At 27.1% G+C, this 922,746-nt stretch carries 846 protein-coding genes, 23 tRNA genes, 3 rRNA genes, 3 other RNA genes, 65 pseudogenes and 1 riboswitch (1 of these 941 only partly in view); of the genes and pseudogenes, 490 read left to right on the top strand and 450 right to left on the bottom strand.

What is annotated here, in order from left to right:
* From tmk (SLY_RS04540) to SLY_RS04485, 12 genes and pseudogenes are all read right to left on the bottom strand, one after another.
* Positions 1-428, bottom strand: the 5' portion of a protein-coding gene (tmk, locus tag SLY_RS04540) for a dTMP kinase (RefSeq protein WP_015638368.1). 220 nt of this gene lie to the left of the window's left edge; only the first 428 of its 648 coding nucleotides appear in the window; its start codon is at positions 426-428; its stop codon lies off the left edge, out of view.
* A complete protein-coding gene (locus tag SLY_RS04535) occupies positions 418-1,050 on the bottom strand; it encodes a hypothetical protein (RefSeq protein WP_015638367.1) in 633 nt (210 codons plus the stop codon). The genes tmk (SLY_RS04540) and SLY_RS04535 overlap by 11 nt, the downstream gene beginning before the upstream one ends.
* An 18-nt stretch (positions 1,051-1,068) precedes the next feature.
* A pseudogene (locus tag SLY_RS04530) lies at positions 1,069-1,848 on the bottom strand (DnaB-like helicase C-terminal domain-containing protein); the annotation flags it as partial.
* 35 nt (positions 1,849-1,883) lie between these two features.
* A complete protein-coding gene (locus SLY_RS04525; RefSeq protein ID WP_015637680.1) occupies positions 1,884-2,357 on the bottom strand; it encodes a Panacea domain-containing protein in 474 nt (157 codons plus the stop codon).
* A gap of 64 nt (positions 2,358-2,421) precedes the next feature.
* On the bottom strand, positions 2,422-3,234 hold the full coding sequence (locus SLY_RS04520) for a DNA adenine methylase (protein WP_015638365.1): 813 nt from the start codon (positions 3,232-3,234) through the stop codon (positions 2,422-2,424).
* A 12-nt stretch (positions 3,235-3,246) separates the two neighbouring features.
* Complete coding sequence (locus SLY_RS04515; RefSeq protein WP_235043270.1) at positions 3,247-3,411, bottom strand: hypothetical protein; 165 nt, start codon at positions 3,409-3,411, stop codon at positions 3,247-3,249.
* A 2-nt stretch (positions 3,412-3,413) separates the two neighbouring features.
* A complete protein-coding gene (gene tmk, locus SLY_RS04510) occupies positions 3,414-4,079 on the bottom strand; it encodes a dTMP kinase (RefSeq protein ID WP_015638364.1) in 666 nt (221 codons plus the stop codon).
* Positions 4,069-4,703 (bottom strand): annotated as a pseudogene (locus SLY_RS04505) (hypothetical protein). The gene tmk (SLY_RS04510) and the pseudogene SLY_RS04505 overlap by 11 nt, the downstream one beginning before the upstream one ends.
* Positions 4,704-4,721: 18 nt before the next feature.
* Positions 4,722-6,005: a replicative DNA helicase gene (gene dnaB, locus SLY_RS04500; protein WP_015638362.1), complete on the bottom strand. Its 1,284-nt coding sequence runs from the start codon at positions 6,003-6,005 to the stop codon at positions 4,722-4,724.
* 417 nt (positions 6,006-6,422) lie between these two features.
* Positions 6,423-6,890, bottom strand: a complete 468-nt coding sequence (locus SLY_RS04495) for a Panacea domain-containing protein (protein WP_015638361.1) — start codon at positions 6,888-6,890, stop codon at positions 6,423-6,425.
* 209 nt (positions 6,891-7,099) lie between these two features.
* Positions 7,100-7,327 carry a DUF2963 domain-containing protein gene (locus tag SLY_RS04490; RefSeq protein ID WP_015638360.1) on the bottom strand — a complete coding sequence of 76 codons (228 nt, stop codon included), beginning with the start codon at positions 7,325-7,327 and terminating at the stop codon, positions 7,100-7,102.
* Between the two features lies 1 nt (position 7,328).
* Positions 7,329-7,982, bottom strand: coding sequence for a sigma-70 family RNA polymerase sigma factor (locus tag SLY_RS04485; protein WP_015638359.1), 654 nt, complete (start codon positions 7,980-7,982; stop codon positions 7,329-7,331).
* A gap of 127 nt (positions 7,983-8,109) precedes the next feature.
* Here SLY_RS04485 and SLY_RS04835 point away from each other — a divergent pair, with 127 nt between their 5' ends.
* From SLY_RS04835 to SLY_RS04445, 9 genes are all read left to right on the top strand, one after another.
* Positions 8,110-9,264: a hypothetical protein gene (locus SLY_RS04835; RefSeq protein ID WP_148284445.1), complete on the top strand. Its 1,155-nt coding sequence runs from the start codon at positions 8,110-8,112 to the stop codon at positions 9,262-9,264.
* 154 nt (positions 9,265-9,418) lie between these two features.
* Complete coding sequence (gene ftsY / locus SLY_RS04475) at positions 9,419-10,414, top strand: signal recognition particle-docking protein FtsY (RefSeq protein WP_012359253.1); 996 nt, start codon at positions 9,419-9,421, stop codon at positions 10,412-10,414.
* Positions 10,415-10,432: 18 nt separating this feature from the next.
* Complete coding sequence (gene ffh / locus SLY_RS04470; RefSeq protein ID WP_041784418.1) at positions 10,433-11,794, top strand: signal recognition particle protein; 1,362 nt, start codon at positions 10,433-10,435, stop codon at positions 11,792-11,794.
* A 74-nt stretch (positions 11,795-11,868) separates the two neighbouring features.
* Positions 11,869-12,156 (top strand): hypothetical protein, encoded by a 288-nt coding sequence (locus tag SLY_RS04465; RefSeq protein ID WP_041784417.1) that lies wholly within the window; start codon positions 11,869-11,871, stop codon positions 12,154-12,156.
* 73 nt (positions 12,157-12,229) lie between these two features.
* Entirely contained in the window at positions 12,230-12,385 is a 156-nt protein-coding gene (locus SLY_RS05710; RefSeq protein WP_081475354.1) for a hypothetical protein, read from the top strand.
* 226 nt (positions 12,386-12,611) lie between these two features.
* Positions 12,612-14,642 (top strand): 5'-3' exonuclease H3TH domain-containing protein, encoded by a 2,031-nt coding sequence (locus SLY_RS04460; RefSeq protein WP_015638356.1) that lies wholly within the window; start codon positions 12,612-12,614, stop codon positions 14,640-14,642.
* 520 nt (positions 14,643-15,162) lie between these two features.
* The gene (mutM, locus tag SLY_RS04455; RefSeq protein WP_012359250.1) at positions 15,163-15,978 is read left to right on the top strand and encodes a DNA-formamidopyrimidine glycosylase; all 816 of its coding nucleotides are present in this window, start codon (positions 15,163-15,165) and stop codon (positions 15,976-15,978) included.
* Between the two features lie 16 nt (positions 15,979-15,994).
* Positions 15,995-17,164, top strand: coding sequence for a replication initiation and membrane attachment family protein (locus tag SLY_RS04450; protein WP_012359249.1), 1,170 nt, complete (start codon positions 15,995-15,997; stop codon positions 17,162-17,164).
* A gap of 717 nt (positions 17,165-17,881) precedes the next feature.
* Positions 17,882-18,706, top strand: a complete 825-nt coding sequence (locus tag SLY_RS04445; RefSeq protein WP_015638353.1) for an ATP-binding protein — start codon at positions 17,882-17,884, stop codon at positions 18,704-18,706.
* Positions 18,707-18,745: 39 nt separating this feature from the next.
* Here SLY_RS04445 and ssrA read toward each other — a convergent pair.
* Positions 18,746-19,162, bottom strand: a transfer-messenger RNA (tmRNA) gene (gene ssrA, locus SLY_RS05160).
* 495 nt (positions 19,163-19,657) lie between these two features.
* Positions 19,658-19,891, bottom strand: a complete 234-nt coding sequence (locus SLY_RS04440; RefSeq protein ID WP_012359247.1) for a cold-shock protein — start codon at positions 19,889-19,891, stop codon at positions 19,658-19,660.
* A gap of 193 nt (positions 19,892-20,084) precedes the next feature.
* Here SLY_RS04440 and SLY_RS04435 point away from each other — a divergent pair.
* Together SLY_RS04435 and SLY_RS04430 are read left to right on the top strand one after the other, a co-directional pair.
* Positions 20,085-20,158: transfer RNA gene (locus SLY_RS04435), tRNA-Thr, on the top strand.
* A gap of 20 nt (positions 20,159-20,178) precedes the next feature.
* Positions 20,179-20,253, top strand: a tRNA-Gly gene (locus tag SLY_RS04430).
* Between the two features lie 283 nt (positions 20,254-20,536).
* On the opposite strand, the gene SLY_RS04425 is transcribed toward SLY_RS04430, so the two are convergent.
* Positions 20,537-20,622, bottom strand: a tRNA-Leu gene (locus SLY_RS04425).
* 43 nt (positions 20,623-20,665) lie between these two features.
* The gene (locus SLY_RS04420; protein ID WP_041784415.1) at positions 20,666-22,312 is read right to left on the bottom strand and encodes a DAK2 domain-containing protein; all 1,647 of its coding nucleotides are present in this window, start codon (positions 22,310-22,312) and stop codon (positions 20,666-20,668) included.
* Positions 22,313-22,763: 451 nt separating this feature from the next.
* On the opposite strand from SLY_RS04420, the gene SLY_RS04415 reads away from it, so the two are divergent.
* Positions 22,764-25,217 carry a hypothetical protein gene (locus SLY_RS04415; protein WP_015638350.1) on the top strand — a complete coding sequence of 818 codons (2,454 nt, stop codon included), beginning with the start codon at positions 22,764-22,766 and terminating at the stop codon, positions 25,215-25,217.
* Positions 25,218-25,583: 366 nt separating this feature from the next.
* On the opposite strand, the gene SLY_RS04410 is transcribed toward SLY_RS04415, so the two are convergent.
* From SLY_RS04410 to SLY_RS04385, 5 genes are all read right to left on the bottom strand, one after another.
* The gene (locus tag SLY_RS04410) at positions 25,584-26,249 is read right to left on the bottom strand and encodes a hypothetical protein (RefSeq protein WP_235043269.1); all 666 of its coding nucleotides are present in this window, start codon (positions 26,247-26,249) and stop codon (positions 25,584-25,586) included.
* A gap of 1,884 nt (positions 26,250-28,133) precedes the next feature.
* Positions 28,134-28,208 (bottom strand) — tRNA-Trp (locus tag SLY_RS04400).
* 11 nt (positions 28,209-28,219) lie between these two features.
* Positions 28,220-28,301, bottom strand: a tRNA-Leu gene (locus tag SLY_RS04395).
* A 31-nt stretch (positions 28,302-28,332) separates the two neighbouring features.
* Positions 28,333-28,407 (bottom strand) — tRNA-Gln (locus SLY_RS04390).
* A 23-nt stretch (positions 28,408-28,430) separates the two neighbouring features.
* A tRNA-His gene (locus SLY_RS04385) sits at positions 28,431-28,506 on the bottom strand.
* A 324-nt stretch (positions 28,507-28,830) separates the two neighbouring features.
* On the opposite strand from SLY_RS04385, the gene pgsA reads away from it, so the two are divergent.
* Positions 28,831-29,481, top strand: coding sequence for a CDP-diacylglycerol--glycerol-3-phosphate 3-phosphatidyltransferase (gene pgsA, locus SLY_RS04380; protein ID WP_012359243.1), 651 nt, complete (start codon positions 28,831-28,833; stop codon positions 29,479-29,481).
* A gap of 1,900 nt (positions 29,482-31,381) precedes the next feature.
* Here the strand turns inward: pgsA and recA are convergent.
* The 21 genes and pseudogenes from recA to SLY_RS04285 all read right to left on the bottom strand — a co-directional run bounded on the left by recA (position 31,382) and on the right by SLY_RS04285 (position 45,101).
* Positions 31,382-32,341, bottom strand: a pseudogene (recA, locus tag SLY_RS05955) (recombinase RecA).
* Between the two features lie 364 nt (positions 32,342-32,705).
* Positions 32,706-33,667 (bottom strand): annotated as a pseudogene (locus SLY_RS04370) (IS3 family transposase).
* A gap of 509 nt (positions 33,668-34,176) precedes the next feature.
* Positions 34,177-34,338 carry a DNA cytosine methyltransferase gene (locus tag SLY_RS05705; RefSeq protein ID WP_148284444.1) on the bottom strand — a complete coding sequence of 54 codons (162 nt, stop codon included), beginning with the start codon at positions 34,336-34,338 and terminating at the stop codon, positions 34,177-34,179.
* 1 nt (position 34,339) lies between these two features.
* Complete coding sequence (locus SLY_RS04365) at positions 34,340-34,858, bottom strand: DUF2963 domain-containing protein (RefSeq protein ID WP_015638336.1); 519 nt, start codon at positions 34,856-34,858, stop codon at positions 34,340-34,342.
* A 197-nt stretch (positions 34,859-35,055) separates the two neighbouring features.
* A complete protein-coding gene (locus tag SLY_RS04360; protein ID WP_041784413.1) occupies positions 35,056-35,523 on the bottom strand; it encodes a Panacea domain-containing protein in 468 nt (155 codons plus the stop codon).
* 83 nt (positions 35,524-35,606) lie between these two features.
* Positions 35,607-35,897: a DUF2963 domain-containing protein gene (locus SLY_RS04355; protein WP_012358912.1), complete on the bottom strand. Its 291-nt coding sequence runs from the start codon at positions 35,895-35,897 to the stop codon at positions 35,607-35,609.
* A 13-nt stretch (positions 35,898-35,910) separates the two neighbouring features.
* A complete protein-coding gene (locus SLY_RS05760; protein WP_015638333.1) occupies positions 35,911-36,045 on the bottom strand; it encodes a hypothetical protein in 135 nt (44 codons plus the stop codon).
* Between the two features lie 100 nt (positions 36,046-36,145).
* Positions 36,146-36,427 carry a DUF2963 domain-containing protein gene (locus tag SLY_RS04350; RefSeq protein WP_015638332.1) on the bottom strand — a complete coding sequence of 94 codons (282 nt, stop codon included), beginning with the start codon at positions 36,425-36,427 and terminating at the stop codon, positions 36,146-36,148.
* 946 nt (positions 36,428-37,373) lie between these two features.
* Positions 37,374-37,601, bottom strand: a complete 228-nt coding sequence (locus tag SLY_RS04345) for a hypothetical protein (RefSeq protein ID WP_015638330.1) — start codon at positions 37,599-37,601, stop codon at positions 37,374-37,376.
* A 175-nt stretch (positions 37,602-37,776) separates the two neighbouring features.
* A complete protein-coding gene (locus SLY_RS04340; RefSeq protein ID WP_015638329.1) occupies positions 37,777-38,088 on the bottom strand; it encodes a single-stranded DNA-binding protein in 312 nt (103 codons plus the stop codon).
* Between the two features lie 250 nt (positions 38,089-38,338).
* Positions 38,339-38,677, bottom strand: a pseudogene (locus SLY_RS05360) (hypothetical protein); the annotation flags it as partial.
* A 275-nt stretch (positions 38,678-38,952) separates the two neighbouring features.
* On the bottom strand, positions 38,953-39,264 hold the full coding sequence (locus SLY_RS04330; RefSeq protein WP_015638326.1) for a single-stranded DNA-binding protein: 312 nt from the start codon (positions 39,262-39,264) through the stop codon (positions 38,953-38,955).
* A pseudogene (locus SLY_RS04325) lies at positions 39,258-39,942 on the bottom strand (sigma-70 family RNA polymerase sigma factor). Before SLY_RS04325 ends, SLY_RS04330 begins: the two are co-directional and overlap by 7 nt.
* Before the next feature lie 110 nt (positions 39,943-40,052).
* Positions 40,053-40,871: a DNA adenine methylase gene (locus SLY_RS04320; RefSeq protein ID WP_015638324.1), complete on the bottom strand. Its 819-nt coding sequence runs from the start codon at positions 40,869-40,871 to the stop codon at positions 40,053-40,055.
* The gene (locus SLY_RS04315; protein WP_235043249.1) at positions 40,846-41,055 is read right to left on the bottom strand and encodes a hypothetical protein; all 210 of its coding nucleotides are present in this window, start codon (positions 41,053-41,055) and stop codon (positions 40,846-40,848) included. Before SLY_RS04315 ends, SLY_RS04320 begins: the two co-directional genes overlap by 26 nt.
* 19 nt (positions 41,056-41,074) lie before the next feature.
* On the bottom strand, positions 41,075-41,554 hold the full coding sequence (locus SLY_RS04310) for a DUF2963 domain-containing protein (RefSeq protein WP_015638323.1): 480 nt from the start codon (positions 41,552-41,554) through the stop codon (positions 41,075-41,077).
* An 18-nt stretch (positions 41,555-41,572) separates the two neighbouring features.
* A complete protein-coding gene (tmk, locus tag SLY_RS04305) occupies positions 41,573-42,220 on the bottom strand; it encodes a dTMP kinase (RefSeq protein ID WP_015638322.1) in 648 nt (215 codons plus the stop codon).
* Positions 42,210-42,842: a hypothetical protein gene (locus SLY_RS04300; RefSeq protein ID WP_041784412.1), complete on the bottom strand. Its 633-nt coding sequence runs from the start codon at positions 42,840-42,842 to the stop codon at positions 42,210-42,212. Before SLY_RS04300 ends, tmk (SLY_RS04305) begins: the two co-directional genes overlap by 11 nt.
* A gap of 22 nt (positions 42,843-42,864) precedes the next feature.
* Complete coding sequence (gene dnaB / locus SLY_RS04295) at positions 42,865-44,148, bottom strand: replicative DNA helicase (RefSeq protein ID WP_015638320.1); 1,284 nt, start codon at positions 44,146-44,148, stop codon at positions 42,865-42,867.
* Between the two features lie 78 nt (positions 44,149-44,226).
* Complete coding sequence (locus tag SLY_RS04290; protein WP_015638319.1) at positions 44,227-44,454, bottom strand: DUF2963 domain-containing protein; 228 nt, start codon at positions 44,452-44,454, stop codon at positions 44,227-44,229.
* Between the two features lies 1 nt (position 44,455).
* Positions 44,456-45,101 (bottom strand): annotated as a pseudogene (locus SLY_RS04285) (sigma-70 family RNA polymerase sigma factor).
* Positions 45,102-45,669: 568 nt separating this feature from the next.
* On the opposite strand from SLY_RS04285, the gene SLY_RS04275 reads away from it, so the two are divergent.
* The 8 genes from SLY_RS04275 to SLY_RS04240 all read left to right on the top strand — a co-directional run bounded on the left by SLY_RS04275 (position 45,670) and on the right by SLY_RS04240 (position 54,540).
* Entirely contained in the window at positions 45,670-45,993 is a 324-nt protein-coding gene (locus SLY_RS04275) for a thioredoxin family protein (protein ID WP_012359228.1), read from the top strand.
* Between the two features lie 26 nt (positions 45,994-46,019).
* The gene (truB, locus tag SLY_RS04270; protein WP_041784584.1) at positions 46,020-46,874 is read left to right on the top strand and encodes a tRNA pseudouridine(55) synthase TruB; all 855 of its coding nucleotides are present in this window, start codon (positions 46,020-46,022) and stop codon (positions 46,872-46,874) included.
* Positions 46,875-46,932: 58 nt separating this feature from the next.
* Positions 46,933-47,664, top strand: a complete 732-nt coding sequence (locus SLY_RS04265; protein ID WP_012359226.1) for a pseudouridine synthase — start codon at positions 46,933-46,935, stop codon at positions 47,662-47,664.
* Positions 47,665-47,694: 30 nt separating this feature from the next.
* Positions 47,695-48,369 (top strand): (d)CMP kinase, encoded by a 675-nt coding sequence (cmk, locus tag SLY_RS04260; RefSeq protein WP_012359225.1) that lies wholly within the window; start codon positions 47,695-47,697, stop codon positions 48,367-48,369.
* Positions 48,357-49,676 (top strand): ribosome biogenesis GTPase Der, encoded by a 1,320-nt coding sequence (gene der / locus SLY_RS04255; protein ID WP_015638315.1) that lies wholly within the window; start codon positions 48,357-48,359, stop codon positions 49,674-49,676. Before cmk ends, der begins: the two co-directional genes overlap by 13 nt.
* A gap of 293 nt (positions 49,677-49,969) precedes the next feature.
* Positions 49,970-52,711: a cation-translocating P-type ATPase gene (locus SLY_RS04250; RefSeq protein WP_015638314.1), complete on the top strand. Its 2,742-nt coding sequence runs from the start codon at positions 49,970-49,972 to the stop codon at positions 52,709-52,711.
* A 469-nt stretch (positions 52,712-53,180) separates the two neighbouring features.
* Positions 53,181-53,810, top strand: coding sequence for an N-6 DNA methylase (locus tag SLY_RS04245; protein WP_012359222.1), 630 nt, complete (start codon positions 53,181-53,183; stop codon positions 53,808-53,810).
* Between the two features lies 1 nt (position 53,811).
* Positions 53,812-54,540 carry an EcoRI family type II restriction endonuclease gene (locus SLY_RS04240; RefSeq protein ID WP_012359221.1) on the top strand — a complete coding sequence of 243 codons (729 nt, stop codon included), beginning with the start codon at positions 53,812-53,814 and terminating at the stop codon, positions 54,538-54,540.
* Positions 54,541-54,802: 262 nt separating this feature from the next.
* On the opposite strand, the gene SLY_RS04235 is transcribed toward SLY_RS04240, so the two are convergent.
* The gene (locus tag SLY_RS04235; RefSeq protein ID WP_200858676.1) at positions 54,803-55,276 is read right to left on the bottom strand and encodes an NUDIX hydrolase; all 474 of its coding nucleotides are present in this window, start codon (positions 55,274-55,276) and stop codon (positions 54,803-54,805) included.
* 348 nt (positions 55,277-55,624) lie between these two features.
* Between SLY_RS04235 and SLY_RS04230 the strand changes: the two genes are divergently transcribed.
* Complete coding sequence (locus SLY_RS04230) at positions 55,625-56,356, top strand: amino acid ABC transporter ATP-binding protein (RefSeq protein ID WP_015638313.1); 732 nt, start codon at positions 55,625-55,627, stop codon at positions 56,354-56,356.
* Positions 56,357-57,600: 1,244 nt separating this feature from the next.
* Here SLY_RS04230 and SLY_RS04220 read toward each other — a convergent pair.
* The 61 genes and pseudogenes from SLY_RS04220 to SLY_RS03940 all read right to left on the bottom strand — a co-directional run bounded on the left by SLY_RS04220 (position 57,601) and on the right by SLY_RS03940 (position 103,327).
* The gene (locus tag SLY_RS04220; RefSeq protein WP_015638311.1) at positions 57,601-58,056 is read right to left on the bottom strand and encodes an SAV1803-related protein; all 456 of its coding nucleotides are present in this window, start codon (positions 58,054-58,056) and stop codon (positions 57,601-57,603) included.
* Positions 58,057-58,568: 512 nt separating this feature from the next.
* Positions 58,569-59,513: an IS3 family transposase gene (locus SLY_RS04215; protein WP_041784410.1), complete on the bottom strand. Its 945-nt coding sequence runs from the start codon at positions 59,511-59,513 to the stop codon at positions 58,569-58,571.
* Between the two features lie 841 nt (positions 59,514-60,354).
* Positions 60,355-61,155, bottom strand: a complete 801-nt coding sequence (locus tag SLY_RS04210; protein ID WP_015638309.1) for a DUF2963 domain-containing protein — start codon at positions 61,153-61,155, stop codon at positions 60,355-60,357.
* A 70-nt stretch (positions 61,156-61,225) separates the two neighbouring features.
* Positions 61,226-61,453: pseudogene (locus SLY_RS04205) on the bottom strand (transposase); the annotation flags it as partial.
* Positions 61,454-62,724: 1,271 nt separating this feature from the next.
* Positions 62,725-63,765: an OmpH family outer membrane protein gene (locus SLY_RS04200; protein ID WP_015638306.1), complete on the bottom strand. Its 1,041-nt coding sequence runs from the start codon at positions 63,763-63,765 to the stop codon at positions 62,725-62,727.
* Between the two features lie 81 nt (positions 63,766-63,846).
* A complete protein-coding gene (locus tag SLY_RS05145) occupies positions 63,847-66,546 on the bottom strand; it encodes a coiled-coil domain-containing protein (protein ID WP_235043267.1) in 2,700 nt (899 codons plus the stop codon).
* 101 nt (positions 66,547-66,647) lie between these two features.
* Positions 66,648-67,412: a hypothetical protein gene (locus SLY_RS04190; protein ID WP_015638304.1), complete on the bottom strand. Its 765-nt coding sequence runs from the start codon at positions 67,410-67,412 to the stop codon at positions 66,648-66,650.
* Positions 67,413-67,441: 29 nt separating this feature from the next.
* Entirely contained in the window at positions 67,442-69,565 is a 2,124-nt protein-coding gene (locus SLY_RS04185; RefSeq protein ID WP_015638303.1) for an AAA family ATPase, read from the bottom strand.
* Between the two features lie 173 nt (positions 69,566-69,738).
* Positions 69,739-69,993, bottom strand: coding sequence for a hypothetical protein (locus SLY_RS04180; RefSeq protein WP_015638302.1), 255 nt, complete (start codon positions 69,991-69,993; stop codon positions 69,739-69,741).
* A 78-nt stretch (positions 69,994-70,071) separates the two neighbouring features.
* Positions 70,072-70,761 carry a YqaJ viral recombinase family nuclease gene (locus SLY_RS04175; protein WP_015638301.1) on the bottom strand — a complete coding sequence of 230 codons (690 nt, stop codon included), beginning with the start codon at positions 70,759-70,761 and terminating at the stop codon, positions 70,072-70,074.
* Positions 70,751-70,987 carry a hypothetical protein gene (locus tag SLY_RS04170; RefSeq protein ID WP_041784407.1) on the bottom strand — a complete coding sequence of 79 codons (237 nt, stop codon included), beginning with the start codon at positions 70,985-70,987 and terminating at the stop codon, positions 70,751-70,753. The genes SLY_RS04175 and SLY_RS04170 overlap by 11 nt, the downstream gene beginning before the upstream one ends.
* Entirely contained in the window at positions 70,980-71,420 is a 441-nt protein-coding gene (locus SLY_RS04165; protein WP_041784405.1) for a hypothetical protein, read from the bottom strand. Before SLY_RS04165 ends, SLY_RS04170 begins: the two co-directional genes overlap by 8 nt.
* A 22-nt stretch (positions 71,421-71,442) precedes the next feature.
* Positions 71,443-71,661 (bottom strand): hypothetical protein, encoded by a 219-nt coding sequence (locus SLY_RS04160; RefSeq protein ID WP_041784403.1) that lies wholly within the window; start codon positions 71,659-71,661, stop codon positions 71,443-71,445.
* A gap of 33 nt (positions 71,662-71,694) precedes the next feature.
* Positions 71,695-72,024: a Panacea domain-containing protein gene (locus SLY_RS04155; protein WP_015638297.1), complete on the bottom strand. Its 330-nt coding sequence runs from the start codon at positions 72,022-72,024 to the stop codon at positions 71,695-71,697.
* Positions 72,025-72,054: 30 nt separating this feature from the next.
* Positions 72,055-72,522, bottom strand: coding sequence for a Panacea domain-containing protein (locus tag SLY_RS04150; protein ID WP_041784401.1), 468 nt, complete (start codon positions 72,520-72,522; stop codon positions 72,055-72,057).
* 221 nt (positions 72,523-72,743) lie between these two features.
* Entirely contained in the window at positions 72,744-73,214 is a 471-nt protein-coding gene (locus SLY_RS04145) for a Panacea domain-containing protein (protein ID WP_015638295.1), read from the bottom strand.
* A gap of 83 nt (positions 73,215-73,297) precedes the next feature.
* Positions 73,298-73,927 carry an N-6 DNA methylase gene (locus SLY_RS04140; RefSeq protein WP_015638293.1) on the bottom strand — a complete coding sequence of 210 codons (630 nt, stop codon included), beginning with the start codon at positions 73,925-73,927 and terminating at the stop codon, positions 73,298-73,300.
* 23 nt (positions 73,928-73,950) lie between these two features.
* Positions 73,951-74,244 (bottom strand): HU family DNA-binding protein, encoded by a 294-nt coding sequence (locus SLY_RS04135; RefSeq protein WP_041784398.1) that lies wholly within the window; start codon positions 74,242-74,244, stop codon positions 73,951-73,953.
* 19 nt (positions 74,245-74,263) lie between these two features.
* Positions 74,264-75,025 carry a DUF2963 domain-containing protein gene (locus tag SLY_RS04830; protein ID WP_015638291.1) on the bottom strand — a complete coding sequence of 254 codons (762 nt, stop codon included), beginning with the start codon at positions 75,023-75,025 and terminating at the stop codon, positions 74,264-74,266.
* A 32-nt stretch (positions 75,026-75,057) separates the two neighbouring features.
* Positions 75,058-75,573, bottom strand: a complete 516-nt coding sequence (locus tag SLY_RS04120) for a DUF2963 domain-containing protein (RefSeq protein ID WP_015638290.1) — start codon at positions 75,571-75,573, stop codon at positions 75,058-75,060.
* A 64-nt stretch (positions 75,574-75,637) separates the two neighbouring features.
* Positions 75,638-76,450, bottom strand: coding sequence for a DNA adenine methylase (locus SLY_RS04115; protein WP_015638289.1), 813 nt, complete (start codon positions 76,448-76,450; stop codon positions 75,638-75,640).
* Positions 76,425-76,634: a hypothetical protein gene (locus SLY_RS04110; protein WP_235043249.1), complete on the bottom strand. Its 210-nt coding sequence runs from the start codon at positions 76,632-76,634 to the stop codon at positions 76,425-76,427. Before SLY_RS04110 ends, SLY_RS04115 begins: the two co-directional genes overlap by 26 nt.
* A gap of 288 nt (positions 76,635-76,922) precedes the next feature.
* Positions 76,923-77,000 (bottom strand): DUF2963 domain-containing protein, encoded by a 78-nt coding sequence (locus SLY_RS05940; protein ID WP_420893823.1) that lies wholly within the window; start codon positions 76,998-77,000, stop codon positions 76,923-76,925.
* Positions 77,001-77,026: 26 nt separating this feature from the next.
* On the bottom strand, positions 77,027-77,674 hold the full coding sequence (gene tmk / locus SLY_RS04105; protein ID WP_015638288.1) for a dTMP kinase: 648 nt from the start codon (positions 77,672-77,674) through the stop codon (positions 77,027-77,029).
* Entirely contained in the window at positions 77,664-78,296 is a 633-nt protein-coding gene (locus tag SLY_RS04100) for a hypothetical protein (RefSeq protein WP_015638287.1), read from the bottom strand. Before SLY_RS04100 ends, tmk (SLY_RS04105) begins: the two co-directional genes overlap by 11 nt.
* Positions 78,297-78,311: 15 nt before the next feature.
* Complete coding sequence (locus tag SLY_RS04095) at positions 78,312-79,625, bottom strand: replicative DNA helicase (RefSeq protein ID WP_015638286.1); 1,314 nt, start codon at positions 79,623-79,625, stop codon at positions 78,312-78,314.
* Positions 79,626-79,700: 75 nt separating this feature from the next.
* Positions 79,701-80,237 carry a DUF2963 domain-containing protein gene (locus SLY_RS05135; RefSeq protein ID WP_015638285.1) on the bottom strand — a complete coding sequence of 179 codons (537 nt, stop codon included), beginning with the start codon at positions 80,235-80,237 and terminating at the stop codon, positions 79,701-79,703.
* A 1-nt stretch (position 80,238) separates the two neighbouring features.
* Positions 80,239-80,916 carry a sigma-70 family RNA polymerase sigma factor gene (locus SLY_RS04085; protein ID WP_015638284.1) on the bottom strand — a complete coding sequence of 226 codons (678 nt, stop codon included), beginning with the start codon at positions 80,914-80,916 and terminating at the stop codon, positions 80,239-80,241.
* 875 nt (positions 80,917-81,791) lie between these two features.
* Positions 81,792-83,480 carry a hypothetical protein gene (locus SLY_RS04080; protein WP_015638283.1) on the bottom strand — a complete coding sequence of 563 codons (1,689 nt, stop codon included), beginning with the start codon at positions 83,478-83,480 and terminating at the stop codon, positions 81,792-81,794.
* Positions 83,481-83,786: 306 nt separating this feature from the next.
* Entirely contained in the window at positions 83,787-84,386 is a 600-nt protein-coding gene (locus SLY_RS04075) for a hypothetical protein (RefSeq protein WP_015638119.1), read from the bottom strand.
* Positions 84,387-84,409: 23 nt separating this feature from the next.
* Complete coding sequence (locus SLY_RS04070; RefSeq protein WP_015638282.1) at positions 84,410-84,880, bottom strand: Panacea domain-containing protein; 471 nt, start codon at positions 84,878-84,880, stop codon at positions 84,410-84,412.
* A 35-nt stretch (positions 84,881-84,915) separates the two neighbouring features.
* Positions 84,916-85,473, bottom strand: a complete 558-nt coding sequence (locus tag SLY_RS04065; RefSeq protein WP_015637738.1) for an SVM family protein — start codon at positions 85,471-85,473, stop codon at positions 84,916-84,918.
* Between the two features lie 24 nt (positions 85,474-85,497).
* On the bottom strand, positions 85,498-86,328 hold the full coding sequence (locus SLY_RS04060; protein WP_015638281.1) for a hypothetical protein: 831 nt from the start codon (positions 86,326-86,328) through the stop codon (positions 85,498-85,500).
* Between the two features lie 92 nt (positions 86,329-86,420).
* Positions 86,421-88,064: a DNA double-strand break repair Rad50 ATPase gene (locus SLY_RS04055; RefSeq protein ID WP_015638280.1), complete on the bottom strand. Its 1,644-nt coding sequence runs from the start codon at positions 88,062-88,064 to the stop codon at positions 86,421-86,423.
* A 2-nt stretch (positions 88,065-88,066) separates the two neighbouring features.
* Entirely contained in the window at positions 88,067-89,164 is a 1,098-nt protein-coding gene (locus SLY_RS04050) for an AAA family ATPase (RefSeq protein ID WP_200858687.1), read from the bottom strand.
* A 106-nt stretch (positions 89,165-89,270) separates the two neighbouring features.
* Positions 89,271-89,900 (bottom strand): hypothetical protein, encoded by a 630-nt coding sequence (locus tag SLY_RS04045; RefSeq protein WP_015638047.1) that lies wholly within the window; start codon positions 89,898-89,900, stop codon positions 89,271-89,273.
* Positions 89,901-89,902: 2 nt separating this feature from the next.
* Entirely contained in the window at positions 89,903-90,226 is a 324-nt protein-coding gene (locus tag SLY_RS04040) for a hypothetical protein (protein ID WP_015638115.1), read from the bottom strand.
* An 18-nt stretch (positions 90,227-90,244) separates the two neighbouring features.
* Positions 90,245-90,478: a hypothetical protein gene (locus SLY_RS04035; RefSeq protein WP_041784339.1), complete on the bottom strand. Its 234-nt coding sequence runs from the start codon at positions 90,476-90,478 to the stop codon at positions 90,245-90,247.
* Complete coding sequence (locus SLY_RS04030) at positions 90,471-90,911, bottom strand: hypothetical protein (protein ID WP_015638050.1); 441 nt, start codon at positions 90,909-90,911, stop codon at positions 90,471-90,473. Before SLY_RS04030 ends, SLY_RS04035 begins: the two co-directional genes overlap by 8 nt.
* Before the next feature lie 22 nt (positions 90,912-90,933).
* Positions 90,934-91,143: a hypothetical protein gene (locus SLY_RS04025; protein ID WP_200858685.1), complete on the bottom strand. Its 210-nt coding sequence runs from the start codon at positions 91,141-91,143 to the stop codon at positions 90,934-90,936.
* A gap of 1 nt (position 91,144) precedes the next feature.
* Complete coding sequence (locus SLY_RS05480; RefSeq protein ID WP_015638052.1) at positions 91,145-91,303, bottom strand: hypothetical protein; 159 nt, start codon at positions 91,301-91,303, stop codon at positions 91,145-91,147.
* 1 nt (position 91,304) lies between these two features.
* Complete coding sequence (locus SLY_RS04020; protein WP_015638053.1) at positions 91,305-91,934, bottom strand: N-6 DNA methylase; 630 nt, start codon at positions 91,932-91,934, stop codon at positions 91,305-91,307.
* A 215-nt stretch (positions 91,935-92,149) separates the two neighbouring features.
* Positions 92,150-92,320: a hypothetical protein gene (locus tag SLY_RS05435; RefSeq protein WP_015638054.1), complete on the bottom strand. Its 171-nt coding sequence runs from the start codon at positions 92,318-92,320 to the stop codon at positions 92,150-92,152.
* Positions 92,292-92,360: a DUF2963 domain-containing protein gene (locus SLY_RS05935; RefSeq protein ID WP_420893820.1), complete on the bottom strand. Its 69-nt coding sequence runs from the start codon at positions 92,358-92,360 to the stop codon at positions 92,292-92,294. Before SLY_RS05935 ends, SLY_RS05435 begins: the two co-directional genes overlap by 29 nt.
* A gap of 13 nt (positions 92,361-92,373) precedes the next feature.
* The gene (locus SLY_RS05130) at positions 92,374-93,030 is read right to left on the bottom strand and encodes a DUF2963 domain-containing protein (protein ID WP_015638114.1); all 657 of its coding nucleotides are present in this window, start codon (positions 93,028-93,030) and stop codon (positions 92,374-92,376) included.
* Positions 93,031-93,051: 21 nt separating this feature from the next.
* The gene (locus SLY_RS04010; protein WP_041784572.1) at positions 93,052-93,342 is read right to left on the bottom strand and encodes an HU family DNA-binding protein; all 291 of its coding nucleotides are present in this window, start codon (positions 93,340-93,342) and stop codon (positions 93,052-93,054) included.
* Between the two features lie 19 nt (positions 93,343-93,361).
* Entirely contained in the window at positions 93,362-94,426 is a 1,065-nt protein-coding gene (locus tag SLY_RS05125; RefSeq protein ID WP_015638277.1) for a DUF2963 domain-containing protein, read from the bottom strand.
* A gap of 5 nt (positions 94,427-94,431) precedes the next feature.
* Positions 94,432-94,908 (bottom strand): Panacea domain-containing protein, encoded by a 477-nt coding sequence (locus tag SLY_RS03995; RefSeq protein WP_041784358.1) that lies wholly within the window; start codon positions 94,906-94,908, stop codon positions 94,432-94,434.
* Positions 94,909-94,934: 26 nt separating this feature from the next.
* Complete coding sequence (locus SLY_RS03990) at positions 94,935-95,480, bottom strand: Panacea domain-containing protein (protein WP_015637724.1); 546 nt, start codon at positions 95,478-95,480, stop codon at positions 94,935-94,937.
* A gap of 64 nt (positions 95,481-95,544) precedes the next feature.
* On the bottom strand, positions 95,545-96,357 hold the full coding sequence (locus SLY_RS03985) for a DNA adenine methylase (protein ID WP_015638276.1): 813 nt from the start codon (positions 96,355-96,357) through the stop codon (positions 95,545-95,547).
* Positions 96,332-96,535 carry a hypothetical protein gene (locus tag SLY_RS03980; RefSeq protein ID WP_041784269.1) on the bottom strand — a complete coding sequence of 68 codons (204 nt, stop codon included), beginning with the start codon at positions 96,533-96,535 and terminating at the stop codon, positions 96,332-96,334. Before SLY_RS03980 ends, SLY_RS03985 begins: the two co-directional genes overlap by 26 nt.
* A gap of 223 nt (positions 96,536-96,758) precedes the next feature.
* The gene (locus SLY_RS05330) at positions 96,759-96,842 is read right to left on the bottom strand and encodes a DUF2963 domain-containing protein (protein ID WP_148284457.1); all 84 of its coding nucleotides are present in this window, start codon (positions 96,840-96,842) and stop codon (positions 96,759-96,761) included.
* A 28-nt stretch (positions 96,843-96,870) separates the two neighbouring features.
* Entirely contained in the window at positions 96,871-97,509 is a 639-nt protein-coding gene (gene tmk, locus SLY_RS03975) for a dTMP kinase (protein WP_015638061.1), read from the bottom strand.
* Positions 97,499-98,131, bottom strand: a complete 633-nt coding sequence (locus tag SLY_RS03970; RefSeq protein WP_015638109.1) for a hypothetical protein — start codon at positions 98,129-98,131, stop codon at positions 97,499-97,501. The genes tmk (SLY_RS03975) and SLY_RS03970 overlap by 11 nt, the downstream gene beginning before the upstream one ends.
* A 23-nt stretch (positions 98,132-98,154) precedes the next feature.
* Positions 98,155-99,441 (bottom strand): replicative DNA helicase, encoded by a 1,287-nt coding sequence (dnaB, locus tag SLY_RS03965; RefSeq protein ID WP_015638108.1) that lies wholly within the window; start codon positions 99,439-99,441, stop codon positions 98,155-98,157.
* 265 nt (positions 99,442-99,706) lie between these two features.
* Positions 99,707-99,838 (bottom strand): hypothetical protein, encoded by a 132-nt coding sequence (locus SLY_RS05755; RefSeq protein ID WP_015637942.1) that lies wholly within the window; start codon positions 99,836-99,838, stop codon positions 99,707-99,709.
* A gap of 17 nt (positions 99,839-99,855) precedes the next feature.
* Positions 99,856-100,245 (bottom strand): Panacea domain-containing protein, encoded by a 390-nt coding sequence (locus tag SLY_RS03960; protein WP_015638107.1) that lies wholly within the window; start codon positions 100,243-100,245, stop codon positions 99,856-99,858.
* A 144-nt stretch (positions 100,246-100,389) separates the two neighbouring features.
* Positions 100,390-101,646: a DNA cytosine methyltransferase gene (locus tag SLY_RS03955; RefSeq protein ID WP_015638065.1), complete on the bottom strand. Its 1,257-nt coding sequence runs from the start codon at positions 101,644-101,646 to the stop codon at positions 100,390-100,392.
* 223 nt (positions 101,647-101,869) lie between these two features.
* Complete coding sequence (locus SLY_RS03950) at positions 101,870-102,337, bottom strand: Panacea domain-containing protein (protein WP_041784345.1); 468 nt, start codon at positions 102,335-102,337, stop codon at positions 101,870-101,872.
* 101 nt (positions 102,338-102,438) lie between these two features.
* Positions 102,439-102,672 (bottom strand): DUF2963 domain-containing protein, encoded by a 234-nt coding sequence (locus SLY_RS03945; protein ID WP_015638275.1) that lies wholly within the window; start codon positions 102,670-102,672, stop codon positions 102,439-102,441.
* A gap of 1 nt (position 102,673) precedes the next feature.
* Positions 102,674-103,327, bottom strand: coding sequence for a sigma-70 family RNA polymerase sigma factor (locus SLY_RS03940; protein ID WP_015638274.1), 654 nt, complete (start codon positions 103,325-103,327; stop codon positions 102,674-102,676).
* 145 nt (positions 103,328-103,472) lie between these two features.
* Between SLY_RS03940 and SLY_RS03935 the strand changes: the two are divergent.
* From SLY_RS03935 to rsmI, 31 genes and pseudogenes are all read left to right on the top strand, one after another.
* Positions 103,473-103,670: pseudogene (locus SLY_RS03935) on the top strand (DnaB-like helicase C-terminal domain-containing protein); the annotation flags it as partial.
* A gap of 20 nt (positions 103,671-103,690) precedes the next feature.
* Positions 103,691-104,323 carry a hypothetical protein gene (locus SLY_RS03930; protein WP_015638273.1) on the top strand — a complete coding sequence of 211 codons (633 nt, stop codon included), beginning with the start codon at positions 103,691-103,693 and terminating at the stop codon, positions 104,321-104,323.
* Positions 104,313-104,960, top strand: coding sequence for a dTMP kinase (tmk, locus tag SLY_RS03925; protein ID WP_015638272.1), 648 nt, complete (start codon positions 104,313-104,315; stop codon positions 104,958-104,960). The genes SLY_RS03930 and tmk (SLY_RS03925) overlap by 11 nt, the downstream gene beginning before the upstream one ends.
* An 18-nt stretch (positions 104,961-104,978) precedes the next feature.
* Positions 104,979-105,362, top strand: coding sequence for a DUF2963 domain-containing protein (locus tag SLY_RS03920; RefSeq protein WP_015638271.1), 384 nt, complete (start codon positions 104,979-104,981; stop codon positions 105,360-105,362).
* A gap of 98 nt (positions 105,363-105,460) precedes the next feature.
* Positions 105,461-105,928 (top strand): Panacea domain-containing protein, encoded by a 468-nt coding sequence (locus SLY_RS03915; protein ID WP_015638270.1) that lies wholly within the window; start codon positions 105,461-105,463, stop codon positions 105,926-105,928.
* A gap of 220 nt (positions 105,929-106,148) precedes the next feature.
* Entirely contained in the window at positions 106,149-106,952 is an 804-nt protein-coding gene (locus SLY_RS05120) for a DUF2963 domain-containing protein (RefSeq protein ID WP_015638269.1), read from the top strand.
* A 313-nt stretch (positions 106,953-107,265) separates the two neighbouring features.
* The gene (locus SLY_RS05700) at positions 107,266-107,484 is read left to right on the top strand and encodes a DUF2963 domain-containing protein (RefSeq protein ID WP_320409187.1); all 219 of its coding nucleotides are present in this window, start codon (positions 107,266-107,268) and stop codon (positions 107,482-107,484) included.
* 15 nt (positions 107,485-107,499) lie between these two features.
* Positions 107,500-108,171: a DUF2963 domain-containing protein gene (locus SLY_RS05110; RefSeq protein WP_015638267.1), complete on the top strand. Its 672-nt coding sequence runs from the start codon at positions 107,500-107,502 to the stop codon at positions 108,169-108,171.
* 18 nt (positions 108,172-108,189) lie between these two features.
* Positions 108,190-108,507, top strand: a complete 318-nt coding sequence (locus tag SLY_RS03895) for an HU family DNA-binding protein (protein WP_015638266.1) — start codon at positions 108,190-108,192, stop codon at positions 108,505-108,507.
* 22 nt (positions 108,508-108,529) lie between these two features.
* The gene (locus SLY_RS03890; protein WP_015638265.1) at positions 108,530-108,781 is read left to right on the top strand and encodes a hypothetical protein; all 252 of its coding nucleotides are present in this window, start codon (positions 108,530-108,532) and stop codon (positions 108,779-108,781) included.
* Complete coding sequence (locus SLY_RS05475) at positions 108,774-108,911, top strand: hypothetical protein (protein WP_200858675.1); 138 nt, start codon at positions 108,774-108,776, stop codon at positions 108,909-108,911. Before SLY_RS03890 ends, SLY_RS05475 begins: the two co-directional genes overlap by 8 nt.
* Positions 108,911-109,351 carry a hypothetical protein gene (locus tag SLY_RS03885; RefSeq protein ID WP_015638263.1) on the top strand — a complete coding sequence of 147 codons (441 nt, stop codon included), beginning with the start codon at positions 108,911-108,913 and terminating at the stop codon, positions 109,349-109,351. Before SLY_RS05475 ends, SLY_RS03885 begins: the two co-directional genes overlap by 1 nt.
* On the top strand, positions 109,344-109,574 hold the full coding sequence (locus SLY_RS03880) for a hypothetical protein (protein ID WP_041784394.1): 231 nt from the start codon (positions 109,344-109,346) through the stop codon (positions 109,572-109,574). Before SLY_RS03885 ends, SLY_RS03880 begins: the two co-directional genes overlap by 8 nt.
* Positions 109,575-109,706: 132 nt before the next feature.
* Positions 109,707-109,838 carry an SVM family protein gene (locus SLY_RS05105; RefSeq protein ID WP_015638261.1) on the top strand — a complete coding sequence of 44 codons (132 nt, stop codon included), beginning with the start codon at positions 109,707-109,709 and terminating at the stop codon, positions 109,836-109,838.
* A gap of 2 nt (positions 109,839-109,840) precedes the next feature.
* On the top strand, positions 109,841-110,311 hold the full coding sequence (locus SLY_RS03875; protein WP_015638260.1) for a Panacea domain-containing protein: 471 nt from the start codon (positions 109,841-109,843) through the stop codon (positions 110,309-110,311).
* Between the two features lie 119 nt (positions 110,312-110,430).
* Positions 110,431-111,060, top strand: coding sequence for an N-6 DNA methylase (locus SLY_RS03870; RefSeq protein WP_015638259.1), 630 nt, complete (start codon positions 110,431-110,433; stop codon positions 111,058-111,060).
* Positions 111,061-111,220: 160 nt separating this feature from the next.
* Positions 111,221-113,470, top strand: a complete 2,250-nt coding sequence (locus SLY_RS03865) for an AAA family ATPase (RefSeq protein WP_015638258.1) — start codon at positions 111,221-111,223, stop codon at positions 113,468-113,470.
* On the top strand, positions 113,467-113,775 hold the full coding sequence (locus SLY_RS03860) for a hypothetical protein (protein WP_041784392.1): 309 nt from the start codon (positions 113,467-113,469) through the stop codon (positions 113,773-113,775). Before SLY_RS03865 ends, SLY_RS03860 begins: the two co-directional genes overlap by 4 nt.
* Positions 113,776-113,802: 27 nt before the next feature.
* On the top strand, positions 113,803-114,567 hold the full coding sequence (locus SLY_RS03855) for a hypothetical protein (protein ID WP_015638257.1): 765 nt from the start codon (positions 113,803-113,805) through the stop codon (positions 114,565-114,567).
* A 101-nt stretch (positions 114,568-114,668) separates the two neighbouring features.
* The gene (locus SLY_RS05100) at positions 114,669-116,855 is read left to right on the top strand and encodes a coiled-coil domain-containing protein (protein ID WP_235043266.1); all 2,187 of its coding nucleotides are present in this window, start codon (positions 114,669-114,671) and stop codon (positions 116,853-116,855) included.
* Between the two features lie 83 nt (positions 116,856-116,938).
* Complete coding sequence (locus tag SLY_RS03845) at positions 116,939-117,784, top strand: hypothetical protein (RefSeq protein ID WP_015638255.1); 846 nt, start codon at positions 116,939-116,941, stop codon at positions 117,782-117,784.
* A gap of 147 nt (positions 117,785-117,931) precedes the next feature.
* On the top strand, positions 117,932-119,101 hold the full coding sequence (locus SLY_RS03840) for an IS3 family transposase (protein ID WP_015638254.1): 1,170 nt from the start codon (positions 117,932-117,934) through the stop codon (positions 119,099-119,101).
* A 568-nt stretch (positions 119,102-119,669) separates the two neighbouring features.
* Positions 119,670-120,224, top strand: coding sequence for a Panacea domain-containing protein (locus SLY_RS03835; protein WP_041784389.1), 555 nt, complete (start codon positions 119,670-119,672; stop codon positions 120,222-120,224).
* Positions 120,225-120,256: 32 nt separating this feature from the next.
* Positions 120,257-120,850, top strand: coding sequence for a PD-(D/E)XK nuclease domain-containing protein (locus SLY_RS03830; protein ID WP_015638252.1), 594 nt, complete (start codon positions 120,257-120,259; stop codon positions 120,848-120,850).
* A 704-nt stretch (positions 120,851-121,554) separates the two neighbouring features.
* A pseudogene (locus SLY_RS03825) lies at positions 121,555-122,175 on the top strand (hypothetical protein); the annotation flags it as partial.
* A gap of 830 nt (positions 122,176-123,005) precedes the next feature.
* Positions 123,006-123,959 (top strand): IS3 family transposase, encoded by a 954-nt coding sequence (locus SLY_RS03820; protein ID WP_041784388.1) that lies wholly within the window; start codon positions 123,006-123,008, stop codon positions 123,957-123,959.
* 1,466 nt (positions 123,960-125,425) lie between these two features.
* Positions 125,426-126,916, top strand: a complete 1,491-nt coding sequence (locus SLY_RS03815; protein ID WP_012358771.1) for an MATE family efflux transporter — start codon at positions 125,426-125,428, stop codon at positions 126,914-126,916.
* A gap of 1,325 nt (positions 126,917-128,241) precedes the next feature.
* Positions 128,242-128,973 (top strand): tRNA pseudouridine(38-40) synthase TruA, encoded by a 732-nt coding sequence (gene truA / locus SLY_RS03810; RefSeq protein WP_041784386.1) that lies wholly within the window; start codon positions 128,242-128,244, stop codon positions 128,971-128,973.
* A gap of 88 nt (positions 128,974-129,061) precedes the next feature.
* Complete coding sequence (gene tmk / locus SLY_RS03805) at positions 129,062-129,691, top strand: dTMP kinase (RefSeq protein WP_012358769.1); 630 nt, start codon at positions 129,062-129,064, stop codon at positions 129,689-129,691.
* On the top strand, positions 129,670-130,617 hold the full coding sequence (locus SLY_RS03800) for a DNA polymerase III, delta prime subunit (protein WP_012358768.1): 948 nt from the start codon (positions 129,670-129,672) through the stop codon (positions 130,615-130,617). Before tmk (SLY_RS03805) ends, SLY_RS03800 begins: the two co-directional genes overlap by 22 nt.
* A 25-nt stretch (positions 130,618-130,642) precedes the next feature.
* Positions 130,643-131,512, top strand: coding sequence for a 16S rRNA (cytidine(1402)-2'-O)-methyltransferase (gene rsmI / locus SLY_RS03795; protein ID WP_012358767.1), 870 nt, complete (start codon positions 130,643-130,645; stop codon positions 131,510-131,512).
* A 1,402-nt stretch (positions 131,513-132,914) separates the two neighbouring features.
* Here the strand turns inward: rsmI and SLY_RS03790 are convergent.
* The 3 genes from SLY_RS03790 to SLY_RS03780 all read right to left on the bottom strand — a co-directional run bounded on the left by SLY_RS03790 (position 132,915) and on the right by SLY_RS03780 (position 138,105).
* Positions 132,915-134,201 carry a glucose-6-phosphate isomerase gene (locus tag SLY_RS03790; RefSeq protein ID WP_420893822.1) on the bottom strand — a complete coding sequence of 429 codons (1,287 nt, stop codon included), beginning with the start codon at positions 134,199-134,201 and terminating at the stop codon, positions 132,915-132,917.
* A gap of 31 nt (positions 134,202-134,232) precedes the next feature.
* Complete coding sequence (locus SLY_RS03785) at positions 134,233-135,678, bottom strand: MATE family efflux transporter (RefSeq protein ID WP_012358765.1); 1,446 nt, start codon at positions 135,676-135,678, stop codon at positions 134,233-134,235.
* 1,452 nt (positions 135,679-137,130) lie between these two features.
* Complete coding sequence (locus SLY_RS03780) at positions 137,131-138,105, bottom strand: ATP-dependent 6-phosphofructokinase (RefSeq protein WP_012358764.1); 975 nt, start codon at positions 138,103-138,105, stop codon at positions 137,131-137,133.
* 1,760 nt (positions 138,106-139,865) lie between these two features.
* Here SLY_RS03780 and SLY_RS03770 point away from each other — a divergent pair.
* Both SLY_RS03770 and SLY_RS05950 read left to right on the top strand, forming a co-directional pair.
* Positions 139,866-140,558, top strand: coding sequence for a hypothetical protein (locus SLY_RS03770; protein ID WP_015638240.1), 693 nt, complete (start codon positions 139,866-139,868; stop codon positions 140,556-140,558).
* 487 nt (positions 140,559-141,045) lie between these two features.
* On the top strand, positions 141,046-142,083 hold the full coding sequence (locus tag SLY_RS05950; protein ID WP_015638239.1) for a DUF2963 domain-containing protein: 1,038 nt from the start codon (positions 141,046-141,048) through the stop codon (positions 142,081-142,083).
* A gap of 758 nt (positions 142,084-142,841) precedes the next feature.
* Here the strand turns inward: SLY_RS05950 and SLY_RS03760 are convergent.
* Both SLY_RS03760 and SLY_RS03755 read right to left on the bottom strand, forming a co-directional pair.
* Positions 142,842-143,513, bottom strand: a complete 672-nt coding sequence (locus tag SLY_RS03760) for a DUF2963 domain-containing protein (RefSeq protein ID WP_235043265.1) — start codon at positions 143,511-143,513, stop codon at positions 142,842-142,844.
* A gap of 178 nt (positions 143,514-143,691) precedes the next feature.
* The gene (locus SLY_RS03755; protein WP_015638237.1) at positions 143,692-143,925 is read right to left on the bottom strand and encodes a hypothetical protein; all 234 of its coding nucleotides are present in this window, start codon (positions 143,923-143,925) and stop codon (positions 143,692-143,694) included.
* A 417-nt stretch (positions 143,926-144,342) separates the two neighbouring features.
* Between SLY_RS03755 and SLY_RS05750 the strand changes: the two genes are divergently transcribed.
* From SLY_RS05750 to SLY_RS03735, 4 genes and pseudogenes are all read left to right on the top strand, one after another.
* Positions 144,343-144,474 carry a hypothetical protein gene (locus SLY_RS05750; protein WP_015638236.1) on the top strand — a complete coding sequence of 44 codons (132 nt, stop codon included), beginning with the start codon at positions 144,343-144,345 and terminating at the stop codon, positions 144,472-144,474.
* A gap of 101 nt (positions 144,475-144,575) precedes the next feature.
* On the top strand, positions 144,576-145,625 hold the full coding sequence (locus SLY_RS03750) for a hypothetical protein (protein WP_015638235.1): 1,050 nt from the start codon (positions 144,576-144,578) through the stop codon (positions 145,623-145,625).
* A gap of 686 nt (positions 145,626-146,311) precedes the next feature.
* Entirely contained in the window at positions 146,312-147,997 is a 1,686-nt protein-coding gene (locus SLY_RS03745) for a DEAD/DEAH box helicase (RefSeq protein WP_041784384.1), read from the top strand.
* A gap of 240 nt (positions 147,998-148,237) precedes the next feature.
* Positions 148,238-148,534 (top strand): annotated as a pseudogene (locus tag SLY_RS03735) (IS3 family transposase); the annotation flags it as partial.
* Between the two features lie 276 nt (positions 148,535-148,810).
* Here SLY_RS03735 and SLY_RS04820 read toward each other — a convergent pair.
* The 3 genes from SLY_RS04820 to SLY_RS03720 all read right to left on the bottom strand — a co-directional run bounded on the left by SLY_RS04820 (position 148,811) and on the right by SLY_RS03720 (position 149,903).
* The gene (locus tag SLY_RS04820; RefSeq protein ID WP_051085524.1) at positions 148,811-149,296 is read right to left on the bottom strand and encodes a DUF2963 domain-containing protein; all 486 of its coding nucleotides are present in this window, start codon (positions 149,294-149,296) and stop codon (positions 148,811-148,813) included.
* Positions 149,250-149,438, bottom strand: coding sequence for a DUF2963 domain-containing protein (locus SLY_RS03725; protein ID WP_015638228.1), 189 nt, complete (start codon positions 149,436-149,438; stop codon positions 149,250-149,252). Before SLY_RS03725 ends, SLY_RS04820 begins: the two co-directional genes overlap by 47 nt.
* Before the next feature lie 63 nt (positions 149,439-149,501).
* Positions 149,502-149,903, bottom strand: a complete 402-nt coding sequence (locus SLY_RS03720; RefSeq protein WP_015638227.1) for a hypothetical protein — start codon at positions 149,901-149,903, stop codon at positions 149,502-149,504.
* 458 nt (positions 149,904-150,361) lie between these two features.
* On the opposite strand from SLY_RS03720, the gene rpsF reads away from it, so the two are divergent.
* From rpsF to SLY_RS03685, 7 genes are all read left to right on the top strand, one after another.
* Positions 150,362-150,643 (top strand): 30S ribosomal protein S6, encoded by a 282-nt coding sequence (gene rpsF / locus SLY_RS03715; protein ID WP_012358752.1) that lies wholly within the window; start codon positions 150,362-150,364, stop codon positions 150,641-150,643.
* Positions 150,644-150,769: 126 nt separating this feature from the next.
* The gene (locus tag SLY_RS03710) at positions 150,770-151,204 is read left to right on the top strand and encodes a single-stranded DNA-binding protein (protein ID WP_012358751.1); all 435 of its coding nucleotides are present in this window, start codon (positions 150,770-150,772) and stop codon (positions 151,202-151,204) included.
* 23 nt (positions 151,205-151,227) lie between these two features.
* Positions 151,228-151,464: a 30S ribosomal protein S18 gene (gene rpsR / locus SLY_RS03705; protein WP_012358750.1), complete on the top strand. Its 237-nt coding sequence runs from the start codon at positions 151,228-151,230 to the stop codon at positions 151,462-151,464.
* A 98-nt stretch (positions 151,465-151,562) separates the two neighbouring features.
* Entirely contained in the window at positions 151,563-154,061 is a 2,499-nt protein-coding gene (gene rplI / locus SLY_RS03700) for a 50S ribosomal protein L9 (RefSeq protein ID WP_015638224.1), read from the top strand.
* Complete coding sequence (dnaB, locus tag SLY_RS03695; RefSeq protein WP_012358748.1) at positions 154,058-155,401, top strand: replicative DNA helicase; 1,344 nt, start codon at positions 154,058-154,060, stop codon at positions 155,399-155,401. The genes rplI and dnaB (SLY_RS03695) overlap by 4 nt, the downstream gene beginning before the upstream one ends.
* 71 nt (positions 155,402-155,472) lie before the next feature.
* Positions 155,473-156,537 carry a peptide chain release factor 1 gene (prfA, locus tag SLY_RS03690; RefSeq protein ID WP_015638223.1) on the top strand — a complete coding sequence of 355 codons (1,065 nt, stop codon included), beginning with the start codon at positions 155,473-155,475 and terminating at the stop codon, positions 156,535-156,537.
* Positions 156,530-157,096 (top strand): L-threonylcarbamoyladenylate synthase, encoded by a 567-nt coding sequence (locus SLY_RS03685; RefSeq protein ID WP_012358746.1) that lies wholly within the window; start codon positions 156,530-156,532, stop codon positions 157,094-157,096. Before prfA ends, SLY_RS03685 begins: the two co-directional genes overlap by 8 nt.
* Here the strand turns inward: SLY_RS03685 and holA are convergent.
* Complete coding sequence (holA, locus tag SLY_RS03680; protein WP_015638222.1) at positions 157,091-158,053, bottom strand: DNA polymerase III subunit delta; 963 nt, start codon at positions 158,051-158,053, stop codon at positions 157,091-157,093. The two genes, SLY_RS03685 and holA, sit on opposite strands and share 6 nt — an antisense overlap.
* A gap of 1,478 nt (positions 158,054-159,531) precedes the next feature.
* On the opposite strand from holA, the gene yihA reads away from it, so the two are divergent.
* From yihA to SLY_RS03650, 5 genes are all read left to right on the top strand, one after another.
* Positions 159,532-160,110, top strand: coding sequence for a ribosome biogenesis GTP-binding protein YihA/YsxC (gene yihA, locus SLY_RS03670; RefSeq protein ID WP_015638221.1), 579 nt, complete (start codon positions 159,532-159,534; stop codon positions 160,108-160,110).
* A gap of 80 nt (positions 160,111-160,190) precedes the next feature.
* A complete protein-coding gene (locus SLY_RS03665; protein ID WP_015638220.1) occupies positions 160,191-162,761 on the top strand; it encodes a valine--tRNA ligase in 2,571 nt (856 codons plus the stop codon).
* A gap of 918 nt (positions 162,762-163,679) precedes the next feature.
* Positions 163,680-164,261: an ECF-type riboflavin transporter substrate-binding protein gene (locus tag SLY_RS03660; RefSeq protein WP_012358741.1), complete on the top strand. Its 582-nt coding sequence runs from the start codon at positions 163,680-163,682 to the stop codon at positions 164,259-164,261.
* A 435-nt stretch (positions 164,262-164,696) separates the two neighbouring features.
* Complete coding sequence (locus tag SLY_RS03655) at positions 164,697-166,376, top strand: ABC transporter ATP-binding protein (protein WP_041784379.1); 1,680 nt, start codon at positions 164,697-164,699, stop codon at positions 166,374-166,376.
* Positions 166,373-167,221: an energy-coupling factor transporter transmembrane component T family protein gene (locus tag SLY_RS03650; protein ID WP_012358739.1), complete on the top strand. Its 849-nt coding sequence runs from the start codon at positions 166,373-166,375 to the stop codon at positions 167,219-167,221. The genes SLY_RS03655 and SLY_RS03650 overlap by 4 nt, the downstream gene beginning before the upstream one ends.
* Positions 167,222-168,285: 1,064 nt before the next feature.
* On the opposite strand, the gene SLY_RS03645 is transcribed toward SLY_RS03650, so the two are convergent.
* Together SLY_RS03645 and SLY_RS03640 are read right to left on the bottom strand one after the other, a co-directional pair.
* Positions 168,286-171,081: a S1 family peptidase gene (locus tag SLY_RS03645; RefSeq protein WP_235043264.1), complete on the bottom strand. Its 2,796-nt coding sequence runs from the start codon at positions 171,079-171,081 to the stop codon at positions 168,286-168,288.
* A 1,809-nt stretch (positions 171,082-172,890) separates the two neighbouring features.
* Entirely contained in the window at positions 172,891-174,504 is a 1,614-nt protein-coding gene (locus tag SLY_RS03640; RefSeq protein WP_235043263.1) for an AAA family ATPase, read from the bottom strand.
* 1,045 nt (positions 174,505-175,549) lie between these two features.
* Between SLY_RS03640 and SLY_RS03635 the strand changes: the two genes are divergently transcribed.
* From SLY_RS03635 to SLY_RS03620, 4 genes are all read left to right on the top strand, one after another.
* Positions 175,550-176,803, top strand: coding sequence for an ABC transporter ATP-binding protein (locus tag SLY_RS03635; protein WP_015638209.1), 1,254 nt, complete (start codon positions 175,550-175,552; stop codon positions 176,801-176,803).
* Positions 176,800-177,636: an ABC transporter permease gene (locus tag SLY_RS03630; RefSeq protein ID WP_041784378.1), complete on the top strand. Its 837-nt coding sequence runs from the start codon at positions 176,800-176,802 to the stop codon at positions 177,634-177,636. The genes SLY_RS03635 and SLY_RS03630 overlap by 4 nt, the downstream gene beginning before the upstream one ends.
* The gene (locus SLY_RS03625) at positions 177,626-178,432 is read left to right on the top strand and encodes an ABC transporter permease (RefSeq protein ID WP_012358733.1); all 807 of its coding nucleotides are present in this window, start codon (positions 177,626-177,628) and stop codon (positions 178,430-178,432) included. The genes SLY_RS03630 and SLY_RS03625 overlap by 11 nt, the downstream gene beginning before the upstream one ends.
* Positions 178,433-178,497: 65 nt before the next feature.
* Positions 178,498-179,613 (top strand): extracellular solute-binding protein, encoded by a 1,116-nt coding sequence (locus tag SLY_RS03620; RefSeq protein ID WP_235043262.1) that lies wholly within the window; start codon positions 178,498-178,500, stop codon positions 179,611-179,613.
* A gap of 983 nt (positions 179,614-180,596) precedes the next feature.
* Here SLY_RS03620 and SLY_RS03615 read toward each other — a convergent pair.
* A complete protein-coding gene (locus SLY_RS03615; protein ID WP_015638205.1) occupies positions 180,597-181,010 on the bottom strand; it encodes a hypothetical protein in 414 nt (137 codons plus the stop codon).
* Between the two features lie 225 nt (positions 181,011-181,235).
* Positions 181,236-181,628 carry a hypothetical protein gene (locus SLY_RS03610; RefSeq protein ID WP_041784377.1) on the bottom strand — a complete coding sequence of 131 codons (393 nt, stop codon included), beginning with the start codon at positions 181,626-181,628 and terminating at the stop codon, positions 181,236-181,238.
* 585 nt (positions 181,629-182,213) lie between these two features.
* Here SLY_RS03610 and SLY_RS03605 point away from each other — a divergent pair.
* The 12 genes and pseudogenes from SLY_RS03605 to SLY_RS03555 all read left to right on the top strand — a co-directional run bounded on the left by SLY_RS03605 (position 182,214) and on the right by SLY_RS03555 (position 194,435).
* Complete coding sequence (locus tag SLY_RS03605; RefSeq protein WP_012358729.1) at positions 182,214-183,695, top strand: leucyl aminopeptidase; 1,482 nt, start codon at positions 182,214-182,216, stop codon at positions 183,693-183,695.
* Positions 183,696-184,732: 1,037 nt separating this feature from the next.
* A complete protein-coding gene (metG, locus tag SLY_RS03600; RefSeq protein WP_012358728.1) occupies positions 184,733-186,286 on the top strand; it encodes a methionine--tRNA ligase in 1,554 nt (517 codons plus the stop codon).
* Positions 186,287-186,584: 298 nt separating this feature from the next.
* On the top strand, positions 186,585-187,220 hold the full coding sequence (locus SLY_RS03595) for a sigma-70 family RNA polymerase sigma factor (protein ID WP_015638201.1): 636 nt from the start codon (positions 186,585-186,587) through the stop codon (positions 187,218-187,220).
* A gap of 1 nt (position 187,221) precedes the next feature.
* Complete coding sequence (locus SLY_RS03590; RefSeq protein WP_015637940.1) at positions 187,222-187,449, top strand: DUF2963 domain-containing protein; 228 nt, start codon at positions 187,222-187,224, stop codon at positions 187,447-187,449.
* A gap of 212 nt (positions 187,450-187,661) precedes the next feature.
* Positions 187,662-188,129 (top strand): Panacea domain-containing protein, encoded by a 468-nt coding sequence (locus tag SLY_RS03585; protein ID WP_015637941.1) that lies wholly within the window; start codon positions 187,662-187,664, stop codon positions 188,127-188,129.
* A 416-nt stretch (positions 188,130-188,545) separates the two neighbouring features.
* Positions 188,546-189,829, top strand: a complete 1,284-nt coding sequence (locus SLY_RS03580; protein ID WP_015638200.1) for a replicative DNA helicase — start codon at positions 188,546-188,548, stop codon at positions 189,827-189,829.
* Between the two features lie 23 nt (positions 189,830-189,852).
* On the top strand, positions 189,853-190,485 hold the full coding sequence (locus SLY_RS03575) for a hypothetical protein (protein WP_015638199.1): 633 nt from the start codon (positions 189,853-189,855) through the stop codon (positions 190,483-190,485).
* Positions 190,475-191,122 carry a dTMP kinase gene (gene tmk / locus SLY_RS03570; RefSeq protein ID WP_015638198.1) on the top strand — a complete coding sequence of 216 codons (648 nt, stop codon included), beginning with the start codon at positions 190,475-190,477 and terminating at the stop codon, positions 191,120-191,122. Before SLY_RS03575 ends, tmk (SLY_RS03570) begins: the two co-directional genes overlap by 11 nt.
* An 18-nt stretch (positions 191,123-191,140) precedes the next feature.
* Positions 191,141-191,224: a DUF2963 domain-containing protein gene (locus tag SLY_RS05920; protein ID WP_420893821.1), complete on the top strand. Its 84-nt coding sequence runs from the start codon at positions 191,141-191,143 to the stop codon at positions 191,222-191,224.
* 299 nt (positions 191,225-191,523) lie between these two features.
* Positions 191,524-191,727 carry a hypothetical protein gene (locus SLY_RS03565; RefSeq protein WP_041784269.1) on the top strand — a complete coding sequence of 68 codons (204 nt, stop codon included), beginning with the start codon at positions 191,524-191,526 and terminating at the stop codon, positions 191,725-191,727.
* Positions 191,702-192,322 carry a DNA adenine methylase gene (locus SLY_RS03560; protein WP_015638197.1) on the top strand — a complete coding sequence of 207 codons (621 nt, stop codon included), beginning with the start codon at positions 191,702-191,704 and terminating at the stop codon, positions 192,320-192,322. The genes SLY_RS03565 and SLY_RS03560 overlap by 26 nt, the downstream gene beginning before the upstream one ends.
* 1,169 nt (positions 192,323-193,491) lie before the next feature.
* Positions 193,492-194,435 (top strand): annotated as a pseudogene (locus SLY_RS03555) (IS3 family transposase).
* Between the two features lie 784 nt (positions 194,436-195,219).
* Here the strand turns inward: SLY_RS03555 and SLY_RS03545 are convergent.
* The 3 genes from SLY_RS03545 to priA all read right to left on the bottom strand — a co-directional run bounded on the left by SLY_RS03545 (position 195,220) and on the right by priA (position 200,358).
* On the bottom strand, positions 195,220-195,423 hold the full coding sequence (locus tag SLY_RS03545) for a hypothetical protein (RefSeq protein ID WP_235043261.1): 204 nt from the start codon (positions 195,421-195,423) through the stop codon (positions 195,220-195,222).
* A 630-nt stretch (positions 195,424-196,053) separates the two neighbouring features.
* Entirely contained in the window at positions 196,054-196,605 is a 552-nt protein-coding gene (locus SLY_RS03540) for a hypothetical protein (RefSeq protein WP_235043260.1), read from the bottom strand.
* Between the two features lie 1,389 nt (positions 196,606-197,994).
* Positions 197,995-200,358 carry a replication restart helicase PriA gene (gene priA / locus SLY_RS03530; protein WP_015638190.1) on the bottom strand — a complete coding sequence of 788 codons (2,364 nt, stop codon included), beginning with the start codon at positions 200,356-200,358 and terminating at the stop codon, positions 197,995-197,997.
* A 222-nt stretch (positions 200,359-200,580) separates the two neighbouring features.
* Between priA and SLY_RS03525 the strand changes: the two genes are divergently transcribed.
* The gene (locus SLY_RS03525) at positions 200,581-200,784 is read left to right on the top strand and encodes a hypothetical protein (RefSeq protein ID WP_012358722.1); all 204 of its coding nucleotides are present in this window, start codon (positions 200,581-200,583) and stop codon (positions 200,782-200,784) included.
* 117 nt (positions 200,785-200,901) lie between these two features.
* On the opposite strand, the gene SLY_RS03520 is transcribed toward SLY_RS03525, so the two are convergent.
* From SLY_RS03520 to SLY_RS04815, 7 genes are all read right to left on the bottom strand, one after another.
* Positions 200,902-200,989 (bottom strand) — tRNA-Ser (locus SLY_RS03520).
* Positions 200,990-201,471: 482 nt separating this feature from the next.
* Positions 201,472-202,662 (bottom strand): acetate kinase, encoded by a 1,191-nt coding sequence (locus SLY_RS03515; RefSeq protein WP_015638188.1) that lies wholly within the window; start codon positions 202,660-202,662, stop codon positions 201,472-201,474.
* A gap of 327 nt (positions 202,663-202,989) precedes the next feature.
* Positions 202,990-203,688, bottom strand: coding sequence for a PAQR family membrane homeostasis protein TrhA (trhA, locus tag SLY_RS03510; protein ID WP_015638187.1), 699 nt, complete (start codon positions 203,686-203,688; stop codon positions 202,990-202,992).
* A gap of 276 nt (positions 203,689-203,964) precedes the next feature.
* A complete protein-coding gene (locus tag SLY_RS03505; protein WP_015638186.1) occupies positions 203,965-204,906 on the bottom strand; it encodes a hypothetical protein in 942 nt (313 codons plus the stop codon).
* A 308-nt stretch (positions 204,907-205,214) separates the two neighbouring features.
* Positions 205,215-205,982 carry a hypothetical protein gene (locus SLY_RS03500; protein ID WP_235043259.1) on the bottom strand — a complete coding sequence of 256 codons (768 nt, stop codon included), beginning with the start codon at positions 205,980-205,982 and terminating at the stop codon, positions 205,215-205,217.
* Complete coding sequence (locus tag SLY_RS05690; RefSeq protein WP_015638184.1) at positions 205,948-206,109, bottom strand: hypothetical protein; 162 nt, start codon at positions 206,107-206,109, stop codon at positions 205,948-205,950. The genes SLY_RS03500 and SLY_RS05690 overlap by 35 nt, the downstream gene beginning before the upstream one ends.
* 130 nt (positions 206,110-206,239) lie before the next feature.
* Positions 206,240-206,485, bottom strand: a complete 246-nt coding sequence (locus tag SLY_RS04815) for a hypothetical protein (RefSeq protein ID WP_051085523.1) — start codon at positions 206,483-206,485, stop codon at positions 206,240-206,242.
* Positions 206,486-207,330: 845 nt separating this feature from the next.
* Between SLY_RS04815 and dnaB (SLY_RS03490) the strand changes: the two genes are divergently transcribed.
* The 23 genes and pseudogenes from dnaB (SLY_RS03490) to SLY_RS03380 all read left to right on the top strand — a co-directional run bounded on the left by dnaB (SLY_RS03490) (position 207,331) and on the right by SLY_RS03380 (position 226,087).
* A complete protein-coding gene (gene dnaB, locus SLY_RS03490) occupies positions 207,331-208,614 on the top strand; it encodes a replicative DNA helicase (RefSeq protein WP_015637771.1) in 1,284 nt (427 codons plus the stop codon).
* A gap of 22 nt (positions 208,615-208,636) precedes the next feature.
* Positions 208,637-209,269, top strand: coding sequence for a hypothetical protein (locus tag SLY_RS03485; protein WP_041784281.1), 633 nt, complete (start codon positions 208,637-208,639; stop codon positions 209,267-209,269).
* Positions 209,259-209,906: a dTMP kinase gene (tmk, locus tag SLY_RS03480; RefSeq protein ID WP_015637769.1), complete on the top strand. Its 648-nt coding sequence runs from the start codon at positions 209,259-209,261 to the stop codon at positions 209,904-209,906. Before SLY_RS03485 ends, tmk (SLY_RS03480) begins: the two co-directional genes overlap by 11 nt.
* A 19-nt stretch (positions 209,907-209,925) precedes the next feature.
* Positions 209,926-210,084: a DUF2963 domain-containing protein gene (locus SLY_RS05085; RefSeq protein ID WP_015637768.1), complete on the top strand. Its 159-nt coding sequence runs from the start codon at positions 209,926-209,928 to the stop codon at positions 210,082-210,084.
* Positions 210,085-210,383: 299 nt separating this feature from the next.
* Positions 210,384-210,587, top strand: a complete 204-nt coding sequence (locus tag SLY_RS03475; RefSeq protein ID WP_041784269.1) for a hypothetical protein — start codon at positions 210,384-210,386, stop codon at positions 210,585-210,587.
* On the top strand, positions 210,562-210,774 hold the full coding sequence (locus tag SLY_RS05685; protein WP_015638183.1) for a DNA adenine methylase: 213 nt from the start codon (positions 210,562-210,564) through the stop codon (positions 210,772-210,774). The genes SLY_RS03475 and SLY_RS05685 overlap by 26 nt, the downstream gene beginning before the upstream one ends.
* Positions 210,746-211,375, top strand: a complete 630-nt coding sequence (locus SLY_RS03470; RefSeq protein WP_015638182.1) for a DNA adenine methylase — start codon at positions 210,746-210,748, stop codon at positions 211,373-211,375. Before SLY_RS05685 ends, SLY_RS03470 begins: the two co-directional genes overlap by 29 nt.
* Positions 211,376-211,439: 64 nt before the next feature.
* The gene (locus tag SLY_RS03460; protein WP_015637766.1) at positions 211,440-211,988 is read left to right on the top strand and encodes a DUF2963 domain-containing protein; all 549 of its coding nucleotides are present in this window, start codon (positions 211,440-211,442) and stop codon (positions 211,986-211,988) included.
* Positions 211,989-212,068: 80 nt separating this feature from the next.
* Complete coding sequence (locus tag SLY_RS05680; RefSeq protein ID WP_015637765.1) at positions 212,069-212,350, top strand: DUF2963 domain-containing protein; 282 nt, start codon at positions 212,069-212,071, stop codon at positions 212,348-212,350.
* Between the two features lie 51 nt (positions 212,351-212,401).
* Positions 212,402-212,857 (top strand): DUF2963 domain-containing protein, encoded by a 456-nt coding sequence (locus tag SLY_RS05675; RefSeq protein WP_015637764.1) that lies wholly within the window; start codon positions 212,402-212,404, stop codon positions 212,855-212,857.
* Entirely contained in the window at positions 212,850-213,167 is a 318-nt protein-coding gene (locus tag SLY_RS03445; protein ID WP_015638181.1) for an HU family DNA-binding protein, read from the top strand. The genes SLY_RS05675 and SLY_RS03445 overlap by 8 nt, the downstream gene beginning before the upstream one ends.
* Positions 213,168-213,190: 23 nt before the next feature.
* Positions 213,191-213,868 (top strand): N-6 DNA methylase, encoded by a 678-nt coding sequence (locus SLY_RS03440; RefSeq protein WP_012358681.1) that lies wholly within the window; start codon positions 213,191-213,193, stop codon positions 213,866-213,868.
* Positions 213,822-214,007 carry a hypothetical protein gene (locus SLY_RS03435; protein ID WP_015637627.1) on the top strand — a complete coding sequence of 62 codons (186 nt, stop codon included), beginning with the start codon at positions 213,822-213,824 and terminating at the stop codon, positions 214,005-214,007. Before SLY_RS03440 ends, SLY_RS03435 begins: the two co-directional genes overlap by 47 nt.
* 1 nt (position 214,008) lies before the next feature.
* Entirely contained in the window at positions 214,009-214,197 is a 189-nt protein-coding gene (locus SLY_RS03430; protein WP_012358666.1) for a hypothetical protein, read from the top strand.
* A 15-nt stretch (positions 214,198-214,212) separates the two neighbouring features.
* Positions 214,213-214,653 carry a hypothetical protein gene (locus SLY_RS03425; protein ID WP_012358667.1) on the top strand — a complete coding sequence of 147 codons (441 nt, stop codon included), beginning with the start codon at positions 214,213-214,215 and terminating at the stop codon, positions 214,651-214,653.
* Positions 214,646-214,882 (top strand): hypothetical protein, encoded by a 237-nt coding sequence (locus tag SLY_RS03420; RefSeq protein WP_015638180.1) that lies wholly within the window; start codon positions 214,646-214,648, stop codon positions 214,880-214,882. The genes SLY_RS03425 and SLY_RS03420 overlap by 8 nt, the downstream gene beginning before the upstream one ends.
* A 201-nt stretch (positions 214,883-215,083) precedes the next feature.
* Positions 215,084-217,222: an AAA family ATPase gene (locus SLY_RS03415; protein ID WP_015638179.1), complete on the top strand. Its 2,139-nt coding sequence runs from the start codon at positions 215,084-215,086 to the stop codon at positions 217,220-217,222.
* A 48-nt stretch (positions 217,223-217,270) separates the two neighbouring features.
* Positions 217,271-220,754, top strand: a pseudogene (locus SLY_RS05075) (coiled-coil domain-containing protein).
* A gap of 81 nt (positions 220,755-220,835) precedes the next feature.
* Positions 220,836-221,192: pseudogene (locus SLY_RS03400) on the top strand (OmpH family outer membrane protein); the annotation flags it as partial.
* A 607-nt stretch (positions 221,193-221,799) separates the two neighbouring features.
* On the top strand, positions 221,800-223,545 hold the full coding sequence (locus SLY_RS03395) for a reverse transcriptase domain-containing protein (RefSeq protein WP_015637617.1): 1,746 nt from the start codon (positions 221,800-221,802) through the stop codon (positions 223,543-223,545).
* 29 nt (positions 223,546-223,574) lie between these two features.
* Positions 223,575-224,423, top strand: a complete 849-nt coding sequence (locus SLY_RS03390; protein WP_015638174.1) for a hypothetical protein — start codon at positions 223,575-223,577, stop codon at positions 224,421-224,423.
* Between the two features lie 19 nt (positions 224,424-224,442).
* Positions 224,443-224,808 (top strand): SVM family protein, encoded by a 366-nt coding sequence (locus SLY_RS03385; protein ID WP_012358841.1) that lies wholly within the window; start codon positions 224,443-224,445, stop codon positions 224,806-224,808.
* 106 nt (positions 224,809-224,914) lie between these two features.
* The gene (locus SLY_RS03380; protein WP_015638173.1) at positions 224,915-226,087 is read left to right on the top strand and encodes an IS3 family transposase; all 1,173 of its coding nucleotides are present in this window, start codon (positions 224,915-224,917) and stop codon (positions 226,085-226,087) included.
* A 581-nt stretch (positions 226,088-226,668) separates the two neighbouring features.
* Here SLY_RS03380 and SLY_RS03375 read toward each other — a convergent pair.
* The 11 genes and pseudogenes from SLY_RS03375 to leuS all read right to left on the bottom strand — a co-directional run bounded on the left by SLY_RS03375 (position 226,669) and on the right by leuS (position 241,903).
* Positions 226,669-228,441, bottom strand: a complete 1,773-nt coding sequence (locus tag SLY_RS03375) for an ABC transporter ATP-binding protein (RefSeq protein WP_012358715.1) — start codon at positions 228,439-228,441, stop codon at positions 226,669-226,671.
* Positions 228,438-230,165 carry an ABC transporter ATP-binding protein gene (locus SLY_RS03370; protein WP_012358714.1) on the bottom strand — a complete coding sequence of 576 codons (1,728 nt, stop codon included), beginning with the start codon at positions 230,163-230,165 and terminating at the stop codon, positions 228,438-228,440. Before SLY_RS03370 ends, SLY_RS03375 begins: the two co-directional genes overlap by 4 nt.
* Positions 230,166-230,631: 466 nt before the next feature.
* Positions 230,632-231,036, bottom strand: coding sequence for a large conductance mechanosensitive channel protein MscL (gene mscL / locus SLY_RS03365; protein WP_012358713.1), 405 nt, complete (start codon positions 231,034-231,036; stop codon positions 230,632-230,634).
* A 129-nt stretch (positions 231,037-231,165) separates the two neighbouring features.
* On the bottom strand, positions 231,166-232,200 hold the full coding sequence (gene nrdF / locus SLY_RS03360) for a class 1b ribonucleoside-diphosphate reductase subunit beta (RefSeq protein WP_041784372.1): 1,035 nt from the start codon (positions 232,198-232,200) through the stop codon (positions 231,166-231,168).
* Between the two features lie 1,052 nt (positions 232,201-233,252).
* Positions 233,253-234,005: a hypothetical protein gene (locus SLY_RS03355; RefSeq protein ID WP_015638166.1), complete on the bottom strand. Its 753-nt coding sequence runs from the start codon at positions 234,003-234,005 to the stop codon at positions 233,253-233,255.
* A gap of 221 nt (positions 234,006-234,226) precedes the next feature.
* Positions 234,227-235,693: an MATE family efflux transporter gene (locus SLY_RS03350; protein WP_015638165.1), complete on the bottom strand. Its 1,467-nt coding sequence runs from the start codon at positions 235,691-235,693 to the stop codon at positions 234,227-234,229.
* A 1,275-nt stretch (positions 235,694-236,968) separates the two neighbouring features.
* Positions 236,969-237,121, bottom strand: a pseudogene (locus SLY_RS05670) (IS3 family transposase); the annotation flags it as partial.
* Between the two features lie 384 nt (positions 237,122-237,505).
* Entirely contained in the window at positions 237,506-238,417 is a 912-nt protein-coding gene (gene rsmH, locus SLY_RS03335; RefSeq protein ID WP_015638163.1) for a 16S rRNA (cytosine(1402)-N(4))-methyltransferase RsmH, read from the bottom strand.
* A gap of 88 nt (positions 238,418-238,505) precedes the next feature.
* Positions 238,506-238,739: a DNA-directed RNA polymerase subunit omega gene (gene rpoZ / locus SLY_RS03330; protein ID WP_015638162.1), complete on the bottom strand. Its 234-nt coding sequence runs from the start codon at positions 238,737-238,739 to the stop codon at positions 238,506-238,508.
* On the bottom strand, positions 238,717-239,355 hold the full coding sequence (gmk, locus tag SLY_RS03325) for a guanylate kinase (RefSeq protein WP_012358706.1): 639 nt from the start codon (positions 239,353-239,355) through the stop codon (positions 238,717-238,719). Before gmk ends, rpoZ begins: the two co-directional genes overlap by 23 nt.
* A gap of 103 nt (positions 239,356-239,458) precedes the next feature.
* A complete protein-coding gene (leuS, locus tag SLY_RS03320) occupies positions 239,459-241,903 on the bottom strand; it encodes a leucine--tRNA ligase (RefSeq protein ID WP_015638161.1) in 2,445 nt (814 codons plus the stop codon).
* A gap of 1,157 nt (positions 241,904-243,060) precedes the next feature.
* Between leuS and SLY_RS03315 the strand changes: the two are divergent.
* Positions 243,061-244,807 (top strand): annotated as a pseudogene (locus SLY_RS03315) (reverse transcriptase domain-containing protein).
* Positions 244,808-245,083: 276 nt separating this feature from the next.
* Here the strand turns inward: SLY_RS03315 and acpP are convergent.
* The 5 genes from acpP to infC all read right to left on the bottom strand — a co-directional run bounded on the left by acpP (position 245,084) and on the right by infC (position 248,041).
* Positions 245,084-245,314, bottom strand: a complete 231-nt coding sequence (gene acpP / locus SLY_RS03310) for an acyl carrier protein (protein WP_012358704.1) — start codon at positions 245,312-245,314, stop codon at positions 245,084-245,086.
* 338 nt (positions 245,315-245,652) lie between these two features.
* Entirely contained in the window at positions 245,653-246,234 is a 582-nt protein-coding gene (locus SLY_RS03305) for a hypothetical protein (protein ID WP_015638157.1), read from the bottom strand.
* A 69-nt stretch (positions 246,235-246,303) separates the two neighbouring features.
* On the bottom strand, positions 246,304-247,188 hold the full coding sequence (rplT, locus tag SLY_RS03300) for a 50S ribosomal protein L20 (RefSeq protein WP_015638156.1): 885 nt from the start codon (positions 247,186-247,188) through the stop codon (positions 246,304-246,306).
* A 14-nt stretch (positions 247,189-247,202) separates the two neighbouring features.
* Complete coding sequence (gene rpmI, locus SLY_RS03295) at positions 247,203-247,400, bottom strand: 50S ribosomal protein L35 (RefSeq protein WP_012358701.1); 198 nt, start codon at positions 247,398-247,400, stop codon at positions 247,203-247,205.
* 107 nt (positions 247,401-247,507) lie between these two features.
* A complete protein-coding gene (gene infC / locus SLY_RS03290; protein ID WP_081475338.1) occupies positions 247,508-248,041 on the bottom strand; it encodes a translation initiation factor IF-3 in 534 nt (177 codons plus the stop codon).
* Between the two features lie 677 nt (positions 248,042-248,718).
* Here infC and SLY_RS03285 point away from each other — a divergent pair.
* The 20 genes from SLY_RS03285 to SLY_RS03190 all read left to right on the top strand — a co-directional run bounded on the left by SLY_RS03285 (position 248,719) and on the right by SLY_RS03190 (position 263,992).
* A complete protein-coding gene (locus tag SLY_RS03285) occupies positions 248,719-249,357 on the top strand; it encodes a sigma-70 family RNA polymerase sigma factor (protein WP_015637685.1) in 639 nt (212 codons plus the stop codon).
* A 1-nt stretch (position 249,358) separates the two neighbouring features.
* Positions 249,359-249,586 carry a DUF2963 domain-containing protein gene (locus SLY_RS03280; protein WP_015637684.1) on the top strand — a complete coding sequence of 76 codons (228 nt, stop codon included), beginning with the start codon at positions 249,359-249,361 and terminating at the stop codon, positions 249,584-249,586.
* Positions 249,587-249,661: 75 nt separating this feature from the next.
* Positions 249,662-250,945: a replicative DNA helicase gene (gene dnaB, locus SLY_RS03275; protein WP_015637683.1), complete on the top strand. Its 1,284-nt coding sequence runs from the start codon at positions 249,662-249,664 to the stop codon at positions 250,943-250,945.
* Between the two features lie 22 nt (positions 250,946-250,967).
* A complete protein-coding gene (locus tag SLY_RS03270; protein WP_041784267.1) occupies positions 250,968-251,600 on the top strand; it encodes a hypothetical protein in 633 nt (210 codons plus the stop codon).
* Positions 251,590-252,237 (top strand): dTMP kinase, encoded by a 648-nt coding sequence (tmk, locus tag SLY_RS03265; RefSeq protein ID WP_015637681.1) that lies wholly within the window; start codon positions 251,590-251,592, stop codon positions 252,235-252,237. The genes SLY_RS03270 and tmk (SLY_RS03265) overlap by 11 nt, the downstream gene beginning before the upstream one ends.
* A gap of 19 nt (positions 252,238-252,256) precedes the next feature.
* Positions 252,257-252,730, top strand: coding sequence for a Panacea domain-containing protein (locus SLY_RS03260; protein WP_015637680.1), 474 nt, complete (start codon positions 252,257-252,259; stop codon positions 252,728-252,730).
* 5 nt (positions 252,731-252,735) lie between these two features.
* Positions 252,736-253,284 (top strand): DUF2963 domain-containing protein, encoded by a 549-nt coding sequence (locus SLY_RS03255; protein ID WP_015638155.1) that lies wholly within the window; start codon positions 252,736-252,738, stop codon positions 253,282-253,284.
* A 70-nt stretch (positions 253,285-253,354) separates the two neighbouring features.
* Positions 253,355-253,645, top strand: a complete 291-nt coding sequence (locus tag SLY_RS03250) for an HU family DNA-binding protein (protein WP_015637626.1) — start codon at positions 253,355-253,357, stop codon at positions 253,643-253,645.
* 44 nt (positions 253,646-253,689) lie between these two features.
* Complete coding sequence (locus SLY_RS03245) at positions 253,690-254,367, top strand: N-6 DNA methylase (RefSeq protein ID WP_015637678.1); 678 nt, start codon at positions 253,690-253,692, stop codon at positions 254,365-254,367.
* Complete coding sequence (locus SLY_RS03240) at positions 254,321-254,506, top strand: hypothetical protein (protein ID WP_015637627.1); 186 nt, start codon at positions 254,321-254,323, stop codon at positions 254,504-254,506. The genes SLY_RS03245 and SLY_RS03240 overlap by 47 nt, the downstream gene beginning before the upstream one ends.
* Positions 254,499-254,687: a hypothetical protein gene (locus SLY_RS03235; protein WP_015637677.1), complete on the top strand. Its 189-nt coding sequence runs from the start codon at positions 254,499-254,501 to the stop codon at positions 254,685-254,687. Before SLY_RS03240 ends, SLY_RS03235 begins: the two co-directional genes overlap by 8 nt.
* 25 nt (positions 254,688-254,712) lie before the next feature.
* Positions 254,713-255,153, top strand: a complete 441-nt coding sequence (locus SLY_RS03230) for a hypothetical protein (RefSeq protein WP_015637676.1) — start codon at positions 254,713-254,715, stop codon at positions 255,151-255,153.
* Complete coding sequence (locus SLY_RS03225) at positions 255,146-255,379, top strand: hypothetical protein (protein WP_015637675.1); 234 nt, start codon at positions 255,146-255,148, stop codon at positions 255,377-255,379. The genes SLY_RS03230 and SLY_RS03225 overlap by 8 nt, the downstream gene beginning before the upstream one ends.
* A gap of 18 nt (positions 255,380-255,397) precedes the next feature.
* Positions 255,398-255,718, top strand: coding sequence for a hypothetical protein (locus SLY_RS03220; protein ID WP_015637631.1), 321 nt, complete (start codon positions 255,398-255,400; stop codon positions 255,716-255,718).
* A gap of 2 nt (positions 255,719-255,720) precedes the next feature.
* The gene (locus tag SLY_RS03215) at positions 255,721-256,347 is read left to right on the top strand and encodes a hypothetical protein (protein ID WP_015637674.1); all 627 of its coding nucleotides are present in this window, start codon (positions 255,721-255,723) and stop codon (positions 256,345-256,347) included.
* Between the two features lie 100 nt (positions 256,348-256,447).
* A complete protein-coding gene (locus SLY_RS03210) occupies positions 256,448-257,545 on the top strand; it encodes an AAA family ATPase (RefSeq protein WP_015637673.1) in 1,098 nt (365 codons plus the stop codon).
* A gap of 2 nt (positions 257,546-257,547) precedes the next feature.
* A complete protein-coding gene (locus tag SLY_RS03205; protein ID WP_015637672.1) occupies positions 257,548-259,161 on the top strand; it encodes a coiled-coil domain-containing protein in 1,614 nt (537 codons plus the stop codon).
* Between the two features lie 99 nt (positions 259,162-259,260).
* Positions 259,261-260,058 (top strand): hypothetical protein, encoded by a 798-nt coding sequence (locus SLY_RS03200; protein WP_015638154.1) that lies wholly within the window; start codon positions 259,261-259,263, stop codon positions 260,056-260,058.
* Between the two features lie 330 nt (positions 260,059-260,388).
* A complete protein-coding gene (locus tag SLY_RS03195; RefSeq protein WP_015637671.1) occupies positions 260,389-261,612 on the top strand; it encodes a hypothetical protein in 1,224 nt (407 codons plus the stop codon).
* 1,426 nt (positions 261,613-263,038) lie between these two features.
* Entirely contained in the window at positions 263,039-263,992 is a 954-nt protein-coding gene (locus SLY_RS03190) for an IS3 family transposase (protein ID WP_041784371.1), read from the top strand.
* A 329-nt stretch (positions 263,993-264,321) separates the two neighbouring features.
* Here SLY_RS03190 and SLY_RS05430 read toward each other — a convergent pair whose 3' ends face one another.
* Positions 264,322-264,471, bottom strand: coding sequence for a hypothetical protein (locus tag SLY_RS05430; protein WP_158454211.1), 150 nt, complete (start codon positions 264,469-264,471; stop codon positions 264,322-264,324).
* 333 nt (positions 264,472-264,804) lie between these two features.
* On the opposite strand from SLY_RS05430, the gene SLY_RS05060 reads away from it, so the two are divergent.
* From SLY_RS05060 to lepA, 6 genes are all read left to right on the top strand, one after another.
* A complete protein-coding gene (locus SLY_RS05060) occupies positions 264,805-267,348 on the top strand; it encodes a coiled-coil domain-containing protein (RefSeq protein ID WP_235043258.1) in 2,544 nt (847 codons plus the stop codon).
* Between the two features lie 82 nt (positions 267,349-267,430).
* A complete protein-coding gene (locus tag SLY_RS03180; protein ID WP_015638150.1) occupies positions 267,431-268,306 on the top strand; it encodes a hypothetical protein in 876 nt (291 codons plus the stop codon).
* Positions 268,307-268,750: 444 nt separating this feature from the next.
* The gene (locus SLY_RS03175) at positions 268,751-269,695 is read left to right on the top strand and encodes an IS3 family transposase (protein WP_041784369.1); all 945 of its coding nucleotides are present in this window, start codon (positions 268,751-268,753) and stop codon (positions 269,693-269,695) included.
* Positions 269,696-270,742: 1,047 nt separating this feature from the next.
* Positions 270,743-271,819, top strand: coding sequence for a hypothetical protein (locus SLY_RS03170; protein WP_015638146.1), 1,077 nt, complete (start codon positions 270,743-270,745; stop codon positions 271,817-271,819).
* A gap of 589 nt (positions 271,820-272,408) precedes the next feature.
* A complete protein-coding gene (locus tag SLY_RS03160; protein ID WP_012358807.1) occupies positions 272,409-273,116 on the top strand; it encodes a hypothetical protein in 708 nt (235 codons plus the stop codon).
* A 16-nt stretch (positions 273,117-273,132) separates the two neighbouring features.
* Entirely contained in the window at positions 273,133-274,950 is a 1,818-nt protein-coding gene (gene lepA / locus SLY_RS03155; protein ID WP_012358806.1) for a translation elongation factor 4, read from the top strand.
* Positions 274,951-275,010: 60 nt separating this feature from the next.
* Here lepA and gtfA read toward each other — a convergent pair whose 3' ends face one another.
* Positions 275,011-276,471 (bottom strand): sucrose phosphorylase, encoded by a 1,461-nt coding sequence (gene gtfA / locus SLY_RS03150; RefSeq protein ID WP_015638144.1) that lies wholly within the window; start codon positions 276,469-276,471, stop codon positions 275,011-275,013.
* Positions 276,472-277,888: 1,417 nt separating this feature from the next.
* On the opposite strand from gtfA, the gene SLY_RS03145 reads away from it, so the two are divergent.
* From SLY_RS03145 to SLY_RS03130, 3 genes are all read left to right on the top strand, one after another.
* Positions 277,889-278,422 (top strand): hypothetical protein, encoded by a 534-nt coding sequence (locus SLY_RS03145; RefSeq protein ID WP_235043257.1) that lies wholly within the window; start codon positions 277,889-277,891, stop codon positions 278,420-278,422.
* Between the two features lie 563 nt (positions 278,423-278,985).
* Positions 278,986-279,567: a hypothetical protein gene (locus SLY_RS03140; RefSeq protein ID WP_015638141.1), complete on the top strand. Its 582-nt coding sequence runs from the start codon at positions 278,986-278,988 to the stop codon at positions 279,565-279,567.
* Positions 279,568-280,575: 1,008 nt separating this feature from the next.
* On the top strand, positions 280,576-281,169 hold the full coding sequence (locus SLY_RS03130; protein WP_235043256.1) for a hypothetical protein: 594 nt from the start codon (positions 280,576-280,578) through the stop codon (positions 281,167-281,169).
* Between the two features lie 568 nt (positions 281,170-281,737).
* On the opposite strand, the gene tsaB is transcribed toward SLY_RS03130, so the two are convergent.
* From tsaB to SLY_RS03105, 5 genes and pseudogenes are all read right to left on the bottom strand, one after another.
* Positions 281,738-282,313 carry a tRNA (adenosine(37)-N6)-threonylcarbamoyltransferase complex dimerization subunit type 1 TsaB gene (tsaB, locus tag SLY_RS03125; protein WP_235043255.1) on the bottom strand — a complete coding sequence of 192 codons (576 nt, stop codon included), beginning with the start codon at positions 282,311-282,313 and terminating at the stop codon, positions 281,738-281,740.
* Positions 282,314-282,437: 124 nt separating this feature from the next.
* On the bottom strand, positions 282,438-282,908 hold the full coding sequence (gene tsaE / locus SLY_RS03120) for a tRNA (adenosine(37)-N6)-threonylcarbamoyltransferase complex ATPase subunit type 1 TsaE (protein WP_012358799.1): 471 nt from the start codon (positions 282,906-282,908) through the stop codon (positions 282,438-282,440).
* On the bottom strand, positions 282,901-285,360 hold the full coding sequence (gene gyrA, locus SLY_RS03115; RefSeq protein WP_012358798.1) for a DNA gyrase subunit A: 2,460 nt from the start codon (positions 285,358-285,360) through the stop codon (positions 282,901-282,903). The genes tsaE and gyrA overlap by 8 nt, the downstream gene beginning before the upstream one ends.
* 49 nt (positions 285,361-285,409) lie before the next feature.
* A complete protein-coding gene (locus SLY_RS03110; protein ID WP_012358797.1) occupies positions 285,410-287,398 on the bottom strand; it encodes a DNA topoisomerase subunit B in 1,989 nt (662 codons plus the stop codon).
* 309 nt (positions 287,399-287,707) lie between these two features.
* Positions 287,708-289,285, bottom strand: a pseudogene (locus SLY_RS03105) (reverse transcriptase domain-containing protein); the annotation flags it as partial.
* Positions 289,286-290,921: 1,636 nt separating this feature from the next.
* Between SLY_RS03105 and SLY_RS03100 the strand changes: the two are divergent.
* The 27 genes and pseudogenes from SLY_RS03100 (at position 290,922) to SLY_RS02970 (ending at position 313,090) form a co-directional block, all read left to right on the top strand.
* Complete coding sequence (locus SLY_RS03100) at positions 290,922-291,587, top strand: hypothetical protein (protein ID WP_012358778.1); 666 nt, start codon at positions 290,922-290,924, stop codon at positions 291,585-291,587.
* Positions 291,588-291,643: 56 nt separating this feature from the next.
* Complete coding sequence (locus tag SLY_RS03095; protein WP_235043253.1) at positions 291,644-292,225, top strand: hypothetical protein; 582 nt, start codon at positions 291,644-291,646, stop codon at positions 292,223-292,225.
* Between the two features lie 19 nt (positions 292,226-292,244).
* A complete protein-coding gene (locus SLY_RS03090) occupies positions 292,245-293,933 on the top strand; it encodes a M3 family oligoendopeptidase (RefSeq protein WP_015638131.1) in 1,689 nt (562 codons plus the stop codon).
* A 56-nt stretch (positions 293,934-293,989) separates the two neighbouring features.
* Positions 293,990-294,796: an ATP-binding cassette domain-containing protein gene (locus SLY_RS03085; protein ID WP_012358775.1), complete on the top strand. Its 807-nt coding sequence runs from the start codon at positions 293,990-293,992 to the stop codon at positions 294,794-294,796.
* Positions 294,772-295,626: an ATP-binding cassette domain-containing protein gene (locus SLY_RS03080; RefSeq protein ID WP_015638130.1), complete on the top strand. Its 855-nt coding sequence runs from the start codon at positions 294,772-294,774 to the stop codon at positions 295,624-295,626. The genes SLY_RS03085 and SLY_RS03080 overlap by 25 nt, the downstream gene beginning before the upstream one ends.
* Before the next feature lie 12 nt (positions 295,627-295,638).
* Positions 295,639-296,586, top strand: coding sequence for an energy-coupling factor transporter transmembrane component T (locus SLY_RS03075; protein WP_015638129.1), 948 nt, complete (start codon positions 295,639-295,641; stop codon positions 296,584-296,586).
* A gap of 34 nt (positions 296,587-296,620) precedes the next feature.
* Positions 296,621-297,862 carry a serine hydroxymethyltransferase gene (gene glyA, locus SLY_RS03070; protein ID WP_012358772.1) on the top strand — a complete coding sequence of 414 codons (1,242 nt, stop codon included), beginning with the start codon at positions 296,621-296,623 and terminating at the stop codon, positions 297,860-297,862.
* 667 nt (positions 297,863-298,529) lie between these two features.
* Positions 298,530-299,183: a sigma-70 family RNA polymerase sigma factor gene (locus tag SLY_RS03065; RefSeq protein WP_015637619.1), complete on the top strand. Its 654-nt coding sequence runs from the start codon at positions 298,530-298,532 to the stop codon at positions 299,181-299,183.
* Position 299,184: 1 nt separating this feature from the next.
* On the top strand, positions 299,185-299,412 hold the full coding sequence (locus tag SLY_RS03060) for a DUF2963 domain-containing protein (RefSeq protein WP_015637620.1): 228 nt from the start codon (positions 299,185-299,187) through the stop codon (positions 299,410-299,412).
* 75 nt (positions 299,413-299,487) lie between these two features.
* Entirely contained in the window at positions 299,488-300,771 is a 1,284-nt protein-coding gene (dnaB, locus tag SLY_RS03055) for a replicative DNA helicase (RefSeq protein ID WP_015637621.1), read from the top strand.
* A gap of 22 nt (positions 300,772-300,793) precedes the next feature.
* On the top strand, positions 300,794-301,426 hold the full coding sequence (locus SLY_RS03050; protein WP_041784259.1) for a hypothetical protein: 633 nt from the start codon (positions 300,794-300,796) through the stop codon (positions 301,424-301,426).
* The gene (tmk, locus tag SLY_RS03045) at positions 301,416-302,081 is read left to right on the top strand and encodes a dTMP kinase (protein WP_015637623.1); all 666 of its coding nucleotides are present in this window, start codon (positions 301,416-301,418) and stop codon (positions 302,079-302,081) included. Before SLY_RS03050 ends, tmk (SLY_RS03045) begins: the two co-directional genes overlap by 11 nt.
* Positions 302,078-302,287, top strand: a complete 210-nt coding sequence (locus SLY_RS03040) for a hypothetical protein (protein WP_235043252.1) — start codon at positions 302,078-302,080, stop codon at positions 302,285-302,287. Before tmk (SLY_RS03045) ends, SLY_RS03040 begins: the two co-directional genes overlap by 4 nt.
* Entirely contained in the window at positions 302,262-303,074 is an 813-nt protein-coding gene (locus SLY_RS03035) for a DNA adenine methylase (RefSeq protein ID WP_015637624.1), read from the top strand. The genes SLY_RS03040 and SLY_RS03035 overlap by 26 nt, the downstream gene beginning before the upstream one ends.
* A 64-nt stretch (positions 303,075-303,138) precedes the next feature.
* Entirely contained in the window at positions 303,139-303,687 is a 549-nt protein-coding gene (locus tag SLY_RS03030; protein WP_015637625.1) for a DUF2963 domain-containing protein, read from the top strand.
* Positions 303,688-303,758: 71 nt separating this feature from the next.
* Positions 303,759-304,049, top strand: coding sequence for an HU family DNA-binding protein (locus tag SLY_RS03025; RefSeq protein ID WP_015637626.1), 291 nt, complete (start codon positions 303,759-303,761; stop codon positions 304,047-304,049).
* A gap of 24 nt (positions 304,050-304,073) precedes the next feature.
* On the top strand, positions 304,074-304,751 hold the full coding sequence (locus SLY_RS03020) for an N-6 DNA methylase (protein ID WP_012358681.1): 678 nt from the start codon (positions 304,074-304,076) through the stop codon (positions 304,749-304,751).
* Positions 304,705-304,890 (top strand): hypothetical protein, encoded by a 186-nt coding sequence (locus SLY_RS03015; protein ID WP_015637627.1) that lies wholly within the window; start codon positions 304,705-304,707, stop codon positions 304,888-304,890. Before SLY_RS03020 ends, SLY_RS03015 begins: the two co-directional genes overlap by 47 nt.
* Positions 304,883-305,071, top strand: coding sequence for a hypothetical protein (locus tag SLY_RS03010; RefSeq protein ID WP_015637628.1), 189 nt, complete (start codon positions 304,883-304,885; stop codon positions 305,069-305,071). The genes SLY_RS03015 and SLY_RS03010 overlap by 8 nt, the downstream gene beginning before the upstream one ends.
* Before the next feature lie 25 nt (positions 305,072-305,096).
* Positions 305,097-305,537 carry a hypothetical protein gene (locus SLY_RS03005; protein WP_015637629.1) on the top strand — a complete coding sequence of 147 codons (441 nt, stop codon included), beginning with the start codon at positions 305,097-305,099 and terminating at the stop codon, positions 305,535-305,537.
* Positions 305,530-305,763 (top strand): hypothetical protein, encoded by a 234-nt coding sequence (locus SLY_RS03000; RefSeq protein WP_015637675.1) that lies wholly within the window; start codon positions 305,530-305,532, stop codon positions 305,761-305,763. Before SLY_RS03005 ends, SLY_RS03000 begins: the two co-directional genes overlap by 8 nt.
* Before the next feature lie 340 nt (positions 305,764-306,103).
* Positions 306,104-306,730 carry a hypothetical protein gene (locus SLY_RS02995; protein WP_015637674.1) on the top strand — a complete coding sequence of 209 codons (627 nt, stop codon included), beginning with the start codon at positions 306,104-306,106 and terminating at the stop codon, positions 306,728-306,730.
* 100 nt (positions 306,731-306,830) lie between these two features.
* Positions 306,831-307,928: an AAA family ATPase gene (locus SLY_RS02990; protein WP_015638126.1), complete on the top strand. Its 1,098-nt coding sequence runs from the start codon at positions 306,831-306,833 to the stop codon at positions 307,926-307,928.
* Positions 307,929-307,930: 2 nt separating this feature from the next.
* Positions 307,931-309,547, top strand: coding sequence for a DNA double-strand break repair Rad50 ATPase (locus SLY_RS02985; protein ID WP_015638125.1), 1,617 nt, complete (start codon positions 307,931-307,933; stop codon positions 309,545-309,547).
* Between the two features lie 92 nt (positions 309,548-309,639).
* Entirely contained in the window at positions 309,640-310,470 is an 831-nt protein-coding gene (locus tag SLY_RS02980) for a coiled-coil domain-containing protein (RefSeq protein WP_015638124.1), read from the top strand.
* Between the two features lie 328 nt (positions 310,471-310,798).
* Positions 310,799-311,416, top strand: a pseudogene (locus tag SLY_RS05305) (hypothetical protein); the annotation flags it as partial.
* A gap of 570 nt (positions 311,417-311,986) precedes the next feature.
* Entirely contained in the window at positions 311,987-313,090 is a 1,104-nt protein-coding gene (locus SLY_RS02970; RefSeq protein ID WP_015638122.1) for a replicative DNA helicase, read from the top strand.
* A gap of 329 nt (positions 313,091-313,419) precedes the next feature.
* On the opposite strand, the gene SLY_RS02965 is transcribed toward SLY_RS02970, so the two are convergent.
* From SLY_RS02965 to ligA, 36 genes and pseudogenes are all read right to left on the bottom strand, one after another.
* Positions 313,420-314,364, bottom strand: a complete 945-nt coding sequence (locus SLY_RS02965; RefSeq protein ID WP_041784363.1) for an IS3 family transposase — start codon at positions 314,362-314,364, stop codon at positions 313,420-313,422.
* 738 nt (positions 314,365-315,102) lie between these two features.
* Positions 315,103-315,345: pseudogene (locus SLY_RS02960) on the bottom strand (transposase); the annotation flags it as partial.
* 492 nt (positions 315,346-315,837) lie between these two features.
* Positions 315,838-316,437: a hypothetical protein gene (locus tag SLY_RS02955; RefSeq protein ID WP_015638119.1), complete on the bottom strand. Its 600-nt coding sequence runs from the start codon at positions 316,435-316,437 to the stop codon at positions 315,838-315,840.
* Between the two features lie 23 nt (positions 316,438-316,460).
* Positions 316,461-316,931, bottom strand: coding sequence for a Panacea domain-containing protein (locus SLY_RS02950; RefSeq protein ID WP_012359118.1), 471 nt, complete (start codon positions 316,929-316,931; stop codon positions 316,461-316,463).
* A gap of 29 nt (positions 316,932-316,960) precedes the next feature.
* Entirely contained in the window at positions 316,961-317,755 is a 795-nt protein-coding gene (locus SLY_RS02945; protein ID WP_015638118.1) for a hypothetical protein, read from the bottom strand.
* A gap of 92 nt (positions 317,756-317,847) precedes the next feature.
* Positions 317,848-319,479, bottom strand: coding sequence for a coiled-coil domain-containing protein (locus SLY_RS02940; protein ID WP_015638117.1), 1,632 nt, complete (start codon positions 319,477-319,479; stop codon positions 317,848-317,850).
* Between the two features lie 2 nt (positions 319,480-319,481).
* Positions 319,482-320,633 (bottom strand): AAA family ATPase, encoded by a 1,152-nt coding sequence (locus tag SLY_RS02935; protein WP_015638116.1) that lies wholly within the window; start codon positions 320,631-320,633, stop codon positions 319,482-319,484.
* 58 nt (positions 320,634-320,691) lie between these two features.
* Positions 320,692-321,321, bottom strand: coding sequence for a hypothetical protein (locus SLY_RS02930; protein ID WP_015638047.1), 630 nt, complete (start codon positions 321,319-321,321; stop codon positions 320,692-320,694).
* Positions 321,322-321,323: 2 nt separating this feature from the next.
* Complete coding sequence (locus SLY_RS02925; RefSeq protein WP_015638115.1) at positions 321,324-321,647, bottom strand: hypothetical protein; 324 nt, start codon at positions 321,645-321,647, stop codon at positions 321,324-321,326.
* 18 nt (positions 321,648-321,665) lie between these two features.
* A complete protein-coding gene (locus SLY_RS02920; protein WP_041784339.1) occupies positions 321,666-321,899 on the bottom strand; it encodes a hypothetical protein in 234 nt (77 codons plus the stop codon).
* The gene (locus SLY_RS02915; RefSeq protein WP_015638050.1) at positions 321,892-322,332 is read right to left on the bottom strand and encodes a hypothetical protein; all 441 of its coding nucleotides are present in this window, start codon (positions 322,330-322,332) and stop codon (positions 321,892-321,894) included. Before SLY_RS02915 ends, SLY_RS02920 begins: the two co-directional genes overlap by 8 nt.
* Before the next feature lie 22 nt (positions 322,333-322,354).
* The gene (locus tag SLY_RS02910; RefSeq protein WP_200858685.1) at positions 322,355-322,564 is read right to left on the bottom strand and encodes a hypothetical protein; all 210 of its coding nucleotides are present in this window, start codon (positions 322,562-322,564) and stop codon (positions 322,355-322,357) included.
* Between the two features lies 1 nt (position 322,565).
* Positions 322,566-322,724, bottom strand: a complete 159-nt coding sequence (locus SLY_RS05470; RefSeq protein WP_015638052.1) for a hypothetical protein — start codon at positions 322,722-322,724, stop codon at positions 322,566-322,568.
* Between the two features lies 1 nt (position 322,725).
* Positions 322,726-323,355, bottom strand: a complete 630-nt coding sequence (locus tag SLY_RS02905; protein WP_015638053.1) for an N-6 DNA methylase — start codon at positions 323,353-323,355, stop codon at positions 322,726-322,728.
* A 215-nt stretch (positions 323,356-323,570) separates the two neighbouring features.
* A complete protein-coding gene (locus SLY_RS05425) occupies positions 323,571-323,741 on the bottom strand; it encodes a hypothetical protein (protein WP_015638054.1) in 171 nt (56 codons plus the stop codon).
* Complete coding sequence (locus tag SLY_RS05915; protein WP_420893820.1) at positions 323,713-323,781, bottom strand: DUF2963 domain-containing protein; 69 nt, start codon at positions 323,779-323,781, stop codon at positions 323,713-323,715. Before SLY_RS05915 ends, SLY_RS05425 begins: the two co-directional genes overlap by 29 nt.
* A gap of 13 nt (positions 323,782-323,794) precedes the next feature.
* Positions 323,795-324,451, bottom strand: coding sequence for a DUF2963 domain-containing protein (locus SLY_RS05045; RefSeq protein ID WP_015638114.1), 657 nt, complete (start codon positions 324,449-324,451; stop codon positions 323,795-323,797).
* Between the two features lie 21 nt (positions 324,452-324,472).
* The gene (locus tag SLY_RS02895) at positions 324,473-324,763 is read right to left on the bottom strand and encodes an HU family DNA-binding protein (RefSeq protein WP_041784538.1); all 291 of its coding nucleotides are present in this window, start codon (positions 324,761-324,763) and stop codon (positions 324,473-324,475) included.
* A 22-nt stretch (positions 324,764-324,785) separates the two neighbouring features.
* Positions 324,786-325,847: a DUF2963 domain-containing protein gene (locus tag SLY_RS05040; RefSeq protein WP_015638112.1), complete on the bottom strand. Its 1,062-nt coding sequence runs from the start codon at positions 325,845-325,847 to the stop codon at positions 324,786-324,788.
* A gap of 5 nt (positions 325,848-325,852) precedes the next feature.
* A complete protein-coding gene (locus tag SLY_RS02880; protein ID WP_041784358.1) occupies positions 325,853-326,329 on the bottom strand; it encodes a Panacea domain-containing protein in 477 nt (158 codons plus the stop codon).
* A gap of 26 nt (positions 326,330-326,355) precedes the next feature.
* Entirely contained in the window at positions 326,356-326,901 is a 546-nt protein-coding gene (locus tag SLY_RS02875) for a Panacea domain-containing protein (RefSeq protein ID WP_015637724.1), read from the bottom strand.
* Between the two features lie 64 nt (positions 326,902-326,965).
* On the bottom strand, positions 326,966-327,778 hold the full coding sequence (locus tag SLY_RS02870) for a DNA adenine methylase (RefSeq protein ID WP_015638110.1): 813 nt from the start codon (positions 327,776-327,778) through the stop codon (positions 326,966-326,968).
* Positions 327,753-327,956 (bottom strand): hypothetical protein, encoded by a 204-nt coding sequence (locus SLY_RS02865; protein ID WP_041784269.1) that lies wholly within the window; start codon positions 327,954-327,956, stop codon positions 327,753-327,755. Before SLY_RS02865 ends, SLY_RS02870 begins: the two co-directional genes overlap by 26 nt.
* Positions 327,957-328,179: 223 nt before the next feature.
* On the bottom strand, positions 328,180-328,263 hold the full coding sequence (locus SLY_RS05295; protein WP_148284457.1) for a DUF2963 domain-containing protein: 84 nt from the start codon (positions 328,261-328,263) through the stop codon (positions 328,180-328,182).
* Between the two features lie 28 nt (positions 328,264-328,291).
* Complete coding sequence (tmk, locus tag SLY_RS02860) at positions 328,292-328,930, bottom strand: dTMP kinase (RefSeq protein ID WP_015638061.1); 639 nt, start codon at positions 328,928-328,930, stop codon at positions 328,292-328,294.
* Positions 328,920-329,552, bottom strand: coding sequence for a hypothetical protein (locus SLY_RS02855; RefSeq protein WP_015638109.1), 633 nt, complete (start codon positions 329,550-329,552; stop codon positions 328,920-328,922). The genes tmk (SLY_RS02860) and SLY_RS02855 overlap by 11 nt, the downstream gene beginning before the upstream one ends.
* A gap of 23 nt (positions 329,553-329,575) precedes the next feature.
* Entirely contained in the window at positions 329,576-330,862 is a 1,287-nt protein-coding gene (gene dnaB / locus SLY_RS02850; RefSeq protein ID WP_015638108.1) for a replicative DNA helicase, read from the bottom strand.
* Positions 330,863-331,127: 265 nt separating this feature from the next.
* Entirely contained in the window at positions 331,128-331,259 is a 132-nt protein-coding gene (locus tag SLY_RS05745; protein ID WP_015637942.1) for a hypothetical protein, read from the bottom strand.
* Positions 331,260-331,276: 17 nt separating this feature from the next.
* Complete coding sequence (locus tag SLY_RS02845; RefSeq protein ID WP_015638107.1) at positions 331,277-331,666, bottom strand: Panacea domain-containing protein; 390 nt, start codon at positions 331,664-331,666, stop codon at positions 331,277-331,279.
* 144 nt (positions 331,667-331,810) lie between these two features.
* The gene (locus SLY_RS02840; protein ID WP_015638065.1) at positions 331,811-333,067 is read right to left on the bottom strand and encodes a DNA cytosine methyltransferase; all 1,257 of its coding nucleotides are present in this window, start codon (positions 333,065-333,067) and stop codon (positions 331,811-331,813) included.
* Between the two features lie 223 nt (positions 333,068-333,290).
* Positions 333,291-333,758 (bottom strand): Panacea domain-containing protein, encoded by a 468-nt coding sequence (locus tag SLY_RS02835; RefSeq protein ID WP_041784353.1) that lies wholly within the window; start codon positions 333,756-333,758, stop codon positions 333,291-333,293.
* 101 nt (positions 333,759-333,859) lie between these two features.
* The gene (locus SLY_RS02830; RefSeq protein WP_015638105.1) at positions 333,860-334,087 is read right to left on the bottom strand and encodes a DUF2963 domain-containing protein; all 228 of its coding nucleotides are present in this window, start codon (positions 334,085-334,087) and stop codon (positions 333,860-333,862) included.
* Position 334,088: 1 nt separating this feature from the next.
* Positions 334,089-334,742 (bottom strand): sigma-70 family RNA polymerase sigma factor, encoded by a 654-nt coding sequence (locus SLY_RS02825; protein WP_015638104.1) that lies wholly within the window; start codon positions 334,740-334,742, stop codon positions 334,089-334,091.
* 137 nt (positions 334,743-334,879) lie between these two features.
* Positions 334,880-335,188 carry a hypothetical protein gene (locus SLY_RS02820; RefSeq protein WP_015638103.1) on the bottom strand — a complete coding sequence of 103 codons (309 nt, stop codon included), beginning with the start codon at positions 335,186-335,188 and terminating at the stop codon, positions 334,880-334,882.
* A gap of 1,085 nt (positions 335,189-336,273) precedes the next feature.
* Positions 336,274-337,233, bottom strand: coding sequence for a DNA-binding protein WhiA (gene whiA / locus SLY_RS02810; protein WP_012359215.1), 960 nt, complete (start codon positions 337,231-337,233; stop codon positions 336,274-336,276).
* 26 nt (positions 337,234-337,259) lie between these two features.
* The gene (gene ligA, locus SLY_RS02805; RefSeq protein WP_041784351.1) at positions 337,260-339,272 is read right to left on the bottom strand and encodes an NAD-dependent DNA ligase LigA; all 2,013 of its coding nucleotides are present in this window, start codon (positions 339,270-339,272) and stop codon (positions 337,260-337,262) included.
* A 1,261-nt stretch (positions 339,273-340,533) separates the two neighbouring features.
* Between ligA and SLY_RS02800 the strand changes: the two genes are divergently transcribed.
* Positions 340,534-341,706 carry an NAD(P)-dependent malic enzyme gene (locus SLY_RS02800; RefSeq protein ID WP_012359213.1) on the top strand — a complete coding sequence of 391 codons (1,173 nt, stop codon included), beginning with the start codon at positions 340,534-340,536 and terminating at the stop codon, positions 341,704-341,706.
* Positions 341,703-343,169: a 2-hydroxycarboxylate transporter family protein gene (locus SLY_RS02795; RefSeq protein WP_012359212.1), complete on the top strand. Its 1,467-nt coding sequence runs from the start codon at positions 341,703-341,705 to the stop codon at positions 343,167-343,169. The genes SLY_RS02800 and SLY_RS02795 overlap by 4 nt, the downstream gene beginning before the upstream one ends.
* Positions 343,170-344,260: 1,091 nt before the next feature.
* Here the strand turns inward: SLY_RS02795 and SLY_RS02790 are convergent.
* The 18 genes and pseudogenes from SLY_RS02790 to SLY_RS05275 all read right to left on the bottom strand — a co-directional run.
* Positions 344,261-346,426 carry a RelA/SpoT family protein gene (locus SLY_RS02790; RefSeq protein WP_235043251.1) on the bottom strand — a complete coding sequence of 722 codons (2,166 nt, stop codon included), beginning with the start codon at positions 346,424-346,426 and terminating at the stop codon, positions 344,261-344,263.
* Between the two features lie 49 nt (positions 346,427-346,475).
* Entirely contained in the window at positions 346,476-347,603 is a 1,128-nt protein-coding gene (gene mnmA, locus SLY_RS02785) for a tRNA 2-thiouridine(34) synthase MnmA (protein WP_012359210.1), read from the bottom strand.
* A gap of 48 nt (positions 347,604-347,651) precedes the next feature.
* A pseudogene (locus SLY_RS05945) lies at positions 347,652-347,892 on the bottom strand (tRNA 2-thiouridine(34) synthase MnmA); the annotation flags it as partial.
* Positions 347,893-347,916: 24 nt separating this feature from the next.
* A pseudogene (locus SLY_RS05285) lies at positions 347,917-348,128 on the bottom strand (tRNA 2-thiouridine(34) synthase MnmA); the annotation flags it as partial.
* 713 nt (positions 348,129-348,841) lie between these two features.
* Positions 348,842-350,608, bottom strand: coding sequence for a nitrilase-related carbon-nitrogen hydrolase (locus SLY_RS02780; RefSeq protein ID WP_015638089.1), 1,767 nt, complete (start codon positions 350,606-350,608; stop codon positions 348,842-348,844).
* Positions 350,609-351,094: 486 nt separating this feature from the next.
* Complete coding sequence (locus SLY_RS02775; RefSeq protein WP_015638088.1) at positions 351,095-351,541, bottom strand: Antigenic membrane protein precursor; 447 nt, start codon at positions 351,539-351,541, stop codon at positions 351,095-351,097.
* Between the two features lie 319 nt (positions 351,542-351,860).
* The gene (gene groL, locus SLY_RS02770; RefSeq protein WP_012359207.1) at positions 351,861-353,471 is read right to left on the bottom strand and encodes a chaperonin GroEL; all 1,611 of its coding nucleotides are present in this window, start codon (positions 353,469-353,471) and stop codon (positions 351,861-351,863) included.
* Positions 353,472-353,496: 25 nt separating this feature from the next.
* Positions 353,497-353,763, bottom strand: a complete 267-nt coding sequence (locus tag SLY_RS02765; RefSeq protein WP_041784349.1) for a molecular chaperone GroES — start codon at positions 353,761-353,763, stop codon at positions 353,497-353,499.
* An 846-nt stretch (positions 353,764-354,609) separates the two neighbouring features.
* A complete protein-coding gene (locus SLY_RS02760; protein WP_235043250.1) occupies positions 354,610-355,431 on the bottom strand; it encodes an ABC transporter permease in 822 nt (273 codons plus the stop codon).
* A 71-nt stretch (positions 355,432-355,502) separates the two neighbouring features.
* On the bottom strand, positions 355,503-356,435 hold the full coding sequence (locus SLY_RS02755) for an ABC transporter permease (RefSeq protein ID WP_012359203.1): 933 nt from the start codon (positions 356,433-356,435) through the stop codon (positions 355,503-355,505).
* A 212-nt stretch (positions 356,436-356,647) separates the two neighbouring features.
* A complete protein-coding gene (locus SLY_RS02750; protein WP_015638083.1) occupies positions 356,648-358,324 on the bottom strand; it encodes an ABC transporter substrate-binding protein in 1,677 nt (558 codons plus the stop codon).
* 235 nt (positions 358,325-358,559) lie between these two features.
* Entirely contained in the window at positions 358,560-360,119 is a 1,560-nt protein-coding gene (locus SLY_RS02745; protein ID WP_015638082.1) for an ABC transporter substrate-binding protein, read from the bottom strand.
* A 695-nt stretch (positions 360,120-360,814) separates the two neighbouring features.
* On the bottom strand, positions 360,815-361,603 hold the full coding sequence (locus tag SLY_RS02740; RefSeq protein WP_015638080.1) for an ABC transporter ATP-binding protein: 789 nt from the start codon (positions 361,601-361,603) through the stop codon (positions 360,815-360,817).
* A gap of 2 nt (positions 361,604-361,605) precedes the next feature.
* A complete protein-coding gene (locus tag SLY_RS02735) occupies positions 361,606-362,583 on the bottom strand; it encodes an oligopeptide/dipeptide ABC transporter ATP-binding protein (protein WP_012359199.1) in 978 nt (325 codons plus the stop codon).
* Between the two features lie 687 nt (positions 362,584-363,270).
* A complete protein-coding gene (locus tag SLY_RS02730; RefSeq protein ID WP_148284440.1) occupies positions 363,271-366,264 on the bottom strand; it encodes a ligand-binding sensor domain-containing protein in 2,994 nt (997 codons plus the stop codon).
* Positions 366,265-367,071: 807 nt separating this feature from the next.
* A complete protein-coding gene (locus SLY_RS02725; protein ID WP_012359185.1) occupies positions 367,072-367,377 on the bottom strand; it encodes an SVM family protein in 306 nt (101 codons plus the stop codon).
* A 24-nt stretch (positions 367,378-367,401) separates the two neighbouring features.
* A pseudogene (locus SLY_RS05905) lies at positions 367,402-368,180 on the bottom strand (coiled-coil domain-containing protein).
* Between the two features lie 614 nt (positions 368,181-368,794).
* A pseudogene (locus SLY_RS05275) lies at positions 368,795-368,959 on the bottom strand (single-stranded DNA-binding protein); the annotation flags it as partial.
* 137 nt (positions 368,960-369,096) lie between these two features.
* Between SLY_RS05275 and dnaB (SLY_RS02715) the strand changes: the two are divergent.
* The 4 genes and pseudogenes from dnaB (SLY_RS02715) to SLY_RS02700 form a co-directional block, all read left to right on the top strand.
* Entirely contained in the window at positions 369,097-370,383 is a 1,287-nt protein-coding gene (gene dnaB, locus SLY_RS02715) for a replicative DNA helicase (RefSeq protein WP_015638073.1), read from the top strand.
* Between the two features lie 22 nt (positions 370,384-370,405).
* Complete coding sequence (locus SLY_RS02710) at positions 370,406-371,038, top strand: hypothetical protein (RefSeq protein WP_041784347.1); 633 nt, start codon at positions 370,406-370,408, stop codon at positions 371,036-371,038.
* Positions 371,028-371,669 carry a dTMP kinase gene (tmk, locus tag SLY_RS02705; protein ID WP_015638071.1) on the top strand — a complete coding sequence of 214 codons (642 nt, stop codon included), beginning with the start codon at positions 371,028-371,030 and terminating at the stop codon, positions 371,667-371,669. Before SLY_RS02710 ends, tmk (SLY_RS02705) begins: the two co-directional genes overlap by 11 nt.
* Before the next feature lie 78 nt (positions 371,670-371,747).
* Positions 371,748-372,098 (top strand): annotated as a pseudogene (locus SLY_RS02700) (sigma-70 family RNA polymerase sigma factor); the annotation flags it as partial.
* A 350-nt stretch (positions 372,099-372,448) separates the two neighbouring features.
* Here SLY_RS02700 and SLY_RS02695 read toward each other — a convergent pair.
* Positions 372,449-373,402, bottom strand: a complete 954-nt coding sequence (locus SLY_RS02695) for an IS3 family transposase (RefSeq protein ID WP_041784279.1) — start codon at positions 373,400-373,402, stop codon at positions 372,449-372,451.
* Between the two features lie 916 nt (positions 373,403-374,318).
* A pseudogene (locus SLY_RS02690) lies at positions 374,319-374,756 on the bottom strand (hypothetical protein); the annotation flags it as partial.
* Between the two features lie 142 nt (positions 374,757-374,898).
* On the opposite strand from SLY_RS02690, the gene SLY_RS02685 reads away from it, so the two are divergent.
* The 36 genes and pseudogenes from SLY_RS02685 (at position 374,899) to SLY_RS02535 (ending at position 401,488) form a co-directional block, all read left to right on the top strand.
* Positions 374,899-375,543 (top strand): sigma-70 family RNA polymerase sigma factor, encoded by a 645-nt coding sequence (locus tag SLY_RS02685; RefSeq protein ID WP_015638068.1) that lies wholly within the window; start codon positions 374,899-374,901, stop codon positions 375,541-375,543.
* A gap of 1 nt (position 375,544) precedes the next feature.
* Positions 375,545-375,772: a DUF2963 domain-containing protein gene (locus SLY_RS02680; RefSeq protein WP_015638067.1), complete on the top strand. Its 228-nt coding sequence runs from the start codon at positions 375,545-375,547 to the stop codon at positions 375,770-375,772.
* Between the two features lie 101 nt (positions 375,773-375,873).
* The gene (locus SLY_RS02675; protein WP_041784345.1) at positions 375,874-376,341 is read left to right on the top strand and encodes a Panacea domain-containing protein; all 468 of its coding nucleotides are present in this window, start codon (positions 375,874-375,876) and stop codon (positions 376,339-376,341) included.
* Positions 376,342-376,564: 223 nt separating this feature from the next.
* Complete coding sequence (locus SLY_RS02670) at positions 376,565-377,821, top strand: DNA cytosine methyltransferase (protein WP_015638065.1); 1,257 nt, start codon at positions 376,565-376,567, stop codon at positions 377,819-377,821.
* Positions 377,822-377,965: 144 nt separating this feature from the next.
* Entirely contained in the window at positions 377,966-378,355 is a 390-nt protein-coding gene (locus tag SLY_RS02665) for a Panacea domain-containing protein (protein ID WP_015638064.1), read from the top strand.
* Positions 378,356-378,372: 17 nt separating this feature from the next.
* Positions 378,373-378,504, top strand: coding sequence for a hypothetical protein (locus SLY_RS05740; RefSeq protein WP_015637942.1), 132 nt, complete (start codon positions 378,373-378,375; stop codon positions 378,502-378,504).
* A 265-nt stretch (positions 378,505-378,769) separates the two neighbouring features.
* Entirely contained in the window at positions 378,770-380,056 is a 1,287-nt protein-coding gene (dnaB, locus tag SLY_RS02660; RefSeq protein WP_015638063.1) for a replicative DNA helicase, read from the top strand.
* A 23-nt stretch (positions 380,057-380,079) separates the two neighbouring features.
* Positions 380,080-380,712, top strand: a complete 633-nt coding sequence (locus tag SLY_RS02655; RefSeq protein WP_015638062.1) for a hypothetical protein — start codon at positions 380,080-380,082, stop codon at positions 380,710-380,712.
* The gene (tmk, locus tag SLY_RS02650; protein WP_015638061.1) at positions 380,702-381,340 is read left to right on the top strand and encodes a dTMP kinase; all 639 of its coding nucleotides are present in this window, start codon (positions 380,702-380,704) and stop codon (positions 381,338-381,340) included. The genes SLY_RS02655 and tmk (SLY_RS02650) overlap by 11 nt, the downstream gene beginning before the upstream one ends.
* Before the next feature lie 28 nt (positions 381,341-381,368).
* Positions 381,369-381,512, top strand: coding sequence for a Panacea domain-containing protein (locus SLY_RS05660; protein ID WP_015638060.1), 144 nt, complete (start codon positions 381,369-381,371; stop codon positions 381,510-381,512).
* Positions 381,513-381,520: 8 nt separating this feature from the next.
* On the top strand, positions 381,521-381,841 hold the full coding sequence (locus tag SLY_RS02645; protein WP_320409186.1) for a Panacea domain-containing protein: 321 nt from the start codon (positions 381,521-381,523) through the stop codon (positions 381,839-381,841).
* A gap of 5 nt (positions 381,842-381,846) precedes the next feature.
* A complete protein-coding gene (locus tag SLY_RS05020; RefSeq protein ID WP_015638058.1) occupies positions 381,847-382,830 on the top strand; it encodes a DUF2963 domain-containing protein in 984 nt (327 codons plus the stop codon).
* A 22-nt stretch (positions 382,831-382,852) separates the two neighbouring features.
* The gene (locus SLY_RS02630) at positions 382,853-383,143 is read left to right on the top strand and encodes an HU family DNA-binding protein (RefSeq protein WP_041784526.1); all 291 of its coding nucleotides are present in this window, start codon (positions 382,853-382,855) and stop codon (positions 383,141-383,143) included.
* A 259-nt stretch (positions 383,144-383,402) separates the two neighbouring features.
* A complete protein-coding gene (locus SLY_RS05015) occupies positions 383,403-383,828 on the top strand; it encodes a DUF2963 domain-containing protein (protein ID WP_015638056.1) in 426 nt (141 codons plus the stop codon).
* Positions 383,785-383,910 carry a DUF2963 domain-containing protein gene (locus SLY_RS05900; protein ID WP_148284456.1) on the top strand — a complete coding sequence of 42 codons (126 nt, stop codon included), beginning with the start codon at positions 383,785-383,787 and terminating at the stop codon, positions 383,908-383,910. Before SLY_RS05015 ends, SLY_RS05900 begins: the two co-directional genes overlap by 44 nt.
* Positions 383,882-384,052, top strand: coding sequence for a hypothetical protein (locus tag SLY_RS05420; protein WP_015638054.1), 171 nt, complete (start codon positions 383,882-383,884; stop codon positions 384,050-384,052). Before SLY_RS05900 ends, SLY_RS05420 begins: the two co-directional genes overlap by 29 nt.
* A gap of 215 nt (positions 384,053-384,267) precedes the next feature.
* Entirely contained in the window at positions 384,268-384,897 is a 630-nt protein-coding gene (locus SLY_RS02620; RefSeq protein ID WP_015638053.1) for an N-6 DNA methylase, read from the top strand.
* 1 nt (position 384,898) lies between these two features.
* Complete coding sequence (locus SLY_RS05465; protein WP_015638052.1) at positions 384,899-385,057, top strand: hypothetical protein; 159 nt, start codon at positions 384,899-384,901, stop codon at positions 385,055-385,057.
* Position 385,058: 1 nt separating this feature from the next.
* On the top strand, positions 385,059-385,268 hold the full coding sequence (locus SLY_RS02615) for a hypothetical protein (RefSeq protein ID WP_200858685.1): 210 nt from the start codon (positions 385,059-385,061) through the stop codon (positions 385,266-385,268).
* Between the two features lie 22 nt (positions 385,269-385,290).
* Positions 385,291-385,731 (top strand): hypothetical protein, encoded by a 441-nt coding sequence (locus SLY_RS02610; RefSeq protein ID WP_015638050.1) that lies wholly within the window; start codon positions 385,291-385,293, stop codon positions 385,729-385,731.
* Complete coding sequence (locus SLY_RS02605) at positions 385,724-385,957, top strand: hypothetical protein (protein WP_041784339.1); 234 nt, start codon at positions 385,724-385,726, stop codon at positions 385,955-385,957. The genes SLY_RS02610 and SLY_RS02605 overlap by 8 nt, the downstream gene beginning before the upstream one ends.
* An 18-nt stretch (positions 385,958-385,975) precedes the next feature.
* A complete protein-coding gene (locus SLY_RS02600; protein WP_015638048.1) occupies positions 385,976-386,299 on the top strand; it encodes a hypothetical protein in 324 nt (107 codons plus the stop codon).
* Between the two features lie 2 nt (positions 386,300-386,301).
* Positions 386,302-386,931, top strand: a complete 630-nt coding sequence (locus SLY_RS02595; protein ID WP_015638047.1) for a hypothetical protein — start codon at positions 386,302-386,304, stop codon at positions 386,929-386,931.
* Between the two features lie 58 nt (positions 386,932-386,989).
* Complete coding sequence (locus SLY_RS02590; protein ID WP_015638046.1) at positions 386,990-388,183, top strand: AAA family ATPase; 1,194 nt, start codon at positions 386,990-386,992, stop codon at positions 388,181-388,183.
* Between the two features lie 2 nt (positions 388,184-388,185).
* Entirely contained in the window at positions 388,186-389,829 is a 1,644-nt protein-coding gene (locus SLY_RS02585; RefSeq protein ID WP_015638045.1) for a coiled-coil domain-containing protein, read from the top strand.
* 92 nt (positions 389,830-389,921) lie between these two features.
* Positions 389,922-390,782 (top strand): hypothetical protein, encoded by an 861-nt coding sequence (locus tag SLY_RS02580; RefSeq protein ID WP_015638044.1) that lies wholly within the window; start codon positions 389,922-389,924, stop codon positions 390,780-390,782.
* Positions 390,783-390,980: 198 nt separating this feature from the next.
* On the top strand, positions 390,981-391,658 hold the full coding sequence (locus SLY_RS02575; RefSeq protein ID WP_015638043.1) for a DUF2963 domain-containing protein: 678 nt from the start codon (positions 390,981-390,983) through the stop codon (positions 391,656-391,658).
* A 27-nt stretch (positions 391,659-391,685) separates the two neighbouring features.
* The gene (locus SLY_RS02570) at positions 391,686-392,369 is read left to right on the top strand and encodes a DUF2963 domain-containing protein (protein WP_015638041.1); all 684 of its coding nucleotides are present in this window, start codon (positions 391,686-391,688) and stop codon (positions 392,367-392,369) included.
* A 248-nt stretch (positions 392,370-392,617) separates the two neighbouring features.
* A complete protein-coding gene (locus SLY_RS05415) occupies positions 392,618-392,782 on the top strand; it encodes a hypothetical protein (RefSeq protein WP_015638040.1) in 165 nt (54 codons plus the stop codon).
* A 55-nt stretch (positions 392,783-392,837) separates the two neighbouring features.
* Positions 392,838-392,915 (top strand): SVM family protein, encoded by a 78-nt coding sequence (locus SLY_RS05895; RefSeq protein ID WP_081632685.1) that lies wholly within the window; start codon positions 392,838-392,840, stop codon positions 392,913-392,915.
* A gap of 66 nt (positions 392,916-392,981) precedes the next feature.
* The gene (locus SLY_RS02565) at positions 392,982-393,536 is read left to right on the top strand and encodes a Panacea domain-containing protein (RefSeq protein WP_041784336.1); all 555 of its coding nucleotides are present in this window, start codon (positions 392,982-392,984) and stop codon (positions 393,534-393,536) included.
* Positions 393,537-393,744: 208 nt separating this feature from the next.
* Complete coding sequence (locus SLY_RS02555; RefSeq protein WP_015638038.1) at positions 393,745-395,241, top strand: FlxA-like family protein; 1,497 nt, start codon at positions 393,745-393,747, stop codon at positions 395,239-395,241.
* A gap of 879 nt (positions 395,242-396,120) precedes the next feature.
* Positions 396,121-396,398: pseudogene (locus SLY_RS05820) on the top strand (IS3 family transposase); the annotation flags it as partial.
* Positions 396,399-397,072: 674 nt separating this feature from the next.
* On the top strand, positions 397,073-398,779 hold the full coding sequence (locus tag SLY_RS02545) for a hypothetical protein (RefSeq protein WP_015638036.1): 1,707 nt from the start codon (positions 397,073-397,075) through the stop codon (positions 398,777-398,779).
* 719 nt (positions 398,780-399,498) lie between these two features.
* A pseudogene (locus SLY_RS02540) lies at positions 399,499-399,738 on the top strand (transposase); the annotation flags it as partial.
* Positions 399,739-400,534: 796 nt separating this feature from the next.
* Entirely contained in the window at positions 400,535-401,488 is a 954-nt protein-coding gene (locus SLY_RS02535; protein WP_041784330.1) for an IS3 family transposase, read from the top strand.
* 351 nt (positions 401,489-401,839) lie between these two features.
* Here the strand turns inward: SLY_RS02535 and SLY_RS05260 are convergent.
* From SLY_RS05260 to SLY_RS02385, 32 genes and pseudogenes are all read right to left on the bottom strand, one after another.
* Positions 401,840-402,922 (bottom strand): annotated as a pseudogene (locus SLY_RS05260) (hypothetical protein); the annotation flags it as partial.
* A 135-nt stretch (positions 402,923-403,057) separates the two neighbouring features.
* Positions 403,058-403,690, bottom strand: a complete 633-nt coding sequence (locus tag SLY_RS02525) for a hypothetical protein (protein WP_015637740.1) — start codon at positions 403,688-403,690, stop codon at positions 403,058-403,060.
* Between the two features lie 36 nt (positions 403,691-403,726).
* Positions 403,727-404,185: a Panacea domain-containing protein gene (locus SLY_RS02520; RefSeq protein ID WP_015637739.1), complete on the bottom strand. Its 459-nt coding sequence runs from the start codon at positions 404,183-404,185 to the stop codon at positions 403,727-403,729.
* A 35-nt stretch (positions 404,186-404,220) separates the two neighbouring features.
* A complete protein-coding gene (locus SLY_RS02515) occupies positions 404,221-404,778 on the bottom strand; it encodes an SVM family protein (protein ID WP_015637738.1) in 558 nt (185 codons plus the stop codon).
* Positions 404,779-404,801: 23 nt separating this feature from the next.
* On the bottom strand, positions 404,802-405,263 hold the full coding sequence (locus tag SLY_RS02510; protein WP_051085518.1) for a hypothetical protein: 462 nt from the start codon (positions 405,261-405,263) through the stop codon (positions 404,802-404,804).
* Between the two features lie 19 nt (positions 405,264-405,282).
* Positions 405,283-405,651, bottom strand: coding sequence for an SVM family protein (locus tag SLY_RS02505; RefSeq protein ID WP_015637737.1), 369 nt, complete (start codon positions 405,649-405,651; stop codon positions 405,283-405,285).
* A 28-nt stretch (positions 405,652-405,679) separates the two neighbouring features.
* The gene (locus SLY_RS02500; protein WP_015638032.1) at positions 405,680-406,540 is read right to left on the bottom strand and encodes a hypothetical protein; all 861 of its coding nucleotides are present in this window, start codon (positions 406,538-406,540) and stop codon (positions 405,680-405,682) included.
* A gap of 82 nt (positions 406,541-406,622) precedes the next feature.
* Complete coding sequence (locus tag SLY_RS02495; RefSeq protein WP_015638031.1) at positions 406,623-410,045, bottom strand: coiled-coil domain-containing protein; 3,423 nt, start codon at positions 410,043-410,045, stop codon at positions 406,623-406,625.
* 158 nt (positions 410,046-410,203) lie between these two features.
* Entirely contained in the window at positions 410,204-412,318 is a 2,115-nt protein-coding gene (locus SLY_RS02490; protein ID WP_015638030.1) for an AAA family ATPase, read from the bottom strand.
* A 382-nt stretch (positions 412,319-412,700) separates the two neighbouring features.
* Entirely contained in the window at positions 412,701-412,925 is a 225-nt protein-coding gene (locus SLY_RS02485) for a hypothetical protein (protein ID WP_041784275.1), read from the bottom strand.
* Positions 412,918-413,358 (bottom strand): hypothetical protein, encoded by a 441-nt coding sequence (locus SLY_RS02480; protein ID WP_041784273.1) that lies wholly within the window; start codon positions 413,356-413,358, stop codon positions 412,918-412,920. Before SLY_RS02480 ends, SLY_RS02485 begins: the two co-directional genes overlap by 8 nt.
* 22 nt (positions 413,359-413,380) lie before the next feature.
* On the bottom strand, positions 413,381-413,590 hold the full coding sequence (locus SLY_RS02475; RefSeq protein WP_200858680.1) for a hypothetical protein: 210 nt from the start codon (positions 413,588-413,590) through the stop codon (positions 413,381-413,383).
* A gap of 1 nt (position 413,591) precedes the next feature.
* Positions 413,592-413,750: a hypothetical protein gene (locus tag SLY_RS05460; RefSeq protein ID WP_015637729.1), complete on the bottom strand. Its 159-nt coding sequence runs from the start codon at positions 413,748-413,750 to the stop codon at positions 413,592-413,594.
* Position 413,751: 1 nt separating this feature from the next.
* On the bottom strand, positions 413,752-414,381 hold the full coding sequence (locus SLY_RS02470; protein WP_015637728.1) for an N-6 DNA methylase: 630 nt from the start codon (positions 414,379-414,381) through the stop codon (positions 413,752-413,754).
* Positions 414,382-414,622: 241 nt separating this feature from the next.
* Positions 414,623-414,916 (bottom strand): HU family DNA-binding protein, encoded by a 294-nt coding sequence (locus SLY_RS02465; protein ID WP_015637727.1) that lies wholly within the window; start codon positions 414,914-414,916, stop codon positions 414,623-414,625.
* A gap of 18 nt (positions 414,917-414,934) precedes the next feature.
* Positions 414,935-415,480: a DUF2963 domain-containing protein gene (locus SLY_RS02460; protein ID WP_015637726.1), complete on the bottom strand. Its 546-nt coding sequence runs from the start codon at positions 415,478-415,480 to the stop codon at positions 414,935-414,937.
* Positions 415,481-415,485: 5 nt separating this feature from the next.
* Entirely contained in the window at positions 415,486-415,962 is a 477-nt protein-coding gene (locus SLY_RS02455) for a Panacea domain-containing protein (RefSeq protein ID WP_041784270.1), read from the bottom strand.
* A gap of 26 nt (positions 415,963-415,988) precedes the next feature.
* On the bottom strand, positions 415,989-416,534 hold the full coding sequence (locus SLY_RS02450) for a Panacea domain-containing protein (RefSeq protein WP_015637724.1): 546 nt from the start codon (positions 416,532-416,534) through the stop codon (positions 415,989-415,991).
* A 64-nt stretch (positions 416,535-416,598) separates the two neighbouring features.
* Positions 416,599-417,411, bottom strand: a complete 813-nt coding sequence (locus tag SLY_RS02445; protein WP_015637723.1) for a DNA adenine methylase — start codon at positions 417,409-417,411, stop codon at positions 416,599-416,601.
* The gene (locus SLY_RS02440; RefSeq protein ID WP_235043249.1) at positions 417,386-417,595 is read right to left on the bottom strand and encodes a hypothetical protein; all 210 of its coding nucleotides are present in this window, start codon (positions 417,593-417,595) and stop codon (positions 417,386-417,388) included. Before SLY_RS02440 ends, SLY_RS02445 begins: the two co-directional genes overlap by 26 nt.
* Positions 417,592-418,209, bottom strand: a complete 618-nt coding sequence (locus SLY_RS02435) for a DUF2963 domain-containing protein (protein WP_015637722.1) — start codon at positions 418,207-418,209, stop codon at positions 417,592-417,594. The genes SLY_RS02440 and SLY_RS02435 overlap by 4 nt, the downstream gene beginning before the upstream one ends.
* Before the next feature lie 19 nt (positions 418,210-418,228).
* Entirely contained in the window at positions 418,229-418,885 is a 657-nt protein-coding gene (gene tmk / locus SLY_RS02430) for a dTMP kinase (protein ID WP_015637721.1), read from the bottom strand.
* The gene (locus tag SLY_RS02425; protein WP_015637720.1) at positions 418,875-419,507 is read right to left on the bottom strand and encodes a hypothetical protein; all 633 of its coding nucleotides are present in this window, start codon (positions 419,505-419,507) and stop codon (positions 418,875-418,877) included. Before SLY_RS02425 ends, tmk (SLY_RS02430) begins: the two co-directional genes overlap by 11 nt.
* Before the next feature lie 14 nt (positions 419,508-419,521).
* Entirely contained in the window at positions 419,522-420,811 is a 1,290-nt protein-coding gene (gene dnaB, locus SLY_RS02420) for a replicative DNA helicase (protein WP_015637719.1), read from the bottom strand.
* 75 nt (positions 420,812-420,886) lie between these two features.
* Positions 420,887-421,270 carry a DUF2963 domain-containing protein gene (locus tag SLY_RS04985; RefSeq protein ID WP_015637718.1) on the bottom strand — a complete coding sequence of 128 codons (384 nt, stop codon included), beginning with the start codon at positions 421,268-421,270 and terminating at the stop codon, positions 420,887-420,889.
* A gap of 1 nt (position 421,271) precedes the next feature.
* Positions 421,272-421,379 (bottom strand): annotated as a pseudogene (locus SLY_RS05255) (sigma-70 family RNA polymerase sigma factor); the annotation flags it as partial.
* Entirely contained in the window at positions 421,378-421,704 is a 327-nt protein-coding gene (locus SLY_RS05890; RefSeq protein WP_015637717.1) for a Panacea domain-containing protein, read from the bottom strand. The gene SLY_RS05890 and the pseudogene SLY_RS05255, both read right to left, overlap by 2 nt.
* A complete protein-coding gene (locus SLY_RS02405; protein ID WP_015637716.1) occupies positions 421,697-422,092 on the bottom strand; it encodes a hypothetical protein in 396 nt (131 codons plus the stop codon). The genes SLY_RS05890 and SLY_RS02405 overlap by 8 nt, the downstream gene beginning before the upstream one ends.
* Entirely contained in the window at positions 422,085-423,341 is a 1,257-nt protein-coding gene (locus SLY_RS02400; RefSeq protein WP_015637715.1) for a DNA cytosine methyltransferase, read from the bottom strand. The genes SLY_RS02405 and SLY_RS02400 overlap by 8 nt, the downstream gene beginning before the upstream one ends.
* A 1-nt stretch (position 423,342) precedes the next feature.
* Positions 423,343-423,513: a Panacea domain-containing protein gene (locus SLY_RS05410; protein WP_015637714.1), complete on the bottom strand. Its 171-nt coding sequence runs from the start codon at positions 423,511-423,513 to the stop codon at positions 423,343-423,345.
* Positions 423,514-423,543: 30 nt separating this feature from the next.
* Entirely contained in the window at positions 423,544-424,011 is a 468-nt protein-coding gene (locus tag SLY_RS02390; protein ID WP_015637713.1) for a Panacea domain-containing protein, read from the bottom strand.
* 121 nt (positions 424,012-424,132) lie between these two features.
* A complete protein-coding gene (locus SLY_RS02385) occupies positions 424,133-424,876 on the bottom strand; it encodes a sigma-70 family RNA polymerase sigma factor (protein ID WP_015637712.1) in 744 nt (247 codons plus the stop codon).
* Positions 424,877-425,015: 139 nt separating this feature from the next.
* Here SLY_RS02385 and SLY_RS05885 point away from each other — a divergent pair.
* From SLY_RS05885 to SLY_RS02360, 5 genes and pseudogenes are all read left to right on the top strand, one after another.
* Positions 425,016-425,308 (top strand): annotated as a pseudogene (locus tag SLY_RS05885) (sigma-70 family RNA polymerase sigma factor); the annotation flags it as partial.
* A gap of 1 nt (position 425,309) precedes the next feature.
* Positions 425,310-425,537: a DUF2963 domain-containing protein gene (locus tag SLY_RS05810; RefSeq protein ID WP_041784329.1), complete on the top strand. Its 228-nt coding sequence runs from the start codon at positions 425,310-425,312 to the stop codon at positions 425,535-425,537.
* 211 nt (positions 425,538-425,748) lie between these two features.
* Positions 425,749-426,216, top strand: coding sequence for a Panacea domain-containing protein (locus tag SLY_RS02370; protein WP_015638028.1), 468 nt, complete (start codon positions 425,749-425,751; stop codon positions 426,214-426,216).
* A 418-nt stretch (positions 426,217-426,634) separates the two neighbouring features.
* A pseudogene (locus SLY_RS02365) lies at positions 426,635-427,058 on the top strand (DnaB-like helicase N-terminal domain-containing protein); the annotation flags it as partial.
* A gap of 94 nt (positions 427,059-427,152) precedes the next feature.
* Positions 427,153-427,767 (top strand): DUF2963 domain-containing protein, encoded by a 615-nt coding sequence (locus SLY_RS02360; protein ID WP_051085522.1) that lies wholly within the window; start codon positions 427,153-427,155, stop codon positions 427,765-427,767.
* On the opposite strand, the pseudogene SLY_RS02355 reads toward SLY_RS02360, so the two are convergent.
* Positions 427,688-428,839 (bottom strand): annotated as a pseudogene (locus SLY_RS02355) (replicative DNA helicase); the annotation flags it as partial. The gene SLY_RS02360 and the pseudogene SLY_RS02355 sit on opposite strands and share 80 nt — an antisense overlap.
* A 106-nt stretch (positions 428,840-428,945) precedes the next feature.
* Here SLY_RS02355 and SLY_RS02350 point away from each other — a divergent pair.
* From SLY_RS02350 to SLY_RS02320, 6 genes are all read left to right on the top strand, one after another.
* Entirely contained in the window at positions 428,946-430,007 is a 1,062-nt protein-coding gene (locus SLY_RS02350) for an AAA family ATPase (protein ID WP_320409180.1), read from the top strand.
* Between the two features lie 2 nt (positions 430,008-430,009).
* Positions 430,010-431,632 carry a coiled-coil domain-containing protein gene (locus tag SLY_RS02345; RefSeq protein ID WP_015638024.1) on the top strand — a complete coding sequence of 541 codons (1,623 nt, stop codon included), beginning with the start codon at positions 430,010-430,012 and terminating at the stop codon, positions 431,630-431,632.
* A 92-nt stretch (positions 431,633-431,724) separates the two neighbouring features.
* On the top strand, positions 431,725-432,558 hold the full coding sequence (locus SLY_RS02340) for a hypothetical protein (protein WP_015638023.1): 834 nt from the start codon (positions 431,725-431,727) through the stop codon (positions 432,556-432,558).
* Positions 432,559-432,620: 62 nt separating this feature from the next.
* On the top strand, positions 432,621-433,166 hold the full coding sequence (locus SLY_RS04980; protein WP_015638022.1) for a DUF2963 domain-containing protein: 546 nt from the start codon (positions 432,621-432,623) through the stop codon (positions 433,164-433,166).
* 27 nt (positions 433,167-433,193) lie between these two features.
* Positions 433,194-434,444, top strand: coding sequence for a DUF2963 domain-containing protein (locus tag SLY_RS04810; RefSeq protein ID WP_015638021.1), 1,251 nt, complete (start codon positions 433,194-433,196; stop codon positions 434,442-434,444).
* A gap of 220 nt (positions 434,445-434,664) precedes the next feature.
* On the top strand, positions 434,665-436,152 hold the full coding sequence (locus SLY_RS02320) for a hypothetical protein (RefSeq protein WP_015638020.1): 1,488 nt from the start codon (positions 434,665-434,667) through the stop codon (positions 436,150-436,152).
* 958 nt (positions 436,153-437,110) lie between these two features.
* Here SLY_RS02320 and SLY_RS05455 read toward each other — a convergent pair.
* Together SLY_RS05455 and SLY_RS02310 are read right to left on the bottom strand one after the other, a co-directional pair.
* On the bottom strand, positions 437,111-437,272 hold the full coding sequence (locus SLY_RS05455; protein ID WP_200858673.1) for a single stranded DNA-binding domain-containing protein: 162 nt from the start codon (positions 437,270-437,272) through the stop codon (positions 437,111-437,113).
* Entirely contained in the window at positions 437,272-437,883 is a 612-nt protein-coding gene (locus SLY_RS02310; RefSeq protein ID WP_015638018.1) for a sigma-70 family RNA polymerase sigma factor, read from the bottom strand. Before SLY_RS02310 ends, SLY_RS05455 begins: the two co-directional genes overlap by 1 nt.
* Positions 437,884-438,116: 233 nt before the next feature.
* Here SLY_RS02310 and SLY_RS04975 point away from each other — a divergent pair, with 233 nt between their 5' ends.
* The 5 genes and pseudogenes from SLY_RS04975 (at position 438,117) to SLY_RS02285 (ending at position 443,805) form a co-directional block, all read left to right on the top strand.
* Positions 438,117-438,692, top strand: a complete 576-nt coding sequence (locus SLY_RS04975; protein WP_012359182.1) for a DNA methyltransferase — start codon at positions 438,117-438,119, stop codon at positions 438,690-438,692.
* 365 nt (positions 438,693-439,057) lie between these two features.
* Positions 439,058-439,664 (top strand): annotated as a pseudogene (locus SLY_RS02300) (phase variable surface lipoprotein).
* A 604-nt stretch (positions 439,665-440,268) separates the two neighbouring features.
* Positions 440,269-441,231, top strand: coding sequence for an IS3 family transposase (locus SLY_RS02295; RefSeq protein ID WP_015638015.1), 963 nt, complete (start codon positions 440,269-440,271; stop codon positions 441,229-441,231).
* Positions 441,232-441,592: 361 nt separating this feature from the next.
* Positions 441,593-442,090: an ATP-binding cassette domain-containing protein gene (locus SLY_RS02290; protein ID WP_268741343.1), complete on the top strand. Its 498-nt coding sequence runs from the start codon at positions 441,593-441,595 to the stop codon at positions 442,088-442,090.
* A gap of 1,307 nt (positions 442,091-443,397) precedes the next feature.
* Positions 443,398-443,805 (top strand): Hsp20 family protein, encoded by a 408-nt coding sequence (locus SLY_RS02285; protein WP_041784328.1) that lies wholly within the window; start codon positions 443,398-443,400, stop codon positions 443,803-443,805.
* A gap of 337 nt (positions 443,806-444,142) precedes the next feature.
* Here the strand turns inward: SLY_RS02285 and SLY_RS02280 are convergent, their stop codons facing one another.
* Positions 444,143-444,520, bottom strand: a complete 378-nt coding sequence (locus SLY_RS02280; protein WP_015638009.1) for a restriction endonuclease subunit S domain-containing protein — start codon at positions 444,518-444,520, stop codon at positions 444,143-444,145.
* 294 nt (positions 444,521-444,814) lie between these two features.
* Between SLY_RS02280 and rpmB the strand changes: the two genes are divergently transcribed.
* From rpmB to SLY_RS02230, 8 genes are all read left to right on the top strand, one after another.
* Complete coding sequence (rpmB, locus tag SLY_RS02275) at positions 444,815-445,000, top strand: 50S ribosomal protein L28 (RefSeq protein WP_012359177.1); 186 nt, start codon at positions 444,815-444,817, stop codon at positions 444,998-445,000.
* 46 nt (positions 445,001-445,046) lie between these two features.
* Entirely contained in the window at positions 445,047-445,286 is a 240-nt protein-coding gene (gene rpmE / locus SLY_RS02270) for a 50S ribosomal protein L31 (RefSeq protein WP_012359176.1), read from the top strand.
* Positions 445,287-445,334: 48 nt separating this feature from the next.
* Positions 445,335-445,934 (top strand): thymidine kinase, encoded by a 600-nt coding sequence (locus SLY_RS02265; RefSeq protein ID WP_012359175.1) that lies wholly within the window; start codon positions 445,335-445,337, stop codon positions 445,932-445,934.
* Positions 445,935-445,968: 34 nt separating this feature from the next.
* Positions 445,969-446,469: a nucleoside deaminase gene (locus tag SLY_RS02260; RefSeq protein ID WP_012359174.1), complete on the top strand. Its 501-nt coding sequence runs from the start codon at positions 445,969-445,971 to the stop codon at positions 446,467-446,469.
* Positions 446,470-446,556: 87 nt separating this feature from the next.
* Positions 446,557-447,795 (top strand): tRNA nucleotidyltransferase/poly(A) polymerase-related protein, encoded by a 1,239-nt coding sequence (locus tag SLY_RS02255; protein WP_041784326.1) that lies wholly within the window; start codon positions 446,557-446,559, stop codon positions 447,793-447,795.
* On the top strand, positions 447,782-448,732 hold the full coding sequence (locus SLY_RS02250; protein ID WP_148284438.1) for an HD domain-containing protein: 951 nt from the start codon (positions 447,782-447,784) through the stop codon (positions 448,730-448,732). The genes SLY_RS02255 and SLY_RS02250 overlap by 14 nt, the downstream gene beginning before the upstream one ends.
* 2,146 nt (positions 448,733-450,878) lie before the next feature.
* Positions 450,879-451,784: a ribonuclease HIII gene (gene rnhC / locus SLY_RS02240; RefSeq protein WP_015638005.1), complete on the top strand. Its 906-nt coding sequence runs from the start codon at positions 450,879-450,881 to the stop codon at positions 451,782-451,784.
* Between the two features lie 1,122 nt (positions 451,785-452,906).
* Positions 452,907-453,320 (top strand): HIT family protein, encoded by a 414-nt coding sequence (locus SLY_RS02230; RefSeq protein ID WP_012359167.1) that lies wholly within the window; start codon positions 452,907-452,909, stop codon positions 453,318-453,320.
* A 308-nt stretch (positions 453,321-453,628) separates the two neighbouring features.
* Here the strand turns inward: SLY_RS02230 and SLY_RS05645 are convergent, their stop codons facing one another.
* A complete protein-coding gene (locus SLY_RS05645; protein ID WP_015638002.1) occupies positions 453,629-453,787 on the bottom strand; it encodes a hypothetical protein in 159 nt (52 codons plus the stop codon).
* A 1,404-nt stretch (positions 453,788-455,191) separates the two neighbouring features.
* Between SLY_RS05645 and SLY_RS02220 the strand changes: the two genes are divergently transcribed.
* Entirely contained in the window at positions 455,192-456,580 is a 1,389-nt protein-coding gene (locus tag SLY_RS02220; RefSeq protein ID WP_041784501.1) for a TldD/PmbA family protein, read from the top strand.
* Positions 456,567-457,880, top strand: coding sequence for a TldD/PmbA family protein (locus SLY_RS02215; RefSeq protein WP_015637998.1), 1,314 nt, complete (start codon positions 456,567-456,569; stop codon positions 457,878-457,880). Before SLY_RS02220 ends, SLY_RS02215 begins: the two co-directional genes overlap by 14 nt.
* 1,069 nt (positions 457,881-458,949) lie before the next feature.
* On the opposite strand, the gene lon is transcribed toward SLY_RS02215, so the two are convergent.
* The 3 genes from lon to uvrA all read right to left on the bottom strand — a co-directional run bounded on the left by lon (position 458,950) and on the right by uvrA (position 465,759).
* On the bottom strand, positions 458,950-461,313 hold the full coding sequence (lon, locus tag SLY_RS02210) for an endopeptidase La (RefSeq protein WP_015637996.1): 2,364 nt from the start codon (positions 461,311-461,313) through the stop codon (positions 458,950-458,952).
* Positions 461,314-461,337: 24 nt separating this feature from the next.
* Complete coding sequence (tig, locus tag SLY_RS02205; protein ID WP_015637995.1) at positions 461,338-462,624, bottom strand: trigger factor; 1,287 nt, start codon at positions 462,622-462,624, stop codon at positions 461,338-461,340.
* Between the two features lie 309 nt (positions 462,625-462,933).
* The gene (gene uvrA / locus SLY_RS02200; protein WP_015637994.1) at positions 462,934-465,759 is read right to left on the bottom strand and encodes an excinuclease ABC subunit UvrA; all 2,826 of its coding nucleotides are present in this window, start codon (positions 465,757-465,759) and stop codon (positions 462,934-462,936) included.
* A 3,252-nt stretch (positions 465,760-469,011) separates the two neighbouring features.
* On the opposite strand from uvrA, the gene SLY_RS02190 reads away from it, so the two are divergent.
* The 7 genes from SLY_RS02190 to SLY_RS02160 all read left to right on the top strand — a co-directional run bounded on the left by SLY_RS02190 (position 469,012) and on the right by SLY_RS02160 (position 476,074).
* The gene (locus SLY_RS02190; RefSeq protein WP_015637989.1) at positions 469,012-469,572 is read left to right on the top strand and encodes a YitT family protein; all 561 of its coding nucleotides are present in this window, start codon (positions 469,012-469,014) and stop codon (positions 469,570-469,572) included.
* Between the two features lie 4 nt (positions 469,573-469,576).
* A complete protein-coding gene (locus tag SLY_RS02185; protein ID WP_235043298.1) occupies positions 469,577-469,900 on the top strand; it encodes a hypothetical protein in 324 nt (107 codons plus the stop codon).
* A 481-nt stretch (positions 469,901-470,381) separates the two neighbouring features.
* Positions 470,382-472,013 carry a glutamine--tRNA ligase gene (glnS, locus tag SLY_RS02180; RefSeq protein WP_015637986.1) on the top strand — a complete coding sequence of 544 codons (1,632 nt, stop codon included), beginning with the start codon at positions 470,382-470,384 and terminating at the stop codon, positions 472,011-472,013.
* 12 nt (positions 472,014-472,025) lie between these two features.
* Complete coding sequence (locus tag SLY_RS02175; protein WP_015637985.1) at positions 472,026-474,167, top strand: ATP-dependent helicase; 2,142 nt, start codon at positions 472,026-472,028, stop codon at positions 474,165-474,167.
* A 190-nt stretch (positions 474,168-474,357) separates the two neighbouring features.
* Positions 474,358-474,603: a hypothetical protein gene (locus SLY_RS02170; RefSeq protein ID WP_235043297.1), complete on the top strand. Its 246-nt coding sequence runs from the start codon at positions 474,358-474,360 to the stop codon at positions 474,601-474,603.
* Between the two features lie 647 nt (positions 474,604-475,250).
* Complete coding sequence (locus SLY_RS02165; protein ID WP_015637983.1) at positions 475,251-475,679, top strand: hypothetical protein; 429 nt, start codon at positions 475,251-475,253, stop codon at positions 475,677-475,679.
* Positions 475,625-476,074 (top strand): hypothetical protein, encoded by a 450-nt coding sequence (locus SLY_RS02160; protein ID WP_148284437.1) that lies wholly within the window; start codon positions 475,625-475,627, stop codon positions 476,072-476,074. Before SLY_RS02165 ends, SLY_RS02160 begins: the two co-directional genes overlap by 55 nt.
* Positions 476,075-476,793: 719 nt before the next feature.
* Here the strand turns inward: SLY_RS02160 and SLY_RS02155 are convergent.
* The 5 genes from SLY_RS02155 to pdhA all read right to left on the bottom strand — a co-directional run bounded on the left by SLY_RS02155 (position 476,794) and on the right by pdhA (position 482,798).
* Complete coding sequence (locus SLY_RS02155; protein WP_012359152.1) at positions 476,794-477,561, bottom strand: TatD family hydrolase; 768 nt, start codon at positions 477,559-477,561, stop codon at positions 476,794-476,796.
* A gap of 525 nt (positions 477,562-478,086) precedes the next feature.
* Positions 478,087-479,460 (bottom strand): dihydrolipoyl dehydrogenase, encoded by a 1,374-nt coding sequence (gene lpdA / locus SLY_RS02145; protein ID WP_015637980.1) that lies wholly within the window; start codon positions 479,458-479,460, stop codon positions 478,087-478,089.
* Positions 479,461-479,482: 22 nt separating this feature from the next.
* Positions 479,483-480,706, bottom strand: coding sequence for a dihydrolipoamide acetyltransferase family protein (locus tag SLY_RS02140; RefSeq protein ID WP_015637979.1), 1,224 nt, complete (start codon positions 480,704-480,706; stop codon positions 479,483-479,485).
* A 20-nt stretch (positions 480,707-480,726) separates the two neighbouring features.
* Complete coding sequence (locus SLY_RS02135; protein ID WP_012359149.1) at positions 480,727-481,704, bottom strand: alpha-ketoacid dehydrogenase subunit beta; 978 nt, start codon at positions 481,702-481,704, stop codon at positions 480,727-480,729.
* Positions 481,705-481,706: 2 nt separating this feature from the next.
* Entirely contained in the window at positions 481,707-482,798 is a 1,092-nt protein-coding gene (pdhA, locus tag SLY_RS02130) for a pyruvate dehydrogenase (acetyl-transferring) E1 component subunit alpha (RefSeq protein ID WP_012359148.1), read from the bottom strand.
* Positions 482,799-483,961: 1,163 nt separating this feature from the next.
* On the opposite strand from pdhA, the gene SLY_RS02125 reads away from it, so the two are divergent.
* From SLY_RS02125 to SLY_RS05405, 39 genes are all read left to right on the top strand, one after another.
* Complete coding sequence (locus tag SLY_RS02125; protein ID WP_015637976.1) at positions 483,962-485,050, top strand: DNA-methyltransferase; 1,089 nt, start codon at positions 483,962-483,964, stop codon at positions 485,048-485,050.
* A 112-nt stretch (positions 485,051-485,162) separates the two neighbouring features.
* Positions 485,163-485,723, top strand: a complete 561-nt coding sequence (locus SLY_RS02120; RefSeq protein WP_015637974.1) for a hypothetical protein — start codon at positions 485,163-485,165, stop codon at positions 485,721-485,723.
* A 331-nt stretch (positions 485,724-486,054) separates the two neighbouring features.
* A complete protein-coding gene (locus tag SLY_RS02115) occupies positions 486,055-487,554 on the top strand; it encodes a replicative DNA helicase (protein ID WP_041784322.1) in 1,500 nt (499 codons plus the stop codon).
* Positions 487,555-488,350: 796 nt separating this feature from the next.
* Positions 488,351-488,730: RNase P RNA component class B (rnpB, locus tag SLY_RS04970), an RNA gene on the top strand.
* 1,232 nt (positions 488,731-489,962) lie between these two features.
* Positions 489,963-490,952 carry an NAD(P)H-dependent glycerol-3-phosphate dehydrogenase gene (locus SLY_RS02110; protein WP_041784321.1) on the top strand — a complete coding sequence of 330 codons (990 nt, stop codon included), beginning with the start codon at positions 489,963-489,965 and terminating at the stop codon, positions 490,950-490,952.
* Positions 490,953-491,048: 96 nt separating this feature from the next.
* Positions 491,049-491,333 carry an HU family DNA-binding protein gene (locus SLY_RS02105; RefSeq protein WP_012359145.1) on the top strand — a complete coding sequence of 95 codons (285 nt, stop codon included), beginning with the start codon at positions 491,049-491,051 and terminating at the stop codon, positions 491,331-491,333.
* Positions 491,334-491,468: 135 nt separating this feature from the next.
* Complete coding sequence (locus SLY_RS02100; RefSeq protein WP_012359144.1) at positions 491,469-491,696, top strand: hypothetical protein; 228 nt, start codon at positions 491,469-491,471, stop codon at positions 491,694-491,696.
* Positions 491,697-491,731: 35 nt separating this feature from the next.
* The gene (locus tag SLY_RS02095; protein ID WP_015637968.1) at positions 491,732-492,631 is read left to right on the top strand and encodes a hypothetical protein; all 900 of its coding nucleotides are present in this window, start codon (positions 491,732-491,734) and stop codon (positions 492,629-492,631) included.
* A 45-nt stretch (positions 492,632-492,676) separates the two neighbouring features.
* Positions 492,677-492,826: a 50S ribosomal protein L33 gene (gene rpmG, locus SLY_RS02090; RefSeq protein ID WP_012359142.1), complete on the top strand. Its 150-nt coding sequence runs from the start codon at positions 492,677-492,679 to the stop codon at positions 492,824-492,826.
* A gap of 61 nt (positions 492,827-492,887) precedes the next feature.
* Positions 492,888-494,150, top strand: coding sequence for an aminopeptidase P family protein (locus SLY_RS02085; RefSeq protein ID WP_015637967.1), 1,263 nt, complete (start codon positions 492,888-492,890; stop codon positions 494,148-494,150).
* A 10-nt stretch (positions 494,151-494,160) separates the two neighbouring features.
* Positions 494,161-494,234: transfer RNA gene (locus SLY_RS02080), tRNA-Cys, on the top strand.
* Between the two features lie 128 nt (positions 494,235-494,362).
* A tRNA-Ser gene (locus tag SLY_RS02075) sits at positions 494,363-494,454 on the top strand.
* Positions 494,455-494,650: 196 nt separating this feature from the next.
* Positions 494,651-496,075, top strand: a complete 1,425-nt coding sequence (gene proS, locus SLY_RS02070) for a proline--tRNA ligase (protein WP_015637965.1) — start codon at positions 494,651-494,653, stop codon at positions 496,073-496,075.
* Positions 496,076-496,181: 106 nt separating this feature from the next.
* A complete protein-coding gene (gene rpmH / locus SLY_RS02065; RefSeq protein ID WP_012359139.1) occupies positions 496,182-496,316 on the top strand; it encodes a 50S ribosomal protein L34 in 135 nt (44 codons plus the stop codon).
* A gap of 148 nt (positions 496,317-496,464) precedes the next feature.
* Positions 496,465-496,812 carry a ribonuclease P protein component gene (gene rnpA, locus SLY_RS02060; RefSeq protein WP_012359138.1) on the top strand — a complete coding sequence of 116 codons (348 nt, stop codon included), beginning with the start codon at positions 496,465-496,467 and terminating at the stop codon, positions 496,810-496,812.
* A gap of 131 nt (positions 496,813-496,943) precedes the next feature.
* Positions 496,944-498,254: a YidC/Oxa1 family membrane protein insertase gene (locus SLY_RS02055; protein ID WP_235043296.1), complete on the top strand. Its 1,311-nt coding sequence runs from the start codon at positions 496,944-496,946 to the stop codon at positions 498,252-498,254.
* A 125-nt stretch (positions 498,255-498,379) separates the two neighbouring features.
* A tRNA-Tyr gene (locus SLY_RS02050) sits at positions 498,380-498,463 on the top strand.
* Positions 498,464-498,574: 111 nt separating this feature from the next.
* Positions 498,575-500,105 (top strand): 16S ribosomal RNA (locus tag SLY_RS02045).
* 68 nt (positions 500,106-500,173) lie between these two features.
* Positions 500,174-500,250 (top strand) — tRNA-Ile (locus SLY_RS02040).
* A gap of 65 nt (positions 500,251-500,315) precedes the next feature.
* Positions 500,316-503,165: ribosomal RNA gene (locus tag SLY_RS02035) — 23S ribosomal RNA — on the top strand.
* 32 nt (positions 503,166-503,197) lie between these two features.
* Positions 503,198-503,304, top strand: a 5S ribosomal RNA gene (gene rrf / locus SLY_RS02030).
* The 16S, 23S and 5S rRNA genes sit together here with 2 tRNA genes alongside, the layout of an rRNA operon.
* Before the next feature lie 531 nt (positions 503,305-503,835).
* A tRNA-Asn gene (locus SLY_RS02025) sits at positions 503,836-503,912 on the top strand.
* Between the two features lie 243 nt (positions 503,913-504,155).
* Positions 504,156-506,288, top strand: coding sequence for a polyribonucleotide nucleotidyltransferase (locus SLY_RS02020; protein WP_015637961.1), 2,133 nt, complete (start codon positions 504,156-504,158; stop codon positions 506,286-506,288).
* Positions 506,289-506,353: 65 nt separating this feature from the next.
* Entirely contained in the window at positions 506,354-508,786 is a 2,433-nt protein-coding gene (locus tag SLY_RS02015; RefSeq protein WP_015637960.1) for an HAD-IC family P-type ATPase, read from the top strand.
* Position 508,787: 1 nt separating this feature from the next.
* A complete protein-coding gene (rlmB, locus tag SLY_RS02010) occupies positions 508,788-509,489 on the top strand; it encodes a 23S rRNA (guanosine(2251)-2'-O)-methyltransferase RlmB (RefSeq protein ID WP_012359134.1) in 702 nt (233 codons plus the stop codon).
* A gap of 145 nt (positions 509,490-509,634) precedes the next feature.
* Positions 509,635-509,781: a 50S ribosomal protein L33 gene (gene rpmG, locus SLY_RS04960; RefSeq protein ID WP_081475352.1), complete on the top strand. Its 147-nt coding sequence runs from the start codon at positions 509,635-509,637 to the stop codon at positions 509,779-509,781.
* A 16-nt stretch (positions 509,782-509,797) separates the two neighbouring features.
* Entirely contained in the window at positions 509,798-510,208 is a 411-nt protein-coding gene (gene secE, locus SLY_RS02005; RefSeq protein ID WP_012359133.1) for a preprotein translocase subunit SecE, read from the top strand.
* Positions 510,205-510,819 carry a transcription termination/antitermination protein NusG gene (gene nusG / locus SLY_RS02000; protein WP_015637958.1) on the top strand — a complete coding sequence of 205 codons (615 nt, stop codon included), beginning with the start codon at positions 510,205-510,207 and terminating at the stop codon, positions 510,817-510,819. The genes secE and nusG overlap by 4 nt, the downstream gene beginning before the upstream one ends.
* Positions 510,820-510,932: 113 nt before the next feature.
* Positions 510,933-511,358 (top strand): 50S ribosomal protein L11, encoded by a 426-nt coding sequence (gene rplK / locus SLY_RS01995; RefSeq protein ID WP_012359131.1) that lies wholly within the window; start codon positions 510,933-510,935, stop codon positions 511,356-511,358.
* Positions 511,359-511,374: 16 nt separating this feature from the next.
* The gene (gene rplA, locus SLY_RS01990; RefSeq protein WP_041784317.1) at positions 511,375-512,064 is read left to right on the top strand and encodes a 50S ribosomal protein L1; all 690 of its coding nucleotides are present in this window, start codon (positions 511,375-511,377) and stop codon (positions 512,062-512,064) included.
* A gap of 57 nt (positions 512,065-512,121) precedes the next feature.
* Positions 512,122-512,622, top strand: coding sequence for a 50S ribosomal protein L10 (gene rplJ, locus SLY_RS01985; RefSeq protein WP_015637955.1), 501 nt, complete (start codon positions 512,122-512,124; stop codon positions 512,620-512,622).
* Positions 512,623-512,666: 44 nt separating this feature from the next.
* Positions 512,667-513,041: a 50S ribosomal protein L7/L12 gene (gene rplL / locus SLY_RS01980; protein WP_015637954.1), complete on the top strand. Its 375-nt coding sequence runs from the start codon at positions 512,667-512,669 to the stop codon at positions 513,039-513,041.
* A 157-nt stretch (positions 513,042-513,198) separates the two neighbouring features.
* The gene (gene rpoB / locus SLY_RS01975) at positions 513,199-516,921 is read left to right on the top strand and encodes a DNA-directed RNA polymerase subunit beta (protein WP_015637953.1); all 3,723 of its coding nucleotides are present in this window, start codon (positions 513,199-513,201) and stop codon (positions 516,919-516,921) included.
* 3 nt (positions 516,922-516,924) lie between these two features.
* A complete protein-coding gene (gene rpoC / locus SLY_RS01970; protein ID WP_015637952.1) occupies positions 516,925-520,989 on the top strand; it encodes a DNA-directed RNA polymerase subunit beta' in 4,065 nt (1,354 codons plus the stop codon).
* Between the two features lie 27 nt (positions 520,990-521,016).
* Entirely contained in the window at positions 521,017-521,436 is a 420-nt protein-coding gene (gene rpsL / locus SLY_RS01965) for a 30S ribosomal protein S12 (RefSeq protein WP_015637951.1), read from the top strand.
* Positions 521,437-521,503: 67 nt separating this feature from the next.
* Positions 521,504-521,974, top strand: a complete 471-nt coding sequence (gene rpsG, locus SLY_RS01960; RefSeq protein ID WP_015637950.1) for a 30S ribosomal protein S7 — start codon at positions 521,504-521,506, stop codon at positions 521,972-521,974.
* 28 nt (positions 521,975-522,002) lie between these two features.
* Positions 522,003-524,069 carry an elongation factor G gene (gene fusA / locus SLY_RS01955; RefSeq protein WP_015637949.1) on the top strand — a complete coding sequence of 689 codons (2,067 nt, stop codon included), beginning with the start codon at positions 522,003-522,005 and terminating at the stop codon, positions 524,067-524,069.
* Positions 524,070-524,187: 118 nt separating this feature from the next.
* Positions 524,188-525,372 (top strand): elongation factor Tu, encoded by a 1,185-nt coding sequence (tuf, locus tag SLY_RS01950; protein WP_015637948.1) that lies wholly within the window; start codon positions 524,188-524,190, stop codon positions 525,370-525,372.
* 137 nt (positions 525,373-525,509) lie between these two features.
* Positions 525,510-525,686: a hypothetical protein gene (locus SLY_RS05405; RefSeq protein ID WP_015637947.1), complete on the top strand. Its 177-nt coding sequence runs from the start codon at positions 525,510-525,512 to the stop codon at positions 525,684-525,686.
* Positions 525,687-526,298: 612 nt separating this feature from the next.
* On the opposite strand, the gene SLY_RS01945 is transcribed toward SLY_RS05405, so the two are convergent.
* From SLY_RS01945 to SLY_RS01910, 9 genes and pseudogenes are all read right to left on the bottom strand, one after another.
* Positions 526,299-527,243, bottom strand: coding sequence for an IS3 family transposase (locus SLY_RS01945; protein ID WP_041784315.1), 945 nt, complete (start codon positions 527,241-527,243; stop codon positions 526,299-526,301).
* Between the two features lie 239 nt (positions 527,244-527,482).
* Positions 527,483-527,761: pseudogene (locus tag SLY_RS01940) on the bottom strand (dTMP kinase); the annotation flags it as partial.
* Complete coding sequence (locus tag SLY_RS01935) at positions 527,751-528,383, bottom strand: hypothetical protein (protein WP_041784314.1); 633 nt, start codon at positions 528,381-528,383, stop codon at positions 527,751-527,753. The gene SLY_RS01935 and the pseudogene SLY_RS01940, both read right to left, overlap by 11 nt.
* A gap of 22 nt (positions 528,384-528,405) precedes the next feature.
* Complete coding sequence (dnaB, locus tag SLY_RS01930; RefSeq protein WP_015637943.1) at positions 528,406-529,689, bottom strand: replicative DNA helicase; 1,284 nt, start codon at positions 529,687-529,689, stop codon at positions 528,406-528,408.
* Between the two features lie 266 nt (positions 529,690-529,955).
* Complete coding sequence (locus SLY_RS05735; RefSeq protein ID WP_015637942.1) at positions 529,956-530,087, bottom strand: hypothetical protein; 132 nt, start codon at positions 530,085-530,087, stop codon at positions 529,956-529,958.
* Between the two features lie 17 nt (positions 530,088-530,104).
* Entirely contained in the window at positions 530,105-530,572 is a 468-nt protein-coding gene (locus tag SLY_RS01925; RefSeq protein WP_015637941.1) for a Panacea domain-containing protein, read from the bottom strand.
* 211 nt (positions 530,573-530,783) lie between these two features.
* Positions 530,784-531,011: a DUF2963 domain-containing protein gene (locus SLY_RS01920; protein ID WP_015637940.1), complete on the bottom strand. Its 228-nt coding sequence runs from the start codon at positions 531,009-531,011 to the stop codon at positions 530,784-530,786.
* Position 531,012: 1 nt separating this feature from the next.
* Complete coding sequence (locus SLY_RS01915; protein WP_015637939.1) at positions 531,013-531,648, bottom strand: sigma-70 family RNA polymerase sigma factor; 636 nt, start codon at positions 531,646-531,648, stop codon at positions 531,013-531,015.
* Between the two features lie 248 nt (positions 531,649-531,896).
* Positions 531,897-532,870, bottom strand: a pseudogene (locus SLY_RS01910) (kinetochore Spc7 family protein); the annotation flags it as partial.
* A gap of 43 nt (positions 532,871-532,913) precedes the next feature.
* Between SLY_RS01910 and SLY_RS01905 the strand changes: the two are divergent.
* The gene (locus tag SLY_RS01905) at positions 532,914-533,150 is read left to right on the top strand and encodes a cell division protein FtsH (protein ID WP_015637937.1); all 237 of its coding nucleotides are present in this window, start codon (positions 532,914-532,916) and stop codon (positions 533,148-533,150) included.
* A 404-nt stretch (positions 533,151-533,554) separates the two neighbouring features.
* Here SLY_RS01905 and rsmG read toward each other — a convergent pair whose 3' ends face one another.
* The 4 genes from rsmG to ffs all read right to left on the bottom strand — a co-directional run bounded on the left by rsmG (position 533,555) and on the right by ffs (position 536,958).
* Positions 533,555-534,181, bottom strand: coding sequence for a 16S rRNA (guanine(527)-N(7))-methyltransferase RsmG (rsmG, locus tag SLY_RS01900; protein ID WP_012359115.1), 627 nt, complete (start codon positions 534,179-534,181; stop codon positions 533,555-533,557).
* A complete protein-coding gene (gene mnmG, locus SLY_RS01895) occupies positions 534,168-536,012 on the bottom strand; it encodes a tRNA uridine-5-carboxymethylaminomethyl(34) synthesis enzyme MnmG (protein ID WP_015637936.1) in 1,845 nt (614 codons plus the stop codon). Before mnmG ends, rsmG begins: the two co-directional genes overlap by 14 nt.
* 19 nt (positions 536,013-536,031) lie before the next feature.
* Positions 536,032-536,727 carry a hypothetical protein gene (locus SLY_RS01890; protein WP_015637935.1) on the bottom strand — a complete coding sequence of 232 codons (696 nt, stop codon included), beginning with the start codon at positions 536,725-536,727 and terminating at the stop codon, positions 536,032-536,034.
* A 142-nt stretch (positions 536,728-536,869) separates the two neighbouring features.
* Positions 536,870-536,958: signal recognition particle sRNA small type (ffs, locus tag SLY_RS04955), an RNA gene on the bottom strand.
* Positions 536,959-537,343: 385 nt separating this feature from the next.
* On the opposite strand from ffs, the gene SLY_RS01885 reads away from it, so the two are divergent.
* The 10 genes from SLY_RS01885 to topA all read left to right on the top strand — a co-directional run bounded on the left by SLY_RS01885 (position 537,344) and on the right by topA (position 547,481).
* Positions 537,344-537,420, top strand: a tRNA-Arg gene (locus SLY_RS01885).
* A gap of 93 nt (positions 537,421-537,513) precedes the next feature.
* Complete coding sequence (locus SLY_RS01880; RefSeq protein ID WP_012359112.1) at positions 537,514-538,533, top strand: DNA recombination protein RmuC; 1,020 nt, start codon at positions 537,514-537,516, stop codon at positions 538,531-538,533.
* Positions 538,534-538,695: 162 nt separating this feature from the next.
* Entirely contained in the window at positions 538,696-539,055 is a 360-nt protein-coding gene (locus SLY_RS01875; protein ID WP_012359111.1) for a hypothetical protein, read from the top strand.
* A 313-nt stretch (positions 539,056-539,368) separates the two neighbouring features.
* Positions 539,369-540,991: a ribonuclease Y gene (rny, locus tag SLY_RS01870; RefSeq protein WP_015637934.1), complete on the top strand. Its 1,623-nt coding sequence runs from the start codon at positions 539,369-539,371 to the stop codon at positions 540,989-540,991.
* 18 nt (positions 540,992-541,009) lie between these two features.
* Complete coding sequence (locus tag SLY_RS01865; RefSeq protein WP_012359109.1) at positions 541,010-541,774, top strand: TIGR00282 family metallophosphoesterase; 765 nt, start codon at positions 541,010-541,012, stop codon at positions 541,772-541,774.
* A gap of 124 nt (positions 541,775-541,898) precedes the next feature.
* Positions 541,899-542,771, top strand: a complete 873-nt coding sequence (gene miaA / locus SLY_RS01860; protein WP_015637932.1) for a tRNA (adenosine(37)-N6)-dimethylallyltransferase MiaA — start codon at positions 541,899-541,901, stop codon at positions 542,769-542,771.
* A gap of 3 nt (positions 542,772-542,774) precedes the next feature.
* Entirely contained in the window at positions 542,775-543,344 is a 570-nt protein-coding gene (gene efp, locus SLY_RS01855) for an elongation factor P (protein WP_012359107.1), read from the top strand.
* Between the two features lie 111 nt (positions 543,345-543,455).
* Positions 543,456-544,202, top strand: coding sequence for a hypothetical protein (locus SLY_RS01850; RefSeq protein WP_012359106.1), 747 nt, complete (start codon positions 543,456-543,458; stop codon positions 544,200-544,202).
* A gap of 403 nt (positions 544,203-544,605) precedes the next feature.
* Positions 544,606-545,493, top strand: a complete 888-nt coding sequence (gene ylqF, locus SLY_RS01845; RefSeq protein WP_015637931.1) for a ribosome biogenesis GTPase YlqF — start codon at positions 544,606-544,608, stop codon at positions 545,491-545,493.
* Positions 545,494-545,513: 20 nt separating this feature from the next.
* Positions 545,514-547,481 carry a type I DNA topoisomerase gene (gene topA / locus SLY_RS01840; RefSeq protein ID WP_015637930.1) on the top strand — a complete coding sequence of 656 codons (1,968 nt, stop codon included), beginning with the start codon at positions 545,514-545,516 and terminating at the stop codon, positions 547,479-547,481.
* Positions 547,482-548,871: 1,390 nt separating this feature from the next.
* Here the strand turns inward: topA and SLY_RS01835 are convergent.
* Positions 548,872-550,395 (bottom strand): MATE family efflux transporter, encoded by a 1,524-nt coding sequence (locus SLY_RS01835; protein WP_012359103.1) that lies wholly within the window; start codon positions 550,393-550,395, stop codon positions 548,872-548,874.
* A gap of 1,231 nt (positions 550,396-551,626) precedes the next feature.
* On the opposite strand from SLY_RS01835, the gene plsX reads away from it, so the two are divergent.
* The 4 genes from plsX (at position 551,627) to SLY_RS01815 (ending at position 554,581) form a co-directional block, all read left to right on the top strand.
* A complete protein-coding gene (gene plsX / locus SLY_RS01830; RefSeq protein ID WP_200858678.1) occupies positions 551,627-552,655 on the top strand; it encodes a phosphate acyltransferase PlsX in 1,029 nt (342 codons plus the stop codon).
* Positions 552,652-553,320 (top strand): ribonuclease III, encoded by a 669-nt coding sequence (gene rnc, locus SLY_RS01825; RefSeq protein WP_012359101.1) that lies wholly within the window; start codon positions 552,652-552,654, stop codon positions 553,318-553,320. The genes plsX and rnc overlap by 4 nt, the downstream gene beginning before the upstream one ends.
* Positions 553,321-553,447: 127 nt before the next feature.
* On the top strand, positions 553,448-554,062 hold the full coding sequence (locus tag SLY_RS01820) for a DnaD domain protein (protein ID WP_012359100.1): 615 nt from the start codon (positions 553,448-553,450) through the stop codon (positions 554,060-554,062).
* A 57-nt stretch (positions 554,063-554,119) separates the two neighbouring features.
* A complete protein-coding gene (locus tag SLY_RS01815) occupies positions 554,120-554,581 on the top strand; it encodes a hypothetical protein (RefSeq protein WP_015637927.1) in 462 nt (153 codons plus the stop codon).
* A gap of 126 nt (positions 554,582-554,707) precedes the next feature.
* Here the strand turns inward: SLY_RS01815 and SLY_RS01810 are convergent, their stop codons facing one another.
* From SLY_RS01810 to SLY_RS01780, 7 genes and pseudogenes are all read right to left on the bottom strand, one after another.
* Positions 554,708-556,351 (bottom strand): CTP synthase, encoded by a 1,644-nt coding sequence (locus SLY_RS01810; RefSeq protein ID WP_015637926.1) that lies wholly within the window; start codon positions 556,349-556,351, stop codon positions 554,708-554,710.
* Between the two features lie 73 nt (positions 556,352-556,424).
* The gene (locus SLY_RS01805) at positions 556,425-557,297 is read right to left on the bottom strand and encodes a phosphatidylserine decarboxylase (protein WP_012359097.1); all 873 of its coding nucleotides are present in this window, start codon (positions 557,295-557,297) and stop codon (positions 556,425-556,427) included.
* Positions 557,297-557,962 carry a CDP-alcohol phosphatidyltransferase family protein gene (locus SLY_RS01800; protein WP_012359096.1) on the bottom strand — a complete coding sequence of 222 codons (666 nt, stop codon included), beginning with the start codon at positions 557,960-557,962 and terminating at the stop codon, positions 557,297-557,299. The genes SLY_RS01805 and SLY_RS01800 overlap by 1 nt, the downstream gene beginning before the upstream one ends.
* Before the next feature lie 72 nt (positions 557,963-558,034).
* Positions 558,035-558,502 carry a DNA-directed RNA polymerase subunit delta gene (gene rpoE / locus SLY_RS01795; RefSeq protein ID WP_015637925.1) on the bottom strand — a complete coding sequence of 156 codons (468 nt, stop codon included), beginning with the start codon at positions 558,500-558,502 and terminating at the stop codon, positions 558,035-558,037.
* A 47-nt stretch (positions 558,503-558,549) separates the two neighbouring features.
* Entirely contained in the window at positions 558,550-558,834 is a 285-nt protein-coding gene (locus tag SLY_RS01790) for a YbaB/EbfC family nucleoid-associated protein (RefSeq protein ID WP_012359094.1), read from the bottom strand.
* 22 nt (positions 558,835-558,856) lie between these two features.
* Entirely contained in the window at positions 558,857-560,659 is a 1,803-nt protein-coding gene (gene dnaX / locus SLY_RS01785) for a DNA polymerase III subunit gamma/tau (protein WP_041784313.1), read from the bottom strand.
* A gap of 278 nt (positions 560,660-560,937) precedes the next feature.
* A pseudogene (locus SLY_RS01780) lies at positions 560,938-562,683 on the bottom strand (reverse transcriptase domain-containing protein).
* Between the two features lie 1,277 nt (positions 562,684-563,960).
* Between SLY_RS01780 and SLY_RS05400 the strand changes: the two are divergent.
* The 10 genes from SLY_RS05400 (at position 563,961) to SLY_RS01735 (ending at position 574,039) form a co-directional block, all read left to right on the top strand.
* Positions 563,961-564,125 carry a hypothetical protein gene (locus SLY_RS05400; protein WP_158454210.1) on the top strand — a complete coding sequence of 55 codons (165 nt, stop codon included), beginning with the start codon at positions 563,961-563,963 and terminating at the stop codon, positions 564,123-564,125.
* Between the two features lie 82 nt (positions 564,126-564,207).
* Positions 564,208-564,801, top strand: coding sequence for a lambda-exonuclease family protein (locus tag SLY_RS01775; protein ID WP_012359091.1), 594 nt, complete (start codon positions 564,208-564,210; stop codon positions 564,799-564,801).
* A 404-nt stretch (positions 564,802-565,205) separates the two neighbouring features.
* Complete coding sequence (gene rpsU / locus SLY_RS01770) at positions 565,206-565,379, top strand: 30S ribosomal protein S21 (RefSeq protein ID WP_012359090.1); 174 nt, start codon at positions 565,206-565,208, stop codon at positions 565,377-565,379.
* 112 nt (positions 565,380-565,491) lie between these two features.
* Positions 565,492-565,926, top strand: coding sequence for an rRNA maturation RNase YbeY (gene ybeY, locus SLY_RS01765; RefSeq protein WP_015637916.1), 435 nt, complete (start codon positions 565,492-565,494; stop codon positions 565,924-565,926).
* 15 nt (positions 565,927-565,941) lie between these two features.
* Complete coding sequence (era, locus tag SLY_RS01760) at positions 565,942-566,820, top strand: GTPase Era (protein WP_015637914.1); 879 nt, start codon at positions 565,942-565,944, stop codon at positions 566,818-566,820.
* Between the two features lie 317 nt (positions 566,821-567,137).
* Positions 567,138-568,496 (top strand): glycine--tRNA ligase, encoded by a 1,359-nt coding sequence (locus SLY_RS01755; protein ID WP_041784311.1) that lies wholly within the window; start codon positions 567,138-567,140, stop codon positions 568,494-568,496.
* A 4-nt stretch (positions 568,497-568,500) separates the two neighbouring features.
* Entirely contained in the window at positions 568,501-570,249 is a 1,749-nt protein-coding gene (gene dnaG / locus SLY_RS01750) for a DNA primase (RefSeq protein WP_015637912.1), read from the top strand.
* Between the two features lie 38 nt (positions 570,250-570,287).
* Complete coding sequence (locus tag SLY_RS01745; RefSeq protein WP_041784309.1) at positions 570,288-571,718, top strand: sigma-70 family RNA polymerase sigma factor; 1,431 nt, start codon at positions 570,288-570,290, stop codon at positions 571,716-571,718.
* Between the two features lie 9 nt (positions 571,719-571,727).
* A complete protein-coding gene (locus SLY_RS01740) occupies positions 571,728-572,171 on the top strand; it encodes a class I SAM-dependent methyltransferase (protein WP_015637910.1) in 444 nt (147 codons plus the stop codon).
* 566 nt (positions 572,172-572,737) lie between these two features.
* Entirely contained in the window at positions 572,738-574,039 is a 1,302-nt protein-coding gene (locus SLY_RS01735; protein ID WP_041784307.1) for a CNNM domain-containing protein, read from the top strand.
* A gap of 14 nt (positions 574,040-574,053) precedes the next feature.
* Here SLY_RS01735 and pth read toward each other — a convergent pair whose 3' ends face one another.
* From pth to thiI, 9 genes are all read right to left on the bottom strand, one after another.
* The gene (gene pth / locus SLY_RS01730) at positions 574,054-574,626 is read right to left on the bottom strand and encodes an aminoacyl-tRNA hydrolase (RefSeq protein WP_015637908.1); all 573 of its coding nucleotides are present in this window, start codon (positions 574,624-574,626) and stop codon (positions 574,054-574,056) included.
* Positions 574,627-575,295: 669 nt separating this feature from the next.
* The gene (rbfA, locus tag SLY_RS01725) at positions 575,296-575,640 is read right to left on the bottom strand and encodes a 30S ribosome-binding factor RbfA (RefSeq protein ID WP_041784305.1); all 345 of its coding nucleotides are present in this window, start codon (positions 575,638-575,640) and stop codon (positions 575,296-575,298) included.
* 2 nt (positions 575,641-575,642) lie between these two features.
* Positions 575,643-577,514 carry a translation initiation factor IF-2 gene (infB, locus tag SLY_RS01720; protein WP_015637906.1) on the bottom strand — a complete coding sequence of 624 codons (1,872 nt, stop codon included), beginning with the start codon at positions 577,512-577,514 and terminating at the stop codon, positions 575,643-575,645.
* A 49-nt stretch (positions 577,515-577,563) separates the two neighbouring features.
* Complete coding sequence (locus tag SLY_RS01715; RefSeq protein ID WP_015637905.1) at positions 577,564-577,854, bottom strand: YlxR family protein; 291 nt, start codon at positions 577,852-577,854, stop codon at positions 577,564-577,566.
* Positions 577,855-577,861: 7 nt separating this feature from the next.
* Positions 577,862-578,935, bottom strand: coding sequence for a transcription termination factor NusA (nusA, locus tag SLY_RS01710; protein WP_012359078.1), 1,074 nt, complete (start codon positions 578,933-578,935; stop codon positions 577,862-577,864).
* Between the two features lie 177 nt (positions 578,936-579,112).
* The gene (locus SLY_RS01705; RefSeq protein WP_041784303.1) at positions 579,113-580,912 is read right to left on the bottom strand and encodes a DUF2779 domain-containing protein; all 1,800 of its coding nucleotides are present in this window, start codon (positions 580,910-580,912) and stop codon (positions 579,113-579,115) included.
* Positions 580,913-582,648: 1,736 nt separating this feature from the next.
* Positions 582,649-583,101, bottom strand: a complete 453-nt coding sequence (gene smpB, locus SLY_RS01695) for an SsrA-binding protein SmpB (RefSeq protein WP_200858677.1) — start codon at positions 583,099-583,101, stop codon at positions 582,649-582,651.
* A gap of 147 nt (positions 583,102-583,248) precedes the next feature.
* Positions 583,249-583,779 carry an inorganic diphosphatase gene (locus SLY_RS01690; RefSeq protein WP_015637900.1) on the bottom strand — a complete coding sequence of 177 codons (531 nt, stop codon included), beginning with the start codon at positions 583,777-583,779 and terminating at the stop codon, positions 583,249-583,251.
* Between the two features lie 359 nt (positions 583,780-584,138).
* Positions 584,139-585,452 carry a tRNA uracil 4-sulfurtransferase ThiI gene (thiI, locus tag SLY_RS01685; RefSeq protein WP_015637899.1) on the bottom strand — a complete coding sequence of 438 codons (1,314 nt, stop codon included), beginning with the start codon at positions 585,450-585,452 and terminating at the stop codon, positions 584,139-584,141.
* 1,160 nt (positions 585,453-586,612) lie between these two features.
* Between thiI and SLY_RS01680 the strand changes: the two genes are divergently transcribed.
* The 46 genes from SLY_RS01680 (at position 586,613) to dnaJ (ending at position 615,956) form a co-directional block, all read left to right on the top strand.
* The gene (locus SLY_RS01680) at positions 586,613-587,446 is read left to right on the top strand and encodes a hypothetical protein (protein WP_235043294.1); all 834 of its coding nucleotides are present in this window, start codon (positions 586,613-586,615) and stop codon (positions 587,444-587,446) included.
* Between the two features lie 335 nt (positions 587,447-587,781).
* Positions 587,782-588,048: a 30S ribosomal protein S20 gene (gene rpsT / locus SLY_RS01675; protein WP_012359071.1), complete on the top strand. Its 267-nt coding sequence runs from the start codon at positions 587,782-587,784 to the stop codon at positions 588,046-588,048.
* A gap of 33 nt (positions 588,049-588,081) precedes the next feature.
* On the top strand, positions 588,082-588,291 hold the full coding sequence (locus tag SLY_RS01670; RefSeq protein ID WP_012359070.1) for a hypothetical protein: 210 nt from the start codon (positions 588,082-588,084) through the stop codon (positions 588,289-588,291).
* Positions 588,292-588,331: 40 nt separating this feature from the next.
* Positions 588,332-588,559: a hypothetical protein gene (locus SLY_RS01665; protein WP_235043293.1), complete on the top strand. Its 228-nt coding sequence runs from the start codon at positions 588,332-588,334 to the stop codon at positions 588,557-588,559.
* A gap of 116 nt (positions 588,560-588,675) precedes the next feature.
* Positions 588,676-589,932 (top strand): serine--tRNA ligase, encoded by a 1,257-nt coding sequence (gene serS / locus SLY_RS01660; RefSeq protein ID WP_015637893.1) that lies wholly within the window; start codon positions 588,676-588,678, stop codon positions 589,930-589,932.
* A gap of 395 nt (positions 589,933-590,327) precedes the next feature.
* The gene (gene trhO, locus SLY_RS01655) at positions 590,328-591,248 is read left to right on the top strand and encodes an oxygen-dependent tRNA uridine(34) hydroxylase TrhO (protein ID WP_015637892.1); all 921 of its coding nucleotides are present in this window, start codon (positions 590,328-590,330) and stop codon (positions 591,246-591,248) included.
* A 129-nt stretch (positions 591,249-591,377) separates the two neighbouring features.
* The gene (rplU, locus tag SLY_RS01650) at positions 591,378-591,686 is read left to right on the top strand and encodes a 50S ribosomal protein L21 (RefSeq protein WP_012359066.1); all 309 of its coding nucleotides are present in this window, start codon (positions 591,378-591,380) and stop codon (positions 591,684-591,686) included.
* Positions 591,687-591,695: 9 nt separating this feature from the next.
* The gene (locus tag SLY_RS01645; protein ID WP_012359065.1) at positions 591,696-592,022 is read left to right on the top strand and encodes a ribosomal-processing cysteine protease Prp; all 327 of its coding nucleotides are present in this window, start codon (positions 591,696-591,698) and stop codon (positions 592,020-592,022) included.
* 4 nt (positions 592,023-592,026) lie between these two features.
* Positions 592,027-592,308 (top strand): 50S ribosomal protein L27, encoded by a 282-nt coding sequence (gene rpmA / locus SLY_RS01640; RefSeq protein WP_012359064.1) that lies wholly within the window; start codon positions 592,027-592,029, stop codon positions 592,306-592,308.
* 23 nt (positions 592,309-592,331) lie between these two features.
* Positions 592,332-593,597 carry a GTPase ObgE gene (gene obgE / locus SLY_RS01635; protein ID WP_015637891.1) on the top strand — a complete coding sequence of 422 codons (1,266 nt, stop codon included), beginning with the start codon at positions 592,332-592,334 and terminating at the stop codon, positions 593,595-593,597.
* Between the two features lie 379 nt (positions 593,598-593,976).
* Positions 593,977-594,642 carry a hypothetical protein gene (locus SLY_RS01630; RefSeq protein WP_015637890.1) on the top strand — a complete coding sequence of 222 codons (666 nt, stop codon included), beginning with the start codon at positions 593,977-593,979 and terminating at the stop codon, positions 594,640-594,642.
* A gap of 521 nt (positions 594,643-595,163) precedes the next feature.
* Entirely contained in the window at positions 595,164-595,361 is a 198-nt protein-coding gene (gene rpmF, locus SLY_RS01625; protein WP_012359061.1) for a 50S ribosomal protein L32, read from the top strand.
* A gap of 167 nt (positions 595,362-595,528) precedes the next feature.
* Positions 595,529-595,846 (top strand): 30S ribosomal protein S10, encoded by a 318-nt coding sequence (gene rpsJ, locus SLY_RS01620; RefSeq protein WP_012359060.1) that lies wholly within the window; start codon positions 595,529-595,531, stop codon positions 595,844-595,846.
* A 45-nt stretch (positions 595,847-595,891) separates the two neighbouring features.
* Positions 595,892-596,557 carry a 50S ribosomal protein L3 gene (rplC, locus tag SLY_RS01615; RefSeq protein ID WP_012359059.1) on the top strand — a complete coding sequence of 222 codons (666 nt, stop codon included), beginning with the start codon at positions 595,892-595,894 and terminating at the stop codon, positions 596,555-596,557.
* A complete protein-coding gene (gene rplD, locus SLY_RS01610) occupies positions 596,544-597,167 on the top strand; it encodes a 50S ribosomal protein L4 (RefSeq protein ID WP_012359058.1) in 624 nt (207 codons plus the stop codon). Before rplC ends, rplD begins: the two co-directional genes overlap by 14 nt.
* A 2-nt stretch (positions 597,168-597,169) precedes the next feature.
* Positions 597,170-597,454 carry a 50S ribosomal protein L23 gene (rplW, locus tag SLY_RS01605; protein WP_012359057.1) on the top strand — a complete coding sequence of 95 codons (285 nt, stop codon included), beginning with the start codon at positions 597,170-597,172 and terminating at the stop codon, positions 597,452-597,454.
* A 23-nt stretch (positions 597,455-597,477) separates the two neighbouring features.
* Entirely contained in the window at positions 597,478-598,308 is an 831-nt protein-coding gene (gene rplB / locus SLY_RS01600; RefSeq protein WP_012359056.1) for a 50S ribosomal protein L2, read from the top strand.
* Between the two features lie 13 nt (positions 598,309-598,321).
* Positions 598,322-598,603: a 30S ribosomal protein S19 gene (gene rpsS / locus SLY_RS01595; RefSeq protein ID WP_012359055.1), complete on the top strand. Its 282-nt coding sequence runs from the start codon at positions 598,322-598,324 to the stop codon at positions 598,601-598,603.
* A 20-nt stretch (positions 598,604-598,623) separates the two neighbouring features.
* Complete coding sequence (rplV, locus tag SLY_RS01590; protein WP_012359054.1) at positions 598,624-598,992, top strand: 50S ribosomal protein L22; 369 nt, start codon at positions 598,624-598,626, stop codon at positions 598,990-598,992.
* The gene (rpsC, locus tag SLY_RS01585) at positions 598,976-599,728 is read left to right on the top strand and encodes a 30S ribosomal protein S3 (RefSeq protein ID WP_012359053.1); all 753 of its coding nucleotides are present in this window, start codon (positions 598,976-598,978) and stop codon (positions 599,726-599,728) included. The genes rplV and rpsC overlap by 17 nt, the downstream gene beginning before the upstream one ends.
* Positions 599,706-600,128: a 50S ribosomal protein L16 gene (rplP, locus tag SLY_RS01580; RefSeq protein WP_012359052.1), complete on the top strand. Its 423-nt coding sequence runs from the start codon at positions 599,706-599,708 to the stop codon at positions 600,126-600,128. The genes rpsC and rplP overlap by 23 nt, the downstream gene beginning before the upstream one ends.
* Positions 600,125-600,415, top strand: a complete 291-nt coding sequence (gene rpmC / locus SLY_RS05880; protein ID WP_012359051.1) for a 50S ribosomal protein L29 — start codon at positions 600,125-600,127, stop codon at positions 600,413-600,415. The genes rplP and rpmC overlap by 4 nt, the downstream gene beginning before the upstream one ends.
* Positions 600,416-600,448: 33 nt before the next feature.
* Complete coding sequence (gene rpsQ / locus SLY_RS01570) at positions 600,449-600,736, top strand: 30S ribosomal protein S17 (RefSeq protein ID WP_012359050.1); 288 nt, start codon at positions 600,449-600,451, stop codon at positions 600,734-600,736.
* A complete protein-coding gene (gene rplN, locus SLY_RS01565; protein ID WP_012359049.1) occupies positions 600,733-601,095 on the top strand; it encodes a 50S ribosomal protein L14 in 363 nt (120 codons plus the stop codon). The genes rpsQ and rplN overlap by 4 nt, the downstream gene beginning before the upstream one ends.
* Positions 601,096-601,106: 11 nt before the next feature.
* On the top strand, positions 601,107-601,454 hold the full coding sequence (gene rplX / locus SLY_RS01560; RefSeq protein ID WP_015637887.1) for a 50S ribosomal protein L24: 348 nt from the start codon (positions 601,107-601,109) through the stop codon (positions 601,452-601,454).
* A 14-nt stretch (positions 601,455-601,468) separates the two neighbouring features.
* Positions 601,469-602,017: a 50S ribosomal protein L5 gene (rplE, locus tag SLY_RS01555; RefSeq protein ID WP_015637886.1), complete on the top strand. Its 549-nt coding sequence runs from the start codon at positions 601,469-601,471 to the stop codon at positions 602,015-602,017.
* A gap of 14 nt (positions 602,018-602,031) precedes the next feature.
* Positions 602,032-602,301, top strand: a complete 270-nt coding sequence (gene rpsN / locus SLY_RS01550) for a 30S ribosomal protein S14 (RefSeq protein WP_012359046.1) — start codon at positions 602,032-602,034, stop codon at positions 602,299-602,301.
* Between the two features lie 16 nt (positions 602,302-602,317).
* Positions 602,318-602,710, top strand: a complete 393-nt coding sequence (rpsH, locus tag SLY_RS01545; RefSeq protein WP_012359045.1) for a 30S ribosomal protein S8 — start codon at positions 602,318-602,320, stop codon at positions 602,708-602,710.
* A 30-nt stretch (positions 602,711-602,740) separates the two neighbouring features.
* Entirely contained in the window at positions 602,741-603,292 is a 552-nt protein-coding gene (gene rplF, locus SLY_RS01540; RefSeq protein WP_015637884.1) for a 50S ribosomal protein L6, read from the top strand.
* 9 nt (positions 603,293-603,301) lie between these two features.
* Positions 603,302-603,655 carry a 50S ribosomal protein L18 gene (gene rplR / locus SLY_RS01535; protein ID WP_012359043.1) on the top strand — a complete coding sequence of 118 codons (354 nt, stop codon included), beginning with the start codon at positions 603,302-603,304 and terminating at the stop codon, positions 603,653-603,655.
* 23 nt (positions 603,656-603,678) lie between these two features.
* A complete protein-coding gene (gene rpsE / locus SLY_RS01530) occupies positions 603,679-604,194 on the top strand; it encodes a 30S ribosomal protein S5 (protein ID WP_012359042.1) in 516 nt (171 codons plus the stop codon).
* Positions 604,191-604,388: a 50S ribosomal protein L30 gene (gene rpmD / locus SLY_RS01525; RefSeq protein WP_012359041.1), complete on the top strand. Its 198-nt coding sequence runs from the start codon at positions 604,191-604,193 to the stop codon at positions 604,386-604,388. Before rpsE ends, rpmD begins: the two co-directional genes overlap by 4 nt.
* Complete coding sequence (gene rplO, locus SLY_RS01520) at positions 604,388-604,825, top strand: 50S ribosomal protein L15 (RefSeq protein WP_015637882.1); 438 nt, start codon at positions 604,388-604,390, stop codon at positions 604,823-604,825. The genes rpmD and rplO overlap by 1 nt, the downstream gene beginning before the upstream one ends.
* A 1-nt stretch (position 604,826) precedes the next feature.
* The gene (gene secY / locus SLY_RS01515; RefSeq protein ID WP_015637881.1) at positions 604,827-606,074 is read left to right on the top strand and encodes a preprotein translocase subunit SecY; all 1,248 of its coding nucleotides are present in this window, start codon (positions 604,827-604,829) and stop codon (positions 606,072-606,074) included.
* Positions 606,075-606,095: 21 nt separating this feature from the next.
* Entirely contained in the window at positions 606,096-606,749 is a 654-nt protein-coding gene (locus SLY_RS01510) for an adenylate kinase (protein WP_015637880.1), read from the top strand.
* The gene (map, locus tag SLY_RS01505; RefSeq protein ID WP_015637879.1) at positions 606,746-607,489 is read left to right on the top strand and encodes a type I methionyl aminopeptidase; all 744 of its coding nucleotides are present in this window, start codon (positions 606,746-606,748) and stop codon (positions 607,487-607,489) included. Before SLY_RS01510 ends, map begins: the two co-directional genes overlap by 4 nt.
* A gap of 34 nt (positions 607,490-607,523) precedes the next feature.
* Entirely contained in the window at positions 607,524-607,742 is a 219-nt protein-coding gene (infA, locus tag SLY_RS01500; protein WP_012359036.1) for a translation initiation factor IF-1, read from the top strand.
* 11 nt (positions 607,743-607,753) lie between these two features.
* Positions 607,754-607,870 (top strand): 50S ribosomal protein L36, encoded by a 117-nt coding sequence (gene rpmJ, locus SLY_RS01495; protein ID WP_012359035.1) that lies wholly within the window; start codon positions 607,754-607,756, stop codon positions 607,868-607,870.
* Between the two features lie 12 nt (positions 607,871-607,882).
* The gene (gene rpsM / locus SLY_RS01490; protein ID WP_012359034.1) at positions 607,883-608,248 is read left to right on the top strand and encodes a 30S ribosomal protein S13; all 366 of its coding nucleotides are present in this window, start codon (positions 607,883-607,885) and stop codon (positions 608,246-608,248) included.
* 15 nt (positions 608,249-608,263) lie between these two features.
* Complete coding sequence (rpsK, locus tag SLY_RS01485) at positions 608,264-608,650, top strand: 30S ribosomal protein S11 (RefSeq protein ID WP_012359033.1); 387 nt, start codon at positions 608,264-608,266, stop codon at positions 608,648-608,650.
* Between the two features lie 28 nt (positions 608,651-608,678).
* The gene (locus tag SLY_RS01480; RefSeq protein WP_012359032.1) at positions 608,679-609,671 is read left to right on the top strand and encodes a DNA-directed RNA polymerase subunit alpha; all 993 of its coding nucleotides are present in this window, start codon (positions 608,679-608,681) and stop codon (positions 609,669-609,671) included.
* A 17-nt stretch (positions 609,672-609,688) separates the two neighbouring features.
* Positions 609,689-610,045: a 50S ribosomal protein L17 gene (gene rplQ, locus SLY_RS01475; protein WP_012359031.1), complete on the top strand. Its 357-nt coding sequence runs from the start codon at positions 609,689-609,691 to the stop codon at positions 610,043-610,045.
* A gap of 1,235 nt (positions 610,046-611,280) precedes the next feature.
* Positions 611,281-612,303: a heat-inducible transcriptional repressor HrcA gene (gene hrcA, locus SLY_RS01465; RefSeq protein WP_012359029.1), complete on the top strand. Its 1,023-nt coding sequence runs from the start codon at positions 611,281-611,283 to the stop codon at positions 612,301-612,303.
* 29 nt (positions 612,304-612,332) lie between these two features.
* Positions 612,333-613,001 carry a nucleotide exchange factor GrpE gene (locus SLY_RS01460; protein ID WP_015637872.1) on the top strand — a complete coding sequence of 223 codons (669 nt, stop codon included), beginning with the start codon at positions 612,333-612,335 and terminating at the stop codon, positions 612,999-613,001.
* Entirely contained in the window at positions 612,988-614,844 is a 1,857-nt protein-coding gene (gene dnaK, locus SLY_RS01455) for a molecular chaperone DnaK (RefSeq protein ID WP_041784301.1), read from the top strand. The genes SLY_RS01460 and dnaK overlap by 14 nt, the downstream gene beginning before the upstream one ends.
* Positions 614,845-614,912: 68 nt before the next feature.
* On the top strand, positions 614,913-615,956 hold the full coding sequence (dnaJ, locus tag SLY_RS01450; RefSeq protein ID WP_012359026.1) for a molecular chaperone DnaJ: 1,044 nt from the start codon (positions 614,913-614,915) through the stop codon (positions 615,954-615,956).
* Between the two features lie 889 nt (positions 615,957-616,845).
* Here the strand turns inward: dnaJ and SLY_RS05245 are convergent.
* Positions 616,846-616,968: pseudogene (locus SLY_RS05245) on the bottom strand (N-6 DNA methylase); the annotation flags it as partial.
* A 23-nt stretch (positions 616,969-616,991) separates the two neighbouring features.
* Positions 616,992-617,132, bottom strand: a pseudogene (locus SLY_RS05875) (DUF2963 domain-containing protein); the annotation flags it as partial.
* Between the two features lie 765 nt (positions 617,133-617,897).
* Here SLY_RS05875 and SLY_RS01445 point away from each other — a divergent pair.
* The 9 genes from SLY_RS01445 to sufU all read left to right on the top strand — a co-directional run bounded on the left by SLY_RS01445 (position 617,898) and on the right by sufU (position 627,844).
* Positions 617,898-619,514, top strand: coding sequence for a hypothetical protein (locus SLY_RS01445; protein ID WP_015637867.1), 1,617 nt, complete (start codon positions 617,898-617,900; stop codon positions 619,512-619,514).
* A gap of 201 nt (positions 619,515-619,715) precedes the next feature.
* On the top strand, positions 619,716-622,214 hold the full coding sequence (gene secA / locus SLY_RS01440; RefSeq protein ID WP_015637866.1) for a preprotein translocase subunit SecA: 2,499 nt from the start codon (positions 619,716-619,718) through the stop codon (positions 622,212-622,214).
* Between the two features lie 3 nt (positions 622,215-622,217).
* Positions 622,218-623,330, top strand: coding sequence for a peptide chain release factor 2 (gene prfB, locus SLY_RS01435; RefSeq protein WP_015637865.1), 1,113 nt, complete (start codon positions 622,218-622,220; stop codon positions 623,328-623,330).
* Positions 623,331-623,405: 75 nt separating this feature from the next.
* Entirely contained in the window at positions 623,406-623,681 is a 276-nt protein-coding gene (gene rpsP, locus SLY_RS01430; protein WP_012359021.1) for a 30S ribosomal protein S16, read from the top strand.
* Positions 623,682-623,716: 35 nt separating this feature from the next.
* The gene (trmD, locus tag SLY_RS01425) at positions 623,717-624,451 is read left to right on the top strand and encodes a tRNA (guanosine(37)-N1)-methyltransferase TrmD (RefSeq protein WP_041784298.1); all 735 of its coding nucleotides are present in this window, start codon (positions 623,717-623,719) and stop codon (positions 624,449-624,451) included.
* A 32-nt stretch (positions 624,452-624,483) separates the two neighbouring features.
* Positions 624,484-624,840, top strand: coding sequence for a 50S ribosomal protein L19 (gene rplS, locus SLY_RS01420; protein WP_015637863.1), 357 nt, complete (start codon positions 624,484-624,486; stop codon positions 624,838-624,840).
* Between the two features lie 68 nt (positions 624,841-624,908).
* On the top strand, positions 624,909-626,156 hold the full coding sequence (tyrS, locus tag SLY_RS01415) for a tyrosine--tRNA ligase (protein ID WP_012359018.1): 1,248 nt from the start codon (positions 624,909-624,911) through the stop codon (positions 626,154-626,156).
* A 12-nt stretch (positions 626,157-626,168) separates the two neighbouring features.
* Complete coding sequence (locus SLY_RS01410; RefSeq protein WP_015637861.1) at positions 626,169-627,389, top strand: aminotransferase class V-fold PLP-dependent enzyme; 1,221 nt, start codon at positions 626,169-626,171, stop codon at positions 627,387-627,389.
* 11 nt (positions 627,390-627,400) lie between these two features.
* Entirely contained in the window at positions 627,401-627,844 is a 444-nt protein-coding gene (sufU, locus tag SLY_RS01405; RefSeq protein WP_012359016.1) for a Fe-S cluster assembly sulfur transfer protein SufU, read from the top strand.
* Between the two features lie 753 nt (positions 627,845-628,597).
* On the opposite strand, the pseudogene SLY_RS01400 reads toward sufU, so the two are convergent.
* From SLY_RS01400 to SLY_RS05870, 11 genes and pseudogenes are all read right to left on the bottom strand, one after another.
* Positions 628,598-629,395: pseudogene (locus SLY_RS01400) on the bottom strand (Bax inhibitor-1/YccA family membrane protein); the annotation flags it as partial.
* A 142-nt stretch (positions 629,396-629,537) separates the two neighbouring features.
* Positions 629,538-629,693, bottom strand: a complete 156-nt coding sequence (locus SLY_RS05240) for a hypothetical protein (protein ID WP_158454209.1) — start codon at positions 629,691-629,693, stop codon at positions 629,538-629,540.
* Between the two features lie 1,068 nt (positions 629,694-630,761).
* Positions 630,762-630,917 carry a hypothetical protein gene (locus SLY_RS04945; RefSeq protein WP_081475350.1) on the bottom strand — a complete coding sequence of 52 codons (156 nt, stop codon included), beginning with the start codon at positions 630,915-630,917 and terminating at the stop codon, positions 630,762-630,764.
* A gap of 318 nt (positions 630,918-631,235) precedes the next feature.
* Positions 631,236-632,240, bottom strand: a complete 1,005-nt coding sequence (trpS, locus tag SLY_RS01395; protein ID WP_012359014.1) for a tryptophan--tRNA ligase — start codon at positions 632,238-632,240, stop codon at positions 631,236-631,238.
* A 78-nt stretch (positions 632,241-632,318) separates the two neighbouring features.
* Positions 632,319-636,911 carry a PolC-type DNA polymerase III gene (locus SLY_RS01390; protein ID WP_015637855.1) on the bottom strand — a complete coding sequence of 1,531 codons (4,593 nt, stop codon included), beginning with the start codon at positions 636,909-636,911 and terminating at the stop codon, positions 632,319-632,321.
* A 134-nt stretch (positions 636,912-637,045) separates the two neighbouring features.
* A tRNA-Leu gene (locus SLY_RS01385) sits at positions 637,046-637,130 on the bottom strand.
* A 447-nt stretch (positions 637,131-637,577) separates the two neighbouring features.
* Positions 637,578-639,251 carry an arginine--tRNA ligase gene (gene argS / locus SLY_RS01380; RefSeq protein ID WP_015637854.1) on the bottom strand — a complete coding sequence of 558 codons (1,674 nt, stop codon included), beginning with the start codon at positions 639,249-639,251 and terminating at the stop codon, positions 637,578-637,580.
* 83 nt (positions 639,252-639,334) lie between these two features.
* Complete coding sequence (locus tag SLY_RS01375; RefSeq protein WP_235043291.1) at positions 639,335-640,567, bottom strand: AAA family ATPase; 1,233 nt, start codon at positions 640,565-640,567, stop codon at positions 639,335-639,337.
* Between the two features lie 613 nt (positions 640,568-641,180).
* On the bottom strand, positions 641,181-641,849 hold the full coding sequence (locus SLY_RS01370) for a hypothetical protein (RefSeq protein WP_012359010.1): 669 nt from the start codon (positions 641,847-641,849) through the stop codon (positions 641,181-641,183).
* 29 nt (positions 641,850-641,878) lie between these two features.
* A complete protein-coding gene (locus tag SLY_RS01365; RefSeq protein ID WP_015637853.1) occupies positions 641,879-642,889 on the bottom strand; it encodes a lipoate--protein ligase in 1,011 nt (336 codons plus the stop codon).
* Positions 642,890-643,106: 217 nt separating this feature from the next.
* Complete coding sequence (locus SLY_RS05870; RefSeq protein ID WP_148284452.1) at positions 643,107-643,256, bottom strand: hypothetical protein; 150 nt, start codon at positions 643,254-643,256, stop codon at positions 643,107-643,109.
* Positions 643,257-643,565: 309 nt separating this feature from the next.
* On the opposite strand from SLY_RS05870, the gene lysS reads away from it, so the two are divergent.
* The 12 genes from lysS to SLY_RS01305 all read left to right on the top strand — a co-directional run bounded on the left by lysS (position 643,566) and on the right by SLY_RS01305 (position 657,102).
* Entirely contained in the window at positions 643,566-645,059 is a 1,494-nt protein-coding gene (gene lysS, locus SLY_RS01360; protein ID WP_015637852.1) for a lysine--tRNA ligase, read from the top strand.
* 21 nt (positions 645,060-645,080) lie between these two features.
* The gene (dnaE, locus tag SLY_RS01355) at positions 645,081-647,837 is read left to right on the top strand and encodes a DNA polymerase III subunit alpha (RefSeq protein ID WP_015637851.1); all 2,757 of its coding nucleotides are present in this window, start codon (positions 645,081-645,083) and stop codon (positions 647,835-647,837) included.
* A 320-nt stretch (positions 647,838-648,157) separates the two neighbouring features.
* Complete coding sequence (locus tag SLY_RS05725; RefSeq protein ID WP_041784296.1) at positions 648,158-648,514, top strand: HAD family hydrolase; 357 nt, start codon at positions 648,158-648,160, stop codon at positions 648,512-648,514.
* Entirely contained in the window at positions 648,511-648,930 is a 420-nt protein-coding gene (locus SLY_RS05720) for an HAD family hydrolase (protein ID WP_320409185.1), read from the top strand. Before SLY_RS05725 ends, SLY_RS05720 begins: the two co-directional genes overlap by 4 nt.
* 16 nt (positions 648,931-648,946) lie before the next feature.
* Positions 648,947-649,318 (top strand): ABC-2 transporter permease, encoded by a 372-nt coding sequence (locus SLY_RS01340; protein WP_012359005.1) that lies wholly within the window; start codon positions 648,947-648,949, stop codon positions 649,316-649,318.
* Positions 649,319-649,333: 15 nt separating this feature from the next.
* Positions 649,334-650,365 carry a phenylalanine--tRNA ligase subunit alpha gene (pheS, locus tag SLY_RS01335; protein ID WP_012359004.1) on the top strand — a complete coding sequence of 344 codons (1,032 nt, stop codon included), beginning with the start codon at positions 649,334-649,336 and terminating at the stop codon, positions 650,363-650,365.
* Positions 650,352-652,781 carry a phenylalanine--tRNA ligase subunit beta gene (gene pheT / locus SLY_RS01330; RefSeq protein WP_015637850.1) on the top strand — a complete coding sequence of 810 codons (2,430 nt, stop codon included), beginning with the start codon at positions 650,352-650,354 and terminating at the stop codon, positions 652,779-652,781. The genes pheS and pheT overlap by 14 nt, the downstream gene beginning before the upstream one ends.
* Positions 652,782-653,027: 246 nt before the next feature.
* The gene (locus SLY_RS01325) at positions 653,028-654,542 is read left to right on the top strand and encodes an ABC transporter ATP-binding protein/permease (protein ID WP_015637849.1); all 1,515 of its coding nucleotides are present in this window, start codon (positions 653,028-653,030) and stop codon (positions 654,540-654,542) included.
* Positions 654,543-655,497: 955 nt separating this feature from the next.
* Entirely contained in the window at positions 655,498-655,635 is a 138-nt protein-coding gene (locus SLY_RS05395; protein WP_015637846.1) for a hypothetical protein, read from the top strand.
* Positions 655,613-655,942, top strand: a complete 330-nt coding sequence (locus tag SLY_RS01315; protein WP_015637845.1) for a hypothetical protein — start codon at positions 655,613-655,615, stop codon at positions 655,940-655,942. The genes SLY_RS05395 and SLY_RS01315 overlap by 23 nt, the downstream gene beginning before the upstream one ends.
* A gap of 91 nt (positions 655,943-656,033) precedes the next feature.
* Positions 656,034-656,399, top strand: a complete 366-nt coding sequence (locus SLY_RS01310) for a hypothetical protein (RefSeq protein ID WP_235043289.1) — start codon at positions 656,034-656,036, stop codon at positions 656,397-656,399.
* Between the two features lie 427 nt (positions 656,400-656,826).
* Entirely contained in the window at positions 656,827-657,102 is a 276-nt protein-coding gene (locus SLY_RS01305) for a hypothetical protein (RefSeq protein ID WP_235043288.1), read from the top strand.
* 54 nt (positions 657,103-657,156) lie between these two features.
* Here SLY_RS01305 and SLY_RS01300 read toward each other — a convergent pair whose 3' ends face one another.
* The 3 genes from SLY_RS01300 to SLY_RS01290 all read right to left on the bottom strand — a co-directional run bounded on the left by SLY_RS01300 (position 657,157) and on the right by SLY_RS01290 (position 663,283).
* A complete protein-coding gene (locus SLY_RS01300) occupies positions 657,157-657,531 on the bottom strand; it encodes a transposase (protein WP_015637842.1) in 375 nt (124 codons plus the stop codon).
* On the bottom strand, positions 657,521-657,712 hold the full coding sequence (locus SLY_RS01295) for a hypothetical protein (protein ID WP_012358997.1): 192 nt from the start codon (positions 657,710-657,712) through the stop codon (positions 657,521-657,523). The genes SLY_RS01300 and SLY_RS01295 overlap by 11 nt, the downstream gene beginning before the upstream one ends.
* Positions 657,713-658,540: 828 nt before the next feature.
* Positions 658,541-663,283 carry an AAA family ATPase gene (locus tag SLY_RS01290; protein WP_015637840.1) on the bottom strand — a complete coding sequence of 1,581 codons (4,743 nt, stop codon included), beginning with the start codon at positions 663,281-663,283 and terminating at the stop codon, positions 658,541-658,543.
* A 477-nt stretch (positions 663,284-663,760) separates the two neighbouring features.
* Between SLY_RS01290 and SLY_RS01285 the strand changes: the two genes are divergently transcribed.
* The 22 genes from SLY_RS01285 (at position 663,761) to SLY_RS01180 (ending at position 681,910) form a co-directional block, all read left to right on the top strand.
* A complete protein-coding gene (locus SLY_RS01285; RefSeq protein ID WP_235043287.1) occupies positions 663,761-664,411 on the top strand; it encodes a S24/S26 family peptidase in 651 nt (216 codons plus the stop codon).
* A 19-nt stretch (positions 664,412-664,430) separates the two neighbouring features.
* Positions 664,431-665,075 carry a uracil-DNA glycosylase gene (locus tag SLY_RS01280; protein ID WP_012358994.1) on the top strand — a complete coding sequence of 215 codons (645 nt, stop codon included), beginning with the start codon at positions 664,431-664,433 and terminating at the stop codon, positions 665,073-665,075.
* A 217-nt stretch (positions 665,076-665,292) separates the two neighbouring features.
* Entirely contained in the window at positions 665,293-665,754 is a 462-nt protein-coding gene (gene dut, locus SLY_RS01275; protein WP_012358993.1) for a dUTP diphosphatase, read from the top strand.
* A 276-nt stretch (positions 665,755-666,030) separates the two neighbouring features.
* Positions 666,031-666,813 (top strand): 30S ribosomal protein S2, encoded by a 783-nt coding sequence (gene rpsB, locus SLY_RS01270; RefSeq protein WP_015637837.1) that lies wholly within the window; start codon positions 666,031-666,033, stop codon positions 666,811-666,813.
* 108 nt (positions 666,814-666,921) lie between these two features.
* Complete coding sequence (tsf, locus tag SLY_RS01265) at positions 666,922-667,755, top strand: translation elongation factor Ts (protein ID WP_012358991.1); 834 nt, start codon at positions 666,922-666,924, stop codon at positions 667,753-667,755.
* 46 nt (positions 667,756-667,801) lie between these two features.
* Positions 667,802-668,518, top strand: a complete 717-nt coding sequence (gene pyrH / locus SLY_RS01260) for a UMP kinase (protein WP_012358990.1) — start codon at positions 667,802-667,804, stop codon at positions 668,516-668,518.
* Between the two features lie 2 nt (positions 668,519-668,520).
* A complete protein-coding gene (gene frr, locus SLY_RS01255; protein WP_015637834.1) occupies positions 668,521-669,075 on the top strand; it encodes a ribosome recycling factor in 555 nt (184 codons plus the stop codon).
* Between the two features lie 35 nt (positions 669,076-669,110).
* The gene (locus tag SLY_RS01250; protein ID WP_015637833.1) at positions 669,111-670,013 is read left to right on the top strand and encodes a phosphatidate cytidylyltransferase; all 903 of its coding nucleotides are present in this window, start codon (positions 669,111-669,113) and stop codon (positions 670,011-670,013) included.
* Positions 670,014-670,264: 251 nt separating this feature from the next.
* On the top strand, positions 670,265-671,071 hold the full coding sequence (gene tpiA / locus SLY_RS01245; RefSeq protein WP_012358987.1) for a triose-phosphate isomerase: 807 nt from the start codon (positions 670,265-670,267) through the stop codon (positions 671,069-671,071).
* A gap of 105 nt (positions 671,072-671,176) precedes the next feature.
* On the top strand, positions 671,177-671,971 hold the full coding sequence (locus SLY_RS01240) for an HAD-IIB family hydrolase (RefSeq protein WP_041784294.1): 795 nt from the start codon (positions 671,177-671,179) through the stop codon (positions 671,969-671,971).
* An 84-nt stretch (positions 671,972-672,055) separates the two neighbouring features.
* The gene (gene fba / locus SLY_RS01235) at positions 672,056-672,922 is read left to right on the top strand and encodes a class II fructose-1,6-bisphosphate aldolase (protein ID WP_015637829.1); all 867 of its coding nucleotides are present in this window, start codon (positions 672,056-672,058) and stop codon (positions 672,920-672,922) included.
* A 34-nt stretch (positions 672,923-672,956) separates the two neighbouring features.
* On the top strand, positions 672,957-674,162 hold the full coding sequence (locus SLY_RS01230; protein WP_041784293.1) for a phosphoglycerate kinase: 1,206 nt from the start codon (positions 672,957-672,959) through the stop codon (positions 674,160-674,162).
* Positions 674,163-674,218: 56 nt separating this feature from the next.
* Complete coding sequence (gene gap, locus SLY_RS01225) at positions 674,219-675,226, top strand: type I glyceraldehyde-3-phosphate dehydrogenase (protein ID WP_012358983.1); 1,008 nt, start codon at positions 674,219-674,221, stop codon at positions 675,224-675,226.
* A gap of 292 nt (positions 675,227-675,518) precedes the next feature.
* Positions 675,519-678,110 carry an alanine--tRNA ligase gene (gene alaS / locus SLY_RS01220; RefSeq protein ID WP_015637826.1) on the top strand — a complete coding sequence of 864 codons (2,592 nt, stop codon included), beginning with the start codon at positions 675,519-675,521 and terminating at the stop codon, positions 678,108-678,110.
* Between the two features lie 44 nt (positions 678,111-678,154).
* Entirely contained in the window at positions 678,155-678,577 is a 423-nt protein-coding gene (gene ruvX, locus SLY_RS01215) for a Holliday junction resolvase RuvX (RefSeq protein ID WP_012358981.1), read from the top strand.
* Complete coding sequence (locus SLY_RS01210; protein ID WP_015637825.1) at positions 678,564-679,163, top strand: O-methyltransferase; 600 nt, start codon at positions 678,564-678,566, stop codon at positions 679,161-679,163. Before ruvX ends, SLY_RS01210 begins: the two co-directional genes overlap by 14 nt.
* A gap of 15 nt (positions 679,164-679,178) precedes the next feature.
* Complete coding sequence (greA, locus tag SLY_RS01205) at positions 679,179-679,649, top strand: transcription elongation factor GreA (RefSeq protein ID WP_012358979.1); 471 nt, start codon at positions 679,179-679,181, stop codon at positions 679,647-679,649.
* Entirely contained in the window at positions 679,639-680,193 is a 555-nt protein-coding gene (locus tag SLY_RS01200; RefSeq protein ID WP_012358978.1) for a YqeG family HAD IIIA-type phosphatase, read from the top strand. Before greA ends, SLY_RS01200 begins: the two co-directional genes overlap by 11 nt.
* Position 680,194: 1 nt before the next feature.
* The gene (gene yqeK / locus SLY_RS01195; RefSeq protein WP_012358977.1) at positions 680,195-680,773 is read left to right on the top strand and encodes a bis(5'-nucleosyl)-tetraphosphatase (symmetrical) YqeK; all 579 of its coding nucleotides are present in this window, start codon (positions 680,195-680,197) and stop codon (positions 680,771-680,773) included.
* A complete protein-coding gene (gene rsmD, locus SLY_RS01190) occupies positions 680,770-681,339 on the top strand; it encodes a 16S rRNA (guanine(966)-N(2))-methyltransferase RsmD (protein ID WP_015637823.1) in 570 nt (189 codons plus the stop codon). Before yqeK ends, rsmD begins: the two co-directional genes overlap by 4 nt.
* A 15-nt stretch (positions 681,340-681,354) precedes the next feature.
* Positions 681,355-681,561, top strand: a complete 207-nt coding sequence (locus SLY_RS01185) for a YneF family protein (protein WP_012358975.1) — start codon at positions 681,355-681,357, stop codon at positions 681,559-681,561.
* A 4-nt stretch (positions 681,562-681,565) separates the two neighbouring features.
* Positions 681,566-681,910: a hypothetical protein gene (locus SLY_RS01180; RefSeq protein ID WP_012358974.1), complete on the top strand. Its 345-nt coding sequence runs from the start codon at positions 681,566-681,568 to the stop codon at positions 681,908-681,910.
* Positions 681,911-681,944: 34 nt separating this feature from the next.
* On the opposite strand, the gene SLY_RS01175 is transcribed toward SLY_RS01180, so the two are convergent.
* The 20 genes from SLY_RS01175 to SLY_RS01080 all read right to left on the bottom strand — a co-directional run bounded on the left by SLY_RS01175 (position 681,945) and on the right by SLY_RS01080 (position 702,883).
* Positions 681,945-682,562, bottom strand: coding sequence for a nitroreductase family protein (locus tag SLY_RS01175; protein WP_015637822.1), 618 nt, complete (start codon positions 682,560-682,562; stop codon positions 681,945-681,947).
* Between the two features lie 12 nt (positions 682,563-682,574).
* Positions 682,575-683,894, bottom strand: coding sequence for a cysteine--tRNA ligase (cysS, locus tag SLY_RS01170; protein WP_015637821.1), 1,320 nt, complete (start codon positions 683,892-683,894; stop codon positions 682,575-682,577).
* 151 nt (positions 683,895-684,045) lie between these two features.
* Positions 684,046-685,392 (bottom strand): glutamate--tRNA ligase, encoded by a 1,347-nt coding sequence (gene gltX, locus SLY_RS01165; protein WP_015637820.1) that lies wholly within the window; start codon positions 685,390-685,392, stop codon positions 684,046-684,048.
* A 72-nt stretch (positions 685,393-685,464) separates the two neighbouring features.
* Positions 685,465-685,857 carry a 30S ribosomal protein S9 gene (gene rpsI, locus SLY_RS01160; protein ID WP_015637819.1) on the bottom strand — a complete coding sequence of 131 codons (393 nt, stop codon included), beginning with the start codon at positions 685,855-685,857 and terminating at the stop codon, positions 685,465-685,467.
* A gap of 4 nt (positions 685,858-685,861) precedes the next feature.
* Positions 685,862-686,317: a 50S ribosomal protein L13 gene (rplM, locus tag SLY_RS01155; RefSeq protein WP_015637818.1), complete on the bottom strand. Its 456-nt coding sequence runs from the start codon at positions 686,315-686,317 to the stop codon at positions 685,862-685,864.
* Positions 686,318-686,507: 190 nt separating this feature from the next.
* Positions 686,508-687,050, bottom strand: a complete 543-nt coding sequence (locus SLY_RS01150; protein ID WP_015637817.1) for a DJ-1/PfpI family protein — start codon at positions 687,048-687,050, stop codon at positions 686,508-686,510.
* A gap of 100 nt (positions 687,051-687,150) precedes the next feature.
* Positions 687,151-687,369, bottom strand: coding sequence for a 30S ribosomal protein S15 (gene rpsO / locus SLY_RS01145; protein ID WP_012358967.1), 219 nt, complete (start codon positions 687,367-687,369; stop codon positions 687,151-687,153).
* 24 nt (positions 687,370-687,393) lie between these two features.
* Complete coding sequence (locus SLY_RS01140) at positions 687,394-687,717, bottom strand: cyclic-di-AMP receptor (protein WP_012358966.1); 324 nt, start codon at positions 687,715-687,717, stop codon at positions 687,394-687,396.
* Between the two features lie 74 nt (positions 687,718-687,791).
* Entirely contained in the window at positions 687,792-688,505 is a 714-nt protein-coding gene (locus SLY_RS01135; protein WP_015637815.1) for an ABC transporter permease subunit, read from the bottom strand.
* A 1-nt stretch (position 688,506) separates the two neighbouring features.
* Positions 688,507-689,532, bottom strand: a complete 1,026-nt coding sequence (locus tag SLY_RS01130; RefSeq protein ID WP_012358964.1) for a MetQ/NlpA family ABC transporter substrate-binding protein — start codon at positions 689,530-689,532, stop codon at positions 688,507-688,509.
* Positions 689,533-689,568: 36 nt separating this feature from the next.
* The gene (locus SLY_RS01125) at positions 689,569-690,261 is read right to left on the bottom strand and encodes an ATP-binding cassette domain-containing protein (protein ID WP_015637814.1); all 693 of its coding nucleotides are present in this window, start codon (positions 690,259-690,261) and stop codon (positions 689,569-689,571) included.
* A gap of 51 nt (positions 690,262-690,312) precedes the next feature.
* Positions 690,313-691,221: an RluA family pseudouridine synthase gene (locus SLY_RS01120; RefSeq protein ID WP_041784289.1), complete on the bottom strand. Its 909-nt coding sequence runs from the start codon at positions 691,219-691,221 to the stop codon at positions 690,313-690,315.
* A 91-nt stretch (positions 691,222-691,312) separates the two neighbouring features.
* Complete coding sequence (gene ftsH, locus SLY_RS01115) at positions 691,313-693,256, bottom strand: ATP-dependent zinc metalloprotease FtsH (protein WP_015637812.1); 1,944 nt, start codon at positions 693,254-693,256, stop codon at positions 691,313-691,315.
* Between the two features lie 20 nt (positions 693,257-693,276).
* On the bottom strand, positions 693,277-694,584 hold the full coding sequence (tilS, locus tag SLY_RS01110) for a tRNA lysidine(34) synthetase TilS (protein WP_012358960.1): 1,308 nt from the start codon (positions 694,582-694,584) through the stop codon (positions 693,277-693,279).
* A 16-nt stretch (positions 694,585-694,600) separates the two neighbouring features.
* Positions 694,601-696,286, bottom strand: a complete 1,686-nt coding sequence (aspS, locus tag SLY_RS01105; RefSeq protein ID WP_041784287.1) for an aspartate--tRNA ligase — start codon at positions 696,284-696,286, stop codon at positions 694,601-694,603.
* Between the two features lie 10 nt (positions 696,287-696,296).
* Positions 696,297-697,544: a histidine--tRNA ligase gene (gene hisS, locus SLY_RS01100; protein WP_015637810.1), complete on the bottom strand. Its 1,248-nt coding sequence runs from the start codon at positions 697,542-697,544 to the stop codon at positions 696,297-696,299.
* A gap of 819 nt (positions 697,545-698,363) precedes the next feature.
* Positions 698,364-699,452: a metal ABC transporter permease gene (locus SLY_RS01095; RefSeq protein WP_012358957.1), complete on the bottom strand. Its 1,089-nt coding sequence runs from the start codon at positions 699,450-699,452 to the stop codon at positions 698,364-698,366.
* 15 nt (positions 699,453-699,467) lie between these two features.
* Positions 699,468-700,373 carry a metal ABC transporter permease gene (locus SLY_RS01090; RefSeq protein WP_015637809.1) on the bottom strand — a complete coding sequence of 302 codons (906 nt, stop codon included), beginning with the start codon at positions 700,371-700,373 and terminating at the stop codon, positions 699,468-699,470.
* Positions 700,374-700,388: 15 nt separating this feature from the next.
* Positions 700,389-701,153, bottom strand: coding sequence for a metal ABC transporter ATP-binding protein (locus SLY_RS01085; RefSeq protein WP_015637808.1), 765 nt, complete (start codon positions 701,151-701,153; stop codon positions 700,389-700,391).
* Positions 701,154-701,761: 608 nt separating this feature from the next.
* Complete coding sequence (locus tag SLY_RS01080) at positions 701,762-702,883, bottom strand: metal ABC transporter solute-binding protein, Zn/Mn family (RefSeq protein WP_015637807.1); 1,122 nt, start codon at positions 702,881-702,883, stop codon at positions 701,762-701,764.
* Between the two features lie 1,856 nt (positions 702,884-704,739).
* On the opposite strand from SLY_RS01080, the gene SLY_RS05800 reads away from it, so the two are divergent.
* Positions 704,740-705,726, top strand: a complete 987-nt coding sequence (locus tag SLY_RS05800; protein ID WP_015637804.1) for an SVM family protein — start codon at positions 704,740-704,742, stop codon at positions 705,724-705,726.
* A gap of 581 nt (positions 705,727-706,307) precedes the next feature.
* On the opposite strand, the gene SLY_RS05230 is transcribed toward SLY_RS05800, so the two are convergent.
* Entirely contained in the window at positions 706,308-706,607 is a 300-nt protein-coding gene (locus SLY_RS05230; RefSeq protein WP_015637801.1) for an IS3 family transposase, read from the bottom strand.
* A gap of 401 nt (positions 706,608-707,008) precedes the next feature.
* Entirely contained in the window at positions 707,009-707,224 is a 216-nt protein-coding gene (locus SLY_RS05630) for a DUF2963 domain-containing protein (protein WP_235043286.1), read from the bottom strand.
* Positions 707,225-707,494: 270 nt separating this feature from the next.
* On the opposite strand from SLY_RS05630, the gene SLY_RS01055 reads away from it, so the two are divergent.
* A complete protein-coding gene (locus SLY_RS01055; RefSeq protein WP_012358950.1) occupies positions 707,495-707,818 on the top strand; it encodes a hypothetical protein in 324 nt (107 codons plus the stop codon).
* 491 nt (positions 707,819-708,309) lie between these two features.
* Here the strand turns inward: SLY_RS01055 and SLY_RS04935 are convergent, their stop codons facing one another.
* On the bottom strand, positions 708,310-708,462 hold the full coding sequence (locus tag SLY_RS04935; protein WP_268741342.1) for a hypothetical protein: 153 nt from the start codon (positions 708,460-708,462) through the stop codon (positions 708,310-708,312).
* 196 nt (positions 708,463-708,658) lie between these two features.
* Here SLY_RS04935 and SLY_RS01050 point away from each other — a divergent pair, with 196 nt between their 5' ends.
* The 6 genes and pseudogenes from SLY_RS01050 (at position 708,659) to SLY_RS01025 (ending at position 713,425) form a co-directional block, all read left to right on the top strand.
* Positions 708,659-709,333, top strand: a complete 675-nt coding sequence (locus SLY_RS01050; RefSeq protein ID WP_015637798.1) for a sigma-70 family RNA polymerase sigma factor — start codon at positions 708,659-708,661, stop codon at positions 709,331-709,333.
* 214 nt (positions 709,334-709,547) lie between these two features.
* Positions 709,548-710,201 carry a sigma-70 family RNA polymerase sigma factor gene (locus tag SLY_RS01045; RefSeq protein WP_015637619.1) on the top strand — a complete coding sequence of 218 codons (654 nt, stop codon included), beginning with the start codon at positions 709,548-709,550 and terminating at the stop codon, positions 710,199-710,201.
* Between the two features lies 1 nt (position 710,202).
* On the top strand, positions 710,203-710,430 hold the full coding sequence (locus tag SLY_RS01040) for a DUF2963 domain-containing protein (RefSeq protein ID WP_015637797.1): 228 nt from the start codon (positions 710,203-710,205) through the stop codon (positions 710,428-710,430).
* A gap of 209 nt (positions 710,431-710,639) precedes the next feature.
* Complete coding sequence (locus SLY_RS01035; protein WP_015637796.1) at positions 710,640-711,107, top strand: Panacea domain-containing protein; 468 nt, start codon at positions 710,640-710,642, stop codon at positions 711,105-711,107.
* Positions 711,108-711,523: 416 nt separating this feature from the next.
* A pseudogene (locus tag SLY_RS01030) lies at positions 711,524-712,774 on the top strand (replicative DNA helicase).
* Positions 712,775-712,792: 18 nt separating this feature from the next.
* Positions 712,793-713,425, top strand: a complete 633-nt coding sequence (locus SLY_RS01025) for a hypothetical protein (RefSeq protein WP_015637792.1) — start codon at positions 712,793-712,795, stop codon at positions 713,423-713,425.
* A 71-nt stretch (positions 713,426-713,496) separates the two neighbouring features.
* Here SLY_RS01025 and SLY_RS05625 read toward each other — a convergent pair whose 3' ends face one another.
* The 8 genes from SLY_RS05625 to uvrC all read right to left on the bottom strand — a co-directional run bounded on the left by SLY_RS05625 (position 713,497) and on the right by uvrC (position 723,884).
* Positions 713,497-713,865, bottom strand: coding sequence for a DUF2963 domain-containing protein (locus SLY_RS05625; RefSeq protein ID WP_015637791.1), 369 nt, complete (start codon positions 713,863-713,865; stop codon positions 713,497-713,499).
* 27 nt (positions 713,866-713,892) lie between these two features.
* Positions 713,893-714,270, bottom strand: coding sequence for a DUF2963 domain-containing protein (locus SLY_RS05620; RefSeq protein WP_015637790.1), 378 nt, complete (start codon positions 714,268-714,270; stop codon positions 713,893-713,895).
* A gap of 308 nt (positions 714,271-714,578) precedes the next feature.
* Positions 714,579-715,226, bottom strand: a complete 648-nt coding sequence (locus SLY_RS01005; protein ID WP_015637789.1) for a hypothetical protein — start codon at positions 715,224-715,226, stop codon at positions 714,579-714,581.
* Positions 715,227-715,975: 749 nt separating this feature from the next.
* Positions 715,976-716,371, bottom strand: coding sequence for an iron-sulfur cluster assembly scaffold protein (locus tag SLY_RS00995; RefSeq protein ID WP_081475349.1), 396 nt, complete (start codon positions 716,369-716,371; stop codon positions 715,976-715,978).
* A 301-nt stretch (positions 716,372-716,672) separates the two neighbouring features.
* Positions 716,673-717,563: a type 2 periplasmic-binding domain-containing protein gene (locus SLY_RS00990; protein WP_015637788.1), complete on the bottom strand. Its 891-nt coding sequence runs from the start codon at positions 717,561-717,563 to the stop codon at positions 716,673-716,675.
* Positions 717,564-717,594: 31 nt separating this feature from the next.
* Positions 717,595-718,464, bottom strand: a complete 870-nt coding sequence (locus SLY_RS00985; protein ID WP_015637787.1) for a hypothetical protein — start codon at positions 718,462-718,464, stop codon at positions 717,595-717,597.
* A 473-nt stretch (positions 718,465-718,937) separates the two neighbouring features.
* The gene (gene uvrB, locus SLY_RS00980) at positions 718,938-720,929 is read right to left on the bottom strand and encodes an excinuclease ABC subunit UvrB (protein ID WP_012358939.1); all 1,992 of its coding nucleotides are present in this window, start codon (positions 720,927-720,929) and stop codon (positions 718,938-718,940) included.
* Positions 720,930-722,090: 1,161 nt separating this feature from the next.
* Positions 722,091-723,884 (bottom strand): excinuclease ABC subunit UvrC, encoded by a 1,794-nt coding sequence (uvrC, locus tag SLY_RS00975; RefSeq protein WP_015637783.1) that lies wholly within the window; start codon positions 723,882-723,884, stop codon positions 722,091-722,093.
* Between the two features lie 186 nt (positions 723,885-724,070).
* On the opposite strand from uvrC, the gene SLY_RS04925 reads away from it, so the two are divergent.
* The 6 genes from SLY_RS04925 to SLY_RS00955 all read left to right on the top strand — a co-directional run bounded on the left by SLY_RS04925 (position 724,071) and on the right by SLY_RS00955 (position 729,813).
* On the top strand, positions 724,071-724,472 hold the full coding sequence (locus SLY_RS04925) for a nucleotidyl transferase family protein (RefSeq protein WP_081632672.1): 402 nt from the start codon (positions 724,071-724,073) through the stop codon (positions 724,470-724,472).
* Positions 724,358-724,984 (top strand): riboflavin kinase, encoded by a 627-nt coding sequence (locus SLY_RS00970; protein WP_051085520.1) that lies wholly within the window; start codon positions 724,358-724,360, stop codon positions 724,982-724,984. The genes SLY_RS04925 and SLY_RS00970 overlap by 115 nt, the downstream gene beginning before the upstream one ends.
* Positions 724,985-725,140: 156 nt before the next feature.
* Positions 725,141-726,880, top strand: a complete 1,740-nt coding sequence (locus SLY_RS00965) for a transporter substrate-binding domain-containing protein (protein WP_012358936.1) — start codon at positions 725,141-725,143, stop codon at positions 726,878-726,880.
* Between the two features lie 726 nt (positions 726,881-727,606).
* A complete protein-coding gene (locus SLY_RS00960; protein ID WP_041784478.1) occupies positions 727,607-728,905 on the top strand; it encodes a DEAD/DEAH box helicase in 1,299 nt (432 codons plus the stop codon).
* A gap of 25 nt (positions 728,906-728,930) precedes the next feature.
* Complete coding sequence (locus SLY_RS05795; protein ID WP_012358934.1) at positions 728,931-729,182, top strand: apurinic/apyrimidinic endonuclease family protein; 252 nt, start codon at positions 728,931-728,933, stop codon at positions 729,180-729,182.
* The gene (locus SLY_RS00955) at positions 729,169-729,813 is read left to right on the top strand and encodes a deoxyribonuclease IV (RefSeq protein WP_320409183.1); all 645 of its coding nucleotides are present in this window, start codon (positions 729,169-729,171) and stop codon (positions 729,811-729,813) included. Before SLY_RS05795 ends, SLY_RS00955 begins: the two co-directional genes overlap by 14 nt.
* Before the next feature lie 112 nt (positions 729,814-729,925).
* Here the strand turns inward: SLY_RS00955 and SLY_RS04800 are convergent, their stop codons facing one another.
* From SLY_RS04800 to SLY_RS00915, 7 genes and pseudogenes are all read right to left on the bottom strand, one after another.
* The gene (locus SLY_RS04800; protein WP_051085519.1) at positions 729,926-731,770 is read right to left on the bottom strand and encodes a collagen binding domain-containing protein; all 1,845 of its coding nucleotides are present in this window, start codon (positions 731,768-731,770) and stop codon (positions 729,926-729,928) included.
* Between the two features lie 855 nt (positions 731,771-732,625).
* Positions 732,626-733,555 (bottom strand): IS3 family transposase, encoded by a 930-nt coding sequence (locus tag SLY_RS00945; protein ID WP_148284434.1) that lies wholly within the window; start codon positions 733,553-733,555, stop codon positions 732,626-732,628.
* Between the two features lie 382 nt (positions 733,556-733,937).
* Positions 733,938-734,903 (bottom strand): annotated as a pseudogene (locus SLY_RS05215) (IS3 family transposase).
* A gap of 793 nt (positions 734,904-735,696) precedes the next feature.
* On the bottom strand, positions 735,697-737,193 hold the full coding sequence (locus SLY_RS00930) for a hypothetical protein (protein WP_015637774.1): 1,497 nt from the start codon (positions 737,191-737,193) through the stop codon (positions 735,697-735,699).
* A gap of 602 nt (positions 737,194-737,795) precedes the next feature.
* Positions 737,796-738,146 carry an SVM family protein gene (locus SLY_RS00925; RefSeq protein WP_012358684.1) on the bottom strand — a complete coding sequence of 117 codons (351 nt, stop codon included), beginning with the start codon at positions 738,144-738,146 and terminating at the stop codon, positions 737,796-737,798.
* A gap of 23 nt (positions 738,147-738,169) precedes the next feature.
* A pseudogene (locus tag SLY_RS00920) lies at positions 738,170-739,040 on the bottom strand (hypothetical protein).
* Between the two features lie 99 nt (positions 739,041-739,139).
* Positions 739,140-739,937: pseudogene (locus SLY_RS00915) on the bottom strand (zinc ribbon domain-containing protein); the annotation flags it as partial.
* A gap of 119 nt (positions 739,938-740,056) precedes the next feature.
* On the opposite strand from SLY_RS00915, the gene dnaB (SLY_RS00910) reads away from it, so the two are divergent.
* The 24 genes and pseudogenes from dnaB (SLY_RS00910) (at position 740,057) to SLY_RS00810 (ending at position 761,249) form a co-directional block, all read left to right on the top strand.
* Positions 740,057-741,340 (top strand): replicative DNA helicase, encoded by a 1,284-nt coding sequence (dnaB, locus tag SLY_RS00910; RefSeq protein ID WP_015637771.1) that lies wholly within the window; start codon positions 740,057-740,059, stop codon positions 741,338-741,340.
* A gap of 22 nt (positions 741,341-741,362) precedes the next feature.
* On the top strand, positions 741,363-741,995 hold the full coding sequence (locus SLY_RS00905; protein ID WP_041784281.1) for a hypothetical protein: 633 nt from the start codon (positions 741,363-741,365) through the stop codon (positions 741,993-741,995).
* Positions 741,985-742,632 carry a dTMP kinase gene (gene tmk / locus SLY_RS00900; RefSeq protein WP_015637769.1) on the top strand — a complete coding sequence of 216 codons (648 nt, stop codon included), beginning with the start codon at positions 741,985-741,987 and terminating at the stop codon, positions 742,630-742,632. The genes SLY_RS00905 and tmk (SLY_RS00900) overlap by 11 nt, the downstream gene beginning before the upstream one ends.
* 19 nt (positions 742,633-742,651) lie before the next feature.
* Positions 742,652-742,810, top strand: a complete 159-nt coding sequence (locus tag SLY_RS04905) for a DUF2963 domain-containing protein (RefSeq protein WP_015637768.1) — start codon at positions 742,652-742,654, stop codon at positions 742,808-742,810.
* A gap of 299 nt (positions 742,811-743,109) precedes the next feature.
* Entirely contained in the window at positions 743,110-743,313 is a 204-nt protein-coding gene (locus SLY_RS00895; protein ID WP_041784269.1) for a hypothetical protein, read from the top strand.
* Positions 743,288-744,100: a DNA adenine methylase gene (locus SLY_RS00890; RefSeq protein WP_015637767.1), complete on the top strand. Its 813-nt coding sequence runs from the start codon at positions 743,288-743,290 to the stop codon at positions 744,098-744,100. The genes SLY_RS00895 and SLY_RS00890 overlap by 26 nt, the downstream gene beginning before the upstream one ends.
* A 64-nt stretch (positions 744,101-744,164) precedes the next feature.
* The gene (locus SLY_RS00885) at positions 744,165-744,713 is read left to right on the top strand and encodes a DUF2963 domain-containing protein (protein WP_015637766.1); all 549 of its coding nucleotides are present in this window, start codon (positions 744,165-744,167) and stop codon (positions 744,711-744,713) included.
* An 80-nt stretch (positions 744,714-744,793) separates the two neighbouring features.
* Positions 744,794-745,075: a DUF2963 domain-containing protein gene (locus tag SLY_RS05615; protein WP_015637765.1), complete on the top strand. Its 282-nt coding sequence runs from the start codon at positions 744,794-744,796 to the stop codon at positions 745,073-745,075.
* A 51-nt stretch (positions 745,076-745,126) separates the two neighbouring features.
* Positions 745,127-745,582, top strand: a complete 456-nt coding sequence (locus tag SLY_RS05610) for a DUF2963 domain-containing protein (RefSeq protein ID WP_015637764.1) — start codon at positions 745,127-745,129, stop codon at positions 745,580-745,582.
* Complete coding sequence (locus SLY_RS00870) at positions 745,575-745,892, top strand: HU family DNA-binding protein (protein WP_015637763.1); 318 nt, start codon at positions 745,575-745,577, stop codon at positions 745,890-745,892. Before SLY_RS05610 ends, SLY_RS00870 begins: the two co-directional genes overlap by 8 nt.
* 23 nt (positions 745,893-745,915) lie before the next feature.
* Positions 745,916-746,585: pseudogene (locus tag SLY_RS05790) on the top strand (N-6 DNA methylase).
* A complete protein-coding gene (locus tag SLY_RS00860; protein ID WP_015637627.1) occupies positions 746,539-746,724 on the top strand; it encodes a hypothetical protein in 186 nt (61 codons plus the stop codon). Before SLY_RS05790 ends, SLY_RS00860 begins: the two are co-directional and overlap by 47 nt.
* A 1-nt stretch (position 746,725) precedes the next feature.
* Positions 746,726-746,914 (top strand): hypothetical protein, encoded by a 189-nt coding sequence (locus SLY_RS00855; RefSeq protein WP_012358666.1) that lies wholly within the window; start codon positions 746,726-746,728, stop codon positions 746,912-746,914.
* A gap of 15 nt (positions 746,915-746,929) precedes the next feature.
* Positions 746,930-747,371 (top strand): annotated as a pseudogene (locus SLY_RS00850) (hypothetical protein).
* Positions 747,364-747,600: a hypothetical protein gene (locus tag SLY_RS00845; protein ID WP_015637756.1), complete on the top strand. Its 237-nt coding sequence runs from the start codon at positions 747,364-747,366 to the stop codon at positions 747,598-747,600. The pseudogene SLY_RS00850 and the gene SLY_RS00845 overlap by 8 nt, the downstream one beginning before the upstream one ends.
* A 201-nt stretch (positions 747,601-747,801) precedes the next feature.
* Entirely contained in the window at positions 747,802-749,916 is a 2,115-nt protein-coding gene (locus SLY_RS00840) for an ATP-binding protein (RefSeq protein WP_015637755.1), read from the top strand.
* A gap of 129 nt (positions 749,917-750,045) precedes the next feature.
* Entirely contained in the window at positions 750,046-750,825 is a 780-nt protein-coding gene (locus SLY_RS00835; RefSeq protein WP_015637754.1) for a helix-turn-helix domain-containing protein, read from the top strand.
* Positions 750,809-751,216 carry an IS3 family transposase gene (locus SLY_RS05595; protein ID WP_015637753.1) on the top strand — a complete coding sequence of 136 codons (408 nt, stop codon included), beginning with the start codon at positions 750,809-750,811 and terminating at the stop codon, positions 751,214-751,216. The genes SLY_RS00835 and SLY_RS05595 overlap by 17 nt, the downstream gene beginning before the upstream one ends.
* 608 nt (positions 751,217-751,824) lie before the next feature.
* Complete coding sequence (locus SLY_RS05390) at positions 751,825-752,004, top strand: hypothetical protein (protein WP_015637752.1); 180 nt, start codon at positions 751,825-751,827, stop codon at positions 752,002-752,004.
* A gap of 29 nt (positions 752,005-752,033) precedes the next feature.
* The gene (locus SLY_RS00830) at positions 752,034-752,627 is read left to right on the top strand and encodes a hypothetical protein (RefSeq protein ID WP_012358877.1); all 594 of its coding nucleotides are present in this window, start codon (positions 752,034-752,036) and stop codon (positions 752,625-752,627) included.
* Positions 752,628-753,071: 444 nt separating this feature from the next.
* Positions 753,072-754,004, top strand: coding sequence for a ribosome small subunit-dependent GTPase A (gene rsgA, locus SLY_RS00825; RefSeq protein WP_015637750.1), 933 nt, complete (start codon positions 753,072-753,074; stop codon positions 754,002-754,004).
* Positions 754,005-754,190: 186 nt separating this feature from the next.
* Positions 754,191-755,276: a redox-regulated ATPase YchF gene (gene ychF, locus SLY_RS00820; RefSeq protein WP_015637749.1), complete on the top strand. Its 1,086-nt coding sequence runs from the start codon at positions 754,191-754,193 to the stop codon at positions 755,274-755,276.
* Between the two features lie 39 nt (positions 755,277-755,315).
* Positions 755,316-758,006, top strand: a complete 2,691-nt coding sequence (ileS, locus tag SLY_RS00815) for an isoleucine--tRNA ligase (RefSeq protein ID WP_015637748.1) — start codon at positions 755,316-755,318, stop codon at positions 758,004-758,006.
* Between the two features lie 426 nt (positions 758,007-758,432).
* Positions 758,433-761,249, top strand: a complete 2,817-nt coding sequence (locus SLY_RS00810; RefSeq protein WP_015637746.1) for a cation-translocating P-type ATPase — start codon at positions 758,433-758,435, stop codon at positions 761,247-761,249.
* A gap of 187 nt (positions 761,250-761,436) precedes the next feature.
* Here the strand turns inward: SLY_RS00810 and SLY_RS00805 are convergent.
* The 43 genes and pseudogenes from SLY_RS00805 to SLY_RS05570 form a co-directional block, all read right to left on the bottom strand.
* Positions 761,437-762,474 (bottom strand): annotated as a pseudogene (locus tag SLY_RS00805) (coiled-coil domain-containing protein); the annotation flags it as partial.
* A gap of 347 nt (positions 762,475-762,821) precedes the next feature.
* Entirely contained in the window at positions 762,822-763,775 is a 954-nt protein-coding gene (locus SLY_RS00800) for an IS3 family transposase (RefSeq protein WP_041784279.1), read from the bottom strand.
* Positions 763,776-764,690: 915 nt separating this feature from the next.
* Entirely contained in the window at positions 764,691-766,211 is a 1,521-nt protein-coding gene (locus tag SLY_RS00795) for a hypothetical protein (RefSeq protein WP_015637742.1), read from the bottom strand.
* Between the two features lie 135 nt (positions 766,212-766,346).
* Positions 766,347-766,979: a hypothetical protein gene (locus SLY_RS00790; protein WP_015637740.1), complete on the bottom strand. Its 633-nt coding sequence runs from the start codon at positions 766,977-766,979 to the stop codon at positions 766,347-766,349.
* 36 nt (positions 766,980-767,015) lie between these two features.
* Positions 767,016-767,474: a Panacea domain-containing protein gene (locus SLY_RS00785; RefSeq protein ID WP_015637739.1), complete on the bottom strand. Its 459-nt coding sequence runs from the start codon at positions 767,472-767,474 to the stop codon at positions 767,016-767,018.
* Between the two features lie 35 nt (positions 767,475-767,509).
* The gene (locus tag SLY_RS00780) at positions 767,510-768,067 is read right to left on the bottom strand and encodes an SVM family protein (protein ID WP_015637738.1); all 558 of its coding nucleotides are present in this window, start codon (positions 768,065-768,067) and stop codon (positions 767,510-767,512) included.
* Between the two features lie 23 nt (positions 768,068-768,090).
* Positions 768,091-768,552 carry a hypothetical protein gene (locus SLY_RS00775; protein ID WP_051085518.1) on the bottom strand — a complete coding sequence of 154 codons (462 nt, stop codon included), beginning with the start codon at positions 768,550-768,552 and terminating at the stop codon, positions 768,091-768,093.
* Positions 768,553-768,571: 19 nt separating this feature from the next.
* Positions 768,572-768,940 carry an SVM family protein gene (locus SLY_RS00770; RefSeq protein ID WP_015637737.1) on the bottom strand — a complete coding sequence of 123 codons (369 nt, stop codon included), beginning with the start codon at positions 768,938-768,940 and terminating at the stop codon, positions 768,572-768,574.
* Positions 768,941-768,959: 19 nt separating this feature from the next.
* Positions 768,960-770,051, bottom strand: a complete 1,092-nt coding sequence (locus SLY_RS00765; RefSeq protein ID WP_015637736.1) for an OmpH family outer membrane protein — start codon at positions 770,049-770,051, stop codon at positions 768,960-768,962.
* A gap of 81 nt (positions 770,052-770,132) precedes the next feature.
* Complete coding sequence (locus SLY_RS04895) at positions 770,133-772,829, bottom strand: coiled-coil domain-containing protein (RefSeq protein WP_015637735.1); 2,697 nt, start codon at positions 772,827-772,829, stop codon at positions 770,133-770,135.
* 29 nt (positions 772,830-772,858) lie between these two features.
* Entirely contained in the window at positions 772,859-773,626 is a 768-nt protein-coding gene (locus SLY_RS00755; protein ID WP_015637734.1) for a hypothetical protein, read from the bottom strand.
* Between the two features lie 48 nt (positions 773,627-773,674).
* Positions 773,675-775,813 carry an ATP-binding protein gene (locus SLY_RS00750; protein ID WP_015637733.1) on the bottom strand — a complete coding sequence of 713 codons (2,139 nt, stop codon included), beginning with the start codon at positions 775,811-775,813 and terminating at the stop codon, positions 773,675-773,677.
* A 385-nt stretch (positions 775,814-776,198) separates the two neighbouring features.
* Positions 776,199-776,423: a hypothetical protein gene (locus SLY_RS00745; RefSeq protein WP_041784275.1), complete on the bottom strand. Its 225-nt coding sequence runs from the start codon at positions 776,421-776,423 to the stop codon at positions 776,199-776,201.
* Positions 776,416-776,856, bottom strand: a complete 441-nt coding sequence (locus SLY_RS00740) for a hypothetical protein (RefSeq protein ID WP_041784273.1) — start codon at positions 776,854-776,856, stop codon at positions 776,416-776,418. The genes SLY_RS00745 and SLY_RS00740 overlap by 8 nt, the downstream gene beginning before the upstream one ends.
* A 22-nt stretch (positions 776,857-776,878) precedes the next feature.
* Positions 776,879-777,088, bottom strand: coding sequence for a hypothetical protein (locus SLY_RS00735; RefSeq protein WP_200858680.1), 210 nt, complete (start codon positions 777,086-777,088; stop codon positions 776,879-776,881).
* Between the two features lies 1 nt (position 777,089).
* Positions 777,090-777,248: a hypothetical protein gene (locus tag SLY_RS05450; protein WP_015637729.1), complete on the bottom strand. Its 159-nt coding sequence runs from the start codon at positions 777,246-777,248 to the stop codon at positions 777,090-777,092.
* A gap of 1 nt (position 777,249) precedes the next feature.
* Positions 777,250-777,879 (bottom strand): N-6 DNA methylase, encoded by a 630-nt coding sequence (locus tag SLY_RS00730; RefSeq protein ID WP_015637728.1) that lies wholly within the window; start codon positions 777,877-777,879, stop codon positions 777,250-777,252.
* A gap of 241 nt (positions 777,880-778,120) precedes the next feature.
* Positions 778,121-778,414 (bottom strand): HU family DNA-binding protein, encoded by a 294-nt coding sequence (locus SLY_RS00725; protein WP_015637727.1) that lies wholly within the window; start codon positions 778,412-778,414, stop codon positions 778,121-778,123.
* Between the two features lie 18 nt (positions 778,415-778,432).
* Positions 778,433-778,978: a DUF2963 domain-containing protein gene (locus SLY_RS00720; RefSeq protein WP_015637726.1), complete on the bottom strand. Its 546-nt coding sequence runs from the start codon at positions 778,976-778,978 to the stop codon at positions 778,433-778,435.
* Between the two features lie 5 nt (positions 778,979-778,983).
* Entirely contained in the window at positions 778,984-779,460 is a 477-nt protein-coding gene (locus SLY_RS00715) for a Panacea domain-containing protein (protein WP_041784270.1), read from the bottom strand.
* Between the two features lie 26 nt (positions 779,461-779,486).
* Positions 779,487-780,032 (bottom strand): Panacea domain-containing protein, encoded by a 546-nt coding sequence (locus SLY_RS00710; RefSeq protein ID WP_015637724.1) that lies wholly within the window; start codon positions 780,030-780,032, stop codon positions 779,487-779,489.
* A 64-nt stretch (positions 780,033-780,096) separates the two neighbouring features.
* Positions 780,097-780,909: a DNA adenine methylase gene (locus tag SLY_RS00705; protein ID WP_015637723.1), complete on the bottom strand. Its 813-nt coding sequence runs from the start codon at positions 780,907-780,909 to the stop codon at positions 780,097-780,099.
* Positions 780,884-781,093 (bottom strand): hypothetical protein, encoded by a 210-nt coding sequence (locus SLY_RS00700; protein WP_235043249.1) that lies wholly within the window; start codon positions 781,091-781,093, stop codon positions 780,884-780,886. Before SLY_RS00700 ends, SLY_RS00705 begins: the two co-directional genes overlap by 26 nt.
* Positions 781,090-781,707, bottom strand: a complete 618-nt coding sequence (locus SLY_RS00695) for a DUF2963 domain-containing protein (RefSeq protein WP_015637722.1) — start codon at positions 781,705-781,707, stop codon at positions 781,090-781,092. Before SLY_RS00695 ends, SLY_RS00700 begins: the two co-directional genes overlap by 4 nt.
* Positions 781,708-781,726: 19 nt before the next feature.
* Positions 781,727-782,383 carry a dTMP kinase gene (gene tmk, locus SLY_RS00690; protein WP_015637721.1) on the bottom strand — a complete coding sequence of 219 codons (657 nt, stop codon included), beginning with the start codon at positions 782,381-782,383 and terminating at the stop codon, positions 781,727-781,729.
* Entirely contained in the window at positions 782,373-783,005 is a 633-nt protein-coding gene (locus tag SLY_RS00685; protein ID WP_015637720.1) for a hypothetical protein, read from the bottom strand. The genes tmk (SLY_RS00690) and SLY_RS00685 overlap by 11 nt, the downstream gene beginning before the upstream one ends.
* A 14-nt stretch (positions 783,006-783,019) precedes the next feature.
* Positions 783,020-784,309, bottom strand: coding sequence for a replicative DNA helicase (dnaB, locus tag SLY_RS00680; protein WP_015637719.1), 1,290 nt, complete (start codon positions 784,307-784,309; stop codon positions 783,020-783,022).
* Between the two features lie 75 nt (positions 784,310-784,384).
* Positions 784,385-784,768 (bottom strand): DUF2963 domain-containing protein, encoded by a 384-nt coding sequence (locus SLY_RS04880; RefSeq protein ID WP_015637718.1) that lies wholly within the window; start codon positions 784,766-784,768, stop codon positions 784,385-784,387.
* 1 nt (position 784,769) lies between these two features.
* Positions 784,770-784,877: pseudogene (locus SLY_RS05205) on the bottom strand (sigma-70 family RNA polymerase sigma factor); the annotation flags it as partial.
* Positions 784,876-785,202, bottom strand: a complete 327-nt coding sequence (locus tag SLY_RS05865) for a Panacea domain-containing protein (RefSeq protein ID WP_015637717.1) — start codon at positions 785,200-785,202, stop codon at positions 784,876-784,878. The pseudogene SLY_RS05205 and the gene SLY_RS05865, both read right to left, overlap by 2 nt.
* Entirely contained in the window at positions 785,195-785,590 is a 396-nt protein-coding gene (locus SLY_RS00665; protein ID WP_015637716.1) for a hypothetical protein, read from the bottom strand. Before SLY_RS00665 ends, SLY_RS05865 begins: the two co-directional genes overlap by 8 nt.
* Positions 785,583-786,839 carry a DNA cytosine methyltransferase gene (locus tag SLY_RS00660; protein WP_015637715.1) on the bottom strand — a complete coding sequence of 419 codons (1,257 nt, stop codon included), beginning with the start codon at positions 786,837-786,839 and terminating at the stop codon, positions 785,583-785,585. The genes SLY_RS00665 and SLY_RS00660 overlap by 8 nt, the downstream gene beginning before the upstream one ends.
* Position 786,840: 1 nt before the next feature.
* Positions 786,841-787,011 carry a Panacea domain-containing protein gene (locus SLY_RS05385; RefSeq protein ID WP_015637714.1) on the bottom strand — a complete coding sequence of 57 codons (171 nt, stop codon included), beginning with the start codon at positions 787,009-787,011 and terminating at the stop codon, positions 786,841-786,843.
* A 30-nt stretch (positions 787,012-787,041) separates the two neighbouring features.
* On the bottom strand, positions 787,042-787,509 hold the full coding sequence (locus SLY_RS00650; RefSeq protein WP_015637713.1) for a Panacea domain-containing protein: 468 nt from the start codon (positions 787,507-787,509) through the stop codon (positions 787,042-787,044).
* A gap of 121 nt (positions 787,510-787,630) precedes the next feature.
* On the bottom strand, positions 787,631-788,374 hold the full coding sequence (locus tag SLY_RS00645) for a sigma-70 family RNA polymerase sigma factor (RefSeq protein ID WP_015637712.1): 744 nt from the start codon (positions 788,372-788,374) through the stop codon (positions 787,631-787,633).
* Positions 788,375-788,474: 100 nt separating this feature from the next.
* The gene (locus SLY_RS05590; RefSeq protein ID WP_015637711.1) at positions 788,475-789,254 is read right to left on the bottom strand and encodes a hypothetical protein; all 780 of its coding nucleotides are present in this window, start codon (positions 789,252-789,254) and stop codon (positions 788,475-788,477) included.
* Positions 789,255-789,711: 457 nt separating this feature from the next.
* Positions 789,712-789,984 (bottom strand): hypothetical protein, encoded by a 273-nt coding sequence (locus tag SLY_RS05585; RefSeq protein WP_015637710.1) that lies wholly within the window; start codon positions 789,982-789,984, stop codon positions 789,712-789,714.
* A 29-nt stretch (positions 789,985-790,013) separates the two neighbouring features.
* Complete coding sequence (locus tag SLY_RS00630; protein WP_015637709.1) at positions 790,014-790,769, bottom strand: hypothetical protein; 756 nt, start codon at positions 790,767-790,769, stop codon at positions 790,014-790,016.
* Between the two features lie 48 nt (positions 790,770-790,817).
* Positions 790,818-791,834, bottom strand: a pseudogene (locus SLY_RS00625) (AAA family ATPase); the annotation flags it as partial.
* The gene (locus tag SLY_RS00620) at positions 791,818-792,288 is read right to left on the bottom strand and encodes a hypothetical protein (RefSeq protein WP_235043285.1); all 471 of its coding nucleotides are present in this window, start codon (positions 792,286-792,288) and stop codon (positions 791,818-791,820) included. The pseudogene SLY_RS00625 and the gene SLY_RS00620, both read right to left, overlap by 17 nt.
* A gap of 71 nt (positions 792,289-792,359) precedes the next feature.
* Positions 792,360-792,560, bottom strand: a complete 201-nt coding sequence (locus SLY_RS05580; protein ID WP_015637706.1) for an IS3 family transposase — start codon at positions 792,558-792,560, stop codon at positions 792,360-792,362.
* Positions 792,561-792,697: 137 nt separating this feature from the next.
* The gene (locus SLY_RS05575) at positions 792,698-793,345 is read right to left on the bottom strand and encodes an IS3 family transposase (protein WP_015637705.1); all 648 of its coding nucleotides are present in this window, start codon (positions 793,343-793,345) and stop codon (positions 792,698-792,700) included.
* Positions 793,346-793,393 (bottom strand): annotated as a pseudogene (locus tag SLY_RS05570) (hypothetical protein); the annotation flags it as partial.
* Between the two features lie 161 nt (positions 793,394-793,554).
* Between SLY_RS05570 and SLY_RS04795 the strand changes: the two are divergent.
* From SLY_RS04795 to plsY, 13 genes and pseudogenes are all read left to right on the top strand, one after another.
* Complete coding sequence (locus SLY_RS04795; protein WP_015637704.1) at positions 793,555-793,848, top strand: hypothetical protein; 294 nt, start codon at positions 793,555-793,557, stop codon at positions 793,846-793,848.
* A gap of 29 nt (positions 793,849-793,877) precedes the next feature.
* Positions 793,878-796,574, top strand: a complete 2,697-nt coding sequence (locus tag SLY_RS04865; RefSeq protein WP_015637703.1) for a coiled-coil domain-containing protein — start codon at positions 793,878-793,880, stop codon at positions 796,572-796,574.
* An 82-nt stretch (positions 796,575-796,656) separates the two neighbouring features.
* Positions 796,657-797,738: pseudogene (locus tag SLY_RS00600) on the top strand (hypothetical protein).
* Positions 797,739-797,768: 30 nt separating this feature from the next.
* Positions 797,769-798,071 (top strand): SVM family protein, encoded by a 303-nt coding sequence (locus SLY_RS00595; protein WP_015637700.1) that lies wholly within the window; start codon positions 797,769-797,771, stop codon positions 798,069-798,071.
* A gap of 136 nt (positions 798,072-798,207) precedes the next feature.
* Positions 798,208-798,795 (top strand): helix-turn-helix domain-containing protein, encoded by a 588-nt coding sequence (locus SLY_RS00590; RefSeq protein WP_015637699.1) that lies wholly within the window; start codon positions 798,208-798,210, stop codon positions 798,793-798,795.
* 546 nt (positions 798,796-799,341) lie between these two features.
* Positions 799,342-799,917, top strand: a complete 576-nt coding sequence (locus tag SLY_RS00585; protein ID WP_012358838.1) for a phosphate propanoyltransferase — start codon at positions 799,342-799,344, stop codon at positions 799,915-799,917.
* 455 nt (positions 799,918-800,372) lie between these two features.
* A complete protein-coding gene (locus SLY_RS00580) occupies positions 800,373-801,632 on the top strand; it encodes an HD domain-containing protein (RefSeq protein ID WP_015637698.1) in 1,260 nt (419 codons plus the stop codon).
* Positions 801,633-801,654: 22 nt separating this feature from the next.
* On the top strand, positions 801,655-802,509 hold the full coding sequence (gene rsmA / locus SLY_RS00575; protein WP_015637697.1) for a 16S rRNA (adenine(1518)-N(6)/adenine(1519)-N(6))-dimethyltransferase RsmA: 855 nt from the start codon (positions 801,655-801,657) through the stop codon (positions 802,507-802,509).
* A gap of 117 nt (positions 802,510-802,626) precedes the next feature.
* Complete coding sequence (gene spoVG / locus SLY_RS00570; protein WP_015637696.1) at positions 802,627-802,917, top strand: septation regulator SpoVG; 291 nt, start codon at positions 802,627-802,629, stop codon at positions 802,915-802,917.
* Between the two features lie 70 nt (positions 802,918-802,987).
* Positions 802,988-804,904: a heavy metal translocating P-type ATPase gene (locus SLY_RS00565; RefSeq protein WP_148284432.1), complete on the top strand. Its 1,917-nt coding sequence runs from the start codon at positions 802,988-802,990 to the stop codon at positions 804,902-804,904.
* A gap of 850 nt (positions 804,905-805,754) precedes the next feature.
* Positions 805,755-806,006 carry a hypothetical protein gene (locus tag SLY_RS00560; protein ID WP_015637694.1) on the top strand — a complete coding sequence of 84 codons (252 nt, stop codon included), beginning with the start codon at positions 805,755-805,757 and terminating at the stop codon, positions 806,004-806,006.
* Positions 805,990-807,387, top strand: a complete 1,398-nt coding sequence (locus SLY_RS00555) for an ABC transporter permease subunit (RefSeq protein WP_081632667.1) — start codon at positions 805,990-805,992, stop codon at positions 807,385-807,387. The genes SLY_RS00560 and SLY_RS00555 overlap by 17 nt, the downstream gene beginning before the upstream one ends.
* A 458-nt stretch (positions 807,388-807,845) precedes the next feature.
* Entirely contained in the window at positions 807,846-808,523 is a 678-nt protein-coding gene (gene plsY, locus SLY_RS00550; protein ID WP_015637691.1) for a glycerol-3-phosphate 1-O-acyltransferase PlsY, read from the top strand.
* A gap of 532 nt (positions 808,524-809,055) precedes the next feature.
* Here plsY and SLY_RS00545 read toward each other — a convergent pair.
* The 5 genes and pseudogenes from SLY_RS00545 to SLY_RS00530 form a co-directional block, all read right to left on the bottom strand.
* Positions 809,056-809,973 (bottom strand): IS3 family transposase, encoded by a 918-nt coding sequence (locus SLY_RS00545; RefSeq protein WP_420893819.1) that lies wholly within the window; start codon positions 809,971-809,973, stop codon positions 809,056-809,058.
* A 69-nt stretch (positions 809,974-810,042) separates the two neighbouring features.
* On the bottom strand, positions 810,043-810,228 hold the full coding sequence (locus SLY_RS05565) for a helix-turn-helix domain-containing protein (protein ID WP_015637689.1): 186 nt from the start codon (positions 810,226-810,228) through the stop codon (positions 810,043-810,045).
* A 139-nt stretch (positions 810,229-810,367) separates the two neighbouring features.
* Positions 810,368-810,688, bottom strand: a complete 321-nt coding sequence (locus tag SLY_RS00540) for an SVM family protein (protein WP_012358829.1) — start codon at positions 810,686-810,688, stop codon at positions 810,368-810,370.
* Positions 810,689-810,718: 30 nt separating this feature from the next.
* Positions 810,719-811,816 (bottom strand): annotated as a pseudogene (locus SLY_RS05780) (hypothetical protein).
* An 82-nt stretch (positions 811,817-811,898) separates the two neighbouring features.
* Positions 811,899-813,221, bottom strand: a pseudogene (locus SLY_RS00530) (coiled-coil domain-containing protein); the annotation flags it as partial.
* A 119-nt stretch (positions 813,222-813,340) separates the two neighbouring features.
* On the opposite strand from SLY_RS00530, the gene SLY_RS00525 reads away from it, so the two are divergent.
* The 20 genes and pseudogenes from SLY_RS00525 (at position 813,341) to SLY_RS00430 (ending at position 828,614) form a co-directional block, all read left to right on the top strand.
* Positions 813,341-813,979, top strand: a complete 639-nt coding sequence (locus SLY_RS00525) for a sigma-70 family RNA polymerase sigma factor (RefSeq protein WP_015637685.1) — start codon at positions 813,341-813,343, stop codon at positions 813,977-813,979.
* 1 nt (position 813,980) lies between these two features.
* On the top strand, positions 813,981-814,208 hold the full coding sequence (locus SLY_RS00520; protein ID WP_015637684.1) for a DUF2963 domain-containing protein: 228 nt from the start codon (positions 813,981-813,983) through the stop codon (positions 814,206-814,208).
* A 75-nt stretch (positions 814,209-814,283) separates the two neighbouring features.
* A complete protein-coding gene (gene dnaB, locus SLY_RS00515; protein WP_015637683.1) occupies positions 814,284-815,567 on the top strand; it encodes a replicative DNA helicase in 1,284 nt (427 codons plus the stop codon).
* Between the two features lie 22 nt (positions 815,568-815,589).
* Positions 815,590-816,222: a hypothetical protein gene (locus tag SLY_RS00510; protein WP_041784267.1), complete on the top strand. Its 633-nt coding sequence runs from the start codon at positions 815,590-815,592 to the stop codon at positions 816,220-816,222.
* Positions 816,212-816,859 carry a dTMP kinase gene (gene tmk / locus SLY_RS00505; protein WP_015637681.1) on the top strand — a complete coding sequence of 216 codons (648 nt, stop codon included), beginning with the start codon at positions 816,212-816,214 and terminating at the stop codon, positions 816,857-816,859. Before SLY_RS00510 ends, tmk (SLY_RS00505) begins: the two co-directional genes overlap by 11 nt.
* Before the next feature lie 19 nt (positions 816,860-816,878).
* Positions 816,879-817,352: a Panacea domain-containing protein gene (locus tag SLY_RS00500; RefSeq protein ID WP_015637680.1), complete on the top strand. Its 474-nt coding sequence runs from the start codon at positions 816,879-816,881 to the stop codon at positions 817,350-817,352.
* A gap of 5 nt (positions 817,353-817,357) precedes the next feature.
* On the top strand, positions 817,358-817,906 hold the full coding sequence (locus SLY_RS00495; protein WP_015637679.1) for a DUF2963 domain-containing protein: 549 nt from the start codon (positions 817,358-817,360) through the stop codon (positions 817,904-817,906).
* A gap of 70 nt (positions 817,907-817,976) precedes the next feature.
* A complete protein-coding gene (locus tag SLY_RS00490; RefSeq protein WP_015637626.1) occupies positions 817,977-818,267 on the top strand; it encodes an HU family DNA-binding protein in 291 nt (96 codons plus the stop codon).
* A 44-nt stretch (positions 818,268-818,311) separates the two neighbouring features.
* A complete protein-coding gene (locus SLY_RS00485; protein WP_015637678.1) occupies positions 818,312-818,989 on the top strand; it encodes an N-6 DNA methylase in 678 nt (225 codons plus the stop codon).
* On the top strand, positions 818,943-819,128 hold the full coding sequence (locus SLY_RS00480) for a hypothetical protein (RefSeq protein WP_015637627.1): 186 nt from the start codon (positions 818,943-818,945) through the stop codon (positions 819,126-819,128). The genes SLY_RS00485 and SLY_RS00480 overlap by 47 nt, the downstream gene beginning before the upstream one ends.
* On the top strand, positions 819,121-819,309 hold the full coding sequence (locus SLY_RS00475) for a hypothetical protein (RefSeq protein ID WP_015637677.1): 189 nt from the start codon (positions 819,121-819,123) through the stop codon (positions 819,307-819,309). Before SLY_RS00480 ends, SLY_RS00475 begins: the two co-directional genes overlap by 8 nt.
* A 25-nt stretch (positions 819,310-819,334) precedes the next feature.
* Positions 819,335-819,775: a hypothetical protein gene (locus SLY_RS00470; protein ID WP_015637676.1), complete on the top strand. Its 441-nt coding sequence runs from the start codon at positions 819,335-819,337 to the stop codon at positions 819,773-819,775.
* Positions 819,768-820,001 carry a hypothetical protein gene (locus SLY_RS00465; protein WP_015637675.1) on the top strand — a complete coding sequence of 78 codons (234 nt, stop codon included), beginning with the start codon at positions 819,768-819,770 and terminating at the stop codon, positions 819,999-820,001. Before SLY_RS00470 ends, SLY_RS00465 begins: the two co-directional genes overlap by 8 nt.
* Positions 820,002-820,019: 18 nt before the next feature.
* Positions 820,020-820,340, top strand: coding sequence for a hypothetical protein (locus SLY_RS00460; RefSeq protein WP_015637631.1), 321 nt, complete (start codon positions 820,020-820,022; stop codon positions 820,338-820,340).
* Positions 820,341-820,342: 2 nt separating this feature from the next.
* Positions 820,343-820,969, top strand: a complete 627-nt coding sequence (locus SLY_RS00455) for a hypothetical protein (protein WP_015637674.1) — start codon at positions 820,343-820,345, stop codon at positions 820,967-820,969.
* 100 nt (positions 820,970-821,069) lie between these two features.
* Positions 821,070-822,167: an AAA family ATPase gene (locus tag SLY_RS00450; protein ID WP_015637673.1), complete on the top strand. Its 1,098-nt coding sequence runs from the start codon at positions 821,070-821,072 to the stop codon at positions 822,165-822,167.
* Between the two features lie 2 nt (positions 822,168-822,169).
* Positions 822,170-823,783 carry a coiled-coil domain-containing protein gene (locus SLY_RS00445; RefSeq protein WP_015637672.1) on the top strand — a complete coding sequence of 538 codons (1,614 nt, stop codon included), beginning with the start codon at positions 822,170-822,172 and terminating at the stop codon, positions 823,781-823,783.
* Positions 823,784-823,882: 99 nt separating this feature from the next.
* A pseudogene (locus SLY_RS00440) lies at positions 823,883-824,679 on the top strand (hypothetical protein).
* 330 nt (positions 824,680-825,009) lie between these two features.
* Positions 825,010-826,233 carry a hypothetical protein gene (locus tag SLY_RS00435; protein WP_015637671.1) on the top strand — a complete coding sequence of 408 codons (1,224 nt, stop codon included), beginning with the start codon at positions 825,010-825,012 and terminating at the stop codon, positions 826,231-826,233.
* Between the two features lie 1,427 nt (positions 826,234-827,660).
* A pseudogene (locus SLY_RS00430) lies at positions 827,661-828,614 on the top strand (IS3 family transposase).
* Positions 828,615-829,265: 651 nt separating this feature from the next.
* Here SLY_RS00430 and SLY_RS00425 read toward each other — a convergent pair.
* From SLY_RS00425 to SLY_RS00385, 8 genes are all read right to left on the bottom strand, one after another.
* Positions 829,266-830,456 carry a replicative DNA helicase gene (locus SLY_RS00425; protein ID WP_041784446.1) on the bottom strand — a complete coding sequence of 397 codons (1,191 nt, stop codon included), beginning with the start codon at positions 830,454-830,456 and terminating at the stop codon, positions 829,266-829,268.
* 1,463 nt (positions 830,457-831,919) lie between these two features.
* Positions 831,920-832,906 (bottom strand): tRNA (adenosine(37)-N6)-threonylcarbamoyltransferase complex transferase subunit TsaD, encoded by a 987-nt coding sequence (tsaD, locus tag SLY_RS00420; RefSeq protein WP_015637665.1) that lies wholly within the window; start codon positions 832,904-832,906, stop codon positions 831,920-831,922.
* A gap of 1,120 nt (positions 832,907-834,026) precedes the next feature.
* Positions 834,027-834,893 (bottom strand): DegV family protein, encoded by an 867-nt coding sequence (locus SLY_RS00410; RefSeq protein WP_015637661.1) that lies wholly within the window; start codon positions 834,891-834,893, stop codon positions 834,027-834,029.
* A gap of 28 nt (positions 834,894-834,921) precedes the next feature.
* Positions 834,922-835,554: a diadenylate cyclase gene (locus tag SLY_RS00405; RefSeq protein WP_235043283.1), complete on the bottom strand. Its 633-nt coding sequence runs from the start codon at positions 835,552-835,554 to the stop codon at positions 834,922-834,924.
* Between the two features lie 150 nt (positions 835,555-835,704).
* Entirely contained in the window at positions 835,705-838,353 is a 2,649-nt protein-coding gene (mgtA, locus tag SLY_RS00400; RefSeq protein ID WP_041784265.1) for a magnesium-translocating P-type ATPase, read from the bottom strand.
* A 333-nt stretch (positions 838,354-838,686) separates the two neighbouring features.
* Positions 838,687-839,283, bottom strand: coding sequence for a 30S ribosomal protein S4 (rpsD, locus tag SLY_RS00395; RefSeq protein ID WP_012358693.1), 597 nt, complete (start codon positions 839,281-839,283; stop codon positions 838,687-838,689).
* 215 nt (positions 839,284-839,498) lie between these two features.
* A complete protein-coding gene (locus tag SLY_RS00390) occupies positions 839,499-839,927 on the bottom strand; it encodes an OsmC family protein (RefSeq protein ID WP_012358692.1) in 429 nt (142 codons plus the stop codon).
* A gap of 244 nt (positions 839,928-840,171) precedes the next feature.
* The gene (locus SLY_RS00385) at positions 840,172-840,723 is read right to left on the bottom strand and encodes a lysophospholipid acyltransferase family protein (protein ID WP_235043282.1); all 552 of its coding nucleotides are present in this window, start codon (positions 840,721-840,723) and stop codon (positions 840,172-840,174) included.
* 22 nt (positions 840,724-840,745) lie between these two features.
* Here SLY_RS00385 and SLY_RS05550 point away from each other — a divergent pair, with 22 nt between their 5' ends.
* Positions 840,746-840,901: a hypothetical protein gene (locus SLY_RS05550; protein WP_235043281.1), complete on the top strand. Its 156-nt coding sequence runs from the start codon at positions 840,746-840,748 to the stop codon at positions 840,899-840,901.
* Between the two features lie 52 nt (positions 840,902-840,953).
* Here SLY_RS05550 and SLY_RS00380 read toward each other — a convergent pair whose 3' ends face one another.
* Positions 840,954-841,451 carry a dihydrofolate reductase gene (locus tag SLY_RS00380; protein WP_041784264.1) on the bottom strand — a complete coding sequence of 166 codons (498 nt, stop codon included), beginning with the start codon at positions 841,449-841,451 and terminating at the stop codon, positions 840,954-840,956.
* Complete coding sequence (locus tag SLY_RS00375) at positions 841,448-842,314, bottom strand: thymidylate synthase (protein ID WP_015637655.1); 867 nt, start codon at positions 842,312-842,314, stop codon at positions 841,448-841,450. The genes SLY_RS00380 and SLY_RS00375 overlap by 4 nt, the downstream gene beginning before the upstream one ends.
* A 1,152-nt stretch (positions 842,315-843,466) precedes the next feature.
* Between SLY_RS00375 and SLY_RS00370 the strand changes: the two genes are divergently transcribed.
* Positions 843,467-844,564, top strand: coding sequence for a hypothetical protein (locus tag SLY_RS00370; RefSeq protein ID WP_015637652.1), 1,098 nt, complete (start codon positions 843,467-843,469; stop codon positions 844,562-844,564).
* Between the two features lie 193 nt (positions 844,565-844,757).
* A complete protein-coding gene (locus SLY_RS00365) occupies positions 844,758-845,687 on the top strand; it encodes a hypothetical protein (RefSeq protein WP_015637649.1) in 930 nt (309 codons plus the stop codon).
* A 1,001-nt stretch (positions 845,688-846,688) separates the two neighbouring features.
* Here the strand turns inward: SLY_RS00365 and pyk are convergent.
* The 34 genes and pseudogenes from pyk to SLY_RS00190 all read right to left on the bottom strand — a co-directional run.
* The gene (gene pyk, locus SLY_RS00360) at positions 846,689-848,044 is read right to left on the bottom strand and encodes a pyruvate kinase (protein WP_015637647.1); all 1,356 of its coding nucleotides are present in this window, start codon (positions 848,042-848,044) and stop codon (positions 846,689-846,691) included.
* A 10-nt stretch (positions 848,045-848,054) separates the two neighbouring features.
* Entirely contained in the window at positions 848,055-849,605 is a 1,551-nt protein-coding gene (gene gpmI, locus SLY_RS00355) for a 2,3-bisphosphoglycerate-independent phosphoglycerate mutase (protein WP_015637646.1), read from the bottom strand.
* Positions 849,606-851,387: 1,782 nt separating this feature from the next.
* Positions 851,388-852,680, bottom strand: coding sequence for a phosphopyruvate hydratase (gene eno, locus SLY_RS00350; RefSeq protein WP_015637642.1), 1,293 nt, complete (start codon positions 852,678-852,680; stop codon positions 851,388-851,390).
* A gap of 1,018 nt (positions 852,681-853,698) precedes the next feature.
* Positions 853,699-854,184, bottom strand: coding sequence for a Panacea domain-containing protein (locus SLY_RS00345; RefSeq protein WP_235043303.1), 486 nt, complete (start codon positions 854,182-854,184; stop codon positions 853,699-853,701).
* A gap of 1,015 nt (positions 854,185-855,199) precedes the next feature.
* A complete protein-coding gene (gene nrdE, locus SLY_RS00335) occupies positions 855,200-857,770 on the bottom strand; it encodes a class 1b ribonucleoside-diphosphate reductase subunit alpha (protein ID WP_015637639.1) in 2,571 nt (856 codons plus the stop codon).
* A 1,525-nt stretch (positions 857,771-859,295) separates the two neighbouring features.
* A pseudogene (locus tag SLY_RS00330) lies at positions 859,296-859,526 on the bottom strand (hypothetical protein); the annotation flags it as partial.
* A gap of 414 nt (positions 859,527-859,940) precedes the next feature.
* Positions 859,941-860,694 (bottom strand): annotated as a pseudogene (locus SLY_RS00325) (DNA double-strand break repair rad50 ATPase); the annotation flags it as partial.
* A 2-nt stretch (positions 860,695-860,696) separates the two neighbouring features.
* Entirely contained in the window at positions 860,697-861,794 is a 1,098-nt protein-coding gene (locus SLY_RS00320) for an AAA family ATPase (protein ID WP_015637633.1), read from the bottom strand.
* Positions 861,795-861,894: 100 nt separating this feature from the next.
* Positions 861,895-862,521, bottom strand: a complete 627-nt coding sequence (locus SLY_RS00315; RefSeq protein WP_015637632.1) for a hypothetical protein — start codon at positions 862,519-862,521, stop codon at positions 861,895-861,897.
* 2 nt (positions 862,522-862,523) lie between these two features.
* Positions 862,524-862,844, bottom strand: a complete 321-nt coding sequence (locus tag SLY_RS00310) for a hypothetical protein (protein WP_015637631.1) — start codon at positions 862,842-862,844, stop codon at positions 862,524-862,526.
* 18 nt (positions 862,845-862,862) lie between these two features.
* Positions 862,863-863,096 carry a hypothetical protein gene (locus SLY_RS00305; RefSeq protein ID WP_015637675.1) on the bottom strand — a complete coding sequence of 78 codons (234 nt, stop codon included), beginning with the start codon at positions 863,094-863,096 and terminating at the stop codon, positions 862,863-862,865.
* Positions 863,089-863,529 (bottom strand): hypothetical protein, encoded by a 441-nt coding sequence (locus SLY_RS00300; protein ID WP_015637629.1) that lies wholly within the window; start codon positions 863,527-863,529, stop codon positions 863,089-863,091. The genes SLY_RS00305 and SLY_RS00300 overlap by 8 nt, the downstream gene beginning before the upstream one ends.
* 25 nt (positions 863,530-863,554) lie before the next feature.
* Positions 863,555-863,743 (bottom strand): hypothetical protein, encoded by a 189-nt coding sequence (locus tag SLY_RS00295; protein WP_015637628.1) that lies wholly within the window; start codon positions 863,741-863,743, stop codon positions 863,555-863,557.
* A complete protein-coding gene (locus SLY_RS00290; RefSeq protein ID WP_015637627.1) occupies positions 863,736-863,921 on the bottom strand; it encodes a hypothetical protein in 186 nt (61 codons plus the stop codon). The genes SLY_RS00295 and SLY_RS00290 overlap by 8 nt, the downstream gene beginning before the upstream one ends.
* The gene (locus SLY_RS00285) at positions 863,875-864,552 is read right to left on the bottom strand and encodes an N-6 DNA methylase (protein ID WP_012358681.1); all 678 of its coding nucleotides are present in this window, start codon (positions 864,550-864,552) and stop codon (positions 863,875-863,877) included. The genes SLY_RS00290 and SLY_RS00285 overlap by 47 nt, the downstream gene beginning before the upstream one ends.
* Before the next feature lie 24 nt (positions 864,553-864,576).
* Positions 864,577-864,867: an HU family DNA-binding protein gene (locus SLY_RS00280; RefSeq protein ID WP_015637626.1), complete on the bottom strand. Its 291-nt coding sequence runs from the start codon at positions 864,865-864,867 to the stop codon at positions 864,577-864,579.
* A gap of 71 nt (positions 864,868-864,938) precedes the next feature.
* A complete protein-coding gene (locus tag SLY_RS00275; protein WP_015637625.1) occupies positions 864,939-865,487 on the bottom strand; it encodes a DUF2963 domain-containing protein in 549 nt (182 codons plus the stop codon).
* A gap of 64 nt (positions 865,488-865,551) precedes the next feature.
* Positions 865,552-866,364, bottom strand: coding sequence for a DNA adenine methylase (locus tag SLY_RS00270; protein WP_015637624.1), 813 nt, complete (start codon positions 866,362-866,364; stop codon positions 865,552-865,554).
* On the bottom strand, positions 866,339-866,548 hold the full coding sequence (locus SLY_RS00265) for a hypothetical protein (protein WP_235043252.1): 210 nt from the start codon (positions 866,546-866,548) through the stop codon (positions 866,339-866,341). Before SLY_RS00265 ends, SLY_RS00270 begins: the two co-directional genes overlap by 26 nt.
* On the bottom strand, positions 866,545-867,210 hold the full coding sequence (gene tmk, locus SLY_RS00260; protein ID WP_015637623.1) for a dTMP kinase: 666 nt from the start codon (positions 867,208-867,210) through the stop codon (positions 866,545-866,547). Before tmk (SLY_RS00260) ends, SLY_RS00265 begins: the two co-directional genes overlap by 4 nt.
* The gene (locus SLY_RS00255; protein WP_041784259.1) at positions 867,200-867,832 is read right to left on the bottom strand and encodes a hypothetical protein; all 633 of its coding nucleotides are present in this window, start codon (positions 867,830-867,832) and stop codon (positions 867,200-867,202) included. The genes tmk (SLY_RS00260) and SLY_RS00255 overlap by 11 nt, the downstream gene beginning before the upstream one ends.
* 22 nt (positions 867,833-867,854) lie before the next feature.
* Positions 867,855-869,138, bottom strand: coding sequence for a replicative DNA helicase (dnaB, locus tag SLY_RS00250; RefSeq protein ID WP_015637621.1), 1,284 nt, complete (start codon positions 869,136-869,138; stop codon positions 867,855-867,857).
* Between the two features lie 75 nt (positions 869,139-869,213).
* Positions 869,214-869,441: a DUF2963 domain-containing protein gene (locus tag SLY_RS00245; RefSeq protein WP_015637620.1), complete on the bottom strand. Its 228-nt coding sequence runs from the start codon at positions 869,439-869,441 to the stop codon at positions 869,214-869,216.
* 1 nt (position 869,442) lies between these two features.
* Positions 869,443-870,096, bottom strand: a complete 654-nt coding sequence (locus SLY_RS00240; protein ID WP_015637619.1) for a sigma-70 family RNA polymerase sigma factor — start codon at positions 870,094-870,096, stop codon at positions 869,443-869,445.
* A gap of 100 nt (positions 870,097-870,196) precedes the next feature.
* Positions 870,197-870,532, bottom strand: coding sequence for an integrase core domain-containing protein (locus tag SLY_RS04785; protein WP_015637618.1), 336 nt, complete (start codon positions 870,530-870,532; stop codon positions 870,197-870,199).
* 29 nt (positions 870,533-870,561) lie between these two features.
* Positions 870,562-872,307, bottom strand: coding sequence for a reverse transcriptase domain-containing protein (locus tag SLY_RS00230; RefSeq protein WP_015637617.1), 1,746 nt, complete (start codon positions 872,305-872,307; stop codon positions 870,562-870,564).
* A 571-nt stretch (positions 872,308-872,878) separates the two neighbouring features.
* A complete protein-coding gene (locus tag SLY_RS00225; protein WP_015637616.1) occupies positions 872,879-873,853 on the bottom strand; it encodes a DDE-type integrase/transposase/recombinase in 975 nt (324 codons plus the stop codon).
* A 134-nt stretch (positions 873,854-873,987) separates the two neighbouring features.
* Positions 873,988-874,885 (bottom strand): annotated as a pseudogene (locus SLY_RS00220) (hypothetical protein).
* Between the two features lie 45 nt (positions 874,886-874,930).
* Positions 874,931-875,902, bottom strand: a pseudogene (locus tag SLY_RS05190) (coiled-coil domain-containing protein); the annotation flags it as partial.
* 359 nt (positions 875,903-876,261) lie between these two features.
* The gene (locus tag SLY_RS00210) at positions 876,262-877,047 is read right to left on the bottom strand and encodes an SVM family protein (RefSeq protein WP_015637613.1); all 786 of its coding nucleotides are present in this window, start codon (positions 877,045-877,047) and stop codon (positions 876,262-876,264) included.
* A 31-nt stretch (positions 877,048-877,078) separates the two neighbouring features.
* Positions 877,079-877,915: pseudogene (locus SLY_RS00205) on the bottom strand (hypothetical protein).
* A 92-nt stretch (positions 877,916-878,007) separates the two neighbouring features.
* Positions 878,008-878,838, bottom strand: a pseudogene (locus SLY_RS00200) (DNA double-strand break repair protein Rad50); the annotation flags it as partial.
* Positions 878,839-879,488: 650 nt separating this feature from the next.
* Positions 879,489-880,658: an IS3 family transposase gene (locus SLY_RS00195; protein WP_015637609.1), complete on the bottom strand. Its 1,170-nt coding sequence runs from the start codon at positions 880,656-880,658 to the stop codon at positions 879,489-879,491.
* Positions 880,659-880,974: 316 nt separating this feature from the next.
* Positions 880,975-881,613: pseudogene (locus tag SLY_RS00190) on the bottom strand (replicative DNA helicase); the annotation flags it as partial.
* Between the two features lie 78 nt (positions 881,614-881,691).
* Here SLY_RS00190 and SLY_RS00185 point away from each other — a divergent pair.
* From SLY_RS00185 to thrS, 17 genes and pseudogenes are all read left to right on the top strand, one after another.
* Positions 881,692-882,399, top strand: a pseudogene (locus SLY_RS00185) (hypothetical protein); the annotation flags it as partial.
* A gap of 82 nt (positions 882,400-882,481) precedes the next feature.
* Positions 882,482-882,826 (top strand): annotated as a pseudogene (locus SLY_RS00180) (OmpH family outer membrane protein); the annotation flags it as partial.
* A gap of 586 nt (positions 882,827-883,412) precedes the next feature.
* A complete protein-coding gene (locus SLY_RS00175) occupies positions 883,413-885,170 on the top strand; it encodes a reverse transcriptase domain-containing protein (RefSeq protein WP_015637605.1) in 1,758 nt (585 codons plus the stop codon).
* A 29-nt stretch (positions 885,171-885,199) separates the two neighbouring features.
* Positions 885,200-886,076: pseudogene (locus SLY_RS00170) on the top strand (hypothetical protein).
* A 30-nt stretch (positions 886,077-886,106) separates the two neighbouring features.
* Positions 886,107-886,499: an SVM family protein gene (locus SLY_RS00165; protein WP_012358658.1), complete on the top strand. Its 393-nt coding sequence runs from the start codon at positions 886,107-886,109 to the stop codon at positions 886,497-886,499.
* Positions 886,500-886,745: 246 nt separating this feature from the next.
* Positions 886,746-886,832: pseudogene (locus tag SLY_RS05775) on the top strand (hypothetical protein); the annotation flags it as partial.
* The gene (locus SLY_RS05540) at positions 886,833-887,468 is read left to right on the top strand and encodes an IS3 family transposase (protein ID WP_015637601.1); all 636 of its coding nucleotides are present in this window, start codon (positions 886,833-886,835) and stop codon (positions 887,466-887,468) included. It abuts the pseudogene before it with no gap.
* The gene (locus tag SLY_RS05535; protein WP_015637600.1) at positions 887,452-887,862 is read left to right on the top strand and encodes an IS3 family transposase; all 411 of its coding nucleotides are present in this window, start codon (positions 887,452-887,454) and stop codon (positions 887,860-887,862) included. Before SLY_RS05540 ends, SLY_RS05535 begins: the two co-directional genes overlap by 17 nt.
* 1,137 nt (positions 887,863-888,999) lie before the next feature.
* Positions 889,000-890,373 carry an asparagine--tRNA ligase gene (gene asnS, locus SLY_RS00155; RefSeq protein WP_015637598.1) on the top strand — a complete coding sequence of 458 codons (1,374 nt, stop codon included), beginning with the start codon at positions 889,000-889,002 and terminating at the stop codon, positions 890,371-890,373.
* Between the two features lie 1,091 nt (positions 890,374-891,464).
* On the top strand, positions 891,465-892,571 hold the full coding sequence (locus SLY_RS00150; protein WP_012358655.1) for an ABC transporter ATP-binding protein: 1,107 nt from the start codon (positions 891,465-891,467) through the stop codon (positions 892,569-892,571).
* On the top strand, positions 892,572-893,486 hold the full coding sequence (locus SLY_RS00145; protein WP_012358654.1) for a carbohydrate ABC transporter permease: 915 nt from the start codon (positions 892,572-892,574) through the stop codon (positions 893,484-893,486). It abuts the gene before it with no gap.
* 143 nt (positions 893,487-893,629) lie between these two features.
* Positions 893,630-894,391, top strand: a complete 762-nt coding sequence (locus SLY_RS00140) for a carbohydrate ABC transporter permease (RefSeq protein ID WP_235043302.1) — start codon at positions 893,630-893,632, stop codon at positions 894,389-894,391.
* On the top strand, positions 894,375-895,964 hold the full coding sequence (locus tag SLY_RS00135; protein ID WP_015637596.1) for an extracellular solute-binding protein: 1,590 nt from the start codon (positions 894,375-894,377) through the stop codon (positions 895,962-895,964). The genes SLY_RS00140 and SLY_RS00135 overlap by 17 nt, the downstream gene beginning before the upstream one ends.
* Before the next feature lie 27 nt (positions 895,965-895,991).
* Positions 895,992-896,972: a DHH family phosphoesterase gene (locus tag SLY_RS00130; RefSeq protein ID WP_012358651.1), complete on the top strand. Its 981-nt coding sequence runs from the start codon at positions 895,992-895,994 to the stop codon at positions 896,970-896,972.
* A 300-nt stretch (positions 896,973-897,272) separates the two neighbouring features.
* On the top strand, positions 897,273-898,634 hold the full coding sequence (mnmE, locus tag SLY_RS00120; RefSeq protein ID WP_012358650.1) for a tRNA uridine-5-carboxymethylaminomethyl(34) synthesis GTPase MnmE: 1,362 nt from the start codon (positions 897,273-897,275) through the stop codon (positions 898,632-898,634).
* A gap of 84 nt (positions 898,635-898,718) precedes the next feature.
* Entirely contained in the window at positions 898,719-899,660 is a 942-nt protein-coding gene (locus SLY_RS00115) for a DHH family phosphoesterase (RefSeq protein WP_015637595.1), read from the top strand.
* Between the two features lie 32 nt (positions 899,661-899,692).
* Entirely contained in the window at positions 899,693-901,618 is a 1,926-nt protein-coding gene (gene thrS, locus SLY_RS00110) for a threonine--tRNA ligase (protein WP_015637594.1), read from the top strand.
* A gap of 1,126 nt (positions 901,619-902,744) precedes the next feature.
* On the opposite strand, the gene SLY_RS00105 is transcribed toward thrS, so the two are convergent.
* The 6 genes from SLY_RS00105 to SLY_RS00085 form a co-directional block, all read right to left on the bottom strand.
* Positions 902,745-903,137, bottom strand: a complete 393-nt coding sequence (locus SLY_RS00105; protein WP_235043279.1) for a hypothetical protein — start codon at positions 903,135-903,137, stop codon at positions 902,745-902,747.
* Between the two features lie 1,018 nt (positions 903,138-904,155).
* Complete coding sequence (locus SLY_RS05530) at positions 904,156-904,326, bottom strand: hypothetical protein (RefSeq protein ID WP_015637589.1); 171 nt, start codon at positions 904,324-904,326, stop codon at positions 904,156-904,158.
* The gene (locus SLY_RS05860) at positions 904,295-905,251 is read right to left on the bottom strand and encodes an ABC transporter permease subunit (RefSeq protein WP_015637588.1); all 957 of its coding nucleotides are present in this window, start codon (positions 905,249-905,251) and stop codon (positions 904,295-904,297) included. The genes SLY_RS05530 and SLY_RS05860 overlap by 32 nt, the downstream gene beginning before the upstream one ends.
* Before the next feature lie 68 nt (positions 905,252-905,319).
* Positions 905,320-905,796 carry a transporter substrate-binding domain-containing protein gene (locus SLY_RS05855; protein ID WP_041784257.1) on the bottom strand — a complete coding sequence of 159 codons (477 nt, stop codon included), beginning with the start codon at positions 905,794-905,796 and terminating at the stop codon, positions 905,320-905,322.
* A gap of 59 nt (positions 905,797-905,855) precedes the next feature.
* Positions 905,856-906,026: riboswitch (Lysine riboswitch) on the bottom strand.
* Between the two features lie 1,104 nt (positions 906,027-907,130).
* Positions 907,131-907,595, bottom strand: coding sequence for a Spx/MgsR family RNA polymerase-binding regulatory protein (locus SLY_RS00090; RefSeq protein WP_015637587.1), 465 nt, complete (start codon positions 907,593-907,595; stop codon positions 907,131-907,133).
* Between the two features lie 265 nt (positions 907,596-907,860).
* The gene (locus SLY_RS00085; RefSeq protein ID WP_015637586.1) at positions 907,861-909,549 is read right to left on the bottom strand and encodes a ribonuclease J; all 1,689 of its coding nucleotides are present in this window, start codon (positions 909,547-909,549) and stop codon (positions 907,861-907,863) included.
* Positions 909,550-909,716: 167 nt separating this feature from the next.
* Here SLY_RS00085 and SLY_RS00080 point away from each other — a divergent pair, with 167 nt between their 5' ends.
* The 3 genes from SLY_RS00080 to SLY_RS00070 all read left to right on the top strand — a co-directional run bounded on the left by SLY_RS00080 (position 909,717) and on the right by SLY_RS00070 (position 910,914).
* A complete protein-coding gene (locus tag SLY_RS00080; RefSeq protein ID WP_012358642.1) occupies positions 909,717-910,505 on the top strand; it encodes an HAD family hydrolase in 789 nt (262 codons plus the stop codon).
* Positions 910,506-910,524: 19 nt separating this feature from the next.
* Positions 910,525-910,686: an HAD family hydrolase gene (locus SLY_RS00075; RefSeq protein ID WP_148284430.1), complete on the top strand. Its 162-nt coding sequence runs from the start codon at positions 910,525-910,527 to the stop codon at positions 910,684-910,686.
* Between the two features lie 66 nt (positions 910,687-910,752).
* Positions 910,753-910,914, top strand: coding sequence for an HAD family hydrolase (locus SLY_RS00070; protein WP_148284430.1), 162 nt, complete (start codon positions 910,753-910,755; stop codon positions 910,912-910,914).
* A 138-nt stretch (positions 910,915-911,052) separates the two neighbouring features.
* On the opposite strand, the gene SLY_RS00065 is transcribed toward SLY_RS00070, so the two are convergent.
* The 17 genes from SLY_RS00065 to dnaA all read right to left on the bottom strand — a co-directional run bounded on the left by SLY_RS00065 (position 911,053) and on the right by dnaA (position 922,746).
* Positions 911,053-911,127: transfer RNA gene (locus SLY_RS00065), tRNA-Gly, on the bottom strand.
* 5 nt (positions 911,128-911,132) lie between these two features.
* Positions 911,133-911,209: transfer RNA gene (locus SLY_RS00060), tRNA-Pro, on the bottom strand.
* Positions 911,210-911,231: 22 nt separating this feature from the next.
* Positions 911,232-911,308: transfer RNA gene (locus SLY_RS00055), tRNA-Arg, on the bottom strand.
* Positions 911,309-911,314: 6 nt separating this feature from the next.
* A tRNA-Glu gene (locus tag SLY_RS00050) sits at positions 911,315-911,390 on the bottom strand.
* Between the two features lie 167 nt (positions 911,391-911,557).
* The gene (locus tag SLY_RS00045) at positions 911,558-912,409 is read right to left on the bottom strand and encodes a DegV family protein (protein WP_012358639.1); all 852 of its coding nucleotides are present in this window, start codon (positions 912,407-912,409) and stop codon (positions 911,558-911,560) included.
* 346 nt (positions 912,410-912,755) lie between these two features.
* Entirely contained in the window at positions 912,756-914,441 is a 1,686-nt protein-coding gene (locus SLY_RS00040; protein ID WP_015637585.1) for a ribonuclease J, read from the bottom strand.
* A 1,392-nt stretch (positions 914,442-915,833) separates the two neighbouring features.
* Positions 915,834-916,970: a hypothetical protein gene (locus SLY_RS00035; protein WP_015637584.1), complete on the bottom strand. Its 1,137-nt coding sequence runs from the start codon at positions 916,968-916,970 to the stop codon at positions 915,834-915,836.
* Positions 916,963-917,436 (bottom strand): DNA cytosine methyltransferase, encoded by a 474-nt coding sequence (locus tag SLY_RS05515; RefSeq protein WP_235043278.1) that lies wholly within the window; start codon positions 917,434-917,436, stop codon positions 916,963-916,965. Before SLY_RS05515 ends, SLY_RS00035 begins: the two co-directional genes overlap by 8 nt.
* A 46-nt stretch (positions 917,437-917,482) precedes the next feature.
* Positions 917,483-917,704, bottom strand: a complete 222-nt coding sequence (locus tag SLY_RS05510) for a DNA cytosine methyltransferase (protein WP_235043277.1) — start codon at positions 917,702-917,704, stop codon at positions 917,483-917,485.
* A gap of 207 nt (positions 917,705-917,911) precedes the next feature.
* Positions 917,912-918,202 carry a DNA cytosine methyltransferase gene (locus tag SLY_RS05505; RefSeq protein ID WP_235043276.1) on the bottom strand — a complete coding sequence of 97 codons (291 nt, stop codon included), beginning with the start codon at positions 918,200-918,202 and terminating at the stop codon, positions 917,912-917,914.
* A gap of 589 nt (positions 918,203-918,791) precedes the next feature.
* Positions 918,792-918,867: transfer RNA gene (locus SLY_RS05180), tRNA-Trp, on the bottom strand.
* 11 nt (positions 918,868-918,878) lie between these two features.
* Positions 918,879-918,960: transfer RNA gene (locus SLY_RS00025), tRNA-Leu, on the bottom strand.
* A gap of 30 nt (positions 918,961-918,990) precedes the next feature.
* Positions 918,991-919,065: transfer RNA gene (locus SLY_RS00020), tRNA-Gln, on the bottom strand.
* A 22-nt stretch (positions 919,066-919,087) separates the two neighbouring features.
* Positions 919,088-919,163, bottom strand: a tRNA-His gene (locus SLY_RS00015).
* Between the two features lie 103 nt (positions 919,164-919,266).
* Positions 919,267-919,425 carry a hypothetical protein gene (locus SLY_RS05380; RefSeq protein ID WP_015637582.1) on the bottom strand — a complete coding sequence of 53 codons (159 nt, stop codon included), beginning with the start codon at positions 919,423-919,425 and terminating at the stop codon, positions 919,267-919,269.
* A gap of 767 nt (positions 919,426-920,192) precedes the next feature.
* Positions 920,193-921,329: a DNA polymerase III subunit beta gene (gene dnaN / locus SLY_RS00010; RefSeq protein ID WP_015637581.1), complete on the bottom strand. Its 1,137-nt coding sequence runs from the start codon at positions 921,327-921,329 to the stop codon at positions 920,193-920,195.
* A gap of 49 nt (positions 921,330-921,378) precedes the next feature.
* On the bottom strand, positions 921,379-922,746 hold the full coding sequence (dnaA, locus tag SLY_RS00005) for a chromosomal replication initiator protein DnaA (protein ID WP_012358634.1): 1,368 nt from the start codon (positions 922,744-922,746) through the stop codon (positions 921,379-921,381).

The following is a 922,746-nucleotide window of genomic DNA, read 5'->3' as shown; positions in this document are numbered from 1 at the left end:
CGTTTTAGCCCAATTTTAGGGTCAATATCTAGGTAATAAGTTAATTTAGGTTTAATTAAGAAATGATTGATAATTTTTGAAGTAATTTTATCATCATAATCCATGTAATTGCCTTTGCTTTGATATGCAAAAGTGGAATCATACCAACGGTCAACTAGAACAATATAACCACCCAATAAAGCAGGGATTATTAATTCATCTTGGGTTTGCATCATGTTGGCAAGGCTAAGTAAATATTTAGTTTTAGGGCTTATTTTGGATTGATGTAAAAATAAATTTCTGATTTCTTTTCCAACAATGGAACTGCCTAAACCTTGAAAAAATTTAATTTGATAGCCTTTATTTTCAAAAGAATCTTTTAATTCGTTAATTAAAGTAGTTTTGTCGCTTCCGTCAACACCTTCAAAACTAATTAATTTATTTGTCATTAGGGTGAACCATCTTTTTAATTAAATTAATGGGTGAAAAGGGAATGAATTGGTTGGTTAGTAAGTTTTGTAAGAAGAGATTGGCTGAATTGGAAAATAAATTGATTACTTTGTTAATTGATTGTACTTTACCATTTTTAATTTTATTATTTAATCTTTGAGTTTCGGATTCATCATTTGTTAACAAATAAAACCCAAAACGAGTGTCTAGTTTTTTGATTTGTTCCCCTTCTACTATTGATTGTTTGTATCTATCTCTAAGGCATGTTTTGAAATTGAAGGCAATAATGCGTTTTGTTTTGGTAAACAATACTAAATCAAATTTAATATCGGGGATGAAAAATAAATATGATTGAGGATATAAATATTTAATTCCTTTGTGGGATAAATAAAGCAAAATTAAGTATTCGTTAATTTTTCCGCGAATTGATTTTTGGCTTTGAGAGTTGTATTGGTTGTTGGTTAAATATTCATTGAGTATATTATGGCAATCAAACATATACTGATTAAAAGCTTTGTTGAAAAAAATTGGTTGAATTATTTGTTTGGTTATGTTAACGCACAAAGATTTATGATTAAAAACGTTAATATTATTAAAATCTAAATTAGATATTTGTTGCATTTTATTTATTTCCTTTTATTATTTTGCTTCAAATCTTTGGATTTGTTTATAAAAATTAAAACTACATTCGCCCTTTTGACCGCTACGGTTTTTGGCAATAATTAAATTGGTATGTGGGTTAATATCAGGTTTTTGATAATAACTTTCGCGGTGTAATAACATCACAACATCAGCGTCTTGTTCGATTGTTCCCGAATCTCTTAAATCTGTTAATTGTGGCCTTTTGACTTCTCTTACATAGGTTGCACGGTTCATTTGACTCAAAGCTACAATTGGAATATTAAGTTCACTTGCTAGTTTTTTTAATTTGCGTGAAATCACAGATATTGCTTGATATGTATTAAAATTTTGGTCTTCTTTTAATAAATGGAGGTAATCAATAAAAACAATATCAAGTCCTTTAGTATATTTCATTTGACGGCATTTGGTTTCAATGTCTTCAATTTTGTTATTTCTATCATCATCAATTAAAATGTTTAATTGCGTGGTTTCGTCTTCAGGGATAAGTAACTGTAATTTTTCATTTTTATTTAAGTTTTTGTGTTGGAGTTGTTTTAAAGGGATTTTAGAAGCAGAAGAAAGTAACCTAATTCCTAATTCTTCCGCTGCCATTTCTAAACTAAAAATAACTGCTTTTTGGGTTTCGGGGTTGGTAGTAAAGTTTTTTGCAATATTACAAGCCAAATTAAGCATAAAAGCAGTTTTTCCCATCCCAGTTCTTGCTCCTAAGATAATTAATTCCTTTGGTTTGAAACCAGAAATTAATTCATCTAGATTTTTAAAGCCTGTTTTTATTCCTTTGCGATAAAAAGTTTTTTGATAATTCATATTATTTATGCTCCTATATGTTTATTGTTTTCAGAGAAATATTCTAAAATGTCTTTGTTTTTAATAATCTTTTTAGACCAACCAGAATCATAATCTTTGTAATAACTTTTTATCCATGGGTGCTCCATGTGAGTTTGAGAAGATAAATCATTAGGTGATGCATCGCCGTATAACAAAATCATAAAATCAAGGATTTGTTTTTGAGTTGCATTTATTTTAGTTATATCTCCCATTGCTAAAACTTCGGGATTTATTGGTTGATAAGTAAAATCTTTTAATTGCTTGCATAATTCAGGAAAGACAGGACCATGAATCCAAGCTTGGATTTGTTCTTTTACAAGAGGTTTTTTTGTTTTTACTAGATGTTTTGCATGAGCATAATAAATCATTTTATTTAGTTTCATTTTAGTAGTTGAATGAGGATTATTTTTAACAATATAAAGAGCAACATCAAAGACATTAATAGATTCTTTTTTCATAATTATTTTTCTCCTTTAATTAAAATATTTGTTTGTTGATTAAAATTTTCATTATTTGTTCTTTTTAATAATTTTTAATAATAACTTCTTGCGATATCCCTTTTGAAGTTAAATTGTGTTTTGTAGTGGTTTGAATGGGTTGAATGTGAAATTTTTTAAACAATTCAGTTATTTTTGACGAATTATAATTTGTATACAACCACTTTACCTTGCGATAATTTGCCATTTCTAAACTTTTATAAAGTCTTTTGTGATCTTCAAATGTGAAAGGTTTTTGATAAAAATATTTATCTTTAATCCCTTCACGCCAATACGGAGGATCAACAAATATAAAATCGTTGCTTTGGGTTTGGTTAATGAGACTTTCAAAATCGCCATTTAACAATTTTATATTCTTAACATTGGTTTTTATTCTTTGGATTTCTGATAAAACAATTATAGGGTTTTTGAAACGAGATGAAAACCCGTATCCTAAATAAATAGTTCCATCGGATCGATATCCGAAAATGCCCCTAAAAGCATATTTCAATAAAACGTAAAAAAGGGCACTTTTATAAGTACCCAAATTACTTTTATTAAATTTTTCTACCAAATGTTTAAATGATTCTTTTTGCGTCTTTTGATCTTTATTTTCATATATTTTGTCTTCAAATTTACGCACATAATCACAAAACAATTCTGGTTGTGCCAACATATCTTTCCAAAGTTGTATTAAATTGATATCATTATCGTTCAAAGTGACAGTTGAGGGGGTAAGAGATTGGAATAAAGCCCCGCTTCCTAAAAAAGGTTCATAATAATTGTTATAATTTGTTGGAATATATTTTAATAATTTAGGTAACATTTTCTTTTTACTGCCTATCCATGGTATTTTCATTATTAAACTCCTTTACCCAAATATAAATAAAAAGACAACATCAGAAACAAGACTAATAGCAGTATTAGCCTTCATTCCTAAATTAAAATCAAAAAATAGGGTCATTAGATTTGTTATGATAAATCCTAAATATGTTATACTTAACAATATTAAAATGTGTTTGGGAGTTAAAATCATTTTTATTCTCCTTTATTTATTTGAATTATTTTTTTACTAATTAAAGTTTTAATTACTTGTTCTAAATTATCTTTTTGGGATTTTGTTGCATTAATTAAAAAATGATGGCAATTTTGGTGTTTACAATTTGCATCATTACAGTATTTATGTTGGTTTAAATAATGTTTGCGGACATTTTCAAAATAATTTAAGGGTTTTTGCTCAATGAGGTCTAATTTATGATTTGATTGAGTTTGTTTTCGTTTTAGCCCAATTTTAGGGTCAATATCTAGGTAAAAAGTTAATTTAGGTTTAATTAAGAAATGATTGATAATTTTTGAAGTAATTTTATCATCATAATCCATGTAATTGCCTTTGCTTTGATATGCGAAAGTGGAATCATACCAACGGTCAACTATAACAAGATAACCACCCAACAAAGCAGGGATTATTAATTCATCTTGGGTTTGCATCATGTTGGCAAGGCTTAATAAATATTTAGTTTTAGGGCTTATTTTGGATTGATGTAAAAATAAATTTCTGATTTCTTTTCCAACAATGGAACTACCTAACCCTTGAAAAACTTTGATTTGATAGCCTTTATTTTCAAAAGAATCTTTTAATTCGTTAATTAAAGTAGTTTTGCCGCTTCCGTCAACACCTTCAAAACTAATTAATTTATTTGTCATTAGAGCGAACCATCTTTTTAATTAAATTAATAGGTGAAAAGGGAATGAATTGGTTGGTTAGTAAGTTTTGTAAGAAGAGATATTAGCTGAATTGGAAAATAAATTGATTACTTTGTTAATTGATTGTACTTTACCATTTTTAATTTTATTATTTAATCTTTGAGTTTCGGATTCATCATTTGTTAATAAATAGAAGCCAAAACGAGTGTCTAGTTTTTTGATTTGTTCACCTTCTACTATTGATTGTTTGTAACGTTCACGAAGGCAAGTTTTGAAATTGAAAGCAATAATGCGTTTAGTTTTGGTAAACAATACTAAATCAAATTTAATATCAGGGATGAAAAATAAATATGATTGAGGATATAAATATTTAATTCCTTTGTGATTTAGATAAAGCAAAATTAAGTATTCGTTAATTTTTCCGCGAATTGATTTTTGACTTTGAGAGTTGTGTTGGTTGTTGGTTAAATATGTATTGAGTATATTATGACAATCAAACATATACTGATTAAAAGCTTTGTTGAAAAAAATTGGTTGAACTATTTGTTTGGTGATGTTAACACACAAAGATTTATGATTAAAAACGTTAATATTATTAAAATCTAAATTAGATATTTGTTGCATTTTATTTATTTCCTTTTATTATTTTGCTTCAAATCTTTGGATTTGTTTATAAAAATTAAAACTACATTCGCCTTCGGGACCGCTACGGTTTTTGGCAATAATTAAATTCGTATGTGGGTTAATATCAGGTGTTTGATAATAACTTTCGCGGTGTAATAACATCACAACATCAGCGTCTTGTTCAATTGTTCCTGAATCTCTTAAATCTGTTAATTGTGGTCTTTTGACTTCTCTTACATAAGTTGCGCGGTTCATTTGACTCAAAGCTACAATTGGAATATTAAGTTCACTTGCTAGTTTTTTTAATTTGCGCGAAATCACAGATATTGCTTGATATGTATTAAAACTTTGGTCGTCTTTTAATAAATGGAGGTAATCAATAAAGACAATATCAAGTCCTTTAGTATATTTCATTTGACGGCATTTGGTTTCAATGTCTTCAATTTTGTTATTTCTATCATCATCAATTAAAATGTTTAATTGCGTGATTTCGTCATCAGCGATAAGTAACTGTAATTTGTCATCTTTAGTTAAGTTTTTGTGTTGGAGTTGTTTTAAAGGGATTTGAGAAACAGAAGAAAGTAGCCTAATTCCTAATTCTTCCGCTGCCATTTCTAAACTAAAAATAACTGCTTTTTGGTTTTCTGGGTTGGTAGTAAATTTTTTTGCAATATTACAAGCCAAATTAAGCATAAAAGCAGTTTTTCCCATCCCAGTTCTTGCTCCTAAGATAATTAATTCCTTTGGTTTGAAACCAGAAATTAATTCATCTAGATTTTTAAAGCCTGTTTTTATTCCTACAAATTGGTTGGGGTTGTCATCATTAACAATACTTTGGCTAATATAAGACATTAATGTTTTTGTAGAAATAAAAGGAAATTTAGTTTTTTGCATAAAACTTTCTACTTGGTTTTTGACTGCTTGCAAATAATTGTGAATATTTTTACTTTTTGATAATGCGGTTGGTAATTGCTTAATTAATCCTAAAAAATCTCTTTTAAGGGAATTTTCTTTAATTAAATCAATGTATGTTTCTAAATATTCACTTGCAGGGGGCGCCTCCACTAATTTAATTAAATAATCAATCCCTCCTATTTTGTATAAATTGTTAGTTTCTAAAACGGAACTAACCGTAACATAATCAATTTCGCGTTTTTGCAGTTTTAATTGCTTCATTGTCTCAAAGATACAACGATGCTTGGGGTTGGAAAAATTATTTGTGTTGACTAAATTTATAACAGCATTCATTTTTTCTGGTTTTAATAATAGTACTCCTAATAATGCGCGTTCGGCTTCAATCATCTTTCAAACTCCTTTTTTTGTGATTTGGGTTATTTATTCATTTATGTTATTATATTTGCTTTGTTTTTGTGGTTTTAAATCCCTTTTGATTTTAGATTTTTTGCATAAAAAAAGACTCTCGATTAGAAGAGTCTAAGGGTTGCAAGAAAGAATATTTTAGTTAATTTTTACTTGTTAATTTAATGGTTTGAGAGATAAAAAAGAATAAAGAATAGTTAAAATATTATTTTAAAATCCATTCTTTAGGATTACCAATTCCTATAAAATTACAAAAATAATTTTTGTTCTAAATCATTTAAAATTTGTTGGTAATTACAAGTTAAATTTCTTGTTTTAGATAAATATAAAATAATGTTTTTTTTGTTTCACAAAATTGAAATATAACTTTTTGAGTTGACATTTCTTTTATTATTTTTGTTATATTAGATGTTTTTTAGATAAATAACATTGTTTTATTATTGAATCTAAAATAGAGTTTTGTGAAACATCTTTCTTTTTATAACTTATTTGATAAGGACCATTTTCTTTATGAATAAAATCATATAGTTGTCTTAATGGTTTAGAACCATGTTTTTTTAAAATGCTATTCATTATTTGGATATGTTCTTTGGTAAATTTATTTTCATCGTATTTTTGAGAAAATGTTATTGTTTTATCAAATTTGGTGGGATATTTAATTTGTTCTAAATATAAAGGCAATGAAATAGGACCTTCTTCCCAAGCCTCAAAATCATTTTCAAACATAGGAATGTTGTATTTAAGTAAATATTTACAATATGTCAAAAATACTAATTTTTGGATTTTCATACGAGTAAAATCATCTTTGTTTTGGTGTTTTACTAAATAAGTTGCAACATCTAGAATATCTATTTTATTAGGTTGCATAGTTATTTGCTCCTTTATTGTGTTATAAAATTATACTTTTCTATTTCTTTGAGAATAATAATTTTGAATAAGTTTATCAGGAATATTATTTAAAGCAAAATATTGCGATATATAACTTCTTTCCCAAGGAGAATTTGGTCTATGTGTTATATTTACTAATTCGGTATAAAAAATACCCCTTCAAAAAAAGGGTTTAGTTTATATATTAATTAAAAAGTTTTTTCTTCTTTAATTGTTCCATCGGAGTTGTAATAGGTTTTTTTGATTGGTTCCTCTGTTATGGGGTCATAATCGGTAATAAAGTCAATTTTTTTGCCATCTTTATGGAACCAGGTTGTTTTAATAAAATTCAATGTATCGGGATCATGTTCGTGAATGGCGTAAATTGTTTTACCATCAATATTGTAGTAAGTAGTTTTATTTTTTTTACAATTCATATTATTTATTTCCTTTTTTATATATTTTTTTTAATTTCTTAATTGCTTTGTTTTTGATAATCGCTACTTGCCTTGAAGATAAATTTAACATTTGTCCTATATTTTTGTTGGAATATTCAATTTGAGGTTCTTCATTAACATTTCCCAAAGGAATCCCAAAACTTAATTTAATAATTTCGAATTCTTTGTAATTTAAAATATTTTTAAGTTTTTTTAAGAATAATTCATGATTATCTTGTTTTAACCATAGTTGATGGGGGTTGAGGATTGTGCTCCACCTGGGTTGCTTTGCTTCTTCCCATTCTTCAAAAGGAATATTACTTGTTTGTTTTTCTTTCCGAAAAACCAACTTCAAGGGGGTTGAAGCGGTTTGTAGGCCTCTAATAAGTTCTGTAATTTCGCCTTTAATTAATTCTTTAGCATAGTTAATAAAACCATAAAAACCATAACCTAAATCTTTATATTTATCTAAAGCTTTAATTAAACCTAAAATTCCTTCTTGGTATAAATCCTCTCTTTGGAGTGATTTAGGGAAGTATTTAAATTGGTTGGCTATTTTTTTTACTAATGGTAAAAGCTTTTCGATCAATTGATCGCGAATTGCTAAATTCTTTTTACTTTTTAAAAAATCTTTAAATAATTTTTCTCTTTGCATTTTATTCCTTCCTAAAAATATTTTTAGAAAAGATATGAAATTATTTTTTTAGTCTTGAAAAGAAAAAAAGACTAACTATTAAGTTAATCTTAAAGAATTTTTAAAAAGTAAAAAGTTGTCCAAAGTTTTGGAACACCTCACAGGTTCTACTAGATACCAAGGTAATGTTGTATATAATTTAGCTCCACAACAATTAGATACTGTTTTAAACCCAGATTCAACACAACCTAATTTAACTCCAGAACAAAGAAATAACCCTAACACAGAAGCTGTTTTAGGATTAGTTAGATTAAGTAACGATAACCCAGTTGTTACAAACGCTGATGTAACAATTTCTTTGAACAACAACCAATTAACAGTAGCCCCTGTATCAGGTTCTACTAGATACCAAGGTAGTGTTATATATAATTTAGCTCCACAACAATTAGATACTGTTTTAAACCCAGATTCAACACAACCTAATTTAACTCCAGAACAAAGAAATAACCCTAACACAGAAGCTGTTTTAGGATTAGTTAGATTAAGTAACGATAACCCAGTTGTTACAAACGCTGATGTAACAATTTCTTTGAACAACAACCAATTAACAGTAGCTCCTGTATCAGGTTCTACTAGATACCAAGGTAGTGTTGTATATAATGTAGCTCCACAATTACCTAATGTTTTGAAACCAGCAGCTACAACACAAATTGAGTTAGCAGAAAATGAAAGAACTAATCTTCAAAGCCAATCAGTTTTAGATAAAATTAAAAAAGCCACTGATAGCCAAGTTCAATTAGAGGATGTTAAAATTACTTTGATTGACAACAATAAAAAATTACAAGTAAAAGCTTTAGCAACATCTAGTTACCAAGGCGAAGTTATATATAACTTACAACAAGCCCAAGCATCAGAATTATCCAATGTTTTAGAACCATCAACAGTACCACGAAAAGTAACTTTACCTTCATTAGAAAATCTTGATACAGAAGCAAACAAAAAAGCTGTTTTAGAACAAATTGCAAAAGACCAAACACTTACATTAAATGATGTAACAATTACTTTTGACAACGATAAGAAAACAGTAACAGTAGCAACTAAAGAAGAGACTAAGAATTTTAAAGGCCAAGTTGTTTACGGAATACAACAAGCTCCACCAAGTAGTATATTGACTCCACCAACCAAAACATACTTCTGGTCATGGACTTTATTAATAGTTTTAGTTGTCGCTTTAATTAGTGGTAGTGGATATTATTACGCTCAAGGCAAAAAAAATCCTAATCCAAAATCAACAAAAAGATAATTAAAAAATTAATTAATATAAAAAAAGAAACTTTCAAAAGTTTCTTTTTTTCTTTTTATAACGATTCTTTTTTCTAAAAAATTAACTTCCAAAACTAACTTTTTTTAGTTATAATAATTATAGTATACTAAGTTTGACAAATGAGGTTGAAGAAATGTTTCAATGGTTTAAAAATAAATTTTTTAAAAAGAAGAATAGTGATAAATATCAGTTAGGGTTGGCAAAAACAAAAGGCAATTTTGTTAATTTTGAAACTCTTTTAAAAGAAGCTAAAAATATTGAAGAATCTTTATTATCTGCTTTAGAAAATATCCTTATAGAAAGTGATTTTGGCGTTAAAACAACGCTTTTTTTAATGCAGTCTATCAAAAACTATCTGAATCAATCAAATATTAAAGAAGCGCGTCAATTACCATCAATTATTATCAAACATTTGCTTCACCTATATCAAGATAGTTCCAAACAATCACAAACCCCAATTTTGAACACCAATTCCAAAACTACTCTTACTGACCCTCAAATGTATTTGTTTGTTGGTGTTAACGGTGTTGGAAAAACTACCACTATCGGAAAAATGGCAACTAAGTTGAGACAAGAAGGTAAAAAAGTTCTTTTAGTTGCAGGCGATACTTTTCGCGCAGGAGCGGTTGAACAATTAAAAATTTGGGGCAATTGGTCTCAAACAGAAGTTTTTGCTAAAGAAGGAACACTTTTCCCAAGTCCTTCAAGTGTTATTTTTGAAGGCTTGCAATATGCTAAAAAAAACGCTTATGATGTAGTTTTATGCGATACTGCAGGAAGATTGCAAAACAAGGCTAATTTAATGCAAGAATTAGCCAAAATTCAAAGAGTTATTTTAAAACATTTAAATCCTGAAAACTTACAATCTTTTTTAGTGCTTGATGCAAACACAGGCCAAAACGCCTTAAATCAAGTAGAATTATTTAATGAAGCAGTCCCTTTAACAGGAGCAATTATAACTAAACTTGACGGAACTTCCAAGGGCGGTATTGTCTTTGCTATCAAACATTTATATAATTTATCAATTAAATTTATTGGTTTAGGAGAAAAACCCGAAGATTTAGTCGATTTTGATATTCAAAATTATCTTTTTCATTTATTTAACAATTTTTTTCTGAAAAATATTTAAAGGAGTAAAGCTATTCAAATGAGTATATTAGGAGATGGATTTCAAAAAATCATTAATAAAATCAGAGGCAAAAAAATAATTGAATCTCGAGATATTGAAAACATTATGGAAGATATTCGATTATCTTTGATCGAAGCAGACGTTAATATAAAAGTTATCGATACTTTTCATGAACTTATTAGTAAAAAAAGCCTAAAACAAGAAGTTTTAAAAGGTTTAAAACCAAAAGAACACATTATTAAAATCATTAATGAAACTTTAACCCAAATTTTGGGTTCCACTCGGTCTGATTTAGTTGTCCAACCAAAACCCCATTTAAATGCCATGATGTTGATTGGTTTGCAAGGGAGCGGTAAAACTACTACAGCAGGAAAACTAGCTCTTTGGTTAAGAAAAAAAAACCATCAAAAAGTTTTGTTAATTGCTTGTGACATTTATCGTCCTGGGGCAGTTGAACAATTAAAAGTTATTGGCCGACAAATTAAAATTGATGTTTTTTCCCAAGAAAACACTCCAGTTATAGAAATTGTTGAACTAGGTTTGCAATATGCTCAAAAAAACGGTTATGATGCAATTGTTATTGACACTGCAGGGAGATTAACAATTGACGAAAAAATGATGCAAGAATTGAAAGAAATTAAGAGTAAGTGTGATTTTTCAGAAGTTTTATTAGTTATTGATGCTTTAACAGGGCAACAATCCGCAAAAAACACTCAAACTTTTCACCAACAAGTGGGAGCAACTGGGGTTATTTTGACTAAAATGGATGCAGACACTAAAGGAGGCGCTTCTTTATCTGTTAGAGTGATGACGGAATTGCCTTTAAAGTTTATTTCATCATCTGAGTCAATTGATCTTTTAGAACTTTTTAATCCTGATAGGATGGCTTCCAGACTTTTGGGGATGGGCGATGTTTTAACTTTGATTGAGACAGTAACTGATAAAATTGATGCCGACCAAGGTAAAAAAATGATGGATCGTTTGTTAGATGATAATTATAATTATCATGATTTTCAAAAGCAATTAAAAACTTTGAAAAAAATAGGTTCATTTAGTAAAATATTAAGCTTTATTCCTGGGTTAGGTAATAAAATGAAGCAACTTTCTTCAGGGATTAACGATGATAATTTAAAAAAATTTGAAGTTTTAATCCAAAGTATGACTAAAGAAGAACGTAAAAAACCGCGTTTAATTGCTTTAAGTGGTCGCAGAAGAATGCGGATTGCTAAAGGTTCTGGTAATCAATTAAGCGATGTTTCTCAATTGATGACTTTGTTAGAACAGCAAAAAAAGTTAGCTAAACAAATGAAAAATTTTGATGATGCAGATATTAATAAATTACAAGAAGAACCTTTATCCTTTTTTAATCATTTGAAATAACAATTAAAAACTTTGAAAAAAATAGGTTCATTTAGTAAAATATTTAAGCTTTATTTCCTGGGTTAGGTAATAAAATGAAGCAACTTTCTTCAGGGATTAACGATGATAATTTAAAAAAATTTGAAGTTTTAATCCAAAGTATGACTAAAGAAGAACGTAAAAAACCGCGTTTAATTGCTTTAAGTGGTCGCAGAAGAATGCGGATTGCTAAAGGTTCTGGTAATCAATTAAGCGATGTTTCTCAATTGATGACTTTGTTAGAACAGCAAAAAAAGTTAGCTAAACAAATGAAAAATTTTGATGATGCAGATATTAATAAATTACAAGAAGAACCTTTATCCTTTTTTAATCATTTGAAATAACAATTAAAAACTTTGAAAAAAATAGGTTCATTTAGTAAAATATTTAAGCTTTATTTCCTGATTAGGCAATAAAATGAAACAACTTTCTTCAGGGATTAACGATGATAATTTAAAAAAATTTGAAGTTTTAATCCAAAGTATGACTAAAGAAGAACGTAAAAAACCGCGTTTAATTGCTTTAAGTGGTCGCAGAAGAATGCGGATTGCTAAAGTTCTTTCAATCAATTAAGCGATGTTTCTCAATTGATGACTTTGTTAGAACAGCAAAAAAAGTTAGCTAAACAAATGAAAAATTTTTGATGCAGATATTATTAAATTACAAGAAGACCCTTTATCTTTTTTCCATCACTTGAAATAATGAAGAAACAAATTCACATTCAAATAACAATTCAAAGAAAGTTTTTTCAACTTTCTTTTTTTCATAATCCCCCTCGAATAACAAAAAGGAGAAAAAGATGCAACATTTAGTTTTGGTGGATGGCAATTCGCTTGTTTTTAGAGCATATCATGCAACCGCTAATAACGGAAAGAAACTTTTGCAAAATAAAAAAGGTGTTTATACTAACGCCCTTTTATCTTTTATTAAAATGTTTGAAAAAATTTTAGAACAAACAAAAAATTATATATTAGTAGCCTTTGATACGCATCATCCAACCAAAAGGCATCAAATGTATGACAATTATAAAAAAGGTAGACCAGAAACACCTCAAGAATTAATTGATCAAATACCTTTAATTAAAAAATATTTAACTTTAAAAGGGGTTAAGCATCATTTTCAAGCCGAATTTGAAGCAGACGATATTATTGGTACTTTAGCCAAAATGGCCAGCAACAAAAACATAAAAGTTTCTATTTATTCAAGCGACCAAGATTTATTGCAATTAGTAGATACAAACACAAGCGTTTATTTAATTAAAAAAGGATTAAAACTGATTAAACATTATAATCCCGAAACTTTATTAGAAGAATACGGTTTGAAAGAATATCAAATGATCGATTATAAAGCTTTAATGGGTGATTCTTCCGATAATATTAAAGGTGTTGCAGGAATAGGTCCTAAAACAGCCAAAAATTTGTTGCAAACTTATGATAATTTAGATAATTTACTTTCTCATTTAGATGCGATTAAACCAAGTTTAAAAGAAAAAATTAATAATTGTATGGAAGATTTAAAACTATCTAAAATTTTGACAACGATTGATACCAAAGTTCCATTGCCTTTCGAATTGGAACAAACAGAAATAAAACATATGTCATCTTTTGAACTACAAGATTTTTATCAAGAGATGGATTTTAAAAGGTTAAAAATAACCCCCAACACTTCTTTGAAACCAGATTTAACTCAAAATTTTATTTACCAAAATATTGACCAAAACCAAGCCTTAGAACATGTAATTCAAACAATTACCGAAGAGCAAACATGGTCTTTGTATTTTGAATTTGACCTTCATTACAAAAGTATTTTAGGAATTGGTTTTTCTTGCGGCAGCAATCATAATTTTTTCCTTGATCCTGATATTGCTTTGACGAATCAATTTTTTATTTCTTATCTCAAAAATCCTGCTTTTTCTAAAAATGTTTTTAATACTTATCAAACACAGTTGTTTTTAAAACATAAAGGAATAATAATTGAAGGAATTTGTTTTGATTTATTGCCAGCAGCCTATCTTTTATTTCCTTTGGAAAGCGATAATTTAATTGATCTTTTAACGAAAACAGATCTTTTAGGAGATTATGAACTCAATCATGTTAATTTAGAAAAAAAGACTGCCATCAAAGCTTTTTTATTTCACCAAAGCAAAGAGCACGTTTTAAAACTACTTCAAACAAATAACCAATTATTTTTGTTTCATGAAATAGAATTACCTTTAGCATCTGTTTTTGCTAAATTAGAAAATTGCCAAACATCATTGCCGTATTATCTTTTTAATAACAAACCTTTTTTAAACGAATTCCCTAAAGTTACTTTAAAAACATTAGCTTTTTTAGGTAATGTTAAAAAAATCAAAGCTTTTTTTGCTTCTAAAAACCAAGTAATGAAAGAACAACAAAAAATAACTTTTTTCGGCCTTGACACAACCAATTACCGTCAAGATTTTTCATTGCCCAACTATTTTGATGATATGATTAACGATATCGCTCAAGAATTGAATATATCTCTTTCTAATGCTAATATAATTATTAATCAATATTTAACTGTTGATGGCGATATAACTTGTTTCCTTGATAAGTTATTGCAACAAATCAAAGAACATCAATATTTAGAAACTTTTTGGAAAAGAAAAATATTTTGTTTTTCTTTGCCTTTTTTAGACAAAAAGAAACATCCTTTATCTCTTTTGTTTTTATTTTTGCAAGCAAATATTTTAGACCTTCAAAAAATCGCTTTTTTACAATTGTTTCGTCATTTGAAACCAATTAATCAATTAAAGCAAAACATACCTTTAATTGCCAAAGCTTGCAACCCCTTTTTAGAGATTTTTTAAGGCAATTTTGATTTTGGAAGATTTTTAAGTGCTAAAAACAACTGCCAACGGTCTTTTATTTAAATTTTTTTCAAAAATAATTGTTGATAAGTTATCTTAATTTTTCCATTTTTGTGATTTTTTCATTTTTTAAATAATTGAGCCATTCAAAAATTCATATTCGGTTTTTACTTTTAAAAAAATTTAGGATTAAAAATAATTTTTCAATTTTATCTAAAAAAATTTTTAGAAAAAACATTGTGGGCATGATACAAAAACATCAAAATCAATTTTTATGATCATTTTAAGGATTGAATTTTTGATATAAATTAATTCCCTTTTTGCTTCTTTTGTTTTTTTAATTAAATTTTTGACTTCTTCCGAAATTGTTTTTTTAAATTATTTTATAATTTGAAGCAAAATAAAAATAATTAAATGTTTTCATAAAAGACAATTTAGATTTAAAAGTTTAATATTGCAATCTCTTTTTAAATTTTTTTCTTATGTTTCAACAATTATATAATTTTAAGGAGTTAAATTTATGCCTGAATTGCCTGAAGTCCAAATTATTGTGAATATTTTGAAATCTAAACTAATTGGTGCAAAAATCATCAAAACAAAAGTTTTTTATGCTCCGGTTATTAAAAATTTCGAAGCTTTTAGCCAAATAGAAGAAAAAACTATTTTAGATATTCAAAGAAAAGGCAAATTTTTATTATTTTTTCTTACTCAAAAACTTGTTATAATCGGTCATTTAAGGTTGGAAGGAAAATTATTTCTTAAACCTGCATCCAATCCTCATGAAGCAACTGAACATTTTGTTTTATTTTTTGATAATGATTTATCTTTGCGATATTATGATTTTCGTAAATTTGGAAGGTTTGAAGTGCAAAATCAAAAAGATTTTTTAACTAAAACAACCCTCAATCAACTAGCTTCAGATCCTTTTGAAATTGATTTTATGACTTTTTATCAAAAAGTAGTCAAGTCCAAAACAGCTTTAAAAAAAGTTTTATTAAATCAAAAAATAATTTCTGGATTGGGTAATATTTATGTTAATGAAGTTTTATTTTTAGCTAAATTACATCCTGAAACAAAAGCTTGCGATCTAAACCCATCACAAGTTCAAAATATTTTAGAAATTGCTAAAAAAGTATTAAAAAAAGCAATTTTTTTTGGTGGCTCTAGTATTAGTACTTTTGAACCAGAAGAAGGAACTAAAGGTTCGTTTCAAAACCATCTTTTAGTTCACGGAAAACAAAAAATTCCTTGCACTGTTTGCATGACAAATATTATTAAAATCAAGGTTGGTGGCAGGGGAACTTATCTTTGTCCTTCATGTCAGCCAATTAAATAAAAAAAGAGGTTATAAAATGATAAGCAATCGTTTTACCTTATTTAAAATTAAAAATCAAATTTCTTTATCATTTGAAGACCATCAAACTCTTAGTTTACTTTATCAACCATTAATAGGTGCTCAAGCGTTAAGTATTTATTATATTTTATTGTCTTTAAAAGCTAATTTCGAATATCAACATCAATTTTTATTTGATATCGCTTTTATTTCAGAAGATGTTTTTTTAGAACAAAAAGAAAAATTAGAAGCACTTAATTTATTGGCTACTTATCAAAAAGAAAATCCTCGGGAAACAATTTATTTGGTTTTTCCTCCTTATAAAAGTAATGCTTTTTTGCAAGACCCACTTTTAGGTGATTTTTTATTAAGTGAGATGGGTGAAAAAAATTATTTTCATTTGGAAAGCCATTTTTTATTAAAGCCCCTCAATTTAGAAGGTTTTCAAGATATTAGCAAAAAATTTGATGATATATATCAATTTGAAAAAATCAATTTTAACCAAAATATTCAACAACACAAAACCATGAACCCTTTTGATAAGAGTTTTTTGCAAAGCAACTTTGATTATGAAGCATTTTTATCATCCTTGCCAGAACGTTTTAAAAAAACTTTTTTAGTAGAGTCGCAAACAATTGACTTTATTAATAAATTAAGTTTAGTTTATAATTTAACTCCTCAAAAAATAGCAGAAATTTATCAAAATACTTTTCCTAATCCTAATGATATAGATTTATCCAAGTTACGTTTAAATGTCAAAAAAAATTATCATCAAAATAATAAAGAACAAATCATTATTTCTTCTAAAAAAACAGGCTATAACGAAGAAGAAATGATTACTTTTTTAAAAAAACCTAATGCAACTCAAAGAATTATTAAAGGTTATTGTCAAAAAAGTAATCAAACCATTGCAAGTGATACCGTTTTTCAGTTATTAGAAAGAAATGATTTAGAAATAGGTTTAGTTAACGCATTATTAATTTATATTTTAAGGTATCATAATGGTATTTTGCCTTCAGTTGTTTATTTAGAAAAAACTTTAAAATCGTGGTCCCAAAAAGGTATTTTAGATGCAGAAACAGCTTATGATTTTTTAATGGAAGAAAAAACCGAAAAGCAAGTCAACTTTAAAAAACCAAAAGATAAACCGAAATGGATAGACGAAATTAAAAAAAATTGGCAATCTTAATTTGTTTATGAATTTTTAAAGATTTCCAATGTTTTTATCAGCTATCAAAAATTTAACTGTTGCAAAAATGAGAGATATTTGCACTTTTAAGAAAATCTTTAAAAATTCAAAACAATTTTCATTTTTTATAATTTTTTTTAGAAAAACCATTAAGGACATAAATTATAAAAAATCAAATAAGTAGTTTGGCATAATTAAATATTTGTAATGCCTCCCACATTAAGAAAAGAACAAACAAAAACTTATTTTTAACTAGCAAAAGACTCACAAAAAAACCATAAAAAATCAGAATGTGGCATTTTTACAAAAATGTTCGTTTGTCATTTTGTTGGTAAAAAAACTTATTTATTTTGATAATTTTTTGGTTTTGGCCGATTCATTTTTTTGTAAGTTTGAAAGGTTAATGTGTTTTTTTATGTTAAAAATTGAATACTTAAAGTTAAGTAATTAAATGAAATCAAAAAAACCATCAAAACTTAAAGGTTTTAATTAATGGTTTGAATTTGAATAAATTATAATTATTGCAATATTTGAAGTTTTAAAAAATAATTTTCAAATTAAAAGTTGTCTTATACAACTGAAATATTATAAATAATTTAAAAAAAAAATTATTTATAATGACAAAAAAATTATTAATATTTTTTTACAGTTATTTTATTTATTATAAAAATAAAGATAAAAATAATTCTAAACAAGAATTATAAAGGAGAAGTTTTAATGTCTTTATCAGATATCAAAAAAGAAATAAGAAAAAAACTTGCTCAAAATCCAGAAACAAAAGATCTTAAAATTGATGATGATGATTTATTAACTTATTATAATTATTATAAAAACAAAACAAAAGAACATCAAAATGAAACATTTTTTCGTCCAGAGTTAAAAAAAAAGCCCTTTCCAAGGGTTGTTTTGGTTCCTACTGTGCAATCTAACAAAATGCAATTCCAAGAAAATTGTAAAAAAATAAATGCTTTATTTGATAGTGAGCTGGAATTAGAGCAATATTCTTTAAGCAAATTAATAGTTGATAGCGAAATTAAAAAACAAGTTTATAAAGAAATGCAAAAAGTTATCAAAAACTTTAATAAAGTAAACAAGGGTTTTTATCTTTGTGGTTCTTTTAAAACAGGTAAAACGTTTTTTTTGAAAGCTCTTGCCAAACAGTTGCTTCAAAAAGAAATTTCTGTTCTATTTCTTTTTATGCCGAATTTAACACGTAAATTTAAAGCTCTTGTGTATAGTAATTTATTAGAAACAAGGTTTTATCAATTAAAAACAACTGATTGTTTATTTTTAGATGACTTAGGCGCTGAAAACATTAACCCTTGGTTTCGCGATGAGATTTTATTGCCTCTTTTGTATTATCGTGCAGAAAGGAAACTCCCTGTTTTTATTAGTAGTAATTATAATTTTTCGCAATTGGATAAACATTTAATAGGCAATGTTGCTTATAATGATAATAGTTATGTTAAAATCCATAAAATTATTGATAAAATTAACGAATTAACGAAATTTTATGATTTTTCCAAAAAAGAAACTTCCTAGAAAAATTCTCTTTGGGAAAAATAATTACTATGTTTTTTTTGGTGGAGATGATGGGAATCGAACCCATGTGCAAGGCCATTTTAGTTTATAAATTCTACATATTTAGTTTATTTTAATATTTTAATAACTTATTTTAAAACAAACAAAAAAATAAATTACGAGTCTTTGTATAATTTGCTATCAAAAGCCAAAGGCAAACTTATGATGCAAGCCTAACTTTTTTGACCTGCCCTTAAATCTTTAAGCTAATTTAAGGCGGGTTTTGCTATTTTTTAAGCAAAAGCTAATTGTTGTAAATTTTGGCTGCTTTGAGATGGAACCCAATTATAAATTTGATCACCTTCAGAAGCAGAATTTGTTTGTTTTCCAGTTATTAGAAACCTCGACGTTTTTACTTGCGTAACCAAGATATGCAATATAAACCTTGATGACCCTGGCAAACCCAAAAACACCCCCATACTTTTATTTTATCTTATTAACTTTTAAAATCAACATTAAAATTTTAAATATACAATCTTTTCCTAAATATTAGCTATTTTTTTATTTTTAAAAAGTTTTTTTAAACTCAAAATAATTTTTACCTTTTGACTAAAAAAATTTTTTAAAAACCATCACAAGTATGAATGACAAAAATAATCAATAAGAAATATTTTTCTTCTAACATTAAAAAAATGAAATAGTTGTGTAAAAAAATATGTTGTTTTTTAATTTTTTGATGAAAAAAATTAAACTTATCTTATTGTATTTAGTAAAAATATAAAAATAGATATTTTTTTGATAAATTTTCTAAATTTTTTTAATCTGATTTTTTTTAATTTTTGTTTGTATTATTATAATGTTTGCAAGTTTTTAAAAAAATAAAACAAAATCCATCTTAAAAAACGAAACATCACAATGCAATTAATGCAACAAAAAAAAGAAATTAATCTTTTTTTTGTTAAATTGCAAATATTATTCTTCTCTGTCGTTAATTACGACAACGTCTACTGCCTGAATTCTGTTGTCGTGTTCTTTTATACTGAACTCAACTTTATCATCTTTGTTTAATGTTCTTCTTCCTTGAACTTCAGTTTGAATAGAACTGTAGTGAACAAAAACATCTTTGCCTTCTGCAGAAACGATAAAACCGTATCCTTTGTCTCCAGAAAACCATCTACATGTTCCTTGTTGTCTTTGATCTTGCATTATTGATAATAACTCCTTTTTACAATGTTTCGGTTTGATAACCTATTTAATATTATAACCTATTTTTTTTTTTAGTCAAGTTTTTTTGCTTTTTTATTTATTTTTTTATTGCCAAATTGCTTTTTTAATTTTGTATTGTGAAAAAAACTTTGACAATTATAAAATTAATGATATAATAATAAGGAACGTGAAAGCCCTTATAGTTTAATGGTAGAACGTAGCAATGGTAATGCTGAAATACAAGTTCAATTCTTGTTAAGGGCACCAAAAGAACTGCTTAACAAAATGTGGGCGTCGTATAGTGGTTATTATACGTGCTTGCCAAGCATGAGACGGGGGTTCGATTCCCCTCGCCCGCTCCAAATAAAAAATTCAGTTTCTTTTTTGTAAATTTATTTTATTCCAAATAATAATAGTTACTCCTAAAAATAAAAATATCAAAAAAAGCAATCTTTTATCAAAAGAAGAATTGCTTTTTTTGATATTTTTAAAATAAGTTTATAAAAGATTTTTGAAAAAATATGTCTTGCATCATTTATCAGTTATTGAAAAAAATTATTTAAATAGTTAATAATTTTATTTTTTTGTTTGTTTTTCAAAACCACAACAACTTTTTAAAAGAGATAAGGGTCTAAAATTTAGATTTGGTGCGGATAATGAGATTCGAACTCATACAAGAAAAATCTTACATGTCCCTCAAACATGCACGTCTACCATTCCGTCATACCCGCGGTAAATATAAAAATGATCTTTTGAAGACCATTTTTATTTTTTTTATTCTAATGATAAAATATAAGCAGCTTCCACTCCTTCATTTGCAAGAATTTCTAATTCTAAGTGATCGTAATTTTTTTTCAAATATTTTTCAATTTCAGCTAATTCGTGAGTGTTTGTGACGGAAGAATTATAAAAAATAGTTAAAAAACTTTGACAAGGTTTAATCATTTTTTTTAAAAGAGTGTTGATTGCTTCATATTTGTTTGGTTTTGCAGCAACCACCTCCCCTTCATAAATGGATAAATAACTTTCTTTTGCGATATCGATTTCTTTATTTATTGCAAGCTTTTCATTCATTTTATCAGCAGCAATAATTTCTCCTATTTGAATGTTTTTAATTGTGTTTTCAATCATTTCTTGGTTTTGGTCCCAATCTAATGATGGATCAAATGCTAGAAGAGCGCTGTATGTTTGAGCAATGTTTTTGCTTGGTGCAATAATAATTTTTTGATCTTTTTGGGAAAGAATAGTATTTTTTTTCAATTCATTTAATATTTCTAAATTGTTAGGGAAAATAAAGATATATGGAGAATCAATTTGGTTAATTACTTTTAATAACGCTTCTTTTGTAAAATCTTTTTGTGGAATAATATAATTAATCTCAAAATCACTTAATAATTTTTCCATTTTGGCATCTTTGACAAAAACAATCAAAGAATGTTGTTTTTTTTCTGAAGTGGGTTTTTCATCGATGATTTTTTGGTGCTGTTCTTTCATATTATCGATTTTACTAATTTTTAAATTTCCATAATTTAAAAGTTTTTCTAAAATAGTTCCAGGACAGTTAGTGTGGATGTGTATTTTCAAGATTTCTTCGTCTTTGACCAATACTAAAGAATCACCTTTTGTTTCAAAATAAGCTCCTAATTCTTCGGTGTCACAATCATTATTTTTTAATTCAAAAACATACTCAGTGCAGTAAATGTATTTAATATCTACTTCTCCTAAATGATGAATATGATGAGCGGTTTCTGTTTTGATGGATGTATCTTTTAATTCAATCATTTGATTTTCTTTGAAGAAGTGCAACCAACCTTTTAAGATTTCCACAAAACCAGCCCCACCGCTATCAACTACTCCAGCTTTTTTCAAAACTGCTAATAAATTAGTTGTTTGTTTTAAAGCTTCTTTAGCGTTGTTTAAAAAAAGTTCTATTAAATCAATTATAGATGTAAATTTATTTTTTTGTTCGCTTGTTTTTTCAACAGCCAGTCGAAAAACAGTTAAAATAGTCCCTTCAGTTGGTTTAATAATTGCTTGATATGCTTTTTTATAACCGTTTTCCAAAGATTGCATAAATTCTTCAAGGTGAATTGAGTTCTTTTGTAATTTGGCAAAAGTTTCTCCCATTCCTGCAAAAAATTGCGATAAAATAACGCCTGAATTTCCTTTGGCGCCCAACAACAAAGCTTTTGATAAAATTTGTGAAACTTCAACAATTGAATCATTTTTTAAATTTTTGATAGCTTCAACACCTGACATCATAGTGATTTTCATGTTGGTGCCTGTATCTCTATCAGGAACTGGAAAAACATTTAAATTATCAATTTTGTGATAATTATTGTGTAAATTAACAGCTCCGTTGATAATCATTTTTTGAAAAAGTATACCATCGATATTTGTGATTGTCTTGTTTTTCTTCATTTTTTTCTCTTTCATCATAATTTTTTAATTTTTTTAGTCATTTTAAATTTTATTTTTTCTAAACAGTTAAGGTTTTTTTACTAATAAACTAATAAAAAACAAATATAAATACAAAATATTTATAACCTCTATTAAATTATAACATATTTTAGTTTTTTCATCTTACAACAAAGAATTAAAGACTTTATACTAAATATAAAAATAAAAACTTTCTAAAAAAATTAATAGCAAAAGACGAAAAAAATTCCAAAAGAACCATTAATTAAAAAACTTAAATGCTTGATTTTATAATTAAAAATAGTTATAATAATTAAGTAAACATTATATATAATATATAATTCAATAAATTTATCTTTCAGTTTCTAAATTTCTAAAATTTTTTTAATTATTTAATGATAATTCTGATAATCAAAATAAAAACTAAAAAGATGTTTACAGATAGGAGACTAAGGTGAATAATTTTAAAATAGTAAGAAAAATTTTTAACAAAATTATGCTTTGTTTTATAGCATTGTATAGTATTTGTTTTTTTAATAAAATCCAAAATTCAAAAAAATCGGTAGTTTATGCAGCGGTTTCAGGGGATAACGAAAATGGAAAAAAAGATAGATCTAAAAACATCCTTATAAAAAATAATACCAATTCTGGAAACCCAGATACAAGACTAGAAATAACATATGTAGAAAGAGAAGAAGAAATAGAAAATAACTCCCAAGAATCCCAAAACAAATTAGAGACTGCCGCCAAAAAAGAATTAGAAGAAGTAGATAAAATTATAGATCAAATAAATAACAATAAATATTTTAAAGAAAACGAAACAATCAAAAAGTCTCCAACTTGGGAAGATGCTGAAACAAGATATAAAAAAGCTCAAACATGTCTAAGAGACAACAAATTTCAAGAAGCTTTAGATGAATTAAATGAATTAAAAGAATTAAAAGATTCTCGAAATATGGTAGTCAGAACCATATCTAATGTTGCATCTCGTGTTTCATCTTATTTTTCTGAATCGGCTGCTTCTTCGCCTACTCCTAAAAAAGCTTTAGTAGACATTTATAAAGGTATTTGGATGCAAGTGGAAGCTGAAGAAAAAAAATTAGAAACTGACACAAAAAAAGAATTACAAGAAGTAGAAACAATTAGAAATCAAATAAATAACGAAACTGCAGAAGCTAAAGAATTCAAAAATTGGCAAGGTGCCGAAATAAGATATAACAAAGCCAAAGAATATTTAGACAACAAAGATTTTAAAAATGCTTCAGACGCATTAAAAGTTCCTCAAGGTTGGTTCGGTCTTTCAACAACAACTTTATTAGCTGTTTATCAAGATATTCAGAAAGATATTAATAATCAAGTAGAACAACAAAAAAACCAACTCCAAGAAAAATTACAAGAAGTAGAAAAAAATAGAAATCAAATAACTGACAAAAAATATTTTCAAGAAAATGAAGCAATCAAAAACTCCAAAACTTGGAAAGACGCTGAAAAAAGACATGAAACAGCTAACGAATATCTAAGCAACAAATATTTTCAAAAAACTTTAGATGAATTAAAAACTTTAGCAAAAGATTATCAAGCTATTTGGAATCAAGTAGAAGCCCAAGAAAAATTAGAAAACAAACCCCAAGAAGAATTCCAAAACGCAAAAGACATTAGAGATAAAATAACTAAAAACAAATATTTTCAAGAAAATAAAGACACCGAAATATCCACAAATTGGAAAGGTTCTTGGCAAGCTGCTGAAACAAGATATGAAAAAGCTCAAACATGTCTAAGAGACAGCAAATTTCAAGAAGCTTTAGATGAATTAGTTTCTAAAGGTTTATTTAAAACAACAACTTTAGAAGGAGATTATCAAGCTATTTTGAATCAAGTGAAAAAAACCGAAAAACAAGCAAAAATCCAACAAGAATCCCAAAAAAACTTAGAAAACAAAGCCCAAGAAAAATTACAAACTAATTTAAAAAAAGAATTAAAAGAAGTAAATGAAACCAAAAAACAAATAACTGACAATAAATATTTTCAAAAAAATGAAGCAATCAAAAACTCCAAAACTTGGCAAGCTGCTGAAGAAAGATATAAAAAAGCTAATGGACATCTAGAAAACAACGAATTTCAAGAAGCTTTAGGTGAATTACAAACTTTAGCAAAAGATTATCAAGTTATTTTGAAGCAAGTAGAGGCCCAAGAAGAATTCGAAAAAGTAGATACAAATAGAAATAAAATAATTGAAGAAAAATATTTTCAAGAAAATAAAGACACCGAAATATCCCAAACTTGGCAAGATGCTGAAGAAAGATATAAAAAAGCTAACGAACTCCTAAAAAACAAAGATTTTCAAAAAGCTTTAGACCAATTAAAACCTTCTCAAGGTTGGTTTACAAAACTAAAATCTTATTTTTATCCATCAGATGATTCTCAAAAATCTTTAGCAGATGTTTATCAAGCTATTTTGCAAACTATTTTGAATGAAATAAATGAGGCAAATGAATTCAACCGCAAAACAACAGAAGATAAAAAAAATTGGTTTAGTAAATTGTTGAATAAAATACAAGTACCTTCCCTTAACGCCCAAACTGATTCCTCCTTTACCAATGATGACCCACAAAAGAGACTTCCAGCAATTACAAATTTTTTTAAAAGACATCTTTTTTTTACTAAAATATTTGCAATAGCTTTGGGAGAAAAAGCCACAGATTTAGATACAATCGCTACTAAATTAGCTCAAAATATGTTTGATGGTTTAGGAGGAGAAGTACATAAACAAGTTGAAATAGCTAAAAAAGACGTTCCTGAAAAAGCTAAAAGCGCTATAGCACAATACATTACAGAAATTATTGTTGCATCTGTTGCTGCCGCTGTTTTATTTATTACAACAATTTATGTTATTATTAGCAAACTTTAAAAAAAATAAAAAAACTCTTAAAACTAAAAAATAACTTTATCCTTTTTTAGTTTTTTTGAATTTTTTGATTAATTATCCTATTTTTATCTTTTGTTATTTCCCTTTGACTTATTAATTTTTTTCAGGAATAAAAATTGACAAAAAAATAAAACAATTAAAGAATTTTTGAACTTCGTGCTTAATATTGCAAAAATTACTTTATTTTCTTATACATTATCTTTTTATAAAAAATTTATAAAAAAAATTAAAAATACATAAAAATCTTGAAAAACCAACAAAATATCTTCCAATTAATAATTATCATTGAAATAACCAAGGTTAATTATCCAATAAAAAAACCATCACTTAAATAAAGTGATGGTCAATTCAATTTAATTTTTTGTATTTTTCTTCCATTAATGCTTTATTCATATGCAAAAAGTCTTCTGGATGAACGTATAATGTTTTGTCTTTGGAGTCATAGTGAGTTTTTTGAGTATAGTCTTTTAAAATTTCAAATTGCATTTCTTCAACGTTGTTTAATTTTTCTAAAATTTTCCTCAAAGCGTCAGGGATTTCATTGTAATTTTTTCTTGGTTGTTGAGCGATGTTATTTTGTTTTTTACTTTCTTCTAGATCTTTTATTTTTTGCTTCATTTCTATTTCAAAAATTTTTTGATTGAATTGTGTTTCTAACATTTTTTGTCTTATTTCTAAGAAGTCAGTTTGCAAACGGCCATTATTTTCTTTTTTTGCCATTAGTTCCATTAATTTCAAATTAATTAAACAATTAGAATCCAAATTAGAATTTAAATCTCTATTATTGATTAAAATATTTGGTAAATTATTTTGATCATCATCTTTCTTCTTTTTTTGAGAGTTTGTAGAATTACTAAATAGGTTAGCAATTTTGAAATTTATATAATAGATAAACAACAATAATTTAATAATTAATTTTATTAAGAGAAATAAAATAACTGGGAAAAAAATGCAAAGAGTTCCCAAAAACATTAATGGCTTTGCTTCTATAAGACTCTTAATTTGATTAAACATTCCGCTTATGTCCAAAAAAATTACCCCCTTTCCTACTTTTAATTTTTTTTAAATTAAAATAACTTTTTTTAACTAAATAAAATATTCATCTACAATTGTATTTAATCAAAAAAATATTAAAATGTCAACCTTTAATCGTGATTAAAATAATAAAAAAAGCTTTAATTAATTAAAAATTTCATTATTTTTTAATTTTACAACAAAAACCCTTTAAATTCCACCAAAACAAAAAAAGTTTTAATTAACTTAAAATTCTTGAGTTGTTTTCTTTTGTAGATAACTTTTGTTTTGGTTTTTCTTTACAAATTACAAATATTTTAATAATTTTTAATTTCTTCAGATTAAAAAATTCTAAAATTTTATTAAATAAATTAATTTTTGCTGGTTTTTTTAATTTCATTTAATTGCGATTACGAATTATCTTGGGTATTCAATTTTTGCCGCAAACAAAAAAACATTAATCTCACAAGCTTACAAAAATAATTTCTCAAGCCAAAAAAATTATCAAAACAGATAAGTTAAATTTTTTCACCAACAAAATTGTACTCTAATATCTTTTTTCAAAAAAATAATGCCACATTTTGCTTTTTGTGGCTTTTTTATTTTTTATCAACTCCAAATATAATTTTAGTGGGGTTGCGATCTTTTTTTTGATGATTTTGTTTCTTTTGTGTATATTTGCAAAATATTTTTTTGATATTTTTGTAATTTATGACTGTAATGTTTTTTGATTTTTTTCACCAAAATTTAAAAATTATTTTTTTAAGTTTCCAAAAGAAAAAAAAGACTGACTTAAAAAATTGTTTTAAAAATTTATACCAACTAAAATGTTTTCTAATATTGCAGTTGAAAAACTTTTTTCGCCAAAATTTAAAAATTATTTTTTATTCTAAAAAGATACGCAAAAACTTCACTGATTTTAAATTTTAAAGACTGATTAAAATTTTGAAATTTTTTAAAAACTTAACACTTCGGTCAATCCTATATTTTTGTCAAAAATAAAAAGTATCCATAAGTTTTTGAAAATCCTAAATTTATTTTTTTAAAACGGCTCTATTTTTCATTTTTTTATAGTAAGTTCTATATTTTTTTAAAAAACAAAAGTATCCAATAGCGAATGCTCCCAAATATTGGGGTTTTGAATAAACAAAAGTATTTTTCCAATGATGAAAAGCAAAAATTTATTCCTAAATATTTGTTATCATTTTCTAAAACATTACTTTTTATTAACTTACTATTATTACTATTATTATAACTATTAAAAAAAATTATCAACAACAAAAATTTAATAAAGAGATTTTTTTGCAATACTTAAAGCCCTCAAGCTAGAAGGCTAATTTTTTCAACAACCCAATCCTAAATTTATTTTTTAAACCGCTTCATTTTTCATTTTTTATATCTAATATTTTTTTGTTATTTAGTTCAAAAAACCAAATTTTTAACTTAAAAGCAATATAAAATATAAAACAAAAGCAAGCTTTATCCAATTATCTAGGAAGCATTAATTTATGCAAAATTTATGCACACATTTAAGAATATTGGGCAAACTTCAAAATAATTAAAAACACTTCATTCAACAACTATTTTTGATTATTACTAATAAATTAAAATTATGATCTTTTTTTCATTTTTGGAAAAAAATTTTGCCAAAAAATAAAAAAACTAACTTAAAAAAGTCAGTCTTCAATGTTTAATTATAAGATTTTAATTTTTTAGTGTTTTTATTTCGGTTAAATTTAAAACAACAGAAGTTTTGATTAATTTAAAAATATTTATCATCTTGGATTTTATAATAAAAAAAATTTTTAAATTGAACCCAAATAAAAAAAGCTTTGATGAACTCAAAACCCATTATATCTTATTTATCTTTTTTGTTTTTTGAAATGGCAGGGATATCAGGATTCGAACCCGAACGAGCGGTTTTGGAGACCGTTATGCTACCGTTGACATCATATCCCTTAAATATTTGATGGTACGGGTGACAGGAGTCGAACCTGCACGCACAAGCGCTAGATCCTAAATCTAGTGCGTCTACCATTTCGCCACACCCGCTTTTAAATTTTTTTGTAAGGTTTAAAAAAAATGGCAGACCCAGCTGGATTTGAACCAGCGAATCACGGAGTCAAAGTCCGTTGCCTTACCACTTGGCTATGGGCCTTAGTTTTATCTTTTTTGTATTATTGGGGCGGCTGATGGGAATCGAACCCACGAATATCGGCGCCACAAGCCGCCGCGTTAACCACTTCGCCACAACCGCCAACTAACAATATAAATTTAATAATACAAAATTATTATACCTGTAAATTTTCGATTTGTAAAGTAAAAAAAGCTTATTTTAGTTTTTTCAGTCAAAAAAGTATCGTTGATGATGTTAAATTTTTTCTCTTCCAAATATTTTTAATTTTTTTGATTGTCTTTTGTGGATAATATTTTTTCTCTTCGAATACAATAATTGTTATAATAATGGTAGCGTTGATGTTTAGAAATAAATTTTTGCAAACAATTTGAATTTGACTAATCCAATCATTTTGTAATTTTGCGAATATTTACATGAAAAAAATGTTTGAAAGTAGGTTTTTTTGTGTTTCCTTTGCTAGCTAATTTAATGACCGTATTTCGTATTTTATTAATTTTTGTTCTTTTGCCTTTAATGTCTTTTGATGAGTATGATTGGAAATTCATTTTAATTTTTCAAATTATTTTTATAGCAGCCGCACTCACTGATTATCTAGATGGTTATATTGCTAGAAAGTATAAACAGCAAACAGTTTTTGGTAAATTTTTTGATCCGATTGCTGATAAACTGCTCGTGATTATCGCTCTTTTTTATCTTTGCCAATTTCGTTTTTTAACAATCCCAAAAAACTTTTTTATTGAGAAGCGTTTTTTCCTTCCTATTTTGATGGTAATTATTATTAGGGAGTTTTTGGTTTCGGGTGTTCGTATGTTGGCTGCTGAAAATGAAGTTGTGGTTGAGGCTTCTTTTTTAGGCAAAGCCAAAACTTTATTTACTTTTTTAGCTATTTTTTTCCTTTTTTTTGGTTTATATTTGAATACAGAAGGAATCCCTCCATCCATTAAAGAAATATTTAGACATATAAATAAAATTGGAGATGTTTTTTTACTTTTAGCAACTTTTTTAACTATTATTTCAGGGATAGATTATTTTTGCAAAAATTTTCAACTGATTGTGAAAAATTTTTCACCTAATGAACTTGATCCAAAAAAATAATTTTTTTGAAAGTGAGTCATCAGAAGAAATAAAAAAATTTGGTGTTATCAGTTTTTTTTAATTTTTCAGTTCTTGAGACTAAAGTAGATATATTTTCTGTTATGTTTTAATGATTATAAATATTTTAAAACTCTTTTAAAATTATTTGGTGACTGTTTTTTTATTTTTCAAAAAAAATGATGGCAAGTAGATTTTCATTTTTCAATCACTTTGAATTTTTTTTATTTTTTTGACTTGATTGGATGTTGAAACATTTAATATCCTTTTTTAATTTTTTAAAATTCTTTAAGCCCGTTGTTTTTAATCATTTTTCGGTTGAATTTAAAAATAAAATTATTTTTTAATCATAATGATGAATGTTTAGAGAAACAATTGGAAGAAAAAACGTTATTAATTGTTTTTAATTTTTAAAATCATCTTTTCTCTATTTTATTTTAATTTTTCAATTGCTTTGAAAATATTTTCTAATTCTTCAAAGGCAACAGGAAATAAGCAAAAACACACACACATTATCAATTGTTTTGGATTTTTAAAAAGAAATCTGGTCTCAATTTTATCTTCATTTTTCAGTTGTTGTAATTTTAAAATGAAAGAATATATTTATTTCATGGTATAATTATCATATATTCTTATAATTCATTTTCTTTACTTTTGAAACTTTTAAAAAAATGCTTGTTTTTTTCCAAAAGTAACATTGTTCGGAAGGATCAAACTGAAATCTTTTTTAAACTTTTTTTAATTTTATTAAATAGATTTTTTTAACTAATTTTTTAAAATAATAAAAAACAATCCCCCTTCTGTGATTCCAAATTAAGTAATTTATAATAATTTTTTCTTTTTTAAAATAACAACAACTGGGATGCTGAAAAAATTAGGACGCTTTTTATTTTTTCATTAGTTTCTTTTTTTAAATTACAATGAGTTTCGCATTTTTCCACAAACTCAATAAACATCATTCCAAAAACTTTCAAAATTTCATAAAAACTAAAACTTAATTATTTTAATAATTTTATTCAAAAAAATATTACAAAGACAATAAAGGAAAAAATATGCAAAATGGTTCCAAAAAAAATAATTTAGAAGAAACGCGAGTGTGGTAAATATTTAGAAATAAATTTTTGCTTTTCATCATTGGAAAAATGCTTTTACTTATTCAAAATCCCAATATTTGGGAGCATTCGCTATTAATTATTTCATTTTATGAATGTGGTAAATATTTAGGAATAAATTTTTGCTTTTCATCATCGGAAAAATACTTTTGTTTATTCAAAACCCCAATATTTTGGTTCATTCACAAAAAAAGGATTTTTAATTTCAAAAAAACTATAAATGTTTTAATATTGGAATATGGTAAATATTTTTAGATTGATAATCTTTTTTTAATTTCCAAACAAATGACAAATTTTTAAATATTGGAATTTAAATTATGGAATTATTGAACTTTGTGAGTATGGTAAATATTTAGGAATAAATTTTTGCTTTTCATCATTGGAAAAATACCTTTACTTATTCAAAATCCCAATATTTGGGAGCATTCGCTATTAATTATTTTATTTTTTATGAATTTAGTAAATATTTTTGGATCAATAAGGTTTTTTTAATTTCCAAACAACTAACAAATTTTTAAATATTGAAATTTAAATTATGGAATTATTGAACTTTGTGAGTATGGTAAATATTTAGGAAGAAATTTTTGCTTTTCATCATTGGAAAAATACTTTTACTTATTCAAAACCCCAATATTTGGGAGCATTCGCTATTAATTAGTTTATTTTATGAATGTAGTAAATATTTTTAGATAAATAAGGTTTTTTTAATTTCCAAACAACTGACAAATTAAGATAAAAACTTTTAAAAATTAAAAAAAGAACAATGACACCTCTTTTTAACCTGCCGCCACTTATTTCTTAATATGATATTGTTTTTTAATTTCGTTTAGCAAAAAATGATAAATTTGAACGTTTTGGATAAGATATTTTTTAGCGTTATCACTTCCTTGACCAATTTTTTCGCCTTTATAACTATACCAAGAGCCATTTTTTTGAATTAAATTTAATTGTGTAGCTATTTCTAAAACCTCTCCTGCTTTAGAAATTCCTTTACCATAAATAATGTCTACTAAAGCTGTTTTGAATGGAGGGGCTAATTTTGATTTCACAACTTTTATTTTAGAACGAATGCCTATCATTTCGCCATTTTCTTTAATAGTGTCAGTTTTTCGAATATCTAACCGAACAGAAGCAAAAAACTTTAATGCTTTCCCTCCTGGGGTTATATTCGGTGATGACCAAAAACAACTCCTGTTTTTTCTCTTAATTGATTAGTATAAATGACAATTGTGTTTGTTTGAGAAATAATTGTGGATTGTTTTCGCATTGTTTGTCCCATCACCCTTGCTTGCAAACCAATATAATTACTTCCCATGTCACCCGCAAGTTCTGCCTCAGGTGCTAAGGCTGCAACAGAATCAACAACTAATAAACTAATATGGCCGCTAGAAATTAATTTCAAAGCAATATCCAAAGCTTGTTCGCCTGAATTTGGTTGCGATAAATATAAATTATTAATGTCCGACTCCAATCGATTTAGCATAAATAGGGTCTAAAGCATGTTCAGCATCAATAAAAGCAACGTTTCCGCCTGCTTTTGGAGCTTCTGAAATAGCATGCAAAGTTAAAGTTGTTTTGCCAGAACTTTCAGGGCCAAAAAGTTCAACAATACGGCCTTTAGCAAAACCTCCGACTCCCAAAGCAATATCAAGGACCAAAGAACCGGTGGAAATCACTTCAAATCCTTTAAAACCTTGATCATTGAGTTTCATTATACTTCCTTTGCCGAATTTTTTTTCAATTTCTTTAATAGTTTGGGGAGATGATGTTTTTTAGACATTTTTTGTTTTAAAAAATTATTCTTTAAAACTACAAAAATAATAGATAATTTCATATCTTTTCAAATCAACAAAACAAATTAATTAAACCAAAATCGTCCATAAGTTTTTTAATATTTTGCTCGTTTCAAAAGATATATTTTTATCCCTTCACTATATAAGAGGCAAAAAAAATCGAAAACGCTAGTCTAAAATGAAAGGGTGTTAATTTTTTTACAAAATAATCACGTTTTTTGATGTTTTGTGATTTTGCAAGGGTATTTTTGCTCAAAAAAATGTACAGTGAAATAACCTCTTTTTAAAAAAGTTGTAGTTGATTTTATCATTAATTAAAATACTATCTGAAGGATTGAGAATATTTTAAAGGTGATAAATTATTTAATTTAGCCAACATCCATCTTTTATTCCAAAAAGAAGGGAAGCGATGGATAATTTTTTTAATTTCGTGTGGTTCTTGTTGAAATAAAAACGGATGTTGGTTGAATAAAATACTTTTCATTTGGCCGAAAAAGTTTTCAATCACAGCATTATCGCGTGGGGTTGCTTTGCGGGACATGCTGATTAAAAAGCCTTTTTTAATTAGTTTATTTTTCACTTTGAGCGATTGGTAAACCGTGCCGCGGTCGGAATGAATAACACAAGGGTCTTTTAGTGGGGGTAATTTTTTGATTGTATTTAAAATTAACTCTTTGTCTTGGCGGTTTGAGGTGTGGGAGGCGATTATTTGATTGTTAAAAGAGTCAATGATTGCAGAAAAATAAACAAAACCTTCAGGAGTTGGGAAAAATATGATGTCGGTAAATAATTTTTGAAGTGGTTTGGTTGCAATAAAATCGCGGTTGATAAGTTTGGGTGCTACACTTAATTTAGGCTTTAAGTTGTTTTTATATGCACGTTTGACTTTTTTTATTCTTAAACGGCAGCAAATATTATTTTCTTTCATAATTTGATACACTTTTTCCTTGGCGATGTGTTCGTTGAAAGTTTTTTGATATAAATGAGTGATTTTGCGATATCCGTAAAAATATTGATAACGAGAACATAAAGCCTGGATGCGTTTTTGTTGTAAAAGGTAGTTTTCGCGTTGTAATCGTTTCTTTTCTTGATTTTTTAGCCAATAGTAATAAGTGCTGCGGTTGATTTTGATTGTTCTTAGGATGGTAATAAATTGAGAGTTTTGAAAAAACGTTTAACTAATTTAAAAACAATTTCTTTATCAATGATTTTAATTTGAGAAATCATATTTTGTAATAATATTATTTTGTTATTTAATTTTTGCATTTTTTGTGTTTCTGACATCGATTATCTCCATATTTTTTTGTCAATTACAAAAATCATTGTAACATATTACAACATATTTGTGACCAAAATTACTCAATGAAATAAATATTATTTTTCAATAATTGTTTGTTTAATCGCTATAACCAGCCTCAGTTATTACTTTGGTTATTAAGCTTGTGCGTAAATTTAAAGCACTGTTGGTGGATAAAAAGGATGTTTTAGTCCAGTCGTGATTGAAAAAGAAGGGTTTTGATTTCTAAAAAAAGGGGGGTTGTGCGGAACTGGGGGGGTTCTTTTTCTATTCTATTTTTTCCCTCAAAAGGTTTATGCTTTATCTGAGCCCTTGAGGGCTCTTAGATTTTTCTCATTTTTGGATTTGAATATTTTTATCTACGGAACGCATCGGAAATTTTTAAAAAAACTTGAAGAGAGTTATTTAAATCCTTTGCAAACAATACCACCAAATAAAACATCAACATTTATAATTGAGATTTTATTAATTGAGATATCATTAATATCTCTTGGGTCTATATAACATTTTTTTCTAATAAAGGAAAATTTAATTTCAAAGTTTGAATACAATTGGGTTCAAATTCATTAATATAAACGCTTTCGAAACAATTATTAATAAACCCTAAATGAGAACCGCCAGCACCAGCAAAAGTTTCAGCAATAGTATTTTTATTCATATTATATTCTTGCTTTCGATTCGTTGTCTAGATTTTTTTGATGAATCGCTTGCTCGGGTTCTATGTTAAAAACCGCGGCACTATTATAATCATTGTATTTAATTATTTGACCTGTTATTGGGTGCCATTGGGCGGCACTTGAAACTGTGCGGTCTTTATTGTAAAAAATACAGCTAATTAAATTTCCTGTGATGGGGTGCCATTCGGTAACATACCAAACGTTTTTTCCGTTGGAATAATATTGGATTATTTTAGTGGGTTTTCCTGTTTCGCGGTCGTAATATTTGATGTAATCCAATCCGCAGATAAAATTATAGGCAGTTTTTTTCACCTTTCTTCCTGTTTGGGGGTCACATTCGGTAATTCTTTGAGGCTTTCCTTCTAAATTACACTCTGTTAGCTTAATTGGATTTAGTGTTTCAGGGTGATATTCGTAAATTAACCAGGGGTTTCCGTTGTCATGATGAAAGGTTTTATTTTCTTTCATGTTGGTTTCTCCATAATTTGGTTGGTTGTTCATTTTTTTATTTCTCCTTTTATTTGTTTATTGGATTTATAAGAGCCAAAACATTTTCTTCCTACGAATGTGGGATTTTCCTTTTGAATTTTTGATTAAATTATGTATTTTTCTTATTTCTGCTTCAGTTGGAAGACATTTGTATTTGTTTTTTCTCGCACTCATTTTTTATTTCTCTTTTTTGGGTTTTTTTATAAAAATTATACTTTTCTGTTTTGTCGTGAATAATAATTTTGAATAAGTTTATCAGGAATATTATTTAAAGCAAAATATTGCGATATATAACATCTGCACCAAATGGAATATGGTTTTTGTATTATGGTGGCTATTGCATTGCGTGTTTTTGAACCATATTTTTTTATGATATAATCCATAATTTCTTTTTCTTGTTGGGTAAAAATATTTTCATCATAATTTTTTTTAATTTTGTGATGAGGGTTTAGTGGGGTTTTTTCTCGGGATAAAGTGTTGTATAATTTCAGCGAAACCGCACCATAAGGCCAAGATTGAAAGTCATTATTAAACATAGGGTAATTAAAATCTATTAGGTATTTGGAATATACCCAAAAAGCTAAGTTTTGGATTTTAAAAGGTGCGTAATCGTTTCTGTTTTGATGCTGGATTAAATAAGTGGCAACATCTAGAATATCTATTTTATTAGGTTGCATAATTATCAACTCCTTTTATTTTTTTTTAGCCGAGCGTGTTTGTGTTGTGGGTTTGGGTAGAAAAAAAGACCTTTGAAAAAGTCTTATTGTTTGTTTTCTTTGTCGTATTCAGTGATGGAGGCGATTGTTTTGCCGTCTGCACGGTAATGGATTGTTCTGGTTGGTCTGTGTGTTTCAGGGTTGTGTTCGACGACGACTTTAATTGTGTTGTTTTCGTTTTGTGGGGGATTGCTATAGCTTCTTGCTTCCTTAATGATGATTAAAGTTAAAAGAATCACTAAAATAGTTCCTAAGAAAATGTCTTTATTTATTTTTTGAAAAAATTGTTTGAATTGCATAATTTTCCTTTCTTTTGGGTTATTGTCTAAATTCATGTTTTGGTTCTCCTTAATTTTTATTTTTGTTTGTTTTCGTTGAGGTGTTGTTATTTTGGTTTCTTTGTTTTTTGGTTTTTTTATTTTTTTGTTTGGAACGGTCTAAAAAATAAGTTCCACCTAATGCTTCTGACATTCCGTCGCTCATATTATTTATTCTCCTTTTTTTGAATTTTAATTTATTATTTTTTCCCCGAGTGTGGTTGTGTTGTTTTTGTTGGAAAAAAATGTCCTGAAGGGTCTAGCAATTAATTGAAGTGTTGGTTATGTCTGATGGTATTGTCTTTGTTGTAAATAGTTCGTTTAATTCGGCGACCTGTTTGTGAGTCATAAATGTAGACATATTTTGTACCGTTTGGATAGAAATAAATTGCTTGAATTAAATTGCTTGTTTCAGGGTGGTATTCTTTGATGAATAGTTTTGAGCCGCCTCTTCTGTGTCGGATTAATTTGGTTTTGTTGCCTGTGGTGGGGTCGTATTCTATGATGTCTTCGGCGTAACGGTTTCTTTGTTTTTTTATTTTTTGCATTTTTTTTATGTTGCCTTTCGTTTGGTTTTTTTATTTAAGAAAATTTGATATTTTTATAAAGATATTGTCGTCATCCTAAGAATCAATAAAATAAATTCATCTGAAAAAATATAACCAATTATTTTATCTACAAAGTAAGAAATAAAGAATGACCGAAATAAACATGAAAAGATAGAAGAAGTATGATAGCAAAAATAACAAACGAGAATATAAAACGATAAGGTTTTTAAACAAAAAGATAGTATTTTTTTAATTTTCATGTTATCGGTTCCTTTCTGATTTATTATCTGAAATTGTTGGCATGTTTGTGATGCTGTGCATATCCTGCGATGGGTGTAGTAGAAAAATTGTTAAATACCCACCACATGCTAGGGTGTGTGGGTTTTTGTATTAAAACATGGATTATCAAAAGGAGGAGGAATATGTATATAAATGAACTGATTATTTTTTTCTTTGCTAAATTACTAAAATATAAAATTAAACAATTATTAAAAAATAATAAAAAGCTAAAATAAAAGCCCATCGCAGGATATGCACATCATCAGGAAATGGGGTTTTAAAAGAAAAGACCACTATTTTCAGTGGTCTTATTTATTTGAAATCTTGTGCTTGTTCTGTATGAATAAATCTAATTTCTTTATAAGCATCTTTTTCTTGGAAATATTCTAAACAATGACATTCCATTTCAGTAAAATCCGTCTGATTTTGAATAGCAAATTTTTTAATTTTTCTTTAATGTTTTTTTGGAACATCTTTCTGTACATTCGTCGTGAATAATTACATCGCGGATTTTGTTTTTGGGGCAGTATATAATTACCAGATTAGGATTCCATAATTTTGTAATTTTTTATCCGTCTTTTAGATATTTAGTTCTCGATAACTCATTTCCTTTGTCGTCATAAGTTCTGTCAAAAGTACCATCGTCCGTCCAATCAATTTTTGGGTTTTATTCAGTACTATCTGATGTAAAACGACGGCGAAACAATTTATTTCCGTTGGCATCACAAATTTCATTATAAGTCCAAAAACTTAACCAATTAGTAGAACCATCAGGATTTAGTGCCCTATGTTCTGTGTATGGATTTGGTTTAGTTTGGGGAGTTGATTTTTCACGAAATGATTGAGTTTTTTCATCGAAGTAATGAATAATTCTTGGATTGTTAAAGTTTTGCATTTTTTAATACCTATTTCTTTTTTTGATTATTTTTTTTGCCGAGCGTTGTTGGTTTGTGTGTTCGTTAAAGAGAAAGGCCCGCTAGCACGGACCTTGTGAAATTTTGATATTTTATTATTTGCTTTTTTGGAAGTTATTAAAAGACATAAGTTAAAAAAGGATTATTAATGATTTATTAGTTTTTAGGGTCTAAGAAAATGATGTGTTTAACAACAACTCTTATGTATGTTTTGGTCTCTTTGTTATTGTTGGTGTACTTTTGAACGTCGATTGGCCCTTCGGAGTATATCCTAGAACCTTTGCGTGTGTATTGGGCTAGGTTGTCGGCTTGTGTTCGGAAAGCGACGCAGGGTACGTATTGCACTTTGTCTTTTATATTTACAACTAAGTCGAAATCAACTTTAGCAATTCGTTCTCCTTTGCTGTTTAAAAATTCTTTTTTTGGGTCGCTTGTTAGACGGCCGATTAATTGGGTTCTATTTAACATTAGTTATTTTCTCCTTTTTTGAATATTTTTTGTAATTTAGCGATGGCTTGAGTTTTGATTTGTTCCACCTGTCTTAAAGAAAAGTTTTTATTATATTTTTTTTCTAATTCTTCTGCAATTTCTTGGTTGGAGTGAATAACTTTATCGTTGTCTTCAACGTCTTTTGGGGAAACCCCGAGACTCCAACTGATAACGTCAAATTGTTTATCCGTTAAATTTTTAGTTAATATTTGTAAGAAAATATCGTGATGTACTTGTTATCTCTTGCTCTTAAATAAACCGCTAATAAACCATCTGGTGGATTTTTGATTTGATATTGAAAGTAGTTTTGGTTGTAAGGGTTGTATCGTGAATCATCTAAATTATTTCCAACAACACTTATTTTAAAATAATTTAGGATTTCAGGGATGCTTTCTTTGTTTAAAACAGGAATGTCATATCTTTTCATTTTGGGTTGGGTCGCTAACCATTCTTGTTGGAGGGTTTCGTAATCTGCTAATTTAATTTTGGTTTTGTTTTGACTATGAAAAAAAGAAGAATGAGCATTGATGGAAGGGACAAAATTGAAGATAATTATTAATATTAGAATGATGAATATTTTATTATGCCGTCGGGATAGCTAATTTGTGCTTTGAATGCTTCACCTGTTTCAGGGTTTCATTCGTAGATGAGTTTGGAACCGTCTTTGAAGTTGATTGTTTTTTGGTTTTCTTTGTTTTGCATTTTATTTATTTTCCTTTTTTTGAAATTAATAGTGATTTTGTGGTTTTCCGAGCGTGTTGTGTGTTTGGTTTGTTTGATAAAGAAAAAAAGACCCACTATCATGGGTCTTGTGGAAGACGATGTTGTATCGTTTTCTTAATTTTAGTTTTTGGGGTCTAAAAAGACGATGTGTTTAATAACAACCCTTACGTATGTTTTTGTTTCTTTGTTGTTGTTGGTGTACTTTTGGACGTCGATTGGTCCTTCAGCATATATTCTAGAACCTTTGCGTGTATATTGGGCTAAGTTGTCGGCTTGTGTGCGAAAAGCGACGCAGGGTACGTATTGCACTTTGTCTTTTATGTTTACAGCCAAGTCGAAATCAACTTTAGCAATTCGTTCTCCTTTGCTGTTTAAAAATTCTTTTTTTGGGTCGCTTGTTAGACGGCCGATTATTTGTGTTCTGTTTAACATTGTTTGGGTTCTCTCTTTCTGAATATTTTTTCTAATTTGACAATAGCTTTTTGTTTAATTTTTTCCACTTGCCTTAAAGAAAATTTTTTGTTGTATTTGTTTTCTAATTCTTCTGCAATTTCTTTGTTGGAGCGAATAATTTTATCGTTGTCTTCAACGTCTTTTGGGGAAAGCCCAAGACTCCAACTAATAATGTCAAATTGTTGATCCGTTAAATTTTTTAGTTAATATTTGCACAAAAATATCGTGATGTGCTTGTTTTAGCCATAGTTGATGAGGCGTAAGGATTTCATCCCACTTGGGTTGTGTGGCTTCTTCCCATTCTTCGAAATCAATATCATCTGGTTTGTTTTTCTTGCGGTGGATTGTCCTAGGAACTGAAGACGAGTAACTCTTGCGAATAAGTTCTTGGATTTCAAATTTTATGGCAGGTTTGGCGTAGGCAAGAAAATCATAACCTTCATCTTGGTAATTATCAAGAGCCTTAATTAATCCCAAAATTCCTTCTTGAAACAAATCTTGTTTTTGAAGCAATGAAGGGTAATGTTTGAATTTATTAACCAATTTATGAACTATTGGATAATGTAACTCAATTAATTGGTTTCTTATTTCTAAATTCTTTTTATTTTTTAAAAATTCTTGAAATAATTCTTTTTTTCTATTTTCATCTGTCGGCATTGTTCTCCTTTCTAAAAAAACGTTTTTTTAGAAAAGATAGAAAAAATTATTATTTTTTAGTTTTGGATACAAAAAAAGACCGACTTAAATAAGTCAGTCTTAAAGAATTTTTAAAAAACAAAAAGTGTCCTAATTATTTCATCAGTCCACCCTTTTGAAGTTAAATTGTGTTTTGTAGTGGTTTGAATGGGTTGAATGTGAAATTTTTTAAACAATTCAGTTATTTTTGACGAATTATAATTTGTATACAACCACTTTGCCTTGCGATAATTTGCCATTTCTAAACTTTTATAAAGTCTTTTGTGATCTTCAAATGTGAAAGGTTTTTGATAAAAATCTTTATCTTTAATCCCTTCACGCCAATACGGAGGATCAACAAATATAAAATCGTTGCTTTGGGTTTGGTTAATGACACTTTCAAAATCGCCATTTAACAATTTTATATTCTTAACATTGGTTTTTATTCTTTGGATTTCTGATAAAACAATTATAGGGTTTTTGAAACGAGATGAAAACCCGTATCCTAAATAAATAGTTCCATCGGATCGATATCCGAAAATGCCCCTAAAAGCATATTTCAATAAAACGTAAAAAAGGGCACTTTTATAAGTACCCAAATTACTTTTATTAAATTTTTCTACCAAATGTTTAAATGATTCTTTTTGCGTCTTTTGATCTTTATTTTCATATATTTTGTCTTCAAATTTACGCACATAATCACAAAACGATTCTGGTTGTGCCAACATATCTTTCCAAAGTTGTATTAAATTGATATCATTATCGTTCAAAGTGACAGTTGAGGGGGTAAGAGATTGGAATAAAGCCCCACTGCCTAAAAAAGGTTCATAATAATTGTTATAATTTGTTGGAATATATTTTAATAATTTAGGTAACATTTTCTTTTTACTGCCTATCCATGGTATTTTCATTATTAAACTCCTTTACCCAAATATAAATTAAAAAGACAACATCAGAAACAAGACTAATAGCTGTATTTGCTTTGATTCCTAAATTAAAATCAAAAAATAGGGTCATTAGATTTGTTATGATAAATCCTAAATATGTTATACTTAACAATATTAAAATGTGTTTGGGAGTTAAAATCATTTTCATTCTCCTTTATTTATTTGAATTATTTTTTATTGATTGTTCCATCGGAGTTGTAGTAAGTTCTTTTAAACAATTTACCATTAGGATGGTGTTTGTATATAAAAGCTATTCTTTTGCGATCGAAGGAAAAACCAGTTGTTTTAATTAATTTGTTTGTTTTGGGATGGTACTTAAATTCTGTAATATAGTCAATTGTTTCACCATCTTCTCGGTATTTAGTAAATTTAATTAATTTACCTGTTTGGGGGTTGTATTTTCTGATGTAATCAATTGTTTCACCATCGCCATCATAAAAAATTTCTGTGGTTAATTTACCATCAGAATTATAATTTGTTTGTTTAATTACTTCTTCTGTTTCAGGGTGATATTCAGTGATGTAATATATTGTTTCCCCATCTGAGTAGTATTCGTTCCATTTGGTTTTTTTACCATCTGGGGTGTATTCAACAACAAATTTCTTTGTTTTGCCATCGTCATAATAAAAAGTTTTTTGATAATTCATATTATTTATTTCCTTTAATTAAAATATTTTTTTACTAATTAAAATTTTCATTATTTGGGCTAAATTTTCTTTTTGCGAGTTGGTTGCGTTAATCATAAAATGATTACAATTTTTGTGGTTGCAATTTGCATCATTACAGTATTTATGTTGGTTTAAATAATGTTTGCGGACATTTTCAAAATAATTTAAGGGTTTTTGTTCAATGAGGTCTAATTTATGATTTGATTGAGTTTGTTTTCGTTTTAGCCCAATTTTAGGGTCAATATCTAGGTAAAAAGTTAATTTAGGTTTAATTAAGAAATGATTGATGATTTTTGAAGTAATTTTGTTATCATAATCTATGTAATTACCTTTGCTTTGATAAGCAAAAGTAGAATCATACCAACGGTCAACTAGAACAAGATAACCACCCAATAAAGCAGGGATTATTAATTCATCTTGGGTTTGTAACATGTTGGCAAGGCTAAGTAAATATTTAGTTTTAGGGCTTATTTTGGATTGATGTAAAAATAAATTTCTGATTTCTTTTCCAACGATGGAACTGCCTAAACCTTGAAAAAATTTAATTTGATAGCCTTTATTTTCAAAAGAATCTTTTAATTCGTTAATTAAAGTAGTTTTGCCGCTTCCGTCAACACCTTCAAAACTAATTAATTTATTTGTCATTAGAGCGAACCATCTTTTTAATTAAATTAATAGGTGAAAAAGGAATGAATTGGTTGGTTAGTAAGTTTTGTAAGAATAGATTAGCTGAATTAGAAAATAAATTGATTACTTTGTTAATTGATTGTACCTTACCATTTTTAATTTTATTATTTAATCTTTGAGTTTCGGATTCATCATTTGTTAATAAATAGAAGCCAAAACGAGTGTCTAGTTTTTTGATTTGTTCACCTTCTACTATTGATTGTTTGTAACGTTCACGAAGGCAAGTTTTGAAATTGAAAGCAATGATGCGTTTTGTTTGGGTAAACAACACTAAATCAAATTTAATATCGGGGATGAAAAATAAATATGATTGAGGGTATAAATATTTAATTCCTTTGTGATTTAGATAAAGCAAAATTAAGTATTCGTTAATTTTTCCGCGAATTGATTTTTGGCTTTGAGAGTTGTGTTGGTTGTTGGTTAAATATTCATTGAGTATATTATGACAATCAAACATATACTGATTAAAAGCTTTGTTGAAAAAAATTGGTTGAACTATTTGTTTGGTGATGTTAACGCACAAAGATTTATGATTAAAAACGTTAATATTATTAAAATCTAAATTAGATATTTGTTTCATATTTTTATTTCCTTTTTTATTCTTATTCTTTTGCTTCAAATCTTTGGATTTGTTGATAAAAATTAAAACTACATTCGCCTTTGGGACCGCTACGGTTTTTGGCAATAATTAAATTCGTATGTGGGTTGTTATCAGGTGTTTGATAATAACTTTCGCGGTGTAATAACATCACAACATCAGCGTCTTGTTCGATTGTTCCCGAATCTCTTAAATCTGTTAATTGTGGCCTTTTGACTTCTCTTACATAGGTTGCACGGTTAAATTGACTCAAAGCTACAATTGGAATATTAAGTTCACTTGCTAGTTTTTTTAATTTGCGTGAAATCTCAGATATTGCTTGATATGTATTAAAACTTTGGGGGTCTTTTAATAAATGGAGGTAATCAATAAAAACAATATCAAGTCCTTTAGTATATTTCATTTGACGGCATTTGGTTTCAATGTCTTCAATTTTGTTATTTCTATCATCATCAATTAAAATGTTTAATTGCGTTATTTCATCCTCAGCAATAAGTAACTGTAATTTTTCATTTTTAGTTAAGTTTTTGTGTTGGAGTTGTTTTAAAGGGATTTGAGAAGCAGAAGAAAGCAACCTAATTGCTAATTCTTCCGCTGCCATTTCTAAACTAAAAATAACTGCTTTTTGGTTTTCAGGGTTGGTAGTAAAGTTTTTTGCAATATTACAAGCCAAATTTAACATAAAAGCAGTTTTTCCCATCCCAGTTCTTGCTCCTAAGATAATTAATTGGTTAGGTTTGAAACCAGAAATTAATTCATCTAGATTTTTAAAGCCTGTTTTTATTCCTACAAATTGGTTGTCTTTTTCATCATTAACTATACTTTGGCGAATATAAGGAATTAATGTTTTTGTAGAAATAAAAGGAGATTTGGTTTTTTGCATAAAAACTTCTACTTGGTTTTTGACTGTTTGCAAATAATTATGGATATTTTTTGATTTAGATAATTCAGTAGGTAATTGCTTAATTAATCCTAACAAATCTCTTTTAAGGGAATTTTCTTTGATTAAATCAATATATGTTTCTAAATATTCACTTGCAGGGGCCGCCTCCACTAATTCAATTAAATAATCAATTCCTCCTATTTTGTATAAATTGTTATCTAAAACAGAACCCACCGTAACATAATCAATTTCGCGATTTTGCAGTTTTAATTGCTTCATTGTCTCAAAGATACAACGATGCTTGGGGTTGGAAAAATTGTTTGTGTTGACTAAATTTATAACAGCATCCATTTTTTCTGGATTTAATAATAGCGCTCCCAATAATGCGCGTTCGGCTTCAATCATCTTTCAAACTCCTTTTTTTTGTGATTTGGGTATAAAAAATACCCCTTCAAAAAAAAAGGGTTTTAGTTTATATATTAATTAAAAAGTTTTTTCTTCTTTAATTGTTCCGTCGGAGTTGTAATGGGTTTCTTTGATTGGTTCCTCTGTTATGGGGTCATAATCGGTAATAAAGTCAATTGTTTTGCCATCTTTATGGAACCAGGTTGTTTTAATAAAATTCAATGTATCGGGATCATGTTCGTGAATGGCGTAAATTGTTTTACCATCAATATTGTAGTAAGTAGTTGTATTTTTTTGATAATTCATATTATTTATTTCCTTTTTTATATATTTTTTTTTAATTTAGCAATTGCTTTGTTTTTGATAATTTCTACTTTCCTTGAAGATAAATTTAACATTTTTCCTATATTTTTGTTGGAATATTCAATTTGAGGTTCTTCATTAACGTTTCCCAAAGAAATCCCAAAACTTAATCTAATAATTTTAAATCCTTGGGGATTTAAAATATTTTTAAGTTTTTTTAAGAATAATTCATGATTAGCTTGGTTTAGCCAAATTTGATGAGGGTTTAGATTGTTGTTATTAATAGATTGGGGTTGGATTTTTTCAAAAGGAATATTACTTGTTTGTTTTTCTTTCCGAAAAACCTCTCTGGAAGTGGAAGTAGTTTGTAGGCCTCTAATAAGTTCTGTAATTTCGCCTTTAATTAATTCTTTAGCATAGTTAATAAAACCATAAAAACCATAACCTAAATCTTTATATTTATCTAAAGCTTTAATTAAACCTAAAATTCCTTCTTGGTATAAATCCTCTCTTTGGAGTGATTTAGGGAAGTATTTAAATTGGTTGGCTATTTTTTTTACTAATGGTAAATGCATTTCGATCAATTGATCGCGAATTTCTAAATCCTTTTTATTTTTTAAAAAATCTTTAAATAATTTTTCTCTTTGCATTTTATTCCTTCCTAAAAATATTTTTAGAAAAGATATGAAATTATTTTTTTAGTCTTGAAAAGAAAAAAAGACTAACTATTAAGTTAATCTTAAAGAATTTTTAAAAAGTAAAAAGTTGTCCAAAGTTTTGGAACACCTCAAATTGATCAATATGAAATCCAAAAAATAACTTATGTTAATAAACGTAGTTGGCAAGAAGGTTTTTGCCGTTTGATGGTTATAATTGATAAATTTGGGGAAGTGTTTTCTTGTAAATTAAGACAATTGTCGCAAAACACTTTTGACCAAAAAGTGGCAAACCTTAAAATGAAAGATTTTGAAATTAGTGAAGTGCCATATTTTGATTTCTTGAATTTCTTTTTCAAATCAATCTTGTTTTTATCTTCTTTAATTTTTTTGATTTATGGATTCTTTAATATTAAACGAATAAGAAAAAGTTTACAAAAAACCTCTATCTTAATTTACATTAAACAGAGAAAGAATAAAATAAAAGAAGTTTATTTAATCCAATTATAACTTTTTTAAGTTATAATTAATTGTAGTCTTAATAAAAAAAGGAGTTATTAAAATGTTAACAAAAAAAGTTATCAGTTATCAAGGGCAAAATTTTTCTGATTTTATTAACCGTGAAGGTTTGGTTCTTGTTGATTTTTTTGCTGTATGGTGCCCTCCATGTCGCAAATTAGAACCTATTTTAGAAGAGGTCGCGCGAGTTCAAAGAGAAGTATTTTTTGCTAAAGTTGATATTGATTTATTTCGAGAAGTAACCTTGGAGCAAAAAGTTGCAAGCTTTCCAACTCTTATTTTGTATAAAAACCAGAAAGAAGTAGCTAGAAATAACGGTTTCTTAGATAAAGAAGAATTATTATCTTTTCTCCAAAAACATAAATAATGTTATCATGTTCCAATAAAAATAAAATGAATGGTTTCTTTTTAGTTCACAAACCTTCCCAACTCACTTCTCATGATGTAGTTTATCAAATTAAAAAAAAATTTCACCTTGATAAGGTGGGTCACACAGGAACACTAGATCCTTTAGCGTCAGGACTTTTAATTGTTTGTGTTGGTAAGGCCACAAAGTTATCTTTTTTGTTTGATGGCCTTGACAAAACTTATCAAGGAACTTTTATTTTTAATCGCAAATATGATACTTTAGATGTGACAGGTAAGTTATTGGATACTAAAGTAAATATTTTAAACCAACAATTAATCCAAAAAACTTTTGCCTCTTTTCATCAAAAAAGTTATTTCCAAACACCTCCTATGTTTTCAGCGATCAAAGTCAATGGCCAAAAAATGTATCATTTAGCTCGCAAAAATAAAATCATTGACCTTCCACCTAAAAAAGTTATGATTCATCATTTAGAAACCCAATCTTTATTAAAAAATGATCAAATTGATTTTTTAACAACAGTTTCTAAAGGAACTTATATTCGCAGTTTGGCGCAAGATATAGCTTCAAAAATGAATACTTATGGTGCACTACTTTCTTTGAAACGTGTGGCTATTGGACCTTATTTATTGCAAAATGCCAAAACAGTGGATGATTTAACTAGGGATGATTTTATTTTGGATTCTTCTTTATTTGAATCTTGCGATAAAATTATTTTAAATGACTATTTAATTAAATTAGTTCAAAATGGTGTTTATTTAGATCAAAGGCAAACAACAACTGAAAAACCTTTTATTGTGCAAGATAGTAACCATAATTTGATTGCTTATTATGATGTTTTGGAAAAAAATAAATATTATCCGCGGTATTTTTTTAAATAATGAATATTTTTAGTTTTAAAATGACTAAGATGACTAATGAAAGTTTGAAATATTGTTTATGGAAAGATTACAAAAATTTATAGCATCAGCTAATTTAGTTTCTAGAAGGAAAGTAGAAATTTTAATTTTACAAAAAAGAGTAAAAGTAAATAATCAAGTTGTTTCTCAATTAGGCACTAAGGTTAAAGCTTCTGATGTTGTTACTTTAGATGATGTTTTAATTAAAAAAACTACTTTATTTTATTATTTACTTAACAAACCTCAAGGATACCTTTCAACTACTAAAGATGATAAAAAAAGGCCCACCGTATTAGATTTAATCAAAGAGTCTCAAAACCAAAGATTATATTCTGTTGGAAGATTAGATTTTAATACCACAGGTTTAATTTTAATTACTAACGATGGCGAGATGACTCAAAAATTAACTCATCCTTGTTTTGGTATTCCTAAAGAATATCATGTTAAAATAAACGTTTTTTTAACTAAAAAAGACCTTTCTTTGTTGCTTAAAGGTGTTATTATTGATCACAATTATTTATCAATTCCCAAAGAAATTAATATTTTAAAACAACGTTATTTACCCAAACCATCTACTTGGCTTAAAATAGTAATCACTGAAGGAAAAAACCGTCAAATAAGAAAAATGATGGAAGCTTTAGGATATCAAGTTTTAAAATTAAGACGTTATAGTTATGCTTTTTTAACTATTGAAGGATTAAAAACAGGTGCTTATCGTCTTTTAAAAATTCACGAAATCAAAAAATTAAAAATTTTAACTAATAAAAACTAAAATGATTTTTTTAAGGAGTCAATATTTTGTATGCAAGGTTTTAAATTAGCAATTGATGGGCCTGCTGGAGCGGGTAAAAGTACCGTTTGTCAAAAACTGTCACAAAAATTAGGCTGGGAACATATTGATACTGGTGCAATGTTCCGTGCTTTAACTTTGTATTTGTTAGAAAATAAAATTCAAATACAAAATGAGCAGTTTCTTAATAAAGCTTTAACAAAAGTTGAGATTGTTTATTTAGATAATAAAATTTTTTTGAATCAAGAAGATGTTTCTTTAAAAATTAAAAATTATATTGTAGAAAAAGATGTTTCTGTGATTGCTTCTTTGCCTGCAGTAAGAAAAAAATTATTAACTTTACAAAAAGGAATTTGCAAGAAAATACCTTATTTAATTATGGACGGTAGAGATATAGGAACAGTTGTCATTCCTGATGCAGATTTAAAAATTTTTTTAACAGCCAATATCACCCAAAGAGCTTTAAGAAAGCAAGAAGAATTGAAAAAAAAAGGTACCCAAATGGAAATACATGACATCATTGAGCAATTAAAAAAACGTGATTATCAAGATTATCATCGTAAATTATCGCCCTTGCAAAGGTCTTCTGAAGCTTTATTGTTAGACACCACGAAATTATCAATCGATGAAGTGGTTATGCAAATACAAGACTTAATTAACAAAAAAACCTCTCCATGCCTAAAATAGCTATTGTGGGGCGACCCAACGTTGGTAAATCAAGTCTTTTTAATCGTCTTATCGGTAAAAGACAAGCAATCACGCACCACAAAGAAGGAATAACTCGCGATCGTATTTATGCTCAAGCTAATTGGTTAACCAGAACTTTTGATGTAATTGACACTGGAGGGATTGAATTCCAAGCAATTCCTTTTTTAGAGCAAATTAAACAACAAGCTCAATTAGCTATTGATGAAGCTGATGTTATTATTTTTGTGGTCGATGGTAAAACCGGTTTAACTCAAAGTGATCATTATTTGGCCAAAATTTTATATCAAACTAAAAAAAAGGTTCTCTTAGTTGTTAATAAAATTGATAATCATGATTTATTATCTAATATTTATGAATTTTATGCTTTAGGTTTTGATGCCCCTTTGCCTGTCAGTGCTTTGCATGGAGTTGGAGTTGGAGACATTTTGGACAAAATTATTTTTCATTTAGATTTTTCTAAACCATCTTTACAAGCGACCGAAAATGAAACCGACAACGTTATTAAATTTTGCATCATTGGCCGCCCTAATGTTGGTAAATCAACTCTTACAAATTCTTTATTGTTTTCTCAAAGGATGGTAGTTTCTGACATCGCAGGCACTACTACTGATGCTATTGACACTTTTTTTATCAATGAGGGACAAAAATACCAAATTATTGATACTGCAGGAATTAAAAAAAGAGGCAAAATATACGAACAAGAAGATAAATATAGTGTTTTAAGAGCTTTACAAACTTTGGCTAATTGCGATATTGCTTGTTTAGTAATCGATGCTCAAGCAGGCATTTTAGAACAAGATAAAAACATTGCAGGCCTCATTTTAGAACATCATAAGTCATATATTATTATCGTTAATAAATGGGATTTAATTTCAAAAGAAACGAATACTATGAAAAAATTTGAAGATCAAATTCGCCAAGAATTTAAGTTTTTGCCAGACGCTCCTATTATTTTTTTATCAGCTTTCAAAAAAAACCGCCTTCAATCCCTTTTCCCTATTTTAAAAAAAGTTTTTCAAAATTATCAAAGTAATTTTAGCACTCATCTTTTGAATGATATTTTGCAAGAAGCAACTATTATAACTCCTCCTACTTGTTTTAATCAAGGAATAGCTAAATTTCGATATATTTTTCAAATTAAGTCTAAATCACCAGAATTTCTTTGTTTCGTGAACGATCCTAAATATATTCATTTTTCTTATGAAAGGTTTTTAAAAAACCAATTTCGTCAAAAACTTTCTTTAGAAGGCACTCCACTTAAAATTGTTTTTCACAAAAAAAAATAATCAAGGCTTCTTGTTAGGGGCCTTTTTTTTTGAAAAGAAATTATGTTTTTGAATATAAAACCCTTTAATAAAAAAAGTTTTTAAATGTGGGTTATAATTAAAGATAAATTAAAAAAACAACTTTTTAATTTTTATTGCTTGATTTTATTTTTTGTTTTGTTATAATGTTATCAGGCTTAATAAAATTAAACAATTAAATAATAAGTTTTAAGCTTTAAATCCATCGTCTTTCTTTGGCTTCAAAAAATTATAAAATTAGTTAAATATTCAAATCAAATTAAAGGGAGCGTTATATGAATAAAAAGGAACAATTTTTACAAATTAGTCATCTTAACAAAGATGAAGTCCTTAAGCATTTAAATACTAGTTTTGAAGGGCTTACAAGTAAAGAAGTTTCAGAGAGACAAAAAATTCATGGTAAAAACATTATTAAACAAAGCGCTTCTTTTCGTTTTTGGAAGCAATTAATTAAACAATTTATATCTGTTATGGCTTGTTTATTATGGCTTGCAGCCTTTTTAGCTTTTAATTTCGGCGACAAACCTATAGGAATATCTATCGTTTTGGTAATTGTAATTAACGGTTTATTTTCTTTCTCTCAAGAATATAAAGCCGATAAAGTCTTGTCTTCTTTAGGGGCTATGATTCCTAAAAAAGTACAAGTTTATAGAAACCAAAAAATCCAGATGGTTGATACCACCGAATTAACTATTGGCGATGTTATCTTTTTGGAAACAGGAAGCCAAGTTCCAGTTGATGCACGCATTATTCAGGCCAATAGTCTTTTTGTTGACAACTCAATGTTATCAGGAGAAACCATTCCTTTAAATCGCACTGAAGCTCCTAACACTCAAGATAATCGTGTTGTTTCAGAAATACCTAATTTAGTTTATGCTGGTACCACAATAACACAAGGAAGTTGCTTGGCAGTTGTTTATGCTATTGGTAACGATACTCAAATTGGTGAAGTTTCTGCTCTATCGCAACAAATTAACAAAGGAAAAAGCATTTTAGACCAAGAAATGCATCGCATCGTTAAAAAAGTAAGTCTTATTGCTATTATCGCTGCTGTACTTGTTTTTGTTATTTGTTATGCTAAAGGATTCGAAACACCAGAAAAAACTAAATTTGCAACTGCTTTTTTATTTGCTGTAGGAATGCTTGTTGCAAACATCCCTGAAGGATTATTACCAACAGTAAGTTTGAGCTTGGCTTCTGGTTCTCAAAGAATGGCGAAACAAAACGCTTTAGTGAAAAAAATTTCTTCTTTAGAAACATTAAGTTCTACTACGGTTATTTGTACTGATAAAACTGGTACTCTAACTCAAAATCAATTAACGGTTAGAGAGATTTTAACCCCAGATGGATCAGTAAAACTTGAAGGATCAGGTTATAACGACAAAGATAAATTTGTTATTCCTGAAAACAATAAGATGAAAAAAGGAGTTGAAAAATTTTTAATCGCTTCTGTTTTATGTTCCGAGGCCAAATTAACACCAAAAACAAAAAATCCTCATCAATATGAATTACTTGGTAATCCTACCGAAGGGGCTTTGTTAATTGCTGCCAAAAAATATGGTTATAATTTAGAAGAAATTAGAAATAATTTAGAGACCCTCAAACTTAATCCTTTTACTTCAGAACGTAAAAAAATGAGTGTTTTAGTCAAAAATAACCATGAAAAATCATATGATACAAACTCCAAATATTTATTCATCAAAGGAGCTCCTAATATTGTTTTGTCTCAATGTTCTATGCAATATAAAAACCAAAAAGTAACCCCTTTTAGTTCTTCAGAAAAAGATTCTTTTTTAGCAAAAAACGATGAATTCGCCAATAAAGGCTTTCGTGTTTTAGCATTAGCTTATAAAAAAATCGAGCAAAATGAACCTTTAGAAGAAGACATGGTTTTCTTAGGTTTTGCTATCAACTATGACCCACCCAGAGAAGAAGTAAAAGAAGCAGTTAAAAATTTAATTAAAGCCGGTCTTAAAATTACTATTATTACTGGTGATTATGGCCTAACAGCGACTGCTATCGGTAAACAAGTAGGCATTATTAAAGATGAATTTATTAACTTAAATGGATTTGATCTTGATAAAATGTCTTTAACACAATTGCAAGATGTTTTAAAACAAGAAAAACCTGTAGTTTTTTCTCGCACAACACCTAAACACAAATTAAAAATCGTTCAAGCTTACCGTAATAATGGCGAAGTGATTGGCGTTACTGGTGATGGCGTTAATGATATTTTGGCTTTAAAAGCAGCCCACATTGGAATTGCAATGGGTAAATCTGGTACAGATGTTGCCCGTAATGCAGCAGATATGATTTTATTAGACGATAATTTCGCAACTATTTCAAAGGCGGTTTTAGAAGGTCGTTGTATTTACGAAAACATTAAAAAATTCATGACTTATGTTTTCGCTTCTAATATACCTCAAATTTTTCCTTTCATCGCAATTGCTTTTTTAGGTGTTAACAAACCTTATTTATATGTTTTACAAATTTTGGCAATTGATCTTTTGACAGATTTAATCCCTGCGATTGCTTTAGGCGCTGAAGTGAGTGATAATAGTTTATTGACTCAAAAACCACGAAGCAAAAATGACCATTTAATGGATAAAAAAATTCTTAAACGTAGTTACGGCTTTTTGGGGCTAATAGAAGGAATTATTTCTTTATTCTTGTTTGTCCTTTTCTATCGTTTTATTGCTAAAGATAATTTCTTATTAGCTTCTACAATGGCTTTTGGTTCAGTTATTTTTTCTCAAGTGGGTAATGCTTTTGCTTGTCGTTCCAATAAACTTTATTTTTGGCAAACTTTAAAAAAACCTAATAAGATTTTATATTGTGGTATTTTCATTGAACTTTTATTTTTTGTTTTGATAACTAATAATTTGAATTTGAGTAGTATTTTTGAAACTACATCAATAAAATTCCATCATTATTTAATTTTGTTATTGTGTCCTTTTATTGTTTTATTATTTGATACAATTTCTAAAAAAATTCTTTCTCTCAAATCAAAAAAATAAAAAAATTGAATTAATATAAAAAAAGAGACTTTTTACGGGTCTCTTTTTTGCTTTTAAAAGTTTTGTGCTGTACTTTTTTTTAATAAAATGATAAAATAAAGTAGAAGATTTTTTCTTTTTATTTTGTTGTCGTCTTTTTGACTTTTTTACTATTTATGTATAGCGAAGAGATAAAATATTAAAAAAATGTCTTTTGAAGCTAATAAATTATGAAAAACGTGATTATTGCGTAAAAAATTCGTATCTTTTCATTTCGCTTGAAAAAAATGTACAGCAAAAGAACCTTTTTAAAAGGTTGTAATTAATTATCGTTATAGGGATGAAGTATTGATTTAGTTAAAATTCTGGTTAGTGGAGCGTCATATAAATGTTAGTTGTTGAGAAGAATTACTATATAATTTAAAACAATTTTTTTATGCTATAATGAAGAAAAAGTATAAAAAAAGGAATAGAAAAGGAATAATAAAAAATGTATCGAGTTGATAGAAATAATTTTTTCAAAAATGAAAAAAAATCTACTATTTATACTCCTAGTTGGGTATCGCAATTTCTATATGATATTTTATCACCTCAAATCAAACGTGGTTTGATTTTTGACCCCTGCGTTGGTGAAGGATCTTTATTATTGCCTTGGAAAGAAAAAGGTTTTGATGTTTTGGGGGTTGATATAGAAAAAACTTCTTTTTCTAATTTAATTCATAAAAATTTTTTAGAATTAAGTCAAAAAGATTTAAAGAAACAAAAAATATCTTTGGTAATAACAAACCCACCTTTTAATTTAGATTTTAAAACTAAAAGTTATGTTAAGGAAAAATATGGTGGTCGTCCATTATTACCTGAGTTGTGGTTAAAAAAAATAATTGAAATTTTTGGCAAAGATATTCCAATTGTTTTATTCACACCTTATGGCTTTAGACTTAATCAATCACTAAATAGCAAACGATTACAAAAATTTGTAAATCAAGAATATCCCGAAATCTCTTCTATTATTAGTCTTCCCAAAGACGTTTTTGAAAACGTTGTTTTTCATTCAGAAATTTTAATTTTTAATGTTAATAATTTAAAACCGCATTATTTTTGTAGAGGAACAATGATTTAAAATGTCTAATTCAGAACAATTAAGAAAAAACATTAAACAACACAAACCTAAAAATAATAAATCTAAAAAAGATGATAAATTAATTTATGCCGCCATGATAGATGTTAAAAATTATTTGGAATGGCGTTTTAAAGACTTTTTGGCTAACAACCCTTTTTATATTATCCATGAAAAACAATTATCCATTGGTTTTATGAAGGATATTATTTATAAAAAAGGTATTAGAAAAATAACTGATTATGAAGAGGATAAAATTTTTGATAATCGCACTATTAAACCAGATGGGGGAGTTTTGCTTTTGAAATCATATTCAGATAATGATTTTTGTAAGGTTTTATTGGTTTCAGAAGTGAAAAGACAAGGAACTAATGATAAATTACAAGAAGAAGGAAAACCTAAACAATCAAGAGGAAATGCAGTTGAAAGGTTAGGAAAAAATTTAACTGCAATTAAATCTATGTTCATGCATGAACTTATTACTCCATTTGTTTGTTTTGGTTGGGGTTGTGATTTCAATCATGAAGATACTTTTGTTGATGCTAAAATATTTGTTTTAAACGAATTTTTTAAATTAAATAAGACATTTGTTTTTAAAAAATATGGAGATAATGGACATAATCGTTTTTCACCAGTTTCTATGTATTTTCGTGAAAATCCTTGGACACGGGAAGAAATGTTTGATTTATTAAAAGAAGTAGCCGAAACCGCTTTTAGATATTACTTTTTTTAGGTTTTTTTAGGTATTATAATCAATAATGAGTTTTTATAATTTTACAAAAATTTTATAAAAAATATTTCATAGCGATAGAAAAAAAGACTGACTTAAATAAGTCAGTCTTAAATAATTTTTAAAAAATAAAAAGTATCCTAATTATTTTATCATCCCATAAATTTGAGTTATTGTTTTTGTAAAGATGCATTTTTTGCTGCAAATATCACTCACAAATCTGACTTAAATTAAAGAATAAGTATTTAATAGCAAAACTTGAATTTTACTCTTTGAAATTGTTTTTTTGGTTTTTCTTTTCTATAAAATCTTTTAAAAAACATTTATCAATTTCCATCATTTGTTCTATTGGTAAATCTTTTTCTTCAAACCACTTTAAACTTTGAACTTCCGATTTTTGAGATCTAATTCTTCCTTCAGTCTTTGTAACTACAAAAGCTAAAACAACTGGATAAATAACGTCATTATTAGGATAAATAATTTTAAATTTTTCCCCTGAATAAGTTTTAAAAAAATTCATTTCCAAAGCTTTTAAATTAGTTTCTTCTTTCAATTCTCTTAAGGCAGTTTGCTCTCCTGTTTCTCCTAAATCCATAGCACCACCATGCAAACCCCAAATTTTAAAATCATTTCTAAATTGTAGTAAATATTTGTTGTTTTCGTAAACAATAATGGAAGCCCCTGGAGAAAACAAAGGTTCATGGCCTATTTTTTGACGTATTTTTTCAAAATAATGCATTTTCAAAATCTCTTTTCTACTTCTTTTCTTAATTTTATAAAAAAATTTAATATAAAAAAATCCTATTGATTGTAAATATTTCAAAAAATTAAATAATAATACCTCATACTTTAAAAAACACCACCATATTATTATACTATTTTATTTTAACAAATTTTTTTTAAATTTATATTATTATCGCATTTTTATTTTTTATTTTCTTTGAATTAATAAAATTTGTCTTTTTTGGATAAATTTTTTTTGAACAAAAAAGCATAATCTTTTCAAAATAGTTGAATTTTATATTTTTTATGTTATAATTTTTTTAATTAAATATTGAAAAAATAAAGAAAAGAGGCTATAAGTAATATGTCTTATTTAGTGGAAGTTCAAAATTTACAAAAACAATTTAATGAAAAAGTTGTTTTGCAAGATATTAATTTAAAAATCAAAGATAAAGAAATTGTTACCATTATTGGTCATTCTGGGTCTGGCAAATCCACTTTATTAAGATGCCTGAATTTATTGGAAAGACCTGATACAGGAGTTATTTTGGTTGATAATGAAAACATTTTAAAACCTAACGTTTCTTTGTCTGAATTAAGAACTAAAGTAGGAATGGTTTTTCAAAGTTTTAATTTATTCTCAGGAAGAACTATTTTAGAAAACTGTTGCTTGGCGCCAATGAAAGTTTTAAAATTAAAACGTTCAGAAGCAGAAGCAAGAGCTTTAGAAAAATTAAAAGAAGTTGATTTAGAAGATTTTGCTAATTATCAAGTAGATCTTTTATCAGGCGGTCAAAAACAACGCGTTGCCATCGCTCGTGCTTTGTGTATGAAACCACAAATTCTTTTGTTAGATGAACCAACTTCTGCACTAGATCCTGATTCTAGTCAAGAAGTTTTAAAAATTTTAAAAAAATTATCTGATAATAAAAAAATAACTTTAATAATTGTAACCCATGAAATGCGTTTTGCTAAAAAAATTTCTCATACTATTTGTTTTATGGAAAAAGGTTTAATTGTTGAAAAAGGAACACCGCAAGAAATTTTTGAAACTAATAAATTTCCTAAATCCAAGGCTTTTTTTGAAGAATTTTAATTTCAAACAATTACTCAAATTAAGAAAAATAAAAAGCTTATTTAATTAATATCTTTTTTATTTTTTTGACATATTTTTAATAATTACTTTTTTTGGTTTTTGACAAAAGTTAATTAATACAAACCTATCCTTTTGCTTTTAATTTTTAGAGAAACAAAACTGAATTATTACTAAAATGTAGAAACTTTAGCCTTTAAAAAAATTCTTTAAAATATGAAAAATTCGAAATTTTTTCTAAAATGATTTTAGAAAAATCTTCCTTAAGTAATTTAAGTCCTTTAAAAGGACTTTTTTTATATCTCAAGAATAAAAAAAGAGGTTAAAAACACATTAAAAATGCAATAAAATCAAAAACTAAACCATTATTATCTTAGTTATTACAACAATCTTTACTTCAATTGCAGTTGTTTTTTAAATATTTTCTTCTTCAAATGAATGAAATTGATGCAACTAAGAATGAAATCTAATAATATAATTATCTTTTCCAAAAAATTTATAAATTTATTTTAAAAAAACAATTGCAAAATCAAAATACACTTATCGCTTTTTTCAATTATTGACCCCCCCCTCTTTTTAAATACTTTTGAGATGGTTTAATTTAAGAATTTTTTTAATTTGAATAAATTTGTAATTATTAAAATATTTTGTAGTTTAAAAAAAGCTAAAACAAAATTATTTACAAAAAGATTTGGAGAAGCATAAAAAAATTGCAAAAATTTCAAAGATGTGATTTTCATTTCTAGAGAAGTTAATAAAAAAACTACTTATTTTAATTAACTGAGATTTTAAAAAATTTTAAATAATTAAGGAATTTTTAAATTATTTTTTTGATTGTTTCGGGTTGTTTCCAAAAAACTTCAATGAAATTTCAATTTTAAACAATAATCAATATCGTTTGGGATATTTTTGCTATTTTCTTTATTTGTGTTTGTCAGTGTCAAATCCATTTTATAACATTTATAAATTGAAAAAATCACACCTAAATTTAAAAAAATGTATCAAAAAAATGACAAAAGTTTTTTTTATATCAAAAAAACTCCTTTATTTTAAATTAGTTTTTCAATTAATCTTTAAAATATTAAATTTTTCATTTTTTTAAGAAAAACCAAAACTTAACTTTATGCTTTTTTTCATAACTCATAGACAAACAAGCAAAACTATTTTTTAGTTTGGTTGTTTTATGAATGGTTACAACTTTCTTTTTTTATTTGTTTTTTTCCTTATTTTTAAACTTTTTAATAAATTCATACATTGATTCCATTCTCTATTTCGCACTCTTTAATTCTTTCTTTTTGTTTGGTTGTTGTAATCTGGTTGTTTTGGAACAAATCGCGAATTTTATTATTAATTAGAAAAGCTCCTTTGATTCCTATTTCAGGTTTTTCGTTGGTTGCATAATAATCATAAATTTTTAAATGTAGAAGAAAATGTTCTAATAAATCACAGTAAACTAAATTTTGAGCTTCTTGATAGTGAAAGTCTAAATTAAGTTTTTGGGGATTTGATAAGCCGGGTTCTTCTTTTTCTAAAACATGATGAATTTCAAGTCCATCACTCTGGAACTTCAAAATTTTTTTGTTATGAACGAATTTGCCTTCATTGTTTTTAATAAAATAATTTCCTTTTACATCGCCATGTTTTTCTTTTAAAAAAATAATACAATCATCATATGACAAAAGTAATAATTTTTTCAATGTCATTAATTGATTCTTGATTAATTAATTTGTTTAAAATATTTTTTATATCTTTCAAGTGATTTACTAAAACTTTTTTCTCTCGTTTTTTATTTGGATTATTTTTGGTCCAAGTTTGAAAGTAGTTTAATTCATGATTAATATTGGATTTATAATTATTTGAAACATTTGCGCTGTTCCTTTTTTTAATACAACTTTTTATTTATAAATTACTCTTTAAGACTTTAAAATTAAGTAGATAATTTCATATCTTTTCAAACTAACAAAGTAATTTCATTACACTTAAAAAGTGTCTAATGTTTTTTTATAATTTGCTAGTTTCAAAAGATATTTTTTTAATTTTTATCCCTACACTATATAAATAGGCCGAAAAAAACAAAATGTCTGTAACAAAACGACATGGATTAAATTTTTTTACACAATAATGCCAAATTTTTCATTTTTTACTTAAAAAAATGTACAGTGAAATAACCTCTTTTAAAAAGGTTGCAGTTGAATTCGTTAATTAATTAAAATATTTATCTAAAAGATTGAGAATATTTTAAAGGCGATAAAGTATTTAATTTAGTTAAAAGCCATTTATGATTCCAAAAAGAAGTGAATCGATTGATTATTTTTTTGATTTTGCATGGAACTTGTTGAAATAAAAACGGATGCTGGTTGAATAAAATACTTTTCATCTGGCCAAAAAAGTTCTCAATCACGGCATTATCGCGCGGGGTTGCTTTGCGGGACATGCTGATTAAAAACCTTTTTTTAGTTAAGGTTTGTTGTACTTTTAGGGATTGATAAACTAATCCTTGGTCGGAATGGATAACACAAGGTTCTTTTAATGGAGGTAGTTTTTTGATTGTATTTAAAATTAATTCTTTATCTTGGCGATTCGAAGTATGGGATGCGATGATTTGGTTGTTAAAAGAATCGATTATGGCAGAAAAATAGATAAAACCTTGGGGAGTTTGGAAATAAGTAATGTCGGTGAATAATTTTTGCATAGGCTGGGAGGCGGTAAAGTCTTGATTGATTAAATTTGGTGCAACTTGGAGGTTAGATTTTAAATTTTTATGATAATAATATTTATTTTTTTTAGGCCTCAACTTACAACAAATATTATTTTCTTTCATGATAAGATAAACTTTTTTCTTAGTAATGGGTTCGTTGAAAGTTTTTTGGTATAAATCAGTAATTTTACGATGGCCGTAAAAATATTGGTAGTGTAAACATAAAACTTTAATTCTTTTTTGTTGTAAAAAATATTTTGTTTGTTTTAATTTTAACTTTTCTTCAATTTTTAGCCAATAATAATAAGTACTTCGATTAATGCGAATTGTTTTTAAAATGGTAGTTAAATTTAGGTCTTGAGAAAATTGTTTAACCAATTGAAAAACTATTTTTTTATTAATAATTTGAATCTGAGAAATCATATTTTGTAATAATCTTATTTTTTGCTTTAATTTTTGCATTATTAACACCAATTATCTTAATATTTTTTTATTTAATTACAAAAATAATTATAACTCAAAAATATATTTTAAAACTGAATTTTAAAATATATTTATTAAATTAATATATAAATGGAAGATAATATATGTATATGTAATATAAAGAAAGAAATAAAAACTTTTAAATAGTTTTTATTTCTTTCTTTATATATTAACCATATATATTATCTTTACATTATTAATTATTATAGTATGTTTCTAATAAGGTTAAACCCGAATTAATCATTACTAATCACAAACCAATTCAAAATAGCCTTGGAGGGCTTTTTGAATTGGTGTTTAGTTTTACTCACGGGTTTAACCTTATTAGAAGCATACCCATTATATATATAGGCCGAAAAAAACAAAATGTCTGTAACAAAACGACATGGATTAAATTTTTTTACACAATAATGCGGAATTTTTTATTTTGGGCTGTTTTTGTTATATAATAAAAAATAAAACCCCCCCCCATCTCTAGTTGAGGGGTGGTTATAAATTAGGTTTAAAAATGATCCGTTTTAGTTTATTCCAAAATTGTAAAAATTAAAAGTAAGTATTTACAAGGGTTTTTGAGAGTTCACTTAAAGGCTAAACTGGATTTAAGGGGGGTATAAATTACAAATAGGGTTATTACCCTAATTGTAATTTAATCACAGCGAGAAGGGCAAAATAATGCGTTAAAGAGGTATGTTTGATTTTGGGGGGTTTTTTAGTTTAGATAGTCAGTAGAAGAAATTATAATTATAATTTTATCCTCTTAATCTTGGTTTTTATGATTCTTCTGTTGGTTGAGTATTAAATTTCTTTTTTTATGCATGATTTAGGAACCGTATTCAACTTCTTTAATTGATCCATCTGGGTTGTATTGGGTGTGTTTGATGTTTCTTCCTGTTTGAGGGTTGTATTCGTTGGTGTAATCAATTGTTTTTCCGTCGGATTTGTAATTGGTTTTTTTGGTTATTTTTCCTTCGGAATTGAAAAATTCAATTGCTTGAATTGTTTTACCATCTGAGTAGTATTTGGTCTCTTTGATTAATTCTTCTGTTTGAGGGTCGTATTCTTGGATATAATTAATTCTTTCGCCATCTTTGTAATATTGGGTATATTTGATTGTATTACCTGTTTGAGGGTCGCATTCTTGGATGACATAAATTGTTTTGCCATCTTTGTAATATTGGGTATATTTGATTGTATTACCTGTTTGAGGGTCGTATTCTTGGATGACATAAATTGTTTTGCCATCGTCGTCATAATGAGTTTCTTTGGTTTTTTTGCCTGTTTGGGGGTCAATTTCTATGATGTAATCAAGTGTTCCATCAGGGCGATATTTAGGTCCTTTTTTAGGTTTTTCATTTTCGTCGTTAGATGTTATTTTATCTATTTCTTTTTCAAGTTTTTCTATTAATTCATCTAGATTTTTATGTGTTTCATTGAATCGTTCTTGGGGTTGCTTTCTTGTATCATTAACATTATCTTCTGTTTTATCTTCTTTTGGTTTTGATTCTTTTTCCTGTTTTAAAGATAAAAAAACAAGGAATAAAATAAAAATAACTGCAGCAGATATTGATAAAGCCCAAACAACAAAAACTCGGCTTAATTTAGAAGGATTATTTTTTGTCATTTTTTTTGCCTACTTTCTTCTCTAATTGTTTTTTTAATTTACCATTTTGTAATTTTAAAAGGAACAATTGTTTTTCTTCTTTTAATTTTAACTTTTCTTCAATTTTTAGCCAATAATAATAAGTACTTCGATTAATGCGAATTGTTTTTAAAATGGTAGTTAAATTCAGGTCTTGAGAAAATTGTTTAACAAGTTTAAAAACTATTTTTTTATTAATAATTTGAATATGGAAAATCATATTTTGTAATAATCTTATTTTTTGCTTTAATTTTTGCAATTTTTGCATTATTAACACCAATTATCTTAATATTTTTTATTTAATCACAAAAACAATTATAACTCAAAAATGTATTTAAAATTGAATTTTAAAATATATTAATTAAATTAATATATAAAATTATTATAATATATGTATATGTGCGCTGTTCCTTTTTTTAATACAACTTTTTATTTATAAATTACTCTTTAAGACTTTAAAATTAAGTAGATAATTCCATATCTTTTCAAACTAACAAATTAATTTCATTACACTTAAAAAGTGTCTAATGTTTTTTTATAATTTGCTAGTTTCAAAAGATATTTTTTAAATATTTTATCCCTACATTATATAGTTAGCCTGAAAAAAACAAAAACGCCCCTACAAAATGACATGGGTTGCATTTTTTTACACAATAATGCCAAAATAATTGATTTAAAGAATTTTATTAATTATAAAAAAATAAATATTCAAAATATTACCTCTTAAATGATTTTATATTTTAATAGTATAATATATATGGTTAATATATAAAGAAAGAAATAAAAACTTTTGAATAGTTTTTATTTCTTTCTTTATATTACATATACATATATTATACTATTAAAATATAATTATTAGAAACATACCATTATATAGTTAGCCTGAAAAAAACAAAAACGCCCCTACAAAATGACATGGGTTGCATTTTTTTACACAATAATGCCAAATTTTTCATTTTGGGTTGTTTGTGCTATATAATAACTGAATGTCACTTAGAGGCTAAATTGGATTTAAGGGGGGTATAAATTGCAATTCGAGTTATTACTCTAATTGTAATTTAATCGCGGCTAGAGGGGCAAAATAACGCGTTAAAGAGGCATGTTTGATTTGGGGGGTATTTTAAAATTAATTCAGTTGAAATTATTATTTTAATTTCTCGTTTGACTTCTTCTTTATTATAACATAAAACTCTTTTTTAGATTTTACCAAAGATGAGTAAAAAAAAAATGACCTCCATTTGGAGGTCTTAATATCAATTAATATTTAATTCTTGAGGTTTATTATGTTATGGTTGAGTGGTGTCCCAGTAGCCGTTGAATTTATTGTAAATCCATCCACTGGATTTAGGACCAACAATAATTATAACTTATTAAAACTGAATTTTAAAATATATATATTAAATTAATATATAAAATTAATGATTATGTTTCTAATTATACCCCCAAATCAAGGTTATATCTCTAAAATTTTGATTATTTTTTAGCAGTTATATCATTTGATTCAAATTTATTAAAAAAAGACCAACTTTTAAGTTGGTCTTAATTATAATTTTATCCTCTTAATCTTGTTTTTGGGGATTCTTCGTTTTCTTTAGTATTAAATTTCTTAGTATAAAGTGTGATATAGTTTTGTTTTGGGTTGAAGTGAAGATAGTAGTTTTTCATTTCTCTTTTTGGAAAACTAGAGTCCTTTGGGTCTATGATATGACATGTCACTTCATCCATGAAAAAGTCTTTATCTTCTTCAATTAACCATTTCGGGCCTTTGTAGTTGAGTTCTGTGTAGTGGTCTACATAGTTGTTGATGAACATATTATTAAATTGTGAATCATCATTTTTATGTTTTGTGTGGAAAGTATCAAAAAAATCAATACTGCTGAGTTTTGTTTCCCATTTGTCAAAAGGATTTTTCATAAACGGCATTAAGTCAGTTGGCTCGTATTCACGGTGCTGTCCGCAACCAAGACCGTCGAGACCGTAGAAGGTGTATTTAATTTTTATTTTCCATTCTCCCTCATCAGCAACACCATTCATTACCCATTTGCCTTTATCATTTCTATAAGGTTTGTTATCTTCTTCAATTGCGTATTTTTTATTTCCTGTTTCAAACCATTCAGCTTCAATTTCTACTTTCGGTTCAGAAATAGTATAAGTTTTAGGTTTCGAGTTTGTTATATCATATTTATTGTCTAAAAATATAAAACCACCGAAAATAGCAAATATACTTATTATAAAACAATAATATATAATTATAGCTTTTATTGGATTTCTTTTTGTATATTTTTTAGCTTTTAATTTTCCTGCCAACATTTGATTATGTGATAATTCTGCTTGTTGCTGCCTTAATTCAGTTTGGATAGTGTTTATTTCTTCTTGTAATTCGGTTTTTTCTTGAACTGATAAAGCTTTATTATTTACTAACTCAGCTATTTTTTGGTTTAATTTCTTTTGCTTAGTTATTGTCTCAACTTCAATTTTAAATTTAATATTTTCTACATTATTTAATTTATTATTTACGTGTTTTTGAACAAACCAAATCAATAAAAAAACTCCTAAAATACCTATAATAACTAATACTTTAAATAACTCCATCCTATAATTAACTTCCTTTTTTATTTTTATAACTTATCATCATTGTATCATAATCCAATCTGGTAATGCAAAAAAATTGCATTAACGACCAAACCATGTTTTAACTACATCCCAATTACTAGCAACAGCTACAGCAGTAGAAATTACACCACCTGCAACTCCACCTAAAACCGCACCTATAGGCCCCGCAGCACTTCCCAACGTAGCGCCCATCACCACACCAGCTTCGGTGAAAACACCTATTTTTGTACCCGTTTCCCAACTATTTTGTTTGTCTTTTAATTCTTTTGATCTATTTTGTAAGTTTAATGCATCTTTTTTTAACTCAACAATCTCTTCTTCCAATCTTATTTTTGTTGCAACGTGCGCGTCTTGTTCTGCTTTCAATTGGGCTTTTAGTTTATTGATTTCATGTAGTAATTCTTTGTTATTACCACCCAAAACACCACTTGCATCTTCAAGTCCTGCAATTGCCCCTTCTAGTTGTTGAATTTTAATTGCTTGTTGCTTGAAAGTTTCTATATTGTTTTCAATTTCGGCAGTTAATTTTATAATTTGTTCCGCTTGTTCTTGAACTTTTTGTTGCAATTGTTTAATTTCTTCGTCTTTTTGTTTGATTGTTTCTTGCAACTTAGTTTCATTGGCTTCTAAGGTATTAATTTTGCCCTTTAATTCTTTTATTTGAGCTTCTTTGTGATTTAATTGTTTAACTAATGCATCATCAGCATTGCCGTTTTTAATCAATTCAACTTCTAACTCTTTTTTCTCTTTTTCTAGTTGTTCGTTTTCATTTTTAGTTGCATCAAGTTCTTGTTTGATTTTGTCTAAATCATTAGTATATTTTTCTTTTAGGTTTTTATTTTCTAATTTTAAAGCATCAATTTCACTTCTAAAACCTTGTTCTTTAATTTCTAATTGTTGCATTTCGTTTTTTAAAGTTTTAATATGATTTGCTTTATTATTTAATTCTTGTTGCAAACTATCATCTGGTGTTTGATTTTCTAATAATTGATTATATTCTAGTTGAGCGTTTTTTAAATTAGTTTCATAATTTGATAATTCTTGAGATATATTTTTTAAGTTTTCTTTTGCTTCATCAAGTTTGAATAAATTTTGTGGTGGTTCGGTCTGTGAGGTTGGTTCGCTAAAAATTAAATTAGCGCCATTAGTGGAATATTGTATATTTCTCATATTAATAGAAGGTTCGCAATAATATTTACCTGGTGATAATTCTACACTTTCTCCTTGTATAGTATTTCTTTTAATCATCTCATTATATGTTCTCATACTTCTTGGAATATGGGGCAATCCAGTATTTTCAAAATCAATCTTTGGGACAATTTTATATGTAAAAGGTTTATCATTCCAAAAACGAGGGAATTGTATTTCTTTACTACTACTACCAACCCCCCAATTTGTACGATTTTTTATCTTTTTATAATTTGTTACTGTTTGGTCGTTTTCTAAGTCTTTTATTATTTGTAATAAGTTATCTTTATTTACCGTCAAACCCCCTATTTTTTTGTTAATTTCGTCTAATTTCGCTTGTTGAGTTTTTATTTCTTTTTGTAGTTGTTTAGCATTTTCATTGTTTTTTTCAATTTGGTCTTTTAGTTTTTGAGTTTCATTTTCTAGTTCAGCAACTGTTTTTTTGTAATTTGTAATTTGTCTTTGGATTTCTTCCAAAGTTTTTACATGTTGTTCTCTTAGGCTCATAGTTTCTTCTTGTTTTTGAGTTAATTGTTCTTTTAAGTTTTTTTCGTTTTCTTGTAATTGTTTGATTTCTTCTTCTTTAATTAATAAATGAGCTTGATAATTTACTTGTTTTTGTTCAATATTATTTCTTAAATTATTAATTTCTTCATTTAATTGCTTAACTTCATTTGCTGATAAGTTTTTTTGTTCAGTTAATTTTCTTTCTTTTTCTTTTAATTCAACTTCTTTATCAAATATTTCTTGTTGTAAATTTTGTAAATCTTGTTTATTTGAATCTAATATTTTTTCTAATTGGAATTTTTGGTTTTGTATTTGTTCTATTTCTTTATTTCTAGAAGATAAATTAGTATTTATGTCCTCAATTTGCTTAGTTAATTGTTGTTTTTCAGCATCTGATAAGTTTTTTTGTTCTAAAAGTTCTTTTTCTAAATTATTTTTATTTGCTGTTAAAGTTCCTATTTTTTTGTTAATTTCATCTAATTTCGCTTGTTTAGTTTTTAATTCTTTTTGTAATTGTTTAGCATTTTCATTGTTTTTTGCAATTTGGTCTTTTAGTTTTTGGGTTTCTTCTTCTTTAATTAATAAATGAGCTTGATAATTTACTTGTTTTTGTTCAATATTATTTCTTAAATTATTAATTTCTTCATTTAATTGCTTAACTTCATTTGCTGATAAGTTTTTTTGTTCAGTTAATTTTCTTTCTTTTTCTTCTAATTCAGCTTCTTTATCAAATATTTCTTGTTGTAAATTTTGTAAATCTTGTTTATTTGAATCTAATATTTTTTCTAATTGGAATTTTTGGTTTTGTATTTGTTCTATTTCTTTATTTCTAGAAGATAAATTAGTATTTATGTCCTCAATTTGCTTAGTTAATTGTTGTTTTTCAGCATCTGATAAGTTTTTTTGTTCTAAAAGTTCTTTTTCTAAATTATTTTTTTGATTTTTTATATTTAAAATTTCCAAAAGATGAGCTTGTAAATTAGCTTCAAAATAATTTCTTTCTTGCAACAATTGTGCTTCTCGTTCTTTTTCAACGGTCCTCAACTCCTCAACTTGTTTTTGCATGTCTGGATTCAATAAACTTTTATTATATTCTTCTTTGTTAATTTCTTTTTGTTTATGAATTGGTTGTTTTAAAGTTGGTTGAGGAGTTAGTGTTTCATCATTTAATTCAGTTGATTTTGTTTTTTTTTTTTTTGAGTTTCTTGGTTTTCTGAATCTCTGTTATTTTCAGTTAATTTATCTGTTTCAATTTGTTTGTTTGTATTGTCTACTTCGTTTTCTACTTGTTGTGGTGGAGATGTATTTTTTGGTGGTTCTTGGTTGGTTTTTTCGGTAAGTGTAATAATTCCTACATAAATGATAGTACTTATTAAAACTGCTCCTCCTAAGAATATGCCAATTCCTGGGATTAAACAACATGTAGCAGCAAGTAAACAACCACCAACAAGCCATAAAGCTTTTGATGCAATAGCAGAATATTTGGGGTCTATTTCTGCATTTTCTAACGCTTTTTTGGTCTTGTCATCTAGATTATGACATGTATGTTTAATAAATTGCCAACATGTATCAACAACTCCGCCAATTTTCCCAGCTAATTCAGGAAAAAACTTAGAAATTACAAGCCATATTCCTCCACCAATTAGTATGAATGGTAATAAAATAAGGGTTATTTTGACAATTGATTTGATTAATTTTACAAACCCATTCTCTTTTTTGGTTTCAACAATTATTTTAGTAGGTTGGATTTGTTTTTTGATTATAGTTTTTGAAGGTTTTTTTATTTTTTTAATTTCGGAAACAGTCTTTTTGGGAGTTGGAATTATTTTTTTGGTTTTATTGGTTGGAAGTTTGGTTTTTACTTGTTTGATAGTTTTTTTAATTGTTTGTTTTTGTTTTGGTTTTTTAGTTTTGATTATTTTTTTTGCCATCTTATTTTCTCTCTTTCTGATTATTTATTTTAATTATTTTTTGTATTAAATTTCTTAGTATAAAGTGTAATATATCTTTGTTTTGGGTTGAAGTGAAGATAGTAGTTTTTCATTTCTCTTTTTGGAAAACTAGAGTCCTTTGGGTCTATGATATGACATGTCACTTCATCCATGAAAAAGTCTTTATCTTCTTCAATTAACCATTTCGGGCCTTTGTAGTTGAGTTCTGTGTAGTGGTCTACATAGTTGTTGATGAACATATTATTAAATTGTGAATCATCATTTTTATGTTTTGTGTGGAAAGTATCAAAAAAATCAATACTGCTGAGTTTTGTTTCCCATTTGTCAAAAGGATTTTTCATAAACTGCATTATATCAGTTGGCTCGTATTCACAGTGATGTCCGCGACCAAAGCCATTGAGGCCATTAAAGCGGTATTTTTCTTTAATCATTGTTGTATCTTTTGGAGGTTTACGATATTTTAAAAAACCTTGTTTCCAGGATTCATATTGTTCTTCGCATTCTTTGCGACGTTTCATAATATCATTATGAGGATTTTTGATTTCTAAAATTTGGTCTAATGCTTCATCTAAATCAGAAGGCAACATTACTTCATGGTTTTCATTTTCTACGGCCAAAAGGTCATAAATTTGAAAAGCTGTACGCAGTAATTTAACTAAATCACGATTGGTGAGTTGCTTTTCTGCAGGGATTTTTTTAACCAAAGTTTTGAGATAATTGAAGGTATGGAAACTAATACGCCAATCATTCTTTAAAATTAAAAATTCTAAAAATCCTGGGATTTCTTCTTTTTTAAAAGAATCAATTTTAATTTCTTGTTGAAAACGACTTCTTAAAGCGGAATCAATTTGGTCTAGGTGATTAGTAGCTCCCATTAAGACAATTTGTTTTTCACTTCTTTTGAAACCGTCTAATTTAGTTAATAAATTATTTACAATGTTGATACTTGTTTTATTAGAGTTTTTGTCTTCACGGTTAGCTAGTCCACTAATTTCGTCAATAAAGATAATAGTTTTATCATGTGATTCAGCTTCCGCCCAAATCTTTTCTAATTCTTCGTTGCCTTCACCAACGTAAGTCTTGTCAAATTTTGACGGCTCTAATTCAATATAATGTACTCCTGATTCGCCACATAAACCTTCAATTAAATGACTTTTCCCTGTTCCTGGCGGGCCATATAATAAATATCCTGTTGGTTTCACATTTTCATATCCTAACGCATGTTTCGTAGCATTAAAATAATGGATTAAAAACCTAAATTGCTCTTTTTCTTCTTCCATCCCATATACATCATTAAAAGTTATTTTCTTTTTTTGTGTAGTCCAAGGTTGATTATTTTGAATAGCTTGAAGCTTTGCTTGTAAAGTTTTAATTTGTTTGTCAAATTGGATTAATTGACCGTCTAAAAATAAATCATAACTTTTGAGGTTTTGAACTTCTCGGAGGTTGTCTTGATGTTTAATTATTAGTTCTTTGATGTTTTCTTTGCTCGCGTTATTATAATTTATTGCTTGTTGTAAATCAGATATTTTTTGATAAATATCTTTGAATTGAGTAGTTTTATTGGTTTCTGATTGGACATTTTCAATGATCTTCTTATTGCTTACTTGTGATTTTGTATTTTCCACTCTTTTTTTAGTTAATGGTTGGGTAGCTTCATTGATTTGGTTGCGTTGTTTTGATAAATCAGCTATTTGTTGGTTTAAGTTTTTTATTTCAGTTTCTAATTGGGATTTTGTTTCATCGGTTAAATTAGTTTCTTTATTGTTTAATTCTTTGCTTTTTTGGTCTAATTCTTGGTTGAGGTTGTTAATTTGAAGATTTAAAGTTTTGATTGTTTCTAAATTAGAGTTGATTTGTTGTGATAATTGGTTATCTTCTTCAATAAGTTTTTTGTTATTATTTATGTTTTGTTGATTGATTATTTCTAAATCTTTTAAACATTTTTGAAGTTTATTAAGTTCTTCTTTTGCTTCTGAATCAAGTTGGTTATTGGGTGGTTGTGTTATTGTTGGATTTATTAATGGTTTGATATTGTTTTCTTTTTTAGTTATTCCAACAATAAATAAAATCAACAAAATAAAACCGAATAAAGCTAAGAAACTAAGATATATTTTGTTTTTAAGTTTCATTTTTTCTCCTTTCTAGAAAAATTATTTTTTATTAAAGTAGTTTAAAACTTGTGAATATAATAAGTCAACTTTTGTTTTTTTGAGCGAAAAAAGGGCAAAATTTTGAGTCTATTTTTGGAGGGTTTTTGGAATTTGTTGTTATTGTTTTAAATTCATTTATTAATATAAATCTCCTATATTTCCTTATTATTTTTATTAATCTTTTTATCATCTAATTCATCCAGTTTTTTGTCTATTTTATCGAAATTATTTTTAGTTTCTTGTTTGAAATCCTTAATATTTTTTTCTAAATGTTCGCTTTTCAAATTGATATGTTCTTTTAAATTATTATGATTATTGGAATAAAAACCAATGGCTATTGTTATAATAACACCAATTAAACAAATAATAATACCAATTAAATTAAATTGTTTTTTGAGTTGTTTCATTTTTAAAACCTCTTTTTTTATTTATTTTTTATTCCTCAGCTGAGGTGATTTCGTAGAGTTCGTTTAATTGAGAATAAATTAAATTTTTATATTGTTTTTCGGATCTTTCATATCCTTTTTCTGAATCTTTTGTTTAAATTTGCTTAGTTTCTTTAAATAAGTTGTTTGGGATAATTCTTGTTTGGCTAGATTTAATAATGATAAATACTTTCGACTATCGGACATCATTTTTTTCACAAATTCATGATCCTGATAGATACGGACAACGTGGTAATTATTATCGTTAAAATAAACTAAGAAATAAGCAAACTGGGCTTGAGAACAATATAATTGGCATTGAACTTGGGCCCAATAATATTTAGGCAGGTTTTTTTCACACGGATTGGCTAAAAACAAAGTCCAAGTACTGGAAATATTTTCTTTTTCATCTACATAAGGACATTTAATTTCTAATAAAGTATTAGTTGGTTGGTTATAACCATCAAGCGAGGCCGAAAACATATCAAGTTTATCATCAGTAAAAATGGTATCAGGGAATTTTAGGTTAGTTATTTTTTCAAACCAATTACGAGCAATTGGTTCGGTTTTGTTGCCGTGTTCTGTGTATTTATTCGCGGTAAAAGTGGTGCCAAATAGTTTATCATGGACTAATCGGGGTAAAGAACGGAACGGATCTAATCCTGTAATACTCCCGATTTCGGAAGCATTAATATATTTTTGGCGATGTTGGAACCAAGCTTTGGTACGTTGATTTAAGTTAATTTTCATTTATTTCTTTGTTACTTTCTAAATCATCCTTTTCTTTTGATTTGTTATTTGGGTTTGGAATAATTGAAAACGAACTTTTAGTTTTGTTGTCTTTTTTTGGTTCATTTGTTTTATCAATTTCTGGTAATGGAAGAAAATTAAAAAAGATTTTTTTAATGATAAACATTAAAGCAGTTGTAAATAGAGCGCCAACAATAAATCCGATGGGGAAATTTAGGTCATTCATTTTCATCCTCCTTCTTAATAATTGAATTGATATTTTGTGATTTTAATTGTTTTTTTCTTGCTTTTTTCTCTTGCCAATGAGAAACTTTGGATTTTTGTGCTTCTATTTGCGATTTGAGTTTTTCTTGATTTTCATTGATTTTATCTATTTTTTGTAATAATTGTTTTTCTAAATATTCTTGTTTAGCATTTTGGATTTCTAAGTTTTGTAGTTTTTTGTTGGGGAAAAAGATACCCAAAATTAAATCTTTTACGAAAATCAAAATATTTGCAATTAATTTAAAAATAGGTTTGAAACCAGAAACAATAAGAATAGTGAAAAGTGTTGTTTGAATTCCATCCATTCTTCGTTCAAGTATTTCGGTAGTGCTAAATCCTTTGGTGTAATTTAGAATAAAATTGCTAATTGTTACAAATATTGAAAATATCCACATAATCACCCTCCTTTCTTAATTTTTATAATTTTTCTATTTCTTCTTCTAGTTCTTTCATAACTTTTTTTCGTTTTTTAGATAATTTCTTTTTGTTTTTAAAAGTCTTCTTGGGGTGGTCTAAATTAAGCCATTTTCCTTTGGTCTGATTATATTTGTTTTGTTTTTTTAGTTTTGATTTGGAACGATCTTGGAAATAAGTTCCGTTAAATGCTTCTGACATGCCGTCGCTCATATTATTCATTCTCCTTATTATTTTCTTTATCAAGTTTTTCTATTAATTCATCCAGTTGTTTATGTGTTTCATTGAATCGTTCTGGATATGTTCTTTGGTAAATTTATTTTCATCGTATTTTTGAGAAAATGTTATTGTTTTATCAAATTTGGTGGGATATTTAATTTGTTCTAAATATAAAGGCAATGAAATAGGACCTTCTTCCCAAGCCTCAAAATCATTTTCAAACATAGGAATGTTGTATTTAAGTAAATATTTACAATATGTCAAAAATACTAATTTTTGGATTTTCATACGAGTAAAATCATCTTTGTTTTGGTGTTTTACTAAATAAGTTGCAACATCTAGAATATCTATTTTATTAGGTTGCATAGTTATTTGCTCCTTTATTGTGTTATAAAATTATACTTTTCTATTTCTTTGAGAATAATAATTTTGAATAAGTTTATCAGGAATATTATTCAAAGCAAAATATTGCGATATATAACTTCTTTCCCAAGGAGAATTTGGTCTATGTGTTATATTTACTAATTCGGTAGCTGTTTTAGGACCATATTTTTCTATAACATAATCCATAATTTCTTTTTCTTGTTGGGAAAAAATGTTTTGATCATAATTTTCTTTAATTTTTTGTTGATAATTTAATGGTTTTTTGTCTTTTGGTAAATTAGTATATAATTTAGGTGAAACTGGACCATAAGGCCAAGATTCAAAATCATTATTAAACATAGATTGGTTAGTATCTATTAAATTTTTAGCATATACAAAAAAAACTAATTTTTGAAGTTTTAAAGGTTTATAATCATTTTTATTTTGGTGGTTTATTAAGTAAGTTGCAACATCTAGAATATCTATTTTATGAGTTTGCATAGTTATCAACTCCTTTTTGTTATTTTTTTTATTAAAAAGTTCATTTATGTTATTATTTATTTAAGATTAAATAAATAATATTAATGATATAGTTAAATTTTTATCAAAAGAATAAATAAACTTTTTTTGGATTATCAGAATTAAACAAAAAATATTTCATAAAGAAGTTGAATTAGAAAAAATATTAGATTCAAATAAACAAGATTTACAAAATTTGACATTTATTTTTGAATCCTATTTAAATTATTTTTAAAAAAATCATAAATAGTTTGGTCTAAAATAACGTTTTTATCCCAAGTGATATTTCCATTGTAAGATAATTCCCATGGCAATTCTTGGTGAGTTAAATCTGCCAATTCATTTCCAGTTTTCGCACCATATAATTCAATGATAAAATCAATATTTTTTTTTAAAGTAGAATTTATTTTGGTAGAATTTCCTTTTGGAGAAAGTTTATTAATCGGTAAATAAGTAAATTCTTTGAATTCATTATATAATTCAGGCAAAACTGGTCCATAAACCCAAGCTCTAAAAGAATCTTTAAAGTTTGGAAGAGAATTGTGTTTCATTAAATATTTAGCATAAGCATAATAAATCATTTTGTGTAATTTCATGTGAGTTGTTTTATGTGGATTGTTTTCAATAATATAATTTGCTACATCAAAAACGTTGATTTGATTATTATTTTTCATATTTATATTCCTCTTTTTTTGTTTTATTATTTTTAGGTTTGTGTTGTTTAATGTTTTTTCTTAATTGTTCTGAATTAGACATTTTAAATCATTGCTCCTCTACAAAAATAATGCGGTTTTAAATTATTAACATTAAAAATTAAAATTTCTGAATGAAAAACAACGTTTTCAAAAACATCTTTGGGAAGACTAATAATAGAAGAGATTTCGGGATATTCTTGAATTACAAATTTTTGTAATCGTTTGCTATTTAGTGATTGATTAAGTCTAAAACCATAAGGTGTGAATAAAACAATTGGAATATCTTTGCCAAAAATTTCAATTATTTTTTTTAACCACAACTCAGGCAATAATGGACGACCGCCATATTTTTCCTTAACATAACTTTTAGTTTTAAAATCTAAATTAAAAGGTGGGTTTGTTATTACCAAAGATATTTTTTGTTTCTTTAAATCTTTTTGACTTAATTCTAAAAAATTTTTATGAATTAAATTAGGAAAAGAAGTTTTTTCTATATCAACCCCCAAAACATCAAAACCTTTTTCTTTCCAAGGCAATAATAAAGATCCTTCGCCAACGCAGGGGTCAAAAATCAAACGTGGTTTGATTTGAGGTGATAAAATATCATATAGAAATTGCGATACCCAACTAGGAGTATAAATAGTAGATTTTTTTTCATTTTTGAAAAAATTATTTCTATCAACTCGATACATTTTTTAAACCAACTTTCTTTTTTTTAGTTTAATTTAACTGTTTTTTTGACTTTATTTTTAAGGCTTGATGATAATTTAAAAGTCACAGCCGTTTTAGCAGGGATTTTTAGTTTTTTGCCTGTTTTGGGGTGTTTCCATAAACGAGCTTGTCGGGTTTTTAAAACAAATCTTCCAAGTTGGGGCGACAAAACTACCTCTTCGTTGGAAGTTATTGCTTCAATTAAGGTGTTTTCAAAGGAATTGTAAAATTCCTCAGTTTGGGTAACTGAATTTTTAGTTACTTTTGCAAGTGTTGTAATTAATTCTTTTTTAGTCATATGTTTTTGCTCCTTTCTTTTATTTATATTTTTTATTGATTGTTCCATCGGAGTTGTAGTAAGTTTTTTTAAACAATTTACCATTAGGATGGTGTTTGTATATAAAAGCTATTCTTTTGCGATCGAAGGAAAAACCAGTTGTTTTAATTAATTTGTTTGTTTTGGGATGGTACTTAAATTCTGTAGTATAGTCAATTGTTTCACCATCTTCTCGGTAATTAGTAAATTTAATTAATTTACTTATTTGGGGGTTGTATTTTCTGATGTAATCAATTGTTTCACCATCGCCAGCATAAAAAATTTCTGTGGTTAATTTACCATCAGAATTGTAATAGGTTTCTTTGATTACTTCTTCTGTTTGGGGGTCGTATTCGATGATGTCAATAATTGTTTTTCCATCGTCATAATAAAAAGTTTTTTTGGTTTTGTTGCCTGTTTGGGGGTTGTATTCGGTGATGGAAACAATTGTTTTTCCGTCGGATAAGTAATTTATTTCTTTGGTTTTGTTGCCTGTTTGAGGGTCGTATTCAAAAGTTTCTTTGATTGGTTCCTCTGTTATGGGGTCGTATTCGATGATGTCAAGAATTGTTTTTCCATCGGATTTGTAATAGGTTTTTTTGGTTAATTTACCATCTGGGGTCCATTCAACAACAGATTTCTTTCTTTTGCCATCAGTTCTGTATAAAGTTTGTTTGGTTAATTTACCTGTTTGAGGGTCGTATTCGTTGGTGAAATCAATTGTTTTTCCGTCGTCATAATAAAAAGTTTTTTGATAATTCATATTATTTATGCTCCTATAATTAAAATATTTTTTTATTGATTAAAATTTTCATTAAAAACAGTTCCATCTGGGTTGTATTGGGTTTGTTTGGTTCGTGTACCTGTTTGGGGGTTATATTCATTAGTATAAATTAACGTTTTGAAGTCATCTTGATAGCAATTTATGGTGTGTTTTTTATCATCTATTATTTCTTCTCCAATTGTGCCATCAAGATGATAATTAATTGTTTTGATTATTTCTGCAGTTTCAGGATTCCAACAAATAATACAATTAATGGTTTTGCCATCTTCACGGAACCAAGTTGATTTATTTAATTTGCCATCAGAGTAATATTCAATAAAAAACCTCTTTGTTTTTCCGTCGGAGTTGTAATGGGTTTCTTTGATTCTTTTACCTGTTTTGAGGTCATATTCTTGGATGACATAAATTGTTTTGCCATCGGAATAGTATTGGGTTTGTTTGGTTAATTTACCATCTGGGCTATATTCAGCAACAAATTTTATAGCTGTTTGTATTCCTTTGCAATAAAAAGTTTTTTGATAATTCATAATTATTTTTCTCCTTTAATTAAAATATTTATTTGTTGATTAAAATTTTGATTATTTGTTCTTTTTAATAATTTTTAATAATAACTTCTTGCGATATCCCTTTTGAAGTTAAATTGTGTTTTGTAGTGGTTTGAATGGGTTGAATGTGAAATTTTTTAAACAATTCAGTTATTTTTGACGAATTATAATTTGTATACAACCACTTTACCTTGCGATAATTTGCCATCTCTAAACTTTTATAAAGTCTTTTGTGATCTTCAAATGTGAAAGGTTTTTGATAAAAGACTTTATCTTTAATCCCTTCACGCCAATACGGAGGATCAACAAATATAAAATCGTTGCTTTGGGTTTGGTTAATGACACTTTCAAAATCGCCATTTAACAATTTTATATTCTTAACATTGGTTTTTATTCTTTGTATTTCTAATAAATCAATTATAGGGTTTTTGAAACGAGATGAAAAACTGTATCCTAAATAAATAGTTCCGTCGGATCGATATCGGAAAATGCCCCTAAAAGCATATTTCAATAAAACGTAAAAAAGGGCACTTTTATAAGCACCCAAATTACTTTTATTAAATTTTTCTACCAAATGTTTAAATGATTCTTTTTGCGTCTTTTGATCTTTATTTACATATATTTTGTCTTTAAATTTACGCACATAATCGCAAAACAATTCTGGTTGTGCCAACATATCTTTCCAAAGTTGTATTAAATTGATATCATTATCGTTCAAGGTGACAGTTGAGGGAGTAAGAGATTGGAATAAAGCCCCACTTCCTAAAAAGGGTTCATAATAATTGTTATAATTTGTTGGAATATATTTTAATAATTGAGGCAACATTTTCTTTTTACTGCCTATCCATGGTATTTTCATTATTAAACTCCTTTACCCAAATATAAATCAAAAAGACAACATCAGAAACAAGACTAATAGCTGTATTTGCTTTGATTCCTAAATTAAAATCAAAAAATAAGGTCATTAGATTTGTTATGATAAATCCTAAATATGTTATACTTAACAATATTAAAATGTGTTTGGGAGTTAAAATCATTTTCATTCTCCTTTATTTATTTGAATTATTTTTTTACTAATTAAAGTTTTAATAATTTTATAAAAATGTTGTTGATATCCTAAGAATCAATAAAATAAATTCATCTGAAAAAATATAATCAATTATTTTATCTACAAAATAAGAGATAAAGAATGACAAAAAAATGAATGAAAATATAGAAGAAGTATGCAAACTCAAATAACAAACAAGAATACAAAATGATAAAGATTTAAAAACAAAAGATAATATTTTTGGCATATTGTTGAATCCTTTCTAGTTTTCAATGTATTTGTTTCATTTACTTTTTTTAGCGTTATATTCATTAATAAATTCAATTGTTTTACCATCATCGTCATAAAAATTTTCTTTGATAATTCATAATTATTTTTCTCCTTTAATTAAAATATTTTTTTACTAATTAAAATTTTCATTATTTGGGCTAAATTTTCTTTTTGCGAGTTGGTTGCGTTAATCATAAAATGATTACAATTTTTGTGGTTGCAATTTGCATCATTACAGTATTTATGACGGTTTAAATAATGTTTGCGGACATTTTCAAAATAATTTAAGGGTTTTTTCTCAATGAGGTCTAATTTATGATTTGCTTGGGCTTGTTTACGTTGTATCCCAATTTTAGGGTCAATATCTAGGTAAAAAGTTAATTTAGGTTTAATTAAGAAATGATTGATAATTTTTGAAGTAATTTTATCATCATAATCCATGTAATTGCCTTTGCTTTGATATGCGAAAGTGGAATCATACCAACGGTCAACTATAACAAGATAACCACCCAATAAAGCAGGGATTATTAATTCATCTTGGGTTTGCATCATGTTGGCAAGGCTTAATAAATATTTAGTTTTAGGGCTTATTTTGGATTGATGTAAAAACAAATTTCTGATTTCTTTTCCAACGATGGAACTGCCTAAACCTTGAAAAACTTTGATTTGATAGCCTTTATTTTCAAAAGAAGCTTTTAATTCGTTAATTAAAGTAGTTTTGCCGCTTCCGTCAACGCCTTCAAAACTAATTAATTTATTTGTCATTAGAGTGAACCATCTTTTTAATTAAATTAATAGGTGAAAAGGGAATGAATTGGTTGGTTAGTAAGTTTTGTAAGAAGAGATTAGCTGAATTGGAAAATAAATTGATTACTTTGTTAATTGATTGTACTTTACCATTTTTAATTTTATTATTTAATCTTTGAGTTTCGGATTCATCATTTGTTAATAAATAGAAGCCAAAACGAGTGTCTAGTTTTTTGATTTGTTCACCTTCTACTATTGATTGTTTGTATCTATCTCTAAGGCAAGTTTTGAAATTGAAAGCAATAATGCGTTTCGTTTTAGTAAACAATACCAAATCAAATTTAATATCAGGGATGAAAAATAAATATGATTGAGGATATAAATATTTAATTCCTTTGTGATTTAGATAAAGCAAAATTAAGTATTCGTTAATTTTTCCGCGAATTGATTTTTGACTTTGAGAGTTGTGTTGGTTGTTGGTTAAATATGTATTGAGTATATTATGGCAATCAAACATATACTGATTAAAAACTTTGTTGAAAAAAATTGGTTGAACTATTTGTTTGGTTATGTTAACGCACAAAGATTTATGATTAAAAACGTTAATATTTTCAAAATCTAAATTAGATAATTGGTTCATTTTTTTGCTCCTATTTTATTCTTTTTCTTCAAATCTTTGAATTTGTTTATAAAAATTAAAACTACATTCGCCCACTTCTCCGCTACGGTTTTTGGCAATAATTAAATTCGTATGTGGGTCAATATCAGGTTTTTTATAATAACTTTCGCGGTGCAAGAACATCACAACATCAGCGTCTTGTTCAATTGTTCCCGAACCACTTAAATCTGTTAATTGTGGGGTTTTATCTTCTCTAAGATTATTTGCACGGTTCGTTTGACTTAAAGCCATAATTGGAATATTAAGTTCACTTGCTAGTTTTTTTAATGCGCGTGAAATTTTAGATATTGCTTGATATATATTCAAATTTTGGTCGTCAATTAATAAATGGAGGTAATCAATAAAGACAATATCAAGTCCTTCAGTAGATTTCATTTGACGGCATTTGGTTTCAATGTCTTCAATTTTGTTATCTCTATCATCATCAATTAAAATGTTTAATCGCGTGATTTCGTTATCAGCGATAAGTAACTGTGATTTTTCATCTTTATTTAAGTTTTTGTGTTGCAGTTGTTTTAAAGGGATTTGAGAAGCAGAAGAAAGTAACCTAATTACTAATTCTTCTGCTGCCATTTCTAAACTAAAAATAACTGCTTTTTGGTTTTTGTTGTTGCTAGTAAAGTTTTTTGCAATATTACAAGCCAAATTTAACATAAAAGTAGTTTTTCCCATCGCAGTTCTTGCACCTAAGATAATTAATTGGTTAGGTTTGAAACCAGAAATTAATTCATCTAGATTTTTAAAGCCTGTTTGGATTCCTACAAATTGGTTGTCTTCGTCATCATTAAGAATACTTTGGCAAATACAAGGAGATAATGTTTTTGTAGAAATAAAAGGAGATTTGGTTTTTTGCATAAAACTTTCTAATTGGTTTTTGACTGCTTGCAAATAATTGTGAATATTTTTAGTTCCTGATAATCCGATTGGGAATTGCTTAAATAATCCTAACACATCTCTTTTAAGGGCATTTTCTTTAATTAAATCAATGTATGTTTCTAAATATTCACTTGCAGGGGTCGCCTCCACTAATTCAATTAAATAATCAATTCCTCCTATTTTGTATAAATTGTTATCTAAAACAGAACCAACCGTAACATAATCAATTTCGCGATTTTGCATTTTTAATTGCTTCATTGCCTCAAAGATATAACGATGCTTAGAGTCATTAAAATTGTTTGTGTTGACTGAATTTATAACATAATCCTTTTTTTCTGGTTTTAATAATAGTGTCCCTAATAATGCGCGTTCGGCTTCAATCGGCTTTAATAATGCGCGTTCGGCTACAATCATCTTTCAAACTCCTCCTTTTTGTGATTTGGGTATAAAAAATACCCCTTCAAAAAAGGGGTTTAGTTTATATATTAATTAAAAAGTTTTTTCTTCTTTAATTGTTCCATCGGAGTTGTAATAGGTTTTTTTGGTTATGTTGCCTGTTTGAGGGTTGTATTCGAGGATGTTATTAATTGTTTTTCCATCGGAGTTGTAATAGGTTGTTTTGGTTTTGTTGCCTGTTTGAGGGTCGATTTCTTTGATGGACCAAATTGTTTTGCCATCAGCTCTGTATAAAGTTCGTTTGGTTAATTTACCATCTGGGGTGTATTCAACAACAAATTTCTTTGTTTTGCCATCAATTCTGTATAAAGTTTGTTTGGTTAATTTACCTGTTTGAGGGTTGTATTCTTCAATATAATCAATTGTTTTTCCGTCGTCGTCATAAAAAGTTTCTTTGATTGGTTCTTCTGTTATGGGATCATACTCAGTAATAAAGTCAATTGTTTCGCCATCTTTATGGAACCAGGTTGTTTTAATAAAATTCAATGTATCGGGATCATGTTCGTGAATGGCGTAAATTGTTTTACCATCAATATTGTAGTAAGTAGTTGTATTTTTTTTACAATTCATATTATTTATTTCCTTTTTTATCCATTGCGAAGTAATCCGACTCCCTTAATTTAGTAATTGCTCTGGTTTTGATTTTTTCCACTTGCCTTAAAGATAAATTAAACATTTGGCCTATGTTTTTGTTGGAATACTCAATTTGTTGAGGTTCTTCATTAACATTTTCCAAAGAAATCCCAAAACTTAATCTAATAATTTCGAATTCTTGGGGATTTAAAATATTTTTAAGTTTTTTTAAGAATAATTCGTGATTAACTTGTTTTAACCATAGTTGATGGGGGTTGAGGATTGTGCTCCACCTGGGTTGCGTTGCTTCTTCCCATTCTTCTAAAGGAATAGGAATATTACTTGTTTGTTTTTCTTTCTCAAAAACTTCTTTGGGAATGGAAGCAGTTTGTAGGCCTCTAATAAGTTTTGTAATTTCACTTTTAATTGTTGGTTTAGCATAGGCAATAAAATCATAACCTAAATCTTTGTAATTATTTAAAGCTTTAATTAAACCTAAAACGCCTTCTTGAAATAAATCTTCTCTTTTGAGTGATTTAGGGAAATATGTAAATTGTTTAACTATGTTTTTTACTAATGAAAAAGGTTCTTTTAAATGCATTTCAATCAATTGATCGCGAATTGCTAAATTCTTTTTATTTTTTAAAAAATCTTTAAATAATTTTTGTCTTAACATTTTATTCCTTCCTAAAAATATTTTTAGAAAAGATATGAAATTATTTTTTTAGTCTTGAAAAGAAAAAAAGACTAACTATTAAGTTAATCTTAAAGAATTTTTAAAAAGTAAAAAATTGTCCAAAGTTTTGGAACACCTCAATGTAATATAAATAAAGAAATTAAAACTATTTAAAAGTTTTTATTTCTTTATTTATATATTAACCATATATATTATAATAATTTTATATATACTAAATAAATACAAAAACCTACTAAAGGTTTTTATATTTATTTAGTATCATTAATATTATTTATTTAATCTTAAATAAATAATATTAATGATTATGTTTCTAATAAGGTTAAATCCGAATTAATCATTACTAAACACAAACCAATTCAAAATAGCCTTGAAGGGCTTTTTGAATTGCTGTTTAGTTTTACTCACGGATTTAACCTTATTAGAAACATACCCATTATATATATAGGCCGAAAAAAACAAAATGTCTGTAACAAAACGACATGGATTAAATTTTTTTACACAATAATGCGGAATTTCCAATTTTGGGGTGGTTTTTCCATATAAAGGGTTTTTTGAATGTCACTTAAAGGCTAAACTGGATTTAAGGGGGGTATAAATTACAATTAGGGTAATAACCCTAATTGTAATTTAATCGCAGCCAGAGGGGCAAAATAATGCGTTAAAGAGGCATGTTTGATTTGGGGGTGGTATTTTTTATTCTAAAAGTAGTTATTTGAAATTATTATTTTAATTTCTTGTTTGACTTCTTCTTTATTATAACATAAAACTCTTTTTTAGATTTTACCAAAGATGAACAAAAAAAAAAAAAAGACCTTCTAATGAAGGTCTTAATATCAATTAATATTTAATTCTTATCAATTAATATTTAATTCTTGAGGTTTTTTGGGTGGTGGAGTGGTGTCATAAAAATTATTAAAAGTATTGTTTGAGCCAGAACAATAACTCCCATTAACGAACCAATCATCTATGAAGGTATTTGTAACATAATAATATCTACATTCTTTCCCTTCTTCATTATAAATGTCTCTTGATGAACGACCAAATTTATCTCTTATTTCTCCAGCTGAATAAGAACCGCCAGCTTTAATGTAACATTGTTTAAACCATTCTGCATAAGCATCACGATATTGTTTGGCGAGTTGGAGTTGGAGTGTATCATTTTTACAAACTAAATAATAACAACAATCAGTAGTTTCAAAAGTATGTTTGACTAATTTAATCAGGTAAGGAATAGAAATTTTTTTATAAGCAGGAGAAGTAATTTCAAAACCAGCATCACGATTTTCGCTTCGTTCTACATAGTCATCTTCTTGAACTAGAGGAGGAAAAGTGTAAAGGTTGTTTTCTCGTTTCCAGTCACGAATAGCTTGGTAAGGATCAATAGCATCGGGTAATTTAATTTCTTTGATTCTTTTTTTAGTAGTGAAAGAAAAAAGATAGATGTTTTTGGCACCATTAGAGAGTTTCAATAAATCTTTAATGGTGTAAGTTTGGGAACTTTCTGGGAAAAAACGGATTCCATCATCAAAGTAAATAGCCTCTATTTGTTGTTGTTGAGGTGGTTCTAGTTCAGAAACTGGTTCACTAAAAACTAATCCTACTCCATAAGTATCATATCTTATTTTATGCATATCAATAGAAGGTGTACAATAATATTTTCCTGGGGCCTTTTGTATGCTTTCTCCTTGTATAGTATTTCTTTCAATCATCTCACTATATGCTCGATAACCACTTCCACTTTCCCTGAATCCAGTTTTATAAAAATCAATCTTTGGGACAATTTTATATGTAAAAGGTTTATCATTCCAAAAACGAGGGAATTGGATTTCTTTACTACTAGTTTTATGATTATATTCTTTTTGTGCTTGTAAAAGCCAATTTTTGATTTCATTATCTTTTTCATAGGTTGTGTAATTTATTGAAGGTAAAGGAACAACCAGACCAGTAGTTGGAGTAGCGTTGTAACAACCTAATTTAGTTAATTTGGGTTCTTTGATGATTTTGTTTTTGATTAAGTATTCGTTTATCGCTTTTTCTTTATTGTCGCTTGCATAGATATTTTGCTTGACGAAAGTTATATTGACATTTGTTTGAGTCGGTTGTTTGTTAGCGTCCCAAAAGACAAAAGCTTCCTCAATAGCGATTTCGTATTTTAAAAAGTCATCTAAGGTGTATTTATCGCAAGCTTGAGGATATTGCTCCTTAAAAGGGTTTTGCCTGGCTTTGAAAAAAACACAGATTAATCCTGCAGGAGGATTTTTGAAGTACCAGATCAAGGAATTGTTAGCATAAGAATTATAAGTAGGCTTTTTATTCAAACCATAAGTAGAAGTTTCAATGTTGAAATATTTTAGGATTTCATGGATACTTTCTTTGGATAAAACAGGAATGTCATATCTTTTCATTTTGGGTTGAGTCGCTAACCATTCTTGTTTGAGGGTTTCGTAATCTGCTAATTTAATTTTGGTTTTGTTTTGACTATTAAAAAAAGAAGAATTAGCATTGATGCAAGGGACAAAATTGAAGATAATAATTAATAACATAATTATTAATTTTTTAGATAAAGGGAATTTTAATTACTTTAAACATTATTTAATAACCTCCTTTTTGTTATTTGGGTATAAAAAAAGACCCCTAGTAAAAAAAGGGTCTAAATTAGATTAAAAAAATGCTTCGTTGAAATTAAAGGTAAAATTGTAAAAATTAAAAGTAAGTATTTACAAGGGTTTTTGAGAGTTCACTTAGAGGCTAAACTGGATTTAAGGGGGGTATAAATTACAATTAGGGTTATTACCCTAATTGTAATTTAATCACAGCGAGAAGGGCAAAATAATGCGTTAAAGAGGAATTTATTTTTGAATTTTAGAATATTTCTCATCATAAAAAAAATTATAAACCCCAATATGAATATAAAAATCTATTTCAGGGAATCGTTTTACTCTTGTTTTTATAATCCAATCACTATTTTTATATTTTATTTGTTTATTATGAAAATTATTATTATCGCTTTGTTTTTTAATAATTTTTTCAATTTCTTCTAAAATTTGATTAGGTTTAAATTCTCGTTTTAAAACAAAAAAAATTAATGAAATTTTGTTATCTTTTTCTGTTGTATTATAAATTAGTTGTTCATATTTTTTTTCAATTTTATAACCACGATCTTTTTCTTTTAAAGTAGCACATTCTGCTATGTACTTTTTTTCATTTTTAAAAGGTATTATAATATCTGTTTTGCCATGATTATTGTTGGCTTCACAATTAACGAAATTTTCGAACGAAGAAGGATAACTGTTTAATTGTACAAAAATATTATCTCTATAAATAGCTTCAGTGTCTTGTGGATTAGAATTGTTATTTTTTCTTAAGTTTTTAGTTCTAGAAATACTAACACAAACACTATGAATTGTTTTGATAATTTCTTCAAAATTATCTTTATTTAAATTTTTCAAACAGCAATTTACCCCTTACACAATTAAATTATATTATCTTTAAAAAATTTTTCTAATAATTGGTGAGTAATGATGTTATTTTGCCATTTTTTACGAGGATTATAAGCCTCTTTCCATGGAAGTTCTTCATGAGTTTTAACACTTAATTCTCTGGCACTGAAAGGAGAATATTTATTAATTACTTTATCAATAATTTTTTTAGCTTCTGTAGTTAATTCGTTTTTACTAGCACCTTTACAAACATAATCATTAGGAATTGAATTATCAACAAAATTGAAAAATTCACTGTAAATATTTAAAATGACAGGACCAAACAACCATGCTTCAATTTTTTCTGGAAAAAGTGTTTTTCCTGTTTGGGCTATATAATGACCTTGAATGTAATATAATAATTTATTAATTTTCATATTGGAAATTTTATATTTATTAGTATCCGTTTGGCTAATTAAATAATTTGCAACATCAAAAACATTGATTTGATTATTATTTTTCATCTTTTAAACCTACTTTCTAATTTTTTTTATTTCTTTTATCGTCTTCGATTGTTATTTGGTGGATTTGGATTATTTTGTAATTGTTGAATTATAATATTTATTTGTCTTCGGTTTTGGTCTATTCTTATTTGAATATTTCTTAGCACGTTAATTTGTTCTGTTGAAGCATAAATGGGTATATTATTAATAGCTGTATTCATTTCTTGTATTAATGATAAATGTTCTCTTTCAAGTTGAATTTTTGTTATATTGCGTTCAAAATTTATCATAAATTGATGCTGATTATTGTGTTGTCTTTGTTGATGAGTTATTATTTGTTGGTGTATTTGTTGGCTTTGATTTAACAAAGTATTAATTTCAACTTCTGAATTATGATTTCTAAGAGCATTAATAATTTGTTGAATTGTTCCTTCTTGTATAGATAATAAATTTTGAAAAATCCTATACTCATCTATATTATTATCGATATTTGAATTATTTTGGGATAGATTATTATTCATACCCATAACCTGTTTGTTATCAACAATAAATAATAATCCTAAACAACTAATTAAAAAGAATGGTAAAAGATGTAATTTATTTTTTACTAACATTATATATTACTCCTTATTTATTATTTATTCCTCAACTTTGATGATTTCATAGAGGGAGTTGAGGGATTTTAAGATTTCATTTTTATATTCTTTTTCTTGTCTTTCATAGCTTTCCACTAAATCATTTTTAAACTTTTCAGCACGAGATAACATATCTTGGTAGTATTTTTGTTTTGATTCTAATTTTTTGATTTGAAGTTTGACTTCGCTGATTTCTTCAATTATTTTTTGTTTTTCACTTTGGAGTTTTTCAATTTCAGCTCGTAATCTAATTTTATCATCAGGAGAAGCTAAATTTTTTTCTTCTTGCTTTTGTTTAATTTCTTTTTCTTTGGCTTCTTTTTGTTGCTCTAGTTTTTGTTGTTGTGGTTTTAAAGCTTCTATTTTAGGTTGAATTGAATCCAGCTGGGTTTTTAATTCTTCACATTCTTTTTGGGATTTATTAATACCAGTAGGGCGGGTTTTTCTGTTTTCTAAAAGTTCTAAACTCAATTTCCAACTATTTTTTAATTTATTGATTTCTTCTTGTTCTCTCTCTGATAAATCCGATGGTAATTTATAAGTGTCAGTAGGTTCGGTGAAAAGATAAGTTTTAATTTTTTCTAACCGAGCAGATGTTGTTTTAATTTTCGGTTGGGGTGTTTCTTCCGTAGAAAGTTTCATTCTTGAGGAGTTTGGTGTGTTTTCGGGTTCTAAGGAATCTTTTTCTGGAGTTTGTCCTAAAGGAGATAAAGAATTTTTTTCGTTTTGATAATCATTAAATCCTTGAAAAAGCCCGATGATAATTGCAATTCCGAAAAGTAAAATGATAATAATAGTTATTAAATGTTTTTGAAAAAAGTTTGGTTGCTTCATAATTTATTTACCTTTCTTGATAATGGTGATAATTAATCATATCACTTATCACCATTATACAATTTTATTAATAAAATAATTAGAGAAAATAATTATTTATTCTTTCTGGTTTCTTCCTTTAAATTATCTTCTGGATCCATAACCATTTCAGGGATTTTGCCAACTCGTCTAGCTTTTATCCGTTGTTGAGCGCGAGCGTAACTCGGATTTTCTTGGTCTAGTTGTTCTTTATTGGTATTTATTGCTTTATTTATATTTTCTAATTTATCTTCTAAACTATCTTCTTTGTTTAACAAAGGAACAGTGTCTGAAACTTCATCTCGTTTTTCTTCTAATTCATTAATGATGTTTGCATATCCATCAACGACGTTACGTCTTCTTTCTTTAATGCCTTCAGCCAATTTTTGGGATTCATCCAATTCCTTTTTTAAATTATCTTGCTTTTGACGAAGTTTATAACCCGCTAAATCTTCTTTGCCATCTTTGTAGTCAGCGTCGAGTTTGGCTAAATCGTCGTTGATATCTTTAGTATACTTTTCTAAAGCTGCTTGGGTAATCATTAGTGGTTTTTCTTTGTTTTCATTAGCTACTTCATTATACATTCCCCATAAACGGTGGCCTTCGTGAAGAACTAAAGTAGCTTTTGACATACCTTGTGCGAACTTACGCGTAACACTTATTGTTTTACCTATAACTTTGAGAGCAAATTTTCCAGGGATTAAGTCAGTAACTTTATCAAAACCTTTGAAGACCCATTTGGCAATATTTCCTGCTGATGCTTTATTTTCTTCTTGATAAGTTGTCAAGCGGTTATGCATTTCTTGATATTTTAATTTTAAATCTTCATATAATTCTTTTTTGAGTTTGATTTCTTCAAGTTTTTTATCGACTTTATCAATTTCTTTTTGGATTTCAGCATGACGTTCTTTAACTGATTTAATTTTATTAAACAATGTTTTTTCATCATCAGATAAAGTTTGATAAGTTTCTTCTAAATCATTTTTAAACTTTTCAGCACGAGATAACATATCTTGGTAGTATTTTTGTTTTGATTCTAATTTTTTGATTTGAAGTTTGACTTCGCTGATTTCTTCAATTATTTTTTGTTTTTCACTTTGGAGTTTTTCAATTTCTGCTTGTAATCTAATTTTATCATCAGGAGAAGCTAATTTTTCTTCTTCTTGTTTTTGTTTAATTTCTTTTTCTTTTGCTTCTTTTTGTTGTTCTAATTGGATTAGTTTGCCTTTTAAGATAGTGATATTTTCGGTATTTTTATCTAAATTTTCTTTTATTTCTTTAATTTTGACTTCGTTTTTTTCTAAAACATCTTTAATTTTACCTTTGGCTTCTTGGGTTAATTCTTTTTCGTCGCGAAGCTCTTTTAATTCTGCTTCACATTTTTCCAATTCCTTTTCCCAATCTTTTTTTAAACCATGATAATTATTAATGGTTTCATCGTATTTTTTAATTGCTTCATCAATTTTTCCGATTAATTGACCTGTATATTTAGATGATGGTTCAGATTTATGAAAGAAAGATAAGTAAAGAAAACTGAATAGGGTAAGAATAATTAAAAAAGGAATTAAATAACTTTTTAGAGTTGTGGTTTGTTGATTGTGAGAAAATTTGTTTTTGATGAAACAAAAAAGACCAAAAACAGTAGTAGCAAGCAAAAACCATGTTAAATAAGATTTTAAGTTAATAAAACCTTTCAGAACGTCTAATGGTGATATCATATTTATTCACCTCCTTTCGGGGTTAAATTGTTTTCAATTTGATCTAATAAACTGGTATCTGGTGAAATAATCAATTGATAAGCTTGTTTTAAATCTTCTTTGTTAATTTCACTTCTTTTGTTTTCACCTTTACCACGGTTTTTAGCAAAAATACTAACAGTGGTTTTAAACAAGTTTTCTAAGGTACGATTGGCTTTTAAGAATTGTTGATTTTGTGGTAATCTTTCCAAAGCTTCGTTAATTACTTCAAATAAATACTGTTTTGCTTCTTCACTATAAGGGTTTTTTCTTTTCTTCGTTAAGAATTCTAGCATTTGTTGACGTTCGGCTTTTCCTCCTGGGGTTACTTCGATGTTAAAATCAAATCTTGATTTAATCGCTTCATCAATTAAATGATATTGATTTGTTGCCCCAATTATGAAAATTGGTTTATCAGGATTATTATTCATAGAAGTCATTTCAGTTTTGAATTGGTTGACAACATTCGCGATTTCTGAACCTGCTTCTAACATACTTAAATCAGTAAAAATAGTTTCACATTCATCTAAAAAGATGATCGCCCCATTAGATTCTTCTGCAACAATTCTTGCATCTTCAAATAAATCTTTTACCATTTTCGGTGCTAATCCTTTATATTTTTGGGAAAATAAGGAACTATTTACTTCAAAGAATGGTAAATTAGTTTCTTTGGCAAGTGCTCGTGCTAAGGTGGTTTTACCTGTTCCAGGGCAACCGTACATTAAAATTCCTAAGGGTGGTTCAACTTGTCCGATGCCTTGGTAGTTTTCAGGGTTTTTTAAATAATCCATAAACCCTTGGACTGCTTTTAATTCTTCTTTAAACCCAATTAATTTGTCTAAACCGATAAATTTTTGTGGGTCGGAAGGATCAAAAAATACTCCTTCTTTTTGGAGGTTTGTGTTAGTAGGAAGATTGTTATTATTTAATAAAGTTTGTTTTTTATCTTTTGGTTGCTCTTCTTGTTGTTTAAGTAACCCTTTGTGTTGGTTTATTTTTTCCTCAGTAGTGCTTAAAGTTTGATGATGAATCCAGACATAAGTTGCTAACCAAAATAAAAAAAATAAAATGATAATCGTCATTACTTTTGAGAGAAGTGGTTGGCTTCGGCTTTTGTTTTTGGTTTTCATAATTTGTTTCCTTTCTCAAATAAGACTAAGTTAAAAAACTTAGTCTTATTTCTTTTAATTAAGCTAAATTTTTAATTTTGTTTTCAATAGTTGTGCCACTACCACTAAACGCATTTCCATTTGAATCAACTAATTCATAGTCAAGAACTAAGGTTAAGAGTGGATTTGTTGCTTTAACAAAGTTGTTTTGTTCTAATTTAATTTGAATATTGGTATTACCTTTGCCGTTTGGTTTATATATAAGTTGTTGACGCTTGGTGTCATCATAAATTATGTTATTGGTTTTAATTTCTAAATTAAATAGTGTTTCAGGATTAGAAAAAGTATTATGAGTGTCATATTTTGGAGTTATTTTTAGATATAAACCAATATCAGAGTCAAATCCATTTAAGTTTAGAACTGCTTGATGATTGATAGTTATGGTGTGATGATATTTGTTTGGATTTAAATTAGGCATCGGTAAAGGGATAAGGGTTTTATCTTCATTGTTACCGCTGATTTTATTGACTTCAAATAAAGGGGCATTGTTTTCGCTCATTAATTTAATTTTTTCTTGTTTTTGACGTGAGAAATAATTATTAATAGCCATAACAGAACTAATGGCAAAAAAAGAGCACATTAAAATTGACAGGACAATTATAATTTTGTTTTTAGTTTTGTTATTTGGTTTTTGGTTTGGTTTTTTCATAATTATTTACCTCCTAAGGTTGATTTAATGATATCAATTAAATTATTTGTACCCGTGGTTAACCAAGGGATTTGGTTTTGGTAATAAATAACATTGACACGTAAAATAAAATATAAAATGATTGTTAAATTTATAAATGTTTTAAATAAATTGCCTTTGTTGTTATTGTTGGTAGTTGTTTGGGTTGGTTGTTTTTCTGGGGTGGTTGGTAATTTGACTACTGTTTTTTCGCTTGGTGGTGTTTGTTTTGAATTTAGTACTTTTTTATTTTTTAATTCGGTTGATTTTTTATTTGTTTTTTTCTTTTTTATTACTTTTTTGATCATTGTTTTTCTCCTTTTTTATTAATTATTTTTTTCTTTGTAATTTTCTAAATCATCCTTTTCTTTTGATTCATTATTTGGGTTTGGAATAATTGAAAACGAACTTTTAGTTTTGTTGTCTTTTTTTGGCTCATTTTTTTTATTGATTTCTGGCAATGGAAGAAAATTAAAAAAGATTTTTTTAATGATAAACATTAAAGCAGTTGTGAATAGGGCGCCAACAATAAATCCGATGGGGAAATTGAGATCATTCATTTTCATCCTCCTTCTTAATAATTGGGTTGATATTTTGCGATTTTAATTGTTTTTTTCTTGCTTTTTTCTCTTGCCAATGAGAAACTTTAACTCTTTGAACCATAATTTGGGATTGGAGTTTTTCTTGGTTTTCATTGATTTTATCTAATTTTTTTAATAATTGTTTTTCTAAGTATTCTTGTTTGGCATTTTGGATTTCTAATTTTTGTAGTTTTTTGTTGGGGAAAAAAATACCCAAAATTAAATCTTTGAAGAAATTTAAAGTGTTTGCAATTAATTTAAAAATTGGTTTGAACCCAGAAACAACAAGAATAGTAAAAAGAGTTGTTTGAATTCCATCCATTCTTCGTTCAAGGATTTCGGTAGTTGTAAATCCTTTAGAGTATTTTAGAATAAAATTGCTAATTGTTGCAAATATTGAAAAAATAAACATTATTTACCTGCTTTCTTAATTTTTATAATTTTTCTATTTCTTCTTCTAGTTCTTTCATAACTTTTCTTTGTTTTTTAAACGATTTCTTTTTGTTTTTAAAAGTTTTATTGGGGCGGTCTAAATTAAGCCATTTCCCTTTTGGTTGATTATATTTATTAGTTTTTTTCTTGGATTGGGAATTGCGGGATTTGAAATAAGTCCCATTAAATGCTTCTGACATGCCGTCGCTCATATTATTCATTCTCCTTATTATTTTTTTTATCAAGTTTTTCTATTAATTCATCTAGATTTTTATGTGTTTCATTGAATCGTTCTTGGGTTTGTTTTTTAGCATCATCAGCATTATCTTTGTGTTGTTTAATGTTTTTTCTTAATTGTTCTGAATTAGACATTTTAAATCATTGCTCCTCTACAAAAATAATGCGGTTTTAAATTATTAACATTAAAAATTAAAATTTCTGAATGAAAAACAACATTTTCAAAAACATCTTTGGGAAGACTAATAATAGAAGAGATTTCGGGATATTCTTGATTTACAAATTTTTGTAATCGTTTGCTATTTAGTGATTGATTAAGTCTAAAACCATAAGGTGTGAATAAAACAATTGGAATATCTTTGCCAAAAATTTCAATTATTTTTTTTAACCACAACTCAGGCAATAATGGACGACCACCATATTTTTCCTTAACATAACTTTTATTTTTAAAATCTAAATTAAAAGGTGGGTTTGTTATTACCAAAGATATTTTTTGTTTCTTTAAATCTTTTTGACTTAATTCTAAAAAATTTTTATTAATTAAATTAGGAAAAGAAGTTTTTTCTATATCAACCCCCAAAACATCAAAACCTTTTTCTTTCCAAGGCAATAATAAAGATCCTTCGCCAACGCAGGGGTCAAAAATCAAACGTGGTTTGATTTGAGGTGATAAAATATCATATAGAAATTGCGATACCCAACTAGGAGTATAAATAGTAGATTTTTTTTCATTTTTGAAAAAATTATTTCTATCAACTCGATACATTTTTTATTATTCCTTTTCTATTCATTTTTTTATACTTTTTCTTCATTATAGATAAATGTTCGTTAATATATTTATTAAATTAATATATAAAATTATTATAATTTGGGAATTGATACTCTCTTCAATTACTTGACGAGTTAATAAATAAGTAGCGAATATTGACAGAAAAATAATAATTATATGAAAAAATGTTTTAAAGTGTTTTCCTAGTTCTTTCATTTTTTTTGCCTACTTTCTTCTCTAATTGTTTTTTTTAATTTACCATTTTGTAATTTTAAAATTAACAATTGTTTTTTTATTTCGTCATCTTGGTTTTTATTTGAAACAGAAACATCGGGTTTTGGTTTTGGGATTAAATTAAGTAAAAGACTCGACAATACAGGCAATTGTTTTTCCGTCGGAGTTGTAATGGGTTTCTTTGGTTATTTTTCCTTCGGAATTAAAAAGTTTTTTCTTCTTTAATTGTTCCGTCGGAGTTGTAATAAGTTTCTTTGATTGGTTCCTCTGTTATGGGGTCATAATCAGTAATATAATCTATTGTTTTGCCATCTTTGTAATATTTGGTATATTTGGTTTCATTGCCTGTTTGGGGGTCGTATTCTTGGATGACATAAATTGTTTTGCCATCTTTGTAATATTTGGTATATTTGGTTTCATTGCCTGTTTGGGGGTCATATTCATGGATATAATTAATTCTTTCGCCATCTTTGTAATATTGGGTATATTGGATTGTATTACCTGTTTGGGGGTCAATTTCTATGATGTAATCAAGTGTTCCATCAGGGCGATATTTAGGTCCTTTTTTAGGTTTTTCATTTTCGTCGTTAGATGTTATTTCATCTATTTCTTTTTCAAGTTTTTCTATTAAATCATCTAGATTTTTATGTGTTTCATTGAATCGTTCTTGGGTTTGGTTTGTTTCAGCCGCCTTTCTTTCAGCTTCTGTTTGAGCTTGGTGACGCAAAGCTTCGCTTCCGCCTGCTTGTGGGTCTTGTGTTCTATTGGCGTTGAATAATCTATAACTTATAAAAATCATTCCCAATAAAGCTAAAATAGCAAAAACTCGGCTTAATTTAGAAGGATTATTTTTTGTCATTTTTTTTGCCTACTTTCTTTTTTAATCTAATTCAATGTTTTTGACTTTATCTTTAAGGTTTGATGATATTTTAAAAGTCACAGCCGTTTTAGCAGGGATTTTTATTTTTTTACCTGTTTTGGGGTTTCTTCCTAAACGAGCTTGTCGGGTTTTTAAAACAAATCTTCCAAGTTGGGGTGACAAAACTACCTCTTCGTTGGAAGTTATTGCTTCAATTAAGGTGTTTTCAAAGGAATTGTAAAATTCCTCAGTTTGGGTAACTGAATTTTTAGTTACTTTTGCAAGTGTTGTAATTAATTCTTTTTTAGTCATATGTTTTTGCTCCTTTCTTTTATTTATATTTTTTATTGATTGTTCCATCGGAGTTGTAGTAAGTTTTTTTAAACAATTTACCATTAGGATGGTGTTTGTATATAAAAGCTATTCTTTTGCGATCGAAGGAAAAACCAGTTGTTTTAATTAATTTGTTTGTTTTGGGATGGTACTTAAATTCTGTAGTATAGTCAATTGTTTCACCATCTTCTCGGTAATTAGTAAATTTAATTAATTTACTTATTTGGGGGTTGTAATTTCTGATGTAATCTATTGTTTCGCCATCGCCAAGATAAAAAATTTCTGTGGTTAATTTACCATCAGAATTGTAATAGGTTTCTTTGGTTGGTTCCTCTGTTTCAGGGTGGTATTCGGTGATGGATAAAATTGTTTCACCATCTGAGTAGTATTCGTTCCATTTGGTTTTATTGCCTGTTTGAGGGTTGTATTCGGTAATATAATCTATTGTTTTGCCATCTTCTTGGTATTGAGTTTCTTTGATTGGTTCTTCTGTTTCAGGATCATATTCAGTAATAAATTCAATTGTTTTTCCATCGGAATAGTATTGGGTTTGTTTGGTTAATTTACCATCTGAATTATAATTTGTTTGTTTAATTACTTCTTCTGTTTCAGGGTTGTATTCTTGGATGACATATATTGTTTTGCCGTCGGAGTTGTAATAGGTTTTTTTGGTTAATTTACCATCTGGGCTATATTCAACAACAGATTTCTTTGTTTTGCCATCAGTTCTGTATAAAGTTTGTTTGGTTAATTTACCTGTTTGAGGGTTGTATTCGTTGGTGTAATCAATTGTTTTTCCGTCGTCGTCGTATTTGGTGTGTTTGATTAATTCTTCTGTTTGGGGGTTGTATTCGGTGATGTAATTAATTGTTTTTCCGTCGGAGTTGTAATAGGTTTTTTTGGTTAATTTACCATCTGGGTTATATTCAACAACAGATTTCTTTGTTTTGCCATCAGTTCTGTATAAAGTTTGTTTGGTTAATTTACCTGTTTGGGGGTTGTATTCGTTGGTGTAATCAATTGTTTTTCCGTCAAGGTAATAAAAAGTTTTTTGATAATTCATATTATTTATGCTCCTATATTTTTATTGTTTTCAGAGAAATATTCTAAAATGTCTTTGTTTTTAATAATCTTTTTAGACCAACCAGAATCATAATCTTTGTAATAACTTTTTATCCATGGGTGCTCCATGTGAGTTTGAGAAGATAAATCATTAGGTGATGCATCGCCGTATAACCAAATCATAAAATCAAGGATTTGTTTTTGAGTTGCATTTATTTTAGTTATATCTCCCATTGCTAAAACTTCGGGATTTATTGGTTGATAAGTAAAATCTTTTAATTGCTTGCATAATTCAGGAAAGACAGGACCATAAATCCAGGCTTGTATTTGCTCTTTTAAAAGAGGTTTTTTGGTTTGTACTAGATGTTTGGCATGAGCGTAATAAATCATTTTATTCAGTTTCATTTTAGTAGTTGAAGAAGGGTTGTTTTTGACGATATAAAGGGCAACGTCAAAAACGTTAATTTGTTTTGTTTGGTTCATTTTATTTATTTTCCTTTTTGATTTTTTTACCACCAGTCTTTACCGAAAATACCAAATTTTTTATTAAAATTTTGTTTTAATTCATCTTGGTGGATTGTTTCTAAAAGTTTATGATTTGAAAAAAAGTTTTTTAAATCTTCATCTGAAATTGTGCTGTTGTTGTTTTTGTAACGATAATAATGGTATGTTTCGTCCTGTGGGGATTGTTGGTGAGAAATATTAGCTAATTCCTTCCCAGTTTTATCTTTGCATAACAACAAAACTTCATCAATGTTTTTCTTTCTTTTTTCGTCGGTTATTATTTTTTGACTTCTCCCATCACATAATGGTTTTACAATCGATTTTTCAAAATAATCTTTTAAAACAACATATAATTCTCCAAAAATAGGTCCATATTTCCAGGCTTTTGGATGCTCTAAAATTAATCTTTTTTTGTATTCAATTAAATATTTTACATAAGAAAAATAAATTAATTTGTGTAGCTTCATGTGAGTTAAATTTTGGTTGTTGTTTTTAAATTTTATAATAATATAATTTGCAACATCAAAAACATTAATAGATTCTTTTTTCATAATTATTTTTCTCCTTTAATTAAAATATTTATTTGTTGATTAAAATTTTGATTATTTGTTCTTTTTAATAATTTTTAATAATAACTTCTTGCGATATCCCTTTTGAAGTTAAATTGTGTTTTGTAGTGGTTTGAATGGGTTGAATGTGAAATTTTTTAAACAATTCAGTTATTTTTGACGAATTATAATTTGTATACAACCACTTTACCTTGCGATAATTTGCCATCTCTAAACTTTTATAAAGTCTTTTGTGATCTTCAAATGTGAAAGGTTTTTGATAAAAGACTTTATCTTTAATCCCTTCACGCCAATACGGAGGATCAACAAATATAAAATCGTTGCTTTGGGTTTGGTTAATGACACTTTCAAAATCGCCATTTAACAATTTTATATTCTTAACATTGGTTTTTATTCTTTGTATTTCTAATAAATCAATTATAGGGTTTTTGAAACGAGATGAAAAATTGTATCCTAAATAAATAGTTCCATCAGAGCGATATCGGAAAATGCCCCGAAAAGCATATTTCAATAAAACGTAAAAAAGGGCACTTTTATAAGCACCCAAATTACTTTTATTAAATTTTTCTACCAAATGTTTAAATGATTCTTTTTGCGTCTTTTGATCTTTATTTACATATATTTTGTCTTTAAATTTACGCACATAATCGCAAAACAATTCTGGTTGTGCCAACATATCTTTCCAAAGTTGTATTAAATTGATATCATTATCGTTCAAGGTGACAGTTGAGGGAGTAAGAGATTGGAATAAAGCCCCACTTCCTAAAAAGGGTTCATAATAATTGTTATAATTTGTTGGAATATATTTTAATAATTGAGGCAACATTTTCTTTTTACTGCCTATCCATGGTATTTTCATTATTAAACTCCTTTACCCAAATATAAATCAAAAAGACAACATCAGAAACAAGACTAATAGCTGTATTTGCTTTGATTCCTAAATTAAAATCAAAAAATAAGGTCATTAGATTTGTTATGATAAATCCTAAATATGTTATACTTAACAATATTAAAATGTGTTTGGGAGTTAAAATCATTTTTATTCTCCTTTATTTATTTGAATTATTTTTTTACTAATTAAAGTTTTAATAATTTTATAAAAATGTTGTTGATATCCTAAGAATCAATAAAATAAATTCATCTGAAAAAATATAATCAATTATTTTATCCACAAAATGAGAGATAAAAAATGACAAATAAACAAGTCCAAAATATGACACTCATAACACTTTCTCCTTTCTAATTTTCAATGTATTTGTTTCATTTACTTTTTTTAGCGTTATATTCATTAATAAATTCAATTGTTTTACCATCGTCGTCGTAAAAAGTTTTTTGATAATTCATAATTATTTTTCTCCTTTAATTAAAATATTTATTTGTTGATTAAAATTTTCATTATTTGGGCTAAATTTTCTTTTTGCGAGTTGGTTGCGTTAATCATAAAATAATTACAATTTTTGTGGTTGCAATTTGCATCATTACAGTATTTATGTTGGTTTAAATAATGTTTGCGGACATTTTCAAAATAATTTAAGGGTTTTTGTTCAATGAGGTCTAATTTATGATTTGTTTGGGTTTGTTTTCGTTGTATCCCAATTTGAGGGTCAATATCTAGGTAAAAAGTTAATTTAGGTTTAATTAAGAAATGATTGATAATTTTTGAAGTAATTTTATCATCATAATCTATGTAATTGCCTTTGCTTTGATATGCGAAAGTGGAATCATACCAACGGTCAACTATAACAAGATAACCACTTAATAAAGCAGGGATTATTAATTCATCTTGAGTTTGCATCATATTGGCAAGGCTTAATAAATATTTAGTTTTAGGGCTTATTTTGGATTGATGTAAAAATAAATTTCTGATTTCTTTTCCAACGATGGAACTGCCTAAACCTTGAAAAACTTTGATTTGATAGCCTTTATTTTCAAAATATTTTTTTAATTCATTAATTAAAGTAGTTTTGCCACTTCCGTCAACACCTTCAAAACTAATTAATTTATTTGTCATTAGGGTGAACCATCTTTTTAATTAAATTAATAGGTGAAAAGGGAATGAATTGGTTGGTTAGTAAGTTTTGTAAAAAGAGATTAGCTGAATTGGAAAATAAATTGATTACTTTGTTAATTGATTGTACTTTACCATTTTTAATTTTATTATTTAATCTTTGAGTTTCGGATTCATCATTTGTTAACAAATAAAACCCAAAACGAGTGTCTAGTTTTTTTAGTTGTTGTCCTTCTACTATTGATTGTTTGTATCTATCTCTAAGGCAAGTTTTGAAATTGAAAGCAATGATGCGTTTAGTTTTGGTAAACAACACTAAATCAAATTTGATATCGGGGATGAAAAATAAACATGATTGAGGGTATAAATATTTAATTCCTTTTTGATTTAGATAAAGCAAAATTAAGTATTCGTTAATTTTACCTCTAATTGATTTTTGACTTTGGGAGTTGTGTTGGTTGTTGGTTAAATATGCATTGAGTATATTATGACAATCAAACATATACTGATTAAAAACTTTGTTGAAAAAAATTGGTTGAACTATTTGTTTGGTGATGTTAACGCACAAAGATTTATGATTAAAAACGTTAATATTTTCAAAATCTAGATTAGTTAATTTTTTCATTTTTTTCTTTTCTTTTTTTATTCTTATTCTTTTGCTTCAAATCTTTGGATTTCTTGAAAAAAATTAAAATTACATTCGCCCTTTTGACCGCTACGGTTTTTGGCAATAATTAAATTCGTATGTGGGTTGTTATCAGGTTTTTGCCAATAACTTTCGCGGTGTAATAACATCACAATATCAGCGTCTTGTTCTATCGATCCTGAGTCTCTTAAATCGGATAAAACAGGCCTTTTGTCTACTCTTTTTTCAATATCCCTTGAAAATTGAGATAAAGCTACAATTGGAATATTAAGTTCACTTGCTAGGTTTTTTAATTTGCGTGAAATTTCAGATATTGCTTGGTATATATTAAAACTTTGGTCGTCTTTTAATAAATGGAGATAATCAATAAAGACAATATCAAGTCCTTCATTATATTTCATTTGACGGCATTTGGTTTCAATATCTTTAATTTTGTTATTTCTATCATCATCGATTAAAATGTTTAATTGCGTGATTTCGTCATCAGCGATAAGTAACTGTAATTTTTCATCTTTATTTATTTTTTTGTGTAGGAGTTGTTTTAAAGGGATTTTAGAAGCAGAAGAAAGTAGCCTAAATGCTAATTGTTCCGCTGCCATCTCTAAACTAAAAATAACTGCTTTTTGGTTTTCTGGGTTGCTAGTAAAGTTTTTTGCAATATTACAAGCCAAATTTAACATAAAAGCAGTTTTTCCCATCCCAGTTTTTGCTCCTAAGATAATTAATTCCTTTGGTTTGAAACCAGAAATTAATTCATCTAGATTTTTAAAGCCTGTTTTTATTCCTATAAATTGGTTGGGGTTGTCATCATTAAAAATACTTTGGCAAACATAAGGACTTAACATTTTTATAGACACGAAGGGAGATTTAGTTTTTTGCATAAAACTTTCTACTTGGTTTTTGACTGCTTGCAAATAATTGTGAATATTTTTAGTTTTTGATAATGCGGTTGGTAATTGTTTGATTAATCCTAACACATCTCTTTTAAGGGCATTTTCTGTAATTAAATCAATGTATGTTTTTAAATATTCACTTGCAGGGGTCATCTCCACTAATTCAATTAAATAATCAGTCCATTTAGTTTTGTATAAATTGTTAGTTTCTAAAACAGAACCCACCGTAACATAATCAATTTCGCGATTTTGTATTTTTAGTTGTTTCATTGCCTCAAAGATATAACGATGTTTGGGGTTGGAAAAATTGTTTGTGTTGACTGAATTTATAACAGCATCCATTTTTTCTGGTTTTAATAATAGTGTCCCTAATAATGCGCGTTCGGCTTCAATCATCTTTCAAACTCCTTTTTTTTGATTTGGGTTATTTATTCATTTATGTTATTATATTTGCTTTGTTTTTGTATTTTTAAATCCTTTTTGATTTTAGATTTTTTGCATAAAAAAAGACTCTCGATTAGAAGAGTCTAAGGGTTGCAAGAAAGAATATTTTAGTTAATTTTTACTTGTTAATTTAATGGTTTAAGAGATAAAAAAGAATAAATAATAGTTAAAATATTATTTTAAAATCTATTCTTTAGGATTACCAATTCCTATAAAATTACAAAAATAATTTTTGTTCTAAATCATTTAAAATTTGTTGGTAATTACAAGTTAAATTTCTTGTTTTAGATAAATATAAAATAATGTTTTTTGTTTCGCAAAATTGAAATATAACTTTTTGAGTTGACATTTCTTTTATTATTTTTGTTATATTAGATGTTTTTTAGATAAATAACATTGTTTTAATGTTGAATCTAAAATAGAGTTTTGTGAAACATCTTTCTTTTTATAACTTATTTTATAAGGACCATTTTCTTTATGAATAAAATTATATATTTGTCTTAATGTTTTAGAACCATGTTTTTTTAAAATGCTATTCATTATTTGGATATGTTCTTTGGTAAATTTATTTTCATCGTATTTTTGAGAAAATGTTATTGTTTTATCAAATTTGGTGGGATATTTAATTTGTTCTAAATATAAAGGCAATGAAATAGGACCTTCTTCCCAAGCCTCAAAATCATTTTCAAACATAGGAATGTTGTATTTAAGTAAATATTTACAATATGTCAAAAATACTATTTTTTGGATTTTCATACGAGTAAAATCATCTTTGTTTTGGTGTTTTACTAAATAAATTGCAACATCTAGAATATCTATTTTATTAGATCGATATTTAATAAACGAGCAAAATTTTTTTTAAAATTATCATCTTTTAGAATTAAATCCGTTAATTTGTTTTCATTCACTTTTTACCTCTTTTAAAAATTTTTTTATTTTTTTAGCAATAGCATTAGATAGTAAAATAGGTACTGCGTTACCTATTTGTTCACACCTATTTGAATGGCTCCCATAAAATTTATAATTTAATGGAAATCCACTTAAAGCAGCGGCTTCTCTTATTGTGATGCTTCTATTCAACCAAGGATGGATAGGTAAAGCACTATGTCCTGGAACCAAAGTGCCGCATGGTTTGTGTCTAGATAATCTAGTAGCACTTCCACGAGAATAAAAACTACTAATTTTAAGTTCATTTGGTAATTGGTCAATAATATGAGAAATATTTTTTCCCTCAGGGATAAAACCAAATCTTTTAATAGTTTTGGGATTGTGTGACATCGGTATATTATCTAAATCATCTAAATTATTATAATCAATGGTTTTGAAAACATCTTCTACAGTAGTATAAGGGAGTAAATTATCACAAAAACTCATTCCATTAATATTCCCTAATGGATTATCTTTTTGAAAATGAGTGATTTTAGGAAAGGTAAAAATTTTTTTTATTTCTTTTTTAACTGCTACTATAATAGCTCTATTTCTAGCAGTAGCTGCACCATACCAAGCTGAATTTAATACTTGATGGTAAACTTTATAACCCATTTTATCGTATTTATTTTTAATATCATCAAATACAGAAATTAAAACTTGTTGTTTTTCTAATTTTTTTAATAAATCATTTTTTTGTTTTTTTAATTCCAAAAGACGTTTATTTTCTAATTCATGAGATAAATTCTTTTTTCTTTTGCTACCTTTTTTGGCTTGAAGTTGAGCGTATTCTTGCCAAATATCATCAATTTCTTTTTCAAATTGAGGAATCAATTCCTTTTTTAAGATTTTAGTAGTTAAAAAAGTAGGAACATTTTCAATAATAGAAATTGTAGGTTTTAAATGGTTAACAAATTCTAATTGTTTTAAATATAAATAATTTCTTTTATCGGTGGGTTTTCTTTGACCTGCTAAACTAAATCCTTTGCAAACAATACCACCAAATAAAACATCAACATTTATAATTGAGATTTTATTAATTGAGATATCATTAATATCTCTTGGGTCTATATAACATTTTTTTTCTAATAAAGGAAAATTTAATTTCAAAGTTTGAATACAATTGGGTTCAAATTCATTAATATAAACGCTTACGAAACCATTATTAATAAACCCTAAATGAGAACCGCCAGCACCAGCAAAAGTTTCAGCAATAGTATTTTTATTCATATTATATTCTCGCTTTTAATTCATTAATTAAAAAATCTAAACCTTTGACATTTTTGATGTTTAAAAATGTATCAAAAGAAGTTGCATTTTTCATTTTTTAAACTACTTTCTTTTTTTAATTATTATATTATTTTTTTACAAATTAAAATATGAATTTTAACATAAAATCGGTTTTGCTCCTATTAGGTTGCATAGTTATTTGCTCCTTTATTGTGTTATAAAATTATACTTTTCTATTTCTTTGAGAATAATAATTTTGAATAAGTTTATCAGGAATATTATTTAAAGCAAAATATTGCGATATATAACTTCTTTCCCAAGGAGAATTTGGTCTATGTGTTATATTTACTAATTCGGTAGCTGTTTTAGGATCATATTTTTCTATAACATAATCCATAATTTCTTTTTCTTGTTGGGAAAAAATGTTTTGATCATAATTTTCTTTAATTTTTTGTTGATAATTTAATGGTTTTTTGTCTTTTGGTAAATTAGTATATAATTTAGGTGAAACTGGACCATAAGCCCAAGATTCAAAATCATTATTAAACATAGATTGGTTAGTATCTATTAAATTTTTAGCATATACAAAAAAAACTAATTTTTGAAGTTTTAAAGGTGTATAATCATTTTTATTTTGGTGGTTTATTAAGTAAGTAGCTACATCTAGAATATCTATTTTATGAGTTTGCATAGTTATCAACTCCTTTATTGTGTTATAAAATTATACTTTTCTATTTACTAATTCGGTATAAAAAATACCCCTTCAAAAAAGGGGTTTAGTTTATATATTAATTAAAAAGTTTTTTCTTCTTTAATTGTTCCGTCAGAATTGTAGTAGGTTTCTTTGATTGGTTCCTCTGTTATGGGGTCATACTCGGTAATAAAGTCAATTGTTTTGCCATCTTTATTAAACCAAGTTGTTTTAATAAAATTCCATGTATCGGGATCATGTTCTTGAATGGCGTAAATTGTTTTACCATCAATATTGTAATTGTAGTAAGTAGTTTTATTTTTTTTACAATTCATATTATTTATTTCTTTCTTTATATATTTTTTGTAATTTAGTAATTGCTTCGTTTTTGATAATCACTACTTGCCTTGAAGATAATTTTAACATTTTTCCTATATTTTTGTTGGAATACTCAATTTGAGGTTCTTCATTAACGTTTCCCAAAGGAATCCCAAAACTTAATCTAATAATGTCAAATTCTTGGGGATTTAAAATATTTTTAAGGTTTTTTAAGAATAATTCATGATTAGTTTGGTTTAGCCATAGTTGATGGGGGTTGAGGATTGTGCTCCACTTGGGTTGCGTTGCTTCTTCCCATTCTTCTAAAGGAATATTACTTGTTTGTTTTTCTTTCCGAAAATCCTCTCTGGACATGGAAGTGGTTTGTAGGCCTCTGATAAGTTTTGTAATTTCACCTTTAATTGTTGGGATAGCATAGACAATAAAATCATAACCAAAATCTTCATAATCATCTAAAGCTTTAATTAAACCTAAAATTCCTTCTTGGTATAAATCCTCTCTTTGGAGTGATTTAGGGAAATATGTAAATTGTTTAACTATGTTTTTTACTAATGAAAAAGGTTCTTTTAAATGCATTTCAATCAATTGATCGCGAATTGCTAAATTCTTTTTATTTTTTAAAAAATCTTTAAATAATTTTTGTCTTAACATTTTATTCCTTCCTAAAAATATTTTTTGAAAAGATATGAAATTATTTTTTTAGTCTTGAAAAGAAAAAAAGACTAACTATTAAGTTAATCTTAAAGAATTTTTAAAAAGTAAAAAGTTGTCCAAAGTTTTGGAACACCTCACTGTTTTATCCGATTTAAAAGATACTGGAAATATCGAACAAGACGCTGATGTTGTGATGTTTTTGCACCGCGAAAGTTATTATCAAAAACCTGATATTGACCCACATACCAATTTAATTATTGCCAAAAACCGTAGCGGTCAATTAGGTGAATGTAGTTTTAATTTTTATAAACAAATCCAAAGATTTGAAGCAAAAGAATAAGAATAAAATAGGAGTAAAAAATGCAACAAATATCTAATTTAGATTTTAATAATATTAACGTTTTTAATCATAAATCTTTGTGCGTTAACATAACCAAACAAATAGTTCAACCAATTTTTTTCAACAAAGCTTTTAATCGGTATATGTTTGATTGCCATAATATACTCAATGCATATTTAACCAACAATCAACACAACTCTCAAAGTCAAAAAGCAATTCGCGGAAAAATTAACGAATACTTAATTTTGCTTTATCTAAATCACAAAGGAATTAAATATTTATATCCTCAATCATATTTATTTTTTATTCCTGATATTAGATTTGATTTGGTATTGTTTACCAAAACTAAACGCATTATTGCTTTCAATTTCAAAACTTGCCTTCGTGAACGTTACAAACAATCAATATTAGAAGGGGAACAAATCAAAAAACTAGACACTCGTTTTGACTTCTATTTATTAACAAATGATGAATCCGAAACTCAAAGATTAAATAATAAAATTAAAAATGGTAAAGTACAATCAATTAACAAAGTAATCGATTTATTTTCCAATTCAGCCAATATCTTCTTACAAAACTTACTAACCAACCAATTCATTCCTTTTTCACCTATTAATTTAATTAAAAAGATGGTTCGCTCTAATGACAAATAAATTAATTAGTTTTGAAGGTATTGACGGAAGTGGCAAAACTACTTTAATTAACGAATTAAAAGATTCTTTTGAAAATAAAGGCTATCAAATCAAAGTTTTTCAAGGTTTAGGCAGTTCCATTGTTGGAAAAGAAATCAGAAATTTATTTTTACATCAATCCAAAATAAGCCCTAAAACTAAATATTTATTAAGCCTCGCCAACATGATGCAAACCCAAGATGAATTAATAATACCTGCTTTATTGGGTGGTTATCTTGTTCTAGTTGACCGTTGGTATGATTCCACTTTTGCATATCAAAGCAAAGGTAATTACATAGATTATGATGACAAAATTACTTCAAAAATCATCAATCATTTCTTAATTAAACCTAAATTAACTTTTTACTTAGATATTGACCCTCAAATTGGGATACAACGCAAACAAACCCAAGCAAATCATAAATTAGACCTCATTGAGAAAAAACCCTTAAATTATTTTGAAAATGTCCGCAAACATTATTTAAACCAACATAAATACTGTAATGATGCAAATTGCAACCACAAAAATTGTAATTATTTTATGATTAACGCAACCAACTCGCAAAAAGAAAATTTAGCCCAAATAATGAAAATTTTAATCAACAAAAAAATATTTTAATTAAAGGAAATAAATAATATGAATTATCAAAAAACTTTTTATTATGACGATGGCAAAACAATTTATGCCATCGAAGAATATGACCTCAAAACAGGTAAAAGAATCAAAGAAACTTATTATGACGACGACGGCAAAACAAAGAGGTTTTTTATTGAATATTACTCTGATGGCAAATTAAATAAATCAACTTGGTTCCGTGAAGATGGCAAAAAAATAGATTCCATCACCGAATACGACCCCCAAACAAGCAAAATAACCAAAAAAACCTGGTTCCATAAAGATGGTAAAACAATTAACTGTATTACTGAATATGATCTTGAAAAAGAAGCACCAATCAAAGAAACCTACTACAATTCTGACGGAACAATTAAAGAAGAAAAAAACTTTTTCATTAATATATAAACTAAACCCCTTTTTTACCTGATAAACTTATTCAAAATTATTATTCTCAAAGAAATAGAAAAGTATAATTTTATAACACAATAAAGGAGCAAATAACTATGCAACCTAATAAAATAGATATTCTAGATGTTGCAACTTATTTAGTAAAACACCAAAACAAAGATGATTTTACTCGTATGAAAATCCAAAAATTAGTATTTTTGACATATTGTAAATATTTACTTAAATACAACATTCCTATGTTTGAAAATGATTTTGAGGCTTGGGAAGAAGGTCCTATTTCATTGCCTTTATATTTAGAACAAATTAAATATCCCACCAAATTTGATAAAACAATAACATTTTCTCAAAAATACGATGAAAATAAATTTACCAAAGAACATATCCAAATAATGAATAGGATTTTAAAAAAACATGGTTCTAAACCATTAAGACGAATATATGATTTTATTCATAAAGAAAATGGTCCTTGGCGAATAAGTTATAAAAAGAAAGATGTTTCACAAAACTCTATTTTAGATTCAACATTAAAACAATGTTATTTATCTAAAAAACATATAATATAACAAAAATAATAAAAGAAATGTCAACTCAAAAAGTTATATTTCAATTTTGTGAAACAAAAAAACATTATTTTATATTTATCTAAAACAAGAAATTTAACTTGTAATTACCAACAAATTTTAAATGATTTAGAACAAAAATTATTTTTGTAATTTTATAGGAATTGGTAATCCTAAAGAATGGATTTTAAAATAATATTTTAATTAAAGGAGCATAAATAATATGAATTATCAAAAAACTTTTTATTATGACGACGGAAAAACAATTGATTACATCAACGAATACAACCCTCAAACAGGTAAAATAACCAAACAAACTGTCTACAGATACACTGATGACAAAACAAAGAAATCTGTTGTTGAATGGACCCCAGATGGTAAATTAACCAAAAAAACCTATTACTTATCCGACGGAAAAACAATTTGGTCCATCAACGAATACAACCCCATAACAGAAGAAACAATCAAACAAACTTTCTACAGAACTGATGGCAAAACAATTAATTTAATCACCGAATACAACCCCAAAACAGGCAACAAAACCAAACAAACAAATTACAACTCCGACGGAAAAACAATAGATTACATTATCGAGTATGATCCTCAAACAGGCAACAAAACCAAATGGAACGAATACTACTCAGATGGGGAAACAATTTTATCCATCACCGAATACAACCCCCAAACAGAAGAAGTAATTAAAGAAACAAATTATAATTCTGATGGTAAATTAACCACAGAAATTTTTTATGATGGCGATGGTGAAACAATTGATTACATCAGAAAATACAACCCCCAAATAAGTAAATTAATTAAATTTACTAAATACCGAGAAGATGGTGAAACAATTGACTATATTACAGAATTTAAGTACCATCCCAAAACAAACAAATTAATTAAAACAACTGGTTTTTCCTTCGATCGCAAAAGAATAGCTTTTATATACAAACACCATCCTAATGGTAAATTGTTTAAAAAAACTTACTACAACTCCGATGGAACAATCAATAAAAAAAACCAAACCTAAAAGTTCGTTTTCAATTATTCCAAACCCAAATAACGAATCAAAAAACAATTTAGAAAGCGACAACGATTAAATTAAATTTAGACAATAAATTAGAAAGGATTCAACAATATGGCAAAAATATTATCTTTTGTTTTTAAATCTTTATCATTTTGTATTCTTATTTGTTATTTGAGTTTGCATACTTCTTCTATATTTTCATTCATTTTTTTGTCATTTTTTATCTCTCATTTTGTGGATAAAATAATTGATTATATTTTTTCAAATGAATGGTTTTCATTATTGATTCTTAGGATATCAACAACATTTTTATAAAATTATTAAAAAAACCAAATGGAACGAATACTACTCAGATGGGGAAACAATATATTACATCACTGAATATCACCCTGAAACAGAAGAAGTAATTAAACCAACAAATTATAATTCTGATTGTAAATTAACCACAGAAATTTTTTATGATGGCGATGGTGAAACAATTGACTATATTACAGAATTTAAGTACCATCCCAAAACAAACAAATATTTTAATTAAAGGAGCATAAATAATATGAATTATCAAAAAACTTTTTATTACCTTAATTATCAAAAAACCTTTTACAACTCCGACGGAAAAACAATTGATTACATCAGAAAATACAACCCCCAAACAGGTAAATTAACCAAACAAACCCAATACTATTCCGATGGCAAAACAATTTACTTTATTACTGAATATGATCTGGAAATGGAAGTACCAATCAAAGAAACTTATTATGACGACGACGGAAAAACAATAGATTACATTATCGAGTATGATCCTCAAACAGGCAACAAAACCAAATGGAACGAATACTACTCAGATGGGGAAACAATTTTATCCATCACCGAATACAACCCCCAAACAGAAGAAGTAATTAAAGAAACAAATTATAATTCTGATGGTAAATTAACCACAGAAATTTTTTATTATGACGACGGAAAAACAATTTGGTCCATCAACGAATACCACCCCCAAACAGGAAGAAACACCAAACAAACTTTATACAGAACTGATGGCAAAACAATTGACTTTATTACTGAATTTAAGTACCATCCCAAAACAAACAAATTAATTAAAAGAACTGGTTTTTCCTTCGATCGCAAAAGAATAGCTTTTATATACAAACACCATCCTAATGGTAAATTGTTTAAAAGAACTTACTACAACTCCGATGGAACAATCAATAAAAAATATAAATAAAAGAAAGGAGCAAAAACAATGACTAAAAAAGAAAAATTCAAAAAACTAACAAAAAAAGAATTAATCAAAAACCTCGCAGTAATGCATAATACTTCGGTTACTCAAACCCAAGATTTTTACAATTCGTTTGAAAATGCTTTAATTGAAGCAATCAAATCAAACAAAGCAGTAATAATTTCGCCCAAAATTGGTAAATTCATCTTAAAATCAAGAAAAGCCCATAAAGGACGAAATCCTAAAACAGGTAAACCACTCAGAATCCCTGCAAAAACCGTGGTAAATTTCAAATTTTCTCAAACTATCAAAGATGAAGTTAAAAACCTTAAATTAAAATAAAAAAAGAAAGTTGGTTTAAAAAATGAAAAAAATTAAAAAACATCAAATATTTTTTCATATAATTATTATTTTTCTGTCAATATTCATCACTTATTTATTAACTCGTCAAATTGGTTTATCCCAAAGCGAACATTTAGAAAAAAATTTTAATAAAGTTAGCGATGAAGTTAATGATGCTAAAAAACAAACCCAAGAACGATTCAATGAAACACATAAAAAACTAGATGAATCAATAGAAAAACTTGATAAAAAAAATAATAAGGAGAATGAATAATATGAGCGATGGCATGTCAGAAGCATTTAACGGAACTTATTTCCAAGATCGTTCCAAATCAAAACTAAAAAAACAAAACAAATATAAAAACACCAAATACAAAAAAATTACTAAGAAAGCAGGTAAATAATGTTTATTTTTTCAATATTTGCAACAATTAGCAATTTTATTCTAAATTACTCCAAAGGGTTTAGCACTACCGAAATCCTTGAACGAAGAATGGATGGAATCCAAACAACACTTTTCACTATTCTTGTTATTTCGGGCTTCAAACCAATTTTTAAATTAATTAAAAACATTATTGTTTTTATTAAAGATTTAATTTTGGGTATCTTTTTCCCCAACAAAAAACTACAAAACTTAGAAATCCAAAATGCTAAACAAGAATATTTAGAAAAACAATTATTAAAAAAACTAGATAAAATCAATGAAAACCAAGAAAAACTCCAATCCCAAATAGAAATGCAAAGAGTTAAAGTTACTCATTGGCAAGAGAAAAAAGCAAGAAAAAAACATCTAAAATCGCGAAATATCAATCCAATTATTAAGAAGGAGGATGAAAATGAATGATCTAAATTTCGCTATTGGCTTTATCGTTGGCGCCCTATTCACAACTTCTTTAATGTTTATCATTAAAAAAATCTTTTTTAATTTTCTTCCATTGCCAGAAATCAATAAAAAAAATGAGCCAAAAAAAGACAACAAAACTAAAAGTTCGTTTTCAATTATTCCAAATCCAAATAACGAATCAAAAGAAAAGGATGATTTAGAAAATTACAAAGAAAAAAAATGAAAACAATAGTTTCAAAGATAAAAACTACTATCTTCACTTCAACCCGAAACAAAAATATATCACACTTTATACTAAGAAATTTAATACAAAAAAATAATTAAAATAAATAAAAAATAAGGAGTTTAGTAATTCATGTTTAAATTAAAAATAGATTTTTTTGTGTTGAATATAATTTTATTTAGCGGTTTAAGTTTATTATTTATTGATAATAATCAAGTGATGGCGATGGAAAATAATAATAAAACAAAAAAAAGAGGAATATAAATATGAAAAATAATAATCAAATCAACGTTTTTGATGTAGCAAATTATATTATTGAAAACAATCCACATAAAACAACTCACATGAAATTACACAAAATGATTTATTATGCTTATGCTAAATATTTAATGAAACACAATTCTCTTCCAAACTTTAAAGATTCTTTTAGAGCTTGGGTTTATGGACCAGTTTTGCCTGAATTATATAATGAATTCAAAGAATTTACTTATTTACCGATTAATAAACTTTCGCCAAAAGGAAATTCTACCAAAATAAATTCTACTTTAAAAAAAAATATTGATTTTATCATTGAATTATATGGTGCGAAAACTGGAAATGAATTGTCAGATTTAACTCACCAAGAATTGCCATGGGAATTATCTTACAATGGAAATATCACTTGGGATAAAAACGTTATTTTAGACCAAACTATTTATGATTTTTTTAAAAATAATTTAAATAGGATTCAAAAATAAATGTCTAATTCTGATAATCCAAAAAAATTTATTTATTCTTTTGATAAAAATTTAACTATTTTATCTTATTTTAATGAAGAAAAAGTATAAAAAAATGAATAGAAAAGGAATAATAAAAAATGTATCGAGTTGATAGAAATAATTTTTTCAAAAATGAAAAAAAATCTACTATTTATACTCCTAGTTGGGTATCGCAATTTCTATATGATATTTTATCACCTCAAATCAAACGTGGTTTGATTTTTGACCCCAGCGTTGGCGAAGGATCTTTATTATTGCCTTGGGAAGAAAAAGGTTTTGATGTTTTGGGGGTTGATATAGAAAAAACTTCTTTTCCTAATTTAATTCATAAAAATTTTTTAGAATTAAGTCAAAAAGATTTAAAGAAACAAAAAATATCTTTGGTAATAACAAACCCACCTTTTAATTTAGATTTTAAAACTAAAAGTTATGTTAAGGAAAAATATGGTGGTCGTCCATTATTGCCTGAGTTGTGGTTAAAAAAAATAATTGAAATTTTTGGCAAAGATATTCCAATTGTTTTATTCACACCTTATGGTTTTAGACTTAATCAATCACTAAATAGCAAACGATTACAAAAATTTGTAAATCAAGAATATCCCGAAATCTCTTCTATTATTAGTCTTCCCAAAGACGTTTTCAAAAACGTTGTTTTTCATTCAGAAATTTTAATTTTTAATGTTAATAATTTAAAACCGCATTATTTTTGTAGAGGAGCAATGATTTAAAATATCTAATTCAGAACAATTAAGAAAAAACATTAAAACTTCAAAAAAATAGACTAAAAATTTTGCCCTTTTTTCACTCAAAAAAACAAAAGTTGACTTATTATATTCACAAGTTTTAAACTACTTTAATAAAAAATAATTTTTCTAGAAAGGAGAAAAAATGAAACTTAAAAACAAAATATATCTTAGTTTCTTAGCTTTATTCGGTTTTATTTTGTTGATTTTATTTATTGTTGGAATAACTAAAAAAGAAAACAATATCAAACCATTAATAAATCCAACAATAACACAACCACCCAATAACCAACTTGATTCAGAAGCAAAAGAAGAACTTAATAAACTTCAAAAACGTTTAAAAGATTTAGAAATAATCAATCAACAAAACATAAATAATAACAAAAAACTTATTGAAGAAGATAACCAATTATCACAACAAATCAACTCTAATTTAGAAACAATCAAAACTTTAAATCTTCAAATTAACAACCTCAACCAAGAATTAGCCCAAAAAAGCAAAGAATTAATCAATAAAGAAACTAATTTAACCGATGAAACAAAATCCCAATTAGAAACTGAAATAATAAACTTAAACCAACAAATAGCTGATTTATCAAAACAACGCGACCAAATCAATGAAACTACCCAACCATTAACTAAAAAAAGAGTGGAAAATACAAAATCACAAGTAAGAAATAAGAAGATCATTGAAAATGTCCAATCAGAAACCAATAAAACTACTCAATTCAAAGATATTTATCAAAAAATATCTGATTTACAACAAGCAATAAATTATAATAACGCCAACAAAGAAAACATCAAAAAACTAATAATTAAACATCAAGACAACCCCCAAGAAAATCCTCAAAACCTCGAAAGTTATGATTTATTTTTAGACGGTCAATTAATCCAATTTGACAAACAAATTAAACAACTTCAAAATGAAATTGAAGTAATCAAAAACCCAAATATTGAAAAAATCCCAAAAAAAGAAATTACTTTTAAAGACGTTTATGGCATGGAAAATGAAAAAGAACAATTAGAGGATTTAATTTTTTATTTTAAAGAATCCAATAATAATTTAGTAAATTTTGACAAAATAAGACCCAAAGGATATTTATTATATGGTCCGCCTGGTACGGGAAAAACTTTTTTACTGAAAGCATTGAGTAATGAATGCAACGCCTATTTTATTGAATTTGAACCTTCTAAACTAGATAAAACTTATGTCGGCGAAGGGGTAGAAGAATGGGAAAAGATATGGAAAGATGCTGAATCCCACAATAAGGCAATTATTTTTATTGATGAAATAAGTGGCATGGCTAACCGTGAAGACAAAAATACTAATAAAACAAGTATTAATATTGTCAATAATATTTTAACTAAATTAGATGGTTTTAACCGTTCTGATAAAAAAATTGTCTTAATGGGTGCTACTAATCACCTAGACCAAATTGATAAAGCCCTCAGAAGTCGTTTTAGCAAAGAAATTAAAATTGATTTAATTAAAGATGAAGAAATTGAAGGTTTCTTAAAATTCTTGATAGAACCTTATCAAATCAGTTATCACACTTACCTTCATTTAAAAGAAATTGCAAACAAATGTAAAGGCAAAAACTACTCTAACCGTGATTTAACAACTATCATTAATGATGCTTATAATAAAACAAACAAATTCAAAACCCTAAATCCAAAACATGAAGTAATGTTGCCTTCTGATTTGGATGAAGTAATCGACACTAAACAAGGAATCAACAAATCAATTACAGAAATTAAAGCCCGCAGAAAAGAATGTGAAGAACAATATGAATCATGGAAACAAGGTTTTTTAAAATACCTCAAACCGTCCAAAGACGAAACGAAAGTTGAAAAACTTTATGCCTTTTACAGCCTCAATGGCCTTGGTAGAGGACAACACCGTGAATGCGAGCCAACTGATTTAATGCCGTTTATGAAAAATCCTTTTGACAAATGGGAAACAAAAGACAGCAGTAGTGATTATTTTGATACTTTCCATATGAAACATAAAGGTAATGATTCATATTTCGGTGATATAAATTTCATCAACAACCGTTCAAACCACTACACAGAACTTGAATATGAAGGCCCAAAATGGTTAATTGAAGAAGATAAAGACTTTTTCATGGATGAAGTTCGTTGTCATATCATAGACCCAAAGGACTCTGGGTTTCCAAAAAGAGAGAAGAAAAACTACTATCTTCACTTCAACCCGAAACAAAGTTATATCACACTTTATACTAAGAAATTTAATACTAAAAAAGATATAGAAAACACACCAATTAACGTCAGTATCTTACAAAATAACTTACAACATTTGGAAAAAGAAAAGGAAGAAAAAGAAATAGCAATAAAAAAAATCAAAGAAGAACTAGAAAAAGGAGATAAAAAATGAAATTAAAAATACTTAATAAAACAGTGTTAATTTCAACCATCTTTTTCATTATTATATTTTTAAATCCCTTAGAAATACACGCATCACCAAATAATAATACTTTAAAACGTTGTAACGCATTTAAATATGATGAAAACAATAATATAGTATCAGTATCAACGCCCCAAATAATTCAAAATTTAAATACCATTTCAATTTTGAATATCAACAAAACAAAATTTTTTCATTTTCTGCATAAAATATTTCATTGTGGAATAGATATTTTAAGTATAACTAATGAAATAATAGATTTACAAAATAATTAAAAATAAATTAGAAAGAGAGAAAATAAAATGGCAAAAAAAATAATCAAAACTAAAAAATCAAAACTAAACCAACCAATTAAAAAAAATACCAAACAAATAAAAACGAAACTTCCTACTAAAAAAACTAAAAAAATAACTCCAATTCCAAAAAAGGTTGTTTCCAAAATTAACAAAACAAAAAAAACTTCAAAAAAGATAATCAAAAAACAAATCCAACCTACTAAAATAATTGTTGAAACCAAAAAAGAGAATTGGTTTGTAAAATTAATCAAATCAATTGTCAAAATAACCCTTATTTTATTACCATTCATACTAATTGGTGGAGGAATATGGCTTGTAATTTCTAAGTTTTTTCCTGAATTAGCTGGGAAAATTGGCGGAGTTGTTGATACATGTTGGCAATTTATTAAACATATGTGTCATAATCTAGATGACAAGACCAAAAAAGCGTTAGAAAATGCAGGAATAGACCCCAAATATTCTGCTATTGCATCAAAAGTTTTATGGCTTGTTGGTGGTTGTTTACTTGCTGCTGCATGTTGTTTAATCCCAGGAATTGGCAAATTCTTAGGAGGAGCAGTTTTAATAAGTACTATCGCTTATGTAGGAACTATTACACTTACTGAAAAAACCAACCAAGAACCACCAAAAAACACATCTCCACCACAACAAGTAGAAAACAAAGTAGACAATACAAACAAACAAATTGAACCAGATAAATTAACTGAAAATAACAGAGATTTTGAAACTCAAGAAACTCAAAAAAAAAAAAAACAAAATCAACTGAATTAAATGATGAAACACTAACTCCTCAACCAACTTTAAAACAACCAATTCATAAACAAAAAGAAATTAACAAAGAAGAATATAATAAAAGTTTATTGAATCCAGACATGCAAAAACAAGTTGAGGAGTTGAGGACCATTGAAAAAGAACGAGAAGCACAATTGTTGCAAGAAAGAAATTATTTTGAAGCTAATTTACAAGCTCATCTTTTGGAAATTTTAAATATAAAAAATCAAAAAGATAATTTAGAAAAAGAACTTTTAGAACAAAAAAACTTATCAGATGCTGAAAAACAACAATTAACTAAGCAAATTGAGGACATAAATACTAATTTAGCTTCTAGAAATAAAGAAATAGAACAAATACAAAACAAAAAATTCCAATTAGAAAAACAATTAGATTCAAATAAACAAGATTTACAAAATTTACAACAAGAAATATTTGATAAAGAAGTTGAATTAGAAGAAAAAGAAAGAAAATTAACTGAACAAAAAGATTTATCAGCAAATGAAGTTAAGCAATTAAATGAAGAAATTAATAATTTAAGAAATAATATTGAACAAAAACAAGTAAATTATCAAGCTCATTTATTAATTAAAGAAGAAGAAATCAAACAATTACAAGAAAACGAAAAAAACTTAAAACAACAATTAACTCAAAAACAAGAAGAAACTATGAGCCTAAGAGAACAACATGTAAAAACTTTGGAAGAAATCCAAAGACAAATTACAAATTACAAAAAAACAGTTGCTGAACTAGAAGAAGAAACCCAAAAACTAAAAGACCAAATTGAAAAAAACAATGAAAATGCTAAACAACTACAAAAAGAATTAAAAACTCAACAAGCAAAATTAGACGAAATTAACAAAAAAATAGGGGGTTTAACGGTAAATAAAGATAACTTATTACAAATAATAAAAGACTTAGAAAATGAAACAACAATAACAGATTGGCAAAAATCAAAAAATCAAAAAGAATATAGTTATGGCACTAGTAGTAAAGAAATCCAATTCTCTTGTTTTTGGAATGATAAACCTTTTACATATAAAATTGTCCCAAAGATTGTTTTTTCAAATACTGGATTGCCCCACATTCCAAGAAGTCTAAGAACATATAATGAGATGATTGAAAGAAATACTATACAAGGAGAAAGTGTAGAATTATCACCAGGAAAATATTATTGCGAACCTTTTATTAATATGTCAAAAATACCATATGATACTAATGGAGCTGACCTTTTTTTTGATGAAACAATATCATATTTAGAACCACCTGAAATTTTAATCCAACTTGATGAAGCCAAACTATTATTAAAATATATATCCCAAGAATTAACAAATTATAAAACTAATTTAAAAAACACTCAACAAGAATATAATCAATTGTTAGAAAATCAAACACCAGATGATAGCTTACAACAAGAATTAAATAATAAAGCAAATCATATTAAAACTTTAAAAAACGAAATGCAACAACTAGAAATTAAAGAACAAGGTTTTAGAAGTGAAATTGATACTTTAAAATTAGAAAATAAAAACTTAAAAGAAAAATACACTAATGATTTGACAAAAATCCAACAAGAACTTGATGCAACTAAAAACCAAAACAATCAACTAGAAAAAGAGATACAAGAGATACAAACTGAATTGGTTAAAAACGGTAATGCTGATGATGCATTAGTTCAACAATTAAATCACAAAGAAACCCAAATAAAAGAATTAAAGGGTAAAATTAACACCTTAGAAGCCAACGAAACTAAATTGCAAGAAACAATCAAACAAAAAGACGAAGAAATAGAACAATTGCAACAAAAAGTTCAAGAACAAGCGGAACAAATTATAAAATTAACTGCCGAAATTGAAAACAATATAGAAACTTTCAAGCAACAAGCAATGAAAATTCAACAACTAGAAGGGGCAATTGCAGGACTTGAAGATGCAAGTGGTGCTTTGGGTGGCAATAATAAAGAATTACTGCATGAAATCAATAAACTAAAAGCCCAATTAAAAGAAGAGCAAGACGCGCACGTTGAAACAAAAGAAAGATTGGATAAAAAGATTGTTAAATTAAATAATGATAATTTAGATTTAACCAATAGATTAAATGAATTAAATAACAAAAAAGAAGATTGGGACAAAAATAGTAAATATGTAGGTGCTGCAGGTGGTGCGATGATAGGAGCTATTTGGGGAAGTACTGCGGGGCCTTGGGGTACGGTTTTAGGTGGAATTGCAGGTGGTGCTGCGGCTGTTGCTACCAAATGGGCCACAGGTAAACAATGGTTTAATTGGTAATGCAGTTTTTTTGCATTACCAGATTGGATTATGATACAATTTATGATAAGTTATAAAAATAAAAAAGGAAGTTAATTTATAGTATGGATTTATTTAAAGAATCGGTTATTATAGTAATTTTAGGAGTTTTTTTTGGATTATTCCCCCTATGGATTTGGTTTGTTCAAAAACGAGAAAATAAAAATAGAATTAAAAAAGTTAATTTAAAAACGTTAATGATTTGGCATTATGTTATTATAATAAGTATATTTGCTATTTTCGGTGGTTTTATATTTTTAGACAATAAATACGATATAACAAATTCAAACCCCAAAACTTATACTATTCCTAACCCAAAGATAGAAATTGAATTTGAATGGTTTGAAACAGAAAGTAAATACGAATGGAAAGGTTATGAATCAATAAATATAGGAAATAAAAAATACCCAATTGAAGAAAATAACAAACCTTATAGAAATGATAAAGGCAAATGGGTAATGGATGGTGTTGCTGAGGAGGGAGAATGGAAAATAAAAGTTAAATACACTTTTTATGGCCTCAATGGCCTTGGTGGCGGTCATCATCGTGAATACGAGCCAACTGACTTAATGCCGTTTATGAAAAATCCTTTTGACAAATGGGAAACAAAAGACAGCAGTAGTGATTATTTTGATACTTTCCATATGAAACATAAAGGTAATGATTCATATTTCGGTGATATAAATTTCATCAACAACCGTTCAAACCACTACACAGACCTCGAATACGAAGGCCCAAAATGGTTAATTGAAGAAGATAAAGACTTTTTCATGGATGAAGTTCGTTGTCATATCATAGACCCAAAGGACTCTGGGTTTCCAAAAAGAGAGAAGAAAAACTACTATCTTCACTTCAACCCGAAACAAAGTTATATCACACTTTATACTAAGAAATTTAATACAAAAAAATAATGAAAATAAATAAAAATTAATAAATATTTTAAAACAACAATAAAATCTTTTAAGAAGTTTTATTGTTGTTTTTTTAATTAAAACCACCTAAACAGTTTTTTTAGCAATCAAAGCTTAAAAAAATAAAGTTATGTTAATAAAACAGAAATGAGTTTAGAAATGGAGAAAAAATTAAAATTATATTCTTTGGATGTTAAATTAAAGGCTGTTTTTGCGAAACAGGAAGACAAAAGATGTGAAGAAATACAACAAAGCTTAAAGATTAAAAATCGGAGTCAGATTTATCAATGGGTTAAATGGTATGAATTAAAAGGAGCAGAAAGGCTAGAACAATCAATTAGAGGAAAAAGAAAAGTTAAAGATTCAGAAATTAATCCAATTAAAACCGCAATTAAAAACCAACTAAAAACTAGTTTCAAGAAAAATAGAAAATTATATTTAGAAATCATTAATAAATATCAAAAAGAAGCTTCATTAGAACAATTGATTAAATGGTTATCTATTTCAAAAACTAGTTATTTTAGATGGATTAAACAAAGTCTTCATCCTAGACCTCAAAGTGAATTGGAAAAAGCCTTGTTTCAAATATGCAAACAAGGTTCATATATCACAACTGATGGCAAAAGAAAAAGAAGGCTTGGGTATCGGGTGGTTCATCAAAAATTAATTGACCTTAAATTTAAGATAAACGCTAAAACTGTTTTAAAACTGATGCATCAATTTGGGTTATTATCACAAAGAATACAACGAAAACCTCAATATTATTATGATTTAGCTATTCAAAAAGAAAATAATTTAAAAAACCTAATTCAAAACAATTATCATGCCACAAGACCATTTGAAAAATTATGTACTGATATTACTTATATACCTTTTGGAAAAAATAACCAAAAATTATTTGTTTCAGCGATGATGGATTTGTATAACCGCGAAATTATTGGTTACAACATTTCTAAAATTGCTGATGTTGATTTTGTGATTAATACTTTAAAAATTATTCCTACATTAATAAACCCTTGCATTCTTCATTGCGATAGAGCAAGTGTTTATACTTCTAAAAGATATCAAACTGAATTAAAAGCTAATAATCTAATAACTAGTTTCTCAGCTAAAGCCATGCCAACTGATAATGCTTGTATGGAGTCGTTTTGGGCCAATATGAAACGTGAAACTATCCATTATGAAAAAATGCAAAATTTAGACGAATCTCAAATTATAGAAATTATTACTGATTACATTGAATATTATAATATTTATCGCAAAATGAAAGTCCTAAATTATTTATCACCCAAAGAATTTAAAACCAAAAAATATTAATTAATAATTAAAATTATAAGCCCTTCATCATGGAGGGCAATTTGTGTAGGTTTTTTTTAAAGAACTTAAAAAAATAACTTTTTAAAAAAGCATAATTACCACTTAAAACTCAAAATTTTGCCCTTATATGAAACTTTTAGTGGGTTGGGAATGATAAATATCAAATCGTAAATATAAAATCATTTAAGAGGTAATATTTTGAATATTTATTTTTTTATAATTAATAAAATTCTTTAAATCAATTATTTTGTGATTATTGCGTAAAAAAATTATTTTTCTTATATTTTAGTATTGACAAGGATAATTTTTAATAGTATAATATATGTATATGTAATATAAAATTTTTTTCTTCAAAAAACCAATTAAAAAGTGGTACTGGTTGAGAACAACAAATTTAAAAATAATTAATATTTTATATTTTGACAAATAATTTTAATTATGTTATAATATAATTAGTTAATAAACAATTTATTTTTTCCAAAAAATCATATTTTTTTTGGAAAAAAATGTTGTTCTCAAATGGTGCCATTTTCGTGGAGCTTACCAAAGTAAGAAGGAGGCGATAACTGTGGTAAACAAAAACAACAACAAACCTAATGTTTTAGATGTCACAAATTATATTATTATAAAATTTAAAAACAACAACGAAAATTTAACTCACATGAAACTTCATAAGTTAATTTATTATTCTTATGTAAAATATTTAATTGAATACAAAAAAAGATTAATTTTAGAACGTCCAAAAGCTTGGAAATATGGCCCTGTTTTTGGTGAATTATATTTTATTTTAAAAGATTATTTTGAAAAACCGATTGTAAAACCATTATGTGATGGGAGAAGCCAAAAAATAATAACCGACGAAAAAAGAAAGAAAATCATTGATGAAGTTTTATTGTTATGTAAAAATAAAACCGCTATTGAATTATCTAATATTTCTCACCAACAAACTCCGTGGGATGAAACTTACCATTATTATCGTTACAAAAAAAACGACAGCACAATTTTAGACGAAGATTTAAAAAACTTTTTTTCAAATCATAAACTTTTAGAAACCATCAAACAAGATGAATTACAAAAAAATTTTAAAAAAAAATTTGGTATTTTTGGTAAAGACTGGTGGTAAAAATTCAAAAAGGATTTTTTTAAACAAATCAAATGGATAATTTCAAATTTTGTCAAAAGTGTAAAAGAGAATTAATTTCAAAAGAGAAAAAAATTGATAAAATCAACGAGATAATTTTTGATAGTTGTGATTATATCGGGGAATATAGAATAGATTTTAGAGATTCGAAAGAAAGAGCTTATCGAAGTATTGTTGCAACTTCTTTAAGACATTTTTTTAATACTGTTTTTGTTGAAAATCTTAATAATAAAGGTTATCCCGATATTTTTCTTCCGTTAGAAAACCGAAAACATTATTTAATTGAATGCAAAAGATTGAGTAACAAAAACAACAAAAATATTTTACAAGAAGCATTCGAACAATTAATGGGATATTCTGGATCTTCACACGATGATTTTTTCGCAATAATAATTTTTAACGATAAACAAAAGATTGATTTACCAAAATTAACAAAACTAATTAAAGATCAAGTAAATGCAAGTAAAAATTTTATCTCTTTATCCGAACGCAAGAAAACATTTTGGATAATTGAAGTTAAAAAAAATGAAGAAACCTTTAATTTATTTTTATTTATATGCGAATGTTTCAGCGCTCCTAAAAACTCTAAAACTAAAAAGAAAATTTAAAAAGATTTATTATTTAATATATTTTGATGAATAACCAATTTTTTTTATTATTAAGACCAACTTGAAAGTTGGTCTTTTTTATTTGGGCTAGACTGCCCCAAAAAAATGGTACTGGTGTGTAGGTTTTTTTTAAAGAACTTAAAAAAATAACTTTTTAAAAAAGCATAATTACCACTTAAAACTCAAAATTTTTCCCTTATATGAAACTTTTAGTGGGTTGGGAATGATAAATATCAAATCGTAAATATAAAATCATTTAAGAGGTAATATTTTGAATATTTATTTTTTTATAATTAATAAAATTCTTTAAATCAATTATTTTGTGATTATTGCGTAAAAAAATTATTTTTCTTATATTTTAGTATTGACAAGTATAATATTTTAATAGTATAATATATATGGTAAATATATAAAGAAAGAAATAAAAACTTTTGAATAGTTTTTATTTCTTTCTTTATATTACATATACATATATTATACTATTAAGTACTATTAAAATATAAAATTTTTTCTTCAAAAAAAACCACCAAAAAAAATGGTACTGGTTGAGAACAACAAATTTAAAAATAATTAATATTTTATATTTTGACAAATAATTTTAATTATGTTATAATAAAAGTAATTAATAAACAATTTGGTTTTTCAAAAAATCATATTTTTTTTGGAAAAAAATGTTGTTCTCAAATGGTGCCATTTTCGTGGAGCTTACCAATTTAAAGAAACTCTCTAATGGTGCCAAAAAAATCTATCTTTTTTCTTTCACTACTAAAAAAAGAATCAAAGAAATTAAATTACCCGATGCTATTGATCCTTACCAAGCTATTCGTGACTGGAAACGAGAAAACAACCTTTACACTTTTCCTCCTCTAGTTCAAGAAGATGACTATGAAGAACAAAGCGAAAATCGTGATGCTTATATAGAAATTACTTCTCCTGCTTATAAAAAAATTTCTATTCTTTTCCCGATTAAAATAGTCAAACATACTTTTGAAACTACTGATTGTTGTTATTTTGTAGTTTGTAAAAATGATACACTCCAAATTAAACTCGCCAAACAATATCGTGATGCTTATGTAAATTGGTTAAACCAATGTTACATTAAACCTGGCATTTCTTATTCAGCTGGAGAAATAAGAGATAAATTTGGTCGTTCATCAAGAGACATTTATAATGAAGAAGGGGGAAAATGTAGATATCGTTATGTTATAAATACTTTCATAGATGAATGGTACGTCAATGGGAGTGAATGTTCTGGCTCAAACAATACTTTTTATAATTTTTATGACACCACTCCACCACCCAAAAAACCTCCAGAATTGAAGTAAATGATAAAGATTCGTGATATTCAAAATCCGAAATAAAAAACTACTACCTTTACTTCAACCCAAAACAAAAATATATCAGACTTTTGGAAAACAATAGATTTAACACTCAACCAACAGAAGAATCATCAAAACTAAGATTAAGAGGATAAAATTATAATTATAATTTCTTCTACTGACACTTTTTATAACCCCCCAAAATCAAACATGCCTCTTTAACGCATTATTTTGCCCCTCTCGCTGTGATTAAATTACAAATAGGGTTATTACCCTATTTGTAATTTATACCCCCCTTAAATCCAATTTAGTCTCTAAGTGAACTCTCAAAAAACCTTGTAAATACCTACTTTTAATTTTTACAATTTTGGCATAAACTAAAACAGATCATTTTTAAACCTAATTTATAACCCCCCCTCAACTAGAGGGGGGGTTTTTTATTTCTTCCATCCTCTCAAAATTAAAAATTCCGCATTATTGTGTAAAAAAATGCAACCCATGTCATTTTTATGGTGACTTTTTGATTTTTTTGCCCTATATATATAATGGTATGTTTCTAATAAGGTTAAACCCATGAGTAAAACTAAACACCAATTCAAAAAGCCCTCCAAGGCTATTTTGAATTGGTTTGTGTTTAGTAATGATTAATTCGGGTTTAACCTTATTAGAAACATAATCATTAATATTATTTATTTAAGATTAAATAAATAATATTAATGATACTAAATAAATATGAAATTATTATAATATATTTTAAAATTCAATTTTAAATACATTTTTGAGTTATAATTGTTTTTGTGATTAAATAAAAAATATTAAGATAATTGGTGTTAATAATGCAAAAATTGCAAAAATTAAAGCAAAAAATAAGATTATTACAAAATATGATTTTCCATATTCAAATTATTAATAAAAAAATAGTTTTTAAACTTGTTAAACAATTTTCTCAAGATCTAAATTTAACTACCATTTTAAAAACAATTCGCATTAATCGAAGTACTTATTATTATTGGCTAAAAATTGAAGAAAAGTTAAAATTAAAACAAACAAAATATTTTTTACAACAAAAAAGAATTAAAGTTTTATGTTTACACCACCAATATTTTTACGGCCATCGTAAAATTACTGATTTATACCAAAAAACTTTCAACGAACCCATTACTAAGAAAAAAGTTTATCTTATCATGAAAGAAAATAATATTTGTTGTAAGTTAAGGCCTAAAAAAAATAAATATTATTATCATAAAAATTTAAAATCTAATCTCCAAGTTGCACCAAATTTAATCAATCAAGACTTTACCGCCTCCCAACCTATGCAAAAATTATTCACCGATATTACTTATTTCCAAACTTCTCAAGGTTTTATCTATTTTTCTGCCATCATCGATTCTTTTAACAACCAAGTTATCGCATCCCATACTTCGAATCGCCAAGATAAAGAATTAATTTTAAATACAATCAAAAAACTACCTCCATTAAAAGAACCTTGTGTTATCCATTCCGACCAAGGATTAGTTTATCAATCCCCAAAAGTACAACAAACCTTAACTAAAAAAAGGTTTTTAATCAGCATGTCCCGCAAAGCAACCCCACGCGATAACGCCGTGATTGAGAACTTTTTTGGCCAGATGAAAAGTATTTTATTCAACCAGCATCCGTTTTTATTTCAACAAGTTCCATGCAAAATCAAAAAAATAATCAATCGATTCACTTCTTTTTGGAATCATAAATGGCTTTTAACTAAATTAAATACTTTATCGCCTTTAAAATATTCTCAATCTTTTAGATAAATATTTTAATTAATTGACGAATTCAACTGCAACCTTTTTAAAAGAGGTTATTTCACTGTACATTTTTTTAAGTAAAAAATTAAAAATTCCGCATTATTGTGTAAAAAAATGCAACCCATGTCATTTTTATGGTGACTTTTTGATTTTTTTGCCCTATCTATATAGTGTAAGGATAAAAATTAAAAAAATATCTTTTGAAACTAGCAAATTATACAAAAACATTAGACACTTTTTAAGTGTAATGAAATTACTTTGTTAGTTTGAAAAGATATGAAATTATCTACTTAATTTTAAAGTCTTAAAGAGTAATTTATAAATAAAAAGTTGTATTAAAAAACGGAACAGCGCATTCAAACCAAGATATGTTAAATTGTTTCTAAAACAAATTAAAAAATGTATCACGAGATGAAGGAAAATATAGAAAAAATTGCAAAACAAAAGCCTCAAAAAAATAAACCAAATAAATTAAATAATCAATTCCATTGTTATTTTCAAAATTTTTTTAGTTTCTAAAGAAGAACTAACAGAAACATAATTATTTCATGGTATCTTAATGAAGTTGTTTCATCGCCTTAAAATTTTATTACCTTAAAAATATATTGGCAATGAGCGTTATTAAAAATCGGTTTCTTAAATCATATCGCAAACTGAATCTATTTTTTTAAAGTCTGAAAGTAAAACTCCTATCAAAGCTTGTTCGGCTTCAATCATTATCTTTTATTCTTGGACTGTTTGAAAATATTTTTTTGAAAAAATATGAAAATTATTTTTTTAATTTATACATTATTTTATTTATCAAAAAAATCAAAAGCCAATAATTAAAATTTCTAATAATAAAATTTCTAATAATAAAATTGGGTACAAAAAAAGACCGACTAAAAATAAGTCAGTCCCAAATTTTTTTTAAAAAATAAAAAAATATCCTAAATACTGTAATATCTCAAAAAAATAATTAATTAAATTATTAACGCACCAAAATATTGACTACCATTTATCTTTTTTTCCATTGTAACTGCTACATTAATTACAATTTATTTTATTTCTCACAATATAAAAGTTTAAATAAAACCGTTGTTAATAAAAACCAATGATTGAAAGAAATATTGAGCCCAAAACTAATTTTTAAAAAATTGTTTTCTTAAGTCATAAAGACAACAATTAATTTATAAATCCCACAAATTAATGATCGATAAAGGTAACTTTGAAAAAACATTGAAACAAAAAATCATTATCTAAAAAAAGTCATCAAACTAAATAAATTGAAGAATTAAAAAAATAAATATTTCATTTTTAATGTATAAATTGCTTAATTTTGATTTTTATGTTTTTGATTCCATCCTTTTCCCTTCAGCAAAGGTTTTATTTTATGGTAAAATATATAGTATTGTTACTGTTCTAGATTATTTTTTAATTTATCATTTTATCATCAAAATAAAAAATTATTGATTTATTATATTGGAGGTTTTATGATATATAAAAAAAATCAAATCAATAAAAAGAAAATTATGATTGCTGAAGAAAAAAAAAGAAAGTTTTTATTAGAAGGCAATTTGTGGAAAGTTATTTTATACGTCACCTTTCCTATTATTATTTATTTGGTTTTTCAAGTTTTTTTTAATTCTTATGATATTTTATTTTACAAATCAAGCAAAGGCGAAGTGGATAAGTGTTTTTTGCCATCAATGAATCGAATTCACTTAGTCAAAGACATTCTTATCCCTTTTGGTGCATCCATTGCTACTGCTGGTGTAATTTTAGTAGGTCGTAATTACGGCAACAAAAATATCGAAAAAATGCGTTCTTATCTTTCGCAAACTTTTATATTAACTGTCATTGTAAGTTTTGTTATTACTATCTTGTTTGGATTTTTTTTAAAAACAACTATTTTAAAAAATATTTGTGATATTAAACAAAACAATCCAGCAAATCAAACATCATTGAAGAATTATTATTTTGTAATTATTTTGTCCATTTTTTGCATCATTATTAATACAGTTTTTTTAGCCTTAGAAAGAGCTAAAGGAAACAATAAAATAATTTTAATCACAACTGCATTAAATGTTTTTATTAAAGTCATTTTATCTAATCTTTTTTGGAATTGGAAAGAAGACATTACCTCTTTAGGGTATGCAACCCTCTTGGCTCACGCTATTGTTACTGTATTTGCTTTTTGGTTTTTATTTTGGAACCACAACAACTTTTTGAAAATTATTTTAAAAAAACTTCACTTTGAAAAACGTTTTTTGAAAAAACTTGTCCCCTTAGCAGTTCCTATTTGTATCAGCAATATAATCTTTATCTTAGGAAAATTAATTATTAGTATAACTTTGACGCGTTATTATGGAAGCGAACAAGGAAAAGTGATTGATACTCAATTAATTTTGGCAGTATCTATAAATAATATTTTTTCTAATATTATCAATTCTTTTGCTGATTCTCAAAACGCTATTATTTCTCAAAATTTAGGGCAAAAAAACATGAACCGCGTTTTTCAAATTTTTCAAAAAATTATGATTTCTATTGTTGTTTTAGCTTTTTTAGGCACTTTGATTCATATTTTTTGTTATCGCAAGATTTTATTCTATTTCATGAAAGAAACAATAGAAAGAGGATCTACATTTAAAATATTGTTGTTCTATGAAACCACAGGTTTATTTTTAACTTCTTTTTCTATAGTTTTATGCAATTTTTTAGTTTGTTTTAAAAAAACCAAAATTTATTTAAGTATGAATCTTTTAAGGGTTTTTGCAGGTGTTTTATTTCTTTTTATTTTAAAGAAAATGGATATTTTTAGTTCTTTTACAGAAGAATTAAGTAATTTTCATAAAGTCGGTTTAAGTCTTTTGTTAGGTAATTTAATTTCTTTCATTGCTACTTTAACTTTTTTCATTCCTTTTTATCGCAAACTTCAAAAAGAAAATCTTGCTAAAATGAAAATTAAACGAAAAATAAGCTAAAGATAATTTAGCTTCTTTTTTTATATATTTATGATTTTTCAATTTTTAAAGGTGTGGGGAGATGATGTTTTTTAGACATTTTTTTGTTTTAAAAAATATTCTTTAAAACTAAAAAAATAATTTTAAAATTTGGTCTAAAAAAAATTATAAAAACTATCATCTGAATTACAAAAAGATTCAACTAAGCAATATTTGTTATAAAAAAAACACTAGATGAAAAACAAACACGCCAAAAAAACCTAAATATTGTTTTAAAGTTAAAAAACACTAAAATCCCAAAGATCAAAATATAATATGATTATGTAAAAAATATGTTTGTTTGTGATTTGTGTCAGAAAAGTTTTTGCTCATTTTTTTGACTATTTTTGGTGATGGATTATTTTTCTAAACTCGTGAAGTTAATGCGTTTTTTTTGTTTACGACCTAAACTTTAAACAAAAATAATTTACAATTAAAGGGATTAAAAAAAACTGAATTGTTCCAAAAGTTTAGACACTTTTACTTTTCAAAAACCTTGAAAACTCAAAAAATAATTTTCAAATTTGGTCTAAAAAAAATTTATAAAAACCAACAGACATGAAAAAAATAATAAACAAAACAGATTTGTCATATATATAAACAACATCACCAAGAAAAAACTTACAAATTCCAAACAATGTTTTGGATAACGAAGCAAAAAAGACACAAAAAATGCAAAAAATGGAATCATGTTCTTAAAAAAGTGTTTGTTTGTTGTTTGTTAGAAAAATTTTTAAATTTTCATTTCTTTTGATAAATTTGATTCTCTTAGTAAATTCATTTTTGCAAACTTGTAAAATTCATTCGTTTATTTTAGGGAAAAATTGAATACCTAAATTTGGGAGCAATCACGCCTAAAAATAATTAATTAACGAATTAAAAAACCATCAAAAACTTAAGAAATTTAATAATTTTCAAGTTATGTAATCTGAATAATTTTGAAAATATCAAAATATTTTTCAGTTTTTAAGAACTACTTTTTTGCAGTGCTTTTTTTATGTTATAATTATTGTGATAGATTTATTTTTTTTCATAAATAAACAAGAAAGTATCTATCTTTTTTCCAACATTAAACTTAATACTAGATAGTTTATGCTTTGATCCCTTCTTGTTGCACAAACTAATTTATTTTTTGCTTTTAATTAAAAAAAGTGCTATAATTAACGAGCGATAATTTGGTGTTAATTGTTTTTCAAAACAATAACTACCATAAGTTTTTACATCTGCTGAAAAAGTGGATTGTTTTTAAAAAAAATTTAATGATTGTTATTTTTTTATGCTTTATCATTAATTTTTAGGAGATGTTTTTGGAAAAGTATTTTTATAAATTAATTTTAAGTTATGATGGCACTTGTTATTGCGGATACCAAAAACAACCCCAAACAAAAACGATTCAACAAACATTAGAAAATGCTTTAAAATCGATGACTAAACGTCAAATTAATACTTTTGCAGCTAGCAGAACTGATAAAGGTGTACATGCTCAAGAACAAACAATTCATTTTCAAACTGCTTTTGCGATTGAACTAAAACGTTTTAAAAACACTCTTAATCGTATTTTACCGCCTGATATTAGAATTAAAAAAATAGAAAAAGCAACAGCTGATTTTCATGCTCGTTATTGGGCAAAATCCAAAATTTACCATTATATTTTTGCCAAAAAACCTTTAAATGCTTTTAATTATCGTTTTCAAGTTTTTGTTGCTAACCTTGATTTTGCAAAAATAAAATCCGCTATGAATTTGATTATTGGAAAATATAATTTTGCCTCTTTCACTAACGACAAAAAAGAAAAAAATTTTAATAAAACTGTTTTAAATGCTTTTGTGAAAGAAACTTCCCAAAATTATATTTTAATTTTTCATGCAGATGGTTTTCTTAAGTATATGGTTCGATTTTTGGTGGGGGGGTTGATTGAAATCGGGAAAAATAAAATGTCTTTAGAACTTTTTAAAGCTATGTTAACCAACACAACTAATCAAAAAGTATCCCTTTTAGCTCCAGCGAAAGGTTTATTTTTAAAAAAAATTTTTTATTAAATTATAATTTGTTTTTTCTATTTTTCATTTAACCCCAAAATTAAAATTGGAGAGTTAACAAAATAAAAAAAGGAGAATTAAGATTATTATGTTTATTTCTTTTGAAGGCGGAGAGGCATCAGGAAAAACAACTTTAGCTCGTATTTTGGCTCAAAAATTATCCGGAAACAAACACCAAATTGTTTTAACCAAGGAACCGGGAGGATATCATCCTTTTCTTTTTATTAGAGAAAAAATTTTAAATCCTGAAATGCCTCCGATTGATTTAAAAACAGAGGCCTTGCTTTATGCTGCAGACAGAAACGAACATTTAAAAAATATAATTCTTCCTGCTTTAAAAGAAAACAAAATTGTTATTTGTGATCGTTATTTAGATTCTTCTTTTGTTTATCAAGGATATGCCAGAAAATTAGGACAAAAATATATTGAGTATATTAATGATTTTGCTTTAAAACATTTACCTAACATTACTTTTTACCTTGATTTAGACCCTGTCATAGCTAAAAAAAGATTGGAACTTTTTCGCCCGGATAAACAAAATCGGCTGGATTTAGAAACGATTGAATTTCATCAAAAAATCCGCGAAGGTTATTTAAAACTGGCCCAAAAAGAAAATAAACGTATTATCAAAATTCAAGCAGATAATTCTTTGCCTCAATTATCTTCTTTAATTTACCAAAAAGTTAAACATTTATTATGCCAAACCAACCATTTTTAAAACCATTCTTAAAAATAATTCAAAACAAAAAATTAGCTCACCTTTATTTAATAACCGGGCTTGATCTCCCTCAAAGAAAAAAATTTGTTTTGGAATTATCTTATCAAATTTTGAAATCCCAAGAAAATACTCAAAACCATTCTTTTTTAAAACAAACTTTAACTGAAGGCACATATCCTAACTTTTATTATTTAAAAAAAGATAACCATCTTTTTAAAAAAGAGCAAATATTGCAATTAAAAGATTTTTTTAGTCAAAGTTCTTTGTTTGGAGAACAAAGAATTTATGTGATTGAAGAAATGGAAAAAACAACTTTGCCAGCAGCCAACAGTTTGCTTCATTTTTTAGAAAATACTCCCAATAATATAATTGGTTTTTTGTTGACAGACAATTTACATCAAGTTTTGACAACAATCGTTTCACGTTGTCAAGTTATCAATATTGATGTTTTCAAACAACAGTTATTAACTCCTGCAATCGAAGAACGAAAATTATCGCAAGAAATAGATGTTATGAATTGTGCTTTAATTCCTTTGATAAATATTTCTTCTGACGAAAATACAGCTTATTATCTAGAATTTAAAAAATATTTTTTGTTTTTTTTGGAACAATTTCCTAAAGATGGTTCTTGTGCAACTTATGACTTTGCTACTGTTCTTATAAATTCTTTTGCTGTTTTTTTAAGCGATTTGGTATCAGTTTTGTTAAGGTGGTTTTTAGATTTGTTTTATCAAAAAAAACAATTGCCTATTTATTTTGAAAATCAAGCACACCATCAAAAGGAATTTCAAAATTTAACTTTACAGCGAATCACAAATATTTTAGAGATTCTGCAAAAATATCATCAAGAAAAAATTAATTTGGTGAATCCCCAAAACCTCTTTTTTGCTTTAATTTTGGAATTAGAACAACAAAAATATTTTTAATAATTTTTTTAATCAAGGAGGCAATATGTTATTTCACCAAAAAAGTTTTTGCAATCAAAAACCGACTTTGTATTTAGTTGCAACTCCTATCGGTAATTTGGAAGATATTACTTTTAGAGCGGTCAGAGTTTTAAAAGAAGTCTTTTTAATTTTAGCAGAAGATACCAGAAATTCCAAAAAACTTTTAGAACATTATCAAATTAAAAAAAAAATAATTTCTTATTATCAACATAATCAGAAAAATAGGTTACCTCAAATTTTAGAATTGTTATCACAAGGAAAAGATTTGGCTTTAATCAGTGACGCAGGAACTCCTTTAATTAGTGACCCAGGGTTTTTATTGGTGAATGAAATAGAAAAAAAAGGCTTTAATATAGTAGCTATTCCAGGAGCTTCTGCTTTTTTAACTGCCTTTGTCACCGCTAACCTCAAAACTCCTTTTATTTTTTTGGGTTTTTTGCCTCGCTTAGGTCAAGCTTTAAAAAAAGAGTTATTGAAATACCAAAACAACCATGAAACTCTTATCATTTATGAATCTCCTTATAGAATTAAAAAAACTTTGTTGTTAATTCATCAACTTTATGGCAATCGTCGAATTTCTTTGGCGCGAGAACTAACTAAAAAATTTGAAACTATTATTAACGGCAATCTGGAAGATGTTTTAAAAGAAGATCTAGTTTATAAAGGAGAATACGTTCTTTTAATAGAAGGAAAACAAAAAACAACTCCCCAATTAACTTTTTTAAATATTTCTGAACATATTGCTTTTTATTTAAAATTAGGTTTTAGCCAAAAAGAGGCCTTAATGCAAGTGGCTCAAGAACGTCAAGAAAGCAAAAAAGAAATTTATCGCAAATACAATCATATTAAAAATCTTCAAGATAAGAAATTATAAAAATTGCTACACTTTTTATCACCACAAAAATGCCTTCTTTTACAAAAATAATTTTTAAAAACATCAGCAAAACATTAGTCAAAATTAGGCCTGCATGTTTTTTCTTCTTACTGCACTAATTTTAAAAAACGCATCAGTTTTTGATGTTTTATAATTTTATGTTATTTTTTTATGTTGATAACAATAAAACTTATTATAAAAAAATTATAAAACATACAACAACTTGCAAAATCCAATCCAAATCAAAATAAAAATTAAACTAAATAATTATCATTGAATCTTTTTATGTTCAAACAATGATTAATTAATTTAAAATATTTAAGCAAAATAAATTTAGAAAACTAAAGTAATTAAAAAAGATTATTGAATAAATATACAGCAAAACTTTGGAGACTCTTTTGCTGTGCATTTTTTAATCAAAAAAAATGATGTTTTAAGGAATATTTTTAAAAATTTATCCACCATATAACTATTGAAAAATAAAAAATTAAAAAATATCTCACGCATTAACTAAATTATGAAAAAAACTTATAGACGCTTTTGTTTTAATTAATTTGTTTTGTTAGTTTACAAAAATATTGTAATTATCTATTGTTTTTTAAGTTTTAAAGGAATATTTTAAATCAAAAAAAACCTAAAAAAGAACGTAAAAGTGAATTCAATTAAATATAATTAATATCACTTTTGCTTTAAAAATAATTGTTTACTTTCTAAAGTCAAAATCCCAGAAACATAATTAATTGCATGTCATCTTGGTGTAGTTTTTTTCATAGCTTTCAAAATATGCACCATAAATCTTTTTTAAATTCTTTAGAATAGTTGTTATATCTACTAACTGTTTTGTTTGCTAATAAATAATCAAACTCCATTGAATAATTCTTTATTTCTAAATTCTTTTTATTTTTTAAAAAAACTCTTAATATTTTTTTGTCTTAAATATTTTATCCGTTTATCAAAACGTTTTTAGAAAATATTAAAAAATTATTTTTTTAAGTTTCCAAAAGAAAAAAAGACCGACTTAAAAATAAGTCAGGCATCATTTTTTTAAAAAATAAAAAGTATCCGAATTTTTAGAATAACTCATTGTTTCAAAATATTTTATTATTAATCATTAATCCTTAAAAAAAGAATTATTTCAAAAACAAAATAAATTAATTGTCAGCTGACATTTCAAAGTTATTTTTGTAGTTGATGGCTTGAAAAAATAAAAAAATCATTAATTAAAAAATATCATTAGTCATTAAAGTTTTAAAAAAGTTATTCCCCAAAAAAGAAAACTTGCTATTTTTTTGAGAGTTTTTGTTGTTGACTGAATTTTTTTAAATAAAATGGTTTTTTTATAAAAAAAAGACCGACTAAAAAGTCGATCTTTAAAATTAAATTTAAAAACTCAATATATTCTTTATTTTTTCAACAAAGAAAACATTTTTTGTTTATATATTTCCACACCTGGTTGGTTGAAAGGGTTTACTCCCAATAGCAAACCTGACATAGCGCATGCTTTTTGGAAAAAGTACATTAAATAACCTAAATGAAATGCATCCAAAGAAGAAACAACAATCTCTAAATTAGGGACTTCTCCTTCGATGTGAGCTTGTTTAGTTGCTTGAAGGATTATTTGATTAATTTCTGAATAAGTTTTATTAGCTATGTAATTAAGATTATCTAATTCATTGCTTATTTCAGGAACAACACATTCATCTTTTGTAGAAAGGAAGTTCAAAACTGTTTCAAAACATATTTTTTTTCCTTCTTGGATGTATTGTCCTAAAGAATGAAGATCAGAAGAATTATTTACAGAGCCCACAAAAAGACCTTTTTTGTCTTTTCCTTCTGATTCAGCAAATAATTGCTTCCACCATTCTGCAAAAGCTAGTAAAGAAGGTTCATAAGTAACTAACAACTCTACGTTTTTATTCATTTGAGAATACATACAACATCTAGCTAAAGCATATTGATAGGCTTGGTTTTGATCTAAATCATCTGAAGAAGTATCTTTGAAAGCTTGTAAAGCGCCTTTTAATATAGCGTCCACATCTAAATTAGCAAAAACAAAAGGCAAAAGTCCTACACTAGTTAAAACACTAAATCTTCCGCCAACAGAATCAGGAATCACAAACATTTCATACCCTTGTTTTTTGGATAAATTAAATAAAGTTCCTTTTTGTTTATCTGTGGTAGCAAAAATACGTTTTTTCGCAGCTTCTTGACCATATTTTTTTTCAATTACTTCTTTAAGAATTCGAAAAGCTAAAGCCGGTTCTAAAGTGGTGCCTGATTTTGAAATAACGTTGATGGCCCAAGTTTTGTCTTGTAAATATTTTAAAAGATTAGTTAAATAAGTTCCTGATACTTGATGTCCTGCAAAAATAATTTCTGGTTTGTTATTTTGAAAAGGAGTTTGAAGAAATTCAATTCCTGCTTTTGCTCCTAAATAAGAGCCTCCAATTCCTACAACTACTAAAACATCTAGATCATTGTTTTGATTTTTTAATTGTTTCATTCTTGCAAATTCTTCTTGATCATAATTTAAAGGCAAATCTAACCACCCTAAATATTGATTTTGAAGAAGTGTTTCATTATGTAATTTATAATGAATATCTTTTATTTTATTTTTATATTCTTTTGTGATTTTTTCCCAATCACAAAAAGATGCAATTCCACTAAGATTTAATTTTAAGCTCACGATAAACTCCTTAATTTTTAAATAAAATTTTTTCTTATTTTTGTTGTTGACGATTTTTGGCCTTATTTTTGCTCAAAAAAGAAATAAAGATAACCGTTGTTACGATTAAAACAGTTGCGTTACTTCCAAGAGTGCTTAAACCAAATTGATGAGCGGGGGTAATTGTTGATGAAGTTGATGAAAATATATTATGTAAAACAAATAAAATTGATATTCTTAAAACTACTCTTAAAAGATTCATCCAAAAAATAAGATTGGCGTTTTTCTTGTAAGATAAAATATAACCCATCATCATAGAGGCCCAAACAGAAGTAAATAAAGAAGTTCCTTCATAACGTAAAATTATTTTAAAATTTTCGAGCATTTCTTTATGTGTTTGAGGTGTATAATTTTTTTGTTTCACAAAAGATAATATTTCAACTCCGAAATATTCATTTATTAAAAAACCAAAAAGACCAATAATGAAAGTAATGACAAAAACATTTTTAAAGATTTTGAAAGTTTTTTGATTACTTTCAAAAGCAACACTTTGAGAAACCATTGCAGATTGAGAATCTTCAAAAGACTGAGAAATGCTATAACAAATACCATTAACAACCGCAACAAGTCCAGAAATAGCGACTATGTCTTTATAATAATTAGTAGTCATATCAAGAATAATTTTTTTACCGATTTCATAAGTAACTTTACCAATAATTAAAGTTCCTATTAATTTAAGCATCCCTTTAACTACATCTTTAGGGAAAGTTATTTTTTTAAATTGTAATTGAAAAGGATTTTTTGGGTTAAACATACAAAAAAAGGCAATACAAGTAATGAACAAATTCGATAATAAATCAGCTAAAGCCAAATCAATAACCGTTACTTGTCCCTTTTCTTTCACAAATTTATAAATAAAAGAAAGAACGACTCTTAAAGTTATTAAAAAAATATTAAGAATTAAAATAAATTTAGTTTTGTTTTTGGCACGTTCTAAAGCAATAAAAACGGAATTAATAGTGATGAAAACAAAAGTGATTAAAGAAAGTTGATAATATAATAATCCACCATCAGCATGATAATCGCTTTTTAAAAATAAATCTCCTAAAGGTTTAGGCAAAAAAACTCCTAATCCTAAAAAAGCTAAAAAAGCTAAAGAAATAGTAACAGCTAATAAAAAAGCTAAAGTGGCATATTGGCGGGATTTTTCTTTATTTTGTTTTTTATATTCACGCGCGACCAAAACTACTCCAGCGCCTCCCAAAGCAATTGCTATACTTTGAAGAATTTTTTTAATTTGCTTCATGTAAGTAATAGTGCTATCTACATTGGTTGTCTTTTGAGAATCGCCAATAATAGCAAAATCAATAGAAGTGGTTAAATGTTGAAAAAGCAAATAAATGGCAATCGGGAGAGAAAGGATGATTAAATTCTTATAAATGGCCCTTTTAAAAGTTTTTTGATTAGAGTCTTTGGTAGACGTTTGTCTTTCAACAGACATAAATTACTCCTTTTTTATTGTTTTTTTGAATGTCCAAATGATTATTTTTATCACAAAAACTAAAATAATTTTATAAAATAACTTAAACAAAAGATCATTGAGGTAAAAATTTTGAGCAAAAACAAATTATAAAGAAAAAAACATTTCTATTAATTTATACCAAAAGTTTTCTTTTACAAAACATATTAAATGTTTTCAAATAATTTTATTATCTTATTTTATTATTGCATCACAAGTTTGCTTGTGAAAAAAATTATTATATTGGATTTTGAATTTCATAATTTTTTACAAATCTTTTCTTTAATAAATGTTAATTGTTAAATTTATTGCATTTGTTTTGGAAAAGTTAAAATTAAACTGCAAGCAAGGGAGCGAAAAATAAAGGTTAAAATATTTATGAAAGTTTTTAATATCTATTTTTTAATTTTTTTAACAAATTAAATCGTTTTTTTGAATCATCCAGATTGATTAAAAAAATAAACTACTAAAAAAGCCAGAATAAAATAATGTTTGCTTGTTTTTTTATCCTGCAATAATTTTTTTAATATTTAACTTTATCATTTGATTTTAAATAGTTTAAAAGAACGTTTTTAATATCAAATTGAATAAAAACTAAATTTCTTTTAGTAGCTTTGATAATTGTTTTAGTAGGAAGATAAATGTTGGTAGTTTTTAAGCATTATACAATTGTTGCTTTTGAAAAAAAGCTTTAAAACTAAAAAAATAATTTTTAATTTTTTTTAAAAAAGCTTTAGAAAAACCACCACGGCAGCAATAATAAAAATACTAAATAGGGTATATGCAAAAAAATTATCTAAAAAGTGTTCATTTTTAAATTGTTGATGAAAACATTTAAAACATGTTTTTCTGAATTTAATAAAATATAAAAAAACTTAAATGTTTTTTTATTTCATTCAGATTTTTTTGTTAATCTGAAGAAATTTGAAATGATAAAATATTTACAAGCCTTCAAAAACTAAAATATAAAAATTGTTTCAAAAAAGCAAAAAATTCAACAATTCAGGAAAACAAAACTCCTTAAAAATAGAAAAAAGCTATACCCAGATTGTAAAAAACATTTATTTAAATAGCTTGTGAAAAATTTTTCGTGGTTTTACAAAACTTCTAGGTTGGAAAATTGATGCAAAAAAAACATTCAAGAAATTGCAAAAAAATAATTATTTACAACTAACATAAAAGATATAATTGAGTTTTTGATTAAAAAATTATCAATAAAAATAGCAAAAATTTTTTTATCTTTTGTAGCTTTTATAACTAATTTTTTTGAATTAAATTATCGATTTGCTCTAAAAATTTATTTAAGTTTTGAAGTTATCAACATAAAATTTTTACCCAAAAAAAATGACATTTGAAATCTAAATAAAATAGAATTTGTCTTAATTTAAAAATATTTATTTTAGTTAGCCAGAAAAAAAACTATATAAATTATGTTTATAATAATTTAGCAATTGCATGAAATAAATCATTTTGTTGGTTATGGTTATTAAAAACATCAAAAAAATGTGTATAATTTAAATTAAGACCACAAGTACCAACAGCACAATCAAAAATATTTTGTTGTAACAAAGAAACCGCATAACTTCCCATTCTAAAAGCAAGCACTAAGTCTTCTGCAGTAGGTCTTCCGCCTCTTTGAATATGACCTAAAACTTGGGCGCGAGTTTCAAATCCGCTATATTTTTCAACTTCCTTAGCAAGGGTTGCAACATCAAAGATATGTTCTGTCACAACTACAATAGCATGTCTTTTTTTAGCTTGATATAAAACTTTAACTTTGTCTAAAATTTCTTGTTTAGATAAAAGATTTTCGCGAGTTACAATAACATCTGAAGCGGCTGCAAGTCCTCCGTATAAAGCTAAATCTCCTTTGTAGCGTCCCATAACTTCAATGATACTACATCTATGATGAGAAATAGAAGTATCGCGTAATTTTTCAATTGCATCCACAATGTTATTCAAAGCAGTACTAAAACCAATTGTAAAATCGGTATTATTAATATCATTATCAATAGTAGCAGGCAAGCCAACACATTTAATTCCTAATTCTTTTAATTTCATAGCGCCTTTATAAGAACCGTCACCACCGATAACAACTAATTTTTCAACTCCCAATTTTTTCAAATTGTTTGCACAAGTTTGGCGAACAGCAAGGTCGTTTTGAAAAGGGAGAAAACGAGAAGTTCCCAAAAAAGTTCCTGAAACATTAATAACGCGGGGGAAATAATTTGAATCTAAAAGACTTATTTCGTTATTATACAAACCTAAATAACCATCTTTAACTCCATAAACTTCAAAACCTTGTTTATTTCCTTCTAAAACAACTGCTCTAATGGCAGCATTCATACCAGGAGCATCTCCTCCTGAAGTTAAAACAGCAATTTTTTTTAATTCTTTTTCTTTTTTCATTTTTGATACAAAACCTCTTTAAATTTATTTTATTTTCAAAACATGTACTTATAACTAACTTAAGTGATTAAAAGATTAATGAATTGAATTAATTAATAAAAATGAGAACAAAATAAAATTAATTAAAAAAATAATACAACTAATTACATATTTAATAAAATTTATCCTTCCTTATAAAGATGACTAAAAAAATAAAATAATTGTAGTTTTTTTAAAAATTCATCAAAATATTTTGACGTGTAGATTCGTCATTTTGAATCATCTTTTGAAAGAAATATAAATAGTAAATTAAAATAATATTAATGATTTAATTATTAACTACACTTAATTATATAAAATTAAAAACAATATTGCAATGCAAAAACATGAGTTATTAAAAAAATTGATAAATTTAACTTTTGGTAAAACCGAAAAAAAGATAAATACAATTTGTTTTGATTTGAAAAAAATGAATATTTCAAAGTTTTTTCGACCATTTAATTGACGTTAAGTATTAGAGGATATATTAAACACCACACAAGAAACAATTAAGAAAAATGTTGAAAAATAACAAATCCAAAAGCAAAATCTTACTAAAAAAATTAATGACTTAGTGAAAAAAATCCAAAATTATTTGTAAAACAAAATTCCGCAGTTGGCGAAGAAACCGAAAAAACTTCAAGCTTTAAAATGGAGTTAAAAATTATCGCTAAAGAAAGTATTGAACAAATAATAAAAACTGAAGCAGATTTTGATAATTTGAAAAGCAATTTGTGAATAAACTTCCTTATATAAAAAAAAAAAAAATACATGCCAAAAATTAGACGACTTGAAAAAAAGAAAGCCCAGAGATATCAGTGCACACTAGAACAAACCAGAGAACAATTAGAGTTGTTGTCGAAAATAGACCTCTCTAAAGCAACAATGCCGATTTAGTAAACTTTACAAAAGAACTTGGAGAAATTCGCGTTAATAAACCTATGCCAACTGTGATTAGACAAAATAAGAAGATAATTTCTTTTTTTGCTTCCTTCCGCCCTAGTTTCTTTTACAAAAAAACATAATAGGGGAAATAATTTTATCCCATTATGTTTCATCAGAAAGGGATTAATTATGGAAAAAATCACAAATTCCTCTTCCCAAAACAACAACAAGTTTTTTTATTTCATTATTGCGATTTTTTACACTTCAATCGTCATCTTTACAATATTTTTCTTCAACAACGTAGATCGTTTATTTTCTAAACAAAAATTTGACCCCGAAACAGGACACCGACTGCAACCCCAAAAAATCATAACACACAACAAAACAAGAACAATAGTAATTATTTTTTACTTTTTGTTATCTTAGCTCCTTGGAATTAAGATTTTTACAAAAAAAATCATTATAAAGGTTTTGTTTTGACTTTTTAACGTTATCCTTTTAATACTATTTTTTCACTTTTTGAGAATAATTTATTTTTCATGAAAGTTGTTTTTTCAAAATCTCTAAAAAACCACTCTCCTCAACTAAAGGTTTTTTTCAACACCACCACACAAACAAAAACACACAACCTGTCCTGTCCAACAATTTGCTTCTACAATCACCACCCCTCTCGACTATCATAATCCCTCTACAATAAAAACCAACACTTCAACACATTATCCACACTCTGTCCTGAACAAGACGCAAAACTGTAGAAAAAATTATAATCTATGCCAAAAACTTGTTTTTTTTGATGATATAATTAAATCATACACTGGTTTTTAATAAAACCAAGAAAGGAAATAATTCTTAAAAAATTGAAAAAACAAACAAAATATTTAATTTTCTTTATAATTGCATTAATTTCCATTATTATTTTCTGCCTTTTTATGCACTACATTACCAACAAATCACTCAAATATACAAAATCTACTCAATTCACAAATCAAAAAGAAATAGAAAGGAAAAGTGATAACGACTTTATAAAACAAATAATAGAATATAACAAAAAAATTGTACAATGGCAAAATCAATGTTATATTAAACCATATACAGATTACGGAGCGTGGGAAATTAAAGATAAGTTTGGTAAAGAATCTAGAACTATTTATAATCAATATGGTAAAGCATGTAATTATACCTTTATTAAAAGATTTTTTGTTGATAATTATTATATTGAAGGCAAAGAAATTTGTGTTGGAAGCCATAAGTTTGATGATTATTACGACACCACCCAACCTCCACTTCAACCAACCCCTCCCCAATATCACGAATTTCGCCTTGATTACCCTTCAACTCGTATTTCTAGTTGTGATGTATATAACGAAGCCAACCAAAAAATTAAAACATTTAGATTTCTTTTTGGAAATAACAAATATGATGAAATTATATACGACCGCGAAACAGGCAATATCTCTTTAATAAATAATTATTATCCTAATGGTCGTCAAATGGGATATTTTACTTATGACCCTAAAACAGGAAAGTTCGTTAATTCCGTACGTTTTTGATCTCTTTTATTTTCAACCTATTACCCAATAGGTCTTTTTTTATACCCTTATTTCCACCCAAAGAGCCTATTTCCCTAGGCTCTTTTTTCTTTTCTTCTACCCTCCATCCTCCCACTCTCTTCACAAAACAAACTCACCTCAACTCCACCACACACAAACACACATTATCTGTCTTGGTTATAAAAACATTCATCAAATTACATCCATCTCGCTTGCCGCAATCTCTATTCAATAAAAAAACAAGTTTCAACACGCTATCCCCACAAACTACTCATAAATACCCCAAACACACAACACCCCCCAACCTTTCCTGGCCAACAATCCCTCTACAATAAAAACCAACATTTCAACACACCACACACCAACCTGTCCTAAACAAGACGTAAAACTGTAAGAAATTTATAATCTATGCCAAAAAGTTGTTTTTTTTTTGGTGATATAATTAAATCATACACTGGTTTTCCAAAACCAAGAAAGGAGATATCTTTTGAATAAACAAACAAAACCCATAATTATTTTCACTACTGCACTAATCTCCACCATTATTTTCTGCTTATTTATGCATTATATTACCAACCAACCAAACATTTCCAAACAAAAACCACACACACAAGAAGAATACACATTACCAAACCAAAACCAAAACCAAAAAGAAAGGATAAGTGATAACGACTTATTAGAAAAAATTAAAGAATACAATCAAAAACTCCAAACTTGGAAAAATCAATGTTATATTAAACCACAACAAACATATGACGCTTGGACTACAAGAGATAAATTTGGCAGAAATTCTAGAACTATTTACCGCGAAGACGGAAAAGCATGTGATTACACCTTCAAAAAAGGTTGGGTAGTTGATGATTATTACGTGGATGGAAAAGAAATTTGCGTTGGTCAAAATAGTTTTAATCATTATTACGACACTTCTACTCCGCGATTTGTTAAACCAACTCCTCCAAACGCAAATTTCATAATTGATTATGCTCATTATTCAGAAATTTATAGTTTAAGACAATTCGACCCTTCAACAAAAAAATTAATTAAATACATCAAATTCTGTGAAGATGGTTTAATTAGTTGGATTAAACAATACAATCCTAAAACAGATGAAATAATCAAATACACTCATTATCATTTCGTAGGCCAAAAATTAGAGCGTACTACTGAACACGACCCTGAAACATACACAACCATTCGCGAATTTTTTTACGGACTCGACGACAAAATAGTTAAAAAAACCTCTATGACCCCGAAACAAGAAAACCTATTCAAACCACTTTCTACGAACCCGACGGCCAAACATGTGATCTCTACTACCACTACGACCCCCAAACAGGCAAGTCTATTACATTATACAACCCTTAATTTCAATTCCCTACTAGACCTATTACCCAATAGGTCTTTTTTTATACCCTTATTCCCACCCAAAGAGCCTATTTCTTTCCTTAGGCTCTTTTTTTCTTTTCTCTTTAATTACAACATTATCCCCAACCGAAAACTCAAAAAACACATTCACTCAAACTAAAACATCCTTACCTAAATCGCTCCACACAACACATAAAATCAAAATCCAAAAGAAAACAAAAATAAAAGAATATTTTGTCTTATTTTGTCAATTTGTTTAAAAAAAGTGCAGCACAATAACCTCTTTTTTATGATGGTATTTTGGATTTCAAAAAAGAGAACGTAACTTAAAGTTATATTTTCTTTGTTTGTGTATGCTTATGATTTAGTTTGTACTTCAATTCGTTTAAGTTATTTTAGTTAATTTTATAATGATTTTTAATGAAATATTTTAAGAATCTAACGGTTAGACTAAATTAAAATAATTAAAAAATTAATCATATAATTAATATATGTATTAAATTATAATAATAATAAAGAAATTCAGACAAATTAATTTTGAGATATGTATGCGACTTTTTCCATATTATTTGCTCTTTGCGGAAGGTTTCAAAGTACTTCTGAATGGAAAAAAATAATATTTATTACTAATTTTTCTTATTTTTTATACAAAATAATATTTAATTATGCAGTCAAGGAGGTCAAATACAAATCATCAAAACAAATCTTTTTGAGTTTTTGAATAAAAAAATAACCCTTGTAGACTTAAGGGTGTTTTGTTTTAAAAAAATATTTTTTTAATTTTTTAATATCAATTTTGATATTTAAGATTATTTTATTATAAGTTAAAGATATATATATATATTGACTTAAAAAAATAATTTTAACGGCGGAATGTGCCCATTTATTTTCGTTTAAAAGGCGTTTGAGATGAGGATTTTATTTGGTTTCATTGCCTGTTTGGGGGTCGTATTCATAGATTCTTTGGATTGAGCCATTTTCGTTGTAATAGATTGATTTGGTTATGTTTCCTGTTTGTGGGTCTGATTCAAAAATTAAACCAACTAATCCTTCTTTGTTGTAATAGGTTGATTTGGTGCGTTTATTTGTTATTTTGTCGTATTCCAAGATTTCCTTAATTGTGCCATCGATGTTATAATTGGTATATTTGATTTTGTTGCGTGTTTCAGGGTCATATTCAAAGCTGTAATCAACTTTTCCATCTGGTTTATAATGGGTGGATTTGATTCGTTTTCTTGTTTTTTTGTCATATTCAGAGATCCAATCAATTGCGCCATTGAGGTAAATAATTGATTTGATTCGTTTACCCTTTCTTTTGTTACATTCAAAGAAATCCTTAATTGTGGTATCTTTTTTGTAATTGATGTATTTGATTTTTTTGCTTGAAATTGGGTAGCGTTCAGCGATTGTCTTTAAATCGTCTGAGTTATAATGGGTGGATGGGGTTTTATTATTAGTTTTATTAGCTAAGCCAAAATAAATACATAGACTTGTGATGAGCGTTGCAAGTGTTAAAATTAAAAGCAGTAAAAAACCAACTCCAATTAAAAAATTTTTCTTTTCTTTTGAAAAAAATTGTTTAGATTGCATAAAAATTCCTTTCTTTTTGGCCATTTTACCATTGCAAATCTAAAATTAGTTTTTTGTCTAAAACTTTTATTTGATGATTTAATAAATTTATTTCTAAATTAATGGATTCTTTATTTAATAAAATTTGAATAATTACTTTAAAAAATAATTTTATGTTGAATAATAATTTTTTACCTCGTTAAAATAATAATTTAAAACATCTTGAATAGATTTTTTTTACGGCATTATTTCTGTCTTTTAAATATTTATTTTTAAGAAATTTAGTAATTTCTGCTTTAGTGTGATTTTCATCAGCCAAATATTTTCTTTTTCTTCTTTTGCCTCCATCAGTTGAAAATAAAATTATTTCAAAAGATCTACTGCCAAGATTAATAATAATTTCAGCTAAATATAAATAATCTTTTTCTTCCATCTAGTTGTCATCACGATAATAACCAGTATACTTATCTCAATTTTGTTGTTTTTTTGTTTTCTACAAAATAAATTATTCTTTTTAAACAAAAGTGGATAACGCATAAGCAACTTAAACAAGCCATTTTTAATTGCTCTTAATTTGGTTCGTAATCTAAATTAAAAATCGGCTTTTTGATGAAAATAATAAAAATAAACAACAATATTATTAATTATTCTTTTTAAATTGTGAAAAATAATGATTCTAAATTATTACTATCCTCATATTTCATAATATCTTTTAACCACTGCTACATATTTTACATCAAAAGAAAATAAAAAAATAAGTTTTTTGCATAATAAAATGAATTTAGTAAGTTTATAATTTGTTAATGTTTTTAAAAATTGTAAAAAATTTAATTTAAAATGAACAATTAATTTGTTATCTCAAATAGATCTTTCTGAAATAGATAACGTTAAATTAAAAGAATTTATGAAAGAATACCAAGAACTTACATTCAAAAAACCTAGTGAAAACGCAATTAAGCGTGCAAGAAGAATAATGGAATAATTTCTTTTTTATATCCTTTCCGTTTTATTTGCAAAAAAAAAAAAACGGTATAATGGAATTGTATTATTTTTTCATTATACTTAATTAGAAAGGATTCAAATATGAATAATTACCCAAACTACCCAACCCCATTTCCGCAAAAAAACAACAAACTTCTTTACTCCATTATTGCAATTGTTTCTGCTGTAATCGTTATTTTTGCAATAATTTTCTTTTATAACAAAAACAAAACTACTTCCAACCCCCAAAACCCCGAACAACAAGAAACCCCAAACAATAGGAATACTTCAAACAAACCAAACTCTCAAAAACACACACCAACACATCCTGAAAATACTAGACCATCCAGAACTTCAGGAAATCCATCTGATTTTTCAGGCGATAATTCTTTACCATCTTCCAATTTCAAACCTCAAGATGAAAAAAATAATAAAAACACATCAAATTCCTCCTCTTCTCCACAATCACCAACAACCCCTCAATTTTACACAAACACTCCAAACCCCAATTCTTCATCATCTCCTCAATCCCCAACCGACTCTACTGAAGAAATAAACCACCTTTCTGCTGAAAACGATTTACTTTCTCAAGAACTCGAAACATTGTTTAACTATGATTTCAAAAACCACTCTTATGCTTCACAAAAACAAATCACAGACCCTTTAGTTTTCACATCTTCTAATTTGAATGGTTTAAATTACGAACTAGGAGATCGACGCAAATTTTTAAATTTTTACATTAGTGCGTTTGAAACAAACAACGAGCATCATAAAGATTGTTCAACTGTAGAACGAAAATATATTAAAAAAGAAAAAGAATTATATAATCGCCCTGAATTTTCTCCTTTAAATAATTTAACAAAATTAAATAACAAATTAAAAGAAGAAAAAACAACAGTTGAACAAAGGATCAAGGAGTCTGTTCAACAAATAGAATCAAGAAACCTTTTATACCCTACTTTTTCTAAATTAAAATCAACAAATGAAGAATTAGAAAAAATCTCAACTGTAGTTAAAGAAATATCGAGAATGTATTCTAATATCCACAGAAACAAAGAAGAAACCGCCCGCCAAGCAAACACCAAATACACCCAAATCAAAGCGGACGCCCAAACTAAAAACATCATTCTTCCTAATATCCCTTTTAACTAAACCCCTCTCAAAAGAGCCTATATTTTCCTTAGGCTCTTTTTTTTATATGCTTTTTTCACTTTTTTTGCACTTCAACTGTTATCTTTAAAATAATTTTTTTTAATAACTTAAATTCTTCAATTTAAGGATTTCTTTGGGGAATACTTATTTTAAGTTTTCAGAGTTTCTTCGGAATAATTTTTTTTAGTTAGTTTTTTTATGATTCTGGAATACGTAAAAACTTACGAACAATTTTTTATTTATTGAACCCCACCTTTTTTTAAGAATTATGCTCCTTTTATATTCCATCAAAATTACAAAAAAAGAAAATAAAAGAAGTTTATGAAGGAAAAAATTATAAAAGATAAAAAAAGAAGTGTTTTTTAATACTTTTAAAAGTATAATATAAAAGATACAGTAAAAATTTATAAATGTTAAAAACAAAAAACATTACAAAAAAATAAAGTTATTTTATGAAAAATAAATTTTTTTAAAAGCGGTCTTTTTGCTTGTTTTATAAAAAACTCTTTTAATTTCAACAAAAATTTTTTGGATTAACTTGAAAAGCAATAATTGGAAAATAATTTTTTTTCGATCATCATTCAAATTTCTTAAAGCAATTTTTAAAAATATTCATTAAGCGCTTGAGCAAAAACATTTTATATTTTTACTTGTATAATTCAAAAAAAGAAAGAAATGAGGAAATTATGAATATTTTATTCGAACAATTACCTATTTTAGAACAAACTAAAAAAGCTTTGCAAGAGCTTAACTTTATCGAAGCAACACCCATTCAAGCTTTAGTGATCCCAGAAATTATCCAAGGACACGATGTAATTGGACAAGCGCAAACAGGAACAGGAAAAACTTTTGCCTTTGGAATCCCTATTATTGAAAAAATTGATTATAAATTATCTAAAACTCAAAGTTTAATTTTATGCCCCACTAGAGAATTAACTTTGCAAGTTTATGAAGAGTTGAAAAAATTACTACGTTATTACCCGCAAATTAGAATTGCAGTTGTTTTTGGTGGTGAATCCTACACTAAACAATTTAGAGCTTTAGAAAGTAAACCACATTTAATTATTGCAACTCCAGGAAGAGTGATTGACCACATAGAAAGAGGCAAAATTGATTTATCAGCGTTAAAAATTTTAACTTTAGATGAAGCCGATGAAATGTTAAAAATGGGATTTCAAGAAGCTTTAGAAACTATATTAAAACAAATCCCAGAAGAAAGACAAACTGTTTTATTTTCTGCCACTCTTCCTCCTTCCATCAAACAAATTGCAAGCAAATACCAAAAAAACACTAAAATTTTACAAGTTCCTGTTAAAAAACTTGCCGTTAACGCAATTGAACAATATTATTTTTTAGTCAAAGAATTTGATAAAAACAAGTTATTAGTTCGTTTATTAGACTTAAAAAGAGATTATTCAACCATTCTATTTGCCAACACCAAAAAAGACGTGGATGAAATTGCTTCTTTTTTACAAGACAAAGGGTTTTTAGCTGATGCTGTTCACGGAGACTTAAAACAAAATCAAAGACAATATGTCATGAATAATTTCCGCAAAGGAAAAATAAAAATCTTAATCGCAACCGATGTGGCTGCAAGAGGGATTGATATTTCTGATATCAAAATGGTAGTTAACTATGATTTACCTCACGAAGATGAAGTTTATGTCCACAGAATCGGAAGAACTGGACGCGCAGGCAAAAAAGGTTTGGCTTATAGTTTTATCAGTCCAAGAAAATTCAGTCAACTCAAAAAATTAGAATATTATTTAAAAGAAAAAGTAAAATTCTTAGAAATTCCTTCAGTTGAAGAAATCAAAAAACAAATTTTGGAAAACTTTGAACAAAAAGTAATAGATATTATTGAAAAAAATAGCCAAGAAAACGCTAATAATCCAATGATTGAAAAATTATTACAAAAATTTTCTTCTGAACAAATCATTCAAGGTTTATTAACAAACATCCAACCAAAAGCAAAAAATTATACAGATATTATACCTCCAAGAATGACATTTACTCCAAGAGAAACATTTAATAACAATTCTTTTGGTAATAGAAGATTTGGAGAAAAACGTTTCCAGAATCCAAAATTTAGCTCCTATAATTCCTATAATTCTTATAATTCCTATAGTCAAAAAAGAAATGACTTCATTGAAGCAACAATTAACCTTGGTAAAAAAGATAATATTAACCCAACTGTTTTGATTCGATTATTAAAAGATGAGTACCAAATTTATGGTAAAAACATTGGCAATATCAAACATTTAACCCATGAAACTATTTTTGAAATTCCGAGTCGTTTTTGGAATCAAATGAAAAATAAATCAGACATTCGCTTCCAAAACAAAATTTTAGTTATCAATAAAAAAGAATAAAAAAAGATAAAAGAAAAGGCCTTTGTGGGCCTTTATTATTTTTTGTCTCTTCCAACTGCGTTTTTTTTGAAAATATATAATCACAATTTGAAAAAATCTGGGGAGATGATGTTTTTTAGACATTTTTATTTTAAAAAAATATTTTTTAAAACTAAAAAAATAATAGATAATTTCATATCTTTTCAAATTAACAAAACAAATTAATTAAACTAAAAAGTGTCCTAATTATTTCAGCAACCCATCCATTCCGACCAAGGATTAGTTTATCAATCACCAAAAGTACAACAAACCTTAACTAAAAAAAGGTTTTTAATCAGCATGTCCCGCAAAGCAACCCCACGCGATAACGCCGTGATTGAGAACTTTTTTGGCCAGATGAAAAGTATTTTATTCAACCAACATCCATTTTTATTTCAAAAAAACCCAAGTAAAATCAAAAAAATTATAAATCGATTCGCTTCTTTTTGGAATCACAAATGGATTTTAACTAAATTAAATACTTTATCTCCTGTAAAATATTTTCAATCTTTTAGATAAATATTTTAATTAATTGACAAATTCAACTGCAACCTTTTTAAAAGAGGTTATTTCACTGTACATTTTTTTAACTAAAAAATTAAAAATTCTGCATTATTGTGTAAAAAAATTTAATCCATGTCGTTTTATAGGTGACTTTTTCTTTTTTTTTACTTATATATATAGTGTAAGGATAAAAATTAAAAAAATATCTTTTGAAACTAACAAATTATAAAAAAACATTAGACACTTTTTAAGTGTAATGAAATTGCTTTGTTAGTTTGAAAAGATATGAAATTATCTACTTAATTTTAAAGTCTTAAAGAGTAATTTATAAATAAAAAGTTGTATTAAAAAACGGAACAGCGCAAAATTGTATGAACGAAAGCTCCATTTGATGCGTTTGCCTGTTCGAGGGTCATATTCATATTCAGTTATATCATCAATCGTACCGTCTTTTTTGTATGTAGTTAACTTAGTCTTTTGGTTTGTTTGGGGGTTGTATGCAAAGACGTCTTTAGCGATTTTGTTAGCTTCATTGATATCGTATTCGTTGTATTTGGTCTCTTTGATTAATGCACCTGTTTGGGGGTTATATTCTTTGATATACCAAATTGTTTCTCCGTCGGGGAAGTATTGGGTGTGTTTGATTTGTTTACCTGTTTCAAGGTTGTATTCTCTGATACAAATGATTGCATCTCTTTTAGCCCAAATATCTTTGCTTTCGGGGTTGTATTCAGTAAATTTGGTGTATTTTGGTTCGATTTCTTGTGGTTGGGTCAAATTCAATAATGCAATCAACTGAGCCATCGGGGTGATGAGTGATGTATTTGGTCTTGTTGCCTGTTAGGGGGTTATATTCATTGGTGCCAGCAACTGATCCATTTTTATTATATACAGTTTCTTTATTGTTTATTGGTTCCATTTTTTTCCGTTCCTTTGATTTTATTTTGTATTTCTAAAAAAATGCTTTATTTTTTTATCTGTTTTAATATCTTGGTGGATATTGTGGATATGTAGGTGAATGTGAGGGATTTTGATAAAAACCTTTTTCATCCTTTCTTCCCAAAAAACAAATCAAAGCAGGAATGACAAAACAAGCCGCCCAAGAAATTAATTGAGATTTTTCATAATCTTTATCAAATTTTTTAGCAGCCTCAAGCAATTTCTGCTTGTTTTCCTCACTGGGATTTAGTACATAATCAAGATTTTCTGGCGTATTTTCAACTAAAGATTCAAAATATCCGTTTCTTATGGTTGCAAAAACACAAATTAAAATTATAAAACAAAATACACGCCCTACAGAAAATTTAATTGAAATATGTGGTTTTTGTTCATTGGGGACATAGTTTGGTTGTTGTCCTGGATATTGTTGATAGTTTTGATTCATTTTTTTAATTATTCCTTTCTTTATTTTGATGTATCAAAATAAAACACTTTTTTAATTTATTTAATTAATAGTGATTATTTTAAAAACCAAACCACTATTAATTATATTTTACCATCAAAAAAAACAAGTTTTACGAGTAGCAAAGTAAAATTCATTTACTAAATTTGGCACTTGTTTTTCGCTTAGAATTTGTTAATAATTTTAAAACTAAAAAATGCAACAACACCATTCAAAAAAACAATAACTCAATAAAATAAAAAAATTATTTTTAAATTTTTCTTAATTCCAAAGGATTCATAATAAATATCTCTTTTAATCCTTTGTTTTCCAAATAAAAATGTCAATATAATAAAAATTTGTTATAATATTAATGTCTTGCAAAAAAATAAAAATAGGTACATGCTTATTCCTTGTCTTTATTACAATTATAAAGACCGCATAGACCGTAAGGAGAAAAAATGAAAAAATACGAAATTATGTACATTCTAAGGCCTAATTTAGATAATAACGAAGTCAAAAAAATTAATGACCATTTAGAAAGTGTTTTTAGCAAAAAACCTAGTACAATTTTAGAAAAAAAAGAAATAGGCTTAAAGGATTTAGCTTATCCCATCAATAATCATAAAAAAGGTTATTATTATTGGTTTATTACTCAAACTGATAATGAAGCTGTTTTAGAATTTAACCGTATCGTTAAAATAACTGAAGAAGTTATTAGATTCATCATCATTAAAGAATAAAAAATTGAGTAATTTTGGGACTCAAGAGTCCTTAAATGATTATTTTGTGAATTTTAAAATTATTAACAAAAGCAATAAGTGAAGCAATAAAGAAATGAAATAGTTATAAAAGGAGATTTAATCTAGATGATTAATAAAGTTATTTTAGTTGGAAGAATTACTAAAGACCCTGAATTAAAATCTTATAATGGGGAAGTTAATTATGTTAAATTTACCTTAGCAGTAAATAGATTTTATAACAATCAAGAAGAAAATAAAAAAACTGATTTCATTAATTGCATCGTTTGGCGTAAACAAGCGGAAAATTTGAGTAAATACATCTTTAAAGGTAATTTATTAGGAGTTGAAGGAAGCATTCGAGTAGAAAAATGGGAAAAAGATAATAAAACCAATTGGTCTACTGAAATTCTTTGCAATAACATTTCTTTTTTAGAATCCAAGAAAAGTTTGAACGCAACACAAGAAAAAGACTATCAATCAAATAATGACTCAAGTTTTGAAAATTCACAATCTAATGATTTTGAAACAAATACACCAGAAGATGATGGATTACCCTTTTAAATTAAGAAAGAGGCAAAATAAAAATGAAAAAAAATAAAAGACATGTTTTCAAAAAACGTCGCAAAGTTTGTTATTTTACTGAAAACAAATTCAGTAAAATTGATTTCAAAGATATAGAACTTTTAAAAAAATTTATCACTGAGCGTGGAAAAATTATTTCTCGCAGAATCACTAATACTTCAGCTAAATGGCAACGTCAATTAGCAGTTGCTATCAAAAGAGCTCGTCACATGGCTTTAATATCTTTTATTCAACAATAAAAACAGGCGTAATCCTGTTTTTTTTATTAATTTTTTTTATACTTGACAATATTTTGCTTTTGCAAATTTGGATTTAAAAAAAAGAAAGGCAATAATTTATGTCTCTTAAAAAAAATGTCAAATTAGTAATGGCTATTGTAATTGTTGTTTTATTTTTATTATTTTTACGCTATGATTATGACAATATATCTAAAGTTATTCAACAAATAGATAAAACATCTGACAATCTGTTAAAAGCCCGTCTTTGGGCTGCATTTGGTTTGGGAAAAATTATTTTAATTATTTTAATCATTAGCTTTGTATTACAGATTAAAAAAAATAATAAAATCAAACGTTTACAAGCCAAATTAAATTTATGGTCAAAATTATCTTTCCATGTGAGCCAAATTGGCGAAGAAGTTCTAAATGAACTTCCAATTGGAATTGTCTTAATTGATGTAAACAACAAAGAAATACAATGGTTGAATCCTTATGCTGATTTGATTTTAAAAAATCCTGAAATCAATACCCCTTTAAGTCAAATCAATGAATCAATGTTGTTGTTGACCGAACAAGAAACAGAAAAAACAATCATTACTTTAGAAAAAGAAAAATTTGAATGTTTTTATAAAAAAGATTTAAACGTTTTTTATTTATTTAACGCTAGCGAAAAAGAAGAAGTCAAACAATTATTTAGAGATAAATCTTTGGCTTTAGCCATGATTACTTTTGATCATTTAGAAGAATCATTGATTCGTTATGATATTTCTGAACAATCACAAATTAAAGGGGAATATTTAAGAGCGCTATCTGATTTTATTGATCCTTATGAAGGATATTTAAAACAGTTATTAGATGACCGTTTTTTATTGCTTGTAAATCGTCAAAACTTAGATAAAATGATAGAAAATAAATTTAGTATTTTAGATACCGTCAGAAAAATATCTCATAAATATCAATTAAAAGTCACTCTTTCAATGGGAATTGCTTGTTGGAATGTGTCTTATGATAAATTGGCTATTTATAGTCAAAACGCGATTGAATTAGCTCAAAAAAGAGGTGGAGACCAAGCGGTTGTTAACATTGAAAATGAAAAAATTCAATATTTTGGTGCCAAAATTGCTACTTTAAGCAAACAATCAAAAGTTAGTGTTCGCGTAAATACTCAAAATTTAGTTGATATAATTAAAAAATATCCTGGTTTTTATATTATGGGACATAATTACACTGATCTAGATTCTTTGGGTTCTATGATTGCTTTTTATAAAATAGTTTTAAGTTTAAAACCTGATTGTCCTAATTATATTATTCTTGACAAAGAAAAGTTAGATAAAAGCCTTCTTCCTGTTTATCATCAATTGATTCAACAAACAACAAAACCACTAGTCGAGATTATAACAACTGAAAAAGCCGCAAAAATGATTGATGAAAATGATGTGATTGTGGTAGTTGATACTCAAATTAAAGATACGTTGAATAGCCCTGAATTATTGGGTTTAACTAATAATGTGATTGTTATTGACCATCATCGTGCGACAGAAGAAGTTGTTCCTTCTATTTTTTCTTATGTTGATCCTTCCGCTTCTTCAACTGTAGAATTATTAGTTGAAATTATGGGTTTTTTAACGGAAGAAATAAAAATTGCTCCTTTTGAAGCCAGTGTTATGTATGCAGGCATTTTAATTGATACTAACGCTTTTATTTATCGCACTAGCTCGCGAACTTTTGAAGTTATTTTAAAATTAAAAGATTTCGGCGCTGATGGAATTGAAGTTAAAAGTTGGTTACGAAAAACTCGGGATAATGTTGATTCAACGAATGCATTAATTTCTAAAATGGAAATTTTTATGGGTCGTTTTGCTATCATCAAAAGTGATAAAATTTATGATAATCGTTCTTTTTTAGCTCAAGTGGCAGAAGATGCTTTAAACATTAGTGGGATTGATGCTGCTTTTATGGTTGCAAAAATTTCTAACAATAGAATAGCAATTAGCGCTCGTTCTTATAATCAAGTTAACGTACAAACTATTATGGAACAAATGGAAGGTGGAGGTCATTTCAATAGTGCTGCTACCCAAATTACAGGCAACGATATTCAAATAGTAATTCAAAACTTAAAACGTTTATTAAAGTTAGAATTAGAATATGAAAAAGGAGATGCACAAATGGAAATCATTTTATTAACAGATATCCCTAACAAAGGAAAAAAACACGATATTATTAAAGTTAATAATGGTTATGGGAATTTTTTAATTCAAAGTCAAAAAGCACTTTTATCTGATAAAAACAATTTAGCTCAAATCCGCAAAAATGAAATTTTAGAAAAACAAAAAAAAGCAAATTATGAAGCTTTAATGAAAAAACTAAAAAACGAAATCGACAATAAAACAATTTCTTTAGATATTCAAGTAGGACCTAAAGGAAAAATTTACGGCAAAATAACTTTAAAGCAAATTGCTGATGAATTTAAAAAAATACACCACATCATAATTGATCGTAAAAAAATTTCCTTGGAAAATGAAATTACTTCTGTAGGTATTTATCATATTGATGTCAATTTAACCGAACAAATTAAGGCTACTTTTTTTCTCAACGTAATTGAAAGAAAAAATAAATGAGTGAATATAACAAAAAAAAGCCTTATAGCCCCGAAGCAGAGCAGGCTTTACTAGGGGTTTTATTATTAAACCCCGAAAAAGTACCTTTTGTTCTTGATTTGATTAACGAAGATTGCCTTTATGAGGCCAAACATAAATATATTTTTAAAGCGATGAAGCAACTTCATCAAGAAGGACATGCAATTGATTATGTTTCTGTGAGTTCTTCCTTAGAAAACGAAAAGTTATTAAGTAAAATTGGCAACATTGATTATTTAATTGAATTGGTGGAGATGACCCCTGCAAGTGAATATTTAGAAACATATATTGATTTAATTAAGGAAACTGCTTTAAAAAGAGAAATTATGGAGACCGCTTCTTACTTAGCTCAAAAAGGATATGACCAAATTGATGTTCAAAGTTATTTAGATGAAGCAGAAGAAAAAATCTTTAATTTAACTCAAAGAAAAAAAACAAGTGATTTATTAGATTTAAAAAATTTGTTAAAAGAGATTAAAAGTAAAAATATTCAAGCACAACAAAAAAAAGATTTAGCGGGTTTTTCCACGGGTTTTGAAAATCTTGACAACATTACTTTAGGTTTGAAACCTGAAGAATTTATTATTATTGCAGCCCGTCCTTCGATGGGTAAAAGTACTTTTATGATTAATTTAGCTCTTAATGTAGCTAATTCCAAATATAATTCTCAATCGCCTCATGTTGCTATCTTTAGTTTAGAGATGTCCAACGAACAACTAGCAATGAGAATGTTGAGCTCTGTTTCCAAAGTAGAACATAAAAAAATTCAATTAAGTCGCGTTGATAAAGAAGATAAATTAATTTTAGAAATAGCAATTGATAAGATGAATAAATTAAATATTTATTTTGATGATTCGGCTACAGTGAACATTTTAGATATCAAAGCTAAATGTCGTAAATTAAAAAGCCAAAATAAATTAGATGTTGTTATGATAGATTATTTACAATTAATTCGCAAATCTCAAAAAACTAATCGTCAAGAAGAAGTGGCAGAAATTTCTCAAAGCTTAAAACAAATAGCTCGTGAATTAAAAATCCCTGTAATTGCTTTATCTCAATTATCAAGGGATGTTGAAAAAAGAGAAGACAAAAGGCCTGTTTTATCCGATTTAAGAGACTCAGGATCGATAGAACAAGACGCTGATATTGTTATGTTTTTATATCGAGAAGATTATTATAAAAAAGAAAGAAATGTAATTCCTGGAAAAGTTCAAGTAATTATTGCCAAAAATCGTCAAGGAGCTGTGGGCGTCCGCGAATTTAGTCTTAATTTTGATTTGATGTTGTTTACTGAAATAGAATCTTATGTTAGCGAAAATTGATTTCAAAATCAAACTTTCCTTCCATTGATTTGGTTTATCGAAAATAAAAAAAGAGGAGATAAAAGTTAAATATGCTTGCGAGACTTAAAAAAATTCAACAAAAATATCAAAATTTGCAACAAGATTTGCTTCAAAACCAAAGCATATCTAATAAAATTAACATTTTCAAAAATCTCAGCAAATTAGAACCAATAGTAGAACTTTTTCAACAATATTTAACTTTAGAAGAGCAATTAACAAATATTACAAAAGCCCTTAATCAAGATCAAATCGAAGATAAAGAAATTTTGGAATTGGCTCAAAAAGAAAAAGAAACGCTTTCACAACAAAAAAAAGTTCTTTGGAATCAATTACGTATTTTATTGTTGCCTCAAGATCCTGAAGACCAAAAAAACGTGATTTTGGAAATTAAAGGAGCTGTTGGTGGTAATGAAGCCAATCTTTTTGCAGCCGATTTATTAAGAACTTACATGAAATATGCTGAAAGTAAAAAATGGAAAGTAGAAATCCTCAATTTACATCCAAGCATTAAAGGTGGCCTGTCTTCGGTAGAATTATTAATTTCAGGACAAAACATCTACTCTTTTTTAAAATATGAATCAGGAGTTCATCGAGTTCAGCGAGTTCCTGCAACTGAGGTCCAAGGACGAATTCACACTTCAACCGCAATTGTTTTAGTTCTCCCTGAAGCTAAGGGAGTTGAAATTAAAATTGATTGGAATGACATTCGCACAGATACTTTCAACTCAAGTGGACCAGGGGGGCAATCTGTAAACACCACTAAATCAGCTGTTAGACTTTCTCACCTTCCTTCAGGCATCAGTGTCGCTTGTCAAGAAGGAAAAAGCCAACATGAAAACAAAGAAAAAGCCTTCACTTTGCTAAAAGCTCGCATTTATAATCAAATATTAAATGCCAAACAAGAAGCAGAAAATAAACATCGCAAAAGTTTAGTGGGAACAGGTGACCGAAGTGAAAAAATCAGAACTTATAATTATCCTCAAAACCGCATTACAGACCATCGAATTGGACTTACTTTGCAAAAATTAGACATCATTATGGAAGGCAAATTAGATTTTATCATTGAACCTTTGATTGATGCCACTCAAAAAGAAAAATTAGTTCAAAGTGAATAATACAAAACCACTCAAAAACATCATCATTTTTCCCACAGATACAGTTTATGGGATGGGAGTTTCTTTATATGACGAAAAAGGACTAAAAGAAATTTATCAATTGAAAAAAAGATCTTTGCAAAAAAACATTATTGTTTTATGTTCTTCTTTAAAAGAGGCTCAAACTTTAGTTAAGTTTAATGAAATAAGTTATCAATTAGCCACTAAGTTTTTTCCAGGACCTTTAACTTTAATTTTGAAAACCCAAACTAGTTATTTGAAAAAAACAGGACAAAAAACTTTAGGAATCAGAATTCCCAATCATCCTTTGGCTTTGTCTCTTTTAAAAAAATATGGTCCTTTAAAAACCACTTCTGTTAACGAAAGTGGCAAAGAACCTTTAAATTATTACAATACTATTTATCAAATGTATAATAATAAAGTTGGCTTCATTTATCCTAATGATTATCCAATTTTGAAAGTGGCTTCTACTATTGTTGATGCAACCACTAATAAATTGATTGTTTTAAGACAAGGAAGCATTAGTGAAGCAGAAATTAAAAAAATTGCAAAATTATGATAATGGCAAAATATTTTTACCTAAGAAAAAGAATTCCAAACCGGTATCTAGATTGATAGAACCTATTTTGGATTGATATTCTAATTCTATTAAAGTCAAAAAAGAAGCTTGTAAAAATTGAGTGTTTTTAAAAACTTGGACTTCCTTAGTTAAAAGGAACGCTTTTGCAGGAGAACATTTAAGAATTTGGGAGATTTTTTCTTGATTATAATTTTGTTTAACCATATTTTTTACTAATAATAAAGCTTTAATTTTGTTAGTTAATTGATATAATATTTGGAAAGCGTTGTTTTTGTGCTTTTTGAATTTTTGATACAATTCATAAGCCCCAATTCGATTATTATTTAAAAAAAGGTTAATTAAATGAAAAAGGTTGTCTTCTGTTTGAAAAAAATTTAATTTTTCAACTAATGGATAAGTGATTGTTTTTTCTTCCAGTTGACATAATTTTAATTTTTTGATTTCTTGGTGAAGAAAAAAAAGATTATAATTTGTTTCTTTTAATAAATGATAAATAGCTTTTTTTTCTATTTGAAAACCTTCTTTTTCAAATGATTCTGCAACATAAGTAAAAAAATCGTTTTTTTCCAAAGACACAATTGTTTCACAAGAACAATATTTTTGAAACAATTGAAAATTTTCGTTATTTTCAAGTCCGTTTTCTACAAAAAAATATAAAGAAATCTTAGGAGATGGGTTTTGAAAGTAAGAATTTAAAAAAGTTAATTCTTTTTTTTTCTTTTGTAACAAAATTTCGCTTTGATCAACAATAATTACTTTATGCAAAAGTGGAATAACTTTTAGTTCTTTTTCTAAATCACTATCAGCATCTTTTTGCATTCGATAATGAACGACATCCAAAGATTGATTTTGAAAAGTGATGATTAGTATTTTAATTTTTTGTTCAAGAAAAAACCTTTGTTTTCCTGAAATTAAATATATGTTATTTTTTGACATTTACTCAAACTCATTTTTCTAGTTTTTTGAAACATTAATCTATTACTATTAATTATTTTATCAAATAAGAGAGTCAACGAATGCAATTATTTAATTTACTATAAGAAAATTTTGATTAAAGTCATAAAAAACGACTAATTAAAAAGTCAGGGTATCAATCTTTAAGTTTTCATTATTTAAATTTTGAAAAAAGTTCAATTTAAAACAAATCCCAAAAAAAGATTTCTTTTAGTTGTTTGTAAATAATATTTTTAGAAACATAAGTATTTATTATTTTATTTTGGAAATGAAAATTATTTGAAAAAATACATATCAAAACATAATTTTATTATTTTATCAAAAATTAATTCAGTTGATGTAGTCCCTAACTTATAGATATTTTAACTTTTCAAAAAATCTTGAAGATTAAAAAAATAATTTTCCAATTTGGTCTAAAAAAAATTTATAAAAACCATTAAGGGCATAAATTACAAAAATACCAAACAGTAAATATTTGATACACATAAAAAACCTTCAATCAACAAAAGATAAAAAAACAAAAAAACCTAAACAATGCTTTGAATAACGAAATAACCAAAAAAAATCAAAATATGACATGATGACATGAGTCTAAATTGTTTTTGTTTTGAGTGGTTGATGTAAATAAAAAATATCATTCGATAATTTTTAGTTTTGGTGCTTTTAAGTTTGTGATCTTTTAAGGTTCATTTGTTTAATTTATGAAAAAAATTAAATACCTAAACAAGTAAAAAAATCAAAGAAACCTGAATACTACCCTAAAAGCAAACAAATTTTGGTTCATCATTATATTTAATCCCCACAAAGGCCAAGAAATCAACAAAAACTATTACAGACGAAAGAAACTAGGAATAACAAGATGCAAGGTTTGACTAATCCACAAAAATGGATTAGCTATATATATTACAATCTTAATTTTGTTAATTGTACTAAAATGATGTAAATAAAATAATTAAATCAAATACAATAAATGAAATTACAAAATCAGCAAAAAATGGATTATTTTATTTAATGCAGAACTTTTTTAATTGGAAGATTGTATTTAATTTCAATATTTTTTTAAGTTTCAAGCCAAAAATTAAGATAAAAGTTTCCGCAAAAAAATAGTAAAAGTTTTTAAAAAATAACCAAAAAAAATTGAGTCAAAACTTCCATTTATTTTTACAAAAACTTAAATTTTTAATTTATTATAAAAAAATTTAAAAGTTTTATATGAATCGAGTCATAAAAAAGACTCATGAAAAAGGAATTGATGAAGAAATTTGAAATATTTAATTTTATGTAGCAAACAGCTCGCAGTTTCAAAAAAACAAATCCTTTTTTTCAAAAACAACCGAAAAAAAACAACCGAAAAAGTAAAAATAAAATTAATAATGAATACGATAAAAAAAATTTATAAATGTTTTAAAACCAACTGTAAAATTAATCAAATTAGCCAAAAATAAAAAAGGAAAAAGCATATGATTCAAAAAGCAAATTTTATTCGCAGCATTGAAAACATCAAGGACCAACCTTTAGAAAATTATCCAGAAATCATTTTAATGGGTAGAAGTAATGTTGGAAAAAGTTCTTTTATCAATGCTTTAACTCAAAGAAAAAAATTAGCCAAAACTTCGCAAACTCCAGGAAAAACAATAACTTTAAATTATTATTATGTCAATGACTCATTTTATTTAATTGATACTCCAGGTTATGGTTATTCCAAAAGAAGCAAAAGTATTCAAAAGCAATTTTTACCAATGATTATATCTTTTCTGGAACAAAGTAATTGTTTAAAGGCGATATTTCAGCTAATTGATTTTAAAATAGGGCCGACTCAAGAAGACGATAGAATTCATCAAGCTCTTCTTAAAGCACAATTTGAAGTAATTATCGTATTTGTTAAAAAAGATCAAGTAAAAAAAACCACTCAACCAAACCAATTAAAAAAATTAATCAATCATTTTACTAATATTAAACGTTTTTTTTTAGTATCTTCGGCGAAAAAAGAAGGATTTAAAGATTTAACAGATTTTCTTCTTTCTTTAGTCACAAATTAAATTATAGAATTTTTTTATTCTTTTTTTGAAAATTCAAAACAAAAATATAAATATTAAAAAAATAAAAAAGGGATACTTTTATGAAAAAGAAATATGATTTTAAAGAAGTCGAATCTCAAAGATATCAAGAATGGTTATCCAAAAATTATTTTGCATCTGTTTCTACTAGTCGCAAAAAAAGTTTTACTGTTGTAATCCCGCCCCCAAATGTAACAGGCAAACTCCATTTAGGACACGCTTGGAACAATGTCATCCAAGATATTCTTATCCGTTTCAAAAAAATGCAAGGGTTTGAAGTTCTATTTCTTCCAGGAATGGACCACGCAGGAATTGCCACACAAAAAAAAGTAAAAGAACACTTAAAAAAAGAAAATCTTTTAAATAAAGACTTAGATAAAGCCACTTTTTTAAAATATGCTTGGGAGTGGAAAGAAAAATTTGCCACAAACATTCGCAACCAATGGAAAGCTTTAGGCCTGCATTTAGATTATAATTTCGAAAAGTTTACTCTTGATCCTGATTTAAGTAAAACAGTTCAAGATGTTTTTATTAAATTATACCACCAAGGCCTTATTTACCGTGATTATAAAATTATTAATTGGGACCCCGAAAGCAAAACGGCTTTGTCCAATGTAGAAGTTAATTATCAAGAAACCGAAGGAAAATTATATTATCTTAAATATTTTTTCGCACAACCTCACCAAAATCAAAAAACCTCTTTTTTGGAAGTTGCAACCACGAGACCCGAAACTATTTTTGCTGACCAAGCCTTAATTGTGCATCCTGATGATTTGCGTTATCAGTCTTTTATTGGAAAAAAAGTTTTGATTCCTGAAACTAATATCCAAATTCCTGTTCTTAGTGATACTTATGTGGATCCACAATTTGGTACAGGAGTTGTAAAAGTCACCCCCGGACATGATATCAACGATTTTGAAATCGGCCAAAGAAAGCAATTAAAATCTTTACTTTGCATGAATGAAGACGGAACTTTAAATGAATTGGCTGGAAAATATCAAGGATTAAACCGCTTTGTATGTCGAAAAAATTTAGTTAAAGACTTAGAAAAAAAACAAATAATCACTAAAATTGAAAATCATCTACATCAAGTAGGTTATTCTAGCATATCAGGGGCTATCATCGAACCGCGACTATCTTTGCAATGGTTTTTAAAAACCAAAGATATTGCCCAAGAAGCATTAAAAAAAAATAAAATTAATTTTTATCCTCAACGTTTTTTAAAAGTTTTTAATAATTGGTTAGAAAACATTGAAGATTGGTGCATTTCGCGTCAATTATGGTGGGGACACCCTATTCCTATTTGGTATAAAAATCAAGAAATTAAAGCGCAATCAGAAAGCCCTGGGGAGGGTTGGGTTTGTGATTGTGATGTTTTGGATACGTGGTTTTCTTCCTCTTTATGGCCTTTAAGTACTTTAGGTTGGCCGAATAAAAAGAGTTTTTTTAACAAACGTTTTCCAGCGGATGTTTTGGTAACAGGTTACGATATTTTGACTTTTTGGGTTTCTAAAATGGTTTTACAAAGTAGTTTTTTAACTCAAAAAGATCCTTTTAAAGATGTTTTGTTACATGGCTTAATTAGAGATAACGAAGGCCAAAAAATGTCTAAGTCCAAAGGCAATGGCGTTGATCCTTTAGATATAATTAATAAATATGGCGTTGATGCTTTGCGGTTTTTTTTAATCACAAGTGCCGCTCCTGGATTGGATTTATTATATGATGAAATCAAAGTTAAAAATGCTTGGAATTTTATTAATAAATTATGGAATATCACACGTTTTATTAAACTCAACACTAATACAACATTAGATTGTTTTGAAGTTGATAAATTGTCTTTGCCACAAACAGCTCTTTTAACTCAATTAGCTTCCACTACTGAAAAAATTACTCAATTATATCAAAAATATGAATTAAAAGAAATTGGACAAATATTATATCAATTTGTTTGGGAAAACTTTGCTAATTGGCATTTAGAATTTGTTAAAAATGATTTAGATAATTACAAAAATGATCTTAATACACAATTTTTTTTAGTTTATGTAATGAAATATATTCTACAATTGCTCCATCCTTTTATCCCCTTTGTCACCGATGCTCTTTATTTTTATTTTGATAACAAAACAAATATAACTCAAACCTTGTTATCGAAAGTCGTTAGTGTAAATAAGCAACAAGATTTACAAGATTTCGAAGATTTAAAACAATTAATTATTAAAATGCGCCAATTTAGAAACGAACATAAAATCGATAGTCAATTTTTATTAGATATGGAATTAGAAGTGGTTTCTGATCCAAAAAATTACCTTAATTTAGAAAATGCGTTAAAAAAGTTTTTTTACGCCAAAAATTTTAAAATAACTAATAAAGTAACAGATCCTTATAAAACCCTTTTATTTTTAGGAAAAAAATTTAATCTTTATATTGATAAAAAAGTTTTGCAAAGTTTTCATGAAGCTAATTTTTTAAAACAAAAACAATTTCTTTTATCAGAAATAAAAAGAAGCGAAAAGATTTTAAAAAATCCGTTATTTTTAACTAAAGCCTCGCCGCAAAAAGTCGCTCTTGAAAAAAAGAAATATCAAACATACCGCAAGCAATATCAAAAACTCTTAGACAACGAAAATTCTTAATTAATTGAATATATAAAAAAATAAATTAATTTTACCAAAAACTTATAGATGGTTTTTTGGTTGAATTAATTTTGTTTTTGTTAGTTTGAAAAGATATGTTATTATCTATTTATTTTAGTTTTCAAGAATATTTTTTTAAAACAAAAAATATCTAAAAATTGGGTCCCCATTTTTTCTAAAAATGTTTTTAGAAAAGAATGAAAATATCCATGATTTTGATCACAAAAAAAGACCAACCAAAAAGTTGGTCCTAAATTTTTTTTTCAAAAAGAAAAAAGTTGTATAGTATTTTCGAACAGTTCAAACTCGAAAAAAATAATTACAAAGAACGTGAAACAGGCAATATGGCCTAAATACAATCATCAAACAAAAGTAAAACACCAAAAATCATAAATTACCTAAACAACAGTTTTTTACAAATAATTAACTAGATAAAATAAAAAACTTCAAATCCATAATATGGCATAATTTTTAAAAAATGCATTCTTTTGTCATTTTTTGGAAAAATTTACATATCTCTGAATTTAGCAAAACATAAAAAAATAGATAAGTTTTTTAAAATTGGGTAACTGTTAAAAAAATTAATAACTTTTTGAATCAATAAAATAAATATTTTTTTATCAGTTAATTTAAGAAATTAGAATCGACCAAAACACTCAAATACTCCAAATAATAAAAACTGGCAAATATTTTTTTAAAAAAAATAAAAAGATTAAAATACTTGAATAACTTATTAAATTATTAATAAAAAAATAACTCACAAAAATAAGTTTTAAAGCTTAAAAAAAAAATTAATTATTTGATTTGCGAAAAGTAAGGCACGATATTTTTTGGAAAAACAACTGAAAAATTAAAATATATTTGTTGCCTTAATTTTTGCTTATCGAAAAAAAATATTAAATTAAAGAAAAGAAAAAAATGAAAAAAAATACTTCTATTAAACAAACTGTTACCATTGCCATCAATACTGCTATTTATGTTATTTTAAGTTGTTTTGCATCCATTCCTATCGGTCCTAATGTTGTTTTGGAAACTTCTTTTTCTTTTTTAGTTTTTGTAGCAGTTTTATTCGGGTCTAAAGTTGGTTTGAGTGTGGGTTTGCTAGGTCATATTATTAAAGATTTTTTTCTTTTTGGCAATGTTTATTTTAATTGGATTGTTTGTTCTGGTCTACTTGGTTTTCTTTTTGGTTTATCAAAAAATTTAATTAATTTAAAATATCATTCTTTTACTCGGAAAAAAATTCTTTTCTTTTGGCTATATCAAGTTTTTGTTAATGTTTTGGTGTTTGGCCTGATTGCTCCTATTTCTGATGTTTGGATTTATGCACAACCCTTGAAATTGGTTTTTTTGCAAGGTTTTTTGGTAGTTTTATCTAATATTTTATCTTATAGTTTATTTGGTATTTTCTTGATGTCAAAATATTCTAATAATTATGGTAAAAAAGAAGTGTTGGCTTCAAATAATTGTGTGTATTACAAAAAGCCACCACTTTTTTAATTGTTAGTAATTCATTTGAACTCATTTTTAAAAATATACTTTCTTTCAAGACAAAAAAGCTTTAAAATTTTTACAAACAACTCAAATAACAAAACAATTACTATTTATTTTCAATTCCAAACAGCAAACTCAAAAACATTAATTTTTTAAAAAACAAAAATTAAAATAAATACAAAACAAATCATTTTTGAAAATTTTTGTAATTAAAAAAAGAAAAAAATACCGACTTTATTCCTTAATAAAATCAAAATTAAAATAAATAGTTAGCTTTTTTTGAATTCCAAAAGTCATTTATATCTATGAACTTTATAACATGATAATATATATTCTTTTATCTCAAAAAGATTGAAATCATTTTTACAATTAATCAAATAATTATTATTGCAACTTTTTTTATGTCCAACTAATTTCAAGATTATACAAAGAAAGGAATTCATGAAAAAACCATTAATTATTTTTCAAAATTTTAGTTTTCAATATTATAATCAAAACAAAAATACTTTAAAAAAACTTAACATAACTATTTATGAAGGCGAAAAAGTCTTAATTGTTGGCAAAAGTGGCAGTGGTAAATCAACTTTTCTTAAATGCATTAACGGTTTAATTCCTCATAGTTATCCCGGAAAAATAACAGGAAGTGCTATAATTCAAAACAAAAATTTAGCAAAAACTAATATTTTTGATTTATCTTTGAACATAGGAACCATAATGCAAGATGCAGACAATCAATTCGTAGGGTTAACTGTAGCAGAAGATATCGCTTTTGCTTTAGAAAACGATAATCTAAGTCATCAAAAAATAGTTCAAAAAGTGAATCAATGGGCAGATAAATTAAATTTACAGCCTTTTTTGCATCATCAAATTCAGGATTTATCTGAAGGAGAAAAAAAATTAGTTGCCATGGCTGGCGTTTTGATTTATAACCCTTCCATTTTATTGTTTGATGAATCTTTAACAAACCTAGATGCAACAGGGCGTAAAAAAATAATTGACTTAATTGAAAAACTTCATCAAAAAAATAAAAATACTATTTTAATGATTGAGCATTATCTAGATGATATATTAACTGATTCTTTTGATCGAGTTATAGTTTTTGATGATGGCAAAATTATTGCTGATATGACCGCAGAACAAATCATTGAAAAACAAATCCTCATTCAGCAAGGAATTCAAGAACCTTTTTATATCAAAATTTTAAGAAATTCCAAGATTGATTTAACTAAAATAAATTTTTTATGCAACCTTAATAAAATTAATATAGCAAGTTTTTCTGAAGAATTAATTAATTCCTCTAAAACAAAATTAAATATTCCTTTGTCATTTTTAGATAATAAAAAAAAATTATTAGAACTTAAAAACATTTTTTATCAGTCAACAGAAAAAAAAGATAATCTTTTAAATGACATTTCTTTAACTTTGTGGACCGGTCAAATGATAAGCATTGTTGGTCCTAATGGTTGTGGCAAAAGTCTTTTAGGAAAAATGATTGCTGGTTTGTTAAAACCTCACAAAGGGCAAGTATCTTTAAAAGACAAAAAGATTGCAATTGGTTTTGTTTCTCAAAATCCTGACCACATGCTTTTTCAAAACACTGTTTTTGAAGAAATAGCTTTGGGCTTAAGATTGCAAAAACTTTCTTCAAAAGAAATAGATCAACAAGTAAAAACCATTTTAGATATTTGTGGTTTAACTCCTTTTGCTTTTTTTCCCATCACTACCCTTAGTTTTGGACAGAAAAAAAGAGTTGCTATTGCTGCTATTTTAGTTTTAAAACCGGAAATAATTATTTTAGATGAACCCACGGCAGGACAAGATTTTTATCATTATACCAAAATAATGGCTTATTTAAAAAAATTAAGCAAAGAAGGGGCTACTGTCATTATTATTACTCACGACATTTCCTTAATTTTGGAATACACTCAAACAACTTTGGTTTTAAATAAAGGAAAAATGATTGTAAGCATAAATCCCATTTCTCTTTTAACTGATAATTTATTAATAAAAAAATCAAACTTAAAAGATCATGCTTTCTTGTTTTTCTTGAATAAATTACAAATGCAACCACAAACAAAAACCAATTTTATGAAATATATCAAGGAACATTGTTTTAAATGAATCAAAATTTTATTTTTAAATATCAAAAACAAAAAAATTTTATTTACCAAATTCAAGGAGCCACTAAATTATTTTTTTTGCTTTTGGTTTCAATTGCTTGCATGTTGATTTATAATATTTGGTTTTTGCTTGGCATGTCCGTTTTCAATTCTTTTTTATTTTTGTGTGCGCAAATTAAATGGAGGCAAGTGGAAAAAATAATTAAAGGTTTTTTGCTTTTCTTGTTGATTAACAACCTTATTATTTTTTTATTTTTTAGGAAACAAGGAATAGAAATATATCAATCTCAAACTTGGATTTTGAAAAATTTTATTACCCAAGAACAAATTTTTTATCAAATAAATTTGATTTTAAAATATTTGTCCGTTATTCCTTTATTTTTGATTTTTATTTTCACCACAAACCCCAGTGAATTAGCAGCTAGTTTAAACAAATGGGGAATTAGTTATAAAATTAGTTATTCTTTAGCTTTGACTTTACGTTATATTCCTGCAATTAAAAAAGATTTTGAAAATATTTCTTTAACACAACAAACTCGTCTGTTGCCTGCATCTCCAAAAGGTAATTTTATCAGCAAAATTGTTTCAAAAATCAAAAAACTTACCCTTATTATTCCTTCTTTAATTTTTGTGAATTTAGATAAAATTGAGATTATTGGTAATGCTATGGAATTAAGACGTTTTGGAAAAAACAAAAAAAGAACTTGGTATTATCAAACAAAATTAACTTTTTTAGATGTATTAACAATTTTTTTAGGAGTTCATTTATTATTTTTAAGTATTTTTTTATTGATGGAATACGGAAGATTTTATTATCCTTTTGTCAAAAAAACCCCTTCAAATTAGAAAAGGGGGTTATTTAAAATCAACTTGTTTTACAAATGATTTTTGTTATTTTGAGAATCCAAAATAGGAAAAATGACGAAAGATAATTTTTTTAAATTTCAAAAAGTAAAAAAAGACAGGCTTAATAGTTAGTATTGAAAAATTTTTAAAAAGAAAAGCATCCTAATTATTTCATCAACCCACTTTTGCTTCTTATATATTGGAGGGGTAAAAATATATCTCATGCATTTACAAAATTATGAAAAAACTTATGACATTTTTTAGTTTAATTAATTTGTTTTGTTGGTTTGCAAAGATATGAAATTATCTATTTATTGTAGTTTTAAAGAATAATTTTTAAAAAGAAAAAGTATCATAATTATTTCATCAACCCAGAAATTTTCACAAAAACTCTAAATGTTTTCATGGATATGCTCCTGAAAAGTGGGGTTATTGAATAAAAAAATAGTATTTTTGCAAACAACCATTAACATAGTCTTAGTTTTTTGTTGAATACAATCTTTAAAAAATAATGTTAAATAAAATGATTCAACCTACTTATGAATAAATAAAGTCCTTAAAAATTTGGGTTTTTAAATAACAAAATAATATTTTTTCAAACTGCTTGTAAACGTAGTTTGGTTTTTTTGTTTTTTTATAGGAACAGTTAAGAAAAAAAAGATTAAAAGAAAAAAATAGATATTTTGAAAAAACGTAGTTAAAAAAACAAAAGAAAAAATATAAAAAAGCAAATATAATATTTTCACTTAAATAAAAAAACAAAAACTTTTAAAAACTAAACAAAGCTTTTATCAAATTAATTTTTTTAAATCCATCAAAACCACATCCAAGTTAAAATTTTTTTACTTACTTCTCAAAACTAAAGCCAAATTCAAAAAGTTATATACCCAAACAAACTAAAAACAATTTTTTAAAAAATGAACAAGGATTTTATCAAGCAAAAAAAGAAGTAAAAAAGGAAATTAAAATGAAAATAAGCAACGGCAAAAAAAATTATTTAAATTATTTTGGTTTCAAACCCAAAAAAAATAATTATTTTGGTTAGTTTTTGTTTGCAGTTTTTTTTACAAATAATATTTCCCTTTTTTTTCGTTTTGATAATCCATGATAGCAAAAACAACAACACATAAAAAAGTCCAAAAGATGAAAATGCAAACTTTAATAAAGTTAACATGACAAAACCATTTAGAAGTGAGATTCATTTTAGGAAAAACAATAAAGGGGAAGTTTTGTTTATCAATTTTTGCAATATCTTTTTTATCACAAACATTAATTAAATTCCCTTGAGAGTTAAAAATAAACCAATTATTATAATGTTCATTATCTTCAGTAATGAAAAATTCTTTTAAAAAAGTTGTGTCTACCATTATTTGAGGGTTTGCGGGATTTATTTCAACCGCTAAATGACTTTGAAAAATATGAGGTGCTAAAGCTTTATCAGAAACATCATTGCAATCACTTATTAAATAAAGGGCCTCTCCTAACAATAAATCTTTTTCATTGAAATTTGTTTCAACTACAGGATAATTATTATCAGAAATAAAAGTAATATAATTAAGATTGTTTATACATATACATTTTCCTTCTTCATCTTGAAGACCATAAGGAGTTTGAAGAGTAATTTTAGTTTCGGGACTAAATAAATTGAAAAAATTGTTTTTTTTGCAAACAACTGTATATAAAAAATTATTGTTTCTGTCATTTAAAACTTCTTTTTTAATTATCACTCCCAAAGAATTGTTGTGGTTATTTTGACACAAAACTAAAGCTTGCAAGATTTCTTTTTTAATAAATGTAATGTCTTTATTTTTAATTAATGTTTGTTTTTGGGATAATTCGTCTTTTTGCTTTTGCAAAAGATTTTCTTTAGATAAATGTTTTATGTTAAAAACCAAAAATAATTTATTAGCATCTTCTCTTTTAATGCGAATAGTTTCTTCATAAATAGGACTAGATTTGTTTGTGTAAGAATAAATTTTGCTTCTTAAAAAATAAATATTTTCTTTAAGCCCTAAACTTATTTCTACAAGATTATTTTTCGACAAAGGAGAGGCAACAAATTGCAACGATTCCAAGCCGTGTAGTTGAATGGTTAAAAAATCATCGAAATCATTTTTATCTGAGCTTTTGAAAGTAATTTTTTTGTCTTTGGAGTTTTCAATAAAAAAATAAAAGTCTTCTAAAGGGATTTGGTGATTTATTTCTTTTTTAAAAACACCTTTTGTTAATTCTTCAATTTTGTCTTTAGTCATTTTATTGTTTTCTTCTTGTAAATCAAAAATTGGAACATTTTTTTTCTTTTTGGCTTCCAATATAGTATAAAATTGTTTTTTAACGTGATTAATATTAATAGATTGGGAAATTCGAATATTTTTATAAAAGCTTTTATTTATGCCTATTAGTTGTCCTTGAGAATTAAAAAGAGGCCCTCCGCTGTTACCAGGGTCTAAAGTCATATCAGAATTAATTTCTCTTTCATTAAAATAAGAAATAATACCTTGTTTGAATAAATTTTGTTTGTATTTTCCTTCTCTTTCTGGCGGCTGCAATTCAAAAAACCATTCAAAAAATGATAAATGTTGAATTTTTTCTTGAAATCCCTTTTGACATCCTAAAGCATAAACAATTTCTCCTTGAGTTATATTTATTTTTGAATCTTCTTCAAAGTCAATATATTTTTCAATATTTTCATCAATGTCTTTGATTGCATTTCTAGTTTTAAAAGTTAAAATGGCGATATCATCATATTCGCGATTATTCCCAATCACAGCAAAAAGTTCTGCCGGAACGTCTTTGAATCCTTTTATTTTGGGATTTGTTAAAGCGATTAAATGTCTGTCATAAGGGTTTTTAATTTTTTTATTCCAAAAACTTTCTATTACATGACGATTTGTTAAAACATAATACTTATTCCCTTCATACTTGTTATCTTCTTTTTTAACAATAATTCCTGTTCCCAAACTAGAACCAGTGTTAATACAAACAGTAATTTTATTTAAGTTTTCTATTAATAATTGGAAGTCTTTTGAATTAGTTTTTGAACCTTCTTGCTTTTGTGGTGTATTTAGTGCAATTTTTTGTTGGTTTTTTCTTTCTTCTAGTTGATTATTTAAGTCTAGAGGAGGAATGACTTTTAAGTATTTTACTCCTTTTTCATTTTTGTTTTGGGCAGGAGCTAAAAAACCTACTAAATCACCTTCTTCTGTGAAAAAAACCGTTTGTTTATTTAAAGAATGATTGCGGCCAAAAACAGGAATTGGCGTGTTTTCATCTTGTTTTAATAAATAATTTTCGCTCACATAACTTTCTTGAAAAACTACTAAAGCATAAGGATTCAAAACAAAAGTTTGCAATCTTTGTCCTTGATAATATTCATTTTTACGAATTGGATTAATTTCGTAATCTTTTTTTGTTTTAAAAAAAAGAATGTCAAAATTATCCCTGAATTTTTCTAATTTTTCTGGCAAAGCATCTTCTTTAATCCATTGTCCTTTTTCGTTATCAATTTTATCCATGAATTGAATTGTAACATTTAAAACGGCGGTATTTTCTTTTGGAAAGGGGGTTGTGTTTTTTGGAGCGAGAACCCAATATTTTTTTAAAAGGTCATCCTCTTCTTTGTCAACAATCACACCTAAAGCCAATTCATTATTAGATGATTTTAAAAGACATAATTTATTTCTATTATTTTTTATTTTTTTGGCTTGTTCTTCTTCTTCTGCTCTTAGTTGAACTTTGAATTGTTTCTTTTGCAATTCTAATTCTTTATTATCTGAAAGATTAGTTTTTAAGTTTATCTTTGATGAAGAAGATAATAAAGAATTGTGATGAGTGCATGTATTTCTAGGGTAATTGATCAACTGAATAAAACCAATAAATAAAAATAAGGATATTCCAAAAAAAAGGACAAATTTGCGATAATAATTAATTCTTTTCAATTTAATCGTTACTCGTTTCTTTATATTTATCATTAATATTTTAACTTAAAAACAGGTTGAATCATATTAAAAAAATTGATTATTGTTCAGAAGTTATTAATATGGTCCTTTAAAAATTAGGGTTTTTAAATAAATAAAATAGTATTTTTGAAACTAAGCTGTTGTAACACTTATGGACGGTTTTTGATTTTCAAAAAATTAAGTAGTTTGGTTTTTATTGTTTTTGTGGAGTTTCTAATTTTATATTGATAAAAATGTGATGAAAAAAAGACTAACTAAAAGTCAGTCTTAATTTATTAATTACTACTAAAAAAATATGATGGAAAAAATAGAAAAACTCATTAAAGCAATAAATACTTTTTTGTTATTTGCGTTTTTTTAAATCTGCTATCGTTATTGAAATTATCTATAATATGACTAAAAATAGCAGCAAAATAAACTTTAATTAATAAAACAGTAGAATAACTAAAGCAAAAAAACGAAAAATGATTTTTGATGCTGAATTTTTCCGTTTATACCATAAAAAGAATAAAAGATAAAATCTGAGTTTCAAAGCAAAAATAAATATATAATTTTGGATTTGGATTTATTTTTCATTCTTTTAACCAGCATTTTACCCAAAAAGTTCTAAACCTAAAAAAAACATTTTTTAATAGCATTAAAAAAATATAGGCCAAAACTCAAAAAACAAAACCCGGATATATATATATATATATTGCAGATGTTAAAAACCATGAGACAAACCGCCACTTGTAAAATGAAATTTTTTTCTCCTGGTAATGGGCGTTACAAAAAAACACGAAAAAAATTTTTGTGTGTTTATCCTTGAAAAAACAACTAAAAGATAGGAAAAATAAAAAAATAATATTGTTGTTCTTAAAGATTTTAATTGTATTAAAATCTAAAAAAAGACAGCTATCAAAAGTCAAAGAAAAATAATTAAAAAAGAATTCATTTTAAGTCTATATTTGAGGGTTTTATCCAAAAAAAAGTATAATTGGGGCCAAAAAAGTTATTCCTTCGGCACCACCATAAAAGATGAAACCATTTTTAATAAAACTAGGGGGATGAATAAGAAAATAATTTCCAAAAGAATATAAAAAGTTCTTAAAAAAATGTGTAGTTATTTTTTTGATAATTTATGAGTTTTTATTTTCTTTTTCATCGGTATAATCGGTATAATTGGATTGAATTGTTATTTATGTTTCCAATAACATTTAACATTAACAGTAAGTGATATTAAAAATTGTTATTATAAGTATAATATTTATACCATCTCTTTTGTTTCGATGAAAGTGTTAAATTTTTACATTATTTACATCAATAAATTAATAATAAAGTCAATTTTTTTCATTATTATTGTAAACGTTAAAATAATAAAAAACTTATAATTTTTATCATCTTTCTTTTTGTCACGCCTTTAAAGTGCCATGCCTACCCCTAGAGCTATTAATTTATCAAAAAATCCAAATAATTTTTCTCCTTTTTGCAACTGTTTTAGTTGTTGCTTTGGCTTTAGTTTGAATAAATTTTAATATTTTGTTTCATCATAACTTTAAAAATAGGCAGGATTTTTTTTGAATCTTCATGCATTTTTTTATACATTACTTAAAAGATTTGGATGCATACCCCACTTTTTTATTTTTCAAGTGAGTTTGAAAGTTTAATTCCTTGAGAAAAAAATTATTTAATTATTTGAATTAAAAAAATGTTATCAAAGTTATTCTTTTGTTAGGATTGTTCTAATTGCAATGTTCCTTGATTTTTATCTATTTTAAGTGTTTTGGGGTATTGAATGCTTTCAAAATCAGTTTTATTTAAAGTTTTTTGTTTTCTTAACTTATTTATTAAATCAGCTTTTTTTTCGGCTTGATTTGGTTCGCTGAAATATCTTAAAATTTCTTTAGCGATTTTATATGATTCTTCAATGATTTTTTGAATTTCTTCGTTTTGATGTTCGTTTTCATTCAAACTAGAAAACCTGTCATCTTGCAACTTCATACCCCATTGAATTACCATGTTTTTGGCAACATTAGAAGCTTTTTGCAAGTCACTACCGCAACCAACACTAATATCTTCCTGAAACGAAATACTTTCTGCCGCTCTTCCACCTAAAGCTACGATAATGTGTTTAATTAAATCTAATTTAGTTGGTAATTTAGTGTCTTTCTCAGGAAAAGAAATAGTATAGCCTCCCGCTTGTCCTCTTGATTTAATACTAAGGCGATGAACTTGAAATCCTAATGCTTTAGCCACAAGAGCATGACCCAATTCGTGGTCAATAACTCTTTGTGAATCTTGTTCCGATCTTTCAGATTTATTTTCGGGACCCATTAAAATTGAATCCATAGCCTCATAAATAATATTTATTTTTTCTCCATCTGATTGTTGAAGCGACAATCTCTTTTTAGCTTCTTTGGTTAAAGCCATAATTTGGGCAGGAGAAAAATGACTTCCATGAATCACTTTAGACAAAGCTTCTAAATCTCCTGGAGAGGTAATAAAAGAAGAAAAAGCTTTTTGCATAAATTCTTTAGTTGTTTTCAAATCAGGTAAACCTAAGTAAATGTGTTTTCCTAAACGACCATCTCTAATTAAAGCTTCATCTAAGGCATCTTTTCTATTGGTAGCAGCAATAATAATAGGTTGGGATTCTTTATCAGAAGAAGAAAAACCATCAATTTCTGCCAACAAAGCATTTAAAGTGGAGTGGTGTTCGATATTTCTATTATCATCTGATCTTTTGCCGCCAATAGCATCGATTTCATCGATGAAAACAAAAAAATAATTTTTATTCTCTACAATAGCGGTATTTTTGGCAGCTTCAAATAAAGATCTCACGCGTAATGCACCAACACCGACGTATTTTTCCACAAAATCAGAACCAGTAGTAATAAAAAAAGGAGCATAATCTTTAACTGATCCTGCTAAACATTTAGCTAAAAAAGTTTTTCCTGTTCCTGGAGGGCCATATAATAAAATCCCTCTTGATAAATTTTGCGATTTATTGGGGGGGGTTTTTACTTCTTCAATGTATTTTTGCAATTCATCCTTAACTTCTTCATAACCAATAAAATCATCAATTGTTTGTTTTTTTCCTATTGGTTTATATTGTTTTTCGGCGGCCCATTTATTGTCTTTTTTTTCTGAAGCTTTTTTGTAATCTTGAACAATGTCAATTAACATTGCAATGAAGCTAATAAGTAAAAAGTTGACAATAATGCTCAAAACACGAGTTGTAATTAATAAATAGTCTGGTCTCTTTTTAGGAAAAAGAGGGAAAACAGGTATTGGTTGTTTTGGTGGTTGCATTTCGTCTTCAAATCTTTCAGGTTCCCATTTCATGAAATTAACATCCTTTTTTTTATAATTTAATAATACGAAAGTGAAAATAATTAATGCCTTAATTTTTAGTTTATAAATACAATTAAAAAGATAAAAAAAATATTTTTTATAAACATCTAACATCTTATATTTTAACAAAATTTAAAAAAATCTACTAAGTAAAATAATTTTTTATGATAATAATTTTGTTTTTTATGATATCTTAACATTAGTAATAAAAAAACTTAAATTTTATTATTTTATTAATTCAGGATGGCGGGGAGGCACGATAAGGGGTTTTAATTGTTGCATCCAGATAAATATATCATTTTTAAAAGGCAAAAGCTTGAAAAACGCTTTCCCAATAAAAAAATGAAAACACATTCCTAAACTAATTTAGCAAATAAAGGACAAACAAGGCAAACTATTAATTGATTGATGAAGGAAAATATAAAAAAATCCAATCAACTTAAAAAATGAATTATTTTACAACTGATATCTCAATAATGATAAATTAGGGATAAAAATTGTTGATAATGTTTATTTGACTAAACTCCAAAATCCTTTCAAGCAAAATTATTTTTTAAAAGCTTAGTATTTTTCTTAAAAGTTTTAATTTGTTTTTAAAAAAAGGGGACGGTTTTGTTCTTAAACCTTCTTGTTTTTCACATTAAAAGAAAAAAAGAAATCAAAAGTGTTCAAAAAATCTTGCGATTATAAAGGTTCAAAAAAAATAAATTTCATTTTGTTTTTAAAAAGAAAGGCAATAAACCTCAAACTTTATTTTTGAAAATCATTTGAAGAGCAAAAAAATAAATAAAAATAAAAAAGTTAATAAGAAATTTTCTAAATCTTGTGATTATAAAGGTTATAAATGAATTAAATTTTGTTTTTTCTGAAATTTAAAAAAATATTTGCTGAATCATTTTCCAAAAAAACCATCAATTTTAGAAAAAAATTAGAAAAAACGAAAAAGATATTCAAAAAAACAAAAAAAGAAAAAAGAAAATGAAATAAAACGACAGAAAAAAATTAATTAATTTTAGAAAAGATAAGGGGGTTTGAGATGAAAACATTAATTACTTTAAAAGATTTAACTAAATTTTTTGATAATCAATTAATTTTGAGAGGGATTAATTTAGAAATCAAACAAAACGAATTTGTTACTTTATTAGGTCCTTCTGGTTGTGGCAAAACTACCATTTTAAGAATTATTGCAGGTTTTGAAAATCCTAGTAGTGGAGAAGTTTTATTTCAACAAAAAAGCATTTTAAATATAGCCGCTCACAAAAGACCAATTAACACTGTTTTTCAAAAATATGCTTTATTTCCTCATTTAAATGTTTTTGAAAACGTTGCTTTTGGCCTCCGCCTCAAAGATTTTAACGCCCCAATTAAAGCTAAATTAGAAAAACTAGAAAAAAATTACCAAAGTGAAATCGAAGAGTTAAACAAAAGTTGGCAAAACGAATTAACTTTTAGCTCCAAAGAAGAAGTCAAAAAAATCAAGTGCAAATTTCAAGCCAAAAAGAAAGCCTTAAAAGAACAATTGCAAAAAAACACAGCTTTACTCAAAAAAAGCTTCATTGATAAAAAAGAAAAAGAAAAAGAAATTCAAAAAGATGTTTTTAAATATTTAAAAATCATGGGTTTGCAAGGGTTGGAAAAAAGAACAATTGAACAATTATCAGGAGGGCAACAACAACGTGTTGCAATCGCGCGTGCTTTAATTAATAAACCTCAAGTTTTGTTATTGGACGAACCTTTATCTAATCTGGATTTAAAGTTGAAACAAGAAATGCAATATGAACTTAAAGAAATCCAAAAAAACGCTGGGATTACTTTTTTATTTGTCACTCACGACCAAGAAGAAGCTTTTACAATGAGTGATAAAGTAGTTGTTATGAATTACGGAGAAATCCAACAAATAGGAACACCGCAAGAAATTTATAACGAACCCGCTAACCGTTTTGTAGCTCAATTTGTGGGAGAATCAAATTTAATTCAAGGGATTATGAAAGCAGATAGTTTAGTTTATTTTGATGGTCAAAATTTTAATTGCGTGGATAAAGGGTTTCGAAAAAATGAAAAAGTTGATATCGTTATTCGACCTGAAGACATTGATATCGTTGGTAAAGGCAAGGGATTAATTACAGGAGTGGTAGAATCTGTTGTTTTCAAAGGAGTACATTGGGAAATTGATGTCAAAACTGCTAAAAGAACTTATACCATTCAAACAACAGACCACGTTAAAATGGATAAAGAAGTGGATATTACTTTTAATCCTGAAGATATTCATGTTATGGAAATTTGGCAATGAACCAAAAAAAAATTTATGATTGCAAAGATAATCAAAAATTATACCGTTTTTTAATTTTTCCTTATTATGTTCTTTTGGTAGGATTAATTTTTGTACCCATGGGATTTATTTTTTTTGATTCTTTTCGCGATACTAACAACCCCCATTCTCTTTTTTCCCAATCTTTAACGTTTGAATATCATAAAGAATTTTTAACTAATCTTTCTTTTTTATATGTTTTATCCAGGTCAATAGCTATCTCTATCATTGTTACTTTTTTACTTTTAATCATTGTTTATCCTTTGGCTTATCTTATATCTCGCCTTAATTACATTTTGCAAACTTTTTTAGTTATTTTAATTAATGGCACAATGTGGATTAATATGATTATCAAAACTCAAGCCTTAGTGCAAATATTGCAATTAATCCAAAACAATTGCCAGATTACTTTATTAGAGACCAATTTTGCAATGATACTAGGGTTAATTTATTTATTTTTGCCTTTTATGTTTTTGCCTGTTTATACTGCAATTGTTAAAATCAATACTCAACACATACAGGCCGCAAAAGACTTAGGGGCGAGCGACTGGCAAGTATTTAAAAAAATTATTTGGCCTTTGTCGTTGCCTGGAGTTATTACAGGGATTTCTTTGGTGTTTTTGCAAGTTGCAACAAATATTGTAGCACCACGTTATTTAGGACCTACCACTCAAATAACTATTGCTGAATTAATTGAAAATAAAACTTTGTTAAGCGGTGAAATTAAGCAAGCTTGTGCGATTGCTATTTACTTATCTTTAGTGATGTTTTTGCTTTTTTACCTTTTTAAAAAAAGGAGTTACAATGAAATCTAATTCTAAAATAAAATTAAAACATATCTTGTATATTGCCATAATTTTAACTTTTATTTATGTTCCAATTGCATCTTTAATTCTTTTTTCTTTTAATAAAAGCGAGGGAAGGGTTGCTTCTTTGGTTAATTGGCAAGGGTTTAGTTGGCAATGGTATCAAAAACTTTTAAGTGATAAAACCATTAAAACATCAATTGCAATTACTTTAAAAATTGCTTTTTTAACTACAATTATATCTACTTTTTTAGGAACTTTTGCAGCTATTAGTTTGGCTCAAAGTTTAAACAAAAAATGGCGAGTTATGATTTTAAATGCAAGCAATTTTTCTATTGTAGTGCCTGAAATTATTACAGCTTTATCTTTGTTTGTGGTGTTTGGGTTCATTCGCTTGGAATCATCTTTTTGGAAAATGCTTTTAGCTCACATTTCTTTTTGCACTCCTTTTGTAGCAATTAGTGTTTATCCAAAAGTTATAAGTCTTGATCCTTATTGCTTTGAAGCGGCTTATGATTTAGGAGCAACTCCTTTTAAAGCTTTAATTAAAGTTATTTTGCCTCAACTCAAAGGAGGTATGTTGGTTGGAGCAACTTTGGCTTTTACTTTGTCTTTTGATGATTTTATTATTTCTTATTTTGTTGGTGGAGCGGAATGCCAAAATATTTCTGCCTATATTTACAGTCTTAAAGGAACGATAAATCCTTCGGTTAATGCCTTATCTACTATTTTAATTAGTTTAACTAGTTTCAAAATTATTTTTGATTTTATAAAACAAAAAAAGATGGTTCATAAACAAAAATGAAGAAATTAAGAAACAAAAGCCTTTTTTATTTTATTATTTGCACGCTTTTTTTAACAATCTTTGTAATGATTTTAATATTTATACAAAATAGGACCAAAAAAAGTGCAATAACTAAAGAATCCAAGCAATTTTTGACCTTGTTTAATTGGGGTGAGTATTTAGATCCTCAAACCATTATTGATTTTGAAGAACAAAATGGAATTGAAGTTAAACAAGTTCTTTTTTCTTCTAACGAACTAGCGATTACAAAAATTAAAAGTGATGATAAATATGATTTGGCCATTTTAAGTGAATATGCAATTGATAAATTAATCCAAGACGAATTAATAGAAGGGATCAATTCTGAAAAATTAGAAAAGAGTAATAACTATAATTGGCAATATAATGACCAATATAAAGAATTCAAAGAAAAATTACCGAAAAGATTTTCTAATTATGCCGTTCCTTATTTTTGGGGCAAAGTAGTTCTTATTTATAACAAACAAAAAATTAATAAAGAAGAAATAACAAAAGAGAGTTTTAAAATTTTGGATAAACCCAATTTAAAAATTGCTTTATGCAATAATCCACGAGATGGATTAATGGTAGGCCTCAAAGCTACCGGGGGAACAATTGAAAAACCCACAGAAAAAGAATTAGAAAATGCTAAAAAATGGTTATTAAAACTTAAAGAAAAAAATCCTAATGTTGCCTTTATTAATGACCAACTTATTGATCGAATGTCGCAAAAAGGTAAAGAATATTATGATGTGGTAGTGGCTTATTCCGGAGACGCTAATTTTTTAAAAGAAAAAAACGATAATTTAGAAGTTTTAGATCCTAAAGAAGGTACTAATGTTTGGGTGGATAGTTTAGTGATGCCTAAAAATTCTTGTAAAGAATTAGCTTATAAATTTATTAATTTTTTAAGAGAAAAAAATAACTATCAAAAAAACTTGGCATATATTAAATATGATTCTCCTTACGAAGACAAAAACAACAAGATTAAAATTAACGAAAATGATCAAATTTATAAATATGATGAAGCTAATCAAAAATTAATTAATACTTACTGGAATGACGTTATTGCTTATCCGAGCAAAAAAGATTATTGGCTTTTTGGCTTTAGTGGATTGATTTTGATTGGTTTAATAATTGCGTTTTTTATGAAAAAAAGAAAAGTTTTTGAATCACAATACTAAACAATACAAAAAAATAATAATTACATGAGTTTTTATGAGGAAGAATATCGTTATTTCTAAAGAAAAAACAAGCCCTTATTTGCAAAAAAATAATTTTTGAAATCATAAAAGAAATAAATTAACAAAATTACATAAAAAAAAAAAAGAGACTTTTGTAGGTCTCTTTTGTTTTTCTGTTTTATTCAGTTTTTCTTTTGTCTTTTGATTATTATTTTATCTTATTTATTTTTTGCCATCGCAAACTAAGTTTCAAAACCAATAAATTTATTAATTTATCCCATTAAGATTTTTTTACAATTCATTATTTTAATTAATAAGTTCAAAAAATTATTTTTTGAAATATAATTTAAAAAAATAAATAAAAAATCAATTCAATAAACTCAAGAATAACAACACTTACAAACGATAAACTTATTTTACAAATAAGCGAAAAATTAAGTTTTAACAAGTATTTTTTTCAATTATTTTCAAACTCATTTTAAAATAATAATTTTGAAGACATAAAATAAAAAAGAGAGAAATTTTGCATTAATAAATGCATTTTATTATTTTTCTCTTGTTTTTTTTTGATTCAAAAATAAAAAAAGAGACTTTTGGTGGGTCTCTTTTTTTGATGATGTTTTGTTATTCATTATAATTAAGTTTTTGAATAAAGGTTCATTTTATCTTAAATATTTACTTAAGATAAAAAAAACTATTTAGAAATTATGAAATTAATATTTTTGTGATTCTCTGTTGCGTTTTTAAGACTTTTTTTGATTTCTTTTTTTGTCATTAATTTTTGCACCTAGTCAAATTTTTTTCTTTTCTTTTCCGACTTTTGATACTAATTATAATTACAACATCAAAAAAACTTTACGTTTGTGAAAAGTTTTTTTTATTTCATTTTGGATAAGTTAGTCTTTAATTTATGTTTAATGTTTAAAAAGGACCAAAAAGGGGGGGGATAATTGTTTTTAATTGTTTTGTTTTTAAAATAATTTTTAGTAATTATAAAAAGGAGCAGAAGGGGCGAAAGGATAATTCTTAGGTTTGTATTCTCCAACTAAAATTAAGATACTCGGAACTAGGGATGGAAGAATTAATATACCTAATATTATTTTTGTAGTAGGACTTGCTTTGCCTTGTAACACCTTGAAAGAAAGTATAATAAGAGTGATAAGAAAAAAATCAAAGAGAACTAGTGGAAGAATAATAAGGGAGAAAATTGTTACAAAAAAGCAAACGGGTATACTCCATATTAGAGTAAAAATGCATCCTATTTGCACTGCAATGTCTGGAATATATGTTTGTTTTACGTTGGGATAATTGTTTGGTTGTTGTCCTGGATATTGTGGATAGTTCTGATTTGGTGGGTATTGATTTGGTTGTCCTTGATATGGACGGTTTTGGTTCATTTTTAATTATTCCTTTTCTTATTTTGATATATCAAAATAAATCATTTAATTTTTTATTATTTAAACAAAAGTGATTATTTCAAAAACAAAACCACTATTATTTGTAATTGTACCATAAACAAAATAAAAAAAACAAGTTTTGCGTATAGTAAAATGAATTTACTAAACTTGAAACTTGTTTTTGGCTTAGAATTTGTTGGTTTTTTCAAAATAATTAATTTTGTTTTAATATCTTGGCGGATATGTAGGTGAATGCGAGGGATTTTGATAAAAACCTTTTTTATCTTTTCTTCCTAAAAAACAAATTAAAGCAGGAATTACCAAACAAGCTACCCAAGAAATTAATGCTGATTTTCTATAATCTTTCTCAAATTTTTCAACAGCCGCGCGATATTTCTTCTTGTTTTCCTCACTCGGATTTGATTCATAATTAACATATTCTGGCATTCTTTTAGCTAAAGATATAAAATATCCATATCTTATAAAGAAAAAAACAAAAATTAAAATTATAAAGCACAATACACGTCCTACAGAAAATTTAATTGAAATATGTGATTTTTTTTCGTTAGGATAATTGTTTGGTTGTTTTCCCTGATATTGTTGATTGTTTTGGTTCATTTTTAATTATTCCTTCCCTTATTTTGATATATCAAAATAAAGCATTTATTTTTTAATAGTGATTATTTTAAAAACAAAACCACTATTAATTATATTCTACATCAAAAAAAACAAGTTTTACGTATAGTAAAATTAATTTGCTAAACTTGTAACTTGTTTTTGACTTGTAATTTATTGATGTTTTTATAATTGCAAAAATTTTAATTTGAAATGAAAAATTAATTATTTTATTTTGTTTATAAATCAATTGAGATACCAAAATATAATAGTTTTTAATAGTTTGAAAAAGAAAAACGAAAAAAATCACAAAAAATTTTGAAAATTAAAAATAACTAATAAATCTTATTTTCATTTATCGCTAATTACTTTTAAAATTGCCCTTTGAAACAATAAATAAAACTTCTTTTTTTGTTTTTTTATGTTATAATTATTTTTTTTTAATATATAATAAAATTGAGAATTTAATAATCTTTTTAAGAAAGGGTTTTTGATTTTTCTTTAAAAAAATATTGTCCTTTTGGGATTCCTTTTTTTATATTTTTTTAACAATTTTGTTTTTCAAAATAAGAAATAGGGGTATACGTTATGAAAATTTATTTTAAAAAAAATTATTTGCCAAGCATGGATGTTGACACAGCTGTTGTTTTACAAGTAGAAAAATACGAAAATTCCTTTGGCTTAGAAGCAGTAGATCCCAAAGGAGTTGCTAAAAAGAGTTTTTTAAGAGAAAATTTTAAAGGAGTTTTTGGCACTCAGGTCAAATTATTATACCCAGAAGGGTCACCTGTTGCTTGTTTACAAGTAATGGGATTAGGAAAACAAGAAGAAATTAATGACCAAACTTTTTTAAAAACAGGAGGCCTTTGCTTTCCTCAACTTAATAAAGCTAATAAAGTGGTTGTTTTTGCTGATGCTTTAGGAATTGAGAATCAAACTTCCCAAGTAATGCATTTTGCTTTAGGTCTTTTATTAAGAAGTTACTCTTTTAAACATTATCACACACAAAAAACAAAAAATGAAAAAAATTTAGAAATTACTTTTATTACTGAAAATGCTGAATTATGTCAAAAAGAATTTGATGATGTAAAAGCTATCTTAGGAGGGGTTAATTTAACTAAAGAATTAGTTAATGAACCTGCTAACATTTTAGGAACTAACGAATTTGTTGAAAGAACACAACAACTACAAACTCTCGGAGTTGAAGTTGAAGTTTTAAACAAAGAAACCTTAGAAAAATTAGGAATGAATGCTTTATTAGGAGTTGCTCAAGGATCCCAAAGACCTCCTTATTTAGTAGTCATGAAATGGCTAGGTGGCAACGAAAATGAAAAACCAGTAGCTTTTGTAGGCAAAGGAGTTGTCTTTGATACTGGCGGTATTTCTCTAAAACCTTCTAATAAAATGGAAGATATGAAAGGTGATATGGCAGGAGCCGCAACTGTAGTAGGATTAATGCATGCTTTAGCTGCTAGAAAAGCAAAAGTAAATGTCTTAGGAGTAATTGGTTTAGTTGAAAATATGCCTGGTTCAAACGCACAACGTCCTGGTGATATTGTCACTTCAATGTCTGGACAAACCATCGAAGTTATCAACACTGATGCTGAAGGAAGGCTTGTCCTAGCAGATGCTTTATGGTATTGCAAAACTAAATTGCAACCCAAAATGATAATCGATTTGGCTACTTTAACCGGAGCCATTGTAGTTGCTTTAGGATATGAATATGCAGGGCTTTTTTCTAACAATAAAGAATTAGTAAAACAATTAGTTCATTCGGGAGAAGTTACCGAAGAAAAAGTTTGGCAATTCCCTTTAGGTCCTGAATATGATAGATTAGTAGATGGCAAATTTGCTGATATTTCTAATTGTCCTGTAGGTTACGGCGCTGGTTCTATTACTGCAGCCCAATTTTTAAAACGTTTTGTAGGTGACGATATTCCTTGGGCTCACATAGATATTGCAGGTGTTGCTTCAGGCAAAAAGAAAAACGAATTCAACTCTTCTTGGGCTTCTGGATTCGGAGTGCGTCTTTTAAATCATTTAGTTAAAGATTATTACGAAAATAAATGATTAAAAAATTACGATTAAGAAAAAATCTTCTTTACGTTGTTAAAACTTAAGGCTATTTAAAAATAGCTTTTTTTTATTATTAAATAGTAAAAATCAAGGTGGCAAAAAAAATCATTCCTTTATTTTCACAAAAATGCAATGAAAAAGAAGAAAAATAAATGTTCTTTTAAAAACAACTGAAAAATTAAACTGGAGAACTTTGTGCATCTTTAGCCAAATTATTTAAATTAAAAGAAATTTTTTTATCAATTCATTTCCAATCCCATCATATGAATGAAGCTAAATGAAAATTTTAGAATACCAACAATTGTTATACTCAAAAAAACAATATTTTTTTCTTCCATTAAAATAATATTAAATACTTCTTAAAGACTGATTCTTACTTATTTTTCAATAATCAAACCCTTTTAAATAATTAAAAACTAATGCCTTTAACTTATTGATAATGAATTATAAAAAAACAAATTTATCGTAAATAAAAGAAAATTTAAAAAGAGAGATTTTTGCTTTTTTTAAATATGATAAATTTTTATAAAGTTGAAAAATTATCATAATATAACAAAATAATTCATTCTGCTATAATTAATTTTGTCAAATAAAAACTTGCAAAAAAACATAATGAAGGCATAAAAATAATTTTTTCATCATGTTTGTTAATTAAAAAAAGAATAATAAAAAAAGGAGAAATATAAAATGAGTTTTTTCAAAAATTTATTTTCTAATGAAGAAAAAATATATAATGAAAGAGGGATAATGATTCAAAAAAAATTATGTTGATTTTTATACCACAATAATAGATTTTAATCCTTATAATGGCATAAAAACCAAACAGAGAGACTATAAATTAACGTTTTTTCGTAAAAATTATTTACATCTAGAAACTAATTATTATGCAAACGGAATAAATAAACATTCTGTAATTGAATATAAAAATGATATGCCGATAAAAGAAATTGTTTTTAATGAAGATGGCACTATCAAAGAAATGAAAAAATTTTAATTTTTAGAACTAAAATAATTTTTAATAAAGGAGTTTTATGGAAAACAAAACTAAATTTTACCTTTCAACTTCCATTGCTTACGCTTCTGGAATACCGCATATTGGAAATGTTTACGAAGTTATTTTAGCTGATGCAATTGCTCGATTTAAGCGTTTAGATGGTTGGGATGTTTTTTTTCAAACAGGAACAGACGAACATGGACAAAAAATTGAACAAAAAGCTTCTTCAAAAGGGGTTCTTCCACAAGAATACGTTAATTATATTTCTTCGGAAATTAAAAGAATTTATGATTTAATGCAAATTAGTTATGATCGCTTTATTAAAACAACCAATCATAAACATCAAAAAGCAGTTCAAGTGATTTTTACAAAATTATTGCAACAAGGAGATATTTATTTAGGCAAATACCAAGGATTGTATTCAGTGACTGAAGAGGTTTATGTATCAGAAAAAGATTTAGTGGATGGAAAAACTTTCAATGGTGAAATCCCCATTTTAATTAGTGAAGATACTTACTTTTTTAAATTAGCAAAATATCAAAACCGTCTTTTGGATTATTTAGAAAATAACCCTAATTTAATCCAACCAGAAACACAAAAAAAAGAAATTTTAAATCTTTTAAAAGAACCGTTAAATGATTTATCAATTTCAAGAACATCTTTTCGATGGGGAATCCCTGTTCCTTGTGATAAAAACCATGTTATTTATGTTTGGATTGATGCTTTAAGTAATTATTTAACTGGTTTAGATTATAACCCTAATGAAAACACTAGTTCCAAGTTTTTACAATATTGGCCTTGTAATTTGCATGTCATTGGGAAAGATATTTTAAGATTTCATTTAATTTATTGGCCTATTTTACTAATGGCTCTTAAAATTGAGTTGCCCCAAAAATTTTTAGCTCATCCTTGGATTTTATTTGATAAAAATAAAATGTCTAAATCAAAAGGCAACGTTTTATATGTAGATGATTTATTAAAATTTTTTCCCATTGACACTATTCGTTATTTTGTTTTACATGAAATCCCTTATGCAAGTGACGGAAATATTACTTATGAATTGTTAGTTGAAAGACATAATAGTGTTTTAGTCAATCTTTTTGGCAACGTAGTTCATCGTATTTTTGGAATGTTAAAAAGTTATCGTAATTACCAACTTACTCAAATTTTGGATCTTCCTGAAAATCACCAAGAGTTTGATTTATCGCAAAAAGTTTTGTTAGTTTTGCCTTTAATGCGTCAAAAATTTGAAGAGTGTAAAGTGGGTGAGGCCTTGGAAGAAGTAGAAAAATTAGCGCGATTAATGAATAAATACATTGATTCTGTTAAACCTTGGGAATTAGCACAATTACCCGAAAAAGAAACTTTATTAAATTATGTTTTATATTCTTTGACAGAAGCTTTGAGGTTTTTAGGCGTTTTATTAAAACCTTTTTTACCACAAACAGCAGAAAAAATCCTTTGTCAAATTCAGGCAGAAGATGTTACTTTTGAAAGTTTAAAAACTTTTGGTTTGTTGAAAACTAAAAAATTGATGCCAGATGAAATGTTATTTCAGCGCATAGATTTAGAAAATGTTTTACCACAATAAATTATTATTATTCACGATAATAACAAACAAAAATTAAATTTTTTAAGAAAGCTTTGTTAAAGAAATTAGTTTTATAATGATTTTTGCAAAATCTAGAGGAAAAACAATAGTAACTATCTTATCAAAATTATTAAGGTCTTTACATAAAATTATGGCAAGTGAGGTGTTCCAAAACTTTGGACAACTTTTTACTTTTTAAAAATTCTTTAAGATTAACTTAATAGTTAGTCTTTTTTCTTTTCAAGACTAAAAAAATAATTTCATATCTTTTCTAAAAATATTTTTAGGAAGGAATAAAATGTTAAGACAAAAATTATTTAAAGATTTTTTAAAAAATAAAAATAATTTAGCAATTCGCGATCAATTGATTAAAATGCATTTTCCATTAGTAAAAAAAATAGCCAACCAATTTAAATACTTCCCTAAAGCACTCCAAAGAGAGGATTTATACCAAGAAGGAATTTTAGGTTTAATCAAAGCTTTAAATAATTATCAATATTTAGGATGTGATTTTATTGCCTATGCTAACCCAACAATTAAAGGTGAAATTACAGAACTTATTAGAGGCCTACAAACTACTTCCATTTCCAGAGAAGTTTTTCGGAAAGAAAAACAAGCAGATAATATTCCTTTTGAAGAAAACCAACCCCAATCTATTAATAACAACAATCTAAACCCTCATCAAATTTGGCTAAACCAAGCTAATCATAAATTATTCTTAAAAAAACTTAAAAATATTTTAAATCCCCAAGAATTCGAAATTATTAAATTAAGTTTTGGGGTTCCTTTGGGAAATATTAATGAAGAGCCCCAAATTGAGTATTCCAACAAAAATATAGGACAAATGTTAAATTTATCTTCAAGGCAAGTAGAAATTATCAAAACCAAAGCAATTGCTAAATTAAAAAAAATATATAAAAAAGGAAATAAATAATATGAATTGTAAAAAAAACACAACTACTTACTACAATATTGATGGTAAAACAATTTACGCCATTCACGAACATGATCCCGATACATTGAATTTTATTAAACCAACTTGGTTTAATAAAAATGGCAAAACAATAGATTATATTACTGAGTATGACCCCATAACAGAGGAACCAACCAAAGAAACCTATTACAACTCCGACGGAACAATTAAAGAAGAAAAAACTTTTTAATTAATATATAAACTAAACCCCTTTTTTTTGAAGGGGTATTTTTTATACCGAATTAGTAAATATAACACATAGACCAAATTCTCCTTGGGGAAAGAAGTTATATATCGCAATATTTTGCTTTAAATAATATTCCTGATAAACTTATTCAAAATTATTATTCTCAAAGAAATAGAAAAGTATAATTTTATAACACAATAAAGGAGCAAATAACTATGCAATCTAATAAAATAGATATTCTAGATGTTGCAACTTATTTAGTAAAACACCAAAACAAAGATGATTTTACTCGTATGAAAATCCAAAAATTAGTATTTTTGACATATTGTAAATATTTACTTAAATACAACATTCCTATGTTTGAAAATGATTTTGAGGCTTGGGAAGAAGGTCCTATTTCATTGCCTTTATATTTAGAACAAATTAAATATCCCACCAAATTTGATAAAACAATAACATTTTCTCAAAAATACGATGAAAATAAATTTACCAAAGAACATATCCAAATAATGAATAGCATTTTAAAAAAACATGGTTCTAAACCATTAAGACAAATATATGATTTTATTCATAAAGAAAATGGTCCTTATCAAATAAGTTATAAAAAGAAAGATGTTTCACAAAACTCTATTTTAGATTCAATATTAAAACAATGTTATTTATCTAAAAAACATCTAATATAACAAAAATAATAAAAGAAATGTCAACTCAAAAAGTTATATTTCAATTTTGTGAAACAAAAAAACATTATTTTATATTTATCTAAAACAAGAAATTTAACTTGTAATTACCAACAAATTTTAAATGATTTAGAACAAAAATTATTTTTGTAATTTTATAGGAATTGGTAATCCTAAAGAATGGATTTTAAAATAATATTTTAACTATTATTTATTCTTTTTTATCTCTCAAACCATTAAATTAACAAGTAAAAATTAACTAAAATATTCTTTCTTGCAACCCTTAGACTCTTCTAATCGAGAGTCTTTTTTTATGCAAAAAATCTAAAATCAAAAAGGATTTAAAAATACAAAAACAAAGCAAATATAATAACATAAATGAATAAATAACCCAAATCACAAAAAAAGAAGTTTGAAAGATGATTGAAGCCGAACGTGCATTATTGGGAGCACTATTGTTAAATCAAGAAAAAATGGATGCTGTTATAAATTTAGTCAACACAAACAATTTTTCCAACCCCAAGCATCGTTGTATCTTTGAGACAATGAAGCAATTAAAACTGCAAAATCGCGAAATTGATTATGTTACGGTGGGTTCTGTTTTAGATAACAATTTATACAAAATAGGAGGAATTGATTATTTAATTGAATTAGTGGAGGCGGCCCCTGCAAGTGAATATTTAGAGACATATATTGATTTAATTAAAGAAAATTCCCTTAAAAGAGATTTGTTAGGATTAATCAAACAATTACCAACCGCATTATCAAAAAGTAAAAATATTCACAATTATCTGCAAACAGTCAAAAACCAAGTAGAAAGTTTTATGCAAAAAACCAAATCTCCTTTTATTTCTACAAAAACATTAATTCCTTATATTCGCCAAAGTATTGTTAATGATGACAAAGACAACCAACTTGTAGGAATAAAAACAGGCTTTAAAAATCTAGATGAATTAATTTCTGGTTTCAAACCTAACCAATTAATTATCTTAGGTGCAAGAACTGGAATGGGGAAAACTGCTTTTATGTTAAATTTGGCTTGTAATATTGCAAAAAACTTTACTACCAACCCCGAAACCCAAAAAGCAGTTATTTTTAGTTTAGAAATGGCAGCGGAAGAATTAGGAATTAGGTTACTTTTTTCTGCTTCTCAAATCCCTTTAAAACAACTCCAACACAAAAATTTAACTAAAAATGACAAATTACAATTACTTATCGCTGATGACAAAATTACGCAATTAAACATTTTAATTGATGATGATAGAAATAACAAAATTGAAGATATTAAAACCAAATGCCGTCAAATGAAATATACTAAGGGACTTGATATTGTCTTTATTGATTACCTCCATTTATTAAAAGACGACCAAAGTTTTAATACATACCAAGCAATATCTGTGATTTCGCGCGAATTAAAAAAACTAGCAAGTGAACTTAATATTCCAATTGTGGCTTTGAGTCAAATGAACCGTGCAACTTATGTAAGAGAAGTTAAAAGCCCACAATTAACAGATTTAAGAGATTCAGGAACAATCGAACAAGACGCTGATGTTGTGATGTTATTACACCGCGAAAGTTATTATCAAAAACCTGATATTGACCCACATACGAATTTAATTATTGCCAAAAACCGTAGCGGTCAATTAGGTGAATGTAGTTTTAATTTTTATAAAAAAATCCAAAGATTTGAAGCAAAAGAATAAGAATAAAAAAAGGAAATAAAAATATGAAACAAATATCTAATTTAGATTTTAATAATATTAACGTTTTTAATCATAAATCTTTGTGCGTTAACATAACCAAACAAATAGTTCAACCAATTTTTTTCAACAAAGCTTTTAATCAGTATATGTTTGATTGTCATAATATACTCAATGAATATTTAACCAACAACCAATACAACTCTCAAAGTCAAAAATCAATTCGTGGTAAAATTAACGAATACTTAATTTTGCTTTATCTAAATCAAAAAGGAATTAAATATTTATATCCGCAATCATATTTATTTTTCATTCCTGATATTAAATTTGATTTAGTGTTGTTTACCAAAACTAAACGCATTATTGCTTTCAATTTCAAAACTTGCCTTAGAGATAGATACAAACAATCAATAGTAGAAGGGGAACAAATCAAAAAACTAGACACTCGTTTTGGGTTTTATTTGTTAACAAATGATGAATACGAAACTCAAAGATTAAATAATAAAATTAAAAATGGTAAAGTACAATCAATTAACAAAGTAATCAATTTATTTTCCAATTCAGCCAATCTATTCTTACAAAACTTACTAACCAACCAATTCATTCCTTTTTCACCTATTAATTTAATTAAAAAGATGGTTCACCCTAATGACAAATAAATTAATTAGTTTTGAAGGTGTTGACGGAAGTGGCAAAACTACTTTAATTAACGAATTAAAAACTTTTTTTGAAAATAAAGGCTATCAAATCAAAGTTTTTCAAGGTTTAGGCAGTTCCATCATTGGAAAAGAAATCAGAAATTTATTTTTACATCAATCCAAAATATGTCCTAAAACTAAATATTTACTTAGTCTTGCCAATATGATGCAAACTCAAGATGAATTAATAATCCCTGCTTTATTGAGTGGTTATCTTGTTATAGTTGACCGTTGGTATGATTCTACTTTTGCGTATCAAAGCAAAGGTAATTACATAGATTATGATGATAAAATTACTTCAAAAATCATCAATTATTTCTTAATTAAACCTAAATTAACTTTTTACCTAGATATTGACCCTAAAATTGGGCTAAAACGAAAACAAACCCAATCAAATCATAAATTAGACCTCATTGAGAAAAAACCCTTAAATTATTTTAAAAATGTCCGCGCACATTATTTAAACCAACAAAAATACTGTAATGATTCAAATTGTAAACACCAAAATTGCCATCATTTCTTAATTAACGCAACCAACTCGCAAAAAGAAAATTTAGACCAAATAATGAAAATTTTAATCAATAAACAAATATTTTAATTAAAGGAGATAAAAAATATGAATTATCAAAAAACTTTTTATGATGACGACGGCAAAAAAATTGACTTTATTAATGAATATAACGCTAAAACAAGTAAATGAACCAAATACATTGAAAATTAGAAAGAATTCAACAATATGGCAAAAATATTATCTTTTGTTTTTAAATCTTTATCATTTTGTATTCTTGTTTGTTATTTGAGTTTGCATACTTCTTCTATATTTTCATTCATTTTTTTGTCATTTTTTATCTATCATTTTGTGGATAAAATAATTGATTATATTTTTTCAAATGAATGGTTTTCATTATTGATTCTTAGGATATCAACAACATTTTTATAAAATTATTAAAACTTATTAATTAATAAAAAAATAATTTAAATAAATAAAGGAGAATAAAAATGATTTTAACTCCCAAACACATTTTAATATTGTTAAGTATAACATATTTAGGTTTTATCATAACAAATCTAATGACCCTATTTTTTGATTTTAATTTAGGAATTAAGGCTAATACCGCTATTAGTCTTGTTTCTGATGTTGTCTTTTTAATTTATATTTGGGTAAAGGAGTTTAATAATGAAAATACCATGGATAGGCAGTAAAAAGAAAATGTTACCCCAATTATTAAACTATATTCCAACAAATTATAACAATTATTATAAACCTTTTTTAGGAAGTGGGGCTTTATTCCAATCTCTTACTCCCTCAACTGTCACTTTGAACGATAATGATATCAATTTAATACAACTTTGGAAAGATATGTTAGCAAAACCAGAATTGTTTTGTGATTATGTGCGTAAATTTGAAGACAAAATATATGTAAATAAAGATCAAAAGACGCAAAAAAAATCATTTAAACATTTGGTAGAAAAATTTAATAAAAGTAATTTGGGTGCTTATAAAAGTGCCCTTTTTTATGTTTTATTGAAATATGCTTTTAGGGGCATTTTCCGATATCGCTCTGATGGAACTATTTATTTAGGATACAGTTTTTCATCTCGTTTCAAAAACCCTATAATTGTTTTATCAGAAATCCAAAGAATAAAAACCAATGTTAAGAATATAAAATTGTTAAATGGCGATTTTGAAAGTGTCATTAACCAAACCCAAAGCAACGATTTTATATTTGTTGATCCTCCGTATTGGCGTGAAGGGACTAAAGATAATGGTAAGCTCCACGAAAATGGCACCATTTGAGAACAACATTTTTTTCCAAAAAAAATATGATTTTTTGAAAAACCAAATTGTTTATTAATTACCTTTATTATAACATAATTAAAATTATTTGTCAAAATATAAAATATTAATTATTTTTAAATTTGTTGTTCTCAACCAGTACCACTTTTCTAATTGGTTTTTTGAAGAAAAAAATTTATATTTTATAAGTATAAAGTAATAATATTTTAATAGTATAATATATATGGTTAATATACTATTAAAATATTATTGTTGTCAATACTAAAATATAAAAAAATTATTTTTTTTACACAATAATCTAAAAAGAATTGATTTAAAGAATTTTATTAATTATAAAAAATGAATATTCAAAATATTAGCTCTTAAATGATTTTATATTTATGATTTGATATTTATTGTTCTAATAAAGAAGAAGTCAAAAAAAAGAAATTAAAAATTATAATTGAAAATATTATTTTTTTAATTTCAAATAACTACTTTTAGAATAAAAAATACCCCCCCTAAATCAAACATGCCTCTTTAACGCATTATTTTGCCCCTCTCGCTGTGATTAAATTACAATTAATGGTTTAAACCTTAGGGATTGATTTATACCCCCTTAAATCCAATTTATCCTCTAAGTGACCTAAAAAACCTTGTAAATACCTACTTTTAATTTTTACAATTTTGGCATAAATTAAAACGGATCATTTTTCAATCTAATTTATAACCCCCCCTCAACTAGAGGGGGGGTTTTTTATTTCTTCCATCATCATTTTCGCTAGTGTTTATGGTGAGGGATTTGCTAATTAACCCTTGTTATTATATAGCACAAACAGCCCAAAATTAAAAACTCCGCATTATTGTGTAAAAAAATTTAATCCATGTCGTTTTTATGGAGAGTTTTTCTTTTTTTTGACCTATATATATAATGGTATGTTTCTAATAAGGTTAAACCCGTGGGTAAAACTAAACACCAATTCAAAAAAGCCCTCCAAGGCTGTTTTGAATTGGTTTGTGATGAGTAATGATTAATTCGGGTTTAACCTTATTAGAAACATAATCATTAATATTATATAGTAATTTAATAAATATATTTTAAAATTAAATTTTAAAATATATTTTTGAGTTATAATTATCTTTGTAATTAATAAAAAAAATATTAAGATATAAGAGAATTGGTGTTAATAATGCAAAAATTAAAGCAAAAAATAAGATTATTACAAAATATGATTTCTCACATTCAAACTATTAATAAAAAAATAGTTTTTCAATTGGTTAAACAATTTTCTCAAGACCTAAATTTAACTACCATTTTAAAAACAATTCGCATTAATCGAAGTACTTATTATTATTGGCTAAAAATTGAAGAAAAGCAAAAATTAAAACAAAAAAAATATTTTTTACAACAAAAAAGAATTAAATTTTTATGTTTACACCACCAATATTTTTACGGCCATCGTAAAATTACTGATTTATACCAAAAAACTTTTAACGAACCCATTACTAAGAAAAAAGTTTATCTTATCATGAAAGAAAATAATATTTGTTGTAAGTTAAGGCCTAAAAAAAATAAATATTATTATCATAAAAATTTAAAATCTAACCTCCAAGTTGCACCAAATTTAATCAATCAAGACTTTACCTCATCCCAACCTATGAAAAAATTATTCACCGACATTACTTATTTTTCCACTTCCCAAGGATTTATCTATTTTTCTGCCATCATCGATTCTTTTAACAACCAAATCATCGCATCCCATACTTCGAATCGCCAAGATAAAGAATTAATTTTAAATACAATCAAAAAACTACCTCCATTAAAAGAACCTTGTGTTATCCATTCCGACCAAGGATTAGTTTATCAATCCCTAAAAGTACAACAAACCTTAACTAAAAAAGGTTTTTAATCAGCATGCCCCGCAAAGCAACCCCACGCGATAACGCCGTGATTGAGAACTTTTTTGGCCAGATGAAAAGTATTTTATTCAACCAACATCCATTTTTATTTCAACAAGTTCCATGCAAAATCAAAAAAATTATCAATCAATTTACTTCCTTTTGGAATAACCAATGGCTTTTAACTAAATTAAATACTTCATCTCCTGTAAAATATTCTCAAACTTTTAGATAAATATTTAATTATCGATAATAAACTCAAAACCTTTTTAACAAGAGGTTGTTTTACTGCGCATTTTTTCTATAAAAAATTAATAACTCCGCATTATTTTGTAAAAAATTTAATCCATGTCGTTTTGTAGGTGATTTTTTCTTTTTTTCGGCCTATATATATAGTGGAGGGATAAAATATTAAAAAAATATCTTTTGAAATTAGCAAATTATGAAAAAACATTAGACACTTTTTAAGTGTAATGAAATTATTTGTTAATTTGAAAAGATATGAAATTATCTATTTAATTTTAAGTCTTAAAGAGTAATTTTTAAATAAAAAGTTGTATTAAAAAAAGGAACAGTGCAAAGGTTGCAAGAATTTCAATAAAAGATTGTTTTAGTTAAAAAAACTGCATTATAATATAATTGATTTTAATTTTTTTAATTAACGTCTAACCACGATTATTAAAAAAGCTTCAATTTAAAAATTGACTAAAATAACTAAACTCACCGAAATACAAACATAAATCATATATATATAAACAAAGAAAGCAAAGAAAATAAAAAGAATCATCCAAGTTGCGTGCACTTCTTTTTTAAAATCAAAAAAAGCACCATTTTAAAAAAATTATTTTACTGCAGTTTTTATCAAACAAAATGATAAACTAAGGTAAAATATTTTTTCTTTTTATTTTCTTCATATTTTTTTAACTTTTTTGACCTAACTATATAGCAGAAGTTAAAAAATTTAAAAAAATATCATGAATTTTATTTACCAAATTATGAAAAAAAATTATAAATGTTTTTTAGTTTAATTGATTTGTTTTATGAGTTTCAAAAGATATGTAATTATTTAATTTATTTTTAGTTTTAAATAATGTTTTTGAAACAAAAAAAGTCTTTAAAACAAGAACGATTAACGACAAAAGTAAATGAACCAAAATATCGGGATTTTGAATAAACAAAAGTATTTTTCCGATGATGAAAAGCAAAAATTTATGCATGAACATGAAAAAGACAAATAAGTTATTTCCAAACAAATAAATTTTGATATTTTTAAATTAGTTAATTATTTCTAGAAAAATTTTTTTAATCTTAAAAAAACTAACTAAAAATAAGTCAGGCATCATTTTTTTAAAAAAAGCGTCTTTAAATTATTTCATCATCTCAAAGTAAATGTTTCTATATCACAACAAACACAAATACAATTGATGTAAAAAAAGGGTCCCAAAATGAAACCTGCTAACATATTATAAATTATAAAAGATTATTATATTGTTCTTATGATAAATTTAAAGAATACAAAATAAATTCAATAAAAAAGTAAAACTGGAAAATCTTTTTAAAAACCTTTTTTTATAAAATGTTTTCTATTAAAATTTTAAGGACATCAAAAAAATAAAGCATTTGGTGGGTATTTGAATCAAGGATTAATCGAAGAAAAAAAGAAGAAGATAAAAATAGAAAGATTTTAGAGATTTTAACAAAAATATATGAAGACAATAAAGAAAAAACAAAATTAATTTATGTATTAAATCCCAAAACATAAAAGTCAATGAAGTTAATTTTAAGTCCCGCAAAAAACTGAGGTTCAATTCTTTTGAAAGACTTAAAAAATTACTCATTGACTTTTTTATTATCTAAATTTGTTTGTACTTTTGAATTTTTTTTATTATTTTTTGATTATTTGAAACTAAATCAATCTTATCAAAAGAAATATTTATAATATATTCTAAGATAAAGCCTTTTTCTCGCAATACAAAAATAAGGGCATGAAAAAAACAATAACCATCACCTAAAGTATCGCTAGATTTTTTGATAAAAAAATGATAACTGTTGTTTTGCATTTTTAAATCAACCGAGCGACCCAAACCAACCGAAGATAAAGAATTGCAGTCATTAATTATTAAATTAAATTTTTGGTTTAATCTTTGGGATAAAAAATCAAGTGTTCCTTGAATTAAAGGAGTGGTTGCTGTTTTCAAAGAACAATTTAAAACATCATTTTCAAAAAATTCTTGATCTCCTTGTAAAATAGTTAAATAAAGAGATTGAAATTGATTATCATCTAGGCCATCAATAAATTGGTTTAGCCCTAAATATGCTAATTGACGGGTTAGTGGAATATTTTGAAATTTTTTGGGCTTGGAAACATAAACCAAAGAAGGGGAAGTATCAGGTTTTGAAAACACAAACTTCACAAAACAAAAAGTTAATAAAATAAAACAAAAACAAATAATAATAAAATTTTTAATTTTCTTTTTCATGACTAATCTTTAATAAAACTACTTTCTTTTTTCTTAAATACCAAAGAAATCATAATTTATAAAGTCAAGAAAAAATTTAAATATATAAACATAATTACATCGTAATTATATCAATAAATGGGTTAATAAAAAATAATAAAGTCAAGATTTTAGTAATGATTTTGTTTATTTAAACATTTTTTAAAAGCTTGTGAATGAACCCCAATATTGAAATTATTGAATAAACAAAAGATTTTTCCAATAATGAAAAGAAGTTATGGCTAAATTTTTCAATCACTTGCTAAAAATTACTGTTTACTAACTTACCGATATTATAACAACAAAAAAGTATTTTTCAACAATAAAAACAACAAAATTAAATAAAAAAAATTGAAAAACTTAATCACCTTTGTAAACTCAAGGGTGATTTTTTTGACGCCATGGGCTGATGAAAAAATTAACTTTTTATTTAATTAAAAAATGTCTTACAGCAGATTCGCTCTATTGCTTTTTTGAAAAAACTTTTTTTGATGATTTCTTAAAAAAATTCGATATTAATTAATATTTAAGTAATTTCAAAATTTGTGCTATTTACTGTTTATCTAGAAAAAATTACTTAGATATTTTGGTTTTTGGTATGTTAGTTGCATCATTTTTTGATTTTTTATTACATGTTTGGTATTTTTTTGATTTCTTAAAAAAAATCGATATTAATTAATATTTAAGTAATTTCAAAATTTAGGATTTTACTGTTTATCTAGAAAAAATTACTTAGGTATTTTGGATTTTGGTATGTTAGTTGCATCATTTTTTGATTTTTTATTACATGTTTGGTATTTTTTTGATTTCTTAAAAAAATTCGATATTAATTAATATTTAAGTAATTTCAAAATTTAGGCTTTTACTGTTTATCTAAAAAAATTACTTAGGGTGGGCTGCTGAAAAAATTAGGATACTTTTTATTTGTTATTTTTGAAATTAATACATGTTTTTTCAAAAAAACATTTTGCAACCAAATTAGAAAATTATTTTTTAGTTTATGCATTATTTTATGTATAAAAACTCCCCCATAATTAATTATAAAAAAATTGAGTACAAAAAAAGACCGACTAAAAATAAGTCAGTCTTAATTTTTTTAAAAATAAAAACTTTTTATAATTTTTTCAGCAACCCAGTCAGTCCTAAAGTTTTTTTAAAAAATAAAAAAACCGTCCATAAGTTTGCCAACAGCAAAACATAAAAAATTAGATAAGTTTTTGATTTAAAAATTTACAAAATTACATTAAAGTTGTTTTTTTAGAAATAAAATATTAAAAAAAGAGAAAGTATTAAATTTTATAATAAATAAGCAAAACGATCAAAAAAAATTAATGCATCTTGTTGAATTTTACGTTCAACAATAAAATCTAAATTTAAAGGCCAACGATGATATTTTAAGGTTAATAAAAAACGATAATGGTTATTTTTTTTTGGAATAGATGATAAAACAGGACCTAACACTTTTATTTTTTGATAATGATGGATTTCCAAAATATTTTTAATACGACAGGCAATCTCAAAAGTTTTTTGAAAATTTTTATTTGTAATCATCATTTTGCTGATATAACCAAATGGTGGCATTTGAGTGATTGATCTTTCTTGTAACAACTCTTTCAAAAAATTAACTTCATCATAAAGAACAGCTTTTTTAATGGCAAAATGTTCTAAATTATAACTTTGAACGATAACTTGACCTTCTTTTTTTCTCGCACAACGTCCTGCAGCCTGAATTAATAACTGAAATGTTTTTTCAGAAGCTTTAAAGCTAGGAATTTTTAAAAGAGAGTCTGCCATTAATATTCCTACAAAAGTAACTTGATGAAAATCAAGCCCTTTGGCAATCATTTGTGTTCCTAATAAAATATCGCCTTTTTGTTGTTGAAAATCATTCCATAACTTTTCGTATTGGGATAAACGAGTGACATTATCTGAATCAAAGACAATTGTTTTTGCTTGAGGAAATTTTTTTTGCAAATAATTTTGAATATATTCAATCCCCACCCCCAAAGCCTTAACGGTTTTATGGTTGCAATTGCTACATTGATAAGTGAATTGTTTTTGAAAACCACAATGATTACATTTTAAAAGTTGTTTTTTACAATAATAAGTTAAGCTGTTATTGCAATTAAGGCATTTAGGAACCAAGCCGCAAAAACGACATAAAACAAAAGGAGAAAAACCTTTGGTATTAATAAATAAGATTGCCTGCTCTCCTTTTTGTAAAGTTTCTTGCAAGGTGTTTTTGAAAACTGTTGAAAAAGGTTCTAAGTTGCCGTTTTTTAACTCTTGCTTCATATCAACTAATTTAATAGGCGGGAATTTGTTGATTAAAGCTCTTTTGGTTAATTTCAACAATTGGTATTTTTTTTGAACAACTTGATAATAACTTTCTAAAGAAGGGGTAGCACTTCCAAGAATTAAAGGGATTTGGTGATAACAAGCCCTTATTTGAGCTAATTCTTTGGCATCATAAGCGGCTTTTTCTTTTTCGATTAAAGATTCGTCATGTTCTTCATCAATAATGATAATCCCTAAATTATTTAAAGGGGCAAAAATAGCACTTCTAGTCCCTAAAACAATTTGAGCTTCTTGGGAAATGATTTTATTAAATTGAGCTTGTTTTTGCAAAGGCGTTAAATAACTATGAAAAAAAGCTATTTCAATCTTTTTAAATTTAGCTTCTAAACGTTGAATTAAAGGAGCAATTAACATCACTTCAGGAACTAAAAATAAGATTTGTTTTTTTTGTTTTAAAACCTCTTGAATCAAATTTAAATAAATTTCTGTTTTACCAGAACCTGTTTTGCCATGCAAAAGATAAGTTTGGTATTTATTCAAAGAAACACTTTTGATAACTTGTATTTGTTCTTGGTTTAAGGTGATTTTTTTATCTTGTTTGAGATATTCAAAATGATGGTTTAAAATGATGGTTTTTTTTTGGTAAAACTCTTTAATGATTTCTTTTTGAAGAAGTGATTTTATAACACTGGGAGTGCTTATCTTTAAAGCATCTTTTCTATTGATGACAATTTTGCTTTTGGCATTTTCATTTAAAGCAATTAATTTGTTAATAAAATCTTTTTCTTTATCTTTTAATAATAACGTTGATAAGGTTTTTAATTCAACATTTAAAAAATAACTAATAATTGTTTTTTCGTTTTTTTTAGTTTTTGCAATATCTTTAATTGAAACAATCCCTTTTTGTGATAGTTTTTGCAAATCTTTCATGATTTTATTTTTAGCATTAACTAAAAAAATATTTTTTGAAGGCAAAACCTTGATAAGTTGTTCGGGGATTAATTCTTTTTTAAGGATACAAATTTCTTTTAAATAAGTTATTAAAGAAACTTTAGGGATAATAGTTTGATAAACTAAAGATTTAATGCTAAAAGGAGTTTTTAACATTTCTTTTGCTAATAAAAACAACTCTTCGTTAAAATAAGGTTTTTCATCTAAAACATCAATTAAATTTTTGTTCGCAAAAGAACTTTCTTTTTTTAAATCAATTACATACCCCAAGCGAGGAGCATTTTTTTGACCGAAAGGAACAATGACGCGTATACCTTTTTGAACTAAAGAGGCAAATTGGGGAGGAATTAAATAATCAAAACATTGGTTTAAAGAAGAGGTTTTAAGATCTATAATTACTTGCGCTATCAATTTAACTATCCTTTTTTATTTATTAATAATTTGTATTTAATTTTTATGCTTTTTTTTAATTTGTCAATTTTGGGCTTGATTTGGAAAGATAATGATTATTTTTACTGGCAAAATACAGCAACTAATTTTAGTTTGAATAATATTTTTGTTTTTTATTAAAATAAAAGCTTGTAAAAATTATATAATATCTTTATAAGAAACAAATACGAAAAGAGTGTAATTATGTTAAAAAGACAAGCAAAAGAGCAAAAAATCCGTAAAATGTTAAAAAAGGTTGAAATCAACAAATTAAAAATTGTTATTTTAAAAAAATGTAGCAAAAAAACTCATTTTGAAATTAAAAATCATATTCTTTTTGTTAATCCTCAAGTTACATTTCTGATTGATAAAGTTTTGAAAGAAATGGCAGCAAAAGCAGCAAAATAATATTTGATTGAATACTTAAATTCGTTTGACAACTTATAGATTATGTTTTTCTTTATCAAAGAAAAATCAACCACGTGAATTGAAATATTTAATTTAAAAATAAATTTTTTTAATTATTGGCGGAGAAAGAGGGATTCGAACCCTCGCATCTTTTGGATCTACACGCTTTCCAAGCGTGCCTCTTCAGCCACTTGAGTATTTCTCCTAATAAAGTCTTAAAAAAAGACTTTTGCATTTGTTAAAAAAAGTTTGAATTAAAAAGGTTTTATGAATAAAAAAAGTAAAAATATTTTAGTTTGGGAAAGTTTTAAAAAACCTTCATTCGTTTATGAAAAATATTTCATGAATAAAAAAATTAAATTGTGTTTAAACATTAAAAAAGTTTCATTCATTCGTTAAAAAAATAAAAAATATTTTATAGATAAAAAGAGGGTTTTTTATAAATTATTGCATAATTAATTGCCAATTGTTTGAAAAAATTTGCATAAGTGATTGTGGGAAAAATAATTATTTATCCTTTTCGTTTTAAAAATATTTAAAAAAAGAAAATATTTATATGCAATCTTTAAACAACTTAAAAAGAATTTATGAATAAACTTATCACAAAATCACACCAAAAAAACAAAAACAAAGTTTTTTTGAAAAACTCATAAAAGAATTTTTGAAATTATAAAAAACTCAAAAACACTATTTTTTTACTTTTTTATAAATCCTTAAAACATCACAAGCAATTGAAAGCTCTTCGTTAGTAGGAACCACAAAAGCTTGCTGAAGTGAATCAGAAGAAGTAATAACGGAAGTTTTTCCTTGCACTTCATTTTTTTGCTCATCTAATCGAAAGCCCAAAACAGATAAACGCTTAATTATTTCTGATCTAAAAAAAGATGAATTCTCGCCAATACCAGCAGTAAAAACTAAAGCATCAATTCCTTTTAATAAAACATAGTAACTAGCAATATAATCAACAATTCTTTTTATTTGAATATCAAAAGCTAAACGAGCCTGAGGGTTCCCCTTTTTAATTTCTGCAAGAATATCGCGTGCATCGTTGGAAATAGTAGAAACCCCAAGTAAACCCGATTTTTTGTTTAAATCATCTGTTATTTCAGCAATACCTTTGTTTTCTTTTTCAGCGATAAACTTAATTACTGCAGGGTCAATATTACCACTACGAGTCCCCATAGGAACACCTTCTAAAGGAGTGAAACCCATTGAAGTATCAATTGATTTACCTGAATCAACCGCACACAAAGAAACACCATTTCCAGCATGACAAATAATTAATTTAGCATCTTTTTTATTCAAAAGTTGTTGCATTTGTTCGGTAATATATTGGTAAGAAATGCCATGAAACCCGTATTTTCTTACTTTGTATTTTTGATACCAAGCATAAGGAGTAGCATATAAAAAATTCTTTGCAGGAATAGTTTGATGGAAGGTAGTATCAAAAACGCCGACTTGAAATAAAGAGGGCAAAACTTGGCGAAAAGCTTTAATACTTACGAGGTTGGCTGGATTGTGCAAAGGAGCCAAATCGCAAAGACTTTCAATTTTGGCAATTTCTACATCATTTAAAGCAGTTGCATCTTGGAACAATTCACCACCCTGAACAATCCGATGTCCCACGCCATCAATATCTTCTAAACGAGCAATTATTTTATTTTCAATTAAAGAAGTTAATAATAATGATACTGCTTGTTGATGGTTTTTAATCTCTAAGGTTTTAGAAGTTTTATGATTTTGGTTTTTCAATGTAAAAGTGGCATTATTAGAACCAATTCTTTCAATCAAACCAGAAGTGATTAAATTTTTTTGAGGCATTTCCAATAATTGAAATTTTAAAGAAGAGCTACCTGAATTAACCGACATAATTTTCATATATTTTTTTCTCTTTTCTATTTAGATATAAAGTTTGTAAATATTTGGATTTTATAAATTTTATTTTAATTATTTTCATCATAAAACATGAAAGTTAAAAAAATATAATAAATAAATTTTTAAAAGAAACACAATCTTTTGTCTTAAAAGATTTTTTTAAAGTCAATGAGTTTCTTTTAATTTAAAAATAAGCTTGTTTTTATCAATAACAAATTGCTTTTTGAAAGTTTGTTTTAAACTTTTTTCAATAATACACTTGAATCAAAAAAAATAAAAAGGGATTTTTTTGGGTGGAATTAAATAAAAAAACAAAGGATTAAAAAAGTTTTATTTGTTCAAACTATTCAACATATAAAAAATACCCAAAGCATGAAATGTAGTCCCTAAAATAACAAAAAGATGCCAAATAAAATGGAAATATTTTTTATAGTCTTTCACAAAAAAATAAACCCCAACACTATAAAAACAACCCCCTAAGAAAATAAAAAGAAAAAAGAGTTCGTTGCCTGGTTGAAACAATTCCTTAACAAATAGCAAACCACTCCACCCAAACAAAAGAAAAAGAGTGAGGTGCAAGTGTTCCCATTTTTCAAACCAAAAGATTTTGCCAACAATTCCTAACAAAACCAAAAGACATTGACAAACAAAAATCAGGCGACCTTTAGTAAGGTATGGTATTATTTCACTAACCAAGGAAGGGCCTTGCAAACCCTTTAAAAGTAGCAAAATAGGTGCAAAAGTGCCCCAAATAAGCACATAAATACTAATATGGTCGCTTTTTTGAAAAAATTTATGTGCTTTGGTGAAGGATAAGGAATGGTTGAGAGTGCTTGCCAAATAAAGAAGGATGACAGAAATACTAAAAATTAAAACAATAGGGACGTCAGATGGGCTTTTTTTGTTAGTTTGGATGATGAAAAAAACAAGAATAAAAATTCCAAAAAAGACCATTAAACCATGAGAAATGGCGTTGGCAATTTCTTCGCCATAAGTTTGTCTGCTGGTTTTTTTGGTAGGCCATTTCATAATCGTTCTCCTTAATTATTTTAAAATATCACATATATTTTAGCATATCAAAACCCTAATTTGCAAATGTTTTTATTAAAAAGAAAAAAATAGCTAAACACCTAAAAATTTTTTATGTTTGGTATTTTTTAAAAGGGGCAAGGTTTTTTTGGCAATTTGTTTCAAACGCTTCACAAAAAGAGTTATAAAAATGTTATTAAATAATTAATTTAATGAAACGGAACAAAAAAAGACTATCGTTTATGATAGTTTTTAAAAGTTAAAATTATTTTGTTATTAAGATTGGTTTGGTGGGTTATTTTTTTTGTCGTCCTGGCCGCTCAATAATTGTTTTCCAGCATTTATCAATCCCCTTCCCGCCGCAACTGCTCCATCTCTAAAGCGGTTCAAACCCCAACCAAGATTAAAGATCAAACCTCCGCGATTATTACTTGTATTTACGGTATTTTCTAGTTGAGATTCTTTTGAACCTTGGCTTCCATCAGTTACTGTTGCATCATCAGGACTTAATGTTGGATTTTGTGAAGTTACTGTTTCTTGTTCTAAAGAATTATTGTAATTTACTAAATTTAATTTTATGTCCCAAACATGTTCTATTTGGTCGTGCCAAATATCATTATTGAGTTTCAAACTATGTGAAAAACTTAAACTGAAATCAGAGTTTGTTGCTGCTTGTTTTAACAAATTAAAGGCAGCTTGGTTTTGGGATTCTCCTAAAACTTGATCATCTAACCAAACTTTTGTTTTTACGCGGAATTCTCCTTTTACTTGTGTGTTTTCATTCAATTCAGTTTCATTATTTTTTGTGTCTACAATAAAATGTTGAATTTTGACAGCAGCAGCTTGGTTTAATAAATTATTTAATGTTTGTATTTTTTCTGGGTCATTAAATCCATGATCTTTCGCCTCTACAGTTGCCTTAATATCCAATGTTGCTTGTTGATTTTCATTTAATGCGTCTTTGGATTTAATTAAAAATTCTTTTTCATCAACTTCATCAGATGATTTATTAATACCTTGAGGAATCAATTTTTTTTCATCATCTACATTAAAGAAATCAAAATTACCACTGGTAGAAGCGATTTGACTGTTTTTTTCAACTTGCTTATTAGGTTCACGCCAATCTAGGGCAATAACGCTTATTAATGAGCCCGAAAGAATAGCACAAATAATAAGGTTGAAAATAAAATGTATACGATATTTTTTTGAAAATAACAATGGAATTGCTCCTTTTTTATTTTATTATGAAAGAAATTGTTCTATTTGTTATTTTTAAGTCTTTTTAATCTTTCATCTGTATGAAAAAAAATGAAAAAATAATAAAAGATAATTGCAATACATCTTTTTATTATATTATACTGTTTTTTTAGTTTAATTTGCATCTATGAAAATAATGACTAATAAAACCTCTTTTTGGCGGTTTATTACAAAAAATAAAGGCTTTTGAATATTTTTTATTATTAAATGGTTTTTTATGGCATAAAACAAAAAAAGACTATCATAAACGATAGTCTTTAAAGGTTAAATTATTTTTGTTGTCTCCAATTATTATTTATACCAGATGAAGGTGGGTTTGTAGTTGAAAAATATTTCGAAACTTCTACTTTTTGATTGTGTTGTGAATTGTAAGGGAATGATACTTCATATTGTGCACTCGTTCCTTTTACTCTTCTAATTACTCTTCTAATAAAGTACATATTTATACTTTTTTCTAATTTAAACTCGTCTCCATTTTCATCGTAAAGGGTTATTGGGGTTGGATTTAGTTTGTTTGTATTTAGGTTTGAGAAGATGTTTGCGATTTCTAAAAAGGTATATTCATTAGGTTTAAGAATTGCATTATTTTTCCATTCTTCAAGCGTAGGTGGTTTTTTAGTTGAAAAATATTTTGGACAGTTGATTTCTTTATTTTCTCTATTATTAGAATTATCATTAATAGAGAATGACATTATGGATAAGGGATAACCTTCTCTTTTTTCACGAATATAGTAAAAATAACCACCCATGTTATCGTCTTTAATTCTTCCGAATTTATACTCAGTTCCTATTTCATCGTAAAGTGGTTTGCTTGTATCTAAACTTTTGACCAATTGTTTTAAGTCTGAGATGAAATATTTCCCTTGTTTAAGAATTGCATTATTTTTCCAATCTTGAAGTGTAGGTGAAGGTTGTGTTTCAGATGAATTATTGTAATTTGGTAAATTTATTTGTATGTCCCAAACATGAATTGCAGGATCGCGCCAAATATCATTATTGAGCCTAAATGTGTTTTTGACACTTAAGCCGAAACTCATTATTTGCGGCGGCTTCTTCTAACAAATTAAAGGCAGCTTGGTTTTGGGATTCTCCTAAAACTTGATCATCTAACCAAACTTTTGTTTTTACGCGGAATTCTCCTTTTACTTGTGTGTTTTCATTCAATTCAGTTTCATTATTTTTTGTGTCTACAATAAAATGTTGAATTTTGACAGCAGCAGCTTGGTTTAATAAATTATTTAATGTTTGTGCTTGTGCGGCATCAAGTCCATGATTTAGAGCCTTTACAGCTGCCTTAACATCTAATTTTGCGGGTTGCTCTAATGAACTTTTTTAGTGTAAATGTTTCGCTATCATCAGACATATTTGTGTTAATAACTTTCAAATTAGGACTGGTAGGGGCCATTTCACTTTGCTTTGTTGTCTCAACGCTAATTTTACGCCAAGCAAAAATAGTCATGCTTATTAATAAACCTGAAAGGATAGCGAAAAAAATAAGATTAAAAATAAAATGTTTACGAGAATTTTTGGAAAATAACATTTTAATTACTCCTTTTATTTTTATTATGAAAGGATTTGTTTTATTTTTTCTTTTTCAATTACATTAGTTTTTATCTGCGTGAAAAAGAATGAAAAAATTTTTTTTAATACGCTTTATATTATACTGCTTTTTTGTTAAAAAAAACACTGAAAAAATTATAAAAAAGGTAAGATAATGCTGTTTTTTTTTTTTTTGATATAAAAAAGCAAAGAAAAAGAAGAAAAAAGAGCGTTAAATGTATCTTGCAGAAATTAAAAAAAGCTCATTAGTAACAAAGATAAATTTTTTTCAATGGCGATTATTTAAAAGTTTTTGAAAGCTTAGGGAAATAATTTTTTGAGACATTTTTTTTAAAAATCAAATAAAGATTTAATAATGCTTTTTTATGTGTTTCAAGCGCTTTTCAAAAAAAAGAATTGTTGAAAGTATTATTAAATAGTTTTTTTGATGTATAACAAAAAAGACTATCATAAACGATAGTCTTTAAAGGATAATTATTTTTCCGTTGTTGGGATAAGTTTTGATTCCTTATTTCTTGGCAAACCACCGTTTGGCGGATTTAGTGATTTTATTTTAATTAACGAGCTTCGTAAGTTGTGTTAAATTGAAGCATAAAACCAGAGTTATTTACTGCTTGTTTTAACAAATTAAAGGCAGCTTGGTTTTGGGGTTCTCCTAAAACTTGATCATCTAACCAAACTTTTGTTTTTACGCGGAACTCTCCTTAGACTGCCCAAAAAACTGGTACTGGTTGAGAACAACAAATTTATCCAAATTGTTTATTAATTAAAAATAAACAGTTTGGATTTTTTTTGTATCCAAACTGAGAAAAAGGAGTTTGAAAGATGATTGAAGCCGAACGTGCATTATTGGGAGCACTATTATTAAAACCAGAAAAAATGGATGTTGTTATAAATTTAGTCAACACAAACAATTTTTCCAACCCCAAGCATCGTTGTATCTTTGAGACAATGAAGCAATTAAAACTGCAAAATCGCGAAATTGATTATGTTACGGTGGGTTCCGTTTTAGATAACAATTTATACAAAATAGGAGGAATTGATTATTTAATTGAATTAGTGGAGGCGGCCCCTGCAAGTGAATATTTAGAGACATATATTGATTTAATTAAAGAAAATTCCCTTAAAAGAGATTTGTTAGGATTAATCAAACAATTACCAACCGCATTATCAAAAAGTAAAAATATTCACAATTATCTGCAAACAGTCAAAAACCAAGTAGAAAGTTTTATGCAAAAAACCAAATCTCCTTTTATTTCTACAAAAACATTAATTCCTTATATTCGCCAAAGTATTGTTAATGATGACAACCCCAACCAATTTGTAGGAATAAAAACAGGCTTTAAAAATCTAGATGAATTAATTTCTGGTTTCAAACCTAACCAATTAATTATCTTAGGAGCAAGAACTGCGATGGGAAAAACTGCTTTTATGTTAAATTTGGCTTGTAATATTGCAAAAAACTTTACTACCAACCCCGAAAACCAAAAAGCAGTTATTTTTAGTTTAGAAATGGCAGCGGAAGAATTAGGAATTAGGTTACTTTCTTCTGCTTCTCAAATCCCTTTAAAACAACTCCAACACAAAAACTTAACTAAAAATGAAAAATTACAGTTACTTATTGCTGAGGATGAAATAACGCAATTAAACATTTTAATTGATGATGATAGAAATAACAAAATTGAAGACATTGAAACCAAATGCCGTCAAATGAAATATACTAAAGGACTTGATATTGTTTTTATTGATTACCTCCATTTATTAAAAGACGACCAAAGTTTGAATATATATCAAGCAATATCTGTGATTTCACGCAAATTAAAAAAACTAGCAAGTGAACTTAATATTCCAATTGTAGCTTTGAGTCAATTTAACCGTGCAACCTATGTAAGAGAAGTCAAAAGCCCACAATTAACAGATTTAAGAGATGCGGGATCAATTGAACAAGACGCTGATGTTGTGATGTTATTACACCGCGAAAGTTATTATCAAACACCTGATAACAACCCACATACGAATTTAATTATTGCCAAAAACCGTAGCGGTCCCAAAGGCGAATGTAGTTTTAATTTTTATCAACAAATCCAAAGATTTGAAGCAAAAGAATAAGAATAAAAAAGGAAATAAAAATATGAAACAAATATCTAATTTAGATTTTAATAATATTAACGTTTTTAATCATAAATCTTTGTGCGTTAACATCACCAAACAAATAGTTCAACCAATTTTTTTCAACAAAGTTTTTAATCAATATATGTTTGATTGCCATAATATACTCAATGAATATTTAACCAACAACCAACACAACTCTCAAAGCCAAAAATCAATTCGCGGAAAAATTAACGAATACTTAATTTTGCTTTATCTAAATCACAAAGGAATTAAATATTTATATCCTCAATCATATTTATTTTTCATCCCTGATATTAAATTTGATTTAGTATTGTTTACCAAAACAAAACGCATTATTGCCTTCAATTTCAAAACATGCCTTAGAGATAGATACAAACAATCAATAGTAGAAGGGGAACAAATCAAAAAACTAGACACTCGCTTTGGGTTTTATTTGTTAACAAATGATGAATCCGAAACTCAAAGATTAAATAATAAAATTAAAAATGGTAAAGTACAATCAATTAACAAAGTAATCAATTTATTTTCCAATTCAGCTAATCTCTTCTTACAAAACTTACTAACCAACCAATTCATTCCTTTTTCACCTATTAATTTAATTAAAAAGATGGTTCACCCTAATGACAAATAAATTAATTAGTTTTGAAGGCGTTGACGGAAGCGGCAAAACTACTTTAATTAACGAATTAAAAGATTCTTTTGAAAATAAAGGCTATCAAATTAAATTTTTTCAAGGTTTAGGCAGTTCCATTGTTGGAAAAGAAATCAGAAATTTATTTTTACATCAATCCAAAATAAGCCCTAAAACTAAATATTTACTTAGCCTTGCCAATATGATGCAAACCCAAGATGAATTAATAATCCCTGCTTTATTGGGTGGTTATCTTGTTCTAGTTGACCGTTGGTATGATTCTACTTTTGCTTATCAAAGCAAAGGTAATTACATAGATTATGATGACAAAATTACTTCAAAAATCATCAATCATTTCTTAATTAAACCTAAATTAACTTTTTACTTAGATATTGACCCTAAAATCGGGATACAACGTAAACAAAACCAAGCAAATCATAAATTAGACCTCATTGAACGAAAACCTTTAAATTATTTTGAAAATGTCCGTAAGCATTATTTAAACCAACATAAATACTGTAATGATGCAAATTGCAACCACAAAAATTGTAATCATTTTTTAATTAATGCAACCAAATCCCAAAAAGATAATTTAGACCAAATAATTAAAACTTTAATCAATAAACAAATATTTTAATTAAAGGAGAAAAATAATTATGAATTATCAAAAAACTTTTTATTATGAAGATGGCAAAACAAAGAAATTTGTTGTTGAATACACCCCAGACGGTAAACGAACCAAAGAGACCAAATACTACTCAGATGATAAAACAATTGAATTTATTAATGAATATAACGCTAAAAAAAGTAAATGAAACAAATACATTGAAAATTAGAAAGGATTCAACAATATGGCAAAAATATTATCTTTTGTTTTTAAATCTTTATCATTTTGTATTCTTGTTTGTTATTTGAGTTTGCATACTTCTTCTATATTTTCATTCATTTTTTTGTCATTTTTTATCTCTCATTTTGTGGATAAAATAATTGATTATATTTTTTCAAATGAATGGTTTTCATTATTGATTCTTAGGATATCAACAACATTTTTATAAAATTATTAAAACTTATTAATTAATAAAAAAATAATTTAAATAAATAAAGGAGAATAAAAATGATTTTAACTCCCAAACACATTTTAATATTGTTAAGTATAACATATTTAGGTTTTATCATAACAAATCTAATGACCCTATTTTTTGATTTTAATTTAGGAATTAAGGCTAATACCGCTATTAGTCTTGTTTCTGATGTTGTCTTTTTAATTTATATTTGGGTAAAGGAGTTTAATAATGAAAATACCATGGATAGGCAGTAAAAAGAAAATGTTACCTAAATTATTAAAATATATTCCAACAAATTATAACAATTATTATGAACCTTTTTTAGGAAGTGGGGCTTTATTCCAATCTCTTGCTCCCTCAATTGTCACTTTGAACGATAATGATTATCAATTTAATACAACTTTGGAAAGATATGTTAGCAAAACCAGAATTGTTTTGTGATTATGTGCGTAAATTTGAAGACAAAATATATGTAAATAAAGATCAAAAGACGCAAAAAGAATCATTTAAACATTTGGTAGAAAAATTTAATAAAAGTAATTTGTGTGCTTATAAAAGTGCCCTTTTTTATGTTTTATTGAAATATGCTTTTAGGGGCATTTTCCGATATCGCTCTGATGGAACTATTTATTTAGGATACAATTTTTCATCTCGTTTCAAAAACCCTATAATTGTTTTATCAGAAATCCAAAGAATAAAAACCAATGTTAAGAATATAAAATTGTTAAATGGCGATTTTGAAAGTGTCATTAACCAAACCCAAAGCAACGATTTTATATTTGTTGATCCTCCGTATTGGCGTGAAGGGACTAAAGATAAAGACTTTTATCAAAAACCTTTCACATTTGAAGATCACAAAAGACTTTATAAAAGTTTAGAGATGGCAAATTATCGCAAGGTAAAGTGGTTGTATACAAATTATAATTCCCCTAAAATAATTGAATTATTTAAAGATTTTCATATCCAACCCATTCAAACTACAACCAATTACGCTTTAACTTCAAAAGGAATAACACAAGAAGTTATTATTAAAAATTATTAAAAAGAACAAATAATGAAAATTTTAATCAACAAACAAATATTTTAATTAAAGGAGCATAAATAATATGAATTATCAAAAAACTTTTTATCGCAAAGGAATCAAAACAGCTATAAAATTTGTTGCTGAATATAGCCCAGATGGTAAATTAACCAAACAAACCCAATACTATTCCGATGGCAAAACAATATATGTCATCCAAGAATACGACCCCCAAACACATAAAAGAATTAAAGAAACTCATTATTACGGCAACGGCAAAACAAAGAGGTTTGTTATTGAATATTACTCTGATGGCAAATTAAATAAATCAACTTGGTTCCGTGAAGATGGCAAAACCATTAACTGTATTATTTGTTGGAACCCTGTAACTGCAGAAATAATCAAAACAATTAATTATCATCTTGATGGCACAATTGGAGAAGAAATAATAAATGATAAAAAGCACATCATAAATTACTATCAAGATGATTTCAAAACGTTAATTTATACTAATGAATATAACCTTAAAACAGGTAAATTAATCAAAAATACCCAATACAACCCAGATGGAACTGTTTTTAATGAAATCTATTACAACCCTAATGGAAGTATAAAAACAACAAAAAAATATTAATCATTCATAAAAAAATTTAGAACAAATAATGAAAATTTTAATCAACAAACAAATATTTTAATTAAAGGAGCATAAATAATATGAATTATCAAAAAACTTTTTATTACCTTGATGGCAAAACAAAGAGGTTTGTTGTTGAATATTACCCAGATGGTAAATTAAATAAAGCAACCTGGTTCCATAAAGATGGTAAAACAATTAACTGTATTATTGAATATAACCCAAAAACAGGCAAAAAAACTAAATATACGAAATACAACCCAGATGGAACTGTTTTTAATGAAATCTATTACAACCCTAATGGAAGTATAAAAACAACAAAAAAAATACTAATCATACATAAAAAAACTTATCCCAAATAATGAAAATTTTAATCAACAAATAAATATTTTAATTAAAGGAGAAAAATAATTATGAATCATCAAAAAACTTTAAATTCCGACAAAACAAAGAAATCTGTTGTTGAATACTACTCAGATGGGGAAACAATATATTACATCACTGAATATCACCCTGAAACAGAAGAAGTAATTAAACAAACAAATTATAATTCTAATGGTAAATTAACCACAGAAATTTTTTATGATGGCGATGGTGAAACAATTGATTACATCAGAAAATACAACCCCCAAATAAGTAAATTAATTAAATTTACTAAATACCGAGAAGATGGTGAAACAATTGACTATATTACAGAATTTAAGTACCATCCCAAAACAAACAAATTAATTAAAACAACTGGTTTTTCCTTCGATCGCAAAAGAATAGCTTTTATATACAAACACCATCCTAATGGTAAATTGTTTAAAAGAACTTACTACAACTCCGATGGAACAATCATAAAAGAAAGGAGCAAAAACAATGACTAAAAAAGAAAAATTAAAAAAACTAACAAAAAAAGAATTAATCAAAAACCTCGCAGTAATGAATAACACTTCAGTTACTCAAACTCAAGATTTTTACAATTCGTTTGAAAATGCTTTAATTGAAGCAATCAAATCAAACGAAGAAGTAATAATATCGCCAAAAATTGGTAAATTCATTTTAAAAAGCCAAAAAGCCCGTTTAGGACGAAATCCTCAAACAGGTAAAAAACTAAAAATCCCTGCAAAAACTGTGGTAAATTTCAAACTATCAAAAACCCTCAAAGATGAAGTTAAAAACCTTAAATTAAAATAAAAAAGAAAAGGAAAAATAAAAAAATGTATCGAGTTGATAGAAATAATTTTTTCAAAAATGAAAAAAAAGCTACTATTTATACTCCCAGTTGGGTATCGCAATTTTTATATAATATTTTATCACCTCAAATCCAACGCGGTTTAATCCTTGACCCTTGTGTTGGTGAAGGTTCTTTATTACTACCTTGGCAACAAAAAGGATTTGATGTTTTAGGGGTTGATATAGAAAAAACAACCTTCCCTAATTTAATTCATAACAACTTTTTAGAATTAACCCAAAAGGATTTAAATACACAAAAAATATCCTTGGTAATTACAAACCCACCCTTTAATTTGGATTTTAAAACTAAAAACTACGTTAAGGAAAAATATGGTGGTCGTCCTTTGTTGCCTGAGTTGTGGTTAAGTAAAATAATTGAACTTTTTGGTAAAGATATCCCAATTGTTTTATTTACTCCTTATGGATTCAGACTTAATCAATCACTAAATAGCAAGCGATTACAGAAATTTTTAAATCAAGAATATCCCGAAATCTCTTCTATTATTAGTCTTCCCAAAGACGTTTTTGAAAACGTTGTTTTTCATTCAGAAATTTTAATTTTTAACGTTAACCATTTAAAACCGCATTATTTCTGTGGAATAGCCACAAACCAAAATGACTACTTATTTATTAACTCGTCAAATTGGTTTATCCCAAAATAAAGTTCTCGATGAAGTTAATGATACAAGAAACCAAACCCAAGAACGATTCAATAAAACACATAAAAAACTGGATGAATCAATAGAAAAACTTGATGAATTAGATAAAAAGATTAATAAAAATAATAAGGAGAATGAATAATATGAGCGACGGCATGTCAGAAGCATTTAATGGGACTTATTTCAAATCCCGCAATTCCCAATCCAAGAAAAAAACTAATAAATATAATCAACCAAAAGGAAAATGGCTTAATTTAGACCGCCCCAATAAAACTTTTAAAAACAAAAAGAAATCGTTTAAAAAACGAAGAAAAGTTATTAAAGATTATTAAGAAAGGTAAAAAAATATGTGGTTATTTTCAATATTTGCAACAATTAGCAATTTTATTCTAAATTATACCAAAGGATTTACAACTACTGAAATTCTTGAACGAAGAATGGATGGAATCCAAACAACACTTTTCACTATTCTTATTGTTTCTGGGTTCAAACCAATTTTTAAATTAATTGCAAACACTTTAAATTTCTTCAAAGATTTAATTTTGGGTATTTTTTTCCCCAACAAAAAACTACAAAAATTAGAAATCCAAAATGCCAAACAAGAATATTTAGAAAAACAATTATTAAAAAAACTAGATAAAATCAATGAAAACCAAGAAAAACTCCAATCCCAAATTATGGTTCAAAGAGTTAAAGTTTCTCATTGGCAAGAGAAAAAAGCAAGAAAAAAACAATTAAAATCGCAAAATATCAACCCAATTATTAAGAAGGAGGAAGAAAATGAATGATCTAAATTTCGCCATTGGATTTATCGTTGGCGCCCTATTTACAACTGCTTTAATGTTTATCATTAAAAAAATCTTTTTTAATTTTCTTCCATTACCAGAAATCAATAAAAAAGATGAAACACAAAAAGAAAGCAAACCTAAAAAAACATTTTCAATTATTCCAAATCCAAATAACGAATCAAAAAATAAAAATAATTTAGAAAGTGACAAAGAAATAAATGAAAATTAATAATTTAAATCCATCATCCCAAACAACTTATTTAAAGAAACTAAGCAAATTTAACCGATAATAAAAAATTACAAAAACCTACAAAAATAGACTCAAAATTTTGCCCTTTTTTCACTCAAAAAAACAAAAGTTGACTTATTATATTCACAAGTTCAAAACTTAAATATCAAAAAAAATTATTTTTTCTAGAAAGGAGAAAAAATGAAGCTTAAAAACAAAATATATCTTAGTTTCTTATCTTTATTTAGTTTAATTTTGTTGATTTTATTTATTGTTGGAATATCTAAAACAGAAACCAAATCCAAATCATCAACAACCCCAACAATAACACAACCACCCAATAACCAACTTGATTCAGAAGCAAAAGAAGAACTTAATAAACTCCAAAAACGTTTAAAAGATTTAGAAATAATCAATCAACAAAACATAAACAATAACAAAAAACTTATAGAAGAAGACAACCAATCATCACAACAAATCAACTCTAATTTAGAAACAATCAAAACTTTAAGTCTTCAAATTAACAACCTCAACCAAGAATTAAAACAAAAAACCAAAGAATTAAACAATAAAGAAACTAATTTAAATGATGAAACAAAATCCCAATTAGAAACTGAAATAAAAAACTTAAACCAACAAATAGCTGATTTATCAAAACAACGCGAACAAATCAATGAAGCTACCCAACCATTAACCAAAAAAAGAGTGGAAAATACAAAATCACAAGTAAACAATAAGAAACTAATTGAAAGCATCCAATCAGAAACCAATCAAACTACTCAATTCAAAACTATTTATCAAAAAATATCTGACTTACAACAAGCAATAAATTATAATAACGCCAACAAAGAAAACATCAAAGAACTAATAATTAAACATCAAGACAACCCACAAGAAGTCCAAAATCTCAAAAGTTATGATTTATTTTTAGACGGTCAATTAATCCAATTTGATAAACAAATTAAACAACTTCAAAATGAAATTGAAGCAATCAAAAACCCAAATATTGAAAAAATCGCCAAAAAACAAATTACTTTTAAAGACGTTTATGGTATGGAAAGCGAAAAAGAAGAATTAGAGGATTTAATTTTTTATTTTAAAGAATCCAATAACAATTTAGTAAATTTTGACAAAATAAGACCCAAAGGATATTTATTATATGGTCCGCCTGGTACGGGAAAAACTTTTTTACTGAAAGCATTGAGTAATGAATGCAACGCCTATTTTATTGAATTTGACCCTTCAAAACTAGATAAAACTTATGTCGGCGAAGGAGTAGAAGAATGGGAAAAGATTTGGATGGAAGCTGAAAGACATGATAAAACTATTATCTTTATTGACGAAATTAGTGGCATGGCTAACCGTGAAGACAAAAATTCTAATAAAACAAGTATTAATATTGTTAATAATATTTTAACTAAATTAGATGGTTTTAACCGTTCTGACAAAAAAATTGTCTTAATGTGCGCTACTAATCACCTAGACCAAATTGATAAAGCGCTCAGAAGTCGTTTTAGCAAAGAAATTAAAATTGATTTAATTAAAGATGAAGAAATTGAAGGTTTCTTAAAATTCTTGATAGAACCTTATCAAATCAGTTATCACACTTACCTTCATTTAAAAGAAATTGCAAACAGATGTAAAGGCAAAAACTACTCTAACCGTGATTTAACAACTATCATTAATGATGCCTATAATAAAACAAACAAATTCAAAACCCTAAATCCAAACCATGAAGTCATGTTGCCTTCTGATTTAGATGAAGTAATTGACACTAAACAAAGAATCAACAAATCAATTACAGAAATTAAAGCACGCAGAAAAGAATGTGAAGAACAATATGAATCATGGAAACAAGGTTTTTTAAAATACCTCAAACCTCCCAAAGATGCAAGAATGATTAAAGTAAAATACACTTTCTACGGCCTCAACGGCCTTGGTCGTGGAAAGCACCGTGAATACGAGCCAACTGATATAATGCCGTTTATGAAAAACCCTTTTGACAAATGGGAAGTAAAAGATAGCAGGATTGATTTTTTTAATACTTTCCATATGAAACGTAAAGATGATGATTCACAATTTAATAATATGTTTATCAACGACCCTTCAAACTACTACACAGAACTCAACTACAAAGGCCCAAAATGGTTAATTGAAGAAGATAAAGACTTCTTCATGGATGAAGTACAATGTCATATAATAAACCCCAAAGATTCTAGATATCCCAAAGATGAAAAGAAAAATTACTACCTTCACTTCAACCCAAAACAAAGATATATCACGCTTTACACTAAGAAATTTAATACAAAAGACCGATTAAACAAACCAAAGAACAACTAGAAAAACAGCAAAAAATTTAAATAAATAATCAGAAAGAGAGAAAATAAAATGGCGAAAAAAATAATTCCAATTAAAAAAACAAAACAAAAACAACCAATTAAAAAAACTATTAAACAAGTAAAAACCAAACTTCCTACTAAAAAAACTAAAAAAATAATTCCAACTCCCAAAAAGACTGTTTCCAAAATTAAAAAAATAAAAAAACCTTCAAAAACTATAATCAAAAAACAAATCCAACCTACTAAAATAATTGTTGAAACCAAAAAAGAGAATTGGTTTGTAAAATTAATCAAATCAATTGTCAAAATAACCCTTATTTTATTACCATTCATACTAATTGGTGGAGGAATATGGCTTGTAATTTCTAAGTTTTTTCCTGAATTAGCTGCAAAATTTGGTGGAGTTGTTGATAAATGTTGGCAATTTATTAAACATATATGTCATAATCTAGATGACAAAACCAAAAAAGCTTTAGAAAATGCAGGAATAGACCCCGAATATTCTGCTATTGCATCAAAAGTTTTATGGGTTGGTGGTGGTGGTTTACTTGCTGCTACATGTTGTTTAATCCCAGGAATTGGCACATTCTTAGGAGTAGCAGTTTTAATAAGTACTATCGCTTATGTAGCAACTATTACACTTACCGAAAAAACCAATCAAGAACCACCAAAAAACGCATCTCCACCACAACAAGTAGAAAACAAAGTAGATAATACAAACAAACAAATTGAACCAGACAAATTAACTGAAAATAACAGAGATTCTGAAACCTTAGAAACTCAAAAAAAAAAAAAAACAACAAAATCAACTGAATTAAATGATGAAACCCTAACTCCTCAGCCAACTTTGAAACAACCAATTCATAAACAAAAAGAAATTAATAAAGAAGAATATAATAAAAGTTTATTGAATCCAGACATGCAAAAACAATTTGAGGAGTTGGGTACCGTTGAAAAAGAACGAGAAGCACAATTGTTGCAAGAAAGAAATTATTTTGAAGCTAATTTGCAAGCACAACAATTAGAAATGTTAAATATAAAAAATCAAAAAGATAATTTAGAAAAAGAACTAGCAGAACAAAAAAACTTATCAGATGCAGAAAAGCAACAATTAACTAAGCAAATTGAGGACATAAGCTTCTAGAAACGAAGAATTAAACAATTTAGAAAAAGAGCAAGAAGTCCAAGCAGAATTAAGACAAGAATTATATGATGTTATCAACAAAGATAAGGAAAATTTAGAACAAAAAACCAAGCAATTAGAAGAACAAAAAAACTTATCAGATGCAGAAAAACAACAATTAACTAAGCAAATTGAGGACATAAATACTAATTTAACATCTAAAAACGAAGAATTAAATAACTTAAATCAAAAATTAGAAGAAGAAGCAAAAAAACAAACTGAATTAAATGATGTTATCCAAACCCAAGAAAAAAAGTTAAAACAAATCCAAATTTCTAGTGAAGAAAAACAACAAGAATTAAACAATAAAATTAAAGATATTCAAACCACTTTAGATAAGCAAGCAAAAGTTACCGAAGACAAAAACAAAGAATTAGAACAAATGCAAAGTCAAAAAATTCAACTAGAAAACCAATTAGCTTCAAATAAACAAGATTTACAAAATTTACAAAAAGAAATATTTAATAAAGAAGCTAAATTGGAAGATAAAGAAAAAGAACTAGAAGAACAAAAAAACTTATCAGATGCAGAAAAACAACAATTAACTTCAGAAATCAATAATCTAAAAAACGATATCAACCAAGAAAAAGTTAATTATCAAGCACAAGTATCACTTAAAGAAGAAGAAATTAATCAATTGCAACAAACCGAAAGTGATTTAAAACAGCAACTAACTAAAACCCAAGCAGAAACTATGAGCCTAAGAGAACAACATGTAAAAACTTTGGAAGAAATCCAAAGACAAATTACAAATTACAAAAAAACAGTTGCTGAACTAGAAAATGAAACTCAAAAACTAAAAGACCAAATTGCAAAAAACAATGAAAATGCTAAACAATTACAAAAAGAATTAAAAACTAAACAAGCGAAATTAGATGAAATTAACAAAAAAATAGGAACTTTAACAGCAAATAAAGATAATTTAGAAAAAACAATAAAAGACTTAGAAAACTACCAAACAGTAACAAATTATAAAAAGATAAAAAATCGTACAGATTGGGGTGTTAGAAGTAGTAGTAAAGAAATACAATTCCCTCGTTTTTGGAATGATAAACCTTTCACATATAAAATTGTTCCAAAGATTGATTTTTATGAAACTGGATTAACCGAAACAGGAAGGGGTTATCAAGCATATCGTGGAGAAATAAATAAAAATACCATACAAGGAGAAAGTATAGAACTATCCCCAGGTAAATATTATTGCGAACCTTCTATTAATATGAGAAATATACCATATTCCACTCATGGAGCTAATTTAATTTTTAGCGAACCAACCTCAGAGACCGAACCACCACAAAATTTATTCAAACTTGATGAAGCAAAAGAAAACTTAAAAAATATATCTCAAGAATTATCAAATTATGAAACTAATTTAAAAAACGCTCAACTAGAATATAATCAATTATTAGAAAATCAAACACCAGATGATAGTTTGCAACAAGAATTAAATAATAAAGCAAATCATATTAAAACTTTAAAAAACGAAATGCAACAATTAGAAATTAAAGAACAAGGTTTTAGAAGTGAAATTGATGCTTTAAAATTGGAAAATAAAAACTTAAAAGAAAAATATACTAATGATTTAACTAAAATCAAACAAGAACTTGATGTATCTAAAACCGAAAACAAGCAACTAGAAAAAGAGATGCAAGAGATACAAGCTGAATTGGTTAAAAATGGTAACACTGATGATGCATTAGTTAAACAATTAAATCACAAAGAAGCTCAAATAAAAAAATTAAAGGGTAAAATTACTAATTTAGAAGCCAATGAAACTAAATTGCAAACAATTATTAAACAAAAAGACGAAGAAATTAAACAATTACGACAAAAAGTTCAAGAACAAGCGGAACAAATTATAAAATTAACTGCTGAAATTGAAAACAATATAGAAACTTTCAAGCAACAAGCAATTAAAATTCAACAACTAGAAGGGGCAATTGCAGGACTTGAAGGTGCCAGTAGTGCGATGAGTGGCGATAATAAAGAGTTGCTGCATGAAATCAATAAACTAAAAACTCAATTAGACGCCGAAAAAGACGCGCATATTGAAACAAGAGAAAGATTAGAAGAAAAGATTGTTGAATTAAAAAATGATAATTTAAAATTAAACAATAAATCAACTGAATTAGATGAAAAAGAAAAACATTGGGAAGATGCTGTAAAAAACGTAGGTACTGCGATTAACATAGGTGTTTTCACCAAAGCTGGTGTGATGACGGGAGCTGCTTGGGGAAGTGCTGCGGGGCCTTTAGGTACGATTGCTGGTGGAGTTGCTGGTGGTGCAATTGCTGGTGCTGCGGCTGTTGCTAGTAAATGGGATGTAGTTAAAACATGGTTTGGTCGGTAATGCAATTTTTTTGCATTACCAGATTAGATTATGATACAATGATGATAAGTTATAAAAATAAAAAAGGGAGTTAATTATAGGATGGAGTTATTTAAAGTATTAGTTATTATAGGTATTTTAGGAGTTTTTTTTGGATTGGGTCCTTTATTGATTTGGTTTGTTCAAAAACACGTAAATAATAAATTAAACAATGTAGAAAATATTAAATTAAAAATTGAAGTTGAGATAATAACTAAGCAAAAGAAATTAAACCAAAAAATATCTGAGTTAGTAAATAATAAATCTTTATCAGTTCAAGAAAAAACTGAATTACAAGAAGAAATAAATACTATCCAAACTGAATTAAGGCAGCAACAAGCAGAATTATCACATAATCAAATGTTGACAGGAAAATTAAAAGCTAAAAAATATACAAAAAGAAATCCAATAAAAGCTATAGGGCGGCAAAGAAGCCCACTTTATCGTGAAATCTAACCAATTTCCAGTGCCGATAAACACTGAAAGCAGATGAACGGTTCATCAAATGAAAAGATGATGGATTACAGCAGTTCATAAAGGCGGGTTGAGACGAAGTAGTTAGTCAAGATGACACCGCTAGCAAATCATTCTATGGAAAAGCCTGTAAAATAGCCTAAGAAGAAAAGAAGATGTAATTTTATAACCTGCATCGCAAACTACTACAAGCGAGCAGTCCAGACGCTATCAACATATTGTTAGCGTGTTGGATAGTTTATCAATCACGAACGGAAACCTGGAATCTCACCAACAGTCAGGAAAGACATGAAAACATAAATGGTTACTTCTCCTAAGGAATGAAGGTAGATAAAGTGAGGAACTTGCAGAATCCTAAAGGTTCAAGTGTGGGAACAAAAGCCCACATCCCCAAGGAGAAAGAGACTTCTAGTAGTCGGAGGAATTAAAACATTGTTTGGAATAACAATGATAATTGCCCTCCCAGGGCTCTTAGGAAAACTAAGAACAAGGCGAAAACAAGTCAGTCATTTATGGTATATCTAAACAAATCAAGAAAGGAGTAAGTGATAATATGCTTACACATAATTCAAATGAATTTAAGCTTTCGAGAACTTTAGATATGATTTTAAATCATTCAAAAAACAACTATAGCCTAAAAAAGGTATTGAAACGCGGAATGAATAACATAGAAAACACATACAAAGCATTCAATAGCATTGCAACCAATAAAGGCAGCGGTACAGAGGGCGTTGACAACAAAACCATTGACGGCATAAAGCTAGAAATGATAAAGAAATACCACAAAGAATACGTCAACAACCAATACAATCCGCAACCTGTCAAAAAAGTATTAATACCAAAGGATAAAAATAAAACGAGACCGCTAGGCATCCCAACCATAAAAGATAGAATAATCCAGAAAGCAATGGAACAACTTTTAACCCTCTATTTTGAAAACATCTTCTCAGAATGGAGCTTCGGATTCAGAAGCAAGAAATCATGCCATGATGCCGTAAAACGCGTCAAACAAAGATTCAAAGGGATAGATTATATAATAAAAATCGACATTAAAGGTTACTTTGAAACCATCAACCACGATATCCTCAATAAGATGTTAAACAAATACATCAGAAAGGCCAAAACGTTAAAAACAATCAACCAATGGCTCAAAGCAGGAATAATGGAAAATGGAATCAAATACGAATCATTATCAGGAACACCGCAAGGTGGGATAATATCCCCTTTATTATCAAATATATATTTACATTACATCGATAAGAAAATGGAAGAACTGATAAGAAACGGCAAACCGATAATGAAAGCAAATCCCAAATATTGGAAGGCATACACAAAAAAACAACATAACAATCTATCAATAGATAGTGAAATAAACCTGAACCCAAACCCGAGAATAGAATACATCCGCTACGCAGATGATTTTATTATTGGAATAAAAGGAGAACACCACGAAGCAGAAAGGATTAAAACCCAAGTACTCAAATGGCTAGAACAAGACTTGAAACTCGTGGTAAACCGCGACAAATCAAAAATTGTAAAAGCCACTAAGGGCACAAGGTTCCTATCTTATATGGTAAAGGTAAACCCAACCAACAAAACCCGCAAAAAGAAAACAACAAAAAACTCACTGAACGGGCAAGTACAAATCCAAATCCCAAAAGACACAACAAGAGACTACGGGAAAGAATACGGTTGGACCAAAAACGGGAAAGTAAAACACGACGAAACACTAGCAAGTAGGGAAGCACTAGAAATAATACGAACCTACAAATCAATAACGCTCGGCATTATCCGATACTTTTGTCTAGGAAACAACCTAGCACAATTAACACATTTATACTATTTGGCGGAATACAGTTGTTTAAAAACACTAGCGAGAAAATGGAAAACATCTATCGCAAAAGTTCGGCGAAAATTAAGGAACGGCAAAACTTGGGGGATTCAATACAACCTCAAGAATAAAACCAAAGTTGATAGCTGGGACAAACTGGACTGGGAAAAGATAAAAAGGATGAGAAAAACAAAGGGGAATCCCGATGTAATTATCAACCGTTATCTCTACCAAGGACGAACAACACTAACATCACGCTTAAAGGCGGAGAGATGTGAAGTTTGCCAAACAGAAAACATCCCACTAGAAATCCGCCACACAAAAACGGTGAGAAACTCCAACTGGCAAAGCATCCTTAATAAACAAACAATCGCTTTATGTAGGAATTGTCATCGCAAGAGAACAAACCAACAAATAAACGTTATAAACCAAAACAAAAAGAAGAGAATGATTAAGATACACAGTTAACCGCAAGGTTAATCCCGTAAAAAGGGTAAATGATGGAAAGCCGTATGCTTGGAAACTTGCTCGTACGGTTTGGAGGGGGGCTGTTTGTAATAGAAAGTAGAAAAACAAATCCTACAATCGAAACGCAAATAATCTATCCCTATATTATATATTATTGTTTTATAATAAGTATAATTGCTATTTTTGGTGGTTTTATATTTTTAGACAATAAATACGATATAACAAACTCCAAGCGCAAAACCTATAATATTACTGAACCTAAAATAGAAATTGAATCTGAATGGTTTGAAGGATACCGTTCTAGAGATGATAACTATCAAATTAAGAAATATTATAAAGCAGATGGTTATGACCCCAATGCAGAATTTGGGGCCACAAAAGATTGGAAAGGTAGTCCTTGTCAAAGTTATAGTCATGATGTTAATCACCTTGTTTTGGGTCACCAAATGATTAAAGTTAAATACACTTTTTACGGTCTCAATGGCCTTGGTAGAGGACAACACTGTGAATACGAGCCAAATGACTTAATGCCGTTTATGAAAAACCCTTTTGACAAATGGGAAGTAAAAGATAGCAGGATTGATTTTTTTAATACTTTCCATATGAAACGTAAAGATGATGATTCACAATTTAATAATATGTTTATCAACGACCCTTCAAACTACTACACAGAACTCAACTACAAAGGCCCAAAATGGTTAATTGAAGAAGATAAAGACTTCTTCATGGATGAAGTACAATGTCATATAATAAACCCCAAAGATTCTAGATATCCCAAAGATGAAAAGAAAAATTACTACCTTCACTTCAACCCAAAACAAAGATATATAACACTTTATACTAAGAAATTTAATACAAAAAATAATGAAAATAAATAAAAATAAGGAGTAATATATAATGTTAGCAAAAAATAAATTACATCTTTTACCATTCTTTTTAATTAGTTGTTTAGGATTATTATTTATCACAAGTAATAATCAAGTTATGGCGATGGAAAACAACAACAAAGGTAAAACAATTATAAATAATGAACCAAGCGAAAAAGAGGTAAATGAATTTTTTCAATTATTAAAAAGAACAAAAGAAAATATTTTTCAAATAAAACAAAAAAATCCTCATTTGAAAAATTTTTCTATACGAGAAATAGAAGAATGGGCATGTTCTCCAAATAAACAACAACCAAAAAATAAAAGATTTAAAACAATTGATTTAAATAAAACTCCAGAAGAAGAATATTTAATAAATATTTTAAAACAACAATAAAATTTCTTAAAAAGATTTTATTGTTGTTTTTTTTAATTAAAACCAACTAAACAGTTTTTTTAACAATAAAGGCTTAAAAAAATAAAGTTATGTTAATAAAACAGAAATGAGCTTAAGAATGGAGAAAAAATTAAAATTATATTCTTTGGATGTTAAATTAAAGGCTGTTTTTGCGAAACAGGAAGGCAAAAGATGTAAAGAAATACAGCAAAATTTAAAGATTAAAAATCGGAGTCAGATTTATCAATGGGTAGAGTGGTATGAATTAAAAGGTCCAGAAAGGCTAGAACAATCAATTAGAGGAAAAAGAAAGGTTAAAGATTTAAGAATTAACCCAATTAAAACTGCAATTAAGAATCAAATCAAAAATAGTTTGAAGAAAAATAGAAAATTATATTTAGACATTATTAATAAATATCAAAAAGAAGTTTCGTTAGAACAATTGATTAAATGGTTATCTATTTCAAAAACTAGTTATTTTAGATGGATTAAACAAAGTCTTCATCCCAGGCCAAAAAGCGAATTAGAAAAAGCCTTGTTTCAAATATGTCAACAAGGTTCATATATCGCAACTGATGGCAAAAGAAAAAGAAGGCTTGGGTATCGGGTGGTTCATCAAAAATTAATTGACCTTAAATTTAAGATAAACTCTAAGACTGTTTTAAAGCTAATGCATCAGTTTGGGTTATTATCACAAAGAATACAACGAAAACCTCAATATTATTATGATTTAGCTATTCAAAAAGAAAATAATTTAAAAAACCTAATTCAAAACAATTATCACGCCACAAGACCGTTTGAAAAATTATGTACTGATATTACTTATATACCTTTTGGAAAAAATAACCAAAAATTATTTGTTTCTGCGATAATGGATTTGTATAACCGTGAAATTATTGGTTACAACATTTCTAAAATCGCTGATGTTGATTTTGTAATTAATACTTTAAAAGTTATTCCTGCATTAATAATCCCTTGCATTCTTCATTGTGATAGAGCAAGTGTTTATACTTCTAAAAAATATCAAACTGAGTTAAAAGCTAATAATCTAATAACTAGTTTCTCAGCTAAAGCCATGCCAACTGATAATGCTTGCATGGAGGCATTTTGGGCCAATATGAAACGTGAAACCATCCATTATGAAAAAATGCAAAATTTAGATGAACTTCAAATTATAGAAATTATTACTAATTACATTGAATATTATAATATGTATCGCAAAATGAAATTTCTAAATTATTTATCACCCAAAGAATTTAAAACCAAAAATATTAATTAATAATTAAAACTATAAGCCCTTCATAACGGAGGGCAATTTGTGTAGGTTTTTTTTAAAGAACTTAAAAAATAACTTTTTAAAAAAGCATAATTACCCCTTAAAACTCAAAATTTTGCCCTTATATGATACTTTTGGGTTCTTGGTAATGATAAATATCAAATCGTAAATATAAAATCATTTAAGAGGTAATGTTTTGATTGTTTATTTTTTGAAATTAATAAAATTCTTTAAATCAATTATTTTTAGATTATTATGTAAAAAAATTATTTTTTTATATTTTTAGTATTGACAAATATACTATTAAATAATATTATTACTTTATAATTAATAAAATATAAAATTTTTTTCTTCAAAAAACCAATTAAAAACTGGTACTGGTTGAGAACAACAAATTTAAAAAAAAATAAATTTCATATTTTGACAAATAATTTTAATTATGTTATAATAAAAGTAATTAATAAACAATTTGGTTTTTCAAAAAATCATATTTTTTTTGGAAAAAAATGTTGTTCTCAAATGGTGCCATTTTTGTGGAGCTTACCAGTTTTCTTGTTGGGAAAAAAATAATAAAATAATGAAAATTATTTTTGAAATTGACTTTGATAAAGGCGATAGTAAAAATTTTTATTAGCTAAAAGTTGTTGGTGTGTGCCTTGTTCCACAATCTCACCTCGATTTAAAACTAAAATCTTGTCAGCATTCACGATAGTAGATAAACGATGGGCAATGATGAAGGCTGTTTTGTTTTTCACCAATTCTTTAATGGCTTTTTGCAATAATATCTCAACTCTAGTATCAACGTTTGAAGTTGCTTCATCTAAAATTAAAATCTTGGGATTACTCAAAAAAGTCCGAGCAATAGTGATAAGTTGTTTTTCTCCTTGAGATAAATTATCAGCTTCTTCGTTGATTATCATTTGATATTCTAAAGGTTTACTTTTAATAAAATAATCAATTTGGGCTTGCTTACAAATTTTGGAAATTTGTTCATCCGAAGCATTCTTATCACCATATTTAATATTATTCCAAATAGTATCTTTAAAAAACCAAGTTTCTTGTAAAACCATGCCAAAAATTTTTCTCAAATTATCTTTTTTTAATTCACGAATATCAACGCCATCAACTTTAATAGATCCTTCGTTAATATCGTAGAATCTCATTAAAAGATTAATTAAAGTAGTTTTTCCGGAACCAGTAGAACCAACAATAGCAATAGTTTGATCTTTTTCGGCGGTAAAATTAATGTTTTTTAAAAGCATATCTCTGTTATTATAACTAAAAAAAACGTTTTCAAAAACAACTTGTCCTTTGGGGTCTGTCAAAACTATTGGTTTTTTGGCTTCAGGAGCTTCTTCGGTTTCATTTAAGAAAGAAAAAACTCTTTTAGAAGCAGCATTGGCTGATTGTAAAAGTACTGACATGTGTCCAAGTTCTACAATAGGGTTTCCTAAGCGCCAAATATATTGAATAAAAGTGTGAAAAAGACCAACTTGAAGAATAGGGAGAGTCAAGTTTAAAAAATGTTGTTTACTATCAATCAAATAAAATCCTGCTATACTTGCCACAACCAAAGTTAAATAAACAAAAAAGCTAACAATGGGTGAAGAAAGACCAGATAAAAAATGAGATTTAAAAACTAACTTTTGCAAATTAGTATTATGGGTTTTAAATTCTTTGATTGTGTTTTTTTGTTGATTGTAAAGAAGAATTTCTTTATATCCTGTATATTTTTCTTGTAAAAAACCGTTGTAAACGCCTGAACTTTCAAATCTTTGAATGAAAATTTTTTGCGAACTTTTAAAAACGCGATAAGTGCTATAAAAAGACAAAGGTATCATTGTAAATACTATGAGGGCCAAGAACCAATGCAAATGAAACATAAAAATGACAACCATAAATATTTTTAAAAAAGCATCAATCATGATAGCAAAAGATTGTTGTAAACAGTTGGAAATAACTTCGATATCATGAGTTAGGCGACTAATAATATTTCCTAAAGTATTTTGGCTAAAATAACTTATTGGCAAATAATGAATCTTTTTTTGAACGTCTTGGCGTAAATTTCTCATTGATTTATGAATTGATTGAATTAAGAGTTTATTAAAAATTAAACGGCATAAAACAACAAAGAAACAAAAAAATAAATCTAAATATAAAAAATGAAAGATTTGAGTTTTAATTGCATCTTTTGTATCTGGTGGGGTTGATGCACTCGCTTCTTTAATCTTGTTAGTGATGTATTTTCCTTCTAAAAAAGGGATCAAACAGCTGAGAGTAGATACCATTAAAATTAAAAAAATACTAATTATAATTTGAACTTTAAAAACTTTTAAATATTTCAAAACTCTTTTCATGAAGTTACCTCTAAATTTTGGGATTTGGCGATTTCTTGATAAAGAGGGCAAGTGTTCATAAGCTCTTTATGCGTGCCTAATGCAACCATTTTGCCGCCATCCAAAACAACAATTTTATCAGCTGTTAGAACTGAAGTTAATCTTTGGGCAACAATCAAAACTAATGATTGTGCTTTGATTTCCACAAAAGCTTTTCTAATTTCATATTCAGTTGCATAATCTAAAGCTGAAAAAGAATCGTCAAAAATATAAATATCTGGTTTTTTGATAAAAGCACGTGCCATTGAAAGCCTTTGTTTTTGTCCACCAGAAAGATTCGCACCCAACTCAACGATGGGTTGTTCAAATGCGTTTTCTTTGTTTTGAATAATATTTTGAGCTTGAGCTAATTGCAAAGCTTCCAACATTTGTTCTGTTTGGGGGTTGTTTTTTCCAAAAGCTAAATTACTTTTAATTGTCCCTTTAAACAAAATATTTTTTTGCGAAATAAAACTAATTTTGCTTCTTAAAAAATTAAGGTCGTATTCTTTAATGTCAACATCATTAATCTTAATAGCACCTTTAAAAACATCATAAAAACGAGGAATTAAACCAATTAAAGTACTTTTCCCCGCTCCTGTTGCACCAACAAAAGCAATAATCTCTCCTTGTTTAATAGTGAAATTTATGTTTTCTAATACTGGCTTTGAGGCTTTAGGATACATAAAAGTAACGTTTTCGAAAGAAAGTTTTTGAAAACTTTGTGGGAATAACAAAGGTTTGTGTGCATTTTGAATAATTGGGGTTGTGTTTAGGATAACCTCAATTCTTTTAACAGAAACCAAAGTTTTTGGAAACATCATAAAAAGAAGTAAAAAATTCAAAATAGAAAACAAAACATGAAATTGATAGTCAACACAAGATAATAATTTACCAATAGTAAAATCGCAATTATTTGCTCCAAGCAAAATATAGGCACCAACACCAAAATTAATTAAAATAGATAAATTAAGACAAAAATAGAAAAGAGGGTCAATTGAGGCCATGAATTTAAAAAGTTTGATTGAATAAAAGCTATATTTTTTATTCACTTGACTAAAGCGGTTAACTTCATATTCACTTTGTCTAAAAGCTCTTATGGACTTAATTCCAATTAAATTTTCTCTTGTAATGATATTTAATTCATCTAGTTTTTGTTGTTGTTTTTGAGACAGACGATAAGTTTTTTGAATGATGATAATTAAGATTAAGATTAAAAGGGGAAAAATTAAAAGAATGACATAAAGAAAGAAAGGGGCGGCATAAAAAATAGCAACCACACTAATAAGAAGAAAAATCGGAGAAACAACGGCTGTCCGATAAAAAACAGCAATAAAATTCATAATTTGAGAAACGTCCGAAGTAGTACGGGTCAAAATAGAAGAAATACCAAATTGTTGCATTTCAGTAGGCGAAAACGTTTGAATTTTGGCAAAAATATCATTACCAAGATCACGAAACAAAAGAGAAGAAACGCGAGAAGAACAATAATTAAGAATTAAGTGACCAATAAAACCCGAAAAGGCAAAAGCAATTAAGATACAAAAAAGTTGGTATTGTGGTATTGAAGATTTATGTCTATCAATGATAAATTTTCCAATAATATAAGGGATGCCTAATTCACTAAAACAAACCAACAAAGCGGCGATTAAATTTAATAAAAGCAGTCTTTTATATTTTATTAAATATTTCCAAATAATTTTCATAAGTTTAAAATTGTAATTCCTTTATTAAAAGTTTTGTGATATTTTGATTATCATATTCATTTTACTAAAATTTAATAAAATAATAAGTTTAAAATAAGTTTAAAATTGTAATTCCTTTATTAAAAGCTTTATTATATTTCAATTATCATGTTAATTTTATTCAAAAAATTTAATAAAACAATAGGTTTAAAATAAGTTTAAAATTGTAATTTCTTTATTAAAATTTTTGTGATATTTTGATTATCATGTTAATTTTATTCAAAAAATTTAATAAAACAATAGGTTTAAAATAAGTTTAAAATTGTAATTTCTTTATTAAAGCTTTGTTATATTTCAATTATCATGTTAATTTTATTCAAAAAATTTAATAAAATAATAAGTTTAAAAAATAAAAAAGTAAATAAAAAAGACTATTAATAGCTTTTTTTTGTTGGATTGTAAATTTGTCTTTTGGGTTGGTTTTTTATTACTTCTTGTTGTTGTTTTGTTGTAAATTGTTTTTAATTTCTTGTAATAAAGTAATTTCTTTTTGTAAACTTTCTAAGATAAGTTTTAATTCACTTTTAGGTTTTTCCAATTTAGTTCTTGAAAAAATAGTTAAAATCAGATAAATAGCAAAAGAAAAAATAACGAATTCTAAAATATTTTGCAAAAAAATACCGTAATTCATATAAACGTCTTCTTTGATACACCATTTTAGACCTTGTAAACCTTTAGTTTCGTTAAACAATAAAGAAAAAGGAGGCATCATAATATCTGCTACCAAAGAGCTCACTATCTTAGAAAACAATTGACCTATAACAACTGCAACTGCTAAATTAATTACATTGCCACGGGTGATAAAATTTTTAAATCCTTGAAAAAACGTCAAAGATTTTGTTGCTAAATTATAATTATTAATAATAAATTCTCCTTATACATTATTCAAAATAAGAAAGTGATAAAATAAAGTCTTGAAGTTTTATAATTTTTTAGTTATGGATTTCCTAATGTCAGTAAATTAAAAATAAAAATCTTCATCTTTTAAAGCTTCGGAAAGCATTTTTTGATAACCGTTGCCTTTCATGGAAAAATTATCCATGGTTTTTGTCTCCGTATTAAGGCCATTAAGGACAACGGGATTTACGTTTTCTTCAGGAAAAAAAGCATCAAATCCCAAATTCATTAAAGCTTTATTAGAATTATAACGAACAAATTTTTGGACATCTTCTTCCAAATAACTTAATTTGGAATAAACTTCTTTTACTAATTCCATTTGTTCTTTATATAAAGTCTTCATTGTTGCATCTAACCATGTTTTTAATTCTTTTTTTGTGTCATCATCAAAAAGATGGTATAATTCTGTGGCTAAACGGCCGATATAAACACCATGAATGCTTTCATCTCGAATAATTAAATTAATAATTTCGCCTGCTTGCATCAATTTTCCTTGGCCGTAAAAATATAAAGGATAATAAAAACCACTATAAAAAAGCCAAGTTTCTAAAAAAACCGAGATTGCCATTGCTTTCCATTGATTTTTTTGGTATTGCAATTCACTAAATTCAGATAATTGATATTTTTTAAGATAAATATTGTATTCTAAATCTTCATAAACTCGGAAAATAATTTTCATAATGTTTTGCAAATTAACTTGTTTTTCACCCCAAACAAAAAGTTGATTAATATCTTCGTTACTTAAATAACTGGTAAAAATATTAGAATAACTTTTAGCATGTACAGCGTTTTCCATAGCTCCCATAAAATTCAGGGTAGCTTTTTTTTGGTGTTTGTTTTCATCCATGGAATTAGCAATCACAGGAATCCCTAAATCTCCTTGGTACGTGTCTAAAAAAGTTAATACCAAAAGGTTTCTAGTGTATGTAGTTTTTTCTTCATCAGACAAATGATTCCACGCAGCAAGGTCGCCTTGTAAACTAATATCTTCAGGACGCCAAAACTGACTTAAATTTTGTTCATAAAAAAAATGAGTATATTCATCTTCTAATTGATTCCAATTAGCTCCTTGATAAGTTTTTTTCCATTTTTTTTCCATTATATTCCCTTTAATATTGATATTTTTCAAGATAATTATCAAATCACACAAATGATTGAATTAAAAATAAGTTGCGATGCTATGAAAAAATCTCGAAATAATTTTTTTTAAATAATAATTAAGCTTTAAAGAATAGTCCACTATTACTTTTATTATACACCTAAAAAACAATTGAGCGACAAAAAACTTTTTTATTTGTTTCAAAAAAATAATAATTAATTTTTTTATTTAATATTGACCTGTTACCCAAAATTAAAAACTTTGGCTTTGAAAAAACTTTTAAAACTAAAAAAAATAATTTTTCTATCTTTTCTAAAGGCATCTTTAAAAAAGACTTGCCAAAAAAACTAACAGCTCAACCAACTTAATGAATTACACAAATTATAAACAAGCAATTCAAACCAAAACTAAACATGTCATGAAACAAATACACCAAAAAAACAAAGAATGCAAAAATCATAAATACTTTTTTTTTGGATAAAGAAGCAATAAAAAAAACCGCAAAATATCAAAATATGAAAAATTGTCTAAATTATGTTTTTTTACGATTTATTGATACAAGTAAACTAATATCTTTTATCTTTTGATAGATTTTATTAGTTTTGATGCTTTTAAGTTTTTAAGTTTGTAAGATTAATTTGTTTAGTTTGGGACACAAACTTTAATAAATAACAATTCTCAATTGAAAGAAATTAAAAACCATCCTAAAAATTGATTATTTTAATTTAACGCAGACTTATTTTAATTTGAAGAAATTTGCAATTATGAAATTTTTTTAAGTTTTCAAGAAAAAACCCAAAAAAGTTGTCTCAAATTTGGAAAAAATTCATATCATTTGCAATAAATATCGATAAATCAATTTAAAACAACTTCCAATAATTGGTCATTCAATCAAGAAAAAAATGGTCTGATAAAATAATTAAAACGTTTTTTATTTTTTAAAAAATAATGTCTAACTTATTTTTTAGTCGGTCTTTTTTTGCGCTCAAAACTAAAAAATAATTATTTTTCTATCTTTTCTAAAAACATTTGCCAACTACAATTATTAAAGATTATTTTTGTAAAGGTTCTCCGTTTTCATTAAAATAAATTGTTTTTAGAAATTTATTTTTGGAATCAAGTTTGATGTCGAAAGTTTCTTCGTTCGCCCAATCAATTGTTCCGTCTGATTTGAAATGTCTTTCTTTAATTCGCAACCCATATTCATTAAAAAAACGTTCAAAAGTATCTGGGTGTTGCCAATTAACTGTGCCATCAAGATTAAACATTTTTTGAGAAGAGACTCTGCCATTTGAGTGATTATAAGTAGTGTCATAAGTGTTTGGAGATTGCCAATTGATTGAGCCATTATCATTGAAAGATCTTTTAGTTGAAGGATAGTTTTCATTATCATAAGTCATGTTAAAAGTCAAATCACTATCCCATTTTATTGTATTATCTGGATTCAAAAATCTAGAAGATAATATTTTTTGGTTTTCACCATAAACTACTTTTTGTTGGTTTAAAAAAAGACAACGTTGCAAAGGGTTGTCAAAATCAGCTAATTTAGTAATTTCTTGATGATTTTCATCATAAAATTTTAAATCAGGATTAGCAAAAGGTTCATAAACGCATATATCTTGTTTTAAGGAAACCTTTCTTTGCGCTTTTGACAAAAGAGCAACTTTATTTTTGGCTGGCAATAAATTATTTGTTGTTTGAGAGGGTATTAAATTTTCGGAAGTTGGTTTCATTTGATGATATACAAATAATATTGAAATAAAAAAGATAATTATTAAAATGATATAAATGATTTTTTTAAACACTAAAAAATCCTATTTTCTAAATATAAATATTTTTAATTTAAATTAAAAATTTAAATTTTTGAATAAAAAAATAATATTTCTTGGTGTTTTTTTGAATTTAGGGTTAATATTTTTTTACAACTTGTTTTGAGGGGGTTGAAGAAAAAAATTAAAAGTTTTGAAAAACTTTAAAAAAGAGACTTTTGCAGGCCTCTTTTTTAAATTATTTGTTTTAAGTATTATCACAAGTCTTGTTCAAATACTTTGTCTCGTTTTAATTTAAGATAAAAAGTGATAAAAATCCCAAAAGTAATAATAAAACAAATTAAATTGCTTAAAAAAATACTTAAACCAACGCCGATAACGCCCCAATTTAAGCAATTATGAGAAAATAAGGTAATAAAAAAGATACGTATTAAACTTCTTAAAAAATTCATATAAAAAGAAGGAGCAACTTTTTTAAAAGATAGTAAAAAATTAAATAAAATAATAGAGCCACAAGATAACCATAAACTAGTTGTTTCAAAAAATAATAATTTACGAAAGGCTGCTTTTTCGAAAATAGAAATTTCTTCCCAAGTTTTGTTATGAAACAAAGGTAAAAATAATTTATAACCAAAAAGATTAATTAAAGTACCTATCGTTGCCAGAACACACATACAAAAAATAATTTTTTTAAAAGCTTCAAAAACTCGATTAAGATTATTATGTCCTAAATTTTGAGAAATAATAACGTTTTGGGAGTCTGAAAAAGAATTTAATAAATTATAAAAAATATTATTAATAGTAACTGCTAAAACTAAATTAGCTCCAATTTGAGAACTATCGAGATGATCAGGTCCATCATTATAAAAATCTCTCACAATAATGCTTACAATTAGTTTTCCCAAATTATAAGCACTAATACTTGCACAAACAGGTATTGCTAGTTTAGCGATTTTTTTCAAAAAAACTTTATCAAAGCGAAACTTCTTTAAAATAATTTTAAAAGGATTATTGCGATCAAAAAATAAAAACCAAAGGGCAAATAAAGTAACTAAAGCGTTAGAAATAAAAGTTGCCCACGCCAAAGATCTTGATTGTTTGTCGAAAGAATAAAACAAAACAAAAGATAAAATGATTTTGATAAAAACATTTAATAAATTTAAAATCAAAGATATTTTATTGTTGCCCTTGGCTCTCTCTAAGGCTAAAAAAACTGTATTAATCACAACACAAACAAAAGACATTATAATAAGATTATAATATTGCCTTTGATCGCTATTTACTTTATTTTCTGAACTAATTTGTAAAATTTTTTCTAAAATAGGAGTTTGAAACACGAAAATACACAAAAATGAAATAAGTAAGCCTATTAAAATTGATAAAATAAAAGTTTTAGTTAAATAAAGTTGCATTTTATCTAAATTATTTTTTCCATAAGCACGGCCAACTAAAATAACGCCGCCTGTAGCGATAGATATACCAAAAGGAATAAGAACACCTTTTAATAAATGAACTCGGCTGATAAAAGTTATTTTCGGTGAAGTAAATTGGTTTCTTTGTAAAATTAAAAGATCAATGGAATCAGAGATACTTTGGAAAACCCAATAAATAACAATAGGGAAAGTAAAATAAAAAATTACTTTCCACAAGTTTCCTTCTAACAAAAATTTTCTATTTCTTTTTTCAGCGGCAAAAATTTTATTCATTCCTTCCGTTTTAACCATGTTAAACCTCCATCTAATGATTTTTTGTGGTTAACAATTTTTGTAAACAAAAACGGGTGGACAATAAATATTTTATCAAAAAATGCAAGCATTTTGAAAACAAAAAAACCGTTTGGGGGCAAAATAACTTAAGTGAAACGTTTGGATATTAATGATTGAAGCCGAAAGTACTTTATTAGAAGTTTTACTTTTAGACTCTAAAAAAAATAGATTTGGTTTATGATATGATTGCAGAAACTGATTTTAATAACAATGGTTAATGAGGGGGGGTTCGAAAACACTGGGCTGTTCCTTTATTATAACTATTTTTAAAGTTTTGCACCCTAAAAAAACTAAAAGCCCTCATTATCTGAGAGCCTTTGATTCCTACCCTAAACAGTAAAACGAAAGGAGAACGAAAATATGAAATGAAAGCCATGTATGAACAAATCATGCACTATAGGGTCATTAATAATTCTAACATAAAAAATTAAAAATAAACTAAATAATGACTTTCTTTTTGATAAGAACCAAATAATATAAAAATACCCGGAAACAATCCCCAAATAAGACCATATATACCACAAAATATTTTTGTAAACTTATTAGATTTTGAATTAAATAATCTTATATATAAAAAAATGAAAAAAGGAATTAATAAATATAATAATTGAAAAAATAATTCTAAAAAATTTTCATTAAATAAACTGTTTTCTAAACTATAATGATATTCTTTTCCAAAAATTTCTATATAATAAATTTTAAAATTTAAAAAATATAAAATTTTAAGTTTTGATGATAAAAATATTAGCAAAAAATAAAAAATTGATTGAAAAAGAATACAAAAAAAACAACCTAATTTAACTAATTTATTAATTTTTTTCATTTTTATTTCCTCCATAAAATATTAAAAATATTATATATAATTAATATTCTAACATATATAAAATTAGGATGTTCCTTGTTTTTAGACATTTTTTGTTTTAAAAATATTCTTTAAAACTAAAAAAATAATAGATAATTTCATATCTTTTCAAATCAACAAAATAAATTAATTAAACTAAAATCGTCCATAAGTTTTTTAATATTTTGCTCGTTTCAAAAGACATTTTTTATAATTTTTAAACCTTTTACAATATATGAGGGGTAAGAAATGATAAAAACGCGGCAGAAAAAGAAAAATTAAAACTATTTTCCATTTCATTGTATCATTTTATTAAAAAAATGTACAGTAAAATAACCTCTTTTTAAAAAGGTTGCGGTTGATTTTATCATTAATTAAAATATTTATTATATTTATCTAAAAGATTGAGAATATTTTAAAGGTGATAAATTATTTAATTTTGATAATAGCCATTTATGGTTCCAAAAAGAAGGGAAGCGGTTGATTATTTTTTTAATTTCACATGTCTCTTGTTGAAATAAAAATGGATGTTGGTTTGGGACGATGAAAAATTGAAGAAAACATTTTAGTTTCATTAATTCGTTTTGTTAGTTTGAAAAAATATAAGATTATCTATTTATTTCAGTTTTAAAGAATATTTTTAAAAAAATTTAGAACTAAACTGGAGTGATGAAATAATTAGGACACTTTTTTGTTTTTTAAAAATTCTTTAAGATTGACTTTTTTTAAGTCGGTCTTTTTTTGTACCCAAAACTAAAAAATAATAACTTTCGTATCTTTTCAAAAAAACATTTTTAAAAAAGAATAAAATGATAATGATTGAAACTTTTTTTCTTTATTAAAATAAAAAAACCAAACTACATTCATAAGTAGTTTGGAAAAAACTATTTTTTTATTCAGCAAATCTAATTTCAAAAGACTATATTTTTTTAAATATTTTTAACAGCTGCACGTAATTTGGCAGAAATACTACGAGGATTATTTTTCATTTCAACCTCACTAGGAATACAAGGTTTTTTAGTGATAATTCGCAAAGCAGGTTGAGGATAATCAACACTCATAATAGGTAATTTTTTAGGAAATTCAAAAACACTATTTTTTTTAAAAAAATGTTTAACAATACGATCTTCCAAAGAATGAAAACTAATAACAACAATGGAACCGTCTTTTTTTAATAATTCAAGACTTTGGGATAAGGCTTGTTTTAAAACTTCTAACTCTTGATTAACTTCAATTCGTAAAGCTTGAAAAATTTTTTTCGCACTATGCCCTTTATGATATTTATAAAACATATCAGTTATAGCCACTAAATCATAAGATGTTTTTAAAGGACGGTTTTTAATAATTTGTTTTGCAATCAAAGCTGCCTTTTTTTCTTCACCATAAATATGAAAAATGTTTTTTAATTTCTCAAAAGAATAAAAATTTACAATTTCTTGGGCTGTTAGTTTTTGTCTATTATCAAATCTCATATCCAAAGGAGCATTATGCAAATAACTAAAACCTCTTTGAGGATCATCAATTTGACAAGAAGATATCCCTAAATCAAATAAAATACCATCTAATTGAAAAACATTTCTTTTGGCTAATTCTAATTTAAGATTAGAAAAATTACTATGAATGATTTCAATAGGCCAATTAGGGTTTAATTTCTTTTGAATATCGGAACAAGCTTTTAAATCTTGATCAAAAGAGTATAAAAAACCATCTTGGAGATGATTTAAAATAGATAAAGTATGTCCTCCCTGACCTAAAGTAGCGTCAACATAAACACCATTAGGATTAATATTTAAAAAAGAAATAGCTTCTTCTTTTAAAACTGAAATGTGCCTCAAAGTCATTGTAAACAGCTCCTTTTCAATTTACACAAAATAAAAAAAGTTAAATTATGCAATTCTCATTGTAATTTAACAGTTTTATTTAATTATTTTATTTAAAGACAAATTTAGCTTTATCGTTAATAATTTCTTCTAAAGCTTTACCAATTACTTTTTCAGATTTGCATTCAGGCAATGATATCTTGTCTTTTTCTATAACATGAGCTATTTTACTAGCTATATGAACTAATTTATATTTAGAATCAACTTTATCTAATAATTTATCAATCGAAGGATAACTTAAACCTTCTTTATTCATTTGTTTATTGTTCGGCATAACCATCATTCTCCAAAATCTTTAAATAATTACGAATACTACGTTTAGTTTTTGCATGTTCCGCTCTAATAATTGCAATAATCCGATCAGCGGCATTGAAAACATCATCATTAACAACAATATAATCATATTTATGAGCTAAAGGGAATTCTTTATCAGCTTTCATAATACGTTGTTGTATTTTGTCGGCTGATTCTGTTCCCCTTTTTTTCAACCTTTCATAAAGGACTTTTTTTTCAGGAGGAACTAAAAAAATGAAAACTGCATTACGAAACTTTTTTTTTCTTAATTGGGTTGCCCCTTCTACTTCGATTTCTAAAAAAACTTCTTTGCCTTCTTTTAGGTAATCTTCCACTTGTTTACGAGAAGTACCATAATAATTATCAATAAATTTAGCCCATTCTAAAAATTTGTTATTTTTGATTCCTAATTCAAATTCTTCTTTAGTGAGAAAATAATAGTCTTTTCCTTCTTGTTCGCCTAATCTAGGTTTTCTTGTTGTTGATGAAATAGAATAAACAAAATTATGATTTTTCATTTCAAATAAAGCTTTTCTAACTGTTGCTTTGCCAACGCCAGAAGGACCTGAAAGAACTATTAAAAGCCCTTTTTGGTTTAATTTCATCTTAACATACCTTTTTCTCCAAAATTTACATAAACTTATTTGAATAGAATTTGAAAAAACACTTCTTGAATTTTATTAAGAATTTAAAAGCAAAATTAAATAATCAAATAACAATGATATTTAATAATTTTTCAGGAATATAAATTACTTTCTGAATTTGTTTTTGAAAAATAAATTTATGTACTTTTTGATCTTGAAAAGCTAATTTTTGGATTTTCTCTGAAGAAACGCCCAAAGATACAGTTAAAATAGAGCGTGTTTTGCCATTAACTTGAACAATAATATTTGATTGTTCGTTTCCTAAATATTTAGGATTATAATGAGGCCAAGTCATATTAACTAATATTTCCTTATTCTTCAAAATTGTTGCATTTAACTCTTCTGTCAAATGAGGTGTGAGGGGGTTTAACATTTGTAAAAAAATTTGGCATTGCTCTTTAGTGATTTTTTGGGATTTGTAAACGTGATTAACAAAAATCATTAGTTGACTAATAGCTTTGTTAAATTTTAATTTTTCATAACTTTGAGTAACTATTTGAATTGTTTGATGCAAAATTTTTTCTAAAAAAACATCTTTTTGATCTATCATTTCAAAAGAACACATCTGATGAACTCTATTTAAAAAACGTTGTATCCCTTGCAAACCTTTTTCGTTCCAACTTTTAACATCTTCTAAAGGACCCATAAACATAATATGCAACCTTAAGGCGTCCGCGCCATACTTTTCTAACATTGAAGAAGCATTTACGCCATTGCCTTTTGATTTAGACATTTTAGTATGGTCATGTCCTAAAATCATTCCTTGATTAACTAATTTTTGAAAAGGTTCTTTCTGAGAAACTAAACCCAAATCATATAAAAATTTATGCCAAAAACGAGCATATAATAAATGACCGACTGCATGTTCTGTCCCGCCAATATACAAATCAACAGGCAAGTAATAGTCTAATAACTCTTTCGCTTCGGATGTGTTTAAAGGGGTGATCCCTGAAATGTTTTTTAAAACATAAGCAATATAATACCAAGAGCTTCCTGCAAGTTGTGGCATAGTATTGGAATCTCTTCGGTACTTTTTGCCATCTTTTTCAAAATACAACCAAGAAGATGCTTTTGATAATGGCGATTCTCCCGTTCCTGAAGGTTGAATTTTATCTAAAACAGGCAATTCCAAAGGCAAAGAGTCATCATCCATAGTGTGAATATTATTATTTTCATCATAAAAAATAGATAATGGTTCTCCCCAATATCTTTGGCGAGAAAAAACCCAATCATGCAATTTATAAGTATAATGAGGATAGGCTAATTTTTTTTCTTTTAAAAATTGCATCATCTTTGTTTGTGCTTGATTGTTGTCTAAACCATTTAAAAAATCACTATTAACAATAATGCCATCTCCTTCAAAAACTTCTAAAGGGTTTTTTTGGCTACTATCAGTGATTGGGTTTGGTTTTACTACTTGAATCATTTTTAAATGGTGTTTTTGTGCAAATTCAAAATCTCTTTGATCATGACAAGGAACGCCCATTAAAATGCCTGTGCCAAAATGAGGCAAAACGTAATCAGCCACCCAAATAGGAATTTTTTCACCATTACACGGATTAATAGCATAACTTCCAGTAAAAACACCACTTTTATCTTTGTTAACGTTTCTTTCTAAGGTTTTTTTTTGTTTAGTGCATTCTAGATAATCCAAAACTTCTTCTTGCTGTTTTAAAGTAGTAATTTGTGATAATAATTCATGTTCAGGAGCTATAACTAAAAAAGTAACACCAAAAAGAGTATAAGGGCGAGTAGTAAAGACTTTTAAAGTATTTTTTTGTTGAAATACAGGAAAAGAAACAACAGCTCCTTGAGATTTACCAATCCAATTAATTTGCATATCTTTAACGTTTTGCGGCCAATCAACAAGATCTAAATCAGCTAAAAGTCTTTCAGCATAATCAGTAATTTTTAAAACCCATTGTTTCATTTGTTTTTTAATAACAGGATGATTCCCTCTTTCAGAAAAAAGACCTTTATCGTTAGAAATAACTTCTTCATTGGCAAGAACTGTTCCTAATGCAGGACAAAAATAAACTTCTACATTTTGCAAAACGGCTAATTTTTTTTCGTAAAGTTTTTTAAAAATCCATTGAGTCCATTTATAAAAATAAGGATCTGAAGTTGCTAATTCTTTTTCCCAATCAACACTTTTTCCGAGTCTTTGAATTTGTATTTTAAATTTCTGAATATTTTCATAAGTAAAATTTCTAGGATTTTTTCCTGTTTTCAAAGCGTATTGTTCTGCTGGAAGTCCAAAAGAATCCCAACCAAAAGGATGAAAAACGTTGTATTGTTGCATTCTTTTAAAACGGCTTACAATATCGGTTGCGGCATAACCTTCAATATGACCAACATGTAATCCTTCTGATGAAGGATAAGGAAACATATCTAAACAATAAAATTTCTTTTGATCTTTATTAATTTTTGTTTTAAAAATCTCGTGTTTTTTCCAATAATCTTGCCAATGTTCTTCTATTTTTTTAAAATCATAATTTAATTTAGCCATTATTACAAACTTTCTATTATTTTTGAAGCCAAAAGATATGTTATTAATTATTGGCCTGGATACTGCCGCAAAACGGGAATGAAAAAAGTAAAATATTAAAAATTACAATGTAATTGTAGCTCAAAACAAATCTACAAAAAACATGCAAAAAAAAGATAATTTATTGTAAATAGGTAAAGCAAATGTTTGATAAAGACACAATAAATACAAAAAAATCTAAAATTCAAAAATTGAAATTTATCCAACGTGATAAAATATTTATAAATACAATAAAATTAAAAACATAAAAAAGAATTAATTATTAAAGTTGATAAACAAAAAACGCAATAATTTTAAAAAAATAAATCAAAATCCAAAAAAACAAAAAAGAAAAAATTAATATTAAATTAAGATTTTATAATTTTTGCCAAAAAATTTAATTAAATAAACAGAGAAATTAAAAAGAAGTTGTTCTTTTTGGAGTGAAGTTATTTTTTTAATCAAAATTAACTATTTTTTGGATTTAACACAAAAAGTTATTTGCTTCACACAAAAACCACTTAAAGCAAATGGGCGGCAAAGAAGCCCACTTTATCGTGAAATCTAACCAATTTCCAGTGCCGATAAACACTGAAAGCAGATGAACGGTTCATCAAATGAAAAGATGATGGATTACAGCAGTTCATAAAGGCGGGTTGAGACGAAGTAGTTAGTCAAGATGACACCGCTAGCAAATCATTCTATGGAAAAGCCTGTAAAATAACCTAAGAAGAAAAGAAGATGTAATTTTGTAACCTGCATCACAAACTACTACAAGCGAGCAGTCCAGACGCTATCAACATATTGTTAGCGTGTTGGATAGTTTATCAATCACGAACGGAAACCTGGAATCTCACCAACAGTCAGGAAAGACATGAAAACATAAATGGTTACTTCTCCTAAGGAATGAAGGTAGATAAAGTGAGGAACTTGCAGAATCCTAAAGGTTCAAGTGTGGGAACAAAAGCCCACATCCCCAAGGAGAAAGAGACTTCTAGTAGTCGGAGGAATTAAAACATTGTTTGGAATAACAATGATAATTGCCCTCCTAGGGCTCTTAGGAAAACTAAGAACAAGGCGAAAACAAGTCAGTCATTTATGGTATATCTAAACAAATCAAGAAAGGAGTAAGTGATAATATGCTTACACATAATTCAAATGAATTTAAGCTTTCGAGAACTTTAGATATGATTTTAAATCATTCAAAAAACAACTATAGCCTAAAAAAGGTATTGAAACGCGGAATGAATAACATAGAAAACACATACAAAGCATTCAATAGCATTGCAACCAATAAAGGCAGCGGTACAGAGGGCGTTGACAACAAAACCATTGACGGCATAAAGCTAGAAATGATAAAGAAATACCACAAAGAATACGTCAACAACCAATACAATCCGCAACCTGTCAAAAAAGTATTAATACCAAAAGATAAAAATAAAACGAGACCGCTAGGCATCCCAACCATAAAAGATAGAATAATCCAGAAAGCAATGGAACAACTTTTAACCCTCTATTTTGAAAACATCTTCTCAGAATGGAGCTTCGGATTCAGAAGCAAGAAATCATGCCATGATGCCGTAAAACGCGTCAAACAAAGGTTCAAAGGGATAGATTATATAATAAAAATCGACATTAAAGGTTACTTTGAAACCATCAACCACGATATCCTCAATAAGATGTTAAACAAATACATCAGAAAGGCCAAAACGTTAAAAACAATCAACCAATGGCTCAAAGCAGGAATAATGGAAAATGGAATCAAATACGAATCATTATCAGGAACACCGCAAGGTGGGATAATATCCCCTTTATTATCAAATATATATTTACATTACATCGATAAGAAAATGGAAGAACTGATAAGAAACGGCAAACCGATAATGAAAGCAAATCCCGAATATTGGAAGGCATACACAAAAAAACAACATCACAATCTATCAATAGATAGTGAAATAAACCTGAACCTAAACCCGAGAATAGAATACATCCGCTACGCAGATGATTTTATTATTGGAATAAAAGGAGAACACCACGAAGCAGAAAGGATTAAAACCCAAGTACTCAAATGGCTAGAACAAGACTTGAAACTCGTGGTAAACCGCGACAAATCAAAAATTGTAAAAGCCACTAAGGGCACAAGGTTCCTATCTTATATGGTAAAGGTAAACCCAACCAACAAAACCCGCAAAAAGAAAACAACAAAAAACTCACTGAACGGGCAAGTACAAATCCAAATCCCAAAAGACACAACAAGAGACTACGGGAAAGAATACGGTTGGACCAAAAACGGGAAAGTAAAACACGACGAAACACTAGCAAGTAGGGAAGCACTAGAAATAATACGAACCTACAAATCAATAACGCTCGGCATTATCCGATACTTTTGTCTAGGAAACAACCTAGCACAATTAACACATTTATACTATTTGGCGGAATACAGTTGTTTAAAAACACTAGCGAGAAAATGGAAAACATCTATCGCAAAAGTTCGGCGAAAATTAAGGAACGGCAAAACTTGGGGGATTCAATACAACCTCAAGAATAAAACCAAAAGTTGATAGCTGGGACAAACTGGACTGGGAAAAGATAAAAAGGATGAGAAAAACAAAGGGGAATCCCGATGTAATTATCAACCGTTATCTCTACCAAGGACGAACAACACTAACATCACGCTTAAAGGCGGAGAGATGTGAAGTTTGCCAAACAGAAAACATCCCACTAGAAATCCACCACACAAAAACGGTGAGAAACTCCAACTGGCAAAGCATCCTTAATAAACAAACAATCGCTTTATGTAGGAATTGTCATCGCAAGAGAACAAACCAACAAATAAACGATATAAACCAAAACAAAAAGAAGAGAATGATTAAGATACACAGTTAACCGCAAGGTTAATCCCGTAAAAAGGGTAAATGATGGAAAGCCGTATGCTTGGAAACTTGCTCGTACGGTTTGGAGGGGGGGGTTGTTTGTAATAGAAAGTAGAAAAACAAATCCTACAATCGAAACGCAAATAATCTATCCCTATAATAAAAATACATTATTTCTTAAAGATGATGTTAAAAAAGAAAAAAGTTTGTAAAAGCATATTCTAAAAAAACAAAAATCTTCAAATAAAAAACATTGAAGATTGATGTATAGTATTTTTAAAATTATTAATTATGCGAGGTTTTTTTCAATATATAAAACCACATCTTCTACTGTCTTAAAATTTTGCAAAGTGGTATCACTAATGCTCACATTAAAAATTTTTTCTAACTCCATCATCAACTCTAAAGCATCTAATGAATCTAATCCTAAATCTTCTCTAAAACGAGTTTTTAAAGTGATTGATTGAGAATCTAGAGATAATTGATTTACCATTAAAGTTTTTATTTTTTCTAAAACCATTATTTTGTTTTTCCTCCAAAAGCAGTAATCATCTGAATAATTTTAAAAGATTTAAAAACTTTTTAATATAAAACAAATAAAAAATTTTTTAAACTAAGTAAAAAAACATTGTTAATTTTATAAAATCAAATATTTAATAATAATTTTGTTATTTTCAATTCCGAAACAACTTTTCTTTTTTTAAAAAAATAACAAACTTTACAAATTATTTCAAACAAAAATCAAAGTAATAGCGATAATTAAAAGATTTAAAATAAATTTTAATGTTTGTATTTTTATTAATAATGAACCTAAATTGAAACATTTCCAACAAAAAAATAAATTATTGAATTCAAAAGTTATTTTTGATTATTATTTTTCATTTTTTTAATACTTGTAAAAAGAAAATAAAGACATTGTAAAAGAGATAAAACAGATATTGTCTTCAAAATAAAGTTTCTAGGATTAATTGGACTATTCATTATATAATTGCCAAAACCAAAAGCAATAAGGTATAAAGAAAAAGATAAGTTTTTTTCTTTTTTGAAATATTCAACGTGTAATTTAATGAAAGTGTGAACAACAACAAGGTAAAATAAACAATGATTCCATTCCAAAAACCAAGCAAAAACCGAAGGCAGCTGTTCTTTTTTAATTAATCCCATGCCTGGAAAAATAAAACTCATCAAAATAATAGAAATAAACAAAAGAGTTTCAAAGAAAAAAACATAACGGCTTTTAGTATTAATTGTTTTATATTCTTTAAAAACCAATAAATAAGTAAATAAAAATAAAATGACACCTAAAAAAATATCTGCTAATTTAATTTCAATTTGAGCAACTGAAAAAGATGTCTCGAAGAAGCAAAAAAAAGAAACTAATAAGCATAAAATACTTATAAATAAATCTTTTGATCCTTTTCTAATTCTAAATTTATTCATAAAATTTCTCCTTATTTTAACTTATTTTGTTATTTTTGTTATTTTGAAAATCATTTTTGAAACAAAAAATTATTTATTGTTTTCTTTAATTGTTTTCTTTAAAATTTCGATGATTTCAGATTTTTTAAGTTTATTAACGCCAGATATTTGATATTCTTTGGCTAATTGTTTTAATTCAGTAAGTAACATTTTTGATAATTTATCAACAGATATTTGAGAAGTTGTTTTTTGGGGGTTTTTTTCTTCTTTTGGTTTTGCTTGATTTAATTCTGTTTCTTTGTTGGGTTGTTTTTCAATTTTTTTGCTTAGTTCTTTTTTTTCAACTTTTTGACTTTGTTGATTGATTTTTGGTTTTTGTTCTTCTTTTGTAATTTTTGGATTTTCTAATTCTTGTGACGACGATTCTAAAGAAGGTGTGTTTGATTCTTTATTTTCGGAAGAAACTTGAGCTTTTGAAACTTCTTTATCTAACTTTTGAATTTGAGGTTGTTTTTCAGTTTGTAAAGTTTGTTCTTTGTTATCCATTTGTTTAGTTTTTTTTTCTGGAACTTGTGGGACTACTTTCTCTTTCTTTTTGTTTTCTAATTCTTTTTGAAATTGTTCTAAAGAAGATTTAGCTAAGTTCACATAATCAGAAAAAACTTCAGGATGAAGATGTGCCAAACCTGCCAAAGTTTTACGGTCGATATCAACTTTAGCTAAAGAAAGGCCATGCATCAAACGAGAATATTTGATACCCAAAGACATTCCGCCAGCATTAATACGAGTAATCCATAACTTACGAAAGTCTCTTTTTCTTTGTTTGCGATCTCTGTAAGCGTATTGCAGTGAACGCATTACTTGTTCATGAGCTGTTTTGTAAAGGGTGCTTTTAGAACCAAAATAACCCTTAGCCATTTTTAAAACTTTTTTACGACGTTGATGCCTCGCTGGAGCAAAATTAACTTTAGCCATATTCTTTTTCCTTTCTATAAACCTCTAATAAGGGTTTTAATTCTTTTGTAATCAGAATGATCAACGCAAACAACACCTCTTAATTGTCTGTTTTGTTTAGTTGTTTTAGAAGCTGCAAGGTGATTTTTATAAGCATGGCCTCTTAATAATTTCTTTTTTTTAGTAATCTTAATGCGTTTTTTAAGGCCGCTATGAGATTTTTTTTTAATCATTTTTTTTAGTTAATTCCTTTCTGGATTTTACAAAAATAAAGTTGATTCTTTACTGGAGAAATTACGACTTTTAATTTAGTTTTTTTAAGCTATTTAAATGAAATTGGTTATTTCAAAGGAGATAAAACAGTTATAAATTGATTTCCTTTTAATTTTAAAGGACTTTCTGTGTTAGCTAAATTGCTTAAATCTTTAATAATTTTTTTCAAAATCGTTTCTCCTAATTGAGAATTATTAATCATTCGACCACGAAAACGCATGCTAATTTTCACTTTATCTCCTTGTTTTAAAAACTTTTGCATTTGTTTTAATTTCGTGTTTAAATCATTAATATCAATATTTGGACTAATTCTGATTTCTTTTAAAACACTCACTTGAGATTTTTTTTTGTCTTCGCGATGTTTTTTTTGTTGGTTATAACGATGTTTTTGATAATCCATCAAACGAGCAACCATAGGTGTTGAATCAGCGTTAACTACTACAATATCAATTTCTTTTTTTTCTGATAATTTCAAGGCTTCATTTTGGTCAAAAATACCCAACTTTTCTCCTTTTTCATCAATAATTAAATATTTACCCTTCGGTATTTGATCATTGTATAAATCTACATTAGATTTTTTTTTAAATTTAGGTAATTTAATATTTGAATCCTCCTTTAAATGTTGATATAAGTTGCAAATATTTCTTAATATAAAAAAAGAAATGCCTTATAAAGCATTTCTCTTAAAACAAATAGCGTGTAAATTATAAAATATTGAGCTAAAACTAATTCGCGTGCTATTTGCCCAAAAACTAATTTTTCAAGTTTATCAGGCGAGAGAAATACTCTTCTTTTCACATATCAAACAAAGATTAAAATCTCTGTAAAAAGATAACTTATATATTTAATTATATCTTAAAAAGGTGCGATTTATTAATTAATTTTTATAAAATCACAATATAATGTATTACAAAAATTAAATTTGTGATTATTTTAAGTATTGTTGATAAAAAATGCTTTATTTGGATTTAATGTTTTTAGCAGTGCAACAAAGAAACTGGGCGAAATGTTTCGGAAATTCGTGCTCCTTAAAAGTTTTGATTAGTCATAAATTGTCTTCTTGAAATAAGTATTGTCTTTGAATTGATTGAGGATAGTGTTTAAAAACACTCGCTTTTTTTGAACTAATAGATAATGTTGAGGTGTTCCAAAACTTTGGACAACTTTTTACTTTTTAAAAATTCTTTAAGATTAACTTAATAGTTAGTCTTTTTTTCTTTTCAAGACTAAAAAAATAATTTCATATCTTTTCTAAAAATATTTTTAGGAAGGAATAAAATGTTAAGACAAAAATTATTTAAAGATTTTTTAAAAAATAAAAATAATTTAGAAAAAAGGAATAAATTAATTGAAATGCATTTTCCATTAGTAAAAAAAATAGCCAACCAATTTAAATACTTCCCTAAATCACTTCAAAGAGAAGATTTATTTCAAGAAGGCGTTTTAGGTTTAATCAATTCTCTCAAAGGGTATGAATTTCAAGAAGAAATTGACCAGTTTATTGGATACGCCATCGAACACATCAAATTTGCGATTCACGAACTTATCCGCAAGTGTCAATCAGCTTCAATGCCTCAAAAACACAAAAAAATAATAACTAAAATTGGTTTCGAAGAATGGGAAGAAGCAAAGCAACCCAGGTGGAGCACAATCCTCAACCCCCATCAACTATGGTTAAAACAAGCTAATCATGAATTATTCTTAAAAAAACTTAAAAATATTTTAAATCCCCAAGAATTTGAAATTATTAGATTAAGTTTTGGGATTCCTTTTGGAAATATTAATGAAGAGCACCAAATTGAGTATTCCAACAAAAATATAGGACAAATGTTAAATTTATCTTCAAGGCAAGTAGCAATTATCAAAAACAAAGCAATTGCTAAATTAAAAAAAATATATAAAAAAGGAAATAAATAATATGAATTGTAAAAAAAACACAACTACTTACTACAATATTGATGGTAAAACAATTTACGCCATTCACGAACATGATCCCGATACATTGAATTTTATTAAAACAACCTGGTTCCATAAAGATGGCAAAACAATTGACTTTATTACCGATTATGACCCCATAACAGAGGAACCAATCAAAGAAACCCATTACAACTCCGACGGAACAATTAAAGAAGAAAAAACTTTTTAATTAATATATAAACTAAACCCCTTTTTTTGAAGGGGTATTTTTTATACCCAAATCACAAAAAAAGGAGTTTGAAAGATGATTGAAGCCGAACGTGCATTATTGGGAGCACTATTGTTAAATCAAGAAAAAATGGATGCTGTTATAAATTTAGTTAACACAAACAATTTTTCCAACCCCAAGCATCGTTGTATCTTTGAGACAATGAAGCAATTAAAACTGCAAAATCGCGAAATTGATTATGTTACGGTGGGTTCCGTTTTAGATAACAATTTATACAAAATAGGAGGAATTGATTATTTAATTGAATTAGTGGAGGGGTCCCCTGCAAGTGAATATTTAGAAACATATATTGATTTAATCAAAGAAAATTCCCTTAAAAGAGATTTGTTAGGATTAATTAAGCAATTACCTACTGAATTATCTAAATCAAAAAATATCCATAATTATTTGCAAACAGTCAAAAACCAAGTAGAAGGTTTTATGCAAAAAACCAAATCTCCTTTTATTTCTACAAAAACATTAATTCCTGATATTCGCCAAAGTATAGTTAATGATGAAAAAGACAACCAATTTGTAGGAATAAAAACAGGCTTTAAAAATCTAGATGAATTAATTTCTGGTTTCAAACCTAACCAATTAATTATCTTAGGAGCAAGAACTGGGATGGGAAAAACTGCTTTTATGTTAAATTTGGCTTGTAATATTGCAAAAAACTTTACTACCAACCCTGAAAACCAAAAAGCAGTTATTTTTAGTTTAGAAATGGCAGCGGAAGAATTAGCAATTAGGTTGCTTTCTTCTGCTTCTCAAATCCCTTTAAAACAACTCCAACACAAAAACTTAACTAAAAATGAAAAATTACAGTTACTTATTGCTGAGGATGAAATAACGCAATTAAACATTTTAATTGATGATGATAGAAATAACAAAATTGAAGACATTGAAACCAAATGCCGTCAAATGAAATATACTAAAGGACTTGATATTGTTTTTATTGATTACCTCCATTTATTAAAAGACCCCCAAAGTTTTAATACATATCAAGCAATATCTGAGATTTCACGCAAATTAAAAAAACTAGCAAGTGAACTTAATATTCCAATTGTAGCTTTGAGTCAATTTAACCGTTCAACCTATGTAAGAGAAGTCAAAAGCCCACAATTAACAGATTTAAGAGATGCGGGATCAATTGAACAAGACGCTGATGTTGTGATGTTATTACACCGCGAAAGTTATTATCAAACACCTGATAACAACCCACATACGAATTTAATTATTGCCAAAAACCGTAGCGGTCCCAAAGGCGAATGTAGTTTTAATTTTTATCAACAAATCCAAAGATTTGAAGCAAAAGAATAAGAATAAAAAAGGAAATAAAAATATGAAACAAATATCTAATTTAGATTTTAATAATATTAACGTTTTTAATCATAAATCTTTGTGCGTTAACATCACCAAACAAATAGTTCAACCAATTTTTTTCAACAAAGTTTTTAATCAATATATGTTTGATTGCCATAATATACTCAATGAATATTTAACCAACAACCAATACAACTCTCAAAGCCAAAAATCAATTCGCGGAAAAATTAACGAATACTTAATTTTGCTTTATCTAAATCACAAAGGAATTAAATATTTATATCCTCAATCATATTTATTTTTCATCCCCGATATTAAATTTGATTTAGTATTGTTTACCAAAACTAAACGCATTATTGCTTTCAATTTCAAAACTTGCCTTCGTGAACGTTACAAACAATCAATAGTAGAAGGAGAACAAATTAAAAAACTAGACACTCGTTTTGGCTTCTATTTATTAACAAATGATGAATCCGAAACTCAAAGATTAAATAATAAAATTAAAAATGGTAAGGTACAATCAATTAACAAAGTAATCAATTTATTTTCTAATTCAGCTAATCTATTCTTACAAAACTTACTAACCAACCAATTCATTCCTTTTTCACCTATTAATTTAATTAAAAAGATGGTTCGCTCTAATGACAAATAAATTAATTAGTTTTGAAGGTGTTGACGGAAGCGGCAAAACTACTTTAATTAACGAATTAAAAGATTCTTTTGAAAATAAAGGCTATCAAATTAAATTTTTTCAAGGTTTAGGCAGTTCCATCGTTGGAAAAGAAATCAGAAATTTATTTTTACATCAATCCAAAATAAGCCCTAAAACTAAATATTTACTTAGCCTTGCCAACATGTTACAAACCCAAGATGAATTAATAATCCCTGCTTTATTGGGTGGTTATCTTGTTATAGTTGACCGTTGGTATGATTCTACTTTTGCTTATCAAAGCAAAGGTAATTACATAGATTATGATGACAAAATTACTTCAAAAATCATCAATCATTTCTTAATTAAACCTAAATTAACTTTTTACCTAGATATTGACCCTAAAATTGGGCTAAAACGAAAACAAACTCAATCAAATCATAAATTAGACCTCATTGAACAAAAACCCTTAAATTATTTTGAAAATGTCCGCAAACATTATTTAAACCAACATAAATACTGTAATGATGCAAATTGCAACCACAAAAATTGTAATCATTTTATGATTAACGCAACCAACTCGCAAAAAGAAAATTTAGCCCAAATAATGAAAATTTTAATCAACAAACAAATATTTTAATTAAAGGAGAAAAATAATTATGAAAAAAGAATCTATTAATGTCTTTGATGTTGCTCTTTATATTGTTAAAAATAATCCTCATTCAACTACTAAAATGAAACTAAATAAAATGATTTATTATGCTCATGCAAAACATCTAGTAAAAACAAAAAAACCTCTTGTAAAAGAACAAATCCAAGCTTGGATTCATGGTCCTGTCTTTCCTGAATTATGCAAGCAATTAAAAGATTTTACTTATCAACCAATAAATCCCGAAGTTTTAGCAATGGGAGATATAACTAAAATAAATGCAACTCAAAAACAAATCCTTGATTTTATGATTTTGTTATACGGCGATGCATCACCTAATGATTTATCTTCTCAAACTCACATGGAACACCCATGGATAAAAAGTTATTACAAAGATTATGATTCTGGTTGGTCTAAAAAGATTATTAAAAACAAAGACATTTTAGAATATTTCTCTGAAAACAATAAACATATAGGAGCATAAATAATATGAATTATCAAAAAACTTTTTATCACAAAGGAATTAAAACAGCTATAAAATTTGTTGCTGAATATAGCCCAGATGGTAAATTAACCAAAAAAACCCAATACTATTCCGATGGCAAAACAATATATGTCATCCAAGAATACGACCCTCAAACACATAAAAGAATTAAAGAAACTCATTATTACGGCGACGGCAAAACAAAGAGGTTTGTTATTGAATATTACTCTGATGGCAAATTAAATAAATCAACTTGGTTACGTGAAGATGGCAAAACCATTAATTGTATTATTTGTTGGAATCCTGAAACTGCAGAAATAATCAAAACAATTAATTATCATCTTGATGGCACAATTGGAGAAGAAATAATAGATGATAAAAACCACACCATAAATTGCTATCAAGATGACTTCAAAACGTTAATTTATACTAATGAATATAACCCCCAAACAGGTAAATTAACCAAACAAACCCAATACAACCCAGATGGAACTGTTTTTAATGAAATCTATTACAACCCCAATGGGAGCATAAAAGCAACAAAAAAATATTAATCATACATAAAAAACCCCAAATAATTAAAACTTTAATCAAAAAAAATATAAACAAAAAAGGAGAAATCAAATGACAAAAAAAGAATTAATCAAAAACATCGCAGTAATGAATAACACTTCAGTTACTCAAACGCAAGATTTTTACAACTCGTTTGAAAATGCTTTAATTGAAGCAATCACATCAAACGAAGAGGTAGTTTTATCCCCCCAACTTGGTAAATTCATTTTAAAAAGCCAAAAAGCCCGTTTAGGACGAAATCCTCAAACAGGTAAAAAACTAAAAATCCCTGCAAAAACTGTGGTAAATTTCAAACTATCAAAAACCCTCAAAGATGGAGTTAAAAACCTTAAATTAAAATAAAAAAAGAAAAGGAAAAATAAAAAAAGAAAAGGAAAAATAAAAAAATGTATCGAGTTGATAGAAATAATTTTTTCAAAAATGAAAAAAAAGCTACTATTTATACTCCCAGTTGGGTATCGCAATTTTTATATAATATTTTATCACCTCAAATCCAACGCGGTTTAATCCTTGACCCCTGCGTTGGCGAAGGATCTTTATTATTTCCTTGGAAAGAAAAAGGTTTTGATGTTTTGGGGGTTGATATAGAAAAAACAACCTTCCCTAATTTAATTCATAAAAATTTTTTAGAATTAAGTCAAAAAGAATTAAAGAAACAAAAAATATCTTTGGTAATAACAAACCCACCTTTTAATTTAGATTTTAAAACTAAAAGTTATGTTAAGGAAAAATATGGTGGTCGTCCTTTGTTGCCTGAGTTGTGGTTAAGTAAAATAATTGAACTTTTTGGTAAAGATATCCCAATTGTTTTATTTACTCCTTATGGATTCAGACTTAATCAATCACTAAATAGCAAGCGATTACAGAAATTTTTAAATCAAGAATATCCCGAAATCTCTTCTATTATTAGTCTTCCCAAAGACGTTTTTGAAAACGTTGTTTTTCATTCAGAAATTTTAATTTTTAACGTTAACCATTTAAAACCGCATTATTTCTGTGGAATAGCCACAAACCAAAATGACTACTTATTTATTAACTCGTCAAATTGGTTTATCCCAAAATAAAGTTCTCGATGAAGTTAATGATACAAGAAACCAAACCCAAGAACGATTCAATAAAACACATAAAAAACTGGATGAATCAATAGAAAAACTTGATGAATTAGATAAAAAGATTAATAAAAATAATAAGGAGAATGAATAATATGAGCGACGGCATGTCAGAAGCATTTAATGGGACTTATTTCAAATCCCGCAATTCCCAATCCAAGAAAAAAACTAATAAATATAATCAACCAAAAGGGAAATGGCTTAATTTAGACCGCCCCAATAAAACTTTTAAAAACAAAAAGAAATCGTTTAAAAAAACGAAGAAAAGTTATTAAAGATTATTAAGAAAGGTAAAAAAATATGTGGTTATTTTCAATATTTGCAACAATTAGCAATTTTATTCTAAATTATACCAAAGGATTTACAACTACTGAAATTCTTGAACGAAGAATGGATGGAATCCAAACAACACTTTTCACTATTCTTATTGTTTTTGGGTTCAAACCAATTTTTAAATTAATTGCAAACACTTTAAATTTCTTCAAAGATTTAATTTTGGGTATTTTTTTCCCCAACAAAAAACTACAAAAATTAGAAATCCAAAATGCCAAACAAGAATATTTAGAAAAACAATTATTAAAAAAACTAGATAAAATCAATGAAAACCAAGAAAAACTCCAATCCCAAATTATGGTTCAAAGAGTTAAAGTTTCTCATTGGCAAGAGAAAAAAGCAAGAAAAAAACAATTAAAATCGCAAAATATCAACCCAATTATTAAAAAGGAGGAAGAAAATGAATGATCTAAATTTCGCCATCGGATTTATTGTTGGCGCCCTATTCACAACTGCTTTAATGTTTATCATTAAAAAAATCTTTTTTAATTTTCTTCCATTACCAGAAATCAATAATAAATCTGAAACACAAAAAGAATTTAAAACCCCTAAATCATCTTCAATTCTTCCCAAACCAAATAATGAATCAAAAGAAAAGGATGATTTAGAAAATTACAAAAAAATAAATAATTAATACAAAGGAGAAAAAACAATGATTAAAAAAGTAATAAAAAAGAAAAAAACAAATAAAAAATCAACCGAATTAAAAAATAAAAAAGTACTAAATTCAAAACAAACACTACCAAACAAAACAACGGTAGTAAAAGTACCAACCACCCCAAAAAAACAACCAACTCAAACAACTTCCAATAACAACAAAGGCAATTTATTTAAAACATTTATAAATTTAACAATCATTTTTAATTTTATTATACTTGTCAATGTTATTTATTACCAAAACCAAATCCCTTGGTTAACCACAGGTATAAATAATTTAATTGCTATCATTAAATCAACCTTAGGAGGTAAATAATCATGAAAAAAAACCAAAAACCAAATAACAAAACTAAAAACAAAATAATTACTGTTCTTACAATTTTAATTTGTTCTTTTTTTGCCATTAGTTCTATTGTGGCTATTAATAATTATTTCTCACGTCAAAAACAAGAAAAAATTAAATTAATGAGCGAAAACGATGCCCCTTTATTTGAAGTAAATAGAATAAGCGGTAACAATGAAGATAAAACCCTTATCCCTTTACCACTACCTAATTTAAATCCAAACAAATATCATCATGTAGTTACCATTAATCACCAAGTTCTTCTAAACTCAAATGGATTGGACGTTAGTGTTCCTTTATACCTTAAAATAACACCAAAATATGACACTCATAACACTTTTTCTAATCCTGAAACACTCTTTAATTTAGAAGTTAAAAATAATAACACAACTTATGATAACACCAAACGTCAACAAATGGTTATCAATAATGACGGCAGAGGCAATATCAATATTCAAATTAAATTAGAACAAAACAACTTTATTCAAACAAAAAACCCAAACCTAACTTTAATTCTTAACTATGAATTAGTCGATAAAGATGGAAATGCGTTGAGCGGTGGTAGTTCAACTATTGAAAACAAAATCAAAAATTTAGCTTAATTAAAAGAAATAAGACTAAGTTAAAAAACTTAGTCTTATTTGAGAAAGGAAATTAATTATGAAAACCAAAACCCCAACACAACCACTTCTCTTAAAAGTAATGACGATTGTCATTTTATTTTTTTTATTTTGGTTAGCAACTTATGTCTGGATTCATCACCAAACTTTAATCATCACTGAGGAAAAAATAAACCAACACGAAGGGTTACTTAAACAACAAGAAGAAATACCCAAAGATGAAACACAAACTTTATTAGATAATAACAATCTTTCTACTAACACAATTATCCAAAAAGAAGGAGTTGTTTTTAAACCTTCTGACCCCCAAAAATTTATAGGTTTTGACAAATTAATTGGGTTTAAAGAAGAATTAAAAGCAGTTCAAGGATTTATTAATTATTTAAAAAATCCTGAAAACTACCAAGGTATCGGACAAGTTGAACCACCCCTAGGAATTTTAATGTATGGAGTTCCTGGTACAGGTAAAACAACATTAGCACGAGCGCTTGCCAAAGAAACTAATTTACCATTCTTTGAAGTAAATAGTTCCTTATTTTCCCAAAAGTATAAAGGATTAGCACCGCAAATGGTAAAAGATTTATTCACTGATGCAAGAATTGTTGCCGAAGAATGTAATGGGGCGATCATTTTTTTAGATGAATGTGAAACTATTTTTACTGATTTAAGCATGTTAGAAGCAGGTTCAGAAATAGCTAACGTTGTTAACCAATTCAAAACCGAAATGACTTCCATAGATAATAACCCTGATAAACCAATTTTCATCATCGGGGCAACAAATCAATATCATTTAATTGATGAAGCAATTAAATCCCGTTTTACGTACAACATTGAAGTAAAACCAGGAAATAAAACCGAACGTCAACAAATGTTAGAATTCTTAATGAAGAAAAGAAAAAACCCTTATAGTGAAGAAGCAAAACAGTATTTATTTGAAGTAATTAACGAAGCTTTGGAAAGATTACCACAAAATCAACAATTCTTAAAAGCCAATCGTACTTTAGAAAACCTGTTAAAAACCACTGTTAGTATTTTTGCTAAAAACCGTGGTAAAGGTGAAAACAAAAGAAGTGAAATTAACAAAGAAGATTTAAAACAGGCTTATCAATTGATTATTTCACCAGATACCAGTTTATTAGATCAAATTGAAAACAATTTAACCCCGAAAGGAGGTGAATAAATATGATATCACCATTAGACGTTCTGAAAGGTTTTATTAACTTAAAATCTTATTTAACATGGTTTTTGCTTGCTACTACTGTTTTTGGTCTTTTTTGTTTCATCAAAAACAAATTTTCTCACAATCAAAAAACCACAACCCTAAAAAGTTATTTAATTCCTTTTTTAATTATTCTTACCCTATTCAGTTTTCTTTACTTATCTTTCTTTCATAAAACTGAACCATCAAGTAAATACACAGGCCAATTAATCGAAAAAATTGATAAAGCAATTAAAAAATACGATGAAACAATTAATAATTATCATGGTTTAAAAAAAGATTGGGAAAAGGAATTACAAAATTGTGAAGCAGAATTAAAAGAACTTTACGAACAAAAAGAATTAACCCAAAAAGATAAATATAAAATCAAAGAGTCTCTGAATAACAATGAAACAAAAATTAAAGAAATTAAAGAAAATTTAAACAAAAATGACAAAAATATTACTATTTTAAAAGGCAAACTAATCCAATTAGAACAACAAAAAGAAGCCAAAGAAAAAGAAATTAAACAAAAACAAGAAGAAAAAAATTTAGCTTCTCCTGATGATAAAATTAGATTACAAGCAGAAATTGAAAAACTCCAAAGTGAAAAACAAAAAATAATTGAAGAAATCAGCGAAGTTGAGGTTCAAATTGGTAAATTAGAAGTATCCCAAAAATACTACCAAGATATGTTATCTGGTGCTGAAAAATTTAAAAAAATGTTAGAAGAACAATATAAAGATTTAACTGAAGGAGAAAAAAGTTTATATAATCAAATCCAATCTGTACAAGAACGTCATGCCGAAATCCAAAAAGAAATTGATGAAGTCAATAAAAAACTTGAAGAAATCAAACTCGAAAAAGAATTATATCAATCCCTAAAAGTAAAATATCAAGAAATGTATAACCGCATGATAACTTATGAAAAAGAAAATGAAGCATCAGCGGGAAATATTGTCAAATGGATCTTCAAAGGTTTTGATAAAGTTACTGACTTAATCCCTGCTAAATATGGTCTGAAAATTATAGGCAAATCAGTTACTTTTACACGTAAGTTCGCTCAAGGCATGTCAAAAGCTACTTTAGTTCTTCACGAAGGTCACCGTTTATGGCACATGTATAATGAAGTAGCTAATGAAAATAAAGAACATCCACCAATGATTACCAAAGAAGCTTTAGAGATGTATACTAAAGATATCGACCGTGATTTAGCCAAACTCGACGCTGACTACAAAGATTACGAAAAAAAATTAGGTGATTATAAACTTCGTCAAAATAAAAATAATTTAAATGAAGAATTAGCCCAATCTAGAAAAACAGTTACCAAAATTGCAAGAGAAGAACAATCAGTTATTAATGAATACAAAACTATTATCAAAGAATTACAAGAAAAACAAAAAGAAGTTTCAAAAATTACCCCCTTATTTAACAAACAAAATGAATTAGAATACGTTTTAAGTAACAAAGAAGTAGAATTAAACACTGCAAAAGAAGAACTAAAACAAAAAAATCCGAGTTACGCTCGCGCTCAACAACGCCTAAAAGCTAGACGAGTTGGCAAAATCCCTGAAATGGTTATGATTCCAAATAAATAATTATTTTAGCTAATTATTTTATTAATAAAATTGTATAATGGTGATAAGTGATATGATTAATTATCACCAATCGCCATTATTAGGAAAGGTAAATAAATTATGAAGCAACCCAACTTTTTTCAAAAACATTTAGTAACTATTATTATCATTTTACTTTTCGGAATAGCAATTATCATAGGCATTAAACAAGGATTTAATGATTATCAAAACGAAAAAAATTCTTTATCTCCTTTAGGACAAACTCCAGAAAAAGATTCCTTAGAACCCGAAACCACTCCAACTCCTTCCAGATCTAAACGTTCTACAGAACCCCCCCAACCAAAAATCAAAACAACATCTGCTCGGTTAGAAAAAATTAAAACTTATCTTTTCACCGAACCTACTGACACTTATAAATTACCATCGGATTTATCAGAGAGAGAACAAGAAGAAATCAATAAATTAAAAAATAGTTGGAAATTGCGTTTTTTAGGTTATTTAAAACAAGAAAAAACATCTATAGATGAAGAACAAAAAGTCTGTGATGAACACCAATCTCAATTAAATTCTATTCAACCTCAAATAGAAGCTTTAAAACCAAAACAACAAAAACTAGAACAACAACAAGACGCAAAAGAACAAGAACTTGATAGATTAAAAAAAGATAGAAAAGGTAACGAAAATAAAATCAAAAAAATTCAAGAAGAAAAACAAAAAATAATTGAAGAAATCAGCGAAGTTGAGGTTCAAATTGGTAAATTAGAAGTATCCCAAAAATACTACCAAGATATGTTATCTGGTGCTGAAAAATTTAAAAAAATGTTAGAAGAACAATATAAAGATGCTGAATTACAAGATAAAAATGAAATCTTAAAATCCCTCAACTCCCTCTATGAAATCACACCAACTGAGTTATAAAAAATATCCCCCAAAATCAAACATGCCTCTTTAACGCATTATTTTGCCCCTCTGGCTGTGATTTAATTACAATTAGGGTTATTACCCTAGGGATTGATTTATACCCCTTTAAATCCAATTTAGCCTCTAAGTGAACTCTCAAAAAACCTTGTAAATACCTACTTTTAATTTTTACAATTTTGGCATAAACTAAAACTGATCATTTTTCAATCTAATTTATAACCACCCCTCTAATTGAGGGGTATTTTTTATACCCAAATCACAAAAAAGGAGGTTATTAAATAATGTTTAAAGTAATTAAAATCCCCTTTATCTAAAAAATTAATAATTATGTTATTAATTATTATCTTCAATTTTGTCCCTTTCATCAATGCTAATTCTTCTTTTTTTCATAGTCAAAACAAAACTAAAATTAAATTAGCAGATTACGAAACCCTCCAACAAGAATGGTTAGCGACCCAACCCAAAATGAAAAGATATGACATTCCTGTTTTATCCAAAGAAAGTATCCCTGAAATCCTAAAATATTTCAACATTAAAACTTCTAATTATGGTTTGGATAACCCTACCTACAATCCTTATACCAAAAATTTCTTCTGCTATGAACTCAAAAATCCTCCTGCAGGATTAATCTGTGCTTTTTTCAAAGCCAGGCAAAACCCTTTTAAGGAGAAATATCCTCAAGATGACGATGAATACACCTTAGATGACCTTTTAAAATACGAAATCGCTATTGAGGAAGCTTTTGTCTTTTGGGATGCTAACAAACAACCGACTCAAACAAATGTCAATATAACTTTCGTCAAGCTAGATATCTTTGCAAGCGACAATAAAGAAAAAGCGATAAACGAATACTTAATCAAAAACAAAATCATCAAAGAACCCAAACCAACTAAATTAGGTTGTTACAACGCTACTCCAACTACTGGTCTAGTTGTTCCTTTACCTTCAATAAATTACACAACCCATGAAAAAGATAATGAAATCAAAAATTGGCTTTTACAAGCACAAAAAAAATATAATCATAAAACTAGTATGAAAAAAATAGATTTTCTTACTTTTTGGTCTGATAAACCTTTCACATATATATTTACTCCAAAGATTGATTTTTTGAAAATTGAAGAATTCAGCCTAATGCGAGTTTATAGAGATACTCGAGAATTAATTAAAGAATGTACCATACGAGGAGAAAGCATACAAAAGGCCCCAGGAAAATATTATTGTACACCTTCTATTGATATGAATAAAATAGGATATGATATTGGTGGAGTAGAATTAGTTTTTAGTGAACCAGTTTCTGAACTAGAACCACCTCAACAACAACAAATAGAGGCTATTTACTTTGATGATGGAATCCGTTTTTTCCCAGAAAGTTCCCAAACTTACAATATTGAAGATTTAAAGAAACTCTCTAATGGTGCCAAAAAAATCTATCTTTTTTCTTTCACTACTAAAAAAGAATCAAAGAAATTAAATTACCCGATGCTATTGATCCTTACCAAGCTATTCGTGACTGGAAACGAGAAAACAACCTTTACACTTTTCCTCCTCTAGTTCAAGAAGATGACTATGAAGAACAAAGCGAAAATCGTGATGCTTATATAGAAATTACTTCTCCTGCTTATAAAAAAATTTCTATTCTTTTCCCGATTAAAATAGTCAAACATACTTTTGAAACTACTGATTGTTGTTATTTTGTAGTTTGTAAAAATGATACACTCCAAATTAAACTCGCCAAACAATATCGTGATGCTTATGTAAATTGGTTAAACCAATGTTACATTAAACCTGGCATTTCTTATTCAGCTGGAGAAATAAGAGATAAATTTGGTCGTTCATCAAGAGACATTTATAATGAAGAAGGGGGAAAATGTAGATATCGTTATGTTATAAATACTTTCATAGATGAATGGTACGTCAATGGGAGTGAATGTTCTGGCTCAAACAATACTTTTTCTAATTTTTATGACACCACCCCGCCACCCAAAAAACCTCCAGAATTGAAGTAAATGATAAAGATTCGTGATATTCAAAATCCGAAATAAAAAACTACTACCTTTACTTCAACCCAAAACAAAGATATATCAGACTTTTGGAAAACAATAGATTTAACACTCAACCAACAGAAGAATCATCAAAACCAAGATTAAGAGGATAAAATTATAATTATAATTTCTTCTACTGACACTTTTTATAACCCCCCAAAATCAAACATGCCTCTTTAACGCATTATTTTGCCCTTCTCGCTGTGATTAAATTACAAATAGGGTTATTACCCTATTTGTAATTTATACCCCCCTTAAATCCAATTTAGCCTCTAAATGACCTTCAAAAAACCTTGTAAATACCTACTTTTAATTTTTACAATTTTGGCATAAACTAAAACGGATCATTTTTAAACCTAATTTATAACCCCCCCTCTAGTTGAGGGGGGGGTTTTTATTTCTTCCATAATCATTTTCGCTAGTGTTTATGGTGATGGATTTGCCAATTAACCCTGTTATTATATAACACAAACAACCCAAAATTAAAAACTCCGCATTATTGTGTAAAAAAATTTAATCCATGTCGTTTTATAGGTGACTTTTTCTTTTTTTTTACTTATATATATAATGGTATGTTTCTAATAAGGTTAAACCCGTGGGTAAAACTAAACACCAATTCAAAAAAGCCCTCCAAGGCTGTTTTGAATTGGTTTGTGATGAGTAATAATTAATTCGGGTTTAACCTTATTAGAAACATAATATAATAATTAATAATGTAAAGATAATAATAAAATTATTATAATATATATGGTTAATATATAAAGAAAGAAATAAAAACTATTCAAAAGTTTTTATTTCTTTCTTTATATTACATATACATATATTATCTTCCATTTATATATTAATTTAATAAATATATTTTAAAATTCAGTTTTAATAAGTTATAATTATTTTTGTAATTAAATAAAAAAATATTAAGATAATTGGTGTTAATAATGCAAAAATTGCAAAAATTAAAGCAAAAAATAAGATTATTACAAAATATGATTTTCCATATTCAAATTATTAATAAAAAAATAGTTTTTAAACTTGTTAAACAATTTTCTCAAGACCTAAATTTAACTACCATTTTAAAAACAATTCGCATTAATCGAAGTACTTATTATTATTGGCTAAAAATTGAAGAAAAGTTAAAATTAAAACAAACAAAATATTTTTTACAACAAAAAAGAATTAAAGTTTTATGTTTACACCACCAATATTTTTACGGCCATCGTAAAATTACTGATTTATACCAAAAAACTTTCAACGAACCCATCACTAAGAAAAAAGTTTATCTTATCATGAAAGAAAATAATATTTGTTGTAAGTTAAGGCCTAAAAAAAATAAATATTATTATCATAAAAATTTAAAATCTAACCTCCAAGTTGCACCAAATTTAATCAATCAAGACTTTACCTCATCCCAACCTATGAAAAAATTATTCACCGACATTACTTATTTCCAAACTCCCCAAGGTTTTATCTATTTTTCTGCCATCATCGATTCTTTTAACAACCAAATCATCGCATCCCATACTTCGAATCGCCAAGATAAAGAATTAATTTTAAATACAATCAAAAAACTACCTCCATTAAAAGAACCTTGTGTTATCCATTCCGACCAAGGATTAGTTTATCAATCCCTAAAAGTACAACAAACCTTAACTAAAAAAAGGTTTTTAATCAGCATGTCCCGCAAAGCAACCCCACGCGATAACGCCGTGATTGAGAACTTTTTTGGCCAGATGAAAAGTATTTTATTCAACCAACATCCATTTTTATTTCAAAAAAACCCAAGTAAAATCAAAAAAATTATAAATCGATTCGCTTCTTTTTGGAATCACAAATGGATTTTAACTAAATTAAATACTTCATCTCCTGTAAAATATTTTCAATCTTTTAGATAAATATTTTAATTAATTGACAAATTCAACTGCAACCTTTTTAAAAGAGGTTATTTCACTGTACATTTTTTTAAGTAAAAAATTAAAAACTCCGCATTATTGTGTAAAAAAATTTAATCCATGTCGTTTTATAGGTGACTTTTTCTTTTTTTTTACTTATATATATAGCGTAAGGATAAAAATTAAAAAAATATCTTTTGAAACTAGCAAATTATAAAAAAACATTAGACACTTTTTAAGTGTAATGAAATTGCTTTGTTAGTTTGAAAAGATATGAAATTATCTACTTAATTTTAAAGTCTTAAAGAGTAATTTATAAATAAAAAGTTGTATTAAAAAACGGAACAGCGCAGCAAAACCAAAAAAGCTTTAGAAAACGCAGGAATAGACCCCAAATATTCTGCTATTGCATCAAAAGCTTTATGGGTTGGTGGTGGTTGTTTACTTGCTGCTGCATGTTGTTTAATCCCAGGAATTGGCACATTCTTAGGAGTAGCAGTTTTAATAAGTACTATCGCTTATGTAGCAACTATTACACTTACCGAAAAAACCAACCAAGAACCACCAAAAAACACATCTCCACCACAACAAGTAGAAAACAAAGTAGACAATACAAACAAACAAATTGAACCAGATAAATTAACTGAAAATAACAGAGATTTTGAAACTCAAGAAACTCAAAAAAAAAAAAAACAACAAAATCAACTGAATTAAATAATGAAAACCTAACTCCTCAACCAACTTTAAAACAACCAATTCATAAACAAAAAAAAATTAACAAAGAAGAATATAATAAAAGTTTATTGAATCCAGACATGCAAAAACAAGTTGAGGAGTTATTGCACCGCGAAACAGTCAAAACCGAACAATTGTTGCAAGAAAGAAATTATTTTGAAGCTAATTTACAAGCTCATCTTTTGGAAATTTTAAATATAAAAAATCAAAAAGATAATTTAGAAAAAGAACTTTTAGAACAAAAAAACTTATCAGATGCTGAAAAACAACAATTAACTAAGCAAATTGAGGACATAAATACTAATTTAGCATCTATAAATAAAGAATTAAACAATTCAAAACAAAAATTAAATGAAGAAGAAAAAAACCAAACTGAATTAAATAATGTCATCAACAAAGAAAAAGCAAGTTTATTTCAAATTCAAAAGCAACTAGAAGAACAAAAAAACTTATCAGATGCTGAAAAACAACGATTAACTAAGGAAATTGCATCCATAAATACTAATTTAGCAAATAAAACCGAAGAATTAAATAACTTAAACCAAAAATTAACTGATGAAACTCAAAGACAAACGGAATTAAATGATGTTATTCAAACCCAAGAAGAAAAGTTAAAACAAATCCAAATTTCTAGTGAAGAAAATCAACAACAATTAGTTAATAAAATTACAGATATTCAAACTAATTTAGATAAGCAAGAAAAAATTACCGAAGCCAAAAATAAAGAAATAGAACAAATACAAAACCAAAAATCACAATTAGAAAAAATATTAGATTCAAATAAACAAGATTTACAAAATTTACAACAAGAAATATTTGATAAAGAAGTTGAATTAGAAGAAAAAGAAAGAAAATTAACTGAACAAAAAGATTTATCAGCAAATGAAGTTAAGCAATTAAATGAAGAAATTAATAATTTAAGAAATAATATTGAACAAAAACAAGTAAATTATCAAGCTCATTTATTAATTAAAGAAGAAGAAATCAAACAATTACAAGAAAACGAAAAAAACTTAAAACAACAATTAACTCAAAAACAAGAAGAAACTATGAGCCTAAGGGAACAACATGAAAAAACTTTGGAAGAAATCCAAAGACAAATTATAAATTATAAAAAAACAGTTGCTGAACTAGAAGAAGAAACCCAAAAACTAAAAGACCAAATTGAAAAAAACAATGAAAATGCTAAACAATTACAAAAAGAATTAAAAGCTAAACAAGCAAAATTAGATGAAATTAACAAAACAATAGGGATTTTAACAGCAAATAAAGATAATTTAGAACAAACAATAAAAGACTTAGAAAATGAAACAACAATAACAAATTGGAAAGAGTCAAAAAATCAAAAAGAATATAGTTATGACACTAGTAGTAAAGAAATTCAATTCTCTCGTTTTTGGAATGATAAACCTTTTACATATAAAATTGTCCCAAAGATTGATTTTAAAAATACTGGATTGCCCCATATTCCAAGAAGTCTAAGAACATATAATGAAATGATTAAAAGAAATACCATACAAGGAGAAAGTATAGAACTATCCCCAGGTAAATATTATTGCGAACCAATTTTTGATATGAATAATATACCATATATTAATGGAGCTAATTTAATTTTTAGTCAACCAGTTTCAAGCATCGAAATACCTGAAAATTTAATCAAACTTGATGAAGCAAAAGAAAACTTAAAAAATATATCCCAAGAATTATCAAATTATTACACTAATTTAAAAAACACTCAACAAGAATATAATCAATTATTAGAAAATCAAACACCAGATGATAGTTTACAACAAGAATTAAACAATAAAGCAAATCATATTAAAACTTTAAAAAACGAAATGCAACAACTAGAAATTAAAGAACAAGGTTTTAGAAGTGAAATTGATACTTTAAAATTAGAAAATAAAAAACTAAAACAAAAATATACTAATGATTTAACTAAAATCCAAAAAGAACTTGATGCAACTAAAACCGAAAACGAACAACTAGAAAAAGAGATGCAAGAAATACAAGCTGAATTGATTAAAAATGGTAACGCTGATGATGCATTAGTTAAACAATTAAATCATAAAGAAGCTCAAATAAAAGAATTAAAGGGTAAAATTAACACTTTAGAAGCCAATGAAACTAAATTGCAAGAAACAATCAAACAAAAAGACAAAGAAATAGAACAATTGCAACAAAAAGTTCAAGAACAAGCGGAACAAATTATAAAATTAACTGCTGAAATTGAAAACAATATAGAAATTTTCAAGCAACAAGCAATTAAAATTCAACAACTAGAAGGGGCAATTGCAGGACTTGAAAGTGCAAGTAGTGCGATGGGTATTGATAATAAAGAATTATTACACGAAATCAATAAACTAAAAACTCAATTAGACGCCGAAAAAGCTGCGCATATTGCAACAAAAATAAAATTGGATAAAAAGATTGTTAAATTAAATAATGATAAGTTAAAATTAACCAATAAATCAAATGAATTAGAAAATCAAAAAGATGGTTGGGACAAAAATGTAGGTGCTGCGATTAACACAGTTTTAGGTGGAGTTGCTGGTGGTGCAATTGCTGGTGCTGCGGCTGTTGCTAGTAAATGGGACACAGTTAAAACATGGTTTAATTGGTAATGCAATTTTTTTTGCATTACCAGGTTGGATTATGATAAAATGATGATAAGTTATAAAAATAAAAAAAGAAGTTAATTATAGGATGGAGTTATTTAAGGTATTAGTTATTATAGGTTTTTTAGGAGTTTTTTTTGGATTGGGTCCTTTATTGATTTGGTTTGTTCAAAAACGAGAAAATAAAAATAGAATTAAAAAAGTTAATTTAAAAACGTTAATGATTTGGTATTATGTTATTACAATTATTGCGATTGGTGGGATTGGCTTGTTTGCGTTTTTAGACAATAAATATGATATAAAAAACTCGAAACCTAAAACTTATACTATTTCTGAACCGAAAGTAGAAATTGAAGCTGAATGGTTTGAAACAGAAAGTAAATACGAATGGAAAGGTTATGAATCAATAAATATAGGAAATAAAAAATACCCAATTGAAGAAAATAACAAGCCTTATAGAAATGATAAAGGCAAATGGGTAATGGATGGTGTTGCTGATGAGGGAGAATGGAAAATAAAAGTAAAATACATTTTCTACGGACTCAATGGCTTTGGTAGAGGACAGCACTGTGAATACGAGCCAAATGATATAATGTCGTTTATGAAAAATCCTTTTGACAAATGGAAAACAAAACATTCAACTAACGATTATTTTGATACTTTCATTACAAGAGATAAATATGATGATTCACAATTTGATAATATGTTCATCAACGACTATGTAGACCACTACACAGAACTCAACTACAAAGGCCCAAAATGGTTAATTGAAGAAGATAAAGACTTTTTCATGGATGAAGTACAATGTCATATAATAAACCCCAAAGATTCTAGATATCCCAAAGATGAAAAGAAAAACTACTATCTTCACTTCAACCCAAAACAAAGATATATCACGCTTTACACTAAGAAATTTAATACTCAACCAACAGAAGAATCAACAAAACCAAGATTAAGAGGATAAAATTATAATTATAATTTCTTCTACTGACTATCTAAACTAAAATACCCCCCCAAATCAAACATGCCTCTTTAACGCATTATTTTGCCCTTCTCGCTGTGATTAAATTACAAATAGGGTTATTACCCTATTTGTAATTTATACCCCCCTTAAATCCAATTTAGCCTCTAAATGACCTTCAAAAAACCTTGTAAATACCTACTTTTAATTTTTACAATTTTGGCATAAACTAAAACGGATCATTTTTAAACCTAATTTATAACCCCCCCTCAACTAGAGGGGGGGTTTTTATTTCTTTCTTTATATTACATATACATATATTATCTTCCATTTATATATTAATTTAATAAATATATTTTAAAATTCAGTTTTAAATACATTTTTGAGTTATAATTGTTTTTGTGATTAAATAAAAAATATTAAGATATAAGATAATTGGTGTTAATAATGCAAAAATTAAAGCAAAAAATAAGATTATTACAAAATATGATTTTCCATATTCAAATTATTAATAAAAAAATAGTTTTTCAATTGGTTAAACAATTTTCTCAAGACCTAAATTTAACTACCATTTTAAAAACAATTCGCATTAATCGAAGTACTTATTATTATTGGCTAAAAATTGAAGAAAAGTTAAAATTAAAACAAACAAAATATTTTTTACAACAAAAAAGAATTAAAATTTTATGTTTACACCACCAATATTTTTACGGCCATCGTAAAATTACTGATTTATACCAAAAAACTTTTAACGAACCCATTACTAAGAAAAAAGTTTATCTTATCATGAAAGAAAATAACATTTGTTGTAAGTTAAGGCCTAAAAAAAATAAATATTATTATCATAAAAATTTAAAATCTAACCTCCAAGTTGCACCAAATTTAATCAATCAAGACTTTACCGCCTCCCAACCTATGAAAAAATTATTCACTGATATTACTTATTTCCAAACTTCTCAAGGTTTTATCTATTTTTCTGCCATCATCGATTCTTTTAACAACCAAATCATCGCATCCCATACTTCGAATCGCCAAGATAAAGAATTAATTTTAAATACAATCAAAAAACTACCTCCATTAAAAGAACCTTGTGTTATCCATTCCGACCAAGGATTAGTTTATCAATCCCCAAAAGTACAACAAACCTTAACTAAAAAAAGGTTTTTAATCAGCATGCCCCGCAAAGCAACCCCACGCGATAACGCCGTGATTGAGAACTTTTTTGGCCAGATGAAAAGTATTTTATTCAACCAGCATCCGTTTTTATTTCAACAAGTTCCATGCAAAATCAAAAAAATAATCAATCGATTCACTTCTTTTTGGAATCATAAATGGCTTTTAACTAAATTAAATTCTTTATCTCCTTTAAAATATTCTCAATCTTTTAGATAAATATTTAATTATCGATAATAAACTCAAAACCTTTTTAACAAGAGGTTGTTTTACTGCGCATTTTTTCTATAAAAAATTAATAACTCCGCATTATTTTGTAAAAAATTTAATCCATGTCGTTTTGTAGGTGATTTTTTCTTTTTTTCGGCCTATATATATAGTGGAGGGATAAAATATTAAAAAAATATCTTTTGAAATTAGCAAATTATGAAAAAACATTAGACACTTTTTAAGTGTAATGAAATTATTTGTTAATTTGAAAAGATATGAAATTATCTATTTAATTTTAAGTCTTAAAGAGTAATTTTTAAATAAAAAATTGTATTAAAAAAAGGAACAGTGCAAAAAAAGCAATAAATTCAAAACAAACACTACCAAGCGAAAAAACGGTAGTCAAATTACCAACCACCCCAGAAAAACAACCAAGCCAAACAACTTCCATTTGAAAAAATAATTCATCATAAAAATCACCCAATAAGAAATAAAAATAATGATGAAAATTAATAATAAATTAACATTAATTATATTTCTTTGCTTAACTTGTTTCATTATATTCATTATTTGACGAATTTTTTTTCATCACCCCATTTTTTTATTAACTTTAAAAGATTTGAATGAAATATTAAAAGAACAAAAAAACAGAAATCGAACAATTTATTCAAGAAAAAACCAAAAACTAAAAGAAACCAACCTCCTCTACCCTACTCTTTCTGAATCAGAATTAATGTATGAAAGATTGACAAAAATCACAAAAACAATCAGGGAAATATTAAGAATGTATGCTGAATCATCAGACATAAACCTACTCATCAACAAGTAAACGCTAAATACAACCAAATCAAAGCGGACGCCCAAACTAAAAACATTATTCTTCCTAATTTCACCTTTAACTAATTTAATTACACAAAACAAAATCATTACCATTCAAGAACCTATTTTTTTAGGTTCTTTTTTTATATCCTTTCCGTTTTCTTTGCAAAAAAAAAAAAAACGGTATAATGGAATTGTATTATTTTTCCATTATACTTAATTAGAAAGGATTTAAATATGAATAATTACCCAAACTATCCAACCCCATTTCCGCAAAAAAACAACAAACTTCTTTACTCCATTATTGCAATTGTTTCTGTTGTATTCGTTATTTTTGCAATAATTTTCTTCTATAATAAAACTAAACCCTCAACTAATAACCAAAACTCCGAACACCAAGAAACCCCAAATAACAGGAATACCTCAAGAAAACCAAACTCTCAACAAAAACACACACCACGTCCTGAAAATCCTAGACAAATCAGAACTGCAGAAAATCCATCTGAATTTTCGGATGATGATTTTTTACCACCTTTTGATTTAGAACCTCAGGATGAAGAATTTAATACAAATGCTTCAAACCCTCAATTTTATACAAATACTCAAAAACCTTCTTCTTCTCCACAATCACCAACAACCCCTCAATCTTACACAAACGCTCCAAACCCCACTTCTTCAACATCCCCTCAACCCTCAACCGATTCCGCTGAAGAAATAAACCGCCTTGCCGCTGAAAATAATTTACTTTCTCAAGAAATCAATGAACTACTTAATTATGATTTCGAAAACACCTCTTTCCCTTCTCAAAAAAAAATTACAGATTCTTTAGTGTTTGATTCTTCTGAAATAAATGAATTACAATTGGAAATAGAAAAACCATGTATAATTCTTTTGCAAGATATCGAAATAATTAAAGCCAAAATTGAATATTTTATAAACTCCTCATCGGATATAAAAGATTATATTGAAAGAATGAAAAAATTATATGGCATTTCTTCTGGAAATTCTTCTTTATTGGGTTTAAAAGGAATGAATAAAGTGTTAAAAGAACAAAAAAACAAATTAAACAAACAATTCAAGAACAAATCCAAAAAAACAAAAAACGACAACTTTATTTACCCTACTCTTTCTGAATCAGAATTAATGTATGAAAGATTGACAAAAATCACAGATGTAATCAGAGGAATACAAAGAATGTATGCTGAATCATCAGACATAAACACTGCTCATCAACAAGCAAAAACCAAATACACCCAAATCAAAGCGGACGCCCAAAAGCAAAACATCATTCTTCCAAATATCACTTTTAACTAAACCCCTCTCAAAAGAGCCTATATTTTTCCTAGGCTCTTTTTTCTTTTCCATTTTCTTTTTTTCTTTGCAAAAAAAAAAAAAAACGGTATAATGAGATTGTATTTTTATTAGAAAGGAGGCAATTATGAATTATCGCCAAATATAAAAAAACCAGCTTAAAAACAAAAGAAACTAATTTACTTTCCAGATGAAAAATTTTATTATTAATTACAACTCCAAAAATATCCACTAAGACTAAAAAAGACCTATGTTAACAAAAAAAACAATTAAGTTTATTATCAAAATAAATTAATTAATAAAAATATGTTCTTTTTGTTATAATATCTTATGAATCTTATAAAATAAGTAAGAAAGGAATATTGTAAAATTTTTTTATTAAAAAATATCAAAAAAACAATAGAGTCAGAAAAATTACAACACAAAGAAACTACTAATAAAACTTTTGCCAATCATGAACAAATTATTAAAAAAATGTTATTTTTAATCACCTTTTTTCTTGCATCTTTTGTAATTTCTTTTTTTTCTTTTTAAATCAGAATTATTATTTAAAATCAACAAAATACAACGTTCCTACAGGGAACAATCGGTATTGGTTGCTGATGAACACGCCCAAAATTATTTTTTCCAAGCTTTAGGGATTGCTTTATTAATTTCTATTATATCAGGTATTTTATCATGTTTTCTTTTTAATTTCAGTTGGATAACAGCACCACTTTTTAGTCTTTCTTTTGGAGGATTTTTAGGCATTCTTTCAAATATGTTCAAATATGCATCCCGTTATTCAAAAGAATTACAAGGAGAATATGTTGTTTTTCTTGGTATTAGTATTATTTTATTCTTTCTCATAAGTAATTTTTTGATTACTCTTTTACTTTATTATAAAAAATTTCGTAAACAAGAAAACCAAGATATAATAAATAAATTTGGTTTTGTAATATTTAATTTTTTTATTGTTACAACCATTTATGCATTTTTATTTTTCTTACTTTTTATTGCTTTTGGTGAAGAAATCAAAATTTTTAAAAATGTTTGGGCTATTATTGGCTTATTATTTTTTAGCGGTCTTGTTGCAAGTAGTTCTATTTTTATTGCAAGCGCTTTATGCATTTTTGATGTTATAACTAAAAAAACAAATAGATTCCAAATATCAAAATTCTTTGGCTTTTATTTTATTTATAATTGTATTTTATCCCATCTTGAAAATGTTTTTTTAGAACGTTTCGCAAAAAAAATTAATTTTAAGAGATGTTGTTTTTACTTGCGAAAACAACAATTAAACAGCCTTAACATCAGCTGAAAGGACTTTGAAACAAATGAACATAACAAAAATAAAAGAAAGGCAAAAAAGAATTCGTAATTTTTCCATCATTGCTCACATTGACCATGGAAAATCAACTTTAGCAGACCGCATTTTGGAAATAACAGGGACTATTGACAAAAGAGTCATGCAAACCCAAATCCTTGATTCCATGGACTTAGAAAGAGAAAGAGGAATTACAATTAAGTTAAATGCAGTTCAAATCCTTTATCAAGCCCAAAATAAACAACAATATATTATGCATTTAATTGACACTCCTGGACATGTTGATTTTAGTTATGAAGTTTCGCGTTCTTTGGCTGCTTGTGAAGGTGCTATTTTAGTTATTGATGCCGCTCAAGGAATTCAATCCCAAACTCTTGCTAATGTTTATTTAGCAATAGAAAACAATTTAACAATCATCCCTGTTTTAAATAAAGTAGACCTCCCAAGCGCTGATGTTCCACGAGTTAAAGGAGAAATTAAAGACATTCTGAATATTGATCCTGAAATGGCGATTAGTGCTAGCGGAAAAACAGGGGCAGGTGTAATTGATATTTTAGAAAGAATTGTAACTCAAATAAGCCCTCCTAAAGGAGACCCGGAAGCTCCTTTACAAGCTTTAATTTTTGATTCTTATTTTGATCCTTATAAAGGAGTTGTCCCTTCCATTAGAATTATTAACGGAACAGTCAAAAAAGGCGATCAAATCCTTTTTATGGCAGGCAAACACGTTTATGAAGTTGTGGAAGTAGGAGTTTATAATCCAAAACAAATTAGCAAAGATTATCTAGCTCCAGGAGATGTTGGCTATCTTACTGCTGCCATCAAAAGTATTAACCATGTCAGTGTAGGAGACACTATAACTTCCAATCACAAACCCGCAATCCAACCATTGCCAGGTTATAAAAAAATGAATTCTGTTGTTTTTTGTGGCCTTTATCCCATCGAAATTAACAAATACGAAGCATTAAAAGAAGCTTTAGAAAAATTAAAATTAAGTGATTCTTCTTTAGTTTTTGAACCAGAAAGTTCTTCTGCTTTGGGTCTGGGTTTTAGAACTGGGTTTTTAGGACTTTTGCATATGGAAATAATCCAAGAGCGTATTAGTCGTGAATTTGGAGTAGAAGTGATTACAACAGCTCCTTCAGTTATTTATCACGTTTATAACCTCAAAGGAGAAAAAATTTTAGTTGATAACCCTTCTAAATTACCATCACCACAAATGATTGAAAGAATTGAAGAGCCTTTTATTAAAGCAACTATTATTTGTCCCGAAATCTACATTGGTAAAGTAATGGAGTTATCGCAAAATAAAAGAGGTAGTTTGCAAAACATCGAATACATTGACCAACAAAGAACAAAAATTAATTATTTATTACCTTTTTCAGAAACTATTTATAATTATTTTGATAAATTAAAATCTCTCACAAAAGGTTATGCTTCTTTTGATTATGAAATGGAAAATTATCGTGTTTCTAAATTGCAAAAAATGGATATTTTATTAAATGGTGAAGTGGTTGATGCTTTATCTTTAATAGTTCATAAGGATTTCGCTTATTCTAGAGGAAAAACTATTTGTGAAACTTTAAAAAGTTTTATTCCAAAACAAATGTTCGAAATTCCTATTCAAGCCGCTTTAGGTAAAAAAATTATTGCCCGAGAAACAATTAAGGCTATGCGTAAAGATGTCACAGCCAAACTTTATGGCGGGGATGTAACGCGTAAAAAAAAATTACTCGAAAAACAAAAAAAAGGGAAAAAGAAAATGAAAACTTTAGGTAAAGTAGATTTACCTCAAAAAGCTTTTTTAGCAATTCTTTCAGCCAAATAAAAAAAGAAATAAACTCTTGCAGCTTTTAACTGTGAGAGTTTATTTTTTTAACAAATTTACTTAATTTTTAAATATTTCTTTGCCGTTGTGAGTAATAATAATTTTTTTGCTAACAACATCCGCTTCTAAAACAGCTTTATTTTGACCGCTTTTATCTTGACGTAAGATTTTGATCTTATGATTTTCTAAAGTAGGATCAACAAAAATACTTCCATCTAAATCAAAGGCTTGACATTCATTGCGCCACTTTAATAATTTAAATAAATCAACTACAACTTGCCTTTTGACTTCTGCTTTGATTTCTTCGCGAGAATAATAATGACGGTTGATGTTTCTGCCTTCTTTAGTCGCCTCTAATAATTTAATATCGTTTTCTCCTGCCAAAAGACCAACATAATAAATTTGAGGAATACCAGGAGCAAAAATTTGAAAAGCACGACTTAATAAATAAGTGTCATCTTCGTTGCCTAAGGCTGAATAATAAGTTGAATTGATTTGATAAATATCTAGGTTTTTGTATGCTTTAGTGGAATAAATTTTTTTAGCATTAACACCAATTTTATATATTCTTTTAGAGGTATAATTAATTTCATCTTCTGTAAGAATATCAAGTGCATCAACAACCCCAATGCCGTCGTGAGTATCTAGGGTAGTGAATTGTTTCATGGGAGATTTTGCAAGCCATTCTTTCAAGCGATGTGTTTTTCCTGAATACATCGTAAAAAGGACTACCAAAGGAAGTGCGAAATCATAAATAAAATATCCTTGTTCGCTTATTTTATGAGAAATAGAATATTGTTCATGAATTTCTGGCAATATACAAGCTCCTAAAGGTTTTAAAATCTCGCTTACTCCATGTAACAAATCCCATATTTCAGGTTCTAAGAAAAAACAATTTGTACCAGCTTTTTTACAAACATAAGCAAATGCATCTAAACGAATTAAACTAGCCCCTTTTTTCACCATAAATTCTAAAGTTTTTTTAATAAATTCTTTGGCAATATCATCATTGATGTTGATATCAATTTGATCTTCGCCAAAAGTGTTCCAAAGGTGTTCTTTTTGGCCGTTATCAAACTTAATAAGTTGGTTGGGTTCTTTGTCCTTTCGTTTATAAATCAAATCAATATCTTCTTGTGTAGGTCTGTTTTGACCTGCTTTTAACCAAAAATTTTCCCAACGAATAAAAAAATTACTATATTTGGATAATTCATGATTCTTTTTGAAATCTTGATACATGACAGATGCACGTGAAATATGATTAATCATAAAATCAAACATTAAATAATATTGTTTATCTAATTCTTCTATATCTTTCCAATCTCCAAAAGCAGGATCAACTAAATTATAATCAGAAGGTGCAAAGCAGCGGTCACTTGTGGAGGGGAAAAAAGGCAAAAGATGAACTCCTCCAATAACATCGTTGCCAATATCTTCTTTTAAAACTTTAATTAAATCTGAAATGTTTTTTCCCAATGAATCAGGATAAGTGATCAACATTACTTTATTTTTAATTTTCATTTATTTATGCCCTTTTTTTAAAATATTTTTATTATATAATTTATTTTGATATTTGGTACTATAGTTAAAAAAAATATTATAAATACAAAAAAACAAAGGAAACAAATAATTTTTTAAAATATTTTATTTCCTAATGGAATTCTTTTGATGAAAAAAATAAAATGAAAAAATCAAGCTTATAAATTCTTTTTTTGTCTTTTTAATCATTAACAACCTTTCCGAATAATTAAAATTACTCAAGCTGCAAAAGAATTAAGTTTTTTAGCTATTTTTGTATGTATTTTGTTATTTATTATGCTTAATCCAAAAAAACAATTTGAAAACAAATTATTTTATACAATTTTATTTTAACAGATTTTATATTTTTTTTTGTTGTATTTTAATTTGTTATCAATTTTTTTATTTAAAAAAATTATCAAAAAAGCAAAAAAATTAATGATTTTTTTTATTTATGGTATTTTTTCTCAAAAACCGAATAATATGATCTTGAATTGTTGATTAAAAAAATAGTATTTTTTCAAACCGTTTATTAAAGTCATTTGGTATTTTTGTTATTTCGAGAAAAAAATAAGAAAAGAGGGAAAATAAATGTTCTTAAAAACTTCGGTTAAAAAACAAAAAAATTTTAAAAAAATAAAAACGAAGGGAATATGGTCCTGAAAAATGGGATTGTTGAATAAAAAAAATAGTATTTTAACTACTTATGGGTCTGTATGGGTCTGAAATTGAAATTGAAAAAATAACTATTAATATAATATTACACTATGCTATAATTAATATTTTTATCTCAAAACCCCAACAAACTATGTTTTATTTTTAATTAATCGTTACTGATGCAAAATCCTATATTTGTTTTAGTTGAGTTTGGAAATAATTTTTCTTTCATGTTTATTTATGTGTGTTTGTTTTTTTGTGGCCTTTTATAAAAGGTTTTGATAACATGGGATGCTGAAAAAATTATTAATATAATATTAACACTAATTTTTTTTAAAATCCCCTCCAAACTAAAATTTTTTATTACTTCAAAATATTAAATTCAAATTAAAAAACAATTTATTTATGAAAAACGTAAAAATTAATTAATTTGTTTATAATTTTTCAAATGAAAAAACTAAAAAAATAAACTAGTCTTATAAGTAGTTTGAAAAAACTATTTTTTTTATTCAATAACTCCAATTTTGAAAGGAATATATTCATGTATAATTGAAATTTTTAAATCAAAAAGTAAATTAAAAGAAAGAGTTTGAAAAACATCTTCCATCAAACAAAAGCCACAAAAAAAGGAATCACTTGTAAAACAAAAACAAATGCAATTGAGATGATGCAAAAAATTGTCTTAAATGAGTTTTTTATGATAAAATTTAATTACAAGAAGAAATTTTCTGTTTGTTATTTTTTATTAGGGGGTTTTGTAATTGTGAAAAAAATTTTTTTCAAACGCAATTATTTAATTATCTTGATGTTAGTTTGCTTCTTGTTGTGCGAAAGGTTTGTGCCATTTGCTTTTGCCGCTGAAAATGACGAAAACACGCATGAAGTTGTTAGAACTATTACTGAAAGCAAAGATTTACTGAATGATATCAAAGATTCTTTAGCTAATAAAACAGTTTTGGCAACATCAAAAGTAGTCAATGAAATTCAAGTCGATTTAAGAAAAAATTATCCAGATAACAAAAGAACAGTAACAGTTTGGTTAAATCTTTTAATTGACGACATTTTAAATGTTTCTCGTTGGAGTGATGTTGAAGTTGATCATTTTAAAAAACATCTTTATGATGGTGTTTGGATGAAACAAGTTTTAAAAGATACTTTGCAAAATATCTTTGAAACAGCAAAAGTTGAAATCGTAAAGCAACAAGATCCATCATGCAAATTCATCACTGAACACCTTACTAAAGCTTTATTAAAAGACTTGATTGAAAGTGTTGTTATTTTTCTTTGGAACAATTAAAAAATTAAAAACAACATGTGACGTTTTGTTGTCACATTTTTATAAAATTAAATAAAAAAAGTGACGTTAATTTTGTACGTACTTTTCAAAACTAAAAAAACGGGAAAACCACCTTAAAAAGTGGTTTTCCAAAAATACTAAAAATAATTTTGATATTTCTATTTAATTTTTTTAATGCAATAAAATAAAAAAATAATGATATGATAATAATAGGTTTGCAAAATTGATTGAAAAACCTATTATAAAAAAATAATTAAAAAAATTAAATAGAAATATCAAAAAAAGAATAAGCAAATTATCAAAAAAATACCCCAAATTCTAAACCCAAAAAAACAAATGAAAATTTTTTTTAAACAATAGAGCGTGAGAAAAGACAAAAACTTTTTTTGCCAATTTTTTTTGATAAATTAAATAAAGTTGTTTAACTAATTTAGAGAAATATTTTTTTGAGATAAAGCGGTAGTGATTGAATGATTTTTTTTGATAAATTAAGCAATTTTTTTGATAATCTTTAAAAAAATAAAATTAATTTTTGACAAACAAAAGAAAAAAAGGAGACAAAAATGGAAGAACAACAAAAGAAAAAAATACTAGTTAGTTCAGCTGTTGCAGTTGTTTTAGCGGTAGTAATAGCGGTTTTAGTTTGGCTTATGTTTTTTAAGAAAATACAACTAAGCAACGTATTAAAAACTAATACAGAAAAAATTACTTTAACCCAAGGAGAAATAACCAATCCTCAACAAGATTCTGTTTTAAACAAAGTTAAAAAAAATACTGATAGCCAAGTTAAACTAGCGGACATTACAATTACTTTAACTGATGAAAGTAAAAAACTAAAAGTGGCTGCTAAAGATTCTAGTAAATTTCAAGGACATGTTGAATATAATTTAGTACAAGCTTCACAAGCAGCACCAGCTAAAGTAGAATTAAATACTGTTTTAAAACCAGCTTCAGAAAAAATTACTTTAACCCAAGAAGAAATAACTACTCCTCAACAAGATTCTGTTTTAAACAAAGTTAAAAAAAATGCTGATAGCCAAGTTAAATTAGCTGATGTAACATTAACTGTAGCTGACAATAAATTAAAAGTGACAGCTAATGGCTCTAGCCAATTTAAAGGTTTTGTTGAATATAATTTATCATAATAAACAACTAAATTTAACTTAAACATAACAAAAAAGATAAAAACGAAGATTAAAAAAACTAGTTTAACAAAAGATTAAAAAATACTTCCCAAAAGGTAAGTTTTTTAGATGAAGTTAAAAAATTGATAAAAAATATCAGATTTCTAGCAATAATTAAGTTTTTATTTCAAAAAATAAAGTCTATCTTTTTGAGATAGTCTTTTTTTTATGCCTTTTTTCATTTATTTTATCTGCTTCAAAAAAATATGGACAGCTTTTTGCTTTTAAAAAATCTTTAAAACTAAAAATAATTTTCCAATTTTGTCTAAAAACATTTTTATAAAAACTAATTTTAAAAACAAATTTAAAAAAATATGAAACAATAAACATAAGTATAATCAAACATTTGCAATGTATCAGCCACACTAAGAAAAGAATATAAAAAACTAAAAATCTCGTTTAGCCAGCAAAAAAACTAACAAAAAAACAAACTATGTTAATAAGTAGTTTGAAAAAATATTATTTTGTTATTTAACAACCCCATTTTTCAGGACCATATCCAAATGTGTTTGTTTGCCATTTGGCAAAAAAATCATCTCTTTTGATGCTTTTTTGGTTGGATGCATTATTTTTTCAAGCTTGTGAGGAAAATTTGTTTAGTTTATGAAAAATAAATACTTAAATTTTTGAAAAATTTAATATTAACCAATTGACAGAAATAAACAAACCATCAAAAAATGAAGTAATTTTATAGTTGAGAATTATTTTTTAAATCGAATGGTAAAATTTTAGATTTTTTTTAATTTGAATAAATTCTAAATTGTCGCAATATTTTTTAATTTTAAAAGAAAACATAAAAAAAGTTGGCTAAACTTTGGAAAAAGTTCAATAATTTTAAAACCCAAAGTTGTCTCAAAAAATAAAACAACAAACTTTTTAATTTATTTACAAACCTCAAGAAAGAACAACAAAATGAATAATAACTCAAAAAGGAAAAAAATATGCTTCATTGCCCTTTTCCTTTTAGTCTTGATAACAAGCCTCATTTATTTTCTTCAAACTAAAAAAGAAAAAATACACAATAAAAAAGAGCAAATATATAATAACGCAACCCAAACTCCAATTATCAATCCCCAAAAAGTTCCAAAAATACCAAACAACAATATTTACCTTCCATTAACCAAAAATCAAAACAGCATTTCTATTTTAAATGATTACATCATCTTTGAAGTTTTGCCAACAAAAAAAGCTTCCAATGAAGGAGAGCTAAATGCAAATCAAAAACTCAAATATTTTTATGATAACGAAGGCAAAATAATCTCTTTACAATACTATAATCGCGATGGAAGTGATGAACACAAATGCGATTTAATTTACAACAAGAATGACAAAATAAAAGAAAAAAAATGTTATCTTGAAAATATATACGATAAAAAATACACATACACATATAATGAATTAGGGCAAATTATCGTCAAAGAAGAAGAAAATCCACAATCAAATAATAATTTTAAATATGAATATAATTACAATAATTTAAATCAATTGACGACTTTGCAACAATATTTTCCGGATGGTGTTAAAGGATTAAAATTTAATTATGTTTATCAGTCTTCTAATTAAAAAATAGAAAAAAACCAACAAAATCTAATTATTTTTTTAGGTTATAAAAATAGAGTCTTTGCAACAAGACTCTTTTTTTTAATATAAAACAATAATATAAAAGATGGAAAGGAAGTTTTTTAAATTGCGATTTTCTTAAATTAAAAATTAGTGTTTAGTTGATAGAATAAGTTATAAATCAATTAACATATTTTTTTAACGTGGATAAAAGCTAAAGAAAAAAATTAAGGCTATAAGAGCAGAAAAAAACTTTAGTAAATAATTTTATTTTATAAATTAAAGTTCATTAACTTATTTTAGACTTTAAATTAAAAAATTAATTTTATTAGATAAAAAAAATTTTAATAAATGTTTTGAAAATATTTTTAATAATTCGATCTGTTAGGTTTTTTAAACAAACTTAAAAAATTTTAATCATTCTTTAAAATCTAAAATTAGTTAGATATTTCCATATCTTTTCAAAATAAAAAATAGTTTAATAAAGCAAAAAAATGTCTTACGATAACAAAATAGAGTCTTTGTAACAAGACTCTTTTTTTATAATATAAGGTAGTTTGACATAAATTAATTATTCTTTTTGTGATTGAATTGAAAGAAGATAATTAGGAACTAATAAATGAGGGTTTGGCACTTTTTTCATAAACTGAAAAAGAGGAGCAAGTGCGATTTTAATAGTTTGAGGAGTAATTAATAAATGATTGGAAAAAGTTTCCAAAAAAGAAGAATGATAACGGCCTTCTTTTAAACGAATTTGATTATTGTGAATATTTAAAGCAAAAAAAGCATCATTTCTAGCATCAATTAAAGGAGTGAGAGAATGAAAATCATAACCACTAGTTAAAAGAAGTAAACTGCTAATTTGATATAAAGGGATTTGTAAACTTAAAGAAAGCATTTTGGCCGTTAATACAGCCACTCTTGTCCCTGTATAAGAACCAGGACCTACGCCAACAATTAAAGCATCAATTTCTTTTAAAGTGATTTTGTTAGCTTGTAAAACTTGATCAATCAAAGGGACAATAGAGGCAACATAATCTTTTACAAAAAGTTTTTTTTGTAAGGTTTTAATTTGATTATTATTTGAAAAAATAATTATTTGAGCTTTGGTAGAAGTATCCAAAATTAAAAGTTTTTTTGCAATCATAAAAAAATGCTTTCTTAAGTTTTTTATTATAAAAAAATTGTTGTAAAGTTTAGGGTTTAGAATTATCAATCTTTTGGAGAAGTTAAAAAAGTAAAAGGTTGTTTAAAATAAAATATTTTTTTATTTAGTTTTTTATTTGCTTTATTGTAATTTTTCTTTGTTTTTTGTTTAAAAAATCAATTTTAACTAAAAAATTAAAATCAGGAAAAACTTTGCTACAATCTTCTGGAAACTCAACCATTAAAAAATCTTGATTGCCAAAATCTTCCAATAAATCTTGGCAAAGATCCATTGACAAAGAAGGGCGATATAAATCTAGATGATAAATTTTTTGTTTAAGACCAACGTAAGTTTTTAAAATAACAAAAGTAGGACTTGTTACCAATTGTTTAATGCCAAAAGATTTGATAAAACCTTTAGTAAAAGTTGTTTTTCCGGTTCCTAAAGTTCCTTGCAACAAAATAATTGTTTTATCCGTTCGATTCGCTAATTGATTTCCCAACCAAAAACCTAATTTTTGAGTTTGAGCTGAAGAATTAGTTATTTTAGTTAAAGAAATTGTTTTTGACAAAGAGGGATTTTTGGGATTAATCATTAATTTTTGACTCAACTGCAACTAAAACAGCTTTATGACCGGTTTTTAACTTTATAATTTTAGTTCCTTGAGTTGCTTTATGTTTAGTGTTTTTGATATCAGAAATAGACACTCTTATCACTTGTCCTTTATCAGAAGAAATAATTAAATCTTGTGAAGAAGCGGCAGTTTTTAAAGCAATTAGTCTTCCTGTTTTACTATTAATTTTAATTGTTTTTGAACCTTTGCCATTGCGGGATTGAATGCGATATTGATTGACACTTGTAATTTTTCCATAGCCTTTTTCAGTCATTACTAAAATACTTTGATCTTTGGAATTGGGGTCAAACAAAGCAGCACCAATTAAAAATTCGCCTTTCTTTAAATCCATTCCGATAACGCCTTGACTTTGTCGGCTAGTTTTTCTAGTTTGGGATTCATCAAAACAAATAGCATTACCGTTATTGGAAGCCAAAATAATATTTTGACGTCCATTGGTGTTTGCAACCGTTAATACTTCATCATCATCTCTTAAAACAATGGCAATTTTGCCATTTTCGCGAATATTAGAGTATTCTTTTAAAGAAGTTTTTTTAACTATGCCTTTTTTAGTAGCAAAAAATAAATAATTATCGGGTTGATCAAAATTTTTGACACTAGCGCAAGAAGTTAAAGTTTCGCCTGGTTTCAAATTTAATAAATTAACTAAAGGGATCCCTTTAGAGCTTTTATCGCTTAAATTAATTTGATATCCTTTTAATTGATAAACTCTACCTTTATTAGTGAAAAACAAAAGAAAATTATGAGTAGAAGTGAATAACAAATGTTCGATGAAATCCTCTTCATAAATTTTCATGCCAGCAGCGCCTTTGCCGCCTCTTTTTTGTTGACGGTAAAATTCTGCATCCGTAACTTTAATATAACCTTTATTAGTGATTGTGATAATAATTTCTTTTTGTTCAATTAAATCTTCATCTTTGTCATCTAAAGCAGCATCAAAATTAAGAACAGTTCTTCTTTCATCTTGATATTTCTTTTTAATTTCTAAAAGTTCTTTTTCTAATATTTTTTCTTTCTTTGGTTGAGACTCAATAATGCTTTGGCATTCTGCGATTTCTTTTGTTAGTTTTTGTTCTTCAATAAATAATTTTTGAGTTTCTTGGTTAGATAATCTTTGTAAACTCATTTCTAAAATGGCTTTACTTTGGATTGCATCAAATTGATATTGATCCATTAATTTTTGCTGAGCATCTTTAGTATCCGAAGAGTTTTTAATTAATTTAATAGCATTTTGAATATCTTTTAAAATAGTTAAAAAAGCAAAAACTAAATGTTTTCTTGCTTGAGCTTTTTTGAGTTCAAAAAATTTTTGTTTGTTGATGACTTGAATACGAAAATTAAAAAAAGCTTCCAAAATTGTTTTTAAAGAAACTAATTGCGGTTTTTTGTCAACCAAAGCAACCATATTAATCCCAAAAGAAATTCTTAATGGAGAATGTTTATATAATTGGTTTAAAATGACTTTGGAATTGGCATTTTTTTTTAATTCAATAACTATTTTCATCCCTTGGCGACTGGATTCATCTCTAAGGTCTGTAATTCCTTCGATAACTTTATCTTTTACTAAAAACGCAATTTTTTCAATTAAAGCACTTTTTTTAATTTGATAAGGGATTTCTGTAACAACAATTAAAGTTTTTCCCTTTTCTTCTAAAATATGAGTTTTGGCTTTTATAATAACCGATCCTTGACCGGTTTTGTAGGCGTTTTCAAGTCCTTTCAAACCTAAAAGTTCGCCTCCAGTAGGAAAATCAGGACCTTTAATATATTGCATCAATCCAAGAATAGAAATATTTTTATCTTTGATATAAGCAATTAAACCATCAACCACTTCAGCTAAATTATGAGTAGGGATTTTTGTCGCCATCCCAACAGCAATACCGGTAGCACCGTTAATTAATAAATTAGGAATCGCTGTTGGTAAAACCAAAGGTTCTTTTTCACTTCCGTCATAATTATCTACAAATTCAATAGTTTCTTTGTCAATGTTTTTAATTAATTCCATTGCGATTTTGGCCATTTTAACTTCTGTGTAACGCATAGCCGCTGCTTTGTGGCCATCAATGGAGCCAAAATTACCATGTCCGTCCACTAAAGGATAACGATAGCTAAAATCTTGTGACATTCTTACCATCGCTTCGTAAATACTAGAGTCACCATGGGGATGGTATTTCCCCATCACATCACCGACAATACGAGCAGCTTTTTTATAACTAGAATTACTATAAACAGACAATTCTTTCATTCCGTATAAAATACGTCTTTGGACCGGCTTTAATCCATCTTGGATATCTGGCAAAGCGCGAGCAACAATCACGCTCATTGCATAACTTAAAAAAGATTTTCGCATTTCTGCGCTTAAATTAACTTCTTTAATCTTTCCTTGATTCAAATTAGGATTTTGGTTAATCATGTTTTTTGCCTCTTTACTTTATTTAATTAGCTGGTTGTTTTTATAGTTTTTAAACATCTAAATCCGCTTCTAAAGCATTATTTAAAATGAATTCTTTTCTTGGAAAAACTTCTTTACCCATCAAGATATTAAAAGTTGAATTTGCTTCTTTGATCGCTTCTTCGTCGCTTAAAGCATTTAAAGCATCTTTTAAAGAGGCTTGTAAAAGTGTTCGTTTTTCAGGATTCATTGTAGTTTCCCAAAGTTGGTCCGGATTCATTTCACCTAATCCTTTATATCTTTGAAAACCATCTTTAATATTTTTTTTGAGGGAGAAATCGATTTTCTCTTTTTCTTCGTAAAAATAAGTAATATTTTTACCTTTTTGATATTTATATAATGGAGGTCTTGCGAAATAAATATAACCTTTTTCAATTAAAATCCTTAAATTTCTGAAAAAGAAAGTTAAAAGCAAGGTTCTAATGTGAGCACCATCAACATCCGCATCGGTCATAATAATAATTTTATGATAACGTAATTTATCTAAGTTGAGGTTTTTTTGTTTATTGATATCAACACCTATGCCAATTGCTTGAATTAAGGATTTGATTTCTTTGTTAGTTAAAATTTTGGAAGATTGAGTTTTTTCAACGTTTAACACTTTCCCTTTTAAAGGCAAAATTGCTTGAAAATGAGAATCTCTTCCTTGTTTAGCAGAACCTCCTGCAGAATCTCCTTCGACAATATAAAGTTCAGAAATTTTTGGATCTTTGCTACGGCAATCAGCTAATTTAGCAGCAAAACCTAAAGTATCAAGCGGCTTGTTTCTTACAATTTCACGCGCTCTTTTTGCAGCTAGACGAGCGTTTGCAGAAAGTAAACATTTCTCGATAATTTTTTTAGCATCACCTGGATTTTCTAATAAAAATCTTCCTAAAGCTTCACCAAAATATTGAGAAACAATTTGTCTTACTTCAACATTGCCTAATTTAGCTTTAGTTTGTCCTTCGAATTGTGGATCTTGGTGCTTTAAAGAAATAATTGCAGTGATTCCTTCTAAAATATCTTCACTTAATAAACTTTCATTTTTTTTTAAAAGATTATAATCTTTAGCATATTTAGAAAAATTCCTACTTAAAGCCAATTTAAAACCTTCTTCATGTGTTCCGCCTTCATGAGTGTGGATGTTATTAACAAAAGAATAAATTTTTTGAGTTTGAGTGTAATTTTTAATTGCTTGTTCTTCTTCTTGTTGTTTACTTTTTTCATCATCATTAACAGTGTATTCAAACACAATTTCTAAAGCCAAATTATCAAGTTCTTTTTCTAAAACAAAAAGATTATGAAAAGGTTTTTGCATATAAGTTTGATTAATAAAAGTAAGGTAATCTTGCAAGCCTTTTTCGTGATAAAAATTAAAGCTTACAGGTTTTTCTTGTCTTTGGTCAATTAAATTTAATTTAAGTCCTTTATTTAAAAAAGATAATTGTTGGATGCGTTCTTTCAAAATTTTGGCATCGTAAATAGTAGTTTCTTGAAAAATGGAAGGATCAGCTAAAAATTTAATAACTGTCCCTTTGCGGTCTGTTTTACCAATAACTTCTAAAGGAGCAACAGGGACCCCTTTTTCATATTTTTGATAATGGATTTTTTTATCCAAATGAATTTCAACACTAAACCAACTAGATAAAGCATTTACAACAGAGGCTCCCACTCCATGAAGACCGCCCGAAATTTTATAAGAAGAGCTGTCAAATTTTCCTCCTGCGTGCAAAGTAGTTAAAATGGTTTCTACCGCTGGTTTACCTGTTTTGTGGTGAATCCCTACAGGAATTCCTCTACCGTTATCAGTTACACTAATGATGTCTCCGGGTAAAATCTCTAAAGTGATTTCGTTTGCATGACCCGCTAAAGCTTCATCAATGGAATTATCAACAATTTCCCAAACTAAATGATGTAATCCTTTAGCAGCAGTAGAGCCAATATACATTCCTGGTCTTTTACGAACTGCTTCCAAACCCTCTAAAATTTGAATACTGTCTGCGTTGTAATTTTTCAAAAAACACCTTCCCTTTTTCCCTTTGGAAATTTTTTTAATTTTAGAATCAGAATCTAAAAAAACGATTTCAATAATTCCAATCTTATGATATTATAACATAAAAAAAGGGGTGTCGTGAGGAATATAATATTGACAGCCCCGAATAACAAAAAAAGACTATCTTTTATAGGGATAGATTATTTGCGTTTCGATTGTAGGATTTGTTTTTCTACTTTCTATTACAAACAGCCCCCCCTCCAAACCGTACGAGTAAGTTTCCAAGCATACGGCTTTCCATCATTTACCCTTTTTACGGGATTAACCTTGCGGTTAACTGTGTATCTTAATCATTCTCTTCTTTTTGTTTTGGGTTATATCGTTTATTTGTTGGTTTGTTCTCTTGCGATGACAATTCCTACATAAAGCGATTGTTTGTTTATTAAGGATACTTTGCCAGTTGGAGTTTCTCACTGTTTTTGTGTGGTGGATTTCTAGTGGGATGTTTTCTGTTTGGCAAACTTCACATCTCTCCGCCTTTAAGCGTGATGTTAGTGTTGTTCGTCCTTGGTAGAGATAACGGTTGATAATTACATCGGGATTCCCCTTTGTTTTTCTCATCCTTTTTATCTTTTCCCAGTCCAGTTTGTCCCAGCTATCAACTTTGGTTTTATTCTTGAGGTTGTATTGAATCCCCCAAGTTTTGCCGTTCCTTAATTTTCGCCGAACTTTTGCGATAGATGTTTTCCATTTTCTCGCTAGTGTTTTTAAACAACTGTATTCCGCCAAATAGTATAAATGTGTTAATTGTGCTAGGTTGTTTCCTAGACAAAAGTATCGGATAATGCCGAGCGTTATTGATTTGTAGGTTCGTATTATTTCTAGTGCTTCCCTACTTGCTAGTGTTTCGTCGTGTTTTACTTTCCCGTTTTTGGTCCAACCGTATTCTTTCCCGTAGTCTCTTGTTGTGTCTTTTGGGATTTGGATTTGTACTTGCCCGTTCAGTGAGTTTTTTGTTGTTTTCTTTTTGCGGGTTTTGTTGGTTGGGTTTACCTTTACCATATAAGATAGGAACCTTGTGCCCTTAGTGGCTTTTACAATTTTTGATTTGTCGCGGTTTACCACGAGTTTCAAGTCTTGTTCTAGCCATTTGAGTACTTGGGTTTTAATCCTTTCTGCTTCGTGGTGTTCTCCTTTTATTCCAATAATAAAATCATCTGCGTAGCGGATGTATTCTATTCTCGGGTTTGGGTTCAGGTTTATTTCACTATCTATTGATAGATTGTGATGTTGTTTTTTTGTGTATGCCTTCCAATATTCGGGATTTGCTTTCATTATCGGTTTGCCGTTTCTTATCAGTTCTTCCATTTTCTTATCGATGTAATGTAAATATATATTTGATAATAAAGGGGATATTATCCCACCTTGCGGTGTTCCTGATAATGATTCGTATTTGATTCCATTTTCCATTATTCCTGCTTTGAGCCATTGGTTGATTGTTTTTAACGTTTTGGCCTTTCTGATGTATTTGTTTAACATCTTATTGAGGATATCGTGGTTGATGGTTTCAAAGTAACCTTTAATGTCGATTTTTATTATATAATCTATCCCTTTGAATCTTTGTTTGACACGTTTTACGGCATCATGGCATGATTTCTTGCTTCTGAATCCGAAGCTCCATTCTGAGAAGATGTTTTCAAAATAGAGGGTTAAAAGTTGTTCCATTGCTTTCTGGATTATTCTATCTTTTATGGTTGGGATGCCTAGCGGTCTCGTTTTATTTTTATCTTTTGGTATTAATACTTTTTTGACAGGTTGCGGATTGTATTGGTTGTTGACGTATTCTTTGTGGTATTTCTTTATCATTTCTAGCTTTATGCCGTCAATGGTTTTGTTGTCAACGCCCTCTGTATGGTAAGCTCCACAAAAATGGCACCATTTGAGAACAACATTTTTTTCCAAAAAAAATATGATTTTCTGAAAAACCAAATTGTTTATTAATTACTTTTATTATAACATAATTAAAATTATTTGTCAAAATATAAAATATTAATTATTTTTAAATTTGTTGTTCTCAACCAGTACCAGTTTTTAATTGGTTTTTTGAAGAAAAAAATTTTATATTTTATTAATTATAAAGTAATAATATTATTTAATAGTATAATATATGTATATGTAATATAAAGAAAGAAATAAAAACTATTCAAAAGTTTTTATTTCTTTCTTTATATATTTACCATATATATTATTAATTTTTTTCATCTTTTTAAACTAACAAATCATGAAAAAACTTATAAAATTTTTTTAGTTTTAAAGAATAATTTTTAAATCAAAAGTCTTAAAAAAAGGAACAGCGCGCAACTTCAAAAATAAAATTGTTGGCAAACTTATTAAAAAATAAAAAAAACAACCACTACCAATTATTTTTTCGTTTTTCGACAAACACTTTCTAAAAAATTTTGAAAAAACAACTAAACTCAAAAGCAAATAAAATAATTTTTATCATTCTACAACACCTAAAAAACAACAGCACCAAATCCCGGTTTTGTTTTTAAATGCTTTTTATTTTGTTCCAACATCAATCCTAAATTAAGTTATAATAATATTGGTTTTAAAAATTTAATAAATTAATTTTCAAAAAAATAATCATTAAATCATCTGCAATCTTTTAATAGAAAAATATTATTATATCCTTTCAACTAAAGATTTCTTCAAACGACTGTTGAAAATTATTTTTTGCTTACCAAAATTAAGGCAGGAAAAATTACAATTACTGCCAATTATTTTCAAAAAAATCATTAGAATATCTATGATTTTTATGAAATAACATGGATTATATATCTTTTTAAGTTAAGCTAAAAAAATTTAAAAAATTTTTAAGAAAAATTAGGATAGGCTTATCTGCTACTCGTTTTAAATGTTGAAATTTTCATAATTTCATTTTTCTGAATAATGTTTTTTTGAAAAATAACAAGCGTTTATTTTTTTATTTTTGAAAATCAAGAAAGTCAAAAAGATAAATTATTATAATAACCAAATATTTTTATCACGCACCATTAAATATATTCTTTTTAATTTAAAAAGTTTTAATTAAATTTTTAAAAACAAATAAAAAAATTAAATATATTTGTCTAAACTTTCAAGATTTAAAGTTACATTATTTAAATATATGTTTGCATCTCAAAAGTTAGAAAAAGATAACCGAAAAAACAACGGAATTTAATTATTTAATTTTTTGTGATAGCAAAATTTATTTTTTAAAACAACTAAAAAATTAAAGATAGGCTTAACACATATTTCGTGATTTAGCAACAAGCTAATTTTAAAAATTAATTTTTTTACTGCAAGAGTAATTTTATTTTAAATTTGGTTTGTTAATTTTAAAAAACAAAAAAAGAAAAAGGGGGATAAAATTGATGCCAACCACTTTTTCATAATTTCCAACTTTATTAAAATAAAAACTAATCAAATCAAAAAATGGAAAATAAATATGGCACAATGACATTTTTTATAAAAAGAATGTTAATTTTTTTAGAAAAACAAAATTATGTTCAAAAATAATAATACAAAAACTATTGTTTTCAATTCTCCTTTGCAAAAATACGTTATCGCTTCGGTTTTATTTGGCTTAACTATTGTTTTAGAATTTATAGGAAGCGCCAAATTTAGCAGTGGAATTGGCTCCCTGTTTAAAATGGCACTTGTACCTTTAATTTTAATTGGTTTTTTGTTAGGATTAAAATACAGCCTCATTTTTGCTACGTTATATGCTTGTTTTCATATTTTAAAAGCGTTTTTTTATAGCAATTTAATGGGCTATATGGAAATCAACGGTTTAACGTTGCCTGAAAAATTGAGTGTCTTGCTATTAGATTATTTTTTGGTAGATATGGCTTATGGTTTATCAGGATTATTATATCTACCTAATTTTTCCTATTTTAATAAATATAAAAAAATTTGGAGTAATTTATTCATAATTTTTTCTTTGGTCTTGTTTTTCAAATTTATAGCTTCGCGTTTTATTTGGTTAAAAATTTTGTTAGAAACAATCCAAAATAACAACGATTATTCTTATCCTCCTGCTTTATTAAAATATCCAAATATTTTATGTTTATTTTATAATATTATTCCTGTCTTAAATAATTTTTTAATCACGGGGTTTATATTCTCTTTTTTAAATCCTAGGCTCAAAATGTATTTACAAAATAAATAATAATATATAAATAAATTAATATGGATACATCATCAAAAAAAGAAAAAGAAAAAATTATGGTACAACAAAATATTTATAATAAAAACAAAATTTTAAGACACATCGTTCTTGCCTCTTTTTTATCATATATGCCTGTTGCACTATCTTATTTAATAAAAGAAATAGGTGTTCCTGGCTTTTTAATTCCTTATTTTCGTTATTTTATTTTTTTTCCTTTGATTGTAATGTCCTTTTACGTTCCTAAAATGATGGCTTTCGTGGGTGGTTTTTTATCCGAAATGTTCATTTTTTATTTAAAAACCAAAAGGACTCATTATAATCCTTTAGAAAGTCTTTTTTGTGCTCTTTGTTTTGTTTTAATTCCTAGTTTATTCTTAAAAAAAAAAGATAATTTTTGTAAATTTTATTTTGTGATTCTTTTGGCATCAAGTTTATTTCAAATTGTAAGTTGGTATAATATATTGAAATATCGTTATAAACTAGACTTATTGGATATCCAAAAATTCGATCAAATAATTCACATATTAAAAATTGATTTAGGGATAAGATTAATAGTTATTGTTCCTATCATTTCGCTTATACTAGCTTTGATTTTGAAAAAATTACTTCCAAGATTAGAGTTTTTTGACAACATTTAATTAACTAAAGGAGCATTTTATGCAATTTAAAGATTTTAAATATCAAAGAATTAATATTCCCAAAATCAAAGAGCAAGTTGCTCCGATGATTGAATCGTTTTTATCTTCTTCTTTGGGAGAACAAATAACAATTATGAAAAACATGAATCAAATAATGGATCAAATTAGCTCCATGTTTACTTTAGTCAATATCAGAAATAGCTTAAATGTTAAAGATAACTTTTATCAACAAGAACAAGCTTTTTGCGACCATAACGCCCCTTTAATCAAAGAATTACAACATCAATTTTTAGAAAAAATCAGCCAAAGCAAATATTATGACCAACTAGCATCTTATTTTGGTTTATTTTTATTTCAAAAAAACCATTTGGAATTAAAAACTTTTCATCCTCAAATTATCCCTTTATTGCAAGAAGAAAACGCTTTAGTCACAGAATATGAAAACTTAATCTCTCAACCCAACGTTAACTTTCAAAACAAGATGTATAATTTAAGCCAAATGGGACCTTTTTTAGAAGCACAACAAAGAGAGACAAGAAAAGAGGCTCAATTAGCTGTTTCTCATTTTTTTGCTAAAAATGAATCCGATTATGACCACATTTATGATCAATTAGTCAATATCAGGCACAAAATGGCTAATTTATTAGGTTATGATAATTTTGTTCAATTAGGATATGATCTTTTAGGGAGAACAGACTATTCACAACAACAAGTAAAAACTTACCGAGAAAACATTTTAAAACATGTTTTGCCTTTTTATCAAATGACGCAACAAAAGAAAAGTAACCGTTTAAAAATTAATAAACTGGAAAGTTATGATAAAAAAATTCATTTTTTAAGTGGCAACCCCACACCTGAAGGAGACACAAAGACAAAAATATCAAATGCACAACAAATGTATCATCAAATGTCGCCAGCAACTAAAGTTTTTTTTGATTTTTTGCTAGATAAACAACTATTAGATTTAGAAAGTAAACCGAATAAAACAGGTGGAGGGTACTGCACTTATTTACCGTTGTTTCAAGCTCCTTTTATTTTTGCTAATTTCAATGGAACAAGTCATGATATAGATGTTTTAACTCACGAATTTGGACACGCTTTCCAAGTATATCAAAGTCGTCATTTTATTCCTGAATATCGTTTTCCTACGTTAGAAGCGGCAGAAATTAGTTCTATGGGGATGGAATTTTTAGCTTGGCCTTGGATGAAGAATTTTTTTGGTTCAGAGGAAGCAAAATATAAATTTTTACACCTTTCAGAAGGACTTAATTTTTTACTTTATGGTGCTTTAGTTGACTACTTTCAAGAAGAAATTTATCAAAATCCTCACATCACCCCTCAAGAACGAAAAAAAATATGGCGTGATTTAGAAAAAAAATATTTACTCATAAATGAATATGAAAGTGATCTTTTTTTAGAAAAAGGTAATTTTTGGTTGCGTCAAAGTCATATTTTTTCTAGTCCTTTTTATTATATCGACTATACTTTGGCTCAAGTTTGCGCTTTTGAACTTTGGTCGCTAAGCCAAAAAGATTATCAACAAGCTTGGGAAACATATTTGAAATTATGTCAAATAGGTGGATCGCAAAGCTTTTTAAAACTTTTAGAAAAAACAGGATTAAAAAGTCCTTTCGATGAAAAACATTTTAAAACAATTGTTGATAGTATTACTAATTACATTCAAAAAATAGACGATAGTAAATTTTGACTTGACAAATCAAAAAAAGATTAAGTAAGAAATAATAAAGGAATTCATTTTAAAATATGATAGAAATTAAAGATTTAAGTTTTTATTATCAAAACAACCCTATTCTTCAAAATTTAAATTTAAAAATTGAAAAGAATTCATGGGTTTCTATTATAGGACATAATGGTTCCGGAAAATCTACTTTAGCCAAAATTTTATTAGGTTTATTGAAGCCTCAAACAGGCTCGCTTACGATTGATAAAAAGTTAATGAATGAAAAAAATTTACCACACATTCGGCCACAAATAGGTATAATTTTTCAAAACCCTGATTATCAATTTACAGGTATGACTGCACGCGAAGATATTGCGTTTGGTTTAGAAAATTATAACTTAACAAGACAAGAAATTATTGCAAAAATTGATAAATATAGCAAAATGTTAAAAATAGATCATTTATTGGATAGAAATGTTTCTTTTCTTTCAGGAGGACAAAAACAAAGAGTTGCCATTGCCTCCATTTTGGCAATGGAAACAAACATTATTGTTTTTGATGAAGTCACTGCTTTTTTAGATCCTCAAGGAGCAACAGAAATCAAAAATATTATTCAACAAATTCAAGGAAAAACTTTAATCACTATCACTCATGATTTAGAATTAGCTGCTAAAAGTCATCAAATAGTTATTTTACACGAAGGCAAATTAATAAAGACAATGAGTCCCTTAAGTTTTTTTCAAAACGAAGCGTTTTTAGACCAATATAATTTCAAACCTCCTTTAGCTTTAAAACTTTATTATCAATTGTCAAAAGATAGTCAATTAAAACTAACTCCAAGCTTACAAAAATTAAAGGATATTTTATGGGAATACAATTTGAAAAAGTAAATTTTTTTTATCCAAAAAATAATCAAAATCAAACTGTTTTGGCATTAAATAATATTAATTTAAAAATAGCGGCGAAAAACGAATTTATTGCATTAGTAGGCAAAACAGGTTCAGGAAAATCAACTTTAGTACAATTAATGAATGCTTTGCTTACAACAAACAACGGAAAAATAACTATTTTTAACCAAAACATTAACAACCAAACAAATAAAAATTTATTAACTGCTTTAAGGAAAAAAGTAGGCTTAGTTTTTCAATTTCCAGAATATCAACTTTTTGAAGCAACTATTTTAAAAGACGTCATGTTTGGGCCAGAAAATTTTTTCAAGAATAAAGAAATAGCTCACCAAAAAGCAAAAGAAGCTTTAAAACACATTGGCATCAAAACAGATTTATATCTCAAATCACCTTTTCAAATTAGCGATGGGCAACAAAGAAAAGTAGCTCTTGCAGGAATTATTGCAATGGAGCCAGATATTTTAATTTTGGATGAGCCCACAAGAGGTTTGGATGCAATCAGCAAAACAAGTATTATGCGTTTTTTAAACGATTTGAATGTTGTTTTTGAAAAGAGTATTATTTTAATTACTCACGATATGAATTTGGTGGCGCAATATGCCAAAAGGGTGATTGCTTTGGACAAAGGAGAAATTCTTTTTGATGGCCAAACCAAAGCTTTTTTTGAAAATCCTGAATTCCACCGTTTTAATTTAGACTTTCCAGAAACTTTTAAAATTTTGCAACATTTAAATAAAACTTTAGGAATCCCTTTTAAGCCTCAATATTGTTTTCCAGATTTGTTAAAATATTTAAAAAAATTTTATGATTAAAGGATATTTTTTATGAAAAAAAAAGATTTAGAGCATTCTTTAAGGCATAATCATCCTTCTATCAAAATTATGGCTTTTTTACTTTTATTGTTTTTTGTTTTACAATTGCCTATTAATAATCATTCTAATTTGAAAATGTGGACTCTTTATGCAAGTGTTTTTTGTTCTTTATTGTTAATTTGTTTTTCTTTTGGTCTTTCTTTTTGTTATTTTTGTTCTCGAATTAAACACTTAAGATTTTTCTTTTTTATTTCTTTGTTATTGCAGCTAACAACGACTAAAAATAATTTTATAGAAATAGAAATTGTTAACTATCATTATGCTTTGGCTATTCTTTTCTTTTGTTTCTTTTTTTATTCTTTAACGCAGAAAAAAATACATTTCAAACTATCTTATTTATTGATTATTTTGTTTTTGGTCTTTGTTTTTCCTGTTTATTTTCGCTCAGACATTACAACTACATATTATTTAAAAATTTCTTCTTTTTTGAGAATTGTTTTAATTATAACTAGATTAATTATGATTATGATGCTCTTTTTTTTATTTAATAAAATTATTTCTTTTAATGAAATTAATGATGGTTTGCAAATTCTTTTATCTCCTTTAAAAAAAATTAAAATTCCTATCCAAACTTTGGCTTTAATGTTATCTTTAATTTTTATGGCCCATTCTTTTTTATTACAAGAAACTAAAAAAATCTTAAAAGCTCAAATATCAAGAGGAATGAATTTAAATAATAAAAATATTTTTAAAAAAGTGAACCATCTTCTCTCTTTGTTGGTGCCTATTTTTATTTTGGTTTTCAAAAGATCAATCGTTCTTTCCGACGCTATGGAAGTGAGAGGTTATGTTTTGGGTGCAAAAAGAACAAAAATGAATATTTATCGACTTCAATTAAAAGATTTTTTCTTAATGTTTGTTGTTTGCATACTTTTTTTAATCAAATATTTGTGCAGTTAATAAATAAAATAAGAAAAGAGTGTTAGATAATTTTATGAAATCACAATTAAGTTTAAAAGATCCAAAAATATTTGAACTAATCGAACAAGAAAAAAAAAGACAAAAAGAAAATATCATATTAATTGCTTCCGAAAACTTCGTTTCCAAAGAAGTTTTAGAAACTCAAGGTAGTATTTTAACTAATAAATACGCCGAAGGATATCCTGGAAAAAGATATTATCATGGTTGTGGTAATGTAGATGATATTGAACAAATAGCCATCGAAAGGGCGAAAAAACTCTTTAATGCTCGTTATGCCAACGTTCAACCGCATTCAGGTTCTCAAGCTAATATGGCAGTTTTACAAGCTTTATTGCAACCTAACGATAAAATTTTAAGTTTGTCTTTAAACGATGGTGGGCATTTAACTCACGGACATAAATTAAGTTTTTCAGGTAAATATTATCAATCTTATTCTTATAATGTCGATCCAACAACAGAAATGCTTGATTATGAATCAATTAGAAAACTGGCTTTGGAAATCAAACCAAAATTAATTATCGCAGGATATTCTGCTTATTCCAGAAAAATTAATTTTCAAAAATTCCGTGAGATTGCTAATGAAGTCAATGCTTATTTAATGGCTGATATTGCTCATATTGCAGGCTTTGTTGCATGCAAATTACACCCTTGTCCTTTAGAAGCTCAAGCAGATATAGTTACTTCAACGACTCACAAAACTTTAAGAGGACCTCGGGGGGGATTGATTTTAACCAACAAAGAAAAAATAATGCAACAAATTAATAGATCTGTTTTTCCGGGAATTCAAGGAGGGCCTTTGATGCATGTTATTGCTGCTAAAGCTGTTTCCTTCAAAGAAGCTCAAAGTTTAGAATTTAAAAATTATCAACAACAAGTAATTAAAAACGCTCAAGCATTTGCTCAAACTTTTCAAAAAAAAGGTTATCACGTTGTAAGTCAAGGAACTGATAATCATTTATTTTTAATTAATTTAAAAAAAACAAACCCTCTTTTTACCGGAGAAAAAATTGCAAACATTTTAGAAAAAGTTAACATTATAGTCAACAAAAACACTATTCCTTTTGATCAAGAAAAACCAATGTTTACTAGTGGTATTAGGTTGGGAACGCCTGCCATGACAACAAAAGGATTTCAAGAAGCAGATTTCATTAAGTTGGCAGATTTGATTGATCAGGCCATCAAAAATAGGGACGACAACGTGTATCTGCAAAAAATAAAAAAAGAAGTTCTAGATTGGACAAATGATTTTAAATAATATCTCAATTCATCCCAAAATAGAAAAAATCTCAACCGCAAAGATATTTTTTAATTAAATAAAAGTAAATTTTGCAGTTTTTGAGTAAGAAAAAACAGCCCTCAAACTAACGAGGGCTTTTAAAATATCTTTTTTTTAATTTGTTATCGCCAAAGAAATTTTGAAGTTTATAAAAAATTGTGGATGATTCAAAATATTGGTTTTTTTAATAAGCAAAAAAATATTTTTCCAGTGATGAAAAAAATGCATTCCTAAATGTTTACAATCATTTGATAAAACATTACTTATTTACCAACAAAAATATTTGGGTGGCACCGATATTCCTTGTTTTTAGACATTTTTTATTATTAGTGGGTTGTTAGGTTTTTTAACAAACTTCAAAATTTAAATTGTTGTTTACAAAATTAACCCTGAAGAAACTTAAAAAGATTTTACACCTTTAGTTAATAAAATATTTTAAAAAAATATTATTTTTTTGTTTAACAACTCAATTTTTAAAGAAGCATATGCCCTTTAGTTAATAATTCTGAGGTGTTCCAAAACTTTGGACAACTTTTTACTTTTTAAAAATTCTTTAAGATTAACTTAATAGTTAGTCTTTTTTTCTTTTCAAGACTAAAAAAATAATTTCATATCTTTTCTAAAAATATTTTTAGGAAGGAATAAAATGCAAAGAGAAAAATTATTTAAAGATTTTTTAAAAAATAAAAAGGATTTAGAAATTCGCGATCAATTGATCGAAATGCATTTACCATTAGTAAAAAAAATAGCCAACCAATTTAAATACTTCCCTAAATCACTCCAAAGAGAGGATTTATACCAAGAAGGAATTTTAGGTTTAATTAAAGCTTTAGATAAATATAAAGATTTAGGTTATGGTTTTTATGGTTTTATTAACTATGCTAAAGAATTAATTAAAGGCGAAATTACAGAACTTATCAGAGGCCTACAAACCGCTTCAACCCCCTTGAAGTTGGTTTTTCGGAAAGAAAAACAAACAAGTAATATTCCTTTTGAAGAATGGGAAGAAGCAAAGCAACCCAGGTGGAGCACAATCCTCAACCCCCATCAACTATGGTTAAAACAAGATAATCATGAATTATTCTTAAAAAAACTTAAAAATATTTTAAATTACAAAGAATTCGAAATTATTAAATTAAGTTTTGGGATTCCTTTGGGAAACGTTAATGAAGAACCTCAAATTGAATATTCCAACAAAAATATAGGACAAATGTTAAATTTATCTTCAAGGAAAGTAGCGATTATCAAAAACAAAGCAATTAAGAAATTAAAAAAAATATATAAAAAAGGAAATAAATAATATGAATTGTAAAAAAAATAAAACTACTTACTACAATATTGATGGTAAAACAATTTACGCCATTCACGAACATGATCCCGATACATTGAATTTTATTAAAACAACCTGGTTCCATAAAGATGGCAAAACAATTGACTTTATTACTGAATATGATCCCATAACAGAGGAACCAATCAAAGAAACCCATTACAACTCCGACGGAACAATTAAAGAAGAAAAAACTTTTTAATTAATATATAAACTAAACCCCTTTTTTTGAAGGGGTATTTTTTATACCCAAATCACAAAAAAAGGAGTTTGAAAGATGATTGAAGCCGAACGCGCATTATTGGGAGCGCTATTATTAAATCCAGAAAAAATGGATGTTGTTATAAATTTAGTTAACACAAACAATTTTTCCAACCCCAAGCATCGTTGTATCTTTGAGACAATGAAGCAATTAAAACTGCAAAATCGCGAAATTGATTATGTTACGGTGGGTTCTGTTTTAGATAACAATTTATACAAAATAGGAGGAATTGATTATTTAATTGAATTAGTGGAGACGTCCCCTGCAAGTGAATATTTAGAGACATATATTGATTTAATCAAAGAAAATTCCCTTAAAAAAGATTTGTTAGGATTAATAAAACAATTGCCTTCTGAATTATCAAAAACTAAAAATATTCATAATTATCTGCAAACAGTCAAAAACCAAGTAGAAAGTTTTATGCAAAAAACTAAATCTCCTTTTATTTCTACAAAAACATTAATTCCTTATATTCGCCAAAGTATTGTTAATGATGACAACCCCAACCAATTTGTAGGAATAAAAACAGGCTTTAAAAATCTAGATGAATTAATTTCTGGGTTTAAACCAAACCAATTAATTATCTTAGGAGCAAGAACTGGGATGGGAAAAACTGCTTTTATGTTAAATTTGGCTTGTAATATTGCAAAAAACTTTACTACCAACCCCGAAAACCAAAAAGCAGTTATTTTTAGTTTAGAAATGGCAGCGGAAGAATTAGGAATTAGGTTACTTTCTTCTGCTTCTCAAATCCCTTTAAAACAACTCCAACAGAAAAACTTAACTAAAAATGAAAAATTACAGTTACTTATCGCTGATGACGAAATCACGCAATTAAACATTTTAATTGATGATGATAGAAATAACAAAATTGAAGACATTGAAACCAAATGCCGACAAATGAAATATACTAAAGGACTTGATATTGTTTTTATTGATTACCTCCATTTATTAAAAGACCCCCAAAGTTTTAATACATATCAAGCAATATCTGAGATTTCACGCAAATTAAAAAAACTAGCAAGTGAACTTAATATTCCAATTGTAGCTTTGAGTCAATTTAACCGTTCAACCTATGTAAGAGAAGTCAAAAGCCCACAATTAACAGATTTAAGAGATGCGGGATCAATTGAACAAGACGCTGATGTTGTGATGTTATTACACCGCGAAAGTTATTATCAAACACCTGATAACAACCCACATACGAATTTAATTATTGCCAAAAACCGTAGCGGTCCCAAAGGCGAATGTAGTTTTAATTTTTATCAACAAATCCAAAGATTTGAAGCAAAAGAATAAGAATAAAAAAGGAAATAAAAATATGAAACAAATATCTAATTTAGATTTTAATAATATTAACGTTTTTAATCATAAATCTTTGTGCGTTAACATAACCAAACAAATAGTTCAACCAATTTTTTTCAACAAATCTTTTAATCAGTATATGTTTGATTGTCATAATATACTCAATACATATTTAACCAACAACCAACACAACTCTCAAAGTCAAAAATCAATTCGCGGAAAAATTAACGAATACTTAATTTTGCTTTATCTAAATCACAAAGGAATTAAATATTTATATCCTCAATCATATTTATTTTTCATCCCCGATATTAAATTTGATTTAGTATTGTTTACCAAAACTAAACGCATTATTGCTTTCAATTTCAAAACTTGCCTTCGTGAACGTTACAAACAATCAATAGTAGAAGGTGAACAAATCAAAAAACTAGACACTCGTTTTGGCTTCTATTTATTAACAAATGATGAATCCGAAACTCAAAGATTAAATAATAAAATTAAAAATGGTAAAGTACAATCAATTAACAAAGTAATCAATTTATTTTCCAATTCAGCTAATCTCTTCTTACAAAACTTACTAACCAACCAATTCATTCCCTTTTCACCTATTAATTTAATTAAAAAGATGGTTCGCCCTAATGACAAATAAATTAATTAGTTTTGAAGGTGTTGACGGAAGCGGCAAAACTACTTTAATTAACGAATTAAAAGCTTCTTTTGAAAATAAAGGCTATCAAATTAAATTTTTTCAAGGTTTAGGCAGTTCCATTGTTGGAAAAGAAATCAGAAATTTATTTTTACATCAATCCAAAATAAGCCCTAAAACTAAATATTTATTAAGCCTTGCCAACATGATGCAAACCCAAGATGAATTAATAATCCCTGCTTTGTTGGGTGGTTATCTTGTTATAGTTGACCGTTGGTATGATTCCACTTTCGCATATCAAAGCAAAGGCAATTACATGGATTATGATGATAAAATTACTTCAAAAATCATCAATCATTTCTTAATTAAACCTAAATTAACTTTTTACCTAGATATTGACCCTAAAATTGGGCTAAAACGAAAACAAACTCAATCAAATCATAAATTAGACCTCATTGAGCAAAAACCCTTAAATTATTTTGAAAATGTCCGCAAACATTATTTAAACCAACATAAATACTGTAATGATGCAAATTGTAAACACCAAAATTGCCATCATTTTTTAATTAATGCAACAAAATCCCAAAAAGATAATTTAGAACAAGTAATTAAAACTTTAATTAGTAAAAAAATAATTCAAATAAATAAAGGAGAATGAAAATGATTTTAACTCCCAAACACATTTTAATATTGTTAAGTATAACATATTTAGGATTTATCATAACAAATCTAATGACCCTATTTTTTGATTTTAATTTAGGAATGAAGGCTAATACTGCTATTAGTCTTGTTTCTGATGTTGTCTTTTTAATTTATATTTGGGTAAAGGAGTTTAATAATGAAAATACCATGGATAGGCAGTAAAAAGAAAATGTTACCTAAATTATTAAAATATATTCCAACAAATTATAACAATTATTATGAACCTTTTTTAGGAAGTGGGGCTTTATTCCAATCTCTTACCCCCTCAATTGTCACTTTGAACGATAATGATATCAATTTAATACAACTTTGGAAAGATATGTTAGCAAAACCAGAATTGTTTTGTGATTATGTGCGTAAATTTGAAGACAAAATATATGAAAATAAAGATCAAAAGACGCAAAAAGAATCATTTAAACATTTGGTAGAAAAATTTAATAAAAGTAATTTGGGTGCTTATAAAAGTGCCCTTTTTTACGTTTTATTGAAATATGCTTTTAGGGGCATTTTCGGATATCGATCCGATGGAACTATTTATTTAGGATACGGGTTTTCATCTCGTTTCAAAAACCCTATAATTGTTTTATCAGAAATCCAAAGAATAAAAACCAATGTTAAGAATATAAAATTGTTAAATGGCGATTTTGAAAGTGTCATTAACCAAACCCAAAGCAACGATTTTATATTTGTTGATCCTCCGTATTGGCGTGAAGGGATTAAAGATAAATATTTTTATCAAAAACCTTTCACATTTGAAGATCACAAAAGACTTTATAAAAGTTTAGAAATGGCAAATTATCGCAAGGTAAAGTGGTTGTATACAAATTATAATTCGTCAAAAATAACTGAATTGTTTAAAAAATTTCACATTCAACCCATTCAAACCACTACAAAACACAATTTAACTTCAAAAGGGATATCGCAAGAAGTTATTATTAAAAATTATTAAAAAGAACAAATAATGAAAATTTTAATCAACAAACAAATATTTTAATTAAAGGAGAAAAATAATTATGAATCATCAAAAAACTTTTTATCGCAAAGGAATTAAAACAGCTATAAAATTTGTTGCTGAATATAGCCCAGATGGTAAATTAACCAAACAAACCCAATACTATTCCGATGGCAAAACAATTTATGTCATCCAAGAATACGACCCTCAAACACATAAAAGAATTAAAGAAACTCATTATTACGGCGACGGCAAAACAAAGAGGTTTGTTATTGAATATTACTCTGATGGCAAATTAAATAAATCAACTTGGTTCCATAAAGATGGCAAAACCATTAATTGTATTATTTGTTGGAATCCTGAAACTGCAGAAATAATCAAAACAATTAATTATCATCTTGATGGCACAATTGGAGAAGAAATAATAGATGATAAAAACCACACCATAAATTGCTATCAAGATGACTTCAAAACGTTAATTTATACTAATGAATATAACCCCCAAACAGGTAAATTAACCAAACAAACCCAATACAACCCAGATGGAACTGTTTTTAATGAAATCTATTACAACCCCAATGGGAGTATAAAAGCAACAAAAAAATATTAATCATACATAAAAAACCCCAAATAATCAAAACTTTAATCAAAAAAAATATATTATAAAAAAGGAGAAATCAAATGACAAAAAAAGAATTAATCAAAAACATCGCAGTAATGAATAACACTTCAGTTACTCAAACGCAAGATTTTTACAACTCGTTTGAAAATGCTTTAATTGAAGCAATCACATCAAACGAAGAGGTAGTTTTATCCCCCCAACTTGGTAAATTCATTTTAAAAAGCCAAAAAGCCCGTTTAGGACGAAATCCTCAAACAGGTAAAAAACTAAAAATCCCTGCAAAAACTGTGGTAAATTTCAAACTATCAAAAACCCTCAAAGATGGAGTTAAAAACCTTAAATTAAAATAAAAAAAGAAAAGGAAAAATAAAAAAATGTATCGAGTTGATAGAAATAATTTTTTCAAAAATGAAAAAAAAGCCACTATTTATACTCCCAGTTGGGTATCGCAATTTTTATATAATATTTTATCACCTCAAATCCAACGCGGTTTAATCCTTGACCCTTGTGTTGGTGAAGGTTCTTTATTACTACCTTGGCAACAAAAAGGATTTGATGTTTTAGGGGTTGATATAGAAAAAACAACCTTCCCTAATTTAATTCATAACAACTTTTTAGAATTAACCCAAAAGGATTTAAATACACAAAAAATATCCTTGGTAATTACAAACCCACCCTTTAATTTGGATTTTAAAACTAAAAACTACGTTAAGGAAAAATATGGTGGTCGTCCTTTGTTGCCTGAGTTGTGGTTAAGTAAAATAATTGAACTTTTTGGTAAAGATATCCCAATTGTTTTATTTACTCCTTATGGATTCAGACTTAATCAATCACTAAATAGCAAGCGATTACAGAAATTTTTAAATCAAGAATATCCCGAAATCTCTTCTATTATTAGTCTTCCCAAAGACGTTTTTGAAAACGTTGTTTTTCATTCAGAAATTTTAATTTTTAACGTTAACCATTTAAAACCGCATTATTTCTGTGGAATAGCCACAAACCAAAATGACTACTTATTTATTAACTCGTCAAATTGGTTTATCCCAAAATAAAGTTCTCGATGAAGTTAATGATACAAGAAACCAAACCCAAGAACGATTCAATAAAACACATAAAAAACTGGATGAATCAATAGAAAAACTTGATGAATTAGATAAAAAGATTAATAAAAATAATAAGGAGAATGAATAATATGAGCGACGGCATGTCAGAAGCATTTAATGGGACTTATTTCAAATCCCGCAATTCCCAATCCAAGAAAAAAACTAATAAATATAATCAACCAAAAGGGCAATGGCTTAATTTAGACCGCCCCAATAAAACTTTTAAAAACAAAAAGAAATCGTTTAAAAAAACGAAGAAAAGTTATTAAAGATTATTAAGAAAGGTAAAAAAATATGTGGTTATTTTCAATATTTGCAACAATTAGCAATTTTATTCTAAATTATACCAAAGGATTTACAACTACTGAAATTCTTGAACGAAGAATGGATGGAATCCAAACAACACTTTTCACTATTCTTATTGTTTTTGGGTTCAAACCAATTTTTAAATTAATTGCAAACACTTTAAATTTCTTCAAAGATTTAATTTTGGGTATCTTTTTCCCCAACAAAAAACTACAAAAATTAGAAATCCAAAACGCCAAACAAGAATATTTAGAAAAACAATTATTAAAAAAACTAGATAAAATCAATGAAAACCAAGAAAAACTCCAATCCCAAATTATGGTTCAAAGAGTTAAAGTTTCTCATTGGCAAGAGAAAAAAGCAAGAAAAAAACAATTAAAATCGCAAAATATCAACCGAATTATTAAAAAGGAGGATGAAAATGAATGATCTAAATTTCGCCATCGGATTTATTGTTGGCGCCCTATTCACAACTGCTTTAATGTTTATCATTAAAAAAATCTTTTTTAATTTTCTTCCATTACCAGAAATCAATAATAAATCTGAAACACAAAAAGAATTTAAAACCCCTAAATCATCTTCAATTCTTCCCAAACCAAATAATGAATCAAAAGAAAAGGATGATTTAGAAAATTACAAAAAAATAAATAATTAATACAAAGGAGAAAAAACAATGATTAAAAAGTAATAAAAAAGAAAAAAACAAATAAAAAATCAACCGAATTAAAAAATAAAAAAGTACTAAATTCAAAACAAACACTACCAAACAAAACAACGGTAGTAAAAGTACCAACCACCCCAAAAAAACAACCAACTCAAACAACTTCCAATAACAACAAAGGCAATTTATTTAAAACATTTATAAATTTAACAATCATTTTTAATTTTATTATACTTGTCAATGTTATTTATTACCAAAACCAAATCCCTTGGTTAACCACAGGTATAAATAATTTAATTGCTATCATTAAATCAACCTTAGGAGGTAAATAATCATGAAAAAAAACCAAAAACCAAATAACAAAACTAAAAACAAAATAATTACTGTTCTTACAATTTTAATTTGTTCTTTTTTTGCCATTAGTTCTATTGTGGCTATTAATAATTATTTCTCACGTCAAAAACAAGAAAAAATTAAATTAATGAGCGAAAACGATGCCCCTTTATTTGAAGTAAATAGAATAAGCGGTAACAATGAAGATAAAACCCTTATCCCTTTACCACTACCTAATTTAAATCCAAACAAATATCATCATGTAGTTACCATTAATCACCAAGTTCTTCTAAACTCAAATGGATTGGACGTTAGTGTTCCTTTATACCTTAAAATAACACCAAAATATGACACTCATAACACTTTTTCTAATCCTGAAACACTCTTTAATTTAGAAGTTAAAAATAATAACACAACTTATGATAACACCAAACGTCAACAAATGGTTATCAATAATGACGGCAGAGGCAATATCAATATTCAAATTAAATTAGAACAAAACAACTTTATTCAAACAAAAAACCCAAATCTAACTTTAATTCTTAACTATGAATTAGTCGATAAAGATGGAAATGCGTTGAGCGGTGGTAGTTCAACTATTGAAAACAAAATCAAAAATTTAGCTTAATTAAAAGAAATAAGACTAAGTTAAAAAACTTAGTCTTATTTGAGAAAGGAAATTAATTATGAAAACCAAAACCCCAACACAACCACTTCTCTTAAAAGTAATGACGATTGTCATTTTATTTTTTTTATTTTGGTTAGCAACTTATGTCTGGATTCATCACCAAACTTTAATCATCACTGAGGAAAAAATAAACCAACACGAAGGGTTACTTAAACAACAAGAAGAAATACCCAAAGATAAAACACAAACTTTATTAGATAATAACAATCTTTCTACTAACACAATTATCCAAAAAGAAGGAGTTGTTTTTAAACCTTCTGACCCCCAAAAATTTATAGGTTTTGACAAATTAATTTGGTTTAAAGAAGAATTAAAAGCAGTTCAAGGATTTATTAATTATTTAAAAAATCCTGAAAACTACCAAGGTATCGGACAAGTTGAACCACCCCTAGGAATTTTAATGTATGGAGTTCCTGGTACAGGTAAAACTACCTTAGCACGAGCGCTTGCCAAAGAAACTAATTTACCATTCTTTGAAGTAAATAGTTCCTTATTTTCCCAAAAGTATAAAGGATTAGCACCGCAAATGGTAAAAGATTTATTCACTGATGCAAGAATTGTTGCCGAAGAATGTAATGGGGCGATCATTTTTTTAGATGAATGTGAAACTATTTTTACTGATTTAAGCATGTTAGAAGCAGGTTCAGAAATAGCTAACGTTGTTAACCAATTCAAAACCGAAATGACTTCCATAGATAATAACCCTGATAAACCAATTTTCATCATCGGGGCAACAAATCAATATCATTTAATTGATGAAGCAATTAAATCCCGTTTTACGTACAACATTGAAGTAAAACCAGGAAATAAAGCCGAACGTCAACAAATGTTAGAATTCTTAATGAAGAAAAGAAAAAACCCTTATAGTGAAGAAGCAAAACAGTATTTATTTGAAGTAATTAACGAAGCTTTGGAAAGATTACCACAAAATCAACAATTCTTAAAAGCCAATCGTACTTTAGAAAACCTGTTAAAAACCACTGTTAGTATTTTTGCTAAAAACCGTGGTAAAGGTGAAAACAAAAGAAGTGAAATTAACAAAGAAGATTTAAAACAGGCTTATCAATTGATTATTTCACCAGATACCAGTTTATTAGATCAAATTGAAAACAATCCAACCCCGAAAGGAGGTGAATAAATATGATATCACCATTAGACGTTCTGAAAGGTTTTATTAACTTAAAATCTTATTTAACATGGTTTTTGCTTGCTACTACTGTTTTTGGCCTTTTTTGTTTCATCAAAAACAAATCTTCTCACAATCAAAAAACCACAACCCTAAAAAGTTATTTAATTCCTTTTTTAATTATTCTTACCCTATTCAGTTTTCTTTACTTATCTTTCTTTCATAAAACTGAACCATCAAGTAAATACACAGGCCAATTAATCGAAAAAATTGATAAAGCCATTGACAAATACGATGAAACCATTAACAATTATCATGGTTTAAAAAAAGATTGGGAAAAGGAATTACAAAATTGTGAAGCGGAATTAAAAGAACTTTACGAACTCCAAGAAACAACCCAAAAAGCCAAAGATAAAATCAAAGAGTCTCTGAATAACAATGAAACAAAAATTAAAGAAATAAAAGAAAATTTAGATAAAAATACCGAAAATATCACTATCTTAAAAGGCAAACTAATCCAATTAGAACAACAAGAAGAAGCCAAAGAAAAAGAAATTAAACAAAAACAAGAAGAACAATTTAATCTAGCTTCTCCAGATGATAAAATTAGATTACAAGCTGAAATTGAAAAACTCCAAGATGAAAAACAAAAAATAATTGAAGAAATCAGCGAAGTCAAACTTCAAATCAAAAATTTAGAAACAGATCAAAAATACTACCAAGATATGTTATCTGGTGCTGAAATGTTAAAAAAAGATTTACAAAAAAGATTTCAAACTTTAACTGATGATGAAAAATCACTATTCAACCAAATCCAATCAATCGAAGATCGCCGTGCTGAAATCCAAAAAGAAATTGATGAAGTCAATAAAAAACTTGAAGAAATCAAACTCGAAAAAGAATTATATCAATCCCTAAAATTAAAATATCGAGAAATGTATAACCGCATGATAACTTACGAAAAAGAACATGAAGCATCAGCAGGAAATATTGCCAAATGGGTCTTCAAAGGTTTTGATAAAGTTACTGACTTAATCCCTGGAAGAATGGTTCTCAAAACTTTAGATAAAACAATAAGTGTTACGCGTAAGTTCGCTCAAGGTATGTCAAAAGCTACTTTAGTTCTTCACGAAGGCCACCGTTTATGGCACATGTATAATGAAGTAGCTAATGAAAATAAAGAACATCCACCAATGATTACCAATGAAGCTTTAGAAATGTATACTAAAGACATCGACCGTGATTTAGCCAAACTTGATGCCGACTACAAAGATTACGAAAAAAAATTAGGTGATTATAAACTCCGTCAAAATGAAGATAATTTAAAGGAAGAAACCAAAAAGTCTGAAGAATTAAATAAAGATATAAAAAAAGATTTTAATTCTTGGATTGATGAATATAAAAAAATCATCGGTGAATTAGAAAAACAACACAATAAAGTTTCAGATACTGTTCCTTTGTTAAACAAACAAGATAAATTAGAAGAAACATTAGAAACCAAAATTGAAGACATCAATGTTTTAAAAGAACAACTAAAACAAAAAAATCCGAGTTACGCTCGCGCTCAACAACGCCTGCAAGCTAGACGAGTTGGTAAAATCCCTGAAATAGTTATGATTCTAAATAAATAATTATTTTAGCTAATTATTTTATTAATAAAATTGTATAATGGTGATAAGTGATATATTTGTTTATCACCATTATCAAGAAAGGTAAATAAATTATGAAGCAACCAAACTTTTTCCAAAAACATTTAGTAACTATTATTATCATTTTACTTTTCGTAATAGCAATTATCATAGGCATTAATCAAGGATTTAATGATTATCAAAACGAAAAAAATTATTTATCTCCTTTAGAACAAACCCCAACAAATCCTTCAAGAATGAAACGTTCTACGGAAGAAACTTCACAACTGAAAATTAAAACCACTGCCGCTCGTTTAGAAAAGATTAAAAATTATCTTTTTACCGAACCTGATAATCCTCCATTATTACCTACTAATTTATCAGAGAGAGAACAAGAAGAAATCAATAAATTAAAAAACAGTTGGAGATTGAGTTTAGGTTATTTAAAAGAATCACAAACAGATATAGATGAAGAACAAAAAGTCTGTGATGAACACCAATCTCAATTAAATTCTATTCAACCTCAAATAGAAGCTTTAAAACCAAAACAACAAAAACTAGAACAACAAAAAGAAGCCAAAGAAAAAGAAATTATAAAAAAACAAGAAGTTTGGAAACAATTTAAATATTTACCTAATCAAACCGAAGAAGTTAGAAAAAAAAGAAAAGAAAATTATGATTTATTACAAGCTGAAATTGAAAAACTCCAAGATGAAAAACAAAAAATAATTGAAGAAATCAGCGAAGTCAAACTTCAAATCAAAAATTTAGAAACAGATCAAAAATACTACCAAGATATGTTATCTGGTGCTGAAATGTTAAAAAAAGATTTCGTAAAAAGCTATGAAAGGCTAGAAAAAGAATATAGAAATCAAATCTTAAACTCTCTCAACTCTCTCTATGAAATCACACCAACTGAGTTATAAAAAATATCCCCCAAATCAAACATGCCTCTTTAACGCATTATTTTGCCCCTCTCGCTGTGATTTAATTACAATTAATGTTTTAACCTTAGGGATTGATTTATACCCCCTTAAATCCAATTTAGCCTTTAAGTGACCTTCAAAAAACCTTGTAAATACCTACTTTTAATTTTTACAATTTTGGCATAAACTAAAACAGATCATTTTTAAACCTAATTTATAACCCCCCCTCTAGTTGAGGGGTATTTTTTGTACCCAAATCACAAAAAAAAGGAGGTTTTCAAAATGTCAAAAATAACTAAAATCCCCTTTATCTAAAAAATTAATAATTATGTTATTAATTATTATCTTCAATTTTGTCCCTTTCATCAATGCTAATTCTTCTTTTTTTCATAGTCAAAACAAAACTAAAATTAAATTAGCAGATTACGAAACCCTCCAACAAGAATGGTTAGCGACCCAACCCAAAATGAAAAGATATGACATTCCTGTTTTATCCAAAGAAAGTATCCCTGAAATCCTAAAATATTTCAACATTAAAACTTCTAATTATGGTTTGGATAACCCTACCTACAATCCTTATACCAAAAATTTCTTCTGCTATGAACTCAAAAATCCTCCTGCAGGATTAATCTGTGCTTTTTTCAAAGCCAGGCAAAACCCTTTTAAGGAGAAATATCCTCAAGATGACGATGAATACACCTTAGATGACCTTTTAAAATACGAAATCGCTATTGAGGAAGCTTTTGTCTTTTGGGATGCTAACAAACAACCGACTCAAACAAATGTCAATATAACTTTCGTCAAGCTAGATATCTTTGCAAGCGACAATAAAGAAAAAGCGATAAACGAATACTTAATCAAAAACAAAATCATCAAAGAACCCAAACCAACTAAATTAGGTTGTTACAACACTACTCCAACTACTGGTCTAGTTGTTCCTTTACCTTCAATAAATTACACAACCCATGAAAAAGATAATGAAATCAAAAATTGGCTTTTACAAGCACAAAAAAAATATAATCATAAAACTAGTATGAAAAAAATAGATTTTCTTACTTTTTGGTCTGATAAACCTTTCACATATATATTTACTCCAAAGATTGATTTTTTGAAAATTGAAGAATTCAGCCTAATGCGAGTTTATAGAGATACTCGAGAATTAATTAAAGAATGTACCATACGAGGAGAAAGCATACAAAAGGCCCCAGGAAAATATTATTGTACACCTTCTATTGATATGAATAAAATAGGATATGATATTGGTGGAGTAGAATTAGTTTTTAGTGAACCAGTTTCTGAACTAGAACCACCTCAACAACAACAAATAGAGGCTATTTACTTTGATGATGGAATCCGTTTTTTCCCAGAAAGTTCCCAAACTTACAATATTGAAGATTTAGACTGCCCCAAAAAAGTGGTACTGGTTGAGAACAACAAATTTATCCAAATTGTTTATTAATTAAAATAAACAATTTGGATTTTTTTGTATCCAAACTGAGAAAAAGGAGTTTGAAAGATGATTGATGCCGAACGTGCATTATTGGGAGCACTATTATTAAATCCAGAAAAAATAGATGCTGTTATAAATTTAGTTAACACAAACAATTTTTCCAACCCCAAGCATCGTTGTATCTTTGAGACAATGAAGCAATTAAAACTGCAAAACCGCGAAATTGATTATGTTACAGTTGGTTCTGTTTTAGATAACAATTTATACAAAATAGGAGGAATTGATTATTTAATTGAATTAGTGGAGGCGTCCCCTGCAAGTGAATATTTAGAAACATACATTGATTTAATTAAAGAAAAATCCCTTGAAAGAGATTTGTTAGGATTCTTCAAACAATCAACAACCGCATTATCAAAAACTAAAAATATTCATAATTTTTTGCAAGCAGTCAAAAACCAATTAGAAAGTTTTATGCAAAAAACTAAATCTCCTTTTATTTCTATAAAAACATTAATTCCTGATATTCGCCAAAGTATTTTCGATGATGACAACCCCAACCAATTTGTAGGAATAAAAACAGGCTTTAAAAATCTAGATGAATTAATTTCTGGTTTCAAACCAAACCAATTAATTATCTTAGGAGCAAAAACTGCGATGGGAAAAACTGCTTTTATGCTTAATTTGGCTTGTAATATTGCAAAAAACTTTAATACCAATCCCAAAAAACAAAAAGCAGTTATTTTTAGTTTAGAAATGGCAGCGGAAGAATTAGGAATTAGGCTACTTTCTTCTGCTTCTCAAATCCCTTTAAAACAACTCATACACAAAAACTTAACTAAAAATGACAAATTACAATTACTTATCGCTGATGACGAAATCACGCAATTAAACATTTTAATTGATGATGATAGAGATAACAAAATTGAAGATATTGAAACCAAATGCCTTCAAATGAAATATACTAAAGGACTTGATATTGTCTTTATTGATTACCTCCATTTATTAAAAGACGACCAAAGTTTAAATATATACCAAGCAATATCTAAAATTTCACGCAAATTAAAAAAACTAGCAGGTGACCTTAATATTCCAATTGTGGCTTTAAGTCAAATGAACCGTGCAAATAATGCAAGAGAAGACAAAAGGCCTGTGCGCTGTTCCTTTTTTTAATACAACTTTTTATTTATAAATTACTCTTTAAGACTTTAAAATTAAGTAGATAATTTCATATCTTTTCAAACTAACAAAGCAATTTCATTAAACTTAAAAAGTGTCTAATGTTTTTTTATAATTTGCTAGTTTCAAAAGATATTTTTTTAATTTTTATCCCTACACTATATAAATAGGCCGAAAAAAACAAAATGTCTGTAACAAAACGACATGGATTAAATTTTTTTACACAATAATGCGGAATTTTTAATTTTTTACTTAAAAAAATGTACAGTGAAATAACCTCTTTTAAAAAGGTTGCAGTTGAATTCGTTAATTAATTAAAATATTTATCTAAAAGATTGAGAATATTTTAAAGGCGATAAAGTATTTAATTTAGTTAAAAGCCATTTATGATTCCAAAAAGAAGTGAATCGATTGATTATTTTTTTGATTTTGCATGGAACTTGTTGAAATAAAAACGGATGCTGGTTGAATAAAATACTTTTCATCTGGCCAAAAAAGTTCTCAATCACGGCATTATCGCGCGGGGTTGCTTTGCGGGACATGCTGATTAAAAACCTTTTTTTAGTTAAGGTTTGTTGTACTTTTAGGGATTGATAAACTAATCCTTGGTCGGAATGGATAACACAAGGTTCTTTTAATGGAGGTAGTTTTTTGATTGTATTTAAAATTAATTCTTTATCTTGGCGATTCGAAGTATGGGATGCGATGATTTGGTTGTTAAAAGAATCGATTATGGCAGAAAAATAGATAAAACCTTGGGGAGTTTGGAAATAAGTAATGTCGGTGAATAATTTTTGCATAGGCTGGGAGGCGGTAAAGTCTTGATTGATTAAATTTGGTGCAACTTGGAGGTTAGATTTTAAATTTTTATGATAATAATATTTATTTTTTTTAGGCCTCAACTTACAACAAATATTATTTTCTTTCATGATAAGATAAACTTTTTTCTTAGTAATGGGTTCGTTGAAAGTTTTTTGGTATAAATCAGTAATTTTACGATGGCCGTAAAAATATTGGTGGTGTAAACATAAAACTTTAATTCTTTTTTGTTGTAAAAAATATTTTGTTTGTTTTAATTTTAACTTTTCTTCAATTTTTAGCCAATAATAATAAGTACTTCGATTAATGCGAATTGTTTTTAAAATGGTAGTTAAATTTAGGTCTTGAGAAAATTGTTTAACCAATTGAAAAACTATTTTTTTATTAATAATTTGAATCTGAGAAATCATATTTTGTAATAATCTTATTTTTTGCTTTAATTTTTGCATTATTAACACCAATTATCTTAATATTTTTTTATTTAATTACAAAAATAATTATAACTCAAAAATATATTTTAAAACTGAATTTTAAAATATATTTATTAAATTAATATATAAATGGAAGATAATATATGTATATGTAATATAAAGAAAGAAATAAAAACTTTTAAATAGTTTTTATTTCTTTCTTTATATATTAACCATATATATTATCTTTACATTATTAATTATTATAGTATGTTTCTAATAAGGTTAAACCCGAATTAATCATTACTAATCACAAACCAATTCAAAATAGCCTTGGAGGGCTTTTTGAATTGGTGTTTAGTTTTACTCACGGGTTTAACCTTATTAGAAGCATACCCATTATATATATAGGCCGAAAAAAACAAAATGTCTGTAACAAAACGACATGGATTAAATTTTTTTACACAATAATGCGGAATTTTTTATTTTGGGCTGTTTTTGTTATATAATAAAAAATAAAACCCCCCCCATCTCTAGTTGAGGGGTGGTTATAAATTAGGTTTAAAAATGATCCGTTTTAGTTTATTCCAAAATTGTAAAAATTAAAAGTAAGTATTTACAAGGGTTTTTGAATGTCACTTAGAGGCTAAACTGGATTTAAGGGGGGTATAAATTACAATTAGGGTAATAACCCTAATTGTAATTTAATCACAGCGAGAAGGGCAAAATAATGCGTTAAAGAGGCATGTTTGATTTGGGGGTGGTATTTTCTGATGTAATCAATTGTTTTTCTTCTTTTAATTTTAACTTTTCTTCAATTTTTAGCCAATAGTAATAAGTACTTCTATTGATACAAATTGTTTTTAAAATAGTAGTTAAATTCAGGTCTTGAGAAAATTGTTTCACCAATTGAAAAACTATTTTTTTATTAATAGTTTTTTTATTAATAGTTTGAATGTGAGAAATCATATTTTGTAATAATCTTATTTTTTTATTTAATTTTTGCATTATTAACACCAATTATCTTAATATTTTTTTATTTAATTACAAAAATAATTATAACTTATTAAAACTGAATTTTAAAATATATTTATTTAGTATCATTAATATTATTTATTTAATCTTAAATAAATAATATTAATGATTATGTTTCTAATAAGGTTAAACCCGAATTAATCATTACTAATCACAAACCAATTCAAAATAGCCTTGGAGGGCTTTTTGAATTGGTGTTTAGTTTTACTCACGGGTTTAACCTTATTAGAAGCATACCCATTATATATATAGGCCGAAAAAAACAAAATGTCTGTAACAAAACGACATGGATTAAATTTTTTTACACAATAATGCGGAATTTCCAATTTTGGGGTGGTTTTTCCATATAAAGGGTTTTTTGAATGTCACTTAGAGGCTAAACTGGATTTAAGGGGGGTATAAATTACAATTAGGGTAATAACCCTAATTGTAATTTAATCGCAGCCAGAGGGGCAAAATAATGCGTTAAAGAGGAATTTATTTTTGAATTTTAGAATATTTCTCATCATAAAAAAAATTATAAACCCCAATATGAATATAAAAATCTATTTCAGGGAATCGTTTTACTCTTGTTTTTATAATCCAATCACTATTTTTATATTTTATTTGTTTATTATGAAAATTATTATTATCGCTTTGTTTTTTAATAATTTTTTCAATTTCTTCTAAAATTTGATTAGGTTTAAATTCTCGTTTTAAAACAAAAAAAATTAATGAAATTTTGTTATCTTTTTCTGTTGTATTATAAATTAGTTGTTCATATTTTTTTTCAATTTTATAACCACGATCTTTTTCTTTTAAAGTAGCACATTCTGCTATGTACTTTTTTTCATTTTTAAAAGGTATTATAATATCTGTTTTGCCATGATTATTGTTGGCTTCACAATTAACGAAATTTTCGAACGAAGAAGGATAACTGTTTAATTGTACAAAAATATTATCTCTATAAATAGCTTCAGTGTCTTGTGGATTAGAATTGTTATTTTTTCTTAAGTTTTTAGTTCTAGAAATACTAACACAAACACTATGAATTGTTTTGATAATTTCTTCAAAATTATCTTTATTTAAATTTTTCAAACAGCAATTTACCCCTTACACAATTAAATTATATTATCTTTAAAAAATTTTTCTAATAATTGGTGAGTAATGATGTTATTTTGCCATTTTTTACGAGGATTATAAGCCTCTTTCCATGGAAGTTCTTCATGAGTTTTAACACTTAATTCTCTGGCACTGAAAGGAGAATATTTATTAATTACTTTATCAATAATTTTTTTAGCTTCTGTAGTTAATTCGTTTTTACTAGCACCTTTACAAACATAATCATTAGGAATTGGATTATCAACAAAATTGAAAAATTCACTGTAAATATTTAAAATGACAGGACCAAACAACCATGCTTCAATTTTTTCTGGAAAAAGTGTTTTTCCTGTTTGGGCTATATAATGACCTTGAATGTAATATAATAATTTATTAATTTTCATATTGGAAATTTTATATTTATTAGTATCCGTTTGGCTAATTAAATAATTTGCAACATCAAAAACGTTGATTTGATTATTATTTTTCATAATTATTCACCTCCTTTTTTATTTATTATTTATCCCTCAGTTGGTGTGTTTTCATAGAGGGAGTTGAGAGAGTATAAGATATTGTTTTTATATTGTAATTCAGCATCTTTATATTGTTCTTCTAACCTTTTTTTAAATTTTTCAGCACGAGATAACATATTTTGGTATTTTTCTTGTTTATTTTCTAATTTACCAATTTGAAGTTTGACTTCGCTGATTTCTTCAATTATTTTTTGTTTTTCATCTTGGAGTTTTTCAATTTCTGCTTCGTTACCTTTTATATCTTTTTTTAATCTATCAAGTTCTTGTTGTTTTTCGTCGCGTTGTTTTTCTAGTTTTTGTTGTTTTGGTTTTAAAGCTTCTATTTGAGGTTGAATAGAAATTAATTGAGATTGGTGTTCATCACAAACTTTTTGTTCTTCGTTGATAACACTTTTTTCTTGATTTAAATAACCTAAACTCAATTTCCAACTATTTTTTAGTTTATTGATTTCTTCTTGTTCTCTCTTTGATAAATCCGATGGTAATTTAGAAATGTCAGTAGGTTCGATAAAAAGATAAGTTTTAATTTTTTCTAAACGAGTATCAGTGATTTTAATTTTCGGTTGGGGGGGTTCTGTAGAACGTTTAGGTCTGGAAGGAGTTGGAGTGGTTTCGGGTTCTAAGGAATCTTTTTCTGGAGTTTGTCCTAAAGGAGATAAAGAATTTTTTTCGTTTTGATAATCATTAAATCCTCGTTGAATTGATATGATAATTGCGATGCCGATTAAAGAAATGATAATAATAGTTACTAAATGTTTTTGGAAAAAGTTTGGTTGCTTCATAATTTATTTACCTTTCTTGATAATAGTGATAAACAAATATATCACTTATCACCATTATACAATTTTATTAATAAAATGATTGGAGAAAATAATTATTCATTTGGAATTTTATTTAAAAGATTATTGTAAAGTAAATCTCTTCTCTCTCTTTTTCGTTCTTCAAAAAGTTTTTGAGCACGAGCGTAACTCGGATTTATTTCTTTTAGTTGTTCTTTATTGGTATTTATTGCTTCATTTGTATTTTCTAATTTATCTTCTAATTTATCTTGCTTGTTTAACAAAGGAACAGTGTCTGAAACTTCTTTTTGTTTATCTTTTAATTCATCGATGATGGTTTCGTATTCATTAATAACTGATTCTTCTTTTCGTTCTATTCCACGAACTTTTTCTCTAGATTGCTCTAATTCTTGTGCTAAATTATCTTGATTTTGACGGTTTTTGAAATTATCTAATTTTTCTTGAAGGTCTTTTAAATTACCTTTGGCCTCAGCAGAATCGCGGTCAAGACGAGCACAAATAGAGTCATAAGTTTCTTTAGTCATCATTTTAGGAGTGCCATCTTCATTTTGGAAAAGCTCTTTGAATAATTTAATTCCTCGGTGGACTTCGTGAATGACTAAACTTGCTTTGGCGATGGTGCTTGCTGTTTTTTTAAAAACACCACTGTCTAATGCTTTTAACAAGCCACGGCCTCCATAATGATCCAAGTAAAGTTCGGCTCCTTGGAATAAAGCATCACGAAAGTTTCCAAAGCTTAATTCATGTTTTTTATCCCAGTCATCCAAAGAGGATTTTGAATTTTCGGCAGCTTGGCGGATAACCTCTAATTGATTGATATGCACTTCAATTTTGATTTTTTCTGCTTCGACTTCCTCAATGTTTTTTTGGATTTCGGCACGGCGATCTTCGACTGATTTAATTTTATTATATAAGTTTTTTTCTCCTTCGGTTAAATCTTTATATTGTTCTTCTAACCTTTTTTTAAATTTTTCAGCACGAGATAACATATTTTGGTATTTTTCTTGTTTATTTTCTAATTTACCAATTTGAAGTTTGACTTCGCTGATTTCTTCAATTATTTTTTGTTTTTCATCTTGGAGTTTTTCAATTTCTGCTTTTAATCTAGTTTTATCATCGGGAGAAGCTAATTTTTCTTCTTCTTGTTTTTGTTTCATTTCTTTTTCTTTGGCTTCTTTTTGTTGTTCTAATTGGATTAGTTTGCCTTTTAAGATAGTGATATTTGCGGTATCTTTATCTAAATTTTCTTTTATTTCTTTAATTTTGGTTTTGTTTTTTTCTAAAACATCTTTAATTTTATCTTTGGCTTCTTGGGTTAATTCTTTTTCGTCGTGAAGCTCTTTTAGTTCTCTTTCACATTTTTCCAATTCCTTTTCCCAATCTTTTTTTAAACCATGATAATTATTAATCATTTCATCGTATTTTTTAATTTCTTCATCAATTTTTCCGATTAATTGACCTGTATATTTAGATGATGGTTCAGATTTATCAGATTTATGGAAGAAAGATAAGTAAAGAAAACTGAATAGACCAAGAATAATTAAAAAGTAAATTAAATAACTTTTTAGGGTTGTGGTTTTTTGATTGTGAGAAAATTTGTTTTTGATGAAACAAAAAAGACCAAAAACAGTAGTAGCAAGCAAAAACCATGTTAAATAAGATTTTAAGGTTATAAAACCTTTCAAAACGTCTAATGGTGATATCATATTTATTCACCTCCTTTCGGTTTTAATTGATTTTCAATTTGGTCTAATAAAGTGGTATCTGGTGAAATAATCAATTGATAAGCCTGTTTTAAGTCTTCTTTGTTAATTTCATTTCTTTTGTTTTCACCTTTACCACGGTTTTCGGCAAAAACGGAAACAGTTGTTTTTAAGATGTTTTCTAAAGTACGATTGGCTTTTAAGAATTGTTGATTTTGTGGTAATCTTTCCAAAGCTTCGTTAATGACTTCAAATAAATACTGTTTTGCTTCTTCACTATAAGGATTTTTTCTTTTCTTAATTAAGAATTCTAGCATTTGTTGGCGTTCGGCTTTATTTCCTGGTTTTACTTCGATGTTGTATGTAAAACGTGATTTAATCGCTTCATCAATTAAATGATATTGATTTGTTGCCCCAATAATGAAAATTGGTTTATCAGGGTTATTATTCATAGAAGTCATTTCAGTTTTAAAAGCATTTACTACATTGGCGATTTCTGAACCTGCTTCTAACATACTTAAATCAGTAAAAATAGTTTCACATTCATCTAAAAAGATGATCGCCCCATTACATTCTTCGGCATCAATTCTTGCATCTTCAAATAAATCTTTCACCATTTGCGGTGCTAATCCTTTATATTTTTGGGAAAATAAGGAACTATTTACTTCAAAGAATGGTAAATTAGTTTCTTTAGCAAGGGCTCGTGCTAGAGTGGTTTTACCTGTACCAGGACAGCCGTACATTAAAATTCCTAGGGGTGGTTCAACTTGTCCAATACCTTGGTAGTTTTCAGGATTTTTTAAATAATCCATAAATCCTTGGACTGCCTTTTTTTCTTCTTTAAACCCAATTAATTTGTCAAAACCGATAAATTTTTGGGGGTCGGAAGGATTAAAAATAACTCCTTCTTCTTGGAGGTTTGTGTTAGTAGGAAGATTATTACCTTCATTGTCTAATAAAGTTTGTTTTTTATCTTTTGGTTGCTCTTCTTGTTGTTTAAGTAACCCTTCGTGTTGGTTTATTTTTTCCTCAGTAGTGCTTAAAGTTTGATGATGAATCCAGACATAAATTGCTAACCAAAATAAAAAAAATAAAATGATAATCGTCATTGCTTTTAAGAAAAGTGGTTTGGTGGAAGGTTGGTTTTTGATTTCCATAATTTGTTTCCTTTCTCAAATAAGACTAAGTTAAAAAACTTAGTCTTATTTCTTTTAATTAAGCTAAATTTTTAATTTTGTTTTCAATAGTTGTGCCACTACCACTAAACGCATTTCCATTTGAATCAACTAATTCATAGTCAAGAACTAAGGTTAAGAGTGGATTTGTTGCTTTAACAAAGTTGTTTTGTTCTAATTTAATTTGAATATTGGTATTACCTTTGCCGTTTGGTTTATATATAAGTTGTTGACGCTTGGTGTCATCATAAATTATGTTATTGGTTTTAATTTCTAAATTAAATAGTGTTTCAGGATTAGAAAAAGTATTATGAGTGTCATATTTTGGAGTTATTTTTAGATATAAACCAATATCAGAGTCAAATCCATTTAAGTTTAGAACTGCTTGATGATTGATAGTTATGGTGTGATGATATTTGTTTGGATTTAAATTAGGCATCGGTAAAGGGATAAGGGTTTTATCTTCATTGTTACCGCTGATTTTATTGACTTCAAATAAAGGGGCATTGTTTTCGCTCATTAATTTAATTTTTTCTTGTTTTTGACGTGAGAAATAATTATTAATAGCCATAACAGAACTAATGGCAAAAAAAGAGCACATTAAAATTGACAGGACAATTATAATTTTGTTTTTAGTTTTGTTATTTGGTTTTTGGTTTGGTTTTTTCATAATTATTTACCTCCTAAGGTTGATTTAATGATATCAATTAAATTATTTGTACCCGTGGTTAACCAAGGGATTTGGTTTTGGTAATAAATAACATTGACACGTAAAATAAAATATAAAATGATTGTTAAATTTATAAATGTTTTAAATAAATTGCCTTTGTTGTTATTGTTGGTAGTTGTTTGGGTTGGTTGTTTTTCTGGGGTGGTTGGTAATTTGACTACTGTTTTTTCGCTTGGTGGTGTTTGTTTTGAATTTAGTACTTTTTTATTTTTTAATTCGGTTGATTTTTTATTTGTTTTTTTCTTTTTTATTACTTTTTTGATCATTGTTTTTCTCCTTTTTTATTAATTATTTTTTTCTTTGTAATTTTCTAAATCATCCTTTTCTTTTGATTCATTATTTGGGTTTGGAATAATTGAAAACGAACTTTTAGTTTTGTTGTCTTTTTTTGGCTCATTTTTTTTATTGATTTCTGGCAATGGAAGAAAATTAAAAAAGATTTTTTTAATGATAAACATTAAAGCAGTTGTGAATAGGGCGCCAACAATAAATCCGATGGGGAAATTGAGATCATTCATTTTCATCCTCCTTCTTAATAATTGGGTTGATATTTTGCGATTTTAATTGTTTTTTTCTTGCTTTTTTCTCTTGCCAATGAGAAACTTTAACTCTTTGAACCATAATTTGGGATTGGAGTTTTTCTTGGTTTTCATTGATTTTATCTAATTTTTTTAATAATTGTTTTTCTAAGTATTCTTGTTTGGCATTTTGGATTTCTAATTTTTGTAGTTTTTTGTTGGGGAAAAAAATACCCAAAATTAAATCTTTGAAGAAATTTAAAGTGTTTGCAATTAATTTAAAAATTGGTTTGAACCCAGAAACAACAAGAATAGTAAAAAGAGTTGTTTGAATTCCATCCATTCTTCGTTCAAGGATTTCGGTAGTTGTAAATCCTTTAGAGTATTTTAGAATAAAATTGCTAATTGTTGCAAATATTGAAAAAATAAACATTATTTACCTGCTTTCTTAATTTTTATAATTTTTCTATTTCTTCTTCTAGTTCTTTCATAACTTTTCTTTGTTTTTTAAACGATTTCTTTTTGTTTTTAAAAGTTTTATTGGGGCGGTCTAAATTAAGCCATTTCCCTTTTGGTTGATTATATTTATTAGTTTTTTTCTTGGATTGGGAATTGCGGGATTTGAAATAAGTCCCATTAAATGCTTCTGACATGCCGTCGCTCATATTATTCATTCTCCTTATTATTTTTTTTATCAAGTTTTTCTATTAATTCATCTAGATTTTTATGTGTTTCATTGAATCGTTCTTGGGTTTGTTTTTTAGCATCATCAGCATTATCTTTGTGTTGTTTAATGTTTTTTCTTAATTGTTCTGAATTAGACATTTTAAATCATTGCTCCTCTACAAAAATAATGCGGTTTTAAATTATTAACATTAAAAATTAAAATTTCTGAATGAAAAACAACATTTTCAAAAACATCTTTGGGAAGACTAATAATAGAAGAGATTTCGGGATATTCTTGATTTACAAATTTTTGTAATCGTTTGCTATTTAGTGATTGATTAAGTCTAAAACCATAAGGTGTGAATAAAACAATTGGAATATCTTTGCCAAAAATTTCAATTATTTTTTTTAACCACAACTCAGGCAATAATGGACGACCACCATATTTTTCCTTAACATAACTTTTATTTTTAAAATCTAAATTAAAAGGTGGGTTTGTTATTACCAAAGATATTTTTTGTTTCTTTAAATCTTTTTGACTTAATTCTAAAAAATTTTTATTAATTAAATTAGGAAAAGAAGTTTTTTCTATATCAACCCCCAAAACATCAAAACCTTTTTCTTTCCAAGGCAATAATAAAGATCCTTCGCCAACGCAGGGGTCAAAAATCAAACGTGGTTTGATTTGAGGTGATAAAATATCATATAGAAATTGCGATACCCAACTAGGAGTATAAATAGTAGATTTTTTTTCATTTTTGAAAAAATTATTTCTATCAACTCGATACATTTTTTATTATTCCTTTTCTATTCATTTTTTTATACTTTTTCTTCATTATAGATAAATGTTCGTTAATATATTTATTAAATTAATATATAAAATTATTATAATTTGGGAATTGATACTCTCTTCAATTACTTGACGAGTTAATAAATAAGTAGCGAATATTGACAGAAAAATAATAATTATATGAAAAAATGTTTTAAAGTGTTTTCCTAGTTCTTTCATTTTTTTTGCCTACTTTCTTCTCTAATTGTTTTTTTTAATTTACCATTTTGTAATTTTAAAATTAACAATTGTTTTTTTATTTCGTCATCTTGGTTTTTATTTGAAACAGAAACATCGGGTTTTGGTTTTGGGATTAAATTAAGTAAAAGACTCGACAATACAGGCAATTGTTTTTCCGTCGGAGTTGTAATGGGTTTCTTTGGTTATTTTTCCTTCGGAATTAAAAAGTTTTTTCTTCTTTAATTGTTCCGTCGGAGTTGTAATAAGTTTCTTTGATTGGTTCCTCTGTTATGGGGTCATAATCAGTAATATAATCTATTGTTTTGCCATCTTTGTAATATTTGGTATATTTGGTTTCATTGCCTGTTTGGGGGTCGTATTCTTGGATGACATAAATTGTTTTGCCATCTTTGTAATATTTGGTATATTTGGTTTCATTGCCTGTTTGGGGGTCATATTCATGGATATAATTAATTCTTTCGCCATCTTTGTAATATTGGGTATATTGGATTGTATTACCTGTTTGGGGGTCAATTTCTATGATGTAATCAAGTGTTCCATCAGGGCGATATTTAGGTCCTTTTTTAGGTTTTTCATTTTCGTCGTTAGATGTTATTTCATCTATTTCTTTTTCAAGTTTTTCTATTAAATCATCTAGATTTTTATGTGTTTCATTGAATCGTTCTTGGGTTTGGTTTGTTTCAGCCGCCTTTCTTTCAGCTTCTGTTTGAGCTTGGTGACGCAAAGCTTCGCTTCCGCCTGCTTGTGGGTCTTGTGTTCTATTGGCGTTGAATAATCTATAACTTATAAAAATCATTCCCAATAAAGCTAAAATAGCAAAAACTCGGCTTAATTTAGAAGGATTATTTTTTGTCATTTTTTTTGCCTACTTTCTTTTTTAATCTAATTCAATGTTTTTGACTTTATCTTTAAGGTTTGATGATATTTTAAAAGTCACAGCCGTTTTAGCAGGGATTTTTATTTTTTTACCTGTTTTGGGGTTTCTTCCTAAACGAGCTTGTCGGGTTTTTAAAACAAATCTTCCAAGTTGGGGTGACAAAACTACCTCTTCGTTGGAAGTTATTGCTTCAATTAAGGTGTTTTCAAAGGAATTGTAAAATTTCTCAGTTTGGGTAACTGAATTTTTAGTTACTTTTGCAAGTGTTGTAATTAATTCTTTTTTAGTCATTTTTAGTGTCTCCTTTTTTTGTTTATATTTTTTTATTGATTGTTCCATCGGAGTTGTAGTAAGTTCTTTTAAACAATTTACCATTAGGATGGTGTTTGTATATAAAAGCTATTCTTTTGCGATCGAAGGAAAAACCAGTTGTTTTAATTAATTTGTTTGTTTTGGGATGGTACTTAAATTCTGTAATATAGTCAATTGTTTCACCATCTTCTCGATAATTAGTAAATTTAATTAATTTACTTATTTGGGGGTTGTATTTTCTGATGTAATCAATTGTTTCGCCATCGCCAAGATAAAAAATTTCTGTGGTTAATTTACCATCAGAATTGTAATAGGTTTCTTTGGTTGGTTCCTCTGTTTCAGGGTGGTATTCGGTGATGGATAAAATTGTTTCACCATCTGAGTAGTATTCGTTCCATTTGGTTTTATTGCCTGTTTGAGGGTTGTATTCGGTAATATAATCTATTGTTTTGCCATCTTCTTGGTATTGAGTTTCTTTGATTGGTTCTTCTGTTTCAGGATCATATTCAGTAATAAATTCAATTGTTTTTCCATCGGAATAGTATTGGGTTTGTTTGGTTAATTTACCATCTGAATTATAATTTGTTTGTTTAATTACTTCTTCTGTTTCAGGGTTGTATTCTTGGATGACATATATTGTTTTGCCGTCGGAGTTGTAATAGGTTTTTTTGGTTAATTTACCATCTGGGCTATATTCAACAACAGATTTCTTTGTTTTGCCATCAGTTCTGTATAAAGTTTGTTTGGTTAATTTACCTGTTTGAGGGTTGTATTCGTTGGTGTAATCAATTGTTTTTCCGTCGTCGTCGTATTTGGTGTGTTTGATTAATTCTTCTGTTTGGGGGTTGTATTCGGTGATGTAATTAATTGTTTTTCCGTCGGAGTTGTAATAGGTTTTTTTGGTTAATTTACCATCTGGGTTATATTCAACAACAGATTTCTTTGTTTTGCCATCAGTTCTGTATAAAGTTTGTTTGGTTAATTTACCTGTTTGGGGGTTGTATTCGTTGGTGTAATCAATTGTTTTTCCGTCAAGGTAATAAAAAGTTTTTTGATAATTCATATTATTTATGCTCCTATATTTTTATTGTTTTCAGAGAAATATTCTAAAATGTCTTTGTTTTTAATAATCTTTTTAGACCAACCAGAATCATAATCTTTGTAATAACTTTTTATCCATGGGTGCTCCATGTGAGTTTGAGAAGATAAATCATTAGGTGATGCATCGCCGTATAACCAAATCATAAAATCAAGGATTTGTTTTTGAGTTGCATTTATTTTAGTTATATCTCCCATTGCTAAAACTTCGGGATTTATTGGTTGATAAGTAAAATCTTTTAATTGCTTGCATAATTCAGGAAAGACAGGACCATAAATCCAGGCTTGTATTTGCTCTTTTAAAAGAGGTTTTTTGGTTTGTACTAGATGTTTGGCATGAGCGTAATAAATCATTTTATTCAGTTTCATTTTAGTAGTTGAAGAAGGGTTGTTTTTGACGATATAAAGGGCAACGTCAAAAACGTTAATTTGTTTTGTTTGGTTCATTTTATTTATTTTCCTTTTTGATTTTTTTACCACCAGTCTTTACCGAAAATACCAAATTTTTTATTAAAATTTTGTTTTAATTCATCTTGGTGGATTGTTTCTAAAAGTTTATGATTTGAAAAAAAGTTTTTTAAATCTTCATCTGAAATTGTGCTGTTGTTGTTTTTGTAACGATAATAATGGTATGTTTCGTCCTGTGGGGATTGTTGGTGAGAAATATTAGCTAATTCCTTCCCAGTTTTATCTTTGCATAACAACAAAACTTCATCAATGTTTTTCTTTCTTTTTTCGTCGGTTATTATTTTTTGACTTCTCCCATCACATAATGGTTTTACAATCGATTTTTCAAAATAATCTTTTAAAACAACATATAATTCTCCAAAAATAGGTCCATATTTCCAGGCTTTTGGATGCTCTAAAATTAATCTTTTTTTGTATTCAATTAAATATTTTACATAAGAAAAATAAATTAATTTGTGTAGCTTCATGTGAGTTAAATTTTGGTTGTTGTTTTTAAATTTTATAATAATATAATTTGCAACATCAAAAACATTAATAGATTCTTTTTTCATAATTATTTTTCTCCTTTAATTAAAATATTTATTTGTTGATTAAAATTTTGATTATTTGTTCTTTTTAATAATTTTTAATAATAACTTCTTGCGATATCCCTTTTGAAGTTAAATTGTGTTTTGTAGTGGTTTGAATGGGTTGAATGTGAAATTTTTTAAACAATTCAGTTATTTTTGACGAATTATAATTTGTATACAACCACTTTACCTTGCGATAATTTGCCATCTCTAAACTTTTATAAAGTCTTTTGTGATCTTCAAATGTGAAAGGTTTTTGATAAAAGACTTTATCTTTAATCCCTTCACGCCAATACGGAGGATCAACAAATATAAAATCGTTGCTTTGGGTTTGGTTAATGACACTTTCAAAATCGCCATTTAACAATTTTATATTCTTAACATTGGTTTTTATTCTTTGTATTTCTAATAAATCAATTATAGGGTTTTTGAAACGAGATGAAAAACGGTATCCTAAATAAATAGTTCCGTCGGATCGATATCGGAAAATGCCCCGAAAAGCATATTTCAATAAAACGTAAAAAAGGGCACTTTTATAAGCACCCAAATTACTTTTATTAAATTTTTCTACCAAATGTTTAAATGATTCTTTTTGCGTCTTTTGATCTTTATTTACATATATTTTGTCTTTAAATTTACGCACATAATCGCAAAACAATTCTGGTTGTGCCAACATATCTTTCCAAAGTTGTATTAAATTGATATCATTATCGTTCAAGGTGACAGTTGAGGGAGTAAGAGATTGGAATAAAGCCCCACTTCCTAAAAAGGGTTCATAATAATTGTTATAATTTGTTGGAATATATTTTAATAATTGAGGCAACATTTTCTTTTTACTGCCTATCCATGGTATTTTCATTATTAAACTCCTTTACCCAAATATAAATCAAAAAGACAACATCAGAAACAAGACTAATAGCTGTATTTGCTTTGATTCCTAAATTAAAATCAAAAAATAAGGTCATTAGATTTGTTATGATAAATCCTAAATATGTTATACTTAACAATATTAAAATGTGTTTGGGAGTTAAAATCATTTTTATTCTCCTTTATTTATTTGAATTATTTTTTTACTAATTAAAGTTTTAATAATTTTATAAAAATGTTGTTGATATCCTAAGAATCAATAAAATAAATTCATCTGAAAAAATATAATCAATTATTTTATCCACAAAATGAGAGATAAAAAATGACAAATAAACAAGTCCAAAATATGACACTCATAACACTTTCTCCTTTCTAATTTTCAATGTATTTGTTTCATTTACTTTTTTTAGCGTTATATTCATTAATAAATTCAATTGTTTTACCATCGTCGTCGTAAAAAGTTTTTTGATAATTCATAATTATTTTTCTCCTTTAATTAAAATATTTATTTGTTGATTAAAATTTTCATTATTTGGGCTAAATTTTCTTTTTGCGAGTTGGTTGCGTTAATCATAAAATAATTACAATTTTTGTGGTTGCAATTTGCATCATTACAGTATTTATGTTGGTTTAAATAATGTTTGCGGACATTTTCAAAATAATTTAAGGGTTTTTGTTCAATGAGGTCTAATTTATGATTTGTTTGGGTTTGTTTTCGTTGTATCCCAATTTGAGGGTCAATATCTAGGTAAAAAGTTAATTTAGGTTTAATTAAGAAATGATTGATAATTTTTGAAGTAATTTTATCATCATAATCTATGTAATTGCCTTTGCTTTGATATGCGAAAGTGGAATCATACCAACGGTCAACTATAACAAGATAACCACTTAATAAAGCAGGGATTATTAATTCATCTTGAGTTTGCATCATATTGGCAAGGCTTAATAAATATTTAGTTTTAGGGCTTATTTTGGATTGATGTAAAAATAAATTTCTGATTTCTTTTCCAACGATGGAACTGCCTAAACCTTGAAAAACTTTGATTTGATAGCCTTTATTTTCAAAATATTTTTTTAATTCATTAATTAAAGTAGTTTTGCCACTTCCGTCAACACCTTCAAAACTAATTAATTTATTTGTCATTAGGGTGAACCATCTTTTTAATTAAATTAATAGGTGAAAAGGGAATGAATTGGTTGGTTAGTAAGTTTTGTAAAAAGAGATTAGCTGAATTGGAAAATAAATTGATTACTTTGTTAATTGATTGTACTTTACCATTTTTAATTTTATTATTTAATCTTTGAGTTTCGGATTCATCATTTGTTAACAAATAAAACCCAAAACGAGTGTCTAGTTTTTTTAGTTGTTGTCCTTCTACTATTGATTGTTTGTATCTATCTCTAAGGCAAGTTTTGAAATTGAAAGCAATGATGCGTTTAGTTTTGGTAAACAACACTAAATCAAATTTGATATCGGGGATGAAAAATAAACATGATTGAGGGTATAAATATTTAATTCCTTTTTGATTTAGATAAAGCAAAATTAAGTATTCGTTAATTTTACCTCTAATTGATTTTTGACTTTGGGAGTTGTGTTGGTTGTTGGTTAAATATGCATTGAGTATATTATGACAATCAAACATATACTGATTAAAAACTTTGTTGAAAAAAATTGGTTGAACTATTTGTTTGGTGATGTTAACGCACAAAGATTTATGATTAAAAACGTTAATATTTTCAAAATCTAGATTAGTTAATTTTTTCATTTTTTTCTTTCCTTTTTTTATTCTTATTCTTTTGCTTCAAATCTTTGGATTTCTTGAAAAAAATTAAAATTACATTCGCCCTTTTGACCGCTACGGTTTTTGGCAATAATTAAATTCGTATGTGGGTTGTTATCAGGTTTTTGCCAATAACTTTCGCGGTGTAATAACATCACAATATCAGCGTCTTGTTCTATCGATCCTGAGTCTCTTAAATCGGATAAAACAGGCCTTTTGTCTACTCTTTTTTCAATATCCCTTGAAAATTGAGATAAAGCTACAATTGGAATATTAAGTTCACTTGCTAGGTTTTTTAATTTGCGTGAAATTTCAGATATTGCTTGGTATATATTAAAACTTTGGTCGTCTTTTAATAAATGGAGATAATCAATAAAGACAATATCAAGTCCTTCATTATATTTCATTTGACGGCATTTGGTTTCAATATCTTTAATTTTGTTATTTCTATCATCATCGATTAAAATGTTTAATTGCGTGATTTCGTCATCAGCGATAAGTAACTGTAATTTTTCATCTTTATTTATTTTTTTGTGTAGGAGTTGTTTTAAAGGGATTTTAGAAGCAGAAGAAAGTAGCCTAAATGCTAATTGTTCCGCTGCCATCTCTAAACTAAAAATAACTGCTTTTTGGTTTTCTGGGTTGCTAGTAAAGTTTTTTGCAATATTACAAGCCAAATTTAACATAAAAGCAGTTTTTCCCATCCCAGTTTTTGCTCCTAAGATAATTAATTCCTTTGGTTTGAAACCAGAAATTAATTCATCTAGATTTTTAAAGCCTGTTTTTATTCCTATAAATTGGTTGGGGTTGTCATCATTAAAAATACTTTGGCAAACATAAGGACTTAACATTTTTATAGACACGAAGGGAGATTTAGTTTTTTGCATAAAACTTTCTACTTGGTTTTTGACTGCTTGCAAATAATTGTGAATATTTTTAGTTTTTGATAATGCGGTTGGTAATTGTTTGATTAATCCTAACACATCTCTTTTAAGGGCATTTTCTGTAATTAAATCAATGTATGTTTTTAAATATTCACTTGCAGGGGTCATCTCCACTAATTCAATTAAATAATCAGTCCATTTAGTTTTGTATAAATTGTTAGTTTCTAAAACAGAACCCACCGTAACATAATCAATTTCGCGATTTTGTATTTTTAGTTGTTTCATTGCCTCAAAGATATAACGATGTTTGGGGTTGGAAAAATTGTTTGTGTTGACTGAATTTATAACAGCATCCATTTTTTCTGGTTTTAATAATAGTGTCCCTAATAATGCGCGTTCGGCTTCAATCATCTTTCAAACTCCTTTTTTTTGATTTGGGTTATTTATTCATTTATGTTATTATATTTGCTTTGTTTTTGTATTTTTAAATCCTTTTTGATTTTAGATTTTTTGCATAAAAAAAGACTCTCGATTAGAAGAGTCTAAGGGTTGCAAGAAAGAATATTTTAGTTAATTTTTACTTGTTAATTTAATGGTTTAAGAGATAAAAAAGAATAAATAATAGTTAAAATATTATTTTAAAATCTATTCTTTAGGATTACCAATTCCTATAAAATTACAAAAATAATTTTTGTTCTAAATCATTTAAAATTTGTTGGTAATTACAAGTTAAATTTCTTGTTTTAGATAAATATAAAATAATGTTTTTTGTTTCGCAAAATTGAAATATAACTTTTTGAGTTGACATTTCTTTTATTATTTTTGTTATATTAGATGTTTTTTAGATAAATAACATTGTTTTAATGTTGAATCTAAAATAGAGTTTTGTGAAACATCTTTCTTTTTATAACTTATTTTATAAGGACCATTTTCTTTATGAATAAAATTATATATTTGTCTTAATGTTTTAGAACCATGTTTTTTTAAAATGCTATTCATTATTTGGATATGTTCTTTGGTAAATTTATTTTCATCGTATTTTTGAGAAAATGTTATTGTTTTATCAAATTTGGTGGGATATTTAATTTGTTCTAAATATAAAGGCAATGAAATAGGACCTTCTTCCCAAGCCTCAAAATCATTTTCAAACATAGGAATGTTGTATTTAAGTAAATATTTACAATATGTCAAAAATACTATTTTTTGGATTTTCATACGAGTAAAATCATCTTTGTTTTGGTGTTTTACTAAATAAATTGCAACATCTAGAATATCTATTTTATTAGATCGATATTTAATAAACGAGCAAAATTTTTTTTAAAATTATCATCTTTTAGAATTAAATCCGTTAATTTGTTTTCATTCACTTTTTACCTCTTTTAAAAATTTTTTTATTTTTTTAGCAATAGCATTAGATAGTAAAATAGGTACTGCGTTACCTATTTGTTCACACCTATTTGAATGGCTCCCATAAAATTTATAATTTAATGGAAATCCACTTAAAGCAGCGGCTTCTCTTATTGTGATGCTTCTATTCAACCAAGGATGGATAGGTAAAGCACTATGTCCTGGAACCAAAGTGCCGCATGGTTTGTGTCTAGATAATCTAGTAGCACTTCCACGAGAATAAAAACTACTAATTTTAAGTTCATTTGGTAATTGGTCAATAATATGAGAAATATTTTTTCCCTCAGGGATAAAACCAAATCTTTTAATAGTTTTGGGATTGTGTGACATCGGTATATTATCTAAATCATCTAAATTATTATAATCAATGGTTTTGAAAACATCTTCTACAGTAGTATAAGGGAGTAAATTATCACAAAAACTCATTCCATTAATATTCCCTAATGGATTATCTTTTTGAAAATGAGTGATTTTAGGAAAGGTAAAAATTTTTTTTATTTCTTTTTTAACTGCTACTATAATAGCTCTATTTCTAGCAGTAGCTGCACCATACCAAGCTGAATTTAATACTTGATGGTAAACTTTATAACCCATTTTATCGTATTTATTTTTAATATCATCAAATACAGAAATTAAAACTTGTTGTTTTTCTAATTTTTTTAATAAATCATTTTTTTGTTTTTTTAATTCCAAAAGACGTTTATTTTCTAATTCATGAGATAAATTCTTTTTTCTTTTGCTACCTTTTTTGGCTTGAAGTTGAGCGTATTCTTGCCAAATATCATCAATTTCTTTTTCAAATTGAGGAATCAATTCCTTTTTTAAGATTTTAGTAGTTAAAAAAGTAGGAACATTTTCAATAATAGAAATTGTAGGTTTTAAATGGTTAACAAATTCTAATTGTTTTAAATATAAATAATTTCTTTTATCGGTGGGTTTTCTTTGACCTGCTAAACTAAATCCTTTGCAAACAATACCACCAAATAAAACATCAACATTTATAATTGAGATTTTATTAATTGAGATATCATTAATATCTCTTGGGTCTATATAACATTTTTTTTCTAATAAAGGAAAATTTAATTTCAAAGTTTGAATACAATTGGGTTCAAATTCATTAATATAAACGCTTACGAAACCATTATTAATAAACCCTAAATGAGAACCGCCAGCACCAGCAAAAGTTTCAGCAATAGTATTTTTATTCATATTATATTCTCGCTTTTAATTCATTAATTAAAAAATCTAAACCTTTGACATTTTTGATGTTTAAAAATGTATCAAAAGAAGTTGCATTTTTCATTTTTTAAACTACTTTCTTTTTTTAATTATTATATTATTTTTTTACAAATTAAAATATGAATTTTAACATAAAATCGGTTTTGCTCCTATTAGGTTGCATAGTTATTTGCTCCTTTATTGTGTTATAAAATTATACTTTTCTATTTCTTTGAGAATAATAATTTTGAATAAGTTTATCAGGAATATTATTTAAAGCAAAATATTGCGATATATAACTTCTTTCCCAAGGAGAATTTGGTCTATGTGTTATATTTACTAATTCGGTAGCTGTTTTAGGACCATATTTTTCTATAACATAATCCATAATTTCTTTTTCTTGTTGGGAAAAAATGTTTTGATCATAATTTTCTTTAATTTTTTGTTGATAATTTAATGGTTTTTTGTCTTTTGGTAAATTAGTATATAATTTAGGTGAAACTGGACCATAAGCCCAAGATTCAAAATCATTATTAAACATAGATTGGTTAGTATCTATTAAATTTTTAGCATATACAAAAAAAACTAATTTTTGAAGTTTTAAAGGTGTATAATCATTTTTATTTTGGTGGTTTATTAAGTAAGTAGCTACATCTAGAATATCTATTTTATGAGTTTGCATAGTTATCAACTCCTTTATTGTGTTATAAAATTATACTTTTCTATTTACTAATTCGGTATAAAAAATACCCCTTCAAAAAAGGGGTTTAGTTTATATATTAATTAAAAAGTTTTTTCTTCTTTAATTGTTCCGTCAGAATTGTAGTAGGTTTCTTTGATTGGTTCTTCTGTTTCAGGATCATATTCAGTAATAAAGTCAATTGTTTTGCCATCTTTATTAAACCAGGTTGTTTTAATAAAATTCAATGTATCGGGATCATGTTCGTTAATGGCGCAAATTGTTTTACCATCAATATTGTAGTAAGTAGTTGTATTTTTTTTACAATTCATATTATTTATTTCTTTCTTTATATATTTTTTGTAATTTAGTAATTGCTTCGTTTTTGATAATCACTACTTGCCTTGAAGATAATTTTAACATTTTTCCTATATTTTTGTTGGAATACTCAATTTGAGGTTCTTCATTAACGTTTCCCAAAGGAATCCCAAAACTTAATCTAATAATGTCAAATTCTTGGGGATTTAAAATATTTTTAAGGTTTTTTAAGAATAATTCATGATTAGTTTGGTTTAGCCATAGTTGATGGGGGTTGAGGATTGTGCTCCACTTGGGTTGCGTTGCTTCTTCCCATTCTTCTAAAGGAATATTACTTGTTTGTTTTTCTTTCCGAAAATCCTCTCTGGACATGGAAGTGGTTTGTAGGCCTCTGATAAGTTTTGTAATTTCACCTTTAATTGTTTTGGTAGCATAGGCAATAAAACCATAACCTAAATCTTCATAATCATCTAAAGCTTTAATTAAACCTAAAATTCCTTCTTGGTATAAATCCTCTCTTTGGAGTGATTTAGGGAAATATGTAAATTGTTTAACTATGTTTTTTACTAATGAAAAAGGTTCTTTTAAATGCATTTCAATCAATTGATCGCGAATTGCTAAATTCTTTTTATTTTTTAAAAAATCTTTAAATAATTTTTGTCTTAACATTTTATTCCTTCCTAAAAATATTTTTTGAAAAGATATGAAATTATTTTTTTAGTCTTGAAAAGAAAAAAAGACTAACTATTAAGTTAATCTTAAAGAATTTTTAAAAAGTAAAAAGTTGTCCAAAGTTTTGGAACACCTCAATTATTATTATCGATTAATTCCTTAATGTCTGTAACAATTTGTTCTTCAGGTGGTGGTGAAAAAGGTTTTGTTTGACTTTGGGGTGGTTTTGGATTTCTTGGGTTGGTTTCAAAATAATTTGCAACAATATTTTTTTGTTCTGTATTTTGAGAATTAAAGTAAAAATAAAGAATAAATAAGAAAGAAAAAAGCAAAAAAACAAATAAAACAACAATTTGTTTATAATTAAATTTTGTTTGCAATCTACCATTTGCAATGTTTTTTTTGAGGCAAGTTTGGTTGGATGTAGATTTTTTTAATCCCATATTTTATCTTCCTCTTTTGATTGTTTTATAATAATCACAAAAAAATAAAACTACTTATTAATTTTTTATTATATCATCAAAAAAACTTTTTTACTCTTCAAAATTCTATTATTTTTTGGATTTCTTTTGTTCTTTATTTTATTGATAATTTTATAATAAAAAAATTTATTTTTAAATTAAAAATTCATAATTTTTTTTATGCCCGTTATTCCAAAAAACTATTAAATATTTTTGAAGGATTAGGAAGAAAAAAATTTTACAGTTTTTTTAAAATAACTAGAAAAAAGTATGATAATTTTTCCAGTTTTTCTGGGGTATTCCAAAACTTATAAACATTTTCCAGTTTAATTAATTTCGTTAGTTTTATAAAAATAAAATTATTTATTTTTTATCTTTAAAAAATATTTTTCAAAACAAAAAAAGTATTTAAAAAAACGTAACAATCTGGCGTACTCTTCCAAAAGTTAGACACTTTAGCTTCCTTCTTTAAAACTAAAATAATTTTTTGTATTTTTATCAAAACGTTCTTAGAAAAGAAATTAAAATTATTTTTTTAATTTTCAAAAAAAGAAAAAAAGACCGACTAAAAATAAGTCAGTCCCAAAATTTTTAAAAAATAAAAAGTGTCCTAGTTGTTTCATTATTACAGTTTCGGAATGTTCCAAACCACCTTAGACATAAAAAAATACCAAACAGGAGATGTTTGGTATAAAAAAACATGCAATAAAGACAACCCAACAAGAAAAGAAAACACCTACCAAATGAATTTTTGGCTAGCATCTTTTCGAAAATGATTGGTACTTTTTATGAATTGATGAAGAAAAAAACATTTAATAGTTATTGTGCCCCATTGTTGTTAAAATTATTTATTTAATTTTTTAAAGAATATTAAGTTATTTCAATATTTTTTTTTAGTTTTAAAAGAAAAAAATAAAAAAAGTTGTCTAAACTTGAAGTTGATTTCGTTATTTTTTAAGATTAAAAATAGTTTTTTTATATCTTTTGAACTTACAAGTTTTTTGTTGTTTATAGAGTAGTAAGAACAACAATTTTTTATCACCCAAAATTAATTTTTTTAACTTTTTTTATTTAATTTTCTTTTTGAAAGAACTTTCGCTTTTTTCATTTATCTCTTTAATTTTTTGAAAATAATAATTGATGCCTGATTTAGTGATTTTTTTTTGATATTTTTTGCAATATTTTTGAGTCAATTCTTTTAAACTCGCATCAGGATATTTTTTTCTTAGTTCAATTATTTGGAACATTTTTTTATTTTTATCCGAAAAATCCCCTTGAATTTGGTTTTTTTCAAACAAATTAATCGATTGTAATTGTTTGTTTGCGTTGTTAATTATTTTTTTTTCATTAGAAAGTTCAAAATTAATAGTTTTTTTAATTATTTTATTAAAATCTTTTTGAATATTATTTTTTTCATATTGAAAAACTGTTTCAAAAGCACCAATTAACCTTAAAAAATCAATTATCATTTGCGATTCTTTCAAATATACTAAAAAACCTTTTTTATGTGCAATTTGTTTGGCATTAAGGCCGAATCCAAGCATTAATTCTTTAATTAAATTAATTTTGGAAGCATCTTGATGAAATAATTCTAAATGATTGTTGTTTTTTTCTGGATTAGAAACATAACCAATACACAAAAAAGCCCCTCTTAAATATGCTTTTTTCTTTTTAAGGCTTCTTTTTAATTCTTGGAAAAAGTCTTTTTGATTATTTAATAAAAAATGATGTTGGCCTAAGATCAAAGGGATTTCTTTTTCGATTCCTATATAAATGCTTTTTAAATGAGGTAAATTATATTCTTTGCTAGTCATTAACAAAGAATTAACATCATAAAATGATTTAATTAAAATCAGAAATCTTCTAGCAATTTTAAGATTTTTGGTTTTAAACCATAACAAAGTCTTTTTATTGTTTTTTTCTAATTCGGCGCCAAAATGCAATAAAGCCGTTAGTTCAAAAAAATTTTCTAAAGGTGATAACTTTTGTAAAGCAATTTCTTCTTTTATTTGGATAGTAAAAGACATTAGTCCCTCTTTAATTTTTTATCTTTTTATTTTTCTTGGATTAATTCTTCTAATTCTTTTTCTTCTATAATTTGGATGTTTAGTGTTTTTGCCTTTTGTAATTTAGATCCGGGATTTGCCCCTGTTATTAATAAATGTGTTTGTGAAGAAAGGGCGTCATTAATAATGGCTCCTTTTTGAATCAAAAGTTTTTTTATTTGGCTGCGGGTGTAATTTTGTAAAGACCCTGTTAAAACAACTTTTTTATTGGTGAAAAAATTAGGAGCCTTTATTTGTGATGTAGTTGTGCTTTTAAAAGAAACTCCCAACTGTTTTAATTTTGTTATTTCTTCTAGATGCAAAGGATTTTGAAAATATTTTTGAAGACTTAAAGCAATTTTTTCTCCTATTTCAGGAATCGATTTAATGGATTCTAAGTTTTCTAAAGTAGTTTTTTGAAGTATTTCTATGGAATCAAAATGTTTAGTTAATACTTGAGATACTTTGAGGCCTACATGTTTAATTCCTAAACCAAATAAAACGTTTTCCAAGCTTTTATTTTTACTTTTTTCAACGGATGTTAAAATGTTTTGCACTTTTTTTGCCCCAAAACCATTTATTTTTTGCAAAACATCTAAATGATTTTTTAATAAGTATATATCAGAGGGATTTTCAATTAGTTTTTGATTAAAAAAAGTAATTAAAGTTTGATTTCCTAAAGTATCGATATCCATAGCATTTTTGGAAACAAAATGAATTAATTTTTGAATTTTTTGCTCCAAGCAGTTTTTGTTAATACAGAAATAATCAACTTCTCCTTTGTTTTTATTTAATAATGAATGACAAGAAGGGCATTGAGTAATCATTGCAAAGGGTTTGGAATCAGAAGGCCTTTTGCTTTTAATCACTTCTTTTATTTCAGGAATAACAGATCCTGCTTTGTGAACTTGAACATAATCTTTTAAACGGATATCTTTTTTACAAATATAGTCATAATTATGTAGAACTACTTTAGAAACTAAACTACCATCAACCATTACAGGGATAATTTTACAAACAGGAGTCAACATTCCTGAACGACCTACTTGAAAAATAATTTCTTGGACAACACTTTCGCTATTTTTGGTCGCAAATTTGTAAGCAATAGCCCATTTAGGGGATTTAGTTGTTTTCCCTATTGAATCATGTAAGTTTAATTCGTTAATTTTGACAACTACCCCGTCAGTATTATAATCAAGATTTTGCTGTAATTTTTCTAATTCTTGGATTTTAATTTCCAATTCTTCAAAACTAGAACTACACTTATAATAAGGATTGACGCTAAAACCCAAGGAAGCTAAAAAAGTAAGCGTTTCTTCTTGGGTGGACTTGAGAAGATAAGGATTTTGGATAGAATAAATAAAAATAGATAAGTTTCTTTGGGCCACTATCGAAGAATTTAGTTGCCTAATAGTTCCTGAAGCGGCATTCCTAGGATTGGAAAAAAGAGGTTGTTGCGCTATTTTTCTTTGTTGGTTTAGTTTTTGAAAAGAGGAGTTGGATAAATAAATTTCTCCTCTTACTTCTAAATCTAACGGTTGAGTTAATTTTAAAGGGACTTGCTTGATTGTTTGTACGTTTTTCGTAATTTCTTCTCCCCAAACACCGTTTCCTCTAGTTAATGCTTGGAATAAAATACCTTTTTTATATTTTAAACTGACAGCCACACCATCAATTTTTAATTCAGATACAATACTAAAAGACGAAAATTTTTTAGCAATACGGTCATAAAAAGCTTTTAATTCTTTTAAGTTAAAGGCATTTGCTAAAGACATCATGGCACTCGTGTGTTTAACAGTAGAAAATTTTTTTTCAACAAAACCACCTATTTTTAAAGTAGGACTATAAGGAAGGGTGAATTGAGGGAATTTTTTTTCTAAAACAAGCAATTCTTTTAATAAAGCATCGTATTGTTGGTCTGTAAGTGTTGGATTGCTTTTAACATAATATTCATAATTAGCTTCATTAAGTTGGTTTGTTAAATCTTTTATTTTTTTTTCTATTAATTCTAAATTTATCATGGAAATCAAGGACCTTACTAATTTTTTAGAAAGTTTTTGGGGTGATAAAATTTTGGGCGATAAAAACTGATTAATTTAATTTTTCATTTGCAGTTGTTTTTAGTGGATTAAAAAAATAAATAAAAAAATTATACTATTTTTTTGATTGAAAAATTATTTTTTTACAATATTTATTTTATCACAAAAAAGTTGGAACCACTACCCAAATACTAACCATAATTTAATATTTTATCCCAACTTTTAGTTGGAACGTAACGTTTCAAAATTTATAAAAAGTTTTTAATTTTTTAAAAAAAATTTAAACTGGGGCGGCAAAACATTTAAGGATGCTTTTTTCTTTTTAAAAATTTATTCCTGATTTATTTTCTATCGAATGAATACGCTCCTGAAAAATGGAGTTGTTAAATAACAAAATAGTATTTTTTCAAACTACTTATTAACGTAGTTTAGTTTTTTTGTTTTTATCGGAAAAACCTCAAAAAAAGAGGGAAACAGATGCTTTGAAAAATCACGGTTAAAAAACAAATCTGCTTTTTACAAAACAAAATGAGATTGTTTTTATTAAATCACAAATTGTAAAAACAACTTCATAAGGAAAAAGAAAAAGAGCAATTAAGAAAAAAATACAAATTTATTTATGAAAATGGACTGTTTGGTTTTTTTCAACAAATTTCAAAATTTTAAAAATTCTTTAAAATCTAAAATCAATTAGATATTTCCATATCTTTTCAAAATAAAAAATTGTTTAACAATTTTTAATATTTTGTTAATTTTTAAACAAAATGAAAAACCAAAAAAATAACTCAGTCTGGCGAAATAAAATTGTATAATTTAAATCTTTTTAATCAAAAAGCAAATAAAATCAAAATGAAATATAGGAATAAAATAATGAAATGTGTTGTTCATTAATATTAGACATCCATCCTTTTTTTAAAACTTAAAAAAATTCTTAATCTTTTCTAAAAACGTTGGCAAAATAGAAAACAAATACAGTTGTATTTAAAACAAATCAAGATAAAATCAATACATTTGCTACTTTTTTCACTTATCAAAAAAAACTTTTTAAAAAATAAAAAAACCGAAAATAAAACTTTTTTGATTTTTTCTGACCATTTTTAAAATAAAAAAGATGAAATTTTTGGTTTTAAGGTGAAAAAAAATATTGGCAAAAAGCAAAAAAAACATATAATAAAAGAGGATGATTGTTTTTTGCTTGCAAAAACAACCCCAAATACTTAATCAAAAGGAGTCCACTGAAAAAGTGAATTTAAAAGAACAAGCATTACAATTACATGAAAAAAACAAAGGAAAAATTTCTGTAACAAGTAAAGTCAGAGTAGAAAACCTATCCGATCTATCTTTAGCTTATACACCAGGAGTTGCAGAGCCTTGCTTAAAAATTAAAGAAAATCCAGAAAATGTTTACCGTTATACTTCAAAAGGCAATATGGTAGGCGTTGTGACTAACGGAACTGCTGTTTTAGGACTGGGAGACATTGGACCTAAAGCTTCTTTACCAGTTATGGAAGGAAAGGCTATTCTTTTTAAAGAATTAGCAGGCGTTGATGCTTTTCCTATTTGCATTGATTCTAAAAATACTGAAGAAATTATTAACATTGTGAAAAAAATTGCTCCTGTTTTTGGTGCAATCAATTTAGAAGACATTAAAGCACCTGAATGTATAGAAATTGAAGATTCCCTCAAAAAACAACTAGATATCCCTATTTTGCATGATGACCAACACGGAACAGCGATTGTTGCTGCTGCAGGAATTCTTAACGCTTTAAAAGTAGTGGGAAAAGCAATTGAAGATACTCAAATAGTTATCAGCGGAGCTGGTGCAGCCGGGATGGCGGTGGCTAAAATGTTGCTTTTGTTAAATCCTAAAAACATTATTTTAACCGATAAAAAAGGTGCTTTACAAAAAGACGATTTAACATTAAATAAAGAACAACATAAATTAGCACAAATAACTAATATTTATCAAGAAAAAGGAATTTTAAAAGAAGTAATCAAAGGAAAAGATATTTTTATTGGCCTTTCTGCTCCTGGTATTTTAACTAGCGAAATGGTAGCCTCTATGAACAAAGATGCAATTATTTTTGCTATGGCAAATCCTACCCCAGAAATTATGCCTGATGAAGCTAAAAAAGGTGGGGCAAGAATTATTGCAACTGGTAGATCTGATTTCCCCAACCAAGTTAATAATTGTCTAGCTTTCCCGGGAGTTTTCCGCGGAGCTTTAGATGCTAAAGCGACTCAAATTAATGAAGAGATGAAAAAAGCCGCTGTTTACGCCCTCAAAGGGATTATTAAAGAAGAAGATTTAAACGAAGAAAATATTTTACCAAGTAGCTTCAATAAAGAAGTAGTAAAACAAATTTCTTTGGCGGTAAAAGAAGCTGCTCAAAAAACTGGAGTAATTCGTAAATGAATGCTTCTCCAACATCGCCAGAAAAGAAAAATAACAAAAAAACCATTTTAGGATTTAGTCTTCCTGTTTTTGGCTTAATTATTTTACTTGTTTTAATACAACTTTTGGGCCTTAAATGGTTAGGACGGGGAAAAGATAATTTTCACCCTTCCACCCATCCCTTAATAACTCCTTTATTAATTGCACTGCTTTTAGCTGCCTTTTTACAAACTATTGGCAAAAACATTCCTATTTTAAAAGATATTGGTGGTGGAGCCATTCTATGCATTATTGTGCCTTCTATTTTGTTTACGGTTCCTATATTTAAAAATGCACCTCTTTTAAGAGAAATGCAAAAAAAAATATCTTTAAGTTTTCAAAATTTAAGTGGTGGTGGCGAAAACAAAATTGGTTTTACTTCTTTTTTTGTTTCAGTTTTAATTATAGGTAGTTTTTTGGGAATGGATAAAAAATTATTAAAAAATTCTTTCAAAAAATTTATCCCTTTAATTTTGATTTCGTTAATAACTGGTGTTTTAGTGGTGGGCATTTTAGGATATTTTTTGCAACCCATCAAAGGCATTAAGGACTCTGTCGCTCTCAGTCCTAAAGAAAATATTCTTAACGCCATCTTTTATATTTTTGCTCCTTTAGCGAGTGGCGGAATTACAGCAGGAATCATTCCTTTAAGTAGTTCTTATAGCTTAGCGTCTTCTGGAAATGCTACAGATTTTGAAGCAATGAAAAGCCATATTTTCCCTGCTTTACTTTTGGGAGGTATTTTTAGTATTTTAGTATCTGGTATTATTAAAAAACTTTTTCAAAAAAGCAAATTAAGTGGCAATGGTAAATTAGAAATCAAAACTTCTTTGTCTCAAACTCAAGCAAAACCAACTCCAAAAACGGAACCAAATTTTGATTCAAATAAATTTATTACTGGGGTTATCGCTATTTTTAGTATATATATTTTTAGCGTTATGCTGCGTGATTTGGCTGTTTTGCGTTTTCCTCAAATTAAAAAATATCTTCCTGACACTATTGTTTTTATTGTTTTTGTCGTTATTTTAATTAAATTATTTAATTTGATTTCACAAGATTATATTAATTGTATTGTTAAAACATCTCAATTGATTACTAAAAACTTAACTTCTACTTTATTAGTCATTTTAGGTTCTACATTGCAAATTGCAAAAGCATGGAAACATTTACAAAATGTTAATTTTATTATTACTTGTTTTGTATGTGTGATTGTAGTTGCTTTGGTGGCTGGATATTTAGGAAAAAAATTAGGTTATTATCCTTTGGAAGCCTCTGTTACTGCAGGTCTTTGCACCAATAGTATTGGAGGAGCAGGAAATATTGCTATTTTATCAGCTTCTGATTTGATGGGATTAATGCCATTCGCTCAAATAGCTACTCGTGTTGGAGGCGCTTTTGTTGTGGTGGTTGCAAGTATTGCTTATCCTTTATTATGGACTGTTTGAAAATACTATACAACTTTTTTCTTTTTAAAAATTCTGTAAGATCGACTTTTTAGTCGGTCTTTTTTTTATTTTTGAAGAATAAAACTAATTTTCTCATTTGGTCTAAAAACATTTAGAAAAATCATTGCGGTCATAAATTACAAAAATACCCAATAAGAAATATTTGATACATACAAAAACCTTAAATCAAATCAATAAAAGATAAAAAACAAAAAACCTAAATAATGTTTTGGATAGCCAAACACTAAAATACCAAACATTAAAATAGGTATATTTTTTTAAAAAAATATGTTATTATATTTATTTACTAAAAAGTTTCAAAAATGTTTTTTTTAGGAATGAGGAAAATATGAAAAAAATTAAGGTAATTTTTTAATAAAATTTCAGATGTTTTTGTTAATTTGAAAAAATTTGTAATTATTGCAATCTTTTTTTCAGTTTAAAAGAAAAAATACAAACTCTCAAAAACAAAAGTAGAGTTTTTTATTAATAATATTTTTTTGTTTAACGTTTTTTTTGGTTTTTCATTTTGTTCAAAAATGAACAAAATATTAAAAATTGTTAAACAATTTTTTCACTTTATTAAACTATTTTTTATTTTGAAAAGATATGAAAATATCTAATTGATTTTAGATTTTAAAGAATTTTTGAAATTTTGAAGTTTGTTGAAGAAAATCAAACATCCCAGAGTTTTAAAGAATAAAGAAATTATCTATTATTTTTTTAGTTTTAAAAATATTCTTTAAAAATAAAATGTCTAAAAATCATCTACCCAGTTTCATCTTTTTTTAATAAAATATTGCAATTAATTTGTTGTTTTAGTTTAAAAACTTAATTAATGTTTTTCGAGATTGTTTTGGGTTTTAAATTTAGCAAAATTTAAATTGTGGTTTTTTTGGTTTTTTTTATTCAATATATTTATTTTTGTATCAATTCGCTCTTGGAATAAATGATTTTCTTTGAGTCAAACATTTTTAGTTTAAAAAGTTTTAATCTTTGTATCTAACTAACTCAACAATTACTAATTTATAGTGTAAAAATTCAAAAACACTTGTGAGGTTAAAAAATAACTTTTCTTTATCTTAAATTTATTAATAATTGCCTCTTTTAATTCGATTCACTTCAGGGATCTTTTGTAAATTGGCGATTAAATTATTTAATTCTTGAATGTTAGAAGTCAAAACTCTAAGTTTAATAATTGTTTCTAGTTTTTGATTATTGATAACTTTTAATTCCAAAATATTAATTTTAAAAACATTAATTTTGTTAATTATTTGTTGGGTTAAATTATCTTTGCTATTAGCAATTAAACTAAGCCAGGCAGAATATTTAAAATCAGCATCTTCCCAAGAGGCAGCAATTATCCTTTGAAAATCGCAATTTTTTAAATTAATACAATTTTTCAAATGAACGATAATGCCACGCCCCTTAGTCAAAAATCCCGATATTTTATCCCCCGCAACAGGAGAACAACAATTAGCTAATTTTAATTTAGGATTGTGTAAACCTTCAATCAAAACTCCGTTTTCACTTTGATGAGTTAACTTTTGTTGAGATTTAACCATTTGCTTTTCTAAATTAGTTTGACTAATATTGTGATTAGCTAAGGGCAGTATTTTGTTAATAACAGCTTTAGTGCTTATTTTTTTTCTGCCAATTTCTTCATAAAAATCGTTTAAAGAAAAAATATTATAACGTTCGAAATGCTTTTGAATAAAATTTTGATCTAAAACTAATTTGATTTTATGCAAAACTAACTCTTTTTCAAGAATTTCTTTCCCTCTTTGAATCGCTAATAAATCTTCTTCTTTTTGAAGTTTTTTTAAAAAAGATTTAATTTTTCTTTTAGCATGACTAGTCTTTACAATACGCAACCAGTCTTTGTTAACTGATAAAATATTTTTATTAGTTTTGATATCGATAATATCGCCGTTTTTTAGTCGATAATCAAGAGTAACGATTTGACCGTTGACGATTGCTGCGTTAATTTTATTAGCTACTTCTGTATGAATTCGAAAAGCAAAATCAATGGGAGTAGATCCTTTAGGGAGTTCAAAAACTTCTTGTGTAGGTGTAAAAACATAAACGTTATCACTTAAAATATCATTTTTAATAGCATCAACAAATTCTTTAGAAGTTTCTTCGGGGTGATTTTTGGCATCATTTGTGATTTTCACTAACTCTTGGTACCATCTCAATTTTTTGGCAATCTCAATTTGTTTATCTTCTTGTGAATAAGTTTTGTTTTCTTTGTAAGCCCAATGAGCAGCGATTCCTTGTTCAGCGATTTGATCCATTTCTTTGGTTCTAATTTGAATCTCAAACAAAGAGCCGTTTTTAGTTAAAACTGTTGTATGAAGGGATTGGTAAAGGTTTGGTTTAGGAACTGCAATATAATCTTTGAATCGCAAAGGCAAAGGAGAAAAATGCCCGTGAATAATTCCTAAAGATTGATAACATAAATCCACGTTAGAAACAATAATTCGAATAGCTAAAAGATCAAAAATTTCTTCAAATTTAACTTTTCTTTTGTGTATTTTTTTATAAATACTGTAAATGTTTTTAATACGCCCTTTAATGATTGCATCTTGCAAGTTGTTTTTTTTAAAAAGAGCTTCAATATCTTTGATGACGCGTTTCACTGATTCTTCGCGTTCTTTTTTTTTCAACTTAATTAAATGAGAAATATGATAATATTCTTTTGGCAAAACATATCTTAAGGCTAAATCTTCTAATTCGGATTTCATATGGAAAAGACCTAAACGGTGGGCTAAAGGGGCGTGTATTTCTAAAGTTTCTTGAGCTATTATTTTTTGTTTTTCAGGATCCATTGATTTTAAAGTTTGCATGTTATGTAATCTATCAGCAATTTTTAAAATGACTACTCGAATATCTTTGGCCATTGCTAAAAACATTTTTTGTTGGTTATCGACTTTCTTTTTGTTTTGGTAAAAAGCAATTTTTGTTAATTTAGTGGCACAATAAACTAAATAAGCAACGTCTTTACCAAAAAGATCACTTAATTCTTCGATTGTTGTTGGAGTATCTTCTACAACATCATGCAACAAACCAGCAATTAAAGTATTAGGTTCACTGTTAAGCAGAGCTAAATTTTTGGTTACTTCACAAGGATGAGTGATATAAGCCTCTCCTGTTAAACGAAATTGGCCTGAATGTTTTTCTTCGGCAAAATGATAAGCCCTGGCTATTTTTTCTAAAATGGATTCATCATGAATGTTTTGGGTAATAATATCCATTAAATCTTTCAATATTTTTTTTGTTTTTTCTCACCTCTTATCTTTAAAATTAAGTATATAATCTTTTTTGATTTTGAAAATAAACTTCTTTAATAACGCCAGCTCCAAGGCAAATATCGTCATCATAAAAAGCACAGATTTGACCGGGAGTTACTGCTTTGATTTTTTGAGGATAAAGGATTTCAAGAGTGTTTGCATCAAGCCAATTTAAAGTAACTTTTTGGTTTGGTTGACGATAACGCATTTTGGCCTGTATTTGTGTTTTAGTTTTTTCCCCGCGCCAAGTAACATCAATAATTAAAGCTCTATCGCTGTATAAATGAGGATGTTGGGAATTTGGTTCAACGTATAAAGTGTTAGTTTTTAAATTTTTGCCAACAACAAAAAAAGGTTCTTGACCGCTTGAGAAATTACCTAAACCTAAGTTTTTGCGTTGTCCTATAGTATAATGGATGACCCCTTTATGATAAGTCAAAAAAGTTCCATCCAACCTTTTAATAGAACCTTTTTGAGCTGGTAAATAATTGTTTAAAAACTGAAAAAAATTTCTTTCACCAATAAAACAAATGCCTGTTGAATCTTTTTTGCAAGCGTTAATCAACCCATTTTCTAAAGCAATTTTTCTGACTTCTTTTTTAGTTAAATCTGCTAAAGGAAAAAGAATGTTTTTTAATTGTGACGTTTTTAATTGAGATAAAAAATAAGTTTGGTCTTTGTTTTTATCCAAAGGACAAGCAAGTGATACTTTTTGGTTTTTATCATAAATAAGACGAGCATAGTGACCCATGGCTATATATTGCGGTTTAAGCTTGGAAGTAGCATAATTAATAAAGGCTTTAAATTTAATTTCGTTATTGCATAAAATATCAGGATTTGGCGTTAAATTATTTTTGAAAGCATTAATAAAATAAAGAAAAACTTTTTGCCAATATTCTTCAATAAAATTCACTCGATGTAATTTAATTCCTAATTGTAAAGACACTTTCAAAGCATCTTTATAATCAAGTTCTTGGGGGCAAACATCGTTTAAAGTAGGGTTACCTTGGAAATCAAAATTAAGTTGACTATCCCAGTTTCTCATAAAAACAGCTTCTACTTCATAACCCGCTTTTTTTAAGAGTAAGGCAGAAACAGCACTATCAACGCCGCCTGAAAGCCCAACAACTACTTTTTTCATTTGGAAACCTCATTTCTTGGTTTGAAGAAAAACTTTTTGCCAATATTATTCAATAAAATCCACTCGATATAATTTAATTCCTAATTGTAAAGATATTTTAAAGCATCTTTATAATCAAGTTCTTGAAAAAAAATTGTTTATAAGTAGGGTTCCTTGGAAATCAAAATTAAGTTGACTATCCCAGTTTCTCATAAAAACAGCTTCTACTTCATAACCCGCTTTTTTTTAAGAGCAAGGCAGAAACATCGCTATCAATACCGCCTGAAAGCCCAACAACTACTTTTTTCATTTGTAAAACTCATTTCTTGGTTTGAAGAAAAACTTTTTGCCAATATTCTTCAATAAAATCCACTCGATATAATTTAATTCCTAATTGTAAAGACACTTTCAAAGCATTTTTATAATCAAGTTCTTGGGGGAAAACATCGTTTATAAGTGGGGTTCCTTGGAAATCAAAATTAAGTTAACTATCCCAATTTCTCATAAAAAAACTTCTACTTCATAACTTGCTTTTTTTAAAAGCAAGAAAGAAACAGCACTTAACTAAAAAGACCTTCAAATGCTTTTCAAAATTAAGTATTTATAATTAAAAATTAAAGTTAGTTTTTTTGTAATTACTTTTTTTTAAAAAAACAACCCTCAAGTTAAGGAATAAAAAATTATTTCTTAACTTTATGATAAGGAAGAAATATTAAAAACAAAAGTCGTCTTTATTTATTTGCGAAAATATTTGGGATACTCAAAAAGAGTTTTTATTAATTATAAAATAACTTATTCTCGCGGGTTTTTTTATTTTTAAAACTTTTTTATTTCATGACGCTATAAAATCGAAAAAGAACAACAAAATTATAAAAAAATGTGTTTGTATTTTTTTGATTTTTCAAAAAATTTTGAAATATAGCAATAGAACTTAAATATGTTGATTATATGGTTTTGCGGTTGCTTTTTTATTTCTGTAATAACATCTTTTTTCAATGACAAGAACTAGTTTTTAAGTGGATGATTTTCAAGATTATTTTTTCAAACATTTTTTCTTTTTGTATAAATTAATTTTGTTTAGTAATTTGAAAATGATTAAAATTACTAATGCCATCCAAAAAAACAACTCTTTTTTTCATTTGGAAAACCATCATTTTAAATAACTAATTTCTTGGTTTCAAGAAAAACTTTTTTTAAATCAGTTAGTAATTGTTTTTACTTGAAAATACAAATAAAATTTTAATTATTAGAATGCCCAATTACCTTTTTAAACCAACTGGCAAACGCGATTCGCCTCTAGGACAAAGACTATTTTCTAAAATTTTAGGACCGGGAGACATATTTTGTCTTTTAAATTGACTTTGAAAAAAACGTTTTAAATAGTTAAAAACAAGAGTTTGGCTTTGCAATGAATCATAATTAAAAGCAATTTGCAATAACCAAGCGATTTTGTTAGGCTCATGACCATTTTTAAGATGGTGAAAAAGAATAAAATCTTCAATAATAATTTGAGTATTCATTAAAGCTTGTGCTTTTTGTTGATAAATTAATTTTAAAGGTTGGAAATGATTTAAAAGAGGGCTTTTTAAGTGATAAAAAATTAATTCTTTGATTAAAAGATGAGGTAGCCCTGAATTAACATTATAAAGATAATCATAATAGCCTCTTTGACTCATTTGACCTAAAGCGAGCTCAGAAAAATTATTATTTTCTAAAAGCAAGGCTGTTTGGGAATCTGTTTCTTTTAAAAGTTGATTGTGAGATAAAAAAGATAAAAATTGGGTTTGATTAGAAAAGCCTTTTTCTTGAAAGTTAACAACCCCTTGGTCTTGGATAAAAGTTTTTAAAAGTTGGTAATGACTTAAATCTTGAAAAGAGATGGGATTTAGAATAATAATTAAATCTGCAAGTGGTTTTTGCAAAAGGGAAAAAGTTTGTAAAAGAACCATGAAGGTAACAAAATCATTTATGTTTTCGGTTATTTCTAAAATAACTTTGGTATCTAAATCTTGTAATTTCGTTTTTAAAGCTAATTTTTGGATTTCATTGGCTAATTCCAAGTCATTTTGTAAACTATCTTGGTTAATAAAAGGAGTTTGACTAATAGGGGATTCAAAATGATAATCACTGCTTTCTTCTGTTTGAAAAAAAGCTTTTAAAAAAGGAAAGGTGTTGCCAATTCTTTGATCGCCGTAAGTAGTGTCAATCCTTCTTTGATATTTAATAAAATCAAGGTCTAGATCAACGATTAAATTAATATCTTGATTAAATAAGTTTTTTTCTCCAATCATTTGTCCTAATGAAGCTGCCATTTTATGGTTGGAAAATAAGTTTGATTCTGTGATTTCAGTAATTCCGCTACTAGCATAAAAATAACCGCCGATTTGTTTGCGTGAATGGTCTAAAATAGCGATTTTGCGAGGATTGATTTTGCCCACATGTTCTGTTGATGAAGAAAGATTAAAAATTAAATGAGCGCCATTTAAAGCCATTAAATCACTAGGGGAAAAAACAGTCCATAAATCTTGACAAACTTCAACCCCAAAAATAATATCATGTTTGGAATTTACAAATAAAATATCGCCAAAAGGAACTTCTTGACCTAAAATAGTGATTTGTTGATTGTCTACGGTTTTACCTGATTGAAACCATCTTTTTTCCATAAATTCTTTATAATTAGGGATGGTTTTTTTAGGTATTATACCCAAAATTTTATCTTTTTGGATAACAACTGCAACATTAAATAAAACTTCATGCAAAGCTAAAGGCATTCCTAAAATAAAAACCCCTTCAAAAGTATTATTTTTTAAAAGCCAATCAAGTGCCTTTAGATTTTCTTTTAAAAAGAAAGTTTCAAAAAAAAGGTCACCAGCAGTATAACCACTTAAACAAAGTTCAGGAAAAAGAACAAAAAGAGCTTTGCTTTCTTGAAGAATTTTATTTATACTGAAAGCATTTGCTTGTGGATTTCCTATTTTTAAATTAGGAGTGGATAATTGAATTTTAATTAAACCGTTTTTATACATTTGTTGCCTACTTTCTTGATATTTGTTTTATCTTTGTTGCAAAACATTAAGATTAATTTTTGATTATAACATAAAATATATTTACTTGAAACTAAATTAAAAATGCAGATAAAAGATCAAAAACCTTATTTTTGTGTTTGTTTATGAATGATTTTAAAAGACTGAAATTTTAAATTTTAGTTTAGAAGAAAATAGAGATAATTTTTTTCAAAACAACTGATGAATTGAAAGAAATTATAAAAAAACCTTTCATTATTATGCTATAAAATACATTTTTATTTAAATAATTTTTCAAAATACCCACTAATATTTTTTTTTGGATTAAAAGTAGTTTCATTTTTATCTAAAAATCAATTATTAAAGTTTTTAATAGTTTATTTTTAGATAAAAAAAGAAAAAGAGAAAGTATAAAGATAAGAAAAAAGCTAGATTAAAAACCTAGCTTTTTCATAGAAAAACATATTAAAATTTTAATTATTGGCTATATTATGCTCGTCTTTTCTTTTGAACAAAGTAAAAAACCCCACCAGCTATTGCAGCAACAACAGCTACGTATAATAATATCATGTACCATGAAAACCAATTAAATGTTGGAGCTTTAATGTCTAATTCAACTGATCCAGCAACAACTGTATCGTTGTCTTTTGCTTTAACTGTTACTTTTGTTTTAGCGTCATTAAGTGTAACTGTAACGTGATCTTTTAAGTCAGCAACTTTAACAGTATCATCAACTTTGTTCCAAGCTGTAAGAACTTTTTCAACATTTGATGCATTCTCAGCAGTAATTGCAATTGCTTGGTTTGTTTTGAATGTGTTAAGTCCTTTTGCAGCAGCAAAAACATTAGATACAAACAATAAAGAAACAGCAGCTCCAATAGCAAATAAAGCAGCTAATTTAGAAACTAAGGTTTTTTGAATTTTTGTGTTATTCATCTTATTTTCCTTTCTTCTTCAAATTCGTTTTAGCATTTTTTAATAGATAACCAAAACCTAATACTATTTTAACATATAAAAATTAAAAAAGAACAAATATTTTAAAACTTAAATTAAATAATTTTAATTTTTTCAATTCTTTTAATGGATTATTTTATCACTTTTAATAAAATTGAATAGCAATATATAGAGGGATAGAAGTGATTATAAAAAGAACAAATAATAATTAAAAAATTTTAAAAAATGAGGAGGAATTAAACAATCAACAACTTTAAAAAGTAAAAACATTTAAAATATTTTTGTATTTTGTTAAATAAAATTATTCTTGCAATTCTTTTCCTAATTGATTAGCTGCATCGTCTTTAATTGTCACAACAGCTGCTTGAGTTGTAATCATTAAAGAAGAAATTGAGGCTGAATTAATAACTGCTTGGCGATTCACTTTAGTAGGGTCAATGATCCCTGCATCCAACAAGTCAACGTATTTACCGTTTTTGGCATCAAATCCAAAATTAGTTTTTTGGTTTAATTGTTGTCTTACAATGTGGTCACCATCAAACCCAGCATTTTCAGCAATTTGGTAAGTAGGAGTTAAAAGACTTTCAATAACTACGTTAATCCCTTTTTGAATTTCTTTATTTTCATCAAATAAAGTGTCTTTTAATTCTTGATAAACTTCAACTAATGCTTTACCGCCTCCGACTACAGTTCCTTCGGTCACAGCCGCTTTGGTTGCGTTAAGAGCGTCTTCTAAACGTAATTTTTTATCTTTCAATTCGGTATCGGTAGTTGCTCCTACTTTAATTAAAGCAATCCCACCAGTTAATTTCGCCAATCTTTCTTGTAAAGATTTAGTTTCATAATCAACTGTTGAATTTTTAATTTGAGTTTCTAATAATTGAATTCGTTGCTCTAAAGCTTTATTTGGAGTTGCACCCACTAAAGTAGTATTATCTTTTTTAATAATGACTTTATTAATGGTTCCTAGGTCAGCAGTTTTTACATCTGCTAGTTTCATGTTGAGATCTTTAGAAACAAAAGTTGCTTTAGTTAAAGCAGCAATATCTTGTAAGGTTTCTTTTTGGTTGTCGCCAAAACCAGGAGCATTAGTAACAACTACATTAAAAGTCCCTCTTAATTTATTAGCTACCAAAACCCCTAAAACTTCAGTTTCTACTGATTCTGCAATAATTAATAAAGCTTTGGATTCTTTAACTACGTTTTCTAAAATAGCCAAAATTTCTTGAATTGTACTAATTTTGTGATCAGTAACTAAAACTAAAGGTTGACTTAATTCTACTGCCATGCTTTCTCTGTCAGAAGCAAAATAAGGAGAGGCATAACCTTTATCATATTGCAAACCTTGAACAACTTCTAAATTTGTTTCAAATCCTTTAGATTCATCAACGTTAATAACGCCGTTTTTGCCTACTTTTTCCATTGCTTGAGCGATTATTTTTCCAATTTCTTGACTACCAGAAGAAATTGATGCGATGTTTTGGATATCGGTTTGAAGCGCTACTTTTTTGGATTTTTCTAAAAGTTTTTCAGAAACCACTTGAGCTGCTTTTTGAATTCCTTCTTTCACTAACATCGGATTTGCTCCTGAATCAATCGCTTTAAAACCACGATGAATCATGCTTTGAGCCAAAACAGTGGCAGTAGTTGTTCCATCACCTGCTAAATCATTAGTTTTTGCGGCAACTTCATAAACTAATTTAGCGCCCATATTTTGATAAGGGTTTTTTAATTCAATTTCTTTAGCAATCGAAACACCATCATTGACAATAACAGGAGATTCGTAAGATTTTTCTAAAACAACATTACGCCCTTTTGGTCCTAAAGTAACTTTGACAGTGTTTGCAATTGCATCTACACCTTGTAATAATGCTTTTCTTGCGTCTTTGCCATAAAGGATTTTTTTACTCATTTGATTTTACTCCTTAATTCCATTTTTACTTAATTTGAGCCAAAATATCTTTTACAGATACAATTAAATATTCTTCTTCTTGTAAATTAATTTTACTACCAGAATAGCTTTTATAAACTACTTCATCATCTTTTTTAAGGCCTTCGACTTTGGGGCCGACAGCAACAACTACACCTACAGAAGATTTTTCTTTTTCTGACAAAGCTAAAAGAATGCCGCTTTGTGTTTTGGTGTCTTCTATTTTTAATTTTAAAACAACGTTATCACACAAAGGGGTTATTGTTTTTTGCATTCGAGTTTCTCCTTTAAGATTTAAAATATCAAAATTAAAATAAACTTGGCACTTTAACATTTTAATTGCCAAAGCAATTTTATTATATCTAAAAATAAAACAATTGTCAAGCGAATACGGATGGTAAAAAATAAGGAATAGGTGAAAAAAACGTTCTTAAATATTGAAAGTTTTTGATTGATATGGTATATTCCCAAACTTATAAATTATTTTTTATTTTTAAAAAAATTATAAAAACTAACTATCAATTATGTCTTTTTTTCAAAATAATTTTGCAGTAAAATCATAAAAATTTATTAATTTCTTGATTGGGCAATAGTATAAAAAAATCATCAAAATTAATAAAATTGACAATATTTTGCTTATCTTTTCTAAAAATGTTTTGAAAAAGAGAGTTGTTAAAATGACTTCAAATGATAAAGTTAAAAATAATAATTATATAAATTTTTTTTGAAAAGATATGAAAATTATTTTTTTCTCGTTTTGGTAATTTTTTTCTAGTTTTTCTAATTTAGCTTTAATTGAAGCGTTAAAATTTTTAAGTCGGAGGTCAAAAGAAACGTTTTCAAAAACATTAAATGAGGAAATAAAGCACAATATGTATTATTTTATGTATAAAAATAGTCATAATTGTCATAAAAAAATTGAGTACAAAAAAAGACCGACTAAAAAATAAGTCAGTCCCAAATTTTTCTTAAAAATAAAAAAAGTTTTCTAAACTCAAAAATAACAAATAAAAAGTGTCCTAATTTTTTCAGCATCCCACATTTCCTTATTTTTGCATCTTTTCGAACTATAAAAAAAACTGTTTATCGGTCAACAATAAACAGTTATGTTTGTTTTCATTTAACTAATTTTCTTTTTAGGATTAAAAAAAGAAATAAACCCTTTAGCAATTAAATTAAAAGATAAACTAGTTAAAAGAATAATAATAAATGGTCCAAAAAATAAATGAGGATGATAGCGCATATCACCTTTTGCAGAATGTAGAATATTACCCCATTCTGGCAAAGTAGGATCGAGCCCCAATCCAATAAAACCTAAACTTGAAATAGTTAAAACAACAGTTGCCATAGAAATACTTATTCTAGTGATAATAATGGGATAAAGATGTGTCACAAGATGTTTAAAAATAATGTAAAAATGATTCGCACCCAAAGCTTTTGAAGCTTTGATAAAGTCTTTTTTACTTAATTTTAAAGTATTTGCTCTAATGATGCGGATAAAACCAGGAATATTTGAAATACTTAAAACAATAATCAAGGATAATTTACTTTTTTGTAAAAAAAACATAATAATGATAGCCAAAATTATATCTGGAAAAATAACTAAAATATCACAGATAAAATTAATGATACTATCAATAATTCCACGAAAATAACCAGAAATAATCCCTAAAAAACTACCAACTAAGCTACTTAAAAAAACAGCAATCAAACCAATAGTTAAAGAAATTTTTGCTCCTTCTAAAACTCGGCTAAACAAATCATAACCTGAAGAATCAGTTCCCATCCAATGTTTACAACTAAAACTTTGTAAACGTTTAAAAGGTGATTTATAAGGATTATGATAAAAAGGAGTTAAAGGCAACAAATAAATAGTTAAAAACAAAATAATTAAAAAAAGACTACCAAATAAAATATTTTTATTTTTAATTAAAATTTTCAATTTTTTTTTATAATTCGTTAATGTAAATTTAAATTTCATTATTCGTTTTTGTACTTTCTAACATAATTTTTTTATCCTTTTTTATTTATTTTCGGATCTAACCAAAGATAGATTAAATCTAAAAATAAATTCCAAATAGCAATAACCAAAGCTAATAAAATAATACAACATCTAATTACAGGATAATTTCTTTCTTCAAAAGCTTGCATCATAAGTTTTCCAGTGCCTTGAATATTGTATACATATTCAATAATAATGGAACCACCAATTAAAAAACTCATAATTAAACCAATGTGTGCCAAAATGGGAATCAAAGCGTTTTTTAAAGCATGTTTGAAAATGATTTTATTTTTGGATAGTCCTTTAGCATAAGCAACAGTAATATAAGGTTGTCGCAAACATTCTAACATTGTTGTTTGGGTGGTTTTAAAAACGGAAGCGGCTATAACTAAAGATAAAGTCAAAACAGGTAAAATCATGTGTAAGATACTATCGAATCCTGAAATAGGAAAAAGACCTGCTTTATGACCTAAAGTTATTTGCAATAAAAAACCAATAATGAAAGTAGGCGCTGAAATCAAAAGAATAGCGATGAATTCAAGAATTAAACTTTTTTTAGTTCCTTCCCAAAAAGCAGCCAATACTCCAAAAAGAATGCCTATCAAAGAACCCAAAAGACAACTAAAAAAAGCTAATTTAAAAGTATTTTTAAAATTCCTGAAAAAAACTTTTTTAACTTCTTCTTTGGTGCCAGTATAAGAACGACCAAAATCAAATTTAAAAAAAATATTTTTAAGATGTTTTGAAAATTGTTCTAATAAAGGCTTATCCAATCCTAATTCTTTTTCTGTAATACGTCTTTGTTCTGGAGTTGGCCCTTTTTGTCCATACATTGCTGTAATAGGGTCTCCAGGAATTAGATGTAAAACAAAAAAGCTAATAAATATAACTGTTATAAATAATATAACGGTATAAGAGAATTTTTTTAAAATATATTTAATCAAAAAAGTTACCTCACAAATTTGTCTTTATTTTATTTCATCTTTTCATATGAGATTTTGTTATTTTTTTATTTTGTAACCACGATATAATTTGGAACGGTGCGTGCAACCAATTTTTTTGGCATGTCTTTGAAACATGCCAAAATTGCAAAAGAAGTTGGCGTTAAAGTTAAAAACTACCTTAACAACCAACAAACATTTACACATAAAATTAACTATTGTTTTTTGATAATAGTAGTAAATTCAAAATTAGAAAAAGCATCTGTTTCAAATCCTTTTTCAATGTGTTTGGAAGTAAGACAATAAGAAGGACTTGTATATAAAGGAATTACATAAACTTGTTGATGGATATATTTGCTTACTTGTTGAATTAAAGAAATATATTCCCCTTTATTTAATTCTTTTTGAGCTAATTTCAATTTATCTTCAATTGATGTTTGATCGTTATTATCGATATGACAGAAATTACTCTCATTATTATTGGAGAAGAAATAATCAGTTAAAGCTTTGTGGCCGTATTCTAATTCATGATTTTCACCAAGAAAAATCATGTTATAATCAGTATCTTCTTTTATCATATTTTTCGTCAAAGAATTAAAATCTTCTTGATTTAAATTTACTTCAAAACCAACATTTCTTAATTGTTCTACCACTTTACCAGCGACATCCAAAGGGTTCCCTATGCTAATCCCTATTTTTAATTTTTTTTGGTTAGAACTTAGATTATTAACAATATTTTTAGCCTCTGAAAGATTTATATCATATTTTAAAGCAAGGTCGCTACCTATTAAAGAAGTAGGCAAAAAGCTATTTAATTTTTTCCCTGGTAACTCTAATTGATCTTTAATTGCTTGAGTATCAATTGTTTGACTAATTGCTTTTCTTGCTTCCAAAGAAGTCGTTTTTTTATTAATATAAATATACGAACAACCCACAGAATCGTTTTCAACTATTTTAATTTTATTGGAAAGATTTTGTTTAACGTCTTTGATTTTGGAATTAGGATAATTAAGGATAGCATCAATTTGGCCGTTTTCTAGTTCTTGCAAATTAGTGTCGTCGTTTTTAGAAATTTTTAAATTAATTTTTTGAGGGCTTGTCTTAATTCGTTCTTTATCATAATAAGAATCAAATAATTCAAATTTAAGTCTATCATCTTTATTATAATCAACTAATTTATAAGGACCTGTACCCACTTGTAAAGCTTTTTGAATAGCTTCATCTCCTTGGTTTTGCGCTTCTTGTATAGTTTGTTTGCTTAAAACTTTAAAAAAGCTGTAAAATTTAAAGTTACTCCAAAGACTAGCATCTTTGACAACAATTATAAATTTTTTAGCATCTATTTTTTCAACAGCTTCAATTTCTAAGAATTGAGCATGTTCGTTTGCTTTTCCTCTTTCAAAAGTAAATACAATATCATCAGTTGTTAAAAGCTTTCCATTATGAAATAAGATTTTATCTTTTAAAGTAAAAGTAAATCGTTTGCCCTCACTGTCTTTTTCATCAAGGGTTGCCAACATACTTTTTACTTCACCTTTTTTATTTTTATATAATAAAGTATCATGCATTAAAGAAAAGGCCCAATTTGCGTAAGCAGTCGAAGTATGTGAAGTATTACAAACATCAAACCCTTTGACATCGCTTGGCATTGTTATATTGACTGTATTTGGATCGAAAGCTTTTTTATTACCTTTCCTCACTATTATGGCAGTTATAGTGATAACAAAAATAATCAAAAATAATAATGATGTATAAATAATTGCTTTTCTGTGTTTAGAACAAAAAGCCTTGAATTTAGCTAAATTCATTTTAATTTTCTTTCTTTCTTGGATTAAATCTTTAAATATAATTAATTTTTGAACTGTTGCCAAATTTATAGATTTTTTTATCAATTAAAATTTTTTTTAGTTTTAAAGAACGTGAGAATATTGACTTAAGCCCAAATCTTTAAAAATATTTTTTTTAAATCAAAAAAAGCCTTTCAAAAAAGCAACAGTTCATTTTATAAAAACGTTAAGACAAAAATTTCTTAATCTACCCCTTAAATATCCAACACTGATAAATGTAGAAGGTTGCGGTAAACAATTAAAAAAAGTTGTATCTTTTTTTGATTAATTAGTAATTTTTTTAGTTTTTTCTTGCTTGAGTTAAATTGGTGCGGTTAAATTTATCACAAGTCAATTGACTTACTTTTTCATTAGTTAAAAAATAAATTTTTTGTTGGTAAAAAGGAATTAAATATGTTTTTTCATGAAAAATTTGTTGTAGTCTTTGAACTTTGTTATCATATTTTTCTTTATTTTCTTCTGTTTGAACTTCTTTTAGGAGATTTTCTAATTCAGAGTCGCCTTGAATATGAGTATAGTCAGAATCTTGTCCGCCAGGAACTACAATATCAAACATTGATTTATGTCCGTAAGGCATTTCATGCATATCTGAAAGAAATGCCATATCATATTTACTTTCCTGAATCATCTTAAGAAAGCCAGTAAATTCAGGACTTTCAGTTGCAACTTCAAAACCGGCAGATGTTAGTTGTTCTACTATTTTTTTCATCACTTCCGGACTTTCTTTTTGAGAAAAACCTAAAAAAAGTCTTTTATCACTTAAACCACTTATTTTATTTTTGACGTCTTGGAAATTATTTTCTTGATAAACATATGAAAGTGAAGGATTATGGCCATGAGAGCCTTCAGGAACGTAGCTTTTTAACTCTTTTACTTCTAAATTAAGGTCTTGAATAATTTTTGGAATGTTAATAGTTCTTGCCACTAATTGACGTTTTTCTAGATCTAGTTTGGTACAATTCAAAAACAAATAGCTACATTTACAAGCTTCATTTGCAACTATTTTAATTCCTTTTTCTTGTTTAGCGTTTTCTAGTTTATTTACGTGGTAATCAAAAATAGCATCAAGACTGCCTTCTTTTAATTTGAGCAAAGCAGTATCGATATCCTTAATAATTTCAAAAACAATTTTTTTACAACTATCTTTGATAACTTCTTTATCATAATAAGCTTCATTAAGTTCTAACTCAATTTTTTCTTGAGGAACCCAATTAACTAATTTATAAGGACCTGCACCCACTCGTAAAGCTTTTTGAAGAGCTTCTTCTCCTTGGTTTTGCACTTCTTGTAAGGTTTCTTTACTTAAAATTCTTAACCTAGAAAGGGGTTCCCAAAAATAAACAGGTAAGCTTTTTAAGGTAATTCTTAATTTATAATTGTCTAAAACTTCTATTTTTTCAATGTTTTCATATTCATCATGTCCTTTTTGTTTTGCTCTTTCAAAAGAAAATTTAACATCTTCAGCGCCAAACTTTTTGCCATTGTGAAAAAAGACATCATCTCTTAAATTAAAATCAATTACTTTCTTGTTTGTTGCATCGTGTTTCCAATTTGTTGCCAATTGGGGATGCAAATTCGAGTTTTCATCAGAAATTAATAAAGTTTGGTGGATGGCATAAAACAATCTGTCGCCATTTGCAATTTGGGTGTGACTTTTATCCCCGACGTCAATTCCTGTAATATCATTTAATAAAGATATTTTCAAAACGTTTTTATTTGTAGAATCTTTTTGGGAATCATTGCGAGGCCAAAAATAAATTACCAATCCTACAAATAACAAAACAAATACCACCCCTAAAATTAATAATTGGTGGCTTTTTTTAATTTTTTTGAAATTCATTCAAAATCCTTTCTTTTTCTTTCTTTAGTTTTCAATAGCAACCTTTAAAAATATCACTATTAATTATATTTTACCATCAAAAAAAAAAAAAAACAAGTAAAACGCTATTAAAAAAATATTTTTGAGCGTTTTACTTGTTTTAAAATAAAAAAGATAAATCATTTAGACAATAAAAAATTTAAAGCTTCAGAAATTTAATTTTTTTTTAATTTATTTAAAAAAATATTTTAATTATTTGATAAAATTGTAAATTAGAATTTTTTTGAAAAAAATATAGCAATTTCAAAATGAAAAATATTAAAGATTTGTTTTTAAAAAATAGCTATTTGCTTAATTTCGCAATTGGAAAAATGCCTGAATTGAAAAACAATAAAACCACATTAAACCATAAAAAAATGAATTAACAAACCTGGATTATAAGGGTTTTTGGATAATTTACAATTTTTTTAGTTAGCTAATTAAATATTTGTCTTCATTGAAGAAAAATTAGATGAAAATAAAGTTTGGATAATTTATTAAAAAATTTTTATTTACATTAAACATAGAAAGAATAAAATAAAGAAGTTTATTTAATCCAAAATTATTTGATAAAATTGCAAATTAGAAATTTTTTGGAAAAAATATAGCAATTTCAAAATGAAAAATATTAAAGACTTGTTTTTATTTAGAATAACTTTAAAACATCAAAAAGTTAATTAAACTCCTGTTTTTAAAAAGTTAGCTAATAAACTTTGAGTATAAGGGTGTTTTGGGTAATTTAAAATTTGTTCAGTTGGTGCACTTTCTACTATTTGTCCTTGATGCATAACAATAACATCATCAGCTACTTGAGAAACTACTCCTAAATCATGAGTAATAAATAATACCGCGGTCTTTGCTTCTTTTTGTAAATCACTGATTAAGTTCAAAATTTCTTTTTGAACAATCACATCTAAAGCTGTAGTAGCTTCATCAGCGATTAAAAGCTTCGGATGACAAACTAAAGCCATTGCAATCATGACCCTTTGACACATTCCCCCTGATAATTGATGGGGATAAGAATTAAGAACCCTTGCAACATTAGGTATTTTTACTTTTTCTAAAATTCGATAACTTTGTTGATAAGCTTCTTGTTTGTCGATATTACGGTGCAACATTAAAACTTCTATAATTTGGTTTTTAATTTTAAAAACAGGATTTAGGCTAGTTGTTGGATCTTGAAAAATCATAGCTATTTCATTACCGCGGATTTTTTGCATTTCTTTTTCATTAAATTCTGAAATAATTTGTTGATTAAAAATAATTTTTCCTTGATATATTTTTTGGTTTTTTTCAAATAATTTTAAAATAGACATTGCTGTTTGGCTTTTGCCGCTACCAGATTCTCCGACTATGCCTAAGGTTTTTCCTTCTTTAACTTCAAAAGAAACTCCCTTAACTGCCTTAATTAATCCTTGTGAGGTTTCAAAATATGTATGTAAATCTTTTACTTCTAACAAATTCATCTTTAAGCCTTTCCTTTGGAATTATTTTTTAAACTGCAAGCAACAAAGTGATCGGGACCTACTTGATGCCAATCTAGATCTGATGCTCCTGTTGGATATAAAAATTGTAAATCAGAATTTTCATAAGTTATTTTATAATCTTTCAAAGCTTTTTGTTGGATATTCAACTTAGGAATGGCATTTAATAATTGTTTGGTGTAAGGGTGATAGGGGTTTTTAAAAATGTCTTCTGTTTTAGCTAATTCAATTACTTTTCCTAAGTGCATAACACAAACGCGATCACTTAAATAACGTGCCACCCCTAAATCATGGGTAATAAATAAAAAGGTTAATTGGAATTCTTTTTTTAAATCATTAATAAGTTTTAATATTTGAGCTTGAATGGAAACATCTAAAGCAGAAACTATTTCATCGCACACAACAAATTTAGGCTTGATAATTAAAGCACGAGCGATTGCAATTCTTTGTCTTTGTCCACCTGATAATTGATGAGGATAGCGGTTGTAAAGTGCTGTATCAACCCCACATTTTTGCATGATTTGTAAAATCATTTCTCGATACTTAGGATCTTTTTTATTTTTGACAATTTTGTGAATTAAAAGTCCTTCACCAATGATGTCAGATATTTTAAAAAGAGAATCAAGAGAAGAAAAAGGGTCTTGAAAAATAATTTGCAAATCTTTGCGTAAGCAACGTTTTTCTTTGTTGCTAATTTGAGTTAAATCCACATTAGTTGTATCGTTTTGATGATAAAAAACATGTCCCGAAGTGGGTTTTTGCAGTTGTAAAAGAACTTGTCCTAAGGTTGATTTCCCAGAACCTGAACCGCCAACAACTACTAAAGTTTCACCTTTAAAAATATTTAAACTAATGTTTTGGTTAGCTTTTAACACATCATTTTCTTTAAAATAATTTTTTTTAACAACGAAATGTTTGGATAAATTTTTAATTTCAATTAAAATACGATTTTGAATAACCATTAAGTGCTCCTTTTTATTCTTTCGTTGTTTTTTTTAAAACAACCTTGATTTTATTTTTTCGAAAAGTTGAAAATATTGTGATAATTGCAAATTTTTTTGAGATTAAAAACTTCACTGTTTCGTTTTTTAGATTTTTTAAAACTTTCTTGAAGATTTTTGAAAAATTTAAATTTCTTGAGATTCAAAAACTTTTAAATCTTTATTAAACTTCTTAAGTTTTTAGCGTTTTTGTAATTTCATTTATTTAATCATCTTTAGGGGGGGTGTCGTTCCGTTAGGTATTCGATTTTTTCCTAAATTAAGCAAATTACTTCACAACCTTTAAAAACTGGAAAACACTAAAACTAAAATCATCAAAAGATATTGGTTTATTTACACCAATAAATCATAAACAAACGCAATTTAGATAATTATGCCATTTTTTTCTGTTTGTTGTTTTTCGTGTATTTAACTAGTAAAAACAGTGTTTGTTTTTTTATTGTTTTTTTTGACTTGGAGTTTGTTGTAATATTTTTTTATGCTATATTTATTTTCATAATTTTTTAAATTTGTTTCTATAATAGTTTTTGTAAAAATGTTTTTAGACCAAATTGGAAAATTATTTTTTTTTAGTTTCAAAGATTTTTTAATTTTTTAAAAACAAAAAACAGGCCATAAGTTTTGGAACCCATCAACTTTAAAACATTTTTAAGAAATACTTTTTTCAAATTGAATTTTTTGCTTAATTTCTTTTTTTATTTTTTGATAACGACTGTTAATTTCTCGTGTCTTTTTGTATTTTTTCCACAATAGCGAGAACTTAGACCTTATTTTTTTAAATTTTTCTTTCCAAGAAGATGTTTTGATTCGCTGCCAACAAAATTGGTTAACTTTAAGTTTTTGATCTATTTTAACAATTTTTTTCTGGATTTCTCTTTTTTTTTGGTAAAATATTTTAAAAATATTTTTTTTATTCAAAGCAAAGTTTTTAAAAATAAGGTTATTTTTGTTCTTAATGTGTTTTTTTTTATTTTCCAAAAAGACTTGTTTTTTTTGATAAGGTTGAAAGAAATCTTTTTTTTCTAAAAAAAGCAATTGGTTTTTTAATTCTTTTTGTTGGTTTTGCCAAGAATCTTTTAAATTATTTAATACATCTTTGAGGTTTTCATTTAATAAGGTTATTTTTTGTTTGACTAATTGCGAACTTTGTTTTAATTCTTTTTGTTTTTGCAGTTGTTTTTTTCTTATTTCTTGGAATAATTCTTTTTCTTTTTGAAAAAAAATTTTTTCAACAAAAGGATCTAAAACTTCTAAGATATTATTGGTCAATTTATCTTGTTGCAATAAAATTGCTTTCGTTTCTTTGTTTTGTGCGAGTTTTTGTTTTTCTGAATCAACAAAAAGACTATTTCGTTTTATAAAACTTTTTTGATAACAATAATAAACCCAAATAACTTGTAATGATTTTTTGAAAGTTTTTTGCCAAATATGAAAAAAAGCAGCAGAAGATTTTTTTTTGACTATTGACAATGGATGTATTTGTTTTGTTTGTGGTTCAAAATTACAGCATTGCCAGAAAAAGAAAAGTTTTTGTTGTAATTCTTTGATTTCATGAATCTTTTTTTGATATTGTGGATTGTATTGACTTCTTTTTTGTTCATAATCTTTTTGCATTTTGATTGTTTTTTTCTTCAAATAATCACTTTGTTGACTTAATTTCTTTTTTTGAAAGTTAATTTGGTGGTAAATTTGTTCTAACGGAGTGGTTTTTTTGCGATCAGTCAAAATTTGAAAATTTTTGTCCAGTTTTTCACTGATAAAAGATAATTGTTTTTCAGAAAAAAGAATCATTTGTTCAATCATTTGTATTTTATCTTTAATTTGTTGCTCTTGAAACAAATATTTTTTTTCATGAAGTAAACAAAAATTCTTAAATTGATTTGCAGCAACTTTCATGAAATCTTTTTGAATTACTTTTTGAAAATAATTGAGAGTATTTTCTTCCAAAAGACACATTTTATTGTGAAATAATTTTTGAAAAGAAGTTATTTTTTGTTTTAAAGTTTTTAAAATAAGAATATTGTGATTATTTGTTTTTTGTGTTTGTTCTAAAGAGTTTGATAACGAACTTAAAAGTTGAGTTTTTTCAAAAAATTGTTTTTGCCAAAGTTGATTAATATCTGTTTTATGCAAGCTGATATCTTTTAAAAAAAAATTCTTCTTCTTTTCTTCTTGCAGTTGATGTAAATGCAAATTATCTTGTTGCAACAATTGATAATTATGTCTTTGATTTTCTAAAAAACTAATTTCTTTTTTTAACTCCACTATTTTGATGAAATCATAAAAAGAATTTCTTATTTTTTCTAATTTTAATTGTAAAATAATGCTTTTGTTTTTAAACCCAAAAACTGCTTTATTGTGAAAAAAATCAAAATAATAATTTTTTTGTAAAAGGTTTTTTTTCAGTTTCAAAGTTAAAATCGCTTTACGATAAGAAAAAAAAGTTTCTTGATAATCTTTTTCGTTTTCCCAAACTGCAATATCTCGCAAATGTAAATTACGAATAACTTGGATTTGTAATTTAACATCGTTTATTTTTTGAGCAAATAAATTTTTTGTTTTTTGCTCTTGCTCTTGATATTTTTGGATTACATTTTTACGATATTTTTGATAAATTTCATTTTGTTTTTCTTTTTCTAAGTTCAAGTAATTGATTGTTTTATGATGGTTCATGTTAATGAAATTATATTTTTTTTTCCACAAAGTTATTTCTTGGAGATAAGATAATTCATTTTTTAGTTTTTCTGCATAAAGGGCGTTTTTTCGTTTTTGAAAAGCAAAATTAAAAGGAACATTTAAAAAAGGAATCGATCTTTCAAGGCGAAAAAAACTTTCTTTTTGAGTTTGGTGTTTTATTTTGTTTTTTTCATAATTATCTTTAATCACATCAAAAAATTTATTATGATTATCTAATTTTATTTGGTATATATTATTGCTTTTGTTAATGTTTTTTTGATACAAATCCATTTTATAATGGTATATTTTTGCAAATTGGGATAAAATATTTATTTTTTCCGTTTCCAAATCTTTTAATTCCGAATCTAATTGTTGTTTTAAGTTTTTATTTTTTTGATTTAATTTAAAATCTGTGGTATAAAAATTTTTTTTTAACAACTCATTATCAACATTTTTTTTCTTTTCTGCTTGCTTTTTTTGTTGTTCTAAATGAATTAACAAATTATTAAGATGGTTGGTTGTATCATTTAAACGAGATAAAAAAAATATTTTTTTTTTCTGATTACGATTTTTTTTATATTCAATTTCTTTATGAAAGTTTTTTATTAAATAATGGGTTTGGTTTGTGTTTTTATTTTTTTGAAGAATCACTTCTTTATTGAAAAAATCTTGAATTTTGGCTTCTTTAAGGGATTTTTTTTCTAAAATAAGTCTTCGTTGTTCTAATAAATTTTGAATCTTCTTATTCAGAATGGTACACGTTTGAAAGTATTTTTCTTGAATCCCTCTTTTATTTAATTCATACTCATTTTTGAATATTGGTAGATTATTATTGGTCCATGAAGCAATCGGAACATTTTTGATGTCTATAATCATTTTTTCAAATTCTTCCAAAAAAAGAGCAAAAAAATCATTTTCTTCTTGCTTTTTTTTAAACAAGGAAATTAATTTATTATAAAAAAACATAAATTTTCCTCTAATCTTGGTAAGCTCCACAAAAATGGCACCATTTGAGAACAACATTTTTTTCCAAAAATTTTTATATAATAAATTTTAAAATTTAAAAAATATAAAATTTTAAGTTTCGATGATAAAAATATTAAAAGAATATAAAAAATACAACCAACTTTAACTAATTTATTTATTTTTTTCATTTTTTTATTTACTCCATAAAATATTAAAAATATTTATCTAAATATATTAATATTTTAACATATATAAATTCTCCAAACTAATCTTTTAACGATAGTTAAATGTAAAGGCGCGAGGAGAAAAAAATTAAAAAAGTTCCTAACATTTACTTTCCAGTAATAAAGTTGAACCACCCCCCCATGGAAACACTAGGTTTTTTTGGTTTTCTTCAAATTAATAAAAAAGAAAAAAAGTGTAAAAAAATAAAAAAACACCCCCCCTCAACCCCCTCAAATAGAGGGGGAATAAATTAGGTTTGAAAAAACGCTTTGTTTATTTTTAAGATAAAAATGATAAAAATTGAAAGTGAGTTTTTTTCCTAGTTTTTTTAGTGGTCACTTAGAGGCTAAATTGGATTTAAAAGGGTATAAATCAATTATAGGGTAATATAAAACTAATTGTAATTTAAATGATAATTATCAAATATGGAAGTTTGAATATATTATTATACAAATTTATGAATTGAATGTTTAAAAAAAATGATTAGAGATCATCATTATTTAAAGGATTTTAATTTGGCGTATTTTTTTAATTTTTTGTTGAATGCGATTGTAAATTTGGAGATTTTTGTTTGTTTTATTTTTAAAAATTTATATTAATTTCTATAAACATTAATTTTATAATTATTTTTTTGATAAATAATTCAAAAAAATAGTTTTTTTGTTTTTCCAAATTATCATTTTTTATTTTTTCATCTTCTTTACTATATTTTTGCATTTTTTCTAATTGTTGAAATTGTTCTTGACATTTATTAATATTCGTTTCTTTATTTGATTCACTATTTAATTTGTCCATTGCCATAACTTGATTATTATTTATCACAAATAATAATCCTAAACAACTAATTAAAAAGAATGGTAAAAGATGTAATTTATTTTTTACTAACATTATATATTACTCCTTATTTGTTATTTATCCCTCATTTGGGGTAATTTCATAAAGATTGTGGAGAGAGTTTAAGATTTGATTTCTATATTCTTTTTCTTGTCTTTCATAGCTTTTTACGAAATCTTTTTTTAACATTTCAGCACGAGATAACATATCTTGATACATTTTTTGTTTTGATTCTAATTTGCCGATTTGAACCTCGACTTCACTGATTTCTTCAATTATTTTTTGTTTTTCATCTTGAAATTTTTTGATTTTATTTTCGTTACCTTTTCTATCTTTTTTTAATCTATCAAGTTCTTGTTCTTTCGCGTCTCGTTGTTGTTCTAGTTTTTGTTGTTGTGGTTTTAAAGATTCTATTTGAGGTTGAATTGAATCCAGCTGTGTTTTGTATTCATCACAGACTTTTTGTTTTCCATCTATATCTGTTTGTGATTCTTTTAAATAACCTAAACTCAATCTCCAACTATTTTTTAGTTTATTGATTTCTTCTTGTTCTCTCTCTGATAAATTATCAGGTAATTTAGAAGTGTCAGTAGGTTCGGCGAAAAGATAAGTTCTAATTTGATCTAAACGAGAAACAGTGGTTTTAATTTTCGGTTGGGGTGTTTCTTCTGTATAACGTTTAGTTTCGAGGTCTGTTTTAGGTTCAACTGGTTTTGTTTTTGAATGAGATGAGGAGGTTTGGGGGGGGTATTTTTATTGTGGCGGTTTTGGTTAATTCCTATGATAATTGCGCTGCCGATTAAAGAAATGATAATAATAGTTACTAAATGTTTTTTGAAAAAGTTTTGTTGTTTCATAATTTATTTACCTTTCTTGATAATGGTGATAATTAATCATATCACTTATCACCATTATACAATTTTATTAATAAAATAATTAGCTAAAATAATTATTTATTTGGAATCATAACCATTTCAGGGATTTTACCAACTCGTCTAGCTTTTAGGCGTTCTTGAGCGCGCGCATAACTTGGATTTTTTTGTTTTAGTTCTTCTTTTGCAGTGTTTAATTCTACTTCTTTGTTACTTAAAACGTATTCTAATTCATTTTGTTTGTTAAATAAGGGGGTAATTTTTGAAACTTCTTTGTGTTTTTCTTCTAATTCATCAATGGTTTTTGCATATTCATCAATCCAAGAATTAAAATCGTCTTTTATATCTTTATTTAATTTTTCAGACTTTCTGCTTTCTTCCTTTAAATTATCTTCATTTTGACGGAGTTTATAATCACCTAATTTTTTTTCGTAATCTTTGTAGTCAGCGTCTATTTTTTCTAAATCGCGGTCGATGTGAGGTGTTCGTTAAAGAGAAAGGCCCGCTAGCACGGACCTTGTGAAATTTTGATATTTTATTATTTTCTTTTTTTGAAGTTATTAAAAGACATAAGTTAAAAAAGGATTATTAATGATTTATTAGTTTTTAGGGTCTAAGAAAATGATGTGTTTAACAACAACTCTTATGTATGTTTTGGTCTCTTTGTTATTGTTGGTGTACTTTTGAACGTCGATTGGCCCTTCGGCGTATATCCTAGAACCTTTGCGTGTGTATTGGGCTAGGTTGTCGGCTTGCGTTCGGAAAGCGACGCAGGGTACGCATTAGACTGCCCCAAAAAAGTGGTACTGGTTGAGAACAACAAATTTATCCAAATTGTTTATTAATTAAAAATAAACAGTTTGGATTTTTTTTGTATCCAAACTGAGGAAAAGGAGAAAAAATGATTGAAGCCGAACGCGCATTATTAGGAGCACTATTGTTAAATCCAGAAAAAATGGATGCTGTTATAAATTTAGTTAACACAAACAATTTTTCCAACCCCAATCATCGTTGTATCTTTGAGACAATGAAGCAATTGAAACTGCAAAATCGCGAAATTGATTATGTTACTGTTGGTTCTGTTTTACAAACTAACAGTTTATACAAAATAGGAGGAATTGATTATTTAATTGAATTAGCGGAGATGGCCCCTTCAAGTGAATATTTAGAAACATATATTGATTTAATCAAAGAAAATTCCCTTAAAAGAGATTTGTTAGGATTAATCAAGCAATTACCTATTGAATTATCAAAAACTAAAAATATTCATAATTATCTGCAAACAGTCAAAAACCAAGTAGAAAGTTTTATGCAAAAAACTAAATCTCCTTTTATTTCTACAAAAACATTAATTCCTTATATTCGCCAAAGTATTGTTAATGATGACAACCCCAACCAACTTGTAGGAATAAAAACAGGCTTTAAAAATCTAGATGAATTAATTTCTGGTTTCAAACCAAACCAATTAATTATCTTAGGAGCAAGAACTGGGATGGGAAAAACTGCTTTTATGTTAAATTTGGCTTGTAATATTGCAAAAAACTTTACTACCAACCCCGAAAACCAAAAAGCAGTTATTTTTAGTTTAGAAATGGCAGCGGAAGAATTAGGAATTAGGTTACTTTCTTCTGCTTCTCAAATCCCTTTAAAACAACTCCAACAGAAAAACTTAACTAAAAATGAAAAATTACAGTTACTTATCGCTGAGGATGAAATAACGCAATTAAACATTTTAATTGATGATGATAGAAATAACAAAATTGAAGACATTGAAACCAAATGCCGTCAAATGAAATATACTAAAGGACTTGATATTGTTTTTATTGATTACCTCCATTTATTAAAAGACGACCAAAGTTTGAATATATATCAAGCAATATCTGTGATTTCACGCAAATTAAAAAAACTAGCAAGTGAACTTAATATTCCAATTGTAGCTTTGAGTCAATTTAACCGTGCAACCTATGTAAGAGAAGTCAAAAGCCCGCAATTAACAGATTTAAGAGATGCGGGATCAATTGAACAAGACGCTGATGTTGTGATGTTATTACATCGCGAAAGTTATTACCAAAAACCTGATAACAACCCACATACGAATTTAATTATTGCCAAAAACCGTAGCGGTCCCAAAGGCGAATGTAGTTTTAATTTTTATCAACAAATCCAAAGATTTGAAGCAAAAGAATAAGAATAAAAAAGGAAATAAAAATATGAAACAAATATCTAATTTAGATTTTAATAATATTAACGTTTTTAATCATAAATCTTTGTGCGTTAACATCACCAAACAAATAGTTCAACCAATTTTTTTCAACAAAGTTTTTAATCAGTATATGTTTGATTGCCATAATATACTCAATGAATATTTAACCAACAACCAACACAACTCTCAAAGCCAAAAATCAATTCGCGGAAAAATTAACGAATACTTAATTTTGCTTTATCTAAATCACAAAGGAATTAAATATTTATATCCTCAATCATATTTATTTTTCATCCCTGATATTAAATTTGATTTAGTATTGTTTACCAAAACAAAACGCATTATTGCCTTCAATTTCAAAACATGCCTTAGAGATAGATACAAACAATCAATAGTAGAAGGGCAACAAATCAAAAAACTAGACACTCGCTTTGGGTTTTATTTGTTAACAAATGATGAATCCGAAACTCAAAGATTAAATAATAAAATTAAAAATGGTAAAGTACAATCAATTAACAAAGTAATCAATTTATTTTCCAATTCAGCTAATCTCTTCTTACAAAACTTACTAACCAACCAATTCATTCCTTTTTCACCTATTGATTTAATTAAAAAGATGGTTCACCCTAATGACAAATAAATTAATTAGTTTTGAAGGTGTTGACGGAAGTGGCAAAACTACTTTAATTAACGAATTAAAAGCTTTTTTTGAAAATAAAGGCTATAAAACCAAAGTTTTTCAAGGTTTAGGCAGTTCCATCGTTGGAAAAGAAATCAGAAATTTATTTTTACATCAATCCAAAATAAGCCCTAAAACTAAATATTTATTAAGCCTTGCCAACATGATGCAAACTCAAGATGAATTAATAATCCCTGCTTTATTGAGTGGTTGTCTTGTTCTAGTGGACCGTTGGTATGATTCTACTTTTGCGTATCAAAGCAAAGGTAATTACATAGATTATGATGATAAAATTACTTCAAAAATCATCAATCATTTCTTAATTAAACCTAAATTAACTTTTTACTTAGATATTGACCCTAAAATCGGGATACAACGTAAACAAAACCAAGCAAATCATAAATTAGACCTCATTGAACGAAAACCTTTAAATTATTTTGAAAATGTCCGTAAGCATTATTTAAACCAACATAAATACTGTAATGATGCAAATTGCAACCACAAAAATTGTAATCATTTTTTAATTAATGTGAGGTGTTCCAAAACTTTGGACAACTTTTTACTTTTTAAAAATTCTTTAAGATTAACTTAATAGTTAGTCTTTTTTTCTTTTCAAGACTAAAAAAATAATTTCATATCTTTTCTAAAAATATTTTTAGGAAGGAATAAAATGTTAAGACAAAAATTATTTAAAGATTTTTTAAAAAATAAAAAGAATTTAGCAATTCGCGATCAATTAATCGAAATGCATTTTCCATTAGTAAAAAAAATCGCCAACCAATTTAAATATTATCCTCCATCACTTCAAAAAGAAGACTTATTTCAAGAAGGTGTTTTAGGATTAATCAAAGCTCTACACAATTACCAAGATTTAGGTTATGGTTTTATTGTCTATGCTGCCGAAACAATTAAAGGTGAAATTACAGAACTTATTAGAGGCATGCAAACCACTTCCACTTCCAGAGAGGTTTTTCGGAAAGAAAAACAAACAAGTAATATTCCTTTCGAAGAACGGGAAGAAGTGAGGTGTTCCGTTTTTTAATACAACTTTTTATTTAAAAATTACTCTTTAAGACTAAAAATATTGTGATAATTCCATATCTTTTCAAACTAACAAAGTAATTTCATTAAACTTAAAAAATGTCTAATATTTTTTCATAATTTGCTAGTTTGAAAAGATATTTTTTTAAATATTTTATCCCTACACCATATAGATACCCCAAAAAAAAGAAAAAGTCTGTATAAAAATGACATGGGTTGCATTTTTTTACACAATAATGCTGAGTTTTTAATTTTTTACTTAAAAAAATGTACAGTGAAATAACCTCTTTTAAAAAGGTTACAGTTGAATTCGTCAATTAATTAAAATATTTATCTAAAAGATTGAGAATATTTTAAAGGCGATAAAGTATTTAATTTAGTTAAAAGCCATTTATGATTCCAAAAAGAAGTGAATCGATTGATTATTTTTTTGATTTTGCATGGAACTTGTTGAAATAAAAACGGATGCTGGTTGAATAAAATACTTTTCATCTGGCCAAAAAAGTTCTCAATCACGGCGTTATCGCGTGGGGTTGCTTTGCGGGACATGCTGATTAAAAACCTTTTTTTAGTTAAGGTTTGTTGTACTTTTGGGGATTGATAAACTAATCCTTGGTCGGAATGGATAACACAAGGTTCTTTTAATGGAGGTAGTTTTTTGATTGTATTTAAAATTAATTCTTTATCTTGGCGATTCGAAGTATGGGATGCGATGATTTGGTTGTTAAAAGAATCGATGATGGCAGAAAAATAGATAAAACCTTGGGGAGTTTGGAAATAAGTAATGTCGGTGAATAATTTTTTCATAGGTTGGGATGAGGTAAAGTCTTGATTGATTAAATTTGGTGCAACTTGGAGGTTAGATTTTAAATTTTTATGATAATAATATTTATTTTTTTTAGGCCTTAACTTACAACAAATATTATTTTCTTTCATGATAAGATAAACTTTTTTCTTAGTAATGGGTTCGTTGAAAGTTTTTTGGTATAAATCAGTAATTTTACGATGGCCGTAAAAATATTGGTGGTGTAAACATAAAACTTTAATTCTTTTTTGTTGTAAAAAATATTTTGTTTGTTTTAATTTTAACTTTTCTTCAATTTTTAGCCAATAATAATAAGTACTTCGATTAATGCGAATTGTTTTTAAAATGGTAGTTAAATTTAGGTCTTGAGAAAATTGTTTAACAAGTTTAAAAACTATTTTTTTATTAATAATTTGAATATGGAAAATCATATTTTGTAATAATCTTATTTTTTGCTTTAATTTTTGCAATTTTTGCATTATTAACACCAATTATCTTAATATTTTTTTATTTAATTACAAAAATAATTATAACTTATTAAAACTGAATTTTAAAATATATTTATTAAATTAATATATAAAATTATTATAATATATATGGTTAATATATAAATAAAGAAATAAAAACTTTTAAATAGTTTTAATTTCTTTATTTATATTACATATACATATATTATAATAATTTTAATGATTATATTTCTAATAAGGTTAAACCCGAATTAATCATTACTAAACACAAACCAATTCAAAATAGCCTTGTAGGGCTTTTTGAATTGGTGTTTAGTTTTACCCAACGGGTTTAACCTTATTAGAAGGATACCATTATATAGATACCCCAAAAAAAAGAAAAAGTCTGTATAAAAATGACATGGGTTGCATTTTTTTACACAATAATCCCAAATTTTTCATTTTGGGTTGTTTGTGCTATATAATTTTTGAATGTCACTTAGAGGCTAAATTGGATTTAAGGGGGGTATAAATTACAATTAGGGTAATAACCCTACTTTTAATTTAATCACAGCGAGAGGGGCAAAATAATGCGTTAAAGAGGCATGTTTGATTTGGGGGTGGTATTTTTTATTCTAAAAGTAGTTAGTTGTTTGTGCTATATAATTTTTGAATGTCACTTAGAGGCTAAATTGGATTTAAGGGGGGTATAAATTACAATTAGGGTAATAACCCTACTTTTAATTTAATCGCGGCTAGAGGGGCAAAATAACGCGTTAAAGAGGCATGTTTGATTTAGGGGGTGGTATTTTTTTGTTCTAAAATTAGTTAGTTGAAATTATTATTTTAATTTCTTGTTTGACTTCTTCTTTATTATAACATAAAACTCTTTTTTAGATTTTACCAAAGATGAGCAAAAAAAAAAGACCTCCAAATGGAGGTCTTAATATCAATTAATATTTAATTCTTGAGGTTTTTTGGGTGGTGGAGTGGTGTCATAAAAATTAGAAAAAGTATTGTTTGAGCCAGAACATTCAATCCAATCAACGTACCAATCATCTATGAAAGGATTTGTAACATAACGATATAGACATTTTTTCCCTTCTTGATTATAAATTTCTCTCGATGAACGACCAAAATGAGCTCTTATTTCTTGAGCTGAATAAGAAATGCCAGGTTTAATGTAACATCGCTTCATCCAAAGTACATAAGCATCACGATATTGTTTGGCGAGTTCGATTTGGAGTGTATCATTTTTACAAACTAAACAATAACAACAATCAGTAGTTTCAAAAGCATGTTTGACTATTTTAATCGGGAAAAGAATAGAAATTTTTTTATAAGCAGGAGAAGTAATTTCTATATAAGCATCACGATTTTCGCTTCGTTTGAGGTGTTCCAAAACTTTGGACAACTTTTTACTTTTTAAAAATTCTTTAAGATTAACTTAATAGTTAGTCTTTTTTTCTTTTCAAGACTAAAAAAATAATTTCATATCTTTTCTAAAAATATTTTTAGGAAGGAATAAAATGTTAAGACAAAAATTATTTAAAGATTTTTTAAAAAATAAAAATAATTTAACAATTCGCGATCAATTGATCGAAAAGCTTTTACCATTAGTAAAAAAAATAGCCAACGAATTTAAATATTTCCCTAAATCACTCCAAAGAGAGGATTTATACCAAGAAGGTGTTTTAGGTTTAATTAAAGCTTTAAATAATTACAAAGATTTAGGTTATGATTTTATTGCCTATGCTGCCCCAACAATTAAAGGTGAAATTACAGAACTTATTAGAGGCCTACAAACTACTTTCATTCCCAGAGAAGTTTTTCGGAAAGAAAAACAAGCAGATAATATTCCTTTCGAAGAACGGGAAGAAGCAACGCAACCCAGGTGGAGCACAATCCTCAACCCCCATCAACTATGGTTAAAACAAGCTAATCATGAATTGTTTATTAAAAAACTGAAATATAATTTGAACCCCAAAGAGTTTGAAATTATTAGATTAAGTTTTGGTATTACTTTGGGAAATATTAATGAAAAGCCCCAAATTGAATATTCAAACAAAAATATAGGAAAAATGTTAAATTTATCTTCAAGGCAAGTAGCAACCATCAAAAGCAACAAAGCAATTAAGAAATTACAAAAAATATATAAAAAAGGAAATAAATAATATGAATTGTCAAAAAAATACAACTACTTACTACAATATTGATGGTAAAACAATTTACGCCATTCACGAACATGATCCTGATACATTGAATTTTATTAAAACAACCTGGTTTAATAAAGATGGCAAAACAATTGACTTTATTACTGAGTATGATCCCGAAACAGAAGAACCAATCAAAGAAACCTACTACAATTCTGACGGAACAATTAAAGAAGAAAAAACTTTTTAATTAATATATAAACTAAACCCCTTTTTTGAAGGGGTATTTTTTATACCGAATTAGTAAATAGAAAAGTATAATTTTATAACACAATAAAGGAGTTGATAACTATGCAAACTCATAAAATAGATATTCTAGATGTAGCTACTTACTTAATAAACCACCAAAATAAAAATGATTATACACCTTTAAAACTTCAAAAATTAGTTTTTTTTGTATATGCTAAAAATTTAATAGATACTAACCAATCTATGTTTAATAATGATTTTGAATCTTGGGCTTATGGTCCAGTTTCACCTAAATTATATACTAATTTACCAAAAGACAAAAAACCATTAAATTATCAACAAAAAATTAAAGAAAATTATGATCAAAACATTTTTTCCCAACAAGAAAAAGAAATTATGGATTATGTTATAGAAAAATATGATCCTAAAACAGCTACCGAATTAGTAAATATAACACATAGACCAAATTCTCCTTGGGAAAGAAGTTATATATCGCAATATTTTGCTTTAAATAATATTCCTGATAAACTTATTCAAAATTATTATTCTCAAAGAAATAGAAAAGTATAATTTTATAACACAATAAAGGAGCAAATAACTATGCAACCTAATAGGAGCAAAACCGATTTTATGTTAAAATTCATATTTTAATTTGTAAAAAAATAATATAATAATTAAAAAAAGAAAGTAGTTTAAAAAATGAAAAATGCAACTTCTTTTGATACATTTTTAAACATCAAAAATGTCAAAGGTTTAGATTTTTTAATTAATGAATTAAAAGCGAGAATATAATATGAATAAAAATACTATTGCTGAAACTTTTGCTGGTGCTGGCGGTTCTCATTTAGGGTTTATTAATAATGGTTTCGTAAGCGTTTATATTAATGAATTTGAACCCAATTGTATTCAAACTTTGAAATTAAATTTTCCTTTATTAGAAAAAAAATGTTATATAGACCCAAGAGATATTAATGATATCTCAATTAATAAAATCTCAATTATAAATGTTGATGTTTTATTTGGTGGTATTGTTTGCAAAGGATTTAGTTTAGCAGGTCAAAGAAAACCCACCGATAAAAGAAATTATTTATATTTAAAACAATTAGAATTTGTTAACCATTTAAAACCTACAATTTCTATTATTGAAAATGTTCCTACTTTTTTAACTACTAAAATCTTAAAAAAGGAATTGATTCCTCAATTTGAAAAAGAAATTGATGATATTTGGCAAGAATACGCTCAACTTCAAGCCAAAAAAGGTAGCAAAAGAAAAAAGAATTTATCTCATGAATTAGAAAATAAACGTCTTTTGGAATTAAAAAAACAAAAAAATGATTTATTAAAAAAATTAGAAAAACAACAAGTTTTAATTTCTGTATTTGATGATATTAAAAATAAATACGATAAAATGGGTTATAAAGTTTACCATCAAGTATTAAATTCAGCTTGGTATGGTGCAGCTACTGCTAGAAATAGAGCTATTATAGTAGCAGTTAAAAAAGAAATAAAAAAAATTTTTACCTTTCCTAAAATCACTCATTTTCAAAAAGATAATCCATTAGGGAATATTAATGGAATGAGTTTTTGTGATAATTTACTCCCTTATACTACTGTAGAAGATGTTTTCAAAACCATTGATTATAATAATTTAGATGATTTAGATAATATACCGATGTCACACAATCCCAAAACTATTAAAAGATTTGGTTTTATCCCTGAGGGAAAAAATATTTCTCATATTATTGACCAATTACCAAATGAACTTAAAATTAGTAGTTTTTATTCTCGTGGAAGTGCTACTAGATTATCTAGACACAAACCATGCGGCACTTTGGTTCCAGGACATAGTGCTTTACCTATCCATCCTTGGTTGAATAGAAGCATCACAATAAGAGAAGCCGCTGCTTTAAGTGGATTTCCATTAAATTATAAATTTTATGGGAGCCATTCAAATAGGTGTGAACAAATAGGTAACGCAGTACCTATTTTACTATCTAATGCTATTGCTAAAAAAATAAAAAAATTTTTAAAAGAGGTAAAAAGTGAATGAAAACAAATTAACGGATTTAATTCTAAAAGATGATAATTTTAAAAAAAATTTTGCTCGTTTATTAAATATCGATCTAATAAAATAGATATTCTAGATGTTGCAACTTATTTAGTAAAACACCAAAACAAAGATGATTTTACTCGTATGAAAATCCAAAAATTAGTATTTTTGACATATTGTAAATATTTACTTAAATACAACATTCCTATGTTTGAAAATGATTTTGAGGCTTGGGAAGAAGGTCCTATTTCATTGCCTTTATATTTAGAACAAATTAAATATCCCACCAAATTTGATAAAACAATAACATTTTCTCAAAAATACGATGAAAATAAATTTACCAAAGAACATATCCAAATAATGAATAGCATTTTAAAAAAACATGGTTCTAAAACATTAAGACAAATATATAATTTTATTCATAAAGAAAATGGTCCTTATAAAATAAGTTATAAAAAGAAAGATGTTTCACAAAACTCTATTTTAGATTCAACATTAAAACAATGTTATTTATCTAAAAAACATCTAATATAACAAAAATAATAAAAGAAATGTCAACTCAAAAAGTTATATTTCAATTTTGCGAAACAAAAAACATTATTTTATATTTATCTAAAACAAGAAATTTAACTTGTAATTACCAACAAATTTTAAATGATTTAGAACAAAAATTATTTTTGTAATTTTATAGGAATTGGTAATCCTAAAGAATAGATTTTAAAATAATATTTTAACTATTATTTATTCTTTTTTATCTCTTAAACCATTAAATTAACAAGTAAAAATTAACTAAAATATTCTTTCTTGCAACCCTTAGACTCTTCTAATCGAGAGTCTTTTTTTATGCAAAAAATCTAAAATCAAAAAGGATTTAAAAATACAAAAACAAAGCAAATATAATAACATAAATGAATAAATAACCCAAATCAAAAAAAAGGAGTTTGAAAGATGATTGAAGCCGAACGCGCATTATTAGGGACACTATTATTAAAACCAGAAAAAATGGATGCTGTTATAAATTCAGTCAACACAAACAATTTTTCCAACCCCAAACATCGTTATATCTTTGAGGCAATGAAACAACTAAAAATACAAAATCGCGAAATTGATTATGTTACGGTGGGTTCTGTTTTAGAAACTAACAATTTATACAAAACTAAATGGACTGATTATTTAATTGAATTAGTGGAGATGACCCCTGCAAGTGAATATTTAAAAACATACATTGATTTAATTACAGAAAATGCCCTTAAAAGAGATGTGTTAGGATTAATCAAACAATTACCAACCGCATTATCAAAAACTAAAAATATTCACAATTATTTGCAAGCAGTCAAAAACCAAGTAGAAAGTTTTATGCAAAAAACTAAATCTCCCTTCGTGTCTATAAAAACGTTAAGTCCTTATGTTTGCCAAAGTATTTTTAATGATGACAACCCCAACCAATTTATAGGAATAAAAACAGGCTTTAAAAATCTAGATGAATTAATTTCTGGTTTCAAACCAAAGGAATTAATTATCTTAGGAGCAAAAACTGGGATGGGAAAAACTGCTTTTATGTTAAATTTGGCTTGTAATATTGCAAAAAACTTTACTAGCAACCCAGAAAACCAAAAAGCAGTTATTTTTAGTTTAGAGATGGCAGCGGAACAATTAGCATTTAGGCTACTTTCTTCTGCTTCTAAAATCCCTTTAAAACAACTCCTACACAAAAAAATAAATAAAGATGAAAAATTACAGTTACTTATCGCTGATGACGAAATCACGCAATTAAACATTTTAATCGATGATGATAGAAATAACAAAATTAAAGATATTGAAACCAAATGCCGTCAAATGAAATATAATGAAGGACTTGATATTGTCTTTATTGATTATCTCCATTTATTAAAAGACGACCAAAGTTTTAATATATACCAAGCAATATCTGAAATTTCACGCAAATTAAAAAACCTAGCAAGTGAACTTAATATTCCAATTGTAGCTTTATCTCAATTTTCAAGGGATATTGAAAAAAGAGTAGACAAAAGGCCTGTTTTATCCGATTTAAGAGACTCAGGATCGATAGAACAAGACGCTGATATTGTGATGTTATTACACCGCGAAAGTTATTGGCAAAAACCTGATAACAACCCACATACGAATTTAATTATTGCCAAAAACCGTAGCGGTCAAAAGGGCGAATGTAATTTTAATTTTTTTCAAGAAATCCAAAGATTTGAAGCAAAAGAATAAGAATAAAAAAAGGAAAGAAAAAAATGAAAAAATTAACTAATCTAGATTTTGAAAATATTAACGTTTTTAATCATAAATCTTTGTGCGTTAACATCACCAAACAAATAGTTCAACCAATTTTTTTCAACAAAGTTTTTAATCAGTATATGTTTGATTGTCATAATATACTCAATACATATTTAACCAACAACCAACACAACTCTCAAAGTCAAAAATCAATTCGCGGAAAAATTAACGAATACTTAATTTTGCTTTATCTAAATCACAAAGGAATTAAATATTTATATCCTCAATCATATTTATTTTTCATCCCCGATATCAAATTTGATTTAGTGTTGTTTACCAAAACTAAACGCATCATTGCTTTCAATTTCAAAACTTGCCTTAGAGATAGATACAAACAATCAATAGTAGAAGGACAACAACTAAAAAAACTAGACACTCGTTTTGGGTTTTATTTGTTAACAAATGATGAATCCGAAACTCAAAGATTAAATAATAAAATTAAAAATGGTAAAGTACAATCAATTAACAAAGTAATCAATTTATTTTCCAATTCAGCTAATCTCTTTTTACAAAACTTACTAACCAACCAATTCATTCCCTTTTCACCTATTAATTTAATTAAAAAGATGGTTCACCCTAATGACAAATAAATTAATTAGTTTTGAAGGTGTTGACGGAAGTGGCAAAACTACTTTAATTAATGAATTAAAAAAATATTTTGAAAATAAAGGCTATCAAATCAAAGTTTTTCAAGGTTTAGGCAGTTCCATCGTTGGAAAAGAAATCAGAAATTTATTTTTACATCAATCCAAAATAAGCCCTAAAACTAAATATTTATTAAGCCTTGCCAATATGATGCAAACTCAAGATGAATTAATAATCCCTGCTTTATTAAGTGGTTATCTTGTTATAGTTGACCGTTGGTATGATTCCACTTTCGCATATCAAAGCAAAGGCAATTACATAGATTATGATGATAAAATTACTTCAAAAATTATCAATCATTTCTTAATTAAACCTAAATTAACTTTTTACCTAGATATTGACCCTCAAATTGGGATACAACGAAAACAAACCCAAACAAATCATAAATTAGACCTCATTGAACAAAAACCCTTAAATTATTTTGAAAATGTCCGCAAACATTATTTAAACCAACATAAATACTGTAATGATGCAAATTGCAACCACAAAAATTGTAATTATTTTATGATTAACGCAACCAACTCGCAAAAAGAAAATTTAGCCCAAATAATGAAAATTTTAATCAACAAATAAATATTTTAATTAAAGGAAAAAAATAATTATGAAAAAAGAATCTATTAATGTCTTTGATGTTGCTCTTTATATTATTAAAAATAATCCTCATTCAACTACTAAAATGAAACTAAATAAAATGATTTATTATGCTCATGCAAAACATCTAGTAAAAACAAAAAACCTCTTGTAAAAGAACAAATCCAAGCTTGGATTTATGGTCCTGTTTTTCCTGAATTATGCAAGCAATTAAAAGATTTTACTTATCAACCAATAAATCCCGAAGTTTTAGCAATGGGAGATATAACTAAAATAAATGCAACTCAAAAACAAATCCTTGATTTTATGATTTTGTTATACGGCGATGCATTACCTAATGATTTATCTTCTCAAACTCACATGGAGCACCCATGGATAAAAAGTTATTACAAAGATTATGATTCTGGTTGGTCTAAAAAGATTATTAAAAACAAAGACATTTTAGAATATTTCTCTGAAAACAATAAAAATATAGGAGCATAAATAATATGAATTATCAAAAAACTTTTTATTACCTTGACGGAAAAACAATTGATTACACCAACGAATACAACCCCCAAACAGGTAAATTAACCAAACAAACTTTATACAGAACTGATGGCAAAACAAAGAAATCTGTTGTTGAATATAGCCCAGATGGTAAATTAACCAAAAAAACCTATTACAACTCCGACGGCAAAACAATATATGTCATCCAAGAATACAACCCTGAAACAGAAGAAGTAATTAAACAAACAAATTATAATTCAGATGGTAAATTAACCAAACAAACCCAATACTATTCCGATGGAAAAACAATTGAATTTATTACTGAATATGATCCTGAAACAGAAGAACCAATCAAAGAAACTCAATACCAAGAAGATGGCAAAACAAAGAAATCTGTTGTTGAATATAGCCCAGATGGTAAATTAACCAAACAAACCCAATACTATTCCGATGGAAAAACAATTGAATTTATTACTGAATATGATCCTGAAACAGAAGAACCAATCAAAGAAACTCAATACCAAGAAGATGGCAAAACAATAGATTATATTACCGAATACAACCCTCAAACAGGCAATAAAACCAAATGGAACGAATACTACTCAGATGGTGAAACAATTTTATCCATCACCGAATACAACCCTCAAATAGAAGAAGTAATTAAACAAACAAATTATAATTCTGATGGTAAATTAACCATAGAAATTTTTTATGATGGCGATGGTGAAACAATTGATTACATCAGAAAATACAACCCCCAAACAGGTAAATTAATTAAATTTACTAAATACCGAGAAGATGGTAAAACAATTGACTATATTACAGAATTTAAGTACCATCCCAAAACAAACAAATTAATTAAAACAACTGGTTTTTCCTTCGATCGCAAAAGAATAGCTTTTATATACAAACACCATCCTAATGGTAAATTGTTTAAAAGAACTTACTACAACTCCGATGGAACAATCAATAAAAAAATATAAACAAAAAAAGGAGACACTAAAAATGACTAAAAAAGAATTAATTACAACACTTGCAAAAGTAACTAAAAATTCAATTACCCAAACTGAGGAATTTTACAATTCCTTTGAAAACACCTTAATTGAAGCAATAACTTCCAACGAAGAGGTAGTTTTGTCACCCCAACTTGGAAGATTTGTTTTAAAAACCCGACAAGCCCGTTTAGGAAGAAACCCCAAAACAGGTAAAAAAATAAAAATCCCTGCTAAAACGGCTGTGACTTTTAAAATATCATCAAACCTTAAAGATAAAGTCAAAAACCTTAAATTAAAATAAAAAAAGAAAGTTGGTTTAAAAAAAGAAAAAAATTAAAAAACATCAAATATTTTTTCATATAATTATTATTTTTCTGTCAATATTCGCTACTTATTTATTAACTCGTCAAATTGGTTTAAATGAGTGTATCAATTCCCAAAACGAACATTTAAACGAACATTTAAAAGAAAAATTTAATCAAGTTGAAGATAATGTTGATGATGCTAAAAAACAAACCCAAGAACGATTCAATGAAATACATAAAAAACTAGATGAATCAATGGAAAAACTTGAAAAAGAAATAGATGAAATAACATCTAACGACGAAAATGAAAAACCTAAAAAAGGACCTAAATATCGCCCTGATGGAACAATTGATTACATCATAGAAATTGACCCCCAAACAGGCAATGAAACCAAATATACCAAATATTACAAAGATGGCGAAAGAATTAATTATATCCAAGAATACAACCCCAAAACAGGCAATGAAACCAAATATACCAAATATTACAAAGATGGCGAAAGAATTAATTATATCCAAGAATACAACCCCAAAACAGGCAATGAAACCAAATATACCAAATATTACAAAGATGGCAAAACAATAGATTATATTACTGATTATGACCCCATAACAGAGGAACCAATCAAAGAAACTTATTACAACTCCGACGGAACAATTAAAGAAGAAAAAACTTTTTAATTCCGAAGGAAAAATAACCAAAGAAATAAATTACTTATCCGACGGAAAAACAATTGCCTGTATTGTCGAGTCTTTTACTTAATTTAATCCCAAAACCAAAACCCGATGTTTCTGTTTCAAATAAAAACCAAGATGACGAAATAAAAAAACAATTGTTAATTTTAAAATTACAAAATGGTAAATTAAAAAAAACAATTAGAGAAGAAAGTAGGCAAAAAAAATGAAAGAACTAGGAAAACACTTTAAAACATTTTTTCATATAATTATTATTTTTCTGTCAATATTCGCTACTTATTTATTAACTCGTCAAGTAATTGAAGAGAGTATCAATTCCCAAATTATAATAATTTTATATATTAATTTAATAAATATATTAACGAACATTTATCTATAATGAAGAAAAAGTATAAAAAAATGAATAGAAAAGGAATAATAAAAAATGTATCGAGTTGATAGAAATAATTTTTTCAAAAATGAAAAAAAATCTACTATTTATACTCCTAGTTGGGTATCGCAATTTCTATATGATATTTTATCACCTCAAATCAAACCACGTTTGATTTTTGACCCCTGCGTTGGCGAAGGATCTTTATTATTGCCTTGGAAAGAAAAAGGTTTTGATGTTTTGGGGGTTGATATAGAAAAAACTTCTTTTCCTAATTTAATTAATAAAAATTTTTTAGAATTAAGTCAAAAAGATTTAAAGAAACAAAAAATATCTTTGGTAATAACAAACCCACCTTTTAATTTAGATTTTAAAAATAAAAGTTATGTTAAGGAAAAATATGGTGGTCGTCCATTATTGCCTGAGTTGTGGTTAAAAAAAATAATTGAAATTTTTGGCAAAGATATTCCAATTGTTTTATTCACACCTTATGGTTTTAGACTTAATCAATCACTAAATAGCAAACGATTACAAAAATTTGTAAATCAAGAATATCCCGAAATCTCTTCTATTATTAGTCTTCCCAAAGATGTTTTTGAAAATGTTGTTTTTCATTCAGAAATTTTAATTTTTAATGTTAATAATTTAAAACCGCATTATTTTTGTAGAGGAGCAATGATTTAAAATGTCTAATTCAGAACAATTAAGAAAAAACATTAAACAACACAAAGATAATGCTGATGATGCTAAAAAACAAACCCAAGAACGATTCAATGAAACACATAAAAATCTAGATGAATTAATAGAAAAACTTGATAAAAAAAATAATAAGGAGAATGAATAATATGAGCGACGGCATGTCAGAAGCATTTAATGGGACTTATTTCAAATCCCGCAATTCCCAATCCAAGAAAAAAACTAATAAATATAATCAACCAAAAGGGAAATGGCTTAATTTAGACCGCCCCAATAAAACTTTTAAAAACAAAAAGAAATCGTTTAAAAAACAAAGAAAAGTTATGAAAGAACTAGAAGAAGAAATAGAAAAATTATAAAAATTAAGAAAGCAGGTAAATAATGTTTATTTTTTCAATATTTGCAACAATTAGCAATTTTATTCTAAAATACTCTAAAGGATTTACAACTACCGAAATCCTTGAACGAAGAATGGATGGAATTCAAACAACTCTTTTTACTATTCTTGTTGTTTCTGGGTTCAAACCAATTTTTAAATTAATTGCAAACACTTTAAATTTCTTCAAAGATTTAATTTTGGGTATTTTTTTCCCCAACAAAAAACTACAAAAATTAGAAATCCAAAATGCCAAACAAGAATACTTAGAAAAACAATTATTAAAAAAATTAGATAAAATCAATGAAAACCAAGAAAAACTCCAATCCCAAATTATGGTTCAAAGAGTTAAAGTTTCTCATTGGCAAGAGAAAAAAGCAAGAAAAAAACAATTAAAATCGCAAAATATCAACCCAATTATTAAGAAGGAGGATGAAAATGAATGATCTCAATTTCCCCATCGGATTTATTGTTGGCGCCCTATTCACAACTGCTTTAATGTTTATCATTAAAAAAATCTTTTTTAATTTTCTTCCATTGCCAGAAATCAATAAAAAAAATGAGCCAAAAAAAGACAACAAAACTAAAAGTTCGTTTTCAATTATTCCAAACCCAAATAATGAATCAAAAGAAAAGGATGATTTAGAAAATTACAAAGAAAAAAATAATTAATAAAAAAGGAGAAAAACAATGATCAAAAAAGTAATAAAAAAGAAAAAAACAAATAAAAAATCAACCGAATTAAAAAATAAAAAAGTACTAAATTCAAAACAAACACCACCAAGCGAAAAAACAGTAGTCAAATTACCAACCACCCTAGAAAAACAACCAACCCAACCAACAACCAACAATAACAACAAAGGCAATTTATTTAAAACATTTATAATTTTAACAATCATTTTATATTTTATTTTACATGTCAATGTTATTTATTACCAAAACCAAATCCCTTGGTTAACCACAGGTATAAATAATTTAATTGATATCATTAAATCAACCTTAGGAGGTAAATAATTATGAAAAAACCAAACCAAAAACCAAATAACAAAACTAAAAACAAAATTATAATTGTCCTGTCAATTTTAATGTGCTCTTTTTTTGCCATTAGTTCTGTTATGGCTATTAATAATTATTTCTCACGTCAAAAACAAGAAAAAATTAAATTAATGAGCGAAAACAATGCCCCTTTATTTGAAGTCAATAAAATCAGCGGTAACAATGAAGATAAAACCCTTATCCCTTTACCGATGCCTAATTTAAATCCAAACAAATATCATCACACCATAACTATCAATCATCAAGCAGTTCTAAACTTAAATGGATTTGACTCTGATATTGGTTTATATCTAAAAATAACTCCAAAATATGACACTCATAATACTTTTTCTAATCCTGAAACACTATTTAATTTAGAAATTAAAACCAATAACATAATTTATGATGACACCAAGCGTCAACAACTTATATATAAACCAAACGGCAAAGGTAATACCAATATTCAAATTAAATTAGAACAAAACAACTTTGTTAAAGCAACAAATCCACTCTTAACCTTAGTTCTTGACTATGAATTAGTTGATTCAAATGGAAATGCGTTTAGTGGTAGTGGCACAACTATTGAAAACAAAATTAAAAATTTAGCTTAATTAAAAGAAATAAGACTAAGTTTTTTAACTTAGTCTTATTTGAGAAAGGAAACAAATTATGGAAATCAAAAACCAAACCCCAAACAAACCACTTCTCTTAAAAGTAATGACGATTATCATTTTATTTTTTTTATTTTGGTTAGCAACTTATGTCTGGATTCATCATCAAACTTTAAGCACTACTGAGGAAAAAATAAACCAACACCAAGGGTTACTTAAACAACACGAAGGGTTACTTAAACAACAAGAAGAGTTATTTAAACAACAAGAAGAACTACCAAAAGATAAAAAACAACCTTTATTAGACAATGAAGGTAATAATCTTCCTACTAACACAAACCTCCAAAAAGAAGGAGTATTTTTTGATCCTTCCGACCCACAAAAATTTATCGGTTTTGACAAATTAATTGGGTTTAAAGAAGAATTAAAAGCAGTTCAAGGATTTATGGATTATTTAAAAAACTCCGAAAACTACCAAGGTATTGGACAAGTTGAACCACCCCTAGGGATTTTAATGTACGGTTGCCCTGGAACAGGTAAAACCACTCTAGCACGAGCACTTGCCAAAGAAACTAATTTACCGTTTTTTGAAGTTAATAGTTCCTTATTTTCCCAAAAATATAAAGGATTAGCGCCGCAAATGGTAAAAGATTTATTTGAAGATGCAAGAATTGTTGCCGAAGAATGTAATGGGGCGATCATCTTTTTAGATGAATGTGAAACTATTTTTACTGATTTAAGTATGTTAGAAGCAGGTTCAGAAGTCGCGAATGTTGTCAACCAATTCAAAACTGAAATGACTTCTATGAATAATAATCCTGATAAACCAATTTTCATTATTGGGGCAACAAATCAATATCATTTAATTGATGAAGCGATTAAATCACGTTTTACATACAACATCGAAGTAAAACCAGGAAATAAAACCGAACGCCAACAAATGCTAGAATTCTTAATTAAGAAAAGAAAAAATCCTTATAGTGAAGAAGCAAAACAGTATTTATTTGAAGTCATTAACGAAACTTTGGAAAGATTACCACAAAATCAACAATTCTTAAAAGCTAATCGTACCTTAGAAAACTTGTTAAAAACAACTGTTAGTATTTTTGCTAAAAACCGTGGTAAAGGTGAGAACAAAAGAAGTGAAATTAACAAAGAAGATTTAAAACAGGCTTATCAATTGATTATTTCACCAGATACCACTTTATTAAATCAAATTGAAAATCAATTAAAACCGAAAGGAGGTGAATAAATATGATATCACCATTAGACGTTCTGAAAGGTTTTATTAACTTAAAATCTTATTTAACATGGTTTTTGCTTGCTACTACTGTTTTTGGTCTTTTTTGTTTCATCAAAAACAAATTTTCTCACAATCAACAAACCACAACTCTAAAAAGTTATTTAATTCCTTTTTTAATTATTCTTACCCTATTCAGTTTTCTTTACTTATCTTTCTTCCGTAAATCTGAACCATCATCTAAATACACAGGTCAATTAATTGGCAAAATTGATGAAGCAATTGACAAATACAACGAAACGATTAATAATTATCATGGTTTAAAAAAAGATTGGGAAAAGGAATTACAAAATTGTGAAGCGGAATTAAAAGAACTTTACGAACAAAAAGAATTAACCCAAGAAGCCAAAGATAAAATCAAAGAGGCACTGAATAACAATGAAAAGAAAATTAAAGAAACCAAAAACCAATTAAGCGAAAATGACAAAAACATAACTATTTTGAAAGGCAAACTAATCCAACTAGAACAACAACAAGAAGCCAAAGAAAAAGAAATTAAACAAAAACAAGAAGAAAAAAATTTAGCTTCTCCCAATGATAAAATTAGATTACGAGCTGAAATTGAAAAACTCCAAGCTGAAATTTCAGAAATAGTTGGTGAAATCGGCAAAATCGAAGTTCAAATTGGTAAATTAGAATCAAAACAAAAAATGTACCAAGATATGTTATCTCGTGCTGAAATGTTAAAAAAAGATTTAGAAAAAAGATATCAAACTTTATCTGATGATGAAAAATCACTATTTAACCAAATCCAATCTGTACAAGAACGCCGTGCCGAAATCCAAAAAGAAATTGATGAAGTCAATATAAAACTTGAAAAAATCAAACTCGAAAAAGAATTATATCAATCCCTAAAAGAAAAATATCGAGAAATGTATAACCGCATGATAACTTATGAAAAAGAACATGAAGCATCAGCAGGAAATATCGCCAAATGGGTCTTCAAAGGTTTTGATAAAGTTGCTGACTTAATGCCTTCAAAAATGCTTTTCAAAACTGTAGGTAAAGCAATAAGTGTTACGCGTAAGTTCGCCCAAGGTATGGCAAAAGTTACTTTAGTTCTTCACGAAGGCCACCGTTTATGGCACATGTATAATGAAGTAGCTAATGAAAACAAAGAACATCCACCAATGATTACCAGAGAAGCCTTAGAAATGTATTCTAAAGACATCGACCGTGATTTAGACAAACTCGATGCCGACCACAAAGATTACGAAAAAAAATTAGATGATTATAAACTTCGCCAAAACCAAGATAATTTAAAAGAAGAAATCAAAAAGTCTGAAAAATTAAATAAAGATATAAAAGACGATTTTAATTCTTGGATCAATGAATACTCGATCATCATCGATGAATTAACCCTCAAACAAAAAGAAGTTTCAGATACTAAGAAATTATATGAAGATGGAACTATTTTAGAAGATAAATTAGAAACTAAAAGAGAAGATGTAAATGTTTTAAAAGAAGCTTTAAAACAAAAAAATCCGAGTTACGCTCGCGCTCAACAAAACCTTCAAGCTAGACGAGTTGGCGAAATCCCTGAAATGGTTATGATTCCAGAAGATAATTTAAAGGAAGAAACCAGAAAGAATAAATAATTATTTTCTCTAATTATTTTATTAATAAAATTGTATAATGGTGATAAGTGATATGATTAATTATCACTATTATCAAGAAAGGTAAATAAATTATGAAACAACCCAACTTTTTCCAAAAACATTTAGTAACTATTATTATCATTTTACTTTTCGGAATTGCAATTATCATAGGCATTAAACAAGGATTTAATGATTATCAAAACGAAAAAAATTCTTTATCTCCTTTAGGACAAACTCCAGAAAAAGATTCCTTAGAACCTGAAACCCCGTCAAACCCCTCAAGAATGAAACGTTATACGGAAGAAACTTCACAACCGAAAATTAAAACCAATGCTGCTCGGTTAGAACAAATTAAAACTTATCTTTTCACTGAACCTACTGACACTTCTAAATTGCCAACTGTTTTATCAGCAAGAGAACAAGAAGAAATCAATAAACTTAAAAATAGTTGGCAATTATCATTTAATTTATTAAAAGAACAAAAAACATGGGTAGATGAAAAACAAAAAGTCTGTGATGAATACAAAACACAGCTGGATTCAATTAAACCTCAAATAGAAGCTTTAAAACCACAACAACAAAAACTAGAACAACAACGCGACGAAAAACGACAAGAAGTTCAACAAAAAAAAGAAGTTCAGAAACAATTTAAATATTTACCTAATCAACCCGAAGAAGTTAGAAAAAAAAGAAAAGAAAATTATGATTTATTACAAGCTGAAATTGAAAAACTCCAAGGTGAAGTATCAGAAATAGTTGGTGAAATCGGCAAAATCGAAGTTCAAATTGGTAAATTAGAATCAAAACAAAAAAAGTACCAAGATATGTTATCTCGTGCTGAAATGTTAAAAAAAGATTTAGAAAAAAGATATCAAATAAAAGAAACAGAATATAGAAATGAAATCTTAAAATCCCTTGACTCCCTCTATGAAATCACACCAACTGAGTTATAAAAAATATCCCCCAATCTCGCTGTGATTAAATTACAAATATGGTTATTACCCTAGGGATTGATTTATACCCCCTTAAATCCAATTTAGCCTCTAAGTGACATTCAAAAACCCTGGGAAAAAGAATTAAAAAAACAATTAGAGAAGAAAGTAGGCAAAAAAAATGACAAAAAATAATCCTTCCAAAATAAGTCTCGTTTTTTGTTTTTTTGGGCTTTAGCAATTTCTGCTGCAGTTATTTTCATTTTATTCCTTCTTTTTTTATCTTTAAAACAGGAAAAAGAATCAAAACCAAAAGAAGATAAAACAGAAGATAAACAAAATGAGATTGCCAAAAAACAACAAGAACAATATAATAATTTATTAAATAAACTTGATAAAGAAATAGATAAAATAACATCTAACGACGAAAATAAAACAACTAAAAAAGAACCTAAATATCACCAAGATGGAACACTTGAATCCACCACCGAATACAACCCTCAAACAGGCAACAAAACCAAAGAAACTTTCTACAGAACTGATGGCAAAACAATAGATTACACCAACGAATACAACCCCCAAACAGGCAACGAAACCAAAAAAACCAATTACAAACCCGATGGCAAAACAATTTTTTACATCACTAAATATGAATACAACCCCCAAACAGGCAACGAAACCAAAAAAACCAATTACAAACCCGATGGCAAAACAATTTTTTACATCACTAAATATGAATACAACCCCCAAACAGGCAACAAAACCAAAAAAACCAATTACAAACCCGATGGCAAAACAATTGTTTACACCACCGAATACAACCCTCAAACAGGCAAAGAAACCAAAAGAACCTATTACAACCTAGATGGAACAATTAAAGAAGAAATTAATTATTAATTATGAATAAAAAGGATAGTAAATAATATGAATTATCAAAAAACTTTTTATTATGACGACGGAAAAACAATTGATTACACCAACGAATACAACCCCCAAACAGGTAAATTAACCAAACAAACCCAATACTATCCCGACGGCAAAACAAAGAAATCTGTTGTTGAATATAGCCCAGATGGTAAAATAACCAAACAAACCTTCTTTAATTCAGATGGAAGTATTTTAAGAGAAGATTTTTACAACCCTCAAACAGAAGAATTAATCAAAGAAACTCACTACCATTCAGACGGAGAAACAATTTATTACATCATTAAATATGAATACGACCCTCAAACAGGTAAATTAAATAAAGTAACTTTCTACAGAACTGATGGAACACTTGAAACCACCATCGAATACAACCCTCAAACAGACAACGAAACCAAAGAAACCTGGTTCCATAAAGATGGCAAAACAATTGATTCCATCACTAAATATGAATACGACCCTCAAACAGGTAAATTAAATAAAGTAACTTTCTACAGAACTGATGGAACACTTGAAACCACCATCGAATACAACCCCCAAACAGATAAACGAACCAAACAAACCTTCTTTAATTCAGACGGAAAAACAATTTTTTACATCACTAAATATGAATACGACCCTCAAACAGGCAAAATAACAAAAACAACCTATTACAACCCAGATGGATCAATTAAATCAGTTTAAGAAAATTTCGGTCCCGCGGAATGTTAATTTATTTAATCTATTAATATAAAATACCTTCAAAAAACCTTGTAAATACCTACTTTTAATTTTTGTAATTTTACCTTTAATTTCAACGAAGCATTTTTTTAATCTAATTTAGACCCTTTTTTACTAGGGGTCTTTTTTTATACCCAAATCACAAAAAAAAGGAGGTTGTTAAATAATGTTTAAAGTAATTAAAATCCCCTTTATCTAAAAAATTAATAATTATGTTATTAATTATTATCTTCAATTTTGTCCCTTTCATCAATGCTAATTCTTCTTTTTTTCATAGTCAAAACAAAACTAAAATTAAATTAGCAGATTACGAAACCCTCCAACAAGAATGGTTAGCGACCCAACCCAAAACAAAGATATATTACACTTTATACTAAGAAATTTAATACAAAAAATGAATGAAAATAATTAAAAAAAGGAGTTTAATAATTAATGTTTAAATTAAAAAAACGTTTTTTTGTGTTGAATATAATTTTATTTAGTGGTTTAGGGTTATTATTTATTTTTTAAATATTACTAATATAATTAATACTAATATAATAAATATTTTTGTTAAGTAAGAAGGAGGCGATAACCGTGGTAAACAAAAACAACAACAAACCTAATGTTTTAGATGTCGCAAATTATATTATTATAAAATTTAAAAACAACAACGAAAATTTAACTCACATGAAACTTCATAAGTTAATTTATTATTCTTATGTAAAATATTTAATTGAATACAAAAAAAGATTAATTTTAGAACGTCCAAAAGCTTGGAAATGTGGCCCTGTTTTTGGTGAATTATATTTTATTTTAAAAGATTATTTTGAAAAACCGATTGTAAAATCATTATGTGATGGGAGAAGTCAAAAAATAATAACCGACGGAAAAAGAAAGAAAATCATTGATGAAGTTTTATTGTTATGTAAAAATAAAACCGCTATTGAATTATCTAATATTTCTCACCAACAAACTCCGTGGGATGAAACTTACCATTATTATCGTTACAAAAAAAACGACAGCACAATTTTAGACGAAGATTTAAAAAACTTTTTTTCAAATCATAAACTTTTAGAAACCATCAAAGAAGATGAATTACAAAAAAATTTTAAAAAAAAATTTGGTATTTTTGGTAAAGACTGGTGGTAAAAATTCAAAAAGGATTTTTTTAAACAAATCAATAAACAATTTGGTTTTTCAAAAAATCATATTTTTTTTTGGAAAAAAATGTTGTTCTCAAATAGTACCGTTTTCGTGGAGCTTACCACTTTATTTATACCCAAATCACAAAAAAAAGGAGGTTGTTAAATAATGTTTAAAGTAATTAAAATCCCCTTTATCTAAAAAATTAATAATTATGTTATTAATTATTATCTTCAATTTTGTCCCTTCCATCAATGCTAATTCTTCTTTTTTTAATAGTCAAAACAAAACCAAAATTAAATTAGCAGATTACGAAACCCTCAAACAAGAATGGTTAGCGACCCAACCCAAAATGAAAAGATATGACATTCCTGTTTTATCCAAAGAAAGTATCCCTGAAATCCTAAAATATTTCAATATTGAAACTTCTACTTATAGTTTGGATGAAAAGCCTACTTATAATCCTTATGCCAAAAATATCTTCTACTGGGAACTCAAAAATCCTCCTGCAGGATTAATCTGTGTTTTTTTCAAAGCCAGAAAAAACCCTTTTAAAATTAAATATCCCCATGATGGCGATGAATACACCTTAGATGACCTTTTAAAATACGAAATCGCTATTGAGGAAGCTTTTGTCTTTTGGGATGCTCAACAAAAAACTCAGGAAGAAAAAGGCAATATGGAATTAATCATCATCAATCTCTTTGGTGACCGAAGTAAAGAAAAAGCGATCAATGATTACTTAATCCAAAATCAAATCATCCAAGAACCCAAACTAATTAAATTAGGTTGTTACAACGCTACTCCAACTACTGGTCTAGTTGTTCCTTTACCTTTGGGAGAATTTAATGGTATTGAAATTGCTGCTATTTACTTTGATGATGGGATTCGTCTGCTCCCCGAAAACCAAAAAACTAGAGTTTTAAAACAGAGGATAAAACAGAGAGAAGGAATGATAAAAGAATACCAAAATAATTTAATTAAAACTAAAAATGAAATAACAAAAGAGTTAGCGCCAAAACAAATTGAATCTTTACAAGAACAAATTAAAGAAATTTACCAAGAAATCATCAACCACCAAACTTACAACATTGAAGATTTATTGAAACTCTCTAATGGCGCCAAAAACATCTATCTTTTTTCTTTTAAAACTAAAAAAAATATTGAAATTATCGAATTACCTGATGCTATTGATCCTTACCAAGCTATTCGTGACTGGAAACGAGAAAACAACCTTTACACTTTTCCTCCTCTAGTTCAAGAAGATGACTATGAAGAACAAAGCAAAAATCGTGAAGCTTATATAGAAATTACTTCTCCTGCTTATAAAAAAATTTCTATTCTTTTCCCGATTAAAATAGTCGAACATACTTTTGAAACTACTGATTGTTGTTATTATTTAGTTTGTAAAAATGATACACTCCAAATCGAACTCGCCAAACAATATCTTGATGCTTATGTACTTTGGATGAAGCGATGTTACATTAAACCTGGCATTTCTTATTCAGCTGGAGAAATAAGAGATAAATTTGGTCGTTCATCAAGAGACATTTATAATGAAGAAGGGGAAGAATGTAGATATCGTTATGATATAAATACTTTCATAGATGATTGGTACGTTAATGGGATTGAATGTTCTGGCTCAAACAATACTTTTTATAATTTTTATGACACCACTCCACCACCCAAAAAACCTCAAGAATTGATGTAAATGATAAAGATTTGTGATATTCAAAATCCGAAATAAAAAACTACTACCTTCACTTCAACCCAAACCAAGATTAAAGGATAAAATAATTGATTATAATTTCTTCTACTGACACTTTTTATAACCCCACCAAATCAAACATGCCTCTTTAACGCGTTATTTTGCCCTTCTCGCTGTGATTAAATTAAAAGTAGGGTTATTACCCTAATTGTCATTTATACCCCCCTTAAATCCAATTTAGCCTCTAAGTGACCTTCAAAAACCCTTGTAATTACGTACTTTTAATTTTTACAATTTTGGAATAAATTAAAACGGATCATTTTTAAACCTAATTTATAACCCTTTCAGCTAGGGGGGGGGATTTTATTTTTTACACTTTTTTTCATTTTTTATTTCTTCCATCCTCTCAAAATTAAAAATTCCGCATTATTGTGTAAAAAAATGCAACCCATGTCATTTTTATGGTGACATTTTGTTTTTTTCGGCCTATATATATAATGGTATGTTTCTAATAAGGTTAAACTCGTGAGTAAAACTAAACACCAATTCAAAAAGCCCTTCAAGGCTATTTTGAATTGGTTTGTGTTTAGTAATGATTAATTCGGGTTTAACCTTATTAGAAACATAATCATTAATATTATTTATTTAAGATTAAATAAATAATATTAATGATACTAAATAAAATTATTATAATATATGTATATGTAATATAAAGAAAGAAATAAAAACTATTCAAAAGTTTTTATTTCTTTCTTTATATATTAACCTTATATATTATAATAATTTTATATATTAATTTAATAAATATATTTTAAAATTGAATTTTAAATACATTTTTGAGTTATAATTGTTTTTGTGATTAAATAAAAAATATTAAGATAATTGGTGTTAATAATGCAAAAATTGCAAAAATTAAAGCAAAAAATAAGATTATTACAAAATATGATTTTCCATATTCAAAATTATTAATAAAAAAATAGTTTTTTCAATTGGTGAAACAATTTTCTCAAGACCTAAATTTAACTACCATTTTAAAAACAATTCGCATTAATCGAAGTACTTATTATTATTGGCTAAAAATTGAAGAAAAGTTAAAATTAAAACAAACAAAATATTTTTTACAACAAAAAAGAATTAAAGTTTTATGTTATAATAAAGAAGAAGTCAAACAAGAAATTAAAATAATAATTTCAACTAACTACTTTTAGAATAAAAAATACCCCCCAAATCAAACATGCCTCTTTAACGCGTTATTTTGCCCCTCTAGCCGCGATTAAATTAAAAGTAGGGTTATTACCCTAATTGTCATTTATACCCCCCTTAAATCCAATTTAGCCTCTAAGTGACCTTCAAAAAACCTTGTAAATACCTACTTTTAATTTTTACAATTTTGGAATAAATTAAAACGGATCATTTTTAAACCTAATTTATAACCCTTTCAGCTAGGGGGGGATTTTATTTTTTACACTTTTTTTCATTTTTTATTTCTTCCATCCTCTCAAAATTAAAAATACCCCACCAAATCAAAACATGCCTCTTTAACGCGTTATTTTGCCCCTCTCGCTGTGATTAAATGACAATTAGGGTTATTACCCTAATTGTAATTTATACCCCCCTTAAATCCAATTTAGCCTTTAAGTGACCTCTCAAAAACCTTGTAAATACCTACTTTTAATTTTTACAATTTTACCTTTAATTTCAACGAAGCATTTTTTTAATCTAATTTAGACCCTTTTTTACTAGGGGTCTTTTTTTATACCCAAATAACAAAAAGGAGGTTATTAAATAATGTTTAAAATAACTAAAATCCCCTTTATCTAAAAAATTAATAATTATGTTATTAATTATTATCTTCAATTTTGTCCCTTCCATCAATGCTAATTCTTCTTTTTTTCATAGTCAAAACAAAACCAAAATTAAATTAGCAGATTACGAAACCCTCAAACAAGAATGGTTAGCGACCCAACCCAAAATGAAAAGATATGACATTCCTGTTTTATCCAAAGAAAGTATCCCTGAAATCCTAAAATATTTCAATATTAAAACTTCTACACCTTATGGTTTGGATGGAAAGCCTACTTATAATTCTTATACCGAAAATTATATGTACTGGTACTTCAAAAATCCTCCTGCAGGATTAATCTGTGCTTTTTTCAAAGTCAGGCAAAACCCTTTTAAGGAGCAATATCCTACAAGTGGCTATAAATACACCTTAGATGACCTTTTAAAATACGAAATCGCTATCGAAGAAACTTTTGTCTTTTGGGATGCTAACAAACAACCACCTCAAACAAATGTCAATATAACTTTCGTCAAGCAAGATATCTATGCAAGCGACAATAAAGAAAAAGCGATAAACGAATACTTAATCAAAAACAAAATCATCCAAGAACCCAAACTAATTAAATTAGGTTGTTACAACGCTACTCCAACTACTGGTCTAGTTGTTCCTTTGCCTTCAATAAATTACACAACCCATGAAAAAGATAATGAAATCAAAAATTGGCTTTTCCAAGCACAAAAATATATTAATCATAAAACTAGTAGTAAAGAAATACAATTCCCTCGTTTATGGAGTGATAAACCCTTCACATATAAAATTGTCCCAAAGATTGATTTTTATGAAACTGGATTCACCGAAAATGGAAATGGTTATCGAGCATATAATGAGATGATTGAAAGAAATACTATACAAGGAGAAAGCATACAAAAGGCCCCAGGTAAATATTATTGCAAACCAACTATTAATATGAACAAAATACCATATGTTACTGATGGAGTAGAATTAGTTTTTAGTGAACCAGTTTCTGTACTAGAACCACCTCAACAACAACAAATAGAGGCTATTTACTTTGATGATGGAATCCGTTTTTTTCCAGAAAGTTCCCAAACTTACACCATTGAAGATTTATTGAAACTCTCCAATGGCGCCAAAAACATCTATCTTTTTTCTTTCAATACTAAAAAAAGAATTAAAAGTATTGAATTACCCGATGCTATTGATCCTTACCAAGCTATTCGCGACTGGAAACGAGAAAACAACCTTTACACTTTTCCTCCTCTAGTTCAAGAAGATGACGATGAAGAACGAAGCGAAAATCGTGATGCTTATATAGAAATTAATTCGGCTGCTTATAAAAAAATTGAAATTATTTTCCCGATTAAAATAGTCAAACATACTTTTGAAACTACTGATTGTTGTTATTATTTAGTTTGTAAAAATGATACACTCCAAATCAAACTCGCCGAACAATATCGTGATGCTTATGGAAATTGGATGGATCAATGTTACATTAAACCTGGCATTTCTTATTCAGCTCAAGAAATAAGAAATAAATTTGGTCGTTCATCAAGAGACATTTATAATCAGGTCGGGGAAAAATGTAGATATCGTTATGTTACAAATACTTTCATAGATGATTGGTACGTTAATGGGATTGAATGTTCTGGCTGGAACATTACTTTTTCTAATTTTTATGACACCACTCCACCACCCAAAAAACCTCAAGAAATGTGTTGTAGTTTTTTTCACAACATTTAGGCATAAACTAAAACGGATCATTTTTAAACCTAACCAAAAAACCTCAAGAATTAAATATTAATTGATAAGAATTAAATATTAATTGATAAGAATTAAATATTAATTGATATTAAGACCTTCTAATGAAGGTCTTTTTTTTTTTTTTGCTCATCTTTGGTAAAATCTAAAAAAGAGTTTTATGTTATAATAAAGAAGAAGTCAAACAAGAAATTAAAATAATAATTTCAAATAACTACTTTTAGAATAAAAAATACCCCCCCTCTAGTTGAGGGGGGGGTTTTATCTCTTCCATCCTCTCAAAATGAAAAATTCCGCATTATTGCGTAAAAAAATGCAACCCATGTCGTTTTACAGGGGAATTTTTCTCTTTTTTGGCCTATATATATAATGGTATCCTTCTAATAAGGTTAAATCCGTGGGCTAAACTAATCACCAATTCAAAAAGCCCTCCAAGGCTATTTTGAATTGGTTTGTGATTAGTAATGATTAATTCGGATTTAACCTTATTAGAAGCATAATCATTAATATTATTTATTTAATCTTAAATAAATAATATTAATGATACTAAATAAATATAAAAACCTTTAGTAGGTTTTTGTATTTATTTAGTATATATAAAATTATTATAATATATATGGTTAATATATAAATATATTTTAAAATTCAGTTTTAATAAGTTATAATTATTGTTGTAATTAAATAAAAAAATATTAAGATAATTGGTGTTAATAATGCAAAAATTGCAAAAATTAAAGCAAAAAATAAAATTATTACAAAATATGATTTTCCACATTCAAACTATTAATAATCAAACTATTAATAAAAAAGTAGTTTTTCAATTGGTTAAACAATTTTCTCAAGACCTCAATTTAACAACTATTTTGAAAACAATTCGTATTAATCGCAGTACTTATTACTATTGGTTAAAAATTGAAGAAAAGTTAAAATTAAAAGAAGAAGTCAAAAAAGAAATTAAAACTTATAATTGAAAATATTATTTTTTTAATTTCAAATAACTACTTTTAGAATAAAAAATACCCCCCAAAATCAAACATGCCTCTTTAACGCGTTATTTTGCCCTTCTCGCTGTGATTAAATTAAAAGTAGGGTAATAACCCTAATTGTAATTTATACCCCCCTTAAATCCAATTTAGCCTCTAAGTGACCTTCAAAAAACCTTGTAAATACCTACTTTTAATTTTTACAATTTTGGAATAAATTAAAACGGATCATTTTTAAACCTAATTTATAACCCCCCCATCAACTAGAGGGGGGGTTTTTATCTCTTCCATTCTCTCAAAATTAAAAATTCCGCATTATTGTGTAAAAAAATTTAATCCATGTCATTTTATAGGTGACTTTTTGTTTTTTTCGGCCTATATATATAATGGTATGTTTCTAATAAGGTTAAACCCGTGAGTAAAACTAAACACCAATTCAAAAAAGCCCTCCAAGGCTGTTTTGAATTGGTTTGTGATTAGTAATGATTAATTCGGGTTTAACCTTATTAGAAACATAATATAATAATTAATAATGTAAAGATAATAATAAAATTATTATAATATATATGGTTAATATATAAAGAAAGAAATAAAAACTTTTGAATAGTTTTTATTTCTTTCTTTATATTACATATACATATATTATCTTCCATTTATATATTTATTAAATTAATATATTTTAAAATTCAGTTTTAATAAGTTATAATTATTTTTGTAATTAAATAAAAAAATATTAAGATAATTGGTGTTAATAATGCAAAAATTGCAAAAATTAAAGCAAAAAATAAGATTATTACAAAATATGATTTTCCATATTCAAATTATTAATAAAAAAATAGTTTTTAAACTTGTTAAACAATTTTCTCAAGACCTAAATTTAACTACCATTTTAAAAACAATTCGCATTAATCGAAGTACTTATTATTATTGGCTAAAAATTGAAGAAAAGTTAAAATCAAAACAAACAAAATATTTTTTACAACAAAAAAGAATTAAAGTTTTATGTTTACACCACCAATATTTTTACGGCCATCGTAAAATTACTGATTTATACCAAAAAACTTTCAACGAACCCATTACTAAGAAAAAAGTTTATCTTATCATGAAAGAAAATAATATTTGTTGTAAGTTAAGGCCTAAAAAAAATAAATATTATTATCATAAAAATTTAAAATCTAACCTCCAAGTTGCACCAAATTTAATCAATCAAGACTTTACCACCTCCCAGCCTATGCAAAAATTATTCACCGACATTACTTATTTCCAAACTCCCCAAGGTTTTATCTATTTTTCTGCCATCATCGATTCTTTTAACAACCAAATCATCGCATCCCATACTTCGAATCGCCAAGATAAAGAATTAATTTTAAATACAATCAAAAAACTACCTCCATTAAAAAAACCTTGTGTTATCCATTCCGACCAAGGATTAGTTTATCAATCCCTAAAAGTACAACAAACCTTAACTAAAAAAAGGTTTTTAATCAGCATGTCCCGCAAAGCAACCCCACGCGATAACGCCGTGATTGAGAACTTTTTTGGCCAGATGAAAAGTATTTTATTCAACCAACATCCATTTTTATTTCAAAAAAAACCAAATAAAATCAAAAAAATTATCAATCGATTCGCTTCTTTTTGGAATCATAAATGGCTTTTAACTAAATTAAATACTTTATCGCCTTTAAAATATTCTCAATCTTTTAGATAAATATTTTAATTAATTGACAAATTCAACTGCAACCTTTTTAAAAGAGGTTATTTCACTGTACATTTTTTTAAGTAAAAAAATAAAAATTCAGCATTATTGTGTAAAAAAATTTAATCCATGTCGTTTTATAGGTGATTTTTTCTTTTTTTCGGCCTATATATATAGTGTAGGGATAAAATATTTAAAAAATATCTTTTGAAACTAGCAAATTATAAAAAAACATTAGACACTTTTTAAGTGTAATGAAATTACTTTGTTAGTTTGAAAAGATATGGAATTATCTACTTAATTTTAAAGTCTTAAAGAGTAATTTATAAATAAAAAGTTGTATTAAAAAAAGGAACACCGCAGTTCTTCATAGTCATCTTCTTGAACTAGAGGAGGAAAAGTGTAAAGGTTGTTTTCTCGTTTCCAGTCACGAATAGCTTGGTAAGGATCAATAGCATCGGGTAATTTAATTTCTTTGATTCTTTTTTCAGTATTGAAAGAAAAAAGATAGATGTTTTTGGCACCATCGGAGAGTTTCAATAAATCTTCAATGGTGTAAGTTTGGTGGTTGATGATTTCTTGGTAAAGTTCTTTAATTTCTTCTTGTAAAGATTCAATTGCTTTTGGCAATGCCTTTTTTATTCTTTCATCTTCAGTTTGATTTAATCCTGTTTGATATTGTTTTATCATTTCTTCTCGCCATTCTATTCCCCTTTTTAAAGATCTAGTTTTTTGGTGTTCGGGGAGCAGACGAACCCCATCATCAAAGTAAATAGCAGCAATTTCAATACCATTAAATTCTCCCAAAGGTAAAGGAACAACTAGACCAGTAGTTGGAGTAGCGTTGTAACAACCTAATTTAATTAGTTTGGGTTCTTTGATGATTTTGTTTTTGATTAAGTATTTGTTTATCGCTTTTTCTTTATTGTCGCTTGCAAAGATATCTAGCTTGACGAAAGTTATATTGACATTTGTTTGAGTCGGTTGTTTGTTAGCGTCCCAAAATACGAAAGCTTCTTCGATAGCGATTTCGTATTTTAAAAGGTCATCTAAGGTGTATTCATCGTCATCTTGAGGATATTTCTCCTTAAAAGGGTTTTGCCTGGCTTTGAAAAAAGCACAGATTAATCCTGCAGGAGGATTTTTGAGTTCCCAGATTAAGAAATTTTTGGCATAAGGATTATAAGTAGGCTTTTTAACCAAACCATAATTATAAGTTCCAATATTGAAAGTAGTTTTAATATTAAAATATTTTAAGATTTCAGGGATATTTTCTTTGGATAAAACAGGAATGTCATATCTTTTCATTTTGGGTTGGGTCGCTAACCATTCTTGTTTGAGGGTTTCGTAATCTGCTAATTTAATTTTGGTTTTGTTTTGACTATTAAAAAAAGAAGAATTAGCATTGATGGGAGGGGCAAAATTGAAGATAATAATTAATAACATAATTATTAATTTTTTAGATAAAGGGAATTTTAGTTATTTTTGACATTTTGAAAACCTCCTTTTTGTTATTTGGGTATAAAAAAAGACCCCTAGTAAAAAAGGGTCTGGGGTTGTTTTTTTATATTACTTCTTTTGTTATTTTAAATTGTTTTTCGGTTGTTTTGCGATCTGTTTTTTTGTTTTTGCATGTGATTTGTCAAAAAACAAATGATAACAAGCGCAATGCAACATCACAGTGTGTCCATAATCATGTTTAAATTCGCCTTTAAAGATATTGGGATAATTATTAAAATTTAAAATAGGTTTTTTAATTAAACTAACATTATCATTAATCCATTTAGTAATTTTTTTTATTGATTCAAAAAAATTTTTTTCTTCGCAATAAATAATCATAGAAACAGTTTTATTAAAAACAGTAGTATGTCTACTAACTTGTTTATACAACATTTCCATTGATTCGTTGCCCTTATATCTTTTACATTCAATAGGATGTTCAATTTCATCATCAAAAAATAAAATTAAATCAGTTTTGCCATGACCATTACTAGATTCTCTAGTAGTGACTTTGCCAAATATTTCTTCTAACCATGTTTTTATAATAGTTGTTACAAAAATTTCTTTATTTTTTATATTTGAATAAGGTTCAATGTAACCTATTTCTTTGCAAAATTTACCAAGTATTTTTTGAATATACATAATAATTTCATTAAAGGTTTTTTTATCCCACTTTGTTCTTTTTTTGGTTTCTTTTAAAAACGAACTCATCATCTCCACTTTCTTTCAATTAATAAAAATTAAAATAAATTATTTTCGATTTTTAAAAAAAACATAAATTTGTTCATTTGAAATAACAGAATTTGAAAATTTTTTGTTAGGATGATAAATATTTTTCCAAGGGTCTTCGTTATGTGTTTGTTCAATTAAATCATTTGGGGTTTTTGTGCCATGTTTTTTAATTACTAAATTTAAAATTTTAATAACTTTATCAGGTAAAGGATTTTTGCTACATTTGGTTTCAAAAAGGTCTTTATCTTCAGCCATACATCTAACAAATTCATAATAAACATGTGCTACCACTGGTCCCAATGGCCAAGCCTGAATTTCTTCTTCGAATAAAGGTTGACGATAATGAATTAAATATTCCGCTTGAGCATAATATAATAATTTTTGCATTTGTGTAATGCCAGTACCATATTTTTGAGGGCAGTTGTCTAAAAGATATTTAGCAACATCAAAAACGTTGATTTGATTATTATTTTTCATCTTTTAAACCTACTTTCTAATTTTTTTTATTTCTTTTATCGTCTTCGATTGTTATTTGGTGGATTTGGATTATTTTGTAATTGTTGAATTATAATATTTATTTGTCTTCGGTTTTGGTCTATTCTTATTTGAATATTTCTTAGCACGTTAATTTGTTCTGTTGAAGCATAAATGGGTATATTATTAATAGCTGTATTCATTTCTTGTATTAATGATAAATGTTCTCTTTCAAGTTGAATTTTTGTTATATTGCGTTCAAAATTTATCATAAATTGATGCTGATTATTGTGTTGTCTTTGTTGATGAGTTATTATTTGTTGGTGTATTTGTTGGCTTTGATTTAACAAAGTATTAATTTCAACTTCTGAATTATGATTTCTAAGAGCATTAATAATTTGTTGAATTGTTCCTTCTTGTATAGATAATAAATTTTGAAAAATCCTATACTCATCTATATTATTATCGATATTTGAATTATTTTGGGATAGATTATTATTCATACCCATAACCTGTTTGTTATCAACAATAAATAATAATCCTAAACAACTAATTAAAAAGAATGGTAAAAGATGTAATTTATTTTTTACTAACATTATATATTACTCCTTATTTTTATTTATACCTCAGCTGAGGGGATGTCGTAAAGGGATTGGAGACGATTTAAGATATCATTTTTATATTGTAATTCAGCATCTTTATATTGTTCTTCTAACATTTTTCTAAATTTTTCAGCACGAGATAACATATTTTGGTATTTTTCTTGGGTTGCTTCTAAATCCTTAATTTGAACTTTTATTTTTCCAATTTCACCAACTATTTCTATTACTTCATCTTGGAGTTTTTCAATTTCAGCTCGTAATCTAATTTTATCATCTGGAGAAGCTAAATTTTTTCCTTCTTTTTTTTGTTTAATTTCTTTTTCTTTTGCGTCTTGTTGTTGTTCTAGTTTTTGTTTTTGTGGTTTTAAAACTTCTATTTTAGGTTGAATAGAATTTAATTGAAATTGGTGTTCATCACATTCTTTTTGTTTTTCGTTGATAACACTTTTTTCTTGATTTAAATAACCTAAAAAACTCAATTTCCAACTATTTTTTAATTTATTGATTTCTTCGGTTGTTATTTGGTTGATTTTGGTTGTTGTTAATATTTCTACGAATATTTTCAGCTTGAAGAGCTATTTCGTTTGTTTGATTAATTAAAATTCTTATTGTTTCTTCTGAATCATTATTTCTAATAGCATTATAAATTTGATTTATTAATCTTGCTTCTTCTAATAATAAATCATGTAAATTTCTACATGCTTCTATAATTGGATTAATATTTCTATTATTTTGATTTATATTACCATTATTATTTATATTACCATTCTCCATCGCCATAACTTGATTATTACTTGTGATAAATAATAATCCTAAACAACTAATTAAAAAGAATGGTAAAAGATGTAATTTATTTTTTGCTAACATTATATATTACTCCTTATTTTTATTTATTTTAATTATTTTTTGTATTAAATTTCTTAGTGTAAAGCGTGATATATCTTTGTTTTGGGTTGAAGTGAAGGTAGTAATTTTTCTTTTCATTTTTGGGATATCTGGAATATTTAGGGTTTATTATATGACATTCCACTTCATCCATGAAAAAGTCTTTATCTTCTTCAATTAACCATTTTGGGCCTTCGTAGTTGATATACATGTAGTGGTCTATAGAGTTTTTAAGCAACTTATTTTGAAATTGTGAATCATCACGGTTAATTCCTGTATTGAAAGTATCAAAATAATCGTTAGTTGAATATTTTGTTTTCCATTTGTCAAAAGGATTTTTCACAAACTGCATTATATCAGTTGGCTCGTATTCACGGTGCTTTCCTCTACCAAGGCCGTTGAGGCCGTAGAAAGTGTATTTAACTTTAATCATTTGGTGACCCAAAACAAGGTGATTAACATCATGACTATAACTTTGACAAGGTCTACCTTTCCAATCATTAGGTGACCCAAATTCTGCATTTGGATCATAACCATCTGCTTTATAATATTTCTTAACTTCGTGGTTATCATCCCTAGAACGGTATCCTTCAAACCATTCAGCTTCAATTTCTACTTTCGGTTCAGAAACAGTATAAGTTTTAGGTTTCGAGTTTTTTATATCATATTTATTGTCTAAAAACGCAAACAAGCCAATCCCACCAATCGCAATAATTGTAATAACATAATACCAAATCATTAACGTTTTTAAATTAACTTTTTTAATTCTATTTTTATTTTCTCGTTTTTGAACAAACCAAATCCATAAAGGAATTAATCCAAAAAAAACTCCTAAAATACCTATAATAACTAATACTTTAAATAACTCCATCCTATAATTAACTTCCTTTTTTATTTTTATAACTTATCATCATTGTATCATAATCCAATCTGGTAATGCAAAAAAAATTGCATTACCAATTAAACCATTTTTTAACTGTGTCCCATTTACTAGCAACAGCCGCAGTAACATCAATTGCAGCAGCAGCAAGTAAACCACCACCGAAAACTGTGTTAATCGCAGCACCTACATTTTTGCCCCAACCATCTTTTTGTTCTTCTAATTCCTTTGATTTATTGGTTAAATTTAACTTATCATTTTTTAACTCAACAATATCTTTTTCCAATCTTATTTTTGTTGCAACGTGCGCGGCTTTTTCTTCTTTTAATTGGGCTTTTAGTTTATTGATTTCGTGTAATAATTCTTTATTATTGCCACCCAAAACACCACTTGCACTTTCAAGTCCTGCAATTGCCCCTTCTAGTTGTTGAATTTTCATTGCTTGTTGCTTGAAAGTTTCTATATTGTTTTCAATTTCGGCAGTTAATTTTATAATTTGTTCTGCTTGTTCTTGAATTGTTTCTTGTAATTGTTTAATTTCTTCGTCTTTTTGTTTAATAATTGTTTGCAATTTAGTTTCGTTGGCTTCTAAGGTGTTAATTTTACCCTTTAATTCTTTTATTTGAGTTTCTTTGTGATTTAATTGTTTAACTAATGCATCATCAGCGTTACCATTTTTAACCAATTCAGCTTGCATCTCTTGCATCTCTTTTTCTAGTTGCTTGTTTTCGGTTTTAGTTGCATCAAGTTCTTTTTGGATTTTAGTTAAATCATTAGTATATTTTTCTTTTAAGTTTTTATTTTCCAATTTTAAAGTATCAATTTCACTTCTAAAACCTTGTTCTTTAATTTCTAGTTGTTGCATTTCGTTTTTTAAAGTTTTAATATGATTTGCTTTATTATTTAATTCTTGTTGCAAACTATCATCTGGTGTTTGATTTTCTAATAATTGATTATATTCTAGTTGAGCGTTTTTTAAATTAGTTTCATAATTTGATAATTCTTGAGATATATTTTTTAATTTTTCTTTTGCTTCATCAAGTTTGAATATTTTTTGTGGTGGTTCGGTCTCTGAGGTTGGTTCGCTAAAAATTAAATTAGCTCCATCAGTATTATATGGTATTTTTGACATATTAATAAAAGGTTCGCAATAATATTTTCCTGGTGATAATTCTACACTTTCTCCTTGTATAGTATTTCTTTTAATCATCTCATTATATGTTCTCATACTTCTTGGAATATGGGGCAATCCAGTATTTTCAAAACCAATCTTTGGAACAATTTTATATGTAAAAGGTTTATCATTCCAAAAACGAGGGAATTGGATTAGTTTACTACTAGTGCCATAACTATATTCTTTTTGTTTTTTTGACTCTTTCCAATTTTTTATTGTTGTTTCATTTTCTAAGTCTTTTATTGTTTGTAATAAGTTATTTTTATTTGCTGTTAAAGTTCCTATTTTTTTGTTAATTTCGTCTAATTTCGCTTGTTTAGTTTTTAATTCTTTTTGTAATTGTTTAGCATTTTCATTGTTTTTTGCAATTTGGTCTTTTAGTTTTTGAGTTTCATTTTCTAGTTCAGCAACTGTTTTTTTGTAATTTGTAATTTGTCTTTGGATTTCTTCCAAAGTTTTTACATGTTGTTCTCTTAGGCTCATAGTTTCTGCTTGGGTTTTAGTTAGTTGCTGTTTTAAATCACTTTCGGTTTGTTGCAATTGCTTAATTTCTTCTTCTTTAAGTGATACTTGTGCTTGATAATTAACTTTTTCTTGGTTGATATCGTTTTTTAGATTATTGATTTCTGAAGTTAATTGTTGTTTTTCTGCATCTGATAAGTTTTTTTGTTCTTCTAGTTCTTTTTCTTTATCTTCCAATTTAGCTTCTTTATTAAATATTTCTTTTTGTAAATTTTGTAAATCTTGTTTATTTGAAGCTAATTGGTTTTCTAGTTGAATTTTTTGACTTTGCATTTGTTCTAATTCTTTGTTTTTGTCTTCGGTAACTTTTGCTTGCTTATCTAAAGTGGTTTGAATATCTTTAATTTTATTGTTTAATTCTTGTTGTTTTTCTTCACTAGAAATTTGGATTTGTTTTAACTTTTTTTCTTGGGTTTGGATAACATCATTTAATTCAGTTTGTTTTTTTGCTTCTTCTTCTAATTTTTGATTTAAGTTATTTAATTCTTCGTTTTTAGATGTTAAATTAGTATTTATGTCCTCAATTTGCTTAGTTAATTGTTGTTTTTCTGCATCTGATAAGTTTTTTTGTTCTTCTAATTGCTTGGTTTTTTGTTCTAAATTTTCCTTATCTTTGTTGATAACATCATATAATTCTTGTCTTAATTCTGCTTGGACTTCTTGCTCTTTTTCTAAATTGTTTAATTCTTCGTTTCTAGAAGCTAAATTAGTATTTATGTCCTCAATTTGCTTAGTTAATTGTTGTTTTTCTGCATCTGATAAGTTTTTTTGTTCTGCTAGTTCTTTTTCTAAATTATCTTTTTGATTTTTTATATTTAACATTTCTAATTGTTGTGCTTGCAAATTAGCTTCAAAATAATTTCTTTCTTGCAACAATTGTGCTTCTCGTTCTTTTTCAACGGTACCCAACTCCTCAAATTGTTTTTGCATGTCTGGATTCAATAAACTTTTATTATATTCTTCTTTATTAATTTCTTTTTGTTTATGAATTGGTTGTTTCAAAGTTGGCTGAGGAGTTAGGGTTTCATCATTTAATTCAGTTGATTTTGTTGTTTTTTTTTTTTTTTGAGTTTCTAAGGTTTCAGAATCTCTGTTATTTTCAGTTAATTTGTCTGGTTCAATTTGTTTGTTTGTATTATCTACTTTGTTTTCTACTTGTTGTGGTGGAGATGTATTTTTTGGTGGTTCTTGGTTGGTTTTTTTGGTAAGTGTAATAGCTGCTACATAAGCGATAGTACTTATTAAAACTGCTACTCCTAAGAATGTGCCAATTCCTGGGATTAAACAACATGTAGCAGCAAGTAAACAACCACCACCAACCCATAAAACTTTTGATGCAATAGCAGAATATTCGGGGTCTATTCCTGCATTTTCTAAAGCTTTTTTGGTTTTGTCATCTAGATTATGACATATATGTTTAATAAATTGCCAACATTTATCAACAACTCCACCAAATTTTGCAGCTAATTCAGGAAAAAACTTAGAAATTACAAGCCATATTCCTCCACCAATTAGTATGAATGGTAATAAAATAAGGGTTATTTTGACAATTGATTTGATTAATTTTACAAACCAATTCTCTTTTTTGGTTTCAACAATTATTTTAGTAGGTTGGATTTGTTTTTTGATTATAGTTTTTGAAGGTTTTTTTATTTTTTTAATTTTGGAAACAACCTTTTTTGGAATTGGAGTTATTTTTTTAGTTTTTTTGGTAGGAAGTTTCGTTTTTATGTGTTTGGTATTTTTTTTAATTGGTTGGATTTGTTTTGATTTTTTAGTTTTGATTGTTTTTTTTACCATCTTATTTTCTCTCTTTCTGATTATTTATTTAAATTTTTTTTCTCTTTTTCTAGTTGTTGTTTGGTTTGTTTAATTGCTTGTTCTTTTTCTTCCTTTTCTTTTCCCAATTGTTGTAAGTTATTTTGTAAGATACTGATGTTAATTGGGATATTTTCTAATTAGTCCTTAGTATTAAATTTCTTAGTGTAAAGCGTGATATATCTTTGTTTTGGGTTGAAGTGAAGGTAGTAATTTTTCTTTTCATTTTTGGGATATCTGGAATATTTAGGGTTTATTATATGACATTCCACTTCATCCATGAAAAAGTCTTTATCTTCTTCAATTAACCATTTTGGGCCTTCGTAGTTGATATACATGTAGTGGTCTATAGAGTTTTTAAGCAACTTATTTTGAAATTGTGAATCATCACGGTTAATTCCTGTATTGAAAGTATCAAAATAATCGTTAGTTGAATATTTTGTTTTCCATTTGTCAAAAGGATTTTTCACAAACTGCATTATATCAGTTGGCTCGTATTCACGGTGCTGTCCTCTACCAAGGCCGTTGAGGCCGTAGAAAGTGTATTTATCTTTAATCATTCTTGCATCTTTTGGAGGTTTAAGATATTTCAAAAAACCTTGTTTCCATGGTGCATATTGTTCTTCACATTCTTTTCTGCGGGCTTTAATTTCTGTAATTGATTTGTTGATTCCTTGTTTAGTGTCAATTACTTCATCTAAATCAGAAGGCAACATTACTTCATGTTTTGGATTTAGGGTTTTGAATTTATTAGTTTTATTATAGGCATCATTAATGATGGTTGTTAAATCACGGTTAGAGTAATTTTTGCCTTTACATCTGTTTGCAATTTCTTTTAAATGAAGGTAAGTGTGATAACTGATTTGATAAGGATCTATCAAGAATTTTAACAAACCTTCAATTTCTTCATCTTTAATTAAATCAATTTTAATTTCTTTGCTAAAACGACTTCTGAGTGCTTTATCAATTTGGTCTAGGTGATTAGTAGCGCCCATTAAGACAATTTTTTTGTCAGAACGGTTAAAACCATCTAATTTAGTTAAAATATTATTAACAATATTAATACTTGTTTTATTAGAATTTTTGTCTTCACGGTTAGCCATGCCACTAATTTCGTCAATAAAGATAATAGTTTTATCATGTCTTTCAGCTTCCATCCAAATCTTTTCCCATTCTTCTACTCCTTCGCCGACATAGGTTTTATCTAGTTTTGAAGGTTCAAATTCAATAAAATGGGCGTTGCATTCGTTACTCAATGCTTTCATGAAAAAAGTTTTTCCTGTACCAGGAGGGCCGTATAATAAATATCCTTTGGGTCTTATTTTGTCAAAATTTACTAAATTATTATTGGATTCTTTAAAATAAAAAATTAAATCCTCTAATTCTTCTTTTTCGCTTTCCATACCATAAACGTCTTTAAAAGTAATTTGTTTTTTGGCGATTTTTTCAATATTTGGGTTTTTGATTGCTTCAATTTCATTTTGAAGTTGTTTAATTTGTTTGTCAAATTGGATTAATTGACCGTCTAAAAATAAATCATAACTTTTGAGGTTTTGAACTTCTTGGGGGTTGTCTTGATGTTTAATTATTAGTTCTTTGATGTTTTCTTTGTTGGCGTTATTATAATTTATTGCTTGTTGTAAGTCAGATATTTTTTGATAAATAGTTTTGAATTGAGTAGTTTGATTGGTTTCTGATTGGATGCTTTCAATTAGTTTCTTATTGTTTACTTGTGATTTTGTATTTTCCACTCTTTTTTTGGTTAATGGTTGGGTAGCTTCATTGATTTGTTCGCGTTGTTTTGATAAATCAGCTATTTGTTGGTTTAAGTTTTTTATTTCAGTTTCTAATTGGGATTTTGTTTCATCGGTTAAATTAGTTTCTTTATTGTTTAATTCTTTGTTTTTTTGGTCGTATTCTTGGTTGAGGTTGTTAATTTGAAGATTTAAAGTTTTGATTGTTTCTAAATTAGAGTTGATTTGTTGTGATAATTGGTTATCTTCTTCAATAAGTTTTTTGTTATTATTTATGTTTTGTTGATTGATTATTTCTAAATCTTTTAAACGTTTTTGAAGTTTATTAAGTTCTTCTTTTGCTTCTGAATCAAGTTGGTTATTGGGTGGTTGTGTTATTGTTGGATTTATTAATGGTTTGATATTGTTTTCTTTTTTAGTTATTCCAACAATAAATAAAATCAACAAAATAAAACCGAATAATGCTAAGAAACTAAGATATATTTTGTTTTTGAGTTTCATTTTTTCTCCTTTCTAGAAAAATTATTTTTTATTAAAGTAGTTTAAAAATTGTGAATATAATAAGTAAACTTTTGTTTTTTTGAGCGAAAAAAGGGCAAAATTTTGAGTCTATTTTTTTGGAGTTTTAATGTTTTTATAATTTTTTATTTAATTGTTGTTATCCTAAGAATCAATAATGAAAACCATTCATTTGAAAAAATATAATCAATTATTTTATCCACAAAATGAGAGATAAAAAATGACAAAAAAATGAATGAAAATATAGAAGAAGTATGCAAACTCAAATAACAAATAAGAATACAAAATGATAAAGATTTAAAAACAAAAGATAATATTTTTGCCATATTGTTGAATCCTTTCTAATTTATTGTCTAAATTTAATTTAATTGTTGTCACTTTCTAAATTATTTTTATTTTTTGATTCGTTATTTGGGTTTGAAATAATTGAAAACGAACTTTTAGTTTTGTTGTCTTTTTTTGGTTCATTTGTTTTATCAATTTCTGGTAATGGAAGAAAATTAAAAAAGATTTTTTTAATGATAAACATTAAAGCAGTTGTAAATAGAGCGCCAACGATAAATCCGATGGCGAAATTTAGGTCATTCATTTTCTTCCTCCTTTTCATTAATTGGATTGATATTTTGCGATTTTAATTGTTTTTTTGTTGCTTTTTTCTCTTGCCAATGAGAAACTTTTACTTTTTGCATTTCTATTTGGGATTGGAGTTTTTCTTGGTTTTCATTGATTTTATCTAATTTTTTTAATAATTGTTTTTCTAAGTATTTTTGTTTGGCATTTTGGATTTCTAATTTTTGTAGTTTTTTGTTGGGGAAAAAGATACCCGAAATTAAATCTTTGACGAAAATACAAATATTTGCAATTAATTTAAAAATAGGTTTGAAACCAGAAACAATAAGAATAGTGAAAAGTGTTGTTTGAATTCCATCCATTCTTCGTTCAAGTATTTCGGTAGTGCTAAATCCTTTGGTATAATTTAATATAAAATTGCTAATTGTTGCAAATATTGAAAATAACCACATAATCACCCTCCTTTCTTAATTTTTATAATTTTTCTATTTCTTCTTCTAGTTCTTTCATAACTTTTCTTCGTTTTTTAGATAATTTCTTTTTGTTTTTAAAAGTCTTCTTGGGGTGGTCTAAATTAAGCCATTTTCCTTTGGTCTGATTATATTTATTGGTTTTTTTCTTGGTTTGGGAATTGCGGGATTTGAAATAAGTTCCGTTAAATGCTTCTGACATGCCGTCGCTCATATTATTCATTCTCCTTATTATTTTTTTTATCAAGTTTTTCTATTGATTCATCTAGTTTTTTATGTGTTTCATTGAATTGTTGTTGGGTGTGTTTTTTAGCATCATCAACATTATCTTTGTGTTGTTTAATGTTTTTTCTTAATTGTTCTGAATTAGACATTTTAAATCATTGCTCCTCTACAAAAATAATGCGGTTTTAAATTATTAACATTAAAAATTAAAATTTCTGAATGAAAAACAACGTTTTCAAAAACGTCTTTGGGAAGACTAATAATAGAAGAGATTTCGGGATATTCTTGATTTACAAATTTTTGTAATCGTTTGCTATTTAGTGATTGATTAAGTCTAAAACCATAAGGTGTGAATAAAACAATTGGAATATCTTTGCCAAAAATTTCAATTATTTTTTTTAACCACAACTCAGGCAATAATGGACGACCACCATATTTTTCCTTAACATAACTTTTAGTTTTAAAATCTAAATTAAAAGGTGGGTTTGTTATTACCAAAGATATTTTTTGTTTCTTTAAATATTTTTGACTTAATTCTAAAAAATTTTTATGAATTAAATTAGGAAAAGAAGTTTTTTCTATATCAACCCCCAAAACATCAAAACCTTTTTCTTTCCAAGGCAATAATAAAGATCCTTCGCCAACGCAGGGGTCAAAAATCAAACCACGTTTGATTTGAGTTGATAAAATATCATATAGAAATTGCGATACCCAACTAGGAGTATAAATAGTAGATTTTTTTTCATTTTTGAAAAAATTATTTCTATCAACTCGATACATTTTTTATTATTCCTTTTCTATTCATTTTTTTATACTTTTTCTTCATTATAGACTTGATTAATTTTTTCTTTTAAATGTTCGCTATTCAAATTGATATGATCTTTTAAATGTTTGCTTCGGGCTAAACCAATTTGACGAGTTAATAAATAAGTAGTGAATATTGAAAGAAAAATAATAATTACATAAAAAAATATTTGATGTTTTTTAATTTTTTTTATTTTTTAAACCAACTTTCTTTTTTTTAGTTTAATTTAACTGTTTTTTTGACTTTATTTTTAAGGCTTGATGATAGTTTAAAAGTCACAGCCGTTTTAGCAGGGATTTTTAGTTTTTTGCCTGTTTTGGGGTGTTTCCATAAACGAGCTTGTCGGGTTTTTAAAACAAATCTTCCAAGTTGGGGTGACAAAACTACCTCTTCGTTGGAAGTTATTGCTTCAATTAAGGTGTTTTCAAAGGAATTGTAAAATTCCTCAGTTTGGGTAACTGAATTTTTAGTTGCTTTTGCAAGTGTTTTAATTAATTCTTTTTTAGTCATTGTTTTTGCTCCTTTCTTTTATTTATATTTTTTATTGATTGTTCCATCGGAGTTGTAGTAAGTTTTTTTAAACAATTTACCATTAGGATGGTGTTTGTATATAAAAGCTATTCTTTTGCGATCGAAGGTAAAACCAGTTGTTTTAATTAATTTGTTTGTTTTGGGATGGTACTTAAATTCTGTAATATAGTCAATTGTTTCACCATCTTCTCGGTATTTAGTAAATTCAATTAATTTACTTATTTGGGGGTTGTATTTTCTGATGTAATCAATTGTTTCACCATCGCCATCATAAAAAATTTCTGTGGTTAATTTACCATCAGATGTTTTTCCGTCGGAGTTGTAATAGGTTTCTTTGGTTAATTCTTCTGTTTGGGGGTTGTATTCGTCGATGGAGTAAATTGTTTTTCCGTCGGATAAGTAATTTATTTCTTTGGTTTTGTTGCCTGTTTGAGGGTCGTATTCGGTAATAGAGTCAATTGTTTTGCCATCTGGGCTATATTCAACAACAGATTTCTTTATCGGTTTGCCGTCAAAGTAATAAAAAGTTTTTTGATGATTCATATTATTTATGCTCCTATATGTTTATTGTTTTTAGAAAAATATTCTAAAATGTCTTTGTTTTTAATAATCTTTTTAGACCAACCAGAATCATAATCTTTGTAATAACTTTTTATCCATGGGTGCTCCATGTGAGTTTGAGAAGATAAATCATTAGGTGATGCATCGCCGTATAACAAAATCATAAAATCAAGGATTTGTTTTTGAGTTGCATTTATTTTAGTTATATCTCCCATTGCTAAAACTTCGGGATTTATTGGTTGATAAGTAAAATCTTTTAATTGCTTGCATAATTCAGGAAAGACAGGACCATAAATCCAGGCTTGTATTTGCTCTTTTAAAAGAGGTTTTTTGGTTTGTACTAGATGTTTGGCATGAGCGTAATAAATCATTTTATTCAGTTTCATTTTAGTAGTTGAAGAAGGGTTGTTTTTGACGATATAAAGGGCAACGTCAAAAACGTTAATTTGTTTTGTTTGGTTCATTTTATTTATTTTCCTTTTTGATTTTTTTACCACCAGTCTTTACCGAAAATACCAAATTTTTTATTAAAATTTTGTTTTAATTCATCTTGGTGGATTGTTTCTAAAAGTTTATGATTTGAAAAAAAGTTTTTTAAATCTTCATCTGAAATTGTGCTGTTGTTGTTTTTGTAACGATAATAATGGTATGTTTCGTCCTGTGGGGATTGTTGGTGAGAAATATTAGCTAATTCCTTCCCAGTTTTATCTTTGCATAACAACAAAACTTCATCAATGTTTTTCTTTCTTTTTTCGTCGGTTATTATTTTTTGACTTCTCCCATCACATAATGGTTTTACAATCGATTTTTCAAAATAATCTTTTAAAACAACATATAATTCTCCAAAAATAGGTCCATATTTCCAGGCTTTTGGATGCTCTAAAATTAATCTTTTTTTGTATTCAATTAAATATTTTACATAAGAAAAATAAATTAATTTGTGTAGCTTCATGTGAGTTAAATTTTGGTTGTTGTTTTTAAATTTTATAATAATATAATTTGCAACATCAAAAACATTAATAGATTCTTTTTTCATAATTATTTTTCTCCTTTAATTAAAATATTTATTTGTTGATTAAAATTTTGATTATTTGTTCTTTTTAATAATTTTTAATAATAACTTCTTGCGATATCCCTTTTGAAGTTAAATTGTGTTTTGTAGTGGTTTGAATGGGTTGAATGTGAAATTTTTTAAACAATTCAGTTATTTTTGACGAATTATAATTTGTATACAACCACTTTACCTTGCGATAATTTGCCATTTCTAAACTTTTATAAAGTCTTTTGTGATCTTCAAATGTGAAAGGTTTTTGATAAAAATATTTATCTTTAATCCCTTCACGCCAATACGGAGGATCAACAAATATAAAATCGTTGCTTTGGGCTTGGTTAATGACATTTTCAAAATCGCCATTTAACAATTTTATATTCTTAACATTGGTTTTTATTCTTTGGATTTCTGATAAAACAATTATAGGGTTTTTGAAACAAGATGAAAAACTGTATCCTAAATAAATAGTTCCATCGGATCGATATCGGAAAATACCCCGAAAAGCATATTTCAATAAAACGTAAAAAAGGGCACTTTTATAAGCACCCAAATTACTTTTATTAAATTTTTCTACCAAATGTTTAAATGATTTTTTTTGCGTCTTTTGATCTTTATTTACATATATTTTGTCTTTAAATTTACGCACATAATCGCAAAACAATTCTGGTTGTGCCAACATATCTTTCCAAAGTTGTATTAAATTGATATCATTATCGTTCAAAGTGACAGTTGAGGGAGTAAGAGATTGGAATAAAGCCCCGCTTCCTAAAAAAGGTTCATAATAATTGTTATAATTTGTTGGAATATATTTTAATAATTGGGGTAACATTTTCTTTTTACTGCCTATCCATGGTATTTTCATTATTAAACTCCTTTACCCAAATATAAATTAAAAAGACAACATCAGAAACAAGACTAATAGCAGTATTAGCCTTAATTCCTAAATTAAAATCAAAAAATAAGGTCATTAGATTTGTTATGATAAATCCTAAATATGTTATACTTAACAATATTAAAATGTGTTTGGGAGTTAAAATCATTTTCATTCTCCTTTATTTATTTGAATTATTTTTTTATTGATTGTTCCATCGGAGTTGTAGTAAGTTCTTTTAAACAATTTACCATTAGGATGGTGTTTGTATATAAAAGCTATTCTTTTGCGATCGAAGGAAAAACCAGTTGTTTTAATTAATTTGTTTGTTTTGGGATGGTACTTAAATTCTGTAATATAGTCAATTGTTTCACCATCTTCTCGGTATTTAGTAAATTTAATTAATTTACTTATTTGGGGGTTGTATTTTCTGATGTAATCAATTGTTTCACCATCGACGTTATAAAAAATTTCTGTGGTTAATTTACCATCAGAATTATAATTTGTTTGTTTAATTACTTCTTCTGTTTCAGGGTGATATTCAGTGATGTAATATATTGTTTCCCCATCTGAGTAGTATTCGTTCCATTTGGTTTTTTTACCATCTGGGCTATATTCAACAACAGATTTCTTTGTTTTGCCGTCAAGGTAATAAAAAGTTTCTTTGATTGGTTCCTCTGTTATGGGATCATACTCGGTAATGTAATCTATTGTTTTTCCGTCGGAATAGTATTGGATTTGTTTGGTTATTTTACCATCTGGGCTATATAAAGTTTTTTGATAATTCATAATTATTTTTCTCCTTTAATTAAAATATTTGTTTGTTGATTAAAATTTTCATTATTTGGGCTAAATTTTCTTTTTGCGAGTTGGTTGCGTTAATCATAAAATGATTACAATTTTTGTGGTTGCAATTTGCATCATTACAGTATTTATAGTATTTATGTTGGTTTAAATAATGTTTGCGGACATTTTCAAAATAATTTAAGGGTTTTTGTTCAATGAGGTCTAATTTATGATTTGGTTGAGTTTGTTTTCGTTTTAGCCCAATTTTAGGGTCAATATCTAGGTAAAAAGTTAATTTAGGTTTAATTAAGAAATGATTAATGATTTTTGAAGTAATTTTATCATCATAATCCATGTAATTGCCTTTGCTTTGATAAGCAAAAGTAGAATCATACCAACGGTCAACTATAACAAGATAACCACCCAACAAAGCAGGGATTATTAATTCATCTTGGGTTTGCATCATATTGGCAAGACTAAGTAAATATTTAGTTTTAGGGCTTATTTTGGATTGATGTAAAAATAAATTTCTGATTTCTTTTCCAACAATGGAACTGCCTAAACCTTGAAAAACTTTGATTTGATAGCCTTTATTTTCAAAAGAAGCTTTTAATTCGTTAATTAAAGTAGTTTTACCACTTCCGTCAACACCTTCAAAACTAATTAATTTATTTGTCATTAGAGCGAACCATCTTTTTAATTAAATTAATAGGTGAAAAAGGGATAAATTGGTTGGTTAGTAAGTTTTGTAAGAAGAGATTAGCTGAATTGGAAAATAAATTGATTACTTTGTTAATTGATTGTACTTTACCATTTTTAATTTTATTATTTAATCTTTGAGTTTCGACTTCATCATTTGTTAATAAGTAATATTCAAAACGAGTGTCTAGTTTTTTGATTTGTTCCCCTTCTACTATTGATTGTTTGTATCTATCTCTAAGGCAAGTTTTGAAATTGAAGGCAATGATGCGTTTTGTTTTATTAAACAATACTAAATCAAATTTAATATCAGGGATGAAAAATAAATATGATTGAGGATATAAATATTTAATTCCTTTGTGATTTAGATAAAGCAAAATTAAGTATTCGTTAATTTTTCCGCGAATTGATTTTTGACTTTGAGAGTTGTGTTGGTTGTTGGTTAAATATTCATTGAGTATATTATGGCAATCAAACATATACTGATTAAAAGCTTTGTTGAAAAAAATTGGTTGAACTATTTGTTTGGTTATGTTAACGCACAAAGATTTATGATTAAAAACGTTAATATTATTAAAATCTAAATTAGATAATTGTTGCATTTTTTACTCCTATTTTATTCTTTTTGTTCAAATCTTTGGATTTGTTTATAAAAATTAAAACTACATTCACCTAATTGACCGCTACGGTTTTTGGCAATAATTAAATTTGTATGTGGGTTGTTATCATCTTTTTGGTAATAACTTTCGCGGTGCAATAACATCACAACATCAGCGTCTTGTTCTATCGATCCTGAGTTACTTAAATCGGATAAAACAGGCCTTTTGTCTACTCTTTTTTCAAGATCCCTTGATAATTGAGATAAAGCTACAATTGGAATATTAAGTTCACTTGCTAGGTTTTTTAATTTGCGTGAAATTTCAGATATTTCTTGATATATATTAACATTTTGTTCTTTTCTTAATAAATGGAGGTAATCAATAAAAACAATATCAAGTCCTTTAGCATATTTCATTTGACGGCATTTGGTTTCAATGTCTTTCATTTTGTTATTTCTATCATCATCAATTAAAATGTTTAATTGTGTAATTTTGTCATCAGCGATAAATAACTGTAATTTTTCATTTTTAGTTAAGTTTTTGTGTTGGAGTTGTTTTAAAGGGATTTGAGAAGCAGAAGAAAGTAGCCTAATTCCTAATTCTTCCGCTGCCATTTCTAAACTAAAAATAACTGCTTTTTGGTTTTTGTTGTTGCTAGTAAAGTTTTTTGCAATATTACAAGCCAAATTAAGCATAAAAGCAGTTTTTCCCATCGCAGTTCTTGCTCCTAAGATAATTAATTGGTTTGGCTTGAAACCAGAAATTAATTCATCTAGATTTTTAAAGCCTGTTTTTATTCCTATAAATTGGTTGGGGTTGTCATCATTGAGAATACTTTGGCGAATATCAGGAATTAATGTTTTTGTAGAAATAAAAGGAGATTTGGTTTTTTGCATAAAACTTTCTACTTGGTCTTTGACTGCTTGAAAAAAATTGTGAATATTTTTACTTTTTGATAATGCGGTTTGTTGTTGTTTGATGAATCCTAAAAAATCTCTTTTAAGGGAATTTTCTTTGATTAAATCAATGTAAGTTTCTAAATATTCAATTGCAGGGGACGCCTCCACTCCTCCTAATTCAATTAAATAATCAGTTCCTCCTATTTTGTATAAATTGTTATCTAAAACGGAACTAACCGTAACATAATCAATTTCGCGATTTTGCATTTTTAATTGCTTCATTGTCTCAAAGATATAACGATGCTTGGGGTTGGAAAAATCATTTGTGTTAACTAAATTTATAACAACATCCATTTTTTCTGGATTTAATAATAGTGCTCCTAATAATGCGCGTTCGGCTTCAATCATCTTTCAAACTCCTTTTTTTTGTGATTTGGGTATAAAAAATACCCCTTCAAAAAAGGGGTTTAGTTTATATCTTAATTAAAAAGTTTTTTCTTCTTTAATTGTTCCATCGGAGTTGTAATAGGTTTTTTTGGTTTCATTCCCTGTTTGAGGGTCGTATTCGGTGATGGAGTAAATTGTTTTTTCGTCGTCGTTGTAAATAGTTCGTTTGGTTTCTTTGCCTGTTTGAGGGTTGTATTTTCTGATGTAATCAATTGTTTCCCTGTCGGGGTTGTACCAGGTTTCTTTGATTGGTTCTTCTGTTTCAGGATCATATTCAGTAATAAAGTCAATTGTTTTGCCATTTTTATTAAACCAAGTTGTTTTAATAAAATTCAATGTATCGGGATCATGTTCGTGAATGGCGTAAATTGTTTTACCATCAATATTGTAGTAAGTAGTTGTATTTTTTTTACAATTCATATTATTTATTTCCTTTTTTATATATTTTTTTTAATTTAGCAATTGCTTTGGTTTTGATAATTTCTACTTGCCTTGAAGATAAATTTAACATTTGTCCTATATTTTTGTTATATTAGATGCTTTTTAGATAAATAACACTGTTTTAATGTTGAATCTAAAATAGAGTTTTGTGAAACATCTTTCTTTTTATAACTTATTTTATAAGGACCATTTTCTTTATGAATAAAATCATATATTTGTCTTAATGGTTTAGAACCATGTTTTTTTAAAATGCTATTCATTATTTGGATATGTTCTTTGGTAAATTTATTTTCATCGTATTTTTGAGAAAATGTTATTGTTTTATCAAATTTGGTGGGATATTTAATTTGTTCTAAATATAAAGGCAATGAAATAGGACCTTCTTCCCAAGCCTCAAAATCATTTTCAAACATAGGAATGTTGTATTAATTCAGTTTCTTTAGGATAAAAAACTTTAGCTGGGTTAAAGTGACTTTTCTTACCGAAAACAGAACTAGGAACTACCAAAATTACTTTTGTTTCATTTAAAAATTTATCAAAAATATTATTTTCTTTAAAACCTTGATACTGTAAAATTTGACCAACTCCTCTTATGTATTCTGTTATGCCCACTTGTCCTTTGCATTCTAAAATAGCTATAATTTTATTTTTATGATTATAAAAGCAAAAATCAGCTTTTATGTTATTAATAAATTTTTCTTCTTTTTGAATTATAAAATCATCGATATTTAATAAACGAGCAAAATTTTTTTTAAAATTATCATCTTTTAGAATTAAATCCGTTAATTTGTTTTCATTCACTTTTTACCTCTTTTAAAAATTTTTTTATTTTTTTAGCAATAGCATTAGATAGTAAAATAGGTACTGCGTTACCTATTTGTTCACACCTATTTGAATGGCTCCCATAAAATTTATAATTTAATGGAAATCCACTTAAAGCAGCGGCTTCTCTTATTGTGATGCTTCTATTCAACCAAGGATGGATAGGTAAAGCACTATGTCCTGGAACCAAAGTGCCGCATGGTTTGTGTCTAGATAATCTAGTAGCACTTCCACGAGAATAAAAACTACTAATTTTAAGTTCATTTGGTAATTGGTCAATAATATGAGAAATATTTTTTCCCTCAGGGATAAAACCAAATCTTTTAATAGTTTTGGGATTGTGTGACATCGGTATATTATCTAAATCATCTAAATTATTATAATCAATGGTTTTGAAAACATCTTCTACAGTAGTATAAGGGAGTAAATTATCACAAAAACTCATTCCATTAATATTCCCTAATGGATTATCTTTTTGAAAATGAGTGATTTTAGGAAAGGTAAAAATTTTTTTTATTTCTTTTTTAACTGCTACTATAATAGCTCTATTTCTAGCAGTAGCTGCACCATACCAAGCTGAATTTAATACTTGATGGTAAACTTTATAACCCATTTTATCGTATTTATTTTTAATATCATCAAATACAGAAATTAAAACTTGTTGTTTTTCTAATTTTTTTAATAAATCGTTTTTTAGGTTTTTTAATTCCAAAAGACGTTTATTTTCTAATTCATGAGATAAATTCTTTTTTCTTTTGCTACCTTTTTTGGCTTGAAGTTGAGCGTATTCTTGCCAAATATCATCAATTTCTTTTTCAAATTGAGGAATCAATTCCTTTTTTAAGATTTTAGTAGTTAAAAAAGTAGGAACATTTTCAATAATAGAAATTGTAGGTTTTAAATGGTTAACAAATTCTAATTGTTTTAAATATAAATAATTTCTTTTATCGGTGGGTTTTCTTTGACCTGCTAAACTAAATCCTTTGCAAACAATACCACCAAATAAAACATCAACATTTATAATTGAGATTTTATTAATTGAGATATCATTAATATCTCTTGGGTCTATATAACATTTTTTTTCTAATAAAGGAAAATTTAATTTCAAAGTTTGAATACAATTGGGTTCAAATTCATTAATATAAACGCTTACGAAACCATTATTAATAAACCCTAAATGAGAACCGCCAGCACCAGCAAAAGTTTCAGCAATAGTATTTTTATTCATATTATATTCTCGCTTTTAATTCATTAATTAAAAAATCTAAACCTTTAAGTAAATATTTACAATATGTCAAAAATACTAATTTTTGGATTTTCATACGAGTAAAATCATCTTTGTTTTGGTGTTTTACTAAATAAGTTGCAACATCTAGAATATCTATTTTATGAGTTTGCATAGTTATTTGCTCCTTTATTGTGTTATAAAATTATACTTTTCTATTTCTTTGAGAATAATAATTTTGAATAAGTTTATCAGGAATATTATTTAAAGCAAAATATTGCGATATATAACTTCTTTCCCAAGGAGAATTTGGTCTATGTGTTATATTTACTAATTCGGTAGCTGTTTTAGGACCATATTTTTCTATAACATAATCCATAATTTCTTTTTCTTGTTGGGAAAAAATGTTTTGATCGTAATTTTCTTTAATTTTTTGTTGATAATTTAATGGTTTTTGGTCTTTTGGTAAATTAGTATATAATTTAGGTGAAACTGGACCATAATGCCAAGATTCAAAATCATTATTAAACATAGATTGGTTAGTATCTATTAAATTTTTAGCATATACAAAAAAAACTAATTTTTGAAGTTTTAAAGGTGTATAATCATTTTTATTTTGGTGGTTTATTAAGTAAGTAGCTACATCTAGAATATCTATTTTATGAGTTTGCATAGTTATTTGCTCCTTTATTGTGTTATAAAATTATACTTTTCTATTTCTTTGAGAATAATAATTTTTAATAAGTTTATCAGGGATATTATAGTAAGTAGTTTTATTTTTTTGATAATTCATATTATTTATTTCTTTCTTTATATATTTTTTGTAATTTAGTAATTGCTTGGTTTTTGATAATCGCTACTTGCCTTGAAGATAAATTTAATATTTGTCCTATATTTTTGTTGGAATATTCAATTTGAGGTTCTTCATTAACATTTCCCAAAGTAATACCAAAACTTAATCTAATAATTTCGAATTCTTGGGGATTTAAAATATTTTTAAGGTTTTTTAAGAATAATTCATGATTATATTGTTTTAACCATAGTTGATGGGGGTTGAGGATTGTGCTCCACCTGGGTTGCGTTGCTTCTTCCCATTCTTCTAAAGGAATATTACTTGTTTGTCTTGTTTGTTTTTCTTTCTCAAAAACTCCTTTGGAAATGGAAGTAGTTTGTAGGCCTCTAATAAGTTTTGTAATTTCCCTTTTAATTGTTGGGGTAGCATAGGCAATAAAATCATAACCTAAATCTTCATAATTATCTAAAGCTTTAATTAAACCCAAAATTCCTTCTTGGTATAAATCCTCTCTTTGGAGTGATTTAGGGAAGTATTTAAAATCTTTAACTATTTTATGAACTAGTGCAAAATGAATTTCGATCAATTGATCGCGAATTGCTAAATAATTTTTCTCTTCTTCCAATCTTTCTTTTGTTGCAACGTGCGCGGCTTTTTCTTCTTTTAATTGGGCTTTTGGTTTATTGATTTCATGTAGTAATTCTTTATTTTTTAAAAAATCTTTAAATAATTTTTGTCTTAACATTTTATTCCTTCCTAAAAATATTTTTAGAAAAGATATGAAATTATTTTTTTAGTCTTGAAAAGAAAAAAAGACTAACTATTAAGTTAATCTTAAAGAATTTTTAAAAAGTAAAAAGTTGTCCAAAGTTTTGGAACACCTCAAAGCAACGCAACCCAGGTGGAGCACAATCCTCAACCCCCATCAACTATGGTTAAAACAAGCTAATCATGAATTATTCTTAAAAAAACTTAAAAATATTTTAAATCTCCAAGAATTTGACATTATTAGATTAAGTTTTGGGATTTCTTTGGGAAATGTTAATGAAGAGCCCCAAATTGAGTATTCCAACAAAAATATAGGACAAATGTTAAATTTATCTTCAAGGCAAGTAGAAATTATCAAAAACAAAGCAATTGCTAAATTAAAAAAATATATAAAAAAGGAAATAAATAATATGAATTATCAAAAAAATACAACTACTTACTACAATATTGATGGTAAAACAATTTACGCCATTCACGAACATGATCCCGATACATGGAATTTTATTAAAACAACTTGGTTTAATAAAAATGGCAAAACAATAGATTATATTACTGAGTATGATCCTGAAACAGAAGAACCAATCAAAGAAACCTATTACAACTCCGACGGAACAATTAAAGAAGAAAAAACTTTTTAATTAATATATAAACTAAACCCCTTTTTTTTGAAAGGGTATTTTTTATACCGAATTAGTAAATATAACACATAGACCAAATTCTCCTTGGGAAAGAAGTTATATATCGCAATATTTTGCTTTAAATAATATTCCTGATAAACTTATTCAAAATTATTATTCTCAAAGAAATAGAAAAGTATAATTTTATAACACAATAAAGGAGCAAATAACTATGCAACCTAATAAAATAGATATTCTAGATGTTGCAACTTATTTAGTAAAACACCAAAACAAAGATGATTTTACTCGTATGAAAATCCAAAAATTAGTATTTTTGACATATTGTAAATATTTACTTAAATACAACATTCCTATGTTTGAAAATGATTTTGAGGCTTGGGAAGAAGGTCCTATTTCATTGTCTTTATATTTAGAACAAATTAAATATCCCACCAAATTTGATAAAACAATAACATTTTCTCAAAAATACGATGAAAATAAATTTACCAAAGAACATATCCAAATAATGAATAGCATTTTAAAAAAACATGGTTCTAAACCATTAAGACAAATATATGATTTTATTCATAAAGAAAATGGTCCTTATCAAATAAGTTATAAAAAGAAAGATGTTTCACAAAACTCTATTTTAGATTCAATATTAAAACAATGTTATTTATCTAAAAAACATCTAATATAACAAAAATAATAAAAGAAATGTCAACTCAAAAAGTTATATTTCAATTTTGTGAAACAAAAAAAACATTATTTTATATTTATCTAAAACAAGAAATTTAACTTGTAATTACCAACAAATTTTAAATGATTTAGAACAAAAATTATTTTTGTAATTTTATAGGAATTGGTAATCCTAAAGAATGGATTTTAAAATAATATTTTAACTATTCTTTATTCTTTTTTATCTCTCAAACCATTAAATTAACAAGTAAAAATTAACTAAAATATTCTTTCTTGCAACCCTTAGACTCTTCTAATCGAGAGTCTTTTTTTATGCAAAAAATCTAAAATCAAAAGGGATTTAAAAATACAAAAACAAAGCAAATATAATAACATAAATGAATAAATAACCCAAATCACAAAAAAAAGGAGTTTGAAAGATGATTGAAGCCGAACGCGCATTATTAGGAGCACTATTATTAAAACCAGAAAAAATGGATGCTGTTATAAATTTAGTCAACACAAACAATTTTTCCAACCCCAAGCATCGTTGTATCTTTGAGACAATGAAGCAATTAAAAATGCAAAATCGCGAAATTGATTATGTTACTGTTGGTTCTGTTTTAGAAACTAACAATTTATACAAAATAGGAGGAACTGATTATTTAATTGAATTAGTGGAGGCGTCCCCTGCAAGTGAATATTTAGAGACATATATTGATTTAATTAAAGAAAATGCCCTTAAAAGAGATTTGTTAGGATTAATTAAGCAATTACCAACCGCATTATCAAAAAGTAAAAATATTCACAATTATTTGCAAGCAGTCAAAAACCAAGTAGAAGTTTTTATGCAAAAAACCTATAAAACGAATGTTGCTTGGTCAAAACTGGTTATTAAAAATAAAAATATTTTACAATATTTTTCTAAAAACAATAAACATATAGGAGCATAAATAATATGAATTATCAAAAAACTTTTTATCGCAAAGGAATTAAAACAGCTATAAAATTTGTTGCTGAATATAGCCCAGATGGTAAATTAACCAAAGAAACTTACTACAATAGTGATGGAAAAACAATTTTTCACATCAACGAATACGACCCTCAAACACATAAAAGAATTAAAGAAACTCATTATTACGGCGACGGCAAAACAAAGAGGTTTGTTATTGAATATTACTCTGATGGCAAATTAAATAAATCAACTTGGTTCCGTGAAGATGGCAAAATCATTAACTGTATTATTTGTTGGAACCCTATAACTGCAGAAATAATCAAAACAATTAATTATCATCTTGATGGCAAAATTGGAGAAGAAATAATGATAATGGATGATAAAAAACACACCATAAATTGCTATCAAGATAATTTCAAAACGTTAATTTATACTACTGAATATAACCCCCAAACAGGCAACAAAACCAAACAAACCCAATACAACCCAGATGGAACTTTTTTTAATGAAATCTATTACAACCCCAATGGGAGTATACGCGGTGCAATAACATCACAACATCAGCGTCTTGTTCGATTGTTCCTGAATCTCTTAAATCTGTTAATTGTGGGCTTTTGACTTCTCTTACATAAGTTGCACGATTCATTTGACTTAAAGCCACAATTGGAATATTAAGTTCACTTGCTAGTTTTTTTAATTCGCGCGAAATCACAGATATTGCTTGGTATGTATTAAAAATTTGGTCTTCTTTTAATAAATGGAGGTAATCAATAAAGACAATATCAAGTCCTTTAGTATATTTCATTTGACGGCATTTGGTTTTGATATCTTCAATTTTGTTATTTCTATCATCATCAATTAAAATGTTTAATTGTGTGATTTCGTCATCAGCGATAAGTAACTGCAATTTGTCATTTTTAGTTAAGTTTTTGTGTTGGAGTTGTTTTAAAGGGATTTGAGAAGTAGAAGAAAGCAGCCTAATTCCTAATTCTTCCGCTGCCATTTCTAAACTAAAAATAACTGCTTTTTGGTTTTCGGGGTTGGTAGTAAAGTTTTTTGCAATATTACAAGCCAAATTTAACATAAAAGCAGTTTTTCCCATCCCAGTTCTTGCACCTAAGATAATTAATTGGTTTGGTTTGAAACCAGAAATTAATTCATCTAGATTTTTAAAGCCTGTTTTTATTCCTACAAGTTGGTTGTCTTTGTCATCATTAACAATACTTTGGCGAATATAAGGAATTAATGTTTTTGTAGAAATAAAAGGAGATTTAGTTTTTTGCATAAAACTTTCTACTTGGTTTTTGACTGTTTGCAGATAATTATGGATATTTTTGGTTTTAGATAATTCAGTAGGTAATTGTTTAATTAATCCTAACAAATCTTTTTTAAGGCTATTTTCTTTAATTAAATCAATATATGTCTCTAAATATTCACTTGCAGGGGACCCCTCCACTAATTCAATTAAATAATCAATTCCTCCTATTTTGTATAAATTGTTATCTAAAACGGAACCCACCGTAACATAATCAATTTCGCGATTTTGCATTTTTAGTTGTTTCATTGTCTCAAAGATATAACGATGCTTGGGGTTGGAAAAATTGTTTGTGTTAACTAAATTTATAACAGCATCCATTTTTTCTGGATTTAACAATAGTGCTCCCAATAATGCGCGTTCGGCTTCAATCATTTTTTCTCCTTTTCCTCAGTTTGGATACAAAAAAAAATCCAAACTGTTTATTTTTAATTAATAAACAATTTGGATAAATTTGTTGTTCTCAAGCAGTACCACTTTTTTGGGGCAGTCTAGATTTCATCATCAAACTTTAAGCACTACTGAGGAAAAAATAAACCAACACGAAGGGTTACTTAAACAACAAGAAGAACTACCAAAAGATAAAAAACAAACTTTATTAGACAATAATAATCTTCCTACTAACACAAACCTCCAAAAAGAAGGAGTTATTTTTGAACCTTCCGACCCACAAAAATTTATCGGTTTTGACAAATTAATTGGGTTTAAAGAAGAATTAAAAGCAGCCCAAGGGTTTATTAATTATTCAAAAAAACCTGAAAACTACCAAGGCATCGGACAAGTTGAACCACCCTTAGGAATTTTAATATATGGAGTTCCTGGTACAGGTAAAACAACTTTAGCACGAGCACTTGCCAAAGAAACTAATTTACCGTTTTTTGAAGTTAATAGTTCCTTGTTTTCCCAAAAATATAAAGGATTAGCACCGAAAATGGTAAAAGATTTATTCACTGATGCAAGAATTGTTGCCGAAGAATGTAATGGGGCGATCATCTTTTTAGATGAATGTGAAACTATTTTTACTGATTTAAGTATGTTAGAAGCAGGTTCAGAAATCGCCAATGTAGTAAATGCTTTTAAAACTGAAATGACTTCTATGAATAATAACCCTGATAAACCAATTTTCATCATTGGGGCAACAAATCAATATCATTTAATTGATGAAGCGATTAAATCACGTTTTACATACAACATCGAAGTAAAACCAGGAAATAAAGTCGAACGTCAACAAATGCTAGAATTCTTAATGAAGAAAAGAAAAAATCCTTATAGTGAAGAAGCAAAACAGTATTTATTTGAAGTAATTAACGAAGCTTTGGAAAGATTACCACAAAATCAACAATTCTTAAAAGCTAATCGTACCTTAGAAAACTTGTTAAAAACAACTGTTAGTAATTTAGCCGAAAACCGTGGTGAAGGTGAAAACAAAAGAAGTGAAATTAACAAAGAAGATTTAAAACAAGCTTATCAATTGATTATTTCACCAGATACCACTTTATTAGACCAAATTGAAAACAATTTAACCCCGAAAGGAGGTGAATAAATATGATATCAACATTAGACGTTCTGAAAGGTTTTATTAACTTAAAATCTTATTTAACATGGTTTTTGTTTGCTACTACTGTTTTTGGCCTTTTTTGTTTCATCAAAAACAAATTTTCTCACAATCAACAAACTACAACCCTAAAAAGTTATTTAATTCCTTTTTTAATTATTCTTACCCTATTCAGTTTTCTTTACTTATCTTTCTTTCATAAATCTGATAAATCTGAACCATCATCTAAATACACAGGTCAATTAATCGGAAAAATTGATGAAGCAATTAAAAAATACGATGAAACGATTAATAATTATCATGGTTTAAAAAAAGATTGGGAAAAAGAATTACAAAATTGTGAAGCAGAATTAAAAGAACTTTACGAACAAAAAGAATTAACCCAAGAAGCCAAAGATAAAATTAAAGATGTTTTAGAAAAAACCAAACCCAAAATTAAAGAAATAAAAGAAAATTTAGATAAAGATACCAAAAACATCACTATCTTAAAAGGCAAACTAATCCAAACAAAACAACAAAAAGAAGCCAAAGAAAAAGAAATGAAACAAAAACAAGAAGAAGAAAAATTAGCTTCTCCTGATGATAAAATTAGATTACGAGCTGAAATTGAAAAACTGCAAGATGAAGTAATAGAATTAGTTGGAAAAATCGACAAAATTGAAGTTCAAATTGGTAAATTAGAAGCAACCCAAAGAAAATACCAAGATATGTTATCTCGTGCTGAAATGTTAAAAAAAGATTTAGAAAAAAGATTTCAAACTTTATCTGATGATGAAAAATCACTATTTAACCAAATCCAATCTGTACAAGAACGTCATACAAAAATCCAAAAAGAAATTGATAAAGTCGATAAAAAACTTGAAGAAATCAAACTCGAAAAAGAATTATATAAATCCTTAAAATTAAAATATGAAGAAATGTATAACCGCATGACAACTTATCAAGAAGAAAATAAAGCATCAGCAGGAAAAATTGCCAAATGGCTCTTCAAAGGTTTTGATAAAGTTACTGACTTAATCCCTGGAAAACTGGCTATCAAAGCTTTAGATAAAACAATAAGTGTTACACGTAAGTTCGCGCAAGGTATGTCAAAAGCTACTTTAGTTCTTCACGAAGGCCACCGTTTATGGGGCATGTATAATGAAGTAGCTAATGAAAACAAAGAACATCCACCAATGATTACCAAAGAAGCTTTAGAAATGTATACTCGAGACATCGACCGTGATTTAGCCAAACTCGACGCTGACTACAAAGATTGCGAAAAAGAATTACGTGATTATCAACTCCGTCAAGAGGAAGATAATTTAAAAAAACAAACCGAAAAGTCTGAAGAATTAAATAAAGATATAAAACACCATTTTAATTCTTGGATCAATGAATACTCGACCACCATCGAAGAATTAACCCAAAAACACAAAGAAGTTTCTGGAACTAAAAATTTATTTGAACAACGAGATAAAGTAGAATACAAAGTAGAATACAAAAGAAAAGACATCAATGTTTTAAAAGAACAACTAGACCAAGAAAATCCAAGTTATGATCGCGCTCGACAACTCCTAAAAGCTAGACGAGTTGGCAAAATCCCTGAAATGGTTATGAATCCAAATAATTAGTTATTTTAGCTAATTATTTTATTAATAAAATTGTATAATGGTGATAAGTGATATATTTGTTTATCACTATTATCAAGAAAGGTAAATAAATTATGAAGCAACCAAACTTTTTCCAAAAACATTTAGTAACTATTATTATCATTTTACTTTTCGGAATAGCAATTATCATAGGCATTAAACAAGGATTTAATGATTATCAAAACGAAAAAAATTCTTTATCTCCTTTAGGACAAACTCCAGAAAAAGATTCCTTAGAACCCGAAAACCCGTCAAACCCCTCAAGAATGAAACGTTCCACGGAAACTTCCCAACCAAAAATTAAAACAACTTCTATTCGTTTAGAACAAATTAAAACTTATCTCTTCGTCGAACCTACTGACACTTCTAAATTACCATCAGATCTATCAGCAAGAGAACAAGAAGAAATTAAAGAACTAAAAAATAGTTGGCAATTATCATTTAATTTATTAAAAAAACAAAAAACATGGGTAGATGAAGAACAAAAAGTCTGTGATGAACACCAATTTCAATTAAATTCTCTTCAACCTCAAATAGAAGCTTTAAAGCCACAAAAACAAAAACTAGAACAACAAAAAGAAGCCAAAGAAAAAGAAATGAAACAAAAACAAGAAGAAGAAAAATTAGCTTCTCCTGATGATAAAATTAGATTACGAGCTGAAATTGAAAAACTGCAAGATGAAGTAATAGAATTAGTTGGAAAAATCGACAAAATTGAAGTTCAAATTGGTAAATTAAAAGCACCCCAAAGAAAATACCAAAATATGTTATCGCGTGCTGAAATGTTTAAAAAAGATTTAGAAAAAAGATATCAAATAAAAGAAACAGAATATAAAAATGAAATCTTAAAATCCCTTGACTCCCTCTATGAAATCACACCAACTAAATTCAATTTAGCCTCTAAGTGACATTCAAAAACCCTGGGAAAAAGAATTAAAAAAACAATTAGAGAAGAAAGTAGGCAAAAAAAATGACAAAAAATAATCCTTCTAAATTAAGCCGAGTTTTTGTTGTTTGGGCTTTATCAATATCTGCTGCAGTTATTTTTATTTTATTCCTTGTTTTTTTATCTTTAAAACAGGAAAAAGAATCAAAACCAAAAGAAGATATAGATAAAATAACATCTAACGACGAAAATGAAACAACTAAAAAAGAACCTAAATATCGCCCAGATGGAACACTTGAATCCACCACCGAATACAACCCCCAAACAGGCAACAAAACCAAAGAAACTGTCTACAGATACACTGATGACAAAACAATTTACTCTATCATCGAATACGACCCCCAAACAGCCAACAAAACCAAAGAAATAAATTACTTATCCGACGGAAAAACAATTTACTTCATCATCGAATACAACCCCCAAACAGGCAACGAATTAAAAAAAACCAATTACAACTCCGACGGAAAAACAATTGATTACACCATCGAATACAACCCCCAAACACCCAACAAAACCAAAAAAACCTATTACAACCTAGATGGAACAATTAAAGAAGAAATTAATTATTAATTATGAATAAAAAGGAGAGTAAATAATATGAATTATCAAAAAACTTTTTATTATGACGACGGAAAAACAATTGATTACACCAACGAATACAACCCTCAAACAGGTAAAATAACCAAACAAACTTTATACAGAACTGATGGCAAAACAAAGAAATCTGTTGTTGAATATAGCCCAGATGGTAAAATAACCAAAAAAACCTATTACAACTCCGACGGAAAAACAATTTACTCCATCACCGAATACGACCCCCAAACAGAAGAAGAAATCAAACACACCAAATACGACGACGACGGAAAAACACTTGAATCCATCACTGAATACGACCCTCAAACAGGTAAATTAAATAAAGAAACTTTATACAGAACTGATGGCAAAACAATAGATTACACCATCGAATACGACCCCCAAACAGGTAAAATAACCAAACAAACTTTATACAGAACTGATGGCAAAACAATAGATTACACCATCGAATACGACCCTCAAACAGGCAACGAATTAAAAAAAACCAATTACAACTCCGACGGAGAAACAATTTTTTACATCACTAAATATGAATACGACCCCCAAACAGGTAAAATAACCAAACAAACTTTATACAGAACTGATGGAACACTTGAATCCATCACCGAATACGACCCTCAAACAGGTAAAATAACCAAACAAACTTTATACAGAACTGATGGCAAAACAATAGATTACACCATCGAATACGACCCCCAAACAGAAGAATTAATCAAACACACCAAATACGACGACGACGGAAAAACACTTGAATCCATCATTGAATACGACCCCCAAACAGGTAAAATAACCAAACAAACTTTATACAGAACTGATGGAAAAACAATAGATTACACCATCGAATGCGACCCTCAAACAGGTAAAATAACCAAACAAACTTTATACAGAACTGATGGCAAAACAATAGATTACACCATCGAATGCGACCCTCAAACAGGTAAAATAACCAAACAAACTTTATACAGAACTGATGGCAAAACAATTTACTCCATCACCGAATACGACCCTCAAACATCCAACAAAACCAAAGAAATAAATTACTTATCCGACGGCAAAACAATTTGGTACATCACCGAATACGACCCCCAAACAGGTAAAATAACCAAAAAAACCTATTACAACTCCGACGGAAAAACAATTTACTCTATCATCGAATACGACCCTCAAACAGGCAACAAAACCAAAAGAACCTATTACAACCCAGATGGATCAATTAAAAAAGTTGAAGAAAATTTCGGTCCCGCGGAATGTTAATTTATTTAATCTATTAATATAAAATACCTTCAAAAAACCTTGTAAATACGTAATTTTAATTTTTACAATTTTGGCATAAACTAAAACTGATCATTTTTAAACCTAATTTATAACCCCCCCTCAACTAGAGGGGGGGTTTTATACCCAAATCACAAAAAAGTAGGTTATTAAATAATGTTTAAAATAACTAAAATCCCCTTTATCTAAAAAATTAATAATTATGTTATTAATTATTATCTTCAATTTTGTCCCTTCCATCAATTCTCATTCTTCTTTTTTTCATAGTCAAAACAAAACCAAAATTAAATTAGCAGATTACGAAACCCTCCAACAAGAATGGTTAGCGACCCAACCCAAAATGAAAAGATATGACATTCCTGTTTTATCCAAAGAAAGTATCCCTGAAATCCTAAAATATTTCAATATTAAAACTTCTACTTATGGTTTGGTTAAAAAGCCTACTTATAATCCTTATGCCAAAAATTTCATCATCTGGGAACTCAAAAATCCTCCTGCAGGATTAATCTGTGCTTTTTTCAAAGCCAGGCAAAACCCTTTTAAGGAGCAATATCCTCGAGATGACGATAAATACACCTTAGATGACCTTTTAAAATACGAAATCGCTATTGAGGAAGCTTTTGTCTTTTGGGACGTTAACAAACAACCGACTCAAACAAATGTCAATATAACTTTCGTCAATCAAGATATCTTTGCAAGCGACAATAAAGAAAAAGCGATAAACGAATACTTAATCAAAAACAAAATCATCCAAGAACCCAAACTAATTAAATTAGGTTGTTATAATATTACCCCTACCACAGGTTTAATCGCTCCTTTACCTGCAGGAGGATTTAATGGTATTGAGATTGCTGCTATTTACTTTGATGATGGGATTCGTCTACTCCCTGAAAACCAAAAAACTAGCTTTTTAAAAAGTGGAATAGAATGGCGAGAAGAAATGATAAAACGATATCAAACCGAAAATGAAATAATAAAAGAGTTATTGCCAAAACAAATTGAATCTTTACAAGAAGAAATTAAAGAACTTTACCAAGAAATCATCAACCACCAAACTTACACCATTGAAGATTTATTGAAACTCTCCGATGGCACCAAAAACATCTATCTTTTTTCTTTCAATACTAAAAAAAGAATCAAAGAAATTAAATTACCCGATGCTATTGATCCTTACCAAGTTATTCGCGACTGGAAACGAGAAAACAACCTTTACACTTTTCCTCCTTTAGTTCAAGAAGATGACTATGAAGAACAAAGCGAAAATCGTGATGCTTATATAGAAATTACTTCTCCTGCTTATAAAAAAATTTCTATTCTTTTCCCGATTAAAATAGTCAAACATACTTTTGAAACTACTGATTGTTGTTATTATTTAGTTTGTAAAAATGATACACTCCAAATCGAACTCGCCAAACAATATCGCGATGCTTATGTACTTTGGATGAAGCGATGTTACATTAAACCTGGAATTTCTTATTCAGATCAAGAAATAAGAAATAAATTTGGTCGTTCATCAAGAGACATTTATAATGAAGAAGGGAAAAAATGTAGATATCGTTATGATATAAATACTTTCATAGATGATTGGTATGTTGATGGGATCTTCTGTTTTGGCTCAAACAATACTTTTTATAATTTTTATGACACCACTCCACCACCTAAAAAACCTCAAGAATTAAATATTAATTGATATTAAGACCTTCTAATGAAGGTCTTTTTTTTTTTTTTGCTCATCTTTGGTAAAATCTAAAAAAGAGTTTTATGTTATAATAAAGAAGAAGTCAAACAAGAAATTAAAATAATAATTTCAAATAACTAATTTTAGAATAAAAAGATACCCCCCAAAATCAAACATGCCTCTTTAACGCATTATTTTGCCCTTCTCGCTGTGATTAAATTACAATTAGGGTAATAACTCTAATTGTAATTTATACCCCCTTAAATCCAATTTAGCCTTTAAGTGAACTCTCAAAAAACCTTTATATGGAAAAACCACCCCAAAATTGGAAATTCCGCATTATTGCGTAAAAAAATAATTTTTCTTATATTTTAGTATTGACAAGTATAATATTTTAATAGTATAATATATATGTAATATATAAAATAAAAAACCTAACCACTAATACTAATATTGGTTAGGTGATAAAAGTATTTATTTAAATATTAATTAAATAATTAAAATTATAAGCCCTTCATAACGTAGGGCAATTTGTGTAGGTTTTTTTATAGAACTTAAAAAAATAACTTTTTAAAAAAGAATAATTACCCCTTAAAACTCAAAATTTTGTCCTTATATGACACTTTTAGTGGGTGGGGAATGATAAATATCAAATCATAAATATAAAATCATTTAAGAGGTAATATTTTGATTATTTATTTTTTTATAATTAATAAATTTCTTTAAATCAATTATTTTGTGATTATTGTGTAAAAAAATAATTTTTCTTATATTTTAGTATTGACAAGTATAATATTTTTTCTTCAAAAAACCACCAAAAAAAAGTGGTACTGGTTGAGAACAACAAATTTAAAAATAATTAATATTTTATATTTTGACAAATAATTTTAATTATGTTATAATATAAGTAGTTAATAAACAATTTGGTTTTTCGAAAAAATCATATTTTTTTTGGAAAAAAATGTTGTTCTCAAATGGTGCCATTTTCGTGGAGCTTACCACATTGCACTTTGTCTTTGATGTTTACGGCTAAGTCGAAATCAACTTTAGCAATTCGTTCTCCTTTGCTGTTTAAAAATTCTTTTTTTGGGTCGCTTGTTAGACGGCCGATTAATTGGGTTCTATTTAACATTAGTTATTTTCTCCTTTTTTGAATATTTTTTGTAATTTAGCGATGGCTCTAATTTTGATAACTGCCACGCGATTTAAAGAAAATTTTTGGTTGTATTTGTTTTCTAATTCTTCCGCGATTTGTTTGTTGGAACGAATAACTTTATCGTTGTCTTCAACGTCTTTCGGGGAAACCCCGAGGGTCCAACTGATAACGTCAAATTGTTTATCCGTTAAATTTTTAGTTAATATTTGTAAGAAAATATCGTGATGTGCTTGTTTAAGCCATAGTTGATGAGGCGTAAGGATTTCATCCCACTTGGGTTGTGTGGCTTCTTCCCATTCTTCGAAACCAATTTTAGTTATTATTTTTTTGTGTTTTTGAGGCATTGAAGCTGATTGACATTTGCGGATAAGTTCGTGAATCGCAAATTTAATGTGTTCGATAGCGTATCCAATAAACTGGTCAATGTCTACTTGAAAATCATACCCTTCGAGGGCATTGATTAAACCTAAAACACCTTCTTGAAATAAATCTTGTCTTTGAAGTATTGAGGGGAAGTATTTGAACTTACTAACTATTTTATTAACTAGTGGGTAATAAAGTTCTACAAGTTGATTTCTGATTTGCAAATTTGCAAATTTTTTTTATTTTTTAAAAATTCTTGAAATAATTCTTTTTTTCTATTTTCATCTGTCGGCATTGTTCTCCTTTCTAAAAAAACGTTTTTTTAGAAAAGATAGAAAAATTATTATTTTTTAGTTTTGGGTACAAAAAAAGACCGACTAAAAATAAGTCAGTCTTAAAGAATTTTTAAAAAATAAAAAGTGTCCTAATTTTTTCATCAGTCCATAAACAAAGAATTTTGGCTTGGCATTATACTAACAAAAACATGCCTTCTTGTAGTTTTTGGCAACGTTCTTATGAATCCATTTTATGTCTTTGGAATAACGAAAAACCAAAAATTAATATCGACCAAATTAGAGAACCTTATACTTCCAATTTTTTGAAATATGATGGAAAAAAAAGAAATGGCACTTTAGGCCGTTTTGGCAATTCCGAAACTTTATATCGCGTAAACGAAAAAGGAGTTCTTCCGCGTGATATCATCAAAGTCCCTGCTTTGGCGGGTGGCGCAGGCTTTAAAGAACGGTTCTTTTTGTGTAAAACTTGTGATTGTAAAATTTTTAGATCCAAAGAACTAAAAAACCACCAATCCCCTCATCAAACTATTATTCATCCTACCCAAAAACCTCAAATGTTAACTAATAAATTAATTGATTCAGCGATTATGGAAAACCAAAAAGGCAATGTTTTAATTCCTTTCGCTGGTTCAGGTTCAGAATGTTTAGTTGCCAAAAAGAAAAACTTAAATTATATCGGCATCGAAATAAACCCTGATTATGTAATGTTAATCAACGAAGCATTAAAAAAAATATAAACTAAAATAAACTATAAAAAAAAGTTTAATCCACAAAAAACACTTTTCACCCTCAAAGGCATAAAATAACACATTTTCAAAAAAATCTCTTTATTTTACCCTTTTTTCATCTTTTTTTAACACCATTTGAATTATAATACCTAATTTAAAAATTAGAAGCAAATAAGGGCAAATACGAGCGAAAAAATGACTCGTTATTTTACCCCTTATTCGCCTTTTTCAGAAACTTTTGAGTTATAATACCTCATTTCAAAAACAAGCCCAAACAAAGGTATTTATTTAAGTTTCAATAAAAATCACAACACAACACGCTAAGGCAATGCCTAAATTACAAATTCAACAATAAAAAAAGGAGAAACATAAACATGGAAAACAACCAAAAAAGAGGGGTTCTTGGGAATAAAAACAATAAACCAACAACCCCCACTGACTTACAAGAAATCAAAACTTTTCTACAAGCTCTAAAAGAAGAATTAATTAACCTTACAATTACTCCCCACTCTAAAAAAGAAGGCGGTTATCGCGAAGCGAACTACCGCCCCAAAAATCAAATTCTTTTTGTTGATGCAAGAATTTTGGAAGAAATCCAAACATTCAGAAAAAGCATAATCAAAGATAACAACATTCACAATAATAAACACTCAAAACCCTTATCCTCAAACTCTCTTAAAACGCATTTTGATAACTTCCAAATCAATTACAAAAATATCGCCAAAGATGCTATCAAAGAAACAATTGGAAAAATCGACATCAACAAATTAACAACTTTACGCTTATTTCCGCTAGACCCTGATAAGCGTGATAAATTCAATAATCTTATCAAAACTAACTACAAAAAAGGCCTAAATATCATCTATTATCACCAAGAAGACCATAAAACACATTAACTTCTTTATAACCAGAGCTAAACAAGGATATCGTGTGAAAAAGCTTCATCCAATGTATAAGTATTTATTAAAGTCAAAGGTCTAAAATATCTAACACTTTTATAACAGTCCACTAACAGTTTTATAACACTTTGCTACCTAATATTTTTCTGTTAAATACTATCTCAAACGCCATGTGATATTTTATATTTTATATCGATAATGATAATGATAATCGATATTTTATATTATCGGTATTTTCTTTTTAATCATTTTCATTAACGATATAAATAACTCTCTTCAAGTTTTTTTAAAAATTTCCGATGCGTTCCGTAGATAAAAATATTCAAATCCAAAAATGAAAAAAATCTAAGAGCCCTCAAGGGCTCAGATAAAGCATAAACCTTTTGAGGGAAAAAATAGAATAGAAAAAGAACCCCCCCAGTTCCGCACAACCCCCCCTTTTTTTTAGAAATCAAAACCCTTCTTTTTCAATCACGACTGGACTAAAACATCCTTTTTATCCACCAACAGTGCTTTAAATTTACGCACAAGCTTAATAACCAAAGTAATAACTGAGGCTGGTTATAGCGATTAAACAAACAATTATTGAAAAATAATATTTATTTCATTGAGTAATTTTGGTCACAAATATGTTGTAATATGTTACAATGATTTTTGTAATTGACAAAAAAATATGGAGATAATCGATGTCAGAAACACAAAAAATGCAAAAATTAAATAACAAAATAATATTATTACAAAATATGATTTCTCAAATTAAAATCATTGATAAAGAAATTGTTTTTAAATTAGTTAAACGTTTTTTCAAAACTCTCAATTTATCTACCATCCTAAGAACAATCAAAATCAACCGCAGCACTTATTACTATTGGCTAAAAAATCAAGAAAAGAAACGATTACAATGCGAAAACTACCTTTTACAACAAAAACGCATCCAGCCTTTATGTTCTCGTTATCAATATTTTTACGGATATCGCAAAATCACTCATTTATATCAAAAAACTTTCAACGAACACATCGCCAAGGAAAAAGTGTATCAAATTATGAAAGAAAATAATATTTGCTGCCGTTTAAGAATAAAAAAAGTCAAACGTGCATATAAAAACAACTTAAAGCCTAAATTAAGTGTAGCACCCAACCTTATCAACCGCGATTTTATTGCAACCAAACCACTTCAAAAATTATTTACCGACATCACATTTTTCCCAACTCCTGAAGGTTTTGTTTATTTTTCTGCAATCATTGACTCTTTTAACAATCAAATAATCGCCTCCCACACCTCAAACCGCCAAGATAAAGAGTTAATTTTAAATACAATCAAAAAATTACCCCCACTAAAAGACCCTTGTGTTATTCATTCCGACCGCGGCACGGTTTACCAATCGCTCAAAGTGCAAAATAAACTAATTAAAAAAGGCTTTTTAATCAGCATGTCCCACAAAGCAACCCCACGCGATAATGCTGTGATTGAAAACTTTTTCGGCCAAATGAAAAGTATTTTATTCAACCAACATCCGTTTTTATTTCAACAAGAACCACACGAAATTAAAAAAATTATCCATCACTTCCCTTCTTTTTGGAATAAAAGATGGATGTTGGCTAAATTAAATAATTTATCACCTTTAAAATATTCTCAATCCTTCAGATAGTATTTTAATTAATGATAAAATCAACTACAACCTTTTTAAAAAGAGGTTATTTCACTGTACATTTTTTTGAGCAAAAATACCCTTGCAAAATCACAAAACATCAAAAAACGTGATTATTTTGTAAAAAAAATAACACCCCTTCATTTTAGACTAGCGTTTTCGATTTTTTTTGCCTCTTATATAGTGAAGGGATAAAAATATATCTTTTGAAACGAGCAAAATATTAAAAAACTTATGGACGATTTTGGTTTAATTAATTTGTTTTGTTGATTTGAAAAGATATGAAATTATCTATTATTTTTGTAGTTTTAAAGAATAATTTTTTAAAACAAAAAATGTCTAAAAAACATCATCTCCCCAGATTTTTCAAAACCCAGATACAGCCTTAAATCCTAAAATGATTGTTAAAGATTTAATTGAAGAAGGTTTGATTTGCCAAGGGATTAAAGATCAAGTATTAAGACAAAAGAAAGTTAACCAAATGATTCGTTTAGTAGACTTAAGACTAAGTGATTTATCTCGTTATCCTCATGAATTTTCAGGAGGACAAAAACAAAGAATCGTCATTGCCAGAGCTTTAATCGTAACACCTACCATACTTATTGCAGACGAACCTATTTCAGCTTTGGATGTTTCTATTCAAGCCCAAATCCTTAATTTATTAAACGATTTAAAAAAACAATTAGGATTAACTATCATTTTTATTTCTCATGATTTAGAAGTAGTTAGATATTTTTGTGATTCTTTAGCTGTAATGTACCAAGGCAATATAGTTGAGCAAGGTACTACAGAAGAAATATTTTCACACACAAAACATCCTTATACACAAAGATTATTAAATGATTCTAATTTCAATTAAGATAATGTTTTTGATAAATAATGTTTTTGATAATTTTTTAGTTAAAAAATAATTAATTCCTGAAAAATTTAGTTTTACTAAGTAAAATAAATAATAAATTAAGATAAAATGAATATACCAAAATGAATCAATTATGGAATTTTTGACTAGAAATAAATTTTTTATATCTGATTGTGTTTGTTATATTATTAAAAAACGGACGCACTCCTTAAAAATTGTTTTGATGAATAAAAAAATATTATTTTTCCAAACTAATTACGATTTATTTTCTTTTTTTACACTTTTTGTTTTATTTTTTTAAACTTAAAAAAGATTGCAATAATTACAATTTCTTTAAATTAAAAAAAACTCTGACATTTCATTAAAATTATTCCTTTTTTTGATAGTCTTTTAATTTCTGTCAATTGCAAATTATCTTTGTTTAAAGTTGAGGATATGCATTAAACAAACTAAACAAATTAATCTTGTAAGTTTAAAAACCTAAAAGCACCAAAGCCAATAAAATCATTCAAAGATATTAGTTTATTTACAATTACAAACGAAAAACAAATGTTTTTAAAACAATTTTTATTTTAAATTTTTTAAAAACCTAAAAAGCTTGTGATAATTACACATGTTTTACGATTAAAAATTCCAATGTTTTGTTGTTTATGTTTTTTCTTTAAGATGGCGAAATGATTTTTTAGACATTTTTTTGTGTTCAAAAATATTCTTTCAAACTAAAAATAATAGATAATTTAATATTATTTAAACTAACAAAAAAATTAACTAAAAACAAAAGCGTCCTAAGTTTTTTCATATTTTGCTAAATTCAGAAAATATGCCTGCAATTTTTCCATAAACAAATCCCAAAAAAACCTTTTTTTTGGAGCAAATAATGTCATATTTTGATGTTTGTAGTTTAAAATTATGTAAAGATTTGCATTTTTAAGTTTTTTCTTTCTTTTTTAGTTTTTCTTTTAACTCTTTGTTTGTAATTTATAATTTAGGGGCATCTTAAGAAAGTTATTTTTTTGTTATTTTGTTCCAACTGTTTTATTCAATATTAAAGATGGTTTGAAAAATGTGTTAGTTTTTGGATTGATAAGCCAGAAAAACTTGTAATCATAATCAATTATTTTAAATTTCATCATCACTCATCTCTTTATTTTTTAACCTTGATACTTTAACTCAAAAACTGGTGGAAAGATATTGAAAAAAATTAATTAGCACTCAAGGGTTGACAGTGCTATTTTTTTTTGTTAAAATACAATTGAACTTAAAAAATAATTTAAGTTTGATAAAAATACTTTGAAGAGGTGATAAAAATGTTATTTAATTTAATTGACTCAGAAAAAGATTTATTTGAAGATTTATTCGCAGGAATTCAACCAACCAATTTGAACCATATGATGAAAACAGATATCCAAGAAAAAGATGATAAATATTTAATTACCGTGGAATTGCCGGGTTTCCAAAAAGAAAATATTAAAGTAGCCTTAGAAAAAGGTTATTTGATTGTTGAAGCTAAAACAAATCAAGAAAATGAAAAAAAAGAACGTAATTTTTTAAGAAAAGAAAGATTACAAGGTATTTTCCGACGTAATTTTTACTTAGGAAAAGGTTTTTCATTAGAAGATATCCAAGGACGCTTGGAAGAAGGTTTACTAAAGTTAAGTGTTACTAAAAAAGATACAAAAGAAGTTAAAGAAAAACGTTATTTAGAACTAAAATAAAAAGACCCTTTGAGAGGGTCTTATTTTTTTATTTGTTAAAAAAAGTCATTGTACAAAAAGATATTTTTAAAAAAAGATAAATGTTAAAAATTGCTTTCTTTAATCATCTTTGATAATAAGAAAATAAGCAACAGAGTTGTTTTATTGAAAAAAATTACCAAATTCATTTATTATTTTTTAAAAAAATAATAAAATTCATCAAAAAAAGATAAAAAAAGAGACAAAAAAGTTTAATCTCTTATTAATTTTTATTTAAAATAAAACATCTTATTGAAATATAATTGATATTCTTGTTGATGTTTTTCTAATAAGTTTTGTATTATTTTAATTCTTTCATCTAACAAAGACAAAAAAAAGCGATTTTGTTTTGTTCTTTTAAGGAAGGAAAGAAAAATTCTAAATTTAAAAAAGATTTCATATCAGAACATACGCGACCACATGAATTGCCTTTATTAATAATAGAATCATAAATTAAAATAGAATTGTCGTTTCTTACTAAATAATGCAAATAAAGACAAGATATCTTATCAGTATTTATTTTATATATTTTGTAAGAAGGAGAAATAAGAACTTTTTTATTTGAAAGATTAACACAAATAGTTCCTCTGTCTAAATTTTGAGGATAAACAGCTAAATCATTAGGAAAAACTATTTTATAACCAACATTATTTTTACTAGCTATTATTTTTTTAAATTTTTTCTTTTGTAAAATCAATCCTTGTCCTTTGTTAATGCGTTTTTAAATTATTTCGTAAGCTCAGTATTTAAAAATAACTAAAAAAACATCATCTCCCCATGCCTACCGCCGATTTTGGCTACTTATTATTGAATTTTTAAAAACTAAATTTTGTGAATGTTTGGAAAAGTTCAATTTAAACCAGTTGTTTCTTTTAAATGACAACTTCCACACATAAAAACCATTTTAAAAAAGAAAAAAATAATTTATATCTTAATCATTAATTATGATATAATGAAAGTATATGTAAATATAAGCAAAGGGGATAAAAACATGAAATGTTATGTGACTGGTAAAACTACTCTTTTTGGAAATCGTCGCAGTCACGCGATGAACGCAACAAAGAGAGTTTGGAAAAGTAATTTGCAAAGCGTTAGAATTATTAACGAACAAGGAAAAGTACAAAAGGTAAAAATTGCTGCCAGAGCTTTAAAAAAACTTAAATTAAAAAGAGTTTAATTTTTTTCATTAAGTTTTTAATAATTATCAAGGAGTCTTTATAAATATGAAAAATAACATCCATCCTAAATCTCAAACCGTTAAAATTTCTTGTCCAACTTGCGAAAGACAATATCAAGTTGAAACAACGGTTCCTAGCATCAAAATAGAAACATGTTTCAAATGTGGACCTTTTTACACTGGTTCGCAAAATTTTGTTGTTGCCGCGGGTCCAATTGATAAATTTAATAAACGTTATAATGTGAACACTCAAAAATCAGTTGACCAAAAAGAAAAAAATAAATAACTTCCAAAAACTCATAATAATGAAGTTAATAGAAGAGGTTTTAAAATAATGCCAAAAGAACAACAAGGATTCATTGAAGTTATTTGTGGTCCTATGTTTGCAGGAAAAACAGAAGCGTTAATAAAACGCTATCAAGAAGCTCAAAAATTGAAAAAAAATATTCTATCATTTAAGCCTCGCATTGATAATCGTTATTCTTCTGAAGGATTCATTGTTTCTCACAGTCAAAATAAATTTCCTGCGATTTTAATTGATCAAAGTCGCGATATTCTCCCTTTTGTTACTCCAGAAACTGACTTAATAATCATTGATGAAGTTCAATTTTTAGATAATGATATTTTTGGGATTGTTGATTATTTGGCTAACCAAAATATTCAAATTATTTTAGCAGGTTTAGATCTTGATTTTAAAGGCAAACCCTTCGGACCTATGCCTTATTTGTTAGCGTTAGCAGAAGTTGTGACTAAGTTAACTGCTATTTGTGCTGTTAGTGGTAAAAAAGCTACTAAAACACAAAGATTAATTAACGGAAAACCAGCCAAAAGCAATGATTCAACAATTTTAGTAGGCGGTCAAGAATATCATGAACCTCGTTGCCGCCGTCATCATGAATTATTAGACGTTGATAAAAAAACCATTAATTTATAAAAGTATTAAAAAAACAGGTGTATTTTAAGTTTTTATGACTCAAAATGACAAAAATCTCTTTTTTATGAAAGCAGCTTTTCAAGAAGCTTATAAAGCTTATTTGAAAAAAGAAGTTCCTGTGGGTGCGGTAGTTGTTTTAAATAATCAGATTATTGCGCGAGCTCACAACAATCGGAAACAAAAAAACCTTTTTTTTGGTCATGCTGAATTTTTAGCCCTTATAAAAGCTAATAAAAAATTAAAAAATCGTCGTTTGACTAATTCTTCTGTCTATGTTACTTTAGAACCTTGTTTAATGTGTGCGGGTGCTTTAATTCAGGCCGGAGTTAAACATGTGTATTATGGTGCCGCTGATTCTAAAACCGGTTGCATCAAAAGCTTATTGACTTCTTTTGAACTCCCATTGCCTCATAAAGTTATTGCTCATTCAGGTTTTTTAGCGCAAGAAAGTTCAGATCTTTTAAAAACCTTTTTTCAACAATTAAGAAAAAAAGATGGTTCTAAAAAGACAAAAAATACATCTATTTTATTATAAAGACCATCTTTTAATGGTCTTTTTTTATTAATTAAAAACATTATTTGGATGGAGTGCGATCAACCAATTTACAAAAGTAATAAAAATATGAAAAATTTATCATCTCTTGGAAAAATTAAAAAAGCACAAAAAATTATTCAAATATTTAAACAAAAAGGATTTGAAGCCTTTATTGTAGGTGGTGCTGTGAGAGATTATTTATTAAATATCCCATTCAACCAAGATGTTGATATTACAACAAATGCTGTGCCACAAGATATTAATGCTATTTTTCAAAGCCAAAAACGAGCTTATTACGGATGCATTAAAATTATTTTTGAAGAAGAAAGTTTTGAAATCACCACTTACAGAGAAGAAGATATTTATTTAAATCACCGTCATCCTAACAAAATCGTTTTTATTCAGGAAGTTAAAAAAGATGTTATTAGAAGAGATTTTACTATTAATGCTTTATTAATGGATGAAAAGGGACAAATTTTTGATTGGACCGAAGGAAAATCAGATTTAACAAAAAAAATACTTCGCACGATTCAAAATCCTTTTATAAGTTTTGAAAAAGATGCCTTAAGAATAATGAGAGCTTTTTATTTTCAAGCTAAATTAAATTTTCAAATAGAAAAACAAACGCAAATTGCTTTAACGAAACATTCACATTTATTAACCCAAATATCTTCTTCAAGAATTTATGAATATTTACAAAAAATAATTACTTATCCTCATTGGCAAGCGAGTTTTAAAATGATGATTGAAACAAAGGCTCATTTATTTTTAAAACCCATTACAAAAGCCATTATTTTTTTTGCTTCTTTAAAAGATGAAGAATTTACAAACAAAAACTTAGAAGAAAATATTTTTTGGAGCATTGCATTTGTTTTTAACAAAAATATTTTTTCCCTTTTCCCTATTAATTCTAAAAAAAAGAAACAATGCCAAACCTTAATCATTTTAAGTAATCATATTTTCACAAATTTAAAATTGAATTTATTCACACATCAACTTTCCAATTGTTTGTTAGCTTATAAAATCAATTACCTTTTATCTCCTCAAAAATCAAAAAATTTTTTGATTGAAAATTTAGACAATATCAAACAAACATATAAAAATCTCCCTTTGAAAAACTTTCAAGAATTAAAAATGGATTGGCGCCAAATAGCCCCTCATCGAATCCCAGAAATAAAACAAAAAGTAATTCAAGCTGTTTTAGAAAAAAAAATAACTAACGAATTAGAAGAATTAAAAGCATTTGTTTTCAATCACAAACATAATGAAAAAGTGGATGCTTGGCATAAAAAAGAAAAAAAGAGAAAAAAATATGACAAACAATAATATTATTATAAAACAAAAAGATCAAATAAATCATTTAGTAGGAAAAGTAACGAGTATTAATCAAGGAAATCATTTTTATAATGTCAATTTGCAATTAACTAATAAAACGGATATTAATGTTAAATTAGACAAAGAAACACCAAGCCCTGTACAAGGAAAAATATACTGTTTTCAAACTATTTGCCTTTTGGATAAAGAGGAGTTGGTTTTGTTGAATCAAAAATTTAGTTTGGCGCAAGAAGTGCTTGATGCCCAAACTTTATATGATGTTTTTTTAGCTTTTTTTGTCTGCTCTCCTGTTTCATTTGCAGTGATTGAACGAGAATTAGAAAAATATCTTGCTCAAATAAAAAACAAAATCATCAAAAAGATAACAACTAATTTATATTTTAAAAATAAAAAAGACTTTTTGATTGCCAAAGCAGCTTTGAAAATGCATCATAATTATTACGGCGGATTGGGTTATCACACTTGGAATATGTTAAAAATGGCAGAATCTCTTCTTAACATTTATCCTTTTTTAAACCGCGATTTGTTGTATGCAGGAATTATTTTGCATGATATGGCAAAAATTCAAGAAATTGATGCAGATAAAAAGAATTATACAAAAGAAGGGAAATTATTGGGTCATTTATTGATGATTACTTTTGAGGTGGAAAAAGAAGCTAATTTATTAGGTTTCCAAAATACAGAAGAAATTTTACTTCTCAAACACATTCTTATTTCTAATCATGGACTTTTAGAATATGAAGCTGCTAAAAACCCTCAAATAGCAGAAACTCTTTTAATTTGGTATTTGGATAATATTGATGCAAAATTAACTGTTTTGCAAGAAACCTTGGAAAAAACTGAGAACCAGACTTTTACAACTCCAATTTCTATTTTAGAAAAAAGAAACTTTTATAAGTTTTTTTTAGATCCTAAAAATGATGAATAAAACATATTTTTTGAATATACAATTAATTACAACAAAAATATTGATGTAAAAACTAACTAACTTTTGAAAAAATAAAAAACCTTCCACAACTTTTTTGCAATTATTAACAATTCTTTTTGAATATCGTAAATATTTTATGCATAAAAACATTACTTGTTTTTGAAATGTGTTTTTTCCCAAAACTTACAGACACTTTTGCTTTTAAAAAAATCTTGAAGCCTAAAAAAATAATTTTCAAATTAAGTCTAAAAATGTTTTTTTCCAAAAACAACTTAATAAATGACAAAATAGCAAACAGTAAATATTTGTTATAAATAGAAAAATTAATGCTAGAAGAAAACGTGCAAAAAAATAATAAGAAAAACAAAAAAGAATAAGGAGAATAAATAATATGCAAATAACTGATAAACAAAAAATTATTTTTTAATTGGAATTATTTTATTACAATGTTGTCATTTGTGGTAATTTTGTTTTTCATTAATAATCGCCGATTTTTCCCTAATCGCAAAAATCTTGATGACTCACAATACACCAAACACTACCCAAGAATAGACAAGTTAACCCTAATTTTATTTACAAAATCCGACGAAAAAACCATTGATTACATCAGGGCGTCAAAGAAGCACACTTTATCTTGGAATCTAACCAATTCCCAACGCCGATAAACACTGAAAGTATATGAACGGTCCATCAAATGAAAAGATGGTGGATTAAAGCAGTTCATAAATGCGGGTTGAGACGAAGTAGTTAGTCAAGATGACATCGCTAACAAATCATTCTATGGAAAAGCCTGAAATGGCCTAAGAAGAAAAGAAGATGCAATATCAAAACCTGCGTCGCAAACTACTACAAGCGAGCAGTCCAGACACTATCAACAAAAATGATGTGTGTTGGATAGTTTATCAATCACTAAAGAAAACCTGGAATCTCACCAACAGTCAGGAAAGACGCTAAAACATAAGTGGTAACTTCTCCTAAGGAATGAAGGTAGATAAAGTGAGGAACTTGGATAATCCTAAAGGTTCTAGTGTGGGAATAAAAGCCCACATCCCCAAGGAGAAAGAGGTTTGTAGTAGTCGGAGTAACTAAAACATTGTTTGGAATAACAATGATAATTGCCCTCCCACGGAGCTTAGGAAAGCTAAGTACAAGGTGAAAGAGCTAGTACCCCTCGTGGAAATTATTACGTTCAATAGAAGGCTGATAGGTAGCAATACTAAGGAAACGAGTTGGAATACTCAAATCTGATAAGCAGCACACTGGAAGGGATGAATATCTCTAACCTAAACTATAATGAGTTATAATTTCAATCAGACAGAAAACAAATCTGGATGAACGTAAACAACAATAGCAATATTGTTCTAACTCAGAAATGAGAGTGGGTAGTGAAAGCCGTATGCTTGGAAACTTACTCGTACGGTTTGGAGGCGGGGCTGTTTGTAATAGAGAGTAGGAAAACAAATCCTACAATCGAAACGCAAATATTCTATCCCTATCTTTAAATGCGACTCTGAAACACAAATTCCGATTATAGGATTAATTTTCCACCCTGATGAATCAATTGAAATCACTACCAAATTCGATCCGACGCCAAATCCATCAATTAAACGAATTTATTACAAACCCATCAAAGAATCAGACCCACAAGCAGTCTATCCACCTCAAATCATCATAAAATCTGAAAAAAACGTTGAATACATCTACGAACATGATCCTAAAACACACCGTTTTATCCCTCAACCAACCCCATATCCAACCCTAGGAGATGAATAAATTATGCAATTCTCCTTTCTTCTTTTCCTAACTTATCTACTATCACAATCTCTTTCCAGCGCACGCCAAATCATTCACACACACAACTTGTCTCGGCTATAAAAAACATTTTATATTTTTTTTGAGAAATTAAAAACAATTTAAAAACCTTAATTGCAACTAATTTATGGAAATTCCAAAACTAAAAAAATCCACAATCAAGGACTCAAATAGCAGAAAAAAATTGATAATGTTGAAACCAAATTAACTGTTTTTCAAGAAATTTTGGTAAAAAAAGAAACGCTATATTTTTAAAACTCCAATCTTTATTTTTAAATTTTTTATAATTTTTCGGATTCCAAAAATAATTAATTAAAAGGATTAAGAAAAAGAAATGTCACATTTCACTTTAAAATTAAATTCAGACCAGTTTATGGTAATTCAAAAATATTACCAAAAAGAGTTGCAAACGCAAAGCAATTCCAAAACTATTGCTTTTTTTGTCAAAAGCGATAAAAATATGATAACTGTTTATCGCAACGGCACTTTATTGGTTCAAGGTTCAGATGCTTTTTCTAAAATTCTTTTTTTGCAAAAATTATTACAAACAAAGCCATTAAATGAAAAAAAAAACACAAAATCTTATTATTTAGAATCGATTGGCTCTGATGAAGTAGGAACTGGAGATGTTTTTGGCCCTATTATAGTTTGTTCTGTTTATATTCCTCCTCAAAACATTACTTTTTTCCAAAAAAAAATTTTTCTTTCTGAATCAAAACAAATGTTAGATAAAAACATTATCCAAACTGTTCCTTTAATTATGGATAAAGTTATTAAAACGATTGTCACAATAAAACCAAGCAAATACAATAAATTGATTGTCAACAACAATTTAAACAAAATTAAAGCTTTAATGCATAATTTATCTATTCTTCAAACTGTTGAAAAAATTAACAAAGCCGTGCCTGTTATTTTAGATCAATTTTGTTTACCCAAATTATATTTTAATTATTTAAAAGATGAAACATCTGTTTATCAAAAAATCAATTTTCAAACAAAAGCAGACAGCAATTATTTAAGCGTTGCTGTTGCATCTCTTATTGCTAGATATTATTTTTTGAAAAAAATGAATCAATTAAACCATCAATTAGATTGCAAATTATACTTAGGGGCAGGCGAAAGGGTGGATCGGCAAATTGCTTCAATTGTCGAAAAACACGGAAATTCAATTTTAAAAAACATTGCCAAATGCAATTTTAAAAATATTACCCATAAATTTCAAAAATATTTAACAAAATAAATATCATTTTGAAAAGTTTTTATTTTATTGCTATTAAATTTTGTGATGCATATGTTTTTTTCATCTTCGCTGCAAAATTAACTGTTTTGCGAGAAATATTGTAAAAAATAAGTGTCATATTTTTACAAACCCCTTTATTTTAGAAAAAAGAAATTTTTATAAGTTTTTTAAACCTAAAAATGATGAATAAAACGTATTTTTTTGAATACACTAAATTAACTACAACAAAAATATTGATGCAAAAAATAACTAAATTTTGAAAATAAAAAAAACAACCAATATTACAATTATTAACAATTTTTTTTGAGGATAGCGCATATTTTATGCATAAAAATATTCTTTTTTTGAAATCATTATTCTTTCTAAAACTTATAATTTTTTTTGCTTTTAAAAAACTTTGAAAACTAAAAATAATTTTCAAATTTTGTCTAAAATTTTTTTGTTAAAAAACCTAACAGCCAAACCACTTAATAAATGACAACAATCCCAAACAATCAATTCAAGACCAAATATAAATATATAATGAAGTTGCATTACAAAAAGAATTTACAAAAAACCATAAATATCATTTTTGGATAAAGAAACACTCAAAAAAACTGCAAAAAATAAAAATATGGCACATTTGTCTATAAATTTTTTTGTTGGTAATTTATTGATGTAAATAAAAAAATATCTTTTGAGTTTTTTTGGTTTTTAATCTTGCAAGATTAATTTGTTTGTGTTTATGGAAAAATTGAATACTTAATTGAAAAATACCTGATTAACTCATTAAATGAAATTAAAAAGTTATCAAAAACTTAATATTTAATACAATTTTAGATTTTTTTAATCCAAGGAAATTTAAATTGTTGCGATATTTTGTAAGTTTTCAAGAAAAAATAAAAAAGTTGTCTAAAAAAATATTTTAAAATAAAAAGAGAAACTAAAAAAATAAGCCCCGATTTTTCATTTAAACATTTAATTTTTTTGAGTGGCTTGCAGTAAAGCTTCAAATATTTAACAAAAATAAAAGCAAAATAATTTTATTGTTAATCAATTATTAAATAAAATTACCAGTTTTTTTGATAAGTTAACGATTTCAAATATAAAACTAAATGGTAATAGACATGAAAGGAATTTATTATGTCAACTGTTTTTACTAAAATCATTCAAAAAGAAATCCCAAGTTATCCTTTATATGAAGATAATTTATTAATTGCCTTTTTAGATATTACGCAAGCAACAAAAGGACACACTTTAGTTGTGACTAAAAAAGAATATCGCAACATTGAAGAAGTCCCTGAAGAAGTTTTTATTCATCTATTTAAAATAGTTCATAAAATAAGCAAAGCATTAATTAAAACATTTCAATTACAAGGGATTAATTTATTAAATAATAATGGGAGTGTTGCAGGACAAACAGTTTTTCATTATCATGTTCACTTGCTTCCTCGGTTTTGCAAAAAAGAAATTGGAGTTATGTTAAAAAATAACGCTAATAATTTAAAAATTTCAGATTATAAAAAGGTTCAACAAGCTATTTTAATGAATTTATAAAAATTATCATTTTCACATTTTTTATTTTTTAAGAAATTGAAAAAAAATGCAGACTTATTTTTAACCTTTGTCAAAATAGTGATTATATTTTTGTTCTTTTCAAAATTATTTGTTATTGTCTGTTTCTCTTTTTAATTTTTTAATATCGTTTTTGCAATTATTGCCAAAAAGGTTGTAATTTTCAATTATAAATTATTTTTTAACTTTCCAAATGAAAAGAGACTTTTCAGTCTCTTTTTTGTATTTTTGCAGTTGTGATAAAAATTTTCGGAAACAAAACCTTTAAGAAGTTAATAATTATTAGATTTTTAAGAATGTTGTAAAATGGTTGCAACCCCTAAAGTAATTGTTTTTAAAAAAGTGTTTTTTTGATATATTACAATCAATACAATTATTATTTTATTCATCAAAATGCGAGCAGTGTTAATCATAATAATAAACATGAGGAGATGATATTTTTTAGACATTTTTTTGTTTTCAAAAAATATTCTTTAAAACCAACAAAACAAATTAATTAAACTAAAAATGTTCATAAGTTTTTTCATGTTTTGCTAATTTCAAGAGATATATTTTTATCCCTTCACTTTATATATAAGCAAAAAAAATCGAAAACACGCCTCTAAAATGAAGGGGTGTGCATTTTTTTACACAATAATCACGTTTTTCGTTGTTTTGTGATTTTTCAAGGGTATTTTTGCTCAAAAAAAATGTACAGTAAAACAACTTCTTTTTAAAAAGGTTTGAGGAGATGATATTTTTTTAGACATTTTTTTGTTTTAAAAAATATTCTTTAAAACTAAAAAACAATAGATAATTTTATATTCTTTAAAACCAACAAAACAAATTAATTAAACTAAAAAGTACCCTAATTTTTTCAGCATCCAAGTTTAATAAAACAAGTTCATTTTTGTTCTAAATGGTTCCAAAGGAAAATAATTGAGGCATGTAAAAAAATATTGATTTTGGATGTTGAAATATTTAAAAAACTTTTTATTTTTTAAAAAAAATTAGAAATGACAATTAATTCTGTCTTTTTTCTTTTTAAGACCAAAAAAAATCACATCATGACTAAAAATATTTTTTTAAAAAAGAGACAAAACGATTGTAAATTAAATATTTTTTAAAAAAGTTGAAAACAGACAGCCAAGTTAAAGATATTTTAGAGATGATTGTGTGAAAAGAAAAAATATTTAAATGATTTTCAAAAAATAAAAAATTGCCCTAAATACTGTAACATCCCACCTTTTTTAGGAATTACTTTTAAGATTATTTATGTTATTTTTGGCACTCTCTTGATCTTTGATTGTTTTTTTATAGTTTTTATAATAATAAAAAAGATGGTTTTTGATTTATAAAGAATATAAAATTAAAAAGAAAATTAATCAAAACAACAATAAATAATTATTTGTGAGTAATTATTCCAATAAGACCAACTTTAAAAAGTTAGTTTTTTTATTCATACCAAAAGGAAAGACTAAATTTAATTCTCCAGAAATTAGACATTTTTTCACTTAATTAAACTATTTTTTATTTTGAAAAGATATGGAAATATCTGATTGATTCTAGATTGCAAAGAATATTTTTTTAAAACAAAAATGTCTAAAAAACATCATCTCCCCATTTGTTTAAAAAAACCTGAACCGCCCAGACTTTTAAAAATTATGTTTAATAAAAATAGAAGTATCAATGTTATTTTTTTTAACTTTTAGTCAATATTTTTTTAATTATTGTAAAAGTCAAAAAACAATCCAAACAATTCTTAATATTAAAAAAATTAACAAATCAATATTAATTGATATTAATCTAAAAAAATGATAAAATAAAGTGTATTATATAAAAAATAAAGGAGGTCCTTCCATAAAGTGGACGCCATGCATAAAGAAGATATTCAAAAACTTTTAGCTTTTTCTTTAGAAAAAGGAGTGGATTTTGCTGAATTTTTTTTCGAAAACACTTCTTCTGAAGTTATTAAAATTATTGGTGAAGAAGTAACTTCTATTAGCAATAATAATATTTTTGGAGTAGGAATACGCTTATTAAAAGGTTTTAATGAAGTTTATAGCTATACTAACCAAATCGATTATGATAGTGTTTTGACTTTAATTGAAAAAATGAAGCAATCTTTTCAAGGAGAAAAAACTGAAGTTATTCCTTTAAAAGAACCATTGCCTTTTTCTAAAAACGTGCAAAAACCTTTCGATAGCATGTCTAAAAAAGAAAAAACACAAAAATTATTAAAATTATCCCAAATAATTAAAAATTATGACCCCCAAATCATCCAATCAATCGTTACCTTGGAACAAAAAGAACAACAAGTTTTAATTGCCAATAGTTTGGGAGTTTATCAAAAAGATCAAAGAAATTATATTAGATGTAGTTTGTTTGCAGTAGCTCAATCAGGTGGGGAGATGCAAGAAGCTTTTGCAGGCCCAGGAAGATTTATGGGATTAGAATTTTTTGACCAAATCAACTTAGAAAAAATTGCACGCGAAGTTGCCGTGCAAGCAGTTTCTTTATTGCAAGCTCAACCATTAAAACCTCAAGTTATGCCGGTTGTGATTAATCATGGTTTTGGCGGAGTAATTTTCCACGAAGCATGCGGACATCCATTAGAAGCGACTGCAATTGCCAAAGGACTTTCTCCTTTTAACAACAAAATGAATCAAAAAATCGCTTCTGAAGTAGTAACAGCTTATGACGATGGAACAATTGAAGGGGCTTGGGGAAGACTTAATTTTGATGATGAAGGCCGCAAAACCCAAAAAAACCTTTTAATTGAAAAAGGAATTTTAAAAGGATATTTAGTTGATTTTCGTAATGGTCGTAAAATGAACATGAAACCCACCGGATCTGCTCGTAGACAATCTTATAAATACTCTCCTACTTCTCGGATGAATTCAACTTATATTGAAAAAGGCAACGAAACACCTGAACAAATCATTCAAGATACTGCTTATGGCCTTTATGCTAAATCTTTAGGAGGGGGAACGGTTGTACCTGCTACAGGAGAATTTAATTTTATAGTAAATGAAGGTTATTTAATTGAAAAAGGCAAATTAACGACTCATGTCAAAGGAGCAATGCTTATTGGACATGGAGCCGATATTTTAACAAAAATTGACCGCGTTGCCAATGATTTAGTTTTAGGACAAGGGATGTGTGGCTCTGAGTCTGGTTATTTGCCAGTTGATGTTGGTCAGCCTACAATTAGAGTCAAAGAAATAATTGTAGGAGGAGTAAAACAAAATGAAAACAAATAAATGGCTTGAACAAGGTTTAAAAGAAGGTTTTGATGCCTTAGAAATACTTATTCACGAAAACAAAAGCTTTAAATTATCTTTGGAACAAGGAAAAATAGATGCTTGTGTTCATAGCAATGTTAAATCTTTTATTGTCAGAGGGATTTATCAAAACCAAAAAACATCTTTTTCGTTAGAAAAACTGGATGATGAAGCTTTTTTAGATGCTTTAAAAAACATGAAAGAAAACTGTCAAAATATCACTTCCAAAGAACCAGCCTTAATTTTTGAAGGTCCTGCAACTTATCCTGAAGTTAAAGAAAATAAATTTGATTTTAGTCAAATCCCTTTAGATCATAAAATACAATTATTAAAAGAATTAGAAAAAACAATTTCTGAAAGTGTTTATTTACAAAAAATAGATGATTTAATTTATAAAGAAAGTTTTTCTAAAACTACTTTATTGAATTCTAAAAAAGTTTCTTTGTCGCATCAAAATAGCTGCGCTTATCTATACGCTTCAGGGGTTTTTCAAAAAGACAAAGATATTGAAAGTTTTGGCGAAAGTACTTTAGAAAAAACTTTTGATGCCTTTGATCCAGTTAAATTAGGCCGTCAAATTGTTGATACGACTGAAAAAAAAATAGGTGGAGTATCTATTTTATCTCAAAAATATCCAGTTGTTTTTTCTAATGAAATGTTTGCTGAACTTTTAGATGGTTTTAGTGATATTTTTTCGGGAAATAGTGCTTATCGTAATTTAACTAAATTAAAAGATAAAGTTAATCATTTAATTGCGACTCCTATCGTCAATCTTTTCGATGATCCACTTCATGAAAGAGCTTATTTTCAAGAAAAATTCGATGAAGAATGTGTACCTTGTCAAACTAAACCAATCATTTATCAAGGTGCCTTTAAAGGATTTATTCACAATTTAAAAACCGCTCACTTTTTTAAGGAAAAACCTACTGGAAATGGTTTTGGTGGGGGTATTTCTATGGTTAACTGTTACTTAGAGCCAGGAAAAAATTCTTTTCAAGAATTGATTGCTCCAATTCAAAATGGTGTCTACATTACTGATTTAATTGGACTTCATGCAGGAATTAAAACTGTTAGCGGTGATTTTAGCCTTCAGGCTAGTGGTTTTAAAATTGAAGCAGGAAAAATTACTTCTCCTGTTAAAATGATTGTTCTTTCTGGTAATTTCTTTCAAGTATTAAAAGATATTGTAGGAATTGCTAATGATTTTGAATTTCAAACTTCAGGATTTGGCAGCGCTAGTGTTTGTGTTAGTAGTTTAAGTATTGCTGGAAAAAATTAAAATTTATTAATTTTAAAAATAATTTTAAAAAAAGAAAATCTGTTTTGAAATTGAAAATAACTAAATTATTATTAAATATTTGTCTTTATAAAACTAACAATTAAATATAACGTCAAATAGTTACGAGCTTTGGGAATAAAACCCTCAAAGCTTTATTTATTTTATATCAAAAAGTTTTGAATATTCTATAATTATTCAGGATTGCCCCTTTTATAAAAATAACAATGTTTTTTTAATTAATTACATTTTTATTTTTTTATATTAAAAAATTTTTTAAAGATTTTAAAATTATTACCAGATGTCCCCCTTTTTTTATAAAGCTAACAATTCAACATAACGTCAAATAGTTACGAGCTTTGGGAATAAAACCTCCAAGCTATTTTTATTCATTTATATTTCATTTATTTTATATCAAAAAAATTTGAATATTCTATAATTATTCAGGATTATCCCTTTTATAAAAATAAACAATGTTTTTTTAATTAATTACATTTTTATTTATTTTTTTATATTAAAAAATTTTTTAAAGATTTTAAAATTATTACCAGATGTCCCCCCTTTTTTTATAAAACTAACAATTAAATATAATATCAAAGATTTATGACCTTTGGGAATACAACTTCAAAATTTTTTTACTCGTTTATTTTTTTATATTAAAAAATTTTTTAAAGATTTTAAAATTATTACCAGATGTCCCCCTTTTTTTATAAAGCTAACAATTCAACATAACGTCAAATAGTTACGAGCTTTGGGAATAAAACCTCAAAGCTTTTTTTACTTATTTATATTTTTTTATTTATTTTATATCAAAAAGTTTTGAATATTCTGGAATTATTAAGGATTACCCCTTTTATAAAAATAACAATGTTTTTTTAATTAATTACATTTTTATTTATTTTTTTATATTAAAAAATTTTTTAAATATTTTAAAATTATTACCAGATAACTATTGCTTTTGGAGGATTATCAACAAAGAAAACATCCAAAGAAATAATTATTTTATAAAATAAAAGATAAAAAAAATACCACTCTTTTAGGGTGGTATTTTTTATTTTAAAATATTTTTTAATTAAAGAAATACTTTAGAAAAAACTTCACAAACATCTGAAACAGGAATAATATTTAATTTAGTTCTTACTTCTTCAGGGATATCTTCAATATCTTTAACATTTTCCTGAGGAATTAAAATAGTGTTAAGGCCACTGCGATTGGCAGCAATAGCTTTTTCTTTTAATCCTCCAATGCCCAAAACATCACCTCTCAAAGTGATTTCTCCTGTCATTCCCAAGCCTTTTTTAATATATTTGCGAGTGATGGCAGAAAAAAGAGAAGTTGCAATTGTAATCCCTGCTGAAGGACCATCTTTCGGGACTGCTCCTTCTGGAAGATGTATATGAAAATCATTTTCTAAAAAGATCTTGTTATCCATAATTCCTAATTTTGCAGCATTAGCTTTAATAAAACTTAAAGCAGTATAAGCACTTTCTTTAAGGACATCGCCTAATTTACCAGTTAAAAATAATTGCCCTTTACCTTTATAATAAGTAACTTCCACTTTCAATAATTCGCCGCCAAAATAAGTATAAGCCAGACCATTAGTTGATCCTATTTGCTCTTTTTCTTCTGCTAAAAGATGCAAATATTTTTCTTTACCTAAGTAATCAGAAACATTTTGAGTGTTAATGATAACTTTTTCTTTTTTGTTGATCAGGATTTCTTTCACTGTTTTGCGTGTAAGATTTGACAATATTCTATCCAATTCTCTTACGCCCGCTTCTTTAGTGTAATGACGAATTAAATAAAGAAAGGTTCCATCTTCAATTATTAAATTTTGATGATTAAGACCGTGATTTGCTAATTGTTTAGGAAAAAGATATTTAGAAGCAATTTCAACTTTATCTTTTTCGGTGTAAGAATTCATTTCGATAATTTCCATTCGATCTTTTAAAGGTTCAGGAACATTATCTAAATAATTAGCAGTAGTAATGAAAAGAACTTGAGACAAATCAAATGGTTCTGATAAAAAATGATCAATAAAAGTTTTGTTTTGTTGTGGATCTAATACTTCTAATAAAGCTGATGCAGGGTCAAAATTATAATTAGCAATTAATTTATCAATTTCATCTAATAAAAAAACAGGATTCATTGTTTGAGCTTCTTTGATGCCTGCAAGAATGCGGCCTGGCATAGCTCCGATGTATGTTCTTCTGTGGCCTCTAATTTCTGATTCTTCTTTCATGCCTCCCAAAGACTGCCTAATGAATTTTCTGCCTAAAGATTTGGCGATTGAAGAAACCAAAGAAGTTTTACCAACCCCTGGTGGACCCACTAAACATAAAATGTTTTGAGGATTTTTTTTGGTCATAATTTTAACTGCTGCATATTCTAAAATACGCTCTTTGACTTTAGCCAAACCATAATGACCATCATCTAGAGATTTTTCTATTTGAGCTAAATCATCAATATCTTGAGTAGTTTTTTGCCAAGGGAGTTCCAGTAAAAAATCTAGATAATTTTTAATTACAAAAGATTCCGCCAATAAAGAGGAAGACGATTGATAACGCGACAGTTCTTGTAAAGCTTTTTTCTTAATTGATTCAGGAAGAGGAGTGTTGTTAATTTTTTTTCTTAATTCTGCGATTTCTTCTTCTTTTTTAACTTTATCGCCTAATTCGTTTTGGATGGCTTTCATTTTTTCTCTTAAATAAAATTCTTTTTGGTTTTCATCAATACTTTTTTTAACTTTTTCGTTAATTTTTTGTTCTAAATGCATCCCCATAGTTAAAATATCAATATCTCTTAAAATGTTAAAAAGTCTTTTATTAAGGTCTGCTTCTTTTAAGTATTTATATTTTTCGGAATTATCAATGCGTAAATAAAAAATAATAATGTCGGTTATTTTTTCTACTTCTTGCTCAAATTGAATCATTTCTAAAAAATTATTATTACTTTGGTTTAATAATTGAAAAGGTTTTTTTAAAATCGTATCAATAACAATTTTCATTAAGGTTTTTTCTTCCTCAATTTTGCCAAAAACAGTGTTAATATTTTGATATTCTACTTTTAAAAAAGGTTCTTTTTGTAAAAATTTCTGAACTTTGACTCTTTGCAAAATGCGGAATTTTACTTTATAAAATCCTTGAGGCATTTTAATTTGTGTAATTATTTGAGCCAAAACCGCATAACGATTCAATTCAGTGATTTTTGGCTTTCCTTGTCCAAATCCCGGTCTTATTAAAATAACAACTAAAGATTCATGATGTTCTTTTGATTCCTTTAAAGCATTAATATATTGTTTGTCTGATATTTCAATACGAAAATCAACGTTTGGCATTGGAACAATTTCATTAATAGCCAAAGCCGGTAATTGCGTTTGTGTGTTTTGTTCTAAATCTACAACAGTTTTAGTTTTTTTCATTATTTTTGTTTTCATTTTGAACTCCTTTTCACTTTTTAATTAAGCGAAAACAACATTTTTCATTACTAATTCCCAAGCTTCATCTAACAATAAATTTTGCTTTAAAACTTCAAGATCTAAATTCTGCTTAACTTGTTCAAGTGACATTTGATGCATTTGACTTAAATCTTTGTAACATTGTTCTATTTTTTCTGGGTTGACGGTTATTTTTTCTTGCAAAGCGACTTGTTCCATAATAAGTTGGTATTCTAAGTTGTTTTTTGCTTCTTCATGCCAATTTTGTTCCATTTTTTCTTCAGTAATTCCTAAATATGATTGATATTGTTCTAAGGTTAATTTTTGTTTTTGTAATTGAGCTTGAAATTTATTTTTAATGTCTTTTTTTTCTTCCTCGATTAAAGTTAAAGGAATTGTAAGTTGTGTATTTTGCTTGATTTGATCTAAAACTTCTTTTTCTACTCTTCTTTTATTTTGTTGTTCTTTTTGTTTTGTAAGTTCTTCTGTAACTTTGGTTTGAAGCTCTTCTACAGTTTTGATTTCAGGATATTGCAAAGAGACAACTAATTCATTTGTTAACTCAGGTTTAACTTTGGTTTTGAGGTCATGCAAAGTTACTTTAAAAATAGCTTTTTTATTAGCTAAATCTGATTTAGGATAATCATTAGGAAAAGTAATTGTTATATTTCTTGTTTCTTCTTTTTTCATTCCTATCATTTGTTCTTCAAAACCAGGAACAAATTTTTTAGAACCGATTTCTAAACTAAAATTTTTAGCACTACCGCCTTCAAAAGGTTTGTCATCAATAAAACCTTCAAAATCAAAAATAGCTGTGTCGTTGTTTTCTAAAACGTTACTGTTTTTAGGAACTAATTTTTTCTTACTGTCTAATAAAGAATCAATTTGAGTATTAATTTCTTCTTTTGTGATTTCTAAATCACCTTTACTTAATTTGATTCCTAAATATGAACCTAAAACGACTTTAGGTTTAAGATTAAATTCCAAATTAAAATGAAAGTCTTTTTTTTCTTTGAAATTTTTTTCTTCTAGTCCTACTATTTTAGGCATTCCCATATTTTCAAAAGTTTTTTTGGCCAAAGCTTCTTTGTATTTGTTTTGAACAATCTTTTCTAAAGCGTTATTATATAATTCTTCTTTACCAAAACGAGTTTCAAAAATTTTTCTTGGTACATGCCCTTTTCTAAAACCTTTAACTTCTACTTTATGTTTTATTTGTTCATAAGCCAAAGTAAGATGGTGTTCTAATTCTTCAGTTAAAACCTTAAAACCACACTGGATCTTTTCATCATTAATTTTTTTAATTTCCATTTTTCAATACCTTTTTCTAAGTTTATAACTTCGTATTTGATGATATTGCATCATTTAAAAATAAAAAAGATTAGTTTGCTAAACATTTCTTTTTTTAAATCCCAATTAATTGGTTAGAAAGTTGCAAAGAATTAATCCAAATTCACTTTCTTTCCTGCTAATATTATAGCATTAAAAGCAATTATATTTATAAATATCTTTTTTTGAAAAAGAGATCGTGAATTAAAAAAATTGGGGTGATAAATTTTACAAATAACCGAAAAATTAAAAGTTTTTTTATCACTTTAAATCAATTAATATCAAGTTTTTTTAATGTGCCAAAATTTTTTTTAAATATTTGCCTGTATAACTGTTTTTATTTTCACTAATTGTTTCAGGAGTTCCTTGGGCGATTATATACCCGCCTTGATTTCCTCCTTCAGGACCTAAATCAATAATATAATCAGCGTTTTTAATAACATCTAAATTATGTTCAATCACAACAATAGTTGCTTTTTGATCCACCATGTGATGTAAAGTTTTAATTAACTGTCTTACGTCATCTGAATGCAATCCAGTTGTAGGCTCATCTAGAATATATAAAGCTCCCGGAATGACTTTTTTATGCAATTCACTAGCTAATTTAACCCTTTGAGCCTCTCCTCCTGATAAAGTTGTTGCTGGTTGCCCCATTTTAACATAACCAAGTCCTACATTTTGCAAGATTTCTAATTGATTTTTAATTTTGGGGTGGTTTTGAAAAAAAATTACTCCTTCATCAACAGTTAAATCAAGTACTTGAGCGATATTTTTATTTTTATATTTGATGCTGAGAGTTTCTTGGTGGTATCTCGTTCCTTTACAACTTTCACAAACTACATAAACATCAGGTAAAAAATGCATGGAGATTTTTTTCACCCCGTCACCTGTACAAACCGGACATCTACCGCCTTTCACATTAAAAGAAAAGCGTCCTTTTTGGTAACCCCTCATTTTAGCTTCTTCAGTTTTGGTATATAAATCTCTAATTTCATCAAAAATACCAGTGTAAGTTACAGGGTTACTTCTAGGAATTCTTCCGATAGCTGCTTGAGAAATTTCAACTATTTTGGTGACACAATTTGCATCATCAACTATATTAGGATTTTTTTGGTAACTATTTTTGTTTTTCAACAATCCTTTTTCTCTTAAGCCGCTTAACAAAACATCATTAACTAAAGTTGATTTCCCAGAACCAGAAACTCCTGTAACTACCACTAATTGTTCCATAGGAAAAAAAGTATTAATGTTTTTTAAGTTATTTTTAGAAGCGTTTTTAACCCAAATTTTTTTGCCATTTCCTTTTCTTCTAACAGAAGGAGTATTGATTGTTATTTTGTTAGATAAATATTTACCTGTTAAGCTATTAGGGTTTTGCATGACTTCTTTAGGGGTTCCTGCTGCTTGCAAGTTTCCTCCTTGGATACCTGCTTTGGGACCGATATCAATTAAATAATCAGAGGCCAACATAGTATCGTGATCATGTTCGACAACTATTAAGGAATTTCCTAAATCTCTCATTTTTTTTAAAGAATTAATCAACAAATCGTTATCTTTTTGATGTAGACCAATGGAAGGTTCATCTAAAACGTATAAAACTCCTGATAATTTAGAACCAATTTGGGTAGCCAAGCGGATTCTTTGAGCTTCTCCTCCTGATAAAGTTGCTCCATTACGTGTTAAAGTTAAATAACCCAACCCGATTTCTTTTAAAAAAGTAAGACGATGAGTGATTTCTTTTAAAGCCAAACGGATGATTTTTGCCTCTTCTTTGCCTAAAACTAAGTTTTCAAAAAAAATCAACATGTCATTAATTGATAAATTCGTTAATTCATAAATGTTTTTGCCGTTCAGTTTAAAAAGTAAAGCCCCTGGATTTAATCTTTTGCCTTTACAATCGAAACAATTTGTATCCATTTGATTATTTTTGCGATATATTTTGAAAATTCCCAAAAGACCTTCAAAAACATGACCTTGATGCCAAAATACTTCTTGATCTAATGTTTTGTGTCTTGTATATTTCGATGATAAACCATTAAAAATACTATCTATGATTTTACCTTTTAAATCTAATAAAGGTGTATCCATATCAATTTTATAATGATTACACAAATTGATTAAAATTTGCTTTTGATAAATAAAAGTATCTTGAGGGTCAACATTTTGGAAAATTTGTATAATTAATTCATTTAAAGTTTTGTCTAAAGGTAAAAAACCATTTTCTTCTGTTTGGAATCCGATTCCTTTACAACTAAGACAAGCACCCACAGGAGTATTAAAAGAAAAAAGCCTTGGTTCGCGTGTAGGAATGTCTACATCAACACCTTCTAAATGATAATTACGATTGAGCTTTAAAAAAGGAAGTTTTTGAGAGGAGTCGTTTTGAAGGTTATCAACACTTTTGACAAAAACTTTGCTATTAGTTAAGTTTAGGGCTTGTTCTAGGGCTTCAAAAATTCTATTTTGGTTGACATCATTAACTTCTATGCGGTCAACAACTACATAAATGCTATGACTTTTCTTTTGTTCTAAATCAGGAACTTCATCAATTAAATAAATTTTTTCATTCACCATAACGCGATGAAAGCCATCTTGAGATAATTTTAAAAAAGTTTTTTGATGAGTCCCTTTTTGTTTTTCAATTATGGGAGCCAAAATTACAATTGTGTGACCTTTGGGAAAAGATTGATTGATTTTTTGAATCATTTGTTCAATTGTTTGCTTTTCTAAAGCAACGTTTTTGGAAGGATGAAAAGGAACGCTGACATTAGCATAAACAACCCTTAAATAATCATAAATTTCTGTAATAGTTCCCACGGTGGAACGAGGATTATGGGAAGTTGTTTTTTGATCAATACTAATAGAAGGACTTAATCCTTCAATACTATCTACATCTGGTTTTTCAAAACCACCTAAAAATTGTCTAGCATAAGCACTTAATGATTCTACATATCTTCTTTTTCCTTCTTGATATAAAGTATCAAAAGCCAAAGAAGATTTCCCAGAACCGGATAAACCTGTAATAACTACAAATTTATTTTTGGGAATATCAATATTAATGTTTTTTAAATTGTTTTGTCGCGCACCGCGGACTTTAATAAATTCTTGATTTTTCATTTGTTTGATTATTTCCTTTTCAATCTAATTTGAACTGTAAACCTAAAAACTATACAAAAGTAAATATTTAACATTTAACAACCGAAGCATTTTTTCAGTTAGTTTTTTTCTTTCTTTTAAAAAAAGAAAAAAAATTATAAATTTTTTAATTTGATGAGTGATGCTCCAAAAGAGTTTTTTTGCAATTTCCAAATTTGTGTTATTGATTTTTTAATTTTTAAAAAAAATATTCAATGTTTGCATAACTACTTTTTTGTGTAGTTAATTGAGTTTTAGTTCAATTACTATTTAATAATTTATATATACCTTATAACAAGAATTATAACAGAAAAAAATAAAGGATAAGTGTTTTTTAATTCAACAAATTCAATAAAGTGGCTATTTTTTGTTGTTTCAGCAGCTTTTTTTGAATAATTTAGGAAGCTTTTTTGCAAGATAGTTTTTTGTTTTTCTTAATTCTTGTAATAAATTTTTAAATCAAGTTTAAAAAAACTAATAATAACTCGCTTTTCACCTATCAAAAACTCTTTTCAATTCTTTGTTTAATAATAAAAAATCGCAGTTGTTTTTTTGAATTTTTTTTTTTAAACCATCTTTAATTTATAAAAAGTAAATCAACTATATTGTAAAAATTAAAAACATTATTCACAAATTATTTTTTTGGGTTATTTTTTTTATATTTTAACAACAATAATAAGTCATTTTTAAAAGGTTTTGTTTGATTAATTTTAGTTGTGAAAATTGCAACATAATTCAGAAAAAAGCTAAAAGAAAGACAATATCACAAATAATAAAATATGCGACAAAACAAATACTCGCAGCAAGAAACTTGATAATTTTTTTTGAAGTAGGTTATTGTTTTTTTATCTAATGGGTTTAAAATTATAATACCTAAAAAAATAAGCAAATATAAGCAAATAAATAAAAACCCTAAAAATGGAATAAAGCTTAATTTTAAAGCTTTGAATAATAAAAAACCTTTTTAAATTAGCAAAATACTAAAACAAATTAGAAGTTTTTTAAGTTTAATTAATTTATTTTTGTTAGTTTTAAAGAATATTTTTTAAAACAAAAATGTCTAAAAAATTATTTCTTCAATAAAAACTTATTCTAATTGTCAAAGAAAACATTCACAAGGATGCGAATGACTTAATGTTAATAAAAGTTTTGATATTAAAATAAAGAAGACAAAAGAAATAGTGGTATTTAAGAAAAGTAAAAAAATACCTTTATTAAAAATAGTGCGGATAAAAAGTTTTTTATTGTTTGGAAAAAGATTTTGAGTCATACTGGTTGCTTGCTCTTTGAAAATATTGCAACCGAAAGGCGAAAAATTCATGGTTTGATTGCTTTTATAAGTCAAATTAGTAGCCTCCTTTTTCAAAACCTTGAAAAAATTAGTTTTTGTTCTAATAAAGTCTCAACTGGAGTCTTGTTATAATGGTTTTTAGTTTGAGTTTTTTTTTGATTGTGGATTTTTGCCAGACTTTTTTATTTAAATCTTTAACGCTGTTTTCGTGAATAATTTAATAATTATGTTGATTGAAAAACACTTTTGATATCTCAAGATATTACAATAACTAATTTTTCTTGAAAATTTTTTTAAAAATTAAAAAACAAAATAAGCGTTTTTTTACCAAGGTTTTTAAATAGTGATTAGCCAAAATTACTTTAGGAACTTTCATCAATTATCTTTTGATTGCAATTTATTTTAGTTTTTTTCTGAAAAGTTGATCAGGTTCTTTTTCTAATTTTTTTAAATTAACTTGTTGCAAGATTGTTTTTGCTTTTAGAAGGAATTTGGTGTTTATCTTGTAACTTATAAGCTATTTGAATGTTTGCAAAAACAATTAAACTATTTAATAATATTTAATAAATTATATTCTTGAAAAAAACTAAAAAATAATTTCGATAGGAACCTAAATCAACATCATAAAATAATTCTAGTTTGTAATTATAAACTTAAACACTTTATGGTCGGTTTCTTGTATTCTAAAAGGTTTAATAGTTGCTTTACGGGACTCAACTTTATTAAAAAAACCAATCAAGCTTCTGGAAAACTAAAAAAATTATTTAAAGTAGTTTTTTCAGAAACTTGTTTGGATAAATTACTTATTTTGAACATAAAAAAATATTACACCACTTTCTAAAAAAACATTTTAAAAAAAGAAATCATTTATATTATAATCGCTAAAAAAGAATTATAAACAAAAAAATTAAAAGTAAATGAACCAAAATATTGGGGATTGGAATAATAAAAAAGCTTTTTTTAAATTATATTTTGTGACTATAAAAAAATACTTCTATTAAAAATTTCAAGCCATGTCAAAAATTATTAATCCTTCGATTTTTTAGTTTAATTTGGGCTAGTAAATAATAATCAAATATTGAAAACTATTAAATGCCGTTTAATTATGGTATTTTTCTTAAATAAACAACTATTTTGCCAAAAAATTATTTCTTTAAATTTCATTTAAACTTTTTAAATTAGTGCTTTAATATTAAATACAATGATTATATATTTTGTTAGCATCAAAATAAAAATATTGATGATGTTAGAAAAAATCATGAACCGGAAAAATTCCATCAAAAACTACTTGTATAAGGATATATATGGTCTTCTTTTAATTGTCTTTTTAGGAGTAATTCATTTAGTAATATTCCTGGAAGCTTCTGTGATTTGTTTGGTTATTTCTAATTGCACTCCAAATTATACACATCCAAAATTAAACACAATTTATTTTTAACTTTTATTTTTAAAATATGCTATAATACCATCTGATAAATGATAAAAAATTACGTTACAATATTTGATTAAAGATAGCATCATGGATAAAGTTTATTATTATGTTATCATTTATTATCAATAAAAAAATTACCACACTAAAACGACAACCAAAACAGTTGCACAAAAAGGAGGAAAATTATTTGGATTTTTTGGTAAATGAATAACTTTAGGATTAGGCATGAAGTTGAAAGATGGAAAAAAGCGATAGATGATGCAAATATTATAAGTTTTTATTAATTTCAATGTTTACAATGATATCGAAAACACAAGCATTGACTTTATTATTAATTTATTGATGAGGATAACGTAGAAATTTATCACCTTTATCGAAACAAAAGAGATGGTATAAAATATTATACTTATAATCGCAATATTTCTAATACTACCCAATTTGGGGTTAATGTTATTAGAGACAAAATAACAATGAAATCCAATTATACCAAGGAAAACGAAAATAAAAAATCATGAATTATCTCAAAAATAACTTGAAATTTTTTTTAAAGATTTTTTTAGGAACTTTTTTATATGCTTTTGCTATTTATTTTTTTATTTTTACTAGTTTTATTAAAAAGGGTGGTGAAAACGGCTTTATTTTTTCTGGTGGTACCGAAGGAATAACTGTTTTTTTAGGCCAAATTATACCTTTTTTGGATAACAACCCAAACTTAAAATTAATTCTTATTTTAAGTGTTTTTCTTTTTCTTTGTCTTTTAATAGCTGCCTTTTTCTTAGATTTTAATACAATTAAAAAATCTTTGGGAACAACATTATTATTAATTTTATTTTTACTTGTTTTCAATTATTTTTTTCAAGGAGAAACACAAAGAAAAGTTTTTAGTGTTTTTTTGCAACGACGAGAAGCAGGAGAAAAGGGATTTCATTTGACAAGCTGTGGGCTTGGACATTTACTTTATGTTATACCTTTCTCCATGGGTTTTGTTTTTTTTGTTTTTGGTCTGTATTTTTTAATGCCATCGGAAAATGTTTTTTTTAGGTTTAGATCTTTTTGGGCAAATATTGGTTAAAAGAATGAAAAATAAAACTAAAGCTCCAATTATATATTTATTTTCACTTTGGACCCTAGATTTTATTCTTTTGATTTTATCTTTTAGTTTTTATTCTTTTTATTGCGTAGACGGAAAAATTGAGCATCAAAAATCACTTTTTTATTTTTTCGGCAGTTATTCTACTTTTTTTTTATTAACTAAAGATTTTTGTGCTGCTTTGCCTATTCTTAATCTAGATTGTGTTAAGAACGATATCAAAACTAAAAAAAACCTTTGGAAAGTATTTATTGGTTTAATTAGTATTGGGCTTATGTTATTTTTTACACACCATATTTTTTCATATTAAATAATTAATAAATTAAGACTAACTGAAAAGTTAGTCTTTTTTTATCTCTTTTTATAAATATAACATTAAAAACTTAACAAAAACAAAAAACCTAAAAAAACAACAGCGCAGTTGTGAAGATTATAAAAAATTCAATAATTCAAAATAATCAAAACAATTAGTGATAATTGAAAAAAACTAATGCTACCAGTTTTTAAAAACATTTTAAAATTATTTAGATGAAATAATTAATAATAAACTGCACAAACAATCATGATTTATCATTTCGCATCGTTAATTTTTTTAAACCCACTTGTTGCAAGGTTGTTTTTGCTTTTTTCAGGCAAACTATTTTAATAAATGATTTGAAAACCACCATTTTTTTCACAAGATAATCAAAAAGATTCTTATTTATTTAGTTTCTTTGATAAAATATTTATATAGAGTTTTTTTATTTAAAAATTATTTTTAAAATTTAAAAAAAAGAAACAGGATTGTAAATATGCAAAAACTAAAAGAAACAAAACTAAACTCTAATTTTATTAAAACTATTATCCAAAAAGATTTAGAAGAAAATAAATGTAGACAAATTATCACACGTTTTCCGCCCGAACCTAATGGATTTTTGCATTTAGGACACGCAAGAGCTATTATTATTAATTTTGAATTAGCTAAGTTTTTTAACGGTAAAACTTATTTGCGTTATGATGACACTAACCCAAACAACGAAAAACAAGTTTATGTTGATGCTATTTTGCAAGATATAATATGGCTAGGTTATAAACCTGATAAAATTACGTTTGCTTCTGATTATTTTGATCAAATGTTTGAAAAAGCCCTTTTTTTGATTCAGCAAGGACACGCTTATGTAGATGATTTATCTGCTGAAGAGATTACTAAATTAAGAGGTAATTTATTAGAAAAAGGAACAAATTCACGTTGTCGCGAACGTAGCATAGAAGATAACAAAAAACTTTTTATCGAAATGAAAGAAGGAAAATTTGCTGAAGGCAGTAAGGTTTTGCGAGCCAAAATTGACATGTCAAGTCCTAATCTTAATTTAAGAGACCCTGTTCTTTATCGCATTCTTTCAGCTCGTACTTTAAACAAAAAACATTGGCATATTTTCCCTACTTATGATTACGCTCATCCTTTAGAAGATTCTTTTGAAAAAATTAGTCATTCTTTATGCTCTTTAGAATTTGAAGATCACAGACCTTTATATGATTGGGTTATTCAAAAAACTCAAGTTTCTTATATTCCGCGTCAAATTGAATTTGGAAGACTTAATTTAGCTCAAACTTTAATGAGTAAGAGACATCTAAAAAGTTTGGTGGAAGAAAAAAAGGTTTTTGGTTGGGATGACCCTCGCATGCCTACTTTATCAGGAATCAGAAAAAAAGGCTACACGCCCCAAGCCATTAAAAATTTTATTTTAGAAACAGGTTTATCAAAAGTTAATTCCACGGTCAAAAAAGACATGTTAGATGCATTCGTTAGAAATGATTTGCGTCCTCAAGCTTTTCCAAGGATGGCAATTACAAATCCTTTAAAAGTAACTATTATTAATTATCCAGAAAATCAAATAGAAAAATTAACGGCCCCTTTTTTTCCGAAAGAACACAATGAAGAAAAAACAAGAGAAATTTATTTTTCCCGTCATTTATATATTGAAAAAGATGATTTTTCCCTTGTCAAGCCAGACCCTCAATATAAAAGATTAGTTTTAGGCGAAGAAGTACGTTTATTTCATGCTTATTTCATTAAAGCTTGTGATGTTGTTAAAAACGTTCAAGGAGAAGTTATTGAAGTGATTGCAACTTATGATCCTCAAACCAAAAGCGGTAGTGGCTTTAAAGGTCGTAGGCCCAACGGAACTATTCATTTTGTGGAAAGTACAACAGCCTTAGAAGCTCATTTTCATTTATTTGAAGAACTTTTAACAGAAAACGGTTCTTTTAATCACAATTCTTATCAAATCCAAAAAGGTTTTGTTGAAAAAAGTTTAGAAGCTGAAAATCTTAAAAACCCAATCCAATTTTTAAGACAAGGTTTTTTTGTTTTAGAAAAAAAAGCAGATAAAAAATTACATTTTAATAAAATAGTAAGTTTAAAAGTAAGTAATTTGAAATAAAAAGGTTCAATAATGTCATCTAAAATAGATAGTTGGTTAAAAAAATTAAATAAAAATCAAGTAGAAGCGGCTACCTCCAAATCTTTGGCTACTTATTTATTGGCTGGTGCAGGAACTGGCAAAACGACTACTTTAACTACTAAAATTGCTTATTTAATTGAAAAACAAAATTTTTTGAGCAAAAACATTTTAACACTTACTTTCACTAACAAAGCTGCTGACCAAATGAAAAACAAAATCTTGGAAATGATTGGAGAAAAAAGCAAAGGAGTCAATATTTTGACTTTTCATGCTTTAGGGAACCGTATTTTAAGACAATTTATTAATATTTTGCCTTTTAACTATAACAGAAATTTCATTATTTTAAATGATAAAGAATGCAACCAAATCCTTAAGATAGTTGCCAAAGAGGTCAATTTTGATATCCAGAAGGTAGAAAATATCGATAATTTGAGGAAAGAAGTTTTTAGACTTAAAAAAAAGACTAACGAATTTTTGCAACATCAACAAACCTCAACTCAAAACAACAATCCTTTAATTGTAAAAATTAAGAATCAATATCAAAAATATCTTCAAAAAAATAATTTAGTTGATTTTAATGATTTAATTTTATATACTTATCAATTATTAAAAGAATATCCAGAAATAAAACAATTTTGGCAAAAAAAATTCCAATATATTTTAGTGGATGAATTTCAAGATACCGATTTTTATCAATATCAAATTTTAACTTTTTTAACTGAAAAAAATCCTTGTATTTTTGTTGTGGGCGATCCTGATCAAAATATTTATTCTTTTAGAGGTGCTTGTTTTGGAAATAGTCAATTATTTTTAAATAAATTTAATCCTCAAATATATGTCCTTAAACAAAATTATCGTTCTTCTGAAAATATTTTAGAAAAAGCGAATCTCTTAATTAGTTATAATAAAGATCATCCTTTTAAAAAAAAGTTAAATAGCGTCAAAGGTAAAGGAACTAAAGTTAACGCTCATTTTTTTGTAGATAGCAGAATTGAGGCACAATATATAGTTCAAAAAATAAAACATTTAGTCCAAATTTATCATTATAATTATCGAGATTTTGCTATTTTATACCGCGTTAATTCTTTGGGACATTTTTTGGAAAAATACCTTATTAGTGCAGGCATCCCTTATATGTTTTTAGGAAACTTATCTTTTTATCAAAAAAAAGTAGTCAAGGATTTCCTAGCTTATTTACATTTAGCTGTCAACCCTTTGCAAGATTTTTATTTAAGACGAGTTATTAACGTTCCCAAAAGACAAATTGGAAAAATTACTATAACATGTTTAGAAAAAATAGTTCAAGAAAAAGAACGTTCCTTTTTTGAAATTTTAAAAGATTACAAAGATATTCCTGTTAGCGACAAAACTCAAAAACAACTTTATCAATTTTATTGTTTGATTGAAGAGTTGAATAATAAAATAATAAACAATGAATTTGAGAAATTGAGCGATATAATTACTTATGTTGATCAAAAAACTCAATATTCTTATCAAATATCTCTTGAAACTCAAAAAAACCCTCAAAAATCTAACGAAGAGCAATCATCGTTAGTTGCTATAGAAGAATTAAAATCCATTTTAAATCAAATAGATGAAAGTTTTCAAGGCAGTAATTTACAAAAAATAAATAATTTTTTAGAAGAAGTATCTTTGAATAATGAAACTAAAATCAACAATTCTTCTGGTAATAAAGCCAACAATCGTGTTAAATTAGCAACTATTCATAAAGTTAAAGGTTTAGAGTTTAAAGTTGTTTTTCTGGCGGGCTTAGAAAAAGAATTTTTCGATGATTTAGATGATATACAAGAATCAAGGCGACTTACTTATGTTGCCGTCACAAGAGCACAAGAAAAATTATTTTTAACGGGCGTTTCTCAAAGAATGTTATTTGGAAAAAATTTTTCGCATGAACCATCAGTATTTTTTAAAGAAATGGGCTTTGGGTCAAGAAAAAATTATTTTCTTTCGCAAACGCAAAAACCATTTCAAAAAGGCGATCAGGTAAGACATAACCTTTTTGGTTTGGGAATAGTTTTAGAATTGGAAAGAAACAATATAATTGTTGAATTTGTAAATCCCAAAAAAACTAAAATGTTTGAAAATTCGTTCAAATATCTTCAAAAAATATAATTAAATTTAATAAATCAAAAAGGCGATCAGGTAAGACATAACCTTTTTGGTTTGGGAATAGTTTTAGAATTGGAAAGAAACAATATAATTGTTGAATTTGTAAATCCCAAAAAAACTAAAATGTTTGAAAATTCGTTCAAATATCTTCAAAAAATATAATTAAATTTAATAAATGAAAGGAAAAGTAATTATGGATTTTTATAATGATGTTGTCAATAATAGAGCTATTTGGACTTTCGTTTCTGTTTTAATTATTTTAAGTGCTTTGTTATTATCTGATAGCGATGATTTTATTTCTATGGGTGGCGGTTCTTTTGGTTCTAGCCAAACTCGCAAAATTAAAGGGGAACGATTTTTTCTTAATTTCGTTATTACTCTTTTGACTGTATCTTGCTTAGGATTATCTCTTTATATGCAATTAAAACCAATCAAATAATAAAAAAGCTAAATTTTTAAGGTTTAGCTTTTTTTAATAAGTTAAATTTTTATATAATTTATATTACTTTTTTTGTTTCCTTTAATAAGTTAAATTTTTATATAATTTATATTACTTTTTTTGTTTCCTTTTTTTGAGATAATTTTACCCCCACTTAAAAAGATTGCTAATTAAAATTTTTTCAAATGAATAAAAAAACTTAAATTAAAATTTATTTTTTGGGGCATGTTTTTGAAATTTTTTCCAATATATAATTATCAAGGTTAAAAAATTAAAAAAATAGCTCATGCATTTATCAAATTATGAAAAAAACTTAAACATTTTTTAGTTTAATTGATTTTTTTGTTAGTTTGAAAGAATATGAAACCATCTATTTATTTTAGTTTTAAAGTTTTTTTAAAACAAAAATGACTAAAAACACGGAATAGTGCATTATTATCAATAACAAAATATATTAAATATGGTAAAAATCCAATAATAATTTATAAAATGACTCAAATCTAGATAAATATTTTTTTTATTAAAATAAAGTTTAATAATAATTTGCTATAATTAAGAAATGAAATATTCAACACAAAAAAACTATATTAACTGATTCAACATTATTTCATTATATTAAAAAAATTATTATTTAAGGAAATTAATGTATGAAAACAAAAAAACATCAATTCATTCAATTAAAATTATCTCAATTAATTGTTAATAAAGAACATTATAGACATAGTTTAGATAGATATTTAAATAAACATTTAACAAATGAATTAGAAGCTATCCAAAAATTTTGTGATAAAGATAATCAATATACACTGTTAAAACTTATGAAATCTATAGTTTCTAATGGTTTTTGTAAACGTAAATATTTTATCATTACAAAAGAAAATTCAAATAGTGATAAATATCTAGTACTAGATGGTAACAGAAGATTAACTGCTATAAAAATACTTAATGACTCTAATTTAGTTCCAAACGAAAGTAAAAAAATTAAAAAATTTGCTATTCGAAATCAAAAAATTTTACTGAAATGGATTTTTGGTGTATGGAGTATTTCCAAAAAAAAGACGCTAAGAAAGAAATAAATTTGAGTCATAAGATAAATTCTATTTTTAAACCATTGTCTATTATAGAACGAATTTTAGCTGATAAAGAAAAAGGTATTAAATTACCCGATTGGTTCGAAATTTTAGACAACAGTTTGTCAGATAAAAACATTTTATTATCAATAAAAAATAATGCATCTATTATAAAAAGAGTTTTAGAATCAGGCCCATTTAAAAAACAAATAAAAATAAAAGATAATTATGAATTAAATGATTTTGACAAAAAAATTGTTTTACAAATATTAAAAGATGCTATAGATAAAAAAATAACCTCTCGTATACTAAATAAAGCAAAACAAATCCAAGATTATCTTGATGAGGTTATTAAAGCAATTCAGCCAAAAAAAAAGATAATCCAAATAATAAAACAATAAAAATAGATGATAAAAAAACAAAATAAACCCCCCCCTAATAAAACACAAAAAAACATTAATGAAAAAAATATTTTATCGGTAAATTTGAACATAAAAATCCAAAACTTGAAAATAATGAATATCAAGGTATTATAAAAATTTTTAAGAGAAATAAAATTATTAAAATATTTTTACAAAAGAACAAATTTATAAATAATTAATAATATCTACTTTATCTTTAATCAGAATATTCAAAATAAAAAAGAACAATAGGTGAATACTCAAAAATATTGGTTTTTTTAATAAGCAAAAGTATTTTTCCAATGATAAAAATTTATTCCCAAATGTTTGCCACCATTTTCTAAAACATTACTTTTTACTAACTTACTAATATTGTAATCATTAAAAAATTTTTGTCAACAACAAAAATTAATAAAAAGATTTTTTTGCAATAATTAAAGCCCTCAAGCTAGAGGGCTATTTTTTTTAATTTAAAAACTAAAGATTTTATTAAATTAAAAATATATCTTTTCGGTTAAGTTCTCCTAAAATCTCTTGGCGACTTTTGGTTTGAGTCAATCCTTGATGGATTAATGTTTTCCTTTCATAATTATAATATTGCATAGTAGTATTTAAATTAATTAATTAATCTTTGCTAACTTTTCTAAGGTCGTAAAATCGCATTCACTCCTTTTTAAAGGTAGCAAAAAAAGACTCTATATAATTACCAAAATAAAAACTCAAAAAGAGGTTTTGTTGCAAAAAAGTTGAGCGACATTATTACTTGTTTGTTGCGCTACCTCTTGCAAAGAAAGGTTTTTTAATTGAGCTATTTTTTGAGCAATAATTTTAATGTTTGCGGGTTCGTTTCTTTTCCCTTTGAAAGGATAAGGGGTTAAATAAGGAGAATCTGTTTCTAATAAGATTTTATTTAAAGGAGTGTTTTTGGCAATTGTTGCTGCCACTGGAATATTTTCAAAAGTTACAACCCCGCCAATTCCTATATAAAAACCTAATTCCAAAGCCATTTGAACTTCTTTACTGCTAAAAACCAAACAATGAAAAACCCCTCTAATTTGGTTTTTAAAAGGCAATAACAAACGATAAACATCTTCAAAAGCTTTACGAGCATGAATGATGATTGGTAAATTATATTGAATTGCTATTTTGACTTGTTCTTGAAAAATCTTTTTTTGAATATCTAAATTGTCTTGTCGATGATGTAAATCTAGTCCAATTTCGCCAACAGCAACTGTTTGAGGATGCTTGAGGTATTTAATAATACTTTCTGAGGTTTCTTTTGGAAATTCTGAACAAGGATGAATCCCAAAAGAGACCATTATTTCTTTGTATTTGTTAGCTATCTCAAAAGCTTTTTGATTGCTTTTTTGATCCATTCCGACTACAATCATTTTTTTGACATCATTTTGAAAAGCCCTTTTTAAAACTTCGTCTAAATCTTTGTCATAATTTGCAACATTCAGATGTGCATGGGTATCTATTAACATTTTTTATACCTTTTTATTCTTATTTTTAATTTTTGAAAACTACAAAGTTTTTTTCATAATTTTCAAATTAAACTAAACTAACTAAATAATTTTTTCAATTTTTTTGTGGCTTTAAATACTTAAAAACTAGTTAATAAAAAAACATTATATTTTAAAATATTTATCAACTTTGCAATTTAATAAAAATCGTTTTGAAAAAAATTAAAAAAGTTGGTTCCCCGCTTTCAAAGACATATTTAACATTAGATTTTTTGAAAATTAACAATCTAAAAAATATAAAAAGCGGCTTGTCTAAGTTAATTAATCTTTTATCAACTTTGCAATTTAATAAAAATCGTTTGAAAAAAATAAACAATAGTTAATTGGATGAAGATTTTTTTAACTATTGTTTATATGTTTATAATAAATCTAGATAATTAATTATAATTTTGACTAAATTGGACAAAAGAATAAATTAATTTATGGATTTTGAATAAAATAAAAAAAGCTAACTTAAAAAAAGTTAGTTTTTATTTGTCTTCATTTTTAAACGTGAATAGGTTTGTCGATAGCACCTAAAAGAGCTTCAAAAGTTAATTCTGATAATGTTGGATGAGGATGAATTGCTTGGGCCAATTCATATGCTGTTCCTTCTAATTCCATTCCAACAGCAATTTCGCTAATTAATTCAGTTGCATTATAAGCATAAATATGCATACCAATAATCTCTAAATGTTTTTTATCAACAATAATTTTAGCAAATCCTTCTTTTTCACCATCAGCTAAAGCTTTTCCGATGGCAGAAAGTGGAACTTTAGAAACTTTATAATCTATTTTTTTCATTTGGGCATCTTGTTCGGTCATTCCGATAGAAGCAATTTCAGGAAAGCCATAAATACAAGAAGGAATACGATTATAATTTATACCATGTTCTCCTTTGCCTAAAGCATGCATTACGGCAATAATTCCTTCATGACTAGCTACGTGAGCCAACATATACTTACCGTTAACATCACCGATTGCATAAACTCCAGGAATAGAAGTTTGTAAAAATTCATCAGTAACAATACTATTGTTATTTTTTTCTAAATCAAGTTTTTCTAAACCAGCCAAATTAGGTTTTGTTCCTGCAGCCATTAAAATAACTTCTGCTTCTTGAGTGGTTTGAATATTTTGGTGAGTATAGGTAACTTTATGACCTTGAATTGAATTGATTTGAACTTCTGTTAAAACATTAATTCCATCACTTTTTAACCTTTTAGTGTAAGCGTTAACAATATCATGATCTGAACCATTTAAAATATTGCTTTGTCTTTCTAAAATAGTAACTTCAGCACCAAAAGATTTATGAATGGTAGCAAATTCAACCCCAATTACTCCGCCGCCGATAATAATAATATTTTTGGGATGTTTGTCTAATTGCAATAATTCTTTGCTAGTTTTTAAAATATTTTTTTGATAAGCTTCTAAAGCTCCTGGAATTGGAGGAATAAAGGCGGTAGCGCCTGTTGCAATAATAAGTTTTTCAGTTTCTAATATTTCTTTATTAACTTGGATTTTTTGAGGAGAAAGAGGAACTGCAAACCCATTATAAACATCAACTTTATTTTTTTTAAGTAAAAAAGCGATGCCACTAGTTAATTGATTGACAATTTTATTTTTACGATTAAAAATAGCAAGCCAATTAAAAGTGGGCGGTTGATTAAGTGTAATGCCAAAATCTTGAGCATGTTGGATAGTTTGATAAACTTTGGCACTTTTTAAATAAGTTTTGGTAGGAATGCATCCATAATTAAGACAAATGCCGCCTAATTTATGATCTTCAACTAAAGCAACTTTAGCCCCTAATTGGGCCGCCTTGATTGCGGCCACATATCCTCCCGGTCCTCCACCGATTATTAAAATATCATAATTTTTCATATTTATGTTATACTTTCTTCATTTAGGATAAAAATAATAAAGTAGGTGATTTTAATAATTCTTTAATTCGTTTTAAGAAACTTCCTCCATCAGCTCCATCGATAATACGGTGGTCGATTGCAAGAGAAAGCGGCAACATATCAGCAACAACAATTTGATTATTTTCTACAATTGGTTTTTTGGAGATTTTTCCAACACCCAAAATTGCTACTTCAGGATAATTAATTACAGGGGTTCCATAACTAATATCTAAAGATCCAAAATTAGTAATTGTAAAGGTGCTATTTTGTAGTTGTTCTAATTGAACTTTTCTTTCGATGGTTGCTTTGACTACTTCTTGTAAGTTTTTTGCTAATTCCAAAAGACTTAACGGATAAGCGTTTTTAACATTAGGAACAATTAGACCATCTTTAGTATCAACTGCAATTCCTAAATTAATAAATTTTTTGAAAATAATTTCTTCTTTAGGTTCATCATAACTAGCATTAAAAAGAGGGAATTCTTTCAAAGCGATTGCAACAGCTTTCATAATAAAAGCCATAAAAGTTAGTTTAATTCCTTGTTTTTCAGCTTCTTCTTTAAGTTGTTTTCTTAAATTAACTAAAGCTGTGATGTTTACTTCATCCATTAAATTTGTTTCTGGAATGTTGCTTTTGGAAAGGACCATTTTTTGGGCAATTGCTTTTCTTAAACGCGAAATTTTCACAACTTCTGTTTGAGCAACTGAATCCATTGAGGTTAATTGAGAACTTTGAGTCATTAAAGGGCTTGGTGTTTGAGTTTGTTTTTGATTTGAAAGGATATCTGCTTTTAAGATTTTTCCCCCAAAACCAGTCCCTTTTACTTTAGTTAAATCAACTCCTAATTCTTTTGCTAAACTTCTTACTAAAGGAGTTGCCAATATTTTTTGATTGTCATTAGATTTTGGTTGAAATGAAGGTGTTTTTTCTTCTTTAGAAGAAGTGTGGGATGAAGGGGTTTTTTCGGTTTTTACTTCTATTTCAGAATCTCCTGGTTCTTTAATTAAAACTAGTGTTTCTCCGACATTAATCACATCCCCTTCTTTGTGAGTCATCTTAATGATAGTTCCTGTCGCAGGAGAAGTTAATTCAACATCTAATTTATCTGTTTCTATTTTAACTAAAACATCATCTTTCTTAACGGAATCGCCTTTTTTAAAAAACCATCTTGTAATGGTTCCTTCATGAATACCTTCTCCAACATCAGCAAATTTAAATTCAAACATATTTTTTCTCCTTGTTATGTTTATTCTTCTAAAGCTACTTTGCGAATAGCAGCAGCTATTTTTTCAGGACTTAAAAATTGATAATGTTCTCCTTTGGCTAAAGGCATTGTGATATCGTTGCCAGTAACTCTTGATGGAGCGGCTTCTAAATGTAAAAAAGCTTTTTCATTAACTAAAGTGATTAGTTCACCAGCAGGTCCATAAGTTTTGCAAGCTTCATGAACTACTAAAAAACGACCTGTTTTTTTAACTGATTCAATAACAGTTTCGCGGTCAATAGGGTTAATGCTTCTTAAATCAATAAGTTCAACTGAAACTTCATTATTAATTTGTTTAATTGCTAATTGAGTTTCTGGAACCATCGCCCCCCAAGCAACCACGGTAATATCTGAACCTTCTTGAACTATTTTAGCTTTACCGATTTCAACTTCATAATCTTGTTCTGGCACTTCTTGTTTAAATCCGCGGTAAATTCTTTTAGGTTCCATAAAAATAACCGGGTCAGGGTCTTTGATAGCTGCCATTAATAAACCTTTGGCATCATAAGGGTTAGAAGGAATTACCACTTTTAATCCAGGAACAGAACCTAAAATAACTTCTAAACTTTCAGAGTGATGTTCTAAAGATTTTACCCCACCACCTACAGGAACTCTAACTACCATAGGAACACTGCGAGTACCGCGACTACGATTACGCATACGAGCTGCATGAGCGAATAAATCTTCCAGACCTACAAAAATAAAGCCGTCAAATTGAATTTCTGCAACTGGCTTTAAGCCGTTCATTGCCATTCCAATGGCACTTCCGATAATAGCTGATTCAGCAATAGGAGTGTTAAAAACACGATTTTCGCCGTATTTAGTTTGTAATCCTTGAGTAACGCGAAAAACTCCTCCTAATTTACCTACATCTTGACCAAAAACAACCATATTGGGGTCTTTTTTTAATTGACTATCTAAAGTTTGGTTAATTGCTTGTAATAAAGTCATCAAAGCCATGATTATTTACCTTCTTTCTGATTGAAAAAATCTTGGCATTCTTGGTATTGTTCTTCTAATTGAGGAGTCATTTTTTCATAAGTGTATTCAAAAATTTCTCTTAATTTGATTTGTCCGCCATCTTTTTCAACTTTTTGATGTGCTAAAACTATTTCTTGTTGAGCTTCTGCTTCTGTTTGTTTCACTTGTTCTTGAGTGAGGTACCCTTTTTTAATTAAATAAAGTTGGAAACGTAAAATAGGGTCTTTTTTTCTCCACTCGTTTTCTTCTTCTTTGCTACGATAAACAGAGGCGTTATCGTTAGTAGAGTGAGCTTCTAGACGGTAAGCAACGTTTTCAATTAAAATCGGACCTTCTCCATCTCTTGCGCGCTGTAAGGCTTCTTTGACTGCTACATAAACTGCTAAAACATCGTTGCCATCAACTTGCATTCCTGGAATACCAAAAGCATAACATTTTTGAGCTAAAGTTGCTGCTTTAGAAATGTTTTTACGAGGGTTAGAAATAGAGTATTGGTTGTTTTGAATCAACACTACTAAAGGAACTCGAAAAACAGCTGCATAATTTAGGCCAGCGTTAAACTCTTCGTGAGCAGTTCCTCCATCACCAATAGTTGCAATTGTTGCTTCTTTTTTATTTTGGTACTTACTTGCAAAAGCTAAACCAGCACCTAAGTTAACACTTGATCCAATAATAATATTAGCCGGCAAAATACGTAATTTAGGATCTAATTGAGAACCTTTTTCATTGCCATACCAATAAAGATAAAATTGTTCTAAAGAAACTCCGCGATAAAGAAAAATACCAGCATCGCGATAGTAAGGTGAAACCCAATCTTGTGGTGCCAAAGCAGCAGCAGCTCCAACTTGAGAAGCTTCTTGACCTGAATTAAGCAAGTAATTGCCCATTCTTCCTTGACGTTGATATTTTAAAGCCGCCAAATCCGCTTGTCTGCTTAAAACCATAGTTTTGTACATTTTTAATAAAATGTTTTTTTCAATTTGTGGTTCTAATTCGGGGTTTACGAGATTTCCTTGAGCGTCAAGAATTTCTAATTTTTTTCCTTTGAGGGGATCATAAACATTAGTTAACATTTTCATGCTCCTTATTTTTTTAATTAAAGAAAATTTATCGAGATTAATTAATCAATTTTTGAATTGATATTGAGTAATTTTTAAACATAGTGGTAAATTAATATTTTTTTTATATAAGCTATATACCCCTATTTAAATTGTACTCCAAATTATAGCTTTTGTCAAAAAAATATTTATTTTTAATCCAAAAATAACCAAATAAGTAAAGAAACAAATTACTTTAATTTGAACTATTTCCAAATTTTTCTTTTAGTTTTTTCCAAAAACTTTAAAATATTGTGATAATTTATAATTTTTTCAGATGAAAAATTTGTTTTTTTTAATAAAAAACTTATCTAATTTTTTAATAATTTTTAATTCCATTCAATTATGAATTGTTATTTATTAAAGTTTGGGATACAAACTCAATAAATTAACCCGATAAGCTTAAAAACCTAAAAGCATCAAAAAACAAAACCATTTAATGATATTTTTTTATTTATATCAACAAATCAACAAATCGTAAATAAACACAATTTAGACAAATTGCACCATATTTTGATTTGTTGCAGTTTTTTATTTGGCTATCTAAAACAAATATAGTATAGTCCTGAAAAATGGAGCTGATGAATAACAAAAGTATTTTTCCAAAATAATTATTAACACAGTTTATCCCTTTTTTTCGCTTGCTTCTAGTATTAGTTTTTTAATTTATAACAAATATTTCCTGTTTGGTTTTTTTATAATTTATGACATTGTTTTTTCAAAAACTTTTTAGACAAAATTTGAAAATTATTTTTTTGGTTTTAAAGTTTTTTTTAGAAGCCAAATTGTTTATAAATTCAAGAAAAAATTAACTCTTTTTAACCTTTTTTTATTTTTTTCTCGCAACAATAAACCAAAAATTAAACCCAAAAACAAGGAGGTTATTTTGCTGTACATTTTTTTAAGTAAAATGATAAAATAAAGTAGAAAATAATTTTTTTTATTATTCTTCATAATTTTTTTTGACTTATAGAGTGGAGGGATAAAGATTTATAAAATGATTTACAAAATATTTAAAAAAAGCAACTCTCTAATCAATGTAAAAATAAAAAAACATAGGGAGGCGAACAATTAAAATCACAAATTTATGCAAAATGAAAAAATATAATATAATAATTAAGAAGAAAGTGGTTTAAAAAATGAAAAATGTAACTTCTTTTGATACATTTTTAAACATCAAAAATGTCAAAGGCATAGATTTTATATTAAATTTTCTTCAAGTTCATAAAGGAACTATCAAACGTTGGGAAAAACAAAAATCAATTCCTAAAAATTATAATACATATTTTAAAAAAATGATTAAACAAATTGAAACCGAAGACTCAAATAGGGATATAGTAAAATTCCAAAATAATAATTTAACAAACAAAATCAATCCACTTGATACAACTGATTCTTTTTCATCAATCATTTTAGGTGATGTTTGCGAATCTTTAAACCAACTTCAAAATATTAAATTCAATATAATTATCGCCGATCCACCTTATAATATCGGCAAAAATTTTGGTAACAATCACGATTTATTAGAAATAGATGAGTATTTAAAATGGTCTTTGACTTGGATTAAACAATGCCTTAAATTATTGACCCCAGATGGTATTTTTTATATGTATGGTTTTCCTGAAATTTTGGCTCGTGTAGCAGCGAAATTTCCTTATGATAAACAAAGAATTTTGGCTTGGCATTATACTAACAAAAACATGCCTTCTTGTAGTTTTTGGCAACGTTCTTATGAATCCATTTTATGTCTTTGGAATAACGAAAAACCAAAAATTAATATCGACCAAATTAGAGAACCTTATACTTCCAATTTTTTGAAATATGATGGAAAAAAAAGAAATGGCACTTTAGGCCGTTTTGGCAATTCCGAAACTTTATATCGCGTAAACGAAAAAGGAGCTCTTCCGCGTGATATCATCAAAGTTCCTGCTTTGGCGGGTGGTGCAGGCTTTAAAGAACGGTTCTTTTTGTGTAAAACTTGTGATTGTAAAATTTTTAGATCCAAAGAACTAAAAAACCACCAATCCCCTCATCAAACTATTATTCATCCTACCCAAAAACCTCAAATGTTAACTAATAAATTAATTGATTCAGTGATTATGAAAAATCAAAAAGGCAATGTTTTAATCCCTTTTGCTGGCTCAGGTTCAGAATGTTTAGTTGCCAAAAAGAAAAACTTAAATTATATCGGCATCGAAATAACCCCCCGATTATGTAATGTTAATTAAGGAAGTGTTAAAAAATTCATAAAATGTATAAATTAAATTCAGATATGGTAAATAATTTAAAAAAATATTTAACAAAATATCATCAACTTTTTGATTATCGTAGATGCAGTAGTTGGCAAGTAGTTGGCAGTTAAAAGAATTAATTTTTAAAAGTATTAAAGACGTCCTTTCGAATACTGTTTCTGTTGCATGGAACGACAATAAAACTAAACAAAACAAAACTAAACAATATTGTGATATTTTAATTAATAACGAGATACAAATTAAAATTAAATCAGGACAGATAGATAAATCAAAACAAAAATTAACCCTTTCTGGTTATCGTTTGGGAAGATTTGGAAATGATGAAAAGAAAATCACTGAGTTTATTAACGGAAACGATTCTTCTATAATTACTGTTCCATATCACAAGAACAAAGAAAAAGAACAAATAGATGAAAGGCATATTTATCAGATTTATTATTTACCGAAAGACATTTTAAAAATAAGCGAACAAGAAAAAAATAATTGGAAAAAAAAGAAAAATAATAAATTTTTAACTAATGAAAAAGGAGTAAAATTTAAAATTGTATCTAGTATGAGTTGCCAAGTATGGTGGACTATTCCTTTGAAATTAATTGAAGAAAAAAGTGAGATTTTAAAAATTCCATCTTTCATTCCAACCAAGCAATAACACACCTTTTATACAAAGAAATTCAATCTCCAATTGCAATAAACAAGAAATGAAGAAAACTTAAATTAAAATTAAGTGTCATTTAAAATCACAATTAACAAAAACTTAAATACTTTAAAGCAACTTTTTTTGTCCCTTAATGACGTTTAAAATAATTATTTGAAGTTTTTTAAATATTAAACTATATTTTAAAATGTTTTAAAAGTCAATATTTTTGATTTAAAAAAATATTATTTAAAACTAAAATTAAATAAATAATTTAGTATCTTTTCAAATTAAAAAAGTGAAAATTCATTAAAAATTAAAAATAAAAAATAAGGAGATTAAAAAAATGCTAACTAACGAACAAAAAGCCCTAATCCAAATTGTCGATTACATTAAACAAGAAGAATGGAAACGCTTAGAATTTTATTGTCAAATAGTTAACCCTAAACACTTACAAGACCCATTAAACCAAAAAATCTTTAATGCTTTAAAATATTTAAATCTTGAAGGACCATTTTCTCGCTCTTTGAACAGAAAGAAAACCAGACAATTTATTATATCCGAATTATTGACTTATTTACAGAAACATTATCCTCAAGAAAACATCACTGCAAATCACCTCATTTTTTTAGATACTGATGCTTCCTCGATTGACAATACTCACCTACTAGTCAATTTAAAACATACATACACCCAAACTCAACTTTATCAACAATTTTTAACAATCTTGAGACCTTCTTCTTTGGAAGGATACCCTCCTCATCTTGTAGATTCACACATAAAAGAAATATTTGCCAAACTAAAAGAGTTCATCTTACTCATTCCTAATGAATCCGATAAAGACCGTTTTACTCTTAAACAATCAATTTCTTCAAATCCTGAATTTTTATCCCCTGATGTTTCTGCTAAACAAACAATCCAAGAAGAATATTATCGTTTATCCGACAATTTTGAAATGTTAAACAAAAACACTAAAGGATTTAAAAAAGGTCAAGTTATCACAATCGGAGGTTATACAGGCTTAGGAAAAACTACTTTTGTCTATAATTTATTACTAGATTTAGCCCAAACCAGGATTAAAGAATCCAAAGAACAACCACATATGGTCGTTTTTTCATACGAAATGACTTGGAAAGAAAACTTAATCCGCCTATTAGCGCATCATACCCAAATTCCTTTAAATGTTATTTTGGATAAAGACTTTGACCCTCAAGCAACCGATATTACGCCAAGTATTTATATCGAAAGGATGGAATCTGCAAATCGTTTATTTACTCACCTTAATTTAACTTTTAATTATGACAAATCCAAAAGCATTAATTACATTGTCAATTTACTTTATCGCCTTCATTTAGAGAAAAAAGTAGATATTGTCGTAATCGACTATATCCAAATCATAAAATCAACTAAACATTTAGAAAACGACCGCTTAGCAATTGATGAAATCATGAAAAAAATCAAAGAACTCGCAACCAAATTAGAAATTATTATTATTTTATCACAATTTTATAGAGACATTTACAGCAATTACCAAGGTGAATCCCCTGAAATAACCACTTTAAAAGGTTCTGGAGGCATTGAGACAAACTCGGATATTGTTTTAATAATGTCTGAATTCAACCCCAAAACATCCAAAGATAAAGAAAAACTTATTTCTTCCAATAACGAAACTGTAAGTCAATTATACAAAGATGCAAGAGGAAAAGATAACCAAAAAATTATTGAGGTCAACATCGAAAAAAACCGTAGTGGCAGTAAACAAACTTTAGTTTATCACTTCGATATGGAAACGCAAACATTTAAGGAAGTAGGTTTTGTTGTCCCCCGCCAAATAGACACCAACTAAGGAGTAAACAAATGAATATTCAAGACAAAATCAAATACATTAAAAATAACTCCACGATGATTGTTTTATTAATCACATTTTGAAATCTCAATTATTCTTTAAAATTTAAAATCAACGAGATATTTCCATATCTTTTCAAAATAAAAAATTAAGGTAAAAAAATTAAAAATTTATTAAGAAAATAAAAAGAAAAACATTTTATCTTATATTTATTATTTTGCTTGATAAAACTTTCATTAACATAACTTTTTTCCCCTGTTTGGCTTTTTTTAATTTATGACATTGTTTTTTCAAAAACTTTTTAGACAAAATTTGAAAATTATTTTTTTTGGTTTTAAAGTTTTTTTAGAAGCCAAATTGTTTATAAATTCAAGAAAAAATTAACTCTTTTTAACCTTTTTTTTATTTTTTTCTCGCAACAATAAACCAAAAAACAAGGAGGTTATTTTGCTGTAAATTTTTTTAAGTAAAATGATAAAATAAAGTAGAAAATATTTTTTTCATTATTCTTCATAATTTTTTTTGACTTATAGAGTGGAGGGATAAAGATTTACAAAATATCTAAAAAAGCAACTCTCTAATTTCTTCAAATTCTTCCCATTGCGAAACTAAATGATTTTTGTTTTAAAGTTTAAAAACCAAAATAAGGTGGCTATCCCCCTTATTCATCTTTAGTTAATGAATGTTTCAAACACATAAAAAACACAAACCTCAACCCCCATTTTTCAGAACTATATTCATTTAAAAAAAGTTTTTTTAACATATTGATTAATTATTTGATAAAATAAAAGAGGTCGATGGAAGGTGATCGAGGTTTAAAAACTTTATTGTTTTTTTAAACTTAGGAAAGTCCATGTTAGCACATGCTGCGATTGCATGTAGTGTTTGTGTCTAAGGAATAAATAACTTAGAGTGCTTTCGCAAGAAAACAACGGCGTTTTCGGTTTCTAAGGGTCTATTTTATGTAAATCTATGAAACGAAAACTTAAAAGTGTCACAGAGACGAGCTAATTAGAAATAATTAGGTGAAACGCGATAAACCCCTCAAGCTAACAACCCAAAATAATGGTAGGGGCATGTAATTCAACAAAATGAAGTTAGGATTACATTACTTTTTTAGTAGAAGATAAATGATCACGCTTGTTTTTTAACAAGAACAAAACATGGCTTATGCACATTGACCCTTTTTTAAAGAATTTTTAAATTTATTATTTACGCTTGTATAAAGAAATTCATTTTATTTTTCTATCCGGTATTTTTTTATAAATCTAATAAATTATGAAAATTTAGCATTTAGTATTTTTTTCACAATGATGAGTTTCATTTCATTTTTTTATTTTCAAGTGTTTATATTTTCAATTTTCAAAAAATAATAAAATAATAAATTATAAAAAATTGTTATTTCTTAGCGAACTTAAATAATTATTTTTTCATTTGTTTTATTATATTTTAGTTTTTTTGATATTATTTGAAAAATTTATTAGTTGGAAAATATTTGAGTAAAAATATTCAAATTAATCAATTTTTTCAAGTTTTTGATATAAAAATAAATTATGCTTTGTTTTTTTATCAATTTGAAATTTTTTTTGGTTCAATTAAGCCAATAATTTTTTTAAGGATTGCATTTTTTCTTTTTAACTTTCTTTTTTGAAAACTTTGTTTTATTATTCTTTTATGTTTATGTTTATGAAAAAATTAATTATTTCTTGAGCTCTAACTGCCAAATTATTATTAATAATTAAAAAATAATTAGTGGCGCTTATTTTTAAACTGTGTTTTATCTATCTTTTGCAAAATTTTTGCAAAATGAAGTATTTCAAATTTAAATACTTAAAACTCACTTTAAATTAAATTCAATTTAGTTTGTGGTTTTATTTGTATTAATTTGAAAACAGATACCAAACAGCAAAAAACCGTGCCTGAAACAAAAAACATTTTTAATTAAAACATATTTCATTATTATTTAAACTGTTTTTTTATATAATTATTTTTTTTATAAGTAAATAAAAAAACCATTTTCACATTTTAAGACTTAATTAAATTTCCTAATAAACTCCTTTAATTGGTGAAAAATTACATTTATAAATAATAAACTTAAATCCCAGAAAAAGTTAATAAACGACTTTATTCCTCAAAAATTTGCAAATCCATACAAAATCGAAAAAATTAAAAAAATATTTCCTTCTTCTTCCCTGTTCATCAATTAATTAAAAAAATTATATTTTTGAATAATGAATACTTAAAACCAACAAAAAAATTATAAAATAATCAAATCAATTTAAGTAATATCAAAAAAACCAATTTCCAAGCGGAAAAGTAAAGTTATAGAAATACAAAAAGAATTTAAAAAAATTATTTTTTTCTTTTTTTAAATATACAATATTTTTTTTGGAAAGAATTTGAACATTATGCATATTACAATAATTGGCGGTGGAGCTTGGGGAGCAACTTTGGCTCAAGTTTTGACCGATAACAACCATCAAGTTTTAGTTTATGATCTTAACAAAAATTATATTAATCGCATTAATCAAGGCATGCATTCTATTTTTGACCTTCCTTTAAAAAATATTCAATCAACTTCTGATTTAGAAATATCCTTGCTTTATTCTGATTTATTAGTTTTGGCGGTCCCTACAAAAGCTATGCGACAAGTTTTGCAACAGATTGCTTTATTATCTAAAACTCCTAAATCTTTTGTTAACGTTTCTAAAGGAATTGAACCGTCAACTTTTTTCCGCGTTTCTCAAATTGTGAATCAAATTATCCCTCCTTCTCTTTTGCAAAATTACGCTTCTTTGATGGGTCCTTCTCACGCTGAAGAAGTTATATTAAGAAAAGTAACCCTTTTAACTGCTGCCTCTTCTCATTTATCTTTTGCCACCGAAATTCAAAAAATTTTTTCTAACCCCATCTATTTAAAAATCTATACCTCTTCTGATTTGGTTGGTAATGAAGTTTGTAGTGCTTTAAAAAATGTTTTGGCTTTAATTAATGGTATTTTAGTTGCTAAAGGGTTTGGAATCAATTCTCAAGCTGCCTTAATAAGTCGTGGAATCGTTGAAATGTCTCGTTTAGTAACTTTTTATCATGGTAATTTTAAAACAGTTTTGGGATTGCCTGGTTTAGGTGATTTAATCGTGACTGCCTTTAGTACACATTCCAGAAACTTTTCAGCCGGTCAAAAAATTGGCGCTGGAAAAACTTATGAACAAATCATGTCTGAATCAGATCAAGTGATTGAAGGATTTCAAAGTCTTGTTGCTTTTTATCAATTGCAATCAAAACATCAACTTGATTTGCCGCTTATTAAAGCCGCTTATCAATTGATTTATGAATGTAGGCCTTTTGAATTAGTTTTTGATGAATTAATGCAGAGACCTTTTAAGTCCGATTGTTAAAAAAAAGAAAAAAATGCAATAATTTTTTGTTTTTGCTTGCAATTTTTTTTTTTGATGTTATAATAATTACGTAATTTAAAAGAAAGGAAAGAAAAAATGAATACATTAGACTTTTTGAAAATATTAGCAGAAAAACATAATGTTAGCCAAAAAGAAGCTGCCAAAATTTTAGATAGCTTTGTTGCAGCAATTTATGAAAGCGTTCAATCATTTGAAGAAAATGAAAAACTTACTTTAACTGGTTTTGGCACTTTCGGAGCTAAACAAAGAACTACTCGCCAAGGAAAAAACCCAAGAACTGGCGAAACTATTGATATTCCAGCTAAAAAAGTTCCTGTTTTTAAATTTAGTAAAAATTTCAAAGATGTTTTTGTTTCCTAAAAAAACCAGTTATTAGTTTTTGAATATCTTTTTTGTTAAAAAAAACAAACTAAAAAAAGTTTGTTTTTTTTATTATTTTATTTTTTTTGAACGTTTTATAAGTAAATTTTCATTTTTTAAGAAGGTAGGTTATCTGTGGCAAAAACTTTTCCAAAAACTTATTTAATCGGGGAAAGAGCGAGAGTTGAAAACGAAAAAGAAATAGCAGTTATTACCCGCATTGACTTTGAAAGAGGATTTATTTATTTATTATTTAAAAGAATGAGAGAAGAAAAATATCCTTTTCCTCAAGCTTTAGAACAAAATATTGTGAAACCGATAATATCGAAACAACACCGCAAACCTTTAGTTTTTAATAGTTAATTTTTTAGTTTTTGTGATTACAAAGAGGAAACGATATGTTTATTAAAAATAAAATAAAAAAAATAGCTTTTTGTAATTATTTTAAAAACCCTGATATTGTTTTCCTTTTTCTATTCCTTTGCATTTCTTTAATGATTCTTTGTTTCTTTCGTGATTTTAATAAATCATCAGATAAAGGTAAACATTATTTTGATAATAGTCATAATGCACCCTCTGATTATCCTCATTTCGTTAAGGATGGAATTTTAGATTATAATATAAGTGGTTATTTTCCTGGTCACAATACTTTCATAAAAATGTATTTTTATTTTACTTATCAAAGTAATTTATTTGTTTTAATTATTTATGCTTTGTTTTTTACAAAAGTTCGCCAGAAAAAGTGGTATCAGTATCTTATTTTTATGTGTTTGATTAGTATTTTGATGACAGGTTTTATTTATCATATTATTATTGATAAATTTAAACATTTTACAAAATTTGATTGGGAACTTAAATATATTATTTCACATTTACAACATACCATCATCCCTTTAACTTATTTGTATTTTTATTTTTTTGTTAATACTTTTGCAATTCCTTATAAAAAAATATGGGTGGGTTATCTTCATGCTTTGTTTTATATGGTTATACTCAGTTCAATCGCTTATTTAAAAATGATACCTTATTATAGCGAATTTAAACTAGACCAACCGATTATCACCAATAAAGATGATGTAAAAAGAGATCCTTTTAGACTATTTCCTTATGTTTTTTTCTCCCCTTTCTGTGATGATCCTACAAAAGAATTACCTAAAAAAAGTCATCGTTTTGTTTTTAAAGGTTATGCCCCTGTTTTTAAATTATTTTTCATTCTTTTTTGTTTCATTTCTTTAATGATGTATTTTCTTTTATGGTCAAAGAAGAAAATGGTTTTCCGTAAAACAAAGAAATTATAACTTTTATTTTGCATTTTTAATATAAAATTTATTAAGGAGGAAAAAATGCGTGATTTATTAAAACTAGTTTGCACTGATTGCAAAAGAGAAAATTATCATACTGATAAAAATAAGAAAAAAACTACTAGTCGTTTAGAGTTAAAAAAATATTGTCCTTTTTCTAGAACGAACGTTTTGCATCGCGAAAAAAAATAATTTTTTCTTTTTGAGATTTAATATGATTAATTTTATCATTTTTTAAGGGAGATAAGCTTTTATGTTTTTACAAAATAGAGACAACTTGATTCAAAAAATGGAACAAAACACAGCTGCTGTATTTTTTTCTGGTAAAAAGATTGTGAAAAGTGGTGATCAATTTTTCCCTTTTGAAGTCGATCATAATTTTTATTATTTAACAGGAATTAATCAACCTAATTCAATTTTATTCATTAAAAAAACTGCTTCCGGTTCTCAAGTGTTTTTATTTTTAGATGAACGCGACCCGCAAAAAGCTTTATGGGATGGCGATCTTTTAAGTTTTTCTGAAGCTTCTAAAATATCTTGCCTTAAAGAAGAAAAGATTCAAAAAAATACCCTTTTTAATTCTTTTTTATTAGAAACCATCAACCCTTTAAGAAGTTTTTCCACTGCTTCGATTGATGCTTTTTATTTTGATTTATCAAGTAGCTCCCGTAATTTAACACAAGAAAATAATCAAGCTTTAATGTTTTGTCAAAAACTTTTGTCTTTGTATCCTTTTTTAAAAATTAAAAACAGCTCTCCTTTTTTATTGGCTTTGCGTCAATCTAAAAATCTTTATGAACAAACCCAAATTAAAAAAGCTTTAGAAATCAACGCTCAAGCCTTAACTCAACTAATGACTCAAATTAAACCTTTAAATAATGAAAATGATGTAGCTTCTTTTTTCCGTTATTTTTTAGAAAAAAACCAAACCAAAGAAGCTTTTGATACTATTGCTGCCTCAGGCAAAAATGCTTTGGTTTTACATTATATTCGCAATTCTGCGCAATTAAATCATAATGAAGTTTTGTTATTTGATGCGGGAGTTAATTATAATCATTACTCTTCTGATATTACTCGTTGTTATCCTATTGGTGGCGTTTTTACTCCTTTTCAAAAGCAAATTTATAATTTAGTTTTAAAAGCCAATAAAGCAATTATCTCTTTTGTAAGACCGCATCACACCTTAGCACAATTAAATCACTATGGTAAAAATATTTTAGCAGAAGGCTTGAAAGAGTTATCTCTTTGGCAAGAAAACGACCGTATTGATAATTATTGTTATCATGGTTTATGTCATCATTTAGGACTAGACGTTCATGACGTTTGTAATTATTCTGATATTATTGGAGAAAACAGTGTTATCACTGTGGAACCAGGTCTTTATTTCCAAAAATTTAATCTCGGCATTAGAATCGAAGACGATATTTTAGTGACTAAAAATGGTGCAATTAATTTATCTCAAAAAATCCCTAAAGAAATTACAGAAATTGAAGCTTTAATGAAATCTTTTTGTTAATTTTTTTTGTGGCCCTGTAGCCAAGTGGTAAGGCATGGCTCTGCAAAAGCTTGATCATCGGTTCAAATCCGTTCAGGGCCTCCATTTATTTTTATTTTCTGTATATTCTATTTTTATTTGAGGTATATTTTTTTATTTAATTATTTTTTATACCTTTCTTATATTAGTTATTTGTGATTTTTATTTTTCCAATTTTTATCTAATCTAATTGAGGAGTAGTACTCAAGTGGCTATAAGAGGCGTCCCTGCTAAGGACGTAGTCCGAGAAATCGGTGCAAGGGTTCGAATCCCTTCTGCTCCGCCATTAATTTTATTTTTAAAACTTTTTGAAATTTTTTTGTTTTTAAAAAAATAAATATTTCAATAAAATTATTTAAGCGATTTAATTTTTTAATTATTTATTTTTTTTATTTCACATCGGATACATGCTTTTAAAAAGCGATAATAACACCAAGGAATAATTTTTTCCTTCAAAATAACTATATAAAGGTTATAGAAAAATGAAATCAATTAAACGAGTAGAAAAAGTCACTTCACACTTATCTGATTTTGGTCAATGGTATACAGATATTTGCTTAAAGGCTGAATTAATAGCGTATTCAGATGTTAAAGGATTTATTATTTATTTGCCTTATGGTTATGCCTTGTGGGAAAATATTCAAAAATATCTTAATTATGAATTCCAAAAAACAGGACACCAAAATGTGTATTTTCCTTTAGTGTTTTCTGAAAAGCTTTTTCAAAAAGAAAAAGACCATATTCAAGGTTTTTCACCCGAAGCGGCTATGATTACTTCTACTGGTCAAAAAGAATTATTTGAAAAACTTGTTATCCGTCCGACTTCAGAAGTTTTATTTTCGCAATATTACGCCAAAATTATTAGTTCTTACCGTGATTTGCCTAAGTTATATAATCAATTTTGCAACGTTGTTCGTTGGGAAAAAGCAACCAAACCTTTTTTACGTGGCAAAGAATTTTTATGGCAAGAAGGTCATACTGTTCATGCTACTGAAAAAGAAGCACTTGATCAAACTTTGTTTGCGATTCAACTTTACGAAAAATTAGGCAAGGAACTTTTAGCCCTTCCTTTTGTTTGTGGTCGCAAAACTGAAAAGGAAAAATTTGCCGGTGCTTTAATTACTTATTCTATTGAAGCTTTAATGCAAGATGGTCAAGCTTTACAAGCAGGAACCTCTCATTATTTAGGCACTAATTTCGCTCAATCATTTCAAATTCAATTTCAAGATCAAGATCATCAAAATAAATATGTTCATCAAACTTCTTGGGGTGTTTCAACACGACTAATTGGAGCTTTAATTATGGTTCACAGTGATGATGAAGGCTTAATTTTGCCTCCTTATATCGCTCCCATTCAAATTGTTATTATCCCTTTACAACCTAAAAATGAATTGGTTCAAGCAGAAGCTAAAAAAATCTTTGATGACTTAAAAACAACTTATCGTGTTCATTTGGATTTACAAAATAAAACCCCTGGTTGGAAATTTAGTCAATACGAACTTAAAGGAGTCCCTTTGAGGATTGAAATTGGCGCGCGTGATTTAGCCCAAGGAGAAGTAACTATTTTCCAAAGGTATAATAATTCTAAGAATAATTTTTCCAAAAACACTTTCAAAGCAGAAATCCCTAAATTATTAAAAACTATTCATGATAAAATGTATCAAAAAGCCCAAAACCATTTAGAGGCCAACCGAAGACAAGCAAGCACTTATCAAGAATTTAAAGATCATCTGCAAAAAAAAGGTTATGTGGCGATGAGTATTTCAGGTATGGATGCTGAAATAAAAATCAAAGAAGAAACCGGAGCAACCGCAAGAGTTATTTTAGAGACTCCTTTAATCACTCCTAATTGTCCTGTTACCGACAAAAAAGCTATTCAAACAGTTTTATTTGCTAAATCTTATTAAAATTTTTTTATCTTGTTTTTATTTTTTAAACATTTTATCTTATTTTTTTTTTAAGCTTTAACTATTCTAAAAAAAACTGCATTAAATAAATAGAAAGAGATTTTTTATGAAAAGAACGTATCAACCTAGCAAAATTAAAAGAAAAAGAACCCATGGCTTTAGAGCTAGAATGGCAACTGTTGGAGGTTGCAAAGTTCTTGCTCGCAGAAGAGCTAAAGGAAGAGCCCAATTAGCTCTTTAATTACAAAGCTATTTATCTTCCTTTTTTCTTTATTTTACAATAACTTAAACATAATTTAAACTTAAAAACTTAATTATTATTTCTTGGTTTTTCGGAATAAACTATTTTTTTTTAGTTTACAAATTGCTATTTTAGGAACATTAAGAAAATGAAAAGAAAATATATTCTTAAAAAAGAAAGCGAAATTACAGCTGTTTTCCGTTCAAAAAAAAGATGTGGCAATTCTTCTTTTATAATTTATTATTCAAAACAAAATGTTAATACTTATTTTAAATTTGCTTTAAGTGTTGGTAAAAAGTACGGTAAAGCTCACGAAAGAAACTTAATCAAAAGACGTTTAAGAGCAATTATTAGAAATTACTCTTCCAACCTTAACCCTGCATTTTTTTTTGTCATTGTCATCAAACCGCCAGCGAAAAATTTAACTTTTCAACAATTAAAAACTACATTTGCTAAATTTGCTTCCAAAATTAATTTATTACTTTCAAATAACTAAAATAAAAGGATTGACTAAAAATAAGTATGAAAAATATTTCTTTTAAAAAAAATTTATTTTTTCCCCTTTTTCTTTCTTTAACTTTATTTTTATTGTTTTTTTGGCCTTCTGTAAAAATGAAGATCAACATTTTGCAAAAAGTAAAAATTGAGAATGACATTTTTTTTGTTTATACTCTTAATGATAAACATCAAGACATCAAAATAGATACAAAAACCAATTATGATAAGTGGAAGGATTCCCAAGAAAAAGAAAAGCGTTTTTTCATCGGCAGAAAAAAGTTTAACATTAATGTTTCAGAACCAGAAAATAAAGATCCCAAACAATTACCTTTTGCTTTTAAAGGTAATCCAGAATCCAAAGACAAAGTTGAAATTATCAAAAAATTATTAACTGTTCCTGCTGGCACTAACATTCGATATATAAAAGATAAAAAATTCGAAAAATTAAGAGATCTTTTGGATTTTAAAGAGGGAACCAATCACACTTTAACAAATATATTTCACAATTTGGAAGACACTAAAGGATCCGAAGCAAAACTAAAACAAATTTCTTCTGATAAGCCGTTAGAATTAAAATCAAAATTCACATTACAAGAGGGAAAAAACGAAGAAATCATTTTTTTCGTTACTAATGTTTCTTTACCCATTCAATTTCCTCAATACCTTGAATGGAGTGCTTTTGGATATTTGTGGAATGTTTTAATTGTTTCCGTTGGCTCTTTTTTATATTTCTTTTCCTATCCTTTCGCTTCTTTAGGCTTAGGAATTATTTTAACTACAATTTTATTTCGAACTCTTACTTGGCCTATTTATACCAAAACCACTACTTTTACTATGAATATGAATTTAATCCAACCTGAAATTGAAAAAGTAAAACAAAAATACGCTTTGCAATCAGACCCCGCTTCTGCTCAGAAAATGCAGTTAGAAATTTTGAAAGTTTATCGTAAAAATAATTTTAGTTTTTGGGGTTTTTTAGTTTCTTTTTTACAACTTCCTTTATTTATTTCTATTAATCAAACTCTTGGACGTTTTATTGTTCCTGGAGGTATTTTTGAAACTGATAAATTAATTGAAAAACCTTTTTTAGGTTTTATTAAATTCAATCAACCCAATCATTGGTTTGTTGTTTCTTTATTATCTTTTTTAGTTGGATTGACTATGTTTTTTTTAAATAAAGTTAGTTTTAAAAAACCCGATTATTTAAAAAAACCTACTCATCATTTAACTTTAGAACAAAAAGAAAAAGCGAAACAATCCGAAAAAACAATGAAAATTATGAGTTGGTTTATGATTTTGATGATGGTTTTGTTTTCTTGTTCTAACCCTATCTTGTCTTTATATTGGATTGTTGGTAATACTTATACTATTTTTCAAACCTTAATTACAAGAAAAAACATGGAAAAAAAATATTTCTTATTGAAAAATAAATCCCTTTAATGAATAGACAATAAATCTTTTTTTATTGTCTATTATATTTTTTTTATTTTTTTTAAAAAAAAGTGTTTTTTTCTTTTTAATTGTGCTATAATATTTTAGGTAAATTAAATTGTATTTTTAATTTTGGAGGGATAGCGAAGTGGCTAAACGCAGCAGTCTGTAAAACTGTTCCGTAAGGTACGGTGGTTCGAATCCACCTCCCTTCACCATTAAAACTATTTTAATCTTTGAAAACTGAAGATGATACTGAAAAATTATTTTTTTAAATTCATTAATTTTTTTAAACAAATTAGTTTAACTAGTCTGTTTAAAAAGTCAAAAAAACGAAGAGTTTGATCCTGGCTCAGGATTAACGCTGGCGGCGTGCCTAATACATGCAAGTCGAACGGAAGTTTAAGCAATTAAACTTTAGTGGCGAACGGGTGAGTAACGCGTAAGCAATCTGCCCCTAAGACGAGGATAACAGTTGGAAACGACTGCTAAGACTGGATAGGAGATAAGAAGGCATCTTTTTATCTTTAAAAGACCTCGCAAGAGGTATGCTTAGGGAAGAGCTTGCGTCACATTAGTTAGTTGGTGGGGTAAAGGCCTACCAAGACTATGATGTGTAGCCGGACTGAGAGGTTGAACGGCCACATTGGGACTGAGACACGGCCCAAACTCCTACGGGAGGCAGCAGTAAGGAATTTTCGGCAATGGAGGAAACTCTGACCGAGCAACGCCGCGTGAACGATGAAGTATTTCGGTACGTAAAGTTCTTTTATTAGGGAAGAAAAGATGGTGGAAAAACCATTATGACGGTACCTAATGAATAAGCCCCGGCTAACTATGTGCCAGCAGCCGCGGTAATACATAGGGGGCAAGCGTTATCCGGAATTATTGGGCGTAAAGGGTGCGTAGGCGGTTAAATAAGTTTATGGTCTAAGTGCAATGCTTAACGTTGTGATGCTATAAAAACTGTTTAGCTAGAGTTGGATAGAGGCAAGTGGAATTCCATGTGTAGTGGTAAAATGCGTAAATATATGGAGGAACACCAGAAGCGAAGGCGGCTTGCTAGGTCTTAACTGACGCTGAGGCACGAAAGCGTGGGGAGCAAACAGGATTAGATACCCTGGTAGTCCACGCCCTAAACGATGAGTACTAAACATTGGGTAAAACTAGTGTTGAAGTTAACACATTAAGTACTCCGCCTGAGTAGTACGTACGCAAGTATGAAACTTAAAGGAATTGACGGGACTCCGCACAAGCGGTGGATCATGTTGTTTAATTCGAAGGTACCCGAAAAACCTCACCAGGTCTTGACATGCTTTTGCAAAGCGGTAGAAATATCGTGGAGGTTATCAGAAGCACAGGTGGTGCATGGTTGTCGTCAGCTCGTGTCGTGAGATGTTGGGTTAAGTCCCGCAACGAGCGCAACCCTTGTTGTTAATTGCCATCATTAAGTTGGGGACTTTAGCAAGACTGCCAGTGATAAATTGGAGGAAGGTGGGGACGACGTCAAATCATCATGCCCCTTATGACCTGGGCTACAAACGTGATACAATGGCTGTTACAAAGGGCAGCTAAAGCGTAAGCTTTTGGCGAATCTCAAAAAAGCAGTCTCAGTTCGGATTGAAGTCTGCAACTCGACTTCATGAAGTTGGAATCGCTAGTAATCGTGAATCATCATGTCGCGGTGAATACGTTCTCGGGGTTTGTACACACCGCCCGTCAAACCACGAAAGTTGGCAATACCCAAAGCCGGTGGCCTAACTTCGCAAGAAGAGGGAGCCGTCTAAGGTAGGGTTGATAATTGGGGTTAAGTCGTAACAAGGTATCCCTACCGGAAGGTGGGGATGGATCACCTCCTTTCTAAGGAAAAAAAGTTATCATCTTCAGTTTTGAGAGACTTAAAAAAGTTTTTCGTTTTTTAAGATTAAGGGCCTATAGCTCAGTTGGTTAGAGCACACGCCTGATAAGCGTGAGGTCGGTGGTTCAAGTCCATTTAGGCCCACCAAATAAAATAGGTCACATCTTAAAAAAAGCTCTTTGAAAAGTAGATAAACAACAAAGGTTAAAAAAATCAAAGGAACTAAGGGCGCACAGTGGATGCCTTGGCACTAAGAGCCGATGAAGGACGCAATTAACGGCGATACGCCACGGGGAACTGTAAATAAGTGGAGATCCGTGGATTTCCGAATGGGACAACCCGTTGCATTGAAGATGCATCATCCTCGTAAGAGGAAGGAAACGCAGTGAACTGAAATATCTAAGTAACTGCAGGAAAAGAAAGTAATAACGATTCTGGTAGTAGTGACGAGCGAACCCGGAAAAGCCTGATACCACCACTAGTTAACAAGTTTTTGTCAAGTAGAAGCTTTTGGAAAGAAGTACCAAAGAAGGTGACAGTCCCGTAAACGTAAGCAAAAACCTAGGGTATCAACAAGTACGGCGAGACACGAGAAATCTTGTCGGAAGATGGGAGGACCATCTCCTAAGGCTAAATACTACTTAGTGACCGATAGTGAACTAGTACCGTGAGGGAAAGGTGAAAAGAACCCCGAAAGGGGAGTGAAATAGATCCTGAAACTGTGTGCCTACAATTAGTCAAAGCACGTTAATGTGTGATGGCTTGCCTTTTGCAGAATGAACCGGCGAGTTATGATATGGAGCAAGGTTAAGTTTGAAGGAACGGAGCCGTAGCGAAAGCGAGTCTTAATAGGGCGTTTCAGTTGCATGTCATAGACCCGAAACTGGTGTGAGCTAGCCATGAGCAGGTTGAAATTTAGGTAAAACTAAATGGAGGACCGAACCAGGACACGTTGAAAAGTGTTTGGATGACTTGTGGCTAGGGGTGAAATTCCAATCGAACCCAGAGATAGCTGGTTCTCCCCGAAATAGCTTTAGGGCTAGCGTTGATTTGGTTATTTGGTGAAGGTAGAGCACTGAATGGGCAAGGGCTCCACCTCGGGGTACCGAACTCAATCAAACTCCGAATGTTACCAAATAAAATCAGCAGTCAGACTGTGGGTGATAAGGTCCATGGTCAAAAGGGAAAGAGCCCAGACCGTCAGCTAAGGTCCCCAAATTGATGTTAAGTGGCAAAGGAAGTGAAGACGTTTAAACAACTAGGAGGTTGGCTTAGAAGCAGCCATCCTTTAAAGAGTGCGTAATAGCTCACTAGTCGAATGACTCTGCGCCGAAAATGTATCGGGGCTAAAACATCATACCGAAGCTACGGATTGAAATAACTTTTTAGTTATTTGAATGGTAGGGGAAGCGTTCTGACATCAGTGAAGCCATAGCGGAAGCAGTGGTGGAGAGGTCAGAAGTGAGAATGCCGGTGTAAGTAACGAAAAGATAGGTGAGAATCCTATCCGTCAAAAACCCAAGGTTTCCAGGGCCAGATTCGTCCTCCCTGGGTTAGTCGGGTCCTAAGGTGAGGGAGAAATCCGTAGCCGATGGCAAACAGGCTGAAATTCCTGTACTAGTTAATCAACTGATGGAGGGACAAAGCAGGCTAAACACGCCCCTTATTGGATTGGGGTAGAAAAACTAAGTCTGAGAAGACAGGCAAATCCGTTTTCTCATTCCAAAAGACAAGGTTTGAAAGTAAAGTGATTGATGTCATACTTTCAAGAAAAGCTTCTAGGGTTAATTGATTAACTACCCGTACCGTAAACCGACACAGGTGGGAAGGTAGAGTATACTAAGACGCGCGAGCGAACTCTTGTTAAGGAACTCGGCAAAATTACTCCGTAACTTCGGGATAAGGAGAGCTTTTATTAATACTAAAAGCCGCAGAGAATAGGCCCAAGCGACTGTTTATCAAAAACATAGGTCTCTGCTAAACCGTAAGGTGATGTATAGGGGCTGATGCCTGCCCGGTGCTGGAAGATTAAAAGGAGATGTCAGGCAACGAAGCATTGAATTGAAGTCCCAGTAAACGGCGGCCGTAACTATAACGGTCCTAAGGTAGCGAAATTCCTTGTCGGGTAAATTCCGACCCGCACGAAAGGCATAACGATTTGGGCGCTGTCTCAACAAGAGCCTCGGTGAAATCAAATTACCGGTGAAAATGCCGGTTACCCGCGACAGGACGAAAAGACCCCATGGAGCTTTACTGCAACTTAATATTGAAATTGGAAATAAGATGTACAGGATAGGTGGGAGACTGTGATTAAAAGACGCTAGTTTTTTAGGAGTCAACCTTGGGATACCACCCTTGTTATTTTTAGTTTCTAACCTCTGCAAGTGGATCGCAAGGGACAGTGTTTGGTGGGCAGTTTGACTGGGGCGGTCGCCTCCTAAAGAGTAACGGAGGCGTTCGAAGGTTCCCTCAAAATGGTTGGAAATCATTTGAAGAGCATAAAGGCATAAGGGAGCTTGACTGTGAGACCTACAAGTCGAACAGGGACGAAAGTCGGACTTAGTGATCTTACGGTACCGAATGGAAGGGCCGTGACTCAACGGATAAAAGCTACCCTGGGGATAACAGGCTTATCGCTTCCAAGCGTTCACAGCGACGAAGCGGTTTGGCACCTCGATGTCGGCTCATCACATCCTGGAGCTGGAGAAGGTTCCAAGGGTTGGGCTGTTCGCCCATTAAAGTGGAACGCGAGCTGGGTTCAGAACGTCGTGAGACAGTTCGGTCTCTATCCGTCGTGGGCGTTGGAAATTTGAAAGGAACTGTCCCTAGTATGAGAAGACCGGGATGGATATACCGCTGGTGTTTCAGTTGGTTCGCCAGAGCCACAGCTGAGTAGCTATGTATAGAAAGGATAAACACTGAAAGCATCTAAGTGTGAAGCCTCCCTTAAGATGAGATTTCCCTATGAGATCCCTGAAAGACGATCAGGTTGATAGGCTAGAGGTGTAAGAAGGGTGACCTTTTTAGCTGACTAGTACTAATAGATCCATTGACTTTGATTTTTTTAACTGAGTTTATCTAGTTTTGAAAGATTCTTGGTGCATAAAACTAAGGGGAAACACCTGTTACCATCCCGAACACAGCAGTTAAGTCCTTAGTACTGACAATAGTTTTTACGAGCGAAGATAGGGAGTGCCAAGAATTGCTTAAATAAATAAAGAGGATTAATTATTTTAGCGAACCTTTTTATATTTTTTAATTTGTTTTAAAAATAAGTTAAATTAAAATGGTAGCCTTTATTAGTGCTGCAGGAATTTTAAAATTTTTAATTATTGAACAAATTTTAAAACTTATTTTTTAAAACTTATTTAATTTTTTGAATAGTTTTTTTTGAATGGTTTTATTTTATTATAAAAAGACCACTTATTACTTATTATTTTTTTTTATGTTTGCAAAATTTATTTTATGGATTTTGTTATTCTTTTTTATTGTAATATTTAATTTAATATTTTTTAAGATTCCTTGTAAGTTTATTTTTCCATCTTTTCATATGTTGAATTATTTCTAAATACTTCCATCATCTATCAAAAATATTTTAAAGCTAATATTTCAATTTCTAAAACAAATTAAAAAATCGTTTTTTAATGTTTTAAATAACATTAAAACGTTGGGATTGGTGATATAATCCTAATTTAGAGAGGAACTTTTACCTTTCTTTTGTAAAATTAATAAGCCTACGTAGCTCAGTTGGTTAGAGCATCTGACTGTTAATCAGAGGGTCCTAGGTTCGAGTCCTAGCGTGGGCGCCATTTTTTTTAATTTCGTCTTGGAATTATTTTTTAAATTAGTGTTTATTTTCAAAATATTGACGCTTCTATTTTTATTAAACATAATTTTAAATTGACTTTTTTTATTAAATATCACTTAAAATTAAAAATCATGAAAAGTTCAAATAAGCTAGTTTGTTGAAAGCGGTTCAAACACTAGCTTTTTATTTTTATATATTTTTTTCAACAAATACATTATAAAACCCATTAAAAGGAGCATTAAAGGTGTTAAAGCAAGTTTTTGAAACCACTGATTTAAAAAATTCTTTCCAAGTAGAAATAGGAACTTATGCAAGAAACGTTGACCCTTCTGTTTTAATTCGTTTTCAGGATACAGTTGTTTTGACAACTACAGTTTTTAGTAATAAGAAAAATAATTTTGATTTCCTCCCTTTAACTGTGATTTATCAAGAAAAATTTTATGCTGCTGGAAAAATTCCTGGCAGTTTTTTGAGAAGAGAAGGTCGTTCAACTGACCATGAAATTTTATCTTCTCGTTTAATTGATCGTTCTTTAAGACCGTTGTTTCCCAAGGAATTTAGACAAGAAATACAAGTGATTAATACAGTTTTAAGTTCAAATCCTGATTTTAAAAGCGAAATTGCTTCTATTCTTGGCAGTTCTTTGTCGCTTCTTATTTCTGAAATCCCCTTTTTTGAGCCTGTTGCAGGCGTTTATGTTGCCTATATTCAAAATCAATTCGTTATTAATCCTAACGCCCAACAATTAACCAATTCCCCTTTACATTTATTAGTAGCAGGAACCAAAAAAAATGTTGTTATGATTGAAGCCCATGCTTCCGAGGTTTCAGAAGAAATGTTTTTAGAAGCCATTGTTTTTGCTCACGAATACATTAAAAAATTATGTTTATTTCAAGAGGATGTTCAAAAAAAAGTTGGTCAAACTAAAAAACTAATTGATTTAGACGCTGAATTGCAGTCATTGGAAAAAGAATTTAACGAACAATATCGCGAACAAACAAGAACCTTGGTTGCGAATGTTTTTGAACAAGATCAAAAAAATGATTTGCAAGTTTTCAAAAAAAAAATTCTAGCCAAAGCACAACAAAAAGCTTTTGTTAAAACAATTGACCAAATTACTTTTTTTGACGTCGAAGAACAAAAAAAATATTTATTGTTAATTGAAAACTTGTTTCAAAAATTATTTAACCAAGAAATGAGAAATTATATTATCAAAAACAAAAAACGACCTGATAAAAGAACTTTAGAAGAGGTTAGAAACCTTGATTCACAAATTGATTTGTTACCTCGACCCCACGGATCTGCTTTGTTTACCAGAGGACAAACCCAAAGTTTGGCCGTAGTTACTTTAGGAACTTTATCAGAAAGCAAAATCATTGATGATTTGAGCGGAGAAAGCAACAAACGTTTTATGTTACATTATAATTTCCCTCCGTTTGCGGTAGGTTCTATAGGTCGTTATGCTGCTCCTAGTAGAAGAGAAATTGGTCATGGTAATTTAGCTGAAAAAGCTATTTTGCCACTTTTACCTGAAGAAAATGATTTTCCTTACGCCATTAGAGTAGTTTCTGAAATTTTAGAATCTAATGGTTCATCTTCACAAGCGACTGTTTGTGCCACTTCTATGTCTTTAATGGCTGCAGGTGTTCCTTTAAAAAGAGCTGTTTCAGGAATTGCCATGGGTTTGTTTATGGATTCCAAAACTAACGAATATGTTATTTTAAGTGATATTCAAGGATTAGAAGACCATATTGGTGACATGGATTTAAAAATAGCAGGTAGTGATAAAGGGATTACAGCTTTGCAAATGGATCTTAAAATTGAAGGCATTTCCCAAGCTATTTTAAAACAAGCTTTTTTTCAAGCCAAAAAAGGAAGGCTTCATATTCTAGAACATATGAATAAAACTATTGCTTCCCCGCGTAAAGAAATGTCTCAATACTCTCCCAAAGTTCAAATGTTTCAAATAAAGCCAGAAAAAATTCGCGATGTAATCGGCTCTGCAGGAAAAATCATTAATCAAATCATCGAAAACCATGATGGCGTTAAAATCGATATCGAGCAAGACGGCCGTATTTTTGTTATGCATTCTAATTTAGAAACAGTTAAACAAGCAATTCTTTTTATTAAGAATTTAATTCAAGACGCGGAAGTGAATAGTATTTATCACGCTCATATTTCGCGTTTCTTAAATGATAAAGCTGGCAATATTTTGGGAGCTTTTGCCCAAGTGAGTCCAAGCATTGAAGGATTAATTCGTTTTTCTAAAGCGAAAAAAGAAAATGATGTGGTGAAAATAGGTGACAAAGTTTTGGTAAAATGTGTTAAAATCAATGAAAGAGGGCGAATTGATTTCGTTCTTATATCAAAAAAATAAATTTACAGATTATAATAATTTTTTTATTTTTTTAGTTAAATTAAAAAAATATGGTGCTATGAGGTATGGATAAAAATTTGAATAGTTTAAATATAACTAAAGGATTGACTAATAAAGAGGTTGCAAAAAGAAAGGCTTTAGGCCAATCTAACGTTGTTTCTTCTAAGAATTCCAGAAGTTTTAAGGATATTTTATTTAATAATTTTTTTAACTCCTTAACTTTATTAATTTTAATTGTTGTTCTCGTTATTATTTATATTGGCAAATACAAACAATTATTTTTTTTATTAGTGTATTTAACTAACATTTTTATTAATCTTTTTCAAGAAATTAGAGCTAAAAAAACTTTAGATAAAATATCTTTACTCCTAAAAACTTCTTCACAAGTAATTAGAGAAGGCCAAAAAGAAACTGTTGCTATTGCTGATTTAGTTTTAGGTGATTTTTTGGTTTTGAAAACAGGTGATCAAATTTCTGCCGATGCCAAAGTAAAATCAGGTGTTATTGAAGTTAATGAAGCTCTTTTAACTGGAGAAACTCAGTTGATAGCGAAAAAAGAGGGTGATTTTTTATATTCAGGCAGTTATGTTGTTTCTGGTCAAAGTGTGGCAGAAATTGTTGCTGTTGGTTCTGATATGTATATTGAAAAAATTTCCCAAGCTGCCAAAAAGTATAAACAACCTCAAACCCCTTTGATGAAGGGTTTATCTTCGTTCATTAAAGCTATTATTATTTGTTTAATTTTTCTTTTTCTAGCTTCGGCTTATTTTTGCTTTCATCCTGTTTCAACTGCGGATAATTATAAAAATAGCTTTTTGCTTGGTTTTTGTGCCATGACAATATCGATGCTGCCTTTAGGACTTTTTTTATTAGTTAACATTACTTTAGCAGTTGGTTTTATCAATTTAGCCAAACAAAAAGCTTACGCTCAAAATTTATTTGGCATCGAAATGCTTGCCCAAATTAATACTTTATGCCTAGATAAAACAGGAACTATTACCGATGGCACGATGAATGTCAAATCAGTTATTCCTTATTTTCCTAAGGATTTCCCTTTTGAAAAAATTATGGCTTCTTTTTTAAAAGCTGAACCAGATTCCAATCATACTCACGACGCTTTAAAACGTTATTTTGATCAAAATACAGATTTTTATCCGATCAAACAAAACATTCCTTTTTCAAGTGTTCGTAAATATAGCGTTGTTGAGTTTGAGACTTTAGGTACTTTTTTTTTAGGAGCCCCTGAATTTATTCTTCAAAACAACTTTTTTCTTATTCAAAAAGACTTCGAAAAACAAGTAAAAGCCGGTTGTCGTGTTCTTTTGTTGGCAAAAAATTCTACTCATGATTGGATTTCTCAACAAAATACCAACCAAAACCAACAAAAAATTAATAATTGCATTCCTTTGGCTTTGATTGTAATTGAAGACAATATTAAACAAGATGCTGCTGATACGATTGCTTTTTTTCAAAAAAACGGAGTTGCTATAAAAGTTATTTCAGGCGACAATCATTTAACGGTTTCACAAATAGCTCAAAGAGTGGGAGTGAGTGACGCCAATAAAGCAATTAATTTAGAAAACATAAATGATGAAGAAGTTGAAAAAATTGCTTTAAAGTATAATATTTTTGGCAGAACCACCCCCCAACAAAAACAAATTCTGATTAGAACTTTAAAAAAAGCAGGTCAAAAAGTTGCTATGACAGGCGATGGCGTCAATGATATTTTAGCCTTAAAAGAAGCCGATCTTTCAATTGCTATGGCATCAGGCAGCCAAGCGACTCGTAATATTTCTAATTTAGTTTTAATGGATTCCAATTTTTCCTCCATGAAACAAGTAGTTTTTGAAGGCAGAAAAATTATTAATAACCTTGATAAAGTTTCAATATTATTTTTCACCAAAACTATTTTTTCTTTTTTGTTATCTTTTAATGTTATTATTTTGAATCTATTTAAAAAACCTTGTTATTATCCGATCGATCCTTTAAAATTACAATTTATTATGGATTATTGGTCAATTGGAATCCCTTCGCTTTTATTATCTTTTGAAAAAAATTACCAAATTATTAAAGGTGATTTTTTAAAAAAAAATCTTCAAAAAGCCTTTCCTTACGCCTTTTTAGTTATGCTTAGCTATTTATTTATTTATTGTAAATTATATTCTTCCGATCATGTAATGGAAACATTAGAAAAAATTGCTGATAGTTTCATTTTAGTTGCAACTTTGGTTTTGTTTGTGGTTTTATGGTCGATTTGTAAACCATTCAATTTGCAAAAATCCCTTTTATTTATCCTTATGTTATTATTTTTTTCATTCTTTTATTTTGCATTGGCAAGAAAATCAACAACTATTTTTAAGCGTCCCTCTTTAATTTTATTATTATTTGTGGTTGTTATTTTATCTTTTTTGATTAGTTTTTTGAATGTTAAGAATTTTTTTAATTTCCAAAAATTTTTTAATTTTAAAAATGTCAAAAAAGTAGAAAAGAAGTTTTAAGATGTTTATTTATGGAAAAAACACAATCAAAGAAGCAATTAAAGCTAAAAGAAAAATTTACCAATTATATCTTGATGCTAATTTTAAAGACAATTCTTTTATTTCTTTTTTGAAACTATCTAATCAACCTTATCAATTGGTTGATAAAAAAAAATTATTTGATTTAGTCAAGCAAAAAAACCATCAAGGAGTAGTTGCTCAAGTAGAAAGTTATCAATTTTATGATTTAGATAGTTTTTTATCGTTTGAAAAAAAGCAACGCTTTTTGATTTTAGATGCTATTCATGATCCTCATAATTTGGGAGCCATTTTAAGAACAGTTGAGGCTTGTGGTTTTGATGGAGTGATTATGAGCAAAAAACATCAAGTTCCTTTAAATGCTACAGTTTCCAAAATTGCTTGCGGTGCTTTGGAATATGTCAAAGTTTTTTTAGTTTCAAATCTCCATCAAACTATTTTAAAATTACAAAAACAACAAGTTTTAATTATTGGAACTGATAGCAATGCCACGCAAACCTTAACTAAAATTCCTTGTAACCAGTCTTTGGCGATTATTGTTGGCAATGAAGGTGACGGCATACGTTATTTATTAAAACAAAAATGCGATTTATTGGTTAAAATACCTATGAAAGGGAAAATTAATTCTTTAAATGTTAGTGTGGCTTCTGCTTTGATGATGTATGCTACTTTATTATCTTATTAAACTTTAATTTTCTTTTTGCTAATTTTACTAAAAAAACAAATCATTATTTATCTTTTCTTTGCCTCAAAACATTAATTTATGATATAATAAAAAAAGATGTTTTGAAACATTAAATTAATTTTTTATTATTAAAGGAGATATTTTTTTGAAGAAAAATATTTTAGTTTGTGTCTTATGTTTGAGTCGTAATTATAATACTAAAACTAGAAATTGCAACCACTCGCAACGTTTAAATTTGAAAAAATATTGCTCTTATTGTAATAAACATACTTTGCATCAAGAAACTAAGTAAAGGAGTTTTTTAGTTTATGGGAATTAAAGTAATTAACGAAAATAAACCAAATCAATTATTAGGCGTTATTCGCAGAAATTATAGTTTTTTTAATGTTTTTTTAATTTTCATATCTCTTTTGTCTTGTGGATTATACGGAGAATTGATAAATTTGCCCAACAGAGAAACGCAACCATTTTCCGGTCACCCTCGTATTAATTTGGTTTTTCAAGCTTCATTGTTATTTTTTATTGTGGTCGCTCTTTTTGTGAATGCTTTTCGTTTTTTGAAAGACGCTTTTTTGCAAATTAATCAAATCAGTTTCCCTTCTTTAAGACAAGCTTTTTTCAACACCCTTCAAGTAATTTTTTTCACTTCCTTTTTGGTTGTATCTATTTGGTCTTTTGGGTTTATTATAGATAAATTATTAAGTTACAAATTTAGTTGATCCATATGAAAAAAGAAAAAGCAAAGACAATTGATCAAAAAACAGAAAAACCTCAAGAATTACAAACAGAAGCTCCTCAATTTAGGTGGTACATTGCTCAGACTTATTTAGGTTATGAAAACACTGTTAAACAAGATTTACTAAGAAGAGTTGAAAGCCTTGGCATTAGAGAATTAATTTCTAATGTTTTATCCCCTAGAGAAACTTATTATGAAACTCGCGCAGATGGAAAAAAAACTTCTAAAGAAAGAAATTTATATCCAGGATATGTTTTTATTGAGATGATTATTACTGATCATTCTTGGTTTGTAGTTAAAAATACTCCAAGGATAACCGGTTTTTTAGGTTCTAGCGGGATGAGTTCTAAACCTATTCCTTTATCCGAAAAAGAAATTAATCCGGTTTTGTTTAAAATGGGCATCATGAGTAAACCAAATTATGACCATTTAATTGGTAAAAAAGTAGAAATTATTTCTGGTTCTTTAGCCAACCAACAAGCCAAAGTTTCCATTATAGATAATGACCGAGAAAAAATAATTGTAGAAGTGGATTTGTTTGGTAGGACAGTTCCAGTTGAAATCTCATTTAGTGATTTTAAAGAAATATCTTGATTTTCTTTTATTAAATCATTTTAAATTATTTGTTAATTAATAATAATTAAAATAACGCAAAAATAATAAAAAAATTTATTTTACCGTTTATTTTTATAAAGAAAGGTTTTTTTATGGCTAAAAAAGTTGTTAAAATGGTGAAATTGCAAATACCTGCAGGAAAAGCAAATCCAGCACCTCCAGTAGGCCCTGCTTTAGGACAAGCTCAGGTCAATATTCCTTCTTTTTGTTCTCAATTCAATGAGACAACAAAGGATCAAATGGGCTTTATTATTCCTGTAATTATTTCTGTTTATGAAGATAGAACTTTTACTTTTGTTACCAAAACTCCTCCTGCAAGCGATCTTTTAAAAAAAGCAGCCAAAATTGATGCTGGTTCTGCAAACGCTAAACAAACTAAAGTTGCAACCATTAGCAAATCACAACTTCAAGAAATCGCTAATTTAAAATTAAGAGATCTTAATGCTTATTCTGTTGAACAAGCATGTAAAATAATTGCAGGAACCGCTCGTAATATGGGTATTTTGATTGAAGATTAAAAAAGGAATTATTAAGATGAAACGAAGCAAAAAATATTTAGCAGTTAGTCAAATGTTTGATATAAAAAAAAGATATCCTCTTCAGGAAGCAATCAAATTAACTAAACAGAGCCAGATAACTAAATTTGATGCTACAGTGGAATGTGCTTTTCACTTAAATTTAGATCCCAAAAAAGCAGATCAAAATTTAAGAGGCGCTCTTGTCTTGCCTCATGGAACTGGCAAAACTTTAAAGTTGGCAGTTATTGCTAAAGGAGAACAAGCCAAAATTGCAAAAGAAGCCCAAGCTGATTATGTTGGTGATGAAGATTTAATTGAAAAAATTTCCAAAAATTGGTTTGATTTTGATGTTTTAGTATCTACTCCTGAAATGATGCCTCAACTAAGTAAATTAGGACGTCTTTTAGGACCCAAAGGTTTAATGCCAAATCCTAAAACAGGAACTGTTACTGATAACGTTGGTCAAGCTGTTTCAGAAATTAAAAATGGTAAGATTGAATATCGTCTCGATAAAAACGGTAATATTCATGCGATTATTGGAAAAGCTTCCTTTGAAGAACATAAATTGTTAGAAAATCTTAAAACTTTATATTTGCAATTAATGAGAATCAAGCCTCGCACGGCTAAAGGAAACTACATTAAAAATGTTACTATATCAACCACTATGTCACCAGGAATTAAAATTGATCCTATTACCATTGCCTAAAAATCAAATATTGAATGATATAATTACAAATTTAATTTTCCAAGAAAGGATAGATCAATGATAAAACCTCAGTTAGCTAAAAAAATAGAAACAGTTTCTTTTTTGCAAGAAAAAATCTCTCAAGCAAAAACAGTTATTGTTTTTGAGTATTCCAATTTGCCTGTAAGTGAATTTATGAAACTTCGTCGTCAATTAAAAAAAATTGATTGTGAAGTTAAGGTTTATCCCAAAAATATTATGCAAAGAGCTTTTATGAATACTAATTACCAAGATTTAGTTTCACTTTTAAAAGGAATAAAAGCTTTAATCATTAGTCAACAAGAATTATTAGAACCCATCAAAGTCATTTATAATTTTGCTAAACAAAATAAAGTTGTCAAAATTGTTTCAGGAGTGGTAGAACAAAAAATTGTTTCTCCGCAAGAAATCAATAGCTTAGCGACTTTACCTTCTAAAGAACAAATGTTGGCGCTTTTATCAGTTGCAATGTCGTCTCCTTTGCGTCAATTAGCTTTTGCTTTAAAACTTTTGTCAGAAAAGCAAGCAACAAATAATTAAAAAAATTAAAAAAATTAAAATTAAAGATAGGATGTTATATAAAAATGGCTAAATTAACTAAAGAATTGTTTGTATCAGCTTTAAAAGAAATGTCTTTATTAGAAATTAAAGAATTATTAGATGGTTTAAAAGAAGAATTTGGAATCGATCCAAATGCTTTAGCGGTGGCTTCTGCTGGACCTTCTAATGCTCCTGAAGCAGAAGAAAAAACAGAATTTACAGTTGTTATGAAAAATTTTGGGAAAAACAGACTCCCTGTTATTAAAGTAATCCGCGAAATAACAGGCTTAGGTTTGCTTGATGCTGATAAATTTATTAAAGTTCCTGATCAAAAAGTAAAAGAAAATGTTTCTAAAGCGTTAGCTGAAGATATTAAAGCCAAATTAGAGCAAGCCGGAGCCGTTATTGAACTTCAATAAATTATTTTCTTGTTAAATGATATAAAAACCTGATATAATTCAGGTTTTTTATTCTTTAATATTTTTTTATTGTATTAAACAAAAATTCACAAAAATACTTTAATGAAAAATTTTTGTCAACAAAAAAACATAACTAAATAATTTATAGGAGTATGATATGGCTTACAGAAATGTTAAATATGGTAAAAAAGTAGAACGTCGTAATTATTCCAAAATAATTTATGATGTGGACTTGCCTAATTTAATTGAAATTCAAAATAAATCTTTTAATTGGTTTTTAAAAGATGGCATTGAAGAGTTGTTGCAGGATTTTTGTCCTATCGAAAGTTATAACGGCGATTTAAAAATTTATTTTGGCGAGTGTTATTCTACAGGGCCTAAATATAGTGTCGAGGAATCTAAAACCAAAGATGCGAGTTATGTTATTCAATTATTTGTTAAAGCTACTTTGGAAAACACTTTAACTGGAGAAACTAAGAAAAGTAGTGTTTTGTTGACAGAGCTACCTTTAATAACTGATACAGGAACTTTTATTATTAATGGTAAAGAAAGAGTGGCTGTTTCTCAAATTGTTCGGTCTTCTAGCGTTTATTATTCAAGTACTTTTGATGTTAAACTTAATAAAAATTTATATTCAGGCCAAGTTATTCCTGCCAGAGGAGCTTGGATTGAATATGAAGAAGGATCCAAAGAGATTTTATACGTTAAACTAGATCGTTCTAAAAAAATCCCTTTATCCAATTTTATTTATGCTTTAGGATTTAATAATAGAGAAATTATTGAAAAAGTTTTTGGAAAAAGTCCTCTTCTTAATTCTTCTTTCGTCAAAGAAGAAGATATGGATACAGGAAACGCTTTGATAGAATTGTATTCCAAAATTCGTCAAGGGGAAAAAGTTCCAGTTGATACAGCAAGAGATTTTATCAGAAAAAGACTCTTTGATCAAAAAAAATATGATCTTACAACAGTTGGAAGATATAAATTTAATAAAAAACTTGATGTTCTTGCGCGAGCAGAAAAAACTTATTTAGTTCATGATTTCGTTAATCTTGAAACAAAAGAAATAATTTTGCCCAAGCATACGTTTTTAACTAAAGATAAAATAGAAATATTAAGAAAAAACCGTCATTTTTTATTGCAAGAATTATTTGACGCTCAACATAATTTAGAAAACGAAACAGATGAAGAAATCCTTACTTACAAAAAAGACCCTCAAAGTAGAGAATTATATATTAAAACTAATATTTTAAATTTTCGTACTGGTGAAATTATTTTCCCCAAAGATACTTTAGTGACTGATGAAGTTATTAAACGATTAAGAGAAAGCATTCAATTGCTTGATGGAAAAGTGATTGAATTTTTCTTACGTTCCAAAGATGTTTATCAAAAAGACTTAGAACGCACCGGTGTTTTTAATGAAATTTTAGAAGTTTATCTTTCCAAAGATGAACACGATAATTTACAACATAAAGTTCAAATTGTTGGAAATAATCAAAAAGAAACAAAAAAACACATTACTTTATCTGATATTATTGCAAGTATTAGTTATTATTTAAACCTTTATGAAGGCATCGGAAATGTTGATGATATCGATCATCTAGGAAACCGCCGCTTAAGATTAATTGGTGAATTATTAAAAAACCAGTTTCGCATTGGTTTAACAAGAGCTGAAAAACACATTAAAGATATGATTTCTGTAAGTAAATTTAGCGAAGTTGGTCCAGGCGAATTAGTGAATTTCGGTTTTTTAAATGGTGTCATTAAAACTTTTTTTGCCAATTCTCGTTTATCTCAATTTATGGATCAAATCAATCCTTTAGCTGAATTAACCCAAAAAAGACGAGTTTCTGCTTTGGGTGTTGGTGGAATTAATCGTGATCGTGCAGGGGTTGAAGTAAGAGACGTTCACAATTCTCATTATGGTAGATTGTGTCCGATTGAAACTCCAGAAGGTCCTTCGATTGGTCTTATAGCTTCGCTTGCTATTTATGCTAAGGTTGATGATTATGGCTTTATCCAAACTCCTTTTTTTAAAGTGTTTGTTCAAAACGGTGCCTCTTATGTTTCTAATCAGATAGAATATTTAACTGCCGATCAAGAAAAAGAAGAAATTATTGCTTCATCAGGATACGAATTAAATTCTGATGCTACTTTTCAAAAAGATAAGGTAATTGCTAGAAAAAACGGAGAGATAGGGATTTACCCCAAAGAACAAGTTACTTATGCCGATATTTCTCCTAAACAAATTGTCTCTATTGCTACTGCATCAATCCCCTTTTTAGAACACAATGATTCTTCAAGAGCTTTAATGGGTTCCAATATGCAACGTCAAGCAGTTCCTTTGTTGGTTACCGAATCTCCTATTGTTGGTACAGGAATTGAATATCGTGCCGCTAAAGATTCAGGTTCTTTGATTATAGCATCCCAACCAGGAATTGTTACTTATGTTGATGCTAAAAAAATTGTGACAAGTGATCAAGAAGGAAACAAAAAAGAATACCAACTAACTACTTTTGAAAAATCGAACCAAGACACTTTAATTTTGCAAAAACCCATCGTATCTTTAGGCGACAACATCCAAAAAGGCGATATTTTAGTTGACGGACCTTCTACTAATCAAGGAGAATTAGCACTTGGAAGAAATGTTTTAGTTGCTTTTATGACTTGGGAAGGTTATAATTATGAAGACGCTATTATTATTTCTGAAGAATTAGTAAAAAACGATGTTTATACTTCTGTTCATATTAATAAATATTCAGTTCAAACCAGAGAATTAAAAAAAGGCAGCGGTAAAGAAGAAATTACTCGAGAAGTTCCTAACGTTGGTGCTGATGCCATTAAAAATCTTGATGAAAGAGGAATCATTATTCCTGGATCAGAAGTTAAAGAAGGAGATATTTTGGTTGGAAAAATTACTCCTCAAGGTAATGTAGATCCCACCCCTCAAGAGAAGTTGATTCAAATAGTTATCGGCGAAAAAGCTCGTGAATATAAAGATTCTTCTTTAAGAGTTCCTTATGGAGAAGGCGGAATTGTTCAAAGCGTTCAATATTTTTCTAGAAAAAACGGTGATATTTTGCCTCCCGGTGTTAACGAAAACATTCGCGTTTTTATTGCTAAAAAAAGAAAAATTAGCGAAGGCGATAAAATGGCTGGACGTCACGGAAACAAAGGTGTTATTTCCCGTATTTTGCCTAAAGAAGATCTACCTTTTATGGAAGACGGAACCACTATTGATGTTATGTTAAACCCTTTAGGTGTTCCTAGTAGGATGAATATTGGTCAAATTTTAGAAATTCATTTGGGAATGTCTGCTAAAAATCTCAACATCAAAGTGGCTACTCCTGTTTTTGACGGCGTTAATGATCAAGATTTAAAAGAAATTTCTCAAGAAGCTAATTTAGAACTTGATGGCAAAAAAGTTTTGTATGACGGAAGAACTGGTGAACCTTATGAAAATCGTATTTCTGTTGGAGTAATGTATATGATCAAATTATCGCATATGGTAGATGATAAATTACATGCTCGTAATGTTGGTCCTTATACTTTGGTAACTCAACAGCCGATGAGAGGAAAAATCCGAGAAGGCGGTCAAAGATACGGTGAAATGGAAAACTGGGCCGTGCATGCTCATGGAGCCGCATATACTTTGCAAGAATTTTTAACAATTAAAAGTGATGATATTATTGGTAGAAACCAAACATACAGCGCTATTGTTCAAGGAAAACAATTGCCAAAACCCAATATCCCAGAAAGTTTTCGAGTTTTAATTAAAGAATTACAAGCTTTAGGTTTATATGTAGAACTTATTAAAACAGATACTAAGGAAAATGAAGTTAATAAATCTTTAATTGATTACAAAAAGGAAGGTTATAATTAAAAGATGAATGATAATAAATTATTTAGATCAATAGAGACTCTAAATTTTTCTTTTCAAACTTTGGAAAAATTAAAACTTTCAGGAATCAATAATTTAGAAGATTTTAATACTTTTTCTTTAGAAGAACTAAGGTCTTTATTGCAAGAAACTTTTTTGGAAGTTTTGCCTATTTTAAAACAATTCGCCTTACCGCGTGATTTAAAAAAATTAAACCTTAACAACGATATTATTGAAAAATTGACTCTTTTAGGTATTTATGATTTCGAACAACTTTTAAAAGCAGAATTACCAGTTTTAACCAAAACTTTTCAAACTGATCTCGCTTCTTGGCGCGCATTAAACGAACTTTTTGAATTGCACCAACATCTACCTCCAGAAGGCTTAATTGTATCTAATAAAAAATACGGTAGTAGAGATTATGATTATTTCAAAATTCGTTTAGCATCTCCTGAAGAAATTCGTCAATGGTCTTATGGGGAGGTTACAAGTTACGAAACAATTAATTATCGTACTTATAAACCTGAACCTGGCGGCTTATTTTGTCAGAAAATCTTTGGTCCAGTAGTTGATTATAGATGTGCTTGTTCCAAAAAACAAATTAGCACCAAAAGCCAATTTTGTAATAAATGCCATGTGGAATTTACTGAAACTAAAGTCAGAAGAGAAAGAATGGGACACATCGAATTACAAGCGCCAGTTGTACATACTTGGTATTTTAATTCTTCTCCTAGTCGTTTGGCCGTTATTTTAAACATTAAAGCTAAAGCTTTAGAAGAAATAATTTATTATATTTCTTATGTTGTAATTGACCCTGGTAAAACAGATTTTAAAGAAAAAGAAATTATTTCCAAAAGTCAATATAGTCAAAATTTAGATATTTTTGGCCCTAATGGTTTTGTTGCTTTAACTGGTGCTGAAGCAATTAGAAAATTATTGGAAAACCTTGATTTAGAAAAAACAATTAAAATCCTTAGAAAAAACTTATCAGAAGTTTCTAAACAAAAACGAGGTGCTTTGATTAAAAGATTAGAAATTATGGAATCTTTGTATCAATCTGATAATAATCCTGAGTGGATGGTAATGGACGTTATTCCTGTTTTGCCACCAGGATTAAGACCCATGGTCCCTTTAGATGGTGGTCGTTTCGCCACTACTGAAATTAATGATTTATATCGTCGTATTTTAAATCGCAACAATCGTTTAAAAAAACAAATGCTTCAAAAAGCTCCAAGTTTAATTATCCAAAATGAAAAAAGAATGTTGCAAGAAGCAGTTGATTGTTTGTTTGATGGTGATAGAAACGTTAAGAAAAATGTTAATAATATAGAAAAAAACCGCCCGCTTAAATCTTTATCGGAAATGTTGCGTGGAAAACAAGGACGCTTTCGTCAAAATCTTTTAGGAAAAAGGGTTGATTATTCTGGCCGTTCAGTAATTATTGTAGGTCCTGACCTTAAAATGCATCAATGTGGTATTCCTCGAGAAATGGCAATTATCTTATTCAAACCTTTTATTTTGAAAAAATTGCAAGAAACTAAGGGAATTGACAAAAAAAATGCCAATTCTATTTATGAAAAAATGAATGAAGAAGTTTGGAACGTTTTAGAAGAAGTAGTCAAAGAACATCCTGTTCTTCTTAATCGCGCCCCTACTTTGCACCGTTTAGGGATTCAAGCTTTTGATCCTAAATTAATCGACGGCAAAGCTATTCGTTTGCATCCTTTAGTAACCCCTGCCTTTAATGCTGATTTCGATGGTGACCAAATGGCCGTTTATATACCTCTTTCTTTGGAAGCTCAAGCCGAAGCTCGTTTGTTAATGCTTGCTTCTAATAATATTTTAGACCCTAAAAATGGTAGTCCCGTTGTTACCCCTTCGCAAGATATGGTTTTAGGAAACTATTATTTAACTATTGAAACTAAAAAAGATCTTTTCGCTAAAGACCTCAAAGTTTCTCAAGAAGATGCAGCTAATCACCAACAAAAACATCGCAATGAGGGAGCTTTTTTTGCTGATATCAACGAAGTAAAAATCGCTTATCAAAGCAAAGAAATAGGACTTCATACGCGTATTTTTATCAAACCGCGATCAATTAACTTATCTTTTACTGAGGAACAAAAAGAAAAATATTTAATGACTACTTTAGGTAAATTAATTTTTAATAACATTTTACCTCCTAATTTTCCTTACATTAATGAACCAACTGAAACTAATTTATACGTTAAAACTCCTGACAGATATTTTTTAAATCCAGGAGAAAACCCTAAATCATTTTTGAAAAAATTACCCCTCCCAAAACCTTTTAATAAAAAGTTCTTATCGATGATTATTGCTTGTTTTTTTAAACAAATGAAAATTACAGAAACTTCGAAAATGTTAGATAAAATTAAAGATTTAGGTTTTAAATATTCTACTATTGCAGGAATTACTGTTTCTTTTGCTGATATTAATATTTATTCTGAAAAAGACAAATTATTATCTAAAGTTGAAAAACGCAATAATCAAATTGAAAATTGGTATAAACAAGGATTTTTAACAGATGCAGAACGTCGCCGTTTAGTTATTAACGAATGGAAAACAATCCGCGACCAAATTCAAGAAGGATTAATGAAAGAATTCCCAAATGACAACCATATTTTTATGATGAGCGAAAGTGGTGCTCGTGGTAGTGTTTCTAACTTTACTCAATTAGCAGGGATGAGGGGATTGATGAATAACCCTAAAGGGGAAATTATTGAAGTTCCCGTGAAAGCCTCTTTTAGAGAAGGTTTGAAAGTTTCTGAATTTTTCATTTCTACTCACGGAGCCCGCAAAGGTTCAACCGACACTGCTTTAAAAACTGCTGAATCAGGTTATTTAACACGTCGTTTAGTTGATGTTACTCAAGATGTTGTGGTTATTAAAGAAGATTGCGGAAGTGATCATAGTTTTTTTGTTGAAGCTATGATGATCGACGGCAAAGAAATTATTTCTTTAAAAAACCGTATTTTGGGTCGTTGTGCTAGTCGTGATGTTTTGCATCCTAAAACAGGTGATGTTATTGTATCTTCTAATGAATTAATTAACGAGACAATCGCACAAGAAATCATTGATGCAAAAATTAAAAAAGTTCCTATCCGTAGTGTTTTGAATTGTAGTTGTGAATACGGTATTTGTGCTAAAGATTATGGTTTTAATTTAGCCACTAATAAACCAGTTGAAGCCGGTGAAGCCGTTGGAGTTATTGCCGCTCAGTCAATCGGAGAACCAGGAACTCAATTAACTATGAGAACTTTCCATACGGGTGGTGTTGCCTCAGCATTAGACATTACTCAAGGACTTCCAAGGATTGAAGAATTATTTGAAGCAAGAAAGCCCAAAGGAAAAGCTTTAATTAGTGAATTTAAAGGAAAAGTTAAAAAAATCAACAAAATCAATTCACCACATCCAGAAATTATTATTACTACAACTAACGAAACCGGAGAACAAGAACATCTTTATGTTTTAGATCCTAATGTTGACATTTTAGTGAGCAAAAATGATGATGTTTATCCAGGACAAAAATTAACTTCAGGATCAATCGATTTAAAAGAACTTTTAAGAGTCGCAGGAACGATTGAAACACAAAAATATATTTTAGCAGAAGTGCAAAAAGTTTATCGCGACCAAAACGTTTTTATTAGTGATAAACATATTGAAATCATTATTCATCAAATGTTTAAACAAGTTTTTATCATTGATGAAGGTGACACAAAACTTTTACCAGGTACAGAAATTTCTATTAATAACTTTAAAAAAGCTAACTTAGAAATGTTAAAAGAAAATAAACGTTTAGCGGTTGGTAGATTAGTTATTTTAGGAATCACTCGTGCTTCTTTGAGAAGTGATTCTTTACTTTCTGCTGCATCTTTCCAAGAAACTACAAAAATTTTAATTGATGCTGCAATCCAAGGGAAATCTGATTATTTATACGGATTAAAAGAAAACGTAATTATCGGCGGTTTAACTCCATCTGGTACAGGCGTTTTAGAAACTAAAGAATTTGAATATCGTACAAATTCAACTCCTCAAAATGAAAATAAAAATTAAATAAAAATCCAGAAAGGAAATAAAAATATGCCTACAGTCTCTCAATTAATTAAAAAAAGAAGAACTAGCAAAACTACTAAAACTAAAGCTCCAGCTTTAAGTTACGGTTTTAATATTTTGAAAAAAAAAGCTCAACATTACGCTTCTCCTCAAAAAATGGGAGTTTGTCTTCGAGTAACTACGATGACTCCTAAAAAACCTAACTCTGCTTTGCGTAAGTTTGCAAGAGTTCGTTTAAGTAACGGTTCTGAAGTAACTGCCTACATTCCTGGAATAGGACACTCCTTGCAAGAACATAGCTCAGTTTTGATCTGTGGCGGAAGAGTTAAAGACCTTCCGGGAGTTCGTTACCACATTATTCGTGGAACTTTAGACGCTACAGGGGTTGCAAACCGTAAACAAGGTCGTTCCAGATACGGAGCTAAAAGACCCAAAGCACAAAAATAATTAATTATAAATATAATAAATAATAAAAACAACAACCAAATAAAAAAAAGAAAGTGGGTGTATTATTTTGTCTCGTAAAGGACACATTAAAAAACGCGATGTTAATCCTGATCCGATTTATAACTCTAAATTAGTAACAAAAGTGATTAACGTTATTATGCAAGATGGAAAAAAAGGAAAAGCACAAACCATTTTTTATCAAGCTTTAAAAAAAGTACAATTGATGACTAAAAGAGAACCTTTAGAGGTTTTCCATGATGCTCTTAATAACATTATGCCGGTATTAGAGGTACGTACACGCCGTGTAGGGGGTCAAAATTATCAAGTACCTTCAGAAATTCGTCCTGAAAGACGTCAATCTTTAGGTTTAAAATGGCTTGTTAAATTTACTAAGCAATGCAATGAAAAAACGATGAAAGACAAACTTGCTAAAGAAATAGTAGATGCTTCTTTAGGACATGGAGTATCGGTTAAAAAAAGAGAAGAAACACATCGCATGGCTGAAGCTAACAAAGCTTTTGCTCATTATCGTTGGTGATATTTGACATTTTATAGGAGAGTAAAAGATGGCACGTCAATTTACCTTAGAAAAAACTCGTAATATTGGTATTATTGCTCATATTGACGCAGGAAAAACTACCACTACCGAAAGAATTTTATTTCATACTGGTAAAATTCATAAAATTGGAGAAACCCATGATGGTGCTTCTCAAATGGATTGGATGGAGCAAGAGCAAGAAAGAGGAATTACTATTACTTCAGCGGCAACAACAGCTTTTTGGAAAGACCATCGTGTAAATATCATTGATACCCCTGGACACGTTGATTTTACAGTTGAAGTTTCACGTTCTTTAAGAGTTTTAGATGGTGCAGTGACTGTTATTGACGCTCAAGCGGGGGTAGAACCTCAAACCGAGACTGTTTGGCGTCAAGCGACCGAATATAAAGCTCCAAGAATTATTTTTGTTAATAAAATGGATAAAATCGGTGCCAATTTTGAATATGCTGTAGAAACTCTTAATCAAAGATTAGGAGTTCATGCAAACCCTATTCAATGGCCTATTGGAGCTGAAAACGATTTTACTGGCATTATTGATTTAGTTACTTTAACTGCTTTTGAATATGATGGCTCACCTGAAGAAAAAGGAAAACCAATTCCAATTCCTTCTGCTTTGCAAGATGTTGCAGAACTCAAAAGAAATGAATTAATCGAGTCTTTATCTAATTTGGATGAAGAATTAATGCTTCTTTATTTGGAAGAAAAACCCATTTCAGCTGAGGTTTTAAAAAAGGCTATTCGTAAAGCTACTTTACAAGCTTCTTTTTTCCCGGTTTTATGTGGTTCATCTTTCAAAAATAAAGGCGTTGTTAAAATGCTTGATGCTATTGTTGATTATTTGCCAGCACCTTGCGATGTAGCACCAATTGTTGGCATCGATGAAAAAAACAAAGAAATTACTCGTCTAAATTCAGACGAAGAACCGTTTACTGCTTTAGCTTTTAAAGTGATGACTGACCCTTATGTTGGAAAATTAACTTTTTTCCGTATTTATGCAGGAAAAGTTAATTCAGGTTCTTATGTTTTTAATACTACCAAAGGAACAAAAGAACGTTTTGGTCGTCTGCTTCAAATGCATGCTAACTCTCGCGAAGAAGTAAAAGAGGCTTATGCTGGTGATATTTTAGCAGTTGTTGGCCTCAAAGGGACGACAACCGGAGATACATTAGCAGCCGAAGGGCAAACGATTGTTTTAGAATCCATGAATTTCCCAGAACCAGTTATAGAAATTGCAGTAGAACCAAAAACTAAAGCAGACCAAGATAAAATGGGAATAGCCTTATCTAAGTTAGCTGAAGAAGATCCTACATTCAGGGTTTTTTCTAATCACGAAACAGGACAAACAATTATTGCAGGAATGGGTGAGCTTCACTTAGATATTATTATGGAACGCCTCAAAAGAGAGTTTAAAATTCAAGCAAACACCACCGCTCCTCAAGTAGCTTATCGCGAAACCATCACCCAAGAAACTGAAACTGAAGGAAAATTCATTCGTCAATCTGGTGGTCGTGGTCAATACGGTCATGTTTGGATGCGTTTTGAGCCAAACCCAGGAAAAGGATTTGAATTCGTTAATAAAATTGTTGGGGGCGTTGTTCCTCGTGAATATGTTCCTGCAGTTCAAAAAGGAATTCAAGAAGCGCTTGCTGGTGGTATTTTGGCGGGTTATCCAATCGTTGATATCAAAGCTACCTTATTTGATGGATCTTATCATGATGTCGATTCTTCAGAAATGGCTTTTAAAATTGCTGCATCAATGTCCTTAAAAGAAACTAAAACTAAAGGGAACCCAGTTATTTTAGAACCAATTATGAATGTGGAAGTTGTTACCCCTAATGATTATGTTGGTAATGTTATTGGAGATTTAACTTCAAGAAGAGGTCGCTTAGAAAACCAAGAAACACGCGCTAATGCTATCGCTATTAAAGCTTTAGTACCTCTTTCTGAGATGTTTGGCTATGCTACCGTTTTGCGTTCCAATACCCAAGGAAGAGCTACTTTTATAATGCAATTTGCAAAATATGAAAAAACTCCAAAAAGCATCACTGAAGAAATTATTAAACAACGTAGTTAATTAAAAAAATAAAATTTTTAATATAAAACAGTTGATATATTTTTAAAAATAAGTTAAAATTTAAATGGTAATAATTATATTAAAAACCTAAACGAAACAAAAGGAGGCCTTTTGCAAAATGGCTAATGAAAAATTTATAAGAAATAAACCTCATTTAAATGTTGGAACTATTGGACACGTAGACCACGGAAAAACTACTTTAACAGCTGCAATAACTCAAGTTTTATCTACTCAAGGATTGGCTAAAAGTAAAGCTTATGACCAAATTGATAACGCTCCTGAAGAAAGAGAACGTGGAATCACCATCAAAACTTCTCACGTTGAATATGAAACTTCTAAAAGACATTACGCTCACGTTGACTGCCCTGGGCACGCTGACTATGTTAAAAACATGATTACTGGAGCCGCTCAAATGGACGCTGCCATTCTAGTTGTTTCTGGTGCAGATAGTGTAATGCCTCAAACTAGAGAACATATTTTATTGGCTCGCCAAGTTGGAGTTCCTAAAATTGTTGTTTTCTTAAATAAATGTGATCTTTGCCCTGATGAAGAAATTTTAGAATTAGTGGAAATGGAAGTTCGTGAATTATTATCTAAATACGATTTTCCGGGTGATGACACACCAATTATCAGAGGATCTGCTTTAAAAGCTTTAGAAGGTGACGCTCATTACGTTGCTCAAGTTAATGAATTAATTCAAACTTTAGATACTTATATTGAAGACCCAGCTCGTGAAGTTGACAAACCTTTCTTAATGCCAGTTGAAGATGTTTTCACTATTACTGGTAGAGGAACAGTTGTTACTGGTAGAGTTGAAAGAGGTCAAGTAGAAGCTGGTGATGAGATTGAAATCGTAGGTTTGAAAGAAACTAAAAAAACAATTGTAACAGCAGTGGAAATGTTTAAAAAAGACCTAGATTTTGCTCAAGCAGGTGATAACATTGGTGCTTTATTACGTGGGATTAACCGAGAAGACGTTCAACGTGGACAAGTTTTGGCTAAACCAGGATCTGTTAAACCTCATTCTAAATTCGTTGCTCAAGTTTATGTTTTGACCAAAGAAGAAGGCGGCCGTCATACTGCATTTTTCTCCCAATATCGTCCTCAATTTTATTTCCGTACTACTGATATTACAGGGGTGGTTGAATTACAAGGTGATGTTAAAATGGTTATGCCAGGAGACAACACTGAATTAGTTGTTACTTTAAACAACCCTATTGCAATTGAAGAAGGAACTAAATTTTCTATTCGTGAAGGCGGAAAAACAGTTGGCGCTGGATCAGTTTCTAAGATTTTAAAATAATTTTTTTGAAAAAAGCCTTAAAAAAGGCTTTTTTTCATTTTTTAGAAATTATTATTAATAAAAAAAATAAAAAAAAGGTAATATATAAGTGTACTTTAAGAAGTATAAAATTAAATTTATTGTAGAGGTGGTTTAAAATGAAATCAAATAACAATATTATAGTTAACGATTCATTTAAAAACATTAATAATAATTTTCTTTCTTTTTCTGATACAACTGATTACAAACACCAAGCCACACGCAAAGGTGTTGCTTTCAAAACTATTTTACTTTTATTTGGGGAGATGATGTTTTTTAGACATTTTTTGTTTTAAAAAATTATTCTTTAAAACTACAAAAATAATAGATAATTTCATATCTTTTCAAATCAACAAAACAAATTAATTAAACCAAAATCGTCCATAAGTTTTTTAATATTTTGCTCGTTTCAAAAGATATATTTTTATCCCTTCACTATATAAGAGGCAAAAAAAATCGAAAACGCTAGTCTAAAATGAAGGGGTGTTAATTTTTTTACAAAATAATCACGTTTTTTGATGTTTTGTGATTTTGCAAGGGTATTTTTGCTCAAAAAAATTGCACTGTTCCTTTTTTTAATACAACTTTTTATTTAAAAATTACTCTTTAAGACTTTAAAATTAAATAGATAATTTCATATCTTTTCAAATTAACAAATAATTTCATTACACTTAAAAAGTGTCTAATGTTTTTTCATAATTTGCTAATTTCAAAAGATATTTTTTTAATATTTTATCCCTCCACTATATATATAGGCCAAAAAAAAGAAAAACTCTCCATAAAAATGACATGGGTTGCATTTTTTTATGCAATAATAATCGATTTTTAATTTTTTACTTAAAAAAATGTACAGTGAAATAACCTCTTTTAAAAAGGTTGCAGTTGAATTCGTCAATTAATTAAAATATTTATCTAAAAGATTGAGAATATTTTAAAGGCGATAAAGTATTTAATTTAGTTAAAAGCCATTTATGATTCCAAAAAGAAGTGAATCGATTGATTATTTTTTTGATTTTGCATGGAACTTGTTGAAATAAAAACGGATGTTGGTTGAATAAAATACTTTTCATCTGGCCAAAAAAGTTCTCAATCACGGCGTTATCGCGTGGGGTTGCTTTGCGGGACATGCTGATTAAAAACCTTTTTTTAGTTAAGGTTTGTTGTACTTTTAGGGATTGATAAACTAATCCTTGGTCGGAATGGATAACACAAGGTTCTTTTAATGGAGGTAGTTTTTTGATTGTATTTAAAATTAATTCTTTATCTTGGCGATTCGAAGTATGGGATGCGATGATTTGGTTGTTAAAAGAATCGATGATGGCAGAAAAATAGATAAATCCTTGGGAAGTATAAAAATAAGTAATGTCGGTGAATAATTTTTTCATAGGTTGGGATGAGGTAAAGTCTTGATTGATTAAATTTGGTGCAACTTGGAGGTTAGATTTTAAATTTTTATGATAATAATATTTATTTTTTTTAGGCCTTAACTTACAACAAATATTATTTTCTTTCATGATAAGATAAACTTTTTTCTTAGTAATGGGTTCGTTAAAAGTTTTTTGGTATAAATCAGTAATTTTACGATGGCCGTAAAAATATTGGTGGTGTAAACATAAAAATTTAATTCTTTTTTGTTGTAAAAAATATTTTTTTTGTTTTAATTTTTTCTTTTCTTCAATTTTTAGCCAATAATAATAAGTACTTCGATTAATGCGAATTGTTTTTAAAATGGTAGTTAAATTTAGGTCTTGAGAAAATTGTTTAACCAATTGAAAAACTATTTTTTTATTAATAGTTTGAATGTGAGAAATCATATTTTGTAATAATCTTATTTTTTGCTTTAATTTTTGCATTATTAACACCAATTATCTTATATCTTAATATTTTTTTTATTAATTACAAAGATAATTATAACTCAAAAATATATTTAAAATTTAATTTTAAAATATATTTATTAAATTACTATATAATATTAATGATTATGTTTCTAATAAGGTTAAACCCGAATTAATCATTACTCATCACAAACCAATTCAAAACAGCCTTGGAGGGCTTTTTTGAATTGGTGTTTAGTTTTACCCACGGGTTTAAGGTCAACTATAACAAGATAACCACTCAATAAAGCAGGGATTATTAATTCATCTTGAGTTTGCATCATATTGGCAAGACTAAGTAAATATTTAGTTTTAGGACATATTTTGGATTGATGTAAAAATAAATTTCTGATTTCTTTTCCAATGATGGAACTGCCTAAACCTTGAAAAACTTTGATTTGATAGCCTTTATTTTCAAAAAAAGTTTTTAATTCGTTAATTAAAGTAGTTTTGCCACTTCCGTCAACACCTTCAAAACTAATTAATTTATTTGTCATTAGGGTGAACCATCTTTTTAATTAAATTAATAGGTGAAAAAGGAATGAATTGGTTGGTTAGTAAGTTTTGTAAGAATAGATTGGCTGAATTGGAAAATAAATTGATTACTTTGTTAATTGATTGTACTTTACCATTTTTAATTTTATTATTTAATCTTTGAGTTTCGGATTCATCATTTGTTAACAAATAAAACCCAAAACGAGTGTTTAGTTTTTTGATTTGTTCCCCTTCTACTATTGATTGTTTGTATCTATCTCTAAGGCAAGTTTTGAAATTGAAAGCAATTATGCGTTTTGTTTTAGTAAACAATACTAAATCAAATTTAATATCGGGGATGAAAAATAAATATGATTGAGGATATAAATATTTAATTCCTTTGTGATTTAGATAAAGCAAAATTAAGTATTCGTTAATTTTTCCACGAATTGATTTTTGGCTTTGAGAGTTGTGTTGGTTGTTGGTTAAATATTCATTGAGTATATTATGGCAATCAAACATATACTGATTAAAAGCTTTGTTGAAAAAAATTGGTTGAACTATTTGTTTGGTTATGTTAACGCACAAAGATTTATGATTAAAAACGTTAATATTATTAAAATCTAAATTAGATATTTGTTTCATATTTTTATTTCCTTTTTTATTCTTATTCTTTTGCTTCAAATCTTTGAATTTGTTTATAAAAATTAAAACTACATTCGCCTAATTGACCGCTACGGTTTTTGGCAATAATTAAATTCGTATGTGGGTCAATATCAGGTTTTTGATAATAACTTTCGCGGTGTAATAACATCACAACATCAGCGTCTTGTTCGATTGTTCCTGAATCTCTTAAATCTGTTAATTGTGGGCTTTTAACTTCTCTTACATAAGTTGCACGGTTCATTTGACTCAAAGCCACAATTGGAATATTAAGTTCACTTGCTAGTTTTTTTAATTCGCGCGAAATCACAGATATTGCTTGGTATGTATTAAAACTTTGGTCGTCTTTTAATAAATGGAGGTAATCAATAAAGACAATATCAAGTCCCTTAGTATATTTTATTTGACGGCATTTGGTTTTAATATCTTCAATTTTGTTATTTCTATCATCATCAATTAAAATGTTTAATTGCGTAATTTTGTCATCAGCGATAAGTAATTGTAATTTGTCATTTTTAGTTAAGTTTTTGTGTTGGAGTTGTTTTAAAGGGATTTGAGAAGCAGAAGAAAGTAACCTAATTCCTAATTCTTCCGCTGCCATTTCTAAACTAAAAATAACTGCTTTTTGGTTTTCGGGGTTGGTAGTAAAGTTTTTTGCAATATTACAAGCCAAATTTAACATAAAAGCAGTTTTCCCCATTCCAGTTCTTGCGCCTAAGATAATTAATTGGTTTGGTTTGAAACCAGAAATTAATTCATCTAGATTTTTAAAGCCTGTTTTGATTCCTACAAGTTGGTTGTCTTTGTCATCATTAACAATACTTTGGCGAATATAAGGAATTAATGTTTTTGTAGAAATAAAAGGAGATTTGGTTTTTTGCATAAAACTTTCTACTTGGTTTTTGACTGTTTGCAGATAATTGTGAATATTTTTACTTTTTGATAATGCGGTTGGTAATTGTTTGATTAATCCTAACAAATCTCTTTTAAGGGAATTTTCTTTAATTAAATCAATATATGTCTCTAAATATTCACTTGCAGGGGCCGCCTCCACTAATTCAATTAAATAATCAATTCCTCCTATTTTGTATAAATTGTTATCTAAAACAGAACCCACCGTAACATAATCAATTTCGCGATTTTGCAGTTTTAATTGCTTCATTGTCTCAAAGATACAACGATGCTTGGGGTTGGAAAAATTGTTTGTGTTGACTAAATTTATAACAGCATCCATTTTTTCTTGATTTAACAATAGTGCTCCCAATAATGCACGTTCGGCTTCAATCATCTTTCAAACTCCTTTTTTTGTGATTTGGGTTATTTATTCATTTATGTTATTATATTTGCTTTGTTTTTGTATTTTTAAATCCCTTTTGATTTTAGATTTTTTGCATAAAAAAAGACTCTCGATTAGAAGAGTCTAAGGGTTGCAAGAAAGAATATTTTAGTTAATTTTTACTTGTTAATTTAATGGTTTAAGAGATAAAAAAGAATAAATAATAGTTAAAATATTATTTTAAAATCCATTCTTTAGGATTACCAATTCCTATAAAATTACAAAAATAATTTTTGTTCTAAATCATTTAAAATTTGTTGGTAATTACAAGTTAAATTTCTTGTTTTAGATAAATATAAAATAATGTTTTTTGTTTCGCAAAATTGAAATATAACTTTTTGAGTTGACATTTCTTTTATTATTTTTGTTATATTAGATGTTTTTTAGATAAATAACATTGTTTTAATATTGAATCTAAAATAGAGTTTTGTGAAACATCTTTCTTTTTATAACTTATTTGATAAGGACCATTTTCTTTATGAATAAAATCATATATTTGTCTTAATGGTTTAGAACCATGTTTTTTTAAAATGCTATTCATTATTTGGATATGTTCTTTGGTAAATTTATTTTCATCGTATTTTTGAGAAAATGTTATTGTTTTATCAAATTTGGTGGGATATTTAATTTGTTCTAAATATAAAGGCAATGAAATAGGACCTTCTTCCCAAGCCTCAAAATCATTTTCAAACATAGGAATGTTGTATTTAAGTAAATATTTACAATATGTCAAAAATACTAATTTTTGGATTTTCATACGAGTAAAATCATCTTTGTTTTGGTGTTTTACTAAATAAGTTGCAACATCTAGAATATCTATTTTATTAGATTGCATAGTTATTTGCTCCTTTATTGTGTTATAAAATTATACTTTTCTATTTCTTTGAGAATAATAATTTTGAATAAGTTTATCAGGAATATTATTTAAAGCAAAATATTGCGATATATAACTTCTTTCCCCAAGGAGAATTTGGTCTATGTGTTATATTTACTAATTCGGTATAAAAAATACCCCTTCAAAAAAAGGGGTTTAGTTTATATATTAATTAAAAAGTTTTTTCTTCTTTAATTGTTCCGTCGGAGTTGTAATAGGTTTCTTTGGTTGGTTCCTCTGTTATGGGGTCATACTCAGTAATATAATCTATTGTTTTGCCATTTTTATTAAACCAAGTTGGTTTAATAAAATTCAATGTATCGGGATCATGTTCGTGAATGGCGTAAATTGTTTTACCATCAATATTGTAGTAAGTAGTTGTGTTTTTTTTACAATTCATATTATTTATTTCCTTTTTTATATATTTTTTTTAATTTAGCAATTGCTTTGGTTTTGATAATTTCTACTTGCCTTGAAGATAAATTTAACATTTGTCCTATATTTTTGTTGGAATACTCAATTTGGGGCTCTTCATTAATATTTCCCAAAGGAACCCCAAAACTTAATTTAATAATTTCGAATTCTTGGGGATTTAAAATATTTTTAAGTTTTTTTAAGAATAATTCATGATTAGCTTGGTTTAGCCAAATTTGATGAGGGTTTAGATTGTTGTTATTAATAGATTGGGGTTGGTTTTCTTCAAAAGGAATATTATCTGCTTGTTTTTCTTTCCGAAAAACTTCTCTGGAAATGGAAGTAGTTTGTAGGCCTCTAATAAGTTCTGTAATTTCACCTTTAATTGTTGGGTTAGCATAGGCAATAAAATCACATCCTAAATATTGATAATTATTTAAAGCTTTGATTAAACCTAAAATTCCTTCTTGGTATAAATCCTCTCTTTGGAGTGCTTTAGGGAAGTATTTAAATTGGTTGGCTATTTTTTTTACTAATGGAAAATGCATTTTAATCAATTGATCGCGAATTGCTAAATTATTTTTATTTTTTAAAAAATCTTTAAATAATTTTTGTCTTAACATTTTATTCCTTCCTAAAAATATTTTTAGAAAAGATATGAAATTATTTTTTTAGTCTTGAAAAGAAAAAAGACTAACTATTAAGTTAATCTTAAAGAATTTTTAAAAAGTAAAAAGTTGTCCAAAGTTTTGGAACACCTCAAGTTTGATTGTTTCACAAATTTGTTTACCTTTCTTGATAATGGTGATAATTAATTATATCACTTATCACCATTATACAATTTTATTAATAAAATGTTTGGAGAAAATAATTATTTATTTGGAATCATAACCATTTCGGGGATTTTACCAACTCGTCTAGCTTGCAGTCGTTTTTGAGCGCGCGCATAACTTGGATTATTTTGTTTTAGTTCTTCTTTTTTAGTATCGATTTCATTTTCTTTGTCTTCTATTTTTTTTCTAATTTGGATTTGTATTTATATAATTTGTCAGCATCTGAAACTTTATTGTGTTGTTTTTCTAATTCACCGATGATTTTTTTATATTCATTAATAACTGATTGTTCTTTTTGTTCTATTCCGCTAACTATTTCTCTAGATTGGCCTAATTCTTTATTTAAATTATCTTGGTTAAGACGAAGTTTATAATCACCTAATTTTTTTTCGTAATCTTTGTAGTCAGCGTCAAGTTTGGCTAAATCACGGTCAATATCTCGAGTATACATTTCTAAAGCTTCTTTGGTAATCATTGGTGGATGTTCTTTGTTTTCATTAGCTACTTCATTATACATGTGCCATAAACGGTGCCCTTCGTGAAGAACTAAAGCAACTTTTGACATACCTTGAGCGAACTTACGCGTAACACTTATTGTTTTATCTAAAGTTTTGAGAACCATTCTTCCAGGGATTAAGTCAGTAACTTTATCAAAACCTTTGAAGACCCATTTGGCAATATTTCCTGCTGATGCTTCATGTTCTTTTTCGTAAGTTATCATGCGGTTATACATTTCTCGATATTTTAATTTTAAGGATTGATATAATTCTTTTTCGAGTTTGATTTCTTCAAGTTTTTTATTGACTTCATCAATTTCTTTTTGGATTTCAGCACGGCGATCTTCGACTGATTTGATTTGGTTATATAAGTTTTTTTCTCCTTCAGTTAAATCTTTTAATCGTTCTTCTAAAATTCTTTTGTAGTTTTCAGCACCAGATAACATATCTTGGTAGTATTTTTGATCTGTTTCTAAATTTTTGATTTGAAGTTTTATTTTTCCAATTTCACCAACTGCTTATGATGATTTTAAACAAGCAACTAAAATCGCTCGTTTAATGGTAACTAAATATGGAATGAGTGATTTAGGTCCAGGACAAGATTCAGAATTCTCTGATAAAACAGCAATTGACCAAGAAATTAAAAAAATTATTGATATGTGTTATTTGCAAGCAAAAGAAATTATTTCTCAAAATAAATTATTGCTTGATAAAATTACTAATTTATTATTAGAACAAGAAACAATTACTAAAGAAGAAATAGATAAATTAGTTGCAACAAAACAACTTAATTAATAAAAATTATTTGAATAACTTTTAAATTGAATAATTTCAATTTATATTATTTCTCTCTTTTTCAATTTTTTTGCACTTTATATAAATTATTTTGAAAAGCTAAAAATCAATTATTGATATCAGTTTGTTCATTTTTTCAATATTGCAAATATAATATCGCATGATTATATGTTAATAAATTAAAAAATAATAATTAAATTAAGTTATATTAAATTGTTTCTGCTGCTTTTTATTAACTTATCCTAAAATGCCAAAAGAGTTTTTTTAAATCTTTCTCTTTTATAAATTTAATTGGTTTTAAACAATTATTTAATTGATTTAGTTTTTTTAAATGTTTTCATCCTTCTTTTAAGAGTTACGGGAAAAAAATAAGGCCACTATTTTTAGTGGCCTTATTTTATCTTTTAATGAGTTTGAAATAATAAATTGATTCGTGTCCCTAATTGATTGGGCAATTCTTGTTTATTTATTTTAATTAAATTCATTTTTATCTTTTTAATAATGTGTTGACTATCTTTTAACTCTTCTGCGTACTTTTTTCCTTTCATTGCCACAAAATAGCCATTTTTTTTGATTAAAAGGCGACACCACTTTAAAATCAAATCCAGCCTACCTAAAGCCCGAACCAAAACACAATCGTAACTTAAAGTATGTTTTTCCGCTCTTTGATGAACAAAACAGATGTTTTTCAAACCTAAAACAACTGTCAATTGTTTTAAAAAATTAATTTTTTTTAAAGAAGATTCAACAATTGTTATTTTTAAATTCGGATAAATTATTTTTAAAGGAAAAGAAGGAAACCCAGCTCCAGAACCCACATCACAAACATTTTGAATTTGATTAAAATCTAGTATTTCTTTCAAAATCAAGGAATCATAAAAATGTTTGCAATAAACATCTGATAAAGATATTAAAGCAGTGAGATTATATTTTTTATTTTCTTGGTTTAAAAAGCGATAGTATAAATCAAATTGTTGCAATTGATGAGGATTAAGTTTGAATTTTTTTGTTAATAAATCAGGATAAAGCACGTTCTTTACCTAAATAAATTAACAAGATTGAAATATCTACTTGATTGACTCCTAAAATTCTTGAAGCCTGGCCTAAAGTTTCTGGTTTAATTAAAGTTAATTTTTCCTGTGCCTCTTTAGATAAGTTTTTAATTTCTGAATAATTGATTTTTTCAGGGATTTTTTTCTGCTCCAATTTTAATAACTTCTCTGCTTCTTTTTTTGCTTTTGCAATATAACCTTCGTATTTTATCTGTATTTCTGCTTGTTCATATGTTTTTTGATCTGCTTTTATTTTTAAAAAATGTTGTAATGTTTGATAGTTGAATTCAGGACGTTTTAATAATTGAAATAAAGTTGTTTTCCCTGTCAAAGTAGTTTTTAAATAATCTAAATTTTTTTCTTCAGACAAAATTTCATGATTTTGACTCATTTTTAAAATTAATTGAAGGGATTCTTTTTTCTTTTTAAAAGCTTCATAATTTTTTGCATCTATTAAACCAAAATGATTGCTATATTCTTTTAAACGCAAATCAGCATTATCATGTCTTAACAATAAACGGAATTCAGCGCGAGATGTTAACAAACGATAAGGTTCTTTAGTCCCTTTGGTGATTAAATCATCAATTAAAACTCCAATATAAGCTTCGTTTCTTTTTAAAACAAAAGGACTTTTATTTTGTAGTTTCAATGAAGCGTTAATTCCTGCCATCAACCCTTGACAAGCCGCCTCTTCATATCCACTAGTGCCATTCATTTGTCCTGCAAAAAAAAGATTATTAATTTTTTTAGTTTCTAAGTTGTGTTTTAGTTGGCTTGGGTTAAAAGCATCGTATTCAATGGCATAACCATATTTAGCAATTTCAGCGTTTTGCAATCCTGGAATAGTTTTTAAAATTTCATGTTGTATGTTTTGCGGCATACTGGTGGAAAGTCCTTGCAAATACATTTCATCTAAAGAAACACTTTCAGGTTCAATAAAAATTTGATGACTTTTTTTATCAAAAAACCTTACTACTTTATCTTCAATAGAAGGGCAATATCGTGGCCCCGTTCCTTTAATATATCCGCCATACATTGCTGATTTGTTGAGATGCTTTTGAATTACTTGATGGGTTTTTTCGTTAGTATGTGTTAAAAAACAAGCTTCTTGTGATCCTAATTTTTTTATATCACTATCAAAACTAAATGTTTGTAAATCTGTATCGCCTAATTGGATTTTGGTTTGAGCGTAATCAATCGTTGCTTTTTTAATTCTTGGCGGCGTTCCCGTTTTAAGGCGAATAATTTCAAACCCTAAATCTTTTAATTGTTGGCTGATGCCATAAGTGGTAGGAGTTCCGTTGGGTCCAGAGGCTGTTTTAGTTTCTCCAATCAATATTTGACTTGATAAATAAGTTCCGGTTGTAATAATGACAGTTTTTGCATAAATTTTTCGACCATCTAACAAACAAACCCCTTGAATTTGATTATTCTTGATTAATAAATGATTTACTAACCCTTCTAATAAATCTAAATTAGGAGCGGTTTGCAACATTTTTAAAATAATTTTGGGGTATTGTATTTTGTCAATTTGAGCTCTTAAAGCTCTAACGGCGGGTCCTTTGGAAAAGTTAAGCATTTTCATTTGTATTTGTGCTAAATCTGCTGCTTTCCCCATTACTCCCCCTAAAGCATCGATTTCACGAACAACAACTCCTTTAGCAGGTCCTCCGATTGAAGGGTTGCAATGTAGAGAGGCTATTTTTTTTAAAGAACTTGAAATTAATAAAGTTTGATGTTTTTTAGCCAATATTAAAGCAGCTTCAACTCCTGCGTGTCCTGCGCCAACAACAATACTATCGTATTCCATTTTTAACCTCTTCCCCTTTTTAATTTTTTAAGTTATCATCCTTTTCTGCTTCATTTTCTAATGGTTTATATTCAGGATTATATTTTTTTTGTTGTTCAATGAGGTTTGCAAAAAAAGTTTCCCCTAAATCTTTTTTAATTTTTTCTAATGTTTTTTTTAATTCTTGGTCTTGAAAAAAAGCTAATTGTTTTTGTTTATTTTTAATCCAGTGATTAATCATGAAAATAAAAATTAATAAAATAATTAAAGGAATCCATAAAAACCAGCGATTTTTGTTTTGAAAAACTGAAAGGGTTAAAAAAACAACTAATAAACAAGGAAGAAAAACCAACCCAAAAGCAATTTTGATTCTGTTTATTAGACTAATTTCTTTTTGATAAACTTTTGTCATGAATTCTAGCCAAAAAATATTTATTTTTTTTTGGTATAAAGCTGCAAAATGTTGATAATAATCTTTGTCAATTAAAAGTCTGCAAACCCCTTGATTAGCTGTCCAAACAGCAAATTGCCTTGATTGAAATAAAGCATTATAATATTTGCTTTGTTCTAAATAATAAAATTCAATTTTGACTAAATCTCCGTCTAAAATAATTTCTTCCGTTAAAAAAGGATCTCCTTGCAAAGAGTGATAAAAATTAGTTAATAATTTTAACCGCTTTTTCTTTTTTTTAAAAAACAACCAATTCATATAAGGTATTTTAATTTTTCTTGACATTTTCTTTTATCAAATCTTTTATTTTGATATAGTCAACGCCAACATCTTTCTTTCATAAATTTTTGCAACTGATTTTAAAAATTATAAAAATTCCAGTTGCTTCAAGCCTACCATGAAATTTTAGATATAAAAGTAGCTTTTTCAAACCTTGCTAATCACATAACAAAAAACTTATGGCTGCTTCAATCAAGACCTGACCAAATTCATTTTTTTACTATTGAATAACAAAGTTTGAAAAAGCTACTTCTTAAAACATATATTATAAATAAACAAACCTTTTAATTTTTAAATTGAAATTTAAAAAATTACATTACTATTATAAACTTTTTTTTAGTTTTTTGTGCAAATAAATTTTTTGGATTAAAAAAACTTAGTTTTTTGAAGTGTATTCTTTTTATTATTTTGAATATTTTTCATTAACTGTTTTTTTGCTTTTAAAAGTTATTATTATTTGTTATAATATAATAAGAATAGAAGAATAGATTGATTTTTTAAAGGAAATTTATTTTCTAGAATAAAGTTTTAATAATTAAAAATTTTTAATTAGTTAAAAAAATAATTGCTTCCTTTGTTTATTTTTTTCGTTTTTATGCTAAAATATTTATTGTTATGTTTTGTTTGAGTAGCTCAGCAGGATAGAGCAACGGCCTTCTAAGCCGTCGGTCGGGGGTTCGAATCCCTTCTCAAACGCCATTTTTTAAATCAATTAATTTTTTAAATATTAACGAAAAATCACTTTTAAATTGTTGAAAAATAATTAATATACAAAAGGAACCATTAAAATTCATGGATACATTGCAAATTTTAATCTTAATTCTTTTAGCTATATTAATCATTATTACTATTTTTATAATTTTTATTTTAAGTAAATTTTTTTTGAAAAATCAACCTTTAGAAAACAATTTTCAAGATTTAAAACAATCTTTTAATATGTTAGATATCAGAATAAATAATTTAACTCATCAGAGTAAGGATAGTTTAACCCAAGAGATAAAGGATACTCGCAAACACTTAATTTCTAATCTTGAAAACTCCTTAAAAGTTTTAAGAGAGCAAAATGCTAGTGGTTTTCAAGGTGTGCAAGATATTCATAAATTGTTGTCTCAAAATGATAAAGCCGGTCAGGCGGGGGAATTTTTATTAAACCGTATTTTAGAAAACATTTCATATATTAAAGATAAATTGGTTTTTCAAAAACAATTTGTTATGAAAAAAACCATTAACAGGCATCATTTAAGAGTGGATGTTATGTGTAAAGGGCATGGAAAATTTATTCAAATTCCAATTGATTCTAAATTTCCTACAAGAGATTTTTTAACATTCTTAAATGACGATAATCAAATAGAATTAAAGAAACGTTTTTCTGATAATGTTAAAAAAAGAATCAAAGAAGTTCAAAACTATGTTAGTCAAGAAGATTCAGCCCCTTATGCTATTATGTTTGTTCCTTCTGAAAGTATTTTTTCTCAAATTAATGCAGATCAAGAATTAATATCATTTGCTTTTAGCAGAAACGTTATCGTTGCCAGTCCTTCTATTTTGTTAGCAATTTTAAATTCAGTTGATTATTATTTGCAAGTTTTTGAAAGTGTTCAAAATAATGAAGAAAAATTGGATTGCATTAATAAAGTTTTTGAAGCAATGAGGAATTTTGACAAAACTCTTTTTAATAATTTAAAAACATCTTTACAAAAAACTTTAGATGTTATCGAAGATATGGATAAAAAAGAAAAAACCTTGCAAAAACGTTATGAAAAATTATTAGAAGTTAGCAAGAGAGAAAAAGAAAGTAAAAAAAAATTATAGATTAGCGAAAACTTTGTAAATATCTTTTTTGCTTATTATATAATATATACGGATACTAAACTATTTTTATTTAGTATTTTACCTTTTTTTGTTTAAGTGCTCCAAAATTTGCATTTAAATTTTTAATTGGTATTTTTATTTTTTTTAATTTTAAATTAAAGGATGTTTTTAAGTTTTACATTGATCGCTCAATATAATAAAAAAATTATCATTAGTATTTTGATTTTTTCCATCATTATTTTTTTAGGTTTTTTCATCTTTATTAATTATCGGGATTTTTTTGAAAATGAAGCTCCTGATGATGTAATTTCTGAAACCACTTCATTAATTGAACCAACGCCTGCTGTTTCTGAAGAAAATAGCTCCCAATCTAAAATAGATATCGTTAAAGATAAAGTTTTAAATAAATTAGGTACTGTAGCTGATAAAATGATTAATTCACAAAAAGTAAATAAATATTTAAACGATATCCCTAATAAATTAACTTCTTTGGTAATAAAAGACAAAAAAACAAAAAAGTAAATTTATGAAACTAATTTTTTTTATAAAATATCTTAATAATTATTTTTTCATATAAAAGCTAATCTCTTAAGGTTAGCTTTTCAGTTTTTTAAAAAAATATTTATTAAGATAAAATATTACACTTTTTATTATTACACTTTTTATTATTTTATTCGAATAAAATAATATTTTTTTTATAATAATTAACTTTTATTTTCATTTTTTTCTTTTTTCTTTAATTCAGAGTTAAATAATAAAAAAAATATTTCAAATAATTAAAAAATTTCTTTATTTCTTTATTTATCATATTAAAAAATTATTTTCATATGATTTAATGAATCATAAAACAATCAATAAAAAGATTATAAAAAAGAAAGGTATAAATCAAGTGTCATGCGGGTTTAATACGATTTTTATTCCTGTTGTTTTTTTTTCTTTAGGTATATCAACTGGTTATTTATTTTATTATTTCTTTAATCGTAAAAAAATCCATCAAGAACAAGCCAAATTCAAAAAACAAGTTCAAGAAAAGTCAGAAGAACTTGAAACATACGGAAAAGAAATAGTTAGAAATGCCAAAATAGAAATATCCGCATTAAGAAATAAAATGGAACGTGATTTGCATGAAAGAACTAATATTATAGTTAAATTAGAAGAAAAAAACAATCGTCGTGAAGAATTGTTTAACAATAGAACAGAAAACTTAAATAAAAGAGAACAATATTTAGATGAAGAGTTACGAAAAATTAATTATACTAAAAATAAGCTAGAAATGCAGATCAAAGAACAAGAAATTATTTCACAAAATCAAAAAAACAAACTAGAACAAATAGCTTCTTTAAACCAAGAAGAAGCTAAAAAAATTATTATGGAAGAAGTTAGAAATAAGACTGCTAATGAAATTTTTATGTATATCAAAAAAGAAGAAGAAAAAGCGAAATTAGAAGTTTCTAAAAAAGCCAAAATGCTTTTGATTTCAACGATGCAAAGTTATTCTTCTGATATTACAGGAGAAAAAAATATTAGTGTTGTTGATATCCCTAATGAAGAAATGAAAGGCCGTATTATTGGTCGTCAAGGAAGAAACATTAAAGCTTTAGAAGTTTTGACAGGGGTAGATTTAATTATCGACGAATCTCCTTTAACGGTAGTTTTAAGTAGTTTTAATCCTGTTAGAAGAGAAATTGCTAAAAAAACTTTAGAATTACTAGTTTTAGATGGCAGAATTCATCCTTCTCGTATCGAAAAAGCGTTAGAACAATCAACTTCAGAAGTTAATAATTTTATCAAAGAATTAGGCGAAGAAGCTGTTTTTATGACTAAAATCGGCGAAGTTCATCCTGATTTAATTCAACTTTTAGGAAAATTACATTTTCGTTTAAGTTATACTCAAAATGTTTTAAAACATTCTTTGGAAGTTGCTTTTTTGGCAGGAAAACTAGCAGCAGAATTGGGAGAAGACGAAATTATTGCCAGAAGAGCAGGGCTTTTTCATGATATCGGTAAGGCCTTAGATCATGAAATGGAAGGTGGTCATGTTGAAATCGGAACTGCTTTAGCTTATAAATATAAAGAAAAAAAAGAAGTTATTGATGCTATTGCTTCTCACCATGAAGATCAAGTTGCAGATACAACAATTGGAGCTTTAGTTGCTATCGCAGATACTCTCAGTGCAGCAAGACCCGGAGCCAGAAAAGAATCAATCGAAAATTATATCCAAAGATTAACTAAATTAGAAAGCATTGCAAACTCTATCAAAGGAGTTGCTCAATCTTACGCTGTACAAGCTGGTCGTGAAATTAGAGTCATTGTTAAACCAGAAGCAATCAACGACCATTTTATGTCTTCAATTGCAAGAACAATTAAAGAACAAATAGAAAAAGATATTAGTTATAATGGAGTTATCAAAGTTACTGTTATAAGAGAAACAAGAGCCATTGAACTAGCTAGATTCTAGTGAATGAGGAGAATGATTGTGAAAATAATGTTTATTGGAGATATTTATGGCAAACCAGGAATGGATTATTTTTCAGAAAACATAGATTTTTTAAAAAAAACTTATCAACCAAATTTTATTATTGCTAATGCTGAAAATTCTGATAATGGAAAAGGATTGAGTTATAAAATTTATAAAAAACTACAAAAAATTGGCGTTAATTTAATTACTATGGGAAATCACGTGTGGAAAAACCAACAAATCAAAGATTTTATCGATGATTCTAATGTTATTCGTCCCATTAACGACCTTCAACAAATAGGGCAAGGTTATAAGATTGTGGAATGCAATAATAAAAAAATTTTAGTGATGAATGCTTTGGGTCGTTGTTTTCTTAATCCAAGGCTTCATTGCCCCTTTAAAGCGATTGACAAAGTTTTAGAACAAAATAAATCCAAATATGATTTTTCTTTTTTAGATTTTCACGCTGAGGCCACTAGTGAAAAAATTGCCCTTACCCATTATTTTGATGGTCGTATTAATGCAATTGTAGGCACTCACACTCACGTTCAAACTAATGATGACTGTCTTTTCCCTAAAAAAACCCTTTATATTACTGATGCTGGTATGACAGGGGTTAGGGATGGTGTCATTGGAAAAGAAAGCGGACCTATTATTGAGTCTTTTTTGGGAAATAGAGTTTTTTCCAAACCAAATGCAACTGGAAAAAGGCAATTAAATGGGGTTTTATTAACTTTACAACCAGAACAAAAAATTGAAAAAATTAATTTATCAGAAGAATAAAATTTTTAAATATTCATTTTAGTTTTTGAAAAAATAACAAAATTCATATCTATTTCTTTTTTTGAAAATAATTATTTAAAACCATCTTTAAGATCCTTTAAGATATACGACAAAAGGAATTATTATGAAAAAAATAATCGCTATTACAGGCCCTACAGCTTCAGGAAAAACAAGTCTTTCTATTAAAATCGCCAAAAAATTTAATTTAGAAATAATTAATTGTGATTCTACTCAAATTTATCAGCAATATAATATTGGAACTGCAAAAATTACAAAAGAAGAAATGGAAGGAGTTAAACACCACCTTTTAGATTTTCTTCCTCCTGAAGAAAAATACAGTATTTATCATTTTCAAAAAAGTGCACGCGCAAAAATTAAGGATATCAACAATCCTTTGTTTGTGGGAGGAAGCGGCCTTTATTTAAAAGCAGCTCTTTTTGATTATGAATTAACCCCCAAGCCTTTAATGCCGCAAAATGTGTGCGAACAAGATTTACAAAAAATGCTTGCGATTATCAAAGAAAAAGACCCTCAATTAGTTTTGGATACCAAAAACCCCCTTCGTATTATTAGTTCTTATTATGATATTGTTTCAGGTCATTTAAGGTCTCAAAAAACTAAAAAAAATGTCCCTTTATATTCACTTTTAATTTTTTATCTTGATATTGATCGCAAAGAATTGAAAAACAGGGTTGTTTTAAGGCTAGAAAAGATGTTAAACGAAGGTTTTGTTGAAGAAGTAAAAGACATTCAAACTAATTTCCCCCAAGCTAATTTTAACATTATTGGTTATCGCGAAATTAAAGATTTTTTAGAGGGAAAATATAGTATAACAGAGGCTAAAAACAAAATTTGTCAAAAGACGATGCAATACGCTAAAAGACAAAAAACTTGGTTTAAAAACCAATTGCAACCGGTTGTTGTAGATGCTTTATCCCCTTCTTTAGAAAAAAAAGTTTTTCAATTAGTCTTTGATTTTTTGCACAAAAGGAGTTAAAATATGATTAATACAAATGATTTTAAAACAGGTCAAACAATTAAATTTAACAATCAAATTTATCAAATTATTGAGTTTTTACACGTAAAACCTGGAAAAGGAACTGCTTTTGTAAGAAGTAAATTAAGAAATTTAAGAACAGGAAGTGTTATCGATCACACTTTTAACGCTGGTATTAAATTAGAACCTGCTTTGATTAACAAAATCAAAATGCAATTCCTTTATTCTTCTCAAGAAAAATATATTTTTATGAATACCCAAACATATGAGCAGTTAGAAATCAACAAAGATCAATTAAAAGAAAAACTTCATTATCTTTACGAAGGGTTATTGGTAGAAATTATTTTTTACAATAATAATGAAATTTTAACAATCAGTTTACCTGATAAAATTTCTCTTAAAGTCACTTATGCAGAACCAGGAGTTAAAGGGGATACTAAGACCAATTCCTTTAAAGATGCTACTTTGGAAACAGGATTAGTTATTAAAGTTCCTCTTTTTATTAATACAGGCGAAAAGATTATTGTTAATACAGAGACTGGATTGTATTTATCCAGAGACAATAACAAATAATTTTAATTTTATTAGTTTTAACTTTTTATTTTTTTGAAAACGATTTTTGTTATATAATGAAAATAGTTGTTAGAAAAAATTAATTAAAAGAAATAAAGGATATAAAATATTGTGCAATTTTTGTCAAGTTTATGGGATATAGTAAGACAATTTAATTTTTTTATTACTTATATTAGTGGTTTTGTTAGTGGTTTGGTTTTTGCTTTTTTTATATATTTCTTTTTGGCTTTGCGCAGAATCGAAAAAGATTTTGCTAAAGGAAGGCCAGCAAAAAAAGACGTTAACCGAGATACTATTATCGAATTAATTGATGCCAAAGGAAAAGATTTTAAAGCTAAAATAAAAAAAGATAAAGATAATTTTGGCAATCTTTTGCTTGCATCATTAAAAGAACTAACTTTAGAAATTCCTAAACATTTTTATCCCGACTCCAAATATCCTTATTTAGAACTAACTATTGAAGAAAGTTTAATTTTAATGCTTTACATTAACAAACGAATTGACAATATTTTTCAAAATAAAATTTTAAGAATATTTCGCAAAATGACTTTAAAAAGAATTTTTGTCATCAGGGGAGCAATCGTTAAGAAAAATATTGTTCAAAAATACCAGAAAACTAAAAAAGTTGTCAATACTTTTGGTAATGTCAAAAACTTCCTGAATCCCTTTCATTGGATTAAAAAATTAGTTTTTGATAAACCTTTGGAATTGATTTTTATTCAAATAGGTGTTTCTTTGATCTCTATTACAGGAGAAGAATTTTACAAAATTTATAGCAAGAAGATTTTTGAACCTGAAAATGACGTTGAACAAGATTTAAAAAAAGTTTTGGAATCTCTTTCTGATGATACAAATTAAAATTTTATTTTTAAAAAATAGGAATAAACAAATAAAAACATTTCATTGGCTTTTTTTTATATATAAATTTAAAATGTTTCCAATTTAAATATATCAACCTTTAAGACTCATTTTAAAAATTAAAAAACTGATAACAATTATTTTTGAATATAGCAAATATTTTCAAATGTATTTGTTTTTTCTTTTTTAAAAGGCATTAAAAAAAGACTAAGTAAAAAATTCAATCTTCAAGGTTCAATTATAAGATTTCTTTTTTTGTGTATCATTTGAGGTTTTAAATTAACTATTACAAGTAAAACAAATTTGCCATTGTTTTGAAATCAAAAAAACGAAAAGTTTCTAAATCTTTTATTAATATTAAAAATAATTAGACTTTTATTTTAAAAAAAGCAGGAATAAACAAATGAAAACATTCAATTGGTTCCCCGGTCATATGAAAAAAGCTTTTGATCAAATTAAAAATAATTTGTTTTTGGTTGATATAGTTTTCATGATTTTAGATGCAAGAATTCCCTTTTCTAGCATTAATTTTAAAGTTTTGTCTTTGATTCAACAACGCCACAAACCTTTTTTATTTTTATTAAATAAAAGTTCTTTAGCTGATAATCATAAAACAGCTCATTTTACCAAATATTATTTGAAAAAAGCAATATCTTCCTTATCGATTGATGTTATCCAACAAAATCCAAAATTTTTTCTATATGAACAAGCAATCAAAAAAATCCAATCTCAAAAAAATAATTTTTCGAACAAAGCCAACATTAAAATAATGATAGTAGGGATGCCAAATGTTGGCAAATCAACTTTAATTAATAGTTTTGCTAGTAAAAAAGTTTTAAAAACTGCTAATTTGGCTGGCACTACCATCAAAAATCAATGGATTAAAGTTTTAAGCCCTAATATTCAATTTTTAGATACTCCAGGAATTTTATCTCATAACGTTGATGAAACAAAAATTAACTTAAGTTTAGCATTAACTGGTTGCTTCAAAGATTCAACTTTGGCTTTAGATCAAATAGGAAAACATACGTTAAATTATTTACAAAAACATTATTTTAACAGTTTGAAAAAAAGATTTAATTTAGGAATTGATTCGCGCGCAGATGATCTTGTGGAATTTATTGGTGAAAAAAGAAAAATTTATACTAAAAATCAACAAATTGATCGGAATAAAGTTTATCAAATGATTTTAAAAGAAACAAGAGAAGGTAGATTAGGAAAAATGAATTTTGATTTAGATATTTTGCCTTCTTTAGATGATTTTTTTCAAAAACAGATGAAATTAAGTTAAATACTTTTACGAGGAATTAAATGAAAAAAAAAGTTATTATAGTTGAGTCTCCTGCCAAAATTAAAACATTAAGCCGTTTTTTTGATGATAAAGTGGAAATTTTATCTTCCAAAGGTCATATTAGAGATTTATCTTTATCAGGAAAAGATAGACTTGGAATTGACATTAAAAATGGTTTTATTCCTAAATATGAAATTATTAAAGAAAAAAAAACTTTAGTTGAGTCTTTGATTAAAAAAACCAAAAATAAAGAAATTTTTTTAGCAACTGACCCCGATAGAGAAGGTGAAGCGATTGCTTGGCATTTATCAAAAGTTTTGAATTTAAATCCTCAAATGGCTAATAGAATTGTTTTTCGTGAAATCACTAAAGAAGTAGTTTTAAAAGCTTTGCAAAATCCTCGTACAGTTGATGAATTATTAGTTTTTTCTCAAGAAACTAGAAGGATGCTTGACCGTATTATCGGATTTAAGTTGTCACGCCTAGTTAGAAGAATTAAATCTCAGTCTGCAGGAAGAGTTCAATCGGTTGCTTTAAAATTAATTGTTGATTTAGAAAAAGAAATTAATTCTTTTGTTCCTGAAGAATACAATCTAATTACTGCTTTTTTTCCATTTTTCCAAGCCGAATACCAAAACCCTAATAACAAAAAAATTAAATCTGCAGAAGCTTTAGGCATTGTTGCAAAAATAACCAACAAACCTTTTATAGTCAAAAAAATCAAACAAACAGAAACATTTTCTAAACCAAAAAAACCATTGATTACTTCGACTTTGCAACAAGAAGCAATTAATAATTTATATATGACTTCTAATCAAACAATGAGAGTAGCTCAAAAACTTTATGAAGGGATTGATATTGAAGGAGAATCCATTGGATTAATCACTTATATGCGTACTGATTCTCCTAGGTTTTCAGAAGTATTTGTAAAAGATGCTCAAAAATTAATTAAGGAAAAATATGGTCAAAAATATTTAGCAGTTTTTAAACAAAATCAAAAAAACAAGGCCCAAGATGCTCATGAAGCAATTAAGCCTACGGATTTATCAAAAACACCAGAAAGTTTAATGTCATATCTTGATAAATATGAATATAAACTTTATGATCTTATTTACAAAAGATCATTGGCAAGTTTGATGAAACCGGCTATATTTCAAAAAAACCAAGTTTTTTTTGAAGTTGAAAAACATTCTTTTTTAACTGAAGGGTTAATTAAAACATTTGATGGTTATCAAAAAATTTTAAAAGACAACCTTCAAGACAAAATTATTCCAACTTTTAATTTAAATGAAAGTTATTTTCCTGAAAAAATAGAGACTTTTCAAAAGTTTACTACTCCACAAGCTCGATTTTCTGAAGCCACTTTAATTAAAACTTTAGAAAAACTGAACATTGGAAGGCCTTCCACTTATTCGCAAATTATTTTTACTCTCAAAAAAAGATTTTATGTTGATATGATCGAAAAACGTTTTCAACCCACAGAACAAGGCATTTTAACCATTCAAAACTTAGAACTTTTTTTTAAGCAATTCCTTGATTATCAATATACGGCACAAATGGAGGCCGATTTAGATAAAATTGCTTCAGGATTAGTAGATAATAAACAATTAATGCAAACTTTTTATACAAATTTTTTGCAACTTTATCAAATAGCAGATCAAAAACTCGAAAAAATAAAACCTATTGAAACCGATCAAAAATGTAATTTATGTAATGAAGGTAATTTATTAATTAAAAAAAGTCGTTATGGTTCGTTTTTGGGTTGCAGCCGTTTTCCTGATTGCAAAAACACTTCTCCTTGGAAAGTTCAAGAAAAAAATAAATCAAAAGATTCCGATCATTCAAACCAAACCGATCAAAAATGTAATTTATGTAATGAAGGTAATTTATTAATTAAAAAAAGTCGTTATGGTTCGTTTTTGGGTTGCAGCCGTTTTCCTGATTGCAAAAACATTGTTAAAATAAAAAATAAAGCAAATAGCAAATAATTGTTTAAGTATTCCTTTTTTTAGATAAACTTTATAATTTTAATCACTCAAGTTTAAAATCAGAGATATTTTTCCATATCTTTTCAGAATAAAAAATTAATAAAGAAAAATAAGTGCCCAAACTTTTTAGCCGATTTATACAAATATTTAACTCCATTTAAACTTATGTCGTATTGAATTGAATATCAAAAAAACCATATTTGTTGTTTTTTTCGCAAATTTTATTAAAAAAATATTTTTTTGACTCTATTAACATAGGTTAATATTTGACTAATTGTAGGTGTTTTCATGCACCTTTACAGGTATATTAAATTGCGGAGAACAAATAAAACCCGCAATCAAAACAAATATTTTTTTTGTACGATATTTCAAAATCAAACCTTTTATTTTGCAACAATAAATCCTTTATTTTAACTCCAAATTTGCTTTTGGAGTTTTTTAATATCTAAATTTTTAAACTTTTTTACATATTTATTCTTTTGTTTAATATTTTTTTGGTTTTTCATTTTGTTTAAAAATTAACAAAACATTAAAAATCGTGAGATATTTTTTGCTTTATTAAATTATTTTTTTATCCCTAAAAGATAAAGAGCGATTAAGATTTTTAAATTTGTTTAAAAACACTTTGTATGCTTTATTTTTCTACCAATAAATTACAAACGAATACATAAAATACTATATTTGCTATTTTGTGTTTTTATTAGTTCTTATTGCGTCAAAATAGTATTTAGTTTTTTAGTTCTTTTTTTGATGATCTGGTTTTAAATTCATCAATTATTTAGGTTATATTGTTTGTTTTATCTTTTTGTAATTTATGACAGTGTTTTTTTAAAAAAAACGTTTTTAGAAAAGATGTGAAAATTATTATTTAAAAACCAAAAATCAATTAAATAATTTCACATTCTTTAAACCTAACAAAATAAATGAATCAAAACAAAACGTCTATAAGTTTAAATGCCCACCGATTTTAAATTTTTAAAGAATGATTAAGATTTTGAAGTTTGTTTAAAAAACATAACAGCGCAACCGTTTATATACTTTCAGTGTTTATCGGCACTGGGAATTGGTTAGATTCCACGATAAAGCGGGCTTCTTTGGTGCCCCATATTTCTACATTCTTTTGTCTTTTGAACTTTTTTTAAATAATTATTGTTTTTTTGGAATCCATCATCCCCTCTTTTTTTCTAAAAACGTTTTTTGGAAAAGATGTGAAAATTATTTTTTTAGTTTTGAGTACAAAAAAAGACCGACTAAAAAATAAGTCAGTCCCAAATTTTTTTTAAAAAACAAAAAGTGTCTTTAAATTATTTCATCATCTCATTATATTTAATTTTTTTGTAGTGCATGATGAGAAGTTAAAAACTTAAGTCAAATATAGATGATAAAATAATTATTTTTTTGTGATTGCAATGTCCCTCTTTTTCATTTTAAAAATAACACGTAGGCATAAAAAAAGCATAAAAATTAACATAATCAAATTAGAAGAGAAATTAGCAAAACTATAAACATGATATTCCCAAGTGTGGCCAGGTTTTAACCAGTAATGCCTAAATAAATAAAGAAAAGGAATTCTAAAAAGAAAAACACGTCCAAAATTTAAAAACAAATCATATTTTGGTTGTTTGGAAGCAATTAAAAAAGTGGAGATAACTTCTAATTGAGTTGTGATAAGTCCAGTTGTTAAAATGGCTCCTATTAAAAATTCTGAAAAACCAGGCGGGATGGTTTTGTCAATATCGTTTCCATTTTTACCTAAATTTTTAAAAAATAAGTATATTTGATCTCCATAACCCAATCCTTTATATTTTGTCGGGGCGCAAATTAAGTATGTCAAACCAAAAATAAGAAAAGCAGATATGGAAGTAATAATTAAAGTTTTAATTGCTCTTTTAGGGTTTTTATTGCCTAGATTTTCAGAAACAATCATTAATTCTCCTTCTTTCAAAGAAAAAGCTATTTGAACAAATAAATTAATTGCCCCATCGGCAACCCCCATGTTTTTTAAAGTGCCTTCGCCAAAACCTTGAAAACCTAAAAAAGGAGCATTAGTACTGCTTTTGATCATATATAAAGTTAATAATCTGCCAAATTCATACAAAATTTTACCCAACATTAAAGTAAACCCGAATTTAAAAATAGTTTTAATTATTTTTTTATTTTTTAAGACATTTTTCCAACTAAAATCTCGAATATTTAAACAAAAAGGATTTTTTTTATTTAAAAGGGTAAAAAAAGCCACTATTGTAATAGAACCATGAGCCAAAACAGAAGCTATTTCCAGTCCTAACGCAGTTTTGCAACCTAATCCGTGAAAAATTAAAAAACTTAACCCAATTTTTAAACCCATCATAATGCAATTCAAAATTAAGACTTTTTTGATTTTTCCCGAAATTCTTTCAGTTCCTAAGAAAAAAACATTGATAGCTAACAAAATAACTCCCAACATTTTTAATCTAAAAGCCGAAATAAAATTTTTTATCAAATCGCCTTTTAACCCTATAATATTACAAACAACTGGCGCCATCAAAAACATTATAAAAAACAATAAAACACTGATCGAGATTAATAAAACGAAAGTCAAAGATGCTATTTGACGAGCTTTGGGATTGTAGATATCTTTGGTTTTAGCAATTTCTGAAACCATTAAAGTGACTCCTGCAATGCCCAAAGATACCCCAATTGAATCAATAATAGCTTGAATGGATTTTGAAATTTGAATAAAATTACCCATTTCACTCGAATTGGGGCTTCCAATAGAAAACAAAGAATCGATATTACTGAATAAAACTTTAAAAATATTAAAAACAATAATAGGAAAAGAAACGACTAATAAAGATTTTAATAGATTCCCCTCTAAAATTAATTTATTTAATTTTTCTTTTTTGTTGAATATTTTATTTTCTTTTTGTGTCATTGATTTAATTCCTGCTACTTTATTTAACTATATTTTTTCATATTAACTACTTTTAAAGTATAACACAGATAAACCCAAAATAGTTTAAAAATATGTAGCATAACAAAGAAAACATTATTATAATTTAGTAAAAGTTAAAGTAGAAGAAACACAGAAAAAAGTTAAGGATTGTTTTTTTATTTGATTTTTTTTAATTTTGTTTTCGATTAAAAATTTATAAAATATTAAAAATCATTAGATGTTTTTTTAACTTTATGAAATTTTTTTCTTCTGAAAAGATATGAAAAAAACAACTTATTTTAAATTTTTAAAGAGCGATTAAGAATTTGAAGTTTGTTGAAAAAAACCTAATGGCCCAATGTTTCTAAACATTCACTTTCAGGGTAGCCTCCACTAATTCAATTAAATAATCAATTCTAATTTTATTTAATAATTTTTTTAGTTTTTAAGGTGCAACCCACAGAAATATAATTATTTCATGAAATCTTGATGCAGTTGTTTCATTGCCTTAAAAATAGGTGGTTTTGAGCAATATTAAAATTAGTTTCTGCAATCATATCGCTAACTGAATCTATTTTTTTAAGAATCTAAAAGCAAAACTCCTAGCAAAGTGCGTTCAGCTTCAATCATTATCTTGAGGATATGATGTTTTTTTAGACATTTTTTTGTTTTCCAAAATATTCTTTAAAAATAAAAATCAAATAGATAATTTAATATCTCTTCAAATCAACAAAACAAATTAATTAAATAAAATCTTTTTTAGTTTTTTTGAATCAAAAAAAATCGCCCTCAAGTTTACAAGGGTTTTAATTTTTTGCATATATTATATTCAAGTTTATTATAAATAATATTTATAAAATTATTGATAAGTTCATAAAAAGCATTTTTTTAGCAAGTAATGACGCATATTTAGACATATTTTTTCCTCCTTTGAAAAATCTTTTGCTTATTTATCAACACAGATATTCAAAAACTTTTACTTATACTTATTTTTTTGCAAGGACAAATCAGTTGTTTAATTTTTTTGCTGCGTAAAAAAAGGAATTAAGACAAGAACGCAAAATACAGGTTAAATCCTTGGACCAAAACCACAAATCCAAATTAGCTATTTGCAAAATGACCGTTTTTTATGTTATAATATCTTATGATTAGATTTAACAAATTTATAAGTTAATGAAGCAATTATATAGATAAAAAAAGAATTTTTTTGTCTCAAAAGGAGTATTTTTTGATGAAAATGAAAATAGCAGTTGATGCTATGGGAGGCGATTCTGCTCCTTTAGAAATTGTTAAAGGTTCTTGCTTAGCTTTAGAAAAAAACCCTTTGCTTGAAATTGTTTTATATGGTGATCAAACTTTAATAACCCCTATCATTGAAAAAAACCGCCTAAACCGTTTTTTTGAAAAAAAACAAATCATTATTAAACATACTCCACATTTTTTAACAATGAGTGATAAAAATATTAGAGACCAATTAAAAACCAAACCCGATGCTTCTTTATTTTTGGCCCTGAGAGGAGCTTTAAACGGCGAAGTAAAAGGGGTTGTTTCTGCTTGTGGCACTCAAGTTTTAGTTTTAGCTAGTCATTTAATTTTAAAAAAAATTCCTTTGATGCAAAGAATAGCTATAGCTCCCATTTTTAAATCTTTTGATAACAGAGTACGAATTTTGTTAGATGCAGGCGCTAACGTGGAGTTAAAGCCGCAACATTTATTAGTTTTTGCACATTACGCCTCTATTATTGCGCAAGAAGTTTTGTCAATTAAAAACCCCCAAGTAAAACTTTTAAACATTGGTCACGAAGCAAACAAAGGAAGATTAATAGATTTAGAAACTTATCAACTTTTAAGCCAATCATCGCTTATTAATTTTGGCGGAAATGAAGAACCTCAAAATCTTTTAACAACTTCAGCAGATATTTTATTAAGTGATGGTTTTACTGCTAATATCGCTTTAAAAACTTATGAAGGTACGGCCCTTAACTTTATGAAAAACATTAAGCAAATTATGACTCAAAATTCTATTAAAAAAATTATTACGAAAATATATTTTCAAAAAGAATTGCAAAAATTTAAAACAAAAATGGACCCTCGTGAAATTGGTGGCGCAATGCTTTTAGGTTTGAATAAAGTCGTTATTAAAGCTCATGGATCTTCTCAAGCTTATGCTTTTTGTCAAGCTATTTTGCAAGCTCAAAAAATGATTGCGGCCAATATTAATCAAAAAATTAGTCAAATATTAGAGAAACAAGCATCATGAATACTGAACATTTTTTAAAAAAACTAAATATTGTTCCCAAAAACATCGCTTTATACCGCAAAGCTTTAACTCACAGTTCTTATTCCAATGAAAAAGAATTTTTGCAAGAAAACAATGAAAGATTAGAGTTTTTAGGCGATGCTATTATTGGACTTTTAATGGCAGACTATTTATACCAAAAAAATAAGGAAAATGAAGGCGTTATGACTAAAAAGAGAGCTCAAGCTGTTTGTGAAAAGTCTTTAACCATTTATGCCAAAAGTATTAATTTACAAAATTATCTTTTTTTAGGAAAAGGAGAAAAAAACAAAGATTTTAATACCAAAAGCATTATTGCTGATGCTTTTGAAGCTTTGTTTGGTGCTATTTATCTAGATTTGGGTTATAATTCCGCTAAAAAAGTTTTTCAAAGATTGGTCATTCCTCATTTGCCAAAAGCAATTGACATTATTGATTTTAAAACACAATTGCAAGAAATAGTACAATCCGAAAAAAAGATTATTCAATACAAAATAGTTTCAGAAGAGGGACCTGCACATTCCAAAAAATTTATCGCCGAAGTTTATTTAGACAAAAAAATATTAGGGAGCGGTGAAGGGACAACCAAAAAAGAAGCAGAACAAAAAGCCGCTCAAGAAGCGTTATCAAAATTAGCAAAAAGATAACTAGGGTAAGGTTTTTGTATTTGCTACAATTACAAAATAAAATACAAAATAAAAAAAACAAATAAAAAAAAATAACCCCCCCGAGAGAGTCATTATTAAAAGTTATTAAAAAATAAAAGGTATTATTATGTTAAAAAAACTTTATGAAGATGGCTTTTTGCTGATAGAAAAAATATTAATTCAAGAATATCAAAGATTAAATTTAACTTATCAAGAACTGGTTGTTTTAATGTTTTTATTTGATTTTTCTAAAAAAAGAGTTTTTTCTTCTAACGCTTTAGCTAAAAAAACCGGCATTAGTAAAAATGAAGTTGAAAATATTTTAGAAACTTTGCTGTCTAAAGGTTTTTTTGAGCTTTTACAAGAAACAAAAGGAAATAAAATAATTGAAGTTTTTTCCCTTAACCTCACTTTTCAAAAAATAGAACAAATTTATTTAGAAGACTTTTCGAAAGAAAAAGAAGTTTTAGAAAAAACTTTAATTCAAGAAACGATCGATTTCATAGAACAAAATAAAGGCCAAGAATTAGTTTCTTATGAACTAGATGTAATTAAAAATTGGTATCAAAAACAAGAATTTAGCCATAAAGAAATTAAGGAAATTATCGAAGAAGCACTACATTATAAAAAAACTTCAGTTTTTTACATTGATAAATTATTGCATCAAAAAAAAATTATCCAAATAGAACCTGATGAAAAAGATGAAAAAATTTTGCAAAAACTTTTTAAAAAAGTTAAATAAAGAAACTTACAATCATTTAATGCGTTTATACTAAAAAAGAAACAAAACAAGAAAGGTATGATAAACAAAATGAAATTTGTAATTACCAAAAGAAACAAAATTATTATTGGAGTTATTTTTATAATTACTTCTTTGTATTTAGGCTTGGGTTTTTGGATTTCTTTTAAACCTATCGATTGGCTCTCTCCTTATAAAACTTGGGCAAGAAGCTCTGGCAAGAAACTAGTTACCTTAGTTAAAGATTTAGAAAAAAATCAATCAAGCACATCTAAAAAAACCAAAAATAAGATCAAATCCATCGAGAATCAATTAGAAACAATCAAACATCTCGTTATTGAACGTTATAAAAATCAAAAACCTGAAGAAATTAAAGAAATAAAAGAATTACATACTAAATTAAAAACAATAATAGATGAAATTAATAAAAAAGATGAAATTAATGAAACAAATTATAAAAAGATTGAAGACAAGTCATATGAAATAAATTCCAAGATTGAAAGATTAATTTCTTCATTATAATAAATAAAGCTAAATTGAACGTTTATGACAATTTAGCTTTTTTTGATATTTTTTTAGTTGTTTTGATTGGATATTTCAAAAATATTTTTAAATAAAGGATTAAATTTTTAAGGTTCTTTAGAACGTTTATGACAATTTAGATTTTTTGATATTTTTTCCGTTTTTTAATAAAGCTGCCTCAACAAAACTTTTAAATAAAGGATGAGGTTTTAATGGTCTTGATAAAAATTCAGGATGAAATTGAACCGCCACAAACCAAGGATGGTTTTTTAATTCAATTATTTCTGCCAAATTTTTTTCAGGGTTGAAACCAGAAACTAAGAAATCATTATTTTTTTCAAACAAAGAGACATAAGAAGGGTTCATTTCGAAACGATGACGATGTCTTTCATAAATAGTTGTTTGTTGATAAATCGCTTCACTTTTACTATTTTTTTGAAGGCAACAACGATAAGAACCTAATCTTAAAGTCCCCCCTAAATTACTATTTTTTATTTTTTTAGTAATAACTGGATGAGGAGTTTTTTCATCAATTTCAGTAGAGTTAGCGCCATCCAAAAACAATACGTTTCTTGCGTATTCAACAACTGCTAACTGCATTCCAAAACAAATCCCAAAAAAAGGAATCTTTTGTTCACGTGCGTATTGGATAGCCAAAATTTTTCCCTCAATGGCTCTAGGTCCAAAACCATGCGGCACCAAAATGCCATCACAATCATTTAATAAAGTTTTGACATTGGTTGAATTTAATTTTTCAGAATCTATCCATTTAATTTCAATATCAGAATTGTAATAATAAGCAGCATGTTTTAAGGATTCAACGATAGATAAATAAGCATCGTGCAAGATAACGTATTTGCCAACCAAACCAATTACTACTTTTTCTTTTAAGTTTTGAATGCAATTGATTAATGAACGCCAATCTTTTAAATCGATTTGAATATTGTTTGGCAATTGAAAATGATTTAAAATAAAGTGGTCAATCCTTTGTTCAAATAAATTTAAAATAATTTGATATAAAATATCTACATCTAAAGCTTCAAAAATCGCTTGAGGGTTGATATCACACAAAGAAGCTATTTTATTTTTAATTTCTTTGTTGATAGAAATTTCACTTCTTAAAACTAAAATTTGAGGTTGTATTCCCAAAGCTCGTAATTCTTTGACACTATGTTGAGTTGGTTTGGTTTTTATTTCTTGGGCTTTTTTTAAATAAGGAACTAAAGTAGTGTGCAAATACAAAACGTTATGATAACCAACTTCATAACGAAATTGTCTAATAGCTTCCAAAAAAGGTGCCGATTCTATATCACCAACAGTTCCACCAATTTCTACAATTACGATATCAGATTGATGAACTATAGCTGCCTTGATTATTTTTTTTTTAATTTCTTCGGTAATGTGAGGAATTACTTGTACGGTTTTTCCTAAGTATTTTCCTTCTCTTTCTTTGTTGATGACGCTTTGATAAATTTGTCCTGCAGTAATATTAGAACTTTTAGACATATTTTCATCTAAAAATCTTTCATAATGTCCTAAATCAAGATCGGTTTCTGCACCATCGTTGGTGACAAAAACTTCGCCATGTTGGTAAGGACTCATAGTTCCTGGATCAATATTTATATACGGATCTAATTTTTGAATACTAACTTTGAAACCACGATTTTTTAAAATATTTCCAATAGAAGCAGCAGTGATTCCTTTTCCTAAACTCGAAACGACTCCTCCGGTAATAAAAATAAATTTTGATTTTAATTTTTTGTTATTCAAGTGTTTGAGTCCTTTCTTTAGTTTTTTTAATAAGATATTAAAATTAATATTGAAGGTTAAAAAAACAAAAAAATTACCCGCTTATTTTTTTTCCAATTGTTTCACCAATTTTAATTTGGGTTTCATAATTTTTTTTTGTGTTTTCTAAGATGCGTGGGTCAAAAAGAACCGTATTTTTTTTAACTAAAATAACAATAGTAGACCCACCACACTCAAAATAACCTTTTTCTTCACCTTTTTGAAAATTTTTGCAAAGGTGATTTTTGATTTTACCAACCAATAAAGCTCCTACTTCCATTTGGACTATTTTTCCAAAATTTTTAGTTTGTAAAATACTATATTCTCTTGTGTTTTCTTTAAAAACATCAAAATTTTCAAAAGCAATGGGGTTTACAGTATGCAATTTTCCTTTAATTTTTTTAGTTTTATTTACAAAAAATCCTTGATCTACAAAAAGATAACGATGGTAATCTTGAGGTTCTAAGCGAAAAACAAGTAAATATCCGTTTTGATATTCTGTTGCTAATTCTTTGTTTTGCAATAAATCAACTAAACTATAATTAGTGTTTTTAATTTGGTAAAAAAAATTCTCTTTAATTGGATAAATACTTAATTTGCTTTCACAAGGACTTATGAAAGAAAAGATGTTTGTGTCAAAAGATATTTGCTTATATTTTCTAGTAAAAAAATCATTGTAACAACTAAATTCTTGTTTTTCAAAATTTTTTAAAACAATTTGATGTCTTTGGATGATTTTATTTGCATAACTGCATGACCAAGGTGTTTTCCAATACAAAGTAAATAACCAAGAAATAGGCTTTGTGATAAGTATTTTTAAAAGGATTCTTTTAAAAAAGTTTTTGTCTAAGTTAGTGTATAAAAATTTTTGGATGGAAGAAACAGTAGTTGCCTGAATTACTTTTCCTTCTAAATTAACGATTTTCATTAACTACGAGTCCTTAAGATGTGTACTCCAAATAAAATAAATATTTCAACAAGACCAAAAAGACCGAAAATAATAATAGTTTTTTTGTATTTTGGCTTTCGAATTATAATTTTATCACAAAGAAACAAAAAAGTTAAAATCATGATACTTCCTAAATGAATCTTAAACCAAGGATAAGAATCATTTAACTTTGTAAAGAATCCCAAAAGAGGGAAGACAATTGCTGAAGTTGTTACAGGAAAACCAATAAACTTCTTTGAACCTTTGTTGATATCATTTTCAGATAAGGTGTTGTAATAAGCTAATCGAATTAAAACAGCTAAAAGGTATAGTCCCCAAACAGGCCAAATGAAATACTCATGAAAAGGATATTCTTGCTTATTGTTTTTGAAAGCCAAAGAATAATTGATAAAAATTGGCAAAACTCCAAAACTTATTATATCAGCTAAAGAATCAATTTGAACACCATATCTTTTGTCAAAAAGAGTGCGATTTTTTTTGGTTTTACTCACTAAACCATCAAACATATCACAAATCCCTGAAAGCAAAAGAAAAATTAAGGCAGGAATATATTGACCTTGAACAGCAAAAATAATCCCAAAAAAACCACTTAATAAATTAAGATAAGTTAGGTAAGTAGTGTAATTATATAAGCCTAAAAACATATTAAACCTCTTTACTAATTATGTTTTTTGAAATCTTGAAAAGTGTTAAAAAAATAAAAAATATTTTTTTTATTATAAAAAATATTCATAATCATCTGATAAATCTTCAGAATCTTCTTCTTTATCATCTTCATCTAAAACTTCATCATGATCATCATTTTTTAATAATTCATCATCTTTGTTACTTGTATCTTCGTCTTCATCTTCGGGTTTTTCTGAAACAACATCTTCCAAATCTAATTTTTGAAGCTCTGAATCTTCTTCTTGATTATTTTTTGGCTTTTCAAAAAAATCTTTATCCCAATGTTCTTTGTGGTTTTCTTTAATAATTAAATGTTTCTCATCGCAAAAAACAAATTGCCCGGATAAAGTAATATCTAAATAAAGCTGATTGATTTTTTTATAATCTTTTAATTCTTCAATTTGATGTTTTTTTTGTGTTTGTTCTAATAAATCAAAAATATAAATTGGTTTATTTTGTTTTTTAGCTATTTCATAAGCTGTTTCTAAAAGCGATTTGGATTTTTTTGTTTTTTTCATAATTAATTATCACCTTTTTTAATTTTTTAAACTCAATTATCAATCTTTCATAATTGAGATAAATCGCCTGACACTTGGCTCATAATTTCTTTTGAAGCTTTTTCTAATTTTTTTAAAGCAATGTTAAAAGCCAATAAAATGCTTTCTTGCAAATGGGCGATATCGTTGTTTTTTTCAATAATGACATCGATAACTTGTTTAGTTCCTTGCAAAACAATCACAACATCTCCAGCTTTTCCAATAAATTCTTGTAATTCCAATTGTTTTTGTACGTTTTCAATTGTTTCTTGCATTTTTCTTAATTTTTCTAATATATTTGATTGAGTGTCCATTTTTATGCATTAACTCCTATAGTCATTCATTTATTACTTCTACTTTATCTTTACCAAACAAATCATAAGCGAATTGAACAATAAAAGATAGTTCTTCCGCCTTTTCTCTAGTTTTATATAAATCTAGATCCCAATTGCAATTTTCCAAAAAATGTTCGATTAAGTCAGGAGAATTATTTTGTAAAAAAGTTACTAAATCTTTATAATCTTTTTCTAAAAAACAAATATAATCTTTAACAAGACAACTTTTATTATTTAAAATTTTTAAAGCTTTATTTTTAATCTTGTTGTTAACGTCTTTTAACATTTGTTTACAGGCGATTTCGTCTTGGTAAACTAAAATCATTTCTTTTTTGTGACTTAAAGCAGCCATACTTCCTTTATATAAGAGTTGAGCGATATTTTTAGAAGAAAAATTATAATTTGTATTTAACTTGTGCCAAGCGTTAGCGATTTTTTGTCTTTGGCTTTCATTTTTATCGGATAAAATATTTAAAGCAATGTCTGCTAAATTTTTTAAAGAAGAAATTTTAAAATAAGAATTAGAAGCAAAATTAGAAGTAGAAGTATTATTTGTTATCGTTTGTTCTTTTTTTGGATAAATTAATGCTTCTTCTTTTTTTTGGATTGACTTGGAAAAATTATTTAAATCAGGTTTTTTTTCGCTAATTACTTTTGTTTTTTCAATTTCAATTTTAGTTGCATTTGGTTTTAAGATTTTTTCAGTCTCTGATATTGATAAATTTTGATGAGAAGGAGAAAAATAACATATTTGTATAAAAGCAATTTCTAATAAATCTTTTTTTTGACTGCTTTTTTTTAAATTTTGTTGTAATTTTAAAAAAATTTGCAAAATAAAATCAATTTGCAACTCAAGCTCGTAATTATTTATATTTTTTTTGCCTAAATTTTCATTTTGCTCTTTTTCATTTTGTTTTAATTGTTCTAAGAAATAATTTTTTAAGGAATTAATTAAATTGGCAACTAATAAATCAAGGTTTTTCCCTGAATCAACCGCTTTGTTTAGTAATTTTAACGCTTGATTGTAGTTTCTTTCGATAAGGCAACAAAATAAATTTTTTAAAAAACTTCCTGATACAACTCCTTTGATTTCTGCAATATCTTCAGAAGTAATTAAATTATTTTGATAAGAACTTATTTGATCTAATAAACTTAAAGCATTGCGCATGCTTCCTTCAGAATAGTTAGCAATATCTTTGATAGCATCATCAGTAATTACAATTTTTTCTAAATTGGTAATTTTTTTTAATTGTAAAATGATATTTTCAAGGCTTAAATTTTCAAAAGAAAAACTTTGCGCACGGGATAAAATAGTTTCAGGAATTTTGTGCATTTGTGTGGTTATTAAAATAAAGACAACATGTTTTGGTGGCTCTTCTAAAATTTTTAATAAAGCGTTAAAAGCATTGGGAGTTAAAACATGAACTTCATCGATAATATAGACTTTATTTTTTCCAATGTGGGGTTTATATTGGGCCTTGTCTTGGATCTCTCTTATTTCATCAACTCCATTATAAGAAGCTCCGTCAAGTTCCACAATATCGTTGTTTGTTTGCAAAGATCCAAGGCATGACGTGCATTTATTGCAAACGTCTCCTGATTGAGGATATATGCAATTAATAACTTTAGCAAATATTTTGGCTAAAGTTGTTTTTCCAGTTCCTTTGTTTCCGCTGAAAAGATAACAGTGGTTAATTTTTTGATATCTAATAGCATTTTTTAAAGTTTGAATAATAAATTTTTGTCCGACAACGTCTTGAAAAGTTTGAGGTCGATATTTTCTATATAAAACAAGATAAGACACTACCAACTCCTTTTAATCACTTATAAAAAAAATAAAAAAATATAATGATCGAAAAATTTTAATTAAAAAAATCTCTTATATTATTATAACACAATATATTTTTTTTGATTGAACAAAAGATAATTGGGGAAACTTATAGGGATAGATTATTTGCGTTTCGATTGTAGGATTTGTTTTTCTACTTTCTATTACAAACAGCCCCCCTCCAAACCGTACGAGCAAGTTTCCAAGCATACGGCTTTCCATCATTTACCCTTTTTACAGGATTAACCTTGCGGTTAACTGTGTATCTTAATCATTCTCTTCTTTTTGTTTTGGTTTATATCGTTTATTTGTTGGTTTGTTCTCTTGCGATGACAATTCCTACATAAAGCGATTGTTTGTTTATTAAGGATGCTTTGCCAGTTGGAGTTTCTCACCGTTTTTGTGTGGTGGATTTCTAGTGGGATGTTTTCTGTTTGGCAAACTTCACATCTCTCCGCCTTTAAGCGTGATGTTAGTGTTGTTCGTCCTTGGTAGAGATAACGGTTGATAATTACATCGGGATTCCCCTTTGTTTTTCTCATCCTTTTTATCTTTTCCCAGTCCAGTTTGTCCCAGCTATCAACTTTGGTTTTATTCTTGAGGTTGTATTGAATCCCCCAAGTTTTGCCGTTCCTTAATTTTCGCCGAACTTTTGCGATAGATGTTTTCCATTTTCTCGCTAGTGTTTTTAAACAACTGTATTCCGCCAAATAGTATAAATGTGTTAATTGTGCTAGGTTGTTTCCTAGACAAAAGTATCGGATAATGCCGAGCGTTATTGATTTGTAGGTTCGTATTATTTCTAGTGCTTCCCTACTTGCTAGTGTTTCGTCGTGTTTTACTTTCCCGTTTTTGGTCCAACCGTATTCTTTCCCGTAGTCTCTTGTTGTGTCTTTTGGGATTTGGATTTGTACTTGCCCGTTCAGTGAGTTTTTTGTTGTTTTCTTTTTGCGGGTTTTGTTGGTTGGGTTTACCTTTACCATATAAGATAGGAACCTTGTGTCCTTAGTAGCTTTTACAATTTTTGATTTGTCGCGGTTTACCACGAGTTTCAAGTCTTGTTCTAGCCATTTGAGTACTTGGGTTTTAATCCTTTCTGATTCGTGGTGTTTTCCTTTTATTCCAATAATAAAATCATCTGCGTAGCGGATGTATTCTATTCTCGGGTTTGGGTTCAGGTTTATTTCACTATCTATTGATAGATTGTGATGTTGTTTTTTTGTGTATGCCTTCCAATATTCGGGATTTGCTTTCATTATCGGTTTGCCGTTTCTTATCAGTTCTTCCATTTTCTTATCGATGTAATGTAAATATATATTTGATAATAAAGGGGATATTATCCCACCTTGCGGTGTTCCTGATAATGATTCGTATTTGATTCCATTTTCCATTATTCCTGCTTTGAGCCATTGGTTGATTGTTTTTAACGTTTTGGCCTTTCTGATGTATTTGTTTAACATCTTATTGAGGATATCGTGGTTGATGGTTTCAAAGTAACCTTTAATGTCGATTTTTATTATATAATCTATCCCTTTGAATCTTTGTTTGACGCGTTTTACGGCATCATGGCATGATTTCTTGCTTCTGAATCCGAAGCTCTATTCTGAGAAGATGTTTTCAAAATAGAGGGTTAAAAGTTGTTCCATTGCTTTCTGGATTATTCTATCTTTTATGGTTGGGATGCCTAGCGGTCTCGTTTTATTTTTATCCTTTGGTATTAATACTTTTTTGACAGGTTGCGGATTGTATTGGTTGTTGACGTATTCTTTGTGGTATTTCTTTATCATTTCTAGCTTTATGCCGTCAATGGTTTTGTTGTCAACGCCCTCTGTACCGCTGCCTTTATTGGTTGCAATGCTATTGAATGCTTTGTATGTGTTTTCTATGTTATTCATTCCGCGTTTCAATACCTTTTTTAGGCTATAGTTGTTTTTTGAATGATTTAAAATCATATCTAAAGTTCTCGAAAGTTTAAATTCATTTGAATTATGTGTAAGCATATTATCACTTACTCCTTTCTTGATTTGTTTAGATATACCATAAATGACTGACTTGTTTTCGCCTTGTTCTTAGTTTTCCTAAGAGCCCTGGGAGGGCAATTATCATTGTTATTCCAAACAATGTTTTAATTCCTCCGACTACTAGAAGTCTCTTTCTCCTTGGGGATGTGGGCTTTTGTTCCCACACTTGAACCTTTAGGATTCTGCAAGTTCCTCACTTTATCTACCTTCATTCCTTAGGAGAAGTAACCATTTATGTTTTCATGTCTTTCCTGACTGTTGGTGAGATTCCAGGTTTCCGTTCGTGATTGATAAACTATCCAACACGCTATCAATATGTTGATAGCGTCTGGACTGCTCGCTTGTAGTAGTTTGCGATGCAGGTTACAAAATTACATCTTCTTTTCTTCTTAGGCTATTTTACAGGCTTTTCCATAGAATGATTTGCTAGCGGTGTCATCTTGACTAACTACTTCGTCTCAACCCGCCTTTATGAACTGCTGTAATCCATCATCTTTTCATTTGATGAACCGTTCATCTGCTTTCAGTGTTTATCGGCACTGGAAATTGGTTAGATTTCACGATAAAGTGGGCTTCTTTGCCGCCCGTAAGTTTTTGTTCTATCTTTTCTTTATTTTCGTCTGAAAATGGAACTTTTTTATGTTATACTAATTTTAGTAAGAATTATTTTTTTCTTGAATAAAATTTTGAATAAAATTTTTGAATAAAATTATTGATAAGTATACGTTTTTTATATTGTGGTGAAACAATTTTTAAGGATCTTTCATCAGAAAAATACCGTTTTTCAACTTAAAGATTTTAATTAGAAATTAAAGAATTATTTATTTTAGGTGTAGTGATGTTATCTATTCCTTTCTGTTTTTTTGAGGCCAACTTTTGTTTATTTTTTAAAATTTAAAGATATTTCGCTAATTTTTTAAATTTATTCGGATTAAAAAAATCTTAATTTTGTTAAAAAACTTATTTATTTTTTGAAGTTTTGCTAAATTCATGAAAAATTTTTCTCCCAACAAATTGATGAAGACAAAATTTTTTTAAGCCAATTTTTTTAATAAAAAGGAATTAATTATTTATGTTAAGTATTAATTTTTTTAATTTTTAAACCAGAACTAGGCCAAAAAGGAAGATGAATGATGGACCATGAGAAAAATAAAATCAAAATTTTGGAACCATTTTTTTAAGTCTTTGTGCTTGCTTATTTCGGGTTCATTGCCTTTGGGGTTAATGTTTTTTTGTTTAAAAAGATTCAGCGATAAATGAAAAAATACAAGCATTTTTATCTTCATTTAAGACGATTAAAAAGATTTGATTTACCAACTGGATCGAATTTCTTAAAGTTATTAATTAGTCTTTTAACTTCTTTATTGCTTTCTTTATTTTTTTATACTTTAATTTTTTTAAGGCAAAATAAAACAATTTAGCACATTTTTCCATTTCAATATCATTTTTAAATATTTTTTACTAAAAATATCCATAGAACAAAATTAAATTTGAAAGATAATTATGAAAAACATTGAATTAGAACAAAATACCTTAGCGTGGCACGAACATCGCCGAAAATATATTAACGCCTCAGAAGTGGCAACCATTATGGGTCTCAACCCCTTTGAAACAAAAGAACAATTACTGAAAAGAAAACTTTTTAATCTTAAAATAGAAGATAATCCCGCTATGCAAAGAGGTCGTCTTTTAGAACCTAAAGCACGCTTGTTTTTTAATCAACAAAACCAATTTAATTTTAATCCCAAAGTTTTTGTTAAAGATTTCATGTCAGCTTCTTTAGATGGTTGGGATGATAAAACCCAAAATTTATTAGAAATTAAATGTCCCTTTTCTTTAAAAAATTTCACTTGGAGAGCTTTTTTCCAAGAAGATAAAGTTCCTCTTTTTTATTATGCTCAAATTCAGGCTCAAATATATTGTTCTGAAGCTTGCAAAGCTTATTTTTTTGTTTACCAAAGTGATGATTGCAACAAAGTTAAAGAAATTCAAGAAGATGATGCCTTTATTAAAGATCTTGTTAATCAATGTCGTTTGTTTTTTCAAATGTTTCAAAAAAGCAAACAACTCCAAGAAAAACTCCAAATTGCAATTTAATCACAATTTAATTTTTGTGGTTTTTTCGGACTGCAATAAAAATAATGATTTTTTCTTTTAAAATATAGTTGACAAAAAAAACAAAAAAAGATATAATATATTTAGTCATCTTTGGTTTTTCATTTTTTCTTAAGTTAAATTATTTTCCTTATCAAAATGATTTTTTAATGATGTTTTAAGCTTTATGAGTTGTTTTATTTTGTTTTTTTATTTTTTATTGCTATATTTTCTTATTTAATTTTTTTTAGTTTTGTTTAAAAAGGGATCAAGTGGGTGGCGTTTTTTAATTTTTTAAATCAAACTATGCATAAGTTTTTATAGTTTTAATGAAAAATTAGGTGATTTGTCTATTTTTGGCTTTTCTGAAAATCATAAATCTAATCATCGAAGGGGGTGAGAAATTAATGTCAAAAATTTTTTTGCGAAAAGGGGAAACTATCGACGAAACCTTACGTAGATTCAAACGTGAAGTTGCTAAAAATGGTGTTTTAGCAGAAGCACGTCGCAAAGAACATTATATTAAACCTAGTGTTCAAAGAAAAAATCTTCAAAAAAGCATGCGCGGCAAAAGACGTTAAAAAAAGCTACTTAAAAAAGTTGCTTTTTTCCTTTTTTTAGTCTTTTTTCTTCTTTAATTATTTCAGAATAAGTGATCGTTTTGCAACCAAATCCAAACAAGGAAATAAGTTGATGAAAATCCAAATCCATAATCACACTTCTTTTAAGATTGATTCTTATCAACAATTATTAATTCAATTATTTAGTCAAATCAAAGAAAACAATCAAATGCATCTTGTGTTTGTTACCAAAGAAAAAATCAAACAACTTAATACTTTTTTTCGAAAAAAAAATTTTGTTACAGATGTTTTATCATTTCCCAATGAATTTTCTTTTAATCCTAATTTAAAAGATGATTCTTTAGGAGATGTTTTTATTTGTTTTGAGCAAGCCCAACTCCAAGCACAAAACTTATTACACAGTTTAGAGAGAGAAATTGCGTTCTTGGCGGTTCATGGCTTTTTACACCTCAAAGGTTATCAACATAATAACGAAGAAGAGTTAGAAAAAATGATTCATTTGCAAGAAAAAATTTTAAAAAAAATTAACTTAGAACGAAAAAAATAATCAAAGAGGTTTTATATGAGTTTTAAATCCGGTTTCATTGCTATTGTCGGCCGTCCTAATGTTGGTAAATCAACTCTTTTAAATGTTTTGACTAACCAAAAAATAGCTATTACTAGTGATAAACCCCAAACCACTCGTCATAAAATCGTTGGTATTTGTCATGAATCAGATGCTCAATATATTTTCGTAGATACTCCAGGAATTAATCAATATAAATATTTATTGAATCAAAAAATGAATCAAATTTCTTTTCGAAGTATTAGTGATGTTGATGTTATTTTGTTTGTAACAGATTCTTTTTATCATCCCCAAGAAAAAAATTTATTAGATTTTATTTTTAAAAAAAAGAAACCACTTTTTTTAGTGATTAATAAAATTGATATTTTAAAAAGTAAAAATAAAATTGATGCCATCATTTTAAGCTATTTAAATCATTACCCTTTTATAAATGTGATTCCACTTTCCGCTGTTGAATCCAAAAACATTCCTAAATTAAAATCCCTTCTTTATCAAAACATGCAAAAAGGAGTCCCTTATTATCCTCAAAATATTATTACTGACCAAAAAAAAGAATTTTTAATGTCAGAAATTGTTAGAGAAAAGATTCTTTATTATGTCCATGAAGAAGTTCCTCATGCAGCCACAGTTGTTATCGAAAAGATTAAACCTTTAAACAAAGATTTACTTGAAATCTGGGTTCTTATTTTAGTCGAAAAAAACTCTCAAAAACAAATTTTGATCGGTGCACAAGGCTCTAAATTAAAAGCAATCGGCTCTCATGCCCGTAAAGATTTAAATGCTTATTTCAACATTAAAAGTTATTTGCATTTATGGGTCAAAGTTGTTCCTAATTGGCGCAATCAAAAACAATTATTGAGTAGTTTTGGCTTTTAAATAATTTTCAAAAATTTATCAACTACAATCAATTAACGAAACAAAAATAAATTTATTTAAACATTTAAGACTGACTTTTAAAAATTAAAAACAATCACAAACAATGATTTTTTACTTTTAACTATTTTTTTGATAATCACTGATTAAAATACAAATTCATGTTTTTTTCTCTTTTTATTCAAAGGAAATTAAAAAAGATTGACTCAAAAAAATTATTTTTTAAATACTTAACAAATTATTTAATCTTTTTTTGTTTAGTTTTTGTGTCTCAATTCGTAAGGATTATGAAATTTAAAAAAATAAAAGGATATTTGGAGATGGAATCTTTTGAAAAAATTATTAATTTAGCTAAACAAACTGGTTTTGTTTTTTCTGGTAGTGAAATTTATGGCGGTCTTGCAAATAGTTGGGATTATGGACCTTTAGGCAGTTTATTAAAAAACAATCTTAAAAAAGCGTGGTTGCAAAAGTTTGTTCAAGAACAAAGCCAAAATATTTTATTAGATGGATCTATTTTACTTAATTCTTCTGTTTGGCGTTCATCCGGTCATCTAGATTCTTTTTCTGATCCACTTACAGAAAATAAAGATAACAATAAAAGATTTCGAGCTGATAAATTGATTGAAGAACACCAACCAGGCCTAGACATTAGTTGTTGGACTTATGAACAAATGCATCAATATTTAGTTGAAAATAAAGTTTTGGGGACAAGCAATTGGACACCCATCCAACCATTTAATATGCTTTTTCAAACTCATCAAGGAGTTGTTTTGGAAAAATCCAAACCCCTTTATTTAAGACCTGAAACAGCCCAAGGTATTTTTATCCAATTTAAAAATATTTTAAAGACAACTCGCAAAAAAATTCCTTTTGGCGTTTGTCAAGTTGGCAAAGTTTTTCGCAATGAAATCACTCCCGGTAATTTCATTTTTCGTAGTTGTGAATTTGAACAAATGGAATTAGAGTTTTTTTGCGAACCGAACACGCAAAATGAATGGTTTGAATATTGGAAAAATTTTATGTATCAATTTTTAATTACTTTAGGGATGAAAAAAGAAAATTTATCTTTCAAGAATCATCAAAAAGAAGAGTTAAGTCATTATTCTGAAAAAACCACTGATATTTTATTTAAATTTCCTTGGGGCATGGATGAACTTTGGGGAATCGCTTCAAGAACTGATTTTGATTTAAAAAACCACCAAAATCATTCAAAAAAAGACCTTACTTATTTTGATCCAAATACCCAAAAAAGATATTTTCCTTATGTTATTGAACCTTCTTTGGGAGTTGAAAGGTTGTTTTTAGCTCTTTTAATCAATAATTATCATGAAGATTCAGTTAACCAAACGCCCAGACAAGTTTTAACTTTTCACCCTTTTTTGGCACCTTATAAAGTGGCAGTTTTGCCTTTAATTAAAAAAGAACATGCTTCTAAGGCCAAAGAAATCGAAAATTATTTGATGAAATATTTAGATGTTTGTTATGATGATACTCAAAGTATTGGAAAAAGGTATCGCAGACAAGATATGATAGGTACCCCTTTTTGTTTAACAGTTGATCATGAAACTCTGGAAAAAAATACAGTCACTTTAAGAAATCGCGACACTTTAAAACAAGAAACAATGACTTTAGAAGAAGTTAAAAATTATGTTTTATCGCAGGTGACATTAAAATAAAGTTATGCAAAAACAATTAATTCAAGAAATTAATGAAAAAACATCCATTGTTGAATTAGCTCAAGAGTTTGTTCAACTAAAAAAATCTGGAAAGAATTATATGGGGTTATGCCCTTTTCACGATGAAAAAACCCCTTCTTTTTCGGTTTCTCCTGAAAAAAATATTGCAGTTTGCATGTCTTGCAAAAAAGGCGGCAACCCTGTTTTTTTTTATCAAAATATTAAAAATATTTCCTTTCGTGAAGCAGTAGCTCAATTAGGAGCTCGCTTAGGAATCACTTCTCTATCTTTTGATTCTAAGAAAGATAAACACGCTCATTTATATGAAATTATGAAAGAAGCGACTGAGTTTTTCCAAATTCAGTTAAAACATAATGAAAAAGCTTTGCAATATCTTAAAACAAGGGGATTAGATGAAAAAATAATTACCCATTTTAAATTAGGATATGCTCCCAATTGGTCTTATTTATCGCGTTATTTAACTGAAGAAACAAAATTTGAATATTGCGATTTAAAAGCGTTAAGTTTAGTTAATCAAAATGAACAAACTGGAAAATTTTATGATTTTTTTCAAAATAGATTAATTTTTCCAATTACTAATCCTAACGGTCAAATAATTGCTTTTTCTAGTCGTAGTTTAACCGATCAAATTCCTAAATATTTAAATAGTCCAGAAACAGTTCTTTTTAAGAAAGGTGAAGTTTTATATCAATATTTTGAAAATCAAGCCGAAATAAGAAAAAAAGAAACAATTATTTTGCATGAAGGTTTTTTTGATGTTATATCATCTTTTAAAGTTGGAGTGAAAAATGTTGTTGCCACAATGGGAACTAATTTAACTCAAAATCATTTGAAGCTTTTAAGCAAGTTAGCACAAAAAATAATTATTGCTTATGATGGGGATGCATCAGGAAAAAAATCTGCTTTATCAATTGGAAACACTTTACAACAAAAGAATTTTGATGTTAAAATCCTTGATTTCCCTAATAATTTAGATCCTGATGAATACATTAAAACTGAGGGAGCGGAAAAATATCATCAATTATTAACTAATCATTTAACAGATTTTTTAACTTTACAAATTGATTTAATTTGCAAAAAAATTAGTTGGAATAATAGAAAAAAAATTGAAAAAGAATTAAAAATGTTATTTCAAAACCAAGATTTAGCTACTAAAACGGTTTATCAATCCTATCTTGCTCAAAAATACCAATTATTTATTGATTTCAACGTTCAACAACAAGAACTAATAATTCCAACCTTAATTTCTTCCCAAAATACCATCAATTATAAAAAATTTGATAAAGAAATTCATATTTTAATAGAATTTATTAATAATAGGTCTTTTTTTGAAAAAAATTATCAAATAAATAATGATGCATTAGTTTATTCAGATGTTAACGTTTCTTATTTCATTGAAGAAATTAAAACTTATTATCAAAATAATTTACTTAAAAATTCCATCCCTTGGAATCATTTAGAAAAAAATGACAATGAATCCCTCCATCCATTAATAGAAGAAATCAAAAACCATCATTTTTTTCAAGCCAAAATTTCTTTAGATCAAAATACCTTTGAAAAATATATTCAAGATTTCAAAAATGCCAAAACCATCCAAGAATTAAAAGAGGAAATCAACAAATTAAGAATTAACATAAAAATGCATGAAGACTTAAAAGAAAAAACTCAATATTTATATCAATTAAGTGATTTGCAGAAAAAACTAAAAAAACTTTTAGAAAAAATAAACTAATTTTGAGAGAAAAAATAAAAAATAAAGGTAGGTTAAAAATGGATTTTAAGGAAGCTATTAGAATTTTAAATAATAAAATAGGCCAAAACAAAGAAATAACTTTTCAAACTATTCGCTCTTGCTTTGAGGAGCAAAATTCAGATCTTTTTTATCAACAAATTGAAAATGAATTAAAAAAGCAAGGAGTTAAAGTTGTTTCTTCTTCTAACCAAAATTTTTTATATCAAAATGAATGTCAACCTACTGCAGATACTTTTTTAAAAGATGATTTTGAAGGTGCGCAAGAATTAGAAGAAATTAGCAATCCAAATTTTTCCTCAAATGAAAATGAATACCCAATCGATGAAAAAAATTTGTTAGCTGCTGACTTTCAAGAAACAGAAATTCCTGAACCATCAAATCTTTCTAATGATTTTATCGCAAATGACTCTAAATTAGATGAAGACCTAGATTTAGATTTCGATCCGGATTTAGAAATAGATCCTGAGGATGATAAATTTTCTAAAGAAAATATCACCAAAATTAATTCTGATATTAAAATAGATGACTCTGTGAGAATGTATTTAAAGGAAATCGGTCGTATTCCTTTGCTTTCCAAAGAAGAAGAACAGAAAAAAACCTTTGCAGTTTTTTTAGGAAAAGAAGCGAAAAAAAAATTAACTAAATTCCGCAATCAAGAAATTGATTTATCAGATCAAGAAGTTAAACAATTAGAATCTCAAATTATTCAAGCTAATCAAGCCAAAGATGTTTTAGTAGAATCAAATTATCGTTTGGTAGTTTCGATTGCTAAACGTTATATTGGTCGTGGAGTTTTATTTCTAGATTTGATTCAAGAAGGAAATATGGGATTAATGCGTGCTGTTGACAAATTTGATTATCAAAAAGGGTTGAGACTTTCAACTTATGCCACTTATTGGGTTATCCAAGGTGTCACAAGAGCAATCGCTGATCAAGCAAGAACCATTAGAATACCTGTTCATATTGTTGAAACTATTAATAAAATGTCTCTTTGTACGAGAAAATTAACCCAAGAATTAAAGAAAAAACCTACAATCGAAGAGTTAGCTGAAAAAATGAATATACCTGCTGACAAATTAAGAAGCATTCAATATATTGAAAAAAAACCGATTTCCTTAGAAGTTCCACCAGCTGAAAATAAAGAAGATGAAACCTCTTTGGGTGATTTCATTTCAGACCCTAATGTTTTATCGCCTCATGAATATATGATGAAAGAAGTGACTCAAAAACTTTTAGATGAAGTTTTAGAAAACACTTTAACTGAACGCGAAGAAAAAGTTTTAAAAATGCGTTACGGTTTTCTTGATGGAAAAGTTTATACTTTAGAAGAAATTGGCAATTTGTTCGGTGTTACTAGAGAAAGAATTCGCCAAATTGAATCCAAAGCCTTAAGACGTTTAAGAACCCCAGCTAAACAAAGTAAATTAAAAAGTTTATATCAAAACTAAAAAGAAAAAATGAAACGCATTAACTTTATCGCTTCTTTAACTAAAAATTATAATACCGTCTTAGATATAGGAACTGACCATGGATTGGTTTTAAAAAAAGCTTTTCACGAAGGTTATATCAAAAAAGCAATTGCTTCTGATTTAAGGATAAAACCTTTATTACAATCTCAAAAAACACTTCAAAATTATCCTGTTACTTTTTGTTTGAGCGACGGTTTTCAAAAGATTAATCAAGATTTTGATTTAGCTTTGATTTGTGGAATGGGGACTTATACTATTATCAAAATAATGGAACAAGCCCCTGATAAAAGCAAACATTTTTTATTAGGAACCCAAAGCAAATATCAGCTTTTAAAGCAATGGCTAGAACAAAATAATTATCTTATTTTAGAAGAACATCATTTATTTGATAAATTTCTATATTCCTTTTTAAAGGTAACCGGAAAAAGGTAAACTGTTGTGTTTTTTTGAGATACCTTTTGTTTTTAAATCATCCTTAAGGTTTAATTTTATAGACCTTCAAATTAAAAAATAATTTTAACTGATCAAAAAAAACTCCTAATGTTTTTTTAACAGTTCAATTTATCTTGCATTTAGAAAAACTAGATAAGTTTTTTTTAATTAAGGTTTTTTTAATCTAAATAAATTTTTTTAAATTATTAAAATATTTTTTTAAGCTTTAAAGGAAAAATAAAATAAAAGTTGTCTAAAAAACACAAATTATGTAATGATTTAATAAAAGAAAAAAAATTTTATTAAATTAAAAAGTGAAATAAAAAAATCTCCCAAAATAAAAAACGATTTTTTTAAAACCAAAAAACAATAATTTTTTTATCAGAAATTGACATTTTTTTATATTTATGATAAAATTAAATTAGTTAATTATTAAAATTTAATTGTAAAAAGAGGTGTTAATTTAAAAAATATGGACGTTAGTGATAGTACAAGGATATTCAAGATAGAAAACAAAATATATAATCTAAAAGGCAATCACATGCAGCAAAAGGTTGTTTTTTAAGATGGAGTATTCAATATTGTTATTTATTTTTTTGATTTTATTGAACGCTTTTTTTGCTGCTAGCGAGATATCTTTTATTTCTACTCCCGAAAGTAAAATAGAATTAGATATCAAAAGAGGTTATAAAAAAGCTTCAAGAGTTAAAAAAATTAAAGAAAAGCCAACTACTTTTTTATCTGTTATTCAAATTATGATTCATATCATCACTTTTTTTCAGGGACATATTGTAACATCTAGGTTCTTATCTGGCAATAGCGATTTTAAATATCAAATATCAATAGAGGCGTTAATCATTGCTGCTTCTATTATCTTCGGTGAATTAATCCCTAAAAGATTAGCGATGTGCTCACCTTCTAAAACTGCTTATTTTTTTGCTACTCCGATTTTATTCATGGCCGTTCTTATTAAACCTTTGGTTTGGGCTTTGACTAAAATAAGTGATTTTTTTTTGATGATATTTGGAGTCAATATAAGTAAAAATAGCGTTTCGGTTTCAGAAGATGAACTCCGTTTAATGCTAAACTCATCTTATCGCAAAGGGATAATCGATAAAAATGAAAATAATATGATTCAAAATATTTTTGATTTCGATCACACGTCTATTTCTGAAGTTATGCGACACCGCACTCAAGTGGTTGCTATTAATGATGACATTACTAAAGAAGAAATAATAGATTTTATTAGAAATCAAAAATACACTCGTTTCCCTGTTTATAAAACTAACATTGATAATATTATAGGGGTTGTTCATGTTAAAGATATTTTTAAATGTTTAATGTTTAATCCTTCCAATGAACCCTTTGATATTAAAAATTTAATTAGAGAAACTTATTTTGTTCCCGATTCTAAAAATACTAGTGAGCTTTTTCGCGAAATGCAATCTAGTAAAAATCATATAGCAGTAGTTATTGATGAACACGGAGGAACTGCAGGTATTATTACCTTTGAAGACTTAATCGAAGAAATATTGGGCGAAATTTTTGATGAATATGACAAAGATGAAGAAATAATGATTAAAGAAATATCTCAAGGGGAATATATTGCCAACGGTTTTTCTAACTTAGAAGAAATTGAAGAAATCATTAAAATTGAATTTGATGATGGGGATTGTGATTACGATACTTTGAATGGTTTTTTAATTGGAAAACTCGGCAGATTACCTCAAAAAGATGAAAAAATTAAAATTAATTATAAAGGATATCAATTTGAAGTTTTGCAACTCAAAGATAAAGTTATTTCTAAAATTAAAATTCGCAAAAATATCTTATCCATCGCTACAAATGAATTAAAAGCAAGTAATTAAATTACTTGCTTTTTTTATTTTATTACGTTATATTGATTCATCAAATTATTAAAACTTATTCCTTGGATAAATTTGCTCATAATTTCATGTATCTTGTCAATATTTTGCAATATTTGCTTTTTTTGGTGCAAATTAAAAGGGGTTAAAAGGTATTGATTTAAAGGGATGTTTGAATCATAACCGACCCCAATTTTTAATCTTTTAAATTTATTAGTATTGCAACATTCAATAATATTTCTTAAACCATTATGTCCTGCGTGGCCACCTTGAGGTCTTAATTTAATTTTTCCTTCTGGTAAATAAATATCATCTAGAATAACTAAAATATCTTCTATTTTAATCTGATATGCATCTAAAATTTTTTTAACTACTTTGCCAGATGAATTCATATACATTTGTGGTTTAACTAAAAAAGATATACAGTTATTTAACTGAATTTGATAAAGATGGCCTTGATATGAATTCGGAATCATTTGATGTTTATTATTTTTTAAAAAAGATTCTAAAGCTAAAAAACCTACATTATGATATGTATTTTGAAATTCTTTTCCTGGATTTCCTAAACCAATGATAATTTTTTTCATCATTTTTTCCCTTTTTTTATGTTCTCATTTATTAGATAAAAAATAGTTATCCAAATTTTTTAAATTTAATAAAAAAATAAAACTTGTTGCAACTTTAAATATTTTTTGAAGTATTATATATTCTTTTTTTCGCTTTCTTATGATGTTTCTTGGATTGTTTTTTCATTTTCATTTTTTCATATAAATAACAATTAAAAATAAACTAAAAAAATATTTTAAAAAAATTACTTAAAAATTAATTAATTATATGTATTATAAAAATTATAATTGAAAAAAAGAAAGAGCTTTTTAAAGCCCTTTTTTATATAAAAAATTATTTTTTTAAATCAATTTAAATAATCACTAGAAAAAATAAGTGGCAATGGTAATTTGTAATTTTTAAATTATGATTCATAAAAAAATGTTTTATGAAATATTATAAAAAACTTGGTAATTATAATAATTTAATATTCTTATTTTTTCGCGTTTAAAAATAAAAAAACAAAAAAATTAACTAATCGCAATTAAATTGAATAATTATAAAAATTAAAAAAATAACTCCCCAAAAATATAAAAGTAACAAATTAACAAAAAATAAAAGAATTTAAAAAAAGAAAAAATCATAAATAATAAATTATCATTTGTTAAAAAAATTAATGCAGGAGTTTGAAAAAATTAAAAATTTTTAAAAAATTACTTCTTGATATCTTTTAAAATATTTTCTATATGACGTCCATAAGATAAAGATTTATCATATTTAAAAACTAAATCAGGTATTTTTCTAAAATTTTTAATTTTTTTAGCTAATTCCATCCTAATAACAACTTTATTTTCTTCAATTGCGTTAGAAGCTAATTTTAAAATATCAGGAGAATCGCTTAAAATAGTGTAATAAACATTAGCAAAAGATAAATCTTTTGTTACTTGAACATCTGTTAAATTAATATAACCTATTTGTTCGTCTTGAATAATTGTATTAATTAAAACTAACTCTTTTTTAATAGCGCTTGCCATTCTTTCAGCTGTTGTTGCAGTCATTTTCAATTCTCCATTTTGTCTAATTTAGATGTTTCTATTATATCATTAATTATAAAATCATTAAAATTATCAAGCAAAATACCACATTCATAACCTTGTTTAGAAGATTTAATGTTTTCTTTTAAACGTTTTAAGGAGTTAATTTTGCCTTTAAAGATAACTTCGCCATCTCGGATTACTTTAGCAAAATCATTATTGTTAACAATTCCTTGAGTGACATAACAACCAGCAATATTGCCAATCTTACTAATATGAAAGATTTTTCTTATTTCTGCTTGTCCGGTAAAAACTTCTTCAAAAACAGGTTTAACCATTTGTTTTAATCTTTTTTCAATATCTTCAATAATACGATAAATAATATTATGAACAACGATTTGAATTTTTTGCTTTTGAGCTAATTTTAAAATAGAAGATGAAGGTTTAACGTTAAAACCGATTAAAAGGGATTGCGAGGATTCAGCTAAAATAACATCTTTTTCAGTAACAGTTCCAACGGAAGTGCGTAAAAGATTAACTTTCAAGTCAGAAACATTAATTTTTTCAATCATCCCGCAAATAGCTTCTAAACTGCCTTGAGTATCTGTTTTTAAAATAATGTTAAGTTCTTTAGGTTTTTCTTCTTCAAGGTTTTGTAAAATATTTTCTAAGTCTAGCGATGGTAAAGCTTTAGATAAGTTTTCTTGTTGCTCGGATTTTGCTTCTAAAATAATTTTTCGAGCTTCTTTTTCGTTAGCAACAACGTAGAAAAGGTCGCCTGCTTTAGGAACGTCTTTTAGCCCTGCAACTCTGACGGGTTGAGAAGGCAAAACTTTTTTTAATGGCTTTTTGTTTTCATCTTCCATAAAACGAATTTTGCCATAAGTATGACCCACAACTACCACATCGCTTATTTTTAAATTGCCGTAATTAACCATAAAAGTGGCAACAGGTCCTAAAGACTTATCTAGACTAGCCTCAAGAACTGCTCCTTGGCCTTTTTTTTGCAAATCTGCTTTTAGATCTTGAATTTCACTTAAAAGCAAAATGGTTTCTAATAATTTATCAAGTCCTTCTTTTTTGAGGGCTGAAATAGGTATATAAGGGGTTTGCCCGCCCCATTCTTCAGGCAATAAATCAAAACTAGACAACTCTGTCATAATTTGCTTACTATTATTATTGGGTTTATCTGATTTATTGAGAGCAACAATAATAGGTATTTGGGCTTTTTTGGCGTGTTTCAAAGCTTCAATCGTTTGAGGTTTTACACAATCATCAACGGCAACAACTAAAATACAAATATTTGTTATTTGAGCTCCTCTAGCTCTCATTTTACCAAAAGCTTCATGACCTGGGGTATCAATGAAAGTTATTTTATTATTTTGATAATCCACCTGATATGCGCCAATGTGTTGAGTGATTCCTCCAAATTCTTGATCAACAACGCGAGTTTTGCGAATTGCATCTAATAAAGTGGTTTTTCCATGATCAACATGGCCCATAATTACTACGATTGGAGGTATTTTTTCTAAATTGGTTTTTGTTTCTTTTGTTCTAGATTCTTTTTTAACTACAGGATTTTTTTCTTTATGTTCTTGATTTTTTGATACATTATTTTCTTCGGGTTTTTCTAAAAATTCTACGTTACAAGTATTGGCCAAAATTTTAATTGTTTCTTTATTTAAAGTTTGATTAACGTCTGTTTTAATTCCTAATTGCAATAATTTTTGAATTAAAGAAGCACTAGAAACGTCAAAAGCTTGAGCTATTTGAAAAACTTTATCTTGAGGGTTGAAAAAATAAGTCTTATGAACCATTTTTTTGGAATTTTTTTGAGGATCTAATTGTTCTTTATTTTTATCAACTTCCAGTTTATTTTTATTTTTATCAGGGGTCATTTAATCCCTCCTTTTTTATTTACATGAAAAATATTAATTATTTAATTATTTAATTATTTAAATTATCAGCTTCTTTTTTTAAGTTATTTTTTGATAAAACAAATTTTAAAAGAGATTGATAAATTTCTAAGGGAACAAAAGTTTTTAGCTTTTTATCTAAAAGTTTCTTTTTTTGAACCAATTTAACATATTCTAATTTGAGACTTAAATAAACTCCTCTTCCTTGAAGTTTTCGATCATAATCAATTGCTACTTGACCTAATTTATTCACGTTAATTCTAATCATTTGAAGAGGTTTTTTACTTTTCTTAGTTACTATACAAGTTCTTAAAATATTCATTTCTTAATTATATTATTCCTTCTTTTTTAGCGTGGGATAAGGTTTTGATATCAATGTTCCATTTGGTAACTTCAGCAGCTAATTTGACATTTTTACCCAATTTTCCGATAGCTAAAGAAAATTGATCATCAGGGATAATTGCCAAAGCATGCTTATTTCTGTCATTTTTAATAATAACATCAATGCATTGAGCAGGCCTTAAAGCGTTACTAATCAATTCTTTTTCGTCTTCGCTCCAACGAAACAAATCAATTTTTTCACCTTTTAAAATTTTAATAATATTCCTAATGCGATCACTGTTTTCTCCAATGCAAGAACCAATGGGATCAACTTGGGGGTCATAAGAAACTAATCCAATTTTTGTTCGTTCGCCTGAAATACGTGCAATTGTCATAATTTTTACAATCCCTTCTTGTATTTCAGGAATATTTTCTTCAAAAACTTTAACTACAAGTCCTACATGATTATGACTCACAAAAATTTTAGGCCATTTACTCGTTTTTCTGACTTCTAACAAAAAAACTTGAATTCTTTCACCAATATGTGGCAAATTATTACCAGAAGTTTCTTTTTTCAGCAATAAAGTAGCAATTTCTTTTTCTAACTCTAAATTATAAAATTTTTCGTTTTCAGAAATAACTTTAGCACTAATTAACTTACCTTCCTGTTGTTTAAAAAATTGATAAACACTTTCTCTTTTTCTTTTGGTTAATTCTTCATTAAACTGGTTTTTAAATTCTTTAATGGCGTATAAATTAAAATCTTTAGGATTGACTTTTATTTCAAGGACTTGGCCCACTTTTGCATGTAGTTTAATTTTTTGCGCTTCTTCTAAACTAATAGGAGTCCATTCTTTTAAATTAATAGTATTTGCATTAGTTTCATCAACAACTATAAATTGTTTATATAAAAGAACTTCGTTTTTGTTTTCTTTTAAATGAACACGACAACTTTTAACTCGGTTATTTTTTTTACAACCAGCAATTAAACCTTTAGTAAAGGCCTCAACAACTTCTTCTTTGGGTAAATCCCTTTCTTGTGATATCTTATCTAAAAATTTAAAAAATCCCTTACTAATCAAAACAAGTTTCTCCTTTTGTGATTTTTAAAATAAAACCAAATTCTATAAAAATTAAAAAATAGAAACTAAAAAACGTTATTCCTATATTTTTATTCCTCAAAAATAAAGCAATCTATAATATTATTATATCACGCAAAAGAAAAAAAGTATATTTTTTTAACACTTTTGTAATATCTTTTAATTAATATCTTCAAAAGTAAGGTGAGGGAAGTTATGATTTTTATTTTTAGCTTGCAAATTTTTTAAAATTTCTACCATAACCCAAGTATCTTGCATACAATATTTTTCTAAGGCTTGATATTTTAATTGGAATTCGCTTGGTTTCATAAAAGGAAATTGAAGATAAGTTATAAATGCCTCAACGCCGTTTTGAATCATTAAATTATCGTAAGTAAGGTTAGAAAATAAAGGAGCGATTTTTTTAATAGAAAAAGATCCTTGCATTTTTTCATGATAAAAGTTAATTCCTTGAGCTTGGTTTTTATCAAGCCCCAAACTTTGGTAAAACTCCTTGCTACCTTTTAAAAGATCTTTGAGATCAAATATTCTTGAAATTAAATTATTTATTTGTGTTTTGTATTCAGGAAAAAATAAAGCTAATTCCTTTAAACGACTTATTTCAAAAGTTTTGTGATAAACAATAATAGAACCACCATCATCTTTAATGGCATTGAGTAAATGGATGAGCATTTTTTTTCTATTATCTTGATGGTTGGAGGCTAGAAAAGAAATGTGGTCCTTTTCTGGATGGCATAAACCGGGTATTTTTTCAATATGTAAAGAAAATTGAAAAAGAGATTGACTATAAGGATTTTCACCTAAAAACCTCGGAAAAGGACAAGGAAAAGATTCAAAATCTAAATAATAAAGAGGATATTTTAATTGTTGCAAACCTAAATTGATTTTTTCAAATTGATAATAAGGAAGCTTAGTTTCGATAGTTTTATATTGAATTCGATTGTTAAACCGATGGAGCCATTCAAACGGCAAACTAAGAGCTTGGTAATATTTTTTTTCTACCAAATCTTTTGTTTTTTGTCCTGAAAAACCTAAATGATTATAAAAATAATTAAAAATACTATTTTTATTGGGGATTGATTCTAAAAAAGTAAATATTTTTTGAGGTAAAAAATGGTCTTGGGAAATATTTTTTTTCATTGCTAAATGGTTTATCAAAAGGTTTTTGTCTTGCTGTAATTTTTCTTGCCCTTGACGAGTTATTTCTGTTAAATCAATTAAAGTAATTAAATTAGGGTCCATAAAAACATCTTCAATATTATTTAAAACATAATCAGCATTCAAAACCACTAAATAATATTTTCTCGGTTTCTGCTTTTGTTTTTCATTCAGGCTATTTTCAATCACTAATCTTTGATAAGTTAAGTCATATATGTATTTTCCAATGGGATCTAAAGGATCGATGAGTTTTTGGATTTTTTCTTGGTAAATTTGGGCCAAATCATTAAAAAGGAACATATTAGAGTTTTCTTTTTTAAAAATAAAAGTTGATTCTTTTGGTTTATGCCTAAATTTTAATTGTAAAAATTTGCGGCTCGTGGTTGCTTTAGTTTCAAAAATACGAATGTTTTTTTCATCTTCTTGATAACCATCTAAAAAACAATAAAATTGTTGGTTTGCTTCAGTCATTTGGAATTTTTTTTGTTTGTAAGTATCTAAAGAATAAACAACATCACCTGAAAAATGTTTTTGTAAATATCTTCCTGCAATTATTTCTAATTTGCGATAGTAAGGATTCATTGCCTCTAAATGTTTTTGATCTAAATTAGAAATTGATTCATTATCTAATTCTGTTTGTAAAAAACTGATCTTTTTATTATAAGTTTCTTCATCCATCAATTCGCGCAATTCATGACCAAATTCATTTAAAAATTGTTTTTTATTTTGATATAAATAGTTATAATTAACATATTTTAATACTTTGAGAAACTTAATAAAACGAGTTTTAGAAATATTCATATGATATCCTTGCTTTTCAAAAACATTTTTAGTTTTTAGCAATTTTTAATTATTAAAACAAAAATAGGTGTCAATCATTTTATGTTTTTGATTTGTTATTTGGATTTGTAATGATTTTTTTAAAATTTAAGGTTAATTATTGTAAAAAAATTTATTCATTTTACAAATCTTTTTATTTTTTAAAAAAAGCGATAATAAAGAAATTAAAGATAAGAAAATTGTAATTAAAAAAATTATTTTCAAGTTTATTTCATTAGGTTCTAAAAATTTATATGGAGATTTATTAAATATCAAAATAACCATTCCATATAAAAAACAATGAATTAAAGAAATATAAAAATGTTTTAATTTTAAAGTGGTTTTGTCTAAAAAAAAGTAGTAATAAATAAAAATTAGAGGCAAAAAAATATGTTCTAAATTAGCAACTAAAATTGCAAAAAAATTTCTTTGATAATAAAGTTTCGGATTTTCTATTTTGAAATTATAACTTAAAAGTAATAAACAATCTATTAAAATAATAAAACTTAAATATTTTTGTATCTTATTGTTTATATTAAAGAATAAAAACAAAAAATAAATATTGATTAACAAAACAGTTTGACGAGCAAATAAATATAATGAAATAAAAGGTTTATGAAATCCTTTAATTAAACCTAAAATTAAAATTATTGAATTAATTATTAAAAATATTTTTTTGATTTTTATGTTCATCAGTTTATCTTCCTTTTTAAAGGTGGTGGTATTAAACTTAATGTTTCGGTTATATAATGTTTATATTTTCTACTAAAGAAATCTTCGCATTCAACCTTCATACCATCAATATAAAAACGCTCATCTAAAAATCCTTTGGTGAAATTGTATCATAAATAATTACTTATCTTCTTTGAAAAGTTTTTTAGAATATTTCCCTAATAAAGCTTTTTAAATTATTACCCAGATAAGATAATTACTTAGTTTTAATATTACTTGATTTTTCCATTGTTAGATACTTTGAAGATATTCATCAAGACAAGCTTTTTATTATAAATAAAAGCACCCATTTAAAAGTATTTTTTGTGGTTTTTGTCTCATAATGATAATTATTTTTTGGATTAAAGACGCAAAATTATAAAGATTGCGTTATTGTTTTTGGTCAAGAATTACTTTGCAAGCTTCTAAGCATTTGGATATTAGTATTTGTTGTTTCTTCCAGGATGTAGTTGAGTACTTTTGTTGGGGGGCAGGGATTTTTCAATATTTATGACACTGGGATGTTAGGTTTTTTAAGCGAACTTCAAAATTTTAATTATTCTTTAAAATCTAAAATTAATTAGATATTTCCATATCTTTTCAAAATAAAAAAATCATCTTCAGATTTTTTCTCATTTTTTCCAAAAAAACTACTTAATAAATTAAAAAAATGCCAAACAGGCATATTTGTTGCAAATAAATACTAACGATAGATGAAAACACGATAAAAAATAACAAAAAACACTGTTTTAGAGAGAAAAACATAAAAAAACCGCAAACATTAAAATACAAAAAAATGTAAAAAAAGTTTGTTTGTTGTTTTTTTGGTGGAAAAATATACCTCTTAATTTAGAAAAACATAAAAAATTAAATTAAGTTTTTAATAAAATTCCAGAGTTTTTTTAATTTGAATAAATCTGAATTTATTGCAATCTTTTTAATTTTAAAAGAAAAAACCAAAACAAAAGTTTGTCTAAACTTTGAAAACAGTTAATGGTGCGATAATTTTAATAATTGATTTTTTTTAAAGTTTTTTGAATGGATAATTGAGCTGCTTTTTCTTTTAAACTATTTCTTTTGTCATATTTTTTTTTACCTTTAGCTAAAACAATTTCTACTTTAACTAAATTTTTTTCAAAATAGACTTTTAAAGGAATAACTGAAAAACCTTGGGTTTTAATTTTGTTTTGAATTTGAATAATTTCTTGCTTTCGTAATAAAAGTTTTTTAGTTCTATTTTCATCATACTGCATACAACAACTAAATGGGTATTTTAAAATAGACAAGTTAACTATAAAAATTTCGTTATTTTTAATATAAGCATAAGAGTTATTTAGGCTTATTTTACCTAATCTAATTGATTTTACTTCGTTGCCTAAAAGTTTTATGCCTGCATGATATTTTTTCTTTTCTAAAAAAAAATCAAAAACTGCTTTTTTATTAGTTGCTATTGTTTTCATAATTATAAAACATACTTTCTTACAATAATTGAAAAGAGAGATTAAGAAAAAACAACCAAAAAATTGGTTGTTCAACACGAATGAGTTTGAAATTTTAAAATCTTAAACAAAAAACCAAAATATTTAACTCTTTCTTCTTCATAATAATTAATCTTTTTTTAATTTTCTATAAGCGATAATGCTTTTTTGAATTGCTTGATAAGCTTCGTTTTTGCCTTGAATTCCTTCTATAATCACACTTTTTTTCTCTAAAGCTTTATAATTAAGAAAAAAATGCTTTATTTCTGACAACAATGAAACAGAAATATCTGATAAATCATGAAAATTTTTAAAAGCAGCATCCGACACAGGAACGGCAATAATTTTTTCATCCAATTCATTATCATCAATCATCTTAATCACTGCTAAAGGACGGCATTTTACTAGAGTCAAAGGAGCTAAATTTTCTTGAGCCAAAACTAATACATCCATCGGATCATTATCTTGACAATGAGTCAAAGGAATAAAGCCATAATTAACAGGATAACGAAAAGAAGTTGTCAAAAAACGGTCTAATATCAACATCCCTGTTTCTTTATCGATTTCGTATTTTTTTTTGCTTCCTTGGGGAATTTCAATCACTGCTATAAATTCTTCCTTAGTGATTCTTTTAGGGTTAATGTCATGTAATATATTCATTTTTAAAACCTTTCTTTCTTTAGTTTAATTTTTTCTAAATGAATCAAAGACCAAATGATTTTTTAGTTGATTATCTTGAAATTTAATTGAAGCGACTATAAAAATAATTTGAGCTTTGTGATTTTTAGCATCATAGTTGTCTTTTTTTCAATAAAAAAGAGTTTAAAAGAAATTTGTTAAAAAAATATAAAAAAATTTAAAATAATAATCAATCCAAGATTGCAAAAAAAGTTAATTTTATTTATCTTTATTAATTTATTAAAATTCTTCATCCATAATTTTTTTCTTTTTTTAATAGCATTTTTTATTAAATCGTTTTGGAAATTCTTTTTTTTATGCAGTTTTTGTTCATGATTTTTTTATTTTGTTGTATTTTGCATAAGTTTTGTGTTTTTCAAAATTATTTTTTGTTTGGGATGTTTTTGACAAAAATTATCAATCGCTTCTTTAACATTATAAAAACCAAAGTCCAAAAGATTAAAATCTAAATTTTCTTCAATTTGTAAAGTAACTGTTTGTTCTAAAGTAGTCTTTAATAAATGTTGATAATCAAAATAATTTTCTTCTTTTTCGGATATTTTTGTTTTTGGCTTGGTAACAGGTCTTGAAGGAAGATAAACAGTGCAGCAATCTTGAAAAGGTCGAATTGAAATATCAAAGGTTTCAATGTTTTTAGCAATCTCAATAATTTGGTTTTTGTCCATCATTGCTAAAGGTCTTAAAATATTGATATTAGTAATGCAAGAAGTCGTTTGCATGCTTTCCAAAGTTTGACTAGCCACTTGTCCTACCGATTCTCCATTAATTAAACATAAATGGTGGTTAGTTTTTGCTATTTGATCACCCAAACGATACATCATTCGGCGCATAACGTTAATAATATAAGCATCTGAAACTTTTTGATGAATAGTTTCTTGTAAAGTCCTAAAAGGAATTAAATGTAATTTAACCTGACCGTTAGCAGAATAACGACTTAAAATCTTTGCTAAATCAATTACTTTTTGGACTGATTCTAAAGGCGTTAGCGGACTTGCTTCAAAATGTAACAACTCAATTGCAATCCCTTTTTTCATCGCTAAATAAGCTGCTACTGGCGAGTCAATTCCTCCACTTAAAAAAACAAGCCCTTTTCCAGAAGAAAAATTGGGGAACCCTCCCAAAGCTTTCTTTTGGTCGTTTTGACAATAAAGATAAATTTTTTCTTTTTTGACTTCAATGTTTAAAATTACTTCAGGTTTTTTAACATCTACTTTCAATAAACCTTGTAAGGATTCTAGAATTAAAGGGGCAACTTTTTGAGTTAATTCTAGACTAGTTAAAAAAAAACTTTTATCTTTCCTTATTGTTTCAATTTTAAATAAAACTGGTTTTTTGATTTTTTCTTTTAACATCAAAGAAGCTTTGGAAACGATATCATCAATATTTTTTTCGGCTTGTTGAACAATCACAAAAGAAGCAATTCCGGAAACATAAGATAATCTTTTCAAAACTTCCTTTTCTAAATGACAACAATAATCTAGATAAGCGTAATCATGTTGAACTTGTAAATTAATATTGGCTAAATTTTTTAACTTGTTTTGCAAAAGCTCTTTTAATTTTTGAATAAAATATTTTTTATTTTTTCCTTTTAAAAAAAGTTCACCAAAACGGATTAAAATTCTTTTTTGCTCCATAAATATTACCTCAAATCAGTATTTTAGTTTAGATTAAATAAATAATAATTTTATTTTTGAAGATGATTTTTGGAGATTTTTGAAAAAACCAAAAAAAATATTAAAAAATACTTTTCACACTTTCATTATAACATTTCCATTATAATATTTTAATAATAACTTTTTTAAATAAAATATTATGAAGCAAAAACAAAGATAAATGCAGTTGTTTTGATTTGAAATTATTAAAATTATTTGCGGTTGATGGGTAGATGTATCCCTTGCAAAATTAGGAGTTGAATAAAATAAAAAGGTATTTGTCTAAATTAATTGCAAACGTTTTTTTATTTAGATAAAAACCTAAGAAAAGAGAAAAATAGATGTTTTTAAAAACATATTAACATTAAAAAAACAAAATGAGGGTTGTTTCTGGGATTATGAATTGAAAAATAACTATCAACACTCCGTTATAATTATTTTTTAAAATTTCCCAAATAAAAAAACTGTATTATTTCTAAATATCAAATCCAATTATGTAGCAAAAAGGCATTAAAGTCGCTAAACAAAGCAGTCTTTAAAAATGTTTGTGTTTTAAATATTTTTTGATTTAAGAAATATTTTTAAAACTCACAAAATAAATTAATTAAGTTAAAAATAAGCCAAAAAAACTAACAATTACCTAATTTTTTCATAATTTATTGAATTTTCAAAAACATTTATAAAATTTTTACATCAACTATATAAGTACAAAAAAGACAATAAAGATATCTACAAAATAAAAAGAAAAAAAGATTCTACTTTATTTTATCATTTTGCTTGAAAAAATGTACATTAAAAAAACCTCTTTTTTGTAATGGTGGTTTTTTTGGATTTAAAAAAGTCCCACGCAACTTGGGGGATTATTTATTTCTTTTTTTGTACTTATTTTATTTAATATGGTTTGTTAATTTAATATGGTTTGTTAATTGGATTATTTTTTTGGTGATAAAAAATTATAATAAAAAACTATTTATATTTGGATTTTAAAGAATATTTTTTTAAAACAAAAAGTCTTAAAAACGTAACAGCGCATGACTTAAAGCCCTTAAACTTATAAGGGCTTTTTTTGACTAAAAAACTGATTTTTAATACTTTTTTGCTTGACAACAAAACTAAAGATTGTTATAATATAAGTGAAATTTATGAGTAATAATTTTTTTAAAAAATATTTAGCAGCTATTGTTGTCATTTTTCTTTTTGGGATTGTAATTATCATCAGTATTTATCAAAGATTTAATTCCTTTCAAAACCTCAAAAAACCTTTACCTTCTTTAGAATCGCCTTCAAACCCAAAATCAATTGCATTTAAAGATAAAAAAACAACTCCAAAACCATCATCCCTTGAAAAACAAAAACTAATTGAACCTAAAATTAAAACAACTGCTGCTAGATTAGAAAAAATTAAAACTTATCTTTGTGCTAATTTACCCTCCTCTTCTTTATTACCTTCTGATTTATCCGAAAGAGAACGAACAGAAATTGATTGCATTCAAAACAGTTTGGTCTCATTTTCAAAAACTGCTGAAGAAAGAAGAAATAAAATTAATGAACACCGAAATACATTCAATGAAATTCGTGCCCAAATTAATTCTGTTAAATCTCAAATAGAATACAAATACCACCAAAAACAACAATTAAAGGAACGCATAAAAATCAACTCCCAAGAAAAAAATTCCAAAGAAGAAGCCCTCCAAAAAGCAAATATTGCTGAAAGAAAAAAAATACAAAATGAAATTGATAAACTTGCAGAAGAAAGAACCCAACTAGATGGCGAATTCGAAGGTATTGAAAATCAACTTAAAAACCTTAAAGCAGACCGAAAAAAGTATCAAGAAAGATTAAATAGTTCCTCCCAACAACAAGCAATTTTTGAAAAACGATCTGCATTTTTAGAAGCAAACGAAAAATCTGCAAAAGAAGATATTATATCAAAATCTCTTAACTCCATTTACGAAATTATTCCAACTGAGGAATAAAAAATAATCCATCAAAAATCTGTTTTATTTTCTTAATTTTTCCTCTAAATAATAAAAAATCTAAACTAGTGAACGAGTTGTTTGAAAAAAATACCTTTTTTTGTTCAAAAACCCTCTTTTTCATGACTATATTTGTTGTCACAAATCAAAAAAATTAAAGCCAGATAAAAAATTATTTTATCTTGATTTAAATAACCAAAAATAAAAAAAGAAAATTTTTTAAATTTATCTTTGTTTTTTACTTTCATTTTTGATATAATTTTAATTAGAGTTATTGATGTTGAATTGATAATTAGATTGTTATTTTTTCATAAAAAAAGGAGATTAGAATCAAAATGGCAAATATTAAGCAGCAAAAAAAACGCAACAAAACTAATGAAAAACGTCGTCTTAGAAACATTTCTTTTAAATCGGCGACAAAAACAATTGTTAAACAAGTTAAAATAGCAGTTGAACAAGCTGATAAAGCAAAAGCATTAGCAAATTTATCCCTCGCTTATCAAAAGTTAGATAAAGGAGCTAGTAAAAAGATATATCACGCTAATTTTGTAAACCGCAACAAAGCCAATTTACAAAAATTAGTTAATACTATTTTAAGTTAATTAAAAATAAATAAAGAAAAAGGAATAGTTAAAATGGCCGCGAAAAAACCAACCAAATTTACAAAAAATAAAAATAATGTAGTTAAAAAAACTCATTCCAAGAAAGCAGCTTACAAACCTAACAAAAATATTAAAAGCAAAAAAACTAAAAGCCTTGTTTTGCTTTATAATTTGATTTCTGTTGAAGTTTTTGCATGCATGGCCTTGATTACTTTTGGAATATATCAAAATAAATTATGGTAAAATTTCAAAATATATTTTTTTGATTTATGGAGGATATGAAATGTTTAAAGAATTTTTTATTTTTTTGGTAAGTTTTGTTCTTGGAGTTATTTTAGGAACTTATTTATATTGTAAGGGATCAGAGTTTGATAAATTTTTTAACCTAAGAAAAGATAATGAACTTAATTTTTTAGAAAAAACATCTAAACAATGGCATAAACAATTTGATGAAAATTACAATAAGTTTAAAAATTGGTTGGATGCAAATAATAAAAATAACAAAAATTAATTTTTATTGTCGATTTAAGTTGTAATTAAAAAATTTATTTGTTTTCTCAAATTACAAAAAAAGCTTCTCTTAAAAATACTTTTTCAAAAAAATAAAACAAGATTAATAGGTATTATATGTTAGATCTTAATTATGTAGTTAAAAACTTATCACATGTTTTGACCAAATTAGAAACAAGAAATCACCCCTTAGATGATTTGAAAAAACTCCCTCTTTTATCTTCTCAAAGAAAAGAGTTGTTGTTAAAAATTCAAAAATTAAGACAACAAAAAAATAAAACAGCTCAAATAAATGCAACTCAACCACAAAACCTTTTAAAGAAGGATAATGATAAGTCTTTAACTCGTCATTTAGAGGAACAATTGAAAACAGTTGAAACTGCTATTTATGATATTTTAAGCAACACTCCTAATTTACCACACGATTCTTTGCCAATTGGAAAAGATGAACAGGCCAATCAAGAAATAAGCCGTCATGGTGTAATTCCTCAGTTTGATTTTCCTGTCAAAGACCATGTTGCTTTAGCGAAAAAACTTGATATTTTAGATTTTGAAAAGGCTGCAAAAATTACTGGTAGTCGTTTTGTTGTTTGCAAAGGATTGGGTGCTCGTTTAGAAAGAGCTTTAATCCAATTCATGATGGATTTGCATAGTACAAAAGGTTATCAAGAAATCATCCCTCCTTATATTATCAATGAAAAATCGATGTTTGCAACTGGTCAGTTGCCTAAATTTGAAGCAGAAGTTTTTAAAATATCACACCATAAAAATAATTGGTATCTTAATCCAACAGCTGAAGTCCCTACTATTAATTTACATCGTGATGAATTTTTTCCAAGCAACGCTTTACCATTAAAATATGTTGCTTACACAACTTCATTCCGCCAAGAAGCCGGTTCTGCAGGTTCTTATTCAAGAGGTATTTTTAGACAACATCAATTCAATAAAGTTGAATTAATCCAATTTTGTCATCCCCAAAATTCCTATTCTTTATTGGATCAAATGTTGCAAGATTCGTGCGCTGTTTTGGATTTGTTAAAACTTCCATATAGAGTGATTGTTTTGTCAACAGGAGATTTAGGTTTTGGGATGTCTAAAACTTATGATATAGAGGTTTTTATCCCAAGTTCTAATTGTTATCGCGAAATTGCCTCCATTAGTAATTCTGAGAGTTTCCAATCTAGACGTGCTAATATTAAGTTCCATAATCCGAACAATAACAAAAAAGAATACCTTCATATTTTAAATGGTTCTGGTTTAGCTATTGGAAGGACTGTGATTGCTATTTTAGAAAATTACCAAAATTCCGATGGCACTATTCGCGTTCCTGAAGTTTTAATTCCTTTTTTAGGAACAGATATTATTAAGCGTTAAGTCAAATCCACATAGATTTGATTTTTTTATTTTTCAATATATAAATTTATATTCTTCAAACACCTTTATATAATTAATTTTTAAACAACTTTAAAACCATTTTATCTTTTATTTTTAACATTTTGGATATATTTATATTTTTTTAATAAATAATATATTCAAATTATTTTATTTTTATTCTAAGTATCTTTTGTTTTTAACATTTTAGAAGATATTTTATCTTTTTTTAATCCTTTACCATTTTTATATTTATATTTTCAGAAATAAATTAATGCTTCACATTTATTTTTTTATATACTTTAAACACTTTTATATATTTAATTTTTTAAACAACCTTAAAATAATTTTATATTTTCTTATTAGAAGAATAAATAAAGCAAGGAACGAGTTATTTTATGACACCAACCAAAGAATATCAAGTTATTTTATATTATCAATATACTAAAATAGATGATGTTCAACTTTTTCGCGATAACCACTTTAAATATTGTCAGTCTTTAGAGTTGCAGGGTCGTGTTATTGTTTCTCAAGAAGGAATTAACGGCACTTTATCCGGAACCAAAAGCAACCTTCAAACTTATATGCAACATTTAAAAAAAGACCATCGTTTTAGTGATATTGTTTTTAAAATAGACCAAGCAACAAAACATCTTTTTCCTCGTCTTTCTGTGAAAGTCAAAAAAGAAATTGTTAATTTTAATTTCAACCAAGAATTGGATATGGACAAAAACAAAGGAACTTATTTAACTCCTGAATCTTTTTATCATGCGATGCAACAAAAAGACACTTTAATTTTGGACGCTCGTAATGATTATGAATATGATGTCGGTCATTTTCGCAATGCTTTGAACCCTAAAATCAAACATTTTCGCGATTTACCTGAGTGGGTTGAAAAAAATGTTTCACTGCTTCAAAACAAAAAAATTTTAACTTATTGTACTGGTGGCGTTCGTTGTGAAAAATTTTCTTCTTTCCTTAAACAAAAAGGAATTCAAGAAGTTTACCAACTTGAAGGTGGAGTTATTTCTTATATGCAAAATCCCCAAACTCAAGGAGTTTTATGGGACGGACAAATGTATGTCTTTGATCAAAGAATAACTATTCCCGTTAATCAAAAAGAACATGTTATTGTAGGAAAAGATTATTTTGATCAAACTCCTTGTGAACGCTACATTAATTGTTCTAATCCTGAATGTAATAAACAAATTTTATGCAATGAAGAAAATGAACATAAATATTTAGGAGCTTGTTCCAAAAAATGCCGCCTGCATCCTTCTAACAGATATTTATTAAAACGAAATAATCAACAATTATAACAAAATAAAAATATTTAATTAAAAAATATGTTATAATATACCTTGATTGTTTTTATGTCTTTATTTAATTTTATCTTTATTAAATTTAACAATGAAAACTAAAAAATAATCTTTTTAAAGGAGGAAAAAATGTTTGCAATTATTAGAACTGGTGGAAAACAATTGCGTGTTTCTGAAGGTCAAGAAATTTTTGTTGAAAAATTACCAATAAATCCTGAGCAAAATTATGAATTCAAAGAAGTTTTGGCTGTTTACGGTGAAAAATCAATTTTAGGGCAACCTTATGTTGAAGGTGCCAAAGTTCAGGCTCAAGTTATCAAAAATGACCGTGCCAAAAAAATTATTGTTTTTAAATATAAAAGACGTAAAAAATATCGTTGTAAACAAGGACATCGACAAGCTTATACTAAACTTTTAATCACTAAAATAATTGCTTAGAGTTTTTTTATGATTCGTTATTTTTTTAAAAAAAAAGAAAATGAAAAAATTGTTACAATAGAAGTTTGCGGGCATGCTTTATATGCTCCTAAAGGCAGAGATATTGTTTGTGCTTCCGTTTCTACTGCAATTATTGTTACTCTTAATGCTTTAGAAATGTTAGGTTATCAAAAAGACATTTCTTTTTCTTATCTTTTAGAAGATAATTTTTTTCATTTAGATGTTCTTTTTTTTGACGAAAAAAACATCTTTCTTTTGTTGTCTAATTTAGAATATACTTTAGATAACTTAAGAGATCAATACCCCAAATATTTAAAAAAGATCAAGGAGGTTTAAAAAAATGTTGTTAAAACTACAAATTCAACTATTTGCTTCTAAAAAAGGAGCAGGCTCCACTAGAAATGGTCGTGATTCTCATTCTAAAAGATTAGGAGCGAAACTTTCTGACGGACAAATTGCTAAAGCAGGCTCCATTATTTATCGTCAAAGAGGAACTAAAATATATCCTGGTTTTAATGTTGGCCTTGGTGGCGATGATACTTTATTTGCTAAAATTAGTGGTATTATTAAATATGAATCTAAAAGAGGCAATCGCAAAAAAGTTTCTGTTTATCCTCAATAATTTTTTTATGCTACTGAAAGAAGGTGTTTAGTTTGCATTTTATTGATGAGGCTTTTAATGAAGTTTATGCTGGCAACGGCGGTCATGGAATTGTTGCTTTTCGTAGAGAAAAATATGTTCCTTTCGGCGGTCCTGCTGGTGGAAATGGTGGCAACGGCGGGTCTGTTATTTTTGTCGGAGAACAAGGAGAAACAACTTTACTTAAGTTAAAATATCAAAAACACCTTAAAGCTTCTCATGGTTTTAATGGCAAAAATAAGAGTCAGAATGGTGCCAATGCTCCCCATCTTTATGTAAAAGTCCCCTTAGGAACGGTTTTTTTTACTATGGATAACCATTTTTTAGGAGAAATTTTACATCATCAAGAAACTTTGGTGATTGCTAAGGGCGGCAAAGGCGGAAGAGGCAACAAAGCATTAGCGAATTTTAAAAATCCTGCCCCTAGTTATGCTGAAAAAGGCGATTTAGGTGAGCATTTTAAAATTAAAATCCAATTAAAAGTTTTAGCTGACGTTGGTTTGCTAGGTTTTCCTAGTGTTGGTAAATCCTCTTTAATTTCTTTAATTTCTAAAGCCCAACCAAAAATAGATTCTTACCCCTTCACTACTTTATTTCCTCATTTAGGGGTGGTTTTAATTGATGGCTTTAGTTTTGTCATGGCTGATTTGCCTGGTTTAATCCCTAATGCTCATTTAGGTCAAGGATTAGGGATTCAATTTTTAAAACATATTGAAAGATGTCGTGTTTTAGTCCATTTAATTAGTATGCAAAGTCTTGACCCTTATAAAGATTATGTTGCTTTAAATAAAGAGTTGCAACAATACAACTCAACTTTAGTTGAAAAAAAACAAATTATTGTAGCTAATAAGATGGATTTACCTGATGCTGAAAAAAAACTAAAAGATTTACAAAAAAAGCTTTCGGATGTCACAATTATTCCACTTTCTTTAATTAACTTTTATAACATTGAAAAATTAAAGTATGCTATCAAAAATTTGCTTCAAAAAACACCTTTTGTTATCCCTAAACACGACAATTTTAAAGTATATGACCTTAATTCTGAAACTCAAACTTTTACCATTAATAAAAATAAAGAAGGCGTTTTTGTTGTTTCAGGTCGTCAAGTGGAAATTTTTTCTCATCGTACTGATTTTAACAATGAAGCAGCTGTCAAAAGATTTAACTATTTGTTAAAGAAAATAGGAATTGAAGAAGCTTTAAAACAAAAAGGAGCAAAACTAGGAGATCAAGTAAAAATTTGTAATTATTTATTTGATTTTGTAATTTGATTTTGAAGGTATAAATCCTTTAATTATGTTAAAATAAAGCCAATTTTTTTTATATCTTTTATTTAACTTTTTTTACTATCCGATGTGATTTAGGCAGGAAAAAAAAGTTAAAATCGTATTTTTTTCTTCATTAACGAAAAAACCATTAATTCAATTTTTTCTTATTTATCTGAAAAAGATATTTTATTCTTTTTTTGGTTATTTTTCTTTAAGAATAAATCTTTGAAAAACTTACCTTAAAACTTTTTATTCTTAATTTTTCCATCTTTTTTATATAATAATTTGTTCGTTTTATTTTCTTTTTGTTATTTTATTAAAGATATTTATTTTATATTAACTATTTTTTATTTTTAAGAAAAGTAAATAAAGATGTGAATATATGAAAAAAGAATTTAAAGAAAAAATTTTAAAAATACTTATGATATCTATCTTGCCTTTATTGCAAATGTATTTAACAATTTATTTTCGTTTGCAATATGAGCGTTATAAAATAAAAATCACCAACACCCAAGGAAAAATTGAAGTTAAGAAAGAAAATATTAAACAACAAGAAAACACATTTGCTTTGCGGCTGTCATTATTAGAATCACAACAATCTCAAATATCATTATTAAAAGAAAATAAAGAAAAAAATAAAGAAAATATTGAAAAAATTATTCAAGAATTACAAGAAAACAAACAAAAAATTGAAAAAATTTCTGAGGACTACAAAAAGAGTTTTGAAACATTAAAAACAGTTCAAGAAGAATTGAAAAAAATCAATACAAACAAATTTAACAGTCATATTAGATATTTGATAGTTTCTTTTACTGTCCCTTTTTTAGTTTTTTTAGGTAATTTTTTGATTACCAAATTAAGCAAATTTGTTATGAAAAGAAAAATATTATTAAAAATAACAGCAATTATAATAATTTATCTTTTTGTTTTATTGGGTTTTAGCAACTTAAGAGAGATAAAACAAATGTTGGAAAAAATTCCTTCGGAAAAAATTACAGAAAATAAATCTTTAGAAGCCAAAAAGAAAGAATTGTTCAAAGAAAAGTGATCAATATAATAATTAATTAGTTGTTTTTTTAGACATTTTAAAAATCTTTGCAAAAACTTTTTTAGTTTTTAAAAAATTATTATATATAATTTTTTTTCTGATAATGAAAAATTAAAAACTTTAAAAGAACTTAAAAAAACAATTTTAAACCTTTTGGAATTAAAAAAACATTCTTTAAATTTTTGCAAACATTTTTCATTTTATTAAAAAACACTTACTTTTCAATTTATTATGATTATGATATATAAAAAATATGTTTCTTATGATAATGATTTTTTTATTTAAAAAACACTATAAAAAAAGTCAATTTTTTTGAAATTAAAGGTATTTCATTTATTAGCTATTTTTTTGCTTTTTAATTTTCTTTTTCTTCTATTTGAGATATTTTTTAATAATTTTTTTTAATTATAACGTTTCAAGGTTGACAAAACACTTTTTTTAAGTTAAAATCTTTTTAGGTTTAAGATTAAATTTTTAATTTATTTAAGCTTTAAAACTAAATAAGAAAGGAAAAAACAAACATGGCTGTTCCTTTTAGAAGAACCGGCAAAACCGCCAAAAGAAAAAGACGAACTCACTATAAATTAGATAATCCTGCTTTGGTTGTTTGCAAACAAACAAACAATTTCACTTTATCTCATCGAGTAACTAAAAATAGTGGTTATTACAAAGGAAGATTGCTTTTAGAAAATAATAAAATAGTTAAAAAAGTTGCCTAAAATAATAAAACTATTTTTTCATTTTTTAAGACTAAAACTAACAATCTTTTTTATTTTTTGATTAAAAAACAAAACACCCATATCGGTTGTCTAGAAAATGATTATTGAAACCAAAAAACTTTATCTTTCTTTTTTTGGGTATATTTTAAAAAAAGAGGAGCTAATCAGTGAAAAATAAAGAAAGAGAAATTATCAAAATAATTTTAAGAGCTTATGACCATCATTTAATTGATCAAGCTGCTAAAAAAATTATTGATATTGTAACTAAAACGGGAGCACAAATTGAAGGACCAATCCCCCTTCCAACTAAAAAAGAAGTATTTACTGTTTTGCGCTCACCCTTTGTCAACAAAGATTCAAGAGAACAATTTGAACGCCGTACTCATAAACGTCTAATTCAAATCGTGAATCCTAATAATAAAACGATTGAATCTTTAATGCACATCAATTTACCATCTGCAATAGATATTTTATTGAAAAAATAAAAATAGTAACTAAAATTTTGACAAAACAAAGAAAAGAGGAAGGAAATGGCTCAAGGAATCTTAGGAAAAAAAATAGGAATGACTCAAATGTTTAATGAACAAGGAGAAATAATTCCAATCACAATAGTAGACGTTTCTGCTAATGTTGTTTTACAGCAAAAAAATGTTGCAATTGACGGCTATAACGCTACTCAAATTGGCTTTGATGACAAGAAAGATAAAATAACTACTAAACCAATGTTGGGACATTTTAAAAAAGCAAAAACAACTCCTAAGCGCTTCATTAAAGAAATTATTTTTAAAAAAGAAAACATTTCTTCATTGTCTGCTTTAGCAGTTGGAGATCAAGTAAGCTGCGATTTATTTCAAGTAGGCGATTTGGTTGATGTGACAGGAACTTCTAAAGGTAAAGGTTTTGCTGGAGTAATTAAAAGACATAATCAAAGTAGAGGCCCTGAAACTCACGGTTCTCGCCATCATCGTCGCCCTGGATCTATGGGACCTATTAAAGGAAAAATTAAAGGTAAAAAATTACCAGGACAAATGGGACATCAAACAGTCACTATCCAAAATTTAGTTCTTTTTTCTGTCGATAACCAAAAAAATTTATTTTTGATTAAAGGAAGTGTCCCAGGTCCTAATAAAGGTTTTGTTGTGATTAAATCTGCTGTCAAAAAATTATCAAAGGAGCAAGCAAATGCCAAAATATAACGTTATCAACCAATTAGGCGATTTGATTTCTACTAAGGATTTAAAAAGTAATGTTTTTGATATTCAGCCGCATCAACAAGCACTATATGATGTCATAAATGCTCAAAGAGCTGCTATGAGACAAGGAACTCATGCCACAAAAACACGTGCTTTTGTTTCTGGAGGAGGTAAAAAACCTTGGAGACAAAAAGGTACTGGTAGAGCCCGTCACGGTTCTATTCGTTCTCCTTTATGGCGTGGTGGTGGAGTTGTTTTTGGACCTTCTCCGCGAAATTATTCAGTTAAAGTTAATCAAAAAGTAAGTCATTTAGCTTTAAAATCAGCTTTATCCTCGCATTTCCGCCAAAACCAATTAATTTTAGTTGATGATTTCAATCTTGATACTCATAAATCTAAAGATTTTCAAAAAACTTTACAAAAATTAAATGTTACTTCCAAAGCTTTAATTATAGTAACAAATTCAAATAGAAATTTAACTTTAGCGTCACGTAATCTACCTTATGTTACCCTAGAAACAGCCGCTCATGCAAGTGTTTATCAAATATTAAATTGTAAAAATTTGATCTTAACCTTGGATGCTGTTGCTTATTTTGAGGAGGTTTTAAAATAACCATGAAATATTACGACTTAATCAAGTCTCCTATTGTCACTGAAGTCACCAATAAATTAATCGAAAGACAAAATAAATATACTTTTAAAGTTGCAAAAACAGCTAACAAAATTGAAATTAAAAAAGCTTTTGAACATATTTTTAAAGTTAAAGTAACAGTTAACACTAGCAATGTTTTACCACGCTTCAAAAGAAAAGGTAAGTATGCAGGCTACACTGCTGGTTACAAAAAAGCTGTTGTTAAAGTAACTTCAGGAGAAAAAATAGCAATTTTAGCAAACGATTAAAAAAATACAAGGCAGGTATAAAAATGGCGATTAAAAAATACAAACCTACTACCAACGGACTGCGTAATATGAGTGTTTCGAGTTTTGCAGAAATAACTACTCAAACTCCTGAAAAAAGCTTATTAGTTCCTTACAAAAATCAAGCAGGACGCAATAATCAAGGAAAAATAACAGTCAGACATCGTGGTGGTGGTGTTAAAAGAAAATATCGTTTAATTGATTTTAAAAGAAATAAAGATAATATTATAGGAAAAGTTGCTACAATCGAATACGATCCTAATCGTAGCGCTAATATCGCTTTGATTTTTTATGCTGATGGCGAAAAAAGATACATTTTAGCTCCCAAAGGGTTAACTGTTGGTACTTCGATTGTTTCAGGACCTAATTCTGATATTAAAGTTGGCAATTGCCTACCTTTATTAAACATTCCAGTAGGAACCACCGTTCACAACATTGAATTAAAACCAGGCAAAGGCGGACAAATTGCTCGCAGTTCTGGCGCTTCTGCTCAAATTATTAGTCGTGAAGACAAATACGTTTTATTACGTTTGCAATCAAGCGAAGTTCGTAAAGTTCTTGGTAGTTGCAGAGCTACTATTGGAGAAATCGGTAATGAATTTTACAAGCTTATTAATTACGGAAAAGCAGGTAAAAAACGTTTTTTAGGTATTAGACCAACAGTTAGAGGTTCTGCTATGAATCCTAACGATCACCCTCATGGAGGTGGTGAAGGTAGAGCTCCTATCGGGCGCAAATCACCTATGACTCCTTGGGGTAAAAAAGCTCGCGGAATTAAAACTCGTGATCGCAAAAAATCATCTAATGAATTAATTATTAGACGTCGTACAAAATAACGGAGAGATAAATATGCCACGTTCACTGAAAAAAGGACCTTATGTTGCTAGTCACTTGTTAGAAAAAATAGAAAAACAAAAAAACTTAAAAAATAAAAAAGTTATTCAAACTTGGTCACGTAGTTCAATGATTACACCTGTTTTTGTGGGTCACAAAATTGCCGTTTATAACGGAAGAGAACACATTCCTATCTATATTACAGAAAATATGGTGGGTCATAAATTAGGAGAATTTTTTTCTACTAGAACTTATCGCGGACACAATAAGAAAGACAAAAAAGGACAAAAAAAATAAAATAATATTAAGGAATGACTATGGAAATTAAAAATGCTAAAGCAATTGTTCGCAAAGTTCCAATTGCTCCTCGAAAAGTTCGTTTAGTTATTGATTTAATTAGGGGTAAAAAAATCGACCAAGCGCAAGCAATTTTAACTTTTACTCCTAACGCTTCTGCACTTATTGTTTTAAAACTTTTAAATAGTGCTGTTGCTAATGCTTTAAATAATTTAAAATTAAAACGTGAACAACTTTACGTCAAAGAAGTTTTTGTTAACGAAGGATTAAGATTAAAACGAATGTTTCCAAGAGCTAAAGGTTCTGGCGATATGATCAAAAAAAGAACTAGCCACATCACTTTAGTAGTGCAAACATTAAAGGAGGAAGAAAGTGGGTCAAAAAACTAATCCTAATGGCTTAAGATTAGGAATTATTCGAACTTGGGATTCCCAATGGTGCGTTAACGACAAAGAAATACCAGCTTTAATTAAAGAAGATTTTTTAATTCGTCAATTAATTAATAATTTTAGCAAAAGAAACTCTATTAGTCAAATTGAAATTCAAAGATTAAAAGAAAAAACTAAAAACCGCATTACAATTACGATCCACACTGCCAAACCAGGAATTATTATTGGCAAAGATGGTGAAACTCGTAATAAAATTCAGGCCCAATTAAAAAAATTAACTCAAAAAGATATTAATTTAAACATTTTGGAAGTTAAAAATCCTGACAAAACCGCTGTATTAGTGGCTCAAAACATGGCCGAACAATTAGAAAATCGTATGAAATTCCGTCGCGTTCAAAAAATGGCCATCCAAAAAGCTTTTAAAGCAGGCGCTAAAGGAATTAAAGTGTTGATTTCTGGTCGTCTTAATGGCGATGAAATAGCACGAAGCGAAAGACATGATGAAGGACGTGTTCCGTTACATACTTTGAGAGCAGATATTGATTACGCCGCTTTAGAAGCTCACACCACTTACGGAGTTTTAGGAATTAAAGTTTGGATTTTTCATGGAGAAGTTTTACCAGGTCAAACTATTTTAGACACTAGAAAACCTTTTGTTTCTCAAAATAAATTTATTAAACGTCCTCGTTATTTTAAAGGAGGTAAAAATAATCATGTTGATGCCAAAGAGAACTAAATACCGCCGTCCTCATCGCGTTAGTTTTGAAGGAAAAGCTAAAGGAAAAAACGTCATTGTTAATGGCAATTACGCTTTAGTTGCAAAAGAAGGAGCTTTTATTACTAATAAACAAATAGAAGCTTGTCGTATTGCTATGAACCGTTACATGAAAAGAACTGGAAAAGTTTGGATCAATATTTTCCCTCATTTATCTTTAACTAAAAAACCTTTGGAAGTAAGAATGGGTTCTGGTAAAGGTTCTCCAGAAGAATGGGTTGCTGTTGTTAAAACAGGCAAAGTTTTATTTGAAGTTAAAGACACTTCTAATTCAGAAAAAGTTGAAATGGAAGCCTTACGATTAGCTTCTCACAAATTACCAATTAAAACAAAAATTGTTAAAAAAGGTGTTCAAGTATGAAAATGCAAGAAATTTTAAAAATGAGCCTTGAGGAATTAGAAAATAAAGTACAATCATTAAAAAAAGAACTATTTTATTTACGTTTTGAATTAGCTTTAGGAAAACTAACCAACACCGCTCAACTCCGCAAACTTAAAAAAAGTATTGCTCATATAAAAACTGTCTTAACCCAAAAAAACACTAATTTAAAATCCACTTCAATTCCAAAAGAAAATGATTCATCAAGTAATACACCCGAAGAAACAACTGAGGAACTTAAAAAAAAATTAAAAAACCAAAATCAATAGTTAAATATAAAATTATTGTTAAGGAGGCAGAAAGTGAAGCGTAATTCTAGAAAAACTTTTGTTGGAAAAGTAGTTTCTGATAAAATGCAAAAAACTATCACTGTTGTTGTTGATATTTACAAAAAAGACCCTTTATATGGAAAAAGAGTGAGACAATCAAAAAAATTTCATGTTCACGATGAAGAACAAGTGGCAAAAATTGGCAATTTAGTTAATTTTATGGAAACAAGACCTTTATCTAAAACTAAAAAATTTCGATTATTAAAAGTCCTTTCTCATGGAAAAGAGTCTGAAGTAAGACACTCAGGAGAAACCAAATGATTCAAAAAAATAGTAGATTAGTCGTTGCTGATAATAGCGGCGCTAAAGAAGTACTTGTCATAGGTATTTTAGGTGGCACTCGTCGTCGTTATGCAAATATTGGTGATGTTGTTGTTGTTGCTGTTAAATCAGGCTCTGGAGGAACAGTTAAAAAACATGACGTTTTAAAAGGAGTTATTGTTCGTTCCAAATCAGGTATAAGACATGAAAATGGCTCTTATATTAAATTTTATGATAACGCTTTAGTTCTTTTAAAAGAAGATTTAAGTATTATTGGAACTCGTATTTTTGGTCCGGTAGTACGTGAATTAGGCAAGAAATTTTCAAAAATAGTTTCTTTAGCTCAATTAGTTTTATAAAGGGAGTCAATATGCGTATTAAAGTAGGAGAAACTGTTGCTATTTTAGCAGGTAAAGACCGTTATTTCATTGATGAAAATGGTCAAAGAAAAGTTAAAACAGGCAAAGTCCTTAAAATTTTTAACGAAAAACAAAGAATAATTGTTGAAGGCGTCAACATGAAAACAAAACATCATCCCCCTTCCAAAGACCAAGAAAAAGGTAGCATCACAAAACAAGAAGGATCGATCCATATTTCTAATGTTGCCTTGATTGATCCCAAAACTCAAACTCCTACCAAAATAGGCATTCGTTTCGAAAAAGGAAAAAAAATCCGCTATGCTAAAAAATCCAACAATCAACTAGATGATATAGTTTAAGGAGAATTTTTTAAATGAAAAAAGAAAATAATTTATATCAATTCGAATATGACAAAATAACTACTACTTTGATGCAAACCTTCAACTATAAATCAGTAATGCAAGTTCCTAAAATCGAAAAAGTTGTTGTTAATATGGGAGTCGGCGATGCTATCTTTAACGTTAAAGTTTTAGATGATGTTGTAGAAGAATTAAAATTATTAACAGGCCAAAGTCCCGTTATTACTAAAGCCAAAAAATCTATTTCTAATTTTAAATTACGCCAAGGGATGCCGATTGGCGCCAAAGTTACTTTAAGGGGAGCTCGTAAAGAAGCTTTTTTATATAAATTAACTCGCCTTGTTTTCCCTCGTGTAAGAGATTTTAGAGGAATTTCTGGCAAATCTTTTGATGGTAGAGGTAATTACGCTTTTGGTCTGAAAGAACAAATTGTTTTTCCAGAAATTAATATTGATAAAGTCAAAAAAATGCGTGGTATGGATATCATTATTGTTACTACTGCTAAAAATAACGCTCAAGCCAAAAAGCTGTTAGAACTTTATGGCATGCCGTTTAAAAATTAAAGGAAAAGTTGTTTATGGCTAAAAAATCAAAAATAGCAAAAGATCGTAAGCAAAGAGTGTTAGTTTTAAAATATGCTTCCTTACGTTCAGAACTTAAAAAAAAAGCTGATTACGTTGGCTTATCTCAAATTCCTGCAAAAGCGTCTCCTGTGCGTTTAAAAAATAGAGATTCTATCGATGGTAGACCTCGAGGATATATTCGCAAATTTGGAATTTCCAGGATTAAATTTAGACAGTTAGCGCACGAAGGAAAATTGCCTGGCGTTAAAAAAACCAGTTGGTAAAAAAGGAGACTAAAATATGGTTATGACTGACCCTATTGCAGATATGTTAACGCGTATTCGTAATGCTAATCAAATGTCGCATGCGAAAGTGTTAATCCCTGCTTCAAAGTTAAAATTAGAAATTTTATCCGTTTTAAAAACTGAAGGATTTATTAAAAATTTTTATCTACCTCAGTCATCTCGAGATATCATTGTTAGTTTAAAATATGCTCCTAACAAAGAAAAAGTGATTAAAGGATTAAAAAGAGTTTCTAAACCGGGGCTAAGAGTTTATGCAACAGCCCAACAAATACCTAAAGTTTTAAATGGTTTAGGAGTTGCTTTAGTTTCTACTTCTAAAGGTATTTTAACTGATTCTCAAGCGCGAATTTCCCAAGTTGGTGGCGAAATTTTGGCTTATGTTTGGTAAATTATCAAAGAAATCAAAGGAGAAAATGTTATGTCACGCATCGGAAATAAAGTAATTGAAATTCCTGATACAGTTACAGTTGATATTCAAGATAAAAATTTTATCCTAGTTCAAGGTTCTAAAGGTAAATTATCATATCAATTTAATCACCGACTAAAAATCACTAATGAAAACAAAATTATTACAGTCGCTCGCCCCAATGATGAAATTTTTATGAAAAAAATCCACGGTACCACAAGAGCTTTGCTTGATAATATGATTCAAGGAGTTCATAAAGGTTTTCAAAAAGTTTTAAAAATCGTTGGTTTAATTTACCGCGCTCAAATCAAGGACAAACAATTAATTTTATTTTTAGGTTTTTCACACCCTGTCAATGTTAACATTCCTGAATATCTTGAAGTGGAAGTGAAACAATCAGAAATTATTATTAAGGGAATTGATAAACAACGGGTGGGCGAATTTGCTGCAAAAATAACTAAGTTGCGTAAACCTGATCCTTATAAAGGAAAAGGAATCCGTAGCGAAGGTCAATATATCAGACAAAAAGCAGGCAAAAGCGCTAAAAAAACTAGAAAGGACTAAAAATAAGTTATGATAATCAAGCAATCTTCTAATGTTTTGCGTAAAAAACGTCATTTACGTCTCAGAAAAATTATTATAGGAACAATAACACGTCCCCGTTTGAATATTTTTAGGTCCAATAAATTTATTTATGTCCAATTAATTGACGATAATGCTCAAAATACTTTATGCAGCGTTCACAGCAAAGAAACTAATGTTATCGGTTCCAACATTAAAGCCGCTCAAGCAGTGGGAACACTAATTGCTCAAAAAGCATTGGCTTTAGGAATCAAAAACATTGTCTTTGATCGCTCTGGGTATTTATATCATGGAAAAATAAAAGCCTTAGCCGAAGCTTGTCGCCAATCAGGATTACAATTTTAAAGGAGAAAAGCAAGATGAAAACAATGAAAACAATAAAAAAAGAATTTGTCAAAAAAACATCTCCTTACGAGGAAAAAGTTGTCAAAATTAAACGTATTACTAAAGTAGTTAAAGGCGGCCGCCGTTTTCGTTTTTCTGCTTTGGTTGTTGTTGGTAACAAAAAAGACCAAATCGGTTTTGCAACCGCGAAAGCCCAAGAAATTGTGGATGCTATTAAAAAAGCTGTAGAAAAAGCAAAAAAACAATTAATTCGCATTCCTATTGTAGGAACTACGATTCCTCATGACACTATCGGTCATTTTGGAGCTTCTAAATTTCTTTTAAGACCCGCTTCAAAAGGGACTGGGATTGTTGCTGGAGGAGCCGCTGCAAGAACTGTTTTAGAATTAGTAGGCATTAGTGATGTTTTAACTAAAACTTTTGGCTCTCGTACTTCTATTAATGTTATTAGAGCTGTGATGGATGGATTAAAAAATTTAAGAACAAAAGAAGAAGTAGCTAAATTAAGAGGTCTTACTTTAGCCAAAAATGAACAATGAAACTTAAAATTACTTTAATCAAAAGCTTAATTTCTTGTCGCCAAAACCAAATAAGAACCGCTTATTCTTTAGGTTTAAAAAAAATAAACAATCAAGTTATCAAAGATGATGTTCCAGCCATCCATGGAATGATCAAAACGATTAGTCATCTTGTTGTGGTTCAAAAAGTTTGTGACACAAAGGAGGAAGCATAATGCTACACACTATCAAACCCGTTGTCAATGCTCGTAAAACGACCAAACGTTTAGGTCGTGGTCCTGGTAGTGGCACTGGAAAAACTTCCGGAAAAGGCCACAAAGGACAATTAGCACGTTCAGGAAAAACTTTGCGTCCTGGATTTGAAGGCGGACAAATCCCTTTTTTTCAAAGAATTCCTAAAAGAGGATTCCATAATTTTGCACAAAAAAAATATGCTGTTCTTAATTTAACAACTTTGCAAAACTTTCCAGAAGACAGTGTTATTACCCCTCAATTATTATTAGAAAAAAAAATTATTAAAGATCCATTATCTGGCATTAAAGTCTTAGGTCAAGGTACTTTAACTAAAAAACTAGTTGTTAAAGCTTCTAAGTTTTCACGCCAAGCAGAAGCATCTATTTTAGCAGTTGGTGGGAAAATAGAGGTTATTTAAGATGAAACGTAAATTAAAATTAATTTTAGGTAACCCTAAATTGATTTTTCAAATTTTATTTACCTTTTTTATTATTTTTCTTTTTCAATTGGGCACTAGAATAAGTTTGCCTTTTATTCCTTCTGGTTTTTCAGGTTGGAAGTTGTCAGGAAAAGAAATATTTTTTATTGCCCCTCAAAAACTTTTTGGTTTAGGTATTTACCCTTATATTACAGCCTCGATTGTAGTTCAATTTTTACAAAAATTTTTTCCTTTTTGTCGTGAGTGGAAAGAACAAGGACAAATTGGTAAACATAAAATTAATTTTTTAACTCGCGCTTTGGCTTTATTGTTAGCTTTTGCACAAACCATGGCTTTTATTCAAAAATCCAATTCTCAATTAGAATCCAATTTAAAAATTTCAGGCTTTAATTACTTTTTAATTCCTTTAATCGCTGCTGCTGGATGTGCTATTTTAATTTGGTTTTCTGATTTAATTACTTCTCGTGGGGTTGGAAACGGAACTTCTCTTTTAATTATTGCTTCTATGGGTGGTAGTTTGATTGCCTCTTTTCAAGAATTAAATATAAATTATTTATCAAAATTGAGAGATGGTTTTGATTCAGAATTATTTTCACAATTTCTTCTTCTTGTTTTGATCTTAATTTTGTTTTTAGTTTTAACCGTGATTGTTCAAATAACTGCTTTGAAAGTTAAAGTTAATTATGCTCGAAACCGAGTTTCTTCCGAAAGTGGTAGCTACATCCCTTTAAAAATTAACACTGCTGGAGTTATGCCTGTTATTTTGGCTCAATACTTGATGATGCCTTTTACAACTTTGGCTGATTTAATTGGAAACCAAACATTTAAGTCCGTTGTTGATTATTTAACTAATGCTCGCATTTTTAATTTTGCCTTTGGTTTGTATATTTTATTAATTATTATTTTTTCTTTTTTCTCAACTTTTATGAATGTTAATCCTGAAGAAATTTCTGAACATTTATCCAAACAAGATGCCTATATTGCTGGTTTAAGACCAGGAGAACAAACCACAAATTATTTATCTTCAGTTTTGTTTAAAGTTACTGTTATAGGTGTTCTTTTTATGATTACTCTTGTTACTACCCCTTTACTTATGCAAAGATTTTTTAAATTAACACATATGAAATTAGGAGGAACAAGTTTACTAATTATTGTCAGCGTCGCAATCGAGACTATTCAACGAATTATGGCCACCGCTCAAAAAAAAGAATATGCAAAAATTTTTTAATTAGTTAGACTAAATTATATTATGATATTAATATTATTAGGGCCTCCTGGAATTGGCAAAGGCACTCAAGCAGCGGTTTTATCTGATCTTTTAAAACTTCAACACGTTGCAACAGGTGATATTTTTCGTAAAAATTTTCAAGAAAACACTCCATTAGGTAAGGAAAGCAAAAAATTTATTAATAAAGGTCTTTTAGTTCCTGATGAAATTACTAATCAAATGATTGCTGATTATTTATCTCAAATAGTTCCTCATTCAAATTTTTTATTAGATGGTTTTCCTAGAAACGTCTTTCAAGCTCAATTTTTAGAAACTTTTTTTACTAAATCTAATTTACATTTGACTAAAGTTATTTATTTTAACGCTTTCAAGCAAGATTTAATGAAACGAATTGAGGGACGAAGAATTTGTTCTCATTGCGGTAAAGTTTATCATCTAGATAACCTACCGCCGAAAATCGAAGGTATTTGTGACAAAGATCAAAAAAAATTAATCCAAAGAGAAGATGATAAACCTAACACTTTTTTAAAACGTTTGAAAGTTTTTAATCAAGAAACTTTGCATTTAGTCGAGTATTACCGCTCCAAAAAACAACTTTTTGAAGTTGATGGGATGCAAAACATTCAACAAGTTACTCAAAAAATTTTAAAAGTTTTAGAAACGGAGCAAAAATGATTTCTATCAAAACTCCTTATGAAATCTCTTTGATGAGGCAATCCGGGATTATTTTGCAACAAACTCACAAAATGCTCGCTCCCTTTATTATTCCAGGAACTTCAACTGAAAAACTGGATTTATTAGCTCAAGAATTTTTTAGAAAAAACAACGTTGTTTCTGCTTTTAAAGGCTATCATGGTTTTCCAAAACACATTTGCACTTCTATTAATGAAGTAGTTGTTCATGGCATTCCTTCCAAAAAAGCAATTTTGAAATTGGGAAATATTGTTACTTTAGATATAGGTATTAATTACCAAGGTTATTATACCGATTGTGCTTATACTTATTTTGTAGGTAATGAATTTTTAACTCCTCCTAAAATTGTTGCCTTAACAAAAGAGGCTTTAATGCAAGGACTTGCCCAAATTAAACCAGGAAACCATTTTTCTGATATTTCTCATGCTATCGAAACATTTGCTAAGAAACATCAATTAGGAATTGTTCAAGATTTTACTGGTCATGGAATTGGTGCATCTTTGCATGAAGAACCTTATATTCCTAATTTTGGTCCACCACATCGAGGCGAACTTTTGCAAAAAGGAATGACTTTTTGTGTTGAACCTATGTTAACATTAGGAAGTTCAGAAGTTGAAGTTTTAACTGATAATTGGACTGTTGTAACAATTGACAAAAGTTTAAGTGCTCATTTTGAACATACAGTTGTAGTTACTGATACAAGTTATGAAATTTTAACCTAATGTTAAAAAAATTAAGAAATTAAAGGATTTTTAAATGTCAAAAACAAATATTATTGAATTGGAAGCAATTATTGTTGAAGTATTACCCAATGCTAAATTTAAAGTTGAGCTTCCAAATAAAAAAAAAATCAATGCTTATGTTTCTGGTAAAATACGCATTAACAATATACGTATTTTACCTGGTGATAAAGTAAAAATTGAATTATCACCATATGATCCAACGAGCGCACGTATTACATATCGTTTCAAATAAGGAGAAAGATGATGAAAGTTAAAGCGTCGGTCAAAAAACGTAGTGAAGACGATATCATTGTTCGTCGTAAAGGTCGTGTTTATGTTATTAATAAAAAAAATCGTAGACACAATCAAAGACAAGGATAAAAGGAGGATTTTATGGCGCGAATTGCAGGAATAGACATTCCTAGTGATAAAAGAGTAGTTATTGCTTTGACTTATATTTATGGATTAGGCAAAAAATTATCTCAAAAAATTTTAAATGAATTAAATATCAGTCATGATATTAGAGTTAAAAATTTAACAGAACAGCAATTATCTTCTTTGCGTAGCGAAATCACTAAATATAGTGTTGAAGGCGATCTTAGACGCGAAGTTACACTTAATATTAAACGATTAATGGAAATTGGTGTTTATAGAGGACTACGTCATCGTAAAGGTTTACCTGTGAGAGGTCAAAAAACTAGAAACAACGCTCACACTGTTAAAGGAAAACCTAAATCAATCGCTGGTAAGAAAAAATAATAAAGGAGAAAGGTGATGGCAAGAAGAAAAACAACCAAACGAAAAGTTAAAAAAAACGTTCCTTTTGGGATAGCGCATATTCATACTACTTTTAATAATACCATTGTAACTATTACGGATGCCAATGGTAATGCTATTACTTGGAGTAGCGCTGGAGCTTTAGGTTTCAAAGGTAGCCGTAAATCTACTCCTTTTGCTGCTCAATTAGCAGCTGAGGCAGTTGCTAAAGCTGCTATGGAACATGGGATGGCAAAAATCGAAGTTTTCATTGCGGGACCAGGTCCAGGCAGAGAAGCAGCTGTTCGTTCTTTGCAAGCAGCAGGATTAGAAATTACTGCTATTAAAGATGTGACTGCAGTTCCTCATAATGGTTGTCGTCCTCCAAAATCCCCTAGAGGATAAAAAATGTTTGAAATATGAAGGAGTAATTATGAAAAATCTTAAATTTATTAAACCTTTTTTTGTTGAGGAACTGGATGAAAAACTTACCTCCGGCAAATTTATTTTTTATCCCTTAGTTAAAGGACACGCTACTAGCATTGGTAATTCTTTAAGAAGAACTTTATTATCTTCTTTACCTGGAACTGCAATTGTGAATGTTTCAATTGAAGGCGTGGAACATGAATTCACTACTATTTCAGGCGTTTATGAAGATGTTATGACAATTATTTTAAACTTAAAAAAAATTATTTTTAAAGTTGATGATGAATCTAATGATTTTGAAGAAAAATTAAAAATATCTCTTTCTGGCCCTCAAAAAATTACTGCAGCTTCATTTGGACTACCTGAAGGTGTAAAAATTATTAATCCAGAAGCGCCAATTGCAACTATTTCTTCGGATATTAATTTTAATATGACAGCCACCATTAAAAAAGGCATTGGTTATGTCAGTGCCAAAGATAATAAAGTTCATAGTGAAAATCAATTAGGAGTAATTCCTATCGATTCTTTATTTACTCCAGTTGTTAATGTTGCTTATCAAGTAGAGAAAAAAATAGGAAACAAAGAAGAATTAACTATGGAAATTACTACTAATGGAGCTCTTTTAGCCAAAGAAGCACTTGCAACGGCGGCAAAAATTTTAGTAGAACATTTTAACGTGGTATCAGAATTAAGCCAACAAACTCCTAATGTGGAATTTGTTTCCGAACGGAAACCAGAAGCTCATAATTATTTTCTTGATTTAGAAATTGAACAACTAGATTTATCCGTTAGACTTTTTAATAGCCTCAAAAGAGCAGGAATTAATACTGTTGCTGATTTAGTTAAACTTAGCGAAAGAGAAGTTGTGAAATTAAAAAGTTTAGGTCGTAAATCATTTCAAGAACTTAAGGATAAGTTTGTGGAATACGGTTTAGAATTTAATGATTGTTTAAAAGAAGCTTTACATAATAGCGATGAAGAAGAAAAAGAAACCAATTAGAAAGGAGTTGACTTATTATGCCTTTTAGTAAATTAGGTCGCAATAAATCCCAAAGAAGAGCTTTATTAAGAACTTTAATGACTGATTTAATTGTGAACGAACAAATTATAACAACAGAATCAAAAGCCAAAGAATTACAAAGATTAGCTGATAAAATGATTACTTTAGCTAAAAAAGGAACTTTGCACACCAGACGCCAAGCTGCAAGACATCTTTTTGATGAAAAAATTAATGAAGAAACAACAGTTTTACAAAAATTATTTCAAAAATTAGCTTCTCAGTATTTGAATTGCCAAGGTGGATACACTAGAGTAATTAAAACTGTTCCTCGCCGTGGAGATGCAGCCCCAATGGCTATTATTGCTTTTGCTTAAAAATACAAAAATTTCTCTTTTTAAGATGAAGTAAATACAAAAATTTTATTTTTGAAGGCAATTATTTTAATAAAAAAATTAAAAAAATATTTTAAAATACTTAGGATGCTTTTTTTAATTGTTAAAAAAATAGGACTGACTTATTTTGTAGTCGGTCTTTTTTTTGTACTCAAAACTAAAAAAATAATTTTTAAGATTTTTTCTAAAACTGTTTTTAAAGGAGAAAAGATAATTAATGAAGCGAAAAAAATTTCTCAAGAGTTTTATTACTATACTTTAAAAAAAGATTTCAGTTTGATAAGTGGTTTGAAAAAAATACTATTTTTTTATTTAGAAACTCATTTGTAAGGACTATATTTGTGCTTGATTCAAGAATTGATTTTAATATCCTTCGTTAATGATATATTTTTAAGGTATGAAACAACTGCATCAAAATGACATGAAATTAATTTTTTTTAATGTTAATTTTATCTTAGAAAATGAAAAATTATGAAGTAAAAACAAAATTAATTATTTAATTGAATTAGTGGAGGGGACCTGCGCAGATATTTAAAAACATTATTAATATAAGTCAAAAAAACTATCAACTGCATCATATTTTTAAAATTTATTCAGTCATCAAAAAGACTATTGGATTGCTTTTGGTTCTTATTGGTTATTAAATGCTTTTAATTAATTATTTTTCTTTTTTAAAAAAGAAAGTTAATGGCCAATTAAAAATAGGTTTTAATTTATTGAATTTTTTTGTTAACTGTCATCGCAAGCTCTTTTTATAAAAAATAAATATTTCCAATTGCAAATATTAACCCTTATTTTTTTAATTTTTTTCATTTTGAGATCGTTTTTTAGTTTGAGGTAAGAGTATTTGAGACAAGAAGATTAACTTAAATTTTTTTTTTTTTTGCTTATCTCTTTTTTAATTTTTTTTGAAAAAAAGTAATTTTTGAAAACTAGAATAATAATTAATATGTTTTTTCTCCAAAAATTTAATAGCATTTCTATTTTGTGAGGTTATTTTTCAATTTTAATTAAATAATTATTATTGCCACTTTTTTTAATTATACATATTCTTAAAGACTGACTTATTTTAGTTGGTCCTTTTTTATTTATATTTTTCTCTAAATTATAACTTTTTTTATTTTTTAACCATCAATCAAAAAAATGGTTGACATTGTAATCAAAAAAGCATATAATATTATTGGCAATCATTACTATGAGTGCTAAAGGTGTTAATTATGCTTTCAGATAGAAAAAAAATAATTTTAAAGGCGGTAGTAGAAAGCTACTCCCAAAAAAGACAACCAGTAGGTTCCAAATCATTAATTCATTTGCCTGAGCTTCAATTTTCTAGTGCTACTATTCGTTATGATATGTTAAAATTAGAAGAAGAAGGTTTTTTAAAAAAAAATCATACTTCAAGCGGAAGAATTCCTTCATTTAAAGGCTACACTTATTATTTAACTCATTTATTAACTAGAGACTATGATGCAGCCAATTCGTTTCCTTTGATTGATAAGGTTATTCAAAACAAAACTTTTCATAAAAACAAAGTAATTAAAGAGGCAATAAAATTACTTAATAGTTTAACTAGTTATACAGCTATGGCGATTGGACCCGATGTTTTTAACAATAGTAAGATCAGCAAAATTGATTTTATTCCTTTAAATCACAAGCAGGCTTTGATTTTAATTATCACTAACAAAGGTGATGTTCAACATCAAAATATTTCTTTAGATCAAACAAAAGAAATTAGTATTTATGATTTAAAAGATATAGTCAAAATTATCAGTGATTTGTTAGTGGGAAAATATTTATCAGAAGCTGTTAAAATTATTCAAAGTGATTTTGTTAAACAAACGATTGCAAAATATATTCGTTTTCAAGAGCAATTGATTGCCTTGTTTATTGAAGCCTTTAGTAGTTTTGCTTCAGAAAACACCTATTTTGCAGGAATTTCTGAGATGACTAAAAAAAAAGAATTTAGCGACTTAGAATTAATTAAAAAAATTATGAATTTGTTAGAACGCAAAGAGTTGTTAAAAATTTTGTTGAATCAAGAAGGTTTATCCTTTAAATTATCAGATGAATTGCAACTAACTCCCGTTAAAGATTATATGATTTTGTCTATACCTTTTGCTATTGATGCCAACGAAAAGGGGACAATTGCTATTTTGGGACCTTCTTGGATGAAATATCCTAAAATTATTCCCCTTTTAGAATATTTATCAATTCATTTATCAAAATTAAACCAGGAATAAATTAAAAATATTTACGAAAGGGGCTAAAAATGTTATTTGAAGAAAAAGAAGAAAAAAATAATTGTCAAGCTTGCGATGTTTGCGATGACAATGAAAAAAATGCAACCCCAACCGAAGAAACAAAGAAAAAACTTAATTCGGATTGCGATTGCACTCATCAAGACAACACACAAACTGAAAAAAAACCATCATCAAAAACAATTGTTAAATTAAAAGAACAAATCAATAAATTAACCCTTCAATTGGAAGAACAAAAAAAAGCATTTGCTGATGCTTCTTTGAAAAATCAAGCAGAATTAATTAATTTTAAAAAAAGATTGCAAAAGCAAAAAATACAAGAATTAAAATATGCTTCTAGCAACTTGATTTCTGATTTGTTAGTTCCTTTGGAACAATTAGAAAAAGCATTAGAAATTTCAACAGATAATGAATTATTAAAAAAATATTTGTTAGGTTTTCAAATGATTCAACAACAAATTAAAAACATTTTGAAAGAAGAAGGAGTTGAAGAAATTCAATCCTTAAATGCTGTTTTTAATCCAGCATTGCACAATGCTTTAGAAAAAATTTCGGAACCAGAAAAACCAAACAAAACTAATTTAAAAGTTTTACAAAAAGGTTATTTATATAAAGAAAAAATTTTACGACCAGCAATGGTTCAAGTAAATGAATGGAGTAATGAAGATGGCAAAAAGTAATAAAATTATAGGAATTGACTTAGGAACAACTAATTCTTGTGTTGCTCTTATGGAAGGCGGAGAGGCCAAAGTTATTCCCAACGCTGAAGGCGGAAGAACAACTCCTTCAGTAGTATCTTTTAAAGGTAATGATATTATGGTGGGAGAAATTGCTAAACGTCAAGTAATTACCAATCCTAATACCATTAGTTCTATTAAAAGACATATGGGAGAAGCTAATTATACTGTTGATGTTAACGGTAAAAAATACACTCCCCAAGAAATTAGTGCGATGATTTTGACTAACCTTAAAAAAACTGCCGAAGATTATCTTGGTGCTGAAGTAAGTGATGCTGTTATTACTGTTCCTGCTTATTTTAACGACGCTCAAAGACAAGCTACTAAAGACGCTGGTAAAATTGCTGGTCTAAATGTTAAACGTATCATTAACGAACCAACTGCAGCAGCTCTAGCTTATGGAGCTGATAAAAGCAACAAAGAACAAACTATTTTAGTTTTTGACTTAGGCGGCGGAACTTTTGACGTTTCCATTCTTGATTTGGCTGATGGAACTTTTGAAGTTCTTTCAACTTCAGGCGATAACGCTTTAGGAGGGGACGACTTTGACTTAAGAATTGTTGATTTTTTAGTTAAAGAATTCAAGAAAGATAACGGAGTTGATTTATCAAAAGATAAAATGGCAATGCAACGTTTAAAAGATGTTGCTGAAAAAGCTAAAAAAGAATTAAGTGGTGTCACTTCTAGCCAAATTTCTTTACCTTTCTTAACTATGAGCGCGTCAGGTCCTTTGCATTTAGAATACAATATGACACGTGCGAAGTTTAATGAATTAACTAAAGATTTAATTGATCGTTGTTTAGGTCCTGTTAAACGTGCTTTGAGTGATGCTAAATTAACTATTGAAAAAATCGATCAAGTTCTTTTAGTGGGTGGTTCTACTCGTATTCCTGCTGTTCAAGAATTAGTTAAAAAAGAATTACAAAAAACTCCTAATAAAAGTATTAATCCAGATGAAGTAGTTGCAATTGGTGCTGCTATTCAAGGAGGTATTTTAGCAGGAGATGTGAAAGACATTTTATTATTAGATGTTACACCGCTTTCTTTAGGAATAGAAACTTTAGGAAACGTTTTTACTAAATTAATTGAAAGAAATACAACCATTCCAACTTCTCAAAAACAAGTTTTTTCAACTGCATCAGACAATCAATCAGCAGTAGATATTCATGTTTTACAAGGAGAAAGACCTTTAGCAGCTGACAACAAAACTTTAGGACAATTCCGTTTAACAGATATTCCACCAGCTCCTCGCGGCATTCCTCAAATCGAAGTTACTTTTGACATTGACGCAAATGGTATTGTTTCTGTGAAAGCTAAAGATTTAGGGACTCAAAAAGAACAAAAAATTACTATTTCAGGCAGTGGGGCTTTAAAAGAAGAAGAAATTAAAAGAATGATACGTGAAGCCGAAGAAAACGCTGAAGCAGATCGTGTTAAAAAAGAGGGAATTGATGCACGCAATGAAGCTGATAATATGATTTTCTTAACTAAAAAATCTTTAGACGACCTTAAAGCAGAAGTTACTCCTGAAGAAAAAGAAAAAGTGCAAAAACAAATCCAAGAATTAGAAACAGCTTTAAAAGGTGAAGATATTTCCTTGATTAAAGAAAAAACAGCTAGTTTATCAAAAGAATCCCAAGGGATTGCCATGAAGGCTTATCAAAAAGCTCAACAACAACAGCAAAACCAAAATGAAGCTAATCCAGAACAACCGAATTCTTCCGACAAAGATAAAAAAGACGGAGTTGACGAAGTAGTAGATGCAGATTTTGAAGAAAAAAAATAAACTATCAAAACAATCAAACGAAGGATAAAACAAACCTTTATTGAATTGTTGGGCGGAGCGACAATAATATGACAAAAAAAGATTATTATCAAGTTTTAGGATTGAATAAAGAAGCAACCCCTAAAGAAATTAAAAAAGCTTATCTTAGACTTGCTAAAAAATATCACCCCGATGTTTCTCAAGAAGCTAATGCTGAAGCCAATTTTAAAGAAATTCAAGAAGCTTATAGTGTTTTAAGCGATGCTAATAAAAAAGCTAATTATGATCGTTTTGGCCACGATTCCCAAACGCAACAACAAGGATTTTCTGGTTTTGAAGGTTTTGAAGAAAATATTTTTAATTCTTTCAGTGATTTTTTTGGCACCAACAAACGCAGTCGAAAAGTTAACTATGATAAAAAAGTAGAAATGACAATTAGCTTTATGGATGCAGTTTTAGGAGCTTTGAAAAACATCGATATTATGGTTGATGCTGATTGCCAAGTTTGTCAAGGAAAAGGAGCTTTATCCTCAAGCGATATTGTTAAATGTAGACATTGTAATGGTTTAGGACAAGTAATTACCGAACAAAGAACTTTTTTAGGCAATATCCGTTCTCAACAAACTTGTCCTTATTGTCGCGGAGAAGGCGAACAAATTAAAAACAAATGTTATTCTTGTCATGGCTCAAAACGTCAGAAAAAGAAACAATCAGTTAGTTTTCAAATTCCTGCAGGGATTGAGGAAGGAATGTCTTTTCAAATTCATGGAAAAGGCAATTTCCCTCCTTTAAGCAACCAAGCAGGCGATTTATACATTAACTTTAAAATTCGTCCTCATGAATCATTTGTGAGAAAAAACCAAGATATTGTTTTAGAAATCTTTATTAATGTCCCTGAAGCCGTTTTGGGAACTAATAAGCTTATTCCTACTATTTACGGCGAAGTTAATTTAAAAATACCATCAGGAATTCAATCAGGAAATAAACTGCGCATGAAAAACCAAGGAATAGCTTATCTCAATTCTTCCTATCGTAAAGGTGATCAATATGTAGTTGTTCATGTAAAAATACCAAGTTCACCTACTTTAGAAGAAAAAAGACTTTATCTCAAATTACTACAATTAAGTAACTAAAAAAATTTCCAGATTTTGATTAATCCCAATTGTTTTCTAACAGCTGGGATTTTTTTTATTTATCTTAATGAATTTTTACAAATCCAATACACAGAAATAATTTAATGAAAACATTTAAGAATGATTAAAAATACAAAACAACCGTTAACAACTATTTTTTTGTATTCATCAATTTTTTGTGATTATTATTAATAAATTATCAAATTCATGATTCTTTTGTTTGTTTTTTTTAAAGATATTAAAAAAAGACTAACTAAAAAGTTAATCTTAAAAGTTTTTTTAAAAAATTATCCTAAATATTTTAATATTTCAGTCACTATTAAGAAAAGAGTTTTGTAAAAAGAAAAAAGTACCTATATTTTTTTTGGAATACCCCACAACCTTCGATATTTAATTTGGAATAACTTTTGCGGTCAATTAAAAGCTTTTCAAAAATTGCAACAACCCCATAACAATTAACTAATAACTTGCTTTAACTAGTTAAAAGATGGAACTTTTATATCTTTGGCAACTCAAAACTAATTATTTAATTAAATAAAGTCTTTTTTTGGGATTTTAGAATTAATAACTTGCCCTTCAAAGTTTGTAATTTTGTAACATTAATTCAAGGTTTTTTAGTCAAAAAAATCCCCCAATCACCCTTTTTGTTAATTTCCTTTATAATATTCTTTGCTTGAAAGATTGCTTTTTAATCATAATCAATTTCATATTTATATAATTATTATTGACTTTAGTGGATTTTGGTAATGTTTTTGAATAAAACTTTAAGTTTTGTAGTTTTTCTTCAAGATTTAAAATAATTTAATAATTTAATATTTTAATATTTTTTTCAATTAAATAAATATTTTTTTGGATACTTAAAAAAGTACCCTAATTATTTCATCAGCCCAATTAAACCGCGTTGGATTTGAGGTGATAAAATATTATATAAAAATTGCGATACCCAACTGGGAGTATAAATAGTAGATTTTTTTTCATTTTTGAAAAAATTATTTCTATCAACTCGATACATTTTTTATTTTTCCTTTTCTTTTTTTAATTTTTGATTATTTGACCCGTTAGGGGGTATTCGTAATTTTGAGTGTAATCAACTGTTGTTCCATTTGATTTGTATTGGGTGAGTTTGATTTTGTTGCCTGTGTATGGGTTGTAATCAATAGTATAATCAATTGTTTTTCCATCTTCTTGGTTATTGGGTTAATTTGATTTTGTTGGATGTTGTTAGGTCGTAGTCGATGATTTACCAAACTTTTTTACTATCGTAGTAATGTCTGATTAATTGAATTTTGTTCCCTGTAGTTGGGTGGTATACGTAGATATATTTTGTTCCATCTCGGCAGATAATTGTTTTTTTTATTTTCCATTTTGTTTTTCTCCTTTTTTTTGGAAAAAAATGTTGTTCTCAAATGGTGCCATTTTTGTGGAGCTTACCAATATTTCAACTAATTTATCACGAACTTTGATATCACTTGGATCATTCTAATAATCAATAAGAAATTTAAGGCGTTCTTCGCGTATTTTTTAAATTCGTGTTTTTTCGCCGAATTTTTTTCAGTAAATATTTCTTCAAATAATACTTTTTTAATTTGTGGATTGGTGGTTTTTTCCATTATATTCCTTTCTAAAAACATTTTTTTTAGAAAGGAATGAAAATATCCATGATTTTGATCACAAAAAAAAGACCGACTAAAAAGTCGATCTTATAGAATTTTTAAAAAGAAAAAAGTTGTATAGTATTTTTAAACTGTCCACCCAAAAAGAAACTAATTAAATTATAACGATAAAAACTTATTATCAGTTATAATAATAATGTGGTGTTTGTTTCTCTTCTTTTTTCGTTTGTTATTTAATGATTAGTTTTTTTGAAAAACTAATTAAAAACCAAAAGAACAAAAAAAATTCATATTATATGAATTATAAAGTAATTAGAAATATTTTAAAATGAATCTAAAATCTTTTATTGCCTATCTTTTGATGGTTTTAATAACTTTATTGTTTCTCTTAATTTTTCATCTTTGCCCTTGGGAAATCCAAAACAAAGAACTAATTAGTAAAAACCGTAAATTGATGCAAGAAGAAAAAAATATTCCTATTGGCCAAAAGTTAGACAATCCAATTGAAGCCTCTTCTTTACAACACTTTTCTGAAAAAACTCCAGATTTAGACGCTTTACAAGAAATAACAAGAGAAGCAAAAGAATTAATAAAAAAAGGCTTGAGTGCTTTAGAACTTAAACAAAAAGGCTATACTGCAAACATTTTAAAAAAAGCACATTTTTCCGCACAAAAATTAAAACAATTAGGATACAAAGCCAGAGATTTAAAAACGGCACAATTCAAAATTAAAGCTTTGAAAACTGCTGGTTTTTTACCAGAAGAATTGCTTCAAGCAGGGTTTTTGCCTCAAGATTTAAAAAAAGCCGGTTATTTGCCGCATGAACTGATAAATCTTAATAACGATATTTTTCAACAAATAGGATACAAAGCAAAAGATTTCAAAAGAGATTTTATTAGTTTAGAACAATTAGAAAAAAAAGGATATACCATTTTTAATTTAATTCAAGTTGGTTATAGTCCTTTAGAATTATCATTTAGATACACAATTAACAAAATCAAACTAGAAGCATGTTATAATCTTTTGCAATTAAAAAAAGCCGGTTTTAGTGCTAAAGAATTAATTCTTTATCTTGGAGCAACTCCTCAAGAATTAAAAGATGCTTCTTTTTCTGCAGTACAATTGAGATATACAGGACTATCTCTTTATGGCTTTAAGTCAATTGGTTATACTCCCGAAGAACTAAAAAAAGCCGGTTTTAGTGCTAAAGATTTAAAAGAAATGGGATACCCTTTGCAAGAGCTAATTCCTCCCTTATATTCTTTAAAACAGTTGTTACAAGAAGCCCATTTTAGTTTAGAAGAATTCAAAGAATTAGGAATTCCTGCTCAAGTTTTAAATCAAAATGGCGTCCCGATTTCACAATTAAAAGAAGCTGGTTATTTAATAGAGGAACTTAAAGGTTTTAAATTTAGCGTTCAAGAACTAAAAGATGTGGGCTATACTCTTGAAGAATTAAAAGAAAAAGGTTTTTCTTTGGAACAATTTTTATTCGCAGGAATCAAACTGCAAAATTTAAAAACCATTTATACTCTGGAAGAATTGAGAAATGCAGGCAGCAACATCAAAGAACTCCAAAAAGGCGGCTATACTCTTGAAGAATTAATCCAATTGCCTAATGTTGGTTTAGAATTAAGAGATCTTAAAATCACTCTTAAACAATGTTTAGAGCTTAATTGTTCCTCTAGGTTAATTAAAGAATTTGGCTATTCCAAGGAAGAATTAAAAAGATTAGGTTTTTTAGTAAATTTTTTTCCAAATGGTTTGATCAAAAGTATTACTCAAATTAATCTTCAAACTGGTAAAAAAATGAGAACCAATTTTTTTGATCATTCTTTAAAAACTTGTTTAATTAACCTTTATGATTCTTTAGGTAGACTTTGTAAAACTTATAAACCTACCGCAAAAAAATTAAAAAAAGAATTAAACTTGACTATATTTTAAAATAAGTTTCCTTTTTTTCTTAAAAAAAGGTATAATGTTATTGATGTTTATTTTTTTAATCTTCTGTTTTTGATGATATGATAATATTCAAATTTATGGTTTTTTTATCATAAATTAAAAAAATAAATAAATTTTTAGTCATCTTTAAAAGATTTAATTTTTGTAGAATTAATTAAAAGAAAAAAAAGGATTAAAATCGTTATGTTTAAGTTTTTAAAAAAAATATTTAATTCTTCTAAAAAAGCTTTAAGAAAAGCAAGAGTTATCGCTAATAAAGTCCAAAACCTTACAGAAACTATGTCTTTGTTAAAAGATCAAGATTTTGTTGTCAAAACTAACGAATTAAAGCAAAGGTATCAAAAAGGAGAAACCCTTAATCAGTTATTGCCTGAAGCCTACGCTTTAGTGAGGGAGGCAACTAAAAGAGTAACGGGACTCACTCCTTATTATGTTCAAATTTTAGGCGCTATTATTTTACATCAAGGAAATATTGCCGAAATGAAAACTGGAGAAGGAAAAACTTTAACAGCTATTATGCCTGCTTATTTAAATGCTTTGAGTGGCGATCCGGTTCATATTGTGACAGTTAATGAATATTTAGCTAAAAGGGAATTCGAAGGAAAAATCGGAGAAGTTTTTCGTTTTTTAGGCCTTTCAGTTGGCATTAATATTAAAGACAACAACACCGAAGAGAAGCAAAAAGCTTATTTGTGTGACGTCCTTTATATTACTAATTCGGAACTTGGGTTTGATTATTTAAGGGATAATATGGAAATTGATGCTAATAATTTAGTGATGAAACGTCCTTATAGCTATGCTATTATCGATGAAGTAGATTCTATTTTAATCGATGAAGCTCGCACTCCCTTAATTATTTCTCAAAGCGCCAAAGAAACCAAAAATTTATATAAAGAAGCTAATCGTTTTGTTAAAACCCTTAAAAGCAAACATTATCTTATTGAATTAGAAAGCAAAACAATTGAATTAACCGAAGAAGGAATTAACAAAGCTGAAAGTTTTTTTCAAATCAAAAATTTATATGATGTTCAACATTCTTCATTGCTCCACCATATCAAAAACGCTTTAAAAGCTTTTTTTACAATGCATAAAAACAAAGATTATTTAGTGAACCAAAACCAAGTTTTAATTATTGATCAATTTACCGGAAGAGTTTTAAAAGGTCGTCAATTTAGTGATGGCCTACATCAAGCTTTAGAAGCGAAAGAAGGGGTTTTAATCAAAGAAGAAACTTCTATCGGAGCAACAATTACTTATCAAAATTTCTTCCGACTTTATCATAAATTATCAGGCATGACAGGGACCGCTAAAACAGAAGAAGATGAATTTAGGGATATTTACAATATGGAAGTAATTGAAATTCCTACCAATCTTCCTATGATTAGGGTTGATGAACCTGATTTTATTTTTGTAACGATGCAAGAAAAATATGACGCCTTAATTAAAACAACGTTGGAAAGACACAAATTAGGACAACCTATTTTAATAGGAACAACTACGGTTGAAGTATCTGAGATTATTTCCAAAAAACTAGCTAAAAATTTTATTAAGCATGAAATATTAAATGCGAAAAACCACTTTAAAGAAGCAGAAATCATCGCCAAAGCAGGCTTAAAAAATTCAGTTACAATTGCAACTAACATGGCAGGAAGAGGAACTGATATTCGTTTAGGCGAAGGAGTTGCAGATTTAGGTGGCTTGGCTGTTTTAGGAACCGAAAGACATGAATCAAGAAGAATTGATAACCAATTAAGAGGCCGTGCTGGACGTCAAGGCGACCCTGGTTATTCTCGTTTTTTTATTTCTAGTGAAGATGAACTAGCACAAAGATTTGGCGGCAAAAGAATTGAAAAAATTATTTCTTTGTTACAACAAATCAACACCAGCGGAAAAGAAACTTCTTCTAAAATGGTTACTAATTTTTTCACTAAAATCCAGAAAAAAGTAGAATCTTCTAATTTTGATTATCGTAAATATCTTTTGAAATATGATGATATTTTAAGAATTCAAAGAGAAATCATTTATGATCAAAGAAAAGGGATTTTAAATAGTCCTCATCCAGAAAAAATAGCTTTAAATCTGATGGAAAAAACCATTAATCAAGCTGTTGTTCCTTTTTTCACTAACACAAAAAAAACCAATCAACCAGAAGAATTAATTCTTTTTTTAGAAAAATCTTTTTTTCCTAAAGGGACTTTTGATTTAAAAGAAGTTCAAGCCATTTTTGAACAATCACCTAATACAGCTCTAACTGAATTTAGAAAATATTTATCAAACAAAATGACAGTTATTTTGGAACAACAAAAAGATTCTTTTGAAAAAGAAAACAATGATATTCATTTTTTTGATCAAGTTATAAGATGGTTTATGTTAAAAATAATTGATAATTATTATAAACGCCATATTAATGATATGAGTGTTTTAAGACAAGGCGTTGGTTTTGTTGGTTACGGTCAGCAAGATTCTTTTATTGAATATCAAAAAGAAGGACAAATTTTATTCAATAAAATGGTTGATCAAATAGTTATGGATATCACAACCGCTATTTTAAGATTTCCTTTGTCGCAAAGTTTTCAAACCCCCCCTCAACAAGAAAAAATGATTTTGAATGATAACAATTCTGATAACAATATTACCAAAAGAAGAAGAAAAGTTCGCATTTCTAAAAAACCTTGGAATTAGTTTATGGAAAAGTATGAAATCAACCAACATTTAGAAAACATAGCTCAAAATTTAAGAGATTTAAAAGAAGCTATTAATCTTTCCGAAAGCTACCAAACTTTAAATCAAATTAACGAATTAATGCAAAAAAAAGATTTTTGGGATGATCCTAAAAAAGCAGTTGCAACAAGTCAGAAATTCAATGATTTACAAGAAAAAATAAATACTTTAAAACATTTAGAAACCAACCATCAAGACTTAGTAACTTTTTTGGATTTAGAATCCAACCAAAATAACGAAACTGCTTTTTTGGAAGAAGAAATAAAAAAATTAATAGACGCTGTTTTAAATTTTAAAATCAAAGTTTTTTTAAATCAACCTTATGATAATAATAATGCTATTTTAATTTTTCATCCAGGAGCAGGCGGAACGGAATCACAAGATTGGTGTGAAATGCTTTTTAGAATGTATCAAAAATATGCTCAAAAAAAGAATTTTAAAACCGAAATCCTTGATTATCAATCAGGTGAGGAAGCAGGCATCAAATCAGCTACTTTATTAGTCAAAGGAGCTTATGCTTATGGTTATTTAAAAGCGGAAAAAGGCGTTCATCGTTTGGTGAGAGTTTCTCCTTTTGATACTAACGCCAAAAGGCATACTTCTTTTGTTTCTTGTGATGTTTTGCCAGAAATCAAAGAAAAAATTAAAATTGACTTAAGGCAAGAAGATTTAAAATTTGATTTTTTTAGAAGTAGTGGAGCAGGCGGACAACACGTAAATACTACTGATTCAGCAGTGAGAATCACTCATTTGCCAACTGGATTAGTAGTTAGTTGCCAAAACGAACGTAGTCAAAACCAAAACCGCGAAAAAGCATTACAAATGCTAAAAATCAAATTATTTCAATTAGCCGACAAAAAACAAAAAGAGGAACATGCCAAAAATTTCCAAGGCGAACAAAAAGAAATTGGTTGGGGTTCTCAAATTAGAAGTTATGTTTTTCATCCTTACAAAATGGTTAAAGACCATCGCACTAATCAAGAAATTTTTCAATTAGAACAAGTGATGGATGGAAATATTGATGTTTTTATTAATGGATATTTAACTAAAATACCATTTGTGAAAAACAATCTTTAATGTTTTCATTTTTTTGATATATTAAAATAAATAAAAAGTAATAATAAATTACTAAGAAAGTAGAGTTTTATAAATATGGCAATTAAAATGCGTTTACAACGTTTTGGAGTCCACAAAAGACCTTTTTATAGAGTAGTTGCAAGTGATTCCAGAGTTACTAGAGATGGTAAGTTTTTAGACATTGTAGGAACTTATGACACTATTTTAAACATTATTAAATTAGATAATGAAAAAGTCCAAAAATGGCTTTCTTGCGGTGCTCAACCAACTCAAACAGTTAAAAAAATCTTGAAAAAAAATTTTGTTTTTCAAAAAGACAATCAAATTAAAAAACCTCAAACTGCAAAATAATTTTTTAACAGAATATAAGGAAAGTAATTTTGGTGATGATTATTGAAATTGTAACTATTTTCCCACTATTTTTTAAAAGTTTTTGCGATAATTCAATCATAAAAAGAGCTTTAAATCAACAAAAAGTTCAAATAAAAATTCATGATTTAAGAAAATATAGCGTTAATAAACATCAACAAGTAGACGATTGTGTTTACGGAGGAGGTGTAGGAATGTTACTTTCTTTCCCTCCTTTTTTTGATTGTCTTCAAGAAATAAAAACTCCTCAAAGTAAAGTTATTTTGTTATCTCCTCAAGGAAAAATTTTTGATCAAGTGCAAGCAAATAATTACGCTTCAAATACCCCTCATTTAATTATTTTATGTGGTAATTATGAAGGGGTTGACACAAGAATTTTAAAATATGTTGATCAAGAAATTTCAATAGGTGATTATGTTTTAACTGGAGGAGAAATCGCTGCCACTGTTGTTGTTGATGCTATTGTACGCCTTATTCCTGGGGTCATTAAACACGAATCTGCCTTTTCTGATTCGCACCAACAAGGTTTATTGAAGTTTCCTCAATACACAAGACCCCAAATTTATCAAAACCAAGAAGTTCCTTCAGTTTTGTTGTCTGGAAATCACGCTCAAATTGAAAATTGGCGTCAAAAAGAAAGTTTAAAAATCACTTTGCAAAAAAGACCTGATCTTTTAATTAATAAAAAATTATCCTCAAAAGAAAAAGTGATTTTAGAAGAAATCAAACAAGAATTGAAAAACAATTCTTAAAATATTTTTAAAAAACCAAAAGGAGAAAGTGTATGTCTCAATTAAAAGGGCAAGGTTTAATCGAATCAGTTACTCAAAATCAACTTAAAGAAGTACCTTTTTTTAAACCTGGAGATACTGTTAAAGTTTTTATTAAAATTGAAGAAGGAAATCGCAAAAGAATTCAAATATTTGAAGGTTTAGTTATCAAACGACAAGGAAGACTTATGTCAGAAACCTTCACTGTTAGAAAAATCTTTGCAGGTATAGGAATTGAATTTACTTTTCCTTTGCATTCACCTTCTAACGAAAAAATAGAAGTTGTTCGCCGTGGTATTGTTCGTCGTGCTAAATTAAATTATGTTCGCAATCTTTCTTCTAAAGCTGCGAGAATTAAGGAAAAAAGATAAATTATTTTTTCTTTAAAAAAATAATATTTTAGAAAAATTCTTTTTTAAATAAAAATAGGAGTTTGAAAATGTCTTTTTATGAAGAATTAAAATGGCGTAATTTAATTAAAGATTCTAGTGATGAAAAAGAATTAAAAAATCTTTTAGATTGTAAAAAAATTAAATTTTATTGCGGTTTTGATCCTACTTCCGATTCTTTAACTGTGGGACATTTAGTTCAGTTAACAATGATGTCATTATTAGAAAAACAAGGACATTCTCCTTTTATTTTAGTTGGTGGAGCCACTGGTTTAATTGGTGATCCTAAAGAGACAGAAGAAAGAAAATTATTATCTTTAGAAACATCTTTGCAAAACGCCAAGAGTCTTGAAACACAATTGAAAAAGATTTTATTTCAAAAAAAAATAACTTTTTTAAACAATTATGAATGGTTTTCTCAATTAGATATAATTACTTTTTTAAGAAAATACGGCAAACTTTTTAATATTAATTATATGTTGAACAAACAAACAGTGGCCAAAAGATTGTCTTCAGGGATTTCTTTTACCGAGTTTACTTACATGATTTTACAATCTTTAGATTTTCATCATTTGTATAAAAATTATGGTGTTCAATTGCAATTAGGCGGTTCTGATCAATGGGGAAACATCACAAGTGGGTTAGAATTAATTAGAAAATTAGAAACAACAAGTCATGCTTTTGGTCTTAGTACCCCACTTTTATTGAATGCTAATGGAACTAAATTTGGCAAGAGCGAACAAGATGTTTTATGGTTAGATCCTCAAAAAACATCTCCTTATAAAATTTATCAATATTTTTTGAATCTTGCTGATGAAGAAGTTGTTAATTGCTTAAAACAACTTACCTTAATCCCCAAAGAAGAGATTTTAGAATTAGAAAAAGCCACCCTTCAAACTCCTCAAAAACGTTTAGCTCAAAAAGCTTTAGCGAACAACATTGTTAATTTAATTTATTCTCAAAAAGTTTTGCAAGAATGTCACAAAACTAATGAAGTTTTATTTTTAAATAAAAAGAAAGAAAGTTTTCAAGAAGCAGATTTTACCTTATTAAATAAAACTTTATTTTCATATGAAACATCATTAGTTTCTATTCCTTTATCTGAGGCTTTAGTAAAAACCCAATTAACTACTTCCAAAAGGGAAGCGCGCGAATTTATCCAAAGAGGAAGCATTCAAATTTTTAATGAAAAAATCAAAAATCCTGATTATTTAATTGACAAAAAAAACACTTTATTTAATAAATACGTTCTTTTAAAAAAAGGAAAAAAAAACAACTCTTTAATTATTTTGAACTAATTTTATAATAAAATGGAGGCACAAATAGTGTTAAAAAACCCTTTGCGATCGCTTTTTCCCATTTTTAAAGCCAACCCCAAACTTGTTTATTTTGATTCTGCTGCAACTTCTTTAAAACCTAAAAAAGTAATAGATGAATTGACTTCTTTTTATTATAATAATGGAATGGCTAATAAATCTTTTGCTTTTTTATCATCTCAAACTAATTTATTGATTAACGAAACTAGAAAAAAAACTGCTTTTTTTTTGAATTGTTTACCTGAAGAAATTATTTTTACTAAAGGAACTACTGATTCTCTTAATTTATTGGCTCAAAGCTTAGGCGAACTTTTAGAAGAAGGAGATGAAATTATTGTATCAGAATTAGATCACAATTCTTCTGTGCTTCCTTGGTTAAAACAAGCCAAAAGAAAAAAAGCCAAAATAGTTTTTGTTCCTTTAGATTCCAACAATAAAATAACGGTTGAAAATTTTTCAAAAGTTTTAACTAAAAAAACTAAAATAGTAGCTTTAACACACGTTTCTAATTTATTAGGGTACATGACACCTATAAAAGAAATAATTGATTTATCTCATCAACAAAACACTTTAGTGGTCATCGATGCTGCTCAATCAGCGGCTCATTTTCCTATAGATGTTAAAGCTTTGAATTCCGATTTTTTGGCTTTTTCGGCCCATAAATTATATGGCCCTTTTGGAGTAGGTGTTTTATTTGGGAAAATTTCGCTTTTGAAAAAATTAAAACCAACTTTTTTTGGAGGTAACTCCATTCAAGAATTTTCATTAAATGATTTTGTGTTAAACGAACCTCCTCATAAGTTTGAAGCAGGCACCCTTAATATTGCAGGAATTATTGCTTTTAAAAAAGCTTTAGAATTTATTCAAGAAATTGGTTTTGAAAAGATTCAAAGCATTGAAAAAAATATTTATCAAGGAATCATCAAAGAATTAGAAAAAATTCCTGAAATAACTATTTATAATCCTCAATCTTTGGACATTATTTCTTTTAATTTCAACCATATTCATGCTCATGATGTAGAAAATTTTTTAGCCCAAGAAAATATTTATGTAAAAACAGGTAGGTGTTGTGCTTTTTTGGCAGCAAAAAAAATTAACCAGACAAGTTTAGTGCGTATTTCTGTAGGTGTTTATAATAATCAAGAAGATATTGATATTTTAATTAAAAATTTAAAAAAAGCACGAGATTTTTTTATAAAATGTGCTAAAAAGTAAAAGGTTTTAAAATGTTAGAAATAAATAAATTATATCGCGATATAATTATGAAACATTATCAAGAACCTCAAAATTGGGGTTTATCACAAGACAAAAGCTTTATTTCTTTGACTCATAAAAATATTTCTTGCGGAGACTCTATTGTTTTACAAATTAAGTTTGGCGGCCAAAAAGCCAATCAAAAGATAGAAGATATTAAATATAAAACTCAATCTTGTGCTATTTGTCGCGCATCAGCTAGCTTAATGTCACTTTATTTAAAAAATTTAGAAATTAATCAATGTTTAAACAAAATAAATACTTTTTTAGCTATGATTAATAATCAAGATTTAGATGAAACAAAAATAGAAAAAGAATTATTATTATTTAAACATTTTTGTCAATTTCAAGGAAGAAGAGTTTGTGTTGCTCTTCCTTGGCAAGCTTTAGAAAAAATAATTCAAAAAAATAGATAATAGATAGAATAAAACTACCTTTCGAGGTAGTTTTATTTTTTAAAAAAATGTGATTATTTTTTTATATTTCATCAATTTTTTGGACATTTACTTTTTTTAAAATGATCTAAATTATTGATTAGTAATATTTAATATTTGAATTAAAATAACAACTGATTTTTAATTTATGATGTAAAAAAAATTAAAAAATAACAATCATTTTTAAAATAATTTATATAATTATTTGGACTTTGTTATAACAAGTTGCACAATGGTTGTAAAATAACACCAATATAATAATTTATTGAATCTTTCTTTGGATATTTAAACTGATTTTTTTTATTAAGATGGTTTTTAACAAAAAGAAGTAATGACACAAGTAAACTAATAAAAAGAAACTTGCATAAAAAAATTCATATTCCAAAAATTTTATTAAATAAATTTGATAATAACACCAACAAAATAATTGTTAAATATTTTATAAACCATAAAAAAACTCTTCTGAAATAAACAAAATAAAACAACTAGTTTTTAGATGTTATTTTTTTATAATAATTACCCAAAGTATCATTGAAAATAAAACAATTAATTATTTATATATAAAGTTAGTAAATATTTTTTAATTACTCGATTTTTCAAAAGAAAGATCAATAAAAAAAGCCCTTAATAAAGAGGGCCGTTTATGAAAAATTAAAGTTATTTTTTTATCACTACACTTTTTAATTTCATATAATAATGTATTTAGTTTCCATTAATTATGTATTGTCATCTATTTTAATTGGAAACAATTTTTTTGATTAACTTAATAATTCGTATCATAATAGTTAAAATAAGCATAAAAATATTGATCAAACTCACCAACATTAATCCAATTAACAACCATTCATATTTTTTAGGTATTTGTTTTTCTACAAAAATATCCACTTGTTCTAACATTAAAACCCAAATAAAAGCACTAATTACCAGTCCCAAAATAGACCATAGCAATATAATTATATGAATCCACCAAAAAGAAAAAGGACGTCGATACAAATTAAGTGATATAGAAACAAAATAAAAAATAATAAAACAAATAGCAATCAAGTAACGTTTTTGAGGAGTAATCACAAGTTTTTTGGAATAATATAAATAAGACATCAACCCAACAACCAAAAGAGTTCCCAAAAAAGGAATATAAAAAAATAATGCTATATAATTACTTTTTATATTAAAAGCCATTTGAAAGAGAGCATATTGAGCACCGAAAAAATATCCCCAACCTACACTTAAAATGATAGTAGTGAATTTTAACAAAGACAAATACCAATAAAAACCTATTGCCCATAACAAACCTGCTAAGAACATTATACAAAAAGATGAAAGAAATACAAAACTTTGAACATTGTTTGCTTCTACTTCTGGCGCAATTTGATGTGTAGGGCGAGTCAACTTATTTAAAATAGGGATATTATACTTCAAATATTTCGCATTTTCATATGTTTTTAAGTAGTTATAAGTTATTAAACCCACAAATAAAGTAATGAAAGATAAAATAATAAATTTTAATAAAATACTAAATCGAGTAGTAGGATTGCTAGAAGTCGTTGTTAATTGATTTTTATTTTTAAGTTGTTGTAACCTTTTTTTAAAATATAGTGTGGTTCATCATGTTGTTTTTGAGTTAATAAGTGTCGAACCTTCTTAGAAGGATTTAGAAAATATTCAAAAAATTTCATTATTGTTTACCTTCTTCTTTTAATTTTCCACCATAAATATTTAAGGAATGATTATCTGCAAATATATTTTTGGTTTTTAATATATTAATTAATAAATGGTCGGAATCACTAATATTTGTTTCCGCAACTAATTTATAATATTTTAGTGTTATCATCTTTCTGTTTACATTAATAAACATTTATTTGTTCTTCAGGAACAAAATGAATTAAAAATCCAATAGTTTTTTCATAGCTATTGTTGGTAATATCAAAAGTAATTCTTTTTTAAATTTTTAACTGTTTCTTCTATTTGTTCTTTTTTATCGTAAGTTGTAATAACACTTGGAACAAAAATTTTACCCAAAAACCTACCTACTGTTTTTTTCGCAGCTTTTTTTAAAGCATTTTTAGCGATTTTATGACCAACTTTTTGATTTATTTTTTTCTAAATTATTTTAATTTTTGTTTGAAAAAGCGTTGTGATGAAATGTCTGCATCTTTTTGAGGATCAACATTATTTATATCTATATTTTCCTTGGGGAAATATTTTTTTAGACATTTTTGTTTTAAAAAAATATTCTTTAAAACTAAAAAAAATAATAGATAATTTCATATTCTTTAAAAGCAACAAAACAAATTAATTAAATTAAAAAAATCTATAAGTTTTTTTAATATTGGAGATGATAGGTGTTTTCATATTTATTTCCCCTCCTATTCTTTTTATATGTATATTCTAACAAATTTTTTGATGATTTTAATTGTTTTTTTGAATTCTTTAATGTGTTTTATAATTTGTTTGAAATTTGTAAAATCACAAACCCTTTATAATGGAGGGCATTTTGTGTAAATTTTAATTTTTTAGAACTTAAAAATATTTTATAAAATCTATAATTGCATTTTAAAACTCATTATTTTACTCTTATATGACACTTTTTATTTTTTAAAAACTTTGCAAAGACTGATTTATTCAGGTCGGTCTTTTTTTGGTTTCTTTGAAACTTAAAAAAATAATTTTCAAATTTTTTCTAAAAACGTTTTTCCAAAAAAACATCACGGGTATGGATTTCTAAAATAACAAACAAAAAATATGACATATTTGTCTAAATTGTATTTGTTTGTGGTTTATTGGTGGAAAAATATGCATCATGCATTTAATAAAATATGAAAAAATGAGACAATTTTTAATTTAATTCAAGTATTTTTTAATTTGAAAATTTGTAATTATCACAATATTTTTTTGAGTTTTAAAAAAAACTAAAACAAAAGTTGTTTAAGTTTTGAAAACAGTTCAGTGCAACTAACAGAAACATAATCAATTGCATGACATCTTGGTGCAGTTGCTTCATCGCTTTAAAAATATATTGGTGTTTTAGAATATTAAAATCAGTTTCTGCAATCATATCGCTAACTGATTCTATTTTTTTGGAGTCTAAAAGTAAAACCCCCTAGTAAAGATCGCTTGCCTTCATTCATTATCTTTTTCTCCTTTTTGATTTTTTTTTTTTTTGAAAAGATATGAAAATTATTTTTTTAGTTTATACATTATTTTATTTATAAAAAAACCAAAAGCCAATAATTAAAATTTCTAATAATAAAATTGGGTACAAAAAAAGACCGACTTAAATAAGTCAGTCTTAAAGAATTTTAAAAAATAAAAAATTGTCCTAAATAATGTAACAGTCCACACATTTAAAATTTTATCCAACTTTCAATATAATTTAAAATCTCATAATTCCTATTTTATTTTGTACCTCTTTGATTTTAGCATCTGCAATCAGACGAGCTTTTTTGGCCCCCTCATTTAAAATTTCATCTAATTTAGGGTTATCAATTAAGTGATAAAATTTTTTTTGTAAAGGAATAATAAATTCTATAACAGCTTCATAAATTTTATCTTTTAAATATTTATAAGAAGATGATTGAAATATTTTTTCACTTTCTCTTATGCTAATTTTTTTTAAGGCAGAATAAATGGTTAAAAGGTTAGAAATACTCGGCTTATTTTCGGGGTCGTATTTGATGAACGTATCAGAATCTGTCACAGCAGCCATAATTTTTTTCTTAATTATTTCAGGTTCATCTAAAAGTAAAATATAATTTTTATCATTTTCAGTTTCGCTTTTGCTCATTTTTTTTAAAGGTTTTTGTAAACCTTTAATTTTTGTTCCTAAAGGATTAAAAAAAGCTTCGGGGATTGTGAAAGTATTACCGTATAAATGATTAAACCTAGTGGCAAGAGTTTTAGTTAGTTCTAAATGTTGTTTTTGGTCTTGGCCGATTGGAACAATGTTGGCATCGTAAATTAAAATATCCGCTGCCATTAATGTAGGATAAGTGAATAAAGAAGTTCGCATACCATTACTATTTTGTTTGCTTTTTTCTTTATATTGAATCATTCTTTGGAGTTCATTAAAATAAGAATTACATTCCAAGAGATAACCTAAATAAGAGTGTTCAATAATTTCTGATTGGATAAATAAGTTTATTTTTTTTGGATCTAATCCTGAAGCCAAATAAAGAGCTGCTACTTTTTTGATTTGTTTTTTTAGTTGCGAGGGTTCTTGATAAAAAGTAAGGGCATGCAAATCAGCTATAAAAAGGTAAAAATCAAAATTTTTTAAATTTTTTTGCAAAAAAAGCAAAGGTTGCAAAACGCCAATATAATTACCTAAAGTTAAATCCCCCGTTGGTTTAATACCTGATACTAATCTTTTTTGGATCAATTTTCAATCCCCTTTTTATCTATTTTATCTATTTTTAAAAGAATGTTAGTTTTTCCAAATAGAAAATTATTAATTTTTTTATTCTTTGGGTAAGGATTCTAAAAGATTTTCTTTTATAATTTGTTCAAATATTTTTTTGTTAACCCTAGAACGAGTGCGAAAATCTTCTTGAGTAAAAGGTTTGTCTTCGCGAGTTTTTATAATTTTTTTAGCAGCAATCATTCCTAAACCATCAATGCAAAGCAAAGGCATTCTCAAATAATTATCGTTTTCTATTTTAAAAACATCAATATCTGATTTATTGAAATCAACGCTTAAAAATTTAAAACCACGTTGTAACATTTCTTTGGCTATTTGGAGAGTGTTAATCAAAACCGCTTCTTTTGCTTTGATTTCATTTTTTTTAAGATTATTGATTTTGTTTTGAATAATTTCTGGATCATTGCTAATCATAATTTGATGATCAAATTGTTCTGCTCTTTTGGAAAAATAACCACTATAAAAAATCAAAGGAGCATAAACTTTAAACCAAGCAATTCTTAAAGCCATAATAACATAAGCAGTTGCATGGGCCTTTGGGAACAAATACTTGATTTTTTCAGCTGAATCAATATACCAGTTTTCAACTTTTCCTTCCATCAAATTTTTATAATCTTGCCAAGTTTTTGGATCATTTTGTGGTTGACCTTTGCGGATGAATTCCATGATTTCAAAAGCTTTTAAAGCATCAACACCTTTATCTTGCAATTGCAACATAATATCATCGCGACAACCAATAATGTCATCAAAAGAAATATTTTGGTTTTTATATTTTTCAAAATCACCCGTTTGACCAATGACATCTTTAGCGTTTTTAAGCCAAACATCGGTTCCATGAGAAAGCCCAGAAATTTTAACTAAATCAGCAAAATTGATATTTTTTTTATGATTTTTTTTAATATCTTTTAACATTTGTTTAACGAAGGTTGTTCCAAATTCCGGAATCCCTAAAGAATCGATTGTAATTGTTTCATTTTGAGCAGAAGTTATTTTCATATCTTCAGAAAATAATTTATAAACTTCAGGATCATCTAAAGGAATTTCTTGAGCTTTTTTAAAAGCGAATTTATTTGGATTTTTTTTAACACAATCCATTAAAAATTTAATCATCATAGGATCATCATGGCCTAAAATATCTAATTTAAATAAATTATTTTCAAAGGAATGATAATCAAAATGAGTTGTTTTCCATTCAGAATTGGTATCATTGGCCGGAAATTGAATTGGTGTTATTTCATAAATGCTTCGATTCGGCGGAACAATAACGATTCCTCCTGGATGTTGTCCAGTTGAACGTTTGACTCCTTCAATTTTGGTTGTTATTTGGGATATTTTTTGTTTACGCCAATTTTTGTTAGCACTTTCAACAAAACCCTTTACATAACCATAAGCATTTCTTTTCGCAATTGTTTGAATTGTTCCAGCTCTAAAAGCATGTTTTTCGCCGATTAAATTTTTAATGTAATTATGAGCTTTAATCTGGTAATCGCCTGCAAAATTAAGATCAATATCAGGAGTTTTATTTCCTTCAAACCCTAAAAACGTTTCAAACGGAATATCATGACCGTCTTTTTCAAGGGGAGATTGACATTTGGGGCATTTTTTATTTTCTAAATCATAGCCTGAAAAAACTTTTCCTAAAGCATCATAATAACTTTGTTCTTCTAAAGAATAATATTTTTCTTTTTCTTCTGGTTTTGTTTTTATAATAGTATAACAACAATTAGGGCAACGATAATGCGGTCTTAAAGGATTAACTTCGGTAATATCTAACATGGTAGCCACCAAAGATGAACCGATGGAGCCACGAGAACCTACCAAATAACCATCTTCTAAAGATTTTTTAACCAATAAATGAGATAAATAATAAATAGGAGCGATATCTTGATTACTTGTAGCATCATTAACATCACCAATGATACTGTTTAATTCTTGTTTTAATCTTTTATCAATCAAAGGATGAGGGTTTGGCCCATATAATTTTTGAACTTTTTTTTGCACTAAACTTTGGATTTCTTTTTTGATGCTTGGTATATTTAAAATATCTTTAAAAGCATCATCTTTTAAAGAAAAAAGTTCTTTAGTGAAAGGTTGAATTTTTTCGATTTTTGAATTAAGCAAATGAGTGTTATCAATTATAATTTCACGCGATAAATGGTCATTTTGCAAAAAGTTAAACGCCTCAAGCATTTCTTGAGTGGTTAAAAGATGGTTGTTTGGTAAATTGCAATCACCATATTTAGATAATTTATGCAACCCGCCTCCTACTTGTTTTGCTTTAATGTAAATTTGACGATAATCTTTTTCCCAAGGATGTATATAATGGACATCTCCGGTAGCAATGATGATTTTATTTTGTTTCTTTGTTTCTTCGATAATTTTTATTAAAGTAGAGTGAATGATTTTTTCTCCCTTATCACCTAACTGAGAAATTAAGTGTTTGTAAGCTTGAGGGGGATGAATTTCAATATAATCATAAAAAGAAATTGCTTTTCTTAATTTTTCAATGTTGGAATTCAAGGCTATTTCAAAAATATTACTATCATAACAACCACTACCAACCAAAAGACCTTCTCTATGTTTGGATAAACTAGATTTTAAAACTCTAGGTTTTTTATAAAAACCATCTGTTAATGCAGCACTTAAAAGTTCAAAAAGATTTCGATAACCCTTTTGATTGGCTACTAAAATATTGATATGATAAGATCTTTCGTATTTAGGATCAATGGGATCTTTTAAATCAAAAAAATTTGTAATTAATACGTTTTTGTCATTTTTACTAGCATCTGATAATTGATCAATCATCTTAATAAAAACTTGAGCGGTTGTGTTTGCATCACTTAAAGCACGGTGATGTTCTTCCATTTTTACTTTAAAAACTGTAGCTAATCTTTTTAAAGAAAAATATTTTAAAAATTCACTGAAAAAACGTTGTGATAATGTCATCGTATCAATTACTGGTTGTGGTTTGTATGCTATCCCTAATTCTTTTATTTTTTCTTTTAAAAAAGTTATATCAAAAGTTGCATTATGAGCAACTAAAACGCAATTTTCAATAAAATTTAAAAAATCAGGCAAAACTTGGTCAATTGTATTTTTTCCTTCCAACATATCATCTGTAATGTTTGTGATGTTAATAATAGTTTGGCTTAGTTTTTCTTGGGGATTAATTAAGGCTTGGAATTCTTGTATTTTTTTACCATGTTTAATTTTGACCCCAGCGATTTCAATAATTTTATCTCTTGTGCTTGAAAAACCAGTTGTTTCTAAGTCGAAAACAACATAAGTGGCTTCTTTTAAATTAAAATCTTGAGTTAAATTATCTTCTATTTGATTAGTAATATAAATAGGTCTTTCTTGAATAAAATCAATTTCTAATCCATAAATTGGTTTGATTTTTTTTCCTTTGGAATATTCATATATTTCAGGATAAGAATAAATGCCATCATGATCGGTAAAAGCAATTGCTTCATGACCCCATGATTCTGCTATTTTCAAATACTCTTTAGCACTATTAATAGCATCTAAATTAGACATTTTTGTGTGTGTGTGAAATTCGATTCTTTTTTTGCCTTCAAATTCATCTTTTCTAACCGGAAACAAAGTAGATTGGCCTAAAATATTGATTTTGTTTTGGTCGAAAAGCAAATGGACATCATCCCAAACGCTGTATTTAATTTCTGCTTCTATTTGAATTTTTTGGTGTATTTGGATATTTTGATTTAAAATTTCTGCTTTTTTTTCTTTGGAAACTTTGGCTTTGATTAAAATAGCGTCTCTATCTTCAATTGAAAAGCCATTGTTTTCTTCTATAACACAACTAAAATAAAATTCTTTCCAATTGTATTTACGAAAATTACTTTCTGTAATGGTATGAGCCAAAAGACCTTCAACGATAAAAGTTTTTTGAGAATTGTTTTTTCCAAATTCTTCGAGTTCTTTTGGAGATTTAGGAATATCTCGTATTTTTAAAATTTCTTCATTTTGGTTTTTTTTGTCATTTGTTGTATTTGTCATATCTTTGCCAACTTTTATTTTAATTTTGTCATCTTTTTCTAAGATAAAATCATTTTCAAAGCCATAAAAAGAGTAAAAAAACTCTTTTAAAAGTTTTGTTTTTTTATTTAAAGTTAAAAAAGATTCAGGATTGACAGAAATTATAAATTTTTTATTTTGGCATTTAATTTGAAAATCATCGTTTTCAAATGTATCCAAATCAGAATATTTTTTTTGGATTTTTGCTTTGGGAATAATATAACGATAATAACTAGGAAAAAGGGATGTTAAATAATCAAAATTTTTGAAATTTATGCGATATTCCATCTCAATTTCGTTTTTTACATAATTATCCAACAGTTCTTTTTTTTCTTTGTCTGTTAGTTCATCTTTTTGTTTTTCTTTGAGAATTGTTTTTATCAGATATTCTTTTTCTTTTTCTTTGAGAAAAATTTTGAATTGACCTAAAAAAGTTTCTAAATCATGAACTAAAAGTAATTTTTGAAAGCTGATATGTAAAATCAATTTATTTTTGGATTCTAAAACCAAAACTTTTTCTAATTGAGGATTTTGAAAATAATTTTTATCAAAACCATTTTCTTTTATAAATTGTTGAAATGCGTTGTTATACATCAACTTGCCGCCTAATTTTATTAAAATAAAACAATATTAATTTAAAACAAGTGCATAATAAAATAAAAAAACCACGTGACTTGCATATTGCATGTGGCTTTTTTTATTTTATTATTTTTAAAAAAACATTTAATTTATGGTACTGATGATCGGACTCGAACCGACATGAGAGTTACTCGCTTGATTTTGAGTCAAGTGCGTCTACCATTCCGCCACATCAGCTTCAAATATATTTCAATTAAAAAATAAACACGATACTTATATATTATATCAAGAATTTTTTTAAACGTTGAATATTTTTTAATAAAAAAACATTGAAAAAATTTAGTGGCAATTTTTTCCTAATTTTTCTTTTTTTGAAAAATAAACTCTACTCTCAACTACAAAATTTAAATATTTCATTATTCATGGCAATGATGATAATTTATCCCTTTGAGGACTACAACAATTATTAATTTTTTTAACCATTCCATCTTTTTTTATTTATTTTTGGTTAAAATTATAATTGCTGAGTCCTCTTTGGTTTTATATTTTGGATAGTGTAAAACAATAAAGTCTCTGATTATAAAAAATAAAAATTAAGTGTATTTTCTAAACTTTATTCAAAATTAATTGGTGATAACGGAAAAAAAGAAGCAAGTATTGTGTTTTAAACTTTTATTCTCAAATTTACATGCTTTCTAAAAAAGGAATTCCTAAAATTCTTAAACTTTCTTTAATAACAATTAAAACTGCTTTAATTAATAAAAGATTAGTGTTTTTAATTATTTTATCGTGAGATAAAATTCTTTCTTGAGCGTATAAACCATTAACATTTTGAGTTATTTTGATAAGATGTCTAGACAAAATACTTGGCATTTTTTCTTTTTGGCTTTTTTCTAAAATCCAAGGAAATTGACTTAATAATTTGATTAAAGCAAAATAATGATTTTGTTGATATATGTTTTCATCAATTAATTGAAAATCTATTTTTTCTTTTTTTAAAAGTGAATTAAGGCGTGCGGCTGTATATTGCAAATAAGGGGCTGTTTGTCCTTTGAATTGTAAAATATTTTCAAGGTTAAAATCAATATCTAAATGCCTGTCATTTTTAAGATCGTTAAAAATAATAGCTCCAACAGCGATTTTTTGAGCAGTTTCTTTGATGTTAGTTAAAGACGGATTTTTTTCTTGAATAATTTTTTCGGCTAAGTTTGTTGCTTGATTAATAACATCCATCAATGTAGTAAATTTATGATGTCTTGTTGAAATTTTTTTACCATCCATCAAAACCAAACCAAAATTAATATTTTCAATTGTAACATCGTGATATCCCATTTTTTTAATAATTTGATCCAATTGTTTAAAATAAAGTTTTTGTTCGTTTCCTACTACATACAAAATAGTTTGACAATTGTAAGTTTTGTAACGATATTTAAGAGTGGCCAAATCGCGAGTTAAATATAAAGTGCTGCCGTTAGTTTTTTGAATTAAACCAGGCGGTAATTGATCTAATTCTATTAACAACATTTTTTCTTCTTCTTTTAAAAGTTTTTTTTGGTGTAATTCTTCTAAAAGTTCTTTTATTTGATCGTTATAAAAAGACTCTCCTAAAAAATAATCAAAAGAAACTCCGAGAATTTTATAAATTTTACAAAATTCATTTAAAGAAACATCGCGAAAATACTTCCATAACTCAAGATATTCTTTATTCTTTTTTTCTAATTGTAAAAAGGCTTCGTTGGCCTCATCGTTTAATGTTTGGTTTTCCTCGGCTTTTTGATGAAACAAAAGATAGAGTTTTTGGAGTTCGTTGATAGGATCTTTTAAAATTTTTTCTTTTTGACCCCATTTTTGATAAGCAACAATCATTTTTCCAAATTGAGTGCCCCAATCTCCTAAATGGTTAATCCCAATCACTTTAAAACCTAATTTTTGATAAATGTTTTTTAAGGCATTTCCTAAAACAGTTGAACGAAGATGACCAACAGAAAAATTTTTGGCAATATTAGGCGAAGAATAATCAATAACTACAGTTTTATTTTTGTTTGGTTGGTCCCCGTAATTACTTTGAAGACGATTTATTTCTAATAAAATATTTTCGGCTACAAGTTTTCTTTTTAATTTAATATTCAAAAAGCCATTTAAAAACATTATTTCTTCTATTTCTTCAGTTTTAATTAATTCTTTTTCGATATTCTTAAAAATTAAAGCTGGATTCAATTTTTGTTTTTTAGCATAAGCGAATAAAGGCAATGAAAAATCAAAATCATAATTATTAACTTGTTCTTGCAAAAAAACATCTTCATTTAAAAGTTTTTTTAAAGTTTTTTCTATTTTTATTTTGATATTTTCTAAAGTCATTTTTTTACTTTCCTTATTAATCTAAATGATTTTTTCAAAAACCATTCTTTTTTTTTGGAAGGAAAAACAGTTTCCATTCCCTTTTATTTTTGGGAAAATTCAGTTATTCCTAATGCAATACGATTAATTGCTTTTTTTAAAGTTTCAAAATCAATCAATTCTTTTTTGTCTCTAATTGCCAAAATGGAAGCTTCATTCAGAATAGCTGCTAATTGAGCTCCTGTCGCCCCTTCAGTGATTTTTGCAATTTCTTCTAAATCGTTATTGTTTATTTTTTTATTTTTTGCATGCAATTTTAAAATGGCTTCGCGGGCTTTGATATCTGGTAAATTAATTTTAAATTTGCGGTCAAATCTTCCAGGTCGCAATAAAGCAGGATCCAAAATATCTGCACGATTAGTGGCAGCAAAAACAATAACTTTATTTAATGTTTCAAAACCATCCATTTCGACTAAAAGCTGGTTTAATGTCTGGTCTTTTTCATGACTGCCGCTTGTAACAAATCCTGTTCCTCTTTTCATCCCCAAAGCATCAATTTCGTCAATAAAAAGGACACAAGGGGTATTTTTTTTGACTTCTTGAAACATATTTCTAATGCGTGCAGCACCAAGGCCTACATACATTTCAACAAATTCAGAACCAGAAAAGAAATAAAAAGGGAATTCTAATTCGTTAGCTAATGCTTTTGCAAGTAACGTTTTACCAGTTCCTGGAGGACCGTATAATAAAACCCCTTTGGGAATGTTAATGCCTAGATTTTTGTATTTTGTGGGGTTTTTTAAAAAATCAACTAATTCATATATTTCTTTTTTTTCTTTGTCTAATCCGGCAATATCTTGAAAAGTTATTTTTGAATTATTTTGATAAATTTTCTTTTTCAAATCATTTTGGGTTTGTAAAAATTGGTTTTTGATTTGAATCATAATATAAAACATAAAAATAAACGAAGAACTAAAAAAAATAAAGCGAAAAAAAGATTCTAAATAATTAGTTTTGGTATCGCTTGTGACTTTTGGCAAAAAATCTTTATAAGAGTTAATGTTTTTTAAAAAAATTTCATACAAATAATTAGAAACATAACAATAATATTTGTTGTTTGAATATCCTTGAGCTTGAATAAGATAATATTCTTTAAATAAGAAATTACTATTTTTTTTATAAGTATAATGGATTTTTTCAATTTGTTTTTCTTTAATTTTGTCGATTAATGTATAAAAATTAATCAAAAATGAACCCTTTAATTGACTTTTTTCTTGGATAAAATAAAAGATTTCTAAAAAAGAGATGAATAAAATAAATGAAATAATCAAAATCATGATGAAAAAAATAATTTTGTTTTTTAATAAAAAACGTTTGAAAAACACTAAATATAAACTCCGATTTGTTTGAAAATTATCTAAAAAAACTAATTTATTTTTTTATATTACATGAACTTAAAAAAACCTCAATCACAAGATTATTGATAAAAAGATAAAAAAACTATAAGAAAATTAAGAAAACAGAAATAAAAGACATTAAAGGACGATATTTAATCTTAAAAAAAGAGTAATGTTTTAGGGGGGGTTCTATCAGACTCCAATAAAAACATTCAAACTCTTTTATTTTTGGGTTACCAAAAAAATTAATGCTTTTTTTAATTTCTTGATCTGGTTTGTTTTGTTGTTGTTTTATCCAAAGATTAAACTTATGAATTATTTACAACCATTTTAACAGTTTTAATGGAAATGTTAAAACATTTATCTATTAAAAAGACATTATTTAATCTTTAAAAAAACATTTTGTAATAATTATTTTGATATTTTTGTAACAAATCAATTCAAAAAAATCTCGCTAAATTTAAATTATTTTATTTTTAATAATTATTTAATATCTCCAAAATAAGTATTAGGTTTTAAAAAACAATTAAAAAAACCTTCACAAATTTTAAAATTAATTTGTTTGCAAATTATCTAAAACCTCTAACTTGTCTTTTAAACGTAAATTAATTAAATAAAGCAAAACTCCAATTATAAGATTATTAATAACAACTGATAAAAAACTATAAGCAACATTAAGACCTGTAGAATATTTCCAATCAGAAACAAACCGCGTCAAAAGACTGCTGTTTTGATCTTGAAAAAACTCGTTTTTTAGTAAATCAATAAATAAAATACTTGAAAAAATTTGAACTATACTAATGATTGTTAAAGTGATGACTAAAGGCCATTTTTTAAAAAGTTGATTTCTTTTTTTTTGATAAAACAATCCAGATAAACAACAAGCAAGATAAGGCAAAAAAAACCGATAAAGAAAAATTTTTAATTCCAATCCATGATGATCATGATTGTGAGAATGTTCTGGTAAGAAAAAATCCATCAAAAAACGCTCAAAGGAATAATGAATTAAAAGATATGTTAAATTGGCAAAAAAACTGTATTTAAATCCAAAAAGAAAGCCAATTAAAATAATAAAAAGTAATTCAATTTTAAAAAAAGAATAGTTGCAAGCAGTTCCGAAATTAATAGTATATCGAAAAATTAATTCCAAAGAAAAAGTTAAAAATAATAAAAACGAAGTTATAATAATTTTTTGTAAAGTTTTTTTTTGATCATTTAACATAAAAATATTCCTTTATTTTTAGCAAAAAACTAATAACTAAGTTTTTCTGCTAAAAACCCTTCCTTTAATAAGTTTAAAAAATCATCATTAGTAGCATCAAGAATATAAAGATTAATGTCGTTTTGTAACAAAACTTTTTTTAAATGTTTGACTTGGTAGCTAACTCCTTCAAAAGCCTGACAAAACTCTTTGAGGGTATCTTCTTTGTGAAAGAAATCTCCGATTAAAGCTAAATTTTGAATTCTGCCAAATCTAATCTTTAAAAAAATTTCTAACATACCCCATGAAAATCGTCTTTTAAGGATTTTGGTGTGTTCGGGTTGTTCTAAAAATAAAAAATCAGGTAAACTATATTTTACGGCATCTTTTTCGATTGTTTTGATTTCTTCCGGATTTAATGAATAAGTCTTAACAGTTAAAGATTGAGAAAGGTATTTCATAAAAGCTTCTTGAGACATTTCTTGGGGAAGGTATTTTTTTAGATTGACAACTCTCGAACGAACGCTTGCAATTCCTTTAGAAATAAGTTTTTGATCGTTTGGAGTAATTGCATTAATCATGGTATTAAAATCGCAATCATAAAGCAAAGTGCCGTGAGTGACCATTCCATTTTGATTTTGCAAAAAAGCGTTACCAGAAATTTTTTTACCTTCCAATAAAATATCGTTTCTTCCACTAAAAACCGCTTTTAATCCTAAGTTTTGTAACGCAAGAACTATTTTAGATAAATAAGGTTTAAAACTAAAATTTTTCTCTTTTTTGGTAATAATACTATAAAGTGGGGTTTTTGGGTCGTTATAAACACAACCCCCGCCGGTAGGCCTTCTAAATAAAGCAATTTTATTTTTTTGAAGGTAATCTAAGTTAACTTCATTTTCAATAATTTGGTTTTTGCCAACAACAACTCCTTTAATTTTCCAAAGAAAAAAATAACTTTCTGTTGGGTTTTGTTTTAATAAATGATTCAGAACATAAGCTTCTAAAGCATAGTAAAAATAAGGTTTTAAATCGCAAGGGCGATTAGTTTCGATTAAAATCATAAAATACCTCTTTCAATTATATTATAACATTTATTTTTTTCTTTTAAAAAGTAGTCGGAGTTAAGTTCAAAAAAATAGTTTAAATATAGTCTTTAAAAAAAGGACGTTGATGAATAAAATTGTTGGCATGTTCCAAAAATTTATAGACGCTTTTTAATTTAATTAATTTGTTTTGTTGATTTTAAAGAATATAAAATTATCACGATATTTTTAAGTTTTAAAAAAATTTTAAGACTAAAAATAATTTTTCAAATTTTTCTATAAATATTTTTCTAAAAAAATCATCTCCCTGCATTGCCTTAAAAATATATTGGTGTTGAGTATTATTAAAATCGGTTTCTGCAATTATATCGCTAACTGAATCTATTTTTTTTAGAGTCTAAAAGTAAAACCCCTAGTAAAGCTCGTTCATCTTCAATCATTATCTTTTCTCTTTTTTTGAAAATATTTTTTTGAAAAGATATGAAAAGTATTTTTTGGTTTTGAGTACAAAAAAAGCCCGACTAAAAAATAAGTCAGTCTTCAATAATTTTAAAAAATAAAAATTGTCCTAAATAATGGAATAGTCCATATTTTTAAGCATAATATATGGCAAAAAAACATTATTTTTTTGGTATAATTATAATTATAATGTTTTGAAATAAAAAATGAATTAATTACGTTAGGAGACAATTAAATGAATAAAAAAATGACAGAACAAGAAGGAATTAGACACCAAAAAATAGAAGAATTGAAAAAATTAAAAACTGAACCTTTTGGTAAAAATTTCACTTGTTCGCACACAATTGAAAACATTATTTTAAATTATCAAAACATTGATCAAGAATGGTTCGAAGAAAACAAAGTTAATGTAAAAATTGCAGGAAGAATTATTTTAAAAAGAGGACAAGGAAAAGCCGGATTTTTACATCTACAAGATTTTAATTTTAAAATTCAAGTTTATCTTAGATCTGATTTATTAGGGGATGCTTTCCTTCTTTATCAAAATTGTGATTTAGGTGATATCGTAGGGATTAAAGGTTTTTTGTTTAAAACTAAAACAAAAGAGCTCACAATTAAAGCTCTAGATTTTATCCATTTAACTAAATCTTTAAAACCATTACCAGATAAATTTCATGGTTTGCAAAACCGCGAAGAGATGAGAAAAAAACGTTATTTAGATCTTATGGTTAATGAAAAAAGTCGACAAGTTTTTTTAACTCGTAGTTTAATTATCAAATCAATTCGTAATTTTTTTGATAATGAGGGCTTTTTGGAGGTAGAAACCCCCATTTTGCAACCTTCTTTGGGCGGAGCTTCTGCCAAGCCATTTATTACTAGCCATAACGCTTTAAATTCTGATTTTTATTTAAGGATAGCTACCGAACTGCCTTTAAAAAAATTAATTGTTGGTGGTATGCCAAAAGTTTATGAAATTGGTCGAATTTTCCGTAATGAAGGAATGGATGCAACCCATAACCCGGAATTTAGCACTATAGAGGCTTATCAGGCTTATTCTGATATACAAGGAATGATGGAATTAACTCAAAAATGTCTTCAGTATATTTGTCAAACTGTTTTAAAAAGTTTAGAAATCAATTACCAAAATAAAAAAATTAGTTTTCAAACTTTTCAAAAAATTAGCATGACAGATGCTATCAAAAAAGAAACAGGCATTGATTTCCAAAAAAAATTATCTCAAGAAACTTGTTTACAATTAGCAAAACAACATGATATCAACGTCATGTCTCATTTTAGTCAAGGTCATATTATTGAAGCTTTTTTTGAAAAATACGTTGAACATAAATTAATCCAGCCTACTTTTATTTACGGCCATCCTTTAGAAATTAGTCCTTTAGCCAAAAAAAATCTTAATGACCCTCGTTTTACTGATCGTTTTGAACTTTTTATCGCTGGAAAAGAATTTGTGAATGCTTTTAGCGAATTAAACGACCCCATCGAACAAGAAAAACGTTTTTTAAATCAATTAAAACAAAAAGAATTAGGTGACGATGAGGCTTGTGAAATGGATTATGATTTTTTAGATGCCTTAAGTTACGGTATGCCTCCCACTGGTGGGCTCGGAATGGGAATTGATCGAATAGTGATGCTTTTAACCGATACTCCCAATATCCGTGATGTTATTTTATTTCCTCATTTCAAAAATAAAAACATTATTAAGAAAAAATAAATTTAAGTAAAGGTTTTAATTATGAGAGGTGTTTTTTATTTACAAAGCTATTATTCTTTGTTGGACAGTTTATTACCTTTAGAAAAATTAGTTTTAAAAGCTAAAGAAAATGATTATGAATTCGTTGCTTTAAGTGATGATTACAATTTATACGGAATGCCAACTTTTTTGCAATTGTGTCAAAAACACGATATAAAACCTATTTTAGGCCTTAAAATTAATTTTTTATGGAAAAACCAAACAGGTGAACTTTTGGTTTATGCCAAAAACGATCAAGGAATAAAAAATTTAATTCAATTAGCAACTGCAAGCAAAAAAGAAGCTCAAAGCCATCTCCATCTAGAACAAATAGAAGCTTTAGGAAAAGATTTATTTATTATCATTTGCGGACTTTGTCCTTTTTGGGAAAAAATTTTTGTCAACGACCAAAAAAATGAATTTCAAGAAGTATTAGAAAAATTAAAAACAATCTTTTCTGAAATTTTTTTAGGAATTTCTTTTCAAAGTTTTTTTTTAGAAAAATTATCCGATAATCTTATAGATTTTAGCACTCATTTTGAAATACCTTGTTTGCCTGTCAACAAAACGAATTATGATGATGCAAAAGCCCAAGAAACTTATCAAATTTTGGCTAAAATGAAAAACAAAACAATTGATTCTGAAATAGATTTATCTTTTTTAACTAAAAGTGAGTTTGATATTAGATATCAAAAATATCCACAAATCATGGATTCTTTAAAACAATTAATTCCTAAAATTAATTATCAAACTCCTTTGAAAAAAAATTTTTCTTTACCTTCTTACCTAGATTTTATTGAAAAAAAAGAAAAAGATTTACCTAAAGAAGTTGATTTCGAAAAACCGGAAAAAAAACTTTTTCAAAACTTGGATGCAAAAAAATATTTAAAAAAAATAGTTTATCAAGGATTAGAAAAATTTTTAAATCCTTCAAAATCAAAATATGAAAAATACGCCCAAAGAATTAACGAAGAATTAAAAATCATTAATGATTTGAATTACGAAAATTATTTTTTAATTGTAAGTGATTTAGTCAAGTACGCTAAAAAAAACAATATTTTAGTAGGTCCTGGAAGAGGTTCTTCTTCTGGTTCTTTGGTTTGTTTTTGTTTAGAAATTACAGAAATTGACCCTTTAAAATATAATCTTATTTTTGAAAGGTTTTTGAATCCTCAAAGAAAAACAATGCCAGATATTGACCTTGATTTCCCTGATAATAAAAGAGAAATAGTAATTCAGTATATTCGTCAAAAATACGGTTTACATCACGTGGCAAATATTATTACTTTTGGAAGTTTTGCCAAAAAAAATGCCATCATTAAAGAATTATTGAAATTTAAAAAATTAATGCCTTTTCAAGAAAAACAACTTTTTCATTTTTTAGAAAACCAAAAACCAAACCAAATAACTGATGATTTAGATGACCAAATCAAGAATTTGTTACAAATAGCATCATTTTTAGAAGGCCTACCTCGTTTTACAGGAACCCATCCTGCAGGGATTATTTTAAGCAAAGATAACTTATTACAAAATATTCCTTTACAAAAATCAAATCACCTAAATTTATTGCAAACTCAATGGGAAGCAAAAGAATTAGAAACAATGGGTTTGTTAAAAATAGATTTATTAGGCCTTCATAGTCTTACTATCATAGAACAAATAATTGCAGCAATTAAAGAAAGTCAAAAAGATTTTAATTTATTTTCTATTCCTTTAAATGACCCCAAAACTTATCAACTTTTGTCAAACGCAAAAACATTGGGAGTTTTTCAATTGGAATCTGGCAACGCCAAAAAGATTTTAACCCGCATGGCTCCTAACAATTTTGAAGATTTAGTTGCCTTATTAGCTTTGAATCGCCCAGGTCCCATCGATTCTTTTGATTTGTTTTTAAAAAATCGCAAGCAATTCAATTCCCAAAAAATTTATTTTGATTCGTTGATTGATCATATTTTAAAACCAACTCATGGAGTCATCCTTTATCAAGAACAAATTATGCAAATAGCTTCCCTTTTTGCCAAATATAGCCTAGCTGAAGCAGACCTTTTTCGAAGAGCAATCAGCAAAAAAGATAAAACTGTCTTATTAAAAGAAAAAAAATATTTTCTTGAAAAAACTCAAAAAGAAGGTCACAGTCTTTCTTTATCTAATCAAATTTATGATTATATTTTAAAATTTGCTAATTATGGTTTTAATAAAAGTCATAGTGTTGCTTATTCTTTGATTAGTTATCGTATGGCTTATTTAAAAACTCACTATTTTATTGAATTTATGACAATTTTATTAAATGATTCTCTTAATGATCCTTTGCAAACTAAGGCTTTATTGAAGGAAGCCTTTCAAGCAGGAATTACCTTAGTCAAACCAAATATTTTTGTTAGCTCTGATCAATATTATTTCAAAAATAATCAATTATTTTTACCTTTAAGCTTAATTAAAGGAGTGAATAGTAATTTTTGTAAAGAATTAATCCAAGAGCGTCATAAAAAAAATTTCACTTTATCTTTTAAAGAATTTAAACAAAGGTTATTTTTTTGTTTAAACGAAACTATTCTCACTAATTTAATTTTAGGTGGTGCACTTGATCAAATGGGTTTGAATCGAAAAACTTTATTTCACAATCAAGCTTTAAATGAAGTTAAATATTATCGTTTTTTACCAAACTATCACATTGTTGAATATGAAGAATTTTTATCACATGAATTAAAAGAAAGACAAAAAAAGGTTTTTGGTTTTAACCTTGATGATTACATAAAATAATGCATCAATAATTACGAATGATAATAAAAAAGTGTTTTTTTGGATATCGTTTATATCTTCTATAATAATAAAAAAAGATTATCTTTTGGAAAAACCAAGAAAATTAATTAATAATTATTATATAATTATTCTAGGAAAGATTAGTTTTTTTAATTTATGACGGAAAAGAGATTATTTTTTTGATATTGATAATACTTTATGCAACAATGAGAAAAATTATTCCTCCTCAAACCCAAAAGTTATTGCATTAATTTGCAAAACTGAGAAATTAATTAATAATTATTTATATAATTATTCTAGGAAAGAAGGTTTTTTAATTTATGACGAAAAAGAGATTATTTTTTTTTGATATCGATCATACTTTATATAACAATGAAAAAAAAATTATTCCTCCGCAAACCCAAAAATTATTACATCAATTATCACAAAATCGCAATAATGTTTTAGGAATAGCTACCGGCAGAAGTCAATCAGGACTTAGAGTTTTACAAGAACTTAAAAAATTGTTTCGTTATTTTATTGTTTTTAATGGAGCCATTACTTTTGAAAAAGAAAAAATCATCCAAAAACAAGTAATACCTCTACAAGATGTTTTAAAAATTAATCAAAAAGCTTTAGAAGCTGGAAACCAAATTTTTAATTTTTCTTTGGAAAAAAAAACAATCTTTTTCAAATAGATGCTGATAGTAAAGAATTTATGATTAATGAAGAATGCGGCCAGCAACCATCCTTAAATGAACCCATTTATAAAATTAATTTATTTCATCATGATGTACAAAGAGTAGTTAATTTTTTAAAGGAATTTAGTCAATTTAATGCTTATTTTTGGAAAAGTGGCGCTGTCAGTTTAAGTGCCAAAGTAGTTAGTAAAGCTTATGGAATTGCACCCATTCAAAAATTATATCCCGATCATCAGTTAATTTGTGTGGGAGATGGTTGCAACGATGAAGAAATGTTTCGAGCAGCTAATTTATCTATTCTTATGGAAAACACTAAATACGACTATTTAAAAAAAATAGCTAAATTAATAGCCCCTGATATTCAAAACGATCGTTTATTCGATTTTTTTCAAAAACATGACTTAATATATTAAAAAGGAAATTAAAAAAATGAATACAATCCCAAAAAAAGCCGTCATTAAAAAAAATAAATTGCAACCTAGTGACAGCCGTCCTTATACAAATTTATTAAAAAATAAATATTTTCATATAGCAATTTTTTTTATTGCTTTGCTTTTGAATTTAGTCATTATCTATTTATTGAAAAACACATATTTCACCGACGATCCAGCCGATTTAGAAACGAAATGCCATTTAACAGCGATTTTTTCTGGGATGTTTTTAGGAGGATTTATTTTAGGAATTAAAAAAGGAACTATTGGCGTTTCTTTAGGAGTCTTTTTAGGAGCTACTTTGGCAATGTGGCTTTCTTTTTTAACTGAAGGGAATATTATTTCTTGGATATATCGGCTAAATTCTTAAAAGAAAGGAAATATTATGCATAATAAAATCAATCTTTTAAAAGAAAAATTTGAACATGATTTAGCAAAAAACAAAAATAGTTTAGAAAATTTAATTTATTTAGAACAAAAATTTTTAGGAAAAAAAAGCTTTTTGCAAGAATTAAACCAAACTTTAAAAAATATTCCTTCAGAAAAAAAACCTGCAATCGGAAAATTAATCAATGAATTTAAAAAAACAATTATTTTATCTTTGCAAAAAGAAAAACAATATTTAAAAACGCAAAAAATGAACTTAGAGTTAATGCAAGAAAGTGTTGATGTGAATTTACCGGGTTTTAATTTTTCGACAGGAAGCATTCACCCTCTTTACCAAATTATCGAACAATTAGAAGATTTATTTTTGTCTTTAGGATACGAAATTAAAGATGGCAATGAAATTGAAAGTGATTTTTATAATTTTGAAATGTTAAATATTGGCAAAAACCATCCCGCCCGAGCAATGCAAGATTCTTTTTATATTAACCCCCAAAAACTTTTAAGAACCCACACTTCCAATATTCAAGTTAAAGAAATGTTGGCTAATGAAGGGAAACCATTGAAAATTATTTCTTCTGGTAAAGTTTTTCGCAAAGATAACGATGATGCCACTCACAGTCATCAATTTATGCAATTAGAAGGATTGGTTATCGATCAAAAGATTAATTTTTTGAATTTAAAAGAAACCATTTTAACAATCATTAAAGAACTTTTTGGCGATTCTCAAGAAATAAATATAAGACCTTCTTATTTCCCCTTTACAGAACCAAGCATTGAAGTTGATTTAGTAATTCGCAAAAAAGATAACAGTAAAGAATATTTAGAAATTTTGGGAGCGGGTTTGGTTCATCCCCAAGTTTTGTTGAATGCTAATTATAATCCCGAAAAATATCAAGGTTTTGCCTTCGGAATTGGCATCGAAAGAATTGCTATGATCAAATATCAAATTGAAAATATTCGTCATTTTTATCAAAACGATATCCGCTTTTTAAAACAATTTTCAAAGAAGGTTAAACATGAAAATTCTTGAACCCATTTTAAAAAAACATTTTTCGAATTTACCCAAAACTAATAAACTTTTTGATTTGATTAATAATTATATTAATGAAGTCGAAACTTTGCGGCCTATTTCTCAAAATACTAATTTAGTTGTTGGAAAAATTCTTGAATATCAAAAAATTACTGGCTCACAAAAACTCAACTTAGTTACAGTTGACATAGGAACAAGAATTTTAAAAATTGTTTGTGGCGCCACTAATTTAGATAATAACGGTAAAGTAATTGTTGCTTTAGAAGGTTCTTTTTTAGAAGGTTTTCAAACAACTCTTAAAAATAAAAAAATTTATGGTGTTTTTTCTGAAGGTATGCTTTGTGCTTTAGAAGAATTAGGAATTGATTCTTCCATTTTAACTTCAGAAGAAAAAACCGGCATTTATTTTTTTCAAGACACGCAAGATGAAATAAAATTAGGTAGTAACGCTTTAATTCCTTTAGGTTTGGCGGGTTTTTTTTTAGAATTAGGAGTCACTCCTAATCGTGCCGATCTTTTATCTTATTTTGGTTTTGCAAAGGATTTAGCTGCTGTTTTAAAAAGTATATCTTTTTCTGATAATACTTTTACTGATGATTGTGGTGATTTTTCCAAAGACAATCAAAGTTTAGAAAATGTAGAAAACTTTTTTGCTACTAAAAAAACTTCTCCTTTAAAAGTAAACCTTGAAAGCAATGCTTGTTTAGAATATCATGCTTGTATATTAGAAAATATAACAATCAAACCCTCTCCTTTGTGGTTAAGAAATACACTTTTACATTCAGACATAAAACCAATCAATAATGTTGTTGACGTTACAAACTTAATCATGCTTGAATACGGAATTCCTTTGCATGCTTTTGATTCTTCAAATATTAAAGAAATTAAAGTAAGACAAGCCCTACCACAAGAAAAAATTACAACTTTAAATGAAAACGCCTTTGAATTAGACTCTCGTGATTTGGTTATTACAGACGGAACAACTCCCATTGCTTTGGCAGGTATCATAGGTCTTTTGGAAAGTGGTATCAAAAAAGACACTAAAAACATCATTTTAGAATGTGCTTATTTTAAACCAGAAAGCATTTCCCAAACTAGCCAAAAATTAAAAATTAAAACTATGAGTTCTTTGCGTTTCGAAAGAGGAGTAAACCCCGAATTAATCCCTTTGGCTTTAAAAAAAGCATGCGAACTTTTAATCAAACTAGCTGATGCAACAATAACTTATCAACCGATAAATAAAAAAAGCGAAGTCATTAAGCCAAAAGTAATTGATTTAAATTTAGATGATGTCAAGAAAAAAACGGGCATTACGTTTTTATTATCTCAAACTAAAAACTGGCTATTAAATCTAGGTTATCAAATTTTGAATGTAGACGGCAACAATTTAAAAGTAATCCCTCCTTTTCGTAGATATGATATTAAAATTAAAGAAAATGTTATTGCTGATTTAGTCCGTCTTTACGGCTGCAAAAATTTACTTGTTAACAAAAAAAACCAAAATAAACAAATTAAAATGACTTTAAAACAAAAAAACCTCAGGGAATTAAAAAAAATCTTGGTTAATTTAGGTTTTTACGAAACAGTAACTTATAGTTTAATTAGTCAAGAAATGTTTGAATGTTTTAATTATCAAAAAGAAATAATCCAAATATTAAACCCTTTATCGCAAGATAAAGTTATTTTAAGACAAAGTTTATTAAGTGGCTTAATTGAAGTAATGAGCTACCAACACAAAAGAAAAAATTTTGATAATGCTTTTTTTGAAATCAGTAAAGTGTATCACCCAGAAAAAGAAAAATTAAGCCTAGGTTTGATTTTAAGTGGTAAAATATTGACTGGCGGTTGGCAAAAACAAGATATCACAAGTTCTTTTTTTGTTTTAAAAGGTGTTGTGGAAAAAATAAGTTCTTTTTTAGGCGTTGATCTAACCTATCAAAAAAGTTCTTCTAATCTTAATCTTCATCCAGGGATTCAAGCAGGAATTTTATATCAAAATGAAATAATTGGAAAAATAGGAAAAATACATCCTAATTTAAACGAAAAACATCATTTAAAAGACAGTTTTGTTTGTGAAATTTTGTTATCAGACCAATTATTAAACAAAAACTATAAAATTGTATATCATCCTATTAGCAAATTCCCTGTTGTTACCCGCGATTTGTCTTTTTTAATTGCTTCTCAATATGCTTTTTTAGATGTTCAAAAAACTATTCAAAAACATTCCTTCCTTGATTTAATTGATTGTCAACTTTTTGATGTTTATCAAATTGATAATGACAAAAAAGAGCTATCTTTAGCTTTTCGCTTATCTTTTTCCAGCCCTTTTAATAATTTAGAAAAAGAAATAATTGACCAAAGAATGAATATTATCGTTGACAATTTAATTCAAAATTATCAAATTAAAATAAGGTAGTTTTTTTTGGTTTTTTCCGCTTCTTGATCTATCAAAATCTAAACTTTAATTAAAAAATTATTTACCCTATATAATCACTAAATCTCAAATAAATTAAAAAAATAAAGTATTTTTTTATTATGAAACCAAAATAGATAAAGTTAACAATAAATATAATATAATGAAATTGTCTTTTATCCCTATTATTAAATTGACATTTTATTTTAATTATTAATTAATAAAAAATAAAAAAAGGAAGTTTATCAAATGATTGATATTCAAAAAGTTAGCAAATCTTTTATTAACAAAACAGGTTTTAGAACACTTGCTTTAAATAACGTTTCCTTGAAATTACCTCAAAAAGGATTAGTTTTCATTTTAGGAAAATCAGGTTCTGGGAAATCGACTTTATTAAATCTTTTAGGTGGCCTTGATTCTTATGATGTTGGTAATATCAACATTAAAGGCCATTCCACTAATAATTTTCAACAAAAAGACCTAGATTCTTATCGCAATGGAACAGTTGGTTTTATTTTTCAAGATTTTAATTTAATAGAAAATATGAGCGTCTATGAAAATATCGCTTTATCATTAGAATTGCAAGGAAAAGTTCCTCAACATCACTTAATTAATAATTTATTAACAAAAGTAGAAATGACAAATTTTCAAAATCGCAAAATTAATGAGTTGTCAGGAGGTCAAAAACAACGCGTTGCAATTGTTCGTGCTTTAATTAAAGACCCTGAAATTATTTTAGCCGACGAACCAACTGGAAATCTCGATTCAGAAACAGCTCTTCAAGTATTACAAATTTTAAAAGAATTATCCCAAAAACATTTGGTTTTGATAGTTTCTCATGACCCGGAAAATGCTTATAAATTTGGCGACCGAGTAATTGAATTTAAAGATGGGGGAATAATTTCTGATTTATCCAAAACAAATAATCCAACTAAAAAACAAAAACCTCAATTGACAAAAGGAGCGGTTTTAACTGAAGAAATGATTAAATTATTTCAAAGTCAACAAAAAAACCCTTTCAAAGAAGACTTTGAACCCACAAAAGAAGTTTTTTTAGATCCTAAACCGGCCCCTTTTAAACAAATTAACAGTCAATTATCTTTAAACAAATCTTTTAAAATTGGAGCTAATGCTTTAAAAAATAAAAAAGTTTTATTATTTTTTTCAATCATAACATTAGCTTTAGTTTCTTTTGTTTTTGCTGTGGGTTTAATGTTTTTTGTTAAGATAAACGAAATAAAAAAAGATATAGCGGAAAGTGTACAAAAAGAGTATTACTTAACTGCAAGCCAAAAAGAAGAAATAATACAAAAAGAAATTAAAAATTTAAATGAAAAGATCGTCAAACCTATTTTAATTGTGTGCCCTGCTCTAACTTTAATCGCTTTTTTTCTTATTTATATGTATTTTAATGCCAGCATTAAATTAAAGAAAAAAGAGATAGGGACTTTAAGGGCTTTAGGAGCTAAAGGTTCTACTGTTAGCAAAATCTTTTTTTGTGAAGGATATATTTATTCTTCCATCACTAGTATTTTTATTGTGTTATTCACTATTTTTGGTGTGTGTTGGTTTGAATCAAAAATAGAAAAAAATCATAATAAAAGTTATTTTCAAATAATAATTGATTTTTTCAGCAAATCTGACAGTTGGATATTATTAAGTTTACAAATTTTTTATGTTTTTGCTTTAACATTTGTTGCTATTTTATTGCCAATTTTTAAACTTTCTCGTAAAAAACCAATTGATGTTTTATTAAATAAATAAAGACTTTTTTTCAAAAAAGACTCATAGTAATTGAGTCTTTTTTCTCTTTTTATATTTATTATTATAATGTTTATAGCGAATTATTAATGAAAAATCACAAAATATCTTAAAATAACAAATCAGAATTATGATAATCTAAGAAAATAAATTATAAGGATTTTTTTGTGATTTTTTTAGTTTTATTATATTATGCATTTGTTGGCGATTCACCTTTCTATAGGAAAAAAACATTTTTAGACAAAGTTAAAAATTCTTTTTAAGTTTCAAAAAAACAGGCTTAAAAGTTTTTTAAAAAAGTGTAAAAAAATTTTGTAACACCCCAATGGCCTTAAAAAATATTGGTGTTGAGTGTTATTGAAATCAGTTTCTGCAATCATTATCTTTTTTCCTTTTTGAAAATATTTTTTTAGAAAAGATATGGAAATTATTTTTTTAGTTTATGCATTATTTTATATATAAAACAGTAATCAGTCATAAAAACAATTATAATAAATTGGGTACAAAAAAAGATCGACTAAAAAATAAGTCAGTCTTAAAAAATTTTTTTAAAATTGTCCTAAATGATGTAATATCTCAATTTATCAAAATTATAATAGTAAAAAAATTTGTGTTAACATTAAAATCCAATAAAAATATTTTTGCATTCACAAAATAAGTTATCATTATTTTAATTTTTAAATTAATTTTCTTTTTAAAATATGTTAAAATAAAAACAAGCAATGAAGGAATTGTAACTGACTTATTTTGGGGATGAAATAAAACAAAAATAAATAAGATGAGATTTCTTTTTGATTATAAATATTTTAAGGAGTTTTTTGATTACTTTTAAACTGAAATCACATAATTTTTATAAATTATTTTTTGTTTTATTTTTAAGTTCTCAAAAAAAAGTTTTTGGTTATCAAGAAAATTATTTTTTTGAAAGAAAAATAAGGGGGGGACTTAAATTGTTCATGTGGCTTTAAGTAAAAATGCTAATGCAAACACAGTAAAACAATATATTAAGGAAAATATTAATTCTTCTTTTGATGGTTATGTTAAAAGCAAACCTTCTTATAATTCTTCTAGAAATGATTCTATTTATTGGTTATAAAAAAACTTCAGATGATGGTTTATTAGCAGTTTATTTTGATGGCGGCACTAGAGATGAAAGAAACGAAAATTATGATTTTATTGATTTAAGATGGCTGGGCAATGGTTCTCCTCATATGTATTGTTTTTGGAAATCTGATTTGGATGATTCAACTTTAAAAATGTTACAATGGCGTAAATTACAACATTATGTTGATAATAATCCAACTATGAAATTGGGTAAATATTTCGATTTTGATATTGAAAAACATTTTAAAACAAATTTTGTGAAAGATATTACAAAGAAACTTATAGAAAAAAATAATTAATAAAGCTGTTAAAACCTTGTCTGCAGGTAATTTCGTAGCTTCAGGTTTAAATGTGGTTGTAAATAATAGACTTTCTCAATTAACAGCTGATTTGGTATCAAATAACCTAGTTGTTTTAGAAAATTCCCAAAACATAAGAGAAATCGAATATTTGTTCATGGGTGCTATTGATATTGTAGATGATGTTCCAATAGTTAGAAATGTAGCTAGAAGTGGTTTAGAAGTTTTTAAAACTTTTGGTAAAGCAGTTAATTATCCAACTAACTTTTTTGAAGGTGTTATAAATGGAGTAAACGACCAAAATTATAAACCTATTGAAATACCTTTGGATCTTTTAGAAAACACTGGCAGATTAACAGAAGGAGCTGTTGTAGGTGTCGCAGAAGCTACTATAAATACTAGCAAAGATATTTGTTACGGTTTTAAAGATATTTTTAGTAAATTATTTTCATGGTAGTTAAATTATTGATCCAAAAAATTAAGGAGAAATAATTATGATAAAAAATATTATCAAAAAAACCATCTTTTTTTAATTTTAATTTCAAGTTTCGTTTTTTGTATTTTAGATACAAAAAATGTATATAGATTTTTATCCCAAAATCAAATTATTGCTTTCCCGTTTTATCTTGTTTCATGTATAACTTTATTAAGTGCCCCTTTTTACCTCGGTTTTAAAATATCTCAAGGTAAAGAATTAATTTATAAAGATCCACATCAAGGAAAACATTGAAAAATATTGATTTAGGCGAATCTATCCATTATAATGACAAATATTATATATATCATCAATATTTAAAAAAAGAACTTCTAAAATAATGTTTTTTATTTTTTTGTTATCGTTGATGTTGTTGTTAGCATCTATTTTCTTGAAACAAGAAAAGAAGGTGAAGCAAATTATTTTGGTTCTAGTTGCTTTATTTTTTACTTTTGGTGTATTTGTATATCCAGGCTCTTTATGGTATAGACTAGGTGATTTTTGGGTTTTTTATGTTTATCTTTTAAAATGGTTTGGTTTTGAATATTTTGAAAAATATTTTAATAAAACTATTAATTTTCATAAATATTTCCCCATTAGTGTTTTTTATTACGAAAAACAAAAAAAATTACAAGAACAAGCACAAAAGTTAAAAGATAAAAACATTATTAATTATCAACACTAAAAGGCTCTTAATCGTTAAATGATTTAGAGCCAATTTTTATTAAATTTAACTATATTATGCTTGTTGTCTTGCTTGTAAAGGCGATAAATTATTATTGTATTTAATCATTCTAGAATGATTATAATTATGGTTATAATCAGCAACAATTTTTATTACTTTCTCACTAGTTAAATATTTTAAGCGGTTTTTAATTAAATAAAAAGTCTCACATTTAAGACGGATACAAAAAGGCTCAATAAGGGCATTTTGGGCGGTACTTGCTTTTTCAGAAAAACTTTGTTTTATACCCATATCCAAAAAGGCTTGGCGGTACCATTTACAAATATAAACACTACCTAGGTCGGCGTGAAGGATAATATTTGGTCTTACTTTCAATCCTGTTAAGGTTTCTAAGACAAAATTATGGTCGGCTTTATCACTAAATTTCACGGTTTTTAAAATCCATTATTGCTGATAAATAAAGAAATCTAACTTTGGGACCATAAAGAATAAAAGTGAAATCAGTTGACATTTTTTCTTTTAGGTTTTCAGTGTGAAAATCATTTTGAATTAAGTTTTTATTTTCGTTTTTAACTTGTATTTTTAAAAAGTGTCCTAATTTTTTCAGCATCTCATTTGAAAATCTTAGACTTAATTTTCAAAGAAGTGGGATTTAATTTTTTTATCATTTGTTTTAAAATTAAAAAATCAGCAGAGATTTATAGGCAATTTTTTTTAATGTCTTTTTACTTATGTATAACAGAGGGATAAAAATTAAAAATATTTCATGCATTTACTAAATTATGAAAAAATTAAATGTTTTTTTTAGTTTAATTATTTTTTTGTTAGTTTTAAAAAATATGGAATTATCTATTTATTTCAGTTTTAAAGAATATTTTTAAAACAAAAAAATGTCAAAAAAATCAACACCCCATAAATACATACGCTTCACAATCTATCAAAATTAAGATAATAAAAATAAATCATTTATTATAATAAAATTTGTTAAAATCTTTATATTATTTAAATATAAAAAAAACTAACTAAAAAGTTAGTCTATAAATATTTAAATTTGAAATATTTAATTTTTTGGGAAAGAATTGTTAAGGAGATAGTTAAAAAAATGCCCATTTCCTATTTTTTCTCAAGCATCCGTTTTAATTTTTGATGACTCATTTTTTCATTTATCGCAACTGCTTTAAAAACAACTGAAAAAAATAAGATATACTTAAAAAGTTTATTTTGAAAGATTTAAAATATTTAAAAAATGACTGCCATCAACTATTTTAACTTATTGAAAGACTCTTTTAAAAATAACCGAAACATTATAATATTTTTTTACTTATAAAATTTAACCACCAAAAACAATTATTTTTTTGACCTTTAAAGCTCGTTTAAAAAACGAAAATCAAGAAAATTTATCATACTATTTTTTTGATTGTTTCCTCTTTTTCCAAGATTATTTTTTTCTTTTTCTGATGACAAAACCCAACAAAAGAATCGAAACAACAACTACAACTACAACAAGTATTATTTTGTCTTTAAAATACGATAATAAACTGTTTGAAGAAGTTATTTGGTAATTTGTAATAAATTTTTTTATTTTTTGTTTTATTTTGTTTTCATTGGAATTAGCTTTTTTTAATTCTTGTTTAATCAGTGATAAAGATTCTTTTTGAATGGCCGTTATTTGGTTTGATGATGCGTTTTTATAAAAATCTCTTTCTATTAATAGTTGCTCGATATTTTCAGACATTTCTTTTTGAAATTCATCAAGGATTATAATTTCGCGTTCATCTATTGTTTTTTGGATTTCTTCATTAATTTTTTCTAAAGAAGTTTCAGGACTAAATAATTCTGATTTTATTTTGTTTGTGATAATTTTTTTAATTTTTTTTTGGGTCAAAGAAGGATGGCAGAAATTAAAAGAATTTAATTTTTTAACCCATTCATCATCAATTATTTTTATGAGATGATGGTTTTTGATGTTTTCAAAATTATTGCAAATAGTTTCCATATTTATATTTTGGAAATTTAATGGCGATAAATATAATTGGTTGTTTTTATTATATAATAATCTTTTAAAAGATGTAATTGTATCTTGAGAAAACCAAGGATGATTAATTTGCAAATTATTTAATAATTCGTTAATTTTATTTTTGGTTTTTGTTTTTTTGTCTTCTAAAATTTTTTGATAGACGTTGTCTAAAACAATTTTTTCAATTTCATTGATAGAATAATAAGGTTTTTCAAAATTTTGATCTATTTCTTCTGTAATTATCGTTGTTAATTCTTCTTGATTTAACCAAGAATTTGAAAATATATTTGGATTATTAATTTTTTTATTTAGTATATTTTTGAATTCTTTAATCTTGTTTTCAACTATTTGTTGAATTTCTTCAAAAGTTATATCTTGTCTTAGAGCTGATAAATAAATTTCTTCTAAAAATTTTTGGTTTTTTAAAAAAGGTTGTTTGATGTTTATATTCTCTATTAATTTTTGAGCAAAATCCATGTTTTGCGATATTTTATCAATCTTCCAAATAAAATAAATTTTTTTGGTATTTTTTTTCCTAATGTCTAAAAATTCTTCCAAAGTAGTAGCTTCATAAATATCAGTGTCTTCCTGATTTGGGGTTTCATCTTCAAAATAAAAACCTAATAATTCATCAGGAAGGAAGTTAAGAGTTCCATAAAATTTTTTAATTTGCTCACGGTTTTTAGAAAAATTAATAATTTTTATTTTTTGATTACGAGAGTTGTATATTTTTTGATGAAAGGAAAGAGGTTCATTATTAATAAATTGGAAATATTTATCCCCTTTGTTATTATGAAAAGCGTTTGTATCTCGGTATATATGTTGAATTGGAATATTTTTATATTCTTTTAAATTTTCCAAATCTGTTAATAAATATTGGTTATGTTCATGATTTTCCCAATTGAAATTTTGATTCATTTGAGCGGATAAAGAAAATTGAAAATCAACTGGCAAAATATTTAAATGGTCATGCTTTTGGATTGCTTTAATAGCGGCTTGATCTAAAATATCTATTAATTTTCTTTGTGTTTTCAATGTATCGTCACCAAATTTTTCCGTTATTTCAATCACTTTATTTAAATATTGGTAGGCTCTAATGTCTATTTTATAAGAATTCGCTAAAGTTTTAATAAATTTAATTCTATCTGAAACATTTAATAAATCTACTTTAATATGTCTATTGAAACGACTTAAAATAGCAGAATCAATTTCATCTTTATAATTGGTAGCCCCCATTAAAAAAACAGGATGTTTCGGGTCCGTTTTAAACCCTTCTGTTTGAGTTAAGAAAGCTGCAATCATATTATCATGATCTGAATGCGAACTTTTATTGCTAATACGACTGCGAAAAACACTTTCACATTCATCAATAAAAATGATGCTAGGCGATTTCTTTCTCGCTTCTTCAAAGACATCGTTAATTAATTTAGGGCCTTCTCCGAGATAAGACTTAGAAAAGTCACTTGAATTAAGAGCAAAAAAAGGTAAATTGGCTTCTTTGGCGATTGCTTTGGCTAAAAAAGTTTTACCAGTTCCTGGAGGGCCATACAACAAGACTCCTTTTGGAGGTTTTCTAACTCCTATTTTATTATATTTGTTAGGGTTTTTTAAATAACTTAGAAAATCTTTGAGTTGCTCTATTTCTTCACGAAAACCAATCACTTCACCTAAAGTTGGTAGTTTAGAAACTTCAACTTGAAATTTTTTAGGGCTTTTTGAGTTATTAATGATTTTCTTTTCTTCTTCTTTGAGTTTATTTGCAGCAATAATTTGTTGAGTTAAATCTTTAATTGAATTATTTATGTTGCTCTGGGATTCATTCATTTTCGAAATAGCATTTTGGGCAAAATCTTTCATATTTTCTTTTTGCGCCTGAATTACATTTTCTTTCTTTTGCAAATCTGCTTGAAGAATTAAATATCTGGATTCTAAATTGGAGAAATTATTTTGATTATGCGAAATTAAACTTTTTTGACGTTGGATTTCCGTTTTTAACTTATTTTTTTCAACTAAATTAATATCTGTTATTTTTTGGATTTCTCTTTCTTGAGTTGATAATTTCGTTTCTAAATCAGAAATATTTGCTTTTAAAGAATTCATTTTTACTTCTTGTTCGTTTAATTGATTTTGAAAATAATTGATTTCATTTTGCAATTCTCTTTTTTGTTGTTCAGTTAAGGCTTGATTTTCCAGTAACTCTTTTTCTTTAGCAGCAATTTGGCTTTCTAATTGATTGTTAATTAAAATTTGTGCTTCAATTTGTTCCTTTTGATGGTTAATTTGTGTTGCTTGATTTTGAAGTTGTGCGGTTTGTGCTTTAATTACATTTTCTTTCTTTTGCAAATCTGCTTGAAGAATTAAATATCTGGATTCTAAATTGGAGAAATTATTTTGATTATGTGAAATTAAATTTTTTTGACGTTGGATTTCCGTTTTTAACTTATTTTTTTCAACTAAATTAATATCTGTTATTTTTTGGATTTCTCTTTCTTGAGTTGATAATTTCGTTTCTAAATCAGAAATATTTGCTTTTAAAGAATTCATTTTTACTTCTTGTTCGTTTAATTGATTTTGAAAATAATTGATTTCATTTTGCAATTCTCTTTTTTGTTGTTCCGTTAAGGTTTGATTTTCCAGCAACTCTTTTTCTTTAGCAGCAATTTGGCTTTCTAATTGATTGTTAATTAAAATTTGTGCTTCAATTTGTTCTTTTTGATGGTTAATTTGTGTTGCTTGATTTTGAAGTTGTGCGGTTTGTGCTTTAATTACATTTTCTTTCTTTTGCAAATCTGCTTGAAGAATTAAATATCTGGATTCTAAATTGGAGAAATTATTTTGATTATGCGAAATTAAATTTTTTTGACGTTGGATTTCCGTTTTTAACTTATTTTTTTCAACTAAATTAATATCTGTTATTTTTTGGATTTCTCTTTCTTGAGTTGATAATTTCTTTTCTAAATCAGAAATATTTGCTTTTAAAGAATTCATTTTTACTTCTTGTTCGTTTAATTGATTTTGAAAATAACTAATTTCATTTTGCAATTCTCTTTTTTGTTGTTCCGTTAAGGCTTGATTTTCCAGCAACTCTTTTTCTTTAGCAGCAATTTTGCTTTCTAATTGATTGTTAATTGAAATTTGTGCTTCAATTTGTTCTTTTTGATGGTTAATTTGTGTTTCTTGATTTTGAAGTTGTGCGGTTTGCGCTTTAATTACATTTTCTTTCTTTTGCAAATCTGCTTGAAGAATTAAATATCTGGATTCTAAATTGGAGAAATTATTTTGATTATGCGAAATTAAATTTTTTTGACGTTGGATTTCCGTTTTTAAATTATTTTTTTCAACTAAATTAATATCTGTTATTTTTTGGATTTCTCTTTCTTGAGTTATTAATTTCGTTTCTAAATCAGAAATATTTGCTTTTAAAGAATTCATTTTTACTTCTTGTTCGTTTAATTGATTTTGAAAATAACTAATTTCATTTTGCAATTCTCTTTTTTGTTGTTCCGTTAAGGCTTGATTTTCCAGCAACTCTTTTTCTTTAGCAGCAATTTTGCTTTCTAATTGATTGTTAATTGAAATTTGTTCTTCAATTTGTTCCCTTTGATGGTTAATTTGTGTTTCTTGAAGAAAAAAATGAAAGTAATTATCAATAAAAAATTGCAAATATGTTTTCGAAACAATAGAAAAATTTTTGGGCGTCCAAGAATGCCAAAATAAATCTCCAGAAGCTTGAAAGTTATTTTTTTTCGCGTTTAAATAATAATTATAATTATAATAATCGTTTTTATTTCCTACAAAAACCACTAAAGCTTGATCCAAGTCAATTGTTGTTTGTTCAATAGAACTACTAAAATCTGATAAAAGATTATATTTTTCTATTAAATACAAATCGTTGGTTAAATTATTGGTTTTCTTTTCGTCTTCGTTGTAAATATTTTTTTGTAATTCTTGAGAAATTATTTGAATTATTTTTTTTAATAATTCATTATTATTTCTTAATTCGGGAAAAGTTCTTTTTAATTTTTTAACAATGTCAAAATTATCTATATTTTGAATTGAATTTACTTTATTATAATTAGATACTACTTGAGCGTTAATGTTTATAATAAATAAAAAAAGTAATAAAATAGTGATATAAGTAAAGATTTTATTTTTGGTTTTCATTATTGTTGACTATATTTTAAAAAAACCTTTCTAATGAAAAAAATAATGCTTTTATAATTTTTTTTAATTTTAAAATTTTTGAGTTAAAAGGTTATTAAAATATAATAATTTTTTATACATATTTTTATTTTGAAGTAAAAATTTTAATATGCGATTTAATGATTTTAATGAATAATGATAAATCGCTATTCAATTATAACATATTTTTGTCCTTTATTAAAAAACATTGATATTATATAATTATTTTTAGATATTTTTTCTTTTGAAAAAATAATGACACAAATTGCTGCACACAAATTAGAAAAGGATTAAACTAAATTGCTTTTTTATTCTTTTAAATTAAATTGCCTTTATTAAAAACCTCTTTTATATGCTATAATTATGTTAGTAATAAAAAAAGAAAAATTAAAAAAGGGATTAAATTGCAAAGTTATCATGACACCAATTAAGAAAAATACAAAAAACCCATTAAAATTTATGAAAATCAAAAAGATAATTGTTTTTATTTTTTTAGATATTTTTCTTTTATATTTGTTTATCGTTTCTTTAGGTAGAGTTTTTTTAAAAGAAAAATGTCCTAAATATTTAGGTTTTTCATTTTTTAATGTTGCTTCAGGAAGTATGGAACCATACATTAAAGGACCTCCAATGGGTTCAAATTCAGAAATAGGTGATACTGTTTTTGTGAGAGGTGTTTGGGATTGTAAAAACTTGAAGGCATTTAAAAATAATGCTTGCGGAAAAGAACCAGCACAAAAACCTTTTAATAATGATCCTAAAAATACTGAATATAATCCAAATGATGGTGACATCGTTGTTTTTAAAAGTACAACAAAAAAGGATAAAATTATTATTCATAGACTTATTTATAACGATACAGAGAACAAATGTCTTTATACTTGGGGAGATAATAATGATCATCAACTTTCGGACGAAAAAAAAATTCCTTATGAAAACGTTGTTGGCAAATTAATGTTTAAAGATCGTTATTTTATTCCAACGATTAACAAATTAATTGAATATTTTGGAAATAAACCTTTATATGCAGTTTTTACCATTATTTATTTAATTGTTATGTTTGTACTTTTAGGAATTATTAAAAAAAATTGGAATCAAGCGGATGAATAATTAAAAGGTAAAAAGTTTCATGTGGAAAAAAATTATTGATTTACAAAGAAAAAAAGATTATTTTCAAAATATAGCTCAATTTTTAAAAGCAGAAAAAATGAAAAATAAAGTTATTTACCCTGAGACAAAAGACATTTTTACAGCCTTTCATCTAACCGCTTTTCATAAAGTAAAAGCAGTAATTTTAGGACAAGACCCTTATCATGGCGAAAACCAAGCACATGGTTTATCTTTTAGCGTGAAAGGGCAAAAACGTCCCCCAACCCTTAATAATATTTTTAAAGAATTAAAAAATGATTTAAACATTGAAAGCCATCAAAATAATTTAACCCCTTGGGCTTTAGAAGGAGTTTTAATGTTGAATTCTATTTTAACTGTTCAAAAAAATAAACCTTTGAGTCATCAAAACATTGGTTGGCAAACTTTTACTCAAATTATTTTAGAAAGCTTGCAAACGAAAAAAAATGTAGTTTATCTTTTGTGGGGTAAATTTGCTCAAACTTATGAAAAATACATTATTTCTCAAAATAATTACATTATCAAAAGCCCTCATCCTTCCCCCTTTTCTGCTGCTAACGGTTTTTTTGGCTCTAAACATTTTTCCAAAACTAACCTTTACCTTAAATCACACAATATCCAAGAAATTAATTGGCAGCTTCACTAATTTTTTAAAGATTTATTTATAACAAAAAATAATGAATTGAAGCATTTAAATGAAAAATAAATGGGCACATTTCATCAATTAAATTTTGTTAGTAAAAACTTTTGATAATAATGGCAATAATAATGGAATTAATTTTTTGCAGCAAAAGTAAATATCTGGATGATGAAAAACGCATCAATTTTGATTTTAAAAAATAAGAAAGGAGTTTTTTAATTTTATGTCTCAAAAAAAAAGGTTTTTTGAAAAAATAACCCTTTATCAAACCGAAAATATTAATCTTCCTCAAAGACAAACCGAAAAAAGTGGAGGATATGATTTTGAAGCAGCCCAAAATATAGAAATAAAACCACAAACAGTTCAATTAGTTCCTACAGGAATTAAGGCTTTTTTTTCTGAAAACGAAACACTCTTGATTTATGCAAGGTCATCTTTGGCTTTGAAAAAACAATTAATGATGGCAAACGGTGTTGGAGTGGTTGATAGCGATTATTATAATAATTTGCAAAATGAAGGTCATATTTTTATCCCCTTATATAATTTTTCTTCTCAAACTGTTAAAATTGAAAAGGGAGAAAGAATAGCCCAAGGGATTTTTCAACCTTTTTTATTAAGCACAAATGAAGAAAAACCTTCTTTTTTAAGAAAAGGCGGCTTTGGTAGCACCACTAAAAACAACTAAAAAAGTTATTAATATAACAAATTATTTGCTAAATAGTTTGAAATATGCTAAAATAATTTAGGCAAAAAAATCTCTTTTATTTGTTTTTCTTTTCTTAATTGTTTAAAAAAGTATTGGAATTGAAGAAAATTTAACAATAATTTAAAGATGTAATTATAACAAATTCCAAATAATCATCAAAAAAAGCTTTTTAAAAATTAAAAAAAGCGTGAAGTCAACAAAAAAATAATTAAAAGATTTGATATAATCTTTAAAAAAAAGGAGTTATTAACAAAAATGGCAGTAGTTACAATGAAACAACTATTAGAATCAGGTACCAATTTCGGTCATAGTACTAGAAAGTGGAACCCTAAAATGAAGAAATATATTTTTACATCAAGAAACGGTATTCACATCATTGATATCAAAAAAACTTCAGAAAAAATTGAAGAAGCTTATCAAGAATTATCTAAAATCGTTAATCAAGGCGGAAAAGTTTTATTTTTAGGAACTAAAAAACAAATTCAGACATCTATCATGGAAGAATCAAAACGTTGTGGCCAATATTACGTTAATCATCGTTGGTTGGGTGGTATTTTAACTAATTTTCATACTATTTTAAAACGAATTCAATTACTTCATGATTTACATAAACAAGAAGAAGACGGTGTTTGGAAAAAATTACCTAAAAAAGAAGTAGTTCAATTAAAAAGAAAAAGAGATAAATTAGAGAAATTTTTAGGCGGAATCAAAGACATGAAAGAGTTGCCTCAAGCTCTTTTTGTTGTAGACCTTGAAAAAGAAAAAAATGCAGTTGCAGAAGCTCGCAAATTAAATATTAAAGTTTTTAGTATGGTAGACACTAATTGTGATCCTGATTTAGTTGATTATATCATTCCTGCAAATGACGACGCTATTAGAAGTGTTAAAATAATTACTTGGATAATCGCTAATGCTTGCGTTGAAGGAAGCGGTGGGGTTGCTGAAAAACCTGAACAATTTGATGCTAAAAACGTTTTAAAACCAAAATTACCTTATCAACCAAACAGAAGACCTTATCAAGAAACAGTTAAAAAGTAAGTTTTTAATTAAATTGTTTTCTTTAAAAAATACAAATAAATAACTTTTTTAAATACCTTTAAATTAATTTATTTTCAAAATGAATAAATGAAAGAAGCAGGCACCAAAATGAAAATTACAGCAGAAATGATTAAAGAATTAAGACAACAAACTCACGCTGGAATGATTGCATGCAAACAAGCGTTAGAAAAAACAGAAGGAAATTTACAAAAAGCAATCGTTTTTTTAAGAGAAAAAGGAATTGTTAAAGCAAGCCAAAAGCAAGATAGAACTACTTCAGAAGGTTTAATTAACATTGTTTTTTCTCAAAATGATGCTTTTTTATACGAATTAAATTCAGAAACTGATTTTGTTGCTAAAAATGAACATTTTCAGCAATTAATGAAAACGATAGGAGAAGTAATTCTTCAAAACAAACTACAAAGTGTTGATGAAGTATTGACTTTTAACTATCAAAATAAAACTATCCAAGATTTGCTTTTAGAAAAAACATCAATTTTGGGTGAAAAAATAACTCTTAAAAGAATATTAAAAGTTACTAAAAAAGAAGAAGAAATTTTTGGCACTTATAAACATCAAGGCGGTCGTATTTCTGTTTTGGTAGTGTTAGAAAATAATCATCCTTCAATTGCTGAAGATATAGCAATGCATATAGCCGCTTTTAATCCTAAATTTTTAAACCCTGATAAAGTTAATCTTCAATTTTTAACTACTGAAAAAAATATTTTACAAAAACAAACCGAAAAACAGCTTTTAGAAGAAAAAAAACCTTTGCATATTTTAGATAAAATAGTTCAAAATCGTTTAAATAAACTTTTAAAAGAAATTTGTTTATCAGAACAACCTTTCGTCAAAAACAACGAACAAAAAGTAAAAGACTATCTCCAAAACAATAATACAAATGTTGTTTCTTATTTTCGTTGGTCAATCGCTAATCAATAATTTTCAGTTTTTTGAATAAAAATTATTCATGAAAAAAGGTCGTCAAATGTATAAAAAAATTCTTTTAAAATTAAGCGGTGAGTCTCTTAAAGGAAATATTCCTTACGGAATAGATCCTATCACCATTAAAAAAATCGCTTTAGAAATTAAAGAAATTAAAGATTTAGGAATTGAAATTGCAATCATTGTGGGAGCAGGAAATCTTTGGCGTGGCCTAATTGGTGAAGAACTTGGTATGGACCGGTCTCAAGCTGATTACATGGGGATGTTAGGAACTATCATGAATTCTTTAGCGCTTCAAGATGCTTTAGAACAAACAAACACCGTCACTCGCGTTATGACAGCTTTTCCTGTTGCTACAGTAGCAGAACCTTATATTCGCAGAAAAGCTATGCATCATCTAGAAAAAGGTAGAGTAGTTATTTTGGGTGCTGGTTCTGGTTCGCCATATTTTTCAACTGATACCGCTGCCGCTCAAAGAGCAGCTGAATTAAACATCGATGTCATTTTGATGGCTAAAAATAACATTGAAGGGGTTTATGATAAAGATCCTAAAAAATATGACAACGCTGTTTTAATCAAAAAAATGAAACACGAACAGATCTTATCAGAAAGACTTTCTGTTATGGATATCACAGCGGCTTCCCTTTGTTTAGAAAACAATATCGATATTTTAGTTTTTAATATGCTAAAACCAGGAAACATAAAAAAAGCTGTTTTACAAAAAGAAATTGGTACTATTATTAGCTCAAAAGGAGAATAAAGGTGGAGCAAAAAGCGCAAGAAACAATTTTATTAATTGAAAAAAAAATGTCTCAAGCACAAGAGGTCATGCTCAAGAATTTTTTAGAAATTCGAACGGGTTGTGCTAATCCTAATATTTTAAATAAAGTCAATATTAATTATTATGGTTCCCAAACCCCTTTGAAAACATTGTCCTCTATTAGTGTTTCCGAAGGAACTCAATTACAAATTAAACCTTATGAAAAAACTTTAATTCCTTCGATTAAAAAAGCAATTTTGGCTTCAGATTTAGGGATCACCCCTGAAACTGATGGAGTTTTGTTAAGGCTTAATTTTCCGAAACCAACCGAAGAAAGAAGAAAAGCTTTGGTGAAGGAAGTGGATAAATTATCTGAACAGACAAAAGTAGCTGTTAGAAATATTCGCCGTGATGCAAACGATAAAATAAAAAAACTGGCACTTACTAAAGATTTAGAAGCTTTATACTTAGAAAAAATTCAAATTTTGACTGACAAAAACATGAAAATGATTGAAAAAGAGGCCAACAACAAAAACAAAGAACTTTTAAAATTTTAGTTTTAGTTTTTGATTGAAAGCGAGGAGTTTTTATAATGAATTCAATAAAAAAGAGAATAATAACGGGAATGAGTTTGGTATTATTTTCTTTTTTCTTTTATTTTTTGCTTGATGAAGAACCAAAAATTGCCTTTTTGTTTTTTTGTGGGTTAACTATCGTAGCAACTCAAGAAATGTTAATCATTTTTAACAAAGACAAAACCAAAATAAAATCGGGGATTGATTTTAACAAGAAAATTGCAATCATTTTGTTAACTTTATTTTCTTTTATCATTTTTTCTATTTTTTTATTTCCTAAAGAAAAGAGTTTTTTTGTTTTTTTAGGTTCTTTGGAAGAATTTTTATTGCCTAAAGAAAAAAGTTTTTTTCTTTTGTTTGCTCCCTTTTTTTTGCTTTTATTTGTCTTTGTTTTTTTTACTTCTTGGAATACTTCGGATTTAGCTAAAGCTTTTTTAATTATGCTTTATATTGGTGTTGGCATGAGTTCTTTTTTTGCTTTAGTTTTAAAACCTATAAATCAACTCTTATTCTTTGTTTTAATAGTTACTTTGACTGACTCTTTTGCATTTTTAGCTCGTTTCCCTCGTTTTTTCCCTTTTTTAAATTTAGGTCCTTTAGCTCCTCATTTAAGTCCTAAAAAAACTAAAAAAGGCGCGATTTTAGGAACTTTTGGTTCTGTAATTACTACTTTTATCTTTTTTTTAATTTGTAGAAAAATTGAAAGATATTTTTTATTTATTTTTTTTGCTTTTCTTATTTCCCTTATTTCTCAAATCAGCGATTTATTGGCTTCCAAATTTAAAAGAGAATTTGTCATTAAGGATTTTGGCAATATTTTTCCTGGTCACGGGGGTTTTTTGGATCGTTTTGATTCTTGGATTTTGACTTCATTTTTTTCACTCTTCTTTTTTTCAGCTTTTCAGTTTTTAAAAACTTAAATTAAAAGTTCTTATTTTCCAGTTGTTTTATGGTACAATTATGTGTGATATAATTTTAATAGTTTTTCATCTTGTATTTTGTCTTTATCTCTCCAAAATTTTGAAAATTTTTTAAGAAAATTGAAAAAAATCGGTTACTTATTTTTGATAATTGGGAATATTTTTTTATTTTTCAACAACAAAACACAAATATAATTTTTCTTTTTTAAAAAGAATTTTTTTAGAAAGAAAAATACAAAAGGAGTTATTTTGTGAATAATCTTAAAAGAATTAAAGTTATCGCGGGAAATTGGAAAATGTATAAAGATAAAAATGAAGCTTTAGAATTTATTCAAAAAGTTAATTTTTCCATTCCAAACTCAAAAGAAGTTGAAACAATTATTTTTGCTCAAAGTACTTTATTAGATGTTTTGGTTCAAAACCAAGGACCTAACCTTAAAATTGGTGCTCAAAACGCTTTTCATGAAAGCGAGGGAGCTTTTACTGGAGAAATTTCGCCTCTTAATTTAGTTTCTTTAGGAGTTAAATATGTTTTGTTAGGGCATAGCGAAAGAAGAGTTCTTTTTGGAGAAACCGATCAATTAGTTAATTTAAAATTATTAAAAGCGCTTCAAAATAATTTATCTCCAGTTTTATGTTTGGGTGAAACTCTTGAAACAAAAGAAAATAACAAAACAAAAGAATTTTTAGAAAAACAATTAACACAAGCTTTAAAAGATGTTCCACAAGAAGATTTAGAAAAGATTCTTATTGCTTATGAACCTGTTTGGGCAATCGGAACAGGAAAAACCGCTTCCCCTCAAGAAGCTAATCAAACTATCAAACAAATTAGGGAAAAAGTCACAAATTTATATTCAGCTCAAGTGGTGCAAAGTTTAAAAATTCTTTATGGTGGCTCTGTTTCTTCTAATAACGTTGAGGCTATTTTAGAACAAAATGAGATTGATGGCGTTTTAGTTGGCAAAGCTTCTTTAGAAACTAAAGATTTTTTAAATTTTACTCAAGCAGCTGTTAAATTATCAAGCAATTGTTGTCAACATTTCGATAAAAAATGTTAGTTTTATTCTTAATTACAATTCGAAAACAGAATTAAAATCGTTAAAATAACAAATAATTTTTTGATTTTTATTTTTAAAGATAACAATAAGGAGTTTTTTTTGAAAATGAAACCAGCCAAAAAGATGTTTTTCTTTGATATTGACGGTACCCTTTTGAGTTCTAAATATAAACAAATTTTTTCTCAAACTACTGAAGCAATCAAAAAATTAGCAAAACAGCCTGAAGTTATTTTAGGAATAGCTACCGGAAGAAATATAAAAAGAATTGATGTTTTAGGAGATTTGTTGCCTTATTTTAAACATTTAATTTTATTTAACGGAGGTTTGACGAAAGTTTTTGATAAAATCATCGATGATAGACCTTTTAAAAAAGAAGTAGTACAAGAATTAATAACAAAAGCACATGAAGCAAAAATTTATATTGGTCTTACAGGTTTTGATCAAGAAATTATTCCGAGTGAAAAAGACTTAATCCCTACTTCTTTGCAAAAACTTTATTTTACTAATAAAAATTCTTTAGTTGATCCTGAATTTCATCTTCACAATAATGTTTATCAGGTTTGGTTATTTGAACCTAATCGCCAAAAATTAGATAATTTTTTAAAAGATTTTCCTTATTTACAAAAATATTATTGGGGAAGTGCTGCGGGGGCTGATTTAGTTCCTGCAAATGTCAATAAAGTTACCGGAATCAAATTAATTAAAGATTTATATAAAGATTATCAATTGATTTGTGTAGGCGACGGCCATAACGATGTTGATATGTTAAAGTACGCCGACATTGGTATAGGAATGAGTAACACTAGTTGCCAAGAAGTCAAAGATAACGCAGATCTTTTAGCTCCTAGTGTGGATAATAATAAATTTTATGATTTTTTAAAAGAAAATAATTTAATTTAAAAAATGTGGTTTTATTTTTATCTTTTTCTAATTAGGAAATAATTTATTAATAATGATTTGAAATCAAAGAAAGCGTAAAATGAAATGTTAACTTCAGATAAAAAAATTATTTTAAAAGCTCATCAACAAAAATATGCAATCGCTCAAGTAAACATCAACAATTTAGAATGGACTAAGGCTGCTTTGCAAACAGCTCAAGAATTACAATCACCAATTATTTTAGGGGTTTCTGAGGGTGCTGCCAAATATTTCGGAGGTTTTAAAACAGCTTTTGCTTTAGTAAAATCCCTTGATGATTATTATAAAATTTCTGTTCCTGTTATTCTTCATGCAGACCATAGTTCTTATGAAGCAGCTTTAGAGGCAATTGAGGCGGGTTTTACTTCTATTATGTTTGATGGAAGTCATTTTGATTTCGAAACAAACTTAAGTAAAACAAAAGCGATGACAAAGATATGTCATGACAAAGGTCTTTTAATTGAAGCAGAAGTTGGAAGTATCGGCGGAGAAGAGGATGGTATCGTTGGCAAAGGAGAAATCGCTGATCCAGAAGAATGTAAAAAAATTGCTGATTTAGGGGTTGATTTACTTGCTGCAGGAATCGGAAACATTCACGGAAAATACCCTCCCAATTGGCCTGGTCTTGATTTCGAAGTTTTAAAGAAAATTAGGGAATTAACGAACAATAAAACTCCTTTAGTTTTACACGGAGGAAGCGGAATTTCTGAAGACGTTGTTAAACAAACTATCGCTTTAGGAGTGGCCAAAGTTAACGTTAACACAGAGTTCCAATTAGTTTTCGCTAAAGCAACTAGAAAATATATTGAAGAAGGAAAAGATTTAACGAGTAAAGGTTTTGATCCTCGTAAATTATTAAATCCAGGTTTTTTAGCGATTAAAGAAGAAATTAAACGCAAATTAACTCTTTTTGGTTCCGTCAACAAAGCTTAAAATAAAAAAAATTAAAATAAAAGGTATAATTGTTATGAAGAATCAATTAACTAATTTAAAGATCGAAAATAAAAAAGTTTTATTGCGGGCTGATTTGAATGTGCCTTTAGAAAACAATGTCATTACAGACGATAACCGAATTAAGGCTATTTTGCCAACTTTGCAATATTTAATCGAAAAAAAAGCCAAAATAATTGTTTTATCTCACTTGGGAAGAATCAAAGAAGAATCCCAAAAAGCCCATTTTAGTTTAAAATCTGTAGCTGATAAATTATCTTTTTATTTAAAACAAAAAGTTGTTTTTGTACCAGCAACAAAAGGTAGGCTTGTGGAAGATGCTATCAATAAATTAATCCCTGGCGAAGTTATAATGCTTGAAAACACTCGTTTTGAAGATCTAGATAATAAAGCTGAAAGCAAAAATAATCCTCAGTTAGGTCAATATTGGGCTTCTTTGGGTGATGTTTTTGTTAATGATGCTTTTGGTACTTGTCATCGAACTCACGCCTCTAATGTAGGGATTGCAAATAATATCAAAGAAAAATGTTTTGGTTTTTTGGTTGAAAAAGAAATCAATTTCATTCAAAAAATCATTTCCAATCCACAAAGACCATTAATAGCAATTTTGGGTGGTTCCAAAGTATCTGATAAAATAGAGTTAATTAAAAATATGTTAAAAAAAGTGGATTTTCTTTTGATTGGCGGAGGAATGAGTTACACTTTTTTAAAAACTCAAGGATTTGAAGTTGGTACAAGTCTATTAGAGGCAGATAAAATACCATTAGTAAAAGATTTGTTATCTTCTCCTGAAGCTAAAAAAATCATTTTACCAAAAGATTTTGTTTGTGGAAAAGAATTTTCTCCAAATACTGAATCGGCAATTTATAAATGTTTTAATATTCCTAATAATTTTATGGGAATGGACATTGGACCAGAAACTATCCAACTTTTTAAACATTATTTAACAAAGGCTAAAACAATTGTTTGGAATGGCCCTGTAGGTGTTTTCGAATTTGAAAAATTTAGCCATGGAACTAAAAGCATAGCTCAAATAATTAGCTCATTACTTTCTTCAACAACGACAATTATTGGCGGTGGTGATAGTGCTGCAGCGGTGTTTAAATTTGGTCTGGAAAAACATTTCAGTCATATTTCAACTGGTGGGGGAGCTTTTTTAGAATTTTTAGAAGGAAAACCCATGCCAGGACTTGCATGCATTCAAGACATCAAAGAATCATAATTTTTTATCAAAAAAAATAATTAAATAAAAAAATAAAAAAAGAGGTTTTAATAATTATGAAAGTTAGAGTAGCAATTAATGGTTTTGGCCGCATCGGAAAATTAGCATTCCGTCTTATTTTTGGAAATCCTAAATTTCAAGTAGTAGCAATTAATGATTTATCATCTTTAGAAACTATTTCTTATTTGCTTAAATATGATAGTATACAAAGACCTTATGAAGTTGATGCTGTTAGTTTTGAAGGAAAAAATTTAATAGTTAAAGGTGAACAAATTCCTGTTTTTCAAGAAAAAAACCCCCAAGATTTGCCTTGGAAAGAATTAGGGGTTGATATTGTTTTGGAATGTACAGGTTTTTTCACCGATAAAGAAAAGGCATCCTTACATTTAAAAGCAGGCGCTCGCAAAGTTTTAATTAGTGCTCCTGCGACAGGAGATGTTAAAACTATTGTTTATAACGTTAACGATCATACTTTAAATGAAAATGATATTATTGTTAGTGGAGCATCATGTACTACTAACTGTTTAGCGCCAATTGTCAAAATTTTAAATGATAATTTCGGTATTAAACAAGCTTTTATGACCACTGTTCATAGTTATACAAGTGATCAAAGTTTAATAGACCAAAATCACCCTAAAGGTATTTGGACTCGTCGCGGAAGAGCAGCAGCCTTTAATATGGTTCCAAGCTCAACCGGAGCTGCCAGAGCTATTGGTTTAGTTCTTCCTGAATTAAAAGGGAAATTAGATGGAACAGCAGTAAGAGTTCCTACTATTACCGGTTCTTTGGTTGATTTAACAGCTGAATTAAATCAAGAAGTATCAGAAACAGAAATTAATGAAGCTTTTCAAAAAGGCGCTAACGAAACATTAGCTTATGTGACAGATCCAATTGTATCATCAGATGTTATAGGGACTACCTATGGTTCTTTATATGATTCAAATACTTTGCAAATATTAAAAGAAAACCCAAGATTTATTAAATTAATGTCTTGGTACGACAATGAAATGAGTTATGTTAATCAGTTAGTGAGATTACTGCATAAAATAGCAAGTTTAAATTAGTTTATTTTAAAGGACCATTTATAAAATGGTCTTTTTATTTTAAAATTTAGCATTTATTAAAAAAAAAATAATAATAAAGAATAACTTCTTGTTTTATTTAAAAAAATATCATTTAAAAAACAAAGAATCATTAAAGAAATGAAAAGCATTAAAAAAAAAAGAAAACAATATCAGGATTTTTAAAGTAATTATGAAAAGTTATATAAAAAAAGTTAAAGTAATTATGGTTTGTTTTTTTATAATAAATGTCTAAAATACAATCATTCAAAATTAAAAAGGAGTTAATAAATTCATGAAATCTTTTGCAATTAGAAAAATGTGGCTTGATTTTTTTTCTAGCAAAGGTCATCATATAGAAAAATCATTTTCTTTAATTCCTCATCAAGATCCTACTTTATTATGGGTTAACGCAGGTGTTACACCTTTAAAAAAATACTTCGATGGTAGCCAAACCCCACTTTGCAAAAAAATTGTCAATGTTCAAAAATGCATTCGCACTAATGATATCGAAAATGTTGGAGAAACTGCACGCCATCATACTTTTTTTGAAATGTTAGGCAATTTTTCAATCGGTGATTATTTTAAAAAAGAAGCCATCCATTACGCCTATGAATTATTAACCTCTTCCAAATGGTTTTCCTTTCCTTTGGATAAATTATATATCACCTATTATCCCACAGACAAAGATACATATAAATATTGGTTAGAATTAGGGATACGAAAAGATAGACTTATTCCTTTAAAAAGTAATTTTTGGCAAATTGGTCCAGGCCCTTCTGGTCCTTGTACAGAAATTTTTTTCGATAGAGGCGAAAAATATGACAAACGCAATAAAGAATTAATTATTGAAGATTTAGAAAATAATCGTTTTATTGAAATTTGGAATATTGTTTTTTCTCAATATAATTGCGATCCGAAACTTTCTATCGAACAATACCAAGAACTTCCAAATAAAAATATTGATACAGGGGCAGGCCTTGAACGTTTGGCAGCAATTCTGCAAGAAGCTGATAATAATTTTGAAACTGATCTTTTTTTTCCTTTAATTAAATCAATAGCAAAACTATCTCAAATCCCTTACCACCAAAGCCCTAAAGCTTTTAAAATAATTGCAGATCACTTAAAAACACTTGTTTTTGCCATTAATGATGGAGCGACTTTGACCAACGAAAAAAGAGGTTATGTTTTAAAAAAACTTTTAAGAAGATCATTCATTCAAGGAAAAAAACTTAATTTTAATCAACCTTTTTTACATAATTTAGTGGATCCAACAATTAATATGATGCAAGATTTTTATCCTGAATTAACTAAAAATAAAAATTATATTAAAGATATTTTGCTTAAGCAAGAACATGTTTTTTTAGAAACTTTAAAAACTGCAGAAGCTAAATTTCTTTATTATGCTAAGAAAAAAAGTTTATCAGGAATAAATTTTTTTAAATTATATGATACTTACGGTATTCCTGAAGATGTAATTATAGATTATGCTAAAATCAACAATGTTTCTGTTGATTACAAGGGATTTAAATTCTTATTGGAAAAACACCGACAAATTTCACAAAAAAATCATATTTTTATTTCCAAAATGAATCAGCAAGAAGAAAAATTTTTAAATTTTCGTGAAAAAAGTGAATTTGTAGGTTATAATAATTTTGCTCTTAAAACTAAAGTAATTAAGGTTTTTGATAAAGGAATAGTTTTGGCGCAAACCCCATTTTATGCACCTATGGGAGGACAAATAGCTGATGAAGGTTTTATTGATGGAAAAAAAGTAAAAAATATTACTAAATTACCAAACGGGCAACATTTGCACCAAATAGAAGGATCTTTTTATGAAGGACAAGAGGTTTTTGCTCAAATAGATAAAAAAGTAAGGGATCAAATTTCTTATCATCATACAGCAACACATCTTTTAGAAACTGTTTTACAAAATGAACTAGGAAGTCACTTAGAAAAACAAGGTTCATCGGTTGGATATAATTCTTTGCGTTATGATTTCAATCACTTTGAAAAATTAACCCCCGAAAAATTAATTAAAATCGAAAAAGAAATCAACGGTTTAATTAAAAAAAATTTATCTGTTGAAATCCAAAAGATTCCAACACAAGAAGCGAAAGAAAATTATAGCGATATTTTGAGCAAAAATCCTAAAGCAAAATACAAAGACGAAGTGAGAATAGTAAGAATAGGGAATGATTTTTCAATTGATTTATGTGGCGGAACTCATGCTTCAGAAACTAAAAATTTAGAAAAATTCGTTATCTTATCTTATGAAACCATCAGCTCAGGAATTTATCGAATCGAAGCAGTTTGCGGCAATAACATCAAAACTGCTTTAGTTGATAAATTAAAACCTTATCAATTGACAGTAAAACAATTGATACAAAAAGCACAAACAAAAAAGCTCTTTTTTGAAGCTCTTCCTGTTCCACAAATTAATCAAAGTTATCAAGATATTCTTGATTATCAAAACTATCTCAAAGAATTACAAAAACAAATATTTATTTGTGAAAAAAAAGACTTAGAGTATCGTTGCAAAAAAATGATTCAAGAAAAAGATAAGTTTTTGCCTGAAAAAATTTCCAAAGAAACGTTAATTATCATTGAAGAAGATATAAACATGGAAGTTTTAAAATGTTTTATGGATAATATTTTTGATACTTTAAAAATTGACATTTTATTTATTTGCCAATTAAATCTTTCTAAAGTTGTTTTCTTGTGCAAAAGCAAAACTTGGCATGCAGGAAAATTAGTGAAAGAAATTTCTTCATTAGCTTTAGGTTCTGGCGGCGGAAATGCTTTTTTAGCGCAAGGAGGTTCCAAAACAACTCAAACCATCAAGCAAACAATTAAAACCTTAAAAAATAAATTTAAAGTTGCTTAGAGAAGGAGTTTTTTATTATTAATGTAAATCATTGTAATTCTTATTTGGGTCTGGATTTAGGCGAAAAAACCCTGGGAATCGCACTATCCGAAACAGGAATTATCGCTCAAAAATTAAAAACTCTTTTTTTTCCTGTCAATCAATATAAACAATTAATCAAACCTTTAAAAGAAATTATTGATTATTATAAAATTAAAACAATTATTTTAGGATATCCCAAACATATGAATAATGATATAGGAATCAAAGCCCAAATAAGCATTAAATTTAAAGAAATACTTGAAACAAATTTTCCCCTAGTCAAAGTTATTTTATGGGATGAACGTTTATCAACTGTTCAATCCATCAAAATTTTAAGACAAAATAACAAAAAGAAAAAGAAAATAAAAACACTTAAAGATGTCATTGCAGCTACTATTATTTTACAAAATTATCTAGATTTTAAAGAGATCAATGATGTTTCATAAAGAAAAATATTTGCAAAAATTAAAAAAATACGCCCAAGAAAACAATATCCCTATAATCAAAAATAAAAGCCTAGATTTTTTACTCCAAATAATTAACCAATTTAAAATACAAAATATTTTAGAAATAGGAACCGCTATTGGTTATAGCGCTTTGTCGATGAGTTTTGAAAACACTCAAATAGATACTTTGGAAAGAGATTATCTGAATTATCATTTAGCTAAAAACTTTCTTCAAAAAACTCCTTTTAAAATCAATGTCATTTGGACAGAAGCCTTAATTTATCCAATCAATAAATTAAAAAAATATGATTTGATTTTTATTGATGCTGCAAAAGCTCAATATAAAAAAATATTTGTTAAATTTTGTTCTTTACTTAATCCTCAAGGGATAATTATTTGTGATAATTTGCATTTAAGTTGTTTTCGAAATGAAAAAAGCACGGCAAAACAAAAAGGTATTTTCAAAAAAATGCAGGATTTCGAAATATTTTTGCAAAACCATCCAGATTTTCAAACTGTTTTTAAAAATATTGATGATGGTTTAAGTATTTCTTATAAAATAACAGATAAAATAAAAATAAATTAAAAGAAAAGGTTTTTTATGAAAAATAAAATTTATGAACTAACCCAACCAGGAATTTTAAAATTAAAAAAAGAATTGACTTTTTTAAAAGAAGTTAAAAGAAAAGAAAATTTAGAAGCTTTAAAAGAAGCGCGCGAACAAGGAGATTTATCAGAAAATGCCGATTACGACGCTGCGCGTAACGAACAGGCTTTAATTGAATATCGCATTACAGAAATTCAAAATATTTTAAAAAATGTTCGTGTTGTAAAAGTTTCTAAAGATAAAGAAATAAATATTGGAAAAAAAGTATCTTTAAAAATGCTTAATTCAGGAACTGAAGAAGAATTTGAATTAGTAAGTACTTTGGAATCAGATCCATTCAGTAATAAAATCTCTATTGAATCCCCTTTAGGAAAAAAAATTAAGGGACATGAGATAGGAGATGTTGTCTTTATAACTAGCGAAACGGGTACGAAATTTAAGGTAAAAATTTTAGATGTTAAATAAAAAAAAATATATACCTCAATATTATTTCCCTTCAGTTTTCCAAATTCCTTTTGATTTTTTTCAAAAAAAAGGGATTAAAGCTTTGTTTTTTGATTTAGATAACACTTTAGTTGATTGTAAAAAAGATGAATTAGATGAAGACATTAAAAAACTTTTAAATCTAATTTCATCTTCTTTTAAAATAATCATCCTTTCAAACGCTTCCCATAAACGGTTACAAAAAATTTTGAAAAAAAACTTTCATTTCATTTACTTAAATTTATTTATTAAAAAACCTTCCATCATATCATTTCAAAAAGCTTTAAAAGTAGTTAATTTAGAACCTTCTCAAGTAATGATGATAGGTGATCAACTTCATACAGATATTAATGGTTCTAATCATGCAGGAATTACTTCTTTATTAGTTAGACCATTAAATTATCAAAAAGAAAATTTATGGACTAAATTTAATCGCTTTTACAGAGAAAAAAAATTTTTAAAAAAGATAAAAAAAGAAAATTATTCACTATGGAAAAATAAATTTGAACATTTTGAAAGAAAATAAGATGCTATTAATCAAAATTCGCCAAGCTGTTGAAAATAAATTAAAAAATCATCCATTACGTTTATCCCATTCTTTAAGAGTTTATCGAACTGCTACCAAAATGGCAAGGCACTATAAAAAACCCTTGTTACCTATTCAAATTGCTGCTTTGTTTCATGATTATAATAAAAATGATTCTTTAGAAGAGCAAAGAATTTACTTAAATAAAGCAAGCATCACCAAATATCAAGATACACCAGCCATTTTTCATGCCTTATCAGCAGCTAATTGCTTAAAGCAAAATTTCAATATTAATAATAAAATTATTTTAAATGCCATTAAAAAACATGTTTGGGGTGATGTCAAAATGAATTATTGTGATAAAATTGTTTTTATAAGTGACAAAATTGAGCCTAAAAGAAATTTTCCTCAAAAATTATATTTTGAAAAATTAGCCTATTTAGATATCCATCGTGCTGCATACGAAATTTTAAAAAATAATTTCGAATTTTTTCAAAAAAAAGGTTATCCGCTTCCATCTAATTATCAATTAATTCTTGAATCTTTAAAAAAAGACATTAAAAAAAGAAAGATATTATGACAAAAACTACTAAAATCATTAGCGGAAAATATAAAGGTCATAAAATCAAATTAGTGTCATCTCCCAAAACAAAAGCGACTAATTCCTTAGTTAAAGAAGCTCTTTTTAATACTTTAGGAGAATCAATAAAAAATACAAAAGTTTTGGATTTATTTGCTGGCAACGGAGCTTATGGTTTTGAGGCTTTAAGTAGACAAGCAAGGCAAGTTGTTTTTGTTGATTATTCAATTAAAGCTTTTCGAACATTGAAAGAAAATCAACAAAAATTAAAAATTAATTCAATCGAAAGCGTGATTTGGAGTTTACATTATTTAGTGGCTTTAAAAAAATTAAAAAAACTTGATTTTGTTTTTGATTTTGTTATTTTAGATCCTCCTTATTTTAAAAACTTATATTTGCCTGCTTTTGAAAACTTAAAAGAATTAACACATCCGAAAAGCATAATTATTTGTGAATTACATAATAAGGTTCATTTACCTTTACAAATAAAAGATTTTATTTTAACGAAAGAAAAAAAATATGGTAGCAAAAAGCTACAATTTTATCAAAAAAATGATGGAAATTAAAAAAGGAGTAAAAAAATGCCACAATTAGTAATTTGGATTTTAGGAATTTTAATAGGAATGGTTTTGGGAGCTTTTTTAATGTTTTATTGGTTTAAGAAATATTTGCAAAAAAATCCTCCTATTAATGAAAGACAAATCAAAGAAATGTTTCGCCAAATGGGAAGAACTCCTTCCGAAAAACAAATTCGTCAAATTATCAATAGTATGAAGCAGATTAGATAAAAAAATGGATACAAAAAATATTATTTTTGTTTTAATTATCATTATTGTTATTTTTACAATAATGAACTGTTTTTATCAAAAAAACATTAAAAAGAAAATTAAAAATTACTTAATATTTTGTGGCGAGTTGGAACAAGAAATCTTAAAAAGTTTTTTCAAAGAAAAAGAAAAACCTTTTTTCTTAACAAAAGATGCCGATATTACTAAAAAATTATTAAGTTTAAATATTATTTTTATAAAAGAAATTCTTGATAATCAAAAATACAACAGTTATATATTAAATCCTTTAGTAAGAAAAATTATTACTAAAAATAATATTTTAAGAAAAAAATATTTATCTTTTGAATAATAAAAAAACCAAGCTTTTTTGCTTGGTTTTTTTATTATAAATAAGTTGTTACTTTATCAAAAGATAATCTAAAAGAAGGCGATTGCAAAAGTGTTTCTTCTGATGACTTCCCCAAAGCTATCAACAAAATGGGGATAAATTTTTTATCGATGTTAAAAATTTGGTTAATAATTTTATCATTAAAACCACCTATAGGGCAAGTATCATAGCCATAAGTTTTTGCAACTAACATTAATTGCAAAGAAACAAGACCACATTCTAAAAAAATTTCATTTTTGATTTCTTCGTAAGGTTTTTTTTGATATAAAAGATCAATTTTAGATAATAATTGTTGTTGAATTAATTTAGGTGTTTTATGAAAAGCAAAAGACTCTCTTAAAATTTCTTCTTTTGTATCGTTTTTCTGTATATTACCAGAAACTAAAATGATGGCTGAACTTGTTTCTAATTGGCTCTTATTGCCATATAAACATGACTTTAATTTGTCTTTGCTTGATACACTATTTATCACAAAAAAATGCCAAGGTTGCAAATTAAAAGTTGAAGGGGATTTCATTGTATCTGTCAAAATTTGATCCAAAATATTTTGGGGAATAATATGATTTTTTTTAAAAACTTTAACAGCTTTTCTCGATGTTAAGATATTATTCATAAAAAGCTCTTTCTATAATAAATTTTTATCAATTAATTCTTTTCTTAAAAAATCTGCTTGTTTAAAATCTTTATTTTGTCTCGCTTCTTGCCATTTAACATAAGTTTCAAAATCTTTTTTTTCAGCACGAAAAAACTGAGGTTCAATTCCTAAAACATCTAAAATCCATAACAAAGATTTGTGTATTTTGGCTAAAAAATCTAGGTCTTGCTGTTTTTGATAAGCTTCTTTGATATTGATTTCAATTAAATCTATTACTTTGTTGGTGGAAAAATCATCTTTCATCAGTCGATGAAAAGAATCAATAATTTTTGGTTCCAAATCCACTATTGGTTTTTTTTTGATTTGCAAATAAAAATCATTTTTAGTTAAAAAAAGCATAATTTTATCATATTTTTTTTGAGATTGTTTTATTAGATTCTCAGAAAAATTAATGGGTTTGCGATAATGAGTACTTAAAATAAAAAACTTAATCACAGAAGAACTAAATCTTTTTAATAAATCTTTGCACCATACAATGTTTCCTAAAGATTTAGACATTTTTTGATTTTCAAAATCTAATCTGGCAACATGCATAAAAAAATTTGCTAAATTATTATTCTTATAAGCTTTTGCTTGTGCAATTTCGTTTTGATGATGAGGAAACTTAAGATCAGCTCCACCGCCGTGAATATCTAATGAAGTTTTAAAAATTTGTTCAATCATGGTAACACATTCGGTATGCCATCCAGGCCTACCACAAAACCATGGACTTGGATATTGAACACCTTGGGAAGTTTTTTTCCACAAAACAAAATCACCTGGTTTTTTTTTATTAGGATCTAATGTTTTTCTTGCATTTTTTTTTAATTGAGTTAAATCTTGGTTTTTTAATTGGCCGTAATCGGATATTTTAGATATTTCAAAATAAATTCCTTGATCAGTAAAATAAGCAAATCCTTTATCCAAAAGGACTTTAATATATTCAATCATTGAAGGAATATAATTAGTTGCTTTAGGATGAGAATTAATTGTTTCAATATTTAAATCTTTTAATAATTGTAAAAAAGATGAAATATATTCTTTCGCTAAAACTTCTTCTTTTGTTTGCTTTTGCAAAGAAGATTTAATAATCTTATCATCAATATCGGTAATATTAACAACATAAAAAACTTTAAAACCAATAGTTTCTAAATATTTTTTAACTGTATTAAAAAAAATTAAAGGTCTTGCGTTTCCCAAATGCAAATGATTGTAAACAGTAGGTCCACAAACATACATATTAACATCAGGAGGAGACAAAGGGATAAAATCTTCTTTTTGATTAGTTAAGGAATTATAAATTTTTAACATTCCAACAATCCTTTTTAATTTTTAAACAAAGCTTGAAAAAAGTATAAAAATAAAATTATATATTTAAAAAAATAATTATTTTTTGTGGTTTTTGGCTTTATTCAAAAAATTGTCATTATTTAAAAGTAAAAAAAATTCAAAATAACCAAGATTATTGGTTTTTTAATAATTCTACAATTTTAGATAAATTATTAAGTACTTGTTTTTTTCCTAACAGTTCTAAAAATAGCGCCAAACTAGGACCTTGCATTTTGTGAGTTGCCCCAATTCTCAAGATTACGAAAAGAATTTTTTTATTAATTTTCATATTTTGAGCTATTTCAGCAATAATAGGGTTAATTGCTTCTTTTTCAAAAACAACTAAATTTAATTTATGATAAAAAAGAGTTAAAACAGATAAGGCGCAATCATGTTTTTTTAAAAATTGCTCCGCTTCCTCGGATAAAGAAGTATTTTTGTCAAAAAAATGATGATATAAATCTTTTAATTGTTTTATATAATTTATTCTTTCTTGAAATAAAAGAATAAATTTAGTTAACCATTTTTGATTGTTTATAGGCAAAACTTCAAAAAAATCTAACTTTGTTTTTATAAATGAAACAATATCATCAATAGGTGTTTTGCGAAGGTAATGATTATTAAAAAAATCTAATTTTGTTTTATCAAAAATAGCTGGAGATTTGTTTAAACGATTAACATCAAATAAAGAAATAATTTCTTGAGGGGTCAATATTTCTTTACAACTTGAAGGAGAAAAACCTAAAAGAGATAAAAAATTAAATAACGATTGAGGAAGATAACCCAAATCAGCATAATCTTGGATAAACTGGCAAACATTAACATCTCTTTTGCTCAGTTTCTTTCTTTCTTGGTTTAAAATTAAAGTCATATGAGCGAATTTAGGAATTGACCAATTAAAAGATTGATAAATCATTATTTGTTTAGGAGTGTTTGTGATGTGTTCCTCGCCACGAAAAATATGAGAAATTTGCATTAAATGGTCATCAATGGCAGCAGCAAAATTATAAGAAGGATAGCCGTTTGATTTAATAATGACCCAATCTTCAATTTCCTTGCTCAAAAAAGTCAATTTACCCCTAATTAAATCACAAAAGGTAAAAATTTGGTTTTGAGGAACTTTGAATCTAATAGCAAAGTTTTTTTTATCTTTTTCAAAATCGCGATAAGCAAGGTTTTTTTCAAGCAACTCGAAAGCATATTTTTGATAAATTGTTAATCTTTCAGATTGACGATAAGGACCGAAAGGACCATTTATATCGGGTCCTTCCTTCCAATCAATCCCAAGCCAACGCAAATTTTTTAACTGCGAAGCCTCTCCATCTGCAACATTTCGCAAAAGATCAGTATCTTCAATCCTTAAAATAAAATCTCCTTGATGATGTTTAGCGAATAAATAATTGAATAAAGCAGTTCGGGCATTGCCTATATGTAAAAAACCAGTTGGACTTGGAGCATAACGAACTCTTATTTTATTCATATGTTCTTTCTCTTTTTTTATTTTATAGTGTTTATTTGATAAAAAAAGAACTTTATTAAAAAGTTCTTTTTATTAACGTTTAGAGAATTGCGGAGCTCGGCGAGCTTTTTTTAAACCATATTTTTTACGTTCAACACAACGAGCGTCGCGAGTCAATAATCCTGCTTTTTTTAAAACTGGTCTTAATTCAGGAATGCTTTCTAATAAAGCACGAGCGATTCCCAAACGAATAGCGCCCGCTTGAGCACAAAGTCCACCACCATTAACATTAACACGAACATCATAAACGTCTTTTTTTTCACTAATTATTAAAGGTTGTAACATGTCTAGGCGAGTAGCTGGTTGTGGTAAATAAGTTTCAAAATTTTTAGTATTAATAGTTATTTTTCCTGTTCCGTTAGTTAAAATAACGCGAGCAACGGCAGTTTTACGACGTCCAGTGCCACAAAAATTTACTTGTTTCATATAATTAAACCTCTAAAATTTCTGGTTTTTGAGCTTGATGAGAATGATTTTCTTGAGAATAAACAAAAAGTTTTTTTCCAATTTGAGATCCTAATTTAGTATGAGGAATCATTCCTAAAATAGCTTTTTCAACTATTCTAGTAGGAAATTTACGCATTAAATCAGATGCAACAACTCCAGTTAATCCACCTGGGTAACCTGAATGTTTATAATAAACTTTTTGGGACCATTTTTTACCAGTTAACTTGATATGAGATGCATTAATAACAATTACATAATCACCATTATCAACGTGTGGAGTATAATTGGTTTTGTGTTTCCCTTTTAAAATAGTGGCTACTTGAGTAGCTAATCTACCTAAAGTTTTGTCTTTGGCATCGACTAAATACCATTTGCGAACTATAACAGCATTATTAGCCATTAAAGTCTTTTGATTGTTTTGAGGAAGAGATTGATCCATGATATTTTCTCCTTATTATGACAAAAATAAGATATTATTTTTTGCTTTAAAAAGAACTTTTTATAATTTTATTTGATATTTTAATGTAAAAATTGATTAAGTCAAACAAAATAAATAAAAAAGTTTTTTTTGAACAATTAAAAAATTAATTCTTTATAAAATAAAAGCATTTGTTGCTTGATAAAGAACTTTAAACATTGAGAGATCTTTGAAAAGCTAAAGCAGTTGATTCCCCTTTTAATTTCTCCACCAAAGCAAAAACAAAATCAAAAACAGTAATAGGAGAGCGAGAAGTAACAAAATTACCACTAATAACAGCTTTTTTATCAGGTAAATAAGATCCCAAAATAAAATGTTGGCAATTAGGAAAACAAGTAAAAGAATGTTCCTTTAATAAATCTAATTTTCCTAAAAACATGGGAGCGGCACAAATTGCTCCAATAATTTTATTAGAAAAAACAAATTTCTGGATCAATTCCAACAAAAAAGTTTCCTTTTCGATAATTTGAGCAACATAAGGGCCACCTGGAATAACTAAAAAATCATAATTAGATGGATCCATTTTAGAAAAATGATAATCTGCTTTGACTTGAAGGCCACTAGAAGAAACAACTTCTAATGAAGAATTGGGAGTGGCAGTATTTAAAGGTAGATTGATGCGTTTCAACAAAGCTCTAGTAACTAAGGCTTCGCAATCTTCAAAACCATCATATAAAACTAATAGTCCTTTCATAAGACTCCTTTTTTTTTTGATTTTGTTTATCTTGGTGAAAAAATTTTAAAAAATAAAAAAATACCACAAAAATAGCTTTGCGATATTTTGAATAGTAATTTTATTTTCCTAAATACTTTAATAAGCTACGTTTTTTGCTGTTTTTCATGAAAAGCCCTCTTTTAGAATGAAAATCATGAGGATATTTTTTCAGATGTTCACTTAATCTTTTGATTTCTTCTGTTAAAATAGCAATTTGAACTTCAGAAGAACCAGTGTTCTTTTCAAAACTAGCAGTTGCTTTAATGATGTCTGCTTTTTCTTTTTTAGTTAATGCCACTAATTTAACCCCTTTTTTATTAATTTAAACTTTTAAAAATTGTTCCACATCTAAAATAAAAACAGTGGCCCCTCCGATAGAAACTTCTGTTGGCAAAGAGATATAAGCCGAAAACTGATTTAAAATATTTCTAGGAATAATCTGGGTTTGTTTTTTAGAATGTTTACTAATAATTTCTAAAGCCTTTTGAACTTTTTCTTCTTTGACTCCTAAAATAAAAGTATCGTTGCTTTCTTTTAAAAAGCCACCTTGAGTAGCCAATTTAGTTGTAAAAAAGCTATTTTCAATTAAAGAAGTTTCTACTTTATTTGCATCTTTACTAGAAACAATAGCTATAATTAATTTCATATGATCCACAAAAATATTATACCTTATTTTTTTAATTTTGAAAGAAAAAAATACTAAATTTAAAAATTTAATGATTACCTTTTATTTAATTTATTAGCTACAAAACTGCCGATTAACTGAACTATTTGAGTTAAAAGAAACATCACAAGAGCACAAACAATAATTAAATTTAAAGAATTGAATCCGTGCGATTCTAACAAATAAGAATCACCATTATAACCACGAGAAATAGCAATTTCACCAATTCCTTCATGTCCTACAATTCCTAAAACAGAAGAATAAGCCAAAGAAGTAGAAAAAAGTGAAACAGCTCTTAAAATAAGATCAGAACGAGCCTCTTTTAATAAAAAACATTTAACAAATTGCCAATCATTGGCTCCAAGGCTATAAGATGTCTGATAAATTTCAGGGTTAACAGTAAGAAAAACTTGTTCACAATGGCGAGCAAAAAGAGGTGTCAAAATTAACAACAAAGAAATAAAACCAACCCAAAAACCATAAGACAAATGAAAAAAAGGGTACAAAATAAATTTAATAAATAAAAAAATCAACAATAAAAAAGGGGTTGCAATTAAAAAATTCATTAAAGTATTGCAAATCCAATATCTTTTATGATGGTTTTTTATTTTTAATAAATATAAATAAACGCCCAAAAAAAGTCCAAAGAAAAAAGCAATCAAAGAAGAAAGAAAAGCCATTTTAATGGTTTCTAAAAAAGCATTTATAAACAAATATTTACCAAATTCATTATAAACAATGACATTCCACGAAGTTTTTAAAAACATCATCTTACAAAGTCTCTTGAGAAAATGTTTTTCCCAAATAGTTATTTTTAATTATTACACTAAGAGGGTCTATATCTTTTTTTGGAATCATATAGTAGTTTTCTAAATTTGTAAAAGGTCCATTTGGTTTTTTTTGTGCTTGTTTAATAATCTCTTCTTGTTTCAAAAACTCTTGCAAAATTTTAATTTTGAGTGAATCTTCGTTATTTTTTCTAGCTACTAAAGAAATAGTATAAGAATAAATAGTATTATTTAGTTCTTTCGGGGGAGTGATTGAACCAATGGAGAGAAAATCATTGGAAGCTCCCATAATAGTAGGATATTGCAAGCATAAATCATAGTTATCATTTTGAAATTTATTTTTTAATTGCAATAATTCAGCTGTTTCGTATTCGATTTCAGGAAAGCCATCGCAACTTTTAAAATCACCTCGTTTAAGCGCAAAAATGTCATCGCTCGGTATTTGAGTTTTCTTTTTGATTATGCCTAATTGTTCCAACAATAATAAAGATAAAGTTTGTTGAAAATTGTCCTTAATCATTAAAATTTTTAATTTTTTGCGATCGTTTTTTAGATTTTTTAAATCTTCGACAGTCTTAATGTTTCCCTTTTGTTTGGCAAAAAGACTGAATTTAGCTAAATAAACTGGTTGAATAAAAGTTAATTTATTATCTTCTTGAGGTTTATGACTGTTATTGAATGTATTTAAATGGTGAACGTGAGCATCTAATTTTGCATCTACTTCTCCATTAGCTAATAATTCATCAGTTTGGAGATATTTGTTAGGCAAATAAACGACTTCTAAATCAATATTATATTGTTTTAAATGTGCTTTAACATAACCTTCTAATAAGTTTTGAACTGTTGGCAAAGCAGTAGCAACTTTTATCTTGGGAAAACTCGAAACTTGGTTTTCTTGCTTCTTAAAATAAAAATAACCTAAAACACAATTTACCAAAAAAGATCCAATAAGTAAAATTAATAAAAGATTTTTTTGGATTTTTAACAAAAAAGATTTAAATGAAAACATATAATAAAATAATTTTTCTAATGAAATTAAAATGATTTAAAAAACGTTTTGATAAGGAACTGACTCAATTTTATAATTTTGACTCAAAGTAACTGTTTTAATTAACTTTCCTTGATCTAAAATGGCAACTCTTTGACATAAACTTTTAATAACTGAAACGTTGTGAGAAACTAAAACAATTGTTGTTTTAAGTTGTTGATTAGTTTTTTGTAACAAGATCAAAATTTCTTTGCTTGTGACTTCATCTAAAGCATAAGTAGGCTCATCGCAAAAAATAATTTGAGGTTTGTAAATCAAAGCCCTTGCAATTGCAACGCGTTGTTTTTGACCGCCTGACAAAGTTTTGGGATAAGCGGTTGCAAAATCTTGCAATCCTACAAATAATAAAAATCGCTTGACTTCTTTTTGGATGGTTTCTTGGTTGTATTTTCTAATTTTTAAAGGCAAAGCAACGTTTTCGAAAACATTTAAATTATTTAAAAGATTGAAATTTTGAAAAATCATAGCACTTTCCAAACGATTAAAATCTTTTTGGAAAACTTGTACTGATGCATGATCTGGTTGTAAAAAATCATTCATTATTTTTAATAAAGTGGTTTTTCCAGATCCAGATGATCCAACAAGGCCGAAAAATTCTCCCTTATTGATTGTTAAAGTAATGTTTTTAAGAATCGGAACGGGGATTTTGTTGATTATAAAAGTTTTGCAAAGGTTTTTTATTTTTATCATAACGATTTACTAATTTTTCTATAAAAAAATATTATTGTTGTAAAAAAAAGATTAAAGATTAGTTAGTTTATCGAGTAATTTTTGAAAATTTAAAGGCAAAGGAGCTTGAAGGTTAATTTCTTGAAAAGTAATAGGATGTTTAAAAATTAATTCTTTAGCGTGCAAAAATTGACCTTCATCTGTATTATAATGTTTAGATCCATAAAGTTTATCACCTAAAAGCGGTTTTTTTAAATAAGATAAATGAGCTCTAATTTGGTGAGTGCGGCCCGTTTCTAAGACGAATTGCATTAAAGAAAAATTATTCAAACGTTTTAAAGTTTTAAAATGAGTAACTGCTTCTTTACCGTTTGGAAGAACTGTCATTTTTAAACGGTCATTGGGGTTTCTTGCAATAGGTAAATTAATGGTTCCTTCGTTTTCTAAAAAACCTTCTATTAAACCCCAATAAACTTTTTTAATAGTTCTTTGACTAAAGGCTGTTTGTAGTTTTTGACTCGTATTGTCATTTTTAGCTATCAACATCAAACCTGTAGTGTTTTTATCTAACCTATGAACAATTCCTGGTCTTGGTGTGTCAATATTGCTTAAAGATGAAAATCGATGAAGTAAAGCGTTAACTAAAGTAATTCCTTCAAAACTCAAAGAAGGGTGAACAATCAAATTAGAAGGTTTGTTAATGACAGCTAAATCAGAATCTTCATAAACAACTTCTAAATTAAGATTATAAGGTTTTTGAATGTTTAAAGGAGTTTTAAAAACAGTAGTTGGGATAGTTATTAAATCTTGGTTTTTAAGGAGATAGTTTTTTTTAGTTGGTTTTTGATTCACTAACACTTTTTTAGCGGCAATTAATTTTTGACATTGACTTTTATTCCAAGTAGTTTGTGAAACTAAAAAATGATCTAATCTTTGCATTTTATTTTTCTCAGAAATTAAAAAATTTTTAGTTGCTTTCATAAAAAACCTTTTCTCAAAAAAAATAAATTCAAAAGTTAAAAAAAACACAAAATTAAGTAAGTTTATAAATTTGTTTGATAATGTTTAAGTGTTAAACAAGAGAGGAAGCATCAACATTATCTGAAACTGTTTCGTTATTATTTTCGGAATTTTGGTCAGATTCTTGTTCTTCTTGTGTTTCTTGAGGTTTTTTAGAATTTTTTTCTTCTTCCCACCAACTAATTTTATTAGTAGCAACAATTTCGTCAATATCTTTTTTAGTAAGAGTTTCCATTTCTAATAAATATGAAGCGATCACATCTAATAAATTTTTGTTTTCTTGGATAATTTTTTTGGCTTCTTCGTAACAATTAGAAATAATTTTGTGAATTTGTTGATCAATTTCTAACCCTTTGGTGTCAGAAAAATCATTTTGGAAATCATTGCCTGAATATTGAACAAGTCCTAAATCACTCATTCCGTATTTTGTAACCATTAATTTAGCTATTTTGGTTGCTTCTTTGAAATCACTGTAAGAACCACTAGAAACATCATCAAACATCATTTCTTCAGCGACTCTACCGCCTAAAAAAGAAGTAATTTGAGCTAAAAGGGTTTTTTTAGAAGAAAAGAAAGTTTCCTTTTCTGGCATCATTAAATTATATCCGCCTGCATTACCGCGAGGAATAATGGTTATTTTTTGAACAATTTGGGAGTTTGGTAATTTTAAACCAATCACAGCATGTCCTGCTTCATGATAAGCAACCATACGTTTTTCTTTTTCGTTGTATTTTTTAGATTTTTTGGCAGGTCCCATTAAAACACGGTCTAAAGCTTCACTAATATCTTTTTTACTAATTCCTGCAGCATTTTTGCGAGCAGCTAATAAAGCGGCTTCATTCAAAATTCCTTCTAATTGAGCACCACTAAATCCTGGAGTTTGTTTAGCTAATTCTCCTAAATGAACTTCATCAGAAAAAGTTTTGTTAGAAGCATGAAGTTTTAAAATGGCTTCGCGGTCAACTACGTTAGGCAAGGAGATATTAAAATGACGGTCAAATCTTCCAGGTCGCAAAATAGCTGTGTCTAGTGTTTCAGGACGGTTAGTCGCTGCAATCACAATCACTCCTTTTTTTTGATTAAAGCCATCCATCTCTACTAAAAGTTGGTTTAGGGTTTGATCTGAACCACCGCTTGTCATCACTGAACCTCTTTTTTTAGCAACTGCTTCAATTTCATCGATAAAAACAATACATGGAGCTGATAATTGTGCTTCTTTAAAAAGGTCTCTAATGCGGCTTGCTCCAAGCCCTACATAAACTTCATCAAAATCCGAACCAGCGGCGGCGAAAAAAGGAACACCAGCCTCTCCAGCTACAGCTTTTGCAAGTAAAGTTTTACCTGTTCCTGGAGGTCCGTATAATAAAACACCTTTAGGAATACGAGCTCCCATTTTGGCGTATTTGCTTGGGTTTTTTAAAAAATCAATCAATTCAGACATTTCTTCTTTTTCTTCTTCAGCACCTGCAACATCTTTAAAGGTAAATCTTTTGTTAGGAACTACTAATTTTCTAGATTTAACGCCTTTTTTAGCAAAAACTTCTTTTCCGAATTGTTCCAGTGCATCTGAAAAAAGGAGATAAAAGCAATAAAACATAAGAATTTTGAAAACAAAGGAAGTAACATTAATAGCAATTTCATAACCACCATGAAGACGCGGGTCTTTAGCTGTTACCTTAACTTGTTCTGATGGATATATAGGTTTCCCTTTGTCATCGAATAAAAAGTTTTTAGGGATATTAAAATAAAGAATTTTTTCACCATCTTTTTCTTGAGTAACAATTAAGTTAAGAAAATCTGTAAAATAAACAGGTTCATAAGTTATTGTTTTTATTTTGTTAGCTTTGATATCTTTTTCTAATTGCGTTGCATTATTATCTTCATTTACGTTGCGGTTGTTATAATAACACCATCCAAAAGCAACAATAATAATGAATAAAGCCACATACAAAACACGAACATTAAATTTTTTAAAAATTTTATCTAAAAACGTCATAAAATCACCTTCCTTTGCTTTTATAAATAATTAAAAGTTTCTTTTTTTAAACCTAAAGAAAACAAATCTTTGTTTCCTAAGGTATGATTAATATATAAATGAGGAATCCATAAAACGTTATCCTTACTATCAACTATGAGCCATAAATTATCTCTTTCGAACAAAGGGACTTTTTTATTGATTAAAAAGTTTTTGAGTTTTTGTTTTCCAAAACTAAATTTTAAATAATCGCCTGGTTTTCTTTGGCGTAATTTCAGAGGAAACGCAATGTTTACCAAATCGCAATTAAGAGTTATTACTTGTTGCAATGAAGCTAGACAAACTTTGCAAGTTGAGGCGTAAAGCAAAGGTTTTTTGAAGAATTTTTTTTTGAATTTTAAAAACCCATCCAAAGCAATAATTCCAAAATAATTATAACTTTTAATCAAATCGTAATTGGAATTCAACTTCCAAGATAAATTAGGGTTTTTAGCAAAAGCCAATCCTTTGATAATACTTTCAACTACTAACCAATTTTTATCAATCCTTTTTTGCTCTAATAAATAAATAATAATATCTTTTTGAATCACCTTATCCAGAAATAAAAAAGATTTAATTAAAAAAAAGTTGGTATCTTTTTGAAAAGAAAAAAAACTTTCTTTGGGGGCTTTGTTGTGTTGAATAAAAAAAAGGGTTTGTTTTCTAATAAAGTCTTGGGTTTCTGATAAAAGACAAGAAAACTTCTTTATATTTTGCAAAAAATTAGTTTTTTCTTTCAAATAAGGAATCACATGATTTCTAATTTGATTTCTTTGATAAATATCTAATTGATTAGTATAATCTGATAAATAAGCAATTTTATTTTTTTGAGCATAAGCAATAATTTCTGCTTTAGCTAAATACAAAAAAGGTTTTAAAAAAATAAATTCTTCAAAAAAAAGCTTGGGCTGCATCCCACTATAGCCTAATAAAGTACTACCGCGAGAAATTTTTTGTAAAATAGTTTCTGCTAAATCATCTAAATGATGAGCTGTTATTACATAAGGAGTTTGGTATTTTTTAGCAATTTGTTTCAGTTTTTCTTGCCTTAACAAACGAGCTTCAGTTTGAAAATTTTGAGGATTAAGTTGTAATTCAAAATAATAAAAAGGGATTTTTCTTTGATCGCAATAAGATTGAATTAAATTTTTATCTTTGATTGCATTCAAACGTTTTAAATGATTGAAATGAACTACTTTTAACTTGTATTTTTGTGACCACAAAAAATCTAATAAAACCATCGAATCAACGCCGCCGCTAACAGCTATAATATAAGTTTTTTGAAAATCTAATTTTAAAGCTAGTTTCATTGAACCATGTTTTTTCTCATTTAAGTTTTAAAATTTTTAATTGTTTTTGATCAACTTCTCCTGGAGAATCTAGCATCAAATCTTTAGCACTTTGCGTTTTAGGAAAAGCAATAACATCTTTGATATTTTGAGTTTTGGTAAAAAGCATCACTAAACGATCAAGACCCAAAGCCAAACCACCATGAGGAGGGGTGCCGTATTGAAGGGCTTCAATTAAAAAACCAAATTTTTTTTGAATTTCTTGTTGACTAAAACCTAAAAGCTTAAAAATAATTCCTTGGGTTTCGGGGTTGTTAATCCTAAAAGAACCGCCACCAACTTCATAACCATTCCACACTAAATCATATGCCAAAGCCAAAGCCTTTTGAGGGTCTTTTTTTAAAGAATCAAGATTACAAGGGGCCGTAAAGGGATGATGCAAAGAGTAAAACTTATTATTAGAAGCATCAAATTCCAACAAAGGGAAATCAACTATCCATAACAAAGATTCTTGATTTTCATTGATTAAAGATAAATCAGCGGCTAATTTATTTCTGAAGATACCCAAATATTTATGGACTTTTTCTTTTACGCCTGAAACCACAAAGCAAATTTCATCATTTTGCAAAAAAGAATTATCTTTAATAAATTTTGATATTCCACCAGTAATTTTATCATTTTTTTTCTCAAAAGTTAAAAGTTTTAAAGAAAAATTATTTTCAAAAAACAATTGGTATTTTTCTACTTGACGTCGCGTTAAAAAAGGAGTCTTGGAAACTTTAAAGCCTTTAAGGTTATCTTTTCCAAAATCAGAAGTAAAAAAAGGAGTAAAATCAAAAATTTTTAAAGGGTTTCTTAAATCGGGTTTGTCAGTTCCATACAATTCTAAAGCTTGGTTGTAAGTTAAAGTTGCAAACGGTTTGGAAAGGTTTTGTTGCCAAATATTTTTAAATAAATCAATAATAATTTCTTCAGTTAAGGTCATAATTTCTGCTTGGGTGCAAAAAGAGGTTTCAATATCTATTTGAGTAAATTCAGGTTGGCGATCAGCTCTTAAATCCTCATCACGGAAACAACGAGCTACTTGAAAATATTTTTCAAAACCAGCAATCATATATAATTGCTTATAAATTTGAGGCGATTGAGGTAAAGCATAGAAATTACCTGGATAAATTCTTGAAGGAACCAAATAATCCCTCGCTCCTTCTGGGGTTGATTTAGATAAAATAGGGGTTTCAAGTTCTAAAAAATGATTTTTTAAAAGAGTTTGACGAATACTTTGAGTAATATGGTGTCGTTGAATTAAAAAATGTTTGACGTCAGGATTGCGCAAATCTAAATAACGATATTTAAGCCTCGTTTCTTCAAGACTGTCTTGACTTTGAAAAACGTTTAAAGGAAGCGTTTGGGGTTCGCTCAAAACATTTACAAAAGAAACTAAAATTTCAATTTCTCCTGTTTTTAATTTGCTGTTTTTATTAATTCTTTCAACAACAACACCTTTAACTTCCATCACTGTTTCTGGTTTTAAAGTAGTAATTTGCTGATATTGAGGGTTGTTTTCTTTAACTAATAATTGAATGACTCCTGAAACATCACGCAAATCTAAAAAAATATTTTTGCCTAAATTTCTCTTGCGAAAAAGAAAACCTTTTAAAAAAACTGATTCTCCTTTGTTTTGAAGTGTTAATTCGTTATTGTAATGGCTATATTTGTTTTTCATAAAAACCTCTTTAAACTCTTTGCTGTTGGAAATAAAAAATAAGATCTTTTTGATCGATTGTTGTTTGGGTATGGGTTTTGATATTTTTGATAGTAATTTGTTTTTTGGCAAATTCTTGATGTCCTAAAATTAAAAGATAGTTTGGAAGACATTTCAAAGCCTCTTTTAATCCTTTGGTGAAAGTCGTAAAAGAATAATTAAATTCTACGCAAAAACCTTCATTACGGAGTATGTGTACTAAAGTAAGTCCATGATGAAAAAAAACTGGGTCTAAAATAAATAAAAAGAGTTTTAAAGAAGGTTGAGGAGAAACAAAAAAATTATTATTTTCTTGTAAAGTTAACATTAACCTTTCCATTCCTAAAGCAAAACCAATCCCAGAAAGTTGATTTCCTCCCAAAGCAGCCACTAAATGATCGTAACAACCTCCTCCGCCCAAAACCATTTTGTTAAAGGTGATTTCAAAAACTGTATGCGTATAATAATCAAGTCCACGCACTAAATCATGACAAGTTTTAAAATTAACTTTCATTGCTTCTAAACCATTCAAAACCGTTTGAAATCTTTTTTTGGATTTAGGAGAAAGGGAATCAAAAATTTTGGGAGCTTGCTTTAAAAAGTCTTGTAAATGACACGTTTTACAATCCCAAATCCGTAAAGGGTTTTTATTTAATCTTTCGTGACACAAACCACACAAATAATTGCTATAGATTTTTAAATATTGTTTAAAAATATCCACATAATCCAGATGGTCTTCTTTACTTCCTAAAGAATTGATTTGAATAGTAATATCATCAAGTCCTAAAGATTTTAAAAACTGATAAATTAATGTAATTACTTCAATGTCTAAAAAAGGGGTTGTTTTTCCTAAAACTTCAACTCCTAATTGATGAAATTGACGATAACGACCGAATTGAGGTCTTTCATAACGAAAATAAGGACCATAATAATAAAATTTTTGCAACTTATTTGTTTGATCTAATTTATTTTCAATATAACTACGAACTATGCCTGCCGTCCCTTCAGGTCTTAAAGTAATTAAACGGTTTTTTTTATCTGGAAAAGTATAAGTTTCTTTAGAAACCATTTCGGAATGTTGGGCAGCGCGATGAAAAACTTCTGCATATTCCATAATGGGTGTTCTTATTTCTTGAAATTGATGTTTTTTAAAAAAAGAATGAAAAGAATTTTCCACTTTTTGCCAAGAAGTTGTTTGGGTTGGTAATAAATCATGAGTGCCTTTGATCTTATAAAACATTTCTTTTATCCCTTTATCTATATTTGCGAATCAGAAAAAAATTTCTCAATTTTAATAATTTTAATCGATTGAAAAACCAAAACTACTTATTATTATACCAAAATGACTATTATAAAAGTAAAAATTATAAAATAATTTTCATTTTAAGTAGAATAAAAAAAAATATCTTTACAGAAATCTAATGATTTTTGTTGGAGTTTCAACCAAATTATAAAAAATGATAATGAAAAAGGGGATTGTAGTTCATAAGGAGTGTCAAAAGACAATATCATAAAAGCAAGTTTTTCATGTTTTTAGTGTAAATATTTAAAAATTTACAAATCTTTTTTTTAAGAGATAAAGTGGCAATATTGCTTCTTTCAAGCTATAATATTGGCAAGTTAGTAAAAAGTAATTTTTAGCAAATGATTGCAAATATTTAAAAATAAAATTTTTAATCATTGGAAAAACACTTTTGCTTATTCAAAATCCTAATATTTTGAAGCATTCACTTTTAATCTTTCAATTTTAGATACCTTTGGGATAAAATTTGTTTGGCTAAAACACGTTAAATGATTTGATTTTACTTATTGATTTCATTAAAAGAAGGAAAAGCCCATAAAATATATTTTAACCTTAAGTATAATAAAAAAAGTTTTTACAGAAATCGAGTTTTTATTCTAATTTCCATAAAGATATCTTTTGGGATAAAATTTGTTTGGCTAAAACACGTTAAATGATTTGATTTTACTTATTGATTTCATTAAAAGAAGAAAAAGGCCATAAAATATATTTTCATCTTAAGTATAATAAAAAAAAGTATTTACAGAAATCGAGTTTTTATTCTAATTTCCATAAAGATATCTTTTGGGATAAAATTTGTTTACCTAAATCTTTTAAAAAAACTTGGTTTTTTTTGATAACGATATAACCTAATTTTAAAGCTTGATCAACACATTTGTTATAAGAAGTCAAAGACCATTGAAGTTCTTCTTTTAATTTTAAAATTTGATTTTCTTTTTGATGTTTTTCGTTCTTGCTTAAATGCATCAAAAAAGATATTACCATAAAAGATTTTTTTTGTAAACGATTATAAAACATTTTTGCAACAATTCCGTTTTTGGGTTCCAGGAAAAGAACCAACAAAAAGATAGTCAAAATAGTCATCGAAATCAAGCCTGCCACTGGCAAATCAGTAATCATACTTAAGTAATAACCTAAACTAGAGCTGACAAAGGCAAACCATAAAGACAATAAAATACAATTTAATAGTTTTTTACTTAACAAAAGAGAAATAGCAGCAGGACCAATAATAGAAGCAATTGTCATAACGGAACCCACTATATCAAAAGAAATGACCGCTGTAACAGAAATTAAGGTGATTAAGCAATAATTAATTAAAAAAGTTGAAAAACCTAAAATAGAAGCTAAAACAGGATCAAAAATATAAATTTTTAATTCTTTATAAAAGAAAAAAATAAAACCAAGATTTAATAATAAAATAGGAATAATTTTTTTCAAAACACTAACATCAGTTAACTCAACGTTGCCTAAAAAAACAGCATCTGTGTCCATATGTACATCTCGAATAAAAACACTAATAATTAAAATCGCTAAAGCGAAGAAAAAACTAAAGACAATCCCAATGGCGGCATCTTTTTTAATCCGAGGATTTTTACCCACAATTTCAACTAAATAAAAATTTAAAATGCCAATCAAAGTGCCACCAATAATTAAAAAAGGAGAATTAAGTTGTTTGATAAATAAAAAAGCCAAAACAATTCCTAACAAAACACTATGACTAATAGCATCAATAATCATAGATACTTTTTTTAAAACCAAAAAAACACCTAAAACCGATAAAGCCAAAGAGCAAAAAATTAAAACTACATAAACTTCCCAATCAAACTGATTAGTTATATTTAACATTTTTGTACCTAACCATTAATTAAATTTAAAAACTTTTTCTTTTTTTGAATTAAATATTTTTCTAGAAATAAAACCATATTTAGGCGCCAACAAAAGAACTAAAAAAAGAACAATCCCAGTTACAATAATAATAGTTGGTCCAGTAGGAACATTATCGTTCAAAGTGCTTACAACTATACCAACAAAACCAGAAAAAACCATAATGACAGAAGAAAGTATTACGTTAACTGATAATTTATCACTTATTTGACGAGAAATAATACTTGGCATAATAAAAAAAGCACTAGTTAAAATAATTCCTGTAATTTTTAAACTAATTACGATAACACCAATTAATAAAGCGTTAAAAATACAAGTAATTAAAACATTATTAAAACCTATACTTTGGGCAAAAATTTCATCAAAAACAAAAAGTTTTAATTCTTTCCATAATAAAAAAACAACGATTAAAACAATTAAAGAACCAAGAGCAATAAAAATAACATCTTTTTGTTCCATTAAAGCTGCCTGTCCTAAAACAAATTTTTCTAAAACAGCAATTGAGCTATCTTCGTTTCCTTTTTGAGCATAAGCCAATAAAACATTACCTAATCCAAAAAAAGATGACAAAACCAAAGATAAAACTGTATCTAATTTGATTTTAGAATATCTTTTGATAATTTCCATCAAAAACAAAGAAATAATGGAAGCACCAAAAGAACCTATCCAAATAACCCAAATATCAGTTTTGCGAAAAAAAAGATAAGCCAAAGCAATTCCTGGCAAAACAGTATGCGAAATAAAATCACCTAATAAGGCTTTTTGTTTTAAAATAACAAAATTACCTAAAATACCTGCAGCAAAACCCAATAAAACAACCCCTAAAAAGATCTTAAGGGTGCTATATTTGGTTAATATTTCTATAATTTCTCGAAGTGCCATAAAAATTTACCTTTCTCATTTGCTTTTCAGAGGGGAGGAAGAAAAATCTTCTAATTGATAAGATTGATAAGTTTTTGCAATATTTTCAGGAGTGAAAGTTGTTTTTAAAGGTCCGCTTGCGATTTTTTTAATGTTTAAGAAAACAACATGATCAAAATAACTTGAAACAGTTTCTAAATCATGATGAACAACAATAATGGTCTTGTTTTGGCTTTGCAATTCTTTTAAAACAGCAATAATTCTTTTTTCTGTTTGAATATCAATTCCTTGAAAAGGCTCGTCCATTAAATAAATATCTGCCTGTTGGGCCAAAGTTCGAGCCAAAAAAATTCTTTGTTGTTGCCCTCCTGATAATTCTGAAATTTGACGGTCTTTTAAATCTTGCATTGCTACTTTTTCTAAAGCTTGCATGGCTATTTGGCGATCGTGTTTGGTAGGACGTTTAAACCAACCTAAATGACCGTATCTACCCATTAAAACAACATCAAAAACAGTTATTGGAAAATCCCAATCAACTGAATTGCGTTGAGGAACATAGGCGATTTTTTTTTTCATTTTGTTATATGATTGCCCTTGGAACAATAAATTACCTGAAACTTTAGGAATTAAACCAATTAAAGTTTTGATTAAAGTGGATTTGCCAGCTCCATTAGGTCCTAAAACGCAAGTTAAAGAATTTTTAATAAAATCAACATCAACAGCCCACAAAACTGGTTTTAAATGATAACTAACGGTTAAATTTTTGACACTAATAGCTATTTCTTTTTTATTATTATGCATTTTTTCACTTTCTTTTGTAATTTTTTATTTTGTTTTTTATTTACTTGGTGTTTGTGTATTTTTGGTGTGTTTTTTTTTATTTTGGGATGATTGTTGCGATAAATGGATTTTGATAACTTTGATATTGGTTAAAAAAATACCAATGAAAAAGAGAATAGTTTTTTTATTTGTTAATATTTATGTTATTTTATTATGTTATTTTTTATTTTGTTGATTTTTAAAAAGTTGAGGGTGGTTATTTTTCTTTTTATTATGTTATGATATTTTTTTAATAACTTTGAATTGTTAAATGCAAACGATAAAAAAATTATATTTTATTTTTATTTATTTTATTGATTTTTTTATCTTTTTATTATGTTATGGTTTTGGTGATAAATAGGTTTTGATAACTTTAATATTGTTTAAAAAATGTCAACTAAAGAGAGTGATTTTTTATTTGTTAAATATTTATGTTATTTTATTATGTTATTTTTTATTTTGTTACTTTTTAAAAAGATAGGGGGTATTTTTCTTTTTATTATGTTATGATATTTTTTAATAACTTCTAATTGTTAAATGCAAACGGTAAAAAAAGTATATTTATATTTTATTGATTTTTTGTCTTTTTATTATGTTATGGTTTTTGGCGATAAATAGGTTTTGATGACTTTAATATTGTTTAAAAAAGCACCAATATAGGTGGAATGTTTATATTTGTTATTTTCTAATTCTTCTTGTTGTTTATCTGTTCCTAAGGAATCGGAATATAATTCCACGTTTTCAGGAATTTGAATCTCACCTTGAAGGCCTTTGCGTCTTCTTTCGCTATCTACCTGTTCTTTTAAACTTTGTAAAGAATTTTTAGGCATCGAAGATTCAGTAAAAATGGCTTTTACATCGTTTTTGACTAATTTTTCAGCTAAAGCGACAATTTTATTATTACTAGCTTCGGTTTGAGTAGAAATTCCTTGAATTGATTCTAAATCAAAATCACAATTTTTTTTTTGTTTTTGACAAAAAGATTCCCAATAAGCAAAAGCATCGTGAGCAGTAACTATAATTAGTTTGTTGTTTAGGTTTATTTTTAATTCAATCATTTCATTAATTATTTTCTCTTTTAATTGCTCCAAAGCCTTATTGTAAATACCAAAATTAGCCTCTAATTTCTTTTTATCTTTTTCTTTCACAATTTTTTTGTCTAAAAGAGTTTGTTTTAAGTTTTTGAAAGTTTCGATCCATAAATCAATTTCAAACCAAATATGAGGGTCGTATTCATAAGAATCTGTTTGTTTTAATAAATTTTTCAGTTCAGAGTCTTTAATTAAGGCATTTCCTGCATCCCAAAAGCGATCCTGTTTGGTAAAACGTTGAAAAGCTTCAGGCATTTTGGCTTCTAAATGGAGGCCACTAACAACTACTAAATCAGCATTTTTAAGTTTTAAACGATCTGATAATTTAATTTTATAATTATGAGGATCAATTCCTACTCCCATTAAAGTTTCACAAGTAATTCCTTCGATTTTTTGATAAGTTTCTGATTTTTGAGTTTCCTCTTTATCAACATCACCGATTAAATGCTTAACTAAATCTTGTAACATAGTTGTTGTTACTACTATCTTTTTTGTGTTTTCATCTTGTTTTGTTGGTTTTGAATAAAAAGCACTAACAGGAATCACCAAAATAAAAAAAGTTATTATCAAAATTAAAAAAATAACAATGAATTTTTGTTTTTTTTCTTTTTCAGGAATCATTTTGAACTCTTTCTAAGGATGAGCTTTCTTAAAAATTTTTATTATTATTTTTTTGGAAAAAATTAATCATTAAATAATCTTTATTCTTTAAAAATCACTTAATATTTAATTATAACATAAAAATTAAAAAAGTAAAAAAAGAAATTGTAATTAACAATAAAAAATTAAAAAATGGAATCCAATAACAAAAACTGAACTGTTTGGTTTTTTTCAACAAACTTCAAAATTTTAAAAATTCTTTAAAATCTAAAATCAATTAGATATTTTCATGTCTTTTCAAAATAAAAAATAGTTTAATAAAGTGAAAAAATTGTTTAACAATTTTTAATATTTTGTTAATTTTTAAACAAAATGAAAAACCAAAAAAAACGTTAAAAAAAATAAATATGTAAAAAAATAGATATTAAAAAACTCCAAAAGTAAATTTGGAGTCTAAATTAAAAAAATATTATAAAAAAATTAACATGGTTTATGAATGTTGTGTAATATGGAAAAAAATTGTGAAATGCCCACACACATGCCATTCTGTGTGGTTTTTTTGTATTAAAACATAGATTATCGAAAGGAGGAGGAGATGATATAAAATTGTAGAAAAACAACATCAATTCCCATGTTAATTTAACAGTTTAACGACTTATTTAGGCCAAGGTGGATAAAAATGTGATTTTATTAGTTTTTTTAAAAAAACTAAACGGAAATAATTGCAAAAATAAATTATTATCCAGGACAGGTTGGTGTGTTTGAAAAAAATTTGTTTTTTAGTTGGAAGGTTTTCTTGCCCTCCGTATTATACTTAAGCTGAAAATCAGCAAATCCACTCTTCGGTGTGATTTAGTAGGTAATTGCAGGCTAAAACACAATTGAAGTGTTTGGTTTTTTGTTCGAAGGTTTTCTTGCCCTCCGTATTATACTTGAACTGTTTGATGTTTTTAAACAAACTTTCAAAATTTTAAAAATTCTTTAAAATCTAAAATTAATTAGATATTTCCATATCTTTTCAAAATAAAAAAATATGTTCATAAACTTTAAAATGGGTTTATTTTTTTATTAATTATTCAAATATAGTCCTTAAAAAAATCACCTCCCTGAAGCTTTAGAAAACTAGTAAATATCTTGAAGACAACAAATAACTATTCCATGAAATCAATATATTAAAAGAAAGAAACAAAACCAACCCCAAAATTATGAAGCAATAAAAATAAAATTAACAAGACACGAAAAGCTACTTAATCCAAACAAACTCAAAAAACCAAGTGATCGAAAAAGAAACTTCTTTAATTAAATAATGGTTTTAATGAAAATCAAAAAATTAAATGTGTTATAATAATATTACATTCAAAGAATATATCAAAAGAAGAAAGAACCTATAATTAAAATTAAAAAATTTAAATCGTTTTTTATCATTTTGGGGATACTAGTGTTTTATTGGTTGAGTTTTTCAACTGAAATTAAATTATTACATTACCCAAAGAACTAATTTCTATTTTAACAGGAATCAATTTAGCAAACATAGAAAAGTAGCCTAATTACCATAACAAATGTCAAATGATTAAAGGTTGCTACACTTTTGAGGGATTAAATGATGTCGTTTATTATGAGTAAGAAAAATTAAAAGCAAAAGCAATTTGGAAAGTTTTGTTTTTTAGTTTTAAAAAAAGGCCAACTAAAAATAAGTCAATCATAATTTTTTTAAAAATTAAAAAGTGTTTTAAATGTTGGAAAATACCAATTATTTAACTAGTAAGATTTATTAAAAAAGAAGATGAAACGTGAAACTCCAAAGTTATTGAAACAATAAAATAATTAATAGTCTGGCACCTAATAATCCTTAATTAGAAAATTTATCACAATAAATTATGAAAAAAAGCTATAAATTAATCAAAATTAATCAAAAAATAATATTGGGGAATCCTCAATTACAAACCAAACCACCTAACCTCGCCTGCAACATCAAAAAAATCTGCCTCTTTGACCGTTGGAAAAAAGATGAAAAAAAATATAAATGTACTACTTTAAACAGATTCAAAAACACTTCTTTTGAAGGAAAAAATTACGTTCAATTATATTCGTATATCAAAATCAAAAAACAACAAAGAGAAGGTCAAGAGGATAATTATTTAACCCTTAAATACAAAAATCCAAAACACTTTTCAACTAAAATTAAAGACCACTATTTGGGTATAACTTTTGTTCATGACATCAAATTCAAATTAACCAAATTTGTCCTTTACTTCAACCCTGTCAGAAAAACTTTATCTATCTTGAAAAACAAATATAACGATAATAAAGCAAAAGAAGCTGAAAATAATAAAAAAACCAGCTCTATAAACTTGCAATATATTAAAATGAAAGGAGTTTTAATAATGTTGAAATTAAAAAATAAATTTAAAATAATAAGTGTTTGTTTATTTACTTTTTTAGGATTATTATTCATAAATAATAACGTGATGGCAATGAATAATTTAAGTGATGAAAATTCTATAAATAACGAAATTAATGAACTTTCTTTAGAACAACAAGCATTAACTGCTAAAATTTCATATTTTCGCATTCATCATTTAGACGATGATGTACAATTACAAGAACAATTAAATAATTTAAATCAAATAATTAAAAATCTTTATCAAAGACTTTATGATATAAAATTTTTAAATTATATAAATGAACAAATGTCGCGTTATTCGTATGAACGAAATCAAATAGCAAACAAAATTTTAAGTCGTCCTTATCAAGACCCTGAAATGCAAGAACTTATCTCAAATCATAAAAAATTAGTGATAAAAATTAAAAACTTAAGACAAAAATATATTAATTTGCAATATAAATTAAATCAATTTAATTAATTTTTTTAATCACAAACCAAAGACCCTTTTAAGGGTCTTTTTTTTTATTACTATTCCAATATTTCATAATTTTTTTTCATTATTATACATAATACATCAAAAAAACAAGTTTTTGTACATAGTCAAATTAATTTACTAAGTTTAGAACTTGTTTTCTCCTGAAATTTATTAATTTTTTTATAATTGCAAAAATTTTAATTTAAAATTAAAAATTTTATTTTCATAATTTTTGTACACCTGTTATTCAAAAAAACCTTAAATAATTCTTAAATAATTTCGAATGGCAAATAACAAAAAGAAAAAAAGATTATTTTGCAACACTCTTTTTAAAACAACTAGAAAAAAGAATGATAATTTTTTTCGGTTTGTCTTTGATTTTCCAAAAATTTATAAAAAAATTAGTTTAATTAATTTCTTTTGTTAGTTTGAAAAATATAGAATTTATCTATTTAATTTTTTAGTATTAAAAAAAATATCAAAAAAAGCAATAGCGGAATTTTTTTGCATGGATTTGATTGCGATAAAGTCTTGATAAATTAAATTTAGTGCAACGTGTAAATTAGATTTTATTATAAAAAAAGTTATTTTTTGGTTTTTAAACGACAACAAATTCCATTTTCTTTCATAATTTGATAAATTTTTGAAGTTGTAATGTCCTCTTTGTAGATTTGTCGATATAAAACAGCAATTTTTCGGTGGCCATAGTGATAGCGGTGGCTTTTACATATTTCTTTGATTCGTTTTTGTTGAATATTGCGAATTTCCATTTTATGATTGTTTTTGAGTTGAATTTTTACCCAATAGTAATAAGTACTACGATTAATTTTAATAGTTTTTAAAATGGTGGTTAAGTTTAAAGTTTGTTTGAATTTTTGCACCATTTTAAAAACTATTTTTTTATTAACGACAGGAAAACGCGATAGCTCTTTCTGTAATAAAGATATATTGCGGCTTTTTTTGTTTTGAATTCATTTTATTTCCTTTACTTTTTTGTTATATGTATTTATTATAAACCCAAAAGAGGATTAATATGACAAAAAAGTTGAAAAAAAGTGGCGGTTACGGAAAATACGATAGAAAGAAAAATAAGTGGGTTTTTGGGAGATGAAAAAATGTATTGAAACGCGAGATAGATTGTTGTTGAATGAGCGTTGCTTTTGGTTGAGGTGCGGATGATTAGTGAGGAAGAAAAATTATTTGAGGGGGGGTGATGAATAATAAAAAAAACATTAGGGGATGGGTCGTGGTTTAAGGGTTAAAAAAATTGTTTAATAGTTATCTTTTATTTTTTTAACCTGTTCACGGAAACTGTTTTACAGTCGGATTTGTAAATAATGAATTTGCATTCGTTTGTTCGATGATCGTTTTCTTGAACGCAATCAATTTTTTGATTATCTTTTTTTTGGTAAAAGTGCTTAATTTTTTTGATTTCTTCACCTGTTTCAGGATCGAAGGATATGGTCCTTAAAAATACTATTTTGTTATTTAACAACCCCATTTTTAAGGACCATATCCGTCCCATAACGTCTGTTTTTTGGCATTTTTGACAAAACTTTTTTTGCTGATTTTTTAAAATTAACCATAATAACTTGAAAACATTATTTTTTCCAACTAAAATTCTCATAATTTGCTATAATGTTTAAGTGAAGTATTAATTAAAATTGTTTTCAATAATAATTCAATAATATTGAATCACATTATTATGTGGTTTTTTGTTGTAAATGTTGAGAAAATAATCAGAAAAACAAGGAAGGTTTAATTTAAAAAAATGAATCACGATAAAAAAGTAGTTAAATTAGAAAATATCTATTTAGAAGTGCAAGCAAGATATTTAAAAACAGCAGATGGGTTTAAAAAAGAATGGTTTGGTCATTTTAATAATCAAAACACAAAATATAATAACGTAATTGTTAGTTTTGCTCATATTGACCAAGATAATCCAGAATTTTTTTTGCAACCAGGACAAGTAGTTAAAGTTTTAGAAGGTGAAATGAGAGAAGAAAAAAAAGAATCTTCAAGCCAATTTTTTTTAGATGTAGTAACTTTTAGACAAACCGACGACGAAGAAAAAAACAAAATCAACCACATATAACAGGGGTTGATTTTTTTATCTCTAAAAAGAAAAAATTAGAGAAGGGATTTTTTTTGCAAAAAAATTGAGGAATTGTGGGATTGATTAAGGTGTTTTTTGTTGGTTTAGATGTAATCCCTCGCAGGATTAGTTTGAATTTATAAAAAAAAGTGATATTTGTTTTGCAATTAGTTCAAACAATTGTTAAAATCACCGTTAGATTTATCGTTGTTTCTCTATTTGAAACTGGTTTTCGTCCTCTTATATATAAGTAAAAATTTGAAAAAAGGTATATTTTGGAAAAAAAGGAAAATGCAATTTTTGAAACAATAATCACATTTAGATATTTTATGATTTTAAAACATTCTTTGATTGTTTTCTTGATAAATAAAAAGGTGTCCATAAGTTTTGGAACACCTCATATTCTTCTTAAATTAATTATAAAAAATGTAAAATATTTAATTTTTATTTGATTTTTTTATTACTAGTTCTTTATTGCTGTTGTTTTCATATTAAATCAATAAAGTTTGCATATCTTTTTCATTTAAAGTTTCTTTTTCCATCAATTGTAATACTATTTCATCTAATAAAGTTTTATTTTCATTAATAATAGTAAGAGCTTGTTGCATACAACTATCAACAATTTTCTTCATTTCATCATTAATAACTTTTTTATCAGCAAATTCAGTATCTTGTAAAATCCCTAAAGGGCTTGGACTGATGAAATAATTAGGACACTTTTTGTTTTTTAAAATTCTTTAAGACTGACTTATTTAAGTCGGTCTTTTTTTGTATCCAAAACTAAAAAATAATAATTTTTCCTATCTTTTCTAAAAAAACGTTTTTAGAAAAGGAGGAAAAATGGAAACAAATGAAATTCGAAAACAAGAATTGTTTCAAGAATTTTTAAAAAATAAAAACAACACAGAAATTCGAAATCAGTTAGTAGAATTAGACTACCCTTTGATTCAAAAAATAGCGAGTAGTTTCAAACATTATCCCCAAATGCTCCAAAGAGAAGCTTTATTCCAAGAAGGTGTTTTATCATTAATAAAAGTTATTGATAGGTACGACCCCACAGGACGCAATGGTGGTGAATTTATTGAATATGCCACTAAAAATATCAAATCTGACATCAGAGACCTTATTCAAAGCTGTCACCCTTCTTCAATGCCCCGAAAAGAAAATAAAATAAAAAAAGTTGATTTCGAAGAATGGGAAGAAGCAACACAACCCAAGTGGGATAAAATCCTCAATCCCCACCAACAATGGCTAAAACAAGTACATCACGATATTTTCTTACAAATATTAACTAAAAATTTAACGGATAAACAATTTGACGTTATCAATTGGAGTCTCGGGGTTTCCCCAAAAGACGTTGAAGACAACGATAAAGTTATTCACTCCAACCAAGAAATTGCAGAAGAATTAGAAAAAAAATATAATAAAAACTTTTCTTTAAGACAGGTGGAACAAATCAAAACTCAAGCCATCGCTAAATTACAAAAAATATTCAAAAAAGGAGAAAATAACTAATGTTAAATAGAACCCAATTAATCGGCCGTCTAACAAGCGACCCAAAAAAAGAATTTTTAAACAGCAAAGGGGGATGAGGTGTTCCAAAACTTTGGACAACTTTTTACTTTTTAAAAATTCTTTAAGATTAACTTAATAGTTAGTCTTTTTTTCTTTTCAAGACTAAAAAAATAATTTCATATCTTTTCTAAAAATATTTTTAGGAAGGAATAAAATGCAAAGAGAAAAATTATTTAAAGATTTTTTAAAAAATAAAAAGGATTTAGAAATTCGCGATCAATTGATCGAAATGCATTTACCATTAGTAAAAAAAATAGCCAACCAATTTAAATACTTCCCTAAATCACTCCAAAGAGAGGATTTATACCAAGAAGGAATTTTAGGTTTAATTAAAGCTTTAGATAAATATAAAGATTTAGGTTATGGTTTTTATGGTTTTATTAACTATGCTAAAGAATTAATTAAAGGCGAAATTACAGAACTTATCAGAGGCCTACAAACCGCTTCAACCCCCTTGAAGTTGGTTTTTCGGAAAGAAAAACAAACAAGTAATATTCCTTTTGAAGAATGGGAAGAAGCAAAGCAACCCAGGTGGAGCACAATCCTCAACCCCCATCAACTATGGTTAAAACAAGATAATCATGAATTATTCTTAAAAAAACTTAAAAATATTTTAAATTACAAAGAATTCGAAATTATTAAATTAAGTTTTGGGATTCCTTTGGGAAACGTTAATGAAGAACCTCAAATTGAATATTCCAACAAAAATATAGGACAAATGTTAAATTTATCTTCAAGGAAAGTAGCGATTATCAAAAACAAAGCAATTAAGAAATTAAAAAAAATATATAAAAAAGGAAATAAATAATATGAATTGTAAAAAAAATAAAACTACTTACTACAATATTGATGGTAAAACAATTTACGCCATTCACGAACATGATCCCGATACATTGAATTTTATTAAAACAACCTGGTTCCATAAAGATGGCAAAAAAATTGACTTTATTACCGATTATGACCCCATAACAGAGGAACCAATCAAAGAAACCTATTACAACTCCGACGGAACAATTAAAGAAGAAAAAACTTTTTAATTAATATATAAACTAAACCCCTTTTTTGAAGGGGTATTTTTTATACCGAATTAGTAAATATAACACATAGACCAAATTCTCCTTGGGAAAGAAGTTATATATCTCAATATTTTGCTTTAAATAATATTCCTGATAAACTTATTCAAAATTATTATTCTCAAAGAAATAGAAAAGTATAATTTTATAACACAATAAAGGAGCAAATAACTATGCAACCTAATAAAATAGATATTCTAGATGTTGCAACTTATTTAGTAAAACACCAAAACAAAGATGATTTTACTCGTATGAAAATCCAAAAATTAGTATTTTTGACATATTGTAAATATTTACTTAAATACAACATTCCTATGTTTGAAAATGATTTTGAGGCTTGGGAAGAAGGTCCTATTTCATTGCCTTTAAATTTAGAACAAATTAAATATCCCACCAAATTTGATAAAACAATAACATTTTCTCAAAAATACGATGAAAATAAATTTACCAAAGAACATATCCAAATAATGAATAGCATTTTAAAAAAACATGGTTCTAAACCATTAAGACAACTATATGATTTTATTCATAAAGAAAATGGTCCTTATCAAATAAGTTATAAAAAGAAAGATGTTTCACAAAACTCTATTTTAGATTCAATAATAAAACAATGTTATTTATCTAAAAAACATCTAATATAACAAAAATAATAAAAGAAATGTCAACTCAAAAAGTTATATTTCAATTTTGTGAAACAAAAAAACATTATTTTATATTTATCTAAAACAAGAAATTTAACTTGTAATTACCAACAAATTTTAAATGATTTAGAACAAAAATTATTTTTGTAATTTTATAGGAATTGGTAATCCTAAAGAATGGATTTTAAAATAATATTTTAACTATTCTTTATTCTTTTTTATCTCTCAAACCATTAAATTAACAAGTAAAAATTAACTAAAATATTCTTTCTTGCAACCCTTAGACTCTTCTAATCGAGAGTCTTTTTTTATGCAAAAAATCTAAAATCAAAAGGGATTTAAAAATACAAAAACAAAGCAAATATAATAACATAAATGAATAAATAACCCAAATCACAAAAAAAGGAGTTTGAAAGATGATTGAAGCCGAACGCGCATTATTAGGAGTACTATTATTAAAACCAGAAAAAATGAATGCTGTTATAAATTTAGTCAACACAAATAATTTTTCCAACCCCAAGCATCGTTGTATCTTTGAGACAATGAAGCAATTAAAACTGCAAAAACGCGAAATTGATTATGTTACGGTTAGTTCCGTTTTAGAAACTAACAATTTATACAAAATAGGAGGGATTGATTATTTAATTGAATTAGTGGAGGCGCCCCCTGCAAGTGAATATTTAGAAACATACATTGATTTAATTAAAGAAAATTCCCTTAAAAGAGATTTTTTAGGATTAATTAAGCAATTACCAACCGCATTATCAAAAAGTAAAAATATTCACAATTATTTGCAAGCAGTCAAAAACCAAGTAGAAAGTTTTATGCAAAAAACTAAATTTCCTTTTATTTCTACAAAAACATTAATGCCTTATATTAGCCAAAGTATTGTTAATGATGACAACCCCAACCAATTTGTAGGAATAAAAACAGGCTTTAAAAATCTAGATGAATTAATTTCTGGTTTCAAACCAAAGGAATTAATTATCTTAGGAGCAAGAACTGGGATGGGAAAAACTGCTTTTATGCTTAATTTGGCTTGTAATATTGCAAAAAAATTTACTACCAACCCAGAAAACCAAAAAGCAGTTATTTTTAGTTTAGAAATGGCAGCGGAAGAATTAGGAATTAGGCTACTTTCTTCTGTTTCTCAAATCCCTTTAAAACAACTCCAACACAAAAACTTAACTAAAGATGACAAATTACAGTTACTTATCGCTGATGACGAAATCACGCAATTAAACATTTTAATTGATGATGATAGAAATAACAAAATTGAAGACATTGAAACCAAATGCCGTCAAATGAAATATACTAAAGGACTTGATATTGTCTTTATTGATTACCTCCATTTATTAAAAGACGACCAAAGTTTTAATACATATCAAGCAATATCTGTGATTTCGCGCAAATTAAAAAACTAGCAAGTGAACTTAATATTCCAATTGTAGCTTTGAGTCAAAAGACCACAATTAACAGATTTAAGAGATTCAGGAACAATTGAACAAGACGCTGATGTTGTGATGTTATTACACCGCGAAAGTTATTATCAAACACCTGATATTAACCCACATACGAATTTAATTATTGCCAAAAACCGTAGCGGTCCCGAAGGCGAATGTAATTTTAATTTTTATAAACAAATCCAAAGATTTGAAGCAAAATAATAAAAGGAAATAAATAAAATGCAACAAATATCTAATTTAGATTTTAATAATATTAACGTTTTTAATCATAAATCTTTGTGTGTTAACATCACCAAACAAATAGTTCAACCAATTTTTTTCAACAAAGCTTTTAATCAGTATATGTTTGATTGTCATAATATACTCAATACATATTTAACCAACAACCAACACAACTCTCAAAGTCAAAAATCAATTCGCGGAAAAATTAACGAATACTTAATTTTGCTTTATCTAAATCACAAAGGAATTAAATATTTATATCCTCAATCATATTTATTTTTCATCCCCGATATTAAATTTGATTTAGTATTGTTTACCAAAACTAAACGCATTATTGCTTTCAATTTCAAAACTTGCCTTCGTGAACGTTACAAACAATCAATAGTAGAAGGTGAACAAATCAAAAAACTAGACACTCGTTTTGGCTTCTATTTATTAACAAATGATGAATCCGAAACTCAAAGATTAAATAATAAAATTAAAAATGGTAAAGTACAATCAATTAACAAAGTAATTAATTTATTTTCCAATTCAGCTAATCTCTTCTTACAAAACTTACTAACCAACCAATTCATTCCCTTTTCACCTATTAATTTAATTAAAAAGATGGTTCGCTCTAATGACAAATAAATTAATTAGTTTTGAAGGTATTTTATATTAATAGATTAAATAAATTAACATTCCGCGGGACTGAAATTTTCTTAAACTGATTTAATTGATCCATCTGGGTTGTAATAGGTTGTTTTGGTAAATTTACCTGTTTGAGGGTTGTATTTGTTGGTGTAATTAATTGTTTTTCCGTCGGATAAGTAATTTATTTCTTTGGTTTTGTTGGCTGTTTGGGGGTCGTATTCGGTAATGTAATCTATTGTTTTGCCATCAGTTCTGTATAAAGTTTGTTTGGTTAATTTACCATCTGGGGTGTATTCGGTGATGGATTCAATTGTTTTTCCATCAGTTCTGTAGAAAGTTTCTTTGGTTCGTTTACCTGTTTGAGGATCGTATTCATATTTAGTGATGTAATCAATTGTTTTTCCGTCGTCATAATAAAAAGTTTTTTGATAATTCATATTATTTACTCTCCTTTTTATTCATAATTAATAATTAATTTCTTCTTTAATTGTTCCATCTAGGTTGTAATAGGTTTTTTTGGTTTCGTTGCCTGTTTGAGGGTTGTATTCGGTGATGAAAAAAATTGTTTTTCCATCGGATTTGTAATCGGTTTGTTTGGTTTCGTAGCCTGTTTGAGGGTTGTATTCGGTGATGGAATCAATTGTTTTTCCGTCTTTTTGGTATTGGGTAAATTTGATTCTTTTACCGTCTGGGGTGTATTCGGTGGTGGAGGGATATTTAGGTTTTGTTGCCTGTTTTGAAGAAAAAGAAACAAGGAATAAAATAAAAATAAATGAAGCAGCCATTAATAAAGCCCGAACAACTAAAACTCGGCTTAATTTAGAAGGATTATTTTTTGTCATTTTTTTTGCCTACTTTCTTCTCTATCGGGTTTTGGTTTTGGGTCAATTAAAAACTGGATGAACTTGAAAACACCGATAAATAATATTTTAAATGGAAATAAAATGATTTTGATAGTTGTTTTAATTATGTTAAAAATACTACCAAGAAAAACTAAAAAAGTGATGAAAATGATAAGCTCCACGAAAATGGCACCATTTGAGTATGATTTTTTGGAAAAAATAAATTGTTTATTAACTACTTATAGTATAACATAATTAAAATTATTTGTCAAAATATAAAATATTAATTATTTTTAAATTTGTTGTTCTCAACCAGTACCACTTTTTTGGGGCAGTCTAAGCCAAAAACAATCATTTACATTAAGCACAATTTGATCAATTACATTTAAATAATTATTATTATCTATCGATATAAAATTTTGACCTTGATTTGGAGATGATTGACCTAGTTTACGTTGCAAATTATTTATCTTTTCTATAACTTCTTCATCAAAATAAATAGTTAAATTTTTACTTTCTGTAGGCAATTTATCAATATCTGCTTTAGTCTCTGCGAAAGCTGTTTGGAATAATTGTTTGGCTTTTTGTACATCTTTTTTATCATAAGCATAGAAAAATCCTTGTTGAAAATGGTTATTTTTAATTAAAGGGTGAAAATTTTGCGATAATACCGCTCCTTGAGGTGGATGCCATGGCTTTCTTTGCGAAAGGTCAGTATTATAATCATTTTGAGAAGGCAATAATTGCATATATAAAACAAAATGTTGATCCAAAAAAGGATCTATTTCTAATTTTCCATTATTATTTTGATTATCAGTTTGATTTTCGGACTCTTTTCCTCTATTCATGAATTTCCAAGTCCCATATGCTGTAAGCGATAAAACTAATAATAATATAACTGTAATCAAAACATAAACTGCTTTTTTATTTTTATAAAACCATCCTTTTGTTTTCATTAAATTATTTTTTCCTTCCTTGTTGGTTTTTTGATAGTAGTCAAAAAAACAAAACTACTATTAATATATATATATTTTACATCAAAAAAAAAAAAACAAGTTTTTTGTAAAGTAAAATTAATTTACTAAGTTTTAAACTTGTTTTTTTATTTGTAATTTGTTAGTTTTTTTATAATTAAAAAAATAATTTAAAATGGGGATTACTAAATTATTTCGTTTTCATATTTTTTTATTTAAAAATCATTCAAAGATTCTTTTCGGAGAAAAAACTTCAATTTAATGATTACTTATTGTAGTTTTCATAGTTTCTTCATAGCAAATTATAAAAAAATATTGACAGTTTTTTAGTTTAATTAATTTGTTTTGTTAGTTTTAATAAATATTTTTAAAACAAAAAAAGACCGACTAAAAATAAGTCAGTCTTAATTTTTTTTAAAAAATTAAAAAGTGCCCTAAATGCCGAAACATCACGATATGAAGTTGAATGCATTTGAAATATTTTAAAAAAACTAACAAAAAAATAAAAAATAACAGACAATAAAGAAAAATAAGTCTTATTTTTAGAAAGCAGAAAAAACCTAACTTATTTTCATACACTCGCTTGCAAATTAAAAAAATGAAAATTTTTATATTTAAGACTAGCTTTTGAGTTAGTCTTTTTTTAACTTGCAAAATACCAACATTATATTTTGAATAATGAACTTTTTTTTAAACTTTCAAAAGCCAAAAGTTAACAAAAAAACACTTAACTAATTTAGCCAAAAAGCTTGCAAAGTTTGCCAAGGTAATAAAACACAATTAGTTTTATTTGGTAATTGATGAACTATATCTAAAGATTGAATATTTTCATCTAATTGTTCTTTATCATAAGCTTTTTTGTTAATCATTGCGCAAAAATGATTAATTTTATTTAAAGATGTTGTTTTATCTAAATTTTTCACAAATACAGACATCAAACTAGCAGAAGCAACACAAATAGAGCAAGCATTTGCTTCATATTTGAGATCTAAAATGGTTTGGGAAGGGCTTAATTTGACTTGGATAATCACTTGATCCCCACAACAAGAAATATTTTTTTTAAATGTTTGATAACCTTTTAAATCGGACTCTGTTGTATTTTGTGGATTTTGGTAATGTTTTTGAATTAATTGATGCTTTTTTTGATTAAATATTTTTTTATTCCTATAACTTTATTATGTAAATTATGGATTTGAAGAAAAAAGAAAACATTGCAAAATATATGATAAAATAATTAGTTACTTTTATTGCTAAAAAAGTAATTATAAAAGATATTATAATTTGCTTTTACAATGCCTTATTAATGAAATAATTTATTTTTTAAAAAGAAAAAAGTTGTATAGTGTTTTCAAACAGCTCAGTCCATATTTTGTTTTAACAGGATTGATTTATTTAATAAATAACAATCCAAAGATGAATTCAAAATTATTATAAGTGTTTGTAGTTTGTCTCTATTTCTTCTTTGAGGCTTTCCTGATTTGGAACCATAATATAATCATTAGTAGCGCCACCATATTTAAATTGAATCTTTTTGTAATTCGAATTATTTAAAACTTCTTTTAAAAGATTGATTTTTTCATTCTTTTCTGTTCCTTTTTTAGCAGCCAAGATAACAGCATAAGATAAAAAAACTTTTTCTCGAGGTTCTATGTTTTCTTCTTTGCCTTCTCCAATGGATCCGATACGAATAAAATTTGGATCCCTCATCAAACCAGGGCAATTAATGGCTAAATCATATTTTTGGTAATTTTGAAATTTTTTTGATATTTCTAATAAATGCGAAGTTTTAATGAATTCTAAATCATAAGTGTTTTTAACATCTTGTAAATTTAAGTTAAAACCTTTTTCTGTTATTTTGCTTTCATCAATTTCTACAAGGCCAAGTTTTTTCAATAGGAAAAGTGAACGCGATAAATCACAAGGGGCAATGTGCAACTCATTAAAGGGAGCGAATAAAAGACGGAGTTTAGAATGTTTTTTAACATCTTCTAAGTTTTTTAAACCTAAAGGGTTGTTTTTATGAATGTATAGACCATATTTAGGATGAAATAAAGGACTTACCATCACCAAAGGAAATTCATTGTAGTCATTTGAGTATAATTTATTATAAGCCTGCATTGTATGAAAATTATTACTAATATTTGCATCAATCAACCCTTTTTTTAAGGCATCATTGCTAGATATTTGGTATTTTTCCATCACTTGTTTTTCGCTTAAAATTTCCAATTGAACATTATATTTTAAAAAATCATTTTTAATTTCTTCTAAAGCATTGAATACTCGTTCAAAAGGAGTTGCTAGCTTGATTATTTGTTTCATCGTTATTTAATCCTTTTTAAATTTATTTTTATTAATAAGCTTTAAGCCATAATTCTTTAATTCTTTGACCTGTTTTTTCAGGGTCTTGAATCATAATATAATCATGGTTTTTGCCACCTTCTTGAAAATGAAATTCTTTTGTTTGGGGGTGGTTTAAAATAGTTTGTATGAGTTTTGTTTTAGGGCTATCTTTGAGGGTTTTTTTACAAGCAAGACCAATGGCATAAGAAACTACAAAATCATCTGTTGGCTCCTCGATTCCTTCAATGTTGGAACCAATTCTTTTAAAATCAGAATAATGATTCATAAAAGCAGGCCAATTCGCCATTAAATCATATTTTTGGGGGTTGTTTAAAAATTTTTCAGGTAATTGCGAGCTTTTGATAAATTCCAATTGATAAGTGTTTTGAATATCTGTCAAAGAAAGATCAAATTTCTTTTTTTCTAATACTTCTTGCGGTATTTTAATTAAACCTAAATTATTTAATAAAATCAAAGAGCGGGGAGTGTCGCAAGGGACAATGTAAGAAAAACCTGTTGCCAACAAAACTTTTAAATGAGAGTGTTTTTTAACTTCTTCCAAATTATTTAAAACAGGGTTTCTTTTTTTGTTAATGTATAGGCCATATTTGGAATGATAAAATGATTGAACAAACTCCAAAAGTTCTTTATTATTGGCTTTTAAAACACTATTCACAAAATTTAGAACATGAATATTAGTGTAAATAAGACCATCTACTTTTTCATTTAAAACCATTTCATAAGGTTCTGTGGTTTGATAATTGACTTTCACAACTTCAATATTTATATTGTCTTTTTGAAAAAAAACTTTAGCTTTGTTTAAAGTGTTAAGAACGGATTGCATTGGGCTTGCAATTTTAATATTTTTAACTGAATTCATTTTTTTATTCCTTAATTTTTAATTATAAAACTTAATCACTTTATTATTATAAACAAATAATAAATATAAAAAACATGAAAAAATAAGATAATCATAAAATAAAATAAAACCAGTTTTTTTCATTGGGGAAGGATAATTTCGTTATATTACAAAAATTGAAGAGGCAAAGTTAATGAAAAAAATAATTGCAAAAAATAACTAAAAGAAATAACTTAAAAATAGCTCCACGAATTAAATGCAATTGTTTTGGATCAAACTAAAAAAGACTAAAACAGATACTTATTTTATTTCCATAACACATAAAGTTATTTAGAGAAAATAGAAAGATTATAAAATTTATGTAATTGTTATTGCAAAACATAATAAGGCTTAATTTAAAAAAATTTTAAATGAAAAACAATTACTAATTTCTTTTTTTAAACTTAATGAAGATGACTTTTTAATTTACTAATTTGTTTTGAAGTTGGTGTCAACTAACGCTTAGAAAATTTTTTCATTGCTTTTTTATCTTTCTTTTCTAACTCCAAAATTAAATCTCTTAATGATGCTGCTTTTTCGAAATCCAATTTTTCCGCTGCTTTTTTCATATCATTAGTTAGTTTTTTAATTTGTTGGTTAATATTTTTCAAATCAAACATTGGTTCTTTTTTGGAAGTTGCTTTGTCTTTGGTTTGAATCGAAACACTTTCTGAAATATTTTTCTTAAGAGATAATGGCGTTAACTGATTTTTTTGGTTATAATCTTTTTGAATTTGTCTTCTTCGATTAGTTTCTGTAATTGCTAATTTCATGGCATCACTTGTATTATCAGCATACATAATAACCTTGCCATCAACATTACGTGCTGCTCTTCCGATAGTTTGAATTAAGCTTCTTTGGTTTCTTAAAAAACCTTGTTTATCAGCGTCTAAAATAGCCACTAAAGAAACTTCAGGTAAATCCAGGCCCTCTCTCAAAAGGTTAACTCCCACTAAACAATCATATTTGCCTAATCTTAAATCTCTCAAAATTTCTAGTCTTTGTAAAGATTTGATTTCGCTATGCAAATAAGTTACTTTAATACCTAAATTTTTCAGATAAGCAGTTAAATCTTCGCTCATATTAATAGTTAAAGTGGTAATTAAAACTCTTTGGTTTTTTTGGATTCTTTTTTTGATTTCAAAGTACAGATCATCCATTTGATTTTGGGTTCTTTTTACTTCGATTTCGGGATCAAGCACAAAAGTAGGACGAATTATTTGCTCGATAATAGGCAATTTACGTTCAATCTCGTGATCTCCTGGAGTTGCCGATAAATAAATGATTTTGTCTATTTTTTCTTCAAACTCATGAAATTTTAAAGGTCTGTTGTCTAAAGCACTAGGAAGACGAAAACCATAATTAACTAGATTTGACTTTCGCGAAAAATCACCAAAATACATCCCTTTAATTTGAGGGACTGTGACATGCGATTCATCAATAATCGTTAAAAATTCCTTGTCAAAAAAATCAATTAAAGTTGATGGCGGTTGCCCTTGTTCTTTTAAAGATAAATGTCTGGAATAATTTTCGATTCCGCTACAATGACCCATTTCTGCCAACATTTCCAAATCATGCGAAGTACGCATTTTAATTTTTTGGGCGGCTACAAGATTCTTTTCTTTTTCAAAATGTTTTATTTGTTCTTTTAATTCTTGTCGAATCCTTTTGATACTTTCTTTAATTTTTTCAGCATTAACAGCATAAAGGCTCGCAGGAAAAATTTTGGTTACTTTAAGATTTTCAATTACTTTTGCGTTTAATAATTCAAAAAGTTGTATTCTTTCTATTTCATCACCAAAAAAAATAATCCGAATACCTATTTCTTTGTGAGATGAAGGGATAATTTCTACAATATCTCCTCTAACTCTAAAAGTTCCTCTGCCAAAATTAACTTCATTTCTTTGAAACTTCAACTCTACTAATTTTTTTAAAAAAAGATTTCTTTCAAAGCGATCACCTATTTGTAAAAATAAAGTTGATGATTGGTAATCTTCTAAATCTCCCACCCCATAAATACATGAAACCGAAGCAACAACAATTACATCTTTTCTGTTTAATAAAGAAACAATAGCATTGTGACGCAATTGATCAATTTCATCATTAATCTTAGAGTCTTTTTCAATGTAAGTATCACTGGAAGTTACATATGCTTCTGGTTGATAATAATCATAATAAGAGATAAAATATTCAACTTTATTTTCAGGGAACATCATTTTTAATTCATTATAAAGTTGCCCTGCTAAAGTTTTGTTGTGCGCAATCACTAAAGTTTGTTGTTGTAAATGTTGGATAATGTTTGCAATAGTAAAAGTTTTTCCAGTTCCTGTTGCTCCTAAAAGAATTTGTTCTTTAAAACCCTTTTCAAAGCCTTGAACTAATTTTTTAATCGCCTGCGGTTGATCGCCGTTCGGCTTTAAATCAGTTTTTAACTTAAACATGTTCATTTTTTTATCCTCTTTTTTTATTATTTTTATTTAGCTGAAAGTTATAAAGTTGAATTTTTTAATTTTGAAAGCTTATTTTTAATTGTTTCAAAAAAATAATTTTAGAGATTCTTTTCTTTATTTGTAGATGATTGGATTTGGATGTCAAAAATTGTTTTAAGGATTTGAAAACAACTAAAAAAATAAAGTTAAGCTTTTTAAAAATTTAAATACAAAGTGTTTCATTTAGGAGAGGGGATTGAAAAGATTTTTTTATTTTTTCTCAGAGAAAAGCAAAAGAATAATTAAAAATTTAATTACTGCTTATAATTTTTTAAAAGTTTTAAAAATTAAAAACAATCTAAAAACTTTTTTATAGATGTTAATTAGGGAATTTAAAAAATTATTAAGTTTTTTTCAAAAAAATAAGGTTTTTTGATTAAAATACAATATCTACATTTGCAACTTTTCAAAGGCGGGGAAAGGGATTGTCGCATATTTTTTAGTGTTAGTTTTTTTAATAAACTTTAAAAAAACAAAAAAATAATTTTTAATTTGGTCAAAAAAAGTTTTTAAAAAAAATCATTATCTGAATAACAAAGACGCCAAACAAAACACATAACAAAAACACATTAATACAATAAAACAAAAAAAATTAAAAATAAACTTTTTGCTATTTTGGCGAAAAAAAACACTAACAAAAAAACCGCAAGAAATCAAAATATTTTATAATTGTTTCAAAAAAATATGTTTCTTTGCGATTTATTGTTGGAAAAAATAAAAACCATTTCTTTTAAATAATTTGTGCTTTAATTAATTATTTTTGTAAGCTTGTTAGGTTAATTTACTTAGTTTGTAACAAAACTTTAAGCAAAGATAATTAATAAATAAAATTAAAAAAGTCATCAAAAAATTAAAAGGGTTTATTAAAAAAAATTAATCTGAAGAAAATTGTAATTATCAAAATCTTTTTAATTTTTAAAAAACCCAAAAGTCTTTAAAAAACGAAACAGTTAAAAGGAGTTGTTAATTAATATAGGCACACTCATTTAATCTAACAAACGCTTTAAAATATTTCAAAAAATGAAAAACGAAAGCAAACCTTCAAAACTTTTTAACTACCCATAAAATAATTTTTAAAACAAACAAAAAAATTAAGAAGCAATTGCTGTTAACTAATTTTTAAAGTTTGCTTTTAATTGCTTCAAAAATTTCTTTGGAAATACCTATTTTTTCAAAAGTTTCCCAAGAAGCCTTTTTTAAATCCTCCCAACTGTTAAAGTGATTTAAAATAATTTTGTGACGTTTGGCACCAATTCCTTTAATTTGAGATAAAACGGTTTGATAATCTAATTTATTTTTAGTTTTATGATGAAATTTAACCACAAAACGATGCACCTCTTCGCTTAATCTTTTTAAAAAGGCGAATAATCGGGGTTTTGGAGTTAAAGCAATTTTATTATGCGAAGTAAGAAGGCATTCTAACTGATGTTTGTCATTTTTTTGTAAAGCTCCTAAAGCAATATCAAGATTTAGTTGGTTTAAAGCTTGGAATCCTGCTTTTAATTGCCACAAACCGCCATCAACTAAAATTAAATCTGGTTTTACTAATTCCTCTTTATCTTTTTTTTGATAAGAACGAGTTAAAACTTCTTCAAAGCTTGTAAATTCATTAGGATCATTATCTTTAATATGAAAAACACGATAAAGTGATTTTTTAAAATCAAACTGATCAAAAACAATTCGTGCTGAAACAAAAGCTTGACCAAATAACTGTGAATTATCAAAAACATCAATCCTTTTAATGTCTTTATTAAAAATAATTGCTAATTGATCTAAAGCTTCTTGAATCGCTTGGTCTTTGCTTTGGTAAAGTAAATTATTTTGCATCAAATCATTTTGAGCATTTTTTAAAGCTAACGAATATAGCTTTTTTTTATCTCCAATTTTGGCAACAACAACTTTAGTTTTTAAGGTTTGGGATAATAATTCTGCACTAAATAAAATGGCTTCTTGTTGTTGTGTATTGCTTTCTGGAGAAGTAAGGTTATGTGTGTTTTTGCCAGTAATAATTAATTCTGGTTTGAGTTTTGATTGATAATACAAAGCAAGATAATTGTTGATATTTTCCTGAGGATAACCGACATAAGAAAAAACACTACGATGTGAATCAACAATATTTCCTTGTTGCATTTTTAAAATTTGAATCGCTATTTGGTCGTCATTATAAACATAGGCCAAAATATCGCAATTTTTTATTTTTTGGTGACTAATAATTTGTTTTTTGGTGGTGTTTTGAATGTGAATAAGCATATCGCGATATTCTTGAGCTTTTTCATAAAATCTTTGTTGACTTGCTTCTTGCATTAAAAGTTTTATTTTTTTTAAAATAATTTTAGTATCGCCTTTTAAAAAATTAGTAATTGCTTCTATGTTGGGACGATAATCAACATTTTTAAGTGCACAAGGTCCTAAACATTGATTAATATGAAAATGAAGACAAGGTTTTTTGGCAGAAAGAGGGCATCTTCTTAAAGGATATAAAAAATGAAGTAATTTTAAAGTTTCTTTGGTACTGTTGAGATTGGGATAAGGTCCGAAAAGAACTTTTCCTGGGGGGATTTTTTTAAAACGTGAGATTTTTAATTGAGGATCTTTTTCTTGAGTGATTTCAAGATAAGGATAAGTTTTGTCATCTAAAAGCTTGAAGTTATATTTGGGGGTATGTTCTTTAATCAAATTAGCTTCTAAAATTAAGGCTTCTTGTTCGTTGTTAGTGATAACATAAAAAACATCACTAATTTCTTGAACCATACAAGTTGTTTTTCGGTTGTGCCCTTTAATAAAATAACTTTGTACTCTTTTTCGCAATTTTTTAGCTTTGCCAACATAAATAATAGTATTATTTTTGTTTTTAAAAAGATAACAACCTGGATTTAGTGGTAAATTTTTTATTTTTTCTAAAAGTGATGACATTATTGAATGCGATCCTTATTTTTTTATAAATTAGCAATTTTTTTCATTAATTAATAATTTAAAAAAATTATTTTTTTGTAAAACACTATCATTTTTATTATATCAAAATTAAGATTGTTTTTTAAAAGCATTTTCGGTGTAAAATATTAAGGTAGGTAAATTACATCTCAAAGGAAACACAATTATATGCAAATATTTAATTCTTTATTAATTCCCGTTTGTTTTAAATTGCCTCCTTTAACTTTGGCTTTTGGAGATTTTGATGGGCTTCATTTGGGACACCAAAAAATTTTGCAAAAATTACTTTCTTTTCAAGATACTAAAAGCGCTTTGATTAATTTTGTACCTAATTCAAAAGCTTTTTTACAACAAAAAGAAGACTTTTTTTTGACTTCTCTGGAACAAAAAATAACTTTTTATCGTTTTTTAAAACTTGATTATTTGTTTTTGTGGCATTGGAATCAAAAATTAGCTTGCTTAAAAAAACTGATTTTATTCGTTTACTGCAAAAAATTAATGTCAAAAGAGTTATTATCACACAAGAATCCCGTTTTGGTTATCAAAAAGAAGGGAATTATCAAACTTTAAAACAGGCGGGTTTTTTAGTTGATTTGATTGATGATTATGTTAAACCTAACGGCTGTCAACAAAAAATTTCTACTACTTGCATCAAAAAACTTTTAACTCAAGGAAAAATCGATGATGCTAATTTGTATTTATCAAGACCTTACAAAATTCAAGGAAAAGTTATCCAAGGAAAACAAAGAGGGCGTCTTTTGGGTTTTCGAACTGCTAATTTAGAATTGATAAATTTTTTCTTGCCTCGTTTAGGAGTTTATGCAGTTTTTGTTACTTATAAAAAAGAAAAATATGCAGGAATTGCTAATTTAGGAGTGCGCCCTACTTTTGAACAAAAGCCTCAAAAGCTTTTAGAAATTCATCTTTTGAATTTTGATCAAAATTTATATCACCAAACGATTGAGGTTGAATTTATAGCTTTTTTAAGAAACGAAAAAAAATTTGAAAACGTTTCTCAGTTAATCTTCCAAATTAAAAAAGATGTTTTGGATGCAAAAACTTTGTTAAAAACAAAAATGTAATTCCTTTATTTTTTTATTAAAATTTTATTAAAATCATCTAAATTTTATTTTATCTTTTAAAAGAATTTTTTACAAGATAATTTTTGTTTCAAAAATATTTTTCGGTTTTTCCCAAAAAAAGGATTAATAACAAAAAAACAAAAAAGGAGAATTTCTATGAAACTTTACTTAAAATTTTTTCATTATATTAAAAAAAATTATTTAAAATTAACTAAAATCTTAATTATTGTTGTTTTTGTTTTCTTACTTATTTTAGGACATTATTATGTGTTTGCAAAAGCCAATTCCAAAGAGCAAAAACAAACTCAAAGCGATCAAAAAGTTTTAAAAGTAGGGATTGTGAATACTTTAGGTTTAACAGGTTTTGATGTAGATGATAAAGCACCAAATGGCAAACAAACTATTAATGGAGGAAAAATTTCTGGCACTGATGTTTTTTTATTTGAGGCTTTGGCTAAAAAAATAGGTGCTAAATTAGAAATTACTGTCGTTGATAAAGATGGGATGTTGACTAATTTAAATATTGACAAATATGATGTTATTAGTAGTGGTCATAATTATACGGAGGAACGCGCAGATAATTACGATGTAGAAAAAATGTATAAGGTTGACGTTGCAATGTTGATTAAAACAAAAAATAAAGATACATTTAAAAAATTTAAAGTTGAGAATGGCCAAATGTCATTATTTGATAAACCTTATCCAAAATTAGAACGAAAGATTAAATTAACTACTTGGAAAAACTCTGAATATTCAAAAAAAATCGAAAAGGAAATAAATGAAATAAAGAAAATAAAAGGAAACAATACACCTTTTGAAGCTGACGAATCATTATTGTCATTAGATAACAACAGTCGAGGGTTTTATAATATAATTGAAGATTTAGCTGATGGTTATATTATTGAGGATAATTTATTATCTTTAGAGATGGAACTTCATAATACAAAAACAGAAGACAAAGACCAAAAGTTAGAAATGATTAAATTATCAGATTGGGATTTACCCGAAATGGGGCTTTTTTTCAAAAAAGGTACTACTGAAAAGCCAGAAACTATTCAAAAGGAATTAAAAGATGAATTGGATAATTTATCGAAAGAAAAAAAACAAGAAATATACACAAATGCTATCGAAAAGTCTGAAAAAGATTATAGATATATGGCCTCTAAAAGAATCGAACAAAACGCAAACATTTTTAAGAAAATAATTGCTTTTGCACCTTCTTACGGAAAACCTTTTTTAGTTTCGCTTATTATTAGTATTGATGGTTTATTTTTAGGATTTTTGTTAGGGTTGGGGTTAGTAAAGGCGAAATACTTCAATCCTCAATTAGAAACTGCCAACAAATTTTTATCTTATATTAAAAAAACCGCTGCTTTTTTAATTGATTGTGCTTTTGGTTTTTTCCAGGCAGTACCTGTACTTATCCAAGGACTTTTATTTTATTTTTTAATCTTAATAATTACAAAAAAACATTTCCATATCGATTTTTTTATTACTAATGAAGGTATTTTTGTTATTTCTTTAACTGTTATTATTCTCAATACCGCTGTTTTTCTAGCCTCTACTATGCTAAATCATATCAAATTTTTAGATAGTGGACAAATTGAAGGATCAGTTGCTTTAGGGATGAAACCAAAACAAGTTTTTCGCTATATCATTTTTTCACAAAGTATAAAAAGAACTTATCCTTCTATTTGGAGTCAATTTATCGTTAATATTAAAGATACAGCTTTATTTTCTAGCATTGGTTTGGCAGGAGTTATTTGGCAAGCTAAAAGGAATATTGCAACAAATGGCGACACTATAACGCCTTATCTAACTATTAGCATTATTTATATCATTTTGGTTTTAAGTACAAATTTAATTAAGAAAATGACAATGAAATATTTTCAATAATTTTGTTTAATATTTTAATATTAAACAAGCAAAAAATATAAAATTAAAAAGTTTTTGCAAAGTTTTACAAGATTAATCAAATAAGCTACACTCAACATCAAAACCTAAATTGTAAAAATTAACAACCAATAACACTTTTACACTTTTAAATAACTTTTTTTGAGTATCGTAAATAATTTTAACAAGGTGGGGTGAATTTTTTTATTTTTGTTAATAAAAATAATCATTTTTAAGTGTTTAATTATAGATATTGAGTGTAGCAAGTTTGTTTTAAATATCAAGTACTTTAGCTTTTAAAAAATACCAAAGACTAAAAAAATAATTTTTCAATTTGGTCTAAAAAAATTTATAAAAACCATTACAAAAAAATAATTACAAAAAAACAAATAATTGAATTCGATATAATTGTTTAAATCGTTGACTTGAAATTTATTTATAGAAAAAATAGAAAAAAAAATTCATATCTTATTGCATTCAACAAAATATGAAAAAACTAAGATTATTTTTTAATAAATTTTCAGAGTTTCAGAATTTTTCTAACTTGGAAAAAATTGTAATTATCGCAATATCGCAATCTTTTTTAGTTGTAAAACTAAAATAAAAAATATCTAAAAACACAACAGTATTATAATATTTGAGAAGAAATTCCTTTTTTCAATTGATCTTTGGAATTATTTCCAAAAAGATTCATGTCTTGATATAATAATGTATGATTTGAGGGAAAAAATGTCACAATTACAAAATTATGTTCAAAAAAAAATAGCTCAATTAAAATTTAGGACTTTAACGCCCATTCAAAAAGAAGTTTTTCAACAGTTTGAAAAGCCAGGAAATTTAGTGGGGATTGCTCCCACAGGAACAGGCAAAACGTTTGCTTATCTTTTACCTTTGTTAAGTCAAATTGATTTTCAAAAAAACTTTTGTCAAGCAATTATTTTAGTTCCAACCAACGATTTAGTTTTTCAAGTTTGGGAAATGTTTAAACAAATCGAAAAAAACCACTTTATCAAGATTTTGTATGGCGGAATGGATAAACAAAAAACACTAGATCAATTCACCAAAAAACAACCTTCTTTAATTATTGCTACCCCTGATAAAATATTAGAATACGCTTTTAAACTCAAAAAAATTAATTTAAAATACGTTTCTTATTTAGTTTTAGACGAAGCTGATATGATGTTTGATCAAGCTTTTTTAACAATGTTAGAACCTTTAATTAATCATTTAAATGCTAAAATTTTATTATTTTCGGCTACTCTCAAACTAGAAATGAAACCTTTTATTAATCGCTATTTTGGCAAAGCTAATTTTATTGATGTTCTCAACCAAAATGACTCTAAATGTAATTTTTTTCTTTTAGAAACAAAAATAAGTCGCCTTCAAACTTTGATAAAACTAACAAAAGTCTTAAATCCTTATTTAGCTTTAATTTTTGTCAGCAACAAAAAAGAACAAGAATTAGTTTTTCAAACTTTAAACAGCGAAAAATTAAATATGTTGAATTACAATTCTTCTTTAAGTGTGCAACAAAGAAAAAAACAACTCAAACTTATTCATAAATTAAAATATCAATACGTGATTGTAAGTGATATAGCATCAAGAGGAATTGATTTTGATGCTTCATGTGTTATTCATTATAATTTACCTACTCAAATGGAGTTTTTTTATCACCGCAGCGGCAGAACTGCAAGAATGGGAAAAAAGGGAGAAGTTATTGTTTTATCTGATCCCAAAGATAACAAAGAAAAAGAAAAAATTAATAAATTAATCCAAGCAGGCGTTAATTTTCAAAAAGCTTTCTTAGCAAAAGAAGGTTTCGAAAGAGAAACGCAAAAAACAAATCTTAAAATTACTTCCAAAAGCCAAACCCAACAATTAAATCATAAAAAAAGTAATAAAACCAAAAGTTTTTCCGAAACAAAAACAACCAAAAAGCACCCAAAAAAATCACGTTTTGTTTCAAACAAAAATTCAAAACCCAAAACAAAAAAACAATTTGGCAAAAAACAAAAAAATAAATTATAGTAAAAAATACTAAGGAGCAGTTGAAATGTTAATTTTAGGAAGTCATGTACCCATGCAAAAGCCAGATAATTTTAAAGGTTCTGTCAAAACCGCTTTGGCTATGAGGGCCAATAGTTTCATGGTTTATAGCGGGGCCCCGAAAAATACTATTAGAAAAGAACAAGACAAATCCCAAATCAAAGAAGCATTAGAACTTGCTTTTCAAAATAATTTATTCTGCGATAATTTCGTGGGACATGCTCCTTATATCGTCAATCTTGCCAATGGTGATCCCTGAAAAAAGAGCTTTTGCAATTAATTTTTTATCCCAAGAATTAAATCGTTTTGCTGCAATGAAAATTAATAAAATGGTTTTGCATCCAGGAAATTTTTTAAAAAATGACCCTCATCAGGCTATTTGTTGGATAGCTCAAGGAATAGATTCCATTTTAGAAAACACTCGCAATTTAAAAGTTGGGATTGCTTTGGAAACTATGGCCGGAAAAGGAACAGAAATCGGAAAAACTTTAGAAGAATTAAGAAAAATATATAATTTAGTTAAAAAACGCCAAAGAGTTTCTTTTTGCATTGATACTTGTCATCTTTTTGATGCTGGTTATGACTTAAAAAATAATTTTGAAGCCGTTTTCAAAGATTTAGAAAATATTTTAGAGATAAAAAATATTTCAGTGATTCATCTTAATGATTCTAAAAATGAACTTCAAAGCCGCAAAGATCGTCATGAAAATATTGGTTTTGGTAAAATTGGCTTTAACGCTTTAATGAAAATCGCTTATCATCCAGCTTTTGCACAAATACCAAAAATTTTAGAAACTCCTTATATCAACGGGAAAGCTCCTTATTTAGAAGAAATTAAAATGATTAAAAATAAAAGTTTTAACCCTGAGCTAAAAAATTTATTTAATTAAAAAAACTAGACAACCAAAAACTGGTAAACTAATAAAAAATGAATCATTAAAATAATAAAAACCATCTAAAAAGATGGTTTTTTTCATTATTTTATTTTTCTCCTTCCCTTCTCTAATATTTTTTAAAAAACACTAAAAACATAATTATAATGAATAATATTGTTGCAATTATAAACAATATTAACCCTATATATGTTTTAAAAGTGAAAGTCAATCTGACAAAACCTTTAAAATCAGAAGATGAAATGTCTGCCTGGTTTTCTCCTTCAATTAACTCTATTTTTAAATTTTTTATTTGTTCTTTGGTTAATCCGGGGATATTTTTATTCAATAAAGCTTTTCTGATTGCTTTAGGGCTTCTTTCATTTAATTCTCCTAAGTTTCTTTGGTCGGAGGAAAAAATATCTTCTAAGCAATTGTTAAACATTATATTAACATTACTAAATTCAACTTCACCTTCTAAGATTTCAGAGTTTGTTTTTGCAGCAACTTTTAATTTTTTGTTTCCATCAGTTAAAGTAATTGTGATATCGTCTAATTTAATTTGGGTGTCAGCATCTTTTTTAATTTTGTCTAAAACTGATTGTTTTTGAGGCCCTTGACTTTCTTGACTAGTTAAAATAATTTTAGTATCTTTGTCTTTTAAAAATCCACTTAACGCTTTTGTGATGGAAACTTTACTAAACTCAACTTCACCTTCTAAGATTTCAGAGTTTGTTTTTGCAGCAACTTTTAACTTTTTATTTCCATCAGTTAAAGTAATTGTGATATCGTCTAATTTAATTTGGGTATCAGAGGCTTTTTTAACTTTGTCTAAAACTGATTGTTTTTGGGGGTCTTGACTTTCTTGACTAGTTAAAATAACTTTGGTATCTTTGTCTTTTAAATAATTACTTAAAGATTTTGTGATGGAAACTTTACTAAACTCAACTTCACCTTCTAAGGTTTCAGAGCTTGTTTTGGCAGCAATTTTTAACTTTTTATTTCCATCAATTAAAGTAATTGTGATATCATCTAATTTGATTTGGGTATCAGAGGCTTTTTTAACTTTGTCTAAAACTGATTGTTTTTGGGGGTCTTGACTTTCTTGACTAGTTAAAATAACTTTGGTATCTTTGTCTTTTAAATAATTACTTAAAGATTTTGTGATGGAAACTTTACTAAACTCAACTTCACCTTCTAAGGTTTCAGAGCTTGTTTTGGCAGCAACTTTTAACTTTTTATTTCCATCAATTAAAGTAATTGTGATATCATCTAATTTGATTTGGGTATCAGAGGCTTTTTTAACTTTGTCTAAAACTGATTGTTTTTGGGGGTCTTGGCTTTCTTGAGTAGTTAAAATAACTTTAGTATCTTTATCTTTTAAATAACTACTAATTTGATCTAATTCTACTGTTATATAAGTAAATATAACGCTCCCTTTTACTTTCTTAGACCCAAATTGGGAAGACGCAACTAAATGTTTAGCGGTAGTGAAAGTCATAAAAACATCATCTAATGTTAATTGTTTTCCATCTGCTAATATTTTATTTAAAACAGATTGTTGTTGGGGAGATTTGCTTTCTTGTCTAGTAAGATTCAATTTTGTTACCGCAGGTTTTAAAAAAGTGCTAATATGCTTTTTTGTGTTATTTGAAGTCGATTCATTTGAATCTTCCTGAAAAGATAATGTGTCTTGAGATTCTTGGCTATTATCAACGGATTCGATTAAGGAATTGTTGTTTTCTTTTTCTATAATAAAATCATTGATGTCTAACTCAATGTCATCTTTTTTGATTTTATTTAAAACTGATTGTTTTTGAGGATTATTTTGTTCCTCTGTGGTTAAATTAATTGATTGGTTTGGTTTTAAAACATCACTAATTTCTTGCAATTCTCCTGTTGCATGATTTAAAAAAAGAGAGAAATTAATTATTGTAAAGAAAAGAATTAGGAAAGCAATTAATTTCTGAGACATAAAAGATTTAAAAATCTTTTGAATATTTTTATGCTCCATTAATTATTAATTTTTTGACCTTTCTTTATTAAAAAGTCCTTTCTTTAGGTAAACAAATGATTAAAAACTTATAGACTTAATAAATTAAAAATAAAATGTAAATAAAAAAAATAAATTCTCCTTTCTTAATGGAATCGATTTAATAAGGGTGAATATAAATTATTAAATAAAAATATTTTAATAAAAATAAGCTTGCAGTTTCGAATCATTATTTTGTATAGTGATTTACATCGCAAATATTTCAAGAACCACTATTAATTTTATTATACATCAAAAAAAATAAATTATTATAATTATTTGGTAAGCTCCACAAAAATGGCACCATTTGAGAACAACATTTTTTTCCAAAAAAAATATGATTTTCTGAAAAACCAAATTGTTTATTAATTACCTTTATTATAACATAATTAAAATTATTTGTCAAAATATAAAATATTAATTATTTTTAAATTTGTTGTTCTCAACCAGTACCACTTTTCTAATTGGTTTTTTGAAGAAAAAATTTTATATTTTATAAGTATAAAGTAATAATAAAATATAAAAAAATAATTTTTTTTACATAATAATCTAAAAAGAATTGATTTAAAGAATTTTATTAATTATAAAAAATGAATATTCAAAATATTACCTCTTAAATGATTTTATATTTATGATTTGATATTTATAATTCCCCACCCACTAAAAGTGTCATATAAGGGCAAAATTTTGAGTTTTAAGGGGTAATTATGCTTTTTTTAAAAAGTTATTTTTTTAAGTTCTATAAAAAAAACCTACACAAATTGCCCTCCATGATGAAGAGCTTATTGGTTTTAATTATTAATTAATATTTTTAGTTTTAAATTCTTTCGGTGATAAATAATTTAATACTTTCATTTTGCGATACATATTATAATATTCAATGTAATCAGTAATAATTTCAATAATTTGCTGTTCGCCTAGATTTTGCATTTTTTCATAATGGATAGTTTCACGTTTCATATTGGCCCAAAATGGCTCCATACATGCATTATCAGTTGGCATGGCTTTAGCTGAGAAACTATTTATTAGATTATTAGCTTTTAACTCAGTTTGATATCTTTTAGAAGTATAAACACTTGCTCTATCACAATGAAGAATGCAGGGGTTTGTCAATGTAGAAATAGCTTTTAAAGTACTAATTACAAAATCAACATCAGCAATTTTAGAAATATTGTAACCAATAATTTCACGGTTATACAAATCCATTATCGCAGAAACAAATAATTTTTGGTTATTTTTTCCAAAAGGTATATAAGTAATATCCGTACATAATTTTTCAAACGGTCTTGTGGCGTGATAATTGTTTTGAATTAAGTTTTTTAAGTTATTTTCTTTTTGTACTGCTAAATCATAATAATATTGAGGTTTGTGATGTATTCTTTGCGATAATAACCCAAATTGATGCATTAGCTTTAAAACAGTTTTAGAATTTATCTTAAATTTAAGGTCAATTAATTTTTGATGAACCACGCGATAACCAAGCCTTCTTTTTCTCTTGCCATCAGTTGTGATATATGAACTTTGTTGACATATTTGAAACAACGCTTTTTCTAATTCACTTTGAGGTCTAGGATGAAGACTTTGCTTAATCCACCGAAAATAACTAGTTTTTGAAATAGATAACCATTTAATCAATTTTTCTAACGAAACTTCTTTTTGATATTTATTAATAATGTCTAAATATAATTTTCTATTTTTATTAAAACTAGTTTTAAGTTGTTTTTTAATTGCTGTTTTAATTGGGTTAATTCTTAAATCTTTGAGGTGTTCCGTTTTTTAATACAACTTTTTATTTATAAATTACTCTTTAAGACTTTAAAATTAAGTAGATAATTTCATATCTTTTCAAACTAACAAAGTAATTTCATTACACTTAAAAAGTATCTAATGTTTTTTCATAATTTGCTAGTTTCAAAAGATATTTTTTAAATTTTTTATCCCTACACCATATATATAGGTCAAAAAAAAGAAAAACTCTCCATAAAAACGACATGGATTAAATTTTTTTACACAATAATAAGGGATTTTTAATTTTTTACTTAAAAAAATGTACAGTGAAATAACCTCTTTTAAAAAGGTTGCAGTTGAATTCGTCAATTAATTAAAATATTTATCTAAAAGATTGAGAATATTTTAAAGGCGATAAAGTATTTAATTTAGTTAAAAGCCATTTATGATTCCAAAAAGAAGTGAATCGATTGATTATTTTTTTGATTTTGCATGGAACTTGTTGAAATAAAAACGGATGCTGGTTGAATAAAATACTTTTCATCTGGCCAAAAAAGTTCTCAATCACGGCGTTATCGCGTGGGGTTGCTTTGCGGGACATGCTGATTAAAAACCTTTTTTTAGTTAAGGTTTGTTGTACTTTTAGGGATTGATAAACTAATCCTTGGTCGGAATGGATAACACAAAGTTCTTTTAATGGAGGTAGTTTTTTGATTGTATTTAAAATTAATTCTTTATCTTGGCGATTCGAAGTATGGGATGCGATAACTTAGTTGTTAAAAGAATCGATGATGGCAGAAAAATAGATAAAACCTTGAGAAGTTTGGAAATAAGTAATATCGGTGAATAATTTTTGCATAGGTTGGGAGGCGGTAAAGTCTTGATTGATTAAATTTGGTGCAACTTGGAGATTAGATTTTAAATTTTTATGATAATAATATTTATTTTTTTTAGGCCTTAACTTACAACAAATATTATTTTCTTTCATGATAAGATAAACTTTTTTCTTAGTAATGGGTTCGTTGAAAGTTTTTTGGTATAAATCAGTAATTTTACGATGGCCGTAAAAATATTGGTGGTGTAAACATAAAACTTTAATTCTTTTTTGTTGTAAAAAATATTTTGTTTGTTTTAATTTTAACTTTTCTTCAATTTTTAGCCAATAATAATAAGTACTTCGATTAATGCGAATTGTTTTTAAAATGGTAGTTAAATTTAGGTCTTGAGAAAATTGTTTAACCAATTGAAAAACTATTTTTTTATTAATAATTTGAATATGGAAAATCATATTTTGTAATAATCTTATTTTTTGCTTTAATTTTTGCAATTTTTGCATTATTAACACCAATTATCTTAATATTTTTTATTTAATCACAAAAACAATTATAACTCAAAAATGTATTTAAAATTGAATTTTAAAATATATTTATTTAGTATCATTAATATTATTTATTTAAGATTAAATAAATAATATTAATGATTATATTTCTAATAAGGTTAAACCCGAATTAATCATTACTAAACACAAACCAATTCAAAATAGCCTTGTAGGGCTTTTTGAATTGGTGTTTAGTTTTACTCATGGGTTTAACCTTATTAGAAACATACCATTATATAGATAGGGCAAAAAAATCAAAAAGTCACCATAAAAATGACATGGGTTGCATTTTTTTACACAATAATGCGGAATTTTTAATTTTGAGAGGATGGAAGAGATAAAAACCCCCCCTCTAGTTGAGGGGGGGTATAAATTAGGTTTAAAAATGATCAGTTTTAGTTTATGCCAAAATTGTAAAAATTAAAATTACGTATTTACAAGGTTTTTTGAAGGTCACTTAGAGGCTAAATTGGATTTAAAGGGGTATAAATCAATCCATTAAACTATTAATTGTAATTTAATCACAGCGAGAGGGGCAAAATAATGCGTTAAAGAGGCATGTTTGATTGGGGGGGTTATAAAAAGTGTCAGTAGAAGAAATTATAATTATAATTTTATCCTCTTAATCTTGGTTTTGATGATTCTTCTGTTGGTTGAGTGTTAAATCTATTGTTTTCCAAAAGTCTGATATATCTTTGTTTTGGGTTGAAGTAAAGGTAGTAGTTTTTTATTTCGGATTTTGAATATCACGAATCTTTATCATTTACATCAATTCTTGAGGTTTTTTGGGTGGTGGAGTGGTGTCATAAAAATTATAAAAAGTATTGTTTGAGCCAGAACATTCACGCCCATTAACATACCATTCATCTATGAAAGTATTTATAACATAACGATATCTACATTTTCCCCCTTCTTCATTATAAATGTCTCTTGATGAACGACCAAATTTATTTCTTATTTCTTGAGCTGAATAAGAAATGCCAGGTTTAATGTAACATTGCTTCATCCAATTTACATAAGCATCACGATATTTTTGGGCAAGTTTAATTTGGAGTGTATCATTTTTACAAACTACAAAATAACAACAATTAGTAGTTTCAAAAGTATGTTTGACTATTTTAATTGGGAAAAGAATAGAAATTTTTTTATAAGCAGGAGAATTAATTTCAAAACCAGCATCACGATTTTCGCTTTGTTCTTCATAGTCATCTTCTTGAACTAGAGGAGGGAAAGTGCAAAGGTTGTTTTCTCGTTTCCAGTTGCGAATAGCTTGGTAAGGATCAATAGCATCAGGTAATTCGATGCTTTTAATTCTTTTTTGAGTATTGAAGGAAAAAAGATAGATGTTTTTGGCGCCATTGGAGAGTCTCAATAAATCTTCAATGGTGTAAGTTTGGTGGTTGATGATTTCTTGGTATTGTTCTTTAATTTCTTCTTGTAAAGATTCAATTCGTTTTGCCAATAACTCTTTTATTATTTCATCTTCAGTTTGATTTAATTCGGTTTGATATCGTTTTATTATTTCTTCTAGTTGTTCTATTATATATTTTAAAGATCTAGTTTTTTGGTTTTTGGGGAGCAGACGAACCCCATCATCAAAGTAAATAGCAGCAATTTCAAAACCATTAACTGTTCCTAAAGGTAAAGGAGCGATTAAACCTGTGGTAGGGGTAATATTATAACAACCTAATTTAATTAGTTTGGGTTCTTGGATGATTTGGTTTTTGATTAAGTAATTATTAATCGCTTCTTCTTTGCTTTGGTCAACAAAGAGATTGATGATGATTAATTCCATATTGCCCTTTTCTTCCTGAGTTTTTTGTTGATCATCCCAAAATACGAAAGCTTCTTCGATAGCGATTTCGTATTTTAAAAGGTCATCTAAGGTGTATTCATCGTCATTTTGAGGATATTTCTCCTTAAAAGGGTTTTTTCTGGCTTTGAAAAAAGCACAGATTAATCCTGCAGGAGGATTTTTGAGTTCCCAGTAGAAGATATTTTTGGCATAAGGATTATAAGTAGGCTTTGTATCTAAACCATAGGTAGAAGTTTCAATATTGAAATATTTTAGGATTTCAGGGATGCTTTCTTTGTTTAAAACAGGAATGTCATATCTTTTCATTTTGGGTTGGGTCGCTAACCATTCTTTTTGGAGGGTTTCTTTATCAGCTAATTTGATGACTGTTTTCTTTTGACGATGAAAATAAGAAGAATGAGCATTGATGGAAGGGACAAAATTGAAGATAATAATTAATAACATAATTATTAATTTTTTAGATAAAGGGGATTTTAATTACTTTAAACATTATTTAATAACCTCCTTTTTTGTGATTTGGGTATAAAAAAAGACCTTTGTTTAAAGAGTCTGGATGTTTGATAAGCATGGTTAAATAAAAAAGACCCTCTCTCAGGGTCTTTAGGGTTGTGATTAACAATTATTTTATTTATTTAATTTAGTATATTTTTCATCTAGATCCTGAATTTTTATCACTAATTTTTGATGTTTTGCGATCATTTCTTGTATTGCGGGATCTTGATAAGAACTACTTGAAATTTGAATCGCTATTTGATTTCGTTCATGTGAATAATACCAAATTTGTTTATTTATATAATTTAAAAGTTTGATATCATAAATTTTTTGATAAAGATTTTAATTTTTTCTCCATTTCTAAGCTCATTTCTGTTTTGTTAACATAACTTTATTTTTTAAAGAATTGATTGTTAAAAAACTGTTTTATCGGGTTTTATTAAAAAAAATAACAATAAATTCTTTTTAGGAAGGTTTATTTTTATTTGAAAAGTATTTTATTTAATAATTTTTTTGTTTAATAAAATCTTTCTTTTTTTTGTGAAAATAATAAATTATTTTTCAGGTTTAAAATTAGCCAAATCAAAGTCTTTTAGTGGTAATTTATCTATTAAAAACAAATGATTAATTAGACGTTGTAACGCTTTATCTCGTCTTAAATGAGGTTTTTTTCTAAAATCATTAGCAAATTCTTGAATTTCTTGGTTAGCGATTGGTTTATGTTTTATAATTGTTTTATCTTTGTTTGGTATGATTAGTGATTTATTTTTCATTTCTGTTTTTTCTTTATGTTTATATAAGTCATCTTTTGTCGCCATAACTTGATTATTATTTATCACAAATAATAATCCTAAACAACTAATTAAAAAGAATGGTAAAAGATGTAATTTATTTTTTACTAACATTATATATTACTCCTTATTTTTATTTATCCCTCAGCTGAGGGGATGTCGTAAAGGGATTGGAGACGATTTAAGATATCATTTTTATATTGTAATTCAGCATCTTTATATTGTTCTTCTAAATCTTTTTTATATTTTTCAGCACGAGATAACATATCTTGGTATTTTTCTTGGGTTGCTTCTAATTTACCAATTTGAACTTTTATTTTTCCAATTTCACCAACTATTTCTGATACTTCACCTTGGAGTTTTTCAATTTCTGCTTTTAATAAATCATAATTTTCTTTTCTTTTTTTTCTAACTTCTTCGGGTTGATTAGGTAAATATTTAAATTGTTTCTGAACTTCTTTTTTTTGTTGAACTTCTTGGCGTTTTTCGTCGCGTTGTTGTTCTAGTTTTTGTTGTTGTGGTTTTAAAGTTTCTATTTGAGGTTGAATAGAATTTAAGTGAGATTGGTATTCATCACATTCTTTTTGACATTTATTAATGCCAGTAGGGCGAGTTTTTCTATTTTCTAAATATTTTAAAGATTGTTGCCAACTTTGTTTTATTTTAGAAATTTCTTCTCGTTCTCTTTCTGATGAATCAGTTGGTAATAATGAAGGATTACCAGGTTCAGTGAAAAGATAAGTTTTAATTTGGTCTAAACGAGCAGCAGTGGTTTTAATTTTAGGTTGGGGTGTTTCTTCCGTAGAACGTTTTATTCTTGAAGGATTTGGTGGGGTTTCGGGTTCTAAGGAATCTTTTTCTGGAGTTTGTCCTAAAGGAGATAAAGAATTTTTTTCGTTTTGATAATCATTAAATCCTTGTTTAATGCCTATGATAATTGCTATTCCGAAAAGTAAAATGATAATAATAGTTACTAAATGTTTTGAAGAAAAAGTTTGGTTGTTTCATAATTTATTTACCTTTCCTGATAATGGCGATTGGTGATAATTAATCATATCACTTATTACCATTATACAATTTTATTAATAAAATAATTAGCTAAAATAATTATTTATTTGGAATCATAACTATTTCAGGGATTTTACCAACTCGTCTAGCTTGCAGGCGTTGTTGAGCGCGAGCATAACTTGGATTTTTTTGTTTTAATTGTTCTTTTAAATCATTTACATCTTCTCTTGTAGTTTCTAATATGCTTTCCAATTCAGCTTTGTCTTCATATAATTTCTCAGTATCTGAAACTTCTTTGTGTTTCTTTTTTAATTCTTCGATAATGGTTGCATATTCATCAACGACATTACGTCTTCTTTCTTTAATATTTTTATTCAATTCTTGGGATTTATCAAGTTCTTTTTGTAAATTCTCTTCGTTTTGACGAAGTTTATAATCAGCTAGCTTTTTTTCGTAATCTTTGTAATCAGCGTCAAGTTTGGCTAAATCACGGTCAATATCTTTCGTATACATCTCTAAAGCTTCTTCGGTAATCATTGGTGGATGTTCTTTATTTTCATTAATTACTTCATTATACATGTGCCATAAACGGTGACCTTCGTGAAGAACTAAAGTAGCTTTTGACATGCCTTGAGCGAACTTACGTGTAAAAGTAACTGATTTGCCTATAATTTTCAGACCATATTTAGCAGGGATTAAGTCAGTAACTTTATCAAAACCTTTGAAGATCCATTTGACAATATTTCCCGCTGATGCTTCATTTTCTTTTTCATAAGTTATCATGCGGTTATACATTTCTTGATATTTTACTTTTAGGGATTGATATAATTCTTTTTCGAGTTTGATTTCTTCAAGTTTTTTATTGACTTCATCAATTTCTTTTTGGATTTCGGCATAGACTGCCCCAAAAAACTGGTACTGGTTGAGAACAACAAATTTATCCAAATTGTTTATTAATTAAAAATAAACAGTTTGGATTTTTTTTGTATCCAAACTGAGAAAAAGGAGTTTGAAAGATGATTGAAGCCGAACGTGCATTATTGGGAGCACTATTATTAAAACCAGAAAAAATGGATGTTGTTATAAATTTAGTCAACACAAACAATTTTTCCAACCCCAAGCATCGTTGTATCTTTGAGACAATGAAGCAATTAAAACTGCAAAATCGCGAAATTGATTATGTTACGGTGGGTTCCGTTTTAGATAACAATTTATACAAAATAGGAGGAATTGATTATTTAATTGAATTAGTGGAGGCGGCCCCTGCAAGTGAATATTTAGAGACATATATTGATTTAATTAAAGAAAATTCCCTTAAAAGAGATTTGTTAGGATTAATCAAACAATTACCAACCGCATTATCAAAAAGTAAAAATATTCACAATTATCTGCAAACAGTCAAAAACCAAGTAGAAAGTTTTATGCAAAAAACCAAATCTCCTTTTATTTCTACAAAAACATTAATTCCTTATATTCGCCAAAGTATTGTTAATGATGACAACCCCAACCAATTTGTAGGAATAAAAACAGGCTTTAAAAATCTAGATGAATTAATTTCTGGTTTCAAACCTAACCAATTAATTATCTTAGGAGCAAGAACTGCGATGGGAAAAACTGCTTTTATGTTAAATTTGGCTTGTAATATTGCAAAAAACTTTACTACCAACCCCGAAAACCAAAAAGCAGTTATTTTTAGTTTAGAAATGGCAGCGGAAGAATTAGGAATTAGGTTACTTTCTTCTGCTTCTCAAATCCCTTTAAAACAACTCCAACACAAAAACTTAACTAAAAATGAAAAATTACAGTTACTTATTGCTGAGGATGAAATAACGCAATTAAACATTTTAATTGATGATGATAGAAATAACAAAATTGAAGACATTGAAACCAAATGCCGTCAAATGAAATATACTAAAGGACTTGATATTGTTTTTATTGATTACCTCCATTTATTAAAAGACGACCAAAGTTTGAATATATATCAAGCAATATCTGTGATTTCACGCAAATTAAAAAAACTAGCAAGTGAACTTAATATTCCAATTGTAGCTTTGAGTCAATTTAACCGTGCAACCTATGTAAGAGAAGTCAAAAGCCCACAATTAACAGATTTAAGAGATGCGGGATCAATTGAACAAGACGCTGATGTTGTGATGTTATTACACCGCGAAAGTTATTATCAAACACCTGATAACAACCCACATACGAATTTAATTATTGCCAAAAACCGTAGCGGTCCCAAAGGCGAATGTAGTTTTAATTTTTATCAACAAATCCAAAGATTTGAAGCAAAAGAATAAGAATAAAAAAGGAAATAAAAATATGAAACAAATATCTAATTTAGATTTTAATAATATTAACGTTTTTAATCATAAATCTTTGTGCGTTAACATCACCAAACAAATAGTTCAACCAATTTTTTTCAACAAAGTTTTTAATCAATATATGTTTGATTGCCATAATATACTCAATGAATATTTAACCAACAACCAACACAACTCTCAAAGCCAAAAATCAATTCGCGGAAAAATTAACGAATACTTAATTTTGCTTTATCTAAATCACAAAGGAATTAAATATTTATATCCTCAATCATATTTATTTTTCATCCCTGATATTAAATTTGATTTAGTATTGTTTACCAAAACAAAACGCATTATTGCCTTCAATTTCAAAACATGCCTTAGAGATAGATACAAACAATCAATAGTAGAAGGGGAACAAATCAAAAAACTAGACACTCGCTTTGGGTTTTATTTGTTAACAAATGATGAATCCGAAACTCAAAGATTAAATAATAAAATTAAAAATGGTAAAGTACAATCAATTAACAAAGTAATCAATTTATTTTCCAATTCAGCTAATCTCTTCTTACAAAACTTACTAACCAACCAATTCATTCCTTTTTCACCTATTAATTTAATTAAAAAGATGGTTCACCCTAATGACAAATAAATTAATTAGTTTTGAAGGTGTTGACGGAAGCGGCAAAACTACTTTAATTAACGAATTAAAAGATTCTTTTGAAAATAAAGGCTATCAAATTAAATTTTTTCAAGGTTTAGGCAGTTCCATTGTTGGAAAAGAAATCAGAAATTTATTTTTACATCAATCCAAAATAAGCCCTAAAACTAAATATTTACTTAGCCTTGCCAACATGATGCAAACCCAAGATGAATTAATAATCCCTGCTTTATTGGGTGGTTATCTTGTTCTAGTTGACCGTTGGTATGATTCTACTTTTGCTTATCAAAGCAAAGGTAATTACATAGATTATGATGACAAAATTACTTCAAAAATCATCAATCATTTCTTAATTAAACCTAAATTAACTTTTTACTTAGATATTGACCCTAAAATCGGGATACAACGTAAACAAAACCAAGCAAATCATAAATTAGACCTCATTGAACGAAAACCTTTAAATTATTTTGAAAATGTCCGTAAGCATTATTTAAACCAACATAAATACTGTAATGATGCAAATTGCAACCACAAAAATTGTAATCATTTTTTAATTAATGCAACCAAATCCCAAAAAGATAATTTAGACCAAATAATTAAAACTTTAATCAATAAACAAATATTTTAATTAAAGGAGAAAAATAATTATGAATTATCAAAAAACTTTTTATTATGAAGATGGCAAAACAAAGAAATTTGTTGTTGAATACACCCCAGACGGTAAACGAACCAAAGAGACCAAATACTACTCAGATGATAAAACAATTGAATTTATTAATGAATATAACGCTAAAAAAAGTAAATGAAACAAATACATTGAAAATTAGAAAGGATTCAACAATATGGCAAAAATATTATCTTTTGTTTTTAAATCTTTATCATTTTGTATTCTTGTTTGTTATTTGAGTTTGCATACTTCTTCTATATTTTCATTCATTTTTTTGTCATTTTTTATCTCTCATTTTGTGGATAAAATAATTGATTATATTTTTTCAAATGAATGGTTTTCATTATTGATTCTTAGGATATCAACAACATTTTTATAAAATTATTAAAACTTATTAATTAATAAAAAAATAATTTAAATAAATAAAGGAGAATAAAAATGATTTTAACTCCCAAACACATTTTAATATTGTTAAGTATAACATATTTAGGTTTTATCATAACAAATCTAATGACCCTATTTTTTGATTTTAATTTAGGAATTAAGGCTAATACCGCTATTAGTCTTGTTTCTGATGTTGTCTTTTTAATTTATATTTGGGTAAAGGAGTTTAATAATGAAAATACCATGGATAGGCAGTAAAAAGAAAATGTTACCTAAATTATTAAAATATATTCCAACAAATTATAACAATTATTATGAACCTTTTTTAGGAAGTGGGGCTTTATTCCAATCTCTTGCTCCCTCAATTGTCACTTTGAACGATAATGATATCAATTTAATACAACTTTGGAAAGATATGTTAGCAAAACCAGAATTGTTTTGTGATTATGTGCGTAAATTTGAAGACAAAATATATGTAAATAAAGATCAAAAGACGCAAAAAGAATCATTTAAACATTTGGTAGAAAAATTTAATAAAAGTAATTTGTGTGCTTATAAAAGTGCCCTTTTTTATGTTTTATTGAAATATGCTTTTAGGGGCATTTTCCGATATCGCTCTGATGGAACTATTTATTTAGGATACAATTTTTCATCTCGTTTCAAAAACCCTATAATTGTTTTATCAGAAATCCAAAGAATAAAAACCAATGTTAAGAATATAAAATTGTTAAATGGCGATTTTGAAAGTGTCATTAACCAAACCCAAAGCAACGATTTTATATTTGTTGATCCTCCGTATTGGCGTGAAGGGACTAAAGATAAAGACTTTTATCAAAAACCTTTCACATTTGAAGATCACAAAAGACTTTATAAAAGTTTAGAGATGGCAAATTATCGCAAGGTAAAGTGGTTGTATACAAATTATAATTCCCCTAAAATAATTGAATTATTTAAAGATTTTCATATCCAACCTCTCCAAACTACAACCAATTACGCTTTAACTTCAAAAGGAATAACACAAGAAGTTATTATTAAAAATTATTAAAAAGAACAAATAATGAAAATTTTAATCAACAAACAAATATTTTAATTAAAGGAGCATAAATAATATGAATTATCAAAAAACTTTTTATCGCAAAGGAATCAAAACAGCTATAAAATTTGTTGCTGAATATAGCCCAGATGGTAAATTAACCAAACAAACCCAATACTATTCCGATGGCAAAACAATATATGTCATCCAAGAATACGACCCCCAAACACATAAAAGAATTAAAGAAACTCATTATTACGGCAACGGCAAAACAAAGAGGTTTGTTATTGAATATTACTCTGATGGCAAATTAAATAAATCAACTTGGTTCCGTGAAGATGGCAAAACCATTAACTGTATTATTTGTTGGAACCCTGTAACTGCAGAAATAATCAAAACAATTAATTATCATCTTGATGGCACAATTGGAGAAGAAATAATAAATGATAAAAAGCACATCATAAATTACTATCAAGATGATTTCAAAACGTTAATTTATACTAATGAATATAACCTTAAAACAGGTAAATTAATCAAAAATACCCAATACAACCCAGATGGAACTGTTTTTAATGAAATCTATTACAACCCTAATGGAAGTATAAAAACAACAAAAAAATATTAATCATTCATAAAAAAATTTAGAACAAATAATGAAAATTTTAATCAACAAACAAATATTTTAATTAAAGGAGCATAAATAATATGAATTATCAAAAAACTTTTTATTACCTTGATGGCAAAACAAAGAGGTTTGTTGTTGAATATTACCCAGATGGTAAATTAAATAAAGCAACCTGGTTCCATAAAGATGGTAAAACAATTAACTGTATTATTGAATATAACCCAAAAACAGGCAAAAAAACTAAATATACGAAATACAACCCAGATGGAACTGTTTTTAATGAAATCTATTACAACCCTAATGGAAGTATAAAAACAACAAAAAAAATACTAATCATACATAAAAAAACTTATCCCAAATAATGAAAATTTTAATCAACAAATAAATATTTTAATTAAAGGAGAAAAATAATTATGAATCATCAAAAAACTTTAAATTCCGACAAAACAAAGAAATCTGTTGTTGAATACTACTCAGATGGGGAAACAATATATTACATCACTGAATATCACCCTGAAACAGAAGAAGTAATTAAACAAACAAATTATAATTCTAATGGTAAATTAACCACAGAAATTTTTTATGATGGCGATGGTGAAACAATTGATTACATCAGAAAATACAACCCCCAAATAAGTAAATTAATTAAATTTACTAAATACCGAGAAGATGGTGAAACAATTGACTATATTACAGAATTTAAGTACCATCCCAAAACAAACAAATTAATTAAAACAACTGGTTTTTCCTTCGATCGCAAAAGAATAGCTTTTATATACAAACACCATCCTAATGGTAAATTGTTTAAAAGAACTTACTACAACTCCGATGGAACAATCATAAAAGAAAGGAGCAAAAACAATGACTAAAAAAGAAAAATTAAAAAAACTAACAAAAAAAGAATTAATCAAAAACCTCGCAGTAATGAATAACACTTCGGTTACTCAAACTCAAGATTTTTACAATTCGTTTGAAAATGCTTTAATTGAAGCAATCAAATCAAACGAAGAAGTAATAATATCGCCAAAAATTGGTAAATTCATCTTAAAATCAAGAAAAGCCCATAAAGGACGAAATCCTAAAACAGGTAAAAAACTAAAAATCCCTGCAAAAACTGTGGTAAATTTCAAACTATCAAAAACCCTCAAAGATGAAGTTAAAAACCTTAAATTAAAATAAAAAAGAAAAGGAAAAATAAAAAAATGTATCGAGTTGATAGAAATAATTTTTTCAAAAATGAAAAAAAAGCTACTATTTATACTCCCAGTTGGGTATCGCAATTTTTATATAATATTTTATCACCTCAAATCCAACGCGGTTTAATCCTTGACCCTTGTGTTGGTGAAGGTTCTTTATTACTACCTTGGCAACAAAAAGGATTTGATGTTTTAGGGGTTGATATAGAAAAAACAACCTTCCCTAATTTAATTCATAACAACTTTTTAGAATTAACCCAAAAGGATTTAAAAAATATCCTTGGTAATTACAAACCCACCCTTTAATTTGGATTTTAAAACTAAAAACTACGTTAAGGAAAAATATGGTGGTCGTCCTTTGTTGCCTGAGTTGTGGTTAAGTAAAATAATTGAACTTTTTGGTAAAGATATCCCAATTGTTTTATTTACTCCTTATGGATTCAGACTTAATCAATCACTAAATAGCAAGCGATTACAGAAATTTTTAAATCAAGAATATCCCGAAATCTCTTCTATTATTAGTCTTCCCAAAGACGTTTTTGAAAACGTTGTTTTTCATTCAGAAATTTTAATTTTTAACGTTAACCATTTAAAACCGCATTATTTCTGTGGAATAGCCACAAACCAAAATGACTACTTATTTATTAACTCGTCAAATTGGTTTATCCCAAAATAAAGTTCTCGATGAAGTTAATGATACAAGAAACCAAACCCAAGAACGATTCAATAAAACACATAAAAAACTGGATGAATCAATAGAAAAACTTGATGAATTAGATAAAAAGATTAATAAAAATAATAAGGAGAATGAATAATATGAGCGACGGCATGTCAGAAGCATTTAATGGGACTTATTTCAAATCCCGCAATTCCCAATCCAAGAAAAAAACTAATAAATATAATCAACCAAAAGGAAAATGGCTTAATTTAGACCGCCCCAATAAAACTTTTAAAAACAAAAAGAAATCGTTTAAAAAACGAAGAAAAGTTATTAAAGATTATTAAGAAAGGTAAAAAAATATGTGGTTATTTTCAATATTTGCAACAATTAGCAATTTTATTCTAAATTATACCAAAGGATTTACAACTACTGAAATTCTTGAACGAAGAATGGATGGAATCCAAACAACACTTTTCACTATTCTTATTGTTTCTGGGTTCAAACCAATTTTTAAATTAATTGCAAACACTTTAAATTTCTTCAAAGATTTAATTTTGGGTATTTTTTTCCCCCAACAAAAAACTACAAAAATTAGAAATCCAAAATGCCAAACAAGAATATTTAGAAAAACAATTATTAAAAAAACTAGATAAAATCAATGAAAACCAAGAAAAACTCCAATCCCAAATTATGGTTCAAAGAGTTAAAGTTTCTCATTGGCAAGAGAAAAAAGCAAGAAAAAAACAATTAAAATCGCAAAATATCAACCCAATTATTAAGAAGGAGGAAGAAAATGAATGATCTAAATTTCGCCATTGGATTTATCGTTGGCGTCCTATTTACAACTGCTTTAATGTTTATCATTAAAAAAATCTTTTTTAATTTTCTTCCATTACCAGAAATCAATAAAAAAGATGAAACACAAAAAGAAAGCAAACCTAAAAAAACATTTTTAATTATTCCAAATCCAAATAACGAATCAAAAAATAAAAATAATTTAGAAAGTGACAAAGAAATAAATGAAAATTAATAATTTAAATCCATCATCCCAAACAACTTATTTAAAGAAACTAAGCAAATTTAACCGATAATAAAAAATTACAAAAACCTACAAAAATAGACTCAAAATTTTGCCCTTTTTTCACTCAAAAAAACAAAAGTTGACTTATTATATTCACAAGTTCAAAACTTAAATATCAAAAAAAATTATTTTTTCTAGAAAGGAGAAAAAATGAAGCTTAAAAACAAAATATATCTTAGTTTCTTATCTTTATTTGGTTTAATTTTGTTGATTTTATTTATTGTTGGAATATCTAAAACAGAAACCAAATCCAAATCATCAACAACCCCAACAATAACACAACCACCCAATAACCAACTTGATTCAGAAGCAAAAGAAGAACTTAATAAACTCCAAAAACGTTTAAAAGATTTAGAAATAATCAATCAACAAAACATAAACAATAACAAAAAACTTATAGAAGAAGACAACCAATTATCACAACAAATCAACTCTAATTTAGAAACAATCAAAACTTTAAGTCTTCAAATTAACAACCTCAACCAAGAATTAAAACAAAAAACCAAAGAATTAAACAATAAAGAAACTAATTTAAATGATGAAACAAAATCCCAATTAGAAACTGAAATAAAAAACTTAAACCAACAAATAGCTGATTTATCAAAACAACGCGAACAAATCAATGAAGCTACCCAACCATTAACCAAAAAAAGAGTGGAAAATACAAAATCACAAGTAAACAATAAGAAACTAATTGAAAGCATCCAATCAGAAACCAATCAAACTACTCAATTCAAAACTATTTATCAAAAAATATCTGACTTACAACAAGCAATAAATTATAATAACGCCAACAAAGAAAACATCAAAGAACTAATAATTAAACATCAAGACAACCCACAAGAAGTCCAAAATCTCAAAAGTTATGATTTATTTTTAGACGGTCAATTAATCCAATTTGATAAACAAATTAAACAACTTCAAAATGAAATTGAAGCAATCAAAAACCCAAATATTGAAAAAATCGCCAAAAAACAAATTACTTTTAAAGACGTTTATGGTATGGAAAGCGAAAAAGAAGAATTAGAGGATTTAATTTTTTATTTTAAAGAATCCAATAACAATTTAGTAAATTTTGACAAAATAAGACCCAAAGGATATTTATTATATGGTCCGCCTGGTACGGGAAAAACTTTTTTACTGAAAGCATTGAGTAATGAATGCAACGCCTATTTTATTGAATTTGACCCTTCAAAACTAGATAAAACTTATGTCGGCGAAGGAGTAGAAGAATGGGAAAAGATTTGGATGGAAGCTGAAAGACATGATAAAACTATTATCTTTATTGACGAAATTAGTGGCATGGCTAACCGTGAAGACAAAAATTCTAATAAAACAAGTATTAATATTGTTAATAATATTTTAACTAAATTAGATGGTTTTAACCGTTCTGACAAAAAAATTGTCTTAATGGGCGCTACTAATCACCTAGACCAAATTGATAAAGCCCTCAGAAGTCGTTTTAGCAAAGAAATTAAAATTGATTTAATTAAAGATGAAGAAATTGAAGGTTTCTTAAAATTCTTGATAGAACCTTATCAAATCAGTTATCACACTTACCTTCATTTAAAAGAAATTGCAAACAGATGTAAAGGCAAAAACTACTCTAACCGTGATTTAACAACTATCATTAATGATGCCTATAATAAAACAAACAAATTCAAAACCCTAAATCCAAAACATGAAGTAATGTTACCTTCTGATTTGGATGAAGTAATTGACACTAAACAAAGAATCAACAAATCAATTACAGAAATTAAAGCACGCAGAAAAGAATGTGAAGAACAATATGAATCATGGAAACAAGGTTTTTTAAAATACCTCAAACCTCCAAAAGATGAAACAAAAGTTGAAAAACATTATGGCTTTTACAGCCTCAACGGCCTTGGTCGTGGAAAGCACCGTGAATACGAGCCAACTGATATAATGCCGTTTATGAAAAACCCTTTTGAGAAATGGGAAGTAAAAGATAGCAGGATTGATTTTTTTGATACTTTCCATACGAAAAATAAAGATGATGATTCACAATTTAATAATATGTTTATCAACGACCCTTCAAACTACTACACAGAACTCAACTACAAAGGCCCAAAATGGTTAATTGAAGAAGATAAAGACTTCTTCATGGATGAAGTACAATGTCATATAATAAACCCCAAAGATTCTAGATATCCCAAAGATAAAATGAAAAATTACTACCTTCACTTCAACCCAAAACAAAGATATATCACGCTTTACACTAAGAAATTTAATACAAAAAATTAATAAATATTTTAAAACAACAATAAAATTTCTTAAAAAGATTTTATTGTTGTTTTTTTTAATTAAAACCAACTAAACAGTTTTTTTAACAATAAAGGCTTAAAAAAATAAAGTTATGTTAATAAAACAGAAATGAGCTTAGGAATGGAGAGAAAATTAAAATTATATTCTTTGGATGTTAAATTAAAGGCTGTTTTTGCGAAACAGGAAGGCAAAAGATGTAAAGAAATCCAAAAAAACTTAAAGATTAAAAATCGGAGTCAGATTTATCAATGGGTAGAGTGGTATGAATTCAAAGGCGCAGAAAGGCTAGAACAATCAATTAGAGGAAAAAGAAAGGTTGTTGAAAAAGGGATTAATCCAATTAAAAAGGCAATTAAAAAACAACTAAAAACTAGTTTCAAGAAAAATAGAAAATTATATTTAGACATTATTAATAAATATCAAAAAGAAGTTTCATTAGAACAATTGATTAAATGGTTATCTATTTCAAAAACTAGTTATTTTAGATGGATTAAACAAAGTCTTCATCCTAGACCTCAAAGTGAATTGGAAAAATCCTTGTTTCAAATATGCAAACAAGGTTCATATATCACAACTGATGGCAAAAGAAAAAGAAGGCTTGGTTATCGCGTGGTTCATCAAAAATTAATTGACCTTAGATTTAAGATAAACGCTAAAACTGTTTTAAAACTGATGCATCAATTTGGGTTATTATCACAAAGAATACAGCGAAAACCTCAATATTATTATGATTTAGCAATCCAAAAAGAAAATAACTTAAAAAATCTAATTCAAAACAATTATCATGCCACAAGACCGTTTGAAAAATTATGTACAGATATTACTTATATACCTTTTGGGAAAAATAACCAAAAAATTATTTGTTTCTGCGATGATGGATTTGTATAACCGCGAAATTATTTGTTACAATATTTCTAAAATTGCTGATGTTGATTTTGTAATTAATACTTTAAAAGTTATTCCTACATTAATAAACCCTTGCATTCTTCATTGTGATAGAGCAAGTGTTTATACTTCTAAAAAATATCAAACTGAGTTAAAAGCTAATAATCTAATAACTAGTTTCTCAGCTAAAGCCATGCCAACTGATAATGCATGCATGGAGGCATTTTGGGCCAACATGAAACGTGAAACTATCCATTATGAAAAAATGCAAAATCTAGGCGAACATCAAATTATAGAAATTATTACTAATTACATTGAATATTATAATATGTATCGCAAAATGAAAGTTCTAAATTATTTATCACCCAAAGAATTTAAAACCAAAAAATATTAATTAATAATTAAAACTATAAGCCCTTCATAACGGAGGGCATTTTGTGTAGGTTTTTTTATAGACCTCAAAAAAAAGGTGTTTTAAAAAACCATAACACCCCTTAAAACTCAAAATTTTGCCCTTATATGATACTTTTGGGTTCTTGGTAATGATAAATATCAAATCGTAAATATAAAATCATTTAAGAGGTAATGTTTTGATTGTTTATTTTTTGAAATTAATAAAATTCTTTAAATCAATTATTTTTAGATTATTATGTAAAAAAATTATTTTTTTATATTTTTAGTATTGACAAATATAATATTTTAATAGTATAATATATATGGTAAATATATAAAGAAAGAAATAAAAACTTTTGAATAGTTTTTATTTCTTTCTTTATATTACATATACATATATTATACTATTAAATAATATTATTACTTTATAATTAATAAAATATAAAATTTTTTTTTCAAAAAACCAATTAAAAACTGGTACTGGTTGAGAACAACAAATTTAAAAAAAAATAAATTTCATATTTTGACAAATAATTTTAATTATGTTATAATAAAAGTAGTTAATAAACAATTTGGTTTTTCAAAAAATCATATTTTTTTTGGAAAAAAATGTTGTTCTCAAATGGTGCCATTTTTGTGGAGCTTACCAGATTAGAAGAAACAATGTTGGGCTCAACAGTTCCATTATTAAAATTAACAAAGTTTTTTCAAAATGCAAATAAAGCTCCTTATCGTAAAGTGAATATGCCAGTTGGTAAAAATGAACAACATCCTTTTTTTATATTATAAAACATCATTTTATTTATAATAGTGATGGAATGATTTATGGTAGATATCAAAATCCAGAAGGCACAATCAAGAAATTAATAATTCCCGATAAGCTACATGTTGATTTTATTAAAAACAATAAAGACATTATAGAAACATATAATATCGATGAAAAACAATCTAAAGAAGAAATAAAAAAAGCAATATTGTCAAAATGGCAAACTCCAACTAAAGTAGAGTTGAACATATATAATTCTAATATTAGGGAATGGCAAAAAGAAAATGTTGAAATAGCAAAATCAAACCCAGGTAGTTATTTTTCATTACTTTTGAAAAATAGCAACATATTGAGTGATGTTTTAGATTATGACAATTATATAGAATATGAAGAAATTAAAATCATAGAAGGAGAAAACGCAGAAGAAGTTCCTTCAGATTTGCGATACAAAAAAATAAATAATGAAGATCATACGTATCAATATCATTTTAATGATGGTACGATAGAAAAATATAATCAAGACGGAAAATTACAGGAAGTTGAATATTCAAAAAATAATATTATTTTTTCATACGATGGTTCTAAATGGTCTTTCAAACTAAAAAATAGCGATTTACAACCTATTAATCTAGATAATTATATATAAATAAATTTTTTTAAAGGTTTTGTTTGCATCCTCTTTAAGAACAAAAACGAATTGAACCCTAAAACACTAAACAGTTTTAAAATTAAATAAAATTTTTATCAAAGACCAACTTTTAAGTTGGTCTTTTTTATTTTATTATGCCCAAAAACATCGAAATTTAGTTTAATAACTTTTAAATTAATTTTATTATTTTTAGGTTTAATTGTTGAACTTAGTATTTGCATTTTTTAATATCAATTGCTCTTTATTTTAGGGAGTTATTTTTTTGATTTAACTTTTTGCTTCTATTTTTGTCATTAATCGTGTTTTTGAGACAACAACTTTCTTGTTTTTCCAAATTAAATAAAATGTTTATATGTTATAATAATAATAATTAGTGATTTTTAAAAATGCAAAAATAATCTGTTAAAAGATTTTAATAGAAATAGAAATAGAGGATGTAGTTTGAAAAAAGCCTTAGTTATCAGATTTTTAGCAGGTATTTATTATATTCAAGATCTTGACAATCAAACTATTTTAAAAGCTCAAAAAAAAGGGGTTTTAAAAAAATCTAATTTCATACAGGATAATCAATTAAAAAATAATCGTGATAAAATGAGCATTAAAGTAGGGGATATTGTTCTTTATGAAATGTGTTATGATAAATATTTAATTTATGCTATTTTGCCCCGTAAAAATGAATTAAAAAGACCTAATATTGCAAACATTGACCAAGTATTATTGGTTTTTTCTTTGGTAAAGCCCCATTTCCAAACACTTCTTTTAGATAAATTTTTGTTAATTTTACAACAACATAAATTAGATGTCATCTTAGTTTTTTCTAAAATAGATTTAATAGAAAAAGAAGAATTAGAAGAAATTCAACAAAACATGAATTATTACTTTCCTTTTTACACTTGTTATTATGTTGATTCCAAACAACAAATAGGGATTGATGTTTTAAAAAATATTTTTGAACAAAAAATCACTGTTTTAGCTGGACAAACGGGAGTTGGCAAGTCAACTTTACTAAAAGCTTTGATTCCTGATGCAAATTTAAAAACCCAAGAAATTTCTGAAAGTTTAGGTAGAGGAAAACACACTACCAAAAATGCTCAATTATATCTTTTCAACAACGGGTTTATCGCTGATACTCCTGGTTTTTCTAAATTAGATTTAAGTGGCTTTTCTTATCAAAATTTAAAAAATTTTTATCCTGATTTTTTAAAATATGTTGATAATTGTTATTTTGGCACAAATTGCCTTCATTTGCAAGAAACCCAATGTGGCGTTAAAGAGGCTTTGACACAAGGAAAAATTATTCCTTCGCGATATTCTAATTATTGTTATTTCATGGAAGAAATTAAAAAAGAGAAAAAAATATATGTTAAAAATTAATATAATTTAACATCAACAACTTAAAAGACGATAGTTTTGATAATTTATATTAAATACATGTTTTTGTTTTCCTTATTTAATTTATTAGTTTTCAAATTTTGGTAGAAAAAAATAATCTGATAATTATTAAATTTTTAAAAGCAATAAATTACTATAAATAGATTTAATAGAAGGAATTTAAAAATTATGAAAATAGGTATTATTGGTTTACCGAATGTGGGTAAATCAACTTTATTTAATGCTTTAACGAAAATGCAAGTTTTAGAAGCTAACTATCCTTTTGCAACAATTGAACCTAACGTAGGAACAGTTGAGGTCCCTGACCCACGTTTAAAAAAAATATCCCAAATTTTTCAATCTCAAAAAATAATTTCTGCTTTAATAGAATTTAAAGATATTGCAGGATTAGTAGCAGGTGCTTCTAAAGGAGAAGGATTAGGAAATCAATTTTTAAGTCATATTCGCAATGTAGATGCTATTTGTCATGTTGTTAAATGTTTTGAAGACCCTAATATTTTGCATGTTATGGACAAAAATGACCCTTTAGAAGAAATTAAAATTATCGAAACCGAACTTGCTTTAGCAGATTTAGAACAAATTGAAAAACGTTTACAAAAACTTCAAAAACAAAAAAAGAAAGGCGATAAAGATTTATTAAAAGAATATAACGTTTTAACGAAAATTCAACATCATTTAACAAACGAAGATTTAAAAAACCTTTCTTTAAACGAAGAAGAATTAAAAATAGTGAAAAACTTTAATTTATTATTTTTAAAACCTTCACTATATCTGGCTAATATCAAAGAAAATGATTTAGTAAACAACAAAAACTTGCTTTTACAAAAAGTATTGGATTATGGAAAACAAAAAGGCAAAAAAGTGATTTCTTTATGTGTCCAATTAGAAAAAGATTTATCTTTTTTGGAAGAAGAAGAAAAAGTTTTTTTAAAAGATTATGGGATGACTCAAACAGCTTTTGCAAAATTAATTCAAGAAAGCTACAATCTTTTAGGTTTACAAACTTATTTTACTGCAGGTCCTAAAGAAGTGCACGCTTGGTCTTTCCAAAAAGGATTAAAAGCTCCTGAATGTGCAAGAATTATTCACACCGATTTAGAAAAAGGGTTTATTAAAGCCGAAGTACTTGCATATGAAGATTTAATCACTCATCAAACTTTTCAAAAAAGCAAAGAAAAAGGAAAATTAAGAATCGAAGGTAAGGAATATATAGTAAAAGATGGCGATATTATTACTTTTAGGTTTAATGTATAAAAAATAAAATAATTCAAATTCCAAGAAAGAAATAAAATTATGCAAAATTATAAAAAGACTCTTTTAATGCCTCAAACTGATTTTCCGATGAAAGGAAATTTAGGAAAAAAAGAAATCGATATTCAATCATACTGGAAAAAAATTAATTTATATCAAACACAACTTGAAAAAAACAAAGATTTACCGCCATTTATTTTGTGGGATGGCCCGCCATACGCCAATGGAAACATTCACATCGGACACGCTCTTAATAAAATTTTGAAAGATTTTATTGTGCGTTTTTACAATATGCAAGGTTTTTGTGCTCCTTATATTCCTGGTTGGGATACTCACGGACTACCAATTGAAATAGCAGTTTTAAAAAAAATAGGGTTTAACAAAAAAAACAATCGAGAAGAATTTATTCAAAAATGTCATGAATTTGCTTTAGATAATGTAGAAAAACAAAAAAAACAATTTCAAAGATTAGGAGTTTTGGCTGATTGGAAAAACCCTTATTTAACTCTAAATAAAAATTTTATGGCTAATCAAATTCGTATTTTTGGTCAAATGGCAGATCAAGAATTAATTTTTAAAGCTTTAAAACCTATTTATTGGTCCCCCACTTTGGAGTCTGCTTTAGCAGAAGCTGAATTGGAATATTACGACCATGTGTCACCTTCTATTTATATTGCTTTTCCTATGAAAGAAACTGATTTATTCAAAAACACTGCTTTAATTATTTGGACAACAACTCCTTGGACTTTGCCAGCAAATATGGCAATTGCAGTAAATCCTGAAAAAAATTATCAATTAATCGATGTAAATCAAAAGCGTTATTTAGTGGGAGCAAATAACCTTCCTAAACTACAAAAAAAGTTTTCTTGGGATGATAAAGAAATTAAAATTATTGCTAATTTCCAAGGAAAAGAGTTGGAAAATTTAGAATATTTTAATCCTGTTGGCGGTAACCAAGGCAAAGTTATTTTAGCTGAACACGTTTTAGATGATGAAGGCACAGGTCTCGTTCATACAGCCCCTGGTCATGGTTTAGAAGATTTTTTAGTGGCACAAAAATACGGCATTCAAGTTGTTTGTAGTATTAACAAAAAAGGATTTATGACAGCACTTACTAAAAAATACGAAGGTTTGTTTTATACTAAAGCTAACGATGAAATTATTGCTGATTTAAAAAATAGTAATCATTTATTAAAAAGCGAAACTATAACACATTCTTATCCCCATGATTGGCGCACCAAAAAACCAGTTGTTTCACTTGCTCTTTCTCAATGGTTTGTTTCTATTGAAAAAATCAAAAATAATTTATTAAAAGAAGTGCAAAAAGTTAATTGGGTACCTCAATGGGGGAACTTAAAAATGACTAATATGATTGAAAATAGAAAAGATTGGAATATTAGTCGTCAAAGAATTTGGGGAGTGCCGATTACTGTTTTTTACACTGAAACTGGCGAACCGATTCTAGACTTAAAATTAATTAATCATGTGGCTGATTTGGTGGAAAAACATGGTGCAGAAATTTGGTATAAATGGGATTGCAAAGATCTTTTGCCAAAAAATTATAAACACCCCCAAAGCCCCAACAATCTTTTTACTAAAGAACTTGATATTATGGATGTCTGGTTTGATTCAGGTACTTCTCATAGTCTTTGCCCGCAAACAAGCGATATTTATTTGGAAGGATCTGATCAATATAGAGGATGGTTTAATTCTTCTTTAATTACTTCAACAGCCGCCTTTAAAAAAGCACCTTATAAAACAGTTATTACTCATGGATTTGTTTTGGATGGTCAAGGAAAAAAAATGTCTAAATCTTTAGGCAACGTCATCGATCCTTTAATTATCGCTTCTCAAAAAGGAGCCGATATTATTCGTTTGTGGGCCGCTAACGTTAATTATAATTTTGATGTACGGATTAATAATGATATTTTAACTCAAATAGAAGATATTTATCGTAAAATTCGCAATACTTTTCGTTTTATGTTAGGAAATCTCCATGCTTTTGATAAAAATCAGGATTATATCACTTTTGAAAACAGAACGCCCATTCATCAAGCAGTTATATTGGATTTAGAAGAAGTATTAAAAAAAATCATCCAGTCTTATCAAAGTTATAACTTTGAAGGGATTTTAAGAAATTTATTTCCTTTTATTACTAATAAAATTAGTGCTTTTTATTTTGATTTTGCTAAAGATATTTTATATATCGAAAAACAAAACAGTTTTGAAAGAAAAATGATTCAGTCCAATATTTATGATTTATTATCGGCTTTTTTAAAAATTTTGACCCCTATTATTCCTCACACTACTTCTGAAGTTTATAGTTTTTGCCCTTTTTTTGTTCAAAAAGATATTTATTTAGAAAAAATGCCACAATTAAAAACTCGTCAAGAAAGCAACCTTTTAGAAGAATATTATAATTTTTTATCGTTACGCAAAGATGTTTTGCAAGTTTTGGAAAAAGCAAGGAAAAAAAATATCATTAATTCTTCTTTGCAAGCGCATCTGAATTTATTTTTAACCACAAAACAAATGCATACTTTAAAAGTTTTAAAAATCAAAAAACAACTGCATCAGCTTTTCATCGTATCTCAAATAACCTTAAACCAAAAAGAATCTTTTGGGGTTGATGTTATGAAAGCAAATGGTTATGCTTGCAAAAGATGTTGGAATGTAGTTATTCAAGAATCTGACCAAGATTTATGCAAACGTTGTCAAACAATTTTAAATTAGAAAAATGGTTAATTTTTTTTGCGAAATTAGTTATCAAAAAAATCTAACTAAAACAATAAAAGATTTAAAACAATTAGTTAATTTTCATTTTGATTCATTTAAATAATAAAAGATGCCTTTTGTAATGTCTTTTTATAAAAAAACTACTTTCAGCAAAAAAAAGATTTTAATATTTTTAATTAATTGAAAATTTTTTTAATAATTTTATTTATTTCGACAATAAATACCTCTTTTAAGTCATATCCTCTTTCATCAAAAATAAGTTTTTTTAAATATCTAATTCACTATTTTTATAATAATACTTAAAAACTAAAAAATTTAGATAAATGAAGCCAAACTGATTTTTGCCAGTTTGGTTTTTTTAATTATTAACTACAATACAATCATATTGAACACTTTTACTTAATTTAATAAAGGATTTTTTTAATGAAAAATATTTTTAGTCAACAAACACTTAAAGAATTACAAGCGTTTTTTAAAACGGATTTGCAACAAGGGCTCAAAAGCGAAGAAGCTCTTCAAAGATTAAAGCTTTATGGCAAAAACCAAATTATAATTAACAATCAAACAACTTTGTTCCAACAATTAAAAAGGGAATTGAAGGATTTTTTAGTAATTCTTCTTTTGGGAGCTGCTTTCATCAATTTCACAATAGGAATTTGGAAAAATAATTTTGAAGAAATCTTTGAAGGTGTTTTTATTTTAATTATTGTTTTGGGAAATATTTTTATAAGTATTTATTATGAAAATAAAACTAAAAAAACTTTGGCTTTAGTTGAACAAAAAACTTCATTAAAGGTTAAAGTAATTAGAGATAACAGTTATTTTTTAATTCCTATGGAAAATTTAGTGCCAGGTGACTTGGTTATTTTGGAGGCAGGTGATATAGTTGCTGCTGATATAAGATTGATTGAAACTTTTAATTTATTAGTGGATGAATCTATTTTAACAGGCGAATCCAAGGCTGTTTTAAAAAATAGTCACGCAGCTAAAAACAACGACCAAAATATTTTATCCTTATTAAATATGGTTTTTATGAATACTATCGTTTTAAAAGGAAGGGCTAGGGGGGTTGTTGTTGCTTGTGGTATGAAAACAGAAATGGGAAAAATTACTAATTTTGTTGATCAAGCCAAAAGTCAAAAAACTCCTTTAGAACAAAAATTAACTCGCTTTATTAAGGGCATCACTTTATTGATTGTTCTTATTATTATGATTAATGCTTTGTTTGTTTTGCTTAAAAACAATAATTATATTGATTTTAATATATTGAAAAATACTTTTTTGGAAGCAATTGCTTTGGGGGTTGCAGCTATTCCTGAAGGATTATTAATTATAATGACTTTAATTTTGGCTTTAGGGATGAAAAAATTGACAACTCAAAAAGCTATTGTTAAAAATCTAAAAACATTAGAAATTTTAGGGGCGGTTAATGTTGTTTGCACGGATAAAACAGGAACTTTAACACAGAATAAAATGGTTGTCAAAGAAATTATTTTATCCCAAAATCAATTTCAACCTTTCGTATGCAGGAATGAAAATGAAAAAAACGAAAACAATCCAAAAAAGAACCCAACTGAAATAAACCTCAACAACGAAAATAACTTCGCTTTGCAAAAATTATTGCTTTTTGGTGTTTTATGCAATGATGCCTTAATTAGCGACCAAAACGAACAAAAAACTTTAGAAATTATTGCAGACCCAACAGAAAAAGCCTTAATTAATTTAGCCTTAATTTATCAAATAAATATCCAAGAAATTAAAAAAAATTACTTTCGCATAGGAGAAATACCTTTTGATTCTCAAAGAAAAATGATGACAACTTTTTGCAGCAGTGAAAAAGATCAAGTGATTTATCAAATTACCAAAGGAGCACCTGAAGTCGTTTTGCAAAGATGTACTCACATAGAAGATCAAGGCCAAATAATCAAAAAAACTCCAGCCATCCAGAAAATTTTAGAAACACAAATTAATCAACTAACTCAAAAATCATTAAGAGTTTTGGCAATTGCTTACAAAAATTGCGCTTTTGACAATCCCAATATAATAAACACAACTGATCAAAAAGAACAAAACTTGATTTTTTTAGGCGCGGTTGCTCTACAAGATCCCATTCGAGATGACGTTTATCAAGCAATTATAAATTGTCAAAAAGCCCATGTTGCACCCATCATGATTACAGGCGATCACCTTCAAACTGCAACCACTATCGCCAAAAATTTAAAGATTCTACAAAACAAAAACGATTTAGTTATCACAGGCGAAGCTTTAAATCAAATGTCTGAAACAGAGTTTTTTAAAAAATTAAATCAGATTAAAGTTTATGCAAGAACTAATCATCACGATAAATTAAAAATTGTGCAAGCGTGGCAAAAAAAAGGATTTGTTGTTGCAATGACAGGAGATGGCGTTAATGATGCTTTAAGCATTAAACAAGCCGATGTGGGAATTGCTATGGGAATTGCAGGAAGCAATGTCGCCAAAATGGCAGCGGATATGATTTTAACAGATGATAATTTTGCAACAATTGTTACATCCTTAGAATCAGGGCGTCATATATTTAATAATATTAAAAAAAGCTTAATTTTTCTTTTGAGTTGCAATATGGGAGAAATCATGTTAATTTTGCTTCATAATTTTTTTGGAAGCTTTTTAATTCCTTTTACTTCTCATACTTCTCATTTCCAAATACTCACGGCTTTTCAAATTTTGTGGGTCAATTTGGTAACAGATTCTTTGGTGGCAATGGCGTTGGGTTTAGAATCGCAAGAAAAAAACAACTCACCTCAAAAACCTTACTCCCTTCATGAAAATTTTTTAAATAAAAAAACTTACCAAAAAATTATTATAGAAGGTTTGTTGATTGCTCTTTTGGCTTTTATTGCTGGATGCGTAGGTTATCATATCCACAAGGAAAAAACTTTACAAGAGAAACATTTAACTTTTCAAACTTTTGCTTTTATGGTTTTGGCAATCACTCAATTGATTCATGTATGGAACTTAAGAAGTTTTACAACTTCAACTTTTAAATTAAAACGAAATCCGCTTTTAATCAAAACTTTTTGCATTAGTCTTTTTTGCCAATTAAGTATTATTTGGGTGCCTGCGATAAGAAAATTGTTTAAGTTAATTTCTTTGTCTTTGCTAGATTTTGCCATTATTTTCTTTTTTTCAATCATTCCTTTAGTTATTATAGAAATCAAAAAAGCACTGAATGCAACTAAGAAATCCAAAAACAACTAATTAAAAAAGTTATTTTTGTGACTTCGGAAGTTATTGGCACAAAAACAACGTAATTGTTGATTTTTTTGTCAGGGGTTAGAAATTCTTGAAATTTGACGCACATCTTAGAAAACATACAGTTGAAATATTTCAAAAAAATCTTACTTTTTTTGCAAAAGAGATGGAATAATTAAAAATGAACCAAAACATCCCAATGTTTTTCTTTTTCATCTAATTCAGTTGATTTATTGTTTAATTTTAAATTATCATTTTTTAATTCAACAATCTTTTCTTCCAATCTTTCTCTTGTTTCAATATGCGCGTCTTTTTCGGCGTCTAATTGAGTTTTTAGTTTATTGATTTCATGCAGCAACTCTTTATTATCACCACTCATCGCACTACTGGCACCTTCAAGTCCTGCAATTGCCCCTTCTAGTTGTTGAATTTTAATTGCTTGTTGCTTGAAAGTTTCTATATTGTTTTCAATTTCAGCAGTTAATTTTATAATTTGTTCCGCTTGTTCTTGAACTTTTTGTCGTAATTGTTTAATTTCTTCGTCTTTTTGTTTAATAATTGTTTGCAATTTAGTTTCATTGGCTTCTAAATTAGTAATTTTACCCTTTAATTTTTTTATTTGAGCTTCTTTGTGATTTAATTGTTTAACTAATGCATCATCAGCGTTACCATTTTTAACCAATTCAGCTTGTATCTCTTGCATCTCTTTTTCTAGTTGCTTGTTTTCGGTTTTAGATACATCAAGTTCTTGTTTGATTTTAGTTAAATCATTAGTATATTTTTCTTTTAAGTTTTTATTTTCCAATTTTAAAGCATCAATTTCACTTCTAAAACCTTGTTCTTTAATTTCTAATTGTTGCATTTCGTTTTTTAAAGTTTTAATATGATTTGCTTTATTATTTAATTCTTGTTGCAAACTATCATCTGGTGTTTGATTTTCTAATAATTGATTATATTCTAGTTGAGCGTTTTTTAAATTAGTTTCATAATTTGATAATTCTTGAGATATATTTTTTAAGTTTTCTTTTGCTTCATCAAGTTTGAATAAATTTTGTGGTGGTTCGGTCTCTGAGGTTGGTTCGCTAAAAATTAAATTAGCTCCATGAGTGGAATATGGTATATTTCTCATATTAATAGAAGGTTCGCAATAATATTTACCTGGGGATAGTTCTATACTTTCTCCTTGTATGGTATTTTTATTTATTTCTCCACGATATGCTTGATAACCCTGAGGTGTTCCGTTTTTTAATACAACTTTTTATTTAAAAATTACTCTTTAAGACTAAAAATATTGTGATAATTCCATATCTTTTCAAACTAACAAAGTAATTTCATTAAACTTAAAAAATGTCTAATATTTTTTCATAATTTGCTAGTTTGAAAAGATATTTTTTTAAATATTTTATCCCTACACCATATAGATACCCCAAAAAAAAGAAAAAGTCTGTATAAAAATGACATGGGTTGCATTTTTTTACACAATAATGCTGAGTTTTTAATTTTTTACTTAAAAAAATGTACAGTGAAATAACCTCTTTTAAAAAGGTTACAGTTGAATTCGTCAATTAATTAAAATATTTATCTAAAAGATTGAGAATATTTTAAAGGCGATAAAGTATTTAATTTAGTTAAAAGCCATTTATGATTCCAAAAAGAAGTGAATCGATTGATTATTTTTTTGATTTTGCATGGAACTTGTTGAAATAAAAACGGATGCTGGTTGAATAAAATACTTTTCATCTGGCCAAAAAAGTTCTCAATCACGGCGTTATCGCGTGGGGTTGCTTTGCGGGACATGCTGATTAAAAACCTTTTTTTAGTTAAGGTTTGTTGTACTTTTGGGGATTGATAAACTAATCCTTGGTCGGAATGGATAACACAAGGTTCTTTTAATGGAGGTAGTTTTTTGATTGTATTTAAAATTAATTCTTTATCTTGGCGATTCGAAGTATGGGATGCGATGATTTGGTTGTTAAAAGAATCGATGATGGCAGAAAAATAGATAAAACCTTGGGGAGTTTGGAAATAAGTAATGTCGGTGAATAATTTTTTCATAGGTTGGGATGAGGTAAAGTCTTGATTGATTAAATTTGGTGCAACTTGGAGGTTAGATTTTAAATTTTTATGATAATAATATTTATTTTTTTTAGGCCTTAACTTACAACAAATATTATTTTCTTTCATGATAAGATAAACTTTTTTCTTAGTAATGGGTTCGTTGAAAGTTTTTTGGTATAAATCAGTAATTTTACGATGGCCGTAAAAATATTGGTGGTGTAAACATAAAACTTTAATTCTTTTTTGTTGTAAAAAATATTTTGTTTGTTTTAATTTTAACTTTTCTTCAATTTTTAGCCAATAATAATAAGTACTTCGATTAATGCGAATTGTTTTTAAAATGGTAGTTAAATTTAGGTCTTGAGAAAATTGTTTAACAAGTTTAAAAACTATTTTTTTATTAATAATTTGAATATGGAAAATCATATTTTGTAATAATCTTATTTTTTGCTTTAATTTTTGCAATTTTTGCATTATTAACACCAATTATCTTAATATTTTTTTATTTAATTACAAAAATAATTATAACTTATTAAAACTGAATTTTAAAATATATTTATTAAATTAATATATAAAATTATTATAATATATATGGTTAATATATAAATAAAGAAATAAAAACTTTTAAATAGTTTTAATTTCTTTATTTATATTACATATACATATATTATAATAATTTTAATGATTATATTTCTAATAAGGTTAAACCCGAATTAATCATTACTAAACACAAACCAATTCAAAATAGCCTTGTAGGGCTTTTTGAATTGGTGTTTAGTTTTACCCAACGGGTTTAACCTTATTAGAAGGATACCATTATATAGATACCCCAAAAAAAAGAAAAAGTCTGTATAAAAATGACATGGGTTGCATTTTTTTACACAATAATCCCAAATTTTTCATTTTGGGTTGTTTGTGCTATATAATTTTTGAATGTCACTTAGAGGCTAAATTGGATTTAAGGGGGGTATAAATTACAATTAGGGTAATAACCCTACTTTTAATTTAATCACAGCGAGAGGGGCAAAATAATGCGTTAAAGAGGCATGTTTGATTTGGGGGTGGTATTTTTTATTCTAAAAGTAGTTAGTTGTTTGTGCTATATAATTTTTGAATGTCACTTAGAGGCTAAATTGGATTTAAGGGGGGTATAAATTACAATTAGGGTAATAACCCTACTTTTAATTTAATCGCGGCTAGAGGGGCAAAATAACGCGTTAAAGAGGCATGTTTGATTTAGGGGGTGGTATTTTTTTGTTCTAAAATTAGTTAGTTGAAATTATTATTTTAATTTCTTGTTTGACTTCTTCTTTATTATAACATAAAACTCTTTTTTAGATTTTACCAAAGATGAGCAAAAAAAAAGACCTCCAAATGGAGGTCTTAATATCAATTAATATTTAATTCTTGAGGTTTTTTGGGTGGTGGAGTGGTGTCATAAAAATTAGAAAAAGTATTGTTTGAGCCAGAACATTCAATCCAATCAACGTACCAATCATCTATGAAAGGATTTGTAACATAACGATATAGACATTTTTTCCCTTCTTGATTATAAATTTCTCTCGATGAACGACCAAAATGAGCTCTTATTTCTTGAGCTGAATAAGAAATGCCAGGTTTAATGTAACATCGCTTCATCCAAAGTACATAAGCATCACGATATTGTTTGGCGAGTTCGATTTGGAGTGTATCATTTTTACAAACTAAACAATAACAACAATCAGTAGTTTCAAAAGCATGTTTGACTATTTTAATCGGGAAAAGAATAGAAATTTTTTTATAAGCAGGAGAAGTAATTTCTATATAAGCATCACGATTTTCGCTTCGTTCTTCATAGTCATCTTCTTGAACTAGAGGAGGAAAAGTGTAAAGGTTGTTTTCTCGTTTCCAGTCACGAATAGCTTGGTAAGGATCAATAGCATCGGGTAATTTAATTTCTTTGATTCTTTTTTCAGTATTGAAAGAAAAAAGATAGATGTTTTTGGCACCATCGGAGAGTTTCAATAAATCTTCAATGGTGTAAGTTTGGTGGTTGATGATTTCTTGGTAAAGTTCTTTAATTTCTTCTTGTAAAGATTCAATTGCTTTTGGCAATGCCTTTTTTATTCTTTCATCTTCAGTTTGATTTAATCCTGTTTGATATTGTTTTATCATTTCTTCTCGCCATTCTATTCCCCTTTTTAAAGATCTAGTTTTTTGGTGTTCGGGGAGCAGACGAACCCCATCATCAAAGTAAATAGCAGCAATTTCAATACCATTAAATTCTCCCAAAGGTAAAGGAACAACTAGACCAGTAGTTGGAGTAGCGTTGTAACAACCTAATTTAATTAGTTTGGGTTCTTTGATGATTTTGTTTTTGATTAAGTATTTGTTTATCGCTTTTTCTTTATTGTCGCTTGCAAAGATATCTAGCTTGACGAAAGTTATATTGACATTTGTTTGAGTCGGTTGTTTGTTAGCGTCCCAAAATACGAAAGCTTCTTCGATAGCGATTTCGTATTTTAAAAGGTCATCTAAGGTGTATTCATCGTCATCTTGAGGATATTTCTCCTTAAAAGGGTTTTGCCTGGCTTTGAAAAAAGCACAGATTAATCCTGCAGGAGGATTTTTGAGTTCCCAGATTAAGAAATTTTTGGCATAAGGATTATAAGTAGGCTTTTTAACCAAACCATAATTATAAGTTCCAATATTGAAAGTAGTTTTAATATTAAAATATTTTAAGATTTCAGGGATATTTTCTTTGGATAAAACAGGAATGTCATATCTTTTCATTTTGGGTTGGGTCGCTAACCATTCTTGTTTGAGGGTTTCGTAATCTGCTAATTTAATTTTGGTTTTGTTTTGACTATTAAAAAAAGAAGAATTAGCATTGATGGGAGGGGCAAAATTGAAGATAATAATTAATAACATAATTATTAATTTTTTAGATAAAGGGAATTTTAGTTATTTTTGACATTTTGAAAACCTCCTTTTTGTTATTTGGGTATAAAAAAAGACCCCTAGTAAAAAAGGGTCTGGGGTTGTTTTTTTATATTACTTCTTTTGTTATTTTAAATTGTTTTTCGGTTGTTTTGCGATCTGTTTTTTTGTTTTTGCATGTGATTTGTCAAAAAACAAATGATAACAAGCGCAATGCAACATCACAGTGTGTCCATAATCATGTTTAAATTCGCCTTTAAAGATATTGGGATAATTATTAAAATTTAAAATAGGTTTTTTAATTAAACTAACATTATCATTAATCCATTTAGTAATTTTTTTTATTGATTCAAAAAAATTTTTTTCTTCGCAATAAATAATCATAGAAACAGTTTTATTAAAAACAGTAGTATGTCTACTAACTTGTTTATACAACATTTCCATTGATTCGTTGCCCTTATATCTTTTACATTCAATAGGATGTTCAATTTCATCATCAAAAAATAAAATTAAATCAGTTTTGCCATGACCATTACTAGATTCTCTAGTAGTGACTTTGCCAAATATTTCTTCTAACCATGTTTTTATAATAGTTGTTACAAAAATTTCTTTATTTTTTATATTTGAATAAGGTTCAATGTAACCTATTTCTTTGCAAAATTTACCAAGTATTTTTTGAATATACATAATAATTTCATTAAAGGTTTTTTTATCCCACTTTGTTCTTTTTTTGGTTTCTTTTAAAAACGAACTCATCATCTCCACTTTCTTTCAATTAATAAAAATTAAAATAAATTATTTTCGATTTTTAAAAAAAACATAAATTTGTTCATTTGAAATAACAGAATTTGAAAATTTTTTGTTAGGATGATAAATATTTTTCCAAGGGTCTTCGTTATGTGTTTGTTCAATTAAATCATTTGGGGTTTTTGTGCCATGTTTTTTAATTACTAAATTTAAAATTTTAATAACTTTATCAGGTAAAGGATTTTTGCTACATTTGGTTTCAAAAAGGTCTTTATCTTCAGCCATACATCTAACAAATTCATAATAAACATGTGCTACCACTGGTCCCAATGGCCAAGCCTGAATTTCTTCTTCGAATAAAGGTTGACGATAATGAATTAAATATTCCGCTTGAGCATAATATAATAATTTTTGCATTTGTGTAATGCCAGTACCATATTTTTGAGGGCAGTTGTCTAAAAGATATTTAGCAACATCAAAAACGTTGATTTGATTATTATTTTTCATCTTTTAAACCTACTTTCTAATTTTTTTTATTTCTTTTATCGTCTTCGATTGTTATTTGGTGGATTTGGATTATTTTGTAATTGTTGAATTATAATATTTATTTGTCTTCGGTTTTGGTCTATTCTTATTTGAATATTTCTTAGCACGTTAATTTGTTCTGTTGAAGCATAAATGGGTATATTATTAATAGCTGTATTCATTTCTTGTATTAATGATAAATGTTCTCTTTCAAGTTGAATTTTTGTTATATTGCGTTCAAAATTTATCATAAATTGATGCTGATTATTGTGTTGTCTTTGTTGATGAGTTATTATTTGTTGGTGTATTTGTTGGCTTTGATTTAACAAAGTATTAATTTCAACTTCTGAATTATGATTTCTAAGAGCATTAATAATTTGTTGAATTGTTCCTTCTTGTATAGATAATAAATTTTGAAAAATCCTATACTCATCTATATTATTATCGATATTTGAATTATTTTGGGATAGATTATTATTCATACCCATAACCTGTTTGTTATCAACAATAAATAATAATCCTAAACAACTAATTAAAAAGAATGGTAAAAGATGTAATTTATTTTTTACTAACATTATATATTACTCCTTATTTTTATTTATACCTCAGCTGAGGGGATGTCGTAAAGGGATTGGAGACGATTTAAGATATCATTTTTATATTGTAATTCAGCATCTTTATATTGTTCTTCTAACATTTTTCTAAATTTTTCAGCACGAGATAACATATTTTGGTATTTTTCTTGGGTTGCTTCTAAATCCTTAATTTGAACTTTTATTTTTCCAATTTCACCAACTATTTCTATTACTTCATCTTGGAGTTTTTCAATTTCAGCTCGTAATCTAATTTTATCATCTGGAGAAGCTAAATTTTTTCCTTCTTTTTTTTGTTTAATTTCTTTTTCTTTTGCGTCTTGTTGTTGTTCTAGTTTTTGTTTTTGTGGTTTTAAAACTTCTATTTTAGGTTGAATAGAATTTAATTGAAATTGGTGTTCATCACATTCTTTTTGTTTTTCGTTGATAACACTTTTTTCTTGATTTAAATAACCTAAAAAACTCAATTTCCAACTATTTTTTAATTTATTGATTTCTTCGGTTGTTATTTGGTTGATTTTGGTTGTTGTTAATATTTCTACGAATATTTTCAGCTTGAAGAGCTATTTCGTTTGTTTGATTAATTAAAATTCTTATTGTTTCTTCTGAATCATTATTTCTAATAGCATTATAAATTTGATTTATTAATCTTGCTTCTTCTAATAATAAATCATGTAAATTTCTACATGCTTCTATAATTGGATTAATATTTCTATTATTTTGATTTATATTACCATTATTATTTATATTACCATTCTCCATCGCCATAACTTGATTATTACTTGTGATAAATAATAATCCTAAACAACTAATTAAAAAGAATGGTAAAAGATGTAATTTATTTTTTGCTAACATTATATATTACTCCTTATTTTTATTTATTTTCATTATTTTTTGTATTAAATTTCTTAGTATAAAGTGTTATATATCTTTGTTTTGGGTTGAAGTGAAGGTAGTAATTTTTCATTTCATCTTTGGGATATCTAGAATCTTTGGGGTCTATGATATGGCAACTAACTTCATCCATGAAGAAGTCTTTATCTTCTTCAATTAACCATTTCGGGCCTTTGTAGTTGATATACATGTAGTGGTTTGAAGGGCTGTTGATAAACATATTATTAAATTGTGAATCATCATCTTTACGTTTCATATGGAAAGTATTAAAAAAATCAATCCTGCTATCTTTTACTTCCCATTTGTCAAAAGGGTTTTTCATAAACGGCATTATATCAGTTGGCTCGTATTCACGGTGCTTTCCACGACCAAGGCCGTTGAGACCGTAGAAAGTGTATTTAACTTTAATCATTTGGTGACCCAAAACAAGGTGATTAACATCATGACTATAACTTTGACAAGGACTACCTTTCCAATCTTTTGTGGCCCCAAATTCTGCATTGGGGTCATAACCATCTGCTTTATAATATTTCTTAACTTCGTGGTTATCATCCCTAGAATGGTATCCTTCAAACCATTCAGCTTCAATTTCTAATTTCGGTTCAGTAATAGTATAAGTTTTGGGTTTTGAATTTGTTATATCGTATTTATTGTCTAAAAATATAAAACCACCAAAAATAGCAATTATACTTATTATAAAACAATAATATATAATTATAGCTTTTATTGGATTTCTTTTTGTATATTTTTTAGCTTTTAATTTTCCTGTCAACATTTGATTATGTGATAATTCTGCTTGTTGCTGCCTTAATTCAGTTTGGATAGTATTTATTTCTTCTTGTAATTCAGTTTTTTCTTGAACTGATAAAGATTTATTATTTACTAACTCAGATATTTTTTGGTTTAATTTCTTTTGCTTAGTTATTATCTCAACTTCAATTTTTAATTTAATATTTTCTACATTGTTTAATTTATTATTTACGTGTTTTTGAACAAACCAAATCAATAAAGGACCCAATCCAAAAAAAACTCCTAAAATACCTATAATAACTAATACTTTAAATAACTCCATCCTATAATTAACTTCCTTTTTTATTTTTATAACTTATCATCATTGTATCATAATCTAATCTGGTAATGCAAAAAAATTGCATTACCGACCAAACCATGTTTTAACTACATCCCATTTACTAGCAACAGCCGCAGCACCAGCAATTGCACCACCAGCAACTCCACCAATAACCGTACCCCAAGGCCCCGCAGCACTTCCCCAAGCAGCTCCCGTCATCACACCAGCTTTGGTAAAAAAACCTATGTTAATCGCAGTACCTACGTTTTTTACAGCTTTTTCCCAATGTTTTTCTTTTTCTTTTAATTCCTTTGATTTATTGTTTAATTCTAAATTATCATCATTTAATTCAACAATCTTTTTTTCCAATCTTTCTCTTGTTTCAATGTGCGCGGCTTCTTCTTCTTTTAATTGGGCTTTTAGTTTATTGATTTCATGCAGCAACTCTTTATTATCGCCACTCATCGCACTACTGGCACCTTCAAGTCCTGCAATTGCCCCTTCTAGTTGTTGAATTTTAATTGCTTGTTGTTTGAAAATTTCTATATTGTTTTCAATTTCAGCAGTTAATTTTATAATTTGTTCCGCTTGTTCTTGAACTTTTTGTCGTAATTGTTTAATTTCTTCGTCTTTTTGTTTAATAATTGTTTGCAATTTAGTTTCATTGGCTTCTAAATTAGTAATTTTACCCTTTAATTTTTTTATTTGAGCTTCTTTGTGATTTAATTGTTTAACTAATGCATCATCAGCGTTACCATTTTTAACCAATTCAGCTTGTATCTCTTGCATCTCTTTTTCTAGTTGCTTGTTTTCGGTTTTAGATACATCAAGTTCTTGTTTGATTTTAGTTAAATCATTAGTATATTTTTCTTTTAAGTTTTTATTTTCCAATTTTAAAGCATCAATTTCACTTCTAAAACCTTGTTCTTTAATTTCTAATTGTTGCATTTCGTTTTTTAAAGTTTTAATATGATTTGCTTTATTATTTAATTCTTGTTGCAAACTATCATCTGGTGTTTGATTTTCTAATAATTGATTATATTCTAGTTGAGCGTTTTTTAAATTAGTTTCATAATTTGATAATTCTTGAGATATATTTTTTAAGTTTTCTTTTGCTTCATCAAGTTTGAATAAATTTTGTGGTGGTTCGGTATCTGAGGTTGGTTCGCTAAAAATTAAATTAGCTCCATGAGTGGAATATGGTATATTTTTCATATTAATAGAAGGTTCGCAATAATATTTACCTGGGGATAGTTCTATACTTTCTCCTTGTATGGTATTTTTATCTATTTCTTCACGATATACTCGATAACCCTTTGCATTTTCGGTGAATCCAGTATCAAAAAAATCAATCCATGGAACAATTTTATATGTGAAAGGTTTATCATTCCAAAAACGAGGGAATTGTATTTCTTTACTACTACTTCTAACACCCCAATCTGTACGATTTTTTATCTTTTTATAATTTGTTACTGTTTGGTCGTTTTCTAAGTCTTTTATTGTTTTTTCTAAATTATCTTTATTTGCTGTTAAAGTTCCTATTTTTTTGTTAATTTCATCTAATTTCGCTTGTTTAGTTTTTAATTCTTTTTGTAATTGTTTAGCATTTTCATTGTTTTTTGCAATTTGGTCTTTTAGTTTTTGAGTTTCATTTTCTAGTTCAGCAACTGTTTTTTTGTAATTTGTAATTTGTCTTTGGATTTCTTCCAAAGTTTTTACATGTTGTTCTCTTAGGCTCATAGTTTCTGCTTGGGTTTTAGTTAGTTGCTGTTTTAAATCACTTTCGGTTTGTTGCAATTGATTAATTTCTTCTTCTTTAAGTGATACTTGTGCTTGATAATTAACTTTTTCTTGGTTGATATCGTTTTTTAGTTTATTGATTTCTGAAGTTAATTGTTGTTTTTCTGCATCTGATAAGTTTTTTTGTTCTTCTAGTTCTTTTTCTTTATCTTCCAATTTAGCTTCTTTATTAAATATTTCTTTTTGTAAATTTTGTAAATCTTGTTTATTTGAAGCTAATTGGTTTTCTAGTTGAATTTTTTGACTTTGCATTTGTTCTAATTCTTTGTTTTTGTCTTCGGTAACTTTTGCTTGCTTATCTAAAGTGGTTTGAATATCTTTAATTTTATTGTTTAATTCTTGTTGTTTTTCTTCACTAGAAATTTGGATTTGTTTTAACTTTTTTTCTTGGGTTTGGATAACATCATTTAATTCAGTTTGTTTTTTTGCTTCTTCTTCTAATTTTTGATTTAAGTTATTTAATTCTTTGTTTTTAGATGTTAAATTAGTATTTATGTCCTCAATTTGCTTAGTTAATTGTTGCTTTTCTGCATCTGATAAGTTTTTTTGTTCTTCTAATTGCTTGGTTTTTTGTTCTAAATTTTCCTTATCTTTGTTGATAACATCATATAATTCTTGTCTTAATTCTGCTTGGACTTCTTGCTCTTTTTCTAAATTGTTTAATTCTTCGTTTCTAGAAGCTAAATTAGTATTTATGTCCTCAATTTGCTTAGTTAATTGTTGCTTTTCTGCATCTGATAAGTTTTTTTGTTCTGCTAGTTCTTTTTCTAAATTATCTTTTTGATTTTTTATATTTAACATTTCTAATTGTTGTGCTTGCAAATTAGCTTCAAAATAATTTCTTTCTTGCAACAATTGTGCTTCTCGTTCTTTTTCAACGGTACCCAACTCCTCAAATTGTTTTTGCATGTCTGGATTCAATAAACTTTTATTATATTCTTCTTTATTAATTTCTTTTTGTTTATGAATTGGTTGTTTCAAAGTTGGCTGAGGAGTTAGGGTTTCATCATTTAATTCAGTTGATTTTGTTGTTTTTTTTTTTTTTGAGTTTCTAAGGTTTCAGAATCTCTGTTATTTTCAGTTAATTTGTCTGGTTCAATTTGTTTGTTTGTATTATCTACTTTGTTTTCTACTTGTTGTGGTGGAGATGCGTTTTTTGGTGGTTCTTGATTGGTTTTTTCGGTAAGTGTAATAGTTGCTACATAAGCGATAGTACTTATTAAAACTGCTACTCCTAAGAATGTGCCAATTCCTGGGATTAAACAACATGCAGCAGCAAGTAAACAACCACCACCAACCCATAAAACTTTTGATGCAATAGCAGAATATTCGGGGTCTATTCCTGCATTTTCTAAAGCTTTTTTGGTTTTGTCATCTAGATTATGACATATATGTTTAATAAATTGCCAACATTTATCAACAACTCCACCAAATTTTGCAGCTAATTCAGGAAAAAACTTAGAAATTACAAGCCATATTCCTCCACCAATTAGTATGAATGGTAATAAAATAAGGGTTATTTTGACAATTGATTTGATTAATTTTACAAACCAATTCTCTTTTTTGGTTTCAACAATTATTTTAGTAGGTTGGATTTGTTTTTTGATTATAGTTTTTGAAGGTTTTTTTATTTTTTTAATTTTGGAAACAGTCTTTTTGGGAGTTGGAATTATTTTTTTAGTTTTTTTAGTAGGAAGTTTGGTTTTTACTTGTTTAATAGTTTTTTTAATTGGTTGTTTTTGTTTTGTTTTTTTAATTGGAATTATTTTTTTCGCCATTTTATTTTCTCTCTTTCTGATTATTTATTTAAATTTTTTGCTGTTTTTCTAGTTGTTCTTTGGTTTGTTTAATCGGTCTTTTGTATTAAATTTCTTAGTATAAAGTGTTATATATCTTTGTTTTGGGTTGAAGTGAAGGTAGTAATTTTTCATTTCATCTTTGGGATATCTAGAATCTTTGGGGTCTATGATATGACATTGTACTTCATCCATGAAGAAGTCTTTATCTTCTTTAATTAACCATTTCGGGCCTTTGTAGTTGAGTTTTGTGTAGTAGTTTGAAGGGCTGTTGATAAACATATTATTAAATTGTGAATCATCATCTTTACGTTTCATATGGAAAGTATTAAAAAAATCAATCCTGCTATCTTTTACTTCCCATTTGTCAAAAGGGTTTTTCATAAACGGCATTATATCAGTTGGCTCGTATTCACGGTGCTTTCCGCGACCAAGGCCGTTGAGTTTGTAAAAGACATAATGTTTATCAATTTTTGTTGTATCTTTAGGAGGTTTGAGGTATTTTAAAAAACCTTGTTTCCATGATTCATATTGTTCTTCACATTCTTTTCTGCGTGCTTTAATTTCTGTAATTGATTTGTTGATTCTTTGTTTAGTGTCAATTACTTCATCCAAATCAGAAGGTAACATTACTTCATGTTTTGGATTTAGGGTTTTGAATTTGTTTGTTTTATTATAGGCATCATTAATGATAGTTGTTAAATCACGGTTAGAGTAGTTTTTGCCTTTACATCTGTTTGCAATTTCTTTTAAATGAAGGTAAGTGTGATAACTGATTTGATAAGGTTCTATCAAGAATTTTAAGAAACCTTCAATTTCTTCATCTTTAATTAAATCAATTTTAATTTCTTTGCTAAAACGACTTCTGAGGGCTTTATCAATTTGGTCTAGGTGATTAGTAGCGCCCATTAAGACAATTTTTTTGTCAGAACGGTTAAAACCATCTAATTTAGTTAAAATATTATTAACAATATTAATACTTGTTTTATTAGAATTTTTGTCTTCACGGTTAGCCATGCCACTAATTTCGTCAATAAAGATAATAGTTTTATCATGTCTTTCAGCTTCCATCCAAATCTTTTCCCATTCTTCTACTCCTTCGCCGACATAAGTTTTATCTAGTTTTGAAGGTTCAAATTCAATAAAATAGGCGTTGCATTCATTACTCAATGCTTTCAGTAAAAAAGTTTTTCCCGTACCAGGCGGACCATATAATAAATATCCTTTAGGTCTTATTTTGTCAAAATTTACTAAATTGTTATTGGATTCTTTAAAATAAAAAATTAAATCCTCTAATTCTTCTTTTTCGCTTTCCATACCATAAACGTCTTTAAAAGTAATTTGTTTTTTGGCGATTTTTTCAATATTTGGGTTTTTGATTGCTTCAATTTCATTTTGAAGTTGTTTAATTTGTTTATCAAATTGGACTAATTGACCGTCTAAAAATAAATCATAACTTTTGAGATTTTGGACTTCTTGTGGGTTGTCTTGATGTTTAATTATTAGTTCTTTGATGTTTTCTTTGTTGGCGTTATTATAATTTATTGCTTGTTGTAAGTCAGATATTTTTTGATAAATAGTTTTGAATTGAGTAGTTTGATTGGTTTCTGATTGGATGCTTTCAATTAGTTTCTTATTGTTTACTTGTGATTTTGTATTTTCTACTCTTTTTTTGGTTAATGGTTGGGTAGCTTCATTGATTTGTTCGCGTTGTTTTGATAAATCAGCTATTTGTTGGTTTAAGTTTTTTATTTCAGTTTCTAATTGGGATTTTGTTTCATCATTTAAATTAGTTTCTTTATTGTTTAATTCTTCGGTTTTTTGTTTTAATTCTTGGTTGAGGTTGTTAATTTGAAGACTTAAAGTTTTGATTGTTTCTAAATTAGAGTTGATTTGTTGTGATAATTGGTTGTCTTCTTCTATAAGTTTTTTGTTATTGTTTATGTTTTGTTGATTGATTATTTCTAAATCTTTTAAACGTTTTTGGAGTTTATTAAGTTCTTCTTTTGCTTCTGAATCAAGTTGGTTATTGGGTGGTTGTGTTATTGTTGGGGTTGTTGATGATTTGGATTTGGTTTCTGTTTTAGATATTCCAACAATAAATAAAATCAACAAAATTAAACTAAATAAAGATAAGAAACTAAGATATATTTTGTTTTTAAGCTTCATTTTTTCTCCTTTCTAGAAAAAATAATTTTTTTTGATATTTAAGTTTTGAACTTGTGAATATAATAAGTCAACTTTTGTTTTTTTGAGTGAAAAAAGGGCAAAATTTTGAGTCTATTTTTTTGGAGTTTTAATGTTTTTATAATTTTTTATTTAATTGTTGTTATCCTAAGAATCAATAATGAAAACCATTCATTTGAAAAAATATAATCAATTATTTTATCCACAAAATGAGAGATAAAAAATGACAAAAAAATGAATGAAAATATAGAAGAAGTATGCAAACTCAAATAACAAATAAGAATACAAAATGATAAAGATTTAAAAACAAAAGATAATATTTTTGCCATATTGTTGAATCCTTTCTAATTTATTGTCTAAATTTAATTTAATTGTTGTCACTTTCTAAATTATTTTTATTTTTTGATTCGTTATTTGGGTTTGAAATAATTGAAAACGAACTTTTAGTTTTGTTGTCTTTTTTTGGTTCATTTGTTTTATCAATTTCTGGTAATGGAAGAAAATTAAAAAAGATTTTTTTAATGATAAACATTAAAGCAGTTGTAAATAGAGCGCCAACGATAAATCCGATGGCGAAATTTAGGTCATTCATTTTCTTCCTCCTTTTCATTAATTGGATTGATATTTTGCGATTTTAATTGTTTTTTTGTTGCTTTTTTCTCTTGCCAATGAGAAACTTTTACTTTTTGCATTTCTATTTGGGATTGGAGTTTTTCTTGGTTTTCATTGATTTTATCTAATTTTTTTAATAATTGTTTTTCTAAGTATTTTTGTTTGGCATTTTGGATTTCTAATTTTTGTAGTTTTTTGTTGGGGAAAAAGATACCCGAAATTAAATCTTTGACGAAAATACAAATATTTGCAATTAATTTAAAAATAGGTTTGAAACCAGAAACAATAAGAATAGTGAAAAGTGTTGTTTGAATTCCATCCATTCTTCGTTCAAGTATTTCGGTAGTGCTAAATCCTTTGGTATAATTTAATATAAAATTGCTAATTGTTGCAAATATTGAAAATAACCACATAATCACCCTCCTTTCTTAATTTTTATAATTTTTCTATTTCTTCTTCTAGTTCTTTCATAACTTTTCTTCGTTTTTTAGATAATTTCTTTTTGTTTTTAAAAGTCTTCTTGGGGTGGTCTAAATTAAGCCATTTTCCTTTGGTCTGATTATATTTATTGGTTTTTTTCTTGGTTTGGGAATTGCGGGATTTGAAATAAGTTCCGTTAAATGCTTCTGACATGCCGTCGCTCATATTATTCATTCTCCTTATTATTTTTTTTATCAAGTTTTTCTATTGATTCATCTAGTTTTTTATGTGTTTCATTGAATTGTTGTTGGGTGTGTTTTTTAGCATCATCAACATTATCTTTGTGTTGTTTAATGTTTTTTCTTAATTGTTCTGAATTAGACATTTTAAATCATTGCTCCTCTACAAAAATAATGCGGTTTTAAATTATTAACATTAAAAATTAAAATTTCTGAATGAAAAACAACGTTTTCAAAAACGTCTTTGGGAAGACTAATAATAGAAGAGATTTCGGGATATTCTTGATTTACAAATTTTTGTAATCGTTTGCTATTTAGTGATTGATTAAGTCTAAAACCATAAGGTGTGAATAAAACAATTGGAATATCTTTGCCAAAAATTTCAATTATTTTTTTTAACCACAACTCAGGCAATAATGGACGACCACCATATTTTTCCTTAACATAACTTTTAGTTTTAAAATCTAAATTAAAAGGTGGGTTTGTTATTACCAAAGATATTTTTTGTTTCTTTAAATATTTTTGACTTAATTCTAAAAAATTTTTATGAATTAAATTAGGAAAAGAAGTTTTTTCTATATCAACCCCCAAAACATCAAAACCTTTTTCTTTCCAAGGCAATAATAAAGATCCTTCGCCAACGCAGGGGTCAAAAATCAAACCACGTTTGATTTGAGTTGATAAAATATCATATAGAAATTGCGATACCCAACTAGGAGTATAAATAGTAGATTTTTTTTCATTTTTGAAAAAATTATTTCTATCAACTCGATACATTTTTTATTATTCCTTTTCTATTCATTTTTTTATACTTTTTCTTCATTATAGACTTGATTAATTTTTTCTTTTAAATGTTCGCTATTCAAATTGATATGATCTTTTAAATGTTTGCTTCGGGCTAAACCAATTTGACGAGTTAATAAATAAGTAGTGAATATTGAAAGAAAAATAATAATTACATAAAAAAATATTTGATGTTTTTTAATTTTTTTTATTTTTTAAACCAACTTTCTTTTTTTTAGTTTAATTTAACTGTTTTTTTGACTTTATTTTTAAGGCTTGATGATAGTTTAAAAGTCACAGCCGTTTTAGCAGGGATTTTTAGTTTTTTGCCTGTTTTGGGGTGTTTCCATAAACGAGCTTGTCGGGTTTTTAAAACAAATCTTCCAAGTTGGGGTGACAAAACTACCTCTTCGTTGGAAGTTATTGCTTCAATTAAGGTGTTTTCAAAGGAATTGTAAAATTCCTCAGTTTGGGTAACTGAATTTTTAGTTGCTTTTGCAAGTGTTTTAATTAATTCTTTTTTAGTCATTGTTTTTGCTCCTTTCTTTTATTTATATTTTTTATTGATTGTTCCATCGGAGTTGTAGTAAGTTTTTTTAAACAATTTACCATTAGGATGGTGTTTGTATATAAAAGCTATTCTTTTGCGATCGAAGGTAAAACCAGTTGTTTTAATTAATTTGTTTGTTTTGGGATGGTACTTAAATTCTGTAATATAGTCAATTGTTTCACCATCTTCTCGGTATTTAGTAAATTCAATTAATTTACTTATTTGGGGGTTGTATTTTCTGATGTAATCAATTGTTTCACCATCGCCATCATAAAAAATTTCTGTGGTTAATTTACCATCAGATGTTTTTCCGTCGGAGTTGTAATAGGTTTCTTTGGTTAATTCTTCTGTTTGGGGGTTGTATTCGTCGATGGAGTAAATTGTTTTTCCGTCGGATAAGTAATTTATTTCTTTGGTTTTGTTGCCTGTTTGAGGGTCGTATTCGGTAATAGAGTCAATTGTTTTGCCATCTGGGCTATATTCAACAACAGATTTCTTTATCGGTTTGCCGTCAAAGTAATAAAAAGTTTTTTGATGATTCATATTATTTATGCTCCTATATGTTTATTGTTTTTAGAAAAATATTCTAAAATGTCTTTGTTTTTAATAATCTTTTTAGACCAACCAGAATCATAATCTTTGTAATAACTTTTTATCCATGGGTGCTCCATGTGAGTTTGAGAAGATAAATCATTAGGTGATGCATCGCCGTATAACAAAATCATAAAATCAAGGATTTGTTTTTGAGTTGCATTTATTTTAGTTATATCTCCCATTGCTAAAACTTCGGGATTTATTGGTTGATAAGTAAAATCTTTTAATTGCTTGCATAATTCAGGAAAGACAGGACCATAAATCCAGGCTTGTATTTGCTCTTTTAAAAGAGGTTTTTTGGTTTGTACTAGATGTTTGGCATGAGCGTAATAAATCATTTTATTCAGTTTCATTTTAGTAGTTGAAGAAGGGTTGTTTTTGACGATATAAAGGGCAACGTCAAAAACGTTAATTTGTTTTGTTTGGTTCATTTTATTTATTTTCCTTTTTGATTTTTTTACCACCAGTCTTTACCGAAAATACCAAATTTTTTATTAAAATTTTGTTTTAATTCATCTTGGTGGATTGTTTCTAAAAGTTTATGATTTGAAAAAAAGTTTTTTAAATCTTCATCTGAAATTGTGCTGTTGTTGTTTTTGTAACGATAATAATGGTATGTTTCGTCCTGTGGGGATTGTTGGTGAGAAATATTAGCTAATTCCTTCCCAGTTTTATCTTTGCATAACAACAAAACTTCATCAATGTTTTTCTTTCTTTTTTCGTCGGTTATTATTTTTTGACTTCTCCCATCACATAATGGTTTTACAATCGATTTTTCAAAATAATCTTTTAAAACAACATATAATTCTCCAAAAATAGGTCCATATTTCCAGGCTTTTGGATGCTCTAAAATTAATCTTTTTTTGTATTCAATTAAATATTTTACATAAGAAAAATAAATTAATTTGTGTAGCTTCATGTGAGTTAAATTTTGGTTGTTGTTTTTAAATTTTATAATAATATAATTTGCAACATCAAAAACATTAATAGATTCTTTTTTCATAATTATTTTTCTCCTTTAATTAAAATATTTATTTGTTGATTAAAATTTTGATTATTTGTTCTTTTTAATAATTTTTAATAATAACTTCTTGCGATATCCCTTTTGAAGTTAAATTGTGTTTTGTAGTGGTTTGAATGGGTTGAATGTGAAATTTTTTAAACAATTCAGTTATTTTTGACGAATTATAATTTGTATACAACCACTTTACCTTGCGATAATTTGCCATTTCTAAACTTTTATAAAGTCTTTTGTGATCTTCAAATGTGAAAGGTTTTTGATAAAAATATTTATCTTTAATCCCTTCACGCCAATACGGAGGATCAACAAATATAAAATCGTTGCTTTGGGCTTGGTTAATGACATTTTCAAAATCGCCATTTAACAATTTTATATTCTTAACATTGGTTTTTATTCTTTGGATTTCTGATAAAACAATTATAGGGTTTTTGAAACAAGATGAAAAACTGTATCCTAAATAAATAGTTCCATCGGATCGATATCGGAAAATACCCCGAAAAGCATATTTCAATAAAACGTAAAAAAGGGCACTTTTATAAGCACCCAAATTACTTTTATTAAATTTTTCTACCAAATGTTTAAATGATTTTTTTTGCGTCTTTTGATCTTTATTTACATATATTTTGTCTTTAAATTTACGCACATAATCGCAAAACAATTCTGGTTGTGCCAACATATCTTTCCAAAGTTGTATTAAATTGATATCATTATCGTTCAAAGTGACAGTTGAGGGAGTAAGAGATTGGAATAAAGCCCCGCTTCCTAAAAAAGGTTCATAATAATTGTTATAATTTGTTGGAATATATTTTAATAATTGGGGTAACATTTTCTTTTTACTGCCTATCCATGGTATTTTCATTATTAAACTCCTTTACCCAAATATAAATTAAAAAGACAACATCAGAAACAAGACTAATAGCAGTATTAGCCTTAATTCCTAAATTAAAATCAAAAAATAAGGTCATTAGATTTGTTATGATAAATCCTAAATATGTTATACTTAACAATATTAAAATGTGTTTGGGAGTTAAAATCATTTTCATTCTCCTTTATTTATTTGAATTATTTTTTTATTGATTGTTCCATCGGAGTTGTAGTAAGTTCTTTTAAACAATTTACCATTAGGATGGTGTTTGTATATAAAAGCTATTCTTTTGCGATCGAAGGAAAAACCAGTTGTTTTAATTAATTTGTTTGTTTTGGGATGGTACTTAAATTCTGTAATATAGTCAATTGTTTCACCATCTTCTCGGTATTTAGTAAATTTAATTAATTTACTTATTTGGGGGTTGTATTTTCTGATGTAATCAATTGTTTCACCATCGACGTTATAAAAAATTTCTGTGGTTAATTTACCATCAGAATTATAATTTGTTTGTTTAATTACTTCTTCTGTTTCAGGGTGATATTCAGTGATGTAATATATTGTTTCCCCATCTGAGTAGTATTCGTTCCATTTGGTTTTTTTACCATCTGGGCTATATTCAACAACAGATTTCTTTGTTTTGCCGTCAAGGTAATAAAAAGTTTCTTTGATTGGTTCCTCTGTTATGGGATCATACTCGGTAATGTAATCTATTGTTTTTCCGTCGGAATAGTATTGGATTTGTTTGGTTATTTTACCATCTGGGCTATATAAAGTTTTTTGATAATTCATAATTATTTTTCTCCTTTAATTAAAATATTTGTTTGTTGATTAAAATTTTCATTATTTGGGCTAAATTTTCTTTTTGCGAGTTGGTTGCGTTAATCATAAAATGATTACAATTTTTGTGGTTGCAATTTGCATCATTACAGTATTTATAGTATTTATGTTGGTTTAAATAATGTTTGCGGACATTTTCAAAATAATTTAAGGGTTTTTGTTCAATGAGGTCTAATTTATGATTTGGTTGAGTTTGTTTTCGTTTTAGCCCAATTTTAGGGTCAATATCTAGGTAAAAAGTTAATTTAGGTTTAATTAAGAAATGATTAATGATTTTTGAAGTAATTTTATCATCATAATCCATGTAATTGCCTTTGCTTTGATAAGCAAAAGTAGAATCATACCAACGGTCAACTATAACAAGATAACCACCCAACAAAGCAGGGATTATTAATTCATCTTGGGTTTGCATCATATTGGCAAGACTAAGTAAATATTTAGTTTTAGGGCTTATTTTGGATTGATGTAAAAATAAATTTCTGATTTCTTTTCCAACAATGGAACTGCCTAAACCTTGAAAAACTTTGATTTGATAGCCTTTATTTTCAAAAGAAGCTTTTAATTCGTTAATTAAAGTAGTTTTACCACTTCCGTCAACACCTTCAAAACTAATTAATTTATTTGTCATTAGAGCGAACCATCTTTTTAATTAAATTAATAGGTGAAAAAGGGATAAATTGGTTGGTTAGTAAGTTTTGTAAGAAGAGATTAGCTGAATTGGAAAATAAATTGATTACTTTGTTAATTGATTGTACTTTACCATTTTTAATTTTATTATTTAATCTTTGAGTTTCGACTTCATCATTTGTTAATAAGTAATATTCAAAACGAGTGTCTAGTTTTTTGATTTGTTCCCCTTCTACTATTGATTGTTTGTATCTATCTCTAAGGCAAGTTTTGAAATTGAAGGCAATGATGCGTTTTGTTTTATTAAACAATACTAAATCAAATTTAATATCAGGGATGAAAAATAAATATGATTGAGGATATAAATATTTAATTCCTTTGTGATTTAGATAAAGCAAAATTAAGTATTCGTTAATTTTTCCGCGAATTGATTTTTGACTTTGAGAGTTGTGTTGGTTGTTGGTTAAATATTCATTGAGTATATTATGGCAATCAAACATATACTGATTAAAAGCTTTGTTGAAAAAAATTGGTTGAACTATTTGTTTGGTTATGTTAACGCACAAAGATTTATGATTAAAAACGTTAATATTATTAAAATCTAAATTAGATAATTGTTGCATTTTTTACTCCTATTTTATTCTTTTTGTTCAAATCTTTGGATTTGTTTATAAAAATTAAAACTACATTCACCTAATTGACCGCTACGGTTTTTGGCAATAATTAAATTTGTATGTGGGTTGTTATCATCTTTTTGGTAATAACTTTCGCGGTGCAATAACATCACAACATCAGCGTCTTGTTCTATCGATCCTGAGTTACTTAAATCGGATAAAACAGGCCTTTTGTCTACTCTTTTTTCAAGATCCCTTGATAATTGAGATAAAGCTACAATTGGAATATTAAGTTCACTTGCTAGGTTTTTTAATTTGCGTGAAATTTCAGATATTTCTTGATATATATTAACATTTTGTTCTTTTCTTAATAAATGGAGGTAATCAATAAAAACAATATCAAGTCCTTTAGCATATTTCATTTGACGGCATTTGGTTTCAATGTCTTTCATTTTGTTATTTCTATCATCATCAATTAAAATGTTTAATTGTGTAATTTTGTCATCAGCGATAAATAACTGTAATTTTTCATTTTTAGTTAAGTTTTTGTGTTGGAGTTGTTTTAAAGGGATTTGAGAAGCAGAAGAAAGTAGCCTAATTCCTAATTCTTCCGCTGCCATTTCTAAACTAAAAATAACTGCTTTTTGGTTTTTGTTGTTGCTAGTAAAGTTTTTTGCAATATTACAAGCCAAATTAAGCATAAAAGCAGTTTTTCCCATCGCAGTTCTTGCTCCTAAGATAATTAATTGGTTTGGCTTGAAACCAGAAATTAATTCATCTAGATTTTTAAAGCCTGTTTTTATTCCTATAAATTGGTTGGGGTTGTCATCATTGAGAATACTTTGGCGAATATCAGGAATTAATGTTTTTGTAGAAATAAAAGGAGATTTGGTTTTTTGCATAAAACTTTCTACTTGGTCTTTGACTGCTTGAAAAAAATTGTGAATATTTTTACTTTTTGATAATGCGGTTTGTTGTTGTTTGATGAATCCTAAAAAATCTCTTTTAAGGGAATTTTCTTTGATTAAATCAATGTAAGTTTCTAAATATTCAATTGCAGGGGACGCCTCCACTCCTCCTAATTCAATTAAATAATCAGTTCCTCCTATTTTGTATAAATTGTTATCTAAAACGGAACTAACCGTAACATAATCAATTTCGCGATTTTGCATTTTTAATTGCTTCATTGTCTCAAAGATATAACGATGCTTGGGGTTGGAAAAATCATTTGTGTTAACTAAATTTATAACAACATCCATTTTTTCTGGATTTAATAATAGTGCTCCTAATAATGCGCGTTCGGCTTCAATCATCTTTCAAACTCCTTTTTTTTGTGATTTGGGTATAAAAAATACCCCTTCAAAAAAGGGGTTTAGTTTATATCTTAATTAAAAAGTTTTTTCTTCTTTAATTGTTCCATCGGAGTTGTAATAGGTTTTTTTGGTTTCATTCCCTGTTTGAGGGTCGTATTCGGTGATGGAGTAAATTGTTTTTTCGTCGTCGTTGTAAATAGTTCGTTTGGTTTCTTTGCCTGTTTGAGGGTTGTATTTTCTGATGTAATCAATTGTTTCCCTGTCGGGGTTGTACCAGGTTTCTTTGATTGGTTCTTCTGTTTCAGGATCATATTCAGTAATAAAGTCAATTGTTTTGCCATTTTTATTAAACCAAGTTGTTTTAATAAAATTCAATGTATCGGGATCATGTTCGTGAATGGCGTAAATTGTTTTACCATCAATATTGTAGTAAGTAGTTGTATTTTTTTTACAATTCATATTATTTATTTCCTTTTTTATATATTTTTTTTAATTTAGCAATTGCTTTGGTTTTGATAATTTCTACTTGCCTTGAAGATAAATTTAACATTTGTCCTATATTTTTGTTATATTAGATGCTTTTTAGATAAATAACACTGTTTTAATGTTGAATCTAAAATAGAGTTTTGTGAAACATCTTTCTTTTTATAACTTATTTTATAAGGACCATTTTCTTTATGAATAAAATCATATATTTGTCTTAATGGTTTAGAACCATGTTTTTTTAAAATGCTATTCATTATTTGGATATGTTCTTTGGTAAATTTATTTTCATCGTATTTTTGAGAAAATGTTATTGTTTTATCAAATTTGGTGGGATATTTAATTTGTTCTAAATATAAAGGCAATGAAATAGGACCTTCTTCCCAAGCCTCAAAATCATTTTCAAACATAGGAATGTTGTATTAATTCAGTTTCTTTAGGATAAAAAACTTTAGCTGGGTTAAAGTGACTTTTCTTACCGAAAACAGAACTAGGAACTACCAAAATTACTTTTGTTTCATTTAAAAATTTATCAAAAATATTATTTTCTTTAAAACCTTGATACTGTAAAATTTGACCAACTCCTCTTATGTATTCTGTTATGCCCACTTGTCCTTTGCATTCTAAAATAGCTATAATTTTATTTTTATGATTATAAAAGCAAAAATCAGCTTTTATGTTATTAATAAATTTTTCTTCTTTTTGAATTATAAAATCATCGATATTTAATAAACGAGCAAAATTTTTTTTAAAATTATCATCTTTTAGAATTAAATCCGTTAATTTGTTTTCATTCACTTTTTACCTCTTTTAAAAATTTTTTTATTTTTTTAGCAATAGCATTAGATAGTAAAATAGGTACTGCGTTACCTATTTGTTCACACCTATTTGAATGGCTCCCATAAAATTTATAATTTAATGGAAATCCACTTAAAGCAGCGGCTTCTCTTATTGTGATGCTTCTATTCAACCAAGGATGGATAGGTAAAGCACTATGTCCTGGAACCAAAGTGCCGCATGGTTTGTGTCTAGATAATCTAGTAGCACTTCCACGAGAATAAAAACTACTAATTTTAAGTTCATTTGGTAATTGGTCAATAATATGAGAAATATTTTTTCCCTCAGGGATAAAACCAAATCTTTTAATAGTTTTGGGATTGTGTGACATCGGTATATTATCTAAATCATCTAAATTATTATAATCAATGGTTTTGAAAACATCTTCTACAGTAGTATAAGGGAGTAAATTATCACAAAAACTCATTCCATTAATATTCCCTAATGGATTATCTTTTTGAAAATGAGTGATTTTAGGAAAGGTAAAAATTTTTTTTATTTCTTTTTTAACTGCTACTATAATAGCTCTATTTCTAGCAGTAGCTGCACCATACCAAGCTGAATTTAATACTTGATGGTAAACTTTATAACCCATTTTATCGTATTTATTTTTAATATCATCAAATACAGAAATTAAAACTTGTTGTTTTTCTAATTTTTTTAATAAATCGTTTTTTAGGTTTTTTAATTCCAAAAGACGTTTATTTTCTAATTCATGAGATAAATTCTTTTTTCTTTTGCTACCTTTTTTGGCTTGAAGTTGAGCGTATTCTTGCCAAATATCATCAATTTCTTTTTCAAATTGAGGAATCAATTCCTTTTTTAAGATTTTAGTAGTTAAAAAAGTAGGAACATTTTCAATAATAGAAATTGTAGGTTTTAAATGGTTAACAAATTCTAATTGTTTTAAATATAAATAATTTCTTTTATCGGTGGGTTTTCTTTGACCTGCTAAACTAAATCCTTTGCAAACAATACCACCAAATAAAACATCAACATTTATAATTGAGATTTTATTAATTGAGATATCATTAATATCTCTTGGGTCTATATAACATTTTTTTTCTAATAAAGGAAAATTTAATTTCAAAGTTTGAATACAATTGGGTTCAAATTCATTAATATAAACGCTTACGAAACCATTATTAATAAACCCTAAATGAGAACCGCCAGCACCAGCAAAAGTTTCAGCAATAGTATTTTTATTCATATTATATTCTCGCTTTTAATTCATTAATTAAAAAATCTAAACCTTTAAGTAAATATTTACAATATGTCAAAAATACTAATTTTTGGATTTTCATACGAGTAAAATCATCTTTGTTTTGGTGTTTTACTAAATAAGTTGCAACATCTAGAATATCTATTTTATGAGTTTGCATAGTTATTTGCTCCTTTATTGTGTTATAAAATTATACTTTTCTATTTCTTTGAGAATAATAATTTTGAATAAGTTTATCAGGAATATTATTTAAAGCAAAATATTGCGATATATAACTTCTTTCCCAAGGAGAATTTGGTCTATGTGTTATATTTACTAATTCGGTAGCTGTTTTAGGACCATATTTTTCTATAACATAATCCATAATTTCTTTTTCTTGTTGGGAAAAAATGTTTTGATCGTAATTTTCTTTAATTTTTTGTTGATAATTTAATGGTTTTTGGTCTTTTGGTAAATTAGTATATAATTTAGGTGAAACTGGACCATAATGCCAAGATTCAAAATCATTATTAAACATAGATTGGTTAGTATCTATTAAATTTTTAGCATATACAAAAAAAACTAATTTTTGAAGTTTTAAAGGTGTATAATCATTTTTATTTTGGTGGTTTATTAAGTAAGTAGCTACATCTAGAATATCTATTTTATGAGTTTGCATAGTTATTTGCTCCTTTATTGTGTTATAAAATTATACTTTTCTATTTCTTTGAGAATAATAATTTTTAATAAGTTTATCAGGGATATTATAGTAAGTAGTTTTATTTTTTTGATAATTCATATTATTTATTTCTTTCTTTATATATTTTTTGTAATTTAGTAATTGCTTGGTTTTTGATAATCGCTACTTGCCTTGAAGATAAATTTAATATTTGTCCTATATTTTTGTTGGAATATTCAATTTGAGGTTCTTCATTAACATTTCCCAAAGTAATACCAAAACTTAATCTAATAATTTCGAATTCTTGGGGATTTAAAATATTTTTAAGGTTTTTTAAGAATAATTCATGATTATATTGTTTTAACCATAGTTGATGGGGGTTGAGGATTGTGCTCCACCTGGGTTGCGTTGCTTCTTCCCATTCTTCTAAAGGAATATTACTTGTTTGTCTTGTTTGTTTTTCTTTCTCAAAAACTCCTTTGGAAATGGAAGTAGTTTGTAGGCCTCTAATAAGTTTTGTAATTTCCCTTTTAATTGTTGGGGTAGCATAGGCAATAAAATCATAACCTAAATCTTCATAATTATCTAAAGCTTTAATTAAACCCAAAATTCCTTCTTGGTATAAATCCTCTCTTTGGAGTGATTTAGGGAAGTATTTAAAATCTTTAACTATTTTATGAACTAGTGCAAAATGAATTTCGATCAATTGATCGCGAATTGCTAAATAATTTTTCTCTTCTTCCAATCTTTCTTTTGTTGCAACGTGCGCGGCTTTTTCTTCTTTTAATTGGGCTTTTGGTTTATTGATTTCATGTAGTAATTCTTTATTTTTTAAAAAATCTTTAAATAATTTTTGTCTTAACATTTTATTCCTTCCTAAAAATATTTTTAGAAAAGATATGAAATTATTTTTTTAGTCTTGAAAAGAAAAAAAGACTAACTATTAAGTTAATCTTAAAGAATTTTTAAAAAGTAAAAAGTTGTCCAAAGTTTTGGAACACCTCACCCCTTCCTGTTTCGGTTAATCCAGTTTCATAAAAATCAATCTTTGGAACAATTTTATATGTGAAAGGTTTATCATTCCAAAAACGAGGGAATTGTATTTCTTTACTACTACTTCTAACACCCCAATCTGTACGATTTTTTATCTTTTTATAATTTGTTACTGTTTGGTCGTTTTCTAAGTCTTTTATTGTTTTTTCTAAATTATCTTTATTTGCTGTTAAAGTTCCTATTTTTTTGTTAATTTCATCTAATTTCGCTTGTTTAGTTTTTAATTCTTTTTGTAATTGTTTAGCATTTTCATTGTTTTTTGCAATTTGGTCTTTTAGTTTTTGAGTTTCATTTTCTAGTTCAGCAACTGTTTTTTTGTAATTTGTAATTTGTCTTTGGATTTCTTCCAAAGTTTTTACATGTTGTTCTCTTAGGCTCATAGTTTCTGCTTGGGTTTTAGTTAGTTGCTGTTTTAAATCACTTTCGGTTTGTTGCAATTGATTAATTTCTTCTTCTTTAAGTGATACTTGTGCTTGATAATTAACTTTTTCTTGGTTGATATCGTTTTTTAGATTATTGATTTCTGAAGTTAATTGTTGTTTTTCTGCATCTGATAAGTTTTTTTGTTCTTCTAGTTCTTTTTCTTTATCTTCCAATTTAGCTTCTTTATTAAATATTTCTTTTTGTAAATTTTGTAAATCTTGTTTATTTGAAGCTAATTGGTTTTCTAGTTGAATTTTTTGACTTTGCATTTGTTCTAATTCTTTGTTTTTGTCTTCGGTAACTTTTGCTTGCTTATCTAAAGTGGTTTGAATATCTTTAATTTTATTGTTTAATTCTTGTTGTTTTTCTTCACTAGAAATTTGGATTTGTTTTAACTTTTTTTCTTGGGTTTGGATAACATCATATAATTCAGTTTGTTTTTTTGCTTCTTCTTCTAATTTTTGATTTAAGTTATTTAATTCTTCGTTTTTAGATGTTAAATTAGTATTTATGTCCTCAATTTGCTTAGTTAATTGTTGTTTTTCTGCATCTGATAAGTTTTTTTGTTCTTCTAATTGCTTGGTTTTTTGTTCTAAATTTTCCTTATCTTTGTTGATAACATCATATAATTCTTGTCTTAATTCTGCTTGGACTTCTTGCTCTTTTTCTAAATTATTTAATTCTTCGTTTCTAGAAGCTAAATTAGTATTTATGTCCTCAATTTGCTTAGTTAATTGTTGCTTTTCTGCATCTGATAAGTTTTTTTTGTTCTGCTAGTTCTTTTTCTAAATTATCTTTTTGATTTTTTATATTTAACATTTCTAATTGTTGTGCTTGCAAATTAGCTTCAAAATAATTTCTTTCTTGCAACAATTGTGCTTCTCGTTCTTTTTCAACGGTACCCAACTCCTCAAATTGTTTTTGCATGTCTGGATTCAATAAACTTTTATTATATTCTTCTTTATTAATTTCTTTTTGTTTATGAATTGGTTGTTTCAAAGTTGGCTGAGGAGTTAGGGTTTCATCATTTAATTCAGTTGATTTTGTTGTTTTTTTTTTTTTTGAGTTTCTAAGGTTTCAGAATCTCTGTTATTTTCAGTTAATTTGTCTGGTTCAATTTGTTTGTTTGTATTATCTACTTGTTGTGGTGGAGATGCGTTTTTTGGTGGTTCTTGATTGGTTTTTTCGGTAAGTGTAATAGTTGCTACATAAGCGATAGTACTTATTAAAACTGCTACTCCTAAGAATGTGCCAATTCCTGGGATTAAACAACATGTAGCAGCAAGTAAACAACCACCACCAACCCATAAAACTTTTGATGCAATAGCAGAATATTCGAGGTCTATTCCTGCATTTTCTAAAGCTTTTTTGGTTTTGTCATCTAGATTATGACATATATGTTTAATAAATTGCCAACATTTATCAACAACTCCACCAAATTTTGCAGCTAATTCAGGAAAAAACTTAGAAATTACAAGCCATATTCCTCCACCAATTAGTATGAATGGTAATAAAATAAGGGTTATTTTGACAATTGATTTGATTAATTTTACAAACCAATTCTCTTTTTTGGTTTCAACAATTATTTTAGTAGGTTGGATTTGTTTTTTGATTATAGTTTTTGAAGGTTTTTTTATTTTTTTAATTTTGGAAACAGTCTTTTTGGGAGTTGGAATTATTTTTTTAGTTTTTTTAGTAGGAAGTTTGGTTTTTACTTGTTTAATAGTTTTTTTAATTGGTTGTTTTTGTTTTGTTTTTTTAATTGGAATTATTTTTTTCGCCATTTTATTTTCTCTCTTTCTGATTATTTATTTAAATTTTTTGCTGTTTTTCTAATTGTTCTTTGGTTTGTTTAATCGGTCTTTTGTATTAAATTTCTTAGTGTAAAGCGTGATATATCTTTGTTTTGGGTTGAAGTGAAGGTAGTAATTTTTCTTTTCATCTTTGGGATATCTAGAATCTTTGGGGTTTATTATATGACATTGTACTTCATCCATGAAGAAGTCTTTATCTTCTTCAATTAACCATTTTGGGCCTTTGTAGTTGAGTTCTGTGTAGTAGTTTGAAGGGTCGTTGATAAACATATTATTAAATTGTGAATCATCATCTTTACGTTTCATATGGAAAGTATTAAAAAAATCAATCCTGCTATCTTTTACTTCCCATTTGTCAAAAGGGTTTTTCATAAACGGCATTATATCAGTTGGCTCGTATTCACGGTGCTTTCCACGACCAAGGCCGTTGAGGCCGTAGAAAGTGTATTTTACTTTAATCATTCTTGCATCTTTGGGAGGTTTGAGGTATTTTAAAAAACCTTGTTTCCATGATTCATATTGTTCTTCACATTCTTTTCTGCGTGCTTTAATTTCTGTAATTGATTTGTTGATTCTTTGTTTAGTGTCAATTACTTCATCTAAATCAGAAGGCAACATGACTTCATGGTTTGGATTTAGGGTTTTGAATTTGTTTGTTTTATTATAGGCATCATTAATGATAGTTGTTAAATCACGGTTAGAGTAGTTTTTGCCTTTACATCTGTTTGCAATTTCTTTTAAATGAAGGTAAGTGTGATAACTGATTTGATAAGGTTCTATCAAGAATTTTAAGAAACCTTCAATTTCTTCATCTTTAATTAAATCAATTTTAATTTCTTTGCTAAAACGACTTCTGAGCGCTTTATCAATTTGGTCTAGGTGATTAGTAGCGCCCATTAAGACAATTTTTTTGTCAGAACGGTTAAAACCATCTAATTTAGTTAAAATATTATTAACAATATTAATACTTGTTTTATTAGAATTTTTGTCTTCACGGTTAGCCATGCCACTAATTTCGTCAATAAAGATAATAGTGGAGTGCTCTCACGTAATCCTCTATAATTTTTGCTTTTTGTTTGGAGTTTTCACAGGTGATGTGATAAATTTTGTCTTCTGTTTCAAAATCGTTTTCAATATGATTGTATTTTGTTGTGTATTCGGTTAGGCCCAGTTCGCCCTCGTAGGAGCGTGTTGCCCCACCATAATTAGATAAATTATGTTCTTTTTTCCAGGTTTTAATGGCTTCGAGAGGGTCTAGGGCATCAGGGAGTGTAATGTTTATTTTTTCTTTTGGGATTTTGAAGGAGAAAAGATAAACATGTTTAGCACCGTTTGATAGCTTGATTAAATCTTCGATGGTGTAGCTTTCATATTCTAGAGGAAGAAGGCGTATGCCATCAACAAAATAAATAGCTTCTATTTTGGTATTTGGTGGAATTTTAGGGGTTATTGTAGTTTTCAAAAAGCCGACAGAAGTAGAAGATTTCATAATTAAATGTTTTCCATCGCTTGTTTCAAAGACATATTCGTCCACAGCTATTGAGTCGCTTTTGAATTCTCCTATAGGGAAAGGTGCTTGAAATCCATTGGTGATAAATAATTTAGGACTTTCATTTTGCGATAAATATTATAATATTCAATGTAATCAGTAATAATTTCTATAATTTGAGGTTCGTCTAAATTTTGCATTTTTTCATAATGGATAGTTTCACGTTTCATGTTGGCCCAAAATGCCTCCATACATGCATTATCAGTTGGCATGGCTTTAGCTGAGAAACTAGTTATTAGATTATTTGCTTTTAACTCAGTTTGATATCTTTTAGAAGTATAAACACTTGCTCTATCACAATGAAGAATGCAAGGGTTTATTAATGTAGGAATAACTTTTAAAGTATTAATTACAAAATCAACATCAGCGATTTTAGAAATATTGTAACAAATAATTTTTGGTTATTTTTCCCAAAAGGTATATAAGTAATATCTGTACATAATTTTTCAAACGGTCTTGTGGCATGATAATTGTTTTGAATTAGGTTTTTTAAATTATTTTCTTTTTGAATAGCTAAATCATAATAATATTGAGGTTTTCGTTGTATTCTTTGTGATAATAACCCAAATTGATGCATCAGTTTTAAAACAGTTTTAGCGTTTATCTTAAATTTAAGGTCAATTAATTTTTGATGAACCACGCGATAACCAAGCCTTCTTTTTCTTTTGCCATCAGTTGTGATATATGAACCTTGTTTGCATATTTGAAACAAGGCTTTTTCCAATTCACTTTGAGGTCTAGGATGAAGACTTTGTTTAATCCATCTAAAATAACTAGTTTTTGAAATAGATAACCATTTAATCAATTGTTCTAATGAAGCTTCTTTTTGATATTTATTAATGATTTCTAAATATAATTTTCTATTTTTCTTGAAATTAGTTTTTAGTTGGTTTTTAATTGCGGTTTTAATTGGATTAATTTCTGAATCTTTAACTTTTCTTTTTCCTCTAATTGATTGTTCTAGCCTTTCCACCCCTTTTAATTCATACCACTTCACCCATTGATAAATCTGACTCCGATTTGTAATATTTAAGTTTTGTTGTATTTCTTTACATCTTTTGCCTTCCTGTTTCGCAAAAACAGCCTTTAATTTAAAGATGTTGGCAATTTATTCAAAATGCAGCTCATAATCTAGATGACAAAACCAAAAAAGCTTTAGAAAATGCAGGAATAGACCCTAAATATTCTGCTATTGCATCAAAAGTTTTGTGGCTTGTTGTTGGTTGTTTACTTGCGGCTGCATGTTGTTTAATCCCAGGAATTGGCACATTCTTAGGAGGAGCAGTTTTAATAAGTACTATCACTTATGTAGGAACTATTACACTTACCGAAAAAACCAACCAAGAACCACCAAAAAATACATCTCCACCACAACAAGTAGAAAACAAAGTAGATAATACAAACAAAAAAATTGAACCAGACAAATTAACTGAAAATAACAGAGATTCTGAAACCTTAGAAACTCAAAAAAAAAAAAAACAACCAAATCAACTGAATTAAATGATAAAACCCTAACTCCTCAACCAACTTTGAAACAACCAATTCATAAACAAAAAGAAATTAACAAAGAAGAGTATAATAAAAGTTTATTGAATCCAGACATGCAAAAACAAGTTGAGGAGTTATTGCACCATGAAAAAGCCAAAAACGAAGAATTGTTACAAGAAAGAAATTATTTTGAAGCCAATTTACAAGCGCATTATTTAGAAATGCTAAATATAAAAAATCAAAAAGATATTTTAGAAAAAGAACTAGAAGAACAAAAAAACTTATCAGATGCAGAAAAACAACAATTAACTAAGCAAATTGAGGACATAAATACTAATTTAACATCTAAAAACGAAGAATTAAATAACTTAAAGCAAAAATTAGAAGAAGCAGCAAAAAAACAAATTGAATTAAATGATTTTATCAATAAAGATAAGAAAAATTTAGAAGAAAAAACCAAGCAATTAGAAGAACAAAAAAACTTATCAGATGCAGAAAAACAACAATTAACTAAGCAAATTGCGGACATAAATACTAATTTAACATCTAAAAACGAAGAATTAAATAACTTAAATCAAAAATTAGAAGCAGCAGCAAAAAAACAAACTGAATTAAACAATTTTATCCAAACCCAAGAAAATAATTTAGAACAAATCAAAACTTCTAGCGAAGAAAAACAACAACAATTAAACAATAAAGTTAAAGATATTCAAACCAATTTAAATAGACAAGAAAAAATTACCGAAGACAAAAATAAAGAAATAGAACAAATACAAAGTCAAAAAATCCAACTAGAAAAACAATTAGCTTCAAATAAACAAGATTTAGACAAATTACAACAAAAAATATTTGATAAAGAAGTTGAATTGGAAGAAAAAGAAAGAAAATTAACTGAACAAAAAGATTTATCAGCAAATGAAGTCAAGCAATTAAATTCAGAAATCAATAACCTAAAAAACAACATCAATCAAGAAAAAGTTAATTTTGAAGTTCAATTATCACTTAAAGAAGGAGAAATCAAACAATTACAAGAAAACGAAAAAAACTTAAAACAACAATTATCAAAAACCCAAACAGAAACTATGAGCCTAAGAGAACAACATGTAAAAACTTTGGAAGAAATCCAAAAACAAATTACAAATTATAAAAACATGGTTTCTGAACTAGAAAATGAAACCCAAAAACTAAAAGAACAAATTGAAAAAAACAGTGAAAATGCTAAACAATTACAAAAAGAGTTAAAAGCTAAACAAGCAGAATTAGATGAAACTAACAAAAAAATAGGGGCTTTAACAGCTTACAAAAATAATTTAGAAAAAATGATAACATTTTTTGAAAGGGACACAAATATAACAAATTGGAAAGAGTCAAAAACCTTAACAGATTATAGTTCTGAAACTGATAGTAAAATAATAAAATTCCCTCCTTTTTGGTCCGATAAACCTTTCACATATAAAATTGTTCCAAAGATTGATTTTTATAAAACTGGATTCACCCAAAATGCAAGGGGTTATCAAGCATATCGTGGAGAAATAAATAAAAATACCATACAAGGAGAAAGTATAGAACTATCCCCAGGTAAATATTATTGCGAACCTTCTATTAATATGAGAAATATACCATATTCCACTAATGGAGCTGATTTAATTTTTAGCGAACCAACCTCACAGACCGAACCACCACAAAATTTAATCAAACTTGATGAAGCAAAAGAAAAATTAAAAAATATATCTCAAGAATTAGCAAATTATGAAACTAATTTAAAAAACGCTCAACTAGAATATAATCAATTATTAGAAAATCAAACCCCAGATGATAGTTTGCAACAAGAATTAAACAATAAAGAAAATCATATTAAAACTTTAAAAAACGAAATGCAACAATTAGAAATTAAAGAACAAGGTTTTAGAAGTGAAATTGATGCTTTAAAATTGGAAAATAAAAACTTAAAAGAAAAATATACTAATGATTTAACTAAAATCAAACAAGAACTTGATGTATCTAAAACCGAAAACAAGCAACAAGAAAAAGAGATGCAAGAGATACAAGCTGAATTGGTTAAAAATGGTAACGCTGATGATGCATTAGTTAAACAATTAAATCATAAAGAAGCTCAAATAAAAGAGTTAAAGGGTAAAATTAACGCCTTAGAAGCCAACGAAACTAAATTGCAAGAAACAATCAAACAAAAAGACGAAGAAATTAAACAATTGCAACAAAAAGTTCAAGAACAAGCAGAACAAATTATAAAATTAACTGCCGAAATTGAAAACAATATAGAAACTTTTAAGCAACAAGCAATGAAAATTCAACAACTAGAAGGGGCAATTGCAGGACTTGAAAGTGGAAGTGGTGCTTTGGGTAGTGATAATAAAGAATTATTACACGAAATCAATAAACTAAAAGCCCAATTAAAAGAAGAACAAGACGCGCACGTTGCAACAAAAGAAAGATTGGATGAAAAGATTGTTGAGTTAAATGAAGATAAGTTAAAATTAACCAATAATTCGAAACAATTAAAAGAAAAAGGAAAATCTTGGGAAATAGGTGTAAAAAACGTAGGTGCTGCGATTAACATAGGTGTTTGCACCAAAGCTGGTATGATGGCGGGAGCTACGTTGGGAAGTGCTGCGGGCCCTTTGGGTACGTTTTTAGGTGGACTTGCAGGTGGTGCAATTTCTGGTGCTGCAGCTGTTGCTAGTAAATGGGACACAGTTAAAAAATGGTTTAATTGGTAATGCAATTTTTTTTGCATTACCAGATTGGATTATGATACAATGATGATAAGTTATAAAAATAAAAAAGGAAGTTAATTATAGGATGGAGTTATTTAAAGTATTAGTTATTATAGGTATTTTAGGAGTTTTTTTTGGATTGGGTCCTTTATTGATTTGGGTTGTTCAAAAACACGTAAATAATAAATTAAATAATGTAGAAAATATTAAATTACAAATTGAAATTGAGACAATAACTAAACAAGAAAAATTAAACCAAAAAATATCTGAGTTAGTAAATAATAAAGCTTTATCAGTTCAAGAAAAAACTGAATTACAAGAAGAAATAAATACTATTCAAACTGAATTAAACCAAAAAAAGCAGAATTATCACATAATCAAATGTTGGCAGGACAATTAAAAGCTAAAAAATATAAAAAAAGAAATCCAATAAAAACTATAATTATATATTATGTTATTATAATAAGTATATTTGCTATTTTCGGTGGTTTTATATTTTTAGACAGTAAATACGATATAACAAACTCCAGGCCCAAAACCTATACTATTCCTAACCCAAAGATAGAAATTGAATCTGAATGGTTTGAAGGATACCATTCTAGGGATGATAACCACGAAGTTAAGAAATATTATAAAGCAGATGGTTATGATCCAAATGCAGAATTTGGGTCACCTAATGATTGGAAAGGTAGACCTTGTCAAAGTTATAGTCATGATGTTAATCACCTTGTTTTGGGTCACCAAATGATTAAAGTTAAATACACTTTCTACGGCCTCAACGGCCTTGGTAGCGGACAGCACCGTGAATACGAGCCAAATGATATAATGTCGTTTATGAAAAATCCTTTTGACAAATGGGAAGTAAAAGACAGCAGGATTGATTTTTTTGATACTTTCCATACGAAAAATAAAAATGATGATTCACAATTTGATAATATGTTTATCAATGATCCTTCCGATCACTACACAAAACTCAACTACAAAGGTCCGAAATGGTTAATTGAAGAAGATAAAGACTTTTTCATGGATGAAGTTAGTTGCCATATCATAGACCCTAAAGATTCCATATATCCCAAAGATGAAATGAAAAATTACTACCTTCACTTCAACCCAAAACAAAGATATATCACACTTTATAATAAGAAATTTAATACAAAAAATAATTAAAATAAATAAAAATAAGGAGTTTAGTAATTAATGTTTAAATTACAAAATCAATTAAAAATAATAAGTATTTGTTTATTAGCTGTTTTAGGAATGTTATTAATAATAAATAATAATCAAGTTATGGCGATGGAAAGCAATAACAAAAACCAACAAAAAAAAGAATACGAGGAATTTGATGAAGCAATTGATAACTTAAAGGAAGGTATTAAGTATTTTAATAAAAAAAGAATTCAAATTAATTTAAATAAAATTACTAAATTATTATCAAGAAATGAAAAAAGAAATAGTCCAACAGAAAGCTCATCAACAAATTCTAAAAAAATTAAAAAATAATTAATAAATATTTTAAAACAACAATAAAATCTTTTAAGAAGTTTTATTGTTGTTTTTTTCAATTATTGCAAAATAACTAAACAGTTTTTTTAACAATCAAGGCTTAAAAAAATAAAGTTATGTTAATAAAACAGAAATGAGCTTAGAAATGGAGAAAAAATTAAAATTATATTCTTTGGATGTTAAATTAAAGGCTGTTTTTGCAAAACAAGAAGGCAAAAGATGTAAAGAAATACAACAAAACTTAAAGATTAAAAATCGGAGTCAGATTTATCAATGGGTAGAGTGGTATGAATTAAAAGGGGCGGAAAGGCTAGAACAATCAATTAGAGGAAAAAGAAAGGTTTTTGAAAAAGGAATTAGTCCAATTAAAACAGCAATTAAAAACCAACTAAAAACTAGTTTCAAAAAAAATAGAAAATTATATTTAAAAATTATTAATAAATATCAAAAAGAAGTTTCGTTAGAACAATTGATTAAATGGTTATCTATTTCAAAAACTAGTTATTTTCGGTGGATTAAGCAAAGTCTTCATCCTAGACCTCAAAGTGAATTAGAAAAAGCGTTGTTTCAAATATGTCAACAAGGTTCATATATCACAACTGATGGCAAAAGAAAAAGAAGGCTTGGTTATCGCGTGGTTCATCAAAAATTAATTGACCTTAAATTAATGATATTGAAGGCATTAAAGGAAGTGGCCTGTAAACTATTATGTCATTATTAAATTTTTCATCTTTTCAAACTAACAAATCATGAAAAAACTTATAAAAACTTTTTAGTTTAATTAATATCTTTTATTGGTTTTAAAGAATATAAAATTACCTATTTAATCTTTAAAAAATAAAAAATGTCTTAAATGTTTCATCATTTCAGTTCAAAAAAAACGTAACTCCTCGTTTTTGTTTTGGAATTTCATTTATGGGCGACATTTTGTTTTTTTTCTAAAAACGTTTTTAGAAAAGATATAAAAGTCATTATTTTTTAGTTTTGTGTACAAAAAAAGACCAACTAAAAAGTCGGTCATAAATTTTTTTTAAAAAATAAAAAAGTGTCCTAATTATTTCAGCAGCCCAAACATTTTTAGAAAAGAATCAGAATATCTATTAGTTTTTGCGATAAAAAAAAGATTGACTTTTGAGTTAATCCTAATTTTTTTCCAAATCAAAAATTTTTCTTGTTTTTGCAAAAAACTCATTTTTTGCTTTTACAGAATTATTAATAAATGTTATAATAAAAACGTAATATATAAAAAAATAAATGGAGGAATAAAGTGTTTGTAATACCTGTAGGAATTTCTGGCAGACATGTTCATTTGTCGCAACAAACTTTAGATATTTTATTTGGAGTCAAAGATTATAAATTAACTTTCTTTAAACCTTTAAAGCAAACAGGGCAATTCGCAGCACAAGAAAAAATTGATATTTTAAGCCCAACGGGAAAAATACTTCCTCAAGTGCGTATTTTAGGGCCCGTGCGTTCTTCAGATCAAGTAGAAATTAGTCAAAGTGACGCTTTAAGGCATGGATTTATTGCTCCTGTGAGAGAATCAGGTGACCTTAAAGGAACAGGAAAAGCCACTTTAATAGGTCCCAAAGGTCAAGTAGATATTCAAGAAGGGGTAATTATTGCTAATAGACACATTCATTTTTCTACTCAAGATGCTCAAGTTTTTGGGGTGAAAGATAAACAAATGGTTGCTGTTAAAGTTGCAGGGACTAAACCAGGGACATTAGAGCAAGTTTTATGTCGCGTTCATCCTGATTTTGTTTTGGAATGTCATCTAGATACTGATGATGCTAGTGCCTTTTTGTTAAAAACAGGCGATCAAGTAACATTAATTAAATAAAATTATAAAAGAAGACAAAGAAAAAAAATTTGAAGACATTCATATTATGAATTTTTATGCCGCTAGTAAAATTATTTTTCGTCTCCAAAAAAACAAAAAAATAATCCCTTTGTTTGAAATCATATAATTTGAAATCAAATAAAAAGATAAGAATATAATAAACAGGTTGAAAAAAAATACATATCAAAATACCAACCTAAATAAACATACAAAAGACTGCTTTTGTAATTCCTAGAATATAATTGCTTTTCTTTTTGTTGATAAAACATTAACTTAACAAAAAAAATAAAAATATACTATTTGAAATCTAAAAGATTTTATATAAATGAAATAAGTTTTAGTCGTAATTATTTTTTATTTTGAAGTTTAATTTTTAATATATGGAGGCGAAAAATGGGTTCTGTTAAAAATTTTTGTTAATAATGATAAACGTCTTTTAGCTATCCCAAAGAATTATGCAAAACAAGCAACAAATCGATTTTAAATTTTCCAGATCTGAAGTTTTTCGTGATCCTATTTATGGTTATATTTATTTAGAATATCGAATAATTGAAGAATTAATCAATACTCCTTCTTTTCAAAGACTGCGAAGAATTAAACAATTAAGTGGTACTAATATTATTTTTCATAGTGCTGAACATTCTCGTTTTACCCACAGTTTAGGAGTTTATGAACTGGCGCGCCGTTTTTTAGAAATTAAAGACCTTGCTATTCATTTTTCGGAAAGAGAAAAATTAATTTTATTAGTGGCTGCTTTGTTGCATGATATAGGCCATGGTGCATATTCTCATCATTTTGAAAAAATATTTAATGTAAATCACGAGAAACAAAGTGCTCGTATTATTAAAGAAGATCCCGAAATTGTTTTTATATTAAACAAAATAGATTCTGATTTTAAAAATGATGTAGCTAGCGTGATTGAAAAAACCAACAAATACCCTTTGATAGAACAAATATTAAGTAGTCAAATTGACATTGATAGATTAGATTATTTAGAAAGAGATTCTTATTTTACGGGCGCTGTTTACGGTCATATTGACACCGAACGTTTAATGCGGAGTATGATTATTGAAAACAACCCCAAAACAAAATCAAAATGCATTGCTTTTCGGAAAAGCGGAGTTTTTGCTGTGGAAAATTATTTAATCAATCGTTATCATATGTTTTGGCAAGTTTATTATCATCCCAAAGTAAGGTCATATATCACCATTTTAGAAAAAATTTATAAACGTCTAGAGGATTTATTAAAAACGAATTTTCCTTTTGAATCTTATATTAATGTTTTGGCTCTTTTTCTTCAAGATAAAAAAAATTTAGAAAATTATTTAGCAATTGATGATTTTTATATTAATGGTTTGATTTTACAATTAAAATACAGCCAAGATCAAATTTTAAAAAATTTATGTCTTGATTTTTTGAATCGCTCTATTTGGCATATTTTGGATGTTAACGAAGAAAATGAAGAGAAAATAAAAGAAATTCAAGATAAATATCGTAATCAAAACGAAGCATATCTAGATTATTACACTTCATTTAATACGGTAGGAAAAAGAGCTTATTATGAAAATAACAAAGTTTTTGGAGAAAATATTTTAATTAAAACATCTCATCAACTCAAAAGCTTGAAAGAAGAATCATCTATTATTAAAAATTTGATTAGAAACGGTGTAAAAACAGATAATAAATTTTTTTACCGTCCTTTTGAAAAGAAATAATAAGAATGAGGCAGAGGCCTAAATGCAACATCAACCCAAAAAAAAATACGGTCAAAACTTTTTAAAAGATGTTAATTTATTAAAAAAAATAGTTTCTAAAGCTAATTTAAAAGGAAAAAACGTAATTGAAATTGGTCCCGGAAAAGGGTCTCTAACTAATCTTATTACAAAGGAAGCCAATTTACTTTTAGCTTATGAAATAGACCCCACTTTAAAACCTTTTTTAGTTTTTGATACAACTAAGATCAAAATTATTTATGATAATTTTTTAAAAAGAGATTTAGTTAAAGATTTTGATAATTATTTTTCTATCAATTGTCAATTGTCTTTGATTAGTAATTTGCCTTATTATATTACCACCCCCATTCTTTTTAAAATCATTCAAACCCCGCAAATCGTTGATGCAACTTTGATGATGCAAAAAGAAGTAGGAATGCGCTTAATGGCTCAACCTAATAGCAAAAACTATAATGCTTTATCAGTTATAACACAATATTTTTTTAATATCGAAAAAATTCAAGAAGTTAAAAGTCATATGTTTTTCCCCCAACCTAAAGTGGATAGCGTTGTTTTAAAATTAAGCAAACATAAAAGCGATTTTAATACCTTTTCTACTTCATCTCAAAAAAACTTTATTACGTTTGTGAAAGCTGCTTTTAAACAAAAAAGAAAAACTTTATTAAATAATTTATCGAGTGTATTTTTATTACCTAAAACAGAAATTATTCTTTTTTTTGAGCAAAACAAACTTTTGACAAAAATTAGAGCTGAAGAAATAACATTAAAAGAATTTCAAAAAATAAGTATTCAATGGTTTTTATTCCAAAATAAAACAAAAGAGAGTCAATTAAATAATTATATATTAAAAAAAGTTTAATAATTATTTATATTTTATGTTAAAATGACAAGTAGTTTAAAGTATTTTATAGCTATTAAATTATGAAAACAATTAAGAAAATTTCAGAAGATAAATCAAATTATGGAGGCTTAAAAGATGAAAGTTACTGATGTAAAAATTAGAAAAATTAACGGAGAAAGCAGATTAAGAGGAGTTGCATCAATTGCTTTTGATGATTGCTTTGTTGTTAATGATATTAGAATTATAGAAGGCGAAAAAGGTATTTTCATCGCTATGCCAAGCAGAAAAACTACTAAAGGCACTTTTAGAGATATTGCGCATCCCGTGAATACAGGAACTCGTCAAGTAATTGAAGAGAGTATTTTAACTAAATATCAAGATGTTTTAAATAATCCTGTTGAAGACAAACCAGAACAAGAGAATTAATTTTTTTTGATTAAAATTCTTATGAAAAAACAATAAAATTATAAATAATTAATTGAAAGGTGTTATAAATTTGAATGTCAATAACGAAAAAACAAATCAAAAACCCTTAATTTGTTTTTTTATAGGTATCTTTTTATATTTAATTTTTTTCCTTTGGCAACGTTTTAATTTTTCAACCCTACAACCTTTTTCTTTACCATTTGCACTTATTATTTTATTTTTGTTAGGTTATAGTGTTATTTCAGAAGGTTTTATAGATACTTGCAAAGAATCTAAAGCAAATAAAAAATTTACTCCTAATATCGACATTTTAATGTCTTTAGCAGCTTTAGGTTCTTTATTTTTAGCGAATCATAGTGAAGCTATTTTATTAATTTTAATTTTTTCTGGAGCATCTTTTTTAGAACAATACGTAGAAAACAAAAGTCAGAAAGAAATAAAAAACCTTTTAAAATTACACCCTTCAGAAGCACGCTTATTGCAAAAAGACGGCAGTACGCAAATTATTTCTTCTCAACATTTAAAAACTCAAGATTTACTTTTAATTTTGGAAGGCGATGCAATTCCTACAGATGGCGTGATTATTTCTGGTTATCCTTGTGTTGATGAATCTAATATTACAGGTGAGTCTATTCCTTGCGAAAAACAACCTGGGGATTTAGTTTATGGAAGCACTATTAATGTTAATAATACTTTCGTGATGCGTGTGACAACTACTAACGAAAAAACTGTTTTTGCTCAAATTGTGAAATTAGTTTCTCAAACCAAAAATAGTTTTTCTAAAACAGCTACTTTAATCAAAAAAATAGAACCTGTTTATGTCAAGGCTATTATGTTTATAGTGATTTTTGTTTTAACTATAGGGGGAATTATTAATTTCCTTGATGCAAGTAAGCTGGATTTTGGAAAATTATTTTCTAAAACGATGGTTTTTTTAACAGTTTCTTCCCCTTGTGCTTTAGCTGCTTCTGATATTCCTTCCACTTTGGCAGCAATCACTAATTTAGCTAAAAAAGGAGTTTTATTCAAAAACGTTAAATCTTTAGAGATTATGGCAGAAACCAAAGCTTTTGCATGTGATAAAACAGGGACTTTAACCGAAGGAAAACCAGAAGTTACGGATCTTTATGTAGACCCTCATATTTCTGAAGAAAAATACCAGCATTATTTAGAAATATTATTAGCCATGGAACAAAAATCTAACCATCCTTTTGCTGCAGCGATTAAAAATTATTTTAATATCCGCTCTCATTTAATGTTAGAAATCACTAATTTAGTGGGCGTTGGAATAGAAGCTTTTTATCAAAATGATTATTATCTTATTTCTAAAGCAATTGCCTTTCCTAAAGTATCTAAAGATTTGGAAATAAAAACAGAAAAATTTTTATCACAAGGAAAAACAGTTATTTATTTTAGTAGTAATAATCGCGTTCTTATTGCTTTGGCATTTTTAGATAAAGTAAGACTTCCAGCAACGAAATTGATAGATTATTTTAATAAGAAAAATATTAATACAGTAGTTATTTCAGGCGATAACGAACAAAGCGTTCTTTTTTTAAAAGAAGAATTGAATTTAAAGCAAGCTTGGGGTAATAATTTACCTATACAAAAAGTAAAAAAAATTCAGCAATTACAAAACAAATACGGAATAACAGTTATGGTAGGAGATGGCGTTAATGATGCTCCTGCTTTAAGAGTTGCTGATGTTGGTATTGCAATGCAAAATGGCACAGATGTTTCTATTGATGTTGCAGATGCTGTTTTAATGAAAAATGACTTATCTAAAATTATTTATACCCATAAAGTAGCTCTTAAATTAAATAAAATTATTCGACAAAATATTTTTTTTGCTATGAGTGTTGTTGTCGTTCTTAATTTAATAAACATGATAACTCAAATCCCTTTACCTTTGGCTGTTTTTTGCCACGAAGGAAGTACTTTATTAGTCATTTTGAATGCTTTAAGACTTTTAAAAAGCGAAAAATAGATATTTAAAAGAAAAAAAGAGACCTTAAAAAGTCTCTTTTTGTTTTAGTTGTTGTAGTTGGCGAATCTTTTTTTAACTTTTGGCATATAAATATATAAAAATTAATTTTTTTGAAATTAATAAATAGTAATAAAATCATTGACGATGATTATGCATCGCCAAAAAATCTTTTTTAAAAATAATTTCTTAAACGTTTGTTGTGTCTTTTTGGAAAAAAAATATTTGTCTTCATTTTTTTCTCTTTTATATGTTCCAATAATAAGGTTTTGAATCTTTTTTAACTGTTTTGTTAAAGAATAATTAAAAATATATAATTATATAACACAGAAAAGAAGAAAAAACAATACAAAAACAAAAAACTAAATTTTTTTAGTTGTTAAAATATTTACTTTATTTAATGTTTTTTATTTAATGTTTTGGCATTAATAAATTAATTGGCCGCTATTTGAAAAAAAGTATTTCTATTAAATTAGCTCCAAAGATATAAGTTTTAATTTGCATCAGATTTGTTGTTGTAAAAAAATCGTTTAAACAACACAAAACACGAAATAATTAATTAAATTAAAATTTCTAAATTAGTTGTTACGTTTTTGAAATCTTATTGCTAGAAAAAAACAAAAACTTTTTTTATTTTCCCATTCAGGAAAAAAATAAAAAGTGTCCTAAATGTTTCATCATCCCATAATGTTAAAAAAATACTTGATAAATAAAAATACTCAACTTTATTCAAACTTTTAATCTTTGTTTTACCAAATAATTAATAGATAAAGATAATAATTTAATAATTTTAAAAATCCCAATAATTAATAAAAACCCTAAACAAATATTTAAAATAACTGTTCTAATTTTATTGTTCTTATTAATGATTTATTTTCATTTTGATATTTTATTAACAAGCGATAAATCTGATGTTAATTCCAGTTCTTCCCTTGTTTTGGCAACGGTTGATTGCGCTCCTCCTTGTGCTTTTGTCGGCGTTGAGGGGGATAAAAACAGTTTTAAAACATTAAATGGAGAATATATTACAGGTTCTGATATTGCGTTAATACAAGCGATTGCTAATAAATTAGGCAAAAAATTTAAAAATAAAATCTTTTGGTAATTCTTTTGATGGAGCCGTTAACGCTTTAAAAACAGGGACGGCTGATCTTTTGATTGGTGCTTTAAACGCAAATGAACAAAGACAAAAAGAGCTTGGTGAAGTGATTCCATATTTTAAAGTTACTGCAAGCATTTTAATTAAAAAAGAAAATCTCAAAGATTATCAAAAATTAAAAGATGAAATCAATCCCCAAAAAATCCAAGAAATATCAGACAAAAAGAAAATAATTACTTTTCCAAGTTCTCTTTATGTTCAAAAATTAAAAGAATATTTCGAAAATAACCCAAAATTTCAAGTAGATGAAAATAATTTTAGAGATAATTTGCCTGCTGTATTAGATTTAATTAAAAAAGGCAACACTGATGCTTTTGTCAATGACACTCCTGTTATTCAAAATATTGTCAATAATTTTCCTAATGATTTTGCAAGTGTTGAATTAAATAATAATGTCTTTGGTGATTTAAAACCTTTTGGTCTTTTTGTTAATTCTTCCTACCCAAATAAAGCCAAAATTAAAGAAGCTTTATTAAAAGTTTTAGATTTAAATACAAAACCTTTAAAATCAGAAGATGAAATTGATGCCATATCAGATGCATATAAAGACATTTTTTTGAATAAAGCTATTAAAAATTATCAACAAATACAACAAAAACTAAAAAATCAAAAACCCTTTCCAGGATTTATCAAGTTAACTAAAAAAATATGGTCCACTTTGCCAACTTACAAAAAAGGTTTTATTACTTCTTTCATCATTTCCATAGATAGCGTTATTTTAGGTTTTCTTTTAGCTTTGATATTTGTCAAAACCAAGACATTAATTAAACACTATCAAAAAACAAACCAAAAAAATTTAATGCGTGTTTATCGAACTTTTTCTTTTTTCATTAACAAAACAATCAGTTTTTTAAATGCTATTCCTTTAACAATTCAAGCATTATTGGTTTTTAATCTTTTCAATTTATTTCAAATATTAAGAAATAATACAATGAACTTTTATGCCGCTTTGTTTGTTCTTGTTTTAAATACAGCCGCCAATTTAGTTAAAATTATGATGCATAATATTAAAATATTGTCTCAAGGACAAATTGAGGCAGGATACGCATTAGGAATGAGCCATAAACAAGTTTTTCACTATATTATTTTCGAACAAGGGATTAAAAGATCTTATCCTTCTGTGGGACAACAATTTATCAATAATATCAAAAATACATCTTTATTCCAAATTATTGGTTTATCAAGTCTTTTATTGCAAGCTCAAAGAAATACAACTCTAGATTTTGATTTATGGACTCCTTATATTATAGTTTGTGCCATTTATTTAATTATTGTTTTTATTACCAATTTTATTTTAGATAAAATCAAAAAAACAAAACAAAATTGAGTTTTAGAAGTAATTAATTCAAAGCTTTTTTAACGCTTGCAGTTTAGTTTTTGAAAATTTTTTTCATTGTTGCTTTTTTGAGACAACTTTTTTATTTTTTCTTGCAAACTTATTCTTTCAAACTTAAAAATATTGTGGTAATTACAATTTCTTCAAATTAAAAAAACTCTGCATTAAATTAAGTCATCTTAAAAACTTTTATAAGTCAAGGTTTTGCCATAATCAACATTAATTAAAGTATCATATTTTTTGTTAGGTCTAATTTAGGAATTTTTTTAGGTATCAATATTTTAAAAACCAGTTCTTCTTGCTTTTTTGTCATCAAACATTGGAACAGCCAGTTTGATTATAAATAAAAATCAATTATGTTTTGATTATGTTTTGTTTTCCAAAACTGATATGATAAAATGGTTGCGATTTTTTTAACTTACAAAATAAATAGATAAGGATTTTTTATAATGGTTTCAATATATTTTTTCTTTTTTTTTCTTTTGTTTTATGCTTTAGGATCTTTTCCAACTGGTTTAATAATTGGTAAATTAACTCAAAAAAAAGATTTACGTTTGGTGGGATCTCGTAATGTAGGAGCAACTAATGCTTCAAGAATTTTGGGATTTAAATGGGGAATTGTAGTTTTTTTATTTGATTTTGCTAAAGGACTTGTCCCTGCTATTATTTGTCTACGATTTAAAAACTTTAAGGATTTAATATTTATTAACGGTTGTGACAATCGTTATAAAGATATAGCTATTTGTCTTTTGGTGATTTTGCCTATTTTCGGTCATATGTTTTCTATCTTTAATAAATTTAAAGGCGGTAAAGCAATTGCAACTTCAGTTGGAGTTATTACTGCGATTAATCCTTTCATTGGTTTATTGGGGATTCTTTTTTTCGCTCTTCTTTTCATTTTTGTGGGTTATGCTTCTTTAGCCTCAATTATGGCAACTCTTTTGGTTGATTTATTGCTTTTTTTCATCAATCATCATCCTGGCATAACAAATATATCTCAAAATCAAATATTATACTTTTTTATTGGTTTATCAACTTGCTTTATTATTTTAAAACATCATTCCAATATCATCCGTCTTTGGCAAGGAAAAGAATATAAATTCTCTTTTATCAAAAAAAGAAAATAATAATTTTGGTAAGCTCCACAAAAATGGCACCATTTGAGAACAACATTTTTTTCCAAAAAAAATATGATTTTTTGAAAAACCAAATTGTTTATTAATTGCCTTTATTATAACATAATTAAAATTATTTGTCAAAATATAAAATATTAATTATTTTTAAATTTGTTGTTCTCAACCAGTACCACTTTTCTAATTGGTTTTTTGAAGAAAAAATTTTATATTTTATAAGTATAAAATATTATTGTTGTCAATACTAAAATATAAAAAAATAATTTTTTTTACACAATAATCTAAAAAGAATTGATTTAAAGAATTTTATTAATTATAAAAAATGAATATTCAAAATATTACCTCTTAAATGATTTTATATTTATGATTTGATTTTATCATTACCAATCACCCAAAAGTGTCATATAAGGGCAAAATTTTGAGTTTTAAGTGGTGATTGTGGTTTTTTAAAACACCTTTTTTTTGAGGTCTATAAAAAAACCTACACAAATTGCCCTCCGTTATGAAGGGCTTATAGTTTTAATTATTAATTAATATTTTTAGTTTTAAATTCTTTGGGTGATAAATAATTTAGGACTTTCATTTTGCGATACATATTATAATATTCAATGTAATCAACAATAATTTCTATAATTTGAAGTTCGTCTAAATTTTGCATTTTTTCATAATGGATAGTTTCACGTTTCATATTGGCCCAAAATGCCTCCATGCAAGCATTATCAGTTGGCATGGCTTTAGCTGAGAAACTAGTTATTAGATTATTAGCTTTTAACTCAGTTTGATATTTTTTAGAAGTATAAACACTTGCTCTATCACAATGAAGAATGCAAGGGATTATTAATGTAGGAATAACTTTTAAAGTATTAATTACAAAATCAACATCAGCAATTTTAGAAATGTTGTAACCAATAATTTCACGATTATACAAATCCATCATCGCTGAAACAAATAATTTTTGATTATTTTTTCCAAAAGGTATATAAGTAATGTCTGTACATAATTTTTCAAACGGTCTTGTGGCGTGATAATTGTTTTGAATTAGGTTTTTTAAATTATTTTCTTTTTGAATAGCTAAATCATAATAATATTGAGGTTTGAGGTGTATTCTTTGTGATAATAACCCAAATTGATGCATCAGTTTTAAAACAGTTTTAGCGTTTATCTTAAATTTAAGGTCAATTAATTTTTGATGAACCACGCGATAACCAATCCTTCTTTTTCTCTTGTCATCAGTTGTGATATACGAACCTTGTTGACATATTTGAAACAAGGTTTTTTCCAATTCACTTTGAGGTCTAGGATGAAGACTTTGTTTAATCCACCGAAAATAACTAGTTTTTGAAATAGATAACCATTTAATCAATTTTTCTAACGAAACTTCTTTTTGATATTTATTAATAATGTCTAAATATAATTTTCTATTTTTCTTCAAACTATTTTTGATTTGATTTTTAATTGCTGTTTTAATTGGATTAATCCCTTTTTCAACAACCTTTCCTTTTCCTCTAATTGATTATTCTAGCCTTTCTGCTCCTTTTAATTCATACCACTCTACCCATTGATAAATCTGACTCCGATTTGTAATATTTAAATTTTGTTGTATTTCTTTACATCTTTTGCCTTCTTGTTTCGCGAAAACAGCCTTTAATTTAACATCCAAAGAATATAATTTTAATTTTTTCTCCATTTCTAAGCTCATTTCTGTTTTATTAACATAACTTTATTTTTTTAAGCCTTGATTGTTAAAAAAACTGTTTAGTTATTTTGCAAAAATTGAAAAAACAACAATAAAATCTTTTAAGAAGTTTTATTGTTGTTTTAAAATATTAATTAAATTATTATTCTTCTGGGATAGTATTCAAATTTAATATTTTTTTTGTCTTTTGTTTTTTTGCTTGTTTATTTGTTTTTAAAAGTTTTTTTTCAGGCTCATTATCAATTAATATTTTTTTAAATTTTATTTTTTGGTTTTTATTTGTATATTTGTAATGTTCTGATATAAAATTTAATTTCTTTTTATTTTTTGAAAAATTAATTTCTTTTTCTTCTAAATTATTATTTTCCATCGCCATAACTTGATTATTATTTATTAATAACATTCCTAAAAAAGCTAATAAACAAATACTTATTATTTTTAATTGATTTTGTAATTTAAACATTAATTACTAAACTCCTTATTTTTATTTATTTTAATTATTTTTTGTATTAAATTTCTTAGTGTAAAGTGTGATATATCTTTGTTTTGGGTTGAAGTGAAGATAGTAGTTTTTCATTTCGGATTTTGGATCTATGGAATCTTTTGGATCTATGATATGACATTCCACTTCATCCATGAAAAAATCTTTATCTTCTTCAATTAACCATTTTGGGCCTTTGTATTCGAGTTCTGTGTAGTGGTTTGAACGGTTGTGGATAAAATTTATTCTACCGAAATATGAATCATCACCTTTATGTTTCATAATGAAAGTATCAAAAAAATCAATCCTGCTGTCTTTTACTTCCCATTTGTCAAAAGGATTTTTCATAAACGACATTATATCATTTGGCTCGTATTCACGGTGCTGTCCGCGACCAAGGACATTGAGACCGTAGAAAGTGTATTTAACTTTAATCATTTGGTGACCCAAAACAAGGTGATTAACATTATGACTATAACTTTGACAAGGAATACCTTTCCAATCATTAGGTGACCCAAATTCTGCATTGGGGTCATAACCATCTGCTTTATAATATTTCTTAATTTGATAGTTATCATCTCTAGAACGGTATCCTTCAAACCATTCAGATTCAATTTCTATTTTAGGTTCAGTAATAGTATAAGTTTTGGGTTTTGAATTTGTTATATCGTTGTTATATCGTATTTATTGTCTAAAAATATAAAACCACCGAAAATAGCAAATATACTTATTATAATAACAATAATATATAATTATTGGTTTTATTGGATTTCTTTTTTTATATTTTTTAGCTTTTAATTGTCCTGCCAACATTTGATTATGTGATAATTCTGCTTTTTTTTGGTTTAATTCAGTTTGAATAGTATTTTTTTCTTCTTGTAATTCAGTTTTTTCTTGAACTGATAAAGCTTTATTATTTACTAACTCAGATATTTTTTGGTTTAATTTTTCTTGTTTAGTTATTGTCTCAATTTCAATTTGTAATTTAATATTTTCTACATTATTTAATTTATTATTTACGTGTTTTTGAACAAACCAAATCAATAAAGGACCCAATCCAAAAAAAACTCCTAAAATACCTATAATAACTAATACTTTAAATAACTCCATCCTATAATTAACTTCCTTTTTTATTTTTATAACTTATCATCATTGTATCATAATCCAATCTGGTAATGCAAAAAAAATTGCATTACCAATTAAACCATTTTTTAACTGTGTCCCATTTACTAGCAACAGCTGCAGCACCAGAAATTGCACCACCTGCAACTCCACCTAAAACCGTACCCAAAGGGCCCGCAGCACTTCCCCAAGTAGCACCCATCATCACACCAGCTTTGGTGGAAATACCTATGTTAACCGCAGCACCTACGTTTTTTACACCTGTTTGCCAAGATTTTCCTTTTTCTTTTAATTGTTCCGAATCATTGGTTAATCTTAAGTTATCTTCATTTAACTTAACAATCTTTTTTTCCAATCTTTGTTTTGTTGCAATATGCGCAGCTTTTTCGGCGTCTAATTGAGTTTTTAGTTTATTGATTTCATGCAGCAACTCTTTATTATCACTACCCAAAAAACCACTTGCACCTTCAAGTCCTGCAATTGCACCTTCAAGTTGTTGAATTTTCATTGCTTGTTGCTTGAAAGTTTCTATATTGTTTTCAATTTCAGCAGTTAATTTTATAATTTGTTCTACTTGTTCTTGAACTCTTTGTTGTAATTGCTTAATTTCTTCGTCTTTTTGTTTGATTGTTTCTTGCAACTTAGTTTCGTTGGCTTCTAAGTTATTAATTTTACCCTTTAATTCTTTTATTTGAGCTTCTTTGTGATTTAATTGTTTAACTAATGCATCATCAGCGTTACCATTTTTAACCAATTCAGCTTGTATCTCTTGCATCTCTTTTTCTAGTTGCTTGTTTTCGGTTTTAGATACATCAAGTTCTTGTTTGATTTTAGTTAAATCATTAGTATATTTTTCTTTTAAGTTTTTATTTTCCAATTTTAAAGCATCAATTTCACTTCTAAAACCTTGTTCTTTAATTTCTAATTGTTGCATTTCGTTTTTTAAAGTTTTAATATGATTTTCTTTATTGTTTAATTCTTGTTGCAAACTATCATCTGGGGTTTGATTTTCTAATAATTGATTATATTCTAGTTGAGCGTTTTTTAAATTAGTTTCATAATTTGCTAATTCTTGAGATATATTTTTTAATTTTTCTTTTGCTTCATCAAGTTTGATTAAATTTTGTGGTGGTTCGGTCTGTGAGGTTGGTTCGCTAAAAATTAAATCAGCTCCATTAGTGGAATATGGTATATTTCTCATATTAATAGAAGGTTCGCAATAATATTTACCTGGGGATAGTTCTATACTTTCTCCTTGTATGGTATTTTTATTTATTTCTCCACGATATGCTTGATAACCCCTTGCATTTTGGGTGAATCCAGTTTTATAAAAATCAATCTTTGGAACAATTTTATATGTGAAAGGTTTATCTGAGGTGTTCCAAAACTTTGGACAACTTTTTACTTTTTAAAAATTCTTTAAGATTAACTTAATAGTTAGTCTTTTTTTCTTTTCAAGACTAAAAAAATAATTTCATATCTTTTCTAAAAATATTTTTAGGAAGGAATAAAATGTTAAGACAAAAATTATTTAAAGATTTTTTAAAAAATAAAAATAATTTAGAAAAAAGGAATAAATTAATTGAAATGCATTTTCCATTAGTAAAAAAAATAGCCAACCAATTTAAATACTTCCCTAAATCACTTCAAAGAGAAGATTTATTTCAAGAAGGCGTTTTAGGTTTAATCAATTCTCTCAAAGGGTATGAATTTCAAGAAGAAATTGACCAGTTTATTGGATACGCCATCGAACACATCAAATTTGCGATTCACGAACTTATCCGCAAGTGTCAATCAGCTTCAATGCCTCAAAAACACAAAAAAATAATAACTAAAATTGGTTTCGAAGAATGGGAAGAAGCAAAGCAACCCAGGTGGAGCACAATCCTCAACCCCCATCAACTATGGTTAAAACAAGCTAATCATGAATTATTCTTAAAAAAACTTAAAAATATTTTAAATCCCCAAGAATTTGAAATTATTAGATTAAGTTTTGGGATTCCTTTTGGAAATATTAATGAAGAGCACCAAATTGAGTATTCCAACAAAAATATAGGACAAATGTTAAATTTATCTTCAAGGCAAGTAGCAATTATCAAAAACAAAGCAATTGCTAAATTAAAAAAAATATATAAAAAAGGAAATAAATAATATGAATTGTAAAAAAAACACAACTACTTACTACAATATTGATGGTAAAACAATTTACGCCATTCACGAACATGATCCCGATACATTGAATTTTATTAAAACAACCTGGTTCCATAAAGATGGCAAAACAATTGACTTTATTACCGATTATGACCCCATAACAGAGGAACCAATCAAAGAAACCCATTACAACTCCGACGGAACAATTAAAGAAGAAAAAACTTTTTAATTAATATATAAACTAAACCCCTTTTTTTGAAGGGGTATTTTTTATACCCAAATCACAAAAAAAGGAGTTTGAAAGATGATTGAAGCCGAACGTGCATTATTGGGAGCACTATTGTTAAATCAAGAAAAAATGGATGCTGTTATAAATTTAGTTAACACAAACAATTTTTCCAACCCCAAGCATCGTTGTATCTTTGAGACAATGAAGCAATTAAAACTGCAAAATCGCGAAATTGATTATGTTACGGTGGGTTCCGTTTTAGATAACAATTTATACAAAATAGGAGGAATTGATTATTTAATTGAATTAGTGGAGGGGTCCCCTGCAAGTGAATATTTAGAAACATATATTGATTTAATCAAAGAAAATTCCCTTAAAAGAGATTTGTTAGGATTAATTAAGCAATTACCTACTGAATTATCTAAATCAAAAAATATCCATAATTATTTGCAAACAGTCAAAAACCAAGTAGAAGGTTTTATGCAAAAAACCAAATCTCCTTTTATTTCTACAAAAACATTAATTCCTGATATTCGCCAAAGTATAGTTAATGATGAAAAAGACAACCAATTTGTAGGAATAAAAACAGGCTTTAAAAATCTAGATGAATTAATTTCTGGTTTCAAACCTAACCAATTAATTATCTTAGGAGCAAGAACTGGGATGGGAAAAACTGCTTTTATGTTAAATTTGGCTTGTAATATTGCAAAAAACTTTACTACCAACCCTGAAAACCAAAAAGCAGTTATTTTTAGTTTAGAAATGGCAGCGGAAGAATTAGCAATTAGGTTGCTTTCTTCTGCTTCTCAAATCCCTTTAAAACAACTCCAACACAAAAACTTAACTAAAAATGAAAAATTACAGTTACTTATTGCTGAGGATGAAATAACGCAATTAAACATTTTAATTGATGATGATAGAAATAACAAAATTGAAGACATTGAAACCAAATGCCGTCAAATGAAATATACTAAAGGACTTGATATTGTTTTTATTGATTACCTCCATTTATTAAAAGACCCCCAAAGTTTTAATACATATCAAGCAATATCTGAGATTTCACGCAAATTAAAAAAACTAGCAAGTGAACTTAATATTCCAATTGTAGCTTTGAGTCAATTTAACCGTTCAACCTATGTAAGAGAAGTCAAAAGCCCACAATTAACAGATTTAAGAGATGCGGGATCAATTGAACAAGACGCTGATGTTGTGATGTTATTACACCGCGAAAGTTATTATCAAACACCTGATAACAACCCACATACGAATTTAATTATTGCCAAAAACCGTAGCGGTCCCAAAGGCGAATGTAGTTTTAATTTTTATCAACAAATCCAAAGATTTGAAGCAAAAGAATAAGAATAAAAAAGGAAATAAAAATATGAAACAAATATCTAATTTAGATTTTAATAATATTAACGTTTTTAATCATAAATCTTTGTGCGTTAACATCACCAAACAAATAGTTCAACCAATTTTTTTCAACAAAGTTTTTAATCAATATATGTTTGATTGCCATAATATACTCAATGAATATTTAACCAACAACCAATACAACTCTCAAAGCCAAAAATCAATTCGCGGAAAAATTAACGAATACTTAATTTTGCTTTATCTAAATCACAAAGGAATTAAATATTTATATCCTCAATCATATTTATTTTTCATCCCCGATATTAAATTTGATTTAGTATTGTTTACCAAAACTAAACGCATTATTGCTTTCAATTTCAAAACTTGCCTTCGTGAACGTTACAAACAATCAATAGTAGAAGGAGAACAAATTAAAAAACTAGACACTCGTTTTGGCTTCTATTTATTAACAAATGATGAATCCGAAACTCAAAGATTAAATAATAAAATTAAAAATGGTAAGGTACAATCAATTAACAAAGTAATCAATTTATTTTCTAATTCAGCTAATCTATTCTTACAAAACTTACTAACCAACCAATTCATTCCTTTTTCACCTATTAATTTAATTAAAAAGATGGTTCGCTCTAATGACAAATAAATTAATTAGTTTTGAAGGTGTTGACGGAAGCGGCAAAACTACTTTAATTAACGAATTAAAAGATTCTTTTGAAAATAAAGGCTATCAAATTAAATTTTTTCAAGGTTTAGGCAGTTCCATCGTTGGAAAAGAAATCAGAAATTTATTTTTACATCAATCCAAAATAAGCCCTAAAACTAAATATTTACTTAGCCTTGCCAACATGTTACAAACCCAAGATGAATTAATAATCCCTGCTTTATTGGGTGGTTATCTTGTTATAGTTGACCGTTGGTATGATTCTACTTTTGCTTATCAAAGCAAAGGTAATTACATAGATTATGATGACAAAATTACTTCAAAAATCATCAATCATTTCTTAATTAAACCTAAATTAACTTTTTACCTAGATATTGACCCTAAAATTGGGCTAAAACGAAAACAAACTCAATCAAATCATAAATTAGACCTCATTGAACAAAAACCCTTAAATTATTTTGAAAATGTCCGCAAACATTATTTAAACCAACATAAATACTGTAATGATGCAAATTGCAACCACAAAAATTGTAATCATTTTATGATTAACGCAACCAACTCGCAAAAAGAAAATTTAGCCCAAATAATGAAAATTTTAATCAACAAACAAATATTTTAATTAAAGGAGAAAAATAATTATGAAAAAAGAATCTATTAATGTCTTTGATGTTGCTCTTTATATTGTTAAAAATAATCCTCATTCAACTACTAAAATGAAACTAAATAAAATGATTTATTATGCTCATGCAAAACATCTAGTAAAAACAAAAAAACCTCTTGTAAAAGAACAAATCCAAGCTTGGATTCATGGTCCTGTCTTTCCTGAATTATGCAAGCAATTAAAAGATTTTACTTATCAACCAATAAATCCCGAAGTTTTAGCAATGGGAGATATAACTAAAATAAATGCAACTCAAAAACAAATCCTTGATTTTATGATTTTGTTATACGGCGATGCATCACCTAATGATTTATCTTCTCAAACTCACATGGAACACCCATGGATAAAAAGTTATTACAAAGATTATGATTCTGGTTGGTCTAAAAAGATTATTAAAAACAAAGACATTTTAGAATATTTCTCTGAAAACAATAAACATATAGGAGCATAAATAATATGAATTATCAAAAAACTTTTTATCACAAAGGAATTAAAACAGCTATAAAATTTGTTGCTGAATATAGCCCAGATGGTAAATTAACCAAACAAACCCAATACTATTCCGATGGCAAAACAATATATGTCATCCAAGAATACGACCCTCAAACACATAAAAGAATTAAAGAAACTCATTATTACGGCGACGGCAAAACAAAGAGGTTTGTTATTGAATATTACTCTGATGGCAAATTAAATAAATCAACTTGGTTACGTGAAGATGGCAAAACCATTAATTGTATTATTTGTTGGAATCCTGAAACTGCAGAAATAATCAAAACAATTAATTATCATCTTGATGGCACAATTGGAGAAGAAATAATAGATGATAAAAACCACACCATAAATTGCTATCAAGATGACTTCAAAACGTTAATTTATACTAATGAATATAACCCCCAAACAGGTAAATTAACCAAACAAACCCAATACAACCCAGATGGAACTGTTTTTAATGAAATCTATTACAACCCCAATGGGAGCATAAAAGCAACAAAAAAATATTAATCATACATAAAAAACCCCAAATAATTAAAACTTTAATCAAAAAAAATATAAACAAAAAAGGAGAAATCAAATGACAAAAAAAGAATTAATCAAAAACATCGCAGTAATGAATAACACTTCAGTTACTCAAACGCAAGATTTTTACAACTCGTTTGAAAATGCTTTAATTGAAGCAATCACATCAAACGAAGAGGTAGTTTTATCCCCCCAACTTGGTAAATTCATTTTAAAAAGCCAAAAAGCCCGTTTAGGACGAAATCCTCAAACAGGTAAAAAACTAAAAATCCCTGCAAAAACTGTGGTAAATTTCAAACTATCAAAAACCCTCAAAGATGGAGTTAAAAACCTTAAATTAAAATAAAAAAAGAAAAGGAAAAATAAAAAAAGAAAAGGAAAAATAAAAAAATGTATCGAGTTGATAGAAATAATTTTTTCAAAAATGAAAAAAAAGCTACTATTTATACTCCCAGTTGGGTATCGCAATTTTTATATAATATTTTATCACCTCAAATCCAACGCGGTTTAATCCTTGACCCCTGCGTTGGCGAAGGATCTTTATTATTTCCTTGGAAAGAAAAAGGTTTTGATGTTTTGGGGGTTGATATAGAAAAAACAACCTTCCCTAATTTAATTCATAAAAATTTTTTAGAATTAAGTCAAAAAGAATTAAAGAAACAAAAAATATCTTTGGTAATAACAAACCCACCTTTTAATTTAGATTTTAAAACTAAAAGTTATGTTAAGGAAAAATATGGTGGTCGTCCTTTGTTGCCTGAGTTGTGGTTAAGTAAAATAATTGAACTTTTTGGTAAAGATATCCCAATTGTTTTATTTACTCCTTATGGATTCAGACTTAATCAATCACTAAATAGCAAGCGATTACAGAAATTTTTAAATCAAGAATATCCCGAAATCTCTTCTATTATTAGTCTTCCCAAAGACGTTTTTGAAAACGTTGTTTTTCATTCAGAAATTTTAATTTTTAACGTTAACCATTTAAAACCGCATTATTTCTGTGGAATAGCCACAAACCAAAATGACTACTTATTTATTAACTCGTCAAATTGGTTTATCCCAAAATAAAGTTCTCGATGAAGTTAATGATACAAGAAACCAAACCCAAGAACGATTCAATAAAACACATAAAAAACTGGATGAATCAATAGAAAAACTTGATGAATTAGATAAAAAGATTAATAAAAATAATAAGGAGAATGAATAATATGAGCGACGGCATGTCAGAAGCATTTAATGGGACTTATTTCAAATCCCGCAATTCCCAATCCAAGAAAAAAACTAATAAATATAATCAACCAAAAGGGAAATGGCTTAATTTAGACCGCCCCAATAAAACTTTTAAAAACAAAAAGAAATCGTTTAAAAAAACGAAGAAAAGTTATTAAAGATTATTAAGAAAGGTAAAAAAATATGTGGTTATTTTCAATATTTGCAACAATTAGCAATTTTATTCTAAATTATACCAAAGGATTTACAACTACTGAAATTCTTGAACGAAGAATGGATGGAATCCAAACAACACTTTTCACTATTCTTATTGTTTTTGGGTTCAAACCAATTTTTAAATTAATTGCAAACACTTTAAATTTCTTCAAAGATTTAATTTTGGGTATTTTTTTCCCCAACAAAAAACTACAAAAATTAGAAATCCAAAATGCCAAACAAGAATATTTAGAAAAACAATTATTAAAAAAACTAGATAAAATCAATGAAAACCAAGAAAAACTCCAATCCCAAATTATGGTTCAAAGAGTTAAAGTTTCTCATTGGCAAGAGAAAAAAGCAAGAAAAAAACAATTAAAATCGCAAAATATCAACCCAATTATTAAAAAGGAGGAAGAAAATGAATGATCTAAATTTCGCCATCGGATTTATTGTTGGCGCCCTATTCACAACTGCTTTAATGTTTATCATTAAAAAAATCTTTTTTAATTTTCTTCCATTACCAGAAATCAATAATAAATCTGAAACACAAAAAGAATTTAAAACCCCTAAATCATCTTCAATTCTTCCCAAACCAAATAATGAATCAAAAGAAAAGGATGATTTAGAAAATTACAAAAAAATAAATAATTAATACAAAGGAGAAAAAACAATGATTAAAAAAGTAATAAAAAAGAAAAAAACAAATAAAAAATCAACCGAATTAAAAAATAAAAAAGTACTAAATTCAAAACAAACACTACCAAACAAAACAACGGTAGTAAAAGTACCAACCACCCCAAAAAAACAACCAACTCAAACAACTTCCAATAACAACAAAGGCAATTTATTTAAAACATTTATAAATTTAACAATCATTTTTAATTTTATTATACTTGTCAATGTTATTTATTACCAAAACCAAATCCCTTGGTTAACCACAGGTATAAATAATTTAATTGCTATCATTAAATCAACCTTAGGAGGTAAATAATCATGAAAAAAAACCAAAAACCAAATAACAAAACTAAAAACAAAATAATTACTGTTCTTACAATTTTAATTTGTTCTTTTTTTGCCATTAGTTCTATTGTGGCTATTAATAATTATTTCTCACGTCAAAAACAAGAAAAAATTAAATTAATGAGCGAAAACGATGCCCCTTTATTTGAAGTAAATAGAATAAGCGGTAACAATGAAGATAAAACCCTTATCCCTTTACCACTACCTAATTTAAATCCAAACAAATATCATCATGTAGTTACCATTAATCACCAAGTTCTTCTAAACTCAAATGGATTGGACGTTAGTGTTCCTTTATACCTTAAAATAACACCAAAATATGACACTCATAACACTTTTTCTAATCCTGAAACACTCTTTAATTTAGAAGTTAAAAATAATAACACAACTTATGATAACACCAAACGTCAACAAATGGTTATCAATAATGACGGCAGAGGCAATATCAATATTCAAATTAAATTAGAACAAAACAACTTTATTCAAACAAAAAACCCAAACCTAACTTTAATTCTTAACTATGAATTAGTCGATAAAGATGGAAATGCGTTGAGCGGTGGTAGTTCAACTATTGAAAACAAAATCAAAAATTTAGCTTAATTAAAAGAAATAAGACTAAGTTAAAAAACTTAGTCTTATTTGAGAAAGGAAATTAATTATGAAAACCAAAACCCCAACACAACCACTTCTCTTAAAAGTAATGACGATTGTCATTTTATTTTTTTTATTTTGGTTAGCAACTTATGTCTGGATTCATCACCAAACTTTAATCATCACTGAGGAAAAAATAAACCAACACGAAGGGTTACTTAAACAACAAGAAGAAATACCCAAAGATGAAACACAAACTTTATTAGATAATAACAATCTTTCTACTAACACAATTATCCAAAAAGAAGGAGTTGTTTTTAAACCTTCTGACCCCCAAAAATTTATAGGTTTTGACAAATTAATTGGGTTTAAAGAAGAATTAAAAGCAGTTCAAGGATTTATTAATTATTTAAAAAATCCTGAAAACTACCAAGGTATCGGACAAGTTGAACCACCCCTAGGAATTTTAATGTATGGAGTTCCTGGTACAGGTAAAACAACATTAGCACGAGCGCTTGCCAAAGAAACTAATTTACCATTCTTTGAAGTAAATAGTTCCTTATTTTCCCAAAAGTATAAAGGATTAGCACCGCAAATGGTAAAAGATTTATTCACTGATGCAAGAATTGTTGCCGAAGAATGTAATGGGGCGATCATTTTTTTAGATGAATGTGAAACTATTTTTACTGATTTAAGCATGTTAGAAGCAGGTTCAGAAATAGCTAACGTTGTTAACCAATTCAAAACCGAAATGACTTCCATAGATAATAACCCTGATAAACCAATTTTCATCATCGGGGCAACAAATCAATATCATTTAATTGATGAAGCAATTAAATCCCGTTTTACGTACAACATTGAAGTAAAACCAGGAAATAAAACCGAACGTCAACAAATGTTAGAATTCTTAATGAAGAAAAGAAAAAACCCTTATAGTGAAGAAGCAAAACAGTATTTATTTGAAGTAATTAACGAAGCTTTGGAAAGATTACCACAAAATCAACAATTCTTAAAAGCCAATCGTACTTTAGAAAACCTGTTAAAAACCACTGTTAGTATTTTTGCTAAAAACCGTGGTAAAGGTGAAAACAAAAGAAGTGAAATTAACAAAGAAGATTTAAAACAGGCTTATCAATTGATTATTTCACCAGATACCAGTTTATTAGATCAAATTGAAAACAATTTAACCCCGAAAGGAGGTGAATAAATATGATATCACCATTAGACGTTCTGAAAGGTTTTATTAACTTAAAATCTTATTTAACATGGTTTTTGCTTGCTACTACTGTTTTTGGTCTTTTTTGTTTCATCAAAAACAAATTTTCTCACAATCAAAAAACCACAACCCTAAAAAGTTATTTAATTCCTTTTTTAATTATTCTTACCCTATTCAGTTTTCTTTACTTATCTTTCTTTCATAAAACTGAACCATCAAGTAAATACACAGGCCAATTAATCGAAAAAATTGATAAAGCAATTAAAAAATACGATGAAACAATTAATAATTATCATGGTTTAAAAAAAGATTGGGAAAAGGAATTACAAAATTGTGAAGCAGAATTAAAAGAACTTTACGAACAAAAAGAATTAACCCAAAAAGATAAATATAAAATCAAAGAGTCTCTGAATAACAATGAAACAAAAATTAAAGAAATTAAAGAAAATTTAAACAAAAATGACAAAAATATTACTATTTTAAAAGGCAAACTAATCCAATTAGAACAACAAAAAGAAGCCAAAGAAAAAGAAATTAAACAAAAACAAGAAGAAAAAAATTTAGCTTCTCCTGATGATAAAATTAGATTACAAGCAGAAATTGAAAAACTCCAAAGTGAAAAACAAAAAATAATTGAAGAAATCAGCGAAGTTGAGGTTCAAATTGGTAAATTAGAAGTATCCCAAAAATACTACCAAGATATGTTATCTGGTGCTGAAAAATTTAAAAAAATGTTAGAAGAACAATATAAAGATTTAACTGAAGGAGAAAAAAGTTTATATAATCAAATCCAATCTGTACAAGAACGTCATGCCGAAATCCAAAAAGAAATTGATGAAGTCAATAAAAAACTTGAAGAAATCAAACTCGAAAAAGAATTATATCAATCCCTAAAAGTAAAATATCAAGAAATGTATAACCGCATGATAACTTATGAAAAAGAAAATGAAGCATCAGCGGGAAATATTGTCAAATGGATCTTCAAAGGTTTTGATAAAGTTACTGACTTAATCCCTGCTAAATATGGTCTGAAAATTATAGGCAAATCAGTTACTTTTACACGTAAGTTCGCTCAAGGCATGTCAAAAGCTACTTTAGTTCTTCACGAAGGTCACCGTTTATGGCACATGTATAATGAAGTAGCTAATGAAAATAAAGAACATCCACCAATGATTACCAAAGAAGCTTTAGAGATGTATACTAAAGATATCGACCGTGATTTAGCCAAACTCGACGCTGACTACAAAGATTACGAAAAAAAATTAGGTGATTATAAACTTCGTCAAAATAAAAATAATTTAAATGAAGAATTAGCCCAATCTAGAAAAACAGTTACCAAAATTGCAAGAGAAGAACAATCAGTTATTAATGAATACAAAACTATTATCAAAGAATTACAAGAAAAACAAAAAGAAGTTTCAAAAATTACCCCCTTATTTAACAAACAAAATGAATTAGAATACGTTTTAAGTAACAAAGAAGTAGAATTAAACACTGCAAAAGAAGAACTAAAACAAAAAAATCCGAGTTACGCTCGCGCTCAACAACGCCTAAAAGCTAGACGAGTTGGCAAAATCCCTGAAATGGTTATGATTCCAAATAAATAATTATTTTAGCTAATTATTTTATTAATAAAATTGTATAATGGTGATAAGTGATATGATTAATTATCACCAATCGCCATTATTAGGAAAGGTAAATAAATTATGAAGCAACCCAACTTTTTTCAAAAACATTTAGTAACTATTATTATCATTTTACTTTTCGGAATAGCAATTATCATAGGCATTAAACAAGGATTTAATGATTATCAAAACGAAAAAAATTCTTTATCTCCTTTAGGACAAACTCCAGAAAAAGATTCCTTAGAACCCGAAACCACTCCAACTCCTTCCAGATCTAAACGTTCTACAGAACCCCCCAACCAAAAATCAAAACAACATCTGCTCGGTTAGAAAAAATTAAAACTTATCTTTTCACCGAACCTACTGACACTTATAAATTACCATCGGATTTATCAGAGAGAGAACAAGAAGAAATCAATAAATTAAAAAATAGTTGGAAATTGCGTTTTTTAGGTTATTTAAAACAAGAAAAAACATCTATAGATGAAGAACAAAAAGTCTGTGATGAACACCAATCTCAATTAAATTCTATTCAACCTCAAATAGAAGCTTTAAAACCAAAACAACAAAAACTAGAACAACAACAAGACGCAAAAGAACAAGAACTTGATAGATTAAAAAAAGATAGAAAAGGTAACGAAAATAAAATCAAAAAAATTCAAGAAGAAAAACAAAAAATAATTGAAGAAATCAGCGAAGTTGAGGTTCAAATTGGTAAATTAGAAGTATCCCAAAAATACTACCAAGATATGTTATCTGGTGCTGAAAAATTTAAAAAAATGTTAGAAGAACAATATAAAGATGCTGAATTACAAGATAAAAATGAAATCTTAAAATCCCTCAACTCCCTCTATGAAATCACACCAACTGAGTTATAAAAAATATCCCCCAAAATCAAACATGCCTCTTTAACGCATTATTTTGCCCCTCTGGCTGTGATTTAATTACAATTAGGGTTATTACCCTAGGGATTGATTTATACCCCTTTAAATCCAATTTAGCCTCTAAGTGAACTCTCAAAAAACCTTGTAAATACCTACTTTTAATTTTTACAATTTTGGCATAAACTAAAACTGATCATTTTTCAATCTAATTTATAACCACCCCTCTAATTGAGGGGTATTTTTTATACCCAAATCACAAAAAAGGAGGTTATTAAATAATGTTTAAAGTAATTAAAATCCCCTTTATCTAAAAAATTAATAATTATGTTATTAATTATTATCTTCAATTTTGTCCCTTTCATCAATGCTAATTCTTCTTTTTTTCATAGTCAAAACAAAACTAAAATTAAATTAGCAGATTACGAAACCCTCCAACAAGAATGGTTAGCGACCCAACCCAAAATGAAAAGATATGACATTCCTGTTTTATCCAAAGAAAGTATCCCTGAAATCCTAAAATATTTCAACATTAAAACTTCTAATTATGGTTTGGATAACCCTACCTACAATCCTTATACCAAAAATTTCTTCTGCTATGAACTCAAAAATCCTCCTGCAGGATTAATCTGTGCTTTTTTCAAAGCCAGGCAAAACCCTTTTAAGGAGAAATATCCTCAAGATGACGATGAATACACCTTAGATGACCTTTTAAAATACGAAATCGCTATTGAGGAAGCTTTTGTCTTTTGGGATGCTAACAAACAACCGACTCAAACAAATGTCAATATAACTTTCGTCAAGCTAGATATCTTTGCAAGCGACAATAAAGAAAAAGCGATAAACGAATACTTAATCAAAAACAAAATCATCAAAGAACCCAAACCAACTAAATTAGGTTGTTACAACGCTACTCCAACTACTGGTCTAGTTGTTCCTTTACCTTCAATAAATTACACAACCCATGAAAAAGATAATGAAATCAAAAATTGGCTTTTACAAGCACAAAAAAAATATAATCATAAAACTAGTATGAAAAAAATAGATTTTCTTACTTTTTGGTCTGATAAACCTTTCACATATATATTTACTCCAAAGATTGATTTTTTGAAAATTGAAGAATTCAGCCTAATGCGAGTTTATAGAGATACTCGAGAATTAATTAAAGAATGTACCATACGAGGAGAAAGCATACAAAAGGCCCCAGGAAAATATTATTGTACACCTTCTATTGATATGAATAAAATAGGATATGATATTGGTGGAGTAGAATTAGTTTTTAGTGAACCAGTTTCTGAACTAGAACCACCTCAACAACAACAAATAGAGGCTATTTACTTTGATGATGGAATCCGTTTTTTCCCAGAAAGTTCCCAAACTTACAATATTGAAGATTTAAAGAAACTCTCTAATGGTGCCAAAAAAATCTATCTTTTTTCTTTCACTACTAAAAAAGAATCAAAGAAATTAAATTACCCGATGCTATTGATCCTTACCAAGCTATTCGTGACTGGAAACGAGAAAACAACCTTTACACTTTTCCTCCTCTAGTTCAAGAAGATGACTATGAAGAACAAAGCGAAAATCGTGATGCTTATATAGAAATTACTTCTCCTGCTTATAAAAAAATTTCTATTCTTTTCCCGATTAAAATAGTCAAACATACTTTTGAAACTACTGATTGTTGTTATTTTGTAGTTTGTAAAAATGATACACTCCAAATTAAACTCGCCAAACAATATCGTGATGCTTATGTAAATTGGTTAAACCAATGTTACATTAAACCTGGCATTTCTTATTCAGCTGGAGAAATAAGAGATAAATTTGGTCGTTCATCAAGAGACATTTATAATGAAGAAGGGGGAAAATGTAGATATCGTTATGTTATAAATACTTTCATAGATGAATGGTACGTCAATGGGAGTGAATGTTCTGGCTCAAACAATACTTTTTCTAATTTTTATGACACCACCCCGCCACCCAAAAAACCTCCAGAATTGAAGTAAATGATAAAGATTCGTGATATTCAAAATCCGAAATAAAAAACTACTACCTTTACTTCAACCCAAAACAAAGATATATCAGACTTTTGGAAAACAATAGATTTAACACTCAACCAACAGAAGAATCATCAAAACCAAGATTAAGAGGATAAAATTATAATTATAATTTCTTCTACTGACACTTTTTATAACCCCCCAAAATCAAACATGCCTCTTTAACGCATTATTTTGCCCTTCTCGCTGTGATTAAATTACAAATAGGGTTATTACCCTATTTGTAATTTATACCCCCCTTAAATCCAATTTAGCCTCTAAATGACCTTCAAAAAACCTTGTAAATACCTACTTTTAATTTTTACAATTTTGGCATAAACTAAAACGGATCATTTTTAAACCTAATTTATAACCCCCCCTCTAGTTGAGGGGGGGGGTTTTTATTTCTTCCATAATCATTTTCGCTAGTGTTTATGGTGATGGATTTGCCAATTAACCCTGTTATTATATAACACAAACAACCCAAAATTAAAAACTCCGCATTATTGTGTAAAAAAATTTAATCCATGTCGTTTTATAGGTGACTTTTTCTTTTTTTTTACTTATATATATAATGGTATGTTTCTAATAAGGTTAAACCCGTGGGTAAAACTAAACACCAATTCAAAAAAGCCCTCCAAGGCTGTTTTGAATTGGTTTGTGATGAGTAATAATTAATTCGGGTTTAACCTTATTAGAAACATAATATAATAATTAATAATGTAAAGATAATAATAAAATTATTATAATATATATGGTTAATATATAAAGAAAGAAATAAAAACTATTCAAAAGTTTTTATTTCTTTCTTTATATTACATATACATATATTATCTTCCATTTATATATTAATTTAATAAATATATTTTAAAATTCAGTTTTAATAAGTTATAATTATTTTTGTAATTAAATAAAAAAATATTAAGATAATTGGTGTTAATAATGCAAAAATTGCAAAAATTAAAGCAAAAAATAAGATTATTACAAAATATGATTTTCCATATTCAAATTATTAATAAAAAAATAGTTTTTAAACTTGTTAAACAATTTTCTCAAGACCTAAATTTAACTACCATTTTAAAAACAATTCGCATTAATCGAAGTACTTATTATTATTGGCTAAAAATTGAAGAAAAGTTAAAATTAAAACAAACAAAATATTTTTTACAACAAAAAAGAATTAAAGTTTTATGTTTACACCACCAATATTTTTACGGCCATCGTAAAATTACTGATTTATACCAAAAAACTTTCAACGAACCCATCACTAAGAAAAAAGTTTATCTTATCATGAAAGAAAATAATATTTGTTGTAAGTTAAGGCCTAAAAAAAATAAATATTATTATCATAAAAATTTAAAATCTAACCTCCAAGTAGTACCAAATTTAATCAATCAAGACTTTACCGGCTCATAACCTATGCAAAAATTATTCACCGACATTACTTATTTCCAAACTCCCCAAGGTTTTATCTATTTTTCTGCCATCATCGATTCTTTTAACAACCAAATCATCGCATCCCATACTTCGAATCGCCAAGATAAAGAATTAATTTTAAATACAATCAAAAAACTACCTCCATTAAAAGAACCTTGTGTTATCCATTCCGACCAAGGATTAGTTTATCAATCCCTAAAAGTACAACAAACCTTAACTAAAAAAAGGTTTTTAATCAGCATGTCCCGCAAAGCAACCCCACGCGATAACGCCGTGATTGAGAACTTTTTTGGCCAGATGAAAAGTATTTTATTCAACCAACATCCATTTTTATTTCAAAAAAACCCAAGTAAAATCAAAAAAATTATAAATCGATTCGCTTCTTTTTGGAATCACAAATGGATTTTAACTAAATTAAATACTTCATCTCCTGTAAAATATTTTCAATCTTTTAGATAAATATTTTAATTAATTGACAAATTCAACTGCAACCTTTTTAAAAGAGGTTATTTCACTGTACATTTTTTTAAGTAAAAAATTAAAAACTCCGCATTATTGTGTAAAAAAATTTAATCCATGTCGTTTTATAGGTGACTTTTTCTTTTTTTTTACTTATATATATATAGCGTAAGGATAAAAATTAAAAAAATATCTTTTGAAACTAGCAAATTATAAAAAAACATTAGACACTTTTTAAGTGTAATGAAATTGCTTTGTTAGTTTGAAAAGATATGAAATTATCTACTTAATTTTAAAGTCTTAAAGAGTAATTTATAAATAAAAAGTTGTATTAAAAAACGGAACAGCGCATGTAGTTCAACTAATTGATTTCATATTTCTACATTCTTTTAAATTACTTCATCAACCAAGCCCTTTTTGTTTTCAAATCTCAGAAGATCACTATATGATAAAGATTTAATGTAATCTTCCTAAATTGCCAATCTGGTTGGTTTTGGGCGTCCACCGATAAGAATATAGTCCTGAAAAATGGGGTTGCTGAATAACAAAACAACATTTTTCCAAACTACTTATTAATGTAGTTTAGTTTTTTTTGGGGGAGCATGAAAACAAGTTAATTAGGTGAGGGGGTTTGAATTTATTATTACTATTCTATTTTTTCTTTTCTGTAAAAGTTTGGGTTTGATTATTGAAATGCAGTTGATAATTTCTATTAGAAATACCATTTCTATTTTTAGCAATAATCAATTCATAATTTGAATATGTTACTTTATCTCTCAGCGTATTAGTTTCACAATACAAAAGCAACACTAAATCAGCATCTTGTTCAATATTTCCAGTATCTTTTAAATCGGTTAATCTCGGCCTTCTTGGGGTCGTACTTTTTACTGAATCTCTATTTAATTGCGAAAGACAAAAAACAACAATATTTAGTTTTTTAGCTAATTGTTTTAATTTTTTAGAAATTTTATCCATTGGTTTATCTTGCAATAATTGTAAATAGTCAATAAAAATCATATCTAATCCGTGAGTTTGCTTAAACTGAGTACATTTAATTTCAATTTCAGAAACTAAAGAAGATTCATCATCAAAAAATAACTGTAATTGTTCCAAAGTATATGAAGTATCAAGAATTATATCTTTTTCTTTGGCACTAACATCTCCCAATTGTAAACGGCGCATGTCAACGTTAGAAACAGAACTTAAGCTTTTTAAAATTAATTGAGTATTGCTCATCTCCAAACTAAAAATAACTATTTTGGAGTTAACATTTTTAGCGATAATATTGATAGCTAAATTTACCATCAAAGTTGTTTTACCAACTCCCGGACGAGCTCCCAAAATAATTAATTCTTGTTTTTGAAAACCTAAAGTATCGTAATTTAACTGCGCAAAACCAGTATCAAAACCTAATAATCCGTTTTTGCTGGGATTAAAAATAGTTTTGTTTAAAATATTGCGCATTAAATCTTTAGGGGTTTCAAAAAGAGAAGTTGCTTTAAAAGCTTGTTCGAATTCTTTTTCTGAATTGTCTTTTTGGATTCTTTGAATATAATCATCTACCTCTAATAATTGGCATAAAGGAATTTTTTTAATGATTAAATTTAAATAATTCTTAACGTTTTGTTGCTTGGATTCAGGAATTTTAGTTAAAAAAGAATTCATTTTATTCAAATCCCAAATTTTTTTTTGTTTGTAAAAATCTAACAAAAGATTGTAAATATATTTAACTTTAGGATTCTGGAAATCATTTATATTAATTTTGTTTATTATAGAAGCAAATTGTTGCGGATTTAAAAGTAAAAATTTCAATAAAACATGTTCTTCATTTGGATTTATCATTATATAACCTTTTTTTAAAATATTGTATAAATTAGAAATAAACATTATGAAGCTGTAAATACAACTTATAGCTTCTTTGTTGTTTTTAAAAACCGAAACATTTTTGCATTTCTTTATAAAACGAAGATAACACTTTGGAAAAAATTTAAATGAGATAAAATTAAACATGATTCTTTTAAAAAAACTTGCAGATTTTTTTGAAATGTGTTAAATATTGAAAAACTCATACTTTAGGTTTTATCGAAGAAGCAAAAATTAAAAAAAATTAGATGAGTTCAAAAAACTGTGGTTTTGTTTTAATTTCCCAAAAGAGATAATTAAGTAATATTTAATTTGCTTTTGAAATATGACCTAAATACAAAACAAAATTAAATATCTCAATTAAAACATTTAAAGATTTGCTTTTTAGTTGGGGGTTTTTATTTCCTTGAAAAAACAAAGAAAAAAATATATCTTTTTAAAATATTTTCAATACTAAAAAATTTAGTTATTGATGATTGCAAAAAAGTTGTTGGAGGTTTTTTGCTTTTTCAAAATCGGAGAAAAAATTTAATAATAAAGTATTTTCTGTAGTAAATAAGGTTAAAAAAACAATAATAGCTGTCTTTTTGTTTGATTTGGAATATTTTATGAGGACAAAGAAAAGATTAATTATAAAAATTTAGAAGGAATTTTTAACCATGAAGGAAAATATAAAAATTAAGGTTTTTTTAATAACGGTTTTTTATCTTGTAAACAATAATTAAAATTGGAGAGCAATGAAGAAAAAAATTAAACTATAAGGTAGGATGGAAAGGTTTGTTAAACTTCTTTCATCTTTATATTATATCAACAAATATATCTGTTTGTATACAAGAATCTGCGATGTTTACGAACTTATAGACATTTTTTCTTTTTAAAACTTAACTTTTAAGTTGTTTTCAAATATTAAACTTTAACTTTTAAAAAAATTTGGAACTGAGTTTTTTTAAGTTAGTCTTTTTTTCTTTTTGAAACTTAAAAAAATAATTTTAATTTCTTTTCTAAAAACGTTTGGGTAAAAATCGTTAAGGAGATTATTAAAAACACCACAAAAAAATATCTGACATCATTGTCTTAAATTGCTTTTATTTATCGCTTGTTGGAAAAAATATCTCTTAATTTAAAACAACAAAAAAAATTAAGTTTTTTAATTTAATGGGATGTTTGCAAATGCTAGACAACTTTTGATTTAAAAATATTTTTTTAAAAAGAATTACAATAAAAAAGATTGCAACAAAAATCGAAAAAACAATAGATGAAAGCAATTGATTAAACATTTATTTTAACGAGCCAACTAATTCTAAAGTTCGCAATAAATTAGCTAAATTATATCTTTCTTTTATTCAAGTAAAGATTTTTTGAATCCGAAGAAATTGTAATTATCGCAATCTTTTTAAGATTAAAAAAAAGTTATCGCAAAAAAAATTAAAAAAACATTTTTTTTAAAAAGTTAAATTTGGCAAAGCAGTTAAATCATATTTATATGAAGGGGGGGTGATATTTTTTTGATAAAAAGCAGCAATTCCTATCATGGCCGCTTGATCGGTGCAATATTGAACGCTTGGAAAAATTACTTCTAAATCAAGGAAAGTTTCTTTCATTTTTTTTCTTAAAGCAGAATTAGAGGCAACCCCTCCTGTTACAATCAATTGTTGAATAGGTAATTTTTTTAAAACTCTTTTAGTTTTGGTTAATAAAACATCAATAACACTTGCTTGAAAAGAAGCGCATATGTTTGGGATATTTAAATCTTGAATGTTTTGTTTCAATAATAAATTAACTAAATGGCTTTTAAGGCCTGAAAAACTAAAATTGAGATTATTATTTTTTAAATAAGGTCTCACTAAATGATAAGTATCTTTGCCTGTTTGGGCTAATTGATCAATTAAAGGGCCTCCCGGATATCCTAAATGAAGGGCTTTGGCTATTTTATCGTAAACTTCTCCTAAAGCATCATCTAGAGTTGTTCCCAAAACTTCTATTTGATCATGATTTTTAAAATGAAGAAGTTCTGTATGTCCTCCTGAAACTAAAAGAATTAACGCATTTGGTTTAATTTGATGTTCAATTTGAGCGGCATAAAGATGTCCTAAAAGATGGTTGATTCCTAAAAGAGGTTTTTGATAAGTGTAGGCAAAAACATTAGCTGCATTGATGCCCACTAACAAAGATCCCACTAAACCAGGTCCTTGAGTAACCGCTACTAAATCAATTTCTTGGGGTGTAAGACAAGCTTTTTGGAAAGCTTTTTCTAAAATTAAAGTAATTAATTCAACATGTTTTCTAGAAGCTATTTCAGGAACTACACCACCAAACATTTGGTGGTCTTTGATTTGAGAAAAAACTATATTAGATAAAACTTTTTTACCGTCTTGAGTAATGGCAACACTTGTTTCATCGCAACTTGTTTCGATGGATAAAATATTCATAATCTCTTCCTTTTTAATTTAATTTGTAAAAAAATGATTTTATATTTTTGAAAAGATTAAAAAAATTTGATGAAGTAATAAAAGCGAAATTTTAAGATAAAAAAATCTTAAAAAAATCAGCTTTCAATTGGAATGTTGTAGTTTTTGGGGTTTGCTTGATTGGTTTTTAAAAAACAAAAAAATTAAGGTAGGTTTGAAACCTTTTTCAATTACACATAAATATGTATTTAAATGCTGAATCATCCATTATCTAAATTTTATAAAATTAATTGAACTGCTCCAAAAGATTAGAAACTTTTGTTTTGAAAAAAATATTTAAGGATAAAAAAATAATTTTTACATTTTTTCTAAAAACATTTTTAAATCATCATCTAAATTATAAAAAAACGTAGGCTGTTTTATTATAATCAAAATAAAAGATTGATTTATAACACAAAATAAAACGAAGCAAATAAACATATAAAAAAATAATTATAAATGATATTTTAATCAGATAAAAAAACCAAACAAAATGGTACAAAATGGAAGCAAATAAAAACATAAAAACAAAATAATTATAAATAAGTTTTTGGTTGATAAAAAATAAAAAAACCAAACAAAATGGTACAAAATGGAAGCAAATAAAAACATAAAAACAAAATAATTATAAATAAGTTTTTGCTTGATAAAAATAAAAAAACCAAACATTCAAATATAAAATAATTACTTCAAAATATGCGTTGTTTGGTGATTTTTCGGAAAAAATTATATGTGTCTGAATTTAGCAAAATATGAAAAAACAAATAAGTTTTTTTATTTAATGTAATTTTTTTCATCTAAATAAGTTTGAAAAGAGCGTATTCTTTTTAAACTTAAAAGGGGAAATAAAAAAGTTTGAAAAAAACGAAAAAAATATTGTTTTTGCATTATTTCTTGCACTCATCGATAAAAAAACTTTAATTATTTTTTCATACAGCGGTTTTGTTTAAATTAAAAAAATCAATTTTAATTAAGGATAATTTATTTTTAACAATCTGAAAATTATTTTTATTTTTAATGGAAATATCTAACTGATTTTAAATTTTAAAGAATAATTAAAATAAAAGTTTTTTAAAAATAAAGATAGTAAAATAATTTATATTTATGCTTTGATTGTATTCAGATAAAAACCAAATGCTTTGGAACCCATATGAACTGCAACCACAGAAGAAATGGAACCATAATCAGAAACTGTAATTTGAGATTCATTTAAATCGTTAATTTTTTGCAAAAAAGCTTTCGTTTGGCTATCTTCGTCAACATGAACTGTTTGTATATCTAGGGCATTGTTAATAGTTTTTTCATTTAAAACACTTTGAATTAAATATTCAAAACATCTATTAAAATTTCTTATTTTCTTATTAATCATTAAAACACTTTTTTGATATTTAACAATCGGATGGATTTTAAATAAAGTACCAATAAGGGCTTTAAACTTACTAATACGTCCGTTTTTAACTAATTGTTTTAAGTTTTCGATATAAAATAATAAAAAACCTTGGTCTAATTCTTGTTTCAGCTGAAATTCTAAGGCTTGATAACTGTCAAATGTTTCTTGCTCTAGTAAATAAGAAAGTCTTTTCAGGGCAAAAATAACTCCAGGTCCAACAGTTTCGCTATCAATGATAGTAATTCTTTCATCATTTAATATCTTTTTCGCTAAAAGGGCGCTATTAAAAGTACCACTTAATTTATGCGATAAAGTAAAGCAAAAAACATGTTCATAACCTAAAGAAAATTGTTTTTTAAAAGCTTGAATAAAAAGTTCAGGGTTGGGTTGGCTCGTTGTTACTTTTTTCTTTTGATCGATAAAATGCAATAATGTTTTGTTATCAAAATCGCCATCAACATAACTTTTTCCATCAACTATTATAGTTAAAGGGACTACGGAAATATCTGGGAAAAAGCTTTTTCCATAATCACTTCCGCAAGTAGAATCAACTATTATTCCTAATTTTCTTTTTTTCATTTTTTTCTCCTTTCGCTTTTAGTTCATTTTAGTTCATAAAAATAGCAAGATATTCTTGAAGTTTGGTTTTTAAGTTTATTTTAATCATAATTCCTTCTAAAGCAATGGAAATATTGCCAGTTTCTTCGGAAACAACAATTGTCATACTGTCTGTTGTTTCACTAATCCCTAAAGCAGCACGATGACGAGAACCGGTTTTTTTATCAAAATTTTCATCAGCTGATGATAAAGTATAATAAGCGCTTGCACACAAAATTTTATCACCTCGAATAATAACGGCTCCATCATGCAAAGGAGTGTTTGGGGTAAAAATATTTAATAAAAGTTCTTTAGAAACATCACCATTAATTACAATGGCTTTTTGGGCATATTGCTCTAAAATATTGTTTTTCTCAATAGTAATTAAAGCTCCTGTTTTTCGGGAAGAAAGTTCCATGACAGCTTCAATAATTTCTTTTTGAGTCCAATCGCCACCCATAAAAACATTTTTTCTTTTAGCATGCCAATATTTTTTCCAATTATTTAAAACATTTCTAAAAGAAGGAGCTTTAATAATGATTATGCTAGTTAAAACAAAATAATAAAAATTTTCTGAAATTTTTTTTGATCCCAAAAAAGATAATGTAATAGGCGCTTTTTGTGTATTTAATAAATAAGCCACACAAAGAAACCACACAAACAAAAAAATCATCTTTAAAATTTGATATTTAATCAAGAAAAAATCAAAAAAAAGCAAAAAAAGAAGAAAAAATAAGAAAAATAAAGGATTCATAAAAGTCCTTTCTTAATAAAAATAAAAAGTTTCAAAAAATTATAATAATTGTTTATTTTTTTTAATAAAAATAATTTTTGCCCAAACCATAACGAAAGAATAAAAGAACAATAAAAAGAACAATAATAACCAAATATGATAATTGGAAGAAAGAAAAAAATTACCATCTAATTGTAAAGCATCTCTAATAAATTCGATGTGTGGCGCAATTGTTGCAACAATAAGACCAAAAGCAGAACAAATAATGATTAATGGTGAAGGTAAATTTGTAAATTTCTTTTTAACAAAAAACTTATCTGTTCTTAATAAGAAAAGGGTTAATGTTTGTGACCAGATTGAAAAAATAAACCAACTAGTTTGAAATAATTTTTTTTGTGCTTCTCCTGATTTTCCTAAAAAGCCCATTCCTAATAAAAAAGAGAAGTCCACTAAAAACGAAATAATCCCGAACCAAAGCATAAAGTTTTTAATATTTTTGAAATCAAATTTACTAGGTTTTTTTAAATAATTTTCATCAACATTATCAAAAGGAATAGAAAAACAAATTAAATCATAAATTAAATCTAAGAATAAAATTTGCAAAACAAGCATTGGTTGAAATGGTAAATAAAAACTAGCCAATAAAACACTTAAAGAATTGCCAAAGTTAGAAGCTAAAGTAAATTTAATATATTTGATAGCGTTGGTGTAAGTTTTTCTGCCTTCAATAATCCCGTTCTCTAAAACATCGAGTTGTTTTTCTAAAAGAATAATATCGGCAATTTCTTTAGTAATTTCTGCTCCAGTATTAACGCAAATGCCTACATCGGCTTTTTTCATTGCAAAGGCATCGTTAATGCCATCGCCCATAAAAGCAACTATATTACCTTTTTTTTTGAAAAGAGAAACAATGCGTGCTTTTTGTTCGGGCGATAACTTAATAAATAAATTAGTTTTTTGTGCCTCTTGATATAAAGTTTCGTCATCTAATTGATCAACTATATCACCTTGCAAACAATGAGTTGCATCAATATTTAATTTTTGAGCAACTGTTTTAGTTAAAATTTCATTATCTCCTGTTAAAATTTTGACAATGATTTTTTTTTGATGAAGTGAGGCAATTGTTTTGATGGAGCTTTCTTTGATAGGATCTAAAAAAGTCAACAAGCCAATAAGAGTCATTTTTTCTTCTTGAATAGGACCATTACCTTGAATAATGTTTTTTTGAGCAACACCAATTACTCGCATCCCTTTTTGATTATAAATTTTTGTTTGGTCTAAAACTAATTTTTTATTTTCTAAAGTTAAAGGAGAAGTTTGGCCTTGAATTATAATTGAATCACAAATATTCAAAATTTCTTCAATCGCACCTTTGGTAATCATTTTTTGGTTGTTATTTTGATTTTCAACCACCACGCTCATTTTTCTTCTTTTAAAATCAAAAGGGATTTCATCGATTTTCTTAAATTGTTGTAATGTATTTGTCAAACCAAAAGCCGCTGCTTTAGAAATAATGGCTTCATCAATTAAACTTTTTAATCCTGTTTGAAAAAAACTATTTAAATAAGCATGTTTTAAAATGGTGATATTTTGTTGACCTTCTAAATTACAAAAATTTTCTAAAAACACTTTATCTTCAGTTAAAGTACCAGTTTTATCCGTAAAAAGTACGTTCATGGAACCAAAACTAGAAATAACATTAAGATTTTTAACAATTACTTTTTTTTTAGATAAAGCAACAATCCCTTTGAAAAAAGAAGTTGTAATAATCAAAGGAAGCATTTTGGGGGTGAGTCCAAAGGCAATTGTTAAAGTAAATAAAATAGTTTGTAAAAAAGAAAAAGAATTATTTTTATAAATGTTAAAAAGAAAAACTAAAGGCGACATTAAAGAAATGCATATAAATAACAATTTCGCAACTTTATTTAAGTTGGAATCTAGATGCGAAATTTCTTTTTTTTGATGAATTTCTTTATTGATTTTACCTAAATAAGTATCTTTGCCAGTAAGAACGACAATTCCTGTTGCATAACCGGAAATAACTATTGAACTAGTTAAAACTAATCTTGGATCTTCTAAGAAATTATTATATTTTCCAAGCACTTGAGCTTTTTTTTCCACTGGTTCTGATTCGCCAGTAAAAGTAGTTGTTTTCACAAAAAAATCTTTTGTTTCTAATAGTTTCAAATCAGCAGGCACAATGTCTCCTGCAGCAAGCAAAATAATGTCGCCTCTAACAACTTCTTCTAAAGGGATTTTTTGGTTTTGGTTTTGGCGTTTGACAGAAGTAGTATTTTGGACTAATTTTTGTAATTGAGAAGTTATTTTTAAATATTTGTTTTCTTGAGTAAATTGGATAATTAAAGAACTTAAAAACATCATAAGCGTAGTAATAATCACAGCATAACTAGGTGTTTGTGAATTTTTAAGAGGCATTGCAACATCATTAACTAAAGATACAACCATCAAAATGATTAAAACAAGGTTAAAAGGGGTAAAAATCAATTTTATTATTTTTTGACAAAAATTTTTATTTTTTTCTTTTGAAAGAAGGTTGGGTCCGTATAAATTTCTTTGAAAAAGAATTTGTTTTTGGTCTAAGCCTTGCCATGAAGACTCTAAAGTTTGAAAAATTTCTTCATTGCTTTTTATACTTGCTTTTTGAAGAAAATTAATTGTTTCTTCTTGTTTTAAATTCTTTTTTTTCATAATAATCAAAGTTCCTTTTGGGATTTGTTCAAAAAATCTAATAAATCATTACGTTGTTTTTTTAGACAACTTTTTTAAAGCGATATAATTATCTTTAGTTTTATTATATGGTTTTTGAAAGCGTTTTTGTGGCGAAAAAATAGGGCCACATTTTAATTTTTTCTGTCTTTTTTCTAAAATAACTTTCTTTAGAAAATATGAATGTTTTTTCTTTAAAAAAATTTTAAAAAACTCTAAATTTCAAGAAAAGTTCGCATTTTTTGAAAACAAAAAAGTGAAAAAAACAATCATAAACAAATACAAAAAACACCTTGTTTTAAAAGGTGTTTTCAGTTATCTATTATAAAATTCCACTATTAATTGTTCATTAATTTCAGCTAAAAATTCATTTCTTTTTGGATATCTAACATATTTACCATTTAATTGTTTATCTAAAGAAACATAATCTGCTCGAACAAATTTATTTTTCAATACCTCTTCAACTATTTTTAGATTTTTAGATTTTTCTCTCAAAGTAATTGTTTGTCCTGGTTTAAGAGAGTATGATGCAATATCAACTTTTTTGCCTTCAACCAAAACATGACCATGGTTAACCAATTGTCTTGCTTGTGCTCTAGTTTTTGCAAAACCTAAACGATAAACGATGTTGTCAAGGCGCGATTCTAACAAAACTAAAAACATTTCGCCGTGAATTCCTTTTAACTTAGAAGCTCTTTCGAAAGTTTTACGAAATTGTTTTTCTGACATTCCATAAGTAAAACGTAATTTTTGTTTTTCTTTTAATTGTAAACCGTAGTCACTTATTTTGGCTCTTCTTTGACCGTGTTGACCTGGCGCATAAGCTCTTTTGCGTAATTCTTTGCCAGTTTCTGTAATAGAATAATTTAATCTTCTAGAAATTTTCCAAGTGGAACCTGTATAACGTGACATTTTTTAACTCTCCTTTTTTAAGGTAAAGTTTTATAATTAGATTTATTAACAATCAACTACTTTCTTTTCTTTCTCAAACAGCAAAGAATTACTTGGAAAAACCTCTCTAAGGCAAGTGATTAGTTTAATAGGGCTAATTATAACTGTTTTTACCATCATTAGTATTTTATAAAAATTTTCTTTAATAGTCAAGGTTTTTTTGTTTTTTATTATATTTATTGAGTAATTAATTCATCATAAGAAGCAACTTTAACTTGAACATGAGGGTCATTGCTAATTAAACGTGAAATAGGACATTTGTAGTCAACAGTTTTTAAAATTGTTTCTGTTTCTTCCAAAGACATACCTTTGATTGCCAAAATTGCAGTTGGTTTAAAATAAAAACCTCTTTCATCTTTTAACATTTCTAAAGTCACTTTAACTTTGATTTCTGGATTTTTATGTCCTTTTAAATCTAGAAATTTGTGAGTAGTTCTATACAAACAAATTGCCCAAGAAAGACAAAATAAATCTTTAGGTCCTGATTGACCTTGGCTTGGTTCTAAAGCCGAAACAAGCTTTTTAGTAGTTCCGCTTTTTTCTTCAAAAAAACATAAATCATTTAAATAAGGGTTGAAATAAGTAGTAGTTTGAAAAACAATCATTTTTAACATTTCCTTTTCTTATATATTTATTATTTATCTTTAAACTAAATCCTAAACACTCCACAAAATTAAATATTGGAGTTTTGTTTTTAGTTAGTATTTTTATTTTCTTTACAAAATCATAAAGTTGTCAAATACATTAACAATCCTAAAAAATTTTGTTGAATAAGTAATTGTTTGATTTTTAATTTTTCAAAAATGTTCTTAAATGTTTAGTGTAATAAATTCAAAAAAACAATTCTTTTTATTCCAAACCGGAATTAATTTTGTTTTCAACATTCAAAGCTATTTGTTTTATTGTATCACAACGATAATCATCATATTTTAAAACTGGATGCAAAATTATTTCTACTCTTTTTTTTTGCCACCAAAAATAATTTTTAATTTTACTAGCACCTTTAATAGTTAAAGGAACGATAGAAGCTTGACTTTTCAAAGCTATTTTAAAAGCCCCCCCAAAAAGAGGAGTTACTCTTTCGTTGTCAACATCTGTCATGCCTCCTTCAGGAAAAACAACAAGAGCTAATCCTGATTTAATTTTAGGAATCGCTTTACTTAAATTTTTGGCTGTTTTTCTAATGCTTTCCCTTGATACAACCATGCAATCAGAAGAATAAAAAGCTAGGTTTAAAAGCCACTTAGTTAAAAACGGGAAGCAAAATTTATCTTTAGGGGCAAAAGTTAAAGTCCTAGGAAGAGAAATTGCAATCAAAAAAGCATCTGTATAAGATTTATGATTAGCATAAATAACGATATTTTCTTTTAAAGGCAATAAGTGTTTATTTTTAACTATCACCTTAATTCGTAAAAAAACTTTAATGAAGCGAGATAAACTGCGAATGACAAACCCTTTAAAAGGATGGTTGGGAGGCAAAAAAGACATTATGATAAAACACAAAATTAAAAAGAAAAAAGTCATTAAACCAGCCATTATTAAGGATAAAAGAAAAATTATAATAGGGTTATTCAAATAAAAATGTTTTAAATAAAAAAAATTAGAAACAATCATAGTGAAAAAAAAGACAATTAACATAATGGATCCTTTTTCCTTTTATAAAAAGCAAAAATTAATTGAGGTTGAATCGTTTTTTGAATTAATTGAAAATCTTGCCAATTGACTGGAGGAAAATAAACATTCCCTTTATGTCTATTTAAAATATGAGTAATATATAAATTATCCACAAACGGCAAACTTTGTTGATAAATTTGTCTACCTCCAATAACAAAAAGATGCGATTTTTTCTGAATTAAAAAAGTTTTTAAAAAAGTTAACAAATCGAAAACCACTTCACAACCATCCAATTGCAAACCTTTATTTCGAGCTGCAACATAAGTTTTTTTAAAATTAAAAGGCTTGTCTTTGAAATAACTTTTTAACGAAAGATAAGTTTGATGACCCATTAAAACTTCTTGATTCAAAGTTGTTTTTTTAAAAAAATGCAAATCTTGAGGATAATGCCAAGGAAGTTTATTATCGCTTCCTATTAGATAATTACTATCAAAAGCTGTGATTAAATTAATCATATAGCAATATCTCCTTTCAAAGTTCCATCGCAAAAATAATTTTTTAAAGTAAAATCTTCAAATGAAAAGCCATCAATATCTTTAATATGAGGGTTTAAAATCATTTGGGGAAGTTTTTTTGGAGTTCTTTGGATTTGAATTTTGATTTGATTTAAATGGTTGTGATAAATATGTGCGTCTCCCAAAGTATGAATAAATTCGCCAACTTCTAAATTTGTCACTTGAGCAACCATCAAAAGCAACAAAGCATAAGAAGCAATATTAAAAGGTACTCCTAAAAAAACATCGCCACTCCTTTGATAAAGTTGCAAGGAAAGTTTTCCTTCTAAAACATAAAATTGCATTAAAATATGACAAGGAGGTAAAGCCATTTGATGTAATTGTTCTGGATTCCAAGAACTCAAAATCAAACGCCTAGAATCTGGATTATTTTTTATTTCAGAAATTAAAAATTTAATTTGATCAAAGCCATTAAAATCACGCCATTGTTTGCCATAAACAGGACCTAAATTTCCATGCAAACCAGCAAAAGCTTTATCTTTTTTAATTTTTTGAATAAATTCTTCCATAGTTTCGTTTTTAAAATGAGGCGATTTTTGATATTTTTGATAAGGCCAATCATTCCAAATATTAACATTGTTTTTGACTAAATAAGAAATGTTCGTGTCTCCTTTTAAAAACCATAAAAGTTCATGAATAATCGCTTTGAAATACATTTTTTTAGTAGTTAGCAAGGGGAAGCCATCTTGGAGATTGAAACGCATTTGATAACCAAAAACGCTTTTAGTTCCTGTTTTCGTTCGGTCTTCTTTATTAAAACCTTTTTTTAAAATAAAACGACATAAATCTAAATAAGTTTTCATAACAAATTTTCCTTACAAATCTTTTTTATAAATTATAATTTCAGTTTTTCTTGCCAAAAAAGATGTTATATTTGGTTTTTTTATTTCATAATTTTTATAATTTTATAAAACTTAATTTTAAATAAATTGTGTTTATTTATAGATTTAGAAGATGAATTACTAAAATATCTACAATTATTATGAAATAAAAAAATAAAACTGTTGCAAAACTTATAAACTTTTTTGCTTTTAAAAAACTTTAAAACTCAAAAAAATAATTTTTACATCTTCCCTAAAAAAAATTTAGTTAAAAAACATCACAGTAATAAATTTCAAAAAGACCAAACAAGAAATATGGCATTATGACATAAAAAACTAATGCAAAACAAATAACCAAATCAAGAAAAGAATGCAAAAAACCGTTTTTTTGGTTAAAGAAACACTAAAAGTTCAAACATCAAAAATAGGGTTTTTTTAAAACATGTTTGGTTTGGTTTTTTGGTGGAAAAAAGTTTTATTTTTTCAAAAAATGTTTGTTTGTTGTTTATTAGTGAAAAAATATGTCTTTAGATTTAGAAAACATCCAAAAAATAAACATTTTTTAATCTGAAAAAATTTGAAATGATTACAATATTTTTAAAATTTAAAAATAAAAAATTGTTGAAAAAAACAAAATATTAGAACTTCAAACTAGCAAAAAATTAATTTTGGATTATCATCAATTACTTATTCCCATAAAAAACTTTTTCTTTGTTTGAGAATCGAAAAAATAATGTTTTATTTTTTTACAAAAATAACTTTTACGTCAACTATTTTTTAAAAAAGCAATAATTCAAATATAGACGAGTTTAAATTATTTTTATTAATGACATCAATAATTTTTTTCTGATATCAAATATTTATTTATCAACAACATTCCACTCTATATTATACAATTAATTTGCAGATTTTGAAACTTACAAAACACTATCAAAGACATAAAAATAAAAAAATATTCATAAAAATAAAAAAGTATCTCTTTTTTCTTGTGGTTCAGTTATAATATTATTGGATTTTAAAAGAATCAAAAGAAAATAAAAAAACACGATAAGAATAAGATTCATTTTAAAATTTTGATTATGATCTTAAGTCTTTGGAAGGCTAGGATATTAGAAAGTTAAATTAAGGAAATCATTGAATAACAATCATCAGCCTCAAATTTTACAAAAATATTGGCAGTATTTTTTGGGGGTTTTATTAACAGTTTTATTTATCTACCATTATCAGTTTGTTTTTGCAAATAGTGAAGATAAATCAACTGATATTACAACAATTACAACAAATTTGGGAGTTTTTGAAAATATTCCCGAAGACACAGAAATATGTCAAAGAATCAAAGAATTGCATTCTGAGTTTAAAAATAAACAAATTAAAAAAAATTGCGACATCCAAATCCAAATAAAATCAGTAGAAGTTGATGGTCAACTTTTAGAGTATGAAGGAACAGCGTATATTGCAGCGAAAGAAAATTCAAAAACTATCAAAGGCAAAAAAGAACTGACTTTTTATATTAAACAAGATTTAGGCAAATGCATTCAAAATAAAGATTTAGGTGAAGTTGAATTAAAAAAAATTAATGCCAAAGTCCCTGAAATACAAGATTTAAAAGAAATTATTGCAAAAATAAATCCTGAATTAGATTTAGATGAAGTTGAAATTTTAGAAAAAAAATTGGAAAGAAGCAAATTAACTTTAAAAGCAAAAGAAAACTCTTTAAAATATAAAGGCAAAGCGGAATTTAATTATAAAATAAAAGAAATAGTTAAAAAAGAAATTAGTGAAAAAATTGTAGAAAAAATTTTGCACGAAAAGAAAAACGCCACTTCATCAGATAATCAAGAATCCAGGAAAGAAATTAATTTTGAAGATTTAAAAAAAACAATTAATATCGCTGTTGAAAAAGAAATGAAACGTAAAGAAGCCACTGAAGAATCTGTCTTGAATAAAGGCCTGGAAGCGGCAGGTTTAAAAACTCAACATCCAGAAAATCAAGAAGAGGAAGAACTGATTGCACCAAACAATGATGTTGATGAAAATATTCAACATATTAGTGATGAATTAAATTCAGAAGAAACACCTGCATTAACATCAAAAACAATAAAAGACAAAATTACTCAAAATAAAACATATATTGTTTATATTATTGCTGCTTGTATTATTTGTTTTTTATTTGTTATATTCAGTATCTTTTTTATCTCTTGTAAAAAAACAAAAAAAATAATAAAGGCTTAAAAGAGATTGAAAAATCTCTTTTTTCTTTTTAGTCTTTATAAAAAAAGAAAACAAAAAAATAAAACAAATGACTTCATCATTTTTTCAAAAAAAAATAATTCAACTTAAAATAATTTTTTTTACTGTTTGTGGCGTTAGTTTTTTTTGTTTTTTTTGTTTACCTCAAACATCTTCCCAAAACAAAACTCCTTTTGTGTTTCAAAAAGAAAAACAAAAAGACACAAACATTTTCAGCCCCACTTCAATTAAAGAAACAATAAAAGAAAAAAATCCTTTCAAAGAACTAAAACATTTTTCAAGAAATCCAAGAAAAAAAAGAGAATTAAGGGGGGTTCAAAAAAAAGTTTTTTTTAAACCTTTAGCCAATCAAAATCGCAATTCCCAAAAGAAAATTGATTTACTCAAAATGAATTACAATAATAAACCACAAATAAAAAACATTTGCAAACAATTTGTTCCTCAATTAGAAGGCCAAATTCAAGATATGAATATTTATAATGTTTATTTAGGAAAAATGAGTAATGAAGAAAAGGCTTTAGAGTGGTTAAAAAATAAATTTCCAAAAAGACACTTTGTCAAAAATTTATCTTATGGAATTTATAACGATCAAATTAATCAATCTTACGTTTGCTTTAATTCGCGTTTAAGAGGAGGAGTTCCTGAAAAACTATTATTAGTTTATTTTGATGAAGGAACAAGAAAAAACACAAGCAACTGTCATTCCTTAGATGCTTTGAAAAGTTTGGGAAATGGAGCTAAAAATATGTATATATTTTGGCAAGATGAAGGGGTTTCCAAAGAAACAAACTTTTGGGAAGAAAATTTTTATACTGATCTTATTTATGAAAAAGGTTCTGGTTATGATAGTCCTGCTTACTTAAACATTAATAGCATTGTTTTGAAAAAAAAGGAAAACAATGAAATAGTTGCGGTTTTTCCGATTAAATGCCAAATGAAAGCGCCTCTTTCGCTACATAACTATGATTTAGAATTAAGATTTCCTTATTATAAATATCAATATAAAGGTTTCTTTTGGAAAACTCGCAAAATTAAAAGAATCCAAAAAATTGATTTATGCGCCAAACAAACAGGAGAAAAAAGAACTCTTTATTATAAAAATTAAATTTAAACAGCAAACATCAAATCTGCTGTTTTTTTAATTTATCAATTATTTAAGTATCAGAATTTATAAAAATACATAAAAAATTGTTTTTGTTTTTAAAAAAAATTTAATTTAATTATTAATTTTTTTACAATCAAAAAGAAGAATAAAAAATTAAAAATTATTTCAAAGAATGTATAATAATGCTTATTGTATTGAAAACAATTAAAAAAATATTGGAAGAAAAAAGATTATTAGAAGAAAACTTACAACCAACTCATTAAAAAACCTTTAAACACAAACATTAAAAATAAATAATAATTAAGACTAACTTTTTTTCAAGTTAGTCTTTTTTCTTTTTGAAGCTTCAAAAAATAATTTTCTAATTTGGTTGCAAAATGTTTTTTTGAAAAAACATGCATTAATTTCAAAAATAACAAATAAAAATATGGTAATTTGTCTCAATTGTGTTTATTTGTGGTTTGTTGGTGTAAAATATGCATGCATTTACCAAATTATGAAAAATTAAGAGTATTTTTATTTATCAAGTATTTTTTAATTTGAAAAATTTGTAATTATCGCAATTTTTTTGAATTTTAAGAAAAAAATAAAACAAAAGTTGAAGAATCTTTGGAAAAAATTTACTTTTCTAATTTCTGATTTAATGTTTAATGCTTTAGTAAATAAACTAGTCGAAATTTTTCAGAAATTCACGCTCCCCAAATTCTTTAATTATTCCTCAAACTCCTTCTTTAAATAAGGGGAGGGTTTAATTTCACAATCATGCACACTCTTTTCTAAAAACGTTTTTAAAAAAGAAATAAAAATTAATTTTTGGTTTTGGGTACAAAAAAAGACCGACTAAAAAATAAGTCAGTCCCAACTTTTTTTGGAAAAAATAAAAAGTGTTTTTAAATTATTTCGTAAGACCTCTTGGTCCTAATTTTTTTTAAAAGTAAAAAAAGTTTTTATAAATTTTGCTAAAAGCAAGCACAAGTTATAAAAAGTGAGCAAGCAATTAATTAAAAATTCTTTAAGGTTAAGGAATCTTTTTTAATGACAGCAAAAACTAAATTATTTTGATTTTCACTTTTCAAAAGGTTTAATTTAGTCATTAATTCCGCCTCAGTTAAGAAAGGGAAATTGGAAAAATTTAATGCCAAAGTTGTACTTGATTTTAAATCTTTTACTTTAACAAAAACTGGCACTTTGGAGCGAAATTTAGCAAAAGCATAACCATAAGCAAGATCATCTTCAACAACAATTGCATGAATTTGGTCTTTTAAAGCCATTTGGATAACACTAAAAGCTAGATATTCAACTCTATTTTGAGGATCATAAAAATTAGAAATTAAATCATAATCAAGATACTCTTCGGCTTTATGATTAATTTTTGCCATATAAGAAACTGACTTTTCAGGATAAAGTCCTGATGCCGATTCGCCTGATAACATAGTTGCTGTAGTGCCTTGTAAAACTGCGTTCCAAACATCACTAATTTCTGCTTTAGTAGGGCGAGGGTTTCTTTGCATTGATTCAAGCATTTGAGTAGCCACAATAACAGGTTTACCGGCACAAAGACATTCTTGAATCATTTGAGTTTGATATAAAGGAACAAGTTCTCCCGGTACTTCAATTCCTAAATCACCACGAGCAACCATAATGCCGTCAACAACAAGAAGAATTTCTTCTAAATTATCTATTCCTTCTTGGTTTTCTATTTTAGCGATTATTTTAATAGTATCGTTTTGCTTTTCTTTTAAGATTTTTCTTACTTCCAAAACATCTGAAGCATTTCTAACAAAAGAAAGTGCTAAAAAATCATATTTTTTTTCACAAGCAAAAGCAATATCGCGAGCATCTTTTTCAGAGATATAAGGCATTTTTAATTTAATGTTGGGAACATTAACGCCTCTACGGGATTTAACTAAATGAGTGTTGTTAGCTTTTGTAATTAATTCTTTGTTTTGTTCATCTTTGGCAACTACTTCTAAAGTTAAATAACCATCATCAATAAAAATTAAATCACTAGTTGTAACATCATCATAAAGTTGTTCATAACTGATAGAAAAATTTTTTTCAGTTCCTAAAACTTCTGTAAAAGCGATTCTTACTTCAGAGTTTTGTTGGATTTCCACTGGTTTTGCAAAATTATGAGTTCTAATTTCTGGTCCTTTAGTGTCTAGCATAGTTGCTACATAAGTATTTAATTCTTGGTTAATTTCTTGAATCATCTTTAAAGTTTCTTCGCTGTTTTGATAATCAGCGTGAGAAAAATTAAAACGAGCAACATTAAGACCATTTTTTACTAATTGTTTTAAAGTTTCTTTGTCGCGACAAGCAGGTCCTAAAGTGCACACTATTTTAGTTTTATTCATTTTTTCATCCTTATTTTGAAGTTTTATTTGTTTTTTCGATTAAACTTATTCCTGTCATTTCTGGGGGTTGGGGAATGCCAAGCAATTCTAACAAAGTAGGAGCAACATCACATAAAGCTCCTGTTTCTTGTCGTAATTTTACTTTGTGAGAAGTAATTACAAAAGGAACCAGATTAGTTGTATGAGCTGTATGAGGTTTTCCGGCCTCATCTGTCATTTGTTCTGCGTTTCCGTGGTCTGCCACCACACAAGCAATACCGTCTATTTTTTGGATGGCTTCAACAACTCCCTTTAAACAACTGTCAACCACCTCTACCGCTTTAATAGCAGCTTCCAAAGAACCTGTGTGACCTACCATATCAGGATTTGCAAAGTTAAGGATCATAGTTTGATATTTTTTTGATAAAATAGCTTCTTTAGCTTTCGAAGTGATTTCATAAGCTCCCATTTCAGGCTTTAAATCATAAGTAGCAACACGAGGAGATGGGATTAAAAGATGTTTGCTATTTGGCAATTGTAATTCTTTTCCACCATCAAAAAAGAAAGTAACATGAGGATATTTTTCAGTTTCTGCAATACGTAACTGATGCAAATTATGATCAGCGATAACCTTACCATAAAGGTTTTTTAAGGTTGTTGGTTGAAAAGCGATTTCACCTTTAGCATATTGAGAATAAAAAGTCATATTAACAATAAAAGCATTATTAATTAATTTTTGACCTTTAAAAGGGGTTTTTCCGGGAGTTTGAAAAGAAGCAGTCATGGAAGGGTTAGAAAAAGCAGTAGCCAAACGCATTATTCGGTCTGAACGAAAATTAACAAAAATAAGACTATCATTATCATTAATTAAACCGTCGGGATTAACTAAAAATGGTTTAATAAATTCGTCTGTGATCCCTTTTTGATAAGAGGCCTTTATTTCTTCAATGCAAGATTTTATAACTGGGTATGTTCCTAAAGTTAACATATCATAAACTAAATTAATGCGGTCCCAATTATTATCGCGGTCTAGGGCATAATACCTTCCACTAACAGAGGCTATCTGAAAACCATCATCAATCATTTGTTGGAGATATTTAACTCCTGAAACAGGGTCATCATCTCTACCATCTGTAAAAACGTGTAAATAAGTTTTATCTGCTATTTGGTGTTTTTTCATTAATTCTAATAAAGCTTTAAAATGATCTAAATGAGAATGAACGCCCCCTTCAGAAACTAATCCTAATAAGTGGATTTTGGAATGGTTTTTTTTCGCATGTTCAATCGCTTTTAAAAATTGTTTGTTTTGAAAAAAAGATTGATCGCGAATAGATTTATTGATTTGAGTTAAATATTGATCAACAACTCTACCTGCTCCTAAATTAAGGTGTCCGACTTCACTATTTCCCATTTGTCCTTCAGGAAGTCCTACCGCTTCTCCTGATGCTTGGAGAGTGGTGGTTGGGAAAGTTTTTAAAAGATAATCAAGATAAGGTGTTTTTGCTAAATAAAAAGCATTATTTTCTTTTTGACAAGACAAACCTAGTCCATCTAAAATTAATAAAGCAGCAAATTTGGTCACTTAAAAGTCCTCCTTATAAGCTTTAAACATCTACACAAAGAAGTTTTAAAAATGTTCTTTGTGATGAATAATTTGTTTTAATTTTAATTTATAATCCTTATCAAAAGGATTTCTTGGAAAAAAATTTTATATTCTTGAAGTTTGGTTTTTATGTTGATAAATAATTTAGATTCTTTTTCAAACACTTTTGGATTCTGGTTCTTAAGTTTAATAGTTCTTCAGTGTAATCGCAAATTTAATGTAATAAATATTACTTTAACTAATCACAAAAAAGCTTATAAATTAGCATTCAAAAGAAACTTTAAATATCTACACAAAGCAGTTTTAAAATGTTCTTTGTGATGAAGAATTTGTTTTAATTTATAATCCTTATCAAAAGGATTTCTTGGAAAAAATTTTATATTCTTGAAGTTGGGTTTTTATGTTGATAAATAATTTCGCTTCTTTTACCAACACTTTTGTCTGCTGGTTATTAAGTTTAAGATTCTTCATTGTAATCACAAATTTAATGCAATAAATATTACTTTAATTAATCACAAAAAACTTATAAATTGGCATTCAAAAAAAGCTTTCCAAGTATCTTCAAAAAAATATCTCCAAAGGTAAAAAAGAGCTCTTGTTTTATCTTTGCAAAAATAATTAATTTATGACTGAGCCATTTTTGCTAAATCTTTTAATATCATTATTGGAAAATATAGTCTTTTTTTTCAATAATAAAATAATTACTCGAGACTTTGCCATATTTTTCTTTCAAAAATACTTTTCTTTCAAAAAAATATTGTTTGTTTATAAGTTAATAATAAGAGTTGTTAAAATTACCAATAAACTTTTTTACAATAATTAGTTAATATCTTAAATGTTTATAAAATAATTTTAATGTTTGAACGCAAGTATTAGTGCATATTTTAATTTTTTTCAGTTCGCAATAAATTGAAATGTCAAATGGATTAAATTTGATGAATGCATTAATTTGCGAATAAAATGAAACAAGTTAATTTAAGATTTTTTCTTTTGTAAATGGAAATAATTTTTTGGATTATTGTGACAATAAAAAAAATGATTAAGATAAAAAAATTATTATTGGAATAAGATAAAATTGGAATAAGATAAAATAGATTCATTGAAACATTTATACGTTCTTTTTATATTATTGGAAATCGAAAGATTAAAAAGATTAAAATATGAAAAAAATCGGCCGATGAAAAACAACTAAAAAACGGAATTGAATTCATACAGGAAATAAAAAAGGGGTAACTGAAAAAAAATAGAATTCATTGGTGCAATGTTAAATCTTTAAAAAATTTTGTTTTATTTGGAACACGCAGCCATAAGTTTTTCTACTTTTTCAAATTATTTCAAATGAAAAATTAATATCTTTTGCAATTGCAGCTAAATACTTTTTTGAGAGATAAAAACAGCTCACAAAAGCTATTTTTCATCTACCGATAACTATTTTTTCAATAATTTTATTTTTCTAATCAACTTTATTTCATACTTTAAATAAAATGAAAGTTTTGGAAACCAACTATCATTTTGCAACAATTAAAACCCACTTAGGAATGGTTGAAACACTTGACCCACGTTTAAAAAATTATCCCAATTTTTTCAATCTCAAAAAATAATTTCCGCTTTAATAAAATTTAGAAACATTGCAGGATTAGTAGCAAGCACTTCTAAAGGAAAAGATTTAAAAAATCAAAAATTTTTCAGTCATATTCACAATGTAGATGCTATTCAATGTAGATGCTATTTTTTTTATGTTGTTAATATTTTGAATTCATTTTATTTTTTTAAATTGTAAAAAACTTTAAGACCTAAATAAGATGGATTAGACATATTTTTTTCAATTCTTAATAACTGATTGTATTTAGCAATACGGTCCGTACGAGAACAAGAACCAGTCTTAATTTGACCTGTGTTCATTGCTACTGCTAAATCAGCAATGGTAGTATCTTCTGTTTCGCCACTACGATGAGAAATAACAGCAGTGTAAGAAGCTTTTTTAGCCATTTCAATCGCTTCTAAAGTTTCTGTCAAGGTTCCTATTTGATTTAATTTAATTAAAACTGAATTGGCAATTTGTTTGTCAATCCCTTCTTGTATTTTTTGAGTATTTGTCACAAATAAATCATCTCCAACTAATTGAACTTTTTGACCTAATTTTTGAGTTAATAATTTCCAACCATCCCAATCATTTTGGTCAAGTCCGTCTTCGATCGAAAGAATCGGATATTTGTTAATTAGTTGTTCATAATAAGAAACTAACTCTTCGCTGCTAAAAGTTTTATTATTTTCAGACGCTAAAAGATATTTTTTTGTTTCGCGGTCGTAAAATTCAGAAGCGGCAACGTCCATCCCTAAAAAAATGTCTTTTCCTGGAACATAACCCGCATTTTGAATTGCTTCTAAAATGATTTGCAAAGCTTCTTTGTTAGAATTTAGATCAGGAGCGTATCCACCTTCATCTCCTACTGTAGTAGGCAATCCTTTTTGTTTTAAGATTTTTCCTAAATGATGAAAAACTTCTGCTCCGTAACGCAATGCCTCTTTGAAACTAGGGGCTCCCGTTGGCAAAATCATGAACTCTTGAAAATCAACACTATTAGAAGCATGAGCCCCACCATTAATTACGTTCATCATAGGAACTGGCATTTGTTTAGGCGCAATCCCTGCGATATATTCATAAAGTTCTAAACCTAAATAATCAGCTGCAGCTCTTGCACAAGCTAAAGAAACTCCCAAAATTGCATTAGCTCCTAATTTAGATTTATTGGGGGTTCCGTCAAGTTGAATTAAAGTTTGGTCAATTAAGGCTTGGTCTAAAACAGATAAGTTTTGTAAACGAGGTTCAATGACTGTTGCAACATTTTCAACCGCTTTTAAAACTCCTTTACCTAAATATCTTTTAGAATCAGAATCTCTTAATTCAACTGCTTCATGTTCTCCAGTTGAGGCTCCTGAAGGGACTAAGGTTTTTCCTTTAGCTCCTGATAAAGTAATTACTTCAACTTCAACCGTTGGATTTCCTCTTGAATCTAGAACTTCAAGGGAGTTAATTGTTTTAATGTATGGCATAAATTCTCCTTTTTAATTTAATTGTAAAATATTGAAAATTAAATATTTGATAACCAATAAATATTATAATACTTTTTTATCATAAAAGATATTTTAATGTTTAAATTTAGAATAAATAATATCATTAATTTCATTTTAAGTTAAAAAATATTTGATTATTGCTGTTTTTAGGGCAAAAATTATTAAATAAAAAAATAAAAAAGGGCATCTTTTTTCTTAAGTTTTCCTCTAAATAAAAAAACCAAATAATGCATCATAATGCACCAAAATATTACGATTGGAAAATAAGCAAAATCATTTTTTAAATTATGGAGCAGTTATATTGAAACTTAAATATTTTTATTGCTGAGTAAAAGTTTGCTTTTTATGAACTTAACAAGATTTTAAATTTTAAAAATTTGTTAACATTAAATTAAAAAAATCTTATCAAAGGAAATATGGTAATAAATTAACGGAAGCACTAAAAAATCCAAAAAATAATTAAGAATATAATCCTGAAAAATGGGGTTGAGGAATAAAAAAATAATCTTTTTTTCAAACTTTTTTAAAGTTCATTTTTTTAGTTTGCATCCTAAAAATACTCAACTTTAAACAAAAATGATTATCAATTGACAGAAATGAAAAATCACCAAAAAATTAAGTATTTTAATAAAATTTCGGTTTTTAAAATTGAAGAAATTTAAAAATTATCCAAATATTTTGAAGTTTGTAAGAGAAAAATAAAACAAAAAATGGCAAAACTTTGAAAACAATTCATGTTTTTATGAAAAAAACATCTAAACAAGCTGGTTTATCTTCTTTAAATCCCATCACTAAAAAACCCAAAAAATAATCATCTTTTAATTAACAAACAATAACAAACCATTAAAAATACCCAATTCTAAAGCCAAACAAATTGCACGCAAAAAAAAACAACGTTACTCAAACGCTAAATAAATAAATTTTAATCCTCAATTAACCGATATCAAATTAAAAATTGAAAAATTAATTATCTAAAAAATTATCAAGCACTAAAACATCAAGAAAATTCGTGCCAATTCTCAGGTTTTTTAAAATATTGGTATATTGCTATATCAGGAATAACACATACTTTTGGAAAATAACCAGGCAAAGGGCTTTCGTAATATTGTTGGCAAGGAAGTTTGTTAATTGCTTGTCTCATTAATTCTTTGGAGTCAACCCAACCATATTTTTCCATGACGAAATTTAAAACTTGTAGGCGACTTGCGTTCAATTGTTGACCACGCATGCTGCACGGAATAGGATTTGTGATGATTTCTTTTGAATCATGATCTTTTAATTTATCAAATAAAGTGCGAAAAATAGGTCCTTTTTCCCACGCTTCCACTTGAGCAGCAGCCAAAGATTCTTTAAAATCAACTAAATGCTTGGCATGTGCATAATAAAGTAGTTTTTGAAGTTTCCAGTGATTCACTTCCATGTTTTGAATCAGATAGTTAGCTAAAGCAAAGATATAAATATTTTTGCATCTTTTCAATTTCATAATCAAGAATTTTTTCCTTTCGTTTGGTATTTTTTTATTTGCTGTGTTAAAGGTTTTTGATTTTTCTTTAAAAAAACATTGTCCTTTTGGGATTCCTTTTTTTAAAAAACGTTACTTTTATATTTTTTTAACAATTTTGTTTTTCCAAATAAAAAATTAAAATATAGCAATAAATAAAAATAGATTTAATAAAAAGTTTTTACAATTTGAGGAGAATAAAAAAATGAATGTTGCAATATTGATGATAATTATGAGATATTAAAAAGAGATTTTTTCATTTGATTAATTGTAAAAAAACTTGTTATCAATGATGGTTAGAGATTTTTTTATATTTTCAATCATCTCCAAATTAAATTGTTCCAAGAAATTAAAAAAACCAAAGGGTGATTTGTGCATTGTTTATCTAGTTAAATATTTGAATCGACCTAGTAATGGTCCTGAAAAATGGGGTTGTTAAATAACAAAATAGTATTTTTTCAAACTACTTATTAAAGTAGTTTGGTTTTTTGTTTTTATCGGAAAAACCTAAGAAAAGAGGGGAACAGATGCTTTGAAAAATCACTGTTAAAAAAACAAAATTCACTTTTTGGTGAGTGAACCACAATAGTGGGGTTTTAATATTGTAAAGTAATGAAAAAAATTATTTCATCTTTTAGTTGGGAAGAATTGAAAAAAATTAATTTTATCAGGATATTAATAATTATTTTTTATTTATTGTAATTCAAACAAATATTTAATTTGTTTTGTTAGTTTGAAAGCATATAAAATTATCTATTATTTTTTAAGTTTTAAAGAATAATTTTTTAAAACAAAAAAAGGCTAAAAAAATATTTCCCCAATTTAATGTAGTTTTTCCAAGCAGCTGTTTTCCTCTTTCAACCTTTTCTTCTCTTAATTTTTCCTCTGAATAACAAAAAAACCAAACTACTTTAATAAGCAGTTTGGAAAAAATCATTTTTATTTATTCAAAAATCCCAATTTTTAAAGGACTATATTCTCGTTATTAAAAAAAATTTTAAACACCACAAGCTTCACATTCATCAACTTTTAATTTTTGTGTGCGAGTATAATAAAGTGTTTTTATACCTTTATGATGAGCGTAAAGATAATATCTTTGCAATTCACGTGTTGTAATATCAGAAGTTATCCCAAGTTCAAAGGAAATCCCTTGATCAACATGTTTTTGAGCGGTAGCAATAACATCAATTAATTGGTATTTATTCATCTTGTAAGCAGTAACATACATAAAAGAGGTTTCTTTTAATCCAGGCATTGGACAATAAGTTTTGGAATTTCCATATGTACGTTCTTCTACTAATTGTTTAATTGGTGTTAAAGAAGGAGTTGTTCCCATAATATAACCAATTGTGCCATTAGGTGCAACAGCTAGACGATGAGAATTAAAAAGACCAAATTGTTGAACATCTTTTTTAAGTTGTTGCCAATCTTTTTCACTTGGCAAAGGAATATTGGCAAACATTTTTTTGATTTTATCAGTTTTTGGTAAAATTTCTCCACGGCCTTTAAAATAAGATCCATCCGCATAATGAGATTTTTCAAAAAGATAAAATTTTTGTCCTGTTTTTTTGGCTTTTTGACAAGAATGCAAGAGACTATAATAATTAATAGCATTAAAAAAAACATCAATCAAATCTTTGTTTTCTTCACTGCCAAAAGCAATGTAATTTTGAGCTAGAAAACCATGATGACCCATGATTCCAAAACCAACACTTCGGTTTAATCGATTAGCTTTGGCCACTGCAGGAACATAATTGATATTTGTTTTCATGGAAACTGTATTCATCACTTCCATCGCCATAAAAACAGTTTCTTTGATGGTGTTGTTATTAATCATATTAGACATGTGACCGGATGCTAAATTACAAGATACATCCATTCCAATTTTATCTTCTTGGGTGTGGTTGTAATCAGTATAATGAGAAGTGATAGTTGGTTGAAGAATTTCTGTGCATAAGTTAGAAAATTTAACTTGTAAATGAGAGGTGTTGTTTTGATTAACGTTATCGCAAAACATTAAATAAGGATAGCCTGACTCACCTTGCATACGAGCAATCAATTCTAATAATTGACGCGGTTGAATAGCTTTTTTGCGAACTTTCGGATTGCTTACCAAAATATCATACCAATAATCCATGTTAACTGCAATATCAGCGAAGTTTTTTTCGTATTCCAAAAAAACAGTATGAGGATAAAAAGTATACATGACTTCGTTTTTTCTTGCCAATTCAATCATTTTATTAGGCACTATAACTCCTAGAGATAAAGTTTTTACACGAACATCTTCATCAGCATTCAGTTTTTTAGTACTTAAAAAATCTTCAATATCGGCATGAAAAACACTTAAATAAACTGCTCCCGCACCCGTTCTTTGACCCATTTGATCGGCATAACGAAAACTATGATCGAGTAATTTACAAACGCCAACAACTCCTTTGCACACGCCCTTAATTCCTTTAATACTTTCACCTTTCGCACGCAAATTAGTAATGTTAATAGAAACTCCACCACCAATTTTGGAAAGTTGCATTGAAAATTCATTAATGCGAGCAATATCGTTTAAAGAATCACCTGCTTCTAACAAGAAACAAGAAACAAATTCACCACGATGTTTTTTACCTGCATTTAATAAAGTTGGGGTTGCTGGGGTGAAATCTTGGTTAATCAAAGATTTAATCAATCTTTTAGCAATTTCAAAATCTCCTTGAGCGTGATACAAAGCATTAACGCACAATCTGTCTTCATAAGTCTCTAAATAATACTTTTTGTCTCTGCTTTTTAAGGCATAATCGTTATAAAATTTGAAAGCTCCCATAAAAGTAGAAAAACGAAATTGTTTTTGATAAGCTATTTTATAAATATCTTTAATTTGTTGTTCGTTATATTGACTTAAAAAATCAGTTTCATAATATTCGTTAGTTTGTAAAAAAGTCAATTTTTCTTTTAAAGTATCAAAGTGTTTTAATTTTGGCTTTACTTCTTCTAACAAAAAACTTGTTAAAGCTTCTTGGTCTTTGTTTAAATCTTTAATATTGCCATTTTCATCAATAATTTGATTATTAAGAAGAATCCAGGGTGGCAAAATTTTTTGTGTGGGAGGGGTTGGTTCATTTGTGTTTTTAACAGTAACATCCGAAAAATTAGAATCATTTTGTAATGGTTTTTTGAAAGAAAATGAGGAATTTTTTTCTTTTTTGTAACTAAGAAGCCATTTTTTTAAAAAAAGTCTTTCTTCTTGGATTCCTGAACCCTCAAATTTTAAAACTAAAGGGATGTTGTAAGTAGAGGCAATAATATCGCCTGCTTTGCCATAATTTTGACCCCAGGTTTTATTGCCAGAAACAGCAACTCCAATGACTTTATCACGATTTTGATCTAAAAAAAGTTTCGCTTCTTGAGATACTTCGCCAAATTTAACACTACGAGTTAATAAAAAAACATCATTATCTATAGCGTTTGCTTGGCATTCGCTAATATGTTTGAAATCAAAACCAAGACTTTGCGCCATATTATAAACTTGGCCTTTTTTTAAACCGTCATAAATTATTTTGATTTTTTGTTCTAACATAAAAGCGCTCCTTATTTTATTTTTTTTATTTTTAAAAAATGGAATAATTTAGGCAACTCTTTTTTAAGCTTTTTTTGACTTAAAAAATTATTCTTTAAAAATAAAAATCAAATAGATAATTTAATATCTCTTCAAATCAACAAAACAAATTAATTAAATTAAAAATGTCTAATTGTTTTCATAATTTAGTAAATGCATGAAATATTTTTGTAAATTTTCAACTTCTGCTATATAATTATAAGTAAAAAAAATAAAAAAACATCAATAAAAAATCTTCTACCTTAATTTTATCATTTCGGTTAAAAAAAATACGCAGTAAAATAAAAAAAATATTTTTTTATTTGCTGTTAACGCTTTGCCGCGAATCCCCGTTGAATCCTCAAAAAAATCCCTGATGAATCCCAAAATAATCTTTTTTTAGTGTAAAAACGTCAAAATTAGGGGAGTGAATTTTTATCAATTGAGACACTTTTAATAAAAAGCATTAAAATATCTCTTGTTTTGATGTTTTTTTGTCGTTTTTTTAAAGTTCTTTTGTTGGTTTTTGTCAATTTCAGGAAAGAAGTGATGCAAAAACGTCATTTTTAACCCGTTTTTTTTGATGTAGTTGTTTCATAGACTTAAAAACATTGGCATTTATCCCAATAAAGATCCTCTTAATTCATCAAGTCAAAAACAAATGGGGTATTTTTGAGGTTCAATAACGAAAATACAATTAAATCTCGCTCTGCTTCAGGAATATAAGATTTTTGTTTATTATATTAGTTCATTTATTTTGGGGAGTTATTTTTGACCTTTCTTTTTTAAATTTTTGTTATCATAATATTCTTAAATATTTTAATTAATTCCTTTGGGGGGGTTTTTTGGGTTACTGAAATAATTAGGATATTTTTTGTTTTTTAAAAAATATTTAATTCAATTTTCAATTGTTGTGCCTCCTTTTTTTAAAAATATTTAGAAAAGATAAGAAATTATTTTTAGTCTTGAAAAGAAAAAAAGACAGGTGGTAAGCTTGGTAAGCTCCACGAAAATGGCACCATTTGAGAACAACATTTTTTTCCAAAAAAAATATGATTTTTTGGAAAAAATAAATTGTTTATTAACTACTTATAGTATAACATAATTAAAATTATTTATCAAAATATAAAATATTAATTATTTTTAAATTTGTTGTTCTCAACCAGTACCACTTTTCTAATTGGTTTTTGAAGAAAAAATTTTATATTTTATTAAGTATAATATATATTATACTATTAAAATATTATCCTTGTCAATACTAAAATATAAAAAAATAATTTTTTTACGCAATAATCTAAAAAGAATTGATTTAAAGAATTTTATTAATTATAAAAAAATAAATATTCAAAATATTACCTCTTAAATGATTTTATATTTATGATTTGATTAATTTATAATTCCCCACCCACTAAAAGCGTCATATAAGGGTAAAATTTTGAGTTTTAAGGGGTAATTATGCTTTTTTAAAAAGTAAAAAGTTGTCCAAAGTTTTGGAACACCTCAGGTTATCCAAACCATAATTAGAAGTTTTAATGTTGAAATATTTTAGGATTTCAGGGATACTTTCTTTGGATAAAACAGGAATGTCATATCTTTTCATTTTGGGTTGGGTCGCTAACCATTCTTGTTGGAGGGTTTCGTAATCTGCTAATTTAATTTTAGTTTTGTTTTGACTATGAAAAAAAGAAGAATTAGCATTGATGAAAGGGACAAAATTGAAGATAATAATTAATAACATAATTATTAATTTTTTAGATAAAGGGGATTTTAGTTATTTTTGACATTTTGAAAACCTCCTTTTTTTTGTGATTTGGGTACAAAAAATACCCCTCAACTAGAGGGGGGGTTATAAATTAGGTTTAAAAATGATCTGTTTTAGTTTATGCCAAAATTGTAAAAATTAAAAGTAGGTATTTACAAGGTTTTTTGAAGGTCACTTAAAGGCTAAATTGGATTTAAGGGGGTATAAATCAATCCCTAAGGTTAAAACATTAATTGTAATTAAATCACAGCGAGAGGGGCAAAATAATGCGTTAAAGAGGCATGTTTGATTTGGGGGATATTTTTTATAACTCAGTTGGTGTGATTTCATAGAGAGAGTTGAGAGAGTTTAAGATTTGATTTCTATATTCTTTTTCTAGCCTTTCATAGCTTTTTACGAAATCTTTTTTTAACATTTCAGCACGAGATAACATATTTTGGTACATTTTTTGTTTTGATTCTAATTTGCCGATTTGAAGTTTGACTTCGCTGATTTCTTCAATTATTTTTTGTTTTTCATCTTGGAGTTTTTCAATTTCAGCTTGTAATCTAATTTTATCATCTGGAGAAGCTAGATTAAATTGTTCTTCTTGTTTTTGTTTAATTTCTTTTTCTTTGGCTTCTTCTTGTTGTTCTAATTGGATTAGTTTGCCTTTTAAGATAGTGATATTTTCGGTATTTTTATCTAAATTTTCTTTTATTTCTTTAATTTTTGTTTCATTGTTATTCAGAGACTCTTTGATTTTATCTTTGGCTTTTTGGGTTGTTTCTTGGAGTTCGTAAAGTTCTTTTAATTCCGCTTCACAATTTTGTAATTCCTTTTCCCAATCTTTTTTTAAACCATGATAATTGTTAATGGTTTCATCGTATTTGTCAATGGCTTTATCAATTTTTTCGATTAATTGGCCTGTGTATTTACTTGATGGTTCAGTTTTATGAAAGAAAGATAAGTAAAGAAAACTGAATAGGGTAAGAATAATTAAAAAAGGAATTAAATAACTTTTTAGGGTTGTGGTTTTTTGATTGTGAGAAGATTTGTTTTTGATGAAACAAAAAAGGCCAAAAACAGTAGTAGCAAGCAAAAACCATGTTAAATAAGATTTTAAGTTAATAAAACCTTTCAGAACGTCTAATGGTGATATCATATTTATTCACCTCCTTTCGGGGTTGGATTGTTTTCAATTTGATCTAATAAACTGGTATCTGGTGAAATAATCAATTGATAAGCCTGTTTTAAATCTTCTTTGTTAATTTCACTTCTTTTGTTTTCACCTTTACCACGGTTTTTAGCAAAAATACTAACAGTGGTTTTTAACAGGTTTTCTAAAGTACGATTGGCTTTTAAGAATTGTTGATTTTGTGGTAATCTTTCCAAAGCTTCGTTAATTACTTCAAATAAATACTGTTTTGCTTCTTCACTATAAGGGTTTTTTCTTTTCTTCATTAAGAATTCTAACATTTGTTGACGTTCGGCTTTATTTCCTGGTTTTACTTCAATGTTGTACGTAAAACGGGATTTAATTGCTTCATCAATTAAATGATATTGATTTGTTGCCCCGATGATGAAAATTGGTTTATCAGGGTTATTATCTATGGAAGTCATTTCGGTTTTGAATTGGTTAACAACGTTAGCTATTTCTGAACCTGCTTCTAACATGCTTAAATCAGTAAAAATAGTTTCACATTCATCTAAAAAAATGATCGCCCCATTACATTCTTCGGCAACAATTCTTGCATCAGTGAATAAATCTTTTACCATTTGCGGTGCTAATCCTTTATACTTTTGGGAAAATAAGGAACTATTTACTTCAAAGAATGGTAAATTAGTTTCTTTGGCAAGCGCTCGTGCTAAGGTAGTTTTACCTGTACCAGGAACTCCATACATTAAAATTCCTAGGGGTGGTTCAACTTGTCCGATACCTTGGTAGTTTTCAGGATTTTTTAAATAATTAATAAATCCTTGAACTGCTTTTAATTCTTCTTTAAACCCAATTAATTTGTCAAAACCTATAAATTTTTGGGGGTCAGAAGGTTTAAAAACAACTCCTTCTTTTTGGATAATTGTGTTAGTAGAAAGATTGTTATTATCTAATAAAGTTTGTGTTTTATCTTTGGGTATTTCTTCTTGTTGTTTAAGTAACCCTTCGTGTTGGTTTATTTTTTCCTCAGTGATGATTAAAGTTTGGTGATGAATCCAGACATAAGTTGCTAACCAAAATAAAAAAAATAAAATGACAATCGTCATTACTTTTAAGAGAAGTGGTTGTGTTGGGGTTTTGGTTTTCATAATTAATTTCCTTTCTCAAATAAGACTAAGTTTTTTAACTTAGTCTTATTTCTTTTAATTAAGCTAAATTTTTGATTTTGTTTTCAATAGTTGAACTACCACCGCTCAACGCATTTCCATCTTTATCGACTAATTCATAGTTAAGAATTAAAGTTAGATTTGGGTTTTTTGTTTGAATAAAGTTGTTTTGTTCTAATTTAATTTGAATATTGATATTGCCTCTGCCGTCATTATTGATAACCATTTGTTGACGTTTGGTGTTATCATAAGTTGTGTTATTATTTTTAACTTCTAAATTAAAGAGTGTTTCAGGATTAGAAAAAGTGTTATGAGTGTCATATTTTGGTGTTATTTTAAGGTATAAAGGAACACTAACGTCCAATCCATTTGAGTTTAGAAGAACTTGGTGATTAATGGTAACTACATGATGATATTTGTTTGGATTTAAATTAGGTAGTGGTAAAGGGATAAGGGTTTTATCTTCATTGTTACCGCTTATTCTATTTACTTCAAATAAAGGGGCATCGTTTTCGCTCATTAATTTAATTTTTTCTTGTTTTTGACGTGAGAAATAATTATTAATAGCCACAATAGAACTAATGGCAAAAAAAGAACAAATTAAAAATGTAAGAACAGTAATTATTTTGTTTTTAGTTTTGTTATTTGGTTTTTGGTTTTTTTTCATGATTATTTACCTCCTAAGGTTGATTTAATGATAGCAATTAAATTATTTATACCTGTGGTTAACCAAGGGATTTGGTTTTGGTAATAAATAACATTGACAAGTATAATAAAATTAAAAATGATTGTTAAATTTATAAATGTTTTAAATAAATTGCCTTTGTTGTTATTGGAAGTTGTTTGAGTTGGTTGTTTTTTTGGGGTGGTTGGTACTTTTACTACCGTTGTTTTGTTTGGTAGTGTTTGTTTTGAATTTAGTACTTTTTTATTTTTTAATTCGGTTGATTTTTTATTTGTTTTTTTCTTTTTTATTACTTTTTTAATCATTGTTTTTTCTCCTTTGTATTAATTATTTATTTTTTTGTAATTTTCTAAATCATCCTTTTCTTTTGATTCATTATTTGGTTTGGGAAGAATTGAAGATGATTTAGGGGTTTTAAATTCTTTTTGTGTTTCAGATTTATTATTGATTTCTGGTAATGGAAGAAAATTAAAAAAGATTTTTTTAATGATAAACATTAAAGCAGTTGTGAATAGGGCGCCAACAATAAATCCGATGGCGAAATTTAGATCATTCATTTTCATCCTCCTTTTTAATAATTCGGTTGATATTTTGCGATTTTAATTGTTTTTTTCTTGCTTTTTTCTCTTGCCAATGAGAAACTTTAACTCTTTGAACCATAATTTGGGATTGGAGTTTTTCTTGGTTTTCATTGATTTTATCTAGTTTTTTTAATAATTGTTTTTCTAAATATTCTTGTTTGGCGTTTTGGATTTCTAATTTTTGTAGTTTTTTGTTGGGGAAAAAGATACCCAAAATTAAATCTTTGAAGAAATTTAAAGTGTTTGCAATTAATTTAAAAATTGGTTTGAACCCAAAAACAATAAGAATAGTGAAAAGTGTTGTTTGGATTCCATCCATTCTTCGTTCAAGAATTTCAGTAGTTGTAAATCCTTTGGTATAATTTAGAATAAAATTGCTAATTGTTGCAAATATTGAAAATAACCACATATTTTTTTACCTTTCTTAATAATCTTTAATAACTTTTCTTCGTTTTTTTAAACGATTTCTTTTTGTTTTTAAAAGTTTTATTGGGGCGGTCTAAATTAAGCCATTGCCCTTTTGGTTGATTATATTTATTAGTTTTTTTCTTGGATTGGGAATTGCGGGATTTGAAATAAGTCCCATTAAATGCTTCTGACATGCCGTCGCTCATATTATTCATTCTCCTTATTATTTTTATTAATCTTTTTATCTAATTCATCAAGTTTTTCTATTGATTCATCCAGTTTTTTATGTGTTTTATTGAATCGTTCTTGGGTTTGGTTTCTTGTATCATTAACTTCATCGAGAACTTTATTTTGGGATAAACCAATTTGACGAGTTAATAAATAAGTAGTCATTTTGGTTTGTGGCTATTCCACAGAAATAATGCGGTTTTAAATGGTTAACGTTAAAAATTAAAATTTCTGAATGAAAAACAACGTTTTCAAAAACGTCTTTGGGAAGACTAATAATAGAAGAGATTTCGGGATATTCTTGATTTAAAAATTTCTGTAATCGCTTGCTATTTAGTGATTGATTAAGTCTGAATCCATAAGGAGTAAATAAAACAATTGGGATATCTTTACCAAAAAGTTCAATTATTTTACTTAACCACAACTCAGGCAACAAAGGACGACCACCATATTTTTCCTTAACGTAGTTTTTAGTTTTAAAATCCAAATTAAAGGGTGGGTTTGTAATTACCAAGGATATTTTTTGTGTATTTAAATCCTTTTGGGTTAATTCTAAAAAGTTGTTATGAATTAAATTAGGGAAGGTTGTTTTTTCTATATCAACCCCTAAAACATCAAATCCTTTTTGTTGCCAAGGTAGTAATAAAGAACCTTCACCAACACAAGGGTCAAGGATTAAACCGCGTTGGATTTGAGGTGATAAAATATTATATAAAAATTGCGATACCCAACTGGGAGTATAAATAGTGGCTTTTTTTTCATTTTTGAAAAAATTATTTCTATCAACTCGATACATTTTTTTATTTTTCCTTTTCTTTTTTTATTTTAATTTAAGGTTTTTAACTCCATCTTTGAGGGTTTTTGATAGTTTGAAATTTACCACAGTTTTTGCAGGGATTTTTAGTTTTTTACCTGTTTGAGGATTTCGTCCTAAACGGGCTTTTTGGCTTTTTAAAATGAATTTACCAAGTTGGGGGGATAAAACTACCTCTTCGTTTGATGTGATTGCTTCAATTAAAGCATTTTCAAACGAGTTGTAAAAATCTTGCGTTTGAGTAACTGAAGTGTTATTCATTACTGCGATGTTTTTGATTAATTCTTTTTTTGTCATTTGATTTCTCCTTTTTTATAATATATTTTTTTTGATTAAAGTTTTGATTATTTGGGGTTTTTTATGTATGATTAATATTTTTTTGTTGCTTTTATACTCCCATTGGGGTTGTAATAGATTTCATTAAAAACAGTTCCATCTGGGTTGTATTGGGTTTGTTTGGTTAATTTACCTGTTTGGGGGTTATATTCATTAGTATAAATTAACGTTTTGAAGTCATCTTGATAGCAATTTATGGTGTGGTTTTTATCATCTATTATTTCTTCTCCAATTGTGCCATCAAGATGATAATTAATTGTTTTGATTATTTCTGCAGTTTCAGGATTCCAACAAATAATACAATTAATGGTTTTGCCATCTTTATGGAACCAAGTTGATTTATTTAATTTGCCATCAGAGTAATATTCAATAACAAACCTCTTTGTTTTGCCGTCGCCGTAATAATGAGTTTCTTTAATTCTTTTATGTGTTTGAGGGTCGTATTCTTGGATGACATAAATTGTTTTGCCATCGGAATAGTATTGGGTTTGTTTGGTTAATTTACCATCTGGGCTATATTCAGCAACAAATTTTATAGCTGTTTTAATTCCTTTGCGATAAAAAGTTTTTTGATGATTCATAATTATTTTTCTCCTTTAATTAAAATATTTGTTTGTTGATTAAAATTTTCATTATTTGTTCTTTTTAATAATTTTTAATAATAACTTCTTGCGATATCCCTTTTGAAGTTAAATTGTGTTTTGTAGTGGTTTGAATGGGTTGAATGTGAAATTTTTTAAACAATTCAGTTATTTTTGACGAATTATAATTTGTATACAACCACTTTACCTTGCGATAATTTGCCATTTCTAAACTTTTATAAAGTCTTTTGTGATCTTCAAATGTGAAAGGTTTTTGATAAAAATATTTATCTTTAATCCCTTCACGCCAATACGGAGGATCAACAAATATAAAATCGTTGCTTTGGGTTTGGTTAATGACACTTTCAAAATCGCCATTTAACAATTTTATATTCTTAACATTGGTTTTTATTCTTTGGATTTCTGATAAAACAATTATAGGGTTTTTGAAACGAGATGAAAACCCGTATCCTAAATAAATAGTTCCATCGGATCGATATCCGAAAATGCCCCTAAAAGCATATTTCAATAAAACGTAAAAAAGGGCACTTTTATAAGCACCCAAATTACTTTTATTAAATTTTTCTACCAAATGTTTAAATGATTCTTTTTGCGTCTTTTGATCTTTATTTTCATATATTTTGTCTTCAAATTTACGCACATAATCACAAAACAATTCTGGTTTTGCTAACATATCTTTCCAAAGTTGTATTAAATTGATATCATTATCGTTCAAAGTGACAATTGAGGGGGTAAGAGATTGGAATAAAGCCCCACTTCCTAAAAAAGGTTCATAATAATTGTTATAATTTGTTGGAATATATTTTAATAATTTAGGTAACATTTTCTTTTTACTGCCTATCCATGGTATTTTCATTATTAAACTCCTTTACCCAAATATAAATTAAAAAGACAACATCAGAAACAAGACTAATAGCAGTATTAGCCTTCATTCCTAAATTAAAATCAAAAAATAGGGTCATTAGATTTGTTATGATAAATCCTAAATATGTTATACTTAACAATATTAAAATGTGTTTGGGAGTTAAAATCATTTTCATTCTCCTTTATTTATTTGAATTATTTTTTTACTAATTAAAGTTTTAATTACTTGTTCTAAATTATCTTTTTGGGATTTTGTTGCATTAATTAAAAAATGATGGCAATTTTGGTGTTTACAATTTGCATCATTACAGTATTTATGTTGGTTTAAATAATGTTTGCGGACATTTTCAAAATAATTTAAGGGTTTTTGCTCAATGAGGTCTAATTTATGATTTGATTGAGTTTGTTTTCGTTTTAGCCCAATTTTAGGGTCAATATCTAGGTAAAAAGTTAATTTAGGTTTAATTAAGAAATGATTGATGATTTTTGAAGTAATTTTATCATCATAATCCATGTAATTGCCTTTGCTTTGATATGCGAAAGTGGAATCATACCAACGGTCAACTATAACAAGATAACCACCCAACAAAGCAGGGATTATTAATTCATCTTGGGTTTGCATCATGTTGGCAAGGCTTAATAAATATTTAGTTTTAGGGCTTATTTTGGATTGATGTAAAAATAAATTTCTGATTTCTTTTCCAACAATGGAACTGCCTAAACCTTGAAAAAATTTAATTTGATAGCCTTTATTTTCAAAAGAAGCTTTTAATTCGTTAATTAAAGTAGTTTTGCCGCTTCCGTCAACACCTTCAAAACTAATTAATTTATTTGTCATTAGGGCGAACCATCTTTTTAATTAAATTAATAGGTGAAAAGGGAATGAATTGGTTGGTTAGTAAGTTTTGTAAGAAGAGATTAGCTGAATTGGAAAATAAATTGATTACTTTGTTAATTGATTGTACTTTACCATTTTTAATTTTATTATTTAATCTTTGAGTTTCGGATTCATCATTTGTTAATAAATAGAAGCCAAAACGAGTGTCTAGTTTTTTGATTTGTTCACCTTCTACTATTGATTGTTTGTAACGTTCACGAAGGCAAGTTTTGAAATTGAAAGCAATAATGCGTTTAGTTTTGGTAAACAATACTAAATCAAATTTAATATCGGGGATGAAAAATAAATATGATTGAGGATATAAATATTTAATTCCTTTGTGATTTAGATAAAGCAAAATTAAGTATTCGTTAATTTTTCCGCGAATTGATTTTTGACTTTGAGAGTTGTGTTGGTTGTTGGTTAAATATGTATTGAGTATATTATGACAATCAAACATATACTGATTAAAAGATTTGTTGAAAAAAATTGGTTGAACTATTTGTTTGGTTATGTTAACGCACAAAGATTTATGATTAAAAACGTTAATATTATTAAAATCTAAATTAGATATTTGTTTCATATTTTTATTTCCTTTTTTATTCTTATTCTTTTGCTTCAAATCTTTGGATTTGTTGATAAAAATTAAAACTACATTCGCCTTTGGGACCGCTACGGTTTTTGGCAATAATTAAATTCGTATGTGGGTTGTTATCAGGTGTTTGATAATAACTTTCGCGGTGTAATAACATCACAACATCAGCGTCTTGTTCAATTGATCCCGCATCTCTTAAATCTGTTAATTGTGGGCTTTTGACTTCTCTTACATAGGTTGAACGGTTAAATTGACTCAAAGCTACAATTGGAATATTAAGTTCACTTGCTAGTTTTTTTAATTTGCGTGAAATCTCAGATATTGCTTGATATGTATTAAAACTTTGGGGGTCTTTTAATAAATGGAGGTAATCAATAAAAACAATATCAAGTCCTTTAGTATATTTCATTTGTCGGCATTTGGTTTCAATGTCTTCAATTTTGTTATTTCTATCATCATCAATTAAAATGTTTAATTGCGTGATTTCGTCATCAGCGATAAGTAACTGTAATTTTTCATTTTTAGTTAAGTTTTTCTGTTGGAGTTGTTTTAAAGGGATTTGAGAAGCAGAAGAAAGTAACCTAATTCCTAATTCTTCCGCTGCCATTTCTAAACTAAAAATAACTGCTTTTTGGTTTTCGGGGTTGGTAGTAAAGTTTTTTGCAATATTACAAGCCAAATTTAACATAAAAGCAGTTTTTCCCATCCCAGTTCTTGCTCCTAAGATAATTAATTGGTTTGGTTTAAACCCAGAAATTAATTCATCTAGATTTTTAAAGCCTGTTTTTATTCCTACAAATTGGTTGGGGTTGTCATCATTAACAATACTTTGGCGAATATAAGGAATTAATGTTTTTGTAGAAATAAAAGGAGATTTAGTTTTTTGCATAAAACTTTCTACTTGGTTTTTGACTGTTTGCAGATAATTATGAATATTTTTAGTTTTTGATAATTCAGAAGGCAATTGTTTTATTAATCCTAACAAATCTTTTTTAAGGGAATTTTCTTTGATTAAATCAATATATGTCTCTAAATATTCACTTGCAGGGGACGTCTCCACTAATTCAATTAAATAATCAATTCCTCCTATTTTGTATAAATTGTTATCTAAAACAGAACCCACCGTAACATAATCAATTTCGCGATTTTGCAGTTTTAATTGCTTCATTGTCTCAAAGATACAACGATGCTTGGGGTTGGAAAAATTGTTTGTGTTAACTAAATTTATAACAACATCCATTTTTTCTGGATTTAATAATAGCGCTCCCAATAATGCGCGTTCGGCTTCAATCATCTTTCAAACTCCTTTTTTTGTGATTTGGGTATAAAAAATACCCCTTCAAAAAAAGGGGTTTAGTTTATATATTAATTAAAAAGTTTTTTCTTCTTTAATTGTTCCGTCGGAGTTGTAATGGGTTTCTTTGATTGGTTCCTCTGTTATGGGATCATATTCAGTAATAAAGTCAATTGTTTTGCCATCTTTATGGAACCAGGTTGTTTTAATAAAATTCAATGTATCGGGATCATGTTCGTGAATGGCGTAAATTGTTTTACCATCAATATTGTAGTAAGTAGTTTTATTTTTTTTACAATTCATATTATTTATTTCCTTTTTTATATATTTTTTTTAATTTCTTAATTGCTTTGTTTTTGATAATCGCTACTTTCCTTGAAGATAAATTTAACATTTGTCCTATATTTTTGTTGGAATATTCAATTTGAGGTTCTTCATTAACGTTTCCCAAAGGAATCCCAAAACTTAATTTAATAATTTCGAATTCTTTGTAATTTAAAATATTTTTAAGTTTTTTTAAGAATAATTCATGATTATCTTGTTTTAACCATAGTTGATGGGGGTTGAGGATTGTGCTCCACCTGGGTTGCTTTGCTTCTTCCCATTCTTCAAAAGGAATATTACTTGTTTGTTTTTCTTTCCGAAAAACCAACTTCAAGGGGGTTGAAGCGGTTTGTAGGCCTCTGATAAGTTCTGTAATTTCGCCTTTAATTAATTCTTTAGCATAGTTAATAAAACCATAAAAACCATAACCTAAATCTTTATATTTATCTAAAGCTTTAATTAAACCTAAAATTCCTTCTTGGTATAAATCCTCTCTTTGGAGTGATTTAGGGAAGTATTTAAATTGGTTGGCTATTTTTTTTACTAATGGTAAATGCATTTCGATCAATTGATCGCGAATTTCTAAATCCTTTTTATTTTTTAAAAAATCTTTAAATAATTTTTCTCTTTGCATTTTATTCCTTCCTAAAAATATTTTTAGAAAAGATATGAAATTATTTTTTTAGTCTTGAAAAGAAAAAAAGACTAACTATTAAGTTAATCTTAAAGAATTTTTAAAAAGTAAAAAGTTGTCCAAAGTTTTGGAACACCTCATTCATTTTGCGATACATATTATAATATTCAATGTAATCAGTAATAATTTCTATAATTTGAAGTTCATCTAAATTTTGCATTTTTTCATAATGGATGGTTTCTCGTTTCATGTTGGCCCAAAATGCCTCCATACAAGCATTATCAGTTGGCATGGCTTTAGCTGAGAAACTAGTTATTAGATTATAGGGATAGATTATTTGCGTTTCGATTGTAGGATTTGTTTTTCTACTTTCTATTACAAACAGCCCCCCTCCAAACCGTACGAGCAAGTTTCCAAGCATACGGCTTTCCATCATTTACCCTTTTTACGGGATTAACCTTGCGGTTAACTGTGTATCTTAATCATTCTCTTCTTTTTGTTTTGGTTTATAACGTTTATTTGTTGGTTTGTTCTCTTGCGATGACAATTCCTACATAAAGCGATTGTTTGTTTATTAAGGATGCTTTGCCAGTTGGAGTTTCTCACCGTTTTTGTGTGGCGGATTTCTAGTGGGATGTTTTCTGTTTGGCAAACTTCACATCTCTCCGCCTTTAAGCGTGATGTTAGTGTTGTTCGTCCTTGGTAGAGATAACGGTTGATAATTACATCGGGATTCCCCTTTGTTTTTCTCATCCTTTTTATCTTTTCCCAGTCCAGTTTGTCCCAGCTATCAACTTTGGTTTTATTCTTGAGGTTGTATTGAATCCCCCAAGTTTTGCCGTTCCTTAATTTTCGCCGAACTTTTGCGATAGATGTTTTCCATTTTCTCGCTAGTGTTTTTAAACAACTGTATTCCGCCAAATAGTATAAATGTGTTAATTGTGCTAGGTTGTTTCCTAGACAAAAGTATCGGATAATGCCGAGCGTTATTGATTTGTAGGTTCGTATTATTTCTAGTGCTTCCCTACTTGCTAGTGTTTCGTCGTGTTTTACTTTCCCGTTTTTGGTCCAACCGTATTCTTTCCCGTAGTCTCTTGTTGTGTCTTTTGGGATTTGGATTTGTACTTGCCCGTTCAGTGAGTTTTTTGTTGTTTTCTTTTTGCGGGTTTTGTTGGTTGGGTTTACCTTTACCATATAAGATAGGAACCTTGTGCCCTTAGTGGCTTTTACAATTTTTGATTTGTCGCGGTTTACCACGAGTTTCAAGTCTTGTTCTAGCCATTTGAGTACTTGGGTTTTAATCCTTTCTGCTTCGTGGTGTTCTCCTTTTATTCCAATAATAAAATCATCTGCGTAGCGGATGTATTCTATTCTCGGGTTTGGGTTCAGGTTTATTTCACTATCTATTGATAGATTGTTATGTTGTTTTTTTGTGTATGCCTTCCAATATTTGGGATTTGCTTTCATTATCGGTTTGCCGTTTCTTATCAGTTCTTCCATTTTCTTATCGATGTAATGTAAATATATATTTGATAATAAAGGGGATATTATCCCACCTTGCGGTGTTCCTGATAATGATTCGTATTTGATTCCATTTTCCATTATTCCTGCTTTGAGCCATTGGTTGATTGTTTTTAACGTTTTGGCCTTTCTGATGTATTTGTTTAACATCTTATTGAGGATATCGTGGTTGATGGTTTCAAAGTAACCTTTAATGTCGATTTTTATTATATAATCTATCCCTTTGAATCTTTGTTTGACGCGTTTTACGGCATCATGGCATGATTTCTTGCTTCTGAATCCGAAGCTCCATTCTGAGAAGATGTTTTCAAAATAGAGGGTTAAAAGTTGTTCCATTGCTTTCTGGATTATTCTATCTTTTATGGTTGGGATGCCTAGCGGTCTCGTTTTATTTTTATCCTTTGGTATTAATACTTTTTTGACAGGTTGCGGATTGTATTGGTTGTTGACGTATTCTTTGTGGTATTTCTTTATCATTTCTAGCTTTATGCCGTCAATGGTTTTGTTGTCAACGCCCTCTGTACCGCTGCCTTTATTGGTTGCAATGCTATTGAATGCTTTGTATGTGTTTTCTATGTTATTCATTCCGCGTTTCAATACCTTTTTTAGGCTATAGTTGTTTTTTGAATGATTTAAAATCATATCTAAAGTTCTCGAAAGCTTAAATTCATTTGAATTATGTGTAAGCATATTATCACTTACTCCTTTCTTGATTTGTTTAGATATACCATAAATGACTGACTTGTTTTCGCCTTGTTCTTAGTTTTCCTAAGAGCCCTGGGAGGGCAATTATCATTGTTATTCCAAACAATGTTTTAATTCCTCCGACTACTAGAAGTCTCTTTCTCCTTGGGGATGTGGGCTTTTGTTCCCACACTTGAACCTTTAGGATTCTGCAAGTTCCTCACTTTATCTACCTTCATTCCTTAGGAGAAGTAACCATTTATGTTTTCATGTCTTTCCTGACTGTTGGTGAGATTCCAGGTTTCCGTTCGTGATTGATAAACTATCCAACACGCTAACAATATGTTGATAGCGTCTGGACTGCTCGCTTGTAGTAGTTTGCGATGCAGGTTATAAAATTACATCTTCTTTTCTTCTTAGGCTATTTTACAGGCTTTTCCATAGAATGATTTGCTAGCGGTGTCATCTTGACTAACTACTTCGTCTCAACCCGCCTTTATGAACTGCTGTAATCCATCATCTTTTCATTTGATGAACCGTTCATCTGCTTTCAGTGTTTATCGGCACTGGAAATTGGTTAGATTTCACGATAAAGTGGGCTTCTTTGCCGCCCATTAGCTTTTAATTCAGTTTGATATCTTTTAGAAGTATAAACACTTGCTCTATCGCAATGAAGAATGCAAGGGTTTATTAATGTAGGAATAACTTTTAAAGTATTAATTACAAAACCAACATCAGTAATTTTAGAAATGTTGTAACTAATAATTTCGCGGTTATACAAATCCATCATCGCAGAAACAAATAATTTTTGGTTATTTTTCCCAAAAGGTATATAAGTAACATCTGTACATAATTTTTCAAACGGTCTTGTGGCATGATAATTGTTTTGAATTAGGTTTTTTAAATTATTTTCTTTTTGAATAGCTAAATCATAATAATATTGAGGTTTGCGCTGTATTCTTTGTGATAATAACCCAAATTGATGCATCAGTTTTAAAACAGTTTTAGTGTTTATCTTAAATTTAAGGTCAATTAATTTTTGATGAACCACCCGATACCAAAGCCTTCTTTTTCTTTTGCCATCAGTTGTGATATATGAACCTTGTTTGCATATTTGAAACAAGGCTTTTTCCAATTCACTTTGAGGTCTAGGATGAAGACTTTGTTTAATCCATCTAAAATAACTAGTTTTTGAAATAGATAACCATTTAATCAATTGTTCTAATGAAGCTTCTTTTTGATATTTATTAATGATTTCTAAATATAATTTTCTATTTTTCTTGAAACTAGCTTTTAGTTGGTTTTTAATTGCGGTTTTAATTGGATTAATTTCTGAATCTTTAACTTTTCTTTTTCCTCTAATTGATTGTTCTAGCCTTTCTGCTCCTTTTAATTCATACCATTTAACCCATTGATAAATCTGACTCCGATTTTTAATCTTTAAGCTTTGTTGTATTTCTTCACATCTTTTGTCTTCCTGTTTCGCAAAAACAGCCTTTAATTTAACATCCAAAGAATATAACTTTATTTTTTTCTCCATTTCTAAGCTCATTTCTGTTTTATTAACATAACTTTATTTTTTTAAGCTTTGATTGCTAAAAAAACTGTTTAGGTGGTTTTAATTAAAAAAACAACAATAAAACTTCTTAAAAGATTTTATTGTTGTTTTAAAATATTTATTAATTTTTAATTATTCTCATTATTTTTTGTATTAAATTTCTTATTATAAAGTGTGATATATCTTTGTTTTGGGTTGAAGTGGAGATAGTAGTTTTTCTTTTCATCTTTTGGGAAACTGGAATCTTTGGGGTCTATGATATGGCAACTAACTTCATCCATGAAAAAATCTTTATCTTCTTCAATTAACCATTTCGGCCCTTCGTATTCTAGTTCTGTGTAGTGGTTTGAATGGTTGTTGATAAACATATTATTAAATTGTGAATCATCACCTTTATGTTTCATATGGAAAGTTTTGAAATAATCACTACTGCTGTCTTTTGTTTCCCATTTGTCAAAAGGATTTTTCATAAACGGCATTAAATCAGTTGGTTCGTATTCACGGTGCTGTCCGCGACCAAGGCCATTGAGGCCATAAAAAGTGTATTTAACTTTTATTTTCCATTCTCCCTCCTCAGCAACACCATCCATTACCCATTTGCCTTTATCATTTCTATAAGGCTTGTTATTTTCTTCAATTGGGTATTTTTTATTTCCTATATTTATTGATTCATAACCTTTCCATTCGTATTTACTTTCTGTTTCAAACCATTCAAATTCAATTTCTACTTTAGGTTCAGTAATAGTATAAGTTTTGGGTTTGGAGTTTGTTATGTCATATTTATTGTCTAAAAATATAAAACCACCGAAAATAGCAAATATACTTATTATAAAACAATAATATATAATTATAGCTTTTATTGGATTTCTTTTTGTATATTTTTTAGCTTTTAATTTTCCTTCCAACATTTGATTATGTGATAATTCTGCTTGTTTTTGATTTAATTCAGTTTGAATAGTATTTATTTCCTCTTGTAATTCATTTTTTTTGAACTGATAAAGATTTATTATTTACTAACTCAGATATTTTTTGGTTTAATTTTTCTTGCTTAGTTATTGTCTCAACTTCAATTTATGATTTTGAATTTTCTACATTATTTAATTTATTATTTACGTGTTTTTGGATAAAATATATCACAAGAGGAACCAATCCAAAAAAAACTCCTAAAAAACCAAATACACCAGCTTTGGTAGAAACACCTATATTAATCGCAGCACCTATGTTTTCAACATTTTTGTCCCAACCATTTTTTTTGGTTTCTAATTGGTTTGAATCATTAGTTAAATCTAAATTATCTTTTTTTAACTCAACAATCTTTTTTTCCAATCTTATTTTTGTTGCAACGTGCGCGTCTTGTTCTTCTTTTAATTGGTCTTTTAGTTTATTAATTTCATGCAGCAACTCTTTATTATCAATACCCATCGCACTACTTGCACTTTCAAGTCCTGCAATTGCCCCTTCTAGTTGTTGAATTTTCATTGATTGTTGTTTGAAAATTTCCATATTGTTTTCAATTTCAGCAGTTAATTTTATAATTTCTTCTGCTTGTTCTTGAACTTTTTGTTGTAATTGTTTAATTTCTTCGTCTTTTTGTTTAATTATTTCTTGCAATTTAGTTTCATTGGCTTCTAAAGTGTTAATTTTACCCTTTAACTCTTTTATTTTAGCTTCTTTGTGATTTAATTGTTTAACTAATACATCATCAGCATTGCCGTTTTTAATCAATTCAGTTTGTATCTCTTGCATCTCTTTTTCTAGTTGTTCGTTTTCAGTTTTAGTTGCATCAAGTTCTTGTTTTGTTTTCGTTAAATCATTAGTATATTTTTCTTTTAAGTTTTTATTTTCTAATTTTAAAGTATCAATTTCACTTCTAAAACCTTTTTCTTTAATTTCTAGTTGTTGCATTTCGTTTTTTAAAGTTTTAATATGATTTGCTTTATTGTTTAATTCTTGTTGTAAGCTATCATCTGGGGTTTGATTTTCTAATAATTGATTATATTCTTGTTGAGTGTTTTTTAAATTAGTTTCGTAATCTGCTAATTTAATTTTGGTTTTGTTTTGACTATGAAAAAAAAAGAATGAGCATTGATGGAAGGGACAAAATTGAAGATAATAATTAATAACATAATTATTAATTTTTTAGATAAAGGGGATTTTAATTACTTTAAACATTATTTAATAACCTCCTTTTTGGGTTTTGCCAAAACATTTGTTATGTGTTTTTTTGTTTTTGTTTAGGTATTTCTAATGTATTATGTAAAAGATAAAGACCCTTTTGCAAGGGTCTTTATGAAGAGAGTCAAATTTATATTCAATAATGTTTTTGTTCTTAAATTATATATTAAATTAATTATTTTTTTTGTTATTAATGTTTGTATATTTTTGTTTTGATAAGTTATTTTTTACAAAATGAAACAATTACATTTGGAGTTTTTAATATTATATTTTGATTGATTAATTTCTTTTATTTGAGTATTTTTTGGAGAATTATTTTTTTTATTTATTAATTTTTCTAGTAAATCTTCAAATTCTCTTTTGGTAATATTTTGTTTTTGTAATAATTCATCAGCAAGTGGCGATAAAAATTTTTCATATTGTTGAATTATTTCTTGTGTTTTTTGTTGAGCAATATCTTTTATTTTACCTTTTCTTGTTTCTAAAGAATCCGTTGATGAATAAAAATTTTCTAAAAACCATCTTTTTTCTATAATATATTGAACAATTCTTTCGATATCTTGTTCATCATGATTGCCTCTGTTTTTAAAATTTTCTATAGATATTTTAATTGTTTTTTCCGCTTCTAAACCTCCATAAAAACCAGATAACGCAAATAAATTACCAAAAGGATCTTCTTTATCAAATACAAATTCGGTAGTACCATCTACAATATTTTTGTTATCTTGAATTAATTCTATTTTTATAAGGTTTATAAGATTTGTTCCATGTCTTTGACTTAGCTCATAAGCAACTACAGCATGTCCTATTTCATGTATAGCACAAAATTGTTGTATACTCATAATATTTGTTGTTATTTCTTCATTTTCTTCTGTTTCTGAAATTTCTTGTATTTCTTCATTAATTGAATTATTCATCGCCATAACTTGATTATTATTTATCACAAATAATAATCCTAAACAACTAATTAAAAAGAATGGTAAAAGATGTAATTTATTTTTTATTTGTATCATTTTAATTCATAACTCCTTTTTTATTTATTATTTATTCCTCAACTTTGATGATTTCATAGAGGGAGTTGAGATAGTTTAAGATTTCATTTCTATATTCTGTTTCTTTTATTTGATATCTTTTTTCTAAATCTTTTTTAAACATTTCATCCATAGATAACATATCTTGGTATTTTCTTTGGGTTGCTTCTAATTTACCAATTTGAACTTTGATTTTTCCAATTTCACCAACTATTTCTGATTTTTCAGCTTGAAGTTTATCGATTTCTACTTGTAATAAATTATATTTTTTTTGTTTACTTGTTCTCAATTCTTCGGTTATATTTGGTAAAAAATATTTAAATTGTTTTTGTTCTTCTTGTTTGGTTTCAACTTCTGATCGTTTTATTTCTAATTTTTTTTCTAATGCTAATTTTTTTGGTTTTAAAGCTTCTATTTGAGGTTGAATAGAATTTAATTGAGATTTGTGTTCATCACAGACTTTTTGTTTTTCATCTACCCATGTTTTTTTGTTCTTTTAATAAATTCAATGATAATTGCCAACTATTTTTTAGTTTATTGATTTCTTCTTGTTCTCTCTCTCTGATAAAACAGATGGCGATTTAGAAGTGTCAGTAGGTTCAGTGAAAAGATAAGTTTTAATTTGTTCTAAACGAGCAGCAGTGGTTTTGATTTTTTGTTGGGGTGTTTCTTCCGTAGAACGTTTCATTCTTGAAGGATTTGGTGAGGTTTGTCCTAAAGGAGATAAAGAATTTTTTTCGTTTTGATAATCATTAAATCCTTGGTTAATGCCTATGATAATTGCTATTCCGAAAAGTAAAATGATAATAATAGTTACTAAATTTTTTTGAAAAAAGTTGGTTTGTTTCATAATTTATTTACCCTTCATTATAATGGTGATAATTAATCATATCACTTATCACCATTATACAATTTTATTAATAAAATAATTAGCTAAAATAACTATTTATTTGGAATCATAACTATTTTAGGGATTTTACCAACTCGTCTAGCTTGAAGGCGTTGTTGAGCACGAGCGTAACTCGGATTTTTTTGTTTTAGTTGTTCTTTTAAATCATTCGCGTTTTCTCTTTTAGTTTCTAATTTGCTTTCTAAATCAGCTTTGTCTTCATATAATTTGTCATTATCTGAAACTTCTTTGTGTTTGTGGGTTAATTCTTCGATGATGGTTTGATATTCAGCAATCCAAGTTCTAAAATCTTCTTTTATATCTTTATTTAATTTTTCAGACTTTCTACTTTCTTCCTTTAAATTATCTAAGTTTTGGCGGAGTTTATAATCACCTAATTTTTTTTCGTAATCTTTGTAGTCAGAGTCGAGTTTGGCTAAATCACGGTCGATATCTTTAGTATACATCTCTAAAGCTTCTTTGGTAATCATTGGTGGATGTTCTTTGTTTTCATTAGCTACTTCATTATATAAATGCCACAAACGGTGGCCTTCGTGAATAACTAAAGTAGCTTTTGACATACCTTGAGCGAACTTGCGTGTAAAAGTAACTGATTTGCCTATAATTTTCAGACCATATTTAGCAGGGATTAAGTCATTAACTTTATCAAAAACTTTGAATCCCCATTTGACAATATTTTCTGCTGATGCTTCATTTTCTTTTTCATAAGTTATCATTCGGTTATACATTTCTTTATATTTTACTTTTAGGAATTGATATAATTCTTTTTCGAGTTTGATTTCTTCAAGTTTTTTATTAACTTCATCAATTTCTTTTTGGATTTCAGCACGGCGTTCTTGTACAGATTGGATTTGGTTAAATAGTGGTAAGCTCCACGAAAATGGCACCATTTGAGAACAACATTTTTTTCCAAAAAAAATATGATTTTTTGAAAAACCAAATTGTTTATTAATTACTTTTATTATAACATAATTAAAATTATTTGTCAAAATATAAAATATTAATTATTTTTAAATTTGTTGTTCTCAACCAGTACCACTTTTTAATTGGTTTTTTGAAGAAAAAAATTTTATATTTTATTAAGTATAAAGTAATAATATTTTAATAGTATAATATATGTATATGTAATATAAAGAAAGAAATAAAAACTTTTGAGTAGTTTTTATTTCTTTCTTTATATATTTACCATATATATTATACTATTAAAATATTATCCTTGTAAATGCTAAAATATAAGAAAAATAATTTTTTTACACAATAATCTAAAAAGAATTGATTTAAAGAATTTTATTAATTATAAAAAAATAAATATTCAAAATATTACCTCTTAAATGATTTTATATTTACGATTTGATTAATTTAATTCCCCACCCACTAAAAGTGTCATATAAGGGCAAAATTTTGATTTTTAAGGGGTAATTATGTTTTTTTAAAAAGTTATTTTTTTAAGTTCTTTAAAAAAACCTACACAAATTGCCCTTCATGATGAAGGGCTTATAGTTTTAATTATTAATTAATATTTTTTGGTTTTAAATTCTTTGGGTGATAAATAATTTAGGACTTTCATTTTGCGATACATATTATAATATTCAATGTAATCAGTAATAATTTCTATAATTTGAAGTTCATCTAAATTTTGCATTTTTTCATAATGGATGGTTTCTCGTTTCATGTTGGCCCAAAATGCCTCCATACAAGCATTATCAGTTGGCATGGCTTTAGCTGAGAAACTAGTTATTAAATTATTAGCTTTTAATTCAGTTTGATATCTTTTAGAAGTATAAACACTTGCTCTATCGCAATGAAGAATGCAAGGGTTTATTAATGTAGGAATAACTTTTAAAGTATTAATTACAAAATCAACATCAGCAATTTTAGAAATGTTGTAACCAATAATTTCACGGTTATACAAATCCATCATCGCTGAAACAAATAATTTTTGGTTGTTTTTTCCAAAAGGTATATAAGTAATATCTGTACATAATTTTTCAAACTGTTTTGTTGCATGATAATTGTTTTGAATTAGGTTTTTTAAATTATTTTCTTTTTGAATAGCTAAATCATAATAATATTGAGGTTTTCGTTGTATTCTTTGTGATAATAACCCAAATTGATGCATCAGTTTTAAAACAGTTTTAGCGTTTATCTTAAATTTAAGGTCAATTAATTTTTGATGAACCACCCGATACCCAAGCCTTCTTTTTCTTTTGCCATCAGTTGTGATATATGAACCTTGTTTGCATATTTGAAACAAGGCTTTTTCCAATTCACTTTGAGGTCTAGGATGAAGACTTTGTTTAATCCATCTAAAATAACTAGTTTTTGAAATAGATAACCATTTAATCAATTGTTCTAATGAAGCTTCTTTTTGATATTTATTAATGATTTCTAAATATAATTTTCTATTTTTCTTGAAACTAGTTTTTAGTTGGTTTTTAATTGCTGTTTTAATTGGACTAATTCCTTTTTTAAAAACCTTTCTTTTTCCTCTAATTGATTGTTCTAGCCTTTCCGCCCCTTTTAATTCATACCACTCTACCCATTGATAAATCTGACTCCGATTTTTAATCTTTAAGTTTTGTTGTATTTCTTTACATCTTTTGCCTTCCTGTTTTGCAAAAACAGCCTTTAATTTAACATCCAAAGAATATAATTTTAATTTTTTCTCCATTTCTAAGCTCATTTCTGTTTTATTAACATAACTTTATTTTTTTAAGCCTTGATTGTTAAAAAAACTGTTTAGTTATTTTGCAATAATTGAAAAAAACAACAATAAAACTTCTTAAAAGATTTTATTGTTGTTTTAAAATATTTATTAATTATTTTTAAATTTATTTTAGTTTCTTCGGTTGTTATTTGGTTGATTTTGGTTGTTGTTAATATTTCTACGAATATTTTCAGCTTGAAGAGCTATTTCGTTTGTTTGATTAATTAAAATTCTTATTGTTTCTTCTGAATCATTATTTCTAATAGCATTATAAATTTGATTTATTAATCTTGCTTCTTCTAATAATACAAGCCAAATTTAACATAAAAGCAGTTTTTCCCATCGCAGTTCTTGCTCCTAAGATAATTAATTGGTTAGGTTTGAAACCAGAAATTAATTCATCTAGATTTTTAAAGCCTGTTTTTATTCCTACAAATTGGTTGGGGTTGTCATCATTAACAATACTTTGGCGAATATAAGGAATTAATGTTTTTGTAGAAATAAAAGGAGATTTAGTTTTTTGCATAAAACTTTCTACTTGGTTTTTGACTGTTTGCAGATAATTATGAATATTTTTAGTTTTTGATAATTCAGAAGGCAATTGTTTTATTAATCCTAACAAATCTTTTTTAAGGGAATTTTCTTTGATTAAATCAATATATGTCTCTAAATATTCACTTGCAGGGGACCCCTCCACTAATTCAATTAAATAATCAATTCCTCCTATTTTGTATAAATTGTTATCTAAAACGGAACCCACCGTAACATAATCAATTTCGCGGTTTTGCAGTTTTAATTGCTTCATTGTCTCAAAGATACAACGATGCTTGGGGTTGGAAAAATTGTTTGTGTTAACTAAATTTATAACAGCATCCATTTTTTCTGGTTTTAATAATAGTGCTCCCAATAATGCACGTTCGGCTTCAATCATCTTTCAAACTCCTTTTCCTCAGTTTGGAAAAAAAATGTTGTTCTCAACCAGTACCACTTTTTTGGGGCAGTCTAATCAACCGAAAACAAGCAACTAGAAAAAGAGATGCAAGAGATACAAGCTGAATTGGTTAAAAATGGTAACGCTGATGATGCATTAGTTAAACAATTAAATCACAAAGAAGCTCAAATAAAAGAATTAAAGGGTAAAATTAATAACTTAGAAGCCAACGAAACTAAGTTGCAAGAAACAATCAAACAAAAAGACGAAGAAATTAAGCAATTACAACAAAGAGTTCAAGAACAAGTAGAACAAATTATAAAATTAACTGCTGAAATTGAAAACAATATAGAAACTTTTAAGCAACAAGCAATGAAAATTCAACAACTTGAAGGTGCAATTGCAGGACTTGAAGGTGCAAGTGGTTTTTTGGGTGGTGATAATAAAGAGTTGCTGCATGAAATCAATAAACTAAAAACTCAATTAGACGCCGAAAAAGCTGCGCATATTGCAACAAAAGAAAGATTGGAAAAAAAGATTGTTAAGTTAAATGAAGATAACTTAAGATTAACCAATGATTCGGAACAATTAAAAGAAAAAGGAAAATCTTGGCAAACAGGTGTAAAAAACGTAGGTGCTGCGGTTAACATAGTTATTTCCACCAAAGCTGGTGTGATGATGGGTGCTACTTGGGGAAGTGCTGCGGGCCCTTTGGGTACGGTTTTAGGTGGAGTTGCAGCTGTTGCTAGTAAATGGGACACAGTTAAAAAATGGTTTAATTGGTAATGCAATTTTTTTTGCATTACCAGATTGGATTATGATACAATGATGATAAGTTATAAAAATAAAAAAGGAAGTTAATTATAGGATGGAGTTATTTAAAGTATTAGTTATTATAGGTATTTTAGGAGTTTTTTTTGGATTGGTTCCTTTATTGATTTGGTTTGTTCAAAAACACGTAAATAATAAATTAAATAATTTAGAAAATATTAAATTAAAAATTGAAGTTGAGACAACAACTAAGCAAAAGAAATTAAACCAAAAAATAGCTGAGTTAGTAAATAATAAATATTTATCAGTTCAAGAAAAAACTGAATTACAAGAAGAAATAAATACTATTCAAACTGAATTAAAACAAAAACAAGCAGAATTATCACATAATCAAATGTTGACAGGACAATTAAAAGCTAAAGGGCGGCAAAGAAGCCCACTTTATCGTGAAATCTAACCAATTTCCAGTGCCGATAAACACTGAAAGCAGATGAACGGTTCATCAAATGAAAAGATGATGGATTACAGCAGTTCATAAAGGCGGGTTGAGACGAAGTAGTTAGTCAAGATGACACCGCTAGCAAATCATTCTATGGAAAAGCCTGTAAAATAGCCTAAGAAGAAAAGAAGATGTAATTTTGTAACCTGCATCGCAAACTACTACAAGCGAGCAGTCCAGACGCTATCAACATATTGTTAGCGTGTTGGATAGTTTATCAATCACGAACGGAAACCTGGAATCTCACCAACAGTCAGGAAAGACATGAAAACATAAATGGTTACTTCTCCTAAGGAATGAAGGTAGATAAAGTGAGGAACTTGCAGAATCCTAAAGGTTCAAGTGTGGGAACAAAAGCCCACATCCCCAAGGAGAAAGAGACTTCTAGTAGTCGGAGGAATTAAAACATTGTTTGGAATAACAATGATAATTGCCCTCCCAGGGCTCTTAGGAAAACTAAGAACAAGGCGAAAACAAGTCAGTCATTTATGGTATATCTAAACAAATCAAGAAAGGAGTAAGTGATAATATGCTTACACATAATTCAAATGAATTTAAGCTTTCGAGAACTTTAGATATGATTTTAAATCATTCAAAAAACAACTATAGCCTAAAAAAGGTATTGAAACGCGGAATGAATAACATAGAAAACACATACAAAGCATTCAATAGCATTGCAACCAATAAAGGCAGCGGTACAGAGGGCGTTGACAACAAAACCATTGACGGCATAAAGCTAGAAATGATAAAGAAATACCACAAAGAATACGTCAACAACCAATACAATCCGCAACCTGTCAAAAAAGTATTAATACCAAAGGATAAAAATAAAACGAGACCGCTAGGCATCCCAACCATAAAAGATAGAATAATCCAGAAAGCAATGGAACAACTTTTAACCCTCTATTTTGAAAACATCTTCTCAGAATGGAGCTTCGGATTCAGAAGCAAGAAATCATGCCATGATGCCGTAAAACGCGTCAAACAAAGATTCAAAGGGATAGATTATATAATAAAAATCGACATTAAAGGTTACTTTGAAACCATCAACCACGATATCCACCACGATATCCTCAATAAGATGTTAAACAAATACATCAGAAAGGCCAAAACGTTAAAAACAATCAACCAATGGCTCAAAGCAGGAATAATGGAAAATGGAATCAAATACGAATCATTATCAGGAACACCGCAAGGTGGGATAATATCCCCTTTATTATCAAATATATATTTACATTACATCGATAAGAAAATGGAAGAACTGATAAGAAACGGCAAACCGATAATGAAAGCAAATCCCAAATATTGGAAGGCATACACAAAAAAACAACATAACAATCTATCAATAGATAGTGAAATAAACCTGAACCCAAACCCGAGAATAGAATACATCCGCTACGCAGATGATTTTATTATTGGAATAAAAGGAGAACACCACGAAGCAGAAAGGATTAAAACCCAAGTACTCAAATGGCTAGAACAAGACTTGAAACTCGTGGTAAACCGCGACAAATCAAAAATTGTAAAAGCCACTAAGGGCACAAGGTTCCTATCTTATATGGTAAAGGTAAACCCAACCAACAAAACCCGCAAAAAGAAAACAACAAAAAACTCACTGAACGGGCAAGTACAAATCCAAATCCCAAAAGACACAACAAGAGACTACGGGAAAGAATACGGTTGGACCAAAAACGGGAAAGTAAAACACGACGAAACACTAGCAAGTAGGGAAGCACTAGAAATAATACGAACCTACAAATCAATAACGCTCGGCATTATCCGATACTTTTGTCTAGGAAACAACCTAGCACAATTAACACATTTATACTATTTGGCGGAATACAGTTGTTTAAAAACACTAGCGAGAAAATGGAAAACATCTATCGCAAAAGTTCGGCGAAAATTAAGGAACGGCAAAACTTGGGGGATTCAATACAACCTCAAGAATAAAACCAAAGTTGATAGCTGGGACAAACTGGACTGGGAAAAGATAAAAAGGATGAGAAAAACAAAGGGGAATCCCGATGTAATTATCAACCGTTATCTCTACCAAGGACGAACAACACTAACATCACGCTTAAAGGCGGAGAGATGTGAAGTTTGCCAAACAGAAAACATCCCACTAGAAATCCGCCACAAAAAAACGGTGAGAAACTCCAACTGGCAAAGCATCCTTAATAAACAAACAATCGCTTTATGTAGGAATTGTCATCGCAAGAGAACAAACCAACAAATAAACGTTATAAACCAAAACAAAAAGAAGAGAATGATTAAGATACACAGTTAACCGCAAGGTTAATCCCGTAAAAAGGGTAAATGATGGAAAGCCGTATGCTTGGAAACTTGCTCGTACGGTTTGGAGGGGGGCTGTTTGTAATAGAAAGTAGAAAAACAAATCCTACAATCGAAACGCAAATAATCTATCCCTATAAATATACAATAAGAAATCCAATAAAACCAATAATTATATATTGTTGTTTTATAATAAGTATATTTGCTATTTTCGGTGGTTTTATATTTTTAGACAGTAAATACGATATAACAAACTCCAGGCCCAAAACCTATACTATTCCTAACCCAAAGATAGAAATTGAAGCTGAATGGTTTGAAGGATACCGTTCTAGAGATGATAACTACCAAATTAAGAAATATTATAAAGCAGATGGTTATGACCCCAATGCAGAATTTGGGGCCACAAAAGATTGGAAAGGTAGACCTTGTCAAAGTTATAGTCATGATGTTAATCACCTTGTTTTGGGTCACCAAATGATTAAAGTTAAATACACTTTCTACGGTCTCAACGGTCTTGGTTGTGGACAGCACCGTGAATACGAGCTAAATGATATAATGCCGTTTATGAAAAACCCTTTTGACAAATGGGAAATAAAAGACAACATCATTGATTATTTTAAAACTTTTCATATGAAACATAAAGGTGATGATTCATATTTCGGTGATATAAATTTCATCAACGACCCTTCAAACCACTACACAGACCTAGACTACGAAGGCCCAAAATGGTTAATTGAAGAAGATAAAGACTTTTTCATGGATGAAGTGAAATGTCATATCATAGACCCCAAAGATTCTAGATTCCCAAAATCCGAAATGAAAAACTAACTATCTTCACTTCAACCCAAAACAAAAATATATCACACTTTATACTAAGAAATTTAATACAAAAAATAATTAAAATAAATAAAAATAAGGAGTTTAGTAATTAATGTTTAAATTACAAAATCAATTAAAAATAATAAGTATTTGTTTATTAGCTTTTTTAGGAATGTTATTAATAAATAATAATCAAGTTATGGCGATGAATAATGGTCATTCTAATGGTCATGATATAAATAATGGTCAACAAAATCAGAGAAATTTGGAAATCCAAGCAGGCATTTTGCTAGAATTGAATAATCAACAAGCTAGAATAGGAGAACAAATTATTAATGCTAGTCGTAATAATGCTTCCGAAGAAACTATTAATAATCTTGTCAGACGAAGTATACAATTAAGTCAACAAATTTCAAATCAGCAAATTATTGTTCATAACGCTATGCCGCGACAAGGTAATAATCAAAATAATCCAAATCCACCAAACAACAATCGAAGACGATAAAAGAAATAAAAAAAATTAGTAATTGATGTTTAAATTACAAAAAAAATAAAAAAATAATTAATAAATATTTTAAAACAACAATAAAACTTTTTAAAAGATTTTATTGTTGTTTTTTTTAAAATACCCGACAAAATAGTTTTTTTAACAACCAAAGCTTAAAAAAATAAAGTTATGTTAATAAAACAGAAATGAGCTTAGAAATGGAGAAAAAATTAAAATTATATTCTTTGGATGTTAAATTAAAGGCTGTTTTTTGCGAAACAGGAAGGCAAAAGATGTAAAGAAATACAACAAAACTTAAATATTACAAATCGGAGTCAGATTTATCAATGGGTGAAGTGGTATGAATTAAAAGGGGTGGAAAGGCTAGAACAATCAATTAGAGGAAAAAGAAAGGTTAAAGATTCAGAAATTAATTCAATTAAAACCGCAATTAAAAACCAACTAAAAACTAATTTCAAGAAAAATAGAAAATTATATTTAGAAATCATTAATAAATATCAAAAAGAAGCTTCATTAGAACAATTGATTAAATGGTTATCTATTTCAAAAACTAGTTATTTTAGATGGATTAAACAAAGTCTTCATCCTAGACCTCAAAGTGAATTGGAAAAAGCCTTGTTTCAAATATGCAAACAAGGTTCATATATCACAACTGATGGCAAAAGAAAAAGAAGGCTTGGTTATCGCGTGGTTCATCAAAAATTAATTGACCTTAAATTTAAGATAAACGCTAAAACTGTTTTAAAACTGATGCATCAATTTGGGTTATTATCACAAAGAATACAACGAAAACCTCAATATTATTATGATTTAGCTATTCAAAAAGAAAATAATTTAAAAAACCTAATTCAAAACAATTATCATGCCACAAGACCGTTTGAAAAATTATGTACAGATATTACTTATATACCTTTTGGGAAAAATAACCAAAAAATTATTTGTTTCTGCGATGATGGATTTGTATAACCGCGAAATTATTTGTTACAATATTTCTAAAATCGCTGATGTTGATTTTGTAATTAATACTTTAAAAGTTATTCCTACATTAATAAACCCTTGCATTCTTCATTGTGATAGAGCAAGTGTTTATACTTCTAAAAGATATCAAACTGAGTTAAAAGCAAATAATCTAATAACTAGTTTCTCAGCTAAAGCCATGCCAACTGATAATGCATGTATGGAGCCATTTTGGGCCAACATGAAACGTGAAACTATCCATTATGAAAAAATGCAAAATTTAGACGAACCTCAAATTATAGAAATTATTACTGATTACATTGAATATTATAATATTTATCGCAAAATGAAAGTCCTAAATTATTTATCACCCAAAGAATTTAAAACTAAAAATATTAATTAATAATTAAAACTATAAGCCCTTCATAACGGAGGGCAATTTGTGTAGGTTTTTTTATAGACCTCAAAAAAAAGGTGTTTTAAAAAACCACAATCACCACTTAAAACTCAAAATTTTGCCCTTATATGACACTTTTGGGTGATTGGTAATGATAAATATCAAATCATAAATATAAAATCATTTAAGAGGTAATATTTTGAATATTCATTTTTTATAATTAATAAAATTCTTTAAATCAATTCTTTTTAGATTATTGTGTAAAAAAAATTATTTTTTTATATTTTAGTATTGACAACAATAATATTTTATATTTTGACAAATAATTTTAATTATGTTATAATAAAGGTAATTAATAAACAATTTGGTTTTTCAAAAAATCATATTTTTTTGGAAAAAAATGTTGTTCTCAAATGGTGCCATTTTTGTGGAGCTTACCAATATTTATGATTTACATTTGCACTTAAAGGTGTTTAAGTTTTTATAAATATCTTAATAATCAAACAATTAGGAATAATCAAAAACCTAAAAAAAATTTAATTATATAATTAAAATATTTAAATTATGTATTAAATTAAATAATAATATTTAGTTTTTCAGTCAATTAAAAAATTATTAAAAATCGGTTTTTGAGAGGAAAAAATAAAACACCTCATAAACTTGAAAGCGTTTAAGTGTTGCAAAAAAAATATTTTTTTATGAAGATATAACATTGTTTTATTGGTGTTTGCAAATTTGTTCATTAAATATAAATTCGGCTGATTTTTACTATTTTTTTAGTTAGTTTTGAAAAAATTTTGGGAGCAAAAAAAATTTATGATTTATTAAAAAAATAAAGTTTTTGGGCGGTTAAAAAAAAGATTAATTATTTGAATTTAAAAAAAAATTTAACCCTTTAGGAACCAATTAAGGCAATTTTTTCTAATTCCTAAAAAAAACATTTATTGGGCTTTGTTTTTAAATATTTTTAAAAAATTGGCTTAAAAATGTTAAAATATGCTTGTAATTATTTTTATTAATTTGTAATTTATGTTTAAAGTTTTTTTAATTTTTCATTCTTTATAATTTTTTAATTTATTATTATGTTGTTATCGCGTTGTTATGTCAAATTTATAAAAAATAATCAAATAAAGGATTAAAATAATGGAAATTTCTATTAAAAATATTTTTGAAAAAGCAGATTTTTATTTAGGAAAAAAAATTATTGTTAATGGTTGGATTAGAAATTGTCGTTTTCAAAAAAAATTAATTTTTATAGAATTAAATGATGGCACTTTTTTAGAAAATTTCCAAATTGTTTATAAAAATGTTGATTTAGAAAAAATAAAAGATATTTTGCAAATTGGCGCTTCTTTGAAAGTTGAAGGTTTTTTAAAGAAAAACGAAAAACAAGAAAAAAATTTAGAAATTTTGGCTCAAAATATCACTTTATTAGGTTCAAGTGATTTTTCTTATCCCATTCAACCAAAAAAACATTCTAAATCTTTTTTAAGAACTATCCCTCATCTAAGAACAAGAACAAAACTTTTTGGAGCAGTTTTTCGCATTAGAAGTACTGCTTTTTTCGCCTTGCATCATTTTTTTCATAAAAAAGGTTTTTTTCACATCAATACCCCCATTATCACTCCTAATGATGGTGAAGGAGCTGGAGAATTATTTCAACTAACTTCCTTTAATCTAGAGCGTTTATCACAAGAAAAACCCTCAACAATAAATTATCAAAAAGATTTTTTCGGTAAAAAAGTTTTTTTAACAGTAACGGGGCAATTAGAAGCAGAAGCAATGGCTTTAGCTTTGAATAAAGTTTATACTTTTGGTCCTACTTTTAGAGCTGAAAAATCAAACACTCCCAGACATGCTGCTGAGTTTTGGATGTTAGAACCAGAAATGGCTTTTTGCGATTTAAAACAAAATTTAAAAGTTGCTCAAGAAATGTTGCAAGAAGTTGTTGTTCAATGTCTTCAAGAAAACCAAAAAGATATTGAGTTTTTAGACCAAACAGTGAGAAATGGTTTATTACAAGAACTTAAAAACGTTGTTCAAGAAAAAGAATTTTTAGTAATCACATATCAAAAAGCAATTGAAATTTTGGCATCAAGTGGTGTTGCTTTTGAGAATAAAGTTTTTTATGGTTCTGATTTGGCAACCGAACACGAAAAGTTTTTGACTGAAAAACATTTTCAAAAACCAGTTTTTATAATTGATTGGCCTAAAGAAATCAAAGCATTTTATATGAAAAATAATCCTGATCAAAAAACAGTCGCTGCCATGGATCTTTTAGTTCCTCGCGTGGGAGAATTAATTGGTGGATCACAGAGAGAAGAAAATTTAGCAGTTTTAATTGAAAAAATGCAACAAATGAAAATCCCTCAAAAAGAATTTGAATGGTATCTAGATTTACGTCGTTTTGGCAGTTGTATTCACTCTGGTTTTGGTTTAGGTTTTGAAAGATTATTGCTTTTTTTGACAGGTTTAGATAATATTAGAGATGTCATTGCTTTTCCAAGAACTTATTAAGTTTTGATTTCGTGTTTTTAATTCATTTAAAAATAACAAAAAATTTTAAAAAATTTAAGTAACTAAAAAAAACAAACACAGGCCAATAGTGAAAAAACATAAATAAATCTATTTTTTTATTAAGTTTTTATTAATAAAAAGTTTTTACTTTTAAAAAAATTAAGACTAAAAAAACAATTTTTACATTTTGTCTAAAAAAATTTCAAAAACCACTTAATAAATTACAAAAATACCAAACAACAACATTTACCTATCTTTATCACTCTTTCTTTGCTGCAAAACTAATTAAATGCATCATCTAAAAAATTTATGAAAAAACTGATAGATATAGGTAATGTTATTATAACTAAAACAAATGATTAATTTATGACGCAAAATGGAAACAAATAAACACATATACAAATCCTAAATTACGTTTGAATCAGATAAATTTGAAAAACCAAAAATTCAAATATGAAATAATTACTTCCATATGAGTTGCTTAGTGAGTTTTTGGAAAAAAGTTTGTATATGTCTCAATTTAACAAAATACGAAAAAAATTAGATAGTGTTTTTGATTTATATTTTTTAATCTAAAGAAATTTGGAATTTTTAAAAATCTTAAATTTAAAAATCTTAAAGAAAAAAATATAAAAAACATGAAACGGTGAAGTTTTTAATCTCAAGACACATGTAATTATCACAATTTTTTTAAGTTTTCAAAAAATTTAAAAAAAATTGTTTTAAAAACATTTGTTTGCAATTTCTTGATGTAAATAAAAAAAGATTATTCAAGGATTTTTTAGTTTTGGTACTTTTAAATTTTTAAGCTTTAAGGATAATTTGTTTAGTTTGTTTAGTGTGTATCCTCCACTTTAAAAAAAATTAATTTATAATTGACAGAAATTAAAAGAACATCAAAAAGTTGATGAATTTTAATTAAATTTCAGAGTTTTTTTTAATTTGAAGAAATTATAATTATCACAATTTTTTAAGTTTAAAAGAAAAAATAAAATAAAAATTTTTCTAAACTTTTAAAACATTTAAGACAAAAAAATAATATAAATTGTCAGAAATTAAATAAATATATAATATAAAAGAGAAATGAAAAAATGGGCATAAAATTAAGTCAAGTCTCAAAAGTTTTTTTTGATAAAAAAAATAAAAAAGAAACTTGTGTTGTTAATAAAATTAGTGTTGATATTCCTAAAGGAAAATTAGTTTGTCTTTTAGGACCTTCTGGTTGTGGAAAATCAACCATTCTTTATATGATTGCAGGAATTCATTCTATTTCTTCTGGAAAAATTTTTTTCGAGAACAAAGATGTAACTAATGTTCCTATAGAAAAAAGAGGAATTGGCTTCGTTTTTCAAAATTATGCTTTATATCCTCATATGACAGTTCAACAAAACATCTCCTTTCCTTTAGAAAATTTAAAAACTCCTGCAAAAGAAATTTTGGTTAAAGTGGAAGAAATTGCTAAATTAGTTGGAATTGAAGAACATTTAGACAAAAAACCTCATGAATTATCAGGAGGGCAACAACAAAGAGTCGCAATCGCTCGCGCTTTAGTCAAAAAGCCTCAAGTTTTGTTATTGGACGAACCTTTATCTAACCTTGACGCGGGACTTCGTTTAAAAACTCGTGAAGAAATTCGTCGCATTCAAAGAAAAACAGGCATTACTGCTATTTTTGTTACTCACGACCAAGAAGAAGCCATGACAATTAGTGATGAAATTTGTTTAATGAAAAAAGGAGAAATCCAACAAAAAGGAAGTCCTCAAGAAGTTTATTCCAACCCTCGTAATTTATTTGTTGCAAAATTCTTAGGAAATCCTTTAATTTCAATTTTTGAAGGAGAAATTGTTTTTGGAAAAGTTTATCTTGGTAAATCTTTGTTATTTGATTTCTCTCATGATAAAAATTTAAAAACATTAAAACAAAAAGTTTATGTTGCAATCAGACCCGAAGGATATTGGTTTGCAGAAGATGGTAATTTAGAAATTGAAACGCTGTTTTTGGAAACTATCGGAAGAGATTTAATGTTATTAGCTCGTCATCCTCAAGCGGTTAACAATACTTTTCGCCTCGTATTTGATGAAAAAAGTAAAGATATTATTTTTCCTCAAGGTTTTTTCCCCAAACAAAAAATTAGGTTTCAAATTAAACAAGAAAAATGTTTCCTTTTCGATCCCGAAACAGAAAATAGGATTTTTTAAATGTCAGCATTAAAAAAATTTTTTAAAAATAAAAATAAGCATAAACATTGGTATTATTTAGCTCCGGCTTTACTTTTGGTAACTGTTTTTAATTTTTATCCTTTAACCAAAACATTTTTCATTTCTTTAAATCATGGTTACGATAAGTTTACAGACGTTTTTTCTAGTTCTTTTAATTTCAACAATTATGTGACTATTTTTAAAGATCCAGATTTTAGAACGGCTCTTTTAAATACTTTTGTATTAGTTTTTATCGCTGTACCTATTTCTATTTTTATTTCTTTAATGATCTCTTTGGCTCTAAATTATGTTTATAATCATTTTTTAAAAAAGCTTTTTCAAACCGTTTTTTTTCTTCCTTATTTAACTAATTCTGTTGTTATGGGAATGGTTTTTGCAGTCCTTTTTTATCATAATATTTGGGATTTTAAAAACAGCACTGAAGGTTTGTTAAGTTTTTCGCATAATTGGATTAGTCATTCTGCTAGTTATTTTAATAAAATGTTTATTTTAATTTTTTATGTTGTTTGGCGTTCTTTGCCTTTTCACATTTTAATTTTTAGTGTTGCTTTGAAAAACATTAGTAAAAATTATTTTGATGCCGCTCGCATCGATGGCGCCACTAATTTAACTATTTTTAAAAAAATAACTTTTCCTTTAATTTTGCCGAGCGTTTTTTATCAAGTCATTATAACTATGATTCAAGTTTTTAAAGAATATGAATCTGTTGTCGGTATTTTTGGTGCCAACGAAACAAAAGTAAATACAATTGTTGGCTATATTTATCATCAAGCATCTAATCCTGTCCTTGATTCTTATTCTAAAGGAGCAGCGGCAACTATTATTTTGCTTTTGATTTCTATTTTTTTTACTCTTTTGAATTTTCACTTTATGAAAAAATTTAATCGAGAATAAATGTTTAAGGTAATAATGAAATGAATAAAATTCAATCAAATTTATTGATTTTAAAAAGAAAAGCCCCAAGCTTTTTTTTTATTTTTGTTAAATATTTTTTTTTATTTTTTGTTTTGTTGTTTTTAGCTTTACCTTTTTATTGGATGTTAAACGTGGCTTTTCAAAAAGATAGTTTACATATCCATTGGTATCCTAAAAATTTTACAATTGAACATTTTAAAAATGTTTTAGTGGGTAATAATAAAATTGGTTTTTTGCCTTCTTTTTTAGTGACTATTTTAGTAGTTTTTTTATCAACTATTTTAGGAATTATTGTTTCTGTTATTACTGCCTTTGCTTTAAGTATTTTACAATTTAAAAACAAAAGAATTGTTTTCAGTCTTTTTTTGATTACTACCATGATTACTACTGAAAGTATGTTTTTAATTAATTATCAAACAGTGGCTCGTTTAGGTTTAGTTGATCCTGGTAATGGTTCTATTGTTCCAGGAGGGGTTTATTTTGCTATGGTATTGCCTTTTTTAATTAATTTTGTTCATATTTTTTTATTAATGCAAAATATCAAAAAAATTCCTAAAGAATTATATTTATCTGTTAAAATTGATGGTAGTAGTAATTTTAATTTTTTGTTTAAAATTTTGATTCCTCTTTTAAAAGATAATTTAATTAATATTGTTATTTTTAGAGCAGTTGCTGCTTGGAATGCTTACTTATGGCCGCAACTTGTTGGCGGAAAATTGTTAACAGTAATAGTGAGAAATTTTTTTGATTCCGATACGAAACCAAATTTAATTAATCAGCAAATGGCAGCCACTACTTTAATCACAGTCCCTTTGGTTTTGTTATTTATTTTTTGCAAGAAATACGTTTTAGAAGGAAATTTAAACAGTGGTATCAAAGGATAAATTAAAAATTATTGCTTTTTTCCTTTTTTCTTTCTTGGTTTTAACCATTATTATTTTATTTCCCAAAACTTCAGCTAAAGAATTAAGAAAAAAAAATTATACAACTTTAAAAGCAAAACTTGAAGAATATAAAGATGAAAATAATTGGAAAAAATTTAAGGATAAAAAAATTGAAATTATTTTTTGGCATAATTTAGGAAAAGAAGGCAACAACCAAGAAATTTTGCAACAAATCATCAGTAAATTTCAAGAGAAATATCAAAATATTACAGTTAAAGAAGAATTTAAAGGCAATTGGGGAACTCTTACTAAAAACATTAACGTTGCTTTGCCAGCCAACAACGAACCCCATTTGATTGTTTCTTACCCTGATTTTTTAGTTAATTATTATGAATCAGGAAAACTCGTGCCTTTAAATGATTTTATTTTCCACAAAAATGAAGAAATAAAATTAGAAAAAGAAGAAAAAGAAAATACATTTTTTTATCCTATTTATGAAGAGGAATCACAAATTGCATTAGGGGAAGAAGAAAAAAAATGGTATTCTTTACCTTTCACCAAAAACGTTGAATTAATGTTTTATAACCAAACCTATTTGAAAAACTTATTAAAAAGAATCTCTAAGGAAGACTTCTCTAAGGAAGACTTTGGTAAAATAAAAAAATGTTTTAAAGACAAACAACCAGAAACTGGCGAATTAAAAGATGGTATTACTTGGGAAGAATTAAAAACATTATCTGAAATAATTAAAAAACACAATCCTCAAAAAATTCCTATTTCTTATGAATCTGAATCTAATTTATTTATTATTTCTTCTGAACAAAAAAATATTGAATATACAAATCCCAAAACTACAAACGATCAACTAGGAGTTGGTTTTAACAATCAAGATGCTCAAAAGATGATTAGAGATTTAAAAGAACAATTTTATGATGAAAAAAAATATTTAATTACTCGCAAATTATCAGGCGAAAACCATACTCTTAATTTGTTTGCTAAACAAGACATATTAATGAATATTAATTCTTCTAATGGATTGGATTATGTAAATAAAGTTGGTTTTGAAGTCGGGGTAACTTCTTGTCCTTATTGGGAAAAAGGGAAAAGGAAAACTTTACAACAAGGAGCAAACATTAATTTATTTTATAAAAAAGATAAAGATGAAGTTATTGCTTCTTGGTTGTTTTTAAAACATTTAACTTCACAAAAAGCCAACGAAATCTTATTTTTACAAGAAAGCAGCCAATTTCCTACTAGACCTGGTTATGTTAATTCAAAAGGATTTCAAGATAAAATAGATGATTATAAAAAATTTTCAGAAAAACAATATGATAAATTATCAACTGAAGAACGTAAAGAACTTTTAAAAGCTAAACTTTTAGTTTTTTTAAACAACGAAAGAGAACAAGATGAAAAAGATAAAATTTATTTTTTCTCTCCCGTCTTTCAAAAATCTTATATTGCAAGAATAGTAGTAAATCAATTGCTAGTAGATTGTTTTTTATTAAAAGAAAATGATCAAGAAAAAATTGCTCAATTATTTGAAATAGCGCAAAAAAAAGCACTTGCTTAAATAAATAAAATCATAGAAGGATAAAATATGCAAATTATTTATGAACAAATTAAAAAATTTGATAAAATTATTATCCATGGACATATTAATCCTGATGGTGATTGTTATGGTGCTCAATTAGGACTCAAAGATGTCATCAAAGCTACTTTTCCTGATAAAAAGGTTTATGCTGTTGGCGAAAACAACCTTTATTTATCTTTTGTTGGAAGTATGGATCAAATTGAAGATGATTTATTTCAAAATGCTTTAGCTATTATAGTTGATTGTGGTGAAGAAAAAAGAATTAGTGACAACCGTTTTAAATTAGCTCAAAAAATTATCCGAATCGATCATCATTTATTAACAGATCATTATGGCGATTATCAATGGGTTGATTCTAGTTATTCTTCTTGTTCTCAAATGATTTTTGATTTAAAAGAAAATTTTAAAATGAAATTAACTTATCAAGGTGCTTTGGCGATGTATGTAGGTATTGTTGCTGATACTGGTAATTTTTGTTTTGATCGAGTTAATCAATATACTTTGAAAGCTGCTTCTTCTCTGTTGGCTTTTGATTTAGATGTTGCAAAAATTTTTTATCACCTTAACAAAGAAAATTTAGTTTTGTTTCATTATAAGGCCTATATTTTTCAAAACGCTATTGCTTCTAAAGGTTTTGTTTATCTTGTCGTTTCTCAAGCGATTTTGAAAAAACTTAATTTAAATTTAGATGTTGCTGCAAGTTTAGTTAATAATTTAGGTCATTTAGAAAATCATCCAGTGTGGGCTTTTTTTATGGAAAAAGAAGATGGAACTTTTAAAGTGAGTATTCGTTCTCGTGGACCGGAAATTAATCACATTGCTCAACAATTTAAAGGGGGGGGTCATAGAAGAGCTTGTGGTGCTACTTTGGATTCAAAAGATCAAATCCCCGTTTTTGTGGAAAAAATCCAAAAAGCCATTATGACTTTTGAAGCACAACAAAAAAACCACGATAAAAAAGAGCTTTGTTTTAAATCAAAGCCTTAAATTTATTTTTGCCTTTTTAAAATGTAAGAAAGGTTATGGAAAACAACCAAAAAACTCCAAAAAAAAAAAAAATGAAATATCTCAATTAGAATTAAAACCTTACTTTTTAAAACTATCTTTTATTTCTTTGCAAAAAAACAAGAAAAAGATTTATGGATTTAAAATATTTGCGATAATCAAAAAGAATTTTTGATAATTACAAAAAGGCATTATAATTTTTTTAATTTTTCAAAAACATTTTTAAATGTTTGCATAATTTTTGTGTAGTTAATTGGTTGTATTTCGTGAAATGGTTAAAAAATGTTTTTTGATACTATTGCTGCAATCACAACTCCCTTAGGAACAGGTGGGATAAGTGTTATTAGAGTTAGTGGCGCTCAAGCGATTACAGAAATTAATAAAATTTTTAAAGGTAAAAACTTATTAGAAGCTTTAACGCATACCGTCCATCATGGTTTTATTTTAAACCAAGATGAAACTATTTTAGATGAAGTTTTGGTCTCTGTTTTTAAAGCTCCTAATTCTTTTACTGGCGAAAATGTTGTAGAAATTAGTGCTCATGGCGGTATTTTAATTACTCAAATGGTGTTAGAACGTATTTTAACTTTAGATCTTAGATTGGCTTATCCTGGAGAATTTAGTCAAAGAGCTTATATGAATGGTAAAATTGATTTGGTGCAGGCTGAAGCTATCATGGATTTGATTCATGCCACTAATCAAAATGCTATTAAAATTGCTAATTTAGGGCTCCATAAACACACTTCTCAATTAGTTAGTTCTTTGCGAGAAAAAATTTTGACTCTTATTGCTCAAATTGAAGTTAATATTGATTATCCTGAATATGATGACACTTTGTTAATGACTCAAAGCATTATTGCTCCTCAAGTAAAAAGTTTAATAGAAGAATTAGAGGCTATTTTATTTCATTCTCAAAAAAGTCGTTATTTAAGAGATGGAATTAAAACTTTAATTATTGGTCGCCCTAATGTTGGTAAATCTAGCTTATTAAATGCTTTATTAAACGAACCAAAAGCAATTGTTTCTGACATCGCAGGCACTACAAGAGATTTTGTTGATGCTTCTTTTAATTGTCAAGGCATTACCCTTAATTTAATTGATACTGCAGGAATTCATCAAACTACAAACCCAATTGAAAAAATCGGTATTTCAAGGACTAAAAAAATTTTATCATCAGCTGAACTTATTTTATTAGTTTTAGATCAAAGTGAACCTTTAAAGGAAGATGATGAAAAACTATTAGAATTAACACGTTTAAAACCTCGGATTATTATAGGTAACAAAGCTGATTTAAGTAATGAAAAAACAGTTACTTCTTTTCCTATCAAAAATTTTATTTCCATTTCTAGTTTAAAAAAAACAGGCTTGGACGAATTACAAAAAGCTATTTTACAAAAGTTTCAATTAGAACAAATTTCATCTAAAGATTTTAATTCTTTTTCTAACGTGAGGCACATTAATCAAATACAGATAGCACATCAAGCCTTAAAAGATTTTCAAACTGCTTTCATGGATTCAATGCCAATAGATGTTTATTCCATTGACTTAACCAAGGCTTATCAAGCTTTAGGAAAAATTATTGGTGATAATCAAGAAAATGATTTAATTAAAGAATTATTTTCTAAATTTTGTTTGGGAAAATAAAAATACTATTTTTTTATATTTTTCATGTTGTAATTATTTTTTGTTATTTTCTAATCTCTAAATAATTAAAAGGAATAAAAAAAGATGAAGTTAATCCAAGAAAAAATTAAATTTTTTGATACTATTATTATCCACGGACATAAAAGACCAGACGGCGATTCTTATGGAGCACAATTTGGATTAAAAAACATGTTGCAAACAACTTTTCCTGAGAAAAAAGTTTATGCAGTTGGCGAAGAAAACCTGAATTTGTCTTTTTTAGGAACAATGGATAAAATAACTGATGATGTTTATAAAAATGCTTTGGTTTTTGTTGTTGATTCTGGTGACACCAAAAATATTAGTGATCAAAGATTTCAGCTAGGTAAATTTATTATTCGAATTGACCATCATATTTTAATATCAAATTATGGAAATTATGAATGGGTTGATGATTCTTTTGGTTCTTGTTCTGAGATGATCTACCTTCTCAAAGAAAAATTAAACTTAAAATTAACTTATTTAGGTGCTTTGGCTATTTATGTAGGAATATTGACTGATAGTGGTAATTTTCGTTTTAATCGTGTGAGTAGCCAAACTTTTCGCATTGCATCCGAATTATTAAATTATGGTATTGATGTGACTTGGGTGGGAAAAAAAGTCAAAAAAGAAAAGCTTAATGTTGTAAAATATAAAGGTTATGTATGTCAAAATATTGTTGTAGCAAAAAATTTTGTTTATGTTTATGTTTCTCAAAAAACAATGCAAAAATTTAATTTAACCTTGGAAGAGTCTTTTTCTGCTATTAATTTGTTATTGTATATAGAAAATTACTATTTTTATATTCTTTTTTTAGAAATGAATAATCAAAAAATTAAAGTTCGTCTTTGTTCTAATGGACCTCATATTTATCATGTTGTTAAAAAATACGGTTTTAAAGGTCATTTAAGTGCATGTAGTTTGCTTTTATCTTCTTTTCAAGAAATTGAACCGTTTATAAAATCGCTAGAAAAAGATTTATCTATTTATTTAAAACAACTTAAGTAATATTTATAAAAAATTTCAGAAAGGGTTATTTTATGATTAAAATTAATCTTTTAAATCATCAAAGCCATTCATTTCCTTCCAAAACAACTCCTTTGGAAATTTGGAAAAATTGGTTAAAAAAAACTTTGAAAAAACCAGTTGCAGCTCTTTTTAACCAAAAATTCATAGAACTTGATTATCCTTTAACACAAGATGGAGACTTAGAAATTTTGGCAGAAAGTAATCCCAAATCGTTATTTGTTCTAAACCATAGCACGGCTCATTTAATGGCTCAAGCAATCCAAAGACTTTATCCAAACGCTCTTTTTACAATTGGACCAGCCATTAAAGAAGGTTTTTATTATGACATTGATTTTCAAAACCATTCTATTTCAGAAAAAGATTTGCCAACAATTGAAAAAAAAATGCACGAAGTAGCTTTAGAAAATCACTCCATGATAATGAAAAAAGTAACGTATGATGAAGCTAAAAGGCTTTTTTCCTATAATCCTTATAAATTAATTTTATTAGAAAAACACAAAGAAGAAGATATTACTGTTTGTCATCAAGGTGAATTTATTGACCTTTGTCGTGGGGGTCATATTCCTAAATTATCTTTAATAAAACATTTTAAGCTTTTAAAAATTTCTGGTTCTTATTTTCAAGGTGATGCTAAAAATAAATCATTAACTCGTATTTATGGCACTTCTTTTTTTAAAAAAGAAGACCTTGGCAATTATTTGAAACTTTTAGAAGAAAGAAAAGAACGCGACCATAAAAGACTTAATAAAAAATTAGATTTATTTATGTTTTCTCAAGAAGTGGGGTTGGGTTTACCTTTTTGGTTGCCTAAAGGAGCTACTTTGAGGCGTATTGTTGAAAGGTATATTGTTGATAAAGAATTGAGTCATCAATATCATCACGTCTATACTCCTATTATGGCAAACGTAGAGCTTTATCGCACTTCAGGTCATTTAGAACATTATTCTCAAAACATGTTTCCTGTGATGCAATTAGAAAATAAAGAAAAAATAGTTTTAAGACCGATGAACTGTCCACATCATATGATGATTTATAAAAAAAGTCCTCGTAGTTATAAAGAGTTGCCATTAAGAATTGCTGAATTAGGGATGATGCATCGTTTTGAAAAATCAGGCGCTGTTTCAGGATTACAAAGAGTAAGAGAAATGAATCTTAATGATGCTCATAATTTTGTAAGACCTGATCAAATTGAAGAAGAAATCAAAAAAATCATCAATTTAATTTTAGAGGTTTATCGTGATTTTAAAATCACAAAATACGAATTCCGTTTAAGTTATCGTGATCCTCAAGATAAAGAAAAATATTTTCCAGATGACAATATGTGGCAACATGCAGAAAACATTTTAAAAAAAACAATCCAAGAATTAAATTTACCTTTTAGAGAAGCCATTGGCGATGCTGCTTTTTATGGCCCTAAGTTAGATGTTCAAGTACTTACTGCTTTAGGAAATGAAGAAACTTTATCAACAATTCAATTAGATTTTTTATTACCGCAAAAATTTGATTTAACTTTTATTGATGCTAATAACAAACATTGCCGTCCTGTTGTCATTCATCGCGCTATTGTTTCTACTTTGGAACGTTTTTTATCTCATTTAATTGAAGAAAATAAAGGTGTTTTTCCTTTGTGGCTTGCTCCTGTACAAATACTTTTAATTCCTGTTTCTTCTTCGGTTCATTTAAAATATACTCAAGAAATTAAAGAACTTTTATTATCTCAAGGATTAAGAGCAGAAATTAATTCCAAAGAGGCAACTTTGGGTTATAAAATCAGAGAAGCTCAAGAATTAAAAATCCCTTATCAAATAGTTGTTGGTGATAATGAAATTGCTAAAAATTTGATTACTTTTAGAAAATATGGCCAAAAAAACCAAACAACTACAAACATTGAAACTTTTATTTCTTCTCTTAATCAAGAAATTATGGAAAAAAGATAATCTTAAAATATTTTTTTCACTTAACTTAAATTATTTAGTTTTCTCAACGTTATCTTTGGGATTGTTTAAATTTTTAAGTTTTTCTTTGGATTCAAAGGGTTTGGCAAGGTTTTAAAAAAATAGATTGGTTTTTTTCTACAATCATTTTAGGAAAAGACCTTTCAAAATTTTGTCACCAAAGAAAAATATATTTTGTTTTTTAACCCCGATTTTTCAAAGCATCTTTTCCCCTCTTTTCTTAGATTTTGTTTAGGTTTTTCCGCTAAAAACAAAAAACCAAACTACGTTAATAAGTAGTTTGGAAAAATACTATTTTGTTGTTTAACAACCCAATTTTTAAGGACCATATCCAATTGTATATTTTAATTTTTCTTTTTTTGAAAAATAAATTTATAAATTATTTAATGAAAAAATAAACTGAATTCCAAACACTCAAAAAAATTAAATATCAAAATTCAAACATTTAAGACTGACTTTTTAGTTGGTCTTTTTTTCTTTTAAAAAAACAGCGCACTGTTACTTGTTTTTAGACATTTTTATTTTAAAATATTTGGGGAGATGATGTTTTTTTAGACATTTTTGTTTTAAAATTATTTTTTAAAACTAAAAAAATAATAGATAATTTCATATCTTTTCAAATCAACAAAAAAATTAATTAAACTAAAAAAAAATATCAAAAAGCAACAGTGAAAAAATATTATCTTTTGTTTTTAAAGCTTTATTGTTTTTTATTCTTGTTTGTTATTTGAGGTTGTAGACTTCTTCTATATTTTCATTCATATTTTGGTCTTTTTTATCTTTCATTTTGTGTAAAAAACAATTGATGATATATTTTGCAGGTGAATTTGCTTCATTGATTCTTAGGATAGCTACAACATTTTTATAAAATTACCAAAAAACCTTAAACTTGGAAAAAAAGAAAATAATATTAATTGTAATATTTTCCATAATATGGACCATCTTTTTTCTATTATATTTTTAAAACAAATATGAATTTTTAAAATAAAATATTTTTTTAAATTATATGTAAATAAGATTTTTAATTTTGTAAATTCTTCTTGTTTGATATAACTTTCAAATGTATATTTACATATTTTATGCAATATACAGATAAATTTAAATATATTTAATATTTTTTTAATTTTGTTATCAATATTAACATTAGTATCTTTTTTTCTTTATTAAAATAAAATAATTCTTTTTTTAAATTATCAACAATTTTATCAATCATAATAATTAAACCATTATTATTAAAATTGATTTGTTTGTTGTGTTTTTCTATCCAAAACAAAAAATTTAAAGAATTAATTAATCCTTCTTCATGATTTTTTTGCAAATCAAGATTAAAATTTACTAAATTAAAGTTTACTATTTGTGAATAAAATGTTTGATATAAAAGATTTTTATCGATTCGATTAATTATTTTCTTTTGCAAATTATTATTTTCTTTTAAATCTTTTTGAAAAAAAATTATTTTAGTTTTTAATATATCTAATGCATCAATATTTTGTTTTATCATGAATTTTAAAATTTTTACACGAAAACAAAAAAACTTTATATATGTTATTTTTTTAATAATTGTATATACAAAAGAAAATATTAAAAATATAATTTTCAAAACAATAGTAGTTAAAATTATGGTAAAAATTATATCTAAAATTACAAAAGATTTGAAAAAATAATTAATATTATGCATGAATACTCTTTTCTATATGTAAAAAATTATATATTTTATATTATGGTACAAATGATTAAAAAATATTCTAAATCCCAAATTAAAAAATAATATGCTGTTCCTTGTTTTTAGACATTTTTTATTTTAAAATATTCTTGGCAACTAAAAAAAATAATAGATAATTTAATATCTTTGCAAATCAACAAAACAAATTAATTAAACTAAAAAAATGTCTAAAAAAATTATTTCCCCATTACTTTTAAAAATCTTCAAAAATAAAAAAATAATTTTCATTTTTTCTAAAAATAATTTTCCAAAAAAACACTTAATAAATTAAAAAATTATAAAAACAGCTCGCCTGCCTCACCCCGTCAATCAAAAACATGAAAACAACAAATGAAATTATTGCTAGATAAACATTAAAAGCGTAAAATATTAAATATAGCATTATTTTCTTAAAAAAATGTTTGTATTTTTCGTTTATTGGCAAAAAATATATATCTTTTAATTTAAAAAACATAAAGAGAGATAATTTTTTTAATTTTGATTTTATAGTTTTTTTAATCTGAATAAATTGTAATTATCACAAGCTTTTTAAGTTTTAAAAAAATTTAAAACAAAAGTTGGCGAGTCTTTGGAAAAAGTGAATATTTTTATAAAAATAAAAGCCCTCAAACTAACGAGGGCTTTTAAAATTTTTTGAATCAAAAAATCAAAAAGATATTTTTTTAATACTTTTGAATTAACAACAAAATTAAAACATATAAATCTAGAAACTAATTTGTCTTATTATTAATTTTAATATTGTCATTTTATTTAATAAATTTAATTTAAAATATTTTAATTATTTATATTATAAAATTTAAATTTGTCTTGCTTTTTCTAATCTTTTCAAAAAGAAAATAATAGTTCCTATAATTATCAAATAAATAATGGAAGAAATATAATAAGGGGTAATGCTTGCAACACTACCATACAAAGATTTAGAAGCAAAAGCAATATCAATAATACCACCGTAACGTACTAAAAACAACACAATCTTTTAAATTCATAATAAACTGATTTAAAATAGGAACTTCTGATGTTTTAATTGCTTGAGGTAAAACAATATTGTACATTGTTTGGGTGTGTGACATTCCCAAAGACGAGGAGGCCTCAATTTGTCCTTTATCCAAAAAGGAAATATTTTTAGTAATAATTTCTGCAATATATCCCATAGTATTTAAAATAATTACCATGTAAGCAGAAAACATTGGAGTATACCACGAAACATCTTTTAAAAAGAGCTCTTTGAAAACATAATAACCGACAAAGGCTTGAACTAACATAGGGGTACTTTTGATAACCCATATATAAATATCAATAATTTTACATCCTGTTTGATGCAAATAATAAATTACAAAATGACTGTTCTTTTTGGTAATATTCAAAACTTTGAAAAAAACTAATAATAAAGATAAAGCAAATCCTCCCAAAGTTCCATAAATCCCAAATTTAAGAGTTGTTGCAATCCCTTTTTTATAAAGAGGGAAATTGTTTCTAAAGATAGTCAACATACTTTTATCTGGGTCAATGGTTTCTTCAGCCATAGACCATAATTCTTTTCTTTGTTGTTGAGACAAATTGTTTTCTAAAAAGTTATCAAGAGCTTGTTGGGTAATGCCTTTTTTTGCAATATTTTCTTTTTTAAATGCAATTCCAAGAATACCTTCAGATGGTTTGATTATGTTTTTCATTAAATCTGAATTTATTGGAACGTCTATCAATTCTAAATCATCTGGATCGGTTTTTTTGTGGGCTTTTGAAACCGCTGCATCAGCTACATAAAAATATTTATTAGAATCCGTTTTAACATTTTGAGCTTGGATATCAAAGTTATCCAGTTCTACTATTTCAGATCCTTTTAACTTTTGTGCTATATCTTCGTAAAAAGTTCCTGTTTGATATAAACATTTCATATCTGGGGGAAATTGATCTTTATTTAGAGCTCTAAATTTGTCCTTAACATCCTCAGGAAGGTTTTTGTTTATAATAAGACAATAAGTTTGATCGGAATCATAATAAGATTTTTCAGTGAAATCAATTTTTTCTTTTCTTTTTTTGTGGCACTCATTCCTGCAATAATTAAATCAATATCTCCATTTTGGCAAGCAGGAATTAAACCATCGAAAGATATTGCTTTAATTACCAATTTTTTGTTTAAATGTTTTGCTAATAGTTTAGATACCAAAATATCATACCCAGCAACTAAAGACTTAGTTTCTCTATTATTTGCTGTTAAAAGATATGTTTGGTCTATCTGCTTGTTGTATTGAGCCATATAATTATAAGGATAGTAATCACATTCCATTCCTACAACTAAAGTGTTTGGATCTCCTTTTTTAAATTGTGGAGCATAAAAATCATCAATAATTAAAAAAGATATAACAATAATTAAAAGAGCAAAAACAAGATACTTAACTTTAAAATAATTCTTGATTCTTGAAAAAGATAACGTTGGCAAATGATTTTCCTTCCTATAAAAAACAAAAAAACCTTCTTAAAAAAGAAGGCTTGAGAGAGATTTAATAAAGCTCCTTTACTGTTAGAACAGCAAGAATATTATAGATATTTTCTATAATCTCATAATAAATTATTGCCATAATTATTATTCGGCGATGGTTACCTTTCTTATGCTTCACAGAATGCCTTCTCCACATAATACTCTTTTGCACCGCTACCTCTTTTTTGGATTTTATATAATTTTTTTATTTAAATAATTAAAACATATAATAAAAAATTTATTATATTAATATCATTATTATATTAATATCATTATAACATAAATTTTGAAATTAGTTAATTATTTTTTAGGTTTTTAATTATTATAGTTATTTTTAGTTTTGTGATTGATTGATTTATTTTTTGTCATTAATGAAGCAAAAAAGTTATTAATGTAACAAAAAAATGATCATTGTTATAGCTTACAAAAAATAATAAAGTTATGCAACCATTTTTAGTTATGAAAAGAAATTATTTTTATTTATTTTATCATTTTGATTGTTCGACATTAGAGATGCAACAAAAAAATTATATTGATAGTTTTTTATGCCAAAAAAATATTTTCTTATTAAACTAATTTTGGCTTTGTTTTTTTGAAATTAAAATGTTTTAAAAAAGTAAAAAAGCTGCTCTACCCAAACTTTTTTTCAATCTTTTTTGACTAATTATTATCTAGATTTTTGCATTTATAAAAATATTTTGTTACAAAAAAAATTATAAAAGCTAACAAAAATATAAACTCACACAACTAAACACGAAAGAAAAGAAAAAATGATTGCAAAACTCATCTAAAATAAAATATGGTTTCAAAGTAGCGATAATTAATTAAAAAAATAAAAATAGTTTGTTGATATTTAGAAAAACTTAATTTGTTCATGATATTAATAATTATTTTTTCATTTATGATTTAGTAAAAATAATCTCATTTTATTTTTTTAAAATATTTTATTTTTGTTTTTTAATTATGGTTTTTTTGTTTTTTTAAATGAATTTTTTTAAAACAACTATTTTTCTCTTTTAATTTTTTCTTTTCTTAATTTTTCCTCCAAAAACAAAAAAGTCCAAACTACGTTAATAAGTAATTTGGAAAAATATTATTTTTTTATTTATCAACCTCAATTTTGAAAGAAATTATATTTATAGAACAAAAAAAATAAACTTTATTTTAATTGAGGGGGGTTAATTTGAAGTTTTTTTAATTTAAAAAAATTGTAATTATCAACTTATTTTTAAACCTTTAAAAAAACAATAAAAAATCCAAAAGTTATCTAAAAAAAGCAACACCCAATTGTAAAATCATTTGCAGATGGGTTCGTCATTATTTTTATTTTCAAAAAATTTTTTTAATAAGATTTTGTATTTATCTTTAGCTTTATAAAAAACATCATTTTTCATTAAAAAATCACGTAAATTTTTAGGCATAAAAATGCGAATACCTTCTGAATTAAATCCAATTTGAATTTTTTGGCCTTCAACGAGAATAGGTCTTTTTAAAATACTTCTTTTTTGCATAATTATCTGCTTAACTTCTTTTGTGCTTAAATTATTAAAATCAATATTTTGTTCTTTAAAGAATTTAGAAAGTTTAGAAATAATATCATCAAACCCATGAAGGCAATTTTTTAATATTAAATCGATATCTTTTTGTTGAAAATCATGACCAAATAAACTGCGTTCTATAAATTCAATTCTGTGTTGTTTTAACCATTTTTTTGCTTTTTGACAAGATGAACAATTAAAACTAGTATAAAAAATAACCATTTACTTATTGAAACCTCTTTTTTATATAAATATAATGAAATATAGCAACTTAATGAATTCATATTGATCTTTAAAAATTGAAATAAGTAATTAAATAGGTCAAATAACGAAATTTTTAATTAATTTCGTTTATTTGTATATTATATATAAAAAAAAATACCATTTCTTTTTTACAAAAATATTTATTTATTGTTAAAAAAATGGTATTAAGTTAGATAAAAAAATAATTAGATTTTTTCATTTTGAATTAAACAAAATGGTTCTATTATATAGTTAAAATAATAGGAATAATAATAGGCTTTCTAAAAGTCATTTGATATATTTTGGTAAAAAGATAATCAATGATGATTTTCTTTAAAACTTCTTTGTCTACTTCATTGTTTTTAATAGCTTTTTCAATGCTATTTTTAATATCCAAAGAAATTTTTTTAATTAACTCTTGGTTGCTTTTCATATAAATAAATCCACGAGAAACAATTGTTGGCGAACTAAGGATTTGCTTTTTTTTAACGTCTATACTCATAACAACCGCAAACAAACCTTCTTGACTTAAAAAACGACGTTCTTGCAAAATAGAATTACCAAGATAATTCATGCCCGAAGCGTCAAGAAAAACATCTTCCATAGGAATAGTATTTACAATATGGGCTTCATCAGGAATTAAAGAAATTCTTTGGCCGTTATCTAAAATAAAAATATTTTCTTCTGAAATGTTGCATTCTACCGCTAAATTTTTGTGAGCCTGCAACATACGACGTTCACCATGCACCGGAATAAAATATTTAGGTTGAATTAAGGTAAGCATTAATTTAAGGTCATTTTGATTTCCATGACCCGAAACGTGAGTGTTAATTAAAGGTCCGTGAGTAATAACATTAACATTTTTTTGTAAAAGAAGGTCAAGAGTTTTATTAATGTTTTCTTGGTTACCAGGAATCGGAGAAGAAGAAAAAATAATAGTGTCTTTATAATTAAGTTTAATTTGTCTGTGACTATTGTTTGCCATACGACTTAAAGCCGCAAGAGGCTCACCTTGAGAACCTGTACATAATAAAATAATATCACGATATTTATGAATATTATGACTAGGGACCAAAGTTCCTTCAGGAATATTTAAATAACCGTTTTTTTGACCAATTTCTAAAGATTTTTTCATACTACGGCCAAAAACAGCAATTTTTCTTTTAGTTAAAATAGTGGCTTCAACAATTTGCTTGATCCGATAAAAATTAGAAGCAAAAGTAACTATAATAATTCTATCAGGTATTTGAACAAACAATTCATCAATAGAATGTCCGATAGTACTTTCCGATTTAACTACTCCTTCTTGTTCAGCATTGGTAGAATCAGAAAGTAAACATAAAACCCCTTCTTGTCGGATTTTAATTAATTTCTCATATTCAGCCGGAGGTCCTACTGGAGTATAATCAATTTTAAAATCACTAGTATAAAAAAGATTGCCATATTTAGTTTTGATAACAATACCAAAAGTATCAGGAATAGAATGATTAACTCTAATAAAAGAAATTGAAGCATTTTGAAAATGATAACAAGAATCAGCGTTATAATTAACCATTGGTGGCAGTGCACCAACATCTTTATGTTCTAATAATTTGTATCTTAATAAATGATAAGCAATCCCTGAAACAAAAATTTTAGGAATATGAACTTTTTTTAATAAATAAGGGATTCCGCCGATATGGTCTTCATGACCGTGAGTGATAAAAAGGCCTACAATCCTTGATTCGTTATCTCTTAGATACTGATAATCAGGAATAACATAATTAATTCCTAATAAAAAATTTTCTGAAAAAGAAAAACCTGAATCAACAATAAAAATTTCTTTTCCTATTTCAAAAACATACATATTTTTGCCAACTTCGCCCAGACCTCCTAGGGCAAAGAAAGAAACATCCAACTTATTTAAGTCTATATTTGAGGTCACATTATTCATAAAAAATCTCCCTTTTTTTCAAAATAACTATATTAAAATAGTATTTTAACGATTATTACTACTTATATTATAGTATAATATAAACAAATAATTGTAATTTATTTTTTTCTAAATGAAAAAATTAAAAAAATTATATAATTTAAAATAGAATAGGTGATGAATTTTTTATGAAAAAATTAATTTTTTTTGATATCGACGGAACTTTAAGAAGCAACGAAAAAAAAACTATTGGCAGACAAACTCAAAAATTAATTAATCAATTAGCTCAAAATCCCAATGTAACATTAGGAATTGCCACCGGAAGAAATTACGGAAGGCTTGATGTTTTAAAAGGGATAAGACATTTATTTAAATATTGGGTGCTATCCAATGGAGCTTTAACTATGATTGAAGATAAAATAATTGATGAAGTTGAATTTAGTCAACAAATTATATTAAAAATACAAAAAGAAATGGAAAAAATCGGAGCATTAATGCACCTTTATAGTTTAGAACACATTTTTGAAGTTCCAACTTCTAAAAACAACTTTCATAATATGAGTGATTTTGAAAATGTAAAACAAGTCGCTTTAACAAAAGATTTTTATTTACAAAATAAAATATATCAAATATCTTTGTTGTATCAAAAAGATTCACAAAAAACACAAATTAAAAATTTTTTAGCTAAAAACAAAGAATTAAAAGCTTATTTTTGGGAAGGTGGTTATATCGATTTAATGTATCAACAAATTGATAAATCATACGGAATCAAAAAAATTAAAAAATTATTTCCCAATCATCAATTAATTTGTATGGGTGATGGTCCAAATGATTTAGAAATGTTAAAATTAGCAGATATTGCTATTACTATGGGAAACACAAAAATAGAAGAATTAAAAGAAATTTCAAACCTTATAACTCCTCATATTGATGAAGATCGTATATATGATTTTTTTAAACAAAGTAATTTAATTTAATTTGTTTAAAAGAAGTTTTATGGAAGAATTAAAATTATTTCAGCATCCCAATCCATTAATTTGTATGGGTGATGATCCAAATGATTTAGAAATGTTAAAATTAGCAGATATTGCTATTACTATGGGAAACACAAAAATAGAAGAATTAAAAGAAATTTCAAACCTTATAACTCATCATTAGATGAAGATCGTATATATGTTTTTTTTAAACAAAGTAATTTAATTTAATTTGTTTAAAAGAAGTTTTATGGAAGAATTAAAATTATTTCAGCATCCCAATCCATTAATTTGTATGGGTGATGATCCAAATGATTTAGAAATGTTAAAATTAGCAGATATTGCTATTACTATGGGAAACACAAAAATAGAAGAATTAAAAGAAATTTCAAACCTTATAACTCATCATTAGATGAAGACCGTATATATGACGTTCTTAAAACATACTAATTTAATTTGTTTATAAAATAATTAAAGTCAAATTTACCTACCAAAATAAGTAAATTTGACTTTAATTATTAAAAGTGATGCAAAAAAATAAATATCTGTTTGGAGCGAGCGATGGGAATCGAACCCACGTCTTTAGCTTGGAAGGCTAAGGTAATGGCCATTATACGACGCTCGCTCAAATGGTCGGGAAGGCAGGATTTGAACCCGCGACCTCCTGGTCCCAAACCAGGCGCTATGCCAAGCTAAGCTACTTCCCGTTATAAAAATATTCTATTTTAATGGCACACCCAAGAGGACTTGAACCCCTAGCCTTCTGATCCGTAGTCAGATGCTCTATCCAATTGAGCTATGGGTGCTTTTTTTGGTGACCCGTACGGGATTTGAACCCGTGAATGCATGCGTGAAAGGCATGTGAGTTAACCGTTTCTCCAACGGGCCTATTTTTTATACTTACAAAAAAAATAATAAGTAAAATAATTTCTTGAGGCGTCATTAAAATAAAATAAATTTAACATGGATCAATTTAAATTATATCAAAAATTTATAGCAAAAGTCAATAAAAAAAATATTCTTACAAACAAAAATAAAAAAAAAATTTGCAAAAATTAATTTTGTCTGATAATGCCTACACCAATAACATTATTACCGACATGACAACCAATCACAGGAGTTAAAGGTATTTCTAATAAATTTTTTAAACCTAAATTTTTTTCTAAAATAACTTTAAAATCATCTCTTAATTTGGTATCTCCAGTAAAAAGTAAATGTGCTTGGTAATTATAACCTTGAGTATAATCTTTTATTTTGTTAACAATCGATAAAAATGATTTATTAGTGTTAAGAGTTTTTTGAATAAGAGCTATTTTTCCTGTTGATTGCACTTGTAAAATCGGTTTAATTCTTAAAAGACGGCCAAAAAAACTTCTCACTCCAGAAAGTCTACCATTTTTAATTAATTGAGTTAATTTTTCTGTAATAAAAAAAATAGTATTGTTTCCTTTAATTAAATCTAAAGTTTTAATAACCTCTTCTAACGAATGGCCTTTTTGAAATAATTGATAAGCTTGAAGGGCAAAATAACCTTCACAAAAACAAACAGTTTGGGTATCGTAACAATATACCTCAATTTTATCAGCAACTATTTTTTTGGCTTGAATAATGGCATTATAAGTTCCACTTAAAGTAGAGGCTAAAGTTGTTATAAAAACCTTTTGATAACCTTGAGATATGAGTTTTTCAAAATAAACTACCATTTCGCCCACAGACACTTGGGAAGTTTTAGGAAGAAAATCAGGATTTTGTTGAAACATTTGGTAAAATTGTTTGTATTTCATAGTATCCCCATCAATATATTCAACATCTCCAATTAAAATTTTGATCCTAATAATATCAATATCATAATTATGCGAATAATAATCAAGACAGCTAGTAGAGGTTGTAGCAACTTTTATTTTCACATTATTCTCCTTTTATTTCAGCAAAAAACTAATTAAACACAAAAGGGGTTAAGTTTGACAAACTGTATAACTAGTCTATTCTGTTTTTCAATTAAAAAATTGTTTCGATTGAAGTTAACTAAATCCAATACGCCTAACTTAGTTATGTAAACATTTAAAGATGATTTTAAAAAAATTAAAAATGCTTAAACTTATTCAACAAATTTTTTTGAGTGTCACAAATATTTTAACAAATCAATATGTCTTTTTTGTTTTTTTAAAGAAAAATAAAAAAAGACTAATGAAAAAATCGGTTTTCAATTTTGGATTTTTTTATAGTTTGGAGTGGAACAATTGAAGAATAATTTTATTCATTTCTAACACTTATAAAAATAGGAATTATAATTGGTCTTTTTTTGGTTTCTTTGAATAAAAACTTAGAGATAGATTCTCTAATGTGTTTTTTAAAATCATTCCATTTAAGATATTTATTTGTTAAAAAAACAGCACTTTGTTCATCAAAAACATCTTTTAATTTAGCAAAAATATTATTAGTTTCTGTTTGTTCTAAAAAACCTTTACTAACTATTTTTGGCTCTCCCACAATTTTTTTATATTTAGCATTAACATTCACAACTAAAATAACAACACCATCAGCGGCTAAAAATTCACGGTCTTTCATAATAAATTCTTTTCCGTCAGCAACAGGAGTGCCATCGATTAAAATTTCGTTTAACGAAAAAACTTTATTTTCAACAAAAGGTTCTTTATCAGAGGAGGCACGCCAAATAGATCCGTTTTCTAATAAAAAGATCTGATTACTTTTAAAACCGTTTTTTTGAGCTATTTTTTTTACTTGATACTGATGGCGATATTCTCCCATAACAGGAATGATGTAGCGAGGTTTTAAAAAATTTAACATTATTTTTAAATTTTGTTCATAATTACTTTCAGACAACGATAAATCTTTAATTAAAAGATGGGATTTAATATTATGACGAGATAAAGTATCTAAAGTTTGGGATTGCATCTTTGCAATTCCTGCCATGTCTTGAGACATTAATAAAATCAAATCTTGAGAATTTAGGTGAATTTTGGGATCTGTTTTATTTGCCATTTGTTGCAAACGTTGTAAAGTTGCAAAATGTTTTCCAAAGAGAAAAACTACTAATTGATTATGTTTAGTATGCTCTTCAAAAGTATTTAATTTAACGAAATTAGCATCAGGAATTTTTAAAAATTCTTTTTTTAAAGCCACATCAATAATTGTTTCATTTTCATTTCCTAAAATAGCTACTTTAAAATTTAACTTACAAGCCAAAGTAATTGCTTTTTGGATTTTAAAGAGATCGGGAGCTAAAGAGGCAACAACGATAATGCCTTTAGGTTTTAAAGAATAATTGATGAAATAATTACTTATTTTGTGATCGAAATTATTTTGAGATTCATCATAAGAATAATTAAAAGCTCTTTGTGAGGCAGGCAAAAATGCTAAAACTTTTTGTTGCGTTGATTTAGTTAATTGAGTTAAATTTGTTTGGAAAAATTGATTTTGAGATTCTAAAGATTTTAATTCTCCTGTATAAACAATGGCACCTAAACTGGTTTGAAAAGAAATGCCTAATGTTTCTGGGATTAATTGAGATGTAGCAAAAAAAGAAATTTCTACATCTTTAAAGCGAAGAATTTCATTTGTTTTTATAACATTTAAATTTAGATTTTGATAATTAATTTTATGACTTGCAAAATAATTTTTTAAAACTTCCATCGTAAAATAAGAAGTATAAATAGGTAAATTATATTCTTTAATAAAATATGGTACAGCACCTAAATTAGTTTCAAAAGCAGAAGTTAAAAAAACACCTTTAATTTTATCTTTCATGCTTTCTAATTTATGGTAATCAGCTATCATGGCATCTATGCCATACAAAGAAACGCTAGGATATTTTAGTCCAGCATCAATAATAAAGCAAGATTCATTAATTTGTAATAGATAAAAATTTTTGCCATTTTCGCCCAAACCACCTAAAGCAAAAAATTTAATGTCAATCACTTGTAAGCCTCCAGATTATTGTTTATTGTTTTTTCATTATTTCATTATCAAAAAAGCGTTAATTTATTTTCTCTTTGGAGACAAACAATAAAAAAATCCGTTAAAAATTAAATTTTAAAATAAAAAATAATTAACAAAAACAAAAAAACAGAAAAGACACGTTTGTCCAATTTGACAACTAAAAAAATTGTAAATCTGAGATATTATCTTCTTATCTTGTTTTTATTATAATTTTTACGTTTACGCATTATAAAGGATAAATCGAAATGTGTTTTTTGAAATATTCAATAGATTAAAACAAATTCTAATATACCTATATTATACTACAAAAATTTTATAAAAATACATTTAATCATAAAATAGGGAAGCTCTTTTTCAAAAAAAATTTTGTTTTCGAACCAGAAAATGTTAATATTAGATTTTTTTTATTTATACTATTAATGGATGACAAGATTTAATTTATTTTTAATTCGTTTTATCTTTATCATCCATTAATAAAACTTTTAACAGAAAAGAGAGGAAATAAAATGAGTTCTCAAAAATGTAATTGCCAAAATTGCAGTTGTCAAAATTGCAAATGCAACAATAAAAAATAAATAAAAAAACATGAGAATTTTTTATCTTTAAAATTGTTATATTTATAGTTTAAACTTGGAAGACACTAAAATTAGTGTCTTTTTTTTATTATATTAAAAGAAAATGTTGCAAATTTATAAAAAAAATGTATAATATTTTGTAAGTTATAAGAAAAATAAATTAAAAAAAGTGCGCTGTTCAGTTTTTTTAGACATATTTTAATTTAAAAATCACTCTTTAAAACTAAAAATTCAATAGATAATTCCATATCTTTTAAAACTAACAAAGTAATTTCATTACACTTAAAAAGTGTCTAATGTTTTTTCATAATTTGCTAGTTTCAAAAGATATTTTTCAAATATTTTATCCCTACAATATATATAAGTACAAAAAAAGAAAAAATCACCTACAAAACGACATGGATTAAATTTTTTAAAATAATGTGGAGTTTTTAATTTTGGGCTGTTTATACTATATAATAACAGGGTTAATTGGCAAATCCCCCACCATAAACACTAGCGAAAATGAGGATGGAAGACGGAAAAAATAAAATATCTATGTAAAAAATAAAAAAAACCCCCCTAGCTGAGGGGGTCTACATATTATACTAAGTTTATATAAAAAAATATAATTAAATTTTTTATTTATTTCTCTTTTTGCATCAAAAAAACATGAATCAGTATTCATTAATTACTTTAATTATTAAACTCATACGTAAATTAAGAGCGCTGTTAGTTGGGGAAAAAAGCTATATCTTGCCAGTTGGTTTTTTGCTAAAAATGTATTTTAAAAATCTTGGGAAAAATAATTTCTAATTTATTTTTCATTAAAATAAGGATGAATTTTTTCGTCAATTATTTTTTTATTTTGTTTTTTAATATTATCTAATATTTTTGATTCTTGAAAATTTGATAATGGGTTGTATTTTATTTCAATATCTTTATTTCCTCGTTTAGACAAAAAATTAATGCATCCTAAATCTTTTTTTAAAACATTCATCCAACTACTTATATATCTATTTTGAGAATCTGTTAAAAACAAAATATCTTGATTATCAAATTCTTTTTTAATAACTTCAACTATTTGATTATAACTAATTTTTTCTAAATATTTTTTATTTTGTTTTTTTCCTAATTCGTCCAAAGCAAATAACAAAACTTCAACAATGTCTTGAAAGTAGTCTTTAATTAATTTTAAGCAAAAATTTTCTAAATCTAATGTTGCAATTTTTTGACCGATATCGGTCAAAACATTATTATAATCAACCAAACCTAAACTACTTAAAGTTATTAAAGCATTTCTAGGGTTATTTTCCAATAGTATGTTTTTATAAAATATTTTTTTATTTTGTTTTATAATATTGTCTTCTATATCTTTTTTTCTATGTATTTTTTTATATGAAATGATATTTAAATTATGAATTTCTTTTAACCAAAAATATAATTCCCAAATTCTAGTATCTCTAAAATAATAAGGACATATGTCTATTTTCTTAAATGCACTTGTTTGTTTTTTGTTTTTATATATTTTATTAGGATTAAATAAATTTAAAGTATGATTTTGATTATTAATTACCAATAATTCAGTTTCTTTAGGATAAAAAACTTTAGCTGGGTTAAAGTGACTTTTCTTACCGAAAACAGAACTAGGAACTACCAAAATTACTTTTGTTTCATTTAAAAATTTATCAAAAATATTATTTTCTTTAAAACCTTGATACTGTAAAATTTGACCAACTCCTCTTATGTATTCTGTTATGCCCACTTGTCCTTTGCATTCTAAAATAGCTATAATTTTATTTTTATGATTATAAAAGCAAAAATCAGCTTTTATGTTATCAATAAATTTTTCTTCTTTTTGAATTATAAAATCATCGATATTTAATAAACGAGCAAAATTTTTTTTAAAATTATCATCTTTTAGAATTAAATCCGTTAATTTGTTTTCATTCACTTTTTACCTCTTTTAAAAATTTTTTTATTTTTTTAGCAATAGCATTAGATAGTAAAATAGGTACTGCGTTACCTATTTGTTCACACCTATTTGAATGGCTCCCATAAAATTTATAATTTAATGGAAATCCACTTAAAGCAGCGGCTTCTCTTATTGTGATGCTTCTATTCAACCAAGGATGGATAGGTAAAGCACTATGTCCTGGAACCAAAGTGCCGCATGGTTTGTGTCTAGATAATCTAGTAGCACTTCCACGAGAATAAAAACTACTAATTTTAAGTTCATTTGGTAATTGGTCAATAATATGAGAAATATTTTTTCCCTCAGGGATAAAACCAAATCTTTTAATAGTTTTGGGATTGTGTGACATCGGTATATTATCTAAATCATCTAAATTATTATAATCAATGGTTTTGAAAACATCTTCTACAGTAGTATAAGGGAGTAAATTATCACAAAAACTCATTCCATTAATATTCCCTAATGGATTATCTTTTTGAAAATGAGTGATTTTAGGAAAGGTAAAAAATTTTTTTTATTTCTTTTTTAACTGCTACTATAATAGCTCTATTTCTAGCAGTAGCTGCGCCATACCAAGCTGAATTTAATACTTGATGGTAAACTTTATAACCCATTTTATCGTATTTATTTTTAATATCATCAAATACAGAAATTAAAACTTGTTGTTTTTCTAATTTTTTTAATAAATCATTTTTTTGTTTTTTTAATTCCAAAAGACGTTTATTTTCTAATTCATGAGATAAATTCTTTTTTCTTTTGCTACCTTTTTTGGCTTGAAGTTGAGCGTATTCTTGCCAAATATCATCAATTTCTTTTTTAAGATTTTAGTAGTTAAAAAAGTAGGAACATTTTCAATAATAGAAATTGTAGGTTTTAAATGGTTAACAAATTCTAATTGTTTTAAATATAAATAATTTCTTTTATCGGTTATCGGTGGGTTTTCTTTGACCTGCTAAACTAAATCCTTTGCAAACAATACCACCAAATAAAACATCAACATTTATAATTGAGATTTTATTAATTGAGATATCATTAATATCTCTTGGGTCTATATAACATTTTTTTTCTAATAAAGGAAAATTTAATTTCAAAGTTTGAATACAATTGGGTTCAAATTCATTAATATAAACGCTTACGAAACCATTATTAATAAACCCTAAATGAGAACCGCCAGCACCAGCAAAAGTTTCAGCAATAGTATTTTTATTCATATTATATTCTCGCTTTTAATTCATTAATTAAAAAATCTAAACCTTTGACATTTTTGATGTTTAAAAATGTATCAAAAGAAGTTGCATTTTTCATTTTTTAAACTACTTTCTTTTTTTAATTATTATATTATTTTTTTACAAATTAAAATATGAATTTTAACATAAAATCAGTTTTGCTCCTATTAAATTGAAATTAATTATAACTATCCTAATTATACCTCAAATCAAAGTTATAACATCAAAATTTTAATTGGGTGTTTTAAAGATATAATTTTAATATTTTTATTTAATCACAAAAACAATTATAACTCAAAAATATATTTATTAAATTACTATATAATATGATTAATATTCAAAGACGAACGGTTAGCGAAGTAGGCGTCAATCCGAAGTGCTTTAATTATAAGATTTTAATTTTTTAGTGTTTTTATTTCGGTTAAATTTAAAACAACAGAAGTTTTGACTAATTTAAAAATATTTATCATCTTGAACCTTATAATAAAAAAAATTTTAAATTGAACCCAAATAAAAAAAGTTTTGATGAACTCAAAACCCATTATATCTTATTTATTTTTATTGTTTTTTGAAATGGCAGGGATATTCAGGATTCGAACCCGAACGAGCGGTTTTGGAGACCGTTATGCTACCGTTGACATCATATCCCTTAAATATTTGATGGTACGGGTGACAGGAGTCGAACCTGCACGCACAAGCGCTAGATCCTAAATCTAGTGCGTCTACCATTTCGCCACACCCGCTTTTAAATTTTTTTGTAAGGTTTAAAAAAATGGCAGACCCAGCTGGATTTGAACCAGCGAATCACGGAGTCAAAGTCCGTTGCCTTACCACTTGACTATGGGCCTTAGTTTTATTTTTTTGTATTATTGGGGCGGCTGATGGGAATCGAACCCACGAATATCGGCGCCACAAGCCGCCGCGTTAACCACTTCGCCACAACCGCCAACTAACAATATAAATTTAATAATACAAAATTATTATATCTGTAAATTTGCGATTTGTAAAGTAAAAAAGCTTATTTTAGTTTTTTCAGTCAAAAAAAAGTATCATTGATCAACATCTAATTTTTGCATGAAATCAAGGATGTTTTTTTTGACTTGTTTTATATGCAAATTATCATCATTATAATAATTATCTTGTTGTTCTTTCATATATTCACACGTCAATCTTTTCCACTCTTTTTTTTGATTTTTTTTGTTTTCCATTTTGATAATTTCCTTTTTGATTAATTTATTAATTTTTTAGTTTGTTGTTTTGACGCTTCTAATTCGGATTTTTTTACAAATCTCTTGCATAAAATCTTATTAATTAATCCTATCTTTTCGTAATAAAATTTTTGTAGGTTTCTTTTATGAATGGAAGCAAAATATCTTTTACTTGAAGCATAGTAAAATTATCATCCTGATAATATTTTTCTCTCAGCTCGTCAAGCTTATCATAGATTAATTGTTTTCTATTCAGCATTAGTTGTTTTCTCTCTTTCTAAATATTTTTTTAATTTATTTTTAAATCATTAAGTAAAAAATTTAAATAATTAAAATATATTTTAAACTAAAAAAACTACCTAAATTAGGTAGTTTTTTTATTATATTTCACGTATTAAAATTATCTTCAAAAATTTTTGCATTTTTATTAATTCTTCAAAACACCGCTCTCTAATCCTTTTTACTAATAAGAGAAAGAAAAAACGTCAAATTATTTTTTTAAATTATTAAAAAAATAAATTTTGTTTTCTTTAGTTTTAAAACAATTAGAAAAAATAATTTATTTAACTCATAAAAATTGATAAAAAATATAGATTTTATTAAAAAAATTAAAAAAATAAGAAAAAAAATATTGAATAAGTTCACCTTCAACAGAAAAAACTTAAAAATTACGCCCTTCAAAAAGGGCGTTTATCACAAAAAGACAGCAGTACTCAAATTATTTTTTCTCAACATTTAAAAAAACGGGGTTAAAAAATAGTAAAAAATCAGTCATTTTCTTTCTGAATAGGAAAAATCAAATGAACTGAACTTTCTTCTTCTAAAGTAGTAACAATAAAAGGTTTGAGGTGACTTTCAAAATAAAAAACAATTTCAGAAGAAGTCAAAACTTTTAAAATATCTTCCAAATGCTTGGCATTAAAAGCTATTTCAAATTTTTCTGAAGTTACTTTTAAAGGGATGATTTTTTCTAAAGCTGTTCCTAAATTTTCATTGGAAATTGATATTTCAATTATTTTTTCCTCAGTTAATTTAAACAAAACAATATTTTTATTTACTTCTTCTTTTGAAAAAAATAAAGAAATTCTTTCTAAAACTTTCATTACATCATCTTTATTTAAATGAACAACAAAGGGATAATTTTTTAAATTAAATTCTTGAATTTGAGGATAATTTCCTTCCAAAAGAGAAGTGCAAAACCATAAATTATCGATTTTTAAAAAAATTTTTTTATCATCTGAATAAATTTTTAAGTTTTTGTTATCGTAATATTCTAATATTTTAATTAATTCCTCTAAACTTTTGTTAGGAATAACCATATTAAAATCAAAATAAGGAAAATCTAATTTAATTTTTTTATAACTTATTCGAAAAGAATCGGTTGCCAAAGCTTTTAAGGTCTTTTTTTCATAAATTAGATTAGAACCTGTTAAAATAGGTCTTTTTTCATTTTTAGAACTAGAAATATTAACTTCTTTAATCATTTTTTTAAAAGAAGAAACCTTTAATTCAAAAAATTCTTTTTTTTCGAAAAAAAATTCAGGCAATAAAAACCCTAAAAGAGTCATTAATTTTAATTTATATTCACAAAAATTAGTTTTAATCACTAAAAAATTATTTTCTGTAACAGTCATTTTGATTGAAGGGGTGTTAATTTTTTTAATTATTTCAATAAAATGTCTACCAAAACAAGCGATTTCTCCTTCTTTTTCAATTTTCAAACTTTGATCTTCAATCGAGATTTGAATCGCAATATTCCCATTGTTAACTTCTAAAATTAAAGTGTTTTTTTTAGCAGTGATTTTTAATATGTTGAAAACAGGAAATAAACTTTTCTGTGGTAAAATTTTATATATTTTTAAAAGTTGTTTTAAAAAAACATCTTTATTAATTTCTAAATACATTGAAATAAATTATTTCCTTCCTGAATTGGTTTTTTTAAAAAGTTAAAAGTTAATTATTTATTTTTTCTAAAATTAGTTCAATTGATTTTTTTAATTCGTGGTCAGTTTGGCAATTTTTTTTAATTTTTTGATAAGCTTTATAAACTGTTGAATGATTTCTTTTAAAAAAACTTCCAATAATATTATAAGACAGTCCTTTTAAATCTTTGATTAAATACATTGCAATATTTCTTGGCAAAGTGTATTTGTGATGTTTTTTTTTGCCTATTAAATCACGAACGTTAATGTTAAAAAAGTCACTAACTATTAGTTTAATTTTTTCTAAAATGTTTTCGTCATAAGAAAGTTTTTTTTTACCTTTAATTAAAGGTTCTAAAGCTTCACCTGCTACTTTTAAATTAATTTCTTGACCGAATGTTTTGGCATAATTTAATAATCTCAATAAAGCCCCTTCCATTTCTCTTATATTATTTACAAAAACAGAACAAATCATTTCTACAACTTCTTTTTGAACTTTTAAAGGGTTGTTATTTTGGAATTCTAAAATTTTCTTTTTTAAAATATGAATTCGGTGGTCAAAATCCGGATTTTGAACGTCAACCATAAGACCTCCTTCGAAACGTGAAGTTAATCTATTCATAATATTTTTTAATTCTGAAGCTTGTTTATCACTTGTAATAATTATTTGTTTTTGGTTTAAATAAAGATAATCAAAAAGTTTAAAAAATTCCATTTGAGTTCTTGTGGCTCCTGCCATAATTTGGATATCATCAACTAATAAAACATCAATATCGCGATATTTTTCATTAAAATCTTCCATTTTTGCTTTCCTTAATTGATTGGTAAATTCTTCAATAAAACCATCTGCTTTAACATACAAAACTTTTTTGTTTTTTTTTTGAATCAAATGATTGCCAATTCCTTGGATAAGGTGTGTTTTTCCGATACCAGTTTGGCCGAAAATATAAAAAGGGTTGACAGAAATTTTGTCTTCTTCTATAATTTTTTGGGCAATTGTAAAAGCGAATTTGTTACCTTTTCCAACTACAAAATTATCTAGGCTATATTTTGGATTAATGTTTCCGTGATTATATTCATTAAATTTAATTTTACGATTTTCGATTTCAACGTTTTCGCTTTTTTTAAGGATTGGTTTTTGCTCTTTGTTTTCTTTTGAAATAATTTCAATTTCAATGTTTTCTTTTCTTTTATTTTTAATTATTTCTTTTATTTTTTTAAAATATAGTTTATATATTTTATTTTTGATAAATTTTGTTTCAACTAAAATAATAATTTTTTTTTCTTCGTTGTAAACTTTTTCGATATTAGAAAACGTTTCTTTAAAAACTTCGTTACTGTAGATTTTAGATAAATCTTCTAAAACTTCTTCCCATATTTTTATATAATAATTTTTCAT

Origin of the sequence: Strawberry lethal yellows phytoplasma (CPA) str. NZSb11 (assembly GCF_000397185.1) — a bacterium.
GTDB lineage: Bacteria > Bacillota_I > Bacilli_A > Acholeplasmatales > Acholeplasmataceae > Phytoplasma > Phytoplasma australiense.
The sequence above is the reverse complement of the archived record's forward strand: the minus strand, read 5'-3'. Positions and strand labels throughout refer to the sequence as shown.

What these genes read in the sequence shown, in the direction of transcription:
- dnaB (WP_015638320.1), bottom strand. Translation starts at nt 44,148, where the DNA reads ATGATTGAAGCCGAACGCGCATTATTGGGAGCGCTATTATTAAATCCA.
- SLY_RS00620 (WP_235043285.1), bottom strand. Translation starts at nt 792,288, where the DNA reads ATGAAATCTTCTACTTCTGTCGGCTTTTTGAAAACTACAATAACCCCT.
- SLY_RS01715 (WP_015637905.1), bottom strand. Translation starts at nt 577,854, where the DNA reads ATGAATATTTTAAGAACTTGTATAGTAACTAAGAAAAGTAAAAAACCT.
- SLY_RS04515 (WP_235043270.1), bottom strand. Translation starts at nt 3,411, where the DNA reads ATGATTTTAACTCCCAAACACATTTTAATATTGTTAAGTATAACATAT.
- SLY_RS01820 (WP_012359100.1), top strand. Translation starts at nt 553,448, where the DNA reads ATGTTAAAAAAACTTTATGAAGATGGCTTTTTGCTGATAGAAAAAATA.
- SLY_RS03195 (WP_015637671.1), top strand. Translation starts at nt 260,389, where the DNA reads ATGTTATTAATTATTATCTTCAATTTTGTCCCTTTCATCAATGCTAAT.
- SLY_RS01480 (WP_012359032.1), top strand. Translation starts at nt 608,679, where the DNA reads ATGAAAAATCTTAAATTTATTAAACCTTTTTTTGTTGAGGAACTGGAT.
- SLY_RS00455 (WP_015637674.1), top strand. Translation starts at nt 820,343, where the DNA reads ATGAAAAAAAACCAAAAACCAAATAACAAAACTAAAAACAAAATAATT.
- SLY_RS02525 (WP_015637740.1), bottom strand. Translation starts at nt 403,690, where the DNA reads ATGATGAGTTCGTTTTTAAAAGAAACCAAAAAAAGAACAAAGTGGGAT.
- SLY_RS04300 (WP_041784412.1), bottom strand. Translation starts at nt 42,842, where the DNA reads ATGAAACAAATATCTAATTTAGATTTTAATAATATTAACGTTTTTAAT.
- SLY_RS03855 (WP_015638257.1), top strand. Translation starts at nt 113,803, where the DNA reads ATGGCAAAAAAAATAATCAAAACTAAAAAATCAAAACTAAACCAACCA.
- thrS (WP_015637594.1), top strand. Translation starts at nt 899,693, where the DNA reads ATGATTAAAATTAATCTTTTAAATCATCAAAGCCATTCATTTCCTTCC.
- tmk (WP_015638061.1), top strand. Translation starts at nt 380,702, where the DNA reads ATGACAAATAAATTAATTAGTTTTGAAGGTGTTGACGGAAGTGGCAAA.
- rpmB (WP_012359177.1), top strand. Translation starts at nt 444,815, where the DNA reads ATGAAATGTTATGTGACTGGTAAAACTACTCTTTTTGGAAATCGTCGC.
- dnaB (WP_015638073.1), top strand. Translation starts at nt 369,097, where the DNA reads ATGATTGAAGCCGAACGCGCATTATTAGGAGCACTATTGTTAAATCCA.
- SLY_RS02630 (WP_041784526.1), top strand. Translation starts at nt 382,853, where the DNA reads ATGACTAAAAAAGAATTAATTACAACACTTGCAAAAGTAACTAAAAAT.
- rplM (WP_015637818.1), bottom strand. Translation starts at nt 686,317, where the DNA reads ATGGATCAATCTCTTCCTCAAAACAATCAAAAGACTTTAATGGCTAAT.
- SLY_RS05385 (WP_015637714.1), bottom strand. Translation starts at nt 787,011, where the DNA reads ATGCAAACTCATAAAATAGATATTCTAGATGTTGCAACTTATTTAGTA.
- topA (WP_015637930.1), top strand. Translation starts at nt 545,514, where the DNA reads ATGAAAAAAAAAGTTATTATAGTTGAGTCTCCTGCCAAAATTAAAACA.
- SLY_RS00140 (WP_235043302.1), top strand. Translation starts at nt 893,630, where the DNA reads ATGTTAAACGTGGCTTTTCAAAAAGATAGTTTACATATCCATTGGTAT.
- SLY_RS02930 (WP_015638047.1), bottom strand. Translation starts at nt 321,321, where the DNA reads ATGAAAAAACCAAACCAAAAACCAAATAACAAAACTAAAAACAAAATT.
- SLY_RS05060 (WP_235043258.1), top strand. Translation starts at nt 264,805, where the DNA reads ATGCAAAAACAAGTTGAGGAGTTATTGCACCGCGAAACAGTCAAAACC.
- rplD (WP_012359058.1), top strand. Translation starts at nt 596,544, where the DNA reads ATGCCAAAATATAACGTTATCAACCAATTAGGCGATTTGATTTCTACT.
- SLY_RS00080 (WP_012358642.1), top strand. Translation starts at nt 909,717, where the DNA reads ATGAAAAAATTAATTTTTTTTGATATCGACGGAACTTTAAGAAGCAAC.
- SLY_RS00150 (WP_012358655.1), top strand. Translation starts at nt 891,465, where the DNA reads ATGGGCATAAAATTAAGTCAAGTCTCAAAAGTTTTTTTTGATAAAAAA.
- SLY_RS03010 (WP_015637628.1), top strand. Translation starts at nt 304,883, where the DNA reads ATGAATAATATGAGCGACGGCATGTCAGAAGCATTTAATGGGACTTAT.
- SLY_RS03745 (WP_041784384.1), top strand. Translation starts at nt 146,312, where the DNA reads ATGAATATTTTATTCGAACAATTACCTATTTTAGAACAAACTAAAAAA.
- SLY_RS00345 (WP_235043303.1), bottom strand. Translation starts at nt 854,184, where the DNA reads ATGAAATTGAAAAGATGCAAAAATATTTATATCTTTGCTTTAGCTAAC.
- SLY_RS05110 (WP_015638267.1), top strand. Translation starts at nt 107,500, where the DNA reads ATGAATTATCAAAAAACTTTTTATTACCTTAATTATCAAAAAACCTTT.
- SLY_RS03755 (WP_015638237.1), bottom strand. Translation starts at nt 143,925, where the DNA reads ATGGAAGAAAAAGATTATTTATATTTAGCTGAAATTATTATTAATCTT.
- whiA (WP_012359215.1), bottom strand. Translation starts at nt 337,233, where the DNA reads ATGTCTTTTACTATCCAAATAAAAGAAGAAATTGCTTTACAAAAGTTA.
- gap (WP_012358983.1), top strand. Translation starts at nt 674,219, where the DNA reads ATGAAAGTTAGAGTAGCAATTAATGGTTTTGGCCGCATCGGAAAATTA.
- SLY_RS05410 (WP_015637714.1), bottom strand. Translation starts at nt 423,513, where the DNA reads ATGCAAACTCATAAAATAGATATTCTAGATGTTGCAACTTATTTAGTA.
- SLY_RS04290 (WP_015638319.1), bottom strand. Translation starts at nt 44,454, where the DNA reads ATGAATTATCAAAAAAATACAACTACTTACTACAATATTGATGGTAAA.
- SLY_RS04050 (WP_200858687.1), bottom strand. Translation starts at nt 89,164, where the DNA reads ATGACGATTATCATTTTATTTTTTTTATTTTGGTTAGCAACTTATGTC.
- SLY_RS03475 (WP_041784269.1), top strand. Translation starts at nt 210,384, where the DNA reads ATGATTTTAACTCCCAAACACATTTTAATATTGTTAAGTATAACATAT.
- SLY_RS05745 (WP_015637942.1), bottom strand. Translation starts at nt 331,259, where the DNA reads ATGTCAACTCAAAAAGTTATATTTCAATTTTGCGAAACAAAAAACATT.
- SLY_RS00715 (WP_041784270.1), bottom strand. Translation starts at nt 779,460, where the DNA reads ATGAACCAAACAAAACAAATTAACGTTTTTGACGTTGCCCTTTATATC.
- SLY_RS01090 (WP_015637809.1), bottom strand. Translation starts at nt 700,373, where the DNA reads ATGGCACTTCGAGAAATTATAGAAATATTAACCAAATATAGCACCCTT.
- SLY_RS03845 (WP_015638255.1), top strand. Translation starts at nt 116,939, where the DNA reads ATGGATTTATTTAAAGAATCGGTTATTATAGTAATTTTAGGAGTTTTT.
- SLY_RS00195 (WP_015637609.1), bottom strand. Translation starts at nt 880,658, where the DNA reads ATGAGCTTAGAAATGGAGAAAAAATTAAAATTATATTCTTTGGATGTT.
- SLY_RS02015 (WP_015637960.1), top strand. Translation starts at nt 506,354, where the DNA reads ATGGATAAAAATTTGAATAGTTTAAATATAACTAAAGGATTGACTAAT.
- SLY_RS03780 (WP_012358764.1), bottom strand. Translation starts at nt 138,105, where the DNA reads ATGAAAAAAGAAAAAGAATTAAAAAAAATTGCTGTTTTAACTTCAGGA.
- tyrS (WP_012359018.1), top strand. Translation starts at nt 624,909, where the DNA reads ATGTCTTTTTATGAAGAATTAAAATGGCGTAATTTAATTAAAGATTCT.
- SLY_RS02255 (WP_041784326.1), top strand. Translation starts at nt 446,557, where the DNA reads ATGAAAAATTTATCATCTCTTGGAAAAATTAAAAAAGCACAAAAAATT.
- SLY_RS03955 (WP_015638065.1), bottom strand. Translation starts at nt 101,646, where the DNA reads ATGAATAAAAATACTATTGCTGAAACTTTTGCTGGTGCTGGCGGTTCT.
- SLY_RS04200 (WP_015638306.1), bottom strand. Translation starts at nt 63,765, where the DNA reads ATGGAGTTATTTAAAGTATTAGTTATTATAGGTATTTTAGGAGTTTTT.
- SLY_RS05860 (WP_015637588.1), bottom strand. Translation starts at nt 905,251, where the DNA reads ATGAAATGTTTATATCAAACAGGAACTTTTTACGAAGATATAGCACAA.
- eno (WP_015637642.1), bottom strand. Translation starts at nt 852,680, where the DNA reads ATGCCATACATTAAAACAATTAACTCCCTTGAAGTTCTAGATTCAAGA.
- SLY_RS05470 (WP_015638052.1), bottom strand. Translation starts at nt 322,724, where the DNA reads ATGTCTAATTCAGAACAATTAAGAAAAAACATTAAACAACACAAAGAT.
- SLY_RS02135 (WP_012359149.1), bottom strand. Translation starts at nt 481,704, where the DNA reads ATGGCTTTGATGACTTTATTACAAGCAATTAACCAAACTTTAGATAGT.
- SLY_RS02870 (WP_015638110.1), bottom strand. Translation starts at nt 327,778, where the DNA reads ATGAAAATACCATGGATAGGCAGTAAAAAGAAAATGTTGCCTCAATTA.
- SLY_RS04945 (WP_081475350.1), bottom strand. Translation starts at nt 630,917, where the DNA reads ATGATTGCAGAAACTGATTTTAATATTCTAAAACACCAATATATTTTT.
- SLY_RS04785 (WP_015637618.1), bottom strand. Translation starts at nt 870,532, where the DNA reads ATGATGGAAAGCCGTATGCTTGGAAACTTGCTCGTACGGTTTGGAGGG.
- greA (WP_012358979.1), top strand. Translation starts at nt 679,179, where the DNA reads ATGAAAAATAAAATTTATGAACTAACCCAACCAGGAATTTTAAAATTA.
- rpsI (WP_015637819.1), bottom strand. Translation starts at nt 685,857, where the DNA reads ATGAAACAAGTAAATTTTTGTGGCACTGGACGTCGTAAAACTGCCGTT.
- SLY_RS01250 (WP_015637833.1), top strand. Translation starts at nt 669,111, where the DNA reads ATGAATTCAATAAAAAAGAGAATAATAACGGGAATGAGTTTGGTATTA.
- SLY_RS03025 (WP_015637626.1), top strand. Translation starts at nt 303,759, where the DNA reads ATGACAAAAAAAGAATTAATCAAAAACATCGCAGTAATGAATAACACT.
- SLY_RS03020 (WP_012358681.1), top strand. Translation starts at nt 304,074, where the DNA reads ATGTATCGAGTTGATAGAAATAATTTTTTCAAAAATGAAAAAAAAGCC.
- dnaB (WP_015637719.1), bottom strand. Translation starts at nt 784,309, where the DNA reads ATGATTGAAGCCGAACGCGCATTATTAGGAGCACTATTATTAAATCCA.
- SLY_RS02710 (WP_041784347.1), top strand. Translation starts at nt 370,406, where the DNA reads ATGAAACAAATATCTAATTTAGATTTTAATAATATTAACGTTTTTAAT.
- SLY_RS03100 (WP_012358778.1), top strand. Translation starts at nt 290,922, where the DNA reads ATGTTCAAAAATAATAATACAAAAACTATTGTTTTCAATTCTCCTTTG.
- dnaB (WP_015638362.1), bottom strand. Translation starts at nt 6,005, where the DNA reads ATGATTGAAGCCGAACGCGCATTATTAGGAGTACTATTATTAAAACCA.
- SLY_RS01025 (WP_015637792.1), top strand. Translation starts at nt 712,793, where the DNA reads ATGCAACAAATATCTAATTTAGATTTTAATAATATTAACGTTTTTAAT.
- SLY_RS02440 (WP_235043249.1), bottom strand. Translation starts at nt 417,595, where the DNA reads ATGAAAATGATTTTAACTCCCAAACACATTTTAATATTGTTAAGTATA.
- SLY_RS03470 (WP_015638182.1), top strand. Translation starts at nt 210,746, where the DNA reads ATGTTAGCAAAACCAGAATTGTTTTGTGATTATGTGCGTAAATTTGAA.
- SLY_RS02875 (WP_015637724.1), bottom strand. Translation starts at nt 326,901, where the DNA reads ATGAAAAAAGAATCTATTAATGTTTTTGATGTTGCAAATTATATTATT.
- SLY_RS02725 (WP_012359185.1), bottom strand. Translation starts at nt 367,377, where the DNA reads ATGTTAGTAAAAAATAAATTACATCTTTTACCATTCTTTTTAATTAGT.
- SLY_RS03080 (WP_015638130.1), top strand. Translation starts at nt 294,772, where the DNA reads ATGGGAATACAATTTGAAAAAGTAAATTTTTTTTATCCAAAAAATAAT.
- SLY_RS01290 (WP_015637840.1), bottom strand. Translation starts at nt 663,283, where the DNA reads ATGAAAACCAAAAATAAAATCTTTACTTATATCACTATTTTATTACTT.
- SLY_RS00130 (WP_012358651.1), top strand. Translation starts at nt 895,992, where the DNA reads ATGCAAATTATTTATGAACAAATTAAAAAATTTGATAAAATTATTATC.
- SLY_RS00750 (WP_015637733.1), bottom strand. Translation starts at nt 775,813, where the DNA reads ATGAAGCTTAAAAACAAAATATATCTTAGTTTCTTATCTTTATTTAGT.
- SLY_RS02985 (WP_015638125.1), top strand. Translation starts at nt 307,931, where the DNA reads ATGATATCACCATTAGACGTTCTGAAAGGTTTTATTAACTTAAAATCT.
- SLY_RS04080 (WP_015638283.1), bottom strand. Translation starts at nt 83,480, where the DNA reads ATGTTATTAATTATTATCTTCAATTTTGTCCCTTGCATCAATGCTAAT.
- SLY_RS05685 (WP_015638183.1), top strand. Translation starts at nt 210,562, where the DNA reads ATGAAAATACCATGGATAGGCAGTAAAAAGAAAATGTTACCTAAATTA.
- rpsH (WP_012359045.1), top strand. Translation starts at nt 602,318, where the DNA reads ATGGTTATGACTGACCCTATTGCAGATATGTTAACGCGTATTCGTAAT.
- SLY_RS00380 (WP_041784264.1), bottom strand. Translation starts at nt 841,451, where the DNA reads ATGATTAATTTAATCACAGCTTTTGATAGTAATTATCTAATAGGAAGC.
- truB (WP_041784584.1), top strand. Translation starts at nt 46,020, where the DNA reads ATGAATGGTTTCTTTTTAGTTCACAAACCTTCCCAACTCACTTCTCAT.
- SLY_RS00255 (WP_041784259.1), bottom strand. Translation starts at nt 867,832, where the DNA reads ATGAAACAAATATCTAATTTAGATTTTAATAATATTAACGTTTTTAAT.
- SLY_RS03200 (WP_015638154.1), top strand. Translation starts at nt 259,261, where the DNA reads ATGAAGCAACCCAACTTTTTTCAAAAACATTTAGTAACTATTATTATC.
- SLY_RS03240 (WP_015637627.1), top strand. Translation starts at nt 254,321, where the DNA reads ATGACTACTTATTTATTAACTCGTCAAATTGGTTTATCCCAAAATAAA.
- SLY_RS02215 (WP_015637998.1), top strand. Translation starts at nt 456,567, where the DNA reads ATGAAAACAAATAAATGGCTTGAACAAGGTTTAAAAGAAGGTTTTGAT.
- SLY_RS02390 (WP_015637713.1), bottom strand. Translation starts at nt 424,011, where the DNA reads ATGCAAACTCATAAAATAGATATTCTAGATGTAGCTACTTACTTAATA.
- SLY_RS00375 (WP_015637655.1), bottom strand. Translation starts at nt 842,314, where the DNA reads ATGAAAACTTATTTAGATTTATGTCGTTTTATTTTAAAAAAAGGTTTT.
- SLY_RS00470 (WP_015637676.1), top strand. Translation starts at nt 819,335, where the DNA reads ATGTGGTTATTTTCAATATTTGCAACAATTAGCAATTTTATTCTAAAT.
- SLY_RS00315 (WP_015637632.1), bottom strand. Translation starts at nt 862,521, where the DNA reads ATGAAAAAAAACCAAAAACCAAATAACAAAACTAAAAACAAAATAATT.
- SLY_RS02570 (WP_015638041.1), top strand. Translation starts at nt 391,686, where the DNA reads ATGAATTATCAAAAAACTTTTTATTATGACGACGGAAAAACAATTGAT.
- SLY_RS00240 (WP_015637619.1), bottom strand. Translation starts at nt 870,096, where the DNA reads ATGCAAAGAGAAAAATTATTTAAAGATTTTTTAAAAAATAAAAAGGAT.
- dnaB (WP_015637683.1), top strand. Translation starts at nt 814,284, where the DNA reads ATGATTGAAGCCGAACGTGCATTATTGGGAGCACTATTGTTAAATCAA.
- SLY_RS05580 (WP_015637706.1), bottom strand. Translation starts at nt 792,560, where the DNA reads ATGCCAACTGATAATGCATGTATGGAGGCATTTTGGGCCAACATGAAA.
- mnmG (WP_015637936.1), bottom strand. Translation starts at nt 536,012, where the DNA reads ATGGAATACGATAGTATTGTTGTTGGCGCAGGACACGCAGGAGTTGAA.
- SLY_RS04445 (WP_015638353.1), top strand. Translation starts at nt 17,882, where the DNA reads ATGTCTTTATCAGATATCAAAAAAGAAATAAGAAAAAAACTTGCTCAA.
- uvrA (WP_015637994.1), bottom strand. Translation starts at nt 465,759, where the DNA reads ATGAAAAATCAAGAATTTATTAAAGTCCGCGGTGCGCGACAAAACAAT.
- SLY_RS02590 (WP_015638046.1), top strand. Translation starts at nt 386,990, where the DNA reads ATGGAAATCAAAAACCAAACCCCAAACAAACCACTTCTCTTAAAAGTA.
- rpmI (WP_012358701.1), bottom strand. Translation starts at nt 247,400, where the DNA reads ATGATTAAAAAAAAATCTCATAGCGGCCTTAAAAAACGCATTAAGATT.
- SLY_RS02110 (WP_041784321.1), top strand. Translation starts at nt 489,963, where the DNA reads ATGCATATTACAATAATTGGCGGTGGAGCTTGGGGAGCAACTTTGGCT.
- SLY_RS05475 (WP_200858675.1), top strand. Translation starts at nt 108,774, where the DNA reads ATGAATAATATGAGCGATGGCATGTCAGAAGCATTTAACGGAACTTAT.
- SLY_RS03525 (WP_012358722.1), top strand. Translation starts at nt 200,581, where the DNA reads ATGTTAAAAAGACAAGCAAAAGAGCAAAAAATCCGTAAAATGTTAAAA.
- SLY_RS05240 (WP_158454209.1), bottom strand. Translation starts at nt 629,693, where the DNA reads ATGATAACACTAAAATATTATAAATTAGTTGCGGAAACAAATATTAGT.
- rpsP (WP_012359021.1), top strand. Translation starts at nt 623,406, where the DNA reads ATGGCAATTAAAATGCGTTTACAACGTTTTGGAGTCCACAAAAGACCT.
- ffh (WP_041784418.1), top strand. Translation starts at nt 10,433, where the DNA reads ATGAGTATATTAGGAGATGGATTTCAAAAAATCATTAATAAAATCAGA.
- SLY_RS05390 (WP_015637752.1), top strand. Translation starts at nt 751,825, where the DNA reads ATGTTGTTCTCAAATGGTGCCATTTTTGTGGAGCTTACCAGATTAGAA.
- SLY_RS00595 (WP_015637700.1), top strand. Translation starts at nt 797,769, where the DNA reads ATGTTTAAATTACAAAATCAATTAAAAATAATAAGTATTTGTTTATTA.
- SLY_RS02480 (WP_041784273.1), bottom strand. Translation starts at nt 413,358, where the DNA reads ATGTGGTTATTTTCAATATTTGCAACAATTAGCAATTTTATATTAAAT.
- SLY_RS01120 (WP_041784289.1), bottom strand. Translation starts at nt 691,221, where the DNA reads ATGAAAGCAACTAAAAATTTTTTAATTTCTGAGAAAAATAAAATGCAA.
- SLY_RS02940 (WP_015638117.1), bottom strand. Translation starts at nt 319,479, where the DNA reads ATGATATCACCATTAGACGTTTTGAAAGGTTTTATAACCTTAAAATCT.
- SLY_RS01055 (WP_012358950.1), top strand. Translation starts at nt 707,495, where the DNA reads ATGAATCACGATAAAAAAGTAGTTAAATTAGAAAATATCTATTTAGAA.
- secE (WP_012359133.1), top strand. Translation starts at nt 509,798, where the DNA reads ATGGGAATTAAAGTAATTAACGAAAATAAACCAAATCAATTATTAGGC.
- ftsH (WP_015637812.1), bottom strand. Translation starts at nt 693,256, where the DNA reads ATGACGTTTTTAGATAAAATTTTTAAAAAATTTAATGTTCGTGTTTTG.
- SLY_RS04180 (WP_015638302.1), bottom strand. Translation starts at nt 69,993, where the DNA reads ATGAAACAACTCAAAAAACAATTTAATTTAATTGGTATTATTATTTGT.
- SLY_RS02505 (WP_015637737.1), bottom strand. Translation starts at nt 405,651, where the DNA reads ATGTTAGCAAAAAATAAATTACATCTTTTACCATTCTTTTTAATTAGT.
- SLY_RS00320 (WP_015637633.1), bottom strand. Translation starts at nt 861,794, where the DNA reads ATGACGATTGTCATTTTATTTTTTTTATTTTGGTTAGCAACTTATGTC.
- SLY_RS00795 (WP_015637742.1), bottom strand. Translation starts at nt 766,211, where the DNA reads ATGTTATTAATTATTATCTTCAATTTTGCCCCTCCCATCAATGCTAAT.
- rpoB (WP_015637953.1), top strand. Translation starts at nt 513,199, where the DNA reads ATGGCTTACAGAAATGTTAAATATGGTAAAAAAGTAGAACGTCGTAAT.
- SLY_RS02910 (WP_200858685.1), bottom strand. Translation starts at nt 322,564, where the DNA reads ATGAGCGACGGCATGTCAGAAGCATTTAATGGGACTTATTTCAAATCC.
- SLY_RS00105 (WP_235043279.1), bottom strand. Translation starts at nt 903,137, where the DNA reads ATGATAAAACAAAATATTGATGCATTAGATATATTAAAAACTAAAATA.
- SLY_RS03930 (WP_015638273.1), top strand. Translation starts at nt 103,691, where the DNA reads ATGCAACAAATATCTAATTTAGATTTTAATAATATTAACGTTTTTAAT.
- SLY_RS03385 (WP_012358841.1), top strand. Translation starts at nt 224,443, where the DNA reads ATGTTAGCAAAAAATAAATTACATCTTTTACCATTCTTTTTAATTAGT.
- SLY_RS02125 (WP_015637976.1), top strand. Translation starts at nt 483,962, where the DNA reads ATGAAAAATGTAACTTCTTTTGATACATTTTTAAACATCAAAAATGTC.
- glnS (WP_015637986.1), top strand. Translation starts at nt 470,382, where the DNA reads ATGCAAAAACTAAAAGAAACAAAACTAAACTCTAATTTTATTAAAACT.
- SLY_RS02495 (WP_015638031.1), bottom strand. Translation starts at nt 410,045, where the DNA reads ATGGTAAAAAAAACAATCAAAACTAAAAAATCAAAACAAATCCAACCA.
- argS (WP_015637854.1), bottom strand. Translation starts at nt 639,251, where the DNA reads ATGACTTTAGAAAATATCAAAATAAAAATAGAAAAAACTTTAAAAAAA.
- SLY_RS00740 (WP_041784273.1), bottom strand. Translation starts at nt 776,856, where the DNA reads ATGTGGTTATTTTCAATATTTGCAACAATTAGCAATTTTATATTAAAT.
- SLY_RS05145 (WP_235043267.1), bottom strand. Translation starts at nt 66,546, where the DNA reads ATGCAAAAACAAGTTGAGGAGTTGAGGACCGTTGAAAAAGAACGAGAA.
- infB (WP_015637906.1), bottom strand. Translation starts at nt 577,514, where the DNA reads ATGACCCCTGATAAAAATAAAAATAAACTGGAAGTTGATAAAAATAAA.
- SLY_RS01185 (WP_012358975.1), top strand. Translation starts at nt 681,355, where the DNA reads ATGCCACAATTAGTAATTTGGATTTTAGGAATTTTAATAGGAATGGTT.
- rsmD (WP_015637823.1), top strand. Translation starts at nt 680,770, where the DNA reads ATGACAAAAACTACTAAAATCATTAGCGGAAAATATAAAGGTCATAAA.
- SLY_RS00735 (WP_200858680.1), bottom strand. Translation starts at nt 777,088, where the DNA reads ATGAGCGACGGCATGTCAGAAGCATTTAACGGAACTTATTTCAAATCC.
- SLY_RS05015 (WP_015638056.1), top strand. Translation starts at nt 383,403, where the DNA reads ATGGAAAAACTTGAAAAAGAAATAGATGAAATAACATCTAACGACGAA.
- SLY_RS02950 (WP_012359118.1), bottom strand. Translation starts at nt 316,931, where the DNA reads ATGAAAAATAATAATCAAATCAACGTTTTTGATGTTGCAAATTATTTA.
- SLY_RS02500 (WP_015638032.1), bottom strand. Translation starts at nt 406,540, where the DNA reads ATGGAGTTATTTAAAGTATTAGTTATTATAGGTATTTTAGGAGTTTTT.
- SLY_RS02995 (WP_015637674.1), top strand. Translation starts at nt 306,104, where the DNA reads ATGAAAAAAAACCAAAAACCAAATAACAAAACTAAAAACAAAATAATT.
- SLY_RS00955 (WP_320409183.1), top strand. Translation starts at nt 729,169, where the DNA reads ATGGTGATCCCTGAAAAAAGAGCTTTTGCAATTAATTTTTTATCCCAA.
- tmk (WP_015638198.1), top strand. Translation starts at nt 190,475, where the DNA reads ATGACAAATAAATTAATTAGTTTTGAAGGTGTTGACGGAAGTGGCAAA.
- secA (WP_015637866.1), top strand. Translation starts at nt 619,716, where the DNA reads ATGTTTAAGTTTTTAAAAAAAATATTTAATTCTTCTAAAAAAGCTTTA.
- tmk (WP_015637769.1), top strand. Translation starts at nt 741,985, where the DNA reads ATGACAAATAAATTAATTAGTTTTGAAGGTGTTGACGGAAGCGGCAAA.
- SLY_RS03960 (WP_015638107.1), bottom strand. Translation starts at nt 100,245, where the DNA reads ATGAAAATCCAAAAAATAGTATTTTTGACATATTGTAAATATTTACTT.
- rpsF (WP_012358752.1), top strand. Translation starts at nt 150,362, where the DNA reads ATGAAAAAATACGAAATTATGTACATTCTAAGGCCTAATTTAGATAAT.
- SLY_RS03075 (WP_015638129.1), top strand. Translation starts at nt 295,639, where the DNA reads ATGAAAAAAAAAGATTTAGAGCATTCTTTAAGGCATAATCATCCTTCT.
- SLY_RS01460 (WP_015637872.1), top strand. Translation starts at nt 612,333, where the DNA reads ATGTTATTTGAAGAAAAAGAAGAAAAAAATAATTGTCAAGCTTGCGAT.
- SLY_RS03420 (WP_015638180.1), top strand. Translation starts at nt 214,646, where the DNA reads ATGAATGATCTAAATTTCGCCATTGGATTTATCGTTGGCGCCCTATTT.
- SLY_RS01805 (WP_012359097.1), bottom strand. Translation starts at nt 557,297, where the DNA reads ATGAAAATCGTTAATTTAGAAGGAAAAGTAATTCAGGCAACTACTGTT.
- SLY_RS05040 (WP_015638112.1), bottom strand. Translation starts at nt 325,847, where the DNA reads ATGAATTATCAAAAAACTTTTTATTACCTTGACGGAAAAACAATTGAT.
- SLY_RS05515 (WP_235043278.1), bottom strand. Translation starts at nt 917,436, where the DNA reads ATGAGTTTTTGTGATAATTTACTCCCTTATACTACTGTAGAAGATGTT.
- SLY_RS03285 (WP_015637685.1), top strand. Translation starts at nt 248,719, where the DNA reads ATGTTAAGACAAAAATTATTTAAAGATTTTTTAAAAAATAAAAATAAT.
- SLY_RS02775 (WP_015638088.1), bottom strand. Translation starts at nt 351,541, where the DNA reads ATGAATAACACAAAAATTCAAAAAACCTTAGTTTCTAAATTAGCTGCT.
- SLY_RS02295 (WP_015638015.1), top strand. Translation starts at nt 440,269, where the DNA reads ATGTCAGAAACACAAAAAATGCAAAAATTAAATAACAAAATAATATTA.
- SLY_RS04145 (WP_015638295.1), bottom strand. Translation starts at nt 73,214, where the DNA reads ATGAAAAATAATAATCAAATCAACGTTTTTGATGTAGCAAATTATATT.
- SLY_RS00925 (WP_012358684.1), bottom strand. Translation starts at nt 738,146, where the DNA reads ATGTTAGTAAAAAATAAATTACATCTTTTACCATTCTTTTTAATTAGT.
- rpmD (WP_012359041.1), top strand. Translation starts at nt 604,191, where the DNA reads ATGAAACTTAAAATTACTTTAATCAAAAGCTTAATTTCTTGTCGCCAA.
- rplA (WP_041784317.1), top strand. Translation starts at nt 511,375, where the DNA reads ATGAAACGAAGCAAAAAATATTTAGCAGTTAGTCAAATGTTTGATATA.
- rpsB (WP_015637837.1), top strand. Translation starts at nt 666,031, where the DNA reads ATGGCAGTAGTTACAATGAAACAACTATTAGAATCAGGTACCAATTTC.
- SLY_RS01510 (WP_015637880.1), top strand. Translation starts at nt 606,096, where the DNA reads ATGATATTAATATTATTAGGGCCTCCTGGAATTGGCAAAGGCACTCAA.
- SLY_RS05595 (WP_015637753.1), top strand. Translation starts at nt 750,809, where the DNA reads ATGATGGATTTGTATAACCGCGAAATTATTTGTTACAATATTTCTAAA.
- rplK (WP_012359131.1), top strand. Translation starts at nt 510,933, where the DNA reads ATGGCTAAAAAAGTTGTTAAAATGGTGAAATTGCAAATACCTGCAGGA.
- sufU (WP_012359016.1), top strand. Translation starts at nt 627,401, where the DNA reads ATGTTAGAAATAAATAAATTATATCGCGATATAATTATGAAACATTAT.
- SLY_RS03180 (WP_015638150.1), top strand. Translation starts at nt 267,431, where the DNA reads ATGGAGTTATTTAAGGTATTAGTTATTATAGGTTTTTTAGGAGTTTTT.
- dnaG (WP_015637912.1), top strand. Translation starts at nt 568,501, where the DNA reads ATGCAAAAACAATTAATTCAAGAAATTAATGAAAAAACATCCATTGTT.
- rsmH (WP_015638163.1), bottom strand. Translation starts at nt 238,417, where the DNA reads ATGACTTTGAGGCACATTTCAGTTTTAAAAGAAGAAGCTATTTCTTTT.
- SLY_RS00275 (WP_015637625.1), bottom strand. Translation starts at nt 865,487, where the DNA reads ATGAATCATCAAAAAACTTTTTATCGCAAAGGAATTAAAACAGCTATA.
- SLY_RS00780 (WP_015637738.1), bottom strand. Translation starts at nt 768,067, where the DNA reads ATGTTAGTAAAAAATAAATTACATCTTTTACCATTCTTTTTAATTAGT.
- SLY_RS01705 (WP_041784303.1), bottom strand. Translation starts at nt 580,912, where the DNA reads ATGAATATTTCTAAAACTCGTTTTATTAAGTTTCTCAAAGTATTAAAA.
- SLY_RS00290 (WP_015637627.1), bottom strand. Translation starts at nt 863,921, where the DNA reads ATGACTACTTATTTATTAACTCGTCAAATTGGTTTATCCCAAAATAAA.
- SLY_RS03820 (WP_041784388.1), top strand. Translation starts at nt 123,006, where the DNA reads ATGCAAAAATTGCAAAAATTAAAGCAAAAAATAAGATTATTACAAAAT.
- SLY_RS01130 (WP_012358964.1), bottom strand. Translation starts at nt 689,532, where the DNA reads ATGTTTTCATTTAAATCTTTTTTGTTAAAAATCCAAAAAAATCTTTTA.
- dnaJ (WP_012359026.1), top strand. Translation starts at nt 614,913, where the DNA reads ATGACAAAAAAAGATTATTATCAAGTTTTAGGATTGAATAAAGAAGCA.
- SLY_RS03860 (WP_041784392.1), top strand. Translation starts at nt 113,467, where the DNA reads ATGAAATTAAAAATACTTAATAAAACAGTGTTAATTTCAACCATCTTT.
- SLY_RS03215 (WP_015637674.1), top strand. Translation starts at nt 255,721, where the DNA reads ATGAAAAAAAACCAAAAACCAAATAACAAAACTAAAAACAAAATAATT.
- rpsT (WP_012359071.1), top strand. Translation starts at nt 587,782, where the DNA reads ATGGCAAATATTAAGCAGCAAAAAAAACGCAACAAAACTAATGAAAAA.
- SLY_RS02615 (WP_200858685.1), top strand. Translation starts at nt 385,059, where the DNA reads ATGAGCGACGGCATGTCAGAAGCATTTAATGGGACTTATTTCAAATCC.
- SLY_RS01150 (WP_015637817.1), bottom strand. Translation starts at nt 687,050, where the DNA reads ATGAAAGGACTATTAGTTTTATATGATGGTTTTGAAGATTGCGAAGCC.
- ligA (WP_041784351.1), bottom strand. Translation starts at nt 339,272, where the DNA reads ATGATAAATTTAGAATTAATAGAAAAAAAAATAAAAGATTTAACAAAC.
- SLY_RS03660 (WP_012358741.1), top strand. Translation starts at nt 163,680, where the DNA reads ATGAAAAAAAATACTTCTATTAAACAAACTGTTACCATTGCCATCAAT.
- SLY_RS03560 (WP_015638197.1), top strand. Translation starts at nt 191,702, where the DNA reads ATGAAAATACCATGGATAGGCAGTAAAAAGAAAATGTTACCCCAATTA.
- SLY_RS01080 (WP_015637807.1), bottom strand. Translation starts at nt 702,883, where the DNA reads ATGATTCCTGAAAAAGAAAAAAAACAAAAATTCATTGTTATTTTTTTA.
- SLY_RS02670 (WP_015638065.1), top strand. Translation starts at nt 376,565, where the DNA reads ATGAATAAAAATACTATTGCTGAAACTTTTGCTGGTGCTGGCGGTTCT.
- SLY_RS03250 (WP_015637626.1), top strand. Translation starts at nt 253,355, where the DNA reads ATGACAAAAAAAGAATTAATCAAAAACATCGCAGTAATGAATAACACT.
- SLY_RS02665 (WP_015638064.1), top strand. Translation starts at nt 377,966, where the DNA reads ATGAAAATCCAAAAATTAGTATTTTTGACATATTGTAAATATTTACTT.
- ychF (WP_015637749.1), top strand. Translation starts at nt 754,191, where the DNA reads ATGAAAATAGGTATTATTGGTTTACCGAATGTGGGTAAATCAACTTTA.
- trhO (WP_015637892.1), top strand. Translation starts at nt 590,328, where the DNA reads ATGACACCAACCAAAGAATATCAAGTTATTTTATATTATCAATATACT.
- SLY_RS00580 (WP_015637698.1), top strand. Translation starts at nt 800,373, where the DNA reads ATGCAAAACAAGCAACAAATCGATTTTAAATTTTCCAGATCTGAAGTT.
- uvrB (WP_012358939.1), bottom strand. Translation starts at nt 720,929, where the DNA reads ATGAACATGTTTAAGTTAAAAACTGATTTAAAGCCGAACGGCGATCAA.
- lpdA (WP_015637980.1), bottom strand. Translation starts at nt 479,460, where the DNA reads ATGAAAAATTATGATATTTTAATAATCGGTGGAGGACCGGGAGGATAT.
- SLY_RS02675 (WP_041784345.1), top strand. Translation starts at nt 375,874, where the DNA reads ATGCAAACTCATAAAATAGATATTCTAGATGTAGCTACTTACTTAATA.
- SLY_RS02370 (WP_015638028.1), top strand. Translation starts at nt 425,749, where the DNA reads ATGCAACCTAATAAAATAGATATTCTAGATGTTGCAACTTATTTAGTA.
- alaS (WP_015637826.1), top strand. Translation starts at nt 675,519, where the DNA reads ATGAAATCTTTTGCAATTAGAAAAATGTGGCTTGATTTTTTTTCTAGC.
- SLY_RS00990 (WP_015637788.1), bottom strand. Translation starts at nt 717,563, where the DNA reads ATGAAACAAATAATCAAGCTAGCAACTCCTTTTGAACGAGTATTCAAT.
- SLY_RS03370 (WP_012358714.1), bottom strand. Translation starts at nt 230,165, where the DNA reads ATGAAAATTATTTGGAAATATTTAATAAAATATAAAAGACTGCTTTTA.
- SLY_RS05565 (WP_015637689.1), bottom strand. Translation starts at nt 810,228, where the DNA reads ATGAGCTTAGAAATGGAGAAAAAATTAAAATTATATTCTTTGGATGTT.
- rpmF (WP_012359061.1), top strand. Translation starts at nt 595,164, where the DNA reads ATGGCTGTTCCTTTTAGAAGAACCGGCAAAACCGCCAAAAGAAAAAGA.
- SLY_RS01340 (WP_012359005.1), top strand. Translation starts at nt 648,947, where the DNA reads ATGAATACAATCCCAAAAAAAGCCGTCATTAAAAAAAATAAATTGCAA.
- SLY_RS01745 (WP_041784309.1), top strand. Translation starts at nt 570,288, where the DNA reads ATGGATTTTAAGGAAGCTATTAGAATTTTAAATAATAAAATAGGCCAA.
- SLY_RS05105 (WP_015638261.1), top strand. Translation starts at nt 109,707, where the DNA reads ATGTTTAAATTAAAAATAGATTTTTTTGTGTTGAATATAATTTTATTT.
- SLY_RS01740 (WP_015637910.1), top strand. Translation starts at nt 571,728, where the DNA reads ATGAAACGCATTAACTTTATCGCTTCTTTAACTAAAAATTATAATACC.
- SLY_RS03945 (WP_015638275.1), bottom strand. Translation starts at nt 102,672, where the DNA reads ATGAATTGTAAAAAAAATAAAACTACTTACTACAATTACAATATTGAT.
- SLY_RS02230 (WP_012359167.1), top strand. Translation starts at nt 452,907, where the DNA reads ATGTCAACTGTTTTTACTAAAATCATTCAAAAAGAAATCCCAAGTTAT.
- SLY_RS03140 (WP_015638141.1), top strand. Translation starts at nt 278,986, where the DNA reads ATGGAAGAACAACAAAAGAAAAAAATACTAGTTAGTTCAGCTGTTGCA.
- SLY_RS03350 (WP_015638165.1), bottom strand. Translation starts at nt 235,693, where the DNA reads ATGGTTAAAACGGAAGGAATGAATAAAATTTTTGCCGCTGAAAAAAGA.
- SLY_RS04210 (WP_015638309.1), bottom strand. Translation starts at nt 61,155, where the DNA reads ATGACAAAAAATAATCCTTCTAAATTAAGCCGAGTTTTTGTTGTTTGG.
- SLY_RS04020 (WP_015638053.1), bottom strand. Translation starts at nt 91,934, where the DNA reads ATGTATCGAGTTGATAGAAATAATTTTTTCAAAAATGAAAAAAAATCT.
- rplI (WP_015638224.1), top strand. Translation starts at nt 151,563, where the DNA reads ATGTCTCTTAAAAAAAATGTCAAATTAGTAATGGCTATTGTAATTGTT.
- rpmH (WP_012359139.1), top strand. Translation starts at nt 496,182, where the DNA reads ATGAAAAGAACGTATCAACCTAGCAAAATTAAAAGAAAAAGAACCCAT.
- SLY_RS00305 (WP_015637675.1), bottom strand. Translation starts at nt 863,096, where the DNA reads ATGAATGATCTAAATTTCGCCATCGGATTTATTGTTGGCGCCCTATTC.
- SLY_RS02780 (WP_015638089.1), bottom strand. Translation starts at nt 350,608, where the DNA reads ATGTATAAAAACGGTTTAATTAAAATTCAATTATCCACTCCTAATTTA.
- tmk (WP_015638272.1), top strand. Translation starts at nt 104,313, where the DNA reads ATGACAAATAAATTAATTAGTTTTGAAGGTATTGACGGAAGTGGCAAA.
- SLY_RS00830 (WP_012358877.1), top strand. Translation starts at nt 752,034, where the DNA reads ATGATTTATGGTAGATATCAAAATCCAGAAGGCACAATCAAGAAATTA.
- SLY_RS00840 (WP_015637755.1), top strand. Translation starts at nt 747,802, where the DNA reads ATGAAGCTTAAAAACAAAATATATCTTAGTTTCTTATCTTTATTTGGT.
- SLY_RS05675 (WP_015637764.1), top strand. Translation starts at nt 212,402, where the DNA reads ATGAATCATCAAAAAACTTTAAATTCCGACAAAACAAAGAAATCTGTT.
- SLY_RS03390 (WP_015638174.1), top strand. Translation starts at nt 223,575, where the DNA reads ATGATGGAAAGCCGTATGCTTGGAAACTTGCTCGTACGGTTTGGAGGG.
- SLY_RS00295 (WP_015637628.1), bottom strand. Translation starts at nt 863,743, where the DNA reads ATGAATAATATGAGCGACGGCATGTCAGAAGCATTTAATGGGACTTAT.
- SLY_RS03500 (WP_235043259.1), bottom strand. Translation starts at nt 205,982, where the DNA reads ATGAGTTTCGGCTTAAGTGTCAAAAACACATTTAGGCTCAATAATGAT.
- SLY_RS03255 (WP_015638155.1), top strand. Translation starts at nt 252,736, where the DNA reads ATGAATTATCAAAAAACTTTTTATCACAAAGGAATTAAAACAGCTATA.
- gyrA (WP_012358798.1), bottom strand. Translation starts at nt 285,360, where the DNA reads ATGATTAACCAAAATCCTAATTTGAATCAAGGAAAGATTAAAGAAGTT.
- SLY_RS03190 (WP_041784371.1), top strand. Translation starts at nt 263,039, where the DNA reads ATGCAAAAATTGCAAAAATTAAAGCAAAAAATAAGATTATTACAAAAT.
- SLY_RS01775 (WP_012359091.1), top strand. Translation starts at nt 564,208, where the DNA reads ATGAAAAACATTGAATTAGAACAAAATACCTTAGCGTGGCACGAACAT.
- SLY_RS02320 (WP_015638020.1), top strand. Translation starts at nt 434,665, where the DNA reads ATGTTATTAATTATTATCTTCAATTTTGTCCCTTCCATCAATTCTCAT.
- SLY_RS01135 (WP_015637815.1), bottom strand. Translation starts at nt 688,505, where the DNA reads ATGATGTTTTTAAAAACTTCGTGGAATGTCATTGTTTATAATGAATTT.
- miaA (WP_015637932.1), top strand. Translation starts at nt 541,899, where the DNA reads ATGAAAAAAATAATCGCTATTACAGGCCCTACAGCTTCAGGAAAAACA.
- rpmG (WP_012359142.1), top strand. Translation starts at nt 492,677, where the DNA reads ATGCGTGATTTATTAAAACTAGTTTGCACTGATTGCAAAAGAGAAAAT.
- SLY_RS04250 (WP_015638314.1), top strand. Translation starts at nt 49,970, where the DNA reads ATGAATAAAAAGGAACAATTTTTACAAATTAGTCATCTTAACAAAGAT.
- SLY_RS01285 (WP_235043287.1), top strand. Translation starts at nt 663,761, where the DNA reads ATGAAAATCAAAAAGATAATTGTTTTTATTTTTTTAGATATTTTTCTT.
- SLY_RS02545 (WP_015638036.1), top strand. Translation starts at nt 397,073, where the DNA reads ATGTTATTAATTATTATCTTCAATTTTGTCCCTTCCATCAATGCTAAT.
- rsmA (WP_015637697.1), top strand. Translation starts at nt 801,655, where the DNA reads ATGCAACATCAACCCAAAAAAAAATACGGTCAAAACTTTTTAAAAGAT.
- SLY_RS03865 (WP_015638258.1), top strand. Translation starts at nt 111,221, where the DNA reads ATGAAACTTAAAAACAAAATATATCTTAGTTTCTTAGCTTTATTCGGT.
- asnS (WP_015637598.1), top strand. Translation starts at nt 889,000, where the DNA reads ATGGAAATTTCTATTAAAAATATTTTTGAAAAAGCAGATTTTTATTTA.
- tmk (WP_015637721.1), bottom strand. Translation starts at nt 782,383, where the DNA reads ATGACAAATAAATTAATTAGTTTTGAAGGTGTTGACGGAAGTGGTAAA.
- SLY_RS03515 (WP_015638188.1), bottom strand. Translation starts at nt 202,662, where the DNA reads ATGAAAATTATGTCGGTTAATTCAGGTAGCTCTTCTTTAAAATTTCAA.
- SLY_RS01325 (WP_015637849.1), top strand. Translation starts at nt 653,028, where the DNA reads ATGATTGATATTCAAAAAGTTAGCAAATCTTTTATTAACAAAACAGGT.
- lysS (WP_015637852.1), top strand. Translation starts at nt 643,566, where the DNA reads ATGAATAAAAAAATGACAGAACAAGAAGGAATTAGACACCAAAAAATA.
- SLY_RS00485 (WP_015637678.1), top strand. Translation starts at nt 818,312, where the DNA reads ATGTATCGAGTTGATAGAAATAATTTTTTCAAAAATGAAAAAAAAGCT.
- pheS (WP_012359004.1), top strand. Translation starts at nt 649,334, where the DNA reads ATGCATAATAAAATCAATCTTTTAAAAGAAAAATTTGAACATGATTTA.
- spoVG (WP_015637696.1), top strand. Translation starts at nt 802,627, where the DNA reads ATGAAAGTTACTGATGTAAAAATTAGAAAAATTAACGGAGAAAGCAGA.
- SLY_RS04230 (WP_015638313.1), top strand. Translation starts at nt 55,625, where the DNA reads ATGTCTTATTTAGTGGAAGTTCAAAATTTACAAAAACAATTTAATGAA.
- SLY_RS00790 (WP_015637740.1), bottom strand. Translation starts at nt 766,979, where the DNA reads ATGATGAGTTCGTTTTTAAAAGAAACCAAAAAAAGAACAAAGTGGGAT.
- SLY_RS04150 (WP_041784401.1), bottom strand. Translation starts at nt 72,522, where the DNA reads ATGCAAACTCATAAAATAGATATTCTAGATGTTGCAACTTACTTAATA.
- dut (WP_012358993.1), top strand. Translation starts at nt 665,293, where the DNA reads ATGTCTCAAAAAAAAAGGTTTTTTGAAAAAATAACCCTTTATCAAACC.
- SLY_RS00590 (WP_015637699.1), top strand. Translation starts at nt 798,208, where the DNA reads ATGAGCTTAGAAATGGAGAAAAAATTAAAATTATATTCTTTGGATGTT.
- SLY_RS05100 (WP_235043266.1), top strand. Translation starts at nt 114,669, where the DNA reads ATGCAAAAACAAGTTGAGGAGTTGAGGACCATTGAAAAAGAACGAGAA.
- SLY_RS03085 (WP_012358775.1), top strand. Translation starts at nt 293,990, where the DNA reads ATGATAGAAATTAAAGATTTAAGTTTTTATTATCAAAACAACCCTATT.
- dnaB (WP_015637719.1), bottom strand. Translation starts at nt 420,811, where the DNA reads ATGATTGAAGCCGAACGCGCATTATTAGGAGCACTATTATTAAATCCA.
- SLY_RS05465 (WP_015638052.1), top strand. Translation starts at nt 384,899, where the DNA reads ATGTCTAATTCAGAACAATTAAGAAAAAACATTAAACAACACAAAGAT.
- SLY_RS02155 (WP_012359152.1), bottom strand. Translation starts at nt 477,561, where the DNA reads ATGTTAATAGATACCCATGCACATCTGAATGTTGCAAATTATGACAAA.
- SLY_RS05550 (WP_235043281.1), top strand. Translation starts at nt 840,746, where the DNA reads ATGAAGCGAGATAAACTGCGAATGACAAACCCTTTAAAAGGATGGTTG.
- SLY_RS01630 (WP_015637890.1), top strand. Translation starts at nt 593,977, where the DNA reads ATGAAAAAAGAATTTAAAGAAAAAATTTTAAAAATACTTATGATATCT.
- SLY_RS03395 (WP_015637617.1), top strand. Translation starts at nt 221,800, where the DNA reads ATGCTTACACATAATTCAAATGAATTTAAGCTTTCGAGAACTTTAGAT.
- smpB (WP_200858677.1), bottom strand. Translation starts at nt 583,101, where the DNA reads ATGAAAACAATAGCAACTAATAAAAAAGCAGTTTTTGATTTTTTTTTA.
- tmk (WP_015638288.1), bottom strand. Translation starts at nt 77,674, where the DNA reads ATGACAAATAAATTAATTAGTTTTGAAGGCGTTGACGGAAGCGGCAAA.
- SLY_RS04070 (WP_015638282.1), bottom strand. Translation starts at nt 84,880, where the DNA reads ATGAAAAATAATAATCAAATCAATGTTTTTGATGTTGCAAATTATTTA.
- SLY_RS02610 (WP_015638050.1), top strand. Translation starts at nt 385,291, where the DNA reads ATGTTTATTTTTTCAATATTTGCAACAATTAGCAATTTTATTCTAAAA.
- SLY_RS00700 (WP_235043249.1), bottom strand. Translation starts at nt 781,093, where the DNA reads ATGAAAATGATTTTAACTCCCAAACACATTTTAATATTGTTAAGTATA.
- SLY_RS04420 (WP_041784415.1), bottom strand. Translation starts at nt 22,312, where the DNA reads ATGAAGAAAAACAAGACAATCACAAATATCGATGGTATACTTTTTCAA.
- SLY_RS05680 (WP_015637765.1), top strand. Translation starts at nt 212,069, where the DNA reads ATGAATTATCAAAAAACTTTTTATTACCTTGATGGCAAAACAAAGAGG.
- SLY_RS00090 (WP_015637587.1), bottom strand. Translation starts at nt 907,595, where the DNA reads ATGGTTATTTTTTATACTAGTTTTAATTGTTCATCTTGTCAAAAAGCA.
- tsaB (WP_235043255.1), bottom strand. Translation starts at nt 282,313, where the DNA reads ATGATTGCAAAAAAACTTTTAATTTTGGATACTTCTACCAAAGCTCAA.
- rnpA (WP_012359138.1), top strand. Translation starts at nt 496,465, where the DNA reads ATGAAAAGAAAATATATTCTTAAAAAAGAAAGCGAAATTACAGCTGTT.
- SLY_RS02845 (WP_015638107.1), bottom strand. Translation starts at nt 331,666, where the DNA reads ATGAAAATCCAAAAAATAGTATTTTTGACATATTGTAAATATTTACTT.
- SLY_RS02865 (WP_041784269.1), bottom strand. Translation starts at nt 327,956, where the DNA reads ATGATTTTAACTCCCAAACACATTTTAATATTGTTAAGTATAACATAT.
- thiI (WP_015637899.1), bottom strand. Translation starts at nt 585,452, where the DNA reads ATGGAGCAAAAAAGAATTTTAATCCGTTTTGGTGAACTTTTTTTAAAA.
- SLY_RS05760 (WP_015638333.1), bottom strand. Translation starts at nt 36,045, where the DNA reads ATGAGCGACGGAATGTCAGAAGCATTAGGTGGAACTTATTTTTTAGAC.
- SLY_RS00490 (WP_015637626.1), top strand. Translation starts at nt 817,977, where the DNA reads ATGACAAAAAAAGAATTAATCAAAAACATCGCAGTAATGAATAACACT.
- SLY_RS04465 (WP_041784417.1), top strand. Translation starts at nt 11,869, where the DNA reads ATGAAGCAACTTTCTTCAGGGATTAACGATGATAATTTAAAAAAATTT.
- mgtA (WP_041784265.1), bottom strand. Translation starts at nt 838,353, where the DNA reads ATGAAAAAAAAGAATTTAAAACAAGAAGAAACAATTAATTTTCTTCAA.
- SLY_RS00630 (WP_015637709.1), bottom strand. Translation starts at nt 790,769, where the DNA reads ATGGCGAAAAAAATAATTCCAATTAAAAAAACAAAACAAAAACAACCA.
- SLY_RS00705 (WP_015637723.1), bottom strand. Translation starts at nt 780,909, where the DNA reads ATGAAAATACCATGGATAGGCAGTAAAAAGAAAATGTTACCCCAATTA.
- SLY_RS04055 (WP_015638280.1), bottom strand. Translation starts at nt 88,064, where the DNA reads ATGATATCACCATTAGACGTTCTGAAAGGTTTTATTAACTTAAAATCT.
- SLY_RS02680 (WP_015638067.1), top strand. Translation starts at nt 375,545, where the DNA reads ATGAATTGTCAAAAAAATACAACTACTTACTACAATATTGATGGTAAA.
- SLY_RS05725 (WP_041784296.1), top strand. Translation starts at nt 648,158, where the DNA reads ATGACGAAAAAGAGATTATTTTTTTTTGATATCGATCATACTTTATAT.
- SLY_RS03270 (WP_041784267.1), top strand. Translation starts at nt 250,968, where the DNA reads ATGAAACAAATATCTAATTTAGATTTTAATAATATTAACGTTTTTAAT.
- SLY_RS04345 (WP_015638330.1), bottom strand. Translation starts at nt 37,601, where the DNA reads ATGCAAAACTTTAACAATCCAAGAATTATTCATTACTTCGATGAAAAA.
- tuf (WP_015637948.1), top strand. Translation starts at nt 524,188, where the DNA reads ATGGCTAATGAAAAATTTATAAGAAATAAACCTCATTTAAATGTTGGA.
- SLY_RS05705 (WP_148284444.1), bottom strand. Translation starts at nt 34,338, where the DNA reads ATGAATAAAAATACTATTGCTGAAACTTTTGCTGGTGCTGGCGGTTCT.
- tmk (WP_015637623.1), bottom strand. Translation starts at nt 867,210, where the DNA reads ATGACAAATAAATTAATTAGTTTTGAAGGTGTTGACGGAAGCGGCAAA.
- SLY_RS02820 (WP_015638103.1), bottom strand. Translation starts at nt 335,188, where the DNA reads ATGGGATTAAAAAAATCTACATCCAACCAAACTTGCCTCAAAAAAAAC.
- SLY_RS00960 (WP_041784478.1), top strand. Translation starts at nt 727,607, where the DNA reads ATGTCACAATTACAAAATTATGTTCAAAAAAAAATAGCTCAATTAAAA.
- SLY_RS04365 (WP_015638336.1), bottom strand. Translation starts at nt 34,858, where the DNA reads ATGAACAACCAACCAAATTATGGAGAAACCAACATGAAAGAAAATAAA.
- SLY_RS00390 (WP_012358692.1), bottom strand. Translation starts at nt 839,927, where the DNA reads ATGATTGTTTTTCAAACTACTACTTATTTCAACCCTTATTTAAATGAT.
- SLY_RS03230 (WP_015637676.1), top strand. Translation starts at nt 254,713, where the DNA reads ATGTGGTTATTTTCAATATTTGCAACAATTAGCAATTTTATTCTAAAT.
- SLY_RS03380 (WP_015638173.1), top strand. Translation starts at nt 224,915, where the DNA reads ATGAGCTTAAGAATGGAGAAAAAATTAAAATTATATTCTTTGGATGTT.
- cmk (WP_012359225.1), top strand. Translation starts at nt 47,695, where the DNA reads ATGCAAGGTTTTAAATTAGCAATTGATGGGCCTGCTGGAGCGGGTAAA.
- dnaB (WP_012358748.1), top strand. Translation starts at nt 154,058, where the DNA reads ATGAGTGAATATAACAAAAAAAAGCCTTATAGCCCCGAAGCAGAGCAG.
- SLY_RS03585 (WP_015637941.1), top strand. Translation starts at nt 187,662, where the DNA reads ATGCAATCTAATAAAATAGATATTCTAGATGTTGCAACTTATTTAGTA.
- SLY_RS01230 (WP_041784293.1), top strand. Translation starts at nt 672,957, where the DNA reads ATGAAGAATCAATTAACTAATTTAAAGATCGAAAATAAAAAAGTTTTA.
- SLY_RS02830 (WP_015638105.1), bottom strand. Translation starts at nt 334,087, where the DNA reads ATGAATTGTAAAAAAAATACAACTACTTACTACAATATTGATGGTAAA.
- SLY_RS03060 (WP_015637620.1), top strand. Translation starts at nt 299,185, where the DNA reads ATGAATTGTAAAAAAAATAAAACTACTTACTACAATATTGATGGTAAA.
- infA (WP_012359036.1), top strand. Translation starts at nt 607,524, where the DNA reads ATGTCAAAAACAAATATTATTGAATTGGAAGCAATTATTGTTGAAGTA.
- SLY_RS01315 (WP_015637845.1), top strand. Translation starts at nt 655,613, where the DNA reads ATGATTCTATTTATTGGTTATAAAAAAACTTCAGATGATGGTTTATTA.
- SLY_RS04330 (WP_015638326.1), bottom strand. Translation starts at nt 39,264, where the DNA reads ATGTTAAACAGAACACAAATAATCGGCCGTCTAACAAGCGACCCAAAA.
- rlmB (WP_012359134.1), top strand. Translation starts at nt 508,788, where the DNA reads ATGTTTATTTATGGAAAAAACACAATCAAAGAAGCAATTAAAGCTAAA.
- SLY_RS05810 (WP_041784329.1), top strand. Translation starts at nt 425,310, where the DNA reads ATGAATTATCAAAAAAATACAACTACTTACTACAATATTGATGGTAAA.
- rpsM (WP_012359034.1), top strand. Translation starts at nt 607,883, where the DNA reads ATGGCGCGAATTGCAGGAATAGACATTCCTAGTGATAAAAGAGTAGTT.
- SLY_RS04115 (WP_015638289.1), bottom strand. Translation starts at nt 76,450, where the DNA reads ATGAAAATACCATGGATAGGCAGTAAAAAGAAAATGTTGCCTCAATTA.
- SLY_RS03875 (WP_015638260.1), top strand. Translation starts at nt 109,841, where the DNA reads ATGAAAAATAATAATCAAATCAACGTTTTTGATGTAGCAAATTATATT.
- SLY_RS03565 (WP_041784269.1), top strand. Translation starts at nt 191,524, where the DNA reads ATGATTTTAACTCCCAAACACATTTTAATATTGTTAAGTATAACATAT.
- SLY_RS02935 (WP_015638116.1), bottom strand. Translation starts at nt 320,633, where the DNA reads ATGGAAATCAAAAACCAACCTTCCACCAAACCACTTTTCTTAAAAGCA.
- SLY_RS00245 (WP_015637620.1), bottom strand. Translation starts at nt 869,441, where the DNA reads ATGAATTGTAAAAAAAATAAAACTACTTACTACAATATTGATGGTAAA.
- SLY_RS02455 (WP_041784270.1), bottom strand. Translation starts at nt 415,962, where the DNA reads ATGAACCAAACAAAACAAATTAACGTTTTTGACGTTGCCCTTTATATC.
- SLY_RS03065 (WP_015637619.1), top strand. Translation starts at nt 298,530, where the DNA reads ATGCAAAGAGAAAAATTATTTAAAGATTTTTTAAAAAATAAAAAGGAT.
- SLY_RS03415 (WP_015638179.1), top strand. Translation starts at nt 215,084, where the DNA reads ATGAAGCTTAAAAACAAAATATATCTTAGTTTCTTATCTTTATTTAGT.
- SLY_RS02970 (WP_015638122.1), top strand. Translation starts at nt 311,987, where the DNA reads ATGATTGATGCCGAACGTGCATTATTGGGAGCACTATTATTAAATCCA.
- SLY_RS05120 (WP_015638269.1), top strand. Translation starts at nt 106,149, where the DNA reads ATGAATTATCAAAAAACTTTTTATTATGACGACGGAAAAACAATTGAT.
- SLY_RS02915 (WP_015638050.1), bottom strand. Translation starts at nt 322,332, where the DNA reads ATGTTTATTTTTTCAATATTTGCAACAATTAGCAATTTTATTCTAAAA.
- rpsK (WP_012359033.1), top strand. Translation starts at nt 608,264, where the DNA reads ATGGCAAGAAGAAAAACAACCAAACGAAAAGTTAAAAAAAACGTTCCT.
- SLY_RS02095 (WP_015637968.1), top strand. Translation starts at nt 491,732, where the DNA reads ATGTTTATTAAAAATAAAATAAAAAAAATAGCTTTTTGTAATTATTTT.
- SLY_RS02745 (WP_015638082.1), bottom strand. Translation starts at nt 360,119, where the DNA reads ATGAATTTCAAAAAAATTAAAAAAAGCCACCAATTATTAATTTTAGGG.
- SLY_RS03375 (WP_012358715.1), bottom strand. Translation starts at nt 228,441, where the DNA reads ATGAAAAGAGTTTTGAAATATTTAAAAGTTTTTAAAGTTCAAATTATA.
- SLY_RS02855 (WP_015638109.1), bottom strand. Translation starts at nt 329,552, where the DNA reads ATGAAAAAATTAACTAATCTAGATTTTGAAAATATTAACGTTTTTAAT.
- SLY_RS00860 (WP_015637627.1), top strand. Translation starts at nt 746,539, where the DNA reads ATGACTACTTATTTATTAACTCGTCAAATTGGTTTATCCCAAAATAAA.
- SLY_RS00280 (WP_015637626.1), bottom strand. Translation starts at nt 864,867, where the DNA reads ATGACAAAAAAAGAATTAATCAAAAACATCGCAGTAATGAATAACACT.
- SLY_RS00500 (WP_015637680.1), top strand. Translation starts at nt 816,879, where the DNA reads ATGAAAAAAGAATCTATTAATGTCTTTGATGTTGCTCTTTATATTGTT.
- SLY_RS04100 (WP_015638287.1), bottom strand. Translation starts at nt 78,296, where the DNA reads ATGAACCAATTATCTAATTTAGATTTTGAAAATATTAACGTTTTTAAT.
- SLY_RS02220 (WP_041784501.1), top strand. Translation starts at nt 455,192, where the DNA reads ATGCATAAAGAAGATATTCAAAAACTTTTAGCTTTTTCTTTAGAAAAA.
- SLY_RS03590 (WP_015637940.1), top strand. Translation starts at nt 187,222, where the DNA reads ATGAATTGTAAAAAAAACACAACTACTTACTACAATATTGATGGTAAA.
- SLY_RS01200 (WP_012358978.1), top strand. Translation starts at nt 679,639, where the DNA reads ATGTTAAATAAAAAAAAATATATACCTCAATATTATTTCCCTTCAGTT.
- rplR (WP_012359043.1), top strand. Translation starts at nt 603,302, where the DNA reads ATGATAATCAAGCAATCTTCTAATGTTTTGCGTAAAAAACGTCATTTA.
- SLY_RS00070 (WP_148284430.1), top strand. Translation starts at nt 910,753, where the DNA reads ATGGAAGAATTAAAATTATTTCAGCATCCCAATCCATTAATTTGTATG.
- SLY_RS00460 (WP_015637631.1), top strand. Translation starts at nt 820,020, where the DNA reads ATGATTAAAAAAGTAATAAAAAAGAAAAAAACAAATAAAAAATCAACC.
- rpoZ (WP_015638162.1), bottom strand. Translation starts at nt 238,739, where the DNA reads ATGATGGTTATGCCGAACAATAAACAAATGAATAAAGAAGGTTTAAGT.
- tsaD (WP_015637665.1), bottom strand. Translation starts at nt 832,906, where the DNA reads ATGAATATTTTATCCATCGAAACAAGTTGCGATGAAACAAGTGTTGCC.
- SLY_RS02945 (WP_015638118.1), bottom strand. Translation starts at nt 317,755, where the DNA reads ATGAAGCAACCAAACTTTTTCCAAAAACATTTAGTAACTATTATTATC.
- mnmE (WP_012358650.1), top strand. Translation starts at nt 897,273, where the DNA reads ATGTTTTTTGATACTATTGCTGCAATCACAACTCCCTTAGGAACAGGT.
- SLY_RS00450 (WP_015637673.1), top strand. Translation starts at nt 821,070, where the DNA reads ATGACGATTGTCATTTTATTTTTTTTATTTTGGTTAGCAACTTATGTC.
- SLY_RS02190 (WP_015637989.1), top strand. Translation starts at nt 469,012, where the DNA reads ATGAATTATCTCAAAAATAACTTGAAATTTTTTTTAAAGATTTTTTTA.
- SLY_RS04490 (WP_015638360.1), bottom strand. Translation starts at nt 7,327, where the DNA reads ATGAATTGTAAAAAAAATAAAACTACTTACTACAATATTGATGGTAAA.
- SLY_RS00085 (WP_015637586.1), bottom strand. Translation starts at nt 909,549, where the DNA reads ATGAATAATGTGACCTCAAATATAGACTTAAATAAGTTGGATGTTTCT.
- prfA (WP_015638223.1), top strand. Translation starts at nt 155,473, where the DNA reads ATGCTTGCGAGACTTAAAAAAATTCAACAAAAATATCAAAATTTGCAA.
- SLY_RS00165 (WP_012358658.1), top strand. Translation starts at nt 886,107, where the DNA reads ATGTTTAAATTACAAAATCAATTAAAAATAATAAGTATTTGTTTATTA.
- SLY_RS02990 (WP_015638126.1), top strand. Translation starts at nt 306,831, where the DNA reads ATGACGATTGTCATTTTATTTTTTTTATTTTGGTTAGCAACTTATGTC.
- rbfA (WP_041784305.1), bottom strand. Translation starts at nt 575,640, where the DNA reads ATGACTGCAACAACAGCTGAAAGAATGGCAAGCGCTATTAAAAAAGAG.
- SLY_RS03205 (WP_015637672.1), top strand. Translation starts at nt 257,548, where the DNA reads ATGATATCACCATTAGACGTTCTGAAAGGTTTTATTAACTTAAAATCT.
- SLY_RS05625 (WP_015637791.1), bottom strand. Translation starts at nt 713,865, where the DNA reads ATGAATTATCAAAAAACTTTTTATTATGACGACGGAAAAACAATTGAT.
- SLY_RS03800 (WP_012358768.1), top strand. Translation starts at nt 129,670, where the DNA reads ATGCCAAACCAACCATTTTTAAAACCATTCTTAAAAATAATTCAAAAC.
- SLY_RS04135 (WP_041784398.1), bottom strand. Translation starts at nt 74,244, where the DNA reads ATGACTAAAAAAGAATTAATTACAACACTTGCAAAAGTAACTAAAAAT.
- SLY_RS04190 (WP_015638304.1), bottom strand. Translation starts at nt 67,412, where the DNA reads ATGGCAAAAAAAATAATCAAAACTAAAAAACCAAAACAAAAACAAACA.
- SLY_RS03950 (WP_041784345.1), bottom strand. Translation starts at nt 102,337, where the DNA reads ATGCAAACTCATAAAATAGATATTCTAGATGTAGCTACTTACTTAATA.
- dnaB (WP_015637943.1), bottom strand. Translation starts at nt 529,689, where the DNA reads ATGATTGAAGCCGAACGTGCATTATTGGGAGCACTATTGTTAAATCAA.
- SLY_RS04185 (WP_015638303.1), bottom strand. Translation starts at nt 69,565, where the DNA reads ATGAAACTTAAAAACAAAATATATCTTAGTTTCTTAGCTTTATTCGGT.
- SLY_RS01755 (WP_041784311.1), top strand. Translation starts at nt 567,138, where the DNA reads ATGGAATCTTTTGAAAAAATTATTAATTTAGCTAAACAAACTGGTTTT.
- aspS (WP_041784287.1), bottom strand. Translation starts at nt 696,286, where the DNA reads ATGAAAAACAAATATAGCCATTACAATAACGAATTAACACTTCAAAAC.
- SLY_RS02460 (WP_015637726.1), bottom strand. Translation starts at nt 415,480, where the DNA reads ATGAATCATCAAAAAACTTTTTATTACTTTGACGGCAAACCGATAAAG.
- SLY_RS01295 (WP_012358997.1), bottom strand. Translation starts at nt 657,712, where the DNA reads ATGCTGAAAAAATTAGGACACTTTTTAAAAATACAAGTTAAAAACGAA.
- SLY_RS04275 (WP_012359228.1), top strand. Translation starts at nt 45,670, where the DNA reads ATGTTAACAAAAAAAGTTATCAGTTATCAAGGGCAAAATTTTTCTGAT.
- SLY_RS05610 (WP_015637764.1), top strand. Translation starts at nt 745,127, where the DNA reads ATGAATCATCAAAAAACTTTAAATTCCGACAAAACAAAGAAATCTGTT.
- SLY_RS04450 (WP_012359249.1), top strand. Translation starts at nt 15,995, where the DNA reads ATGATAAGCAATCGTTTTACCTTATTTAAAATTAAAAATCAAATTTCT.
- SLY_RS03050 (WP_041784259.1), top strand. Translation starts at nt 300,794, where the DNA reads ATGAAACAAATATCTAATTTAGATTTTAATAATATTAACGTTTTTAAT.
- SLY_RS04410 (WP_235043269.1), bottom strand. Translation starts at nt 26,249, where the DNA reads ATGTTTAATCAAATTAAGAGTCTTATAGAAGCAAAGCCATTAATGTTT.
- SLY_RS04165 (WP_041784405.1), bottom strand. Translation starts at nt 71,420, where the DNA reads ATGTGGATATTTTCAATATTTGTAACAATTAGCAATTTTATTCTAAAT.
- SLY_RS00225 (WP_015637616.1), bottom strand. Translation starts at nt 873,853, where the DNA reads ATGAGCTTAGAAATGGAGAAAAAAATAAAGTTATATTCTTTGGATGTT.
- rplX (WP_015637887.1), top strand. Translation starts at nt 601,107, where the DNA reads ATGCGTATTAAAGTAGGAGAAACTGTTGCTATTTTAGCAGGTAAAGAC.
- SLY_RS04350 (WP_015638332.1), bottom strand. Translation starts at nt 36,427, where the DNA reads ATGCAAAAAATAAAAAAACAAAGAAACCGTTACGCCGAAGACATCATA.
- SLY_RS01670 (WP_012359070.1), top strand. Translation starts at nt 588,082, where the DNA reads ATGGCCGCGAAAAAACCAACCAAATTTACAAAAAATAAAAATAATGTA.
- SLY_RS03920 (WP_015638271.1), top strand. Translation starts at nt 104,979, where the DNA reads ATGAATTATCAAAAAACTTTTTATTATGACGATGGCAAAACAATTTAT.
- SLY_RS00510 (WP_041784267.1), top strand. Translation starts at nt 815,590, where the DNA reads ATGAAACAAATATCTAATTTAGATTTTAATAATATTAACGTTTTTAAT.
- plsX (WP_200858678.1), top strand. Translation starts at nt 551,627, where the DNA reads ATGAAAATGAAAATAGCAGTTGATGCTATGGGAGGCGATTCTGCTCCT.
- SLY_RS01690 (WP_015637900.1), bottom strand. Translation starts at nt 583,779, where the DNA reads ATGAATATATTACATGACATTAACCCTAAAAGAATCACTAAGGAAGAA.
- SLY_RS03625 (WP_012358733.1), top strand. Translation starts at nt 177,626, where the DNA reads ATGAAATCTAATTCTAAAATAAAATTAAAACATATCTTGTATATTGCC.
- SLY_RS04830 (WP_015638291.1), bottom strand. Translation starts at nt 75,025, where the DNA reads ATGAATTATCAAAAAACTTTTTATTATGACGACGGAAAAACAATTGAT.
- plsY (WP_015637691.1), top strand. Translation starts at nt 807,846, where the DNA reads ATGGTTTCAATATATTTTTTCTTTTTTTTTCTTTTGTTTTATGCTTTA.
- SLY_RS03175 (WP_041784369.1), top strand. Translation starts at nt 268,751, where the DNA reads ATGCAAAAATTAAAGCAAAAAATAAGATTATTACAAAATATGATTTTC.
- SLY_RS03170 (WP_015638146.1), top strand. Translation starts at nt 270,743, where the DNA reads ATGAATAATTACCCAAACTATCCAACCCCATTTCCGCAAAAAAACAAC.
- SLY_RS03640 (WP_235043263.1), bottom strand. Translation starts at nt 174,504, where the DNA reads ATGAAATGGGAACCTGAAAGATTTGAAGACGAAATGCAACCACCAAAA.
- tig (WP_015637995.1), bottom strand. Translation starts at nt 462,624, where the DNA reads ATGGAAATTAAAAAAATTAATGATGAAAAGATCCAGTGTGGTTTTAAG.
- SLY_RS03720 (WP_015638227.1), bottom strand. Translation starts at nt 149,903, where the DNA reads ATGAATCAAAACTATCAACAATATCCAGGACAACAACCAAACTATGTC.
- SLY_RS04065 (WP_015637738.1), bottom strand. Translation starts at nt 85,473, where the DNA reads ATGTTAGTAAAAAATAAATTACATCTTTTACCATTCTTTTTAATTAGT.
- map (WP_015637879.1), top strand. Translation starts at nt 606,746, where the DNA reads ATGATTTCTATCAAAACTCCTTATGAAATCTCTTTGATGAGGCAATCC.
- SLY_RS05460 (WP_015637729.1), bottom strand. Translation starts at nt 413,750, where the DNA reads ATGTCTAATTCAGAACAATTAAGAAAAAACATTAAACAACACAAAGAT.
- SLY_RS02490 (WP_015638030.1), bottom strand. Translation starts at nt 412,318, where the DNA reads ATGAAACTCAAAAACAAAATATATCTTAGTTTCTTAGCATTATTCGGT.
- tmk (WP_015638061.1), bottom strand. Translation starts at nt 97,509, where the DNA reads ATGACAAATAAATTAATTAGTTTTGAAGGTGTTGACGGAAGTGGCAAA.
- trhA (WP_015638187.1), bottom strand. Translation starts at nt 203,688, where the DNA reads ATGAAATGGCCTACCAAAAAAACCAGCAGACAAACTTATGGCGAAGAA.
- SLY_RS04980 (WP_015638022.1), top strand. Translation starts at nt 432,621, where the DNA reads ATGACAAAAAATAATCCTTCTAAATTAAGCCGAGTTTTTGTTGTTTGG.
- uvrC (WP_015637783.1), bottom strand. Translation starts at nt 723,884, where the DNA reads ATGTCATCACTTTTAGAAAAAATAAAAAATTTACCACTAAATCCAGGT.
- ylqF (WP_015637931.1), top strand. Translation starts at nt 544,606, where the DNA reads ATGAAAACATTCAATTGGTTCCCCGGTCATATGAAAAAAGCTTTTGAT.
- SLY_RS05710 (WP_081475354.1), top strand. Translation starts at nt 12,230, where the DNA reads ATGAAACAACTTTCTTCAGGGATTAACGATGATAATTTAAAAAAATTT.
- SLY_RS04140 (WP_015638293.1), bottom strand. Translation starts at nt 73,927, where the DNA reads ATGTATCGAGTTGATAGAAATAATTTTTTCAAAAATGAAAAAAAATCT.
- rplN (WP_012359049.1), top strand. Translation starts at nt 600,733, where the DNA reads ATGATTCAAAAAAATAGTAGATTAGTCGTTGCTGATAATAGCGGCGCT.
- SLY_RS04810 (WP_015638021.1), top strand. Translation starts at nt 433,194, where the DNA reads ATGAATTATCAAAAAACTTTTTATTATGACGACGGAAAAACAATTGAT.
- tmk (WP_015637681.1), top strand. Translation starts at nt 816,212, where the DNA reads ATGACAAATAAATTAATTAGTTTTGAAGGTGTTGACGGAAGCGGCAAA.
- tmk (WP_015638061.1), bottom strand. Translation starts at nt 328,930, where the DNA reads ATGACAAATAAATTAATTAGTTTTGAAGGTGTTGACGGAAGTGGCAAA.
- SLY_RS01125 (WP_015637814.1), bottom strand. Translation starts at nt 690,261, where the DNA reads ATGATAAAAATAAAAAACCTTTGCAAAACTTTTATAATCAACAAAATC.
- SLY_RS05330 (WP_148284457.1), bottom strand. Translation starts at nt 96,842, where the DNA reads ATGAATTATCAAAAAACTTTTTACGACGACGATGGTAAAACAATTGAA.
- ybeY (WP_015637916.1), top strand. Translation starts at nt 565,492, where the DNA reads ATGAAAATCCAAATCCATAATCACACTTCTTTTAAGATTGATTCTTAT.
- SLY_RS03040 (WP_235043252.1), top strand. Translation starts at nt 302,078, where the DNA reads ATGAAAATGATTTTAACTCCCAAACACATTTTAATATTGTTAAGTATA.
- rplE (WP_015637886.1), top strand. Translation starts at nt 601,469, where the DNA reads ATGAAAAAAGAAAATAATTTATATCAATTCGAATATGACAAAATAACT.
- SLY_RS01095 (WP_012358957.1), bottom strand. Translation starts at nt 699,452, where the DNA reads ATGTTAAATATAACTAATCAGTTTGATTGGGAAGTTTATGTAGTTTTA.
- gltX (WP_015637820.1), bottom strand. Translation starts at nt 685,392, where the DNA reads ATGAATAAAATAAGAGTTCGTTATGCTCCAAGTCCAACTGGTTTTTTA.
- SLY_RS02605 (WP_041784339.1), top strand. Translation starts at nt 385,724, where the DNA reads ATGAATGATCTCAATTTCCCCATCGGATTTATTGTTGGCGCCCTATTC.
- efp (WP_012359107.1), top strand. Translation starts at nt 542,775, where the DNA reads ATGATTAATACAAATGATTTTAAAACAGGTCAAACAATTAAATTTAAC.
- SLY_RS03995 (WP_041784358.1), bottom strand. Translation starts at nt 94,908, where the DNA reads ATGAACCAAACAAAACAAATTAACGTTTTTGACGTTGCCCTTTATATC.
- rplQ (WP_012359031.1), top strand. Translation starts at nt 609,689, where the DNA reads ATGCCTTTTAGTAAATTAGGTCGCAATAAATCCCAAAGAAGAGCTTTA.
- SLY_RS04160 (WP_041784403.1), bottom strand. Translation starts at nt 71,661, where the DNA reads ATGAATAATATGAGCGACGGCATGTCAGAAGCATTTAACGGAACTTAT.
- SLY_RS00755 (WP_015637734.1), bottom strand. Translation starts at nt 773,626, where the DNA reads ATGGCGAAAAAAATAATTCCAATTAAAAAAACAAAACAAAAACAACCA.
- mutM (WP_012359250.1), top strand. Translation starts at nt 15,163, where the DNA reads ATGCCTGAATTGCCTGAAGTCCAAATTATTGTGAATATTTTGAAATCT.
- SLY_RS05755 (WP_015637942.1), bottom strand. Translation starts at nt 99,838, where the DNA reads ATGTCAACTCAAAAAGTTATATTTCAATTTTGCGAAACAAAAAACATT.
- pyk (WP_015637647.1), bottom strand. Translation starts at nt 848,044, where the DNA reads ATGAATAAAACTAAAATAGTGTGCACTTTAGGACCTGCTTGTCGCGAC.
- rpoC (WP_015637952.1), top strand. Translation starts at nt 516,925, where the DNA reads ATGAATGATAATAAATTATTTAGATCAATAGAGACTCTAAATTTTTCT.
- SLY_RS02920 (WP_041784339.1), bottom strand. Translation starts at nt 321,899, where the DNA reads ATGAATGATCTCAATTTCCCCATCGGATTTATTGTTGGCGCCCTATTC.
- SLY_RS00800 (WP_041784279.1), bottom strand. Translation starts at nt 763,775, where the DNA reads ATGCAAAAATTGCAAAAATTAAAGCAAAAAATAAGATTATTACAAAAT.
- SLY_RS01180 (WP_012358974.1), top strand. Translation starts at nt 681,566, where the DNA reads ATGGATACAAAAAATATTATTTTTGTTTTAATTATCATTATTGTTATT.
- SLY_RS00695 (WP_015637722.1), bottom strand. Translation starts at nt 781,707, where the DNA reads ATGAATTATCAAAAAACTTTATATAGCCCAGATGGTAAAATAACCAAA.
- SLY_RS02880 (WP_041784358.1), bottom strand. Translation starts at nt 326,329, where the DNA reads ATGAACCAAACAAAACAAATTAACGTTTTTGACGTTGCCCTTTATATC.
- SLY_RS02285 (WP_041784328.1), top strand. Translation starts at nt 443,398, where the DNA reads ATGTTATTTAATTTAATTGACTCAGAAAAAGATTTATTTGAAGATTTA.
- SLY_RS03630 (WP_041784378.1), top strand. Translation starts at nt 176,800, where the DNA reads ATGAACCAAAAAAAAATTTATGATTGCAAAGATAATCAAAAATTATAC.
- SLY_RS00730 (WP_015637728.1), bottom strand. Translation starts at nt 777,879, where the DNA reads ATGTATCGAGTTGATAGAAATAATTTTTTCAAAAATGAAAAAAAATCT.
- SLY_RS04880 (WP_015637718.1), bottom strand. Translation starts at nt 784,768, where the DNA reads ATGAATTGTAAAAAAAATACAACTACTTACTACAATATTGATGGTAAA.
- SLY_RS02385 (WP_015637712.1), bottom strand. Translation starts at nt 424,876, where the DNA reads ATGTTAAGACAAAAATTATTTAAAGATTTTTTAAAAAATAAAGAATTA.
- SLY_RS04315 (WP_235043249.1), bottom strand. Translation starts at nt 41,055, where the DNA reads ATGAAAATGATTTTAACTCCCAAACACATTTTAATATTGTTAAGTATA.
- SLY_RS03425 (WP_012358667.1), top strand. Translation starts at nt 214,213, where the DNA reads ATGTGGTTATTTTCAATATTTGCAACAATTAGCAATTTTATTCTAAAT.
- SLY_RS00230 (WP_015637617.1), bottom strand. Translation starts at nt 872,307, where the DNA reads ATGCTTACACATAATTCAAATGAATTTAAGCTTTCGAGAACTTTAGAT.
- SLY_RS04085 (WP_015638284.1), bottom strand. Translation starts at nt 80,916, where the DNA reads ATGTTAAGACAAAAATTATTTAAAGATTTTTTAAAAAATAAAAAGAAT.
- SLY_RS01815 (WP_015637927.1), top strand. Translation starts at nt 554,120, where the DNA reads ATGATAAACAAAATGAAATTTGTAATTACCAAAAGAAACAAAATTATT.
- SLY_RS05480 (WP_015638052.1), bottom strand. Translation starts at nt 91,303, where the DNA reads ATGTCTAATTCAGAACAATTAAGAAAAAACATTAAACAACACAAAGAT.
- SLY_RS05130 (WP_015638114.1), bottom strand. Translation starts at nt 93,030, where the DNA reads ATGACAAAAAATAATCCTTCTAAATTAAGCCGAGTTTTTGCTATTTTA.
- rplL (WP_015637954.1), top strand. Translation starts at nt 512,667, where the DNA reads ATGGCTAAATTAACTAAAGAATTGTTTGTATCAGCTTTAAAAGAAATG.
- SLY_RS00725 (WP_015637727.1), bottom strand. Translation starts at nt 778,414, where the DNA reads ATGACTAAAAAAGAATTAATTAAAACACTTGCAAAAGCAACTAAAAAT.
- SLY_RS00540 (WP_012358829.1), bottom strand. Translation starts at nt 810,688, where the DNA reads ATGTTTAAATTACAAAATCAATTAAAAATAATAAGTATTTGTTTATTA.
- SLY_RS03435 (WP_015637627.1), top strand. Translation starts at nt 213,822, where the DNA reads ATGACTACTTATTTATTAACTCGTCAAATTGGTTTATCCCAAAATAAA.
- rplO (WP_015637882.1), top strand. Translation starts at nt 604,388, where the DNA reads ATGCTACACACTATCAAACCCGTTGTCAATGCTCGTAAAACGACCAAA.
- SLY_RS01280 (WP_012358994.1), top strand. Translation starts at nt 664,431, where the DNA reads ATGTGGAAAAAAATTATTGATTTACAAAGAAAAAAAGATTATTTTCAA.
- SLY_RS03870 (WP_015638259.1), top strand. Translation starts at nt 110,431, where the DNA reads ATGTATCGAGTTGATAGAAATAATTTTTTCAAAAATGAAAAAAAATCT.
- SLY_RS04320 (WP_015638324.1), bottom strand. Translation starts at nt 40,871, where the DNA reads ATGAAAATACCATGGATAGGCAGTAAAAAGAAAATGTTACCTAAATTA.
- SLY_RS01175 (WP_015637822.1), bottom strand. Translation starts at nt 682,562, where the DNA reads ATGAATAATATCTTAACATCGAGAAAAGCTGTTAAAGTTTTTAAAAAA.
- rpsL (WP_015637951.1), top strand. Translation starts at nt 521,017, where the DNA reads ATGCCTACAGTCTCTCAATTAATTAAAAAAAGAAGAACTAGCAAAACT.
- dnaB (WP_015637771.1), top strand. Translation starts at nt 207,331, where the DNA reads ATGATTGAAGCCGAACGTGCATTATTGGGAGCACTATTATTAAAACCA.
- SLY_RS00710 (WP_015637724.1), bottom strand. Translation starts at nt 780,032, where the DNA reads ATGAAAAAAGAATCTATTAATGTTTTTGATGTTGCAAATTATATTATT.
- SLY_RS04440 (WP_012359247.1), bottom strand. Translation starts at nt 19,891, where the DNA reads ATGCAAGATCAAAGACAACAAGGAACATGTAGATGGTTTTCTGGAGAC.
- SLY_RS00835 (WP_015637754.1), top strand. Translation starts at nt 750,046, where the DNA reads ATGAGCTTAGGAATGGAGAGAAAATTAAAATTATATTCTTTGGATGTT.
- SLY_RS00895 (WP_041784269.1), top strand. Translation starts at nt 743,110, where the DNA reads ATGATTTTAACTCCCAAACACATTTTAATATTGTTAAGTATAACATAT.
- SLY_RS03750 (WP_015638235.1), top strand. Translation starts at nt 144,576, where the DNA reads ATGAATAATTACCCAAACTACCCAACCCCATTTCCGCAAAAAAACAAC.
- SLY_RS02600 (WP_015638048.1), top strand. Translation starts at nt 385,976, where the DNA reads ATGATCAAAAAAGTAATAAAAAAGAAAAAAACAAATAAAAAATCAACC.
- SLY_RS01875 (WP_012359111.1), top strand. Translation starts at nt 538,696, where the DNA reads ATGTTTTTAAGTTTTACATTGATCGCTCAATATAATAAAAAAATTATC.
- SLY_RS03005 (WP_015637629.1), top strand. Translation starts at nt 305,097, where the DNA reads ATGTGGTTATTTTCAATATTTGCAACAATTAGCAATTTTATTCTAAAT.
- SLY_RS05045 (WP_015638114.1), bottom strand. Translation starts at nt 324,451, where the DNA reads ATGACAAAAAATAATCCTTCTAAATTAAGCCGAGTTTTTGCTATTTTA.
- SLY_RS03210 (WP_015637673.1), top strand. Translation starts at nt 256,448, where the DNA reads ATGACGATTGTCATTTTATTTTTTTTATTTTGGTTAGCAACTTATGTC.
- SLY_RS02175 (WP_015637985.1), top strand. Translation starts at nt 472,026, where the DNA reads ATGTCATCTAAAATAGATAGTTGGTTAAAAAAATTAAATAAAAATCAA.
- nrdF (WP_041784372.1), bottom strand. Translation starts at nt 232,200, where the DNA reads ATGGAAAAAAAATGGAAAAAAACTTATCAAGGAGCTAATTGGAATCAA.
- lepA (WP_012358806.1), top strand. Translation starts at nt 273,133, where the DNA reads ATGAACATAACAAAAATAAAAGAAAGGCAAAAAAGAATTCGTAATTTT.
- SLY_RS01240 (WP_041784294.1), top strand. Translation starts at nt 671,177, where the DNA reads ATGAAACCAGCCAAAAAGATGTTTTTCTTTGATATTGACGGTACCCTT.
- gmk (WP_012358706.1), bottom strand. Translation starts at nt 239,355, where the DNA reads ATGAAATTAAACCAAAAAGGGCTTTTAATAGTTCTTTCAGGTCCTTCT.
- dnaB (WP_015637771.1), top strand. Translation starts at nt 740,057, where the DNA reads ATGATTGAAGCCGAACGTGCATTATTGGGAGCACTATTATTAAAACCA.
- SLY_RS02905 (WP_015638053.1), bottom strand. Translation starts at nt 323,355, where the DNA reads ATGTATCGAGTTGATAGAAATAATTTTTTCAAAAATGAAAAAAAATCT.
- SLY_RS04340 (WP_015638329.1), bottom strand. Translation starts at nt 38,088, where the DNA reads ATGTTAAATAGAACCCAATTAATCGGCCGTCTAACAAGCGACCCAAAA.
- SLY_RS04110 (WP_235043249.1), bottom strand. Translation starts at nt 76,634, where the DNA reads ATGAAAATGATTTTAACTCCCAAACACATTTTAATATTGTTAAGTATA.
- SLY_RS01040 (WP_015637797.1), top strand. Translation starts at nt 710,203, where the DNA reads ATGAATTGTAAAAAAAATAAAACTACTTACTACAATATTGATGGTAAA.
- rplP (WP_012359052.1), top strand. Translation starts at nt 599,706, where the DNA reads ATGTTGATGCCAAAGAGAACTAAATACCGCCGTCCTCATCGCGTTAGT.
- tilS (WP_012358960.1), bottom strand. Translation starts at nt 694,584, where the DNA reads ATGAAACTAGCTTTAAAATTAGATTTTCAAAAAACTTATATTATAGCT.
- SLY_RS01915 (WP_015637939.1), bottom strand. Translation starts at nt 531,648, where the DNA reads ATGTTAAGACAAAAATTATTTAAAGATTTTTTAAAAAATAAAAATAAT.
- dnaB (WP_015638108.1), bottom strand. Translation starts at nt 99,441, where the DNA reads ATGATTGAAGCCGAACGCGCATTATTAGGGACACTATTATTAAAACCA.
- SLY_RS03890 (WP_015638265.1), top strand. Translation starts at nt 108,530, where the DNA reads ATGAAAAAAATTAAAAAACATCAAATATTTTTTCATATAATTATTATT.
- SLY_RS03545 (WP_235043261.1), bottom strand. Translation starts at nt 195,423, where the DNA reads ATGTTCATGCATAAATTTTTGCTTTTCATCATCGGAAAAATACTTTTG.
- SLY_RS01935 (WP_041784314.1), bottom strand. Translation starts at nt 528,383, where the DNA reads ATGAAACAAATATCTAATTTAGATTTTAATAATATTAACGTTTTTAAT.
- SLY_RS05125 (WP_015638277.1), bottom strand. Translation starts at nt 94,426, where the DNA reads ATGAATTATCAAAAAACTTTTTATTACCTTGACGGAAAAACAATTGAT.
- fba (WP_015637829.1), top strand. Translation starts at nt 672,056, where the DNA reads ATGTTAACTTCAGATAAAAAAATTATTTTAAAAGCTCATCAACAAAAA.
- rpsN (WP_012359046.1), top strand. Translation starts at nt 602,032, where the DNA reads ATGGCTAAAAAATCAAAAATAGCAAAAGATCGTAAGCAAAGAGTGTTA.
- SLY_RS00075 (WP_148284430.1), top strand. Translation starts at nt 910,525, where the DNA reads ATGGAAGAATTAAAATTATTTCAGCATCCCAATCCATTAATTTGTATG.
- SLY_RS03915 (WP_015638270.1), top strand. Translation starts at nt 105,461, where the DNA reads ATGCAACCTAATAAAATAGATATTCTAGATGTTGCAACTTATTTAGTA.
- SLY_RS05865 (WP_015637717.1), bottom strand. Translation starts at nt 785,202, where the DNA reads ATGTTTGAAAATGATTTTGAGGCTTGGGAAGAAGGTCCTATTTCATTG.
- SLY_RS03620 (WP_235043262.1), top strand. Translation starts at nt 178,498, where the DNA reads ATGATTTTAATATTTATACAAAATAGGACCAAAAAAAGTGCAATAACT.
- SLY_RS02425 (WP_015637720.1), bottom strand. Translation starts at nt 419,507, where the DNA reads ATGCAACAATTATCTAATTTAGATTTTAATAATATTAACGTTTTTAAT.
- SLY_RS01050 (WP_015637798.1), top strand. Translation starts at nt 708,659, where the DNA reads ATGGAAACAAATGAAATTCGAAAACAAGAATTGTTTCAAGAATTTTTA.
- SLY_RS05230 (WP_015637801.1), bottom strand. Translation starts at nt 706,607, where the DNA reads ATGGTGCAAAAATTCAAACAAACTTTAAACTTAACCACCATTTTAAAA.
- SLY_RS04095 (WP_015638286.1), bottom strand. Translation starts at nt 79,625, where the DNA reads ATGATTGTAGCCGAACGCGCATTATTAAAGCCGATTGAAGCCGAACGC.
- SLY_RS05405 (WP_015637947.1), top strand. Translation starts at nt 525,510, where the DNA reads ATGAAATCAAATAACAATATTATAGTTAACGATTCATTTAAAAACATT.
- SLY_RS02515 (WP_015637738.1), bottom strand. Translation starts at nt 404,778, where the DNA reads ATGTTAGTAAAAAATAAATTACATCTTTTACCATTCTTTTTAATTAGT.
- SLY_RS05400 (WP_158454210.1), top strand. Translation starts at nt 563,961, where the DNA reads ATGAAAAAATACAAGCATTTTTATCTTCATTTAAGACGATTAAAAAGA.
- SLY_RS00495 (WP_015637679.1), top strand. Translation starts at nt 817,358, where the DNA reads ATGAATTATCAAAAAACTTTTTATCACAAAGGAATTAAAACAGCTATA.
- tmk (WP_015637769.1), top strand. Translation starts at nt 209,259, where the DNA reads ATGACAAATAAATTAATTAGTTTTGAAGGCGTTGACGGAAGCGGCAAA.
- pdhA (WP_012359148.1), bottom strand. Translation starts at nt 482,798, where the DNA reads ATGTTAACTAATGTTTATGATCCCCTCAAAGGAAAAAAATTAGAAATT.
- pth (WP_015637908.1), bottom strand. Translation starts at nt 574,626, where the DNA reads ATGATGAAAAAAATTATCATTGGTTTAGGAAATCCAGGAAAAGAATTT.
- SLY_RS04170 (WP_041784407.1), bottom strand. Translation starts at nt 70,987, where the DNA reads ATGAATGACCTAAATTTCCCCATCGGATTTATTGTTGGCGCTCTATTT.
- SLY_RS02695 (WP_041784279.1), bottom strand. Translation starts at nt 373,402, where the DNA reads ATGCAAAAATTGCAAAAATTAAAGCAAAAAATAAGATTATTACAAAAT.
- tmk (WP_015638071.1), top strand. Translation starts at nt 371,028, where the DNA reads ATGACAAATAAATTAATTAGTTTTGAAGGTGTTGACGGAAGTGGCAAA.
- prfB (WP_015637865.1), top strand. Translation starts at nt 622,218, where the DNA reads ATGGAAAAGTATGAAATCAACCAACATTTAGAAAACATAGCTCAAAAT.
- SLY_RS02535 (WP_041784330.1), top strand. Translation starts at nt 400,535, where the DNA reads ATGCAAAAATTGCAAAAATTAAAGCAAAAAATAAGATTATTACAAAAT.
- SLY_RS02450 (WP_015637724.1), bottom strand. Translation starts at nt 416,534, where the DNA reads ATGAAAAAAGAATCTATTAATGTTTTTGATGTTGCAAATTATATTATT.
- SLY_RS03305 (WP_015638157.1), bottom strand. Translation starts at nt 246,234, where the DNA reads ATGAATAAATTTAGAATTAGAAAAGGATCAAAAGATTTATTTATAAGT.
- SLY_RS01140 (WP_012358966.1), bottom strand. Translation starts at nt 687,717, where the DNA reads ATGAAATTAATTATAGCTATTGTTTCTAGTAAAGATGCAAATAAAGTA.
- SLY_RS05535 (WP_015637600.1), top strand. Translation starts at nt 887,452, where the DNA reads ATGATGGATTTGTATAACCGCGAAATTATTTGTTACAATATTTCTAAA.
- mnmA (WP_012359210.1), bottom strand. Translation starts at nt 347,603, where the DNA reads ATGAAAAAAGTAGTTGTTGGGCTTTCAGGCGGCGTTGATAGTGCTGTT.
- holA (WP_015638222.1), bottom strand. Translation starts at nt 158,053, where the DNA reads ATGTCAAAAAATAACATATATTTAATTTCAGGAAAACAAAGGTTTTTT.
- hisS (WP_015637810.1), bottom strand. Translation starts at nt 697,544, where the DNA reads ATGTTTTATAAGATCAAAGGCACTCATGATTTATTACCAACCCAAACA.
- SLY_RS00855 (WP_012358666.1), top strand. Translation starts at nt 746,726, where the DNA reads ATGAGCGACGGCATGTCAGAAGCATTTAATGGGACTTATTTCAAATCC.
- rpoE (WP_015637925.1), bottom strand. Translation starts at nt 558,502, where the DNA reads ATGAAAAAAACAAAAAAATCCAAATCGCTTTTAGAAACAGCTTATGAA.
- SLY_RS00745 (WP_041784275.1), bottom strand. Translation starts at nt 776,423, where the DNA reads ATGAATGACCTAAATTTCGCCATCGGATTTATCGTTGGCGCTCTATTT.
- SLY_RS01365 (WP_015637853.1), bottom strand. Translation starts at nt 642,889, where the DNA reads ATGATTTTAATCGAAACTAATCGCCCTTGCGATTTAAAACCTTATTTT.
- SLY_RS02445 (WP_015637723.1), bottom strand. Translation starts at nt 417,411, where the DNA reads ATGAAAATACCATGGATAGGCAGTAAAAAGAAAATGTTACCCCAATTA.
- SLY_RS03725 (WP_015638228.1), bottom strand. Translation starts at nt 149,438, where the DNA reads ATGGAACCAATAAACAATAAAGAAACTGTATATAATAAAAATGGATCA.
- SLY_RS04800 (WP_051085519.1), bottom strand. Translation starts at nt 731,770, where the DNA reads ATGTCTCAGAAATTAATTGCTTTCCTAATTCTTTTCTTTACAATAATT.
- nrdE (WP_015637639.1), bottom strand. Translation starts at nt 857,770, where the DNA reads ATGTTAGAACAAAAAATCAAAATAATTTATGACGGTTTAAAAAAAGGC.
- SLY_RS01800 (WP_012359096.1), bottom strand. Translation starts at nt 557,962, where the DNA reads ATGTTTTTAGGCTTATATAATTACACTACTTACCTAACTTATCTTAAT.
- SLY_RS05890 (WP_015637717.1), bottom strand. Translation starts at nt 421,704, where the DNA reads ATGTTTGAAAATGATTTTGAGGCTTGGGAAGAAGGTCCTATTTCATTG.
- rpmA (WP_012359064.1), top strand. Translation starts at nt 592,027, where the DNA reads ATGTTGTTAAAACTACAAATTCAACTATTTGCTTCTAAAAAAGGAGCA.
- ileS (WP_015637748.1), top strand. Translation starts at nt 755,316, where the DNA reads ATGCAAAATTATAAAAAGACTCTTTTAATGCCTCAAACTGATTTTCCG.
- SLY_RS05450 (WP_015637729.1), bottom strand. Translation starts at nt 777,248, where the DNA reads ATGTCTAATTCAGAACAATTAAGAAAAAACATTAAACAACACAAAGAT.
- rpsD (WP_012358693.1), bottom strand. Translation starts at nt 839,283, where the DNA reads ATGTCACGTTATACAGGTTCCACTTGGAAAATTTCTAGAAGATTAAAT.
- SLY_RS00115 (WP_015637595.1), top strand. Translation starts at nt 898,719, where the DNA reads ATGAAGTTAATCCAAGAAAAAATTAAATTTTTTGATACTATTATTATC.
- SLY_RS03225 (WP_015637675.1), top strand. Translation starts at nt 255,146, where the DNA reads ATGAATGATCTAAATTTCGCCATCGGATTTATTGTTGGCGCCCTATTC.
- SLY_RS03035 (WP_015637624.1), top strand. Translation starts at nt 302,262, where the DNA reads ATGAAAATACCATGGATAGGCAGTAAAAAGAAAATGTTACCTAAATTA.
- SLY_RS03785 (WP_012358765.1), bottom strand. Translation starts at nt 135,678, where the DNA reads ATGTCTGTTGAAAGACAAACGTCTACCAAAGACTCTAATCAAAAAACT.
- SLY_RS03260 (WP_015637680.1), top strand. Translation starts at nt 252,257, where the DNA reads ATGAAAAAAGAATCTATTAATGTCTTTGATGTTGCTCTTTATATTGTT.
- SLY_RS05620 (WP_015637790.1), bottom strand. Translation starts at nt 714,270, where the DNA reads ATGACAAAAAATAATCCTTCTAAATTAAGCCGAGTTTTAGTTGTTCGG.
- dnaB (WP_015637621.1), bottom strand. Translation starts at nt 869,138, where the DNA reads ATGATTGAAGCCGAACGCGCATTATTGGGAGCGCTATTATTAAATCCA.
- gtfA (WP_015638144.1), bottom strand. Translation starts at nt 276,471, where the DNA reads ATGAAAATTAAAAATAAAGTAATGTTGATCACTTATCCTGATTCATTG.
- SLY_RS05920 (WP_420893821.1), top strand. Translation starts at nt 191,141, where the DNA reads ATGAATTATCAAAAAACTTTTTATGATGACGACGGCAAAAAAATTGAC.
- SLY_RS02655 (WP_015638062.1), top strand. Translation starts at nt 380,080, where the DNA reads ATGAAAAAATTAACTAATCTAGATTTTGAAAATATTAACGTTTTTAAT.
- yihA (WP_015638221.1), top strand. Translation starts at nt 159,532, where the DNA reads ATGATTCAAAAAGCAAATTTTATTCGCAGCATTGAAAACATCAAGGAC.
- SLY_RS03980 (WP_041784269.1), bottom strand. Translation starts at nt 96,535, where the DNA reads ATGATTTTAACTCCCAAACACATTTTAATATTGTTAAGTATAACATAT.
- SLY_RS02965 (WP_041784363.1), bottom strand. Translation starts at nt 314,364, where the DNA reads ATGCAAAAATTAAAGCAAAAAATAAGATTATTACAAAATATGATTTCT.
- SLY_RS04520 (WP_015638365.1), bottom strand. Translation starts at nt 3,234, where the DNA reads ATGAAAATACCATGGATAGGCAGTAAAAAGAAAATGTTACCTAAATTA.
- dnaE (WP_015637851.1), top strand. Translation starts at nt 645,081, where the DNA reads ATGAGAGGTGTTTTTTATTTACAAAGCTATTATTCTTTGTTGGACAGT.
- rsmI (WP_012358767.1), top strand. Translation starts at nt 130,643, where the DNA reads ATGTTATTTCACCAAAAAAGTTTTTGCAATCAAAAACCGACTTTGTAT.
- SLY_RS03650 (WP_012358739.1), top strand. Translation starts at nt 166,373, where the DNA reads ATGAATCAAAATTTTATTTTTAAATATCAAAAACAAAAAAATTTTATT.
- tmk (WP_015637681.1), top strand. Translation starts at nt 251,590, where the DNA reads ATGACAAATAAATTAATTAGTTTTGAAGGTGTTGACGGAAGCGGCAAA.
- dnaA (WP_012358634.1), bottom strand. Translation starts at nt 922,746, where the DNA reads ATGAAAAATTATTATATAAAAATATGGGAAGAAGTTTTAGAAGATTTA.
- SLY_RS05740 (WP_015637942.1), top strand. Translation starts at nt 378,373, where the DNA reads ATGTCAACTCAAAAAGTTATATTTCAATTTTGCGAAACAAAAAACATT.
- SLY_RS03235 (WP_015637677.1), top strand. Translation starts at nt 254,499, where the DNA reads ATGAATAATATGAGCGACGGCATGTCAGAAGCATTTAATGGGACTTAT.
- SLY_RS01005 (WP_015637789.1), bottom strand. Translation starts at nt 715,226, where the DNA reads ATGAAAACAAAAGGATGGTTTTATAAAAATAAAAAAGCAGTTTATGTT.
- SLY_RS01665 (WP_235043293.1), top strand. Translation starts at nt 588,332, where the DNA reads ATGTTTAAAGAATTTTTTATTTTTTTGGTAAGTTTTGTTCTTGGAGTT.
- rplV (WP_012359054.1), top strand. Translation starts at nt 598,624, where the DNA reads ATGGAAATTAAAAATGCTAAAGCAATTGTTCGCAAAGTTCCAATTGCT.
- SLY_RS04525 (WP_015637680.1), bottom strand. Translation starts at nt 2,357, where the DNA reads ATGAAAAAAGAATCTATTAATGTCTTTGATGTTGCTCTTTATATTGTT.
- SLY_RS00965 (WP_012358936.1), top strand. Translation starts at nt 725,141, where the DNA reads ATGAAACTTTACTTAAAATTTTTTCATTATATTAAAAAAAATTATTTA.
- tmk (WP_015637623.1), top strand. Translation starts at nt 301,416, where the DNA reads ATGACAAATAAATTAATTAGTTTTGAAGGTGTTGACGGAAGCGGCAAA.
- SLY_RS04925 (WP_081632672.1), top strand. Translation starts at nt 724,071, where the DNA reads ATGCAAATATTTAATTCTTTATTAATTCCCGTTTGTTTTAAATTGCCT.
- SLY_RS04120 (WP_015638290.1), bottom strand. Translation starts at nt 75,573, where the DNA reads ATGAATTATCAAAAAACTTTTTATTGCAAAGGAATACAAACAGCTATA.
- SLY_RS00520 (WP_015637684.1), top strand. Translation starts at nt 813,981, where the DNA reads ATGAATTGTAAAAAAAACACAACTACTTACTACAATATTGATGGTAAA.
- SLY_RS03485 (WP_041784281.1), top strand. Translation starts at nt 208,637, where the DNA reads ATGAAACAAATATCTAATTTAGATTTTAATAATATTAACGTTTTTAAT.
- SLY_RS05505 (WP_235043276.1), bottom strand. Translation starts at nt 918,202, where the DNA reads ATGAATAAAAATACTATTGCTGAAACTTTTGCTGGTGCTGGCGGTTCT.
- SLY_RS00145 (WP_012358654.1), top strand. Translation starts at nt 892,572, where the DNA reads ATGTCAGCATTAAAAAAATTTTTTAAAAATAAAAATAAGCATAAACAT.
- SLY_RS01890 (WP_015637935.1), bottom strand. Translation starts at nt 536,727, where the DNA reads ATGTCAAGAAAAATTAAAATACCTTATATGAATTGGTTGTTTTTTAAA.
- SLY_RS02595 (WP_015638047.1), top strand. Translation starts at nt 386,302, where the DNA reads ATGAAAAAACCAAACCAAAAACCAAATAACAAAACTAAAAACAAAATT.
- SLY_RS03460 (WP_015637766.1), top strand. Translation starts at nt 211,440, where the DNA reads ATGAATTATCAAAAAACTTTTTATCGCAAAGGAATCAAAACAGCTATA.
- rplT (WP_015638156.1), bottom strand. Translation starts at nt 247,188, where the DNA reads ATGGCTAAAGTTAATTTTGCTCCAGCGAGGCATCAACGTCGTAAAAAA.
- rny (WP_015637934.1), top strand. Translation starts at nt 539,369, where the DNA reads ATGAATCATAAAACAATCAATAAAAAGATTATAAAAAAGAAAGGTATA.
- SLY_RS02740 (WP_015638080.1), bottom strand. Translation starts at nt 361,603, where the DNA reads ATGAATTTGTTAGAAGTAAAAGATTTACATACATATTTTGAAACCTCA.
- SLY_RS01945 (WP_041784315.1), bottom strand. Translation starts at nt 527,243, where the DNA reads ATGCAAAAATTAAAGCAAAAAATAAGATTATTACAAAATATGATTTCT.
- rplW (WP_012359057.1), top strand. Translation starts at nt 597,170, where the DNA reads ATGAAATATTACGACTTAATCAAGTCTCCTATTGTCACTGAAGTCACC.
- SLY_RS04360 (WP_041784413.1), bottom strand. Translation starts at nt 35,523, where the DNA reads ATGCAACCTAATAAAATAGATATTCTAGATGTTGCCACTTATTTAATC.
- SLY_RS04235 (WP_200858676.1), bottom strand. Translation starts at nt 55,276, where the DNA reads ATGCATTATTTTGAAAAAATACGTCAAAAAATAGGCCATGAACCTTTG.
- SLY_RS04310 (WP_015638323.1), bottom strand. Translation starts at nt 41,554, where the DNA reads ATGAATTATCAAAAAACTTTTTATTATGACGATGGCAAAACAAAGAAA.
- SLY_RS03095 (WP_235043253.1), top strand. Translation starts at nt 291,644, where the DNA reads ATGGTACAACAAAATATTTATAATAAAAACAAAATTTTAAGACACATC.
- SLY_RS03880 (WP_041784394.1), top strand. Translation starts at nt 109,344, where the DNA reads ATGAATGATCTAAATTTCGCTATTGGCTTTATCGTTGGCGCCCTATTC.
- SLY_RS02340 (WP_015638023.1), top strand. Translation starts at nt 431,725, where the DNA reads ATGAAGCAACCAAACTTTTTCCAAAAACATTTAGTAACTATTATTATC.
- SLY_RS04045 (WP_015638047.1), bottom strand. Translation starts at nt 89,900, where the DNA reads ATGAAAAAACCAAACCAAAAACCAAATAACAAAACTAAAAACAAAATT.
- SLY_RS00210 (WP_015637613.1), bottom strand. Translation starts at nt 877,047, where the DNA reads ATGATACAAATAAAAAATAAATTACATCTTTTACCATTCTTTTTAATT.
- SLY_RS00525 (WP_015637685.1), top strand. Translation starts at nt 813,341, where the DNA reads ATGTTAAGACAAAAATTATTTAAAGATTTTTTAAAAAATAAAAATAAT.
- SLY_RS02485 (WP_041784275.1), bottom strand. Translation starts at nt 412,925, where the DNA reads ATGAATGACCTAAATTTCGCCATCGGATTTATCGTTGGCGCTCTATTT.
- SLY_RS00905 (WP_041784281.1), top strand. Translation starts at nt 741,363, where the DNA reads ATGAAACAAATATCTAATTTAGATTTTAATAATATTAACGTTTTTAAT.
- tsf (WP_012358991.1), top strand. Translation starts at nt 666,922, where the DNA reads ATGAAAATTACAGCAGAAATGATTAAAGAATTAAGACAACAAACTCAC.
- SLY_RS05135 (WP_015638285.1), bottom strand. Translation starts at nt 80,237, where the DNA reads ATGAATTGTAAAAAAAATACAACTACTTACTACAATATTGATGGTAAA.
- SLY_RS00445 (WP_015637672.1), top strand. Translation starts at nt 822,170, where the DNA reads ATGATATCACCATTAGACGTTCTGAAAGGTTTTATTAACTTAAAATCT.
- SLY_RS05085 (WP_015637768.1), top strand. Translation starts at nt 209,926, where the DNA reads ATGAATTATCAAAAAACTTTTTATTATGAAGATGGCAAAACAAAGAAA.
- tmk (WP_012358769.1), top strand. Translation starts at nt 129,062, where the DNA reads ATGTTTATTTCTTTTGAAGGCGGAGAGGCATCAGGAAAAACAACTTTA.
- SLY_RS05295 (WP_148284457.1), bottom strand. Translation starts at nt 328,263, where the DNA reads ATGAATTATCAAAAAACTTTTTACGACGACGATGGTAAAACAATTGAA.
- SLY_RS03840 (WP_015638254.1), top strand. Translation starts at nt 117,932, where the DNA reads ATGAGTTTAGAAATGGAGAAAAAATTAAAATTATATTCTTTGGATGTT.
- SLY_RS02730 (WP_148284440.1), bottom strand. Translation starts at nt 366,264, where the DNA reads ATGTTTTTTTATAATAAATTAATTTCCTTGTTTAAAAAAAAGCAAGAA.
- dnaB (WP_015638063.1), top strand. Translation starts at nt 378,770, where the DNA reads ATGATTGAAGCCGAACGCGCATTATTAGGGACACTATTATTAAAACCA.
- SLY_RS02435 (WP_015637722.1), bottom strand. Translation starts at nt 418,209, where the DNA reads ATGAATTATCAAAAAACTTTATATAGCCCAGATGGTAAAATAACCAAA.
- SLY_RS03575 (WP_015638199.1), top strand. Translation starts at nt 189,853, where the DNA reads ATGAAACAAATATCTAATTTAGATTTTAATAATATTAACGTTTTTAAT.
- SLY_RS02105 (WP_012359145.1), top strand. Translation starts at nt 491,049, where the DNA reads ATGAATACATTAGACTTTTTGAAAATATTAGCAGAAAAACATAATGTT.
- SLY_RS01925 (WP_015637941.1), bottom strand. Translation starts at nt 530,572, where the DNA reads ATGCAATCTAATAAAATAGATATTCTAGATGTTGCAACTTATTTAGTA.
- SLY_RS03760 (WP_235043265.1), bottom strand. Translation starts at nt 143,513, where the DNA reads ATGCAATCTAAACAATTTTTTTCAAAAGAAAAGAAAAATTTTTTAATT.
- SLY_RS05415 (WP_015638040.1), top strand. Translation starts at nt 392,618, where the DNA reads ATGTTATTAATTATTATCTTCAATTTTGTCCCTTTCATCAATGCTAAT.
- rplJ (WP_015637955.1), top strand. Translation starts at nt 512,122, where the DNA reads ATGATAAAACCTCAGTTAGCTAAAAAAATAGAAACAGTTTCTTTTTTG.
- SLY_RS01680 (WP_235043294.1), top strand. Translation starts at nt 586,613, where the DNA reads ATGAGTAATAATTTTTTTAAAAAATATTTAGCAGCTATTGTTGTCATT.
- SLY_RS00645 (WP_015637712.1), bottom strand. Translation starts at nt 788,374, where the DNA reads ATGTTAAGACAAAAATTATTTAAAGATTTTTTAAAAAATAAAGAATTA.
- rnc (WP_012359101.1), top strand. Translation starts at nt 552,652, where the DNA reads ATGAATACTGAACATTTTTTAAAAAAACTAAATATTGTTCCCAAAAAC.
- SLY_RS02345 (WP_015638024.1), top strand. Translation starts at nt 430,010, where the DNA reads ATGATATCAACATTAGACGTTCTGAAAGGTTTTATTAACTTAAAATCT.
- SLY_RS04265 (WP_012359226.1), top strand. Translation starts at nt 46,933, where the DNA reads ATGGAAAGATTACAAAAATTTATAGCATCAGCTAATTTAGTTTCTAGA.
- SLY_RS00685 (WP_015637720.1), bottom strand. Translation starts at nt 783,005, where the DNA reads ATGCAACAATTATCTAATTTAGATTTTAATAATATTAACGTTTTTAAT.
- SLY_RS01375 (WP_235043291.1), bottom strand. Translation starts at nt 640,567, where the DNA reads ATGATTTTGATTATTTCATTTATTTTATTCATCTCTTTTTTAGAAATC.
- tmk (WP_015637721.1), bottom strand. Translation starts at nt 418,885, where the DNA reads ATGACAAATAAATTAATTAGTTTTGAAGGTGTTGACGGAAGTGGTAAA.
- SLY_RS04220 (WP_015638311.1), bottom strand. Translation starts at nt 58,056, where the DNA reads ATGACATTGAAAAAATTATTACTTTTGTCATATGATGATTGTATTATT.
- SLY_RS04485 (WP_015638359.1), bottom strand. Translation starts at nt 7,982, where the DNA reads ATGCAAAGAGAAAAATTATTTAAAGATTTTTTAAAAAGTAAAAAGAAT.
- SLY_RS00175 (WP_015637605.1), top strand. Translation starts at nt 883,413, where the DNA reads ATGCTTACACATAATTCAAATGAATTTAAGCTTTCGAGAACTTTAGAT.
- SLY_RS04535 (WP_015638367.1), bottom strand. Translation starts at nt 1,050, where the DNA reads ATGCAACAAATATCTAATTTAGATTTTAATAATATTAACGTTTTTAAT.
- yqeK (WP_012358977.1), top strand. Translation starts at nt 680,195, where the DNA reads ATGCTATTAATCAAAATTCGCCAAGCTGTTGAAAATAAATTAAAAAAT.
- SLY_RS04155 (WP_015638297.1), bottom strand. Translation starts at nt 72,024, where the DNA reads ATGCAACCTAATAAAATAGATATTCTAGATGTTGCAACTTATTTAGTA.
- SLY_RS04060 (WP_015638281.1), bottom strand. Translation starts at nt 86,328, where the DNA reads ATGAAGCAACCAAACTTTTTTCAAAAACATTTAATAACTATTATTATC.
- groL (WP_012359207.1), bottom strand. Translation starts at nt 353,471, where the DNA reads ATGAGTAAAAAAATCCTTTATGGCAAAGACGCAAGAAAAGCATTATTA.
- SLY_RS02840 (WP_015638065.1), bottom strand. Translation starts at nt 333,067, where the DNA reads ATGAATAAAAATACTATTGCTGAAACTTTTGCTGGTGCTGGCGGTTCT.
- SLY_RS05800 (WP_015637804.1), top strand. Translation starts at nt 704,740, where the DNA reads ATGAAAAAAAGCTATAAATTAATCAAAATTAATCAAAAAATAATATTG.
- SLY_RS00770 (WP_015637737.1), bottom strand. Translation starts at nt 768,940, where the DNA reads ATGTTAGCAAAAAATAAATTACATCTTTTACCATTCTTTTTAATTAGT.
- SLY_RS01645 (WP_012359065.1), top strand. Translation starts at nt 591,696, where the DNA reads ATGATTCGTTATTTTTTTAAAAAAAAAGAAAATGAAAAAATTGTTACA.
- SLY_RS02470 (WP_015637728.1), bottom strand. Translation starts at nt 414,381, where the DNA reads ATGTATCGAGTTGATAGAAATAATTTTTTCAAAAATGAAAAAAAATCT.
- cysS (WP_015637821.1), bottom strand. Translation starts at nt 683,894, where the DNA reads ATGTTAAAAATTTATAATTCCTTAACTAATCAAAAAGAAGATTTTATC.
- dnaN (WP_015637581.1), bottom strand. Translation starts at nt 921,329, where the DNA reads ATGTATTTAGAAATTAATAAAGATGTTTTTTTAAAACAACTTTTAAAA.
- SLY_RS03830 (WP_015638252.1), top strand. Translation starts at nt 120,257, where the DNA reads ATGGATAATTTCAAATTTTGTCAAAAGTGTAAAAGAGAATTAATTTCA.
- hrcA (WP_012359029.1), top strand. Translation starts at nt 611,281, where the DNA reads ATGCTTTCAGATAGAAAAAAAATAATTTTAAAGGCGGTAGTAGAAAGC.
- SLY_RS00720 (WP_015637726.1), bottom strand. Translation starts at nt 778,978, where the DNA reads ATGAATCATCAAAAAACTTTTTATTACTTTGACGGCAAACCGATAAAG.
- SLY_RS02140 (WP_015637979.1), bottom strand. Translation starts at nt 480,706, where the DNA reads ATGTTTGAATTTAAATTTGCTGATGTTGGAGAAGGTATTCATGAAGGA.
- SLY_RS02170 (WP_235043297.1), top strand. Translation starts at nt 474,358, where the DNA reads ATGGATTTTTATAATGATGTTGTCAATAATAGAGCTATTTGGACTTTC.
- SLY_RS04030 (WP_015638050.1), bottom strand. Translation starts at nt 90,911, where the DNA reads ATGTTTATTTTTTCAATATTTGCAACAATTAGCAATTTTATTCTAAAA.
- SLY_RS03635 (WP_015638209.1), top strand. Translation starts at nt 175,550, where the DNA reads ATGAAAACATTAATTACTTTAAAAGATTTAACTAAATTTTTTGATAAT.
- SLY_RS01085 (WP_015637808.1), bottom strand. Translation starts at nt 701,153, where the DNA reads ATGCATAATAATAAAAAAGAAATAGCTATTAGTGTCAAAAATTTAACC.
- SLY_RS02925 (WP_015638115.1), bottom strand. Translation starts at nt 321,647, where the DNA reads ATGATCAAAAAAGTAATAAAAAAGAAAAAAACAAATAAAAAATCAACC.
- SLY_RS00810 (WP_015637746.1), top strand. Translation starts at nt 758,433, where the DNA reads ATGAAAAATATTTTTAGTCAACAAACACTTAAAGAATTACAAGCGTTT.
- SLY_RS02765 (WP_041784349.1), bottom strand. Translation starts at nt 353,763, where the DNA reads ATGCAAAAAACAATAACCCCTTTGTGTGATAACGTTGTTTTAAAATTA.
- SLY_RS02520 (WP_015637739.1), bottom strand. Translation starts at nt 404,185, where the DNA reads ATGAAAAATAATAATCAAATCAACGTTTTTGATGTTGCTAAATATCTT.
- SLY_RS00890 (WP_015637767.1), top strand. Translation starts at nt 743,288, where the DNA reads ATGAAAATACCATGGATAGGCAGTAAAAAGAAAATGTTACCTAAATTA.
- tmk (WP_015638322.1), bottom strand. Translation starts at nt 42,220, where the DNA reads ATGACAAATAAATTAATTAGTTTTGAAGGTGTTGACGGAAGCGGCAAA.
- SLY_RS04240 (WP_012359221.1), top strand. Translation starts at nt 53,812, where the DNA reads ATGTCTAATTCAGAACAATTAAGAAAAAACATTAAACAACACAAACCT.
- era (WP_015637914.1), top strand. Translation starts at nt 565,942, where the DNA reads ATGAGTTTTAAATCCGGTTTCATTGCTATTGTCGGCCGTCCTAATGTT.
- dnaB (WP_015638108.1), bottom strand. Translation starts at nt 330,862, where the DNA reads ATGATTGAAGCCGAACGCGCATTATTAGGGACACTATTATTAAAACCA.
- SLY_RS03000 (WP_015637675.1), top strand. Translation starts at nt 305,530, where the DNA reads ATGAATGATCTAAATTTCGCCATCGGATTTATTGTTGGCGCCCTATTC.
- SLY_RS03580 (WP_015638200.1), top strand. Translation starts at nt 188,546, where the DNA reads ATGATTGAAGCCGAACGTGCATTATTGGGAGCACTATTGTTAAATCAA.
- SLY_RS04040 (WP_015638115.1), bottom strand. Translation starts at nt 90,226, where the DNA reads ATGATCAAAAAAGTAATAAAAAAGAAAAAAACAAATAAAAAATCAACC.
- SLY_RS05380 (WP_015637582.1), bottom strand. Translation starts at nt 919,425, where the DNA reads ATGGAAAACAAAAAAAATCAAAAAAAAGAGTGGAAAAGATTGACGTGT.
- rplU (WP_012359066.1), top strand. Translation starts at nt 591,378, where the DNA reads ATGTTTGCAATTATTAGAACTGGTGGAAAACAATTGCGTGTTTCTGAA.
- SLY_RS02475 (WP_200858680.1), bottom strand. Translation starts at nt 413,590, where the DNA reads ATGAGCGACGGCATGTCAGAAGCATTTAACGGAACTTATTTCAAATCC.
- SLY_RS00270 (WP_015637624.1), bottom strand. Translation starts at nt 866,364, where the DNA reads ATGAAAATACCATGGATAGGCAGTAAAAAGAAAATGTTACCTAAATTA.
- SLY_RS03430 (WP_012358666.1), top strand. Translation starts at nt 214,009, where the DNA reads ATGAGCGACGGCATGTCAGAAGCATTTAATGGGACTTATTTCAAATCC.
- SLY_RS05615 (WP_015637765.1), top strand. Translation starts at nt 744,794, where the DNA reads ATGAATTATCAAAAAACTTTTTATTACCTTGATGGCAAAACAAAGAGG.
- SLY_RS00785 (WP_015637739.1), bottom strand. Translation starts at nt 767,474, where the DNA reads ATGAAAAATAATAATCAAATCAACGTTTTTGATGTTGCTAAATATCTT.
- SLY_RS01410 (WP_015637861.1), top strand. Translation starts at nt 626,169, where the DNA reads ATGGAGGCACAAATAGTGTTAAAAAACCCTTTGCGATCGCTTTTTCCC.
- SLY_RS03990 (WP_015637724.1), bottom strand. Translation starts at nt 95,480, where the DNA reads ATGAAAAAAGAATCTATTAATGTTTTTGATGTTGCAAATTATATTATT.
- SLY_RS03030 (WP_015637625.1), top strand. Translation starts at nt 303,139, where the DNA reads ATGAATCATCAAAAAACTTTTTATCGCAAAGGAATTAAAACAGCTATA.
- SLY_RS02360 (WP_051085522.1), top strand. Translation starts at nt 427,153, where the DNA reads ATGAATTATCAAAAAACTTTTTATCGCAAAGGAATTAAAACAGCTATA.
- rpsR (WP_012358750.1), top strand. Translation starts at nt 151,228, where the DNA reads ATGAAAAAAAATAAAAGACATGTTTTCAAAAAACGTCGCAAAGTTTGT.
- SLY_RS02260 (WP_012359174.1), top strand. Translation starts at nt 445,969, where the DNA reads ATGACTCAAAATGACAAAAATCTCTTTTTTATGAAAGCAGCTTTTCAA.
- dnaB (WP_015637683.1), top strand. Translation starts at nt 249,662, where the DNA reads ATGATTGAAGCCGAACGTGCATTATTGGGAGCACTATTGTTAAATCAA.
- SLY_RS03610 (WP_041784377.1), bottom strand. Translation starts at nt 181,628, where the DNA reads ATGAACCAAAACAATCAACAATATCAGGGAAAACAACCAAACAATTAT.
- SLY_RS04460 (WP_015638356.1), top strand. Translation starts at nt 12,612, where the DNA reads ATGCAACATTTAGTTTTGGTGGATGGCAATTCGCTTGTTTTTAGAGCA.
- rplS (WP_015637863.1), top strand. Translation starts at nt 624,484, where the DNA reads ATGTCTCAATTAAAAGGGCAAGGTTTAATCGAATCAGTTACTCAAAAT.
- rpsS (WP_012359055.1), top strand. Translation starts at nt 598,322, where the DNA reads ATGCCACGTTCACTGAAAAAAGGACCTTATGTTGCTAGTCACTTGTTA.
- SLY_RS00845 (WP_015637756.1), top strand. Translation starts at nt 747,364, where the DNA reads ATGAATGATCTAAATTTCGCCATTGGATTTATCGTTGGCGTCCTATTT.
- SLY_RS03710 (WP_012358751.1), top strand. Translation starts at nt 150,770, where the DNA reads ATGATTAATAAAGTTATTTTAGTTGGAAGAATTACTAAAGACCCTGAA.
- SLY_RS04035 (WP_041784339.1), bottom strand. Translation starts at nt 90,478, where the DNA reads ATGAATGATCTCAATTTCCCCATCGGATTTATTGTTGGCGCCCTATTC.
- SLY_RS00310 (WP_015637631.1), bottom strand. Translation starts at nt 862,844, where the DNA reads ATGATTAAAAAAGTAATAAAAAAGAAAAAAACAAATAAAAAATCAACC.
- rplF (WP_015637884.1), top strand. Translation starts at nt 602,741, where the DNA reads ATGTCACGCATCGGAAATAAAGTAATTGAAATTCCTGATACAGTTACA.
- SLY_RS04905 (WP_015637768.1), top strand. Translation starts at nt 742,652, where the DNA reads ATGAATTATCAAAAAACTTTTTATTATGAAGATGGCAAAACAAAGAAA.
- SLY_RS00985 (WP_015637787.1), bottom strand. Translation starts at nt 718,464, where the DNA reads ATGAATTCAGTTAAAAATATTAAAATTGCAAGCCCAATGCAATCCGTT.
- SLY_RS02980 (WP_015638124.1), top strand. Translation starts at nt 309,640, where the DNA reads ATGAAGCAACCAAACTTTTTCCAAAAACATTTAGTAACTATTATTATC.
- SLY_RS03655 (WP_041784379.1), top strand. Translation starts at nt 164,697, where the DNA reads ATGAAAAAACCATTAATTATTTTTCAAAATTTTAGTTTTCAATATTAT.
- rplC (WP_012359059.1), top strand. Translation starts at nt 595,892, where the DNA reads ATGGCTCAAGGAATCTTAGGAAAAAAAATAGGAATGACTCAAATGTTT.
- SLY_RS01905 (WP_015637937.1), top strand. Translation starts at nt 532,914, where the DNA reads ATGGTAACTAAATATGGAATGAGTGATTTAGGTCCAGGACAAGATTCA.
- SLY_RS04175 (WP_015638301.1), bottom strand. Translation starts at nt 70,761, where the DNA reads ATGAAAATTAACTTAAATCAACGTACCAAAGCTTGGTTCCAACATCGC.
- SLY_RS04355 (WP_012358912.1), bottom strand. Translation starts at nt 35,897, where the DNA reads ATGAATTTAGACAATAACCCAAAAGAAAGGAAAATTATGCAATTCAAA.
- SLY_RS01735 (WP_041784307.1), top strand. Translation starts at nt 572,738, where the DNA reads ATGGAGTATTCAATATTGTTATTTATTTTTTTGATTTTATTGAACGCT.
- SLY_RS02685 (WP_015638068.1), top strand. Translation starts at nt 374,899, where the DNA reads ATGTTAAGACAAAAATTATTTAAAGATTTTTTAAAAAATAAAAATAAT.
- SLY_RS02250 (WP_148284438.1), top strand. Translation starts at nt 447,782, where the DNA reads ATGACAAACAATAATATTATTATAAAACAAAAAGATCAAATAAATCAT.
- lon (WP_015637996.1), bottom strand. Translation starts at nt 461,313, where the DNA reads ATGAAAACAAAAATAATGAAAAAAACTAAAACTGTTGTAGATTTAGAA.
- SLY_RS05645 (WP_015638002.1), bottom strand. Translation starts at nt 453,787, where the DNA reads ATGTCTAAAAAATATCATCTCCTCATGTTTATTATTATGATTAACACT.
- SLY_RS00870 (WP_015637763.1), top strand. Translation starts at nt 745,575, where the DNA reads ATGACTAAAAAAGAAAAATTAAAAAAACTAACAAAAAAAGAATTAATC.
- rpmJ (WP_012359035.1), top strand. Translation starts at nt 607,754, where the DNA reads ATGAAAGTTAAAGCGTCGGTCAAAAAACGTAGTGAAGACGATATCATT.
- serS (WP_015637893.1), top strand. Translation starts at nt 588,676, where the DNA reads ATGTTAGATCTTAATTATGTAGTTAAAAACTTATCACATGTTTTGACC.
- tsaE (WP_012358799.1), bottom strand. Translation starts at nt 282,908, where the DNA reads ATGATTAATCCCAAAAATCCCTCTTTGTCAAAAACAATTTCTTTAACT.
- SLY_RS05895 (WP_081632685.1), top strand. Translation starts at nt 392,838, where the DNA reads ATGTTTAAATTAAAAAAACGTTTTTTTGTGTTGAATATAATTTTATTT.
- SLY_RS01210 (WP_015637825.1), top strand. Translation starts at nt 678,564, where the DNA reads ATGATGTTTCATAAAGAAAAATATTTGCAAAAATTAAAAAAATACGCC.
- SLY_RS00660 (WP_015637715.1), bottom strand. Translation starts at nt 786,839, where the DNA reads ATGAATAAAAATACTATTGCTGAAACTTTTGCTGGTGCTGGCGGTTCT.
- SLY_RS02585 (WP_015638045.1), top strand. Translation starts at nt 388,186, where the DNA reads ATGATATCACCATTAGACGTTCTGAAAGGTTTTATTAACTTAAAATCT.
- glyA (WP_012358772.1), top strand. Translation starts at nt 296,621, where the DNA reads ATGAAATCACAATTAAGTTTAAAAGATCCAAAAATATTTGAACTAATC.
- rpmC (WP_012359051.1), top strand. Translation starts at nt 600,125, where the DNA reads ATGAAAATGCAAGAAATTTTAAAAATGAGCCTTGAGGAATTAGAAAAT.
- tmk (WP_015638364.1), bottom strand. Translation starts at nt 4,079, where the DNA reads ATGACAAATAAATTAATTAGTTTTGAAGGTGTTGACGGAAGCGGCAAA.
- SLY_RS03245 (WP_015637678.1), top strand. Translation starts at nt 253,690, where the DNA reads ATGTATCGAGTTGATAGAAATAATTTTTTCAAAAATGAAAAAAAAGCT.
- SLY_RS04495 (WP_015638361.1), bottom strand. Translation starts at nt 6,890, where the DNA reads ATGCAACCTAATAAAATAGATATTCTAGATGTTGCAACTTATTTAGTA.
- rnhC (WP_015638005.1), top strand. Translation starts at nt 450,879, where the DNA reads ATGTCACATTTCACTTTAAAATTAAATTCAGACCAGTTTATGGTAATT.
- SLY_RS01920 (WP_015637940.1), bottom strand. Translation starts at nt 531,011, where the DNA reads ATGAATTGTAAAAAAAACACAACTACTTACTACAATATTGATGGTAAA.
- SLY_RS00410 (WP_015637661.1), bottom strand. Translation starts at nt 834,893, where the DNA reads ATGAAAAAAAGAAAATTAGGAATAATAGTTGATTCTACTTGCGGAAGT.
- SLY_RS03280 (WP_015637684.1), top strand. Translation starts at nt 249,359, where the DNA reads ATGAATTGTAAAAAAAACACAACTACTTACTACAATATTGATGGTAAA.
- trmD (WP_041784298.1), top strand. Translation starts at nt 623,717, where the DNA reads ATGATTATTGAAATTGTAACTATTTTCCCACTATTTTTTAAAAGTTTT.
- SLY_RS00475 (WP_015637677.1), top strand. Translation starts at nt 819,121, where the DNA reads ATGAATAATATGAGCGACGGCATGTCAGAAGCATTTAATGGGACTTAT.
- SLY_RS05795 (WP_012358934.1), top strand. Translation starts at nt 728,931, where the DNA reads ATGTTAATTTTAGGAAGTCATGTACCCATGCAAAAGCCAGATAATTTT.
- pyrH (WP_012358990.1), top strand. Translation starts at nt 667,802, where the DNA reads ATGTATAAAAAAATTCTTTTAAAATTAAGCGGTGAGTCTCTTAAAGGA.
- SLY_RS03665 (WP_015638220.1), top strand. Translation starts at nt 160,191, where the DNA reads ATGAAAAAGAAATATGATTTTAAAGAAGTCGAATCTCAAAGATATCAA.
- SLY_RS02555 (WP_015638038.1), top strand. Translation starts at nt 393,745, where the DNA reads ATGTTATTAATTATTATCTTCAATTTTGTCCCTTCCATCAATGCTAAT.
- SLY_RS00650 (WP_015637713.1), bottom strand. Translation starts at nt 787,509, where the DNA reads ATGCAAACTCATAAAATAGATATTCTAGATGTAGCTACTTACTTAATA.
- SLY_RS05455 (WP_200858673.1), bottom strand. Translation starts at nt 437,272, where the DNA reads ATGTTAAATAGAACCCAATTAATCGGCCGTCTAACAAGCGACCCAAAA.
- SLY_RS05735 (WP_015637942.1), bottom strand. Translation starts at nt 530,087, where the DNA reads ATGTCAACTCAAAAAGTTATATTTCAATTTTGCGAAACAAAAAACATT.
- SLY_RS01835 (WP_012359103.1), bottom strand. Translation starts at nt 550,395, where the DNA reads ATGACACAAAAAGAAAATAAAATATTCAACAAAAAAGAAAAATTAAAT.
- SLY_RS03440 (WP_012358681.1), top strand. Translation starts at nt 213,191, where the DNA reads ATGTATCGAGTTGATAGAAATAATTTTTTCAAAAATGAAAAAAAAGCT.
- SLY_RS05020 (WP_015638058.1), top strand. Translation starts at nt 381,847, where the DNA reads ATGAATTATCAAAAAACTTTTTATTACCTTGACGGAAAAACAATTGAT.
- SLY_RS00300 (WP_015637629.1), bottom strand. Translation starts at nt 863,529, where the DNA reads ATGTGGTTATTTTCAATATTTGCAACAATTAGCAATTTTATTCTAAAT.
- dnaK (WP_041784301.1), top strand. Translation starts at nt 612,988, where the DNA reads ATGGCAAAAAGTAATAAAATTATAGGAATTGACTTAGGAACAACTAAT.
- rpsU (WP_012359090.1), top strand. Translation starts at nt 565,206, where the DNA reads ATGTCAAAAATTTTTTTGCGAAAAGGGGAAACTATCGACGAAACCTTA.
- SLY_RS02165 (WP_015637983.1), top strand. Translation starts at nt 475,251, where the DNA reads ATGAAAACAAAAAAACATCAATTCATTCAATTAAAATTATCTCAATTA.
- SLY_RS00425 (WP_041784446.1), bottom strand. Translation starts at nt 830,456, where the DNA reads ATGATAAATCCAAATGAAGAACATGTTTTATTGAAATTTTTACTTTTA.
- SLY_RS02735 (WP_012359199.1), bottom strand. Translation starts at nt 362,583, where the DNA reads ATGGTTATTCAAAATCGTATTTTAATTGAAATTAAAAATTTATCCAAA.
- SLY_RS01045 (WP_015637619.1), top strand. Translation starts at nt 709,548, where the DNA reads ATGCAAAGAGAAAAATTATTTAAAGATTTTTTAAAAAATAAAAAGGAT.
- SLY_RS04010 (WP_041784572.1), bottom strand. Translation starts at nt 93,342, where the DNA reads ATGACTAAAAAAGAATTAATTACAACACTTGCAAAAGTAACTAAAAAT.
- SLY_RS03895 (WP_015638266.1), top strand. Translation starts at nt 108,190, where the DNA reads ATGACTAAAAAAGAAAAATTCAAAAAACTAACAAAAAAAGAATTAATC.
- SLY_RS02465 (WP_015637727.1), bottom strand. Translation starts at nt 414,916, where the DNA reads ATGACTAAAAAAGAATTAATTAAAACACTTGCAAAAGCAACTAAAAAT.
- SLY_RS02835 (WP_041784353.1), bottom strand. Translation starts at nt 333,758, where the DNA reads ATGCAAACTCATAAAATAGATATTCTAGATGTAGCTACTTACTTAATA.
- SLY_RS00285 (WP_012358681.1), bottom strand. Translation starts at nt 864,552, where the DNA reads ATGTATCGAGTTGATAGAAATAATTTTTTCAAAAATGAAAAAAAAGCC.
- SLY_RS03940 (WP_015638274.1), bottom strand. Translation starts at nt 103,327, where the DNA reads ATGTTAAGACAAAAATTATTTAAAGATTTTTTAAAAAATAAAAAGAAT.
- SLY_RS03445 (WP_015638181.1), top strand. Translation starts at nt 212,850, where the DNA reads ATGACTAAAAAAGAAAAATTAAAAAAACTAACAAAAAAAGAATTAATC.
- SLY_RS03970 (WP_015638109.1), bottom strand. Translation starts at nt 98,131, where the DNA reads ATGAAAAAATTAACTAATCTAGATTTTGAAAATATTAACGTTTTTAAT.
- SLY_RS03885 (WP_015638263.1), top strand. Translation starts at nt 108,911, where the DNA reads ATGTTTATTTTTTCAATATTTGCAACAATTAGCAATTTTATTCTAAAT.
- SLY_RS04815 (WP_051085523.1), bottom strand. Translation starts at nt 206,485, where the DNA reads ATGTTATTTTCCAAAAATTCTCGTAAACATTTTATTTTTAATCTTATT.
- SLY_RS01445 (WP_015637867.1), top strand. Translation starts at nt 617,898, where the DNA reads ATGAATCTAAAATCTTTTATTGCCTATCTTTTGATGGTTTTAATAACT.
- SLY_RS04025 (WP_200858685.1), bottom strand. Translation starts at nt 91,143, where the DNA reads ATGAGCGACGGCATGTCAGAAGCATTTAATGGGACTTATTTCAAATCC.
- SLY_RS03985 (WP_015638276.1), bottom strand. Translation starts at nt 96,357, where the DNA reads ATGAAAATACCATGGATAGGCAGTAAAAAGAAAATGTTGCCTCAATTA.
- SLY_RS02790 (WP_235043251.1), bottom strand. Translation starts at nt 346,426, where the DNA reads ATGGATATTATTACCCAAAACATTCATGATGAATCCATTTTAGAAAAA.
- SLY_RS00265 (WP_235043252.1), bottom strand. Translation starts at nt 866,548, where the DNA reads ATGAAAATGATTTTAACTCCCAAACACATTTTAATATTGTTAAGTATA.
- SLY_RS00480 (WP_015637627.1), top strand. Translation starts at nt 818,943, where the DNA reads ATGACTACTTATTTATTAACTCGTCAAATTGGTTTATCCCAAAATAAA.
- ftsY (WP_012359253.1), top strand. Translation starts at nt 9,419, where the DNA reads ATGTTTCAATGGTTTAAAAATAAATTTTTTAAAAAGAAGAATAGTGAT.
- SLY_RS00885 (WP_015637766.1), top strand. Translation starts at nt 744,165, where the DNA reads ATGAATTATCAAAAAACTTTTTATCGCAAAGGAATCAAAACAGCTATA.
- SLY_RS00930 (WP_015637774.1), bottom strand. Translation starts at nt 737,193, where the DNA reads ATGTTATTAATTATTATCTTCAATTTTGTCCCTTCCATCAATGCTCAT.
- pheT (WP_015637850.1), top strand. Translation starts at nt 650,352, where the DNA reads ATGAAAATTCTTGAACCCATTTTAAAAAAACATTTTTCGAATTTACCC.
- SLY_RS00435 (WP_015637671.1), top strand. Translation starts at nt 825,010, where the DNA reads ATGTTATTAATTATTATCTTCAATTTTGTCCCTTTCATCAATGCTAAT.
- SLY_RS03595 (WP_015638201.1), top strand. Translation starts at nt 186,585, where the DNA reads ATGTTAAGACAAAAATTATTTAAAGATTTTTTAAAAAATAAAAATAAT.
- SLY_RS03220 (WP_015637631.1), top strand. Translation starts at nt 255,398, where the DNA reads ATGATTAAAAAAGTAATAAAAAAGAAAAAAACAAATAAAAAATCAACC.
- rpsE (WP_012359042.1), top strand. Translation starts at nt 603,679, where the DNA reads ATGAAAACAATAAAAAAAGAATTTGTCAAAAAAACATCTCCTTACGAG.
- secY (WP_015637881.1), top strand. Translation starts at nt 604,827, where the DNA reads ATGAAACGTAAATTAAAATTAATTTTAGGTAACCCTAAATTGATTTTT.
- SLY_RS02115 (WP_041784322.1), top strand. Translation starts at nt 486,055, where the DNA reads ATGCTAACTAACGAACAAAAAGCCCTAATCCAAATTGTCGATTACATT.
- SLY_RS01880 (WP_012359112.1), top strand. Translation starts at nt 537,514, where the DNA reads ATGGATACATTGCAAATTTTAATCTTAATTCTTTTAGCTATATTAATC.
- SLY_RS03015 (WP_015637627.1), top strand. Translation starts at nt 304,705, where the DNA reads ATGACTACTTATTTATTAACTCGTCAAATTGGTTTATCCCAAAATAAA.
- SLY_RS00465 (WP_015637675.1), top strand. Translation starts at nt 819,768, where the DNA reads ATGAATGATCTAAATTTCGCCATCGGATTTATTGTTGGCGCCCTATTC.
- SLY_RS03615 (WP_015638205.1), bottom strand. Translation starts at nt 181,010, where the DNA reads ATGAACCAAAACCGTCCATATCAAGGACAACCAAATCAATACCCACCA.
- leuS (WP_015638161.1), bottom strand. Translation starts at nt 241,903, where the DNA reads ATGGCTAAATTAAATTATGATTTTAAAAAAATAGAAGAACATTGGCAA.
- SLY_RS02825 (WP_015638104.1), bottom strand. Translation starts at nt 334,742, where the DNA reads ATGTTAAGACAAAAATTATTTAAAGATTTTTTAAAAAATAAAAAGAAT.
- proS (WP_015637965.1), top strand. Translation starts at nt 494,651, where the DNA reads ATGAAATCAATTAAACGAGTAGAAAAAGTCACTTCACACTTATCTGAT.
- SLY_RS02265 (WP_012359175.1), top strand. Translation starts at nt 445,335, where the DNA reads ATGCCAAAAGAACAACAAGGATTCATTGAAGTTATTTGTGGTCCTATG.
- SLY_RS01035 (WP_015637796.1), top strand. Translation starts at nt 710,640, where the DNA reads ATGCAACCTAATAAAATAGATATTCTAGATGTTGCAACTTATTTAGTA.
- SLY_RS01790 (WP_012359094.1), bottom strand. Translation starts at nt 558,834, where the DNA reads ATGGACACTCAATCAAATATATTAGAAAAATTAAGAAAAATGCAAGAA.
- SLY_RS05630 (WP_235043286.1), bottom strand. Translation starts at nt 707,224, where the DNA reads ATGGGGTTGTTAAATAACAAAATAGTATTTTTAAGGACCATATCCTTC.
- SLY_RS02620 (WP_015638053.1), top strand. Translation starts at nt 384,268, where the DNA reads ATGTATCGAGTTGATAGAAATAATTTTTTCAAAAATGAAAAAAAATCT.
- der (WP_015638315.1), top strand. Translation starts at nt 48,357, where the DNA reads ATGCCTAAAATAGCTATTGTGGGGCGACCCAACGTTGGTAAATCAAGT.
- SLY_RS03605 (WP_012358729.1), top strand. Translation starts at nt 182,214, where the DNA reads ATGAAAATTTATTTTAAAAAAAATTATTTGCCAAGCATGGATGTTGAC.
- SLY_RS03090 (WP_015638131.1), top strand. Translation starts at nt 292,245, where the DNA reads ATGCAATTTAAAGATTTTAAATATCAAAGAATTAATATTCCCAAAATC.
- rplB (WP_012359056.1), top strand. Translation starts at nt 597,478, where the DNA reads ATGGCGATTAAAAAATACAAACCTACTACCAACGGACTGCGTAATATG.
- SLY_RS02895 (WP_041784538.1), bottom strand. Translation starts at nt 324,763, where the DNA reads ATGACTAAAAAAGAATTAATTACAACACTTGCAAAAGTAACTAAAAAT.
- SLY_RS02185 (WP_235043298.1), top strand. Translation starts at nt 469,577, where the DNA reads ATGAAAAATAAAACTAAAGCTCCAATTATATATTTATTTTCACTTTGG.
- dnaB (WP_015637621.1), top strand. Translation starts at nt 299,488, where the DNA reads ATGATTGAAGCCGAACGCGCATTATTGGGAGCGCTATTATTAAATCCA.
- SLY_RS02795 (WP_012359212.1), top strand. Translation starts at nt 341,703, where the DNA reads ATGAATGCTTCTCCAACATCGCCAGAAAAGAAAAATAACAAAAAAACC.
- acpP (WP_012358704.1), bottom strand. Translation starts at nt 245,314, where the DNA reads ATGGTTTTAGAAAAAATAAAAACTTTAATGGTAAATCAATTATCTCTA.
- SLY_RS04245 (WP_012359222.1), top strand. Translation starts at nt 53,181, where the DNA reads ATGTATCGAGTTGATAGAAATAATTTTTTCAAAAATGAAAAAAAATCT.
- SLY_RS05590 (WP_015637711.1), bottom strand. Translation starts at nt 789,254, where the DNA reads ATGCAAAGTCAAAAAATTCAACTAGAAAACCAATTAGCTTCAAATAAA.
- SLY_RS05660 (WP_015638060.1), top strand. Translation starts at nt 381,369, where the DNA reads ATGAAAAAAGAATCTATTAATGTCTTTGATGTTGCTCTTTATATTATT.
- SLY_RS03815 (WP_012358771.1), top strand. Translation starts at nt 125,426, where the DNA reads ATGATATATAAAAAAAATCAAATCAATAAAAAGAAAATTATGATTGCT.
- SLY_RS00765 (WP_015637736.1), bottom strand. Translation starts at nt 770,051, where the DNA reads ATGGAGTTATTTAAAGTATTAGTTATTATAGGTATTTTAGGAGTTTTT.
- SLY_RS02580 (WP_015638044.1), top strand. Translation starts at nt 389,922, where the DNA reads ATGAAACAACCCAACTTTTTCCAAAAACATTTAGTAACTATTATTATC.
- SLY_RS04985 (WP_015637718.1), bottom strand. Translation starts at nt 421,270, where the DNA reads ATGAATTGTAAAAAAAATACAACTACTTACTACAATATTGATGGTAAA.
- fusA (WP_015637949.1), top strand. Translation starts at nt 522,003, where the DNA reads ATGGCACGTCAATTTACCTTAGAAAAAACTCGTAATATTGGTATTATT.
- SLY_RS02400 (WP_015637715.1), bottom strand. Translation starts at nt 423,341, where the DNA reads ATGAATAAAAATACTATTGCTGAAACTTTTGCTGGTGCTGGCGGTTCT.
- rpmE (WP_012359176.1), top strand. Translation starts at nt 445,047, where the DNA reads ATGAAAAATAACATCCATCCTAAATCTCAAACCGTTAAAATTTCTTGT.
- SLY_RS04215 (WP_041784410.1), bottom strand. Translation starts at nt 59,513, where the DNA reads ATGCAAAAATTAAAGCAAAAAATAAGATTATTACAAAATATGATTTCT.
- SLY_RS02085 (WP_015637967.1), top strand. Translation starts at nt 492,888, where the DNA reads ATGTTTTTACAAAATAGAGACAACTTGATTCAAAAAATGGAACAAAAC.
- SLY_RS02160 (WP_148284437.1), top strand. Translation starts at nt 475,625, where the DNA reads ATGGATTTTTGGTGTATGGAGTATTTCCAAAAAAAAGACGCTAAGAAA.
- SLY_RS01370 (WP_012359010.1), bottom strand. Translation starts at nt 641,849, where the DNA reads ATGTTAAATGATCAAAAAAAAACTTTACAAAAAATTATTATAACTTCG.
- metG (WP_012358728.1), top strand. Translation starts at nt 184,733, where the DNA reads ATGGAAAACAAAACTAAATTTTACCTTTCAACTTCCATTGCTTACGCT.